Raw genomic sequence first — 920,080 nt, 5'->3', positions numbered from 1 at the left:
GAACCGCACACTACTACTGCTTCAGAGGAGGGCCGTGAATTGAATGCGATCCCGCTGAGCCTTGATATCAATGTGCCGAAAGGATTGACATGGCTCGACGATACCCTGAGCGGCATTGATTTGTACGATAAAGGGTTTATTCGCCGGCCTTCCCTGTTTTTCGATCCCAGCGCCACATCCAGCCTTGGACTGGGAACCTTGAAACATCCGTATTTCACGCAGGCCCAGTTAATGCTGGTAATTAATGGAAATATGTCCGGGCAGGTACTGGGCATGAAGCGGGGAACGACCTTGCGCGTGACGGGCCCAATGGGCCTGCAACTGGACGTGTACGGTTCGCCTGGCAAGCCATTCACCATTTGTCCGTATGGCGATGCCGAAGCATTACCCATCATTACGAGTGGCGCGGTCGTCCTGAACTGGACGCTGGTGGACGGCGCAGCGAATATCTGGTCCTATCCCATGGGCGCCATCGAGCATGACTGCTGGCAAAATGAAGTGCGTCTGTGGAAGAAGACATTTTCTGGCAGCGCCGCAGCAAGCCTGATCACGGAAGGCAGCAGTGCGTACGTTAACGGCATCTTGTACGTGCGCCCCTACGGCGGTGAGGATCCACGTCTGGGACAAATGGAGGTTTCGAGTAGCCAGCATGGCATCATGATCAACTACTCGAACGTGCCGCACACCGGGCACATCCATGTCTGCGGCCTTGATGTGCGCAAGGCACGCAATGTCTCCATTTCGGTGACGCCTCCGACGTCTGGAGTGGTCGATGCCATCGTCAGTGTCACCGATATCAGCCTGGTCGGTTGCCGCGCTACCCAGGCTGGCGCCGATGGTCCTGTGCTTGCCTCGGACGGTATCGCTATCATTGGACTGTCAGACGCGATACGCCTGAAAGGGGGCTACGTGGCAGGGAACCGCATCGACGATGTGCTTAACAACGCGATTGAATACAGCTGCACTTCGGGACTTATCGTTGAAAAGAATAACAGCAGCAATTGCGGCGGCAATTCAATCGTGGAGCTCTGGTCATCCAACGATAACAGCATCATCCGCTACAACTATGGCTATTACAGCACGACGCGCGACCGGCGCCATCTTGCTTATGCTTCCGGTGGTATTTGGTTCGCCAACAACTATCACAGTGCCGGCAGCCTGGCCAACAACGATGCCACGAACACCAGGAATTTCGATAACGTTGCGCATCACAATATGATTGTCTTGCCAGGACTTCGCGGAGTGCGCATATCGGGAGGGAAGGGATTGAGTGTCTATCAAAACACGATCTATTACGATGAGGCGCTAACCGATCCCGCAGGCAAGCAACAGTGTACGGCACTTTATGTCGACGGGACTGCAGCCGATGGCTTCGTCAATTTCAGCAACAACCTTGTATATTTCAAGCGCGATCCGCTTGTGGCGCGTTTCCCCCGCATGGTCAATCTGAACCCCGGAGCCGGCCGTCCGACGGGCGACCGGAATATTTATTTCACGGAAGGAAGCGGTATGAGCGGCGACGGTTTTTACACAGGAGCTGATGGCACGACAAACAATATCGTGACCTACAAGGCGCGTATGGCCGGCAGCAGTTTTGATCAAAATAGTATCTTTGGTCCGCATTTCATAGGTAGTAACGCGACCGTGGCCAATATGGGGATGCATGACGAGAGCATGCGCATCGTGTCAGCCGGACATGTCGGGAAGGTGGTGGCGAATATCGGCAGGCGTTACTTTGACGGACAGCCTTACGCGCCCGACAATGCCACAATAGGCGCATTATCGGGACGCTGAAGCGGGGTTGCCAGCGGACGGGCATGAAAAATGCCGTTCAGCTGGCGCCGAGGGCATTCCTGTGCGCGGTGCTTCCGGCGGCGATCAGAACGTCGCCTTGAACTGCACCCCATACGTGCGTGGTTCGTTGATGATGCCCGTCAGGTTGTCGAAATCGATGGCGCCCAGCGACTGGATCTGGTTGGTGATGTTGCGCCCGTACGCGGACAGTTCATAGCGATCCCATTTGTAGCCGACGCGCAAGCCGCCTTCGAGCAGTTCCTTGGCCTTGTATTCCTTCGCTTCATACAGGAAGAAGTTGTAGCTGGTGCGGTAGGCCCAGTCCGTGTAGGCGTAGAACTCGCCATTGGCGAGGGGAATGCTGTATTTCAGGGTGAAGTTGGTTTGCCATTCCGGCGCGCGCGGCAGCGGGTTGCCGTCGATGTAGGCCGTGCCTTTGAACGGGCCCAGCGGATCGGTGACGGTACAGCCGCTGGCCGGGTTGTTTTGCGCGTTGCCGCAGCTTTGCACGAACAGCTTCTTGTCCTGGATTTCCGTGTGGTTATAGCTGCCGCCCAGGGTCATGCTGAGCGAGTCGCTGAGATTGGCCTGGAAATCGAGTTCCACGCCACTGCCCGTGGCCTTGTCGGCGTTGATCAGCTGGTTCATGTTGACGGCGCCGCTGCCGGCCGTCAGTTGCTTGTCTTTTACACGGTACTGGAACACGGCCACGCTCAGGCGCGCGCGCTTGTCGAACAGGTCCTGCTTGATGCCGGCCTCGACGGACAGCGCTTTCTCGGCGCCGGCAAACGAGGGGCGGTCGGCCAGGCCGTTCAGGCGTCCCTGCATCGACGGCGCGCGGTAGCCGGTGGCGATGCGCGCATAGGCATTGGTTTCCGGCGTCAGCACATAGGTACCGCTCACGTCCCAGCTGATGTTGTGCGAGGTGTCGTTCAGGTTGAAGGGGCCAGCCGTGGTCGCTTCCACCCGCTTGGCGGAGAAATCCTTCTTGTCGGTCGTGTAGCGCAGGCCGGCGCGCAGTTTCAGGGCGTCCGAGACCGTGTAGTTGAGCGAGCCGAAGGCCGCGTACGACTTCGAACTCTGGTTTTGCGTGGCGTAGGCGCTGTTTTGAGGATTGCCGGGCGCCAGGCTGTCAAAGCTGATGCTGTCGATCTGGATATCTTCCTTGAAGTAGAACAAGCCGGCTATCCATTGCAGCGGGCCGCGGGCAGACGATTCGGCGCGGAATTCCTGCGAAATCTGCTTGTGGTTGGGAATGACGTCGGCCGTTTCCACGACGAAGGGAATGAAGCCCGGGCCCATCGGCGGGGCATACACGGCGCCATAGCCGCCGTCGACGTCGGCGCGGCTGAAGAAATCGAGTTTTTCGTAGCCGGTGATCGAATGCAGGGTGACGCCGGGCAAGTCCCATTTCAGGCGCATGCTGCCGCCCTTGGTTTTCAGGTGCTGGCGGTTGATGCCGTCGGTCGGGTAGTTATCGTAATCAAAGCCGTCGACCAGGTCGTTGGTGCCTTGCTTGAGGATATTGGCGCGGAACAGCGTGGCCGTGCCGTCGAGGTTGCGCGCGTGCACATTGAACAGGGCGCTGAAGTCGCGCGTGGGCTTGACCAGCACCTGCAGGCGGGCGGCGCTGTCTTCATAGCCTTCGAAGTCGCGCGTGCCGGTCGGGCGCGGGTTGTGCACGCGGTCGTCGCGGCGCTGCGTCTGGCCGGAAAAGCGCAGGGCCACCGTGTCGCTGACCGGCACGTTGAAGGCGCCTTCCAGGTTCTTCATGCCATCCTTGCCGAAGCCGCCGCTCAGGTAGCCCTCCGTCTTGAAGACGGGCTTGGCGGAATCGAACTTGATCACGCCGGCCGGCGAGTTGCGGCCGAACAAGGTGCCTTGCGGGCCGCGCAACACTTCGACCTGATCGACGTCAAACACGGGAAAACCTTTCAGCATGGCATTTTCCTGCACCACGTCATCCATCACCAGGCCCACGGGCTGCGAGGCATTCAGGTCGAAGTCGGTATTACCCAGGCCGCGAATGTAGAAGCGGGGAAAGGTGCGGCCGTAATCCGATTCGACGGACACGCTGGGCGATCGGCTGTTGAGGAAGCGGATGTCGGCGCCGCCGGCCGTCAGGGTGTCGAGCTTGTCGCCTTTCAGGGTGGCGATGGACATGGGCACGTCCTTGATGTTTTCCGCGCGTCGCTGCGCCGTCACGATCACCGTTTCCAGCTGGCCAGGGCCGGCCTGTGCCGCCGGAGCCGCAGGCGCGTCGGCGGCTGGCGCCGGGATGCCGTCCTGTGCCTGCGCCATCGCCTGCAGGGGGAAGGCGGCAGTGATTGCCAGGGCAATCAGGGTGTGGCGTATTGTGCTGGCGCGTGTGCTGGCATGCGGTGTCATCATGAAACGGCTCCTGTCGGTGAAGGTTGTTGGGGCGCTGCAAGCTGGCGCTGGCCAGCTGGACGAAAAATCATGCTAGCACGGAAAGTTTTGGTATTCATGCCATTTTCCAGCGACGGCTATTCATATCCGTTTCGACTGAATACACGAATAAAATCGTATTTGTCGTCAATATCTGGCGGGTGCATAGTGGAGTGCCGCCAGGCTTGCGCGAGCGCAAAAGTGGCCTGGCATGGGGATGGGGTTTCCTGCGGGAGCGCAAAAAGAGGGATGGCTTTTGCCGTGCTGCCCATGTCCGGACAGTGGAAATACAACAGCTGCCGCGGATTTTTTCGGCAAGGGCGTGTTGTTGCTGCGCGACAGGGGACGGTGCCGGTGGCGGCTATCTCCTGCGCGCGTCACGGGGGCATGCGTGGCGGCATGCCCATATCGGTTTAACGCTTAAAACTCTTCCCAATCGCCGGCCGTCACGGTTTCCGCTTGCGCCGCACGGTGTTTTGCCGGCGCTGCCTGGCGCTTGACGGTGCTGCTGGCCGGGGCCGGCACCAGGCGCAGCGGCTTGCGGCTGGCGCGCGCTGATGCTGGCGTGGGCGCCGCCACATGGTCGTCGTGCGTCTTGAAGATGCTCACCGTCTGCACCAGGTGGCTGGCCTGGTCGCGCAGGGATTCGGCCGCCGCCGCCGCTTCTTCCACCAGCGACGCGTTTTGTTGCGTGACGCTATCCATCTGGGCCACCGCCTGATTGATCTGCTCGATGCCGGTGGTCTGTTCCTGGCTGGCCATCGTGATGTCAGCGATGATGTTGCTGACGCGGGCGACACTGGCGACCACCTCGGACATCGTCGTACCCGCTTGCGCCGCCAGCCTGGCGCCCGCATCGACGCGGCTCACGGAATCGTCGATCAGCGTCTTGATTTCCTTGGCCGCGCTGGCGCTGCGCTGGGCCAGGCCGCGCACTTCGGTGGCCACGACGGCGAAGCCGCGGCCCTGTTCACCGGCACGCGCCGCTTCCACGGCGGCATTCAGGGCCAGGATATTGGTCTGGAAGGCGATGCCGTCAATGACGCTGATGATGTCGACAATCTTGCGCGACGATTCGCTGATCAGGTCCATGGTGCCCATCACTTGTCCCACCACGGCGCCGCCCTTGCTGGCGACGTCCGATGCGGTCGTGGCCAGCACATTGGCTTCGCGGGCATTTTCCGCATTCTTGCGTACGGTGCTGGTGAGTTCTTCCATCGAGGAAGCGGTTTCTTCCAGTGAACTGGCTTGCTGTTCCGTGCGTAGCGACAGGTCGCTATTGCCGGTGGAAATTTCCGCAGCGGCAAGGGCTACCGTGTCGGAATCCTGGCGGACGGAGGACACAACCGAAGTCAGCGATATCTGCATGCGCTGCAGCGCGGACAGCACGCTGACACTATCGTTCGGAGCGACGCTGAGTTTTCCTGTCAGGTCGCCGGCGGCAAGCAGGCTGACGGCGTCGCACAGCTGTTTCGGTTCGGCGCCCAGCGCCTTGAGCAGGTGACGCGTGATGAGCCAACCCGCCAGGGCCGCCAGCACGATGGACAGCAAGCTGGCGCCGATCAGGATATTCCTGTTGAGAATGTAGCGTTCGTTGTCTTCCTGCAGGATGAGAGCGGAGCGCTGGTCCGTCAGGGCGAAATATTCATTGCTGGCGGCGACGAGGGCGGCCAGCAGCGGGCGGCATTCCTCGTTCATCTTGACGATGGCTTGTTCGGTTTTCTTTTGCAGCGCCAGGTCCACGATGCCTAGCGCCACGGGAGCATAGCGTTTTTCGATACTGTCGATCTTGTTGATGATGGCGCGCACCTCGTCCGATACCTCCGGCTGCTGTGCCAGCTGCAGCAGCTGCTGCATGTTCTTGACGACATCGGCGTGCGCCTGCAAGACCTGCCTGCGTTCGATTTCCAGGTCTTCCGGCTTGGTGACGAGTACCAGGTTCCTGGCCGCCACGGCACGCATGTCGATCGCGTCACGCACGCGGTGCGCCGTATTGGCGCGGGCCGTGATGCCGTTGACATACTGGTCAAAGCCGGTGTTGAAGGTGGAAAAACTGCGCACGGACAAGATCGAGATGCCGATGAGGAAAAAGACCAGCAGGCCGAAAGCCAGAGTGAGCTGGGTGCGTACGGTGAATTTATCCATGATGTCTCTCCCAAAAATACGTGGTGACGATTAGAAAGGGGGCTTGCGCGGGACGAGGGCAGGCGATTGCCTGGCAACGAATCGTGGCCTGCGCAGTGCTTCTCTATCCAGAACACGGATTCGTGGTGTGAGGATCGCGTTACTTGAAAACTGATTTAAATAATTAATTTGTTTTATTTATTAAAATCATTTTTAAATAAAAAATTCAGTAAATCAATGAGATTTTACGGACCAAAAAACAACTTTTCGACATGCGCGGCTTGTTCCCGCGCCTGTGGAGCGGGCATAGGAGACGCGTCCCAAGGGAGGCGGATCAGCCGGGAATCGGCGTGCCCTGGTGAAACGCCATTTGCCAGCGGCCATCGCGCCACTTCCACAGCGAACTGCGCAAGCTGGCGCTCGCGGGTAGGGCGCTGCTGGCGTGCCGCTGCGAGCGGTAGGTAACGAAGGCAACATCCTCGGCCAGCAAGCGGGCCTGGAAATCGCTGATGCTGCGCAGGCAAAAATCTTCTGCCGGCAGATCTGCCAAGGTCGCCGCGCGCGTCCAGAGATTGCCCGAGCTGCCGAATTCGAAGAACTCGTCGGCCAGCAGAGCTGCCAGCCTGGTGCTGTCAGCCCGCACCGCCTGGCTTTGCAGCGCCGCTTCCAGCGCCTGCAACTGCGCCGCCAGGTGTGCGTTGCCTTGCGGACTGTCCTGCGTGCGGTCCATTGCCAAGGTCTTCAGATGGGAAACGCGCCGGCGCCCGATACATTCAGGCAGGCGACCTTGTCGCTGGAAAAATACTTGATTTGTCCCAGGCCGATGGCATAGCAGCCGTCACTGAGCGGGGAAATGGGGCCGGTGAGTTTCTCACCGCTGGTCAGGGTCACCACCCACGGCGTGGTGGCCGGTTTGCCCGCGTGGGTCAGGGCGTGTTGTACCAAGTCTGACATGTTGCCTCCGTTGGAAATCAAAACCCGATGATAGCAGTGTCGCGCCGCCGCTGGTTTGCCGCTACGCGGGCCTGGTGCCTTACGTGTCGGCCAGCAGGTTTTTCGGCAGGGCCACCGACACCAGCTTCCAGTGCCACAGGCCGTCGCGCGCCAGGGTCAGCTCGCCGATATGGCTTTTGCTGTGCGCGCGCTGCACCACGACGCTATCCCAGGAGGTGTAGCGCAGTTTGTAGTCGGGTTTGGTAGTACGCTTGCGGCCGCTGATATCGCTGACCTTGGCGATCGGTTTTTCATAGCGGTCATTGAGCTTCATCAAGGCGACGATGCCCTCGGGCATCAGCATGGTATCGAGCAAAGGGTCGATGACGTCGGGGCTGATATCGTCGGCCACTTCCGGCGCCGAGAACAGGGCATGCAGTTGCTGCCCCAGGCTGCCGCGCAGCTGGGGCAGGTCGATATGCGCGGCCAGGGCCTGCGTATCCTCGTCCATCGTGGCCGTGCGTATCTTGTTCATGGTGAAATACGGGCTGCCATAGAAAACGCCGGCCAGCGCGACCAGTGCCACTACAGCAAGAAGCATCATTCTTTTCATTGTGCAATCTTTTGGATGCCTGGCGACCCGGTGCGCCTGAAGTGTTGGCATTCTACATAATATTTCCCAAAATCAATATGGTAGTTTAGGTAAGTGTTGTTTTAGATCAAGTTTCGTCAGAGTAATTCTGGCGGCAAGGTAATGTCCGTCAGTTTCCAGTCCCAGATGCCATGGCGGCGCAGCAAAAACTGGCTGGCGGCGGGGCCGGCGCCGCTGCGCCGCAGCACCACTTCGTTCCACGAGCGGTAGGCCATGCCAAAGTCGTGGCGCTTGCCGTCCGCCCCCTGCTTGCCGTGCAGGATCAATACCGTAATGCCGGGCGGCGAGACGATGGTGTCGAGTATTTCCTTGAAATCGTCTTCGTTGGCCGTTTCGCCGGCCGCCCGCAACTGGCGCGCCACGCTGGCGCGCACGGCGGGCAGGTCGGCCTGCTGCGCCAGGGTTTCCAGGCGCACGGATTTCGCCGCGATGCTGATGCGGTACATGGCGATATAGGGGCTGACCCAGGTGAAGCCGATGGCGGCAACGGTAAAAATGATGGCGGTGGCGTACTTTCTTTTCATGGTCCGTGTTTTTGTATGAGCTGTGCCGCCGTGATTTTACCCGGCCAGGGGTGACGGATGGTGTAGCATTCGTGCCGGCGCGGACCATCGCGCCGCAATATTGAGGACAACCATGAATATCACTATCAATCAGGTGCTGCAGTCGTATATCGATCCGCTTACCGTCAGCGAATACGCGGCGCTCGAGCGCAGCCTGCTGGCCGAAGGCTGCCGCGATGCGCTGGTGCTGTGGAACGACGTGCTGATCGACGGGCATAACCGCTACGCCATCTGCCGCCAGCACGGCATCGAATTCAAGACCATCCAGAACACCAGCTTTACCTCGCTCGACGACGTCATGCTGTGGATGATCGACAATCACCTGGCGCGCCGCAGCGTGTCGGACTTCCAGCGCGGCGTGCTGGCCCTGCGCAAGAAGGAAATCGTCGCCGCGCGCAGCCCGGCGCCCGTCAGTGCCCAGGATGCGCCGGACGGCGAAAACGCGCCGAAGCCGGCCATGAGCACGCGCGAAGAGGTGGCCAAGGCGGCGAGATTGAGCAGCAACCAGATCAGCCAGATCGAGAAGATCCAGAAGGCCGCTTCGCCGGAACTGGTGGAAGCCGTCCGCTCGGGCACGATTTCCATCAATGCGGCGGCCACCGTGGCGTCCCTGCCGCCGGAAGAGCAGGTGGCGGCCGTCGCCGGCGGCAAGAAATTATTGCGCCAGGCGGCCAAGGAAATCCGCGAACAGCGCGCCGCCACGCGCACGCCGCGCGAGCCGAAGGTTCATGTATCGCAGGACACGCCGGAAACGGGCAACGAGCCGTGGGCGGAGAACGCGGCCCAGGCGCCGTCCGAAGCGGAGCGCCTGCGCGGCGAGATCGCCAGCCTGAAACAGAAAGTGGCGCAACTGCAGGCGGAAAATACCGAATTGAACCAGCGCATCGCCGCGCTGATCGATGCATCCTGATTGCCGACTTGATTCTGGAGTAGTGCATGCTGCATAGCCGTACCCTATTCGCCGCCATCGCCTGCGGCATCGTTGCCGTTCCTCCCGTGCTGGCGGCATCCAGTCCCGACATGGCCCGCTGGCAGGCGCAGGCCGTCAATGTCAGCATCGCGCGCGACACGTGGGGCGTGCCCCATGTGACGGGCAAGAGCGATGCGGATGCCGTCTTTGGCCTGATGTATGCGCAGGCCGAGGACGATTTCCCCCGCGTGGAACTCAATTACATCAACGCCATGGGGCGCCTGGCGGAAGTGGAGGGCGAGCGGGAACTGTACCGCGACCTGCGCATGAAGCTCTTCATCGAGCCAGCCGACTTGCAGGCGCAGTACCGCGCCAGCCCGCCGTGGCTGCGCAAGCTGATGGACGCCTTTGCCGATGGCCTGAATTTTTACCTGGCCACGCATCCGCACGTCAAACCGCGGTTGATCGCGCATTTCGAGCCGTGGATGGCCTTGAGCTTCAGCGAGGGCAGCATCGGCGGCGATATCGAATCGGTCAACCTGGCGCAGCTCGAAGCGTTCTATGGCCAGCAAGCCAGGCCTGCCGCCGTGGCGCTGGCCAGCATCGAGACCGGGTTGGATCCTGAACCCAGCGGCTCGAACGGCTTCGCCATCGCGCCCGCCATCACGAAAAACGGCCATGCGCTGCTGATGATCAATCCGCACACCTCGTTCTACTTCCGCCCCGAAGTGCAAGTCACCAGCGGCGAAGGCTTGAACGCGTATGGCGCCGTCACCTGGGGCCAGTTCTTTGTCTACCAGGGTTTTAACGACCGTCTCGGCTGGATGCATACCTCGGGCGGCGGCGATGTCATCGACGAATACCTGGAAAGCATCGTCGACCGGGATGGCGCATGGTTCTACCGCTATGACGGCGGGCTGCGTCCCTTGAAGGCCGTGCCCATCACCTTGCCATATAGACTGGCCGATGGCGGCATGGGCGCCAAAACCATCACCGTCTACTACAGCCACCACGGCCCCATCGTGCGCGCGCTGGACGGTAAATGGGTGGCCGTGCGCCTGATGAACGAGCCGTTGAAGGCGCTCATGCAGTCGTACACGCGCACCAAGGCGCGCGATTACGCGGCGTTCTACAAGACGATGGAGCTGCGCACGAATTCGTCGAACAATACGGTGTATGCGGATGCGGATGGCAATATCGCCTATTTTCACGGCAATTTCATCCCCGTGCGTGACCCGCGCTTCAACTGGAAGCAGCCTGTCGATGGCCGCGACCCCGCCACGGAATGGAAAGGGCTGCACACGGTGGCGCAAACCATCACCCTGTTCAATCCGAAGAATGGCTGGATCCAGAACACGAACAACTGGCCGTATTCGGCGGCCGGCGCCAACAGCCCGCGCCAGCACGACTATCCCGCCTACATGTCCGTGTATGGCGAAAACGCGCGCGGCCTGCATGCCGTCAAGGTTTTCCAGAACAGGACGGGTTTTACCCTGGACAGCCTGATCGCCGCCTCGTACGACAGCGAACTGACGGCGTTCGAATCCTTGCTGCCGCCGTTGTTCGCGGCGTACGATGCGCTACCGGAGAATTCGCCGCAAAAGCTGGCGCTGGCCGACAAGGTGGCTTTGCTGCGTGCCTGGGACTGGCGCTATTCGCTGACGTCCACCGCCACCTCGCTGGCCGTGTTCTGGGGCCAGGAGCTGGCCGAGCTGGCAGGCAAGCAGGCGCGCGAGCAGGGCGTGCCCGTGGTCGATTTTCTGGCGACGGACAGGGTCCCGGCCGACCAGCGGCTGGCGGCACTGGCCAGTGCCGCCGATAAGCTGCGGCGCGATTTCGGCAACTGGCAAACGCCGTGGGGCGAGATCAACCGCTACCAGCGCCTGACAGGCGACGTGGTGCAGCCATTCGACGATGCGCAACCGAGCTTGCCCGTGCCTTACGCGTCGGGCAACTGGGGCGCGCTGGCCGCTTATGGGCAGAGCAGCAAGAGCACCACGCGGAGGATCTACGGCGAGCGTGGCAACAGCTTTGTGGCGGCCGTGGAATTCGGCCCCCGCATCAAGGCGAAAAGCATCCTCGCCGGCGGCCAGAGCGGCGCCCCGAAGTCGCCCCACTTCCAGGACCAGGCGGCCATGTATGCGCGCGGCGAATTCAAGGAGGTGCTGTTTTATCCCGAGGACGTGGCCAGGCACCTGGAACGCAGGTACCGGCCGGGGGAGTGAACGTTGCTGTTCATGGCAACAATGTGTCGGATTACGCTTCGCTAATCCGACCTACGGTACTGGTCCTGGGTTGATCTGAAATATCAAATCGCGTCGAGCGCCGTGCGCAAGTCATGCCGCAGGTCTTCGATGTCTTCGATGCCCACCGACAGGCGGATCAAGCCGTCGCCTATGCCCAGTTTTGCCCGCTGTTCGGGCGGGATGCTGGCATGCGTCATCAGGGCGGGGTGTTCGATCAGGCTTTCCACGCCGCCCAGGCTTTCGGCCAGGGCGAACACCTCGCAGCGTTCGAGGAAGCGCCGCGCGCCGGCCAGATCCGTATTGAGGTCGATGGAAATGATGCCGCCGAAACCATCCATCTGGCGCCGCGCCAGCGCATGCTGCGGGTGCGATTCCAGCCCCGGATAAAACACCTTGCGCACTTCCTTTTGCTGCTCCAGCCACTGCGCCAGCGCCAGGGCGCTTTCGCAATGGCGCTGCATGCGGATGGCCAGGGTTTTCACGCCGCGCAGGGCGAGGAAGCTGTCGAACGGCCCCGCAATCGCGCCCACCGAGTTTTGCAAAAAGCCCAGCTGCTCGCGCCACTCCGCCTGGCGCTCTTCCGCGCCGACGATGGCGATGCCGCCGATGATGTCCGAATGGCCGTTCAAATACTTGGTGGTCGAGTGCACGACGATGTCGAAGCCATGTTCCAGCGGGCGCTGCACCAGCGGGCTGGCGAAGGTGTTATCCGCCACGGCGATGATGCCCCGTGCGCGGCAGATGTCGGCAATCGCCCGCAAATCCGCCAGTTTCAGCATCGGGTTGGTGGGCGTTTCCACCCACACCATTTTCGTTTCCGGGCGCAGCGCGGCCAGCAGGTTTTCCGGATTCGTCAAATCGACATACGTGAACTCATGGCCGGCCGAGCGGCGGCGCACCCGCTCGAACAATCGATACGTGCCGCCGTACATATCGTCGCCGGCGACGATATGGCTGCCCGCATCCAGCAATTCCAGCACGGACGAGATGGCGGCCAGGCCCGAGGCAAACGCGAAGGCGGCGCTGCCGCCTTCCAGGTCGGCCACGCAGCGCTCGAGCGCCCAGCGCGTGGGATTGTGCGAGCGGCCGTAGTCGAGGCCTTTGTGCACGCCGGGGCTGTCCTGCACGAAGGTGGAGGTGGCGTATATGGGCGGCATGATGGCGCCCGTCGACGGGTCGGGCGACTGGCCGGCGTGGATGACGCGCGTGGCGAGGCGGCTTTTGCGGGGAATGTGCTGGCTCAAGATAGTGTCCTGCGTAAGTGGTTGAGAAGGTCGAAGCGGGTGATCAGGCCATAGAAGGCAGTATCGTCGGCGACGACGGCCGTCAAGCCCCGGTCCAGGGTGGTGCGCAGGGCGGGCAAGCCGCTTGAGGGCGCCAGGGTTTCGATCTGCGTCGTCATGGTGGCGCCCACCAGACCCGCGAAATGGGCGGCGTCGCCCGAGACGTGCAGCAGCAAGTCCGATTCGTCGATAATGCCGACCAGCTGGCCGCCATCGATGACGGGCAGTTGGGCCAGGTCGCTGGCACGCATGCGGTTGAAGGCCGTCAGCAGGGTGTCGCCCGGCGCCACGCTGACGACATCGCCCTCGTCGTAGCGGCGCCCGATCAGGTCGCGCAAGTCGCCCGACACGGCCCGCTGCAACAAGCCCTGGTCGCGCATCCAGCCATCGTTATAGACTTTGGATAGATAGCGCGTTCCCGTGTCACAGACAAAGGTGACGACGCGCTTCGGCGTGGTCTGTTCGCGGCAGTATTTGAGGGCGGCGGCCAGCAACGTGCCGGTGGACGAGCCGCCGAGGATGCCTTCGGCGCGCAAGAGGGCGCGCGCGGAATCAAAACTTTCCTGGTCGCTGATGGTGTAGGCCTTGGTGACGCTGTCCATGTCGGCGATCGAGGGGATGAAGTCTTCGCCGATGCCTTCGACGGCCCACGAGCCGCTTGTGTCCGATACCTTGCCCGTGTCGATGTATTCGGTGAGGATGGAGCCTTGCGGGTCGGCCAGCACGAATTCCAGCTTCGGCTGCGCCTTGCGGAAATAGCGCGTCAGGCCCGTCAGGGTGCCGGATGAGCCGACGCCGACGACGATGGCGTCCACGTCATGGCCGCTTTGCTCCCAGATTTCGGGCGCCGTCGTCGTTTCGTGGGCCAGCGGATTGGCGGGATTGTTGAACTGGTCGGCAAAGAAGGCGCCCGGCAGTTCGCGCGCCAGGCGCGCCGCGTAATCCTGGTAGTACTCGGGATGGCCCTTGCCCACGTCCGAGCGCGTGGTGTGCACTTCCGCGCCCAGGGCTTTCAGGTGCAGCACTTTTTCCGTCGACATCTTGTCGGGCACGACGAGAATCACGCGGTAGCCCTTGATGCGGCCGACCAGCGCCAGGCCGATGCCCGTGTTGCCGGCCGTTGCCTCGACGATGGTGCCGCCCGGCTGCAGGCGGCCGTCGGCTTCGGCCGCTTCGATGATGGACAGGCCGATGCGGTCCTTGATGGAACCGCCGGGATTTTGCGATTCCAGTTTCAGGAACAGCTGGCACAGGCCCGTGTCGAGCCTGGTCACTTCGACCAGCGGGGTATTGCCGATCAGCTTGTATAGCGCTGGCGGCTGGGGTGGGGATGGCATTCGATCATTCATGGTGGCTCCTGTCAGAGAAACAGCCGCCCGGGATTGTGTCCCGAGCCGCCTTCCGTGCCGCGCAGTGTAGGCGGGTGGACGAGTGCGGCGAACGAATGTTTGCATGCTTGCATATGCGCTTTGCGCATATCGGCTGCAGCGCGGCAACAGCGTGCGCGCTTCGAGTATGCGCCGTTTTTTTCCCGCTTGCCGCACCAATGACGCGACTATTAAGCTGCCGCAAGCCCGCCATTGCGATTTATAATCACGCCTCGAAAAGGAACTAAACAGTATCCTGAAAACCAGACAAACAGGGCAGGCGGCAGTGGCAAAACTTTATTTCCGGTATTCCGCGATGAACGCGGGCAAGTCGACGGCCTTGTTGCAGGTCGCGCACAACTATGAAGAGCAGGGCCAGCGGGTACGCCTGTACACGGCCGCCATCGACAGCCGCTACGGCGTGGGTAGAGTGACTTCGCGCCTGGGTCCGCAGCGCCAGGTCGATATCTTCCATGCCGACACGAATTTCCTCGACGATATCCCCCAGGTCGCCTGTTTGCTGGTGGATGAGGCGCAATTTCTCAGCACGGCCCAGGTGCAGCAGCTGCACCAGCTGGCGCAAGTGAAGGGCGTGCCCGTCATCTGCTACGGCTTGCGCACGGATTTCAAGGGCGAGCCGTTCCCCGGCTCGGCCTATCTGCTGGCGCTGGCCGACGATATCGAGGAATTGAAGAATATCTGTACTTGCGGCAAGAAGGCCACGATGAACATCCGCGTGGATGAGCAGGGCCGCCGCATCAAGGAAGGCGAACAGATCAGCATTGGCGGCAACGAGAGTTACCGCCAGGCATGCGGGCGCTGTTTCTACTCGTAAATCTACTCGTAAATTATTCGGCGACGGGCGCGCCTACATCGGCATCGTCCGCCAGCGCCAGATCGCCCCGCTCGAAAGCGGCGAGGATGTCATTGGCGCGCGCCACGTCGTGTTCGCGCACCAGCACGCGGGCGCCGCCGATGGCGGCTGCCAGCAGCATGTCGGCCTGCATGTGCTGGTCGTCCGTCAGCAGCACGTCGATGCCGGCCGCCGCCAGGCAACCGCGGATGACGTGCGCATCCGTGGGGATCATCAGCCGGGCAATTAAAACGTAGTCGTCGTGCATGGTCTCTCCTGGCGCGGTGGTATGCGCCATCTTAGCACCGGACCCGCTTTTACAGCTTGAACACGCCTACCACCTGGTTCAGCTCCTGCGCCTGCTCCTGCAAGGCGTCGGCCGCCGCGGCCGCTTCTTCCACCAGGGCCGCATTCTGCTGGGTTACCTGGTCCATCTGGGCGATGGCCTGGTTGACTTGCTCGATGCCGCTGCGCTGCTCTTCGCTTGCCTGCGCGATTTCGGCCATGATGGTGCTCACTTGCTGCACGCTGGCAACCACGGTGTCCATGGTGGCGCTGGCCTGGTTCACTTGCGCGTGGCCCAGGTCCACCGTGCTGGCGGATGCCTGGATCAGGTCCTTGATGTCTTTCGCCGCTGCCGTCGAGCGCTGCGCCAGGGTGCGCACCTCGGTGGCGACGACGGCAAAGCCGCGTCCCTGCTCACCGGCGCGCGCCGCTTCCACGGCCGCGTTCAAGGCCAGGATATTCGTCTGGAAGGCGATGCCGTCGATGACGCCGATGATGTCGGCGATCTTGCCCGAGGAACTGCGGATGGCATCCATGGTGCTGGCCACTTGCGCCACGGCGGCGCCGCCTTCTGCTGCCAGGCTGGAGGAGTCGTGCGCGAGCCGGCTTGCCTGCTGGGCATGGTCGACGTTCTGGCGCACGGTGGAACTGAGCTCTTCCATTGACGCGGCTGTTTCTTCCAGCGAACTGGCTTGCTGCTCCGTGCGGCTCGACAAGTCCAGGTTGCCGCTGGCGATTTCACCGGATGCCGTGGCGATCTGCCCGGCGCTGCCGCGCACATTGCTGACCACTTGCGACAAGTTGTCGCTGATGCGGTTCATGGCGAGCAGCAGGCGGCCGATTTCGTCCAGGCTGCTGGTATCGAGGTGCACCGTCAGATCGCCGGCGGCAATCTGCGCGGCGGCCGTTTCGGCGGCGGCCAGCGGGCGCGACACGAGGGTGCGCACCAGCCAGTACAGCAGCAGGGCGAAGACGAGCAGGGCGATGAAGCCGGAAATGGCCAGCTGGTTGCGCATCTGGCGCGCTTCCAGGGTGATTTCGTCCGTAAACGTGCCGCCCGCGATGATCCATTGCCAATCCTTGAATTGACGGTAAAACAGCTGCTTTTCGCGCGCGAGGGCCGCCGTTTCGCCCGGCGCCGTCCACGTGTAGCGCATGGCGCCGTCTTTTTGCGCCAGCATTTCCTGGATGAACAGGCGGCCGTCGCTGGCCTTGAACTCGAGCGCGCTCTTGCCTTCGCTGTTCGGGTGCAGCACCAGGTGGCCGTAGTTGGCGCCGGGGGCCGTGTCGACGATATAGATATAGCCCGTCTGGCCGATCTTGACCTGGCGAATCTTCTCTTTCAGCATGGCCAGATTCTTGCTGATGTCCAGGCCGATGAACAGCACGCCGACCACCTTGCCGCCCGCATCGCGCACGGGATCGTACTGGGTAATATATTGCTTGCCAAATAAGGTGGCCATGCCAACGAAGCGCTGGCCGGCGCGCAGCGGTGCATAGCTGGGGTGGTTGTGGTCGAGCTGCGTGCCGATGGCCCGTTCGCCATCCTGCTTTTTCAGCGAGGTGCTGATGCGCACGAATTCATCGCCATTGGCGGCAAAAATGGTGGCGATCACGCCCGTTTGCGCCGTGTAGCGGTCGACCACGACCGTGTCGAGGTTGAGCACCTTGCCGCCGTTGGCCAGGGCGGGCGTGGCCTTGCCGGCCACGGCCACCATGGCACCCGCGTCGACCGTGAACGGGCCGGGAAATTCGGCCGCGAACAGGCGCGCGAAGCTGGCCGCCTCGTTGACCATGGCCGTGTGAAACACTTCCGTGGTGGTCATGACGCTATTGAGTTCGCTGGTGACGGCCGCTTCGGCGCGCTGTTCCAGCGCAGCCGAGGTGCGGATGCTGATCAAGGTCGTCAGGCTGGCGAGGATCAGGCTGACCAGGGCAAAGGTAAAAATGGTGATCTTGCCGCCGACACTCCAGTGGCGGGGGGAGAATGATTTTGTAGGCATAGTGTGAGTCTGGCAAAGGGTAATCAGCTCGGCCATTCCTGGTCATGACATGACACGCGGGGAGGTGATCTGGTGGGGAATACTGTTGAAACTGAGGCGCGCCGGCGTTGGGAGCCGCGCACAGGCAAGCTGGATTTCAGGGCGCGATGATAGCATGTTGCTTGCGTTTTGTTACTAAGTGTTTCCCGCAGGAATCAATTTTTCGCGTAAAAACATCATCCGTATCAAGGATAATAAAAACGGCCTATTGACTTTTTTGATTTCAATGGCGCGTTTGATCTTTGGCACCGAGGGGCGATGTAATTTTTCTCACGAATGTTTCACTTTGTAATGAATGAGACGCCGCCTTTAATTCGCGTTTAAGCTTCCAGGAAGAAACTGATATTCCATGGGAGACTGCCAGGCCGTATCCTGTAGAATAATATGCAGACCAGTCGTGTATTCCCCTTACTGTCTTGCTGGCTGGCGCATGCATGGCTGCGCCGCCTGGAATTGATTCAACTAATTTTCGGAGAAGCCGATGAAGAAGCAAATGATGCTGGTCACCCTGGTGCTTGCCCTGTCAGCCCACGCTGGCGCAGCCCAGACGGACAAGAGCGCCGCTCCTCCGCTACCCATGAAGCCGCTGGCCCAGCAAACGCAGGCCGCCTTGTGGGCATCGCGCGTATTGACGCGCGTCCATTACAAGGCCATGCCGCTCGACGACGCCATGTCGGAGAAGATCTTCGACCGCTATTTCAAGTCCCTGGACGCGGAAAAGCTGTTTTTCGTGCAGGCCGACATCGACCGTTTCGCGCCCTTGCGCACCAAGCTCGATGACGCCATCATCAATGAAGACCTGACGGCGCCGTTTGCCATCTATAACCTGTACCAGCAGCGTTTCGACGAGCGCATGGCGTATGCGCGTGAATTGCTGAAAACCAAGTTCGACTTCACGGCCGATGAGAGCTACCAGCTCGACCGCGAAAAGGCCGCCTGGCCGAAGAACGACGAGGAAGTGCGGGACCTGTGGCGCAAGCGCGTCAAGAACGACTGGCTGCGCCTGAAACTGGCGGGCAAGGAAGACAAGGCCATCCGCGAGACGCTGGACAAGCGCTATGAGAGCTACACGACCCGTGCGCGCAAGCTCAACAGCGAAGACGTGTTCCAGATCTTCATGAACTCCTACGCCATGTCGATCGAACCGCATACCAATTACCTGGGTCCGCGCGCTTCGGACAACTTCGACATCGCCATGCGGCTGTCGCTCGAAGGCATCGGCGCCGTGCTGCAGACGCGCGACGAATACACGGTGGTGCGCGAAGTCGTGCCGGGCAGCCCGGCCGGCTTGTCGGGCAAGCTGAAAGTGGGCGACCGTATCGTCGGCGTGGGGCAGGGCGAAAGCGGCCCCATCACCGAAGTGCTGGGCATGCGCATCGACGATGTGGTGCAGCTGATCCGCGGCGCCAAGGATTCCGTGGTGCGCCTCGACATCCTGCCGGCCGACGCCGGCCCGGACGCCAAGCACGTGGTCTTGCCGCTGGTGCGCAAGAAAATCAGCATGGAAGAGCAGGCGGCGAAGAAATCGATCATCGAAGTGCGCGAGAACGGCGTCAAGCGCCGCATCGGCGTCATTTCCCTGCCGACGTTCTACCAGGACTTCGAAGCGCGCCGCCGTGGCGACAAGGACTTCAAAAGCGCCACGCGCGACGTCAGCCGCTTGCTGGCCGAGTTGAAGAAGGACAAGGTCGACAACGTCCTGATCGACTTGCGCAACAATGGCGGCGGATCGCTGAATGAAGCCGTCGAACTGACGGGCCTGTTCATCGACAAGGGCCCTGTCGTGATGCAGCGCAACGCCGAAGGCAAGGTCGAAGTGGAAAGCGATACCAGCGCCGGCCTGGCCTGGGACGGCCCGATGGGCGTGCTGATCAACCGCGGCTCGGCATCGGCTTCCGAGATTTTCGCCGCCGCCGTGCAGGACTACGGCCGTGGCGTGATCATCGGCGAAGGCAGCTTCGGCAAGGGCACGGTGCAGACCTTGTTCAACCTCGACCGTTTTGGCGGCAGCGAGAAAGCCCGTTTCGGCGAGCTGAAAATGACCATCGCCCAGTTCTTCCGCATTAATGGCGGCACCACGCAGTTGCGCGGCGTCACGCCTGACATCAAGCTGCCAGCCATGTCGGACGCGGAAAACTTCGGCGAATCGAGCTATGACAATGCCCTGCCATGGGTGGCCATCAAGCCGGCGCCCTACATGCCGACGGGCGACCTGAAGGACATCGTGCCGCTGCTGGACAAGAAGCATGATGCGCGCGTGGCCAAGGACAAGGATTTCCAGTATTTGCTCGATGACATCGCCCTCGTCGTCAAGCAGCGCAAGGAAAACCAGATTTCGCTCAATGAAACCGTGCGCCGCAAGGAGCGCGATGCCCAGGAAGCGCGCGCCAAGGCCCGTGAAAAACGCCTGATCGCGCAGATTTCGAACCCTGCCGACGACCTGGTGGTCATTCCTGATCCGAAAGACGTGCTGAAGGGCGCGAAAGCGGCCAACAAGGCGGCCAAGCAGATTGCCGCCGTGAAAGGCGCCTTGCGCACCGACGACGGCTTGCAGGGCGACGAACGGGCCCTGAGCGCGGAACTGGACGCTGAAACGGCCGCGAAGAGCGCCAAGGACGTGCTGCTGAACGAAGCGGCGCGCATCCTGGCCGACGAAGTGGCACTGATCAAGGCCGATACCCGCCTGGCGTCCAAGGTCTTGCCGTATGGCGCGGATACCAAGGCAACACCGGTGACGGCGGCGAAGTAAGGCTTTTCACGCAGTAAAAAACCGGTTCCTTGCGGAGCCGGTTTTTTTTCGCCATCAGTTATCTGTCTGGTGTATTTCTATCATTCCAACAATCAATTGGATTGATATGCCGCGATGCAGCATAATTCACTTGTCTCCTCTATTCTCCTCCAAGAAAATAGATTCAGCCCGCTCTTTGTAGCGGGCTTTTTTTTGCCTCAGATTTTGTGCGTGGGCAGTTGCACGTCGGGCTGGGCAGCCAGCAGGGCCGTGATCCAGCCGGCAAACGCCTGCAGCTTGGGCGTGGCCAATCGGCCTTGCGGCGTCAGCAGGGACATGGGCATCGGCGTCGGCGAACAGCCGGGCAGCACGGCCACCAGGGAGCCACTGTCGAGATGCGCGCGTACCTGGTACATGGCCACCTGGGCCAGACCCAACCCTTGCAGGGCGCAATCGACGCTGGCGTCCGCGTCGTTGACGGCGATGGGGCCGGCCATCTGCACGCGCACGACCTCCTTGCCTTGCAGGAAATCCCAATCGAAGGCGCGCCCCGTGCGGCCCGAGTAATGCATGATGCCCCGGTGCACGGCCAGGTCGGCCAGGGTGTGCGGCGTGCCGTGCCGCGCCAGGTAAGCAGGGGACGCGCAGGTGACGAAGCGCATCAGGCCGACCTGCTTGCCGATGAAGGCGGAATCTTGCAAGGTGCCCACGCGCAAGGCGCAATCGATGCCTTCCTGCGTCAGGTCGACCAGGCGGTCTGTCAGACTCAGCTGCAATTGCACGTCTGGCCAGGCGGCGTGGAATTGCGCGATATGGGGAATGATCAGGCGCCGGCCCACCGTATTGGGCAGGTTAATGCGCAGCAAGCCGCGGGGTTTTTTCGCGTCAGGGCCACGGAAGGCCAGTTCCGCCGTGTCGACGGCTTTCAGGATATCGAGGCAATGGTGAAAGTACTCGGCACCTTCCGGCGTGAGGGACAAACGGCGCGTGGTGCGCTGCAGCAGTTGCGTGCCCAGGTAGGCTTCCAGCTTTTGCAGGGTGGCCGTCAGCGCGGCGCGCGGCAAATTCAAGGTTTCGGCCGCCTTGGAAAAACTGTTGGCCTCGACGATGCGCACGAAGGTCTGCATGGCCTTGATCTTGTCCATGGGATAGCTTTCATTGTTCATATTATGTGAAAAGTGTAGGGCGATTATGCCCTAATTATCTTTGCCCCGGCTTTGCATAAAATAGCGACATCCCTATCGAACCGAGGAAACAACATGAACAAGGCCTCACCTTCTGCTCCCCACTACATTGCGCCCGCCATGGTGCTGCTGCTGGCCATCGCTTCCGGCCTGATCGTCGCCAATCTGTATTACGCACAAACCCTCGTCGGGCCGATCAGCGCTTCGACTGGCCTGTCGGCCAAGGCGGCCGGGCTGATCGTCACCCTGACGCAGGTCGGCTATACCCTGGGCCTGCTGTTTGTCGTGCCGCTGGGCGACTTGCTGGAAAACCGTCGCCTGATCATCACTGCCTTGCTGGTGACGGCCACGGCCCTGGTGGTGGCGGCCCTTTCCACGGGTGCCATCGTGTTCCTGGCTGCCGCGCTGGCTATCGGCCTCGGTTCCGTGGCGGCGCAAGTGATCGTGCCGTTTGCCGCCCACCTGTCGCAGGAAGCGACGCGAGGGCAGACGGTGGGCAAGGTGGTCAGCGGCTTGTTGCTGGGCATTATGCTGGCCCGTCCCGTGGCCTCGCTGGTGGCGGCCCATGCCAGCTGGCATGTGGTGTTTGGCGGCGCCGCCGTGCTGATGGTGTTGCTGGCGCTGGTGCTGCGCCGCGCCTTGCCCGTGCGCCAGCCCGTGTCGAACATGCGCTATCCGGCCTTGATGGCGTCCTTGTGGCATTTGCTGCTCGGCACGCCCGTGCTGCGCCGCCGCGCCGCCTATCACGCTGGCCTGTTTGGCGCCTTCAGCCTGTTCTGGACCGTCACGCCACTGGTGCTGTCCAGCCCCGCGTTCGGCCTGTCGCAAACGGGTATCGCCATCTTTGCCCTGGTGGGCATGGCAGGCGCCGTCGCTTCGCCCATCGCCGGCCGTCTGGCCGATGCGGGCCACACCTTGCCGGCCACGGCCGCTGCGCTGGCGCTGGGCATCGTCGCCTTTGCCTTGCCGATGCTGGCGCCGGAGTCAAAGCATGTGGCGCTGGGGCTGCTGGTGGTCGCTTCCATCGTGCTCGACATGGGCGTGGCGGCCAACCTGGTGCTGGGACAGCGCGCCATCTTCAGCCTGGGCGCGGAAGTGCGGGGCCGCCTGAATGGCCTGTATTTCGCCCTGTTCTTTGCCGGCGGCGCGGCCGGCTCGGCCATCGGTGCCTGGGTGTACGCCAGCTATGGCTGGCAAGCGACCTTGCTGACAGGCATGGCGTTTCCGGGCCTGGCCCTGCTGGTGTGGCTGGGAGAATTTCTGCCGCAAGCCACACGCCGCACGGCGTGAAACCCTGATGGCGCCTCGTTATCACTGACAGGTATTTCTATCATCATGAAGATAAAGTGGCGTGATATGCCGCGATGCCGCAAGATGCACTTGTCTCCTCTATCTCCTCCAAGGAAATAGATTCAGCCCGCTCCCGCAGCGGGCTTTTTTTTGCCTGTTCAGATTAAATCACCACCAGATCGAGCGCCCGCATGAAGTTGGCCGCCTGCGCATGCGTGATGACGGCGCCCTTCAGCAGCGCCGCTTCGTTCAATTTGAAACCGTCGATATCGGCGCCGCGCAGGTCTGCGCCCTGGAACTTCGCCAGCTTGATCGTGGCGTTGCGCAGGCTGCCGCCTTCGAAGACGGCGTCGCGGAAATCGCAGCCGGCCAGGTAGGCGTCGGAAAAATCCAGCTGTTTGAGTATCGCCTTGCGGAACGAAAAGCCGCGCAAATCGGCGCCCACCAGCAGGCTGTCCTCGAAGGTGAGGCCCAGGTGGGCCACTTCCTCGAACGAGGCGCCCGTCAGCTTGCAGCCGCGGTAGGTGGCCGAAGCCAGCTTGGCGCGCCGCCATTTTGTGTTGTTCAGGTCGCAGCCTTCGAAGCTGGCATCGACGGCATCGACGGATTCGAAATCGGCGCTGCCCGCGCGGCAGCGGCGCCACGTGCTGCGCGCCAGCTTGCTGGCGAACATATTGGTGTCGGCAAAGGTGCAGCGCTCGAAGGTGCAGCCTTGCAAATCGAGGCGCGACAAATCTTCGCCGTCGAACGCGCAATCGATGAAGTGGCGCACGGGCAGGGCCAGCTGCTGCTCGATGCCGGTCCGGTCCAGGGTCATGCCAGTTACTGCGGTGTCGTGTGTTGCCATCCGTCTCATTCCTAAAATAGAAAGCAGGGGAGGGATGGCGCGGCGGAAAGATGCACGAACCAGAACACCTCCCCGGCTGGTGTAACAGCCAAGGGTCAGCGCCGTGGGTCCGCGTGGGCGGGAGCATGCTGGACGGTGCCAGGCACTTACCGGGTTACCAACCGGTGCGCTCATTTTCGATCAGCGCGTATTGTAGCGCGTCCGAATCGGCCTTGCCAGTTTGCGCAAGCTCGGGTTAGTATCGTTGCAGGTGCAGCCACTGCGCCAACGTCGCTCGGACGGATCCGGGCGCTTACGTACAGAGATAACCATGACCGACAGCCAAGCTCCGCGCAGCTTTTCGCGCATCAATCGCCTTCCCCCCTACGTTTTCAATATCACCGCCGAACTCAAGATGGCCGCGCGCCGCCGTGGCGAGGACATCATCGACATGTCGATGGGCAATCCCGATGGCGCCACGCCGGCCCACATCGTGGACAAGCTGGTCGAGACGGTGAAACGCCCCGACACGCACGGCTATTCCGCATCAAAAGGTATTCCCCGTTTGCGCCGCGCCATTGCACACTGGTACAAGAAGCGCTACGAGGTCGACATCGACCCGGACAGCGAAGCCATCGTCACCATCGGCTCGAAAGAGGGCCTGGCGCACCTGATGCTGGCGACGCTCGACCGTGGCGACACGGTGCTGGTGCCGAATCCCAGCTATCCGATCCACATTTGGGGCGCCGTCATCGCGGGCGCCGACATCCGCTCCGTGCGCATGGGGCCGGGCGTGGATTTTTTTGCCGAGCTGGAACGGGCGATCCGCGAAAGCTACCCGAAGCCGAAGATGATGGTGCTGGGCTTCCCATCCAACCCGACCGCGCAATGCGTGGAGCTGGAATTCTTTGAACGGGTCGTCGCGCTGGCGAAACAGCACAATATTCTGGTGGTGCATGACCTGGCGTATGCCGACATCACGTTCGATGGCTGGAAGGCGCCATCCATCATGCAGGTGCCCGGCGCGCGCGACGTGGCCGTGGAATTTTTCACCATGTCGAAAAGCTACAACATGGCGGGTTGGCGCATTGGTTTCATGGTGGGCAATGCGGAACTGGTGGCGGCCCTGGCGCGCATCAAGAGCTACCACGACTATGGCAGTTTCACGCCCGTGCAGGTGGCGGCCATCGCCGCGCTGGAAGGCGACCAGAGCTGCGTGACGGAAATCTGCGCCCAATACCAGCGCCGCCGCGACGTGCTGGTGAAAGGCTTGCATGAAGCGGGCTGGATGGTGGAAAAACCGAAGGCCTCGATGTATATCTGGGCGCATATCCCGCAAGCGTACCGCCACCTGGGATCGCTGGAGTTCGCCAAGCTGCTGCTGCAAAAAGCCAGGGTCAGCGTGTCGCCCGGCATCGGCTTCGGCGAATACGGCGACGAATACGTGCGCTTCGCCCTGATCGAAAACGAGGCGAGGGTACGGCAAGCGTTGCGAGGCATCAAGAATATGTTGCGTTCTGGCGACGGGAAAACGGAAGCGGCAGCATAAAAGTTGCCACATGGAATTCTTCGTTGCCCTTAATATCACCGTTGCGTATTTCTGACATCACGAATATAAAGTGGTTTTATATGCTGCAACGCGGCATCATTCATCTGTCTCCTCTATCTTCCTCCAAGGAAATAGATTCAGCCCGCTCCTGCAGCGGGCTTTTTTTTGCCTGTTATATTGGCTATCCCTCCCCATTTCCCGCAAACCGCCGTACCGCCACCTCCCACTGCTGCATCAGGCTGCCTGCCTGGTCGCGGCCGATGGTGGGCAAGAACGTCCTGTCGGCGCGCCAGTGCGACGCCAGCTCTTCCACGCCACGGTACTGGCCGATGGCCAGGCCCGCCAGATAGGCCGCCCCCAGGGCGGTCGTTTCAATCACTTGCGGGCGTACCACGGGGATGCCCAGCAGGTCGGCCTGGAATTGCAGCAGCAGGTTGTTGGCGCAGGCGCCGCCGTCCACGCGCAGTTCGGTGATGGGCGCTTGCGCGTCGCGCGTCATGGCATCCAGCAGGGCGGCGCTCTGGAAGGCGATCGCTTCGAGTGCCGCGCGGGCGATGTGGCCCACCGTGCTTCCCCGGCTCAGGCCCAGGATGGCGCCCTTGGCCGATGGCACCCAGTACGGCGCACCCAGGCCTGTAAACGAGGGCACGAAGACCACGCCGCCCGAATCGGGCACGGAGGCGGCCAGGCCTTCCGCTTCGCCCGCGTGGCCGATGGCGCCCAGGCCGTCGCGCAGCCACTGCACCACGGCGCCGCCGATGAAGACGCTGCCTTCGAGCGCATACGCGGGCTGCGTGCCCACCTGGCAGGCGGCCGTGCTGATCAAGCCATGCTGCGATTGCGCGCACTGCTCGCCCGTGTTGAGCAGCAAGAAGCAGCCCGTGCCATAGGTATTCTTGGCCATGCCCGGCGTGAAACAGGTCTGGCCGAACAGCGCCGCCTGCTGGTCGCCGGCGATGCCGCCGATGATGACGGGGCTGCCCAGCACTTCCGCATCCGTTTCGCCATACACGTGGCTCGATGGATGGACGGTCGGCAGCAGGCTGGCGGGAATGCCCAGCCAGTCGAGCAGCTGGGCATCCCAGCAGCCTTCATGCAGGTTCCACAGCATGGTGCGCGAAGCGTTGGTGACGTCGCTCACGTGCAGGCGGCCGCCCGTCATCTTCCATGCCAGCCATGTGTCGATGGTGCCGAAGGCCAGTTCGCCGCGCATGGCCCGCGCGCGGGCGCCGGGCACGGCGTCGAGTATCCAGCGCAGCTTGGTGCCGGAAAAATACGGGTCGAGCACCAGGCCCGTTTTCGCGTGGATGGCGCCGGCCAGGCCCCGCGCGCGCAAGTCCTCGCACAGCGCTTCCGTGCGGCGGTCTTGCCAGACGATGGCGTTGTAGACGGGTTCGCCCGTGGCGCGGTCCCACACCACCGTCGTCTCGCGCTGGTTGGTGATGCCCAGCGCGCCGAGGGCATCTGCCTTCAGGCCTGTCTTGGCCAGTACTTCGCGGCAGGTCGCCAGCTGGCTGTGCCAGATTTCCATCGGGTCGTGTTCGATCCAGCCCGGTTGCGGGAAGAGCTGGCGAAATTCGCGCTGCGCCACGGCGACGATGGCGCCCGTTTCATCGAACACCATGCTGCGCGAACTGGAGGTGCCCTGGTCGAGGGCCAGCAAATACGTCATGCCGCCACCTCTTGCGCCAGATGGGCCGCCAGCCACTGCTGCAGGCGGGCCACGTCGGCCGGCGCGCAGCGCAAACCCAGTTTACTGCGCCGCCACAGGATGTCGTCGCTGCTTCTGGCCCATTCCACTTCGATCAGATAGCACGCCTCGGCCTCGTACAGGCCGGGCGCCAGCTGCGCGCCCAGGTCGGCCATCGAAGCGGCGCCCGTCAGCAGGCGCGTGGCGCGGCTGCCGTACGCGCGCGCATAGCGGCGCGCCAGCGCGGGCGGCAGCCAGGCGTGGTCGCGCTGGAAGCGGGCGAGGAAAGCGTCGAAATCATGGCTGTCCACCAGTCGATTCTCCTGCTGCAGGTCGCCGCCGGGCAGGGGCGCGTGGGCCGTCCACGCCGGGGCGCCATTCTCCAGCAGGGGCGCCAGCAAGCCCAATGCTTCCTCGGCCAGCTTGCGGTAGGTAGTGATCTTGCCGCCCCAGATATTGAGCAGGGGCGCGCCCGTCGCCGCGTCGCCGCGCGCCACTTCCAGCAGGTAGTCGCGCGTGACGGCCGACGCGTTCTGCGCGCTGTCGTCGAGCAGGGGGCGCACGCCCGAATACGTCCACACGACGTCGGCGGGGCCGATCTCGCGCTTGAAATAGCGGTTCGCCGCCTGGCACAGGTAATCTATCTCCGCCTGGCTGATCTTCACCTGGCTCACTTCCCCCTTGTATTCCTCGTCCGTGGTGCCGATCAGGGTAAAGTCATCCTGGTAGGGAATGGCGAAGATGATGCGCTGGTCCGGGTTCTGGAAGATATAGGCGTTCGGATGCTCGAACAGGCGCGGCACGATGATGTGGCTGCCCTTGATCAGGCGCAGTCCCTGCGTCTTGCCGCCGCCGGCCGCACCGGCAAATTGCGCCGTCCACGGTCCCGCCGCGTTGACTATGGCGCGTGCAAGCAGCATCTTGCGCTGGCCATCCTCGGCTTGCAGGGTGGCGTGCCAGGCGCCGCCATCGCGGCGCGCATCGATGCAGGCCGTGCGCGTGAGGATGTGCGCGCCGTGCTCCTGCGCATCGAGCGCGTTGAGCACCACCAGGCGCGCATCGTCGACCCAGCCGTCGGAATACACGAAGCCCTTGCGGTAGCCGGCCTTCAGCGGCGCGCCCGCCGCGTGCTTGTCCAGCGCGATGCCTTGCGAGGCGGGCAGGAAGGCCCGCTTGGCCAGGTGGTCGTACAGGAACAGACCCGCGCGTATCATCCAGGCGGGGCGCTGGGCGGCGTCGTGCGGCATGACGAAGCGCATCGGCCACATGATGTGGGGCGCGGCGCGCAGCAGCACTTCGCGTTCCTGCAGCGCCTTGCGCACCAGTTTGAATTCATAGTATTCGAGGTAGCGCAGGCCGCCGTGTATCAGCTTGGTGGATGCGGACGAGGTGTGCTGCGCCAGGTCGTGCTGTTCGCACAGCACCACGCGCAAGCCGCGGCCGGCCGCGTCGCGCGCGATGCCGGCGCCATTGATGCCGCCGCCGACGACCAGCAGGTCGCAGTCGGCGGGCAGGGAGGAAAAGCGGGAAGCGGACATGGAAGGTTCGTCTTGTAAAAGTAAAAGGAAAAAAGGCGCCGCCTCAGGCAAGCAGCGACAGCACGGGCGGCAGCACCAGGGCCAGGCCGGCGACCAGCAGCAGCACGAAGACGGCGCGGCGCACGTGCTCGATGGGCAGGCGCGAAGGGTGGCGGCGCGCCAGCCAGGTCAGCCCCGTCACCAGCGGCAAGGCCTCGAGGGTCAGCCACAGGGCCGTCATGCTGAACTCGCCATGCGCCAGCACGAGGGCCAGGCGCAGCACGGCATTCGCGGCGAACAGTACGATCAGCGAATGGCGGATCATGTCGGCCGGCCATGGCTGGCGGTACAGGTGGTACACCATGGGCGGGCCGGCGCTGGCGAACAGGCCGCCCATCACGCCGGACACGCCGCCGAAGAACAGGAAGGCGGGCAGGCCGGATTGCCGCGCACGCGCGCTGGCGCGCAGCACCAGCATGCACGCGCAGACGACGATGGCGCAACCGAGCAGGAATCGCAGCAGGGTCACTTGCTGCGCGCTGAACCAGCCCAGCAGGGCCACGCCCGCACCCACGCCCAGCTGGCTGACGGCCAGTGCAGGGCCAAATACGGGCCAGGCCAGCTGCGGGCGCGTGCGGCCAAACGTGATGGCGGCATTCACCAGCACCAGCACGCTGACCACGTTGGCGACATCGCCCAGGCTGGCCAGGTGCAGCACGGCCGTCAGGCCCAGCAGGATCAGGCCGAAGGCAAAGCCCGTCAAGTTCTGCGCGTAACTGGCCAGCGCCACGCAGGCCAGGAACAGCAGATGCGACGCCACGCTCATGCCAGGCTCATTTCGCCAGCGACAGGAAAAAGTCCTGCTGCGCGCAGCCGCGCCGCACGAACACGGGCGGCTGGCCCAACGGCGCATCGACTTCCACGCGCTGGCCGCCTTCGAAGGCGGCGCCGCTCCATAGGTGGATCCAGGCGTCGCCCTGCGGCAGGTAGGCGCTCCAGCGCGCAGCACCCGCCGCATGCACGGGCGCCACCAGCAGGTCGGGGCCGAACAGATACTGGTCCTGGATGGCGTAGGTGGCGCGGTCGTGCTCATAGTGCAGGAACAGGGGGCGTTGCAGCGGCAGGCCGCGCGCCACGGCATCCTCGGCCAGGGCGCGGATGGTCGGCGCCAGCGCCACGTGCAGCTGCGTCATGCGGGCGAAGTGGCGGAACACCTGTTCATCCTGGTAGAACTGGAAGTTTTCGTCCGGGCGGTTGCCTTCGTGCGTGCGCATCATCGACGTAAACACGGCCATCTCCGTCCAGCGCTGGAACAGTTCGGCCGTGCGCAGGTTGCCGAACAGGCTCGTGTAGCCGCCGATATCGCTGTGGTGGTAGGCGTTGCCCAAGAGGCCGGACGACAGCGCGCCGCAGATCACCGTCTGCAAGCCATCGTGGCGGCTGAAGTCGACCGACTGGTCGCCTGCCCACAGCAGCGGGCAGTGCGCCTGCACGCCCGTGTAGCCGGCGCGCATGAAGAAGGTGGCGTCGCCCGTCTTGCCGGCTGCTTCGATGGCGCGCGCATTGACTTCGGCCCACAGGGTCGGCCAGGCGTTGTGCATCAGGCGCGCATCGACGCCATTGTGCAGGCGCAGGTCGATCGGCAGGTATTCGCCGAAATCGGCCATCCAGCCGGACAGGCCGAAGTCGAGCATTTCCTGGCGCAGGATGCGTTCCTCGAACCACAGCGCGGCGGCCGGATTGGTGAAGTCGACGACGCCGCAATCGAATTCGCCGAAGTCCACCAGGTAGGCGCCGCCATCGATGGCCGTGGCCAGAAAGCCCTGCCGCAGCGCTTCCTGGTACAGGGTGCCGTCGTTGCACAGGTAGGGATTGACGTAGCCGAGGAAGCGGATGTCCTGTCTGGCCAGGTCGGCGATCCAGTTTTTCAGGTCCGGATAGCGCTGCGGCTGCCAGCGCCAGTCCCAGAACAGGCGCTTGCCGAACGAGGTCTGGCGCAAGCCCACCCAGTCTTCGCACCACAGGGCGCTGACGGGCAAGCCGTGCTCCTGCGCCTGCGCGAGGATGGCGCGCGCGTGATCTTCGCCGCCTTTCAGGCCCAGCATGGCGCCATTTTGCAGCCAGGCGGGCAGCTGTGGCTGGCGGCCGAAGCGCTGCGAGACGACGCCGACCAGGTCGACGAAGGTCTCGGCCAGCATGAATTCCAGGCGCTCGGGCATGGCCCAGAATTGCAGTTCGTGGAAATCCGGCTGGCGGAAATCGAAGTCCGCATACGCCGTCGTCTCCGCATGCAGGCAGTAGCGCTGCGAGGAGATAAAGCTCGGCTGCGGATAATTCGTGTGATAGTAGTCGCCGCCCGACTTGGATGTGACGTCCGCCTGCCATGTCAGGTGCGTCGACTTGTCGCGGCCCACGCCCGGCTCCGACGTCCACAAGGGGAAGTGGCGGCCGCGCAGGTCGAAGTACGACATCTGCTCGCCGCAGCCCCAGACATGCTCGTCCTGTTCCGCGGGCAGGCGCAGCCACAGGCGGTTCCAGCCCGGCGCCGCGTAGCGCACCACCAGGTGCACGCCATGCGGCTGTGATTGGACGGCCAGCACCAGTTGCGGAGCATCGCCCGCATGGCGCGCAAAGCTCAGGGTGGCGCCGTCGCCATCCTGCGTGACGGCCAGCGCGCGCAGGGCGCTGCGCTCCTCGACATAATCTTCGATGGCGAAGTTACCGCGGTACATTTCCATGCTTTCGCGGCCCTGGCCGACGAACACGCATGGCGCAGCGGCGCCGTGGCGCAGCAGCAAGCGGCCGGCGCAGCGCAGGGCGACGCTGTCATTTTCCTGGTGTAGTGTGTACTGCATGACGATCAACTCCTGTGAAAACCGGCCGCCCTCATGGTGGCGTGGGGCGGGCCGGCGGTGCATCAACAAATAAGCACTAAATTAAAAGACGAGGAACATGCCGGCGGTCAGCTCGACGGGGCTGTAGCCGAAGTAGTTATTGTCCCCCCGGAACTGCAATACGCCCAGCTTGGCATGGCTGTTGTTGGCGATGCGCGTGGCATACGCGTAGAACGACAGGGTCGGCTGGAAGTTGTACAGGTAGCCCAGCGAGTAGGCTGTCGACGTGGGCTTGCCCACGCCATCGCCCGTGTTCGTGCCGAACGCGCCTTTGGCGTTGGCGCCGTCATAGCTGATGTGCGCCAGGCTGCCCTCGATGCGGTGCTTGCCGAGGTCGTAGGCGCCCGAGACGCCGAAGGCGTCGGCCGCATAGCCGCCCGCGTTCGACACGCGGTAGGAGGTGTAGGAGCCGCCCAAGGTAAAATCGTGCCACTTGTAGCGCGCGCCAACGATGTCCGTGACCTGGTTGCGCTTGAGGAAGTTCGGCGTGCCCCCCGTGCTGATGTCGTTGCTCTGCTGGTAATCCATGTGCGCATAGCCGAGGAACAGGTCGCCCTTTTTGTACAGCACGTTGGCGGCCCAGCTGCGGCCATCGTTTTCCAGATCGGTGGCGGAAGACGCCTGCTGGCCGGCCGAATACGACACTTCCGCCGAGATGTTGTTCCAGGTGGGGCTGCGGTAGCGCAGCGCATTGCCGTAGAACAAGGCCGTGCCCGAGTTGTTGCCGGCCAAACTCGTCGTCTTGCTGGCGTTGCCCGTGACGGGATCCTTCAGGTAGCGGCCCAGGGATTCGGGACGCGTGAGCGAGAACAGGGCGCTGAAGTCGTTGGCGCCGTAATTGTGCGCCGAGGCCAGGTCGGCGCCCAGCGAGACCCAGAACGGCGCCATGTACATGGTGCCGCCTTCGATCGAACCCCAGGTGGTCGAGGCAAAGCCGACGGTGGAACCGCGGTTGAACAGCACGGACGAGGTGGTGTTGTTTTGCGTGCCGCCGCCCGCATTGCCGTTGAACAGGTTCAAGCCCGTCTCGACGCCGAAGATGGCCTTGTATTCATCGCTGAAGACCCAGGCGCCCGTGAGGCCCAGGCGGCTGGCCATCTCGCCCTGGTTCAGGCGGTGGTTGGTCAGCTGGCGCCCGCTGGCATCCTTGCCGCGCGAAACCGTATAGCCGATGTCGCCACGGCCGTACAGTTTCCAGTTGAAGCCGGTGACCGGTTTCACGGGCGCCGCTGCCGGTGCGGCAGCCATCGCCGCTGCTGGTGCTGGCTGGGCCGCTTTCGCTTCCATCTGCGCCACCCGGTCCTGCAACTGGGCCAGCATGGCTTTCATGTCGCTGAGTTCGTCGGCGCGCGCGTTAGCGCTAACAAATGGTGCCGAGAGAAGCACGCCGGTGATGGCCGCGGCCAATGTGGTTTTGCGTAAAGTCGTTTGCATGATCTTGTCTCCTGTGTTTTTTATGAGTATGGTTGCTGATCCCTGCCTTGCCTACCTTGAAATAATCAAATCCCTCCCATGCACAAATATTTGATATCGAGGAAGTCGTCCATGCCGTAATGCGAGCCTTCGCGGCCCATGCCCGAATGCTTGACGCCGCCGAACGGCGCCATTTCGTTGGCGATCATGCCCGTGTTGATGCCGACCATGCCCACTTCCAGTTCTTCCGCCACGCGCCAGACTCTGCCCAGGTCGCGGCTGTAGAAATAGCCGGCCAGGCCGAACTGCGTGGCATTGGCCATGGCGACGACTTCCTCTTCGCTGCCGAAGCGGAACAGCGGCGCCAGCGGGGCGAAGGTTTCCTCGGTGGCGACCAGCATGTCGCTGTTCGCTTCCAGCACCACGCTGGGCTCGAAAAAGCTGCCGCCCAGCGCGTGGCGCTTGCCGCCGATGGCCAGCTTGCCGCCCTTGGCCAGCGCGTCGGCGATATGCTGTTCGATCTTGCGCACGGCGTTTTCATCGATCAGCGGGCCTTGCGTGACGCCTGCTTCGGTGCCGGCCCCCAGTTTCAGCTCGGCCACCTTGGCCACCAGGCGGGCGGCGAAGTCGTCGTAGATGCCGTCCTGCACGTAGATGCGGTTGGCGCAGACGCAGGTCTGGCCGCTGTTGCGGTATTTCGACATCAGCACGCCTTCGACGGCCGCGTCGATATCGGCATCCTCGAAAACGATGAAGGGCGCGTTGCCGCCCAGTTCCAGCGACAGCTTCTTGATCGTGCCGGCCGCCTCGCGCGACAGCCAGGCGCCCACTTCCGTCGATCCCGTAAACGTGATCTTGCGCACCAGGTCGTTATGGCACAGTTCCGTGCCGATGGCCTGCGCCGCGCCCGTCACCACATTGAACACGCCGGGCGGCACGCCGGCGCGCAGCGCCAGTTCGGCCAGGGCCAGGGCCGACAGCGGCGTTTGCGACGCCGGTTTCAGGACCATGCTGCAGCCGGCGGCCAGGGCGGGGCCGGCCTTGCGCGTGATCATGCCGTTCGGGAAATTCCACGGCGTGATGGCCGCGCACACGCCGATCGGCTGCTTGATGACGACGATGCGCTTGTCGTTCGACGGCGGCGCGATGACGTCGCCATACGCGCGCTTGCCTTCCTCGGCAAACCATTCCAGGTAGGCCGCGTTCGAGACGATCTCGCCCTTGGCTTCCGCCAGCGACTTGCCTTGCTCGCTGGTGAGTATCAGCGCCAGGTCGTCCGCGTGCTGCAGGATCAGCGCATGCCAGGCGCGCAGCACCGTGGCGCGCGCCTTGACGGTCTGCTTGCGCCACAGCCGGAAGGCCGCATGCGAGGCGGCGATGGCGCGCCGCGTCTCGGCGGCGCCCATGCGCGGCACCGTGGCGATGACCGCGCCGGTAGCCGGGTTGGTGACATCGATGGTGGCGCCGTCATCGGCGTCGCACCAGGCGCCGTCGATCAGGCATTGCTGTTTCAACAGGTTTGCGTCTTGCAGGTTCAACATGAGGGTTCTCCTTGAATGGGGGCTTAGCCAGCTACAGATACTTGCGCGAGGCCGGCATCGACGATGATGTTCTGGCCCGTGATGCCGTCCGAGTCGTCGGCCGCCAGGAACAGGGCCGTGCGCGCCACGTGGCCCGCGTCAAGCCGGTATTTCAGGCATTGCAGTTCGATGAAACGGCGGTCTTCTTCCGGATCGCGCCACAGCGCGGCCTGGCGGTCCGTGGCGATGGCGCCCGGGGCGATGGCGTTGACGCGGATATTCTGCTCGCCCAGCTCGCGCGCCAGGGTACGCGACAGGCCCGCGATGCCCGCCTTGGACGTGGTGTAGCCGACCAGGTTGGGGCGCCCGCGCATCCACGAGATCGAGCCCAGGTTGATGATGGAACCGCCGCCGGCGGCCGCCATGCCAGGCGCCACCTGCTGGATGGCGAACACGTGGTGTTTCAAGTTCAGCGCCAGGCAGTTGTCCCAGTATTCGGGCGTCAGTTCGGCCAGCGAATGGCGGTCGTCGCGGCCCGCGTTATTGAGCAGTACGCGGATGGCGCCGAAGCGCGCCTCGACGTCGGCCAGGCTGGCTTGGTAGGCGGCGATGTCGCGGATGTCGCTGTACACGAAACAGGGCGCGTGCCGGCACAGGGGCGCCAGACGCGCGGCCAGGGCGTCGCTGGCGTCGCGGTCGATGTCGCAAAAAGCCACTTGTGCGCCTTGCAGGGCGAAGTGTTCGACCAGCGAAGCGCCGATGCCGGAGCCGCCGCCGGAAACGAAGACCACGCGGTCCTGCAGGCTGGGGTAGAGAGTGATGTTGGCGTTCATGCTGTCCTCAGGGTGAAGATCCGGATATCAATCCCGGTACAGGGGGTCGGGGCGGCCGGCCACGTCCAGGCGCACGGCAAAAAGGCCGCCGGCCTGCGGCTGGCGCGCCAGTTCGTCGTCGCTTGCGCCTTCGCGCGCGCTGGTGATGTACAGGGTGCGCAGGTCGGCGCCGCCAAAGGCGATCATGGTGGGGCGCGTGACGGGCACGCGCACGATGCCGATGATCTCGCCCTGCGGCGAAAAGCGCAGCACCCGGCCGCCTTCGTATTGCGCGCTCCAGTAGCAGCCTTCGGCATCGAGCGCCGCGCCATCGGGGCGGCCGCCGTACACGGCGTCCTCGCCCTTGGCGGGCAGGCGGGCAAACACCTTGCGTTCGCCCACCTGGCCGCTGGCCGCGTCAAAGGCGAAACGGTAGATTACGTGGTTCGGCGTGTCGGACTGGAACAGCGATTGGCCATCGGCCGCGAAGGCGAGGCCATTGCTGACTTTCACGCCAAGATCCTGTTGCGGCCCCCAGCCCAGGCGCGTGGCGCCCCTTTCCAGGCAAAACATGGCAGCCAGTTCCGCCGTGCGCGGTTCGTACATGGCGCCGGCCCAGAAACGCCCGGCGCTGTCGCAGCGGCCATCGTTGAAACGCATGTCGCGGCTGTCGTAGGGGGCGTCGGCCAGCTTGTCGAGCAAGCCTTCCTGCGGATAGAAGCGGTAGAACCCGTCGCGCAGGGCTGCCACCAGGCCGCCCTTTTCAGCCAGGGCGATGCAGCCCGGCTCGCACGGCACCCACCAGACGCGGTCGAGGCTTGTGGCCGGATCGTAGCGGTGCAGGCGGCGCCCGGCGATATCGATCCAGTACAAACACTGCTCGGCCACGCTCCACAGCGGGCATTCGCCCAGCTGGGCGCGCGCGTCGAGCACGAGTTCGGCTTGCCATTCACGCATGCTGGCTCTCCTCGATGGCCAGGCGCATGGCGATGTGCAGACTCTCGCCGGGCGCCAGCAAGCGCATGCCGGTGTCACGCGCGCCGCGCGCGGCCAGCGCAAACGCGTTATTCGCGTGCGTGACGGGTTCGATGGCGATGAAGCTGCGCTCGTCGTTGGGTGCGAAGCACACGAGGTGGCGGCAATTCTCGCTGGCCGACAGCTGCACGCTGTAGTCGCCGTAATCGAGGCTGGCGCGGCCCGTCCAGCCGCTGTAGCAATGGTCGCTGCGCCAGCCGGCCACGGGCTGCGGCGTGGCGAATGGCGACGCTTGCGCCACGGGCGCGAGGCCGGCTGGCAAGTGGTCATCGCCCATGCTCCACACGCCATCCCATTGCGCCTGCAGGCGCAGGCCGGGCGCCAGCGGAAAGTAGGGGTGAAAACCCAGGCCGGTGGGCATGGCGCGCGTATCGTCATTGCGCACGGATAAGGTCAGGCGCAGGCCGGCAGCGTCGAGCAGCACGGTTTGCCGCGCTTCGCAGGCGAACGGCCAGTCGGCGTCGCCGCCGTGCACCAGCAGCAGTTCGGCGCTGTCGTCCGCACGCGCCGCAACGTGCCAGGCGCGCTGCCAGCCGAAGCCGTGGATGCTGTGCGGCTCGGGCGGGAAGTTGGCGCGCAGCGCATGCGCCTGTTCCTGCGCCTGCAGCATGGCGTTGCCGATGCGGTTCGAATACGGCACCAAAGGGTAGCAGGCCATCTGCCGCACGTCGGCAGCGGCTGGCGCGGCGCGCAGGATGTCGCGCCCGCGCCAGCGGAAAGCCGCCAGCGCGCCACCCGTGGCCGGGTGGACGTCGGCGCGGCAGTCGCCGTGCGCCAGGGTGAAGGGAGACTGGTGGTCCATTCTCAGCCCTTCAAGCCGCCCGAGGTCAGGCCGCTGACGACCTTTTCCTGGAAGATCACGATCAGCACGACGATGGGCACGATGGCCACCACCAGTGCCGCCGAAATGATCGGCCACGGGAAGGCGAACTCGCCCTGGTACAGCTGGATGCCGACAGGCAGGGTGCGGTAGGCCACGGCCGAATTCATCGACAGCGCCAGCAGGAACTCGTCCCAGGAATTCACAAACGCAAGGATGGCGGCCGTCGCCACGCCAGGGGCGGCCAGCGGCAGCACGATGCGCCACAGGGCGCTCAACCGGGTGCAGCCGTCGAGCATGGCCGCGTTCTCGATGTCGCGCGGGATATCCTGGAAAAAGCTCACCATCATCAGGGTGCAGATGGGCAGGTTCAGCACCGTGTACGGCAGCACCAGCGCCCAGTAGGAGTTCAGCAAGCCCAGGCTGCGCATGATCTCGAACAGCGGCACCATCAGCGTCACCAGCGGGAACATCGACACGCCGATGATGGCAGTGAGGATCAGGCCGCGGAAGCGCAGGCGCAAGCGGGCGATCGCATACGCGGCCAGCGCGCTGATGAACAGGCTGAGCAGGGTCGACAGGCCGGCCACGATCAGGCTGTTGGTCAGGAATGTCAGCAGCGGCTGGTCCTGGAAGGCGGAGATGAAATTGCCGACGGTCGGTTCGTGCGGCCAGTAGGTGATCGGCTTTTGCGTCAGTTCGCTCTCGGTTTTCAGTGAGGTAAACAGGATCCACAGGGCGGGGAAGACGCCGTTGAGGATGACGATCGCGGCGGCGAACCAGCGCAGGCGCTTCGATGAAAACAGGCCGCTCATTCTTTGTCTCCTCTTACATATTTCAGATACACAAACGTGGTGGCCATCGACAGCAGGAACATGAAGACCGCCAGGGTCGAGCCGTAGCCCACGTCGAGGTAGTCGACGGTATTGGACTGGATGTACATGGCCAGGGTCTTGGTTTCGTCGCCAGGGCCAGGCATGTTGTAGGGAATATCGAAGGACTGGATGGCCGTCAGGGTGCGGAAGATCAGCGCCACCAGCATCGATGGCACCAGCAGGGGCAGGGTCACTTCCGTGAATTGCTTCCATTTGCTGGCGCCGTCCACTTCGGCCGCTTCATACAGCGAGGCGGGGATGGTCTGCAGGCCGGCCAGCAAAATGAGCGCCATGAACGACGAGGTTTTCCAGATGGTCGTGATGCAGATGGCGGCCATGGTCAGCGCGGGCGAATTGAACCAGATCTGCGGTTCCCAGCCCAGGCCGGGGATCAAGAGGTCGATGCGGCGGATGATGTCGTTCACCAGGCCGTATTCGCTGTGGAAGAACCAGGCGAAGATCAGACCGACGAAGGCCAGCGGCAACGCCCACGGCAGCAGCAGCGCCAGGCGCACGGGCCAGCGGTATTTGAACGGCATGTTGGCCAGCATGGCCAGGCCCAGGCCCGCCACCAGCGCGCCCGGCACGGTGACGACGGTGATGATGACGGTGTTTTTCAAGGACTTCCAGAACAGGCTGTCTTCCAGCGCCATCTTGTAGTTGTCCAGGCCCACGAAACTGGGCAGGCTGCCGCCGGACAGGCGGATGTCGAAAAAGCTGTTGTAGATCAGTTTGCTGACCGGGTAGGCCACGATCAGCAGTAAAAAGAGAATCGCCGGCGTCAGCAGGACCCAGGCCAGCGTTGTTTCGCTGGGGTCCGTGATGCGGCTTTTCAGGGTGCGTTGCCTCATGATTTCCTCGTCTGTTGCGGTGTGCGTATGCGTGTGCCGCCCGCGCCGCCGTCGTGGCGGCACGGGTTCGGTCTCCTTAGCGCAGGATGCGCTTGACGCGGTTTTCGATCTCGGCCACGCCCGCCGCCGGCGTTTTCACGCCCGCCATCACGGCATTCGTGTTGACGCGCACGGCTTCGGACACTTCGCTGTAGCGCGGCGTGACGGGACGCGAACGGGCGCTTTGCACCACCGGCAAGGCATCGGCGAACCAGCCATTGGCGGCCAGTACTTCCTTGTCCTGGTAGACGGACGGGTAGACGGGCAGGTTGGACGCCTTGATGGCCAGCTGCTTCGACACTTCCGGGCTCGACAGCCAACGCACGAGCTTGGCCGATGCTTCCTTGTTTTTCGAGAACGAAGACACGGCCCACTGCCAGCCGCCGATGCACGAGGCAGGTTTGCCGCCCGCCATGGCCGGCAGGCTGACGACGCCGACTTTATCCTTCACGCTGCTGTCGGCGCCATCCTGGAAGTGGTTCCAGGCATAGCCCCAGTTGACGGCAAACAACACGTTGCCGGCCTGGAATTCCTTGCGCGTATCGTCGGTGGCCACTTCGGCGATATTCTTTTTCGCCACGCCCTGGTCGACCAGCTTGCGCCACATGGCCAGGCCCGCTTCCGCCTTGGGCTTGTCCAGGGTCAGCTTGCCATTGGTGACCAGTTCGCCGCCCTGGCTCCAGTACGGCAACAGGAAGGTGCAGACGGCGCCTTCGATGGCCTTGCCCTGGAAGCTGATGCCTTGCAATTCCGGATTCTTTTCGCCGGCCTGGATGGTGCGTGCCACGCTGGCCAGTTCATCCCAGGTTTTCGGCGCCGCCAGCTTGTACTTGGCCAGCAAGTCCTTGCGGTAGTAGAGGAACATGGCGTCGGCAAAGGCGGGCAGGGCCACGACCTTGTTGTCGACCATATTGGCTTGCTTGTAGGCGGGCAAGTACTGGCCCATGATCTTGTCGCGGTCGGCGCCCAGGTATTTGTCCAGGCTTTCGATCCAGCCGGCCGACGCGTACTGGGCCGGGCGGATGATGTCGATCAGGAATACGTCCAGGGTGGTGTCGCCGGCCGACAGCACCGTGTTCAGGTATTTCTGCTGCAGTTCGGACGTGGCGCCGCCCGTTTCCAGGTCGATCTTGACGCCGGGATTGGCGGCCATGAACTTGGCGAACAGTTCGCGCATGACTTCGGGGCGCTCCTGGCCGCCGACGAATACCTTGACGGTTTGCGCGTGCGCGCCGGTAGCGAGGACGAAGGTGGCGCCGAGCGCCAGGATGAGGGATTTGATACGCATGATGTTGTCTCCTATTTTTGGAATGGGTATGCCGGTCGTTCGCGGCTTATCGGGAGGGCAGTACCGCGCCCCCTTGCGGATCGAACAGATGGAATTTTTCCATGTCCAGCTGTACCGTGACTTGCTGTCCCGGCGTCAGGGCAAACGTGGGCGGCAGGCGCGCCGTCAATTCGCCGCCTTCGCACTGGAAGATGACCAGGGTTTCCGCGCCCAGCGGTTCGACCACCACGACCGTCGCGGCCAGGGCGGCGCTGGCGGGACTGGCCGCTTCCAGCGTGATGTCTTCCGGGCGGATGCCGAACTCCACTGCGCGGCCGTCGAGCTTGCCGCATGCGGCCTGGCGCTCGAGCGGCAGGGCCAGGCGGGCCGCGCCCAGCACGATCTCGGCCTGGCCGGCGCCGTTGCGCGCCACCTTGGCGCCGAGGAAGTTCATCGGCGGCGAACCCGTGAAGCCGGCGACGAATTTCGATACGGGTTCGTTGTAGATCTGGTCCGGCGTGCCGACCTGCATGATGTTGCCGCCGGACAGTACGACGATGCGCTCGGCCAGGGTCATCGCTTCGACCTGGTCATGCGTGACGTAAATGGTGGTGGCGCCGATGCGCTGGTGCAGTTTCTTGATTTCCGTGCGCATTTCCGAGCGCAGCAGGGCGTCCAGGTTCGACAGCGGTTCATCGAACAGGAACAGCTTGGCCTGGCGTACGATGGCGCGGCCCATGGCTACGCGCTGGCGCTGGCCGCCGGACAGGGCGCGCGGCTTGCGGTCGAGCAAATGGTCGATTTTCAGGATGGTGGCGGCGGCGCGCACGCGCTGTTCGATTTCCGCCTTGGGGAACTTGCGCAGTTTCAAGCCAAAGCCCAGGTTGTCGAACACGGACTTGTGCGGATACAGCGCATAGTCCTGGAACACCATGGCGATGTCGCGTTCGCGCGGCGGCAAGTCGTTGACGACTTGTCCCTCGATGGAGATGGTGCCGCCCGTGATGGATTCGAGCCCCGCCACCATGCGCATCAGTGTTGATTTTCCGCAACCCGAAGGGCCCACGAAGACGACGAACTCGCCTTGCTTGATTTCCAGGTCGATGCCATGAATGACTTCGACGCCGTTGTCGTACTTCTTGACGACCTTTTCCAGTTTTACACCTGACATGCTTGTCTCCAAAAGATGCGAATGACGCGTCTGAGCGCGCTACGTGCGTTGCAACAGTGTGTCGCAACAGAATAATTAGTAGGCTCCCGTGTCGAGGGCTTTCGCCAGCGACGGTTTCAGGGCCGTGATAAAGGCATTGGCCTGGCGCATCATCATGCCCATGTCCGAAGCGATGGCCACGTAGTCATAGCCGTAACTGATGAAAGTGTGCACCATTTCCGGCGAGGGGCCGACAATGCCGATCGGTTTGCCGATGGCGCGCGCACGGCGGGCCGCGTCGGCAATGGCCGCCTGCACGTCCGGGTGGCCAATATTGCCGATGTGGCCCATGGCGGCCGACAGGTCGCCCGGTCCCACGAACAGGGCGTCGACGCCATCGACGGCGGCGATTTCTTCCAGCTGCGCCAGGGCGGCCGGGGTTTCCAGCTGGATAATCGAGAAGACGGCGCCGTTGGCGCGCGTGGCGTAGTCGGGCACGGTGCCGTAGCGGCTGGCGCGGTGCATGGCGGCAAAACCGCGCGTGCCGGGGATGGCCTGGCCCGGTTGCGGATAGCGGGTGGCTGCCACGGCGCTGCGCGCCTCGCCGGCATTTTCCACGAACGGGAACATCAGCGTTTGCGCGCCGATGTCGAGCGCGCGCTTGATCTGCACCAGGTCGTTCCAGGCCAGGCGCACGACGGGGCAGGCCGGCGTGCCGCCGACTGCCTGCAGGATCTGGTAGGCGTCCTGGTAGTCGATGGGCACGTGTTCCATGTCCAGCACCAGCCAGTCGAAGCCGGCGCAGCCCATGGCTTCGGCCGTCACGGGCGTGCCGGCCATCAGCCAGCTGCCCAGCGGTACTGCTTTGTCCGCCAGCAAGGCGCGGAAACGGTTGTCCAGGATATCCATAGTTGTGCTCTCTAATATAGGTAGGGAAGGCGGCGGCGTCAGAAAATCGGCGGCTCCGGCGTGGCGGCGTTGCCCAGCAAGAAGTCCAGGTCGCAGCCCTGGTCCGCCTGCGTCACGTGTTCCATGTACAGCTTGGTGTAGCCGCGCGCATATTTTTGCGCCGGCGCCTGCCACTCGGCGCGGCGGCGCGCCAGTTCCTCGTCCGTTACCTCCATGTTCAAGGTGCGCGCGGCGATGTCGAGCACTATCATGTCGCCGTTGCGTACCAACGCCAGCGGACCGCCGACGGCCGCTTCGGGCGTCACGTGCAGCACGCAGGTGCCGTAGTGGGTGCCGCTCATGCGCGCGTCGGAGATGCGCACCATGTCGCGGATGCCCTGCTGCAGCAGCTTTTTCGGCACGGGCAGATTGCCCCATTCCGGCATGCCTGGCGCGCCGATGGGTCCGCCATTGCGCAGGATCAAGACCGTGTTTTCATCGATATCGAGGTCGGGTGCGTGGATTTGCGCCAGCATTTCCGCGTTCGAGTCGAACACGAGGGCGCGTCCGCGGTGTTTGGCGAACTTCGGATTGGCGGCCGATGGTTTGATGACGGCGCCGCCAGGACACAGGTTGCCGCGCAGCACGGCCAGCGCCGCGCCGTCGGCCACCGGCTGCGACACCTTGCGGATAACGCTGTCGTCCAGGCAGACGGCGTCGGCGATATTCTCGCCCAAGGTACGGCCCGTCACCGTCAAGGCCGTCAAGTCCAGCTGCGGCATGATTTCCTTGAGCAGGGCCGGCATGCCGCCCGCATAGAAGAAATCTTCCATCAGCTTGTCGCCGGAAGGGAACAGGTTGGCGATGACCGGTACTTTTTGCGCCATCGCATCCATTTCATCGAGCGACAGGGCCAGGCCGGCGCGCCCGGCGATGGCCACCAGGTGGATGGCCGCGTTGGTCGAGCCGCCGAGCGCCATGTAGGCCGCCACGCCGTTCGACAGCGCGGCGCGGGTGAAGAAGCGCGACGGCTTCAAGTCTTCCCACACCATGCCGACGATGCGCTCGCCGCATTGCGAGGCCATGCGCACGTGGTTGGCATCCATGGCGGGGATGCTGGTGGCGCCCGGCAAGGTAAAGCCCATCGCTTCGACGATGGACGTCATGGTGGACGCCGTGCCCATGGTGTTGCAGGTGCCGGGCGAGCGCGTCATCTTCGCTTCCAGCTTGATCCACTCGGGCTTGGCGATGTCGCCGGCCACGTAATCGTCCCAGAATTTCTTGGTATGCGTGCCCGCGCCCACGCTCTGGCCGCGGTAGCGGTCGTTGAGCATGGGGCCGGCGGGACAGAAGATGGCGGGGATGTCCATGCTGATGGCGCCCATCAGCATGCCGGGCGTCGTCTTGTCGCAGCCACCGAGCAGCACGGCGCCGTCGATGGGCAGCGAGCGCAGCAGTTCCTCCGTTTCCATGGCGAGGAAGTTGCGGTAGATCATGGTGGTGGGCTTGACCATCACTTCGCCCAGCGACAGGGCCGGCAGCTCGACGGGGAAGCCGCCGGCCAGCAGGATGCCCCGTTTGACGGCTTCGGCCCGCTCACGCAGGTGCGAGTGGCACGGCGACAGGTCGCTCCAGGTATTGATGATGGCGATGACGGGGCGGTCGAGGAATTCCTCGCGGCGCAAGCCCATCTGCTGCAAGCGCTGGCGGTGGGCGAACGAGCGCATGTCGTCTGGGGCCAGCCAGCGCTGGCTGCGCAGGGATTCCAGCGTGCGGCGGGAGGTAGCGGAGCTCAATGTGTGTCCTTTTTGGTTGCCTGGCGCGCTGCGTATGGCGTTCCAGTGCGGCTGTCTCGGGTCTTGCCGTCAGTCTTTGTTAGCGCTAACATTGCAAGTACAGCGAAATATAATTTGAATCGCCGGGGGCTGTCAACAGATTTAATGCAGGGGGAATGCGCGCAGCCATTACACTATCGGCATGATTTCATTTGCGCCAATTTCCAGGGTGGAATTTCTGCGGCCCGGCCTGCCAGTATCGCGGCACGCCGTGGCGCACCGGCGCCACTCTGGCATCCCCTGTGCAGCCGGCCATGGCATGATGCGTGGTGATCACCGATTTTTGAGAAGGCAGTACCCATGAACGACCCAGTACGCAAGCGGCGCGGCCTCGGCCGCAGCACCGTGTTCGATGTGGCCAAATTGGCACAGACCTCGGCCATTTCCGTGTCGCGCTATTTCAAGGAGCCGGACCGCGTGTCGCAGGAAACGCGCGAGCGCATCAAGAGCGCCATCGACCAGCTCGGCTATATCCGCAACGAGGCGGCCGGCGGCCTCGCGTCGACCCAGGGCCGCATCGTGGGCGCCATCGTGCCCAGCGTGTCGAATTCCATCTTTGCGGAAACCATCCAGGGCTTGTCGACCACCTTGTCGCAGCACAATTATCAGTTGCTGCTGGCCACCCACGATTATTCGATCGAGACGGAAGAGAAGGTGGTGCGCGCCTTTCTCGGCTGGTCGCCGCGCGCGCTGGTGCTGACGGGCGCCGACCACAGCGCCGCCACGGAAACCTTGCTGGCGGGCTTGCAGATTCCCGTCATCGAAACGTGGGATATTCGCCCCGAGCGGCCGTATCCGCAAATCGGCTTTTCGCATATCGCCACGGGGCGCGACATGACCTTGTACCTGCACGCGCAAGGCTACCGGCGCATCGTGTATGTGGACAGCGGCATCGGCAGCGATTTCCGCGCGCGCAAGCGGGCCCAGGGGTATGAGGAAACCATGCGGCAGCTGGGTTTGCGTCCTGAAATCGTGCAAGCTGTGGTGACGGCGCCGCTCGACGCGGGCGGGCAAGTATTCAGCGAGCAAATGGCGCGCGCCGAACGTCCCGACGCCCTGTTTTTTGCCAACGACAACATGGCTGCAGGCGCCATCTACGAGGCGGCGCGCCTGGGCATCCGCATTCCCGAGCAATGCGCGGTGGCGGGCTTTGGCGACTTCCCGTTCTCGGGAAAACTCATGCCCGCGCTGACGACGATCCGCGTACCCCGCTATGACATCGGCCGCCTGGCTGCACAGGCCATCCTGCAGCGCATGGGCGAAGTGGACGAGGGCGCCGCGCCGCCAGCCTTGGCGCCGCTGGCCTACCAGCTGATCGCGCGGGCCAGCGCCTGAGATGCCCTGGCTGCGACAGATATTGATGAATCATATTTCCATCATCACAACATGCAATTGGCTTGATATGCTGCGATGCGGCATCATTCATCTGTCTCCTCTACTTCCTCACAGGAATTAGATTCAGCCCGCTCCCGCAGCGGGCTTTTTTTTTGCCTGCGCCCCGCCGCATTCGAGCCGAGGTTCACATGAATATTAATAATGGATGCATGAAGTTTTACCATTATTTTTCATGGATGAAAGCCACTATGATGTCTCCATACTTCACCAGGAGGCACCACCGCCATGACCGTCACGACACATAATCTGGGCTACCCGCGCATCGGCGCCAAACGCGAACTGAAGTTCGCACTGGAAGACTACTGGAAAGGCAACAGCACGCTGGCCGCGCTGGAAGGCCGGGGCGCCGAACTGCGCCAGCGCCACTGGCAAGACCAGGACGGGCTGGACCTGGCGCCCGTGGGCGACTTTTCCTTCTATGACCAGGTGCTGGACCTGAGCTTTACCCTGGGTAATTTGCCGCAGCGCGTGCGAGGCCTGAGCGGCGCAGCGCTCGACAACTATTTCCGCGTGGCCCGTGGCCGCTCGGCCAGCGACAGCGATTGCAGCTGTATTCACGCCGGCGAAATGACGAAATGGTTCGACACCAATTATCACTACATCGTGCCGGAATTTGCGGCCGATACGCAGTTCAAGCTCGACAGCAGCCGCCTGTTGCAGCAACTGGCGCAAGCGCGCCAGCTGAATGTAAAGGCCAAGCCTGTGCTGATCGGCCCTGTCACCTATTTGTGGCTGGGCAAGGCCAAGGACGACTCCGACAAGCTGGCGCTGCTGCAAGGCTTGCTGCCCGTCTATGTGCAACTGTTGCAGGAACTGGCCGCCCAGGGCGTGGAGTGGGTGCAGATCGACGAACCGGTACTCGTCACGGAACTGGGCAGCGCCTGGCAACAGGCGCTGGTCACGGCCTACGATGCCTTGAGCAAGGTCAACAACGTCAAACTGCTGCTGGCCACGTATTTCGGCAAGCTGCAAGATAACTTGGCACTGGCGTGCAAGCTGCCCGTGCAAGGCTTGCACCTGGATGCCGTCAACGCCCGCGAGGAAGTGGCGCAAGTGATCGCGCAATTGCCTGCCGCCAGCGTGCTGTCGCTGGGCGTGGTGAATGGCCGCAATATCTGGAAGACGGATTTGACGGAAGTGCTGGCGTGGCTGGAACCCGTGCACGCCAGCCTGCAGTCGCGCCTGTGGATCGCCCCGTCGTGCTCCCTGCTGCACGTGCCCGTCGACCTGGACAGCGAGCAACAGCTGGATACGGATATCCGGTCGTGGCTGGCCTTTGCCCGTCAAAAGCTAGATGAAGTACATACCATCGCCGGCGCCCTGAACCAGGGCCGTGCCTCCGTGCAAGCGGTGCTGGACGCCAATCATGCGGCTGTGCAAGCGCGCCGCCAGTCGCCGCGCGTGCACAATCCGGAAGTGAAGGCGGCCGTGGCCCGCATCGACGCAAGCCTGGGCCAGCGCGCCGGCAGCTATGCCGTGCGTGCCGCCAAGCAAGCCGCGCTGCTGCAACTGCCGCTGTACCCGACGACGACCATCGGCTCGTTTCCGCAGACGGCGGAAATCCGCCAGGCCCGCAGCCAGTTTCGCAGCGGCCAGCTGGATGCGGCCAGCTACAAGAAACTGATGCAGGCGGAAATCGCGCATTGCGTCAAGGAACAGGAAACCCTGGGCCTGGACGTCTTCGTGCACGGCGAAGCGGAACGCAACGACATGGTGGAATATTTCGGCGAACAGCTCGACGGCTACGCCTTCAGCCAGTTCGGCTGGGTGCAATCGTACGGTTCGCGCTGCGTCAAACCGCCCATCCTGTTCGGCGACATCAGCCGCCCGCGCGCCATGACGGTCGAGTGGAGCACCTACGCCCAGTCGCTGACGGACAAGCCGATGAAGGGCATGCTGACGGGCCCCGTCACCATCCTGAACTGGTCTTTCGTGCGCGACGACCAGCCCCGTTCCGTGTCGTGCCACCAGCTGGCGCTGGCCATGCGCGCCGAGGTGCAGGACCTGGAACAGGCCGGCATCCGCGTGATCCAGATCGACGAAGCGGCATTGCGCGAAGGCTTGCCACTGCGTAAAGCCCAGTGGGCCGAGTACCTGCGCTGGGCCGTGGAATCGTTCCGTATCACGGCCAATGGCGTAGCCGACGAGACGCAGATCCACACACACATGTGCTATTCGGAATTCAACGACATCATCGCGCAGATCGCCGACATGGATGCGGACGTCATCACCATTGAAACGTCGCGCTCCGACATGGAATTGCTGGATGCCTTCGATGACTTTAACTATCCGAACGCAATCGGCCCTGGCGTCTACGACATCCACTCGCCGAATATTCCGAGCCAGGAACAGATGGTCAAACTGATGCGCAAGGCGGCCGAGCGCATTCCCGCCCAGCGCCTGTGGGTCAACCCCGATTGCGGCCTGAAGACGCGCGGCTGGAAAGAGGTGATCCCCGCGCTGGCCAACATGGTGGCGGCAGCGAAAACCTTGCGCGGCGACAACGTGGCATAAGGATCGCAGGGGCAGGGGAGGCCGCTATGGCTGAGATATAGAACAATCGTATTTCTGTCATCACAACATGCAATTGGATAATGATGCTGCGATGCGGCATCATGCATCTGTCTCCTCTACTTCCTCACAGGAATTAGATTCAGCCCGCTTCCGTAGCGGGCTTTTTTTTGCCCTTGCGCATTATCGTGCAGGCCTCCACCGCTTCATCGCTTAAGATACCGTTGCCTGACCATACCCAAGGAGACAAGTTGATGATGCCTTTGCTTCGCGCCGCCGGCATGCTGGCGCTGATGGCGCTCGGTGCCTGTTCGGGGAACAAGCACCCGCTTGAGCGCCACCTGGCCCAATTGCGACCGGTCACGGTCGCAGCGTTGCCTGATATGGGCTGGCCAGCCGGCACGATGCTATGCCCGATGGGTGTTTATGAGAGCGGGATCAGCGACTCTGCGCCTCATGCGGATCGCGTTAACGCATTCCTGAAGCACAAGCAATTCCTGGGCGATGAGGGCCTTTGGTCGCTCATCGTTGTCAAACCGATGCCCGAAGGGGACGCCGGAATCGAGCAGTTGCTTTTCAAGCGCGCAGACTATGACGTGATCAATGATCCGCAACGCATCGAGCGCGATGCGGAGACAGTGCCAGCGGGGTTTGCGCCGCACGCTTGCGTAAGCGTCGAGCAAGCCCGCGTGCTGGTGACGCGCGAACAACGGTCGCATCGAAAGCTCGTCATTTTTGGAACGGCCCGGACGTGATATTGATAAAACATATTTCTATCATCACAACATGCAATTGGATAGCTATGCTGCGATGCGGCATCATTCACCTGTCTCCTCTACTTCCTCACAGGAATTAGATTCAGCCCGCTCCCGTAGCGGGCTTTTTTTTGCCCGCGTCATGCGTGATGCGTGACGGGCTACAGCACATTCGCCGCCACGGCGGAACTGTAGTTGCGCGCCAGCGCCGCGATGATGGCGGCCATCGCCTGCGGGTTGTCCGTGGCGCCGAAATGCGCGGCATACAGGCGCTTGGCCGCTTCGACTTGCGCATTCGTCAGTTTCACGGCGTAGGCCATGCGCACGGTTTCAGAATTGTTCAGCGTCATTTTTTACCTTGAAGGCAGGAACTCCGGTTGACTCTCGTGTCCCTTGCTTGCGCAAAGGATTGCAACTACAATAATTGCATTTGCAATCGTATAGGCAATGTCTGCCTTGCGCAAGTGATACGGAAACAGGAGCCGCCATGCAGTCACCCGATTTATTTCCCCATTCTCCACTGCCAGGCGGCGAAACGGGCGGTGCCGCCCATGCCTGCATGGCCGCGCTGGCGCCGGCATCGGGCTTGCCACTGGTACATGCTTCGCCGCGCCGCGCGCTGGGCGCCATGGCGGGCAGCCTGAAGCAGGGCGGCGCCGTGGTGGCGCGGATGCGCAAGGTGGGCGCGGAAGCGCCGCCCTTATCTAACGGCGACGCCTGGGAAGTGGGAGCGTCCGCGGGTGCTTGGACCGTGCGCTACCGGCATGGCGCCACGCAGGCGGAAAAGCCGCTGCTCTACCTGTGCAGCCCCGCTTCGCTGCCGGCCTTGCGCGCGGTGCTGGCCGAGTCGGGTGAGCGTGGCATCGTCTGTAATGATGCGGAAACGCAAGCCTCGCACTGGCCGAAAGGCGTGCCCCCCGCGCTGCCCGCCTGGCTGGCCGCGCAGCACAATTGCATGCCGTTCGACCCGGCGACGGGCGAGGAAGTGCGCGCCATCCTGCGCTCGGCACTGGCAACGCTGTACCTGGAACAGCAGCCTGGCTATTACTACCTGGCCACACATGATGAAGATGAAGATGCGGTGGCGGCGCCCTTGTCGGCTGCCGATGCGGCAGCGGCCAGCCTGGGCATGTACCGCGTGTCGCCGCCGGGCCCTGCATCAGGCCGGGTGCGCCTGTGCGGGGCGGGGAAGATGCTGGCCGTCGTTGCCGATGCCGCCCGCCTGCTGAAGGAGGACTGGGATATTGCCACGCAAGTGTGGAGTTGTCCCAGCTATACGCGCCTGGCGCGCGATGCGCAGGCGGCGGAACGGTGGAACCTGCTTCACCCGCGCGCCACGCCAAGGTTGGCCCATGTGCGGCGTTGCCTCGATGACAGTGCCGCGCCCGTCATCGCCGTCACCGGCTATGGGCAGCATATCGCGGGCCAGATCGGCGGCTGTGTGCGCGGGCGTTTTATCGCCGTCGGTGCCGATACCCGGATGGAAACGAGTGCGCCATGGCTGGCCGTCACCGCGCTGAAAGCCCTGGCCGACGATGGCGCGCTGCCGGTGCAGTTCGTCGATTACGCGCTGCGGCGCTACGCCTTGCTCTGAACCTTGCTCTGGCCTGCGCCGCGGGCCGCCTCGGCGGCGCGCGCGAGGGCGGCGCTGAAGTCCTGCTGCTCGCCGCTGTCAAATTGCGCCAGGAACAGGTCGGCCACCGTGGCCTGGTACACGGCCCACATTTGCTTGCGCAGGATCTTTCCGTCTTCCGTGATGGAGACAAAGGCGGCGCGCCCGTCTTCCATCGAGCGCGTGCGCGTCACCAGCCGGTCCGTTTCCAGCTTGTCCACCAGGCGCGTGAGGTTGTAGCGTTCGATGGCCAGCGCGTCTGCCAGTTCGTGCATGCGGCGCGAACCGTCCGGGCCGCTTTCGAGTCCCCACAGCACGTCATACCACGCGTACACGGGCAGCTTGGCCGCCGCCAGACGGCGTTCGATCTCGCGGATCATCAAACGGTGCGTGCGCACGAACGAAAACCACAGGTCGGGCGCGGTTGCGGACTTGCTTGCAGGCTCAGTTGCAGACATCGGTATTCCTCCAGATCGATCACAGTTGCAAATGCAATTATAGCGCGATACAATGGTCGGCATAACGATTGCAAATGCAATGATTGCAATGGCAATCGATCATGACGATGAATGCCCACCCCCAGGAGACTGCCATGACCCCATCCCTCGCTGTACCCGATATCGATCCGCAGGAAACCAAAGAATGGCTGGAGGCGATGCAGGCCGTCGTCGCCGTGGAAGGGCGTCCGCGCGCCCACTACCTGCTCGACCAGCTCGTCGATCATGACGCCGCGCAGCACGGCGGCATGCCCGGCCGCGTCACCACCGCCTACACCAACAGCATCGCCACGGCGCGCCAGCCCGCGTATCCCGGCGACCTGGCCATCGAACGCCGCCTGAATGCCTACATCCGCTGGAACGCCATGGTGATGGTGCTGCGCGCTGCCAGGCACTCGAACGTGGGCGGCCACATCGCCACCTACCAGTCGGCGGCCGTGCTGTACGACGTCGGCTTCAGCCATTTCTTCCGCGGCCATACGGACCAGTTTGCCGGTGACCTGGTCTACATCCAGGGCCATTCCGCGCCCGGCATCTATGGCCGCGCCTATCTGGAAGGCCGCATCACGGAAGCGCAGCTGGACAATTACCGCCGCGAAGCGGGCCGCGAGGGCTTGTCGTCGTATCCGCATCCCCGTTTGATGCCGGATTTCTGGCAATTCCCCACGGTATCGATGGGACTGGGGCCGCTGACGGCCGCCTACCAGGCCCGTTTCATGCGGTACCTCGAGTACCGCGGCTTGAAGGAGCACCAGGGGCGCAAGGTGTGGGCGTTCCTCGGCGATGGCGAGATGGACCAGCCAGAGTCCCTGGCGGCCATTTCCCTGGGCGGCCGCGAGCGCCTGGATAACCTGATCTTTGTCGTCAACTGCAACTTGCAGCGCCTGGACGGCCCCGTGCGCGGCAACAGCAAGGTCATCCAGGAACTGGAAGGCACCTTCCGCGCGGCGGGCTGGCATGTCATCAAGGTCATCTGGGGCAGCGGCTGGGATGCTTTATTGCAGAGCGACACGAGCGGCTTGTTACGTCAGCGCATGATGGAATGCGTGGACGGCGATTACCAGACCTTCAAATCGCAGAATGGCGCGTATGTGCGCGAGCATTTCTTTGGCAAGTATCCGGAACTGCTGGCGCTGGTGGCGCACATGACGGATGACGAAATCTGGCAGCTGACGCGCGGCGGACACGATCCCGAAAAAGTCCACGCGGCCTATGCGGAAGCCATGCGCACGACTGGCCGGCCCACCGTGATCCTGGCCAAGACCGTCAAGGGCTTCGGCATGGGCGAGGCGGGCGAAGGACAGAATATCAACCATCAGCTGAAAAAGATGAGCGCCGACGCCGTGCGCGCGTTCCGCGACCGCTTCGCCTTGCCCGTCAGCGATGCGCAGCTGGAAGACATGCCCTACCTGAAACCGGCGCCGGACAGCGAGGAAGCGCGCTACTTTGCCGCGCGCCGGGCACAGCTGGGCGGCTACATCCCGGCCCGCATCAGCAAGGTGGCGCCCCTGCCCATACCGCCGCTGTCCGCGTTCGCCACCCAGCTCAAGGATAGCGGCGAGCGGGGCGCGTCCACCACCATGGCCTTCGTGCGCATCCTCGGCACCCTGCTGAAAGACCCTGCCTTGGGCAAGATCATCGTGCCCATCGTGCCCGACGAATCGCGCACCTTCGGCATGGAAGGCTTGTTCCGCCAGATCGGCATCCATTCCTACCTGGGCCAGCTGTACACGCCGCAGGATGCGGGCCAGCTCAGCTATTACAAGGAAGCCAAGGATGGGCAGATATTGCAGGAAGGCATCAACGAATCGGGTGCGATTTCCTCCTGGATCGCCGCCGGCACGTCCTACAGCAACCATGGCCTGGCCACCATCCCGTTCTACATCTTCTATTCGATGTTCGGCTTGCAGCGCGTGGGCGACTTGGCCTGGGCGGCCGCCGATGCCCGCACGCGCGGCTTCTTGCTGGGCGCCACCTCGGGACGCACGACACTGATGGGGGAGGGACTCCAGCACGACGATGGCCACAGCCACGTGCTGTCGTCCGTGATTCCCAACTGCATCTCCTACGATCCCACCTATGCCTACGAGCTGGCCGTGATCATCCACGACGGCATGCGCCGCATGTTTGCCGAGCAAGAGGATATTTTCTATTACATCACCTTGCTCAACGAAAACTATCCGCACCCGGCCATGCCGGAAGGAGCCGAGGCAGGCATCCTGCAGGGGCTGTATCTGCTGCAGGAAAGCCCGGCAGCACCCACGGCAACCACGCCGCGCGTGCAGCTGATGGGCAGCGGTTCCATCCTGCGCGAAGTGCTGGCCGCCAGCGTGCTGCTGCAGCAGGATTTTGGCGTGGCGGTCGACGTGTGGAGCGCCACCAGCCTGACGCAAGTGCGGCGCGACGGCCTGGCCGTGCAGCGCTGGAACATGCTGCACCCGGACAGCGCGCCCCGCGTGCCATATATCGCGCAATGCCTGGCCGGCCGGCAAGGCCCGGTGGTGATCGCCACCGATTACATGAAGATCGTGGCCGACCAGGTGCGCCCCTTCGTGCACGACCGGCGCTTCGTTGCCCTGGGCACGGATGGCTTCGGCCGCTCCGATACGCGCGAATCCTTGCGCACCTTCTTTGAAGTGGACCGCCATTTCATCGTGCTGGCCGCCCTGACGGCGCTGGCTGACGGGGGGCAGCTGCCGAGCAACAAGATTGGCGTAGCCATCGCCAAATACGGCATCGACGTGGAAAAACTTGATCCCGCGTCCGTGTAACTTTTCGAGGAGTAATCATGAAACTGTATTACGCAACGGGCACGTGTTCCCTGTCGCCGCACATCGTGGCCATCGAGGCGGGCATCGCGCTGGAACTGGAAAGAGTCGATATTCGCAAGATTCCACGCGTTACGGAAACGGGCGCCGACTACGCGCAAGTGAATGCGAACCTGTATGTGCCGGCGCTGGTGCTGGACGATGGCACCGTCTTGCTGGAGGGCACGGCCATCGTGCAATATCTGGCTGATCTGTCGCCGGACAGCGGCCTGGCGCCGCCGCCGGGTTCCCTGGCACGCGTGCAGCTGCAATCGTGGCTGGGGTTTATTGCCACCGAGCTGCACAAGGTGTTCAGCCCCTGGCTGTTCCACCCGGAATACGGCACGCAGGCGCAGGACGTGGCCCGCTCGCGCCTGGCCGCACGCCTCGATTATGTCGAGCGGCAACTGGCGGCCGGCGGGCCGTATCTGCTGGGCGAGCGCTATTCCATCGCGGATGCCTATCTGTACACCATCCTCGGCTGGTCGGCGCATACGCAGGTGGATCTGTCGGCCTTCCCGCAAGTGAGGCGCTTGATCGAGCGCGTCGGCGAGCGTCCCGCCGTGCGCCAGGCGCTGCGCGAGGAGGCGAGCAGATATTGATAAATCATATTTCCATCATCACAACATGCAATTGGAATGATATGCTGCGATGCGGCATCATTCACCTGTCTCCTCTACTTCCTCACAGGAATTAGATTCAGCCCGCTTCCATAGCGGGCTTTTTTTTGCCCGTTTTTCAGGTACAAACCCGCGCACGCTTGCTTGTCATCATCGCCATCGTGTTGCTTTTGTGCATGCTAAACTGGGCCTTCCCCAGACCAAGGTTGCCTGATGCTTCAATTATTTCGCCACACGCTGGAGTCCACGCCCATTCTCGCCCTGTTTCTCGTCATCGGCGCCGGTTATGCGCTGGGGCGCATCAGCGTGTTCGGCTTTTCTCTGGGCGTGGGCGGCGTGCTGTTCGCGGGGCTGGCGCTGGGCGCGTTTGCTCCCGGCTCCGTGCCGCCGCCGATGGTCGGCTCCATCGGTCTGCTGCTGTTCCTGTATGGCATAGGCGTGCAGTATGGCGTGCAGTTTTTCGCCGGTCTGCGCGGTGCGGGGCAGAAACACAATCTGATCGCTTTTATTGCCGTCATGGGCGGCCTGGCCGTATCGGTCTGGGGCGGGCAGTGGATCGATATCTCGCTGCGCATGGCCAGCGGCGTGTTTGCCGGCGCCATGACCAGCACGGCGGCCCTGCAGGCGGCGCTGGAAGCGTCGCACGGCAATGGCGACGCGGCCGTCGGTTATGCCGTGGCGTATCCGTTTGGCGTCGTCGGTCCCATGCTGGGCCTGTACCTGGCCGGGCGCATCTTGAAACCCGTGCTGACGCCGCCGCCGGCGCCCATCGTCGTGTCCGAAATTACCATCGATGCAGCAACATTGGCGGGCGCGGCCCTGTCCGAACTGGCCGACGGCCCCCTGACTGGCGTGCAAGTGATCGGCGTGCGCCAGGGGCACCAGAACCGCTTGCCCGACCCTGGCCTCGTGCTCGGCGTCGGGGACGCGCTGATGGTGTCGGGCACAGTGGCGGGGGTGGAAGCGGCGCGCACGGCGCTGGGCCACCTGGACCCGGGCCGGCTGATGAAGGACCGCAGCGCGTTCGACGGCACGGAAGTGTTCGTGTCGGACGCGGAAATCGTCGGCGTGCCCCTGGGCGAATTGAACCTGGCGAAAGACTTCCCCCTGCAGATCGCATTCATACGCCGCGGCGACGCCATGATCCTGCCGCATCCGTTCCTGACCCTGGAATTCGGCGACAGGGTGATGGCCATTGCGCCGGCGAAACATGCGGCCGATGTGCGCAAGCTGTTCGGCAATTCCATCACGGCCACGGCCGAGTTCAGCTATGTCTCGCTGGGCATGGGCATGGTGCTGGGCGTGCTGCTGGGCCTGGTACCGATCCCCTTGCCGTGGATCGGTTCGTTTAGCCTGGGCCTGGCTGGCGGGCCGCTGGTGATGGCGCTGATCCTGGGCCGCCTGGGCAGGGTGGGCCGGATCAGCTGGCGCTTGCCGCTGTCGGCCAACCTGGTGATGCGCAACTATGGCTTGACGATTTTCCTCGCTTCCATCGGCATGGCGTCCGGCTTGCCCTTCGTGCAGCAGGTGGGCGCCGACGGCTTGCCCATGCTGGCGCTGGGCGCCGTGACGGTGCTGGTGGTGGTGGCCCTTGTCGTGATCCTGGGCAAGGTCTTCCTGCGCCTGCCGTTTCCTGAATTGCTGGGCATCGCGGCAGGCGCCACGGGCAACCCGGCCGTGCTGGTGTTCGCCAACCGCCTGGCCAAGTCGGACCGCCCGAATCTCGGTTACGCGATGATTTTCCCCAGCATGACCATCGTCAAGATCGTTGCCGTGCAAGTGCTGCTGCATCTGTACGGCTGATTGCGGCCACAGTCAGTCTCTTGCAGGGCCAGGCTGCTTGTCGGCGTCAACCAAGCGGATGCCAAAAGACAGCAGCAAGGCGGCAGAGGCGCATCCTGCGGCAAGCCACAGGTTGGCCGAGAGGCCCAGCCTGTCCACGGCCTGGCCGCCGGTCCACGCCCCAAGCGCAATGCCGATATTGAAGACACCGACATACAGCGCGGCGACGATCTCCACGGCCCCGGGCGCCGCCTTCATCATCAGGGTCATCAGGCCGACCGATACGCCACCGTAGGCCAGTCCCCAGGCCAGCAACACCACGCCGCCGCCGATGCCGGAGTCGCCGACAGCCAGGAACAGCAGGGGCGTGAGCAGCAGGCCGCCCGAGATGGCGACGATGGTAGTCGCCGTGCGCCGCGCCGCCACGACACCGGCCAGGAAGTTTCCAATGATGCCCGCGCAGCCATAGGCAAACAGCAGCGCGCCCAGCCATTGCGTATCAAATCCCGACATGGACAGCAGTAGCGGGCGCACGAAGGTAAAGGCCATGAAATGGCTGGTCACCAGCAACAGGGTCAGAAGCAGCCCCGCTTGCAACTGCCTGTTGCGCAGCTGTTTGCCGAATTGGCGCAAGGTTGCCGCACCGGCAGCCGGCAGTGCGGGAATGACGGCCAGATGCAGCGCCAGTACCAGGCTGCTGAACAGCGCCATGGCGCCGAAGGCCCAGCGCCATCCTGCAACGTCGCCGATTTGTGCGCCTAGCGGCACGCCCAGCACGGAAGCGGCCGCCACGCCACCGAAGATGATCGACGTTGCCAGGCCGGTCGAGCGCGCAGGAACCAGGCGGGAAGCGAGGCCGCCGGCGATGGCCCAGATACCGCCCATGCAAAAACCGACGAGAACACGGGCAGCCAGCATCCACGCCATGTTCTGCGCCAGGGCCGAGGCAATGTTCGCGATCACCAACAGACTCAGCAAACCGCACAGGATTTTGCGCCTGTCCAGGCTGCCCGATGCGACCACGACCAGCGGCGCGAACAAGGCCGCCAGCAATGCCGGCAGCGAGATCATCAGGCCGGCGGTTCCCGTGGAGGTGCCCAGGGTGTCAGCAATCGGCGTCAGCAGGCCGACGGGGAGCATTTCTGTCGTCACGACCGAAAAGGTGGCCATGCCGACGGCGCAGACAGCCAGCCGAGGGTGGCGGACACGGGGTTGTGCGGCAGCGCAGGCAGACGTACTCATGGTTCATATCCTTCATGTGATCATTCGATAAACGGCGCATGCCCTGCTTGCAATGGAGATACGTCGCAGTGATAATACATACATCGCGTATGAATAGTATATATTCATACGCACTGTATGTAAACAATCATGCACTACGTATGCAAGGAGGAAGCAATGGTTCGCCGCACCCGTGTGGAAATGGAAGAAACCCGAGCATCGTTGCTGGCCACGGCCCGCAAAGTGTTCAGCGAGCGCGGTTATGCCGACACGTCAATGGACGACCTTACCGCGCAGGCAGGCTTGACGCGTGGCGCCCTGTATCATCACTTCGGCGACAAGAAGGGCTTGCTGCTGGCGGTGGTGGAACAGATCGATGCGGAAATGGATGGCCGCCTGCAAGCCATCTCCGACAGCGCCGAAGACTTGTGGGAAGGCTTTCGCAGCCGCTGCCGTGCCTATCTGGAGATGGCCCTGGAACCGGAAATTCAGCGCATCGTCTTACGCGATGCGAGGGCAGTCCTCGGTGGCGCTTCACCGGACTCGCAGCGCCATTGCCTAGAGTCGATGCAAAAGCTTATCCAGCAGCTGATTCACCGAGGCATCGTGGCCGACGCTTGCCCAGAAGCACTGGCTTCGATGATCTACGGCAGCCTGGCAGAAGCGGCGTTCTGGATCGCAGAAGGTGAGGAAGGCAATGCGCGTCTGATAAAAGGAGTGGCGGCATTGGAATTGCTGTTACGGGGGATGTTGCTTGACAGGTAATCGCGTCAAGTGGCCATCACGCCAGAAGCGGACACGTCTGGAGACGTGGAGGGCGATATTAAGCAGGGTTGGACTTATATAGACATGGAGGAAAAATATGCAAGTCAAGCGTATCGTTGCAAATTTCCCGGCGTCGGATCCGGGCCTGGCGCGGACGTTTTACCAGGACGTGCTGGGTCTGAGCCTGTTGATGGACCACGGCTGGATCATGACGTATGGTTCGCAAACCCAGATGAGCGTGCAAGTGAGCTTCGCGACGGAAGGCGGCTCGAATACCGCTGTGCCCGACCTTTCCATTGAAGTCGATGACGTGGATGCCGCATTGGCGCGTATGCATGGGGCGGGGTTTCCCATTGAATATGGTCCTGCCGATGAACCTTGGGGTGTCAGGCGGTTTTTCGTGCGCGACCCTTTCGGCAAGCTCATTAATATCCTGTCGCACACCTAGACGCGGTCCCAAGGGCGGCAGTCAGCCAATTCCACCCGCTTCCCTTGCGTGCCAGCCTGTGTAAAAGGCCTGGCGCGCCTCCCAATCTGTTGTACAATCCTTGAGAACGGTCGTGCTTTTTTGTGCGCTGAGCTTCCTTGCGTGCAGTCATCACGGCAACCGATAAGAACAAGGAGACAGACATGGACCTGCATTACACGGCCGAGGAGAGCGCCTTCCGCGACACGGTGCGCGCCTTCCTCGACACCCATTTGCCGGCGGACTTGCAGCGCAAGGTGCGCCAGCATCTGCGCCTGAACCGCGACGATTACGTGCGCTGGCACAAGATTGTCGCGCAACAAGGCTGGGCCGCGCCGGCCTGGCCCGTCGAACATGGCGGCACGGGTTGGACGTCCGTGCAGCGCCACATCTGGGAAGACGAGTGCGCGCGCGCCGCCACGCCGCCGATCCTGCCGTTCGGCATCAACATGGTGGCGCCCGTCATCATGGCCTTCGCCAACGCCGAGCAAAAAGCCTACTATCTGCCGCGCATCCTGAACTGCGACGACTGGTGGTGCCAGGGTTATTCGGAACCGGGCGCCGGGTCCGACCTCGCTTCCCTGAAAACCACGGCCCAGCGCGACGGCGACCACTACATCGTGAATGGCCAGAAAACCTGGACGACGCTGGGCCAGCACGCGGACATGATCTTTTGCCTGGTGCGCACGGATAGCACGGTGCGCAAGCAGGAAGGCATCAGTTTCCTGCTGATCGACATGAAAACGCCGGGCATCACCGTGCGCCCCATCATCATGCTCGATGAAGAACATGAAGTGAACGAAGTCTTCTTCGATAACGTGCGCGTGCCCGTCAGCAACCTGGTCGGCCAGGAAAACAAGGGCTGGACCTACGCCAAATATCTGCTGGGGCACGAGCGCACGGGCATCGCCGCCGTGGGCCGCTCCAAGCGCGAGCTGACTTTCCTCAAGCAGCTGGCCATGCAGGAGAGCAAGCGCGGCGCCCCGCTGCTGCACGATGCCGCCTTTGCGGCCAAGGTGGCTACCCTGGAAATCGAATTGATGGCGCTGGAAATGACGGTCTTGCGCGTCATCAGCGAAGAAGGCAAGGGACCGGGACCGCAGGCATCGATGCTGAAGGTGCGCGGTTCGGAACTGCAGCAACAACTGACGGAACTGATGGTCGAAGCCATCGGCCCGCAAGCCTTGCCGTTCGACCCGGCATTCCTTGACGGCAGCGCGCCGCACGGCGCTGGCGGCGACGACCTGGCCGCGCCGCTGGCCGCGTACTACTTCAATTACCGCAAGACATCGATCTATGGCGGCTCGAATGAAATCCAGAAAAACATCATCACGCAGATGATCCTGGGCCTGTAAGCCAGAAGGAGACGACATGGACTTTCATTTTAATCAGGAACAGCAGCAATTTGCCGACGCGCTCAGGCGCTGGGTCGACAAGGATTACCACTTTGAAACGCGGCAAAAGATCATCCATTCCGCCACCGGCACGTCCGATGCCGCCTGGGCCACCCTGGCCGAACTGGGCATGACGGCCTTGCCGCTGCCGGCCGGCGCGGGCGGCTTCGACGGTACGGCCGTGGACATGCTGCTGGTGATGCAGGAACTGGGCCGCGGCCTGGTGGTCGAGCCCTACCTGGCCACCGTGCTGGGTGCGCGCTTTTTGACCCTGGCCGGTGGCCACGACGCCGTGCTGGAGCAGGTCGCCAGCGGCAGCCTGAAACTGGCTTGCGCGCTGGGCGAACGGCAGTCGCGCCACGATATGCATGATATCGCCACCACGGCAACCGCCAGCGGCGACGGCTTCGTGCTCGACGGCGAGAAAAGCGTCGTCATCCATGGCGCACAGGCCGGCGCGCTGATCGTCTCGGCGCGCAGCAGTGGCAGCCAGATGGACACGGATGGCATTTCGCTGTTCCTCGTGCCCGCCGACGCGCCGGGAGTTTCCGTGCGCGACTACCGCACCATCGATGGCCAGCGGGCCGCCACCGTCACCCTCGTGCAAGTGGTGCTGGGCCACGCGGCCCTGATCGGCCAGCCGGGGCAGGGCTGGGCCGTGCTGGACGCGGCCGTGGATTACGGCGCCGCCTTGCTGTGCGCGGAAGCCGTGGGCGCCATGGACGCCATCTTCGCCGCCACCCTGGACTACCTGAAGACGCGCCAGCAGTTCGGCGCGCCGATCGGCAAGTTCCAGGCCTTGCAGCACCGCATGGCCGACATGTTCATCCATCTGGAGCAGGCGCGTTCGATGGCCATGCTGGCCGCCGCCAAGGTCGACAGCGAGGATGCGTCCGAGCGGCGACGCACGGTTTCGGCCGCCAAGGCGCGGATAGGGCTGGCCGCCACCTTTGTCGGCCAGCAAGCCGTGCAATTGCATGGCGGCATGGGCGTCACGGACGAATTGCCCGCCGCCCACCATTTCAAGCGCCTCTCCATGATCGCCCTGACCCTGGGCGACGTGGAGCACCATATCGAGCGCTTTATCGCCCAGCCGGGCTTCTTGCCGACGGAGACCGCATGACCGCATCGACTGCTATCGCACCGAAACACTGGTATTTCGAAGACTTTACGCAAGGCCTGGAAATCGACCTGGGCCAGCGCCATGTGACGGAAAAGGAAATCATCGCCTTCGCCACGGATTTCGATCCGCAGCCGTTTCACGTCGACCATGCGGCCGCCGAAAAGACCATCTTCAAGGGCGTCATCGCCAGCGGCTGGCACACCTGCGGCATGATGATGCGCCTGGTGGTGGATAAGCTGCTCAAGCATTCGTCCAGCATGGGTTCGCCCGGCCTGGACAGCATCCGCTGGCTCAAGCCCGTACGTGCTGGCGACACCCTGCAGCTGACCTACCAGGTCAAGGAAGTGCGTCCATCCACGTCGAAGCCGGACCGCGGCATCGTCATTTCCGTGTGGAGCGTGCGCAACCAGCATGGCGAAGTGGTGACCACCGTCGAAGGCATGGGCATGTTCGGCCGCCGTCCCGCAGGAGAAAATCATGCGTGATATCGCTGGCATCGCCGGTTTTCAGGCCTTGGCGGGGCAGCACGTGGCCGTTTCCGACTGGCTCACCATCACCCAGCAGCGCATCGACACCTTTGCCGACGCCACGGACGACCACCAGTGGATCCACGTCGATGTGGAGCGCTGCGCGCGCGAGTCGCCGTACGGCTGCACCGTGGCGCACGGCTTCCTGACCCTGTCACTCTTGCCGGCCATGTTGCAGGGCGCCTTGCACATGGCCGGCATCCGCATGGCCATCAACTATGGCCTGAATAAAGTGCGCTTTCCCGCCCCCGTGCCTGTCGGCAGCCGCCTGCGCGCGCGGCTCGACATCCTCTCCGTCGACGACTTGCCGGAAGGGGCGCAAGTAAACTGGGCCGTCACCATGGAGCGGGAAGGCGACACGAAACCCGTGTGCGTGGCGGAGTTTTTGATGCGCTGCTATCCCTGATTACTCCCCCTCCGACGCGCAATACCTGTCCCGTCCCGTATGCTTGGCGCGGTACAGCAGGGCGTCGGCGGCGCGGATCAGGGCGCTGGGGTCCATGCCTTCCGTGGGCATGACGCTGGCCATGCCCAGGCTGACGGTGACGTGCGGGCCGACGCCTGATCTGGCGTGGGGAATTTGCAGCGCGCGCACTTCGTCGAGGATGCGCTGTGCCACCACTTCGGCCCCGTCGCGCGTTTCCTGTGGCAGCAGGATGATGAATTCTTCGCCGCCGTAGCGCGCCAGCAGGTCGGGCGGGCGCACGGCGCAGCGGCGCAGGGCGGCGCTTACCTGCTGCAGGCACAGGTCGCCCGCCTGGTGGCCATACGTATCGTTGTAATCCTTGAAGTGGTCGATATCGGCCATGATGATGGCCATCGGCACGCCGTCGCGCGCGCAGCGCCGCCATTCGCTGTCCATCGTGTCGTTGAAGCTGCGCCGGTTGGCCACGCCTGTCAGCGAGTCCGTCAGCGACAGTTCGCGCATGGCGTCGGCCTGCCGCTTGATGGTCAGCTGGCTGCGCACGCGGGCACGCACGACGGCCGCGTTGAACGGTTTCGTGATGAAATCGACGGCGCCCGCTTCCAGCGCCCGCGTCTCGTCTTCGGGCTGGTTCAGGGCCGTGACGAAGATGACGGGAATGGCGCTCAGGAGCGCCGATTCGCGCAGCGCGCTGCAGACGGCATAACCATCCATGCCGGGCATGACGGCGTCGAGCAGGATCAGGTCCGGCTGTTGATTATGCGCAATTTCCAGCGCCTTTTCACCGCTCAGGGCGAACAGCACGTCGTGTTCCTCGCGCAGCAGCTGGTGCAGGATCTGGATGTTTTCCATGGCGTCATCGACGATGAGGATGCGCCCGTTCATGGCAAGGTTGGTCCAGCTCACTTGTTTTCCTCTCGTTTCAGCTGATCGAGCACGAGTTTTTCCGCCTCGGCAAAATTCAGCGTTTCAATCGCATGTGCCATCGCCAGTGCCGCTTCCCGGTCTGACTGTTGTATGGCGGGGTGCAGGGCGTGGAATTGCGCCAGCGCTTTCAGGTTGTTGTTGCGGATCAAGACCAGCAGTTCGGCCAGGCCGGCGTGCAGGTCGACCGGCCCGCTGCCGGGCGCGGCCGCTGCCGGCTGGCTGCGCCGCAGGGGCGAGGGCAGGGTGCGCGCCGCTTCGATGACTTCGGCCATCGCCTGTTCCAGGCGGCCCAGCAAGGCGGCCGTGGCGTGCGATCGCCCCGTTTTCAGCGTTTTTTCCGTCTCGGCGGCCAGGCTGGCGATCTGCGTGGCGCCCAGGTTGGCCGCCACGCCGCAGACGCGGTGCAGCAGTTGCGCCGCCTGCGGCGCCTGGCCAGCGGCCAGCAGGCGCCGGGTTTCCTCGACGGCGTCGCCTTGCGAATTTTCAAAGCGCTTGAGCAGGGCCAGGAAGGCGCCGTAGTCGCCGCCGAAACGGTGCAGGGCCGCCGCCAGGTCGATGCCGGGCACCGCGGCCGGCAGGTCCAGCGCCTGCGTGGCGGCATTGCCTGCCTGGACGGCACCGTCGCCGCTGGCCAGGGGCGCGCGCACCAGCCGGGTCAGGGTCTGGATCATTTCGTCGACATCGATGGGCTTGGCCACATGCGCGTTCATGCCGCTGGCGATGGCGCGCAGACGGTCTTCGTCCATGGCATTGGCCGTCATGGCGATGATGGGCAAGTCCGGCAAGCCCAGGGCGCGGATGGCCAGGGTGGCGTCGTAGCCATTCATGACGGGCATCTGCAAATCCATCAGCACCACGTCCCAGGCGTCCGGCGTGCTGGTGAGCAAGTCGACGGCCAGCCGGCCGTTGGCGGCCACGGCCACGCGCGCGCCCGAGTGCAGCAAAATGTACTGCGCCACTTCCTGGTTGATTTCATTGTCTTCCACCAGCAGCACGCGCATGCCTGTGAGCAAACCCGACAAGGGCGTGGACACGGGCAGCGCGGAAGGGGAGCTGCGGCCTTCGCGCACGGCCGTCACGGCCGCCAGCAGGCGCGCCGGGGTGGCCGGTTTCGAGACGATGCCGGCCAGCATCAGGCTGTCGGCCAGGCGTTCGAGGTTTTCGCTAACCAGCATGATCACGGGCGGCAGCGCCAGGAGCGCATCGGCGCGCGCCTCGGTGAGCATGGAAATGCCATCCATGCCGGGCATGGCCGCGTCGAGCAACACCAGATCGTGCCCCGGCCCGCCGCTGGCATGGGCGCGCAGCAGCGCCAGGCCGGCTGCGCCGCTGTCGGCGCTGCGGCTGTGCCAGCCCTGCGCCGCGCACCAGTCTTCCAGCATGGCGCGCACGCTGGCGTTGTCGTCGATGATCAGCAGCGACAGGGCCTTGGGCACGCCCTTGCCGGGCGGCTCGGGCGGGGGCGCCACCTTGTCGAAGCGGCAGCTGAAGCGGAAGTCGGAGCCCTTGCCCAGCGCGCTTGTCACGCTGAGGGTGCCTCCCATCAATTCCACCATGCGCCGGCAGATGGCCAGCCCCAGTCCCGTGCCGCCGTATTTGCGGCTGGTGCCGCTGTCGCCCTGGGAAAACGCGTCGAAGATGCGTTCCTGTTCGGCCGCGCCGATGCCGATGCCCGTGTCGCGCACGGAAAACTCGAGGGTGGCGCTGGCAGCATCCTCGGCCACCTTGCCGATGGCCAGCACCACTTCACCATGCGAGGTGAACTTGACGGCGTTGCCCACCAGGTTGATGAGGATCTGTTCCACGCGCAGGGCGTCGCCGATCAGTTCGTCCGGCACGCCGGGGGCGAGCACGAAGACGGGTTCCACGCCGCGCGCCCAGGCGCTGCTGGCCAGCAAGACGCCTACGCTGTCGAGCATGCGTTCGAGCTGGAAACGGCGCTGTTCCAGCACCATCTGTCCCGCCTCGATCTTGGAAAAATCGAGCACGTCGTTGACGATATTGAGCAGTGATTGCGTGGCCATCTGGATCTTGCCGACATAGCTGCGCTCGCGCCGTTCCAGCGGCGACTCTTCCAGCAGCCGCGCCAGGCCGATGATGGCGTTCATCGGCGTGCGGATTTCATGGCTCATGTTGGCGACGAATTCGCTCTTCGCGATGCTGGCCGCCTCGGCCTTGTCGCGCGCGCGCACCATCTGTTCATTGAGTTCGTGCAGGCGCAATTCCGTGCGCTTGAGTTCGGAGACGTCCGAGGCCAGCACGAAGAAGCCCCGCACGCGGCCGCTGTCGTCGAAATCGGGGATGTAATTGGTCCACGTGTGGCACACCTGGCCGCCGGGATCGAGCAAGTCGCGCTCGAAGCTTTGCGGCCGGCCCGCCAGCACGCCCTCGACGTGGGGCGCATACACGTCGAACAGTTCCTGCCCCAGCAATTCGCTCATGTGGATGCCGGCCAGCTCGGCGCTGCTGCGGCCAAACCATTCGTTGTAGAATTTATTGGCAAATAGGCAGCGCAAATCGGCGCCCCAGTACGACACCATGCCGGGCAGGTTGTCGGTGACGGTACGGATGAAGCGCTCGTTCTGTTCCAGGCGCCAGGTTGCGGCGTGCAGCACTTCGGTGGCGCGCTTGCGTTCCGTGATATCGATCGACACCCCCAGCACATGGCTGGCGCGCCCGGCATCGTCGCGCAAGACCACCTTGCGCGTGGTGAAGTGGCGCGTCGTGCCATCGGCCGTATTGATCGCTTCCTGTTCGATTTCCACCATCTGTCCCGTGGCCAGCAGCTTGCGGTCGGCGCTGACGAAGGCGGACGCCTGCTGCGGCGGGAAGAAATCGTGGTCCGTCTTGCCCAGCAATTGTTCGCGCGAGCGTCCCAGGGTCAGCTCCGCGTGGCGGTTGATCATTTCAAAGCTCAGCTTGTCGGCGCGCTTGACGAAGACCATGGCCGGGATGTTTTCGATGATGGTGCCAAACAGGTGTTTTGAACGGCGAAATTCCGCTTCGCTGCGCTTGCGCTCGGTAATGTCCAGCCACAGCCCCGATACGCCCAGCAACTGCTGTTCCGGGCCGAAAATCGGGTGATACGAGACGATCCAGTGACTCAGCTGCTCGCGCTGCTGGCCGCTATGGCCTTTCAATTCGATGTCGACAATGGGCTGTCCCGTCTCCAGCACCTGGCGCACGCAACGTTCCACCTCCGCGCGCACGGCGTCGTCGAACAACATGGCGCCCACGGGACGGCCCAGGTGCTGCGCCACGCTGGCGCCGTTGATGGCGGCCAGGTAGTGGTTGATCATGACGATGCGCAAGTCCAGGTCCACGAACAGCATGCCGATCGGCGCCGTCGCGTACACGGTTTCCAGCAGCCGCGTGGATTTTTCCAGGGCCAGCGTGCGTTCGGCCACCAGGCTTTCCAGTTGCGTGCGGTGGCGCCGCAGGTCGCGCTCCAGCGTGCCCAGGGCGTTGGCCATGTCGGCCGATTCGCGGTCCGTGTGCTTGTTCGAAAGCAAGGGTTTGCCTTGCGCCAGCGCGTGGATCTGCTGCGTCAGTTCCTGCAGGGTGCGGGCCAGGCGGCCGCCCACGCGCCAGGCCAGGGCAAAGCCGGCGGCCAGCAGCAGCGCCAGGATGACGGATCCCGTGACTACCGAGCGCAGCAGTGCTTCTGCCACCGTGCTGGTGCGCATGGTAACGGCCACCGTCCAGGCGGCGTCGGGGGCGCGGCGAAAGCCCGTATACACATCGATGCCTTCCAGGGTGGCATGGCGCAGCACGCCTTCGCGCGCCTGGCTTATCTGTTCCAGCAGGGGCGCCGCAGTGCGCTGGCCCACATAGCGCTGCGGCGCCAGGGTGCGCGCCACGTTGATGCCATCGGCATTGATGATGGCCGCGCCCAGGTAGGCTGGCAAGTGCAGCTCGCGCAGCAGCACGGACAGGTAGTCAGATGGGTACAGGGCTGTCAGCACGTAGGCGCTTCCCTGCTTGCGCGGCAGCGGCAGATTCAGGGCCAGCTGCGGCATGCTGTCGGGCGTCTTGGCCAGGCTGGTCAGCCGCGGCTTGCCGTAGTCGCGCGTGCGCTCCATGCTGGCGGCCCATTTTTGCGGCAAGGGCGGCGGCGCCTGGCTGGCGGGCAGGGCCGTATTGATCAGCTGGCGGCCCTTGGCGTCGGAGACGATGAAGCCGCTGACGGCCATGCCCGGCTGCAGCAGGCTGGCGGCCATGGCCCGCAGGGCGTCGATGTCGCCGGCTTGCAGGGCGGGCGAATCGGCCAGGATGCGCGCGGCCATCTGGGCGCCGTTCAGGTCGCGTTCGACGGCTGCCGCGACAGCCCGCGCCGCCTGCGCCGTTTCGCTGACGACATGGTCGCGTTCGCGCGTGTAGCTTTGCGCCACGAGCAGCAGAAATACCAGCGCCGTCGGCATGACCCAGGCGAGCACCAGCCATGAAATTCTTGAGCGTATCGAAGGCAAATCTTGCACCCGGAAAGCTCCCAGAATGGATGAATCGACAGGCACGCTCACGCTGGCGCTGGCTGACGTTGAATGAAAAGATGCTAGACGAATTTGATTGTTCTGACAAGCCTAGTTTCCGGCATGGAAAAAAGGTTGCGCAAGGCATACAGAAGAGGGGTAATGCCCATCCCGCCATGGCGGCGGGATGGCAAGGCGGCTTACTGCACCAGGGTCAGCACGTCGACATCGATTTCCGGGCTTTCCATGAAATCTTTTTCCACTTCACCGCGGATTTCCACCCGGGTCTTGGCATCGATCTTGCGGTTCATGAAGACCTTGTCGTCGATGTCCACGCGGATTTCCGCCGTACCATCGGAGAAGGTGTATTTCTCGTTGCCCACTTTGCGCAGCAAATGGCCGCGCAGCACGACGGCCTGGTCGTCGACGGGATTTTTCAGGATGGCCGCCACATTGCTGGGCGCGGCCGGGCCGGTCGTCGGTCCCACGTATTGGGCTTGCGCGCCACCGGCCAGCAAGGCGCAGGCGGCGGCCAGGGAAACGATGAGTTTGCGGTGCAGTGACATGGTATTCCTTTGATAGTGACTGGAGGCTCAGAAAAAGACGGCGGTGCGGGGAATGATAGCACCGGCATTACCGTAGGGCATGTTCGCCCGGACGCTGCCCGTGCTGGCCACGCCATCGTCGAGTTTGCTGTCGATCTGCTCCGCGTAGCTCTCCGGCAGGTTGTCGAAGCGGATGCCGTTGCCGGCGCGGCCGCCCACTTCATCGTTGTACAGGTAGACGGCGCCGCCCTGGGCGCTGGTCATGAATTGCGAAGTGCCGTTGAACGAGCCGGTAATGAAGCCGCCCAGCGCCAGGTGCTGCGGCGCCAGGGTGAATTCGCGCGGCTGGCCATCGCCGATCTGGCCGTCGCCATTGCCATTGCCGGCCGAATTGGGCACGTGCACGGTGCCCTGGATATCGTCGCCGGGCAGGGCGCGGAACTTGTCCTGGTAGGCGTTGACGGCGGCCGTCAGCGCATTCGATTGCTGGATGATGTTTTTCACCTTGGCGCTGTCGATCAAGCCTTGCCCCTTGAGCACGCCACCGAGCAGCAAGCCGATGATGACCAGGACGATGGCGATTTCTACGAGCGTAAAGCCGTGCTGGCGGCGTGGGGGCATGGGGTTTCCTTGAAAAAAAAGTACGACAGCTTGAGATGGCAGTTTACTGCAATTGATGCCGGATGCGCATGGCCTTTCGGACAGCGGCTCATGGCGCCGCCCTTGCTTTCTTCTTGGCAAGCTCGTCGAGCCGGCGCGCGAGGAACGCCAGTTCGTGCGGGTCGCTGATCTGGCCGCTGGTGATCAGGCCGCCGATCACCAGGCGGGCGCTGTCGAGCTGGTCCATGTCTTCCAGGATGAACGCTTCCATTTCGCGCACCCACGCCGGCACATGCGGTCCTGTCGCCTGCTGGCGCAGCGCGCGCGCATAGCCGAGCGCCAGCGGCAAATCGTGAAACTGGTGTTTTGCCACCAGCACCGCCTGCGCCATGGCGGGCCAGCGGCGCTGCGGGTCGGCCGCAAAGCTGGCGGCGACAAAGTTGAGCATGCGCCGCGCGCGTTGCGGGTCGGCTACGCCGGCATACACTTCGCTGGCGGCCACCAGCGCATACCGGCTGCGCGGATCGAGCGTTTGCGCCGTCTCCAGCCAGCCGGCCAGGCGGTCATAGTCGAGTTCGCGCCACGGCAGGCTGACGCCGGCCTGGTCTTCGAACGACTGCAGGTACAGCAGCATGGCCTTAGCCATGGCCAGCGGCTCGCCCAGGCTGGCCAGGCGCGCCACGCCAGCCGGCGGCGCGGCGGGCAGCGGACGCGCCTGGGCGGGAGCATGCTGCTGCGCTAGGCGCCAGCCCAGCTGCAGCAGCAGGCATGCCGCCAGCAGCCAGCACAGGGGGCGCGGCACCTTGGACCAGGGACGCTGGGTGGTCGCCGCCATCAGATGTTCCTGCGGTAAAAGTCGCACAGTGCGCAGCTGGCCAGCAAGGCCACATAAATGCAGGTTTGCGCCGCTACATTGGCCAGGGCTTGCCAGTCGCCCGTCGCGTACAGCAGCCACTCCGTGCGTGTAAAGGCGTCGAGGCGGGGCAGCAACAGGGCCAGCACATCGATGGCGCCGGTCATGGCGCGCTGCGGCCAGGAGTCGCCCGCTTGCGGGCCGTGGGCCAGCAGTTGCAGGCTGCCCAGCATGCGCGCCAGCAGATAGAAGCCGCCGGTGGCGGCCAGCGCAGGCAGGGCCTGCTGCAGGCTGGCCGCGCACAGCAGGCTGAAGGCGGCGACGATCCACAGTTCGCCCAGCAGCGACAGCGCCCACAGCGCGCATTGCGCGGGTGCGGCGAACAGCGCCATCAACAGGCCGAAGAGTATGGCGGGCACGGCCGCCAGCGCTCCGTAGCCCAGCAGCTTGCCCAGCAGGTAGGCGGCGCGCGGCATGGGTAGCGCGAGCAGCAATTCCAGGCCCCGGTCGGCCGCTTCGCGCGCCATGCTGGTAATAATGAAAGTGGCCAGCAGGAAAATGCTGGCAAGGCGCAGGGTGGCCGCCAGCAAGGCCGCCTGCACGGCGCCGCTTTCCGTCAGCGCCAGTTGCTGCAGGAAGCCAGCCAGGGCGGCGGCGCCGCAGGCGGCCAGCAGGAACAGCCACGGCAGGCGGCTGCGCAGCGCTTCGAGCAGCGTGTAGCGGGCGATGGTGAGGGCGGGCAAGAGCATCGGCATCAGCGGGGCAGCCTTTGCGCCGCCACCATGCGGTTGAACAGGATGTTCGGCGACACCCAGGCGACGAGATCGTCGAACTCGCCGCCCGGCTGCTGCGGGCCGCTGGCGGCGCGGCTGATGAAGGTGGTGGCGTTCGATGCATTGTTGCGCTCGTCGACATTGTTGCCGAAAGGCATAGCCTGGCGCTGGCCCTGCACGCCCGTGGCGCCAAAACCGTTCTTGCCATGCGACATGATCATGGCTGGGATGTCGTTCAAGGCCGTCGCCTGCAGCAGGGCGCCGCCATTGCGCGTGACGATGCTGATGTCGCGCGGCGTGGACAGGCTGAAAAGCTGGCCGCTGTCGCTGAAGGCCGGCGTCACGCTGTAGCGGAACAGATGGTTCCAGCTGTCGCCCTGGCGCAGCCCCAGGGTGGCCCATGGCAGGAACCCGGCGCGTTTTTCGCCCGTGCAGCGCGTGCCGCGTCGGTCTTCCAGGCCACTCATGGCGGAGGCGGCGGGGCACGGCAGGTAGCCGTAGCGCAGTGCGTAGCCCGTCAGCGCTTCCTTCGCCTCATTCAGTGCCAGTTGCGTCTCGGCCACCTTGCGCTGCTCCAGCTGTACCGTCAATGGCGTGACCAGGCCGCCTATCATCAAACCCACGATGACGAGCACGATGGCGATCTCGATCAGGGAAAAGCCGCTTTGGCGGCGCGCATGGAAGACGCTCATGGCAGGTTGCGCGCGGCGCGCATGCGTTGGTACAGGGCGGGCAAGGTAATCCAGGTCAGCATGTCGTCGAAGGCGCCGCCGGGCAGCGCGGCATTGCCGGTGGCGGGGCGGGCAATGAAACTGCGGCTGGCGCTGTCGTTGGCCGCTTCGTCGATATTGCCGTGCGCCGTATTGATCTGCGTCACGCCGCTGGCGGACGTGCCGTGATGCTCCTTGCCTTGCGAGAACAGCACGACGGGCAGGCATTGGGCGCTGACGTCGCATTGTGCCTGGCCCGCCACGAAGGCGAATTCGCCGCGCGCGCCGCGTTCGAGCACGACCCTGTTGGCGACAGCGGAAAACGAGACGATGGGCGCGCGCGCCATTTCCGGCGTGACGCTGTAGCGCAGCAGCTTGCCCCAGGCATCAACACCGTCCACGCCCAGCGCGACCCACGGCAAAAAGCCGCTGCATGCGGCATCGTCGGCACAGTCGGCTGCCCGTTCGCGCCCGTCGAGGGCGGAGGCGGCCGGACGTGGCAGCCGGCCTTGCGTGGCGGCAAAACCCAGCAAGGCTTCGCGTGCTTGCGCCAGGGTGGCCAGGGTGCGCTCCTGGCGTTCGGCCTCGCCCGTGCCGCGGCCGAAGGCGCTGATCAGCAGGCTGGCCGCGCCCAGGCCCAGCACGGCCACCAGCAGCAACAGGGCGGCGCCGCGCTGGCGATGAGGTTGGCGATGAGCTTGGCGTGGCGTCATGGCGGCGTCTCCTGCACCTCGGTGACCGCGCCGCTGGCCGGATCGTAGCGCTGGCCGGGTTTGAGCAGCACCACCTGGCCGTTCGACAGGCGCAGGGTCAATGTGCCGGGCTTGCCGACGGCAAGGCGATTGTGCGGTTCGTTCTGCACTTCCTGGTTCAGCCAGACGGTGGAGTGGCCGCTGCTGCGCTGCACCACGCCATTCAATTCCACGGGCGGGGCGGGCGGTGGCGGCGGTGGTGGCGGCGCCGCAGCCAGGGCGGGATCGGATGGCGGCGGCCCGTAGCGCTGCGCGTCGAGCTGGGTGCGTTGCTCGGGCGACAGGAACAGACGCCCCAGCTGCTGTGCCTGTGCATCGACAGTGAGTGCGGCGCCGGCCAGCAGCGCGCCAAGGATCAGGGTGCGCTTCATGGCCGCTCCGGCACGGGCACGCTGTTGACGGTCAGCCACAGCAGCTCGCATTCGGCGCCCAGGGCGGGCGCTGCCTGGCTGCCGGCCGCTCCGTGGCGCTTGAGCGTGCAATCCTGTACGGCGAAATAGCCGGCCTGGCGCAAATCGTCAAACAGGTTCAGCAAATCCATCTCATGCAGCAAATCCATCTGCAGGCGCATGCGGCTGCCGTGCAAATGATATTGCCCCATCTCCATGGGCAGCGGCACCTTCAGCGCTTGCTGCGGACTGATGTCATAGCTGATCGGCAGCAGTTTGCGCTGTTCCTGGCTGCGCCGGATGGCATCGATCCAGGCCAGGCGGTTTTCTTCGCCGATCAGGCCGCGCTGGCGCAGGGCCAGGAATTGCGGTTCGTAGGCGCGGATTTCCTGCTTTTCCGCTTCCACGTGGTTGAACAGGGTCGCCGCCGCCGCGCGCGTGTGCTGGGCCAGGTACAGCCGTTGCGCTTCGCGCGTGCGGTAGGCGGCGCTCAGGCTGAGCAGCACTACGCTGGCCAGCAAGGTCAGGGCAAAGCACAGCAGGGCGCGGCGCACCAGGCGCAGTTCGCCCAGCCACGCGGGCAGGGTGCGCGTGGGCGTGGCAGCGCGCTGCATGCCGGGCAGGGGCGGTTGCTTGACGGGGCCGCTCATGGCTGCCACTCCAGCAAGAGGGTAAACCGGGCCTGGCTGTCCGGCGCCGGCGCGGCGCTCTTGCCGGACAGGGCCGCGCTGGGACGCAGGTCGAGCGGCGTTTCCTCGATCGTCACCTGCATGCGCGGCTGGCGCGCCAGGGTTTGCGCGAAGGCCGTGATGGCGGCCAGCGCGGCGCGGTAGTCATTGTTCGGCATGGCCACGTCCGCTTCCAGGCGCAGCGCCTGCGGCGGCGCGACCGGAATGCCGGCCATGGCGCTGCCGGGCGGCGAACTCGCGGCCTGCTGCTGCGGTGGCTGGCCGCCGGCCGCGCGCGCGGGCGCCCCGCCCGCATGCCAGTGCAGCTGGCCGAGCGCAACCTGCGGCGCCTGGTCCAGCGCGGCGCTCAGCATGCCCAGCAGGCGGCCCGGTTCCGGCGCCTGGCTGGCGATCATCTGGCCCAGGGTCACGGCCACTTTCATGTTCTGCGTCTTGGCCGGCGCCGGCGGCTGCGTCGACATGACGCTGCGGTAGCGTTCCTGGTAGGACGCCGTTTCCTGCGCCAGGCGCTGCGTGCCGGCCCCGTCGGCTATGCCGCCAAGCAGATTGATCACGCACCACAGGGCTGCTGACGCGCCGATCAGCGCGCTGGCGCCATACAGCGTCTTGCGCGCGCGCTGGAAGTGGTAGTAGCGGGCCAGCGCGCCGGGCGGATAGTGGCTGGATGGCGGATGCTTGCCCAGCAAGGTCAGCAGCAATTCGTCGGCCAGCGTCGGCGTCTGGCGCAAGCCGACCCGCCCGGCGGCCAGTTGCAGGTCGATGAAGTGGTAAGCCACTTCCACGCCGTTGTCGCACAATAATTCGAGCTTGGCGATCTGCGCGGCCGGCGCCAGGATGACGGTATTCAAGACGTCGCCGCGCGCCAGCATGCGTGTGCTGGTGAGAAATTGCCGCGTTTTTTCCGTTTCCAGCGCGATATTCACGGCCACGCCGTCGAGCGCGATGGTGGCCGTCTGGCGCGAAAAGCGCAGCTGGCCTTTTTCATAATAACTTTGCCGCAAGCCGCCCGACTGCTGCGTCACCAGCAGCAGGTGTTCGTGCGCGATCGACAGTTTTTTTACCAGCGCGATACTGAGCAGGCTGGTCGAATAGATGCCGGCCACGGGCACGCGCAAGTGCTCGAGCGCCTCCGTCCACGGCTGCAGCAAGCTTGGGTTGGTCAGGGCGAAAAACAGTACCTGGTCATCGTGGCGGCCCGTGCTTTCGCGGCCCAGCAGGGTGCTGCCCCGGTAGGGCGTGTCACGGTGCAATTGCTGCTTGCGCCGCTCGAGCAGGGCACGGCCCGCCTTGCCACGCACGTGGGGCAGCAGATGGCGCTGGAAATCTTCCTCGATCAAGTCCGTCAGCAGGTAGGCGGGCACGTCTTGCCGCTGTGCCTGCGGATCTTCCAGCCACGCGGCGAAACCGTCCAGCCCGGCCGCGCTGGCAGGGAAGGCCTGGCCCGGGCCCAGCACGCCGTGGTTCCAGTCGTAGGCGTACAGGGTGTCGCTGGTGATGTAAAGTAATTGTTTGCGGAACACGGCGGCCTCAGGTCTCGAATCTCAAGTTTTGATCGTGCTGATGGTGTCGTAGATCGGCCCCAGCACCGACAGCATGATCCAGCCCAGCAGCAAGCCCAGGATGACCGTCATGGCCGGCTCGATCATGGCTTGCACTTTTTCAATCAATTCCTTCACCTCGCGGTTGTAAAAGTAGCTGACATTGCGCAAGGCCGTGTCCAGCGAACCCGTTGCCTCGCCCACCTTCAGCATGCGGATCACCAGCGGCGGGAAGATGCCCGTGTGCTGGAAGGCGGCGGTCACGCCGTAACCCTCGCCGATCAGCTGTGCGGCGCGGCGCAGGCCGGCCGCTACCACCTGGTTGCCGGCGATGCCTTCGGACAGGCGGATGCATTCGAGTATCGTGATGCCGGAGGCATACATCAGGGCAAAAAACGTGGCGAAGCGGGCCAGGATGATCTTGTGCAGCACGGGGCCGACCAGCCACAGCCGTAGTTTCAAGCCATCCCACGCATAACGGGCCGCCTCGCTGCGGCGGATGAGCGCGCGCAGGCCGAAAAACAGCAGCACGGGCAAGGCCAGCAGCAGATACCAGTAATCGATGAACACATTCGAGACAAAGATCAGCACGCGCGTATGCAGCGGCAGCTCGCCGCCCATGTTGCGGATGAATGCCGTCAGCTGGGGCACCAGATAGATCATCAGGAAAAACGTCACGGCCGCCACGACGATGGCCACGATGACGGGGTACATGACGATCTTGCGCGTCTGTGAGGCCAGCTCGTCCTGCCATTTCAGGCTTTCCGACAGGTTCTTGAACACGTCGGCGATCCTGCCGCTCTGTTCGCCCGCCAGGATCAGGCTGGTGAATGTGGCGTCGAAGATGTCGCCATGCTGGGCCAGTGCGCCCGACAGGGGCAAGCCGCCCTCGATGCTTTCGATCAGGTCCGTGACGACTTCGCGCAGGCGCGGGTGGTCCGTGCTTTCGCGCAAGTCGTTCAAGCCTTCCAGGATGGGCACGCCCGCGCCCGTCAATTGCTCCATGTGGAAGCAGAAATTGATCAGGTCGCGGCGGTGGATGATCCGCTTGCCCAGCAACACCAGGTACTGGCCCGTGATCTTGCAGTCGATCAAGTCGAGCTGCATGCGGTGCAGGCGCGCTTCCAGGTCCGGCACGTTGGCCGCCTCCATGCTGCCGGGAATCAATGCGCCGCTGGCATCCATGGCGCGGTAGACATATTGCGCCATCAGGCCAGCCTTTCCGTCAGGTCGACCACGCGGCCCACTTCTTCCAGTGTGGTGACGCCTTCGAGTACGCGGCGCATGCCGTCGTCGACGATGCCCTTGAAGCCGGCCGCGCGCGCCGCGTTCTTCAGTTCGCGGCTGCTGGCGCGGCGCGCCGTCAACTCATCGAGTTCGGCCGTCATCTTGAGGATTTCCATGATCGCCAGGCGGCCCTTGTAGCCCTGATGCGCGCAGCGCTCGCAGCCCACGGCGCGGCAGATGGAGACGGGCGCCTCATCCGTGGCCAGGCCCAGCAGGCGGCGCTCGACGTCGTCGGCAATGACGGTTTCCTTGCAATGCGGACACAAACGCCGCACCAGGCGTTGCGCCACGATGCCGATGATGTTGCCGGCCATGATGTCGGGCAGGATGCCGATGTCGAGCAGGCGCGCGACGGAACCGATGGCCGAGCTCGTATGAAGGGTGGAATACACCTGGTGGCCCGTCATGGCGGCCGCAAACGCCATTTCCGCCGTTTCGCGGTCGCGGATCTCGCCCACCAGGATGATGTCCGGGTCTTGCCGCATCATCGAGCGGATGCCATCGGCAAAGCCCAGCTTGACGGATTCATTGACGGAGGTCTGGCGTATCATGTTCATCGGATACTCGACCGGGTCCTCCAGGGTCATGATGTTGACGCTTTCCGTATTGATATGGTTGAGTATCGAATACAGGGTGGTGGTCTTGCCGCTGCCCGTGGGGCCCGTCACGAGGATCACGCCGTCGGGGCGCGCAATCATGAGTTTCAACAAGTTCAGTTCCGCGTCGGCCAGGCCCAGGGCATCCAGCGGGACGATGCCTTTTTGCCGGTCCAGCACGCGCAGCACGACGTTTTCGCCATGCGTGGTGGGCTGCGCCGAGGCGCGGAAGTCGATTTGCCGCCCGGAAAACTTGATGCTGATGCGGCCATCCTGCGGCGCGCGCGCCTCGGCGATATTCATGTTCGACATCACCTTCAGGCGCACGGCCATGGCCGGCCAGTACGATTTGTGCAGGCTGCGGATTTGCCGCAGGATGCCGTCGATGCGGTAGCGGATGCGCAGGAACGACTGTTCCGGCTCGAAATGGATGTCCGAGGCGCCGTTCTGCACGGCATCGGCCAGCAGCGCATCGATCAGGCGCACCATGGGCTGGCTGTACTCGTCCGATGGCGACGCCATGCTTTGATAGCTGACTTCGCCCGTTTCGATTTCGTGCAGGATGCCGTCGATCGACAGCTCGAAACCATAGTACTGGTCGATGGCGCGCGAAATGTCCGATTCGTTGACGAGCACGGTGGAAATCGTGATGCCCTTGACCAGCATGGCGCTGATCTGGTCGAGCGCCACGATGTTGCTCGTGTCGGCCATGGCCAGGATCAGGTTGTCCGCCTGCCGTTCATACACGATGGGAAACACGCGGTAGCGCTTGGCCACGTCTTTCGGGATCAGCTTCAGGGCAATGGCGTCGACCACCAGGCTGGACAGATCCGCGCTGACCTGTTTCAGGTTTTCGCTGAGGGCCTCGCGCACGGTGGCTTCCGTCACAAAACCCAGGGTGATCAGCAGCTTGCCCAGCGGTTCGCTGCTGCGCCGCTGCTCGATCAGGGCGATGCGCAGCTGGTCTTCGCTGATCACGCCTTTCTGGATCAGCAGCTTGCCGAGGGGAAGTTTTGCCTGTTCTGCCATGTGATGCTTATTCCTGACGGGGTGTGATGATGGCCGGCTCGGCCGCTGCCGCGGGGGACGCCAGTTCGCGCAAACGCGTTTGCACGACGGCCTGGTCGAAGGCGGCGGGCGTCGTTTGCGCCAGGGTCAGGGCGCGCTGGTAATACGTGGCGGCCAGCCGGGGCTGGTTCAGCCGGTCCAGGCCCACGGCCAGGTTGAACGCATAGTCGGGATTGCCTGGCGCGGCGCCGTAGGCGCGGAAAAATTGCTGTTGCGCTTCGTTCCAGCGGCGCTGCTTGGCGTACACATTGCCTAATGCAAACAGCACGGGGGCGCTGTCGGGGCTGCGCGCCAGGATGGCTTTCAATTTTGCCTCGCTGAGCGCCACGTCGCCCTGGCGCAGCCCGATCAGGCCGGCCAGCGCCTCGCCATCGTCGGGATTGATTTCCAGCAAACGCACGTACAGCGCCGCCGCCTGCGCGCCCTGGTGCTCGCGCAAGGCCACGGCAGCCAGGCCCAGCAGCGCGTCGCGGTTGGTGGCATCCTGCCGCAACACGGTTTCATATTGCTGACGAGCAGAACCCAGCTGGCCCCCGTTGAAGGCTTGGTAGGCTTGCTGCACACCGGGGTTGATTTGCGGCGCGGCGACACTGCGCTGCACCTGGATCTGGCTATTGTCGGGCGCCGCCACGGGCGGCAGGCTGGGCGGTGCGGGCGGTGCCATCTGCGCCAGCTGCGCCGCCACGGCGGCCTGGGCCGCCGCCTGTATCATCGCCTGCTGCTCCGCAGCACCTGTTTGCTGGCGCGTGTCGCGCGGATAGTCGGGCGGCAGTGCGGCGGGCGTCATGGCGTCGGGCGGTGCGGCACCCGTTGCCGGCACCACCAGCACGGGACCGGCAACGCCGGTTGTGCCCGGAGCGTCCGTCAGCGGCATGGGCACACCGGGCAGGTTGGCGCCCGCGCCGGGGCTGGTGCTGGCGCGCCAGTACCAATATCCCATGGAACCTGCCACCACCAGCAATATCGCCAGCAGCACGGCCAGGCGCACGGTGGCCGGATCGACGCTGATGGGCCCCGTGGGGCCTTTCGGCGGCGGATTGCTGCGGCTGGCGCGTGGCCTGGCCTGCGGCGGTTCGGGGCGAGGGGGCTGCTGCGAACTTGGCTGCGCGCCTTGCTGCGCAGCTGGCTGTGGATCTGGCTGGGCTGCATTTTGCGCCGCCTGCGGCGCGGGCGCGTCCGCCAGCGGTTCCAGGCGCAAGGTGCTTGGCGGTTGCACGGGCGCTGGCGCTGGTGCGGGACGGGGCGGCAGGGCGTCGGCCGGCGCCAGTTCCAGTACCTGGTCGTAGGCTTCGGACGGCTTTTCCAGCTCCTCGTCGGAAAGGCTGTTCTGTTTGGCGCGCTCGGCCTTCTTGAGCGCCTGCATCAGCAAACTCATGGGAAGTCTCCCTGCAGGCGCGCCTGCGGCCGGACGGCCGGCGCCGGCGGGCCATCCGTGTATGGCTGGCTGTTGAGCGGCGCCTGGCTGGGCAGCAGGTAGCGGTAGTCGCGGTAATCGCCCTCGACGCTGGCATCCTTGACCACGACGGGGCGCATGAAGATCACCAGCTCCGTCTTGCTGCTTGCCTCATTGCGATAGGTAAATAGATTGCCCACGATTGGCAGGCTGGACAGGCCAGGCACGCCATCCTTGGCGTTGTCGACGGAATCCTGCATCAGACCGCCCATCACGGCAATCTGGCCATTGCCCACTTTCATGATCGATTCCAGCTCGCGCGCCTGGATCACGGGCACGCGGCTGATCACGCTGGCGAGGGCCGGATTCGGGTCCTGGACGTAGCCCACGATGCGCGTGATGGTCGGGCGCACGTTCAGGGTGACTTCATCGCTGTCGGAAATCTGCGGCGTGACGCTCATGACGAAGCCGACGGGCACCGTTTCCAGTTTCGACTCATAGGTGGCCGGCGTGGTGATGGTGCCTGTCGAGCTGATCACGGCAGGCGTCACCTTGATGGTAAAGAAGACATTGTTGTCGACCACTTTCAGCATGGCCGTTTGATTGTTCAGCACGCTGATCTTTGGACTGGACAGCACTTTCACCTTGCCGAACGATTCGAGCAGCTGGATGGTGGTGGAAAAACTGTCTTTCAGATAATTGAGCAGGAAAATGCCGGGCGTGGCGTTCGGCGTGACGCCGCTGGACAGGGCCGCCGTGCCCACTTGTCCCTGGCGCAGCTGCAGGCTGCCCGTCAGGCGCGCCCAGTTGATGCCTTGCTGGTATTCATTGCTCAGGCGCACTTCAATGATGGTTGCCTCGATCAGCACTTGCCGCTTGGCGCTGTGTAACACGGCGTCGAGGAATTCCGCGATCTTTTCATGCTGGCGCCCCGTGGCCCGCACGGCGATCAAGCCGCCTTCCGCATTTACGACGACGGACGAGGGGCTGCCCTTGTTGGCCAGTTTTAACAGCGGCATGCCGTTCGCGTCCAGCGGCTGGCCAGGCGTGGCGTTCTGGCTGGCCCCCTGCTGGCCCGGCGCAGATTGACCTCCATTCGGATTGCCATTCTGGTTGCCATACTGCATCGGCGGCTGGGCGCCGTACTGGCCAGTCGCACCGGCGGCAGGGACGTTGCCGGCCTGGTTCTGCTGCTGTCCTTGCTGCCCCTGCTGGCCGGGCATGGTCGTCAATTGCTGGTTCAGCTGCGCCAGCGGGTCCACCTGCACATCGTTGAGCGTGGTTTCGCGCAGCAGGTCGCGGATATTCTTTTCCAGGCTGTACCAGAAATTATTTTCCGAACGATTCACGACCAGGGTGGTCGAATTGTTATTGCCGCTGCCGCCACTGCCCTGCGTGTTGCCAACGGGGTTGCTGGCATTGTTCGACCCGCCGCCTGCCGTGGAAATTTGCGTGGCGATATTCACGCTGCTGTTGGTGCTGCGCGCCATGTTGACGTAATCGACCTTGTAATTGCGCCATACGGGCGCGTCGGGCAACACCGTCAGGTTCTTGCCATCGATTTCGTAGCGCATGTCGACTTGCTTGCCGATGCGCGCCAGCAATTGCGGCAAGGTCTGGTTCAGCGCGTTGAGCGTCACGCTGCCTTCGATCTGCGGGTGGATGTCGACATTCATGCCCGCGTCGCGCGCGAGTGCAAACAGCAGCGATTGCACGGGCACCTTGTGCACGGTGACGCTGTAGGTTTCCATTTTGGGCGCTGGCAGTGGCGCGGCCAGTGCGCTGCTTTGCTGCACAGGTTCGGGAATGACGCCGGCCGGGAGGGGCGCGGCATTGATGTGGACAGGCGACAGCGGCGTTTGATGCGTGGCGCAGCCGGACAGCATGGTGCTGCAGGCGAGGGCGACCCAGGAGGCCAGCACAGGAATAGGGTGTTGATTCATGAAAAGTTCGCCCTTGAAGTCGTGTTGTGCTTTTGTAATTTTACCCAGCATGATCGCCTAAAAGCAATCGCTGTGCGTGCCCGGGAGGCAATATACCGAAATAAAGTCAGGGGGCGCCACGCCTTGTTTGTGGCGGCGTTGCGGCTTTCATTTCCGTGCGGATACTATCTATGTCGCTCAGCAATATTTTCTGCGGCGACGTGGGCGCCAGCCTGGCCCACACGGCTTCGGCGCTGGCCCGGTCGGCGAAGCTGCCGTAGACGATGACCAGGCGCGCGGCGGCGTTTGAGGGGGCTGCGTCAGACAGGCGAAACACGTGCAGGTCGTGCAGGCCGATGGCTTGCTGCGCCTGCTGCAGGAAGCTTTCCGCCGCGGCCTTTTCGGTGGCGGGCAGGCTGGCAATTTGCAGCACCAGTTGCTGCGGCCTTTGCTTTGCCAGCCAGTCGCGCGATTCGGCCAGCTTGCTGTCGAGCAGCGTGGGCTGCAATGGCGGCGGCGTGCGCGCAACGGTTGCCTGGAGCGCGCTTGCGGCTGCGTCGGCGGGCGCGGTGCGGCGCATCTGACCCTGGTTGCTCGTCAGCCATTGCCACAGCAGAGCAAAGGCCAGCAGCAGCATCAGCGCGCTCAAGACGCCCGCCAGCAGCTTGCCCGCATGCCAGGGCGGACGGTGGAAGGGGCTGTCGGCAATGGCCAGGCGCACGTGGCGCGCGCTGATGTCCTGCGCATCGTCCGCAAACGCGGCCAGCAAGGACTTGTCGGCCAGGATATTGACCCTGCGCACGATGCCCTGCGCGGCGCGCGCCAGCTGGCGCAACGCGGCTGGCGTGAAGAGCAGCGGCGCCGTGCGGCCGGCGGCGGCCAGGCGGCATGCCAGATAGTCGTCCAGCAAGGACTTCGGCAGGCGCGGCACGGTGAAACTGTGGGTGATGCGCTCCTTCAATTGGCGGTATTGGGGCAAGTCCAGCGTCTGCTGCAATTCCGGCTGGCCAAACAGGACGATCTGCAGCAGCTTGTGGCTGGCCGTTTCCAAATTCGTCAGCAGGCGCAGCGCTTCCAGGGTGGCGCCGGGCATGGCTTGCGCTTCCTCTGCCAGCAGCACCACCTGGCGTCCCGCCGCATGCCGGGCGATCAGCTCGCCGTGCAGGGCGTGCAGCACGGCATCGGCGCGGCATCCGTCCAGCGCCAGGCCAAGTTCGGCGGCGATGGCGTGCAGGACGTCATCCGGTTCCAGGCGGGGATTGAGCAGATACAGCACGTCAACCTGGGGCGGCAGGCGTTCGGCCAGCATGCGGCACAGCATGGTCTTGCCGCTGCCCACTTCGCCCGTCAGCTTGATGATGCCTTCGCCTTGCGTGACGGCATACAGCAGCGCATCGAGCAGTTCGCCCCGGGTATTGCCCGCATAAAAGAAGGCCGGGTCCGGCGTGATGCCGAACGGCGCCGTGCGCAAGCCGAAATGGCGCAGATACATGCCGTGCGGGGAGGGGGCGTAAGGCCGTCCGGGCGGCGCGGAGAGCGGGGCGTTCATGCCGCGATGCAATTGAGGAAAGCCTGTTCTAGGCTGGCATCGGTCGCGCCGCCATGGCGCGCGCGGCATTCGGCTGGCGTGCCCGTAAATACGATGCGGCCCGCATGCAGGATGGCCATGCGGTCGCACAATTCTTCCACATCGGCCAGCGCATGCGAGGTGAGCAGCGCGCCGCGGCCCTGCGCGCGCGCTTGTCGCAGCACTTGCTTGAACTGTGCGCGCGCCTTCGGATCGAGTCCGCTCATCGGTTCGTCCAGCACCAGTTGCGGCTTGCCCGACAGCAAGCAGGCGGCCAGCCCCAGTTTCTGTATCATGCCTTTTGAATAGTCGCGCGCGGGGCGCAGCAAGGCGTCCGGCGCCAGGTCCAGCGCGTCCAGGGCTTGCTGCTCGGCGTGCGCATCGGGGCGCACATTATGCAGGCGCGCCAGGTAGCGCAGGAAGTCGCCGCCCGTCAGGTAATACGGCGCCTGGAAACGTTCCGGCAGAAAACACAGGGGCTGGCGCGCCGCGCCGTGGCGGTGCGCCTGGCCGAAAATGGCGATCTCGCCCCGCTCCGGCATGCAAAAGTCGAGCAGGCATTTCAGCAGGGAAGTCTTGCCCGCGCCATTCACGCCGACCAGGCCGAACAGTTCCCCCGCGCGCACCTGCAGATCGACGCCGCGCAGCACGGCGCTGCCCGCCAGCTGCAGATGCACGTTGTGGAACTCGATGGCGTAGGCGTTCATAGGGGTAATAGTCGGCAGCAAGACGGGGAATGACCCCCATTATTGGCATGAGCGCAGGTGGGCGGCAAGTGTTTCCTTGCAGAGTGTTGAAATGCGCAAAAATCAAATGATGGAATATATTTTCTTTAAGAAACAACAGGTTCTGGAATAAAATACTCCCGCGCGCCGCTGGCGTGCAGCGTCTGAAGAATTTGTCGAGGAGCAAGCATGGCAAGGCCAGAGAAAGTCCGGCTCGGTGAAATTTTGGTGCAGCAGAAATTGCTGACGGAAGAACAGTTGGGCCAAGCCTTGACGGAACAGAAGCGTTCGGGACGCAAGCTGGGCCGCGTTTTTGTCGAGCACGGCTTCGTCACGGAAGAGCAGATTTCGGGTGCGCTGGCGCGCCAGCTCGACATTCCCTACATCAATCTGAAGTTTTTCAACATCAATCCCGAACTGGTGCGGCTGCTGCCGGAAACCCAGGCGCGGCGCTTCCGCGCGCTGGTGCTGGAAGACCGCCGCGAAGGCTTGTTGGTCGGCATGTCCGATCCGACCGACCTGTTTGCGTACGATGAAATCTCGCGCCTGGTCAAACGCCATATCGAGCTCGCTGTCGTCAATGAAACGGAAGTGCTGGCCGCCATCGACCGCATCTATCGCCGTACGGAGGATATCTCCACCCTGACGCGCGAGCTGGAGCAGGACCTGGGCGACGTTTCCGTCGACTTCGGCGCACTGGCCGCCAATCCGGGCCTGGAAGAGGCGCCCATCGTCAAGCTGCTGCAATCCGTGTTCGAGGATGCCACGCAGGTGCGCGCCTCGGACATCCACATCGAGCCGCAGGAAGGCCGGCTGCAGATTCGCTTCCGCATCGACGGCGTGCTGCACCTGCAGACGGAAGCGGACAGCAAGATCGCCAGTTCGCTGGCGCTGCGCTTGAAACTGATGTCGGACCTCGACATTTCCGAGAAACGCCTGCCGCAGGATGGCCGCTTCGCCATCCGCGTGAAAAACCAGCGCATCGACGTGCGTATTTCCACCATGCCGACGCAGTACGGCGAATCGGTGGTGATGCGCTTGCTGAACCAGGGCGGCACGACCTTGCGCCTGGACGCCATCGGCATGCCGCCCGCGCTGGTGGCGCAATTTCGCGCCATCGTCAGCCGTCCGAACGGCCTCGTGCTGGTGACGGGGCCGACCGGCAGCGGCAAGACGACGACTTTGTACTGCGCCTTGTCCGAGCTCAATTCCGTGGAAAAAAAGCTCATCACGGTGGAAGACCCCGTCGAGTACCGCTTGCCCGGCATTAACCAGGTGCAAGTCAATGACAAGATCGAGCTGAACTTCGCACGCGTGCTGCGCTCGGCCTTGCGGCAGGATCCCGACATCGTGCTCGTCGGCGAGATGCGCGACCAGGAGACGGCGCAAATCGGCCTGCGCGCCGCCATGACGGGCCACTTGGTGCTGTCGACCCTGCATACGAACGACGCCATCAGCACGCCGCTGCGCCTGATGGACATGGGCGTGCCCCGCTACATGGTGGGCAGCTCGCTGCAAGCCGTGCTGGCGCAGCGCCTGGTGCGCGTGATCTGCGAAAGCTGCAGTACGCCGTACGCGCCCACGCCGAACGAATACGAATGGCTGCGCCTGGAACTGGGCGAGCTGGTCGAGCGCAACCAGTATTTCCACGGCAAGGGCTGTTCGCATTGCAACGGCATGGGTTACCGGGGCCGCACGGGCGTGTACGAATTGCTGGAAATCACGCGCGCCGTGGCCGACGCCGCCAACCATGCCGATCCTTCCCACTTCATGAAGGTGGCGACGGCGCAGATGGCGGGCGAAACCCTGCGCCGCCACGCCGTGCAGCTGGTGGTGCAAGGCCGTACGACGGTGATGGAAGCGATGCGCATCAGCAACCAGAGCGAGGATTGAGGTGCCGTTTTTCTCCTACAAGGCGCGCAGCGCCAGTGGCGAACTGCTGACCGGCGTGATGGAAGGCGCCGACAGCGGCGCCGTGGCTGACCAGTTGATGGCGGGCGGCAGCACGCCCGTCGACATCAGCGCCACCAGGCAGACGGTGACGAAGGCCGGCGCCAACCAGCTGGGCTGGTGGGCCAGGCTGACCGAGAAAAAAGTCACGCCCATGGATGTGCAGCTGTTCAGCCGCCAGCTGTACACCCTGCTCAAGGCGGGCGTGCCCATCATGCGCGGCCTGGCCGGCTTGCAGGAGTCCGCCATCAGTCCCGCGTTCGGGCGCATCATCAAGGATGTGCGCGAGTCGCTCGACGCGGGCCGCGAATTGTCGGCCGCCATGGCGCGCCATCCCGCCATCTTCACGCCGTTTTATCTGTCGATGGTGCGCGTGGGCGAAATGACGGGCCGTCTCGATGAAGTATTCCTGCGCCTGTTCAACCACCTGGAATTCGACCGCGACATGCGCGCGCGCGTGAAAACGGCGACGCGCTACCCGACCTTCGTGGTCTTCGCCATGCTCGCTGCCATGGTGGTGGTGAATATCTTCGTCATTCCCCAGTTCGAGAAGGTGTTCGCCAGTTTCCATGCGGAACTGCCCTTGATGACGCGCATCCTGATCGGCACTTCGCGCTTGACGGTGACGTACTGGCCCATCTTGCTGATGCTGGGCGTGGGCGGTTTTTTCGGCTGGCGCGCCTGGCTGCGCACGAAAGAGGGTCTGTATAAATGGGACCGCGCCAAGCTGCGCCTGCCGATCGCCGGCAAGATCATCCTGAAGGGTACGATGGCCCGCTTCGCGCGCAGTTTTGCCCTGTCGAGCACCAGCGGCGTGCCTATCGTGCAGGCCCTGACGGTGGTATCGCAAACGGTCGACAACACCTATTTGAGCGCGCGCGTGGAGCAGATGCGCGACGGCGTCGAGCGGGGCGAAAGCATCCTGCGCACCTCGGTGGCGGCCGGCGTGTTTACGCCCGTGGTGCTGCAGATGATCGCCGTGGGCGAGGAATCCGGTTCGCTGGACGACCTGATGGACGAGATCGCCGACATGTACGAGCGCGAGGTCGATTACGAGCTGAAGACCCTGTCGGCGCAGATCGAGCCGATTTTGATCGTCTTCCTCGGCGCCATGGTGCTGGTGCTGGCGCTGGGCATCTTCCTGCCGATCTGGGACTTGGGCCGGGCGGCCCTGCACTGATGAGAAAACCGCTCCGCCAGCGCGGTTTTACGCTGTTCGAGCTGGCGGTGGTGGCGGGCGTGTTTGCCATCCTGATGGCGGTATTCTTGAACCGGGTCAGCTATTACCAGCAACAGGCGCAGCAGGTGGCCGTGGCGCAGATGCTGGGCGTCTTGCGCACCAGTTTGCGGGTGCAGGTGCTGCAGTTGTACCTGGCGGACCGGCGCGACCAGTTGCCGGCGCTGGCGCGGCAAAACCCGTTCGACTGGCTGGCCGACAAGCCGGCCAACTACCTGGGCGAGTTCGCGCAGGCGGACATTGCGAAATTACCAACAGGGAATTGGTTGTACGACAAAAAAGAACAAAAAATCATCTATTTGTTTAGTAAAGGCAATATTTTTCCCACTACAGGGGTTGATGCAGTGAAATTTAAGGTAACCTTGCCGGGTGCAGACGCCGATCTTGACAAGCTCGCCCAGGAGCCCGATATCGTGGTGTGGAAAGCGCCGGAATCGGCAGCAAACTGACGCGCTTCCTGGTCCGGTGCAGCGACAGTTGCATGGCGTTGGTTTTGAAGTTTTTTTATTTGATTTTGGAGAAAGCAAGAATGAACAAGTCTTTACGTAGTATGAAAAGCGGCGCCCAGGCAGGTTTTACCCTGATCGAATTGATCGTCGTCATCGTCATCCTCGGCATCCTGGCCGCCACGGCGATTCCTAAATTTATCGACATGTCGACCGATGCGCGCGTGGCCAAGATGCAGGCGGCTGCTGGCGCGATCAAGGCTGGCTCGGCGCTGTACCATGCGCAGTGGCTGGTCGGCGGCGCGGTTGCCGATGCTTCAGGTGTTACTAGCGCGAAGATGGAAGGCAAGGACATCGCAGGTATTTATGGATATCCAACTGCTGATACCATCATCGTGGCCGCAGGCCTGACCGACCCTGATTATAAGTTCTCGGGTGGTGTCGTGACACCCGATGGTACGCGCTCGGGCTGCTCGGTTTCCTATGTTGCTCCGACCAAGGCAGGCGACGCGCCGACCATCACGGTCGCGGCAACCGTGGATACCTGCAAGTAATAGTTGTAGACTCTGCAAGGAAAGTCAGGCCACGTCCGGCCTTCCTTGCGCGCCACCAGCCCAACCCCAGGCGCCAGCCCGTTGGGCTTTTTTACGGGCCATCCATTGCAGCAGCCACCGACAGACTTTCCGCATCCGCATCGCCAAGCAGGGCCGCCAGGTTCCCTGCGGCGTACGGCTGCGCGCGGCTTCACCTTGATCGAGCTGGTGGCCGTGCTGGTGCTGGCGGGCTTGCTGGCGACGTTTGCCGTCAACCGGTTTTTCCAGCGCGACACTTTTGACGCGCGCAGTTTTGCCGACCAGGTGACGAATATCGTGCGCTACGGGCAAAAGCTGGCGGTGGCGCAAAACCGTGCCGTGTTTGTGCACATCGATGCCAACAGCGTGGCGCTGTGCTTCGATGCCGGTTGCAGCGATGACCAGAAGGTGGTGCCGCCCACGGGCAAGAACAGCGGCAGCAAGGAGACGCAGCAGTATTGCCTGGGGAGCAATTGGCTGTGCGAAGGCCGTCCGTCCGGCGTTACCCTGTCCACCGATGTGACAGGCGAGCCCAGCTTTTATTTCGATGCGCTGGGCAAACCATATGCGCTGGCCAATGTGTTTCCTGCCGCATCGACCTTCCCGGCGCGGCTGAAAATCAGCATCCGGGGCGAGGGCACGGAGCGCGTCGTCACGGTCGAAGGGGAGACGGGCTATGTCCATTAGCCAGCATCGCCGGCGTGAACGCGGCGTGACCCTGATCGAACTGGTGCTGTTCATCGTCATCGTCGGCCTGGCCTCGGCCGCCATCCTGGGCGTGATGAGCCTTACGACAAAGCACAGCGCCGACCCGCAGCTGCGCAAGCAGGCGCTGGCGATTGCCGAAGGCATGCTGGAAGAAATCCAGCTGGCGCGTTTCACGTATTGCGATCCGCAAGACCCTGCCGCGCAAACGGCCACCAGCCCGGCCGGCTGCGCCATTCCGGAAGTGGCCGGACAAGAGGCGGGCGGCGTGACGCGGCCTTTCGACAACGTCAACGATTACGTGAGCGCGTATGGCACGGCCACGAATTACAAGACGGATGCGCAGGGCGCCGTCTGGGCTGCAGGTTCCCCCCAGGAATACGTTGCCTCTGTGGTGATCACCCAGGCAGCCCTGAACGGCTTGCCCGCCACGGAAGGTCTGCGTATCCAGGTGACGGTGCCGTATGCCGACCAGAAGATCGTGCTCGATGGCTATCGCGTGCGCTATGCGCCGAACAGTATTCCATGACAAAATTTCTTGACGCCAGGCGCCTTGCGCGCGGCTTTACCCTCGTCGAGATGGTCATCGTGATCGTCATCACGGGCATCATCGGCACCATGGTCGCCGTCTTCATCCGCGTGCCCGTGCAGGGCTATATGGATGTCGCGGCGCGCGCGGCGCTGGCCGACACGGCCGATACGGCGGCGCGCCGCCTGACGCGCGACGTGCGCCTGGCCCTGCCCAACAGCGTGCGCGTGTCGAACAACGGCCTGTTCCTGGAATTGCTGCTGACCAAGACGGGCGGACGCTACCTGAGCGACAGCGACCCGTCGGGACTGGGCAGTGTGCTGAGTTTTGAGACCACCCCCGCCTCACCAGCTTTTAGCGTCGTCGGCGCCATGCCCGCCAATGCGCTGGGCGCGCGCCAGGCGATCAGCGTGGGCGACCAGATCGTCGTCTACAACCTGGGCGGTGCTTTTGCGCCGAACAATGCGTATACGTGCAGCGCGGCGACCGGCTGCAACCGCGCGGCAGTGACGGGCGTGGCCGGCAATGTCGTCACGCTTGGCAGCTATCCTTTCGCGACGGCGCCGGCGCCGCTGCCGTCGCCGTCGAACCGTTTCCAGGTGGTGTCGACGCCCGTGACCTATGCGTGCGATCTGGCGACCGGCACCTTGACCCGTTACGCGGGCTATGCCATCCAGGCCACCCAGCCGGTTGCGGCGGACTTGAAGGATGGCGCACTGCTGGCGCGCCAGGTAACGGGGTGCGCCTTCAGCTACACCGTGCTGGCCAATGTGCAGCGGGGCCTCGTGAATATCAGCCTGAGCCTGGGCGCGGCGAACAGCAATACGGGCGTGCTGCGCCTGGTGCAACAGGTGCAGGCGAGGAATACGCCATGACGCATTTGCTGCGCCACCGCGCGCGCCGCATGCGCGGTTTCAGCCTCGTCACGGCCATTTTCCTGCTGGTGGTGCTGGCCGCGCTGGCGGCCGTGATGGTGAATATCTCCACCTTCCAGCAGACGGAATCGGCCATGGACGTGCAGGGCGTGCGCGCCGAACAGGCCGCCCGCGCCGGTCTCGAATGGGGTTTACAGAAACAGATCAGCGCGGGCCTGACCACTGGCGCGGCATGTCTCGGCGCCACCACGTTCAGCTTGCCGGCTGGCACGACGCTGTCGGCCTTCAGCGTCACCGTGCAATGCAGCACGGCCACGGGGCCCGGCACCTTGACCAGTTGGACCATCACGGCCACGGCTTGCAACCAGCCAGGAGCCGGCGGCTGTCCGAATGCGGGCAATAACGCCGATTATGTCCAGCGCCGCCTGCAAGCCGTGTTGTCGCAGTAAGGTCAACTAGGTGAAAAAAAGATCGCTAATTTATTGTTTTTACACAATAAAGTTGGCTTCATGAATTAAAATTGGCTGGATGCATTATCTGCGCGACAAGATCGGGCAGGCACTTACACTGGATAGTTCGCATGGGTTTATTCGCAAGAGCAAAGAAGTACGATGGCTGGCTGGCCACGGCGTTTGGCCGCGAAGGCGTCAGCGCTGTCGTTGTCGAACGTCCCGCCGGCGGCATGCCGCGCGTGCGGGGCGCCAGTTACCAGGCGGCCGCGCGGCCTGCGCCGGCCGAGGTGCTGGAAAAACTGGGCAAGGAGCTGCAGGCGGCAGCGCGCCACTGCACCAGCGTGCTGGCCGGTGGCGAGTACCAGCTGCTGTCGCTGGAAGCGCCGGCCGTGCCGCGCGAGGAGCTGAAGACGGCCGTGGGCTGGCGTTTGAAAGACATGCTGGACTTTCCCCTGGCCGAGGCCACCATCGACGTGTTCGACATCCCCGGCGACCCGAACGGCACCCAGCGGGGCAGCAGCGTGTTTGCCGTCGCCGCGCGCAACAGCGCCGTGTCGCGCCGCCAGGCGCTATACGCGGAATGCAAGATCGGCCTGTCCGTGATCGATATCCCCGAGATGGCGCAGCGTAATATCGCCACCTTGCTGGAAACACCTGGACGCGGCATCGCCGTGCTGTCTTTCGATGGCGACGGCGGCTTGCTGACCATGAGTTTCAATGGCGAACTGTACCAGGCGCGCCGCATCGACGTGACTGTGACGCAATTGCAGTCGCCCGACGCCAGCCAGTACTACGACCGCGTCACCCTGGAACTGCAGCGCTCGTTCGACCACTTCGACCGCCAGTTCCATTTCATTTCGCTGTCCCGATTGATGCTGATGACGGGCGCGGCCGACGGCTTGCACGCATATCTTGCCGACAATCTCTACATGCCCGTCGAGCAGCTGGACCTGGCCACGGTGCTGGACCTGTCGCAGGCCCCCGAGCTGCGCGACCCCGCCATGCAGGCGCGCTATTTCCTGGCCATCGGCGCAGGCTTGCGCGAGGTTGGCTTGCATCCGGGCAAGCACGAAGGGAAGGGCGCATGAGCCAGCAGATCAATCTGTTCAATCCCCAGTTTGAACTGAAAAAACACCATATGTCGGCGCGCACGGCCAGCCTGGGCCTGGGCGGCCTGGCGCTGGCGCTGCTGGCCGTGGGCGTGCTGGCCCAGCAAGCTTTGACCAGCCTGGAACAGCGCGAAGCGGGCGTCAAGGCGGCGCTGGCGCAAGGCGAGGCGAAGCGCGACCAGATTCTGCGCGATTATCCTCCACGCAAGAAAGACCCGGCCCTGGCGCAGGAACTGGCGGCCGTCGAGGCGCAGCGCCAGTTGCTGCAGGATGCGTCAAACGTGCTGGAAAGCGGCAAGCTGGGCAATACCCGCGGCTATGCCGGCTATTTCCGCGCGCTGGCGCAGGCCAGGGTCGAGGGCGTATGGCTGACGGGCGTGGATATCGCCGGCGCCGGCAATGATTTCGGCTTGCAGGGCCGCGCCTTGCATGCGTCGTTGCTGCCCGCCTACATCACGCGCCTGGGCCAGCAGGAGGTACTGAAAGGCAAGACCTTCGCCAGCCTCGACATCGGCCAGCCCGAGCAGCCGGCCGTGGCGGAGGGCAAGACGCCTGGCCTGCCTTATATCGCGTTCAGCCTGCAATCTGCGGATCGTGCCGCCACGCCGGCAAAACCTGTTGCAGGAGGAACACGCTGATGCTGCCCTTGCTGAAGAAATGGGCCACCGCCTTCGACGCCCTCAGCCTGCGCGAGCGGCTGATGGTGTTTGGCGCCGCCGCGGCCGCCGTCCTGTTCGTGTTTTATTTCATGAGCTTCAATCCCCTGTTGGCGAAACGCGCCGCGCTGGAAGCGAGCATTGCACAAAAACAAAGCCTGTTGACCGCGACGAACAAGGAAATCGAGCTGACCATGCTCGCCCACGCCACCGATCCCGACCAGGAAGCGCGCACGCGCCTGGTGGCTTTACAGGCGGAAACGGCGTCGCTGGCGCAGGCGCTGCGCCAGCAGCAGCATGGCCTGGTGGCGCCCGAGCGCATGGTCACCTTGCTCGAGCACTTGCTGCGCCGGCATGCTGGCTTGCGCGTGGTGTCGCTGAAAACCTTGCCCGCCAGCGCCGTGGGCGTGCGCCAGGCCGATGCCGCGAACGGCGATGCCGCTGCCAAGGCACCGAGCCCGGCACCCTTGCTGCACCAGCATGGCGTGGAAGTGGTGCTGCAAGGCAGCTATGCCGACATGGTGCAATACATGCAGGCGCTGCAAGCGATGCCGACGCGCGTCTTCTGGGGCGCCGCCCACCTCGATTCTGCCAGCTACCCGGGCGCCACCCTGACCCTGACCTTACATACCCTCAGCATGGACGATACATGGATCGCACTTTGACCTTCGGTCCCGCGCTGCTGGCGCCTTTCCTGGCACTGAGCCTGGCATGGCCGGGCGCGCAGGCACAGACGCTGGACGACCCGACGCGCCCGCCGGCGGCCCTGTGGGCGCCGGCCACTGCCGCGCCCGTCGTCGCGGCCCGGCCGCAGCTGCAATCGGTGCTCATCTCCACCCAGCCGGGCGGACGCCGCCTGGCCGTCATCGATGGCCAGACAGTCAAGGTCGGCGGCAAGGTGGGCGATGCCGTGGTGACGGAAATCCACGACACGGCCGTCGTGTTGCGGCGTGGAAAATCACTGGAAACCTTCAAGCTGTATCCGAGCAGCAAGACCGACAATAAGACCGGTCGCAAGACCGACCGCAAGCAGGAGTAGAAGAAGTGGCCAAGCAACTCAATCAACACAAGGCGAGCATGTTCAAGATCAGTACGATGGCGGCTGTCATCAGCGTCAGCCTGGGCCTGGGCGGCTGCAACGTCGCGCCCGTCAAGCGCGATACCTACAATGCGATCACCGATGCCGTCAAGGGCGCGGCAGCCACCACGGCGCCAGCGGCCCAGCCGGACGCCGTGGAAGCGGCGCTGCTGCCGCCCGTGGCGGCCCTGGCCCAGCAATTGCCAAAGGCCCGCGCGGCGCTCGACGAGCGCTTCAACGTGGCTTTCAACAATGTGCCGGCGCGCCAGTTCTTCACCTCCATCGTGGCCGGCACGCGCTACAACATGCTGGTCCATCCCGACATCGGCGGCACGATTTCCGCCAATCTGAAGGACGTGACCCTGTTCCAGGCGCTCGACGCCGTGCGTGAACTGTATGGCTACGATTACAAGGTCGAGGGCACGCAGATCTACATCAAGCCCCTGACCATGCAGACGCGTTTGTTCCACGTCAATTACCTGACGGGCGCGCGCCGCGGCAGCTCCAACCTGCGCGTCTCGTCGACGTCGGTGGGTTCGGTCGGTTCGACCACTTCCGGCGGCTCGGGCAACAGCGGGAATGGCGGCAATAACAATCAGGGCAATAACCAGAATAACGAGCAGAGCCAGCAAACGAATGGCGGCCAGGGCGGCCGTACGCTGGACAGCAGCAACCTGACGACTTCGTCCACGGCAGATTTCTGGCCGGAATTGAAGGCGGCGCTGGAAGCCATCGTCGGCAGCGCCGAAGGCGGGCGGCAAGTGGTGCTCAGCCCGCAGTCGGGCGTGATCGTCATCCGCGCCATGCCGGAAGAGCTGCGCAATGTCGACATGTATTTGAAGGCCACGCAGCTGTCCGTCGACCGCCAGGTGATCCTGGAAGCGAAAATCCTCGAAGTCGAACTCAACGACAACACGCAGACGGGCATCAACTGGGCCTCGTTTGCCTCGATCAAGAGCGGCCACACGAACCGCATCTCGACGGGTTTCATCCAGCCGGGCGGCACTCTGGCGCCGCTGCCGTTCAATGGCGGCCAGCCGCCCAACATGACGAATGGCAGCGGCTTGACGGCCAGCAGCGGCTTTGGCCTCAGTTCGGCGGCGAATTCGGCCGGTTCCATGTTTGGCCTGGCTTTCCAGACGGCCAATTTCGCGGCCATGATTTCCTTCCTGGAATCGCAAGGCTCCGTGCATGTGCTGTCGAGCCCGCGCATCGCCACCATGAATAACCAGAAGGCCGTGCTGAAGATCGGCACGGACGAGTTTTACGTGACGGGCGTGTCGACCACCACGAATACGACGGCCAGCGGTGCGACGACCAGCCCCAACGTGACCTTGCAACCGTTCTTTTCCGGCGTGGTGCTGGACGTGACGCCGCAGATCGATGCGGATGGCAACATCATCCTGCACGTGCACCCATCCGTCAGCCAGGTGTCGACCATCAGCAAGGAAATCGACCTGGGCAGCGCCGGTTCGCTGAAACTGCCGCTGGCCGCATCGAGCACATCCGAGATGGACAGCATGGTGCGCAGCCAGGATGGCCGCATCGTCGCCATCGGCGGCCTGATGCGCCAGGCCACCACGGCGGACCGCTCGCAAGTGCCGGGAGCGGGCGATATTCCCGTGCTGGGCGCGCTGTTCCGCAACACGGGACAGGTGATCCAGAAGCGCGAACTGGTGGTGCTGATCAAGCCGACCATCGTCGATGGCGCCAATAGCTGGAACGAGGACTTGCTCGATTCGGGCAAGCGCATCGAGGCGCTCGACCCGCGCCGTCCGTCGGAGCGGCGCTAAATGTACCAGGCCCATTTCGGCTTGCGCGAGGCGCCGTTCGGCCTCACGCCCGATACCAGTTTCTTCTTCAATGGCCCGCAGTCGCAAAAGGCGCTCAACACCCTGCTGGTGGCGGCGCGCAATGGCGAGGGCTTCATCAAGATCACTGGCGAAGTGGGGACTGGTAAAACCTTTTTGTGTCGCAAGTTCATGCAATCGCTGGGGCCGGACTTCGTCACGGCCTACATCCCGAATCCGAACTTGCCGCCCCGTTCGCTGATCCTGGCGCTGGCCGACGATCTCGATGTATTGCTGGAAAAAGATGCTGATCAGCATCAATTGCTCAAATCCCTCAACTTGCGCTTGCTCAACCTGGCGGCGCAAGGCAAGCGCGTGCTGCTGTGCCTGGACGAAGCGCAGGCGATACCCGTCGACAGCCTCGAAGCGCTGCGATTGCTGACGAATTTGGAAACGGAAAAGCGCAAGCTGCTGCAGATCGTGCTGTTCGGCCAGCCGGAACTGGACGTCAAGCTGGCCCTGCCGGAAATCCGCCAGCTGGCGCAGCGCATCACCTTTCACTACCACCTGGGTCCGCTGTCGCGCGACGATGTGGATTTCTATGTGGCGCACCGCCTGCGCGTGGCCGGTTTCGATGGCGCGCGCCTGTTCAGCCGTGGCGGCGTGGGCAAGCTGTACCAAGCGTCCGGGGGTATCCCGCGCCTGATCAACATCATGGCGCACAAGGCGCTGATGGTGGCGTATGGCGAAGGCCGGCAGCAGGTGAGCGGCCGCCACGTGGCGCTGGCCGCCAGCGATACCCTGGCCAGCAAGCCGCGCCGCTTTTGGCGGAAGCCGTGGCCATGGCTGGCAGGCGCCGGCGTGCTGGCCGCCGCCTGCGGCGTGAGCTGGACTTTATTGAACCGATGACGAAGATGAGCCTGTAGATGAGCCTGATTAACAAGATGTTGCAAGACCTCGATGCCCGCGGCACTCCCGATGGACGCGGCGACGCGGCCGGCATCCGCTCCGTGCCCGAACGCGAGCGGGGCGTGTCGCGCGCGCTGGTCTTCGGCGGCGCTGCCGGCCTGACGGCCGCCGCCATCGCCCTGGGCTGGGTTTACCTGAAGCGTCCGGCCGTGCCGCCCGTGCTGGTCAGCGTGGCCAGCACGCCTGTTTCGGCTCCTGTGTCGGCTCCCGTGTCGGCGCCGGCGCCTGCCGCCGTTGTTCCCGTGCCCGTGCCCGTCGCGGCGGCGGAACCCGAGCCCGTGTTCTTGGCCGAGGAAGCCGCCCCCGCACCGAGCAAGGCGCGGCCCGCCGAATCGCGCCGCGTCGTGGAAAAAGCCGCCAAGCCCGCCGCCGCGCCCATGGTAAGGACGGCATTGCCCGCTGCCAGCGAACGCATCATCGACGGCAAGCAAGTCACTGCGCAGCAGCGCGTGGAGAATGAATACCGGCGCGCGCTGGCCCAGTTGCAGGATGGTCGCGTTTCCGACGCCATGCTGGCCTTGCAGCAGACCCTGCAGATGGACCCGCGCCACCAGGGCGCGCGCGAAACCCTGGTGCGCCTGCTGCTTGAGGCGCAGCGCCCGGACGAGGCGGCCCGCCAGCTGCAGCTGAGCCTGGCGCTGGACCCGAAACAGCCGGCGCAAGCCATGATGCTGGCCCGTTTGCAGCTGGACAAGACGAGCGGCGGCGCGGCGGCCCTCGATACCTTGACGCGCAGCCTGCCGTACGCCAGCGACAGCGGCGAATACCATGCCTTCCTGGCCGGCGTGCTGCAGCGCGAACAGCGCTACCGCGAAGCGTCCGAGCACTACCAACAGGCCCTGCAGACGGCGCCCGACAACAGCGTCTGGTGGATGGGGCTCGGCATCGCCTTGCAAGCCGATAACCACCCGGCCCAGGCGCGCCAAGCGTTCGAGCGCGCCAAGGGCTTGCAAACTTTATCTCCCCAGTTGCAGGCGTTTGTCGAGCGCAAGCTGGTGCAGCTGACGGCGGTTGGCACCAAGTAAGCGCTAGCCGAGCGCACCACATACATCTCCCCCGCAAGCGACATCGCAGGCTGGGGGGATGGATCTGTAGCACATGACTGAGGCGGATGATCCCGCAAACAAGATGACCACTGCCTGGAAATTCTCCGATGCCCCCAATACTGCCTGCTTCACGACCACGGAGGTATTGAATGGTGCTCCCGTCGTGCATGTGTCCCATGATTACGAAGGGGATTGGCAATTTCACGGCGAGCCAGGCGCAACAGTATCGAGCTCCGTCAAAATCGTCAGTCTGGCATACATGATAGGTCGCGATGATGTGCTGGCGCGCCTGCATGACTTGCCCTATGGCTGGAGCGCGCAATGGAATGCAGGCGCAGGAAGCTGGGAGCGTTTCAAGGACAATCCGTTTCCCTCGTTTTCGGAGCATGGCTATTACCTGGAAGACGCCATCTGGCTTGCCCAGTATTTGACAGATATCAAGCCTCCGCCTGTGGAAGTGCGCGAGCAACTGGCTATCGGTTTGTGCGTGAAACTGGTTTTTCGCTTCGCCGCCGAAGATGGTGCGCGCGAAGATGGCCAGTGCGAAAGAATGTGGGTGCTAGTGACGGGTATCGATGAAGGGGAAGGCTGGTACACCGGCACCATCGAGAATGATCCGCAGCATCCGGCGGCCAGATACGGCGACCTTATCTCGTTTCATCCCCTGCATGTCGCAGATATTGCTCATGAACAGGCATGAAAGGAAACGCCGTGCGAAATGAACGCGAAGGTGCGAAAGACGCCCGTCAGGAAATCAAGCGATACCAAGAGCATATCAATTCGCCTCGCCTTTGCCCGGATCAGTGTTATCGCATGGCCAGTCCGACTTATGCCTTGGTGGGCTACGTCAATCAGGTAACGGGACTTTTCTTGAGCAAGAACTATTACATGATCCCAATCTTCCTTCAGCGCGCATACGGGGTGCTGCTGGCATTGAAGCCGGAACGTGTCAGTGAACCGTATCGTCATCTGATCGAGCAGTATCTGAGCCATGTCGCGCATTTCATCGTCAACTATCAATGCCTGGCGGAAGATGAGCGGCAAGCCGCACAATGTATCCCACCGGCGTTGCTGGCGACCGTGCCTGTTTCGTTACCGCGAGACCTGGTCATACCGGGCGAGTTTTGACTGTATTGTTGCCGACCTCGCCTGCGAAATTCCCTGCGACATTCATGTGGCTGTCGCATGCTTACTGTGATAAGGAAGGAAGCCCATTTGAAATCTTTTAGCCTGCTCTTTGCGTTCTGCTGCCTGTGCAACAGCGCACTTGCCGCGCCCGCCAGCGCGCCTGCCAGCTACGTTCTGGACAATACGGAAGTGCGCGATATCCGTGCGCAAGCCCTGAAACGTGATTATCAGCTGTATGTCGCCTTGCCCGATTCCTATCGGCAGGGGAATAAGCGCTATCCGGTGCTGTTTGTCGTGGACGCCAATTATTCGTTTGCCATCGTGCGCAATATCGCGCAGCGCCTGAACAAGCATGCGGGGATGGAAGAAGTCATCGTGGTCGGCCTGTCGTACGCCAACGGCGATGGCGGGGTGTACAGCCGCCGCCGCGATTACACGCCCACCACGCCACGCAAGCATGATTACCGCTCGGACATGCCGGGGCGGCAACCGGCGTTCGGCGAAGCGAAGGCGTATGGCCAGTTCATCTCGGGCGAAGTGTTTCCCTTCATCGCCAGCAACTATCGCGTCAACATGCAGCGCAAGGTGTTTATCGGCCATTCCTACGGCAGCCTGCTGGGCCTGCAATTCCTGCTGACGGAACCGCGCACCTTCGAGCACTACATTCTCGGCAGTCCGTCGCTGTGGTACGACGCCGGCGTCATGTTCGACCGCGAACAGGCGTATGCCGCCAGCCACAAGGACTTGCCCGCGTCCGTATTCTTTGGCATCGGCGGCCTGGAAAAGCTGGCGGCGGGCAAGAAGCGTTCGCGTTCGGAAGAGGACGCTGACATGGTGGCCGACTTGCGCGAGTTCGACGGGAAGTTGACATCGCACAAGTATCCCGGCCTGAAGACGCGCTTGCGCGTCTTCGCGGATGAAGATCACGCGAGCGTGTTTCCTTTCGTGCTCACGCATGGATTGCGGGCGTATTTGACGTCCGCAAAATGAAGGGTGCAGGGCGCCGCTCGCCAGACAGTGCCAGCGTCGCCATACATACTCCGACCGCCGGAAGCGGTCATCGATAAGGTCAGCTGACATGCGTACATTGAATGAATTATTGGATAGTGAAGACCCGGCGTTTCCGCTGATCAGGCAATGGGCCAGCGAGGCCGACATCCCGGTGGAATTGCTGCCGCCCTCGGCCGGCAGGGGAGATGTGCTGCTGAGCCTGCAAGTCACCACGCGTTCACCCCTCGGCGCGATCGCCTATGAAACCGGCGGCATCCTGGTGGATGACGGCTGGCTACGGATATTGGGGTCCGGCCATGACAAGCTGGGCCGGAACATTGTTACGTGGAACGAAGGAAAGGCCGAGGGCTTTCTGTTGGTGGCCGATGACGTGCTCGGCGGTTTTTTTGCCATCAACGGCGGCGCACTCGGGGCCGACCAGGGCAAGCTGTATTACCTCGCCCCCGAGACACTGGCGTGGGAAGCGCTGGAGATCGGCTACACGGCGTTCGTCGAATGGGCTTTTACTTGCCAGTTGCGGCAGTTTTACGGCCGGCAGCCCGGCGATGCGCCGGACTTGGACGAATTGCCCGAATTGCCCTTGTCCGGCGAACTCTGCCTGAATTTTTATCCGTTTCTGTGGACGCAAGAAGGTTCCCTCAAGACCAGCTCGCGGCGCGCCATTCCGGTGGAAGAGCAGTGGGCGCTCAACCTCGACCTGAAACAGAAGATGCTGGATGCGCCTGCGGGCGCGAACTGAGGCATGGCTTGCGGGCATATCTGAAGGCATCGCCATGCGCATCCCGGGCCGGCGAAATGGCGTTTCAACCCCCGATTCAAGCGCTTTGTCGCAATGGCCGGCGCGAGAAAAGGGCAAGGGGATAGCATATGGTGGGCTTTCTCGCGATGCGCCGCCCGCCAGCGAGTGTCCGATATTGCCGCGGCAGGCAACGGATGCTTCTCAATGACCTCGATCAGGATGAATACGCATGAAATTGACCCTTCCACATGTCCTCTCCACTTGTTTGCTGGGCGCCTTGGGCGTGATCGGCAGCGCGCACGCGGCTCCCGCCGATGCCGAACTGGTGGCCTTGGTGCAGCGCCATGCGCAGGCGTAGAGTAACTTTGATCAAGTGGCCTTGAACGCCATCACGGCGGAGAATTATGTGGAAATATCGCCGGTAGGCGAGGTGGACGGGCGTGAAAAAATGCTCGCTTTCTATGCGCCGGAGCAGAAGCGGCCGAGTCCACAGCTCCAGGTCGATGAACCGGTGGTGCGCCTGTTTGGCGATACGGCGCTCATCTCGGCGCGCCTGTCCTACCGTCTCAACCAGGATGGGACAGCCCGCAGCTTCGCCCTGCGCGCCGGTTATGTCGCTCGGCTTGTCGACAAGCAATGGCTGCTGGTCAGCGCACAGTACACGGGCATCCGCCCGCCGAAACCGTGAAGTGCCCCGTGCCTGGCGCCCGGCGTTGCTCGGCCAGCCTACAACCTTGCCTCGTCTCCCCACACATGCCGCATGCTGAAATGCAGGCCGGCATCGTCTTCGTGCAGTGACGACACGATGGCGTAGCGGCTGTCGGCCGTGTCGCGGGGAGAAAGTTGTGCCAGCTCGGCGGGGGCCAGCGGCGCGCCCAGCGGGTCGCTGAGCGGATGCACGTGGCCGGCGCCCCGTTGCGTCACCACTCCCAGCTCGCCGCTGCGCAGGCGCACCAGGGTGCCGGGCGGATACTTGCCCAGCAGGTTGACGAACTGTTCGCCCAGCAGCGCGTCGATGGGCACGCCCTGGTCGAGGAAGATATGCTGCAGCGCCTGGTCTGGCACGATGGAGCGGCGGTAGTTGCGCGCCGAGACGCGGGCGCAATAGCGGTCGGCCAGGCCGATCAGCTTGGCATTTTGCAGGATTTCATCGGCCGTGCGCCCTTGCGGGTAGCCGCTGCCATCGTCGTTTTCATGGTGCAAGAGCACGCAACTCAGCCATTCCTCGTCATCGACGCCCGCGCAGCGCAGCAATTCCGCGCTTTCCTGCGGGTGCTGGCGCACGATGCGCATTTCGTCGTCATTCAGGGGGCCGCGCCGGTCCTGGAAACTGTCGTGGTGGCGCAGCATGCCCACGTTCATCGTCAGCGCGGCCGCGCCGATCAACAGCAGTTCATCGTGGGACTTGTGCATGCTGCGGCCCACTAGCATGGCCAGCAAGGCCGTTTCGATGCAGTGGCGCACGGCGTAGCTGCCGGCGATCTGGTTGAGCAGGATGCTGGCCAGGGCGATATCGGCATCGTGTTCCAGCGCGCGCAGCAGTTCGCGGGCGATGTCGCGCACGTCGCGCTCGGCATTGTTTTCGCTGCGCAAGGCCAACAGCAAGCGTTCCAGGCGCTGCGCCGCCTCGTTGAGCAGGCGCAAGACGGACGGCTGATCCGGCGTGCCCACATACAGGCCCAGCTGCATTAGCCGCCCCAGCTGTGCGCCATCCGTGATGATCTGCCCCTTGCGCAGTTGCGGGCCGGCACTATGGTCCGCGAGAAACAGATCCCAGGGCAGGGGTTCGCCGGGAACCAGGTCGGCCGGGCCGATGCGACGCTGTACCATGTTGTTGTTCCTCAGTCATTCTCTGCGCCGCAGCGCAGCAGTGCCGTATTTACATTAAATGCTGCGTAGGCGCTCCAGCGCCAGGCGCAAGGTCTCGTCTTTCTTGGCAAAGCAGAAGCGCACGATGCCCGATTCCTTGCCCTGCGCATAAAACGCGGACACGGGAATGGCGGCCACCTTGATTTCCGCCGTCAGCCATTCGGCGAACTGCGCTTCGGTCTCTTGCGAAATAGCATCGTAGCGCACGCACTGGAAATACGTGCCGTCGGCCGGCAGCAGGCTGAAGCGGCTGCCCGTCAGGCCGTCGCGGAACAGGTCGCGCTTGTGCTGGTAAAACGCGGGCAAGTCCAGGTAGGGCTGCGGGTCCGCCATGTAGGCGGCCAAGCCGTGCTGCATCGGCGTGTTGACGGTAAAGACGTTGTACTGGTGCACCTTGCGAAACTCCGCCGTCAAGGCGGCCGGGGCCGCCACATAGCCGACCTTCCAGCCAGTCACGTGATACGTCTTGCCAAAGCTGGAAACGATGAAGCTGCGCGCCGCCAGTTCCGGGTTGCGCGAGAGCGACGCATGCGGCACGCCGTCGTACACCATGTGCTCATACACTTCGTCGGATAGGATCAAAATTTGCGTGCCGCGCACGATGTCGGCCAGCGCGGCCACATCGGCAGGGCGCAGGATGGTGCCCGTCGGATTGTGCGGCGTGTTGATGATGATCAAACGCGTCTTGGGGCTGACGGCGGCGGCCAGCTTGTCCCACGGCACGCTGTAGCCCTCTTCGCCCACCTGCATCGACACCAGCACGGGCACGCCGCCGGCCAGCGCGATGGCGGGCAGATAGCTGTCGTAGGCCGGTTCGATGACGATGACTTCGTCGCCCGGGTGTACGCAGCACAAAATTGCCGTGGTGAGCGCCTGCGTGGCGCCGGCCGTGACGGTGATTTCCGTGCCTGCGTCGTAGCTGTGGCCGTACAAGCCGGCGATCTTCGCGGCAATGGCTTCGCGCAGGGGCGCGGCGCCCGTCATCATCGGATACTGGTTATGGCCGGCGCGCATGGCGTCGCTGACGAGGTCGACTAGTTCTGGGGCGCAATCGAAATCGGGAAAGCCCTGGCCCAGGTTGACGGCGCCGTGCTGGGCCGCCAGGCTGGACATGCGGGTAAACACGGTGGTACCCACGAGAGGCAGGCGGGTGGTCAGGGCGGGAGTCGGGTAGGGCAGGGACGGGCTGTTCATGAACGGTAGGGGCGCGGTGCGGAAAGTGGAATCGTTTCCCATTCTAGCGCAGCGCGCCCCGTTGCGTGTGGGGCTTTGGCGCCTCAGCCTGGCAATGCCCAGCCTTCCGGCACCATGATCTTGAACATGCCGGCCTTGGCCGTCTTGCGGGCCAGTTTCAGCAGGGCCTTGTCCTTGGTGATGAGGATGTCGGCGTTGGCGTCGCGCGCCAGTTCGAGGAATTTCTGGTCATCCTTGTCCGTGCAGACGGGCAGGCGCACGCCGGAGACGGGCGGCGCCACGACGGTGATATGCGCGTCGAAGCGGGCGGCGGCGACGGCGCGGCTGGCTTCGTCGAGCGGCAGATGCTTGTAGTGCAACACGACAAGATATTCCGCGCGGCAATCTTCGCGCGTGATGGCGTGCACAGCGCCGCTTTCCATGGCTGCCAGCAGGGGCGCCCAGCGCGGGTCGTTGAAGACGAACAGGTCGAGGCAAACGTTGGTGTCGAGGACGAGTTTTTGTGGAGCAGGTATCATGTCGGCAATTCTATTCTGTAGTGATAATTTATGTTGATCGTGCTTTCGCCCGCCAAGAGTCTCGACCTGGAGACGCCGCCAACAACCTCGTTGCACAGCACCCCCGATTTTCTCGACCATTCCGCCCAGCTGATCGAGCGCATGCGCCAGTTCTCGCCTGCCGAAGTGGGCAGCCTGATGGGCATTTCCGACGCCTTGTCCGCCTTGAATGTGGCCCGCTACGCTTCCTGGACGCCCAAGCTGGCGGAAGCGCGCCAGGCCATCATGGCTTTCAATGGCGACGTGTATGCCGGTTTCGAGGCGCGCAGCCTGCAGCCGGCCCAGCTCGACTATGCCCAGTCGCGCGTGCGCATCCTGTCGGGCCTGTACGGCTTGCTGCGCCCGCTGGACCTGATCCACCCGCACCGCCTGGAAATGGGCACGCGCCTGTCGACCGCGCGCGGCAAGGATTTGTACGCGTTCTGGGGCGACACCATCACCAATGGACTGAACCGCACGGCCAGGGAGCAGGGGGCGAAAGTGCTGGTCAATCTTGCTTCCGAAGAATATTTTAAATCCGTCAAGCCGCGCCAGCTGGACGTGCCCGTCATCGCGCCCGTGTTCGAGGACTGGAAGAACGGCAAGTATAAAATCATCTCGTTCTACGCCAAGCGCGCGCGCGGCATGCTGGCCCGCTATGCGGCAGTCAACCAGATCCGCGACCCGCAGCAGCTGAAGCAATTCGATGTCGATGGCTATGGTTTCGTGCCGGAAGCGTCGAACGATACGAGCTGGGTGTTCCGGCGCAAGGTTGGCGAATAAGTAAAAAAACCGGGCTAGCCCGGTTTTTTATTGCAGCTTACTGCCAGAATTTCCACCACTTGCGTTCCTTGTTCACCCCTTCCGGGCTGAGGAATGCCGTGTTCGGGTAGTTCTTGGTCAGCACGCGCAAGGCATCGTCGCGCAAGTCGGTCAAGCCCAGCTTGTCATACGAGCGGTACATGATGAACAGCGCTTCTTCGATGGCCGGCGAGGCACGGAAGTCGCTGACCGTCGTTTGCGCGCGGTTGGCGGCGGCCAGGTAGGCGCCGCGGCGGAAGTAATAGCGCGCCACGTGCACTTCGTATTTCGCCATGGCATCGATCAAATAGTTCATGCGGGCCAGCGAATCGGGCGCATATTTACTATTTGGGAACTTGTCGACCAGTTGCTTGAAGGCCGCAAACGCTTCGCGCGTAGCTTTCGGGTCGCGCTCGGTCGGGTCTTGCTCGTACAGGAAGTTCAGGAAGCTGATCTGGTCGTTAAAGCTGATCAGGCCGCGCAAGTAGTACATATAGTCTACATTGGCGTGGTTCGGATGCAACTTGATGAAGCGTTCGACGGCAGCCAGTGCCTGCGCCTGGTCTCCCGACTTATAATACGCGTAAGCGATCTCCATCTGCGCTTGCAGAGCATAGTTGCCGAAAGGATAGTTAGCCTCCAGCTTCTGGAACAGGCCGATTGCAGCTTCATAGTGCTGCCCGGCCATTTCTTCACGCGCCTCCGAGTATAATTTCGTAACGGACCAGTTTTTGGTCTCATCCACTTTTTCAGGCAACAAGCTGCAAGCGGACATGCCGAGCAGAACGACTGAAGCGACTACCAACGATAATTTTTTTTGCATGACGTTTTGCAAGAAGGTTTTAACCAAGATTTTACAATAGGCTGATTATAGCCGATGGGAATGCTGTGATATTAACTCCGAAGCCTAATTTGGCTGACCCCGCGTTTGACTCCCTTTCTGACCATGGTGCCGAAGAGGCGTTTGACGGCGATTTTGCCGCCGACGACGTCTTCGAGGAAATGGCCCCGATTACATTGGAACTGACGCCGGACGCCTGCGGCCACCGCCTCGATAAAGTCATCGCCCAGCTGGTGCCGCAATACTCGCGCAGCCGCTTGCAATTGTGGCTGGAAGCCGGTTTCGTGACCGTCGATGGAAAAGTTGCCAAACGCAACATGACCGCCTATGGCGACGAGAAGATCGTCATTCTGCCGCAAAGCGCGCCGGAAGACGAGGCTTTTAAGCCGGAAGCGATGGAATTGAACATCGTGCACGAAGATGAGCATATCATCGTCATCAACAAACCGGCCGGACTGGTCGTCCATCCGGGTCCCGGCAACTGGTCGGGCACCTTGCTCAACGGCTTGCTGCACCACTGTCCGCAGCTGGCGGGCGTGCCGCGCGCCGGCATCGTGCACCGCCTGGACAAGGATACGAGCGGCCTGATGGTCGTCGGCAAGACCCTCGCTTCGCAAACGGACCTGGTGCGCCAGTTGCAGGCGCGCACCGTCAAGCGCGAGTATTTCGCGCTCGTGTGGGGCACGCCGAAAATGGCGGGCACCATCGATGCCTCCATCGCGCGCCACCCGCGCGACCGCGTCAAGATGGCCGTCTCGGAAAACTTCACCGCCAAGCCTGCCATCACGCACTATGAATTGATCGGCAGCGGCGAACTCGACCGCCGTCCTGTGAGCCTGATGCAATGCCGCCTGGAAACAGGCCGCACGCACCAGATCCGCGTGCACATGCAGCACCTGGGCTTTGCGCTGGTCGGTGACTACGTGTACGGCAAGCAGCACCTGGTGTCCGTCTTCTCGCGCCAGGCACTGCAGGCGCGTCGCCTGGGCCTCGTGCATCCAGGCACCCTGGAAGCGTGCGAGTGGATCGTGCCGCTGGCCGATGATTTCGCTCAGCTGATCGCCACCGCCGGCATTCCCGAGCCGGAACAGGTCTGATGACGGCTGCCTTGCCTTATATCACGCCCCATTGGCCAGGCTTGCCCGCGAACGTGGGTGCGCTGGCGACCGTGCGCGCGGGCGGCGTCAGCCAGGGTCCGTATGGTGACGGGCAGGGCGGCGGCGGCTTGAACCTGGGCACGCACGTGGGCGATGATCCTGCGCACGTGCTGGCCAACCGCGCGCGGCTGGCGACCGTCTTGCCAGAGCAGCCAGCCTGGCTGTCGCAGGTGCATGGCGTGGCCGTGGCCGATGCCGGGAAGCTGGACGGTTGCGTGCCCGATGCCGACGCCAGCATCGCCACGCAGGCGGGCGCCGTGTGCGTCGTGATGACGGCCGATTGCCTGCCGGTATTGTTTTGCTCGACGGATGGCATCGTCGTCGGCGCGGCCCACGCGGGCTGGCGCGGCTTGGCCAACGGTGTCTTGCAGCGCACGGTGGACAGCATGCGTGCGCAGGGAGCGACGGATATCCTTGCTTGGCTGGGGCCGGCGATTGGTCCGCAGCAATTCGAGGTGGGACACGACGTGTTGCAAGCGTTCCGCGACGGCGCGCGCGATGATGTCGAGCGGCAAGTATTGAGCTCCGCCTTCGTCGCCATCGCTGGCAAGCCGGACAAGTACCTGGCCGACATCTATGCGCTGGCGCGCACCATGCTGCTGCGCGATGGCGTGGCGCAAGTGGCGGGCGGGGAATATTGCACCGTCAGCGATGCGGCGCAGTTTTACTCGTACCGGCGCGATGGCGTCACGGGACGACAGGCCAGCTTGATCTGGCGCAAATAATCTGCACGGCAGACACTTATGTGTCTGCCGTTTTTGTTTTATCGTCTGCTGAGGCCAGCGCGCGGGCCTGCAGTTCCGCGATGCGCGCCGCCTTGCGTTTGCGTCTCCTTGAGCCCGTCAGATAGAATAGGATGGACAGCGGGATGACGCAGTACAGCACGAAGGTCATCACCCCGGCGACGATGGACGGTTCCGTCAGCGCCATGAGGCCGACGACATAGATCCAGGCAACAGCGGTCATGAGCATCATTGGTATTGCCAATCAGTAAGAGTTTGCATGCAGTTGATCCAGAAATATTTATTTTTGACTACGTTTGCGACGCCTGACAAAACCGTAGCGAGCGGAAGGGAGAGGTGGCTGAGAAGCGCAGCCGTACTTTAGTACGGTGAGCATCGCAGGCCGCCTATACCGACGCGCAGTAGGTTTTGTTCGGCGTCCCTAAATCTTGAATGGACTTATATATCTATGAACATGCCCGATCCTCAAATGATGACCAAGGAATGGATGGCGCAGATCAGCAATCCTGAACAGTGGAAGACGTGGTTCAACATGGTACCGCAGCCCCAGGGCAATCCGATTGCCGGCATTTTGCAGGATGCGGGCGCCAGCATCAAGCCGGAAGCGATCGAGCAACTGAAAAATGCCTACGTGGCCAAGCTGACGGGCTTGTGGGCTGACTTTATGGCCGGCAAGGCGCCGGAATTGAAAGACCGCCGTTTCTCCGCGCCGGCCTGGCACGCCAGCCCCCTGTCGGCCTTCAATGCGGCAGCTTATTTGCTGAACGCCGAGTTTCTCAGCGCCATGGCCGATGCCGTGGAAGCGACGCCGCACCAGAAGCAAAAGATTGCGTTTGCCGTGCAGCAAATCGTCGACGCCATGTCGCCCGCCAACTTTCTCGCCACCAACCCCGACGCCCAGCAAACCCTGATCGAGACCAAGGGCGAAAGCCTGGCCAAGGGTTTGAGCAATATGCTGGCCGATATGGGCAAGGGCCGCATCTCGCAGTCCGACGAATCGGCCTTCGAAGTGGGCCGCAACGTGGCCACCACGCCGGGCACGGTGGTGTTTGAAAATGCCTTGTTCCAGCTGATCCAGTACACGCCAAGCACCCCCACGGTACACCAGCGGCCGCTGCTGATGGTGCCGCCATGCATCAATAAATTCTATATCCTTGACTTGCAGCCGGAAAACTCGCTCGTGCGCTATGCGGTGGAGCAGGGCAATACCGTGTTCCTGATGTCCTGGCGCAATCCGGACATGAGCATGCAGCACCTGACGTGGGACGATTACGTCGAGCAAGGCGTGATCGAAGCCATCCAGGTCGCGCAGGAAATCAGCGGGCAGGACAAGCTCAATATGTTCGGCTTTTGCGTGGGCGGCACCATCGTCTCGACGGCGCTGGCCGTGCTCAAGGCGCGGGGCGAGAATCCGGCCGCCAGCCTGACCCTGTTGACCACCTTCCTCGATTTCTGCGACACGGGCGCGCTCGACGTCTTTATTGACGAGCCGCAAGTGGCGCTGCGCGAGCAAACCCTGGCCAAGGGCGGCCTGATGTCGGGCCGCGACCTGGGCAGCACTTTCTCCAGCCTGCGACCGAACGACCTGGTGTGGAACTACGTGCAGTCGAATTACCTGAAGGGCAAGGAACCACCCGCGTTTGACTTGCTGTACTGGAATGGCGATGGCACCGGCTTGCCAGGCCCCATGTTCTGCTGGTATCTGCGCAACACTTACCTGGAAAACAGCCTGAAAGTGCCGGGCAAGCTGACGGTGGCCGGGGAAAAGGTCGACCTGAGCAGCATCGACGCGCCCGCTTTCATCTACGGTTCGCGCGAAGACCATATCGTGCCCTGGGGCGCGGCTTACGCCAGCACGGCCTTGCTGAACCCGAAAAAACCGAAAACCAACCGTTTTATCCTTGGCGCTTCGGGCCATATCGCCGGCGTGATCAACCCGGCGTCGAAGAAAAAACGCAGTTACTGGAGCAATGACCAGCCACGCACGGCGAAAGCCAAGCCCTTGAGCGCCGAGCAGTGGATGGAAGGCGCGACCGAGCACGTGGGCAGCTGGTGGCCCGAATGGGCGGCCTTCCTGGCCGAACACGGCGGCACGCAGGTGAAGGCGCCGGGCAAGCCGGGCAACAAACGCCACGCGGCAATCGAGCCGGCGCCGGGGCGGTATGTTAAAGTCAGGGCGGACTAGTTTACAAAAGCTTCTGGCCTGGCAAGACCGGCGTAATCTCCGGTCTTGTCAAGAATCTACTTTTAGTTGCGTTGCAATAAATGCGGGAATCTACTACCCTGATGTGCAATGGAGCCGTTTTCCACTCTATAATGGAAAAAGTAGGCAGGTGCGAAAGCGGACCCACGTTCGCTTTTTTTTCGGATTAACTCTGTACGCGCTGCGGCGCAATAAGTGGAACTTGTGATGAGTAGTGCAAAAAAAAGTATAGACCGCCTGATTAAAAAATATCCCAACCGCCGTCTGTATGACACGCAAACCAGTTCCTACATCACCTTGACGGACGTCAAGCAGCTGGTGTTGGACAATGAAGTGTTTACCGTCGTCGATGCCAAGTCCAATGAAGATTTGACGCGCAGCATCTTGTTGCAAATCATTTTGGAAGAGGAAGCGAACGGCGCGCCCATGTTCTCGAGCAGCGTGCTGTCGCAGATCATCCGCTACTATGGCCACGCCATGCAGGGCATGATGGGATCCTACCTGGAAAAGAACGTGCAAGCGTTCACCGACATCCAGCACAAATTCACGGGCACGTCGGCCGGCAGTTTCGAAGGCAAGCCATTCAGCCCGGAAATGTGGACCCAGTTCATGAATGTCCAGGGCCCGATGATGCAAGGCATGATGAACAACTACATCGACCAGAGCAAGAGCCTGTTCGTGCAGATGCAGGAACAGATGCAAAGCCAGAGCAAGAATCTGTTCGGCACGTTCCCGTTTGTGCCGCCAGTGCCGCCGACGGACAAAAAGTAAGCCGCAGCCAATACGGGCCACACAACGGCACAGGAATTCCTGTGCCGTTGTGCTTTGCGGATGTCATGCCGGCGGCTGCCGATGCTGCATGCTATTGCTTCAGTTGTTGCAGCGTGGAGAGCAGGTCCTGGTTTGAATGCTCGAGCTTCCATGTTTTGGCATTGTCCATGGAGCTGTAAATGCTGACGCGACCCTTGAAATCTTCCTGGATATTGAGCGCAAGGCCGGAAGGGAAAATCATTGGCGTCTGACGCAATGTATATGGTGCATACGGCCCCCAGGTTCGACCATCGTCGCTGCTGACCAGCAGTGCGCCCTCGTTATACATGCCCGCTTCCATCAGCAATCTGCCGTCATTGAGCGGCGCCACGGGCGACATCAGGACTTTGAACGGCGAAACGATCGTCTTCCAGTTCTGGCCGCGATCCCGTGAAATATAGGCGTCGGGAAATCTTCCCGCCAAGCCAGCCGCTACCAGAACGCTTTCCGTCCCATTCGGTTGATGGGTAAATTGCGTCAGGTTTTTCTTGTGCGGACTAAAGCGTTCGGTCAACTTGCCCGTGTTGTAATCGAGTTCGCCGATCAAGCCGCTTTCCAGCGCATAGCCGATGCGGCCCGCGTCTTGCCACGTCCAGAGCAAGCCCGGGCCATGCAGCCAGGATCCGGGCAAGGTGGCGTGGTACACGGATCGCCAGTCGCCAGCGTCCAGCTGGTTCGCATGGAAAATGTTTAACTCGTCTCCCTTGCGATGCATCAGGTACCAGCCATCCCTGGGGTTGCCCCCGATGCGCAGCAGATTGCCGGGCGGTAGGTTGCCTGTATCGACAGGCGACAGCTGCTCACTGTCACGCGCCTTGCGGAGCAGGGAACCGGATTCGCCTACCGCAATCAATTCGGCATTGGGCAGGTCGACAGGAAACACGCAGGACAGCGACTCCACCGATGGCGCATTGAGGATGCTCCATAGCCCTTGCGTCGAGCGCATCAGGACGGCACCCATGCGGCTGGCGGCAGCCACCCGGCCATCGGGCATTTCGGTGGTGCACTCGGCCCCAGCCGGGTGGGCGCGGGCAAATTGCTCGACATCGTCCTGGGCGTGGCGTGGCGTGCTCCAGCCAGGAGCGGCAGCAGCGCCGAACATGGCGTTGTAGTCAGGGGCAAAGCGCCGGATCAATTCCGCATTCGATGTCACCTGGGCGCTACGGCCGTATTGCACGCCGAAATTGCCGCGTGTCACAATCAGCCGGCCCAGATCCGTCGATTTGCCCGCTTCGATCTTGAAGCTTCCCACGATGGTCGAGTACACATGCAATAGCTTGTTGGCACGGGTATCGATCAATTCGACAAACTCATACTCGCCAGGCGGCAGGGCGCCAAGGAACAGGGACGTATCGCCTGCCATCGCGCTCTCGACCTTTTTCATCACCAGGTTTTCGGAGACCAGCTTGAAATCACTGCGCTGCTCCCCCGCCACGACACGGCGTAACTTGATCATATTGAAACCGTAAATATCTTTGGTATTCGACGTGATGCTGACCGCCACCGGGGTTTCTCCCGATTGTGCTTGCATTTTCAGTGGATCAACCACCGAGGTGTTGACGGCGCAGCCGCTCAGCAGCAATGCGCTCAAACCGCAAGCCGCGACAGCCAGGCGCCGCGCTTTCAGATTGGAAAAGGAAAAAGACATGGGACTCATTTAGTTTTTTAAAAAACAATTATATGCCAGTCACTAGTTTCTTTGTGGCATTATTTTTTAATTTCTTGATACCGGTGATGCGTGGCGGGACCTGCTTCAAGCACTGACCTGATGGCAGTGGCCGGAACATAGTTGCGGTGGAAGCGTTGCAGATGCGGCAGCAAAAGGAGTCTGCGCTGACAGCAAGGGGCGGCTCGGGGTACAATAGCCGATTCGCCTCACCATTTTACTAGCTGCCAACTATGTCTGAAATTCACCGTATTCCCGTTCCTTCCGCCCAGCCCGAGGCCATGCTGGCCATGCCAGGTGCGGCGCCGAAAGTGGGCTTTGTCTCGCTCGGCTGCCCGAAAGCGCTGGTCGACTCCGAACAAATCCTGACCCAACTGCGCGCCGAAGGCTACGAAACGGCGAAATCCTACGCTGGCGCCGATCTGGTGATCGTCAACACCTGCGGTTTTATCGATGCTGCCGTGCAAGAGTCGCTCGACGCCATCGGCGAAGCGCTGGCTGAAAACGGCAAAGTGATCGTGACCGGTTGCCTGGGCGCCAAGAAAGATGCTGCCGGCGACGACATCATCATGAAGGTGCACCCGAAAGTGCTGTCCGTCACGGGCCCGCACGCGCTGGCCGAAGTGATGGATTCCGTCCACTTTCACCTGCCGAAACCGCATGCGCCATTCCTTGACCTGGTGCCGCCGCAAGGCGTCAAGCTGACGCCGAAGCACTATGCCTACCTGAAAATTTCCGAAGGCTGCAATCACCGCTGCAGTTTCTGCATCATCCCGTCGATGCGCGGCGACCTCGTCTCGCGTCCGATCGGCGAACTGATGATCGAAGCGGAAAACCTGTTCAAGGCCGGCGTCAAGGAATTGCTGGTCATTTCGCAAGACACCTCGGCGTATGGCGTGGACGTGAAATTCCGTTCCGGCTTCTGGAATGGCCGTCCCGTGAAAACCCACATGACGCAGCTGACGGAAGCGCTGGGCGAACTGGCCAAGTCCTATGGCGCCTGGGTGCGCCTGCACTATGTGTATCCATACCCGCACGTGGACCAGATCATTCCGATGATGAGCGGCGGCCACATCCTGCCTTACCTCGACATTCCGATGCAGCATGCGCATCCTGACGTGCTCAAGCGCATGAAGCGTCCGGCCAGCGGCGAGAAAAACCTCGACCGCATCCAGGCCTGGCGCGCCATCAATCCGGACCTGACGATACGCTCGACCTTCATCGCCGGTTTCCCAGGCGAAACGGAAGCGGAATTCGAGTACTTGCTGGACTTCCTCAAGGAAGCGCAGATCGACCGCCTCGGCTGCTTCGCCTATTCGCCTGTCGAAGGCGCGACCGCCAACGCCATCGCCAACCCCGTGCCGGAAGAGCTGCGCGAAGAGCGCCGCGGCCGCGTGATGCTGCTGCAGGAAGAAATCTCGAAAAAACGCCTGCAAGCCAAGGTCGGCAAGACCGTGCGCGTGCTGATCGATGAAGTCACCCGCTCCGGCGGTGTGGGCCGTTCGTCCGCCGACGCGCCGGAAATCGATGGCGTCGTGTATGTGAAGCCGCCATTCGAGCCGCACCGCAAGCTGGCGGTCGGCCAGTTCGTCGATGTGACGATTACATCAGCCGATGCGCATGACCTGTGGGGCGCGGCCGAGTAAAAAACGTCCATGCCTGCGTTGCGCTGCCTTGCCGTACAGTAAAGTACTGTCCTCGGCAGCGCGCCTTGGCCTGAACGTTTTTTCGCAGGTGTAACACTCTGTCAGACGTACGGCAGGCAAGGGCATAAGCCCTTACAATCAAGGCGGAACAGCAATTGCTGATCCGCCTTTTTTTATTTCCCGACGCCATGACCACACCCAAATCTCCGCAGACCGCGCTGATCCACAGCGATTACCAGGCGCCGCAAGGCTTTGCCGCGTTTCCCAACGCCATACATCACGCATCGACCGTGCTGTTCAAGGATGTGGCGGCCATGCGCTCGGGCGACTGGAAAGAGAAGAATGCCTATACCTACGGCTTGCACGGCACGCCTACCACCTTCACGCTGGAAGCGCGTCTGGCCGAGATCGAAGGGGGCAAATATTGCCTGCTGGCACCGTCGGGCCTGGCGGCCATCGCCATGGCGGACTTTGCCCTGCTGAAAACGGGCGACGACGTCTTGTTGCCGGAAAATATCTACAACCCGAACCGCGAACTGGGACGCTGGCTGTCGCAGGACTTCGGCATCACGGCCCGCTATTACGATCCGCTCATCGGCGCCGGCATCGCCGCCTTGATCCAGGAGAATACCAAGCTCATCTGGACGGAAGCGCCCGGTTCCGTGACGATGGAAGTGCCGGATTTGCCCGCCATCTGCGCGGCCGCCCACGCGCGCGGCGTGCTGGTCGCGTTGGACAACACCTGGTCGGCCGGCCTGGCCCTGCGCGGCTTTGAGCTGGGCGTGGACATCATCATGCAGGCGCTGACGAAATACCAGTCGGGCGGCTCGGATGTGCTCATGGGCGCGCTCATTACGCGCGAGCGGGCGCTGCACGACCGCCTGGCCCAGGCGCACATGCGTCTGGGCATGGGCGTGGGGGCGGACGACGCCTACCTGCTGCTGCGCGGCTTGCCCACCATGAAACTGCGCTTTGACGCCCACGATGCGGGCGCGCGCACGGTGGCCGCCTGGCTCAAGGGACGAAGCGAAATTGCCACGGTGCTGCATCCGGCTTTCGAGGATTGTCCCGGCCACGCCATCTGGCGGCGCGATTTCACGGGCGCGGGCGGCCTGTTTTCCGTGCTGTTCGATGCCCGCTACACGGAGGCGCAGACGGACCGCTTCGTCGATGCCTTGCAGTTGTTCAAGATTGGCTACAGCTGGGGTGGCGCAAACAGCCTGGTGATGCCGTACCGCATCGCGGCCATGCGCAAGGGCTGGAAGTTGCCGGGGCAGCTGGTGCGCCTGAACGTGGGACTGGAAGATCCGCAGGATCTGATCGCCGATATCGAACGGGCGTTCGCGGCGATGTAGGCAGCGGCAAGCCGTGGGCTTGCCGCGAAGCACCTTTTACATGGGCACGGGCTTGTTGTTGTTCAGGTCGAGGAAGCCGCGCAGCAAGCGGTAGGCTTTCCACAGCCAGGCCACGCCCCACACGATGAGTGCCAGCGGAATGCCGATCAGCGTGATCCACAGGATGGCGCCGACGACGATCCAGGCCGCATACCACCAGAAGGAACGGATCATCCAGCTGTGATGGCTGTGCACGAAGGTCCCGGCCGCCTCGTCCCGCTTCACATAATTGATGATGAGCGGAATGAAGGAAAACGCGCCCAGCGAAAACACAAAGCTGGCGCCATGTATCAGGTACAACCACCAGGCCAGGTTCTTGGTCTGCTGGAGTTGGGTATCCAAAATAATATCTTGTGACATGAAAGCTCCCGTCGTTGCTCAATTTTTAATTGTAACAAGCAAAGCGGCACGGGAGCGCAGTCCATGCAAAAAGGCAGAATACATTGTTGAAACGAGATCGCTATCCCACCCTGGCCGCGCGCGCCAGGTCATGGCTGCGCCAGGCCTTGCCGGCCTTGCTGCTGTGCGCCAGCGTGGCCCACGCCGCCGCTCCCCTGGAAGCGGAGTTTGCCGCCGGCTTGAAGGAAGAGGGCCTGGCGGGCGCTGTCTGGAGTGAAGTTTTGCCCGACGGAACAGTCAAAGTTGGCGCGTCCGGCTTGCGCGATGCTGCCAAGCAAATACCCATGCAGGCGGACACGCGCATGCAGGTGGGCTCCGTGGGCAAGGTGGCGCTGGCGCTGGGCATCATGCGCCTGGTCAGCGAAGACCGGCTCACGCTCGACACGCCCCTGCAGCAGGTGCTGCCGGAACTGGCGCTGAAAAACCCGTGGCAAGCCAGCGATCCCGTGCGCATCCGCCACCTGCTGGCGCACACGTCCGGCCTCGATAACGTGCGCTTCTGGCAGGCGTTCAGCCTGAACCCGGCGCCGGACATGCCGCTGGCCGAGGCGTTTGACGGCGGCCGCAATCTGCTGCGCGTGCGCGCGCGGCCCGGCAGCCGTTATGCGTATTCGAACATGGGCTATGGCTTGCTGGGCATGGTGATCGAGAAAGTCACGGGCCAGCCGTACGAGCGTTACCTCGATGCGCAGCTGCTGCAGCCGCTGGGCATGGCGGACAGCACGTTTGCCTTCGTTACGCAAACGGGCCCGCAGCTTGATCCGCGCCTGGCCATGGGCCACTTCGAGCATGGCGTGGCGCAGCCGGCCGTGCCCCAATACCTGCGTCCGGCCGCGCAATTTACCACCACGGCGGCCGACATGGGCAAGCTGGCGCAATTCCTCATGGGCGACGGCAAGCTGCAGGACAAGCAATTCATCGACATGGCGCTGATGGGCGCCTTGTCCGAACCGGCCGGCACGGACGCGGCGCAGGCGGGCCTGGCAACGGGCCACGGCCTGGCGCTTGCCGTGCGCGACCGCCACAATGTGGTGGGCGCCTGCCATCCTGGCACGGCCGTGGGTTTCCGCGCCATGCTGTGCATCTATCCGGAGCAGGACAGCGCCTTCTTCGTGGCCTTCAATACGGATGCGGAGCAGGCCGACTATGAACGCTTCAACCGCCTGCTGCTGCGCGATCTGGAGTTGCCGCTGCGCGCGCCGGCCCCGCGCGGCACGCCCGCGCCCACGGTGGAAAACTGGCAGGGCGTGTACGTGCCGTCGCCCAGCCCCATGGCCAGCATGGCCTGGGTCGATGCCGTCTTTGGCTTTACGCGCCTGAAATGGGATGGCGAGTCGCTGTTCCTGATCCCGTTCCAGGGCGAGCCGAAGGAACTGGAACCGGTGGGCGGCTTGCTGTTCCGCGCCAGCGACCGCAGCACGCCGTCGCACGTGCTGATGCAAGAGGATGGCAAGCATGTGCTCAGCGACGGCTTGCGCAGCTATGAGCGCGCATCGATGCTGCGCATGCTGGTGCTGTGGGGCAGCCTGGCCCTGGGTGCTGCCGGCTTGCTGTATGTGCTGGTGGTGGGCGTGTGGCGCGCTGCGCGGCGCAGCCTGGGGCGGGGCGACCATCTGTTCGCGCCCTTGCTGTCGCTGCTGGCGCTGCTCTTGCCGCTGCCGTTTTTCTATTTCCAGTCCTACCTGCGCCTGGGCGACGTCACCATCGCCAGCGTGCTGCTGGCACTGGCGACAGGCGCGCTGCCGCTGGCGACGGCGTTCGGCCTGGCGCGCTGCTGGCGCAGCTGCGGCACGGCGGCCGAGGCGGGCTCGTGGGCGAAATGGGATTGGGTGGCCTTGCTGGCTGCCTTGCAGCTGCTGCTGGTGCTGGCCTGGTGGGGGTTGCTGCCGCTGCGGCTGTGGCACTTGTAGGTCAGGTCCAGGCAGCCAGCAGCCGGCGCCACCAGCGTTGCGCCGGCCTGGGCTGGCCGCCCTGTTCGGTACGTCCGGCCCGCTTGGCACGATAGCTGGCCGCCGCCATCTGCAGGCCGATGCGGTCCATCGCCGCCATCGCGTCCGCCTCCTGCGGCGACAAGCCCTGCAGCAAGGCTTGCGCACGGGGCTCGCGCAGGAAGGCTGCACGCAGGGCGTCGTCCGTGTACAGTCTTGCCAGGTAGGTTTCCAGTGCGGGGGAACTCATGCGTTTCGGCCCGCGCGCAAGGCCGCGCGCGCCAGCTCCAGCTGGTCCAGCACATGCTCGAACGATGGATAATTGCCGTCGCGTTCGACGATCACCGTCAGGGGCTGGGGCGCCTGGCGCGCCAGCACGGTCAACAGGGCGAAGACGGCGGGCGGCACGTCGTGCAGATGGTCGTCCAGCAGGCGCTGGCCGCCGCCCGGCGCGTCGATCCAGTGGCCGCCGCTCAGGTGCACGGCGCGGACCCTGTCCAGCGGCAAGCGCAGCAGCAGTTCCTCCGGTGCCTCGCCAAAATTGACGGCATTCGCATACAGGTTGTGCAGGTCGAGCAGCAGCGGCACTTGCGCGCCGTGGATGATCTGCGCCAGCCATGCGGCTTCGTCCAGCGTGCTGGCGGGCGGCTGGACCAGGGTGGCGATGTTTTCCATCAGCGGCGCGCTGCCGACGATGCGCGTGGCCAGCGCGATATTGGCGATGGCGCCGGCGGCGCTGTGCGGCGTGCGCGGCGGCGCCGCCAGGTGGCCGATTTCCACGCCGCCGGCGCGCACAAAACTCAGGTGCTCTGACCACGACTCGGCTTGCACCTCGCGCATCAGGCGCGCCATCGCATGCAGGCGGCGCGGGTCGGCCGGTAGCGTCGAGGCCAGCCCCATTCCCACGCCGTGCAGGCTGACGGGCACCTGGCGCGCCAGGCTGCGCAAGGCGGCGATGCCGGCGCGCGAGGCGCGGTAATAGTCGTCGGCGATCACTTCCAGCACGTCGATGTGCGCCAGGTTGGACAGGATGCCGGAAGCCAGTTCGCCGCGCCAGCCCAGGCCGACGCGGTCGCGTGCCGGCCCCTTGTCAGCTGCCACAGCCGCCACCACCGCCGCAACCGCCACAGCCGCCGGAAGAGCCGCCACCGTCGCCGCCGCCGTCGCCACCACCCGATGACGAGTCGCCCGAGCTGCTGGACGAGGAGTCGCCGCCCGTGTTTTTCCGGGGTACCGGGTACAGCTCGGCGACATAGGCGTACACGGACAAGGGCAGGGCGCCGAGGCCGAAGATGGCGGCCAGCAGTGCCATGTCGGCGCTGCTGCTGCCTGGGTTCAGGCGCGACGAGCGCATGTTCAGGCGGCCAAACAGCATGCGCAAGTCGGTCAGCAGCCGCTGTGCGCTCCAGCTGGTCGCCTGGGTGCGCAAGCCGCGCAGCATGAGCAGGAATATCACCAGCAGCAGGGCCAGGAACAGCAGGTTGTAGTGCTGGCGGCTGATGGCGATGACGGCCTTGACGGCGGCCACCGTCAGCAGCAGGTAGCGCGCGGCCCCGGTGATGCGTTCGCGCCGGCGCAGCAGCCGCGGGCCGACCAGCAATTCCTGCCATTTCAAGGAGTCCAGGTAGGCGCGGCACGATGGCAGCATGTCTGCCTGCTCGGCCAGTTCCCTGCTGTGGCCCTGGCGGCCCAGATACAGCCGCAGCACGTCGCGTTCGATGTCGTGATTGGCGAAGCGCAGGCTGTCGGCGCTGGCCGTTTCCAGCAGCGGGCCATCGGCGCGCAGCAAGCCGCGGTCGACCAGCACGATGGCGGCAATTTTCACGGCGTCGAGGGCGCCGCCGCGCAAGAAGGCGATGCGGTAGGGATCATCGGCCAGCGACAGCTTGGCATGCGGATTGCGCAGCTCCTGGCGTATCAGCAGCTCGCGCGCGAGATAGTACACGAGCACGCCGAAGATCAGGTAGGCCAGCAGGAACCATGGCCCGCTCCAGTCAAAGGGATTGAAGCCGTTCACCGCATGTGCTCCTCGTGTTCGCGCAAGTGTCCGGTAATCGTCATCAAGCCTGTAAAGGCGGGCATGGCTTGCCCCGGCGCCAGGCGTGCCGTTTCGCGCGCCGCCGACATGGCTTGCAAGGCGGAGTGCAGGGCAGGGTCGCCCAGCTGGTCGACAAACGCTTCGAGCGCCTGCTTGCCGGACAGCGCGGACTTGCCCTCCAGCTGTGCCAGCGAGGCCGCCGCCGCACGCAGCGGACCGGCTGCGTCGGCGATGGCGCCGGCCAGCTGTTCTTCATTCAGGCTCAATAGCATATACCGTTCGCGCATGCGCACCTGCTGGTTCAGCAGCACTTGCCGCAGCCGGCGCAGCACGGCGTCGCGGCTGGTGTGCAGGCTGGCGAAAGGGTCAAGGCCGTGCAGCACCTTGTGGCGCGCGATGATGTCGGCGAACTTGACGGCGAAGGCGTCGGCGGCCTGCGTCAATTCGCCCTCGAGCAGGAACATCACCTGCAAATCGATGGCGGCGTGCGCCAGGCGCAAGGGCCCGCGCAATGTATCGGCCGCCTGCGGCGTAAAACGCTTGAGCAGCAACAGCAGGTTGACGTCGGAGGTGGCGCGCACCTGGCCATCGGCGGCCGAGCCAAACAGCACGGCGGCGGCAAGGTCGTCACCAAACGCGCTGTGCGCGGCGGCGACAAACACATCCAGGTGGCGTTGTATCTCTTCTGGCAGCGGTGGCGGCATGCGGTGTACTTTCACGATCGGTTGGCGGGATGAACATAAGTTTGCAATATAGCAAACTTATGCCATCGTGCGCGCACCGTCCGCCAGATACGCCAACTCAGGTCAATACGTTGAGCAAGCCATCGAGTCCCACGAAGTTCAGCGCCACGTCGGCCTGCGAGCGCACCACGGGCTTGGCGCGGAAGGCCACGGACAGGCCGGCGATGCCCATCATTTTCAAGTCGTTGGCGCCGTCGCCCATGACGATGGCTTCAGACGGCGAAATACCCATCTCCTTGCACACGCGCTCCACCGTGCGCTGCTTTTCCTCGGCGTCGACGATCCCGCCGAGGACTTTGCCCGTCAGCTTGCCGTCGACGATTTCCAGTTCGTTCGCGTGCGTGTAGTCGAGGCCCAGGCGCTCTTTCAGGCGTTCGGTGAAGAAGGTGAAGCCGCCCGACACCAGCAGGGTTTTCAGGCCGGCCTTCTGCACGGCCGCCAGCATGGCTTGCGCGCCCGGCGACAGTTTCAGGCGCTCGTCGTAGACGCGCTGCAGGGCCGATGCATCGAGCCCTTCGAGCAGGGCCACGCGCTGCTTCAGGCTGGCGCTAAAATCGAGTTCGCCGCGCATGGCCGCTTCCGTGATGGCCGCCACTTGCGGTTTCAATCCCTGCATGTCGGCGATTTCATCGATGCACTCGATGGTGATCAGGGTCGAATCCATGTCCATCGCCACCAGCTTGAATTCACTCAGTTCGCGCTGGCCCATCATGTAGGTGGCGTCCAGCTGCGCCGCCTGGGCCGCCACTTCGATGGTGGGGCGCAGCGCAGGCGAATAGGCGATCTGCTCGCAGCGCACGGCGTTCGGGCCGAGGCGCGTGATGGACGTGGGCGCGGCCAGCGCGGCGATGCGCTCGAGGCGTGCGCTATCGCCGTCAAGGCCCTGCAGGATCAGATTCATGGTGATGGTCTTGGTATTGGTCATGGGGCAGTCCTGCATAGATTGTCGAAATGGTCTACACCGTCAATTGCTTGATGGTGGTCTTGATCTGCGTCACGCGCGCAGCCAGGTCCGGCATGGCGGCCGTGATTTTCAGCTTGTCCTGGCCATGCAGCTTGATATGGCGGTTCTTCTGGATCAAGTCGATGATGCGCATCGGGTCGATGGGCGGCTTGGCCATGAATTGCAGGGTGGCCGCCTCGCCATGCACGTCGATCTTGACGATGCCCACGGTTTTCGCCGCAATGCGCAGGCGGTGCGTCTCGACCAGGGCCTTGACGGCGTCGGGCAGCTTGCCGAAGCGGTCGATCAGCTCTTCCTGGATATCGTCGATCTTGTCCTGCGTGGCGCAGTTGGCCAGGCGCTTGTAGATCGACAGGCGCTCGTGCACGTCGCCGCAGAAGTCGGCCGGCAGCAGGGCCGGCACGTGCAGGTTGATCTCGGTGGTGGACGCCAGCGGCGCCGCCAGGTCCGGCTCCTTGCCCGCTTTCAGCGAGCGCACGGCTTCGTTGAGCATGTCCGAATACAGCTGGAAGCCGATTTCCGTCATCTCGCCCGACTGGCTCTCGCCCAGCACTTCGCCGGCGCCGCGGATTTCCAGGTCGTGCATGGCCAGGTAAAAGCCGCTGCCCAGTTCTTCCATCTGCTGGATGGCGTCCAGGCGGCGCTGCGCCAGTTTGGTCAGGCCCTGCACGTCGTGCACCAGCAGGTAGGCGTAGGCCTGGTGATGCGAGCGTCCCACCCGGCCGCGCAGCTGGTGCAGCTGCGCCAGGCCGAACTTGTCGGCGCGGTGCATGATGATGGTGTTCGCCGTCGGCACGTCGATGCCGGTTTCAATGATGGTCGTGCACAGCAGGATGTTGAAACGCTGGGCGACGAAGTCGCGCATGACCTTTTCCAGGTCGCGCTCGTGCATCTGGCCATGCGCCACGGCGATGCGCGCCTCGGGCAGCAATTCCGTCAGCATGGCCAGGCGGTTCTGGATGGTTTCCACCTCGTTATGCAGGAAGTAGATCTGGCCGCCCCGTTTGAGCTCGCGCAAACACGCTTCGCGGATGATGGCTTCGCCCTCGCTGCGGACAAAAGTCTTGATGGCCAGGCGCTTTTGCGGCGCCGTGGCGATGATGGAAAAGTCGCGCAAGCCTTCCAGCGCCATGCCCAGGGTGCGGGGGATCGGCGTGGCTGTCAGGGTCAGCACGTCCACTTCCGCGCGCAGCGCCTTCAAGGCTTCCTTCTGGCGCACGCCGAACCGGTGTTCCTCATCGATGATGACCAGGCCCAGGCGCGTAAACTTCACGTCGTCGGACAGCAGCTTGTGCGTGCCGATGACGATGTCGATGGTGCCGTCGGCCATGCCCTTGAACGCCTGCGTGATCTCCTTGCCGCTGCGGAAGCGCGACAATTCCGCGATGCGCACGGGCCAGTCGGCAAAGCGGTCGGCGAAGGTTTGCGCATGCTGTTCCGCCAGCAGGGTGGTGGGCGCCAGGATGGCCACCTGCTTGCCGCCCATGACGGCGATGAAGGCGGCGCGCAGCGCCACTTCCGTCTTGCCGAAGCCGACGTCGCCGCACACGAGGCGGTCCATCGGTTTGCCGGAAGTCATGTCCTTGATGACGTTGTGGATGGCCTCGGCCTGGTCCGGCGTTTCGTCGAAGCCGAAGCTGTCGGCGAAGCGCTGGTAGTCGTGCGACGAGAATTCGAACGAGTGGCCCTGGCGCAGCGCGCGGCGGGCATACAGGTTGAGCAGCTCGGCGGCCGTGTCGCGCACCTGTTCGGCGGCGCGCTTTTTCGCCTTTTCCCACTGTCCCGAGCCGAGCGAATGCAGCGGCGCGTCTTCCGGCGAAGCGCCCGAATAGCGGGAAATGACGTGCAGCTGCGACACGGGCACGTACAGCTTGGTGTCCTTGGCGTACTCCAGATGCAAAAATTCCGTCTCGCCTTCGCCCAGGTCCATGCTGGTCAGGCCCATGTAGCGCCCGATGCCGTGGTTGATATGCACGACGGGGTCGCCGATCTTCAGCTCCGACAGGTCGCGCACCATCGATTCGACCTGCGTCACGCCTTCCTGCTTCTTGGTGCCGACGCGGCGGCCGGAACCGGCGTACAGCTCCGTCTCGGTGATGAAGGATAAATTTCCTTCCGGCGTAAACAGCTCGAAGCCCGCGTGCAGAGGCGCCACGCCCAGCATCAGCTTGGCGCTTGATTGCAGGAAGCCGTCGCTGCCTTCCACCGGCGTCAGGTGCAGATCGTATTCGGTGAAGTACTGCTGCAGGGTTTCGCGGCGGCCGTTCGATTCGGCGCAGATCATCACGCGGCGGCCCGATTGCAGCAAATAGCTGCGCAGGTTGGCCAGCGGGTCGTCGGCGCGGCGGTTGACGGCGATGTTCGGCACGGGGGCCGACAGTTCGGACGCCAGCGCATCGTTCGATTTGGCGATCGCCAGGCGCGGATACGGCTTGGCCAGGCCGAAGAACTGCTCGTCGGACAGGAACAGCGATTCGGGCGGCAGGATCGGCCGCTCGCGGTCCGCCTTCAAAAAGCGGTAGCGCGACTGGGTATCGGTCCAGAAGCGGCCAATGGCCGCGTCGATCTCGCCTACCAGGGCCAGCGAGGCGTCTTGTGGCAGGTAGTCGAACAGGGTGGCCGTTTGTTCAAAAAACAGGGGCAGATAGTATTCGATGCCGGCCGAGGCGATGCCGCTGCTGATGTCCTTGTAGACGACCGAGCGCGATGGGTCGCCCTCGAACTGTTCGCGCCAGCGGTTGCGGAAGGTGGTGCGCGCCGCTTCATCCATGGGGAATTCGCGCCCCGGCAGCAGCCGCACTTCATGCACGGGATACAGCGAGCGCTGGGTGTCCGCGTCAAACGTGCGGATGGTCTCGATGGTGTCGCCGAACAGGTCGAGCCGGTAGGGCAAGGCCGAACCCATAGGGAACAGGTCAAGCAGGCCGCCGCGCACCGAGTATTCGCCGGGCGACATCACTTGCGAGACATGGCTGTAGCCGGCCAGGGTCAGCTGCGACTTCAGGCGCGCTTCGTCGAGCTTTTCGCCCTTCTTGAAGAAGAAGGTGTAGGCGGCCAAAAAGGACGGCGGCGCCAGGCGCACGAGGGCCGTGGTGGCCGGCACGATCAGCACGTCGCACTGGCGCGTCTGGATTTCATGCAGGGTGGCCAGGCGCTCGGAGACCAGGTCCTGGTGCGGCGAAAACGCGTCGTAGGGCAGGGTTTCCCAATCCGGCAGCAAATGGCAGCGCAGGTCCTTGCCGCCAAACCACGGGATTTCATCGAGCAGGCGCTGGCCATCGCTGGCCTGCGCCACCACCACGGCCAGCATCTGGCCCCGCGCTTTCAATTCCAGCGCGGCCAGCGCCAGGGCATAGGCGTCGGATGAACCATACAGGGCGGGCAGCGCATAGCGGTTGCCGGGCTTGGGGAGGGCTTTTGTTAAGTCTAAGGACATGCAGGCGATGACACTAGTGGCAGAGGCAGTTGAATGGGACAGCTGTGGTGCGCGCAGCGCCGCCAGTGACGGCGCCGACAGGCGAGATTATAGACCATCACTTATATCTCCGCGCTTGAGAAAACCGTCGTGAGCGGCAGTGATTTGTGGCTAAGAAGCGCAACCGTACTTTAGTACGGTGAGCATCGCAGGCCGCAAAGCACGACGCGCAGCAGGTTTTATCCTGCGCGGACATTCGCAATGCCGAACGGGACATGCACCATCGGGATGGTGCCGCCCGCCGATTTGAGGTGGCTCAACTGGTCATCGAAGAAGATATGCGGCTTGAACACGGCCAGCACGCGGGACTTGTCCATGCCGCCGAGGAAAAACGTTTCGTCGGCCGCCACGCCCCAGCTTTTCAGGGTCGTCACGACCCGCTCGTGCGAGGGCGCATTGCGCGCCGTGATGATGGCGATGCGCAGGATCTTTTTATAGCCGGGATCGCGCCGCTGGGCCCTTTCCTCCAGGCGCTGCATGGTGGCCAGCTTCTGGAACAGGCCGGCCAGCGGGCCGGGGCGGTGCGGCGTACCCACGTTCAGGGTTTCATGGGCGTGGAATTCATCGACGTCGTTATTGCGCTTGAATACGGTTTCCGCTTCGTCGTCAGCGATTACGCCGTCGAAATCGAAGGCCACGCGCAGTTCCTCGTCGTTTTCGTCGTCTTCCGTGCGCGACGGCAGCACCAGGCCGGCCGGATAGTCGCAGGCCAGGGCGCTGCGCACGTCGTCTTCATTCGCGCTGAGGAACAGCGACGCGTTGAAGGCGGGCAGGTAGGGGTAGGGCGACTTGCCCGTCATGAAGGCGGCGCGCGAAATGTCCAGGCCGTAGTGAGCGATGCTGTGCATGACGCGCAAGCCCGTTTCCGGCGAATTGCGCGAAAACAGCACCACTTCCACGGGCGACTGGCGCGGATAGTGCTTGTTGATGTTCAGGAAGCGGCGGATGAAGGGAAAGGCCACGCCGCGCGGCAAGACCGTGTCGATATGCGTTTCCTGGTATTTGCGGTATTCCTCCGGGCCGTTGTCGAGGTAGACCTGGTGCGATTCGGCCAGGTCGAACAGGGCGCTGGAAGCGACCCCGATCACCAGTTTGTGTTCGATAGGATAAGCCATGGTCTGCCTGTTGTTTGCTTGTTGCTCATCTTATACGACTATCAACTGCGTAGCCAATAGTGACGCGCGGGGATTTTTTGCACCAAAGCAGGGCATTGGACGGCTTTTCGATGCCACTGTGCAAGGCGCACCACAGTAAGGAAAGAAATATTGATTTGTATCAAGTATGTAGCTGTCAGCGCGTCCGTTTTCCACTATGCTTCCACTTATAAAATCTCGCCAATTGTAACGAAGCGTACGCCCCATCCCCGCCGCCTTTATACAAGTGTCAGCTGTTTTACTCGAACATGCCAGCCCCGACTTCGCCAGCAGTCTTCGTGACTTTATAAAGGACCTCGCCATGTTTAAGAATTTACTGATCAAATGGAAGTTGGCGACGCTTGTCGCCGTGATGATGGTGGCCTTGCTGGTGGTGGGCATCAGCGGCTACACGGGCATCGCCACCGTGGGGCGCGCCGTCAATGAAATCGGCGTGGTGCGCCTGCCGTCGATCCAGGGCTTGATGATGATCAGCGAAGGCCAGACGGCCGTTGCCGCCGCCACCCTGACGGCCGCCATCTATGAAAACAATTACCAGGCACAGGATAAGTTCGCGGAAGCGCTGCAGCTGCGCACCAAGGCCTGGAACAATATCGAGGCGGGCCGCAAGCTGTACGAACCGCTGCCGCAGACCACCGAGGAAGCCGCGCTGTGGCAGCGCTTCCAGGGCGAGTGGACGGCCTGGAAGGCGGACGACGACAAGGTGCGCGCCATCTTGCGCCAACTGGCCGACAACCGCGACGAGCCGCGGCAGAAAGAGTTGTTCGTGGCGTTCTACAAGCAGTACCAGGATTCGCGCGCGCTGTTCGGCAAGGCCGAAGGCACGCTCAACGACATTATCAAGCTCAATAACGGCGTGGCCGACGCCAGCGTCAAGGACGGCAGCGCGGCCGTCATCCGCTCGGAAAGCCTGATGGTCATCCTCGGCTTGCTGGCCTCCGCGCTGGGCATCGGTTGCGCCGCCTACATCACGCGCGCCATCACGCAGCCGATCAACTCGGCCGTGAAAGTGGCGCAGACGGTGGCCTCGGGCGACCTGACCAGCCACATCGAGGTGCACACGACGGAAGAAACGGGCCAGCTGCTGCAGGCGCTCAAGGACATGAATTCCAGCCTGGTCAGCATTGTCGGCCAGGTACGCAGCGGCACGGAGACCATCGCCACGGCCTCGTCGGAAATTGCCAGCGGCAACCTGGACCTGTCCTCGCGCACGGAAGAGCAGGCCAGTTCGCTGGAAGAGACGGCGTCGTCGATGGAAGAGCTGACGTCCACCGTGCGGCAGAACGCCGACAATGCCCAGCAGGCCAACCAGCTGGCGCTGAGCGCCTCGGGCGTGGCCGTGAAAGGCGGTGAAGTGGTAGGCAAGGTGGTGCAGACCATGGACGCCATCAACGACTCGTCGCGCAAGATCGTCGACATCATTTCCGTCATCGACGGCATCGCCTTCCAGACGAATATCCTGGCCTTGAATGCGGCCGTGGAAGCGGCGCGCGCGGGCGAGCAAGGGCGCGGTTTCGCCGTCGTGGCGACGGAAGTGCGTAATCTTGCCCAAAGATCCGCTGGCGCAGCGAAAGAGATCAAGACCCTGATCGGCGACTCCGTGGTGGCGGTCGACGCGGGCAGCAAGCTGGTGGCCGAGGCGGGCAACACGATGGCCGAAATCGTCTCCAGCGTGCAGCGCGTGACGGACATCATGGCGGAAATCAGCCTGGCCACGCAGGAGCAAAGCTCGGGCATCGACCAGATCAACCAGGCCATCGGCCAGATGGACCAGGTGACGCAGCAGAATGCGGCCCTGGTGGAAGAGGCGGCCGCCGCGGCCGAATCCCTGCAGGAGCAATCGGGCCAGCTGGCCGACGTGGTCAGCGTCTTCAAGATCGATGGCGCCCAGGCGCCTGCCGCGCGCGCAAACGCGAACGCAAAGCCGGCCGCGCCGCGCGCCGCGCTGGCCAGCGCCGCGCCGAAGCGTCCGGCAGCGGGTCCTGCATCGCGTCCCGCATCACGCCCCACCGCAGGCCGCCCGGTCTTGCACGCCGTGCCATCCCAGCGCCAGAGCGCGCCGCGCGACGACGAGTGGGAAGTGTTCTGACGGATTGACGGCGCCAGCATGCGCTTCCGGACGGCCGCCTTGCGCGGCCGTTTCCACATGCGCGCACAGGTTCGCACTGCGGTTACTACTTACTAAAAAAACAGCGTTATAAGAATAGCTGTTTTGCCATCTAAGCAAATCTTTTCAAAACTTAACGCGACATTGCTTGTGAGATAACTCACACTGCCTGCCGTACCACCCTTGTTCCCGCCTCGGCCACATCCCGGCTGACCCCTCCGCCTGCTGCGTCCAGCCATTCGTGGCAGGCGGCAGCCATTGCCGTCAGCCTTGCATGCGAGCCCGGCGCGATGACCGATGCACCACACTGAAGGATGCGAATAAAGATGGCAAATATGAAAATCGGCACGCGCCTGCGCTGCTCCTTTGCGTTGTTGACCTTGCTGCTGCTGGCGACCGCCGTGCTGGGCATGCTGCGCCTGTCCAGCCTGGAACTGCGCATGCGCGACGTGATCGATGACAAATATCCGAAAACCGTGCTGGCCAACGACATCATCAAGAATGTCAACATCATCGCGCGCTCCTCGCGCAACCTGCTGCTGATGACGGAGCCGCAGCAGCTGGCGCAGGAACGCGCCACCATCGCCAGGGCGGGCGGCGAAACGGAAAAGGGCCTGGCGCAGCTGGAAAAAGTGGTGCTGTCGCCGCAGGGCCGCCAGCAGATGGCGGCCGTGACGCAGGCGCGCGCCACGTTCAACGGCGGCCGCGACAAGGTACTGGCCCTGCTGGAAGAAGGGGCGCGCGACGAAGCGACCAGTTTGCTGCTCGGCACCGTGCGCGGCGACCAGCTGCGCTACATGGCGGCGCTGGAAAGCCTCATCGCGCACCAGCATGACCTGATGGAGGAGGCGGGCGCCCAGGTGCGCCACGAATACGCCACGGCGCGCAACATGATGCTGGCACTGAGCGCGCTGGCCGTGCTCTTTTCGCTCGTCACGGCCTGGCTGGTCACGCGCAGCATCGTCAATCCGCTGCGCCATGCCCTGACCGTGGCGCAGACCGTGGCCGCAGGTGACCTGACATCGACCTTCGGCCGCCACGGCGGCGATGAAACGGGCAAGCTGCTCGACGCGCTGTGCATCATGAACGGCAACCTGCTCGACATCGTGCAGCAGGTGCGCAGCGGCACCGACACCATCGCCACGGCGTCGTCGCAGATCGCAGCCGGCAATATCGACCTGTCGTCGCGCACCGAGGAGCAGGCCAGCTCGCTCGAACAGACGGCGTCGGCCATGGAGGAACTCAGCTCCACCGTGCAGCAGAACGCGGACAATGCCCGCCACGCCAGCGTGCTGGCCGTCGAGGCGGCGAATATCGCCGGCGCCGGCGGGCAAGCCGTCGGGCAGGTGATCCATACCATGGACGCCATCAGCGCTTCCTCGGCGCAGATCGCCGACATCATCGGCGTGATCGACATGCTGGCCTTCCAGACGAATATCCTGGCCCTGAACGCGGCCGTGGAAGCGGCGCGCGCGGGCGAGCAGGGGCGCGGCTTTGCCGTCGTGGCGACGGAAGTGCGCAACCTGGCGCAGCGCAGCGCGGCGGCGGCGCGCGATATCCGCGCCCTGATCGCCAATTCCACGCAGCAGGTGGACGCGGGCGCGGCCCTCGTGGCGCAGGCTGGCGCCACGATGCAGGAAGTGGTGGCGGCCGTGGGCCGTGTCAGCCAGATGGTGGCCGACATCACGGCTGCCAGCGCGGAGCAAAGCACGGGCATCGGCCAGGTCAGCCAGGCGGTGCTGCAGATGGATGAAGTGACGCAGCAGAATGCGGCCCTGGTGGAAGAGGCGGCGGCCGCGTCGCAATCGCTGGAAGGCGAGGCGGCGAAGCTGCTGCAGGTGGTCAGCGTGTTTCGCCTGCAGCAGGGGCCGGCGCACACCTTGCCGCGCCGCAGCGTGCCGGCCGCGCCGCGCCTGCTGGCCTAGTGGCGCGCCTGGCAAGGTTCTGGCTCGGCTGCGTCATGCTGTGGCGGGCGCGGCGCCAGACGCGGGTTGGGCCGGCAGGCACACCGGTGGCGTCGGCGCGCAGCCGGGAGCTGCAGGCGCGCCTGGACAGCGCCATTGTCGATGGCGAGTTCCGCTTTCACTACCAGGGCAAGTTCGATACGGCGCAACTGCGCCTGGTCGGCCTGGAAGCACTGCTGCGCTGGGAGCATCCGCGCCATGGCCTGATCTACCCGAACGAATTCATCGGCCTGGCCGAGCAGACGCAGGCCATCGCGGCGCTGGGCAACTGGGGCATCGATGCGGCTTGCCGCCAGCTGGCGCAGTGGCGCGCGGCTGGCCTGCCTTTGGTGCCGGTCGCGGTGAATGTCTCGGCGCGCCAGCTGTGCCAGCCGCACTTGCCTGACTTCGTGCTGGGCTGCCTGCGGCGCCACGCCATTCCTCCCGGCCTGCTGGAGCTGGAAGTGACGGAAAGCTGCTGCATCGACGACATGGCGCAGGCGGCGCAGGGATTGCGCCAGCTGCGCGCACTGGGCCTGAGCATTTCGCTTGACGATTACGGCACCGGCCATTCGGGCTTGAGCCATGTCAGGATGCTGCCGATTCACACCATCAAGATCGACCGCTCCTTTATCCGCGACCTGGATGGCAGCGCAGGCAGTGATGCCGTGATCGTCGCCTCGACCATTGCGCTGGCGCATGGCCTGGGCTTGCAGGCGCTGGCCGAGGGCGTGGAAAACGGGGAACAGCTGGCGCAGCTGCGGCGGCTGGGCTGCCCGCAGGTGCAGGGTTTTTATCTGCACCGCCCGGCGCCTGCGGCCGAGGTGGCCGCGCTGCTGTCCGCCGGCCTTGTAACAGTGCCGAAACATGGCGCCATGCGGCATGGCGCGGATGCTCAGTAGAATATGGCCACTGCAAGCCGCGTGCTTTAACACCTTCTCCTCCACGCAAGAATGATAAACAGTCCTGTCCCGGCCTATGTCTTTGGCCCGTTTCGCCTTTTGCCGCTAGAACGCCTGCTGTTCGAGGGCGATCGCGCGCTGCGCCTGGGCAGCAGGGCCATGGACTTGCTGCTGGCCCTGCTGGAGCGCGCCGGCGACATCGTCGACAAGCATGAACTGGTGGCCATCGTCTGGCCCAATGCCGTGGTCGACGACGCGACCTTGCGCGTGCACCTGGCGGCGCTGCGCAAGGCGCTTGGCGATGGCCGCGATGGCCAGCGCTACATCACCACCATCCCCGGGCGCGGCTACGGCTTCCTGGCGCCGCTGGCGCACACGGGCGGGCCGGCGTCCGGTGCGGCGGGCGCCGAACCGCGGCATAACCTGCCCGTCATGCTGACGCGCATGCTGGGCCGCGCCGAGGTGCTGCAAACGATGGCCAACCAGCTGCTGCAATTGCGCCTGCTGTGCATTGCCGGTCCGGGCGGCATCGGCAAGACCACCCTGGCAGTCGTCCTGGCCACGCGCGTGCTGCGCCGCTATGCCGACGGCGTATGTTTCGTCGACCTGTCGCCGCTGGACGAGGGCCGCCTGGTGCCGCTGGCGCTGGCCACGGCGCTGGGCGTGGCGGTGCCGGCCGGCGATGCCATGCCGATCCTGCTGGCCTACCTGCGCCCGCGCCACATGCTGCTCGTGCTCGATAACTGCGAACACGTGATCGGCGCGGCCGCCACCCTGGCCGACGCCTTGCTCAAGGGCGCGCCGCTGCTGCACGTACTGGCCACCAGCCGCGAGCCGCTGCGCCTCACCAGCGAACAGCTGCAGCGCCTGCCCGCGCTGGAATTGCCGCCGGCCGATGCCGTGCCCGATGCGGCGGCGGTCCGGCACTTCGCCGCGGTGCAGCTGTTTTGCGAACGCTGCGCGGCCGTCGACGATACTTTCGTGCTGGCCGACGCCGACGTGCCCGTGGTGGTGGATATCTGCCGGCGCCTCGATGGCATTCCGCTGGCGCTGGAGCTGGCGGCCGGGCGCATCGGCCATTTCGGCTTGCACGAATTGCGCCGCCAGCTCGACGACCGCTTTCGCCTTCTCACGCGCGGCGCGCGCAACATGCCCTTGCGCCACCAGACCTTGCGCGCCACCCTGGACTGGAGCTACGGCCTGCTCGACGCGCAAGAGCGCCAGGTGCTGCAGGCGCTGAGCGTGTTCAGGAGCCGCTTCCGGCTGGAGTCGGCCAGCGCCGTGGCGGGATGCGACGTGTTCGACACGCTGGCCGACCTGGCCGCCAAGTCCCTCGTCAGCATCGAGTTTTGCTGCCAGCATGTGTATTACCGGCTGCTCGACACCACGCGCGCCTATGCTGGCGCGCAGCTGTCGGCGGGCGGGGGCGAGGGTGCCGTGCTGCTGCGCCATGCGCGCCATTGCCTGGGACTGGCCGGACGCATCGCCGCCGACTGGGCAAGCATGCCGCCGGCCCGCTGGAGCGCGTGCTATGGCCGCCATGTCGATGACCTGCGCGCCGCCATCGACTGGGCTTTCGGCGAGGAGGGCGACGTGGCGCTGGGCGTGGCGCTGACCTTGGCCGCGCAAACCCTGTTCTATCAGCTGTCGCTGATGGATGAATACCGCGTGCGCGTCGAGCGGGCGCTCGAGCGCATGGCCGCGCATGCGGTGGACGATCCCGACAGCGAGATGCAGCTGCATGCCTCGCAGGCGCACTTGCTGCTGCATACGCAGGGCATCACCGGCACCATGCTGCGTTCGTTCCAGCGCGGCTATGCGCTGGCCATGCGCACGGACGATGGCAGCCGCCGCGCCGAAGCCATTTGCGGCATGTGGATCTGCAGCCTGAAGCTGGCCGATTTCCAGCGCGCCGACAACTACGTCACCGAGCTGGCCGTCCTGTGCGCAACGCGCGACGACATGGCGATGCGCCTGGTGCTGGCGCGCATGCGCTCCGTGGGCGAATATGTGCAGGGACGCTACGCGCAGTCGGCGGCGCTGGCGCGCATGGTGCTGGCGCATCCCGAGGGCGCGGCGCAGCTCGGTTTCAACAATGCCTTGCTGGCCGATCACCAGGTTTGCCTGCGCGGCACGCTGGCGCGCTGCTTGTGGATGCAGGGCCGCCCCGACGATGCCCTGGTCCTGGCGCGCGAGGCGGTGGCGGTGGGCTTCGAGCACAATGGCGTCACGCTGTGCGTGGCGCTGGCCATCAATGCCATTCCTGTCGCCCTGTGGTGCGGGCAGCGGGAACTGGCGCATGCGTGGATTTGCCTGCTGTGCGAACACGCGGCCCGCTATGGCTTGCTGTACTGGAGCGCCTGGGGCGCCGCCTACCAGCGCCTGCTCGACGGGGGCGAGGCGATGGCGCCATTCCCCTGGCCGTCGGTGCGCAGCTGGCCGATACAGGTCGATTTGATGGCTACCCTGCACGACGCGGCCGCCGATAGCCAGGCGCTGCGGCGCGCGCGCATGGGCCTGGCGCCGTGGAGCGCACCCGAAGTGCTGCGCCGCGACGCGCACCACCGCTGGCGGGCGCTGGCGCAAGACGATGCGGCCGGCCTGGAAGCGGTGCGGGCGCAGCTGGAAGAAGCGCTGCTGCTGGCCAGGGGCCAGCAGGCGCCGGGCTGGGAACTGCGCTGCGCCACCAGCCTGGCGGCCGTGCTGCAGGCGCAAGGCCGCGGTGCCGCCGCGCATGCCGTGCTGGCTCCTGTCCATGCGGGCTACCGGCAGGGGCGCGAGAGCACGGACGTGATGGCGGCGGCAGCCTTGCTGGCGCAGCTGGCCTGATGGCTATTCGTAGGCGCCCAGTCGGCGCTGTTCCTCCGGCGAGAAACTGGCGTCGCGCAGCCGCTGCAGGGCTGCCGCATCCTGCGCGCCGCCGGGCAGGCCGGCCTGTTGCGCCTTGGCCGCCTGGTACGCGATGATGCGCTGCTGCCACTGCGATTCCTCGCGGTCCAGTTCCGCCAGGCGCGCCGCCGCTGCCGGCGTGAACGTGCTGGCGCGCAGGCGGTAGACTTCATTGTCGCCGCCGCCCTGTGCCCGCAAGGTCTTGACGGAGGCGTCCAGCTGCGCCACCTGCAGCGGCGCGTCGCGCGCGGCGCGCTGGGCCGGCGACAATTTCTGGTCCAGCGCGGCCAGTTGCGCCTGGCGCTGCGCTTCGTCGAGCGAGGCGTCGCCGAGTATGGCCATGCGCGCCACGGCGTCGTCGTCATACGCGTCGCTGGCGCCGAACAGGCCGGCGCTTTCCTCGGCTGTAAAGTAGTTGCCGCGCAAGGCGCGCATGGCTTGCAGGCGCGCGCGCGCCGCCAGGGCCGCATCGGCTTGCGCCGGCAAGGCCTGTTCCGCGCCGGCCAACGCCTGCTTGTAGGCCAGGTACGCGCCCAGCAGGCGCTTGGCTTCGCGGGCGGGGACGGGCGCCAGGCGCCGGTCCAGTTCCGCCTCGATCTGGCTGCGGATGGCGGCCAGCGGCTTTTCGCCGAGGCCCGCCAGGTAGTAGTCGAACAGGTGGCCCAGTTCCGCGTCGACCACCAGCTTGTCGCCGGGTGCCACCGTCACGTTGCCGTCGGGCCGCGTGCCTTCCATCGAGCGCACGAACGCGAACAGGTCCGGTTCCGCCTTTTCCGGCGGCGGGGCGGGCGGCTCCCCGGGGCGCAGCACCAGGTACAGGGCCAGGGCCGCCAGGCTGCCGCCGATGATCCATTTCGCGTTCGTGCGCATCGTAGGCTCCTTACAGTCCCAGGCCTTGCAGGCGGTTGGCTTGCTGGCGGAAGACCGTGACGGGGTTCGTCTCGAACAGGTTGATGATGCCGACGAACTGGTTGACTTCATCGAGATGGTTCATGGCGTAGTCGTCGCGGATCACCTTGCCCAGGTGGCTGGAGCAGCTGCTGACCAGGCCATCGTTCTTGACGCCGCCGAAGGCCAGGCTGATGGCGGCCAGCAGCGGGTCGCCCACGTCGAGCACATTCGTGTACGGTTGCGCGCCGCTCCACGAAAAGTAGTGCACGCCTTGCACCTGGTAGGCGCCTTCGCCGCAGGCGGAGGTGGGCACGCCTTGCGGGTGGCGGCTGTTGAAAGCCAGCGAGCCGGCCGTCGACAGCGACGCCAGCGAGGCGCCCGCGTTTTGCGGCAAACCTTTGTTGCCCGACAAAATGCCGATCAGGGAGGCGAGCGCATTGCCCAGCGCGCCGCTGGTGTTGGGTATGGCGCCGCTGAGGATATCGGCTACCTTGGAGCCTTTGTTGACGCCGGCCACGCTGGTGACGGACGCCACCAGGTCGGGGCGCACGGAGGCGACATAGCGGGCCGTGGGGCCGCCATGGCTATGGCCGATCAAATTGACTTTGGCCGCGCCGGTGGCGGCGAGGATTTGCCGCACCTGCGACAGCAGCTGTTCGCCGCGCACTTCCGTGCTGTTGGCGGCCGACACGGTGGTCACATACACTTGCGCGCCGCCGCTGCGCAGGGCGGCGGGGACGCCGTAAAAATATTCGACGGGACCGAGCTTGTCGAAGCCGAACAGGCCGTGCACCAGCACGATCGGGTACTTCGTCTGCGTGTAGCCGGCGGCGCTGGCGCTGCCGGGCAGGATGGCGAGGGAAAGCAGAAGGGTGGATAGCAGTTGCCAAAAGCGAGTCTTCATTTTGTCTCCGTTATGTATTATTAATAGTGGAAATGAGTGGAAATGTCGATGCTGTAGCGATGAACCGCGCGCTCCTGTACATTCTCGATGTATTAAAAATAGCGAGCGCTCGGTTTTTTGAATGTAGCACTGCTGGATTTAAATTGCATTTGAATTGCATGATGCAGCGCAATAACTGTGGGAATTTGACGTTGCTTATATGCCCATTGCATAGTTGAAAAGTCAAATAGTTGTTTTCCTGAGCTATAATCGGCCCGGCATCAGCCGTCCCGCCGTCTTGCCATGCCGCGTCCAGGCATGGCATGGATATCGCTCCTACACCGTTACTTGGGAATGCACTTGTCGACCCATTTTAATTTTGAACAGTTTCAGCAGATGACGCCTTTGAATGGCGAAAACATCTGGGAATATATTCTTGACCGCCACGCGGAACGTATCGGCGTCAAGCGCCGCAAGCCGGCGCTGGAAAATCTTGAACGCATCTTCGTCGCCACCTTCCGCCTGGCCAATGACGTGGGTTTCCGCGCCATGAGCTTGCGTGACCTGTGCCGCGAGACGGGACTGTCGATGGGCGGCCTGTATGGCTACATCACCAGCAAGGACCAACTGGCTGAAATGATCGAGGACGTGGTGCGCCACGCCACGCAAGCGTTGCCCTTGCTGTTCGCCGACGTGAAGTCGCCGCTGGACCGCCTGGAGGCGATGATACGCTCGTCGATCTACCTGTCCGAAGTGCTGCAGCCGTGGTTTTATTTTGTCTTCATGGATTCGCGCGTGCTGCAGGTGGAGCAGCGCAGCATGGCGAAGAATTCGGAACTGTATGTGCAGACCCTGATCGCCGCCACCATCGGGGAAATCGAGCCGAAGCCGCAGGGCCATCCCACCTTGCTGGCCGCGCACTGCCTGGCACTGTTCCAGGACTGGTACGTGAAACGCTGGAAATACCGCGCGGCGAAGGTCAATGTCGACGATTTCGCCGATAGCGTCGTCAGTACGGTGCGCGGGTATTTGAGCATGGTCAAGGCGCCGTAAGGACGCCATCGAAAAAAAGCCAGGATATCTCCTGGCTTTTTCACTAGTTCGTTTCCACCGGCACCGTCTCCGGCACTGCCGCCGGATCCGTCGGCGTCTCGACATCCATATCCAGCGTTTTCACACCGTTCATGTCGATGAATTCGTCGTACAGCCATTCGCCATCGACCTGGCTCAGGCCCGCCGGCACGGCGCGCGTGATTTGCGGGCGCGCCGACAGGGCCGTGCGCATGTAGTCGATCCAGATCGGCATGGCCAGGGTCGAACCGAATTCGCGCCCGCCCAGGGACTTGGGCTCGTCATAGCCCATCCACGCCACGGCCACGATGCCGCCGCCATAGCCGGCGAACCAGCCGTCGACGGCGTCGCTGGTGGTGCCCGTCTTGCCGGCGATGTCGCTGCGGCCCAGCTTTTTCGTCGCCGCCGCGCCCGTGCCGGTGCGCGCCACTTCGCGCAGCATGCTGTCCATCACGAAGGCGTTGCGCGGGTCCAGCGCCAGGGTCTTGTCGTCGTTCGGCGCGGGCGGCTTGGTCTGCATCAGCACCGTGCCCTTGGCGTCGACGATGCGGTCGATCAAATACGGTTCCACCTGGTGGCCGCCATTGGCGAACAGGGCGTAGGCGCCCGCCATCTGCACGGGCGTGACGGAACCCGTGCCCAGCGCCATGGTCAGATTGCTGGGCTGGCGGGCCGGGTCGAAGCCGAATTTTTCCATGAAGTCGTGCGTGTACGACACGCCCAGCGCGCGCAGGATGCGTACCGAGGCCACATTCTTCGACTGCGCCAGCGCGTAGCGCATGGTGATGGGACCATCGAACTTGAAGTCGTCATTCTGCGGCGCCCAGACCTTGCCGCCCGCCTGCATTTCCAGCGGCGCGTCGTTGATCAGGGTGGCCGGCGAAAAGCCTTTTTCCAGCGCCGCCGAATACACGAACGGTTTCATGGCCGAACCGGGCTGGCGCCACGCCTGCGTCACGTGGTTGAATTTTTGCAGGTTGTAGTCGAAGCCGCCCACCATGGCGTGGTAGGCGCCTGTCTCCGCGTCCAGCGAGACGAAAGCGGCGGCCACCAGCGGCACTTGCGTGATGGCCCAGTTGCCCTTGGCGTCCTGGGTGATGCGGATCACGGCGCCCGGGCGCAGCTTGATGCCGGCGCTCGCCTTGGCGGACAGCGCCGGGGCGGCAAAGCGCAAGCCGTCGCCCGTGATGGCCTTGGCGTCGCCATCGCCCGTGTCGGCGATCACTTTGCCGCTCACCACTTCCGTGACGACGGCGGCGATCAGGCCGTCGCTGTCCGGGCGTTTTTGCAGTGCCGCGTCGATGGCGTCGTCGCGCTGCTCGGCCTCAAGCGGCATGTCGATGAAGGTCTCCGGGCCGCGGTAGCCGTGGCGCTGGTCGTAGGCGATGACGTTGCGGCGCGTCGAGGCGTAGGCCGCGTCCTGGTCGGCCTTCAAAATCGTCGTGTAGACGCTGATGCCCTTGGTGTAGCTGTCTTCCTTGAACTGCGCAAACACGGCCTGGCGAGCCAGTTCGGCCACGTATTCGGCGTGCGTGTCGAACCCCTGCTTGCCGCGGGTATTGATATGCAGCGGTTGGGCCAGCGCCTGCCGGTACTGGCCTTCGCTGATGTAATCAAGTTCGCGCATGCGTTTCAATACCAGCTGCTGGCGCGCGTGCGCCTTTTTCGGATTGCTGATCGGGTTGTGGCGCGAGGGGTTTTGCGGCAGTCCGGCCAGCATGGCCATTTCCGCGATCGACAGTTCCGACAGGGGCTTGCCGAAATACGTCTGCGCCGCGCTGCCGAAGCCGAACGAGCGCTGGCCCAGGTACATCTGGTTCATGTACAGCTCGAGAATCTGGTCTTTCGACAGGGCAGCCTCGATTTTCAGGGCCAGCATGATTTCATTGAGCTTGCGCGAGGCGACTTTTTCACGCGTCAGGAAGAAGTTGCGCGCCACCTGCATGGTGATGGTGGAGCCGCCGCCGTGGCCAAAGCCGTGGCGCAGGTTCGACAGCACGGCGCCGCCGGCGCGCACGAAGTCGATGCCGTGGTGTTCGTAGAAGCGGCCATCTTCGATGGCCAGCAAGGCCTTTTTCATCATTTCCGGCACTTGCGCGATCGGCACGAAGTCGCGGTGCTCTTCGCCGAACTCGCCGATCAGCACATTGTCGGCCGTGTACACGCGCAGCGGTATCTTCGGCTGGTAGTCCGTGATGACGTCCAGTTCGGGCAGGCGGGGGCGCACGTACAGGAACAGCCAGGCGGCCAGCAGCACGGCTGCGGCCAGCGCGGCGCAGCCGGCGATGATGAAGCCGCGCACGGCGGCGCGGCGGGAAGGCCAGGGGAATCCGGTTCGTTTGGCAGTCAAGGCAGTCTCACGTGAGCGTGCAAGGCACGGTGGCAGCGATTATAGACCAATGCGCCAGCGCTTCCTGTGCGGGCGTGGCGGCGGGGCCGGCCGCAAAAAACCTTTTCATCGAAACGCGGCTGTGCGATAGTCTCGGCTTCAAGAAAATAGCCCGGACGTCGATCCGGGCTGTTTATTTTTAAAAATTAAGGAAATATTCATGGCAAAAGATGCAACACCGAGCGTCGTGAAGCCCTACATCCCGGCCGATGCGAAGCTGCCCGAGATGACCTTCCGAGCGCTGTTCATGGGCGTCATCCTGGGGATGGTCTTTGGCGCCTCCTCGCTGTACCTGGTGCTGAAAGTGGGCCTGACCGTCAGCGCCTCGATTCCCGTCGCCGTGATCGCCATCACCCTGTTCGGCCTGGCCAAGAAGGTGGGCGGCAAGGATTCGTCGATCCTGGAAAACAGCATCACGCAAACGGCCGGTTCGGCCGGCGAATCGCTGGCCTTCGGCCTGGGCGTGACCATGCCCGCCATCCTGATCCTCGGCTTCGACCTGGAAATCTCGCGGGTCATGCTGGTCGGCGTCCTCGGTGGCCTGCTGGGCATCCTGATGATGATCCCCATGCGCCGCACCATGATCGTCGACCAGCACAAGGAACTCAAATTCCCCGAAGGCACGGCTTGCGCCGAGGTGCTGAAGGCGGCCGCCACGGAAGAATCGCGCATCGCCGCCGGCGAAAGCATCGAGAAGGATTCGGCTGCCGCGCTGGACGCCAAGCGCCGCGCCAAGATCATCTTCGGCGGTTTTGCCGTCGGCTTGCTGTATAAAGTCTTCAATATCTCGTTCAAGGGCTGGAAGGATACGCCGGGCGTGGAATTTGCCGCGCCGCTGAAGGGTGGCTCGATCGGCGCCGAAATTTCGCCCGAGTTGCTGGGCGTGGGCTATATCATCGGCCCGCGCATCGCCGCCACCATGGCGGCCGGCGGCGTGCTGTCGTACCTGCTCCTGATCCCGATGATCAAGTTCTTCGGCGACAGCCTGACCACCGTGCTTTCGCCAGGCACCAAGTTGATCAGCGAAATGGGCGCCGACGACGTGCGCAGCGCCTATGTGCTGTACATCGGCGCGGGCGCCGTGGCCGCCGGCGGCCTGATTTCGCTGGTGCGCGCCATGCCCATGATCTGGCGCAGCCTGTCGGCCGGCCTGAAGGGCATCGGCAAGGGCGTCAAGACCAATTCCACCTTGCGCACGGACCAGGATATCCCCCTGAAATGGGTCATCATCGGCTGCCTGTCCATCATCGCCGTGATCACCTTCGCCACGCCGCTGCACATGAATTTCCTCGGGGCGCTGCTGATCCTCGTCTTCGGCTTCCTGTTCGCCACCGTGTCGTCGCGCCTGACGGGCGAAATCGGTTCGTCGTCGAACCCGATCTCCGGCATGGCCGTGGCCACCTTGCTGTTCACCTGCCTGATCTTCCTGATCATGGGCTGGACGGGCGGGCGTTACTATGTGACGGCCCTGTCGGTGGGCGCCATCGTCTGCATCGCCGCCAGCAATGCGGGCACCACGTCGCAGGACTTGAAAACCGGCTACCTGGTGGGCGCCACGCCGCGCCTGCAGCAGTACGCGATTCTGGCGGGCGCGCTGTCGTCGGCCCTGATCCTCGGACCGATTTTGCTGAAACTGAACGAAGCGAGCACCGTCTACGTGCCGGCCGCGCAAGTGGCGCCTGGCCTGACGGTCGATGCGTCCAAGCTGACGGTGACGGGCGAACTGCATGGCCCGCAAGCCGAGACGGACCACAATACGTATAAAGTCTGGCAAAAGACGGACACCGTGGGCGGCCCGGCCGGCAAGTATTTTGTCAAGGAAGACGGCCAGCTGGCTTACCTGGTCGATCCGGGCATCAATGGCCATTACAGCAAGCGTCCTGACGGTTCGGAAGTCAAAAAATACGATGCGCCTAAGGCCGTGCTGATGTCCTACATCATCAAGGGCATCCTCGACCAGCAGCTGCCGTGGACCCTGGTGCTGTTCGGCGTGATGATCGCCGTGGTGCTGGAAATGGCCGGCATCCCGTCGCTGGCGTTTTCCGTGGGCGTGTACCTGCCGCTGTCGTCCACCTTGCCGATCTTCGTCGGTGGCCTGGTGCGCTGGCTGGCGGACCGCCGCAACAACAAGCTGGAACACAACGCGAAACTGAACGAGGAAGAGCGCCAGCTGGCGGGCGACCGCAGTTCGGGCGTGCTGCTCGCTTCCGGCTACATCGCCGGCGGCGCGCTGGCTGGCATCATCATCGCGATCACGGCCGGCGTGCTGACGCACTTCGACCAGATGATGGCCGACTGGGCAGAGCACGGCAACCCGTTCTACGCGGGCCTGCATTCGGACGCGCTGTCCCTGCTGCCGTATGCGGCCATCATCGTGCTGCTGTATATCGTGGCGCGCGAGAAGAAAGTAGGCAGTTCGCAGGCTTGATGTTGTAGCCAACCCAAGGAAAACCGCCCGGCGTCATGACGATCCGGGCGGTTTTTTTATGCGCGCCCGATGGGCCGCGCCGCCAGTTGCGCCGCGCTCGCGTAGATCGTCACGTGTTCAATTGCCAGCCAGTGCAGGTGCGCATAGAACGCCTGCGCCGGAATGCACCACGACGCCGCATCGCCCACTTGCCCGTTGACGCGCAGCCCGGCGGCATCGAATTCCCGATGAAAGTAATCGCGCAGGTCGCCGCGGCCGGGCTGGTCGATGCGGCGCTGCGCGACTGCCGGCTCGAAAGGGCGCACGGGCACTTCCCAGCGACGGCCCGCGTGGTCCAGGCAAGCCAGCAGCTTTGTATCGTCTTCCCATACGGGCACGGGAAAGGCGTCGCCCATGGCGTCTTCCAGCGCATGATAGAACGTCACCGGTCCCATGGAAATGCCGAGGCCCAGCACCTTCGCGTGGTCGCAGCCGATGAAACGCTGCCAGGGCGAGTCGATGCCGAAGATCGAGGGCGCGCGGTGATGCGCCTCGGTGAGATATGCTGCATGGCGGCCCCACGCGGACACGGAGTGGGTCGGGTGGATGCTGCGATGGATCGCATCGCTGGCCAGGAAGGCTTCCGGCAGGCGCCCCATGTGCGTGCCATGGCGGCGCGGGTCGAACACATAGCCTGGCATGGCGCAGGTGGCGCGCAGCGTGCCGCCCGGCAGATAATAGGTGGGCAGCAGCAGGGTGCCTTGCGGGCCGACGGCGTCCTGCAGGGCGCCTATCACGGCCAGCGCGCCGCCTTCCACGTAGCCGAGGCTTTTCAGCGATGAATGCACGAACAGCGTATCGCCTGGCGCCACGCCCAGCCGCGCCAGACCGGCGGCCAACCCGGCGCGCGTCACATGGGGCGCGCTGTGGCGCATGTGCCGGGCGCTGGCGGCGCGGCGCCATGCTTCCAGCGCGGCGTGGATGGCGTTTCTTGCATGTTCAAGCATCGCCGATGTCCATTTCCAGCAGGTTGGCATCGATGCAGAATTTGGCGGCCCAGTTCAGGTAAGCCCAGGTGCCGTAGTCGCCATCGACGGGAAACGAGCCCTTGACGCCGCCGCGCGCGTGTGCGGGACCGTCGATGCTGACCGAGCGCCGCACGAAACTATTCAGGCGGCGAGCCGCATCGAGGTAGCGCCGTTCGCCCGTGATCTGGTACAGCAAGAACAGACAATGCGCGTTTTGCGCGGAACCCGTGAGGCAGGCGTAGCCGGCCCCTGGCTGGAAGTCGGGACCGAGGCGGCCGGCCAGGTGGCCGTCGGCCGCCACGGCCCTGGCGATGCTCGTTCCGGTGCGCGCGGCGGCGTCCAGCAGGTCGGCGCGCGCCGAAAAGCGGTGCGCTTCGAGCAGGCCGCGCAAGGCGTAGCCGATGGTATGGGTCAGGGGCTGCAGCGGGTTGTCCAGGCAATTCGAGGCGAACCAGCCGTTGGGACGCTGTTTGGTCAGCGCCCAGTCGACCTGGCGCAGGCCGGCCGCGCCATAGCCGTGGCCCGGCGCGACGCGGTCCGCTTCGAACAGTCCCCACGCCACGTGCGTTTCATAGGCCTTGTCGCCGGCGCTGGCGAACGGGGTCGGATGCCTGCGCCAGCAGCCATCGGTATCCTGGCTGTCGCGCAGCCACCTTGCCGCGCGGTGCATGGCATCCTGGTATGCCGCGCCGTACGCTTGCACGCCGGCGGCCAGGCCAAGCAGGATCTGGCCCGTGTTGAAGGTGACGGGCACGCGCGGCGTGGAATTGATCTTCCCGCCCTGGTAAGCGCCTTCCGGGAACTGGATGGCCACGCACCAGTCGAGCATGCGCCGCGCGCGTCCGTGCAGCGCATCATCCCCAGCCTCGTCGCCCGTGCGCTGCGCCAGGGCGATGAGGGTGGGGATGATGTAGCCGGTGGTCTCCGGGTAGGAGCTCGACCAGCCTGTCAGCAGGCTGTAGTCGCGCGCGACGCCGCCGTCGTTTGATCTGGAATTGTCCTGCGCCGCGCATAGCCAGGCCGTGCAGGCCTTGACGACGGCTTGCGGGCCGGGGTCGAAGGCAGGCAAGCCGCGCCGGTCCGACAGGCGCTCCATGCGCGCCGCTGCCGGCAGGCCCGCCTGCGGCGCCAGTGTATTTCGGATCTTCGTGAGCAAGGTGCGCATGGCAGCGATGGCGTGGTGGTTGGCTCCGGCTACTGTAGCGCTGGCAGCTGCTATGCCGATTGACTTGCCGCAAGGTTTTGTCGTCGCATCGCTGCCGCCGGAATTGACGCATAATGGATGCCTCACCACCGTTGACGAGGCCCGCCATGAACAATGTCACGCTTGAGTACTCGGTCGTCACCAATCCCGACTCCTTTGTCGGCTTCAAGTACTACGTCAAGGCGGGACAGGCATTCGATGCCGACGATTTCGCCTATTCCTACAAGCTGAAACGCTCCGACCTGGACCCGGACAGCGTGCTGGCCACGCGCGAGGCGGCGGCGAATCTGCAGCCGGGCGAGTGGCTGACGGTGTCGCATTCGATTGCGGCGTAGCGCGCAAGTTGCGCGCTTCCTCGCGTCGTACTTTGGCGGCCCGGCAAGTGAGAGATATCGGCGCTGCGGACCGCAAGACCGGAATCGGCTGTTACTTCGGAAGCCAGTGTCAGGGCCGGGTATCGTCGGCACGGATCTTGTCGAGATGCCCACTTTTGCCTATAATTGAGAATAATTCTCATTAAGTTTGCGCTGCCAGCCAGACCCGCCGCTCCATGTCCGCCGACCACGTCTCCCTGCATGATTTCGATGACATCGCCATTCTGTATCGCCAGCACCATGGCTGGTTGCGCGGCTGGCTGCAGCGCAAGGTGGGCAACGCCTTCGACGCGGCCGACCTGGCGCAGGCCACCTTCCTGCGCGTGCTCGCGCCGCAGGGCATGCAGGGCGTGCAGGAGCCGCGCGCGTACCTGACGACGATCGCCCGCAACCTGCTGATCAACCATGTGCGCCGGCGCGCCATCGAGCAAGCCTACCTCGACGCCCTTGCCCTGATGCCGGAGCCGGTGGCGCCGCCGCCCGAAGTGCGCCTGATGTTCCTCGAACGGCTGGTGGAACTGGACCGGCGCCTGGCCGGGCTGCCGGCGCAGGCCCGGCAAGCCTTCCTGCTGGTGCAGCTCGACGGCATGGGGCAGCAGGAGGTCGCCGCCGAATTGGGCATTTCCCTGTCCACCGTCAAGCGCCATCTGGCCAGGGCGGCCCTGCGCTGCTTTTTCCCGGAGCAGCATGATGGATGAGGAAGCAAGCCTCGCCCTGGACGGAACGGGTATCGCCGGAAGCGTGGCGCCCGCCGTGGCACGGCGGGCCGTGCAGTGGTGGCTGGCGCTGCAGGGCGGCGACGCCACTGCCGCACAGCTGCAGGCGTGGCAGCGCTGGCGCGCCGAGGCGGCCGAACATGAGCGGGCCTGGCAGCGCATCGAAGCGGTCAGCGGCCAGCTGGCCGGCATTCCACCGCCGCTGGCCAGCGCCGCGCTGGCCGCGCCCGCAGGCGCGCAGCGGCGCCGCGCGGTGCGCCTGCTCACGGCGCTGGTGATGGCGGGCGGCAGCGCCGCCATGCTGCGCCAGACACCCATATGGCAGTCGTGGAACGCCGACGCCAGCACGGCCACGGGCGAGCGGCGCACGGTGCGCCTGCCGGACGGCGGCACGCTGGTGCTCAATACCGATAGCGCCATCAAACTGCGCTATGACGCCAGCGAGCGCGCGGTGCAGCTGCTGCGCGGCGAAGTGCTGCTGCAGACGGCGCCCGATGCGCAGCAGCGGCCCTTCCGCGTGCACACCGCCGACGGTACGGCGCGCGCGCTGGGCACGCGATTCATCGTGCGCCAGCACGAGGGCTTTGTGCTGGTGGGCGTGCTGGAGGGGGCCGTAGAGCTGCGGCCTGCGGCGGCCGACCGCCAGCCACGCGTGCTGCGGGCGGGCGAGGAGGGCAGTTTTACGCGCGACGGCGTGGGCGCGGCGCATGCGCTCGATGCCGGCGCTGGCGCCTGGGCCGACGGCATGCTGGTTGCCGCGCACATGCGCCTGGACGATTTCCTGCTGGAGTTGTCGCGCCACCGGCGCGGCCACCTGGGATGCGATCCGGCGCTCGCGCACTTGCTGGTATCGGGCGCTTATCCGTTGGCCAATACCGATAGGGTGCTATTGGCGCTGGTGGAAGCCTTGCCCGTCGAGCTGCATTACCTGACGCGCTACTGGGTCACGTTGCGGCCGCGCGCGGCGAAAAAATAGACTGAAAATACATGGACTGTTTTTGCACGCTGCCTTGTCAATGGAAGTGAGGACGCAGGTTTTGGCCCGTCCCACCCATTCCATGATCCGAGGGCATACCATGAACGACCGCAGCACACTCCATCCTTCCACGCGCAGCCGGGTACCGGGCCTGTTGGCCATGCAGCCGCTGGCCCACCTGGTGCACGCCCTGTGCCTGGGCGCACTGGCCAGCCTGGCCGGCGCGCCGGCGCAGGCGCAAACGGCCGGACACTCTGGCCAGCCCGAGTCCTTGCGTCATTACGCCATCCCGGCGGGGCCGCTGGAAGCGACATTGAACCGGCTGGGACGTGAAGCGGGTTTGCTGATCGCCTTTGGCTCGGCCGCGACGGAAGGGCTGCGCAGCGGAGGCGTTAGCGGCAGCTATACGGTGGACGACGCGCTGGCGCGGGCGCTGGCCGGCACCGGGCTGGCAGCGGTGCGCACGGCCGGTGGCGGCTATGCGCTGCGTGCCTCCACCGCATCCGCTGCTGGCGCGGCGGCGGATGGCGTGCAGACGATGGCGCCCGTGACGGTCAGCGCGCAGGCGGAAGAGGAAAACCCGTGGGGCAAGGCCAGCGGCTATGTGGCGCGGCGGGCCAGCACCGCCACCAAGACTGACGCTTCCCTGCTGGAAGTGCCGCAATCGGTCTCTGTCATCACGCGCGAACGCATGGATGACCAGGGCGTGCGCACCCTGAACGACGCCATCCAGTACACGGCCGGCTTGCGCAGCAACACGGCAGGCGCCAATCCTGCCGACGACAGCTTGTCGGTACGGGGCTTCAGCCAGTTCTCGGGCGCGTTCTACCTGGACGGCATGCGCCTGATGCCGATGGGGACGCTGGGCTTTTTCGGCGTGGAGCCGTATGGCGCCGAGCGCGTGGAAGTGCTGAAGGGCCCTTCGTCCGTGTTGTACGGCCAGAATGCGCCGGGCGGCATCGTCAATTTCGTCGCCAAGCGCCCCGCAGCGGACCAGGTAAACCAGGTCGAACTGTCGCTCGGCAGCTACGCGCGCAAGCAGCTGGCCCTCGACGTGGGCGGCAAGCTGGCCGACGACGGCAGCCTGCAGTACCGGCTGGTGGGGCTGGCGCGCCAGGCGGACCAGCAGATCGATTACATGCAGGATGACCGCTACTATCTGGCGCCCAGCCTGACGTGGGCGCCGAGCGCCCGCACCAGCATCACTTTATTGGGCTTTTTCCAGCAAAATCGCGCCATGCAATCGTCTAACGTGCAGTGGGAAGCCTTGAACGGCAGCAATCCTAACGGCCGCTTGCCGCTGACGCGATTCCTGGGCGAGCCCGGCTTCGACCACGAGGAAACGCGCGTCGCGTCGGCGGGCTATGCGGCGCGCCACACGTTCGACAGCGGGTGGACGCTCCGGCAGAACTTCCGCTTCCTGCACGCGAATAACCATGAACAGTACATGTTTCGTTATGGTAACTTAATCGACCATGCGGTCACCAACCGCGAGATTGATACGCGCGACGGCAAGGGCAGCGTGTACTCGCTCGACACCAGCGTGACGGGCCAGGTGGCGACGGGCGCGCTGCGCCATGAGGTGGTTGCCGGCATCGATTACAGCCGCAGCAGTACTTCGTTCAGCTCGTATATCGCCGACGGTCCGCAGATCGATATCTACCGCCCCGTCTATGGCGGCGCGCTGGACCTGGCGGCGCTGGCGCCCGATGCCCTGCGCCGCGAGCATAACCGGCAGCTGGGCGCGTACCTGCAAGACCGCATGCAGTACCGTCAATGGGTCTTCACCGTGGGCGGGCGCCAGGACTGGACGCGCCAGGAGCAGCGCAATCTGCTGGTATCGCCATCGGCCACGACGGTGCGCAAACCCACGGCATTCACGGGCCGCGCCGGCATCACTTACCTGGCGGCGAACGGCCTGGCGCCTTACGCCAGCTACAGCGAATCGTTCTCGCCCGTCTCCGGCGCCGACCGCCTTGAACGTCCGTTCGAGCCGGAAACGGCCCGGCAAGTGGAAGTCGGCGTGAAATACGCGCCGGGCGCGCATCTGTCCGTGACGGCCGCCGCATTCGAACTGCGCCGCCAGAACGTGCTGACGACAGACCCGGACGCCCCGAATTTCTCCATCCAGCAGGGGGAGGTACGCTCGCGCGGCATCGAAATGGAAGTGGCGGCGCAGCCGAGCAGCCAGCTGAAACTGCTGGCGTCCCTGACCTACAATCCCCTGAAGGTGACGAAGGCGAATCCGGACATGTGGGGCACGAACGTGCAGGGTAAGTCGCCGTATGAAGTGCCCCGGCAGATGGCTTCCGCGTGGGCCGACTACGCCTTCGTTGGCGGCTTGCGCGGCCTGTCGGCCGGCGCTGGCGTGCGCCACGTGGGAGCCAGTTGGGGTGACGCGGAGAACACCTTCCAGGTACCGGCGTTCACCTTGGCCGACCTGTCGCTGCGCTATGACTTGGGGCAGGCGCGCAGCGACTGGCGCGGCCTGAGCGTGAGCATGACGGTCAAGAATCTGTTCGATAAATACCATGTCGCCTCGTGTTTCTCGGCGCGGGCCTGCAATTACGGCGAGCAGCGCAATGTCGGCGTGCGCGTGGCATACCTCTGGTAGCCGGCAGCCCTACGCTGGCGCAAACCAGGCGCGCAATTCATCCTCGGCGCGCTGCGCCGTTTCCCGCGTCAAGGTCAGCACGATGATCTTTTCCTGCGCCGGGCGGTGTCCATCGCTGCCGGCCAGCTCGATGGCTTGCTCGAAGCTCGTGTAGCCGTGGCCGAATTCATGCGGGCATTGCTGCACGATGCGCGCCGCCTTGCCGGCGTTTCTGTCCGCCAGGTTGACGATGGGATTGCCGTCATGGAACGGCTGGCCATTGGCAAACGCGGTGCGCAGATAAGCCGTGCACTGCCCGTCGAGGAAGGCCAGGCGAGCCTGCCAGTAGGCCTCTGCCGCCGCATACGCGGCCTGGTCCTCGAGAAAATCGGCAAACAGGAAGTCGTTCATATGGTTTCCTCGGCTAGATGCCGAACACTTTCAATATGGCGTCCGTAAAACCCTCGAACCAGCTGCCCACCTTGCCCGGCTGCTTGCCGTGGCGCGGGGTTTCTTCGTACAGGTAGACGCCGTTGTCGCCGTCGAAGCGGTCGTTGAGCAACGCCTGCTGGCCGCGCAAATAGGGGATGAAGGTTTCGCTGCGCAGGGTCGAATACAGCACGTCGGTGGTAAAACCCAGGGTGGCGGACTGGCTGATGGAGCGGCCCTGGCCGGCCCGTTCCAGGCGCACGCCGCGGCAGCCGCGCACGATCAGGGTGACGGGGCCGCGAAAGACGATGAAGCGCAGCTGCAGGGTGAGCCAGGCGTGCAGGCTGCCCAGGCGCCAGTGGCTGCTGATCGCCAAAGGCTGGCCCGCATCGGTGATCAAGCCGACCAGTCCCCGTGGCTGGAACACGAGGGCGCTGCCGGCCGGCAGGTGGACGACGGCCACTTCCAGCAGCGGGTCGTCGCTGGCGGAAATCGTCACGGATGCCGTCGTTTCGCTTTCCAGCCGCGTCAGCGCCACCATGCCGGCGGCCAGGCTGGTGAACGGGAAGCGCCAGTCCAGCAGCCACTGTGTGCGCTTGGTGCTGCTGACGGGCGACGATTGCAGGTATTCGGGATGGATCAGCATCTGCTGGCCGGGCTGCAGCAGCAAACCTTGCGAGACGGCGGAAATGCGCGACTCTCCATGCGGCGGCAGTGGCAGTGAACTGCCCGCGACTTGCAGTTCGCGCGCGATCGACAGCGGCGGCAAACGGCAAGCGACGGGCGCCAGCACGAAGTAAAAGAAGGCCTTGATGGCGGCGGGCAGCAGGATGGCCGACAGTACCAGCAGGGCGGCCGTGGGCGCCACGTCCATGACGGGCGCGCGCCAGCGCCCGATCCAGTTGCGCGCCAGTTGTCCTTCACCGGCCGCGATGGCCTTTTGTACGGGTGCCAGGACGCCCCTCAAGGCTTGCTCGTCGATGGCAAACGGCGCCGGACGGGCGGCGTTGCCGGTGCGTGCGCGCTGCGCCGCCCAGGCCTGGTAGGCTTGCAGATTGATCTCGCGCAAACGCTGCCCCTGCGCTTCCAGCAGCGACAGCTGCGCGTAAGCGTCGCTGCCGGGCAAGCGGGCCGCCAGCGGGTGCCGCGCTTCCAGTTCCCGGCGCTGGCGCAGCTTGTGCTGCAGCGCCGCATACGCGCTCACGTGTGCCGCGTGCAGGCGCGCCAGCGTCTGCCGCGCATCTTCGCCGCTCAGGGCCGCTTGCAGGGCGGTCAGATAGCGGGCTTCCTGCGCCAGCACTTCGATCTCCACGCGGCGCGTGGCTTCCTCCTGCGCGTGCAGGGCCAGGGTGTTCGTATCGGGCAGGGGCAGGGTAAACAGCGATGGCTGCTGCCGCGCGCGCAAGGCCGCCAATTGCGCCTGGACTTGCGCCAGGCGGGCCGTGATGGCCGTTTGTGAGGTCTTTTGCAGGGCGTTGACGCGGGCCGTGGCCGCGGTGGCCAGGCCAGCGCCATGCTTGTCGGCGCCGTCGGCGGCCAGCCTGAGCGCGGCGATGGTCTCGCTGCTGGCGCTGTAGGCGCGCCATTCGGCCAGCAGCAAGCGTCCGGCCAGCAGGATGACGATGAACAGGGCGAACTGCAGCGCGTGGCGCAGCAGGAAGCGCAGGATGGCCGTCAGTAGCTGGCGCAAGCTGGCGTCGCCTTAGCCTTGGCTGGCCGCGCTATCGGCGTCGGCGCAGCATTTCTTGTACTTTTTGCCGCTGCCGCAGTGGCACGGGTCGTTGCGGCCCGTCTTCGGCACTTCGCGCAGGACGGTGGCGCCGGGCTGGCTGTGTGCCTGGCTTTTCAGGTGGCGCTGGCGCGCCCAGGCGGCGTTGATGGCGATCACGGAAGGAATCACGCCATCCATGGCCGTTTCGGCCGCATCGTCATCGAGTTCGCCGGCCGTGGCCAGGTGCTGGAACGGCGCCAGGTATTGCGGGTGGCTGACGGCCAGGGCCGCCCACTGCGGTTTGTCCAGGCTGGTGCCAAGGACAAAACCGGCGCACCAGGCGGGCACGCTCCATTCGGGGCCGCATACGTAGATGGGCTCGAAACTGTCCGGGTCTTTCGCCAGCCATTCGACCATGTAGGCATGGTGGCGCTGCGCCAGGCTGGCCGCCCGTTCGCTGGCTTCGTCCTGTGCCGGCAAGGCGCTGCCGGCAGCCTTGTCCCAGACCCAGGGCAGCCATTGTTCCGGCGCGATCTGTTTCGGGTTCAGGGCGACGGCCGTGAGAAAACCTTCCAGCATCGACACGTCCATGGCGCGGCTGGCCAGCGCAGGCGCGGCCAGCAGGGTGTCGAGTTCGGCGTATTCGTCGTCGGAGAGGGGCGAGGTGGTGGAGATGCTGGACATGGGATTTTTCAGTAATGTAGGTGGATGGCCGCTGGCCCTGGCCGTATTGTACCGCCAGGCAATGGGAAAAACGGCGCTGGAATGAAAAACGGCGGCCCGCAGGCCGCCGTTGTCAGCTATGGCAGAAAACTTACTTCACGCCGTGCATCAGTTTGTTGATCAACGGTGCGATCAGGAACAGCACGACGCCGGCGCCCAGCAGGGACCAGAAGCCGAAGGTGTAGCCGGACAGTGCCGATTGCACCGACATGCCGCTTTCGCCGCTGACGTGGCTGGCGAAGATGCCCGACAGGTTGTTGCCGATACCGGTCGACAGGAACCAGCCGCCCATGCCCAGGCCGACCAGGCGCACTGGCGCCAGCTTGGTGACCATCGACAGGCCGATAGGCGACAGGCACAGCTCGCCGATCGATTGCAGCACGTACACGGTGGCCAGGGTCCAGAACGGGATCTTGTTATCGGCGCCAACCAGGCTCGACAGAGCGAAGATCAGCAAACCGAAGGCCAGGGCATTGCCCAGCAAGCCCAGGCCGAATTTGCGCGGGATCGAAGGATTGACGTTGTGGCGCGCCAGGAAGACCCAGACGGCGGCGATGATCGGCGCGAAGACGATGATGGCGACCGAGTTGACGGTCTGGAAGTAGGCGGTCGGGAAGATCCAGAAGCCCAGGTCGCGGTTGACGATCTTGTCAGCCAGGAAGGTAAACGAGCTGCCTGCCTGTTCGAAGAACATCCAGAACAGGATGTTGAAGACAAAGATCAGCAGCATGGCGATAACGCGGTCACGCGCAACTTTACCGTTGCGTATGCCTTCGATCATCAGCATCACGGCCAGGCCGATGAACAGCGCGGTCAGGACGATTTGCAGTTTTTCAGCGCCGACGGTCAGCAGGAAGTACACGAGCGGGATCACGCACAGGGAGCCGACGGCCACCCAGATGACGCGCATCGGGTTGCCTGCGCCGGCTTCCGGAGCGCCGATGCCCTTCAGGGCGCGGCGGCCGATGGCGAACCATACCAGGCTGATGAGCATGCCGAAACCGGACGCCATGAAGACCATCTTGTACGAAGGCATGGCGCTGGTGCCGAAGATCGACTCGGCCAGCCACTGGGTGAAGACAGGGGCAACCATGGCGCCCATGTTGATACCCATGTAGAAGATCGTGAAGCCACTGTCGCGGCGCGGATCGGCTGTCGTGTACAGCTTGCCGACCATGGTCGAGATGTTCGGTTTGAACATGCCGTTACCGACGATCATGGTGGCCAGGCCCAGGTTGAAGATGTCCTGGTTCGGTACCGAGATGCAGAACAGGCCGGCAGCCATGAAGACGGCGCCCAGCAGGATGGAGCGCTGGTAACCGATGACCCGGTCGGCGATGTAGCCGCCGAACAGGGCGCCGGCGTACACCAGCGCGAGGAAGGAACCATAGGTAAGGTTGGCCGCAGCCTGTCCCGAACCGTCGCCGCCGTGGAACTGGGCAACGATGTACAGTACCAGCGCCCAGCGAACTCCGTAGAACGCGAAGCGTTCCCAGAATTCAGTCATGAACAACATCCACAATGGGCTTGGATGGCCCATAATCTGCTTGAACTCGGGAATAACGGCTTCCTTGTTGGGCGTAGTCGCACCGCTCATGCGGTTCCTCCTGAAAAATTATTATAGTCAATCGATACAACGAACTTATGGAAGCCTGCGGGCGGCGGGGACTCTCATGAAGAACCTCACGCACGGGAATTCCAATAGGCTGGCATTCTAATCTACAAATTGCGCTGAGCGAAGATTTCGATTCGCATTAGCAAGAATGACTGTTTCATATTAGTCAAACCGGTTTGCAGGCAAGGGCGGCCCGGGCGATTTTGCGGCGGCACAGCACAACTTGCCTGACTTGTCGTATATTAAGGCTGCAAGACCTTCGAGCATCGATTTTTAAAGGGATTTTTCGCATTATGGAACACGACGTTATCGATACTCTGGTTTCACCGGAAGGCCGCCTGGACGTGCTCTCCAAGACTGAAGTCAACAAACTGCTCGACACCAGCCAGGGCGGCCTGTACAACACTTTCCGCCGCTGCGCGCTGGCAGTGCTCAATTGCGGCAGCACCATCGACGATGGCCGCGCCCTGCTGGAGCGCTACCAGTCGTTTGAAATCTCCATCATCCAGCGCGAGCGCGGCATCAAGCTCGACATCAAGGGTGCGCCAGCCATCGCCTTTGTCGACGGCAAGATGATCAAGGGCATCCACGAGCACCTGTTTGCCGTGCTGCGCGACATCATCTTCGTCAGCGATGAAGTGACGGGTAACCCGAAATTCGACTTGCAGAGCACGGAAGGCGTGACGGACGCCGTCTTCCACATCCTGCGCAACGCCAACGTGCTGCAAACCCAGCTCAACCCGAACCTGGTCGTGTGCTGGGGCGGCCACTCGATCAACCGCGCCGAATACAATTATTCGAAGGAAGTGGGCTACCAGCTGGGCTTGCGCGGCCTCGATATCTGTACCGGTTGCGGCCCCGGCGCCATGAAGGGCCCCATGAAGGGCGCCACCATCGGCCACGCCAAGCAGCGCCTGCACAATGGCCGTTACCTTGGCATCACCGAACCGGGCATCATCGCGGCCGAGTCGCCGAACCCCATCGTCAACGACCTCGTCATCATGCCGGACATCGAGAAGCGCCTGGAAGCGTTCGTGCGCGCGGGCCACGGCATCGTCGTATTCCCCGGCGGCGCCGGCACGGCCGAAGAGATTTTGTATATCCTCGGCATCCTGCTGCACCCGGACAACGCCGAGATTCCTTTCCCGCTGATCTTCACTGGGCCGGAAACCTCGCGCGAGTACTTCGTGCAGATCAACCAGTTCATCAGCGACACGCTGGGCCCGGAAGCGCAGCAGCGCTACAAGATCATCATCGACGACCCGGAGCTGGTGGCGCGCGAAATGCTCGAAGGCATACGCCAGGTGCGCGAATTCCGCAAGGCGCACAGCGACGCGTATTACTTCAATTGGCTGCTGAAGATCGACCACGAATTCCAGAAGCCGTTCCAGCCCACGCATGAAAACATGCGCAACCTGAGCCTGCACAAGAACCAGCCCACGCACTTGCTGGCGGCCCAGCTGCGCCGCGCATTTTCCGGCGTGGTGGCGGGCAACGTCAAGGATGACGGCATCCGCTCGATCGAAAAGCACGGCAATTTCGAGATCCACGGCGACAAATCCATCGCCGGTCCCATGGACGCGCTGCTCGCTTCCTTCGTGGCGCAGCACCGCATGAAGCTGGCGGGCACGGCATACGTGCCTTGCTATACCGTGGTCCAGTAAGTCGTTTTTCAAGCAGCGCCGCCCGCCCCCTGCGTGTGCAAGGGGAGGGCGGCGCCTTTCATCCGCGTTCCCGGCCATGCCCCCATCGTGTTCCTTCGCCGCCACAGGCAATCAAATCGCTTGCGTCATCGATTCGTGGGTGCTATCTTTGGAACCGGTTCCAAAATAAAAATATGCATATCAACAGGTAGTGGAGAGCAACCTTGGATTCAGTACGCGGCAGCAAAAAAACAGTCTCCGGCGAGCCGGCCCGGCCCGTGACCATCGCCCAGGTGGCGCGCGAGGCGGGCGTGTCGAAGACGAGCGTGTCGCGCTTTCTCGGCGGCGAACTCGATGCCCTGTCCGAGAACATCCGCCAGCAGATCACCAGCACCATCGCGCGCCTCGGCTACCAGCCGAACCAGATGGCGCGCGGCCTCAAGCGTGGACGCACGCGCCTGATCGGCATGGTCGTGGCGGACATGCTCAATCCCTACACGGTGGCCGTGCTGCAAGGCGTGGAGGCGGCTTGCCAGCAGCATGGCTATACCTTGATTCTGTGTAATACCGGCAATGACGAACTGCGCGAGCGCCAGTCGCTTGCCGCGCTGCGCTCGTACAGCGTGGAAGGGCTGATCGTCAACACGCAGGGACGCAATATCGAGTCGTCCGATTTGCAGCAGGCGGGCATGCCCATCGTGCTGGTCGACCGCCGCATCGAAGGCGTCGATTTCGACCTGGTGGGCCTGGACAATGTGCAGGCGGGCCGGCTGGCCACGGCGCATCTGATCGGGCAGGGTTTCGACGCCATCGCCTTTGTCGCGCCGCCCTTGACGGGTGTCAGTTCGCGCCTGATGCGCGCCGACGGTTTCCAGTCCGTGATGGCCGAGCATCCTGGCTGCGTGGGCGAAGTGCTGGCGGTGGACCTGGACGACCGGCCTTCCATCGACGCGCAGGTGCGTCTATGCCTGGCGCGGTGGCGCGGCCGCCGCGTGGCGCTGCTGGCATCGAACGGCATGGTCGCGCTGGAACTGGCGCTGATGCTGCAACGCCTTGCATTGCGCATGCCGCAAGACGTGGGCTTGCTGGGCTTTGACGAATTGCCATGGTCGCCGCTGGCTGGCCTGAGCACGATCGAGCAGCAGACCTATGAAATCGGCTTTTCGGCGATGACGTGCATGCTGTCGCGCCTGCAGGGCGATCAGTGCCCGCCGCGCGAGGTGCTGTTGCCAGGCAAGCTGATTGTGCGCAATTCTACCCAGGGTAGCGAAATACGCAAGGACGGCGATTGACGGGAAGAGGGCGCTTGCCCTTTTTTTTGGGTAAGTAATGGAACCGGTTTCATAAAAGGTGTTTTCACCGGAAAGGGGCATGAATCGGCAAGGCAGGGCAATGGCAGGAGGTTGGTACAACACGGCAAGAGACGATCTGAATCGTCCATTTGACAATATTCCGGAAATGCCTCGACGAGGCCGGTACCGGGATCACAGGAGACGGAAACATGAAGATGACTACATTGTTTTACACGAAGATCGTGGCCTGCGCGCTCGCAGCCACGTGCGCCCTGGGCGCGGCCGCCGACGCCGGCGCCCAGACGCTTGGCGACCTGATCAAGAAAGGCAAGCTGACCATCGGCGTGGTCAGCGGTACGCCGCCGTTTGGCAGCATCGACGCCAAGGGCGTGCCCGTCGGCTATGACATCGACGTCGCCAACCTGATCGGCAAATACCTGAACCTGCCCGTGGAAGTGGTGCCCCTGACGGCGCCGTCGCGCGTGCCGTCGCTGGAATCGGGCAAGGTCGATTTTCTCGTGGCGACCCTGGCGCCCACGCCGGAGCGGGCCAAGACACTGATGTTTACCATGCCCTACAGCGCATTTGAGCTGGCGATCGTCGCGCCGGTCGGCGGCAAACTCAAGGCCCTGGCCGACCTGAAAGGCAAGAAGGTGGGCGTGACGCGCGGCACCACGAATGACACGGCGCTGAGCCGCATGGCGCCGGTCGGCACCAGCATCGTGCGTTTCGAGGATGACGCCACCGTCACCCAGGCCTTGCTCAGCAAGCAGGTCGATGCCGTCTCGATCCCCAGCACGATGGCGCTCGACATCATCAAGACGCGCGGCGCGGGCAAGATCGAGGTCCGCTTCGCCTACTCGCTGCAACCGAACTCGATGGCCGTGCGCCGCGGCGACTTCGAACTGCACCAGTGGCTCAACAACTTCATCTACTACGTCAAGCTGAACGGCGAACTCGACGCCATCGCGCGCAAGTGGAGCGGCGCGCCGCTGCCAGCGCTGCCGACCTTCTGATACCGCCACCCGCACAGGGAGAGTGTTTGTCCGCACGGCGCGCCGCCATGGTGGCGTCGCCGGGGATGCGCACGTAGAAAAGGAGTTGAGTATGCCGTATGAATTTCATTTCGAACTCGTCATGCAATCGCTGGACCGCCTGTTGTGGGGTGCGGCGCTGACGATACGCCTGAGCGCCCTGTCCATGGTGCTGGGGCTGGCGGTGGGCGTCTGCGCCGCCGTCATCCTGAAGAATGGTCCCGCCTATGCCCGCGCGGTGGTGCGCGCCTATGTCGAGATCATCCGCAGCACGCCATTCCTGGTGCAGCTGTTCATCATTTACTTCGGCTTGCCGTCGCTGGGCCTGCAGCTCGACGCGAACGGCGCCGCGCTGGTCGCCATGACGGTCAACCTGGGCGCCTACGCGGCGGAAATCGTGCGCGCCGGTATCGGCGCCGTGCATCCGTCGCAGCTGGAGGCGGCGCAGGCGCTGGGCATGACGCGCTGGCAGGTGATGCGCCACGTAGTGCTGCTGCCGGCGCTGGAAAAAGTGTATCCGGCGCTGGCCAGCCAGTTCACGCTGATGATGCTTGCCTCGAGCGTCGTGTCGGCCATTTCCGCCGAAGAGCTGACCGCCGCGGCCCACCTGCTCGACTCGGAAACCTTCCGCAGTTTCGAGATCTACATCGTCGTGATGGTGCTGTACATCCTGCTGGCCCTGCTGTTCCGCTTCGGTTTCTGGGTGCTGGGCCAGATCGTCTTCAAACGCCGCCGCCGTCTGGGCGCGGTGCGCATGGGAGCATGACATGATCAGTGATTTTTCCTGGGATAACCTGCAATTCCTGCTCGAGGCCACGCGCTGGACCATCGGCCTGTCGCTGATCGTCTTCATCACGGGCGGCATCGCCGGCTTCGCCGTGGCGCTGCTGCGCACGGCGCGCAGTCCCGTCCTGCGTTGCATCAGCGCCCTGTACATCCAGCTGATCCAGGGCACGCCCGTGCTGATCGTGCTGTTTCTCACCTATTACGGCCTGGCCCTGTTCGGCTACAAGCTGTCGCCAATCATCGCGGCGGGGGCGGCGATGACGATCTTTGCCAGCGCCTACCTGGGCGAGATCTGGCGCGGCTGCATCGAAGGCGTGCAGCGGCAGCAGTGGGAAGCATCGGCCGCGCTGGCGCTGAACCGCTACCAGCAGCTGCGCTACGTCATCCTGCCGCAGGCGCTGCGCCATTCGCTGCCGCCGACGGTGGGCTTCATGGTGCAGATCATCAAGAATACTTCGATCACCTCGATCATCGGCGTGGTGGAACTGACGCGGGCAGGGCAACTGGTCAGCAACGCGACCTTCCTGCCTTTCATCGTCTTTCCCGTCGTCGCCCTGATCTACTTCGCGCTGTGCTATCCGCTGTCGCGCTACAGCCATTCACTGGAAAGGAAATTCCATGCCCATCGTTGAAATCGACCATATCAGCAAGAGCTTCGGCGCCAACCATGTGCTCAAGGGCGTGTCGTTCGCCGTCGAGCGGGGCCAGGTGATCGCCGTGATCGGCCGCAGCGGCTCCGGCAAGAGCACCATGCTGCGCTGTATCAATGGCCTGGAAACCATCGACAGCGGCAGCATCGTCGTGGCCGGCCATACGCTGACGGCGCGCCAGGAGCATCTGCTCGACTTGCGCAAGGATGTCGGCATGGTCTTCCAGAGCTACAACCTGTTCCCCCACCTGACCGTCGAAGAAAACGTCATGCTGGCGCCGCGCATCGTCAAGAAAGTGCCCGACGCCCAGGGCCGCGCCACGGCGCTGCGCGTGCTCAAGCAGGTGGGCCTGGACCACAAGCGCGAAGCCTATCCCGAGCAGTTGTCGGGCGGCCAGCAGCAGCGCGTGGCGATCGCCCGTTCGCTGGCGATGGAGCCGCAAGTGATGCTGTTCGACGAAGTGACGTCGGCGCTCGACCCGGAACTGACGCAGGAAGTGCTGAAAGTCATGGAAGAGCTGGCGCAGGCCGGCATGACGATGCTGCTGGTGACGCACGAGATGGAGTTCGCGCGGCGCATGGCCGACGTCACCGTCTTCATGCACCAGGGGACGGTGTGGGAGAGCGGGCCTTCGGAGGCCTTCTTCAGCAACCCGCAAACGCCCGAAGCGCGCCAGTTCGTCGGCGCGGGAGCGATCAAGTGAGCCCCGTCCTGGTGGCGGCGTCGGCCTATGGCGCAAGCAGGGTACGGCAATTGGGGCAAAGCCATTTCATCGACGTGGTGGCCGATGCGGGGGGCGCCGGCATCGAGATCCGCCGCGAACTGTTTACTTCCGACTTGCCGGACCTGGCGCGCATGGGCGCGGCGGTGGCCGCGCGCGGCCTGTACTGCGTGTATTCCACGCCCATCGAATTGTGGGGCGCGGACGGATTGCTGCAGCACGAGCTGCTGCAGCAGATGCTGGACGAGGCGGCGCGCCTGGGCGCGCGCTACCTGAAGGTGTCGCTCGGCCATTACCCGGCCGCGCCCGAGCTGCAGGCCTTGAACGCTTTGTTGGCGGCCGCACCCGTGGCGCTGCTGGTGGAAAACGACCAGACGGCCCATGGCGGCAGGCTGGCGACGATGGCGCGCTTCCTGGCGGCGGCGCGCGAAGGCGGGCTGCCGGTGGGGCTGACCTTCGACATCGGCAACTGGCGCTGGGTGGGCGAGGATGCGCAGCAGGCGGCGCGCCTGCTGGCGCCGTACGTGCGCTATGTGCACTGCAAGGCTGTCATCGATGACGGGGGGCGGTTGTCCGCCTGCGCCGTTTCCGAGGCCGATCCGGCCTGGCGCGCCGTCTTCGCGCACTTTGCGCCGGGCGTGCAGCGGGCCATCGAATTCCCGCTCGAGGGCGTCGACCTGGTGGCCGAAACGGGCCGCTACATTCAAATCCTGGAGGCCGCATGATCAAACACGAAATGCTGCAAGGGGAGCACGCGCTCGATGTCGTCACCTACGGCGAGGCGATGGCGATGTTCGTTGCCGAGGAAACGGGCGACCTGGCGGCCGTGGCGCATTTCACGCGCCGCCTGGCCGGCGCCGAGACGAATGTCGCCATCGGCCTGGCGCGCCTGGGCTTGCGCGTCGGCTGGCTGAGTCGGGTGGGCGACGACTCGTTCGGCCGCTTCATCCGCGCCAGCGTGCAGGCCGAGGGCGTCGATTGCAGCCGGGTCGCCACCGTCGCCGGCCAGTCCAGCGCCTTCCTGCTCAAGGAGAAGGCCGAGAACGGCGCCGATCCGCTGGTCGAATACTTCCGCAAGGGTTCCGCCGCCAGCCGGCTGGCGCCCGAGCATTTCGACCCCGCCTATTTCCTGTCCGCGCGCCACCTGCACGCCACGGGCGTGGCCGCGGCGCTGTCCGAGACCAGCCTGGCATTCGCCGGCCAGGCCCTTGACTTCATGCGCGCCAACGGCCGGAGCGTATCGTTCGACCCGAATCTGCGGCCCTCGCTGTGGCCGTCGCAAGCCGTGATGGTCGAACAGATCAACCGCCTCGCCGCCAAGGCGGACTGGGTGCTGCCCGGCCTGGGGGAGGGGAAAATCCTCACCGGCCACGACCTGCCGCACGACGTCGCCGGCTTTTACCTGCAGCAGGGCGCGCGGCTGGTGGTCATCAAGCTGGGCGCCGAGGGTGCCTATTACCGCACGGCCGATGGCGACAGCGGCATGGTGCCGGGCGAGCGCGTGGCCAACGTGGTCGACACGGTAGGCGCCGGCGACGGCTTCGCGGCCGGCCTGGTCAGCGCCTTGCTGGAAGGCTTGCCGCTGGCGCAGGCGGTACGGCGCGGCAACCGGGTCGGCGCCTTCGCCATCCAGGTGGCCGGCGACATGGAAGGCTTGCCGACCCGCGCCCAGCTCGACGCGCTGGTCCCATCTTGAACCGTACAGGGGAAAACTCGTGAAAAAACATGTGGTTGTGTATAAAAAGCTGGCCGAGCCGCTGCTGGCGCGCCTGCGCGAAGAATGCGAGGTGACGTATTTTGAGGCGATCGATGCGGGCAACCGCGCCGCATTCGCGGCCGCCATCCGCGGCGCGCACGGCTTGCTGGGCGCCAGCGTGCGCCTGGACCGCGAACTGCTGGATCCGGCCGAACAGCTGCGCATCATTTCCACCATTTCAGTGGGCGTCGACCAGTTCGACGTGGATTACCTGCGCGAACGGGGCATCTTGCTGGAAAATACGCCCGACGTGCTGACGGAGACGACGGCGGACACGATCTTCGCGCTGATCCTCGCCAGCGCGCGGCGCGTCGTCGAACTGGCCGAATTCGTCAAGGCCGGACGCTGGACGCGCAGCGTGGGCGAAAGCCAGTACGGCGTCAATGTGCATGGCAAGACCATCGGCATGCTGGGCATGGGCCGCATCGGCCGCGCCGTCGCCCGCCGCGCCGCGCTCGGCTTCGGCATGCAGGTGCTGTACGTGAACGGCGAAGCGGTGCCCGAGGTGGAGGCGGCGCTGGGCGCGCGCCAGGTGGCGCTCGACGACTTGCTGGAAGGGTCCGATTTCGTCTGCGTGGTGCTGCCGCTGACGGCGCAGACGGAACGCATGATGGGCCGGCGCGAGTTCGCGCTGATGCGCCCCGGCGCCATCTTCATCAACGGTTCGCGCGGGCGCATTGTCGACGAGGCGGCGCTGATCGAGGCGCTGCAGCAGGGCACCATCCACGGCGCCGGTCTCGACGTGTTTGAACGCGAACCGCTGGCGCCGGACAATCCGCTGCCGGGCATGGCCAACGTGGTGGCGCTGCCGCATATCGGCTCGGCCACGCACGAAACGCGCTACGCCATGGCGCAGCAGGCCGTGGACAACCTGCTGGCAGGCTTGCGCGGCGAGCGTCCGCGCCATCTGGTGGGCTAGGCGCAGTTTCTAAAAAAAGATAGACAGGGAAAGAGATGAAGAAGAAGGTAGTAGGGGCAATGATCATTGGCGCCGGCAGCGGCCTGTGTTGCGCGCAGTCGAACGTGGCCGTGTACGGCATCATGGACATGGGTGTCGTGTCCGAGAGCGGCGGCGCCGGCGGCAGGGTGCTGAAGCTGACGAGCGGCATCGCTAACGGCTCGCGGCTCGGTTTCAAGGGCAGCGAAGACCTGGGCGGCGGCATGACGGCGCTGTTTACGATGGATGCGGGCATCCTGGCCGACACGGGCGCTTCGGCCCAGGGTGGCCTGCTGTTCGGGCGCCAGGCCTTCGTCGGCCTGGGCGGCGCGGCGGGCACGCTGCGGCTGGGCCGCCAGTACACGTTCATCGATAGCAGCCTGGGGGCGCTGGACCCGTTTTACCTGGGTTTTGCTGGCAGGATGAGCAACGTCTTCACGGCCGGCTATATCAGCCGGGTCGACAACAGCATCACCTACAGCTCGCCCGTGCGCGGCGGCCTTTCCGGCGAACTGGCGTACGGTTTCGGCGAAGTGCCCGGCGACGCGGCGGCCAGGCGCTACACGGGCGCGGCGGCCACCTATGCCAGCGGGCCGCTGTACGTGCGCATGGCGCACCAGGACGCCAACACCATATCCAGCGCGCAAGTGGCGGGCAGGGCGCGCAACACGGTGCTGGGCGCTACCTGGGACTTTGGCGTGCTCAAGGCGCATGGCGCCGTCGCCTTCAGCAAGAGCATGGCGGGCGCGGCCACCACGGTCGACAGCGCGGACCTGATGCTGGGCGCCACCGTGCCTTTTGGCCCGCACCGCGTCCTGTTCTCGTACGTGCGCCGCGACGACCGGCGCGCCGCCAACGGCGACGCTTCCCAGGTCGGCATCGGCTACACCTATGCGCTGTCGAAGCGCAGCACCTTGTATGCCGCTTACGCGCATATCGATAACCGCAACGGCGCCGCCTATGTGGTGGGCAATGCCACCGACAACGGCACCGGCAACCAGGCCTGGAACCTCGGCCTGCGCCACACTTTTTAACGGGAGAATCGAATGAAGAAGATCGGATGGATTTTGGTGGGCGCCAGCACCGTGGCGCGCGAATGGATGGTCGACGCGATCCGCCAGCAGGGCGATGCCGAAGTGCTGGCCGTGGTCAGCCGGGACGCCGCGCGCGGCGCCGCCTTTGCCGCGCAGTTCGGCATCGGTGCCAGCTACACGGACCTGGATGCGGCACTGGCCCATCCGGGCGCGGACGCCGTGTACATCAGCACCACCAACGAGTTGCACATGGCGCAAACCTTGCAGGCGGCGGGCGCCGGCAAGCACGTGCTGTGCGAGAAGCCGCTGGCGCTGAACCTGGACGACGCCCGCCGCATGGTGGACGGCTGCGTTGAAGCGGGCGTGGTGCTGGGGATTAACCACCACCTGCGCAACGCCGCCAGCCACGGCAAGGTGCGCGAGCTGATACGCGCCGGCGAGATCGGCCAGCCCCTGTATTGCCGCGTGCTGCACGCGAACAACCTGCCGCAGCACCTGCGCGGCTGGCGTCTGGACGCGCCGGAGTCGGGCGGCGTCACGCTCGACATGTTCGTGCACGACGTCGACACCCTGCGCTTCCTGCTGGACTCGGAGCCGCGCCACGTGACGGCCTGCGCCACCAGCGGCGGCATGACGGTGGCCGGGCTGGAAGAGGGCCTGATGGCTGTCATCGAGTTCGACAACGGCACCCTGGTGCAGGTGCACGACGCGTTCAACGCGCCGCATTCGCTGTCCGGCGTGGAAATTATAGGCACCAAGGGCACCATCTTCGCCACCGGCGTGATGACGCAGCGCCCCGTCGGCAGCATTACCCTGACGCGCGACGGCGGCAGCGTCGACATCCCCGTCGAGCATGAAAACCTGTACGTGCGCTCGGTGCGCGCCTTCCAGCGCGCCATGCGCGGCGAAGGGCAGCCGGCCGCCACCGGCGACGACGGCATGCGTGCGCTGGCCACGGCATTGGCGGCGCAGCAGGCCAGCCGCAGCCACCAGCGCGTGACCCTGGCCGGCTGACGGCCTGCGGCAGATGTAAAAAAGCCGCCTGATCGCAAGACCAGGCGGCTTTTTATCGGCTTGCGGCCGTGATTATTCTTCGCGGCGCAGGTGCGGGAACAGCAGGACGTCGCGGATGTTCGGCGAATCCGTGATGATCATCATCAGGCGGTCGATGCCGATGCCGCAGCCGCCGGCTGGCGGCATGCCGTATTCCAGCGCGCGGATGTAGTCGGCGTCGTAGAACATCGCCTCTTCATCGCCGGCATCCTTGGCGGCCACTTGCGCCAGGAAGCGGGCCGACTGGTCTTCCGCGTCGTTCAATTCGGAGAAGCCGTTGGCGATTTCGCGGCCCACCATGAACAGCTCGAAGCGCTCGGTGATGCCGGCCACCGTGTCGGAAGCGCGCGCCAGTGGCGACACTTCGACCGGGTAGTCGATGATGTAGGTCGGTTCCCACAGCTGCGCTTCAGCCGTTTCTTCGAACAGCGCCAGTTGCAGCGCGCCCAGGCCGGCCGTGGCGAACGGCTTGACACCAAATTTCTTCAGCTCTTCCTTGATGAATTCCGCATCGTTCAACTGCTCCGGCGTGTAGCCCGGTGCGTACTTGTTGATCGCTTCGACGATGGTCAGGCGGTGGAACGGCTTGGCCAGGTCCAGCTCGCGGCCGCCATAGGTCAGGGTGGCGGTGCCGTGCGCGTCGATGGCGGCCTGGCGGATGACGGCTTCCGTGAAGTCCATCAGCCATTTGTAGTCGGTGTAGGCCGCGTAGAATTCCATCATCGTGAATTCAGGGTTGTGACGGATCGACACGCCTTCGTTGCGGAAGTTGCGGTTGATCTCGAACACGCGGTCGAAGCCGCCCACCACCAGGCGCTTCAGGTACAGTTCCGGCGCGATGCGCAGGAACATTTGCATGTCCAGTGCATTGTGGTGCGTGATGAACGGCTTTGCCGCCGCGCCGCCCGGGATCGTGTGCAGCATCGGCGTTTCCACTTCCATGAACTCGTTCTTTTCCATGAAGCGGCGGATCGACGAGATGGCGGCGGTACGCGCCTTGAAGGTGCGGCGCGTCTCTTCGTTCATGATCAGGTCGACGTAGCGCTGGCGGTACTTCGTTTCCTGGTCGGCCAGGCCGTGGAATTTGTCCGGCAGCGGGCGCAGCGACTTGGTGATCAAACGCAGTTCCGTGACCTTGATGGTCAGTTCGTCCGTCTTGGTCTTGAACAGCGTGCCCGTCACGCCCAGGATATCGCCCAGGTCATAGTGGTGCAGGGCGGCCATGGCCGCTTCGCCGGTGAGGTCCAAGGTAGCGTAGATCTGGATGCGGCCGTCGGCTTTCGGGCCGGAAGCGTCCTGCAGGGTGGCGAAAGCGGCTTTCTTGCCCGCTTCGCGCTTGAGCATCATGCGGCCGGCCAGCACCACGGTGACAGGTTCGGCTTCCAGCTCTTCGCGCGTCTTGCTGCCGTATTGCGCATGCAGATCTGCCGCCTTGTGCTCGGGGCGGAAATCGTTCGGGAAGGCGACGCCTTGTTCGCGCAGTGCTGCCAGCTTGACGCGGCGCTCGGCGATGATCTTGTTTTCATCGGGGGCGGCGGCTTGTTCTTGGATATCCGTAGTCATGGTGTTCTTCGTTGGTGATTATTGATGATGTGGTGCCAGCGCTGGCGCCACGCTGGCAAACAGTGCGTCGACGTCGAGCGAGGAGAAATCCGGCACGATGGCAATGACGTTGTCGAAGGCGGCAAACGCTTCGGCCGGCAGGGTGGTGGTGAGTACCACGACCCGCATGCCGGCACGGCGCGCCGCTTCGACGCCCAGGGGCGCGTCTTCGAAGACGATGCAGTTGTGCGGCAGCGCTCCGGCCAGCAGCGCGCCTTTCAGGAAAACGTCCGGGTGCGGCTTGCCCCGTTCCACGTCGGCGGCGCCGACGATGGCGTCGAAGCGGTGGCGCAGGTCCAGGCCGTCGAGCGTGAACGCGATGTTCTCGTCCGGCGCGGCCGTGCCCACCACCAGTCCCACGCCAGCCTGGCGCGCGCTGGCGATCAAGGCGTCGAAACCGGCCACCGTGGCCAGGTGCGGGCCATACAGTTCGCGGTAGACGACTTCCTTTTCAGCCAGCAGGGTGAGGTGGTCGGCATCCGCGCCCAGGTACTTGGCGATGATTTCGTGTCCCTGCCGTCCTGCCGTGTCGCGGAAAAAAACGTCCGCGTCCAGCGCATGGCCGTGGCGTTCAAAGAACGCCAGCCACGATGTCGTGTGGAAGGCCATGTTGTCGACAATCGTGCCATCCATGTCGAACAGGAAGGCGCGCTGCGCCGGAGCGGATGCGTTCATCCTTATACGCCTTGCTTGAGCGAGGCGGAAATGAACTCGTCGATGTCGCCATCGAGCACGCCCTTGGTATTGCCCGTCTCGAAACCGGTGCGCAAATCCTTGATGCGGGACTGGTCCAGCACGTAGGAGCGGATCTGGTGACCCCAGCCCACGTCCGTCTTCGAGTCTTCCAGCTTTTGCTGTTCGCTCATGCGCTTGCGCAGTTCATGCTCGTACAGTTTCGCTTTCAGCATTTCCATCGCTTCGGCGCGGTTGCGGTGCTGCGAACGGTCGTTCTGGCACTGCACCACGATGCCGGTCGGCGCATGGGTCATGCGGACGGCGGAGTCGGTCTTGTTGATGTGCTGACCGCCGGCGCCCGACGCGCGGTAGGTGTCGACGCGGATATCGGCCGGGTTGACGTCGATCTCGATCGAATCGTCGACTTCCGGATACACGAACAGCGACGTAAACGAGGTGTGGCGGCCGTTGGCCGAGTCGAATGGCGACTTGCGCACCAGGCGGTGCACGCCTGTTTCCGTGCGCAGGAAGCCGTAGGCATGATCGCCCTCGACCTTCAGGGTGGCCGTCTTGATGCCGGCTACCTCGCCGTCCGACTGCTCCAGGATTTCGACCTTGAAGCCCTTGCGTTCGCAATAGCGCAGGTACTGGCGCAGCAGCATCGAAGCCCAGTCCTGGGCTTCCGTGCCGCCGGCGCCGGCCTGGATGTCGATGAAGCAGTTGTTCGGGTCCATCGGATTGTTGAACATCCGGCGGAATTCCATGCTTTCGATGACCTTGCGGATTTCCTGCACGTCCTGCTCGATCGCTTCGAGCGTGTCGTCGTCGCCTTCTTCGCGGGCCATGTCGAACAGGTCGCGGGTGTCGCGCAGGTCGGCATCGGCCTTGGCCAGGGTGAAGACGATGGCTTCGAGCGCCTTCTTCTCTTTACCGAGGTCCTGGGCGCGTTTGGGATCGTTCCAGACCGTGGGGTCTTCCAGTTCTTCGTTGACTTGCTCTAGTTTCTCCGACTTGACAGTGAAGTCAAAGATACCTCCGAAGTTCGGCTTCGCGGACCGTCAGGTCGTTGAGCAGGGCGGAGATGATATTGATGCGTTCGGCTTCCATAATGTTCTGGTCTTCTATGGTGAAATCAAACCCTGAATTATACGCGAGCGCGGCCGGTTTCTGATGCCGGCGGCGCCGAATCGATGCCGCACGGGGCAATAAAATGACGATTTTGCTGTATTTGCGACAATATTTTTGCCTTGATGATGGCTACCGTGCTGCGTATGATGCTGGCGATATTGTCTTTCCACAGGAATACATCATGCTTCAATCTCCCCGTCTCGCCCTGTTACCGCTGCTGCTGGCCGGCTGCGGTGCCTTGCCGCCCGCCGCCCATGGACCCGCCCAGCCGCTGGCCGCCGCGCCCGCGGGCAGCAGCGCCACCCTGGCCCTGCTGGAGACGACGGACTTGCACGCGAATGTGCTCAGTTATGACTATTACAAGCTGCAGGCGGAACCGTCGATCGGCCTGGAACGCACGGCGGCCCTGATCGCCCAGGCGCGCGCGCAGTATCCGAACAATCTTTTGCTCGACAACGGCGACACCATCCAGGGCACGGCCCTGGCCGACTACCAGGCATTGGTCAAACCGCTGGCCTGCGACCAGACCCTGGCCATCTACAAGGCCATGAATCTGCTGAAGGTCGATGGCGGCGGCATCGGCAACCACGAATTCAACTACGGCCTGGCGTTTCTGAGCCAGGTGACGGGCAACCAATTCGACGTCGACAGCGTCGATGCCGGCAAGCCGCGCTGTGCCGGTCCCGCGTTCCCGCAAGTGCTGGCCAACGTCTACAGCGTCAAGACGGGCAAGCCCCTGTTTGCGCCGTACCACATCATCGCCAAGCAGATCACGGCCACCGGCCCCGATGGGCGGCCAATCACGAGCAGCGTGAAGGTCGGCATCATCAGCTTTGCGCCGCCCACCATCATGGCCTGGGACAAGCGCTGGCTCGAAGGTCGCGTCTATACGCAGGGCGTGCGCGAGACGGCGGAAAAATTCATTCCCGAGATGCGCGCCAAGGGCGCCGAGCTGGTGGTGGCCATCTCGCACGGCGGCTTGGATAGCAGCCCGTATTCGCCCACCATGGAAAACGGCAATTACTACCTGTCGCAAGTGCCGGGCGTGGACGCCATGCTGATCGGCCACTCGCACCAGCTGTTCCCGAACGCGGCCAGCACGGTGCCGCAGTTCAATCTGCCCGGCGTCGACAAGGTCAAGGGCCTGGTCAATGGCGTGCCCACCGTGATGGCCAATTTGTGGGGCAAGCATTTGGGCGTGATCGGTTTGCGCCTGCGCCACGACGGCAAGCAGTGGGTCGTCGACAAGAGCGCCACCACGGTGGAAGCGCGCGGCATCCAGAACGCGGACAAGAGCTACGTCCAGCCTGACCCGGCCATCGCCAGGCTGGTGGCGGAAGAACACGCGGCGACGATCGCCTACGTGCAGACGCCCGTCGGCGCCACGGACTTCCGCATGTCGACGTATTTTGCCGACGTGGGCGACGTCAGCGCCATCGAAGTGGTGAACCAGGCGCAGGCGGGCTATCTGGCCGCCTACGTCAAGGCGAACTTGCCGCAGTATGCCAACCTGCCGGTGCTGTCGATGTCGTCCCCGTTCAAGAGCGGCTCGGCTGGCGTGTCCGACTACACGGACGTCAAGGCGGGCAATGTGGCGCTGAACAACGCGGCCGACCTGTATTTGTATCCGAACGCGCTGTACGGCGTGAAGATGAATGGCGCGGAGCTGAAAGCCTGGCTGGAACAGTCGGCGCAGCGCTTCAATACCATCGATCCGAACAAGCTGGAAGCGCAGGAACTGGTCAACACGGCCCATCCGAGCTACAACTTCGACGCCATCACCAGCGCTGATGTGCGCTACCAGATCGATGTCACGCAGCCGCCGGGCCAGCGCATCCAGGGCCTGACGTACCAGGGCAAGCCGGTGGACGTGGGCCAGGAATTTTTGATTGCGACGAATAACTACCGCGCCAGCGGTGGCGGCAATTTCCCTGGCCTCGACGGCAGCAAGACGGTGGTGGCCTCGCCCGACAACAACCGCGAACTGCTGATCGCCTACGTCACGCAGCAGAAAAACCTGACGCGCGCAAAAAACGGCTCGGCGCGCAGCTGGCGCTTTGCCAAGGTTGCCACGAAGGGCCCGGTGGTCTTCCATTCAGCGCCGAACGTGATCGAGCTGGCGAAAGCGGCGGCCATCGATAACGTCACGCAGCTGAAATCTGATGATGGTGCGGGCAAGGGCTTTGCGCTGTACCAGCTCGATTTGTCGAAATGATGCTGGCAAATTTGCTGCTGGCCGCCGCGCTGGCGTCCCCCGTGGCAGCCGCGGCGCCCGATGCCACGGCACAGGCCAAGGTCTTGATGCGCGCGGGCGAGTCGACCCAGCCGCAGGCGCGCGCCCTGTTCGAACAGGCGGCGGTGCAGGGCGGCGGGCCTGCCGCATACTACCTGGGCTTGATGCACAAGAACGGCATGGGCGGCCCGCAGGACAGCGCCGCCGCGCTGCGCTGGCTGGAACTGGCTGCGCAACGCGGCGTGGCGCCGGCCATGTTCATCGTGGCGAACCTGCTGCAGGACAGCGACGAAGCTACGGCGCGCTACTGGCTCGACGCTGCCTGCGACCTCGCATACCCGGAAGCGCTGCAGCAGAAGTCCGTCGCCCTGGCGGAGGGCCGCATGGGTTATGCGCACAATGAGGAGCAGTCCTTCCTGTACCTGAAGATGGCGACGCACGCGATGGGACACAGGACCGCTGAGCCGTAATGATGCGGCTGGAGAATTGCTTATTTTTCTCAAGAAATATTAATTTTCTTAAATAGCGTCCTTCCTTATATTTTCTTTCTCTGCATTGTATATTTATTATCATTTCAGGAATATTCGTGGCAATATGCTGTTAATATTTTTTTGATAATTTCACATGTGGAATAGAGGTAATGCATGGCATTTCAGGCAAAGGCAAGGCAATCTTTCCCCCTCGTGAGCCGGGGGGCGTTGGCAAAGAAATGGCGGCATGTTGGGCTGGCTCTGCTGCTGGCGGCGATGGCGTCGTCGGCCATGGCGCAGTTGCCGGCGCCACTCAAATCCGGGCATCCCAGGCTGTTTCTGGCGCAGGAGAGCATCGACGGACTGAAACGGCAATTACCGTACTATCCATCCGCTAAATTTCCCGCAGTCAAAGGCAGCATACAATTCAGTTTGCTGGCAAAGCACAAGGATAGTCAGGATGGCGAGAACCAAGCCATTTTTGGACAGTACAGCGGCACGAATAACACTATCCTCATCCGTCATGCGGACACCTTGGATACGCCAGGGACGATCGGCCTGCAAATTATCTTTATCGGCAAGCTGACACCTGCGGCGACCACCGCGGCAATGATGTCGTTGACCATCGTTCATCTGAAGGCGGACGCATTGGCCGAGATCAAGGTGGCGTGGGACGCCCAGCAGCATACGATCGATATCAGAGTCAATGGTGTCCCTGTACGCGCATTCTGGGGGGCGGCTACGGCGCCGTTCACCGACTGGACCGCAAATGAACAGATATTCGATGTCGGTGCGCGGCGCAATGAGGTCATGAGTAATTTCATCTTGCGCGACGGGCAGGGACAGGAATTAATGCAGTATGCGTCGCTCGATACCGGTCTGAAAAAGGTCTGGACAGATTATCGTTCCGCAGCCGACATGCGCCTGGCGGAAATCCGCAGCTGTGCCACGATCGCGCCCACGTCGTCCGACTTCCCGAAAGCGTGCAAGGTCGCTACCGGGCATCGCGGAACGATTTATGAAAGCGCGCAATTGCTGTCCATGGCATGGTTGCTGACGGAGCAGGATAAATACAAGCAAGGCCTGCTGACGTATGTCGACATGTTGCTGGCGAGTCCACTTCCCGCCGGCAATGAATGGTCGATGGGCGGCAGAGTGGCCGCCATGGGCCTCGTTTATGACTGGCTGTTTGATCTGATGGGCAGCGAGAATGTGCCTGCCGCAATGGGGGGCGGGTCTTACCGGTCCGTCCTGGCGCAGAGGATCAAGGACACGATTGCTGCCGAAAATACGGCAACGGCGGGCGACCATCTGGTGGCTTCCATGTGCGGCAGCAATCAGCACTTGCGCGATACGAGTACGGTCTTCGATTGCGCGCAGAAACCCGTGTACGAACATTGGAACCGTCCTACTGCATCTCCCTCGATTGCCACTTACTATGTCAGCGGCCACGCCTTCAGCGCCGTGACGAACATGGCGCTGGGCTTGCTGGCGATCGCGGAAGAGCATCCCGAAGTCGTGCCGATGATCGAAACGGCGTATGCGCATTTCGACAAGGGCTTCATGGCAGCGCGCGCCGCCATTTCGGCCGATGGCGGCCATCAGATGGGCTTCGCCTATGGCGTGTCGAGCATCCCGGAGCGCTTGCTGCTGTGGCGCACGGCGCTCGACAATGAAGGCGGCACGCCGCTGCTGCAGGCCGACTGGCAGGATCAACTGCTGTATCCCTATATCTATGGCTTGCGCAGCGATGGCCTGTTCCCTGCCAGCGGCGACAATTATGATTTGCTTGTAAGTAATCCACTGCTCGGACAATTGTCGCGCGGCGTGGCCAGTGTGGGCGACGACGGCGTGGCCTGGTCTTTTTACCGCGAGCAGGTAAATAGGCGTGCTTACAAGAAAGACGAGATCATGGAGCGTTTGTTCTGGCCGAAGGAAGTGGCGGCCGTGCCGATATCAAGCCTGCCCCTGGCGCGTCATTTCCGCGTGTCGGGCCAGGTAGTGATGCGCGACACATGGGATTATGCGAATGCCACGTTACTGGACTTCAAGTCCTCCTCGTTCGCGGCACAGAATCACCAGCACGCCGATCAGAATAGTTTTGCGCTGTATTACAAGGCGCCATTGCTGCTTGATACTGGCTTGTACGATAGCTATGAAAGCGTGCACTGGTGGAATTACTACACGCGCAGTGTGGCGCATAACACGATCACGGTCTACGATACGGTGGACGATCAGACGGAACGTCTCATGAATGGGGTGAGCGGCTTGAGCCGCGATGGCGGACAGTGGATGCAAGCGCTGCAACAGAACTATCCGACGATAGACGAAATTCAGCCCGGTGGCGTGAATGCGCTCGATGGCATCGTGCGCTATGAAAATACGCCGGAATATACCTATGCCAGCGGCAATGCCAGCAAGGCCTATTCAGCAACGCGGCTAGACCGGAATAACGGTTTCGTGCGCCAAATACTGTTCCTGCGCCAGCCGGCATTCTGGCCCAAGCCGGTGACGGTGATCTTTGATAGCGTGCGAAGCAAACGCGGCTTGCCGGCTACATTCTTGTTACATACGGCGCACGATCCTGCTGCCAATACTACCAATACCAGTAATTTTGGAGATGGCCGCTACAAGCTGGGCTACAGCGCAGGGCAGCGCCGCATCGCCACCGTGCGCAACGGCGGGGGTATGCTGATCGTGCAAACCGTGTTGCCGGAAAATGCTGTCGTGCATAAAGTTGGCGGCCTTGATCATGACGGCACCGTGTGCAGGCAGATGAGTGCGGTCACTGCGAATGAGCAGGCGGCCAGCAGCGGCGACTGCCGCTTTATGGTGCGCCGCCGCCAGGCCGACGGCAGTGATCTGTGGTTCAATCATCCGCCGCAAAAGAGCGAACAAAAAACCACCAATGAGGATGTGGGCACCTGGCGTCTGGAAGTCACATCGGCTAGCGCCCCCGCCGTGAATGCTCCCGAATATTTCCTGCACACGCTGTTTGTCGCCAATAACGACGGCGCCACGGGCACGGCCCAGCCACCCGATACGCGCCGCCTGTCGGCCGCGGGCAATACCGAGGCGCTGTTGATGGGCAGTCAGCTGCATGTGCTGTTCAACCGCGACGTGGCACCGGCCGGCCGCATGGAATGGACCTCGCCGCTGGCTGCCGGCGCCATCCTGGCCACGGGCCTGAAACCGGGCGTCCATTATGCGCTGACGTCGGCGCTGGCGGGCGACGCTTACGCCCGCAGTCTGGTCGAGGTGGTGCCAGGGCCGGGCACGCACCTGAGTTCCGACCAGGGCATGCTCAGCATCGAGTAAGCCGCTTGCCAGCCGGCTGGGTCAAGCCTGACTGTCTTTTTTAGGCTTGGCCCGCAGACTGGCCGCCGCCTCGCCGATGGCGAACGGGTCGCGCGACAGGATGGCTGCACCCAGGTCGACCAGCCTGGCCGCGGTGACTATGGCGGCCTTTACGTCGGCGATGCGCTTGAGCTGTGACTTGCCCTTGGCGATGGCACCCTCGATATCGCCGCGCGCCTGCTCCGCGCCTTCGGCCGTCAGATAAATGCCATACGCGCGAAACAAGGCCACCATCTGGTCCAGGTGGTTTTCATATTGTTCCAGCAGCGCCCGCTCGTCCGGCGCAAGTGCCTCGCGTTCGCGGATGCGCAATTCCAGTACCAGGCTTGACGCTTGCGCCAGGCTGTCGGCGATGGCGTAGCTTTGGTCTTTCGTCAGTTCGGTCAGTTGGGCCATGGGATACTCCTGTGTGCGCCGCTTACCAGCGGGCGGGGGCATAGAACGCCGCTTGCCGCTGCAGCGCTTCGACGTCGCGTGAAAACTGCGCCAGCTGCCGTTCCAGTTCGGGCGCCTGCAGGCGGTCGAGATTGGCCCGCAGCGCGGCCACGCTGGCTTGCAGCGCGCCGACGGCGGCGACATACGCGGCGACGATCTTTTCCCGTTCCTGCAATTGCCGGCCTTCCAGATGCAAGCGCGTGCGGATGTAGTTGGCGGCCAGCGGTTCGCGCGGCGCGGCGTTATCGACGGCGCCGCGCAGCAGGGCCAGGTCGCGCAATTCATCCTGCAAGCTTGCGCGGTAGCTGCGCTGGGCATATTCCTTGAGCGCATTGCTGACGATATCGACGGCCTCCTGCTCGTCGAGCAATTCGCGCAAGGCCGATTTCTGCAGGCGCTGCGTGGCCAGGCGGCTCAGGTGCTGGCTCAATTTGACGACTTTCGACAGCTTTTCCGCATCGAGCAGGGGCGCGCCGCCGCCCGGCTGCTCCAGGCCGCCCAGCGCATCGCCGAGTCCGCCAAGCTCTTCCTGGTAGACGGGCAGCTTGTCATCGGCCAGCGCCGCCAGGGTGTGGGCATAGCGCAGCAGGAGGTCGTTCAGGCTGGCGACCGACGCTGTGGCTTGTGCGACGGCGGCGCAATCGGCGCGCGCCGCCTGTTCGCTGGCTTGCGCATCGAAACGTTCTGCCAGGATCAGGCGCTTGCGCATGGCCTTGTCCATGCAACTGTGGACGCCGCCCGCCAGCATGGGTTCGAAGTGCAGCGACATCTTTTGCGTCTGTTCGGCGAAGGTGCGCACGGGCGCCAGGTCGGTGGCGCAGCCGCCCAGCAGCAGGCTGGCGATGATGCCAAGTAGCGGGGGGGGAATGAACGAGTTCGACGGGCGCGGCATATGGCCTCCATGCGGTAGCAGTGGCTGGTTGGACCGGCGCGCACGCGCTGGCATGGCCGACGTTAGCATTCTGAGGCGTAGCAGTATTGCGCCAGATCAGCGACCAGAGGAATCGCCGGGCTCGTCTGCTTGCCTGTCGCGTTTTGCCACAGGACTGTTGCCCGATGGCGCAAGGTGCGCCAATTTGCGCCATATTTTCCTTACAAAAGACTGACAACAGGCCTGCAATTGCGGCTTTTCCGCATGTTGCGACGCGTCATATGTAGTTGTTGCTGGTGCATGTTTACTCACCTACAATGATTTATCGATGGGGCGGTTATCCAGCGTACGACTATAAAAATAAGTGGCATTAAAAACGTTGTATCAGAGGAGATGACAATGAATTTGAAACAGAAATTGCTCGTGGCAAGTTTGGTTTTGGGTTTCTCGCAGGCGGCAGTCGCAGCCGACCCCATCAAGATCGGCGTGTCCGGTCCGTTTACGGGCGGTTCCGCGCCGATGGGCGTGTCGATGCGCGACGGCGTCAAGCTGGCTGTTGCTGAAATCAATGCCAAGGGCGGCGTACTGGGCCGTTCCCTGCTGCTGATCGAGCGCGATGACGAAGCGAAGAATGAACGCGGCGTGCAGATCGCGCAAGAGCTCATCAACAAGGAAAAGGTCGCCGCCACCGTCGGCTACATCAACACGGGCGTGGCCCTGGCTTCGCAGCGCTTCTATCAGGAAGCGAAAATTCCCGTCATGAACAATGTGGCGACGGGCTCCATCGTCACCAAGCAGTTCGCCGACCAGCCGGAAAACTACATTTTCCGCAATGCGGCCAATGACACCATCCAGTCCGGCATGATCGTGCATGAGGCGGTCGAGAACCGCAAGTTCAAGAAAGTGGCGATCCTGGCCGACTCCACCAACTATGGCCAGCTGGGCCGCGAAGACCTGGAAAAGGCACTCGACAAGAAGGGTATCAAGCCCGTCGTTGTGGAAAAATACAACATCAAGGACGTCGACATGACGGCCCAGCTGCTGAAAGCCAAGCAGGCGGGCGCGGAAGTCGTGCTGACCTACGGCATCGGTCCGGAACTGGCGCAGATCGCCAACGGCATGGAAAAACTGGGCTGGAAAGTGCCGCTGATCGGCAGCTGGACCCTGGCCATGGGTAACTTCATCGACAACGCGGGCAAGAACGGCAATGGCACGCGCATGCCGCAAACCTTCATCCAGGATGCCAGCACGCCGAAGCGCAAGGCCTTCATCGATGCCTACGTGGCCGCCTACAAGCCATCGGGCGGACGCATGCCGTCGGCCGTCTCGGCCGCGCAAGGCTACGATTCCATCTACCTGCTGGCTGCGGCCTTCAAGCAGGCCGGCGGCACGGATGGTCCGAAAGTACGCGCCGCGCTGGAAAACCTGAATGAAAAAGTGGAAGGCGCCGTCACCACCTACAACAAGCCGTTCAGCAAAACCAACCATGAGGCGATCACGGCCGACCTGACAGTCTTCGGTGAAGTCAAGGACGGCAAAGTCGTCCTCGCGAAATAAGCCTGGCAGACATTCGCCGCGCAGTGGCCAGCCTTGAGGAATCAGGACTGGCCATTTTTTCATCTTTCGTCTTCCGGGGAATACCATGGAAATCTTCCTGCAGCTCGTCTTCAGCGGCATCGCGCTGGGCATGATCTATGCCGTCATCGCCTTCGGCTACCAGCTGACCTTTGCCACTTCCGGCACCCTCAATTTCGGCCAGGGCGAATCCCTGATGCTGGGCGCGCTCGTGGGCCTCTCCCTGGTGGGCACCATCCACGGCGGCCCTTACATGAGCTATCTGTTGATGATCCCCATCGTCATCGTTTTCGGCGCCTTGCAGGGCGTGTTTGTCGAATGGATAGGCGTGCGGCCCGCCATCAAGATCAAGTCCGAATTCGGCTGGATCATGTCGACCATCGCGCTGGCCATCATCTTCAAGAACGTGGCGGAAAATATCTGGGGCAAGGATGACCTGATGTTCCCGTCGCCGCTGTCGGCCGCGCCGTTCCAGGTGTTTGGCGCCAATGTGCAGCAGATGCAGGTGGCCGTCATCGTCGGCGCGCTGGCGATCATGCTGGCCGTCGAAGTGTTCAACCGCAAATCGATCTACGGCAAGGCCGTCGTGGCGACGGCCAACGACCGCGACGCGGCCGGCCTGATGGGCATCAACACGGGCATGGTCATCACGTTTTCCTACGCGCTGTCGTCGGCCACGGCCGCCTTTGCGGGCGTGCTGGTGGCGCCGCTGACACTGACGGGGGCCACCATGGGGGCGTCGCTGGGCTTGAAAGCCTTTGCCGTGGCCATCATCGGCGGCTTGACGTCGGGCGTCGGCGCCATCGTCGGAGGGCTGATACTGGGCATCGCCGAGACCACCACCGGCTATTACATCTCCACCGGCTACAAGGAAGTGCCCGGCCTGCTGCTCCTGCTGCTGGTACTGGCCATCAAGCCGTCCGGCCTGTTCGGCAAAGCCGCGATCAAGAAAGTCTGAGGACGACATGAACAAGAAAATCACCATGCTGGCATTGAGCGCGGCGGGCCTGGCCGTGCTCGCGCTATTCCCCATCGTCATCCCGAATCCCTACTATATCCACCTGGCCGAGACCATCCTGATCTACGCCATCCTGCTGTTCGGCCTCGATATCGTCGTCGGCTATACGGGGCAGGTGTCGCTGGGCCATGCGGGCCTGTTCGGCATCGGTTCGTACGTCACGGGCGTGCTGGTGTTCAAGCTGGGCGTGTCGTTCTGGCTGGCCATCCCCGCCAGCATCCTTGGCGCGGCCGTGTTTGGCGCCATCCTGGCCTTGCCGGCCCTGCGCGTGACGGGGCCCTACCTGGCCATGGTGACCCTGGCCTTCGGCACCATCGTGCAAATCCTGATCAATGAAATGAGCTTCCTGACGGAAGGGCCGATGGGCATCAAGATCCACAAGCCCGTCCTGTTCGGCCACAAGTTGAGCGAGGTAGAGTACTACTACATGGTCGCCGCGCTGTTGGTGATCTCGCTGGTGGTGGTGCACCGCATCCTGAAATCAAACCTGGGCCGCGCGTTCGAAGCCTTGCGCGACAGTCCCATCGCCTCGGACTGCATGGGCGTCTCCGTGTACCGCTACAAGGTATATGCCTTCGTCATCAGCGCCGGTTTCGCGGGCCTGGCCGGCAGCCTGTACGCGTATTCGGAAGAATACATCTCGCCCAATACCTACAACTTCGAGCTGACGATATTGTTCCTGCTGGCCGTCATCATGGGCGGGCGCAAGACGCGTTCCGGCGCCCTGATCGGCGCGCTGATCGTCGTCATGCTGCCCAGCCTGCTGTCGGACATCGAATTGTTCCGCAAGATCGCCGTGGCCGCCGCCGTGCTGGGCGTGATCGGTTCCGCCTTCATGCTGGCGAAGAAGCGTTCCACCGTGCGCGGCGTGCTCGTGCCCCTGGTGGCCACCATCGGCCTGGCTGCGTATTCGTACAAGCTGGAAAACATGGTCGACTGGCGTTTGACCATCTTCGGCCTGATGACCTTATTTGTCGTGTACTACCTGCAGGATGGCATCGTCGGCTTCCTGATGAGCTTTATCGGCAAGGGCCGGCGCCATGTGCAAGCCGTCGCTTCGCACGGCGTGGCGCCATTCGACCACGCCCAGGGCGGGCAGCAGGGCGCGACCCTGCTGCGTGTGGACCAGGCCCTGATGCAGTTCGGCGGCCTGAAAGCGCTGAACCAGGTGGACTTGAACGTCACGCAGGGTTCCGTGCACGGCTTGATCGGGCCGAACGGCTCGGGCAAGAGCACGATGATGAATGTGCTGACGGGGATCTACAAGCCGACGGCGGGCAAGGTGGAATTTGCCGGCGCCGTGATCTCCGGCCGCACGCCGTCCGAGATCGCCTTGGGCGGCGTGGCGCGCACCTTCCAGAACGTGCAGCTGTTCGGCGAGATGACGGCGACGGAAAACGTGCTGGTGGGCTTGCACAATACCTTCAAATCGAACGTGCTGGACGTGATGCTGCATACGCCCCGCTACAAGCGCGAAGAGAAGGCCGCGCGCGAGCGGGCCGCCAGCATCCTCGAGTTCGTGGGCCTGGCGGACCTGGCCAACGAGGAGGCGCGCAATCTGCCGTATGGCAAGCAGCGGCTTCTGGAAATCGGCCGCGCGCTGGGCCTCAACCCGCGTCTGCTGCTGCTCGATGAACCGGCGGCGGGCCTGACGGCGCCCGACATCAAGGAGCTGATGGCCATCATCCGCAAGATCCGCGAGCACGGCATCACCATCATCCTGATCGAGCACCACATGGACGTGGTGATGGCCCTGTCGGACGTGGTGACGGTGCTGGACTTCGGCCAGAAGATCGCCGAAGGCGCGCCCGCGCTTGTCCAGAGCGATCCGAAAGTGATCGAAGCCTATTTGGGCGGCAGCGCCGAAACCCTGGCGCCAGCGGCGCACTGAGAGGAAGACCATGCTGACCATTCATAATCTGCACGCCGCCTACGGCAAAGTCGAAGTCCTGCACGGCATTTCGCTCGACGTCCCGAAGGGCAAGCTGGTGACCCTGATCGGCTCGAACGGGGCCGGCAAGACCACCACCATGCGCGCCATTTCCGGCATGCTGAAACCGAAATCCGGCACCGTCACGCTGGGCGGCAAGGATGTCACGGGCCTCGATTCTCACCGCATCGCCCGTGCCGGACTGGCCCATTCGCCGGAAGGCCGGCGCGTGTTCGCTTCCATGTCGGTGACGGACAACCTGCTGCTGGGCGCCTTCCCCCGCTTTACGCGCTCGCGCCCGAAAGGCGACATCAAGGGCGACCTGGACAAGGCGCTGGAATTGTTCCCCCGCCTGAAGGAGCGGCGCGACCAGCTGGCCGGCACCTTGTCGGGCGGCGAACAGCAGATGCTGGCCATGGCCCGCGCCGTGATGCTGAACCCGGAAGTGATCCTGCTGGACGAGCCGTCGATGGGCCTGGCGCCGATTCTGGTGGAAGAAGTCTTCCGCATCATCACGCGCTTGAAGGCGGAAGGCGTGACCATGCTGCTGGTCGAGCAATTCGCCGCCGCCGCCCTGAACGTGGCCGATTACGGCTACGTGCTGGAAAACGGCAGCATTTCCGTGCATGGGCCGGCCGAGAGTCTCAAAACCGATCCGAAGGTGATCGCGGCGTATCTGGGAGGAGGGCACTGAGGCAAGTTGAGAGTGCGCTGACAATGCGCTTGCTGCGCATTGTCACATCCTCCGCATTACGCAGTGAGCAGGCGACGGCGTATCAATGCTTCCAGGTCACGGCTGGTATGGGCAATCATATGAACATAAACGATATCGTTATGTCCATACTCGATGATGATGCGATTCTGGCCGGCCAACAGTTGGCGGTGAGTCGTCAAATGAAGGTCTTCAAGTTCAGGAACAAAGGTACCTTTCATGTTCCAGTCTTTGAGAGAATTGACTTCAGCCAGAATCTCCTGCGTCACCTTCCTGGTAAAAGCAAGGGATTCGTTCTGCTTCAGATAGGAGCGAATGTCTTGCAAATCGTTCAAGGCGTACTGCGTCCAAATGATTTTCATTTGTGTAATCAATTGTCGCCGTCTTCAGCTTCCAGAAGGGCCACAACGTCATCATGGTCAATGATTTTACCTTCCTCAATCTGCTTACGGCCGAGAGCAAGGATGCGGAGCATGGCAAGCTGATCTTGAGTCTTTTGATAGCTGACAGGGTCTTGAACAATGGCCTGAACTCTGCCGTTCACCGTGATGGCTACCGGGTCATGCGTCTCAAGCACCTGTTTGACCACGTCGCTGGTGTTCGTCTTCAAGTAGCTAATTGGTTGAATATTGATAAAGTTCATGCCGCCCTCCATAAGTAGGCAGACCGATGATAGCATCGGATGACTAAATTAAGTGCCAAATTTAGTTGGCCGCACATTTTCCTTACGTCGAGCGCAGCGTGCAAGCATCAATGTCTGGTGGGCTTTTCCTGCTGCACCAGAATGAAGGGGCTGACGACGACGGCCCACAGCGCGGCGTCGGCCGCCTGCCAGTCCAGCGCCTGCTGGTCCGACACCTTGGCGACCTTGCCATCGGCCATCCATTGCGTGATGGTGGCCTTGTCGTCGTGCGAGATGCGCACGGCCACTTCGACCAGATCCAGCTCATTGGCGACCCAGACGACGTTGCCCTGGGCGAAATGCTTTTCCAGCTCGCTCCAGGCCAGTCGGGCCGTTTCGCTGTTCACTTTGAGGCGCAGTTCGGTGTCTTTTTCAGGATTGGTTTGCATGCGAAATATCAGGTTGCGGTGAGTCGGGGGCCGTTGCGCGCTTGCGTTGCCTTACAAGGCTTCCACCTGCGGCGTCGGCGTACCCCGCCATGTTAACCGATAGGCGGCGCCTTTGCGAACATTGCCCACGAGGGCAGGGCGGAAGCAGGCCAGGTTGGTGCCGCCCGCCAGCCGGGTGCTGGGGAAGATGACGCCCATGGAACCGGCTTCGAGCAGGATGGCGGCCAGGTCTTGCGAAGCGATGTAGCTGGCCGGATCGAGGCAGGCCGCATAGCGCTCCTGGCCGCGCAAGTCGTGGAAGCTGGCGGAAAAATCGGCCAGCAGCGACTGGTAATTGACGCTGTCGTCGAAATAGTCGATTTCCTGGTATTCCACGGTCTTGTGGAAAATGATCTCGGCCAGGGCCGTTTTCATGTCGAAGGCACAATACCAGGCGCCCCGTTCGCCATCGTTGAAACGCGCCCCTTCCGGCCGGGCATAGGTGTAGGCGGCGTTGATGATGCGAAAGTGCGGCACGCCAAAAACCAGCTCGTCCACGCCAATTCCTGGCGCGCCGCCGTACTCGGCCACCAGGCGCGCGTTGGTCGCATTATCGAGCTCGAACAGCTCGCGCAGGTGCTCGTCGTCCTCGGCCAGGGGCGCCAGCACGGAGTCTTCCATGTCGGCGAAGCGCGAGGGGATCAAACGGCAAGTGTCGATCTGGCGCAAGGCGGCCAGCGGCGGCAGCTGTGTATGCGGGACTGTCGCCACCATTACAACCCTCCGCGGCGCGCATCGAGCAGCTTGCGCACCGTCTGCATGGCCAGCAAGCCGCCGGCCAGCATCTGCGACAGGGGCGTGCGGCCGCCAAACACGGGATTCTTGTTGGGCAAACTCACCCATTCGTCGGCCAGCTTGTCGCCATATAGGATGTGCAAGGCCTTGTAGATGCCCAGCAAGTAGGAAATGCGCGTGATGCGGTCCACTTCCAGCACGCGGTCCGGGTGCTTCTTCCACTCGTAATAGGCGCTGCTGGACAGGCCGCCCAGCAATTCGCGCGCATCGTCGTCGCGCAGTTTCCAGGCGGCGGCCAGCTTGAAAAAACCCTTCAATGCCGCTTGCGACAAGCGCTCGCGCTCGGCTTTGGCATTCAGGTCGACGAGCACGGCCGGTTCGAAGCGGCTCTTGGGATAGGCGTAGGCGAGATTCATGACATGTCCTTCGTTAAAACTCTGTATGTGGACTATTTATACTCCTTTTCCGGATTTTCCGCAACGGCCGCGCGCATGCAAAACGGGGCGCAGCAGGACAGGTGTCCCGGTGCGCCCCGTTGGCGGGCCCCGTTCGCTTATCTTGCCGTGACGGTGATGGGGACGTTGAGCTGCGCCGTCAAGCCGTTACTGTCCAGCGCCATGACCCTCAGCGTATAGCTGCCGGTCACCGGCAGGGGCCAGCGGGCCGTGATGGTCATGCCGCTCATGGAAAACTGCATGCCCAGCGGCGCACCGAGGATGGAGATCCACAGGGCGTTCGCGCCCGGCGCCGTCAGCACGATGCTGCCGCTCATGGCCTTGCCGGCCACGCCCGTCATGGCGGCGGCGCTGATCGTGGGACCGGCGGCGGCGATTTTCACTGCGGCCACGGCCTGGCCCGTCAAGCCCGTCCTGGTATCTTTGGCGATGATGGTCACGCTGTAGCTGCCCAGCACGGGGCTGGCCCAGCTGACGACGCCGGCGGCGCTGACGGCCATGCCGGATGGCGCGCCCGACAGGCTGTAGGTGACTGGGTTGGGCGCCACCGTCGTGGCGGCGAACGACAGGGCCACGCCCGGCTTGCCGCTCACGCTGGCCACGGTCACGACGGGGGGCAGCGGGGCGGCGATGGCCACCGTATAGATGCCTTTGCCGCTCAAGCCAGTCTTGCTGTCCGTGGCGGTCACGGTGACGGCGTAGGTGCCGGCCACCGGGTAGGCCCAGCTCACCAGTCCGGCGCTGCTGATCGTCATGCCGGCCGGCGCGCCGCCCAGCGTGTAGCTGACGGGATTGGGGGCGGAGACGCTGACATTGAACGCCAGGGCCGTGCCAACCTTGCCCGTGATGGCGCCGGCGCCCACGACGGGCGGCGCGACGGGGGTAATGACGATGGCGTACACGCCCTGGCCACTGAGGCCGCTGACGCTATCCTTGGCCACCATGGTCACGGCATACGTGCCCGCAGTGGGGGCGGCCCAGCTGACCACGCCCGTGGCGGCGATGCTCATGCCGGCCGGCGCGCCCAGCATGGTGTAGCTGAGTGGATTCGAAGCGCTGGCCGAGACGGTGAACGACAGCGGCTTGCCGGCCGCGCCGCTGATGCTGGCCGGCGCCACCACGGGCGCGGCCGGTGCGGTCTGCATGCCCGACAGGCCGGCCAGCAGGCTTTTCACGTTCGGCGTACCCAGGCCGCCCAGCGGGTCATAGCCGACCCTGGCCGTGCACACGCTGCACGTGCCGTTGCTGCCGCGCGTGATGTCGGCAAAGCTGCTGGCGAAGGTGCCGGGCACGCTGGCGATCTGGCCGTACAAGATGCTGTGCGGCAAGCCGAGCGCCGTCTTCGCCTGCAGCGCACGGCTGGCGTTGGCGATGGCGACCAGGCCGGCCCATTGCGGCGTGGACAGGCTGGTGCCGCCGATGCTGAGCCAGCTGGCGGTGCTGCTGCCGGGTGTCATCACGGCCGTGTACTGGCCCGTGGCGGGGTCGGCATTGAAGGCCACGTCCGCCACGTTGCGGCGCAGCAAGTTGGTCAGTCCGGGCACGCTGGCCGTCTGGTAGGTGGGCAGTGCCGTATAGGCGCTGATGCCGCCGCCGGTGCCGGACCAGGCCGTTTCGCTGCGCACGCCGCTGCCGCTGTAGCTGAGCGTGGTGCCGCCCACGGCCAGCACGTTGGACGACACGGACGGCCAGGACACGCCGCTGCCCGAATCGCCCGTGGCGGCCAGGTAGCTCATGTTCTTGCCCGTGAACGCGCTGTCGACGGAAGCTGTCCAGTTGCCTTCGGCGGCGCCAAAGCTCATCGACACGACGCCAGGCCCCATCTGGTTGGCCAGGCGCACGGCGCCCAGCAGGCTGTTGATGGAAGCGTCGGGCGCCTCGATCAGCACGATGCGCGCCAGCGGCGCCGTGGCATGCGCCCACTGCACGTCGAGCGCGATTTCCATGGCCCAGCCCGAGTTATAGGCGGGCGCCGTGGCCGTCATGGTGCTCGATGGCGTGTTGTAGACAACAGAAAATTCACAGACGCTGGCCGGGGCGGGCGGCAGGGGCAGGGTGGCATTCGTGGCGATAGCCTTGGTGGTGCAGCCGGGCAAGCCGAATTTCTGGTTGAAGATGGCCAGTTCGGCCGCCGCGTTCGGATTGTGCATGGCGTCGACGATGTAGATTGTCTGTCCCGCGCCCAGCTGGGCCGCCTGGGCTGGCGTCAGCGCCGTGCCGGCCGCCGGCAAGGCGGGCAAGTCGTAGGCGGCGCGGATTTGCGCGGGAGAATAGGTCGCCACCACGCTGCTGCCGGCCATGGGCGCGGCGATGTCGCTCGCGCCGCCGCCGTCCAGCAAGGGGGCGATATCCTGTGCCGCCTGTTCCGAGGCGGCGATTTTTTGCGCCGTCAGGCGGCGCGTGGTCATTTCCCGCATGGCGCCGGGCACGTTTTGCAAGTGCGGCCGCCAGTGGGCCGAGCCGCTGCTGTTGGCGCTGTCGCGCCCGTCAGGCGCATCGAGCAGGGCCGGGGCCGCATGGAACATCGGTTGCGCCACCAGCGCGCCGACGGCAGGAGGGATGACGGGCACCTCGACAGTGAACTGTGTCGCGGCCGTGGCGATGGCGGCAGGCGGTGTCGATGTTTCCTGGCCGGGACCGCAAGCGGCCAGCAGGAGGGCGGCTGTGGCGCCCAGCAGCAGGCGCCCGTGACGGTGATGCGGGGGAATGTTTTTTTTCATGGCGAAACTCTCCGAGTTGGGCGAGGGCCACATCTCGACAATGCTTCCAGGCTGGCGCCGCGCGCTGGCGGTCCCGGCCCTGCATTGGCAGCCCCGCTGCCGTGGCGCTTGCGCGCGGTAGGCCGGTGGCTTTGCGTCCCCGCCTTTCGACGGGTTTGCCCTCAAAACTGATCATGCATCATTGGGAATTTCCTGATGCGTCATCGATTTTAGTGAATTTGCCAAATAAATGTTAACTATTTTCAATCAATATTTTTATTTATGCAATAAAATGTGGCAAATTTGCCTATGGATCGATGGAACCTTGTCAGCCTGATTAAGTCTTAAAAGCAAGGTTATCAGAGGTGTATCGAGGCGTGACGGTGTTTTTTCACAGCAACGGCGCTTGCATTTTTGTTTTATAATGAATTTAACGAATTTACTGAATATTCGATCTTGCCGGTCTCAATCCTCGAACACCATGCCCTGATACGGCGCTGCGCGGCAGGCCGCCAGCCGCTGCGCAAGGCTGCCAGCATGGGCTTCCAGCCGGTGGCCGTCCGGGTCGAGAAAATACAGGGATTCGCCGGCGCTGCGGTTTTGCTGCCATTCGGGCACGCCGGCGGCGCGCAGGCGGGCGGCAAACGGAGCGAAGTCGGTGGGCTCGATGGAAAACGCGTAGTGCGTATAGGCCGGGCTGGCCAGCGCGGCCGTGTCCTGACCATCCAGCGACAGGCACAGCCACAAATCCCCGGCCGACAGATACGCGCCCCTGTCCCAGCGCGCATGCAGGCGCAGACCCAAGGTGTCGCGGTAAAAGACGATGCTGCGCGTCAGGTCGCGCACGGACAGGGTGAGGTGGTTCAGGCCGGTCAACATGGAGCTGCTTTCAGGTGGAGTGGAGGCCGGTTCCAGCTTCCTCAGTGGTTTGATGCGACATTGCTCCAGGTAAAAGTATGAGACACGGCAATAAGACCGCAAACGTCGCAACACCTGACACAACCGTAGCGAGCGGAAGGAAGAGGTGGTCGAGAAGCGCAACCGTACTTCCAGTACGGTGAGCATCGCAGGCGACCTATGCCGACGCGCAGCAGGTTGTGTCAGGTGTCACTACACAGGCTCGGCGTGCTCCACCATAAGTTGTACTTTGGTCGTGCCATTGTATTCATTCGCATCGAGCCTGAACGCGACCCGCGTGCGTTCGCCCAGTGCGTCCGTATGCCCGAACCAGATGGCATCAAAACGCACGCCGTTCTTTTCCAGCAGCAGTTTCAAATGGCGTTCTTTCAAGATGCGCTGGCTGACGACGCGGAATTCATCGCAAAAGACGGGCGGGGCGAAGCCCTGGCCCCACACCTGGCCGTCCATCAGTTCGATGAAGGCTGTCGTGTAGTAGGCGTCTTCCAGCGGGCCGTCCGTTTCCACGACCCGCTCCAGCTGTTGCTGGCTGAGCCAGGCCTGGCCGACGGCTTCGAAGGCCTGGGAAAAGGCGTCGAAGGCGTCGGCGCGGATGGTCAGGCCCGCCGCCATGGCGTGGCCGCCGAACTTGTCGATCAGGCTGGGCGCCCGTTTCGACACGAGGTCGAGCGCGTCGCGCAAGTGGAAGCCGGGGATCGAGCGGCCCGAACCCTTGATCCAGCCGTCGGCACCGGGCGCAAACGTGATCGTCGGGCGGTAGAATTTTTCTTTCAGGCGCGAGGCGACGATGCCGATCACGCCCTGGTGCCAGGATTCGTCGAAGACGCTGATGGTGCTGCTGTTGGCCGGTTCGAAAGCATCGAGGTGCAGCAGGGCCGTATCCTGCATTTCCGCCTCGATTTCACGGCGTTTCAGGTTGATGTCGTTGAGTTGCTGGGCCAGCTCCCAGGCGCGGCCTTCGTCGTCCGTGACCAGGCATTCGATGCCCAGGGACATGTCCTGCAGGCGGCCGGCCGCATTCAGGCGCGGTCCCAGGGCAAAACCGAGGTCGAACGGCGTGGCGCTGCGCGCTTCGCGGCCCGCCACGCGAAAGAGCGCCGCCACGCCCGCATGCATATTGCCTTTGCGCATGCGCTTGAGGCCTTGCGCGACGAGGATGCGGTTGTTGGTATCGAGGCGCACCACGTCGGCCACCGTGCCCAGCGCCACCAGGTCGAGCAGGTTGTCGAGCTTGGGTTGCGTTTGCGCATCGAAGATGCCGCGCCGGCGCATTTCCGCGCGCAGGGCCAGCAGCACGTAGAACACGACGCCCACGCCGGCCAGGTGTTTCGACGGAAAACCGCAGGCGGGCTGGTTCGGGTTGACGATGACGGCCGCGTCGGGCAGGGTGTCGGCCGGTAGATGGTGGTCGGTGACGACCACCTGGATGCCGCGCCGGTTGGCCTCGGCCACGCCGTCGATGCTGGCGATGCCGTTGTCGACGGTGATGATGATGTCGGGCGACTTTTCGCGGGCGGTGAGCTCGACGATTTCCGGCGTCAGGCCATAGCCGTATTCAAAACGGTTGGGCACGATGAAATCGACGTCGGCGCCCATGGCGCGCAAGCCGCGGATGGCGACGGCGCAGGCGGTGGCGCCGTCGCAATCGTAATCGGCCACGATGACCATGCGTTTCTTGGCAGCAATTGCGTCGGCCAGGAAGACGCCGGCCGCGCCGATGTGCAGCAAGCCGGACGGCGGTATCAAGTCCTTTGCCTCAATCGACAGTTCTTTCGCGTCGGACAGGCCGCGCGACGCGTACAAGCGGGCCAGCACGGGGTGGATGCCGCCCTGGCGCAGCAGTTCGGATTCGCGGTAGGGGCAGGGACGGGTGGCGATGCGGGTACGGGTCATGATGTTTTCAACTTGTTCAGGGTAATCGCGCGCCAGAATTTGCGCTGCGCATGCTTGCTGGTGGTGCAGGCTAGCCAGGCGTCGCGGTGGCTCAGCACCAGGCGCAGCTGGCCCAGGCGGCCATCCTTGAGGGCCGCCAGCAGCGGGGCGAACCAGTCCGCTTCCAGCGCTTGCAACTGCTGCAGCCACATGCCCCACTCCTGCGCCTGCGCCGCTTCGGTCAATCCCCCCAGCACGACAATCGCGTCCTGTTGGCTTGCCAGCACACTGTTTGGACTGGCATCGCGCTGCGCCGGTTCCGCCAGCGCGGCCAGCCAGCCCGGCGCGTCCTTCGTATGCAGGCTGGCCGCGCAGCGCGCAGGTGCAGGTGCAGCCAGGCTGCCGCCCCAGATCCAGAACGAGTTGATGGCTTTCAAGCCCCGTTCTTCGCGCGTCGCGTTGACCGGATGTTCATGCCACAGCATCTGCACTTCGTTCTGCAGGCGGCGCGCGGCGCGCGCATGCTCGCCTTCCGGCATCCACACGGACAGGTCTTGCGTGGTGGCGGCATCCGGCGTAGCGCACTGCAAATCGTTCCAGCCATCGGCGCGCATGAACCAGGTGCCCGCGTCGCCATAGGACAGAGGCTGGCCGATTTCGTCGAAATACGGACGCGCCGTATCGAACAAGGTGCGGCCATCGGCCTCGCTCAGCTTGAGCTGGCGCAAGTCTTCCAGGCTGATATGGCTGCGGGCGATGGCCAGGTGGGCCGGATGCAGCAGGAAGTAGCGCGCGCCCGGTTCCGGCACGAGGCCGTAGCCGCGCATGGCCTGGGCCGCAAAGGCCGCTTGCGCCGCTTCGCCATTGGGCGCGGGCGACAGGGCCAAGGCATGCGCCAGCCACGCTTCGTGCGGCAGCAGGCGGTTGGCATTGTCAAAGGTTTCTAAATTGCAATCGGAGGTGCGCGACAGCAGCGCCGCCAGCGCGGGCGCCTGCAAGACCTTGAGCAGGTCGGCAGCCAGTTCGGCATTGGGCAAGGCGAAGGGCAAGACGAGGGTAAGTTGATTCATCCCGAGATTGTAGGCGATTGTGGTGCGGGCCGAGAAGGCGTATGTATTTTCAGGCCCGCGACGGCAGCAGCGGCGGCGCTGGAAATGCACAAAAATTATAAAAATTTTATTAGCGCTGATGGAAATTAATTTGCTTTTGAAAATATATTGGATATAATTGCGACAACTTAAATATCAGAAATACAATCACCCCCTGCTGCGTGGTTGCGTCGTCTGGCTCCTGTGTCCCTCGAAACTGTATACAAGATCTGCCGGCTTCATTTTTTAAACAAGTTCTTTCTTGGAAGCCCACCTATGTATACATTCGCCGCTTTGCGCGGCCAGGCTGATTGCGCCCTGGCCCCCCGTATTTCCGCTCCTGCCGCCGCCGTGGCATGCCGTCAGGAGGCCGCATGACTACGTACAACCTGTCGACCACGGTCCACGTCTGCGAAGACATCAACAAGAATTTCGATATCCGCGACCTGCTGATCCAGGCCGGCTACTCGGTGCAAGGCGAACTGAATATCAAGAATTTTACGGTTTTGTTGCCGGACGATACGGAATCGACGGAGAACACGCCGCTGTTCGGCATGCTCGACGCGGACACCGTGTACGTGCGTCCCGGCGACTGGGCCGCCAACTACAACGGCAGCTTCTCGACCATCCAGGTAACGATCGACAAGGGCAATGGCGACATCGTCCAGCTGAGCCTGCAAGTCATCATCGATCCCGTCAATGACGCGCCCGATGCGGCCGACAAGACCTTCACGCTGGTCGACGGCGCCAGCGTCGTGCTGAGCGAAAGCGATTTCGGCTTCCACGACGACGTCGAGAACAACGACTTCAAGTCCGTCGTCATCACCAATACCACCACGGCGGGCCAGGTCTTGCTGAATGGCGTGGCCGTCGCGGTGGGCACGGAAATTTCCATCGACGATATCCGCGCGGGCCACCTGGTCTTCGTGCCGAGCCAGACCGTCGCTGGCGACTTCGACCTCGGTTTCAAGGTGCGCGATGATGGCGGCACGGAAGGCTGCAATGCGCAAGACCTGAGCCTGGCGCCCCATTACCTGACCTTCAAGGTGCCGATGGCCCACCTGGGCGATTTCGTGTGGGAAGACAAGAATGCCAACGGCGTGCAGGATGCGGGCGAGGCGGGCATCGCCAATGTAGTCGTGCAACTCAAGGATACGGCCGGCAATGTGGTGGCCTCCACCACGACGGACGCGACCGGCGGCTACCACTTCGACGTCAATCCGGGCACCTATTCGGTGACTGTGGTGGCGCCCGCCGGCTATGTGCCGACGGCAGCGAACCAGGGCGGCGATACGGGCAAGGACAGCAATATCGATGCCAGCGGCAAGATGGCGCCCGTCACCCTGGCGCCGGGCGAGACCAACCTGACCCTCGATGCGGGCCTGTACCGCACGGCCGAGCTGGGCGACCGGGTCTGGTTCGATACCAACAAGAATGGCGTGCAGGATGCGGGTGAAGCGGGCGCCGCAGGTGTGAAAGTAACCTTGCTCGATGCGTCGGGCAACGCCGTCGGCAGCCCGCTCGTCACGGATGCGAATGGCAACTATTTGTTCACGAATCTGAAGCCGGGCGCCTACAGCGTGCAGTTCGATAAAACCACCTTGCCAGCCGGCTACGCTTTTACGGGCCAGGACCAGGGCGGCGACGACCAGCGCGATTCCGATGCCAGCGCCATCGACGGCAAGACGGCGCAAGTGCTGCTTGCTTCCGGTGACAGCAACCATAGCCTGGATGCGGGCATCGTTGCGCTGCCGGCCTCCCTGGGCGACCGCGTCTGGCATGATGCCAACTTGAACGGCGTGCAGGATGCGGGCGAAGCCGGCATCGGCGGCGTCACGGTGCAGCTGAAAAACGCGGCCGGCAGCGTGATCGGCTCGACCTTGACGGACGCCACCGGCTATTACAACTTCAATGTCGATCCGGGTACGTATTCGATCGCCGTCGTCGCGCCGCCAGGCTATTTGACCACGGTCAAGGATGCGGGCGGCAATGATGCGCTCGACAGCGACATCAATGCCGCAGGCCAGAGCGGCCTGGTGACGGTTGCCGCCGGCCAGAATTACAAGGACCTGGATGCGGGCTTGTACAAAACGGCTGCCATTGGCGACCGCGTGTGGTTTGACGCCAACGGCAACGGCACGCAGGATGCGGGCGAAGCGGGTGTCGGCGGCGTGAAAGTCAATCTGTACAACGCCTCGGGTGCCGTGGTGGCCAGCGCCACCACGGATGCCAGCGGCAACTACCTGTTCAGCAACCTGGTCCCCGGCAATTACTATCTGGGCTTCGTGCCACCGGCCGGCTATACCTTCACCAAGGCGGATGTGGGCGGCTACGCCACCGATTCGGATGTCAATCCGGCCACCGGCCTCACCACTACCTGGATCGCGCTGAAATCGGGCGACGTCCAGCTGGAGTGGGATGCCGGCCTGGTCAAATGCGCGCCTGTCACCGGCAGCATCGGCGACCGCGTGTGGGAAGACAATAACTACAACGGCGTGCAGGATGCGGGCGAACTGGGCGTGGCGGGCGTGAAGGTCAACCTGCTCAATGCCAGTAACCAGATCATCGCCACGACAACGACGAATGCCAGTGGCAATTATCTGTTCGATAAGCTGGTCGCCGGCGGCTACAAGGTGGAAGTCGTCCGTCCATCGGGCTTCTATTACACCAAGGCCAATGTGGGCAGCGACACGGCCGATTCCGACGTCGATACGAGCACGGGGCGTTCCGGCCTGATCAACCTGGCCGCCGGCCAGAACGACATGAGCTGGGATGCGGGCATCTACCGCAAGGCCAGCCTGGGCGACAAGGTATGGCGCGACGCCGACCATGATGGCGTGCAGGACTACAACGAGGCAGGCATCGCCAACATCAAGGTGCAGTTGTACTCCGGCAGCGGCGCTTTGCTGGCTACCACCTACACGAATGCCAGCGGCAACTATCTGTTCAGCAACCTCGATCCGGGCAGCTATTCGCTCAAATTCGACAAGAGCAATGTGATGCATGCCGGTTACGCCATGAACAGCTGGCGCTGGGGCGCCAAGAACGTGGGCAGCAATGACAACATCGATTCCGACGTCAACAGCAACGGCACCCTGTCCAACGTGGTCTACACGGATATCCTGAAGCTGGCGTCGGGCCAGAACGACATGAGCTGGGACGCGGCCATCACGCCCATCGTGATCGACCTCAACGGTGACGGCGTGCACACGATCGCCCGCGCCGACTTCCACGGCAGCTTCGACTTGCTGGGCACGGGCAGCGCCATCCAGACGGGCTGGGTCTCGGCTCAGGACGGCTTGCTGGCCATCGACAGCAATGGCAATGGCAAGATCGACAATATCTCGGAACTGTTCGGCGGCAACGAGAAGGGCACGGGCTTTGCCAAGCTGTCCAGCTATGACTCGAACGGCGACGGCGTGGTCGATGCGCACGATGACAAGTTTGCCGAATTGCGCATCTGGCGCGACGCCAACAGCAATGGCGTGACGGACGATGGCGAGCTGATGTCGCTGCACGACGCCGGCGTAGCCAGCCTGGCGGTGAGCTACACGGAACTGCCGTTCCTCGACGCCAACAGTAATCTGCACCTCGAGCGCAGCAGCGCCACCCTGGCCGACGGCAAGACGGTCGACATGACGGACGTGTATTTCAACGTCGACGCCAAGGATGCGGCCAAGGCCGGCATCACCTTGCCGAGCATGGCCGACCTGCTGCGCGACGACAGCACGCTCGACGTGGTGCTGGGCCAGGACGGCACGGTCAACACGGTCGCTGCCGCCCAGGCAGCTCCGGCCGCCGAAGCCCAGGCCCAGTGCGAGATGGCCGAAGCCTTGCGCCGCGCCATGGCCCATGTGAATGCCCAGCCCCAGGAAATGGCTGCCTGATGTCCCTTGCCGGGCCGTAATCCTGCCCGGCAATGCCGCACCGGCGCACCCGTCACGGGGCGCCGGCGCTTTCCACACTTACATCTTACATAACAGAAATAGGGAAACCACCATGAAACAATCCATGCACCTGCTCGTTCGCGGCGCCATCGCCGCAGCCACGTTCGCCCTCGCCAGCGGCAGCGCCCTGGCCGCCTCCAACCTGCAAGTCGTCGATTCGCACAGCGTCAGCCTGTTTACGGCTGCCGGCGGCGCTTTCGGCTCGGGCAACGCCATCTCGCCGACCTTGTGGGAAGTCAAATACGACAGCAACACTTTCCTGGCGTTTTGCCTCGATCCCCATGTCGCAGTGAGCAATAGTTCGAACAGCTACAGCAGCGGCGCCTTTGCCGCCAGCGATTCCGTCAAGCGCCTGTATGAAGGGTATTACGCCTCGTCCATCGCGAATGTGTCGACCAGCGCCAACAGCGCCGCCGCCTTCCAGCTGGCCCTGTGGGAATTGAATAACGACAACACGAACCTGCTGACGGGCGACTTGCGCTTCAAAAACCTGAGCAATGCCGTCGTCAGCCAGGCCAACTCCATGCTGGGCGTTGCCACGGGCAATGGCGCCATCCAGAACCTGTACAGCTACACGAGCTTGACGAGCGTCAACCCGGCTTCGCAAACCTTGCTCAGCGTGTCGCCGGTGCCGGAAGCGCAAACCTGGGCCATGCTGGTCGCGGGCCTGGGCCTGCTGGGCTTCATGGCGCGCCGTCGCAGGGCTGGCGCAGTATAAATCGGCAGCAGTGGTATTGACTTGGTAGTTTCTGCTGCGGTGCGTCCGTCAAGACGCACCGCAGTTTTTATTTTTTCACAACATCATTCTGAATAGCTGTTATTACTATGGCACAATGTTTCTGCAAACCACCACTGCGCGACCTTGACAATAGTTCCTCACTGTTCATTGCAACTGTCTGAGATCGGATTTGAGCTCATCATGACGCCACCTTCTGCCGCGCACGCCGCCGTCGACGCTTCCCCATCCACCGCCTGCGCTGACACGCTTGCCGACGCCATCGTCTTCCTGGCCCGCCTTCTTGGCACCGGCGTGCAAGCCGAGCGCCTGCGCGCCAGCGTGACCGCGCATGGCGACCCGGCCGCCGCCGATTTTCTCGACCAGGCGCTCAGCCATGCCAGCCTGGCCGGCACCGCGCTGCCCATGGACAAGCCGCGCCGTCCGACGGAAATGCCGGCCTTGCTGCTCAATGGGGAAGGGCGGGCGCTGGTGGTGCTGAGCATTGCCGATGGTAAATATGAATGCCACGTGCCCGGCATCGCCGGCACCTCCTGGCTCGATGCGGCCGCGCTGGCCCAGGAAGTGCCCGCCGGGCGCTGGGTGGCCGTGCGGCCCGTGATGTTTTTCGACCAGCGCAGCTTGCTCTACAGCATGCCCGTGGCGGGACGCTGGTTCTGGGATGTCTTCAACCGCAACCGCTGGGTATTTCGCTGGGCCCTGCTGGGCACGCTGGTGCTGAACGTCATCGGCGCGCTGGTGCCATTCTATGCGATGGCCGTGTATGACCGCGTGATCCCGAACAATGCCACGTCCAGCCTGTGGGTGCTGACCATTGCCGTGGTGGTGCTGACGGGCTTCGAACTGGCTCTGCGCCTGCTGCGCGGCGAACTGGTGGAAACGGCGTCGCGCCGCATGGACGTGGCGCTCTCGTCGAACATCTTCGCCCAGTGTCTGCGCCTGCGCGCGGCCAGCCGTCCCGCTTCCGGGGGAACTTTGGCCAATACCGTGCGCGATTTCGAATCCGTGCGCGAATTCTTTGCCTCGACCACCCTGACGACCCTGGGCGATTTGCCGTTCCTGCTGCTGTTCCTGCTGGTCATCGCCTTTGTCGGCGGCTGGCTGGTGCTCGTGCCGCTAGCCGTCATCCCGATCCTGCTGCTGGTGGCCTTTGCCTCGCGCGCCGCCCTGGCGCGCCACGTAGCCGCCTCGATGCAGGAAAGCGCGCAGCGCACGGCACACCTGTTTGAAACCATGAATGGCCTCGACACCATCAAGGCGCTGGGCGCCGAAGCCTGGAGCCGGCGCAAATGGGAAAGCCTGACGGTGGCCATCGCCGCCAACAGTGTCGAGACGCGCGAAATCGTCAGTCGCGTCAACTACATCAACACGGCCGTGCTGGCCCTGTCCGGCGTGGCCGTGGTGGCCACGGGCGCCTTGCTGATGGGCGAACACCTGCTGACCCTGGGCCAGATCATCGCCGTGAGCATGCTGACGGGACGCGCCCTGGCGCCCGTGAGCCAGATCGCGGGCCTGATTATGCGCTGGGAACAGACCAAGCTGTCCTACCACGCGCTGAACAAGATCATGGAAGCGCCGACCGATGACGACGTGGCCAGCCTGCAGGCGCCCCCGCTGTCGGGGCGCATCGAGTTCCGCGACGTGGGCTTTGCCTACCCGAATTCGCCGCCGCTGCTGGATAAACTGAACCTGCACATCCGTCCCGGCGAACGGGTGGGCGTGATCGGCAAGCTCGGTTCCGGCAAGAGCACCTTGCTGCGCTTGCTGCTGAACCAGTATGGTCCGCAAAGCGGCAGCGTACTGTTCGACGACCTGTCCAGCACCCAGCTGGAGCCTTTGAGCCTGCGCCGCCAGATCGGCTACGTGCCGCAGGACGTGACCCTGTTCCACGGCACCCTGCGCGAAAACATCGAACTGGGACGCAGCCAGCCCGACGATGCGGCCCTGCTCGATGCCATCCGCCTGGCCTGCCTCGATGACATCATCACCCAGCTGCCCAACGGCGTGGCGACGGAAGTGGGCGAACGGGGCGAACGCCTGTCCGGCGGCCAGCGCCAAGCCGTGGCCATGGCCCGCGCCTTGCTCGTGAAACCGCCCATGCTGCTGCTCGATGAGCCGAGCAGCATGTTCGACCCGGCCACCGAGCAGCGCCTGATCGCCCGCCTGCGTACCTTAAAGGATACGACCATCGTGCTCGTCACGCACCGCATGGCCATGCTGGCGCTGGTGGACCGCCTGATCGTCTTCGACAAGGGGCGCATCGTGGCCGACGGCCCGCGCGATGAGGTCATGCGCGTGCTCAATAGCCAGGCAGCCAAGCCTGCGGTGGAACAGGGAGCCACGGCATGAGCGCCCTGAACGCCCGTCCGCTGCCGGCGGCCCACCCGGACCCGGAACGCGAACCGCAGCGCATCGTCATGCGCATGCTGGCGCTGATCGCCGTATTGCTGGTGCTGGTGCTGGCCTGGGCCACCTTCGCCCAGCTCGACGTGTCCGTGAATGGACGCGGCGCCATCACGCCGCCGTCGCACCTGCAGGAAGTGCAAAGCCTGGAAGGGGGCATCGTGCGCGAAATGCTGGTGAAGCCGGGCCAGCGCGTGCGCCGCGGCGACTTGCTGCTGCGCCTGGACACGGCCCAGTACGAGGCCAACCTGGGCGCCAGCGTGCAGAATCGCCTGGCCGCGCTGGCGGGCAGGGCGCGCCTCGATGCGCTGCTGTCCGGTGGTACTCCCCGGTTTGCGCCGGAATGGCAGAAAGAGGCGCCCGAGCTGATCGCCAAGGAAACGCAGTTGTGGCGCGATGGCCAGCGCGAGTTTGCGTCGGCCACGGCGGCCGCGCGCGAAGGCGTGACGCGGCGGCGCGGCGAGCTGGCCGAGGCGCACAGCCGCATCGCGCAACTCGATACGGGCTTGAAGATCGCGCTGGAAAGCCTGTCGATCGAGGAACGCCTGTTCAAGGAGGGCGCCGGTTCGCGCGGCGACTACCTGAATGCGCAGCAGCGCGTGCAGCAGCAGCGCACGGAACTCGACAGCCTGCGCGCTTCCGTGCCGCGCCTGGCGGCCACCCTGGCCGAGGCGCAGGCGCAGGCCGGCGAAGTGGAAGCGCGCATGCGCGGCCAGTGGGGCGCCCAGCGCAGCGAATATGAAACCAAGGCGGGAGCCCTGGCCAGCACCGTGAAAGGCCAGCAGGACCAGGTGAGCAGGCGCGATGTGACGGCGCCCGTCGACGGTGTCGTCAACCGCGTGCTGGTGGCGACGGTCGGCGGCGTGGCGCAGCCGGGCAAACCTATCCTGGAAATCGTGCCCGCCGATTCGGAAATGCTGATTTCCGTGCGCGTGAAACCGTCGGACATCGGATTTATCCACGTGGGGCAGCGCGCTTCGGCCAATGTGCTGGCGTATGACGCCACCACCTATGGACGCATGCAGGCGCAGGTGGTGCGCGTGGGCGCCGATGCGATTCCCGATGAACGCAACGAGCCGTATTTCGAGGTGCAGCTGAGTACCGACCGCAGCCAGTTGACGGCGCACGGCAAGGTGCTGCCGATTACGCCTGGCATGCCCGTCGACGTGGGCATCCTGACGGGGCGCCGCTCGGTGCTGCAATATGTGTTCAAGCCCGTGCTGCGCGGCTTGCAGTCTTCCCTGCAGGAGCGGTGATGCGTGCTTTTTTACTTTGCATGGCATTCGCCTGCGCAAACGCGGTGGCCCAACCGGCACCGCCGGCCACTTTCCAGGCGCAGTCCACGCGCGGCTTGCCCGCCTTGCTGGCGCGCGCCGTGCCGCGCGACCCGCAGGTGATCGCGGCGCAGGCGGCGCTGGCCACCACCGAAGCGCGCTACAAGCAGGCCCGCTCGCGGCTGTTCCCGACCGCGGCGCTGCAGGCGACGCGGGGGCGCAGCAATGACCTCGATGGCGCGCTGGACGTGGAACGGCGCACGCACCAGGTGGAAGCGAGCGTGCGCTGGAATGTGTACAACGGCGGCGCCGACCGCGCCGAACTCGATGCGGCCGAGCGCGAAATGGCGGGCGCCGCCTTCGACGTGGAGCGGGCACGCGCGGAAAGCGCGGAAAAACTGGCCGAAGCGTATTTCGACATGCAGCGCCTGGAACGCAGCCTGATGCAGTCGCAGGAACGCCTGCGCGATGTGACGCAGCTGGTGCGGCAGGTGACGCGCCAGGCGGAACTGGGCAAATCGTCGGAAGTGGACCGCGAACTGGCGCAAAGTTCGCAGCTGGACGCGGAACTGGTGCACGACGGCTTGCTGACGGACCAGCAGGCGGCGCGCATCAAGCTCGAGGCGCTGGCCTTCGAGCCGGTGGCGCAGTTTGCCGATTTCGCCTTTGCGCCGCTGCCGGCGCAGGCCCTGGAAAACGCCGATACGCAGCAGGCGCAGTTGCGCGCCGCGCGCGAGCGGGCGGCGGCGGCCCAGCTGCGCGTGCGCGGCGTGGCGGCCACCCTGGCGCCGAAAGTGGACCTGAACGTCAGCCATCTGCTCAATAACAAGACCACGCCGCCGCCCTCGACCATCCAGCAGCGGGGCTGGTCGGTGGGCGTGAGCTGGGAATTCCCGCTCGGCGGCGGCAGCCTGGCGCAGCGCGACGAGAGCATCAGCCGCGCCCAGGCGGCCGATGCGGACGTGGCGCGCGCCGAGCAGGGCACGCGCGCCGACCTGGCCAGCATGCTGCCGCGCATCGCCAATGCGCAGCGCACCCTGTCCCTGCTCGACGAGCAGGAAAGGAAGTTGGCCTTCGTCGTGCGCGGCGGCACCATCCAGTACGAGGCGGGACGGCGCAACCTGCAGCAGGTCATCCAGACGCGCGACAGCTATTTCACGGTGCAGCAGCGGCGCATCGACCAGCTGCACCGTCTGACCCTGGCGCAGATGCGCCAATATGCGCTGGCGGGGCAGCTGCTGGCCGTGTTCGGCCTGGCGCAGGAGGAAAAATAGGGCCGGCGTGCGCTGTTTCACGCAGACTTGATGCATGAAATGCCCATTGTGTGGCACACTGCGCGCTCGCATATCATCGTTGTCGCGGGAGCGCATGAGCATCATCAAACAATTTCCCTTCGAGTGGCAGGTCGGCGTGCGCTATACGCGCGCCGGGAAACGCAGTGGCCGCAACAGCTTCATTTCCTTCATCTCCCTCATTTCCGTGGCCGGCATCGGCCTGGGCGTGGCCGCCCTGATCGTCGTCCTGTCTGTCATGAACGGCTTCCAGAAGGAAGTCACGGACCGCCTGATGTCGGTGCTGGCCCATGTCGAGGTGTTCGATACCAGCGGCTCCATGTCGAACTGGCAGGCGCAGGAGCGCGCCGCCTACGCCAACCCGCAAGTGAAGGCCGTGTCGCCGTTCGTGGAAACCCAGGGCATGCTGCTGAACGACGAAACCATGCGCCCGTCCGTCGTGCGCGGCGTGCTGCCGCAGCAGGAGGCCACCGTCTCCAGCGTGGCCTCCCAGATGAAGCAGGGCAGTTTCAATGATCTCACGCCAGGTTCCTATAACATCGTGCTGGGCATCGACCTGGCCAAGGCCCTCGATGTGAAAGTGGGGCAGAACGTCACGCTGATGCTGGAACGCGAGCCGAGGGCGGGCGACCCGGCCAATGGCATCGTCATGCCGCGCATGCGCGCGCTCAAAGTCGCCGGCATCTTCGAGGCAGGTCACAATGAACTCGATGGCAGCCTGGCCTTCGTCAACATGCAGGACGCGGAGCAGCTGCTGCAGCTCGACGGCCCGTCCGGCCTGCGCTTGCGCCTGCACGACATGAACCAGGCGCCGCAGGTGGCGCGCGAACTGAAAGCCTCTATGCCGGGCCAGCTGTGGATGCGCGACTGGTCGCGCGCCAGCGCCAGCTGGTATGCGCTGGTGCAAAGCCAGAAGAACATGATGTTCATCATCCTCAGCATGATCATCGCCGTGGCCGCGTTCAACCTCGTCTCGACCCTGGTGATGTCGGTCACCGACAAGCAGGCGGACATCGCCATTCTGCGCACCCTGGGCGCCTCGCCGTTCTCCATCATGAAGATCTTCATGATCCAGGGCGCGCTGGTGGGCTTGCTGGGGAGTGCTTTGGGCGTGATCGGCGGCGTCGTGCTGGCGCTGAACGTGGGCGTCATCGTGCCTTTCATCGAAGGCATCTTCGGCCTGCACTTCATCTCGAAGGAAATCTACCAGATCAGCGCCGTGCCGTCCGACGTGCATTGGCTGGACGTGGCGCAGATCGGCCTGATCGCCTTTGGCCTGGCGCTGGTGGCGACCATCTACCCGAGCTGGCGCGCCGCGCGGGTCAAGCCGGCCGAGGCATTGCGGTATGAATAACAAAGTTAACCCTGAAGCAGAACCTGGGGTCGGACCCTCAGGGTCCGACCCCGGCACTTCGCCGTTGGGGCGGCACAGTGGCATGTCGCTTACACAAGAATCAATCACTTCACAAGCATGTTAAAAAATATTCCCTTCGAATGGCTGGTTGGCCTGCGCTACACGCGGGCCGGCAAGCGCAGTGGCCGCAACAGTTTTATCTCCTTCATCTCCCTCATTTCCATGGCCGGCATCGGCCTGGGCGTGGCGGCGCTGATCGTCGTGCTGTCCGTGATGAACGGTTTCCAGAAGGAGGTGACGGACCGCATGCTGTCCGTGCTGGCCCACGTGGAAGTGTTCGACAACAGCGGCAGCATGCCGGACTGGCGCGCGGAAGCGGCGCAAGCTTTTAAAAACCCGGCCGTGAAGGGCGCGGCGCCGTTCGTGGAAACGCAGGGCATGCTGCTGCGCGACGATGCGCTGCGTCCCGCCATCGTGCGCGGCGTGCTGCCCGAGGAAGAGCCGAACGTTTCCGACGTGGCCGGCCAGACGCGCATGGGCAGCTTCAAGGCCCTGCAGCCAGGCACCTTCAATATCGTGCTGGGCATCGAGCTGGCGCGCGCCCTGCGCGTCAACCTCGGCGAAAAAGTGACGCTGATGCTGGCGCAAGGCCAGGTCACGCCGGCCGGCGTGCTGCCGCGCATGCGCAGCTTTACCGTCAGCGGCATCTTCCAGGCGGGCCACAATGAATTCGACGCCGGTCTGGCCTTCATCAATATCGAAGACGGCCAGCGCCTGCTGCGTCTCGATGGCCCGTCCGGCCTGCGTTTGCGCCTGGCCGACATGAACCAGGCGCCGCAAGTGGCGGCGGAACTGAAAAAAACCATGCCGGGCGACCTGTGGCTGCGCGACTGGTCCAAGCTCAATGCCAACTGGTTCGCTGCCGTGCAGACGGAAAAGCGCATGATGTTCATCATCCTGACCCTGATCATCGCGGTGGCCGCCTTCAACCTGGTCTCGACCCTGGTGATGACGGTGACGGACAAGCAGGCCGATATCGCGATTTTGCGTACCCTGGGCGCGTCGCCCCGATCCATCATGAAAATATTCATGATCCAGGGCGCGCTGGTGGGCATCCTGGGCACAATTCTGGGCGTGGGCGGCGGCGTGCTGGTGGCCATGAACATCGACGTCATCGTGCCCTTCATCGAGCATTTGCTGGGGGTGCAGTTCCTCTCCAAGGACATCTATTTCATCAGCACCGTGCCGTCCGACCTGCGCTGGCCCGACGTCACCAAGATCGGCGTGCTGGCCGTGATCCTCGCCTTTTTGGCGACCCTGTACCCAAGCTGGTGGGCCGCCCGCGTCAAACCTGCGGAAGCCCTGCGCTATGAATAAACCACTGACTACGACCATGACCGATCTGAACAAACCTGCCTCCAATGGCGCTTCCGCCGATTCTGCCGTGCTTTCCTGCCGCGGCCTGGGCAAGACTTTTACGCAGGGCAGCTACAAGGTGCAGGTGCTGGCCGGCATCGACATCGACGTCCACCGCGGCGAGCGGGTCGCCATCGTCGGCGCCTCCGGTTCCGGCAAATCGACCCTGCTGCACCTGCTGGGCGGCCTCGATACGCCCACCAGCGGCAAGGTGACCCTGCTGGGCAAGGACTTCGCTAACCTCAGCGAAAAGGCGCGCGGCGACTTGCGCAACGCCTCGCTGGGTTTCGTCTACCAGTTCCACCACCTGCTGCCCGAGTTTTCCGCGCTGGACAACGTCGCCATGCCTTTGATGATACGGCGCATGAAGCGCGCGCCGGCCACCGAGCTGGCGCAGCAGATCCTCACGCGCGTGAACCTGGCCAAGCGCGTCACGCACACGCCGGGCGAGTTGTCGGGCGGCGAGCGCCAGCGCGTGGCCCTGGCCCGCGCCCTTGTCACGCAGCCGGCCTGCGTGCTGGCTGACGAACCGACGGGCAACCTCGATCACGCCACGGCCGAACAGATTTTCGACCTGATGCTGGAATTGTCGCGCACCCTGGGCACGGCCTTCGTCATTGTCACGCACGATATCGAGCTGGCCAAGCGCTGCGACCGCGTGCTGCGCCTGACGGACGAAGGGCTGCAGCCTTATCAATACTGAGCAATACCAAGGAGCCGCCATGCTGTGGATCGACACGCACTGCCACCTCGACGCGCATGAATTCGGCAGCGAATCGCTGCAGGTGGCGGCGCGCACGCAGCAGCAGGACGTGGCGATGATCGTCATTCCCGCCGTCGAACGGGCCAATTTCGCCATCGTGCGCGACCTGGCGGCTGCGGCGCCCAACGCCTGCTATGCGCTGGGCATCCACCCGATCTACGTGCCGCACGCCACGGAAGACGATTTGATCGCCCTGCGCGAGGCCGTGGCCCTGGCGATGAACGACCCGCGCTTTGTCGCCATCGGCGAAATCGGCCTCGATTTCTTCATCCCCATGCTGTGCGAGCCGGCCATGCGCGCCAAGCAGGAGCATTTCCTGCGCGAGCAGCTGAGAATCGCCCGCGACTTCGATTTGCCCGTGCTGGCCCACGTGCGCCGCTCGCAGGACATCGTCCTCAAACACGCGCGCCAGATCCGCCCGAACGGCGGCATCGCGCACGCGTTCAACGGCAGCTTCCAGCAGGCGCAGGGCTATATCGACCTCGGTTTCAAGCTCGGTTTCGGCGGCGCCATGACGTTTACCCGCGCGCTGCAGATACGCCGCATGGCCACGGACCTGCCTTTGGATGCCATCGTGCTGGAGACGGATGCACCCGACATTTCCCCCAGCTGGATCCACCCGGGCCGCAACAGCCCCGAAGAATTGCCGCGCATTGGCGCCGTGCTGGCCGAGCTGCGCGGCCTGGCATTGGCCGACGTGGCCGTTGCCACCAGCGCCAATGCGCGCGCCGTGATGCCCCGATTACCCCTGATGGAATGAGACCATGAACAAGAAAATGCTCGCGGGCGCCCTGGCAGCCTGTATGTCCACCGTGTTGGCGCCCGCCATGGCGGCGACGGCCAGCGCCCAGTGCGACGGTATGCCGCGCCTCGACGTCACCACGCCGGCCGGCTTTTGCGTGGCCGTGCTGGCCGACGGCCTGAAATTCCCCCGTGGCGTGCTGCCGCTGACGAATGGCGACATCCTCGTCACGGATATGACGGGATGGGCGCCGAAGCAGGGTAAATTGTGGCTGTTGCAGCCCAAGGCGGCCGGTGGCGGCTACGAGCGCAAGCTGCTGCTCGACAAGCTCGATCGGCCGAACGGCATCGTGCAGGGGCCGGACGGCATGGTCTACGTGGGCGAGGTGGGGCGCATCTTCCGCTTCGACCTGCGCGATACCACGCGCACCCTCACCGACGTGATCGGCGGCAAGGCCAAGACGCCGCGCCTGCCGGGCCTCGGTCTGCACCTGCTGACGAACATGCGCTTCAGCCCCAAGGGCGACCTGTATGTGAACGTGGGTTCCAGCACCGACCATTGCGAGAATGATGGCAAGGCGCCCGATCCGGCCAAGGCTTGTCCTTCGGCGGAAGGCCTGGAAGCGCTGGGCGCCATCCGCGAATACACGATGGCCTGGCCGGCCGGCACGGTGACGAGCTGGCGCACGCATGCGCGCGGCTTGCGCAATTCGATGGCGCTGGCTTTTCACCCTGCGACGGGCGAGCTGTGGCAGGCGGAAAACTCGCGCGACGCCATCCAGGCCGCCATGCCGCAACTGAAAAGCGACGAGAACCTGCCGCACGAAGAACTGAATTTGATCAAGGCAGACCGGCACTACGGCTGGCCGTACTGCTACGACGACAATGTGGCCAGTCCCGAATATCCGAAGACGGCTTGCGACGCCCAATATGCGGCGCCGGAGCGTTTGCTGCCCGGCCATGCGGCCCCGCTGGGAATGACTTTTTACACGGCCAGCCGCTTCCCTGCGTTGTACAAAAATAGCCTGATCATCGGCTACCACGGCTACCGCAGCAACGGCCACCGCCTGGTGGCCCTGCTGCCCGACAAGGCCGGCGCGCCGCTGGGCAAGTCCGTCGACTTGATCAGCAACTGGGAACGCAAGGGCAAGCAGGGCAGGGGCGCGCCCGTCGACGTGAAGCAGGGGCAGGATGGCGATATCTATATGGCCGATGACCATAATGGGCTGGTGCTGAAGCTGCATTACGAGGTGGCCAAGCCGTAATGCAGATCGCTTGACTTCGCTCAGTGCGGGGCTGCGGCATCCTCCTACAATCTGCCTGATGTGCCCTGGCGACCAGGGGCAAAGGGAGGTCGGCGTGAAACCTGCATTCATCAATCTGCGTGAAAATTACTCGAGCGTGGCGGCCGTCGACCAGGCAGCCCTGTTCCGCGAAATCGGCTGGGAAGACTTGATCGGCAAGGACAGTTTCGCCAACACCTGCGCCATCCGCGTCAGCCTGGCCCTGATCAAGGCCGGCGTCCAGGTCAGAGGCCGCATGGCCATCCGCAAGGGGCCGTTCAAGGGCGCGCTGATCGAACCAGGGCAGGCCAAGCTGGCGCACATGCTGGCCAGCCCCTCGATGTTCGGCGCGCCCGAAAAATTCAGCCGGGATGCCGCCATGGCCGGCATCGGCCAGCGCCAGGGCCTGGTCGCCTTCTTCCGCATTCCCGGCTACCTGGGCGGCGCGGGCGGCCATATCGACATCCTGCTGCCGTCCATCGGCGTGAAGGTGTGCGGCACCGAATGCTACTGGGATTGTGGCGAGGTCTGGTTCTGGCCGCTCGGTTGAGGCTTATTTGAACTTCTTCGAGCGTCCGCGCGAAGCCGCATTGTGCGCGCGCAGGATGGAGTCGACCCGTTCCGACGCATCGCGCGACAGGTTTTGCGCGACGGCGATATCGGGGAAGAATTCGGGCAGGCGGTAGCTGAGCCAGGCATACGCGGAATAGTAGCGGCAGGTGTCTTCCACCTGCTGCAGATTCTGCGTGCCGCCGCCGTACGCGTGCTGGCGCAAGGTGCTCGTTTTTCCCTGCGACAGATTCTTCGCCCAGTGCTCCCACGCCGTTTGCAAGGACGGCACCTTGCTCGATATCGGCACCAGCGACAGAGTGAACTTGTCGGCCACGGACAGGGGCAGAGTGTCGAGCCAGACGGCGCGCTCCTTCTGGTCTTCCGTGATGCGGGGGAAGAAAAAGCCGTCCGGCACGTCGATATTGTGGATGAAGCGGCGCAGCAGTTTTGACAGCGACAGTTCGCCCGTCACGGACGAAATGCGGTGCAGATGTTCGAGCGACGGCGCCACGGCAAAGCCGCTGGTGTTCAGCGGATGCAGCTTTTCCTTCAACAGGGCGCGCATCACTTCATGCGTTTCGTTGTCGTAGCCGGCCACCAGGCCCTCTTCATGCACGCCGTAGCGGCCCGCGCGTCCGGCGATCTGGCGCGCCAGCGCGGCTGAAATCTCTTCCTCTTCGCGGCCATTGTATTTGACGCAGGTGGTCATGACGATGCGCGCGATCGGCATGTTCAAGCCCATCGCCAGCGCATCCGTGCCGACGACGATATCGGCCGTGCCGTCGCGGAAGCGCTGCGCCTGCGCGCGCCGCACTTCCGGCGACAGGTTGCCGTAGACGGTGGCCACTGACAGCCCCGTTTCCGTGATCATGTCGCGCCACATCAGCACTTCGCGGCGGGAAAAGGCGATGACGGCGTCGCCGCGGCGCAGGTTGCGCACCTTGCGCACGGCGTTCGGCTCCATCGACAGGGGCGCCATGCGTTTGAGTACGTGCACTTCCAGCGGGCAGTCCAGGCGCTCGGCCAGCGCCTCGATGGCGCGCCGCGCTTCGGGTGCCCCCACCAGATAGACGGTGTGGGCGGGCGCGCCGCAGACGGCGGCCGTCCACGCGGCGCCCCGGTCCGGGTCGGCCAGCATCTGGATTTCATCGATGACGGCCACTTCCACGACGGTTTTCGTGTCCAGCATTTCCACCGTGCTGGCCACGTGCGTGGCGCCGTCAACGACCCTGCGCTCCTCGCCCGTGATCAGGCTCACGGCCAGCGGCTTGCCATGCGGCGCGGCTTCCTGCAGGCGTTCGTAGTTTTCCAGGGCCAGCAGGCGCAATGGCGCCAGATAGATGCCGCTCTTTGCCTTCACCAGCGCTTCCATGGCGCGGTGCGTCTTGCCGGAATTGGTGGGGCCCAGCAGGGCGATGAAGCGGCGCGGCAGGCGGCGCGCCATATCGAACGAGGCTGGATACTCGGCCAGGTTGATGCTCTGGCGCGTGCGCGCCGCGTGCTGTTCTTCCTGCTGGCGCTCGATGGCGTGATTGAAACGCTGGCGGATGCGGTCGAACACCATGCCGGCCGGCTCCGACGTCTGCATGTCGGCCAGGGTATGCAGGAAAACCATCGGGTCCGTGTCGACGTCTTCGCTCAGTCCCGCGATATCAGCGACGAAATCGATCACGTGCTGGCGCAGCTCTTCGAAGACGGCCGCGCTGGCCCGTTCACGCACCAGTGCCAGCTTGGTTTCGCGGTCCATCTTGCGCCACTTGGCCGGCCGCGCCAGCACGCCCTGGCTTGGTACCAGCGCATACGGCACCACCAGATGGCCCGCTTTGACCACGCCGGAAAAGCGCACGAAGACGCGGCCTTCCATCTTCACGAGGCGGATATGCTCGGCCAGTTCCCCCAGTTCCGCTACCAGGGTGGCATCGTTATTGTCTTCGCTGCTGTCGGAAATGTCGGTGGAAGTATCGGGAGGAAGTGCGGAGGAAGTCATGTCGTGCCTGGGTGTAGAAGTAAGCGAGGCCGATTATACCGTCGATGGGGGCGACCCGTGGTGGCCGGGCCTGGTGCTTGCATGTTCAGGCGGTACGCGCGCGCACCAGGCGCAGGCCCCAGCCCGTGGCGATCTTGCCATCGCTGTCTTGCAGATGCGCTGCGGCATCCAGGAACGCGCCGCGCAGGCGCTGCCTGGCGCCATCGTCCAGGCGGTCGATATCGTAGGTGTCCAGCAGGGCCGTCCACAGTTCGCCCGGCGTGGGCGTCCATGGGACATCGATGTCGTCGACTTCAACGTCTGCGAAACCGGCATCGAGCAGTTCCCGCCAGCCGGCTTCGGAGCCCGTGCGGCGATCGCCGAAGCGCAGCGGCGGCAGCTCGGTGCTGGCGATCGGCTTGAACACGCGCATGAAAACGTCGTTCACTTCGCCCAGCAAGAACGTCCGGCCGACGATGGCCGCGAACTGGCCGCCGTGGCGCAGCACGCGGCGGATTTCACGCATGACTTGTTCGATGTCGTCCATCAGCATCAGCGCCATGTGCGAGACGAGATAATCGACGCTGGCCGATGGCAGGTCGAGAGCCTGGCCCCGGCCTTGCAGCAGATGCACGGACGGGGGCAGGGCGGCGCGCGCGGCGGCCAGTTCAGCCTGGCTCATGTCGACGCCGAGCAGTTGCAGCCGGGACTGCCGCCGGGCTGCCAGCAAGCCCAGCAGATGGCCGTCGCCGCAGGCCAGGTCGAGCACGCTCAATGGCGTGTCCACGGCCGGTACCAGGCTGGTCAGCACGTCGTAGGACGAGGCCCAGCTGCCGGCGGGGGAACTGGCCGGCAGGTGGCCAAACGCGGTGCTGGTCACGCCGACTTGCCTTTGATGAAAGTCCTGTAAGTAGGTTTCGGCCGCTGTCAGTAGGGTCATGCAAGGTCCGCAAAGTCGTGGCGCCTTTGCGCCGGATGGCCATCTTAGCATGCGGAAAGTTTCGCCAGCGGTGGTGGGGGATGGCGTGACTGAACGTTCTTATTCAGGGCACCATTGCGCCAGATCAGACGGTAAAGAGTGGAAAGGGGGCACAGTTGCTGAGCCTTTTTCGCAGCGAGCTCCCATGCGCACCCTGATACTCGGCTTTGCCGCTGGCGCCGCCTGGTTGCAGACGCAGGCAAGCTTGCCGCCGTATGGGGGCGTGTTGCTGTGGGTGACCGCTGGCGTGTCGCTGCTGGCGGCACTGCTGCTGTGCCACCATGCGCGCTGGCGTTCCTGGTGGCATTCCACTGTCGCGCTTGTCGCTGGCATGGGACTGGGCTTTTACTGGGCCGCCTGGCTGGCCCAGGCCGCCATGGCGCCGCAACTTGCGCTGGCTGATGAAGGCCAGGACATTGTTGTCACGGGTACGGTAGCCAGCCTGCCGTACCGCTTCGAGCAGGGCGTGCGCTTCAATTTTGCCGTGGAGAAGGCTGTTGGGGCGAAGGTGCCGCCCCTGATCGCCCTGTCTTGGTACGCAGGTTTTCGTGATGAAGTGACGAACGATGTGGGCGACGTGCAGCCTGGCGAACGCTGGCGCCTGACGGTGCGCTTGCAGCGTCCGCACGGCAATGCGAACCCGATGGGTTTTGACTACGAGGCGTGGCTGCTGGAGCAGGGCGTGCGCGCCACGGGCTATGTGCGGCCGCAGCCGCGCGCCGATACGCCGAACGTGCGCCTGACCGCCTTCGTGCCCGGCTTCGGCAACGTGGTGGAGGCCAGCCGCGCGGCATTGCGCGCGCGCATCGTGCGCAGCCTGGACGGAAAACAGTATGCGGGCGTGATCGTGGCGCTGGTGGTGGGCGACCAGCGCGCGATTCCCCAGTCGGACTGGCAAGTGTTCAACCGCACTGGCGTGAGCCATCTGATTTCGATATCCGGCCTGCACATTACCATGATCGCGGGACTCTTTGCGCTTGGTGCCGGCACGCTGTGGCGGCGCTCGTTTTTTACCGGCTGGCAGTTGCCACTGCGGCTGCCGGCGCAAAAGGTGGCGGCGCTGGCCGGCGCGCTGGCGGCATTTTTGTATGTGCTGCTGGCCGGCTTTGGCGTGCCCGCGCAGCGCACCTTGTATATGTTGCTGGTGGTGGCGCTGGCCCTGTGGCTGGGACGTATCACCAGCATCGTCCATATCCTGTGCCTGGCGCTGGGCGTGGTCGTGCTGCTCGATCCGTGGGCCGTGCTGTGGCCCGGCTTCTGGCTGTCGTTCGGCGCCGTCGCCACCATGTTGTACGCAACGGCAGGGCGCACCACGGCGTCCATGCCGCCGCAGGCCGGACGCTGGCGCCGTTTGCGTGCTGCCGTGGCGCTGGGCGCGCACACGCAGTATGTGGTGACGGTGGGACTGGTGCCGTTGACGATGCTGCTGTTCTCGCAAGTGTCGCTCGTGTCGCCTGTCGCCAATGCGCTGGCCATTCCCGTCATCAGCCTGCTCGTCACACCCTTGTCGCTGGCTGGCAGCCTGCTGCCAGCGCCCCTGTCTGACGGATTGCTGCTGCTGGCGCATGCCATCGTGCAGATGCTGGCGCAGGTGCTCGAATGGCTGGGCGCGCGCCGCTTTGCCGTGTGGACGGCGCCCGCGCCGCCAATGTGGAGTTTTTGCTGGGCATTGTTTGGCACGGCCTGGCTGCTGGCGCCATGCGGCTGGCCGCACCGCTGGGCGGGCATGCTGGGCTGGCTGCCGCTGCTGACGGCCTTGCCGTCCAGTCCGCCACCGGGTGGCATGTGGGTGACGGCCTTTGACGTGGGGCAGGGCATGGCCGTGCTGGTGGAAACGCATGGTCACCGCCTGCTGTACGACACGGGGCCCGCCTACAGCCTCGATTCCGATGGCGCCAGCCGGGTCATCGTGCCTTATCTGCGCGCACGCGGCATAGCCAAGCTGGACGGCGTGATCATTTCCCACAGCGACCTCGATCACGCCGGCGGCGCCATGTCTCTGTTGGAGAACGTGCAAGTGGGCTGGCTGGCCTCGTCGCTGTTCGATGGCCATCCGGCCGTCGAGGCGCGGCGGGAGTTGCACAAACCCTATCTGCACTGCATGGCGGGCCAGGGCTGGACGTGGGAAGGCGTGCACTTCGCCATGCTGCACCCGCTGCCCGCCAGCCATACCGACATCAGCTTGACGCCGAACGCCCGCAGTTGCACCGTGAAAATCACGGCAGGCAAGCACTCGATCCTGCTGGCTGGCGACATCGAAGCGGCGCAAGAGGCGCAATTGCTGGCGCGCTCGGCGGAGGGCGAACTGGCCGCCGACGTATTGCTGGCGCCCCATCATGGCAGCGGCACCTCGTCGACACAGGCGTTCTTGAACGCCGTCCATCCCGATCTGGCGATTTTCCAGGTGGGACACAGGAACCGTTATAAGCATCCGAAGGCGCAGGTGTATGCGCGCTATGGCGAGATGGGGATTGCGCGGCTGCGCACGGATGTGGAAGGAGCGGTGGTGCTGGCGTTTGGCGATGGTATCGGCGTGACCTTGTATCGGGCCAGCCGGCCGCGTTACTGGCATGGGCGCTAGCGCTTTCATGCTACGCTCCCGCAACATCGTCCCAGGAGTCCAGATTGCGCCATTCCAGCCACCCTTATCTTGTCAGCACGGCCCAGGCCGCCGACATCGACTCCATCACAGTCTTGCTGCAAGCCAATTCCCCCTCGCAGGGCGGCAGTCTGACGGGCGAGTTTTCACGCGACAAGGTGGCCAGCATGGCGGATGGCGCGTCGCCCGTCATCGTGGCGCGGCGCGTAGCGGACGGACCTGTCGTTGGCGTGTTGTTCAGCGCGGCGCCAGCCGCTGCGCAGGCGCCCGTGGTATTGGCCATGCTGGCCGCGTATGCGGGCAGTGGCAACGCCTATGTGTACGGCCCCGTCTGCATTGCGGATTCGGAGCGGGGGCAGGGTTTGCTGGCGCTGCTGTACTCTGCCATGCGCGAGCAGCATGGGGGCGCCGAGGCGGTGCTGTTCATCCGGCGCGACAATCCAGGTTCGCTGCGCGCGCATGAACGGCTGGGCATGTATGAGGTGGCCGCTTTTGACTTCGATGGCGCGCAGTTTGCCGTGTATAGCGATGCTATCGTCGGGAAATAGTCCTTAAATTACACGTTCATCCGGTATTTCCAGCCCCCGCTGCCGCACATACTCCAGAAACAGCCGCGCCCCCTTGGCCATGCGCGAGGTGCCATACACGGCGTGGATGCTGGGGTCCAGCTCCTTCGACGACGTGAGACGGTAGGCCGTGCAGACGCGGCGCAGTGCGCCGGAGGCCACGGCCGGTTCCGCCAGCCAGCTGGCCAGACGCACGATGCCGGCACCTTCCAGTGCGGCCTGGAAGGTGGCGATGCCGGAGGTGAAGCGGAAACGCGGTTGCACCTGGTAGCGCACGTTGCGCTCGCTGGAAACGAAATGCCAGTCGCGCAGGATGCGGGGGGCCGAGTGCATGATGATGTCGTGGCCGGCCAGCTCTTCGGGTTCCCCGGGCGCGCCCATGCGCTCGATATAGTCGGGCGAGGCATACATGTAGCGGCGGTAATTCCACAGGGGATAGCCGATCAGCTCGCTCGACTGGGGAAACGCGCCGCGGATGGCGAAGTCCAGCTTTTCCTGGATGGGGTCGATCGATTTGTCCGAGAAGTGGATGTCCACCGACACGTTCGGGTAGTCGCGCGAAAATTGCGCCACCACTTTCGGCAAGAATCCCAGCGACAGGATTTCCGGTGCCGAGAGGCGTACCCAGCCTTGCGGCGAATTGCTCAATTCCGCTAATTGGTCTTCCGCCTCGGCTTGCGTTTCCAGCAAGTGCTTGGCCGACGCGTAATACGTTTCGCCGGCCGTCGTCAGGGTGAACTGCTTTTGCGTGCGCAGGATCAGCTCGGCGCCGATGGCGTCTTCGAGGAACTGGATGGCGCGCGTGACGGCCGACGGCGAGCGTCCCAGCATGCGCGCCGCGTGGATGAAGCTGCGCTTTTCGACCACGGTGCAGAAGGCGCGGATCTCCCACATCAGTTTCATCGACATCGTGCGGCTCCCGGCAAAAGAGGCCAGTAGACCGTATGGGGCGCATTCCGTCAAGCGTTACACCTGATTGCGTTTTCCGCAATATGAAGTTGCATCCGGAAAAATTCACGGCGCCTATACTGCCGCTGTCGCCCATTCCTTACTGCCTATCATGCTGACCATCTCGCTGCTGTGTTTATTTGCCTTCTTTGCCGGCTTGATCGATGCCGCCGTGGGCGGGGGCGGGCTGATCCAGCTGCCGGCCCTGTTCAACCTGATGCCGAACATGGCCTCGACCTCCTTGCTGGGCACGAACAAGCTGGCGTCGGCCTGCGGCACCACGTTTGCCGCCCGCTCGTTTGTCGGCAAGGTGCACATTCCCTGGCTGCTGGTGCTGCCGGCCGTGGCCAGCGCTTTCGTCATGTCCTTCATCGGCGCGGCCGCCGTGTCCTACGTGCCGCAACAGGTGGTGCGCCCCATGGTGCTGGTATTGATCATCATCATGGCCATCTACACCTTCATCAAGAAGGATTTCGGCACGACGCGCGAAGCGCGCCCCATCGGATCGCGCGAACGCATCCTCGCCATCGTCATCGGCGGCGCCATCGGCTTTTATGACGGCCTGTTCGGGCCGGGCACGGGCAGCTTCCTGATTTTCCTGTTCATCCGCGTCTTCGGCTTCGATTTCATCCTCGCCTCGGCCTGCTCGAAACTGGTGAATATCGCCACCAACGTGGCCGCGCTGGCCTTCTTCATCCCTGCCGGCCACGTGGTGTACGCCGTGGCCGCACCAATGGCTGTGTGCAATATCCTGGGCGCGCTGACGGGCACCTGGATCGCCGTGCGCCGCGGCGCCGCCTTCGTGCGCATCCTCTTCCTCGTGCTGCTGGTGCTGCTGATCGTCAAGTTGTCCTACGATATCTTCTTCAAGTAAGTTTTTGAACGACAACAAGCCATGAAAACCATCCAGGGCGTGCTGTGGGACAACGATGGCGTGCTGGTCAACACCGAGCAGCTGTTTTACGAAAGCAACCGCGACTTGCTCTTGCCCTACGGCATAGACCTGACGCCGAAGCAATTCTTTGACTGGTTCCTGGACAATAACTACGGCGCCTGGCATGTGCTGCTGGGGCAGGGCCACGCCATCGAGCTGGTCGAGCGCCTGCGGGCCGAGCGCACCGTGCTGTTTGCGCAACGCCTGCGCCAGGCGCGGCAGCTGGCCATGCCCGGCATCGGGCCAGTGCTGGCGTCGCTGCGCCCGCACGTGGCGATGGGCGTCGTCACCAGCGCGTATGCGCAGCACTTTGACATCAGCCATGCGGGCACGGGCTTGCTCGGCCACTTCGACTTCGTGCTGACGCGTGAAATGTATGGCGAAAGCAAGCCGGCGCCCGACGGCTACCAGCTGGGCTTGCAGCGCCTGGGCCTGCCCGCCGCCGACTGCGTGGCCGTGGAAGACTCGCCGCGCGGCTTGCGCGCCGCTAACGCGGCCGGACTGGAATGCATCGTCGTGCGCAATCCCATGAACCGTCATTACGCGTTCGACGATGCTTTTTGCGTCGTGGATTCAAACGCGGAGCTGGGCGAAGTGCTGGCGGCGTTCGTGCCCGGCATGGCCCATGCGCCCCGGCAATTAGAGTCCTTCCTCTGATACGTCTTGCCGGCATGCCATTACAATTGTCTATCGCATTCACCGGCACCGACCCACGATGACCCTCCCGCAACTGCACTTTGCCCACGCCAACAGTTATCCTGCCGGCACTTACCGCAAGCTGTTTGGCTTGCTGGGCCAGCATTACACCGTGCAGGCGCTCGACATGCATGCGCACGACCCCGCTTACCCCGTCAGCACGGGCTGGCCCGAGCTGGTGCGCGAGTATATCGATGAGCTGGAGCGCCGCTACAGCGCGCCCGTGATTCTCGTCGGCCATTCGCTGGGCGGCATGCTCAGTGTGATGGTGGCCAAGCAGCGGCCCGACCTGGTGCGCTGCGTGGTCTTGCTCGATTCGCCCGTGGTGGCGGGCTGGCGCGCCTTGCTGGTGCGGCTGGCGCGCAACACGGCGCTGGGCGAGCGGTTCTCGCCGTCACGTTTTTCCGCCCGGCGGCGCAAGCTGTGGCCGGACGCGCAAGCCGCATATGAACACTTCGCGGCCAAGGACATGTTCGCCATCTGGGCGCCGCATGTGTTGCGCGACTACATCGACAGCGGCCTGGTTCCCCATCCGGAAGGGGTGCAGCTGCGCTTTACGCGCGAAGTGGAAACGCAGGTCTACCGCAGCCTGCCGCACCACATCGGCGGTCTCGTCAAGGACGGTTTTCCTGTTCCCATCAGTTTTATCGGCGGCACGGAATCGGTGGAATGCCGGCAAGCGGGCTTGAAGGCCACGCGCAAGCTGGTCGGCAAGTTTTTCCGCCAAGTGCCGGGCGGGCATCTGTTTCCCATGGAAAACCCGGAACTGACGGCGCAAGTGGTGCGCGAGATGATCACGGCATTGCTGGCGAAGCAATAGAATATCGCCAAGGATTTTCAGGGGATGGGGCCAACAACGGCGGATTTTCGCGTAAAATCCTGCCATCCGGGCCGCGCCTGCAGCAAGCGTGCGGCCCCAGCCATTCCGATATTCTAGAAAGATACCCCTGCGATGACGATTAAAAGCGATAAATGGATACGCCGCATGGCGGAAACAACGGGCATGATCGAGCCGTTCGAACCGGGCCAGGTCAAGGAACGCGACGGCAACCGCATCGTTTCTTATGGCACGTCCAGCTATGGCTATGACATCCGCTGCGCCGACGAGTTCAAGTTATTTACCAACATCAACACGACCATCGTCGATCCCAAGGATTTTGACGCGAATAACTTCGTCGATGTGTCGGGCAAGGGCTATTGCATCATTCCGCCGAATTCATTCGCTCTGGCCCGTACGGTCGAGTATTTCCGCATTCCCCGCAATGTGCTGACGATTTGCCTGGGCAAGAGCACGTATGCGCGCTGCGGCATCATCGTCAACGTCACCCCGTTCGAACCGGAATGGGAAGGCTATGTGACGCTGGAGTTTTCCAACACGACACCATTGCCGGCGAAAATCTACGCCAACGAAGGCGTGGCGCAAGTGCTGTTCTTCGAGTCCGATGAAGTGTGCGAAACGTCGTACAAGGACCGCGGCGGCAAGTACCAGGGCCAGGTTGGCGTAACATTGCCGAAGACCTGATCGCCGTGCAGGGAGGGGCGCCAGCCGTCTTTCCCTGTCTTTACCTGCCTTTACACCTGCCGCCCTACATCCGCCCTCCATGCTTGCCGTTAACCTTGGTATTGAAACACTGAGGAGGCAGTATGGTAGCGGCAATCGGTTCAGGCGGCGGGGTCAGCGCGGCCAGTAGCGCCAGTGCGGGCAGCGGTTCGCAGATCGCGGCGCTGCAAAAGCAGATCACGGCGGCGCAAAAGCAGTTGACGGAGTCGCAGAAGGGCGAGCAGACGGAGGCGTCGCAAAAGCTGCAGCAGCAGCTGGCGCAGCAAATCCAGGCCTTGCAGGCGCAAATTGCCCAGTTACAGGCGGCCGCCGCACAAAAGGCGGCGCAGCAGGATGCTCAACCGGCCAGCAGCGCCGATACGGCGACGAGCCCGGCCAAATCGACCTCGTCCACCTTGGGCAGCATCATCGATACGCAGGCGTAACAGCATTCTCCGCGCATAAAAGACGCCAGGCTCGCCGACAGGTCAGCCTGGCGTTTTGACGGGCAGCAGCATTTCCACGCACAGGCCGCCACCGCTGCGCAAGCTGGCCCCGATGCTGCCGCCATGGGCGTTGATGACGTGCCGGGCGATGGCCAGGCCCAGGCCGTGGCCATCCGTGCTGTGCTGGGTATTGCTGGCGCGGAAGAACGGTTCAAAAATGCGGGCCAGGTCGGCGCTGGCCACGCCGGGGCCACGGTCCAGCACGGCGATGCGCAGCCAATCCTGCTTGCCATCATGCAGGCGCGACAGCTCCACGTCCACCGTGCCGCCATCGGGACTGTGCTTGACGGCATTGCGCACCACGTTTTCCATGGCGCGCGCCAGCAGTTCGGGCTGGCCCGTGACGCTGGCGTCGGCCATGGCCGCGTCGACCGCCAGGTCGATGCCCATCAGGCGCGCCCTGGCTTCATAGCGGGCGTCGTCCACGATGTCGTGCACGAGGTCGGCGATGTCGACGTCTTCGCTGTGCGCGTGCGCGGCGCCCGCTTGCACGGCGCCCGCTTCCAGCCGTGACAGGGTCAGCAGTTCACCGATCAGTTTATCCATGCGTTCGCTTTCGCGTTCGATGCGCTGCATCGAGGCGGCCATCTTTTCCGGCTGCTGGTGCGCCAGGCCGATGGCGGCCTGCAGGCGCGCCAGCGGCGAGCGCAACTCGTGCGAGACGTCATGCAGCAAACGCGTCTGGCTATCCATGAGGCTGCGCAAACGGCCCGTCATGCGGTCGAAATCGCGTCCCAGGTCCGTCAATTCATCGCCGCGCTTGCCGCTGGCGTGAAAGCGCGGCGCCAGGTTGCCGTGCGAAGCGGCTTCGAACGCTTGCCGCAAGTCGCGGATGGGGCGCGCAAAATACCAGGCCAGCAAAAAGGCGAACAGCAGGCTGGCGGCGATGGCGGCGGCCAGGGGAATGAAGGTGCGGTAGGGGCTGTCCATGCGCGGGGGCATGCCGCGGCCGAATTCGCCGCGTGGCGGCGGGGCGCCCGCGTCGTTGGGCCGCGGACCGGGTCCCATGGCGCGCGGGCCGCTCATGGCGACGGCGATGAGCGTGTCGCGCGCGGCGCCCGCCTCGGCATTGCGGAAACGTTCGGACGAGGGCAGGAACAGCAGGTAGCGTTGGCCGTCGCTGCCGGCCGCTTCGCGCACGACAGGATGGGCCTGGCCCTGTTTCAGCATGGCGCGCGCCTTGGCCAGCATGGCGGGATGCACGGCGCGGCCCATCAATTCTTGCCCTTTGACATCGACGGCAAACACGCGCATGCGTTCGAGCTTGCCCAGGAATTGCCGCAATGCCTGGCTGCCGCCCGCTTCCAGGGTGGCGCTGGCGGCCTCGATGATCATTTGCGCAGGCGGGCTGGTATCGATGTCGAGGGCCCGTTCCTGCTGCGCGGCCCGGTTTTTCAGCCAGAAGGTGCCGCCGATGCCGATGGTGGCCGTCACTTGCGCCAGCATGATGCACAGAAAAAACTTCCAGAACAGGCGGCCCACGCTTACTCCTTGATCAGCTGATAGCCGAGACGGTACACGGTTTGCAGGCAGGAGCGGCCGTCGGCCAGGCTGCCGAGCTTGCGGCGCAGGCTGCTCAAGTGAACGTCGATATTGCGGTCGAAGCGGGCCATGGGCCGGCCCAGGCCCAGTTCGGACAATTGATTCTTGCTGACGGGCTTGCCCGCATGGCGCACCAGCACTTCCAGCAGGTTGAATTCCGTGCTCGTCAGCTCCAGGTGCATGCCGGCCCAGGCGGCGCGGCGCTGTTCGGGCCACATCGTCAACTGGCCCACGGTCAGCGGCGCCAGGCCCGACGTATCGGGCGGCGCCGCTTGCGCACGGCGCAGGATGGCACGGATGCGCGCCGTCAGCTCGCGCGGCGTGCACGGTTTGGTCACGTAATCGTCGGCGCCCAGCTCCAGCCCCACGATGCGGTCCGTATCGTCGCCGCGCGCCGTCAGCATCAGGATGGGCAGGTTGCTGCCGGCGCGGATGCGGCGCAGGGTTTCCAGGCCATTCATGCGCGGCATCATGACGTCGAGGATGGCGATGGCATACAGGCCCGTCAGCGCTTCGGCCGCACCGCTTTCGCCGTCATGCACGGCGCGGGCGTCAAAACCTTCCTGCGTCAGGTATTCCTGGAACATGCCGACCAGTTCCACGTCGTCATCGATTAACAAAACCTTGCTCATGCCTGTGCTTTTTCGGGTGAATATCGCCCGATGATAGCAGTCAAAGGGGGCTGTTCACGGTGGTTTTACCCGCTTTTACATACGTCTGCTTACATTCCGCTCCTTTCCTTTACACGCTTTTACGCGGCCCTAACGTTGCTTTACACGCCAGGCGCCGACAATCAGGGCTGACCGCCACGAAAGGAAAGCCCGATGAAATACCTGAGTATTGCCGTATCCCTGTTGCTGCTGTCCGCCTGCAGCATGCCGCTGCTGGCACTGGCCCAGCAAGAATCCGCACCGGACGGCCCGCCAGCGCGCACCGTGGAAGGACCGCCGCCCGGCTTTGGCCATGGCCCGGGCGCGCCAGACTTGCCGCCGTTCCTGCACGGCATCGATTTGAGCGAAGCGCAGCAGGACAAGGTCTTCGCCGCCACCTATGCCCAGGCGCCCTTGCTGCGGGAACAGGAAAAGATCGCCTTCAAGGCCCATGCGCAGCTGCGCGCGCTGGCCGGATCCAGCGCCTACGACGATGCCAAGGCCAGCGCGCTGGCGAATACGGCGGCGCAAGCCATGGCAAAGATCAGCTTGCAGCAGGCGCGGCTGGAGCAGCAATTGCTGGCCGTGCTGACGCCGGAACAGCGCCAGCAGGCTCAGCAGTGGCACGACAACCGCCAAGTTCCACGCGGCCCCCGGCGCCTCCCGTAAAACGCACGCGCGATCACAGGGAGAGTCAGCATGCGCATCCATGCCTTGCGTCCGGGCAGCAGCTTGCAGGCGCTCTCGCGACATGCGACACAGGCGCTGTTCCTGTGCGCCAGCCTGAGCCCCGCCTTGGCGGGCTTGCCTTGATGGAGTATGTATGGAATTACATGATCACGGTCTGGCATCCGACCTCGAAATGATGCGGCAACAGGCAGCTGAGCGGCGGCAAGTGTTGCGCTGGCTGCTGGCCGGCGCCGCCACCTTGCCTTTGATGAGCTGCGGCGGCGGGTCGGACGCCAGCAGCACGGGAAGCAGCAGCGCTGCCACTGGCAGCGCCGGCACCGTCACGATACCGGCCACGGGCGCCTGCACGGTGATTCCCGAAGAAACGGGCGGGCCGTACCCGGCCGACGGCACGAACACGAATGGCGGCAGCATCATCAACGTGCTGAACCAGTCAGGCGTCGTGCGCAGCGATATCCGCGCCAGTTTCAATGGCGCCACGGGCATGGCGGCGGGCGTGCCATTGACCATCAATTTGCAGTTGCTTAACGCCAGCGGCAGTTGCGCCAGCCTGGCCGGCTACGCCGTCTATCTGTGGCATTGCAACCGCGAAGGCTTGTATTCGCTGTATTCGAGCGGCGTGACGGCGCAGAATTACTTGCGCGGCGTGCAGGAAACGGACAGCGCCGGCAACCTCAGCTTCACGACCATCTTTCCCGGCTGCTACGCGGGACGCATGCCGCACGTGCATTTCGAGGTCTATCCCAGCCTGGCCAAGGCGGCCTCTGCCGCGAACCGCATCAAGACGTCGCAGTTTACTTTTCCGATGGCAACGTTGAGCGAGGCCTACACGGCCAGCGGCTACACGGCCAGCGTGCGCAACCTGTCGCAGATCAGCTATGCCGCCGACAATGTCTTCAGCGACGGCACCAGCTTGCAGATGGCCACGGTGACGGGCAATGCCACGCAGGGCTATGTCGTCACCCTGATTGTCGCCGTGAACGGTTAAGTTGTCGTCATGAAACCCAGGTCGCGCCGGCTGAAGTTGCCGATGTTCGGGAACACCCCGGCCAGCTGGCTGTCGGCCACGCCGAACCACTTGGCCAGGGTGGCGCCGTACTGGTCGACGGAGGTGGTCGGCAGCAGGGCGCCGGAACCGACGTCCAGCTCATGGCCCAGGCCCGTGACGGGGAAGGCGCCGTAGATGTCGCGGCCCTTCACGGCGCCGCCCACGACAAAGTGGTGCGCGCCCCAGCCGTGATCCGTGCCGTCGCCGTTGCTGCTGAAGGTGCGGCCGAAGTCCGACGCTGTAAACGTCGTCACCTGGCGTCGCAGGTCCGCGCCCTGCAGGGCCGCCAGGGTCGTGTCGAAGTACGCCAGCGCATGGGCCAGGCGCGCCATCAGGTCGCCATGCAGCTCCTTCTGCCGGTCATGCGTGTCGAAGCTGCCCAGGGTTACATAAAACACTTGCCGTTTCGCCCCCAGGGCGCCGCGTCCGCCGATGATGCGCGCCACGGTCTGCAATTGCACGGCCAGCGGATTGACGCTGGAAGCGCCTGTGTTCGGATTGATGTAGGGCGGGGGATTGGGCACGCCGCCCGCGCCGGCTGCCAGCATGGCGCCGCTGAGGATGCTCTGGCTGGAAATGGCGCGCTGCACGACGGCCACGTGTTCCTGTTCGATCAGGTCGCTTCCCGCATCGTTGATGATGGCTTGCAGCGCACCCGCCCCGCCCGTGCTGCCAAACGGGTTACCGCTCAAGCCGCGGATGGGCACGGCGCCCGCCTGGCCCACCTGGAACTGGCGCACCTGGCGTCCGCTGAGAAAAACGGTGTTGCCGGCCGCCGAGATGGCCGTGAAGGTGGCGTTGCTGTTGCCCGCGCCCGCCACGTCGCCGATGCGTCCGCCCCAGCCCGTGCTGGCCCCTTCCGGCGCCCCGGATTGCCATGTCGACTGCTGGTCGCTGTGCGAAAACAGCTTGGCTGGCAAGGCGACGCTGCCTGCCTTGTACTGCGCCAGGGTGGTGGGCTGGATCAGCGTGCCCACATTGGCCACGATGGCGGCGCGGCCATTGTCGAACAAATTTTTCAATGGCCCCAGCTGGGGGTGCAGGGCGAAGGCGCGGCCCGTTTGCGCGGTGGCGGGCACGACAGGCAGCACGCCGCCCGTCTCGCCCACGCCGGGCAGATGGATGGAATCGCCGCCGCCCGTGTTGCGCAGGCGCAGGTATTCATTCCATGAGGTGTTGTCCGTGGCCAGCACCGTATTGAAGGTGTCGTTGCCGCCTGCCATGAACAGGCACACCATGGCTTTGTAGTCGCCGGCCGATTGCGCGGCGGCATTGCCCATGGCGGCCAGGTTCAGGGCGAACGGCGCGGCGGTGGTGCCGGCCAGGCTCAGCATGGAACCGAGGAAACGGCGGCGGGAAAATGGGAGATTTTGCATGTGATCGATCTTATTTTTGCACCAGATAGGCAGGCGAGGCCATGGTCAGGAAAATGGCCAGTTTGACGCGATTGGCCTGGGCGGCGGCAACTTGCGTGGCATTGCTGGCCGTGGCCGTGGGGATGGTGATGGTGTTGAGTGCCGAGATAATCTGGCCCCGCAGCTTGGCGGGCATGCTGCCATGCATCAAGAGCAGGTCTATGCGGTCGAGCAGGGCGGCTGTGTCGGCGCCGAGCGCCAGTTCGCGCGGGTAGCTGGCCTGGACGTCGCGGCCTTCGCCCACACCGGCAATAATGGCGTCCTGAATATAGTTCAGGTAACCCGTCACCGACGGTTCGGACGTGATCTGCAGCTCTGGGGCCACAAGCCCTGCGCTTGCGAGGGCGGAATTGGGGGGCACATACCCTGGCCGGAAGAAGCTGAAGACGGAGGCGGGGTTGAGGGGATTCTGGCCCAAGCCGCTCAGTGGATCGTCCAGATAATAGATGCGATAGCGCCCGCTGGCTGCTTTTGCGTCGAAAGCACGCATCCAGCCGGCCAGGCGCAGCAATGGTTCGCGCAACTTGCCAGTGCGCATGGCCGTGGTGGCCGGCGCCAACGCTTCCGGATCGAGCAGTACGGCGCGGATGACGGCCTGCATGTCGCCGCGCACGCCGCTGCCATTGTTGGCAAAGGCGGCAGCGACCCTGCCCACATAGGCGGCGCTGGGATTGCTGCTGACGAGGCGCTGGATCAGCTGGCGGCCAAAGAAGGGGCCTGCGTTGGGGTGGTTGAACAGGGTATCGAGCGCCACTTTCAAGTCCGCTTCGCCGCTGGTGGCGCCGGATATGGTTTGGCCAAGGAAGCGCTTTTCACCGCTGGAATGGAAGAGCGGATAGTTTTGCATGGGTTTCCAGTCGCGGTCGGGATCCGGTGTGCCGCTGTGGAATCGTGTAGTGCTCAGGTCGGGGCCCGCCCAGCTCCAGCCCGTAAACACTTTCGCCAGGCCCGCCACATCGTCGTGCGTGTAGGTCTCGATGGGTTTGCCTCCGGCCAGTTTCAGGCTGCCATCGGGATTCAGCTGGTACAGACCGATGGTGAAAAGTTGCATCAATTCGCGGGCGAAATTCTCATCGGGTGTGCGCGTGGCCGTTTCTTTCTGGTTACGCATGTGGGACAGGTACAGCCCCATCATCGGATGCAGGGCCACGCCCTCCAAAAGGTCGCGGAAATTGCCAAAGGCCCGCTGGCCCAGCATGTCGTAGTAACTGGCTACGCCGCGTGCTTGCGCATGCACGGATTCGTTTTGCATGGAAATGACGAAAATCTCTGACAGGGCAAAGGCCATCCGTTGGCGCAATTGATCTTCGCCCTGGATAGCCTGCTTCCAGAATGTCTCGTATACGGTGACGAAGTTAACCCGGTCTCCGCCGGCAGCCTGCGCCGCCAGCATGCTGTCGATATATTTGCGGTGCAGGGTTTGCGGCTTGGAGAACTGCGCGCGGAACCATGCAGCGCTGTCGCTGGCGGCCAGCGCATCGATGGCCGCCATGTTGGGGCCGAACGTGGCGCGGCCCAGGAAGCGCGACGCTTCCTGGCGCGTGAAGGTGGTGGCCGCCTGGCCGGCCGGAGGCGTGGTCAGCGGCGGCGGAATGGTATCGCCCGGCGTGGTGCCGGGGGCTGCCGGATCGCCGGGGGCGGTGGTCCCTGGAGGAACCACCGAGATGTCCGGGTTCTGGATGGCGCCGGTCTTGCTGTCGCCGCCACCGCCACATGCGGCAAGCAGGCTGAGCAATGTGATGGCCAGTAAACGGCGCAAAGTTGGGTCTGTCATTTAGTTTCTCTCGGGCAATCAAATTTTAGCCCATTAATTGTAGGCCCTAGCTACCACAATCCTGTTTTCAATTAACTATTTACGTGTTGGCCACGTTTTCATTTGCCTGACGTTGGCGTGGTGTTGATGCTGTTTTCGGCGCTGTAGGGCGAACTTTATTCTTTGAAAATGAAAAATATTTTTTGCCGATTACGTGCACTGTGGCGGATAGGCGACGTAATCATTCCCGCCAATTAAGCTTGTTTGAAAGCTCATCTTGGCAACGAAACTCGCTTCGCCGGAAACCATGGTTTTTACGTCATCGGCGAAATGCCGTTCGCCACCCGCTCCGTTTTTCCCCGCGTCCTTTCCCTGCGCATGGCTGGCATGGCCCTTGCGTCAGGGAGGCATGGGTCACCCGCCCGCCTTCACCGGAGCCTGCCATGACCAGCCGTCTGCTCGCCTATCGTCCCGAAATGGAATTGCCTGAAGCGCCGGGCTTGCTGCCCCTGCAGCAGGAAGACGAGCTGGCACTGGCGGCGCAGTTGCTGGAACTGCAGGCGCCGGCCCAGTTCGACGCTTTCCTGGCGCGCCAATTGGGCGCCACTGCGGCGGGCCGGCAAGTGCGCGGTACGCCGCTGGAAGGACCGCTGCACCAGCTGCTGGGCAAGGTGGTGGCGCCGCTGTTGCCGCTGCATGGTGGTTCGCCGCAGGCGCTCAAGCGGCGCGCTGCCGGCATCTTCGGCATGGAACTGGAAGGTTTGAGCCCGGAAGACAAGGAATTCGAACTGGCGCGCCAGGTCGTGCATCTGATCGATGCCGTCAATACGGAGCTGGTGCAGGACGGCGCCACCGGCGCGCGCGCTCCCAGGGCGCGGGTGGAAACGGCCCTGCTGCAAGTGGCACGCAGCGTGGCGCCAGGCTTGCTCAGGCAGGCGGCGCAAACGCCAGGACGGGACGCTGGCCGCTGGCGCCGCGAGGGCGGGCACATCGTCGTGCTCGATTGTTAGCCGGACGGCCGGTCTGTCCGGCAAGGTAGTCCCAACCGAGGTTATAACTTTGAGGAGCTCATCATGCATGACTTGGATCGTACGACCCTGGAATACGGACAGGAGATGTCCGGTTTTGAAGCGGAGCAGTTCGAGTTTGGCCAGGGCGAGTGGAGCGGCGAGGGCGGCGCGAACGCCATGTTTTCCGAGACCGAGGAGATGGAACTGGCGAATGAATTGTTGTCGGTCAGCAATGAAGCCGAACTCGAGCAGTTTCTCGGCAATTTCCTGCGCAAGGCTGCTTCCGTCGCGGGCGGCATCATCAAGTCGCCCGTGGGGCAAGCCATCGGCGGCGTGCTCAAGGGCGTGGCGAAGAAGGCCATTCCCCTGGCCGGCGGCGCCATCGGTGGCTATTTCGGCGGCCCGTTGGGGGCCAAGATAGGCAGCGGCCTGGCCTCGGCCGCTGGCGGCGCGCTGGGGCTGGAAGCGGAAGCGTCGTCGAACGAGGACCGCGAATTCGAGGGCGCGAAGCAGTTCGTGCGCCTGGCCGCCGATACCGTCAACCGCGCCGCGCAAGCGCGCGGTGCGGGCGATCCGCGCGCCATTGCCCAGTCGGCGGTCAGCGCGGCGGCGCGCCAGTTCGCGCCAGGCTTGCTGGGACGCCCCGGCAGCCAGGTCTCGACGCAGAACGGCAGCGGCGCTGGTGCGGGTGGCGGCATGGTGCCGGGCGGTGCGCGCAGCGGCGCCGGCATGCGTCCGTCCAGCGGTCGCTGGGCGCGCCAGGGTCACAAAATCGTCCTGTACGGGGTCTGACATCATGGCCATCGGCGCTTATCCTGCCTGGATGCTGGAGCAGGAGGCGCGCTCGCTGCTGACGCGGCTGGCGCGGCTGGAGCCGTTCGCGCTGATCGAGCCGACGGTGCTGGCGGCGGCCCTGATGCCCAGTGCCCAGTCGGCCATCGAAAGCCAACTGGTACAGGGCCGGCGCGCATTGCGGCGCATGGTGGCCCAGTTCCAGTGGTGGCTGCGGCGCGAGCACGCCGATGGCGCCAGCATGGCCACGGCCGCCGAGGCGCAGCGCCGTTTTACCTTCCTGCGCCTGAAGTTCAATGCCGCGCTGACCCAGTTCGATCTGTTCAACGAAGTCATCACCCAGCGCAGCGAGCACAAGACGGGCGTGTGGCTGGCCGGCCTGGACATCGTTGCCGCCGACGCGCTGGCGCTGCCCGGCGATGTGTACCAGGCGCCGCCCGTGATCTGCTACCTAGACCGGGGGCCGGGCGCGGCCATCCGCCGTGCGCGCACGCGCCTGCCCGGCGGCGGCGACAATCCCGTCGCCATCATCCGCCTGCCGCGCGAACGCATGATCGGCAGCAGCATCGCCTCGTCGCTGGTGCACGAAATAGGCCACCAGGGGGCTGCGCTACTGGACCTGGTTGCCTCCTTGCGGCCCGTGCTGCAAGCGATGCAGCATGGCGGCAGCGGCTTTGTTCACGTGTGGCAATTGTGGGAGCGGTGGATTTCCGAGATCGTGGCCGATTTCTGGTCGCTGGCGCGGGTCGGCGTGGCCGCCACCCTGGGCCTGATCGGCGTGGTCAGCCTGCCGCGCGTGTTTGTCTTCCGCCTCAATATCGACGATCCCCATCCAGTGCCATGGCTGCGGGTGCGCCTGAGCTGCGCCATGGGACGGGCCTTGTATCCGCATCCGCAGTGGGACCGCCTGGAGCAGCTGTGGCTGTCGTACTACCCGCTGGCCGGCCTGCCGCCGGCCCGGCAGCGGCTGCTGGAACAGTTGCAGGCCAGCATGGCTGCCCTGGTGGGCTTGCTGGTGCAGCACCGGCCGCCGGCCTTGCGCGGCGGCTCGCTGGTCGAAGCCATGGCCGTGCACACGCGCCAGCCGGCCATGCTGGCGCAGCTGTTTCGCAGCTGGAGCCTGGCGCCGGGGCAGATGTACCGGGCGACGCCGACCCTGGTGTTCGCCGTGCTGGGCCAGGCGCGCGCCAGCGGTGCCTTGAGCCCGGAAGACGAGAGCGAGCTGCTGGGGCGTTTGCTGACCCACTGGGCCCTGCGCAGCACCCTGGACACGTCGGAACTGTGCGCGGATGTCGTGCGGCATGGCCGCCAGCCCGGCAGGCCGCTGCCGCCCCTGGCATCGCGTTTGATTATCCATTGAGGAGAATGACATGAGCAGCAAGATGAGCAGCAATATGGGGGGCAAGATGAGCCGCAGGAGCGGGGCGGCGGGCCAGGCGGGGCCGAAACACCACGGCGGCAGCATCGCTGTCACCGTGCACGAGCAGGACAGCGGGGCCATGGTCATCAATGCCGCCATCAGCCTGTACCGGGGAGCGGAGGCGGATTGCCATGATTTCAATGCCGCCACCTGGGTAGCCGATCCCGCCATGCTGGTGGGCGTGCGCTGGACGGATGGTCATGGCAGTACCGTGTTTGCCGACCTGGCCACGGGCAGCTACGTGGGGGTGTATGGCAATTTCCCCGCCACGGCGCCGCAGTGCGTGACGGTGCAGTCCGGCTGCAGCGCCGTGCTGTGTTTCAAGCCGCAGCTCAATCCGCAGGTGGGGCTGGTTTTTGAAACGGCGGACTGCCATCCCAGCGACTGCAATTTTGGCAGGGTGGGTGACCGTGCCGTGGCCACCGTCTCGTTTGACGGCGATCAAAGCGCAGACGGGCGCGACCAGGTGCAAGTGCTGGCCGCCGCCCCGTGGGTACCCATGCGTGGGGCGCCGAATGCCTTTTCCACCCCCGTGCGGCGCGCCGGCATGCACCGTTTCACGGGGCAGATGATGCTGTCGCAGCGTCCCGAGCTGCGCAATGCCTTGCCCGTGCCGGAAGGGCTGAGCCCGAACGCCATGCTGGCCGTGGACGCGGAATACGAGGCGGAGGAGCGCCAGCCTCAGCCTATCTCGGGCAATGTGGGCGTGTCGCTGACGCGCACGGAAACGGAGCCGACGGAAGACTTGCCGCTGTGGACCCTGATACGCAACAGCACTGAAGCGATGTCGTTTACGAATTACCTGCATTTCATGGACAGCCTGTTTTGCGGCGACCTGGCCAATGTGCGCGGCTTCGAGCAGGAACGCTTCGTCAAAAAGGCCGACATGTTCCAGCAGCTCAAGCAGCGCCGCGCGCTGCCGTTCTCGGATGCCGATTCCTACCGCGTGCTGAAAGTGGCGACGGAGGCGTTCGTGATGGTCAATTGCGGCGTGCTGAACCAGCCGCTGGCCTTCAATCCCGCAGAAGACAATGCCTACCTGGACCGGCGCGACATCCCCCAGGGGCGCGACCTGGAAACCGTGCTGCGCAACGATTACCTGGAAAACATCGATGGTTTCCAGACCTTGCCCTACCTGGCCGTGATCCGCCGCAAGCTGCCCGACATCCCCATCAGCATCCCGCGCGGCCAAGAAGGCGAAGTGGACCTGTGCTTTGGCATCATCCAGGAAAAGCTGGCCAATCCCTGCCTGCTGGAACTGATCTGGTCGTACTGGCACGAAGAGGGCATGCTGGTACAAACCATGAATGCCATCGCGCAACGCTTCCAGAATCTGCGCGCGCCGGGCAAGCAACTCGATCCCCTGTCTAACACGGAAATCGACATGCTGCGTCCGTTGAATAATTTACTCTGGGGATACACGCAGGATGAGCAGCATCGGCTGACCGTGATGCGCCGGAACTATGAGTATGACCATCACTACGGTGTGCGCCTGGATGGCAAGGCAGTGCAGCACTTCCGGCCAGCCGATAGCCGCTCCAAATTCCTGGAAGCGTTCCACCACTTGCTGCGCCTGCTCACTTCGTTCTACAAGCAGGATGACGACACCACCGTGAAGGCGGACGCCTTCCCCGTGCTCAACGCGCTCAAGGAAATTCATTTGATCCTGTCGCAGGGCGCGCACAACCAGTTCGGCGATTTGCCGTCGACGGCGCGCATCGAAATGCTGATGCAGCAATGGATGCTGGCGCGCCCCGAATTCCGTGAATTTTTGCCTACGCGCGTGATGGTGGCGTATCCGGAACCGTGGATGGACAGGGTCGATGCCATGAAGAAATTGCAGGGCTGGACGGATACGAGCGTGATGCACTTCCGCAACCTCGCCATCTTCGGCGAGCAATTGCTGCTGTCCGTGCGCTATGGCAACTGGAGCGACATCTATGAACCGACGCAGGCATTCAACTGGGCGCGCTTCTGGCGCCCGCAAGTGCAAGGCTACATCCACGGCTACCGCGCCGCCACCGGGGTCGACCTGTCCGTCGACAGCAGCGACCCGGCGATCGAATCGACGATGCCCTCGGTGTTGCTGCGCCAGCGCCTGAGCCAGCAGCTGCGCAGTGTCTAGGGCGGGGGCGGGGCGGGTGCATGCTCGACTTTACCAGCGCCCTCTACCTGGGCATGCGCCATCCGGCGGCCGCACTGGCGCCGTGGAGCAGCTTGAGCCTGGGCCAGCCGGCCGCGCTGCAGGAGCCGCCCGGCGCGCAGGCCCTGGCAGCAAGCCTGGCTGCGCTGCAAGGCTGCGAGGCGGCCTGCGTGCTGCCTTCGACCTTGCACCTGTTCTGGGACCTGTTCGGCATGCTGGCTGCCGAACGCCTGGTGATCCTCGTCGATGGCGGCAGCTACGCCATCGCGCGCTGGGGCGCCGAGCGGGCGCAGGCGCTGGGTTTGCCCTTGCGCTTGTTTCCCAGCGGCGAGATGGCGGCGTTGCGGCAACTGGCGGCGGACTGGGGCAGGCAAGGGCGGCGCCCCCTGATCCTGGCCGATGGCTATGTGCCGGGTAGCGAACAGGTCTTGCCGCTGGCCGGCTATGCGGCCCTCGCATGCCAGGGAGGCGGTTACCTGCTGCTGGACGATACGCAGGTGCTGGGCGTGGCGGGCACGGCCGGTGGCGGCTCGGCGCGGCTGCATGGCTTGCCGGGCGGCTACGACAAGGGCGGCGGCCACGTGATCGTCGGCGCCTCGCTGGCCAAGGGATTTGGCGTGCCGCTTGCCGTGCTGGCCGGCAGCCGCAAGCTGCTGCGGCGCTTCGCGGCGCACAGCCAGACGCGCGTGCATGCCTGTCCGCCTTCGGCAGCCGTGCTGGCGGCGGCGCGGCGCGCGCTGGCGCTCAATGCCCGCTATGGCGACGCCCTGCGCGCCAGGCTGGCGGACAGGGTGGCGCAATGGAGGGCGGGGATGGCGGCGGCCGGCATTGCCTGCCGCGGTGGCAGCTTTCCCGTGCAGCGTTTGCCCGGCCGCGCCCATTTGCTGCAAGCCTTGCGCGCAGCGGGCGTGCTGGCGCTGGCGCAAGCGGGAGACGGCCCCGGCGCGCTGACTTTTTTGCTGCGGGCCGACCAGACGCCGCGGCAACTGGAGCAGGCGATGGGCTTGCTTGAACATCACATCAGGAGGCGATATGAACGAAGCGTTTGAAATACTGCCCTTTGCGGGACAGCCAGGGGCGGCCGGCGAACAGGAATGGTCGCAAGAGTGGTCGCAGGAGTGGCAAGGGGAGGAAGAGGGGGAATGGGAGGAAGAGCGCCTGCGTCCTGGCGGCGGGCGAGGCGGCCTGCGTGCAAGGCCGCCGCTGCGAGGCGCGCGCCGTCCCGCGCCGCCGCGCTACCAGGGGCAGGGCCGCCGTCTGCCCCGCTTTGCTCCCCAGCCCATGCCCTACCTGCCGCCGCGCTACCGGGGCTGGGGCGGCTATGCGCCCATCTACCCGACCATTTATCCGGCGGCTTATCCTGTGGCGGAGCCGGCCTTTGGCGACCAGCAGGGGCCGGACCAGGGAATGGATACGGACCAGGTCCAGGATCAGGGGCAGGACGATGACCAGCAGCAGGGCGAAGTCCCGCCAACCCTGGCCGGCACCATGGGCCGGGTGCCGGAAGCGGCCGCCCTGCGCTACCAGGCGCTGGGGACGCTTGCCGACGCCTTGCGCGACGCGAATGGCCGGGGGCCGGGCCTGTACGTCATCGAGTTCGATGCGGGCGGAAGGCGCCGTGCCTACAGCGGCCAGACGGACGATCTGCACCGGCGTTTGCTGCAGCACCGGCTGTGCGGCCAGATGTTGGCCGTCGACGTGAGCGCGCACCAGGTGTATGTGGCGCCCCTGTCCTCGGCGGCGCAGCGGCGCCGGATCGAACAGCGCATCCACGACGACATGTTTGCCAACCAGCGCGGCGTGCTGACGAACCAGCGGCGCGAACTGGAACTGGCCGTGCTGGGTGAAATGTGGGGCTGACGACAGCGCTTTGACGACTGCAAAGGAGAACATCATGCACCAACTCGAATGCGAATGCGCGCAATGCCGGCAGCGGGCCGGCGCTGCGTTTGAAGTGCTGGAGTTCGGCCAGGACTGGTCCGGCAAGGGCCGCGCGCCGGCCGTCTTCAGCGAAGAGGAAGAACTGCAGCTGGCCATGGAATTGCTGGAAGTGTCCAGCGAAGCGGAACTGGAGCAGTTTCTCGGCAATGTCTTCAAGAGCGTGTGGAAGGGAGTCAAGAAGGTGGGCTCGACCATTGCCAAGGTGGCCAAGCCCTTGGGTGGCGCCTTGAAGGCCGTGGCCAAGACGGCCTTGCCCTTTGTCGGCGGCGCGCTGGGCTCGATGATCCCGATACCGGGCGTGGGCACGGCGCTCGGCTCGGCCCTGGGGCGCGCCGCCAGCAACGCGCTGGAACTGGAAATGGAGGCCGAGGCGCCGGCCGACCGCGAACTGGAGCTGGCGCGCCGCTTCGTGCGCATCGCGGGGCAGGCGGCACGCCTGGCTGCCGACGGCGACGGCAGCGCGCGTGCCGTGGAAAGCGCGCTGACGCGGGCCCTGCATCAGCAACTGCCGCATTTTCGTTCGGCCGCGCCGCAGAGCGAGGAGGAGAGCGGGCGCTGGCGCCGGCGCGGCAACCGCATCGTCGTCATGGGCGACTGGCAATAGCGCGACAAGATGATCATCGATTGCCACTGCCATGCGGGAGCGGGCGACGGCTTGAGCGGGCCGTGGGACAGCGATGCGCCGCTGCAAGCCTACCTGCGCCGCGCGCAGGCGGCCGGCATCGCCCGCAGCGTGCTGTTCGCCACCTTCCACTCCGATTACGCCATCGCCAACCATGGCGTGGCGCGCCTGGTGTCGTCCGATCCGCAGCGTTTCTACGGCTTTGCCTTCGTGCATGCGCGGCGCGACCGTGGCCGCATCATGGACCTGGTGCGCACGGCCGTCGAGCGGTACGGCTTTGTCGGCGTCAAGGCGCACCGGTTGGACGCGCGCATCAGCGGCGAAGTGTGCGAGGCGGCCCGTTTCTTCGGCTTGCCCGTGCTGTACGACCCGGCCGGCGAGGTGGCCGTGGCCGAGCTGCTGGCGCAGCAGTATCCCGACGTCGATTTCATCCTGCCGCACCTGGGCAGCTTTGGCGACGACTGGGCCGCGCAACTGGCGCTGATCGACCATCTGGTGCGCCACCGCAACATCCATACGGACAGCTCGGGCGTGCGGCGTTTCGACTTGCTGCAGCAGGCCGTGCGCCGCGCGGGACCGCACAAGGTCTTGTTCGGTTCGGATGGTCCCTGGCTGCATCCGGGGCTGGAATTGCACAAGATTCAGTTGCTGGGCTTGCCGCCGCTGGATATGGCGCTGATCGCGGGTGGCAATTTCTTGCGGCTGGCGCGGCTGGCGTGACGCGGCTTACCGCGCGGCTGGCGTGACCGGCGCTGCCGCGACAGTGGTGGCGGCGGCCGCTTGTGCAGCGCAAGCGGCCGCCTTGCGGCGTAGCTGCAGGGCGCGGTCGCTCACCCCAAGGCGGGCGGCGGCGCGCTGGTTGTTGCCGCGCTCATCGGCCAGCACGAGGCGGATGGCCGTGTCGGTGGCGCAGCGCGTGATGTGCGGCAGCGTGCAGCCCTGGGCCAGTGCCCGCCGCACGGCCGCTTCGAAGTGCTGGTCGGGCCAGTGCGGCGCCAGCAGCCGTTCTTCCGGGGGCAGGGCGCCGATGGTGATGGGGCCGGGGCCGCAATGGCGGTGCCAGATGTGCGTGACGGTCTGGCGCAGTTCGCGCACATTGCCCGGATAGTCGCGCAGCAGCAGGTATTCGCGCACGGCGGCGTCCAGCGGGGGCGGCGGCTGCTGGGCCAGTTCAGCGAGGAAATGGCGGGCCAGCGGCAGGATGTCGTCCTGGCGTGCGCGCAAGGGCGGTATCTGGCAGCGCCAGCCGGCGATGCGGTAATACAGGTCGGCACGGAAGGCGCCGCGCGCCACCTCTCCTTCCAGTTCGCGGTTGGTGGCGCAGACGAGCCTGAATTGCGTCGGCTGCCAGGTATTGCCGCCCACGCGCTTGTATTTGCGCTCCTGGATGGCGCGCAGCAGCTGCGCCTGCAGGAGCAGCGGCAGTTCGCCCACCTCATCGAGGAAGAGCACGCCGCCGTCGGCGAGGGCAAAAGCGCCGTCGCGCGCGGCCGCCGCGCCCGTAAACGCGCCCCGTTCATGGCCGAACAGTTCGCTGCCGGCCAGTTCCGGCGACAGGGTGGTGCAGTCGAGGATGGTGAAGTCGCCTCTGCAGTTGCCGAGGCGGTGGACCAGTTGCGCCAGTAAATCCTTGCCCGTGCCCGTCTCGCCCGTGATCAGCATCGACGCCTGGCTGAAGGCGGCCATTTCCACTACCTGGTGCAGCAAGGCGGTCCAGGCCGCGCTGTCGCCCACCAGATGCTGGCGCACGGCGCTGGACGCCAGTATCTGCGCCACGGCCTGCCAGCGCTGCAGGCGCGCCAGCACCTGGCCCGCATCGACGGCGCCGCCAGGCCACAGCAGCACATCGAGCGCGCCTGCCGCCATCAGGGCCCGCTGTTGCGCGCAGCTGGGAGGGCGGCCGCAGGCGGCAATGGCCAGCACGCGGGCATGGCCGCACAGCGCCGGCAGCGCTTGCAGCAGCGCCTTGTCGGTCTCGGCAAACAGCACGATGCCCGCGCCGTCTTCCTCGCCATCGTGCCGCCGGGCTACAGTTACCTGAGCCTGCTTCAAGGCCGTCATCAGCAAGGCGCCACTGCCAGCCGCCGCCTGCTGCATGATTTCCAGCCACACCTTGAGCGTCATATGCCAGCCATCACGAGGGCACGAGTCGCCCATCTTAGGAGCCCGATACCCCAGCCGTTTGATCTGGCGCAAGCGTGCGCGCTGGCCTGAAATGAAAAACGCCACCTGAAAGGTGGCGTTCATGAGTGACGTTCAAGGAACGTCACAAGAATGGCTAAAAACGTTCAGGGCAAGGCGCATTGCCGAAGACAGTACGAATAGTACGGCTAGGCAATGCAACGCCGCCATGGACGATTTTTAGGCGTTCTCATCCAGTTTGACGCAATCGACGAAGTAACCGCGCTTGCCATCGACTTCGCGTTTCACGAGGCCATGCACATCCGTCTCGAAGCCGGGGAAGCGCTCGTTGAAGTCGCGTGCGAAGCGCAGGTAGTCGACGATGGTCTTGTTGAAGCGCTCGCCCGGGATCAAGAGCGGAATACCCGGTGGGTACGGCGTCAGCAGGATGGACGTGATGCGGCCTTCCAGTTCGTCGATGGCCACGCGCTCGATTTCGCGGTGCGCCATCTTGGCGAACGCGTCCGACGGCTTCATGGCCGGGATCATGTCCGACAGATACATTTCCGTCGTCAAACGGGCCACGTCGTAAGCCTTGTAGAAATCATGGATCTGCTGGCACAGGTCGCGCAAGCCCATTTTTTCGTAGCGTGGGTTGGCTGCCGCAAATTCCGGCAGGATGCGCCACATCGGCTGGTTCTTGTCGTAGTCGTCCTTGAACTGCTGCAAGGCGGTCAGCAGGGTATTCCAGCGGCCCTTGGTAATGCCGATGGTAAACATGATGAAGAACGAGTACAGGCCGCATTTTTCAATGATCACGCCGTGCTCGGCCAGGTATTTGGTGACGATGGACGCGGGGATGCCCGTGTCGCCGAACTGGCCGTCCAGCGACAGGCCCGGGTTGACGATGGTTGCCTTGATCGGGTCGAGCATGTTGAAGCCGGGAGCCAGGTCGCCGAAGCCGTGCCAGTCATCCTCGGCGCGTATCATCCAGTCTTCCTGCTGGCCCATGCCTTCGTCGTTGAAGGTGGCCGGACCCCACACCTGGAACCACCAGTCCTGGCCCCACTCCTGGTCGATCTTCTTCATGGCGCGGCGGAAATCGAGCGCTTCCATGATCGATTCTTCCACCAGGGCCGTGCCGCCCGGCGCTTCCATCATGGCCGCAGCCACGTCGCACGAAGCGATGATGGAATACTGCGGCGACGTCGAGGTGTGCATCAGGTAAGCCTCGTTGAAGGCATCCTGGTCCAGCTTGACCGTGTCCGATTCGCGCACGAGGATTTGCGAGGCCTGCGACAGGCCGGCCAGCAATTTGTGCGTGGACTGGGTCGAGAAGATCATCGATTCCTTGGCGCGCGGACGGTCCTTGCCGATGGCGTGCATATTCTTGTAGAAATCGTGGAAGGTGGCGTGCGGCAGCCACGCTTCATCGAAGTGCAGGGTGTCGATCTTGCCGTCCAGCATTTCGCGCAGGGTTTCCACGTTGTAGATCACGCCATCGTAAGTCGATTGCGTGATGGTCAGGATGCGCGGTTTCTTGTTCTTCGCTTCGCGCGCGAACGGATTCGCTTCGATCTTGCGGGCAATGCTTTCCGGCGTGAACTCATGCAGCGGGATAGGGCCGATGATGCCCAGGTGGTTGCGCGTCGGCATGAGGAATACGGGAATCGCGCCGCACATGATGATCGAGTGCAAGATCGACTTGTGGCAGTTGCGGTCGACGACGACGATGTCGCCTGGCGCCACGGTCGAGTGCCACACCATCTTGTTCGAGGTGGACGTACCGTTGGTGACGAAATAGCAATGGTCGGCATTGAAGATGCGCGCGGCATTGCGTTCGGACGCGGCGACAGGGCCCGTATGGTCGAGCAGCTGGCCCAGTTCCTCGACGGCGTTGCAGACGTCGGCGCGCAGCATGTTTTCACCGAAGAACTGGTGGAACATCTGGCCGATCGGCGACTTCAGGAAGGCCACGCCGCCCGAGTGGCCGGGGCAGTGCCATGAGTAGGAACCGTCGTTGGCGTAGTGCACCAGTGCGCGGAAGAATGGCGGCGACAGGCCGTCCAGGTAGGATTTTGCTTCGCGGATGATGTGGCGCGCGACGAATTCCGGCGTATCTTCGAACATGTGGATGAAACCATGCAGTTCGCGCAGGATATCGTTGGGGATATGGCGCGAGGTGCGCGTTTCGCCGTACAGATAAATAGGGATATCGGCGTTCTTGTAGCGGATTTCCTCGACGAAGGCGCGCAGCGATTTCAAGGCGTGATCGGTTTCCTCGATGGAACCGGCGCCGAATTCTTCATCGTCGATCGACAGCACGAAGGCTGACGCGCGCGATTGCTGCTGGGCAAATTGCGACAAATCGCCGTAGCTGGTCACGCCCAGCACTTCCATGCCTTCTTTTTCCATTGCGGCGGCAAGGGCGCGAATGCCCAGGCCGGACGTATTTTCAGAACGGAAATCCTCGTCAATGATGACGATAGGGAAACGAAATTTCATGCATGTCTCCAAAAAAGCAAGCCGCCCCTGACATATGTGAAGGGGCGGACTAGGGCGCGACGGTCAGGCGGTAGTGCAACCCGGCAGCCGCAGAAAAAAAATAAGAACGGGATTCTCGCAGAAATGCGGCGTCTGCGGGAAAAAAATATCGCACCAAAGCGTCACAAGCGTGCGCTAGCGTGACGCATGGGTGTGACAGGGGTATTACAGCAACATTCTGCTAGTCAATATAACCTTATCAGGCTTTGCGTTGCAGCGTGACAAAGGCGTAAGGCAGGCCGGATTTCTCCGAAACATGCGCTTCGCGCGCGGTTTCTTGCCATACTGCATGGTCAACGGCGGGGAAAAAGGCATCGCAGTCAAACGTCTGGCCGATTTCCGTGATGATCAAACGCTGCGCCAGTGCCAGCGACTGCTGGTAGATTTCCGCGCCGCCGATGATATAGCCTTCGGCGCCGTCCAGCAGCGCGATGGCCGCTTCCAGCGACGACACCGCTTCCACGCCCTCATGGCGCCAGTCCGGATTGCGCGTGATGACGATGTTGCGGCGGTTCGGCAGCGGACGGCCGATGGAGTCGAAGGTCTTGCGGCCCATGAGGATGGGATGGCCCGTCGTCAGACGCTTGAAATGCGCGAGGTCTTCCGGCAGTTTCCACGGCAGGGTGTTGTCGATGCCGATGCCGCCTTGCTGGTCGGTGGCGACGATGATGGTCAGTAAGCTCATTGGTTCCGTGAAAAAGGTGGGGGCGAGGCCCGATGCCCGCCATTATCGTTGAAATTGCCAGCGGTCTCCAGATGCGCACGCATGGCGTCGGCCAGCGCGCCTGGTGCTTCCAGCGGAATCATGTGACCGGTGTTGTCTTTCAGCAGGTGCAGGGTGGCTTGCGGCAGGCGGGCCGCCATGGCGCGCAGATCGTCGGGGTCGATGAGCTTGTCCTCTTCGGCGCCCACGATCAGCACGGGAAAACCGAGTTCCGGCAAGCGCGCCATCAGGTCCGGGCGGGCGATGGTGGTGATGAATTGCGCCAGCAGCACGTCCTTGCCCAGGTCCAGCCCCATCTGCCGGATCAGGCCCGTGATGCCGGTGTCTTCCAAGTGCGACGGGTGCAGCAGTTCGCGCAGGCGCTGGCGCGTGATGCCCGCATAGGCATTGCGCTCGAGCATGGCGACGATGCGCTGGCGCGCTTCAATTTCCGCCGGCAGCAAACCTTTGGCCGAATTGGCGATCAAAGTGAGGGACTGGACGCGCTGCGGGTGCGCCAGCGCGTGTTCGAGCGCCAGGTAGGCGCCCAGCGAAAAGCCCACCAGATGGGCTTGAGCAGCGCTGTGGCTGGCGATCATCTGCTGCATCTGCGGGCGCGTGCGCGCCTGGTGCAGGGGCACGTGCTGCAGATCAAAGGCGTCGCCCAGGGCAGGCGCCAGGCGCGACCACAGGCGCTCGTCGCACAGGGTGCCGGGAATACAGTCGAGTCGTATCTTGGTATTGTTCAAGGACAAGCCTGGGGTCAGGATGGTAAAAATTTTTGTCGAGCGGCATTATCCGTCATTTTGCGCATTGGGGCAGCGGCACGGTCTTTTCCGCATGGCATTATTTTCAATAGTGCGCGGCTGGCAAGCAGTAACTTTATGGTAGGCTCATGGCTCATCAAGCCGGTACGCTGGCGACGTGACCTGAAACACCGAATGCAACCCCCACATTAAAGAGGAATTACCATGGCGATCAGTTTGCAAAAAGGCGGCAATGTCAACCTGAGCAAGGAAGCTCCTGGCTTGAAGAAAATCGTGATTGGCTTGGGCTGGGACCCGCGCGCCACCGATGGCGCCGCATTTGACCTGGACGGCAGCGCCTTCCTGCTGAAAACGGATGGCAAGGCCCGCTCCGATGCCGATTTCATTTTCTACAACAACCTGAAGTCGGCTGACGGCTCCATCGTCCACGCGGGCGACAACACCACGGGCGGCGGCGATGGCGATGACGAGAAGGTTGCCGTCGACCTGGCCAACGTGCCTGCCGATATCGACAAGATCGCCGTGGCCGTCACCATCCACGACGCGGAAAACCGCAAGCAGAACTTCGGCATGGTCGGCAAGGCCTACATCCGCTGCCTGAATGGCGACAACGGCGCGGAAATCGCCCGCTACGACCTGTCGGAAGACGGCTCGACGGAAGCGGCCATGATCTTCGGCGAAATCTACCGCGCCGGCAGCGAATGGAAATTCAAGGCCATCGGCCAGGGTTTCAAAGGCGGCCTGGGCCCACTGGCACGTTCCTTCGGCATTAACGCCTAAGAGCTCCGGAAAACGGCCCATGGCCGCGTTGCGTCACCTCGCCGTACTATTCGTACTGTCTTCGGTGACGCGTCTTGCCCTGAACCGTTGTCCCAAGCTCTTTTAGCTTTGTATAGAACCCAGAACGTCAGTCCATGGCGGCGTTGCTCCGCCATGGACTGACTGTACATTCGTACTGTCTTCGGACGACGGGCCTTGCCTTGAGCCCTTGTCCGAAGCTCCCACACCTGAATAAATAATCGCATGGAAAACCTGATCAAGGGGCAGCGCCTGGCGCTGTCCGGCCTCGTCACGGGCAATGTCGTGCAACTGGGCCTCGCCAGCGCCGGCGTGGCGCTGGACTTTGCCTGTTTCGGCCTCGATGCCAACGGCAAGCTGTCCGACGACCGCTACATGACTTTCTTCAACCAGCCGCGCACGCCGTGCGGTGGCGTGGAAACCGTGGCGCCGTCCGGCGATGCGGCCGGTTTCAGCTACCAGCTGGACCGCTTGCCGTCCTCCATCGAGCGCCTGGTCGTCACTGCCGCCATCGATGGCGCTGCCACCATGGCGCAGCTGGGCAGCGGCTACCTGCGCCTGCTCGATGGCGGACGCGAACTGGCCCGCTACACCTATGCGGGCGCTGATTTTGCGCAGGAAAAAGCCGTCATGCTGGGCGAGTTCTACCGCAAGGACGGCGGCTGGCGTTTCATGGCCGTGGGCCAGGGTTTCAATGGCGGGCTGGACGCGCTGGTCGCGCATTTCGGCGGTGAAGTGGCGCAGGCGGCAGCGGAAACGGCGCCATCACCCAAGATTTCCCTGTCGAAAATCTCGCTGACCAAGGCAGGCCAGACGCACAAGGTGTCGCTGGAAAAGGGCGCCGGCGCGCCGGGCAAACTCACCGTCAAGGCTACCTGGGTCGATAACGGCGATGGCGATGACGACAACGACGACCTTGATTTGCGGGTCGGCATCCTCTTGCCGAATGGCCAGATGCGCTTCATCCAGGCGCCCGATACGCCCGGCAACTTTGGCGCCATGCCCTTCGTGCGCCACCTGGGTGATGTGGCGGGCGCATCGGGCAAGGAGCCCGCCACGGAAACCGTGGAAGTCAATCCCGCCCTGGCGCAGCATTACGGCGGCACGGTGGGGCTTGTCTTCAGCGTGTATTCGGCGCTGGCCAATGGCGCCGTCTCCGTCGCTTCCATGCGGCCGAAGATGGTCATGCAATATGGCGAGCAGATCGTCGAGTGCGCGTTCGATTTCCGCCTGTCCAAGGCGGCCGACGATGATTCCGTCTACACCTATGTGATCGGCATGGCGCGCATCACGCCCGACAGCATCATTCTGGAACCGTCGGGCAAGACGTCGGAACCGGGCAGCGAAGCGACGCCGTGGCTGAGCTGGCAGGGCGAGAACCTGCAGCTGGCCTTCAATGGTCCCGTCGTCTTCAAGGGCGAGGACAAGGAAGACGAAGATGATTTCAATGCGGACAATCCGCGCCGCTATATCGCCTAGGAGGCACTGATGGAAACCTTGTCCAAGGGACAGCGCTTGCCGCTGGCCAATCTCGTTCCCGATGGCGTGCTGCAGGTGGGCGTGGCCGCACAGGGACTGGCGCTCGACGTGGCCTGTTTCGGCCTCGATGCCAACGGCAAACTGTCCGACGAGCGCTACATGACCTTTTTCAACCAGCCGCGCACGCCATGCGGCGGCGTGGAAGCGCGTTCGGGCAGCGCTGGCGACATGACCGAGTTTGCCATGCAACTGGCGCGCTTGCCGGCCAGCATAGACCGTCTCGTCGTGACGGCATCCATCGATGGCGGCGGCGTGATGTCGCAGCTGCAATCTGGCCACGTACGCCTGCTGGCGGACGGACGCGAACTGGCCCGCTTCGCCTTCGCGGGCGGTGATTTCGCGCAAGAAAAAGCCGTCATGCTGGCCGAACTGTACCGCAAGGATGGCGGCTGGCGCTGCATGGCCGTGGGACAAGGTTTCAATGGAGGGCTCGACTCCCTGGTGCGCCACTTCGGCGGCGAAGTCGACCAGGCCGCGCCAACTGCTCCTTCCACCCCTGCGGCGTCTGCCGTCATGCAGGCGAAGATCAACCTGGAAAAGCGCGTCGAACGCGAAGCGCCGCAGCTGGTCAGCCTGGTCAAGCAGGCGGGCGTGTCGCTGCAAAAAGTGGGCTTGCTTGACCACCGCGCCAAGGTCTGCCTGTGCCTGGATATTTCCGGTTCCATGGGCCGGCTGTATATAGAGGGGCTGGTGCAGCGCTTTGCCGAACGCATCCTGGCCCTGGGCTGCAAGTTCGACGACGATGGCGAGATCGATGTTTTCCTGTTCGGCAAGAACGTCCATCATCCGGCACCCATGGACTTGAGCAACTGCAACACCTATGTGGGGCGGGCGATCATCCGCCACCCGCTGGAAGGCGACACGCGCTATGGCGCCGCCATGCAGGCGATCCGCGCGTTTTACTTCCCTGACGCGGCCGGCGGCGAGCGCACGCGCCCCGTTGCGGCCGAATTGCCCGTGTACGTCATGTTCGTCACCGATGGAGGCACCAGCGATCAGGCGACGACGGAGAAACAATTGCGCTGGGCCAGCAATGAACCGATCTTCTGGCAATTCATGGGCATCGGCAAAGGGCGCAAATCGAAAAGCAAGTTCCTCGCCGCCTTTGCCGATTCCGACTTCCCCTTCCTGGAAAAGCTCGACGAATTGCAGGGACGCCTGGTCGACAATGCCAATTACTTTTCCGTCAGCTCGCCCGACGAGCACAGCGATGAGGAACTGTATGACTTGCTGATGACGGAGTATCCGGGCTGGCTGAAACTGGCACGTAGCAATGGCTTGCTGACCTAGCTGCTCCCCAAGGTGTGAGGCTGTAATGCCACAAGCGCAAGAGATTTGTAAATTGAAGTAAATTGCAATTGTTTGCCTATGCGTTGGCCCCTAGAATCATGGCATTCGATTCCCGGTTGCCACGCGTTTGCGTTGCGCCTCACAGTTCCTGGGCTATTTATTTCATGCATAAAATTGTTCTCTGCTGCCTGGCTGGCGGCAGCCTGCTGTCTGCCAATGTTTCCGCTCAGGCACAGGCCGCGGCCACCGGCGACGCCATCGTCAAGCCGGCGCCGGCCAAGGCGCCCGCCATTGATGCACCGCCTTCCGTCAGCGTGACGGCCGAGCGTCCCACGGGCCGCATCGACCGGCAAGTCTACGACGTCAAGTCCGACGTGGGCAGCAGCAACGGCACGGCGGCCGATGCCTTGAACAATGTGCCGTCGGTGGCCGTCGACCCCGATGGCAGCGTTTCCCTGCGCGGCAGCAGCAATGTGCAGATATTGATTGATGGCAAGCCGTCAGCCATGTTGCAGGGCGATTCGCGCGGCGCCACCCTGAATGCCATGGCGGCCGACGATATCGAGTCCGTGGAAGTGATCAACAATCCCGGTGCCCAGTTCGGCAACGAAGCCGGTGGCGGCCCGATTTTGAACCTGGTGATGCGGCGCAACCGCAAGCCGGGCGGCTTTGCCACCGTCAACGCAAATGCGGGCATCGCGGGGCGCTATAACAGTGCCGTGTCCGGCACGTACAACGAAGGGCCGTGGGGCTACCAGGGCGGCATCAATGTGCGCCACGACGGCCGCAATTCCGTGGGCGAGGTCAGCCGCGAGCGCCTGGAACGCGACACGGGGGCATTCGCCCCCAGCAGCCAGCAATCCAGCAACAATGGCTTGAATGATTCGCTGGGCTTGCACGGCACGGTGAATTACAACCTGAACGCCAACGATACCCTGGCCGCCAGCGTGTCGTATAACGGCCGCAGCAACGACCAGCGTTCGCTCGACCGCTACATCAATGGCGACAGCACGGGCAGCACCATCGGCGACTATGTGCGCAGCACCGTGCGCAACGGCGACAGCCGCAACTACAGCTGGGGCGCGCGCTACGACCACAAGGGAGAGCTGCCGGGAGAATCGCTGAAGATCGACTTGCGCGTTTCGTCGTCGACCAACGAGAGCGACAGCGATTACGCCAATACCTACGCGGTGACGCCCGTGAATGCCTTCGACAGCCGCGCGCGCCAGCACAGCGAGACGGGCAACCGCATCGTCGACTTCAGCGGCGACTACGAGCGTCCGCTGGCGGGCGGCACGGCCAAGCTGGGCTACAAGGTAGCCGACAACAAGAGCAGTTTCGATACCTTATATACGGACATCAACCCGGGCAGCCTGCTGGAGACCGTCAATCCCATGCGCAGCAACCGTTTCGAGCTGGACGAGCGCACCATCGCGCTGTACGGCTCCTACCAGATGCGCCTGACCGAGCGCTGGGGCGCGCTGGCAGGCTTGCGCGCCGAATACACGGACTTGAACGTGCGCCAGATCACCAGCGGCATCGAGGCCAGCAACAACTACGTCAACTATATTCCCAGCCTGTTCGCTACCTATAAGGTCAGCGACGAGAGCAACCTGCGCTTCAGCTATGCGCACCGCATCCGCCGTCCGAATGCGGGCGACCTGAATCCTTACGTGGTCTACCGCGACGAGTTCAATGTGTCGGCCGGCAATCCCAAGCTGAAACCCACGCAGACGGACTCGTTCGAGATCGGCTATGAAACGAAGATCGCGGGCCTGGAAAGCAGCTTGCGCGCCTACCACCGGCGCGATACGGACGCCATCGTCGATTACCGCTACTTTATCAGCGACAATGTGCTCTTGACGACGCGCGAAAACGGCGAAGGCAGCCATTCGAGCGGCCTGGAATTCAGCGTCAGCGGCAAGCTGACGCCATCGCTGACCCTGAACACGAGCGGCAACCTGGCGCGCAGCCAGCAGACGAGTTCGGATGACCTGGGCAACCGCAGCACGCGCACGGCGAATGCCCTGAGCGGCCGCGCGCGCCTCAATTACCAGGTCAATCCCGCCAACCAGCTGCAGCTGGCCCTGCAAATGCAAGGCAAGATGCTGTCGGGGCAGGGCTACCGCTCGCCGAACAACACCTTGAATATGAGCTGGCGCCATACGGTGACGCCGCAGCTGAGCCTGGTCATGAATGTGACCGATGTGTTCAGCAGCAACAAGATGGAAACCGTCATCAACAGCGCTTCCCTGCGCGAGACGAGCACGCGGCGCTTCGATGGACGCATGATTTATGTGGGGCTGTCGTACCGCCTGGGCGGCGCCACGTCGGCGGCGAAAGAGGGCGAGCGCGAACCGCGCTTCGGCCCGCCGGGCGGACGCGGGCCAGGCGGCCCCGGTCCCGGCGGTCCGGGAGGCGAGGCAGGCTAGGCCGCTGTCGCGATCTCGTTCAGGAAGTCGATGAAACTGTCCGCGTGGCGCTCGAAGCGCCATGTGCCCAGGCCATGTTCGGCGCGATACACGGGGGCATCGCCATCGGCGACGGCGCCCAGGTCCAGGCAATATGGATCGGCACCCGCATCGGCGATCACCAGATACTGCTCCGGCCAGCCGGCGATGGCTTCACCGCTGACGGGATTCCAGGCGTAACCGTGCTGGGCCTTGATGAGCCCGGCCGCGCCATACAGGCTCAAACCCTGGAAATACTGCCGGCTGTCGATAAACACGCGCAGCGGCGAATGGCAAGCCAGGAAGCGCCGGTAGTGCTCCGGCAAGGCCCAGCGCTGCGCGATGCCGGCCATGTCGGCGGCGCTGGCGATGGTCAGCCAGTTCGATGGCTGCGCCAGGTCCTGCTCCTTCTTGCGACTGGCGGCCAGCTTTTTCTCCAGCCTGGCCGCGGCTTTTTCCAGCGGCGTGCGCGGATCCTCGAGCGACGCGTGGGTGGCGGGCACGGCATAGCCTGCGCCATCCGGATAAGCGTCGCGCTGCCATGCCAGCACGTCGGCCAGCCGTAGCTGTTCTGCCTTCCAGTGGCCGGGATCGTAAGGCAAACCCGCATCGAAAGGCTGGCGGCTGAACACGGCCAGGCTTTTGACGGCCTTGGCGCGCACGCTCAGCTTGGCATTTTCCGCAGTGGCCAGGGCCACGAGCGGAGCATACGCCGCCTTGCCCATGCTTTTGAACATGCCATCCACGCCCCAGTAGGCGAGGCCGTCGATATCGAGGCTCCAGCTGAAAAAATCGCCGTATTCTCCCGGCTCGGCCAGGGCGACGATATCCGTCATCAGGAAGGCGCGCCAGTGGAGCAGCTGGCCGTCCCTGGCGTAGGCGCTCAGGATGGCGAGCACGGCTTGCCGTTCGTCGGCAGCATGCTTTTTCAGCAGCCTGTCCTTCAGGCGGGCGAACTTGTTTCCGTCGGTTTCATCAAACAGCTTGCGGTGCAGGGCTGCCAGCGGTGCGACCGCCATCAGACGGCCATCGCGGCCTTGATGGGCGCGTGGTGTTCATAGCCTTCCAGCGAGAAATCGGACGGCTCGATTTTTTCCAGCCATTCCGGCTCGTACTTGCCGGTTTTGGCAAAGTCGGGCACGCGGTCGGAAATGACGAAACGCGGCGCCGGGAACGGTGTGCGCTTGAGCTGTTCTTCCACCATGTCGAGGTGGTTTTCATAGATGTGCGCGTCGCCGATGAAATACGTGAACCAGCGCGGCGTGTAGCCCGTCAGGCGCGCCACCAGGTGCAGCAGGGCCGCGCCTTCGGCGATGTTGAACGGCGTGCCCAGGCCGATGTCGTTGCTGCGCACATATAAGCACAGCGAGATTTCGCGCGTGCTGGCGTTCGGGATGAACTGGTACAGCAAATGGCAGGCGGGCAGGGCGACGGCGTCCAGCACGGCCGGGTTCCAGCCGTGGAACAGGATGCGGCGGCTGCCGGGGTTGTGCATGATGGTGTCCAGGCATTCGCGCAACTGGTCGACGGCCTTGTACAGCAGCACTTTCTGCACGCCGTTTTCGGCGATGGGGGCGATCAGGGTGAAACCGTTCGCTTGCGCATCGGCGATCTGTGCCGGCTGGTCGGCGTCCAGCAGTTTATACGCGGGCCATTGGCGCCATTGCACGCCGTACACGGGACCCAGGTCATCCTCGCCTTCGCGGTAGGGGTTGGCCAGCCATTGCGCATTTTCATTGGCGTTCTGGTCCCAGACTTTACAGCCCAGTGCGCGGAACTCGGCCGCGTTGCGCGAGGCGCGCAGGAAGGCGCACAATTCGCCGATCACGGATTTGAAAGCCAGTTTCTTGGTCGTCACGGCAGGGAAATTGCCGTTGGCCAAGTCGAAACGCATCATGGCGCCCGGCACGCTCAGGGTGCGGATGCCTGTGCGGTTGTCTTGCCAGCTGCCCGTTTCGAGCACGGTCTTGATCAAATCTTGATATTGCTGCATGTATTTCTCCAACGGTAAGGATGGTGATTGTAACGCAGGCGCGACAGGCGGGCTGCGGCCCACACACATAATTACGCTGCTGTCTTACCTGCAAACATGACTCTGTGGTAATTTGTGTGTCCTTGAAGAAATACACAGAAACGGCAGATGCTGCACCATGTTCTTGCGACAATTTGTAAATAATAATAACGCCGCCGTGGTGGAGATGAGCAGGGCCGATTTTCTCAAGGCCAACCTGCGCCTGATCCTGGCCTGGCCCTTGCTGGGGCTGATCCTGTGTGCCGTGCTGTGGACGGCCACCTTGCTGCAGCTGGAGGCGGAAAAGAAGGTGGCGCAGCAGCAGGCGCTCGACAGCGTGTCTTCCTTGTCGAAAGCGTATGGCCAGTATCTGCTGCGCACCCTGGAACAGATGGACCAGCTGACCTTGCAGCTCAAATACGAGTGGGAGAATTCGCGCGGCCAGCTGCGTCTCGACCAATTGAAGACGCAGGGAATGTATGCCTTGCCGCAATTTGCCATCGTCGCCATCCTCGACCGCAAGGGCCACGCCGTGACGGCCACGGCGCCGTTGCAGCGCCTGCGGGTCAACGAGCGCAGCGATTTTCTGCTGCGCCACTGGCGCAGCAATTCCAGTGCGCTGCGCATCGCGCTGGGGAGGGCCAATGCGGCAAGCGAGGCCGCGGTGGCGGGCGCCGATGAAAGCCTCGTGCATTTCACGCGCCGGCTGGAAGACGAGGATGGCAATTTTGACGGCGTGCTGCTGATCTCCATCCATTCCAGCTATTTTTCCGAATTCTACAACAGCGTCAGTTTTGGCAAGTTCGGCATGTCGGCCATGGTGGGCGAGGAGGGTGAGCTGTTCAGCACGCGCCTTGGCTCGCGCGTGTTGCCGACCCCGAGCGGCGAGGACACGCCGTTTCTCGACACCAGCCTCCTGGAAACGGAGAGCGGCGCCCTGCATTCGGGCGGCAGGATCGCTTTTTCCGACAAGCAAAGCCGCTACGTGGGCTGGCAGGCGCTGAAAGCCTATCCGTTTACGGCCGTGGTCGGACTGTCGGACGGCGAGATGCTGCATCCCTACGAGGAAACGCGCACGATATATATCGGCATCGCCTTTGCCGTCACCTTGCTGCTGCTGGCCTTTGCCGCCGTCGCCACCGTGCTGTCGCTGCGCCTGGCGTGGCGCCACCACCAGTCCGAAGGCGTGCGCAATGCCTACCGCATGGCCACCGAAGGCACGAGCGACGGCTTCTACATCATTGCCGCCCTGCGCGGCACGGATGGCAGCATCCTCGATTTCGAGATCGTCGATTGCAACGAGCCGGGCGCCGGCTACTTTGGCGTGCGCCGCGAACAGTTGCTGGGCATGCGCCTGCAATCGCGCGCCCACGAGCCGTATTTCCGCGACCTGATCCATAATTACCGGGCCGCCATGGTATCCGGCTTTTCCGAGGAAGAGATCGAGCTGCCGGAAGGCAACCCCTTCAAGCTGCGCTGGATACGCCGGCGCCTGGTGCGCAGCGGCGACCGCCTGGCCGTCACGCTGCAAGACATCAGCACGGCCAAGGAGCACGAGCGCGACCTGCGCCGCCTGGCCAATGAAGATGGCTTGACGGGCTTGCCCAACCGCTACTGGCTGCAGCAATTCCTGCCCGGGGCCCTGGGCCGCGCCGCCATCGCGCGGCACATGCTGGCGCTGCTGTTCATCGACCTGGACGGCTTCAAGGATATCAACGACACGCAGGGCCACGCCGAGGGCGACAAGGTGCTGCGCGCCGCCTCGCTGCGCCTGAAGGCCGTGCTGCGGCCCGGCGATCACGTGGTGCGCCTGGGGGGCGACGAATTCGTCGTCGTGCTCGACCCGGTGGAGGACGACAGCCGCGCCGAGCAGGTGGCGCAGCGCATCGCCATCGCCTTCGATGAACCGTTTTACCTGGGCAGCGAGCGCCACAAGATGGGTGCGTCGATCGGCATCAGCCTGTATCCGCGCGATGGCGCCGAGACGGAAGTGCTGCTGAAGAACGCCGATATCGCCATGTATGCCGTCAAGGTGGCGGGCAAGGGCCATCACCGTTTCTTCCAGCCGGAACTGTTTGAAACCATCCGCAACCGCCGCGAACTGGAGCAAAGCCTGGTGGCGGCGCTGGAGCAGGACCAGTTCCTCGTCGTCTACCAGCCGCGGGTCGATGCCATGAGCGGGCAGCTGTGCAGCATGGAGGCGCTGGTGCGCTGGCACCATCCGCAGCATGGCATGGTGCCGCCGCTGGAATTCATCCCCGTGGCCGAGAGCAGCGGCCTCATTTCGCAGCTGGGCGAAGTCGTCATCGAAAAGGTGTGCCTGCAGATGGCGCGCTGGCAAGCCAGCGGGCTGGAACTGGTGCCCGTGTCCATCAACGTCTCGGCGCGCCAGTTCGGCCGTGGCGACGTGCACCAGGTGCTGGCCTCGGCCCTGACGCGCCACCGCATCGATGCGCGGCTGATCGAGGTGGAAATCACGGAATCGGCCATGATGGATGAACAGAACCGCGCCGTGGAGCAGCTGTCCGCCATCCGCGCGCTGGGCGTGCGCCTGCTGGTCGACGATTTCGGCACGGGATATTCCTCGCTGTCGCAGCTGCAGAAGTTCGCCATGGATGGCTTGAAGATCGACCGCGCCTTCACCATGGAGCTGGGCCGCTCGGAGCAGGGCGAAGTGTTCGTGCGCGCCATCCTGTCGATGGCGCATGCGCTGGGCATGAGCGTGGTGGCCGAAGGGGTGGAGACGCGCGAGCAGCTCGACATCCTGCGCGCGCTGCAATGCAACGAGGTGCAGGGCTATTTCATCTCGCGTCCCGTGCCGGCGGAACAGATGCTGTCGCTGATGCATCAGCGCTTTCTGATCCCGCTTCCAGCCCCTGCGCTGGCACTGTAGAAGGTCGTATGCGCAGGAAAAACAACGCCGTTTCATAAAAAGAGCGAACGTTCGCTTTTTTCTAAAAAATATTATATGCTTCGCTCATGCCGTCAGTGAATTGGAGTTCACGGCGGCAAGAAAAGTGCAAGACGGGGCAGCTGGATATGCCCGCGATAGTGTGCCGAAGACAATTTCATATAATAAAGAGAGACTAACTTGAAACATAAATATCTGCCCCTCCTGATCGTTGCCGCATTCGCCGGCATTTCCTCCACCGCACAAGCATCGGGCTACCGTTTCGGTTCGCAAAGCGTTTCCGCCCAGGGCACGGCCGATGCCAGCGGCGCCGAAGCGGCCGATGCATCGACCATTTTCTACAACCCGGCCGGCCTGTCGCGCCTGGAAGGCACGCAGTTCATGGGCGGCGGCACCCTGGTGGTACCGCATTCGACCTATGAAGACACGGGTTCGAGGACGTTCACCGGCCGCACGCCGGGCGGCACGACCAAGGATTACGCGCCGGACGCCGTCTTTGCGCCAGCCCTGTATGCCAGCAAGAAGGTCAATGATCAATGGACGGTCGGCATGGGCCTGTTCGTGCCATACGGCGCCAAGCTCGATTACGGCAATGATTGGAGCGGCCGCTATGCGATCACCAACATCAAGCTCGAAGCCATCGCCCTGAATCCTTCCGTTTCCTTCAAGGTCAATGAACACCACTCCTTCGGTTTCGGCGTCACCGCTGAACACATGAAGGCGGAACTGGGCCAGGCAGTCGACGTGCCGGGTTCCGTGGCCTTCCTGGCCCAGCACGCGCCAGCCGCGTCGCAAGCCTTCCTGGCCAATATCGCCAAGACGCAGGGCCTGGCCGCCGCGCAGGCAGCCGGCGCCGCACTGAAGGGCGCCAAGGATGGCCATGCCTCGATGGATGGCGATGACTGGGGCTTCGGCTTCAACCTGGGCTACCTGTACCAGATGAATGAAGGCACGCGCTTCGGCATTTCCTACCGTTCGTCGATTTCGCACAAGCTGAAAGGCGACACGATCTGGGACTTCTCGCAAGTGTCGGACAACGCCGCCGTGAATGCCTTCATTGCCAAGGCATCGAACAAGGTCAATTCCAAGGCGCTGGTCGAAGTGCGCACGCCGGAAACCCTGTCGGTCAACGCCTTCCATCAGATGGATGATCGTTGGGCCCTGATGGGCGACGTCACCTGGACGCGCACTTCGCGCCTGCAGAACCTGGACATCCAGTTCCCGCCGACGGCCGAAGGCCCGGAGCGCATCCGCCAGCAGTGGAAGAACACCTACCGCGTGTCGCTGGGCACCAACTACAAGTACAGCGAAAACCTGCTGCTGCGCGCCGGTATCGCGCATGACCAGGCGCCAGTGCGCAGCGCCGAGCTGCGTCATCCAGCGCTGCCGGACAGCGACCGCATGCAGTACTCGATCGGCGCGAACTGGAAGCTGAACGCCAATTCCTCGCTCGACCTGGCTTACAGCTTCATCGACTTCAAGGATGCCACTGTCAACTACAAGAATGACTGCTCGCCGGTGACCCCTGGCTGCACCGGTAACGGTGAAACCACCAAGGGCCTGTTCAAGACCCGCATGCAGTTGATCGGTCTCGCTTACAACTACAAGTTCTAAGCAGGTAGTGGCGGCCAACCCGGCCGCCATGAAATGAAAAAAGCGCCTTCGGGCGCTTTTTTTTTGGGGTGTCGCGACTGTGGCGCTGCCGGCTTGCGCCGATTATGCCGTGCCGCGCATCGCCTGATCCAGCAAGGTCAATGCCAGCCGCACGGTGTCGTCCGGCAGTTCCAGCAACTGGTCTCCCACATACCATTCCACCACGCTGTGCCCGGGAAGCGCTGCGTGGCTGGCGCGGCCGAACAGCCAGATGCCGTGGTCTTCGGCCAGCTGATTGCGGATGGCGATGGCCCGCTCGCGCGAGACGGGCAGGTGCAGGTGCAGCATGTTCGCTTGCGGCTGGGCGGGATTGACGGCAATCGACGGGAAGTCGCGCAGCAGCGCGTACAGCCACTGTGTGCGTGCAAAATACTGCGGCATGGCGGCCAGGCGCGCGTCGAACTGCATGGCGGCGGCCACCACGTACGGCGTGCGGTGCACGATATTGCCGCCCTGGCGGCGGAACCACTCGCGCGCCCGCTCGACGAACGGGCGGCTGCCGGCCAGCACTGCGCCACCGAGGCCGCCGATGCCCTTGTACAGCGACACGTACACGGAATCAAAGCCATCGCAGATGGCGGGCAGGGATCGGCCGAAACCGGCTTGTGCTTCCCACAGGCGCGCGCCATCCATGTGCAAATGGATGTTGTGCTCGCGGCAGTGCCGCTTGATGTCATTCAATTCATCCCACGATGGGCACTGGCCGCCGATTTCCCGCATCGGCAGCTCGACCTGCGCGGCGCCCAGCGCATCGGGCACGGCGCGCAAGTCGTCCACCGTCCACGGGCGGTGCGGGTCGCCGAGCATCAAGCCCTTGAAGTGCTCGAGCAATTCATGATTACCCCGTTCGTGGCGCAGGATGTGTGAGGTCGGGTGCAGCGCCACCAGGGGCGAGCCCCGGTCCTGGCAGGCCAGGCGCAGGGCCGTCACTTGCGTCATGGTGCCCGTGATGCAGAACACGGCCGCCTCGAAGCCGAGCAGGCTGGCAATCTTGTTCTCGAACTGTTCGATCAGCGCGCCTTCGCCATAGGTGTCGTGCGCAACATGGTTGGCGTCGCACCAGGCGGCCATGGCGGCGAAGGTGGCCGCTGGCGTGGGCTGGCGGTGGCCCGGCAGGACGGTATGGCAGCGCTGGCGCAGCGCAAGTTCGTTCACGGTCATTCCTTACAGTGTGGCCGTGGCGAGCTTCGCGCCAAAGCCGATGAACATGGCGCCCACGCCGCCGCCCATGCCGGCCGAGAGGCGGCGACGGCGGCGGAAGGTCTCGGCCAGGCGCGCGCCGACAAAGATGATGGCCGTCAAGTAGGTAAAGCTGATCACCTGGCAGATCAGGCCCAGGCCGATGAAGGACAGCACGGGGTTCGGGAAGGCAGGATCGACGAACTGGATGAAGAAGGAGATGAAGAACAGGATCGCCTTCGGGTTCATCAGGCTGATGATCAGCGCCTTGCGGAATGGATCGCTTTCCTTGACGGGGGCAGGGACGGCCGCCGCTTCACCGTCGGCTGGCGCAGGCGCGCGCAGCTTGCGCCAGCATCCGATCAGCATCTGCAGGCCTATCCAGCCCAGATAGGCCGCGCCGATGTATTTCACCACGTAGAACAGGGCCGGGCTGGCTTTCAGCAGCGAGGCCACGCCGCAGGCCGACAGCACCATCAATATCAGATCGCCGGCGAAGATGCCGAAGGCGCCCTGATAGGCAGGCCGCACGCCGCGCTGGGCGGCGACCGACAGCACATACATGGAATTGGGACCGGGCAGGATGACGATGAAGATCGTCCCCAATAAAAAGGTCCAGAAATCGGTGATGCCCAGGTTGGCGTGGAAAAGTGCGTTCATGATGGTTCTGTTTAATTGATTTGTGCGTGATGAAATTGCAGTGCCGCGAGGTTGGCATAGATGCCGCCTAGGGCCACCAGCGACGCGTGCGTGCCCGTCTCGACGATCTTGCCGTCTTCCATGACGATGATGCGGTCGGCCCGCTGCACGGTCGCCAGTCGGTGCGCGATGATGACCGTGGTGCGGCCCACCATGGCCGCTTCCAGCGCCTTTTGCACCAGGCGTTCCGATTCCGCGTCCAGCGCGCTGGTCGCTTCGTCGAGCAGCAGCAGCGGCGGGTTTTTCAGCAGGGCGCGGGCGATGGCGATGCGCTGGCGCTGGCCGCCGGACAGGCGCACGCCCCGTTCGCCGAGGAAGGATTTGTAGCCGTTCGGCAGGCGTTCGATGAATTCGTGGGCGGCCGCCATCTTCGCGGCGGCAATGACCTCCTCGTCGCTGGCGCCGGCGCGGCCGTAGCGGATATTTTCCATGGCGTCGGCCGAGAAGATCACCGTATCTTGCGGCACGATGCCGATGGCGTCGCGCAAGGTATGCAGGTCCAGCTGTTTGATGTCCACGCCATCGAGGCGGATGCTGCCGCTTTGCGGGTCATAAAAACGTAAAAAAAGCTGGAACAGGGTGGTCTTGCCGGCGCCCGACGGACCCACGACGGCCACCGTTTCGCCGGCGCGGATGTCGAGGCTGACGTGGTCCAGCGCATGGGTGTCCGGACGCGACGGGTACGAGAACATGACATCGTCCAGCGACAGGGCGGCGCCAGTCGCGGCGCGCGCGGGCAGCGGCAGCGGCGTGGCCGGCGATTCGATTTCCGATTTCACGGCCATCAGTTCCAGCAGGCGCTCGGTGGCGCCGGCCGCGCGCTGCGCTTCGCCCATCACTTCGGACAGGGCGCCGATGGCGCCGGCCACGATGGACGCGTACAGGATGAATTGGCCCAGGTCGCCGCCCGTCATCGAGCCTTCCAGCACGGCGCGCGCGCCCAGCCACAAGACAAACACGATGGTGCCGAAGACCAGCAAAATCGCGATCATGGTCAGCAAGGCACGGGCGCGGATGCGGCGCATGGCCGTCATGAAGGCGCCTTCGACGGAGTCGCCGAAGCGTTTCGATTCGATCTTCTCGTGCGTAAACGCCTGCACGGTGGGCATGGCGTTGAGGATTTCGCCGGCCATGGCCGACGCGTCGGCGATGCGGTCCTGCGAATCACGCGACAGCTTGCGCACACGGCGGCCAAACACGATGATGGGCACGACGACAAGGATCAAGAGGCCGATGATGATGCCCGCCAGCTTGGCGCTGGTGACGAACAGCATCACCAGGCCGCCCAGGAACAGCAGCACATTGCGCAGCGCCATGGAAATGCTGGTGCCGACCACGGCCTGGATCAGGGTCGTGTCGGTGGTGATGCGCGACAGGACTTCGCCCGTCTGCGTAGTTTCAAAGAATGCGGGGCTTTGCGTGACGACGTGGCGGTACACGGCGCTGCGGATGTCGGCCGTGACGCGCTCGCCCAGCCATGACACCGTATAGAAGCGCGCCGCCGTGGCCAGCGCCAGGATGGACGCCACGCCAAACAGGGCGAGGAACACCAGGTCGACGTGCTGGATGCTCTTCGAGCCGGCCGCGCCGCCGAAGCCGAGGTCGATCATCTGCTTGAAGGCGGCGGGAATGGCGAGGGTCGAGGCGGCGGCCACCACCAGCGCGATACCGGCCAGGAAGAACTGCTTGCGGTACGGCGTCAGAAAGGGCATCAAGCCCTTGAAGGCGGCCAGGCTGCCTTTTTTCAGTTCGCGGCTGGTGCCGGTGTCGGGAGTCGGTGCGGTGCTTGCGGCGGTTGCTGTACTCGTACTGCCTGTTTCTGTGCTAGTTGTCATTGTTTTTCGCTTAGTATTTACTGTATTTTGTACGGCTTATAACTTCATCGGCTGCACGTAGCCCGTCATTTCCAGGTAGGCGCGGCCCACCGGCTGGCCGCCGCGCTCCACTGTCACGGCGCCTTCCCAGTACACGGCCCCCGTCGAGCGGCGCGAATCGAGTTCCTGGTCTGGCTGCAGCGGCTTGATCTGCCAGCGCGTGGCACCCGTGCGGATCTCGGTGGCGACCGGATATTCGGCTTGCGTGCGCGGCGAACGCCACAGCTGCGTGGGCGTGAAATCGACGTCGCCGGGCGCGAACTGCGTCATCTTACCGGACGCGTCGCGCCATGTCGCGTGTGCCCATAGTTTAGCACCTGTCTTGCTGCGTATCTGGAAGGCCATCAGGGCGCCGCCATCATCGAGGTTGGCGCCTATCCAGTTCCAGCCGCTGGCGTCCGCGTCAAGCACCTGGCTGGACCACTCGTGATCGAGCCAGGTGGTGCCCGTCACGGCTTCCGGCTTGCCGCCCGCGCGCGCGATCGTGCCACGGGTAGCCAGCTGCGGTTCGCTGTAGTAGTAGCTCGATTGCGCGGGCCGGGCGCCCTTGCGCGAGTAGCCGCCTTCTCCCTGCAGCAGCACGGGCTGGGTGGGGGCCAGGGTCAGCTGCAAGTTGAATTCGCGCGCCGCCAGGCTGACCCGGTAGCTGCCGTCCGCTTGCCGCTGCATGCGCCAGCCGTCGAGTTTGACGTCCGTGTCGCCCACCTTGGCGTAGGCCAGGCCGAAGCCTTCGCGAGCGCTTTTCTCGTCGTGCAGCAGCTTGCCTACTTTCGGGTCGGACAGGGCCGCGTGGCCGATGATCAGCTGTTTCGGCGCAAATGCGCTGGGGTTGTCCGCATCGGTGGCCGTGGCGCTGCGAAAGAAGGTCACCTGGTAGCCCAGTTGTTCGCCGCCGCTGGTTTTTACCCAGCCCGTGGCGTACCACCATTCCGTCTTGTACGCGGGATGGGCGCCGAAGTCGTGCGGCATGCGCAGGGTCTGGCCGGCGGGCAGCGGCGTGACGGGGGCGAAGGCGGGCGGCGCGGCGGTGGCGGCGGCGCTGCAGAACGCGAGTAAAAGAGTCAAACGGCGCATTACCAGTCCTCCCTGACGGCGCGTATGGGTCCTGCGGACAGCGCCTGACGACCCGCGATCAGCGCCGTCGCGGCGGCAGCCGTCAGCAGGGCGCCGGCCACGGTGGCGATCAAGGGCCACGGCAGGTGCAGCTGCATGGTCCAGTGGAACGATTGCGGATTGACGATGAAGACCAGCACAAAGCTGATCAACAGGCCGAGGATGAAACCGGTGGCGATGCCCAGCGCCGTCAGCGCGCCGCCTTCCAGCGCCAGGATGGACAAGATTTGCCCGCGCGTCACGCCCACGTGGCGCAGCATGCCGAATTCGCGCGCGCGCGCCAGGGTCTGCGCGGAAAACGTGGCGGCCACGCCAAACAGGCCGATGACGATGGCGATGGCTTCCAATAAATACGTGACGGCGAAGCTGCGGTCGAAGATCTGCAGACTCAGGGCGCGGATGGCCGAAGGATTCGACACTTCCAGGCTGGCGCCAAAGGGCAGGTTTTTCAGGCGCTGTTGCAGCGCGTCGCCAGTGGCGTCCTTGGCCAGCCACAGGGCTGCGTCGCTGACATCGAGGTCGCCCGTCAGCGCGCGGTAGTCGCCCAGCGGCATCTGGATGGCGCCGGAAGAGCGCGCATAGTCGCGCCAGATGCCGGCAACAAAGAAGGTGTGCAAGCCGCCCGCCAGCGGCAGGGCTATGGACTGGCCAGGTTTGACGTTATACAGATCGGCCGCCGCCTCGGACAGCCACACGGGCCGGCTGCCTGCCGGCACGGGCAGTGTATCGCCCACCAGCACCATGCTCTTGCCCGGATCGGCCAGATTGACGGGACGCGCCAGCAGCGCCACATTCGGGCGGTCGGGCGCCAGCGACAGCGAGCGCACGCGCTGGAAGTCCACCCTGGCCACCTCGGGCAGAGCGGTGATGCTGGCTTGTTCGCGTGGATTCAGGCCTGCCGTGCCGCCGCTGGCGGCCGTGCGCGCGTACACGTCGGCCGGCAAGATCTGCAGCAGCCAGTCGTCGACGGAAACGCGGAAACTCGACACCATGATGGCCATCGCCACCATCAGGCTAAAACTCGACAGCACGCCACCGAGGGCGATGCCGGCCTGGCCCGAGGCGTTTGCCAGGCGGGCCAGGGTCAGGCTGCGCACGGGCGCATGCAGGCTGGTCTCCGTGCGCAGCCAGGCGCGCTGCAGGAAGCGGAAGACGACGGCCGCCAGCTGCGGCATCAGGGCGATGGCGCCGATCAGCAGCAGCGCGATGGACAGATAACCGAACAGGGGCAGCTCGAACACGGGCGGCAAGAACGTCAAGGCGCCGGCCAGCAGCAGGCAAGCCAGTGCGGGCCATGTTTTCGCCAGGCGCGTCGTCACGACTTCCTCGCTGCCCGATTTCAGGGCGATGGCGGGGGCTGCGCGCGCCGCTTCCAGCGCGGGTGCGGCGCAGCCCAGCAAGGCGACACCGAGACCCAGGGCGAAGTAGACGAAGGCGGCGACGGGCGTGAACTGCACCTGCGGCTGCACGCCCGCGAAATAGCCCGCGCCCAGGTCGCCGCCGAAGAAGCGCAGGGCCACGGCCGCCATGGCATAGCCGCCGGCGATGCCCAGCGCAGCACCGACGATACCGAGGCTGGCGCCCTCCAGCAGCACCTGGCGCAGCAGCTGGCCCCGTTCCATGCCCAGCACGCGCAGCAGCGCGAACTGGCCGCGGCGGCGGATGACGGACAGGGCCTGCGTGGAAAACACGAGGAAGGCGCCCGTAAACAGGGCGACCAGGGCCAGCACCGTCAGGTTGACCCGGTAGGCGCGGCTGAGGTTATTGTTGCGGCTATTCTGGTTTTCGTCATTGGGCTGGCCTACCTGGAAACGCCCCGGGTATTGCGCTTCCAGCGCGCGGGAAAGAGCCGCCTGGAAAGCGTCGCGGTTCACGCCCTGGCGCAGTTTCAAATCGATGCGCGACAGCTTGCCAGTTTTTTCGAAGCGCCACTGCGCCGCGCCGATATCCATCACGGCGATGCGCTGGCCGGCGCGTGCCCGCTGCAGCGAACCGGCCACGCGCAGGGATACCGTGCCCGTGCCCGATTGCAGCTCCACCTGGCCGCCTTGGGCCACAGCTAGCCAGCGCAAAGCGGCTGGCGACAAAAAGAGGGCGTCGTCGGCCAGGGTGTCGAAAGGCTGGCCTTCGGCCGGCGCGCCGATCAGGTCGGGCGAGATGAAGCCGGCGCGGAAGACGTCGAGCGCCAGGATGTGCAGGGGGCCGCCATCCTTCTTGCCGGCCACCGTAGCCTGCAGCTCCAGCACGGGCGAGGCCACTGCCACGCCGTCGCGCTGCGCCAGCCACGGGTAGATGGATTCGTCGAACAGCGCTTCGCGCCCCGCCACCTGCACATCGGCCTGGCCGGACAGGCTTTTGACGGCCGTGGAAAATTCATTGAAGGCGGCCGCGTTGATCAAATGAATGGCAAAGCCCAGCGACACGCCGATGGCGATGGCGAGGATGGCGACGAGGGCGCGCACGGGATGCGCGCGCCATTCGCCCAGCAGCAGCCAGCGCGACAGCAGGCGCGTCGTCGCCGGGCTGGCCAGCGGCGCAATCAATGCAGGCATTCGACGGCCAGGCGTTCGCCGGCGCGCCGCGCTTTCAGTTGCGCCGCATCGCGGTTCTTGTCGCCGGCGCCGACGGCATCCTGCGCCGCCCATTTCTGCTCCAGCCGCAGCTGAGCGCAATGCTTCTCGTGCATGTCCTTCTGTTTGGCGGCCCGTTCACGGGCCTGGTCTTCGAGCTTCTCGCGCTGCTTGCGCGCCGCTTCCATCTGGCTGGCCACCCGTTCCTGGCGCGTGGCCGCGCCCTTGTCGACGGCAGGCGGAGGCGCGGGGACTTCCAGTATCTGCAACTGGCCGGCCGTGCAGGGCGTGGCGCTATAGCTGGTCTGGCCATCCTGCACGCATTTGTAAACGTCCTGCGCGCTGGCGGAACTGGCCAGCAAGGCCATGGCGCATAGCAGGAGGGACGATGGCTTCACAATATCTTCCCGGGATTCATGATGTTCTGCGGGTCCAGCGCCTGCTTCACGGCGTGCATCAGCTGCAATTCCAGCGGCGACTTGTAGCGGGCCAGGTCGTCCTTTTTCAGGGCGCCGATGCCGTGTTCGGCCGAAATCGAGCCGCCAAAGCCATGCACCTGGTCGTGCACGATGCGGTTGATGGCGTCCTGGTTGGACAGGAAATCCTGGTCCGTCATGCCGGCTGGCGGCGCCACGTTGTAATGCAGGTTGCCATCGCCCAGGTGGCCGAAGCACACGAGCTGGCAGCCGGGGAAGGCCGATTCAAGGGCCGCATCCGTGACGGCGATGAAATCGGCAATGCGGGAAATCGGCAGCGAGATATCGTGCTTGATGTTCTTGCCCGCCTGCGCCTGCGCCAGCGGGATGTGTTCGCGCAGCTGCCACAGTCCCTCGGACTGCGCCACGGAACTGGCGACGACGGCATCTTCGATCAACTCGTCTTCCAGGGCCGCGCCGATGCTCGCTTCCAGCAATTCCACGGCATGCGCCTCGGACTGGCTGCTGGACAGTTCGAGCAGCACATACTGGCCGTGGGCCTCGGCGAATGGGCGCGGCAGCTGCGGGAACTGCTCCGCCACCAGCTGCAAACAGTACTGCGACATCAATTCAAAACCCGTCAGGCTGGCGCCGCAATGGTCTTGCATCAGCGAGAGCAGGCGCAGCGCATGGGCGGGCGAAGGCATGGCGGCCAGCGCCGTGATGCAGGCTTTCGGCTGCGGATACAGTTTCATCACCGCGCCGGTGATCACGCCCAAAGTACCCTCGGCGCCGATGTACAGGTCGCGCAAATCGTAGCCGGTATTATCCTTGCGCAGGCCGCGCAAGCCGCTCCAGACTTCGCCCTGCGGCGTGACCACTTCCAGACCCAGGCACAGCTCGCGCGTATTGCCGTAACGCAGCACGGCCGTGCCGCCCGCATTCGTCGCCAGGTTGCCGCCGATGGTGCAACTGCCCTCGGCTGCCAGCGACAGGGGGAACAGGCAGCCGGCGGCGCTGGCCGCTTCCTGGATGGTTTGCAGGATGCAGCCCGCGTCGACCGTGATGGTGCGGTTGACGGGATCGAGCGCGCGGATGCTGTTCAGGCGCGCCAGCGACAGCACGATGGCCGTGCCGGCCGCATCGGGTATGCTGCCCAGCACCAGGCCCGTGTTGCCGCCTTGCGGCACGACGGGAACCTGCCATTGCGCGCAGGCGCGCAGCACGCCGGCCACTTGTTCCACCGTGGCGGGGCGCAGCACGGCCAGGGCCTTGCCGGTAAACCTGTCGCGCCAGTCGGTGAGGAAGGGCGCCGTGTCGGCGTCCTGGGTGAGGACGTAGGTGTCGCCCAGCAGGTCGCGGCAGGCGGCGAGGAAGTCGGCTTGGTCAGTCATAGGCTTGTCGCTCATTTCTTGATGCTCACTTTATTCACTTTTTCCAGCAGTTCCCTGGCCATGCGCTTGGCCGCCTTTTTATACGGGCGCAGATACAGCACGGCGCAGACAAAATAGATGCAGACGATGGCCGCCTCGCCCCAGGCCATCAGGGCCGAGGTGGCGTTCGTGTCGCTGTAGCCGCGCACCACGCCTTCCGTGAAGTACAGCAGGATCACCATCGACGACCATTGCAGGGTGTAGACGTCGCGCTTGATCACGCCGTACAGGGGAATGAGCAGGGGCGCCGCCTTCAGGACGACCCAGGAGCCGCCCGGCTGCAGCGGCGCGATCACGGTTTCCCACAGCACGCACCAGACAATCAGGGTGACGAGGCTGGCGATGGCGCCCCAGTGGAAATACTTGTGCAGTACGCCGTGCATCATGCGCCTGCCAGTTTCGCGGCATTTTCCGCCAGGCGCCGGCCCAGGGCGATGGCCAGGCGTTTTTCATCTTCGCTCAATGCCTTGTCGCCGTCTATGCCCGACCAGTGCGTGGCGCCGTAGGGCGAGCCGCCGGTGGACGTCGTCATCAGTTCAGGATGCGTGTAGGGCAAGCCCATGACCAGCATGCCATGGTGGAAGAGGGGGATCATCATCGACAGCAGGGTCGATTCCTGGCCGCCGTGCAGGCTGCCCGTGGACGTGAACACGCAGGCGGGCTTGCCGGACAGGCTGCCGGCCAGCCAGTCGCTGGCCGTGCCATCCCAGAAATACTTCATGGCGGCGGCCATGTTGCCGAAGCGCGTGGGCGACCCCAGGGCCAGGCCCGCGCATTCCTGCAAGTCTTCCAGTTCCACGTAGGGCGCGCCGTCCAGCGGCACTTCCGGCGCCGTCGCTTCGGCCACCGTGGAGACGGCGGGCACGGTGCGCAGGCGCGCATCGCAGCCAGGCACGCTTTCCACTCCCTGGGCTATCAACTCGGCCAGCTGGCGCGTGGCGCCATGGCGTGAATAAAACAATACGAGAATAATCAGATTGGTTGGCTTCATCATTGGTATTATAGGGCGCTTTACAGCCTGATACGACTGCTGTCATGGCGCCGTTCTGATTTAGCACATGTTTTCAAAATATATATTCCCCATCTTCCAATACCTGTGGCGCACCTTGAGCATGGGGCTCGCCGTCGTGCGCGGCCTGACGTGGTCCGAAACGCGCGACCTGCTGCAGTTCGCGCGCCGCCGCGTGCGCGAGGAAAGCCTGCCGCAAGTGGCCGGCAGCCTGACGTTTGCCACCGTGTTCGCGCTGGTGCCGCTGCTCACCCTGGCCCTGGCGATCTTCACCACTTTCCCCCTGTTCAATACCTTCCGCCACGCGCTGGAAGATTATTTCGTGCAAAGCGTGATGCCCAAGGGCATATCGAACACCATCCTCGGCTACCTGACGACGTTCGCCTCGAAGGCCACGCGCCTGTCAGCCATCGGCGCCGGTGCCCTGATCGTCACGTCGGTGGGCATGATGGGCTTGATCGAGCGCGTCTTCAACCGCATCTGGCGCGTGCGCCAGGAGCGCCGCTGGACCAAGCGCTTGCTGGTCTACTGGGCCATCGTCACCCTGGGGCCTTTGCTGGTGGGCGTGTCGCTGACGGTGACCTCGCGCGTCTTCATCGCCACCAGCGGCGTGGTGGGCGCCGTGCCGTTCCTCGGCACCGTGTTCTATACCCTGGTGTCGATCGGCCTGACCATGCTGGCGTTTACCCTGCTCTACATCGCCGTGCCGAACCGCGACGTGGACTGGCGCGACGCGGCCTGGGGCGGCCTGCTGGCGGCGCTGGCGTTCGAGGTGGCCAAGCGGGGATTCGGCGAATTCATCCAGGAATTCCCCACCTATTCGCGCATCTACGGCGCACTGGCCGCCTTGCCGCTGTTCCTCGTGTGGATTTACCTGAGCTGGATGATCACCCTCGTGGGTGCCTTGCTGGTGGCTGCCTTGCCCGTCGTGAAATATGAACGCTGGTGGTACGAAGCGGTGCCGGGCAGCGAATTCGTCGATGCTGTCGCCATCTTGAAAGTGCTGCACCAGGCTTGCCACTGCGCCGATTCGGCCCTGGTGGGCGCGGCCGAGATCCGCCGCAGCACGCGCCTGGGCTTCGAGGAAATGGAAACCCTGCTCGACAAGATGGTGCAGCAGGGCTGGGTGGGAAGAGTCAACGTGGAGGGCGCCGTGCGGGTACAGTGGGGCAAGCGCGTGGCCGACAGTTCCGACCACTGGGTCTTGCTGGGCAACGTCAACCGCATCAGCCTGGCCGACGTCTACCGGCTGTTCGTCTTTGGCGGCATGCGCGTGAACTCCGGCTATCCGGCCGGTTCCACCAATGAACGCGATATCAAGGCGGCGGAAGAAGCGGCCGCCCTGGCGGCGCAGGTGGAAAACGCCGTGGAGCAGGGGCTAGGCCTGACTTTGGCGCAGCATTTCGGCGCCGTCAAATGCAACTGAGCGGTCTTAACTGAGCGGTCTTAGTACACCACGGGCCGCAAGGCCGCCTGCAGCGCCACCTTGCTGAACGCGGCCGCATCCTGCTCCCGCACCACGCCCAGGTAATACGTGTCCTCGCCGCCTTGCACGTTCACCAGGCGCAGCTGGTGCGGCGCCAGGTGGGCGGCGATGGCGGCCAGGCCTTCGGCCATCGCGTCGTCATCTTCGCGCTCCGTCCAGCGGAAGTCCCGTAGCGCGGGCAGTTCGATATGCTGGCCGATGCGCGGCACTTCGTCGACGGCTTTCCAGTCCAGGGTGGTGCCGTGGCCCTGCGTGTGAGAGGCCGTGGACCAGAGCAGGAAGAAACACGCCGCTTCGGGCGTGTCGCCTTCGTATTCTTCTTCGGGGTCGTCCTCCGCCAGCTCGTCCAAAGTGATGTCCACGCAGCGTGCGGCCAGTTCCGCATCGCCCAGCAAGAGCAGGGCGGCCATGGCGCGCAACTGCTCGCGGTCGGCCTGCGCCAGGATCTGCGGCGGCGTAAAGCTGCGGCGCCTGACGGGCTTTTTCTTGCTCAGGCCCAGGGCCGCGCTCAGCTGGGCCGTGACGGCCGCCTTGAAGTTGTCCACGGTGTCGAACTGTTCCAGCAGCTGGCCCGTGAAATCCATGCTCCAGGCCATGCCATCCTTGACCACATATAAAAAATCGCTTTGCACGGCCACGCCGCGCAAATGGTGGGCCGGTGGATACAGGGGCGTGAAAACCTGTTTTCCATCCAGTGTCAGCATGCAGGCCAGCCCCTGCGCATCGATGGCGAAGATCAGGTTCTTGCGCAGCTTGGGCGGCGATGAGGTGGTGGCGCAGTCGATGGCTTCGTACTGGCAGGGCGCCAGCAGCTCGCCCTGGCTATTGACCAGGCCAAACAGGAAGCGCCCGGCGATGCGCTGGCTGACGACGGCGATTTTTTTCTTCGTGCCGAAATCCTGCACGGAGCTGTAGGCCGGCGGCACCACGACCTTGCCTGTCTTGTCGAGCACGCCGCAGACATTGTGCTTCTCGTCATCGTCTGTCTGGTCTGTCTGGCGTTCGATGTCGATCAAGCCGTCTTCGCGCAAGCACATGTTGTCCACCCTGTCGATGAGCAGCGCGCCATCCGGCAGGCGCAGCAGGCGGCTGGCGCCGTCCGCATCGATCTGCTGCAACAGATGGGGGGTAATCACGTACAGGGCGCCCGGGGCGGGCGGCAGCACCACCGTACCGTTGAGGTCCAGCACGCCGTGCGCATCGGGGGCATCCGCCGTGGCAAAGGTGATCCAGCCATCGTCCGCGTAGTAAACGCCCAGGTCGACATAGCGCTGCGACAGCGGTACGATCCAGCGGCCATACGGCGTGACCAGGCCGGTGACGTCCGGTTCGCCGGCGGCGTTCACTTCATGGCACAGCACGTCTTCCTCCCATCCCACCACTTCCAGGCCTTGCAGGAAAGGCAGTTCGTCCGCGGCGAGTTCCTCGACATCGGCCAGCTGAGCGATGGCCGTGGCCGACCAGTAGCCGGTGGCGGACGATGCGGTGCCGGCGGCCAGCAGGGGCGCCAGCGCTGCCCGCTCGCCACGCTGCAGGGCAAGGTGCAGGGCTTGCGCCTCGGCGCGCAGGCCCTCGAGCGCGGCCGCGTACTCCGGCGTGCCGATATCGTGCGGGATCAGCTGCACGCAATCGAGGATCAGCCACGGCTGGCCGCCCGCCAGCAGGGTGCTGATGGCGCTGCGCGCGACGAGGGCGGCCGCGTCGCGCGGCCTGTCCATCAGGGAGGACAAGGCTTGCCAGCTGGCTTGCGCCTGGACCATTGGCGCTGCCAGCACGCAGGGACAGTCTTCGCCATCGCCGTAGATGGGCCAGGCGATGGCTTGCGCGCCGGCGCCGACGAGCAGCTTGAACAGCATCGGTATGTCCAGCCGCCATTCGGCCAGGCCCGTGATCGCATCGGTGTCGAAACCGGCTTGGCCGGGCAAAAAGGCGGTGCTGAACAGGGCTGCGGTATTGATCATGTCTCTTCGTTCAAAATGTTGGATGGTCAGGGCGCCGGCGGCATGACCCAGTGCGCCAGCGCTCCGCGATCGAGTCCCAGCTGCTTGGCCGCGGCGGCGGCCTCGAAGGCCCACAGGCCGTAATAGCCGCCCAGGCCCTGCGCGCGCAAATGACCGTTGAACCAGTCTTCGCGCACCAGCGCGCCATGCCAGGTAGCCAGATAATGCCGCAGGTGCTCGCGCTGCTGCGCGGGATCGTCCGCGTCCAGGCACTCGTACAGGGCCGAATAGGGCTCGGCGAAATACCATTCGTCGACGGCGGGACGCTGCGGATCGATGGCGGACAACAGCGCTTCGTACACGCCATCTTCGCCATCGAAGGCCGTCTGCAGAGCGGTCAGGCGCGCGGCCAGGTCGTGGCGGCCGAACAGCAGGGTCGCGCCCAGCAGCTGCAGCGTGCGCGCATAATCCGTCAATTGTTCGAAATCAAAGGCGGGCAAGGCGTCGTCGTCGTAGGCCTCGGCCAGGGCCGTGCGCGCCGTTTCGCAGGCGGCAACGGCCGCTTCCAGCGCCGTTTCCACGTCAGGCAAGGGCAAGCCTGCCGTGTAGCGCAGCGAGAAGACCTGGTAAGCCGTGCTGGCGGCCGCGCACGCCCAGTAGGCCGCGTCGCCACCGTCGTTTTCCGCCTGCGCCTGCGCGCGGACATAGGCGGCCAGCAGGGCGTCGAGGTAAGCCAGGTTGCGGCTAAAGTCGAACGGGGAGGGCGGCACCTGGCGCGGCGTGTGGGGCCAGGGCGTGGGCGACGCCGGGCAGGTGGCGGCGCAATCGCGCTGGATGGCCCAGTCGGCGAAGATTTGCTGCATATACTGCGCCGTTTCGTCATCGTGGATGATGGCGCCGACGCCCACCATGGTCGTGCCCAGCAGGGTGTAGCCAGGGAAGCGGCTGCTCTCGTAGGCGATGGTCGTCACGCTCTGGATGGTCCTGCCGTCGCTCAGGTCGCGCACGCGGAAGTACACGTCGTCCCAGCCGGCCAGCGGTGGCGTTGGCGGTTCATCCGGCAGGGTGTTCCAGCTGCCGTCCGCCTGCTCTTCATAGGCGTCGAGCAGCTCGTCGAGGCCACCGGGGCGGTCGATGCGGTTGTTGGCGTCGTATTGCAGGCCCAGTTCGGCCGCGAAGGCTGCCGCGTGGCGGCCCTCGAAGACCAGGTACTGGGAGCTCGTGGTGCCGACCAGCAGATCCGTGTGCTGGCCCGCCACGACGAGCGCCTGCGGCAGCCGGCACCATTGGTAATACGGAATGCCGGCCATGGGGCCGCCTTCGTCCGCCAGCGGGTTGGTGAAGCGCAGCTGTTCCAGCCATTTATAGCGTTCGTAGCGTTCATCTTCCGTGCCGCTGCCTCGGCCAGTCAATTCATCGAGCAGGGTATTCAACAACATCATTCATCGATCCTAAAAAGTGTGCGTGGCATGGCGTCATGTCGGGGTGCTTTGCGCAAACGCAAACAGCGCGTCGAGCACGGCGTCGGGCTGCTCGGCCATCAATTCGTGCCCGCTGTCGACCTGCACCACCGTGCCATGCGCGATTGCCGCTGTCAGCAGCCGGGTCGATTTGGGCGGCGTCATCATGTCTCGCGCGCCGAAAATGAATAAAGTCGGGCAGTGTACCGAAGCGGCGGCGATTTCGCCGTTCGCGTAGGCATTGCAGGCAAAAAAATCCGTGTGAAACACGTGATCGGGATTGAGGGCGGCGATGCGCTGTTTCAAGCGCCGCGCGCCGCCCATGGCATAGAAGCCGGGGCCGGGAAACGACGGCTTTTGCGCGATCGACGAATGCGACCAGATATTGACCATGTCGATGGCCGCCTGTTCATCCTTGAGCGACGTTTCCAGCAGCGCCGGCGAGACCTTCATCGGGTAGGTGGAGCCCAGCATGGCCAGGTGGCTGACCCGCTCCGGCGCCAGGTGCGCCGCTTCCAGCGCGATCAATGAACCCATGCTGTGCCCGATCAGCATGGCCTTGGCCGCGCCGGCAGCGTCCAGCATGGCCAGTATCCAGCGCGCCAGGTCTGCGACATTATCCTTTGCCGTACCCAGGCTGCGCCCATGGCCGGGCAAGTCGACGGCCAGCACGTTCCAGCCGTGGTGGGCAAAATAGCGCGTTTGCAGGGCCCACACGGAATGGTCGTTCTGTGCGCCGTGGATGAAGACGGCCGTCGGCTGGCCCGGGTTGTATGGTTTGCCGCCCGTGTAGCAGTAGGCGACGGTATTGTCGATGGTGAACAGCATCTCAGGCGCCTTTCTGCGACAGTTTCAGGCCACGGGCCAGGTCTTCGATCAAATCATCGGCGTCTTCCAGACCTACCGATAAACGCATGGTGCCCTGCGTGATGCCGGCCTGTTCCAGCTGATCGTCGGGCACGCGGAAATGCGTGGTGGAGGCGGGGTGGATGACGAGCGACTTGGCGTCGCCCACATTGGCCAGGTGCGAGAAGATCTTCAGGCTGTCGACAAAGCGCTGGCCCGCCGCGCGGTCGCCGCGCAGGCGGAAGGTGAACACGCCGCCCGCGCCTTTCGGCAGCAGGGTTTTCGCCAGTTCGTAGTCGGGATGCGACGGCAGTTCGGGATAGGACACGGATTCCACGGCCGGATTGGCCAGCAGGAAGTCAATCACCTTGCGCGTGTTGGCCACGTGGCGGTCCATGCGCAAGCCCAGGGTTTCGATGCCCTGCAGGATGGCGAAGGCGTTGTGCGGGCTCATGACGGCGCCGAAATCGCGCAAGCCTTCGCGCCGCGCGCGCAGGGCAAACGGCGCCACCGTCGATTCCTCGGCAAAGACCATGCCGTGGAAGCCTTCATACGGTTCGCACAATTCGGCGAAACGGCCCGTCTTGTCGTACGCCGCCTGCCAGTCGAAGGTGCCGCCATCGACGAGCAGGCCGCCGATGGCCGTGCCGTGGCCGCATAAAAACTTGGTGGCCGAGTGGAACACCAGGTCGGCGCCATGCTCGAAGGGGCGCAGCAAATACGGCGTGGTAAACGTCGAATCGAGCATCAGCGGCAACTGGTGTTCGTGCGCGAGGGCGGCGATGGTCGGGATGTCCAGCACGTCGAGGCCGGGATTGCCCAGGGTTTCCGCAAACAGCACTTTTGTATCTGGGCGGATGGCGGCGCGCCAGGCGTCCACGTCGCGCGGATCGACAAAGGTGGTGGCTATGCCGAAGCGTTTCAGGGTATAGGCCAGCAGGTTGTGCGAGCCGCCGTACAGGGCGCGCGAAGCGACGATGTGCGATCCCGCGCCCGCGATGGTGGACAGCCCCAGATGCATGGCGGCCTGGCCGCTGGCCGTGGCGATGCCGGCCACGCCCCCTTCAAGGGCGGCGATGCGCTCTTCCAGTACGGCATTGGTGGGATTCGAGATGCGCGAATACACGTGGCCGGCCCGCTCCATATTGAACAGCGAAGCCGCATGCTCCGAACTCTTGAAGGCAAACGAGGACGTGAAATGGATGGGCGTGGCGCGCGCGCCCGTGGCCGGGTCGGGCGCGGCGCCCGCGTGCAGGGATAAAGTATCGAAACCGGGGTATTTCGGGCCGCTCATGGTGTCTCCGCCAAGTTTTATAGTGGCAAGATCGTAACCTGATTTGCAGCCGAGCAAAAGAGCTCCTGTGCAGGGCGCATGGCGCCGTGCTGGCGGGCTGCGCGTGTAACCTGAAGTGTAAAAAAAGTGACCGGCGCGGCACGGCGGTGGTAGGATACCGGATCAGCGATATTCGGGCTGTTTTACCTGCGCGCGTGCGCCGCGCCGCAGGAGAGGCTGCTGCGTGCAAGCGAAATCCTGGGCTTCAGGCGAACTCTCATCGCATGTCCACCAGGAAAGATTTTATGCCCGCAATATCGTTCGACGGCTCCCTTGCCGTTCCCGGACCATCTATCGTCGACGGCCTGTGCCAGGCAGGCTGGCTCATGCAAGAGCATTTCATCTCCCCCGAACTGAGCCGCCAGCTGGCCGCCGAATGCGTGCAATCCATGCTCAGCGGCAAGATGAAGGGCGCCGGCGTGGGCAGCGGCCATGCGCCGCTGCTGCAGCCGGACATCCGCGGCGACCATATCGAATGGCTGGAAACGGGCCGCTCGGAAGCGTGCGACCGCTACCTGGAACAGATGGAAGCGCTGCGCTGCATGCTCAACCGTGAGCTGTTCCTGGGACTGGAAGAGTACGAAAGCCATTTTGCCCTGTACGCGCCGGGCGCCTTTTACCGGGCCCATCTGGACCGTTTCCGCGACGACGACAAGCGTACCGTGTCCGTCGTGCTGTACCTGAACGACGACTGGCTGCCCGAGCACGGCGGCGCACTGCGCCTGCACCCGCAGGGCGGCGAGCACATCGATATCGCGCCGCAAGCGGGCCGCATGGCGATGTTCATGTCGGGCGAGATGCTGCACGAAGTATTGCCGACGGCGCGCGAGCGCCTGTCCATCGCCGGGTGGTTCCGCCGCAGAACGTGATGCAAAGTGGCGCGCAATCCCCCTCGATTTGATTGCGCGCAAGGCTGGATTTTTCCGCAGGCATAGGCTACAGTCGCAGTAAGGGCTAGAATAACTAAAATACCAATCACGCGGACAGGACGGCCAATATGAAAGTATCTGAAATTCTCCAAGTCAAGGGCAATATCCTCTACACGGTCACGCCTGACCAGCCCCTGCTTGACGCGGCCAATACCATGGCTGAAAAGGACATCGGTTCGCTGGTGGTCATGGAATTTGGCGACCTGGTCGGCATGCTGACCTTCCGCGAAGTGTTGAACGCGCTGCATGAAAACGCGGGCCAGATCGGCGGCGGCACCGTGCGCAAGCACATGGATGACCACCCGATCACCGTGACCCCCGATACGGAAGTCAACGAAGTGCGCCGCATAATGCTGGAAAAACACGCGCGCTACCTGCCCGTCATGAATGCCAAGACCTTGCTGGGCGTCATTTCCTTCTACGACGTGGCGCGCGCCGTGCTGGAAGCGCAAAGCTTTGAAAACCAGATGCTCAAGGCCTACATCCGCGACTGGCCGGCTGAAACCACCGACTAAGTTTCGCCCATGCAGTAAAAACAACGCCGGCAACTGCCGGCGTTTTGCATTGGCTAGCCAAGGTGGCGCCTATGCGGCGCCCTGCAGCGCTTCGTTGTTCAGCCAGGTGCCCAGCGCCGTGGCCGTCATCGGGCGGGCGAACAAAAAGCCTTGCGCCATCGGGCAGCCCAGCGCCTGCAGGATTTGCGCCTGGCGCTCGTCTTCCACGCCTTCGGCGATCACGGCCAGGCCCAGGTTGCGGCCCAGCTGGATAACCATTTCGGCGATGCTGCTGCCGCGCGCCGAGCCCGTGATCTCGGTGACGAAGGCACGGTCGATCTTCAGGCGGTCGACTTGCAGGCGCTGCAGGTAGGACAGGGACGAGAAGCCCGTGCCGAAGTCGTCGATGGCGATGCTCACGCCCGTCTGCTTGATCTGCCACAGCATCTTGATCAGCAGGTCCGGCTCTTCCATGGCCATCGATTCCGTGATTTCCAGCTCGATGAATTCGGGCGGCGCCTGCGTCTCTTCCAGCGCCGCGCGCAGCATTTCCAGGAACAGCGGGTGGCGGAACTGCACTTGCGACACGTTGACGGACATGACGAAATTGCGGTGGCCCTGCTCGCGCAGCAGCACCAGTTCGCGGCAAGCCGTGCGCAGCACCCATTCGCCGAGGTCGATGATGATGCCCGAATACTCGGCAATCGGGATGAAACGGTCGGGCGAGATGAACTTGCCGTCCGGCGTCTGCCAGCGCAGCAGCGCTTCGGCGCCCACGGGACGGCGCGTGGTCAGGTCGATCTGCGGTTGATACACGACAAACAGCTGGTCCTGGCTGAAGGCCGTGCGTAGCGCATGCATCATGCGCACCCGTTCGCGGATTTCGATGCCCATGCTGCGCGAGAAATAGAAGTGCCCGGCGCGTTGCTGGCTTTTCGCCCGTTTCAGGGCGATATCGGCATCCTTCAGCGCGTCGGCACCCGTGCCCGCATGTTCGCCCAGCCGTACCAGGCCCAGGGTGGCTGACAGCTGCACGTCCTGGCCATCGATGCAGAACGGCGCCTGGAACAGGGCCAGGATCTTGCTTGGGTTGACTTGCGAAGAGTCGCCCAGCACGCAAAAGATGTCGCCGCCCAGGCGCGCCACCGTCAGGTGTGGCCCCAGCTGGGTTTGCAGGCGTCCCGCCACGGCGACCAGCAGCATGTCGCCGAACTGGTGTCCCAGCGCGTCGTTGGTCTCGGCAAAATGGTCGAGGTCGACCAGCGACAGGGTGGCGTCGTCGCGCGCGGGGCCGGCCAGGGTGGCGTCGAGGATCTCCACCAGGCGCGTGCGGTTGGGCAGCTTCGACAATTGATCGTAGAAGGCGGCATTGTGCAGGTGCGACACCAGCTCGACGTTGTCGAGGCCCACGGCGACGTTGCTGCAGAAGACTTCCAGCAGGCTTTCATCGATGGCCGAGAGGGGGCGCGGCAGCACCAGGTAGGCGGCCGCGTCGCGGCTGGCCTTGCCCGCGAAGTACAGGGTGGCGTAGTCATGCGCGTACACATTGCGCCGCTGCGCCAGCGTGTGTTCGATGGCGGCCATCACGCGGGGATTTTGCAGGCCGCACAGGGCGCTGTGCGGCAAGCTGGAAAAGCTGCCCGTGCAGGCCGAGACGAGCAGCTCCCTGGCGCCGCTGTCCTGCAGGTCCTGCACGCACAGCACGCCGTCGGCGCGGATGCCCAGCAGGTCGGCGATCTGCGCCAGCACGCCGGCCGAGAAATTCTGCACGCCATGCAGCGCCATCAGCTGCGTGCTGGCGTGGACGATACGGTCCAGGCCGCGCCGGCTGCTGCTGATCGAACGGATCTGCTCGTACGAGCGGATGGCGGCCGTCACCGTGGTAAACAGCTTGATGCGCGTCAATTCGGACTTGGTCTTGTAATCGTTGATGTCGAAATCGCGGATGGCGTCGATTTCCGGCGCGTAGCCGGGCTGGCCCGTGCGCAGGATGATGCGCACGTCCGTCATCTTGAGGGTTTCGCGGATGTAGCGCACCAGGTGCAGGCCCGCGTCATCCTGTTCCATCACCACGTCGAGCAGGATGACGGCGATGTCGTCTTCATGCTTGAGCAGTTCGCGCGCCTGGCCGGCCGAATACGCATGCACGAATTCCAGCGGGCGGTGCTGCATTTCCAGGTTGCCCAGGGCGAAAGTGGTGGTGGAGTGGACGTCTTCATCGTCGTCGATGATCATCACCCGCCAGACGCTGCGCGGTGCGACGGCCAGCGGCGGCGCTGGTTGCTCATCGAGGAATACCAGGTCGTCGTGATCGTCCTTGTTGGCGTCAAGGGGGATGATCGGTGCGGGCATGTATAGCTTCTCCAGGATGACTCAGTACGGGATGTGAGCACATCAGAAATGTCCATGGCGTTGTTGCACCGCCTCGCCGTACTCGCGTACTGTCTTCGCGGCGCGCCTGGCCCTGGCCATTTCTGATGCACTCAGGGCACATCGAAAAAGCAGCACTCAAGTGTTGCCGAGACTTGCCCATTTTCTGATCGCCCATCATCCAAGTATATAGCTATTTAATAAGCAAAATGTTTTTTTAAGTATCCTGTAGAGTGCAATATTTCTTGTATTGCATGATTGCAACTCTTATTTGGTATTTTTTATATGAAAAAATACGCGGGATTTTAAAATGGCGAGATCGGTGGGGAATATCCGGCCTTGCTGCGGCATTAGCGGCATGGCATGTCCCGCAGGCTGGTAGAATTGAGTTTTCCAGTCCTTACACTTCCTACTATGTCCGGCAATTCTTTTGGCAAGCTGTTTACTGTTACCACTTTCGGCGAATCGCATGGTCCGGCCATCGGCTGCGTGATCGATGGCTGTCCTCCAGGATTGATCCTGTCGGAAGCCGATATCCAGCCTGAACTGGACCGCCGCAAGCCGGGCACCTCGCGCCACGTGACGCAGCGCCAGGAATCCGATACGGTGGAAATCCTCTCCGGCGTGTACCAGGGCGTGACGACGGGCACGCCCATCGCGCTGCTGATCCGCAATGAAGACCAGCGCAGCAAGGATTACGGCAATATCGCGGAAAGCTTCCGCCCCGGCCACGCCGACTACACCTACTGGCATAAATACGGCGTGCGCGATCCGCGCGGCGGCGGGCGCTCCTCGGCGCGCCTGACGGCACCCGTGGTGGGCGCGGCGGCGATCGCCAAGAAATGGCTGCTGCAGCAATACGGCACCACCTTCAAGGGCTGCATGAGTCAGCTGGGCGACATTCCCGTGCCGTTTCAGTCCTGGGAGCACGTGCATGCGAATCCATTCTTTGCCGCCAGCGGCGACGCGGACCTGATCGCGCGCATGGAAGCGGCCATGGACCAGTTGCGCCGCGATGGTGATTCCATCGGCGCGCGCATCGACGTGATCGCGCAAAACGTGCCTGTCGGCCTGGGTCAGCCCATCTATGACAAGCTCGATGCCGACATCGCCTACGCCATGATGGGCATCAATGCCGTCAAGGGCGTGGAAATCGGCGCCGGTTTCGATTCGGTGGCGCAAAAGGGTTCCGAGCACGGCGACGAACTGACGCCGGAAGGTTTTATCGGCAATAACGCTGGCGGCGTACTGGGCGGCATTTCGACGGGGCAGGATATCAGCGTCTCGATCGCCATCAAGCCGACCTCGTCGATCCGCACGCCGCGCCGCTCGATCGATAAAGAAGGCAATCCCGTGATGGTGGAAACGTTCGGCCGCCACGACCCGTGCGTGGGCATCCGCGCCACGCCGATCGCCGAAGCCATGCTGGCGCTGGTCCTGATCGACCACGCCCTGATGCACCGCGCGCAATGCGGCGATGTGTCGGTATCGACGCCGAAGTTGAAATAAGCTGAATGTTGTCGGATTACGGGCCTGCGGCCCTAATCCGACCTACGCCCCATGCCATGTAGGTCGGATTAGCGCTTGCGCGTAATCCGACACCATAGTCGGCGCTTCCTGTCACGCCACCTTGTTCGCCACCAGCTCCAGCTGGTGCCGCATCTCCACCGACTGCACCAATAACGCCCGGATATCGTTGATCAGGTTGAACTCCGTCTGGTTCAGCTGGATCGGCGGGAAGCTGTCGTCCCAGTCGCCGTACAGGAATCCCGTGGGGTGGCCGTTGGCCGACAGGGGCAGCACGACGAAGCTGCGTGCTTCCGACAGCGTGGCTTTCCACCATTGCGGCAGCTTGGCGGCAAATTTCGGGTCGCGCGCATTGTCGATGAAGATCACGCGGTCGCTGTTGAGGGCCGCGTGGAAGACGTTCGGTTCATACGCGTCGCCAAATACCATCAGGTCCTGCAGGTCGGCCATGCCTTCGCCCATGCTGATGCGCGCCGAATACAGATGATCCCTGTGGTTGCGTACGAACGCCACCGAGCGTGAAAAATCGAAGCCCTGGTGCAGCGTTTCGAGCGCCATCGAGACCATCTGTCCCGGACTGGCGCTGCCGATGGCGCCGCGCAGGTCGGCCAGGCCGCCTATTAATACGCGGTTGCCTTCGGCGCGCATGCGCGTCGATGCCAACTGGCGCGCGCGCCGCTCGGCCGGTTTCGACAGGGGCGCAATCGACAGGTCGGCCGCCGCCATCGCCTTGGCCTTGTCCACGGCGGCCACCAGATCGGTCGATGTGATGCCCAGGGTGCCCGCATAATCGTCGATCAGCGCGTGCACCTGCGCCGCACCGGCCGCATCGTCATGCCACAGCGAGTCGGCGCAGCGCGCCGCCATCGTCGACAGTCCGGCCATCCAGTCGGCGCCGCTGACGGGGGAGTTGTCCGGCGACGGGTCCATCGGACGCATGCCGTTGATCAGGTGCTGCGGCAAGCCCCAGTGGGCGGCCGTGGCATAGCCCACTTCCGGCAGCGACAGGCCGAGGATTTCGCGCGCGGCGGCCGCCTCGTTGCCGGGACCCGCATGCGCCTGCATGCGCGCCCAGAAGTCCGTCATATAGAACGTCACCATCATGCGGCCCAGGGTGTGCAGCATCGAGCAGACGACAGCCTGCTCCGCCTGCAGGCTGCCGGCGCTGGTGGCCACCTGCTGCGCCACCATCCCGGCCAGCACGGCCTTTTCCATTTCCACGTGGGCGCTGACGGAGTCGGGCGACGCCTGTGACAGTTCCTCGATCAGTTTCAGGCCCAGCGCCAGGTGGCCGATGGCGTCGATGCCCAGCACCAGCACGGCCTTCGAGACCGTATTGACGCGCTGGCCGAAGGCAGAATACATGCCGCTGTTGGCCAGACGCAGTACCTTGTGCGTCAGGACAGGGTCGGACAGCACCGTTTGCGTGATGTCGAATTCGTGGTCATCCTCGCCGCGCATGGCGCCCAGGATGGCGCTGATGGCTTTCGCGAAGCCGGGCATGTCGCCCTGCTGGCGCGTGCGCGCCCACAGCAGGTCCAGGGTGTTTTTGCCGAGCTGTGTCGGCGCCGTGAAATGGCCTGGATTCATTGCACCCCTCCGCGCGGTTCATTGGCAGACGGCGCAGGCACCAGCGCCGCATAGGTTTTGTCGCTCAAGGCCGATAGCGCCGCGTGCGCCGGCATCGGTTTGCCCGTCAGGTAGCCCTGCACATACTGGCAGCCGCGTGACTCCATGAAGTGCATCTGTTCCTCGGTTTCCACGCCTTCGGCCACCACGGACAGGTTCAAGTGCTTGGCCAGGTCGAGAATGGTGTTGCAGATGGCCGCATCCTTGCTCGATTCGGGCAAGTCCTTGATGAAGGTGCGGTCGATCTTCAGCACGGAAATGGGGAAGCGCTTCAGATACGCGAGCGAGGAATAGCCGGTGCCGAAATCGTCGATGGCGATGCGCGCGCGGCGCTCCGTCATCTTGACGAGGATGGTTTCCGCATGCACGGGGTCGATCATCAGGGTGCCTTCCGTAATTTCCAGCACCAGGTGTTCACCCGAGAGTCCCGAAAACGCGATGGCGTCATCGAGCACGTCGAGGAATTTGTCGTTGCGGAACTGGCGCGGACTGATGTTGACGGAGATGTACAGCGGCCGCCTGGCCACTTCCTGGAACTGCTTGAGCTGCACGCAGGCCGCTTTCAGCGCCCAGGCGCCCAGCAGGTTGATCAGGCCATTGGCTTCGGCAATCGGGATGAAGCGCACGGGCGGCACCAGGCCCAGGGTCGGGTGCTTCCAGCGCATCAGGGTTTCGAAACCCTGGATTTGCCGCGTGTGCGCGTCGACGATGGGCTGGTAAAAGAGCAGGAATTCGCCTTCGCGCACGGCGTGGAACATCGCCGCTTCCAGTGAAATATCGTGTTCCGACGGGCCATTCAGGCGCGGGCTGTAGACCAGGCAGCGGGCCTTGCCCGTTTCCTTGGCGCGCGACATGGCCGCATCGGCCAGCGCCACCAGGCGCACTTCATCTTCCGCGTGCAGCGGATAGATCGAGACGCCGACGGAGGCGCCCACGTAGATCGTGTGGCCGTCCACTTCGAACGGCGCCTGCAGGGTCGCCAGCAGACGGCCCGTCACCAGCTTGATCTGCGCGTCCGTGGCGCTGCCGGGCAGCACGGCGACGAATTCATCGCCGCCCACGCGCGCCAGGGTGTCGCTGTCGCGCAGGGTCTTGCGCAATCGCGCCGCGGCCAGGCGCAGCACGGCGTCGCCGACCGGGTGGCCCAGGCCATCATTGACCTTTTTAAAGCCATCGAGGCCGATGGTGGCAACGGAAAAGCCCTGGCCCGAGCGCGCGGCCTGGGCGATCACCATGCGGATGCGGTCCGACAGCAGCAAGCGGTTCGGCAAGCCCGTGAGCGCATCGTGCGTGGCCATGTGGCGCAGCCGTTCTTCCGTATTGTGCTGGGCCGACGTATCGCGCCCGACCACCAGCAATTCGGCCACGCCGGCCGCGTTCATATAAGAAGACAGGCGCAGCTCGAACCAGATTTCCTGGTCCGGCGTCTGCAGGCGCACTTCCAGGCGGCCCGGCTCGGCCAGGGCGTCTTCCAGCGCCGCTTGCAGCGCAGCGCGCGACGCTTCGGCGGCTAGCGGCAGCAGCAAGTGGCCGGACAGGCCCGATGGCGCGCCAAACAGGGTGGCCGCACGCTTGCTGGCAAACAGGATCAGGCCGTCCGTATCGAGCCGGAACACGACGTCGCCTGCCTCTTCCATGAGGTTGTCCAACTCGTGGCGAGCCTCGCGGTGGGCGGCGGATGGGGTACTGGAAAACATCGTGCTGGCTTTTACCTTTTTATTATCAGTGCCGGCGCTCGCTGCAGGGCAGGGCGCCAACGGAAAGAGTGCATCGTGCGTGAGGCGTGCCATAGGGGCCGAAAGGGCGGCTATCGGAACGCGATCCACACGAAATGTATCATTGAAAAGCACCCGATTACATGAAATAGAGCAACATTGCTTCAGGTTTTGTAAATATTCCTGCCTTCCATGAAAAAAATCATGCCGCGCGACATCCGCAGGCATTTTCATTCCACATAGAAACATTTATCTGCGCCTGCCTTCACTGGCGCGCTTGCCCCGCCATGCGCTTTGCGCTAGTCTGGCTGGCAGACGGTGTTGACGGTGCGCCAGCGACGGCAAGGGCGCCATGATAACAAATCGCGGGGGACTCCCATGAATGCCTTTGACACGCATGAAGTTTTCAACCAGGCCACGCCTTTTGAAAATGTCAATCTGTTCGCCTGCGATCCGGCGCTGATCGAAGCGCTGCTGCGCGAAGGCGGCGGCGCGGCGTTGCAGGAGATCGATGCGCTGGGCGAAAAGCTGGGCCGCGCCGAGACCTATGCGCTGGCGCGCCTGGCGAATATCCACACGCCCGAGTTGCAGCAGTTCGACCGCGCCGGGCGCCGCATCGACGAGGTGCTGTTCCATCCGGCCTGGCATGAACTGATGGCCATCCTCGTGGGCGCGGGCGCGCATGCTTCGCCGTGGGCCTCGCCCGGTCCCGGCGCCCAGGTGGCGCGCGCGGCGGCCTATCTATTAGTGGGGCAGGTGGAAAACGGCACGCAGTGTCCCGTGACGATGACGTATGCCTCGGTGCCGGCCTTGCGCCAGGCGCTGGACCTGCCGCACATCGCGCAGCGCTGGCTGCCGAAAATCCTCTCGCGCGAATACGATCCCCGCTCCCTGCCCGTGGAGCAGAAACGCGGCGCCCTGGTGGGCATGGGCATGACGGAAAAGCAGGGCGGCTCCGATGTGCGCAGCAACACCACGCGCGCCGTGCCCGTGCCGCCGGCCGAGGCGCAAGCCCTGTTCGGCAGCGAGGCCGGCGGCGCCTGGCGCATCGTCGGCCACAAGTGGTTTTTCTCGGCGCCGCAATGCGACGCGCATCTGATCCTGGCGCAGGCGGAGGAGGGCGGATTGTCCTGTTTCTTTTTGCCCCGCTACCTGCCCGACGGCAGCCGCAACGCCATCCGCGTGCAGCGCCTGAAGGATAAGCTGGGCAACCGCTCGAACGCCTCTTCCGAAGTGGAATTTACCAATGCCTACGGCTGGCTGGTGGGGCAGCCGGGGCGGGGCATACCCACCATCCTGGAAATGGCCAGCCACACGCGCCTCGATTGCGTGCTGGGCAGCACCGGCATCATGCGCGCCGCCTTGAGCCAGGCGCTGCACCATGCGCGCCAGCGGGCCGTGTTCGGCAAGCCGCTGGCCGAGCAGCCGCTGATGCAGAACGTGCTGGCCGACCTGGCGCTGGAATCGGAAGCCGCCACGGCATTTGCGCTGCGCCTGGCCCGCTGTTTCGATGAAAAGGATGATCCGCAGCAAGCGATGCTGGCGCGCGTGCTCACGCCGGCGGGCAAGTACTGGATCTGCAAGCGCGGTCCCGGTTTCGGCTTTGAGGCGATGGAAGTGCTGGGCGGCACCGGCTATGTGGAAGATGCGCCGCTGGCGCGCCTGTACCGCGAACTGCCCGTCAATTCGATCTGGGAAGGTTCGGGCAACGTCATGTGCCTCGACGTTTTGCGCGCCTTCGGCAAGTCGCCCGCCGCGCGCGACGCTCTGGCGGCCGAGCTGGCGCTGGCCGGCGATGACGATGCCATTTTGGTCGACTACCGCGCGCGCCTGCTGGCCGACCTGGACGGGCCGCAGACGGACGAATTTGGCGCGAGGCAATTATCCGAGCGCATCGTGCTGGCCGTGCAGGGGGCCTTGCTGCTGCGCCATGCGCCACCGTTCGTGGCGCAAGCGTTCCTGCAGTCGCGGTTGGCGCAGGCGCCGGGCGGGGCGTATGGACGCTTGCCGGCCGGCACCGATTGCGCGGCCATCCTGGCGCGCGCGCTGCGCGAGTACTGAGTTTGCCTCGGCCCGGGTACGCAATTATTTCGAAAATTCCGGCCACAGGCGGGCTGGGGGCTGGGATAATGCTGCAATCCATCATTTTATCGATACACAGCGCGCCTGCGGCCCAGGCTTGCCGCCGCGCCAGATAGCAGAGAAAGAAAAATAACATGAAACAAGATCCACGCTTCCCGAATTTGTTCATCACCGATCACCCTTTGATCCAGCACAAGCTGAGCCACATGCGCGAGCACGATACGTCGACGCGCACCTTCCGCGAATTGCTCAAGGAAATCACCTTGCTGATGGGCTATGAAATCACACGCGACCTGCCGCTGACCACGCGCGAAATCAAGACCCCGTTGGTCACCATCGACGCGCCCGTCATCGCTGGCAAGAAACTGGCCATCGTGCCGATCCTGCGCGCCGGCATCGGCATGAGCGATGGCTTGCTGAACCTGGTGCCATCGGCGCGCGTCGGCCACATCGGCGTGTACCGCGATCCTGCTACCCACATGCCGGTGGAATACCTGGTGCGCCTGCCTGACTTGAACGAGCGCACCTTTATCTTGTGCGACCCGATGGTAGCCACCGGCAATTCGGCCGTGTATGCCGTCGACGTGCTGAAGAAGCGCGGCGTCACGGACGAACAGATCATCTTCCTGGCCCTGGTGGCCGCACCGGAAGGCGTGACCGTGTTCCAGAACGCGCATCCGAACGTCAAGATGTTCTGCGCCTCGCTCGATTCGCACCTGGATGACCATGCCTATATCGTGCCGGGCCTGGGCGATGCCGGCGACCGCATCTTCGGCACCAAGTAAGCCAACTCAGGCGAGTATTGCGATGGCAACCTTGATCGATCCGGATTTCCGCGCGCGTTTGCGTGCCCTGAATGAAAAATATGCGGCTGGCGTGCCGGCCCTGTTGCAGGCGATCACGCAGGCAAGCGGCCGCTGCGACAGCGAAGGCCCCCGCCTGGAACCCTTGACGGAGCTGCACCGCGCGCTGCACGCGGTGGCCGGCTCTGCCGCTACCTTTGGCTTTGCCGCGCTGGGCCAGGAATGCCGGCGCATCGAACAGCTAGTGCGTGCCATGCTCAATGCCCCCGCGCAAGCGGTGGCGGAATGGCCCGCTGTGCGGGCGCAAGTGGTGGCGCTATTGGACTGGGCAGGGCGCGATGCGGCTGCCACCCACTTTAGCGCGTGAGTGACCGCGCCATAGTAATGTGGTTGCAATGATTCATTTGATGCAACGCAAAGCACCCGCGTCGCAGATTAGGATATAGTGTGTCCATGCCGCTGGTACAGGGCGCCGCAAGACGGGGATTTGGCTATTAAAGTAGTGTTCGCAAGTTTATTTTGCGAAAGAATGGTTTTTCTCAGTTTTGTTGGTATAATTGGGCATCGTTGGATTCGAGGTAGTAGTGCAGTTTGTCTGTCATTTCTTTCTTGCTTCAAACGATATAACGGGCGCAAGCCCAACTTAACTGAAATAGGAAATTGTAATGGCAACTGGCATCGTAAAATGGTTCAATGATTCGAAGGGTTTCGGCTTTATTACCCCTGACGAAGGCGGCGAAGATCTGTTCGCTCACTTCTCGGCTATCCAGTCGAACGGCTTCAAGTCCCTGCAAGAGAACCAACGCGTTTCTTTTGAAGTGACCGCTGGCCCTAAAGGCAAGCAAGCTTCGAACATTCAGCCAATCTAATACGCTGGATCAAACGAAATAAAGAAATCCTCGGTCTCCGAGGATTTTTTTTCGCCTGAATTTCCGTGATGCACCGGTTTTGCGTGGGCTGTGCGTTCTTTTTGGCATGTTTGCATCGCCACGTAGGTCGGCTTGGCGCTTGCGCGTAAGCCGACAATGGGGATGTGTCGGCTTACGCTACGCTAAGCCGACCTACGCCGACCTACGCCAACCTACGCCAACTAATGCTGATCCGGCTGCCAAGGTTGCTTCCTCATACGTCACGACGCCGGACAAAACCGTCGCGAGCGGAAGGAAGAGGTCGCCGAGAAGCGCAACCGTACTAGGTACGGGGGTGCCGAGCCGGTGAGCATCGCAGGCCGTCTATGCCGACGCGCAGCACGTTTGGTCCCGCGTGCTCAGATAGCGCGTTCGCGCCAGTAATCTGGCTGGGCATACGAATGCCTTAAAAAATCCACGAATGCCCGTATGCGCAGCGGCAAGTGGCGGCGCTGGGCGAACACGGCGTAGATGTCGTTGCCCGGCGCGGCGAACTGATCGAGCACCGTCACCAGTTGCCCCGAGGCGATTTCCGCACCCACTTCCCACATCGAGCGCCAAGCCAGGCCCTTGCCGGCCAGTGCCCAGTCATGCAGCACTTCGCCATCGTTGCAGACCATATTGCCCGCCACCTTCAGAATCACGTTCTTGCCGTTTTCGCGGAAGGTCCAGCCCCGCTGGCTGCCTTCGCTGCTGATCGCCAGGCAATTGTGTTTCGCCAGGTCGGCCGGGATGCGCGGCGTGCCCGCGCGTTTCAGATAGGCGGGCGAGCCGACCAGCACGCGCTGGTTGTCGGCCAGCTTGGTGCTCACCAGCGAAGAATCGGACAGGCTGGCGATGCGGATGGCCACGTCGATGCCTTCGCCGATCAGGTCGACGAGCCGGTCGTTCAGGTTCAGCGACACCGTCACGTCGCGGTGCTCGGCGACAAACGAGGGGATCAGGGGCGCCACGTGCTGGCGGCCGAAGCCGGCCGGCGCGGAAATGAGCAAATGGCCGCTGGCCTTCACGCTGCGCTCGGCCACGGCCGCTTCCGCCTCTTCCAGTTCGCCCAGGATGCGCTGGCAATCCTCCAGGAAGGCGGCGCCTTCATTCGTCAAGGCCAGCTTGCGCGTCGTACGCTGCAGCAGTTTGACGCCCAGGCGCTGCTCCAGCGCGTCGAGGCGCCGGCCTATCATGGCCGGGGCGATCCCTTCCGCACGGGCGGCAGCCGACAGGCTGCCTTTGGCGACCACTTCCACGAACGTTGATATTTGTCTGAACTGGCCCATGTTGTGCTCCTGCAATGCCATCACTTGTGATAAAAACGCATAGATGAAGTGATTTTTAATCTCGTTTCCATGCCTTATAGTGCAATACTATAGAACAAACGCGCCGCCCGGCAGAGTGTTTTTGCGGCTCTGTCCAGCTTGTCCGCGCAGTCGTTCAGCATATACTTGGATCACCAGATTACCTTTGCCTATATTTATTAAAAACCGGAGAACTTCATGACGCAGAATACGATCGCACTTCCAGAAGGCATGCAAATCACGGGGGAAATCGCCCCCGGCTATGAACAGATTTTGACGCCGGCGGCGCTGGCGCTGGTGGCCAAGCTGACGCGCGAATTCGAACCGCGCCGCCAGGAATTGCTGGCCGTGCGCGTGGAACGTGCCAAGCGCCTCGATGCGGGCGAGCGTCCTGATTTCTTGCCAGAAACCGCGCACATCCGCGACGGCGAATGGAAGATCGCGCCGATCCCGAAGGCGCTCGAATGCCGCCGCGTGGAAATCACGGGCCCCGTCGAACGCAAGATGGTCATCAACGCCTTCAATTCCGGCGCCGACAGCTACATGACGGACTTCGAGGATTCGAACACGCCGAACTGGGATAACCAGCTGACGGGCCAGATCAATATGTTCGACGCCGTGCGCAAGACGATTTCGCTGGAGCAAAATGGCAAGTCCTACAAGCTGAACGACAAGATCGCGACCCTCGTCGTGCGTCCGCGCGGCTGGCACCTCGATGAAAAGCATGTGCTGGTCGACGGCAAGCGCATTTCCGGCGGCATTTTCGATTTCGCCCTGTTCATGTTCCATAACGCCAAGGAACAACTGGCGCGCGGCGCCGGTCCGTATTTCTACCTGCCGAAGATGGAATCGCACCTGGAAGCGCGCCTGTGGAACGATATTTTCGTCATGACGCAGAATGAATTGGGCTTGCCACAAGGCACGATCAAGGCGACTGTGCTGATCGAAACCATTTTGGCGGCGTTCGAGATGGATGAAATCCTGTACGAGCTGAAAGAACACAGCTCGGGCCTGAACGCGGGCCGCTGGGATTACATCTTCTCGTGCATCAAGAAATTCAAGCTGGACAAGGATTTCTGCCTGGCCGACCGCGCGAAAGTCACCATGACGGCGCCGTTCATGCGCGCCTACGCCTTGCTGCTGCTGAAAACCTGCCACAAACGGGGCGCGCCAGCGATTGGCGGCATGGCGGCCCTGATCCCGATCAAGAACGATCCGGAAAAGAACGACATCGCCATGGGTGGCGTGCGCAACGACAAGGCGCGCGATGCCACCGACGGCTACGACGGCGGCTGGGTTGCCCATCCTGGCCTGGTGGACCTGGCCATGGGCGAGTTCACGAAAGTGCTGGGCGACAAGCCGAATCAGATCGGGAAACAGCGTCCCGACATCGACGTGAAAGCGTCGGACTTGCTGAACTTCCAGCCGGAAGCGCCGATCACGGAAGCGGGCTTGCGCTACAACATCAACGTGGGCATCCATTACCTGGGTAGCTGGCTGGCCGGCAATGGTTGCGTGCCTATCCACAACCTGATGGAAGACGCGGCCACGGCCGAGATCAGCCGCTCGCAAGTGTGGCAGTGGATCCGTTCCAGCAAAGGCGTGCTGGAAGATGGCCGCAAGGTCACGGCCGAGATGGTGCGCGCCATGATTCCGGAAGAGCTGGCCAAGGTGCAGCGCGATGCGCCGGGCGGCAACGGTCCGACCTATGTGCGCGCCGGCCAGATTTTCGAGGAAATGTCGACGTCGGAATCGTTCGCCGAATTCCTGACCTTGCCGCTGTACGAGGAAATCTGATTCTGATCAAATAGATCTATAAAAAAATCCCGGCGATGCCATAAAGCATCTGCCGGGATTTTTTATTGCAGAGGGATCCGCTTAAAAATTATTCTTCCACATCCGCAAGGCCGCGAATGCTTCCACGGGCGAAGCGTCGGTGGCCAGCTTGCCTTCCACCTTCAGGCTGGTCAAGATCGCCGGTTCACGGTAGCGCAGGAAGGGATTCGTGGCCTTCTCGAGGGCGATGGTCGATGGTACGGTAGATAAACCTTGCTGGCGCTTTTCCGTGTCGATGGCGATGCGTTCCTGCAAGGCCACATTGCCCGGCTCGACGGCGTTGGCGAAGCGCAGATTGGACAAGGTATACTCATGCGCGCAAAATACCTCGGTATCGTCGGGCAGGGCGGCCAGCTTGCCCAGCGAATCGGCCATCTGGCCCGGCGTGCCTTCGAACAGGCGGCCGCAGCCGCCGGCAAACAGGGTGTCGCCGGAAAACAGCCACGGCGCGCCACTGCGCTCGTCGCGCTGGCGCACGTAGGCGATATGCCCCTTGGTGTGGCCGGGCACGTCGATGACGGTCATCTGCAAACCCAGTTCGGGCACATAGGCGACATCGCCTTCGGCAAGCGGTTCCGTGATGGCTGTGATAGCCTCATTGCGCGGGCCGAAGACGGGGACGGCGAAATGCTGCAACAATTCAGGCACGCCACCCGTGTGGTCGGCGTGGTGATGCGTGAGTAAAATGGCGGTCAAGGTCAACTGATGGGCTTGCAGCGCATCGAGGATGGCCATCGCGTCGCCAGGGTCGACGACGGCGGCGTGGCGGCCGTCATGGATCAGCCACAGGTAATTGTCGGCAAAGGCGGGCACGGCAAGTACCGATAAAGCGTGTTCAGGGGAATTGGTCATGAGCAAAAGAGAAAACTGAATGGACAGTGTGGCATCCGAAAAATCCATTATAGCGCTTGACGGCTGGCTGCAGACGCCGGCCGGTCTGTACGTGCGTGCCTGGGAGCAGCAATGTCTCGACAGCCTGACTGTCGATATCTTCGGTTTTAATGCCGTGCAGATCGGCTTGCCCCAGCTCGACGCGCTGGCGGCCAACCGCATGCCCAACAAATGGCTGCTCGATGCGCGCCTGCCTTCGCTTCCGCCGCAGGAGCGCCGCCTGACGCTGGTGTCGGCATTCGATGAGCTGCCGTTCGATTCGCAAAGCCTGGACCTGGTGGTCTTGCCGCACGTACTCGAATTTGCTGCCGAGCCGCACCAGGTCTTGCGCGAAGTCGAACGCGTGCTGATACCGGAGGGGAGGGTGATCGTCTGCGGCTTCAATCCGGCCAGCCTGTGGGGCGCGCGCCAGGGGCTGGGGCGGGTCACGGGACGCCATTACCTGCCGCAGGCGGGCGAGCTGATCTCTATGCCGCGCATGAAAGACTGGTTAAAATTGCTGAACATGGGCGTCAGCCAAAGCCACTTCGGCTGCTACGCACCTGCTTGCAGGACAGAAAAATGGCTGCGCCGCAACGCCTTCATGGACAAGGCCGGTGCGCGCTGGTGGCCATATCTGGGCGCAGTGTATATAGTGCAGGCGATCAAGCGCGTCAAAGGGATGCGTTTGATCGGTCCGGCGTGGACCAAGAAACCGGCGACGGCGCCCGCAGGCGCACCGGTTACGAATAAAAGGCGGGAACAGCAAGATGGATAAGGTTGAGATTTATGCCGATGGCGCATGCAAGGGCAATCCGGGCACGGGTGGCTGGGGCGCGCTGATGGTTGCCGATGGCGCCAAGAAAGAAATTTACGGCGGGGAATTGAATACGACGAATAACCGCATGGAATTGAAGGCCGTGATCGAAGCCTTGACGGCGCTCAAACGTCCGTGCCAGGTAGTGCTGTATACCGATAGCCAGTACGTGCAGAAGGGCATCAGCGAATGGATCCACGGCTGGAAGGCGCGCGGCTGGAAAACGGCGGCCAAGGCGCCCGTGAAGAACGTCGACCTGTGGCAGGCGCTCGATACGGCCCAGGCCGTGCATGAAGTGGAATGGCGCTGGGTGCGCGGCCATAATGGCCATCCCGGTAACGAGCGGGCCGATCAGCTGGCCAACCTCGGCGTGGAAACGGTACGTGCCTGATAACTAAATTTCTGCCCTGAAGCAGCGGGCAGGCCGTAACCGGAGGGCACAGGTTTGCTATACTGTGCCCTTCGCTTTTTGCTTTTACGACTGAATCTGCCATGCGTCAAATTGTTCTCGATACTGAAACCACCGGCCTGAACCCGCGCACGGGCGACCGCATCCTGGAGATCGGCGGGGTTGAACTGAACAACCGTATGTTGACGGGGAATAATTTCCATCAATACATCAATCCCGAGCGCGATTCGGAAGAGGGGGCGCTGGCCGTCCACGGATTGACGACGGAGTTCCTCAGCGATAAGCCAAAATTCGCGGAAATCGCGGAAGAGTTCCGCGCGTTTATCGCCGGCGCCGAACTGATCATCCACAACGCCCCGTTCGATATCGGCTTCCTGAATGCGGAATTCAAGCGCCTGAACCTGCCGCCAGTCCACGAGCAAGTGCATGGCGTGATCGACACCCTGGTGCAGGCGAAGGAAATGCATCCAGGCAAGCGCAACTCGCTCGATGCCCTGTGCGACCGTTACGGCGTCTCGAACGCCCACCGCAAGCTGCACGGCGCGCTGCTCGACTCCGAATTGCTGGCCGACGTCTACCTGGCCATGACGCGCGGCCAGAATAGCCTCAGCATGGAAGAAGAGGTGGAAGTGGCCGCCGACGGCGCCGCCCTGGAAATCGTGCCGCTGGCCGAAGTCATCTTCCAGAGCGCCACGGCCGACGAGCTCGCCGCCCACGAAGCCACCATCGCCGGCCTCGACAAGGCCGCCAAAGGCCAGTGCATCTGGACCGCCGTCACGGCGCCGCCAGCGGCCGCGTGAGAAAGAAGCGGGGCACGATAAATTTCCTCTCGCCAGCCCTTGCAGATGCCGCAACACCTATGCGATAATTCGCCTCGCTTCGGGAGGTTAGCTCAGGGGTAGAGCACTGCATTCACACTGCAGGGGTCGCAAGTTCGAAACTTGCACTTCCCACCAAGAATTCGCATTAAAATCAAGTACTTATATGAAAGCCGACACATTTATGTGGTCGGCTTTTTTATTGGGTGTAATTTTTGGGTGTAATTTACTTCGCCACCACCAGTGCCGATAGCTTATCCAGCGCCAGGCGCTGAGCATCCACCTGCAAGTGTGCGTAGCGCTGGGTTGTTTGCACGTTGGCATGGCCGAGAATTTTGCTGATGGTGTACAGGTCCACGCCCAGGCCCAGCATGATGCTTGCGCAAGAATGGCGCAGGTCATGGAAATTCACGTGAGGCATGCCAGCCTTCACGCGCGCCCGACGCCAGGACGATTGCACGCCGTACAACGTCATATTCAATGGAAAATATTTCAGCCATGGCCGCAAGGCCGGGATGATCGGCACCACGCGCATGCGAAGTGTTTTAGTATTGCTGGCAGGGAAGGTGATCGTATCCTTCCCAATATGCTCACGCTGAATCTGGAACAATTCACCGCGGCGCGCGCCGGTCAGTAGCGCCGCCCATATCGCAGCCTGCGCAATCGGCGTGCAGAAGGAGGCGATCTTCCTTACCTGCTCAACCGTTAGAAATACCTCACGCTTGTTGTTGACTGCCATGTTGTCGATCCGCAAACCATAATTTTCAGGAGTGAGGCGCTGGCGCCACGCCAGTTGTAATCCTTTTTTTGCACAGGCCAAGGACCGGTTCACCGTTGCTGGCGCATAGGCTGGCTCCAGTTTGCCGGTTTTCTTATTTGGTATGAGCTTGCTCATGTCACGAGTAACATGATCGGCAAACTCCTGGGCCTGGCTCGCTTTGTAGCGCTCCGCCCAAGGACCTAGCCGTTTCGCATGATGTTTCGAGGTGTCGCCACTGCGTAGACTGGCGGCGTGCTCGACGTAGAGCGCGAGGATGAAGGCCATCGGCGGATCGCCAGGAATGTGCACCTGTTGGCTTTTCGGCGCGCGCGCAACCGCTGCGCGCAACTCTGCCTCAGCTAACTTGGCATCACTCGTAGTTGCGCCTTCCGGCAGCTTTCTGTGAATTCTTTTGCCATCGACCATGATGCCGACGTGCTTCCTGCCTTTTTTGTCGTCCCAGATGGACATTGGTTGTTTTCCTTTAACCAGTTCTTGCATTCTTCAAGGTCGTAGCGCTTGGAGCGCGCGCCGACCGGTGTATATGGCAATCCTGCCTGCTCGAGGCGGCGGATCGTAGATTCGCTGACGCCGAGCGCGGCGCAGATCTGTTGCCTGTTCAGTTCCCCGGACGTACTGGTGGGCCTCCTGCCTGTGGTTTTATCCAGCGCCGCCACCATTTCGGCGATGTGAAGCATTTCTACTTCGCTCATGTTCATGGTGCACTCCCGGCCGCCACATCACCGGCATGCCCGCTGCCACCGCATGCAGGGCAGTCCAGCTCGCCGCTGCCTGGCTCGGCGCCGTCGTTCATGAAGACCAGGCCGGCCGGCGTCGCCGCGATGGTCTGGCCAGCGGCGCGCGCGGTAGTGATGGCCTGCTGTGTTTCGGGCGAGAGTGGGGCGTGTCGGCGAGTCAGCTGCGCCCCAAGCTCCTTCAGCCGGGCTTCGGCTTTCTCGGCACGCTGCTGCCATGCATGGACGCAAGTGCATTGGCCACGCCACTCGCCGTCCAGCCCGTGCACGTCGCCATTTCCGCCGCAGGCGCTGCACAGGGCGCGCATTTCGGTGCACGTATCCTTGGTGGCAGGCCACGGAGCAGGGGCGGCAGCGATGCCGGCTTGCTCGCGGCCAGCAGCAACCAGCACGCGGAACACGTCGCTGTTGCGCAGCAGCGCGCCCGGCTCATTCATGCCCCATAGGACAGGCAGCGCCGAGATTTGATCCATCAGGCGCCCGATGATTGGTTGAGGCGCAGCAACAGGCAGCGGCGAGTGCTTCGGCTTTGCCGCTTGCTTGGCGCGGATAGCCTCGACCTTCGTCCAGATCCTGGCCAGCTCTGTCTCGCCGGCGGCGTGCATGTCCAGGCCTTGGGCCAAGCACAGGGTGGCCAGCGTGACCATGACGCCGCCGACTTCCTGCGCTCGCTCGCCGACCGGGCGGCCGTACACATAGTCGACCAGTTGGTGCGCCTCGCTGGCAGCGCAGCCGCACGCCTGCACCAGCTCCAGCGCCTCCTCAAGGAGGCGGTGATTGCGTTCAGCGGTGTCGGCTGAGATTTCGGCGCCGAAGCACGCCATCATCCAGGGCTGCACGCGGCTCTGGAATGAATCGGCGGGCGCTGCGCTGACAGGTGGCTTGTCTTGCTCGATATTTATCATTGCGGTTGCTCCAATATGGTTATTTCGGCCGGCGCGACCGGCTCGGCCAGGCCCTCGATATACACGGTCATTTCGGCATCGCCCTTGTGCCAGCAGAATCCGGCGATAAAGCAATTCAGGCCTTGGTAGCTCACTTGCCTGGCCAGCTGCTTCGTGCGGTGAATGCGCAAGTCGTGCTGGTCGGCCAGCTCGCGCGGCGTTTCGGCCGGCGCCGGCTTGCGGGCGCTCATGCTGCCGTCGCCGGGCGGCGGGCCCATACCCAGTACGGGCCATCTTCGGAGTCGTGAATAGACAGCGTGAACCAGCCATCACCGGCCGGTTCCTCCGGATGCCAGTCGGAGACGTCCGTTCCAGCTTGGTCGAAGTAAACAATATGGGCCGGATGCGTATCATGCTCGGCTTCAAGGGTGGCGTAGGCAGTGTCTAGGCCCTGGGCAGTAAGCCATGCGAGATACTCCGCCTCATGATCTTCATCGAACTCTGGCATATCTGGATGCCTATACCATCCCTCGGCATCGCGCACGATTGGCGCCCATTCAATAAGCTTGCTCATACTTTCCTTTCAGGTTGTCGCGGCCAGGACGCCCGCCAGGGTGGCTGCCACGTAAATCAGGATCAGGGCCGCCGCCACGCGCGCGGCGCCGGGGCTGCGCTCGCTGTTCGGCACTTCGTCGTCATCGGTCATGCTGCCTTCGTGGTCGTAGATTCGTCGGCCGACGCCGGATACATTGCCCGGAAGACAGGCAAGTCCTCGCCGTGCACCCGGAAGCCGTCCTCGCCAAACACAAACCGACCTGGCCAGCGGCCGCCAGGAAAACTGAAGTCGACATAAGCCCGCATACCACCGCCATACGCTGGCTCCAGGCGCCAGCCGTAGACGTACACTTCGGTCACATGGCAGCCCGGCAACTTGGCCTCGACCAGTTCCTGCAGCGCGGTACGCGCCGCCGCATTCGCGCGCTGCCGGGCGAAGTGACTGGACATGCAGGCTTCGCAGCAATACGGATCGCCGGCAGCGCTGAACGTCAATTCTTCCGTGTCCCGATTTGCCCAGTTTCCACAGCCGTGGCGGCGGCATTCGAACTGCCACCCTGCTTCAATCAGCGCTTGGGCCGGCACAGGGCCAGGCGCATACTGGTCGTATTCCGGTTTGCGCACGCATGAATCGACGCCATCCCACTCGCAGCCGATTTCGTTGCCGCCTTCGCGCCTGGCTGCCGCGCTGCTGGTGGCGTAGCGAATCACGGTCACGTCCGCGCCATCGCTGACCTGGTATGCTTTCAGGCGTTTCATGGCGTCACCCGCTTGAAGGTGATGGCCCAGCACCACGGATTTGCATCCCAGTCGCCGCCGGTGGATTCCCACAGGTCGCGCCAGGTCGTGCGCTCGGTTGCGCGACCACTGGCGCCAGACCCTCTGCACACGATGTCGTAGCGATCCTGCGATTCCGCCAGCGCTTCCATATCAATGCCCTCGGCAACAATGTCGGCATCACTGATATCCTGCAGGCGCTCGACGCGCACCGACATGATTTCCAGTTGGATCCGGCTGGCCCAGCGCGGCATGTGGATGCTGGGCGTCCAGCGCGCAGGTTTCCGTGTCGGCTGCCGCTGCGGGAGCTTGGCGCCATCAGCGCGGAAGACAGGCCATTCCTCGTGCCCGTCATCATCCAGGCAGAACGTCTCGCGCACCCAAATGCGGTTACCTGGCTGGCCGTGAGGGCAAGCGTCATCGAAGATGCCGGGATACTTCTGAAAACCATCCTCGACGCGCATCATCGACTGCGCTGCATTCGAGGGCCACCAGTGCTTGCCCGGCTCTCCAGGAACCGGCACCGGCTGCGGCTTCATGATGCGCCGCGTCTGCGTCTTGCTGCCGTTGAGCACGGCGCGCACCATGGCGCCGTTCATGAGGATAGGGCGCTCTTTGCTCATGCTAATATTGCTCCATGAATAAAATTACTCGAAAGCAAGGCGCGGCCTTTCTGCTGCTGGTAGTGACTGGCGTCTTGCTGGTCTTCGGCTTGGTCTTTGCGATTGATAAAAAAGGCATAGAGTCCGCAGAAGCGGCCGCGTGGGTGCAAGCTGCAGCTTCCGTTGGAACAATTATTGCTGCGGTCTGGGTCATGAATGCCCAGCACAATCGAGCGGAGTTGGCGCAGGCGAAGCAGGTAACGACCGAAAAAGCCAATGTGATTGCCGCCATTGCATTTTTCGCAGTCGAGGTTCAGGGTCTGCTGCGTGCTGTAAACGGAGTAATCAACGATGCTCGGATCCCCAGGGATAGGGCTCAGGTGATAGTAAGCCGCCTGCACGCCGCGCTTGCTGCCGTTGCCGATATTCCAATTTGGAAGAGTCCTCTCGATGAAACTGCTGAAATGCGCATAATTCTTGCCGCCTGCCGTAATGTAGTGGCAGGTATCGAAGCAGCTGATGCTGCTGACCAAATATTGCAGCAGAGCGTGGGGCGTCTTGGGCTGCTTCCGACCTACGCAGTTGGCAACCTCCCAGCATTGCTCAGCGAGAGCTCCACTTCCATATCCGATTCGCTTGCCTTTCTTGATCGGCGATATTTGGTGATCGTGGGTGAGCCGCTCCGTATATAAATTCAAGATTTTCATCTTAGGCGCTCACATTGCGGTTGCCATTCGGCTGCATGGCAGAGACCACACCTTTCTTTTCCATGGCTTCCAGCAAGCGTGCCGCCCGGTTGTAGCCGATCCGCAGGTGGCGCTGCACTAGCGAGATCGACGCGCGCTGGTGCGTGCGCACGACCTCGACGGTCTGGTCGTACAGCGGATCGGTCGCGCTGCCGTCGCCAGGCGGGACGGTGCCGGGCGCCTGGCCGTTCAACTCCAGCACCACACGTTGCTTGCGCACTGGTTCATGGCCTTTGGCCGGCGCCGCGTCAACGGCTGGGCCCGGCGGCCGCGCATCTACCTCGGCTTCGCCGCCCAGCGCATCGACCAGGTCGACCAGCATCTTGGCCAGCTCGCCCGTCATCAGCGCAAAATCGCTGTCGAAGCGCTCGTCGTCGTTGCGCGTGGCGCTTTCCTTGATAATTTCCAGCGGCTTCACCGATTTGATAGCCAGGCTCTCGTCCAGCACGAAGCTAATCTTGTCGCTCCAGGTCATGGCCAGGCGGGTGCACTGCTTGCCGGCGGCGATGTGGCGACGGATATCGTCCGCCTCCAAGGTGTGGCGCTTGTATGCCACCTGGGCCTTGCTTTCGCCCGTGGCGCGCATGATTGCGTCTTGGTCGACCGTGAAGCCTGCCGGCGCTTCGTCGTGCTGCAGCCAGCCCGTCATCATCGCCACGGGCGAGCGCATGACGCGCAGGCTTTCCAGCGGCAGCTTGTCCACGGACTTGAGCAGCAGCTTGACCACCTCGTCGGCTTTGGCCGGGCTGGCCGCGTCCACTACCAGCCAGCCGTTGATCGGGTCGATCCACACGGCCGTGGTGCTCTGAATGGCGAAGGCGCGCGGCAAAAGCTCGTCGGTGACGCGCTCCTTCAATTCCTTCATGGCCTTCTTGCCGGGCGCGAAGCCTTGGGCTTCTTCTATTTCCAGCGCGCGGGCGGCGGCCACCTGGTTGACCACGGTCGACGGTAGCAGCTTCTTCTCGGTTTTCAGCTGCAGCAGGAACTGGCCGCCGACGGCATGCACCAGCGGCGCGCCGGCACCGCGAGGTGCGGCCCAGCCCTGGCGCACAAGATCCATGCTTGTGGCGAGAGTGAAGGCCTGGCGCTCGAGCATGCTGTTCAGCTCCGGGGCGCTCATGGGCCAGTTTGCGGGCAGGCGGTAGACTTGAAGATTCTTGAAAAACATGGCGCTTCCTTATTCTGAGAACACGACGCCGCGCGCGGCACCGAAGGCATACAAAAACTCAATGAATTGCGCGGCTTCCTTGACATAGAAGTCGCTGGTCTGGACGCCCAGCTGCACGATCCGGCGCCCGTCGAAGCTGGGCGTCACGCGCCCGTCGTGGTGCAGCGGCGTGCCGGCCAGGCGCATTTCGTCGGCAAACTCGTCCACCAGCAGCCGCTTCATGTCATCCGCATCCCACTTACGCCCGATGTGTTCGACCTGCTTGGCGATTTCGCCGATCATCGCGTGGTACTTTTCTTCTTGGGCGCGCTTCTTCTTCGGCTCCGAAAACACCACCATCCACCCAGGCGGCGCGGTCTTGGCAAATTCAACTGCCCGGCGCCGCGCCTCGTCGTGCACGAGAAAGTAGGTTTGTTTCGTCATGGCGGCGATCCTGCGGCCGTGCTGGCCGGCGGGAGCGGCGTCACGCGTTCCAAGTCATAACAGCCGCTGATGCCATCCAGCCAGATGACTGCGGTGTGGCCGCTGAGCACCTGCGCTTCGCTGGCGGTGACCGTCTCGCGGACTTCACCGCCATCCAGCTCGACGCTGACGGCGGCGCCGACCTGGTGCACCGCGTTGAACTTGTCGCATACCGCCTGCAGCTGTGCGGCAGACTTGCGGGCCGGACGGCCGGTCACGCTGCACCGCCCAGGTCGGCCACGTCGATCACGATGCCGCGGCAGTACGGTTCGCCGTCTTCAACGATTTCGAAGGTGGCGTGCGGCACATCGGTGCGATAGGTCCAGCTGTAGCCGTCTTCCTTACCCCAAAGGGCATCCACGGCGCGCACCTGCGGCGCCCGGGCGAAATAGTCCTTGAGCGCATCGTCATCGTGCTGGATATCCTCGCGGAACGGCAGCAAGCCCTTGGCATCGATCATCGCCACGGTCGGTGCGTCGCGCTCGTCGTCCACGAAGCCGCGAAACTCCATCAGGTCGTCGCTGGCGCCGAAAATCACGATTAGCCCCGCCGCCTTGGCCTGCTGCTCTTCTTCCTTCGCCATTTCCTTGCCGTATTCGCGGCCAGTCAGCAGGCCGGCCAGCAGTTCTTTGCTCAGCTTGACCGGCGCCAGCTGGATGGCCGGCGTGCCCATGTTCGTGTACGGGTGCTTGTCGGCATGCGGCTTGATGTGCGCGTAAAAGTGCTTGCCGATGGATTCGGCGCCGGCGAAGGCCGCGTATTCCGTGGCCGTGACGTTGGCGTAGTGGTAGACGTCCGCCGGTGCGCCCTTGCGGAAGAACTGCACGGCCAGCGTTTCGGTCGCCGGGCAGTGGCCGATGGCGGCAATCTGCGAGGACTGAATGGCTTGCAGGGTTATTTGTGGTGCTGCGACTGCTGTATTCATTGGTTTCTCCTGGTGGTGGGCGGGCTAGTTCCTATGCGGGTTCGGCGACCAGGCCGGCGCGCACGGCGGCAAAGTCGAACTTGGCCAGGCGGTCGATGGCCTCGGCCGCCGTCAGGCCGAACTGGTCAAACATCACATCGAGGATGTCGCTGTCGGATGGGTAGAGGTCATCAGCAGCGGCGTCGAGCAGGTCAGGTGCTGGCGCTGGGCGGCTCGGGGCTGGCACAGGTGCGGCGGTTGCCGGCGCGCGGCGAGCGGCAACAGGGGCGGTAGGTTTAGACGCTGCAACTTGGGCGACCGGCTCGGCGGCGCGCTCGGCAGCGATCAGCGAGGCTTGCTCTGCCAGTTGGCGCTGCGTGTCGGCTGCCGCGCGCTCGCGCTCGGCCTGCGCTGCCTCAGCTGCCAGGCGGTCAGATTCGACCTGAGCCAGGCGGATCGTTTCGGCAGCTTCTTTTTCTGCCTTGGCGAGCTCCTCTTCGCGGATCCGGGCCCGCTCGGCTTCGGCCTTCGCTTCCTCGGCGCGTTTGTGATCGGCGATGCGGCTGGTAATGACGAGCTGGAAGTCTTCCATGGGCTTGCCGATGATGTTTGCCATGTCCATGAACAGGAAGCCGTAGGTAGCGGCGTGCTCGCGGCACCAGGCCTGCTTGGCGCGGTAGTCAGCGGCTTGCGTGTTGGCTGCAATCTTGGCGTTGGCCAGCGTGGTGCCAACCGCATCGTGCAGGCTGGCCAGGGTGCGCTTGGCCTTCATGGCTCCGGCAAAGTCGGGGGTGACCAGTTGCAGCCGGATCGGGGCAATCTCAGTTTCCAGCGTGGCAACGTGATCGGCGTAAGCGCGGCGACCGTCGTTCAGGATCGTCTCCTTGATCTGCTCTTTGCGGGTCTTGACCAGCTTTTCCAGCTCCAGGCGCTTGCTGCGGAATTGCGCCTTGATGTGGTCGACCGTGCGCATCACCTCGTCAATGGTGGAGGTTTGCGCCAGCGCGGCGGCCTTGGCGTGCTCCAGCTTGGCCTCGGCCTCGCCGCAGAACTTGACGTTGTATTCGGCATCCGCGAAGTCTTGGTCGTCCTGCAGGTCGGTTTTGATGGTCGACAGGAACTTCTCGGCCGCCTTCTGGTAGGCCATCAGGTTGCTGCTGACGACCTTGCCTTCGGTCTGCACGACCAGTGCGGGCAGGGCGGCGGCGGGCGCAGCTTCTGGCTTCACCGCATGGTCAACCTGCGTGTAGTTCGCCACATCGACGTCGAACTGCTCCCAGCCGGCGACGATGCGCTCGAACCACGCCGCGTCTGGATAGACCCACATCCAGACCATGTTGTTTTCAGTGCCGTCGGATGCCATGAACAGCCACTTCTCGGCGCCGGTGACCAGCAACTGCTGCTGGACCTGCGGCTGGTGCTCTTCCGGCAGTACGTCGGCGCGAACCGACGCCGCCAGCTCCGCATTCCATTGCTTGTGCTCGAAGCCGATGGTCTCGGCCATGTTCAGGCCGTCGCAGGATGCGCTCTCGCGGCCCAGCGACAGGGTGGCGGGGTAGAGGTCGTCGCCGATGATGCGCTCGGCGAATGGGCGCGCCAGCGCTTCGACCTCGTGGCCATAATCCAAGATGTTTTCCTGTACCCAATCGCTGAATTCCTTGGCCAGGCCTGTCGCCTTCATGCGCACCAGTTCGCTGCGAGTTACCTTCTTCGACAGACCCAGCATCGCGGCTGCCTCGCTGGCGCCGTGGTGGTTGAAGCGGAACGCGTGCCAGTCGTCGCTGCCCTGGAGCAGATTGTGGATTTCGCGGGTGAGTGTGTTTTCACGTTGCATGATGTGTCCTCGGTGATTTTTTGTGTGGTGTGGCGATTAGTCGTTTTCGTGCGCCCAGCTGTCGATCGTCATTTTTTGGGCCTCGGTGAAGGTCGCCCGGGTGCTGAGCATGGCAATCAGCTGCGCCGGCGTTTTCTTCTTGCTGTGGATGGTCTGGCGCCATTCCGGCGTTTTTTGCTTGAACAGCTCGTCGGTGCATTCTGGCAACTGATCGATGGTGCGGTCATCTGCCGCCGGCGCGGCCGGCGTGATGTCGCGCATTTCGCGGTTAGTTTCTTCGAGCTCATCTGGCGTATAGACGCCCAGGATCACGTCAGGGGCGTATAAGCGGCTCCAGCGCTTCACGGCGAGGTATGCCAGTTGCTGGCGTGGATCTGTTGCCCAAAGTGGCGAGTTGCGCACGGCGGCCTGGACCAGCAGCAGCTCGAGATAGCGCGGCTCGCTTTCGCCGCGCAACGTCGCCCAGATGCGCACGCCGCAGCCTTCTTCGCTTTGCATGGGGTAATCCGGCACGCGGTATTGATAAGCCTTTTTGTAGTCTTTATCGCCCGGCTTTCCTTTGGCAGGTGCATCGCACACGCGTGTTTTGCCGATGATTTTTTCCCAAGGTCCGAACCATTCGTAGTTGAACCGGTCGAGCGTGACGCCGCTGGACTGGATGGCTGCATTCACGAGCTGGCCTTCGTACCCGAGCGTGCCGTTCACCAGGTGAGTCTTCTGCGCCACTGCGAAGGGGTTCATCTTCCACTGCATGGCCTGCATGACGACCGCAGCGCAGTCGGCAGAGCTGCCTTTCAGGTGATCCGGGATGGTTGAGCGGCCCTTGGCCATGATGTCGGCCAAGCGCATGATGCTATCCATGCTCGCAACATCGAGGATCAGGGAGGCGCTGCTGGTACTGGCGACGGACAGATCGCCCTGACCGTACTGCGCTGTTTGCAGGGCCGTTTGACCCTCTTTTGTTGCTGCGTTCATGACTTTTTCCTTGTGAGTTTTATGATTTCCGCCCTCAACAGCGCCAGACGGACGGCGTAGACGATGGCGTGGCCGGCATGCCAGTTACGCAGGGCCTGGCTGGCCACGTCCATCACGGCTTGGCTGACGACGTCCACTGCGCCTCCCGGTGGGCGCGGCCCAGGCGCTGCACGCGCGCGGCGGATGCGTCCAGGTCGATCAGGGCTTCGATCTGTGCGGTGATCAATTCCTTGCGCATTTCTTCGAGGCCGGCCAGTTCGCGGCGCACGCCGGCCAGGCGCATCTTGTTCATGCGGTGCTGGTGCCGCGCCTGGTAGTGGCGGTGCGCGGCCAGCATGCGGTGGAAGAGGGCGATCATTGCCGCACCATCGCAGTCACGCCCAAGGCGCCGCCGTCGTACGCGGCATCGATCAGCGCGGCCAAGTTGCCGATGGCCGCGAAGTGCGCGACATCCTCGGCGCGCGGGCCGGTGCGGATGGTGATCATGTAGCTCATGTCTTGCTCCTCTTGTTAATGGGTTGCTGGCGACCCGGCAAAATCCGTCGGGCGTGTGATTCCTGCGGCTGTTGGGCCGCCAACAAGGGAGGCGTTTGGTCAGACGGCGGGATTTGCTTTCGGCTCGGCCCCGCTTGCATAGTGCAAACGCCTCTCTTGTTGGCCGCCGGTTACGCCGGCGAAACGGGCCAGGGCGACTGGCCGGGGTGAAATTAGGCTGCCGATACCTGCGAAGGGCGGAAACGCTGGCTTTGCGTCGAGCCATCCAGCAGAACTTCTAGGAAATCGCCGCGAGCGCCGGGGTGCGTCTTCACGAATTTGCCCGGGCGCGGCAGCGGCTCGGTCTTCGTGCCCTTCACATTCACCTTCTGATCTTTTTTGAAATTCGACATGCTGTATTTCCTTCAAGGTTGGTTGTGGCGCCGGGCTTCCCCTGGCGCCTGATCCTCACGAAGATCAATCGGGGCATGCTGATCCCACAGGGCATTTATCCGGCCCGCCGGCCTGTCCCGCCTTGCCTACGGCGGCGGGCGACCGCTAAACCTTTGCCAGCTCTGCAGTCCAGCCCAGCTCGCGGCCATAAAACGTGCCGGTGCAAGACGCCATACGTGCATCTACTCGCGCCAGCTCATGCGCTTGATTCGGGCTTCCTGCCCAAGCTGTGGCTTCAAAAATTCCGTCTGCAAACTTGATCGATACGTTGTACTTGCGCAGCGTTGCGCGCGCCGGTGGGGCATTGAACAGGCCGGGCAGGGCGTCGCGGGCGCTCATGGAGATCAGCCGCGCGCCGGGATTGCGATTGTCGGGATCACTTCGCCGTGGGCGACGAGGACCGCTTCAAGTGCTGCGAGCTCTGCTGGGGACATGTCGTACTCCTCTGTTTGCTTGTTCGATGACGAATATTAGTCCGACTGCTAATGCCGTGTCAACAGTCCGACTAATAAAGTTTGAAATAATTATCGATGAACGAAAAAAAGCCCCGATCTCGGGGCTGCTGTGGGAATTTAGAAGGGTAGTTCGGGCGGCGGCGTCCGCCGGTAGGCTCGCCAGGAGATTTCGTCAGCGTTAATCTGGCTGATCAGAGGCGCGACATCGAACGTGGCGTAGCTTCGGGAGAAGCTGCCGACGCGAGGCGAAAGCAGCAAAATAGGCAGGGTAGGAAAGAACTGCTGCGCATGAAGCAGGGCGGCCGGAGCAGTAGACGGCCAGGTATGCTCTGGCTCGACATGGACCACGGCCAACTGAATTTGCTTGATCTGGATTATGGCGGCGCATAGTTGCATAAATGCATTATGCGTTGAATGTTGCTAATTTGGAAGTGATCGCCGGCGTGAGGATGTTAAAAAGCCCGCACACGGCGGGCTGTTTTTTTGTTTCGGCTAAAACAAATTCGAAAGGAAGTTAGCGTACACCGCCATGAGAGGAGCAGGCACCTTGTTTATCTTTCGAATGGGAAACCCACCCATCTTTGCAGGTAACTGTATCGCTGTCGTCATTGCCGCCGCCGCAGCCGGTCAACGCGACAGAGGCTGCCAAGGCGAAGCAAAGGAAAAAGGATTTCATTTCGTCCCAGCCTTGCCAGTCTCGGGATTTGTATTTCCCTTCGTTGACCAGTTATTTGCCGACGTGTCGTCCTTCGTGGACCGATCGTGAGCCTTGACGACGGTGCCATCTTTTTTTGTATAACCGCCGACATGCTCGTGAGATGATTTTGCCCCCGTTCCAGTTGCGGCTTTGGCGCTGTGGCCAGATGGGCTTGCATGGCTGGCCGAATGTCCGCCGCGTGCGAAGGCTGGAATGGATATGGAGAGGGAGACTGCCAGGGCTGCAACCAATATTGTTTTCATTTTTATTCCTGGTGCGGCATAAGGGCGTGCCGTTTCGCTCACCAATTATATGTAAAATTAGCAACTGGAAATCTAACCAATAGTTGCGGCCAGGTGTAAAAAAGCCCGCGCGGAGCGGGCTGGACCTTAAGGCTTGGTGCATGGCGCCGATGGCGGCGCAAGATCGCTGATAAAGAGTTTTGCAATAACTCCGTCTTCATCAATCTCGGCCTTTGATAGAAACGATATTGGCGCTTGACTGGCTAAGGCCATTGCTGTGCCGCCAGCGATGTGATGCCGGTAGCTTGCGGCAAATTAGTTTGTCAGCTTGATGCCGTAATCAGGCGATGCAATGCCTTCTTGCTTGCCTAGTCGATAGAAGCGAATTTCGCGTGGATAGCCCATGATGCAAGCGTCTGCATCGGCAAACGCGGTCATGAGGCGCAATATTCCATTCACCGACTGGCTATCGGTCTTGTGGTTCCAGGTGACTTTGATTTTGCTGGTGTCGCTACCGAGTTCCCATTTTGCGAATTCAGACATCATCTTTCGCACGTCCTGTGCGGCAGCCTTGCTGCAAGATTTCGACTCCCTCTGGACTGCAGGCGCTTCCAGCTCGCGTGGGGCTGTGCCGGAGGAGTGCGGGTTCTTCGTGCTGCTTACCAGCTTGCACGCGTCGGCTGGTACGGCCTGGCTGACTGTGTAAGCGCGCCCAGATGCTGCGTCGGCACACTGCCAGGTTTCAGCGTGTGCCATTGGCGCAGCTGCGATGGTAACAAGTGAGAGCGCGCGTGCGACTGCGGTGATCATAGGCGATCCTTGAAATTTCGCGCTTCGAAGCGCACGACACGACCGACAACATTACAGTCGGTCGTACGACACGGAACTTGCTTGAAAGCCGGGTTCTCAGAGGAGAGGTACCACTCCCTGCGCTCATATTTAAGCCGCTTTACAACTGCCTCGCCCTTGAAGTTGAGCGCAAAGACGCCACCGTTCACTCGGTTCGTGTTTTTGATGTTGACGATCGCAATATCATCCTCGTACATCATCGGCACCATGCTTTCGCCTTTGACTTTGACTGCCCGTAGCATGTCTGGAGTAAGGTCATTCTCTTCGAGCCACTGTCGAGGCACATAGAGGTGATCAAGCTCTTCGAACACACTATCCGTCTCAAAACCCGTTATTCCTGCACGCAAATGCTCTGGAAGCATACGAATGGCGACCATTACCGGCGCAAGTTCGTCGTCAGCAGTAACCCATCGTGCTCCAGGAAGGCTCGTAGCTCCATTATCATCGGCGCCTGGTGCAACGGCATGCGCAATTTTCTCGGCTTCCACTGCCAATGTAGGGCTGAACTCTGCAAGGGACACGCCCAAGAGGTTTGCGAACTTAATTCCTGCAGTGACGTTTAGAGGAATTCGCCCGTTTAAATATTGCGTAAGTGCGCTCTGGCCGAATCCGAGTGCGCTAGCTGCTGCTTCCTGCGAGTGGGGGAGGTTGCTTTCTTTGCGCGAGTGCTGCCACTCCTTAAAAAGGCCTTTTAGTTTCGCCGCGTCGGCGAGTTGTTCTGCTGAGAGTGGGAGAGCTGGCATCGTGCGAGATTATAAGGAAAGCTAATAAAATTCAAACAGTCCGACTGTTGACATGTTTAAGCAGTCCGACTAATATTCGTTTCATGAACCCAATCCAAACGATTCGTGGACGGCTGCGCGTGACCCAAGTTGCTTTAGCGAAGGCCCTTGGCGTTACTCAAAGCAACGTTTCACACTACGAGCAAGGCCAGGAAATGCCGCCGCAGGTCGCAAAGTTGCTGATCAAGTTTGCAGCTTCTCTGGGCGAAATCGTCACCTATAACGACATTTATGGTGAGCCCACCGGCGCAGCAACGCATTGCTATTCGCCAGGCCACTCCGGTCGCCAGCCGTCAACAACCAATGCCATCTTTGACACCGTGCCGCTGCGGGCTGCTGTCGGCATCGACGTGGGCGCGAAGCCATGATCCGCCTGATCCCAATTTCCACGCCTCGTTCGGCAGATGACTTCGTACGCATCCCGCTGCTCGATCCGCACCAGCTGCCTCGCGGCGCGCCGCTCGAGGAGTGCGCATCGCCAACAAGCGATCGCCCACCGTAAAACAGCACCAAGCACCACCCTGCATTTTCGCTGTACCCAAACCCTGTAACACCGACCACCAGGAGAAAACCATGAAACAGAAGCAAAAACGTACTGCGCTCGTCAAAGGCTACATCACCGACGAGAACAAAGATGCCTTGCAAGCCGCATGCACCGCGATGCGCAAGAGTGTCAGCGACGTGCTGAACGAATGCACGATCGTGATCATCCGCAATCACCTTGACGCCAGGCCGAAACGGAATGATACGCCGCCGTTTTCCAGCGGGACTAGGCCCAAATCAGTAAATACCAGGGCCCAAATTTTTCCGGCGCCGCGCCCGTGCTTTGGCGTCGTCCCGCGCGTCGTGCGGATGCGGGTTTAACGGCATGGAGGCAGCTATTGAATAAACAAGCCGAGGTCACAGCCGAGGACAAAGAGCTGATCTTCCAGCGTTCGATGATCTATCGCCAAGCCGAGAAGGACTTGCAGGGCGCCAAAGACGGGGAGGGCGAGACGAGCGCGAAGGCCGCGCACAAGGAAGCGCGCCAGAAATGGCGCGATGCCACCGACAGGGTGGCGAAGAAATACGAGGTGCCGCGGCGCGAACCGCCATAACGGAATTGCACCCGACATCTACAGCATCGCATGGCCGGATTCGGCCACTTTAATCACCATCAATATGGAACATGACATGACGCAAACAACAACCGTATCGCCATACCGCTCGCTGGACGACGCTCACGGCAATAACGAATTGCTCGACATGCTGCTCTCCAAGGGCCCGAAGAACGATGCAGCTCTGGCCCGCGCGCTGGAAGTGGCGCCGCCAGTGATCTCCAAGATTCGCCATGGTCGCCTGCCGATTGGCGCCTCGCTACTGATCCGCATGCACGAGGTGTTCGACGTGTCGATCCACGAACTCAAGCGAATCGCGCGCGCCGAGGTGGCGGCTTGACCTGGACGACCATGCGGCCGGAAAGCGGCGCGTCGGCGCAGGCCGAGCAGGGCGCCCAGCAGCAAGAGCACGTTGAGCGCGAACTGCCGGTCGACCCTGGCCACGTCCGGACGCGGCAGCACTACGAATCAATGCTGCAGGAACTGCAAGGCCAGAAATGAAAAAAGCCCGCTGGCAGGCGGGCTTCCTTGAAACAACAAAAATTCGCGAAAGAATTTATGACCGAAATTGTACAACACAAAGGCATCACGATAGCGAATACGCTGATTGCGGTCGATAAAGAAGGCCGCTTTTGCCTCAACGACCTGCACAAGGCTGCTGGTGCGGAAAGTCGCCATCAGCCTGCATTCTTCTTCCGCCGCCCGGAAATCCAGGAGCTGGAAGCGGAATTAAACTCTGCGCCGGCGCAGAGTTTGCCGACCATCACCACCCAGGGGCGCAATGGCGGCACCTACGTCTGCAAGGAATTGGTCTACGCCTATGCCATGTGGATCAGCGCCAAGTTCCACCTGGAAGTCATCCGCACCTTTGATGCCGTGGCCACCGGCCAGGCGCCGGCCGCCGCGCCCACGCGCAGCGCCGTCTCGCCCGCCAAGGAATTCCGCGCCATCTTCGGCATTGCTCGCCTGATCGGCCTCGACAAGAACGCCGCGGCCATCAGCGCGAACCAGGGCACGGCCGCCCTGACCGGCGTCAACATGCTGCAGCTGATGGATCGCACGCACCTGGCCACGCCAAGCCAGGAGATTTATTACACGCCGACTGAGCTGGGCAGCCGCTTCGTTAAGAGCGCCAAGGCATTTAATCAGCTGCTGGCACAGGCTGGCCTGCAAGAGAGTATCGCCGGCCATTGGGTGCCGACGGAGAAGGGGCGCGCGCATGCGTTCGTAATGGACACCGGCAAGGCGCACTCAAGCGGTACGCCCATCCAGCAAGTGAAATGGCGCGACTCGGTACTGGCGGAGGTGGCATTGTGACTGGCCAAGTTGACGATCGCGCGCGCCCGACTTTTGGCGTAAATAAGACGAAGCGCCGCCGTTCTGGCGTCACGCTCCCGAAACAGGGTTCCCGCTCGTATGTGTTGCTGCAGGCGTTGCTGGCCGGGCCCGGCACCTTTTACCAAATCTGCGAACGCGCCGGCTTTAATATCGAAGAAGCGGGCATGGAGCATCGCCTGCGCATGATCTTATCGCGCTTCATCCAGGGCAATGTTCGCTTGGTGGGTATTCGTTATGTGCTGAAAGATGCCTCGCGCGCGGCGCTGCTGGGCGCCGAGCCTGAACAGGCTGGCCAAGTGGCCACGCCACACTTTCGTGGCACGGTGGGCGCAATGCCTGTCGTGGTCGTTCGCCGGCCAGCCGGATTGGTGATGCCATGATGAGAATATCTGGGACCACCTTACATAAAAAATTAATCCGCCTCGATGCTCTTAACGCCGGCCACGAACTTAGCGTGGGCATCCCTCGCCCGATCGTGAGAGGCGTTCAAAGTGATCGCGTAGGAAGCACCCATATCGACAATTTCTCGAATTTCCCCTTTGCTAATTTTCACCTCAAGATCACTAAGGCATTCAATTATTACTTGAAGAGCCTTTGTCATTTCATACGAGCCCAACTCATGTGCAGGAATGGCAATGAGTGCGTCCCTTACGCCCTTGATGCTGAGCGATGCAGTGAAACGCGCAGCAAGAATCCTCTCGATTGTTCTGAATGGGTCTTGATAGTGGGGAGGCAAGTCTTCGCAACAGACTTTCATTTGAAGAATGGCTCCTTCTATGAGTGCCTTCACAGAAGCTGCGCGGCGAAGAAGGGCTCGTTTATCCGCGTCCACCAAGAGCTTCGCCGCATGTTTATTTTGTTGGCTCATCACGAAAATCGCGACTCCCAATGCTGCGATAGAGCCAATGGCTTGGCCCCACCCGGGCCACGTTTCCCTATTCAAGCCGAAATAGTTGCCAATGAGGGCGGTCACGACGGCACCCGCAACGATTGCGATACCAAGAAGTACATGGGATTTCTTCACGAGAGCACTCAAAGTTGTTTGAAAGGAATCTTAGCATGAGGCGCGACAACTTTACCCTTTCCCTCGACCTGGGTAGTGAGCTCATCATCGACAACTTTGCAGGCGGCGGTGGGACCAGTACCGGTCTGGAGCAGGCCTTCGGCCGCCCGGTCGATATTGCCATCAACCACGACCCCGAAGCGCTGGCCATGCACGCGGCAAATCACCCGCACACCACTCACCTGTGCGAGAGCGTGTGGGACGTCGACCCGATCAAGGTCACGAACAATCGCCCGGTGGGCCTAGTCTGGCTTAGCCCCGATTGCAAGCATTTTTCCAAAGCCAAGGGCGGCAAGCCCGTCGAGAAGCGCATCCGTGGCTTAGCCTGGGTGACGCTGCGTTGGGCCGCTAAGTGCAAGCCGCGCGTCATCATGCTGGAGAACGTCGAGGAATTCAAAACGTGGGGCCCGCTGCTGGTCGAGGCCGACGGTAGCGCCAAACCCGATCCGGCCAAGAAGGGCAAGACTTTCGACAGCTTCATCCGCCAGCTGCGCGCGCACGGCTACACCGTCGATTACCGCGAAATGCGCGGCTGCGATCACGACACGCCGACCATCCGCAAGCGCTTCTTCCTGGTGGCGCGCCGCGACGGCATCGCCATCCAGTGGCCAGAGCCGACCCACGGCGCGCCCGACAGCATCGGCGTGCGCGCTGGCAAGCTTCTGCCGTACCGCACGGCGGCCGAGTGCATTGACTTCAGCCTGCCGTGCCCGTCGATCTTCGAGCGCGATAAGCCGCTGGCGCCGGCCACGCTGCGCCGCATTGCCAAGGGCATCATGCGGTACGTTGTTGACGCGGCCGATCCGTTCATCGTCGGCGCCGGCGGACCGGCGCGCGCAGGTGAGCCGCGCCCGACTGCGCGGCCGTTCGGCACGCTGCTGGCTCGCAACGATAGCTATTTCTGCGCACCGACCATCGTCCCGGTCACGCACCAAGGCGGCGACCGCACCGAATCCATCGGCGAGCCGTTCCGCACCATCACCGGCGCACACCGTGGCGAAAAGGCGCTGGGTGTGGCCACGTTGGTACAGGTGGGCTACGGTGAGCGCGAGGGCCAGGCGCCGCGCGCGCTGGATATTGAGAAGCCGCTGGGCACGGTGGTGGGCGAGAGCAAGCATGCGCTTGTGTCCGCGCTGCTGACCGGCGTCGGCGGCCGTGCCGGCCAAAGCCGCCCACGCGGCGTGGACGAGCCAACGGCAACGGCCACATCGAAGGCTGATGCCGCGCTGGTGACGGCTGTGCTGGTTGATGCCGCGCACGGCGAGATATCACCTGGCGGCGTGAAGCGCTGGGGCACTGGCGCGCACGATATCGAGGCGCCGCTGGGCACCGTTACAGCCAGCGGCAACAAGGCCGTGGCCACGGCGTTCCTCGCAAAACATTACACGGGTGTTGTGGGTTCCGACTTGGCCGATCCTATCGGCACGGTCACAGCATGCGACCACCATAGCCTGGTGACGGCATTCCTGACTGAGCATGCCAACGCGAGCAATCAGCGCGTGATGCCGGCCGACGAGCCGCTGCGCACCATCTGTGCCCAGGTCAAGGGCGGCCATTTCAGCATGGTGTCTGCCCATATCCAGCGCGACATGGGCGCCAGCGTCGGCCATGCCGCCAATGCACCGCTTGGCACGGTCACGGCTGGCGGTGGCGGTAAGTCGGCGCTGGTCACCAGCAACATGATCAAGCTGCGCGGAACAAGCACGGCGGCCGGTACCGACGAGCCGCTGGGCTCGGTCAGCGCCGGCGGCCAGCACCATGCCGAGGTGCGTGCGTTCCTGCTGAGTTATTACGGTACCGACCAGGCGCCGGAGATCGACGGGCCGCTGGCCACCGTCACGAGCCGCGACCGTTTCGGCTTGGTGACGATCCACGGCCAAGACTATCAGATCGTGGACATCGGCTTGCGCATGCTGCAGCCGCGCGAACTGTTCCGAGCCCAGGGCTTCCCCGACGACTACATCATCGGTGACGACCCGGCGCAGGGCCTGAAACTGACGAAGAGCGCCCAGGTGCGCATGTGCGGCAACTCGGTCTGCCCACCCATGGCCAAGGCGCTGATCCTCGCCAACTTCGCGCATGAGCGCGAGATTGCGAGGGTGGCGTGAGTTTATATATTCCTAAGTACGACTCTACCTTGCTCCACAACGGCAACGATTTCGTGAAATGCGTCTTGTTCTATAGCCTTAAATGTAAGCACCTCTGCGTGAAGGTCGTAATAGTCCGAATTCATGAAGCCAGGATCCCGACGGGCATTTTCAGTAATGAAACGAAGCACATGGACGCTTCTCTTCATCGCGAGTATTGCACCGACCATTTCAGTGGATCTCAAATTATGCAAGGGAATCGCCGCGAGAGCAGCTTCGGCGCCATCAAAGTCCAGATGATAAGAGCTGACATCCAAGTATCCAAAGATTTTTGCTGGATCCAACATATCGTCAATAGCTTCAATTGCGATTTGGTGAGCGTATGCAGCGATGGTAAATGCGGAAGTGAGGCGCTCATCGTCCGCTTCTGCGCGTTCACGCTTAGCCAGTTTCTCTGCATTTGCGCTCTGCACACTCACGATCACGAAACCTGCACATATAGCTACAAACGAAGAGAGGGCTTGAACCCAACTGGCTGTCTCACTTGTTCCGAGGCGCCCACCTTTCGCTGTCATTGCATCTTGCAAACCAGCCGCCATAAAACCAAGGATGGAAATTATCAATATGGCTATAAGGTAAATGGCTATGTCTCTACGAGTTAATTTCATTCTCAATACTTAATGGACGAAATTTTGAAGCATACCCGAACTTTCTCACATGCAATCAAAACGGAGTTGCCATGATCGCCAATCCCGCTCAAATTACCCGCCACCACATGGCGAACCAGACCGCGCCCGCCTATTCACTGACACGCAAATCCTGTGCGTGCGGCAAACGTACCACCGCCAAGCAAATGTCCCAGCACGGCAAATGCGCCGCCTGCGCGCTGGCCACCATCCGCGCCGCCATCATGCCCGGCGACTTCGCCAAGCTGCAGCACATGCTGGGTGCCGTGCAGCAATATCCGAAATCCAAGTGGGGATGGCGCAACTACTTTGCCGCCGGCAGCGGCCAGCAGCACGAGGCAATGCAGCGCCTGGTGGTCGCTGGCCTGGCCACGGCCGGCCGCGCATGCGGCGACATGACCTATTTCCACGCCACGCGCCTGGGCTGCAAGGCTGCTGGCCTCGATGGCGCTAGCATCAAGCGCGCGATGGAGGATGTATCGTGAGCCGTTGCTTTCCCCGCCAGCAGCGACGTGGGGTGGGTGCCTGCAGAATGGGGGCGATGCCGACGATAGACATCGACCGTACTTTGACTTGTAACCTACTAACCGAGTCTACTCGCGCGTTGACTCGCGAACACTTCGAAATCGGTCAACATGCTAGTGGCTACCAAGATATGTACGTGGCTTGGGCCGCCAGGAGGCAAGACGTCCCAGCCATTCACCTCGCTTCCAGTCGTCCCGTGTGGGCTAGTAATAAATTCCATCCCCTGCTCATAACCCTCGTGAGAGCGAAGCCTCTTATTGAGTTCCAGCAAGTACTCATCTTCAGTGAGACGTGGTCGGAACGACTTTCCGGAATGCCGAACTTTTCCGCTCGCAATCATTGTGGCTATCTCCAATGCATTCTGCTCGGCCTCAGCCGGCGATTTAAAGGTCGAAACGTTGTCCGCATCGTACACGCGCGACCCGTTGTCCGAAATGTGAAGGCTGGCGGCCCAGTCACCATCTGGCTTCTCGCGTGTTATCGCTTCCAAAGTAAACCCTCGGAATTTCATGGGATTTGCATGCGGCATGTTGGACTCCGTTGTCAAAAAGGAATATTAGCATGAACCAATACGATATTTTCTCTGTTGGCGCTCAGCGCCTGCAAATGACCGCCTCCATCGATCTAACGAGCAATTCGCTACTGGCCTACGGCGCCACGCATGAGCACTGGGGCATTGCCTGGTCTGGTGGCAAGGATTCCAGCGCTACGCTGACGCTGATCACCCATCTGCTCGACACCGGTAAGATCGCGCGCCCAAAGTCGCTCACAGTGTTTTACGCCAACACGCGCCAGGCGCTGCCGTCGCTGACCATCGCAGCGCGCCAGAGCATGGATGAGCTGGATGTGCAGCCTCGACTGTTTTCAGAGGAGTTTTTATGATGGATTTACAAGTCTCTATTGCGAAGCAGGGACATAAGAGTATCGATTTCTTTTTTGACTCGGGCATAGTGAAGCCGAACCCCATCGCCGTAATTCGCCAATTGAGCATCTATTGTGTTGACATCCAATTGATCAATCGCGCTTCCACTTTTTTTCCTGAGCCTGCAGGCAGCCTCATATTGCAGCAACATCTCATTGTTTTTTCGAAACGTTCCGATAGCACCTTTTGCAATGCCATAGGTTTTGATGATTTGCAGACGCAAAACTTCATCTTTTATCAAAGGCAAGCGACCAGCAAGGCTGTTATAGATATTAAATGGGTCTTCTTGCACAGGGAAAATGTAGTAAAAAGCGGTCCCTGCCTCAGTTTCCTCCAATTTGTCTCCGACCATTTGTTGTGCCATCTGAATGTTGACGCAAAGCTCATCCCTTATGCTAAGCAGCAGTCCCGTCACTTCCTCATATTCCTTAATGCGCTCCCGCTCGATAGACGCTTCGCCCTGATACCAAGTAAGTGCAATGGCAAAAACAATTGCAGCGATAGAACCGACCGCCTGCACCCACGCAGCCCAGTCCTTTGCGTCAATTCGGGTGTAAATAAGCAATCCGCAAAGCGTGAGAATAACTATAGCCACGATTGCAAATATCCTTATTTTATGTTTGAGCGCCATTCCACCTCCAATTTAAGTTGGCGGAATCGTAACACGTCAAGTATTGGCGGTGGGAAATGAAGCGCTCGCCCATGAAACCTGGCATGCCCCTGGCGCGCGCACCATTCAAGCGCACCTCGCCCATGCCCAGCACCGGCATGCTCTCCGTGCAGTCGCACCAGCGCACGGCGCCGAAGCGCAAGTCCGGCTTGAAGTCGAAAGGCCCGATCTCGACGCCCATCCGGCGCGCCGCGCGCGGCCAGGACTGCACGCTGCGCCTGGCCGTCTGCAACTTCGACCCTGACACCACCGTGCTCTGCCATTCGAACTTCCTAGCAGACGGGAAGGGCATGGGCCTGAAGGCGCCAGACACGGCCGCCGCGTTCGGCTGCAGCGCGTGCCACGACGTGCTCGACGGCCGGCGCCCGCGCCCGGCTGATCTGTCGCTGGCCGGCCTGGAGGTGGCCTTTCGCGCGGCTGTCAGCACCACACACGAAATTTTACGGTCGATGGGCCTGCTCGATGCAGCGCCTGCCGCCATTCAAACTACATTGGAAAACCCATGAGCGCCTTTAGCCCGCAAGAGCAAAAACACCTGAAAGAAGCCGCGTACAGCGAATTCCTGCGCGCCAAGATCAAGCTGGCGCAGCGCAAGGGCTTCGACGTGCCGCTGGCCAATATCCATCCCGGCCTCAAGCCGCACACGCGCGACATCGTGCGCTGGGCCTTGGCTGGCGGCCAGCGTGCCATCTTCGCCTCGTTTGGCCTGCACAAGACCAGCACCAACCTGGAGGTGATGCGCCAGATCGGCATCCACCGTCCGGGCCTGCGGCTGATCGTGCTGCCGCTGGGCGTGCGCCAGGAGTTCATCCGCGAGGCCGCGAAGCGCTTCACCGGCGAATATGAGGTGCAAGTGCGCTTCATCCGCACGAACGCCGAGATCGACGGCCAGGATGTCGTCTACCTGACGAACTACGAATCGGTGCGCGAGGGAAAGATCGACGTGCGCAAGTTCCGCGCCGTCGGCCTGGACGAGGCCAGCGTGCTGCGCAGCTATGGCAGCAAGACCTATCAAGAGTTCCTGCCACTGTTCGAGCAGGTCGAGTTTAAGTTCGTCTACACGGCCACGCCGTCGCCGAACCGTTTCAAGGAACTGATCCACTACGCTGGCTTCCTGGGCGTGATGGACACGGGACAGGCCCTGACGCGGTTCTTCCAGCGCGACAGCGAGAAGGCCGGCAACCTGACGCTGTACCCGCACAAGGAACAGGAATTCTGGCTGTGGGTGGCCAGCTGGGCGGTCTTCATCCAGCGCCCGAGCGACCTGGGCCATTCGGACGAAGGCTACGATCTGCCAGCGCTGGACGTGCGCTTTCACGAGGTGCAGAGCAATTACAGCACGGCCGGCGCCGAAAAGAACGGCCAGGGCCTGCTGATCCCGAACGTGGCCATGGGCCTGTCGGCGGCAGCCGGTGAGAAGCGCGACAGCATGGCCGCGCGTGTGGCCAAGGTGGCCGAGATCATGGCTGCGGATCCTGACGATCACTTCCTGATCTGGCACGACCTGGAGGACGAGCGCCACGCCATCCAGGCGGCCGTGCCCGGCGTGGTCAGCGTTTGGGGCACGCAGGATCTTGACCAGCGCGAGCAGCGCATCTCCGATTTCAGCGACGGCAAGATCAAGTATCTGTCGACCAAGCCGATCATTGCCGGCAGCGGCTGCAACTTCCAGATGCATTGCCATCGGGAGATTTTCGCGGGTATCGGGTTCAAGTTCAACGATTTCATCCAGGCTATTCACCGCGTCCAGCGCTTCCAGCAGCAGCACGCGGTGCGCATCGACATCATCCATACGGAAGTCGAGCGCAAGGTGCTGGCCGACCTGATGGAAAAATGGCGCCGCCACGACGAAATGCAGGCAAAGATGGGGCAGATCATCCGCGCCTATGGGCTGGACCAGCTGTCCATGCAGGACTCGCTGGCGCGCACCATCGGCGTCGAGCGCGCCGTGGTGGCCGGCGAGCGCTTCTCGGTGGCCAATAACGACTGCGTGCTGGAGGCCATGCAACAGCCGGACAACTCGGTCGGCATGATCATCACCAGCGTCCCGTTCGCCAACCATTACGAATACACGCCCAGCTACAACGACTTCGGCCACACTCAGGACAACGATCACTTTTGGGCGCAGATGGACTTCCTGACGCCGGAGCTGCTGCGCATCCTGCAGCCGGGCCGCATCTACGCCTGCCACGTCAAGGACCGTATCAACTTCGGCAACGTGACCGGCGCCGGCATCCCGACGGTCAGCCCGTTCCACGCCGAGGCGCTGTTCCATGGCATCAAGCACGGTTTCGACTACATGGGCATGATCACCGTCGTGACCGATGTGGTGCGCGAAAATAACCAGACCTATCGCCTGGGCTATTCCGAAGTGTGTAAGGACGGCACGAAGATGGGCGTCGGCTCGCCTGAATACATCTTGCTGTTCCACAAGCCGCAGACGGACCGCAGCCGCGGCTACGCGGATACGCCGGTCACGAAGGCCAAGCCGATGTGCTTGGACGATGCAGGCGACCGTATCCCCTTCGACCGCAAGGCTGCACCGATTCCCGGTACCGGCTACAGCGTGGCACGCTGGCAGGTCGACGCGCATGCGTTCTGGCGCTCGAGCGGCGATCGCCTGATGGGCGCGGCCGAGCTGGCCAGCTTCGGCCCGGGCAAGCTGGCGAAGCTGTTCACCAGCATGTCGCTGGAGAACGTCTATAACTACGAATACCACGTCGAGGTGGGCGAGGCGCTGCTGGCCAACAAGGCGTTGCCGGCCGATTACCTCAGCCTGGCGCCGGGCAGTACCGATCCAGCCGTCTGGCATGACATCGTGCGCATGCGCACCCTGAACGGTGAGCAGTCGGCGCGCGCGGTGGAAAAGCACGTTTGCCCGTTCCAGATCGATATCGTGGATCGCTTGATTGGCCGCTACAGCAACCAGGGCGAGGTGATCTACGACCCGTTCTGTGGCCTGGGCACCGTCCCGGTGCGCGCAATGAAGCTGGGCCGCCAGGGCCGCGGGAGCGAGCTGAACCCGGCATATTTCGCTGACCAGGTGCACTACTGCCGGGCGATGGAACGCGAGGTCAGCATGCCTACGCTGTTCGATATGGAACTGATGGACGAGGAGAACGCCAAGTGACGCGCGCAAATTTGAGTGAATTAGTGCTGGGCGCCATGCCCGGCGCCGATGGCGATCCGCTGGCGGCGGCGCTGTTCGGCGCGGCGCGCCTGCAGGAGGCTCGCTGATGGGCCGCATTCGCACAGTAAAACCGGAGCTGTTCAAGCACGAAGATCTGTTCGACCTCGAGCAGCAGTCCGGGCTTCCAATCCGCACTGCTTTCATGGGCCTTTTCACCTGCTGCGACAAGGAAGGGCGCTTTAAATGGCGCCCGCGCGCGCTCAAGCTCGACATTCTCCCATACGACGAACTTGATTTTTCACGCGTGCTTGACGCGTTGATGACGCGTGGATTTGTAGTGAAATATGAGGTCGAAGGCGAGTTTTTCGGCTTCATTCCGACATTTTCCAAGCACCAAGTCATAAATAACCGTGAATCTGACTCAGAATTGCCAGCACCGGACGAATCCCTATATATATCAATGACTTCGACGCGTGCGGCACGCGTGGATGACGCGACAGTCACGCCCCTTAAGCATGCTCAAGTGGAAGGGAAGGGAAAGGAAGGGAAAGGAAGGGAAGGGGAACGGGAAGGGAAGGAGACTCTTGTCGAGCAAGCCCACCTCGACCCCGTGAAGACGATCTTCGCGTTCTGGCAAAAAGTCATGGACTCGCCCAAGTCGGTTCTGGACGACAAGCGCAAGCGGTTGATCGCCAAGGCGCTCAAGGGCTACTCGCCGGCCGACATCTGCAAGGCCATCCGTGGCTGCTCGAAGACGCCGCACAACATGGGGCAGAACGACGCCCAAACGAAGTACAACGGCCTGGGCCTGATCCTGCGCGATGCCGACCACATCGACCGGTTCATCCGCAACGATGCTGGCCAGGCCCGCGCAAGCGCCGGCAACGAGTCGATCGAGCAGACGAATGAGCGGGTCATGCGGGAGTTGATGGGCGCTTCCGCACCAGCCGGCGACATCATCGACATGGTGCCCGCATGAACGCCGCCGACACGCCACGCTTCATGCAGCTGCTGGCCGAGACGCTGGCCGCCTACGGCAAGCCGCTCCCGGAGCCTGCCATGGCCCGTGCCTGGCTGGCCAACCTTGAACCCTATCCGCTGCGCACGGTGGCGGCTGCCATGCAGGCCTATTGCGACGAGAACGGCGAATTTGCGCCGGTACCGGCCGGCATCGCCAAGCGCTGCAAGCTCATGGACGGCCGGCCAGGTGCGGAGGAGGCCTGGGCCATCGCTCTGACCAGCCTAGACGAAATGGCCAGCGTGGTCTGGACGACCGAGATCGCCGAGGCGTTCCGGATCTGCCGGCCTGTGCTCGACTCCAGCGGCGCCATTAGCGCGCGCAAGCCTTTCCTGGAGGCCTATGAGCGTATCGTTGCCGCAGCGCGCGCCGCGCGGCACCCGGCCGAGTGGGTGGCATCCGTCGGCTGGGATAAGACGCGGCACGTCGAGGTGCTGGGCAGCGCGGTGAGGGCAGGGCTGCTGCCGGCGCCGGCCGTGGCGGGCCTGCTGCAGGGCAAGCAGGACCAGACGCCGGACGATGCCGCGCGCGCGCAACTCGCTGCGATCAAAAAATTGATTGCCGACGGTGCTGCCGCGAAAGAGGCAACGCGCTTGGAGCGTGCTGAGCAGCAGCGCCGGGCGGATGAAGAATTCAAGCGGTCGACCGCCGAGCGCGTGCAGCTTTATCTGGCTGACGGCAGAAATGCATCCGGCCCGGCAAGCGCGCATGCCGCTCAGGATTTGCCAGAGGCACCGCCGCACTGCGCAAGGGCCGTGGCTGCTACGAAGTGACGTACCCATCAGAAAAAACGGCTTAAAAGGCTTCAAATGAAAAATCAAAAAAACGAAATCGCAGCAAACAAACGCCTGGCCGAGCTGCTGGGCTGGTCCAACCTGATCGAAGTGGGCGGTGCCCTGATCGGCACGCCGCCGGCGGGCGCCGCCGCAAGTCGCAGCCAAGCCATGGTGCCGGACTGGCTGGGCGACTGGAAGGCGGCCGCGCCGCTGCTTGTGCAGTTCGAGATCCGGCTGATGCCGATGTCGGCCGGTGTCGATGCCAGCGGCTTCCTGGAGTGGTACCGATTCTATCCGGACAAGGATGCAGCGGCGCGCGCCGCAATCGTCAAGGCGGTCACGCATCGCCTGGAGAAAACGCGATGATGGCCCGTGGCTTGCAGGCGCTGGGCCGCCTCAAGGTCGGCACCATGAACCAGACCGAGGCGGCCTACGCCAGGACGCTGGAGCTGGGTAAGGCCGCTGGCGAGGTAGCCTGGTACAAGTTCGAAGGCCTGAAATTCCGCCTGGCCGACAACACGTTCTACACGCCGGATTTCGCCGTGCAGCTGGCCGACGGTGCGCTGGAGGCGCACGAAGTGAAAGGCCACTGGCAGGACGACGCGCGCGTGAAGATCAAGATCGCGGCCGACATGTATCCGATGCGCTTCTTCGCCATCCAGGCGCTGCCGAAAAAGGCGGGCGGCGGATGGAAAGTGGAGGAGTTCTGATGGCCGCGAACAAGAAGCCGCGCAAGCGGTACATCCCGAAGCCGGCGGTGCTGCCGGCGGGCCTGCGCGCAGACCTGGCCTTCGAAATGCCAGGCTTCCAGGCCAGCGAGGCGATGGGGAAGGGGCATTTCCAGGAGCAGCACGTCTACGACCTGCTGAGCAACGCCGACATGGCGCGCCGTATCGCGCCAGATGGCCATGCCATTCTGCCTGTGGCCCAGGCCATGGTCGAAGCGATTGCCGAGATCCAGGCGCGCGCCCAGCGCACTGGCACCTTCGGCGTCAACGGCGATGAAATGCGCGTGTTGCGCGAGGGCGTGGGCAAGACGATGGTCTTCCTGCGCGGCGCCTCGAATGTCGAGATTGCGCGCGCTGGCCTGGCCGCGGTGCGCGAATTCAACCGGACCGGCGTGCTGCGCGTATGAGCGATGCCATAGATTGGCGTGGCTAGCACAGGTTAAAAAAGGGTGTTAACGTTGACGTACGGAATGAAAGGGAATTCATGGGCTTCGCAGAAAAATTTGTAGCATCGTTGCAATCGTCAAATCTTCGGGATGATGCGTTTCATCATGACCTTGATGCGATCGCAGCAGCGGCACTGGCGGGGGATCTCGGCTCGCTGCTGTGCCGGGTCAAGTATGCGGATGGCACGATCAATAAGCTTTTCGAGGGGAACTCGGGAAACCTTGCGCAACTGTTGCGTATCTGGACGGCCGCCGTGACGGAGAAGGGCAAGGCGCGCCGTTGGGTGAAAATCAACAGCGAGCGCGACATTTTTACGGCACATGCTCTGTATAAGCGCGTTGCCCATGCGTCTCTGGCTCATTGGCTGGATGGACACTGCAAGGACTGCAAAGGCACTGGCGTGTCGCTTATGAGCTTGCGCGGCTGTGTGACATGCTCTGGGAATGGCCAGGCCGAGGTCGTATGCGCCGGCGGATTTGAGCGCGAGCGAATCAAGGATATGGTCAGCGAGTTAAAAATTATAGAAAATAGTCATTCCTATCGAGCAAAGAATTTGTTAAGAAGTGTCATCAATTTGTAATTGCGGTATCAGTTTTGTTTTTTTTAGAAAATCTCTCGGGAATATTTTTTTGAAGAGTATTAAGTCCCCCTGCTTGATATGATATTGATATAATTTTTTCTCTTGGAATTTCAATAAATTTCTTCTCCTTTTGATTGAATATTATAAATGTATCATTTGTTCTTAGGATTAAACTAATAGGTTCACTTGATATCTTTCTTTGTAAGTAATCTTCGTTGCTTTGTAGTTCAACGGGGATTCCACCACCGTACCCAGCCACTCTTAAGAAGTGTGCATACTGATCTGGATTAAAAAGTATAGATATGCAGAAGAGAAAATATACTACTGTGATGCTAATTGAAATCCACCATGTTGATGATGGGAATGCGATCATTGTTGTGGATAGTACTGTTATTATGGATAATGCGGCGACAACTTGATTTTTTGTGTAGGGCGGAAATTCTTTGAAACTCTCTCCTGTCAGAGTGCTTAAAATGAATGCAACAGCAACAGTAATAGTAGTTACTAGGATAAGAATGAATTTCGCATTGCGCGGCAGTCGATGAATCATTTCAATCGAGCTCATTCCATGTAAAATTAATGCTGCTGGAGCTGGTAGTAGTAATTTATTGATGTTCAAAGCATATTTATCTATGCTGATAAAGCTTATATAAATTAACTTGAAGCTGGCAACCACTAAGCTAAACAAAATTGCGCCAGACAATAATAAAAATAGGCTTGCAAATGTGACTGTTGCCTTAAGGTATGGGACACCTTCCAATGGGGGGCGAATTCCCATGTCATAAGCATAAAAATACGTAGCATAATCACTCAAAAAACCTAATAAACCAGCACTTCCTAAAATTCCAAGAACCGCACTTAGAAGGAATTTTATGGAAAGGCTATAAGGGACAAGCTGGCTTGCGACAGACCTTAGTTTTTTATAATACTCTGCTATCATAGGATTAATTAAAAGATAAAAAATCGCATTGTGTCATCAATCTTCTTATCTATCAATTGTTAAGTTCTTTGTATGTGGTTAATTTGCAAATTTTCACTAAAAATATATCCGATTTTTTTTTGGCATTGTGTTTATGTGTTTGGGTATGTTATGATGGGGTCGTAAAATTTAAATTCTTATAAAATTTCTCAGTACCCCGCATTTTCGATATGCCGATAGCTGAGACTTGCGACGTTACCTTTACCCGCATTGGATTTGTTCGCCTAGAATTTCCCATTCGCTACGCGTGATCGTCGCAACAGTAATAAAAAAGTACGAAGCCACCTTTTAGGTGGCTTTTTTGTTTAATTTTCATCTTTTCGAGTTCGCAATGACCGAGACAGTGCATTTACGTCACAACTCGGTGCGTTAGTACATGAAGAGCCAAACACATTCATTGAAGCCCCCCCCCCCAAACGCTGAAAGAGATGCAGTACGAGCGGGTTGGACGTTGATCTCCGCTGTGTTGCAGAAGCGGGCAAAGTGTGATGAACGAATTGTGTTAGGCGGATGCGCGTGCGAGCATGCCGCCGCAGGCCTGAAATGGAGGTGAGCCATGAAGTAGCGAAGACCACACCCGACCGCTTGGCGCCAATCCCGGTGCTGGCAGCGTTGAAGCGCGACGTTATTGCGCACGGGACCAAAATCGGCTGATGAGTTACGGGGCACCCGCGCGGAGATACTCAGGGGTCGCCACATCACGAGCAGGATAAGCGGCACCCAGCCGACGCGCGTTGTAACCGCGGCCATTCGGCTCCGGACGCTGTAACCGACAACCAGATTTCGCGGGGGTAGCTCAATGGCAGAGCGGAAGCCTTCCAAGCTTTCCACGCGGGTTCGATTCCCGCCGCCCGCTCCAAGCAGTTTTATCGTTTATGAATGTACTGTGTCGCGCACAGTAACTCAGCCGTGTCGGGGTTTGTAACTGCATAGGCAGATGCTGCCTCGCAGGTGCGCATGTATTCGCGCCGCTCTTGGGTCAAGCCAAAATAGACCGCGCAGCCGATAAGTGCTCCGGCTGCCATGATGGCCCCTGCGATTTTCGTCGAATCCACACCGTCTCCAAATATTGCAAAGATTGCATTATAACGTTGCCTTTTGTGGCTGCCAGCGCGCTCTAGTGGCAGGGCTTACAAAACGGGCGCAGCTCATCGACGTAGCAAAGATCCAGAGGACTCCAGCCGCGATGCACCGCGGCGCCTGCTGGGGGCGGGCGGTGGCAATTCGGTGCCATAATAACCTTTCATTAACTTGGAGGCGATATGGATTTCGACGGTCTACCCGAGGAAGACTGGAAAGGTTTCCGTGACGCGGCTTCAGCCGCATCAGGGATTAAGGCGCAAGCCAACACGGTGCTCAGCCTTTTGATTGAGGCATGTACCACCCAGCGCTCCTTAATAGAAGCAAAAATAGCACTCACGAAGTCCGAAGGCGCTAATGAGTTGGCGCTGTTGGAAACCCCGTTTGGGAAGGGGCGCCTTGTCCTCTCGTGGGAGATGACGCCTACCGAACTGCTCGGTAATATGATCTGTGAACGCCAGCGCTTCGATGAATATGATCGCGTTTGCTGGGAGCCAGTATGGGGTTTGAAAATTCCGCGTTATGAGAATCCATATAGCAGCGCAAATGAGAAGGGGCTAAAAATTGAACTCGACAGCTCGTTCAGAGACGATAAAATTATGTCAATGTATCGCGCAATCTTATCCATGACCTACAGCCTCATAAATGGGCCAGTTTTAATTTCGAAAAAAGTTGCCTAATGTCAAACCGCCTCAGGGCGGTTTTTTTTCACCCATAATTGGCTGGCAGTAGAAGAGGAAGGTATGGGTCGGAAATCATCGCTGACTGAAAAGCAATGGGCGGCGATAGGCCAACGCCTTCTCAAAGGAGAGGCGGCCCGAGCACTCGCCAGGGAATTCGGCGTATCCGAAGCGGCGATCAGAAAACGCTTTGGTGCGCAGACAAAACAAATAAAAGATGTTGCAAATCAATTGGTTGCAGCGGAATCGGCATTTAGTGCGCTTCCGATTGGTGCGCAGATAAGTGCGCGTACTTTGGCCGATGAACTGAAAGAAATCTCGATGCATCTTGCCGGCGCCGCACGATATGGTGCCGCTACTGCGCACCGGCTGTCCGGCATCGCGCACAACAAGGCTGGCGAGATTGATGACGCCCAGCCGTTGGATGACAAGAGCCGCTTGGCCCTCGGCGATATCGCCGTGCTGACCAGAATGGCCAACGGCGCTGCCGAGATCGGCATGAACCTGCTGAAAGCCAGCAAGGACGTGAAGCCGGACGACGACGCGCCCACACCTGTCGCCATTACCTTCGGCGTGAAAGACGCCAAGCGCCATGACGACAATCCAGTTTGACCTGAACGTCCCGCAAGCGAGCTTCCTGCAGCTGCCGCACAAGTTCAAGGCCTACGTGGCCGGGTTCGGCTCGGGCAAGACGTTTGTGGGCTGCGCCGGCATCTGTGCTCACTTCTGGCAGTGGCCGGGCATCAACCAGGGCTACTTCGCGCCGACCTATCCGCAAATTCGCGACATCTTCTATCCCACGATGGAGGAGGTGGCCTACGCGATGGGCCTGCGCATCAAGGTGAAGCAGGGCGACCACGAGGTCGAGGTGTACGAGGGCCGGTGCTATCGCGGCACGGTCATCTGCCGCTCGATGGAGAAGCCGGAAACCATCGTCGGCTTCAAGATCGGGCACGCGCTGATCGATGAGCTGGACGTGATGCCCTTGCAAAAGGCGCAGATGGCCTGGCGCAAGATCATCGCCCGGATGCGCTACAAGGTGCCCGGTCTGATGAACGGCATCGACGTGACGACGACACCCGAGGGCTTCAAGTTCGTCTATCAGCAGTTCGTCAAGGCCATCCGCGACAAACCTGAGCTGGCCAGCCTGTATGGTCTGATCCAGGCGAGCACGTTCGACAACGAGCTGAACCTGCCAGACGACTATATTCCGTCGCTGATGGCCAGCTACCCGCCGGCGCTGATCGATGCTTACCTGCGCGGCAAGTTCACCAACCTGACCAGCGGCAGTGTATATGCCGACTTCGACCGCGCGCTGAACCACACGAACGAGATCATCTTGCCCGGCGAGCCGCTGATGGTGGGCCTCGACTTCAACGTGCAGAACATGACCGCATGCGTCAACGTGGTGCGCGACGGATTGCCGCGCACGCTGGCCGAGCGCGTGCAAGTACGCGACACGCCAGCGATGGCCAAGCTCTTGAAGGAAGACTTCAAAGACAAAGGGCACCAGGTGAAGATTTTCCCGGATGCGTCCGGACAGAACACCAGCAGCAAGAACGCGAGCGAGTCCGACCTGTCCATTTTGCGCCAGGCGGGCTTCCTGCTCGAAGTGAACCACTCAAACCCTGCGGTCAAGGACCGGGTCAACGCCTACAACGGCATGATCCTGAACGCGCAGGGCGAGCGCCGCTGGAAGATCAACACTGACCAGTGCCCGACCACCACCGAAGCGCTGGAGCAGCAGGTATGGGGCGCGGACGGCCAGCCGGACAAGAAGTCGGGCCATGACCACCCGAACGACGCCAATGGCTACTTCCTCGTGAGGCGCTACCCGATCGTGAAGAGCACGACGACCACGGCGCCGCTGCGCATGTAACAAAAAGGGATTCCATGACCGATGTACGCACACAATCAGCCGAAGCGGCCAAGCTGAACGAGGATTGCGCGCTGATCGCCGCGCTGCTGGGCGGCACCAAGACCATGCGGGCGGCCGGCAAGAAGTATCTGCCGCAGTGGCCCGGCGAGGACGATAAGAGCTACGAGCTGCGCCTGGCCGTGGCCACGCTGTTCCCGGCCTATGCCCGTACCATCGATGTGCTTTCGGCCAAGCCATTCAGCAAGCCGGTGACGCTGGGCGAGGATGTGCCGGAGCGGCTTAAGCCTTGGCTGCAAAATGTCGACCTGTCCGGCCGCGACCTACACAGCTTCCTTTCGGAAATTACCCAGGAGGCGATGGGGTACGGCTTCGCCGGCATCCTGGTCGACTTCCCCAAGGCTGGCAACCTGATCACGAAGGCCGACGAGCAGGCCGCAGGCGTTCGCCCGTACTTCGTCCAGGTGCACGTACAGAACGTCTTGGGCTGGCTGCCGAAGAATGCGACAAGCCTGAACGGGCTGACCCAGTTGCGGCTGCTGGAAAGCGTGTCCGAGCCGAATGGCGACTTCGACACCAAGGAAATCGAGCAGGTGCGCGTCTTGGGGCGCGGCACCTGGCAGACCTGGCGTCAGCGCGAAACCGGCAGCAAGAAGGAATGGGCGCTGTACGAGGAGGGTGTCACCACGCTGGAGACAATTCCCTTCGTGCCGGTCTACGGCAAGCGCCTGGGCTACATGCAGGCCACGCCGCCACTGCTTGAGCTGGCGCACAGCAACGTCGAGCACTGGCAAAGCAAGAGCGACCAGCAGAACATCTTGCACATCGCGCGCGTGCCGATCCTGTTTGCGAAGATGCTTGAAGGAAGTGATATTGCCGTCGGCGCCGGGACTGCAGTCAAGTCCGATTCTCCCGATGGTGACCTGAAATTCGTTGAACACGGCGGCAAGGCCATCGAGGCCGGCCGCCTGTCCATCCTCGACTTGGAAGACCGCATGCGTCAGGCTGGCGCCGAACTGCTGGTGATTAAGCCGGGCAACGTGACCGAATCGCAGACCCTGGCAGACAACGAGCAGGGCGCATGCGCGCTGCAGAAGATCGCGGGCAACGTCGAGGACGCCGGCGACCAGGCGCTGCAGTTCATGGCTGAATGGGTGAGGGAGGCCGAAGGCGGCCACATCACCATTTTCAAAGACTTCGGTGCCGCATCGCTCGCCGAGGCCAGTGCTGAGTTGCTATTCAAGAGTGTGGCAAATAATCGGATTTCCGGCGAAACCTACTTCAACGAGTTGCAACGCCGCGGCATCGTGTCGCCAGACCTGAAGTGGGAGGATGAGCAAGAACGCATCCAGTCGGCTCCGCCTGACTTGGAAGGGGCATAGATGGGGGCGCTCGAAGAGTGGATCGCCGAGATGTTCCTGACGCATTCCCTGAACCTGCTTCGGTTCTCGGCCGGAACGCAGGACAAGATTCTGGTGCTGATGGCCGCCATGTCGAGGGAGCTGGCCGCCAAGCTAGGCGAGGGTGAAATTTCGACCTACGGCAAACAGCGCCGGGCCGCGCTGCTGCGCGAGTCGAATGCCGTGATTGCGTCGCACTACACGGGCATGCAGGCCGAATTGAACCGCAACCTGGTGGGCATGGTGCGCATCGAGGCGGATTACACCGCCAAGGTGCTGACGCAGGGCCTCAAGATCGAGCTGGGCGCCAAGCTGCCGCCTGCGACCTATCTGGAAAAGCTGGTCGGCGACACGCTGATCAAGGGAGCCTCGTCTGCCAACTGGTGGAAACGGCAGGAGCTGGCCACGCAATTCAAGTTCGCCGACCAGGTGCGGCTCGGCGCGGCGCAGGGTGAAACGACCTCGCAGATCGTGGCGCGCGTCGTCGGCACCAGTGCCAAGGCCGCCGGCGGTGACGTCGAGGTAATGCCTGGCATCCTGAAGACGTCCGAAGCAAACGCCCGTGCGCTGGTGCACAGTTCGGTGCAGGCAGTGGCTAATGCCGCGCGCCTGGCGTCGTTCCAGCAGAACAGCGACTTGATCGAGTGCTTGGTGTGGCTGGCCACGCTGGATTCACACACCTGCCTGCTGTGCGCCATGCGCGATCTGCACGAGTATTCGCTGGACGACCAGGAGCCGATCAACCACACTCACGAATGGGCGGGCGGGCCCGGCGCCATTCATTTCAGCTGCCGCTGCGTGCTCAGCACGCGCACCAAGTCCTTCAAGGACTTGGGCATCGAGCTGGATGAACCGGGCGACAGCACGCGCCCCAGCGACGGCGGACCAGTCAGCAGCAAGATGAACTTCAAGGACTTTCTGGCCAGCAAGGACAAGGCCTGGCGGGCTGAATACCTGGGCCCGGGCCGCGCCGAGATGTACGAGGCGGGCAAGATTACGCTGAACGACCTGATGAACCTCAAGGGGCGCAAGCTGACGCTGGAGCAGTTGCAGGCCAAATATAAATAAGGAATAGAGAGCGGAATGGATGGGTCTTTACTGGTGCCTATCTGGATCGAGCCACGGCCACCATCGAAGAGTGCTCGCCGCCTGACTTCAGCCAAACCTATGTATATTTTTTTATATGTCCGCAGTGTGGTGGGCGTCGATGCTCAAGATGGTTGCCGGCGTGCTAATGAAGGTTAAGGTCGGCATGGTGCAAATTATTTGCCTCGGCTGCTTGCCATGAGGTGGGTGCGCACTCGCAGGCCTAGGGTCATCGATTGACATTGATGCAATGCGTGGGTAGAGTCGCTCAGTATTGATACTGACGACATACTCTATGACCGAAAATAAGATTGCTCCAGAAAAAGTAACAAAGCCAATTCAACTTTTGGCCGCATGGCTGGTGGGGCTTGTGGCGATTGACTCAGCATTTTTACTTGCGGCTCAGCAGATTGAGCGCCCGGACTGGGCTTCCGGCATGCTGGTCATTGCGGCAGTGGCAAATGTCCCTTTATTTCTCGCAGCGCTTTTCCTTCTGCAGACAAAGTTCCGACCGCAAATGCAGGAGGATGTCTTTTACGCTAAGTATTTAGAGGGCTCATATTCTTCATCTGTGCGGTTGTCTTCTGAGGCAACTGTAAAGTCCGAGGTGACCGAAACGGCGCGCAAGCTAGTTCAGCGATTGGGTGTGAGCGCAAAAGGCAAAGAGGCTTCGATTGTTGAAACTCTCAATGAATCCCTTGAAGACTCATTGGTAAGTCGGCATGCGGGTAGTCGCGCGTTATCTGAACTTCATACGGCGCCCTCAAGCTGGCAAAATGTGACCGGTGCTTTTGTGGGCGACCCAGCGTTTTCTCGCGATATAGAAAGCTTGCTTATTGACGGTTTAATCGAGCGATCAGCTGACGACTACAGTGACGCGAAGTTGACTTCGCTCGGAATAAAAGTCGCAGCACTTGCGGAGAAGCGTGGCATTCTTTTCTATCAGACCCATCCTGAGAAGTGGGAGAACATGCGGCTGAGTTTAAGTTCTGGCCGTGTTGCGACGTTAAAGAATGGCCGAAAAATTATAGTCTCAAGTGAGTAAAACCAACCCAAGACCGCCTGCGAGGCGGTTTTTTATTGCCGCAAGCGGATGCAAAGCGGCGCACGGCCAGAAGGCCATTTACAGGGGCGGATGCCCAGAAAGCCACCAAATGAAACTCAAACTCGATGCAAATGGCAACGCAGTGCTGCAAGATGGCAAACCTGTCTACATTCTGGACGACGGTCGCGAAGTTGCGCACGACGCCGCCGCGACCGTGGCGAAGATTTCCAGCCTGAACGGTGAGGCTATGAGCCATCGCCAGGCGAAAGAGGCTGCCGAAGCTGCGCTGAAGCCATTCAAGGATGCTGGCATCGAAGATGCGGCCGCCGCTGCTGCTGCGCTCCAGACTATGGCGAATATCAATTCCGGCGATCTGACCACGGCGGCCAAGGTGCAAGAGATCAAGGATGCTGCGACGCGCTCGGCGAACGAGGCAGTCGCTGCGGCAACCCGGGCGGCCGAAGAAAAGCAGCGCACGCTGACTGAGCAGAACACGAAGCTCACCAACGACCTGAACGATCACATTATTGGCGGCTCGTTCGCGAGCTCCAAATTCATTTCCGAGAAACTGGCTATCCCGGCTGACATGGCGCGCACCTTCTTCGGCAATCGTTTCAAGGTCGATGGTGGCAAGCTCGTTCCGATGGATCAGCAGGGTAATCCAATCTTCTCGTCCACGAATCACGGCAATCATGCCGACTTCGATGAAGCCATCCAGGTGATGGTCGGCCAATACGCGAACAAAGACATGATCCTGAAGGGATCGGGTGCTTCGGGCGGTGGAGCGGGCGGCGGCAAGAGCGGCGCCGGCGGTGGCAAGGAAATCCCGCGCTCCCAGTTCTTTACCATGGCCCCGCAGGCGCAGGCCGAGGCAATCAAGGGCGGCGCGGTCGTTACCGATTAAGCAGTTGCAACCAATTCACCCAGTCTTCTCAATGAACTATTTTTATGCCTTGCTGATGGATGTCGGCGGGGTGCTTTGGGCTGGATAGCCTATCCGTTCTACAACTCAAACCATCCCGACTGGCTCGCATTACGCGGGCCTTTTTTATTCCCGAAAGGCATTAGCAAATGACCATCCTTACCCTTACCGGCCTCATCCCCGACATCTATGCAGCAATGAACGTCATTGCGCGCGAGCAAGTTGGCTTCATCCCGGCCGTGTCGCGCGACTCGACCGCCGAGCGCGCTGCCCTGAACCAGACTGTCCGCTCGCCAGTCGTCGGCGCAATGGCCGCCGAAGACCTGACACAAGGCGCGTACGCTGAAGACGCTGGTAATCAGACCATCAACTACGTCGACATGACGATCTCGAAGCAGCGCTCCGTCCCGTTCGGCGTCAACGGCGATGATACCCAGCGCCTGCAAAGCGCTGGCACTTACGCCAACATCAATCAGCAGCGTATCGCGCAGGCCTTGCGGACGCTGACGAACGAAGTGGAAGCGGACCTGGCCGCCACCAGTATCAAGTTGAGCCGCGCCTATGGCGCAGTGGGCACGATCCCCTTTGGCACCTCGGGCGACCTGTCCGACTTCGCCCAGCCGAAGAAGATCCTGAAAGACAATGGTGCACCGTTGTCTGATCTGCATATGGTCCTGGGCTCCGCTGCGATGGCGAATATCGAAGGCAAACAGGCCGGTCTGTTCCGCGTGAACGAAGCCGGCACCGACGATCTGCTGCGTCGTGGCGCGGTTAGCGTGGTCCAAGGCTTCGACCTGCACAACTCGGGCGCGATTGGCGACCTGATCGTGGCCGGCAATGCTGCAGCTGCGACGACCAGCAATGCTGGTCACGCCAAAGGCGCGACCGTGATTAACCTAGCTGCGGCAGGTACCGGCGCCTTTCTCGCTGGCGACATCGTGAGATTTGCTGGTGACCCGAACCAGTACATTCTGGCCGCTGGTGATACCGATGCGTCGAACGGCGGCCAGATCCGCTTGCAAGCGCCGGGCCTGCGCCAGGCAATCCCAGCCGCGGCCACCGGCATTACGCTGATCGCGGCGACCGTGCGCAATGCGTTCTTCCAGCGCGCCGCGCTCCAACTTGCGACCCGCGCACCCGCCATGCCTCAGGGCGGCGACTCGGCCGACGACGTTATGTTGGTGCCAGATCCGATCTCGGGCATCACCTACGAATTCTGCATCTACAAGCAAAAGCGTCAAGTTCGCTACGAGGTCAATTTGGCCTGGGGCACGGCGGCGCCGAATCCCCACCTGGGCGGCCACCTAATCGGAGGCTAATCCATCACCAACCCTGCGGCCAGCACGGCGCCGGGCAACCTGCGAGAACTAAATGACCACTATCAAGATCAAACCAAGCCACCCAAGCCAGGGCCACTTCGTCCTGATTGATAAATCCGACTTCAACCCCGACGTGCACGAGGTGTACGGCGACGATCAGGAGCTGGGCGCGCACATCGAGCGAGCGCCCACCATGGCCGAACTGCTCGCCGCGCGCGATCAACTGGCAGAACGCGGGCGTGAGCTGAATGAGCGTGAACAAAGCCTGATAGCCGAGATGGACCGCGTCGCCGAGCAGGCCCGGGCCAACGAGGTCGAAGCGCAGCGCCTGCGCGGCGAAGCGGTAATCCTTCAGGCCGCTAAGGATGCTGCTGTCTCCGCCGCACAGGTGCCAGTTGCACCGGCCACCGTCACGGCCGAGAAGCCAGCGAAGGCTGCCAAGGCGTAATCCCTGTCCAGATCCGCCCCGCATGCCGGGGCACCACATAAACCGCAATTCCGAAAGCCAATATGCCAACCATTACTGCCGGCGGCACGCCGCAAACTATCAAGCTGCCTGAGGGGCAAGTCCTGAATGTCAGCGGTGTCGCTGGCGCGGCCGGCATGGTGTATCGACTCGATCCGATTTTGGGCGGAACGAACTCGCTGCAGTCCTGGCCGGTCGGCACTGGTGCGCTGGCGTCTATCGGGCCGTACGCCGGTGAGCAGCGGTTTTTGGTGTCGTGTTCGGTCGGTAGTGTGGATGTAGCAGTAGCGAGTGCGATTTTATCGATCGCGCCGGCGACTATCGTGCCCGGTGCCAGCGAAAGCCCTGTTCGCGTTGTTGTCGGCGGCGATTCGATCAGTGAAATGTACGACTTCACCGACGGCAATGGCGCGAGCATTGTTGCGCCGGGAGTGGCGCGGGTTACGTTTGCCGCTGCCTTCCCCGGCGGTGCTTACTGGCCTGGCGATCCGATTAAGGTCGTGAAGGCGCCGCTGCGGGAAGCAAATCAGATGAGCTCCACCGTCCTGGCTGTTGATCCAGCTCGGCTTTGGCTTGAATATGGTGTCAGCAGGGCGCAAGAATGCGCCGTGCTGTCTTCAGCCCCATCGGTGTACCGAAAATATGCCATCGCCTTCAGCTCATACATTGCGCAGGCGTTTGCCTTGGCCGGCAGGCCGTATCGGGTAGTGACCGATGCAGCAATGGCTGGTGGAGACTCAATCCAAGTGGGCGAGGTCATGCGGCGGGATTGGCAGCCGAACGACGTAGCCATTTATGCGCCGGGCATGAATGACGTGTATGCGCGCGGCTGGTCATTTGCGCAGATTCGGGACAATGATATTGCCAATTTGACGTATATGCGGAATAAAACCCCGCGACTGATCATTTCCTCTATCCCCGCGCGGTCGCCAGTGAACAATGGATGGTCGGCGGAACGTTATGCTACCTGGCGTCAGGTGAACGAGTGGCGCCAGCGGTATGCCGCCGAAATAGGTGCAACGTTTATCAACTGGTCAGCGTCCAGCGTAGGTCCACGCACCTACAGCGACCCGTTTGCAATGAATGCTGACACTTTCACCAATGGAGCGCAGCAAACGAGTATTGATGGTGTGCATCCGATTGGCTTGGGCGGCGTCATCGGTGGCGCTGGCTTCGCGTCGAGCATGAAGGTTCTATCGTCGGCAGACCCACTGCCGGCCAGTGCCGGTGCTGGCCTGCTGGTCGATGACTACGTTTTTCCGAATCCCATGCTTATTCGCTCCGCTACACCTGGCGGCGCAGACGGGGCGGCCACGTTCCAGAACCTCGCGGGCGTAGCAGGTGCCGAGATCGCTGACAACTGCATGCTGTCGTATCTATCAGGCTCAGGCGCTGCCGTTATCGTGAAATGCGGCGTTCTGGCACGCAGCCAGGCTGTGCATGGCGATGTTCTTGGCAACGTCCAGCGCATCATTGTCGACAATACTGCTGGGGCGGCAACTGCAAATTTTATTTTTAGGACTGACGATTTCAAGGCAGCGATGCGCGATGGCGACACGGTCGACTATGGCCTTCATTTACTGACATCGAGCGCGGCTACGCCGGGATCGGGTGATCCTGATGGCCTGATTAGCTACGGAGTGACCTTGCTGGACCAGCATGCCGTTGCATTGAACAAGTCGGATTCGGCGATCGGTAGCACAGGGGGAACTGGCTGCATCCCTTCTGTATCGGTCAAGCCTATTCGATTGGGGGCGCCAACACGCCGGGTTGCAGTTGCTGGAGCGTTCAGCTCGACGCGCATGCAGATACCGTTCTCAGTTGCCGCAGGAAAATCAGCTTGCATTGACCTAGGGCGCATTTTGGTGCGTCGGGGCGCCAAAGTGTAGCGGAGAGCCTCATTACGTTGATCACAAAAATCGGCACCGGCGTGCCTGACGCACACTTCGCTTAATCCATTCTGGATCTGCGGCGCGTGACAAAGATTACTAGACCGAGGCCTGCCAGCAGCATGCCGTAGGTTTCCGGTTCTGGTACGGCGCTAACCTCTACTAAGTGCCAGCGAGATTGAATACCCCCATCCGTCGAACGGTCCGAGATAAAGAAACTAGGAGTTCTACTGATTGCTTCCGCTAGGTTGGGAACAGTGGACGTTGTGGCGAAGGGCCCAATTGCGAAACCATTGTAGCCATCTGAAAAAATGAAATTGCTCTCGAATCCATCAAATGACACTACGGGACTGTATTGCCAGCTGTAACGGTCATCCCATGAGTAAGCAAGAATGGGGCCTTCGTCGATGAAGGAAACACCGTCGGCGCGCACAGAAATGTTCGAAAGCTCGGTAACCACGTTCCCATTCGCAGTACCGTCGAAAGAGCCACTTATGGCCACGCCGTTTCCAAATGTGTATGAAAAATTAAATGTTGCAGCTTGAGAAGCTGGTCCTACAGCCAAGACCAGCGCCATTACAGACCAACGAATAAATGATTTCATAAAACTCCCTAATGTATTTTAGATAATACATTTATGTTATCTCAATTAAATGTAAAAAAATTAATATATTTAATTGTTGTTTTTTTGTATTTCGTAAAAATAGCTGCTGATCCATGAGGATATCCATGCTCAATATTGAAACCGGCGCCGGTCTGGCCGATGCCGAATCCTACGCCAGCATCGCCGCGGCAGACGCGCGTTGCGCCAGCCTGGGCGTGACCGCTTGGGCAGCGCTCGCGGAAGAGGGCAAGGAAATCGCGCTACGCAAGGCCACGTTGTTCATGGCCACCTACCGCACGCGCTGGGCCGGCCGTCGCGTCTATCAGCACCAGGCGCTGGACTGGCCACGCTACAACGTGGTGGTCGACGGCTTCATCGTGCCTAGCAGCACAGTGCCGTTGGACGTTGTCAACGCCTGTATCGACCTGGCCGTGCGCGCCGGCAGCGGCGAGGATCTGCTGCCCGACCTCGACATCGGATCGAACGCCATCAAGAAGGACAAAACCGGGCCGCTGGAAACGGAGTACTTCCAGAACACCACGGACGCGCGCGAGCGCTTCGTGGCCGTCGACGCGCTCCTGGCGCCGTATTTCGGCTCGGCCGGTGGCGGCAATTCGATCCGGGTGGTGCGAGCATGAGCACATTCCCGGTAGTGCAAATCGAGGGTTGCGCTGCGCACGAGAATACGTACAGCCATAACGGCAAGGTGTGGACGGTCACAAACCTCATCGCTCGCTCCAAGGAGCTGGAGCCGTTTGACATGCCGCTGGCGGCTATCTATCTCGGCACCGAGGTCTGGACGCCAGAAGGCTCGCCGTTCGGCATGGCGCACCACATGCGGCGCGCGCTGGACGTTGACACCCGTCATCCGGTGATTCTGAGCCAAGAGGGCTTCATCATGGACGGCTGGCATCGCGTGCTGCGCGCGCTGATTGACGGCAAGGCCACCATCAAGGCGGTCCGCTTCAGCAAGAGCCCGCCGCATGACTATCTGAAGGCTGACTGATGATCGACTACGCAAAGACTGCTGTGCGCGCCGATGCCTCGCTGCGTCGCAAGGGGGGCATCGTGGTGCTGCGCCAAGTCGTGAAAGGCGAATACGACCCTGACCTGGGCACGGCGCCCAGCACCACCACCGACTACGAAGGCACGGGCGTCAAGATCAATTACGAGACCGAGAATATCGACGGCACGCTGATTCTGGCGGGTGACCAGCAGCTGCTGCTGTCGCCGCTGCAGCGCAATGGCGCGCCGATGCCGACGCCAACGGCGGCCGACTTGGTACTGTTCGGCAGCGTCAGCTATACGGTGAAGGCCGTCGAAACCACAGCGCCGGTCGACGTGGCCGTGCTGCATACGCTGCAACTTCGGGGGATTTGATGGCAAACATGTCGTTTTCGATGCAGATTGCCGAGTTCATCGCCAAGACCAAGGCGAGCCAGGATCTGGTCGTGCGCGCCATCACCATGAAAGTCGACAATAAGCTGGTGCAGCGCTCGCCGGTTGGTGACGCCAAGTTCTGGAAGCACAAACCACCGCCTGGTTACACCGGCGGCCGCTTCCGTGCCAACTGGCAGCTTTCCATCGGCTCGCCGGCCGCTGGTGTGCGGGACCTGATCGACAAGGACGGCAGCGCCACCATCGCCGCCCATGGCAGCACGATCAGTGCGGCAAAGGCGGGCGACGTGATCTACCTCGTGAACAACCTGCCATACGCGAAGCGCATCGAGGAGGGCTGGTCCCGCCAGGCGCCCGTCGGTGTCGTTGCCCTGACGGTCGTGGAATTCCGCACCATTGTGGACAATGCTGTGAACGGCGTGCGCGACGGCACCACCGCAAGCGAGTTCGCCCAAGGCTATTCGAGCTATAAATTATGAGCCAACCAACAATACGAGCGGCGCTGGAGGCGGCCCTGGCCAGCCTCGGTCCGGCCATCGACACCGCATGGCAAAACGTGCCGTACACACCGGTAACTGGCCGGCCATACCAGGCAGCCTACCTGCTGCCGGCGGAACCGGCCAATCACTCCATGGGCGACGGCTCGCGCCAGGAGCGCGGCATCTTCCAAGTCAGCCTGATGTATCCGCCAGGGCAGGGCACTGCTGCAGCCGGTGCGCGCGCCGAAATGATCAAGGATATGTTTTGCCGCGGCGCAAGCTTCCCGAAGGGCGATTTGACGGTGCAGATCGAGCGCACACCGGAAATCGCGGACGGCCGCGAGGACGGCGACCGCTGGATGGTCCCGGTCAAAATCCGCTGGTTTTGCAACCTGTAACCCGCATCACCCCACATAGATCGCCTCGGCGGTCTTTTTTTTCGACCAAAGAAAGGCAATCCACACCATGACCACTGCAAACGGCATCGACAGCCTGCTCGTTATCGGCAAGCAAACAGCGGAAGGCACGAAGGCGCTGGCCGCCGCCGGCCGCCTCTATCCGCGCGTGACCGCGACGTTCGACACGGACGCCGACAAGTACTCGAGCAACGAAATCGACCCCAGCCAGCAACAGAGCGACACGCGCCTGGGCAACTTCCGTACCTCCGGCGCCATCAAGGGCGAGGCTTCGTGCGGCACCTACGCTGTGCTGCTGGCGGCGCTGCTGCGCCGCGACTTCACCGCCGGCGGCACCACCGCGGCGCAAAATACCATCGGATCGGGCGCAACAGGCCTGACGCGCAGCGCTGGCTCCTGGCTGGCCGACGGCCACCGCGCCGGTACCGTCGTGCGCATCGGCGGCTTCCTGACCACCGGTATCGGCAACAATGGCAAGAATTTCTTCGTCACGTCGGTGACGGCACTGAAATTGTCGGGCCAGTTCATGGACGGCAGCGCCATGGCGGTGAAGGTCGAAGGCGACCCGGTGACCGTGACCGCAACCGGCAAGCGCAGCTTCACGCCCTTGACCGGGCATACCACGGACTGGTTCACCGCGGAAGTGCAGGATCCTGGCATTGCCGTGAATCGCTGCTTCATCGACCAGCTGGTCAGTAAGGTCGATATTGCCGTACAGCCGAACGGCATCACGAGCATGGACTTTACCCTGATGGGCAAGTTGGAAGGCCCGACCACGCCGGCGGCGTACTTCGCGGCGCCGGCTTCCACGCCCGGTACCGGCAAGTTCTCCGGCGCCACCGCGATGCTGTCGGTGGCTGGCATCCCGTCGCAAATCTGCACGGGCATGTCGTTGTCGCTGGATGGCCAGGTCAAGATCGATCCGGTGATTGGCTCGAAGTTCGCCACTGCCGCCTCGCGCGGCAAGGTGCTGGGCAGCGGCCAGTTCACGGTGCTGATGCAGGACTCGGCATACATCGACTACTTCAAGCAGGAAATCGAGTTGCCGCTGGCCTATGCCATGGCGGCCAGCACTGCGCCGCTGGCCGAAGTGATGACCATCGCCATGGGCCGCATCAAGATCACCTCGGCCAAGGTCGATGATGGCGAGAAAAACAAGATCGTCACGTGCGCTTTCGACATCCTGCGTTACCAGGGCGCCGACACCCAACACGAGGCCACCACCGTGGCCTTCCAGGACACGAGCCTGTAACCCATAGCCCGGCTTCACGCCGGGTTTTCTTTTTGGCGCAAGCCAACCCCAGCACCGACCGGTCGCTGTCGCCATCGTGGGCGCGGCGGCCGGCACGGGCACTTATCAAAACCCACGAAAGGCTCCACCCATGAACACCACCCAAGCACCTGCAGTCCTGAACGCCGCTCAAGCCATCGCCGTCGCTGGCTTCGACATCGCCAACCTGTCGGCGCCGTCCGCGCGCGTGACTTTCGACGTGCCCGTGATCTTCGACGCCGACGGCGAGCCCGTGGCCGGCCTCAAGATCGTTGGCAAGAATTCCGACGAATACCGCAAGGAAAGCCACGCCGTGCGCGCCGAAGGCTACAAGAAGTCCGCCAAACGCAAGACGGCCATCGACGCCTCGACCGATGAAGGCTCCAATCAGCTGGTGAGCTTCATCGATGACAACCAGAAGCGCTTGGCGCTGGCCGTTGTCGTCGACTGGTACGGCTTCACCAGCAACGGCGCACCGGCCGCGTTCGACAAGGAAATGATCGCTGCGGCGTTCGACAAGTATCCGACCTGGCAGGACCGCGTGACGACCGCCCTGGAAAACGACGCCATTTTTTTGAAGGTCTGACCCAGGCCCTGCTGCTGTACGCCGATCACCTGTTTGATCGAGCGGCAGCGGCAGGCGACGGCAACGCCAAGGGCGATCACCTGGACACCGCCCGGCAAAACCCGCTCTACCGGGCGCCCGAGGCGCCGGCAGTGCCGCAGCTGCCGACCGAGCTGGCGTACATCTGGACCTGGTTCACCCAACTGAACCAGAAGCGCCAGTGCGGCATGGCCGTGAACTCCCTGACCAGCGCCGAAATATTGGCCTGGCAGGCACGCCACGGCGTCCGCTTCGATCCGTTCGAAGAGGGCGTGATCGATCGCCTTGACGTGCTCTTCATGCACCATCAAAACAAGAAGGAACAATAAATGCCTGATATCGCCCAACTTGGTCTTTCCATCGATACTCGCCAAGTAGTCGAGGGCAGCAAAGCCTTGGATTCCCTCGGTGAGGCGGCGGTGCGTGTCGAGCAGAAGACTGCTGGTGCCACGGCTGCCGTCGACAAGTTGGGCGAGGCCAGCGCTGGGGCCAAGGCCAAGGCAACTGAAGGTGCGGCGGCTGTCGATGCGCTGGGTGATGCTGGTGCACGGGTCGCGCCAAAAGTAGCTGGGGCCACCACGTCCGTTGATTCGCTGAGCGCGGCGACGGCGCGCGTGCGCTCGACATCGACCGAGGGCGTTAGCGCGCTGGACAACTTTACCAATTCGTCGGCCGGTGTGTGGCGTCGCGGCAGCGATGCCGCTAAAAGCGTGGAGGTGCTCGGCGACGCCACGCAGCGCACGGGTCAGCGTGTTGCGATCAGCAATGGCCAGATGGACGACACGGCCAAGATCATGCGTGCTCAGGCTGAGCAGGCACGCCAGGCAGCCCAGGCCACGCAAGCGCTGGGTGGCTCGACTACGCAATTGACGCTTGGCCAGCAGCAGCTGATCGAGCGCATGCGTGAACAGGCGGCAACGATTGGTATGAGCCGCACACAGCTGCTGGCATATCAGGCCGCTCAGATGGGTGTTACCCAAGAAACGCAACGAGCAATCGCGACCATTAAAGCGCATGAGGACGCAATCAAGGCGGCGGCCAAGGCGAAAGAAGACGCTACGAATGCATCGGGCATCTTGGCTGGCTCCCTCAAGATACTAGCTGCAGCATATGCGGCGTTAAAAGTGGGGGAGTACGTCAAAGATGCGGTCATGCTTGCTGCTCGTTACGAAACGCTGGGTGTAGTAATGACGGTCGTAGGGCGTAACGCCGGGTACACAAAAACACAAATGGAAACTGCTACCGAGGCAATTGCCAAACAAGGCATCACGATGATCGAATCGCGCGAGTCTGCGATTAAATTGGTGCAGGCCCACATCGATTTGAAGGAAGCGACTGCTCTTGCCCGGATTGCTCAAAATGCCGCTGTTATTGGGCATATCAACTCTTCAGAGGCGTTTGAACGACTTGTAAATGGCATTGCTCGTGGAAATGTCCTTATTCTCCGCAATATTGGTATCAATGTTAATTTGCAAACTGCTTATCGGCAAATGGCCGATGAGCTTGGGAAAACCACAAAAGAGCTTTCGGAAAATGAACGCGTTCAGGCCCGCTTGAACGCTGTTAAAGAGCGTGGCATTGATATCGACGAAACTTATACCGCCAGTATGGATACGGCAGGCAAACAGATCACGTCAATGCAGCGCTATACGCAAGATCTGAAAACAACCATTGGCGAAATTGGGCTTGAAGTCTTGACTGTTTCGGTGATGGCGTTGACTAAAGGCCTCAAAGATGCAAATGGTGAGGTCAGCGAGATGTCGCGGAATAATCAGTTGCATGAGTGGGGTACCACGCTTGCCAAAGTGTTCGTCATGGTCGCCGATAACGTCAACAATGCATTTTCAGCAATTAAGCTGATGGGGGCGGCTGGTACGTACGCCAGTAAGGCTGCTGAAATTCATACTCAATACACGATTGATCGCTCGAATGCAGGTTTTAGCATCACTGGTCAAATTGATGCCTATAAAAAAATGCAAGCAGCAATGGAGGCAAATGCCAAACTGCTCGGCGACAGCAAAGACCAGATACTCGCCGGCGAAGATAAGTTTCAAAAAGCATACGTTGAGCGAACCGCCGCTCAGTTGGTGAAGCGTAAGGAGGAGGCGGATGCAAAATTAAAGGTTGAAGCCGACTATTCAAAAGCAGCTACTGATATTTTGATGAAGTCGCTTAACCAAGGAGCGGCAGCGCAAGAGGTGGCTCGCAAGAAAGTCGTTGCTCTTCACTACGCCACCTTCACCGGCACGCCGTCCTACCGTGACACAGAGGGTCGCGAGCCGAAGCCAAAGGTCGATCAGGCCGAAAACACCCAGCTCGCTGATCAAATCAAACAGTATGAAAAAGAGGCAGCCGTAGCCAAGGCGCATTTCGATGAATTGAGCAAACTTGATGACATGTATTTGAAGGCTGGCGAGCTGTCTGAACGTCAGTTTTACGAAAACAAGCGGTCTTATGCACTGGCAACCTACGAGGCACAGATTGATGCTTTTGATCTGGAAATTGGTGCATTGAAGGGGCACTACAGCGTCACAAAAGCTGAGGCGGCAAAACACGAGAAGGCGCTTAACGAAATACTAGGCAAACGAAGTGCCGCTGAAAAAGCGTTCTTTGATGAGAGTTTCCGTCGGGACGAAGAGGAACGCTTGCGGAAGGCTGCCGTGGTTACCGCCTCAAACGATGCAATGAATAAGTATATTTCTAGCATCAATCAGGAAGCGCAAAAGATCGAGGATTCGAATCATATCCATGAGAAGGCGCGCAGCGTCATTGAGCGGGAGGAGGTTGCCCGGCTGGACTTGGCAATCGCGTATCAAAAGCAATTTATTGAAGGCCAGGCTGCAGCTGACGCCACCGCGGAAGAGATCGCACAGGCGCCGGCCATTCTCAAATATCTTGAAGACCAGCGTGCCGCGCGGCTTCGTTTGGCGCAAGGCCTGGATCAGCAAGATCAAGTGAAGCTGGCGCAAGCCCAGATCGAAACCAACAAAAAAATGTGGGAATCGATCGACTCCACAGCGCAAGACACTTTCGTATCGATTGGTAATTCAGGTATTTCTGCTATCGATCGGGTATGGGGAGCCTTGAAAAATGGCTTGTTCGCCTGGCTTTATCAGGTGACGCTTAAGAAGTGGATTATCAACATCGGCGCGTCGATGACTGGCACCAGCGCTACAAGCATGGCAATGGCCGGTGACCTCGGTGGATTAGGTGGTGCAGGCGGGATTGCTGGCAGCGTGGGCGCGACAGCAAACCTGCTGCAAAGTGCCAAAACTGCCTACACCATCGCCTCGCAAGGTTTTGCAGGCATTACCGCCGGCCTGGGCACCAGCGTTGTCAGTCTGGGCACGCTGTTTGGCTCGACTGCAATTGAGGCATTTGGTGCTGGCTTGGGCAGCACCGGTCTTGTGGGCGCGGCAGATGCCGCCGGCCTGTACGCGGCATCTGGAGGCGTGGGTAGCGCGGGAGCAGTTACGGCCGGAGCCTATGCTGGCGCAGCGGTTACGGCCGCTGCCGGCATCGCTGCTGGCGTGCTGGGTGGCCGTATGATCTCTGGCCAGTATGGTAGTAACTCGACCGTGAACGCTGGCACGGGCATAGGTGCCGTGGCCGGGGCGTTCATGGGTGGACCTATCGGCGCGGCCATTGGCGGTGCGCTGGGTGGCTTGATCGGAGGCCTTGGCAATCGTGTGTTCGGCATGGGTGAAAAGAAATACGGGGAAACGGGCATTACCGGGACTCTGTCCGGTACCGGGTTCAGTGGCACCGAGTATGCCAAATGGACGCAAAAGGGCGGCTGGCTGCGCAGCGACAAGAAGGACACTGACCGTAAAGCCGTCGATCTGACGACGTCCAATGCGTTTGTGGAGACGTATGCAGCCATTCGCAACGTCTCGGCCACCTTGGCCAATACGCTGGGCATCGACACGTCCAGCCTGGCCACGCGTGCCCAGGCGCTCAACATCAATCTGACCGGCCTCACCACGGAAGCTGACAGGCTGGGCGCCGTGACCAAGTTCTTCGAAGGCGTCGGCAATGCCATCGCCGTCGAGCTGCTGCCGAATGTCGGCCAGTTCAAGCAGGGCAACGAAGAACTGAGCACGACCTTGCAGCGCGTAGCTGGGAATTTCGCCGGCGTCGACGCGGCCCTGCAGTTAATCGGCCGCACGTCGCAGGATGCCTTCGGTGCCGTGGGCGTGGCCACCATTGGTGCGCGCGAGAACCTGATCAAGCTGGCTGGTAGCCTGGACTCGCTCACCAGCGGGACCAACTTCTTTGCCGAGAACTTCCTGACGGAAGCAGAGCAAATGGCGCCGGTGCTGTCGACCGTGGCCGACACGCTGGGCAAGCTGGGCATGGCCGGTACCACGACCATGGACGACTATAAGAAGAAGGTGCTGGGCCTGAACTTGGCCAGCGCGGCGGATCAAGAGTTGTACATCAAGCTGCTTGCCCTGGCGCCGGCCTTCAAGGCGGCCGCCGACTACAGCAGCCAGCTGGCCGCAGCGACAGGCAACTATGCCGCTGTGGTCAAGACCGCCAGCGAGATTGCCAGCGAGCGCATGGATCTGCAAAAGCAGCTGAACGAATTGACGAAAAGCGAAACGGAACTGCTGGCCATCCAGCGCTCCAGCATCGCCGCCGTCAATCGCGCGCTGTTCGACCAGGTGCAGGCGGCCAAGGCGGTGGTGGCGGCCAAGGACGTGCTGGCCAAGGCTTACGACAGAGAGGCAGCAGCGGCCCAGACGGCGCTGGACAAATCTAAGTCGTGGGTGGCCACCCTCAACGGCCTGAACGCCAGCATGGCGCTGGGCAACCAGTCCATCCTGACGCCGGAGCAGAAGTATGCCGAGGCGCGGGCCCAGTTCGAAAAGACCCTGGCAGCGGCCAATGCCGGCGATACGACGGCGCAGTCCGGCCTGTCGGCTGCCGAGCAAGCATTCCTGACAGCTTCCCAGGTGGTCAACGCCTCGGACGCTCGCTACGCGGCAGATTACGCCCGCGTGGTGGCGGCCAACAACGAGGCGTTGAAATGGGCCTCGGCCCAGGTCGACGTGCAGCAGGCCAGCCTGGACGCTCTCAAGGCCCAGGTATCAGGCCTGATCACCATCAACGACAGCGTGCTGACGGTGGCGCAAGCCATCGCCAACCTGCATGCGGCGATGGGCACGGCCACTGGTATGGGCGTGCAGTTCGACGGCTCCCATGCCGGCGGATTGGCCAACGTACCGTTTGACGGCTATGCGGCCGAGCTGCATCGCGGCGAAGTGGTGGTGGACGCGCAAGCCGCTGCGGCCATGCGCCGGTATTTCGGTGGTGCGCCAAGCCAGGGTGGTGGCAACAACGACGCCCTGGTGGCCGAGGTCAAGGGCTTGCGAGAAGAGGTCAAAGGACTGCGCGCCGATCAGGCCAAGCAAACCGGCGCCACCATCCAGGCCACCGTCGAATCGAACGACAAAGCGGCCAAGACGGTCGTGGCTGGTGTCGATAAATCCGCCAAGGCATCTGCCTGGGCGAAACAAGTGGAGTACTCGCAATGACCGATGTGCAGTTTCTGGAATGGCTCAAGAGCCCCTTGGCCATCCGCATGGTGCTGATCGAGGCGCAGGTGAATGTGGCCGGCAGCGAGGTGACGCGCTACATCGCTTCGCGGCCCTATGTCACTGGCCCTGCGGAGGTGCCGGCCAACACCGTGTATGTTCCGCTGGCCACGGGTGGCCTGGACTTCACCGAACAGGTCAGCCTGACAGGAGAGGCTGGGCTGTCGGGCGGTGATGTCGAGCTGAACAACACCGATGGCACGCTCGACAGCTGGCTCGGCGATGTGTGGCGCAATCGTCCGATCAAGGCATGGTCCGGCGATCCGCGCTGGCCGCGCGCCGAGTTTCGCCTGGTGTTCGACGGCATCATTGCTGATATCGGTAGTTCAAGCCGCGAGACGATCAACCTGTCCCTGCGAGACAAGCTGCAGCGCCTTGATACGCCGATTGCAGAGGCCAAGCTGGGCGGTACCACGCCGAACAAGGATGCTACGCTGCCGATCCCGTTTGGCGAATGCCACAACGTGACGCCGCTGCTGACCAATCCCGCTACCCTGGAGTATGGCTTTCTGGGCGCCGTGGAGTCGAGTTTCGAAGTGCGTACCAACGGCAAGCCGATAGCCGTGGCCTTGAATGACCCGGCCGGGCGCTTCAACCTGACCACCGATCCGTTTTCCACCACGATCACGGTCAGCGTGCAGGGCGACAAGGGCGGCGGCTATGCGCCGCGCATCGCGCCGCTGGTGCAGCGCATCGCCACGGCCTACGGAAAAGCCTCGGACCGCTTCACCCTGGCCGACCTCGACCTGGCCAACCTGGCCGCCTTCGATGTGGCACATCCGCAGCTGGTGGGCCTTTACGTGGCGGACCGGACGAACCAGGCGCAGGCCATCCAGCAACTGGCGGCCAGCGTAGGCGCCCAGGCGCTGATGTCGCGCACTGGCCAGCTGCGCCTGGTACAGATCGCGCTGCCGGCCGCCGGCGTGCCTCTGCAGATTGGTCCGGAGAAAATGCGAGTGGATTCGCTGCGCGTCGTGCAGCGCCTGCCCGTGGTTGCCGCCGTCAAGATCGCCTTTGACCGCAATTACACGGTGCAAGCCAGTCTGACCACCAGCATCCCGCCGGCGCATGCCGACCTGTATGCCACCGAGTGGTTGACCGAAACGGCGGTCGATGAGGCGGTGCGCGCGCGCTACCGCCTGACGGACGACCCGCCGCAGATCGAAACCTGCCTCAAGACGAACGAGGACGCCCGTGCGGAAGCGCTGCGGCGCCTGGCCTTAAACAAGGTACAGCGCACGATTTACGAATTTGATGGAGAGCCCGAGATGATGATGCTGGAACTGGGGCAGCCCGTGGTGCTGCGCGACAATCGTTTCGGCCTGCAGAACGGCGTGCCTGGTGTGGTGGTGCTGCTGTCGCCGCAATGGCTGACAGGGCGCGTGACGGTGGGAGTGCTGGTATGACGGCCATCGGTGGTGCCCGTGACAAGCTGCTGCAGGCTACTGCCGAGCGTTTCAGCACGACGGCTGACGGCAAGGCGATCCTGCTGGCCGGCAGCACGCCTGTTTTTCGCGTGAACAGCGCCGGTGCCGGCGCACCCGGCTCGATTGCCATTACCGCCAAGCCGGTGAACGTGGTGGGCGATATCGTATTTTCGGTATCCGCAGGCACGCAGATCACTGTCAACGGCAACGTGGCCACGGTCGATTTTGCCACCATGACCACTGATACCGCCCTGGTGCAGGCGCGCATCCGCGAATTCGGTGTCGACTATGTCGGCAACTACATGGTCAGCAAGGTCTTCGACGGCGTCGCCGGTGAGACGGGCCTGGCCGGCTTGAACACGGGCCAGGCCTTCGCCTACAAGCGCGCGGCTGCAGCGCCTGCGGACTCTCCGGGTGATGTGATCTTTACCTTTGCTACGGCCAGTATCACGACGCCGGCCGGCAACGACCTGGCCAATGGATGGTCGAAAAATATCCCGGCCGGAACGGCGCCGCTGTACGTGCGCGTGGCCGCCGCCAGTTCGCGTAATGCCACGGACAATATCGTCGCCAACGAGTGGGCGGGCGCCGTGCAGCTGGCCAAAGATGGTGCTGCCGGTGCCAATGGCAGCAACGGCGCAAACGGGGTGGATGGGTTGAATGTGGCGCCTGTGCGTATCTACCAGCGCGGCGCCACCAATATTGCGCCGGCGCTGCCGAGTGCGGCTTGCATGTTCACCTTTGCCTCCGGCGCGCTGACGGGCCTGAATAATGGCTGGTCGACCCAGGTGCCAACAGCCGGCGGCGCCTACCTGTTCACCTCGGGTGCAACAGCGGCTGCACGCACCGCCACCGACGATATCCAGCCTGGAGAATGGGCAGCCGCTGCACGCCTGGCTGCCGATGGTGCCGCCGGCCAACGCGGCACCGTCACCGTGACGGCGCCCGGCTACTCCACCTGGTCGGATGCTTCGGCGGTGTACGAGCTGGGGCGCGCCGGATATGGAGCGCCGATCAACCGCGACGTGGTGACGCTGTACGACGCCGCGCATGCGGTGACGAAGTATTTTGATAATGGCGCCTGGTTGGTGCTGGGCACCGTGCTGAATGGCAACTTGCTGGTGGATGGATCGGTGGCGGCCAAGGCCCTGTCGGTGGATAACCTGGCGGCAATCAACGCGGATATTGGGAATGTGGTCGCTGGCGACTTGTACGGCACGACGCTGCATGGCGGTACCGGGTATCCGACCAATGCCTTCGAATGGCCGACGAATGGCGCAGGTGGCTTCCATTTGAGCTCCGCCGGCCTAATGATTGGCAATTTTAATAATGGTGGTGGCTGGTTCCGGGTGTTGGCCAATGGAGATATATATACGCCTGGTTTTCGAACTGACGGGCTTATAGCGAAATTTTCTGGCGCACTATCCGCCGTTACCGGCTCTTTCCAGCTTATCCGCAGTCCGAATCGTGTTGCCACGGGAACTGGTGCCGGATATGACCTCACAAGTTCAGGTTTCTCATTTTTCAATTCTGCCAATACGTTGAAGCTGAAAATGGGTGAACCATGACGACGGCGCTGCAGCTTTTCAACGATGACGGCACGAAGAACTGGGATTCCCGGACCGTTGCCGGGGGCATCATTGCTGACGTCCGTCAATATGCCAGCACCGAGACTGCAGAGTTGACCTATCCCATTTTTGCTGGTCGCTCGGTCGAGATCGTGCCGTTGTTACTGTGGGTCGAAGCGGGCACGATGGGCGTCGTGGCAGATACTGCACTGGGCTATCCACGCATCAGGGTATCCGTTGCCAGCACGACCAGGCGGTTTGCCGTGGAGGTGTATTAATGCCTACTTTTGTTCAAATCGTCAACGACAGCGATGAGCTGGTGATCTCTGATCGCGGTATTACCTACGGTTACATCGGGCGGGCGCAATTGTCCGGGGTGGCGCAGGCCGGCGGTGGCAGCATCACGAAAACGCCAGGGCAAAGCGTCTACACCATCGATTGGGCCGGCGATATTGTCGTCGCCCTGCCGGTGAAGGCGAACGGCACCACGGCGCTGCGCAATATCAGCAAATCCGGCAACACCTGGACCATCAACGTGCATAAGGGAAACGGCGCTTTCGATGCCAATGGCTTCGATATCCAGGAGGCGACCGAGGTCTATGTGTTTGGCGCCCCGGTGCTGGTGCCCGGTTTCACCGCAGCCCTGTATAGCGACGACACCAGTGTTTGTGCTGATCTCACCCGGCAGCCGCTGACATACCGTGCGCGCATCAATATTGCGGCGGGATCATTGTCCTGGGGCATGCCTGCTGGCGTAACGATCCCGGCCATCGTTGGAACACCGATGGACTACAACGTGACGTCCGTACGGGACGGCGCTTTTTACATCATCAGGAACCAAGGACGCGGCTGGCAGCTTGTGGCCGGCACTGTACAACGCAATATTTTCCAGAACCGCTGGCGGCGCGAAGACGGCGGCGCGAGCGCGGTCGACACCATTCGACAAATCTCCGCCATTCTCATCGATGCAAGTGGCCTTGCCTGAAAGTAATTATGCCTATTCTCAAATCCATTACCTTGCCAAATCATGCTGTTGGTGAATTTCACGTGGCCCGGCGCCTCGAGGTCGATTTTGTCAAATCGATTGCCATGTTGTCGGTCCTGAGCTATCCGAACGAGGCAGCATATCTCGCCGGTGCCGGGCCGATTTACACCACTCCTGTCCTGGTGCCGGCGACGGCATGCGCCGCGCCGTTGTTGGCCTCGGCAGAAGTTTGGCTTACAGGATCTGAGGAAAGCATCTTTGCGGGCGGTGTGATCACGACGGACCAGGCCCAAGGCTTGGAGGCGATGAAATTGCGCCAGTGGGACCAGATCAAGGTGGCGCGCGACGCAGCACTCGCTGGCGGTATTGCGTTCGACGGCAGTATTTTTGACAGCGATCCGGTTTCGATCTCGCGCATCACCGGCGCTGCCATGCTGGCCATGATGGCGGTCTCTGCCGCCACACCATACAAGGTGACATGGGTATTGGCCGATAACACGTCTCGCGAGCTGGATGCCGCCGAAACGATGGCCCTGGGCGCGGCGGCCGGCGCGCACGTGCAAGCCGTCATCGATCAGGGGCAGGCGTTGCGCCGAGATTTGGATGCCGCCACCACGATAGGGCAGGTAGCAGCTGTGACATGGCCGGTACCAGTTTTGCAGGAGTTTTGATGACCAATCTGCGCATCATCTACGACAACGCCGGCGACCGCGCAGTGCTGACCGCATCGAGCCAAGCCGGTGCGCTGGGGCCGGCCAACCTGCAGCGCGAAGGCAAGTATGACGTGCTGCGCTCGCTCGGCCTGGCCCTGACCATTACGGCCACCTGGCCCACGCCGGAGGTCGTCGGCTGCGCGGCCCTCCCATTTTGCAACCTGACGCCGACGGCGACGATCCGCGTGCGCGGCTACGTCGAGCCTGGCGATGCCGTGCCCGATTTCGATACGGGTACCGTATCGGCATGCGAATACGCTGGCCTGGGCATGTGGGACTGGGGTGCGCTGCCGCTGGGCGTGAATGCGTATAGCTACGGCGGCGGCACGTATGCACGCTGCTGGCTGCCGATGGTCAGTGTCAAAAAATTGGTGATCGAGCTGGCGGACCCGGACAACCCGGCAGGCTACATCGAGGCGGCGCGCTTCGTGACCGGCCCCTACTGGAGTCCCGAGCTAAATGCTTCGTATGGTGCCGGCGTTACTTCAGTCGACACCAGTACCCAGAACAGGGACGGCGCTGGCGGCCAGACCGTGGCGCGCGGCGCACTGTATCGAAAGCTCACGCTTGCGCTCGATCATATGACGCCGTTGGACAGGGCCGAGGTGTGGCGCATCCTGCGTGGCAACGGCATGTCGCGCCCGCTGCTGGTCAGCCTGTATCCAGAGAGCGACGACGGTGAGCTTGAGCAGGCGCACCAGGTGTATGGCCGCATCGCCAGCAATTCCGCCATTACCACCCCGTATTACCAGGCATATGCCACCAACATCGAAATCGAGGAACTGTAATGGCCGACTTTTTTTATTATGGGCAAAAGGACACGATCCGGCGCCTGAATGAACTGGCCGGGCGCGGCGCCGTGGTGGCGTCGTATGCGCCAGCGGTGGGGCGGTCGCCGCTCGGCGGGCCGAATGGGTACATGAATCCAGCATGGCTTGACCCGAATTTACCTATTTATACCGACGTACCTATGGCAGTAAAAGCAGTCGGAAAGTTTGGATATGCTTTTCTTCACGTGGGTCAGGGACAACGTCTGTATAAGATTGCAACATTGCCACCATCAGGGGAAGGCTCTTACCCATCCCTTCGTATCGATGCGAGTATTGGCGGATGGGTTGGAGGCACGGTGACAGCAATGACGATAATTATGGGAAATCGCAACGCGTTCTCAGTAGATTGGTCTGCTAGTTTGGGTGTTCCCAGTGAGGCGAGATTTATCGCTTATCGAGAGGCAGATGGTTCTCACTCTGTCTATCTGTTCTTCCTGGCAGGAAGTTATACTCAAGCTTCGTTTAACTTGCAAGGCATGGGCTGTACCACGTTTACCTCGCCGGGCTATGTGTCTTTCGTACCTGGTACTCCTGTATGGGACAGCGGGGCAACTTTTGCTAATAGTACCTACAAGTCGCCCCGTTCCGTAGGAATGAGTGCCCTGGTTAGCAACCAAAATGGAACTAGCTTAGACCAGCTACTAGAAGTTCGGTCTAAGAGTGGCGAAAGTATTGCAGCAAGTTTTTTAGCTGGGGGGCAGGCACCTGGAATTCCCGCTCAAACTTTTGTAGACGCATTGAGCTTTGGAATTTCAGGATCACCCGGTGTAAATCATCCGGGCTGTATGCGATGGTCGACTTCGACGTACCACGCCAATAGCTCTTTCGCAACAGGGTATCGCACGACATTAAGGGCTTTTGACACAGTAGCAAACACTTGGACACCATCGCTGTTCTCCGTGTCCGGTTTAGGTTCCGTGTACATGCCTTTACTTAAAGCAGGTAGCACCAATAATGCCCTTGTGCATAATATTAGCCGCGGCACTGCCGAAGGCGACCAGATTTTGTACGTTGGCACCGATGCGGCCACTTATCCATCTGTATGGGTGGCTGCGTCGAATGGCCAGGCGGGCTGGTCGTTATCGCCTGCAGTATTGTCCACAGGGAAAAATAGTACGACAAACCGTAGTATCAATGTTTCAGGTACGGTGAACACAAATGGCAATGATTACGCCGAGTATATTTTCAAAAGCCCGGAATGCGGTGTCGTAGCTCCTGGCCAGATTGTCGGTATCACTGCGGAGAATAAAGTTACAGATAAATGGGGCGACGCCGTGATGTTTTCAATCAAGTCCACAGCGCCTTCGTTCGTCGGCGGCGATTCATGGGGCAACGACATAGGGCCACGCCCGCTGGCGCAAGCTGGAGCGGCACCGACCCAGCCAACGCGCCGTGAAGATGTGCTGACGCAGCAGGCGGTACCGGGCACCAACCCACCGGAATATGAGGACGTGGTAACCGAACCCGGCGACACCGATGATGAATGGGCGGAAAAGCAGGCCGCCTACACCGCCGCGCTGGCCGCCCACAACGCCGCCGTGCAGCAGGACGCTGAGGCCATGGCCACCTTCGACGCGGCGCTGGAAGTCGAGCGTCAAAAGGTCGACCGTATCGCCATTTCAGGTCGCGTGCCGGTGAATGTGTTGGGTGCCCAGCCAGGCGACTACATCGTGCCGGTGCAGGACGGTGCCGACATCAAGGGCATTGCAGTGCACGAGGATGAGCTCACTATGAAGCAGTACCTCCGCGCGGTCGGCCGCGTGATCTCGATTGAACCGGACGGCAGGGCCTATGTGATGGTCAAGGTCGTGTAGCAGAACAGCATTCCCCCACAAACCCGCTTCGGCGGGTTTTTTCATTTCTACCACCTGAAAGGCATTACATGGCCATCGAAACAACCGCCGCCGGCGGCGCACTGATCAAAATTTTTGGTATCCCGGTTCTGGCCGGCGCTGCCGCAACCTCACTGGGATTCATGTTTATGTGGCCAAAAACTGCCAAGGAAGCGGGCGTGCGCTTCTTCGTCACCATTCTGTTTTCCGCCCTGATGGGGCCGGCCCTGGTCGTGGTCGTGCGCAACTGGATGCCAGGCTTGTTCGACAGCGCGCGCGCCGTCGCCGTGCTGTACGGCAGCGACCCGGCGCTGGGCTTCCTGTTCATCGCCGCGCCGCTGATGGTGGCCGCCGGCTTGCCCGCCTGGTGGGTGCTGGGCGCCACGGTGCGCTGGTTCGACAAGCGCCGCGACAAGGACATCGGCGAGCTGGCGCGCGATGCGGCCGCCGTCGTCAAGGACGTGCGGGGTGGCCTGTGAGCGCCGTCACGCTGGCCCAGCTGCTGGCGATCATGCCGCTGGCTCGCACGCGCGCGGTAGCCTTCTTGGCGCCGCTGAATGCGGCCATGGTGGAATTCGGGATCACGACCCCGGCACGCCAGGCTTCCTTCCTGTCCCAGGTGGGGCACGAGTCCGGCCAGCTGCGCTATGTGCGCGAGCTGGCCAGCGGCCATGCCTACGAGGGGCGCGTCGACCTGGGCAACACACAGCGCGGCGACGGCGTGCGCTTCCGTGGGCGCGGCTTGCTGCAGGTGACTGGCCGCGCCAACTACGCCGCCTGTGGCAAGGCGCTGGGCCTGGATCTGCTGGCTCAGCCTGAGTTGCTGGAGCAGACCGTCAACGCCTGCCGCTCGGCCGGCTGGTTCTGGCAGACGAGGGGCCTGAATGCCCTGGCTGACGCTGGCGACCAGGAACGGGTGACGCGGCGTATCAACGGTGGCGTGAACGGCCTGGCCGAGCGTCTGGCCTTGTACCGGGAAGCGCGCAAGGTGCTGGCGTGATCACGCTGGCCAAGCTGGCGGGCAAGGTGCCGGGGTGGTTGTACGGTGCTTTGCTGGTGTGCGTGCTGGCCGGTGCCGGCATGCTGTACCAGCGTGCGCAGGGGGGCGCCCAGGGCCGAGCAGTCGTGCAGACGCTGTGGAATGCCGACAAGCAAATCCGCTCGGCAGCGGAAACGAGGGCGGCAGCGCAGCGCGCCGCCGAGAATCTGGCGCAAGCCAGGCAACAGGCAGCCAAAGTGGCAGCCATTAAGAAAGTCTACGATGATGAAATCAACGATGTGCGCGCTCGCCTTGCTACTGCTGAGCGCATGCGCAAGCCCGCCTTCTGTGCAAGTGCTGGACCTGCCGCCCCGACCGGTGCCAGTGGCGCCGAAGGAAGCGCTGCAGCCGATCCCGCCAGCGGGTTACTTCCTGACGCGGTGGCGCGAGATATTCGAGCCCTGATCCTGCAAACGGAGGAGGTGGCTGCGACGGGGAGGGCATGTCAGGCGTTTGTTTTAGCGCAACAGAGAAAATAGGGTATTTAGCGAAAAGCGGGTCACATTGAGTATTGGAGAGAATGTTGCAATGTCACATTGATAGTATGTTGCTATGGCTTTAGTCAGGAGGGCAAATGAATTATGTCATGGGTTTATGCTCTAGAGCAGCTTTGGCATTGTTGTTAATAGTATGTGTGCATGACTCCTTATCCTATTGGGTTCCCACCATTCAATACTTATTGAGAAATTACTGAATGGTGGCGCAGGATTGGCTGCGCAGCTGAGCTTAAGAAGCGGAATTTGAAGCGCTTACCAAGGGTTGTGTTCCGCGAGAAGAAAAAATAGAGCGTTGATTGTCGCTGCATCAACAGCGGCAATCAGCCTCGTCTCACCGGCCATGCCAGTGAACCAAGTAGGCTCATGCTACTTTGGGAACGGTAATTCGACTCTAACATTGAGCGGATTACACTTGGAATTTCTGCCTCAGTTGTGTTTGAAGATTGGGCTATTTATGTTAGTGATTTCGAATTTTCAAGATTGCTTCATTTTTTTCATTGGCCATGAAGTTCTTCATTTCTTGTATGAAATTCTCAATTTCAAAAAAGTCTGTTAAGGCATGCATCTTTAAATGGTTTGATACATAGCTATCGGGAATTTTTGTATGACTCGTTTCCACATAAATTGAAAGATAAACCTCATCCGGTTTTTTTGTGTGGAATCTGAAGTATGCTGCGCCTCCCGCATATTCATGACCAAATTCACCGAATTGAAAATTAGAAATTCCAAAATTTGAATGCGAGGAATAAGTTTCAATTTTTTTAATGAATTCAAGGATTTTATCTTCAGATACGTACATCTCAGTATCGATCATCGCTGAAGTGGATTCGATCCGGATACTCATTTCGAACTCGTCTCTGTTAGATGAGTTTGCAGAAAATATAATGGCGCCCATTCGTTAGTCCTTGATTAAATCTTTAATTGTACATGAATTTTATTTTTTTGAAAATAATTTTATTTCATATTTTTTGCTTGGGCGTGACATTTTGATAGTTTTTAAAAATATAAATTGATGTAATATTTATTGATGTTTTATATTTGTATTGAGGTGTGAGATGACTAAGCGTGGAATTTTTTTGTCTATTTTCTTTGTAATTTCAATAATTGTTTTATTTTTTTATGTGTATGAAGATGGAGATGGGGCGGTGAGTAAAAATACTCCAGCAGAAAATGGCGGAATTTTGGAAGGAGAGCGACGAGTTGGCAAGAGTGTTAGTGCATTAAATTTTGAGGGTGCAAATAGTAAATGTAATGTGGGTACTGATAAGAAATTAATTTCCGATGGTGGAGTGAAGAGCATTAAGGAAATAAACTCATCTGTTGATGGTTTATTGGAAAAAAATTCTTCAAATATTACTGAGATAGTTAAAAATGCTCGGGCTGGAGAGGCTGTTTCGTCCATAGCGCTATTTAGAATCGTAGCTACATGTTATTCAATAAAAAATAATCAGAAAATCAATTCATCCACTCAAGATTGTGCCGACGTGGATTTGGATTTGGTTTCAGATAGGTTCGGGATATTGGAGAGGGCAGCAAATAAGGGTTCGTTGGAGGCTAAATTGATTTATGCGATGAATGCTAGTTCATTGTCAAAATTTTATTCTAGATTGGCAACGAATGAGGCAGTTATTTATGCTGATGGAATTCTTAAAAAATCAGAAATTTTTGGGCGTGAGGCTGCTGAAGGGGGATTTGTTGAGGCATATTTATTTATGTCTAGAGCCTATTCGAACGGTCTATTCGGTGTTAGAGATCCGCAATTGGCATATGCCTTTGCGTTACCTATGGCGAATGGTGAAATTGACGATGTGGAGCGCAGATATATTACTTCATTGGGATCAAAATTGTCATTATCAGAGAAGGAGGGTGCAGAGAAAATAGCTTTTGGATGTAAGGAAGAGAAAGAACCCATGATTTTTCAAAATCCCTTTAAAATGAATTAATTTAAATATGATTGGTTTTAAATATGTTTAAAAAATATGCCTTATATTTGTGTTTTTCCCTCACTGTACTTTCTTCGTCGCTTTTGTCAAATTCATCATACGCCACTGATGGCGTTGTGTTGGTCGAAGGGCATGTTGAATGTACAGGGGTTTATTCGCAGCGTTGTGGGTGGGGGGATTTTAGTGGAAATGAGGGAGGGAATGAAAATGGTGGAGGTGGTGGTGGCGGTAGTGGGGGCGGTGGGGGCGGTGGATTTGGCAGTGGAAATGTTAACGATGGTACAATAGGTACCGCGATGGATAATAATCGGTTTGTTCCTGGTTGTTTAGACGAGAGTTATGTGATCGCGGACGTTATTGCTACAGTTAACTTAACGGGTATGCCGGTTGGAACCTATGTCCCATTAGACCTCAAAGATAAGTTATATGACAATGGTGAGTGGGAAAAGTGGGAATATAATAGAATTTCAGATAGTTGGAAGAAGCCTGATCCGTATACTATCCAAAAAAGAATTAGAGTTCATTATATGATTAATAGGGCTACTGGCGCTATTGCTCAAGTTAAGTTGAAAAATTCATATCAAAGTGGTTGTGAAGGTGTAGTAAAGACGGGTTAATTTTTATGGTTTTGCGGTTGGCTTATTTAAGTCGGCCGCTATCTTAAATGTTCCGGATATTAAACGGCTGTCGTTGTCGATGCTGACAATCAACGCCGACGGCCCATCCGTTGATGCAGCGCTTCCACAAGCCTGACGATGAAAAGCGCATGGTGATTATCCTGGATCCGGATCAGTACCAAGGTTGGCTGGACGGATCGCTGGTGTCGGTGGAGGAGGTTTATCAACAGTATCCCGCCGACCTGCTCGTCGCTCAGCCCGATCCTTTGCCCCCTCGGACAAGAGCGAAACCAGCGGCGAAGGCTGAAGCTGCGCCGCCAGACTCACTTTTCTAGAAACAATTTTATACTTCCTGTTTCTTGCTTCGGTCGATATACTGTATAAAAACACAGTATCGGCCAGCCATGAATGCAACATTAATATTTACTCAACCAAGCCAGCCCGGTGTATCGCAGGTGCCATTGCCGCTTGCGCAGTACCCAATCCCCAGTGCGCGGCCGGAAATTTCCCATCGGATATCCGCCGGCTTTCCGTCGCCGGCTGCCGACTATACCGAGGATGGCCTGGACCTGAATGCGCTGCTGGTGCAGCACAAGGCCGCGTCGTTCTTCTTCACGGTCGAGGGCGATTCTATGCGCGACGCGGGCATACTGGATGGCGACAAGGTGGTGGTCGACCGCTCTGTGGCGCCCCTGCACGGTCACATTGTCATTGCCGTCATCAATGCCGAATACACCCTCAAGCGCCTGTATTGCCAGCGGGGCAGGGTAGAGCTGCGTCCGGACAACCCGGCGTACAAATCGATTTGCCTGGCCGAAGGGAGCGAGCTGCAGATATGGGGCGTGGTGACGGGTGTTGTGCGAAAGCTACGGGTGTGACATGGGCGACCCGACCAAGCAGATTTTTGCGCTTGTCGACGTCAACAATATGTACGTCAGCTGCGAGCGCGCTTTCAACCCTCGCTTGCGCGACCGCCCGGTGGTGGTCCTTTCAAACAACGATGGCTGCGCCGTGGCCAGGTCGAACGAGGTCAAAGCCCTGGGCGTGCCGATGGGCGCGCCCTGGTTTCAGATGCGGGACCTGGCACGCCAGCATGGAATAGTTGGCTTATCGTCAAACTATACCTTGTACGCGGACATGAGCAACCGCATCATGACCATCCTGCGGAGCTACAGCCCCAATGTTGAGGTCTATTCGATCGATGAGTCGTTCCTCAGCCTGAACGGTCTGGGCGGCCTATGGGATTCGCCGACAGCCATGGGGCAGGATATCCGCGCCAAGGTGGCCCAGTGGACCAGCCTGCCTGTTTGTGTCGGCGTAGGCCAGTCGAAGACCCTGGCCAAGCTGGCCAACCACGTCGCAAAGAAATTTCCTCTGTTCGATAGCGTGGCCGACTTCACGACCATGTCGGATGCCCGCACCGCTTGGTTGCTGCAGCGCATCGACGTCGGGGAGGTGTGGGGCGTCGGCCGGCGCATCGGCGCCAAGCTGCGTGCCATGGGCATCAACACGGTGCAGGATTTGAAGGATGCACCACCCAGCACCATGCGCGCGCACTTCGGCGTCGTGCTCGAGCGCACGTGCAATGAGCTGCGCGGTGTTTCCTGCCTGGAGCTGGAAGAGGTGGCGCCGCCGCGCAAGGAGATTGTGTCGTCGCGCTCCTTCGGCAGCATGGTCATGACGGCGGCAGAGCTGGGCGAATCGCTATCCACCTATGCCGCGCGCGCCGGCGAGAAGCTGCGTGGCCAACATTCCGTGTGCGGCGCCGTCCACGTTTTTGTGCAAACGAACAGGTTCCGTGATCAGGACGCCCAATACTCCAACGGCATCACCATCCCCTTGGTCGAGCCAAGCGCCGATAACCGCGTGCTGGCCGGCGCCGCACTGCACGGCCTGGCCATGATCTATCGGGAGGGGTTCAAGTACAAGAAGGCCGGGATCATGCTGATGGATCTGCAGCCGGATACGCAGCGCCAGGGCGTCTTATTTGATGCGGGGCGAGACCGGGCGCGATCGGTGGCGGCCATGGCGGCCTTGGATGCGCTGAATGAGCGATTCGGCCGGGACACTGTGCACCTGGGATCGGCGGGCCTGGTCAGGCGCTGGGCAATGTTGTCGGAAAACCGCACGCCGCGGTACACCACGAACTGGCTTGAGCTGCCGAAGGTGAGGGCGCAATAGCGTCCACAGTTCTGGATTGGCGTTATTTAATTGAAAAATTGGTAAAGGTGAAGGGGTATGAGCAAGCATCGAAAACCGCTAAGTAGTGCGGAGTTGACGGAAATCCGGATAAGAAGCGACTCGCCAGATATTCGCGCGTTGCTATGGGAAATTCATCGCCTGAGACAGGTGGCAGGAAAGGCGGACCAGTTAGATCGTAGCCTCGGGCCGCGTGTCGGTGCTTTGGGGCTTATCCGCGCGGAACTACGAGTGCTGCTCGATGACGAGCCGTGCATCGTGGAAATGCCGCGTATTGACCTGAGCACGAGGTAGTAGCGTTAACGAACCCAGATCGCGCACATAGCGCCTGACGATGCCCAGCCGATCACATGCTGGGCCTGGTCGACCAATACGATGACCTTGCAGCCTGCCGCCTCGCTCCCGTAATTTAGTTGCAAGTACTCGTCCTGGTGCTGGTAACTGGCGGGCGTGCCGTAGCGGACGGCGAGGGCGAAGCTGTTCATGCCGACTACATCAACGCGCTCGCTTGGGCTCGGTGTAGTGCATGAGCACAATGCCAAAACTACAATCCCCTTCGGCATAAGATTCATATGCGATACCTCGCCTCGTGCGTAGTAACCTAAAGGCAACATACACTTTTATCGTGAGCGCAGTGCTGCGCAAACGCATAGGCGGGACTTCGACATTTCTGGCGAGGTCGGCAAAGTGGGTGTAATTCCGGGTGTAATCGGGTGCAATTCAGCGCCATTTAATGATGGCCAGTAGAAAATTCCCCCTATGAGAGCACTGCAAAAACGAGCTGGCAATGGCATTCACACTGCAGGGGTCGCAAGTTCGAAACTTGCACTTCCCACCAAGAATTCGTTTGATATCAAAGGCTTACACTGATCTAGTGTAGGCCTTTTTTGTTTGGTACGAAAAAAGTATGAAAAATCCGCTTCGGACGCGCCTGGACGAGGCCGGACAACGGACAATACAATTACTGGATAAGCGCGCAGAGGGATACTTCTCATCTGGGCGTTAAGCGGTCTGTATGTTGCTTCCCGGTACCGGACTTCAATTGCTTGGCAGCGAAGTGTGTATCCCCATGACGCCAAAAAATACCGGAAAATCCGCATTCTGGGTTAGTGCCGTTCAGTTAACGTTTTGTTTCGACATTCGAACACTGTAACGTCGAGGCGATGTCTACCTGCTCGATCCTATTGTCGATCTGGCATTCACCCAATCTTACTAGGCCGCATGTTCAACTTACGACACGTGCATGCCTAGACAATTACGCGTACATAAGGGACATCAGTGTTCGGGTAAACGGTTGAGTAAACTGGCCATAGCGCGGGGCGATTTCGCCATCGGTTGGTCCACATGTTGGCGTAGTTGAAAATAAGCTCGGGATTATAAATGGACGCGATCACGCGCGCGATTGCAATCTGATCGGGGTGAGAATGGATTTTCCCGTTTGTACTGAAAGCGAATCGCTTGCATTGTATTCTGCTCAGGAGGCTCGTAGAAGTATTTGCTTGGCTACCATGGTGCGATATTTTCAACAGGTCGATCTGCAACTTGCGTCCAGGCCAGGATTTCTCCAGTGCCTCGCAGATCACATCAGCATGAGCATCGCCAGATAGCAGAATGCGCTTTTCTCCGTAGTTCAACAAGAGAGCAATACTGCTGGCATTTGATGCGGATTGATCCGCAGGCGTTCTTTTCTCGAGCAGGCTAGCGTGAGATGGCGGTGGCCAGCTGTCATGTCGCCCTAGGCGATCACGCGGCCCGGCTTTCTCGTCATTGAGCATGCAGACGCCGCCGCGCTTAGCCAAGGCGGTCAACTCCTTCCGTGAGGGCGATAAAATTTCGACGGTAACACCACCCCTCAGCGAGATTTTGTTCGCCCAATTTGAGCAAACGGCGTTTCCGTGAAACTCCTTATTCCACGGAAGCTGCTGCTCCACGATCAGGCGAGCGAGCGTGTCACTATGCTGTGGGCCAAGCATGTCTTGAGGTACAAGGTGCTTATTGCCGTTAAACCAGATGTCGTTGATGATGAGCCAGTCTGGAGCTTGCTCCAAAAGCGCGATGATGCCACCTATGTGATCATAGTCATAATGGGTTACCACAATCGCTTCAAGTGTCAAGATGCCATTGGTGCGCGCTGCGGCGAGAACATCCATCAGGTTCCTTAATGACGAGGCGGGCCCCCCATCAATGAGCAGATGTCGGACGGTATCGTGCCCATAGCTCACCAGCATTGCGTCACCATGTTCGGCTTGGAGCAGCTTGATATCGAAATCCCCTGTCATGCTGACGGCTCTCCCAAGTAGACGTCGGCATCGCCGAAGGCAACCAGTACCATCCCGAACGCGTTATCTTTCGCCAGAAATTCGCGGCGCATACGGTTAATCAGTTCACCGATTGTGATTGACGCATGATCGCTCGCGGCGGCAAGCAATTTTGTAGTCAGATCGGCAGCAGCGATGTTAGCGAACCGCCCAAGGACGCTTGTGAGGGCCCCAATCACGACCTTGGCCCCGCCGCGCAATAATATGGCCGGCAATCCTGTACTAGCGCTGAATCCAATGGCGGAATTGCAACCAATCACGATGATAATTGGGCCGGAATTTCCGACATGTGGACGACCAATGGCACCCAGTCCAAGTTTTTTCTTGTCGCCAATATACAAGTGTTTATTGTCAATATGCGGCACTAGTACGAGAAGCCTAGGGTTCAATGCAATTATGCTTTGCTCCCATTCCTCCCAACTGTGGCGGCGCCAGCCCTTGATCAACGCCTCCACATCCGCGTTACGGGTGATAGAGAACGTTGATGGAACTTCATTGTTCTCAAACTCGTCTGCGCTGTCGGAGGCCGCAAAAAGCGCGCGTCGCAGATCAGAAATTCGATCCCGGCGTGCAAGATCGGTCGCTTGTTTTAACCAGAGTTTTTTGTCCATATTGCGGTCCCAGGTGCGTCGTTCAATGACTGCGGTAACACCCGCGAAACCCATCGGGCAGAGCTGTTGGCGTGCAGCTCTGATCTCGCAATTAGGCACGGCCACGCCGGAAGTAAGGCAAGCCGCACGATTTGAACATAGGTGTGCGTCCTCGTTGTTGGGCAGTACGCCCTCGTACAGGTACTCGAGAGGGAAGTGCTCGTTGGTCGGAGTTGTAAGCTGCACGCGCCTCATCGTTGTTGGCCAGTTGGGCGCGAAGTCCTTCAATGCATCCAACATAATTTTGCCGGAATTTGCTAGGTTGTATAGTGATAAATTGAACGGAGCTTCCGGCTCGAGGCATGTGGCAAGTTGGGCCAGAAGATCATCCCTTACTTTCATCATATCCTGATATTCACAATCACCCAGATGTATGCCTTCGTCGGTCAAGATGGTTGCGCTGGGCTCGCCGTCCATCCCATCTTGAATCACCAGTGAGACATCAAACTCGTTCTTGTTGTGCTCGACCGACGAATTCAATGCTTCGACAAAGAACTCAATCGCAGTGCCGGCGTGGCCGCGCATTCTGGCCGTCTGCAGAACACATGTGCGTTCGCTGACGACGAAGGATAAATCGATCATACGATCAGACGGTATCGTGTAAAGGAAAACCGCCGGGGTCGATGCGCCCGACCGTGGTAAGAGTATGGGAACGGAAATTGGTTTCGCTCCGGCTTCAATCAGGTGCACTTGCAGCACTTTTTGATCTCCAGTCCAATCTAGGTTTTGTTCTGGAAAGACTGGAGTGGCGAGCTTCAAGGGTGTGACGGGTTGGATACGGATATGGATAGCGACCACGCCAATCAGAGGAAACGTCGTAATAGGTAGCCCGCTATGTTCGACCCGCGCGTCGATTACCCTAACGGAAGGTAGGGAGGACTCCATCCTTACCGCTTCGATTTCCAGATTTGGTGGTCGTTGAGTGCGGGGTCTCGCTTGCTTGGAAATCTTGGCTGAGTTGAGAGGGGATGTACTATTTTGCTGTTCTGCCTGTGTCGTAGATCTCGTCGCGCTCGGGAAGAAGGTGCGGTTGGAATGAACCATAAAGGCTTGGGTGGAAGCGAGGAAGATTGCATGTCGCTCTACCAATTTGTTTGCCTCGGCCATTGCTTGGTCGATGGGTAACTGTGCCGCGATCCCCGCCCCGAACGTTTCAAGCCAGCGTTCGACGTTGGGCTGGTCCGAGCGAAGAAATATGGCACATTGCGCTCCAGTAGACGCGCGTATCGTATCGATATGCGGTATAACGGCTGCGCGGGACCGATCAAGAACGATCAATAGTTCGCTTGAAAAAGGTTGCTGAAGGAAGTCTGCAAGGGTGGCTACGGCAATGGTCGCCGGTCGAGTAGATACACTCCAACGCGCTGTGGGGAGGGATTTGATCAGTGAGCCTGTCGTTTCAGCCAGAATTGCCGATGAGGTAATGCAAACGCCCTGCTTGGTCGACGCGGCTGGGCGGCGAGAACGACGATCGGCTGGCCATTCGCTAAAGATGCGCTCGCGGGCGAACGCGCGACCCAAGTCGTCCGCAATGTCATGCATGGATAGCGTGGCATCCCAAGAGCATACGTTACGTAATATCTTAATGCGTAGGTCACCACCGCGACGCGCGATTACCGTCTTGAATGCATTTGCCACCTCTAGCGCAACATCGAGGCTAAGCCATTCTGACGCCTCAAGCACTGCTGGATCACCACCCCATTCGACTACGCCCGACACTGTAACCGCATTCCGCATAATCATCGAAGCTGCGCTGGGATGATGCCACCATGTCCAATTACCCTGCGCTAAAAGAATCCCAAGCCCTGCACGGATCGCAGGCCCTTGCCCGGCGTCCTCGCCCAACCAATCGCTGTCATTGTTGATCATTTACCATCCACTTGCCAAAGATGGTTGATATTTTAGCACTGAAATTAAAATTTACTCATGGAAATGTTTTATCTCTGGATAGAGCGTAGAAACGGGCATCATGCAGGCATGGGAAATTGGTTTCTCGAAGCGGAGTATGTGGCGTGTTTGTTTTGAATTCCAGTGGGTGTAGTGGTCAACCCATCCCGGACACTACGTTAAGTTTTTCTTCGGCGACGGCCGGTGCCAGTCCCTGGTTGAACTGATGTGGCCGTATCCAGTTATACCGGTGCATCAGGTAGTGGCTAATATCCCGTTGTGCTTCCTGTGCCGTCATGTAACCAGTTGACGGCAGCCATTCAGTTTTGAAGCTGCGGAACAACCGCTCCATCGGGGAGTTATCCCAACAATTTCCCCGACGGCTCATACTCTGTCGTATCCGATAGCGCCACAAGCGCTGACGGAATTTTCGACTGGCGTACTGGCTACCTTGATCCGAATGAAACAGCAGCCTCTGCGGTCGACCCCGCTGCTCGTAAGCCATTTCCAGCGCTTGCACAACAAGGTCGGCATCGGGTCGTAGCGAGAATGCCCAGCCCACCGCTCGGCGAGCAAATAAATCCAACACCACAGCCAGGTAATACCATCGGCCTTGCGCCCAGACATAGGTGATGTCCCCGCACCAGACCTGATTTGGCGCCTCCACTGTGAATTCACGGTTGAGGTGGTTCGGAATATCGACCCGTTCCACCGTAGCCTGCTTATAGGCATGGCTGCCAGGCTGTTTGCAGACCAGCCCTAGCTCTTCCATCAAACGACTGACTTTGAAGCTGCCAATTGCCGTGCCTTCCTCGCGCATCATGGCCATGATGCTGCGGCTTCCCGCCGAACTGCGACTCTCGACGAACAGCTCGTGCACGCGGCCACGCAATGCCATGCGCTCAACATCAATGTGCCGGGCGCGCTCCCGATGCGCATACAGGCATGACCGCGCTACGTCGAACACCGCGCAGATCAACTCGATTGATTCGTCACCACAAATCTGATCGATTACCTCGTACGTTCTATCCCTTCCGACATCAAGAGCGCGGTAGCCTTTTTTAAAATGGACTTCTCCCGCTCGAGACGCTCAATACGTGCTTCGAGTTCCTGTATTCGCTGCTGATCTGGCGTCATTGCCTTGCTCTGCGGCGTGATGCCTTGCCGCTCCAACTGCAGCTGCTGCACCCAGCGGCGCAGCAGCGATTCGCCGATGCCGACCGACCGGCTTGCCTCTATGTGGCTATATCCTTGATCCAGTACCAGCATTGCCGCCTGTTGTTTGAACTCCGGGGAAAACGTACGTCTCTGCTTGCTCATCAAACACCTCTCCATGGCGAGCATTCTCGCCTAAATCAGTGTCCGGGTACATTAAACCACTACACAGGCAGCCACGCGATTGCACACCAGGAATCTGGCAGAACACCCAGGACCTAACACGATCCATCGGTTTCTCATCTTTCAAGGACTATGGGGCAGGAGAGTCTAAGCTACTGGTGGCAATTCAAGCGCGACGGCGTGATGCCGTCGGACAACGCGATGCGCAACTGGCCGTGGAAGCCGTTTGCCGCTGCTTTCACGCTATCGCGTGCCTGCTGCAAGGCGGCGAAGACGCGCGGCACATGATCGAGGAACAGTTTGCCCGCGCGAGTCAGCCGTGTGCTGCGCGTGGTGCGGGCGAGAAGCACAACACGCAGTTCTTCTCCCAGCTCCTGTATGGCGCGCGACAGCGGAGATTGCTCGATGTGTAGCCACTCGGCGGCGCCGGCGAGGTGTCGTTCTTCAGCGACGGCCAGGAAGTAACGTAAATGTCTTAATTCCTTGCGATCAGTCATGCCGTCTTACCCTGCCCAACAGCAGGAGCACCAGGATCGCCGTCGCTGCCGCAGCGCCCGCAAGGACAAGAAGCTGAAAACGGAATGCGTCTTCGTATACCTGCAACAGCAGCGGCCGTCCGGCCGTCGGCAAATGCACCAGGGCATTCGGTAGATCGCTCATCGCCAACCGGCTCGATGCTTCGACCAGGTCGGCATTCGCCATTTGCCCTGATGTGCCATTCGGCACTGAAGCCACCAGTCCAGAGAAAATGTTGGCGGACATCAGGGCCCCCACGGCGGCGATGGCCATTCCATCGCCGGCCAGGCGTACCGCATTGAAGATTCCGGCCGCCATGCCCGCCCGTTCCTTGGGAACAACGCTCACGGCCAAACCATCCATCAACCCCCAAGGCAGGCCGATGCCGATGCCAATCACCAGCATCGCCAGCAAACGCGCGCTTTGCGCATCGCCGGATAGCGTCAAGCCCAAGCAGGCAAGTCCGGCTGCCGCAATGGCGAGGCCAATGCCAGAGAGCACGCCAACGTTGATCCAGCGCGCCAGCAGGCCGGCAATGAAGGGTACCACTAGCAGCGGCGCGGACAATGCAATCATCATCTGCCCGGCTGCCAGTGCGCTGTATCCTTCGACCCCGATGAATCGGGCTGGCAGCATGACCAGCAGCACGATGTACGCATAGGCCGGCGCAATCGCCAGCACCTGCACTCCGACGAACCGGGCATTGACGAACAGAGACAGGTCGAGCATGGGCTTGGTCTGCCGGCGTTCGATGACGACAAAGGCGGCCAGCAACATGAGGGCGCTCGCCAGGCAAGCCAGGACCCAGGCATGGCTCCAACCTCGCTCGGGGGCAAGAATGATGCCGTAGGTCAGCAGGGCCAGACCGGAGGTAAAGCTGATGGCGCCGGGCCAGTCCAGTCCCGTGGCGTCGGGAGCGCGCGTCTCGCGGGCAAATGGTGCAATGAGTGCGGATGCCAGCATGGCGACGAGCGCCGGCAGAAAGAACACCCATTGCCATCCCAGGGTGTCGATCAGCAGGCCAGCCATAAATGGGCCGAATGCCGCTCCAGCACCGAAAGTCGTACCGATCAGGCTGAATACGCGCGTGCGGGCGTGTCCATCGAACTCTTGTGTCAGCGCAGCCATCGCGCCCGCAAAGGCTGCAGCCGCGCCCAGGCCTTGGATGAGTCGCAGGATGTCGATCCAGAACACGGACGGCATGAAGGGAATCGCCGCCGTTATCAAGGCGAACAACAGCATCCCAGACAGCCAGACCCGCTTGCGCCCATAGGTATCGGCCAGGCTGCCTGCGGCCAGTGTCGCACTGCCGTAGGTCAGGATGTAGGCGTTGATGATCCAGGTTAGCTCGACCGCGCTGCCGCCAAGTGCCTGATTGATCGAGGGAACGACCACAGCGGGGCTGGCAATGCTCAACGGAATGACCGCAGCGGTCAGGCAGCCGGTCACGATCAGCGGGCTCTTATGAACCCTCGCGTCCGACGCAGATGCGATGGTGGTGGTACTCATCGGGTATCCCTTAAAGATGGTGAGTCACTCCTGGCTTCCTCCGAGAGTGACTCACGCTCTCGGATTCATGGTTGTGGCGGCAATGCCGCGACGGCCCTGCTGTATAACTGAGGATACAATGGAACTATTCATGGAAAAATAGTGCAGATATCATGATTAACATGACTGAATGGTCATCAATTGGAAGGTGGAATGGATAGCCACAGCGGCATGACGATCTTTGTGCAGGTCGCCGAATTGCGCAGCTTCGCGGCAGCGGGACAGCGGTTGGGTATCTCCGCGTCGGCGGTCAGCAAGGGAGTAGCACGGCTGGAGCAGAGGTTTGGCGTGCGCCTGTTCCAGCGCAGTACTCGCAGCGTGAGCCTCACAGCGGAAGGCGCGCTGTTCCTCGACCGTTGCCGGCGTATCCTTTCCGAGATTGCGGCGGCCGAGAATGAACTGGCCAGCACGACGACAAGCCCGCAAGGCCGACTTCGGGTGAGCCTGCCGCTGGTCAGCGGATTGATGTGGCCAGTGTTGTCGGCCTTTGCCAGCCACTATCCGCAGATCGAACTCGACCTGGATTTCAGCGACCGGCTGGTGGACGTCGTGGACGAAGGTTTCGATGCGGTAGTGCGCACGGGAGACTTGAGCGATTCCCGCCTGATGAGCAAGCGCCTGGGGGTCAGCTGCTTTGTCTGCGTGGGCGCGCCACGCTATTTTGAGCGGTACGGTACGCCCGAACGGCCCGAGGACATCGCCCGGCACGCTTGCCTGCTGCATCGCATCCCAAGCACCGGCCTGCTGGAAAAATGGCGCCTGCGGCGCGGCGACGAGGACGTCGACATGCGCCCCGCGGCAAGCATGACGAGCAATCACCTCGAGACCCTGCGGCATATGGCCATCCAGGGCCACGGCATTGCCTACCTGCCGGATTTCGCGGTCAGGCCGGCCCTGGATCGCGGAGAGCTGGTGACGGTGCTGGACGAATGGGCCGGTTCGTCCAGTACCTTTTGGCTATTGTGGCCGTCTAATCGGCAAGTGTTGCCCAGAGTCCGGGCGTTCGTTGATTTCATGGCTGAACATCTGTTTCCGGTGGGATCATTCAGATGATTGAAAGACCGCCTTGCCGCCCGATCTCCCACGACACGCCACCGCCACGCACCGTCGCGGCGATCTTGCGCTTCTTTAAGGCTGCTGCATGAAGAAGATCCTTCATTCAACAGTAGAGCGCCTTGCATGCGCTACTGGTGGCGATTCAAAGGCCGGCTTTTGCTAAAACGCGGCAGGAGTCTCAGCAGGGCAGGGGAGGTAGACAGGCCAGACCCGATCTCGTCGTTGGACCAGGCAGCTACAAGATTGCACACATGGTGCTTCGCAGGCCACCCAAGCCCCAGACACAATCCATCGGTTCTTCATCTTTCAAGAACTATGGATCAGGAGAGTCTAAGCGACTGGTGACAATTCAGCTACCATTGAGAGAGATAGCCAGGCGTTTGGGTATCTCCAGAAACACCGTCCGGCGCTACCTGCGCTCAGAAACCATAGAGCCAGCCTACGCTGAGCGGCGCTCCAGCCGCGCCATCGACAAATACGCGTTCCAACTTTCAGCGTTCCTCAAGACTGAGGCGGCTAAGTCACGCAAGCAGCGGCGCACGCTGAAGCAGATCCATGAGGACTTGAAGGAATTGGGGTTCGAGGGGTCTTACGACAGGGTCGCGGCGTTCGCGAGGGTGTGGCGGGAGGGGCAAACTGAGAGGGTCAATCCTGCCAGCAAACGAACAGAGAAGAAAGCAGTAGCTGCTCTATATCGCAACCCTGACAATCAAGAACAGCAATGGAGCGGTCGAGGCCGCCAACCGCTGTGGGTCAAGTCTTGGCTGGAGAAACATCAATCGCTTGATGGCGTGCGTATTTAGTCTGCATGGCTTGTTGCATGAGACAACCTAGAACTTATTGAGCCTAGGGTACGTAATTGGTGTTTGTAAGCCGTTAGAAGTCTAGAGTGACTCTCAATCAATCCGTTGAATGCTAATCTCAACATGATTGAGTCATCTGGATATGATCTGAATTTTCTGTTTTTAACAATCAAAATTTCAAATATTTTCGATAATCGCCTAAACAATTGCAGAAATGTCTTGATACCTTGTTCAAGAGCGGTGGATTGCTCCCGAATCACGGACATGGTCAGCAGCAGTTTTGGTCTCCTTCCTTCGGACAATCCCCCCAAACATCAATATTGTGCTCGTCATGCGACAGGCATAGCGACAGGGGAAACAGATGGTAGCGATTGTCAGCGGTAACACTCTGGGTTTGTTGGGCGGTTCGTCGGCGACGCTGGGGCAGCAAGGGGCGTTTGGCACCGCCGGCATTGGCAAGAGCCAGGAAAATGGCTACCTGAATGTTTCCAATGGCAATGTGGTCATGCAGCAGCGTGATGACTTTATCGCGTCGCGCGGTATCGATTTATCCCTGACACGCACGTATAACGCGCAAGGGGCGCTGGGCCAGCACTGGAAATTTGGCCTAAACCGCGAAGTTGGCGCCGTAACGGGTGTAGTCAACGGTGCTGATAGCACGGTGGTACGTATTGCGGGAGATGGCAGCGAAGCGCTATATCGCTACGACGAGGCGCGTGGCGTGTATGTGTCGACCGATGGTGCCGGCGCCTACCATACCCTGGCGTATGACGCGGTGGCGCAGCGCTGGACCTGGAGCGCAGGCGACGGCAAGGTGCGCGAAGTATACGACGCCGCCCAGCACGGCCGCATCATATCGTCTGCGGACGAGAACAATCATCAGCTCAGTTATTTCTATGATGCAAATAGTGGTTTGCTCGCGCGTGTAGTCACCGCCAGCGGCGATACGAGCTGGTTCGAGTACAGCAACGGCGATCTGACGCAGGTGCTCGATGTGCGGGCGAATGGTGAAACACTGACGCGGGTGCGCTATGGCTATGACGCGCAGCACCGCCTGACCTCGGTGAGCACAGACCTGACGCCGGACGACAATAGTATTGCGGATGGCGATGCCACGGTCACCAGGTATGCGTATGACGGCGACAGCGAACGCATCGCCAGCGTGACGCAGGCCGACGGTACGGCGCTGGCGTTCACGTATCAGCAGTACGGCAATGACTGGCGCGTGACCTCGGTGACCGACGGCCAGGGCCGGCATACGCAGCTGGCCTACGACCTGGCCGCCAACACCACGCGCGTGACCGATGCGCTCGGTACCGTCAGCGTGTATGCCTACGATGCGCAAGGCCAGCTGACCGGCGTGACCACACCGGCTGCGCAGCATACCTATGCCTATGACGCGCAGGGCAATTTGATCCGTAGTGGGGACGCGGCTGGCAACGTGGTCGAGATGGAATATGACGCCCATGGCAACCAGATCCTGCAGCGCGATGCGCTGGGCAATACCATCACGCGCACTTATGATCCGGTGCGCAATAGCCTGCTGACGGAAACGACGTCCCAGATTGCCGATGGCGCAGCAGCCGGTCAAGTGCAGACTGTGCGCTATGTTTATGACGCGGCAGGGCGTCTGCGTTTCCAGATCACCCCACAAGGGCGAGTAGCGGAGTACCGTTATAACGCCGATGGCGAACGTGCCGCCAGCCTCCAATATACGGACAATCGCTACGATATCGGCACACTATCCGTTACGGCGGTGCCGGGCGAGGCGCAGCTGGCTGCCTGGGTGGATGGCATTGCGGACAAATCGACCACACTGCGCGAGGAGTATGAATATGATGCGCGCGGCCTGCTGATTAGCACCACAAGTTATGGTGCGGTCGATGCTGCCGGAGTGGGGGTTGCCTCCACGCAGACGCAGCAGCGCTATGTGTATGACCAAAGTGGCCGCATGCTGCAAAGCATGGACGGCACTGGTCAAGTTACCCGGTACACCTACGATGTCAGCGGGCGTCTGCTCTCGAGCACGGACCCGCAAGGGAACGTGACTTTGACGAGTTACGATGCGGACGGACGGCGCATCGTGGCCGGCTCGACGAGCACGGCGCTGACGACCTCGGTGTTTGAACGCACCGGAGCCGTGTTATCTGCCATGCGCAGTAATGCTGCAGGGCAGGAACTGGATCAAATTGACTATTCCTATGATGCAGACGGCCGTTTGCAGCAGGCGAGTAGCCCATCCCAGCATCGTTCCGTGATTCACGACCAAAGTGGCCGTGTTGTTTGGCGTATCGATGAAGCTGGCGCCATGATTCAGACCCAATACGATGGAAATATTGTTAAAAATATAGCATATGCCAATCGTCTGACGTCCGATATGCTGGCGGCATTGGCAGCATTGCCCGACTCGTTACCGACGCCGCAGGCCGATGCCTTGCGTGACGTGGTGAGTTATCAGCTGCTCGATGATGCGGGGAAAGTGATCTACAGGATCGATGCTGGCGGCAAGGTAATCGAACAACGCTACGATGAGCGTGGCAATGTCCTGGTGCGCACCGTGTACGCCCATCCGGTGAGCCTTGGCCAGCCGCTGAGCATCGCCGAGGTCGCACAGCAATTGCAGGCACGGCAAGATGCCGCGGCTGACATCCGCACGGTCAATAGTTATGACGCGGCCAATCGCTTGACATATTCGGCTGACGTGAATGGCTTCGTGACGCAATATCTCTATGACCAATGGGGAAATCTGGCAAAACAGATTGCGTATGCCAAGCCTTTGGCCGGCACGGCATGGAACACTGGTGATCTGTCAGCTGTGACGGCAGGAGCCGGCGACAGGATACGCAGCTTTGTATATAACGATGCCGGTCAAAAAGTGTATGCGATCGATGCGGTCGGTACCGTCACCCAGTATTGGTACGATGGGGCCGAGAATGCGGTGCGCAGCGTGCTCTACGCCAACCAGCTGGCATCGTTCGTCGATCGCAGCAGCATCCCTGGGCTGACCCAGGTGGCATCCCAGTTGCGTCCGGATCCTCTGCGTGACATTGGCAACATGACTGTCTTTGACTCAGCGAAAAGATTGTCATACAGCATAGACGTGATGGGCTACGTGACGCGTCTTTCCAAAGATGCAGACGGCCGCGTGCTCCAGTCGGTGCGCTATGCATTGCCATTGCGTGCATTTAATTCAGCGATAACGTGGACGGTGGCGCAGATCGAGGCCGCCTTGCAGCCGGATGCCAATGCGGATACCGTCGAGACGAACACCTACGATGCGTTCGGCAATATCGTGAAAGTAACCGATGGTGCAGGCAAGGCCAGATATAACTACTATGATCAGCGACAGCGGCTTGTACTTGAGATAAGTGCACAGGGAAGTGCAACTAGTACTACATATACCGGCAATCAAACACAGGTGGTGAAAAATCAAATCGCCGTTACCCTTTTATCGTCAGCAACAGTCGGGGCATTACCTGAGTTTGTTGCGGCAGGCAACGCGGTGGCAAGCAAAACCGCTTTTGACCGTGCCGGCCGCCTCGTGGAAATATTTAGTGGAAATATCTCCACACGGAAATACGAGTATGACGGGTTTGGCGACCGCGTACGGATGATTGACTCCTTAGGTCGGTTCACCGATGTGACGTATGACGCCCGCGGCCTACGGGTTGGCATGGTTTATCCGCGCACCGGACTCGATGCCGCTGGTGTACTGCGTCCCGTTATTAACCAGGAGAGCTATGACTTTGCTGGCAGGCTGACGCAGCAGATTGCGTCCGTGGGCCTCAAGGCACAAGAGAGCCGGGAGTATGAGTATGATCGGGCTGGGAAGGTGACTCAGCAGACTTTTGTCAGCAGCAGTACCCGCGTCGTCACGGATGCACTGGGGCGCGTCGTGGCGCTGACTGATGTACAGGGCGTGGTGACGCTGACCACCTATGCGGCTGATGGCGGCAAGACGATATCGAAGGAAGTCAACGGAGAGATCACGCTGTCCGAATACGATGCGCGCGGGCGTTTGCTGCGTGAAACTCTGCCCAAGACTGGAGCGGATGCGTCTGGTGCATTGCATCCAGTGAACAATACGTATCGCTACGATGCCGCAGGCAGGATGACGCAGAAGGTGCTGGCCGTTGGCCTGGTCGCGGAAGAGCGTACTGATTATACCTATGACGAAGCTGGCAAGTTGCAGCAGCGCATTTACGCTTTCAATGGCAGCAGGACTATCCACGATGGACTGGACCGGTCCGTTTCCGAGACCGATGCCCAGGGCAATGTCACGCTGACAAGTTATGCTGCTGATGGCGGCAAGATCGTGTCAAAACAGGTCGATGGCAAGACCACTATCTATGAGTACGATCAATCTGGCCAGCTGGTTCAGCCGGCCATTCCGGACGATACATCGGCACTGCGCATATATGATGCGCGCGGCTTGCTGATCCGCGAGACGTTGCTGGAAACCGGGAAGGATGCGTCTGGCGCATTGCATCGGGTAGTTAATACGTACAGCTATGATACTGCCGGCAGATTGACGCAGAAGATTGAAGCCGTTGGCCTGGTCACACAGGAGAGCAACGATTATGTGTACGGCCAGGATGGAAAACTGCAGCAACGCACTTATGTTGGTAATGGACGGCGCGATATTTTCGATGGACTGGACCGGCGTGTATCGCATACCGATGCGCAAGGCAATGTCATACTGGCCACCTACGCGGCGGACGGCAGCCGTACAGAGGCGCGGGAGATTCATGGCCAGTCTAGCACCTATGAGTACGATAAAGCTGACCGCTTGACGCGATTGGTCGACCCGGAGGGCGTGGTGAAAACGTACGAGTATGACGCGCGCGGCTTGATGATTCGCGAAACGTCGTCGGAAACCGGAAAGGACGCAGCGGGTGTATCGCATCCGGTGATCAATACGTATAGCTACGACGCCGCTGGCAGGATGACGCAGCAGATTTTGGGGCTTGGCCTAGTCACACAGGAGAGCAACGATTATGTATACGACCAGGCTGGAAAACTGCAGCAACGTACGTATGCAGGTAATGGTACGCGTAGTGTCTTCGATGGGCTGGGCCGTCGGATATCGCATACGGATGCACAAGGCAATGTGTCACTTGTCACCTACACGACGGACGGCAGCAGGACTGAGTCATGGCAGGTTGATGGCAAAACCACCGTTACTGAATATGATGCACACGACCGGATAACTCGCCAGACCCTCCCGGGGACTGGCAAGGACGCCGCTGGTACGTTACGTCAAATTGTCAATACCTACAGCTATGATGTTGCTGGCAAGATGACGCAGCAGATTCTGGCGCTGGGCCTGGTAGCGCAAGAAAGCAATGACTACGTGTACGACGAGGCTGGAAAGCTACAGCAACGCATTTACGCTGCGAATGGTACGCGCGCCATCTTCGATGGACTGGATCGGCTTGTGTCGCATACCGATGCGCAAGGCAACGTGATGCTGACCACTTATGAGGTGGACGGCAGCAGGACCGAGTCGCGGCAGGTCAATGGCAAGACGACCACCTATGAGTACGATAAAGCAGGCCATTTGCTGCGCTCGACCAGTCCAGATGGCGTGGTACAAACGGTTGAATATGATGGGCGTGGCCTGTTGATCCGCGAGACGTCGTCTGCGACCGGGCAAGATGCAGCGGGTGTCTCGCATCCGGTGATCAATACATATAGCTACGACGATGCAGGCAGATTGACGCAGTCTATTCTGGCCGTTGGTCTGCTGGCGCAGGAAATCAACGACTATATGTACGACCAGGCTGGCAATCTGCAGCAACGTACTTATGCCGGTAAAGGTACGCGCAGTATCTATGATGGACAGAATCGTCCGCTTTCAATGATTGACACGCAGGGCAATGTGACGTCGACGGCCTATGAAGCTGATGGCAGCAAGGTAGTGTCCATAAGATTTCACGGCGAAACAAACTATGAAACATATGCGTATGACAATGCTGGTCGTTTGATTCGCATGACCGGTGTAGATGGTGTCTCGATACTGAACGAATATGATACGCGCGGCCTACTTATCCGTGAAACGTCATCGGCGACCGGGCAAGATGCAGCAGGTGTATCGCATCCGGTGATCAATACGTACACCTACGATGCTGCCGGCAAACTGACGCAGTTGATCACGGCCGTTGGCCTGGTGACACAGGGAACCAATGACTACGTATACGACCAGGCTGGAAAGCTGCGGCAACGAACGTATGCCGCGAACGGTACGCGCAGTGTCTTTGATGAACAGGGCCGGCTAGTGTCGCATACCGATGCGCAAGGCAACGTGATGCTGAACACGTATGCTGAGGACGGCAGCAGGACGGAATCGCGGCAGGTCAATGGCAAGACGACCACCTACGAGTACGATAAAACAGGCCATTTGCTGCGCTCGGCCGCATCGGATGGCGTGGTGAAAACGTATGAGTATGATGCACGCGGCTTGCTGATCCGCGAGACATCGTCGGAGACTGGAAAGGATGCGTCTGGTGCATTGCGTCCGGTGATCAATACGCATAGCTACGACGAGGCAGGCAGGATAACGCAGCAGATTCTGGCGTTGGGCTTGGTAGCGCAGGAAAGTAACGAGTATGTGTACGACCAAGCTGGAAAGCTGCAGCAACGTACGTATGCCGCGAATGGGACGCGTAGTATCTTTGATGAGCTGGGCAGGCTTGTGTCGCATACGGATGCGCAGGGCAATTTGATGCTGACCACTTTTGGTCCGAATGGCTTCAGGACGGAATTTCGGCCGATCAATGGCAAGACGAGTACCTATGAATACGATAAAACGGGCCATTTGCTGCGCTCGACCAGTCCAGATGGTGTGGTGCAAACGGTTGAGTATGATGAACGTGGCTTGTTGATTCGCGAGACGTCGTCGGCGACCGGGCAAGATGCCGCGGGCATATCCCATCCGGTGATCAATACATATAGCTACGATGACGCAGCCAGATTGAAACAGTCGATTCTTGCCGTTGGTCTGGTGGCGCAGGAAACCAACGACTATGTCTACGACCAGGCTGGCAATCTGCAGCAGCGTACCTATACCGGTAAGGGCACACGCAGTATCTATGATGGACAGAACCGTCCACTCTCGATGATTGACGCGCAAGGTAATGTGACGCTGACCACCTATGCCGCAGATGGCGGGAAACTGGTGTCCTTGCAGATCAAGGGCGAGACGATCACGTATGAGTACGACAAGACTGGCCGCCTGATACGCTCGACCGACCCGAACGGCGTGTCAATCATGCGCGTCTATGATGATCGAGGCTTGTTGATCCGCGAAACATCGTCGGCGACTGGGCAAGATGCTGCGGGTGTATCGCATCCGGTGGTCAATACGTACACCTACGATGCCGCTGGCAAACTGATGCAGTTGGTCACGGCCGTTGGCCTGGTGACGCAGGGAATCAACGATTATGTGTACGACGAGGCTGGAAAGCTGCAGCAACGCACTTATATCGGTAATGGATTGCGTGTAGTTCACGATCATCTGGGCCGCGCAGTGTCGTCTACTGACGCACTAGGCAACTCAACACTGACTACCTACGCTGCAGATGGCGGCAGGACCGAGGCGCGGCAGATCAATGGCAAGTCCAGCGTCTATGAGTACGATAAAACTGGCCGCCTGATGCGATCGACCGACCCGGACGGCGTGTCTATCATGCGCAACTACGATGACCGCGGCTTGCTGATCCGCGAGACGTCGTCGGCGACCGGGAAGGATGCATCGGGTGTATCGCATCCGGTGATCAATACGTATACCTACAATGCTGCCGGCAAGATAACGCAGCAGATCCAGGCTGTTGGTTTGGTGACGCAGGAAAGCAATGAGTACGAGTACGATCAGGATGGCAATCTGCAGCAACGCACCTACGTTGGTAATGGTACGCGTCTTATTACCGATGGACTGGCCCGGCTTCTATCGCTTATTGATGCACAAGGCAACGTGGTATTGATCACGTATGCTGCTGATGGCAGTCGGACGGAGTTGCAAAAATTCAATGGCAAAACGACGACCTATGAGTACGATACAAATGTCCGCCTGATCCGATCGATCGGCCCGGACGGGGTGTCGATCATGCACGACTATGATGACCGCGGCTTGCTGATTCGCCAGACGTCGTCGGCGACCGGGAAAGATGCAGCGGGCGTATCGCATCCGGTGATCAATACGTATGCCTACAATGCTGCCGGCAAGATAACTCAGCAGATCATGGCTGTTGGTTTGGTGACACAGGAAAGCAACGACTACCTGTACGACCAGGATGGAAAGCTGCAGCAACGCATTTATGTTGGGAATGGGCGGCGCGATATCTTCGATGGACTCGACCGGCGTGTATCGCATACCGATGCGCAAGGCAATGTCATATTGGCCACCTACGCAGCGGACGGTAGCAGGACAGAGTCGCGGCAGATCAATGGCAAATCTAGCACCTACGAATATGATAAAGCTGACCGGCTGACGCGATCGGCCGATCCGGACGGCGTGGTGAAAACGTACGAGTATGACGCGCGCGGCTTGAAGATTCGCGAAACGTCGTCGGAAACCGGAAAGGATGCAGCGGGCGTATCGCATCCGGTGATCAATACGTACACTTACGATGCCGCCGGCAGGATAACGCAGCAGATCATGGCTGTTGGTTTGGTCACGCAGTGGACCTATGATTACGTATACGACCAAGCTGGCAAACTGCAGCAAAGTATTTATTCCGGTAATGGCACGCGTAGTGTCCACGATGGACTGGGCCGGCGAGTGTCGCACACCGATGCGCAAGGCAATGTCGCGCTGACCAGCTATGAGGCCGATGGCGGCACGACGGTGTCGAGAACCGTCAACGGCGAGACCACGGTTTATGGATACGATCAGGCTGGCCGGCTGATCAAGCTGGTGACGGGTCTGATCAACGAGCGCTATGTGTATGGCGAAAACAGCCAGCGCGCATTCGTCATCGATGGGGCGGGCAAGGTGCTGCGTTATATCTATGATGCCAGCGGTCAGGTAGAACAAACCATCCAGTATGCGTCCTCCATCAGCGTCGGTGAGCGGCCAACACTGCAGGAAGTCCTGGCCGCGCTCAAACCCGCACCGGCGCTGGACATCGTCACCAATTTCGCCAATGGCTTGCCAGTACCAACGGTACGCGAGGACCGCGGCTGGCACATGACCTTGCCGCTGCAGCGCTGGGGCTATGACCAGAACGGCAACCGTACGCCATATGTGGATACCAGCGGCAACAGCAGCGACAGCTATCTGAACCTGTCGAACGGCAATGTGGTGATCCGCCAGCGCGATGATGTGATCGCCGCGCGCGGCATCGACCTGGCCTTGGGCCGGGCCTACAATGCGCAGGGCGGCCAGGCACGGCACTGGACCTTTGGCGTCAGCCAGTCCGTTGGCCGGATCATCGGTGTGGTCAACGGCGCTGGCAGCACGGTACTGCGCACGGCCGCTGATGGCAGCCAGGCGGCATACACGTATGACAGTACACGCGGCATGTATGTCTCGACCGATGGCGCCGGCGCCTACCGCACCCTGGCCTATGACGCGGTGGCGCAGCGCTGGACGTGGACTGCCGGCGATGGCCAGGTACGCGAAGTGTATGACGCGACGCAGCAAGGCCGCATCATCCTCTCTTCGGATACCAGCAACAATCAGCTCAGTTACTTCTATGATGCTGGCAGCGGCCAGCTGTCGCGCGTGGTCACTGCCAGCGGCGATACGACCTGGTTCGACTACAGCAATGGCGACCTGGCGCAGATGCGCGACGTGCTGGCCTCGGGCGCCGTGCTCACGCGCGTGCGTTATGGCTATGATGCGCAGCACCGCCTGACCTCGGTCACCACGGATCTGACGCCGGACGACAACAGCATCGCCGATGGCAAGGTGGCCGTGATCCGGTATGCCTATGATGGCACGAGTGAACGCATCGCCAGCGTGACGCAGGCCGACGGCACGGCATTGTCCTTCACCTATCAGCAGTACGGCAGCGAGTGGCGCGTTGCCTCGGTGACGGACGGCTTGGGCCGCCGCACGCAGCTGGACTACGACCTGACCATCAACTCCACGCGCGTGACCGATGCGCTCGGCGCTGTCAGCGTGTATGCGTATGATGCGCAAGGCCAGCTGACCGGCGTGACCACGCCGGCGGGCCAGCAGACCATGTATGCGTATGACACGCAGGGCAATTTGATCCGCAGCGTGGATGCGCGCGGCAATATGGTCGAAATGCAATACGACGCCAATGGCAACCAGATCCTGCAGCGCGACGCGCTGGGTAATACCATCACGCGCACCTATGATCCGCTGCGCAATCTGCTGCTGACGGAAACGACGTACCAGATTGCCGACCCGGACGGTGCCGGCCCTGGCCAGCCGGGCCGGGCGCAGACGGTGCGCTATGTCTATGATGCTGCGGGCCACCTGCGCTTCCAGATCAGCGCGGTGGGGCGGACGATCGAGTACCGCTATAACGCCAAGGGCGAGCGCATCGCCAGCGTGCAATATGCGGCCGATCTGTTCGACAATAGCGCGCTGGCGTCGACAGTGGCGCCAAGCGAGGCCGAGATCGCCGCGCAGGTGGTGAACTATCCCAAAAAATCGCAGACGGTGCGCCTCGATTACGCATATGATGCGCGCGGCCTGCTGGTCCGCACGCTGTCGTATGGCGCAGTCGATGTGGCGGGTGAGGGCATCGCCGCCACCCAGACGGTACAGCGCTATGTCTACGACCAGGCTGGCCAATTGCTGCAAAGCATCGATACAGCCGGTGCCGCCACCAATTACACGTATGACGGCCTGGGCCGATTGCTGACGGCGACCGATCCGCTGGGCCATGTCACGCTCAACAGCTACGATGCGGCCGGTGGGCGCATGGCGGTCAGACTGGCCAATGGCTTGATGACCACCTCGGTGTACAACAAGGCGGGCGAACTGACGGATGTGATTCAAGCGGGTCTGGCAGGCGAAGAGCTGGGCCGTACCAGCTATGCGTATGACGCCGATGGGCGTTTGCGTATGACGACGGGGCCGACGGGACAGCGCAGCTACGTGCTGTACGATGAGGCGGGGCGCAAGGCAGCGGATATCACGGCCGGCGGCACCCTGACACATTACCAGTACGATGCGAACAACCAGCTGATCCGCACATTGCGCTATGCGCAGGCGGTCAGCGGCGCGAACCTGGCGCGCCTGGTAGCTGCTGACGGTACTCCGCTGGCGGCGACCCTGGCACAGGCCGGCGTGCTGCCACCTGCCAGCGCCAAGGATCAGAGCGAATGGCGCCTGTATGACGCTGCCGGGCGCTTGGTCAAGACGGTGGGTGCCACCGGTGCGGTGACCGAGTACGTTTACGACGGCGTGTCCAAGCTGGTCCAGACAATCGCCCGCAGCACGCCGCTGAACACGACGGCGTTTGCGGCCAATCCGGTCGCCGGCAATGCCGTGGTGGCCGCAGCTGCCGACGACCGCATTACGTGGCGCAAGTACGACGCCGATGGATTACTGCGCTATGAAGTCGATGCGGAACGTTACATGACGGAATACCGCTACGACAGCGCGGGGCGCCAGGTGAGCACGCTGCGCTATGCGAACCAGGTGTCGGCGACAGCGCTGGCCAATGGTTCGCTGGCCCAGGCCACGCCGGCGGTGCATGCGCAGGATATCGTCACCACCACGACCTACAACGGCCGCGGCCTGGTTGAGACGCGCACCGATGGCGAAGGCTATGTCACCAGTTATACGTATGACGCGGCTGCGCGCCTGGCGGAAACGCGCCAGGGCACGCGCATGGGCGCTGGACAGCTGACGCAGCCAGGTGCCTTGCAGCGCGAGAGTTATAGCTATGATGCCAATGGCCGCCTGTCGTCCAGCGTGCGCTACCTCGATGGTGGTGCAACAGAAAGCACGGCGCTGTCCTATGACAGCGTCGGCAATGTCATCGGTCAAACGCGTGCGGCCATCGGTGCGGCCAGCCGCTACGACCTGCAGGGCCGCTTGATTGGCGCGCTGGCGGGCAAGGGCAGTGCGGCGCTGGCGGCTCTGGGCAGCAATCCGTCCGCGGCCCAGGTCGATGCCGTCTGGCAGGCGTATGGCGTGCGTTACACCTACGACAAGGCGGGGCTGCGCACCGCGCAGACCGATGCCAACGGCAATAAGACGCTGTATCTGTACGATGCCGATGCGCGCCTCACGCATGCCGTCAATGCCTTGGGCGAAGTACGCGAAACGGTGTACAACGTGCTGGGCGAAACGGTGGCCAGCATTGCCTACGGCACGCGCCTGGATGCGGGCACCCTGGCAAATTTGCAGGGCGGGATGGCAACGCCTGGCTTTAAGAATGCCGTGCTGGCGATCGCCAATGTCGCCAAGGATAGCCGCACTTCCTACAGTTATTTTGCCAGCGGCGCGCTGGCCTCGTCGGGCGATGCGCTGGGCAAGATGACGACGTATGGCGTCAATGCGTTCGGCGAACAGGTCAGCCGGCTGACGCCGATCGCCGCTGGCGTGGCGCTGCTGATCGAAACGAGCTATGACCGGCGCGGGCAAGTGACGGGCGAGGTGCGCGACCGTGGCGGCCTGAACCAGACCAGCATCTCGCGCTACGACGCGTTTGGCCGCCTGGCGGCAAGCGTGGACGCAAATCAGGTCACGCACAGCTATGACTACGACCGCAACGGCCGCGTGGTACTGGCGCGCGATGGCCTGCAGCAGGCGGCACTGACCAGCTACGATGCCTACGGCAATGTGTTGACGCAGACGGACCGGCTGGGGCAGGTGACGCGCTACAGCTATACGGCCTTCAACCGGACGGTGACGGTGACCACGCCCGAAGGCCTGGTGACGGTCAGCAGCCTGGATGCACAGGGGCGCAAGATTGCGCTGCGCGACGCGCAGGGGGTAACGAGCACCTATCACTATGACCTGGACGGCAACCTGGATGCGTCCAGGGCCGCCGAGGGTAGCCTGAATCTCAATAGTACGAATAGCTATGATGCCGCTGGCCGCTTGACGGAAAGTGTGGATGCGGGCGGGCGCAAGGTACGCTATGAGTACGATGCAGCGAACCGCTTGCTGACGCGCCGCGTCGATCCGGACGGTTTGAACTTGCGGACTAGCTACCAGTACGATGCTAAGGGCCAGCAGATCCAGATCACTGACCCCGCAGGTGCCGTGACGCAGACCGAGTTTGACCTGAACGGCAAGGTGTTCAAACAGATCGCCGATCCGCAAGGCCTGCGCCTGACGACGCAATATGCATACGACGACGCCGGGCGCGTCCTGAGCGTGACTAGTCCTGGTGGCCTGGTCACCAGCTATGTCTACGACAAGCTGGGCCGGCGCACGGAGCAGCATGTCGATCCGGCGGGCCTGAACCTGAGCACGCTGACGGGCTACGATGCCAAGGGCAACGTCGTGTGGGTGAAAGATCCGAACCGTAATGTCACGCGCTACCTGTACGACGCCAACGACCGCGTGATCCTGGTGGTCGATGCCAAGGGCGGCGTCACGCAGACGTTGTACGACAAAAATGGCAATGTGGCGCAGAGCATCGGCTATGCCAAGGCGGTCGCCGGGCTGACGGGCAATGAAACGGCGCAGCAGATCCTGTCGCTGGTGGTGCGCGATACGGCGCACGACCTGAGCCAGGTCAGGCGTTACGACAAGGATGGCCGCCTGAGCTGGAGCGTGGATGGCAGCGGTGCAGTGGTACGTACCGAGTACGATGGCAAGACGGTCAAGCGCACGGCATATGCAAACCGCCTCGACGCGGCCGCCCTGGCGGCATTGGCGGGCGGCGCCACGCCGGCGCCGGTCGTCGCGGCCGGCCGCGATGTGGTCACGCAGCAGCTGTTCGATGCGGCCGGCCGTCTGGTCTACAGCATTGATGGCGTGGGAGCGGTGCAAGAGCTGCGTTACGACGGCAGCGGCAACGCCATCGTGCGCATCGCGTATGCCGCGGCGGTCAATATCACGCAGCCGCTGACCCTGGCCAGCGTGGCGCAGCAACTGGCGACGATCTCGCAGCCGGCGCGCGACGCGCGCCTGGTCAGCAATTACGACGGCGGCGGCCGCCTGACCTACAGCGCCGATGCGCAAGGGGCGGTGACGCAGTACGGCTACGACAAGGCCGGCAATCTGACGCGCCAGATCGCGTATGCGACGGCGCTGGCGGTGCCGGTGGCGGACAATGCCGTGCTGTCGGGCGTGGCGCAGAGTACAGCGGACCGTATCAGCAGTTTTACGTATGATGCGCTGGGGCGCCAGGTGTATGCGGTCGATGCCATGGGGGGCGTGACGCGGCGCATGTATGACAATGCGGGCAACGTAGTGCGCAGCACAGCGTATGCGACACAGGTGCCGGCGCTGCTTGACCGCAACAGCGTGCCCGACACGGCGCGCATCCTGGCCTTGCTGCCGCTCGATACGCAGCCGGCGAGCCACGTCAACCGCGTGTTCGACGGCGCCAACCGGCTGCTGTACAGCATCGATGCGCTCGGCTATGTTACGCAGAACAGCTATGACGCGAATGGCCGCTTAACCCGGGTGGACCGCTATGCCAATGCCGTGGCTGTGCCAGCGGCCAGCTCCACTGCGCTGAAATCGGCGGCGGTGCAGGGCGCATTGCGTGTGGATGCGGCCAGGGACGTGGCCGAAACACGTCAATATAACAATGCGGGGCGCCTGAAGGAGCTGACCCGCGCTGCCGGCAGTGCGGCCGCCGGTACCATCCTGTACGCCTACGATGCGCTGGGTAATGTCATCAGCATCACTAACGAACGCGGCTATGTGACGCGACAGGAGTTTGACCAGACGGGGCGCAAGACGCTGACCTCGGTGCCGCTCGATGGCACGAATGTGGCGGTGACACGGACCAGCTATGATGCATTTGGCAATGCCGTCAAGGTCGTCGATCCGAAGGGCAATGCCGGGTATTTCTATTACGACCAGCAGAACCGGCTGGTGTTGCAGGTCAATCCGCTCGGCTATGCGGTCGGCACCAGCTATACCCTGTCGGGCAAGCCGCAAACGGTGACGGAATACAAAACGGTGCTGACGGGGCCGTGGTCGGCAGACGCGCGTCCCGCGGTCATCGCCTCAGCGGGAGATGCCGTGACGCGCCTGGAGTACGACCGCAATGACCGCTTATTGCGTTCTGTCGATGCCGAAGGCGCTGCCGAGAGCTTTACCTATGATGCCCTGGGCAACCGCAGCAGTTATGAGAACAAGCTGCGCGGCATCACGCGCTACACCTATGACGGCCGCGGCGCGCTGCTGACGGAAACGCTGCCGGTCAATGCGCCCGATGCCAATGGCGTGTCGAAGCCGGTCGTCAACAGCTACACCTATGATGCATTCGGCAACCGCATTACCTCAGTCGAAGCGCAGGGTTTGGCATCGCAGCGCCGCACCACGTACGGCTATGACCTGGCCGGGCGCCTGGTCAGCCAGCGCGGCGACGAGATCACGCTACACGATAGTAGTGGCGCGACGCGCCGGGCCGCGCCGCAGCAGGCGTGGACCTACGACGAGCGCGGCAACAAGACCTCGTACACGGATGGTAATGACAAGGTGACGCGCTGGTACTACGACGCGGCCGACCGCAAGCAGATGGAACTGAGCGCGGCCGGTACCCTGTCGCAATGGCGCTATGACGCCGCCGGCAACATGATCTCGGCATTGGTGTACAACACGCCGCTCAGCGCACCTGCCGGCAATGGTGCGCCGCAGCCGGTCAACCCGGCCGAGCGCCGCCAGACCTACTACGTCTACGATCAGGCCAACCGCATGGTCGGCACGAAAGTGGGCAATAGCAAGGAAGAGGCGGCGATCAATGGCGATCCTGTCGTCAAGGTGCAGTGGGCGGAACCGAACCAGGGTGGCGGCTTCGGCCTGTATGACGGTACGATTCTGACCAGCCGTGTCTATGATGGGCTGGGCAACGTGGTGTCCGAGTCGGATGGCCGCGGCACGGTGACCTTTTCATATTACAACACGGCCGGTGCGAAGGTTGCACAAGTCGATGGCAAGAACTACCTGACGGTATGGACCCGCGATGCGGCCGGCAATATCCTGCAGGAGTACCGCTACGCCCAGCGGGTCGGCCTGGTGGTGAATGCGGCGCGCAGCGTGGACGAACTGAAGGCCAGCAGCGGCACCAGCGTCGATGACCGCATTACGGTATCGACATATGACCGGATGAACCGGGTCAGCACGCACAGTACGCTCAACCAGGAAGTGTTCAGCCTGGATACGAAGGGAGGGCTGAGCAGCCAGACCAGGGCAACAGCAGTGGCCTATGAATATGATGGCCTGGGCAATATCCTCAAGAGAACCGAGGCGAACGGCGATGTCACCGATACCCGCTACGATGACTTGGGCCGCCAGACCCGGACCGAAGGCGCTGGTTTTACGGACTTCCAGCAGGAATGGGTACGCCCGACCACCGACACGGTGTATGACGGCGTCGGCAACGTCATCACCTCGACCGCGCTGGGTAAGAAGCGCGCTGAGGACCGCGTCACACGCTTCAGCTATGACGCTGCCGGTATCCTGACGGGTAAATCGACGGATGGTATTGCAGGCAGTTATGTTTATGGCCACGACGCGGCCGGCAATGTGACGGAAGTGCAGGTGAACGGCCAGAAAGCCGATGGCACCGCCAGCATCAGCGGCACCCTGATCGGCTACGATGCGATGGGGCGCGAAACCAGACGTCAGACCGGGTCCGTGGATATCGCCGGAGGATGGACCGCTGGCGACAGCCGCGAGGTGCGCTATAACGCCTTTGGCGAAGTGGTGTTCAAGGGCGTCAATGGCAGTACGGCCGAGTTTGCCGAGTACGACAACATGGGGCGGCGCTGGAAGACCAATGCAGGCGACGGTTCGACCAAGGTGTACCAGTATGATCAGAATGGCAATGCGACCATCCTGATCCAGTCGTCCGGGGCAAATCTGCGGCCGATGACGCTCGATCAGATCATGAAGGTGAACGAAGGGCAGGGAAGCTCGACCGATCCGCTGGTGGTGGCGGCCAAGGCCGCTGGCGGCATCAGCATTACACTGAGTGCGTACGATAAGCGCAACCAGCTGACCGATACCTACCAGGCGACGATGAAGAGTTCGTACAACTTCGTCACGGACACGCCGTTCCTGACGCAGGAACTGGGTGCCAATTTTACGGCGGGGGGCTTGACCGTAGGGGCGACCAGGGAAACCAGTAGCAATGTAACGAGTATGCCGGCGGTGACCGGCAGTATCGGATATGCGGCGCCGGGCACTGTGGGTTTTGGTATTGCATGGCTTAAGAATGAGACACGCAAGCCTGGACAGAATCAAGACTATGAACCACAACTTAATTCATATGTCTCGGTACCACCTGGCTTAGCGAATGGTTCAGGTAAGCTGCACGTGCGCATAAACGGAGTCGATATACCGGAGGCGGTTTCCGATGCCAACGTCGAGGGAATTTCTTGGACGATGTTTATGCCTAAAACAAGGCCTGTAACGGTGAATATGCGGGTTGAGTTGCTACAGGAAATACAAGACGGTGCGACATCCAGCCTTCTTTTACTGGCGGCCACGACAATGTCTGCCGAAAGTTATGTGAGGGTAAGCTTGTTTCAGACTGAAACGAGCGGCTACGGGCAAACACATACACCGGCACAAATTAATATTCGCAATCAACCAACTTCGACAGATCGTCTGGTCTTTATGGCGCGACCGCTTGGTATCGGTTCGTCTTGGAGAACCTATAATACCAATAGGATGTTCAATAGTCAGGGCGGACCGATAGCCGGGTGGTTTCAGGCTACGGATTTGCCAAGCCCGGGCAGCTACGAATTTCAATATATTGCGCTGGCGGCCGACGGCACCGTCTTAAATGCTGAGACAGGCGTGTTCGATAGCGCTCAAGGCAATTCGACACTGACACAAACGCCACAACCAATCAATGGTGTCGGCAAAGCATTTCACGCTAGCGACGAGAGAACCCTGTTTGGCGGCGGGGGGAAGACCTGGTTCCAGATTACGGAGCAAGGCAAAGCGCAATCCATGCGTTTCCATTATCGGCAAAAGGACAGCAATGCCGAGTGGCAGGTCGCGATGTTGGAGGCGGTGCCAGGCGTTCCTGGCTGGTTCAAGGTGCCGTACAACACACCGGGTGTCACGGAATATTGGTTTGAAACCTACGCGGGATCCGGCGGCACTGGTGCGCAGATCAATGCTCCAGGTGGTGGCCGGACAATGGGTACCTTCTCGTACCCGAGCGAGGCTTCTGTGCTGAAAACCTGGAATACCTCGCCAGCAAGGGTGTCTTTCAATAACCAGCCTGCCAATGCAGTCAGGATGAATCTGGTTTACACCCTGCGCGGTGGCGGCACCGGTAGTATTGGGCTGAATAGTAACGGCGCCAACAGCTTCATCTGGGATGCCAGCAGCGTGGCGCCAGACGTCATGGGCGACTATGTGGTCGATTATACGTATGAAGCATTTGATGCTAACGGCCAGCGCGTCAATGCCGCGAAGGGCGAATTGAGCTTTGGGGAGCATCCGAAGCTCCCGACACATAACAACGTTTCGCAGCCCAGCATCGTTTCCTTCACGCCCCCCTTGCCGGCGGCAACGCAATTGGTACTACAGTACCGCAATCTTGGCTCGACCGGCGCCTACACGCGCGTGGTGTTGCCCCGCAGCGGCGATAAGTTCATCTGGAAGGTCGAGGATGCAGGCCTGCGCCCGCAGTCTGGCAGTAACAGCTTTGAATACAGCTATACCTTGCTCGATGCGGCCGGACAGCCGGTGACAGGCGGCAAGCCGACCTACGATGGGGTGGTAGAGGTCAAGGCGGACCGCAATACCAGCGTCAGTAATAGTCTGTGGACGATTTCCCTGAAAAGCGCAGAGGCGACGATCCACCGCCAGCAGGCCTACAACGCCTTTGGCGAGATCGCCAGCGAGACCGACGGCAGAAATAACGTGGTCACCTTGTCGTACAACACGGCAGGAAAACTGACGCGCAAAGATGCGCCGATGACCACCATCGCACTGGAAAATGGCACCAATGCGCCTGGCCGCCCCGTGACCTTGTATTACTACGATGCCTCCAATCAGCTGATCGGCGTGCGCGACGCGAATGGCAACCTCAATACCCAGACCTTGCTGCCAGGCTACGGCAGCGAGGGGCGCATCGTCAACGAGTTCCATGCGGATGGTGGCGTGAAAAAGGCTGGCTACGATGTGTTCGGCGACCTGCGCACCGTGACGGACGAATTACAGAGCGTGACGAAGAATCGCTATGACCAGGGCGGGCGCCTGATCGAGGTGATCCGGCCGCGACGTGTGGAGGGTACGCCTGGGTACAATAACGGCATACCCAACGTTGAGACGTACACCTACGATACGCAAGGCAACCGCACCAGCCATACGAATGCCTACAATCAAACCGAAAGCACCGACTACGATGCCGAGGGACGGGTGGTGCGTACGCTCAGCTTTGAACAGCGCGAAGTACGCTACAGCTATACCTATGACGCAGCCATGCTGGGTGCGGGCGGTCTGGTGGTCGGCGGCTGGAAAAAGGTCACTACGGTAGGCGATGCGCGCAGCACCAGCGACAGCAACGACTATTTCGGCCATCTGGTTGGGCATGTCGATGTGGCAGGGCGCAAAGTGGTCTACAGTTACGACCATGCCGCCCACCTGATCCGACAGACCTCCAGTGGTGATCCGACTGGCCGAGCCGGCCAGAACATCGATTTTGAATACTATGCCAACGGCTACCTGAAACGCAGCACGGACCGGCTCTTGAACATCGAGTCCTATTTCGAGTATGACAAGGAGGGCAACCGCACGCGCGAAGCGTATGCCAAGCTGGAGAAAGATGACCAGCTCACCTACTATCAGCTGGCCGATATCAGCTACGATGAGCTGAACCGGGTGGTGAAGTTCGTCGATCCGGAAGCGACCATTACCTATAGCTATGACGCCAACGGTAACCGGCGCCAGGTGAAAAGCGCCTACAACACGGTGGTCAATGGTGCCCCTGCGGTGCAGGAGTACTGGTACCAGTACGACAGCATGAACCGTTTTACGATCACCAAGGGCGTCTTGGCGAATGGGATGATCAGCAACGGCAGCACCGGTACCAGGATCAGTTACGATTTGGCAGGCCAGCGCTTGACGGCGACGGCGGCCAATGGCACCGTCGAGCGCTACAGCTATACCAGCGATGGCTATTTGGAAGACGTCACGATCAATGGCGTCTTGGGTGCACGCCGTGAGAATGATTTGCGGGGCCGGGTGACTGGGTACATCGAGTACAAGAATGGCGCTGTGATGACGCAAAAATACTCGACGTTTGACAAAGACAGCCGTATTGTGACGGAGCGCTTCATTGACTTAGCTGCTGGCAAGACGACGGTCACGGATTTCGATTACCGTCTGGACGTCGGCAATGGCAATTACACGGGCGTTGACCAAGGTGTAGTGACACATACCTTCCAGCATGCCGAGGGCGTCAAAGATACCGGTGTGCACACCATGTACAGCTATGTCTGGTGGGATGAGGCCAAGCAGAGCAAGATCCAGATCCAGGGGATCAATGCGGGCAATCCAGAACAGCTGCGCTGGGCTAGTGGTTTCTCGGACCTGCAGTATGACGTCAACGGCCATTTGACGCAGATGAGTGCCTATGAAGCCGGCAACCTGGGTGCACGGGTTGGCAGCGCTTCGAGCCGCACGATGACCTATATCAGCGACCAGTATGGCCAGGTGCTGCGGCGTAATAAAACGCTGGCCAATGGCAATCTGGAGGTGGCGCATCGCTTCTACTATATGAATGGCCATACCATCGGCGACGTCAGCAGTGAAGGACCGTCGACGATTTCGTATGCGGAGGAGCTGGCACAGCGCGGCCTGACGACACCGGGTGGTTTCCGTAACGCCAAGCCGGTGTCGTCGGCGGATTTCGACCAGAACTACCAGCCGATCAATTCGTCCTATCCGGGCGCCACCGCAAGTGCCTATACGGTGCGCAAGGGCGACACGCTGGGCGCGATTGCGCGCGCCGTCTGGGGCGATGAAAGCCTGTGGTATCTGCTGGCGGACGCGAATGGCCTGACGATCAGTGACACGCTGATCGAAGGGCAGGTGCTGACGGTGCCGAACAAGGTCAGCAACTTCCACAATAATGCCAGCACCTTCAAGGTGTATAACGCCGGCCAGGCCATCGGCGACACCATGCCCGTACTGCCGCCGGAACCGATGCCGCCTCCGCCACCACAGCAGTCCAAGGGCGGCGGTGGTTGCGGGGTGATGGGCAAGCTGATCATGGTAGTGGTGGCCGTCGCCGTGACTTATATGACGATGGGGGCAGCAGCAACCGCAGCAGGGGCGATGTTCGGTGCTGGCACTACGGCGGCGACTGTGGCAACCGGCGCGATTGCTGGCGCCCTCGGCTCGGTTGCCAGTCAGACGGTGGGCATGGCGATTGGCGCGCAGGACGGCTTTAACTGGAATGGGGTTGCCTTGGGCGCCTTGGGTGGGGCGGTGACTGCTGGGGTGATGAATACCAGTATGGGGCCGACGTTCAGCCCTGGCACTAGCGCATTTACCCGAGGCGTCGTGCAGGGCGGCATCAGCAACACGATCACCCAAGGCGTGGCAGTGGCGACGGGCTTGCAGCACAGTTTTGACTGGCGTGGCGTGGCGGCCGGGGCAATCGCCGGTGGTGTTTTTGCCGAAGTGGGCAATGCAATCGGGCAAGCGCAGTATGGCGAGCAGGGCTGGGCCAATCTTAACGGCTTATCGCAAGGCGCGAAGGACGCAGCCCTGTGGAGCGATATCGGCAAGACCATGGCCCGCAGCGCCGCTTCCGGCGTGGCAGCGGGCATGGCCAGCGGCCTGGTGCGAGGCGGCAGCCTGCGTAGCAGCTTCCCGGGCATCATGCAGGATGTGATCGCCAGTACGGTGGGGAACGCGATTGGGCTGGGGGCGCAGGTGGCGCAGAGAGTGGCGGAGTCAGTTGATACAAATGCGTTCGGTAATGTGCTGGGGGGCAGCCTGGCGCGAAGCAGCAGCGGCACACCGGACTTGAGCGCCGATGAGTGGGACAAGCTTAAGCAAGGTGCCCTCTCCGCTCCCCGCTTGGTGTCCACGTTCGGTGGCGAACCAGGTACTGTAGGCGACGTAGCAACGCTCGGTGACATGACCTATGCTTCGACAAGAACAGCACAAAGATCTGTGTATGACGTAGCAACGGTTATCGGCGCTTCGGAGATTGTCGATGGAATCCCGAGCGTAACGATCCTGGGTCAAGGGCCAAGCTGGATACAACGGAATATTCTCACTCCTGCCGGACAACTGATCTCCCAAGTTGGAGATGTTCTTTCAGAAGCAGGTCAGGGCCTTTTGAGCTGGGTAAACGACACATCTAGTCTGGAGCAACAATGGGATGCTAAAGCGTTGTCGGGTAGCTATAATCGCTGGGATGAATTAGCGAGCGTATGGAACTCAAATATGCCCGCCGCCAGCAAGGTAGCCACGCTGTTCAATGGCCTGAACTACACTCGTCCGGATGCGATCGAAGTTCGAGCCAGACAAATGCAGCCGAGTCCATTTGCCGCCGTACTTGGCAACATGACAAGCAGCCCGTTTGCCGCAGCCGTAGGTGGTCTGGTAGCACGTCGTGGCGGGTCTTTAGAAGAGATGTACTACGCAACGACCGCAGCTGGCGCGTTGAGCAGCATGGCATCGATTGGTGGTTTCGGCGGCACCACCATTGCTCGACTCAATACTCCCGCGTCGCTGCCCCAATTTGGTAGTTCATCTATCGGGTTATACTCTCCAAAAGCGGGTCAAGTATCTTATGCAGGGATGAGCTTGCCCAATACGGCAGCAGGAGATATCCTAAGTCGAATTTCCCCCCAGCGTACTGCGACTGTAATCGAACCGAGAACCCCGAGTACCCGGTTCTACGTCAGTTCTAGCGGAGAGACTTTGGATGCGAAAACATATAGCCGAGACGGCTTTAAGTTCAGAGGTGGGATAAAACAACAGGCATGGGATGCAGCTACTAATCCGCTTAATGGTCGTGTGTATGACCCACTGACCAACATTCGCATGGATCCATCGCAGCCATGGGTAATGGGCCATAAGCCTGGTATGGAATATTGGAAGGAGCGTGATTTTGCTATCAATCAATGGTTATATGACCGCACATTCACAACACGTGGTCAATTTCTGGACATACTGAATGATCCGAGCAGATATCGGCCAGAACTCAAAACGTCAAATAGCAGCCACTTAGGCGAAGATCCAACCAACTTGTTCTGGAAGTAATGAAATTATGAGAGCAATAACTGATTATCAAAAAGAAATGGCTGGCCTTACTGCGAAATATTTTTCGCGAGAAAAGCCACCTATTTTGCAATTTTTAGATGAGGCGGAAAACGCTAACATTTATGTATTGGAAGCAAAAGACTCACCCGGGTTTGGACTAACGTCGTTCGCGACAATTGGGTTATCTGACTACCCTCTTTTTTTCAATGGAGACGAGTATGAGACGCGAACCGAGTTAATTGGCGCCTGCGATTCTAATCGAAAAGATTTCGCACACATTTTGGCGACATCATCTTTTTTTATTATTAACTCAAAATGGTTTTGTGCTCCTGGTATAATATTTCCCGGAGTCGTGGAAATGCACAACTTATCGGAAACTATGAGTGATGTATATTTTACAAACCCATTTCTATGGGGAGATAAATTTCACCCTTTATCTCTTCACGACAAAACTGTCGCATGGTTACTCGCCATTCCTATTTCAAAATTGGAAACGAAATTTGCCGCAGAGTTCGGCCCTGAGAAATTGGAGGAATTGTTGTCAGAAAAGGATATCGATATTTTTGACTTGAATCGTGAATCAGTGGTTTGAGATGTCCTGCACCCAAGATTTACCAAGAAATAAGCGACTCTTGCCTGTCTGACCGCAAGGGAAGTACCGATCAATTCGCTTTCTTATCGAGGTTGGCGCGCCAATTGGTCCACTAGCGAGCCACTCAGCCCGTTTTTCGTTCGATTCGACGCGATGCTTCGCATCTTTCTGCAATCAGGACGGACTACGGGATTGGTGATCGTAAAGCACCTGCAGGCCAGCATCAGATTGGCAAAGGCGCACAGCGTAAATAGTTGCGCAGTATTCTTGGCCAGGTCGCGATAGCGCGTTTTACGATGACGGAACAGGTTTTTGACGACATGGAATGGGTGCGCGACTTTCGCCCGCACCCTGGCGTTCAGATGCTCCAGATTTTCCGTCAGGCGCCCCAGTTTGCTTTTGGGCAGCATCTTGCGTTTGGAGCGCTTCATAGCCACATGGCACGTCAACGGTTTGCCGATGATTTCAGGCCAGTTTTCGACGCCTTGGTAACCGGCATTGCCGAATGCGACGGTCTCATCGCCATGCAGCAGCACATGCTTCACTTCGACAACATTGGCGGCCCTGCCGATGATCGGCTGTACCAAGCCCGACGCTGCATATAGGCCACCGTGCGCTTTCAAGCCAATGTGCCAGTCATTGTCCTTCTTCGACTGGTGCATTTCCGGATCACGTTTGCCATCTTTGTTCTTGGTCGATGGCGGTGCTGCAATCAATGTTGCGTCGACGATGGTTCCTTCACGCATCATCAGGCCCTTCTCGGCCATGTGAGCATTGATGGTATCGAAGATTTGGCGCAGGAACCACTTGACTTCGAGCAGGTGCCAGAACTCCAGCAAGGTCGCCGCGTCCGGCGCAGACTCGAGGCCCAGGTCAATGCCAACGAAAGCTCGAATCGATTGGCTGTCCTAGACCGCGTCCTCAATGCCTTCGTCTGACAAATCAAAGCACCGCTGGGCCACGTACATGAGCAGCATGCGCGCAAGGCCAATCGGTGGCCGACCGGAGCCTTCACCTTTCGGATAGAAAGGCTCGATGAATTTGTGCAGCTTGCCCCAAAGGTGTCACGTCGTCGATCTCGGTGAGGAAACTGTCGCGTCGTGTCAGTTTCTTTTTGGCGACGTATTCGAGGTCGGAGAAGCTCTTTTGCATGATCGATCGTGGGTTGTCGCGGTACCGTTATTGTCCTCATGTCAGCTTGCAGCGGGGAGTGGCGCGATGAATTGATCGGTGTTTCCCTGGCAGGCTTGTAGAGATCTACTTTTTTTGAAGTTATATATTGAAATTAATAAAAAGACATTGTATTTTGTTTTTCTAAAAAAAGTTTCAAATATTTAAATGTATAAAATGTACGCCAAGGCAACAATTTTGTTGCCAGGTATGATATTGTTTCAGTCTACATAAATTTTCTTCGTGCCTTTGTGCGCGGGTACTGATTGTGCACGTATGGACTTGATGGCTATCGCCGGCAACGGCATGCAGCATGACTTGCAGCGACTGGAAACGATCAGCCAGAATGTGGCGAATGTACTCACGCCTGCTTATAAAAAACAGGTGGTGGTTGGTCCCGCGTTTGCCGCGCATATGCAGGGTGCCTTGGAACAAGGTGCTGCATCTCCATCTATTCTTCCACCTTCCCTGACGATCGACCCCTCCGCCGGTTCCTTGCGCTACACCGCGAATGCGCAGGATGTTGCGATAGACGGGACTGCCTTTTTTGAGGTCGAAAGCCGCTCCGGCCCGCAATACACGCGGCAGGGCGCATTGCGCGTCGATGTGAATGGTCGCCTGGTGGGCGGGCACGATTGGCCGCTGGCCGGCGCCACTGGCGACATTATCCTTACTCCCGAACCTTTTAAGATCGATGCAAATGGCGAGGTGCGCCAGGGAGAGCGTATCGCCGGGCGTTTGAAACTCGTGCATTTCGCCAATCCGGAAGCGCTGGTGCCCGTCGGTGGTGGATTGTATGTGCAGGGAAATGCGCATCTGGCGGAACGCGAAATGAGCAGTAAGGTTCGCTCCGGATTTCAGGAAGCATCGAATGTCAATTCCGCCCAGGAGATGGTGCGCCTGACGGAAACCGTGCGTCATTTCGAAGCGCTGCAAAAAATCATGCAGGGTTATGACGATGTGCTGGAAAAAACGATACGCAAGCTTGGGGAGTTTTAACGCAGCATGAACGATTCGCTCTATATCGCCGCCACCGGCATGCACATGCAGCAAAAAAGTGTCGACACCATCGCCAATAACCTGGCGAATGTAAATACGCCCGGTTTTAAAAAGGGGCGCGTCAGTTTTGAAGACATGGTCAGCCGCGAGGTGTCGCGCGCGGCACGCGGCGATGATGTGCAGGCTGGGCAGAACCTGTGGCAAGGACGCGGCGTCGGTATCTTTTCTCTATCCCAGGTATTTACTGCCGGCGACTTGAAGAAGACTGACTCGGCCATGGATGTCGCCATCAAGGGCGAAGGGTTTTTCGAGGTGGTCGACGTCGATGGCACCCCTGCATATAGCCGCGGCGGGACCTTGTCGGTCGACAAGGACGGTTTTCTGGCCACTGCCGATGGACACGTTTTCAAGCCGGCGATCCATGTGGGTACCGATGCGAGGGAAGTTACCTTGAGCACCGATGGCCGTGTGATGGTGAGCCGCGACAAAGGCGAGGCAAGCGAGGCGGGGCGCATCGAGCTGGCACGGTTTTCCGACACGACCGGCCTGCTGTCGCTGGGTGGTAACTTGTACAAACCGTCGGAACGTTCCGGCGATGCGATCTACGGCAAGCCGGGCGACGATGGGCTGGGAACCGTAGCGCAAGGTTTTATCGAGTCGTCGAATGTCAAGCTGATCGAGGAAATGGTCGACCTGATGGTGGCGCAACGCGCGTACGAAAGCAGCGTGAAAGTGATCCAGGCTTCCGATGAAATGCTGGGCATGAGCAATAACCTACGGAAATAATCCATGGCTGCCGCACGTTGCATCCACCGCTGGCTGGCATGTGTGCCGCTTGCCGTGCTGGGTATGGCAGCGCAAGCTTCGATGGTAAAAATTGAGTTGCGCGACGAAGTGTTGCTGAGCGGCCCGCGCATGGCGTTGTCGGATCTTGCCAAGGTCGATGCCGGTGACGCGCGGCTGACACAGGCAATTGCTGCACTGCCGGTAGGCAGCGCGCCTCTGGCTGGACATGTCGACCGGCGCAGCCGTGCCGAACTGGAAGTGGCTTTGCGTGGGCAGCAGTTTCCATTGGGGCAGCGCATCGAGTGGCAAGGGGCGCGCAGCGTGACGATACGCCGGGAAAGCCGCGCGCTGGACCCGGCCTTGCCGCTGGCCGAAGCGGTGCGGCACGTGTCGGCAGTGTTCGGCTCCGACTATGCGTCGCTGGAACTGAGCCTGGCGACACCGCTGGCGGAGCTGGCCTTGCCATCAGGCCAGGTGGAATACCGGGCGCGTGCCATCGAGCGCCAGTCCTTGCGGGCACGGCTGCCCGTGTGGGTCGATGTATTCGTCGATGGTGCCTTGTACCGCTCGGTGGTGGTGACCTTGGCGGTCGTGGCGCGGCAAGAGGTCTATGTGGCGCGTCGCGCGCTGGCCGAGGGCGACACGGTGACGGCGCAGGACGTGGTGCTGGGCGTGCGCGATGTGGCTGGCCTGGCGGATGCGGCGATAAAGCCGGAGGCGCTGGCTGGCGCACCGCGTTTGCGGGGGGCGCTGGCACAGGGACAGGTATTGACAGTGCGGCAAGTAGCGCCGGCCGGCATGGTCATGCGCGGCGACAGGGTGGCGGTAGAGGTCAGGAATCATGGAATTTTGCTGGAAACAGTAGCAGTGGCGCAAGCCGATGGACAGCTTGGACAAATGGTGCCAGTCAAATTGCAGCAAAGTAGCGAGGCGGTCAGTGCAAAAGTCATTGCGCCGGGCCAGGTGCGAATCGATGGAAGGTAGGCAATGCGTTACTTGAAAATTGTAGGCTACTTGGCGATGCTGGCAGGCATGGCGTGCGCGTATGCGGACAGCCTGTATCAGCCTGGCAGCTACCAGTCGCTGACCTCGGATTTGCGGCCGCGCCGGGCTGGCGACCTGATTACCGTGATGGTGTATGAAAATGCCAGCGCCACCAGCACTGCCAATACCAGCGCCGGGCGCGATGCCGGCGTGGGTCTCGATATCCAGCGCCCTGGCCGCGGATTTGCCGCCGGCATCAATGCGAATAATCAGATGGATGGCCGTGGCCGCACGGCGCGCGAAGGACGGGTGCTGGCGCAAATTACGGTCAGCGTGCGCGAAGTGCTGGCTGGCGGCGACTTGATCGTCGCAGGTGAACAAATACTGAATGTAAATAACGAGCAGCAGACGATCAAGGTGGAGGGCCGTATTCGTCCGCAGGATGTGTCGGATGCGAACGTGGTCTTGTCGACCCGCATCGCCGACGCGAAGATCAGCTACGCCGGCCAGGGCGACCTGGCTGACTCTCAGCGCCCTGCGTGGTGGCAGCGCTTCCTGACCTTCTTCGGACTGTAACCATGATCAAACATCTATTGCGTGCTGGCTTGCTGGCGGCGTTGCTGTGCAGCGGCTGGAGCCAGGCAGAGGTGATCCGAATCAAGGACCTCGGCAAGATGGCGGGCTGGCGCGATAATGCGCTGACCGGTTATGGCATCGTGACCGGCCTGGCCGGCACGGGGGACTCCAGCCGCAACAAGGCGACGCGCCAGTCGATCGCCAATATGTTGTCGCGCTTCGACATGAGTATCGTGGCCGACGATGTGCAAAGCCGCAACGTCGCCGCGGTCATGGTCACTGCCACGCTGTCGCCATTCGCCCGCGCAGGCGAGACGCTCGACGTGACGATCACCTCGATCGGCGACGCGCGCAGCCTGGTCGGCGGTGCGCTGATGCTGGCGCCGTTGAAGGGGCCGGATGGCCGTATTTATGCGTTGGCGCAAGGCCCCGTCTCGGTGGGCGGCTACAAATACGACATGAACGGCAATGTCGTGCAGAAAAACCACCCGACCGTCGCTTCGGTGCCTGGTGGCGCCGTCGTCGAGGTTGGCGTGCCGGCCGACGTCACACATGCTGGCCAGAGCGTCACTTTTGTCCTGGCCGAACCGGACTATACGACCGCCACCCGGGTCGCCAGTGCCATCAACAGCGCACTGGGCATGGGCCTGGCGGTGGCGCAGGATGCTGCTGGCATCGAGGTGCGCATACCCGAAGCACGGCGCAGCCGCGTCACCGACTTCCTGACCGCTCTGGAAAATGTCACTGTCGAGCCGGACCGCCGCGCCAGGGTCGTGATCAACGAGCGCACCGGTACCGTGGTGTCGGGTGGCGACGTGCGTATTTCCAAAGTGGTGGTGTCACACGGTGAGTTGAAGGTGACCATCCTCACCGACAATTCGGTATCCCAGCCATTGCTGGTAAGCCGCGTTGGCGACGGGGTGCGCAGCGTGCGTGTCGCCAATAGCCGGGTTGATGTGGAAGAACGTGGTGAAACGGGTTATGTGGCGGCGACCAGCAATACGGTGGCCGACCTGGTGCAGTCGCTGGCGCGCCTGAAGACGAATACGCGCGACATGATTTCGATCCTGCGCGCCGTCAAAGCTGCCGGCGCACTGCATGCGGAGCTGGTGGTGCAATAACAAGCGGGCGCCGGCGCCAGTCGATGGCCTTGGCGGTAGTCATGAATATTGAAGCAGGAGCGTGGTTCCATGGTTTCCCTTATCGATAGCAGCACGACTGGTTTATTGAGTCTGGCATTGGACGCGGCAGGCATGCGCCAGCAGGCGATCGCACAAAATATCGCCAACGCGAATACGCCCGGATACCAGCGCCTGGCCGTCAGTTTTGAAGGCCGGCTGGCTGAATTGTCCCGTAGCACGGCCGGTGCGACACCGTCGTTGGCCAGCCTTGGAGATTTCCGGCCCGCGTTCGAACTGGCGGGCAATGGCGAACCGGTGGCGCTCGACATGGAAGTGGCGGCACTCTCGGAGAACACCTTGCATCAGCAAGCCTTGCTGAAGGCACTGAACAAACACTTTGCGCTGCTGGGCAGTGCGATCAATGAGGGTAAACGCTGATGGACTATAACGCGGCATTCCAGATCAGCGCCAGTGGCATGCGGGTTGAAAAACTGCGGCTCGACGTGACGACAGCCAATATCGCCAACATGCACAATGCGGCGCCGTCGGTGGCGCAGCTGTACCGGCCCATGCAGGTGCTGGCGCAACAGGCGCCAATGGGATTCGGCCAGCAGTTTGGCGCACTGTATGCGGCCGGGCAGGGGGGCGTGCAGGTGGCGTCGGTCGAACCGCAAATGGTGCAGCCGCGCATGGTGTACGAACCGGGTCATCCCTATGCCGATACCAAGGGCTTCGTGGCATATCCGGGCGTCAATCATACGGCCGAGATGGTGAACCTGAATACGGCATTGCGCGCGTATGAGGCCAATGTGGTGGCCATGAACGCAGCCAAGACCATGGCCGCACGCACGCTTGAAATTGGAGGGCAGTGATGGTGATCGAATCAATTGCGGCAGCGGCGCTGGTCCAGCCCGGCGTGACGCCTGTCAGCGTGCAGCCTCCCGCGGCAGGTTTCGGCCAGTGGTTTGCCGCTGAGCTCAAATCGGTCAACACCAGCCTGGAGCTGGCTGATACGGACGTAAAAAAGCTGGCGGCAGGGGAAACCCAGAGCCTGCACGAGGTGATGATCCATCTCGAAGAGGCCAAGTTGTCGTTTCAGTTATTGGCGCAGGTGAGAAATCGTTTGCTGGACGCGTATCAAGAAGTAATGCGGATGCAGGTATAGGAGCAAGACGGTGACATCATTAGTACAAGCATGGCAACGCATGGCAGTACAGGCGCGCATCGGCATCATTGCCGGGATCGTCCTGATCGCAGGCTTGGTGATCAGCCTGGGATTTTGGGCATACCGCGCTGATTATCAGGTGCTGTTTTCCGACGTGGCGCCGGCCGATGCGGCGGCGATGACCGCCGAGCTCGATCGCATGAAAACGCCGTATCAGCTGACCGATGGCGGCAATACTATCCTGGTGCCGAAAGATCTCGTCTATAAAACCCGGCTCAAGTTGATGGGCAAGGAAATGCCCTTGCATGGCGCGGTAGGTTTTGAAGTATTTAATAATGCCGATTTTGGCATGACCGAGTTTGTACAGAAGGTGAATTATCTGCGCGCGATTCAGGGAGAATTGACGCGCACCATTCTTTCCATCGAAGAAATTCAGGCCGCGCGCGTGCACTTGGCGCTGCCGGAACAGGGACTGTTCAAGAAGGCTGTCACCAAACCGAAGGCTTCGGTGACGCTGACCATGAAGGCCGGCCGTGTGCTTGGCGCAGCGCAAGTGGCCGGCATCCAGCGGCTGGTCGCGGCATCCGTACCCGATATTGTCAGCGATGATGTCACCGTGCTGAACCAGCATGGCGTGGCGTTGACGCGCATTGCGCAGGCCGATGGTGGTGAGCAGGGCGCATCCCAGCTCGATTCCAAGCGCAGCACGGAAGAATATCTGGTCAAGAAAGTGACTCAGGTGCTGGACCGCACCTTCGGCGCCGGCGAAACGGTGGCTAGCGTCGACGTGGTGCTCAATCTCGACCAGAGCAAGATTACGACGGAGGAGGTCTTGCCGGCCAGAGGGCTGGCGGCCGACGCCCAGCCTGCCGGCGTGATGGTGCGCGACCGCCAGACCAGCCGCGAAGGCAATACCGCGCTGGCGACCGCGGAGCAAAAAGGGCAGGGCGCAGGCGGTAGTAGCAGCGAGTCCGACTACCAGGTCGGGCGTCGTGTCGAGCAGCTGGTGCCGGCCAGTGGCGGCGTCAAGCGCATGACCGTGGCTGTGCTGGTGAAGCAGCCATTGAACGACGCCCAGCTGGAGCACCTGAAAGAAGTGGTCACGCTGGCCATCGGCTTCAACAGTCAGCGTGGTGATGCTGTGGTGGTGTATTCGATGGATAAATTTGCCCTTGCCGCCGAACGTGCGCCAGCAGTGGCAGCGCCTGCCGCAGATGTGCCGTTGCAAGCGGCGCCGGTGAATGCCGCCGCAGCGCCACAGTGGCCGGTAGTGGCCGTGCTGCTGGCCATATTGGCTGTGCTGGCCCTGGCATGCGCGCTGTATCTGCTGCTTAAGCGCCGCAACCGCCGCCGCGCTGAAAAGCGGCTGGATCCCGCCGCCCGGCAGCAATTGCTCAATGAGGTCAAGCAATGGATCGCCACGCCTGCAGGCGGCACCCTGTATGGAGAGCGCAAGTGAGCGGCTATCGCCAGGCGGCCATCGCGCTGCATGCCGTCGGTGCTGCTGACCGACGGCTGATCCTGGCCGAACTGCCGGCGGCCGACCGCGCCACCTTGAGCGCTTATTTACGCGAGTTGAAGGAGCTGGGGTTCGATGGCGCGGATGCGGATGAGGTGCTGTCGACACCTGTTCCTCCACCGCCAGCGGTCACTTCGCTTGACCGTATCATGGCCGCCACGCCCGAGACCATGTTTGCTATTTTCCAGCATGAGCCGGCATCCATGGTGGCGCAGTTCCTTGCGCTGCAGGATTGGCCCTGGGCGCCAGCGCTGCTCGATCTGTTTCCGGCGATGCAGCGCGAACGTATCCGCGCCGCACGTCCATATCCCGTATCCGATGCGCCGGCGCGCCAGCGTTTCGTGTTCGATGCAGTGTTCGCGCGCGTGGACGCTGCGGTTTGCCAGCAGCCACAAACACGGCGTACCTCTCCTTTGGCGTTGCTATTGCGCACAGTGACATCATGGACCCGATAATCCGTGCTGCGACAGTGTCGTCCGTGCCGCGGCAGTTGCGCGGTGCGGTAAAGCGTGTCGAGGTGGCGCAGGCTGTGCCACTCGCTGCGCAGATTGCGAAAAATGTCTTGTCTCCATCAGTAGTGCCAGTGCCGGCACCGGCACCGGTTCTTCCTCCAGTATCGGCTGAAGAGCGCCAGGCATTTGATGCTGCGGTCAAGGAGGTGGCTGAACTGAAGGCGCAATTGTTGCTCAGCAAGAAGAAACTCGATGATGACGCGGCTGCAGTGCTGAAGGACGCGGAGCGCCGGGGCCTGGCGCAGGGGATGGAAAAGGGCGAACGCGAGGCGATGGCGCTGGTGGCACGTAAAATCGAAGTGCTGGCATCGCTGGCCGACGCCGTGGAAACGTCGCGCGCTCATGCTCTCGGGCAGGCAGAAGACATGCTGGTGGAAATCGCCCACGCGGCAGTGTGCCGCATGGTCGGCGCCACTGCGGCAAGCCGGGCCACGCTGCTGGACATGGTGCGGGCCATTGCGCGCGATGAACATGCTGTCAAACAATTGCGCATACGCATGCATCCGCAAGACATAGCTACGCTGCAGGACGACGACATGCCGCTCGACGCGCGCATTAGCTTGCAGGCCGATAGCGCGGTGGAAATGGGCGGCTGTTTGGTCGACAGCGATAAAGGCACGCTCGATGCACGTCTGGAAACCCAGCTGTCCCGCCTTGGCGAGGCTTTGCTGGCTGTAAGGAACGGCGGGACGGCATGATGCAGGCTTACCTGGACGCCGTGCATCATGCCGAATTGACTTGCCGCTCAGGGCACGTGCTGAGCATCTCCGGCCAAAGTATCGAAGCGCAGGGACCTGACGTCAGCATCGGTGAAGTGTGCGAAGTCAGCCTGGCACAGACGTCAGGCAAGCTGCTCGCCGAAGTGGTCGGCATGCGTCCCGGACGTGTCATCCTGATGCCCTATGGCGACTTGCGCGGGATTGCCGCCGGCAGCCGCGTCGAGGCCGTGCGCCAGGCACCTGGTATTCCGGTTGGAGGCAGCTTGCTGGGCCGCGTCATTGACGCTTTCGGCGTACCGATCGACGGTGGGGCGCCGTTGGCGTCGCAAAAAACGCGCAGTCTGCATGCCGCTCCGATCAATCCGCTGAGCCGGCCGCGCATCAAGGATCTGATGCACACGGGAGTACGTGCCATCGATACTATGCTGCCACTGGGGCGGGGGCAGCGCATGGGTATTTTTGCTGGTAGTGGCGTTGGCAAGAGCACCTTGCTGGGCATGCTGGCACGCGACGTCCAGGCGGATGTGAATGTGATTGCGCTGATCGGTGAACGTGGGCGTGAAGTCCGCGAATTCGTGGAAAAGCAGCTGGGTCCCAATGGGCTCGAGCGCAGTGTCGTGGTGGTGGCGACGTCGGACCAGCCGGCGCTGGTACGTACCCGCGCCGCGTACGCCGCAACCGCTATTGCCGAGCATTTTCGTGAGGAAGGCCGACAGGTGCTGCTGATGATGGACTCGATTACCCGTTTTGCCATGGCGCGGCGTGAAATCGGCCTCGCTGCGGGCGAGCCGCCCACCGCGCGTGGATATACGCCGTCGGTCTTTTCCGACATTCCGGCCCTGTGCGAGCGCTGCGGTACAACCGATTCCGGTGGCGCCATCACTGCCCTGTACACGGTGCTGGTGGAAGGCGACGATTTCAACGAGCCCATTTCAGACATCGTGCGGGCCACGCTGGACGGCCATATCATGCTGTCGCGCGAACTCGCCCATGAAGGACATTTTCCATCGATCGATGTCTTGCAAAGCACCAGCCGCCTGGCTTCGGAGCTGGTTGGGCGCGACGATCAGGACCTGATGCTGGCGGTGGTGGACGTGCTGTCCACTTACCAGCGTAACCGGCAGATGGTCGATATGGGGGCATACCGCAGTGGCAGTAACGCGGCGATCGACCGTGCCATCGCCTTGTATCCGGCGATTATTCAGGTGCTGCGCCAGCCGGTACAGGAATCGACGACACGCGCTGATGCCTTGGTGCGCCTGCGGGCGGCACTCGTGGCAGGGGCCGGTACGTAATGGGTAGCAATCGCCGCTTCCAGTATGCCTTGCAGCCCATGCTGCTGACGCGCCAATGGGAACTCGACCGTCTGCGCTCGGAGCTTGGCGAGATGAATGCGGCCTGGGCCGCACAAGATGCCTCGGTGAAGGCGCTGTTGCAACGTCAACAAACATCGATGCAGGAGTGGAGCGGCCTCGAAGGCGCGACGGGGCCCTTATCGGTGGACCGGTTTGTCATGCTGGCGCGCCATATCGACGATTGCGGCCTGCAGGCTCGGCGTGCGCAAGAGGCGCTTGACGCCCTGACGCAGCGTCGCGACGAACTGACGGACCGCCTGAACCTGGCGCAGCGGGCATTGGATGCAGTACAGGAGCACCGGGGAAAAATGAATTTGTTATTCCTGCAAGACCGAATCAGCCTTGATTTCAAGGCCGCCGATGATCAATGGGGAATGTCGCGCGTGACAGGAGGAGCATATGACAGTGAATCTTGAAGCGCTCGATGGCCATGCGCCATCGTCCCGCAAACCATTTGCGCAACAGCAGGGCCACCAGGAGCGCTGGCTGTTTGAACTGGAAACGGCACTGCTGGAGCAAGGCGTGAAGAAAAATGCTCAGCGTCCGGCCGCTGATATGGGAGAGGGCGGGCGGGCGCCGCAGTCGGCAGCCAAGCAGACTGCCGCACAGCTACCGTTGCGCGCCGATGCAGGGGGGCTGAATGGCAGCACGCTGCAAGCGCCTGTCTTGCCCGGTGCATTGTCAGGCGGCTATGTCGTGTACGGCGTAGCTGTTGCTGCGGAGGCAGGAGCATTGCCGCGCGTCGCTATTCCTGGCACGGTTGCCAACGATGCTCCAGGCCGTGCAGTGGCTGTTATGGCGCCCGCCGATGGCGATAGCGGCGGCGCGGTGCGCACGCAACCCCTGGCGCTGTCGGCCGGCTTTGGTGCTGGCTCCGCTTCAAGTTTCGGCGCAGAGCAAATGCAGGAGCCGTTGACGGCCAGTATGCCGTCAACGCAGCTGACGCAGGAAGACACGCCAGACTACGCGTTGCGGCAAATGCATCTGTACCGTGAAAGCGGCGGTGTGCGTGCATGGATACGTGATGCGTCGCTGAACGCAGTTCAGGAACGGCTGGTGGCGCAGGCCATGCTGCTGGAGCTGCATGGCGCCGGCACGCGCATGACCGCGCTGACTGTGAATGGAAAAGAGATATTCCTCAAGCAGAAAGCCGGCGCAGGCGCTGACTGTTTTGTTGCCGAGCCCATGCCTACCGGCAGCGCCGGAATCCCACTCATGAAAAAGGATGCACTCTGATGGCCGTTAATCCCATTTCTGCGGCAAGCGCTAACCAGCCCGCCCAGTCCAGCAATATCGCCATTCAGGATTTCCTGAAAATCCTGACTGCGCAGCTGAACAGTCAGGATCCACTCAAGCCGGTCGATAATCAGGAGTTCGTGGCGCAGATTGCGCAATTCGCATCGCTTGAGCAAAGCCGCCAGCTCAACGCCAAGATTGATGAGTTGCTGTCGGTGCAGTCGTCGCTGCAATCGGTTGGCTTGCTGGGCAAGACGGTAGACATTAATCAGGGCGGCGGCGTGGTCACCGGCAAGGTGACGGCACTCGATTTCGCCTCCGGCCAGCCGCTGCTGACCCTGCAGACCTCGTCCGGGGCCTTCCAGGACAAGATTACGCTGTCACAACTTACGAATGTCCGTTAAAGGAAAACATCATGCTTGATACGCTGTTGATCGGTACTTCCGGCCTGTTGGGCTATTCGCAAGGTTTGCGTGTAGTGGGGAACAACCTGGCCAATGTCAATACACCGGGCTTTAAAAAGTCACAGCCAGAGTTCTCCGACTTGTTCGACAAGGGCAGCAACGCCGCGCACGCCAATGGCCGCAGTGGTGGTGGATCGCGCGGGGTCGGCTTGAATACCTTGGGGGCACAAATCAACTTCAAGAGCGGGATTGATCAGGGTACCGGTAATCCACTTGATGTGATGATTGATGGAAATGGCATGTTTGTCATCCGCCGCGATGACCAATTGCTGTATACCCGTGCCGGCGATTTTCAGTTCAATGCCCAGGATATCTTGGTCAATACCAGTGGCGACCATGTCCAGGCCCTTGACAGTAGCGGCAAGCTCGCTGACGTTCAGCTGGGGACACTTGCGCGCAATCCACCCAAGGCAACGAGCACGATCAAAATTAGCGGCAACCTCACCAGCACTGTTGCCACGCCCGCCATCGATGCGACAATGACAGGATTGAACCTCATCGATGCTGCGGGAGCCAGCCATACCGTCAATCTGATCTTCAAGGATGAGGGTGGTGGCAATTTTAAGGTCACCATCAACGATGTTGCGACAGGAACGGCTGTGGGTACGGGGGAGCTTAAATTCAATTCCGGCTTCCTGCTGCCGGGATTTGATGTGGTGACCTTTTCGTACAGCTCAGCCACGGTGCCTGCTTTCGACGTCAAACTCGACTTTACCAGCAACGTGAACTCCTTTCCGACACCGAGCAGTCTGAGCCTGGTATCCCAGGATGGCTACCTGGCGGGCAGCATGACGGAACAGGGAATAGGCGCCGACGGCACGCTATCGATTCGCTACTCCAATAACCAGACGGCGAAGGGTCCGCGTCTGGCGTTGGCCAATTTTCATGCCATGGGTGACTTGGTACAGGTTGGCGGTGGTGCATTTTCCGCGGCGGCGCAGCTCCCGGTCCAGTACGGCTATGCCGGCGTCGATGCCTATGGCAAACTCGCGCCGGGCCACCGTGAAGGCTCTAACGTTGATCTTGCCGAGGAATTCAGTAACTTGATCCTGATGCAACGCGGCTACCAGGCGTCGTCCCACGTGATCAGTACGGCAAATGACATGATTCAGGAGTTGTTCGACATGAAAGGACGCCGTTAATGCAAGTGCAGCCGTATCTGCTGGTCTCCGATACTGTGCTGGACGCAGTGGCCGGGCCTTTACGTCGTGCGGTAGAAGCCTGGTGTACTGCGTGGGGTATGCCAACATCCAGCGTGGACTTCGATTGCGAGCGCGCCTGGGAAGCGCAGGCTGTCTGCCCCGACGCCTTGTGGCGTGCCGCGCGCAGTCGCGGCGACGAGACCTGGTGGTGCGCCTGTACACCTGGGTGGAACTTGCAGCTACGTCACACGATGTTTCCACTTGCTGTGGCCGAGCCTTTGCAAGCGTCGCAAACCGGGATGGCGGACGAAGCTGCCGATGCGGCCAGCGAGGCCCTGTTCGAGTCGTTGAGTGGTATAGCGCAGGGCGGTACGCCACTAGCACCGCCAGCAGCAGCTTGGTTGCGCGGAGCAGGTGTGGTGGCGGTAAGGCTTGGTCTTGGCAAGCAAAGTATGTATGTGATTGTTAGCCAAGCGGCCGTATCGCGCATCACACAGCAGATGGGACACGCTGCCGGCCGCTTGCCGCCGCTTGCCGCCGTGAACTACCCGTACGCCTTGCGTAACATCCCTCTGAGTTTGCCCCTGGAAATCGGCCGTGCCGAGGTAGGGCTTGGCAGCTTGATGTTGCTAGGGGTCGGCGACGTGATCCGGCTCGATACGCTGGCGGACCGGCCGCTGACTGTCATGGGCCCGGGAGGGGACGCATTGTTCGATGCATACCTCGGTCTCGCAGACCAAAAAGTAGCGCTTGAAGTTGTTCGGCGTGATTAATAATGTGCATGATTGAGCATGGAGCAGTGGAATGAGTAGTACATCAAACAGTAATGGCGCCGCCGTAGCGCAAGCCCAGGTCGTTGAATTATCCGAATTCAAGGAGCCATCCCCGGCAGGGCCGGCTATTTTCGCCGGCAACCTGGGATTACTCGATAGCGTCAAGGTGAACTTGAACGTCATGGTCGGGGAAATCCAGACCACGGTTGGCGAATTGATGGAGCTGAAGGAAGCTTCGGTGCTGAAGACGGATCGCAAGGCGGATTATCCGATCGATATTGTCGTGAACGGTAATGTCGTCGCGCGCGGCCAGCTTGTGGTGGTGGATGACCATTTTGGCGTTCGCATCAGTGAACTGGCAAAGGTTGCCCAGGCATGAGACGGGGCATCATCGTAGCGCTGGCTTGCTCATGGTATGGCGGTGCGGCGCTGGCGACGCAGACGATTCCCTTCAAACGCGATGCCGAGGCAGCAAGCCTGGCTGGCTCGGGTGGGATGGCAGTGTTGCTGGTCTCGCTGCTGGCAATTGGCGCCGTGGTGTTGGTTCGCAAGCGCCTGAAGCTGGGCATGCGGGCGAAGGGTGCGCCGGCGCTGCTGCGCGTACTGGAAACGCGCCGTTTGGGGCCTCGCTCGCTGATTTCCGTGGTCGAATTCGGTGGCAAGCAGCATTTGCTCGCGCAAGGCGAGCATGGCATCACATGTATCGATACGATCGTGGTGGATGCACAACCCGGCGGCCGGGAGGTTAGTGATGCGCCTTGAGCTGCGGCAGTGCGTCTTGCTGGGAATTCTATTGGCCGCTGTCTGTGGCGGTATGGCGGCGGCATGGGCTGGTGGCATGGCGGAACCGGCGCTTGCGCTGCCGGGCTTGCAGGTACGCTTGGCCGAAGGGGGGGGCACCCCAGCCGATGTCTCTTCGGCAATCAAGATTTTACTTGGCCTGACGGTGCTGAGCCTGGCGCCAGCGATCCTGATGTCGATGACCTCGTTTATCCGCATTGTGATTGTCCTGTCCATGTTGCGCCATGCGCTGGGGATGCCGGAAACGCCGCCCAATACCGTGATTATCAGTCTGGCGCTGTTCTTGACTTTTTTTACCATGTCGCCAGCCTTGCAGGAGGTCAATACCAGGGCGCTGCAGCCGTACATCGCTGGCACGCTCAGCACCGAGGCCGCCGCCGGGCGTGCCGTATTGCCATTGCGCGAGTTTATGGTCCGCCAGACGCGTGAGCAGGATCTTGCGCTGATGGTCGAGCTATCCAAGGCTGAGGCGCCCAAGGTGATCGACGATATCAGCATGGTGCAGCTGATTCCGGCGTTCATGCTGTCGGAATTGCGTTCGGCATTCCAGATCGGCTTTGTGATTTTTCTGCCGTTTCTGCTGATCGACCTGATCGTATCGAGCGCGCTCATGTCGCTTGGCATGATGATGGTGCCGCCTGCTTCGATCTCGCTGCCGCTCAAAATTCTGATGTTCGTACTGATTGATGGCTGGAATCTGGTCGTGCGTGCGTTGTTGGGCACTTTTTCCTAGGACGCTGCGTGGACTGCGCCCTGCAACCGGAGGTGGTTTCCAGCGACGCTGACGTGGCGGTACTGTGGCGTATGTTCGAGGACCACCGCGATGGTGAGGTGCGCAACCGCATTGTCACGCATTATCTGCGCTTCGCGCGCGTCATGGCAGCCAAGCTGTATGCGGGGCGGCACGATGTTGCTGCCGAGTTTGCGGACTACCTGCAATATGCGCGCCTTGGACTGCTGGAAGCAGTCGACCGCTTTGAGGTTGCACGCGGTGTCAAGTTTGAAACATTTGCGGCAAAACGTATTCACGGTGCGGTACTGAATGGCTTGCGCTCGCTTAGCGAGGTGCAGGAGCAGATCGTAGCCCGTAAGCGCATTGTTGCCGAGCGCGTCGAGACATTGCGTGGTGCGGATATCTGTCCTGCCGATCCTGCTGCGTTGTTTGCGCAGCTTGCCGAAATGGCGATCGGATTGGCGGTGGGGTTTGCACTCGATGATACTGGCATGTATTCTGATACTGGCACTCATTATCAGGACAATACCTATCACGGCATTGAGCTGACGCAGTTAAAAGAGAGCATTCAAGTGGCGCTTGTCCAATTGCAGGGCAAGCAGCGCCAAGTGATTACGTATCATTATTTGCAGCAAGTTGCTTTTGAGGAAATTGCACGGATACTCGGTGTGTCGCGCGGGCGGGTGGCGCAAATACACAAGGAGGCATTGGGGAATCTGCGCGAGGCCTTGCGAAAACGTGATGGCCTGGATTTATACTGTTAGCGCCCGCATTGCCCTATGACCTGTACGTGAGAAAATAAACTTGAATCGGATTTCATTATGACTAGTGCGACCTTGTCCATGCTTGACCAAGCCGAATTGCTGCAACTGGCCTTGAATGCCAGCGCTGCCGGTGATTCGGGCGCCGCGATCGGCTATTTGAAAGAAGCCGTATCGCGTCCCGATGGCAGCGCCGCCGCGCATTACATGCTGGGGGCCGAATATGCGCAAATCACTATGTATGCGAGGGCGATCGATGAAATGGAAGCGGCGCTGGCGCTGGATCCGGCTCTGTTTGTGGCCCGGCTGCAACTCGGCTTGCTGTGGCTGGCGGGCAATGACAGCGCTCGCGCTGCTGAAGTTCTCGCTGGCCTCGATGCCGTGGGTGCGCAGGATGCGTTACATCACTTTGGGCGCGGCTTGCAGTACCTGATACGTGAGGAATTAGCTGCGGCAGAGGATTCGTTAAGGCAGGGTATCGGCTTGAATCAAAGTAATCCTGCACTCAATGGTGATATGCAAAAAATCCTGGGTGAGATCGCCATATTGCGCGCGGCTGCGCCACCGGAAGCATCGAAAGCGGCCGAAATCGGTGAGGGGCAGCGCAGTATTTTGCTGTCCGCTTACACCGGAAATCAAAGCCATTGAAAATGCGCAGCATGATCACCTCACTTGATATTGACTGACATGGCATCGTCGATTGCTTCGGTTACTCAACTCGTCACGCTGATCCAGGCGCAACTGGGCGGTGCGGCGTCCGTGCAGGAACGCAAAGGACGCGTTGCACCCCGCAAAGTGGCCAAGGACGATTACGCGGCACACAAGTTGAGCGGCCTGATTCAACAGCGCGTGAAGCAGATCGCACAGGATGACCCGCAGCGTGGCCGCAAGGCTTTCCGGGTATTCCTCGAGGCTGTGCTGTTGGCGCATTTCGGCGAAGCATTGGCGCACGATCCGAAGTTTTATCAAGTACTCGATGATATCCAGTCGGCCATGGAGAATGATGCCGCAAGCGCCGTAATGATACAGAGCGCCATCGGTCATTTGCTGGCCGGAGGGTAGTGGACGGCGCAATGAAGCGCTACTCCCTATGTTTGATGTTTGACCAGGATGGTCCTGTTTTTTTGAATGAGATTTGACACCTATGCAGCCAGAACCAAGCAATGTGACAGAGGCGGCCAGCCGGCTTGAACGCACCGAACAGTATTTGAAATCGGATCCCGGTAACCGCAACTTGTTGGCGACGGCAATCGATCAATGCCTGGAACTGGGCCGTCTGGAGGCAGCCGCTGGCCATGCCGAAGCGGCGCTGGCGCGGTTTCCCGAGGATGCTGTTTTCCAGTCGCTGCGCGGTAATGTGCTGATGGCGCAGCAGCGCTGGGATGACGCTGCTGCCGTGTTTGCTCCCTTGCTCGCGGTTCATGCCGACATGCATCTGGCCTATAACCTGGCATATTGCTATTTTTGGCTGGCGCGCTATGCCGACGCGGCGCAGGCGCTTGCGCCATTCGGCTCGGCCGCCGACATCTGGCCAGAAGCCGTAACCTTGTTATTGCGCGTGCTGCATCACGCCGGCAGGATGGATGAGGCGGTCGCGTTGGCCGCGATCCATGAATCGCATTGCGGCACCGACCACCGCTTCCTGTCGGTGGCCAGCCTGGTCTACATGGATGCTGGCGATGCGGCCCAGGCTGAGCGCCTGAGCCAGGCCGCCCTGGCCGATCCAGTGCCGCCGCTCGAGGCACTGATGGTCAGCGGCTCGATGGCGCTGGCACGCTTCGATGCAGTTGCCGCGGTAGAGCGTTTTGGACAAGTCATTGCACGTTATCCACAAGAGGGGCGCAGCTGGGCCGGGCTTGGCATGAGCAGTCTGCTCGTTAACGATCTGAGCACGGCGCGCACGCAGTTGGAGCAAGCCGTCAAATTTCTACCGTCACATATCGGCAGCTGGCATTTGCTCGGCTGGTGCCGGCTGTTCGAGCATGACCTGGCCGGTGCACGGCAGGTGTTCGAGCAGGCATTGGCCATGGACCGCAATTTTGGCGAGAGCCATGGAGCGCTGGCTGTAGTGCAGGCCCAACTGGGTGAGCGTGAGCCGGCTGCGAAGAGCATCGAACGGGCCCTGGGACTGGATCCCCGCGGTTTGTCTGCCCGCTATGCCCAGATGATACTGGCCGGTGATACGGTCGATCCTCTCGCATTTCGCCAGTTGGCTTTCAAATTGCTTTCTTCCCAGAAAGGCGTATTTGATGATGACCTGGGCAAAGTGGTGCAGGGTGTGATGCAACAAAGCGCAAGGAGCGGCGGTTGAGGCCTGACCTGGCGCTGCAACTGCTGGCCGACGTCTTGTGGAATGCCGTGCTGATTTCCGCCCCGTTGCTGGCGGTAACGCTGGCGGTCGGTTTGCTGGTCAGCGTGGTGCAAGTGGTGACCCAGGTGCAGGAAGCATCGCTCACTTTCATTCCCAAAATTATCGCCGCGGTGGTCGTTCTGGTGGTGTGCGGACCGTGGATGCTGAAGCGGCTGATTGCCTTTTCAGTCACATTGATCAGCAATATCCCTACTTATTTTTAACCCATCCGGAATTGCCTTATGGTTGTCGATATCGATCCGGCATGGTTCATGGCCGTCTTCTACACTGCGCTGCGCATCGGTGTCGTGCTGGTGATGACGCCTATTTTCTCCAGTCTGACCGGCATGGTGACGGTGCGCGTGCTATTTACGCTGGCGCTGAGCGTGATGCTGGTGGCTGGCCTACATGTCCAACCGTCCAATGCGCCACTGGCGATGGGACCGGTGGTGCTGGCTGCCATGGCCGAGGTAGCCAATGGCACCACATTGGCATTTGGCGTCTTCGCTGCCTTCGGCGCATTTTCTCTGGCAGGCAAGATATTGGATATTCAGAGCGGCTTCGGTATCGGCAATGTGTATGACCCCGTGGCACGTACCAGCGCCCCCTTGTTTGCTAGCATGCTCAACCTGCTTGCTGTGGCTGTGTTTTTCGGCATGGATGGCCATCATGCACTGCTGCGCGGACTGGCTTTTTCTTTACAGGTTACTGCGCCAGGAGGCGGCTTTGCCGGTTTTGCGCTCGACGCCGTGATACGCCAGTTTGGTGTGATGTTTTCTCTAGGCGTGGCGTTGATCATTCCCGTCATTTTTTGCTTGCTGCTGGCAGAGACGGCGCTGGCAGTGGTCTCACGTGTGTTGCCGCAAATGAATGTATTCGTGGTCGGGGTCCCTGTGAAGATTTTTACCGGTGTGGCGGTGCTGGCCCTGACCGTTGGTTCGATGGGTCCGGCCATGGGGCGCATCTATAGTTCGATTTTTACTTATTGGGAACAGGTACTGATCTAAATGTCCAGTCAAGATGCGGATTTATCGGAACAGGCTACCCCACACAAGCTCGATGAGGCGCGTAAAAAGGGTTCTGTTCCGCGCAGTAGTGACATGAATGCTCTGGCTATGCTGGCTGCGGTGGTGGTGACGATCTATGGCAGCGGCTGGGATGCGTGGCAACGTATTGGTTTGCTGCAGCAAAAAATTCTGGCCCATGGCAATCGCGTGGACTGGAGCGTTGATGGCATGGCTGCCTGGATCGGCCAGTTGCTGACAGATATGCTGAGCATCATGGGAACGTTGTTCCTGACCTTGGCCGTCGTGGCGGTTTTGATTAACCTGTTTCAGACTGGTCCGATATTCACTTTTCATCCTCTGATTCCGGATTTAAACCGGCTCAACCCGGCCACTGGTCTGAAGCGCATATTTTCCATGCGTACCCTGTTTGAGACGGCCAAGAGTCTGATCAAGTTGGTCATTCTTGGAACGGTAGCGTACTTCCTGGTACGGGACACCATCCCGGGCCTGATAGGGTTGCCATCGCTGGATGCCAAGGCTTACTCGCGCATGCTGATCGCCTTGATTGGCACCTTGCTGGTCAAGCTGGTACTGACGCTGTTGTTTATTGGTTTGGTCGATTTTGGATTCACCCGCTGGGAATTCGCCAAACGCATGCGCATGAGCAAACGCGATGTCAAAGATGAGTCGAAGAATCGCGAGGGGGATCCGCGCATTCGTGCGCGCATCCGTGAGTTGCGCAAGGAAGTATTGAAACGCAGCAAGGGACTGGCCAACGTTCCGTCGGCCGATGTCTTGATCACCAATCCGACTCGGCTGGCAGTGGCTTTGCGCTATCAGCATGGGACCTCCAGCGCGCCACAGGTGGTTGCCAAGGGGGCGGGCGAGATGGCGCGGCGTATGCGGGAATTGGCGGGACGCCATGATATTCCTATAGTACAAAACAAAATGTTGGCGCGGATATTGTTTCGGGAGGTGGGCGAGGAAGGATTCGTGCCCGAGAAACTGTATCCGCAAATCGCCAAGATCATGATTTGGGTTTATACAATGCGCGATGCAAGGCGTGCTTCTGGAAAGGTAGTTTGATGTCGGCTTTACGTCGTATTTTTAGCAGCAATGCGGACTTAGTAATGGTGTTACTGGTGGTGGGCATATTGACGGTACTATTTGTGCCAATACCGTCGGCTGTGCTCGATTTCCTGATCCTGACCAACGTCAGTTTTGCTCTGCTGATCCTGTTGCTGACGTTCTATATCAGCCGGCCTGTAGAGTTTTCCACCTTTCCCTCGCTGCTGCTGATCGCCACGCTGTTCCGCCTGTCGCTCAATGTGGCCGCGACGCGCCTGATCCTGTCCGACGCTGATGCGGGCCGCGTGATTGCTTCAATCGGCGCCTATGTCGTGGGCGGCAATTATGTGATTGGACTGATCGTCTTCCTGATCCTGGTGGTGGTGCAGTATGTCGTCGTGACGAATGGCGCGCAGCGCGTGTCGGAAGTGGCGGCGCGCTTTACTCTAGACAGCATGCCTGGCCAGCAAATGAGTATCGATGCGGATTTGAACATGGGTTTCATCGATCAGGAGGAGGCCAAGCGGCGGCGCAAGACGCTGGAAAAGGAAACCGGCTTTTATGGCGCAATGGATGGAGCCAGTAAATTCGTCAAAGGAGACGCGATCGCGGGTATCGTGATTCTCTTGATTAACATCATTGGAGGCCTGGTAATTGGTGTCATGCAGATGGGCATGCGCTGGGACCAGGCATTGCAAACATTTACCTTGTTGACAGTCGGCGACGGTATCGTGACCCAGGTGCCAGCGCTGGTGATCGCAGTTGGCACTGGCATTATTGTGACCCGCTCCGCTTCGGATGGAAATCTCAGTGCGGAAGTACTGCGGCAGCTGACCTCCTTTCCGAAAACGCTGCTGGTGGTTGCCGCTGCCCTGTGCATTTTGATTTTTTTACCCGGCATTCCAGTACTGCCGGTGCTGTCGATTATTGCCGTATTGCTGCTGGCCGCCGTCCTGGTGCACAAGCGAGGTCAAGGCGAAGCAGGCAAGGTGGATCTGGATAAGTCTGAGCAGAAAGAAGCGGACGACCAGGATGCCTACGAGATGTTGAAAGTGGAGCCGATCGAAGTGTTGGTCGGTGCGAGTCTGTCGCCGCTGGTCGATGGCGAGAAAACAGTTTTCATGGAGCGTATCGCGGCAATACGCAAGCAATATGCGCTGGAGTCGGGCATGGTGTTGCCGCGCGTGCGATTTCGCGCCGCTGCGCATTTATCGGCCAATGCGTATGAACTGCAGGTATTTGGTGTGCCTGCTGGACGTGGCGAGATCATGAGCGAGCGCACCTTGGCTATTCATTCGGGGGGAGAAGCGCGGCCGCTGAAGGGTATCGAAACTCGCGAGCCAACATATGGCCTGCCTGCGGTATGGATCGAGGATAGTGAGAAGGAATTTGCGCGAGCTTCCCGCTACACGCTGGTCGACGCCAGCACCGTGTTCATCACGCATTTGAGCGAGGTGCTGAAGCAGCAGTCGGCGATGTTGTTGACCCGTGCGGAAACCGAACGGCTGTTGCAACGGGTGCGGCAACAGCAGCCGGGCATGGTCGAAGAGTTGATTCCGACCGTCATGTCGGTTGGTGATGTCCAAAAGGTTTTGCAAAACCTGCTCAGGGAGAAAGTCTCGATCCGTAATCTGGAAGGCATCCTGGAAACCTTGATCGACATGGGCAAAAACAGCAAAGACCTGAGCTATCTAACAGAGCTGGTGCGTCAGAAGCTCGGATCGGCCATCTGTCAATCGCTGCTTGGTGACACCGCCGCACTCAATGTACTGACCTTGGATCCTGCCATCGAACAGAATCTGATGCAAAGCGTGCGCGGCGCCGAATTGGGTAGCACGCTGGTGGTGGAGCCCAAGTATGCGGAACAGCTACTGACGCGTCTGGCAGCCCAGTCCGAACGCATGATGAAGGCGAATATGCTGCCGGTGTTGTTGTGCTCCCCCGATTTGCGGCGCCATGTCCGTGCTTTGTCTGAGCGGGTGATTCCGCATATGCGTGTCCTGTCGATGGCCGAAATCCCGAATACGGTCAATTTAAAGGCATATGGTACTGTGAGTTTGTAGCGGTCGGCAGCATTCCTGAGCAGGAACTTGAAAGTAGCTTAACCACAGCTTGTAATTTCCTTTGTGCACGAGAATTGTTGGATTTCGCTGGTTAACGTTATGAGAGTGTGTTGTCTATGCTGAGAAGGTACAGGCAAGAACTGCTACGTTTTTCTTCTTTTGTTTGTCTTGTCGACCTTTAATTTTTTAATTATGCTTGTGATACTTTCGTTAAAACCTGGAGCAAACTTGGAGCAATGAAAGATGGCGTCAGATCGCTCTAGCGCAAAAGATACCGGAAGTTACCCATTTTTATCCCGCTCTGTCGTAGGCTGTTGTGATCTATGCTTACTTTGTTTCTAATTCGGAACTTGCACTTTCCACCAAGAATACATACAGAATCAAGGACTTGCGAGAAATTGCAAGTCCTTTTTTGTTTTGCGTATGGGAAAAGAGGACTGTTCAGGGGGCGGCCTGCATCGTCAGGATGCGTCTCCCGGCATCAATTCACACTGCGGCAATTTCTTGCGTATGCTAGTTCCCCACCGCCCGATCCGGGATGATCCATTGGAAATCCGTGAGGGTGAACGGTGCCAGGCAGGAGCTCCTGGGGTTGAGCGAGGCGCGCAGGTTCGGGCATTGTGGATTTTGATAGCTGGCCACGCCCGGTGTCATGGCTTTAAAGCTGCTGGGCCAGCCCGCGTTGGCGTGGCAGGTGTAGCAGCTGGTGCCGACGGGGTGCGTCACCAGTTCGATGTACGGGTTGGTGGCGACGGGAAGCAGTGCCGGATTGCCTTTTTCCGGGATGCCGTAGGCTTCCGTCAGCAGATAGTGTTTCCATGGCCCCGTAGCCTGGATGTCGGCCGGGCGGTTGGCGGCGTACGGCATGCTGTCGGGGCGGTCCGACCACCACACGCTTTGCAGGCCCCAGCTGGGAATTTCCTTGGTATTGATGTGCATGGCGACGGTGACCAGGTAGTCGCCTGCGCCGAATGACTGGCCGTTCAGCCAGTAGCTGGCGGCGTTGATGATGGCCTTGTCGGCATCGTCGAAACTGGCCCAGTCCGCGTCGCTTACCTTGTGGTGGTAGAAGTCCTGCAAGCCGTATACCTTGGCCAGTTTGGTGATGCTTGGCCATGGCGTGGTGCCGCCGTGCTTGTACACGCCATGCAGGTAGCTGACCTTCGCCATCTGGCCGACCTGCTTGCCGTCCGGGTCGATGGCAACGGCGGTATGCCACTGTTCGTAGCCCGCATAACCGGTATATTTGGCGCTGAAGTCGTCGTGCCACACGGGCAAGGCGGTCAGGCCCTTGGCTTTCACTGGCCAATACATGTGTTTGGTCACGACATAGCTGGCTGGCGCATTCAGGTTATGCACGCGCTTGGCAGGGTCGTCCTTGCTGTACAGTGCGTCCAGGGTGCTTTTCTTGTAGACGGGCTGTTTGGGATCGCGGATGAAATCGAGCGCCTCTTTGCTCAGCGATTCCGTCGCGATCATGATATCGCCGTTGAACGCGAAGTGGATGCCATCGAGGATGCCGCTGACTTTGCCATCCTTTGCGTACGTGATGGCGCGCGGATAGGCCTTGATGACCTGTTCCGGAATCGGGTAGCTTGGCGTGTTTTTCAGGTTGACGGGAGTCAAGGTGCTTGCGCCCAGGCGGCCCATGTGGCGCTTGGATGGCTTCGCGCCCGCCGTGTCGGTTGCCGCAGTGGCGGTCAATGCCGCGGTGTCGGCAAACGCGTCAGTGCCGTTGGGCCAGGTGTACCAGACTGGCCAGTCCAGGCCAGCGGCCGGTTGCATGATGCCCGCCCACAAACGCCAGCCGTGCGCGCGCACGACGGCGTTGTCGCCAGTCTTTACGGCCGTCTGCAGCGTGCGGGTTTCCGCCGGTTCCAGATAGCCATAGCCCTTGGGGAAGGGCTGGTAGGCTGGCGTGCCGGCGGCTGCGGTGGCGCAGAACAACACGGCGAGGCTGGCGGACACTAACTTGGGAACGGACATGAATGCACCTGTTTAAGTTTAGTTATTGAAAGACATAGTATCCGCAAATAATTGATGGAATCTCAACAATTGTCACTGCGGATTGCCCTCGCGAACGACACCGGGCGTTTGATTGCATCACCTGAATGACATGAACATGAAAAATACCAACAAGGCCACCCTGACCGGGCTGGGCGCCATTCTGCTGTGGAGCTCGATTATCGGGCTGATCCGCAGCGTCACCGACCTGCTGGGACCCACGGGCGGGGCGGCGATGATGTACAGCGTGGCGTCGGTGTTCCTACTGCTGTCCGTGGGCTACACGCGGCCGGGCGAATTTCCACGCCGCTATCTGGTCTGGGGCAGCCTGCTGTTCGTCACCTATGAACTGTGCCTGGCGCTGTCGATAGGTTATGCGGGCACGGCGCGCCAGGCCATCGAGGTTGGCATGGTGAACTATTTGTGGCCAACCTTCACCATCGTCGCGGCCATCGTGTTCAATGGACAGAAGAGCAATTTCCTCATCGTGCCGGGTTTCCTGCTGTCCGTCGCCGGCATCTGCTGGGTACTGGGCGGCGAACAGGGCTTCGACCTGGCCGGCACCGTGGCCAACGTGCGCGGCAACCCGCTCAGCTATGGCCTGGCCTTTGCCGGCGCGCTGATCTGGGCCGCATATTGCACCGTGACGGCGCGCATCGCGCAGGGCAAGAATGGCGTGACGCTGTTCTTTATCCTCGTTTCCATCAGCTTGTGGATCAAATACCTGCTGCAAGGTGGCGGCCCCATGGCGTTTACTTCCGAGGCCCTCATCTACCTGCTGCTGGCCGCCGGCGCCATGGGTTTTGGCTACGGCGCCTGGAACGTGGGCATTTTGCACGGCAACGTCACGATCCTGGCCGGCGCCTCGTATTTCATCCCCGTGCTGTCCGCCGCGCTGTCGTCGCTGCTGCTGCGCACGCCGCTGTCACTGGCCTTCTGGCAAGGCTCGGCGATGGTATGCGGCGGCGCCATCCTGTGCTGGCTGGCGACGCGGGCGGGGCGCATCAGTCCAGTCAGCAACTAGAACGGCGTAATACACGCGGCCAGGTTGCCCGCCAGGCAGGCTCAGGCGTCGTCGTCAGAAAGTCCTGCAGCCCGGACCGGGAGCGAGTCCCCACGACTTGCCGAAGCTGCCCCGCCTGCACGCTTCAATCGTGAAATTGGGCCTGGATTTGCCGCTGCATTGCCGCGCGGACCAGCAAGGGGCGTGGCCTACCTGGTCCGCGGCGGCATCCTTCTCTGCCTTGGCGGTGGCCGGGCCGGCCGCCGCATTTTCCTTGGGTGTTTCCTTGTCCTGCTTGGCGGCACCCGCCATCGATACGGCCGAAATCAAGGCGACAAGGCAAAACAGACGTTGCAGTTTCATATGAACCTCCTGGTTGAATGAGAAATGTCAAACACACTGTTGTACTGCTGGGAAAGAAAGGCGATTCAATTTTTCATGGTTTCCGGCGGGCTTGCCTTGTCCGGTGGGGGAATGTTGGTCCGGTCCTGATTCCGGTAGGCGATCGGCCTGATCTGTGTCCCATCCGAGCGCGTCACCACCAGGTCGGTCAGCAATTGCCATTGCCATACACGCGCTGTTTCCTTGAAGATCAGCTGTTCCGAGTATTCGACGCTGGTCTCTTCCGTGCGGCCGCTCAGCTGCGTCAATGAAAACGTGTTGGTCATGGAGAGGGATGCCGAGGCGCTGGGACCTTCGAACACGGCACCGACCTCGACATTCGTGGTGATCGACGTCGACCGCTCGAAGGTCGTGGATTCTTCTTTCGTCACGCCCACGCGGTAGGTTGTCGTCGTGGTGCCGCCCCCGGTCGGCGATAAAACGTTGTAGCAAAAATAGTAAGGCTGGGCGGCGATGAAGTAGAAGGGCGACGTGTAAGGCTGGTCGGGTACGTTGCTGGCGTCACCGGGGATGGCGGTAAACGGGACGATCACGACAGGGCTCAAGCCGGCCTTCAGCTTGTGGTTGACCACAATTGCGGGGTCCAGCTCCGGCTTTTGCGGGGCGGGAAAATCAAATGGTTCCACGTCGAGGCAGGCCATGGGCAGGCGCAGGTAAAATGCCGGCAAGCCGCCATAGGTATACGCCAGCGGCGACAACAGGACGTATCCATCCTGAACATCCTTCCATTTGTCCGGCCGTGCCTTCGGCGCTTCCACGCTGCCGCTGCCTTGCCATCCGTGTTCCTGCCACACCCGGATCTTGTCGACGGACATACACAGGTCTTTTCTTACGCACCAATACTTGCTTATGTCCGGCTCCCTGGGGTTAAAGCAGATGCCAAGCGCGTAATAGCCATCCGGCGCAATGGGTTGCCAGTAGCAGATGTCCCTGGGGTTTTTGGAGCCTCTGTCATTGACCAGAAAACGGAACCCCGTCGGATGCGCCAATGCGGGACCGAGGGCGGAAGGCGTTGCTTCCGGGCACGGTGACAGGTAAAACATGGGAGACGCCCGGGGCGGCTGATACGGCGGAGCCAGTCTGGTGGACACGGCGATATCGCCGACAGGCAGGCAATTCGCATCTCGCTGCCCGCTGCCCGTGAACTGGTAAAGGCCGATCCACGGCATGTTATTCAGGTCGGGGGGGAACTTGCTCAGGTCCAGTTGGCTCCAGACTTCGGTAAACTCCTCCGGCTTGCCTAAAGTCAAGCAAATTTCACCGTAGCGCACCGCCGTCCTTGTCCAGTCAGTGGCGCGTACCGCCTTGACGATGGCGGCGTTCGCCTTTTCATTGTATGGCGCCAGAGCGAGGGTGGCGTCGCTGGCATCGTTGTTGTCGTTAAGCATGGGCGCTGAACTCCGTCGAGAGTAGGAACCGGCCCCGCAACTGTCGCGGGCGTGTAGGGAGCTTGATTCTCCCTCCCTGGTTCACGCCGACTTGACACCCTGTTTCACTTTTTTAAAATATTATTTTGAGGAAATATCATTCCGAACTGTTCACGGTAGTCGCGCGGCGACATGCCATACGCGCGGCTGAATGCGCGTGAGAAATCGGAGGCGCTGTTGAATCCCAGTCCCAGTCCGATCTGCGTCACGGCAAGATGGCGCATGCTGGTCAGTTCATGTGCCGCGTCGCGCAGGCGGCAATGGCGGATGTAGGCGGCCAGGCCTCCCTGGGATTCAAACAGGCGGTAGATGGTCGAGCGGGCGACGGGGAATGCCCGCATCACGCCGTCCGGCGTCAGGTGTTCCTCGTGCAGGTTCGCCTGGATATAGTGTTCGATCTGTCCCTGCAGCGCGGCGCGGGCGGCAGCGCGCCCATGCTCTTCCAGGCGCTGCTGCTTGGCAAATGCGGCAATGATCAGGCGGGCGCAGGTGCGTATCGTCTGCTCTTGCTCGTCTGCCGGCAGCGCTGGCAGGCGCTGGCACAGGATCTTCAGGTAACCCGGCAGCATGCGCGTGAGCGGCGTGGTATAGCCGACGATGCGGCCGTGGATGGCTTCGGCATCGGGCAGGTGCGCGCTGACCGCGGCACGGGGCAGGAAGAAGGCCAGTACATGCGCCCGCGTCGGCCGCGCCATGCTCATGGGCTGGTTCATGTCCAGGGCCAGTATGCCTGGCGTGTATTGCTGCGCTTTAGCGCTGGGGCGTGCCGTGCTGGTCTCGATAATGCCCTGCACGGCGATGTGAAAGACGAAATCGCGCATGCTGTCGGTGGAGATGCGCTGATTGCTGCGTAGCTGGGTCACCGCATCCGTGCGGCTATCCAGATACGCCATGTCCGGCAGCAGGTAAGTGTCGAGTTCTGCGTGAAATCCATTGTCCAACTGCTGGCGCCGTACCTGCAAGTCAAGAAACCGGCCCAGATAATCGCGCCAGGCCAGCAGCTGCAGTTCCTTGTGCTCGCTGGCGACGCTGAAATGCTGCCGCGTCAGCCCGCTGACGGGGGGCGTGCGGGCATGCCTGATGTCACGCGCGGCAAGCAGGTCGCGCATCGCCGTGGAATATTCCTGGCCCAATGGTGGTCGCTCCAGTCCTAGAGGGTAGCTGTTGCCGGCAGCTTGTCCGCCAGCGGCATGATCTTGCCGGGATTGGGCGTGGCCGTCAAGACAGGTTGCCGTCCGCTCAGGAACGAAACGATGACGCAGCAGCATCCCGCGATGCAAACAAGGCGTTCCGCATCGGGGCTGGGCTGACGGGCGGTTGGCAATGCCAGCCGCCCGTCAGCCGCTAATGCGACAACACCGAATCGCGCGACCTGTGCCCGAGGTAAGGCAGCAAGCTGATGAGGCCAAGCACGGCCAGCGCGACACCGACCCACAGCGGGGAGCGCAAGCCGTAGCCGGCGGCGATGCCGAGGCCGCCGAGCCAGGAACCGGCGCCCAGGCCGATGTTGATGACGGACGTGTGCACCGTGTTGACCAGCGGCCCCGGATGGGCCGTTTTCATCACGCGGGCGATGATGGCGGGATTCATCGACATGCCGACCAGGCCCGTGACCACCAGCAAGGCGACACTGATGGTTTTGTCGTGCGCAAAGACGGCGAACAGCGCCAGGCTGATGCTCAGGATGACCATGCCCCACACCATGATGACGGTGGTGTAGCGGTCCGCATAACGGCCGACCACGCCATTGCCCACTACGTTGGCGACGCCGTAGATGCCCAGCAGCCAGGGGATTGAAGATGCTGGAAAACCGGTAATTTCCGTCAGGATGGTCGCGAAATAGCTGAACGCCGCGAAAATCGCGCCGATGATGAGGCCGCTGCTGGCGTACGCTGCCCACAGGTGGCGGTTGCGGAACTCCCCCAGTTCATTGCCGAGGCTGACAACTTCGGATGGCTTGGCGCGCGGCACCAGCACGGTGATGAGCGCCAGGCACAATAGCGCCAGCAGCACCACCAGCCAGAAGCTGGCGCGCCACCCCAGGTGCTGGTCGATGAGCGTAGCGACCGGCACGCCCACCACCGAAGCGAGCATGAGGCCGCCGATCACGACGGCGGCGGCGCGTCCGCGCGCGTTGGGAGCGACGATTTCGGCACAGATCGCCAGGGACAGGCCAAAGCAGGTGGCGGCGGCCACGCCCGTGACCACCCGCGCGATGGCCAGGATGTCATAGCTGGTGGCGGATGCGGCAACGGATTGGGCAAGGACATAAAAGCCCAGCAGCCACAGCAGTCCCTTCTTGTTCGGTACGCGCAGCTTGAGCAGGACAATGGTGCTCAGCGGTCCGCCGATGACCATGCCCATGGCGTAGAGCGAGATCAGATAGCCGATCCGTGTCACCGGTTCGTCCATGGCCAGGGCCAGCGACGGCATCATGCCCGCCACCATGAATTCGGATGTCGTTAACGAAAAGATCGTCAACCCCAAAATGTAAACAACCAGCGGCATATCAATATCCTTCGAGAGTAATAACAAAAACACTTGCCAGGCGTGGCGCGCGCTCCGGCCGCATGCGGCCCTTGCGCGCGCCACGGCCCGGTCAGGTGTTGCAAGACGTAAAGACGCTGTCCGGAATGTCGCCGACAAACAGGTTGGGAAAGTCGCGTACCGACTGGTGCTGCGGGTCATTGCCGGTGACCATGCGCAGCAGGCGGTTGCCACCGGCCTCCAGGTAAAAGAGCGACGGCGGCTTGCCCGCCCGCTCGACTACCCAGGCGTCCGCCTCCCGGCCCAGCACGGTGTGGCGGCCATCGTGACGGGCACCGCCGTCCAGCAGCACCGCCTGCGGCAGGAACAGCTCATGGAACGGGGTCACCTCATCGGCCAGCGCCGTGCCCTGCAGCTGCTCGCCAGCCGCCTCCGCTTGCCTTGCGTAGGCCACTTTCTGCTTGCGGCTTTGTTCGCGCCTGGCGTCGCCGATTTCCGACATCCACAGCAGGTGTCCATGTTCCTTTTCCGACCAGGGGTTGAACAGGCCGTCGATGCGGCAGATATTGCGCGCATAGTCGAACCAGCAGTAGCCGGACGTGACCTGGTCATCCGCCTGCATCGGCGTCCAGTAGGAGACATAGGCGCTGCTCCATTGCATCGGCAGCAGCGGCGGGGAGACGTGTGTCGGCATGGTATCTCCCTTAGCGGCCCAGCGCGTAGCCAAGGCTGGCCATCAGCGCTTCTTGTAGCGACGGCAAGTCCTTGCGGCGGGCGTCGAAGCTGGCGGTCAGCTCTTCATTGCTCAGTTCGATACGTTCGCCGACGCTTTCAAACCACAGGCGGCTGCTGTTGGCGTGTTCCTTGAACAATTGCACCAGGGGCACGGCACGGGCATTGAAGCTGTCCAGTGCGGCGGCCTTGCCGTCTTCGGTATTGAGGATTTTGACCAGCAGCAGGGCGACCACCACCGCCATGGTGGTGCCATGGCCGATGGAAAAATGCCCCGATTGCAGCGCATCGCCGAGCAGGACGAACTTGCCGTCGCAGGCCTGGTCGTGGCTGAGGGTCATGAAGTTGCGCCAGCCCTGGCCCGGTTGGCTCTGCAGTCCATGCTCGCCGAGTTCGGCCTTGAACGTTTTGGCGATGTACGCGGCGGCATCGCGCTCGGACAGCGCCTCCAGCCCGGCCTTGGCGTAGGTCTCTTCGCTGCATTCGACGATAAAGGTGCTCATCGTGTCCGAGTATTTGTAGGCATGGCTGATGAAAATGCCGTGCTCATTGCTGCGGAACACCAGGTTCATCTGGTCGAACAGCTGGGTGGTGCCGTACCAGATGTATTTGTTGCGGCCGAAATCGATGTGCGGCGCCAGTGCTGGCGGCAATTCCAGCGATTTGTAATTGACGCCATTCGATACCACCACCAGGTCGTACTCGGCTTCCAGCTGCGCCTTGTCCGCCGGCGGCGTTTCGTAACGGATGGCGATGCCGGCCGCCACGCACTTGGCGCGCAGTGCCTGCACCAGGGCCTGGCGTCCGACGCCGCACAGGGTAACGCCGGTGCTCATCAGGTTGGGCTGGTCGTGATGCACGAGTTTGAATTCTTCCAGGAACTGCGGATTGAGCCGTTCCGGCTGCTCCAGGTAGGAGAGGGGATTGGCGGGGTGGCGCGGCGGCCGCCCCGGCAGCACCACGCCCCAGCCCAGCACTTCTTCCGGGGTGTTTTTTTCCGTAATACTGATATCCCAGCCGGGCTGGGCCTGTTTCATTTGACTGGCAAAGAGCAGTCCTGCGGGGCCTGCGCCGATGACGAGAATTTTCATTAATTTACCCTTCCAAGTTTGTACCAAACGTTTTGTTTCTTCTGGATTTGCTGCAATTCATCGTAAGGAACCGATGTGAAGTACAGTTTCTCCGCCATGTCTGGCGGATAAACACGGGGGAATTTCTTGTGCATGTAGCGCGTGTAGCGCGTCTGCAGGAAGAAAATCAGATTCGGATTGCTCAGCGCCTCATAGTTGGCGATCGCCATGTCCTGCATGGCGTCCGCCTGCACCTTGCGCTGCTGCGTGAATTCGGACAGGGCAGGGCCCAGGGCATTGCCGTGCTTTTCCAGCAGGGAAACGAAGACGTGGACGTCTTCCAGCGCCATGTTCATGCCTTGTCCGAGGAACGGGGCGGTGGCATGCGCCGCATCGCCGATCAGCAGGATATTGGCCTTGTAGTGGAAGGTGCTGGAACGGACATTGATGAGGTCGTTGCTGGGCAGCGCCATGAACTGGTCCAGCATCTCCTTGCGACGGTCCGGCGGCAGGGTGCCGAAGTAGCGGCTGAAGAAATCGGCCATGGCTTCGCGGTTGAGCGTGCCCAGGCTGGGCGTGCCGGTGTAGGGCAGGCACAGGGCAAAGCTGATGCTGCCGTCCGGGATGGTGGCCGCGCGGCCGGCAAACAGGCCCTTGGAATCCATGCCGAAGAAGTACAGCAAATCCTTCCTGAAACCCAGATCCGCCGCGTTCGGCAACACCAGCGTCTTGTAGCCGTGGCGGAAGTAACTCTGCCTGAACTCGAAACGCCGCATGCCGCTTTGCATGGCGCGCCGCACGGCAGAGTGGGCGCCGTCGGCGCCAATGACCAGGTCGCCATGCAGCTTCTGCAAGGCGCCGTCCGGGCCCTGGATCAGCACGATCTTTCTTTCCAGGTCGACATCCAGGCATTTATGCTCAAAGTAATACTTCACCTCGTGCAGGGCGGCATGCCGGTTCAGCAGGCGCTGGAAGGCGGTGCGGTCCAGCGACAGGGGGAACAGGCCTTCGAGCGGGGTCAGCTCGCGTATCCGGTGCCGGCCGCCCACGCTGAATGCCATGCCGACGATGGGTTCGCCGCACTGGTCGAGCTCCTGCTTGCTGATGCCGGCGGCCAGGACGGCCTTGATGCCGCGTACCGTCATGCTCACGCCGATGGCGCGCGAGTTGACGGGGTCGGCGTTGGCGGCATTCTCCAGCAGCGGATCGCCGCGCTTTTCGACAACGTGGACATCGTGCCCCCGTTGCGCCAGATAAATGGCGCTGAGGCTGCCTGCCAGGCCTCCGCCGACGATAATGATTTTATGCATTTCAAGCCTCTCTTGACATCTTTCCCCGAGATAAATCGGTAAGTTGCTGATTAAAAAACTCCAACATTTCTATTGGCGCCATGCCGATGGCATCGCTCTCCAGGCCGCGCGCGTACTGCGCCAGCGCCAGGCATTTCTGCGCCAGCATGTCGCAGCCCAGGCTGTAGTCGCCGCTGACCCGGCTGCTGACCGGCTCGGGCACGGGCGGTCCCGCATGGCGGCCAGGCAGGCCGGACGGCATGTTCATCAGGGCCGCCGACAGGGGGCGCAACAGGCCTGTCATGATGTCGATGGACGCGTTCATCAGGCGCGAGCGGCGCAGGCTGCCCAGCGGCTGCTGCGCAAAATGGTGCGCCATCATCAGGAAGGTCAGTTCATAGCAGCCCTGATACAGCTGCATCAGCGCGCGCGCCTTCTGATCGGTCACCACGCTGCAGTCCGCGCGCGCTTCCAGCACGGGATTCTTCAGCGCCGGCAGCGCCGGTTCGAACGGCTTGTCGCAGGCCGAAAACCTGCCGGCGATGGTGCGCAGCCGCTGGAAGTGCGAGGAGGCGAAATGCGGCGAATCGACGGCCACGCCTTCTCCCTGTTCCGTGACGAAATCGATGGCGAACAGCGCGCTGTCGCGGTCGGATACTTCCAGCTGGTAGCCGGGATAGGCGCGGTTGGTCAGTTCTTTCAGGAACAGGTGGTGCTCGCCGCCGCGCTTGCCGCCGCCGCTTTCGAACAGGCCGGGCAGCTCGGCCAGGGCCTGGCGGATCGCGATATAGAAGGTGGCGATGGATTTGCCCGGCGTGGGAATGTAGTCGGGCCATTCGAAACGCACGAAGCGGGCCAGCACGTGTTCGGAAAAAGGTTCGAACGCAAATTCCGTGTCCAGGCCGAAACGCTGGCGCGCCTGCTGGCCCAGCAGCGGGGTACCGCTGTAAAACGGTTCGCCAAGCGCCATCAATACATTGTTCACCAATAAGTAGTGAATCATTTCTTCATGGGCGATTTCCAGCAGCGCGCCGCGCGTGCCGCTGTTGCGTCGCCGGTCTTCGGCGCCGCAGGCCAGCTCCAGCTCGGCAGGCAGCCAGCGGCCGGACTGCACCAGGGCCGCCCCCTGCGCATAATTGGGAATCGAATACGCGGCATACAGGTATTGCAGCATCAGCGACAGTTCCAGATCGATGGCTTTTTTCAGCTCGTCGATCAACTCCGCCTTGCAGCCGATGGCATGCGGCGTGGCCGGTTCCGGTGCCGCCGCCTTGGCCGCGGCTGCCGCCTCGACCCGCGTCAGGTATTTCAGGAACAGGCGCGACTTTGGCAGCGACAGTTCGCGGGTGCTGGGCATGTAGTAGCTCTTGTCGCGGTTCTGCGGATCGCACATCTGCCACATCAGGCGCGAATACGTTTCGCACTTGCACTGGTCCGCCAGGCTGAAGACCTTGTCCGACATGAAGGGATACACGAGCTCGTAGTAGCTCATCACATGCCGGTAGAGGAAGGCGTAGTCGACCTGTTCGGCCGGTACGTCGTCGAGGTCCCAGTCGTCGGGCAGCACGCGCACGCCGAGGTATTGCTTGGCCTTGCCTGTGCCCAGCACGATGCGGGTCGCGCCCGGCTTGCGTCCCGTCAGCGTCAGCGCCGTGTAGCCGTGCCCGAGCGGCGACGGATGCTGCTCCACGGCCAGCAGCGCGCCGTCTTCCGCCTCCGCCAAGGACGGGGGCGCCGCCAGCTCGCCGCGGAAGCGGCTTTGTACGGTGATGGTCTGCGGAAATTGCTCGTGCTTGTTCCGGTTCGGCGCTTCCAGGTACAGCTGGTTGCTGTCCGATTGCAGCACCCAGTCGGCTTCGTCCCACTGCGCCTGCGCGCTGCCCAGGCTGAGCGAGCCTGGCGCCGCGCCAGTGTGCTGCAGCGGCACGTCGAAGACGCCGTGATGGCGCCAGTAGTCGCGGTACAGCTGCTCGGGAATCCGCGCCAGAACGGTGCCGGCGCCGTCATGCAGCAGCAGGTCGCCCAGCGCCTGCTTGCCGCCCAGGGCATGCGTGGGATGCTGTTCCGAGACGGCGCCCATGTCGCGCGTGGTGAAGGGAATGGCGGTCGGCATGTTGAACGAGACCCGGTCCGCATGCACTTTCACCATTACCGGCCCCAGGCTGCCCTGGCGCGGCTGCAGCAGGCGGCCGGCCGGATAGGTGGCCAGCTCGCCGCGCCGCCACAGGCCGATGCTGCCGGCCAGGTCGTAGAACACGGGCGAATCGGGTTTTTGCGGCGTCGACATATTGAACAGGCAGTACTGCACCGTCAGGCCCAGCACCTCGTCGTCGGCCAGGGCTTGCTGCAAGGCATGCATACTGGCCGGCAGCGGCAGGTCCGCATTGAACAGGAAATGCGGGTCCTGCTTGGCCACGGAAAACTGGAACAGCCTGGCGCGGCCGAATTCCTCGTCCAGGAAATGTCCGCTGCGTTCCGTGATATGACCACTGCCGAGCCAGCGCACCGAGTGCGCCTGCGCGATGTCGGCCGTGAACAGCGTGGGCGTATTGGGCGTGGCCAGCTTGTCGCTCAAGGTGAACTGGCCCGCGTAGATCAGCGTGGTGTCGGGCTGCGCCGGGTTGTTGTCGATCCACCTGGCGCGGTTGAACGTCGTGCGCAGGTACTCGTTGTAGTGGCCCCACAGGCCCAGCTTGGCACCCACCAGCGCGTCCTGGGTATCGACCTCGCCATCGCGCAGCTGGACGCCCGTGATCCGCGCGTTTTCCCACGAGAAATGGTTGTTCCCGCAAAAATTATAGCCTGCCGCCTGGCTGAAGATGCCGTCCGGATCGGGCTTGCCCTGTGCGTTGAAGCGGGGGGCGAGCTGTTTCAGGTGCGCATGGAATTCGGCTGGCGGCCGGCTCAGGTCGACAGCCTCGCCCGCCATCGATACCGCATTCGTGGCGATATCGATGTTGCCGTGCGTATTACGATTCCCCGTCGGCACATTGGCGCGGGCAAAACCCCGAAAATGCAGGCGGGGGAAGTCAAGTAGGCTCATGCGCGCTCGGTCGAGGAAGTGATGAAGGTATCGTTGGCAGCTTCTTCTTCCGTCCGTTGATCGAGCCGTTGCAGCAACAGGCCGCTGGCGTGCTGGGCGCTGATCAGGCTGCCTTCCATCCAGCCGCAATGCGCGGTATAGGCATCCGAGCAGGAGATGATGCCGTCCCGGTGCAGCAGGATAGCCGGGTGGTCGGCTTCCGGCTCCACGCAAAATTCGACGCCATGCGGCCAGAACTTGTGGAAGTGCGCCTTGATCTGCGGCAGCGGCTGGCCATCGAGCGGCAGGACTTCTTCCAGGTGGCTGCGGACCCGCTCCAGGTATACGTCTTCACCAAGCTCCAGGCTGTCCCGCCAGTAGGTGGCGCTTTTGCTGTCGGTGTAGAACAGCACGTATTTGTCGCTCTTGAAGTAGATCTTGCGCAGTGGATTTGCCGCCATCAGCACCTTGTCGGTCAGCCCCAGCGCATCCCACCAGGCTGTGTCGAACGTGAAGAATCCCTTGAACAGGGGCAGCGAGTCGTACTGGAACGGACTCCAGGCGTTCGGGAAATCCAGGTTCAGGCGCGGCATGGCGGACGGCGGGATGGCCATCACCAGATGGCGCGTGCGGTGCATCTGCGTGTCGCCATGGTGGCTGAAGGCGAGCACATGGTCGGCGCCCGATTTTTCAACGGACAGCAAGCGGTGTTCGAGCCTGAATTCCACCCCGGCGACCTGGGCCTGGTGCTGCAACTGGCACAGCAATTCGTGGTAGCCGTCGGTGGCATAGTGCCACTGGTTGGCGGCGTTTTCCGTAAAGTGCTGCGTTTCCGGGTGCTTCTTGATGATGTCGTAGGCCATGGCCGCCGACACCATCGGCAGCAGCAGGGCGTCATAGCCGGTCGCCTTGATGATGTGGCTGGCCTTGGCGGCGCCCAGGTAATGGCTGACGAACTCGAGGAAGGAGTCGTTCGGATGCCTTTTCAGCATCGGGCTCAGCTCATCCAGCGTTGCCTTCAGCTCTTCCAGCACGCTATCGTGGGAGATGACCTCGGTGAACGGGTAGACCGCATGCGGCAAACCGCTGCCCTGCATGAGTTGCTGGAAATGCGGATGCAGCTGCGGCGAGTAGCGGGCGGCGCCGAGTTCGGCGATTTCCTCGCCATCTATTTTCCGCGACTGGATGCGGCCGCCTACGGTGGCATTCAGGTCGAATACGCGGATGCGCAGGTTCCTGCCGGCGGCGGCGTCGATCAGGTTGTTGGCGCAAGTTAAGCCTCCTATGCCGGCGCCAACGATGCAAATGTCAGAATACGTGCTCATACGAAATTCCTTTTTAACGTTCATTAATCAAAAAGCCGCAAAATCGCTAGCAAAAGTTTCCCCAGCACGTGTAGGCAAGGGAGGGGGAACGCAGGGTGTTACCGCACTTGGCGAGCGTTATCGGCTGGGGAGTGAAAAGCCTGGCGAGAACTGGCGTTGTGTCTGGTACGGTCGATTCTTGGCAGCAGAGTTTCTGTTTCAAATCAAAGATGGCACCGACAGTAGCCCAGGCATCGGGCACTCAATTTGATAAATATCAATGTAGTTGTCGTTCGGTGTTGCGATTGTGTTCACGCAGCGCTGCATGCGCGATGGCGGCGGCCGTGTGCCGGGCGGTGGCAGGGAGGACTGGAATGCGGTGCGGTGCGGCGTATCGAGCCGCTGCGGGAGTGTCGCCGTTTGCCGATGATGCCAGGATCAGTAGTGGGTCCTGGCGCCTTCGGCGGTGGCTTGGTCTGCTTCTTGCTGTTTTTATTGTTTCTGACTTTGCGGCTGGCGCGCAGTGCACGCGCCAGCCGGGCGATGCCGGATGCCGGCGCCCGTCAAAAATCCACGGCAGCCGACAGTTGCACGGTGCAGGGCGCCGATTGCGAAACGGTGCCATACGAGGCCACGCCGGCCCAGTAATGGCGGTCGAACGCGTTCATCAGGCCGCCGCGCAAGGTCGTCGCCTTGCCGGCGATGGCCGTGCGGTAGCGCAGGCCCAGGTCTACCTTGGTCCATGAAGGCACCGATTGCAGATTCGCCTGGTCCACATACTGCTTGCCCGTGTAGCTGACGGCGCCCGTGGCCGTCAAGCCGGGCCAGTACGGCACATCCCATTCGCCGCCCAGGTTGGCCATCGATGTGGGTACGCCGACGGGGCGCTTGCCCATGGTGGCGGCGTTGTTGCTCCTTGTCAGGCGCCCGTCGAGCAGGGTGATGCCGGCGAGCAGGCGCACGGTCTTGCTGGCGGCGCCGGACAGGTTCAGTTCCAGGCCCCGGTTGCGCTGTTCGCTGTCCATGCTGTACACCTTGCCATACAGTGCGCCACTGGGTTTGCTGACCTGGAACACGGCCAGGGTCGCCAGCACCACGCCGAAATCGGCCTTCGTGCCCACTTCATACTGCCGGCTCTTGTAGGGAGCGAACACCTGGCCCGCGTTGCTGGCGATGTTCGGCGCGATATCACCCTTGCTCAAGCCCTCGATATAGTTCGCGTACAGCGACACGTGGCGCCATGGCTTGACGACGATGCCGGCCAGCGGCGTCAATGCCCCCTGTTTGTAGCGAGTGGTCTGCGCGCCCGTGGTGGCGCTGTAGTTTTTCGATTCGACCAGCTGGCGGCGCACGCCCAGCGTCAGCTGCACGCGCTGCTCCAGCATGTCCAGGGTGTCGGCAACGGCCAGGCTGGAGAGGGTGGAGGCGGACAGCTTCGGCGCGCGGGCCGGCGCGGGAATGCCGGGGTCGGGCACGGCCACGGGATGGTAGATGTTCGAAGTGATGAGCTTGCCGGAATTGCTCACGCTGCCAAATTCGTCGCGGTAGACATTGCCCATCACGACCAGCGCATGTTCGATGCCGCCCGTGCGAAAGCGCGTGCGCACACCCGTGTCGCCGCTGGCGCGCCGCACGCGGAATTTCCAGTTCATGGGCGTGACCGTCATGTCGCCGGCCGCGCTGGTGATGGTCGGTGTCTGGTCCGAATAGCGCGATACGTCGGAGCGCGTGCCGCCCACATCGGCAAAGACGGTGACCTTGTCGTTCAGGTCGTATTCGAGCTTGCCCAAGGTGGCCAGGTCGTTGGACTTCCACCAGCCCCAGGATTGGGCGATGTTGCGGCGGCCATCGGGCGCTTCCGGCACGGGCAGGCGCGCGGCCACGAGGAAGGGGCGCGTGGGCGCGTCGATCCACTGGTATTGCTCGATCAGGTCAAGCGAGGCGCGCAGCCGTTGTCCCTGGTAATCGAGGGCGACAGCGGCCACTTCCGCGCGCGACGTCTGGTGGTCGAGCGGCGTGTGGCCCTGGCGGTGCAAGCCATTGAAGCGGATGCCGAAACGCCGCTCCTCGCCGAAGCGGCGGCTGACGTCGATGGCCGCGCCAGCCTGCGAACCCGAGCCGTAATCGACGGTCAGGCGCGTCAGGTCGCGCGGCAGCGAGCGTTTCGGCACGGCATTGACGACGCCGCCCACGCCGCCGTTTGGCGACATGCCGTACAGCAGGGCGGCCGGTCCCTTGAGCACTTCCACGCTCTGCAGGTATTCCGTAAACAGGTGGTAATTGGGCGACACGCCATACACGCCGTCAAACGCCACTTCGCTCAGATTACCCTCGTTGAGGGGAAAGCCGCGGATGAAGAAGGAATCCGTGACGCCGCCGATCTGGCCCGTGAAGCGGGTGGACGGGTCGCCGCCCAGCACCTCGGCCAGGGTCAGCGCCTGCTGGTCGAGCATGCGCTGGCTGGTGTAGCTGTTGACGCTGAACGGCGTATCGAGCAAGTCTTTTTCACCCAGCAGGCCGGCGCGCGCGCTTTTGGCGATCTGTCCGCCGGCATCCGCTTCGGCCTGACCATTCACCAGCACGGTGGCGAGCGGGGTGGATGCATCGGCCGCCGCCTGGGCGATCGCCTGCGGCGTCACGCTGGCAACGAGCAGGCCGGCGAGGATCAGCCGGGTGGTGAGGCGGGGATGGGTGGGTGGGGACTGTGGAATGGGCATCGAGGGCAAGTGTATGAAGTTAGTCGGAAGGAATTGCATGCACGACATTATAAATGAGAATCATTACGTTTTATAATGATTGGAATAGTCATTGCTGCCACGCTCATGACCATGCCGCGCGCGTGCCTGGAGGGCATTTCCGCACGGAAAATGGCCATCCTGGGCCTTCAGATCCGGATATTTGCTGTCTTATATAAGATTCGTCGCCATCGGATACACAAACAGCGGCAGGACAGTCTAAAATACGTGGTGGGCAAGCACGGCGTCACCGCCGGCACACTAGCCGTCCAAAGCAAGGCTAACCGTCCTGTGTTTGGAATGAAGAAAGTTAACCACCAGGCATCACCGCATACAAGGGAATGAACATGGCAACACAAAAATCCAAAATCATCTACACGCTGACTGACGAGGCGCCGCTGCTCGCGACGTATTCCCTGCTGCCAATTATCAAAAAATTCACCGCGCCGGCTGGCGTGGACGTCGTTTCCAGCGATATTTCGGTGGCGGCACGTGTACTGGCTGAATTTCCAGAATTCCTGACGGACGCGCAAAAAGTTCCGAACACCCTGGCTGAACTGGGCAAATTGACCCAGAATCCGGACACCAACATCATCAAACTGCCGAACATCAGCGCCTCGCAAGGCCAGCTGATCGCCTGCGTGCGCGAATTGCAAGGCCGCGGCTACAAGCTGCCGGACTATCCGGAAGATGCGAAGACGGATGAAGACAAGGCCCTGAAAGCCCGCTACGGCAAGTGCATCGGCAGCTCGGTCAACCCGGTCCTGCGCGAGGGCAATTCCGACCGCCGCGCACCGAAGGCCGTCAAAGAGTATGCGCGCAAGCACCCGCACTCGATGGGCGAGTGGAGCCAATCGTCGCAAACGCACGTCTCGCACATGCACCATGGCGACTTCTACCATGGCGAAAAATCGCTGACCCTGGAAAAGGCCCGCGACGTCAAGATGGAACTGGTCACGGCCTCGGGCAAGACCATCGTGCTGAAACCGAAGGTTTCCCTGCAAGCAGGCGAAATCATCGACAGCATGTTCATGAGCAAGAAAGCGCTGCTGGAGTTCTACGAGAAAGAAATCGACGACGCCTTCAAGACGGGCGTGATGTTCTCGCTGCACGTCAAGGCCACCATGATGAAGGTCTCGCACCCGATCGTTTTCGGCCACTGCGTGCGCATCTTCTACAAGGACGCGTTCGCCAAGCACGCCGCCCTGTTCGACAAGCTGGGCGTGAATGTCAATAATGGCATGAGCAACCTGTACGACAAGATCGAAACCCTGCCAGCGTCGCAAAAAGATGAAGTGCTGAAAGATTTGCACGCCTGCCACGCCAACCGTCCGGAACTGGCCATGGTCGATTCGGCCAAGGGCATCACCAACTTCCATTCGCCGAACGACATCATCGTCGACGCGTCGATGCCAGCCATGATCCGTATCGGCGGCAAGATGTGGGGCGCCGATGGCCGTCCGAAAGACGTCAAGGCAGTCATGCCGGAATCGACTTTCGCACGCATCTACCAGGAAATGATCGGCTTCTGCAAATGGCATGGCAACTTCGATCCGAAGACCATGGGCACCGTGCCGAACGTGGGCCTGATGGCGCAGCAAGCGGAAGAATACGGTTCGCACGACAAGACGTTTGAAGTGCCGGAAGGCGGCATCGCCAACATCACCGACCTGGAAACGGGCGAAGTGCTGCTGACACAAACGGTGGAAGAGGGCGATATCTGGCGCATGTGCCAGGTCAAGGACGCGCCGATCCGCGACTGGGTCAAGCTGGCCGTCACGCGCGCGCGCAACTCGGGCATGCCTGCCGTGTTCTGGCTCGATTCCTACCGTCCGCACGAGAACGAAGTCATCAAGAAGGTACAGGTTTACCTGAAGGATCACGACACCAAGGGCCTGGACATCCAGATCATGTCGCAGACGCGCGCCATGCGTTACACGCTGGAACGCGCCTTCCGCGGCCTGGACACCATCTCGGTGACCGGCAACATCCTGCGCGACTACCTGACCGACCTGTTCCCGATCCTGGAACTGGGCACCTCCGCCAAGATGCTGTCGATCGTGCCGCTGATGGCCGGTGGCGGCATGTACGAAACGGGCGCCGGCGGTTCGGCACCGAAACACGTCAAGCAACTGGTGGAAGAAAACCATCTGCGCTGGGATTCGCTGGGCGAGTTCCTGGCCCTGGCCGTGTCGCTGGAAGACATGGGCATCAAGACGGGCAATGCGAAGGCCAAAATCCTCGCGAAAACCCTGGACGAAGCTACCGGCAAGCTGCTGGACAACAACAAGTCGCCATCGCCACGTACCGGCGAGCTGGACAACCGCGGCAGCCATTTCTACCTGGCCATGTACTGGGCGCAAGCCCTGGCAGCGCAGAAGGACGATGCGGAACTGGCAGCGCATTTTGCGCCAGTAGCCAAAGCCCTGGCGGACAACGAAGAAAAGATCGTTGCCGAGCTGAAAGCGGTACAAGGCAAGGAAACGGATATCGGCGGCTACTACCTGCCAGATCCGGCGAAGACGGAAGCGGTCATGCGTCCTAGCGCCAGCCTGAATGCCGTGCTGGACAGCATCTGATGCAGTCATGAAGGCAGTCAGTTCTTGACTGCTGCCTGATAAGAAAACGCCGCCGGAAGCGATTCCGGCGGCGTTTTTCATTTCCCCTCAGGGTTATTGGTAGTGCTTGTAGACCTCGGTGTTGCCATTGCTCTTGACCAGCAAGACGTCATACGCATCCTTGCGCGGTCCTTCCATGCCTGGCGAGCCCATCGGCATTGCCGGCACGGCCAGGCCTTTGGCTTTGGGTTTCTCGCGCAGCAACTGTTTGATCTCGCTGGCCGGCACATGGCCTTCGATGGCGTAGCCGTTGACGAGGCCCGTGTGGCAGGAACCGAGCGCGTCGGGAATGCCGGCCAGCTTGCGGTATTGCGCCGGCATCTCGACATTCTTCGCGCGTACCGTAAAACCGTTCGCTTCCAGGTGCTTGATCCATGCGGAACAGCAGCCGCAGGAGGCGCTCTTGTAGACTTCAATGATGGGCAGGGCTGCCATGGCGAACGTGGGCAGGCCCAGCATGGCGGCGAAGGCGCCGCGCACCAAGAAATGTTTGATCATGTATTGCTTTCAGACGCAGTAAGGTTATCGTGGCCACCTTGGTGGCCTGCTTGGGACGAGCTTGGAATTTAAGCGGAAAGCGGTCGCGGCGGCCGGCGCGGGCCGTCGGGAATGAATCCCGCCAGCAAGGTGGCCGTGGCGATGGTGACTTGTTGCGCGCCGGTGCAGGCGGCGGCAGGAAGGGCCAGGGAAGGCGGCATCAGCGCGCCCAGGCAAAAGCCGGCGCAGGCGCCGCACGCGGGGTGCTTGGCAGGGGTCTTGTTGTCTTCCGGGGTGCTGGCGCTGTCCGGCATGGCGGACAGCGCAGCATGATGCTGGCAAGCCGCTGTCATCGCGGTGGCAGGCGAGGCAGCGAGCGGCGCGCACAGCCGCGTCGCGCCCGCGGCGGCCGCTTGCAGCGGCACCGTCATGATCAGCAGCAAGATCAGCCATGTTTTGAAGAGTCTTAGCATCGCCGAAAAGTATAGCATAGGGGCACTATCGCCAGGAGCTGGCGGCCGCTAGCGCGAGGCGGCCGCCAGCACCTTCGAGGCATACATGGCCCGGTCGGCGTGGCGCAGCAGCAGTTGCATGGTGTCGCCATCTTCCGGATAGTGGGCCACGCCGATGCTGACGGCGATCTGCAATTGCTGTCCGTTGCCCAGGTGCAGCGGCGTGGCCAGGGCCGCATGGATCTTTTGCTCGATCAGGCTGACGTCCACCGGCGCGGTATTGCTTTCCAGAAGCACGACGAATTCATCGCCGCCCATCCTGGCCAGGGTGTCGGTTTCGCGCATGCAATCGCGCAGGCGGCTCGCCACCGTTTGCAGCAGCAGGTCGCCACAGGCATGGCCGTGGTCGTCATTGACGCGCTTGAAGTTGTCGAGGTCCAGGAATAGCAGCGACAGCCGGCCTTCCTGGCGGTGCGCGCGCGCGAAGGCCGTGTGCAGGCGGTCGTGGAACAGGCGGCGGTTCGGCAGGCGGGTCAGCTCGTCGTGCATGGCCATGAACTGCATCTGCGTCTGCAACTGCCGGCGCTCGATGGCGGTGGCAAGTTGCTTGGCGACAAATTGCAGCAAATCCTGGTCTTGCTCCGTGCCGATGACGGCATCCTGGCCGCCCTGCAAGGCCAGCGCCCCGATGCTGCCCATGGAGGAATATAGCGGCACGGCAAGCCAGCACGAGGACAGGGCGCAGGCCGCCGTTTGCAGCGCCGCCGGCAGGCCAGCCAGTTGTCCCGCCTGCAGACGCAGGGGACGGCCGCTGCGCAGGACTTCGTCGCACAGCAGGCTGGCCAGGGACGACGTTGGCTGGGGCGCGCTGTCCTCGGCATGGGAAGTCATGGGAGGCTGTATGCCGTGTTCGTCATGCAGCAGCAAGGTCAGGCTGCGCGCGGGCAAGTGTTCGCCGATGATGAGCTGGATGCGGTGCAGCAGGGCGGGCAAGTCTTGCGTCGCCTGCATGGCTTCGGAGATGGCGTACAGCGCGGCCTGCTTTGCCTGGGCCTGTTTCAGCAAGGTGATGTCGCGCGCCACCGCCACGCGCAACTGGTCGGCGGCGGACCAGCGGGCGGACCACATGATGTGCGCCAGGCTGCCATCCTTGCGCAGGTAGCGGTTTTCAAAGTGCGTCTGCGCATGGCCATCCATGATGGCTTGCGCGGCGGCGAGGGTGCGGGCGCGGTCGGCGGGAGCGACCATGTCGAGCATGCGCTTGCCGATCATTTCCTGCTGTGTGTAGCCGAAGATGCGTTCGCAGGCGGTGCTGACGAAGACAAAGCGCCCCTCCACGTCGACCATGCACACGGCATCGAGCAACAAGTCGGTAAAGCTGGCCAGCGGCGCGCGCAGAATCTTGTGTTCCATAGTGGCATTTTAATGGACATTCCCTGCTGTGATTGAACTTGTTGGGAGCCAACGAGGCCAGCGGCATGAAAATGTTTCATTTCCCCGACGCTCATGCTTTGCCGTTTCTTGCCGTTAATGCAGTATTGCCATGCAGTACTTGCCATCACGCCAGAAACGTGACGCAAGGTTTGCCTGGCGTCAGGAAATTGCAAAAAAACTAAACATATCGATATCTTATGATGCCTCTTCTCGCTACTAGTAAGGTTACAGCCCCATGACCTCCATTTCTCCACTGTCAAGCTGGAACAGCGCCCCGTCACGGGCTTCCGCAGCCACGTCGAACCGCACGGAGGCCCCAGCGCCGTCGCCCGCCTCCTCGTCGTCTGCCATCGTTGCTCTCAGCCCGGAGAGCGTGAACGACGGCAAGCCGGCAGCGTTCGTCAAACCGCCGATGGTGTGGGAAAGCGCGACACGCGACAAGGTGAGCGAGGCCATGACGAAAAGTTTTTCCTCGTATGCGTTTGGCGGCCGCTTCAGCGGCCTGGGTGCAGCCATGCTGGGGCAGGCCAAGCTGGGTAACTACAATTTCTCGCAGGCGATGCGGCAGCCGCCACCGAGCACCACGCCGAATATCTATGGCGCATCCGGCATCGCGCCCGGCAGCCTGCATGGCAATGGCGAAGACCGGGTTTCCCTCAGCATCACGACCAAGAGTGGCGTGGAAGTCAAGCTGTCGCTCGACAGCCAGGGCGACGGCCTGGCCGTGAACATGACGACCAGCGGCGACCTCAGCGATGCTGAAGCCAGTGCCCTGGGCGATCTGGCGAAGGGTTTCCAGGAAGCCATTGACGGCATGGGACAAAGTACGCCGAAAATCAAGCTGGAAGGCTTGATGCAGTTCGACCAGCAAGTGCTCGAATCGGTGAAGCTGCATGCGGAAGTCAAGGTGCGGGGCGAGCCGGAAAGTGTGCAGACCCTGGATTTCCAGGCCGATGGCGCGCAGCGCAAGGTCAGCTTCAGCGGCGTGGCCGGCAGCCTGGACCTGAAGGTCGACGCCAGTCAGCTCAATACCCTGGGCAGCAAGGAGCGGCAAGCCAAGGCCGTGGACAGTTATATGAAGCAGTTCGACCAGGCGGCATCGCGCGGCCATGGCGACGCGGGCCTGGTGGCCATGCTCAAGGATAGCTTCACGGCCTTGCACAGCAATGCCGCCGCGCCGCAAGTGGCCACGGACAATCCCGAGACGGGCAAGTGGCGCCTGGCGGCCGAGGACAAGTCCATCCTGACGGGGCTGGCGGATTTCAGCGCCTCCGTGTCGCAAGCCGTGAAATTCAGCAATCCCATGCGCAGCGCGGAAAAGGATGGCTTCAACTATGAAGTGTCGCAGAAGACGGCGCAGACCGGTGCCAGCCAGGATGAGCGTTCAATCAGGCAACAACAGCAATCGAAGCTGAGCGCCAGCTTCCATGAGACGCTCGTTCCCGGCGTGCCGCTGCGCCTGATGGACAACACGGAATCGCAGAACTATACCTATCACCAGATCGAGGATACGGCCAGCAGCGATGCGCAGGTGGCCTACAAGGATGGCAAGATGGTGAAGGCGAGCTTGCGGCAGGAGGGTAGCCAGTCCGAGCGCGTCATGAAGTATTTCCTGGGCAAGCTGGAATCGGACAAGACCACGCCGGGCAATTATTCCGTGCTGCGCGACTTGCTGCCCGTGCTGGGACCGTACAAGTCGGGCGAGAAGGAGATGACGCCCGAGGCGCGCCTGGAGCAGCGCAAGCAGGCGTTGCTGACCTTGAGCGATGACGTGCTGTTGCAATCGTATGCGGGCCGTACCATCAGCCTGTGGCAAGCCGATGTGCTGCCGGAGACGGGCCAGGCCGCCTGAACATAGGCAGCGCCCAATGCAAAAAGCCCGTCTTCCTGCGAAGACGGGCTTTTTTGCTTCAGCTTGATACGGCGCAAGCAGCCTATGCCTTGGCCTTGCTTTGCTTGATCCAGTAGCCGACGCCCAGCGCGGCGAGCCACACGGGTATCAGGTAGACGGAGATGCGCAGGCCCGGCGTCAGATACATGATCACCAGGATGCCGGCCAGGAAGACCAGGCACAGGTAGTTGGTGAACGGGTAGCCCAGGCTCTGGAACAAGGTCGTCTTGCCTTCGATTTTTTTCTGCGCGCGGAAGCGCAAATGGATCCAGCTGATCATGGCCCAATTGATGATCAGCGCCGACACCACGAGTCCCATCAGCACTTCAAACGCTTCTCCCGGCATGAAGTAATTGACCACCACGCAGGCGCCCGTCGCCAGGGCCGATACGCCCAGCGCGACGAGCGGCACGCCGCGGCGGTTCAGGTGCAGCAGCGCGCGCGGCGCATTGCCTTGCTTGGCCAGGCCGAACAGCATGCGCGTGTTGCAATACACGCCGCTGTTATACACGGACAGGGCGGCCGTCAGCACCACCACGTTCAGGGCCGTGGCCACCAGGTTGCTGTCGAGCGCATGGAAGATCAGCACGAACGGGCTGCCGCCGGTGACGACGTTTTGCCACGGGTACAGCGACAGCAAAATGCCCAGCGCGCCGATGTAGAAAATCAGGATGCGGTAGATGGCCTGGTTGGTGGCGCGTGGAATCGTCGTGCTCGGATCGTCCGCCTCGGCCGCCGTGATGCCCACCAGTTCCAGGCCGCCGAACGAAAACATGATGACGGCCATGGCCATCACCAGGCCTTGCCAGCCATTCGGGAAGAAGCCGCCGTGCTGCCACAGGTTGGCCACCGACGCCTGCGGGCCCGCGTCGCCGGAGGCCAGCAGGTACGCGCCGAAGACGATCATGCCGATGATGGCGACCACCTTGACGAGGGCGAACCAGAATTCCATCTCGCCAAACGCCTTGACGTTCAACAGACTGATGGCGTTGATGACGCAAAAGAAGATGAGCGCCGAAACCCAGGTGGGCACGCCCGGCCACCAGTACTGCACGTAGATGCCGACGGCCGTCAGTTCGGCCATGCTGACGAGCACATACAGCACCCAGTAATTCCAGCCCGACAAAAAGCCGGGCAGGTGGCCGCAGTATTTGTCGGCAAAATAGCTGAAGGAGCCGGCGACGGGTTCGTCGACCACCATCTCGCCCAGCTGGCGCATGATCAGGAAGGCGATGACGCCGGCGATGCCATAGCCCAGCAGGACAGAGGGGCCGGCCATCTTGATGGTTTGCGCGATGCCCAGAAACAGGCCGGTGCCGATGGCGCCGCCCAGGGCGATGAGCTGGATGTGGCGGCTTTTCAGGCCGCGCTTGAGCTCTTGTGGTTCGGTAATCCCGACTGCCGTCATATGTTTTATCCTGTTTTTACGGGGCTGAGGTCGCTGATTCTAAAGCATGAACGGGCAAATCAGGAGCGAAATGCATGTTGCACTGCGGAGGCGCAAGAAAAGCCCCGCATCTTCGCTGAACGGCGCGCAAAACGGCGCTCCGGGCGTCCGCGTTCATGCGCCGGCCGCGACGATGGCCGGTTCGTACGTGGCCAGGAACTCGGGCGGCAGGCGGCGCGCGCGGCCGCTGCTCAATTCGATGCAGATCAATTCCCAGCGTCCGCGCACGACGGTGGCGCCGTCGCTGTCGCGGATCAGCTGGAAGCGCCGTTCCATGCTGGAGCGGCCATCGCTGGCGCACAGCCAGGTAGCCAGCGTCAGTGCTTCGCCGGCCCGCGTCGGCAGCAGGTAGTCGTATTCGCCGCGACGTATCGCCATGGCCCGGTCCAGGCGCCGGTAATCGTCCAGGTCCAGCCCCAGGGTGGCCGAATGGTGCCAGGCGATATGCTCGCACCAGCGCACGTAGACGGCGTTATTCGTGTGCTGCAAACCGTCGATGTCACCCGGTTCGGGCGTGACGGGCAGGGTATGGGCGTGCGGATAATCCCAGTTCAAGTGCATTCCTTTCGATACGGTGGCGGCTGATTGTACGGTCTGGCGGCGCTTCCTGTCTCTGGCACACGCATGAAAAAACACTGTTTTTCACATTGATGTATGATGCATCATAATTTTTCAAGGGTCAAAAAAACGCATGAACCAGCCATTGGACAGTCTGGTGCACGTCAACCTGGGCAAGTCCGTGTACGCCATGCTGCGCGAAGCGCTGGCGGCCGGGCGCTTCCAGCCGAATGACCGGCTGCGCATCCGCGAGCTGGCGCTGCAGCTGGGCACCAGCGTCACGCCCGTGCGCGACGCCATGCTGCAGCTGGTGCAGGAAGAGGCGCTGGTGCTGCGCTCGCCGCGCGACTTCCGCGTGCCCGTGCTGAGCGTGGCGCGCTACCTGGAAATCCGCGCGCTGCGCCTGGAACTGGAAGGCTTGGGCGCGGCCGAGGCGGCGCAGCGTATCGACGGCGCCACCCTGGCCGACCTGGAACGCCTGCTGCAGGCGAATGAAGAGGCCATCGCGCGGCACGACCTGGCGGCGGCCCTGCAATGCAACCAGGCGTTTCACCTAGGCCTGGCGCAGGCGGCCGGCATGCCGACCTTAAAACGCTTCGTCGACCACCTGTGGATGCAGACGGCGCCCCTGATCGCCGCCGGCTACGCCAGTTTTTCGCCCGACATGCGGGTGGGCCACCACCACGCCATCATCAGCGCGCTGCGCCAGCGCGACAGCGCGGCCGCGCGGCGCGCCATCGAACAGGACATTCTCGACGGCGGGACGCAGATGCTGGCCTATGTCATGCGCCAGGAGCGCATCCACGCCGGCGCAACCGGACAAGAACACGACGAGGAAGAACATGACGAACATCCAGCACAAGATTGAACAGAAAACCGCCATCGTCACGGGTGCCAGCCGCGGCATCGGCCACGCCGTCGCGGAGCGCTTCCGCAGCCTGGGGTGGAGGGTCATCACCGTCTCGCGCAGCCCGATTCCCGGCGGCTGCCCGCGCAGCCAGGAGCACAACACGCATGTATGCATGGATTTGTCGGACCTGAGCCAGATCGGGCAGATGGTCGAGACGCTGCGTCCCATGCTGGGCGACTCGAAACTGCATGCCCTGGTCAACAATGCGGGCGTGTCGCCAAAGGGACCGGGCGGCTCGCGCGTCAATTCGCTGACCACCGACATGCAGACGTGGCAGGAAATGTACAACACGAATTTCTTTGCGCCGCTGGCCCTGACGCGCGGCTTCGCGCAGGAATTGTCGAATGCGCATGGCGCTGTCGTGAACCTGTGCTCGATCGCCGGCTACCGCGTGCACCCGTTTGCCGGCTCGGCCTATGCCAGTTCGAAGGCGGCGCTGGCGTCGCTGACGCGTGAAATGGCCAACGACATGGCGCCGCTGAACGTGCGCGTCAATGCCATCGCGCCCGGCGAGATCGATACGGCCATCCTGTCGCCCGGCACTTCGCACATCGTCGACACGCAGATTCCCCTGCGCCGCCTGGGCACGACGGCCGAAGTGGCCGACCTGGTGGAGTTCCTGTGCAGCGAGCGCGCCTCATATATCACGGGCGCGGAAATCCCCATCGACGGCGGCCAGCGTATTTAATTGAAAAGGAAGATCGCATGACACAGCATATCGGCATCGTCGGCTGCTCGGCCGAAGGCGCAGCCCTGTGCTACCGCACGATTTGCGAAGAGGGCGCGCATGCGCTGGGGGCATATGAACACCCGGAAGTATCGATGCACACGCCGTCGCTGGCGCGTTACGTGGATTGCCTGAACGGGGGCGACCTGGCAGGCGTGGCCGAACTGATGCTGGCATCGGCGCGCAAGCTGGCCGCCGCCGGCGCCGATTTCCTGATCTGCCCCGACAACACCATCCACCAGGCATTCGAGCTGATGGCGCCCCGTTCGCCGCTGCCATGGCTGCATATCGCGGACGTCGTGGCCAGCGAAGCGGCGGCGCGCGGTGTCCGGCGGGTGGGCCTGACGGGAACGCGCTGGCTGATCGACAGCGCCGTGTATCCGGACAGGCTGGCCGCGCGCGGCATCGCCTGCGTGCGGCCCGGCGAGGACGAGCGCAGCGAGATCAACCGCATCATCATGGAAGAACTGGTGCCGGGCGTGGTCAAGGGGGACAGCGTGGCGCGCTTCCAGGCCGTCATTGCCGGCTTGCGGGAGCAGGGCTGTGACGCCGTCATCCTCGGCTGCACGGAAATCCCGCTGATCATCAGCGATGCCAATTCGCCGCTGCCGACGCTCGATTCCACGCGCTTGCTGGCGCGCGCCGCCTTGCGCCGGGCGCTGGAAACCTAGCGTTCCAGCTGCGCCTGCAGCGCGGCCACCACCAGTGCGTGGTCGTCGGCTTGCGCCAGGCCGGAGACGGTCACCGTGCCCACCAGTCCCACGCCGCGTATCAGCAGGGGGAAGGCGCCGCCGTGGCCCGCGTACTCAATGTCATCGAGGTATTTCACGTCTTCGAAGGTGCTGCCGCGGCTTTTATACGAGATGCCCATGTAGTAGGAGCTGCGGCAAAAGCGCTGTACCGTATTGTTCTTGCGGCGTATCCAGTCCGCCTGGTCCGCCGTGGCGCCCGTCATGGCGTGGTGGAACAGGATTTGACCGTTGCGCGTGATGTTGACGGTGACGGCCTTGCCCCGCTTGCGCACTTCCTCGACGATCCACAGGCCCACGGCCAGCGCGGCGTCGTTGTCGAAGCGTTCGAATTGCAGGGATTCTTCCTGTTGCGCCAGGGTTTGCAGCAAATCGGCGTAATGATCCATCGTGGAGGCGGGTAGTAGTGGCTGGAAGCGCTACTGTAGCGCACCACGGGGCAGCCGCGCGCGCTTTTTCCGTGGCGCGGCTAAAATAGGCCGCATGAACCTGTCCCTGTTTACCGATGAAGACCAGGCCCCGGCCGGGCCGGCGCCGCTGGTGCCTGGCTCTTCCGCCTCGGTGCTGCTGCGCGGTTTTGCGCTGCCGTATCTGGACGAGGTGCTGCCGGCGCTGGACGCCATCGTGCTGGCGGCGCCCCTGCGCCACATGGCCACGCCGGGCGGTTTGCGCATGTCCGTTGCCATGAGCAATTGCGGCCCTCTCGGCTGGGTCACGGATGGACGCGGTTACCGGTATGCGCGGCTCGATCCGGCCAGCGGCCTGCCTTGGCCGCCGATGCCGCCCGTGTTCCTGCGCCTGGCGCAGCAGGCGGCGCTGGCGGCCGGCTATCCGGGCTTTGCTCCCGATGCCTGCCTGGTCAACCGTTATGCGCCCGGTGCGCGCATGGCCCTGCACCAGGACCGCGATGAATGCGATTTCACCGCGCCCATCGTTTCCGTCTCGCTGGGCTTGCCCGCCACCTTCCTGTTCGGCGGGGCGGAGCGGGCCGACAAGGCTGCGCGCATCGGCTTGCTGCATGGCGACGTGGTGGTGTGGGGCGGCACCGACCGCCTGCGCTTCCACGGCGTGGCGCCACTGAAGGAGGGTGAACACGCGGTGCTGGGTCCGCAGCGCATCAATTTGACGTTTCGCAAGGCTAGCTGATCTGCCCATTTGCCTCATTAATGCAAGTTGCTTGCAAATGTGATTGTTTTTCTCCATGATATGCAACTTGTTTGCATATGGAGCCACCAACATGAAGCGCGATCCGATTTCCTCGCCCCTGCCCGACGTGGCGGCCGGCCCCCATCTGGGCAGTCCCTTGCCGCTGGAGTGGGTCGGCATGCAGGGCATCGCCTTGCCGCTGTGGCTGGAGGAGGGCGGGCAGGCCCAGCAAGTGCATGCCTGGGCCGACGTGCACGTGGATTTACCCGACCCGCGCGTGAAGGGCATCCACATGTCGCGCCTGTACCTGCTGCTCGATGCGTTTGCCGCCGCGCAGCCGCTCGATGCCGGGGGCCTGGCCGCCGTGCTGCGGCGTATGGTGGACAGTCACGCCGATTGCGGCAGCACGCAGGCGCGCATGGCACTGGCCTTTCCCTTGCTGCGGCGCCAGCCGGCGCTGCTGACGGCGGGACTGTCGGGCTGGAAATCGTATCCCGTGCGCCTGCAGGCCAGCTGTTCGCCACAGGGCTTTGCGCTATCCCTGACGGTGGAGATCGGCTACTCGTCGACCTGTCCGTGTTCGGCGGCGCTGTCGCGGCAACTGCTGGCCGACGCCTTTGCGGCGCAGTTCGGCGCGGGCGGCATCGACGGCGCGGCCGCGCGCGCCTGGCTGCAGGAACACGCCAGCCTGGCTACGCCGCACAGCCAGCGCAGCACGGCAACGGTCACCGTGCCATTGACGCAGCAGGCGGAGCTGGACCTGTTCCCCCTGATCGACCTGGTGGAAGCGGCGCTGGCGACGCCGCTGCAGACAGCCGTGAAACGGGCGGACGAACAGGCGTTTGCGCGCCTGAATGGTGCTAATCTGATGTATGTGGAAGACGCGGCCCGCCGCGTGCAGGCGGCGCTGGTGCTCAGGTATGCGCAGGCCAGCGTTAGCGTGCGGCATATGGAAAGCCTGCATCCGCACGATGCCGTGGCGCAGGCGGGCAAGCTTGCCTGAGCTTTTCACCCAATCACCGTCGAGGAGGACAGCATGCCGGAGAAAATCGAGCGGGAGCCTGACGAGGGCAGCCTGGAAGAGGAACTGGAGCGGGAGCGGCGCGAACATACGCTGATCGACGAGGAAAAGCTGGGCATGGACGAGTTGGAGGAGGAACATCTGAAGCGGGAGCGCCCGCCGGGCGGGCTGGCAGGGCGCTAGAATCAAGGCGACGTCATCATCGCTGGCATCGCGCCGCGCTGCCCGGTACAATTTCGCTTTGTCCTTCTCCCCCAACCCCGGAGGCTCATGAAATATCGCGCATTGTTCCCGTTCATCCTCGGCCTGGCAGGCGCCATTCCGGCCGCCTCGCAAGCCCAGGCCGCCACCATCTGCACCGCCATGGCGGACGCCAAGACGGGCGCCGTCCTGCTGCAAGAGGGTAATTGCCTCGACCGCGTCACCCCCGCATCCACGTTCAAGATCGCGCTCAGCCTGATGGGCTATGACGCCGGCTTCCTCAAGGACGAGCACAAGCCCAGCTTGCCGTACCGCCAGGGCTACGTGGACTGGGGCGGCGAAGCCTGGCGCCAGGATACGGATCCGTCGCGCTGGATGCAGTATTCCGTCGTCTGGTATTCGCAGCAGATCACGCAGGCGCTGGGCGCCGAGCGCTTCCAGAAATACGCCAAGGCTTTGCGCTATGGCAATGCAGACGTCTCGGGCGACCCGGGCAAGGACAACAGCCTGGAACGTTCGTGGATCAGCTCTTCGCTGAAGATCTCTCCGCTGGAACAGCTGGGTTTCTTGCGCAAGCTGGTCAATTACCAGCTGCCCGTGACGAAGCAGGCGATGGAAGCAACCCAGCGCCTGACCCGCCTGGCAGACGTGGACGGCTGGCAAGTGCATGGCAAGACGGGCGCGGCATTCCCGCGCAAGGCCGACGGCAGCTTCGACGAGGCGCATGGCTACGGCTGGTTCGTGGGCTGGGCCAGCAAGGGCGAGCGCAGCATCGTCTTTGCGCGCCTGGTGCAGGACGAGCAGAAAGGCCAGCAGTCCGCGGGCTTGCGCACGCGCGAAGCCATGCTGAAAGAATTGCCGGCCCTGCTGGAGCAGGCGCAGAAGTGACGGCCAGCATCGTCGCCGCCACCTTCATCGCGACCGAGGGCGAGTACCTGGAAGCCGTCATCGAGGTGGGCGGCCAGCGCCTGCACGTGATGGACGAGTTCGGTGGCGGGCAGATGGCCGCCGGCGCGCACGTCCAGCTCGAACTGTGGCCCATGCCCGGCGAGATGGATGACTGGGACACCATCTTCCGCGCCAACCCGGGTGAAGAAAAACGCCTGCAGCGCCTCGATGGCTGGCGCTACCTGGCGTTGGGCGTCGTGACCCAGGTCGATCCCGTCATCTGCGACTGCGGCCTGTTGCAGCTGGAAAACCCGTTTACAACGCATGACGCGCGCTGCATTGGCGCCTATGTCGGCATCACCCTGGCCCGCCTGGATGCTTGCCTGCCGTAAATTCCGGCCCGCTTTGTTGCCCGCCCTATATACTTGCTGAAACGGATTTTCCGGCATCAGACAAGGTACAGGCATGGCATCAGGCATGGAGCAGTTTCAGGAAAAAGCACGGCAGGCATTCATATGGGCGCGCGCGCAGGCATGGCGCGTGGCGCGTGCGGGGTGGGCAAGGGCGGTGGCGCTGTACCGGCGCGGCCGCGCGCATTTGATGACCTTGCCGCCCGTGCGGCGCGCGCTGGTGCTGGCCTTATGGTCTTTCCTGGCCGTGCTGGCGCTGCTGACTGCATACATGCTGCTGCTGATTCCCCTGACACCGAGCATCCACGACTTGCGCCAGGCGCGCGCGGCCGCGCCGAGCACCATGGTCAGCGCGGATGGGCAGGAATTGGCCCGCTTCGACCAGGGCTTGCAGGAACGCGTCACCTTGAAACAGATTTCGCCGAACGTGATCAGCGCGCTGATCTCGACGGAAGATCACCGTTTCTACGACCACCACGGCATCGACTTCACGCGCACGGCGGGCGCCATCCTGCATACAGCGGGAGGCAATCCCCAGGGCGGTTCCACCATCACGCAGCAGCTGGCGCGCAATATGTTCCCCGAGGAAATCGGCCGCTCGCGCAACCTGAACCGCAAGCTGAAGGAACTGATCACGGCCCTCAAGATCGAGGCCACCTACAGCAAGACGGAAATCCTGGAAGCGTACCTGAACACCGTACCCTTCCTGTACAACACCTACGGCATCGAGATGGCGGCCCGCACCTATTTCGACAAGCCCGCCTCGCGCCTCGATATCCTGGAAAGCGCCACCCTGGTCGGCATGCTCAAGGGGACGAATTACTACAATCCGGTCGGCAATCCCGAACGCTCGCTGCAACGCCGCAACGTGGTGCTGGGGCAGATGCGCAAGCATGACGTCATCGATGAGGCGCGCTACAAACAGTTGATCAAGCGCCCGCTGCGCCTGCATTTCGAGCGCCAGAGCGAACGGGCGCAATCGGACAGCCATTTCACGGCCTATGTGCGCAAGTGGCTGATCCAATGGGCCGACGAGAACGACTACAACCTGGAACTCGACGCCCTCGTGGTGCACACCACGCTCGATTACGACTTGCAGCAGGCGGCCGAGCGCGCCGTCGAACGCCAGGCGAATGCCTTGCAGGCGATTGCCGACGTGGAATGGAGCCGCGCGGGCGTGCCGTCGTCCACCTCGACAGGCATGTACGCGGGCATGCAGGGCGGCAGCGTGCCGTTCGATTATTTCTGGAAATCGCATCCGGCCCTGCTGGACGCCTTCGTGCGCGAGTCGGGCGACTACCGCAAGCTGACGGCCGCCGGCGGCACGCCGGACGACGCGCTGGCGCAACTGAAAGGCGACCGCGCCTTCATGGCGGCCCTGCGCAAGTCGAAGACGCGCCTGGAAGCGGGCTTTACGGCCATGGATCCGGCCACGGGCGCCGTGCGTGCCTGGGTGGGCAGCCGCGACTTTGCGCGCGAACAGTTCGACCATGTGTCGCAGGCGGCGCGCCAGCCCGGCTCCACCTTCAAGCCCATCGTGTATGGCGCCGCGCTGGAAAAGGGCTTGAGTCCCGAGCACGTCTACCGCGACGCCGTGATGGATATCAAGGCGGCCGACGGCACGATATGGCGCCCGACGGACATGAGCGGCACCACGGGGCGCGACATGACCATGCGTGACGGCCTCGTCTACTCGAAAAACACCATCACGGCGCAGGTGATGCAGGACGTCGGCTTGCCGCCCATCATCAAATTGGCGCGCGCGCTCGGTATCCGCGACAGCAAGCTGGAAAAAGTGCCGTCGCTGGCGCTGGGCACCAGTCCCGTCACCTTGCTGGAAATGGTCAACGCCTACGCCAGCATCGCGGCCCAGGGCGAAGCCCGCCTGCCGTTTGTCGTCACGCACATCACCGACCGCGAAGGCAAGGTCATCGCCCGCTTTGGCGAAGACAAGCCCAAGCGCGCCATGCAGGCAGCATCGGCGTCTACCTTGACGGATATGATGCGCGGCGTCATCGACCGTGGCACGGGCACGGCCATCCGCAGCCGCTTCGGTATCCGCTCCGACGTGGCCGGCAAGAGCGGCACCACGCAAAACAATGCGGATGGCTGGTTTATCCTGATGCACCCGGAACTGGTGGGCGGCGCCTGGGTCGGTTTCAATGACGCGCGGGTCACCATGCGCAGCAATTACTGGGGCCAGGGCGGCCACAACGCCGTGCTGGTGGTGGGCGACTTCTTCAAGACGGCGCTCGACACGGGCAAGCTGTCGCGCGACGCCATCTTCCCCGGCGGCAAGCCGCCACCGCCGCTGCGCCATGTCGAGCCGGTCGAAGAGCCCGAGGATGAACCGGTGGAAGAGCCCGGCGATTTGCTGCAAGAGGGCGCACCGCCGGCGCCGCTGGCAATGCCGGCCGAAGGCGACGGCGGACAGGAATCGCATGGCAAGGCGGTGCCGGAGCCGGCGCCAGCCCCGGCACCGCAGCCCGCTCCAGTGCCGGCGCCGCAAGGCTGAGCACCGGGGTGTTGTGGCGTTTTATTGATAGCGACTGATAGCGGGAGCCATGCGGATGATTGCATTCAAACACGGCAGTGTCATCACTGAGATTGGCTTCGAGAATGCGTTTTACTCCCTGTTTTCCACGGTGGCCGTCCACCTGGAAGACGGCCGCTGGGGTTCACGGTTTCCGCATATCATGGAAAAACTCTACCAGGGCAGGCTGGACGCCGCAGATGCGCCGGCTGCCTGCCTGCAAATGCAGGCCATCAAGAGAGGCCTTGCCGCGCTGGCGCCGACGGAAGTCGTCTGGGATATGCATGACCGTGCGAAGGAACCGCCCTGGGGGAGCGCCATCGGCCCCAACGTGACGTCCATGGCAAATTACCATGCGACGACGGCCGGCCGGAGTCTGCTCGACGAGATGGCCGGCTGCGTAGCGGCGCTGGCCGCACTTGGCGGGATGCTGGAGATTATCCCGTTTGATGGCATTCCTCCATTTTACTATCCCGACTAGCCAGCCTCAGGCCGGGAGATGCTGACTCCCGGACGGCCGCCGCGGCATGGCCATGCGTGAGTGTCATGGCGGGAATGGCCGGTCTACAGCGTATTGCGCCTCAAGCCCGCTTCCCGCACGAACACTTGCAGCGCCGGCATGGTCTGCTGGTGCAGCGCTTCCAGTTCCGCTTCCAGCGCGGGCCGGATGACGAGGCTGCCGTCGGCCTGGCGGTGCACGGGCAGGCCCAGTGCTTGCGCCATTTCCACCGGGTAATTCGTGAAGTTTCCGTACGGGCGCTTGCCGTCGACGGACGGGGTGGGCCAACAGCCTTCGCCCAGGTAGTCTTCCGCCGCCATGCCCAGCATTTCCAGCGGCAGCCACGACTGCTGGCGCAGCAGTTGCAGGTGCCGGGTGGTAAACGTGAACGGCGCCTTGCCGTTGGCATAGCTGCCCGGCTTCAGCCTGGCCATCTGCACGAAGTGGGGCAGCAGCAGTGCCGCTTCCATCAGGCGCTGCGCGGCCAGCGCCGCATCCTTGCTGGCGATGGCTTGCATGGCCAGTTCCAGGGCGTCTCCTTTTCCCAGCGGGTAGGCCGGATTGAGCATGGGCGCGCCGCTTTCCACGGGCGACCAGCCGATGTTGAAACGCCGTATCAACGCCAGATGGTGCACATTGAGCACCTTGGGCAGCGGAGCGTCGAGGGTGGCCAGGATGCGCTGGCGCACGGCGCGGGGCAGGCCGCCGCCGTCGGCTGCGCGCGCGAGCACGGGCGAACATAGCAGGGCGCCGGCGAGGCGCAGCAGCTGGCGCCGCAGGGGCTGGATCAGGCGCGACATCACGGCGCCGTCAAGTCCTGGCGCTGGAACTCGATGCGGTTTTCCTGGTAGTCCCACTTGGTGTAGGGGCCGAACACGCGCCGGTTTTCCTTGCTGTCGGCATTCGACAGCTCGCGTTTCATGCGCCGTACCAAAGCGGGATCCGTGAGGGGCGCCGTCGTGGCGGCGAACACGTCATGCCGCACGCTTTGCTTGGCATCGGCGCCGCGCGAAATGATGGTGAGCTTGCGCGAGGCCGGGTCGAAGTACAGGCGCATGGCGAAGGTATTCATGTCTTGCAGGTACAGGCCGTCGTCGCGCTGCTGGGCATAAAAATAGTCGCCGCAGACGGCCTTCGGCTCGCGTTTCCATTCGCAGGACAGGGCGATCAGCAGATGCCGCTCATCGAGTTGCTTGACCGAAATGCGTCCTTTGGAATAGCCCCAGGTACTGGCCGGCACGGTCGCCGACGAGGCAAGATTGTATTCGCCCACCAGCTTGGTCAGGGGGAGGGAAGATTGCGCCGAGGCGCTGATGCAGAGAGTCAAGGCGGCTGCCGCTGCGGCGCCGCGTATCTTGGTAAATGGTGTCATGATGGCCATAAAGAAAAGTTGCCATATTATAGATGGCAACTTTTCAATCTGGCCACGCGCTAGCGCAGCGCGCCGGCCTTACTTCAGCTTGCTCAATTCCGCCACGTCGATCTTGACGGCCTTGCCCTCGGTGGCGGCCACCAGGGTCAGGAAGTGGGGTGTCGCATAGTGCGCCGTCAGGGCCGCCTTGTCGGCCCATTCTTCCAGCATGATGAAGCGCGTGGGAATCTTGTTGTCGAGGTGCAGTTCGTAGCGCAGGCAGCCGCTTTCCGCGCGGCTGGGCGGCACGACGGCTTCCAGGGCGGCGCGCACGGCGTCGATATGGTCGGCTTGGGCATCGATGGTGGCGACGACGATCAGGGTCATGGTGGTCCTTGTGGTTGGGGTTCCGGCAGCTTAGCGCATCTGGCGCTTCCTTGCCGGCCGGCCACCATGGGGCTGCGCCGCAACGGCTTGCGGCGCAGCTGGCACTCCTTAGGCCGCTTGCAGTGCGCCGATCTGCTCGAAGGCGCCCGTCAACGCCTGCGCCCGGGCTTCGTCGCTGACCTTGACGCCTTCGGCGCGCACGATCTCGATCTGCGTGACGCCGAGGAAGCCGAGGAAGGCGCGCAGATGGCTTTCCTGATGTTCCAGGGCCGCCATCGGCGTGTCGGCGCCGTAATAGCCGCCGCGCGTCGAGGCGATGATCACGCGCTTGCTGCCCAACAAACCTTCGGGGCCGTTGGCGCCATATTGGAACGTCTTGCCGGGCACGGCCAGCGCATCGAGCCACGACTTGAGCTGGCTGGGGATGGCAAAGTTGTACATGGGCGCGCCGATGACGATGACGTCGGCGGCCAGCACTTGCTCCAGCGCGCCGGCCAGCACTGCGCCGTCGGCGGCGCTGGGGGCTGCCGTAAATTGCGGCAACGGTTGCGCGGCCAGGTCGCGGTACTGGGCGGTGGCGCCAGGCGCGGCCGCTTGCAGGCGGGCGACGATGGCGGCGGACAATTGGCGGCTGATGGAATGCTCGCCGAGGATGCTTGAATCGATGTGCAGGATGTTCATGTGGGCCTTCTTGGGTGGTATGATCGGGTGGTATGTTTTTGTAACCGAGTTAAATATAGTGACTATCAAATGAACGCACAAGAAGGCACTTTTTCCACACTGGGGCACACGGATGTGACTATTGGCGACGCCGCCGCGCAAGGGGCGGAGCTGGAACGGCGCATGCGCGACGAAGGCGGCCATGCGGGCGTGGCCGCTTCCTGCCGCCCGATCACGGACATCCTCACGCGCGTGGGCGACAAATGGAGCGTGATGGTGGTGATATTGCTCGGCAATGGCACCAAGCGCTTCAACGAGATGCGCCGCCTGATCGGCGGCATCTCCCAGCGCATGCTGACGCTGACCCTGCGCGGGCTCGAGCGCGACGGCCTGGTGACGCGCACCGTGTTCCCCACCGTGCCGCCGCGCGTCGACTACGCCTTGACGGACCTGGGCCGCTCGCTGCTGATCCCCATCAGTGCGCTGGGCGCCTGGGCCCATGGCCACCGCGACGCCATCGATGCGGCGCGGCTGGCGTTTGATGCCAAGGCAGCGAAGCAGTTGCCAGCCGACGACTAAGCCAGCTCGATGAGTTACCTGGCTGCCATCGCTTCTGTTGCGGCCTGCGGTGCCTGCCAGCCGCCGCCCAGCGCCCGGTAAGTGGCGACAGCAGCGCGCGCCGATGCCGTTTGCGCCTGCGCGCGCGCGTCCGCTGCGCGCAGCAGCCTGGTGTCGGCTTGCAACACATCGAGCCGGCTGACCACGCCTTTTTCGTAGGCTGCCAGCGCGGCGGCGCGGGCGCGCTCAAACGCTTGCACGCTTTGCGCCAGCAGTGCGGCCTGTTCTTCGTGGCGCAACAGGGCCGAGCAGGCGTTTTCCACGTCTTCGGCGGCATGCAGCGCAGCGAGCCGGTAGGCCGCCAGCAGCTCGGCTTCCCGGCCACGGGAAGCCTCGATCTGCGCATCGATGCGGCCGAAATCGAACAGGCGCCAGCGCAGGCCCAGCATGGCTGCGGCCTGGCCGGAGCCGCTGCCGAACAGGGCGCCACCGGCCGTGGCGCTGCCAAGCAGGGCACCCAGGCTCAGTTTCGGGTAATACTCGGCGACGGCCGCGCCGGTGCGTGCGCTGGCCGCGGCCAGTCGCCGTTCGGCGACGATCAGGTCGGGCCGGCGCCGCAGCAGTTCGCCCGGCGCACCATCGGCCGTTATGCGCGGCGCGCGCGCCATTACCCCTGCCGCGGCCATTTCATCGCCATAGGTGCCGGGTGCGGCGCCCAGCATCACATCGAGCGCATGCAGCGCCACCTCGCGCGCCGTGTCCAGGCCGGGCACGACGGCGCGCGCTTGCGCCAGCGACGCTTCGGCTTGCCGCAGCGCCGGCTCGTTCAGCAATCCCTTGTCATATAGCAGCGTGGCGAGCTCCAGCAGCGCCGCCTCCGTGTCGACCTGCCGATGCGCCAGGTCGAGCCGCGCCTGCAATCCCTGGATGGACAGGTACAGGTCGGCCGTTTGCGCCGCCACGGCCAGCCGCGTGGCAGCCCATCCCGCCTCGCTGGCTTCGTAATCGGCGCGCGCCGCTTCGCGTTCGCGGCGCAGGCCGCCGAACAGGTCGAGCTCCCACGACGCCTGCAGGTTCAATTCGCGCGCGCTGCCGGCGCGATCATGGCCTGGCGTCGCGTCCAGGACCTGGCCCAGCGGCGTCTGCACCGATTGGTAGGCGCGCGCCGCCTGGCCGCCAAGGCTGCCCGACGGCAGCAGCGCTGCGTCGGCCGCGCCGGTGGCGGCGCGCGCTTGCCTGACCCTGGCCTGCGCTTGCGCCAGGTCGAGGTTTTGTGCCAGCGCCACCGTCACCAGATGGGTCAGGCGCGGATCGCCGAAGGCCGTCCACCACTGCCGCCATTCGGCAGCGTCGGCGGTGTTGGCACCCGCGCGCGCGCCGAGCGCCGCCCGGTGCGGATACTGCGCCGCATGCGGCAGCTCGGGCCGGCGGTAATCGGCACCGGCGGTGCAGCCAGCGGCCAGGCCGGCGGCGAACAGCAGAGAGGGGAGGCGCAGGCACGGCAATGACATGGGGTCTTCCAGTTCAAGAGAGAATAATGTGTGACTATAATACACATTAGTCACTTATTGTGCATTCCGGCGCGGCGCGTTAAGCTGTCGCCATGAATTCCACTACACCCGATGCACCAAGCCCTGCGCGCGGCCCCGCCGGCCACGACGTGCGCGACCAGATCGTTGCCGCCGCCACTGACTACTTCAGCCGCTACGGCTATGAAAAGACGACTGTCTCCGACCTGGCCAGGGCGATCGGCTTTTCCAAGGCCTATATCTATAAGTTTTTCGAATCCAAGCAGGCCATCGGCGAGCATATCTGCGCCAGCTGCCTGCGCCAGATCGAAACCGAGGTAAGAAGCGCGGTCGCGGCGGCCGAGCGGCCGCCAGAGCAGCTGCGGCGCATGTTCAGGGCCAGCGTCGAGGCCAGCTTGCGGCTGTTTTTCCAGGACCGCAAGCTGTACGATATCGCCGCCTCGGCCGCCACCGAGCGCTGGCCAGCCGTGCAGGCCTACGAGCTGGCGATGGGCGCCCTGCTGCAGGATATCTTGCAGCAAGGGCGCCAGACAGGCGACTTCGAACGCAAGACGCCGCTCGACGAGACGGCCAGCGCGATCTATCTGGTGATGCGCCCCTACGTCAATCCCTTGCTGTTGCAACACAGCGTCGACAGCAGCGAAACGGCGGTGGTGCAACTGTCCAGCCTGGTGTTGCGCAGCCTGTCGCCATAACCTTCCAGTCAGATTGTGACCATTGACTTATTTGGTCACTGGTACCAGAATGAGAGCCCTGATCACTCGTTCATGGGATTCTTATGCGCTGGCGCCGCCTCGCTTCATCTGTAGTCATCTCCACCTTGCCCCTGGCTTTGAGCGCCTGTGCCGACAAGGCGCAGGCCGATCCGCGCACCGCCACGCCGCTGGTGCGCGCCGTCGCGGTGCAGGGCGCCGAACCGGGCGCGCGCAGCTTTACGGGCGTGGTCGCGCCGCGCGTGCAGAGCGATCTCGGTTTTCGCGTTTCCGGCAAGGTGCGCGAACGGCTGGTCGACGCCGGCCAGTCCGTGCGCCGCGGCCAGCCGTTGATGCGCCTCGACGCCGACGACTTGCAGCTGCTGGCGCAGGCGCGGCAGGAGTCCGTCAAGGCCGACCGCGCCCGCGCGCGCCAGGCGGCGGACGAAGAAGCGCGCTATCGCGACTTGCGCGGTACCGGCGCCATTTCGGCATCCAACTACGACCAGGTGAGGGCGGCGGCTGAGGCGGCCGGCGCCCAGCTCAAGGCGTCCGAAGCCCAGGCCGGGGTGGCGCGCAATGCGCTGCATTATGCGGTGCTGCTGGCCGACGCCGACGGCGTCGTGATGGATACCCTGGCTGAACCGGGCCAGGTGGTGGCGGCCGGGCAGGTGGTGGTGCGCCTGGCCCATGACGGCCGGCGCGAAGCGGCGATCCAGCTGCCGGAAACCGTGCGCCCCGCGCTCGGCTCCACCGGCCAGGCTACCTTGTTCGGCCGGCCGGGCGCCAGCGTGCCGGCCACCTTGCGCCAGCTGTCGCAGACGGCGGACCGGCAAACGCGAACATTCGAGGCGCGTTATGTGCTCGACGCGGCGCTGTCAAGCGCGCCGCTGGGCGCCACCGTCACCTTGCGCCTGCCCGGTGCGCAAACGGCCAGCGGCACCATGCAAGTGCCGCTGGCGGCCCTGTACGATGGGGGCAAGGGGCAGGGCGTGTGGGTCATCGCCGGTGTGCCGGCCCAAGTCAGCTGGCGGCCCGTGAAGGTGCAGGGGCTGCACGATGACGGCGCTGACGTCAGTGGCCTGAAGGCGGGCGAGCGCATCGTCGCGCTGGGCGCCCATCTGCTGCATCAGGGCGAACGGGTCAGGGTCGAGCAGGCGCCAATGGCCGCTGGCGCCGGAGCGCGTCCATGAGCGCGGCCGGCTTCAACCTGTCGTCGCTGGCCGTGCGCGAGCGTTCCGTCACCCTGTTCCTGATTTGCCTCATTTCGCTGGCCGGCCTGCTGTCGTTCTTCAAGCTGGGGCGCGCGGAAGATCCGGCCTTCACGGTCAAGGTGATGACCATCGTCACGGCCTGGCCAGGCGCCAGCGCGCGCGAAATGCAGGACCAGGTGGCCGACAAGATCGAAAAGCGCCTGCAGGAGCTGCGCTGGTATGACCGGACCGAGACCTACACCACGCCAGGCCTGGCCTTCACGACACTGACCCTGCTCGACGGCACGCCGCCCGAGCAGGTGCAGGCCGAGTTTTACCAGGCGCGCAAGAAGGCCGGCGACGAGGCTTCCAATTTGCCGGCCGGCGTGATCGGTCCCATGATCAATGACGAATACGCCGACGTCACCTTTGCCCTGTATGCACTGAAAGCCAAAGGCGAGCCGCAGCGCCTGCTGGTGCGCGAGGCGGAAACCTTGCGCCAGCGGCTGCTGCATGTGCCTGGCGTCAAAAAGGTCAATATCATCGGCGAACAGGCCGAACGCATCTACGTGGAGTTTTCTCAGGAGCGCCTGGCCACCCTGGGCGTGCGGGCACAAGACGTGTTCGCCGCGCTGAACGGCCAGAATGCCTTGAGCCCGGCCGGCTCGGTGGAAACGCGCGGGCCGCAGGTATTCATCCGCCTCGAGGGCGCGCTCGATGCGCTGCAAAAGATCCGCGATACGCCCGTGGTGGCACAGGGGCGCACCTTGACCCTGTCCGATATCGCCACCGTGCGCCGTGGCCAGGAAGATCCGGCCAGCTTCATGGTGCGCAATGGCGGCGAGCCGGCGCTGCTGCTGGGCGTGGTCATGCGCGACGGCTGGAACGGGCTGGACCTTGGCAAGGCGCTTGAAGGGGAAGTGACGGCCATCGGCGCCGCCATGCCGCTGGGCATGAGCCTGGCCAAGGTCACCGACCAGGCCGTCAATATCGGCGCGGCGGTCGACGAATTCATGCTCAAGTTCCTCGCCGCGCTGCTGGTGGTGATGCTGGTGTGCTTTATCAGCATGGGCTGGCGGGTCGGCATCGTGGTGGCCGCCGCCGTGCCGCTGACCCTGGCGGTGGTATTCATCGTGATGGCGGCGACCGGCAAGAACTTTGACCGCATCACCCTCGGTTCCCTGATCCTGGGCCTCGGCCTGCTGGTGGACGACGCCATCATCGCCATCGAAATGATGGTCGTGAAAATGGAAGAGGGCTACAGCCGCATCGCCGCCTCCGCCTACGCCTGGAGCCACACGGCCGCGCCCATGCTGGCGGGCACCCTGGTCACGGCCGTGGGCTTCATGCCCAACGGCTTTGCCCGCTCCAGCGCCGGTGAATACACCAGCAATATGTTCTGGATCGTCGGCATCGCCCTGATCGCCTCGTGGGTGGTGGCGGTGGTGTTCACTCCCTACCTGGGCGTGAAGCTGCTGCCCGAGCTCAAACAGGTCGCCGGCGGCCACGAAGGCCTGTATGACACGCCGCGCTACCACCGCTTTCGCCGGCTGCTGGGGCGCGTGATCGCCCGGAAATGGCTGGTGTTCGGCACAGTGATCGGGCTGTTCGTGCTGGCCGTGCTGGGCATGGCCATCGTCAAGAAGCAGTTTTTTCCGATTTCGGACCGTCCTGAAGTACTGATCGAAGTACAACTGCCGTACGGCAGCGCGATCGGGCAGACCAGCGGCGCGGCGGCCAGGGTCGAAGCGTGGCTGGCGGGCCAGCCCGAGGCGAAGATCGTCACGGCCTATGTCGGCCAGGGCGCGCCGCGCTTTTACCTGGCGATGGGCCCGGAATTGCCCGACCCGTCGTTTGCCAAGATCGTCGTGCGCACCGACAGCCAGCACGCGCGCGACGCCCTGAAGCAGCGCCTGCGCGTGGCCGTGGCCGCCGGGCTGGCGCCCGAGGCCAGGGTACGCGTCACGCAACTGGTGTTCGGCCCGTATTCGCCGTTCCCCGTCGCCTACCGGGTCAGCGGCCCTGATCCCGCGGTGTTGCGCGGCATTGCCGGCGAGGTGCAGCGCGTGATGCAGGCCAGTCCCATGATGCGCACCGTCAATACCGACTGGGGCACGCGCACGCCGACCCTGTATTTCAGCCTGCAGCAGGAGCGCTTGCAGGCGATGGGCCTGACGTCCGGCGCCGTGGCGCAGCAACTGCAGTTCTTGCTCAGCGGCATGCCGGTCACCGCCGTGCGCGAAGATATCCGCACGGTGCAGGTGGTGGCGCGCGCGGCCGGCGACGTGCGGCTGGATCCGGCGCGCATCGCCGACCTGACCCTGGCCGGCGCGAATGGCGAACGCATCGCGCTGTCGCAGGTGGGGACGGTGGAGGTGCGCTCGGAAGAACCCGTGATGCGCCGGCGCGACCGCCAGCCGACCATCACCGTGCGCGGCGACATCGCCGACGGCCTGCAGCCGCCGGACGTTTCGGGCGCCATTTCGACCCGCCTGCAAGCCGTCATCGACAAGCTGCCAGCCGGCTACCGCATCGAGCAGGCTGGCTCCATCGAGGAATCGGCCAAGGCAATGCAAGCCATGCTGCCGCTGTTTCCCATCATGCTGGCGCTGACCCTGCTGATGATCATCCTGCAGGTGCGTTCGATCTCGGCGATGGTCATGGTGCTCCTCACCAGTCCCCTGGGCCTGATCGGCGTGGTGCCCACCTTGCTGCTGTTCCAGCAGCCGTTCGGCATCAATGCGCTGGTTGGCCTGATCGCGCTGTCGGGCATTTTGATGCGCAATACCCTGATCCTGATTGGCCAGATCCACCAGAACGAAGTGGCCGGCCTGGCGCCGTTCGATGCCGTGGTTGAAGCGACCGTGCAGCGCGCGCGTCCCGTGATCCTCACGGCACTGGCGGCCATCCTGGCGTTTATACCGTTGACCCATTCGGTTTTCTGGGGCACCTTGGCCTACACCCTGATCGGCGGTACGTTTGCCGGAACGGTATTGACCCTGGTGTTTCTGCCTGCCATGTATGCGATCTGGTTCCGGATACGGCCGCAGGTAAAGGTGGTGGCGCAGCCCTAAGGGTGTAGAGCTTGAAACAGCGGGCCGGAGACGCGGGCCTGAGAAAATGCCGATGGCGGCGTTGCAGCTTCCTTGCCGTACGTGCGTACTGTCTGCGTCGCTGCGCCTTGCCCTCGACATTTTTCAGGCCCGCTTGGCCCGGGGAGCCTGTCTCCCTGACTTGGGCCGTTTCGTGGTTTGCAGGTTTGCTTGTTTCTTATTTCTTGTTGCTTGCCACTTGTCTCTTTCTCTAGGCTCCGGCGGCATCCTGCCGGTAGCGCGCCGGCGGCAATTCGAACTGGTTCTTGAAGAAGCGGGTGAACGCGCTTTGCGAGGAAAAGCCCAGGCGCTCGCCGATTTCCACCACGCTCAGGTTCGTTTCGCGCAGCAGCCGGCGCGATTCGCGGCTCTTGGCGCGCAGTTCCAGCGCGCGGAACGAGGTCTGCTCCTGCTGCAGCTGGCGCTGCAAGGTCCAGCGGTTCATCGCCAGGCCGTCGCACAGGGCCGGCAGCAGCGAGGCGCCGTCGGCGTCTCCTGCACCTTGCCGGCCGAGCAAATCGATGATGGCCTGCTCCACGCGGGCAGAAAACAGCTGCGCGCCTTGCAGCTGCTGCAATTGCCCCTGCGCGTGCCGCAGCGCGTGCGGCGCCAGCATGGCGTTGAACTGGGCGAAAGGCCGGTCCAGCAGCGGCGCGTCAAACGTCAGCGTGTTGCGTGCCTGGCCGAAGGTGGCGGCGGCGCCCAAGCACTCGGAAATGGCCGGCGCGAACCACGGCGCCTTGCCCTGGAAGCCGGCATGGAAGGCGGTGGGCGCGCCGTCGTCGTAGGCGCGCGCCACCAGCGACAGCATGCGGAAATTGGCCAGCGCCTGCATGGCGCCGCCTGCCGGGCAGAACTCGGACAGGTATTCGATCTCGATGCGCGTGCCATTCTCGCTCATCAGCATGAAGTCGAATTCGCCGATCAGGCCCCGCAAGTGCAGCAGCTCGTGCAGCGCGCTGCGCAGGGTAGGGCGGTTGAAGCAGACGTGGGCGATGCCGGAGTAATGCGCGAACCAGTGCGTCACGTCGAGGTCGAGAAGGGCCCGGTGCTGCGGCAGTTGCTGGGCGTAGGCCGTCATGCGGCGGTGCCGCTCGGCGTTGATGCGCCCGCCAGGTTCCGTGAGCTGCGCCGGCGTGATGCCCGTTTGCTGAAAAAAGTCGGCGGGATCGTGTCCATCGGCCTGCATGGCGCGCGCGCATTGCTGCGCGATCCGGTTCGAAACCGTGCGCGTATCGGGTTTGTGCAAGGGTGTCTCCTGCTTGTTGTAGTAATTTTTCACAAATATTAGCACTTTGTAGGAGATTGTTGGTTGTCGTGCCGTCTAACCAAAAATTGTTCTCGCGGGTATAAAACGCGTGCTGCGCGGTCAAGAAACTCACGCATTCTCACGCTATATTGTTTTCGGCCGGCCTTGCTGCCGCGCCTTGATACCTACAAAAACAGTCTTGGAGATAATGATGAATTGCACTTTGAAACCGATGGCCCGCATGGTCGCCGGCTGCGTCGCCACGCTTGCCCTGGCCGCCTGCGGCAACGACACCGTCAGCGAGGAATACAAGCAGCCCGTGTTCGGCGCCACCACCTATGCCCAGCTCAAGGTCGACGGCTATGCCTTCAAGGACATGAACCGCAACGGCAAGATCGACCCATACGAAGACTGGCGCCTGTCGGCCGAGGCGCGCGCCGACGACCTGCTGTCGCGCATGAGCCTTGATGAAAAAGCGGGCCTGATGATGCACGGCACGGCGCCCACCGTGGCCGATCCCACCGGCATCGGCCAGGGCGGCGCGTACGACTTGACGGCCCTGCAGGACCTGATCGTCAAGCAGTACGTCAACACCTTCATCACGCGCATGGCGGGCGACGCGGCCAACATGGCGACCCAGTACAACAAGGTGCAGGCCCTGAGCGAAACGTCGCGCCACGGCATTCCCGTCTCCATCAGCACGGATCCGCGCCACCATTTCCAGTACACGGTGGGCGCCAGCGCCGGCACCAAGGGGTTCTCGCAGTGGCCGGAAACCCTGGGCCTGGCCGCCATCGGCGACGATGCGCTGGTGCGCCGTTTCGGCGATATCGCGCGCCAGGAATACCTGGCCGTCGGCATCACGCAAGCGCTGTCGCCGCAGGCCGACCTGGCCACCGAGCCGCGCTGGTCGCGCATCAACGGCACCTTTGGCGAAGACGCGGACCTGGCCAAGCGCATGGTGCAGCACTATATCGAAGGCTTCCAGGATGGGAACACGGGCTTGCACGATGGCAGCGTGGTGGCCGTCGTCAAGCACTGGGTCGGCTACGGCGCCACGAAAGAGGGCTTCGACGGCCACAATTACTATGGCCGCTACATGACCTACCCGGGCAACAACTTCGCCTACCACGTCAAGCCGTTCGAGGGCGCCTTCACTGCCAAGGCGGCCTCCGTCATGCCGACCTACGCTCTGCCTGATGGGAACATCACCATCGACGGCATTACCCTGGAACAGGTGGCGGCCGGTTTCAGCAAGACCATGCTGACGGATCTGCTGCGCGGCAAATACGGTTTTGACGGCGTGATCCTGTCCGACTGGGGCATTACGTCCGACTGCGACGCCAATTGCCGCAACGGCACGGCGCCTGGCGTGGCGCCGTCCTTCATCGGCTTCGGCACGCCGTGGGGCATGGAGGATGCCACCAAGGCCGAGCGCTATGTCAAGGCCGTGACGGCGGGGATGGACCAGTTTGGCGGCGTGACGGAAGCGCCGTACCTGACGCAAGCCGTGCAGCGGGGCCAGTTGACGGAAGCGCGCATCAACGCCTCGGTGCGCCGCATCCTGGTGCAGAAATTCAAACAGGGCCTGTTCGAGCATCCGTTCGTCGATGCGGCTGCGGCGGCCACCACCGTGGGCAAGGCGGACTTCATCGAAGCGGGCCTAGATGCCCAGCGCCGCTCGCTGGTCCTGCTGGAAAACAAGGACAAGGTCTTGCCGCTGGCGGCCACCGTCAAGAAGGTCTACCTGTACGGCATCGATGCGGCCGTGGCGAAGCAGTATGGCTACACGGTGGTCGCCACGCCCCAGGAAGCGGACGTGGCCCTGCTGCGCGTGGCCGCGCCATTCGAGATACTGCACCCGAACTACATCTTCGGCAGCATGCAGCACGAGGGGCGCCTGAACTACGCCGATGGCGACGCCGACTACGAGGCGATCAAGAACGCGGCGAAGTACGCGCCGAAGACGGTGGTCACCGTGTATCTGGACCGCCCGGCCATCCTCGGCAACGTGCAGGACAAGGCCAGCGCCATCCTCGCCAACTTTGGCGTGAGCGACGGCGCGCTGTTCGACGTCCTGACGGGCAAGGCCAAGCCGCAAGGCAAGCTGCCGTTCGAACTGCCATCGTCGATGGCCGAAGTGCAGGTGCAGAAATCGGACGTACCGTATGACACGGCCCATCCGCTGTACAAGTTCGGTTACGGCTTGGCGTACTGATCACGCTCCTGCTGTCAGCGCAGCGTGATCCAGCTGCGTTCCTGCACGGAGCGCAGCGCCGCGTCGATCAGCCGGTCCACCTCGTAGCCGTCGCGGAAGGTGGGCCAGACCGGCTGGCCGCTGGCGATCGCCTGCAGAAAATCGCGCGCTTCGATGACGATCTGCTCGTTGTAACCGGTGCCGTGCCCGGCGCCCTGACTGAATGCCAGGTAGTCGGGGTGGGCCGGTCCCATCAGCAGGCGCTGGAAACCCTGGCGCTGCGCGGGGCGGCTGGCGTCGTACAGCCATAGTTCATTCTGGTTTTCCTGGTCGAAGGCGATCGCGCCTTTCGTCCCCGTGATGCGGTAGGTGTAGCCCATCTTGCGCCCGGCCGCCACGCGGCTGAAGGTCAGGGCGCCCAGCGCGCCGCTGGCAAAGCGCAGCATCACATTCCCCTGGTCGTCGTTTTCCACCGCCTCCATGCCATCCGGCCCTTGCCGCTGCGCGTGCACGGTGTTCATGTCCGCCACCAGCGAGTCGACGGGGCCGCCCAGGCGCAGGGCCAGGTTGAGCAGGTGCGAGCCCACGTCGGCCAGCGCGCCGGCCCTGGTCGCCGTAGCTTCGCGCGTGCGCCACGAGGCGGGGGCGCGCGGATCATGCAGGTAGTCTTCCACGTGTTCGGCGGCGACGTGGATGATCTCGCCGATTTCGCCCGACTCGATGATCTGCCGCGCCAGCTGGCTGGCCGGCGTGCGGATGTAGTTATAGCCGACCATGTTGGCCACGCCCGCTGCTTCCGCCGCCTGCGCCAGTAACAGGGATTCGGCGGCCGTCATGCCCAGCGGCTTTTCGCAAAATACGGGTTTGCCCAGGGCCAGGGCCGCCAGCACGATCTCCTTGTGCGTCGCCGGCGGCGTGGCGACGACGATGGCGCCGATGGCGGGATCGGCCACCAGTGCGCGCCAGTCGCCCGTGGAACGCTGCCAGCCCAGTTCCTGTGCGCTGCGGGCGGCGCCTGCTTCGCTGCTGGTGCTGATGCAGGCGCACACGGGGTTCAGTGACGTGTGAAAAATGCTGCGCACGGCTTTATAGGCGATGGTATGGGCCTTGCCCATGTAGCCGGCGCCGATCAGGCCGATGTTGAGGTCTTGCATATGAGCTTGCTCCGGAAGTGACGGGGGATGGGATCAGGCTTGCTGGCGCCAGGCATGGCTGTCCAGGGCATCGAGGAAGCGGGCAGCGGGCCAGTGTTGTGCCAGCGCTTCGTGCATGAGCTGCTGCTGCGTGGGCGGCGCCATGCCGCCGATGGGCTGGTCGCGGTCCAGGTTGCTGGGGAAGGCATAGCCCTCGGCGCAGGCGGCGATCGCGTGGCTGGCGCCAAGCTCATCCAAGTCGCCCTGCGCGCGCAGCGCCTGCAGCGCTGGGTATAGCGCTGCGCTCATGGCGCGGCGGTCCAGCGCTTCCATGGCGCGCCCGAATGGCGACGATACCTGCAGCAGGTTGGCCATGCGCCGGATATCGGACGAGCGGTTGTGGCCTGCCGCATGGAACAGGGCCGGGTTGAAGAAGACGGCGTCGCTTTGGGACAGCGGCAGCTGCACGCAATGTCGCGCAAAATAGTCGCGGAAAGGCTGCTGCTGCCAGGCGAGAAAGCCGGCCGGGTAGCGCTGCGAATAGGGCAGGTACAGGGTGGGCCCCGATTCGAGCGGCATGTCGCAGTGGGCGACGGCGCCCTGCAAGGTCAAGAGGGCCGACATCTGGTGCACGGGCGCGGGATAGGCGGCGCAGCTGGCCGCGCTCTGGAAACCCAGGTGATAGTCGCGGTGCGGCGCCTGGGCCGCTCCGCCGGGATTGACGACGTTCACTTGCGCCGTCACCTGGTAGGCAGGTCCCAGCCAGGCCTCGGATATCCAGGCGAAAACGGGATTGGCGTAGTAGCGCGCGAACGCCTCGGGCGCGCGCAGACACAGTTTTTGCTGGGCGTTCCAGATGCGGTCATTCGCGCCCGGTTTGGCGAAGTGGTCGCCGCCCGCCTGGCCACTGGCATGCTGTTCGGCGATCAGCGCGCGAAACACGCCGCTGACCTGTTCCAGAGTCGCCGTGTCGTCGACGGCGCGTTGGAGCACGATGACGCCGGGACCATCCATCAGCGCCTTGCCCCATTCTGCCTGCAGCGCGCGCAGCGCCGCCGCACTGGCGGCCAGCGCACGCACGGCGTCGCAGTCGTAGACGAGGATATTCGCATCGACCGACGCGGCGTGGGGATAGTCGGCCAGCGCCGTGCGTTGGCTGACGGTACGGATGAAATCATCGAGCCGGCAGTCTTGCTGCGACAGCCAGAAGGGGCTGGGCGGCGCTGCGCCGGCGTTTGTGGTGGGCATGCGGTGTCTCCTGATGTTGTATGTTGTAGTATCAGTATAGGGATGAAAATCCGCATTTTTCATCAAGAAATCCATCAAAAAACCATCAATTAGATCGGATATGGCATGACGCATCCGTTTCCCGTCAAGGTCGTGGCACTGCAGGCCGGCGTCAGCGTGGCCACGGTCGACCGCGTGATCAAGCAGCGCGGCGGCGTGCACGCCAATACCGTGCGCCGCGTGATGCAGGCGCTCGATGAGCTGGCGCGGCAAAGCACGCAGGTGGGGCTGGCCGGCAGAAAATTCATGCTCGACGTGCTGATGGTGGCGCCGCAGCGCTTTACGCACGCCGTGCGCGTGGCGCTGGAAACGGAACTGCCATCCTTGCATCCGGCCGTGCTGCGCTCCCGCTTTCACCTGCATGAAACGCTGGACGCGGATAGCATCGTCGAACTGCTGGAACGCATCCGCAAGAACGGCAGCCACGGCGTACTGCTGAAAGCGCCGGACTTGCCGCCGGTGGCCGAGGCGGTGAGCCGGCTGGCGGCGGCCGGCATTCCCGTGGTGACCCTGGTGACGGACTTGCCAGCTTCCGCGCGCCGCAGCTATGTGGGCATGGATAACCGCGCGGCGGGCGAAACGGCCGCCTGCCTGATCGGCCAGTGGCTGGGCGCGGGCAAGCGGCAGCAGCAAGTGCTGGTGACCCTGAGCAGCAACCGCTTTCATGGCGAGGAAGAGCGCGAGATCGGCTTTCGCCGCGCACTGCGCGAACGGCACCGCCATTTGAGCATCGTCGAAGTGAGCGAAGGCCATGGCATCGATGGCGCCACGGGCGCGCTGGTGCGGCAAGCCCTGGCAGATCATCCGGATATCGCCGCCGTGTATTCCATCGGCGGCGGCAATGCCGCCATCGTGCAGGCATTCGCGCAGGCGGACCGGCCTTGCCAGGTCTTCATCGGTCATGACCTGGACGCGGACAACGTGGCGCTGCTCAAGTCGGGCGCCATCCAGGCCGTGCTGCACCATGACCTGGGCCAGGACATGCGCCGCGCCTGCCAGGAAATCCTGCGGGCGCAAGGCGCGCTGCCGGCATTGGCGAAGGCGCTGCCATTGTCCGCGATCCAGATCGTCACGCCGTGGAACCTGCCCGCGCTGAACGGCCTGAATTGACAGGCATGCGAGGCTGGCCGATACTCGCCGCTTCGCTCATCGCTCACCTCAGGAAGGAATCCCCCGATGTCCGTCACTCCGCAATTGTCCAAGACCGTGCTGGTAGCCGCACTTTCCGTCTCGTTTGCCATGCCCGCCATGGCCGCCGCCCCTGCAACTGCCAGCGCTTCATCGGCCTGGGTGGAAGCGAGCAACCGCAACGCGGCCATCGTGCTGGCGGCCCAGGCGCAGTTCTCGCCCGAAGACGCCTCCGACACGGGCCTTGCCCAGTACGACGGCCTGGCCGCCGACCTGGGGCCGAACATCACCGAGCGCCATGTGGCGGCCATGCAGAAGGCGCGCGCGCAATTGCAGCAAAAGCTGGAACTGGAACGCGACGAGCGCATCCGCCAGGATCTGGAAATCTTGATCGGCGCTGTCGACCAGGAAATCACGGACACCCAGCTGGAAGCCAAGTACACATTGCCGTGGGTCGATGTGCCGCAAATGGTCTTTGGCAGCATGCAAAGCCTGCTGCAGGAACAGCGCCCGGCCGCGCGCCGCGCCAAGGCGCTCGAACGCCTGCAGCGCTATGTGGGCCAGTTCCCGGGCAGCACGCCGATCACGCAGCAGGCCAAGGCGCGCTTCACGGAGCAAATCGGCCAGCCTGGCCTGGCGGGCCCCGTGCGGCTGCAGGTGGAGCAGTCGCTGGAAAACGTGCCGACGTATATCGCCGGCATCCGCAAGCTGTTCGCCGACATGAAAATCACTGGCGCCGGGCCTGCGCTGGCGGCCATGGAACTGCAGTTGAACGAGTATGCGGCGTGGGAAAAGCAAGTGGTGCTGCCCCTGTCGCGCACGGATTTCCGCATGGCGCCCGAGCTGTACGCATTCCGCCTGAAGCAGGTGGGCATCGATATCGAACCGCGCGCGCTGGTCGAACGGGCGCAGGTGGCTTACCTGGAAACGCGCGCCGCCATGCAGGCGCTGGCGCCCGTGGTGGCGGCCAAGCTGGCATTGAATGGCGTCGACGGCAGTGACTACCGCCAGGTGCTGCGCGCGCTGAAGGCCGATTCCATCCCCAACGAGCAGCTCGAGGCGCACTACAAGGGCGTCAATACGCAGCTGGAGCAGCGCATCGCCCGGCAGCGCGTGGTCGATATTCCTGCGCGCGCCATGACTATGCGCCTGGCATCCGCCGCCGAATCGGCGGCCCAGCCGGCGCCGCATATGCGTCCGCCTCCGCTGATCGGCAATATGGGCGAGCACGGCCAGTTCGTCCTCCCCGTCAGCAATCCGGCTGCCAGCGGCAAGGGCGAAGCCTATGACGATTTCAATTTCGCCGGCGCCGCCTGGACCCTGAGCGCGCACGAAGGCCGCCCTGGCCACGAGCTGCAGTTCAGCGCCATGGTGGAGCGGGGCGTGTCGCAGGCGCGCAGCCTGTACGCGTTCAACAGCGTCAACGTCGAAGGCTGGGCGCTGTACGCGGAAGCGGAGATGATTCCCTACGAACCGGCCGAAGGCCAGTTCATCGCGCTGCAGTTCCGCATGCTGCGCGCGGCGCGCGCCATGCTCGACCCGATGCTGAACCTGGGGCAAGTCACGCGCGAAGAGGCGGGCCGTATCCTGACGGAAGAAGTGATGCTGTCGAAACCGATGGCGCGCCAGGAGCTGGACCGCTACACCTTCAATGCGCCGGGCCAGGCGGGCAGCTATTTCTATGGCTACACGCGCATCCTGCAGCTGCGCGCGGAAACGGAGCTGGCGCTGGGAGACAGATTCGACCGCCTGGCATTCAATAATTTCCTGCTGGGGCAGGGCTTGCTGCCGCCGGACTTGCTGGCCAAGGCCGTGCGCGAACACTTCATCCCGGAGCAGAGAAAAGCCAGGGGCTGACGCGATGGCAGGGGATGGCGCGCCCTATGCCAGCGGCGAACGGCGCGCGCCATCCGGAGCGGCATGGAGGGGGAATTTTGCCGCTATTGTCCCCGGGCGAGTCGTATAATGACGCTCATTGTGCTGGCCACCCAGGAGTTCCACTTGCAGCTACCGATCCGTTATCCGAACATGCCGCAACTGCTGCTGAAGGCCCGCGACAGTCTGCTGCAGCATTTCCGCCCCATCCTCAATCACTTCGGCGTGACGGAGCAGCAGTGGCGCATCATGCGCGCGCTGAATGAAAGTCCGACCCTGGAACCGCGCGAGCTGTGCGAGATCTGCCAGATTTCCAGTCCCAGCATGAGCGGCATCCTGGCGCGGATGGAAGAAATCGGCCTGATCGGGCGCAGCAAGTTCGAAGGCGACCAGCGCCGCCGCAAGGTGCACCTGTCGGAAGCGGGCGCCAGTTTGCTGATGCAAATGGGGAAACTCATCGACCTGCAATATGCCCACCTGGAAGCGGCGTATGGCAAGCAGGTGTTCGAAGACATGCGCCGCACCCTGGAAGCCTTCATTGCCCTCGAAACCCTGCCGGTGGCGCCCGCCATCCTGCGCTGACCTTCCCGGTTTCCCCGTTTTTTTGCCCGCCTGACTATCCACCGGGCGCGTGTTTTCCGACACGCGCCGCCGCTGCTTTCCCCATATCTGTTCCCCGCATTTCCGCACGTTGCGGGGCATGCGGCCGTGCTCCTGCCGATTTTGCTATAAGACACAAGAAAGTTTTGCTATAAGACTATGCCTTACAGTCAATCACTTACATGTGAGTAAATAAGCGTATAATTTGCCTCACTTGATCCAAATCAAGAAGAACAGCGGACGCCCGTATCGATGGATGGGGCGGCAACGGGCGCCACGCCCGTATTTCGCCAGATAAAACAGGAAAGTCAGGAAAAAAATGAACAAAACATGCATGCGCGCTGCGGCGCTGGCCGTCTCCACGCTCATCGGCGCAAACGTTTGCGCCCAAAGCAATGTCACCATTTATGGCGTGGTCGACGCGGCCACCGCGTACGCGAGCAACCAGGGCGGCAATTCGAATACCTACATGCGCAGTGGCAGCTTGTCTGCCAGCAAAATCGGTTTCCAGGGCGTGGAAGACCTGGGCGGCGACCTGAAGGCGCTGTTCCTGCTGGAAAACGGCTTTGAAAGCGACACGGGCGCGCAAAGTTCGGCCAGCTCCCTATTCAATCGCCAGGCTTACGTGGGCTTGCAATCGGCAGCCTACGGCACCGTGACGGCCGGACGCCAGTACACGCCGTACTACCTGCTCGTGGGTTCCCTGGCGTCGAGCAATGTCTTGACGGGCGCGACCGGCGCCCACCCGGGCGATATCGACGGCCTCGATACGACCGTGCGCATCAGCAATTCCGTCACTTACAGCATGCCCGCATGGCGCGGCCTGCAGGCCAGCGCGCAATACGGCTTTGGCGAGGCGGCCGACGGCAATGCCGTGGGCAGCAGCTTCAGCGCCGCCGTCAAGTACAGCACCGCGCCAGCCGAATTCGCGCTCGGCTACCTGAAACTGAAAAATGGACAGAATGGCGCCGGCTGGAGCGACAACGCATCGGGCAGCTTCGGCATCTCCGCCATCAACCAGGGCTACGCCTCGGCGGAAAGCATAGCGTTCATCGCCGCCAGCGCGCGCTACACCATGGGCAAGTGGATGGTGGGCGCCAATGCCAGCAACGTGCAGTACCAGGCGGGCAGCCGCTCGGCCTTCCGCGACACGGCCATCTTCAATACGGCCGGCCTGATCTCCAGCTACCAGCTGACGCCGCAGTGGTTCCTGTCCGCCGGCTACAGCGACACCTTCGCCAGCCACGCCAACGGCGTGTCGGACCGCGCGCGCTACCGCCAGCTGTCGTTCGAACAGAATTACGCGCTGTCCAAGCGCACGGCGATCTACCTGATCGAAGCGCGCCAGCTGGCGCGCGGCCAGACCCTGGGCCAGGACGGCGGCATCGTCAACGCCGTCGCCTCGGTCGGTGATTCGCAAAACGGCACGCCGTCGTCGAACGGCGGCCAGACGGTGGTGATGGTCGGTCTCAAGCATTCTTTCTGAACGGTTGCTGAACTCACGGGAGCTTCAATTGGACGCTACACACAATAAGGAGGGCCGCGGTCCTCTGAATCCCGGCCGCCGCATGGTGCTGGCCGGTTTGCTGTCGGCTTCGGCCGCGGCGCTGATCCCCTGGGCGCTGGCCGAACCGGTCGCCAGTGCGGAGCAGGGCGCATTCCTGGGCGTGTCGGCCATGCTGGTGGGGCGCCAGGTGCTCGACCCCGTGCTGGCCAGGCGCCTGTATGACGCACTGGTGGCGCAGGACGCGGCCTTCCCCGTGAATGTGCGCGCGCTGCTGGCCCTGATCAATGCGCAGGGCTTGCAGGCGGCCGGCCTGCAGGAAGCGCTCGACGGGCTCGACCCGGCCCAGTCGCCGCTGGCGGCCTTGCCGCGCCAGATCGCCAGCGCCTGGTACCTGGGCATCGTCGGCACGGGCGAGGCTGCCGTCTGCGTCGCCTACGAGCAGGCATTGAACGCGGCCGTCGTGGCCGATGTGCTCAAGCCTCCCACGTATTCCTACGGCGCCTACGGCAGCTGGGCCAGAAAACCAATTTAAGGAGCCATCATGGCTGAAGAACTCTCCGCCGATTACCTCGTGATCGGCTCCGGCATCATCGGTTCGCTGGCCGCGCGCAAGCTGGCGCTGGCCGGCGCCTCGGTGCTGATCCTGGAAGCGGGGCCACGCGTGTCGCGCGGCGAAATCGTCGCCCGCTTCCGCAACACGACGCGCCGCAGCGACTGGATGTCGCCGTATCCATCGGTGGCCACGGCGCCGCACCCGATCTACCAGCCGAAGGATAACGGCTACCTGGTGCAGGCCGGCCCGTATCCGTACCCGGCCGAATACATCCGCCAGTTCGGCGGCACCTCGTGGCACTGGGCCGCGCAGGCGTGGCGCAATGTGCCGAACGATTTCCGCATCCATAGCCTGTACGGCGTGGGCGTCGACTGGCCCATCAGCTACGCAGACCTGGAGCCGTTCTACCAGGAAGCGGAAGACATCATGGGCGTTTCCGGTGCGGACAATACGGGTTCGCCGCGCAAGCAGGCCTTCCCGATGGACCCCGTGACGGAGCCGTACGCCATGCGCCGCATCCGCGAACGGCTCGATCCCACGTTCAAGGTGGTCGGCAACACGGTGGCGCGCAACAGCGTCAGCTACGATGGCCGCCCGGCCTGCTGCGGCAACAACAGCTGCCAGCCGATCTGCCCCATCGATGCGCAATACCACGGCGGCATCGCCGCGCAGCAGGCCGAAGACGCGGGCGTGAAGATCGTCTGCAATGCCAACGTCTACAAGCTGGAGCACGACGCGCAGGGCCGCATCACGGCCGCCCTGTACTACGACGTCGACAAGAAGAGCCACCGCGTCACGGCCAAGACCTTCATCTTGGCGGCCAACGGTATCGAAAGCCCCCGTTTGCTGCTCGTTTCCGCCTCGGACAAATACCCGAACGGCCTGGCCAACAGCAGCGACATGGTGGGCCGCAACCTGATGGACCACCCGAGCACCTCGATCACCTTCGACGCCGATGAAGACCTGTGGCTGGGCCGGGGCCCGCAAAGCCCCAACTCCATCAACACCATGCGCGACGGCGATTTCCGCAGCCAACATTCGCCGTACCGCCTGGATTTCACGAACATCTCGCGCGTCGACGGGGCCACCAAGGAACTCATCGGCAAGGGCGTGTTTGGCGAGGAATTCGAGCAGCAACTGCGTTTCCGCTCGGCCCGCGAAATGAGTTTGAAAAACGTGCTGGAAGTGCTGCCGAACCCGGAAAACCGCATCGCCCTGAGCAGCGAAAAGGACGCCATGGGCATTCCCAAGCCGCAGGCGCACTATGCGATCGACGAGTACACCAAGCGGGGCCACGAGCGCTCTAAGCAGGATTTCGAGCAGATCGCCAAGCTGATGGGTGGCACCAACCTGCGTCACAGCAAGGAAGGCGTGTTTGCCAACAACCAGCACATCTGCGGCACCCTGTCGATGGGTTCCGATCCCGCCAAGGCCGTGTGCGACCAGTGGGGCCGCACCTTCGACCATGCCAACCTGTTCCTGTGCAGCACCGGCGTGCTGCCCACGTCCGGCACCTGCAATTCGACGGAAAACGGCCTGGCCGTGGCGCTGCGCACCGTCAAGCACATCCTCGACGAACAACAGGGAGGCACAGCATGATGGCGGCCTTCCGACTGGCGGCCGGTGCCGCCTTGCTGTCCCTCGCGGCCATGCCGGTGCTGGCGGCGCAAGCCCCTGGCGCGGACGTGCAGTCGATCGAACGTGGCCGCTATCTGGCCACGGCCGGCGACTGCATCGCCTGCCACAGCGTACCCGGCGGCAAGCCGATGGCGGGCGGCCTGGCGCTGGCGACGCCGCTGGGCGCCATCGTTGCCACCAATATCACGCCGTCGACAACGCATGGCATCGGCAACTACACGCTGGCGCAGTTCTCCGCCGCCGTGCGCCATGGCGTGCGGGCCGACGGTGCGCGCCTGTACCCGGCCATGCCCTACACGGCCTATGCCAAGGTGACGGATGACGACACGGCCGCCCTGTACGCCTACTTCATGCATGGCGTGACGGCGGTGGACACGGCGCCGGCGCAAAAGACGGACTTGCCATTCCCGTTCAATATCCGCCTGTCGATGGCGGGCTGGAATCTGTTCTTCCTCGACAAGAAACCGTTTGTGGCAGATACATCGAAAAGCATGGAGTGGAACCGCGGCGCCTACCTGGCGCAGGGGCTGGCCCACTGCAGCACTTGCCACACGCCGCGCAATGCGCTGATGGCGGAACAGCTGTCGAAGGAACTGGGCGGCGCTGACCTGGGCACCTGGCATGCGCCGAACATCACGTCGGACGTCAACAGCGGTGTCGGCGGCTGGAGCCAGCAGGAACTGGCCGGCTACCTGCGCACGGGCCGCGCGGCCAACAAGGCGCAGGCGGCCGGACCGATGGCCGAAGCCATTGACCATAGCCTGAAGCATCTGAGCGACGCGGACTTGAACGCCATCGCGCATTACATCAAGAGCGTACCCGCCATCCGCGACAAGGCGGACGTGAAACCGGTGACGCAATGGGGCCAGGCGGGCGACGAGCTGAACGCCATCCGTGGCGTGCCGCTGCCGCAAAACCTGAACCAGATGTCGGGCGCGCAGCTGTACGATGCGCAGTGCGCCAGCTGCCACCAGGCCAGGGGCGAGGGCAGTTTCGACGGCAGCTTGCCGCCGCTGTTCCATAACTCGGTGACGGGCCGCAGCAACAGCAACAACCTGGTGATGGCGATACTCGATGGCGTGGAGCGGCAGGATGGCAGGGGTGCCCATGCCGGTCATTTGATGCCCGCCTTCCGCCAGACCCTGTCGGACGAACAGATCGTCACCCTCGGCAATTACGTGCAGAAGATGTACGGCAATCCCGCCATCAAGGTGACGGCGGAACAGGTGACGACCTTGCGCAATGGCGGCGCGCCGTCAAACCTGATCGGCCTGGCCCGCGCGGGCATCATCGTCGGCGTGCTGGTGCTGCTGGCCTTGCTGGTATGGTGGCGGGGACGGCGGCGCAAGCCGGTGTAAGCGTGAATTGATCGCATAAGCTGGGGCCAGGCCGCAAAGTCTGGCCCTTTTTTTATGTCGCAAAAATCGCAACTCAATTGCATCTGAGTAGATTATGTACTATCATTAGTTACATGAGACGCGACAGCAAACTATCATCGATCCTCCACGTGCTGCTGCACATGGCCCATGCGGGACGCCCGATGACGTCCGAGGAACTCTCCGGCTACCTGGACACCAACCCCGTGCTGGTGCGGCGCGTGATGGCAGGCTTGCGCGAGCGCGGCTACGTGGCGTCGGGCAAGGGCCATGGCGGCGGCTGGCGCATCGTTTGCGACCTGCACCGCGTGACCCTGCAAGACATCTACGTGGCCGTGGGTTCGCCCACCATCTTCGCTATGGGCAACCGCGTCGACCAGCCGGGCTGCCTGGTCGAGCAAGTGGTCAACCAGTCGCTGGCCGGCGCCTTCGACGAAGCCGAAGCGCTGCTGATCCAGCGCTTTGGCGCCGTCACCCTGGCCGACCTGGCCGACCGTTTCAGCCAACAATACGCCAACCACAGAGGAGCACCGCATGCACATTCCTGAACTCCAAGGCGCGGGCAGCGCCACGCCTGCCGCCCCGTTCGACGCCATTATCGTCGGCGGCAGCTACGCCGGCCTGTCCGCCGCCACGCAACTGGCGCGTGCCCGCCGCCGCGTGCTGGTGATCGACGGCGGCCAGCGCCGCAACCGCTACGCCAGCCATTCCCACGGTTTCCTGACCCAGGACGGCAGCGGGACGGCCGCCATCGCGGCCGAGGGGAAAGCGCAGCTGCTGGCGTATGCCACCGTCACCTGGCTGGACGGCACGGCCACGCAGGCAGCCGCCAGCAGCGATGGCGATGGCTTCGGCGTGACCCTGGCGGACGGCAGTGTCGTTCACGGCCGCCGCCTGGTGCTGGCCACCGGCGTGATCGATGAACTGCCGCCCGTCGATGGACTGGCCGAACGCTGGGGCGGCAGCGTCTTTCACTGCCCGTATTGCCACGGCTATGAACTGGAGCAGGGCGCCATCGGCGTGCTGGCCACCGGCCCCCTGTCCATGCACCATGCCCTGATGCTGCCCGACTGGGGCACGGTCACTTTTTTCCTGAATGGCGCATTCGAGCCCGATGCGGCGCAGCTGGCGCAACTGGCCGGGCGGGGCGTGACGGTGGTGCGCGCGCCCGTGGCGCGGATCGACGGCGTGGCCGACGTGGTCATGGCCGACGGCAGCCGCCACGTCATGGCCGGCCTGTTCGTGGCGACCCGCACCCGCCTGGCCAGTTCCCTGGCCGGCGAATTGGGCTGCTTGCTGGAAGACGGTGCCATGGGACCGTTCGTGCGCACCGACGAGCAAAAGGCCAGCAGCGTGCCCGGCGTCTTTTGCTGCGGCGATGCGGGCCGCATGGCTGGCAGCGTGGCGTTCGCGGTGGCCGACGGCGCCATGGCAGGCGTGGCAGCACACCGCTCGCTGATGTTCGGACTGGATCAGGCGGCAAAACCGCCATCGATCTTCAGTCCGGCACCCGTGACGAACGCCGCTTCCGGGCTGGCCAGGTAAGCCACCATGCCGGCGATTTCATCGGCCGTGCCGTGGCGGGGCAGGGCCATCAGGCCGTGCATCAGGTCGGCGAAGTCGCCCGTGGGCGGATTCATGTCCGTGGCGACGGGGCCCGGTTCCACATTGTTGATGGTGATGCCGCGCGGGCCCAGGTCGCGCGACAGGCCTTGCGTCAGGCCGCTCAGCGCCGATTTGCTCATGGCGTAGGCCGCCGCGCCGCCGAACGGCATGCGGTGCGCATTCGTGCTGCCGATATTGATGATGCGCCCGCCCGTCTGCATGTGCGCCACGGCTGCCTTGATGGCGACGAAGATGGCGCGCACATTGACGTTCAAGGTCTTGTCGAAGTCTTCCAGCGAAAAATCATCGATGGCGCCGGGCAGGAACACGCCCGCGTTGTTGACGAGGATGTCGATGCCGCCAAACTGCGCCGCCACCTTGTCGATGGCCGCCGTCAGGGCGCTGGCGTCGGCCGCATCGGCTTGCACGCCCAGGGCCTTGCCGCCGGCCGTTTCCACTTTGGCAGCCAGCGCCTGCGCTTCGGCGGCGGAGCTTTGATAGGTGAAGACGACGTTGGCGCCCTGGCTGGCCAGGCGGCGCACGATGGCGGCGCCGATGCCGCGCGAGCCGCCCGTGACAAACGCGATCTTGTCTTGCAGTGGCAAAGAGGTGCTGGTGGTGGTTTGGGTTTGCATGATGTGCTTTCTAAGTGAGGAGTCGAGGAGTTCAGTATCTGCCTTTCATTCCTGCCGCGCTAGCCATGAATCGCTACAATTACTTTCAACCATTGGTATCAGCTGAGCGGGTAGAATAGGCGCATGGACGCCCTCAATCACTTGCAATCCTTCGTGCTGTCTGCCGAACTGGGTAGTTTTTCGGCCGCCGCGCGCCGCCTGGGGCTGACGCCGGCGGCCGTCAGCAAGAACGTGGCGCGGCTGGAAGCGAGCCTGGGATTGCGGCTGTTCCAGCGCAGCACGCGCCGCCTGACCCTGACGGAAGGGGGCGAGCGCTTCCTGCAGCAGATCGGTGGCGCCCTGTCCACCTTGCGCGAGGCGATCGCCGGCGTGGCCGAAGAGGGCGGCCAGCCGGCCGGCATACTGAAAATCAGCATGGCGCCGTCGTTCGGACGCAGCTATGTGGTGCCGCTGCTGGGCGACTTCATCGCCCGCTACCCTGGCGTCATTCCCGACTGCCATTTCGATAACCGGCAAGTGGACCTGATCGGCGAAGGGTTTGACGTGGCCATCGGCGGCGGCATCGAGCTGACGCCGGGCGTGGTGGCGCGCGAACTGGGCCACGCCCACATCGTCGCCACGGCGTCGCCGGCCTTCATGCAGGGCAAGGCCATGCCCGTGCATCCGTCGGACCTGGCGCACTTCGACGGCGTGGCGCGCCGCTCGGCCGGCAGCGGCAGATTGCGCAGCTGGATACTGCGCGCCGGTTCCGGCGGCGAAGGCGTGGCCGAATGCCGGCCACGCGCCATCTTCGACGATCCGGAAGCGATGGCGCAGGCGGCCATTCTCGGCGTTGGCGTGGCGCTGCTGCCCATGCCGCACGCGCTGGCCCATCTGCGCAGCGGCGCCCTGGTGCGGCTGCTGCCTGGCTGGCATGCCGATTCCGGCCCCCTGTCCGTGTACTATCCCAGCAAGAAGCTCTTGCCCGCGAAGACGCGCGTGTTCGTCGATTTCCTGCTGGAGCAGTTCCGCCAGCGCGATTTCGCCGCACAGATACGGCCCGATTAAACGATGAACAATTCCCATGCATAGTAACTACAGCCTGTTTTACACCTTTGACGGCGATCAGCCGGCCCGCTTCCGGGAAGCGCGCGTATTCGGCACGACCGTCTGGACGGCCAGCGGCGCGGCCATGACCTGGGGCGCGGAGACGCGCAACGACTATGCCAGCGAAGCCGAAGCTCACGCCGTCTACCTGGCGCATGGCCGGGCCGCGCTGGCCGAAGGCTACGTGCTGGCGCGCGAAAGCGTCATCGACCCGGCCGTCTTCGATTTCGCGCTGCTGCAAACCCTGGTGGCGCACGCCGCGCGCCAGGCTGTCGATGCCGTGCGCCGTGCGCATCCGGAGCAGCACATCGACGCCTTCGCCCTCGTGAGTGACGACAGCGCCATGACGATAGGCTGCATGGCGAATAGCCGCGAAGCGCTGGCCGCCTCGGAATATGGCGAAGAGATGCTGTGGAATCCGGCCGAATGGGCGTTTGAAGAAGGCGGCGCCTATTTCGACAGCGCCTACCGCTTGCTGTTGCAGGCGCACCGGGAGCTGCCGTTCGACGTTGATTTCGTCGCCTTCCGCAGCGGCGTGTTTGACGCCTGCATCGCGGCGCTGGCGCAGCTGGACGCCGAAGGGATATTCGGTGCGGGCGCCCGGCGCGACGGGAGCGTGCTGCTGTTCGAGGTCAGCGACAGCGAAGCCGTGGACGGCGCCATGGCGCGCCTGAATCCGCCGGCGGTGGTGGCGCGTTTCGAGGCGTGGATGGCCAGTTGGGCCGACTAGGTGCTATGCCGCCACCAGCCTGAGTAGCGTAATCTCCGCCGGCGCGCCGATGCGTTTCGGCGGACCCCAGTAACCGGTGCCGCGGCTGACATAAATCCACAGCCGGCCTTGCCGGTGCAAGCCCGCCACATACGGCTGCTGCAGCGGCACGAACAGGTTCCATGGCCAGAACTGGCCGCCATGCGTGTGGCCCGACAATTGAAGGTCATAGCCGGCCGCTTCGGCCTCGGGCGCGCTGCGCGGCTGGTGCGCCAGCAGGATGCGGGGGATGTCGGCCGGCGCCCCGGCGATGGCGGCCTGCGGGTCGCTTTTCTGGGCAGGGTCGAAGGCGGCGGCATTGAAATCGGTCACGCCGGCCAGCGCCAGGCGCGCGCCGTCGTGCTCGAGCACCGCATGTTCGTTCATCAGCACGCGCAAGCCCAGGCGGCGGAACTCCGCCACCCACGGCGCGGCGCCCGAATAGTATTCGTGGTTGCCCGTGACGAGGAAGACGCCATGGCGCGCGCGCAGCTCGCCCAACGGCGCCGTATGGCTGCCCAGTTGCGCCACCGTGCCGTCGACGACGTCGCCCGTGATGGCGATGATGTCGGGCTGCAGGCCATTGGCGCGCGCGACGATGGCCTGCACGTAGGCGCGCTTGATGGTGGCGCCCACGTGGATGTCGCTCAGCTGCACGATGGTCAAGCCCTGCAAGGCGGCCGGCAGGCCGGCGATGGGCACTGTCACTTCGCGCACGCGCGCCACCCGGCGGGCGTTGATGAAGCCGACGATGGTGGCCAGCAGGGCCAGGAGCAGCACGGCCACGGCGGACGCCTGCGCGTGCTGGCGGGCGGCGGGAATCAGCAAGGTGAGTTCGCGCAGCACGGCGAGCACGAACAGCGAGGAAAAAAAGCCCATGCACAGGGAACCGGCCCAGCTTAAACGGTCGGCCAGGCGCGTATCGTTGGTGACGGCGCGGGCGAAGATCGTCATCGGCATGAGCATGGTCGACGCCAGCAAGACCAGGCCGCCCAGCAGCCAGCCGGCCAGGCCGACGGGCAGCGAAGGCAACAGCAGCCAGCCCAGCAGGGCGTGCAGGGCGCCCAGTATCATGGTGATGCGCAGCAGCGGTGTGCGGGTGGTCATGTCATGTTTCCAGAGGTGAGGCGGCCGCCGATTATAGCCGACGCCTTGGCCGCAGGCAGCCGCCGCCCCGCTCAGGGGGCGATATGCAATCCCAGCATGGCCAGCTTGCCGAAATCGACGGGTTTGGCGAAGTGTTCGTTGAAACCGGCCTGCAGGGCCGCCTGGCGGTCGTGTTCCTGGCCGTAGCCGGTCAGCGCGACGAGCAGGAATTGCTGCGGTATCGGCAACTGGCGCAGTTTGACGGCCACGTCGTAGCCGCTCATGTCGGGCAGGCCGATGTCGAGAAAGACGATGTCGGGCTTGAATTCCAGGGTGCGCTCGGTGGCTTGTATCCCCGTGTAGGCCGTGCGCACCGTGTGGCCGTACATTTCCAGCAATTCGGCCAGGGTGTCGGCCGCATCGCAGTTGTCGTCGACGACGAGGATGCGCTGGCTGCCGCCGGTGGCCGTCTCCGGTACTGGCGCGGCCGGCAGCGGCACGTTGGCGTCGAGCGGAAGGATGACTTCGAAGGTGCTGCCCAGTCCCACGCCGGGGCTGTGCACGCTGACCTGGCCGCCGTGCAAGGTCACCAGGTTGCGCACCAGCGACAGGCCGATGCCCAGGCCATCCTGCACCCGGTCGGGCGAATGGCCGCTCTGCTCGAACAGGCCGAAGATGCTGTCGATGTTGGCGGCGGCGATGCCGATGCCGTTGTCGCTCAGGCGGATGCGCACGTTGTCGCCTTCACGCCCGGCGCTAATGGCGATGCGCCCGCCCGGCGCCGTGAACTTGGCCGCGTTGAGCAGCAGGTTGGCGACGATCTGCGACAGGCGCACGGCGTCGCCGCAGACCCACAGTTCTTCCTGGGGCAGGTTCACGTCCAGCGCATGGCCGCGCGCCTCGACGCTGTGCGAACTCGTTTCCAGCGCGCTGCGGATGACGCTGGCCAGGCTCACGCTTTCCCATTGCAGCGAGATTTTGCCCTGCGAAATGCGCGACACGTCGAGCAGGTCGTCCACCAGGCGCACCAGGTGGTCTGTGTGGCGGCCGATGGTGCGGCGCGCATTGTCCTGGATGGCCGGCACGACGGGATCGAGCTTGCACAGCAGGGCCAGCGCCGTGCGGATGGGACCCAGCGGGTTGCGCAATTCATGCGCGAGCGTGGCCAGGAATTCATCCTTGCGGCGGTCCACGTCGCGCAGCGCGCGCTCGACGCGGCCCAGGCGCAGCAGCGCCTTGACGTTGGCGATCAGTTCATCGGCCTCGATCGGCTCGACCAGGTAATTGTCGGCGCCGCCGTCGAGGGCGCGGATCTTGTCGGCCGAGCCGATGCAGGAAGCGGACGTCTGCAGCACCAGGATGGTGTTCGTCTCGGTGCCGCCCTTCAATTGGCGGCACACTTCCAGGCCGTTGATGTCGGGCAGCTTGACGTCGAGGAGGATCAGGTTGGGGCGGTCCTGGCGGGCGCGCAGCAGCGCGTCTCCCCCGTTCGAGGCTTCGATGACCTTGAAGCCGGCGCGTTTGAGGATGTGCGACTTGGCGTAGCGTGCGCCGTCGCTGTCATCGACGTTCAGGATCAGAGCATCGCTGTTGTTATCCGGTAGCATGCGCATTGTCCCAGGTGGTTGTGCCTTGCGGCGGAACCGGCTCTTGCCGGTGGTGTTGGTTGCCGATCAGTGCGCGCAGGGTCGCCAGCAATTGCTGGCGCGACAGCGGCTTGACGTAGTAGGCGTCGGCGCCCAGGGCCAGGCCCTTGCGCACGTCGTCGATCTCGGTGGCGACGATGACGGGCACCTGGCGCCGCAGCGGGTCGTTTTTCAGTTCGGCCAGCCAGTGCCAGGCCGTTTCGCCGTGCAGCATGATGTCGAGGATGACGGCGGCCGGGCGCTGCTGCTCCCAGCGCTCCTGCGCTTCGCGCACGCTGCGCGCGGGGACCACGCGAAATTCGCTGCCGGCCAAAAATTTTTCATACAGCAGGCGCACGGGTGGATTGTCTTCCACCACCAGCACGCCGATGCGCTGGTCGTTGCCGTTGTCGTTGGCTGGCGCGCTCGGCGGCAGGCTGCCTTCGGGCGCATGGTAGCTGGCGGGCAGGACGACGGAAAACAGCGAGCCCTCGCCCGGCGTGCTTTCCACGCTCACCGTGCCATTGAGCAGGGTGGCCAGGTTGCGGCACAGGGGCAGGCCCAGGCCCGTGCCCTTGACCTTGCGCTGCATGTGGTTTTCCACCTGGCTGAATTCTTCGAAGATCAGCTGCACGTCTTCGGCGGCGATGCCCAGGCCCGTGTCGGAGACGGAAAAGCGGATGGCATCCTGCTCCGGCAAGGGCGTGGCGCTGACGATGATGGCGCCCGCTTCCGTGAACTTCAGGGCGTTGGCGATGAAGTTGCGCAGGATTTGCGACAGTTTGCCTTCATCCGTGTGAATGTGCAGCGCCGGGTCGGGGTCGATGAAGGTCAAGGTCAGCGACTCGGACACCAGCAGCGGGCGCAGCATGCCGCGCAGGGCGCTGAACAGGTCGGCCACCTGGAAGCTGTTGGCATGCACGTCGACCTTGCCCGCCTCGATCTTGGCCAGGTCCAGCAGGTCGTTGACCAGTTCGCTCAGGCTGACGGCGCTTTGCAGGATGAACCGCACCTGCTTTTCCTGTTCCTCGGACAGCTCGCCGTCGATGCGGTCGAGCAGCAGCTTGGACAGGGCGCGGATGGAACTGAGCGGGGTGCGGAATTCATGGCTCATGTTGGACAGGAAGCGCGATTTCATCTGGTCGGCGCGGCGCAGGTGGTCGGCTTTCTCGTCCAGCTCCGCGAATAGCGCCACCACGCCCCGGTTGGTGTCTTCCAGTTCGCGCGTCAGCTGCAGCAGGTCGTCCTGGCGCGTCTTCAGTTCGGCCAGGGTGCTCAGGAGTTCGCGGTTCTGCTGCTGCACTTCGGACAGCGTGATATCCGGCGGCAGCGCCTGCAGGCTGCCGGACAGTACGCCGATCGTGGCGCCGTCGAGCAGGGGCGCGTCGCGGGGGAACAGCTTGTGCAAGGTGATTTGCGTGCCGTCGCCCGGCGTGCTGTGGATATGGCAGCGGTCCATCAGGCGCTGGGCGCCCAGGATGCCCAGGCCCATGCCCGTAGGCGAGCGGTAGGTGCCGGCCAGTATCTTGTCGAGCTGCGCGATGCCGGGGCCCTGGTCCTCGATGCGGATGCTGAGCACCTGCGGCGCCGTCTGGCCATCGATGGCGAAATGCACCTTGCCGCTGCCGGCGTAGTTGTAGACGTTGCGCGCCAATTCCGATACGGCCGTGGCGATGCGCACCTGGTCCTGCACGCCGAAGCCGCACAGGGCGGCGATCTGCCGTGCGCGCTGGCGCGCGCCCACCACATCGAGTTCGCTGCCGATATGGGCTGTCAATATGCGTTGTGTCATGCCGCACCTGTCCCTTCCGCTGTTTCAGCTGTTACAGCCTGGTGTTCCTCGTGTTCGCGCAGCACCACCACCGTGACGTCGTCGCGCCCGCGCGCAAAATCCCGGTACAGCACGGCGGCGACGAGGCTGGGGTGGCATTGCGCCAGGCCCGGATAGCGCTCCAGGTCCCAGCGCGTGTGCAAGCCGTCCGAATGCATGATCAGTGTCGTGGCCTGTTGCCATGGAAAGCAAAACTCCTGCACCTTGCGCAGATTGCTGCCGACGATGCCGTTATGCGACAGCAGATGCCGGCGCTGCTGCGCATCGAAGGCGCAGGCGGCGATATTGCCCACGCCCGCATAGCGCAGTTCGCGGCGTGCGCTGTCGATATGCGCCACCGCCAGGGCCGCGCCGCGCGTGGCACGCAGGGCACCGTGGGCCAGTTCGATGAAGGGGGCGGGCAGGGGCGGCAAGCCGGGCGTGCTGTGTTCCAGCAGGGCGCTGGCGCATTCCGAAGCGCGCGCCGCCAGCGGGCCGTGGCCCAGGCCATCGGCCACCATCAAGCTCAGTTCATGGCCTTCGCAAACGACGTTCCAGGCGTCGCCGCACACCTGTTCCGAGGCCAGCGGCAGGCATACGGCGCCGATCTGCCAGTTCGGACTGGCAGGAATGGCGCTGCTGGCGTGCTGTCCCCATACCACCATCATCAGCACCGTGCCCTTGCCGGGCGCCGTGTACAGGTCGAATTCCTGGCTCAGGCGGCGTATCGCGCCCAGTCCCACGCCGTAGGTGCCCGTGGTGGAATGGCCATCCTGCATGTGCTGGCGCACGTTGGTCATGCCGGGGCCGTTGTCGATGGCCAGCACTTCGATGCCGCTGGTGCCGCCGCGCAGCACCTTGCGCAGCAGGATTTCGCCGCGCTGCGCGTGCTTGACGATGTTGGTCGCCGCCTCGCTGATGATGATGGCCAGCTGGCCCGTGCGCACGTCGTCGAAGCCGATGCGGCGCGCCAGTTCGTTGCCGGCGCGGCGGGCCGCGGCGATCTCGCTCGGTTCGCCGATGGGAAAACTGCGTTGCCTGGCAATGTCAGGGGCTTGGTCGAGGTGGTTCAAAACAGCTTCCATTTCGCGATGGTGACAGTGGTGCCCGCGCCGGGCGCCGTGTCGATGTGAAATGCGTCGGCCAGGCGCTTGGCGCCGCCCAGCCCCAGTCCCAGCCCGCCGCCGCTGGTATAACCATCGGTCAGCGCCAGGGGAATATCTTCGATGCCCGGTCCCGCATCGACAAAGCGCAGCTCCAGTCCCTGGCGCGCGCCATCGCTGACGCGCGCGATGCGCGCTTCGCCCCCGCCGCCGTAGCGCAGGGTATTGCGCGCCAGCTCGCTCGCCGCCGTGATGATCTTGGTCTGTTCGATCAGGCCAAAACCCATGGCGACCATGCTGTCGCGTACCTGCTTGCGCAGCCGTACGACGTCTTCGTCGCTGTGCAGGGGCAGGATCTGCGCGCTCTCGTGTGCCTGCGCGCCTAGCACGGCGCCCCCGTCATGCGCATGCGCCGCCCCGTTCCAGCAGCTTGATGCCCAGCTCCACGTTGAGCGCCGTGCTCACGCCTTCCAGCGTCAGTCCCAGTTCCACGAGGGTGATGGCGACGGCCGGCTGCATGCCGACGACGACGGTGCGCGCGTCGAGGATTTTCGCCATCGCCGCCGTGTTGCTGATCATGCGGCCGATGAAGGAATCGACGATGTCGAGCGCGGAAATGTCGATCAGCACGCCCGTGGCGCGGTCCGTCACGATGCGGGTGGTCAGGTCATCCTGCAAGGTCATCGCCAGGCGGTCATGCATGTCCACCTGGATCGTCACCAGCAGCAGCCGGCCCATGCGTAAAATGGGGATTCTTTCCATAGGCGCCTCAGTGTTGTTGCTGCTGGTAGGTGATGCTGGAGCCCGTGCGTTTCAGGGCCACGACGAAGGCGTCGGCCAGCGTGGCCTTGGTCATCACGTCTTCCAGGTTGACGCCCAGGTGCACGATGGTTTGCGCGATCTGCGGGCGGATGCCGCTGATGATGCAGTCGGCGCCCATCAGGCGCGCGGCGGCGATGGTTTTCAGCAGATGCTGCGCCACCAGGGTGTCGACGGTAGGCACGCCCGTGATATCGATGATGGCGATCAGGGCGCCCGTGTCGACGATCTTTTGCAGCAGGCTTTCCATCACCACCTGCGTGCGCGCGCTGTCGAGGGTGCCGATCAGGGGCAGGGCCAGCACGTTTTGCCACAGCTGCACCACGGGCGTGGACAGCTCCAGCAATTCCTGCTGCTGTCGCAGAATCACCTGTTCGCGCGCTTTCTGGTAGATGGCGATGGTCAGCAGACCCAGTTCGTCGAACAGCTTGCTGGTGCTGACGATGGCGTCGCCCAGTTGCTCCGGATGCGCCGTGATTGCCTTGCGCAGGTAGGCGAACAGCGGCTCCTTGAGGGCAAACATGAAGCTGGCCGTGTCGATCGGCGAATAGCCCTGGCGCACGCGCGACTGCGATATCTCCGCGATCAGCTGGCGCGTATCGTCCCAGGCGCCGCCTTCGATGTCGAACGAGTCGCCGCTTTCCAGCGCGCCCGCCAGCAGCGGCAGGAATTGCGATGCCTGCTGGCGCAGCTCGTTCTCGGCGATCTTGTCGCGCCGCACCAGGCGGGCGATCAGGCCGGCCATCCAGCCGTCCAGCAGGTCCGTGTGGTGCTCGTTGATGATGCCTGCCAGTTGCTGCGCCTGGCCCGTGCCCGTCTTGTTTTTCATGCTCATCCTTGGCTGGAGTGGAGGGTGCGGCACGGCCGCAAACGGGCCTGTGATGTGATAAATAAATTATAGGCAGACATGGCCGTAGCTTGTGTTCTCTGGCGCACATAGTGGCGCATGTCGTTTCAGATTCCTTCAGGAAACACTTATATATTTAAAGATGCATGTAATTTGCATGTTTAAGCGAATTCCGCTACACTGGGGACACTCAACAAGAGAAACACGCCATGAATATCGACAAATTCAAACAGCAGCACCTGGACATCCTGGCCGCCATTGACGACTTGCGCCGGCTGGCGCGCGGCGGTGTGGCTGCGCAGGCGCAGGCCATTGCCGAACAGATCATTGCCATGAGCGGCTTGATCAAGCTGCACCTGGCCGTCGAGCAGCGCTACCTGTATCCGGCTGCGCAAGCGTCCGGCGTGGCCAAGGTGGCACAACTGGGACGCCGGTACGAAAACGAAATGCAAGGCATCGCCGGCGCCTACCTGGATTTCGCCGGCCGCTGGAATTCGCCCGTGCGCCTGGAAGCCGAACCGGAAGCCTTCCGCAGCGAAGCCAATACCGTGCTGCACGCGCTGTTCCAGCGCATGCGGCGCGAAGACCACGAGTTATATCCAGCCGTTGAAACGCTGGCCTGAGACCGCTTACAAATATACACAGGAGTTTTACATGCTGACCCAAGAACAACGCGCCATCATCACGGCCACCGTCCCCATCCTCGAGCAGGGCGGCGAAGCGCTGACGCGCCACTTCTACAAGAATCTGTTCCGCGACCATCCCGAAGTGTTGCCGTACTTTAACCAGGCGCACCAGCACAGCGGCGACCAGCAGCGCGCGCTGGCCAATGGCGTGCTGATGTATGCCAAAAATATCGACAAGCTTGCGGCGCTGGGCGACCTGGTGGCCAGCATCGTCAACAAGCATGTGGCCCTGCAGATCCGCGCCGAGCACTATCCGCTGGTGGGCGCCAGCCTGCTGCAAGCGATACGCGAAGTGCTGGGCGAAGAGGTGGCCAGCGACGCCGTCATCGATGCCTGGGGTGCGGCCTACGGCCAGCTGGCCGACATCCTGGCCGGCGAAGAAGGGCGCATCTACAAGGCGCAGGCCGCCGCACCGGGCGGCTGGAGTGGCGCGCGCGATTTCTTAGTGCGCAGCAAGACGGTGGAAAGCGGCGAGATCACCTCCTTCCTGATGGCGCCCGCCGATGGCCAGGCCGTGCTCGACTTTGCGCCAGGCCAGTATATCGGCGTGCTGGCCACCGTCGATGGCGTGCCCATGCGCCGCCAGTATTCCTTGTCGGCCGCCAGCAATGGCCAGACGTACCGCATCAGCGTCAAGCGCGAAGAGGGCGGCAAGGTGTCGAATTTCTTCCACGATCACGTGCAGGCGGGCGACACCGTGCAGCTGACGCCGCCCTCGGGCGACTTCGTGCTGACGGATAGCGACAAGCCGCTGGTGCTGATCAGCGGCGGCGTGGGCATCACGCCCACCCTGGCTATGCTGACGGCGGCCCTGCGCGGCAAGCGTCCCGTGCATTTCATCCACGCGGCGCGCAACCAGGGCGTGCATGCGTTCCGCGCGCAGATCGATGAGCTGGCCGCGCAGCACCCGCAGCTGCAGCGCTATTACTGCTACGCGGAACATGGCGGCGAACAGGATGCACCGGACGCCGTCGGCTTGCTGAATAAGGAGCAGCTCGGTCACTGGCTGCCGGTTTCGCGCGACGTCGACGCCTACTTCCTGGGACCGCAGCCATTCATGCGCGCTATCAAGCAATACCTGCGCGAACTGGGCGTGCCGGAACAGCAGACGCACCACGAGTTCTTCGGACCGGCTGCCGCACTGAATTGATTTTTTTCTGCATTGTGTTGTCCCCGCGAGAAAAAACGCTGCCGTAAGGGGCGGGTAAGTCTCGCACTGTACTGTGAATGCAAGCTCACACAAAAGAGCACGCTTTTACATAACAGGAGGCAACACAATGCATGACGATCTGGTTCAAAAAATCAAGAGCGACCCCAGCTATCATCAGCTGGTCAAGGTGCGTTCCCGCTTCGGCTGGGCGCTGACGGGCCTGATGATGCTGGTGTACTACGGCTACATCCTGCTCATCGCCTTCAACAAGGAATTTCTGGCCACTAAGACGGGCGCCGGCGTGATGACCTGGGGCATGCCGATCGGCCTGTTCGTCATCGTGTTTACCGTGCTGGTCACCGGCATCTATGTGCGCCGCGCCAACAAGCAATTTGACGACCTGACCAGCGCCATCCAGGCACGGGTGCAAGCATGAGCGCCGCCAAGCATGTGCTGCGCGGCGTGTCTTGCCTGAGTGCCCTGGCGCTGCTGGGCGCCAGCAATGCCGCGTTCGCGGCCGGCGCCGACCTGGGCCAGGCAGTCAAGCAACCGACCAACTGGACGGCGATCATCATGTTCGCCGCCTTCGTTATTTTTACATTGTTCGTCACCAAGTGGGCGGCCAAGAAGACCAAGTCGGCCTCCGATTTCTACACGGCTGGCGGCGGCATCACAGGCTTCCAGAATGGCCTGGCCATTGCGGGCGACTATATGTCGGCCGCCTCCTTCCTCGGCATTTCCGCGGCCGTCTTTTTGAACGGCTATGATGGCCTGATCTACGCCATCGGCTTTCTTGTCGGCTGGCCCATCATCACCTTTTTGATGGCCGAGCGCTTGCGCAACCTGGGACGCTTTACCTTTGCCGACGTGGCCGCCTACCGCTTCAAGCAGGCGCCGATCCGCATCTTTTCGGCTTCCGGCACCCTGGTCGTCGTGGCCTTTTATCTGATCGCGCAGATGGTCGGCGCGGGCCAGCTGATCAAGCTGCTGTTCGGCCTCGAATACTGGATCGCCGTCGTCCTGGTCGGTACATTGATGATGATCTACGTGCTGTTTGGCGGCATGACGGCCACCACCTGGGTGCAGATCATCAAGGCGGTGATGCTGCTGGGCGGCGCCACCTTCATGGCCGTGGCCGTGCTGGCGCAATTCAACTTCAGCCCGGAAGCGCTGTTCGCCAAGTCGGTGGACGTGCACGCGACCAAGGAAGCCATCATGGGCCCGGGTTCCTTCATCAAGGACCCGATCTCGGCCATCTCGTTCGGCATGGCGCTGATGTTCGGTACGGCCGGCTTGCCGCACATCCTGATGCGTTTCTTCACGGTACCGAGCGCCAAGGAAGCGCGCAAATCCGTGTTCTGGGCCACCACCTGGATCGCTTACTTCTATGTGTTGACTTTCATCATTGGCTTTGGCGCCATCGTGCTGGTGAGCACCAATCCCGAGTTCAAGGATGCTGCCGGCAAGCTGCTGGGTGGCAACAACATGGCGGCCGTGCACCTGGCCAAGGCCGTGGGCGGCAACGTCTTCCTCGGCTTCATGTCGGCAGTCGCGTTTGCCACCATCCTGGCCGTCGTGGCGGGCTTGACCCTGTCGGGCGCGTCGGCCGTGTCGCACGATCTGTATGCCACCGTCATCAAGAAGGGCAAGGCCACGGGCGCCAACGAATTGAAAGTGTCGCGCGTGACGACGGTCGTGCTGGGCATCATCGCCGTGGTGCTGGGCATCGCCTTTGAAAAGCAGAACATCGCCTTCATGGTCTCGCTGGCATTCGCCATCGCCGCCTCGGCCAACTTCCCCGTGCTGTTCATGTCGGTGCTGTGGAAGGATTGCACCACGCGGGGAGCCACCATCGGCGGCTTCCTGGGCTTGACCACGGCTGTCGCGCTGACGGTGGTGTCGAAGTCCGTGTGGGTCGACGTGCTCGGCCATGGCGAAGCGCTGTTTCCTTACGCGTCGCCAGCGCTGTTCTCGATGACGGCCGGCTTCGTTGGCATCTGGCTGTTCTCTGTGCTCGACAAGAGCCCCCGCGCGCGCATCGACCGCGCCGGCTACGAAGCGCAGCAAATGCGTTCGGAAACGGGTATCGGCGCGGCAGGGGCCAGCGCGCATTGATGCATTAATTAGTTACTGAAGGAACAATGCCCGGCTTGCCGGGCATTGTTGTTTTTAGCACGCGCTTACTTTGCCACGTGCAGGGGGATGATGCCTGGCGCCAGCGCCGAAGAGTCCTGCGTTCTTGCGAGTATCGATGCGAGGGTCACCGTGTCGAGCACGGCCAGGAAGGCGGCCGTGGCCTGGCCCAGCTTGGCCTTCAGCAGGCAATCAGGCGTCAGCGGGCAAGTGTTGTTTTCCTTGTTAAAACATTCCGCCATAAAAAAATCGCTTTCCGTCTCGCGCACCACGGTGCCGATATTGATCTCGGCCGGGTCGCGCGCCAGGCGCAGGCCGCCATTTCTCCCACGTACCGTTTCCACGATGCCTGACAGGCCCAGCTGGTGCACCACCTTCATCAGGTGATTCTTCGAGATGGAATGCAGGTCGGCGATGTCCTGGATGGTCACGAGGCGGTCGCGGTGCACGCCCAAGTACATCAGGGTGCGCAGAGTGTAGTCGGTATAGGCAGTCAGTCGCATGGGTATCATTCATAAGATGTGGATTACATCCTTGTTTGAACCGCAGCATACAGGAGAGCGCCGGCCCTGTGTGTTGCGCCGTCACTTTTCAGCCTCGAAAGACAAAAGTTGATTGCCTTTCGCTCAAATGCGTAGTAAATTTTCATATTGTTGCCGTGGCAAACAGCTCGTTAGCCCTTGCCTGCCCTTTGGGTGGGATTTTTGTTGATGGAAATCAAGAGGATGGTGAAGCAATAAGGTAAATTTACTACAAATTGAACGATGGGCGTTTCCCGGGCCGGGAAGCGCGTACTACGCAATCTGTGCGGTGCCGCCGTGGCCGCCCCAGGAAATGAATACCATGCAAATGAATGAAGTGAAAGACGAGCTGCTGAGCAGCGATATCCGCCAGCTGGGCCGTCTGCTGGGCGACGCCATCCGCAACCACCTGGGCGACCCCGCCTTCGAACGCATCGAACATGTGCGCCAGCTGGCCATCCGTTTCCGCCGCGACAATGATGAAGCGGCGCGCGCGCAGCTGTCGGACGCGCTGCAAGCGCTGTCGCAGGAAGAAACCACGCAGTTGACGCGCGCTTTCAGCTATTTCTCGCTGCTGGCCAATATTGCAGAAGACCAACATCACATCCGCCGCACGCGCGCCCATCTGATCGCCGGCTCGCCGCCGCGCCAGGGTAGCCTCAGCCATGCCGTCGGCAACGTGTTTGACGCCGGCAAGGCTGATGCGCTGGCATCGTTCTTTGAAGATGCGTTTGTCAGCCCTGTCTTCACGGCGCATCCGACGGAAGTGCAGCGCAAGAGTATCCAGAATTGCCAGATGGCCATCGCCCGCCTGTTGAGCGAGCGCGACCGCGTGCAAATGACCCCGGAAGAGGCCGAGCAAAACGAAGAAGCGCTGGGCCGTGGCATCGTCACCCTATGGCAGACGCGTCTGCTGCGCACCAGCAAGCTGTCCGTCATGGATGAAGTGACCAATGGCCTGTCGTTCTACGACCATACGATCCTGCGTGAACTGCCGAAATTGTATTCCTCGCTGGAAACCATGCTGGCCCAGCGCGATGCCCGCTGGGAAGATGCGGAATTACCCAATTTCATGAAAGTGGGCAGCTGGATCGGCGGCGACCGCGACGGCAACCCGTTTGTCACGGCCGACATCCTGCGCAGTACCCTGCAAACGCAGGCTGACAAGGTACTCGATTTTTACCTCGGTGAATTGCGCAAGCTCGCTTCGCAACTGTCGCTGGCGCAAATACTGAACGCGTGCAGCGAACCGCTGCGCGCGCTGGCCGAGCGCTCGGCCGATGCGTCGCCGCACCGGGTCGACGAACCGTACCGCCGCGCCCTGCACGGCATCCATGCACGCCTGGACGCCACGCGCGTGGTGCTATCCGGCAAGGGCAAGCAGGCAGACGGCGTGCAGCCCTACGCTGCCGCTGTTGAACTGCTGGCTGACCTGGACGTCGTCCAGCATTCGCTGGTCAGCAATGGCTTGCGTGCGCTGGCGCGCGGCCGGCTGCGCCAGCTGCGCCGCGCCGTCAAGGTCTTCGGCTTTTCGCTGGCGCCGCTCGACTTGCGCCAGAATTCCGACGTGCATGAGCGCGTCGTGGGCGAACTGTTCGCGGGTGCTCAGCCGGGCCTCGTCTACCTGGACCTCGATGAAGAGCAGCGCATCAGCTTGCTGCTGGCCGAGCTGGAGTCGCCACGCCTGCTGACCTCGCCGTATGCGCACTACTCGGAAGAAACGACGTCCGAACTCGACATCTTCCGCGCCGTGCGCGAGGCCCATGTCAAATATGGCAAGGAATCGGTACCGAACTGCATCATCTCGAAGGCGGCCAGCGTCTCGGACTTGCTGGAAGTGGCCTTGCTGCTCAAGGAAGTAGGCTTGCTGCGCCAGGATAGCCGCGAAGTCGATGTCAACATCATTCCCCTGTTCGAAACCATCGACGACTTGCGCGCGGGCCCCGCCATCATGGCGCGCGCCTTCGGCTTGCCGTTCTACCGCGGCTTGCTCGCGTCGCGCGCCGACCAGCAGGAAGTCATGCTTGGTTACTCTGACAGCAACAAGGACGGCGGCTTCTTGACCTCCGGCTGGGAACTCTACAAGGCCGAGATCGAGCTGGTGACGGTGTTCAAGCAATACCAGATCAAGCTGCGATTGTTCCACGGCCGCGGCGGTTCCGTCGGCCGTGGCGGCGGACCCAGCTACGAAGCCATCCTGGCCCAGCCGGCAGGCGCCGTGCAGGGACAGATCCGTTTGACGGAGCAAGGCGAAGTCATCACAGCCAAGTATGCGAACCCGGAAGTAGGGCGCCGCAACCTGGAAGTGCTGGTGGCGGCCACCATCCAGTCGACTCTGCTGCCGCAGGCGCAGCTGCAACCGAAGGCCTCGGCCGGCGCGGGCCACCTGGCCGCGATGGAAGAACTTTCGGGAACGGCCCTGAACGCCTACCGCGACCTCGTGTATGGCACGGAGGGCTTTGAACAGTATTTCTGGGAATCGACGGTGATCGCGGAGATTGCCGCCCTGAATATCGGCAGCCGTCCCGCCTCGCGCAAGAAATCCACGTCCATCGAAGATTTGCGCGCCATTCCCTGGGTCCTGAGCTGGGCGCAATGCCGTTTGATGCTGCCGGGCTGGTTTGGTTTTGGTTCCGCCGTGCAAGCCTACCTGGCCGCCCATCCTGCCGATGGCGCGGACGTGCTGCGCGGCATGTACACGGACTGGCCATTCTTCACATCCTTGCTGTCGAACATGGATATGGTCCTGGCCAAGAGCGATATCGCCATTGCCGGCAAGTATGCTGAACTGGTCAAGGACAAGGCCTTGCGCGACGCCATTTTCACGCGCATCCGCGCCGAATATGCGGCCACCCTGGACGCCTTGAAACTGATCACGGGCCAGGAAGAGTTGCAGCAAGCCAATCCGCTGATGCAGCGTTCGATACGCAACCGCTTCCCGTATATCGATCCGCTCAATCACGTGCAGGTGGAGCTGTTGAAACGTTTCCGCGAGGGTAAGCAGGATGCGGCGGCGCGCACGGGGATCCACTTGTCGATCAATGGCATTGCGGCGGGGTTGCGCAACAGCGGTTAGATGGCACCGAACCAAACCTACTGCGCGTCGTGATTTGCGGCCTGCGATGCTCACTGTGCTCAAGCACAGTTCCGCTTCTCAGCCACAACTCCCTTCCGCTCGCTACGGTTTTGTTCGGCGCTGTACGTATCAGGTGAATCATTTAAATAATATCAAGGAGACAGCATGACCATCAAAGTTGCCATCAATGGCTATGGCCGCATCGGCCGCAATGTCTTGCGCGCGTTTTATGAAGGCGGCAAGCAGCAGGATATCGAAATCGTCGCCATCAATGACCTGGGCGACGCCAAGTCGAATGCACATCTGACGCGCTACGACACGGTACACGGCAAGTTTCCCGGCGTCGTCACCATCGACGGCGACAACATGATCGTCAATGGCGACCGCATCCGCGTCTTCGCGCAGCGCGACCCGGCCCTGATACCGTGGGGCGAACTCGGCGTGGACGTGGTGCTCGAATGCACGGGCTTCTTCACGACCAAGGAAAAAGCCTCTGCGCATTTGAAAGGCGGGGCAAAGAAAGTCATCATTTCCGCGCCGGGCGGCAAGGACGTGGACGCCACCATCGTGTTCGGCGTCAACCAGCATGTGCTGAAAGCCTCGGACACGGTCATCTCGAATGCCTCGTGTACGACGAATTGCCTCGCGCCATTGGTGAAACCCCTCAACGACGCCATCGGCATCGAATCGGGCTTGATGACCACCGTGCACGCCTACACGAACGACCAGGTATTGAGCGACGTGATGCATGAAGACTTGCGCCGCGCCCGTTCGGCCACGCATTCGATGATCCCCACCAAGACGGGTGCCGCCGCCGCCGTCGGCCTGGTCTTGCCGGAACTGAATGGCAAGCTCGATGGCTTTGCCATCCGCGTGCCGACGATTAACGTCTCGCTGGTCGACCTGTCCTTTATTGCCAAGCGCGATACCAGCGTCGAGGAAGTCAATGCCTTGCTGAAAACGGCGTCGGAAGGCGCCCTGAAAGGTATCTTGACGTACCAGACGGAACCGCTCGTCTCCATCGATTTCAACCATAACCCCGCTTCGTCGAACTTCGATTCGACCCTGACCAAGGTCTCGGGCCGCCTCGTGAAGGTGTCGTCGTGGTACGACAACGAGTGGGGCTTCTCGAACCGCATGTTGGACACCACGGTCGCCCTGATGGCGGCCAAGTAAGAACGTAGTACCGCTGATCCAGCGCACCAGGACGGCCGGCCCACAAGGCCGGCCCTTGTAGCAGCACGAACTTTATAGAAAGCAGCACACCATGACCATGCAAGTACAGCAACGCGCCACCAAGATCGTTTCCACCATCGGCCCCGCTTCCAACGATATCGATACTCTGGTCCGCATGTTCAAGGCCGGCGTCGACGTCGTGCGCCTGAACTTTTCGCATGGCAAGGCGCAAGACCATATCGACCGCGCCCGCATGGTGCGCGAAGCGGCAGCCCTGTGCGGCCGTGAAGTGGCCATCATGGCCGACTTGCAAGGCCCGAAAATTCGCGTTGGCAAGTTTGAAGAAGGCAAGATTTTCCTGGAAAACGGCGCCAAGTTCATCCTCGACGCGAAATGGGGAGAAAACGGCGAATTGGGCAATATCGAGCGCTGCGGCCTCGACTACAAGGAATTGCCGCGCGACTTGCGCACTGCCGACGTGCTGCTGCTGAATGACGGTCTCATCGTGCTGACGGTGGACAAGGTCGTCGGCAGCGAAATCCACACCACCGTCAAGATCGGCGGCGAATTGTCGAACAACAAGGGCATCAACCGCCAGGGCGGCGGCCTGTCCGCACCGGCCCTGACGGCGAAAGACATGGAAGACGTGAAAACGGCGATGAGCTTCCAGGCCGATTACGTGGCTGTGTCCTTCCCGAAAAATGCCACCGACATGGTCATGGCGCGCCAGTTGGCCAATATCGCCGGCGAAGCGTGGGACCACAAGCCGATGATGATCGCCAAGATCGAGCGTGCGGAAGCTATTCCTGCGCTGCAAGAAATTCTCGACGCGTCCGACGGCATCATGGTGGCCCGTGGCGACCTGGCTGTGGAAGTGGGCAACGCGGCCGTACCGGCCTTGCAAAAGCGCATGATCAAGATGGCGCGCGCCTCGAACAAGCTGGCCATCACGGCCACGCAGATGATGGAATCGATGATCGTCAACGCCGTGCCGACCCGCGCGGAAGTGTCCGACGTGGCCAATGCCGTGCTCGACGGCACGGATGCCGTCATGACGTCGGCGGAAACGGCCTCGGGCCGTTACCCGATCGAAACGGTGGAAGCGATGGCCGCCATCTGCCTGGACGCGGAGAAATGGGATACCTGCAAGCTGGACGCCGATTTCCTCAACGCCACGTTCTCGCGCATCGACCAGTCGATCGCGTATGGCGCGCTGTTTACGGCCCATCACCTGCGCGTGAAGGCGATTGCCACCCTGACGGAATCGGGTTCCACGGCACTGTGGATGAGCCGTTGCAATATCGACATCCCCATCGTCGCGCTGACCCCGAGCGTGGGCACGCGCCGCAAGCTGGCCCTGTACCGCAATGTCAGCACCCTGGAACTGACGTCCGGCACGGACCGCGACAAGGTCTTGCAGCAGGCGGAAGATTTGCTGGTGGAACATAAGGTCGTGGCCAAGGGCGACACCGTCGTGCTGACCTGGGGCGAGCCGATGGGCAAGGTCGGCGGCACGAACGCGCTGAAAATCATGAAGATCGGCCAGCACTGACCGTGTATTATTGACCACATCGCTGGCCGGCAGCCGTCTGCAGTCTTAAGAATGGCTGAAAGAGGGGCGCTTGGCCGCCCGCTGCAATGGCAGATGCGCAATCTGCCATTGCAATGGCCACATTTCCGTGTCAGCATGGTTTTTCTGCCTTCCAAGGCGCATCCGGAGTTCATGATGACTGCATACTTGCCTGCCTTGCTCTGGTCTTTGTCGGCCTTTGCCTGCATGTGCATTGCCAAGCGCCGCCAGATCAGGACAACGGCCGTCCGGGCCGTCCTGGTGACCTTTTTTGGGCCGTTTGCCATCCCCTTCGTGCTGGCCGCAAAGCCCGGGAAAGCTTATCCGGCGTAAATCCGCGCGGCCGTCATGCACGGCTAAGCGTGTGGCCTGCGGGCATTTCTCTTTGCTATATTCAAGTTTTTAGCCGAAAGAGCATGCCCATGAAGCGCAGCGCGACCTTGTTTCTGATGACCATCCTTCCCCTGTGCGCGGCCACATTCGCCTCGGCGGCCGAGCCGGTGCAGCGCTTGCAGCGCGCCACGGGGCTGTGGAAGGTGACGCCCGCCACCTCGCCATTTTCCTGGGAAATCTGCGTCGATCAGCCGCGCGACCGCCTGATCGACGACGATCTGTGGTCCGGTTTCGAGCAGGAATGCAAGATCGAGTCGCAAAGCCGCCAGGGCGACAGTTATCAATTCGAGGCCGGCTGCCCGGACGCCAGGCTGGTTGGTGCCTTCAAGGGCGACCTGGCCAAGGCATATACCCTGAGCGCCGACACCACCGTGCAAGTCAATGGCAAGAACGAAGTGCAGCACACGGAACTGGCAGCCGTGTTCCAGGGCGCTTGTCCGGCAGGGCTGGCGCCGGGCGCGAAGAAAATGCGCGGCGGCATGGTGATGAAGAGCCTGTACATCAAGCGCTAGAGGATTGCGACCGCGTTGAAACAACAGTTTCCACGGATAGGCAGGCGCCGGCATTGACGGCGGAGGCAATGATTTGTGATAATGAGAATTATTATCAATTGGCCGCGCCTTGCCTTGTGCGCATCGGAGTCCCTAGTGAACATTGCGCAGTCCAGCGAGTCGATAGCCGGCATCTACAGCAGCCACCACGGCTGGCTGATGCGCTGGTTGCGCGCCAAGCTGCAGTGCGCCGACCATGCGGCCGACCTGGCGCAGGATACCTTCGTGCGCCTGCTGACGGCGCCGCCTGAGGGCCGGCAAACCTTGCACGAGCCGCGCGCCTACCTGACGACCGTGGCGCAGCGTCTGCTGATCGACCATTACCGGCGCCTGTCGCTGGAACAAGCCTGGCTGGAAACCCTGGCGCAGCAGCCCGATCTGCTGATGCAGTCGCCGGAAGAGCGTTTGCTGGTGCGCGAAGCCCTGCAGCGCATCGATGCCATGCTCGACGGCTTGCCGCCGCCGGTGCGCAGCGCCTTCCTGCTGGCGCATGTCGATGGTCTCGCGTATGGGGAAATCGCGCGGCGCCTGGCCGTGAGCGAGCGCAGCATCAAGCGCTACATGGTGCAGGCGTTTGAGCACTGCATCCTGCTGATCCTGTGAGCGCGAGCACGGCTGCCATCGATCCCCGCGCCGCGCGGGCGGCGGCGCAATGGCTGGTGCGCCTGCACGGGGGCGCCTTGACTCCAGGCGAGCAGCAAGCGTTCCAGGCCTGGCGCGCCAGCGATCCCGCGCACGAAGCGGCCTGGCAGCGTGCCGAACTCGTGTGCAGCACCCTGGCCAGCGTGCCGCCCGCGCTGCGCCAGACGGCGGACGCGGCGCCGCAGTCGCCGCACCGGCGTGCCGTGCTCTACGGCCTGGCCGGGCTGATCGCGGCCGGGCCGGCGCTGTGGCTGGCCAGCCAGTCGGCGCCGTGGCAGGCGTGGCGCGCCGCCATCCGCACGGCGAGGGGGGAAATCCGCCACATGACCTTACCTGACGGCACGCGACTGGTGCTTAACACGGACACTGCCATCGATGTGCATTTTGACGGCGCGGCGCGGCTGCTCGTGCTGCATGCAGGGGAAATCCATGTCGGCACGGCGCATGACGGGGCCGTGCCGGCGCGCCCCTTCCTCGTGCGCAGCAGCAATGGCGCCGTGCGCGCGCTGGGCACGCATTTCAGCGTGCGCCACGCTGGCAGCGCGCTGGCGCCGCGCACCGAGGTGAGCGTCAGCGAAGGCGCCGTCGAGATACAGCCAAGGGACGCTCCCGACGCCTTGCGCAGGATCGATGCGGGCCGGCAGGGCAGTTTCGACGACCGCGCCGTTTCTGCCTTGACGCCGCTGGCGCCGCGCGCTGCCGGCTGGCTGCAGGGCGTGCTGATCGCCGAGCGCATGCCGCTGGGCGAGGTGCTCGAACAGGTGGCGCGCTACCGCTATGGCGTGCTGCGCTGCGATCCCGCGCTGGCGGCTATGCCCGTGGACGGTATCTTCCAGTTGAACGACCCGGACAACATCCTGCTCTTGCTGCAGCGTTCCTTGCCGATCCGTCTGGCGCGCCGCACGCGCTACTGGATCAGTGTCGAGGCGGCTTGAGATTGTCGGCTTACGCGTGGCCTTGCCACACTAAGCCGACCTACGACTGTCGGGTATGGTAAGTCGGCTTAGCCCGCAGGGCGTAAGCCGACATGCCCCAATTTACTTTTTGCCTGTCCCTTTTTCCGGATTGCTTCGTCATACAAGGTAGAGAACGAACAATCCGAACCATCGAAAGGGTCCACATGGCTTTGCAGCACCGCATTACCGCAGCACGAATGACGCTCCATCCCACCACCGGCGCCGTGCGCGCCGCGCTGGTCCTGCTCCTCGCCGTGGGCGCCGCCGGCACCGGTTTGCCGCAAGTGGCGCTGGCCGCCGAGTCCAGTCCGGCCGCCAGCGTGCGCGACTACAGCATTCCCGCCGGCAGCCTGCGCAGCGCGCTGGCATCGTTTGCCATCGCCGCCGGCGTCAACCTGTCCACCCAGGGCGTGGCGCTCGACGGCCTGGTGACGCCGGGCTTGCAAGGGCGCCATGGCATCTCTGCCGGCCTGCAAAAACTGCTGCAAGGCAGCGGCCTCGAAGTGACGGACGGTGGCAATGGCAATTACCTGTTGCGTAAAATCAATACCAGCACGGCCGATGGCGGCCTGGACAGCATGCCCGCCGTGGTCGTCAGCGCCGAGGCGGACCGCGCCACGGAAGGCACGGGCTTATATACGGCGCGCAATATGTCGACGGCCACGGGCCTGAACCTGTCGCAGCGCCACACGCCGCAAACGGTCAGCGTCATTTCGCGCCAGCAAATGGAAGATTTCGATCTGACCACCTTGCAGGACGTGGCGCGCGCCACGCCCGGCCTGTATGGCAAGACGCAGGGCGTGTCCGACCAGGAAACCACATATTTCGCCCGGGGCTTTGCCTTGAGCCACGTCAACGTCGATGGCTTGCCGCTCGATGTCACGGGTTTCAATGAGCGCAACGTTTCCGCCGACATGCTGATGTACGACCGGGTGGAAGTGGTGCGCGGCGCCACGGGCCTGATGGAAGGGGCGGGCGCACCGTCGGGCAGCATCAACATGGTGCGCAAGCGCCCCACGGCCACGCCTGTGCTGAACGCGTCCGCCCACCTGGGCAGCTGGAAGGACCGGCAATTGACGGTGGACGCCAGCAATGCCCTGAACGCTGCGGGCAGCGTGCGGGGGCGTGTCGCGGCCAGCTGGCGCGACAGCGACAGTTTCGTCGACGTCGTCAACAATACCAACGGCACCGTGTATGCCATCGTCGAGGCGGATCTGACGCCGTCGACCACGGCCGGCATCGGTTTTTCGCGCCAGCACAGCCGCACCGACGGCGTGTTCGTCGGCTTGCCGACCTTGCCCGATGGCCGTCACATGGACTTGCCCCGCTCGACCTTCCTGAATAATGCCGATTCCTTCCAGAAGCGCGACAACAACGTCGTCTTCGCCGACCTGGAAACGAAGCTGGACAAGGGCTGGCGCAGCCGCTTCGCCATCACGCGCATCGATGCCTCGTCGAGCACGCGCAACACCACCAACAGCCGCGTCGATGGCGAAACATATCTGCTGGAGCAGTCGGAAACGGGCTGGAAGTACAACACGGAACAAGTGGTGGCCGACTGGCGCTTGAGCGGCCCCGTCACCTGGTTCGGCCGCCAGCATGACCTGATCGTGGGCGTCAGCTACCGCCATGACGATTCCGACGCGGGCCAGAGCTGGGAAGGCGCCGGGAAGCGCGTGATCGATATCCGCCACTGGAATCCGCGCGCCTACCGCATGAACGGCGCGCCGTTCGAGCCATATAACTGGGGCCGCAAGACGGAAGAGAAGGGCCTGTATGCGGCCGGTAACTTCAGCCTGGCCGATCCGCTGCGCCTGGTGCTGGGCGGGCGCTTCGGCTGGTATGCGCAGGATGTGACGGGCTGGTATTCCACCAACCCGGCCTGGCGCCGCAGCTTGACGGAAAACGCGAAATTCACGCCATACGCGGGCCTTGTCTACGACCTGGACCAGCACCATTCCGTGTATGCGAGCGGCACGCAGATCTTCCAGCCGCAAAGTGAGCTCGATGTGCGCGGCAATACCTTGCCACCGTTGAGCGGCACCAACCTGGAAGCGGGCGTCAAGGGAGAATATTTTGGCGGCAGGCTCAATGCCAGCGGCGCCTTGTTCCGCATCAGGCAAAACAACCGCGCCATGGCCGACGAGGTCAATTGCCCCACGGGCGGTGCCATCTATTGCGCCCGCGCGGCCGGGCAGGTGCAGAGCGAAGGCATCGACTTGCAATTGTCGGGCTCGCCATTGCCGGGCTGGCAGATCGCGGGTGGCTACACCTATGTACTAGCCAAGTACACCAAGGACAGCGTAGCGGCCAACATCGGCCAGCGCATCGCCACGGATGAGCCGAAGCAATTGTTCAAGCTGTACACGAATCTGCAGCTGAGCGGCAGCCTGGCGAAATGGAACCTGGGCGCCTCCGTCTACGCGCAAGACAAGATCTACCGCCGCGAAACGGGCTTCGATACGCGGCAGGGCGCTTACGCCATCGTCGGGCTGACGGCCGGCTACCGGATCAGCGAGCAGCTGCAGCTGCGTGTGAATGTCGACAACGTGCTCGACCGCCGCTACTACCAGGGGCTCGGCTATTCGTGGTCGGGCGGGCTGGAGCGCTACGGCGCGCCGCGCAGCGTGCTGCTGTCCTTGAACTACAAGATGTAGCCGTTGTGCCAGCAGAGCGCGTCCCGGGCGGGCGCCTCTGCTACACTGCCGCCGTCCCCATTTTTGACTGTTCCCATGTCCGCCACACCTGTCCTCACGCCCCTGAAAAGCGCTTTCCAGCAATCGCGCGCCGAGAATAATATCGAGCTGATCCTGCCCGAACTGCTGACCGCGCAATTGCACGTCGTCATCGGCGGACAAAGCGAACAGATCGACCTGTTCCTCGTGCCATCGCCCAATCCCGAGCGTCAGTGCGTGACGGTGGCGGAAGACCTGGCCTTCCTGGCTGGCATCAACTTTCCCAAGATTCCCGTGACGGGCGCGCAGCTGATCGCCTCGATTCCGCCCGAGATCGAGATCGTCCTGCTGCATGGCGATGGCGCCAATTACCTGACGCGCGAGCAGCTGGCGTGGTTCCGCGGCATGCTGGCACCGACCGCTTGAGCGGGGAGCTGAGACCCACGCTGAAGCCGGCGCGCGCCGAATGGATCCGTTTTTCGCCGGCCGACGATGCAAGCTCGCATGCGGCGATGATGGCCAATCTGCGTCCCGTGCTGTGGCGCAGCGTGCTGCTGGGCGGCTGTGCCCTGATCCTCGCCTTTGTCTTGCAAGCCGTCTGGCGCGACGTGCCTTACGCGGGCGAGGCAGTGTTGTTCTGTCCGCTGGCGCTGGCCGCCTGGATCGCGGGCCTGGTGCTGTTTCCGGGACGCAGTCTGCTCTTTCATGTGGAACTTGGCGATGCGGGCCTGTTGCTGCGGCGCCATGCGCGGCGCCTGCCCGGCTGGGATAAAAGCGTGCAGCTGGACTTGTCGCAGCTGCAGCGGCTGGAAGTGGTCACGTATGGGGGCGCATTGCAGGTCTATCGGACCCCGGCACCGCTGGCGCGCGTCGAGCTGCTGCTCTACACGACTCTCGCGGACTATCCGCTGATCCGCGTGGTGGGTCTGAACTTGCCCGTGCCGCAGCGCTGGACGCTGTGCCAGATCAAGGAGGAACTGAGCCGCCGCTGTAGACTGGCCGGTATCCCTGTCAGCGAGACGGCTGGGCCGATCAGCCAGGAATCCGCGGCCATCCGCGCGCGCTGGCCGCAGGCGTAGGCGCAGACGGGCCAGTGTCGTATCGCCGCCGCAATAACTATCATTTTTGATAACTGTATTGCTGAAGTCCTATGAATATGTTCGCAAAGCAACTATACTCATGGCTCTTTAAAAAATCATCGTCACGCTGGCGGCCAGCGATCCGCGCCAGAGTTCGTACGCATTCCGCTTTTTCACTCTGTAAAAAGCACCTTTCCCCCGCGCGGCAGGCGCGGGCGTGATGACCGAGCCTTGCCCTGGTCGACTGCTACCGTTGTCATTTCCGCTGTGTTGCCGCTTTAGTAAAAAGCGTGGCGCCAGCGCGCGCGGTGGGCCGTCATGTTTTGCGACGTCACGTTTCACTCACCTTATGCCACGACAGTATGTTTAGTTCCATCTTTGCCGTATCGAGCGATACCATGCAGTACATCTACGGCACGCACAATGCGTGGCTGGTGCTGTTTTCCGTCGGTATCGCCATCTTTGCCTCGTTCATGGCCTTGCAGATCGCCGGCATGGCGCGCAGCAGCGAGCGCGGCTTCCAGCGCCAGACGGCCATCATCACGGGCGCCATCGCGCTCGGCGGCGGCATCTGGTCGATGCACTTCATCGGCATGCTGGCCTTCGACATCTGCACGCGCGTATCCTTCGACCCCAGCCTGACCTTGCTGTCGATGCTGCCCGGCGTGGCCGCTTCATGGGTGGCGCTGCACCTGCTGGCGCGCCCGAGCATCAACTGGCGCCAATTGGTGGTGGGCGGCGTGCTCGTCGGCGTGGGCATCGGTTCCATGCATTACAGCGGCATGGCCGCCATGCAGACTTCGCTGACCCTGCATTACCAGCCGTGGCTGTTCGCCCTGTCGCTGGTGGTGGCTGTCGTCATGGCCATGCTGGCGCTGTGGATACGCTTTGGCCTGAGCGCCATGCGTTTGCGCCTCACTCCCCTGGCGTCGTTGCTGGTCAGCAGTGTTGTCATGGGGCTAGCCATTTCCGGCATGCATTACACGGGCATGCTGGCGGCGCGCTTTTCCGGCACGCCCACGGCGGGCGAGAACACGATTACGGTACAGGCCTCGTTCGTGGCCCTGGCCGTGGCCCTGATCACCGTCACCCTGACCGTCTTCGTGGCCGCCGCGAACGGCTTGCTGCGCTACCGCCAGCTGCTGCGCCACGCCAGCGCCAGCGAATCGCGCCTGCGCGCGATTGTCGATACGGCGGCCGACGGCCTGATCACCATCGATGGCCAGGGCAAGGTGCGCTCCTTCAATCCCGCCGCGGAAAGCCTGTTCGGCTGGCGCGAAGCGGAGATCGTGGGGCGCGACGCCAGCGTGCTGCTGCAGCCGTCCGACGCGGCCGAGTACGAGGGCTATCTGCGCGACTACCTGGAAACGGGCGCCTCGCGCATCCTCGACAGCGGACGCGAACTCGATGGCTGCCACAAGGATGGCGCCGTGCTGCCCATGCGCGTGGCGATCGGCAAGATCGACACGCCGGGCCAGCCCCTGTTCGTGGCGTTTGTCACGGACATGCGCTCGTCGCGCAGCATGGAGCAGGCGCTGAAGGACAGCGAGCGCCAGTACCGCACCCTGATCCGCAACATCCCCGGCGTGTCCTTCCACTGCAGCTTCGCGCCCGAATGGAAGATGATCTTCATCAGCGATGCCGTCTTCAACCTGACGGGCTGGATGCCGCAGGACTTCGCCGAAGGGCGCGTCAGGCTGTTCGACCTCGTGCACCCGGACGACCGCCAGCGCGTCAACGACACCTGCGTGCAGGCGGCCGGAGAAAAGCGCGACTTCGAGAACGTCTACCGCATGATCCACCGCGACGGGCGCGAGCGCTGGGTGCGCGAAAGCAGCGGCCCCGTGCTCGATAACGACGGCGTGGTGCGCTGGATCGATGGCGTCATCCTCGACATCACGGAAAGCGAATTGCGCAACGCCGAATACGAAGGCAAGGTGACGGCCATCTCGCGCGCGACTGCCGTCGCGGAGTTCGACCTGCAGGGACGCATCCTGGCGGCCAACGAGAACTTCCTCGACCTGGTCGGCTACCAGCTCGACGATGTGCTGGGCCTGCACCACAGCATCTTCTGCGAACCGGGTTATGTGACCTCGCCAGACTACATCGCGTTCTGGCAGCAGCTGGCCAGTGGCCAGTTCAATACGGGCGAGTACAAGCGCATCGGCAAGGATGGCAAGGAAGTGTGGATACAGGCTTCGTACAATCCGATCTTCAACACGGACGGCAAACCGTTCAAGGTGGTCAAGCTGGCCACCGACGTCAGCGAGCGGCGCGCCATGCAGGAAAATCTGCGCGCGGCAAAAGACCGCGCCGAGCTGGCCGCCGAATCGAAGACCAGCTTCCTGGCCAACATGAGCCATGAAATCCGCACGCCGATGAACGCCATCATCGGCTTTACGGAAGTGCTGCTGGGGACCGCCCTGGACAGCCTGCAGCGCCGCCATCTGGGCACGGTGCGCCAGTCCGCCCGTTCCCTGCTCGAGCTGCTCAACGACATCCTCGACATGGCCAAGCTGGAAAAAGGCGCGACCGAACTGGAACTGGTGGACTTTTCGCTGCCCGACCTGGTCGACCATGTGGCCGCGTCGCTGCGCATCACGGCGCATGCGCGCGACCTGGTGCTGCATGTCGATGTCGATCCGGGCATGGGCCAGTTCTTCCTGGGAGACGCGCGCCGGGTACAGCAGGTGCTGACGAATCTGATCGGCAACGCCGTCAAGTTCACGGAAGTGGGCCATGTGCGCGTGGCCGTCGGCATGCAGGGCGAGCAGGTGCATATCGCCGTGCACGACACGGGCATCGGCATCCCCGCCGACCGCCTGGACAAGATATTCGCCCCCTTTACGCAAGCCGATTCCTCGATGAGCCGCCGCTTTGGCGGCACGGGCCTGGGCACGACGATTTCGCTGCAATTGGTCGAACTGATGAAAGGCACCATCACGGTGGAGAGTACCCTGGGCGTGGGCAGCGTGTTCCACGTGCTGCTGCCGCTGGCGCCGGGCAAGGCCGTGGCGCGCCGCAGCGAGCAGCCTGTGGTGGCCTTGCCGCCGCTGCGCATTCTGGCGGCCGACGACGTGCCGCAGAATGTGGAGCTGCTCCTGATCAGCCTGGGCGCGGCCGGCCACCAGGTGATCGCCGCCAGCGATGGCGAGAGCGCCGTGCGCGAGTTCAGCAAGGGCAGCTTCGACATCGTCCTGATGGATGTGCAGATGCCGCGCATGGACGGCCTGGAAGCGACGCGCCTGATCCGCGTGCACGAGCGCGAGCAGGGCTTGAAGGCGACGCCCATCATCGCCCTGACGGCCAGCGTGCTGGAACAGGACCGGCGCGCCGCGCAGACGGCCGGCATGAACGGTTTTGCTTCGAAGCCGCTGGAAATGCACAAGCTGACGGCGGAAATCGCCCGCCTGCTCGATATCGCCGTGGCCATGCTGCCGCCGGCGGCCGGCGCGGCGGCGCGTGCCGCCGCCGGCCAGGTCGACTGGCAGCGCGGCATCGCCCTGTGGGGCGGACGCGCGGCCTTGCAGCGCGCCATTGCGCGCTTCGTGCAAGCCAATGGCGACTGCGCCGCGATGCTGGCGGCGGAACTGGAACGCGGCGGCAGCAGCGTGGCGGGCCACCTGCTGCACCGTATCAAGGGTGCGGCGGGCAACCTGTGCCTGGTGCAGGTCGAAAGCCTGCTGGGACGCATCGAGCAAGCCATCGCGCGCCAGTTGCCGGTGACCGAATTGCTGGTGCAGCTGGCGGCCGCCTTCATGGCGCTGGCCGGCGAGCTGGAAGAGGTGGATATGCCGGCCGTCGCCATGGAAGCGCCGGCCGCCAGCGCGCCCATTGATGCAGCCGCCGCCGGCGCCTTGCTGCGGCAAGCCATCGCCAGCCTGGAAGGCGGGCAGCTGGACGACGCCTTGATGGCGCAGATTGCCGCCATGCTGGCGCCGCACGGCCAGCAGCCGCGCCTGCAGGCACTGGCCAACGCCATCGACGACTTTGAATTTGCGCGCGCCGCAGGCGTGCTGCGCCAGTTGCTGGCATGGCTGGAAGCACCAGCGCCTGCCGACCTTTCCTGACCTTGGGCTAACGATGACCTTACACGAAGACAAACCGATCCTGCTGCTGGTTGACGATGAAGCGACGAATCTGCAGGTGCTGCGCCAGATTTTGCAGGACGATTACCGCCTGCTGTATGCCAAGGATGGCGAGAAGGCGCTGGAACTGGCGCAACACAATCCCGTCGAACTGATCCTGCTCGACATCATGATGCCCGCCATGACGGGCTATGAGGTATGCAGGCAGCTCAAGGCCATGCCGGCCACGGCGTCCATTCCCGTCATTTTCGTCACCGCCCTGTGCGACGTGAAGGACGAGGCGGATGGCTTTGACGCGGGCGCCGTCGACTACATCACGAAACCCGTCAGCCCGCCCATCGTGCGCGCCCGCGTGCGCACGCATCTGTCGCTGGTCGACGCCGAGGAGTTGCGCCGTTCGCGCCTGCAGGTGATCCAGACGCTCGGCCAGGCGGCCGAATACAAGGACAATGAGACGGGCATGCACGTCATCCGCATGAGCTATTACGCGCGCCAGCTGGCGCTGGCGGCCGGCTACAGCGCGGCCAGGGCGGAAGACCTGCTCAACGCGGCACCCATGCACGACGTGGGCAAGATCGGCATCCCCGACGCCATCCTGCAAAAACCGGGCAAGCTCGATGCGGAAGAATGGCAAGTCATGCGCAGCCACGCGGAAATTGGCGCCGCCATCATCGGCGAGCATGCGGGTGGCCTGTTGAAAATGGCGCGCACCATCGCCCTGACGCACCACGAAAAATGGGACGGCAGCGGCTATCCGCAAGGCTTGAAAGGCGAGGAAATCCCCCACGAAGGCCGCATCGTCGCCATCGCCGACGTCTTCGACGCGCTTACCAGCGAACGCCCGTACAAGCGCGCCTGGACGGTCGACGAAGCCATCGCCACCATGCAGCGCGACAGCGGCACGCACTTCGACCCGCAACTGCTGGCGCTGTTCATCGAACAGCTGCCGGCCATGCTGGAAATCAAGGACCAGTGGCGCGAGCCGGCGTGAACGGGCTACCCGCCGGCCTGTCTCTTATAGTAGCGTCCTGACCTTCATCCCAGGATTGCCCATGGATTACCGGAACCGCATTGCCAACCATTTCCGGCAATGGTCATTGCAAGCCGATGGCATGCCCGTGCACACGCATGGCGCATGCCTGTTGCCGGTGCTGCACGGTGGCCAGCCGGCCATGCTAAAGCTGTCGATCGGCGACGATGAGCGGCGCGCTGGCGCCGTGCTGCGCTGGTGGGATGGCGACGGCGCCGTACGCGTGCTGGCCGCCTCCACGGAGGATGATGTCCTGCTGCTTGAGCGGGCGATGGGTTCCCGTTCGCTGGCCGCGCTGGCGCGCGCGGGGGAGGCGGGCGATGCGGCCGCCACCGGTATCCTGTGCGCCGTGGCGGCACGCCTGCATGCGCCGCGGCCATCCGCTCCACTTTTGCCTCCCTTGTCCGGCTGCTTTGCAGCGCTGGCCGTTGCCGCCGCACGCGGCGGCGTGTTGTCGGCATGCCATGCCGTGGCGCAGGATTTGCTGGCGGCGCCGCAGGACAGTGTGGTGCTGCATGGCGACCTGCATCACGCGAACGTGCTCGATGGCGGCGCGCGCGGCTGGCTGGCCATCGATCCGAAAGGCTATGTGGGCGAGCGGGGTTTTGATTTTGCCAATATCCTGTGCAACCCGGATGCCGCGCTGGCCACTTTTCCGGGCCGGCTGGAGCGGCAGGTGGCGCTGATCGCCGAGGCGGCGCGCCTCGATCCGGCACGGTTGCTGGCGTGGGGCGCCGCGTGGGCGGGCCTGTCGGCTGCATGGCATCTGGAAGACGGCACGCCGCCGGAGACGGCGCTGGCCGTGGCCGCCACCGCGCTGGCGGCCTTGCGAGCGTGATAGCGCCTAAGAACCTATTCCAGCAGAAGACGCTCCCTACTGGGATAGGCTCTAAGGCAGGCTGTCGGGCATGCGCAAGATGCGCCGTATCTCCAGGATCGCCTGCGGGCTTTCCTGCACGCTGTGCCAGGACGGGATGACTTTTTCCGACAGGGCGCCATCGAGGTGGGCGCTGGCGTAGGGGACCACGCCGTCGCTCGATTCGGCCAATGGCAGGTCCGGCGTGTCGTTGCCCATGATGGAGTAGTAGCGCACTTTCGGGCTGATGGGCAGGTCTGCCACCAGGCGCACGAACGGGTCCTTGTCGCTGAGGTTATCGATGCTGTTGGGGATGCGCAGCGGTTCGCTGCTGCCCGTGTCGAGCTGCGCCAGGCTGCCGGCCGCGTCGGACAACTGGTCGAGCATGTTGATGGGCAGTGTGATCAGGTTGGCGATCCAGCGCGCCACCTTGTGGTTGGCGAACGAGGTGCCGCGGTGCGGCGCGGCGATGAAGATGGCGCGGTTCACCTGCGGCATGGCCGTGAAATTCAGGTAGGGCGCCAGGCCGGCGCGCACTTTTTCCGCCTTCTTGCCCTTCAAATTGTATTCTTCCGTGATGGCGTCGAGCAGGGTATTGCTGGCATCGGAGACCATCAGGCGCGCCAGCACGCCGCCCATGCTGTGGCCGATCAAGACCATGTCGTTCGCGGCATCGGCCTTGGCCGAAGGGGCGAACTGCGCCAGCGTCGCGTTCAGCGCCTGGCGGATGGCGGCGTTGTTGGCCGCCAGCGGCGCATTGCTCGGGTAGTACACTTGCCAGATTTGATAGCGGCGGCGCAGCTGTTCGTCGCCCATCAGTTCATTCGCCACGTTGATCCACGCTTCCGGACTGCTGGCCAGGCCGTGCAGCATGACGATGGTGCGCTTGTTCGGGTCGTAGGGCTGCATCAGGTGCACCTGCGGGCGCGAAATGCCGTCGGCACGGCCGAACAGGGTGCGCAGCGCCTGCACGCCGAAGCCGGAGCGGGCCAGCCACAAACCATAGCCGGCCGTGAAATTGGCTGCCACGGGCAGTTCCTGTCCCGCCATGCGCGTCGATTCGCTGCGCGTCGGGTCGACCAGCATCACCAGCAGCTGTTGCGTGGCCAGGACTTCCTGCAGGCTGTTGCCGTCGAAGCGGATCAGCGCCGTAACGACGGGGAAACGGGTTTCCTGATAAGGGACATACTCGCCTTTCGACGCCCGGGGCTTGGGCATGACGGCCACCAGGTCGGCGCCGAAGCCATCGCGCCGGTACACATTGCGCAGGCCGGAAAACGACAGCGAGGTGGCCGGCAGCAGTTCGTCGGGCAGGGTGCCGTCTTCGGGCAGGCGCAGGGCCGACAATTCGCTGTCGATTTCCCAGCCGGCGACGCGGATCACATGGCCGTCGGGGCGGTATTCGCCGCGGTGGCGGAACAGGTTGCCGACGGCCTTTTGCACGGCATAATTATAGTAGTCGCGGATTTGCGTCTGGCGCTCTTCGAAGGCGCGCTGGCCCGGCGTGCGCGTCGTGTAGAACAGGTAGGCATACGCATAGCGGGCCGATTCGAGCCAGGCGGCCAGCCGCTCGGCACTCGGGTGGCCGCCCTGTTTTTCTTCCGCCAGGGCGCTTTCCAGCCACAGTTCGGACAGGGTGGCCAGGCGCTGCTCGTCGCTGAGCAGCTCGGAGCGGGCCAGATCGGCGCGGCAGCTGCCCGTATTGGCTTCGCAGGCGGCGATGTCGCTGCCGATGATGCGCAGCACTTCGCTGGCCGAGGCACTGAGTTTGCCTGTGGTGAGGATGTCGCCGCGCCGCTGCTGCAGGTAGTCGGCCGGCGAGATCGCGCTGACGGTGACGGCGGCGCAGCCGCTCAGCAGCGCCGCGGCGCACAGGAGGGCGCATACGCGCAGACGTCGCATCAGCATGGCCGGTCCGCGTCTAGAACGAGTAGACCAGCGTCAGCGAGGTTTGCGTATCCGTGTTCTTCTTGTCGTCCGGCACGCGCGTGTCGTTGCGGGCGCTGAAGGCGGCTTTCATCTGCATGGTGCCGTTGATCTTGGTGCTGAGGGCTGTTTCGGCGATCGAGTGGGTGTTCGAGGTACCCCGCTCCACGCTGACCGTTTGCGTAAACATGGCCGACTGGCTGATTTTCCACTTCATGGCGGCCGCGCCGCGCACCGTCAGGCCGTGTTCCGATTCGCCCGCGTCGTTGGTGCCGCTGAAATAGCCTGGACCGACTTCCACGTCGATGCTCTTGTCGCTGGACTGGTACCAGCGCGAGCCATGACCGATGGCCAGGGTCGAGTACTTGGTGTAGGCGCCGAACTTGTCGTTCACGTGCGAGGCTAGCACGAACAGTTTTTCATGGTCGGCCATCAGCTTGTAGGCGGCCTTGGCGGAGGCGGAAAAGCGCTCGGCCGAGCGTTCGCGCACTTTCTCGCCGTCGTCGTTCGTCGTTTCGTCTTCCTTGAAGTAGCCGCTGAAGATGTACTGGTTGCTCCAGTCATCGAGTTCCTGGCGCGCGTCGATCTTGCCCGTGACGGAGGTGCCGACCGTATTGCCGGAGGTGGTGATGGCGCCCAGTTCGGCGGACGTGCTCCAGCTGCCGATGGGGATTTCATCAAACAACAGGCTTTGCTTGGTGTCTTTGGCGGCGGCGCTGCCGCAGGTGATGGCCATGGCCAGCGCCAGTGCGAGAGAGTGGGTCGATTTCATGGCTGTATTGGTCTGTGGCGCGCGCCTGGCGCGCCTGATGTTCGTTAATGGCAGTGGTGGCTATGCAGGCCGCGGCAAGTCGCGAGGCGCCGATAAAACCTGCGCACATGCGCGCGCGGGCGCGGCCAAAAATTGTCGAGGCTGTATTGTACCCGACCCTGTCATCGCGCGCCGCACGCCGGCGGGGCTGGCAAGTGGCGCGCGCCTGGCGTATGCTGCGCCTATCTGCTGCCCTGATTTTTACAAGGAACTCCCGTGCGCTGCCTGGTCATCGAAGACGAAGCTGAAACTTCCCGCTATATCTGTGCCGGCCTGCGCGAGGCGGGCCACGACGTCACCGCCTGCGACAATGGCATCGACGGCATGCGCCTGGCCTGCGGCGAAGACTGGGATGCGCTGGTGCTCGACCGCCTGCTGCCTGGCGAGATCGATGGCCTGGCCATCGTCGCGCGCCTGCGCGGCATGGGCCGCAACACGCCCGTGCTGGTGTTGTCGGCCCTGTCCAGCGTCGACGAGCGCGTGCGCGGCCTGCGCAGCGGCGGCGACGATTACCTGTCGAAGCCGTTCGCCATCGCCGAACTGCTGGCGCGCATCGAAGCGCTGCTGCGGCGCGCCGCGCCCGTACCCGAATCGACGCAGCTGCAGGTGGCCGACCTGGTACTCGACATGCGCACCATGCGCGTGACGCGCGCCAACCGGCAGATCGCCTTGCAGCCGCGCGAATTTCGCCTGCTGGAATACCTGATGCGCCACCAGGGCCAGTCCGTCACGCGCGCCATGCTGCTCGAAGCCGTGTGGGACTACCATTTCGACCCGCAGACGAACGTCATCGACGTGCAGGTGAGCCGTTTGCGCACCAAGGTGGACAAGGAATTTTCGCCGCCGCTGATCCACACGGTGCGCGGCGTCGGCTACACCCTGGGCGTGATCGACAGTGCGTAACTGGCACCGCTCGATCGCGGCCCGCCTGGCGCTCGGCTATGGCGTGCTGGTGGTCGTGTCGATCAGCATCGTCTGCGCCGTGTTCTATTTCGGCACCATCGGCGTGCTCGATCGCAGCGTGGACCGCAAGCTGACCCTGCTCTCGGAGCGCCTCGCCGCCCTGTACCAGCAGGACGATGCCAGCCGCACGACGGCGGAAATCGCCCATTTGCTGACCGACCGCACCGACAGCGACACGGAGATTTTTTTACTGGTGGGCGCCGATGGCAGCCGCGTGGCGGGCAATCTGTCGTCGTGGCCCGACGTGGGCAGCCCCGTGGGCCGCTTGCTGCACCGCGACGTCACGCGCGAAGGGCGCAGGGTGCCCGCGCGCATGCTGATCCGCGAGCTGGAGGGCGGTGCGCGCCTGTTCGTCGGGCGCGACATGGAAGAGGGCAAGTCGATCCGTTCGCTGGTGCTGCGCTCCCTGGCCTACGGCGGCGGGGTCGCCATCCTGCTGGTGGTGGCGGGCGCGTGGCTGTTCCGCCGCCAGCTCGAGGCGCGCATCGGGCAGATCCGCCGCACGGCGGGGGAAATCGAGGCGGGTGACCTGAGCCGTCGCATTCCCGTTTCCAGCGAAGACGAATTCGGCTTGCTGAGCCGCGACATCAACCGCATGCTCGACCGCATCGAGCACCTGATGGAAGGCGTGCGCCACGTGTCGAACGCCATCGCGCACGACTTGCGCACGCCGCTGGGCCGCATCCGCAACAAGCTCGATGGCGCCCTGCGCCAGCAGCAGGGCGTGGCCGGCTACGAGAGCGCGGCGCAGGCGGCCATCGTCGACATCGACGACCTGACGCGCGTGTTCGACAAGCTGCTGCAGATCGCGGCAGCCGAATCGGGCATGCGTCCCGAGAATTTCAACGACATCGACCTGCAACAGATCGGTGCCGACATCGTGGAAATGTACGAGGCCACGGCCGACGAGCAGGGCGTGCTGCTGGTGCAGATGTATGGCGAAGGCGTGCCGGCGCGCGGCGACCGCAACCTGCTGGGCAGCGCGCTGGCCAGCCTGGTCGACAACGCCATCAAGTATGCGGGGCGGGGCGCCACGGTGGAAGTGTCGGCCGGCAGCGATGAGCAGGGCAGCTGGCTGGCCGTGCGCGACAACGGCCCCGGCGTACCAAAGGAAGAACTGCCGAAGCTGACGCAGCGTTTTTACCGGCTCGACAAGAGCCGCCACTTGCCTGGCAACGGCCTGGGCTTGTCCATCGTGGCAGCCATCGCCGCCCTGCATGGCGGCAGCCTGGAGATCGAGGATGCGGCGCCGGGCTTGCGCCTGCGTTTCAGGCTGGCCGATTTTATTGTCCGCTAAGCCCAGCCTTGCTGGTCGCCGTGTGTTTTTTTGTCATAAGGGTTGTCATATTTGCTTTTTAATAAAGCATCATGATATAATTTTGATACTTTTGTGGCGTCGCCATTGGACGGTGCATCCTGCCCGTCGCCGTGCGGCCGCATCGAGTGATCGCCATATCTGCCTGGTTCTCTTTGCTGGCGCTGTGCGCCAGTTCGACAGGTGGATATCGGGAGTAAGCATGATTGGTGCCGGCATGAAGAGTGGCCATTTCAGCGGCCGCATCGTTTCTCTCGATGGCTTGCGTGGCCTGGCCGCGATGCTGGTCGCCGTGTATCACCTGCCAGTCATATTCGGCTTCAAGATCACGCACGCCTACCTGGCGGTCGACTTCTTTTTCATCCTGTCCGGCTGGGTCATGGCACACAGCTATGAAGAGCGCATCCGCCTTGGCATGCCGTTCAGCGACTTTCTGTATAACCGCTTTGCCAGGCTGTATCCGCTGTACGCCGTCGCGCTACTGGCGGCCCTTGCCGTGACCCTGGTCAAGAGCCGCATCGGCGCCACGTCAGCGAACATCGCATGCTTTGTGCCCAATGCGCTGATGCTGCCCTGCCTGCAGGATGACGGGCCTACCTTCCCCTTGAACGGACCCAGCTGGTCAATTTTCGTCGAAGTGTCCATCAATTTGATCTGGTTCTTTGTCGTCCGCATGGGCATGCATGGTTTGCGTTGGAAGCTCGCGCTGCACCTGTGCTCGGCGCTGCTGCTATGGGGGTTCGCCGTCTGGATGAATCGCTACCTGACTGGCTATGAGTCGGATGATGTACACGAAGGCTTGCTGCGTGGCCTGCTGGGCTTTACCGGTGGCTTGCTGTTGTTCCAGTGCCGCATGCATGCCTGGATACTGGCCTATTTTGCGGCGCTGGCGCTAGGCGTGTTTGCCGCTTTTTATGCGGCAGGCGATGCCGGCGATGTCATACCGCTGGGCCTCGTCGTGATGTGCGTCCTGCCCGCGACGGTGTGGCTTGTCGCCAGGCTGCGGCCGGCGATACTCGAGGGCCAGGCAGCCGCCTTCCTGGGCGACTGCTCGTATGCCATCTACTTGCTGCATGTGCCGCTGGCCATGCTGCTGCAAAAGCCGCTACGCCTGATGTTGCCTGGCACGGGCATAGCGGACTACATGATGAAGGCGGCGATCTTCACCGCCATCCTGCTCGTTGTCAGCGGCATCAGCTACCGCTTGCTGGAAGTGCCGGCGCGGCGTTGGCTGCTGCGGCGGCTCAAGCGCGACCTTAGGAAACCTGCCGTCGGCTCCCTGCCGTAATGTGCTTGTGAGCCATACGCCAAGTCGACATTACCAACTTGTAACCCCCTTCATTTTCGCCTCCCTCTATCATCCGTTCTACCCGGCGTAGAGCGGCTGCGTGCGCGCAGCCGCCTGTTCCGGGCTGCCCGCGGCCTGCCGCGGCTTGCCAGTCCCGACCCGTCGCAGAGCCGTTTTCATGCATACTTTTACCGTCACCGGCGACAACGCCGCGCCGCAACAGGCGCCACTGCGCCAGCATGGCCACCGTATCAAGGCCGCGCTGGGCGCCATCGTCTTTCCCCTGCAGCGCGCGCGCTGGCAAGCGTTCATCGCCGGCACACCGGGCCTGGTGGCGCTGGCACAAGCCCATCCCAGCCTGCGGTACAAGATTTATCGTCCCTACGCCAGCCGCCAGTTGTGCTGCGCGGCGAGGGTGGCGCTGCTGTGCGGGCATTACCGCTTCCTGTGGCAGGCGGGCGCGCGGCCGCTGGTGGAATACGCAGCGCGCCGCGCGCTGGTGCTGGCCGCCATCGAGGGCAAGGATGGCGCCAGCTACCGCTTGCAGCTGACGGCCATCCACGACAGCCACCGAGAAGGGGAGCTGTGCCTGCGCCTGACGCGCGATGGCGTTCCGCTGTATCTGGCCAGTTTCCTGTTCAGGCCCCAGCCTGGCGGCGCCGTCATCCAGCTGGGCGCCTTGCAGGGCTTGCGCTCGCCCGCCGGCGCGCAGGCGGTAAAAGAGGCCACGCGGGCGCTGCACGGCTGCCGGCCGAAAAACCTGATGGTGGCCGCCTTGCGCGACCTGGGCGACCTTTTCGGCTGCGCCCACCTGGACCTGGTCAGCAACGCCAACCGCATCGCGCTGAACTGGCGCCGGCGCCGCCATATCTCGTGCGACTACGACCAGGCGTGGCGGGAACTGCACGCGCTGCCCACCGGCGATGGCAATTACCGCCTGCCATGCGGCCCATGCCGGATGCCGGAGCTGGAGCTGGTGCCGTCGAAAAAGCGCGCTGATGCGCGCCGCCGCGGCGCCATGCTGGTGCAGCTGGCGGCCGACATGCGCTGGCAAGTGGCGGCCCTGCTGCACGCGCAATGACGGCGCAGGGCGGGGTTTCTTGACCTGCGCGGCTTTTTTGCCGGGCAGCCCGGCGCAATCGGTGTGATCGGCGTATACTGATCGGCGTTGTTAACCTGAAGCCAGTCACCCCATGCCAGCACAATTTCCCACTTCGCGCATGCGCCGCCTGCGCGCGACCCCGCAACTGCGCGAGCTGTTCCGCGAAACCGAGATCAATCCGCGCGACCTGGTCCTGCCGATCTTCGTCGACGAAGGCAGCAGCGATTTCATCGACATCAAGTCCATGCCCGGCGTGCGCCGCATTCCCGAAGCGAAGCTGGCGCAGGAAGTGGAGCGCTACGCGCGCGCCGGCCTGCGCTCGGTCATGACCTTCGGCATTTCGCACCACAAGGATAGCCACGGCACGGACACGCTGAATCCGGACGGCCTGGTGGCCCGCATGTCGCGCATCATCAAGGATGCCGTGCCGGAAATGGTGGTCATGTCCGACACCTGCTTCTGCGAATACACGGACCATGGCCATTGCGGCATCCTGCATGGCGACACGGTCGACAATGACAGCACGGTACTGAATTTGGGCAAGCAGGCCGTCATCGCGGCCCAAGCGGGCGCCGACATCATCGCCCCATCGGCGGCCATGGACGGCCAGGTGGCGGCGATCCGCGGCGCGCTGGACGCGGCCGGTTTCCACGACACGCCCGTGATGGCGTATTCGACCAAGTTCGCTTCCGGCCTGTACGGCCCGTTCCGCGATGCGGCCGGCAGCACCCTCAAGGGCGACCGCAAGACGTACCAGATGGACCCGATGAACCGCCGCGAAGCGGTGCGCGAGTCCTTGATTGACGAAGCCGAAGGCGCCGACGCGCTGATGGTGAAACCGGCTGGGGCCTACCTGGACATCATCCGCGACCTGCGCGAAGTGACGCGTTTGCCGATCGGCGCCTACCAGGTCAGCGGCGAGTACGCGATGATCAAGTTCGCCGCCGAGGCGGGCGCCATCGACGAGCGCCGCGTGGTGCAGGAAACCCTGGGCGCCATCAAGCGCGCGGGCGCGGACATGATCTTTACGTATTTCGCGATGGATGTGCTGAATAACCCGTACTAAGTAAACACGGGGCAGGGCGGCCGCCTTTTCAGCTATCATGGCGCGCTGCCCAACCTAAGCTTGTTTATGCCCCTGAAAATCTCCCGCATCCTGCACGCCGGCTATGTCTTCGAGTGCGAAGGCACGGCCATCGCCTTCGACCCCATCGTCGAAAACCCGTTCAGCCGCAACTGCCACGCGTTTCCGCCCGTGCGCTTCGACCTCGATGCCGTGCGCCGGCTGCGCTGGGATGCCGTCTTCATCTCGCACTTCCACGACGACCACTGTTCGCTCGACAGCCTCGATGTGCTGGACCGCGCCACGCCCATCTACCTGTACTGCGTCTTCGATGAACTGTTCGCGATGCTGCGCGCGCTCGGTTTCACGCAGGTAGAGAAGCTGCACGTGGACGTGCCGGTGCGGGTGGGCACGATCGAAGTGATCCCGCGCCGCGCGCTGGACGACGATGTCGATTCGCTGTTCCAGGTGCGCGCAGCGGGCTTGAATGTGCTCAACGTCGTCGATTCCTGGATCGGCCCGGAGACCCTGGCGCAGCTGGCCGCCTTTGCGCCATGGGACATGGTGCTATGGCCATTCCAGACCATGCGCGAGATCGCCGTCATCGCGCCGTCGCAGGCGCAGCCTGGCCCGGTCGACCTGCCGGACGACTGGGTGCCGCAGCTGCGCGCGCTGGCGCCCCGTTACATCGTGCCCAGCTCCTGCCAGTTCGTGCAGGAAGACTGGTCCTGGTACAACCATGCGATGTTCCCGATTACCTACCGCCAGTTTGCGCAGGAAATCGGCGCCGCGTTGCCCGAGGCGCACATCTTCCGCCTCGACCCGTCGACGGCCGTGCTGCTCGACGCGCACGGCATGGCGCCGGCCGCGCCGCTGCCCTGGGTCATTCCCGTGGGCCCGCAAGACGTGGATTTCGACTACCGCCGCGAGGCGCTTGCGCCCGCCACTGCGGACATCGCCCGTCGTTTCTCCCCCTTGAGCGCGGATGATGCGGTGCTGGTGCTCGATTTTTGCCGGAACGGCTTGCTTGAGCGCTACCGCGACATGGAGCTGCCCGAAGACAGCTATTTCCAGGCCCCGCGTGTGTGGCGGCTGTCGCTGTACGGCCACGACGGCGCGGCCACGGTCCTGCATTACCGCACGCACGGCGATTTGATCGATCTCGTGCCGGACACGGGCGAGGCGCCGGGCTGGACCACCGAGGTGCCGCTGGTGAAATGCCACGCGGCGCTGGTGCTGGGCGAATCGCTGACCTCGATGTACATGCGCATCAACGACGGGCCATTCGATGCGGCCACGCGGGAAGAACTGATGGAAGCGGACATCGTCGACGACCCCTTGATCCGCTGCCTGTTCAACGACGCCATCGGCGCCTACCAGGCGGCGCAGCTCAAGCGCTTGCTGGCCCGCTGAAGAAAGTCGCGCGACAGAGTAAGATAGCTGCTTCTGACTAGAACGGGAAAGACACCATGGCACAAGACAATGAAACCGCGATCCTGGCCGGCGGCTGCTTCTGGGGCGTACAAGACTTGCTGCGTCGTTATCCGGGCGTGATCGCCACGCGCGTGGGCTACAGCGGCGGCGACGTGGCCAATGCCACCTACCGCAACCACGGCACGCATGCCGAAGCCATCGAGATCATTTTCGACCCGAACACCATCAGCTACCGCAAGATCCTGGAATTCTTCTTCCAGATCCACGACCCCAGCACGCCGGACCGCCAGGGCAATGACCGCGGCAGCAGCTACCGTTCGGCCATCTATTACACCAGCGATGAGCAAAAACGGGTGGCCGAAGACACCATCCGCGACGTCGACGCTTCCGGCCTGTGGCCAGGCAAGGTGGTGACGGAAGTGGCGCCGGCCGGCCCGTTCTGGGAAGCGGAACCCGAGCATCAGGATTATCTGCAGCGCTTGCCGCACGGCTATACCTGCCATTACATCCGGCCGGACTGGGTCTTGCCGCAGCGGCAGCAATAAGCCCGGCGGGCAGGGGAGACGGCCATGCGCTACTGGCAGGTGGAACGGCGGCAGGCGGAGGGACAGCTGGATCTGGGGCGCGCCCTCGACCTGGTGGCGGCCATCGGCCATGCCGACGTCAATGCCATAGCGGGCGCCATCCTGAAAACCGCCGGCGCGGCCGCCTCCATCGCCCAGTGCACGATCTTTGCTTATGAGTTCGGCAACCGGCCCCGCACGGTGGCCGTGGCCGACCGGCGCGGCGGACGCTTTTTGCAGGATATCGCCGACAGCTACGCCCGCCATTATTATGCGCTCGACGGCAACCAGAGCGTCATCGCGCCCGCGCGCCAGCCCAAGCTCGATCCCGCTATCGTGCTGCACCAGCAAGCCAGCGCCGAAATCTGCCATTCCGGCTACCGCGCCGCGTGTTACCAGAAGCCGAATGTGTCGGACCGTTTGTCGCTGCTGGTGCAGCCGGCCAGCGATATCTGGCTGTCCGTCAATTTCTACCGCGACAGCAGCCAGGGGCAGTTCCAGCCCGGCGAAATCGCCGCCATCGAAGCCTTGTCGCCGCTGTTCGCCTATGCGGCCAGACACCACTACAGCCTGAGCGGCCAGCCCGCGCAAGGCGTCTCGCCCATGATGCTGGCCCGGCTGCGCCAGCATGGCCCGCAATTGAGCAAGCGCGAACTCGACGCGCTGCGCGGCGTGCTCGAAGGCTTGACGGCCGCGGAGATCGCCGACACCATGGGCGTGCAGCCATCGAGCGTGATCACGTATCAAAAGCGCGCCTATAAGCGCCTGGGCATTGCCAGCCAGCGCCAATTGTTTGCGCTATGCCTAGGGGTATAGGCTGGATAAATGCTAGCGGTAGGCGCATGCCAGGGGCTGCATAAAATTGCCGAAATTCAAGGCAATAATGTGAGCATATTGCTACGAAAATATTGGCTATGCTATCTGCAGAGTGCTGATGCGCCGAAGCATAACGGCTATCGGCAAGGCTGATAGCCAGTGCCTGTCGCGCCCGCGATCTCCGGTATTCATGGCTCAGGAATCATTCCCCGAAGGAGTCCATTGTGTCCTCAACTGAATTGAATGCGGTAGAACACGTCTATCTGATCGCCGGCAATCTGGGCCTGCCTGGCGCCCCCATCCTGAATCTGGCCCTGTTTTACAATCCCGACGACGGCACCGTCAGCGGCGAAGCCCTGATCACGCAATCGGTCACGCCCCCGCATGGCCGCGTGGTGATCCGCCCCGTCAGCGGCCCCGTGCATGGCCTGGGCCTGGGCAACGCCACGCGCGTTTTCAGCCTGAGCGGCGAATATGTCGTGTCCGTGCCGCCACCGGCCATCGGCAGCTACCTGGCCAAATTCGAAGCCACCTTCGTTACCGACAACAACTGGAGCGGCCACGGCTCCTTCAGCTATGACCAGCAGAAGGTCAAGAACGTGCCCATCAAGAAACGCGGCTAGGCACGCTGGCTAGTCCTTTTGGCCGATGGTTGTCCCCAAAATGGGGACAACCATCGGCGTAGTCGTCTGCATACTGTGTCGCACGCCGGAGCATCCGGCCGCTCTCACCCAATAACAATAGCAAGGGGAGGGCGACACCTTATGGAGACCAGCATGACCATCGCCCACGCGGCCCCCCCCGCCACCCCGGCGCCCGTCCTCGACGCGGCCACCGTTCAACTGGAACAGCAAGTGATGCGCAAGGTATCGCGCCACCTGCTGGGATTCTTGTTCCTGCTGTTCGTGTTTTCCTTTCTTGACCGCATCAATATCGGCTTCGCCGGCCTGACCATGATGCAAGACCTGGGCCTGTCCGGCACCCAGTTCGGCTTTGCCACCACCCTGTTCTACATCGCCTACATCGCGTGCAGCATTCCCAGCAACATCGTGCTGGCGCGCATCGGCGCCCGTAAATGGATAGGCAGCATGATGATCGCTTGGGGCCTGGCCTCGACGGCGACCCTGTTTGCCAGCGGCCCGGCCAGCCTGTACGCACTGCGCTTTCTCGTCGGCGTGACGGAAGCAGGCTTCCTGCCCGGCATGCTGCTCTATCTGACCTATTGGTTTCCCAGCGCCTACCGCGCGCGCGCCAATGCCCTGTTCATGATCGCCATGCCGGTCACGGCCGCCATCGGCTCGGCCCTGTCGGGCCTGATCCTGGGCCTGGACGGCCACTGGGGCTTGAAGGGCTGGCAATGGCTGTTCCTGCTGGAAGGCATGCCATCCGTGCTGCTGGGCCTGGCCGTGTATGGCTACCTCGATGACTCTCCCAGCAAGGCAAACTGGCTGGGCAAGCTGGAACAGCAGGTGCTGGCGCGCATGCTGGCGGCCGAACACAAGCCGGTGGCAGCGAAGGAAAAAGGCTCGGTACTGGCGGAAATGTGCTCGCCTACGGTATTGAAGTTCGGCATAGCCTATTTTTGCCTGGTGAATACTTTGGCCATGGTGGCCGTGTGGACGCCGCTGATCGTGAAAAGTTTCAGCGGCGACGCCAGCAACACGCAGATCGGTCTGCTGGCGGCCATCCCGCAGGTGTGTACCGTCATCGGCATGATTGCCTGGGGCCGCCGCTCGGACCGCCTGCAGGAGCGCCGCTGGCATATCGTCTGGCCCATGCTGCTGTCGGCCTTTGGCTGGCTGTTCACCGCGTATTCAGCCAACCCCATCGTGCAATTGCTGGGCGTGTGCATGGCCTCGACGGGCGCATACACGGCCATGTCCGTCTTCTGGACGACGCCGGACCGGGCCCTGAGCCTGGGGGCGCGCGCCATCGGCATCGCCGTCATCAATGCCACGGGCAATATCGGCTCGGCCCTGAACCCCGTCGTCGTGGGCTGGCTGAAGGATCTGACACACAGCTTTGCCACGGGCTTGCTGTACGCCAGCGTGCTGCTGGTGGCGGGCGCGGCAATCGTGCTGACCCTGCCGATTGCGCGCGGCGGCAAAGACCATACTTGATCGAAGAGGACCCATCATGAGCGACACGTTTCACCCTTACCCCCATGTGCCGAAGGTGTATCCGCCTGGCAAACCGGCCGGCGCCGCCACGCAGCATGTCCCGGTGCTGATCGTCGGCGGCGGTCCCGTGGGCCTGGCCACGGCCCTGGGCCTGGCCCGCCACGGCGTGCGCTCGGTGCTGATCGAGGCGGACGATGGCGTCTGCACGGGCAGCCGCGCCATCTGCATCTCGCGGCGCAGCCTGGAGATCATCGAACGTCTGGGCGCGCTTGACGGATTTCTGGCCAAGGGCTTGCCGTGGGCGGGCGGACGCAGCTTTTACCGCGACGAGGAAGTACTGCACTTCACGATGCCGCAAGACGCGAACCAGAAGCTGCCGCCCATGGTCAACCTGGCGCAATACCATATCGAGCAATTCCTGCTCGATGCGGCCGAGCGCCAGCCGGAGCTGATCGATATCCGCTGGCAAACGCGGGTCACCGGCGTGGATCAGCGCGCCGACGGTGCCACCGTCAGCGTGGCCACGCCCGATGCAAGCTACCAGATCGAGGCGGACTGGCTGGTGGCGGCCGATGGCGGGCGCAGCGCCGTGCGCGAGGCGCTGGGCTTGAAACTGCAGGGCACCAGCTATGAAGGGCGCTATGTGATCGTCGACATCCACCTGAAGAGCGACCGTCCGACGGAGCGCCTCGCGTATTTCGACCCGCCGTCGAATCCCGGCTCGACCGTGCTGGTGCACAAGCAGCCTGACGATATCTGGCGCATCGATTACCAGTTGCGCGACGACGAGGATGCGCAGGCGGCCGTGCTGCTGGAAAACGTGGCACCGCGCGTGGACAGCCTGCTGGCCATGATGGGAGAAACGGCGCCGTGGCATCCCGTGTGGATCACCATCTATAAGGCCAACGCCCTGACCCTGGAAAAATACCGGCATGGCCCCGTGCTGTTCGCGGGCGATGCGGCCCACCTCGTGCCCATCTTCGGCGTGCGCGGCGCGAACTCGGGCATCGACGATGCGGACAATCTGGCCTGGAAGCTTGCCTACGTGGTCAAAGGGCAGGCGCCGCATGCCCTGCTGGACAGCTATTCGGACGAGCGCGTATTCGCCGCCCGTGAAAACCTGCGCCACGGCACGAAAAGCACGGAATTCATGGCGCCGCCCACGTTTGCCTTCGACCTCATGCGCACGGCCGTGCTGGGGCTGGCGGGCAAGCATGCGCATGTGCGCTCCCTGATCAACCCGCGCCAGACCAGCGCCATCGCGTATGCGCAGTCGCCCCTGAATGCGCCGGAATCGGGTGTGTTTTCCACTGGCCCCGCGCCGGGCACGGTCTTGCCCGAGTGTCCGCTGGCGCTGCTGCAAGACGGCGCGCAGCAAGCGGGGTATATTACCGATTTGCTGAAACGCGTTGATGGCCATTTCACGGGACTGTACTTCAGCGAGGAAGGGTCTGTACCATCCGCACTGGCGGCGCTGGGCGACACCTTGCCGTTGACGACCGTGGCGATTTCCTGCAGCGGGGAGCAAGGGTGCGCCTGGGACCACACGGCGCAGGTATTCTCGCTATTCGACCCGCAGCCAGGCAGTTTTTACCTCGTGCGCCCGGACGGCCACGTGCTGGGGCGTTGGCGGCAGGTGCAGGCGGGGCAGGTGGCGGCTGCGTTGGCGAGGGCAGGCATCGCCCGATCAAAGTAACAAGGAGATAACATGACCGACATCGAACTGGATAATCTTTACACCGAGTTGTGCCACACCATGGGTGGCCTGGGCGAACAGCGTTCGCCCTTGTTCCTCGCCCGCTTCGCCTTGCTGGCCATGGGCGCCATCGGCAAGGCCGACGTGGTGCAAGGCTTGCTGCGCGACGCGGCCGACGGACTGGGGGAGCGCGCATGATAGGCGCCGGCTACCAAAGCGGCTTCGGCAACGAATTTGCCACGGAAGCCGTGCCCGGCGCCTTGCCGCAGGGGCAGAATTCGCCGCAGCGGGCGCCCCTGGGCCTGTACGCGGAGCAACTCTCGGGCACGGCCTTCACGGCGCCGCGTGCGCAGAACCGGCGCTCGTGGCTGTACCGCATCCGACCCGCCAGCCAGCATCCGCCATTCACCCTGGCTGAAAATACCCGTATCGTCAGCGATTTCCACTTCATGCCGCCTACGCCGCCCAACCAGCTGCGCTGGGACCCGCTGCCGCTGCCCGACAGCGCCACGCCGGTGGACTTCATCGATGGCTGGCAGACGATGGCCGGCAACGGCAGCGCCGAAGCGATGAGCGGCTGCGCCATCCACGTGTACGCGGCCAACCGGTCCATGCAGCGCTTCTTTTATTCGGCCGATGGCGAACTGCTGGTCGTGCCGCAGGAAGGCCGGCTGGCCATTGCCACGGAGCTGGGCTTGATCGAGCTGGAGCCGCAGGAAATCGCCGTGATTCCCCGCGGTGTGCGCTTCCGCGTGACCCTGCCGGACGGCCAGGCGCGCGGCTATGTGTGCGAAAACTTCGGCACGGCCTTCCGCCTGCCCGACATGGGCCCCATCGGCTCGAACGGCCTGGCCAACAGCCGCGATTTCCTCACGCCGCACGCGGCGTATGAAGACATCGACGGCGAATGCGAACTGCTGGCCAAGTTCGGCGGCCACCTGTGGCGCACGACCCTGGACCATTCGCCGCTGGACGTGGTGGCCTGGCATGGCAATTACGCGCCCTACAAATACGATTTGCGCCGCTTTAACACCATCGGCTCGATCAGCTACGACCATCCGGACCCGTCGATCTTCCTCGTGCTGCAGGCGCCCAGCGAAAACCCGTTATTCGGTGCCATCGACTTCGCCATCTTCCCGCCGCGCTGGCTGGCGGCCGAACATACCTTCCGGCCACCGTGGTTCCACCGCAACGTGGCCAGCGAATTCATGGGGCTGATCCACGGCGTGTACGACGCCAAGGCTGCCGGTTTCGTGCCGGGCGGCGCCAGCCTGCACAACTGCATGTCCGGCCACGGCCCCGATGCGCAGACGTTCGAGCGCGCCTCGCACAGCGACACGTCCGCGCCCGTGAAGGTGGCCGACACCATGGCCTTCATGTTCGAGACGCGCACGATCCTCAAGCCCACGCCGTTCGCGCTGGACGGCGGCCTGCTGCAAAACGACTATTACGCGTGCTGGCAAGGCTTGCGCAAGCATTTCGATCCGGACCAGGCTTAGTCACAGCGCAGTCAGGCGGCCCGCGCCCGCGCCACCGTATGCGGGTTGGCGGGCCGCGCCAGTCCGAGATTGCCGCGCAGGGTGCTGGCCGCGTATTCCGTGCGGAACAGGCCGCGCCGCTGCAGCTCCGGCACCACCAGGCGTGTAAAATTCTCGAAGCCTTGCGGCAGCAGCGGCGGCACGACGTTGAAACCGTCCGCGCCCCGTTCCACGAACCACTGCTCCATCAAGTCGGCCACCGTCTTGACGGAGCCGATCGCTTGCAGGTGACCGCGCGCGACCCTGAAGCGCAGCACCAGCTGGCGCAAGGTCAGGTTCTCGCGGCGGGCAAGCTCCAGCTGCTGCTGGAAGCGCCCCTTGCCGTTGTCGCCCGCCTGGTAGGGCAGGTCGGGCAGGGGGCCGTCGAGCGGATAGCCGGACAAGTCAAAACCGCCAAATTCCAGGTTGCTGAAGTCGACCAGGTCCTGCAGTGCGCCAAATTGATCCTGCGCCTGCTGGTCCGATTCGGCCACCACCACGGAAAGCCCGGGCGTGACCTTCAACTGGTCTTGCGCGCGGCCGTATGTCGCCATGCGGCCCTTCACGTCCGCGTAATACGCCTGCGCCACGGGCAGCGACGTGGCGGAGCAGTACACCATTTCGGCCAGGCGCGCGGCAAATTCGCGCCCTGTCTCTGAATTGCCCGCCTGGACCAGCACGGGGTGGCCCTGCACGGGACGGGGCAAGTCCAGCAAGCCTTGCGAGGCGAAATACTCGCCCTGGAAGTCCAGCGGGTGGCCCGCTGCCGGCTGGTAGAACTGGCCGGCGGCGCGGTCTGGCCGGTCGAAGGCGTCGTCATCCCAGCTATCCCACAGGGCCCTGGACAGGGCGACGAATTCGTCGGCCCGCGCATAGCGCTCCGCATGGCTGCACGGTGCATCGATGCCGAAATTGCGCGCCGTATGCTCGCCAAACGATGACACGACGTTCCAGCCCGCGCGCCCGCCGCTCAGGTGGTCGAGCGAACTGAATTTGCGCGCCACGTGGTACGGGTGCTCGTAATTGGTATTGACCGTGGCGATCAGGCCGATATGGCTGGTGACGGCGGCAATCGCCGACAGCAGGGTAAACGGCTCGAACGGCAGGCCGATGGCGGCGCGGCCAGTCTCGGGCGTGACGTCGCCGGCGCGGCCGATGAAGTCGGCGATGAAGAAGCTGTCGAACTTGGCCGCCTCGGCCAGCCTGGCGGCGCGCAGCCACCAGGCCAGGTCGGGCCGGCCGCTGGCGCTGGCCGATGGATGGCGCCAGGCGGCCGGATGGTGGCCGTGGCGTTGCAAAAAAACGTTCAGGACAAGCTGGCGTGCTGGCATGGGGAAGTGCTCCGTGGTGCGCAGGCGACATTGCCTGCTCCCCATCCTGAGCAAACTCCGGGCCAGCATGGGAGCAGCGCCTGCATATGCAAAATCCGGATAAGCTAGCGCGGCACCATTCGTTCACGCCTGGAGATGGTGCGCGGTATAGTCGGCCCATGGAACTCTTAGCCCACAACTTCAGCAGCGATTTCGCGCGCAGCGCCCACCTTGCCCGTGGCGCCGGCGATGACGGCGACAGCGAGGCGCTGGTCGCCTTCCGCGACCCGCAGCAAATGAGCTTGCTGGTGCGCGCCACGGCCTTTGTCTTTGCCGACCCCCGCTCGCGCCAGTTGCACGAGCTGATCGAACGCATCGCCCCCAGCGAGGCGACGGTGCTGATCACGGGCGAAACGGGGACGGGAAAAGAACTGATCGCGCGCCACGTGCACGGCTTGAGCGGGCGCGCCGAACAGACCTTTGTGGCGATCAATTGCGGCGCGTTTTCCGAAACCCTCGTCGAGAGCGAGCTGTTTGGCTATGAAAAAGGCGCGTTTACGGGCGCCCAGCAGGGCAAGCCCGGCTGGTTCGAGACGGCCAGCGGCGGCACCCTGTTCCTCGATGAAATCGGCGACTTGCCGCTGGCGATGCAGGTCAAGCTGCTGCGCGTGCTGCAGGAGCGCGAAGTGGTGCGCCTGGGCGCGCGGCGCGCCATTCCCATCGACGTGCGCCTGATCGCCGCCACCAACGTGGATCTGGCCGAAGCCGTGCGGGCCGGGCGCTTCCGCGAAGACCTGTATTACCGCTTGCAGGTGATTGGCCTGCCGCTACGCCCCTTGCGCGAGCGCCCGGGCGACATCATGCCGCTGACGCGCCATTTCATGGCCATCTATGCGCAGCGATTGCACCTGGGCGAGGTGGAGCTGGGCCCCGACGCGCAGCAAGCCTTGCTCGCTTATCCATGGCCCGGCAATATCCGCGAACTGGAAAACGTCATCCATCGCGCGCTGCTCGTGTGCCGCAGCGGCGTCGTGCGCGCCGAGGACTTGAGTTTGTCAGGCTGGCACAGGGCGCCTGCTGCAGCACCGGCCGCTATACCTGTTCCAGACGCCTGGGCCGGCGGTGCCGATATCGCCTATGCCGCCCACGGCGCGTCCGGCCAGGACGATTTATTGGCGGCCGAGCGCTTCGCCCGCGCCTGGCAAGCCTTGCTCGACTCGGGCGAGGCAGTGGAATTCGAAGCCATGCAGCAGGAACTGGTGCGCGCCGCGTGGGAGCGCAATGAGCGCAACCAGGTGCGCACGGCCAGGCACCTGAACCTGAGCCGCAATATCCTGCGCACCTTTTTGAAAAAGGCGGGTGCCATCGATTAGGCGGATGATGTACCTCCTGGAGCCGGACCCGCAGCGATGCGGCTCCGGCTTTTTTCATGGCTGCTGCGGGCGCAGCATATTGCTGCCCTGGCTGCAGCCGGTTGCTGCGTAAGCAGCAGCTTCGGGCGTCGATGGGTATCCAGCACATGGCATGTTTTCTGCGAGGAGGGAAGGGCAGGCCGCTGCGCGCAGGTATCCAAAGCGCCCAGCGGTGTTTTCTTCGACCCACGACAGGAGTCCATGCATGACCATAGAATTCATCTGGCAATTGCCTACCAGCGGCGATGGCCGTTACGCGGCACCCGGCATCACGCGCAGGGGCGAACGGGCCGCCGGCGCGCCCAGTCCCCTGCAGGCGGGCGTGAGCGACCCGCGCGGCGCGCGTCCGCCCTTCAATTATTTCGATTACCTGCACCAGATCGCCCGCGCGGCCGATCTTTCCGGCTTCGACGGCATCCAGATACGCCACGATACGCAGGGCGACGAAAGCTGGATCGTCGCGGGCTACCTGGCCCGCAGCACGCGCCATTTGAAACTGATCGCCGAATTCGACGCGGCCTGGGGTTCGGCCGTGTATGCGGCAAAGAACGCCGTCAGCTTCCAGCGCTTCACGGGCGGGCGCTTCGCCTGGCAGATCGGCCATGGCGGCGATGCGGCCGCGCGCCGGCGCCAGGGCGATGCGGCGCCGGAGGCCGACATCCTGCCGCGCATCGATGAATTCATCACGGTGGCGCGCGGCGTGCAGAATACGTCGCCGTTCAGCTTCAAGGGCAAGTTCTTCGAAGTGCAGGACGGCGGCTTCAAGGGGCCGCTGGCGAACCATCCCGTCAACGGCATCTATTTGACTGGCGATAGCCCCGAAGCGCTGGCCCTGTCGGCACGCCAGGCCGACGTGCACGTGTTCGATGCGGCGCCGCAGGCGGATTTGCAGCCTGTCATCGACAGCCTGCAAGCGCAGGCGCGCCAGCTGGGCCGCGCCGTGACGGCGGGCTTGCGCATCGACGTGCTGGCGCGCGAAACCTTCGACGAAGCCTTGCGCGACGCGCGCCGCTACCGCAGTGGGGCAGGGCTGCCCGACGATGCATCATTCGACGGCAGTGCCGCAGCCTTCTGGCCCGGCTTTGCGCAAGCGCAAACGGGCGCCCACGGCGCCCTGGTCGGCAGCTATGCACAGGTCAGCGCCACGCTGGAGGCGTATGCGCAAGCTGGTATTTCCAGCTTCGTGCTGGCGGCCATCCCCCATTTCGAGGAAGCCTACCGCATCGGCGAGCACGTGCTGCCCCGCGTGCGGGCAGCGTTGCGCGCGCAGCTGCAAGCGGCTTGAGTTCCTGTATCCAACCTACTGAAGGAGTACCTGCATGGCTATCGATTTCTTCTGGCGCATCCCCACGCATGGCGAACCGAGTTCGCATCGCGCCCGCACGCCGTTTCGCGGCGACTGGTTTCCCGGCAATGACAACTTGCGCCAGTCCGGCCTCGGTGGCGGCGGCGCCGACGGTTTTACGTATATTGACTACCTGGCCGAGATCGCCCGCGCCGCTGAAATATCGGGCTTCCAGGGCGGCCTGATCCCGTCCTTCCCCATGACGGACGAACCGTGGGCGATTTCTGCGCTGCTGGCGCGCGAAACGCGCACCTTCCGCTTCATGATCCCGTTCCAGCCCGGTTTCTTGAACCCCGTGGTGGCCGCGCGCATGACGGCCAGCCTGCAGCGGGCCACGGGCGGGCGCGCCCTGTACAACGTCATCACGGGCGGCGGCGGTCCGGCGCAGCTGTGGTGGGGCGATTCGGCCGGCCACGACGACCGCTACACGCGCACGACGGAATTTCTCGACGTGGTGCGCGGTGTGTGGCGCGGCGGGCCGTTTTCCTACCAGGGCAAGTTCTACCAGGTGGAAGACGCGGGACTGGCCACGCCGCTGTCGGAGCAGGATTTCCCCGAGATCTATTTTTCCGGCTCGTCCGACGCGGCCTTGGGTTCCGCCTCGAAGCACGCCGACTACTACCTGACGTGGCTGGAACCGTTCGAGCAGCTGCGCGAGAAATTCGCCCGCGTGCATGAAAAGACGGCGCTGCTGGGGCGCAAGATCAAGTGCGCCGTGCGCGTCGACATCGTGGCCCGCGCCACAGAGGAAGAGGCATGGGACGAGGTGCGCAAGGGCTTTGACGCCGTCGATCCCGCCACACTGCGCCAGTTCCTCGGCGCCGATGGCGGTGATTCCGTGGGCGCGGCGCGCCAGCGCGGCAACCGCCCGACGACCCTGAACAGCTACAAGGAATTGATCACGGCGCCGAACATCTGGTCAGGCTTCAATCTGCTGCGCGGCGGCCAGACGCAGGGCATTGTCGGCAGCTACCAGCAGGTGGCCGAACGCCTGGACGAACTGGTGCAACTGGGCGCCGACGCCTTCATCCTGGCCAGCACGCCGCACCTGGAGGAAGCCTATCGCGTGGGCGAAGAAGTGCTGCCCCTCGTGCGCGGGCATACGGCGGCACTCTTGCGCGCCGCCTGAGGCATTCCCCTGTTGCCGCGACAGCAGCGCCACCGCCTGCTGTCGCGCAGGCAGCACGCGGCAGCGCCGCTGCTGCCAAATCAACAGCACTATCATCACGATAGTCTTCCTTTGAAATCAATCACTTGACTCCCATTTTGCTGCGCTGCGGCAGCGGGCATGCCCCTTGCAATACCAGTCATCACCATCTCGCGTTTTGACTTTACTCAAGGATAATCACCCATGCGCCGTTCGACTGCCCCCGCCGCCTTCTCCCCATCTCCTCTTCATTTGACGCCAGTGCGCCGCGCGCTGCGCTCGGCCTTCGCCATCGGCGGGCTGATGCTCGTCCACGGCATGGCGCATGCGGAAACGCCTGGCGCCGATGTCATTGCCGCGGCCGACGCGAACGGTGGGGGCGAGGGCGCCTCCCTGCAATCGGTGACGGTGACGGCGCAAAAGCGCGAGGAATCGGCGCAAAAGGTGCCGAGCGCGATCACTGTATTGGGCGGCAAGGAACTGCTCGATACGGGCATCGGCCGTTCGGCCAGCGAAATCCTCAACTACGTGCCGAACGCCTCGGCCGGCACGCAGCAGCATGGCCGCCCGCGCTGGTGGATACGCGGCGTCGGTGCGGGCCAGCAGCAAATCGATTTTCCGAACCCCGTCGGCTTTTACCTCGACGACGTCTACATCAGCAATTCCAGCGCCACGGGCTTTCCCCTGTTCGACCTGGACCGGGTGGAAGTGCTGCGCGGGCCGCAAGGCACCTTGTGGGGCAAGAACACGACGGGCGGCGCCATCAACGTCATTTCGCGCAAGCCGTCGTTCAAGTCCAGCGGCTACGCCAAGCTGGACTACGGCAGCTACGACACCAAGCTGGCCGAGGGCGCCATCGGCGGCGCGCTGGTCGACGAAGTGCTGGCGGGGCGCCTGTCCTTCCACACGGAGCAGCAGGACAAGGGCCGCTTCCACAACCAGTTTACGGGCGAGCGCGATGGAAAGCTCAAGGACAGCGCCATCCGCGGCCAGCTCAAGGCCCTGATCGGGCGCGACCTGACGGCGAACCTGAACCTGCATTACCGCGACTACACGACCAAGGGCGCCACCACCACGGTGGCCAGCTATGGCGCGAATGGCGTCTACCGCAACGGCTACATCCCCAGCACCAATCCCGATGACGTGAGCACGAATGCGCCGGCCGACAGCGACGTGACGCAGGGCGGCGCGCAGCTGAACCTGGAATACGCGCTGGGCGAGCTGACCCTGACGTCGATCACGGGCTATGAAAACTTCCGCAACGAAGCCACGGGCGACAGCGACAATACGCCGCTGGAAGTGGGCCGCAGCCGCTCGAAGGCCAGCAGCCGGCAAGTGTCGCAGGAGCTGCGCCTCACATCGCCGCAAAACGGCGCCGTGAGCTGGGTCGCGGGGCTGTTCTACTTCAATGAAAAGATCGATTCCGATTCGGCCGGTGCGCGCCTGCCCAACGGCACCGTGCCGGCGCTGGCGGGCAGCACGCAGCCCGTCGGCTACAACCGCACGATCTACCAGCACAAGGCGCGCAGCGCGGCCATCTTCGGCAGCACGACCGTCAACTTCAGCGAGCAGTTCCTGTCCACGTTTGGCCTGCGCTGGACGACGGAAACCAAGGACCTCGATTTGCAGCGCGTGCAGGCCGCATCGAACACGGTGACGTTTGGCGATGCGGCCAACTGGTGGAACACGGTCAAGGGCGGCAATTACGCGGCCGCCTCGGTCGCCAACAACAATTTCACGTCGAATCCGTCGACCACGTGGAATGCGCTGACGTACGACGTGACGCCCGAATACCGCTTCAGCCGCACCCTGCGCGGCTACCTGAAATACGCGCACGGCATCAAGTCCGGCGGCTACAACACGAGCGCCACGGACGTGCGAGCATTGAATACGGTGAAGCCGGAAACCCTGAACTCGTTCGAGGCGGGCATCAAGTCGGAATGGCTGGATGGACGCCTGAATTTCAACGCCAACGTTTTTCACTATGATTACAAGAACGTGCAGGTCAATATCACGGGCGTGTACAACGGCGACCCCACGCAAAGCGTCAATTACCTGCAAAACGTGCGCAAGGCCCACGTGAATGGCGCGGAATTCGAGATCGAGGCGCAGCCGACGGACAACCTGCATATCAACGCCAATATCGGCCTGCTGCGCACGGAATTCGACGATTTCGCCATCCAGAACAATGGCGGCGACCGCTCCGGCAATGAATTCGTGCGCTCGCCCCACGTCACGGCCTTGCTGGCGGCCGATTACCGCTACCCGCTGGGCAATGGCGCGCAACTGGTCTTCAGCGGCGACGTGCGCTATACGTCCAAGCAGTACTACTATGTCGACCCGCAAAGCGACGCGCGCGACCTGCTGAACCAGGGCGGCTTCGCGCTGGCCAATGCGCGCCTGTCGTATGTGCTCCCGGGCGGCAAGCACCGCATCACGGCGTATGCGAACAACCTGGCCGACAAGGTCTACCGCAACCATACGCTCACCAGCTTCGTGCCGGGCGCCGTCAATGGCGACACCGTCATCATCGGCCAGGGCCGCACGGTGGGGGCGTCGTACACGATCCAGTTCTGAGCGTGGCTGCCTGATGTAAAAAGGCCGGCGAATTCGCCGGCCTTGTGCTTTTATGCCGCCACTTGCAGCAGCGCGTCCAGCCGCCGCTGCGCCTCTTCCAACGGCCGGCGGTCGATCCACGCCTCGATATCCACGTCGCGGTCGAGGAAACCGTGCTGCAATTGAAAATCCTTCTGCTGGCGGAACAGCGCCACCTTGTCGTCGGACAGGTCGGGCGCCAGGGTCAGGTGAAAGCCGTCGCGGTAGGCTTCGGCCACGGCGTCGGCGCCGGCCCGCGTCTCGCCCTGCAGGATGGCCAGCACGTCGGCCTGGTGGCTGCGCGCCCAGTGCGCGGCACGCAGGGTTTGCGTCAGGAAGCGCACGACCAGTTCGAAATGCTGTTCCAGCATCGTTTCATGCACGGTGATCGGGCGTGGCGTGCCGTTGTTCACGCGGAAGCGCCGGTCGGGCAGGGCGTCGATATCGATGCCCACTTCCAGCCCCGCCGCGCGGGCCGCTTCGGCCGCCGCCGCGCCTTTCACGTACACGGCGTCGACTTCTCCGCGCAGCAGCGGGGCGATGCCTTGCCACAGTCCCGCGCCCAGATTGGTCGATGCCTGGGCGTCGGCGCCCACTTCCACCAGTTGCACATCGTCGAGCGTGAGGCCGGCCGACGCCAGCACACCCTTGTAGCCGGCCAGGCTCATGCCGCGCGCGATGCTGCGCCCGCGCCTGTTCTCGCGCAAGTCCTCTGCACGGAACACGGGCAGCGCCAGGCGCTTGCCCTGCAACTGTGCGGGCTTCGTGATGCCGGAACCGGGGCGCACGAGGATGGCTTGCCATTCATCGATCCACGTCAGGCCGATCAGGCGCGTGGGCGCCCCTTGCGCGCGTGCCGGCAGGGCCAGCAGGTTGCCGCCTTCGCGCACGAGCGTGGACAGGCCGTGGTCGTAATGGTGGCGCGCCAGTTCGCCGCCCACTTCCTGCAGGGTTTTCAGGGCGATGCCGTCGCGGGCGAATTCCTCGTCCAGCCAGCCCAGTTTATAGGCCAGGCCCGTGGCCGTGGGCACGGGGCAGCGGGTGAACCAGACGGTATCGACGGCAGGAGATGGTGCGGTAGTCATGGAATTCCTTGGTGGTGGGTGGAGCCTTGAACCGTGCAGGAAACGTGCCCGCGCCGCTTGCTGGCTTGCCGACAGCGCGTGCGCACGCGGCTGCTGCCACGCCAGCAGCCGCTGTTGCGCAGGCAGCAGCCTTCCACCATTTGACTGGCCGCGGCGCTGGCACGCGTCTTGCGAAAGTAGAGGCAGTACTGACCCGTATCCCAACCCCAAAGAATGGAGCATGACATGACGGACGTGGCACAAGCGGAAGCACAACAAGTACAGGTGCAGGAATTGACGGCGGCCGAACTGGCCTTCGTGGAGCAGGTGCGCCGCGATGCGCAGATCGCCTTCGACGGCTTGCGCGAAACGGGCAGCCTGACGGCCAATGGCACGGTGGGCTTCGTCGAGCGCACGCCCGGCGGCGACAAGGTCGTGGTGGTCAACGATCCGGGCCCGTTCCGCCGCGGCCAGCCCCTGAAGGCGGCCGTGCTGGCGCTCGATGGCACGGTGATCGTGGGCGACGCGAACAACGGCGGCGCGCGCTACTTAAAACTGTTCCGCGAGCGGCCCGAGGTCACGTCGATCTCGCACGTGCATTCGCCGTCGCTGGGCGCGTGGGCGCAGACGCACCGCACCCTGCCGATCCGCTACGTGCCCGTGCAGCGCTACCAGCTGGTGCGCGAAATCCCCATCTACATCGACCGCCGCCAGCCGGAAGTCGATTTCATCCTCGGCGAAATCGCCCGCAACACGCATGCGACGGCCATCCTGGAAGCGAATGGCGGCGCCACCGTGTGGGGCAAGCAGGGCTTGCTGAAGCTGGCCGAATTCATCCTGCTGCTGGAAGAGGGCGCGAAGATCCAGATCGCGGCCGAAGCCATCGGCGGTTCGCGCGATTTTGGCCCCGGCGTGCTGCTGCAGCAATGGAAGATGAGCAAGCTGATCGACACGGCGCGCGCGCTGTCGCTGCTGCCCGCAACCGACCTGGTGTAACCCTTTCACGAACAGGCTACAGATGTCATTGAAATTCTTACATTTGAGCTGGCGCAAAGTGCTTGCCGCCGCCGTGGCGGCCAGCCTGCTGGCGCCAGCGATGGCGGCCGCCGCCGAAGCACTGCCGGCCGCCGTGCGCATCGCCGTCGTGGCCCGCACGGCGCCATCCGGCAAGACCGTGTTTGCCGGTTCGGCCGCCCAGGTGGCGTCAACGGGCTGGCTGGCGGCCGAGCTGGGCAAGCTGGGCGTGAAGCTGGAGTGGGTGCCCGTCACCACCAATTCCGTGGCCACGCAAGTCAACGAGGCGTTTGCCAACCGTTCGATCGACCTGGCCCAGTATGGCGACTTGCCGTCGATTATCGCCAATGCCTCGGGCTTGCAGACGCGGCTGATCCTGCCCGGCGGCAGCGCCAACAACACCTATCTCGTGGTGCCGAACGGCTCGACGGCCAAGTCGATCAAGGATTTGAAGGGCAAGAAGATCGCCCTGCACCGTGGCCGGCCTTGGGAATACCCGTTCGCGCGCCTGCTGGAAGCGAACGGCATGACCTTGCGCGACGTCAAGATCCTCAACCTGAATCCGCAGGCCGGTGCGGCGGCCGTGGCGACGGGCGGCGCCGATGCTTTCTTTACGCTCAGCGATGCCTTCCTTCTGGAAGATAAAAAGGTGGGCAAGATCATCTGGGCCAGCAAGGCGCCGCCGCAGGACTGGAAGATGCGCGCCGAACTGTGGGCCGACAGCGGTTTCCTGCAACGCTATCCGCAACTGGCCCAGCTGGTGGTGACGGCGTATGTGCGCGAGCACCACCGGGCCGCCGGCGCCGGCGGCGAAGACGAATACGTGCGCACGGAGGCGGCGGCGGGCCAGGTGGAAAGCGTCGTGCGGCGCGAACTGGCGGGCGACCACACGCCATGGCAGGCGCGCTGGTCGCCGTTGTTTACGGCCAGCCTGCGCCAGCATTACGTGGGCGAGGCGGCGTATGCGAAGAGCGCGGGCCTGATCGCGCGGCCCCTGCAAGTGGACAGCCTGTTCGCGCCCCAGTTCGTCAACCAGGCACTGGCGCAGCTGAAGCTGCAAACGTACTGGGCGCCATGACTTCCCTCGCCATCGCCTTGCCCCGCGCCCCTGCGCCAGCGCGTGCGGCCTCCATCCCCTGGCTGCGACGCTTCGTGCGCTCGCCGTGGTCCGTGTGGGCCTCGCCGCTCGCCCTGCTGCTGTTGTGGACGGCGGCCACCACGTTCGAGTGGATGCCTGCGCACATCTTGATGTCGCCATGGCAAGTACTGCTGACGGCCCGCGACCTGGCCGAGAGCGGCGAACTGGGCCAGCACCTGGGCATCAGCCTGTTCCGCCTGCTGGCCGGTTTCGGCCTGGGCGCCAGCTGCGGCCTGGCCTTTGGCGTCGTGCTGGGCCTGTCGCCAGGCTTGCGCAGCTACGTCGACCCCACGTTCAACGTCTTGCGCCAGTTGCCGACGGTGGCCCTGATCCCCCTGTTTATCTTGCTGTTCGGCATAGGCGAGAGTTTTAAAGTGTTTATCGTGGCCAAGGCCAGTTTCTTCATCGTCGCGCTGGCCGTGCATGACGCCATCCGCAACTTGTCGCAGCGCTACTTTGAGGTGGCGCAAGTGTATTGCTTCTCGCGCTGGCAGCGCATCCGCCTGATCGTCTTGCCGGCCATCGTGCCGGCCGCGCTGACGGGCATGCGCATCGCCCTGTCGCGTTCGTGGATGGTGTTGGTGGGCGCGGAATTGCTGGCCGCCGACAGCGGCCTGGGGCAGATGATGGAAATGGGCCGCCAAATGTTCCGCCTCGACGTGGTGATGGTGGGCGTGGTGCTGACGGGCGTGATCGGCTTCGGCCTGGACCGGGCCTGCCACGCGCTGGAAGCACGGCTGATGCGCTGGAAACGTAGCGGCGATGGCAAGGGAGGTGCCGCATGAAGCAGCGTTTGATACTGTTCATAAAAGGCGCGCTGCTGCCGCTGGCCTTGCTGGGCGCCTGGCAATGGGCTTCCTGCCAGGGCGCGGCCGCCGCCTACATCTTTGTGTCCCTGGGCGACCTGGCGCACAGTCTGCGCGACCTGGTCTTGACGGGCGAGCTGTGGGTGCACTTGCGCGCCAGCCTGGGCCGCACCCTGGCCGGCTTGCTGCTGGGCGGCAGCGCCGGCATCGTCACGGGCGCGCTGATGGCGCAGTCGCCGCTGGCGGACCGGCTGATCGGCCCGCTGTTCCACAGCATTCGCCAAGTGCCGCTGCTGGGCCTGATACCCTTGCTGGGGCTGTGGGTGGGCAATGGCGACGGCGCCAAGCTGCTGGTGATTGCCATCGCCGCCTTTTACCCGACCGTGCTCAACACGTATGCGGGCATGCGCCAGGTGGAAGGACGCTTGCGCGAAGTGGGGCAGGTGCTGACCCTGACGCGCTGGCAGACCCTGCGCCAGATCTTGCTGCCGGGCGCCATGCCGGCCATCGTCACCGGTGTCACGCATGCGCTGGCGTTTGCCTGGCTCGCTTGCCTGGGCGGCGAACTGCTGTTTTCAGCCGGTCCCGGCATGGGTTCGTTGCTGCTCAATGGCGAAGTGTCGGGCCGCATGGATGTCGTCTTGCTGGCTGTGCTCGTGATCGCCTTGCTGGCGCAAGCGATGAACGTGGCGTTTGCACGCCTCGCGCGCCTGCTGGTGAAGGGGCGCAGCAGTGAGTGAATCCCTGCCATTCCAACCGGACGCGGCTGTCAGCGCCCGCGAAGGGGAGTTGCGCGCCTTCTTGCTGCGCTTTATCGGCCTGACTTTGTTGTCGGGCGTGACCATCGGCATGAACAAGGTGCTGGCCACCTTGCTGGGGCTGCATTTGCACGTGAGCAATTTCCAGCTCGCCGCGATCAGCAGCGCGGAAACCCTGGCCATGGCGCTGGGCACCATTCCGGCCGGCTACATCTTGTCGCGTGGCAATCCGAAGCATCTGTATGCGGGTGTCAGCCTGAGCCTGGCGCTGGCCTTTTGCGTGCTGCCGTGGCTGCCCGGCTGGCAATGGGTGGCCTTGCTGATGTTTCTCGTCGGCCTGTGCATCTCGCTGCGCATCGTGGCCATGAGCACCGTGTTTCTCGTGCGCCTGCCGGAACTGGGGCAGGGCAAGGCGGGCTGGTACAAGGGAACATTAATTCTCGGCATGCAATTCCTCGGCCCCTTGTGCGGCAATTACCTGATCGCGCAACTGGGGCTGAAGGCAGGCTTCTTGATCTCGGCCCTGATGTTCGCCATCCTGGCCGTGCTGGGCTGGCAAGTGTTGCCCAGCAATACGGCGCCGCGCAAGCTGGAAGGCCAAGCCTTGCTGCCCGGCGCGGCCAGCCTGCGCGAACTGCTGCGCCTGCCCATCGTGCGCGTGACTTACCTGTTCGAGATCCTCGCCAGCTTCACGGCGTCCAGCGTGGGCGTGTTTTCCATCCTGCTGGCCATCCGCGTGCTGCACTGGCCTGCGCATCATTCCGTCTGGCTGATGGCCGTGCAGGGACTCAGCTGCGTGCTGGTGCTACTGTTCCTCGGGCGCTTCGTGCTGGCCAGCCGCTACCGCGAGCAGCTGTATGGCGGCGCCCACCTGGCCATCATGGCCGCCTTGCTGATCCTCGGCTTGTGGCCCAGCAGCATCGCCTACCTGACCGCCTCCGTGCTGCTGGGCCTGGGCCTGGGCGTGAATAACCTCGTCAATACGGACAATATCGCCCGCGCGCCCGTCGACAAGGCCAGGGTCTCGGCCCACTTGACCCTGTTCGGCATGGTGGGCGGCACGGCCGGCGCGCTGGCGGCGGGCCGCCTGGCCGACCTGACGGGCTTGCGCAATGTGTTCCTGATCTGGCTATTTCCCTGGCTGGCCGCCTGGCTGGCGTTCCACGGCAGCCGCTTGCTGCGCCGGGCGCCGCCCGCCGCCATTCCTTCCTTCGATCCTAACGCAGAGAGTGCGCCATGAATGATGTTGTTTCCCCCTCGGCCCTGTCGCCGCACAAGCTGCACTCGAGCGGCGGCTTGCAGGTGCAGCACGTGAGCAAGTCGTTTTCGCTGAAAGGCGCGCCGCTGCTGGTGCTCGACGATATTTCCCTGACCATCGCGCCGGGCGAATTCGTCGCCATCGTCGGTGCGTCCGGCTGCGGCAAGTCGACATTGCTGCGCCTGCTGGCGGGCCTGGACACGGATTACACGGGCTTGCTGCTGCACGATGGCGTGCCCATCCGGGGCACGGACTTGCACCGCGGCCTCGTGTTCCAGGATCACCGCCTGTTTCCCTGGCTGACGGTGCAGCAGAACGTGGCCGTGGCGTTCAGCAATACCCGTGTGCCCTTGGCCGAGCGCGCATCGCGCGTGGCGGCGGAAATTACGCGCGTGGGCCTCGACGGCTATGCGGATGCGTATCCGCATCAATTATCGGGCGGCATGTCGCAGCGGGCCGCGATTGCCCGCGCCCTCGTGGGGCGGCCCGATGTGCTGCTGCTGGATGAACCGCTGGGCGCGCTCGACGCGCTGACCCGTTTGCGCCTGCAGCAGGAGCTGCGCCGCCTGTGGCAGGACGAGGGCATCACCATGGTCATGGTCACGCATGATATCGATGAAGCCGTCTACCTTGCCGACCGCATCGTCGTGCTCGATGCGCGTCCGGGCAAGGTGCGCCGCGTGCAGGACGTGCCGCTGGCCCACCCGCGCCAGCGGGGATCTCCGGGCTTTGTCGCCATCCGCGATGGCTTGCATGCGGATTTCAGCGACCTGGACGACACGCATGCGCCCTTGGCGCAGGATGTAGATCCCAGCAGTTCATGGGATGGCAATGAATGGGCGCGCAGGATGGCGCTGTAGTTTCCTTTTTGACCGGTCCACCCACTCTGGAGATACAAGATGAGCAATAACAACGCACTCGACACCCTGTGGTACACGCGCTGCCCCGTCCCGACGGGCCTGGGAATTTCTCTGCAGCAGGGCTGGCTGGAAGAGGCCTTGCGCGCCGACGGCACCAGCTTGCGCTCCTTGCGCGAGTCGGAGCAGGAAGCCGTGCGCGAATCGCATTTCGACCACACCCTGCAGAACTCCGTGCGTCACGGCGGCAATATCCCGGCACTGTGGGCGCGCGCGGCGGGACGCGAGACGCGCGTGATCGGCCTGTCGTGGTCGGATGAGACGCAGCTGATATTGACCTTGCCCGGCAGCGGCATCCAGACGGTGCGCGACTTGAAGGGCCGGCGTTTCGGCTTGCCATTATGGAGCAAGGCGCAGATCGACTTTGCGCGCGCGCAAGCCTTGCGCGGGCTGGAGAACGCGCTGAGCCTGGAAGGGCTGGCCGTGGCGGACGTGGAACTGGTCGATTATGTGGTCAGCACGGGCCAGAGCGAAACGGCGCCGGAAACGGGCGCGGCTACAAACCTGTTCAGCGGCGCGCGGCGCGGCGGGCAAAGCCCGGAACTGCTGGGGCTGCTGCGGGGCGAGGTGGACGCCATCTTCCTGAAAGGCGCCTCGGCCGCCCAGCTGGCGCAGCAGTTCGGCCTGCATACGGTAATCGACACGGGCATCCATCCGGAGCCTCTGATCCGCGCCAACAATGGCACGCCGCGCACCCTGAGCGTCGATGCGCACCTGCTGGACAATCATTTTAGCTCTGCCGTGACCTTGGTCGAGCAAGTGCTGCGGGCCGAAGCGTGGGCGCGCGGCCATGCGGACGAGACGCGGCGTTTCCTCGCGCGCGAATCGAATGCCAGCGAGCACTGGGTGCAAGTGGCTTACGGCAAGGATGCGCATCTGCGCCTGGACACGGACCTGGCGGAATCGTCGGTCGCGGGTTTGCAGGATTTCAGCGATTTCCTGTTCCGCTGGAACTTCCTGCCCAGCAAGGTCGACGTGCGCGCCTGGATCGATCCCCGTCCCTTCGAAGCGGCGCTGGCGCAGACGCGCCGGGCGGCTTGAGCGGGAAGCACGTCGACAGTGGCCATGCTTGATGATGAGGAGAATGCGATGCGGCGACGCACGGTGATGGGCGGGCTGGCCTTGCTGCCCCTGGCGGGACAGGCTGTGTCGGCGAAGGCGGGGGCGCCGCCGGCGGCCCTGCGCATCGCCTCGACGGGTTTTGCGGAAAACGGCAAGGCGGAACTGGGCGGCATCGCTTACCGGGTGCAGCAGGAAGGCTGGCTGGCGCGCGAACTCAAGCAGCGGGGCGTGCGGCTGGAATGGCTGCCCGTCACGGGCGACACGGGCGCCACCATGAATGAAGCGTTCGCCAGCGGGCGCATCGACATGGCCGCGTATGGCGACTTGCCGTCCGTTATCCTGAACGCGGGCGGCGTGCGCACGCAGGTGATCGTGCCAGCGGGGCGGGGCACGGACCAGTTCCTGCTGGTGCCCACCAGTTCGCGCGCCACGTCATTGGCCGAGCTGAAAGGCAAGCGCATCAGCGTGCACCGGGGCCGGCCGTGGGAACTGGGCTTGCGCCAGCTGATCGCCGACCAGCACATGTCGCCCACGGATTTCCGCCTGATTAATATGGACCTCAAACCGGGCACGGCCGCGCTGGCCACGGGCGCCGTCGACGCCTTGTTCATGATCAATGGCTATCCGCTGGAAGACAAGGGCATCGGCCGCATCATCTGGTCCAGCAAGGGCTTGCCCGAGCGTAAAATGCGCGCGGAACTGTGGGCGCGGCGCGACTTTACGCAAGCCCATCCCGATATCGCCGAGCTGGTGGCCACGGCCTGGCTGCGGGCCCAGCACTGGGCGGCGCTCGACGGCAACCGCGAAGCGATCATCAAGGATGGCACGCGCAACGGCACGCCCGACAGCGTGGTGCGGCGCAGCTATGACGACCCGGGCTTGCAGTGGAAGGAGCGCTGGTCGCCGCTGTACGACGACGCCGTGTACCGCCATTACCGCCGGGTGCTGGCGTTTGCGCAGGAACAAAAATTGATCCGCCTACCGTTGACGGCGGAAGAATTGCTGGAACCGCGCTTCGTCGCGGCAGGCTTGAAAAAGCTGGGCCTGGCCAATTACTGGGAGCCGGCCAAGGTGTAGCGTCAGCGTGAGGCGTGGTTCAGTGCGGCAGGCACACGCGCCCGGCCACAACGTTGTCCGTGCCATCGCCCGCATGCGCGCGCAGTTGCAGCAGCATCAGGGCCACGCCCAGCATCAGCGCGGCTGCGCAGAGTTTCTTGTGCATCGTCTTTTCCGTTTTCACTATCTATGAAGGTGTTCAGCGATATTATTGCCCAAATTCAGCGTGCGGGCTGAGCTTGTGCCTAGCGTGCTTTACAATTATGCATCGGGCGCATCCGCGCCATCTGAATTCTATGCATAGTATGTGAAGGGAATGACAAGCCTGTGACTTCCAAGCCGATCAAGATCGCCGCCACCGTCGTCGTGGCACTCGCCGCTGGGGCCGGCATTTATAGCTACACCCGTCCCGCCGCCACCGCCACGCCGGGCGCACCCGCCTCTGGCAGCCCGGCCGCCGCGACCCAATCGACCGTCGATACGGCCGCCGTGGCCGCCCAGTTCCGCGACTTGCTGGGCAATTTCCGCAAGATCATCGTGCTGCTGGCCGACGAGCAAAGCCTGCCGGAAGGCGCGCGCGATGAAGCGCGCAAGGTGGGGCAGGCGCTGTTCCATGAAAACCAGGAGCGGATCGCCAAGCTCGATCTTGTGCTGGATCAATTGACTGCGCCCACCAATCCGGGCCGCTTCGAGGCGCTCGACAGCCTGTTGACGTATATCGAATCCGATCCCGGCCTGTACGACGCCGACCGCCTGGCTTTCCGCGAACTGCTGCAAAGCATGCTGGCCGACGTGGCCAAGGATTCCTCCTTGCCGGCGATCAAGCTGCACAAGCGCATTTCCGAAGACCTCGATGCGCTGGGCGAGATCGAGCGCAATTACGAGAAGGAAATCCGGCAAATCTTCGGCAACCTGGGCCAGCGCGCGATCGAACTCAAGCGCGAACGGTGGGATGATTACGTGGCGCAGCTGAAAAAACTCTACAGCCGCGAACAGATCCTCAAGGAAAACGGCATCGTCGTACCGTATGCGGTACCGCCGGCCGGTTCCGTGCCCGAAGCCAAGCCGGTACCAAAAAAAGATGAGGCGGAAATCTTCGGCCTGGGCTTGCCGAAGAAAACCATCGTGCTGACCTTTGACGACGGCCCGCACCGCCGCTACACGGAAGAAATCAGCGCCATCCTGAAACAGTATGGCGTGCCGGCCGTGTTCTTCAACGTGGGCCGCAACCTGGGCAGCCTGGACGCGGAAGGCCACGCCAAGCTGAACTCGGGCGCGGAAGTGAGCCGCAAGCTGATGAAGGAAGGCTATGCCGTGGGCAACCACAGTTTCAGCCACGCACAGTTGTCGAAACAGACAGGCGACAAGCTGAAAGGCGAAATCCTCGGTACCGACACCCTGTTGAAGGCCATCAGCCCCGAGCGGGCCGCGCTGTTCCGCTTTCCATATGGCGCGCGCAACAGCGAAGGCATGGCCGCGCTGGCCGATGCGCATTTGAAGTCCGTGATGTGGAATATCGATTCGCTGGACTGGGCCGACCCCGTGCCCAGCTCGATCACGAACCGCGTGCTGGCGTCCGTCGACAAGGCGGGGCGCGGCATCATTCTTTTCCACGACATCCACGAACGCACGGTGAAAGCCTTGCCGGCCGTTCTCGACAAGCTGATCGCGGAAGGCTATCAATTCGCGGGCTGGGATGGCACGAGCTTTCAGGTGGCGAAAAGTTCCGCGCCCGCGCCGGAAAAAGTGCCCGTCACCACCGGTTATGCCAATTCCTGGGCCGTGGTGATCGGCATCGATGACTACGCCAAGTGGCCGAAACTGCAATATGCAGTGCGCGACGCCCAGGGCATCCGCGAAACGCTGATTGAAAAGTTCGCCTTCGCGCCCGAGCGCGTCGTCACCCTGAAGAATGGCGAAGCGACGCGCAACAATATCCTGGCCGCCTTCCACGACAAGCTGGCGCATGGCGGCGTGCAAAAGAATGACCGCATCTTCGTGTTTTTTGCCGGCCATGGCGCCACGCGCAAGCTCAGTTCCGGGCGCGACCTCGGCTACATCGTGCCCGTCGATTCCGATCCGGCGCAGTTCGCCACGGATGCGATCCCGATGACGGAAATCCAGAATATCGCGGAAAGCCTGACGGCCAAGCATGCGTTCTTTGTCATGGACGCCTGCTACAGCGGCCTGGGCCTGACCCGCGGCGCCGGTTCCAGCTCCTTCCTGCGCGACAATGCCAAGCGCATCGGCAGGCAAATGCTGACGGCTGGCGGCGGCGACCAGCTGGTGGCCGATGGCGGGCCGAACGGCCATTCCGTGTTCACGTGGACCTTGCTGCAAGGCTTGGCGGGCAAGGGCGACCTGAACGGCGACGGCCTCATCACGGCCACGGAACTGGCGGCCTACGTGGCGCCGGCCGTGTCCAGCGTATCGAACCAGACGCCCGCCTTCGGCAGCTTGCCGGGCTCGGAAGGCGGCGATTTCGTGTTTGAATTGCCGGGCGAGACGGAGTTCCTCAGCCCGAACACGACGCAGCTGTCGACGGAAGCCATTGCCCTGAACAGCAAGCTCGACGCCAAGCCGGCGGCTGCCAGCGTGACGGTGAAGGATTTGCAGGGCGGCGAACAGAAGATCGTCACGCCAGGCGCCGTGCCGACCTCCACGCGCCAGCTGGCGCAGCGGGCCAACGACCGTGGCTTGCAGCTGTACAAGGAGAAACAATATGCGGCGGCGGAAGCGCAATTTACGGAAGCGCTGAAACTGCGGCCCGATTTCGCGCTCGCGGCGAACAACCTGGGCTTTGTCTTCTACAAGCAGGAAAAATACCGCGAAGCGGCCCGCTGGTTTGAAAACACGGTCAAGATGGATCCGTCGCGCGCCATCGCCTATCTGAATTTGGGCGACGCGTATGCCAAGGCCGGCGATGGCGTCAAGGCGAAAGCGGCCTATAAAACCTATCTGGAACTGGCGCCGACGGCTGCGACGGCGCCGGCCGTACGGCAAAAGATGGAGAAGCTGTAAGCTTGTCTTCCACCATGCCGACCGTCCACGTGTTTGCCTGCAACGGGCGCTTTCCCGGCTGGGAAGCGCTGCAGGCCTACCTGGCGCCCACATACACGGAGGATGGCGAGACCGTGCCGTCGCCATTCTTCCTGGAAACGGGACTCACGTGCTATGAGCCGGCCTGTGTTGAAAGCGCGCTGCTGGCGGCGCCAGTGCCGCTGGTGCAGTTGCTCGATGGCGTGTCGTATGGCGACAGCTGGCTGGCGCAGGCGTGCGCGGACGCGGAGGCGCAGGGCGTGCTGGCCGACACGAGCGTGTGCGTGTTTGCGCCGAATCAGCTGGCGCACCCGCAGCGCAGTTCGCTCCATTACGTGGGCAGCTACCGTTACCGGGTGGATTGATCGCCGTCCTGGCGTTCGTCATGCAATAGCTTGTTGACGGCCGCCAGCAGGCTGGTGCCCGACGTGGTGATGAAACGGGCGCCGGCCGCTTCCGCTTCCGTGCTGTAGCTGGCGACCGTATCCTTGCTGCAATACACGATGATGGGCAACGCGGGCTGGGCCTGCCGCACTTCGCGCACCGTGTGCACGCCCGCATCCTTGATGCGCTGGCGGTTTTCCACCCTTGCCATGTCCGTGATGAGCAGCGCATAGTGCTTCTGTTGCAGCATGGCCAGCGCCTGCCGCGTCGAGACCGCCTGGTCTACCTTGATGTTTTCCCGTTCCAGCTGCTCCACCAGCAAGGTATTGTTGCGCGGATGGTCGTCCAGCCACAGCACCAGGCCTGCCTGCTTTTTCTCCGCCGGCATGCCGGCCAGGGCCGTGACGGCCGCGCCCCCGTCCGGCGGATGGGCCAGCAGCAGCTGCGTCACGGCTTCCTGCATGTCTTCGAGCGATTTTTGCTGCAAGCGGCTCAGTTCCGTCACTTCGATTTCCTTGCCGCTCTCCAGGCGCACGGATTCGTTCTTGACCATGCTGTCGGCCCGCTTGATCATGATGGACAGGTAAATGCGCGTGAGCAGGTAGCCGATCAAAAAACCATGCACGGAAAAGAACAGCATGATGCCGCCCACCACGGCCATGGCGGTCGGCGTGTCGGTGGCCAGGCTGGGTGCGATGAAGGCGGCCATGCTGCGCGCGCTGCCGGGCAGGCTTTTGAGCTCGATCAAGCCCACGCCGACGATGATTTTCGTCAGCCAGTCCGACACTTCCACCAGGTTCGAATTGACCTCCATGGGCGTGGGCGTGCCCAGGAACAGGGTGTTGCCGGCGTTGCCCGCTGCCGCATCGGCTCCGGCGGCGGGCACTTCGTCCGTGGGCCGGCCCTTGCCATTGGCCCGCTCGTCGGGCGCCGCCGCGTTGACGGTGCCCGATGGCAGGCTGCGCGGTATGCCGAACAGGAATCCCAGCAGCATGCCGCTGACGCAAAAGCCCAGGCTCCACAGCAGCGCCGGCACGGCATGGTAGTGGGGTGCCAGTACCGCCCCCCCTATCACGGCCAGCAAGCCCGCCAGCAGGATGTATAGCAGGATGAATGGCAGCGCATCTTTCTTGCGCACCGCTGCCGGCGCACTGGCGCCGGCGCTGCTGGTATCCGATTTGCCCACGGCCCCTCCCAATGGATGCGGCATTGCACAAGCTGCATATGCTCATCATAGGAAGCAGGGCGGCCGTGGCATTGAGACAGCGCAAAGCGGCGGCATCCTGGCAGTGTCGGTCTTAGTCAGCCACCTCCTTGCGCCAGCGCCGCTTCGCGCGCCACCCGCGTATAGGCATTGGCCAAGTCATGCCATTGCTGTTTCGCCGCATTCAGGTGCAACCGCTCGAGGAAACTGCCCAGCTTGTCGTTCTGCGCCGCCTTGAGCAGGTCGAGGATGGATTGCATGTCGGTCTGCGAGGTGACGACAGCGCCCAGCAGTGCGGCCAGGCCGGTCTCGGCGCCGCGGCTGCTGTTATCGAGCTGCTGGAAAGCTGCCGAGATGCTCTGGATCGAACGCTTGAAGTCGTCGCGGATGGCATTGAACTTTTGCGGCAAGCCATCCTGGCAGTGATGCGACTGGGCTGCCTGTTCAATCTGCCGCAGCGCTTCCTGGGCCGAGCGGTCGGCACCCTCGATGGCCAGGCGGATCTGTTCGCGATAGGCGCTTTGCTGCTGCAGCGACACCGCCAGCGCCTGCGTGCCCGCCTTCAGCTGGGCCGAACTGCGCTCCATGTCGCTGCTCAGCTGTTGCAGCGCCTGCGTCGCCGTTTGCCGCTGCTGGTCGTTGGGTCCGATTCCCTGGCGGATCTGCTCCTGCACCGCCAGCACGCGGTCGGCGTTCGCGTCAAAGGCGCGGCTAAAGGCCGGCAAGCTGTCTATCCACGCCTGGGTGGGAGCATATGCCGCGCCCAAGTTGCCCGCATCGCGTTCGGCGCGGGCCAGCACTTGATCGAGCTGGTTGCGCGTCCATGTGAAATCGACATTCTGCGACCATGTTTCCGTGGTCGTCTTGGTGCACATGCCCAGGCCCCACCACGCATGCTCGCTGCACCAGCTGCACTGCGTGTACAGCGGGTACGGCCCCAGAGGCTGGCGCACGGCATTGCGCATATTCGCCACCTCGCGCTGGAATTGCGCCAGTTGGCGCAGCGCGTTTTCCAGCGCGGCGGTATTGCTGTTTTGCGCCATGGCGGGTGCATGCAGCAGTCCCAGCGCCAGGGTGGCCATGGCCAGCAGATGCAGCAGGCGTGCGGCGGCGCGCCTCATGGCTGCCGTCCCGCCGCGTCGGCCGGCGCGGGGAAGTCGACCAGCGCGTTGCTGGCGTAGCGTTGCGCGGCGGTGATGAGCGCCTGCCACAGGGGAAAGGCCATGGCGCTGGCCAGTGTTTGCGCCAGCCAGCTGTCGCTGCCCAGTTCCGCGTCGCTGGCGTCTGCCGCCAGCTGGGTCGTACCGGAGCCGAGAGCGCTCCACGCGGTGCGCAAGCCGTCCAGCCAGTGGATCAGCTCATCGATGGCCGCTTCCAGCCAGCCGCCGTTGGCCAGCAGCAGGTTGACGCCTTCCAGTTGCAGCCGCAGCTGCTCGGACAGCGCGGTGTCGCGCGTCAGCTGCTCGCGCAAGGTGTGCAACTGCGCCTCCAGTTCCTTTTTCTTGTGCCCGCTGAACAGGCCCAGGTGCGCCAATTGTTCCTCTAGCGATGCGATGGCTGCCAGCAAGCGCCCCAGCGCTTCTTGCTGTGCCTGCAGATCGGTGCCCGTCTGTGTTGCCAGCCGGGCCAGCGCCGCATTCGCCGGCAAGACGCCATCCTTCCATTTGTTCAAGCCTTGCAGCAGGGGGGCAATGGACGCGCGCGCTTCTTCCACCATCGGTCCCAGCGCATGCAGTACTTCGCGCCTGTCGCTGGCGCCAACACCCGCCTCCAGCAGTGATTGCTGATACGACAGCATGCTGGCAGCGGAATTTTTCAGGCGCAAGACAAACCACACCAGGCACGCGTACAGCATGGCCGGCGGCGTATTCTGCGCCAGGGCGTCAGGCGATGTGGCCAGCAGGGCGCGCAAGCTTTTCGGCGTGCCAAAGCGGGCAGCCTCGTCCGCTACGGCTTGCGCCGCCGCTGCCAGCGGCTGGTCCGGGCCGGGCTGCAGCTTGTCCGCCTGGACCAGGTAGTACGTGAGGTGATCCCAGGCGCTGCCGCCTTCAAACGCCAGATGGGGATTGCCATCATCAACAGCTTGCCGCAGCGCCGCCTGTTGCACTGCCAGCGGATATCCGAATTGTCTCGACATGGTGTTTGCCTTTCTAGAAGCCAACGATCGGTATGTTTGCCCCCCGGTGCCTGAGCCGGGGGGCAACTATCATCAAGCGGCGCGCTGGTTTTCCGACAGGTGCTGGCCGAATGCGAGGTTGTCGTAGTCGACCAGCGATTGCACGGTGAACTGCTTGGCGCTGTCATCGATGGCTTGCCAGGAATCGATGGCCAGCTTGGCTTTCGCCTTGACGAGGAAAGGCATGCTGCCCACGTTCGATTCCGTGATGCTGTTGCCCAGCGTGATCATGTCCGTATTCATCTGCACCCACACGCCTTCCACCGTTTGCAGGTTGCCGAGGAATTTGGACATGGCCGGTCCCACGCGCGCCATCTGCGTGTTGAAGTCGCCCAAGTCGCTGCGCAGCCGCTGTTTCTTTTGCAATTCCTGCGTCTGGCTGCTGATCTGCGTGCAATATTCGTTGTAGGCGGCGCGGTTCTGCGCCGCCTTGATGCCCAGCCCGACGCCGGCGGCGATGGCGGCTGCGCCGCCCACCAGCAGCGAGACGCCGCCCGTGAATGGCGCCAGCAGGCCGCCGATCAGCGCGCAGCCGACGGACGCCGTGACGGCGGCGATGGTGAAGTCGCGCCAGGCCTTGTAGGCGGCATCGCGCAGTTTCTCCAGCTCCACGATCTTCGTTTCCAGGCCGCCGATGGTGCGGTTGACATTAGCGATCATCGTCGACGAACTGCTGGTAAATGCCTGCAGCTTGCTGTTGTATTCATTCATTTTCTGTTCGAACAGACCCAGCTTCCTGATCAGTGCCGCCACTTCGGCCGACATTTTTTGCGCCAGCGGTATCGGTCCCATGGTCTGGTCGAACAGATAGGCTTTCAGGTTCTCCACCTGTTCCTTGGGCGGCAGGCCCGGCAGTTCATCCAGCACGCTTTGATAGCCGCTCACCAGCTTGGTCGAGGTGTCATGCACGCGCTGGCCCAGCCATACTGTGTGCGTGTAGATTTCTGTCGGCGGCGTCGGCGTGGCCAGCAGGCCGGGATTCTTGATCAGGGCCGCGCGCAGGCTTTTCGGGTTGCCGAATTCGGTGGAGGCGTTTTGCACGCTTTTCATTGCGCCGATGCAATCGAGTACCGTCTGCGAGCCATCGACGGCGCCGTACTTGCTTTCGAAATCGCCTTTGGTGATGGGCAATTCGGTGGCCGAGCCCACATAGGCTTGCAATTCGATCCAGCTATCGCTGAACAGGGCAAACTGGCTCTTTTGTCCGGATTGGGGATTGGCCGGCGTGGTCAAGCCTGGCGGCGGGTCGATCGATGGCGTGGCGGCGGTATTAATAGCGGTAACACTCATGGTAGTTCCCTTCAGTGATCAGGTCAGACTGCGTGGAAGTACGGAAAACAGCTACTGAAAACGCTGGCGTCAGGCGGCGAGCCTGGCCGTCAGTTGCTGCTGCCAGTCGGGCTGGTCTGGCGGCAAGCTGGCGCCAAAGCCGATCAGATTGGCATCGACAAAGGACCCGGTAATAAACGCCTTCAAGGCGTTGTCGAGCGTGCGCCAGCCATCGGCAGCCTTGACCATCTCGGCTTCGCGCAGCCATGGTCCGGTGTGCAGGTTGTCCACGCTCAAATCGCTGGCGCGCGCGCCCAGTTCCCGCGCCGAAGCGCTCCAGGCCGTTTGCACGCTGCGCAACTGGCCCAGGATGCCGTTGGATGCCGGCAGCGAGAATTTCATCAGTTCATCGAGGGCGCCCAGGTCGCTGCGGTAGCACACGCGCTTGGCGAGGAAGGCGCTCTGCTCGTGCACTTCCTGTACCAGGCCATCGTATTTGCCGCGCGCCACGCCGGCCGCCGCGCCCAGCGCCGCTGCGGAGAGGGCCACGCCGCCGCCCGTGACGGCCGAACCGATGGCAAAGCTGCCGCCGCCCGTGGGCACGGCCAGGATCACCATGATGGCAATGCCGATGATGCCGATGACGGCGGGCACGATGCAGGCGGAAATGGTCAATGCCAGCCATTTCGAATAGGCGGCGTCGCGCGCGCGCTCCAGTTCGCCGATTTTCTGTCCCAGGGCGCCGATTTCCTTGTCGAGTTCAGTGCGCGTCTTGGATGAGCGTTCGGTGAAGGTGCGCATCAGCAACTGGGCGTCGTCCAGCGCTGTTTCGATGTGTTCGAACTCCGCGATCAACTCGCCGATTTTTGCGATGGTGTTCTGCATATTGTCGAGTATCTGGCCATTGTCGAGGAACAGGCTCCTGATGCCGGCCGTGGCGTCGGCCGCCGATTCGTGGCGCGCCATCTCCGGGATGCTGCGCAAGGTCGACGACAGCGTAAAGGCATCGCGGTGCGCCCGCTCCACGGTCCAGACGGTGGCGGAAAAGGCATCGTTTTTCGGGCGCGTGCCGTTGGCCAGGAAATTCGGGTCGTGCAGGATCTTTGCACGCAGGCTGCTGGGACTGCCGTAGCGCTCGGCCGTCTGGCGCAGCTTGCGCATGGCGTCGAAGCATTCCTTCATTTGCGAACCGGACGAAGCGTCGCCGTAGCGCTGTTCGTATTCGCCGATATCCGACGGCAGGGCCAGCACGGCCTGGATGCGCGTCTGCAAGTCGATCCATTGCTGCGAGGCCAGCACGAAGCGCTGGCCATCCGGATTGTCGCCCGGTGTCAGCAGAGTGGAAGAGGGCAGGAACAATGTCATGTAGTTCTCCAGTTCAAAGTGGTCGCCAGGCCGCGCCGTGCAGGCGTGCCGGTGTCTGACAATATGGAAAAAACCAAAGACTTTGCCGCAGCTGCGCCAGCCTGCGTGGTCGACATGGCAGGGCGTCGCGTAGACGGCGAAATCACAGCGACAGCCCTGATGCGCGCGGCGGAGCGGCGCGGGCGAAAGAGCGGCAGGCATGGCAGGAGATGCTGGCGGGCCGGTCTTGTGCGCGGATTCTGACAGGTAGTATGCACTTTTTATATGGCGACATTCTCTCTAAAGATAACTCGCCGCGATTTATTTCATTGTTTGAAAACATGTGTTTTGCAGCTTGATTTTGCGCAAATGTTTGAATCCGAACGCCGGTGTTTTGCGTATCTTCAGGGGCGAGCCACCAGCAGTTGTTTTCAGGATGAACGGGAGAAGAGATGCAATCCAGGAAAATCCCTTTGGCGTTGGCCTGGCTGGCCATCCAGGCCAGCGCATGGGCGGAGCCGCTTGCCGCCGCGGTGCCTGATGCCGTTGCCAATGAAGCGCGCACCGTACGCGTGACGGGCCACTACGACAACGCCGTCGGCACGTCGGACGCGGCCAGCCAGGGCGTCATCACCAGCGAACTGATCGTCAACCGGCCCGCCTTGCGTACGGGGGAGCTGCTGGAATTCGTGCCGGGATTGATCGTTACCCAGCACAGCGGCGACGGCAAGGCCAACCAGTATTTCCTGCGCGGTTTTAACCTCGATCACGGGACGGATTTCGCCACGCACGTCGATGGCATGCCCGTCAACATGCGCACGCATGCCCATGGGCAAGGCTATTCCGACCTCAATTTCCTCATTCCCGAGCTGGTGCAGCGCATCGACTACAAGAAGGGGCCGTATTTCGCCAGCGAAGGTGATTTTTCCTCGGCAGGCAGCGCGCGCATCCGCCTGGCCGACAAATTGCCGCAAGGCCAGGCCAGCGTGTCCATCGGCCAGCATGGCTATGTGCGCGGCGTCGTGGCCGATTCCTTTGCTGCAGGACAAGGCACCTTGCTGTACGGCCTGGAAGTCAACCGCAACAACGGCCCCTGGGATGTGCCGGAAAGGGTGCGCAAATATAGCGGTGTGCTGCGCTACAGCCAGGGCACGCCGGACAACGGTTTCAGTGTGACGGCCATGGCGTACAAGAATGGCTGGAACGCCACCGACCAGGTGCCGCTGCGCGCTGTGGCATCGGGCCGGATCGGGCGTTTCGGCTCGCTGGCGCCCAGCGACGGCGGCGACACGTCGCGCACCAGCCTGTCCTACACCATGCGCCAGCGCACGGAGAACCGCCTGTTCGAATTCGACGCTTACCTGATCCGTTCACAGCTGGAGCTCAACAGCGATTTCACCTACTTCCTGGCCAACCCGGCCACCGGCGACCAGTTCCAGCAAAGCGAGCGGCGCACGGTGGCCGGCGTGAATGCCGGCGAAAGCTGGACCACGGAGATGTTCGGTCTTCCCCTGCGCAACAAGCTCGGCGTTCAGGCGAGCTACGACAGGCTGTCGCCCGTGGGCCTGTACAACACGGTGGAGCGCATGCGGCAAGGCACGGTACGCGAAGACCGCGTGCGCGAGGCCAGCATTGGCCTGTATGGCGAAAACACGGTGCAGTGGTTGCCCTGGCTGCGTTCCGTGGCGGGCTTGCGCTACGACGCCTACCGTTTCAATGTCAACAGCAGCATAGCCGGCAACAGCGGCGCGGCGAACGATCACGTGGTCTCGCCCAAGCTGTCCCTGATCCTTGGCCCATGGAGCAAGACGGAATTCTTCGTGAACTATGGAAAAGGTTTTCATAGCAACGATGCACGCGGCACGACGCAGACGCGCCTGCCCGATGGCGAGTCCGCCATGCCCGTCACGCCCTTGGTGCCGACGAAAGGCATGGAACTGGGCGCGCGCACGGAATGGCTGCCGGGACTGCAAAGCTCGCTGGCCCTGTGGCGCCTCGATATCGCGTCGGAATTGCTGTTCGTGGGCGATGCGGGCGAAACGGAGCCGAGCCGCGCCAGCCGCCGCCACGGCATCGAGTGGAACAACCATTATATTGCCGCGCCGTGGCTGCTGTTCGACCTGGACCTGGCCGCCTCGCGCTCGCGCTATACGGAAAATGATCCGGCCGGCAAGCATATCCCCGGCGCCATCGACAAGGTGGCCTCGTTTGGCGTGACGGTGACGGACCAGGGGCCGTGGTCGGGCGCCTTCCAGCTGCGCTATTTCGGCCCCCGTCCCTTGATCGAGGACAATAGCGTGCGCTCCGCCTCGACCACCTTGGCGTATGCGCGCGTGGCATACCAGCTCAACCGCAAGACGCGGCTGTCGCTCGACGTCTTCAACCTGTTCAACAAACGCGCCAGCGACATCGATTACTACTATGCGTCGCGCCTGCCCGGCGAGGGGGCGGACGGGGTGAATGACCGGCATTTTCATCCGGTGGAACCCCGTTCCGCGCGCCTGACCTTGTCATATGCGTTCTGATAACGGTAGACTGGGGCATGACAGATCATTTGGTAAATACCAGCAAATTCCTTTCCCTCATACTGCGCCACGCCCCTGAAAAAATCGGCCTCGCGCTCGATCCCCACGGCTGGGCCGATATCGGCCAGCTGCTGGCGCTGGCGGCCCAACATGGCCGCCGGATTTCCCGTGAACAATTGGATGACGTGGTGGCGCACGACAGCAAGACGCGCTACGCCATCAGCGACGACGGCTTGCGCATCCGCGCCAACCAGGGCCACTCGCTGGCGGCCGTCGATATCGCCTTGCCGCCCACCACGCCGCCCGCCATGCTGTATCACGGCACGGCCAGCCGCTTTGTCGAGGCGATCCGCGCCGGCGGCCTGCTGCCGGGATCGCGCAACCATGTGCACCTGTCCAGCAAGCGCGAAACGGCCGTGGCTGTCGGCGGGCGCCATGGCAAGCCCGTCGTGCTGATGGTGGATGCGGCCGCCATGCGGGCGCAGGGCCACGTGTTTTACGTGTCCGACAACGGCGTGTGGCTGACTGACGCCGTGCCGCAGACCTTCATCACTTTTCCCTGAGGGGCGCTTCCACGCCCGAATAGGCCAGCACGGCGTCGGGCAGGCGCGCGCCCCGGATAGCAATGGCCGCGACGGCCCGGTTCAGCTCGGCCACTTCTCCGGAAGTCAAGCGCACACCCGCCGCGCCGATATTGTCCAGCATGTGCGCCATCTGCGTGGTGCCGGGAATCGGCACGATCCACGGCCGCTGCGCCATCAGCCAGGCCAGGGTGAGCTGCGCCGGTGTCACCTGCTTGCGCGTGGCCCAGCTATTTACCAGGGCCGCCAGCGCCAGGTTGTGCGGCAGGTTTTCCGGTGAAAAACGCGACTCGATCTTGCGGATGTCGCCATCGGCAAAGCGCGTTCGGGCATCGATGGCGCCTGCCAGGAAGCCCACGCCCAGCGGGCTCCACGGCACGAAGCCGATACCGAGTTCCTGGCACAGGGCCAGCACGCCGTCTTCCGGCCCCCGCCACAGCATCGAGTATTCGCTTTGCACGGCACTGACGGGCAGGGCTGCATGGGCGCGGCGCAAGGTGTTCAAGCCCATTTCCGACAAGCCCCAGTGCAGCACCTTGCCTTCTTTCATGAGGTCCTGCACGGCGCCGGCCACGTCCTCGATCGGCACTTGCGGGTCGACCCGGTGCTGGTACAGCAAGTCGATGCGGTCCGTGCGCAGGCGTTTGAGCATGCCTTCCACGGCCAGCTTGATGTGCGCCGGACGGCTGTTGCGGCCGGGCCGCCGCTCGCCCGTTTCCAGGTCGATATCCCAGCCGAATTTGGAAGCGATGACGATCTGGTCGCGGAACGGCGCCACGCCTTCGCCGAGGATGCGTTCCACCTCGTGCGGACCATACGCCTCGGCCGCGTCATAGAAGGTGACGCCGCGCTCGAATGCCGTGCGGATAATCTTGTGCATCTCTGGACGGCTGGGCACGGTTGTCTGGTAGGTACGGCTCATGTTTTGCACGCCCAGGCCCAGGCTCGATACTTCCAGCGTGCCCAGCTTGCGGCGCCCGTCCACTGTCGTTTGCACCGCCTGGCCTTGCGCCGAGCTGATCAATGGCGTGGCGGCAAGGCTGCCGGCCGCCAGCAGGAAGCCGCGGCGGCCCGTGCTTGTATCTTCTGTTGGCATATGTGCTTTCCCTTAAATATCGAGCTTGCGTTCGGCCATCCACCGGACAATGGCCGGGTCGCGGTGCGAAAAGAAGCTGCTGGTAGCCGTTTCCAGGGTGGCGATGGCGGCCATGTCCGCTTCGTCGAGGTCGAAATCGTCGATGGCCAGGTTTTCCGCCATGCGCTCGCGGCGCACGGTCTTGGCCAGCACGGCGATGCCCCGGTGCGTGAGCCAGCGCAGGACGACCTGGCCCACGGACTTGCCGTGTCTGGCGGCGATGCCCAGCAGCAACTCATTGTGGAAAAGGTCGTTGCGGCCCTCGGCGAATGGCGCCCACGCCTGCGGCTGCACGCCGTGTTCCAGCATGAAAGCCACGCTGTCCGCCTGCTGGTGGAAGGGGTTGATCTCGATCTGGTTGACGGCGGGCGCGATGTCGTTGAAGGCGATGAGGTCCATCAAGCGGTCCGCATGGAAGTTGCTGACGCCAATGGCGCGCAGCTTGCCGCCGCGATAAGCGTCCTGCATGGCGCGCCAGGAACCGTGCACGTCGCCAAACGGTTGGTGGATCAGGAATAAGTCGAGATAATCGAGCCGCAAGCGTCGCAGCGACTGTTCGATGGCGTCGCGCGTACGTTCATAGCCCGTGTCCTGCACCCACAGCTTGCTGGTGACAAACAGTTCCTCGCGCGCCACGCCGCTGTGGGCGATGCCCTTGCCGACGGCCGCCTCGTTAATGTAGGACGCGGCTGTGTCGATCAGGCGGTAGCCGGCGGCGATGGCGTCGATCACGCTGCGTTCGCATTCTGCGGGGTCGGGAATCTGGAAGACGCCGTAGCCGGCGACGGGCATGCTGATGCCGTTATTCAGGGTGACGCGGTTCATGGCTGGCTCCTTTAATCATTGACAGGAGCTACTTTACGGCGTCAGCCATTCGTTGATAAGCCGCTGGAATCGGCATGGTCTTATTAGCGAGGCTAATGAATCGCCCCGCTCATGCGCTGATCAGCTTGATATCGGCAATTCTCTCCACCAGCCACACGCAAGCCACCAGCGCGATGGCCAGCGAGCCGACGGTCAGCACTTGCCGGTACAGCCAGGTCTTGCGCAGCAGCCAGGCAATGGGCAGGAAGGCGGCGACGATGGCCAGCTGGCCGATTTCCACGCCCACGTTGAAGCCGAACAGGCTGGCCAGCAGGGAACCCTGCGGCAAGCCCAGGTCGCGCAGCACGCTGGCAAAGCCGAAACCGTGGATCAGGCCAAAGGCGAAGGCGGCCACGGGGCGCTTGCCGTGGAACAGGGGCAGCAGGTTGTTCAGCGCGGCCAGGATCACGGAAGCGGCAATCGCCGATTCCACCCAGCGCGACGGCAGCGAGACGAGCGACAGGCTGGCCAGGCTGAGGGTGATGGAATGGGCGAGCGTAAATGCCGAGACGACCTTCAGCACGTCATAAAAAGCCGTTTTCAGGCCGTGCTGCTGCTCGCGCAAGCCAGGCAGCAGCACGGCCGGCAGCAGCAAGGACAGCAAAAACAAAATATGGTCGTAGCCGATCCAGATATGCCAGATGCCGTGTTTCACATAGGCGCCGAACTGCGCCAGGCGGTCGGGCGCGGCCAGGGAAATCGTCTGGCGTGGGCTATCCGGGTCGAAGATTGCCGTTTGCGTGGCGCCGCCGGCATTGATCTTGAACAGGCCCTTGTGCTGCGGATCGAGGTCGGCAAACAGCGTGTAGCCGATGGCGAGATTGACAGGCGCGGTGCCGGGGCAGCTGGCCTGGAAGCGCAGCACGCTGTAGGCGCCGTCCGTGTGGCTGTCGATCAGCTGTTCGACGGCTTTCAAGGGGCAGACGCCCTGGTCGCTGGCCAGCTGCAGGCGCTGCAAGGCGTAGGCGGCGATGGCGTCGTGGCGCGCGCGGATTTCATCCCAGGTCAGGGCGCCGTCGCCATTGCCGTCGAGGCCGATGGCGAAATCGAGGTCGCGCAGGGCGATATCCCATTGCCCTTCGATCTGCTGGCCGTGCACGGCCAGGCTCAAATAACTGTCGCTGGGCTTGTGCGCCTGCGCGGGGGCCAGCCAGGCGCACAGGATGAGCAGCAACGCGAGCATGCGGGCCTTCACAGCGCACCTGCTTTCTTTGCGGCGCTAAGCTTCTGCGCATCCTGCGGCCCCAGCTGCCTGGCGAGCCGCTGCAGGGCCACGTCCTCTACGCCATGCGCCGCCACCCAGGCCAGCACGGGTTGCGCCGCCGCGTAGTTGCGCGCGGCCAGGGCCGCTTCGAGCAAGATGCGCATGTCGGGCACTTCCTTCTGGATGGCCCAGTTTTTCTGCGCCAGTTGCAGGGCGGCCGGCACATCCTGTTGCAAAAACAGGGCGAAACGGGCCTGTTCGCGCTGGTGCACGGTGTCGCCCCGTTGCATGGCGGCGTTGAAGCGGGCCGCCAGTTCCGCCTTTGCCGCCTGGAAGGCCGTCTGCTGGCCGGGCAGCGCCTGCAGGGCCAGCGCGTAACGCAGCAGCAGCGCATCGATGCGCTGCTGCTCCTTCAATAACCGGGCGACTTCCTGCGGGCGCTGGCGGTCGAGCAGGAAATCCGCGTAGGCGCCCAGCAGATAGCTGTCGCGTGGCTGCTGCGCCAGCGCCCTGGTGTAGCGCGCTTCGGCCAGCGTGGACTCTCCGCGCCGCGTGGCCATTTCCGCCAGCAGGGTCAAGGCCCAGCTATCGAGCTCGGGTGCCGCGCCGGCGCTGCGTTGCAGGGTCAGTTCCAGCAGGCGCTCGCTACTGGCGGCGCGGCCCGTGACGCTGGCGATATTGGCAAGGCAGGTGACGGTGGCCAGCTGTGTCGTCAATGCCGACAGCCGGGCGCAGCTGGCTGTCGCCTGGGTGTAGTCGCCCTGCACGGTGAGGACGGTGGCGCGCGTCAGCCAGGCCTGGGCGTTTTGCGGCTGCTGCGCGACGACGGCCTCGAGGTCTTGCAGGGCGGGAGAAAAATGGTGGGTGCTTTGCAAAATGGTGGCGCGCAGCAGGCGCACGGGGACGGGCGGCGCCGCCTGCCGCCACCAGGGCGCCAGCGCCGCTTGCGCGTAGCCCAGGTAGCGCGGGTCCGTCTCGCTGCGGGCCAGGGCAATGTAGCGCTGGGCCAGGCTGGTGGCCAGGGCCAGGTCTCGCGGCGTGTCATTCAGTTGCTGGCGCAAGCCGCGCAGGGCCAGCTGCGCGGCATCGGCGCGGCGCGGCAGCTGCTCGATGACGGCGCTGCCGTCTTTCGGCGTGTAGGGTGCAGCCCATGCCAGCATCGGCAGGCAGGCGCACAGCAGGGCAATCGGTGTTTTCATCGTGGACGCCATCGACGGTGGAGTGGGGCAGCAAGGGCGGGGCGCCGGAGAACGTGGTCTCCGGCGCCCGCGCTTGCTTACTGCGCGTTACAGCGGTACCGGCTCCGTATTTTCCGGAGAGGTCGCCATGATGGCGTCGATGGCCACGCCGTCCTTGTCATCGCTGGTGGTCAGGATGACGTTGCTGACGGCCACATAGAAGGCGTCGAGCAAGACCACGGGCGGAGGGTTGACGCCGCCGTCACCGTTGTCGCCGCCGTGGCTGCTACCGCCGCCTCCGCAGCCGGCCAGCATGGCCGTGAGCGCCAGGGCGCTGATTGCATGGAGCTTTTTCATCGCATTCTCCTCGTTACAGCTGCGGCGAACCGGCCACGGGATTTTTCAGGTAGGGGAAACCTGCCGTGAACGCGGTTTCGTCGAGGAAGGCGCCATCCGTGAAGTGCAGGCCGCCAGCCGGTGCGTCGGCCGGGGCGCAGCCGATGTTCAGGGTGCACAGCTTGCCCATGGCCACGCGCAGCACCACGTCGACCACGTCGTCGCCGGGGCGGCGGCCGTTCGGAAAGCCCGCGTTATCGCCACCGATGACGCCGAGGCGGTTTTGCGCGCCGACATTGGTGGCCGCGATCGAGGTGTTCAGGCGCAGCATTTCCGACGCCGTCACGGTGACGGGCTGGTTCACGCCCTTGATGCCCGTCAAAAAGGTGGCCACCAGGTCGTTGCGGGGGAAGTTGGTGGGTGCCTTGGCGCCTGCCGAGCCGAACAGCACTTCTACCAGGGCCGGCGCTGTGGGGTTGGTGACGTAGTCGGCAAACTGCGCGTCGCCCGATGGCTTGCTGGCGTTGAAGCGGTCCTTGTCCTTCAGGCCGATGACCAGTTCATTCACCAGCGGCATGCCCAGGCGCGACACTTGCACCCACGCGCCGCCTTCCTTCGACGCCGTGGTGGCCGTGCCCGGCGCCGGGTTCAGCAGGCGGCCCTGGCGCAGGCTGGCCGTGGTCCAGCCGCCGATGACAGGATCGCTGCCGGCCGTCAGGCAGGTGGTCGGTACTTCCATCTCGATGGCCGTGACGTTCTTGCGCGCCAGGTCATCCTTGGCGGCCGACTCCGCATTCGCGGCGAACTCCGTGGCGGGCGCCTTGATATTGATCAAGTCGAACGTTTCGCCCAGGTTCACGACGAACGGGTCCTTGCGCTGGCCGACGAACAGGCGCGCGGGCGTGGCGCAGCCGGGAATGTTGACGGCGTACACATGCTGCGCGGCATACGCGGCGTAGTTGGGGATGGCCTTGTTGCCGATATTGTCGACGGGCTTGTCGAAGGTCGTGCCGCCGCCGCTGGCATTGGTGACGGCGCTCCTCGTGCCCGTGCGGCGATCGCCCCGCACCAGCGTCACGCTGTAGGTTTCGCGCACGTTCAGGCCGGCCGGGTTGACGGAATCGATGGCGCCGCCGTTGATGACGAGCGGAATCGAGACTTTCTTGCCGCCCACGGTGAACTGGCCATCCTTGATGGTGTTGGTGAAGCGGAACTGGAAGGTGAGGTCTTCCTTGCCGTCGCCATTGTTGTCGATATGGATTTCGTACAGGGCGGCGGGGTCCATGGCGAAGTAGTTCGGACCGCCGTAGGCGTCCTGCAGGGGGATATAGTCGGCCACCAGCGTGGTGTAGGCCCCGCGGCCCGCCTCATAGCTGCGGAACATATAGAAGTCGGTGGCGTCGACTTTCGGGTTTTGCGTGATGAACGGCGCTTCGCGGTGGCTGGAGGCATAGGCCGCTGGCGCGATCGCCAAGGCCAGCAGGTTGCCCAGGAGTGCGGCGCCCAGTGCGGTTTTCGAGTGTGACAAAGACATTTCGATTCTCCCGATTTTTGTTAGCGTTGACAGACAAGTCCAAGAAACTGCAGGCTGCCTCACTTGTACGCACGGAAGAAGAAAACGGATTCACTCCTGGGAAAAGGATGTCATTGGCTTACCAGGCCAGCACTTTCGACCCTATGGCCGCGCCGATGGCGGTCGGCACCAGCATGCCCAGTACATACCAGAAGCCGACGAAGCTGGCCGCCAGCTCCGGGCAGTGCAGGCAATACACGAGCGCGGCCATGCCGCCGGCGGCAAATCCGGCAGCCGCGCCCGCCAAGCGCAGGCGCGTGGGCGCCAGCTGGCGCATCAGGCGCAGCACGGCGGCCAGGATGGGCAGCGAGAGCAGCGCGATCAGCAAGGGGCAGCTGCGCCAGGTGGCGCCCCAGAACAGCTCGGCACGTTGCTCGGGCGGGGCTTCCTGCAGGATGATGGCGCCCAGCGCCCACATCAGCAGCAGGGGCATGGCGAGCAGCAAGGGCAGGGCGCGGGTGGCGGCGCCCGGCAGGCACAGGCGGCGGCTGACGTGCCAGGCCGCCAGGCAGAGGCAGACGACAAAGCCCACCTTGATCCAGAAGTCGGGCAGCTGGGCCAGTTGTTCCAGGTTGGGCCGCACGCCCAGCAGCATGGCCATCAGCGCCACGCTGGCCAGCAGGCCGGCGCCCAAGGTGCCTGCGGCGCGCCAGCGCATGCCCGGTGGCGGTGCGGCAGCCACGTCGGGGCCGCTGGCCAGCATGGCGATCAAGTCATCGGTTTTCATGATGCAATCCCTTCATTGCCTGTTCTTAAATTGGCCGCCAGTGCCTTCAAGCCGCGATGCACGGCCACTTTGACGCTGGCTTCCGAAATCTGCATGGCCGCCGCCGTGTCGCGCACGGACCAGCCGTCGAGCTTGGTATGCACGATGGCGTCGCGCTGCTGCGCCGGCAAGCTGGCGAGCAGCTTGCCCAGGTCGCGGCTCGCTTCGGCCGCCTCGGCGTCGGCGCTGGAAAACAGTTCCTGCGCGCCATCTTCTTCGTCATACGGCAAGTGCTGCGCCTCGCGCCGCGCATGCCGGCGCAGCCAGTCGATCAATTTATAGCGCGCGATCGCATGGATCCACGACGTCAGCGGCACGCCCGTATCGTACGTCAGACGCTGGTTGTGGATAGCCAGCAGACACTCCTGCACCAGGTCTTCCACCTCGTCCGGCCAGCGCTGCAGGCGGCGCCGCAGGAACGCGCGCAAATGGCCGCTGGTGGCTTGCAAGAAACTGCGATAGGCCGCCGCATCGCCATCGAGCCCGCGCAGCATCAAGCCATGCAGCCGCAATTCCGTGCCATGCAGGTGTTCGCTTACAGGTATTCGTTGCATGCAGGCCTTTGGTGACAGGCATTGAAAAAAATAAATCCCGGATTATTTTGCTGGCGGCTGTAACCAATCGGCCTGCGGCGGCGAATTGACTGGCAAGCACGCTTCTTAATTCAATATACCGGTGAAAGACCATGGACATCAAGCACCGCCTTGCAACACTGCTTTTCCCCGTGCTGGGCACGGTCGCGGCATCCCCGGCCATGGCGCAGCTGGCCGCCGGCCAGCGCTGCGCCGTGCAAAGCGGGCCGCAGACGGCGGCGCTGGTGGAGCTGTACAGCAGCGAAGGCTGCTCCAGCTGCCCGCCCGCCGACCAGCGCCTGAGCGCCTTGCGCAAGGAAGCGGGCTCGGCCAGCCTGGTCGTGCCGCTGGCCCTGCACGTCACCTACTGGGACCAGATCGGCTGGACGGACCCGCTGGCGCAGGCGCAATTCGATGCGCGCCAGGCCGAACTGCTGCGCCACCAGCCGCGCCATGTCGCCTACACGCCGCAGTTTTTCGTGGGCGGCACGGAATTGCGCAGTTGGGATACGCAGCTGCCGGCCGCCATCCGCCGCATCAACGCGACCGCCGCACCCGTCAATATCAGCCTGTCCGCCACGCCGGGGCCTGGTGGAAAATTATTGCTTGAAGCCAATACCAGCGCGCCGGACGCACAGACGGGCGGCCAGCTGTACGTGGCCATCAGCGAAAGCGCCATCGTCTCGAAAGTGCTGCGCGGCGAAAACTGCGGCGCCACCCTGCATCACGATGCAGCCGTACGCCTGTGGCTGGGGCCGGTGTCTCTGGCGCAAGGCCGCGCCCAGCTGCGCCGCGCAGTCAACCTGCCCGCCAGCTGGCGTCCGGAGCAGCTGCAAGTGGTCGCCTTCGTGCAGCGGGCCGACAGCAGCGCCATCCTGCAAGCCGTCAGCACGGCATCCTGCGCGAAGGGAGCGATGTGATGAACGGACAAGCGAGCGTGATTCACCTCGCCTGGCTGCGCCTGACGCACTGGCTCAATGCCGTGGCCGTCGTGGTGCTGGCCACCAGCGGCTGGCGCATCTATAACGCGGCGCCATTTTTCCCCTTCGAGCTGCCGCGCGCGCTGACCCTGGGTGGCTGGCTGGGTGGCGCCCTGCAATGGCATTTCGCCGCCATGTGGCTGCTGGTCGCCAATGGCTTGCTGTATCTGATCATCAATATCGTCTCGGGACGGCTGCGGCGCCAGTTCTTCCCCCTCTCGCCGCGCCTGCTGCTGGCCGATTTTGTCGCTGCCCTGAAGGGCAAGCTGGCCCATGCGGACCCCCGTCATTACAACATGGTGCAGCGCGCCGCCTACCTGTTCGTGATGCTCGACTGCATCGTGCTGGTGCTGTCCGGCCTGGTGCTGTGGAAGTCCGTGCAATTTCCCCTGCTGCGCGAGCTCATCGGCGGCTACGAGAGTGCGCGCAGGGTCCACTTCATCGCCATGGCGTTGCTGACGGGCTTTGTCGGCGTGCACTTGCTGATGGTGGCGCTGGTGCCGCGCACCCTGGTCGCCATGCTGCGCGGCCGCTGAAGGAGACGATCATGAAAAAAACCATCCTCGTGCAAGAAGAGGGCCAGGCCATGCTGGACGACGCCTTGCGCCAGATCAAGCAGCCGTCGCGCCGTTTGTTTTTGCAGCGCAGCCTGACCCTGGGCGGCCTGTCACTGCTGACGGGCTGCAACGTCAGCGACCCGTCCGGCATCGAGACAGCCCTGACGGCCGTGTCGCGCTTCAACGACAAGGTACAGGGCTGGCTGTTCGACCCGACCAAACTGGCGCCGACCTACCCGGACTCCATGATCACGCGGCCGTTTCCCTTCAACGCGTATTACGGCGAAGATGAAGTGGAAGAAGTCGATGGCGACGCCTGGCGCCTGGAATTGAGCGGCTTGATCGCCGACAGGAAGCCGTGGACCCTGCCGCAATTGCGCGCCTTGCCGCAGGAAACCCAGATCACGCGCCACATCTGCGTGGAAGGCTGGAGCGCCATCGGCAAGTGGGGCGGCGTGCCGTTTTCCCACTTCCTGAAGCGGGTCGGCGCCGACACGACGGCGAAATACATCGGCTTCAAGTGCGCCGACGATTATTTCACCAGCATCGACATGGCCACGGCCCTGCATCCGCAAACCATCATGGCCCTGAGCTACGACGGCCAGGAGTTGCCGCCCAAGTACGGCTACCCGATGAAACTGCGCATGCCGACCAAGCTGGGCTACAAGAATCCCAAGCACATCCAGGCCATTTTCGTCACGAATACGTATCCGGGAGGGTATTGGGAGAATCAGGGCTACAACTGGTTCGGCGGTTCTTGAACGCTTTTAGCAGCACCCGTAGCAAAGCAACAGTTTTACCACAGGGCACTTGCCCAACTAACCCAGAGACAAGGACATATCATGAAAACCACGATCACCACCTTCGCCGCCATCCTCGCTTCCGCCATCCTCATGTCGGGCGCCGCTTTCGCCCAGGATGCCATAAAGAAAGACGCCATGGCCAAGGACGCCTCGGCCGATGCCATGCACAAGGACGCCATGCACAAGGATGCGATGGACAAGGATGGTATGAAAAAGCCGATGGCCAAGAAACACATGAAGAAGGACCACATGGCCAAGGATGGCATGGCGAAAGATGCCATGGCAAAAGACGGCATGAAGAAGGATGAGATGAAAAAGAATGGCATGGCCAAGGATGCGATGGCCAAATAAGACAGCAATCCGGCGCCGTCAACGCGACGGCGCCGGGCCTGGCTTGCGCTTCCCCTGCGTTTGCGCCAGATCAATCTTGCAATACTATTATTCTTGCCGCGCTTCAAGATGCGAAGCAGGCAATTGGTGTAAGCTGGCTGCCTCGCGTTTTCCCCCGCTTGCAGAATCATGACCGAACCATCGCTTGCCGCGCTTTCCCCCGAAACACCTCCCTCCGACAAATCGATCCGCCGCCGCTCGCTGTTCGCCGCCTGCAGCGCGCATGCCGTGCATGACGGGTTGACGGACGTGATCTATGTGCTCCTGCCCATCTGGCAGGCGCAGTTTGCCATCAGCTACGCCATGGTGGGCCTGTTGCGCGGTTCCTATTCAGGCATGATGGCCGGTTTCCAGTTGCTGGCCAGCCGCCTGGCCAGGCGCTGGGGACGCGAGCGCCTGCTGGTGGGCGGCACGGCGCTGGCCGGCGTCGCCTACCTGATCGCGGGGCAGGCGGGCGGACTGGCCGTCTTGCTGATCGCCTTGCTGCTGGGCGGTCTGGGCGCCAGCACCCAGCATCCGCTGGCCTCGTCCATCGTCACCGACACGCACGAGGCGGGCGGCGGCGTGAAGGAAGCGCTGTCGCACTATAACTTTGCCGGCGATATCGGCAAGACCCTGATTCCCGCGCTGGTGGGCTTGTTGTTATTGGTGTGCAGCTGGCAAGCCAGCGTGTCCTTGCTGGGCTTGCTGGGCCTGGCGGCGGCCGGCTTGCTGTGGTGGCTGCTGCCGAAACCGGGCGAACTGCAGGCGGGCGCGAAGAAGGCGGGCAAGACCATCGCCGGCAGCGGCTCGAAGGCGAGCTTTCGCGCCTTGCTGGCCACGGGCACCCTGGACAGCGCCGTGCGCATGGGTTTTCTGACCTTTTTGCCATTCCTGCTGAAAAGCAAGGGCGCGGGCACGGCCGGCATCGGCGTGGCCTTATCGCTGCTGTTCGTGGGCGGAGCCTTCGGCAAGCTGCTGTGCGGCTACCTGGGCGCGCGCATCGGCATGATGAAGACCGTATGGCTGACGGAATCGATGACCTCGCTACTGATCGTGGCGGGCCTGTGGCTGCCACTGGCCGGCATCATGGCCATGCTGCCTTTGCTGGGGCTGGCGCTCAATGGCACCTCGTCCGTGCTGTACGGCGTGGTGCCGGAACTGGCAGAGCCCGGCAAGCGAGAGCATGCGTTCGCCCTGTTCTATACGGGCAGCATCGGCGGCGGAGCGCTGTCGCCTGTGCTGTTCGGCGCGCTGGGCGACCATACCAGCGTGCACACGGCCCTGCTGGCGCTGGCAGCCGTATTGCTGCTGACCTTGCCGCTGGCGTGGAAAGTCCAGCGGGGCCTGGCGCACGGTGGCCCCGCATGACACGGATCAACCATACAGGAACGCCTTGCATGCACCTGCCATTGCCGCGCGATAAACACGATACGGAGAATGCGCAAGCCCTCATCGCCTTGAGCTGGGAGGAGCTGCGTCCGGCCATGCCGCAGATACTGGAATGGGTGCAAGATGTGAACTGGCCCGTGGCCGGCATCCTCCTGCCGTATCTGGCCGGCATTGGCCCACGCCTTGCCCCCTATGTGAAAACGGTGCTGGCCGGTAATGACGAACAATGGAAGTACTTTGTGTTGCAGGGCATCGTGCGCCATTCGCCCGGGCTGGCGCTTGCCGTCGATAATGAATTGACACGCTTTGCCCTGGCGCCAACAGCTGCCGAGCTGGAGGAATTCGTGGCCGAGGTAGCCCGGGAGATTTTGGCGGGCAGTGCTGCCGATACAGCGTGACTTGCCCGCCAGCACTCCCATCGTCTACACTCGCCGCATGAAAAATTTTGAAAAGCGGCGCGACCGCTATGACTTGTTCCGGGCGTTTGACAATCCCCTTGTCAACATCAACTTCCAGCTCGATGTGCCGGATTTCCGGCCTTGGTGCAAGGAACGGAAAATTCCCGTGTTTCACTTTTTCCTGTTTTGCCTGCTCAATACGGTCAGGGACATCGACAACTTCATGTACCGCATCTATCAGGGTGAAGTGATCAGGATCGACGATTTTCCCGCTTCCTATACCGTCATCAACGGCGATGAAAACCTTAACTACACGCGCTTCGCGATGACGGACCAGCTTGACCTGTTCATCGCGCGCAGCCTGGAAGCCAAGCGCATTGCTGAAGCCAGTTCCGCGCTGATCAATACGGGCGAGGGCGAAAGCGAGCGTGAACAGCGCAACAATATCTTCATCACTTGCCTGCCCTGGCTGGAGCTGGCGGCCATCGAACACCCGATCTGCCGCCACCGCGACGCCGATATTCCGACCTTTGCCTGGGGCAAATTCGGCCCCGCGCAGCAGGACGGCCGCATGCGCATACCGTTTTCCGCCCAGGCCCACCATGGCTTTGTCGACGGCTACCATGTGCAGAAACTGGCGCAGGCGCTGGCGCAGCGCATCGCCGCCATCATTTCCTAGGCTAAGTAATCGCTGGGCGCCTGCCCCAGCACGCGGCGAAACGCGGCCGTGAAGGCGCTGGGGCTGGCATAGCCGAGATCGAGCGCGATGCGGGTGACGGCTTGCCCGTCGGCCAGCCGCGTGATGGCCGCCAGCAGGCACGCTTGCTGGCGCCATTGGGCAAAGGCCAGCCCTGTCTGGGCGCGGAATTGCCGCGTAAAGGTGCGCCGGCTCATGCCGGCCTGCGCCGCCATCGCATCCAGGCTGCTGTCCAGGCTCGGTTGCCGCAGCAATTCCATGCACAGGTGCGCCAGCCGGGGCTGCTGCGGCAGGGGCGCGCTCAGGGGCAGTGGCCTGGCGGCGGCAATTTCATCGAGCAGCAAGGCCATCAATCGCCCGGCGCGCGACGCTGCCGCATACAAGGCATCCACCGTCACGGCCTCGGCCAGCAGTTGGCGCAGCAAGGGCGAAGCGTCCAGTACCTGGCAGTGGGACGGCAAGCCCATCCCTGCAATGGCCGGTGCGTCGATAAACACGTTGTGCATGGTCACGGCGCCATGCATGCGCATGCCATGGGATAGCTGGGCAGGTACCCAGCAAGCGCGTTGCGGCGGCACCAGCCAGTTGCCTTGCGGCGTGTGCACGCTGATGACACCGCGTGCCGCATACGCAAATTGCCCACGCGCATGGCTGTGGCTGGGAAACATTGCGCCAGAAGCATAGTCGCATGCCGTGGCGATCAATGGGCGCGGTACTTCCGTATAAAAATCATCCATGGCCCATACTCTACAGTAGTTGACCTGGCATCGAAAGCGGGCCGCTTGCCGGCCGCTTACCATCACACTCTTTTTCCGGAGTGAACATGCACAATACCTGTCATCGCGTGGGCCATGGTCCCCACGCCGTCATCGTCCTGCACGGCTGGTTTGGCGACGCCCACGCTTTTTCTCCGATGGAAGCGGGTCTCGACGGCGGCGCTTTCAGCTATGTCTTCATGGACAATCGCGGCTATGGCGGCATGCGTGGCGCAGAGGGTGAGTATTCGATGGACGAGGTCGCCCGCGACGCGCTGGCGCTGGCCGATGCGCTTGGCTTTGCCACCTTCAGCGTGGTAGGCCACTCCATGGGGGGCATGGCGCTGGAACGGCTAGCCTTGCTGGCCCCCTTGCGCCTGCGCAAACTGGTGGCCGTGGCGCCCGTGCCCTGCTGCGGCGTGGCCTTCGATGCGGCAGCCCGCGCGACGTTTCTCGCGGCCGCCGATAGCGTGGCGGCGCGGCGCGCCATCATCGACCGCAGCACGGGCGGGCGCTTGCCAGCCACCTGGCTGGACTGGAAGGCACAGTATTCGTGGGAAAGTTCGGATCCAGCCGCGTTTGCTGCGTATTTCCTCGCGTGGAGCGAGACGGATTTCAGTGAAGAAATCAAGGCGGCGCGAATGGAATTGCCGTTGCTGGCGCTGGTGGGGGAGCATGACCCCCGTTTCGATGCGGCCCTGATGCGCCGCACGTATCTGTCGTGGTACCCGCAAGCCCGGCTGGAGGTGCTGGGCAATGCGGGACACTATCCGATGAATGAAACACCGCTGGCCCTGGCGGCCAGCATCGAGGCGTTTTTGACGGAAAAGGACTAGTTACGCCGCCTTGGCGCGCAGGCGCAGCAGGCTCAGGCCCAGCAAGACGAAGGCGCCGCCGGTGATGCGGTTGAACAGCTTGGCGCGGCCCGGCGTGGCCAGCTGGGTTTTCAGCAGACGCGCCAGGTTGGCGTAGAACAGGTGGGCCAGCATGGCGCAGGCGACAAACGAGGTCGTCAGCACGGTGAACTGGATGGCCACCGGTTCGCCCGGGGTAATGAATTGCGGGAACAGTGCCGAGAAGAACAGGATCGCTTTCGGATTGGTCAGCGCGACCGTCAAGCCCTGGCGGAAGAGTTTCCAGAACGAGTTAGGATTCGCAGTGCCGGTCACCACGGGCGCATCGGCCACGACGCTGGTCTTGCTGCGCCATTGCTTGATGCCCAGGTACACCAGGTACAGGGCGCCAGCCAGCTTCAGCAGCATGAAGGCCGTGGCCGAGGTGGCCAGCACGACGCCCATGCCGGCCATGGCCACGCCGGAAATGATGAACAAGCCAAAACCATTGCCCATGCTGCTGATCATTGCGCGGCGCGGGCCGACGGCGATGGCGTTCGAGATGGCCAGCAAGACGGCCGGGCCGGGAGAAAACGTGACGAGCAGGGCGACGCTGCAGAAAAGCAGCCAGTTCGAGAGATGCATGGGTGTTCCTGGGTGGGGCCGAAGCCGGATTGAGAGTCAAAACACGTATATTGTACGAAGTTTTCGACTCCCGCGTCAGCGGCCCCGGCTTGTATCAAGCTGCGCCTTAAGCAAACAGGCTGGCCACCACATGGTTGATGGCGGCGCCACCGGCGATGAGCCAGCAGAACAGCAGGCCAGCCAACAGCAGGGGCTTGATGCCGGCGCGGCGGATGGCCGACATGTGCGTCGTCAAGCCCAGGGCCGCCATGGCCATGGCCAGCAAGACTGTGTCGAGCTCGGTGATGGTGGCGACTGTTCCCGCTGGCAGCAGGCCCAGCGAATTGAATGCCACCACGCCAATAAAGATGAAGGCGAACCAGGGGATGGCCAGCTTGGCCGCCTTGTCGTGGCCGCTGTTGCCACCTTTGGCCTTGCCGCGCGCCAGCACCGCCGACAGGATGACGAGGAAGGGGGCCAGCATCATCACGCGCACCATCTTGGCGATCACGGCCGCATTCGCCGCTTCCTGCCCGATCGACTTTCCAGCCGCCACCACCTGCGCCACTTCATGCACGGTCGAGCCGATGTACACGCCAAAGGCGGATGGTGTTGCCGCCAGCACATGCCAGCCTTGATTCAGCTGGTACAGCAATGGATACAAAAAGATGGCGATGGTGCCGAAGACCACGACGGTCGAGACGGCCACGGTGACATCTTCGCTGCGTCCCTTGACGACGGGCTCGGTCGCCATCACGGCCGCCGCGCCGCAGATCGAGCTGCCCGCGCCGATCAGGATGGCGCTGTTGCGTTCCAGCTTGAATACCTTGGTGCCGAGGAACATGGCCAGGCCAAACGTGGACGCCAGCACCAGCGCGTCGATGGCGATGCCGGCCAGGCCCACCTGACCGATGTCCTGGAAGGTCAAACGAAAGCCATACAGGATGATGCCGAGCCGTAATAATGTCTGTTTGGAAAAAGTCACACCCGCGCCGCAGGTGGGCGCCAGGCGGCCATACACGCTATTGCCGAGCACAATGCCCAGCATGATGGCCAAGGTCAGGGCACTCATGCCGTGGCTTTGCATCCATTCCAGCTTGCCCAGTTGAATGGCGCCCCAGGCGATCACGCCGCTGAGCAGCAGGCCGGGGAGAAGGCGGCCATAACGGTCGCTGAAACTTGTTGTGTTGCTTGTTGAGAGGGATGACATACCGTACTCCGTGGTTCCTGGTTCGTATGGCATGACTGTACAGTTCGTCGATTAAATGGTAAAACGGATTGTTTTTGTATCTTTAACCGATTAGATAGGTAGATAAAATGGCGTTGACCTTGCGGCAACTGCAGATTTTCCTCGCCGTGGCGGACACGGGCAGCACCAGTGCGGCCGGCGAGTTGATTGCGCTGTCGCAATCGGCCACCAGCGCGGCCCTGAATGAACTGGAAGCCTTGTTGGGAGCGCAACTGTTCGACCGTGTGGGCAAGCGTTTGCTGCTCAACGACAATGGCCGCCTGCTGTTGCCGCAGGCGCGGCAGATGCGCGACGGAGCCGCCAGCATCGAGCGCCAGTTCGCGGGCGCCGACCCGTCCGTGCCCGTCAGCCTGCAGATCGGCGCCAGCACCACCATCGGCATCTATTTGCTGCCGCAGATACTGGCGCTGGCGGCGCAGCAATACGGGCGCAGCATTCCGCAAGTGACGATTGCCAACACGGCCGACATCGCCGCCGCCGTGGCGGAGTTCCGTGTCGATATCGGACTGATCGAAGGGCCGTGCCACGAAGCGGGCTTGCTGGTGGAGCCGTGGCTGACGGACCAGATGCTGATCGTGGCCGCGCCCACGCATCCGCTGGCGCAATTGCGCCATCTGCTCAGCTTTACGGAGCTGAACCAGGCGGGCTGGCTGCTGCGCGAAGCGGGCTCGGGCACGCGCGAAGCCGTCGAGCAAGCTTTGGTGCCGTATCTGCACTATCTGCGCGCCGCGGGCGAGTTCAGCAATTCGGAAGCCATCAAATATGGCGCGGCGGCGGGACTGGGCATCGCCTGCCTGTCGCGCGTCGTCGTGGCCGATTTGCTGGCCAGCGGGCAACTGGTAGAACTGGAAACCATGCTGCCGCCGCTGGAGCGCAATTTCTATCTGATCCGCCAGTCCAGGAAAATCCTTTCCCCGCGCCTGGCCGGCTTCCTGGAGCTGTGCCGCCACGCTACACGCATGGCAGGTTAGCGGGATCAGGCAAACAGCTTGACTGTTTTCCATATTGGGAATAAATTCTCATATATGGAAAATTCAATATTCGTAGAAAGCGATACGGAACAGCGGCTGGCGGCGCGTTTAAAGCAGTTGCGCGTGGAGCGGGGTTGGTCGCTGGACCAGTTGGCCACTGCCAGCCAGGTCAGCCGCGCCACTCTGTCACGCCTGGAAAATGGCGAAGTCAGTCCGACTACAAGCGTGCTGGGCAAGCTGTGCGCCGCATATGGCTTGGCCATGTCGCGCCTGCTGCGCATGGTGGAAGACGACTTTCCACCCCTGCTGCTGCGGGCCGAGCAAAGCGTGTGGAGCGACCCGGACACGGGCTTTATCCGCCGCTCCGTTTCGCCCCCGTCGCGCGCGCTGGCTGGCGAAGCGCTCGAATGCGAGCTGGGCGCTGGCGTGACGATCGCCTACGCGGCCTCGCCCCGGCCCGGCATGGAACACCATCTGTTGCTGCAGCAAGGCAAGCTGAACGTGACCGTTGACGGCCGCTCCCACGATTTACTGGCTGGCGACTGCCTGCGCTACCAGCTGCATGGCCCCAGTGCATTCACGACGCCGCCGGATAGCGGCGCCCGCTATTTTCTTTTTCTTGTCTGAGGTCGCCATGCCCGTATCGCTACGCCATTTTTCATCCACCGATGTACGTGACCGCTTGCCGGAACTGGGGGCCTTGCTGCAAAACTGCGTGCACGACGGCGCCAGCATCGGTTTTATCTTGCCCTTCGACACGGCGGCCAGCCAGGCGTTCTGGACGGATAACGTCTTGCCGGCCGTCACGCGCGGCGTGCGCCTGTTGCTGGTGGCCGAGGTGGACGGGCAGGTGGTGGGCGCCGTGCAGCTGGACTGGGATACCAATCCCAACCAGGCACACCGGGCCGAAGTGCGCAAGCTGCTGGTCGCGCCCGCTTTCCGCCGGCGCGGCCTTGCGCGCCAGCTGATGCAGGCGCTGGAAGAACAGGCGCGCCTCTTGCCGCGTAGCCTGCTGACCCTGGACACGCGCAGCAGCGACCACGCGGAACCGCTGTACTTGTCGCTCGGCTATGTGGTGGCCGGCAGCATTCCCGGCTATGCGCTGGCGCCGGCCGGCGACCGGCTGGACCCCACCACCATCATGTACAAGCAGCTGTAGCGATTCTATGGCGGCGCTGCGATGGCCGGGGGAACTCAGGCTTTCAGCCGCGCTCTAACGCTTGTGGCAGACAGGTTTGCCGGCGCGGAAATGGCGTGCGCAGCCTGTCCGGCCACCAGGCTGATGCCGTGCGCGGCCTGGGCTGACACCTGGTCACGGCTCAGCTTGAAGATACCCACCGTGCCTGACAGTAGCGTGGCGCGCTGCTGCATGCTGGCCGCCACCGTCGATGCCTGCTCCACCAAGGCCGCATTTTGCTGCGTCACCTGTTCCATCTGCACGATGGCGGCATTGACTTGTTCGATGCCGGACAATTGCTCGCCGCTGGCCATGCTGATCTCGCCCATGATGTCCGTAACGCGGTGCACGCTGGCCACGATCTCGCGCATGGTGGCGCCGGCCGTATCGACCAGGCGGGCGCCAGCGTCGACCCGCTCGACGGAGTCGCCGATCAGTTGCTTGATTTCTTTTGCCGCGCCGGCAGAACGCTGGGCCAGGGTGCGCACTTCAGCGGCCACGACGGCAAAACCGCGCCCCTGTTCTCCGGCCCGCGCCGCTTCCACGGCGGCATTCAAGGCCAGGATATTCGTCTGGAAGGCGATGGCGTCGATGACCCCGATGATGTCAACGATCTTTTTCGAGGAAGCGTTGATCGAGCTCATGGTATCGACCACTTGCGCCACGACCGTCCCCCCTTTGCCTGCCACAGCGGCGGCCGATTGCGCCAGCTGATTGGCTTGCCGTGCGTTATCGGCATTTTGCTTGACGGTGCCCGTCAGCTCGTCCATCGAGGCGGCCGTGCGCTCCAGCGAGCTGGCTTGCGCTTGGGTACGCTGCGACAAGTCCAGGTTGCCGGCGGCAATTTCTCCCGAGGCGCCCGCGATCTCGTGCGTGCCGCCGCGCACCTCGCCCACGATCGTGATCAAGCTGGCATTCATGTCTTTCAGGGCCTGCAGCAGTTGCCCCACTTCATCGCGGGAATCGACGCGGATATGTTCGCTTAAGTCGCCGCCAGCCACCTTGCGCGCCACTTTGACGGCATGCCGCAAGGGACGCACGATGCCGCTGCTGATGAACCAGGCCGTCGCCAGGCTCAACACGCCGCCGACCAGGCCCAGCGCAATGATCAGCACGCTGGTATCGTGCGCGCGGGCCATGGCCGCCTCGGCCGCCGTGCGCATCTGCACCGATTGCGTGGCGATCTGCTGGTCGAGCTCGCGCAGGGCCGGCTGTTCCTGCGTGCTGTTGTGCGTGGCTTGCAATTGCGCGATGCGCGCATAGCGCTGGTTCACGCTGCTGTCGATTTCCCCGCTTACCGCCGACAGCTGCCATGTGCTGATGACCACCACCACGGCCAGTAATAGCGAAGTGAGCAAAAAGCCTGTGGTCAGGCGCACACCGATACGTATGTTTGAAATATTCATGTCCCCTCAGCTGTTGTCCCATGGTGGCCGGTTCCCATGCCTGCGGCATGACGCGGCGCTTGTCCCCTGAAGTTGCCGGGGTGAAATGAGTGTAGCAGCGCGGTACTAAGTAATCTATAAATATTTCCATATTGGAATTAGTCACTGCCTGTTTAGCAACAGCGGCATGGCATGTTGCCAGATAAAATCACCCGCCGTATTGCAGACGCATCCTACCTCGATACCCGGCATCGTCCGACTGGCGCATGCCGGCGCCGCGTCTACACTGTTCCTTGCACGGACCCGGCGGCGGGTCTTTCTTCTTATTCACAGGAGGCTGACATGGCGAATATCCAGGCAGGATCGGACGGTGCGGCAAATGAGGAAATGACGGCCAAGCGCCTGAACGTGGTGGACTGGATCTCGATGATCCTGCTGATCGTGGGCGGCTTGAACTGGGCGCTGGTGGGCTTGTTCGATATCGATATCGTGGCCCGCATCCTCGGTGCCATGTCGACGGCGTCGCGCGGGGTGTACGTGCTGGTGGGGCTGGCGGCGCTGTATTCCATCTATCTGTGCGTGCGCAAGCTGCCAGCCAAGCCCTAGAGTCGTCTGCGCGACTATGAGGCGGCGCACAAGAAGCGCAAGGGCGTGCTGCAAGCGTCGGGAATTTGATCTGGCGTCAGGGGCCTGATGCCGCCTTGTGCGCGTGCATGTGCCAGCCTGCGTACAGGCTGGCGCTCGGCCAGTTTGGACGCTGACGTTATTGCATGTGCTTATTGCATGTGCTTATTGCGTGCGCAGATAGGCGAGCAGATCGGCCACTTGCTGGGCGTTGCCGATGCCCCAGAAGCGCATGTTGTTGCCGGGAATGAAGTCGCTCGGTGCTTTCAGGAAGCCGGCCAGGTTTTGCTCGGTCCAGACGATATTCGTGTTTTTCATGGCCGCCGAGTATTTATAGTCGGTGGTGGAGCCGGCCTTGCGGCCGATCACGCCCGTCAGCTTGGGGCCGAAGCCGCCGCGCGCCGATGGCCCCACCTGGTGGCAAGAGGCGCACTTGCGAAACGCGGCCTTGCCCGCTTCGGCGTTGCCCGTGAGGGCGCCAGGAGCGGCCGCCTGTGCGGTGACGACTGGCGCCAGCAGCACGGCTGCGGCGGCGAGAGGGGAGGGCCAGCGAAAAAGAAATGGATAGGTCATCGGTGAGGCGGAAGTGCACGATATGGCAAGCAATGACGTATTTTACAGGCGGGCATCAAAACCTGTCCGTCAGCGGCGCAGCGATGCCAGGCAGCAGCGCAGGAATAGCTGCAGGAAGCGCGCAGGAATCGATGCGGGATGGCCTGAATGGCGCTAGCGCTTGCCGCCCTGTGCGCCGAGCGCCGCCATGGCCGACGCAAACACGATGCAGGCGATGGCCAGCCACTGGGTCAGGCTCAGCAACTCGCCCAGTACCGCCATGGCGGCCAGCGCGCTGACGGCGGGTGCCGCGCTGCTGAACATGCCGAACACGCCTTGCGGCAAACGGCGAAGGGCAAAGATTTCCAGAGAGTACGGCAGGGCGCTGGACAGCATGGCAATGGCCAGGCCCATTAAGGCAATCGATGGCGCCAGCAAGGCCGTGCCCGAATATGCGACGCCGATAGGCACCGTCACCATGGCCGCCACCGTCATGCCCCAGGCCACAGCCTGGCCGCCTTGCAAGGTGGAGGCGCGCTTGCCGAAGATGATATACAGCGCCCAGCACAGCGCAGCTCCCAGCGCATACGCCACGCCGACGGGGTCCAGGCTGCCCGGACTGCCTTGCAGCGGCAGCAGCAGATACAAGCCAAACACGGCGCACGCCACCGCCAGCAAATCGCGCGGCCGCCGCGACGACAGCATGGCCACGGCCAACGGCCCCGTCACCTCGATGGCGACGGCGATACCGATCGGTATCAGCGCAAACGCCCGGTAAATCAGCAAGTTCATCAACCCCAGCACGGAACCATAGACCAGCAAGTTCAGCACATCCTTGCGCGTCAGCCGATAGCGCCACGGCCGGAAGATGGCCAGCAGGATCAGCGCTGAAAACCCCACCCGGTACGCCGTAATCCCTTCCACGCCAATGACAGGAAACAGATTCTTCGCAATCGCCGCCCCCAGATTGACGGAAATCTGCCCTCCCAGTACGGCCAGGGACGGGAGCAGGATGCTGTCGGGAAGGGCGGAGGTCGAGGCGGGGGAGGTCATGGGACGGTATTCTAATATGCCTGAGGCTGGCAGTCGCTGGCAGATTGGTAAGCCGAGGAAATTTAATGAGGTAGTTGCTGACATGACTGGTGCATCGCGGCTTCTTTTTCTATATCATGTTGCAAAATACGCTACAGTTGTAAAATTGTTTACTAATGATCGGGAGCAGCCGCTCCTAATCGAACAGTCTTTACCATTAGCACATTAAAGACTGATATTAATGCTAATCGGGATTTCGACTAAAAGAGTCGGCAATCGGCCAATACCAGACGTTACGTGATGGAGAAATACACTCATACGCTTGTGACTGGGCTTTTGACGTTGGGGCAAGCTACAAGACGTTGGTAGTAGGCCCACTAGATGTCTCAATCCGCTTCAATCCAACATTCAAGACAGAAATGCGAAAAATAAATTTGCCTATGGCCTGCATCAAGCTGATACCCCTCCTGCTTTTGGCCGCCGTTGCCAGCTGCGGCGGCGGTGGTTCCGCTCCCACCAATAACCCCGCGGCGTCAAACGCGCCATCTATTTCTGCCCAGCCATTGAGCATTTCTGCCCCTGAGGGCGGCAGTGTTACTTTTTCCGTGACTGCCACCGGCACAGCGCCCCTTAGTTACCAATGGCAGCGTAACGGTAGCGACGTGGTTGGCGCCACCTCCGCGCAATACATGCTGCAAGTGCAGGTGAGTGATAATGGCACCCTGTGGACGGTTATCGTGCGAAACAGCGCGGGAAGCATCACCAGCTCCGCCGCCAAACTGACCGTGGCAAGCAAGTCATTGCTGGCGGGCGCCATAGCAGGTAACAGCTTCAATGGCCACGTCGAGATCAAAGGTATCGCTGTGGATGACAATGGTGCCATCTACTTATCCGACCGAGCAGACGACAGTCATTTGCGGGTGGTGACACAACAAGGCGTGTCACACATGCTGACATTGACAGCCGCCGCCGGTGATGCCACTGCGCAGCTGTCGCAGGTGGTCTCGCTGACACGTGATGCCATGGGAAACTTGTACGCGACCGACCAAGGCTGCGTGATACACAAGATCAGCCCCGCAGGTCTGTTGACTACGCTGGCCGGCAGTTCCAGCTGCGGCGCGGCAGATGGCAAAGGAACAGCCGCCAGCTTTGACTCCATGCTGGCGATTACTGTGGATGCCAGCGGCAGTGTCTATGTGGGCGGAGGGGCCACCATCCGCAAAATCACTCCTGACGGCACTGTCACCACCTTGGCTGGCATCTCGCGGACATATGGTACGTCCGACGGCGATGCCAAGTCCGCGCGTTTCGGCGGCATCAGTGGCATCGCGGTGGATACCGCCGGAGCGATTTATGTCGCCGATGCCGGCAGCAATATCAATGGCATCGTTGGCAGCCGGATCCGCAAGTTGACCCCTGCCGGGATCGTATCTACGCTGGCTGGCGGCAGCGCCTACGGCTCCGCCGACGGCGCGGGTGCGGTGGCCACCTTCAGCTCCCTGAACGGCTTAACCATCGATAAGCAGGGCAATCTGTTTGTCGCTGACGAGGGAAATCATACGATCCGAAAAATCACCCCGGCAGGCGTCGTATCGACGCTGGCAGGCACCGCCTCACAACTGCGTCCTGCCGTGGCTGATGGTATCGGTGCGGCTGCGCGATTCAACTTGCCATACGGGCTGGCCGTGGACGGCGCTGGCAATGTATACGTGTCAGATTCCAATCCCGGCCTGCAGCTCAATGGCGTGCGTAAGATTACCCCATCGGGGGAAGTCACTACCATCACCGGCAGCAACTCTGGCATTGGAGTCACAGACGGCTTGGCCAACGAGGCCCGCTTTGCCGGGCCACAAGCGATCGCTTTGCACAGCGACGGCACCCTCTTTGTCGCTGATACCGGCAATCAGTTGATACGCAGGGTCAGTGCTGTCGGGGTCACTAGCACCTTGGCAGGGAACCCGGGCCATGGTTCCTTCCTGAGTTCGGGCGATGGCACCGGCGCGCAGGCGACATTTGCACAGCCCGCCGGTATCGTTGTAGGCAGTGATGGCGTCGCCTACATAGCCGACGCCTTTCGTAACACCATCCGCAGGGTCGGTAATGACGGAGTCGTGACCACTTTGGCCGGTAGTTACGAAAACAGGAGCCGGCCCACTGATGGCCAGGGCGCCAAAGCAGGATTCTCCAGCACCAACGGGATTGCGATTGATGGCAACGCTACTTTATACGTCGCAGACTATCAAGCCGTCCGCAAGGTCGATGCCAACGGCAACGTCACTACGCTGACAGGCACTCTGGGGGGCGGGAGCGGAGGCACTGCCGACGGCAGCTTGGCACAGGCGCGCTTCGGCTACCTGAGGGCGATAGCCTTTGACACCAGCGGCAATTTGTACCTGACGGATTCGCTCAATCACAATGTGCGCAAGATTACGCCAGCCGGTGTCGTGACCACGCTGGCCGGAACAACTGGCGTCGCCGGCGACGCGGACGGCAGAGGCAGCGCTGCAAGCTTCAACGGGCCGCATGGCATCGCACTTGATAAGGCTGGCAATGTATATGTCGCCGATACGGAGAACAACCTTGTACGGAGAATTAGTACCAGCGGCGAGGTCACCACGGTGGCTGGCACGCGTGGATTGACCGGCAACACGCTCGGCGCCTTCGCTGGTGCCCTGAATCGGCCGATGGGGCTGGCATTCGACGCCAACGGTGCCTTGCTGGTGACATCAGCGAATGGCGTCTTCAAGCTGCCACTTTAAGGAAGTTATAGGGCCGCCCGCCGCCCTTGTGCATTGGCGGCGTCAGGTTCGGCCTTAAAAGGTGGCGTTGCGATCATTTTGACACGCGGGACAGTGTCAGCTTCGAAGGATACGCGACAGGCGGCTTTTGGGCGGCTTCAGGCGAGAGTGAGAGTCTGTGATTTTTGCAGTTGGACAAGCTGCTATGCTGAGCGCTGTCGACCGAGTTCGGCGACAAGCGGACGTTCGATTTGAAGGAGAAATGCATGGATGAGTCCACTCAATTTAGCTTGCTACTGTCGAAATTGCGTGAGGCGTTGTCTAGCGAAGTTTTTCGAACATGCGAAAGCTTGAATGGACATGGCGAATGGGAGATGGCTTTGGATCATTGTGTCTGCCATCTGGCTCAAGTGCCACTTGCTACAAAGATGGAACTGATGGCTTGCGCTCAGGGCTTTGGATCATCGTTGACTGTATTGGCGGAGATTGAAAAGCTCCCATGCAACTAGCCTATGGTTGTTTTCTCGGACGTCCGCTTTGGGGCTATTTTGTTGAAAAACGCGGGTACCTTGACCTGTAGATAGAATTCCTGCCAGCCTGGACTGGCCAGAACCGCCGCTATTGAACGATCACCGACTGCTTGGAGATTTGAGACATCCCGAAATGGTTGCCGCTCGACATTTTCAACACAATAGGGCGCAAGCGGACACTACAAGTTTTATCTGTTTTGCGGATAAACGGACCTTTCTTGCATTCATTGACATTATTAAAGACGGTAAAGTTTAATGTCATTGCTGTGCGCATTGATAATAGTTAAATTAATATGGTGAAGACACGGAAATCCTGCATTTCTTGCTGTTTATCGCACCGTCTATTTGCTTGTAACTCAGGAGAAGTATTGAATGACTGTTTTTAGTATCGGCAACACCAATTTTGAAGTGGATGTAGCGAAATCAAGCATTAGTCTGGAAGCGCATGGCAGCGGCATGCTGGAGCTAAATATCGATATCCATGGCGACGATGAGGTGTTTATGCGCTTGACCGAGCCGGAGGATGCGGAATGGTCGTGGGCGTTGTATCCGCCTGCCTTTTTCCTGCATGGCTTGCGCATACCGGAGGGGCAGGGAGGAGCGCTGGCGATCGGGATGCTGGATATGCATCCCGGGGCAGAGGAATCGGGTATCTATATGATGGAATATGGTGACGTGTCGGCTGTCAACATCATTGAATTGTCGGCGGATCGACTAGCGATGTCTGGCATGGTGGACTTGTGCGGCAAGCGCCTGCCATTTTATATCGATATGCCGCGCAGATAGTATCGGGGCCGGGCTCCTCGGGATCGGGATGCGCCCCATTAGGGCGCATTCCCCCGGCGGGGCCGGCCCCGCCTGATTATTCCAGCTTCAAGGCCTTCGCCACATCCCCCCACGCCACATACTTGAAGTTCTGCGGCCCATCGGGCAAGCGCTTGTAGCCGTCCTGGATCACCAGCATGCCTTGCGCATACGCGCCGCCCAGGTTGGCGGAGGTGACGTCGAGGCCGTCCGTTTCCGAGGTGCCGTCTATGCTGGCGGGCAAGTTGAAACCCACCTTGAAGCGCCCGCGCACCTTGTAGGGAGCTTGCGCGTCGAGCACCACGTAGCTGCTGTCGCCCTGGCTGGAAACGATCAGGTAGCCGGTGTTGGCTGCGCCACCTGGCTTGCGGTAGATGGCCATGCCTTCCACGTCGGCCGTCAGGTGCGCGCCCACGGGCAAGACCATGGTCATGGCGTCCGGCTTGGCGGCGTCGGCCGAGGTGGTCCAGATGCCGCGCGTTTCCTCGCCCAGGAACAAGCGGGCGTTGGCGTCGTCGGCCACGCAGCCTTCCGGTTGCGTGGCCACCTTGAAGCTGCGCAAGAGGGTGGCGTTGAACTTGTTGCCTTCCAGGCCGATGCTGTATTGCTGGAACGTGCCGTCCTTGTCGTTGATGAACGCTTCCACGCCGCCGCTGGCCGGCTGGTACAAACACATGCCGTAGATGCTTTTCAGGCCGGTAGGGAAACGGCCCGCTTCCGCCACGTCGCCGCTGGCATTGATGGTGAACAACATCATGCTGTTGTCGTCGCGCTGGGTGGCCACGGCCAGGTCGACCTTGCTGCCGCCAAGACTGATGTTCTGCCGCACGTCGACGTTGTTCAGGCGGCCCACTTCCAGCAGCTGTGTCTGCTTGCCTTGCAAGTCGTAGACGAGCAGCCCCTGTTTCTTGTTGGTGCCGAGGATGCGTGCGTTGGCGGGATTGCTGGACAGCCAGATGGCCGGGTCGTCGGCTGCGTCGCCCTGGCGCGCCATGGGCGCCGTCTGGCCTTGCGGGGCGATGATGGCCACCGCAGGCTGCGTTTCCGCCTTGCCCGTCCATTTCAAGGGCCGCGCTTGCCAACCGTTCTTGCCGCGTAACATCAACGAATTTCCATTGAGTGCCAGCTGGCTGTCGCCCTTGCGCACGTTCAAGGCGATGGCTTGCGGCGGCATGGCCGTCCATTGACTTCCCTGATGGGTGTACAGGTGCAGCTTTTCCGCCTTGCCGTCGAGAACTGCCACGCCGCCTGGCAGCACGGCCAGCGCACCGGCGCCGCCGTCCAGCTGGCCGTACGGCTTGCGCAGGGCGACTACTTCGCGTTTGCCCATGCCTTCGGACTCGGCGTCATACGCCCAGACGCCCATGTTGGCTTCGCTCACCAGCAGGCGTTGGGCGCCATCGTCGGCGCGGCAATGTTTCGCGTGCGGCGGCAAGGCCAGTTTACGCACCAGGCTGCGCTGTTCGCCCTGCATCACCCACTGTTCCGCTTGCCCATCCTTGCCGATCAAGAACAGATGGGCTAGCTGCTGCGCGTCGCGGTACAGGCACGACGCTTCCACGGAAAAGGTCGGGATGGGGAACGGCGCCAGCTTGACCAGCTTGCCGGCCAGCACATCGACGGATACGGGAAGCGGGCGCTGCGTGTCCGCTTCCAGGAACACGGCCAGCACCTTGTTGCCATCGCTGCGCGTGTCGAGCTGCTTGGCGCGCACGGCGATGCGGTCCTGTTCCTTGCCCGCAGGATCGAACAGGCGCAAGCCGTGCTTGTCCAGGGTCAGCCAGCCGCCGCCGGGCAGGCGGGCCAGTTCTTCCGCTTCCTGCGTGAAGGAGGGGACAGCTTGGGCAGGCGCAGCCTGTGCCGTGCCCATGATGCAGAAGGCAGCCAGCAAAGCGCTGCAGAGGACGGTTTTTTTCATGTTATTGGAAATCATCATCAGAAGGCGCTGGCTTTCAGGCTCACTTTAAAGGTGCGGCCATATTGTTCGTTCTGCACGTTGTATTGCTTCGTGCCCTGGTAGACATAGTATTTCTCGTTGTTCAGGTTAGCCGCCTCGAACATCAGCTGGAATTGTTTATTGATCTGGTACGACAGCGAGAAATCGAGCTGCTTCTGGCTGGCGACGATATGGTCCTGGCTTTGGTCGAGGATGTCGCCGCCCATTTCCAGCAGATACGGCGACTTGTAGTTGAGGGCCAGGCGGGCGCTGACCGGGCCCGTTTCATAGCCCAGCATCAAGTTCATCACCTGGTTCGACTGGCCCGGCAGGCGGATATCGCGGTTCATCTGCTTGTTGCTGGCTTTGTCGAAGCGGCCGATTTGCGCGCTCGAGGTGCTCAGGGTGCCGTTGACGCCGACGAGGAATTTATTGAATGGCGCCGGCAGCATGCGCAGCGGCTGCATGTAGGCCAGTTCGATGCCCTTTACTTTGGCCGCGTCACCGTTCGCATACGAGGTGGCCGTCGTGTAGCCTGCCCACTGGCCCGTGCCGGCCAAGTTCGTCGTGTACGTAAAATTCTTGATGTCCTTGTAGAAGCCGTAGGCTGACATCACGCCGTCGTTGCCCAGCACGCGCTCGATGCCCAGGTCCAGGTTGTTTGCCTTCAAGGGCTTCAAATCCGGGTTGCCGATCACGGCTTCCGTGTTGCTGGCCAGGCTGATGCCCGGCGCCAGCTGGCTGAAGTTGGCGCGTACGACGGCTTGCGTCCAGGCGGCCCGCACGCTGGTCTTTTGATCCAGGTCATAACGGGTTTGCAGGTTTGGTAGCCAGTTGGTGTACGAGCGTTCGCGCGTCAAGGCCGTGGCGACGCCGGCGCTGTCCACTTGCGAGCCGGCCGCCTCGAAACTGGTGCGCTCGGCGCGCACGCCGCCCAGGATGTGCCAGGCGTCGAAATCATAGCTGTTCTGCACATACATGGCGTTGATGTCTTCATGCATGCGGTAGTCGTTGATGATGGATTCCATGGCCAGGCGCGCCTTGGCGCGGTCCAGTCCCGCGACCCGGGCGCGGATGAGGGCCGGGTCCAGCGCCACGCCGATGTTGCCCAGGTCGTAGTCGAGATTATGGCCTTGCACGAAGTTGCTCATCGAAGTCGACCCTGCACCCCAGTAATTGCCGCTGGAAGCCTTGCTGCTGTTATACGCCCATTGATCCGTGTCATTGGATTTTTCGCGGCGGCTGACTTTCGCGCCGAACTTCAGGGTGGCGATGTCGAACTTGCGCGCCAGGTCGATGCGCGCGTGGTGCTCATTGTCCTTCGAGTAGCGCTTTTGCAGGGTGATGGCGTTGAGCGCGTAGCTGGCCGGGTCGTACAGCGAGGCGGGGCCGCTCAATTTTGGTTCCTGCGTGTCCGTGAAGCTGATGCCCGCGAAATTGCTGGTGCCGCGGAAACGGCCATCATTCAGCGACTCCGGCGTGTCTTCCGTGGCGCGGCTCATGCCGCCTTTCACGTCCAGCGTCCAGTCGCCCGATTTCTGCTGCGTGCCCAGGACTAAGGAGCGCACTTGCTGCGTGTACTTGCGCTGGCGGATGCGGCGCTCGGCGCGCGCGCTGGCCGTCTGGCCTTCGGCCAGGCTGCCGCCCGCGATATTGCTGATGGTCAGGCGGTCGCGCACTTCATCATCGGAAAACTCGCTGACGAAGGAGCGCAGGAACCAGCTATTGCCCGCTTCGGGACGGTAATCGAGGTTGACGGCCAGCGCGCCGCGCTTGCGCACGGGCAGGTAGTCGCGCAATTCCAGGCCCGACAATTTACCCTTGCTCCAGGCGCCGCCCGTTTCCACGTCGTCGGAGCCGAACGAGCGCTTTTCCGCGCTCAGGCCGGCGGCTACGCCCAGCTTGCCGTCGAGGAAGCGCTGGGCCCACAGGGCGCCGCCGCTGGGGCTGGTCTTGCCCGTCTTTTCATCGTAGCTGGCGCCCACGTTGGCCGACAGCAGCTTGCCCGGCAAGTCGAAGGCGGACAGCGATTTCACCTCGACGGTGGCGCCCAGCGAGTTGGCATCCATTTCCGGCAGCAAGGTCTTCGATACTTCCAAGGTGCGGATCAGGCCGGCTGGCAGGATGTCCAGCGCCACGGCGCGGCGGCCCGCTTCCGGCGACGGCACCAGCGCGCCGTTGATGGTGACGGCGTTCAGGTCCGGGCCCAGGCCGCGCACCGTGATGTAGCGGCCTTCACCCTGGTCGCGCTGCACGGACACGCCCGGCAAGCGGGCCAGCGCCTCGGCCGCGTTTTTGTCGGGCAAGCCGCCGATATCGTCGCTGCTGATGACGCTGATGATGTTGTCGGCTTTCTCTTGCGCGGCGATGGCGTTGCGCAGGCTGGCGCGCTGGCCGCTGACGACCACGGTGGCGGCCGGCTGGCCGTCCGCATCTTGCGCTTGCGCATGGCTTTGGCCGCTGAAGACGGCCATGATGCCGAGGGCCAGGGCTGTGAGGCGCAGCGGGGAGGGGAACGATGTGTGCATGGTTTTCATGAAGAGCTCGGTTAGGGGGAAGGAACCGGGCGGATTCTAGGCAGCAAATATGACGGTTGCGTGACAGGCAAGGGCTTGCCACCCTGAAAACAACGGCATGCGAACGCTTTCCGGCTGGAATGGCGCTGCCATGAGCTGAAATGACCTGCCAGCGCGGGGCGCATGGGATGCGGCTTGCCAAATCCGCACCAGCGGCACTGCTAATGATGAGCCGTTTGCACCTGCCGCACGGGCGCAGGGCATGTCATCGTGCCGTCATGGGCGGGCGCTATCGTGGCGACAGCACCACTTTTAAAGGTTTCCCACATGCTGCCGTTGCACCGTAACAGCCTGATTGCCGCCGCGCTCGCGTTGCCCCTGTTCTTGTTCCTGTATGCCACACTGGGGCAGCTTAAACCGTTTGCCATCTGGAAGTGGATGGATATCGTCTGCGAAGGCGGCACGGCCGTCATGGCGGGCATCTGGTTTTTGTTTACCCTCAGCAGCCGTCCCCGCGGGCTGGTGACGAGTTTGATCGCGGGTGGCCTGTGCGCCATCATGCTGGGCTCCTGGGCCGATTGCCTCGATGAATTCTTTGCCGTCGATAAGAGCGCCGTGTGGGATAACTGGCTGGAAGCCTTGATTCCGTTTGGCATGCTGGTGCTGACGATCGGCATGTATTACTGGCGCCAGGAACAGTTCCGGTTAAATGAACACCTGCAAAAGCGCGAACGCCTGTTCCGCGACCACCGCGCCTTCGACCGTATCACGCAACTGGCCGACGCCAGCTACCTGCGCACGCAGATGCGCCTGGAGCAGGAGCGCCGTCCCGGCCTCGATTGCGCGCTGGTCTTGCTCGATATCGACAGCTTTCACCTGATTAACCGCGAATACGGCCACCGCGAAGGCGACCGCGTGCTGCAAGCCGTGGGCCACATGCTGCTGCTGAACTTGCGCAATGACGATTTGCTGTGCCGCTATGCGGGCGACCGCTTTGCCGTGCTGATGCCGGGCGTGTCGCGCGAAGATGCGGCCGTCAAGGCGCGCCACCTGTGCGCCATGGTGGGGCAGATGCGCCACCACGCCAACGATAACCGCGAAATCCGCCTGAGCCTGCGGCATGCCTGCTCGCTGACCGATGGCGTGCCGGAAGTGGTCTTGGCCGAGCTGAGCCGGGCCGTGGAAACGCCGCGCTCCGGTGCCGGAATCAGTTCCGCCGCGCCTGCCTGATGCCGCTGAACCAGCAAGGCGACCCCAGCATCGCGGCCCATCACCAGCCGGCGCTGGTGCTCGATTACGCGCGCAGCCGGGAGCTGGCCGTGGCGCCGCTGCTCAAGGGCACGGGTCTCGATGGCGGCGCGCTGCCGTCCGAGGAAAGCCAGGTCAGCGCCGCGCAATACCTGCAATTGCTGGCCAACGTGGCGCGCGGCCTGGACAGTGCCGACACCAGCTTCATGCTGGGCCAGCAAATGCTGCCCGGCCATTACGGCGCCGCCAGCCATGCCTTGCTGCAGGCGCAGAATCTGCGCCAGGCGCTGGGCATCCTGTGCGGCTTTCATACCTTGCTGTGTCCGCTGCTGCAGCCGCGCTTGCGCGAAGCGGGCGACATGCACGTGCTGTATTGGGTCGATGCATTCGGCGCGCCGAGCCAGCTGCCTTTTTTGGTGGAAATGCACATGACGGCACTGGCGGCCATGTGCCGCTGGCTGGCCGGGCAGTCCCTGCCGTGGCGCTTCTGCTTCAACCGCGCGCGGCCCCGCCACGTCGAACAGCATGAGGTGCACCTGGGCCAGGCGCTGCGTTTCGATTGCCAGGTCGATGCCATGCTCATCGATTCCAGCTGGCTGGATAAACCCTGGCCACGCGGCAATGCCACGGCGGCGGCGCTGGCCTTGCGGGCGGCCGCCCTGGCGCCCGTGCCGGCAGCGAGCCTGCTCGGCGCGCTGTACGACTACCTGCTGGCCAATATCCGCTGCGCGCCGACCCTGGAGCGCACGGCGCAGGAGTTTGGCGTCAGTCCCGCCACCCTGAAACGCCACCTGGCGCGCCATGGCACGCATTTCCAGGCCGAGCTGGACCAGGTGCGCGCACACAAGGCCATCTACCTGTTCCAGGCCCATGGCTACGATAACGATGCCGTGGCCGCCTACCTTGGCTTTCATGATGCCACCAACTTCCGCCGCTCGTTCAAGCGCTGGACGGGGCAGACGCCGCAACTATTGCGTCACGCGCTGGCACTGTTCGTGGCTGGTTGATCGCCGGCGTTGCGCGCCAGCGCCACGGACAGTCGTTCCTGAGGGAACAATTGCCCGTTCTGCTACATCCATAGTACACTCGATCAGAGAGCGAACAGACGCGCTTTGAGGCGCTCCGGCACGGCGTCAAACGACGCCGCAATACCGCCATCTTGATGGCGGGGCCGGCGGCAGACGACCGGTGTGCCGTGCCTTAACCCAGCCTGGAAACTGGCGTCACCCGTGTGGTGTGCCGGAAACCAGGCAACTTGATAATGCTCAATCGTGTATTCACAATCGCAGATCGATCCAGTCGTCAGTTTCCGCAACACCCAGGGTGAGGCGGTGCGTGGCACGATTTTCAACTTGCAGCGCAATTCGCTGGTCATGGAAATCTATAATCCATACTCGATTGTGCAGGTCAGCGAGGTGCTCAATGACGTGACGGTGCGCATGGGGGCGAAAAATGCCTACGTGGGCAAGGCCGTCGTCATCAGCAGCGTCAACACGGGCCTGACCGCCATCGTATCCGTGACCCTGATCGACGAGTGGCGCGAGCTGAGCGACGTGGTCGTCGTCAAGGGCGCCGTGCTGAAAGAGTCCAGCGCCTTTGTCGCCGGCTGGGGCGAGCGTTTCCGCATCCGCCGCGACTACCAGATCGTCGTCAACGAAATGCGCGCCTTCCTGTCGGAAGTGGCGCGCTGGGTCGAGCAGGTCGACCTGTCCGACTCGCTGCCCAAGGAAAACGGCCGGCTGCGCCCCGATATCTTCGATGAACTGGCCTTGCCGCTGATGGAGCAGACCCAGCTGTACCTGCGCCAGCTTGAGGTGGAAGCCTCGCTCGTCGAGGAAGAGCGGGCGCCGGCGCACCGCGCCTTCGCCCAGGCGGCGCTGCATCCATTGATCCTGCGCGCACCGTTCGTCTTCCGCACGTTTACCAAACCGCTCGGCTATGCGGGCGATTACCAGATGGTCAACCAGCTGCTGGACGATCCGCGCCAGGGCCCGAGCACCTATTTTCAGATCGTCAATGCGGCCTTCCTGCAGGCGGCCGTGGCGACGGCGCACCGCAACCGCATCGATATACTGACGGAATTCCTGTCGCAGAAGGCGGCCGCGGCGCGCACTGCCGGGCGCGTCTACAAGGTGCTCAACGTGGGCTGCGGCCCGGCCATCGAGGTGCAGCGTTTCCTGGAAACCTGTCCCGATGCGCAATGGCTGGCCTTCGAGCTGGTCGACTTCAGCAGCGAGACCCTGGACTGGACGCGCGCGCGCCTGACCACCATCATGCAGCGCACGGGGCGCGTGGTCGAGATCGACTATGTGCACGATTCCGTGCATAACCTGCTCAAGCGCCGCCATGGCTCGGGCATTACGGGCTTGCCGGGCAGTTTCGACGCCGTGTATTGCGCCGGCCTGTTCGACTACCTGTCCGACAAGGTGTGCGCGCGCCTGCTGATGCACTTCGCCTCGCGCGTGGGGCCGGGCGGACGTTTGCTCGTCACCAATGTGCATGCGAACAATCCGGGCAAGTTCGGCATGGAACATTTGCTGGAGTGGCATTTGATCTATCGCAATGAGGAAGGCCTGTCGGCCTTGCTGCCCGAACATGCAACGGATCCGCTGATCTATGTCGACGCGACGGGCGTGAATGTGTTCGCGGAAGTGAGCATTCCTTGATGGATACTCCAGGCCTGCACGCCGGCTATACGGCCGTTTTGCGCGACTTCCGCCTGGAATTCAGCCGCGGCGGGGCCTACACGGGCATCGTGCTGATCCTGCTGGGCATGGGCCTCGATTCGGCCCTGTACCCGGACAAGCAATCGGCGTTTACCAGCGCGCGCATCGTCGTGTCCGTGCTGATCTTTTGTGTCGTGCTGGCCATGCGCACGCGCTGGGCGCAAGACCGCATCCAGGGCCTGACGTTTGTCTGGCTGATCCTGCCGCAAATCATGATTGCCTGGATGATCGCCGTCACGGAAGGCGCCACCTCGATCTATTATGTGGGCATGACCCTGGCCATCTATTCGTCGGGCATCGTGCTGGCGTTCGGCCTGTGGCAAAACATGGTCTTCGGCGCCATCTCCTGCCTGCTGTATGTGGCCGCCTGCGCCTGGCATGCGGGCGGCTTCGACTTGCCGGGCACGTTTGTCGTCAACTGCCTGTTCCTCATCATGTCGGCCAGCATCAGCGCCGTATTTACCTATTTTAATGAGCGCGCCCGCTTCATGCTGTTCCAGCTGAAGGCGGAAGTGGCGCAAAAGAACACGCAGCTGGAAGAAACCAACAAGAGCCTGGCCGATATCAAGGGGCAGATGCTGCAGCAGGAGAAAATGGCCGCCATCGGCACCCTGGCCGCCGGCATGCTGCATGAAGTCAATAACCCCGTGAATTTCTGCATGATGGCCATCGAGGTGGCCATCGAAGACCCGGCCGCCCAGCAAAGCGCACTGGTCAGCGAATGCCTGGCCGACGCCAAGCAGGGCATGCTGCGCGTGCAGCACATCGTGTCCGACTTGAAGACCTTTGCCTACCGCAAGAGCGGTAACCAGCTCGAAACGGGGCATTTCCAGTTCCGCAGCGCGCTCGACGCGGCCATCCGCCTGGTGGGGCATGAAACGAAAAATGTCAGCATCAGCCACGACTTGCCCGTCGACACCCTGGTGCGCGGCGACGAGGCGGCCATCGTGGGCGTGCTGATCAACTTGCTGGGCAATGCCGTGCTGTCCATGCGCAAGGGCAATGCGCCGCCGTTCGAGATCCGCATCACGGCCCACTGGGACGAGAACCGCCTGCGCATCAGCGTGCGCGACAACGGCCCTGGCATCGCGCCGGAAAACCTGGCGCGCGTGTTCGAACCGTTCTTTACCACGCGCGAAGTAGGGCAGGGCCTGGGTCTGGGCCTGAGCATCAGCTATGGCGTGATCGAGCGCCACGGCGGCACCCTCAGCGCCGAAAGCGAGCTGGGCGTGTGGGCCAGCATGAATTTCGACTTGCAGCGCTCCGATTGGGAGGGCCGCTAGCATGGATAACGATAGCCGCGCCAGCGTGCTGTACGTGGACGATGAAGCGCTCGCCTGCAAGTATTTCGAGCGCGCCGTCGGGCCACGCTACCGCGTGCTGACGGCGCAGAGCGTCGATGCTGCGCTCGCTCTGCTGCAAGACGACGCCGGCCAGATCGACGTGCTCGTCACCGATTACCGCATGCCGGACCGCCTGGGCAGCGAATTGCTGCAGGAAGTGGCGCAGCGCTATCCGCACATCGTCTGCATGCTGGTGACCGCGTATGCGGACAAGGACGTGCTGCTCGAACTGATCAACGGCGGCGCGGTGTTCCGCCTGCTGGAAAAGCCGCTCGACTTGCCCGCCATGCAAACGGCGCTGCAACTGGCCGTGCAGACGGGACGCGAGCGCGCCGCGCGCCGCCAGGGCCTGGTGGCGATGGAGGAATCGCTGGCTTTCCTCGCGCATGAATTGAACACCCCGCTGGCGGCCATCGCCAATTTTGCGCGCGGCATCGCGCGGCGCGCGCAGGCGGACGCGGCACCGCAGGCCGAGATCGGCGAAGCGGCCGCCTTGATGCACGACAATGCGCGCTATTGCCTGTCCGTCCTGGCCAGCTTTATCGACACGGTGCGCCTGGCCAGTGCCGGGCCGGGCATGCAGGGCGGACGCCGCGCCGGCAGCGCGCGCCAGCTGCTGGCCGCCTTGCTCGACAGCTATCCCTTGAGCACGGCCCAGCGCGCCGCCATCACGGTCGAAGTGGGTGACGATTTCTCCATTGCCGAGTCGCCCAATTGCGTCGCGCTGATTTTATCGTCCGTGCTGGCGAATGCCTTGCGCTCGGCCGGCGAGCAAGCCCATCCGGCGATCGGCATCCGCATCGACGCCGGCCGCATCATGGTGCGCGACAATGGCGCCGGCATCGCCCCCGAGATCGTCGAACAGCTGTTGATCGACCCCGTCAGTACCGGCGGCGGCGAAGGCAAGGGCTGGGGCATGGTGTTTTGTCACCGCATGATGCAGTCGTTCGGCGGCAACCTCGATATCGCCACCGAGTTTGGCACTTCCACCACGGTAACCCTGAATTTTCCAGTACATATAAGGAACGAGCATGATTGACGCCAATCTGCGTTTACCGGCTCAGCGTGAGCCGGCGCAAGGCTTGCCGACGATACTCTATGTCGATGACGAGGCCAACGCCCTCAAATATTTCCAGCGCGCTATCGCGCCGCTGGCCGTTGTGCTGACGGCCACCTCGGTCGAGGAGGGCAAGCGCATCCTCGACGAGCAGGCCGACCGCATCGCCGTGCTGGTGTCGGATCAGCGCATGCCCGGCGCTTATGGCAACGAGCTGTTGTCGTATGCCTGGGACCGCCATCCGCACATCGTGCGCATTTTGACCACCGCGTATTCCGAGCTGGAGCACACCGTGGAAGCCGTCAACCAGGGGCAGATCCACCGCTACATCCAGAAGCCGTGGGATATCGCGGCCCTGCGCATGGAACTCAAGCAGGCGCTGGAACTGGCGCGCTTGCGCAACGAGCACGCCCAGTTGCTGCGCGAAAAGCTGATGGTGCGTCAGCGGCAAGCCGTCGCCAACCGCATCGGCACCCTCTACGCGCTTTGCGCCAGCCTGGCTGGTCCGGAGCAGCAGTTGCCCGTGGAAGCGTATTTGTCGGCGGCCTTGACGGCCGGCGTCACGCCGCCCGAGCCGGACTGGCTGCTGATGGATTATGCCGACCTGGTCAGCTCGGAAGCCTTCCGCGGCACGGCCTTTGCCGCCGCCGTGCGCCAGCAGCTCGACACGCTCGAACGCGACTATCCGGGGCGTGGCGTGGAACAGACGATCGACATGCTGCTGCCCGTATTCGGCGCGGCGCTGCAAAACCAGGGCGGCACGGCGCTGTTTCTCGATGGCCGGCTGCTGACGGAATTCCTGGAAACGCCGACCACCACGCCCGTCTCGCCCATCCACTCATTCTGGCTGGCCAGCTTGCTGTGGCTGGCGCGGCGCGGCTGGTCCTTGCAGCTCAGCAAGACGGAGCAAGGCTTGCAAGGCAAGGTGGTGCAGGCTGAACCGGCGCTCACGCCAGACCACCTGGCGGCCTGGATCGAGCAGTTCTAAGCTAAGCATGCCCCCGCAAGGGGCGGCGCCAACTAAAACAGGGCCGCGCGGGCCCTGTTTTAGTTGGCGGTGAGCGGGCTTAGCGTTCCGCCGCCGCCTTCAGGTTGTTCAAGCCTTTTTCAAAATCCTTGCCTATCATGGTATCCATGCTGACGAACACCGTCATGACCTTGCTGACGTAAGGGCTGGGGCCCGTCATGGTCCAGTTCACCTTGGTGCCATCGCCTTCGGGCGCCATGGTAAAGGTGGTGGTGTTATGGCTTTCAAACGGCTTGAGGAAGTCCAGCTTGATGACGGTGCGTTCGGGCTGGGCCGCTTCCGTGATTTCCATGCGGCCGGCACCCACCTTGTCATTTCCCGTCCACGCATATTGCGCGCCCAGGCCATTGGCCGGACCCGTAAACGTGCGGCGCATGGCCGGATCGAGCTTTTCCCACGGCGACCAGGCGGCCCAGTAGTGGAAGTCCGTGATCAGGGCGGCGATTTTCTCGGGCGGGGCCTTGATGGTGATTTCGCGCTGGACACTGAAGGTGTCGGGCTTGGTGGTGGCATAGCCGAGGATGGCGGCGACGACGACAACGATCAGCAGCAGGGTTTTTTTGATCATATGCTCTCCAAATCTTGAATGGTCGATGCGAACAAATCAAGGCAATCTTAGCAGATATGAATGGCTGTGCGCGGCCTGTTGGCCTTTATTTGCGCCAGCTCTGCGCAGGACCGCCTGTACGCCCGTTTTTCGCCGCGCACGCCAGGTTTGTGCAGCTTGGTGCTGAAGGCCGGCGTCCGCTAGAATGCTGGCCTGCAAGATTTCAGAGGGAAATATGATTCAACGATCGATCGCCAGGCTGACCCTGGCGTGCGGCCTGCTGGCTTCCGCCTTTGCCGCGAACCTGGCGCATGCCGATGCCTGTCCTGCCCATTACGTCGATGGCCGCAAGCCGGAAATCACCAACCCCAAGCTGGACGTGGCCACCAAGGAGCTGTGCTACAACGTGTTTGGCGTGATGCACTCGGGTATCACGCGCACGCCGCTGTGGTCGGCTGAACATTTGACGGCGAATAACCTGGAAGCGGCACAGGATTTGTCGCGCGAAAACTCTTTCCATGCCGAACGCAAGCTGCCCGCCGCCCAGCGTGCGGAACTGGCCGATTATGCGCGCAGCGGCTTCGACCGTGGCCACATGGCGCCCAACGGCGACATGCCGGACCGCCAGAGCCAGCGCGACAGCTTCACCCTCGCCAACATGGTGCCGCAGGATGCGCGCAACAACCGCTATGTGTGGGCCGGCATCGAGGGCGCCGTGCGCAAGATGGCGAAGAAGGAAGGCGACCTGTACGTGATCACGGGCCCGGCTTTTATTGGCGGCAACCTGCGCAAGGTGGGAAGAGTCATTGTGCCCAGCCATCTGTACAAGGCAGTGTATAGCCCGCGCCAGCGCGCCGGCGCCGCCTACTTCATTGAAAACGTCGATACCAAGACGTATGAAGTGTTGAGCATTGCGCAACTGGAAGACAGGATAGGCATCGATCTGTTACCGTCGCTGACGCGCCAGCAAAAGTTGCGCATGTTGAGTTTGCCCAAGGTAAAGAGCAAGTCCAAGAAATAAGACCGTCAAAAAGGAAATCCCATGTGCGCAAAGAAATTCGTCCCATATGCCAATGAAAGCGATGTGCTGGACATTGGCAGTCTGACTATCGAAAACAGGATCGACCGCATCAGCATCAGCGGCGACATCGACCTGACCCTGGACAAGCCGGGCCTGGCCTTGGCGAAGCAATTGCAAAAATTGCTGGGCGACGTGGTGGCGCAGCTGGAGAAGCAGGAACTGCCCGACCAGCTGCCGCCGCCCGAGGTGACGTCGGTGGCCAATCCGTTCGAGTGACGCTGGCGGGGACGCCTACTGCGCCGCCTTGGCGGCGCGATAATAGCCCTCTCGGCTGAGCTCCTCCGGCGCGTTCGCCACTTCATACACGCTCAAGGCGATGGCGATGGCGGAGTATTGCTGCGCCGAACTGAAAGGCTGCACGTTGTCGTAGGTATCGAGCACCGTGTGATGCACGCGCGCATAGTCGAAATCGCCGAGCACGGTAAACTTCGGCGTCGGCACGCCATGCAGGCTGAAGACGGCGTCATCGCTGCCGGCCCGCGCATTCATCGCCTTGCCGGCATCGCGCGGCACGTCGTTGATGGTCGTGGCGAAGCCGAACACGGGGTGGATGTCTTGCAGGGCCTGTTCAACCCGGCCAAACACGGGTTTCCAGGCCGAGGGAATCGCAATGCCGTCGATGGCGCCAGGCCGGCCATCGCGGTTCAGCATCATGACGATATTGTGCAATTCCCCCGCATGTCGCTCGGCGAATGGGAACGAACCCTTGCGGCCGATTTCCTCCGCGCCGAAGGCCGCCAGCATGATGGTGCGGCGCGGCCTGGCATCGGACTTGGCCAGCAGGCGCATCGCCTCCAGCATGGTGGCCACGCCGCCGCCATTGTCGGCTGCGCCCGTGCCGCCATCGTAGCTGTCGAGGTGGGCGCCGATCAGCACGATTTCCTCCGGCTTTTCCGTGCCCGGAATGCGGGCGACGACGTTGTGATACGCCACCGGCCCCGGATAGAACCAGTTGCGGATGTCAAACTCCAGGGTCACGGCTTCACCGCGCGCCAGGCGCCGGCGGATGTCGGCATATTGTGGCGCGGCCAGCTTGATGTCAGGCAAGGTCGGCAGGGCCGCCCAGGTGGCGGGCGCGGCGCTGGCGGCATACAGCGGTTCTTCGCCAGACTGGATGGTGCCGAGGGCGCCGGCCTGCATCAACACCCGGGTGATGGCCCTGGGCTGGTGGACGGTCTTGCCATCGCGCCCGCCACCGCTGTTTTCGCCGCCGGTCAGCACCCATTTTCCCTTGAATTGCGCGGCGCGCTCCAACGCTTCTTCCAGGGTGGCCGGCCCCACGATTGCCAGGCCTTGCTGCACGCCATGGGTGCCGGCCGTATAGGCGGGCGTCGCCATGCGCAGGGGCTGCTCCCGGGGCGCCAGCATCTTGCCCGACCAGGGACCGCGGTTGAAGCCGACGGGCATGTGGCCCGCTTCTTCCAGCTCGGCTTGCACACCCCATTGCTGCAGTTGCATGCGCGCCCATTGCGCCGCATGCGTGTAGGCATCGCTGCCGGCCATGCGGCCGCCGAAGCGGTTGCTCAGGATGTCGAGCCAGTCCATTGCGCGCGGCTCGCTGGTGCCCAGCGCCACAATCCGGCGCGCCGTGGCGTCGCCGGACGTCGACGGTGCGGCTCCGATACTGGCCTCAATACCGGCATCCCTGCCGGACAGCGTGGCGAGGAAGGCGGGCAGCCTGTCTTGCCGGCGCGCCGCCAGCGCCGCGTCCAGCTTGGCGGAACGGTGCAGCTTATCCTGTCGCAGCAGGGTTTCGTAGGCGCGCAGCACGCCCTGCATCCCCGCCAGGTCGCTGGCGCTTTGCTGCCCGGCCTGGTCCGGGTGTTCGATCTGGAAAGCCATCGCGCTGGCCAGGTATTGGAAGACTGTCGCCTCGCGGATGGTGGCCTGGCTGGCGATGGACAGCCAGCTTTCCAGCGCACTGGCCGGTAGCGTGAAGTCGGGAATCGCTTCTATCCATGCGCCCAGCCAGGCGCCGTCGCGCTGTTGCACGGCCAGGGGATCGCGCTGCGCCTCTTGCGCCATCCGCACCACGCGCGCGCGTTCGGCCGGCGTGGAAGGGCCGCGCGCGGCGCCGCTTGCCACTGGCGGCGCGGCCGGCAGTGCCGGCGGCACATAGCGTTCCTTCAGCCGCGTGCCGCTCATAGGCTTGGGTTCGTTCTCATCGGTTTCGACCAGGCGTTCTCCGCTCAGCAAATCGCCTTTGGCTTGCAAGGTCCAGCGGATCGTCACCTCGGTGCTGATGTCCTGGCCGTTGCGCCCCGTGCTGACGCGCTTGCCGCCGTGCCTGAAAATGGTGCCGGCAGGGCCAGGCGTACCCTTGACCGTGCGCGGCGGCGTGAGCTGGCCCCGTTCGTCGAGCCACGCGATCGTCGCGCGCCAGCCGGCTTGCTCTTCAGTAATGTCGAGGGTGCCCGTGTCGATCAGGTCGACCTCGACGCCATTTGTCGTGGTCGTGCCTGTCGCCGTCTGGAATTGCCACTGTCCGGCGAGGGCCGGCGCCTGCGCGTACAGCGCGCCCGGCAGGGCGGCAGCGGCGAGGATGCACGTGGCGTAAAGGTGGGGATGGGGCAGGTGCATGGCTATCCTTGTCATGGTTTTCACTCGGGAAGAGTCGAAAAACAGTATGCGGATAAGCCGATTGCCAAGATGATACTTTGCGACCAAGGCCGGGATTTAAGGCTTGAAGGCGGGTTTGGCCGCGCCAAATGCCAGATCAACCTCGTCCAATGCAGCTTGCCGGACGAGCTTGATCTGGCAAAACGCTTACTTCGCGAACGCCTGCGCCGCTGGCGTGACGGTGACGGCGGCTGGCTTGATGTTCAGCTTCATCGCGCCGATGACCTTGTCTTCATCGAGCAGCGCCTGCGGCTTGTTGCCGTCGTACTTGATGGGCGAAAACGCGTCGCTGACGAGCTTTTCCTTCAAGCCGGCCGCATCCTTGGCGACGATCACCACGGACAGGTTCTGCGCCGACAGGTGCTGCTTGATGGCGCGGTTGACGTCCGCCACCGTCAGTTTCGACAAGCCATCACGCATCAGCTTGGTGAACTCGGGCGTGCCATACCATTGCGAATCGAGCGCATAGCCCAGCTGCTGGTCCTGTGTCGACGTCATGACGAAGACGTTCTTCATCAGGTAATCGCGGGTGGTGGCGAAATCGTCCTGCGTCAGGCCGTTGTCGACCAGCTTGCCCAATTCCGTCAGGGCCACGCGCAGGGCGAAGTGGGCGTTGTCCGGCGCCACTGGGCGGATCCAGATTTCGAACAGCTGCGCCTTGCGGCCCAGGTTCGGGTTCGGGAAGAACTGGTACATGCCGCGCGGGAACGCTTCGATATACGCGTAATCGCCATAGTTCATGCCGCGGATTTCACGGATGCGCTGATACAGGTAGGAATTCGAGGCGCGGTGCTCGCCCAGCCACGTCTTTGCCAGCCACAGGGCGGGGAAGTCCGGGTGCGTGCGCGTCACCTCCAAAGGCAAACCGAAGGAAATCGCCGTGGCGCGCGTGTTCTTCTCGATGATTTCCACTTCCAGGCCCTGCGCCTTGCGGCCGACGGGTTTTACCATGGCTGGCAAGCCGGGGCCAGTTGGCAAGCTTGCCAGCGCCTGCGTCAGCGAGGCCGTCATGGCGTCGGACACATCGCCGGAAATGCCCACCTTGACGGCGCCTTGCGCATACGCGCTCTTCCAGAACTGTTTCACATCGTCGAGGGTGATGGCGTCGATTCCGGCGACCGTGCCCAGCACGGGGTGGCCATACGGCGTGCCCGCGTAGACATTGGTTTGCAGGCGTTCCTTGGCGAATTCCTCTTCGTTATTGTCCTTCAGGTCCAGCAGCAGCGCATTCTTTTGCGCATCCTTCAGGCGGCGGAAGTCGTCTTCGCGGAAACCGGGCGAGAGCAGCAGGGGCAGGGCGATGGCGTTGAACTGCGTCCAGTTATCCTTGTGGATGGAGCCCGTAAACGTCGTCATTTCCTTGTCCGTCTGCTGGCTGAAACTGCCGGCCAGCGGGAACAGGGCCTGGTTGACTTCGTCGATCTTGCGCTCGGACGAACCAGCGGACGCCACCATGGCTGCCGTCAGCGCGGCCAGGCCTTCCTTGCCTTGCGGATCTTGCGCGGAACCGGCCGTAAACAGCAGCTTGTAGCGGATTTGCGGCAGCGCGGACTTTTGCACCAGCACGTCGAACTTCGCGTTGGAGGCGGCTGGCAGCAGGCTGGCCAGTGTCGGCGTGGTGGCGATGGCGGCCGCCATCGGCTGGTGCGACAGGGTCGTCACTACCAGTCCGTCGTCCGTCAGGTATTTGCGCGCGGCCGCCTGCAGGTCGGCCGGCGTGAGCGTATCGATCAGCCGGTAGTACTGGTTGATGGTGGCGTACGAGCGGTCGAAATGCACGAAGGAAGCCAGGGTGCCGGCGATCTGCTCCGTGTTGTCCAGCGAGCGGATCAAGCCGTATTTTTCCGCCGACTTGGCATCCGCCAGGTCTTTTTCGCTCACTGGCGTATCGCGCAGCTGCGCCACGGTAGCCAGGATGGCGTCGCGCACGTAGACGGCATCATCGATGTTTTTCACGCGCGCGCCGAGCACGGCCAGGGTCGGGTCGACCCGCTCCGGCGTCATGTCGAACAATTGGTCGACCTTTTGCTCGTTCTGCACCAGGCGCTTGTACAGCGGCGAGGTGCGGCCGAACGACAGCGACAGCAGGGTCGCCAATGCGGCCTGGTCTTTGTCCTTTACGGAAAACGCGGGCGCGTGGAAGCCGACGGCGACCCATGGCAGGGTCGGCGTGGGCCAGGCCACGTGCTTGTAGACGGGGCCGCGCGGGGCCGGTTCCACGGGCACGGCCGCCTGCTGCTTGCCGCGCTGCCAGGCGCTCCAGTACTTTTCCACCAGCGCGATGGCTTGCTGCGGTTCCACGTCGCCGGCGATGATGATGGTGGTGCGCTCGGGACGGTACCAGCGGTCGAAGAAGACCTTCGAGTACGCGTACTGGTTCGGCATATCTTCGATGTCCTGGATGAAACCCATCGTCGTGTGCTTGTAGGTATGCGTCGTGTAGGCGCTGTCGCGCATCACTTCGAACAGTTTCGAGACGGGATTGGCGCTGTTCTTGTTGTATTCGCCCAGCACGGCCCGCGATTCCGTCTTGAACGCGTCTTCCGCATAGTCGAGGTGCTGGAAGCGGTCCGCTTCCACCTTCAGCACGGTTTCCAGGTCTTGTTTGGCGAACGTCGTGTGGTAATTCGTCAGGTCGTCGCTCGTATACGCGTTCTGGCGCGCGCCGGCGCGGGTGATGACTTCCTGGTATTTTTCGGGCGGATAAGCCTTGGTGCCGCGGAACATCATGTGTTCGAAAAAGTGGGCAAAGCCGGACTTGCCCGGCTCGACTTCATTGCGCGAACCCGTCTGCACGGGAATCTGCAGCGAAACCAGGTTGGGGAAGCCGGTCGGCACGATGATGATCTTCAAACCGTTGGCCAGGGTCTTTTCCGTCGCCTTGAACGGCAGCAAATCGGCCTTGCTGGCGGCAACGCCGTGGGCGGCGGCAGGTTTGACGGGCGCGGCACCCAGGTTCGACGAAGCCATGGCCGACAGGGCCAGGGCGAAAGCGGGTAATAAAACGGGCATGATTCTTGACACGGGGGCTCCTTCTTTTCTTGGAATGTGGAAAGTGCAACGCCGCAGCATAGAATATTCGTGCCGCCCTGCATAGGGGCTAACAGTCGGGCCGCAGGATGCGCGCCGTCAAGTGGGCGAGGAAGTCGCGTTTGGTGGGCAGGAACATGCGGATGTACACGATGTCGTGCGCGCGCTCATGGTGATACACGACGCGGATTTCTTCGCACAGGCGTTGTCGCACATCCATGCCAACTTCACGGGCGGCTTCGACGGGCGTGCCGCTGTCGGGAAAGGTCTTGAGATCGGCAAATAATTGCCGGAAAGCCGCGATGAACTGGGCATGGGCGGCCGCCGTGTGGCGTGCCTTGAAGTCGCTGCGCAGTTCATTGAAATCGGCTTGCGCGCTTTTCAGCACGACGATGCGCGCCATGTCAGTCGTGATCGAGGCTGGCCAGGAAGTCTTCTTCGGACATCACGTCGCCGCGCGCGATGTCCTGGTTGCCCATGGCGATCAGTTTCATGAATGCATGCTGCTCCTGCATCTGCCGCGCTTGCCGCTTGCCTTCCTGATACGCGTGCATGGACAGCACGACCATCTTCGCTTCGCCATTTTGCGTGATGATGATGGGCTCGTCCTGGCCCGCGTCAAAGCTGTTGACGATCTCGGTGGTATTGGCCTTGAGATAGGAAATCGGCTTGATGCGTTCCTTGAAGTCCATGGCGGCTCCGAATGCGAAAAAAAATACGATAGGACCAAATATACACCAAATTTGGTCGTGCTTCCGTGTTGCCTAGGTGAGCGTCGTTTCCGGCAGGCTGATGCGGTTGCGGCCCAGGTGCTTGGCGCGGTACAGGGCGCAGTCGGCCGTGTGGATCAGCTGCCCCAGTTCCGTGCCGGGGCCGGGCAGGGCGGTGGCGGCGCCGATGCTGACGGTGACGCAGGCGCAGGCACTGGCACCATCGGCGCGCTTGCGCGGCAGTTGCAGCCGTTCCACGCGCTGGCGGATGCGTTCGGCCACGATGGCCACGCCCTTGAGCGACTGGTTCGGCAGGATGACGGCAAATTCTTCACCGCCATAGCGGGCCACCAGATCGTTCGTGCGCATTTCGCTGGCCACGGCGCCGGCCACCTTGCGCAGGCACAGGTCGCCGCCCTGGTGGCCGTGGCTGTCGTTGTATTCCTTGAAATTGTCGACATCGACCATCAGCAGCGACAGGGGCTGGCCTTGCCGCTGGGCGCGCTGCCATTCGGCAAGGATGGTGTCGTCGAAGCAGCGCCGGTTGGCCAGGCCCGTCAGGCCGTCGCGCGTGGCCAGGCGTTCCAGCTCCACATGCGCGCGTTTTTCATCCGTCATGTCGCGCAGGGTTTCGACGACGGCGATCAGTTCGCCGTGATTGCCATAGATGGGGCTGGCATCGACGGCCAGGTAGCGGCGCCGTCCCGTGCGGGGCATGTCGCACCAGTTTTCCGCGCACAGATTGCTGCCCGTGCTGCTGCGGTATTGCTGTTGCGCGTGCAGGGCGCGCATGTCGCCGCCGCGCCCGGCCAGCAGCAGGTCGGCCAGGGTGGGACGCTCGTCGTTGTAGAAGCAGCGGCCCGGTTCGCGCGTGCGCAGCACTTCGGCCGCCGGCACGCCCGTCAGCTGTTCGCAGGCGCGGTTCCAGATCATCACCTGGCCATGCGCGTCGAGGACAAAGGTGGGCACCACCAGCAATTCCATCATCTTGACGGCGAAACCCTGGGCTGCATCGCAGGGCGATGCGCTGGCATGTGCATGGCTATCCGGCATGTAAGCATCCTTCTCGGGGTAAATGGAGCTGGCTCGCTGGCCATGATGCAGTGTGGAGAGTCGATGGTGTTGATATTGAGCAATATTTTCACCGATGGGCCGTCGCCTCATCGTGGCAGCCTGGCAGGGGCAGCGACACGCGCAAGGTGGTGCCGGCGCCGCTGTGGCTTTCGATGTGCAGGCTGCCGCCGGCGGCGGCCACGCGCTCATGCATGCCGGACAGGCCGCAACCGAGGCGCGGCGGCGAGCCCGACAGCCCGACGCCGTCATCGCTGATGCGGCATGCCAGGGTGGCGCCCGTTTGCTGCAGGCATAGCTGGACATGCGTGGCGCGCGCATGGCGGGCGATGTTCGCCAGCGCTTCCTGCAGCGCGTGGTAGAGCAGGGCGCCATGCGCGCTGCCGGCGGCGGCGTCGAGCCGGTAATCGCAGCTGCAATCGATGCCCGTGGTGCGCTTGAAGTCCGCCAGCAAGCCGTCGCACGCCGCTTGCAGGCCCGCGTCGAGGGCGGGCGGGCGCAGGTCGTGGATGACGCAGCGCAGCGCCGCGATGCTCAGGTCGACATTGCGCGCCATCATGGCCAGTTGCCGCGCCAGCATGGGCGCCGCGTCATGCGTGCTGGTCTGCAGCATGGCCAGGTCGATTTTCAGGGTCAGCAGATGCTGGCCCAGGTCGTCGTGGATGTCGCGCCCGATGCGCAGGCGCTCCTGTTCGCGCGCCTTGTTCTGCTCGCCCGCCAGGCGCGCCTGTTCGGTTTCCGCGCGCAGCTGTTCCAGCGCCTGCAGGCGCAGCGCCAGGCGGCGCAGGCGCCACAGCAGCAGCGCCAGCGCACCGAGCAGGACGGCGCAGGCCAGCATCGAAGGGGACGCTGCGCCAGTCTGCAGCATCGGCCCGGCGGCATGGCCGGCGTGCAGGGAAGCGAGTGCAGCGGCCGCCAGACAGGCCAGAATGCTCAGGCGGTACGGCGGACGTATCCAGCGTTGCAGCATGTCCATGCTCCCCAAAAATGTTTTCCATCAGGCAATGCTCTTACAGAAAATATATTAACTTGGGGCTATTTATATTGTCTAAACGCAAAAGCTGCGTCGTTATGCCTGCCTGTGTGGCTTTCTTGCCCCCCGGATGCCGCGGCGGCAGGTGGCAGGCACGGCATTTGCACGGGAAGTGTCGTGGCGGCATATAATAGAGGGTTGTCAATCGGCTTTTGCGGTGACGGCGCAGTGCGCCGGCCTCGATGCGTTCGCCCTGCGCGATGACGCCAGCCAGCTCTTAGGAAATACAGTGACTTATAGCATCAAAGAGATTTTTTACACCCTGCAGGGCGAAGGCGCGCATGCGGGCCGTCCAGCCGTGTTTTGCCGCTTTTCCGGCTGCAACCTGTGGACGGGCCGCGAAAGCGACCGCGCCACGGCCGTGTGCCAGTTCTGCGACACGGATTTCGTCGGCACCGATGGCGAACTGGGCGGCAAGTTCAAGACGCCGCAGGAACTGGCCGCGCTGATCGACAGCCTGTGGCCGGCCAGCTACGCGCCGAGCAAATACGTGGTGTTTACGGGCGGCGAACCGCTGCTGCAACTGGACACGGCGCTGATCGACGCCATGCATGCGGTGGGCTTTACCATCGCCATCGAAACCAACGGCACCTTGCCCGTGCCGGCCGGTGTGGACTGGATCTGCGTCAGCCCGAAGATGGGCTCCACCCTGGTGGTGCACAAGGGTAATGAAATCAAGGTGGTCATTCCCCAGTTCCAGCAAGACCTGGCCGCCTACGAACAACTGGACTTCGAGAACTTCTTCGTGCAAGCGATGGACGGCCCCCTGGCCGCGCACAACATGAAGCTGGCCATCGAGACGTGCAAAAGCAACCCGAAGTGGAAGCTGAGCCTGCAAACCCATAAACTCCTGCAAATACCTTAATCAAATAATATGCTGACTATCACACGCAAGCTCGAATTCGACGCGGGCCACCGCATTCCCGACCACAAAAGCCAGTGCCGCAACCTGCACGGTCACCGCTACACGGTGGAAATCACCCTGGTCGGCAAGGTCATCGAAGCGGAAGGCAATTCCGACAATGGCATGATCATGGATTTTTCCGACGTGAAAACCCTGGCCAAGCAGCACCTGGTCGACGTCTGGGACCACGCCTTCCTCGTCTATGAAAAGGACACGGCCGTGCGCGACTTCCTGGCCAGCCTGCCCGACCATAAAACCGTCGTCATCGACCGCATTCCCACCGTGGAAAACCTGGCGCGCATCGCTTTCGAGATCCTGAAGGCAGCGTTTACCGACCATTTCGGCACGGGCTTGCACCTGCATAAGCTGGTGCTGCATGAAACGCCGAATTGCTGGGCAGAAGTGACCGATGACTGAAACGCACGCTAGCGCGCAGGATGCGCGCTATATGCGGCTGGCCCTCGAGCAGGCCCAGAACGCGTGGGACCTGGGCGAAGTGCCCGTCGGCGCAGTCGTCGTCAAGGATGGGGAAGTCATTGCCGTGGGCTACAACCAGCCCATCGGCCGCCACGACCCCACGGCGCATGCGGAAGTGATGGCCCTGCGCGCGGCCGCCGACAAGCTGGGCAACTACCGCTTGCCCGGCTGCGAGCTGTACGTGACCCTGGAGCCGTGCGTGATGTGCTCGGGCGCCATGCTGCATGCGCGCCTGGCGCGCGTGGTGTACGGCGCGGGCGACCCGAAGACGGGCGCCTGCGGTTCCGTGCTGAACCTGTTCGAGCAGCCTGCGTTGAACCACCAGACGGCCATCGAAGGCGGCGTGCTGGCCGACGAGTGCGGCGCTTTCCTCAAGCGCTTCTTTGCCGAGCGCCGCCGCGCGCAGGCGGAAGCGCGCAAGCTGGCCAACCCGCAGGCCTGACGCCAGCCCTGGCAGGGCAGGGCCGCCATGGCCTTGCCTCCATTGCCACCCTTGCCAGCCATTCAGGCTGGCATTTTTTATAACTGTTGCGAAATAACATCTGTCTAGACCATTTCATCATTCTCAAATGAGAATGATTCGTGTTACAGTATTGTTTTCGCCAGCAAACTTCCCTTGCGCATCGTTATCGATCCGGGTTCAAGAGCCAGCCTTTACTCTTAGACCGGATCATCATGACTACTGTGCCTCTGCAGCGCTTCGCTGCGCCCGTTGTATCTTCATCTTGCCTGCCGGCCCGCCGCCACAACCTGGTGCTGCGCGCCGCCTTGCTGGGCCTGTTTGCAGCGCCGCTGCTGCCTGCCGTGGCCCAAACGGCCGCCATCAACGCGGGCACGGCCGCCCAGGAACCGGCCAAGCTGCCTGTCTTCCCGGAAATCGTCGTCAATGCCAAGCAAGACTATGAGCGCCGCGCCGGCACCAAGACGGTGATCCGCAGCGACGACCTGGAGCGCCGCAACGTGACGGACATGGCCGGCATCGTGCGCTACCAGCCGCTGATCAGCACGCCAATGGCGGCATCGGGCGCCGGCAGCGTGTGGGATGGTTCGGGCAACACGGGCTACAACATCCGCGGCATGGAAGGTAACCGGGTCAGCCTGGACGTGGATGGCATTTCCCTGCCGGATGCGGCACCGAAGCCGGACGGCACCACCTTGAACGCCTTCGGCACGGGGCGTGACTATTTCGATCCTGAAACTTTCCGCGAGGTGCGCATCGATTCGGGCACGACGGCCGCCAGCGGCGCCAATCCTGGCCTGGGCGGCAGCGTGGCGTTCATCACCAAGTCGCCCGAGGATTACCTGGGCGCAGGCGTGGATCATTACGTGGCGTATAAATACGGCCGTGCCACGGCCGACCGCAGCAATGCGCATACCTTGACGGGTGCCGCCAAGATCGGCGCCAATCTGCAAGGCCTGGCCGTGTACGTGCACCGCGATGGCGAGCAGACGGACAGCCGCGGCAGCGCCCCCGTCAATCCGGACGACTGGCATTCGAACGCCTTGCTGTCCAAGCTGGTGTGGGCCTTGCCGGGCGAACAAAAGCTGGACTTGACGGTTGACATGTTCGAGCGCAAGAACAAGCGCGATCTGCGCAACAAGGTCAGCACGTATTATCCGACCGGCGTGCAGCAGGATTCCACCACCAAGCGCACGCGCGTCAGCCTGGGCCACGACGTGGCACTGAAAGACTTCGCCCTGTTCGACCGCCTGACGTCGAAGGTGTATCTGCAGAATGCGAAAATCGATGACCAGACGCAAGGCCGCTACACCTTCGGCAGCCCGTCGCAGCGGACCATCGACACCAGCTTCAAAAATGACAGCATCGGCCTGACGTCGGAAGCGTTCAAGCAAGTCAATGCCGACAATGCGCTGCTGTACGGCGTGCAGCTGGAGCAGAGCAAATCGCGCCGTCCATGGGTGGAAGACCGCACCATCATCGCCACGGGCGTGCACCAGATCACGCGCAAGAACCGCATGGCCGACATGGATGCCACCAAGCTGGCCCTGTACGTGCGCGACGACCTCAGTTTTAACCTGGGCGGCAAGAAAGCCGTGCTGACGCCGGGCCTGCGCGCCGACTACCGCAAGCTGGAACCGAAAAACCTGCAAAACTATGTGATCGCCGTGCCCAATGCCGCCAAGGAAGTGCGCAAGGAAAGCGACACCTATTTCACGCCGAGCCTGAGCCTGTCCGTGGAAGTGCTGCCGCAAATGAATGCCTATGCCACCGTGACGCGCGGCACGCGCCTGCCGACGGCGGCCGAGCGCACGGGCACCTATGATTCCTTCAGCTACACAGGTACGGGCACCGGTTATGCCGTGCTGGGCAATGCGAATCTGCGCAAGGAAACCAGTCAGGCCTACGAGCTGGGCTTGAAGGGCGACATCGTCAAGGGCTTGAGCATGCACGCCTCCGTCTACCAGACGGAATACAAGAACATGATCGAGTATGTGGCGCAGGAAGACGATCCGGTCAATTTCCCCACCATCGTGCAGGGTCTGTTCCGTCCGGAAAACATCGGCGATGCCCGCACCTGGGGTGGCGAGCTGAGCTTGCGCGCGGAGCTGGGTGCCTGGTCGCCTGCCATGCAGGGCTACCGCGTCGACCTGGCCACGGGCGTGGCCAAGGGCCGCTCCTTCAATACCCAGACGGGCCAGAGCGGCGGCCTGGCTTCGGTGGCGCCGCCCAAGACGGCGCTGACCTTCGGCTACGACCATGCGAACCAGCTGTTCGGCCTGGAGCTGACGGCCCTGCATGCAGGCGAGAAACAGGCGCCGAACGACCTGTTGATGGGCACGACGGCGCCGCGTTTCAAGGTGCCGTCGTACACCATCTTCGACCTGTCGACCTACTGGAACGTGCACAAGAACGCCAAGATCATCGTCGGCGTGTACAACTTGACGGACCGCAAGTACTGGGATTACGCCGCTGCGCGCAGCCTGTCCGCCGGCACCACGGTGGCCAGCCGCGCGGAGATCGAGCGCTACGCCAAGCCGGGCCGCAACGTCGCCGCCAGCCTCAGCATCAACTATTGATTTTTACCGGGGAGGGGTGCTTGCCCCTCTTTTTTTCCATGTTTGATTGAATGGTCTCTCTATGAAGTTATCCAAACTCGTTCTATCCCTGCTAGGCAGCCTGCTGATCGCAAACGCATACGCGGCCCCAGCCACTTTGGCGGAACGCTGGTCCACCTTGCGCACGGAGCAGCCGAAGCTGCAGATCCGCGACGCGGCGCGCGCGCTGGGCGTGTCCGAAGCGCAATTGCTGGCAACCAACATCGGCAAGGGCGTGACGCGCCTGCAGGCTGACGGCAACCAGCCGCGCGAAATCATGCGCGCCGCGCTGGACTTGGGCATCGTGCAAGCCATCACGCGCAATGAAAATGGCGTCATCGAAACGACGGGCATCGCCAGCAAATTCAAGCAGGCGGGCGACAAGTCGGAACAGGCCGACGCCAAGCAGGATCCGGAAACGGAAGCGCGCCAGCGCAATATCGCCGGCGGCTACCTGGGCGGCCAGATCGACCTGCGTTTCCACTTTGAAAACTGGAAATACGCATTTGCCGTGGAACAGGCCGGCCGCGATGGCAAGCCGACGCGCAGCCTGCAATTCTTTGACGCCAACGGCACGGCCGTGCACAAGATTTACCTGCGCAACGAGCCGGGCGTGGCTGTCTACGATAAATTGGTGGCGACGTTCCGCCTGCCGCAGCAAAGCGCGGAGCTGAACGTGCTGGCCGTGGCGCCGAAAGCGGCGGAAAAGCCGGATGCCGAGATCGACGTCAAGGAATTTCAGCTGGCCTGGAAAGACATGACGGATGTGCACCAGTTTGCGCAAATCATGCGTGAATTCCACCTGTCGCGCGAACAGGCCCTGCGCCTGGCGCCGGCCGGCGTGGTCGAGCGCGTGACGCCCGAAGCGCTGCGCACCCTGCTGGAAAACGCGGCAAAGGACAAGGTCGCCATCATGGTGTTCCTGGGCAATGAAGGCTTGACGCAAATCTACAGCGGCAAGATCGAGAAAACCATGGCCGGCGGCGGCTTCTTCAACGTGCTGGACCCGGACTTCAACCTGCACATCCGCGACACGGCCCTGCGCAGCGGCTGGGTCGTCAAGCGCGGCGGCGTCACCTCCGTCGAGTTTTTCGACAAGGACGGCACGCAAGTGGTCTCCTTCTTCGGCGTGCGCGAACGGGGCAAACCGCAGCCGCAAAGCTGGGTCGACCTGGCCGATTCCTTGCCTAAGGCCAAGTAAGCAGCACCGTTGATTCGTCACCGTTGCCGCGCGCCGTACCGGCGCGGCAACACTTCAGCTGAGTGCCGCGTGCCGGTCTCATGTCTGAAGCACAATAGTGGTATGCTGATTACAAGGCCGCAGCGATCGTGCCTGCGTGCTGGTTCCTGGAAGAGAGGCAATCATGGCAACCATCATGGCGAACGGCCTCAACATAGCTTATGAGAGCCACGGCGACCCCAACGATCCGTGCGTGCTGCTGGTCATGGGCCTGGGCATGCAATTGATTGCCTGGCCGGCGGACTTCGTCGAAGGCATCGTCGAGCAAGGGTTTCGCGTCTTGCGTTTCGACAACCGCGACAGCGGCCTGTCGAGCAAGATGGCGCTGGCGGGCAAGCCGTATCTGCCGCTGGCCTATGTGAAAAACCTGGTCGGCTGGCCCTTGAAAACTTCCTACACCCTCAATGACATGGCGGAAGACGCGCTGGGCTTGCTGGCGGCCTTGCGTATTGCCCAGGCGCATGTGATCGGCGTGTCGATGGGCGGCATGATCGCGCAAGTGATGGCGGCGCGCGCGCCGCAGCAGGTACTCAGTTTGACGTCCATCATGTCGAGCAGCGGCCGGCGCGGCTTGCCCGGCCCCACGCGGGCCGCGCGCAACGCTTTATTGCAACGCCCGAAACGCAACGCCAGCCGCGCCGAACTGATGGCGCACATGGCCGCCACCGTGCGCGTCATCGGCAGTCCCGCCTATCCCGTGTCGGAAAAACTGCTGTACCAGCGCATCGAAGCGGCGCTGCAGCGGGGCAGTTGCCCGGAAGGCGTGGCGCGGCAAATGGTGGCCATCGCCGCCTCGGGCGAACGCACGGCCTTGTTGCCGAGTATCAGCTGTCCGGCGCTGGTGATCCATGGCGCGGCCGACCCTCTGATCCCCGTCGCCTGCGGCATCGATACGGCGGCGCTGATCCCGGGCGCCCGGCTGGAAGTCATCGAAGGCATGGGGCACGACATGCCGCCCCAGCTGATCGAGCGCCTGCTCGCCTTGATCGATGTGCATCTGCAAGGTAAGATGGCGCCCCAGATGCGCTCCCAGCCAGCTTGAGCCAGGCGCGCCCACCACTTGACTAGCCGGGCATATTTTGAAGACACCTGAGATTGGCATCGCCATCGTCGCGCCGGGCGGTTATGCGCCCGACGAGGCGGCCTTGGCACGCGGTATCGCCCGCTTGCAGGCGCAAGGCGCCACCGTCCACAATTACTACGATCACGAACATAGATTCCAGCGCTTCGGCGGCACGGATGCGGGCCGCCTGGCGCAGCTCCATGCCGCAGCTGCCGACCCTGCCGTGCAGGTGGTGATCGCCTTGCGCGGCAGCTACGGCATCAGCCGCATCCTGCCCGACATCGATTTCGGCCTCATGGCGGACAGCCGCAAGCTGTTTGTCGGCTACAGCGATTTTACGGCCTTCCACATGGGCTTGATGGCGAAGACGGGCCGCGCCAGCTTTGCCGGCCCCATGATGTGCGACGATTTCATCCGCGACGAGCCCGAGCAATTTACGCTCGATCAGCTGTGGTCGTGCCTGGCCGGCCCCACGCACACGGTCACGGGCGCGGCAACGGGCAATCCGCAGGTCGAGCTGAAAGGCAAGCTGTGGGGCGGCAACCTGGCCATGCTCGTGCATCTGCTCGGTACCCCATATTTTCCGGAAATCGACGGCGGCATCCTGTTCCTGGAAGACGTCAACGAACACCCGTACCGGGTAGAACGCATGCTGCTGCAACTGCTGCACGCGGGCGTGATTGGCCGCCAGCAAGCCGTGGTGCTCGGCGATTTTTCCGCGTATAAACTCAGTCCCATGGATAACGGCTACGATTTCGACGCCATGCTGGCCTACGTGCGCCAGCGCCTGCCCGTGCCCGTGCTGACGGGGCTCGAGTTTGGCCACATCCGCCGCCGGGTCACCTTGCCGTTCGGCGGCCAGGCGAGCCTGCAATCGGATGCGTCCGGCTTCAGCCTGCGGGTGACCGATTACCCCACCCTGGCGCGCCCCTGAACTCCATGTCCGCCAAGCCCGGCAGGTTGCTGCAGCTCGATGTGCTGCGCGGCCTTGCCGTGTTCGGCATCTTGCTGGTAAATATATGGGGCTTTGCCTGGGGCACGATTTCCTTGCGCTACGGCACCTTGCCGGCGCAGCCGCCCGTGCTGGACCAGCTCGTCATTTTTTTGGTGGCGGCGCTGGCGCAATTCAAGTTCTATCCCATCTTCGCGTTTCTGTTTGGCGCCGGCTTTGCCTTGCAGACACGCTCCCTGCAACGCCAGCTGGGCAGCTGGGAGCAGGCGCGAGCGGCTTATCGGCGCCGGCTGCGCTGGCTGCTGGCCTTCGGCCTGCTGCACGGTTTCCTCATCTGGAGTGGCGATGTGCTGACCTCGTATGCCGTGGCCGGCATGCTGATCCTGCCACTGGCATCAGCCCGGCTCAGCCGCGTGCGCAACCGCGCCTGGCTGGTGGCGGCCGGCTTTTTGCTGTTCATGTGCCTGCTCATTCCCGTGGGCCAGCAGGGCGGCGCACCGGACATCGCGCGCGACCTGCACAGTTTTGCGGAGCGTTACGCCATCTACACGCAAGGCGGTCGGTGGGCCGTCGCCAAGCTGCGCGCCAACGATTTCCTCGTCTCCTTGCTGTATGCCGCCGTCATGCTGCCGCATATCATCGTGTTGTTCCTGCTGGGCATCTTGTCCATGCGTTGTGGCTGGCTGACGCAGCCGCAGCGCCACCAGCGCCTGTGGCGCCGGGTGCTTGCCGTGGGACTGGGCCTGGGCTTGCCGTTCAACCTGCTGGCGGCGGGCGCTGTCGCGTGGCAAGTTGCCGACCCGTATCAAACCGTGTTTGACACGGCCCTGTTCGAAGTGGGCCTGTTTGCCGGCGGCCCCGTGCTGGCGGCCGGCTATGTGGCCGCGCTGATGCTGTCCGGTCCTTTCATGCTGCGCTGGCTGGGTGCATGGCTGGCGCCCGTGGGCCGCATGGCGCTGAGCAATTACCTGTTGCAATCCTTGATCGGCACCTGGCTGCTGCAAGGGCCGGGTCTGGGCTGGGGTGCGACACTGCGCCCGGCCGAGATGCTGGGCCTGGCGGTGTTGATCATGGCGGGGCAGGTTCTGCTGAGCCGTTACTGGCTGCGGCATTTTCGCCAGGGGCCGATGGAAGCGCTATGGCGGCGCCTGGCGCGGCTGGATTGAACTATATTGCGCCGAATGGCGGGACAGCGAGGGCGCCCGCGGAAGACGGCAGGCATGGCCTGAATTTATCGGACAACGCGGCAGTCATCCAGCGAAACACCAGGCAATGTCCGCGGCGTAAAGATGCCCTGAACGGTTATCATGTCGCCCTTTGAAATGCGTGCTGCATCGTCCAATGCATCCTTGCTCTGGACGTTACACGCGACAATATGTTGCCAGCCCTGGTCATTGATATCTTTCTGTATGATACCCTCGAGAGTAACTGAGGCGCGGTCATCATGTCCATTGATGCTCTGGACGCGTCCCTTGATCTGCAGGGTTTTGTTGGAATAGGTGCGCAGGAATGCAAATGAATTGGCGATGTATTTTGTCGCTGCATCTTTCGCCGTCATGACCGCAAAAGCTTTCGAGTCAGCTACGGGTCCTTTCGGCCAAAACACGTTTTCCAATGCAGAAATAGAATTCTGATTGGCCGTCGCATTTAATTTAAGCAGGATAATCGCGTATTTCGCGTGCCGCAGTGTATTTTCGGTAACCATATCGGCTTGATTCGCGTTGAGCGCAGAAATCGTCAGTAATTGACCGACATCATTTTTTGCTTGCGAAATGGATGCTCCGGCTCCGCGCAGGGAACACGCTGCTACGTTGGCCGCACGTATTTGCGCCAATATCGAGACTTGGTGGAAGTTTTCCGTTTTTTGGGCAATAAGCATCTTGCCATCATCATCCAGCAAATAACGGCATGTGCCGGACGAAGCGCGGCTATCTGCGCCATGTTCATTGGCAATGCTCTGCAATACGTCATCAGACTTCATGTCGCTCGGGCTTTCTGCGCGCTTTGCGGGCGCGGCGCCGGGACCGTCAGCAATTTTCTGTAAAGCCCCCAGGAAATTTGAAATGGGGTTTGAATCGGATTCTATTGCGCTGGCAAATGGAGTGGAGAAAATCAAGGCAAGGCTCAAGGTGCTGATTACGGTATTATTTCTCACAGAATAACCTTTTGATACCAATATTTTGGTGAGGTGATGGGAATTGGCAGTTGCATGGTTGCCAAACATTTCCACATGGTAACTAAAAATAGTTGAATATACAAGGCGGCTGTCTCTCTGAGAACTGGCAGTTATTTTTTTTACGGTAATTAGTAATAAGTAATCAATAAATTGAAGGTGCCCGGCGAAATGAATGTGGCGTCATTCATTGCAGAAAAGGGGCAAGAAGAGGAAAATGATGGCATGCTCATCGCGGGAATCTCCGTCGCTGTCAAGCTTTCAACTGCACGGGGATGCAATGACGTGGCCCGCTTCATGCTTCGCCTTGCTGTTTATCACGTCGGAACACTTGCAAAAAATATGGCGAGCGGATGTGGGCTGTGTTTGAGAAGCGAAACTGTGCGCATGCCCTGGAGCACGAAGGCAGCGCGCATAGGAAAGCGTGAGCCGCGATACGCACCAGTTGTTGATAGCTGGTCTTAATCTTCCGGCGGTCTTGATTCGTAGCCGTTGGTCATTTTCGCAAACGTCGAGGAGCGGATGCTTAATCCGTTCCCCAGTCAAACGCGCTCTGCGCCGCAGCCGGTGGCGGCAGCTTGGGTTTGGCAGACGGCACCAGCGGATTATCGACGGCATGCCATTCGAACAGTTCTACATCCAGCATGCAGGTGCGCGCCAGGTGCAGCGCCTGCTCCGGCGTCAGGGCGGGGTCAAGCCAGCGGTGCGCGTCTTCCAGGCTGACGGCGACGGGGCGGCGGTCGTGGATATCGACCATGCCGCCCATGCTGTCGGCCGTCACCAGCACGAAGCCGGCTTCCTCGCGGTTATGCTTGTACGGCCCGAACTGGGCCAGCGCCAGCAGGAACAGGGGCGCGCGGTCCTTGCGGTGGATGTGCCACGGTTGCTTGCTGCCTTTCTCTCCCGTCCATTCATACCAGCCGGAAACGCTGACGATACCGCGCCCCGCGCGCAGCAAGGGCTTCCAGTAGGCGCCAGCGAGTTTTTCCAGGCGGGCATTGATGGCGATGGGGATTTTTTTCTTGCCGGGGGCGGGCACGGCTTGCGCGGCCCAGGCGGGGCGGTAGCCCCAGAAGACGTCATCGACCCTGTGGACGCCATTCTGGATATGCAGCACGGGCCGGTAAGTGCCGGGCGACACGTTCAGGTGCGGCTCGGCCTCGCTGTCGAACACCGCGTCGGTCCAGCCGAAGGATGACGCCAGCACGGGCGCCGTGTCATTTTGATCGAGTCGTCCACACATGCTCAAATCATACCCGATCGCCCGGCGCCGCGAGGCAGGCGCGCGCGTGCTTTCTGTGTGTGGTCAAACGTACAGACTGCGGGCGGCAGGTGGCGCACAGTGGAGACCAGTCAGCTTCCTGACGCTTCTTGCACCGGAGGAACTATGTCGTTTGAAAATCCCACTACCCACAAAGGTTTTATTATCAGCGCCACGGCCAGCCAACGCCGCGATGGCCGCTGGGTCGGCTCGTATGTCAGCCAGAACCAGGCATGCGGCGCGTATGCGGACACCTGCGATTACGACGATTGCAGCAACGAAAAAGAGGCGCAGCAACTGGCGCTGTCCGTCGGCTGGCGCCTGGCCGATGGCGTGCAGGCAGGCTGAGGCAACTTGCCGGTCAGCTCTTCCTCCGCAGGGCCAGCAGCAAGCCGGCCACGGGGAAGAACAGGACGGTACCCAGCCGTACGGCGGTCAGCGAAGCGGTTTCCACGCCCAGCACATGGGGCAAGGCCAGCAGCAGCAATGGTGCAGGCACGGCAATGGCGAAGAAAAACAGGTACCACGAATAGCCATTCTTCTTGGCCAGTAAAGCGATCAGCGCGCAGCCGACCAGGAAGACCAGCGGTAAATTCACAAATTCCATGGTGTTGAGTTTTTGTCCGGGAAAGCGCGTCATTATACGCGTCCCCAGGGTGCCCGGATCGGCTTGCCAGCGTCAATTGCCGACGAAATCCGGCGGCTGCGGCGCCTCTTTTCCTGCGAGCGGCGCATCGGCCGGCAGCAACGCCTTGATGGCGCCGTTATAGATGAGTTCCTGGGCATACGCCGATGCCTCGATCAAGGCCGCATGCACGGACTTGAAACTGCTTGGCGTCTCGATCAGCACGGGCTTGCCGTATACCTGCTGCGTGTCGCCGCGCTTGCTAATCAAAATCATGCCCCGGTAACGCCCATCCTTCTCCAGCGCCCCCGCAACATGAAATTCATAGCCCCTGATCTGGTGTTTTTGTTCCTGATCCATGTCTCCCGCCTCCAGACCTGATTGTCCCGGCTTTGGGCTATCAATTCGATTGGAACAGCTGAGTGTTTGATCTAAGTCAATACGTTCACTGCATAGCTTAACGACCGTATCGACGTTTGTCGCAAGCGTCATCATCCAGCGCGAATGGCGCGGATCTGCTGGGCTGTTTCCTCGATCTCCCGATACGCTTCCTGGATATAGCCATTGATCGGATGCCCATCCATCCACTCGAAATAGGCGCGCTCGTCGTGTTTGATGGCAAAAGGAACGTGGTGGTCGCGTATCGATTCGGCCGTTTCGCGCACCAGCGAGGCAAAAAGCAGCTCAAGAGTTTCCATGATGGTCACCTTGCTAGACAGGAATGCAGAACATTGAATGTAGCACAAAGCGGGGCGCCGGCTGCTCCGCTTGTGGTCAGGCGTCGCGGAGGATGTCGAGCGCACACTCGGGATAGGCTTGCTCGAACAGGAACTGGTCTTTTTCGTACACGCAAAAGACAGCCGTACGGTTTTCTTCGCCCGTGAAGTAATCGCCATCGACGCACAGTACCGTCATTGCCGGACCGCCACATTTGACGCGTACGGTATCGCCTTCCTTGAATTGCTTAGTCGATTGCATCATCGCTGCTTTCAGGCTGCAGGAGCCAAGTTGATTCACGTCATCATACGCCAGCAACAGTGCGCGGCGCGCCCGCCAGGCAGGCCGTCGGCGGCTATCGAGAAGGAAGGCGGGGCCGGCGTGCCGGGGTTCAGGCTGCCGGATGGCCGATATGCTCGTACAGGATCACGCAGCCGATGACGATCAGCACCAGGCCGCCCACCAGTTCGGCGCGCCGGCCCGCTACCGTGCCCAGCACGCGGCCCAGCATCACGCCCAGCGTCACCATGACGAAGGTGGAAAAACCGATGGCGGCGGCCGTCACGACGATGTTGGCGCCCAGCAAGGCCAAGCCCGCGCCCACCACCATGGCGTCGATGCTGGTGGCCAGGCCGGTGACGGCCAGCACCCAGAACGAGTGCGACTGGGCTGGCGCTTCTTCCTCATCGCTATCGCTGAGGGCATTGCGTATCATCAGCAAGCCGATGATGCCCAGCAGGCTGAAGGCGATCCAGTGGTCCCATGCTTCCACGTACGGCGCGGCCACGCTGCCCAGGGCCCAGCCGATGATGGGCGTGATGGCTTCGATGACGCCAAAGATCAGGCCCGTGCGCAGCGCCTCGCGCCATTGCGGCTTGTGCAGAGCGGCGCCTTTGCCCACGGCCGCCGCGAAGGCATCGGCGGACATGGCAAGCGAGAGGGCGGCGGTGGCGGCGAAATTCATCGTTGGCTTTCAGTAAAACTGGCTGGGATGTGTATAGCTGGAAACCCGGCGATTTTACCCTACGTACAGCACCACCAAGGAGGCCAGCAGGCAATACGCGCCAAAGAAATGCCAGCGGCCCTGTTCCAGCCAGCGCGACAGCCAGCGCAAGGCCAGCAAGCCGGCCAGGAACGACAGCAGCATGCCCAGCAGGCTGGGGCCGAGCAGGTGCAGCAGGCTGTTGCCGTGTTGCAGATGGTCCAGGCTGCCATTTGCCACGGCCTGGTAGAAGCGCCAGCCTTCCTTGACCAGCACGGCAGGGGTCAGCACGACGGCCAGGGCAAAGCTGAACTCTTCGGCGCGGCGCTGCGGCACGCCCATGGCGATGCCGGCGGAAATCGTGGCGCCCGAGCGGGAAAAGCCGCGGAAGGGCAGGCACAGGCCTTGCACGGCGCCGATCACCATCGCCTTGCCGATGGACAAAGTGCCGTGCTGGCGCGCCTGCAGGCGCGACGAGGCGATGATCAGCGCGCCAGCGGCGGCCAGCGCGGCGGCCATCAGTCTGGCGTTGCCGAACAGGTGTTCGATTTCAAAGCCGGGCGCATCTTTGCTCATGACGTGCGTAATGCCCTTCAGCAAGCCGAAGCCGACGATGCCCGTCAGGGCCGTGGCGGCCACCAGCAGCAGGACGTTGCTCCGGAAGGCAGTGGCCGAACTGAAGTACGTGGCGCGCCAGGATTGCCAGAAATACACGATGACGGCGAACATGGTGCCCGTATGCAGCATCACCAGCAGCATGGTCAGCTCCGGCGATGTCGGGTCCAGGCCCATCCATTTTTCCGCCATGATGACGTGGGCGGAGCTGGAGACGGGCAGCAGCTCGGCGAAGCCCTGGACGATGGAAAGGATCAATAATTGCAAAAAGCTCATGGGTATCTGACTCGGGCGGGAAAAGCAGGGCCGCCGATTTTACCCGCCAGATGTGGCGGGCACGTCCCGCGCCAGATTACAGTTTGTCCATGTTGGCGCAGGCGAGCGCGACGCCCAGCGCCATCAGGACCGCGCCGATCAGCCGGTCGATGGTCCGCTGGTGGCTGACTATGCGCATGCGAAAGCGCGCTTGCGAGAAAAAGACGGCCACCAGGGCGAACCAGGCCAGGTGGATGGCGGACATGCACAGCCCGTAGCCGAACTGGACTGTCAATGACGTGCCGGGCTGCACCACCTGGGTATAGGTGCTGATGACAAACAGGGTCGTTTTCGGGTTCAGGGCATTGGTCAGAAAGCCGTTGAGCAAGATTTGACGCCGTGGCACGCTGGCGCCGCCATGCAGGTTGATGACGAGTCCGGCGCGGTTGGCCCAGGTTTTCCAGCCGATCACGGCCAGGTAGAGGGCGCCAGCCAGCTTGATCGCCGTAAATAGCGCAGGCGAACCGGCGATGAGCAGCGCTACGCCAAACATCGTATAGAACACGTGCACTTGCACGCCCAGCGCGATGCCAAGCGCGGCCAGCAGGCCGGCACGGCGGCCATGCAGATAGCTGTTGCGCGTGACCATCGCGAAATCGGGACCGGGGACGATGGATGCGAGCAGGGTAATCAGGGCAACGGCAAGCAATGCAATCATGTGTCTTCCTTGGACAGTGGTGGCGCCCGCACGGCCATCGGTGACTATTTCTCGCCTGTGCGGCGAGGGCGCGGCGCGCATGCGGGCTGCCGGAAGACAAATTATCCCTATAATGGCTTTCCATGAAAAACGATGATATCTTGCGGATATGTGTGAGAAAAAGTGATAGATTATGACTAGGCAGGCGGGGCTCGGCACCTTGCGGTTCTTCGAGGCTGCGGCCAGGCTGGGCAGTTTCGTCCAGGCGGCCGCGGAGCTGCACGTCACGCACGGGGCCGTCAGCCGGCAAATCCGCCTGCTGGAAACGTCGCTGGGCACGCCCCTGTTCGAACGCCGCAACCGCGGCGTGTTCCTCCTGCCTGCGGGCGCGCAGCTGCGCGATGCCGTCCAGCAAGCATTCGAGCGGCTCGACGCTGCCCTCGAAGCCGTGCGCCAGCCGGTGCGCCAGGGGCCGCTGGTGGTGTCGTGCGAGCCGACGATCGCGATGAAGTGGCTGATACCGCGCCTCGGCGACTTTTACCAGCGGCATCCCGAGGTGCCGCTGCACCTGTTCGCCTCGGGCGGGCCGGTGGCGTTCCAGCGCGACGCGGTGGACGTGGCGCTGCGCCGCAACGATTTTCTGTGGGATGCGGGCTTGCATGCGGAAAAGGTGTGCGATGAATGGATTGCGCCCGTGTGCGCGCCGGCCCTGCTGGGGCAAGGCCGGCTGGACCTGTCCGCGCAGCGCCTGCTGCACACGGCGTCGCGCCCGGCTGCCTGGGCCCACTGGCGCGCCGCCGTCAAGGACGCCGACGCCGACGGCGGCGGCCAGGGCGACAGCCAGACTTACGAGCACTTCTATCTGAGCCTGCAAGCGGCTTGCGCCGGCCTCGGCGTAGCCATCGGCTCTGTCTTCATGGCGCGCGAAGACCTCGACAGCGGACGCCTGGTCGCGCCCTTCGGGTTCCGGCGCGACGGCAGCGCCTATTTCCTGCTGTCGCCGCTGCCATTCGATGGCGATGCGCGCCGCACCACCTTGCTGCGCTGGCTGCGCGAGCAGATGGGGCAGGCGCTGCCGGCGCCGTAGCCGTCCCCCTTATTGCGGCGGCGTGGCCGGCTTGAAGACGCTGCGAAACGCTTTCAGGGCTGCCGGGTGATAGATCGTGCCATGTGTTTCTTCCGGCATCTTTTCCAGGTGCCATTGCAAGCCGGGCGGCGCCTGTTTTTGCAGCACGTCGGCCAGGCGCTGCACTTCGATGGCGATGCCCGCTTCGCTGCTGGACGCCAGGTACAGGCTGTGCTTGCCTGGCGCGCCTTTCGCCAGCAGGGCTGCCGCCTGGCGCGGCAGGGCGCCATGATTCCACCACAGGCTGGGGTCGAAGGCCAGGTAATGGTCGAACAGCTGCGGTTCCAGCAGATACGTTTCCACCACGAACAGGCCCCCCAGCGATTCGCCGACGATGGCCGTCTCGCCCGTCGTGCGGTAGCGGCGCTTGATTTCCGGCATCAGTTCATCGCGGATGAAGGTCCGGTAGGCGGACGCGCCGCCCACTACGGGAGCGATCTTGCGATCCTCCGCATTCTCCGTCGGGCCCGTCAAATCGCGCCGGCGCTGCGTGTTTTGCATGCCGACCAGCATGAAGGGGCGCATGGTGCCATTTGCTACCGACACTTGCAGCAAGCCGGCCACGTGCAAAAAGTCTTCGGCCACGCCGCCGTCCGGCATGTACAGCACGGGCAGCGGTGCGTCGGGCGGCGTATCCCAGGCGCGCGCCATGTAGACATTGATGTGACGTTTTTCTTTCAGCGCCGTTGAATCGATGCTGAAACTTTCGCCGATGACGAGCGGTGTGGCCGCGCTGGAGGAAGCGGTAGCGGCGGGCGCGGCATTGGCGAGGTGGAAGGGGCTGGACAGCAGCAGGGCGGCGGTGAGGTGTAGTGCAAGGCAAGAGCGGCGCATGTTTTCCTGTAATAAGTAAGTTTGGATCGATGGCATGTACTCGTATAGACATGCCATCAAGCAATTCTATCTTATCTTTGGTGCAGCATTACTTGATCGTCAATAGCTTGCGCTCGCGCACGATTCCCGCCTTGTCGATCGTGTAGGCGACCAGCAGGGCGCCATCCTCGGCGCAGGCGTGGCAGGTGATCAGCGGCGTGGAAAACAGCACGCTCTGGCCGCCATCGCTGGTGGCTGTGCTGCCGACGAAGTCGGCGGGCGCAAACGGCACAGAGTCTGGATGGGCGGCGGCAAACGCACGCCAGGCCGGTGTGGCGCGATCTTCCTCGCGCACGGAGTTCTCGTCGACATCGATGGCCGCGCCATCGCTGCCGATCAGCAAGGTGCCTTCATTCGTGTTGGCGCGAAACGGATAGGTGACGGTGGCCAGGGCCGCCTTGCCCAGCGGACGCCAGGCGGAAATGAAGCCGGGATTGTTCGCTTTCACCAGCATCCTGGCGGCGGCGATGGCTTGCGGGCGGGCACCCGAGCGCTGCATGGTGCGCAGCATGCACACGTCGGGCGCGGTGGTCGATTGTTCGCTGCGGCAAGCCGACAGCGAGCGTTCCTGCCACACGGCGCGCGCGTCGATGGGGCCTGTCGGCTGAGGTTGGGCCTGGGCCGCTTGCATGGCGGCCAAGCCTGAGAAAGCAAGAATAGCGCAGTTCAATACGTGGCGGGAAAATCGTGTGGGCATGGGCGTCTTTCAATAGCGGAAACAAGAGAGCTTCCCATTATAGAAGGGGGGCGGCGTGCCAGCGCGCACGGGATGGCAGTGCTGGAGGCCGGCTTGCGCCTCGATTAACGCTTTTTTGCCGCCGCCTGGCGCAAGGCCTTCGCTTCCAGCTTGTTGGGGATGTGCGGGCGCGTGGCCAGCTCCGTCTTGACGGCGGCGATGGCGGCGCCAAACAGCTGTTCGGCTTGCTCGACGCTGGCGCCAGCATAATCCTGCTGGTTGGATTGCGCGGCACGCAGCCGGCGCAGCAGCGCCAGCAATTGCTTGCCGTGCAGGGCGGGTAGATCCAGCGCCAGCACTTGCGCGCCCAGCGTGACCTCCACATGCTCAGGGGCGAGCAGGTGCAGCAATGCCAGGCCTGCGGGCTGGGCGACTGGTGTCAATTTGGGCTTATCCATCGGCAGTTTATCAATCCGTGAAGGATTACAGATATTCCCAGATTTCATCGAAGGTTTCACGCGCGAAATCGTTGCGCCAGGCTTCCGAGTTCTTTTCGCGGCTGACGGCAAACACGGCGCGCCACGCCTGTTTCGACGAGCTGGTGTAGGTCGCAGCGATCTTTTGCAGGCCAGCCTTGCATTGCTCGACCTTGCAGCCGCTCTTCGCCAGTTGCTGGGCTGCAGGTGCCCATGCCAGCGGTACCTTGACGATCTGGCATTCGAAGCTGACGGCCGCCGTCTGGATGCCGTTTTCCACCGTTACAGGGTCCGCCTTGGTGGCCTGGCAGGCGGCGCCCTTCTTGGCGGCGATGACGTTTGCGGCCAGCAGTTCGGCTGCCGGCGTCACGGCCGCGCGCATGGCGGCGGGGAACAGGTCGGCGATCAGCTTGCCCGTTTCCGTTGGGAATTTGGCGTCCGCTTCCTTCATGTCGCTGTACGACGCGTATTCGGCGCTCTGGTGGCCGGCCAGGCGCGTGGGGCGCAGGTAGGCGTTGAGCTTGGCGACGCTGGCTTCATCCTGGTTGATGATGGTCTTGATGTACAGGTTGGCCGCATCGAGCGGGGCCAGTTCCGCGGCGTCGGCGGCGATGGCGGGCTGGGCCAGCGCCATGGTGACGGCAAAGGCGGTCGCGAGCACGGCGATGCGCGATGTTTTTTGTGTTTGGTGCATGTATTTTCTCCACGATTCAATGTCAGGCGCCAAAAGATGCCTTGTGGCAATTTCGGCGCCCGCATTATATATGGTGAAAGTCATAACGTTGCGCACGCAACGTTGTCCACCTCAGGCGGCCGTCTTGCTGGCCGCTTCAAGCAAGGCCAGCAGCAGCTCCTTGCGCCGGCCTTGCGCCTTGCGCGCCAGGGCCGCCAGCTTTTCCAGCTTGCCCCAGACCGGATACAGCATGTGCTCCACCAGATAGCCTTCCAGCCCTTGCAGTTGCTGGCAGAACAGTTCCAGTGTCTCCACATCCTCCAGTTCCGCCTGGATTTTTACCTTTGCGTTATCCGTGCACGCGCGCAGGCAGGCCGCCAGCACGGGAGCGGAGGCGGGCGTGACGCCATGTTGTTCGGCGAAGGCTGCCGTGAACTGGTCCTGCACGGATTGGTGTTCCTCGTCGACATTGGCCATGTAGTGCTGTACCAGCGGGAAATAGCGAGAGTCGAGCAAGCCCAGCCCAAACACGGCATAGCTGCCAGGCATGCAATTCTTTTCTCCTTCCGTGTCGGCATAGAATTCGAATTGCTCGATGGCTGCGCGCGCATACGCTTCCAGCTGCGGCTGCAGGGCGGGCCAGGCGAGGGCGTTGGCAAAGAAGCGGTGCGTATCGGATTTCGCCAGTCCCTTGATGGGCAGATAGGTCTTGGCCTTGGATTTGAGCTTGATCTGGTAGCTTTTCGGGAAACCGTTGTTCAGCAAATGCGTGATGAAAGCCAGCGCCTGCGCATACGCGCCTTCCTCTTCCCGGGCGATGGTGATGCTGATCGTGGCAAACACATCGTTGGCGCGGCATTCCAGCAGCGCGTTTTTCACGTGGATGGCGTCGCCGGGGAAGGTGCCGCTGCCTTCCTTGAGCATGCGCGCGGCCCGTTCGCTGCCCAGTTCGCGCGCCATTTCCAGGAATTCGAGGCCCCTGGACTTGGCGTAGCTCGGTTCGTGGCGTAATATCATCACGGCGCCATACAGCAGCAGATCGATCGCTTGCCGCGCCTGCGCATCGGGCGCCGCGCCCGGCTTCAGGGTGTATTCCGTGCTGCGGTAGGCTGATTGCTGCACATCATAGAACTGCGGCAGGAACTGCTTTTCCGCCCAGGCCGACACGGCCTGGATGATGTCGCTGCGATGTTCGGCCAGCGCTTGCGGCCGAGACTTGTTCAGCTGCTCGATGCGCTCGAATTGTGCGATGGTCCAGGCGATATCGGGCTGTGGAAACAGGTGTGGATCGAGCAGGTGGCGCGCCAGGAAGAAAGTTTCCAGCTTCTTCGTCGGCCGGCTGCCGCGCTCGAGTTTTTGCGTGACGTAGCCGTGTATGCGCTCGAGCAAGGCTAGGCGCTTGCCTTCGTTGACGTAGTCGAGCAGGTTCAGGTGCAGCGTGCCCTGTGCTGTCTGGAATTTGCCGCGAAAGCTGAAGCGGTAGTCGATCAGGGGCGTGTCGGCCAGTGTTTCCAGCTTCGCTTGCACCATGGCAACCAGCTGGGGCGCGATGCTGTCGCGCACGACGGCTTCATCGAGGCCCGATGGCGTCTTCGGTGCGAACTCATCGGCATCAGTCAGCTGGAAATCGTCGGCCGTGGTGCGTCCGGGTTTGTAGTCGAGCAATAAATCACTGAAGACACCCATCTGCAAGGTGGTGCGATTCACGGCGCTTTCCAGGTCGGTGCGCTTCAGGCGCTCGACAAACCACGCCTCCACGGACGCCATCATTTCTGCCGTTGCCTGTTCTTCTACAAGTGTGCTCATTGACTTCCTTGTGCGTGACATTGGTGCTTGTTGCCGTCACGATCATGTTTAATATAAAGCACTATTTTAGGTGGTCAGGCCTGCCCGGAACAAGGGGCGCACGGCTATCAGGAGGGAGCGCTGAGAAAACGTTCGTCGATTTCGTCGGACTGCGGTCCCACGGTGATCGTGGTGTGCCAGCCGGAAGGCCTGTCATTTCCATCAAACAAGGCAATGCGCGTGTGGACAAACAGCACAGAATAGACGCCGGATTTCATGTCTCGGTTCAAGTCCCAGTGCATCAGTTCGATCGCTTCGCCCATGCGCGGCAGATGGGCGCCCGGCGGCAGCAGGATGTTCTGGTTGATGAATTCCCTGCTCGGGCCCGGTTCCTTGTGACGCGGATCGATGTAGCGGAACGAAACGCTGGTAACGATGTTGTGCATGCTTGACACCTGCTTGATTAAGTACATGCTGACAATAGCACAGTGGAAGGCACGCTGCGTGCGCGGCACGGCACCGGGCAGGCGCCGGTAAATCTGTACGGTAACAGACAGTGCCTGACAGGTCAGTGCGCTAGGCTTGCATATTCTTAATCATTGAGATTGCCGGAAACGTCATGATGCATTTATTCCTAGCGAAAAATCGCGCCGAGCTGGAGCGCCGTTGCCGTGAAAAAGTCGCCAGGAGACCATTGCGATTGCCGACCGAGCAACAGTTACAACACGGCATACCCATCTTTCTGGATCAGCTGATCCGCACGCTGCAGGCGGAAGAGGCAGGCCAGATGGCGAAAAGCCTGGCCATTTCGGGTCCCGCTGACGGCAGTGCGGCGGGGACATCGGAACTGGCCGGCAGTGCCACTACGCACGGTGGGCAATTGCTGGCGCTCGGTTACTCCGTCAGCCAGGTGGTGCACGATTATGGCGACCTGTGCCAGGCTGTCAGCGATCTTGCCGTAGCGCTAGATGAGCAATTTGCCGTCGAGGAATTCAGGACGCTGAACCGCTGCCTCGACAACGGCATTGCCGAAGCCGTGTCCGAATTTACCCAGCGGCGCGACGTGCTGATTGCCAATGAACAGGCATTGGCACTGAGTCAACGTATCGGCTACTTTGCCCATGAACTGCGCAATCACCTGGGCACGGCCAGCCTGGCCGTGGCCGCCCTCAAGCAGGGCGGCATGGGCTTGTCGGGCGCGACTGGCGCCGTACTCGACCGCAGCCTAGTGGGCTTGCGCACCCTGATCGACCGTTCCCTGGCGGAGGTGCGGGTGGAGGCGGGCCTGACCTTGCAGCGTTCGGTTTTCTTCCTGAGCAATTTCATCAGTGAACTGAACTATTCAGCCAGCCTGGAAGCGGAGTTGCTGCGCTGCACCTTGATCGTGGAAGAGGTCGCTCCCTTGCTGCAGCTCCATGCGGACCAGGATCTGCTGCTCTCCGCCGTGGGAAACCTGCTGCAGAATGCCTTCAAGTTTGGCGCGCCAAATGGCACCGTGGTGCTGCGCGCGTATGCGAATGGCGAACGGATCAGGATCGAGGTGGAAGACAACGGCGCTGGCCTGTCGCCCGTGGCCGCGGATGACATGTTCCTGCCATTTACGCAAGCCGGCGCCAACAAGACTGGCCTGGGACTGGGCCTGTCGATTGCCCGGCGCAGCGTGGAAGCGAATGGCGGCAACTTGAGCGTGGAAAGCGTGGTTGGCCATGGCTGCGTCTTCATCATCGACTTGCCACGGCATGTCGATCCTGCCGCCACGTTCGCCACATGAACGGGTGCCACCGGCCTGCGCATTCGGCCCACAGCGGGGAGAACTGCCATGCCCTATGAAATCCTGCGCGACAGCATCGCGCTCGAGCAGGCGGGTGACGCCATCCGTTTCCATTTGACCGTTTTCGGGGCGGAAAAGACGTGCCGTATCACCATCACGGCATTGCACAGCCTGGACCAGGGGCATGGCGGCGACTTGCTGGCCATCTTCGACACCCACCGCCTGCGCATCGGCCAGCGTGCCTTCGCCTACCTGAGCCGCGATCTGCTGGTCAGCGGCGTGGTCTTGCGCGCCCTTGATTTTTAGTTACTATTTCCTGTGCTGACGCCAGTGCCCAGGCCGGATATGGTATTTCTGCACAGATCATCAAGTAAATGCAGGTATGGCTGGACGGAAATGTTACATCTGGGTATTCTGCGCATCTGATACTTATTTCTATACGGAAAAAGGTAAGAGGGCGGTTCGTGCCGGCGGCAACGCGGCGCGCGCTGCCACGCAAGGTCAGACATGCAAAGGTGAAGTCGTCCGTTTGCTGAGCGAAACTGTCGTGTTTCGGCTCGCGGCGGACAGGGAACAGTGCTGTCATCTTTAAAATAGTAGGAGAGGTTGCTCATGGATGCAGAAAAGGATGTTGTGTACGGTACAGAAGATTTGTTGATGAGTTTGTGTAACTCGGTGGTTCGGGTGCTCAACGTTGCAACACAAAGCAAGGTCAATTATTCGGGCATGGTGCAGCGCATCACCAAGACGGGTCTGAAGCCGGACATCGGCTGCTTCGTGATGTTCGATGGCGGTTTCACTGGCCTGGTCGTGCTCAATTTTGCCGCCGATACGGCGATGGAAATCTACGAGCGCTACATGTTGCACATGGGTATGCCGAAGTCGGAGCTGGCCAGTTTCTACACGTCGGACGAAGTGTCGAACATCATGGGCGAGCTGATGAACCAGATCGTGGGCGACTTCACGGGCAAGGTGCGGCGCGAACTGCAAACGAATATCACCCAGAGCCAGCCGAAGATGCTGGTGCTGAACAAGCAGGTGATGCTCAGCGTCGACACGCCGCTGGACCGTCCGGAAATGCGCCGCGTCACTTTCTACACGGAAAAGAACAATATTTTCTACCTGGAACTGGCGATCGACCGTACCGAGTTCATCAAATTACATGATTTCGATTCGCGCGAAGTCGATGCCGACTCGCTGATGGATGGCGAATTCGCGAACCGCGAACGGGACGCCGCCCCGGCGCCTGCAGCGGAACCGGAAGACGACGACAACGCCGACCTGCTCAAGTCGCTGGGCATGTAAGCAACTGCCGTTGATCGTGGCTGGCGGCAGGTTTGCCGCCGGCCACTGTCGCATGCGGCTTACAAGGCCTTGCTCATGAATACCCGGCTCGTGCCTTCGGGGCTGCAGGCGATGTCGCCGAAGCGGCGCCAGCCGTGGCGCTCGTAAAACTCGGGTGCCTGGAAACTGATGGTGTACAGCACCGCCGAAGCGCAGCCGCGCCGGCGTCCTTCCTCTTCGAATTGCGCCAGTATCTGGCTGCCCAGACCCAGCCCGCGCAAGGCGGCGGGCAAATAAAACAGATCGAGAAACAGCAGGCCCAGCGAGGTCCGGCCCATGGCGCCGCCCAGCACCCGCTGGCTGTCGCGGTCGCGCACGACCACGCTTAGAGCCTATCCCAGTAGGGAGCGTCATCTGCTGGCAGCGGATCAGGAGCGCGGACAAGGCGTGAGGAGGGCGCGTGGCGAGCCACGCAACGACGAACAACGCAGTCCCCGCTTCTGAGGCGCGCCAGCAGAGGATGTATTCATCTACTGGGATAGGCTCTTAATACCTGCCTGTCCTGGTATCCCGTGATGGCATCGTTATAGGCATTCAAGCCGTCGAGGATGGTTTGCTCGACCTCCGCATCGATCGTGGCGCTGATGCAGATAGTGTAGGGTAAGTCCTTGTGCGGGTGTGCAGGCATGCTCGGTAGGGAAATAGTAAGTAACTGTATAAATATACAGTATTTTGACTATCTGCGGCTGTCTTATTGCGGCAACGTCAATGTTTCCATCCTGCGCTTGCCGACCATGCCGCTTTGCTGGCTGTCATCGAGCGACCAATATTCGAGCGCATACACATAATCGCCATCGGCGATGGTCAGCGATTCCTTCTGGCGCCCGTTGGGCGCCTTGTAATACAGCCGCCGCGCGGGCTTGCCATCCACGGTCTGCTGGAACGATTGCGGCGAAATGCTGACGCGCTTGCCCGTCTTGCCCGCCATCGACATCGCCGTGATCGTCACGTAAGCCTTGTCCGGGCAGCGAGCCAGCAGGTGTGCGCCACTCAAGACGGTGGGCTGCGTTTGATCGAGCGGGAAGCCGAACGGCTGTACGCCGATGATGTCCAGGCAATCCATCTGCTGTGCCAGGCCGTTCAGAACGGCCGGGTCGAGTGCGCTGGTATAGTGTTTTTCGGCGGCCTGCGCCTGGCTCAGTGCCAGGCGGCGCTCCAGTTCGGCCAGCGAGATATCGCTGGGCACGGGCAGCAGGGCGGGGGCGTCAGGATCGGCAGCGCTGGACGTTTCCGCCTGCATGCGCGCGGCGACGGAGTGGCTGCGCTCGGCGCCAGCAATCCCATCCGTGGCATGGGCGGATGGCGCGGCGCAGGCCATGGTCAGCGCCAAGGCGGTGTGTTTCAGCATGAAGTTTCCTGCAATCTGATGTAAATGACCCGCATTGTGTCTCAGATTGCTGGCGCATGCGCGCGCTTTGCTAATGTGCGGCCATCGCCGAGGCAATCTCGATCGAGCTCAGTTTCCAGCCCCACACGCCATGGCGCAGCAGGACGAGCGCGCCTTCCTGCGCATTGCCATCCTTGGCGCGCACGACGAAAGTGTTCACGCCGGCATAGCCCGCCGTATAGTCGGCCTTCTTCCGTGCACCATCGGCGGGCGCATCCGGATTCGCATTCACCTCTGCCTGCGGGCTGACGGCGCTCTTGTTGACCAGCGCGACCACGCCGGCGGGCGAGACCATGGTGTCGACCATCTTGCCCAGCATGGCGTTGGCGATCGACTGTCCCAGGGCGGCCAGCGGGTTGCCGCTGCCGGCTGTCGCCTCGATGCTGCGGGCCATGCTGGCTTCCAGCTGCGTCTTGACGCTGGCGCGCAGGGCGGGGAAGTCCACGTGTGCGGCCAGCGCGTCGGCATTGCGCTCGGCCAGCGCAGTCTTAATTTGGTGCAAGGTGTAGTACGGCGAAGCGTAGACGGTGGCGGCGATGGCAATGATGGCCGCAGCGGCGGCAATGGTAGTTTTTTTCAAGTGATGCCTGTGAGTCCGGTAGGGTTGGGATGCGCCCGCACAATCCCAATGTCTGGTGGCGGGCGAGCACGCAGCCTAACTGCTAAAGACGGACAAGGCAATAATGATTCCTGGATAATTTTATCTTGAGCGCGCATGCGATGATTGCCAGGCGAGAGCAGGCATCGACGTGGATTACTGTACTCGATGCCGCTATTGCCTCGGGTTCTGTAACTGATCGTGGATGGCTTGCAAGGAGTTGTTCGCCTCGGCGCAATTGCTTGGGCTGGGCACAAACAAGATTTTGAATTTTGCATGCGTATGAAGCTTGTTCAGACGTGAAAGCCTTGCGAAAAGACGGCCAAACAGGGCGGGACTGATTCTCTCGTTAAAGAGGTAGGCGCAGTTGGGATCGGCTTTTAGCGTTGTTGCGTCGAATTTGTTGGCTTCTAGTCCAGTCGCATACAGCACCTTGCTCAAACGCGCAGTCGCATCATATTTTTCCATCTCGGACACGCTTCCCGCTTCCATCGCGAGCACGTCTACCTGCCGGAACAGTTCACGCTCGGTTGCTCTGTGTAACAAGGCTGTAGTGACCTCCGTCATGCTGGAAATGAGACCCGTGTCGGTGTTGCGCTGGCCTAGTTCGGACACGAAACGTTCATAGGTCAACGCGTCCTGGATGCGACCAACGTCGGCCCCTGCGTTTTTTACCAGGGAAATCGTCACATAGTTCAATTGGGGAGGCTTTTCGCTAGTCGATGGTGCTCCGGTCCGTGTCGGTGTCTCGGTCGTGGTCGCCACACTGGCAGGAGTGGTTCGTGCACTGTCGTTGCGGTCGTCAATGAACAGTTCGCCGGTACTCGGCTTGTAGCAGAGGTCTTTCCATGGCACAGGTATGTTTCGGATGCTTTGGCGCACAAAGACGATATCGCCGGTGCGAAGTGGGGAGGTTGGCATGTTGTCCGGGCCATTCCTGTCGTCCAGCACGAAGGTAATCTGGCCAAAAAGGTCATCCTTGCTTTTGGCGCTTGCCAGGGCGGTCTGGAAGAGCGAGGTGAGGGGCCCCTGAAGATAGGCAGGCACCCCAGCCGATGCCTGAGCTCCCAGGTCGGCGATATTTTTCAGCAGGTTATCGGCGAGCTTGTCGCCGTTGGATTGATCAAACTCGAGGATGGAAAATTTGAGGGCCAATCCACCGCCGGTATAGAGGACGGGACCATATACATTGGTATTCACGTCGGGAATCCGGCGCTGTCGGGTCATATGATTTTCGCTGAAAAAGACCAGGCGCCCGGGGATGCCCGCAGTGCCGGGCGCGATCATCGAACCACCCTTGACGGTAATGTCAGCGAATATGCCGACTTGGACGATTGGCTTCGGAGCCCATTTCCAATTTGTCTCGGGGGCGTAGTCGAAATACGCCCCTTTTAGCTTGATCGTCAGGGTGTCGATGTTGGGAGTAAACAAGCGCTGAGGATAGCTGTTCTTGAAATAATTCCCATCTTCCCAGGCATCAACACCACACCGCTGCTGGTCTGTAAATGGCTTGACATGCCGGTACTCGTTCAGGCCCAAGTATTTTTGTGTCTCCTCGCCAGCGGCCCGTGGGGAGGAAGTCAACAGGGTTGCAACGACAATCATTGCTAACTTCATGCGACCTCCAGAATCGGTTGTTTTAGTGGGTATCTCGACCAGCAATGCAACGCGTAGGATGATTCCTACTTATTTTAGTTGGTTAAATATAAACAATTCTAATCAATTGTCACTAATCTGTCGTAATTTTGAGCAGGAGATATGTGGCGGCTGTGTATCCTGGCGGTTGAAATGTTGTGCGGGATGATCGCCGGGCAATGTTGATCAGCTGGCTCACCCGGTTCGCCATGCTTGTCGTTGTTGATGACTTAACGCCAAGGTCAGTGGTGGATTGCATGTTTGCGCTCACGCTAGCCCATGGCGGTTGGCGGGAGCGTTCCCGCGTCATGCATCGCGATCCATGCAATTGCCAGTCATGCTTTTATGGCTGCTATACAGTTGCTCATGGTCGGTGCTGTATAATGGAAGGAAAGTACTTAACTAGCTGTTTTAACTGAATAAAGACCCAATATCACATGCTATCTACAGCAAATATTACAATGCAGTTTGGCGCCAAGCCATTGTTTGAGAATATCTCCGTCAAGTTCGGCGACGGCAACCGCTATGGTTTGATCGGCGCGAACGGCTGCGGCAAGTCGACGTTCATGAAGATCCTGGGCGGCGACCTGGATCCGTCGGGCGGCAACGTCATGCTCGATACCAACGAACGCCTGGGCAAGCTGCGCCAGGACCAGTTTGCCTTTGAAGACATGCGCGTCCTCGACGTCGTCATGATGGGCCACACGGAAATGTGGGCTGCCATCCAGCAGCGCGACGCGATCTACGCGAACCCGGAAGCGACCGACGACGACTACATGCAGGCCGCCGATCTGGAAGGCAAAGTCTCCGAATACGACGGCTACACGGCTGAATCGCGCGCCGGCGAACTGCTGCTGGGCGCCGGTGTCGCCATCGACCTGCATCAGGGCCCGATGAGCAATGTGTCGCCAGGCTGGAAGCTGCGCGTGCTGCTGGCGCAGGCGCTGTTCTCGAACCCGGACATCCTGCTGCTCGACGAGCCGACGAATAACCTGGACATCAACACGATTCGCTGGCTGGAAGACGTGCTCAACGAGCGCAATTCCACCATGATCATCATTTCCCATGATCGCCACTTCCTGAACCAGGTGTGCACCCACGTGGCCGACATGGACTACGGCACCCTGAAGATTTATCCAGGCAACTACGACGAATACATGTTCGCTTCGACCCAGGCGCGCAACCAGCAACTGGCCAACAACGCGAAAGCGAAAGACAAGGTTGCCGAGCTGCAGGAATTCGTGCGCCGCTTCGCCGCGAACAAATCGAAGGCCCGCCAGGCCACGTCGCGCGCCAAGCAGATCGAAAAGATCAAGGTCGACGACATCAAGCCATCGTCGCGCGCCTATCCGTTCGTGCGTTTCGACGGCGAAAAGAAATTGCACCGTCTGGCCGTGGAAGTCGAAAACATCTCGAAAGGTTTCGACCGCCAGCTGTTCAAGAATTTCAGCATCATGGTCGAGGCGGGCGAGCGCATCGCCATCATCGGCGCCAACGGTGCCGGCAAGACCACCATGCTGCGTTGCATCGCGGGCGACATCGCCGGCCTGCAGCCTGACCAGGGCCGCGTGAAGTGGGCGGAAAACGCCAACGTCGGCTACATGCCGCAAGACCCGACGGAAGATTTCGCCAAAGACACGAACCTGACCGACTGGATCGGCCAGTGGACGAAAGAGGGCGACGACGATCAGGCCGTGCGTTCCATCCTGGGCCGCTTGCTGTTCGGCGGTGACGATGTGAAAAAGGCCGTCAAGGTACTGTCCGGTGGTGAAAAAGGCCGCATGATGTACGGCAAGCTGATGCTGGGCCGCCACAACGTGCTGATGCTCGATGAGCCGACCAACCACATGGACATGGAATCGATCGAATCGCTGAACATCGCGCTGGAAAAATACGCGGGCACCCTGATCTTCGTGTCGCATGACCGCGAATTCGTCTCTTCGCTGGCCAACCGCATCATCGAGATCAAGGAAGATGAAGTGGTCGATTACCGCGGCAACTATGAGGATTACCTCAAGAGTCAAGGTATTGATTAATTGCTGGAGTAACGTTGCGTCGGATTACGCGCTGTGCGCTAATCCGACCTACGCCAGATGCAAACGGTTGGCACAGGCCGGTAGGTCGGATTAGCGTAGCGTAATCCGACATTACAATGCCAGCTGCATCGCCAACCGCCAGCACCACACCGACGCGCCGCGGTCCTTTCGTTCCGGCGCACCTGCTTCATTACGTTCGTGCCGGTCTATCCCGTTTTTGTTTGACACAGCCATGCAAACTTTAGCCATCAAATCCGTCGAGTATGAACACCCACAAGACGGAGCCAGCTGCACTGCCCACGCCTGGGCACGCACGCCAGCGACGCCTTCCCCGGCTGAAAAAGCCGAACTGATCACGCGCATCAAGCGCCTGCTGATCGAGCGCGAAGCCGTGCTCGTTGCCCACTATTACGTTGATGCTGACCTGCAAGACCTGGCGGAAGCCACGGGCGGCTGCGTTTCCGATTCCCTGGAAATGGCCCGCTTCGGGCGCGACCATCCGGCCAAGACCCTGGTCGTGGCCGGTGTGCGTTTCATGGGCGAAACGGCGAAGATCCTCAGTCCCGAAAAAACGGTATTGATGCCCGACCTCGACGCGACCTGTTCGCTCGATCTCGGCTGCCCGGTGGACGAATTCACGGCCTTCTGCGACGCCCATCCGGACCGCACGGTCGTCGTCTACGCCAACACCAGCGCGGCGGTCAAGGCGCGCGCGGACTGGATGGTGACGTCGTCCATCGGCCTCGACATCGTTGCCCACCTGCATGCGCAGGGCAAGAAAATCCTGTGGGCACCGGACAAGCACCTGGGCTCGTATATCCAGAAGCAAACGGGCGCCGACATGCTGCTGTGGCAGGGCAGCTGCCTCGTGCACGACGAATTCAAGGGTATCGAACTCGACCTGCTCAAGGAAGAGTATCCGCAAGCCAAGGTACTCGTGCATCCGGAGTCGCCCGCCAACGTGGTGGCCCTGGCCGACATGGTCGGTTCCACGTCGCAAATGATTGCGGCAGCGCAAACCATGGACACGGACACTTTTATTGTCGCCACCGACAACGGCATCCTGCACAAGATGCGCGCGGCCGCGCCGGGCAAGCGTTTCATCGAAGCGCCCACGGCCGGCAACAGCGCCACCTGCAAAAGCTGCGCGCATTGCCCGTGGATGGCCATGAATGGCTTGCTGAACCTGGCGCAGACGCTGGAAAACATGCACAACGAAATCCACGTCGATCCCGCCGTCGGCCAACTGGCCGTGCGCTCGATCAACCGCATGCTCGATTTTGCCGCCGCCAAGAAGGCGGGCCTCAAGCCGGGCGCGGACCTGGCAAAAGAAACCACATTGTTCCAAGGAATCGGTCCAGCATGAGTACCCTCGTTAATTCTTTCGCCCCTTTCGATCCCGCCCTGGCGCGCGCATTCGAAGGCAATTTGCTGGCCGCCTTGCTGGAAGACGTGGGCCAGTGCGACCTGACGGGCGAGCTGGTGCCGCCTGATCACATCGTCACGGCCCGTGTCATCGTGCGCGAAGCAGCCGTGCTGTGCGGCGCACCTTGGTTCGAAGGCATCATGAAAAGCCTGGACCGCAGCATCGACATCGTTTGGCATTACGCCGAAGGCGACATGATGGCGGCCGACAGCGTCGTCTGCACCATCGAAGCGCCTGCGCGCGCCTTGCTTACGGCCGAGCGCAGCGCCCTCAATTTCCTGCAATTGCTGTCGGCCGTGGCCACGGCCACGCGCCAGTATGTCGACGTGATCGCCGGCACCAAGGCGTCCATTTTAGATACGCGCAAGACCTTGCCCGGCCTGCGCCTGGCGCAAAAGTATGCGGTGCGCGTCGGTGGCGGCAAGAACCAGCGCCTGGCCCTGTACGACGGCATCCTGATCAAGGAAAACCATATCGCGGCCGCGGGCGGCGTCAGCCAGGCCCTGGAAAACGCGCGCAACCTCGACGCGGGCGTGCCCGTGCAGATCGAGGTGGAAACCCTGGCGCAATTGCAGGAAGCGCTGGATGCGGGCGCCGTCTCCGTCTTGCTCGATAACTTCAGCAACGACATGATGCGCGAGGCCGTGGCCATCACCAAAGGCCGCGCCTTGCTGGAAGCGTCCGGCGGCATCAATTTCGATACCGTGCGCGCGATTGCCGAAACGGGCGTGGACCGCATCTCGATCGGCAGCCTGACCAAGGATGTGCGGGCCACCGATTACTCCTTGCGCATCGTCGGCTGATGAGAAGAGCAGGGCGGCGCCTGCTGGCTCTGGCGCTGCTGGCGCCTGCGCTGGCTGTGCCATCGCAGGCGCCAGCCCGGGAATTGCTGGCCGTGGGGGCGCAGTTCGAGCGCGTGTTCGAGTACCAGGACAGCGGTGAATACGGCGGCCTGGGCGCGGAACTGCTGCGCCTGATGGCGGCGCGCACGGGTAACACCGTGCGTTTTCGCATGGTGCCGTGGGCGCGCGCGCAAGCCATGCTGGTGCAAGGCCAGGCCGATATCCTGATCGGCCCCTACAAGACGCCCGAGCGTATCGCCAGCATGGCGTTTTCCGACAAGCCGTTCTACCAGGACCAGATGGTCTTTTATACGCGCCAGGACGCCAGCTTCGGCTGGGATGGCGACTACGCGGTGCTGAAGAACCGCCGGGTGGTGCTGCTCAATGGCTGGGCCTATGGCGCGGACTGGGAGCGCGTGCGGCCCGGCTTGCAGGTCAGCGTGGCCAACAATGTGGAAAATGGCTTGAAGATGCTGGTGCACAACCACGTCGACGTGTTTGTCAGCAACCGCCGCAACACCGATCCCGTGATTGCGCGCCTCGGCTATGGACGCCAGGTGAAACCCCTGCCCAAAGTCATAGAACTGCAAAACGGCTATTTCGCCTTCCCCCGCTCGCCCACCTTCGACAAGCTGCGCCTGCAGTTCGACCAGGAGCTGAATAACCTGATCGAGACGGGCGAACTGAAAAGACTGGGCAAGCGCTACGACGTCACCGTGCCCTGATGGATACGCATGCCGGCCCGCAGGGCGGCATGCGTGGTGGCACTACAACTGGCGTGCCTCGAACGTATTGCACTGGGAAATCTGGCCGCTTTCGATGCCTTTGGTAAACCAGCGCACGCGCTGCTCCGAGGTGCCATGCGTAAACGAATCCGGCACGACATGGCCTTGCGACTGCCGCTGCAGCGCATCGTCGCCAATGGCCGTGGCCGCTTTCAGGGCCGCTTCCACGTCGCCCTGTTCCAGGATCTTGCGGTCGGCGTTCGCGTGATACGCCCACACGCCGGCAAAGCAGTCGGCCTGCAATTCCAGGCGCACGGACATGGCGTTGGCCTGGCGTTCCGATTGCGTGCGGCGCGCCTTGTCGACCTTCTCGGACAAGCCCAGCAGGTTTTGCACGTGGTGGCCCACTTCATGGGCGATCACATACGCTTCGGCGAATTCACCCGACACCTTGAAGCGCTGCTGCATCAGATTGAAGAAATCGAGATCCAGGTAGACTTTCTGGTCGCCGGGGCAGTAGAAGGGACCGCTGGCGCTCTGGCCCGTGCCGCAAGCGGTCGGCGTGCTGCCGGAAAACAGCACCAGCTTGGGTTTCACATAGCTGCCGCCCTCGGCCTTGAACAGGGCGCCCCACGTATCTTCCGTATCGGCCAGCACGGTTTTCACGAAGCGGGCCATCTCGTCCGATTCGGGCGGCTGGCGCGCCGGTGCCTGGCTTTGCTGGGTGCTGACCTGGCCGCCACCGCCGCTGAGCAGATTCAGCAAGGTCAAGGGATTAACGCCCAGCACATACGAGCCGACGAGGGCGATGACGATGGTGCCGATGCCGATCGAGCGCCCGCCAAAACCAAAGCCGCCCCCGCCGCCGCCGCCGTCTTCGCCACGGCGATCTTCCACATTGTCGCTTTCGCGATTGCCTTCCCATTTCATGATATCTACTCCTGCTGCGATTTGCGATTGATTGGTGACGCCGCAAGATGTCTCTTGCGGTGAATCTGATAACGAATCTTACAATTATCGCAGCAAACCGCGCCGCGACAGGAGCGACAGTGTTACGCTTTGCAACTTTCCAACCACATCACAACAGGTGCATGCATGGCGCTTGCCAACGATACACTCATTTCGGCCACGGCGGTGGTCCAGGCACAACTGGATGCCTATAACGCACACGACGTGCCGGCCTTGCTGGCCATCTATGCCGATGACGCGCAGCAATTCCAGCATCCCGATACCTTGCTGGCTCAGGGCAGCGCGCAGATCGGTCCCCGTTTCACGGCCCGCTTCGCCGCCAGCCGGCCGCGGGCGCAGTTGCTGAACCGCATCGCCTGCGGCAAGCTGGTGATCGACCATGAAATCGTCCATGGCGACACGGATGATGGCGTATCGGCGCAGGAACTGGTGGCGACATATGAAGTGACGCACGGTCGCATCAGCCGTGCCTGGTTCGGCTTTGGCGCGCTGACGCGCCTGCGCGTGGCGCTGCCGGCCGATGTGCCGCAAATGAATGCGCTGATCGCCCGTTCCGGCGTGGAACTGAGCGCGGGGTTTTATACGCAGGAACAGGCCGAGTCCGTGACGCGCCACGTGTTCGGCGTCGATACGCAACTCGTTGCCGACCGGACGTATTTCGTGATCGAACGCGATGGCGCCATGCTGGCCTGCGGCGGCTGGAGCCAGCGCGCCACCCTGTATGGCGCCGATCGCGCCAAGAGCGGGCCGGACCCGCTGCTCGATCCGGCCAGCCAGCCGGGCCGCATCCGCGCTTTTTTTGTGGAACCCGCGGCCGCGCGCCAGGGCCTGGGCAGCATGCTGATGCGCCATTGCGAGCGCCAGGCGCTGTCCGCCGGCTTTACCGCCCTGGAACTGGCCGCCACCTTGCCGGGCGTGCCGCTGTACCTGGCCAGCGGCTTTGCCGTCACGGAAGAGTTTCACCTTGACTTGCCCGACGACATCAAGCTGCCGCTGGTGCGCATGCACAAGCGGCTGTGATGCGACGCTTTACCACGGCAGCGGAGCTTGCTCCCCGTTGGCGTGTTCGCCGTAGTACAGCGACGGCAGAAAGCGCGACAGATAGGTAAATTCGCTGTAGCAATGGCGCAGCAAGTTCAGGCCCAGCACGTCGGGCACGTCGCGCACGGGGTTGAGGCTGTTGCGCCCCAGCAGGAAGCGGCTGCGCAGCACGCAGCCCGTGGGCGTATCGCGCGCCAGGTGCAGCATTTCCCCGTCGAGCGGATCGCCGTACGGGTCAAGCACGACGTAATCGCCAAAGCCGATGCGCGCGCAGACGGCGGCAGACAGGGCACCGCTGTCCTGTGCGCGGCGCAGTTGCTCCGCATCGAACACGTCTTTCGGATCATGGAACTTCAGCTTGGCTTTCACGGGCGGAATGTCGCCCAGGGATTCCACTGCCTCGATCGAGGCGCCGTAGTAACTCTCTCCCTTTTTCCACGCGCCGTTCCAGCCGTGATGGGCCACGTGATCGTGCGGGTGCCACCACTTGATGTGCTGTGTCGTCTCGAAAAACGTAAACCACCAGTCCAGCATGCGTCCGCTGCAGCCGTGCAGCTCCGTGCGCGCCGCCACCAGCAGGCAACCGTCTTGCAGGCGCGTGATGCCCGTTTCCAGGTGCAGGGGAAACGGGTCGAGCAAGTCGCCCGTGTCGGTGATGTTCCATGGGAATTGAATATGCTGCGTCATGTCATTCTCCGTTGTTTGGGTAAAACAATTATATATTAAAGAAACGTATAACGTTTCCAAAATTGGATTCAGTGTAAAATCGTCCATCGATCAAGCTTGGAGCGGGCATGCGGGAAGAAGAGAGCAAGGCTGTGCGTGGACGGGGCCGTCCGGCGCGCCCGCCCGAGGAAGCGCGCGAGGCGGCCGTGCAGGCCGCCACCTGGCTGCTGCTGCACGAAGGCTATGCGGCCACGACCATGGAAGCGGTGGCGCGCCACGCGGGCATGGCAAAAAAGTCGCTGTATCAATATGCGGCCAACCGCGAGGAACTGGTCGCCCTGGTGGTGCGCGGCTGGACGGATGCCTTCCTGCCGACCATGGCGCAGAATGCGGCCGCGCCTGGCGAAGTGCTGCCCTTATTGAAAGAGATCTTGCAGGCGATAGCGGCGCGCGTGCTGACGGCGGATGCCGTGGGCCTGTTCCGTTTGCTGTGCACGGAGTTTCCCGCCCGCGCCGATCTGCTGGCCGTATATCAGCGCAACGGCATCGAGCGGGGCACGGCCCTGCTGGCCGAGTGGCTGCAGCGCCAGGCTGCGCGCGGCCATCTGGTGCTGCACGATGGGAAGGAACTGGCCGGCTTGCTGCTGGCCATGGTGATCGCCGAGCCGCTGCGGCAGATGGCGCTGGACTTGCTCGCGCCCGTGCCGTCCTGGGATGCGGCGCCGCGCATCGACGCCGCGCTGCGCCTGCTGGGCGGCTCGGCCTTCAGCGTGGCTGGTGCTTCAGCGCTTCGCGGCGGCTGAGGGGAGAGAGCAGCTGGCGGTGCGCGTTGGCAAACGCCGTCACCGCCTCGGGTGCGTGGCGCGCGTAATCGCGCAAGGCCCAGCCGATGGCCTTGCGGATGAAAAACTCGTTTTCGTGGGCCAGCGCCAGCGCCGCGCCGAAAAGCCAGACCGCATCCGTGTTGGCGCGCCAGCCCAGCTGGTGCAGCATGGCGATGCGGCGCAGCCAGAAATCGTCATGGCGCAAGGCCGCGTCCATGTGCGCATGGCCATCGCCGCCGCGCAGGTGCTCCGCCTGCAGCACGTCGCCGACAATGCCTACCATGCCGTCCACGCTGTCCCACCATGCGCGCTGGCGCGCCAGGCCGAGCAGGGCGGGGATGTGCTCGATGCCCAGCTGGCGCCAGTGCAGGGCCAGCATGTCGAGCGCCACGTGCTGGTATTCGCGTTCCGGCTGCTGCCACAGCCGTTGCGCGTGATCCAGCAGCGTTGCGGGATCGATGCCCTTCAAACCTGCCAGCAAGCCCTTGGCGGCCATCCTCCGCTGCGGCGCGGCCACGCCCAGGAAAATGAACTGCTCGCGCATGTAGGCCTGCATGGGTGCCGCACGGCCCGGTTCGGCCGCCGCTTCCAGTGCGGCCTTCAGTTCTGCATGTAAATCCATCGCATCTCGCTTTTTTCAGACGTAAAAAAAGCGCCCCGAAGAGCGCTCTTGTTCAGCCATCCAAACGGCTGATAGAACCGTAGCGAGCGGCAGCGATTTGTGGCCGAGACGCGCAACCGTGCTGGAGCACGGTGAGCATCGCAGGCCGCAAAGCGCGACGCGCAGTAGCTTATATCAGGCGTTTTTATTGGATTTTGGCTTTCTTCATCAGTTCGTCGCGGTAGGCGGCGAGTTTCTTCTGTTGCAGCGACTCGGCCACTTGACCCTTGACTTCTTCCAGTGCCGGCAGCTTCGTCGGACGGGTTTCTTCCAGCTTGATCACGTGGAAGCCGAATTGCGATTGCACTGGCGTTTGCGTGACCTGGCCTGGTTTCAGGGCTACCATGGCGTCGGAGAATGGCTTCACGTACGAAGCTGGGCTAGCCCAGTCCAGGTCGCCGCCATTGGCTGCGGAACCGTCTTTCGATACTTTGGCCAGTTCTTCGAACTTGGCGCCGCCTTTCAGCTTGGCGATGATGTCTTTCGCTTCGGCTTCGGTGGCGACCAGGATGTGGCGTGCATGGTATTCCTTGTCGCCGGCCTGTGCCTTGAACTTGTCGTACTCGGCCTTGATTTCAGCGTCCTTGACGGGGTTTTTCTTGACGTAATCGGCCAGCAGGGCGTTGATGATGATGCTTTGACGGGCATTGTCGATCTGCGACTTGACTTCCGGACGCGTGCCGTAGCCTTGCTTGTCGGCTTCCTGGATCAGCACTTCGCGGCCGATCAGGTCTTTCTTGATGGCTTCGCGCAATTGCGGCGAATCAGCTTGCTTGCCTTGGGCGACGACTTGTTTGACGACTTGGTCAACGCGCGACGATGGGATGGCCTTGCCATTCACGGTGGCCACGTTTTGCGCGAACGCAGGGATCGCTACAACGGCGACCAGGGCTAAGATCAGGCGGGCTGGCTTCAAAATCATGTTCATTCCTAATAAATTTACAAAAACTGATACAAGAGATCGCGACTGCCGTGCAGTTCGCGTTCAGGCGCAGAATACACGACCGGCGCCGAAAAGGGCGCCGGGGAGGTCAGTTCTTATTGAACTTTCGCTTTTTTGATCATTTCTTCCTGATACGCTTGCAATTTCTTTTGCTGCAGCGCTTCGGCGATCTGTGGCTTGACTTCTTCCAGGGTAGGCAGTTTTGCCGCGCGGGTGTCGTCCAGCTTGATCACGTGGAAACCGTTAGGCGTTTGCACCGGGGTGTCGGTAACCTGGCCTTTTTGCAGTTTCACGAAGGCGTCGGAGAACACTTTCGGGAAGGACGATGGCGCTGCCCAGTCCAGGTCGCCGCCGTTGTCGGCCGAACCGCTATCTTTCGATTGCTTGGCCAGGTCTTCGAACTTGGCGCCGCCTTTCAGCTTGGCGATGATGTCTTTCGCTTCAGCTTCGGTGCCCACCAGGATGTGGCGCACGTGGTATTCCTTGTCGCCGGTCTGGGCCACGAAGCGGTCGTATTCCGCCTTGATTTCAGCGTCGTTGACGGGATTCTTTTTCAGGTAGTCGCCGACCAGGGCGTTGATGACGATGGCCTGGCGTGCGTTCTCGATTTGCTGCTTGACGGCTGCATCTTTACCGAAACCTTTGTTTTCCGCTTCTTGCATCAGCACTTCACGGCCGATCAAGTCCTTCTTGATCATTTCGCGCAGTTGCGGCGAATCCGGTTGCTGGCCTTGGGCGACGACTTGCTTGACGACTGCATCAACGCGCGACGATGGGATAGGCTTGCCATTAACAACGGCAACATTTTGCGCAAAAACAGGTACCGCGACAACGGCGAGTAGTGCGATCAGCAAGCGGGCTGGCTTAAAAGTCATTATTAAATCCTGTTAGGGAAAGTTTCGTAAAAAACGCATGGAAAGAAAACGCGTGCATGGCGCTTGCAGCAAACGGCATGCCAAGTTGCCCCGGTACGCCAAAAACGCCATCCTTACACTACTTCGGATGGCGCCAGTGCCACAATCGCCAATGCATGTATCTCATTATGCATCATATCGTGCACGGAATCATACACCAGTCGATGGCGCATGACGAGCCTGAGCCCCTCAAATTGACTAGAAATAATCCGCAGATTGTAATGGCCTCCGCCGGAGGCGGCGCCCGCATGGCCCCGGTGGCGTGCCGAGTCGTCTTCCAGCACGCATTCCAGAGGAGAAAGTGCCGTTTCCAGGCGGGTACGAATGCGCTGCATGCGCGTTTCCGGCGCGGTGTTTTCGGTGGTGGAGCTCATCATGCGTCTTCCTTGATATGTTTGGCCAGGAACAGGGTTTGCGCCACGATGAAGGCAAAGAAGATGCCCGTCGCGCCAAACGCCTTGAAGCTGACCCAGGCGGCCATGTCGCCCTTGTACAGCACGAAGGCGACGAACAGGTTCAGTGCGCCGATGGCGCCAAAGAAAATGATCCATGCGGCCAGCAACTGGTTCCAGACGGCATCAGGCAACTGCACTTGCGCTTCCATGGTCTTGCGGATCAGGTTTTTCTTGAAAACCACGTAGGCAATCAGGAGTGCCAGGCCGGACAGCCAGTAGATCAGGGTCGGCTTCCATTTCAGGAAGAAATCGTCATGCAGGTAAATGCTGGCGCCGCCGAACACGACAAAGATGAACAGCGACAGCCACAGCATGCCGTCCACCTTGCGCCCGCGCAGCAGCAGATAGCTGACCTGGCAAGCCGTGGCGACGATGCCGACGAGGGTGGCAAGTATCCACGGCGCCTGGTCGGCCTTGATCAGGCCGCCAGACACGAAGCCGGACAAATATTGCTGCACGAAATCGTGCGTGGCCGCTTCATACATGCCGCCCAGTTTAAAAGCGGCAAAGAAGGCGATCAGGGGGAATAGGTCGAATAGAAATTTCATGGCGAGACTTTACACTGGTCTTATTAGAATCATCTTAGGAATGGCTTAGGAGCAACGCCCAAGCCATTGCCAGATCAAGGCTGCGGATCGAAGCGCAAGGAAGCCGAATTGATGCAATAGCGCAAGCCGGTCGGCGGCGGCCCGTCCGGGAAAACGTGGCCCAGGTGGGCGTCGCAGACGGCGCAGACGATTTCCGTGCGCAGCATGCCGTGGCTGCGGTCGACGATTTCCGTGACATTCGCCGGATCGAGCGCCTGGAAATAGCTGGGCCAGCCGCAGCCCGAGTCGAACTTCGTGTCCGAGGCAAACAAGGGCGTGTTGCAGCAGACGCAGGTGTAGATGCCGTGTTCATGGTGGTCCCAGAACTTGCCCGTGAAGGCCCGTTCCGTGGCCGCGTGGCGCGTGACTTCGTATTGCATCGAGTCGAGCAGGGCGCGCCATTCGGCGTCGGTTTTTTTGACTTTATTGGTGGTCATAATGACTCCTCAGGATGAGCAACTGACTTCAAGGTGGCTGGCCCAGTCGGGCGGCAGGGCCGCATAGTGCTGGTGTTCGGGCTGTTCGTCAAATGGCTTTTGCAAAACTTCCAGCAATTTTGCCACTTCCGTGTAGTCCTGCTGCTGGGCTTTCTCGATGGCCACTTGCGCCAGGTAGTTGCGCAGCACGTATTTCGGGTTAACCTGGTTCATTGCCGCTTGCCGTTCGGCATCAACGCTGTGCTCCTGCAGCAGGCGCGCGCGGTACGCCGCTGCCCACGTATCGAAGGCGGGGCGGTCGATGAACATGTCGCGCAGCACGGTGTCGTGCTCGGGAGCGGCTATTTCCAGTGTCGCCAGCGCGCGGAAAAAGTTGGTGAAATCCACGTGGTTGGCTTGCATCAGGGCAAACATGCCGTCGAACAGTTGCGTATCGTCGTCGTGTTGCGTGCGCAAGCCCAGCTTGGCGCGCAGCAAGGTATTCATCTTCTCCGCAAACGCGGGCTGGTAGCTGTCCAGCGCCGCCTGCGCCTCGGCCACTTCACCGATCAGCGGCAGCAGGGCCTGGCCCAGCGCATAGCAGTTCCAGTGGCCCACCTGCGGCTGGTTGGCGTAGGAATAGCGGCCCTGCTGGTCCGTATGGTTGCAGATGTGCTCGGCATCGAACGCCTCCATGAAGCCGAAGGGGCCGTAATCGAGCGTCAAGCCCAGGATCGACATATTGTCCGTGTTCATGACGCCATGCATGAAGCCCACGGCTTGCCATTGCGCAATCATGTGCGCCGTGCGCACGCAGATTTCGGCCAGCAAGGCTTGATATGGATTTGATGCAGCGCGCAAATGGGGATAAAAACCGTCGATGATGTAATCGGCGAGGATTTTCAGCTCTTCCGGCTTCTTGCGGTAAAACCAGTGTTCAAACGAGCCGAAGCGCACAAAACTGGGGGCCATGCGCGTCACGACGGCTGCAGTCTCGACGGTTTCGCGCATGATGCCTTGCTGCGAACCCATGATGGAGAGCGCGCGCGAGGTGGGAATGTCCAGCGCCGCCATGGCTTCCGAACACAGGAACTCGCGGATGGACGAGCGCAGCACGGCGCGGCCATCACCCATGCGCGAATACGGCGTAGCGCCGGCGCCTTTCAGCTGCAGTTCCATCGGACCGTGTTCGGTGGCGATGTCGCCCAGCAGGATGGCGCGGCCATCGCCCAGCTGGCCAGCCCAGACGCCGAACTGGTGGCCCGAATACACGGCCGACAGGGGCAGTGAACGCTCGGCAACCGTATTGCCGCTCAGCAGCGCCACATAGTCGGGCTCGGCTAGACGCGCGGCATCGAGGCCGATGAGGGCTGCGGCCGGTGCGCTGGCGGCCACGAAATATGGGGCGGGCAGAGGCGTGGGCATCAAGCGCGTATAGAACGCGGGCGGCAAGGCCGCAAAGGCATTATCCAGTGGTAAGGTATGAGCGGTGATGGCAATTCCAGTCAGTAAGATGGACCGGCAAGGTGCGCCAGCCTAGAATGCGATTTTACCGCACAGCGCCAGGGCGCGTGGCGGGCGCTGTCGTGGGGGGCAATGCGGCAAAAAACGGAATCAAAAATTCCATGCTGCAATGCAATATCGAAATGCGTTGACGATTTCCGCACGACCGTACGAAACTAAGGAAAATCTTTAACTTCCAACAATAACCGAGTATCCAAACCAGGAGACACGATGTCGGCATTTCCCTTGAGTCCAGTGATGGGCCAGATGATGAATCAGCCCCTGCTGATTTCCAGCATTATCGAGTTTGCAGCGCGTCATTATGGCTGCGGCGAAATCGTGTCGCGCCGGGTGGAAGGCGATCTGCACCGTTATACCTACCGCGATTGCCACCAGCGCACGCGGCGCCTGGCGAATGCCTTGCACGGCTTGGGCATAGGCATGGGCGACCGGGTCGCCACCCTTGCCTGGAATGGCTACCGCCACCTGGAAGCGTACTATGCCGTGTCCGGCTCGGGCGCCGTGCTGCACACCATCAATCCGCGTTTGTTTCCCGAGCAGATCGCCTACATCTCGAACCACGCGGAAGACCAGGTGCTGCTGTTCGACCTGACCTTCCTGCCCGTGGTGGAAAAGATCGCCGCCGACTGCACCTTCGTGCGCCATTTCGTGCTGATGTGCGACCGCGACCGCATGCCCGCCAGCAGCAGCATTCCCGACCTGCTGTGCTATGAAGACCTGATCGACACGCATTCCGACGAGTATACCTGGCCCGTGTTCGATGAAAACTCGGCCGCCGCCCTGTGCTATACCTCGGGCACGACGGGCAACCCCAAGGGCGCCCTGTATTCGCACCGCTCGACCGTGCTGCACGCGTATGCTTCGGCCATGCCCAGCGCCCTCAACGTGCGCGCCACCGACACGGTCCTGCCAGTCGTGCCCATGTTCCACGTGAACGCCTGGGGCTTGCCGTATTCCGTGCTGCTGTCTGGCGCGCGCATGGTGTTTCCCGGCGCGGCGCTGGACGGCAAGTCGCTGTACGAACTGTTCGAATCGGAAAAAGTGACCTTCTCGGCCGGCGTACCCACGGTCTGGCTGGGCCTGCTGAACTATGCCTTGCAGAATGACCTGAAATTTTCCACCTTCCGCCGCACGGTGATCGGCGGCGCGGCGTGCCCGCCGGCCATGATGGATACCCTGATCGACAAGTTCGACGTGGAAGTCATCCATGGCTGGGGCATGACGGAAATGTCGCCGTTGGGCACCACGGGCGGCTTGCAGACCAAGCACCTGGCCATGGACAAGGAAGCGCAGCGCGATATCCTGCACAAGCAGGGCCATGCCATTTACGGTGTGGACATGAAGATCGTCGATGACGATGGCAAGGAATTGCCGTGGGATGGCGTGGCCTACGGCCATTTGCTGGTGAAAGGGCCATGGATCATTTCCGCGTACTACAAGAACGAGGGTGGCGAGGTGCTGCAGGATGGCTGGTTCCCCACGGGCGACGTGGCCACCATCGATGCGGACGGCTACATGCAGATCACGGACCGCAGCAAGGACGTGATCAAGTCGGGCGGCGAGTGGATCGGCACCATCGACCTGGAAAACCTGGCCATGGCGCACCCGGCCGTGCTGCAGGCGGCCTGCATCGGCGTATTCCACCCGAAATGGGACGAGCGTCCCGTGCTCGTCGTGGTGCTGCGCCCCGGCATGACGGTCACGCGCGAAGCGCTGTTGCAATTTTTTGAAGGCAAGATCGCCAAGTGGTGGACGCCCGACGACGTGCTGTTCATCGACGCCTTGCCCATGGGCGCCACGGGCAAGATCCAGAAGAACAAGCTGCGTGACCAGTTCAAGGGGCACAAGCTGCCGGGCTTGTAAAAAAACTTACGCCGCCTGCGGCAGCGCCGAGCCCAGCTTTTCCAGCAGATGGTCGCACTGGAAGACGGACAGGGTCTGGCGCTGCGCATCCGTGCCGATATCGATCATTTCATCCATTTCGCTGCGCAAGTCGTCATGCTCTCCCGTGCGGATGATTTGCGGCGCCGCAAAGCGCTGGCTGTCGGAAATGGTCATGATGTTGTCGACATGGTCGACGAGAAATCCGTAGCGCTCGGCCCCCCGTTCCACGATCAAAATCTTGCCCGCGCCCGTGTCCGCCAGCGGCGGCATGGCGTACAGCTGGCGCAGGTCGATGATGCTGATCATTTGCTGGCGCAGGTTGAGCATGCCGCGCATGCAGGCCGGCATGCCCGGTGGCGTGGTGATGGCGCCGCTGAAGTCGATGATTTCGCGCACTTGCCCGATTTCCACGGCGAAGCGGGTTTCCACCGTAAACGTGATGTAGACGCGGCGCTGCGCCTTGCGCTTGGCGGCGCTGCCCGCTTCCGTGTCGGACGGGTACAGGCGCGCGTGGCCGTCGCGCATCTCGATGATCTCCGCCTGCGACAAGATGCCCTTGTGGTCGAGGAAAATGATGTCGCCCAGACCCTCTTTCGTGATGCAGCCGGCAAACATGGCGGCGCGTGCTTTGCTCAGCAGGGGAATCGGCAGCACCTCGTCGCCAAAGAAATGCACGATGCTGTCGACGGAGTCGACGAGAAAGCCCACGGTCGTATCATCGAGGCGCACGACGATGATGCGCTGGTCGCTGGTCGCCGCCGTGCCGGAGCTGGCCGCCTGCAGCAGGGCGCCGAAGTCGACGACGGCCACCTGGCTGCCGCGAAAATGCATGCGCCCGAGGCACAGTTCGCTGTTCAGCAGGGAACTGTGCAGTTCCGGCACGCGGATGATTTCCTGGATGGCCAGCATTTCGAAGGCAAACGTGGCGCCGGCCGCATGGAAGCTGACGCACTGCCGGCGTTCGCTTTGCGCATGGTAGCGGGCCGAACTCAGCTTGGTGCCCGTCGCCTGCAGGGCCAGCACATGGGGTACGTTTTCGATGCGCAGCAGGGCATGCGGATCGAGTACCTGCAGCAGGCGCGCACCGCCGTCGAGCAGGATCGTGCCGGCGATGACGGCGTGGCTGTCGCCGGCCGCATATTGCAGGGCGCTGCGGGCGCTGGCGGGCACGCGCAGGATTTCACCCGTATCCTGGAAGACGATACCGACCAGCACTTGCTGGAAGTCGAGGATGGCGATCTTGTCCGTGGCCACGGCGCGCGGCGCATCGGCGCGGAACAAGCGCCCCAGGTTGACCACCGGAATGACGCTGCCGCGCAAGGTGAACATGCCTTCCAGATAGGCGGGCGACAGGGGCAGGGCCGTGACTTTCGCGGGGTAATTGACGACTTCGCGGATGCAGCTGGCGGGCAGGGCGAATTCATCGTCGCCCAGGTGGAAGGAGCCGAACAGCTCGGCGGCCGTTTCTCCATGGGCCTGCGCTTGCAAGCCCGTCGCTTCATGCATATCCATATGCGCCTTCCTTGCGTGGAATTAATTCGGGTTGCGCCACCACATCGGTGACGGCATAGCTGTGGTTGGCGCAATCGATCAGCAACTGACGCCCGTGGCGTCCGCCCAGCGCGCAAAAACTCACCGACAAGCCGCACTGGTCCAGGTATTTTTGCGCCGCTTCCGCATTTTGCCGTCCCACTTGCAAGCGCCCGTTGCGCGGGCCAAACATGCTGGCGCCGCCCGCCAGCACCACTTCGATATCGGCGTAATCGGCCTGGCGCACACCCATCATCCGCAGCAGCGAGGGCACGGCCTGGCTCACATAGCGTGCCCCCAGGCTGCTGTCGGTGCCCGGCGCTTCCGGCAGCAGGCAATGGGCCAGGCCGCAGCAGGGGCCATTCTTCCAGATGAAACCGATGCCGATGCAGGAGCCGAGCAAGGCTTGCAGCTGCTCGCCATGCGTGCCCACGCTGAGTTGCCCCATGCCAACATGGTGCAGCGGCAGGCTAGGATCGATGATGATGTTCATGCGCTACCCGCCTTATAAATCATGGGAAACTCGAATTGATAGCCGGTGCCGAGGCGGGCGATGGTTTCCGACTCGCCCAGGATCAGCCGGCCCTCGTCCTTGAGGCTGAGCCGTGCCTGGCGCAGCACGGTTTCCTGGTGCTCGGCATCGAAATAGATCAGCACATTGCGCAGGAACACCAGGTCGAACTGCCGCGCCGGGCGCAATGCTTCCAGCAGATTGTGCTGGGCAAAGCTGACGTGTTGCCGCAATTCCTCGTTGACCCTGACGCCATGCGGCGAGGGCGTGAAATATTTGCGCAGCAAGTCCGGATGCGACAGGCGGATGCGTTCGACGGAGCGGCCGCTGTACTGGCCGGCCCGCGCCGCGCCCAGGATTTGCTGCGAAATGTCGCTGGCCAGGATCTGGTAGCGGAAAGCGGGCGCTTGCAGCTTGAATTGCTCGCACAGCATGGCGATCGAATACAGCTCCTCGCCGCTGGCGGCCGCTGCCGACCAGATGGACAGGCAGCCGTCCGGATGCTCACGGGCCCAGACGGGCAGGTAGCGGTCGCGGAAGTAATCCCAGATGGACGGCGTGCGGAAGAACAGGGTGTCGTTGGTGGTCACCAGGTCGATGAAATGGGCCACCTCGTCGCGGTCGCTGCTGACGCGCTCCAGGTACGCCTGGTAGCTGTGCAGGGACAGCGCCCGCAGCCGAGGCTGCAAGCGCCGTTCCAGCAAGACGCTCTTGCGCGCTGTCATGGCGATGCCCGTATGCTGGCGCACCAGCGCGATCAGGGTCGTCAGCACCTCGGGCGTCAAGGTGGCCGCATGGCTCATGGCTTACACCACGAAGCCGGAGACAGTCTGGTTCAGGCTGCCAGCGCGCTCGTTCAAGCCATCCGTTGAGCGGGCGATGCTGTCGCAGTTGGCGGCCGACTTTTCCGTCTCCTCGGCGATGTACTGGATGGCCGTGGATACTTCGCGCGCCGTCAGCAGCTGTTCATTGGCCGCCTTCGAGATATCGGAAATGGCCAGCGTGGTCTTCGCCACGCCCGAGACGATCTTGTCGAAGGCATCGCTGGCCTGGCGAGAGATTTCGCTGCCCGTCGAGACGCGCTTGACGGATTCGTTGATCAGCTTGGAAATCTCTTTTGTTGCCTGCGAGGAGCGCTCGGCCAGCTTGCGCACCTCGTCGGCGACGACGGAAAAGCCCAGGCCGTGTTCGCCCGCGCGGGCCGCCTCGATGGCCGCATTGAATGCCAGCATATTCGTCTGGTTGGCGATTTCGCTGATCACCTTGACGATTTCGCCGATGTCTTCCGAGGAGCGGTTGATCAAGTCCATCGCCTCGATCGACTTGGCGACGGCGCGCGCGCCCGCTTCCGCTTCCTGCTGCGTGGCTTTCGCCAGGTAATCGGCGTTCGAGGTGTTTTCCGCGATGGAATTGATGGAGAACGTCAAACCGTCGATGGACGCGTTCATTTCTTCCACCGTGGCGCCCAGCGCCTGCGTGCCCACGGCCACGCCCGTGGCCCGTTCGGCGATCGCGTGCGAGGCGTCGGCAAAGCCGTTCGCGGCCGATACCACGTTGCCGATCACGCCGCGCAAGTCGACGATCATCTTGCTGATGCCGCCGGCGAGCAGGTCGATCGGCTCGTCGCCCTCGGGCACGATATTGCAGGTCAGGTCGCCTTGCGCCGCGCGCGCCACCGATTCAAGCAGGGCATTGACCTTGCGGCTGTCGTTGGCGGCCTTGGACTGGATACTGTTTTCCAGGTTCACCTGTTCCGTGATGTCGATGGCGAACTTGACCACTTTATACGGCTTGCCATTCAGGTCCAGGATGGGGTTGTAGGTGGCCTGTATCCACACTACCTTGCCATGGTTGCCCAGGCGCTTGTAGCGGCCCGCGTCGAATTCGCCGCGGTTGAGCTTTTGCCAGAATTTCTTGTACTCGGGGCTGCTCGCATACTCGGGCTCGCAAAACATGCGGTGGTGTTCGCCCTGGATATCGCTCAAGTCGTAGTCCATGACGGCGAGGAAATTGTCGTTTGCGTCCAGCACATTGCCGTGCATGTCGAATTCGATCACGGCCTGCGCCTTGCCGATGGCGCTGACCTTGCCTTCGTATTCGGCATTGCGCATTTTCAGGGCCGTGATGTCGCTGGCGAACTTGACCACCTTGAAGGGCCGGCCTTCCGCATCGAAAATCGGGTTATACGAGGCATTGAGCCAGATTTCGCGGCCGTCCTTGGTGACGCGCTTGTATTCGCCCGAGTCGAACTGGCCTTGCCCCAGTTTCTGCCAGAACTGCGCATAGTCGTCGCTCCTGGCGTAGTCGGGCAGGCAAAACATGCGGTGGTGCTTGCCCTTGATCTCGTCGAGCGTGTAGCCGACGGACTTGAGGAAATTGTCGTTGGCGTCGAGGATGGTGCCGTCGAGCCGGAACTCGATCACGGCCTGGGCCTTGCTGATGGCGTCGATCTTGCCTTCATAATCGGCGTTGCGGCGCTTGCTGGCCGTGATGTCGGTGGCAAACTTGATGACTTTATACGGCTTGCCGTCCGCATCGAGGATGGGATTGTAGGACGCATTGATCCACACTTCGCGCCCATCCTTGGCGCGGCGCTTGTATTCGCCATGGTCGAACTCGCCACGTCCCAGTTTGGCCCAGAAGGTGGCGTATTCGGCCGTTTTCACATAGTCGGGATCGCAGAAGATGGCATGGTGCTTGCCTTGCACTTCGTCCAGGGTATAGCCGAGGACGCGCAGGAAATTGTCATTCGCATGCAGGATGGTGCCGTCGAGTTCGAATTCGATGACGGCCTGGACACGGTTCAATGCAGTATTTATCGCTTGTAAGTCCAGATCCTGGGAGTGGCTGACATGGCTGGCTGCGTCCATAGTATTTCCTTCGGGGTGAGAAGAGGAATGGGAACGATAAGGCTGCTGTTATTATTTTTTCTGCTATCCATATAAGGCAGCGATGTTATTGCATGGATCGACATCTGGTGATAATCGGTGAGAATGTGCGCGATCAACGGCCGCCAGTGTTTGCCCTGCGGTTTGCCTTATAGTGGATAAATTGTAGAGTATTGATTTGAATCAACAATTTGATTATTCCCCAGCATCTGGCGAAAAACAAGGGGCGGAAATAAATAATGTCAAAACTGTCGTAATTGACCCATGCCCGCATATAACAAAGCCTTTACTTTGCATAATAAAACGCCGTTATTATTATTGTGCTTTTATTATTTAAATGAATATCCAAGTGATAGCTTCTACGGGAGCTTGCTGCTTGCAGCAGAATCTTTCCGCAAACGATGTTGTACCATGGCGTACCATGCTGGCGCCGGGCACGCCACGACAAAAATAATACGAGCGTTCTTTTATGCGGTATAGTGAAGCTTCATCCCTTGCAACCACCTCATCGCTGAGCAAAATCAATAAGGAAGAGACATGAGTGCTGAATATCAAGTAAACGGCGCCGTTGCCGTCATTACCCTCGCCAATCCGCCCGTCAATGGACTGGGCCTGGCCACGCGCACGGCCGCCGTGGCCGGCATCCGCCAGGCGCTGGCGGACGAGTCCGTCAAAGCCATCGTCATCACGGGCGCTGGCAAGGCATTTTCGGGCGGTGCCGATATCAAGGAATTCAATTCGCCCAAGGCGCTCACGGAACCGACTCTCCACACCCTGATCAACGTCGTCGAGCAATCGACCAAGCCGGTCGTGGCGGCCATCCACAGCGTCTGTATGGGTGGCGGCCTGGAGCTGGCGCTGGGCTGTAACTACCGCGTGGCCGCGCCGGGCGCGCAGATGGCCTTGCCGGAAGTCAAACTCGGCATCTTGCCGGGCGCGGGCGGCACGCAGCGCCTGCCGCGCGTGCTGGGTCTGGAAATGGCCCTGAACATGATCGTCTCGGGCACGCCCGTCGCGTCCGAAAAACTGGCCGGCACGGCCCTGTTCGACGAAGTCATCGCGCCCGGCGCGGACTTGCTGGCCGCCGCCGTGGCCTTCGCCACCAAAGTGGGCGACGTGCGCCCGCTGCCGAAAGTGCGCGAGCGCAAGGTCGATTACCCGAACCACGAAGCGTTTTTGCAGTTTTCGCGCAATACCGTGAAAGCCATGTCCGGCCCGTTCCCCGCACCGCTGAAATGCGTCGATGCCGTGGCGGCCGCCGTGACGATGAAATTCGACGAAGGCTTGAAGTACGAGCGTGAACTGTTCATGCAGCTGGTGCAGTCGCCCGAATCGAAAGCCCTGCGCCACGCCTTCTTTGCCGAACGCGTCGCCAGCAAGGTGCCGGACGTGCCGTCCGACACGCCCGTGCGCACGATCGCCAGCGCTGCCATCGTCGGCGCCGGCACCATGGGCGGCGGCATCGCCATGAATTTCGCCAACGCGGGCATTCCCGTCATCTTGCTGGAAACGAAGCAGGAAGCGCTGGACAAGGGCCTGGCCACCATCCGCAAGAATTACGAGAACACGGTGAAGAAGGGCAAGCTGACGCAAGAGAAGGCCGAGCAGCGCATCGCGCTCGTTAGCGGCACGCTGGCCTACGCCGACATTGCGCAGGCGGACATCGTCATCGAAGCCGTCTTCGAGGAACTGGGCGTGAAGGAAACCGTCTTCAAGCAGCTGGACGCCGTCATGAAGCCGGGCGCCATCCTCGCCTCGAACACGTCGACCCTGGACCTGGACAAGATCGCCGCGTTCACCCAGCGCCCGCAAGACGTGATCGGCACGCATTTCTTCAGCCCCGCGAACGTCATGAAGCTGCTGGAAATCGTCCGCGGCAAGGAAACCGGCAAGGACGTGCTGGCCACGGCGCTGGCGCTGTCGAAAAAGCTGAAAAAGACGGGCGTCGTCTCGGGCGTGTGCGACGGTTTCATCGGCAACCGCATGATCGAACAGTACAGCCGCCAGGCCGGTTTCCTGCTGGAAGAAGGCTGTCTGCCGGAACAGGTCGACAAGGCGGTCGAGAAATTCGGCTTCGCCATGGGCCCGTTCCGCATGGGCGACCTGGCCGGCAACGACATCGGCTGGGCCATCCGCAAGCGCCGCTACGTGGAAAAACCGGAAGTGACGTATTCGAAGACGGCCGACCTGCTGTGCGAACTGGGGCGTTATGGCCAGAAGACGGGCGCCGGCTGGTATGACTACAAGCCGGGCGACCGCAAGGCGTATCCGTCGGAACAGGTCAACGCCATGATAGTCCAGCATTCCGCCGACATCGGCGTGGCACGGCGCAAGATCAGCGACCAGGAAATCGTCGAACGCCTCGTGTATGCGCTCGTCAATGAAGGCGCGCGCATCCTGGAAGAGGGCATCGCCCTGCGCGCCTCGGACATCGATATGGTGTATCTGACGGGCTACGGTTTCCCGCTGTTCCGCGGCGGCCCGATGTTCTACGCGGATACGGTCGGCTTGCCGAACGTGCTCGATACGATCGCCGGCTATGCGAAAGGCCGCCACGGCGAAGCGTGGACGCCAGCGCCGCTGCTGGTGAAGCTGGCGGGCGAGGGCAGGGGCTTTAACAGCTGATGAGGCACGGTTGAAAAGATGTAGGTCGGATTAGCGAGGCTCCGCCTCGCGTAATCCGACAACATTGTTGGCCATAGCGGTGTCGGATTACGCGGCATGCCGCTAATCCGACCTACGTTGTTATTTCTTCTTCGCCACCATCTTGACCGCCTCGTTGACGATGACGGGATTGTCCTTCTGGATGTAGTAGCCGGCGCCCGTGATGCGCTCGATGGCTGGCGCGCCGGACAGGCGCTGCCAATCCCTTTCCTGGGCCCGCACGACGTTTTCAAACGATCCCATTTCCTCGATGCCGAATTTGTCGCGCACCAGCAGCATGGCGGGCACGCGCAGCGGGCTGCTCATGTCGACATGTTGCAGGCACTGCGTCTGAGCATCGAATTCGGCCGATTCCGTACTGTTGAACATCAGCTTGCGCCGCGTCTTGACGAGCATGGCGTAGGTGGACGCGTCCGTCTGCAGGCGGTTCCATTGCTGCGGGTGCGTGGGATCGAGCAAGACCAGGCCGGCCACGTCCTGCGGGTACAGCCTCGCATATACGTACTGGTACAGCCCGCCCAAGCCATGGCCGACCAGCACATACGGCGGTTTCAAGCCCGCTTGCGCCAGCAGGGCACGCTGCTGGGCAGCAATGGTGCAGGGATCGCGCGGCGTGGTGGTCTTTTTGCTCTCGCCGTAGCCGGGACGGTCGTACACGAGCACGCGGTGCTGCCTGGCCACTTCGGGCACCACCTTGGCCCACACGTCCTTGCCGTCGCCCATGGCCGACTGGAAGACCACGGGCAAGCCGCCCTGGCCGCTCAGGGTGTAGGCGATGCTGGCATCGGGCAGGGCGGCGGTGGCCGGCACGCCTGGCATGACCGGGGTGGATGGCAACAGGGAGCAGCCGGAAAAACAGCCTGCCAGCAGCAAGCCGGCGCTGGAGAGGAGCATGGTGCGCGCGGGGCGGCCGACGAATAGATGATGCATGAATCTCCTTCTTGGTGCACGGACCGGGGACCGGTATGGCTTGCCAGCCATTATAGGCAAATCGTGCCGAAGTGGAAATGCCGAACAGAGGCGGATTTACTGTCCTGTCAGCCGGCGTCGGCGCGATGGCAGACGGCTTCGATGCGGTTGCCGTCCGGATCGAACAAAAAGGCCGCGTAATAGCTGGCGTGATAGTGGCGCAAGCCGGGCGCGCCCAGGTCGATGCCGCCGTGCGCCAGTCCCGCGTGCCAGAACGCTTCCACGGCCGCGCGCGAGGGGGCCTTGAAGCAGCAATGGCGGCGCGGCGCGTCGTCGGGCTTGGGACCCAGGCGCACGGAAAAATAGCTGCGCTCGGGATGCTCCGCATCGCTGCGCTCGCCGTAGCCTATCCAGGCGTTGGCATGGTCGCTGCCCACCTTGGGCACGTTCAGCGCGGCAAAGATGGCGTCATAGAAGCGCTCGGCGCGCTCCAGATCGCTGACAGTGAGGGAAACGTGATCGAGCATGGGCACTCCGCTGTAAAAACAAGGACGGCCATAGCATAGCCCGGATCAGGGCGGCCGTGGGCGGGAGTGACCGAGTGATACTGCCGGTGGCCGACTGCCGGTTAAGTGCGGCTGGCGCACGCACATGGCGCACCGGCCGGGCAGGCGGGGCAGCTTGGTGATGCCGGGCGCGCCAGGCGGGCCACGATATTGCGGCTGATGACTTGCACGCGGGGCGCGAACAGCATCACGGCGCAGAAGGCCACGGGCCAGGCGGCAAAGAACGCATGGCGCCAGCGGGGCAGGAAGTCGGCCTGCAGGCCGATATTCAGCCAGGTGACCCAGGCGCTCATCAGCAGGGTCATGACCAGCGACATCAGGAAGGCAAATACACAGCGCAAACGCAGGGCTTCGGACATGGTGCACTTTCAAGATATGAGGATAGGGCAGCGTAACGACTTGCAGCAATCTATACTAGAGCCATATTTTTAATTTCAAATTCCGAAAATGCAATCATGCTTGATGACTTAGCCCTGTTTGTCGCCATTGTCGAGGCGGGTAGCCTGCATGCGGCGGCCGTGAAGGAAGAGTTGCCCGCCGCGACCGTCACGCGCCGGCTGCAAAAGCTGGAAAGCCAGCTCGGCTACCGCTTGCTCAACCGCAGCGCGCGCCGCCTGCAGCCGACGGCGGAAGGCTGGCAATACTACGAGCAGTGCCGCCCCCTCGTGCATGCCTTGCGGCAGGCGACGCAGCAGCTCGACGCCAGCCTGTCGGCCGTTTCGGGCAGCATCCGCGTGCTGGCGCCCGTCAACTTCGCCAGCGGCTTGCTGACGCCGGCCTGGGTCAGTTTCATGCAGAAGTATCCGGATATCCGCCTCGAGCTGGAACTGTCGAACCTGCTGCAAGACCTGGTGGGCAGCGGCGCCGACCTGGCCATCCGCGTGGGCGCGCTCGACGATTCCTCGCTGATGCAGCGCCGGCTGGGCAGTGCCGCGTTGGTGATGGTGGCCGCGCCCGGCTATCTGGCGCGCGCCGGTGTGCCGCGCGACTTGCAGGAATTGGAAAAGCACGAGCTGATCGTGGCCGAGCCGCTGCGCAGCTGGCGGCTGCGGCGGCCCGGCGACGGCGCCGAAATGGTGATCGAACCGCAGGCGCGCCTGCGCGTCAACGAGATGCGTCTGGCCGTGGAGATGGCCGACGCGGGCATCGGCATCCTGCTGTGCCCGCTTTTGCAATGCCGCGAGGAAGTGGCCCGGGGCAGCCTCGTGCGCGTCTTGCCCGACTGGATGCCGCAGCCGCGCCATGTGTATGCCGTGTGGACGCAGCGGCGCTACCTGCCGGCCCGCGTGCGCGTGCTGCTCGAGCACCTGGCGGCGTTTGCGGCGGATAATCCCTTGTTGAACGAGGAGCCGGGCGTTTAGCTTGCCTGTTGCTGCGCCAGCCACAGCGTGAACTGGCGCAGCGCTGGCGTAAAACCGCTGGCTGGCGCGGCACCGGGCCTGGCCTGGGCCAGGAAATACGCGATGGGCGCCTGCATGGCGGGAGAGTGCCGCAGCAACAGCGCGACATGCTCGTCCAGGCTGGCGGGCCAGCCTGGATCGCCATCCTGGCGCAGGGTGTTGCAGGAACGGATCAGCTTGCGCGACGCTTCGCGCTGCAGGCGGGCGATGACGGCAGGGTCGCGCTCGTCATCAAGGCGCTGCGCATACTTGTCCAGCACGCGGGCAAAGTCGCCATTCACGGCCAGGGCAATGGCGCGCGAGGGCGCGAACGGCGCAAAGTGCCGCGCCAGGTCTTCGCCCCACAGGCAGCGGCACTGGTGCTTGAGCCAGTAGCCCCAGCTGTACAGGTGTTCGGGCGCCAGTACCTGGGCCCGGTGGCCGATATCGAAATCGATCTTCATGACTTCCCGGTGGCGCGCCTGCAAGGCCAGGCGCAGCGCTTCCAGCGCGCCGGCCTGCTGCTGCGTGGGCGGATGGCGCAGTACCAGGGTCAGGTCGAGGTCGGATACGCCCGGCGTGGCGTCGCCGCGGGCGACGCTGCCATACAGGTATATGCCGTCCAGCAAGTTACCGGCGTGCGCAGCCAGGCTGGCGCAAACGTCTTGCAGCAAGGCGTCGAAGTGGTGCTGCAGTGGGCCGCAGGGGGCGGGAGGAATGGTCGGCATGCCTGGTACGAATCCGCTGGGAGAAACTGCCACCATAGCATGCAGTGGCGGGCGCGCAGGCAATCCTTTCCATTAAGTAATACCGAGCGCTTGTACTTTTCGTCAAGATCGCGTTAAGATAAAGCTGCCCGCTTATCCAGTGGGCAATCTGGTGTTTTTTCGCGCAATCCCGTCCCTATCCATGAGAGTAGCAATGAAATATCTGATCATTCCCTTCTTGCTGGCCATCACTGGCTGCGAAGTACTGTATGACGCAAACCGGGACAAGATCGGCGAGTATTGCAACAGCCTTAATAATTTTGACGACCGGAATGCCTGCCGCAAGCGCAACCAGACCAGCTACCAGGAATACGTGCAGCAGCGCGACCAGCTGAAAAAGGGCAAGAGCGACAAGTAAGTTCGGCAAGTTTGCCGCCGCATACGCCGCATAAAAAAACGCCGCTGACGAGTCAGCGGCGTTTTGCTTTGCGGACCCCGGCCTTGCGACCGGGGCATGCATCAGATCAGTCGTCGGCGTAGATATTGTTGTCCTTGGTTTCCTTGACGAACAGGGTGCCGATCACGACAGTCGCCAGGGCGACGACGATCGGATACCACAGGCCGTAATAGATATCGCCCTTGAAGGCCACCAGCGCGAAGGCCGTGGTCGGCAGCAAGCCGCCGAACCAGCCGTTACCGATATGGTAGGGCAGGGACATCGAGGTGTAGCGGATACGGGTCGGGAACATTTCCACCAGCATGGCGGCGATCGGGCCATACACCATGGTCACGTACAGCACCAGGATGAACAGCAGCAAGACGACCATCGGCTTGTTGATCTGGTCCGGATCGGCTTTCGCAGGGTAGCCCGCTTCCTTGATGCCGGCGCCCAGTTCTTTCTTCAGCGCCGCTTCGTGGGCCTTGCTTTCCGCATCGAAGTTCAAGCCATCGGCCGTCATGACGGCGTTAAACGACGTGAATTCCTTCGTGCCGATGCGTACCTTGGCGATGCTGCCCGCCGGTGCGTCTTCCTTCGTGTAGTTCACCGAGCTGTTCGACAGGAAGCCCGTGGCGATGTCGCACGACGATGGGAATTTCTTCGTGCCCGTCATGTTGAACTGGAAGTGGCAGGAAGCAGGATCGGCGACCACCACCACTGGCGAGTTCTTCAGTGCCGCTTCCAGCTGCGGATTGGCGAAGTGGGTCAGGCCGTTGAAGATCGGGAAATAGGTCGCAGCGGCGATCAGGCAGCCGCCGAGGATGATGTACTTGCGGCCGATGCGGTCGGACAGGCTGCCGAAGAACAGGAAGAATGGCGTGGCCAGCAGCAGGGCGATGGCGACGAGCACGTTGGCCGTTGCCAGGTCCACTTTCAGCGTCTGGATCATGAAGAACAGGGCGTAGAACTGGCCCGTGTACCAGACGACTGCCTGGCCGGCCGTCAGGCCGATCAGGGCCAGGATGACGATCTTCAGGTTTTTCCACTTGCCGAACGCTTCCGTCAGCGGGGCTTTCGAGGTCTTGCCCTCGGCTTTCATCTTGGCAAACGCCGGCGATTCATTCATGGCCAGGCGGATCCACACGGAAATACCCAGCAGGATGACGGAGACCAGGAAGGGAATGCGCCAGCCCCATGCCTCGAAATCCTTCTCGCCGGTCGCCAGGCGGGTACCCAGGATGACCATGAGCGACAGGAAGAAGCCCAGGGTTGCCGTCGTTTGTATCCACGCCGTGAACGCGCCGCGCTTGCCTTCAGGCGCGTGCTCGGCCACATAGGTGGCTGCGCCGCCGTACTCGCCGCCCAGCGCCAGGCCTTGCAGGATGCGCAGGAAAACGAGGATGATCGGTGCCGCGATGCCGATGGAAGCGTGGCCCGGCAGCAAGCCGACGATGAAGGTGGAGCCGCCCATGATCAGGATGGTGATCAGGAAGGTGTACTTGCGGCCGATCATGTCGCCCAGGCGGCCGAAGACGAGCGCGCCGAACGGACGCACGATGAAGCCGGCGGCAAAGGCCAGCAGCGCGAAGATGAAGGTGGTGGTAGGGTCGCCGATGAAGAATTGCTTGGCGATGATGGAAGCGAGCGAACCGTACAGGTAAAAATCGTACCATTCAAAGACGGTGCCCAAGGATGATGCAAAGATGACCTTGCGTTCCTCAGGCGTGATCGGAGTGCCTTTGGTGGAAAATTTCCGTACGTCGGCCGAGCCGGATGGTGATGCCATGGTTTGTCTCCCTATGTTTTATAGTGAACTGGTGCCGCGGTCTTTTTGACCATTCTTGCAACAGCTGGAGGCGAGTGTGTTCTCCTAACCTTACGTCATGCTTGCTTGAAACTTACGCCAAGCTTACAAATTGATGCGCACCAGAACTTTGCGAACGATCGTACTTAAATGTGCTATTCTGATTCCGCAGATATTCCACCCCATAATATTCCCCACAAGGAGACACAGCATGAATGAAGCCGTCATCGTATCGACCGCCCGCACGGGCCTGGCCAAGTCCTGGAAGGGCGCGTTCAACATGACGCATGGCGCCACCCTGGGCGGCCACGTGCTGGCGGCCGCCGTCGAGCGCGCGCGCATCGAGGCGGAGGAAGTGGAAGACGTGCTGGTCGGCTGCGCCTTCCCGGAAGGCGCCACGGGCGGCAATATCGCGCGCCAGGTGGCCTTGCGCGGCGGCTGCCCCGTGACGACGGCTGGCATGACCGTCAACCGCTTCTGCTCGTCGGGCTTGCAGGCGATCGCCCTGGCGGCGCAGCGCATCATCGCCGGCGAAGGCGATATCTATGCGGCCGGCGGCGTGGAATCGATTTCCTGCGTGCAAAATGAAATGAATACGCATATGTACCGCGACGTCTGGCTGCAGCAGCACAAGCCGGAAGTGTACTGGCCCATGCTGCAGACGGCCGAAACCGTGGCCAAGCGCTACCAGATCTCGCGCGAACGCCAGGATGTGTATGGTGCGCAAAGCCAGCAGCGCGCCGCCGCGGCCCAGGCGGCCGGCCTGTTCGACGCGGAAATCGTGCCGATGACCACCATCATGGGCGTGGCCGACAAGGCCAGCGGCATGCTGGTATCGCGCGAAGTGACGATCTCCGCCGATGAAGGCATCCGTGCCGACACGACCTACGACGGCGTGGCGAAGATCCGTCCGGCCATCCCGGGCGGCGTCATCAGTGCCGGCAACGCCAGCCAGTTTTCCGATGGCGCGGCGATGGCCATCGTCATGAATGCGAAAGTGGCCGAAGCGAAAGGGCTGCAGCCGCTGGGCATCTTCCGCGGCTTTGCCGTGGCCGGCTGCGAACCCGATGAAATGGGCATCGGCCCCGTGTTTGCCATCCCGAAACTGCTGAAAAAGGCGGGCTTGACTGTTGCCGACATCGGCCTGTGGGAGCTCAACGAAGCGTTCGCCGTGCAAGTGCTGTATTGCGCCGATACCCTGGGCATCCCCATGGACCGCCTGAACGTCAACGGCGGGGCGATTGCCGTCGGCCACCCGTATGGCGTGTCGGGCGCCCGCCTGACGGGCCATGCCTTGATCGAAGGCAAGCGCCGTGGCGTCAAATACGTGGTGGTGACCATGTGCATCGGTGGCGGGCAGGGCGCGGCCGGCCTGTTCGAAGTGCTGTAAGGTAGGTTTTATCCAGTCTGCGGGCGGCTTACAAGGCCGCCCGTTTGCATTGCGCGTCCGTTTCCTGCAAGGCGCGCCGATAGCGGGTACAGTAATGCTTCATTAATAAACAACCAGCCTGCCACCATGATCAAGCACATCGTTTTCTGGAAACTGTTAGACCACGCCGAAGGCGCCGACCGCGCCACGAACGCCTTGAAACTGAAAGCCCTGCTCGATTCCTGCTCGGACCTGGTGCCCGGTATCCTGAAATTCGAAGCAGCCGTGGCCCAGCCAGGCCTGGAAGCCACCTACGACATCGTCCTGTACAGCGAGTTCGCCAGCCGCGAAGCGCTCGACGCTTACCAGAACCATCCCGAGCACGTGAAGATCAAGCCGTTCTTTGGGGCCGTGCGGGAAGCACGGCAATGTATGGATTACGAAGTGTGAAAACCCGTTAACCCCAAAGCGAAGGGCTGGGGTCAGACCCTGAGGGTTTGACCCCGGACTTTGCCTTTGGGGTTCATTTGACAAATGACAGGAGCATTCATGACCACCTACCAACGCATCGTCCTCGCCTCGCGCCCCGCTTCCAATGAGGAAGTGCAGCCGGCACATTTCCGTCTGGAAACCAAAGAGATTCCCGCCATCGCGGATGGCCAGTTGCTGGTGCGTAACCAGTATCTGTCGCTCGATCCTTACATGCGCGGGCGCATGAGCGCCAATAAAAGCTATGCGGCGCCGCAGGCGCTCGATGAAACCATGATCGGCGGCACGGCGGGCGTGGTGCTGGAATCGAAGCATCCGAAGTTTGCCGCAGGCGACACCGTCGTGGGGACTTTGGGCTGGACGGAAGTGGCCGTGTCGGACGGCACCATGCTGCGCAAGGTCGACACGACGCATATTCCCGCCTCGGCCTACCTGGGGTCCGTCGGCATGCCGGGCATGACCGCCTGGTATGGATTGAACCAGATCATGGCGCCGAAAGCGGGCGAAACGGTGGTCGTGTCGGCCGCCAGCGGCGCCGTGGGCAGCGTCGTGGGGCAACTGGCGAAATTGAAAGGCTGCCGCGTGGTCGGCATCGCCGGCGGCGCCGACAAGTGCGCGTATGTGGTGAATGAACTGGGTTTCGATGCCTGCGTCGATTACAAGGCGGGCAATCTGGAGGCTGACCTGGCGGCGGCCACGCCGGACGGCATCGACGCCATCTTTGAAAACGTGGGCGGCGCCATCTTCGATGCAGCGCTGGCGCGCACCAACGCGTTTGGCCGCGTGGCCGTGTGCGGCTGGATCGCCGGCTATAACGGCGAGCCGACGCCGCTCGACAATGCGCGCCTGATCCTCACCAACCGCCTCACCGTGCGCGGCTTCATCGTGTCGGAACAGCCGGAATTCTGGCCGCAAGGATTGGCGGAACTGGGAACATTGGTGGCGACGGGCAAGCTGAAATTCCGCGAATCCGTGGCCGATGGCCTGGCCAGCGCGCCGCAAGCGTTCATCGGCCTCTTAAAAGGGCGCAACTTCGGCAAGCAATTGGTGAAACTGGCCTGACCTTCCTTCCGCAAGGCGGGCCGTGCGACAATTGCGGCCCGTCTCTTACTAGCGCATACCCATGACCAAGCACACCATCCGCCTCGGCGACTGGGCCACCCTGGGCCCTGACGCCACCGCCATCCGTTTCGAAGTCTTTGTCGATGAACAGAAAGTGCCGGCCGAGATCGAACTCGACGACATGGATGCCGTCTGCCTGCACGCCGTTGCCTACGACGGTGCCGGCAACGCCATCGGCACGGGACGTTTATTGCCAGACGGCCACATCGGCCGCATGGCCGTGCGCCAGCCGGGCCGCGGCACGGGCGTGGGCGGCGCCATTCTGACCTTGCTGATGGACAAAGCCCGCGAACGGGGCGATGCGGCGGTGGTGCTCAATGCGCAGACCGTGGCCGCGCCATTCTATGCGCGCCACGGTTTCGTGCAGCAGGGGGAAGTGTTTGAAGAGGCGGGGATTGCGCATGTGGAGATGCGGCTGGTGTTCTAGGGTGTTGTCGGATTACGCGCATAGCGCTAATCCGACCTACGACGTCAACGGTAGGTCGGGTTAGCGCGCAGCGCGTCACCCGACACCACCAGCACAATCAGTTCTGCGCGTGGCTCTGGCGCCATTTATCCAGAATCACGGCCAGCACGATCACGACACCTTTCGCCACGTACTGCCAGAACGACGACAGGCCCAGAATCGTCAAGCCATTGTTCATCACGCCGATGATCAGGGCGCCGATGACGGTGCCCCAGACGGAGCCCACGCCGCCCATCAGGCTGGTGCCGCCCAGCACGACGGCCGCGATGGCGTCCAGCTCATATCCCGTGCCCCAGTTGCCGTTGGCTGCATACAGACGGCTGGCCGACATGGCGCCGCCCAAGCCCGCGAACAGGCCGCTGATCGTGTAGACAAACATCAGCACGAGGCCGACCTTGATGCCTGTCAAGCGTGCCGCCTGGATATTGCCACCGACAGCGTAGATATGCAGGCCCAGGGTGGTCTTGCGCAGGATGAACCAGGTCAGCACGACGACGGCCGCTGCCAGCCAGATCAGCCAGGGCACGGCCAGGAAGCTGCCGTTACCCATCCATTCGAAGCTGGGGATTTCCGTGTTCAGCACGCTGGTGCCGTCGGCGAACAGGTAGGCTGCGCCGCGCAGGGCCGTCATGGTGCCCAAAGTCACCACGAACGGGTTCAGGCCGACGAGGGCCACCAGCACGCCATTGAGCGCGCCCAGCAGCAGGCCGACGATGAGGAAGGCGGGAATCGAGAAGCCGGCGAACTGGGCCGACAGGGACATCAGCATGCCTGCAACGGCCGAGACAGCCAGCACGGAGCCGACGGACAAATCGATGCCGCTCGTCAGAATGACGAAGGTCATGCCCGACGCCAGCACGATATTGATCGACACCTGGCGGAAGATGTTCATGGTGTTATTGCTGGTCATGAACGTCGATGTGCCATCGGCCGAGAAGTACACGGTCAGGCCATACATGGCCAGGTAGAGCACCACCAGCACGGGCAGCATGCCCAGGCGGCGCATCAGGTTCGAGGCATTGAAGGGTTCGCCGGCGCGCGCGGCGCCGCGGGTGGTGCTAGTTGTCATCATGAGTCTCCTGAATGATTATTTAAGACGTATTCTTAAAACGCCTGACAAAACCGTAGCGAGCGGATGTGGGTTGTGGTTGAGACGCGGAACTGTGCGGATGCACAGTGAGCATCGGAAACCGCAACCCGCGACGCGCAGTAGGTTTTGACAGGTGTTTTTATGCCGCTTCCAGCTGCGTGGCATAGGCAAGGATGTTTTCCTGCGTAATGTCGTCGCCCGTCACTTCGCCTGTCAGGCGTCCTTCGCACATAACCATCACGCGGTCGCAGATGCCGACCAGTTCGGCCAGTTCGCTGGAAATGCACAGCACGGCCGTGCCCGCATCGGCCAGCTGGTGGATGATCTTGTAGATTTCGCTCTTTGCGCCCACGTCCACGCCCCGCGTCGGTTCGTCGAGGATGAGGACCTTGGGCGCGATGGCCAGCCAGCGCGCCAGCAAGACTTTTTGCTGATTGCCGCCGGAGAGTCCGCCGACGATGCCTTCCGGTCCCGACACTTTCACGTTGAGGTTGGCAATTGCCTCGCGCGTCAGCTGGGTCAGGGCGCCACGGTTGACGACGCCCGCCGTGGAGTGCTTGGAGAGGATGTTCATCGACATGTTTTCCATGGCCGACAATTGCATGAACAGGCCCAGGCTCTTGCGGTCTTCCGGCAGGTAGCCGATGCCGTGGCGGATGGCTGCCAGCGGCCGGTGGATGTGCACTTCCTGGCCGTCGAGCCATACTTGCCCCGATTGCTTCTTGTCGGCGCCAAAGATCAGGCGCGCCAGTTCCGTGCGGCCTGCGCCGACCAGGCCGGCAAGTCCCGTCACTTCACCCGCATGCAGCGCGAACGAGGCGGGCTTGACCTTGCCGCCGCCCACGTTTTCCACGCGCAGGCGCTCGGCGCCGCGCGTGGTGCGCCGCTGGTGCGCATAAAAGTCGTCGGCTGGGCGGCCCACCATCATTTGCACGACTTTCTTTTGATCCAGCTCATCCTTGCCCAGCTCGCCCACATAGGCGCCGTCGCGCAGCACGGTGATGCGGCGCGCCAGGCGCTCCACCTCGGCCATGCGGTGGCTGATGTAGAGCACGGCCAGGCCCTTGTCGCGCTGTTCTTCGATGATGCGGAACAATTGTTCGGTTTCCCGGTCGGACAGGGCGGCAGTGGGCTCGTCCATGATCAGGATGCGGCTTTCATGCACGAGGGCGCGGGCGATTTCCACCTGCTGCTGCTCGGCGATCGACAGGGTCGAGACCATGGTGTCGGCGTCGAAACGGGAACCGAGGTCGGCCAGGATGGCATTCGTGCGCGCGCGCATTTCGCCGCCCTTGACGGTCCAGAACGGTCCTTGCGGCTCGCTGCCCATGAAGACGTTCTGCGCCACCGTCATGTTCCTGGCTACGCTCAATTCCTGGTAGATCAGGTTGATGCCCAGCGCGCGTGCCTCGCCCGGGTTGCGGATACGAATCGGCTTGCCGTCGAGGATGATCTCGCCCGCGTCCGGCGTGTACACGCCGGATAAAATCTTCATCAGGGTACTCTTGCCGGCGCCGTTCTCGCCCATCACGGCATGGATTTCGCCGCTGCGCACCGTCAGGTGCACGCCGCGCAGCGCGCGCGTGGCGCCAAAGCGCTTCTCGATGCCGCGCATTTCAAAAATAATATCGTCGCTCATGACTGTCCTTCCTTGCTGGTGAAACTGGCGCCGCCTGCCAACTGGCTGGCGGCGCCACGTGGTTCAGGTCAGGCAGATCAGTTCTTTACCCAGCCCGTGTAGGTGGCGACGTTTTCCTTGGTGATGGCCGGGGTCGGCAACAGCACCATGGTCTGTTTCGGCGTGCGGCCGTTCATGATGTCGTAGCCCATCTGCACGGCGTCGGTGGCCATGCGGTACGGGTTTTGCGCCGAGGTGGCGGCAAACAGGCCGGCCTTGTTTTTCAGGGCGTTCTGGCCATCGGGCGCGCCATCGACTGCCGTGATCAGTTTCACGTCCGTGCGCTTCGATTGCTTGATCGCCAGTTCGGCGCCGATGCCGGTCGGATCGTTGATGGCGAACACGCCGTCGATCTTCGGATGGGCCGTCAGCAGGTTCGACATCACGGTCATGCCGCCGTCGCGGCTGCCGCCGGCATTCTGGTTGTCGGACAGGATCTTGATATCCTTGAACGCGGCCAGAGTTTTCTTGCAACCGTTGACGCGGTCGATCACGGACGTGACCGGCGGGCCGTTCAGGATCACCACATTGCCCTTGCCGCCGATCTGCTTGGCCAGGTAGGCGCACGACACGTCGCCGGCCATGGTGTTATCGGACATCACGGTGGCCGAAGCGCCCACGGCACCCACGTCGACAGCGATCACGACCACGCCCGCATTGCGCGCTTTCTTGATGGCTGGCGCGATGCCCTTGGAATCGACGGCGTTCAGGATGATGATGTCGGTTTTATTGGCGATGAAGTTCTCGATCTGGTCCACCTGGGTGTTCAAGTCATACTTGCTGGACACCGTGGTGACTTTCACGCCAGGGCCGCCCAGCTTTTTCGCGCTTTCTTCCGCGCCGCGGCCAATGGCCACGAAGAACGGGTTGGCCAGGTCGCCCACGCTCACGCCGATCGATTTCAGCGGTTTGTCAGCGGCGAAAGCGCCGCAGGCGGCGGACAGCAGCAGGGAGGCGGTAATGACTTTTTTCATGAGGATCTCCAAGGGTTTTTATTGTAAAAACAAACGGTGCTACGGGTAAAAACGGGGTGCAAACTTATTGATTGCGTAATTTCTCGATCATGGCGTCCAGCTTGCCCGCATCGACGGCAAAGCCGCGGATGCCTTCGGCCAGCTTTTCGGTCGCCATCGCGTCGTCGTTCAAGGCGTAGCGGAAAGCGGCTTCGTCATACGTGATGGCCGGTTGTGCCGCGCCCAGGTCGCCGCCCAGAGCGCGCTCGAATGGCGCATCTGCCGCTTCCAGCTTGGCCAGCAGATCCGGGCTGATGGTCAGCAAGTCGCAGCCGGACAGGGCCGTGATCTGCCCCACGTTGCGGAAGCTGGCGCCCATCACTTGCGTGGCGATGCCATGTTGTTTGTAGTAATTGAAGATGCGCGTGACCGACTGTACTCCTGGATCATTGGACAGGCTGCGCGCCGCTTCGTCCCATGCCGCGCCCAGCGATTTTTTATGCCAGTCGTAGATGCGGCCCACAAACGGCGAAATCAGGCGCACTTTCGCGTCGGCGCAGGCGACGGCCTGGCAAAACGCGAACAGCAGGGTCAGATTGCAAAAGATGCCGTCCTTTTCCAGCTCGCGCGCTGCCTGGATGCCTTCCCAGGTGGCGGCAACCTTGATCAGCACGCGTTCGCGGCTGATGCCGGCTTGCTCGTACAGGGCGATCAGGCGGCGCCCGCGGGCGACGGTGGCGTCGCGGTCAAAGCTCAAACGGGCATCGACTTCCGTCGACACGCGGCCCGGCACGACCTTTAAAATTTCCAGACCGAAGCGCACCAGCACCTGGTCGACGATATCGTCCAGCGCAGCGGATTGATGCGCGGCGACCGTGCTTTCCAGCAAGGGCGCGTAATCGGGCTGCAGCACGGCCTTTAAAATCAGCGACGGATTGGTGGTGGCGTCTTGCGGCGCGAAGCGCGCCAGTTGCAAAAAGTCGCCCGTGTCGGCGACGACGGTGCTGTATTGCTTCAATTGTTGCAGCTGATTCATTACTATTCCTTATCACTGAGTTGGTGCAAGGCTTGCACGGCGGGAAACAGGCTACGGTAGCGACCGTAACGGATGCTCAAGGCTGCGCTGTGCGCGGCATCGGGCAGGAAAATGTTTTTGATGGGCAAGCCCTGCGTCAGCAGGCTGGTGTCGCCGATGGCGGCAAAGCCCAGCTTGGCAGCGCCCAGGCTGGCCGACAATTCGCTGTTGTGCAGGGTGCGCATTTCGCGTCCCAGCACATTGGCCAGCAATTGCGCCCAGTACTGGCTGCGCGCGCCGCCGCCCACCAGCATGCAGTGGGGAACGACGGCGCCCGTCGATGTGACGGCCGCCATGGCGTCGCGCAAGGCAAAGGCCACGCCTTCGAGCACGGCGTAGCCGAGCTGCGCCGGCGTACTGTCGTGGCCCAGTTGCAAAAAGGCGCCGCGCACTTGCGGGTCGTTATGCGGCGTGCGCTCGCCCGACAGATACGGCAGGAACAGGGGCGCGGAAGGGGCAATGGGGGCGTCGAGCGGCAAGCCCGCTTCCACCAGCGCCAGCAGGGCTGCCTCGTCGGGCTGGCCCAGCACGCCAGTTGCCCAGCGCAGACAGCTGGCGCCCGACAGGATCGCGCCCATCGCATACCAGCGTCCGGGCAGGGCGTGGCAAAAGCTGTGCACGCCGCCGGCCGGATTGCCCAGAGGCGCTTCGGTCACGCTGACGATGGCGGCGCTGGTGCCCAGCGAGATAAAACTGTCGCCGCCATTGACGGCGCCGATGCCCACGGCCGAGACGGGATTGTCGCCGCCGCCGCCCGCCACCACCACATCCGCCGGCAAGCCCAGCTGGTCGGCGATGGACGCCAGCACGGTGCCCGTGGCGGCGTCGCCTTCGGCCAGCGCCGACATCTGTTCTGGGTGCAAGCCGCAGGCGGCCAGCATGGGCGCGAACCAGGCACGGTTGGCCTCGTCCAGCCACAGAGTGCCGGCCGCGTCGGACATGTCCGTCAGCTTGATGCCCGTCAAGCGCAGGCGCAAATAGTCTTTCGGCGACAGTAAACAGGCGATGGCGGCAAAGGCGGCCGGCTCATGCTTTTGCAGCCACAGCAGTTTTGGCGCCGTCAGGCCCGCCATGGGCAGGCTGCCCGTCACGTCCGCATATGCGGGATAGTCGCGCGCCAGGCTAGCCGCTTCGGCCTCGGCGCGCGCATCATTCCACAGGATGGCGGGACGGATCACGGTATCGTTGGCATCGAGCAGCACGGCGCCGTGCATCTGGCCCGACAGGCCGATGCAGGCGATGCGGGCATAGTCCTGCGGCCAGCCCGCGCGCAGCTGGCCCAGCGCGTTGACGCAGGCGGCCCACCAGTCCTGCGGCGCCTGTTCGGACCAGCCTGCTTGCGGGCGGCTGGTGTCGATGCGCACGGATGCCTGGCCGCGCACGGCGCCAGTGCGGTCCATCAGCACGGTTTTCAGTTCGGAGGTACCGAGGTCGATACCGAGGGAAATCGCTGGATGCATGGTGTGTCTATATGTAAAGGTCAGGGGCAGCCGCAGGAATTGCGTACGCGCAAGGTTGGCGACAAACGCTGCACATGCTGGGCGATGCCCGGATTGGCGATACGGTCGATCAGGAGGTCGACAGCCATGGCGCCCAGCTCTTCGAGCGGCTGCGCCATCACGGTCAGGCGGGGGCTGAAGTAATCGGCCCAGTCGAAATCATCGAAGCCGGCCAGCGCGACGTCTTGCGGTACCGCAATGTGCGCATCGCGCAAGGCATGCATGGTGCCGATGGTCATCAGGTTATTGCCGGCAACGATGGCCGTGGGACGCTGTGCGGCGGGCAGGGCCAGCAATTCGCGCGTGGCTGCGCCGCTGCGTTCCAGGTTGGAGTCGCCCGAACGCAGCAGTGCCCCATCGAAGGCAATATTGGCGCGTTGCAAGGCCAGGCGGTAGCCTTCGATACGCTCGTCCGTCGTGGACAGGCCGGGCGCGCCGGCGATGAAACCGATGCGGCGGTGGCCATGGGCCGCGATCAGATGGCTGACGAGCTGGGCCGTCGCTTCGATGTTTTCCACGCCCACCTGGTCGAACGGTTGCGGCGACATGCGGTCGACCAGCACGGAAGCGATCTTGTTGCTGGTCAAATAGTCGAGGGCGCGGTTGTGCGGATCGCCGGATGGCGCCAGCACGATGCCGTCGACGCGGCGCTGGTGCAAGTTTTGCACCACTTTCAACTCCTGCTCGGGGTCGTCATGCGTATCGGAAAACAGCATCATCAAGCCGTGCCGCGTGCAGGCAGCCTCGATGGCGCGCACGGTTTCGCTGAAATAATGATTGGTGAAGGCGGAAATGGCCACGCCGATGGTGCCCGACGAGGAGCCGGCCAGCGCGCGCGCCAGCATGTTCGGCACATAGCCGATCTGCTGCATGGCCGCGTTGACGGCGGCGACGGTTTTCGGGCTGACCTTGCGGGTGCCGTTGACTACGTGAGAGACGGTCGACAGCGATACGTCCGCCGCCCGCGCTACATCTTCCATGGTGGCCATGGTGTCTCCTGAGGTTTTTTTATTATTGTGTACTGCGATTGGGTGCGGCTGTGTCGCCGCGATTGAAGCTATCGTAAACAAAAGAAAGCGCTTGCGCAAGCGCTTTCTTTTTTCTGCGGATGGATGGCGGGTGGGTTGTCGATGAGGATAGGGGAAGCTTGCGCAGGTCGGATTAGCGCGCCGGAGGCGCGCGTAATCCGACATCGGGGACGGCGGTGATGCCGGTTGAGGGCGCTGGTGTTGTCGGGTTACGCGCTTGCGCGCTAACCCGACCTACCCGACCTACTGGATCACCAGCTCATGCAGTTCGCCGGGAGAATCCGGGAACAGTTTCACGACGGTGGAAGTGCGCGTGCCGTAACCCGGCGTTTCGATGCAGACGGCGGACAGTACGCGCTCGAGGTCGAGCGGCACGCCTGTGTCCGGCAAGCGGAAATCGGGTGCGCGCGTGGTGTCAGCCAGCATGTCGAAATACGCCTCGTCGGGCGCACCCTGGCACAGCAGGCTGGCGAACTGGGCCTTGGTCTTCAGGACTTTCGGCCACGGCGCGTCCAGCAGGGCGTTCGACAGGCCGTAGATGCCCGGCTCCAATGGCTGGCCATTGCGCGCATCGCCATCGCCCCGGTTGGAAAACCAGATCAGGGTGTCCGCATCGCCCAGCACCAGGTTAAAGCCGTTGTAGGCTGTGCAGCCGGGGCGGATTTGCGCGATGTAATCCTGTGGCGACATATTGCCGGCCAGATAGTCGGCTACCAGGGCGCCGCGCGAGGGGGCGTCCGGGTTGCGGTCTTGCGGGCTGCGGATATTCGTGATGGCGGCAAAGCGCGAGCTGCCGCTGCCGGCCTGGGTGATGCCCATCCAGCTGCCGCCCGCCTGCAGGTCGCGGCCCGCATACACTTGCGGGTGCTCGGGCCAGGCGCCGGCGGGGGCGCTGGCGCGTTCATAGAATTCGTCGCGGTTGGCGGCGGCAATCAGCGGGATGTGCGGATTGACTTTCCAGGCAAAAACGATCAGGCACATGGAGGCAAATCCATGAACACTTCCGTATGGCGCGCGCCAGCCGTCAAGGACAGCAATCCCGCTTCGTCGGACGCGCTGGCCAACAGCTCCGTAAAACCTTCGCCGACGACGGGGTAGATTTCCATCCACGTCTGCAAGCCATCCTTGGCGTCAGGGCGGCGCTTCAATTGCGGCGCCACGCCGGACGCGGCAGCCAGTTTTGCCTGCAAGGCACGGACCCGGGCTTCCAGCGCCTGGGCGTGCTCTTCCTTGACCTGGTAATAAATGTACAAATCTTTCATGGCATTCTCACAAGTCGAGTGCGTCTAGCACGTAAGGCATGGACAGGAACTGCACGTGAGCGCCCTGGGCCGAACCGTAGCGCACGGCGCCGGCGGCGCTTGCACCTTCTTCGATCGCCCCCAGCTTCATTTCAACGAGGGCGTCGATGCCGCCATCACCGTTGGGCGCCGCGTTGACGACCATGCCGCAAGGTTGCTCGGGGTCGCTGACGGCAAACAGTTCGCCGCCGGCCACTACCGAGGGATCGGCAATGCTGACGAGGGTGGTGCGGCGCTTGAGCTTGCCCAAGTACTGGCTGCGCGCGACGATTTCCTGGCCCGGGTAGCAGCCTTTCTTGAAATTGACGCCGCCCAGCAGCTCGAAGTTGATCATTTGCGGCACGAACTGCTCTTGCGTGGCGGCCGTGATCTGCGGGATGCCCGCGTGGATCTCCGACAAGCGCCAGGCGTCAATCCCGCCCTTGGCGAGCGTTTGCGCCAGCTGCGGCCACGCGTCGCGCGCCGTGGCGGCCGACGTCAGCCATTCATAGCGGGCGCTGCCGAACGCATCGGCCACGCGCAGCAGGGTACCCAGTTCATGCTCGACCTTGCTGAACGGCGTGGCGGGCAGCGCCGGGAACCAGCCGGACAGGGCCGCGCTGGCTTGTTTGCCGCCCAGGCCCAGGACAACTTGATTGGTTTCATCAAGGGATGCATCGTGCAGCTTGGCCTTGGCGCGCAGCACGAACATCTGCAGACGCTTCTGGATGGCCGGCTGTATGGCGCGCGGCAATTGCAGATAAATGGTGGTGGCGTTGCGCCACATCAGGAAACTGGCCAGCAGCCGGCCTTTCGGCGTGCAGTAGCCGGCCAGGCGCACTTGCTCCTGGTTCAGGTGTTCCACATCGTTGGTCAGCTGGCCGTGCAGGAAACTGGCCGCATCGTCGCCGCTCAAGCCGATCAAGCCCTGGTCCGTGATGGCCGCGACAAAACCTTCTTGCAGCTGGGGCACTGTCAGGGACTGGCCGAAATCATGGATAGGGACGGCGGTGATGGGGGCGGTGCCGTCAGGCGCGCCATCGATGGCAACGGGGCGGGCGCCTTGGGCTGTTAAAAATTGATTCCAGTTATTCATAATTTCCATTAGATCAGCGATTAAGCATTATCATTACGGGTTCATTATAGTGATGTCGCGCAGATTGCGTCGGCAACGGCAAGATTGCCAGTGTTGGCGCCGCTTTGCGCGCACTTGCTTCACAAATGAACGATCATAACAAGCGGACGTTGGCCATCAGCGCTCGCATCACAAGAATCGGAACAATGGCTTTCTTTAAAAAACTTGTAGTCAGTTCAGTCATCGCCGCTATCGGCGTGGGCGGTACTTTTGTGTACTGGGCGCAGCAGCCCATCACCACGGACGGAGAAGCGATTCCGTTTACGATCAGCCCGGGCAGCGGCGCGCATGCGGCCGGCCAGCAGATCGCGGACGCGGGAGTGCCCATCGTGCCCATCCTGTTCAACATGCTGGCGCGCATCGAAGGCAAGACCTCGAAGATCAAGGCCGGTTCCTATGAACTGAAACCGGGCACCACGCCGCAGCGTTTGATCACGCAGCTGGCGCGCGGCGAATTCGCGCAAGAGTCGCTGACCATCATCGAAGGCTGGACCTTCAAACAGATGCGCCTGGCGATGGCCAACCATCCCGGTCTCAAGCACGATACCGCGGGCCTGTCCGACAAGGAACTGATGGCGAAAATCAGCCCGGAATATGTGCACCCGGAAGGCTTGTTCTTCCCGGATACGTATCTGTTTGCCAAGGGCGCCAGCGAAATGCAGATTTTCAGGCAGGCGCATACGGCCATGATCGGCCGCCTGTCCGAAGCGTGGGACAAGCGTGACCCCGCCTTGCCATATAAAAACCCGTACGAAGCGCTGATCATGGCTTCCATCGTGGAAAAGGAAACGGGGCAAAAGTCCGAGCGCGCCATGATTGCCGGCGTGTTCGTCAACCGCCTCAAGACGGGCATGCTGCTGCAGACGGACCCGACTGTGATCTATGGCATGGGCGACAACTACCAGGGCAAGATCCGCAAACGCGACCTGGAAGCGGACACCCCGTACAATACCTACACGCGCGGCGGCTTGCCGCCCACGCCGATCGCCCTGGCTGGCGCGCAGTCGCTGACGGCGGCGCTGGCGCCGGCCCGCACGCAAGCGCTGTATTTCGTGGCGCGGGGCGACGGCACCAGCCAGTTCTCGGCCAACTTGCCCGACCATAACCGCGCCGTGAATCAATACCAGCGTTAATTATTTCAAACTAGAAGCTTCATGACACCACACTATCAACCCCGCTTCATCACCTTCGAAGGCATCGATGGCGCGGGCAAGTCGACGCATATCGGCTTTGTCACCGACTACCTGCAGCAGCGTGGCGTCAGCCTCGTTTCATCGCGCGAACCGGGCGGCACCAGCCTGGGCGAAAAACTGCGCGAACTGCTGCTGCATGAAAAAATGCACCTGGAAACGGAAGCCTTGCTGATGTTCGCCAGCCGCCGCGAACATATCGCGCAAGTGATCGCGCCAGCCCTCGATCGGGGCGAGTGGGTCATTTCCGACCGCTTCAGCGACGCCAGCTTCGCCTACCAGGGCGGGGGCCGGGGCATGGACTTGCGCAAGATGGAAGCGCTGGAAGCGTGGGTGCACCCGCACTTGCAGCCGGACCTGACTTTCCTGTTCGACGTGCCGCTGGCCGTGGCCCGTGCCCGCCTGGACGCCACGCGTGCGCTCGACAAGTTCGAGCAGGAGCAGGCCGATTTCTTTGCCGCCACGCGCAACGAGTATCTGCGCCGCGCGGCCCAGTTCCAGGAACGCTTCCGCATCATCGATTCCACGCAAAGCATTGCCGATATTCAAGTACAGCTGGCAAAACTGCTTGATGTATTGCTTGAGCAAAGTATTGCAAGCCACTGATTGATAAGGAATAAAATGAATAGTCCTCTCTATCCGTGGCAACAGAACGCCTGGCAGCAATTGCAAGCCTTGCGCCCGCGCATGCCGCACGCCATTTTGTTCCATGGCGCGCAGGGCATCGGCAAGGCCGACTTCATCGAGCATTTCGCGCAGGCATTACTGTGCGAAGACGTGCGCGCCGACGGCCATGCCTGCGGCGCGTGCGCCTCATGCGGCTGGTTTAGCCAGGGCAACCATCCCGATTACCGCCGGGTCCGTCCGGAAGCGCTGGAAGACGACGTGGCCGACGACGGCGAAGAGGGCGAGGGCGCGAAGAAAAGCGCCAAGACCAAGACGCCGTCGAAAGACATCAAGATCGAGCAGATCCGCAACCTGGCCGACTTCATGAATATTTCCACGCACCGCCAGGGCTTGCGCGTGGTGGTGCTGTACCCGGCCGAGGCGCTCAACACGCCCGCGTCCAACGCCTTGCTGAAAACCCTGGAAGAGCCGCCTCCGGGCACTTTGTTCTTGCTGGCTTCGAACAGCCTGGACCGCTTGCTGCCGACCATCTTGTCGCGCTGCAGGAAATTCGCCTTGCCGATGCCCAGCCACGAGCAGGCCTTGACGTGGCTCAAGCAGCAAGGCTTGAACGATGCGGACAGCTGGCTGCGCGAGCAGGGCGGCGCGCCGCTGGCAGCGCTGGCCCAGTCCGAATCGGGCGGCCGCGAAGAAACGGAACAATTGCTGCAAGTCTTGGCGAACCCTGGCGTGGAAGCGGCCCTGAAAGCGGCGGACAAATTACAGAAGTCTCCGCTGGCGCCGCTCGTGGCATCGCTCCAGCGCTGGCTGTACGACGTGTTTTCCGTCAAATTGTCCGGCAGCATCCGCTACTACCCGCGCCACCGGCGCGAACTGGAAGCGCTGGCAGGACGCATCAACGTGAGCCGGTTGATGGCTGCGATCAAGGCGGCGAACGAACGCCGGGCGATTGCCGAGCACCCCTTGTCGCCCAAGCTGTTTTTGGAAGACATGCTGCTCGACTACGCATCCAGTTGTCAATAAAATCAAGTGCTTGCGTGGTCAAGTTAAAGTAAATTATCTATTTCTTGGCCCGGCGGAAGGCTCGCCGCATCGTTTGCCACGCCTGGCCCCCGGTGTTACAGTCAAGGCACTGGACAGCAACGGAGGCGTGCATGAAACGAGTCACTGGCATCGGCGGCATCTTTTTCCACGCGCAAGACCCGGCCGCGCTGCGCGCCTGGTACCAGCGCCACCTGGGCCTGGACGTGAAGCCGTGGGGCGGCGCCGCCTTCACCTGGACGGACGCCGACGGCAAGCCCACTGGCGGCACCACTATCTGGTCCGTCGCGGCCAATGACAACGAACAATTCGCGCCCGGCAAGGCGTCCTTCATGATCAACTACCGCGTCGACGACCTCGACGCGTTGCTGCAAGCCCTGCGCGACGAGGGCTGCAACGTGCTGGAAAAGGCGCCCGATTCCGAATATGGCCAGTTCGGCTGGGTCATCGATCCCGAGGGTAACAAGGTAGAGCTGTGGCAGCCGCCGCAGGGGCAGTAGGGGGACTGCGCGGGAGTCGTCAGCGGCAGGACGGATTTGCGCCTTCCCCCTGCCAGATTCCGCCCGCTCCGGTACAATCCCGCCTTATGTATATCGATTCCCATTGCCATATCAATTTCCCCGAGCTGGCTGCTCGCATGCCCGAGATCCTCGCCAAGATGGCCGAGAACAAGGTGACACACGCCTTGTGCGTGTCCGTCGACTTGCCGGACTTTCCACAGGTGCTGGCCCTGGCCGAGCAGTATCCGCATATTTTCGCGTCCGTCGGCGTGCATCCCGACTACGAGGACACGCCTGAACCGTCCGTGGAAGACCTGGTCCGCCTGGCCGACCATCCGAAGATCATCGCCATCGGCGAGACGGGTCTCGACTATTTCCGTTTGACGGGCGACCTGGAGTGGCAGCGCGAGCGTTTCCGCACTCACATCAAAGCTTCAAGAATCACACGCAAGCCCTTGATTATTCACACAAGAGCGGCCAGTGAAGACACCATACGCATCATGCGCGAAGAGGGCGCGGGCGTGTCCGACGGCGGCGTGGCCGGCGTCATGCATTGCTTTACGGAATCCCTGGAAGTGGCGCGCGCCGCCATAGACATGGGTTTCTATATTTCCTTTTCCGGCATCGTCACGTTCAAGAGCGCGAAAGACTTGCAGGCCGTGGCCCTGGAAGTGCCGCTCGAGCGCATCCTGATCGAGACGGATTCGCCGTACCTGGCGCCCGTGCCGTTCCGCGGCCGCATGAACGAGCCGGGCTATGTGGCCCACGTGGCGGAATACCTGTCGACCCTGAAAGGCATCCCGCTGGACCAGGTGGCGAAGCAGACGACGGATAATTTCTTCAAGTTATTCAATCAGTTGCCGTAACTTCTTAAGGTCAGACATGATGAAAAAACTCGCCCTGGCGATGCTGTTGTGCTGCGCCACCGCCAGCCAGGCGGCGCCGGAACCGGACGCTTTCTTCCGCGCCGTCTCCGTCAATAATGCCAGCGGCGTGCGCAGCATGCTGGCGGAGGGCATGAATCCGAACCAGCCTGACGCGCAGCGGGGCGACGTTCCCCTCGTGCTGGCCCTGCGCGACGATGCGGACCGGGTGTTCCAGGTGCTGCTCGACGCGCCCGGCATCGACATCGAAGCCCGTTCGGCCAATGGCAACACGGCGCTGATGATGGCCGCCTACAAGCACAAGCAGGACGCCGTGAACGCCTTGCTGGCCAAGGGCGCCAAGGTCAACCAGAGCGGCTGGACGGCGCTCCACTATGCGGCCTCGGCCGGCGACTTGCCCATCATGAAGATATTGCTTGACCGCGATGCCGTGGTCGATGCGCGCGCGCCCGCCAGCGTCACGCCGCTGATGTTTGCCGCCCGCGAAGGGCAGGAGGGCGCCGTCAAGCTGCTGCTGTCCTGGGGTGCGGACGCCAGCCTGAAAAGCGACCATGGCTGGATGGCCGTGCAGTTTGCCCAGGCGGGCGACAAGCCCGGCGTGGTCGCCATCATCGAAGCGGCACAGAAGGCGCGCGCAGCCCGCAAGTAATGTTTTAATTTCAATACTTTCCATGCCAGCGCTGAAACTGGCATGGAATTGCCTCTCACCTCAGCCCTTTGTTCTCCTTGCCGATTAACGATAATGATCGTGTCGCATTAATCAGGAGATACCTCGCATGGGTCATCACATCACCGTCAGGCGCCGGCTGTATTGTCGCCGCCCCTCGCGCAGCCCGTGCGATATCACTGCTTTCTGGAATGACAAAACCGATCGGCCATCGGAGCCAGACTCCAAGAGGACAGACATGCTGAATGAACGAGAAATCGAGAGTTGTTACCTGGGGCAATTTATCCCCGTCCATTACCACCACAATATGTTGATGGACCAGAACCGCATGCACGGGTTCAAGTCGGCGATCGATTACGCGGTAAAACCCGGCATGAAGGTGCTGGAGCTGGGCGGCGGCACGGGCGTGCTGTCGTGGTTTGCGGCCGCGCGCGCCGACAAGGTGTGGTGCGTGGAGTTCAATCCGGACATGGTCAAGGAAGCGCGCAAGATGCTGGCGCTCAATCCCAACGGTGAAAAAGTCGAAGTCGTCCACGCGGATGCCTTCGAATACCTGCCGCCCGAGCCCGTCGACGTGGTCATCTGCGAAATGATCCATGTCGGCATGCTGCGCGAAAAGCAAGTGGAAGTGATCGAATCGTTCAAGCGCCGCTACCTGGCCCGTTTTGGCGGCCCGCTGCCCATCTTCCTGCCCGAAGCCGTCATCATGGCCGTGCAGCCGATGCAGCAGGAATACGATTTCGAGGGTTTTTACGCGCCCATCGTGCAATTCCAGGAAACCACGGCCATCCATCCTGGCGTGCAGGAACTGGCGCCGCCTTCCGTCTACAGCATCATCGACTTCAGCCAGCCGACGGACAGCGTGTTCGGCTTTGACGGCAAGTTTGTCGTCGAGCGCAGCGGCACCCTGAACGCCCTGCGTTTCGTTACCAAGAACATCCTGGCCGTGGTGCCTGAACGCTCGACCACCATCGACTGGCTGAACCACTACATGTGCTTGCCGCTGGCCACGCCGGTCGCCGTGAAGGCGGGCGACGTGCTGCAAGTGAGTTTCCAGTACCGCGCCGGCGGCTCGATTCCCTCGCTGGAAGCGTCGATCCGCGCCCAGGTGATCTATGACGTCAACCTGCAGCCTGTGGTGCAGAACGCCGTCTACGCATAAGCATCGTTAATTCCAAGGCAACGCCGCAGCGATTTCGTCCTGCGGCGTTTGTCCATTCAGGGTATATTTCGTCTTTTACCCACTGGACAGCTTTACTATCATGGAACAGATCGATCAGCGTTACCTCGTGCAACAGAACAAAATCAGCGATGGCGAGACCAGGCCGCCCGTGTTTGCCAAGGTAATGCGCAGCAAGGAAGGCGTGTTTGAAGGCGTGTCCTTCATCAAGTCGAAGGACAAGGCCACCGTCATGACCATCGAAGATGCAAACCAGGCCATCAAATGGGCCACCAGCAAGAAGCCGAATGCGCATGAATACATCACGAAAGTGATTTGCGTCGGCCAGTAAGTCCCCGTTCATTCCCGTTTTTGCACCGTTCATCCCCGCAGCGCGCAGTTCATCGCATGGCCGTTGCCGCCGTCGCTGCGCTTTCATATAGTGCTGTCACGGTAGCGGGGCAAGCACGGCTTGCTCCGCACATTTCATTCTAGGGGGAACGCGATGCTGGGATTCGTGCTGTGGCTGCTGCTCTTGCTGGTGTGCTGGCCCCTGGCCTTGCTGGCCCTCGTGCTGTATCCGCTGGCCTGGCTGCTGTTGCTGCCATTCCGCTTGATCGGCATCGGCGTGGAAGGCGTGTTCGAATTGCTGCGCGCCATCGTCATGCTGCCGGCGCGCGTGCTGGGCGGCGGCCGGCGATAAACCCGATATTTCCCATAAAAAATGGCGCCATTGGCGCCATTTTTGTTTGCGGTACTGCCTGGCTTACAGGTCGACCATGAAACCGGCGCCGATCGATTTCTGCGAATAGTTGTAGTCGATCAAGCTCTGGCCATAGCCGGAGAACAGTTGCAGATAGCCTTTCAGGTTGGCCTTCAATGGGAAGGCCCAGCTGGCCTGCATGGAGCCATGCTTCTTGCTGAAATTGCGGCGGGCTGTCACGGCGTACTCGTGGCCCTTGTTGCGGTAGCTGACGCGCAAGTCGCCATGCCCCATGTAATCGGTGATGTCGATATTGTCATTGTCGGTCTTGCCATTGTCGAGGCGGTGCCAGACGCGCGTCGTGACGGCCAGGTTGTCCTTCTCCATGCCCAGCTCGGCATACACGCGGTTCCAGCTGCGCGACAGGGTCGACGTCTGTCCGTTGGACTGGTGCACGAGGCCGAAGTTCAGGTAATTGAATTCCACGCCAGCGAAATTCTTGTTAATCGGCAAGATCAGCATCAGCTCAGGCTGGTAATTGGTCTCGCGGAAGGGGCTCGATGCCTTGCGGTTATACGCCTGCCAGAAACTTTGCTGCGTGTAGCCGAACCACATGTCGATGGGCGTGCCGGCGATGTCTTCCAGCAGCTTCATCTTGAAGCTGAGCTGGAATGTCAATTCCACATGCTGGCTCTTGATGCCGGCCGGCGTGAAATCCTGGAACGGTTCGTCGTTCGAAGCGTCGCTGTAATTGGCCAGCAGCAGATAGGTGTCGCGGTGCGGGCGGAAGTTGAACAGGCCGCGCTTGGACGCTTCATTCAGTTCCCACGATTGCTGCGTGCGCGAAATCGGCGCTTCCGGTGGCGCCGCGCCAGCCTGCGCGATGGCGGGAATGGCGGCGTTGACGGCGTCCGGCGTGGCCACGCCCGGCGGACTGACTGGCGTGAGGGGCGCGACCTCGGCAGCGGCAGCCAGGGTCACTGCCGCGGTGACGGGATCGCCGCCGGCCGCGATGGTGGCCTTTTCCGCCGCCTTGGCCAGGGTGTCAAAGCAGCCCAGGCGGGCACTGGCGTCACCAAGGACGGCGCAACGCTGCATTTGCTGTTCCAGTTCGCCGGCCATGGCCAACGCCGGCGATGCCAGCAGGGAGGAAAGGATTATTTTTCTTAGTTGGATAGTCATAAGCTGAGTAGGGCATGTCGTTCGGTGCGCACCTGGGCTGCATGCCGGCGGCGTCGCCTTGCATGGCAGGATGCCATGCGTATTGATTTTTATTAATCTTTGTTGAATTAAAGTTCAAAAATTAATGTCTGGGAAGTATAGCCGAATCCGCAATTAGCCTCCGCGTCGCAGACGTGCGCGGGCCTGCTGGTGTTGTGCGCTTGGTAAACGGTACGCTGCCGTGCCGCCCAAATCGATGTCTGCTACACTGGAAAACCGGCGCAAACCCAGTGATGCCGGGGCTAGCCATGGAGATTGTGATGACCCGCAAAACACCTATCGAGCGCTACCGCAACATCGGCATCAGCGCCCATATCGACGCCGGCAAGACCACCACCACCGAGCGCATCCTGTTTTATACGGGGGTCAATCACAAGATCGGCGAAGTGCACAATGGCGCCGCCACCATGGACTGGATGGAACAGGAGCAGGAACGGGGCATCACCATCACCTCGGCCGCCACCACGGCCTTCTGGAAAGGCATGGCCGGCAATTTCCCCGAACACCGGATCAATATCATCGATACGCCTGGCCACGTGGATTTCACGATTGAAGTCGAGCGCTCGATGCGCGTGCTCGACGGCGCCGTGATGGTCTACGATGCCGTCGGCGGCGTGCAGCCGCAATCGGAAACCGTCTGGCGGCAAGCAAATAAATACCATGTGCCGCGCATCGCCTTCATCAACAAGATGGACCGGGTGGGCGCGGACTTTTTGCGCGTGCGCAAGCAGATCGCCGAGCGCCTGAAGGGCGTGGCCGTGCCCATCCAGCTGCCCATCGGCGCCGAAGAGCATTTCACGGGCGTGATCGATCTGCTGAAAATGCGCGCCATCACCTGGGACGACGCCAGCCAGGGCGTGCAGTTCAGCTATGGCGAGATTCCCGCGGAACTACAGGCGCAGGCGCAGGAGTGGCATGACCACATGGTCGAGAACGCGGCCGAAGCCACGCTGGAGATGACGGAGCGCTACCTGAATGGCGACACGTTTACGGAAGCCGAGCTCAAGCAAGCCTTGCGCGCGCGCACCATCCGCAACGAGATCGTGCCCATGCTGTGCGGCAGCGCCTTCAAGAACAAGGGCGTGCAGGCGATGCTCGACGCCGTCATCGAATACCTGCCGTCACCGATGGAAGTGCCACCCATCATGGGCCATGACGAGCACGACAACGAGGTGGAGCGCCACCCGACGGACGACGAGCATTTTTCTGCCCTGGCCTTCAAGATCATGACGGACCCGTTCGTGGGGCAGCTGACCTTCTTCCGCGTGTATTCGGGCGTGGTGAATTCGGGCGACATGGTCTACAACCCCACCAAGAGCGCGCGCGAGCGGCTGGGGCGCATCCTGCAGATGCATGCGAACGAGCGCAAGGAAATCAAGGAAGTGTATGCGGGCGACATCGCCGCCGCCGTGGGCCTGAAAGCCGTCACCACGGGCGACACCCTGTGCGCCATCGACCACATCATCGTGCTGGAAAAGATGATCTTCCCGGAACCCGTGATTTCCCAGGCGGTCGAACCCAAGACCAAGCCTGACCAGGAAAAGATGGGCATCGCCCTGAACCGGCTGGCGCAGGAAGATCCGTCGTTCAGGGTCCATACGGATGAAGAGTCGGGCCAGACCATCATGTCGGGCATGGGCGAATTGCACCTGGAAATCCTGGTCGACCGCATGCGCCGCGAATTCGGCGTGGAAGCCAATGTCGGCAAGCCGCAGGTGGCGTACCGGGAAACCATCACGCGCGCGGTGGAAGACGTGGAAGGCAAGTTCGTCAAGCAATCGGGCGGACGGGGCCAGTACGGCCACGTAGTGCTGAAACTGGAACCCTTGCCGCCAGGCACCGGCTACCAGTTCGTCGACGCCATCAAGGGCGGCGTGGTGCCGCGCGAGTTCATCCCGGCCGTCGACAAGGGCATCGCCGAAACCCTCAAGTCGGGCGTGCTGGCCGGCTACCCGGTCGTCGACGTGAAGGCCACGTTGACGTTCGGCTCCTACCACGACGTCGATTCGAACGAAAACGCTTTCCGCATGGCCGGCTCCATCGCCTTCAAGGATGGCATGCGCAAAGCGTCGCCCGTGCTGCTGGAACCGATGATGCAGGTGGAGGCGGAAACGCCGGAAGAATTCATGGGCAACGTCATGGGCGACCTGACGGCCCGCCGCGGCATGGTACAGGGTGTCGACGACATTCCCGGCGGCGCGGGCCGCATCGTCAAGGCCCTGGTGCCGCTGGCCGAGATGTTCGGCTATTCCACCACCTTGCGTTCGCTGACCCAGGGCCGCGCCACCTACACGATGGAATTCAAGCACTATGCGGCCGTGCCCAAGCATATACTCGACCAGGTGGCGGCGGCTGGCAAAGCCAAGTAGGTCGGATTAGCGGGGCAAAGCCCCGCGTAATCCGACAACATTGTTGGCCAAGGCCGTTGGTGGTGTCGGCTTACGCGCGTTGCGCTAACCCGACCTACGCATCAATTCAGAAGATTCTGCGCAATGATCGCATCGGCTATCTTCTCCGCCTCGTCCACGGGCTGTTCCAGCGCCTTGGTCGTGTAGACGGTGGACGCCACCATCGGCTGGTCCAACGTCGCGCCTTCGCCATGGCTGGTATCGACCGTCACCGTGGTCGACAGGCCGATGCGCAGCGGGTGGGCGGCCAGTTCCCTGGCATCGAGCGTGACGCGCACGGGCACGCGCTGTACCACCTTGATCCAGTTGCCCGTGGCGTTTTGCGCCGGCAACAGGGAAAACGCACTGCCCGTGCCGGCCGACATGCCCAGTACCTTGCCGTGGTAGACCACCTTGCTGCCATATAAGTCCGTTTCGATGGTGGCCGCCTGGCCCACGCGGATATTGCGCAATTCGGATTCCTTGAAGTTGGCATCGACCCATAACTGGTCCAGCGGCACGATGGACATCAGGGGCGTGCCCGGCGTCACGTGCGTGCCCAGCTGTACGCTGCGCTTGGCGACGTAGCCCGAGACGGGCGCGACTACGGCATTGCGGCGCAAGGTCAGCCACGCCTGCAGCACGTCGCTCCGGGCCGACAGGACGGCCGGATGGCTGGCCAGGTTCACGCCGGCCACGCCCGATTTGGCCGATTCGGCCTGGCGCTGGGCCACCGTCAAGGCCGCTTTCGCGTCGTCGACGGCCTGTTTCGCATGGGCCAGGTCTTCGCCTGAAATCGTCTGGTCCGCCGCCAGCGGCGCGCGGCGCGCCAGGTTGCCCTGCGCCGTGGCCAGTGCCAGGCGGCGCTGCCCGATGACGGCATCGTATTGCGCCACATTGGCATAGCGCTCGCGCTCCTGGCGCACGACGTTGCCCAGCCGTGCCTCGGCCTGGCTCAGGGCCAGCTCCGCATCGATGGCGTTCAGGGTGATCAGGGGCGCGCCCGCCTTGACCATTTGCGTCTCGTCGGCGCGGATGGCGTCGACATTGCCCGTCACTTGCGCGGACAGGGTGACGAGGTTGCCGCCCACATAGGCGTTGTCCGTGACTTCTTCCTTGGCCAGCACCAGCTGGTAATACGCGCCCCAGGCCGCGCCAGCCGCGAGAAAGGCGACCGTGATGGCGATGAGGACGGCCTTGCGCTTGCCGGGCTGTTCGGTTGGAGTGGTCGTTGCTGTGGTATCGCTGCTCATGATTTGTTCCGTAATCGATGGTTATTGTTTGGCTGTGGCGTTGGCGGAAAAGTCGCTGCTGCCCCGGTAGCCGCCGCCCAGGGCCACGGTCAGATTGATTTCCGCGTTCTGGCGCTGGTTTTGCAGCTGCATGCCCAGGTCCACCTGGCCGCGCACGGTCATTTCCGCATTCAGCTGGGTGGCGCGGTCGGCCAGACCTTGCTTGAGTCGCGCATTCGCATTGCGCAACTGCGCTTCGCTGGCGCGCAGGTTTTCCTGCTGCAGGCGCAGCTGGTTTTCCACGCCCTGCACCCTGGCGCCCGCCTGCGCCACATCGCGCACGACATTGAAGACGCTCTGGTTGTAGTCGGCGATTAGTTCATTGCGTTCGCTGCGCGCGCCGCCGAGCTGCGCCTGCAAGCGGCCGCTGTCGAACAGGGGCAAGGACAGTGCCGGGCCGATGAACAGGGTGCGGCTGCCGGACTGCAGCAGCTTGCCCAGTGTTATCGCATCCAGGCCAAACGAAGCGCTCAAGTCGATATCGGGGTAGAACGACGCCTGCGCCGCTTCGATATTGCTCATGGCTGCCTGCACCCGCCAGCGCGCCGCCTGCAAGTCGGGCCGGCGCGCCAGCAATTCCATGCCCAGCTTGCCGGGCAGGGCGTGCGGCAGCGCCTGTGCTTCTTTCGGCTGCAGGCTGGCCAGGGCCGAGGCATCCGCACCCAAGGATGTTCCCAACAGCGCGCGCAAGGCTTCCCGTTCCGTGATGACCTGCGTTTCCAGCAGCGCGATCTGTTGCTGCAGCAAGCTCAAACGCGTTTGCGCCGACAAATGGTCGTCGCTGACGCCGAGGCCGTTGGCGATGCGCTTTTCCTTGTCCAGCACCAGTTGCTGCTGCAATTTGACCAGCGCATGCAGGTTATCCATGCGGGCCCAGCCATTTTGCATGCTGAAGTAGTGGCGGGCGATCTCGGCGGCCAGCATCTGTTCCGCCATCGCGTATTCGGCACGGCGGGCGTTGACTTCGCCCAGGCTGGCCGCGATCTGCGCCTTGTGCTTGCCCCACCAGTCGAGGTCGTAATGGGCTTGCATGCCCACGGTCACCTCGTTGTAGTAATTGCCGCCGATGGGGGCGGGCATCAGGCCGTTGGCGGAATAGCGCTGGCGGCTGGCATTCGCGCCCAGGTCGACCCTGGGGCCGCGCTGCGCATGCAGCGCGTCAAACGCGGACAGGGCCGAGCCGATGCGGGTATTCGCCACGTCCAGGTTCGGGCTGCTGGACAGGGCGCTTTCAATCAGCTGGTCCAGCTGCTCGTCCTGGAACTGGCGCCACCATTGCGCGGCGGGCCAGCCTTCGCTGGCCAGGTGGATGTCGGCCGCCAGCTGTATCGTGGCTAGGTCTTGCTGCGGCAACTGCTGCGTGTCGGGCGGGATGCTGGCGCAGCCGGCCAGGGCCAAACTGAGCGCCAATATGCGCAGGGAGAGTTTCATAGGTGTGTGCATGAGGGTTATTCCATGGCCGCGTGGTCGACCACGACGGGCGCATTCTTCTTCGGTGGTTTGATCAGGAGCAAGAGCGGCAGCACGAGGATGGTCAGCCACATCATCAGCCAGAAGTCGTCGAGGTAGGCGATCATCGACGCCTGCCGCGTGATTTCCCCATTCAGCGCCGCCATGCCGGAAGCCGTACCCAAGTTGTAGACGCTGGCAATGGCAGGGTCATGCAGGGCCGGGTTGGCGATATTGATGTGTTCCGTCAAGGACGCATGGGCGATCTGCGTATTGCGCACCAACAAGGTCTGCACGAGGGCGATGCCGATGCTGCTGCCGATATTGCGCACCAGGCTGTAGATGGCCGTGCCTTCCGCCCGCATCTGCGGCGACAGGGTGGCAAACGTGGCCGCGCTCAGCGGCACGAAGACGAGGCCCAGGCCGATGCCCTGAATAATGCCGTTCCACACAACGGTCTTCGGCACCAGGTCCAGGGTGAAATTGGCCATCTGCCACAGCGAGAACGCGGTGATCGAAAAGCCCACGCCCAGCAGGATGCGCGTGTCGATCCTGCCCGTCAGCTTGCCGACGATCAACATGGCCAGCATCGTGCCCAGCCCGCTGGGGGCCGTCACCAGGCCGGCAATCGCCGCCGGGTAGTTCATCAAGCCTTGCAGCATCGACGGCGTCAGCGCGCGGGTAGCGAACAGCACCATGCCGACGATGAAGATGAACAGCAAGCCGCTCACATAGTTCGAGTTTTTCAGCAATCGATAGTCGAGGAAGGACTTGCCGGCCGGGCGCAGGGCCGTGTGGGCGATAAAGTAGCACAAGCTCATGGCCAGCACGATGGCTTCGATCCACGTTTCCGTGGAAGAAAACCAGTCGTTCTGCTCGCCCCGGTCCAGCAGCATCTGCAGCGCGCCGATCGACAGGCTCAGGGTGGCAAAGCCGAACATGTCAAAGTTCATGCGGCGGTTCGGCGGGTCCTTGCGGATGTAGCGCCAGATGCCATAGAAGGCCATGGCGCCGATGGGGATATTGATGAAGAAGACCCAGCGCCAGCTGTAGCTGTCCGTCAGCCAGCCGCCCAAGGTCGGTCCCAGGATGGGGCCGATCATCACGCCCATGCCCCAGATGGCCATGGCCGAGCCGTGCTTTTCGCGCGGATTGATGTCGAGCAGCACCGCCTGCGACAGCGGCACCAGCGCCGCGCCAAATACGCCTTGCAGCAGACGGGCCGCGACGATCTCGGACAGGGTGGCGGACAAGCCGCACAGCACGGAAGCGAGCGTGAAGCCGGCCACGGAAACGAGAAAGGTGTTCTTCTGGCCGAAACGGTCGCACAGCCAGCCCGTCAGGGGCGTGGCGATGGCGGCGGCAACGATGAAGGAGGTGAGTACCCAAGTGATCTGGTCTTGCGAGGCGGACAGGCTGCCTTGCATGTGGGGCAGGGCGACGTTGGCGATGGTGCCGTCGAGCGCCTGGATGATGGTGGCGAGCATGATCGAAATCGTGATCATGCGCCGGTTCAGGCTGGGGTCCAGTGAAGCGGGCAGCGCCGGTGTGGCGCCGGCTGTGGCCGAACTCATGCGGATTTCTCCGTGGCCGCCTGTAACGCTTCCAGCAGTTCGGTGGCGGCCCGCAGTTGATCGGGATCAATTCCCTGCAGCAGTTCCTTGCGGAAGCCATCCGCTTCCTTGCGCACGGTGTCATACACCTGCAGACCCGCCTCGGTCAGCACGACGAGTTTCACGCGGCGGTCCGTTTCCGATGGCTGGCGCTGCACGAAGCCCGATTTCACGAGCCGGTCCAGCATCGACACCATGGTGGGGTTTTCCACGCCCAATTGATGGGCCAGCTCGCTTTGCGACGGCGGCTGCGGCGACTTGGCGATCATGGCGATGCACATCCAGCTCGCTTGCCCCAGGTCCAGGTCTTTCAGGCGCCGGTCGATGGCATGGCGCCAGCCGCGCGCCGTCTTGTGGAGGGCGGCGGAAAAGCGCTCTTCGATAGAAGTCATAAGGTGAGCCGTCTAATAGTTAGGTTTCTAACGAATATTTTAGCATGCGCGTTTGGCAGGCGTACAGGCCTTCCCGTTTATCGGCGCCGCTGGTACATTAGTGCCAGACCATCATCCTCAGGAGAGCGCCATGACCACCGCAGAACAGAAGCAGGACGGACAGCACCGCGACAGCAGCGACTTTGTCATCACGCAAACTTTCGACGCGCCGCGCGAACTGGTGTTTCAATCGTGGGTGGAGCCGGAGCGCCTGGCCCAATGGTGGGGTCCCGTCGGCTTCGAATTGAGCGTGCTGGCGCTGGATCTCAAACCGGGCGGAGTCTTCCACTACGGCATGCGCGCCGACAATGGCTATGAGATGTGGGGCAAGTTCACCTACCAGTCCATTGAAGCGCCGGAACGCATCGTGTCGATCCTGTCGTTTGCCGACAAGCAGGGCAATGCCGTGCAGCATCCGGTCAGCGCTACCTGGCCTTTGGAATCGTTCAATACCATGACGCTTACCGAAGAGAATGGCAAGACGACGATGACCTTGCGGTCCACGCCGCACAAGGCGACGGATGAGCAGCATGAGACTTTCAAGCAGGGGTTTGAGTCGATGAAGGAGGGGTTTAAGGCGACCTTTGGCCAGTTGGCACAGTACCTGGCGCGGGTTCAGTGATCGTATTGTTTTGAACGGCGGGCCTGAGTCGCGGGCCTGAGAAAATGTCCATGGCTGCGTTGCTTGGGCTCGCCGTACATGCGTACTGTCTTCGCCCGCGCGCCTTGCCCTGGCCATTTTTCAGGCTCGCTGGGCCCGGGGAGCCTGGGTTGACAGCGGTGGCCTACTCGGCTTGATCTTGTGCTCGTGGGTCCTGATGAGCGTTTACACCAAAGCGGTCTGGCGGGAATAACTGGAAGAATTATTCAACATCGCTGTTTGCTATTGCACTTTTCGAGCTTCTAACAACTCATCAATCTTGACGGGAAGTTGTAGAAATTTATCCACAATTACCGTTGACAATGGTATTTTGCACTCACGAAGCATTCCGGCTATAAAACCATCAGCTCGAAAGACATCAACGTACGGCAGATAAATTGCATGATAGCAATCGGGGAAGTCACTAGACTTTGGACTTCTCGGCAGCTTAGCTGCGACTGACCGTCGCGCTATATGCATCGCCAATGTTACAGAACAAGTCAAACCCGGTGATGTTTGCCAGATATCTTCTGAAAGCTTCGGAGTTGCTCCAATTTGTAGTGCCAATTTATTTACTAGACGACTACTGCTGTTGGCCAGAACCTCATGGAACGCACGCACTGACAAGTCAAGTAGTTTTTTAGAATCGGCCCCCGCTTCAGTCTGCTCCAGTATCATTAATTCGAACTGTCTACGTGCATCATCAAGTGCAGTTTCAAACTCGGCTCCGATATCGCGTAGATGACGAGAGATATCAGAGGCCCTTCCCCAATCTTTTTTATACCAATTGCCAAATACTTCTAAATCAGTTATTGAGTCACGTAATGCTTTTAAGGCCTCTTTTCGGGAAGCATCTCCGATAAAGTATTTCCTGAATATGCGGATAGCGTCAGTTGTCAAAGGGAGATCATTAGCAATCATACTTCCTGTTGCATTATTTGCCTCCCGCATTTCTCCGTACCAAAGTGGTGTCGGCCTTCCATTTTTTAGATATTTTCTTCTTTCAGGTCGTCCCATTTTTTCGATATCTTGTTGCAGAGATTTTTCTGCGTCAGGGATAATTTCAGAGAATTCAAATAAGGCTGGTAACCAATTGGCGTCACTGCGAAAGATGTGAGAACGACCATCGTTAGAGCCTGGAATTGCATTAGATGAGACTTCGTAAGCTATTAAGTCAATAGGGTGAATTAAAGAGTTCTTCCCGCAAATTTCCTGGATAATTTTCAGTCTTTCTATTGCTGCTGGAATGGAATCCGTAGTTGTGGGGGCTGCCTCAACGACATGTGCTTCGCTAAAGCGAATTTGAATTAGGCCTTCATCACGTTTTTTTAGTAGGTAATTCAATACATCGCTATATTCGGATGACTTTTTTTTGATATTCGTGATATCAGAAAAATCGCTGCTATCTAGATAGACTTGAATGGGTTGCACAATCAAACCTTTGCCGTCAATCAAAATAAGTTTTATTGTCTAAGATGTTAATTATGGTGGCGTAACTTCTATTGTTGGATATGCTTTTGCTGTTATGGCGCCCGCTTCAGGCTGCACTTTCATCATTTCGCTTCCATCCCCAGCATCCCCCGAACCACCGGCAAAATCATCTCCCAAGCATTCGACGTCGCCGCAATCTCGTCATAATGACTGGCCCCAGGCAAAATCAGCACTTCCGCATGGTCGCCAGCCAGCCGGGCCTTGGCCGCGTAGTCGTGCGCGACGCGGGGCGGGGAGATGGTATCGAGCTCGCCTGTGATCAGGACGGTGCGTGTGCCGTTAGGCATCAGGTCGGCCGCGTTGGTGTCGCTGTAGATGTCGGGGCGCTCGGTGCTGGCGCTGCCTGCCAGCTGCGCGATGTCGCGCTCGCAGCTGGTCTTGATCAATTCCTTTTCATGGCGCAGGTCGGCCAGGCCGCCCAGGCTGACGATGTTTTTCACTGGCAGGAACTTGTCACGGTACAGGGGGCTGGTCTTGGGCAGCTTTTCCCTGCCTGCGATCCACTGCACCAGCTGGCCGCCGGCCGAGTGGCCCATGGCGAGGATGCGGCTCGTGTCGATCTGGTACTGGGGCGCGTGCTGCTGCAGGCTGTCCAGGGCTGCGTGCATGTCCTCATACGTGCCCGGATAGCCGCCGCCCGGCTCGTCGACCCGGCGGTACTCCACATTCCATACGGCGATGCCTTGCGCGACGAGGGCGCCGGCCACGTTGCGCATCTGCTGGATGCCGCCGAAGGCCACCGTCCAGCAGCCGCCATGCACGAGCACGACGACGGGAAACGGTCCGCTGCCGTCGGGCCGGAACAGTTGCGCGTACTGCGATGGCGCGGGGCCATAGGCGATCTGCGCCGTAGGCGGGGGGCCGTTCAGGGCCAGGTAGTCGTCCAGGCTCATGGGGGCGGCGACGGCGCCGTGGGCGGAGGCGAGCAGGGCGGTGGCGATCAGGGAGGACGGCAAGGAGGTAGGCATGCTGGGATTCGCTTGAGAAGAGAGCAACACTTTAGCATAGGGCCGCGTGGGTGCAGAGATCAAGCGGTGCGCTGTTTTCCTCCTGCAAGAGGGGTGCCCCATGGTATATTTCGGGCATCAGTTTTCCCCTTATCGACACGGTGCACGCAAACAACATTCTTTCCTTGCTGGACGCCGAGCATACTGCGCTGGGCAGCATCGCGGCAGGCGCTAACCTGGCCCATGCATTGGAGCATTTGTTGCAGGCGCTGCAAGACCTGGCCGACGGCGGCGCGCATGCCTGCCTGGTGCTCATCGACGAAGCCGACCGCTTTTGCGGCTTGTCCGCGCCCAGCCTGCCACAAGACCTGTGCTTGGCCTTGCGCCATGGCGGCGACCAGCCATCCCCGTTCGGTACGGCCGCCTTTTCCGGCGCACCCGTGTATTGCGGCGACATCACGCGCGACGTGAACTGGAGCGCCGGACGCAAGGAAGCCATGCTGCACGGCTACCGCGCCTGCTGGGTCGCCCCCGTGTTTGGCGCCAAGGGGCATATCTTGGGCGTGCTGGGCCTGTTTTTCCAGGCGCCATGCCATCCCACGCAACCCGAGATCGAATTGCTGGCGCTGGCCGCGCGCGTGGCCGCGCATGTCATCGAGCGGGGCCAGCTGGAACAATCGCTGCACGACAGCCGCGAACACTTCCATTACGCCATCGAACTGAACACGCAAGTGCTGTGGACGGCAGACGTCGACGGCAAGCTCGATTATGTGGCGCAGCGCTGGCGCGAATGGACGGGTGGCAACGGCCTGGGCACCAGCTGGCTGGACGCCATCCACCCCGAGGACGTGCCCCATTCCCTGGCGGCCTGGAGCGAAGCGGTGGGTAGTGGCCAACCTTTCGACCAGGAAATGCGCGTGCGCCGGCAGGACGGCCAGTACCGCTGGGTGCATTCGCGCGCGTATTGCCGGCAGGACGAGCGCGGCCAGCCCGTGAAATGGTATGGCTCGTGCGAGGATATCGACGAGCACTGGCAGGCGCGCAATGCCTTGCTCGACAGCGAAGCGCAGTTCCGTTCGCTCGCCTCCACCATGCCGAACCAGGCCTGGCTGGCGCATGGCAGCGGCGCCACCTACTGGGTCAACGAGCAGGTCTGCGACTACACGGGGCAATCGCTGAAGTCGCTGGTCACCAGCGGTTTTCGCCACTGCGTGCATCCGGACGACATGCTGTCCACCCAGCAGAGCTGGGACCGGGCCGTCGCTACCGCCAGCGCCTATGAACACGAATTCCGCATGCGCCGCGCCAGCGACGGCGCCTACCGCTGGTTCCTGGCGCGCGCCTTGCCGCTGTTCGACGAGGCGGGCACGGTGCTGCGCTGGGTAGGCACGAATACGGACGTGCAGGAACAGAAGAACGTGCTGGAAAAGATGGCTTACCTGAACTCCTCGCTGGAAGTGGAAATGGCCAACCGCACTGCCGACCGCGACCGCATGTGGCGGCTGTCGACCGACATCATGCTGGTGGCGGACCTGGCCGGCATGATCATCGCCGTCAATCCCGCCTGGAGCCAGATCCTGGACCGGCCGGAAATCGAGTCGCTGGGCATGGATTTCATCAGCCTCGTGCATCCCGACGACCGCATGGCCGCCTTGAAGGACTTGTCGCGCCTGGCCCATGGCGCGCCCACCTTGCGCATGGAAAACCGCTACCGGCGCCGCGATGGCGGCTACCGCTGGATTTCCTGGACGGCCGTGCCTGCGCAAAAGCTGATCCACGCCATCGGCCGCGACGTCACCGATGAAAAAGAGGCGCGGCTGGCACTGGTGCGCAGCGAGCAAGCCTTATTGCAGGCGCAAAAGCTGGAATCGATCGGCAAGCTGACGGGCGGCGTGGCCCACGATTTCAACAACGTGCTGCAAATTATCTCGGGCAATCTGCAGTTGCTGAAACTGACGGTGGCCGACAATCCGCAGGCGGCCAGGCGTCTCGCATCGGCCGCATCGGCCGTCGAGCGGGGCGCCAAGCTGTCGTCGCAATTGCTGGCCTTTGCGCGGCGTCAACCTTTGCGGCCGCTGGTGACGGACCTGGGGCGTTTGCTGCGTCGCATGCATGAGCTGATCCGGCGCGCCCTGGGCGAGGCGATTACCGAGGAAACCTTCATCAGCGAAGGCTTGTGGCATACCCTGGTCGACCCGAACCAGATGGAAAACGTACTGCTGAACATGGCCATCAACGCGCGCGACGCGATGCAGAAGGGCGGGCGCCTGACTTTTACCTTGAGCAATGTTACGCTCGATGCCGCCTACGCCAGCCGGCATGCGGACGTGCTGGAGGGGCAATACGTGCTGCTGACCATCACCGACACGGGCCACGGCATGGCGCGCGACGTGATCGACCAGATTTTCGAGCCGTTCTTCACCACCAAGCGCGAAGGCGAGGGCACGGGCCTGGGCCTGTCCATGGCCTACGGCTTCATCCGCCAGAGCGCGGGCCACATCAAGGTGCACAGCGCGCCGGGCGCCGGCACGACGTTCAAGATTTACCTGCCCCGTTCGCTGGAAACGCTGGCCGAGCCGCCACCTGGCCTGACGGGTCCCGTGCTGGGCGGCAGCGAGACCATCCTCGTGGTGGAAGACGATGCTCCTGTGCAGCACACCGTGGTCGACATGCTGCGCGGCCTCGGCTACGACGTGCTGCATGCGGACGATGGCGCCTCGGCGCTGGCCCTGCTGGGCACGGGCGTGGCCATCGACCTGCTGTTTACGGACGTGGTCATGCCGGGCCCCGTCAGCAGCAAGGAGCTGGCGCAGCAGGCCAAATTGCTGCTGCCGGAGCTGGCCATCTTGTTTACCTCGGGTTACACGCACAATGCCATCATGCAGGGCGGGCGGCTGGACCCGGGCGTGGAGCTGTTGAGCAAGCCCTACCAGCGCGAAGACCTGGCGCGGCGCATCCGCCATTTGCTGGCCGACCGCCGCCTGGTGGGCGCGCCCGACCCGTCCGGGCGGCGCATCCTGCTGGTGGAAGATAATGACGATGCACGCGAAATGACGACGGAAATGCTCAATATGCTGGGCCACACCGTGCACGGCGTGTCCAGCGCGGAGGAAGCCTTGCCCCTGCTGGCCTTGCCGGGCCTGGACGTGCTGGTGACGGACATCAGCCTGCCCACCATGTCCGGCCTGGAACTGGCGCGCCATGCGCGCACGCACTGGCCGCAGCTGGAGGTGGTGTTTGCTTCCGGCCACGACTGGGGCGCCAGCCTGATGCAGGACGCCAGCGCGCGCTTCCTGCGCAAGCCGTTTGGCCTGGAAGAGCTGGCCGGTGCACTGAAGGCGCGCCGGCTCGACGTTTACTAGACGGTTAGTCCGGCGGCAGCAAGGCTTGCTGCAATTGTTCCATGGTAAATGGTTTCACCAGGAAGCGCGCCTGCGGGTCCAGCACGCCGGAATTGGCTGGCGCATGGCCGGTGGAAAACACCACTTCCAGCTGCGGATGGTCGCGCGCCGCAACCTCGGCCAGCTCGACGCCCGACATCTGCGGCAGGCTGATATCGGTCAGCAACAGCTCCAGTCCCGGCGTGCCCAGCAGGGGCAAGGCTTCCTCGGCCGTGCCCACGGCCAGCACCGTGTGTCCCAGCATGTCCAGCAGCTCGCCCGTCATGGCGCGCGCGTCCGCATTGTCTTCCACCAATAGGATATGTCGCGCCTCCGATTGCGCGGGCGTGGGAGACTGCGGCGCCAGCTGCGCGCGGTAGTGGTGCAGGGCCGTCACGTGGCGGCCATTGGCCAGCAAGTGGCGGATGCGCCGCGCCAGGTCTTCGCGCCGGTAGGGTTTACTCAACAATTCGACGCCCGGTTCCAGCCGGCCTCCCTGCATCATGGCGTCCTGCGTGTAGCCCGAGGTAAACAGCACGGCCAGCTGCGGCAGCAGCACGCGGGCCTGGCGCGCCAGTGCCGTGCTGGCCACCTTGCCCGGCATCACCACGTCCGTAAACAGCAGGTCGATGGGGACGCCGCTGCCGATGATGGCCAGCGCGCTTTCGCCATCGCTGGCGCGCAGCACGACATAGCCGAGGCCACGCAGCATGTCCACCACCGTCGTCTGCACCTGCACGTCGTCTTCCACGACAAGGATGGTTTCCTTGCCGCCCAGCACGGGGCCGCCCAGTTGCAGCGGCAGTTCCGTTTCCGCTTCAAGCGAACGCGGCAGATAGATGCGGAAGGTGCTGCCATGGCCCGGTAAACTGTCCACCGTCAGGTGGCCGCCGCTCTGGCGCAGGAAACCGTAGGCCATGGACAGGCCCAGCCCCGTGCCTTCGCCTTCGCGCTTGGTGGTAAAGAACGGTTCGAAAATCTTGTCCAGCAACTCCGCCGGAATGCCCGTGCCCGTGTCCGAGACGGCCAGCTGCACGTAGTCGCCGGGCGTCACGTCCGCATGGCGGGCCGCGTAGTCGTTGCCCAGCACGCAGTTGCTCAGTTCGATGGTCAGCTGGCCCTGGCCATCCATGGCGTCGCGCGCATTGATGGCCAGGTTAAGGATAACGTTTTCCAGCTGGTGCGGGTCGACCAGGGCGCGCCAGCAATTGTCGGCCAGCTGCAAGCGCGTTTCGATGGTTTCACCGGTGGCGCGCCGCAGCAGCTCTTCCGTTGCGCGCAGCAGTTGCGCCAGGTCCGTCACCAGCGGTTTCAATGGCTGGCGCCGCGCAAAGGCCAGCAACTGGGCCGACAGCTTGGCACCCCGTTCCACGGCGGCCGAGGCGCTGGCGATGCGCTTGGCGGCCAGCGGGTCGTCGTCCAGGCCCAGCTGCAGCAGTTGCAGGTTGCCGGAGATAATTTGCAGGACGTTATTGAAATCATGGGCCACGCCGCCCGTCAGCTTGCCCAGCGCTTCGAGTTTTTGCGATTGCAGCAGGGCCATTTCGCTGTGGCGCAACGATTCCTGCATGCTGTGCAAGGTGTTTTGCGCCTCTTTTTCCAGGGTGACATGGCGCCCGGTGGCAAACACCAGGTCGCCTTCGGGCGCCGCCACCCACGACAGCCAGCGGTGGCCGCCATCGCGGTGCCGGTAGCGGTTTTCAAAGCTGGGCATGGATTCCTTGCCGACCTGCAGCAAGGCCTGGCGCGTGGCGGCGGCGTCCTCGGGCAGCACGAAATCGAAGATGCTGCGGCCCAGCATTTCCTCGGGCAGCCAGCCCAGGATGGCGGTGGCGGCCGGGTTGACGGCGGCGAAGCAGCCTTCGGCATCGATGGCCACCATCAGGTCTTGCGCGCTGCGCCACAGCCGTTCGCGCTCGCTGTTGCGCGCGGCCAGGTCCGCTTCCAGCTTCTTTTCCACCGTGATGTCGCGCGCGCTGCAATACACCTTGTCGCCCTCGGGCACGGCCACCCACGACAGCCAGTGCCAGCCGCCCAGCTTGTGGCGGTAGCGGTTTTCGAAGCGCAAGGCAGGCTGGCCCTGGTTGGCCGCCTCCCAGGCCGCATGCGTGCGCGGCAAGTCTTCGGGATGGATCAGTTCCAGGAACTTTGTCGTGCGGATTTCCTCTGCCGACCAGCCCAGGGTGGCTTGCCAGGCGGGGTTCGAATGTTCGAAATAGCCGTCGAGGTTGAGCACGCCCAGCAAATCGGGGCTGACGTTCCAGGTGCGGCCGAACTCGCGCGTGCGTTCGGCCACCTGCGTTTCCATGCTGGCACTGAGGGTGCGCAGCCGCGCTTCCGCCTGGGCCCGCAAAATGGTCGACCAGACCCGTTCCGACACTTGCACGGCCAGTTCGATTTCGTCCGCATGCCACAGGCGCGCCGTGCGGCTGTGCACGACGAACAGGGCAGCCAGCTGGCCATCCTTGGCAATGGGAATGTTCAGGAAGGCACGGATGCCCAGGCGCGCAAACGTGGCCAGTGCGGCCGGCATGGCCGTGCGCGGGTCGCTTGCCACATCGCTCACGGCCAGCGCCTGGCCCGCGCCGAGCGCCTCGGCCAGGCCTGCCGCGTAATCGCCGAGGAAATACTCGCCGGCGGCGCCCGGAGCCAGGCCATCGCTCCACGCATGCTGGAGGGTGGGGCACTGCAGTGCCTGGTCGATATCGAAACAGGCCACTTGCTGGGCGCCCAGGCGCTGCCCCAGCAGCTGCGCCGACAGGGAAAGGATCTCGCCCGTGTCTTGCAGCAGGCGCAGCCGGCGCTCCAGTTGCAGCAAAAAGGCGACGCCGCTGGCGCCGGCCTGGCTGCTGGTGGCAGGGGAGCTGGTCATGCTGGCCTCAGCTTCCGGCCAGCGGCAGGGTGACGCTGAACAGGGCGCCATTGCCGGGCTGGCTTTGCAGGGTGATGGCGCCGCCGTGCGCATCGACCAGCTGCTTGGTGATGAACAGACCCAGGCCCAGGCCGCCAGTGCGGTCCTGGTGGATGACGCGTTCGAAGGCATCGAAGATGCGTTCCTGGTCGCGCGCGTTGATGCCGATGCCATGGTCGCGCACTTCGATGACGGCGCTGTTCTGCGTGTGCGCCAGGCTGATTTCCACAGGCTGGCCCTGGCCGTAGCGCACGGCATTGCTGATCAGGTTGACAACAATCTGCTCAACGCGGAAGGCATCCCAGAAACCCTGGATGGGTTCGAAGGCCAGCACTTCCAGCACGCTGCCCGTCGTGGCCGCATACGGCGCCAGGTCGTCAGCCACCCGGCGCACGAGGCTGGTCAGGTCGACGGCTTCGCGGCGGATCGACAGCTTGCCGCTGGTGATGCGCGAGACGTCGAGCATGTCGTCGATCAGGCGCACCATGCTGCGGATTTGCCGCCCGTCGCGCGCCACCATCTTGCCCAGCTTTTCCGGTTCGAAGGCGGCCAGGTTGCCCCGTTCCAGGTTGACGGTGCGCATCTGCGTCTCGAGGAATAGCGTATTTAGTGGCGTGCGCAGTTCGTGCGCCACCATGGACATGAATTCGTCGCGCAGGCGCAGCGAGCGCTGCAGTTCCGCCTGCGTGGCGCGCAATTCCTTCAGCAGCGCTTCCTGCTGCAGGCGGCTGTGTTCGAGCGCCTGCACCTGGCGCCGCGTTTCGCTGCGCTGCTGGTGCAGGGCAACGAACACATTGACCTTGCTTTGCACGGCATTGATGTCGAGCGGCTTGTGCAGGAAATCGACGGCGCCGCTTTCATAGCCCTGGAAGGAAAAATTCATTTCCTTGCCGGCCGCCGTGACGAAGACGATGGGGATGTGGCGCGTCTTTTCCGTGCCGCGCATCAATTGCGCCAGTTCAAAACCATCCATTTCCGGCATTTGCACATCGAGGATGGCCAGCGCGAAATCGTGCTCCAGCAGCAGGGCCAGCGCTTCTTCGCCCGAGGATGCCTGGTAGACGCTGCGGTCGCTCTCGCGGATCAGCGCATTGAGCGCGCGCAAGTTTTCCGGCAAATCGTCGACGATCAGCAGTTTGGTGCTTGTTTCATTCATCATGTTTCATTCCTGGCATGGCTTTGCCGTCCAGCGTAGTGGGAAGCAGCGTGCGACGGCGCACGCTTGCGGTAGAGCTTTTCGGGACCCGGCAATGGCTCGAAGTCGGCGGCAAAGCGGGTGAAATGCGTGCTTTCCTTGCTGCCCAGGCCCAGGAAACCCCGGTGGCACAGCGAGTCGTGGAACAGGCCCAGGGCCCGTTCCTGCAAGGTTTTGTTGAAGTAAATCAGCACGTTACGGCAGCAAATCAATTGCGTTTCAATAAAAACACTGTCCGTGGACAGGCTGTGGTCGGCAAAGTTGATCCTGTCGAGCAGGTGCTGCTGGAAACGCGCAGTGACATGCTCGACCGTGTAATAGTCGGCCAGCTGGCCCAGGCCGCCGGCGGCCAGGTAGTTGGCGCCATATTCATCGAGCCGGTGCAGCGGATATACGCCGCGCGCGGCCGTGGCCAGCGCTTGCGGATTGATGTCGGTGGCGTAAATCGTGCTGCGTTCAAGCAAGCCTTCCTCGTGCAGCACGATGGCCAGCGACAGCGCCTCTTCGCCCGTGCAGCAGCCTGCCACCCAGATCGTCGGCGACGGGTAGGTTTTCAGTACGGGCACCACCTGTTCGCGCAAGGCGAGAAAAAACGCCGGGTCGCGGAACATTTGCGTGACCGGTACAGTCAAAATCTGCAGCAGCTTGCCAAAGGCGGCCGCATCGTCCAGCACCAGCTGCTGCAAGGCGGGCAGGTCGGCGCAATGCAGGCGTTCCAGCGCCTGATGCAGGCGCCGCCGCTGCGAGGGTAAAGAGTAGTCGCGGAAGTCATAGCTGTAGCGCTGATAGATTGCCTCCATCAGCGTCTGCAGTTGCGCGTCCGTGGTGCGCAGGGACATCAGCGCCGCTCCCGGGCATGGCGTGTCATCACATGCGTTCCATCTTCGGCATCCATACGCGCAGCAGCGAATACAGGCGGTCCAGGTCGATCGGCTTGGCCAGGTAATCGGAGGCGCCCGCCTGCAGGCATTCTTCCTGGTCATTCTTCATGGCCTTGGCGGTAATCGCGATGATGGGCAGCTTGTTGTAGCGGCCGTCGGCGCGTATCAAGCGCGTCGCCTCCAGGCCATCCATGCCCGGCATCATGACATCCATCAACACGAGGTCGATATCGTCCACGCTGTTGAGCTTGCTGATGGCTTCGAAGCCGTTGCGGCCGATTTCCACCACCACGCCTTTCTGTTCCAGCGCATTCGTCAGGGCGAAGATATTGCGCACGTCGTCGTCCACCAGCAAAATCTTGCGCCCTTCAAAGACGCGTTCGCGGCTGCGCACCTGCTGCAGCATGCCCTGGCGCTCGCTCGACAGTTCGGACTCCACCTTGTGCAGGAAGAGGGTGACTTCGTCGAGCAGGCGCTCGGGCGAGCGGGCGCCCTTGATGATGATGGAACGCGAATACTTCATCAGGTCCGCTTCTTCTTCGCGGCTCAGGTTGCGGCCCGTGTAGACGATGACGGGCGGGAACGAGCACAGCTCTTCATGTTCCATGCGTTCGAGCAATTCGTTGCCCTGGATATCGGGCAGCTTCAAGTCGATGATCATGCAGTCGAAAATCTGCGTTTTCAGCAATTCCAGCGCTTGCTCGCCCAGGGCCACGGCCGTGATTTCCACGTCGTCGTCGCTGATCAGGTGCACCACGCTTTCACGCTGGCGTTCGTCGTCCTCGACCAGCAGGATGCGCTTCATTTTTTGCGTGAATTTCGATTCGAGCTTGCGGAACACTTCCTTCAACTGCTCGCGCGTGCGCGGCTTGGTGGCGTAGCCGATGGCGCCCAGCTGCATGGCTTCCTGGATCTGGTCGTTGCCGGAGACGATGTGCACGGGAATGTGGCGCGTCAGCGGGTTTTCCTTGAGCTGCTGCAAGACCAGCAAGCCCGGACGGTCCGGCAAGCCCATGTCGAGCAGGATGGCGTCGGGCAGGAATTCTTCCGCCAGGCGCAAGCCTTCGTCGGCGCCATGCGCCACCAGGCAGCGGTATTGCATTTCATGCGCGAGGTCGAACAGGATGCCGGCAAACGACGGCTCATCCTCGATCACCAGCACGGAACGCTGGCCGGTCTTGGCAGCCGGCACGCTATTCCTGTCATCCTGGAAGGTGGGCAGCGGCACGGGCTTGGCGGCGGGCGCCGCCTTGGGCGCGGCGGCCGCGGCGGGTGCTTGCGGCGCGGCCGTGGGTACTGCCGCCGCTTCCACCGCGTGTTCCGGCATGGCGGCCGGCAGCACGAGGGTAAACGTGCTGCCCTGGCCTGGCGCGCTGGCCAGCTCGATGCTGCCGCCGAGCAAGGCTGCCAGGTCGCGCGAAATCGACAGGCCCAGGCCCGTGCCGCCATAGCGGCGGCTGGTGGTGCCGTCGGCCTGGTGGAAGGCGTCGAAAATCTTGTGCTGCTGGTCGCCGGCGATGCCGATGCCCGTATCCTGCACCTGGAAGCGCACCTGGCCGGCCGCAGCGGTGCTCACGTGCAGCGATACCGTGCCCGCATCGGTGAACTTGATGGCGTTCGACAGCAGGTTTTTCAGGATTTGCTCGAGGCGCTGGCGATCGCTGACGAATGACGGCGGGGCGTCCGGCGCCACCTTGACGTCAAAAACCAGTTTCTTTTGCTGCGCCTGGGCGCCAAACAGCATCCTCATGCTGCTGAGCAGCTCGTCGAAGGGAACGGTTTCTGGCGTCAGTTCCAGCTTGCCCGCCTCGACCTTGGAAATGTCGAGGATATCGTTGATAAGGGTGAGTAAGTCGTTGCCGGCCGAATAAATGGTTTGCGCAAAAGTCACTTGCTCCGGCGTCAGGTTGCCGCTGGTATTGTCCGACAGCAGTTTCGACAGGATGAGCGAGCTGTTCAGCGGCGTGCGCAGCTCATGCGACATGTTCGCGAGGAATTCGGATTTATAACGGCTGGCCCGCTGCAATTCTTCCGCGCGGGCTTCCAGCTGGGCATGCGCCTCGCCGATGGCCATGTTTTTCTGGTCCAGCGACAGCGCCTGCACGGCCAGCTGCTCGTTCGACTGCTCCAGCGCCGCCTTTTGCTCTTCCAGGTGGGCTTGCGACTGTTCCAGCACGCGCGACTGCTCGCCCAGCTCTTCATTGGCCGTGCGCAGTTCTTCCTGCTGCACTTCCAGTTCTTCATTCAGTTGCTGGGTTTCTTCCAGCACATTTTGCAGGCGCTGGCGGTACAGGGCCGCTTCCAGCGAGGTGCCGACATTCGCGGCAATCAGGTTCAGCCATTCCTTGGCGCGGGCACTGACGGGATGCGTAAAGCCCAGTTCGATGACGCCGTTGACGGCGCCTTCATTGTTGACTGGTGTCAAGACCAGTTCCAGCGGCGTGCCGCGGCCCAGGCTTGACGTCACGGTCAGGTAATCGTCGGGCACTTGCCGTATATGCTTGAGGCGTTTTTCGCGCGCCGTCTCGCCCACCAGGCCTTCGCCCAGCTTGAAGACTTGCTTGTCCTTCACGCCCTGGTCGTTGAAACCGTACACGGCCGTGCGGCGCAGGCTGCCATCCTCGTCGACGACGTACAGGGTGGCGATGGCCACGTCGAGGCGGTGCGCCAGGAAGTCCAGCACGTGCCGTCCCAGCTGCGGCAAGCCCAGCTGGCCGCTCGTATGCGCCGCCAGTTCCGTCTGCCCCGTGCGCAGCCAGGCTTGTTCCTGCAGCACGTCGTTGTCCTTGCCGCGCTGCTCGAGCGCATCGTTGTAGATATCGGACAGGCGCAGCAGTTCGCGCCGTCCCAGATAGGCCAGCAGGCCCGACAGTCCCAGGCTGAGGATGAGGAATACGACCACGGCCAGCATGGTGCGGCTTTCGGCCGTGTCGGCCCGTTCCTGGCGCAGCCGCTGTTCCATGGACAGGAAGGCGAGGAATTCGCGGCGGATTTCGTCAAATTCCAGCTTGCCTTCTCCCTGGCGCACGCGCGCGAGGAATTCCTGGTTGCTGCGGCGCTGGGCGATCACGCCTTCGGCGTAATCGAGCCACTGGCCTTGCAGCGCGCGGATGCGGCGCAAGCGGTCCACCTGGATGGGACTGTCGGATACCAGTTCCAGCAGGGTGGTCATTTCGACGGCGATCTTCGCCTTGCCCGATTTATATGGCGCCAAAAACGTTTCGTCGCCCGTCAGCAGGTAGCCGCGCATGCCTGTTTCCAGGTCGACCGACAATTTCATGACTTCATTTGCATTGCCGATCACCCGTTCGGAATGCTCGACCGAGCGCAGGGCCGAGAGCAGGTAAGCGATGAGGGCGACAAACACGAGGGCCGTGATGACCCCGATGACCAGCGGCAAGGTGACATTGCGGGCGAGGATGCGGCGAAAGCTGAAGGAATCGATCGGGGTCTTGGTATTCATCATGTCCGTATAAGGCTGTCGCGAAAAAATCAATTTTAATTGAAATGCAAGCTTTCTGGTGGTCAAGCATAGCGTGCGCTAGCATAACAGCCTTGGGGACAATTTCCGACTTGCAAGACTGTGCAAAGCGCGGTAGCGCACGGATGAAAGTCAAGGAAAAATCAAGTTGGCCACGATTGAGACAAATCAAAGAGATTGGCTGTTGCCATCCTAAGATGCAGGAGGTGGTGGCGTTCTTGCGGACGGCCGCCGTGTGCAAGCCAGAGCCCATGCAGGAGGACATCATGGCCAATCATTTGATACAGCGCGATGCGCTCAATCCCTTGGGGCGTTTTGACCCGTTCAGCGACATGGAAGACATGATGCGCGACTTTTTGTTGCCCGCCTTGCGCGCGCGCGACGTGGGCAATGGACGCATGCGTATCGACATTGCCGAAACCGAGCAAGCTTACCTGGTGCAGGCGGACATTCCAGGCGTCAACAAGGACGATATCAAGGTCTCCATCGACGGCAACCGCGTCTCCATCAGCGCCGAACTCAAGAATGAAAGGGTGACGCGCGACGGCGGAGGCAAGGTCGTGCGCAGTGAACGCGAGTACGGCCAGCAATACCGTAGCTTCGTGCTGCAGCATGAAGTGGACGAGGCCGGCGCGCAGGCCCGCTATGAAAATGGCGTGTTGCTGCTCGACTTGCCGAAGAGGGAAGGCACGGGCGGGCGGCAGCTGGCGATACAGTGACACGGGCCGGGGCATGAAAAAACGCCGGACGGAGCCGGCGTTTTTTTGGAGGGGGCTGGGTGGCAGCGCGCTGCCACCCGGTTTGCCTCTATATATATGTCAGTCGCGGATTTCCAGCGCCCGGTTCAGGCTCAGGGCGGCCAGCGAGGCGACGGCGCCTGACAGCAGGTAGAAGCTGACATAGGCGAGGCCGAAGTTGGCCGACAGGCCCAGTGCCACCAGCGGGGCGAAGCCGGCGCCGACCAGCCAGGCCAGGTCGGAGGTCAATGCCGCGCCCGTGTAGCGGAAGCGGGCAGGGAAGTTGGCCGTCACGGCGCCGGCTGCCTGGCCGTAGGACAAGCCCAGCAGGCTGAAGCCGACGAGGATGAAGACGTCCTGGCCGAAGTTGCCGCCACCCATTAGGGTCGGCACGAAGGCGCTGAAGATGGCGATCAGCACGGCCAGCACGCCCAGGGTGGTGCGGCGGCCCACCTTATCGGCCAGCAAGCCGGAAATCACAACGCCGATGGCAGCCAGCACGGCGCCCATCATTTGCACTTGCAGGAAGTCCGAAGCGGAACGCGTCTGGTAGACGGAAATCCAGGACAGCGGGAACACGGTCACCAGGTGGAACAGGGCGTAGCTGGCCAGCGCGGCGAGGGCACCGATCAGCACGTTGCGGCCCTGGCCGCGGCTCATTTCAAACACGCTCACGGGCTGCAGTTCGCGTTCGTCCAGCAGGCGCGCATATTCATTCGTCGACACCAGGCGCAAACGGGCAAACAGGGCCACCACGTTGATGGCGAACGCCACATAGAACGGATAGCGCCAGCCCCAGTCGAGGAAGTCTTCATCCGTCAGGGTGGTCAGCATGAACCAGAACAGGCCGGCGGCGATCAGGAAGCCGGTGGGCGCACCCAGCTGGCCCAGCATGGCGTACCAGCCGCGCTTGTTTTCCGGCGCGTTCAGGGCCAGCAGCGATGGCAGGCCATCCCATGAACCGCCCAGCGCCACGCCCTGGCCGATGCGCAGCACGGACAGCCAGATGATGGCGGCAAAGCCCAGGTGCGAATAGGTTGGCAGGAAGGCGATGCCGGCCGTCGACACGCCCAACAGGAAGAGGGCGATCGTCAGCTTGGCGCTGCGTCCCATGCGGCGCTGGATCTCCATGAAGATCACGGTGCCGAAGGGACGGGCGATGAAGGCGAACGAGAAAATCAGGAACGCATATAAGGTACCTTCCAGGCGTTCTTCAAATGGGAAGAAGACGCGCGGAAACACCAGCACCGAGGCGATGGCGTAGACAAAGAAGTCAAAGTATTCGGAAGCGCGGCCGATGATCACGCCGACGGCGATCTCACCAGGGTCGATATGCGATTCGACCGTGCCGGCCCCGCGTGCGTCGCGCAGGGAGTGGGGGGAAAAGTCGGCGGGTACATCCCCGCTGTGTATGCGCGTGCTGGACATGATGATCGTCTCCAATATAGTTTCGAGTTCGGCCAACGCGTAACTTACTCCGGGTGTCTCACGCCCGGAGTAGGACTATTCATCAGGTAGCCGTAGGAAAACTCCGCGTCTACGCAGTGAAAGTCCGAGCAAGGGGTAGGACAAAACGTCCAATTGCCAACGCGCTCCAGTGAGAATACAGTACCATATCTTCATCCCCTGTACTGGACTTTCCTGTATGTTTTCATTAAAAGTTCGTCGCGGACTGCTTCTTTTACCTCTCGCATTGTTGGCTGGTTGCAATACGGTGGTACTGAATGCGTCTGGTGACATCGCAGTTCAGCAAGGCAATTTGATTGTCATCTCGACATTGCTGATGCTGTTGATTATCGTTCCGGTAATCGCCCTGACCCTGCTTTTCGCATGGCGCTATAGAAAAAACAACACCGCGGCCAAATACGAGCCGGACTGGGACCACTCGACTCGCCTCGAGCTGATCATCTGGGGCGCGCCCCTGCTGATCATCATCGTGCTGGGCCTGCTGACCTGGATCAGCACCCACACCCTCGATCCTTATCGTCCGCTGAGCCGTATCGACGCCAACCGTCCGATTCCTGCCAGCCACAAGCCGATGATCGTCGAAGTCGTGGCCCTGGACTGGAAATGGCTGTTCATCTATCCGGAGCAAGGCATCGCTTCCGTGAATGAACTGTACGCGCCCGTCGATCGTCCGATCCGCTTCAAGATCACCGCGTCGTCCGTCATGAACTCGTTCTTCATCCCCGCACTGGCAGGTCAGATCTACGCCATGCCGGGCATGGAAACGCAGTTGAATGCCGTCATCAACAAGCCTGGCGTCTACAAGGGCTTCTCCGCCAACTACAGCGGTGCCGGTTTCTCGGGCATGCGCTTCAAGTTCCACGGCGTGAATGATGCGGACTTCGATAAATGGGTGGCATCGGCACGTGCCGGTGGCGGCGCGCTGAACCGCGACGACTACCTGTCGCTGGCCCAGCCTAGCGAACGCGACCCGGTCCGCCGCTACAGCGCCGTACCTAGCGATCTGTACAAGGCAATCCTGAACCGCACCATCGTTTCCGACGCCCTGTGCGTGACGCCGGTCGAGCCATACAAATTGACGATGGCAAATAGCCCGGTAGCGGCCGTAACGGCAGTAGTCGCTAGCGATGCAGTAGTTGAAAAGGGCGTTCAAGCCAAGTAACGACTGCATGAATCCCGCAGCGCATTGCGCTGCAGATACTGGCGCCGCTTGCCTGGCGCCTCCCTTTTTTCTCTGAGAGTAACAATGCTAGACCATATTGATCTGACGAAGCTTATATTCGGCCGTCTGACTTGGGATGCAATTCCATTTCACGAACCTATCCTGCTGGTGACCTTTGCCATGGTTGCCCTGGGCGGTATCGCACTCGTTGCGGCACTGACGTATTTCCGCGTCTGGGGTACCCTGTGGCGCGACTGGATCACCAGTATCGACCATAAAAAAATCGGTATCATGTACATGATCCTGGGCCTCGTCATGCTGCTGCGCGGCTTTGCCGACGCGCTCATGATGCGCACCCAGCAGGCTGTCGCCTTTGGCGACAATGCCGGCTTCCTGCCACCGCATCACTACGACCAGATCTTCACCGCCCACGGCGTGATCATGATCTTCTTCGTCGCGATGCCTTTCGTGACGGGTCTGATGAACTACGTGGTGCCGCTGCAAATCGGCGCGCGCGACGTGGCTTTCCCATTCCTTAACAACTTCAGCTTCTGGATGACCACCATGGGCGCCGCCCTGGTCATGGCTTCGCTGTTCGTCGGCGAATTCGCCCGTACGGGCTGGCTGGCCTATCCGCCGCTGTCGGGCATCGTCGGCAGTCCGGACGTGGGGGTAGACTATTACATCTGGTCCTTGCAGATTGCCGGGGTCGGGACGCTATTGTCCGGTGTCAACCTGATCGCCACCATCGTCAAGATGCGCGCGCCAGGCATGACCTGGATGAAAATGCCCGTCTTCACCTGGACCGCACTGTGCACCAACATCCTGATCGTCGCCGCTTTCCCGGTGCTGACGGCTGTGCTGGCCATGCTGTCGCTGGACCGCGTTGCAGGCTTTAACTTCTTCACGACGGAACTGGGCGGCAACGCCATGATGTACGTCAACCTGATCTGGATCTGGGGCCACCCAGAGGTGTACATCCTGATCCTGCCACTGTTCGGCGTGTTCTCGGAAGTCGTCGCCACGTTCAGCAGCAAGCGCCTGTTCGGCTACGCTTCGATGGTGTACGCCACCTGCGTCATCATGATCCTGTCGTACCTGGTATGGCTGCATCACTTCTTCACCATGGGTTCGGGCGCCAGCGTCAACTCCTTCTTCGGCATCACGACGATGATCATTTCGATCCCGACGGGCGCGAAGATCTTCAACTGGCTGTTTACCATGTACCGCGGCCGTATCCGCTTCGAACTGCCGATGCTGTGGACGATCGGCTTCATGGTCACCTTCACCATCGGCGGCATGACCGGCGTGCTGCTGGCCGTACCACCAGCTGACTTCGTATTGCATAACAGCCTGTTCCTGATCGCCCACTTCCATAACGTGATTATCGGCGGCGTGGTCTTCGGTGTATTCGCTGCGATCAACTACTGGTACCCGAAAGCCTTCGGCTACAAGCTCGACGCGTTCTGGGGCAAGTGCTCGTTCTGGTTCTGGTTCGTCGGCTTCTACCTGGCCTTCATGCCGCTGTACGTGCTGGGCCTGATGGGCGTGACCCGTCGTGTCAACCACTTTGAAGATCCATCGCTGCAAATCTGGACCATTATCGCCTGGTTTGGCGCCGTCTCGATCGCACTGGGTATCGCTTCCATGCTGATCCAGTTCTATGTCAGCTACCGCAACCGTCACGCCCTGCGCGACGTGACCGGCGACCCATGGGGCGGCCGTACGCTGGAATGGTCGACGTCGTCGCCACCGCCAGACTATAATTTCGCCTTCACGCCACAAGTGCACGAACTCGATGCATGGACTGACATGAAGAAACACGGTTACCAGCGTCCGACGTCCGGTTTCACGAAGATCCACATGCCGAAGAACACCTGGGCTGGTTTCGTGATCGCCGCACTGTCCGCACTGGTCGGTTTTGGCCTGATCTGGCAAATGTGGCTCGTCGCCAGCATTGGCTTCGTGATCATGATGGTCACCATCATCGTCCATACCTTTAACTACAAGCGCGATTACTACATTCCTGCGGAAGAAGTGGTCCGTACCGAAGACGCTTATACTAAATTGCTGAGCAGCCATGTCTGATACCATCGCCCATAACACCGGCGCCGCTGGCGCCGCACCAAGCACGCGCAGCTACTTTGTGCGCGAGCACCACCCGGAAAACGGCAGCCTGCTGGGTTTCTGGCTCTACCTGATGAGCGATTGCCTGATCTTCGCCTGTCTGTTCGCCACGTACGCCGTGGTCGGCCGCAGCTACGCGGACGGCCCGACGGGCGCCGCGCTGTTCGACCTGCCGCTGGTGGCCGTCAACACGGCCATGCTGCTGCTGTCGTCGATCACCTACGGTTTCGCCATGCTGGCCATGCAGCGCAAGCAATTGCGCAGCACCCTGGTCTGGCTGGGCATCACGGGCCTGTTCGGCCTGGCCTTCCTGTCGCTGGAAATGTATGAATTCATTCATCTGATCCACGAAGGCGCCGGTCCGCAGCGCAGCGCGTTCCTGTCGTCGTTCTTTGCACTGGTCGGTACCCACGGCTTGCACGTGACGTTCGGCGTGATCTGGCTCGTGACCTTGATGTTCCAGTTGAACAAGCATGGTCTGACCCCGGAAAACGGCCGTCGCATGATGTGTCTGTCGCTGTTCTGGCACTTCCTGGACGTCATCTGGATCGGCGTCTTCACCTTTGTCTACCTGATGGGAGTGCTGCCATGAGCGACCACCACACACACGGCGATAGCCACCACCATGACAATCACGATCATGGCAGCCTGAAAAGCTATGCCATCGGCTTCATCCTGTCGGTGATCCTGACGGCCATTCCTTTCTGGCTGGTGATGACGAAAGCCATCACCAACTCGGGCACCATGGGCCTGGTCCTGCTGGCGTTCGCGGCTGTTCAAGTGGTCGTGCACATGGTGTACTTCCTGCACATGAACACCAAGTCCGAAGGCGGCTGGAACATGATGGCGCTGATCTTCACCATCATGATCGTGGGCATTGCCATGGCCGGTTCCCTGTGGGTCATGTACCACATGAACCACAACATGATGCCGGATCTGATGCCTGAGTACATGCATACGAAAACGGCTCCATGATGAGTAATACGCGCCCAAGCAACACCGGGCGCGCCCCTGGCGCCGCATCGCAAGATGCCGCGCCAGGCCCACGCGGCATGGTCGTGCGGTATGCACTGGCCTTGCTGGCGGGGATCTTGTTTGCCGGTTTCTGTGCCCTGGGCACCTGGCAAGTCAAGCGCCTCTTCTGGAAGCTTGACCTGATCGAGCGCGTCGAACAACGCGTACATGCGCCCGCAACGGACGCACCTGGACCCGCAGCCTGGGCCAGTGTCACGCAGCAAACGGATGAATACCGCCATGTGCGACTCTCCGGAACGTATCTCCCCATTTTCAATACCCTGGTGCAGGCAACGACGGCACTGGGCAGCGGTTATTGGCTGATCACGCCATTGCGCCTGGCTGATGGCAGCACCGTGCTGGTCAACCGCGGCTTCGTGCCGAAACGCGAAGGCATCGCCGCCGGCACGCCGGCCGGCATCGTCGAGGTCAATGGCTTGCTGCGCATCAGCGAGACGGGCGGCGGTTTCCTGCGCGAAAACAGTCCTGCCACGCAGCATTGGTATTCGCGCGACGTGGCCGCCATCGGCGCCTCGCACATGCTGACCAATGTGGCGCCATATTTTGTCGATGCGAAGGAAAAATCGGAAACGGCCAGCGACGCCCCCGTCGGCGGCCTGACCGTGATTTCCTTCCACAACAACCATTTGGTTTACGCCTTGACGTGGTTTGCGCTGGCCCTGATGGTGGCCGGCATCACGTGGTGGATCGTGCGCGAAGACAAGCGCCGCCGCGCACGCAAGGCTGGCTTGTCCCAACAGCACCTTGATCAATCGCAAGAAAGCGACCATGCCGGGCAGGATTGAAATCCTGCCCAACCGCGAAGTCTTAGAACGCGGTGCGGTGGCGGCCGAGATGGAGCATCCGGCCGGCCACCAGAACATGAAGCTGCTGATCCAGCTGCGCTGGCTGGCCGTGATCGGCCAGATCAGCACGATCTTCGGCGTGGGCGTCGGGCTGGGCATCGCCTTGCCCGTGCCCTACATGCTCGAAGTGCTGTCCTGCCTCATCGCTTTCAACCTGGCCAGCCTGCTGCGCTGGCACGAACGCCAGCCCGTCTCCAACACGGCCCTGTTCCTCGCTCTGCTGGTCGACGTCACCGTGCTGACGGCCCAGCTCTACCTGAGCGGCGGCATCAGCAACCCGTTCGCCTTCCTGTATCTGCTGCAAGTCATCCTCAGCGCCGTCCTGCTGGAAGTGTGGTCGACGTGGATCATGGTGGCCATTACCAGCCTGTGCCTGGCCGGCCTGGCCTTGCTGCCCGGCCCCTTGATCCTGCCGATCGACCCCGAGCGGGGCTTTTCCAGCCTGTACGTGCAAGGCTTGCTGATCTGTTTCATCTTGAACGCCGCCTTGCTGGTGGTGTTCATCACGCGCATCAACCGCAACCAGCGCGCCGGCGACGCCAAGGTGGCCGACCTGCGCCAGCGCGCGGCGGAAGAGGAGCACATCATCCGCATGGGCCTGCTGGCCTCGGGCGCCGCGCACGAACTGGGCACGCCGTTGGCGACGCTCTCCGTCATCCTCGGCGACTGGCGCCGCATGCCGGAGCTGAGCAAGAACAGCGAATTGCTGGAAGAAATCACGGAAATGCAGGCGCAGTTGCAGCGCTGCAAGAGCATCGTCAGCGGCATTTTGCTGTCGGCGGGCGAGGCGCGCGGCGAATCGTCCGTGAAAACGACGATCAACACCTTCCTCAACGACCTGGTCGATGAGTGGCGCACCAGCCGCCCGATCCAGGATTTCGAGTACGATAACCGCATCGAGCACGACGTGCCCGTCGTCTTCGATTCGACCCTGAAACAAACCATCTGCAATGTGCTCGACAATGCGCTGGAAGCGTCGCCCGAGTGGCTGCGCTTCGAAGCGACGCGCGAAGCGGACGCCTTGCACCTGGTCATTACCGATGCGGGCCCCGGCTTCGAGCCATCGATGCTGACGCACCTGGGAAAACCGTACCAAAGCAGCAAGGGCAAGCCCGGCGGCGGCCTCGGGCTGTTCTTGGTGGTCAATGTCGCGCGTACCCTGGGCGGTACGGTGACGGCGCGCAACAGGGTGCAGGGCGGGGCGGTGGTGCACCTGGCCTTGCCGCTGGCGGCCATCAAACTGGAAAGAGAAAGCGACCACCATGCAGGATGACCGTCTGTTACTGATCGTGGAAGACGATGCCGCGTTTGCCCGCACCCTGGGCCGCTCGTTCGAGCGACGCGGCTACCAGGTCATCCTGGCCACCAATTTCGACGAAGCGAGCGCCTTGCTGGAGCAGCACTGCCCCGACTACGCCGTCGTCGATTTGAAGTTGAATGGCAATACCTCGGGCCTGGCCTGCGTGCAGATGCTGCACCAGCACGACCCGGAGATGCTGATCGTCGTGCTGACCGGTTACGCCAGTATCGGCACGGCCGTCGAAGCGATCAAGCTGGGCGCTTGCCAGTACCTGGCGAAACCGTCGAACACGGACGACATCGAAGCGGCCTTCGGCCACGTGGCCGGCAACGCCGACATCGAACTGACGAACCGCGCCACCAACATCAAGACCCTGGAATGGGAACGCATCCACGAAATGCTGGCCGAGACGGATTTCAATATCTCGGAAACGGCACGTCGCCTGGGCATGCACCGGCGCACCCTGGCGCGCAAGCTGGAAAAGCAGCGGGTCAAATAGCCCCAGCGCCGTCTAATCGTTGTCGAATGTCAATTCGAGCACGCTGTCATCGCTCCAGTCCTGCTCCCGCAGCGGCGGCGTAAACGACGAGCCGCTGAAGGGCACGGGCGCGCTCTTGCCGTTGAAACTGATCGTTGCCGCCGTAATGCGCCGCGGCTCGGAAAAGCTGTAGGTTCCTTTTTGCGACACGAAATTGCAGGGGCCGCCCAGTGCGCTCATTGTCGTGCGCATTGCGAAAGGCAAGGTTTCCTTGTCGATGGCCCAATGCACTTCGCACGCCAGCCGCAAGTCGCCCAGGCGGCGCAGCGTGTCGCTGGTGGCCGCGCTCCTGACGTAGGGTATCCACCTGACCGACCCCGCCTTGCGGTTCACGGTCAGCTCGGCCTTCTCATACAGCGGACCCGGCTCGACGGGCAAGCTGAAGATATTGCGCTCCCCCAGCGGTATCGCCATGCCAGCCTCGTCGCTTTCCAGCCGCAGCGCGATGGCGTGCATGTCGACATCGGCACGGCGCGGTTCCAGGATGAAGCGCAATTCGGCGCCAGGCGCCAGCGCATGTTTTTCCTCGAAGCGTTTCACTCCCTTGAGCATGGCGCTGTAGGGTTTCCAGTCCGGGTCGCGGATGCCTTTGACATTGACGGACGCCGCCGCATCCTGCCCGGATGGTTCCACGGCCTGATCGGTATCCGCATACGCCTGCACCGCTGCGCCGTATAAACACAGCAAAAGACCAGCTCTTTGGATTGCATGCATACGCCATCTTTCTACTTATCAATGAAAACGTGAGTGTAAAAAAAACACAGATGCGGGCAGGTTTTTAAGATGGACTGTCAATCGGGATGAATGGACTGCTTGAAACCGCTGTTTTGCAGCTGAGTAATCAATGATGGATGGCCGTCACGGCGAAGCCCGACGTGACCAGCACTTCATGTTCATATGCACCCAGATGGCCATAATGACCTTGTGGACTCAGATAGCCGGCGATATGCACGCGAGGCTGCTCATGTGTTGAATTGGGCGCCGTGAGGCCGACCTCCCGCCACGCAACGCCGCCGAAGGAGTCCAGCCACCAAGCGCCGGCGCCGGCATCGGCCGCTTGGAAAACGCTCCTTTCGAAGCCCCGCGACCAGATGCCTTCGCGCTCGACGGGAAGGTAGCCATAGCCTGCCATGATCGCGTCCCGTCCGGAAGGGTGATCGCGCCAATAGCGCTGGCCATTCGTGTAGGCATCGCGCATGGCGGCTGATTGCGTCACAATCCCGCCCGATGGATGGGTCAAACCTTGAAAGAACCACTGCGCATATTCGGCTTGCCGCGCGGGGGATTGTTTATCCGCTGCCTGCGTCTGAACGAAAGCGCTGGCGTAGTCAAGAACGACGGCGGGAATGTCGGCTGCGCTCGCCTGTCCGGCAAGTACACTGAAGATCAGGAATGTAGAAATTGCTCGTCTCATCGCGTTTCATCTTTCCGTTTGTTAATACCTATGCGGGATTCCGCCACGCCATCTTCTGCACCCGGATATGCGGATGGCTTTCCAGCGCTTCCCATTCCGGTAAAAAGACAAAGCCCTGTTTCTGGTAAAACGCGGCCGCGCGGGTGTTCTCCGGCGCCACGTCGAGCACCAGCCGCCCGTGGCCGTTGCCGACGGCGCATTGTTTCACGGCATCGACCAGTCCTTGCGCCACGGCCAGGCCCCGATACTCGGGATGTACCCACATGGCGATCAGATGACACTCGCCATCGCCGGCCACCACTTGCGCGGCCAGGCCGATGGGCTGTGCTCCATGGAAGGCAAGGAAAAACGTGCGCTGCGGCGTGCTGACGGCGCGTTGCTGCCAGTCCTCATCGGAAAAGCCGGCCGCGCTGGCGTGGCTGGCGCCGAAAGCGGTGGGGGCGTCGAGCAGGGCGGCCAGGCGGGTGGCTTTCAGCGCCGGCCAGTCGCTGGCGATGGTGGGGCGGATGATAATGTTGTTCAAACCTTCAGGATTCCTTCTACGACAAGGTCAGTGATTAATGTATTTGGCAATATTGACAGTATCGCTGCTCCGTTTGCAGACGCTCCCACTATTTTGCTCACGCCGGGTTGTATATCCTCCCGGACAGTTCCAGCAGCGCCTTGGCCTGGGCTACCACCAGCAAACCCGCCCGGTAAAAGACGTCTGAGGAGGAGTTGACGTCGTCGACCAGCACTTCCATGATCCATATGCCGCTGCTTGCCAGGTACTGGGGAAAAGCATCGTTCATGCCCTCGTGCAAGCCTTGCAGGATGGCGGCCTGGTATTCCTCGGGACACGCCACCTTCCAATGGATGCCTGCTACCTGATTGTCATGAAATTGAATGCGCAATCCTGCCGCGCGGAAGCGTCCGCCCAGGTGCTGGCTGAACCAGGCGAGGTGTTCTATCTGCAAGGGAGTCTTGCTTCGCGGACTCGTCACGACTGGTCCCACACTTCAATGCTCAGCAGTTGCCCGCGTTCGCACGCGGCGATACGCTGCGGATGCACGGTGATGCTGCCGGGCCAGCCCGTCAGCGTATCTTGCGGAAATTCACCTTCCTGCGCTTCGGCGATGCCCGCCTGCAGCAGGGGGACGATGTCGTCCGCCAGGGCTGTGTAGCGGTTGGGAAAGCCGTTGAAGGCCAGCTGGGTCGCCTTGGCTTGTGCGCACAATTGCGCGATCCAGTCGGCGCCGAACAGGCCTGCTTCCCAGGTGGCGAGAAACGCTTCCTTGTTGACTTTCGTCATATCGGCCATCTGCTCCGGCGTTTCTGTCGAGATAATAGTCCACCAGCCTGACATGGGCGTTCCTTGTGAAAAGTAAAATTTAACGGGTCATGGCGCGGCGCAGCAGGTAGCTGAGGCCATCGACGGCGGCCACCATCAGCAGCATGGCGACGATGACGGTGGCGGCGTTCTGCATCTGGAACAGCGACAGATGGTATTTCAGCATTTGCCCCAGGCCACCCGCGCCGACGACGCCGAGGATGGCGGCGGCGCGGATATTGTTTTCCCAACGATACAAGGTGTAGGACATCATTTGCGGGCTGCATTGCGGCAAGGTCGCGTACAGGAAGGCCACGGCGGGGCGCGCGCCATTGATGCGCAAGGTGGCCGCCGGCAGGGGCGGGCAATTCTCGAAGGCATCGGCAAACAATCGCCCCAGCACGCCCACCGTGTGCAGGGCCAGCGCCAGGGTGCCGGCGAACGGGCCCAGGCCGGCGGCGATCAGCAGGATCGAAGCCCACACCAGTTCCGGGATCGAACGCAGCACATTCAACACGCCACGCGTCGCGTTGCGCGCCACGTTGCCGAAGCGCCCGCTGGCGGGCAGGGCCAGCAGCGCGCCCAATACTGCCGCGATCACCGTGCCGATGGCCGACATGGCCAAGGTCTCGAACGTGGCCACACCGACTTTCATCAGGAAGGGGCTGGCCAGCTCGGGCGGGGCGAAACCGTGCAGGAAGTCGGCGCTCGTGCGCACGGCGTCGGCGCTGAAGAACTCGCCCCATTTCAGGGGCAGGGTGGCGAAGCTGGCAATGACCAGCAACAATAAACCGGCCAGCAAGGCCCAGGTCGACCAGCGCACGGGAGCAGGCGCGGGCATCGCGGCGAAATGCTGATGCTTCATGCCAGTCTCCGGCGCAACATGGCGGATACGGCATCGGCGCCGGCCACCAGCAGCACGAAGACCATCAGCATGGTGGCCAGTTCGCTGCCCGCCATCATCTTCATCGATTCATCCATGCGCTGGCCCAGGCCGCCTGCGCCGACAAATCCCATGACGACGGAGCCGCGGATCGCGCATTCCCAGCGGTAAATCGTGTACGACACCAGTTCGGCGGCCGACTCGGGCAAGGCGCCGTACAGCAAGGCCTTCAATCTGCCGCTACCATTGTGAAGCAGGGCGTTGCAGGCGGACGCATCCGACGATTCAAGGATTTCCGCGTACACCTTGCCCAGCATGCCGCAATAGGTGAGGGCAATGGCGATCACGCCCGCCGTCGGTCCCAGGCCGACTATGCGCACCAGCAACAAGGCCCAGACCAGTTCCGGCACGCTGCGCAGCAGCACCAGCAGCGCGCGCACGCCATGGCGCAAGGCGGCGGCCAGCGGCGAAACGGTGCCGCTGCCGATGCGCGAAATCGACAATCGCTCCGTCACCAGCAGGGTCAGCGGGATGGCACCCAGCATGGCCAGCGCCATGCCGGCCGTGGCCATGGCGATGGTTTCCCAGCTGGACACCGCCACCAGTTGCAGGAATTCCAGCGAGTGGGCGGGCGGCACGAAGCTGGCGATGAATTGCCAGGTGGCTGCCAGGCTTTGCGCATCCCATAAGATCCACGGCTTGAACTCGGCCTGCACCAGCATCGGCCACAGCACCAGCAGCACGATGGCGGCGCCGGTCAGGCGGCCGCGCCAGGCGGGGTCGCGGGGGATGGCGGTGCTCGTCAGCAAAGGGGCCTCGCGGCATCCAGATTCGTTTCCACGGCCTCGAACTGCGGTGCGGGATCGGCCTTGTTGCGGTACAGCTCGGCGATCATCGCGTCGCTGACCTGGGCGCCAGGCAGGTCGAAGACGATCTTGCCATCGCGCAGGGCGACGATCCGCGTAAAGCAGGCGCGGGCGATTTCCACCTGGTGCAGGCTGCAGATCAGCGTGGCGTTGCGCGCCTGCGCTTCGGCCTGCAGCACATTGATTGTCTGCAAAGCGAGTGTGGGGTCGAGCGCGGACAAGGGTTCGTCGACGAGGAAGACTTCCGCATCCGACACCAGCGCGCGGGCCATGCCGCAGCGCTGGCGTTCGCCGCCGGACAGGCGGTCGACACGTGCATACAGTTTATCCTGCAGGTTGAACTTGCCCAGGGCTACCCACGCGGCGCGCGGGTCGACTGGCGCCAGCAGCGAACGGATGGCCGTCCACAAGCTCCATTGCGGCAAGCGTCCCGCCAGCACGGCGTTGACGACGCGCTGGCGCGGCGGCAAGGGCGGCGTTTGCGGCGCCAGGAACAGGCGCGCGCGCAAGGCATGGCGCTCGGCGCTGCCGATTTGCCAGGGCGAAGTACCGAGGATGTCCAAGGTGCCGGATTCGGGACGCAGCGCGCACGCCAGCGTGTGCAGCAGGCTGGTCTTGCCGGCGCCGGACGGGCCGATCAGGGCGATCTGCTCACCCTGGGCCACGTCCAGGTCCAAGTCGCGCAGGGCCAGCGCATTGCCGGCGGCGCCCGCGTGGTGGACGCTGACCTTGTGAAGTTGGAATGTCATGCTTGAGAAATCAGTAGGTCGGATTAGGCCGCAGGCCGTAATCCGACAACATTGTTGGCATTATTGCCTGTGTCGGATTACGCGGCTTCGCCGCTAATCCGACCTACGGTAAAACGCGTCGATGCAAGTTACTTCAGCAGCTTCGCATCGCGCGCAGCCGCTTCGATATCCTTGTAGTTCTCGGCCTTGGTCGGGATGAACTTGGTGGCGCGTTGCAGTTCGAGGATTTCCTTGCCTTCGGCCGTCGCTGGGTCCAGCGCCAGGAATGCGTCCGTCAGCTTTTTGCGCACGACGGGGTTCATGTCGGCGCGCACGCTCCAGTTATAGTCGTAGTAGCCCGGTGTCGTGTAGAACACGCGCACCTTGCTTGGATCGACCTTTTTCGCTTCCACCAGTTTTTCCCATACGGAAATGTTCAAGGTGCCCGCGTCGACCTTGCCGCCGGCCACTGCCGCCACGGTGGCGTCATGCGCGCCGGAAAACGCGATGCGCTTCATGTCCGTGTCCGGATTGATCTTGGCAGCCAGCAGGTAGTAGCGCGGCATCAAGTGGCCGGACGTCGACGATTCCGAGCCGAAGGTGAAATTCTTGCCTTTCAGGTCGGACAACTGGTTGATGTCCTTGCTGGTGGTCACAAACACGGAGCGGAACTTCGTGTCTTCTTCGCGCTGTACCAGCGGGACGATCTTGCCGCCGCTGCGCACGTTCGCTTGCACGAAGGTAAAACCGCCGAACCAGACCATGTCGAGCTTGTTATTGATCAAGCCTTCCACGGAGGCCGCGTAATCGGTGACAGGCGTGAATTCCACCTTCATGCCCAGCTTTTTCTCCAGATAGCTGCCCAGCGGCTTGAACTTGCGCTGTAATTCCGTCGGCGCTTCATCGGGAATGGCGGACACGCGCAACACTTGCTGCGCCTGCGCCAGGCCGCTGTGGATGGCCAGGGTGGCGGCGACGGTGGCCAGGATGGCGGGGAATTTGGAAAATGAGTTGGAGAATGTGGTCATGGGACTGCCTTTGCAAAAAATATTCATTAGATTACGGAAACCCCGGTACTTCCTTCCAGCATCTCGCCGATGACGACGGCGTCGGCAAAGCCTTCGGCGCGGAAAATCGCCAGCACTTGTTCGACGGCTTCTGGCGCGCAGGCCACCAGCAGGGGGCCGGCCGTTTGCGGGTCCGTCAAAATCGCCTTGTCGATGGCGCTCAGGCTGTCGTCCAGCGCCACTTGCGCGCCGTAGCCCTGCCAGTTGCGGCCGGAGGCGCCCGTGATGTTGCCATTTTGCGCCAGTTGCTGCACTTGCGGCAGCAGCGGCACGGAAGCCATGGCGATGCGCGCCTGCAACTTGGCGCCGCGCGCCAGTTCCAGCGTATGGCCCAGCAAGCCGAAGCCCGTCACATCCGTCAGCGCATGCACACCGTCCAGCAGAGCCAGTTTCTTGCCCGGGGTATTCAATTTGGTGGTGTTGTCGATTAAGGAAGCGTAGCCCTCCGCGTCCAGCGCGTTCTTTTTCAGCGCGGCCGACAAGATGCCCACGCCGATCGGCTTGCCCAGCACCAGTTTATCGCCGGCGCGCGCGCCCGCGTTGCGTTTCACCTGCGACGGGTGCACGAGGCCCAGCACGACCAGGCCATAGATCGGCTCGACGGAATCGATGGTGTGGCCGCCCGCGATGGGGATGCCGGCCTGGGCGCAGATGGTTTCGCCGCCTTTCAAGATGAGGCCGATGGTTTCCACGGGCAGCTTGTTGATCGGCATGCCGACCAGGGCCAGCGCCATGATGGGCGTGCCGCCCATGGCGTACACGTCGGAAATGGCGTTGGTGGCGGCGATGCGGCCGAAGTCGAACGGGTCGTCGACGATGGGCATGAAGAAATCCGTCGTGGCGATCAGCGCCTGCTCGTCGTTGAGCTGGTAGACGGCCGCGTCATCCGAGGTTTCTATGCCGACCAGCAATTCCTTCGGCAGGGGAAAGCCGCCGCTGCCCTTTAAAATGTCGGCCAGCACGCCCGGCGCAATTTTGCAGCCGCAGCCGCCGCCATGGGCAAATTCGGTCAATCGAATGGGGGTATTGGATGGTGCTGCGGTATCGGACATGGTCGTCATCCTGCTGGAAAAGGTCATTAAAAGCTGCGCCGGCGCTTACGCGGCGCTGGCGGTACGGTGTTCGCCGACGATAGCACATAATGCGCGCGCGGCTTGCTCAAAGGCATGTTCTGAAATATCGGGCAAGACCAGCGGCGTTGCCTGGGCATAGCGGCTGAAGTTGCGGGCGATCGATTGCCGGTAGACGGGGTCGTAATGCTGCACCAGCAGTTCTTCCACCAGCTCGGCCATGCGGCCAGCCGTGGCCAGCTGCTGCCAGTGGGCAATTTTTTCCTTGCCGTGCAGCTGCGTCAACAGGGCCAGCTGCACGTTCAGGCGCGCCGGGTCGCCGACGAAATGCGCATAGTCCTGCATCAGCAAGTGCACGCGCTCCCCGATGTCCAGGCGCACGTCCGTGCAATCGGCCGCGCGCATCTTGTCCATCAGCGCATCGGGCACGCGCAAACGGCCTACCTTCTTGCTTTCGGACTCGATGAAGACGGGCAGCGTCGGGTCGAAATGGCGCAACTGCTGCCACAGCGCGCTTTCAAACGCTTTTTGCGATGGCTGGTCTTCCTCCGGCAAGCCGCCCAGCACGGAGCCGCGGTGGGCCGCCATATCCTCCAGATCGATCACTTGCGCGCCTTGCCTGTCCAGCACTTGCAGCAAACGGCTCTTGCCGCTGCCCGTGGGGCCGCACAGCACGTTGATGAAGTCGAATCGTTCGGGCAGGGTGGCCAGCTCGGCGTTCACGTGGCGCCGGTAATCCTTGTAGCCGCCCTCGAGCTGCGTGACGGGCCAGCCGATGCGCGCCAAGATGTGCGCCATGGCGCCGCTGCGGTTGCCGCCGCGCCAGCAGTAAACCAGTGGCTTCCAATGCTGCGGGTGGCCGAGAAAACCGTCTTCAATATGCCGCGCGATATTTTTCGCGATCAGCGCCGCGCCCAGCTTCTTCGCTTCGAAGGCACTGGTCTGCTTATATAAGGTGCCCACGCGCACGCGCTGCTCGTCGTCCAGCACGGGCAGGTTGATGGCGCCCGGCAAGTGGTCTTCCGCGAATTCGGACGGGCTGCGCACGTCGATGATGGCATCGAACTCGCTCAAGCTGGGCAGGATGTCGCTGAAAGGCTGAACTGCAGGGTATTTCATCGTGGCGCGGCTGCTTGGAATGGGGAAAGACGTATTATCCCCGATAAACGCCACTGGCGTGGGGCTCAGGCGCCGCCGCTTGCACTTCGCGCGCCGGGCCGCTGTCTTGCATGCCGGCAAAGAACCGCACCAGGCTGTGCGGCGCGTCGTCGGCAAAGCACAGGCGAAGGATGCGCTCGGACTCGGCCGCCGCCGCGCTGCTGCGCGCAAACAGCGCCGTTTCATAGGCCAGCAGGGCCGTTTCCATGTCGTCCGGCTGCGCGGCAAGCACCTGCGCCAGTTCGGCGCCATCGAACATGGCGAGATTCGCCCCTTCGCCGGCCGGCGCCATCAGATGGGCTGCGTCGCCCAGCAAGGTCGCGCCCGCCACGCGCTGCCAGCGGTGATCGACGGGCAGCAAGTGCACGGGACGGGGCACGGGCGGCGTGTCGGCGTCCGTGATCAGGGCCGTCAGCGCCGGCGCCCAGCCGGAAAATTGCGCGGCGATGCGGGCCCGGGCGGCGGCGGGATTGGCAAAATCGATGTCAGCCAGCCAGGCTTCCGGTTTGCTCAGGGCCACGTAGGCATGCAGCACGCCATCGGCTTCGCGGTGGGCCTGGATGCCCTTGCCGGGCGCCAGCGCGAACAGGGCGCCGGCGCCGACGGCGTGCGCGCTGGCCGGGTGGCGGCGGTCGCTGTCGAGTAGATACGTTTCAATAAAGGCAATGCCGCTATACGCGGGCTGCGCGCTGGAGAGCAGAGGCCGCACCTTCGACCAGGCGCCGTCCGCACCGACCAGCAGGTCGGTGGTGGCCGTGGCGCCATTCGCAAAACCCAGCCTGTGCCGGCCACCATCCAGTGTCGCCACGCCTGTCAGCTTATGTCCCCAGCGCACCGTGCCGGCGGGCAGGGACTCGAGCAGGATGCGGCGCAGCTCGCCGCGCGGCACTTCGGGACGGCCACCCGTGCCATCGTCCCCTTCGTCGAGCAAGACCGTCCCGTGCTGGTCGAGCACGCGGCTCGCTTCGCCGCCTGTATGGATGAGGGTGCGGAAGACCTCATGCAGGCCGGCCGCCCGCAGCGCTTGCTGGCCCGTGTCCTCGTGGATGTCGAGCATGCCGCCCTGGCGGCGCCCCTGCGGCGAAGCGTCCGCTTCATAGATGGCGGCGGCGATACCGTGGACGTGCAGCACGCGGGCGAGCATCAGCCCGCCCAGCCCTGCGCCGATGATGGCGATATGCATGGTGATCCTTGAAGGTGGTTTTAAAATGGAACTGGAACTATGTTCCACAAGAATTTTGCGGCATGCCGGCATCTGTGTCAAGATAGGCGATGTCCCATACCGTAACGCCCCCACCACGACGCGCCGACTCGCTGACGCGCGAGACCATCATCGACGCCGCCATTGACCTGCTCGACACGGCGGGCGAGGGCGGCCTGACGTTCCGCGCCCTGGCGACTCGCCTGGTCACGGGGGCGGGCGCCATTTACTGGCATGTTGCCGACAAGGATGATTTGTTCACGGCCGCCAGCGACGCCATCGTCGCCCGCGCCATGGCTGCCGCCCTGCAGTGCGATACGCCGCAGGCGGGCATCCGCGCCGTGGCGCTGGCCATGTTCGAGGCGATGGATGCGCATCCCTGGCTGGGCTCGGCCTTGTCGCGCGCGCCGGGCCAGCTGCCTACCGTGCGCATCCTGGAACGCCTGGGGCGGCAGGTGGATGCGCTGGGCGTGCCGCAGGATCAGCAATGGCTGGCGGCATGCACGCTGCTCAATTATCTGCTGGGCGTGAGCGGGCAGAATGCGGCCAATGCCGCCATCGCCCGGGAAAAAGGCCTGGAGCGCGCGCATTTCCTCGACACCATGGCGGGCGCCTGGTCACGCCTAGACGCGCAGGCGTTTCCATTTGCCCGCAAGGTGGCGGGGCAGCTGCGCGCGCACGATGACCGCGAGGATTTCCTGGCAGGAATCGACCTGATCGTGTATGGCATGCAGGCGCTGCAAGCGGGCCGCTAGCCCAGCAGATGCCCCAGCAGGGGCGCCAGCAGCACCGTCACGACGCCCGAGAAAATCATCGTCAGGCTGGCCACGGCGCCTTCTTCCGTGCCGACCCGGCGCGCCACCGACAAGCCAAAGCCGTGCGCCGCCGCGCCATACGGGGCGCCACGGGCGATGCGCATGCGCAAGGGCAGCAGTTTTAAGAGCGGTTTGCCCAGCATCAGGCCGAACAAACCCGTCATCACCACGAAGATACCCGTCAGCTGGGCCGAGCCGCCCATGTGGCGCGACGCTTCCAGCGCGAACGGCGTCGACACGGAGCGCGCCAGCAGGCTGCGCGCCATGTCGCCATGCACGCCCAAAACACGGTCCAGCAGCAGGGTGGCGGCAACCGATGCCACGATGCCGGCGCAGCTGCCCAGGCTCAAGGCCAGCCAGTGCTTGCGGATCAGCTTGCGCTCCTGGAAGATGGGCAGCGCAAACGCGATGGTGGCCGGCCCCAGCAGCCACGGCAGCCAGCGCGTTTCGCCGAAATACGTGGCGAACGGCGTCGAGGTCGCCTGCACGATGACGATCAGTATCGCCGAGGTACAGATGGCGGGCGTCAGCAGGAAATGCGGATGGCGGCGGTGCAGCGCCTGGTTGGCGTAGAACAGCACCAGGGTCAGCAGCAAGAACAGCAGGGACAGGAGCAAGGTGCTCATGCTGCCGCCCTGGCTGCGCGCTGGCGCAGCAGTGTTTGCAGGCGCAACTTGCGTTCATAGCGGCACACCCATTCCACGGTGAAGGCCGTGGCCAGCATCACGCTGGCAAAGCCCAGGCCGATGTTTACGAACAGCATCAAGCCCTGCGACTTCAACAGCTGCGTAAATTGGACCACGGACACAACCAGCGGAATAAAGAACAGCAGCATGTTGGCCAGCAGCCAGTTCGCGCCCAGTTCGATGGTGGCAGGCCGCACCCAACCCGCCAGCAACAGGGCCACCAGCACGAACAGGCCCACGACGCCGCCGGAAAACGGCAAGTGCAGTGCGGAAGCGGCCTCGTCGGCCAGCCACCAGGCGGCGATCAGCACGCCCACTTGCCACACGGTCTGCGCAGGCTGGCGCCAGGCGGGGATGGAGGGCAGGGTGGCGGGATAGGGGGCGGCTTTCACGGCAGGCTTTCAAACGGCAGGGGAAGGTTTCATTGTAGGGACGCCACATCAAAAGATAAAATGACTTAAACTTATGATTATCATTCGATATTGGAATGCATCATGGATATCCGCTCCTTGCGCTACTTCGTCGAAGTGGTGGAACAGAACAGTTTTACGCGGGCGGCCGCCAGGCTGCACGTGACGCAGCCCACCGTCAGCAAGATGGTCCAACAGCTGGAACAGTCGCTGGACCTGGACTTGCTGGACCGCGCCGGCAAACGTTTTACCCTGACGGACGCGGGCAAGGTGGTGCTGGCGCGCGCGCATACATTGCTGGCCCTGCACGCGGAACTGAAGGTGGAATTGCGCGACCTGCAAGAGCTGGAGCGGGGCGAGTTGCGGGTCGGCGTGTCGCCGCAGACGCATTCCACCCTGGCGCCGTGGCTGGCCGAGTACCACCAGCGCTATCCGGGCATCGAGCTGAAAATGTATGAAAGCGGCACGCAAGCCATCGAGCGCGACTTGCGCACCGGCATGGTGGAGCTGGGCACCATGCTCGATTACCCGGGCAACGCGGCCACCTGGCAGGATTTCGAGGCATTGCCCCTCGTGCGCTCGCCGCTGTGCCTGCTGGCCGCGCCCGGTTCGCCGTGGCAGGGACGCTCTTCCGTGGCCCTGGCCGAGCTGGCCGACAGTCCCTTCATCTTTTACGGTGCCGCCTTCGCCTTGAATGACATCGTGCTCGATGCCTGCCAGCGGGCCGGTTTCGCCCCGCGCATCACGGGCCGCAGCGGCCAGTGGGATTTCATCGCCTCGCTGGTCCGCCTGGGCGTGGGCATCTGCCTGTTGCCGAAGATGTATTGCGACACGCTCGAGCCAGCGCAGTTTGCCGTGATTCCCCTGGCCGGTCCGCCCGTGGAATGGAATCTGATGCTGGCCTGGCGCCGCGGCGGTCGGCTGTCTTTCGCTGCCCGCGCCTGGCTGGAGCTCGTCAGGGCGCGCATGGCGCAGCCCGGGCGATTACAATAGGTGCTCGCCAACCACCGCCAAGAATATGAAGAATATCGGTAAAACAAGTCTGAAACGCACGGCAGGCTCGCTGCTGCTGGGATTGTTATGCACCGTGGGCCTGATGAGCGAAATGGGCTACGCCCAGGCCGCCATTCCCGTGTATGGCTATTTCGTCAAGAATACCTATCCTCACGACCCCCGGGCGTTTACCCAGGGCTTGCTGTTCAAGGATGGCCATCTGTATGAAAGCACGGGCCAGAATGGCCAGTCCTCCTTGCGCAAGGTGGAATTGACGACTGGCAAGGTGCTGCAGAAAAGCATGCTCGATAAAAAAGTATTCGGCGAAGGCATCACGGACGTGGGCGATGACATCCTTGGCCTGACGTGGATGTCGCAGACCGGTTATGTGTTTGACCAGAAAACGTTCAAGCTGAAACGCACATTCAGCTACCAGGGCGAAGGCTGGGGCCTGGCCAGCGACAGTCAATTTGTCTACATGAGCGACGGCAGTTCCGCCATCCGCGTGCTGAACCCGAAAACCCTGGCCGAAGTCCGCCGCTTCGAGGTGAAGGCGGAAGGCCGCCCCATCGAGCGCCTGAACGAACTGGAAATGGTCGACGGCGAGCTGTACGCGAATGTGTGGGGCGCGGACGTGATCGCCCGCATCGACCCGGCCAGCGGCAAGGTGGTCGGCTGGATCGACCTGACGGGCTTGCTGCCGCCCGCGCAGCGGGGTACGGCCAATCCCGACGCCGTGCTCAACGGCATCGCCTGGGATGCGCGCGGCAAGCGCTTGTTTGTCACGGGCAAGCTGTGGCCCAAGCTGTTCGAGATCGAACTGATCGAAATCCAGCGCCGTTGATGTTTCCTATCGGACAGTGTTGCTGACGAGGAATCGTCTATGATGCTGTTCCTTCGCCCAGTGCGACCCTTGCAGGATGCCATGCCGTTCCTACCTCTGTTGCTACCTTTTTGCCGCCTGGCGGCCGCCGCCAGCTTGCTTGCCGCCGTCCTGCCTGCCGCGCAGGCGCAAACACCATACGTGCCGGTGATGAAGCAATACGGCGACTTTGTCGTCACGCGCGACCGCCACGACCCGCTCGTCACCTTGTCTTTCCGTAAGCACGGCTATTGGCCCGGCGGCGCGCGCGAAGTGGTGGAAGTGCGCCCCATCAAGGCCAGGCGCGAAGGCCAGCCCATGCTGCTGGCGTTTACCAAGGGCTATACGGGCCAGGGCACTATCCTCATCGGCGTGCAGAACGGCGAACCGCTGATGCGCCCCATCAGCCCCATGCAGCGCGACGACATGGTGCGCACGGAGCGCGACCCCGAGTGGGGCGTGCCGCAGCCGGGCCGCAGCGAAATACTGCTGTTCGCCCGCGACGGCCGGGCGCTCGATACGGACACGGGCGAGCTGCTGTGGTTTGACGTGCCGGGCATCGTCACGGGCGATTACGCGCCCGCCATGCTGGTGTCCGTCTCGCCCGACGGGCGGCGCGGTGCCTATCTGACCCGCAGGCTGACCAGCTTGCAGGTCGTCGTCGCCACGCGCGACGACGGCGTGGCAGGCGTGCTGGCCTTGCCGCCCGACACCTATCAACGGTGGCTGAAGCCCTTGTCGCAGGCTGCTGCCGAGCAGGCGGGCGCCGCCATCAAGGCGCGCCAGGGCCGCACGGATTCGAACCGCATCCAGCGCGAGCTGGAACTGGCCTGGTTCGGCCAGCAATTTCAATGGAAACAGGGCAAGAACGGCTTGCAGGTGACGGGGCTGGGCCTCATTTCCGCGCCGCCGGAAGGAAAACAGCCATGACAATACCCAAACTCCTCGCCGGCTGCCTCGCCGCCTCCCTGCTGGCCGGCTGCGTGCATGGCGAAATGTTCCCCAAGGATTATCTGGCGCAAGATATCGACAAGCAACAAGCCTTGCTGGAACTGGACGTGGTCTTCGGCAAAGAGCCCGATGACAAGCTGACGTCGAGCGTGACGGCCCGCAATACCGTGGAGTACGCGGGCGCGCCGCACATCGTCGTGCCGTTTTACCAGAAGGGACTCGGCTTCGACCAGGGTTTTGCCGGCACGTATATTTTTGCCGTCGTGTATCCCGTTGCCAAGGTCGAGACGGCCACGGCCCGCAGCCGCGTCTTCGGCCAGAAACTTGACGGCCAGCAGCAGGGCAGCCCGCGCTACCGCTTCCGCGTGCCGGGCAAGGCGCAGTGGAACAGCAATGAAACCTTCATGCTGAGTTTTGAGCGCAAGGGCCGTCGCGAAGAAATCACTTTCCGCTTCAGCAACGAGCAAAGCTGCCCGTCCGCCTTCCTGGCCACCACGCCAAAATATGGCTTCCCCATCAAGGTCGTCGCCACCTTCAAGGAAGATAAAGGCTGCCTGAAAGTGTGCGACAGCCGCGACCAGTGGCCCGGTTTTTGCGCCTTCCAGCCGCCGCCGGGCACCTGACTATCAGCATGCAAGCCACGCGCCGGCGTTTGCCGGCGCGCCGCTTATACACGCGCGCGTTTTGCCGATTCTATTCAATTGTCATCGAATGGCCGCTGAAAACGCCTATTTTCATGGCCCAGGGCCGACGGTATTGCCCCTCGGCCAGCGCATAAATCTTGCCGCAAAAGTATCTTTCTCAGGCGTATGATTTCCTTGCCGTGAACAGCGCACGCAGATGGCGCGGACCGGCCCGATATCCGAAACGCATCCTTCCTGTGGAGATACAGAATGAAAATGCCCGTTTTAGGAAGCACCCAGGCCCCCATCACCAGGCGCCCGCTCGACATGCTGGACACCGACACGGCCGCCGTGCGCGCCATCGCCCAGGCGGCCGTCAGCGTCGAGCTGTTCACCATTCCCCTGTACATGGCCACCATGTACTCGATCCACGGCACGCACCAGATCAACTCGAAAGGCATCACCTACTATGAGGGCCGCCAGTGGCCGGGCATGGGCACCACGGCCCGGCCCGAGCTGAAGGAGCAAAAGGCCTTCAACATCATCTTCAGCGTCTTCATCCAGGAAATGCTGCACCTGCAGATGGCGGCCAACCTGGCCACGGCCATCGGCACGGCGCCATGCTTCACGGGCTCGGAGCTGCAATCGCAGGATCATGGCTGGACCTGCTATGGCAAGGATTGCACGGTGATCCCGCACATCGTCGACTTGCAGGACACGTCCGGCTACCGCCACGTGCGCGTCAACCTGGAAGAGCTGAACAGCAACCAGTGCGACCTGTTCCTCGCCATCGAGCAGCCCGAGGAGCAGGCACGCGCCCAGCTGGCCGAGTTCGACAAGCACAACCACACCAAATACTTCCCGGAAGTGCCGCTGCCGGGTTGGACGCCGGGCAAGCACGTGCATGATCTGCCCCTGTTCGGCACCATCGGCTACATGTACGAATGCTATGCGCGCTACATCAGCATCGAATATGCGGATGGCCAGACCCTGTGGCAAAAGCTGTTCGTCAACGGTTCGGTGCAGCAGGACATGTTCAACAGCCAGGTCCAGGGTCATGCGCGGGCGGAATTTCCCAAATTCGACACCTGCTTCGGCCCGCAGGACCAGGATGGCGGCCAGACGGGCTCGTTCAACAAGGCCATCGACATGATGGCGGCCATCACGGACCAGGGCGAGGGCAGCGAAGCGGCCATCCAGCGCTACCGCCGCGATGCGGCACTGCGCCTGAAGGCCGTGCAGCCCGACTACCGCGAAGACCTGGATGCCTTGAAGTGCGATTATCCGTCCTACGCGAACAATGGCAAGGATGCCGAATCGCGCGATGCGCAGGCGCGCCACGACAGCGCCCCGTTCGACCACTACGAGCGTTTCGGCCAGGTCAAGGCGATGCTGCCCGTGACTACCTGGGCCAGCTGGCACAAGCAGGGCCAGCAGTGGAGCGCGGCCATGCTGACCAACGAACGCTACAACCCGGCCAGCGCGCCGCAGAATATTCCCGCGCCGGCGGCCGTGGCGGGTGCCCTGAACCGCCTGAAGGACGCCAGCGGCACCCCGGAGATGCTGAGCACGGTCGCCACGGGCGCCATCTACGGCATCACTTCCGTGCTGGACAAGTACTGGCAGAACCAGCAACTGGACTTTCCGTATCCGTCGATGGTGGGCGCGGGCGACCGCATGGCCATCTGCTGGGCCGTGCTGGGCCAGGCGCCGAACCTGGCGACGGGCGTGCCGCTGGCCGAGAAAGGCGTGCTGTACCACGCCTGCCAGGGCATGCACCTGGAAGGCGAGGCCTCGTCCACCTGCGCCGCGCTGGCCGTCTACCATACCTGCCGCGGCTCCAACGGCTGCCATGCCCAGGGCGGCTGCGGCTTTGCCCAGGCCGACACGGGCGGTTCGTCCTGCGGCCACTCGGTCAAGCTTGCCGCCTCGCCGGGCACGCCGTGCTATGTGCCGCCACCGCCGCCGCAGCCCGATAAAGTCTACAGCGCGCCCAGCGACAACAAATGCGGGGGATTCGGCGGCTGCGCCGTGCCGATTTCGGCCTCGCAGCTGTATCCGAACACGACGGGCAAGGAACCGCCCGAGCCTGCCACCATGACTTTGTACGATTTCGGACCCGCGCCCGAGCACCGCAGCATTCCGCTGGGCCAGACCATGAGCTTTGCGCTGGGCGACAATGTCTACGACAAGGCCTGGGAAGCCTACGGCAAGGTGATGGCGGCGCGCGGCACGCCGGTGGGAGCGCCGCCGGCGCCTACCGACCTGCGCCTGGCCTTGCCGCCGTCGACCTGATGCGGCACGCCATGCACGCGGTGGCGCCACGCCTGGGCTTGCCGAACCTGGGCCTGGGCGTGGGGCTGCGCCCGCCGCACTATGCGCACATCCTGCGCCACGGGCCGCAGGTGGACTGGTTCGAGATCATCAGCGAGAACTTCATCGACAACCACGGCTATGCGCGCCATGTGCTGGAGCAAGTGGCCGCGCAGGTGCCCATCGTCATGCATGGCGTCTCGCTGTCGATCGGCAGCAGCGATCCCCTCAATCTCGGTTACCTGCGCAAGCTGCGCCAGCTGGCCGGCGAGATCCGGCCCGCGTGGATTTCCGACCACCTGTGCTGGACGGGTGCCGCCTCGCTTAACAGCCACGACTTGCTGCCGCTGCCGCTGGACGAGGCCAGCCTGCGCCACGTGGCGGGGCGCGTGCGGCAGGTGCAGGAATTCCTGGGCCGTCCGCTGGTCCTGGAAAACCCCAGCAGCTACGTGGAATTTGCCCAGTCCAGCATGCCGGAATGGGAATTCCTGGGGCGCCTGGCCGAAGACACGGGCTGCGGACTCTTGCTCGACGTCAACAATGTCCACGTCAGCGCGCATAACCACGGCTATGACGCGGCCCACTACATCCGCCAGTTGCCGCACGCGCACATCGTGCAGATCCACCTGGCCGGCCCCACCGTGTGCGGCGCTGTGCTGATCGATACCCATGACGCCCCCGTGCCGGCCGCCGTGTGGCGCCTGTACGCGCTGGCGCAGCAGCTGACGGGCGGCGTGTCGGCCCTGCTGGAATGGGATGCGGAGATTCCCCCGTACCCGCAGCTGCTGGCCGAGCTCGACAAGGCGCGCGCGGCCGAGCGGGGAGAATTCGCCGACGCATCGCCAGCCATGGCCGGCGCTGCGAGCGCCGTCTCGGCGCCGCTGGGCTTTCACCTGGAGGCGGCCCATGCCCCGTAGCACCGCAGCAGGCGAATCTGGCGAGGCCCGCGCACCGCTGGCGCAATTGCAGGCATGGTTCCTGACGGCGATGACGGCGCCGGGCGGCGCGGCGCGCGGCGCGCAACTGGCCAGCGAGCGCCATGGCTTGACGCAGGAGCAAGTGCTGAAACCGGCGCGGGGCAGTCCGGCGCCGCTGCACATCCATGCGGACGGCTATGTGCAGCGCCTGCTCGAATGCCTGCAAGCCGACTATCCCGTGTTGCGCAAGGTCATGGGTGACGAGCTGTTCGCCTTCTTTGCCCGCGCCTATGTCTGGCGCCACCCGTCCGCATCCGCGACCCTGTACGACCTGGGCGCCGGCTTTGCCGATTTTCTCGCCGCCAGCCAGCGTGCCGCCGGCGCGCAGGGCGACGCCTTGCGCTTTCCCGTCGAACTGGCGCAGCTGGAACGGGCGCGCAGCGAGGCGGGCAGGGCGCCCGGCCTGGAAAAGCTGGCGCCGCCCATGTGGCCGTGCGGATTGGAATTGCTATTGGGAAATGCACCGGCCTGGCGCCTGTCGCCGTGCACGCGGCTGCTGGCCCTGTCGTTCCCCCTGTGCGACTACTGGCAACAGGCGCAGGCCGCGCCGGACGACGCCGTGCCGGCCCAGCCTGGTGTCAGGTCCGCCTTTGTCGCCATTTCGCGCATGCATTACCGGCTTGCCATGCAGGAATTGCAGCCCTGGCAGTTTTATTGTCTGCAAGCGCTGGCCGGCGGCGCGCCGCTGGCACAGTGCGCGGGGCAGGCGGCGCGGGCTAGCGGCAGGGCGCCGGACGAGGTACTGGCCGACGCCATGCTGTGGCTGCCCATGGCGGCCGCGGCCGGGCTGGTCACCATCGATGTATGCGCAGAAAGCGGCTGACGCAAAAAAGGCCGATGGAAATCGGCCTCGATGACAGCTGCGTGCGTTGCTTAGCGGTAAAAAGCTTCGACTTTGCCCTTCAGCTTGATCTGCAGCGGACGGCCGCGGCGGTCGAGGGACTTGGTGGAAGCGACCTTGATCCAGCGTTCGCTGATGCAATATTCTTCCACGTCAAGACGCTCCTTGTCGTTGAAGCGGATGCCGACGTCGTTCTCGAACACGGCTGCAACGTGGTAAGGGCTGCTAGGGTCGATCGACAGGCGATCGGGCAATGGGGGTAAGGTGGTGGTATCGTTCATGGGCGTAATTATCGCCCAGAATGCCGATCCAGACAACGGGGTGCGCATGCTTATTCAGGCAAGTCGGACAGTGGCAGCGCACGCTGCCGCCTTACAGCGTTGCCGCACTAGCATGCAACTGCTGGAATTGCGACAGCTGCTGCTGCATCAGCCGCGCATACTGGCCGCCCGCTCGCAGCAGCTCGGCGTGCGTGCCTTGCTGGCAGATCCGGCCCTTGTCCATGACGATGATGCGGTCCGCTTTGATAATGGTGGAAAAGCGGTGGGCGATGATGATGGTGGTGCGTCCTTGCATCAGGGTATCGAGGGCGAGTTGCACCTGCTGTTCGCTGGCGGCATCGAGCGCGCTGGTGGCTTCGTCCAGGATGAGGATCTTCGGCGCGCGCAGGATGGCGCGGGCGATCGCGATGCGCTGTTTCTGTCCACCGGACAATTGCACGCCCCGTTCGCCCACCAGGGTGTCGTAGCCGTCAGGGAAGGCCGCGATGAAATCGTGGGCGTGCGCCAGGCGCGCCGCCGCCAGCATTTCGTCGCGCGTCACCTGGCGGTCTGGCACCGCAAAGGCGATATTGTCCGCGATGCTGCCGGAAAACAGGGCCGGTTCCTGTTCCACCACGGCCATCTGGCGCCGCAGCTGCGTGACGCCCAGCATGCCTGCATCGATGCCGTCGAACTGCAGGCTGCCCGCGTCAAGCTGGTAGTGGCCCAGCACCAGGCTGGCGATGGTGGACTTGCCCGCGCCCGAGGCGCCCACCAGGGCGATTTTTTCGCCCGCCCGTATCGAGAGGCTGACGCCGTCGAGCGCCGTGACCTGCGTGCGCTCGGGATACGAAAAGCGCGCGTCGCGCAGCGCGATGTGGCCGGCAAGCGGCGGTTGCGGCGCCGCCTCGGGCACGGCGCGGTGGCTGCGCAGGATCTCGAAGATGCGGTCGGTCGAGCCCATGGTGCGCATCCACGTGTTCCAGAATTCGCTGATGGAGCCGGCCGTGTCCGTCACCATGCTGGCATAGATGACGAAGGCCGTCAGCTCTCCCACGCTCAAGCGGCCCTGGCCGATCAGGTGGGCGCCGAAGCACAGGGTGGTCAGCAGGGCAACAAAAGCCAGCAGCCCTTGCGCGCCCTGGAACACGGCCAGCAGCCGCGTGCCGGCCAGGGACACCTCCAGCAGTTGCCGCATGGCTTGCGCATAGCGGGCCATGGCGCCGCCTTGCTGGTTGAACGCCTGCACCAGGCGCGCATGGGCAAAGTATTCCTGCGCCACCTTGCCGCTGGCGGCCAGGGTGGCGGAAATGGCCCGCGAACGCTGCCGGTAATTACTGCCTGATAACTTGCCCAGATACAAGCTGATGGGGATGAACAGGGCCAACGGCAGGCTCAGCATGGGTGACAAATGCAGCAGCATGGCGATGCCGCCGAGAAAAACGCATAGCGAACGCAGGGCATTGGCCGCGCCGATGGTCAGGCTTTCATGCAGGGCCGAGACGTCGGATGTCAGCCGGCTGTTCAGTTCGCCGCCATGGTGCTTGTCGAAGAAGGCGATGGGCTGATTGATCACCACGTCAAACAGGCGCCGGCGCACGCCCATGACGATCATGTGGCCGCTCGACTGCAGCAAATAGAAGCGCGCGGTCGTGATCAGCGCATACAGCAGGCTGACGGCCAGCATGGCGGCCACCATGCCCGGCGTGACGCCGCGCCGGGTCAGTTCCGCCACGTTGTCGATGAAATACGCGATGGCTTGCGGAAAGGCCAGCTGCGCGCCCACGGTAAGGGCCATGCACACCAGGCCGGCGGCGACGCGCCAGCGCACGGGATACAGCAGGCGCAGGCGTTCAAGATGCGGGCCGACATTCAGATGGCTCATGCGGCGCGCTCCTGTGCCGTCTCGTCAGCCAGTTGCTCGACGAGGGCCAGCCAGTCTTCATCGCCGATCAGGCCGGCAGCTTCCACGCTGCCCTGGTGATTGACGAATACATAGGAAGGCGAGCTCATTAGCGGATTCACGCGCCGGTAGTCGCGCAGCGTCAGCCGTGCCGTGGCCGCCCGCAAGGTATTGCCGGGCAAAAAGGCGCGGAGGCGGCGGACCGGCTCTTCGCTGATCAGCCACAGGGCCAGGCCTGCCTCCCGCGCCAGCGGCAGCAACTGTTCGATGCCGGCCAGCTTTTCCCCGCATTTCGGACAGCGGCTGGCCAGGAACAGCAGCACGGCCGCCTGGCCGCCGGCGCCCGGCTGGAAATGCGCGCCGCCAGCCAGCGGACGGGCGTGCACGGCAGGCAGGGGCTGGCCCGGCTCCAGCGCCGTGGGCGTGATGCGTTCGCGGCGGCTGGCGCGCAGCACGGCCAGGCTGAGCCAGATATTGCCGGCGAGGGCAAACGCCAGCGCCGCCAGCACCAGTTGCAAGGTCGTGGAATCCATCAGTCTGCCTTTGCCAAAGTGGCGATCTCGTGCAGGGAAATCGTGGCCACGCACACGATGGCTGCCAGGCCGGCGGCCAATATGGAGGTGGCGACGGGCAAGGCCGTTTCCTGCGCCAGCGCAAAGTAGGCGCCGTTGATGCCGACCGCCAGCATGTTGCGCAGCAGGTCGTACTGCGACACGGGCCGCGCCGCTTCGCCAAAGCAGCTGCAGCGCACCACGCTGTGCGTGAAGTAGCGCCAGGTCAATATGGCTGTGAGCGTGCTGAGCAGCAATAGCGACAGCAGCATCGGTGTGTGGGTACCGCCGGCCAGCAGCCAGCCGGCCAGCAGCAGTTCTGTCATCACCAGGGCTGGCGCAGCGAATTGTGCGGCGGTGGGCGGTATGCCGAACGAGGTGGCCAGGTTGCCGCGAAAGTCCCCGTAGCTGCGCAGCTTGCCCACGCTGGCCGCCAGCAGCAGCAAGGCGATACAGTAGCGCGCGATGTCGGCCAGTAACGCGGCCAGCACGGACGTCAGCATTGTGCGCTCCACATGGGCGCGAAGCCGCCCGGACGCTGGCGCCGCAGCTGCACGCCGTCGCGTGACGCCAGCAGGGCATCGTTCCATGGCTCGTCGGGCGCGCTGCGCAAGGCGCCGCCTATGCTTGCCTGCAATTGCGTCGAGATGGCCCAGCCCAGCCTTTCGGCGTGGATATCGCGCGCCATGTTCAGGCCCAGCTGGGCAAGCTCTTCGCGCGTCAAGGCATAGTTATGCGAGTGATAACCCGTCACGAGTTGCGCGACGATGGCGCGCCGCGCCTCTTGTGTGGCATCGGGCAATTGCCAGGCCAGCAATTCCTCGCCGATCTGCGCCAGTTCCAGGGTGGTGCGGTAGAAGGCCGTCAGGGAAGGGGGAAAGATGCTGCCGCACAGCAGGGACAGCGATTGCTGGCGCGCCTCGCTGGCATCGACGCCAAACCATTGCTGCGCCATGTCACCGAACACCTTGATGTCCAGGCTGGACATCGAGCCGCCGTCGGCGCCATCGAGCTGCGGGTCGATGGGCGAGAACAGGGCCAGGTCGCCCGCGATGATCTCGTCCGCGCCCAGGGCCAGCAGGGTGGCGGCCGACTGGCAGTGGAAGGGCACGATAAAGCTCAGGTGGCGCGCATGCTGGCGCAGCAGGATGGCGATGCGGCGCGCCGCGTTGACGATGCCGCCGCGGCCGTGCAGCACCACGTCGAGGCGCGCCACGGGGCCGATGCCCTGGCACAGCTCGTACAGGGCGGGGAGCAGCTCCATGTCCAGGTGCGAGGCGGCCAGGACGATGGCGCGGCTGTCGCGCGCCTGTTCCAGTTCGCGCAGCCGGACGGGGATCTGGTTCAAGTCTGGCTGCGGCATACGGCTCCTTCGATCAGGGCTGCGGCCACGCTTTCCAGCATGGGCAAGGCTGGTACCAGTTGTTGTACATACAAAAATTGACCAACAGGATTGTTTTCCAGGAAAACATACTCGCCCCCGGGCGTGACGATGAGATCGAGCGCGCCATATTCGAGGCCATAGCTGTGCACGAAAGCGAGGCAGCGCTGCTGTATTTCCGCCGGCAAGGTGCATGCTTCATAGCGGATGGGGGCCGACATGTCGCGCGAGTCGATGGCCGTGCGCGCATCGTCCTGGGAATACAGGCGCGCGGCAAACAATTGCTTGCCGATCACGGTGATGCGCAGTTCGTATTGCTTGGCGATATATTCCTGGAACTGACAGCTCAGTTCGCTGACGGCGTCCAGGCTATCGAGCATGGCATCGTCGACGATGGTGGTGCCGATGCCGGCGCTGACCCTGTCAACGTCCTCGACCGCTTCGGCGGCCAGGCTGGGCGTCGACATGCTCTTGAAAATGATGGGCCCTTTGATGGCAGCGCGGAAAGCGCGCACGTCGTCGGGCACGTTGGTGATCACGGTGGCGGGCACGCGAAAGCCCATGCGCGCGGCCCGTGCAAGCTGTTCGCCTTTCCATTGGGCGCCGCGCAGGGCCAGCGGATGGCTGAGCCAGTAGCAATCGAGCCCGTACAGCACGCTGAAGATGGCTTGCTCCGTTTCCAGCTGCGCGTAGGCGCGCTCCTGCGGCGTCAGGTCGGTGCTGGCGTAGGCGTAGTCGGCCGCCTTGCGCAGCCAGACGGCGCCCACTTGCTGCAGGTCAAGCCAGTCGCCATCGGGCAAGTGGCGCAGGCGCGCGCTGGCGCGGCCGTCTTGCAGGCGTTGGCACAGCTGGTAATCGCGGGGAAAGGCGTCGAGGTCGATACGGAAGGGGGCATGGCCGCGGGCGGCGAGGATGGCTTCGACCAGGTCGGCGTGCAGATCGCCGCTATGGCTGATAATCAAAACCTTTTTGTGCATGTCGTGGGCTTGCGGTAAAGGAAGGTGAAAAAGCCTTGCCGTGGCAAGGCTTTCAGCTGGCGAACGTATCAGCAGAACTCGCCGCCGTCACTCGAACCGATACGCGAATAGCGGTATTGCTCCTCGCTGTCGACAGCCGTGCAGCCGGCCACGGCGACGCCATCGCGTACTTTCCAGAGCGCAGCATGCGCTGGCTTTTCTTCTTCCTTTTTTTCCGCCAGTTTGAATGCGAACAGTTTGGTTTCTTTGTGCATGAGATCCTCTATTAATGGTCGTGTTCCGATTTTTACCGATAAATACTTATTTTAAAAAATGGAAACTTTAATTGAAAGGTGTTTGCATATGCATTGCGCGCGGAATAGCCGCGCCGCACGGCGCCAATTTGAATATGGGGGAATATATGAAACCCCCACGCCGGGCGGGGGTTATGGCGTGCCGGGTATCAGCAATACTGGCCGCTGTCGTTGGGCTTGAGGCGCGAAGAGTCGCGATATTGATCATGGGTGCCAACGGCGGTGCAGCCGGCCACGGCGACGCCGTCGCGCACCTTCCAGGCGGTGCCGGGCGCTTCCTGTTTTTGTACCTGTTTTTCAGCCAGTTTGAATGCGAACAATTTGGTTTGGTTTTGCATTGTACTATCCTCTTGTGATGGTTAAGTACTGCTTGCGCTGTATGCCATGGTATATGGCCATTCGATATTAGCGCCTGAATAAATAAGCGTCAACTTGAAAATCAATCGTATCCGCGGTTATATTTTTCAAATACTCACCAAATATCACGCGAGCCATTTATGTTATTGCAGTGCGATAAATAATAAGCGCGCCACTTTAAATAATCGGCACGGTGCTCAATTATTGATGGCAAACGGATCGAGCATTCCCGCGGCGACGCACTATAATGGCGCCTGTTGAATGGATAAGGCACAACGTACTCTATGGAAATGGCCATCACAGACAGCCTGCGGCAGCTGGCATACGCGCAGGCCGCCGCCTTCGTGCAGACGCTGGACGGGCGCGATCCTGTTGCACTGCAGCGCGACTGGGGCTTGTCGCCGGGCGTGGCCGACGAGATCATCGAGATGCTCGACAGTTATTTTGCGGCTAGCCAGACATTGTCCCTGGCGCCGCTGGCGCAAGCCTTCGCGCCGGGCAAGGGTGGCCGTCCCGCCGTCGATGTATATGCCACCGACGCCGGACCGCTGGGCCTGGAATGCCTGCTGTTGGCCGACGGCAAGCCGGGCGAAGCGACCTTGCACCTGGAAATGTCCGGCCACGACGGCGCGCTGCGCCTGCATTACCACTACATCGGATCCTGAAACACCATGACTGAACTGATCAGCGAAACACAACGGCGCATCTGCGACAAATTCGGCTTGCCGGCCCAGGCGCCCGAGCCCATGGTGGCCCTGGCCATCGCCAGCCTGGCGCAGTCGCCCATCTACGGCACGCGCATCGCGCTGCCGGAAAACGGCACCATCAGCTGGTTCATCCATTGCGGTGAGCACGACGATGCCAGCGGCTTTTACCAGCCCCTGCATGCGGAACACCTGCACGAACTGCTGCCGCAGGTGGTCGATTACCTGGCCTTGCCCAGCGGCGCCAAGTTCATTCTCGACCGGGAAGGGTATGAAGACGTGTGGCTGGAAGAGTAACTTTCTGAACGGCAAGATTGTCGTTGACGTTGATAAATAGGTATGGGATGCTGCGGTTCCGTTTTCTCCTGTCGAAAGCCACATCTTGAACCCACGTCTCCCGTCTGTCCTGCTCCTCATGGCGCTTGCCGCCGTCCCCGTTGGCGCCGTGGCTGCCACTGCCGCCAGCCAGCCGAAGGTGTCCAACGCGGAACAGGAGATTGCCGCCTTCGTGCGCAGCGAAATGCAGGAGCGCCAGATTCCGGGGCTGCAACTGGCCGTGATACAGCGTGGCAAGGTCGTACTGGCGCGCAATTTCGGACTGTCCAGCCTGCAATACCAGGTGCCGGTGACGGACGCCAGCCTGTTTTCCATCAATTCGGCAACGAAAGCGTTTGCGGGCGTGGCCGTCATGCAGCTGGTGCAGCAGGGCAAGATCGACCTGGCTGCGACTATCGGCCAGTATCTGACGGGCTTGCCTTCGGCCTGGCAAGCCGTGACGGTGACGCAGTTGCTCAACCATACCTCGGGCTTGCCCGATGTGCTGGACCAGCGCAGCGGCAAACTGGTGGGGCCGCAGCCGGACGACGCCGATGCGGCGTGGACAGCCGTGCAGGCGCTGCCCGTGGAAGCCAAACCTGGCGAGCGCTACCGCTACAACCAGACCAATTACGTGTTGCTGGCGCAATTGATCGAGCGGCAAGGCGGCCAGCCTTTTACCGCCTTCGTCCAGCGCGGGCAGTTTGACGTGGCGGGCATGCCGCACAGCGGCTTTGGCGACGCGAAGGACGTGGTCGTCAACAAGGCCAGTTCCTACGTGCTGGACAGGGGTGGCAAGGGCTACCGCAATGTGATCGAAGACTTTCCTGTGTTCATGCGCGCCGGCGCCGGCATCAACAGCAATGCGGGCGAGCTGGCGAACTGGCTCATCGCGCTGCAGTCGGGGCGCCTGCTGGCGTCCGCCAGCGTGGAACGGCTGTGGCAGCCGACCAGCTTGAATGATGGCAAGCCGGCGCCGTGGGCGCTGGGCTGGCCCACCATCGGCCGCGATGGACACCGTGCCGTGGCCGGCATCGGCGGCGCCCGCTCAGCCTTTTATGTGTATCCGAACGATGGCCTGGCCGTCGTTATCCTGAGCAACCTGGCCGGCGCCCAGCCGGAACAGCTTATCGATACCGTCGCCGGCTTTTATCTTCCCGCCCTGCGCCAGCAGCGCGGCGGCGCGTATGCCGCGCACCTGCTGCGCAACAAAGCGGCCAGCGCTGGTTTCGATGGACTGGACAAGAAACTGGCGGCCATCCGGCGCCAGCATGGGCTCTCTGCGCCCACCGACGATGACTTGAATGCCTGGGGCTACCGCCTGCTGCGGCGGCAGCAGCCGAAACAGGCGGTGGCCGTCTTCCAGCTCGGCGTGCAACTGTACCCGCAAGGGGCAAATGGCCACGACAGCCTGGCCGAAGCATACGAGGCGGACGACGCCAAGGCGCTGGCCATCACGCATTACCGCCGTTCGCTGGAACTGGATCCGGGCAACACGCACGCCGTGGCGCGCCTGCGCGTGCTGGATGCCAACTAGCGCACTGCCTGGGCTGCCTTGCCGTGCTCGGCGCCGTGCATGGCCAGGTAAGCCGCCAGGTTGTCATCAGCTATGCCCAGGGCGCGCAAGACCTCGGCCGTAAAGCTGACGGGCGCCGTGCCGGGCGCCGTGATGACGCGCTGGTCGGCCACGGCCCACGGCACATCCTGGTACAGGGCGGCGCCCGCATAGCCGGTATCCTTCAGGTTGTCGGCGGAATTGGAGGTGTGGCGCACAGTGTCGAGCACGCCCGCCTGCGCCAGCACGCGCGTGCCGTCGCAAATGCCGGCCAGCACGATATTCCTGTCGCGGGCCGCGCGCAGCAAGGGGGAGAGGTCGGGCGCCTTGCCGCTTTGCCAGTGGCTGCCGCCACATACCATCAGCAAATCGAGTTCATCGAGCACAATATCTTCCAGCGCCAGTTGCGGCGTGACCAGCATGCCGCCGGACGAGGTGACGGGCAAGCCGCCGGGCGTGGCGAACTGCGTGTAAAAGCCGTAGTACAGGCGCGCCGTGGAATTGATCAGGGCGGTTTCCCAATCGGCAAAGTTCTCGGTCAGAATGGTGATGGCACGTGTCATGAAAAGTCCTGTCGCAGGTGGAGATATCGATAGTACAGGCCGGCTAGCCTGCTGGTGCCGAAAGCATAATGAAAAGCACTGACAATTTCTGTCAGGAGCGAGCGTGACTGATGCGCCGCCATCAGGGGCCGTGTTTATTTTGGCATGCGGCCGAATCCCAATGCGGTTTTACAGGCCACGTTTGCGACAGATCAAGCAAGGTCAAGACCGACCGTGCGGCCTCGCTGCTGTTCGTTTCCGGCCATGACAGGAAGCCTTTACGTCCTTGCGGCGCTTCATGAATGGATTGCGGTAGCCGCCACCAATGAAAAGGCCCGGCGCCGCCGCAGGAAGCGGCGGGGCCGGGCCCCAGGGATATTGCGGATGACTTTTGCGGATTACTTCTCGGCGAACGCGCGCTCGACAACGAAATCGCCAGGCGTCGAGGTATTGCCTTCCTTGAAGCCACGCGCTTCCAGCATTTCCTTCAGGTCGCGCAGCATGTCCGAGCTACCGCAGATCATCACGCGGTCTTCGGCAGGGTTCAGCGCCGGCACGCCCAGATCTTCGGCCAGCTTGCCGTTTTCGATCAGTTCGGTGATGCGGCCCATGTTGCGGAAGTCTTCGCGCGTCACGGTAGGGTAGTAGCGCAGCTTGTCGCTGACCATTTCGCCCAGGAACTCGTGCTTCGGCAGATGCTCTTCCAGCAAGTCGTGGTAAGCCAATTCATCGACCTGGCGCACGCCGTGCACGAGGATCAGCTGGTCGAAGCGCTCGTAGATGTCCGGATCGCGCACGATGCTGAGGAAAGGCGCCAGGCCCGTGCCCGTCGACAGCATGTACAGGCGCTTGCCTGGCAGCAGGTAGTCGGACACCAGGGTGCCCGTCGGCTTGCGGCCGACGATGACCGTGTCGCCCACTTGCAAGTGCTGCAAGCGCGACGTCAATGGACCGCCCGGCACCTTGATGCTGAAAAATTCCAGGTGGTCTTCATAATTGGCGCTGGCGATACTATAGGCACGCAGCAAGGGCTTGCCATCGACGCGCAGGCCGATCATGGTGAAATGGCCATTCGAGAAACGCAGCGACGGGTCGCGCGTGGTGGTAAAGGAGAACAGGGTATCCGTCCAGTGGTGCACGCTTAAAACGCGCTCTTCATTCATCGAACTCATAGTATTTGTTGGCTGGTCAAAAAAATGGTTAGTTGCTGGCAACTGCTGGCAAAAGTGAAACCCTGTGTAGGCCCAGACGCTATTGTACCGGCCTCCACACGAAATTGTTACCGTCTATCGCCGCCATTGCTGCCGCAAGCGGTGCCAACATTATAGTGCGGTTGGCAAGATTGAGCTGAAATACCCCTTGAAACAGGCGGGTGACAGGCAGAGTCTTGACCTGGCTCAGTTTTCTGGCGCCCAGGCGGAACTCCGCCGCCCATGCCAATCTTGCAAATTTATTGACTTCAGGAAAGATGGTTGCATTATAATATCTAAACGTCAATACACCGCCTAATATTATGACACTGGATGAAGAGAAGCAAATAGCCGAAATTAAAAAGCTCAGGATTGAACGCCTGAAAACCATCAGTGGTTTATGTGCCGGTCTGAGCTCTACTTTTGGCCTGGTTGCCGTCTTTATTTATTGTTTCTTCGTGATTGGTTTTTTTCCATCCGGGTTAAGTGTTGGCGATACATTATTCTTTATTTTTGTCATGCTGGCTTTTTCCTGTATCGGTGCCTTGTCGGTCATCGTGGGGTTCTTGCCTTTTGTTCCGTGGGCTACACAAAAAATACTCCCATCCGGGAAGTTAAAGAGTACCGCATACCTGCTTGGTCTTTGGCTGCTTTCCCTGCTGCTGGTTATGGTTTTCTTTGAGGCTTTGAACAACGGCGCCGGACCCGCCAGTGGATGCCAATTTGTCGTGTTAAGTATCGTAGCAGTGGTTCTCATTGGCGTGTACTGGTACCTGGCTCGCAAATTGACGGAAGATGGCTGGTTCGCCGTTGCCTACGTTATGCCATTGATTGCTTCCACGTCCATGCTGGGATATATTGCCGCCCTAAACAAGCCTGACGCTGGCAGTGGAGTTTTCAACTTCCTGGCAATACCCTTGGTGTTGCTATTTTCAGGAATGTTTTTAAGTCTTGGCGTGGCGATGTTTTCCACATCCGTACCGCTTCCGCCCCCCATTCCGCCCGTTCCACCCGTTCCGCCCGGCCCCGCCACGGCCAACCTCAGCGCCAGCTCCCGGGGCGCTTTTGCCAGTATTGCAGTGGGAATCCTGTTTGCCTATATTCCATTGCTGGCAGGCCAGCATAGTTTTAATTATGTGATGAGTGGCCTCGGGTTGCGCTCCGATGCCGTATTGATCGTCAATAAAACGAATTTCGCCACGATGCAAGCTGCGGCCGATGCCAAGGGGGTGTTGCTGCATAGTTGCAAAATGGATGGCGACAGCTTTTCGATCAGTAATGTCCGGGTGCTGTGGCATGGGGTTGGCCTGCGCAGCTATATCGAACTGAAAGGGACGGATGCCGTCGATACAACAGATACGCGGATTGAGTTGGATAGCGCCGGCGTCAAGGTTTCAAGAGGGGGGAAAGAGACAGTTTGCCAGGAGCTGAAAAACGGGATCTATTTCAGCTCTGGAAAAGAGACGTTCGAAGAAGGGCAGTGGGCTATTTCAAAATCGTACGTCGATAAATTCATGCCGCAGGCAAAAAAAGGCGAAGAGAAAAAAGTAGTTATCGTGGGCTTTGCCGACCCGATGCCTCGCGAAAAAGAGGGGAATTTCGTTTTGGCGCACAAAAGAGCATGCACCGTGTTCCATCAACTGCTACGCGACAAATCGATCAGCGAGGCGGATGCATTGATTGACATACGCCTGGATCGCGACGGCATCAGCGGCTGCGGCGAGATGAAGGAATCGCTCAAGCAACGGGCATGTTTTGAGCAAGGCCGCCGTGTCGAACTTCAGGTTCTGACAGGCGCGGGGAAAGTTTCGCGTGCCGGTACTGCCGATGCGAAAACGGCTTGCGGCGCGCCGGCACATTGACGCTTGGCGAGAGGCGCTTTTGTTGCGCATGCCGCTCCCAGATCAACGATTTGAAAGTTAGTTGAAGCGGGCGGCGTGACGGGGCGGGGCCGCGCCAGCCTTGCGTGTATGATATTGCCGAACAGAATTGTTGGGCATCTGTCATCTTGCGGGCGCGCTTCTTGTGCCTACCGGCCCATGAATCTGCGTGCACGATTCCGACCGCGAGGATGCCTGACCCACAGCGAAAGGTAATAAAGATGTATAAAACAGTGCGCGACCTGTTCCTGTATTTCAAGGAAGCCGTCCCATTCCGCCTCGTCCCCGCCCTGATCTGCACAGCCTTGCTGTTGAGCATGCTATTGCTGCCGGCACCCGATGGCTTGACGCCCAAAGCCTGGGGCCTGGTGGCGATTTTCCTCACCACCATCCTGGCGATCATTCTGAAGGTCATGCCGATCGGCGTGATGGCGATGATGGCCATCGTCATCGTTTCATTGTCGCAAGTGACGTCGACCTCGTCCAAGGGCGCCATCACGGATGCGCTCAGCAGTTTCTCGAATCCATTGATCTGGCTGATCGTCGTGGCGATCCTGATTTCGCGCGGCCTGAAAAAGACGGGACTGGGCAGCCGCATCGGCCTGCTGTTCATTTCCCTGCTGGGCAAGCGCACCATGGGCATCGGCTACGGCCTGGCGATCTGCGAACTGGTGCTGGCGCCATTTACGCCGAGTAACACGGCACGCGGCGGCGGCATCGTCCACCCCGTCATGAAATCGATCGCCAATGCCTTCGACTCGGACCCGGCCAAGGGCACGGAAAAGAAAGTCGGCACCTATCTGGCCCTCGTCAACTACCACGCCAATCCGATCACCTCGGCGATGTTCCTCACTGCCACGGCGCCGAACCCGCTGGTGGTCGACTTCGTGGCCAAGGCCAGCGGCCAGAGTTTTCACCTGACGTGGACCACCTGGGCCCTGTGCATGCTGCTGCCGGGCCTGGTCTGCCTGCTGGTCATGCCGCTGATTATTTATTGGCTGTCGCCGCCGGAACTGAAAGCTACGCCCGACGCCGTCACCTACGCCAAGGCGGAACTGAAAAGCATGGGCCCGCTGTCGCCGTCGGAAAAAGTCATGCTGGGTACCTTCGCCCTGTTGCTGCTGCTATGGGCGAACGTGCCCGCCATGCTGTTCGGTCCCGCGTTTTCGCTCGATGCGACGGTGGTCGCCTTTGTCGGCCTGTTTGTACTGATCATTACCGGCACCATCGACTGGGACGACGTGTTGTCGGAAAAGAGCGCCTGGGACACGTTGGTGTGGTTCGGCGCGCTGGTCATGATGGCCGAGCAGCTGAACAAGACGGGCGTGATCGCCTGGTTTTCGGCCGGCATGAAGGCCGCCATCGTCGCCAGCGGCATGGACTGGCTGCCGATTGCCGCCGTCCTGGTGCTGGTATTCGTCTTTTCGCATTACTTCTTCGCCAGCACGACGGCCCACATCAGCGCCATGCTGCTGGCCTTCCTGACGGTGGGCCTGCACCTGATCCCGGCCGAATACCACGTGCCCTTCATGCTGATGATGACGGCCGGCTCGGCCATCATGATGACCCTGACCCACTATGCGACGGGCACCTCGCCCATCATCTTCGGCAGCGGCTTCGTGACGATGGGCAACTGGTGGCGGGTCGGCTTCATCATGTGCGTGGTGGAACTGCTGATCTTTGCCATCGTCGGCACCACCTGGTGGAAGGTGCTTGGCTACTGGTAACAGGCGTTTGCCCGGCCGCATGCCGGGCGGCGCTCAGCCGTGCATGCGCGGCAGCCACATGCCCATCGCGGCCACGGCGATGCCCGCGCTCATCGCCACCGTCAGCAGTGCCAGCACGGCCGCCATGCCCAGGCGCAGCATCGCGTTGCCGCCGTCGCGGCAGCGCAGATAGGCTTCCAGCACGGCCAGCGGCAGCAGATATTGCGCAAAGGCGAGGAAGCTGAGGAATGGCCCCGTGAAGCTTGCAGGGTCGAAACCCGCCGGGCCGCCGTTGACTGCCAGCCAGCACATCAGTCCCACGCGGAAGAACCACACGCCGCTCACGGCCAGGAACAGCCGCAGCGCCCAGCGCCCGTGCGCCGCGATATCGCGCTGCAACGCGTTCTTCAAGGCCAGGCCCGCGAAGACCAGCACCAGCACGGCATTGAGGCTGATGCCCAGGTGCTGCGTCGTATCGCCCACGGCGCCGCGCCACCACAGCATATATAGTCCGGACAAGGCAGCCAGCACGGCGCCGGCCAGGTAGACTCTGCCGTTCCAGCGGTGCAGGCGGGGCGCGTGGCGGCGCACGTGCGGCACCAGTTGCAGCGCGCCGCCCAGCATGAGGATGGCTGCCAGCAGCAGGTGCACGCCGGTGGCCACATTGCCCACGCCATCGCCGGGCACGTGGCCATGCGTCATGACGGCATTCCAGCCCGGCAAATCGCCGCGCGCGGCGGCGCCGCCATACAGGGCGATGATGTAGGCGGCAAAGAACAGCTGGCCGGTGACGGTGGCGAGGAACCAGAAGCGGGCAGAGGCGGACAGGGCCGTGGCCGCCCATCGGTGCGATGGCGCCAGGCGCGGCGAGGGCAGGGGGCTGGTGGTGGAACTGGCGGATGGCATCGGTATCTCCTGGCGGCATGAACGAAGCATCAGGATAGGCGGCCGCCTCCCGGGCGGGCGCGAACAGGCGGGGGCGGTGCGACGAACGGCGGTTTTCAGGACTTGAACGGCGGCCGCTTCCCGCGTATGGTGACGCCATGATGCCTGCCCCTGTCACCGCCCGCCGTGCCCAAGCGTTCTTGCCGACCGCGCGGCAGGCGCTCGTCGTGACGCTCTTCACCTTGCTGCTGTCGTGGCTGCTGCATCTGCTCAGCGGCACGCCGTATCTTGGCGTGTTTGGCCGCATCGGCTTCATTGGCGCGGCGCTGCTGCTGGCGTACTCGGCGGCGGGAGCCTTGCGGCCGCGCTGGCTGTCGCTGGCGTCGGCGCGCCTGGGCGCCGTGGTGCTGACGGCGCCCGTGGCCGCCCTGGTCACGGCGCTGGCCACGCAGCGGGGCCAGTTCCTTGCCTATCTCGCGCAAACGCAAACCCTCGTCGGCCATTTCCTGATGGTCGTGCTGGCTGTCGTCTTCGGCGTGCTGTTTTCCCTGCTGGCCATGCGCAGCGAACGGCGCGAGCGCGAACGGGCCGACCGCCTGCAGGCCGAACTGCAGAAGAACACCCTGGAGCGCGAATTGCTGGACGCGCGCCTGCGCCTCTTGCAGGCGCAGATCGAACCGCATTTCCTGTTCAATACCCTGGCCAATGTGGAAGCGCTGGTGGCGTCCGGCTCGCCCAACGCGGGGCCCGTGCTGCGCCACCTGATCGCCTATCTGCGCGCCGCCATGCCGCGCCTGAACGATGAGGCCGCCACCCTGGAGCAGGAATTGCAGCTGGTGCGCGCCTACCTGGAACTGATGCGGGTGCGCATGCCGGACCGCCTGCAATTCGAGGTAGCCCACGTCGCGCAGGCAGCCGGCCTGCGCTTTCCGCCCATGGCGTTGCTGACCCTGGTGGAAAACGCCGTGCGCCATGGCATCGATCCCGCTATGGAGGGCGGACGCATCGCCGTTGGCGCAACGGTGGAGGGGGCCGGCGGCAAGAGCTGCGTCTGGGTCAGCGACACGGGCGTGGGCATGGCCGAGACGGCGCAGCCTGGCACCGGCCTGAACAATGTGCGCAGCCGCCTGCAAGCCGTGTATGGCGCCAGCGCCCGGCTGGAACTGCACGCGCTCGCCCCGCATGGCGTGCGTGCCGAGCTGCATTTTTCTGGAGGACAGCCTTGAAAACCATTTCCGCGCTGATTGCCGACGACGAACCGCTGCTGCGCGAACGCCTGCGCAGCCACCTGGCCACCCTGTGGCCCGCCTTGTCCGTGATCGGCGATGCGCGCAACGGCGCCGAAGCGCTTGAATTGTTTGAGCTGCATCAACCCGACATTGTCTTTCTCGACATCCGCATGCCGGGATTGGACGGCATCGCCACGGCGCGCGCGCTGGCCCGCCGCGCGCAAATCGTGTTCGTCACGGCGTATGACCAGTACGCATTGCAGGCGTTCGAGCAGGGCGCCATCGATTACCTGGTGAAACCTGTCGATCCGGCGCGCCTGGCCGACACCGTGCAGCGTTTGCAACGCCAGTTGCCCGGCCCGCAGGCCGATGGGGGCGCGTTCGATGCCATGCTGGACCAGCTGGCCAGCCGCCTGGGAGGACGCGCCGCGCCGCCGGCCCGGTTGCAATGGATCAAGGCATCCGTGGGCAGCAGCGTGCGCCTGATTCCCGTCGAGCAAGTGCGTTATCTGCGGGCCGAAGAGAAATACACGCTGGTGGCGTGGGAAGAGGGCGAAGCCCTGATACGCACCAGCATCAAGGAACTGGGCGAACAGCTGGACCCGGCACGCTTCGTGCAAATACACCGCGCCGTCATCGTCAACCTGGCGTATGTCAGCCATGTAACGCGGGGCGTGAATGAAACGGCGCAGCTGCACTTGCGCGGCAGCGAGGAAACCTTGCCAGTCAGCCGCAGCTATCTGCAGCATTTCCGGCAGATGTGACTCAAGCCGCGGGAAATTGCACCACCACCTTGCCGCGCGCGCGTCCCTGCGCCAGGTAAGCCAGCGCCTGTTTCGCCTCATGGAAAGGAAACACCTGGTCGATGACGGGACGGATGCTTCCCCCTTCGATCAAGGCGGCGATCTGCGCCAGCTGGCCGCCGTCGGGACGCACGAAGTGGAAGGCATAGCTGGCGCCGCGCCGCCTCGCCAGGCCGATAATCTTGCGGCTGAGCAAACCAAACACCAGTTTCAGCACCACGTTCATGCCACGCGCACGGGCGAAAGCGGCGTCCGGCGGGCCGATCAGCGAGACGACATGGCTGCCAGGCTTGACGATGCGCAAGGCCTTTTCCAGTCCGTCGCCGCGCACCGTGCCCAGCACGGCGTCATAATCGCGCAGCACATCCTCGAACGGCTGTTTCTTGTAATCGACCACGTCATCGGCGCCCAGGCCGCGCACCAGCTCCACGTTCGCCGTGCTGGTGGTCGTGCCCACGCGGGCGCCCAGGTGCCTGGCCAGCTGGATGGCAAACGTGCCGATGCCGCCGGAACCGGCCGGAATGAATACTTTCTGGCCCGGCTGGAGCTGCATGCGCTCATGCATGGCTTGCCACGCCGTCAAGCCCACCATGGGAATCGAGGCCGCCTGCACGAAATCGAGGTTGACAGGCTTGAGGGCGGCCGCCTGTTCGGGCACCACGGCAAATTCGGCCAGGCTGCCGTATGGCGTGTCGAAAATACTGGCATACACGGCGTCGCCCACCTTGAAGCGCGTGACGGCGCTGCCCACGGCCACGACCACGCCGGCCAGGTCGCTGCCCAGGGTGGCAGGCAAGCGCAGTTTCAATATCGGCTTGAAGTCGCCGTTGGGAATCAGGTTGTCGATGGGGTTCAAGCCCACGGCGTGCACCTGTACCAGCAATTCTCCGGGGCCGGGAATGGGGCGGGGCAGTTCGGCAAACGCCACGTGATCAAGGCCGCCGTATTGTTTGAGTTGCAATGCTTGCATGGTGTTCTCTCTGAAGGCTGAAAAGGGGGCGATCAAGCCAGGCGCAGGTCCTTGCGCAACCCGGCGTCCATCAGGGCGGCGGGCATGAAACGGCGCATCAGGCGCAAGCGCGCCGCCAGCGGCCCGGCCGTGTAGCGCAGCTTGGGCTGGCGTGCCTGCACGGCCGCCAATACCGTGTCGGCCACGACGCCAGGGTCATCGGCGCCGGCCATCAGTTCCTGCAGCCGGCGCGTGACGGCCGCGCGCACCTGCTGGTAGGCGGGCAGAGGGGCGTCGGGCGCCAGCAGATTGGCTTCGAACGTGGTTTTCGTATAGGCCGGTTCGATGACGCTGGCGCGGATGCCCCAGCCGCGCACTTCATGGTCGAGCGATTCCGTGTAGCCCTCGATGGCGTGCTTGGTGGCGGAATACAGCGCGCCGTAAGGCATGGGCAAAAAGCCCACGACGGAACCGATATTGAGGATGCGCCCGCCGCCCTGGGCCCGCATGTGCGGCAGCACGGCCAGGGTCATGCGCAGCACGCCATAGAAATTCGTGTCGAAGATGGCTTGCGCCTGCGCCATGCTGCTTTCCTCGGCGCCCGCCGGGGCCACGCCGAAACCGGCGTTATTGACGAGCAGGTCGATGCGGCCTTCACGCTGCATCACCTCGGCCACGGCTGCAGCGACAGACGCATCGCTGGTGACGTCGAGCGCCAGCATCGCATGGCCGACTCCGGCCGTTTGTGCGCCGCGCCGGCTGGTGCCGTACACCGTGTAGCCCGCTTGCGCCAGACGCTGGGCCGTGGCCGCGCCGATGCCGGACGAGGCGCCGGTGACCAGGGCAATCTTGTGGTTTTTCATGGCAGTTCCTTCAGTGATTGACAGCTTGGGATATGGAATATGACGATCATCATATTGTTGTTGAAAAAAAAGCCCGGGACGCATCAACGCCACGGGCAGGACAATTAACTGGTCGCTTGAAGCTGCGCCAGCGTGGCCGCGCACAGCGCGTCCGACAGGGCCGGTTCGTCGACGGCGCGCGCCAGGATGGTGGTGCCGATCAGGGCGCACACCGTCGCCATGGCTTGCGCGTGTGCGTCGGGCTGGCCCCAGTTCGGCAGCTGGCGGGCGAACAGGTCGATCATTTCCTTGATGTGGATGGTGGCGGCGCGCCGCACCTCGGGCGCCTGGCGCGGCATTTCCGAACCCAGCGCCGAGACGGGGCAGCCAACCTCGATGGCGGCGATGTGTTCGGGCGACAGATACGCGGCCATCATGGCCTGAAGGGCCTGGCCGGGAGGGGCGGCAGCCGCCACCCTGGCCGCCAGCGCCACCGCTTCGGCTCCCGCGCGGTCGCCCGCTTCGGCCAGCAGCGCGTCGCGCGAGGCGAAGTGGGCATAGAAGCCGCCGTGCGTCAGGCCCGCTTCCTTCATGATGTCGGCCACGCCCGTGCCCGCATAGCCGCTGCGGCGGATGGCGCGCGTGGCCACCTCGACGATGCGTTCGTGGGTGGCTTCCTTGCGGCTTTGCGCCGAGATTTTGGCCGCTGACTTGTTGGGTAAGTTCTGCATGATGATCATCATATCGTAATTTCCAACTCCGTGCACGCGATGCGCTGCGCCTGCAGGCGGCGCTCGGCGCGGTCAAATCAGGCTGGCGTTGCTGAACAGTTCTGTCGTCCAGTCGGTGAAGGCCCGCATTGCCGGGGAGAGAAAGCGGTGGTGGGGATAGAGCAGCGATACCGGCACAGGTGCCGGCCGCCTGTCGGCCAGCACCTCAACCAATGCTCCAGCCTGCAAATGGTCGCGCACCAGGATCTCGGCCAGCTGCATCAAGCCGTGGCCGTCGAGGCCCAGTTTGATGTATAGCCCGGTCTCGTTGACTGCGGCCGTGCCAGGGACCGGCACCGCGACGCGGACGCCATCGTCGATGAAATGCAGATCGCTCCCCCGCCGCGCCGTGCTGGAAAAGTAGTGGATGGTCCGGTGGCTTGCCAAATCCTCCGGGAGCGCGGGAACACCGTGTTCGGCCAGGTAGGACGGCGCCGCGCAGGTGATCCAGCGCAGCTCGCCCAAGCGGCGCGCGACCAGCGTCGAGTCTTCCAGGCTGCCGGTGCGGATGACGCAATCGACTCCCTCCTGTATCAAGTCGACCTGGCGATCATTGACGCCGATCATCAGGTAGATATCCGGGTAGCGCTGCTGAAATTGCCGCAACTGCGGCAGGATCACGGCATGGGCGATGCCGCCCGGCATATCCACGCGCAGTCGTCCTTGCGGGCGCTCGCCCGGGCCTTGCAGGCTGGCTTCGGTGTCGTCGATGAGGTCGAGTATTTCGCGGCAGCGGTGGAAGTAGCGCTCGCCTTCGGGTGTCAGGCTGAGGTTTCGTGTGGAACGGTTCAGCAGGCGCGTCTGCAAATGTTTTTCCAGCCGCTTGATGATGCCGGTGACCGACGATGCGGGCAAGCCCAGGGTCTCTGCCGCGCGCACAAAACTCCTGCTCTCGACCACGCGAAGGAATACCTGCATTGCTTGTACGCGATCCATGTCTTGTCCGTGTGATGCTAAAGGAAATGGCACTATAACCCAACATTGTTCGGATTTTTCGCATGCTGAAAACGCCCGGCGCTACTTTTTCCGCCGGCTTGACTGCACTAGACTGCGTGCAAGCCATTACCTATCGCAGGACTCAACCATGCTTGAACAAGATACTCAATTGCCGGCTCTGCTGGCGCCACTGGCCCCAGCCCCCCGCAAGATGCTGATACGCGGCGCGACGATCATCAGCATGGATGGCAATATCGGCAATTTGCCCAAGGGCGACATCCTGATTGCCGATGGCGCCATTGCCGCCATCGGCGTGCACCTGGAGGCCGACGGTGCCGAGGTGATCGATGCCGCGGAGATGATCGCCATTCCGGGCATGGTCGATACCCATCGGCACTCCTGGGAAGGCCAGCTGCGCCGCATCAATCCGAATGCGGCAACGCTCGAGGACTATTGCAACGCCACCCATTTCTCGTTTGCCAAATACTACCGGCCGCGCGACATTTACGTGGGCAACCTGCTCACGGCATTGGGCTGCATCGATGCCGGCATCACGACCGTGATCGACAACTCCCACAACAGCCGCACCGCGGCGCACTCCGACGCGGCCGTCGAAGCATTGCTCGATACGGGTATCCGCGCCGTGCATGCATCCGGCGCGCCCGTATCGGGCGACTGGGATGAGGCGCATTGGCCGGGCAACCTCGCACGCCTGCAGGCAAAGTATTTTGCCAATCCCGACAGCCTGGTGACGCTGGCCATGATGGCGCAGCTGGAACCGGAGCAGTGGGCCATCGCGCGGGCACTGGGCATTCCCATCGTGACCGAGTTTTTTGGTGGTGGCATGGCAGCCGAACTCGAAGGCCTGCACCAGCAGAGGCTGCTTGGCAACGACAACATCTTCAACCACTGCACCTGCCTGCCGGAATCCGGCTGGAAAATCTTGCGCGAGGCAGGCGTGCGCGTCAACGTATGCCCGCGCTCTACGGTATCGAGGATGGCATGAACGCCTGGCAGGCGGCGTTCCAGCACGGCATACGCCCCGGCCTCAGTGTCGACAACGAGACCTCGTACAGCGGCGACATGTTCATGGAGATGCGCGTGGCGTTCTACCTGCAGCGGGTCTTGGGGCATACCCAGCGCCTGCATGGGCACCACCATGCGGCGGCGCCCACCGATGCGTTCCGCTTGCTGGAGGCGGCCACGATCGACGGCGCCGCGTGTGCGGGGCTGGAACAACGCATCGGCAGCCTGGCGCCAGGCAAGCAGGCCGACCTGGTACTGATACGCACCGGCGACCTCAACCTCTACCCGGTCAACAACGCCATCGGTACCGTGGTGCACGCGGCAGAGCGCAGCAATATCGATACCGTCATCATCAACGGGCGCGTGCGCAAACGCGGTGGCGTCGTACTGGGCGTGGATCAGGCAAGGCTGCGCTCCGCGATCGACGAATCCTGCGCTCACCTGTTCAATGCCGCCGGTTACCAGCCCGATCTGTTTGCTGAATCGTTCGCGCCGATCCACCACGCGTAAGCAGCGCCTGATGAACGCGCTACTGTTACCCATCGCTTTCGGCGCGGGCATCGCCATTGCCTTGCAAACCACTTGTTCGGAGACCGCGTGTCGAAAGCCCTGTCCGGATGAAAACGGTACCATCCACGCAAGGGCGACGTCAGGAAATGGTCCGCAATGTCCTGGCCGTGGCCACCTCGACGATGCGTTCGTGGGTGGCTTCCTTGCGGTTTGGCGACGAGGGTTGGGCAGTTGAGTTGTTGCGCAAGTTCCGCATGATGGCCATCATATTCTATTCAGGATGTCTTGCCGGGTAAAGGAAAACGGCGGCGTATCCTTGCCTGGCCCGCCGCCCGTCATGACGATGTTGGCGATGAAAGTGGGGCCGATGGCGGGGGAGGGATGGCGCGCCTGAACAGGCGCGCCGTGGCCCGCACGGGCAGCTTGCCCGTGCCGGCTCTACAAGGTCAAGCCAGCTTGCGCTTGCCTGCCGAGACGCGGTTCCAGCCATAGCCGGCGACGATGATGGCCAGGATGGCCGCCTGCGCCAGCAAGGTTTCCAGGGTCGGCAGGATGCCCAGCAGGTCGACGCGGATGAAATCGACGGGGCTCACGCCGATCCAGCCCGCTTCCTGCAGCGCGGCCACCCCTTTGCCCATCAAAATCACGGCCAGCACGGCCACGAAGGCGGACGTCCACGAGAAGAATTTGCCGATAGGCATGCGCGCGCTGGTGCGCAGCAAGGCCCAGGCGATTACGACCAGCAGCACGATGGCCACCAGGAAGCCGCCCAGCAGGGCGCCGCCATTGCCGTCCGCCGCCAGGGCGGAATAGAACAGCACGGTTTCAAAGACTTCGCGGTAGACGGCGATGAAGGCCAGGGCGAACAGGCCCCAGGCGGAGCGCCGCGTCATGGCCGCCGTGAGTTTCTCGTGCAGGTATTCCTGCCAGCGCCCGGCGCTGCTCTTCTGGTGCATCCACAAGCCCACGCTGAGCAGGACCAGGGCCGCGAACACGGAACCGAGGCCTTCGCTCACTTCGCGGCTGGCGCCGCTGATGGTCACCAGATACGTTGCCGCCACCCATGTCAGGCCGCCCGCCACCAGCGCGCTGGCCCAGCCCGCATGCACATAGGGCAGCACGTCATTGCGCTTGGCCTTGCGCAGGAAGGCGATGATGCCGATGACGATCAGCAACGCTTCCACGCCTTCGCGCAGCAAGATCGTCAGGGCGCCGATAAAGGTCGTCATCGGGTCGGCCTTGGCGTCGCCCAGTTCCGCTTCCACGTGGGTAAACAGTTGCTGCAGCTTTTCGCCTGCCGCGTCGGCGTCGGCCACCGTGCCCTTGGCCACGGCGGAGCGGTAAGCCAGCATGGCGTTTTCCACGGCCAGCAGCAGGGATTTATTGCGCGCGCCAACCATCGGCTCGATCGGCTCGAAACCGTCCAGGTAGGCCGACAGGCCCAGGCGCGTGGCGCCCGCGCGGTCGCCCGCATGCATGGCCTCCAGGCTTTCCGCCAGGCGCAAACGCGACAGGGCCAGGCCGGCCGGCTTGTGCGCCTCGGCCTTGCCAGGGTTGCTGCGCAAGTACGCCGTCAAGGCTTGCGCCTCGTCCGCGCCCAGCTTGGCGGCAACGGCTTCCTGCGTCAGGGTCGTCACGGCAGCCAGGTCCGCGTACAGGTTCTTGCTGCGCGGATCATCCTGCCACAGCTTTTCTCCGCGCGCGCCTGCCGCCGCATCGTGCGACATGCCGCCGACATAGAACGCCAGGTCCCAGCGCTCGTTTTCGGACAGCTGGCCAAAACTGGCCATCGAGGTGCCGGCCACGCCTTGCGAAATGACCTGGTACAGCGCCATCAGGCTGCGCGACTGCGCCCGTTCACCATCCGTGAAGGCGATCGGCTTCGGTTCCAAGCTGGCCGCCAGCGGACCGTCGCCGCCGCCGGCCACACCGTGGCAGGACGCGCACTGGGCCGCATACAGGGCGGCGCCGCGCGCCAGGTTGGGCAGCACTTTCGGCGCCACGGGAATCGGGTAGGCGGCAATCAGCAAGCCATTCGCGTGGTGCGCCAGGCGCTTGACTTCCGCGCCATCCGCCTTGGCGACGACGGCTTTGCGCAGGTCGGCGATGGCGGCGGCGATGGCCGCCTGCGAAGCGTGGGCGGGCAGGGCGGCGATCTGCGTCGTCGCGTTGTCCGTAAAATCGAGCATTTCCGCGTATTCCGCTTCGCTCACCACTTTGCCGTGCTCGACGGCGCCGCTGTAATCGACGGCAACATAATCGATCAATTGCCACAGCTGCTTGGCGCCGGCGCCCTGGTCGGCCACTTGCGCTTGCGCGCCTCCAGCCAGCAACACGCTGGCGGCCACGAGTGGATAGCAGACGAGCCATTTCTTGATAGAACTGAACATGATTCTCATTCTCATTTGTCGTTAACCCGGCGACTATAGGACAGACCGTGCGGGGTGTCAACGGCGCACGGGCGTGCGCGTACTGCCCCGGTCATTATTCTTGACCAGGACAACGTGCCGGGAGAATGGAAAGACGGGGAAAGAAGGCTATTGCGTCGATGCCGGTTTGGCGTACAGGCCCCTGGCCAGGCCATGGTCCGGATCGTCCACTTTCAGGCCGCCCTTGACCACGCGCAAGGACAGCTTCTGGAATGCCTGGCCTCTCAACCACTGGGGATCGGTAACGGCGAATGCGGCGATGCGTTCCTGCGCGCGCACGGGCGGCACGGCCAGCCATTGATAGTCGGCTTTTGCACCCTGGCGGCGCAGGCCGGCGCGCACCCAGCTTTCCGACGCCGGCATGCGGACGATGGCGTCGCCGTTCGCCACGCTGACGGCCGTGGCCGTCTTGCCGCTTTGCGCTTCGAACTTTACTTCCACGCCGGCCATCGGTCCCAGCCGGGGGAAGCCGACGATGGCCACCCACAGGCCCGCTTCGGCGGGTTTCTGGATGCGCATTTCCGATTCCTCGAACACGCGAAACTGCGGCTCCTTGCCGCCGTTGCCCGCCACCAGGGTCACCACGTCGCCGGCAACGCGCCACTCGCCGCTGGCTTGCTCGTCGGTATTGCCATAGCTGAGCATCCATTCGAACTTGCCGTCCTTTTTCAGCAGCAGTTCGGAACCCGTTTCCATGACGCCTTGCAGGTAATAGTGTCCGGGCAGCGTAGCCGGGGCCGGCTCGGCCGCGCTGGCCGCCCCAGCCGAAAAGGACAAGGCGAGGGCGGCGCAGGCCAGCAGGCCGGAGAGGGATTTCTTCATCGGAGTGTCCTCGGTGTTCTGTATGAGATGCCATCATAGCAACGGCAATTAAATTGCCGTCGCACGACACACCGCGCTACCCGCCTGGCGTTCAGCTACCGCTGAAATCGAGCACCACGCGCGAGGCAACCTTGCCATGTTCCAGGCGGCTGAAGATCTCGTTGATGGCCGACAACGGCTGCAATTCCACGCCGGCCTTGACCTTGCCCGTGGCGGCGAAGGCGAGCGCCTCGGCCATGTCCTGGCGCGTGCCCACAAAAGAGCCGCGTATCGTCACGCAATTGGCGACCACGTCGAACAGCGGCGTCGGGAAGTCGCCCGGCGGCAAGCCGACCAATACGCAGGTGCCGCGCTTGCGCGTCATCGCCACGCCTTGCTGGAAGGCATCGATCGACGGCGCCGTGATCAGCACGCCGTGGGCGCCGCCCCCGGTCGCTTCGCGCAATGCCGCAACCGGGTCGCCCTGGCGCGCATTGATGGTCACTTCGGCGCCCAGGGCGCGCGCGTGCTCCAGCTTGCCTTCATCGATGTCGACGGCCGCCACGCGCAAGCCCATGGCCACCGCATATTCGATGGCCAGGTGGCCCAGTCCGCCAATGCCGGACACGGCCAGCCACTGGCCCGGCCGCGCCCCCGTTTCCTTGATGCCCTTGTAACTGGTCACGCCGGCGCAGATGATAGGCGCCGCTTGAACGGCGGACAGACCCGCCGGAATATGCGCGACGTAGCGCGGGTCGGCCAGGATATATTCGGCGAAGCCGCCATTCTTGGTATAGCCGCCAAACTGCGCCTCGGCGCACACGGTTTCCCAGGCTGCCAGGCAATGTTCGCAATGGCCGCAAGCCGAGTACAGCCAGGGCACGCCGACCCGTTCGCCCAGCTGCACTTCGGTCACGCCCGTGCCCACGGCCACCACGAGGCCGATGCCCTCGTGGCCGGGAATGAACGGCGGCGTCGGCTTGACGGGCCAGTCCCCGCGCGCCGCATGCAAGTCCGTGTGGCAGACGCCGCAAGCTTCCGTCTTGACGAGGATCTGGCCGGGGCCTGGCACCGGCACGGGAACGTCGCGCAACACCAGCGGCTGGCCCAGTTGTTCGACAACGGCGGCTTTCATGGTAGTGGGGATCATGTTATTCCTTGTGAAGTTGGTCATGCGTAAGGCAGGGCGCAGGCGCGAGCGCCAAGCTGGGAACAAGGCACGTGTGGTGGATTGTTGCGCCAGCCTAGCGCTCTGCCATGGTCTGTTCGACAGAGCCTTGCGAATGATCATATTCTGCTGCACACGGTAGGAAAAGTGATTGATCTACATCAATGTATTCCGGCAGGAAGGCGATGCGTGCGCCAGCAGCCTTACTTCAGGGCATGGTCAGGCCGGAGAATTGATGCGTTTGTCCAGCGGCCTCTCCTTGAGCGCATCGGCGGCCCGATCCACGAATTGCCTGACGTCCCCCACCTCGGCAAACAAGCCGGCATAGGCCGCCCGGATCAGCACCGTGCACTGCTCGAATTTCGCAAGCTGCGACAAGCCTTCATCGGTGGGCATGAATATCCGTCGCCGGGCATCATTGTGATCATTCCGATACTGTATCAGGCCCAGACGGAGCAGCTTGGGTATCTTTTGCATGACCAGCTGGTGCGAATGTCCGAGTTCGCGCGCCAGATCCGAGGCGGAGGCCGTGCCGAGCGTTGCAAGAACAGTCATCAGCGAACACGAGCGAACCGGGATGACGATCCCCATCGTATCGAAGACAGTCTGGGATTGCTCTGCGATCAGGACGCTCAGCCGTTCGACAGCGCGGCCGAGAAACACGGCGTCATCGATCGCGGCCGGGTGATGCGTCCCCTCAGGTGTGCCCTTAGTCAAGGCGTTGGTACCGCTGGATACTGCCGTCCTGGTTCACCCGTTCCAGCGCTGTTACTTTTCCGCGCGAAACATTCAAGCGGTATCGAAAATCGGACACGCCTTCCACCGCGAACAGGTCGGGACCGATCGGCTCAAGCGCGGCCCGGAACCGGTCGCGCCAGATATAGTAGAGCGTGCCATTCTCCAGGATGATCTGGCGGCCTTCATATTTTCCGGCGGCTTTCGCCAACATTCCGGCATCGACGTGCGGGCGCTCGATGGCTGCCGTCAAGCTTGGGAGCAGCCAGGCAAATTCGGTTCGCCTGGCGTCATCGGTCTTCGCCAGATTTTCAAGCGCCAGCTTGTGCGCCAGAGGCAGTGCGCGGATGGACGGGCTTGGGATATCGGGTTGGACGCCTGCTCCTTCGAAATCGCCATGGTCCACGGGATCCTGGATCTGGCCGATCGGTACTTGCACGAAAAAATCGTCGTTGAGCGGCTTGCGTGCAACCGGATGCGCGCCGCCGGCGGTCCGCTCCCCGATCAGTGTCGCTCGCCCGAGCTTCTTCATCGCATAGGAAAACCATTCTGCGGAGGAAAACGACGTGGAGCCGGTCAGGATATAAACCGGCTTGTCCACCATGCGTTTGCCCGGTAGCCCCGGCAGCACCCATTGCCCGCGCTGGATACGCTTGCCATCCTCATTATAGTAATAGTCGAAGAGCAGCTGGTCTTTCTCGCTGGAGAAGAAATAGCTCGCCAGAAATTGCGCCATTTCCAGATGCCCGCCATTGTTATAGCGCAAATCGATGATGAGGGCATCCGTATTGCCGACGAAGCGCATGACGGACGCGGCAGTATCATAGGCAAGTTCCGGATCGGCAAAATAGCTGAATCGTATATAGCCAATATTTCCCTTCAGGCGAGCGACCTCATCGAAACCGAAATTGCTCTCCTCCAGCGTGCTCAATTCTTCTTTTCGTATCTTGGCCTTGAGCGCCGGATTGGCCTTCGCCTTGAATTCCGCGATCCATTTTGCGTCAGCCCCCACGAAGAAATGCAGGTCGCCGCTGACTTTGAGGAGATCGTCGGTCAGCTTGCTCGCAAACTCTGCCTTCGTGGCCGCGGAATCATAATCTCCCTTTTTCAGACGCTCCTGAAGCACCGGCGCAATTTTTCTTGCGATTTCGGGAAACGGGTAGTTCGCCTTCAAGGTGCTATCAAGGGAGGCGATGATCGCCCCCTTTTCATCTCGTGAAATGCCCGGTTCCTCGGCAAAAGCGCCCGATGTGCACACTATGGACAGCGCCGATAGCGTTTGAAGCAGATATAAGTGATAGCGCATTTTAACGTTACTCCTCGGTGAAGCCCGATCATACAATATGTTGTGCAATATGTTGTAGAAAAATAGGCATCATCGATTTGCAGAGTTCCCAATGGTGCGGCTGCCTGACAACGCATGCTCCAATGCGGCTTGCGAAGTACTGCGGCAAGGAAATGCAGTGCAGGGCGCTGGACCAGAAACGCTACTTCCGTTCCAGAGGCATCATGGCGCCGGAGGTCGATGTATGGCGGGGGCCGTTTTGTACAAACATGCTGCGCGCTGCGCAGCTCGCGTTTCAGGCGCTTTCCGGCCATTGCATGGACGGCTTGCAGGCCTGATGGAACAACAATCTTGGCGTCGTGTACCTGGTGACGGCCCCAGGATCGCCACAAGTGGTGGACGATTGTCCGTTCTGACAGTTACTCCACCTTGATTGAAGGGGAGGAGGGACGTGATATGGCAAATATTCGCTGCGGATACTTGAGTAAATAGAGGATGAATTCCGTAATCAGTACTGGATCATTCGCAATTCCAGGCGGACCAATTGGCGGGCGGTGAACCGCACGAGGATGCTAGGCGATTTTATGTACATGCTTGGGGTGCCGAAATGGGCTGTTCAACAGGCTCGCTACTGTCTTCGTTTACGTGTCTGTGAACGATGTTTCAAAGATCAGTTTCGATGCCATTCCTTTTGTAGTAGAGCTAGAAGGGGGGACTTTAATTTTTAAAAATTGGCTGACTTAGGCTATGTCCCACAATTAAAGTGGACTATTTTTTTGGTTTGAGTTAGCATTTGATGGTAAAAGTTCAAATTCGTGAAATTTAAAATAATTAAAAGAACTTTGATTCTAAGTTTCCACTTTTTACTTACTGAATTTGTGGCTAGGAAATGAATAAATGAAGAGAATGAATCGTGATCCGATGAAATTCGGCGCAATTGAATATTTTTCTAATATGGCTAGAAAGACTGGGTACCAGCTAAATAATCCCGGCGACATTGAAAAATTTTCCAAACAGATGCTATCCTCATTGAATATATCTCAGGCAAGTATGACCATGCTTCATGGGAAAAGGACTGAAGCTATGTTTGCATATGTAGCCGGTGGTCTAGGGAGATGTAGAATGATTAAATGCGAAGATGCTGGAGAAATATTTGTACAGGGCCTTCCTGTTCTAGCTCCGGACTATCGTTTAGTTCTTGAAGATGGCACAAAGATGCTGGTTGAGGTTAAAAATTTCAAATCAAATAAATTTAAGCCATTTTTGCTTACGACAGAATATTATGAGAAAATTGAGCGATATGCTAAATTAAATGATATTGAGTTAAAAATCGCCATTTATTTTTCCGACTTCAAGCGGTGGTGCTTGTTATCTATAAAGTCTTTTAAGAAGGTGAAAAAAGGAATTCAAATATCCATTCCTAGCGCCTTTGCAAAGAATGAAATGAATATGTTGGGAGATGCATCCATTTCTACGTTGCCGAATCTACGCCTGGAATTGATGGCAGATCCGGAAGAAGCTAATATTTTGGATGAGGACGGAACAGCTAGTATTATTTTTCGAAGTAGCAAGATATTTTGCGCTGGAACTGAACTTCATTCCGAAATCGATCAACGGATTGCATTCTATTTAATGCGATTTGGAGATTGGCCGCAACGTGCCGAAGCTATCGTGAGGGATGGAAGATTGCACGGCGTAGTTTTTAGCTGTGTTACGGATAACCTCTTTGAAGGACAGCCGTTTGCGTTGATAGGCGATCTAAGTAGCATGATCAGTTGGGCGTTTGCCGAACACACAATTCAAGATGGACAGATCATAGCGTTAGATGTTACCTATGATCCAGATGCTTTTTCTCTCAAAATACCAAGAAAACACAAAAGCAAAGAACTGCCTTTGTGGCAATTTCTTATACAACCCAATCATGAATTTAGCGATACGCAGAACACTCATGTAGCCTGTTAGTAGCGGTTAGGGCACGACAATCCTTGCCCTAACTTCATAACCAAAAAGCACGGCCTGCTTCGATCCTTCATTTGACATAATATAAATTATGCGAAGTTATGGAGGGATTTGAGAAAACCCCCATTTCGCCAACTCCCTAATCGCAAATGCGATTTTCCCCATCTGCGCGCCGCTGTCGTGGCCACTGGGTATCTTCGCTTGGACAAGCTATATGAAATACGGCTTGTCCCCGTCCGTGTTTGGTTTGTTCACGCCCAGGTTGGCGTGCAGGTGCAAGTCTGGCGCTTCGATGATGCTGGCGATCAGGTTTGCCACGCTCTTGCGCGATACCACGGTGCCCTTGAATGGCGCGTGGCGCGTCGTCAGTTCGTAGTCGACTTCGTCTTCGTCCGTCATCCAGGCTGGACGCACGATGGTGTATGCCAGGCCGGACGCTTCGATGGCGTCGGCGGCGCGGCGGAATGGTTTCAGGTGTTCCGCCAGCCTGGCGTTGTTCCATGCGCCGAATTTGCCGGGAACTTCATCGTAGATGCCCATCGACAGGACGAAAACCAGGCGCCCGACACGGGATGCCCGCATGGCGGCAATGATGCTGTTGGCCTGGTCTTCCATGTCGTCGCCCACCAGATTGGCGTAGACCAGATCGTAACCGGGCATCGTTTGCCGCAGCAATGCCTGGTCCAGCACGTCGCCGGCCAGCAACGTGCCGTTGGCCGGGACTGGCGCAGGCAGCTTGCTTGCATGAGAAGTCTCAACACTCGCATACCCTACGCTGGACTACCGCCTGATGCAGCGCCAGACGGTGGCCTGGACGCAGATGCTGCTGGACCTGTCGCGCGTGCCGTATGCCGATTTGCGCCAGGAAACCGCACCATAGCCGCGCCGCCGGACCTTGCCCCGCATGCTCCTCCCTTCCCCGCCCTGCTCCCGGCGACATTTCGGACACCATACCAGCGCACTGGCAAACAGGCACTGGTATGGCCCGCATCGCCCCTATGCCGGGGCAAGGCTGCAACTGGTATTGTGATAATGCGCAATGAATAAAACCAGTTGACTACCACTTGTAATGCTTGCACTCTGAAACGGCGGACGGTGTCCAGCCGCCCGGCCATACTAAAAACACACAAGGAGATGCAAGTGAACCGGACAGTCATGAATACCCTCATCCTTACCCTCTTCGGCGGCACGCTGGCCGCCTGCGGTGGCGGCGGCGACGGATCCAGCGGTGGCGCGAGCCAGTTGCTGGCCGGCGCGACCGCAGCAGTGGCCTGCTACACGCCGTGGAACAGCGGTACCGCCTACAACGGCGGCGGCCAGGCCAGCTACAACAACGTCAATTACACGGCCAACTGGTGGACGCAAGGCAATAATCCTTCGACCAGCAGCGGCGGTGCCGGCAGCGGCCAGCCCTGGACGGCGGTGGGAGACTGCGGCACGCCGACTCCTACCCCGACACCGACACCCACGCCTACCCCAACACCTACGCCGACTCCTACCCCGACACCGACACCCACGCCTACCCCAACACCTACGCCGACTCCCACCCCGACACCGACGCCAACACCTACTCCAACGCCGACCCCAACACCTACTCCAACGCCTACTCCGACGCCTACTCCGACGCCTACTCCGACGCCAACGCCAACGCCTACCGGCCTGGCCAAGCACGCGCTGATCGGCTACTGGCACAACTTCACCAACCCCAGCGGCGCCACGTATCCGATCAGCCAGGTCAGCGATGACTGGGACGTGATCGTCGTCTCGTTCGGCGACAACGCGGGCGGCGGCAATGTCAGCCTGACCATCGATCCGGGCGCGGGCACGGAAGCGCAATTCATCGCCGACGTGGCTGCCAAGCGCGCGAAAGGCAAGAAAGTCATCCTGTCGCTGGGCGGGCAAAACGGCTCCGTTTCCGTCGGCAACACGGCTGAAGCGACGAATTTCACCAACAGCCTGTACGCCATCATCACCAAGTATGGCTTCGACGGTATCGACCTGGACCTGGAAAACGGCGTGGCGCAAGGCGCGGCCATCCAGACCTATCTGCCGATCGCCGTGAAAAACCTGAAAACCAAGGTCGGCAACAGCTTCTACCTGTCGATGGCGCCGGAATGGGTGTATGTGGAAGGGGGATACACGAGCTATGGCAGCATCTGGGGCGCCTATATTCCCATCATCAACGCCTTGCGCAGCGAGCTGACGGTGCTGCACCCGCAGTACTACAACAATGGCGACATCTACACGCCATATGCCACGGGCGCCATCAAGGCGGGTTCGGCCGACCAGCTGGTGGCCACGGCGCGCATGCTGATCGAGGGGTTCAATTATGGCGGCAATACCTTCGCCGGCTTGCGTCCGGACCAGGTGGGCTTCGGCGTGCCGTCGGGGCGCAGTTCGGCCGGTTCGGGCTTCACGACGAATGCCGACGTCAGCAATGCCCTGAATTGCCTGACGCGCCTGCTCAACTGCGGCACCATCAAGCCGCTGCAGGCGTATCCGGACTTCCGCGGCGTGATGACGTGGTCGATCAACTGGGACCGCCATGACAACTATAATTTCTCCGTGCCGACGAAGAATGTGCTGAAGACCCTGCCGTAACAGCCTTTGCCCGACTGCGCATGGGAGCCTTGCTGCTCACATGCGCAGCACATGCCCTGGCGAAGCATCTCCCCTCCCCCGCGCGTGCCTGACGCCATCCATAATCCAGTAAGGACAATTGATATTTCTCAATTCATAGTCTTAATCTATGGATTCAGTTGAAATATTTTACTTCCTTTTGCAAATGAGAATCGTTACTATCTGAGTCAAGGATAAGCGAATTCAACAGAAAGGAGCGTCCCTTGTTCACAGCCATCAAAACATTCAGCCAGGTCTGCACGCATATGTCGATCGCCTTCGGTCTCGCCTACTTGCTGACGGGATCCCTGGCAATCGGTGGCTTGGCCGCAATCATCGAACCGGTCATTAATGTTGCCCTGCTGCCATGGCACGAAAAAGCCTGGCACGCGATCCGCCGCCGCTACGCCGCCAGCCGCCTGGGCATTGCCGCCCTGGCCGGCGAAAAGCTCAGCCAGACAGCCCTGCACATGGGCGTGGCCTTCGGCGTCATGTACTGGGCCACGGGTTCCATGGCCTTTGGCGGCTTGCTGGCCGTGGTCGAGCCGATCTGCAACGTGATCGTCCTGCCCTTCCACGACCGGCTGTGGGAAAAAGTCCGCTTTCGCCTGGAAAGCCGCGGTGCGGCCCGCCTCGCCGCCCTGTAATCCCCCTCCTCAATTACCTGCCCACACGGGCGGCCGCCTTTGCACCCACGGCGCCGCCCGCTCCAGCTGGCCAGCCAGGCGCAGCAGCACGCCATCCTTGGCGTAGCCGGCCATGAACTGCATGCCGATCGGCAAACCGTCATCCGACATGCCCAAGGGCACGGACATGGCCGGCAAGCCCGCCACGTTCGCCAGCGGCGTGTACGGCGAATGCTCGAACAGGCGCGCCGTCCAGCCAATACCGTCAAGCTGTTCCTCCTTTTCGCCATAGCGGCCCAGCGGCCGCGGTACATCTGGCATGGTAGGCGTCAGCAAGACGTCGTACTTGCCAAACAAGGCGCCAGCGTGGCGCGTGACGGTGTTGCGCACGTCGAGGGCCGCCACGAAATCGACGGCAGAGATCGTCTGGCCATGGCGGTAACAGGCCAGGGTCGCCGCTTCGAGGTTGTCCAGCGACACGGCGCGCCCGCTCTCTTGCGCCAGGGCATCGATCCACGGCACCAGGTTGGCGCACCAGATACTGGCATTCGCGTGCACGAACGCTTCCCACGACACGCCCAGCGCGGCTTGCACTTCTTCCACGTGGTGGCCCAGGCTTTGCAGCAGGCGCATGGTGGTGTCCAGCGCGGCGTCGACGGCGGGCACGGGATGGGCGTCATTGCAGGCGGCGCGCTGCACGGCGATGCGCAGCTTGCCCGGCGCCGCGCTCACCTGCGACAGCCAGCTGTGGCTGGGCGGACTCGTCAGATACGGCTCGCCCGGCAGGATTGCCTGCACGGCATCGAGCAAGGCGGCGCTGTCGCGCACCGTGCGGCTCACGCCCAGCTGCACGCCCAGGCCACTGAAGATCTCGTCCATGGCGGGACCGTTCGACACCCGTCCCCGGCTCGGTTTGAAGCCGAACAGGCCAGTCGACGCGGCCGGCACGCGGATGGAACCGGCCGCATCCGTCGCATGGGCCAGCGGCACGATGCCGGCCGCCACGGCCGCCGCCGCGCCGCCGCTGGAGCCGCCGGCGCTCAATCCCAAATTCCAGGGATTGCGCGTGGCGCCGTACAGCACGGGCTCCGTGGTAGTGGCAAACGCCATTTCCGGCGTGCTCGTGCGGCCGAACGTCGCCAAGCCGGCGGCGCGAAACTGCGTCATCAGGTGGGAGTCCAGCGCGGCGACATGGCCGGCGCCCAGGCGGCTGCCCGCTTCGCTGCGCTGGCCGGCCATGGTGACGGCCACGTCCTTGATCAAAAATGGCACGCCGGCGAACGGCGCTGAGCTGTCGATGGCAGTCAAATCCGCCGGCCACAGCTCGACCACGGCGTTGATCTGCGGGTTGACGGCGGCGCAGGCGCGTACGGCCGCGTCGTGCAATTCGACGGCCGAGACGTCGCCGTCGCGCAGCAGCTGGGCCAGTCCCAGACCATCAAAGCTTGTATATTCATGGAGTTGCATCAGTTTATTCCTGTAATGGATGAGGAGTGGATATCACAGGAACTACTCTAGGGCTTGCGCTATCATAGTGGAAATGAATAGTTGATATACAAGGTATAGCCATGAACAATTTGCGTAAGCTGGACTTGAACCTGCTGCTGACCCTGAACGCCCTGTTGATTGAACGCAACGTCACGCGGGCGGCGGCACGGCTACACCTGAGCCAGCCTTCCGTCAGCGTGCAACTGGGCAAGCTGCGTGCCGCTTTCGACGATCCGCTGCTGTTGCCCGGTCCGCGCGGCATGCTGCCCACGGCGCGGGCGCTGGCCCTGTTCGCGCCCTTGCAAGCCGTGCTGGCCCAGTTGGAGCAAGTCTTACAGCCGGAACAGGCGTTCGAGCCAGCCACGGCCGAGGTACGCTGGAACCTGGCGGCGGCCGACGCCACCGAGTATGCGATCTTGCTGCCCATGCTGCCCGCCCTGCGCGCGCAGGCGCCGTTGTCGCGCATGGCCGTCTTCGAAGCCGTGCCGGCGCGCATGGCGCACGACCTGGAAAGCGGCCAGGTCGACCTGGGCTTTCTGGCCCAGGAAGAAGCGCCGCCCGGCTTGCGCCATCGCACCCTGTTCACCGAGCACTATGTGCTGGCGGGCCGCCGCGACCACCCGCTGCTGCAAACGCCGCCCGACCTCGAGCAGTTTTGCGCGCTGGAATTCATCGTCGTCTCGCCCAACGGCGGAGGCTTCCGCAGCAACGTCGATACGGCGCTGGAGCTGCTGGGGCGCACGCGCAAGGTGGTGCTGTCCGTGCCGCACTTCCTCATCGTCCCGCCCCTGCTGGCGGCATCCGACATGGTGGCCTTGCTGCCGTCACGCTTGCTGAAGAATGCGCTGGGTGGCTTGCGTACGTGGGAACCGCCCGTCAGCCTGCCCGACTACGAGATGGCCATGGTCTGGCACGAACGCATGCACCTGGAGCCCGGCCACCGCTGGCTGCGCGAGCGCATCATGGCCAGCTTGTAAGTTGGCCTACACGATTTTCCATCTCAAAACACTAGGGAAGATTACCTAGTCGATCGAAAGAAACTCCCAATGTTCGCCGTGGTGGCGACTGCGTAAGCTTGCGCGTAATAATAAAGGGTCACCATGAACGCCATTTCCATCCTGCATCGCGGCTCGCGCCGCCCTCCCGCCGTCTTCTTTCCGATCACTACCTGGCTGCTGCTCCTTGGCATGCTGGCCTTCTGCGCCGGCGCCTGGGCCGCGCCTGCGCCCACGGCGTCGGCCGAACTGATCAAGCGTGGCGAATATGTCGCCCGCCTGGGCGACTGCGTGGCCTGCCACACGAGCCCGAATGGCGCCGCCATGGCCGGCGGCCTGGAGCTCAAAACGCCGTTCGGCACCATCTACAGCACGAATATCACACCGGACGCGAAGACGGGCCTGGGCACGTATACCTTCGCGCAATTCGACCGCGCCATGCGCAAGGGCGTGGCGGCCGATGGGCACAACCTGTATCCGGCCATGCCCTACCCTTCCTACGCGAAGATCACGCCCGACGACATGCAGGCGCTGTTCGCCTATTTGCAGCGCGGCGTGGCGCCCGTGGCGCAGCAAAACCGCGAAACGGACATGAAATGGCCGTTCAGCATGCGCTGGGGCCTGTCGCTGTGGAACGCCGTCTTCCTCGACGACGCGCCGTTCAAGCCCGACAGCGCCAAGTCGGCCGTGTGGAACCGGGGTAGCTATCTGGCCCAGGGCCTTGGCCATTGCGGCTCCTGCCACACGCCGCGCGGCGTGGCCTTCCAGGAAAAGACCATGGGCCAGGATGGCAGCGGCGGCAAGCACTACCTGTCCGGCTTCACCTTCGACGGCTGGCATGCGGTGAACCTGCGCAGCCTGTGGACGCCGGGCGACATCGTGCAATTGCTCAAGACGGGCCGCAACAGCTTCGGCACGGCGGCCGGCAGCATGACGGAAGTCATCACGCACAGCACGCAGTACTTCACGGATGGCGACCTCGATGCGCTGGCGCATTACCTGCACAGTTTGCCGGCCAAGAATGGGGCGGCCGCACCGCCGAAGAAAACGGCGCCCCTCGTGGCGGCCAGCAACGATGCCCTGTACAACACGCGCGGCGGCCTCGGCTACCTGCAGTTTTGCGCCACCTGCCACCGCCGCGACGGCCGCGGCGTGGAAAACATCTTCCCGCCGCTGGCGCAGAACGACTCGGTGCAGTCGAAGGATGCCACCTCCGTCATTCATATCGCGCTGACGGGCTGGCAGTCGGCCGTCACGCAGCATTCGCCCCGCTCCTTCGGCATGCCCGCGTATGACCGCCTGTCGGACACGGAACTGGCGGAAATCCTCACCTTTGTGCGCGGCAAGTGGGGCAATCAAGGCGCGCCCGTCACGCCTGCGCAGATCGCCAAAGTGCGCAAGGAGCTCAAGCTCAAGGCGCCGGACGCGGGCGGCTTCGTCACGCCCCGCTTCGCCGCCCTGAAGGCCGATCCGAATGCCAACCAGCTGATCCATGGCATGCAGCTGATGACGGAAACGCGCGCGCGCCTGCCGAAAAACGTGGGCAACGACCTCAATTGCAGCAGCTGCCACCTGAATGGCGGCACGGTGGCCAACGGTTCGCCCTTCCTCGGCATTTCCGCCTTCTTCCCGTCAGAAGCGCCGCGCGCGGGCAAGATCATCAGCCTGGGCGAGCGCATCAATGGCTGCTTCCGCCGCTCCATGCACGGCAAGCCCCTGCCCGTGGACGGCCCCGACCTGCAGGCGATGGTCGCCTATATCGACTGGATGAAGGGCGCCACGCAGGCGAATGACAAGGTGGCGGGACGCGGCGTGGCGAAGATCGACCGCAATCTGCTGCCCGATCCCGTGCATGGCAAAAAAGTATATGCCGAGCAATGCGCCGTCTGCCATGGCGTGAATGGCGAGGGCATCAAGGGCGCCAATGGCGTGGTGGCTTTCCCGCCGCTGTGGGGCGACCGTTCCTTCAATATCGGCGCCGGCATGGCCCGCACCTACACGGCGGCCGGCTTCGTCAAGGCCAATATGGTGATGGGCCACGGCCAGAAATTCCCGCTGGGCCAGGGCAACCTGTCCGACCAGGACGCCGTCGACGTGGCCGAATATTTTACGCATATGCCGCGCCCGGACTTCCCCGACAAGGTCAAGGATTGGCCGAAGGGCGGCAAGCCCAGGGATGCGCGCTACTGAAGCGCCATCCAGTGCGGAATCTGCTACGCTCATGCCACGACCATCCGAGGAGTCTTGCATGAGCAGCAATATCCATCACGCGGCAGCCGGCGGTTACGCCACGGCGGCCGCCAGCTACGTCAAGGGCCGGCCCGATTATCCGCCGGAAGTATCGGCCTGGCTGAAGGATAGCCTGGGCCTGGGGCCGGGCACAACCGTGCTGGACCTGGGCGCCGGCACGGGCAAGTTCACGCCGCGCCTGCTGGACACGGGCGCCACGGTCATCGCCGTGGAACCCGTGCCGGCCATGCTGGCGACATTGTCCGCAACCTTGCCGCAAGTCCAGGCCCTGGCAGGCACGGCAACGGCCATTCCCCTGCCCGACGCCTCGGTCGATGCCGTCGTTTGCGCGCAAGCCTTCCACTGGTTCGCCACCTCTGCGGCGCTCGACGAGATATTGCGCGTGCTCAAGCCTGGCGGCAGGCTGGGCCTGGTGTGGAATCTGCGCGACGCCAGCGTGCCCTGGGTGGCCAGCCTGGACGCCATCGTCAACCGTGTCGAGGGCGACACGCCCCGCTACTACACGGGCGCCTGGCGCCACGTCTTCCCCCACGCGGGGCTGACACACTTGCAGGAAACACAATTTTCCCAGGAGCATACGGGCACGGCCGAAGACGTGCTGTTCAACCGCGTGCGCTCCACCAGTTTTATTGCCGCCTTGCCGCCGCAGGAACGCCAGCGCATCGACGACGAGATTCGCCAGATGATCGCCTCGGAGCCGGCCTTGCGCGGGCGGGACAGCATCAGCGTGCCCTACCGGACGGCCGCTTTCGTGGCGCAAAAGGCGGCATCGGCAGGTATTTAGGGGCCAGTGTATGCCAGCAAACAGAAGGATGTGGCGTTGGCGGCAATGATGGGGGCACACTCACCCATCACAAGGAAAAGCCATGTTCGCCATTCCACGCCCGCCCCTGCCCTACGAGCCGCGCTACGAGTTTGAAGAGGACGGCGAGCAGGAGACGTGCGCGCAGCTGCTGCAGACCCTGCACGGCATTTCCGCCACTACCTATGCCGACTCGGGCCATGCCACGCGCAGCGTGCATGCGAAAAGCCACGGCTTGCTGCGCGCCCGCCTGCAGGTACTCGATGGCCTGGCGCCCGAGCTGGCGCAAGGCCTGTTCGCCACGCCGGCCAGCTACGATGTGGTCATGCGCATCTCCACCATCCCTGGCGACATGCTTGACGACAAGGTGTCCGTGCCGCGTGGCATGGCCATCAAAGTGATCGGCGTACCGGGCACCCAGTTGTCCAGCCTGGAGCCGGACGATGGCACGGAGCCCGCCAGCACGCAGGATTTCGTGCTCGTCAACGGTCCCGCCTTCCTCGCACCCAGCGCGAAAAAGTTCCTCGGCAGCCTGAAGCTGCTGGCCAGCACCACGGATAAAGTCCCGCGCCTGAAACAGGCGCTGTCGACCGTACTGCAGGGAGCGGAAAAGGCGCTCGAAGCCGTGGGCGGCGAAAGCGCTACGCTGAAAAGCCTGGGTGGCCATCCGGAAACCCATGTGCTAGGCGAAACCTACTATAGCCAGGCGCCCATTTTATATGGCGTCTACATGGCCAAGGTGGCGCTGGTGCCCGTGTTGCCGGAACTGTCAGCCCTGAAAGGTGCGCCTGTCGACCTGGATGGCAAGCCGAATGGCTTGCGCGACGCCGTCGTGGCCTACTTTGCCCGCCATGCGGCCACTTGGGAAGTGCGTATCCAGCTGTGCCGCGACATTGCCAATATGCCGCTGGAAGACGCCTCCGTCGCTTGGTCCGAGGCAGACAGCCCGTATCTGCCCGTGGCGCGCATCACGGCCCAGCCGCAGGCGGGCTGGAGCGAAGCCCTGTCGCGTGCCGTCGATGACGGCATGGCCTTCAGCCCCTGGCATGGCCTGCTGGCGCACCGGCCGCTCGGTTCCATCATGCGCGTGCGCAAGGCTGCGTATGCGATGTCTGCGCGTTTCCGCTTCGAGCGCACGGGCAAGGTCGCGCGCGAACCGCGCAACCTCGACGACGTTTTTGTCAATGACGCCATCAAATAGGCACCATGCGCAGCGGCAAGCCATGCTGACCGCGCCAGCCATGTCCGCCATCATGGCCTTCTGAAGCCTACGCCGCCTTCGGCTTGAGCATGCCTTCCACAATCCCCAGCACGGTCTGGCGCGGCAGCAAGCGCGGCAGCCAGGCCAGCAGCCGGTTCGGCCTGCCTGCCACATGGCTGCTGCGGCCCCGGTCCAGCGCGCGCAGCGCTTCATCGACGACGGCTTGCGGATCCATGCGCTTGCCCACGGCCGCTTCGGGTGCCGCCACCACGTCGAAAAAGGCCGTTTCCGTGGCGCCCGGGCACAGGGCCAGCACGCGCACGCCGCGGCTGCGGTTTTCGGCCCACAGGGCTTCCGAAAACGACAGCACGAAAGCCTTGCTGGCGCCATACACGGCCATGTAGGGATCGGGTTGCAGCGCCGCCGTGGACGCCACATTGATGATGGCGCCCCGCCCTTGGGCCAGCATGTGCGGCAAGGCGCAGTGCGTCAGTTCCATGAGGGCCGTGCAATTGACGGACACCTCAAGCCCCTGGCGCGCGAGATCGATGCTTTCGAAGCGGCCGTGCGTGGCGAAACCCGCATTATTGATCAGTACATCGGGCGCCATGCCCAGCGCGCAGGCTTGCGCGTGGGCGTTCTGCGCGGCGCCGGGCAGGCCCAGGTCGGCCACCAGCGCATGCGCGCGGATGCCGTGGCGCCGGGAAAGTTCCTTGGCCAGGCTGTCGAGCACGGCGCCGGAACGGGCCAGCAGCAGCAAATGGGCGCCGCGTGTGGCCAGGGTTTCCGCGAAAACGCGGCCGATGCCGGACGAGGCACCCGTGATCAGCACGGTCTGGTTGAAATAGTCGTATGGGAGCATGGCAAAAGTGTCGTGGTTGAAAGTGTTTCTAATGTAAACTGTGGTCCTTAGTCCACGGTCAAGCGTGGGACGCAAATGAGTAGAAAGTCAAAAAACTATGCGCATCGGAGAAATCACCCGTCTGACGGGCGTGAGCAAGGACACGGTGCGTTTTTACGAGCGCCAGGGTCTGCTGGATGAAGCGCCGCAGCCGGGCTTGACGAATAACTACAAGGAATATTCGGCGCAGGCGCTGCGGCGCATCGAGCTGATCGGCCACGCCAAGGCGCTGGGCTTTACCTTGAAGGAAATCGCCGAAGTCATTGCTGTATGGCAGGAAAACGCGCTCGATACGGCCACCAAACGAGCGATGCTGGAAACGAAAATTGCCCAGATCGATGACAAGGCCCGCTCGATGGCCGTGCTGCGCGCCGGCCTCGCCGATGCGCTGGCCAAGGTGGAGACGGGCTGCGACGATGCGGCACCAGTACATAACAAGGATAATCAATGAGCAACTACTACATGCAATACCGCCACCTGGCACTGCAAGGCGCCAAGCCCGCCCCCACGGCGCAGCAGATCGCCGCCATCGAAGCCTTGCTGGAAGCGCCCTTGCCGCCCGCCTTCCTCGCGTTCTTGCAAGTGGCCAACGGCGCTTATTTTGATTACACCTGCGATGTGCCGGACGGCAATGGCGGCGTGGAAAAAATGGGCTTCAATACCTTCTTCAGCGCTGACGAAGGCGATTTCTGCGATGAAACTCTGGTGGGCGAAATCCGCTCCGAGCGCGAGAATACGGACATGCCGGTACGCATCCTGCCATTTGCCCGCGATGGCGGCAATTCCATGGTCTACCTGGACCTGACGGAGGAAGGCGGCGGCCGGGTGCTGGCCTATGTGCAGGAGTTGCCAGACTGGACGGGCAAGCGGGCCCACGGAATGATGGAGCTGGCGCCATCCTTCGACGCCTGGCTGGACAGCCTGTATATCGACCGCGACACGGTGCTCGACGAACTCGAACACAGCGTCTCGGAGCCCTCGCACCTGGACGCGATGGCAGAATGGCTCGATATCGGCATGCCCGCCTGGCGCCGCGATGCGGGCATTGCCGCTTTATTTGCTCTCAAACAAGTCGAATTGTGCGCTAACGAACAGGAATAGTCCTACGGGCATGGTCGTGACTGTCCTATGGGTGTGCGCAGGCTGCGGGCTTAACATTGTCATCAGCTTGCAGAAAAAACCACGCATGCACTCATGATATGAAAGGATTTCCCATGCCTATCTCTACCACCAGTTCGCGTACTCCTTCCCTGAAAAGCGTGGCCATCGGCGCCGCCGTGGCGCTCTTGAGCGGCATCGCCATCAACAGCATCGCCGCTGCCGCGCCGGGCGCGTACGACAAGCAATTCCTCAGCAAGGCCGCCGATGCTGGCAGCACAGAAATTGCTGCCAGCAAAGTGGCGCAAAGCAAGAGCAGCAATGGGGAGGTGAAGAAATTCGCCGACGCCATGGTCACCGACCACACGAAAGTGGCTGAGGAGTTGAAACAGCTGGCCAGCAGCAAGCAAATCGAGGTCAGCGACCAGCCCGGTGCCAAACACAAGGCGCAGATCGACAGGCTGAGCCGCCTGGAAGGCCAGCCTTTCGACAAGGAATATGCGGCCAGCATCGGCGTGGCGGCGCACAAGGAAGCCGTGAAACTGTTTACGGATGCCAGCCAGAAAGCCAGCGATCCCGACATCAAGGCCTTTGCCGTCAAAACCTTGCCAGCGCTGCAACATCACCTGGAAATGGCGAACGCCCTGCAGGCGACGTTGGCGAAATAGACAGCCATACGCGGGGAAATACTTGCAGTACGTGCTGTACAGCAAGTATTTCCGCTCTTGACATACAATGCGGCAACTTCGTTTTTGGCCATGCCATGACCTCATGCAGCTACTCAAGAAAACCGGCCTGATCGCCGCCGCCTTCCTGCTCATCATTGTGCTGGCAGGCTGGCTATTCATCAAGGTGAGCGCGGCGCGCAACGCCACCGTCTATGCACAGCAGTGGAACGATCAGGGCACGTGCGTGATCAAGACCTATGTGCCGCATTACGGCAACGGCGTGCCGCAGAACATCGTGCGCGCCCTCAGCACCTCCACCTTCTTCCGCGTGTATCACAAGGATGGCACCCTGCTGGAAAGCACGGAATGGGTGCTGGACATGCATGAAGACGGCATCCTCGACCATGCCCGCTGGGGCCAGAACCGCGCCATCTACCCGACCGACCTCGGGTATGAAGGATGGACCTTGCCCGAGTGCGCGTAAAAGGGGGAGCCATCATGCAACAGAAAAAAGGATTGCGCGGCCCCTGGAGCGACGCCCTCTACCTTCCCACCTTGCACCATTTCCTCGGTCCCTTTGACGTGTATGACCGCGAAGAAACCCTGGGCGTGGAGCTGGACGCCTGGGACATGAATGATCCCGCCCAGCGCGCGGCGCTGATACGCCGCGACATCACGTCGCAATACAAGGAACTCGGCTACCGCCACCGCCACGCGCTGGTGGCTGTGCTGGCGCAGGCCTTGCAAGACCCTGCTTACGATTTCCAGGTCATCCTCGAACATGACCCCGAAAGCACGCATGCGCTGCCGGCCCTGTGGGACGAGATGGACGACCCGCGCGCCTTCTTTGCCGATATCTACCGCCTGGCGCAGCAGGACTGGCGCGACGACCTGGCGCGCGCGGCGGCGGAAGACCCGACCGACTGGTAGCGCGCGGCGCGGATGCCACACTAGCGTATCGATAGCCTTCAGCACCGTTTCTCCTCTGAAAACAGCGTTTTTGCAAGCTGCACGCAGCGTTGCAAAAACGCCCCACGCAAAAAAAAACTGTTGCACCAGCGCATGCCCGCTGGCATCGCGCTACCATGAACCATCAGCACTTTCCCTACCGCACCGGTTCCCCGCCGGCGTCCCTCTGCCGCAATGTGAAGGAGATTTTCATGCCCAAGTTCGCCCCTGCCATTTGCCTGCCGCTCATGCTTGCCGCCGCTACCTTGCCTGGTATCGCCAGCGCTGCGGAAGGCGGCGCCACGCGCCCCGATGCCGAAGCCATGGTCAAGAAAGGCGTGGCCTACATCAAGAGCGCTGGCGACGCCAAGGCGTATGGCGAAATCACGGCCAAGTCGCCGCAATTCATCCTGCACGACCTGTACCTGGTCGTCTATAAACTCGACGGCACGGTCGTCGCGCATGGCGCCAACCCGAAAATGGTGGGCAAGAACCTGATCGAATTGAAGGATATCGATGGCAAGGCTTTCGTCAAGGAACGAGTCGACTTGGCCAAGAGCAAGGGCACGTTCTGGCAGGAATACAAATTCACGAATCCGGAAACCAAGAAAATCGAGCCGAAAGTGATGTATTGCGAAAAGCTGGCCGAGACCGTCGTCTGCGGCGGCATCTACCTGTAGCAGGCCGCCGCGCCGCCAGCGTCGGGATGGTTTTCCGCTCTCTTGACGATAGGGCTTCCGATGAAAATCGCACAGAAGATGTTGATCGTCCCGGTGGTCGCGCTGGCTTGCCTGCTGGCCATGGGGGCCTTGTCCTACTTTGCCATGCAGCAGAACGAGCAGCGCATGCGCGAATTGAAAGACGTCACCCTGACGGCCGAACGGCTTGCGAACCAGCAAGCCATTGCCCTGGGCCAGGTCCACGCCGACGTGTACGCGAAGATTGCCATCGCGGCCAGCCTGTCGGACGAACAGTTCAAGCAATTCGGCGCACAAACGGATGGCCAGCTGAACGCCATTGCGCAAGGCTTGAAGGAACTGCAGAAATTCTCGGGTGCCGCCACGGAAGCAGGCCAGGCGCTGCCGGGCATCGAGCGCTACCGTGCCAGCGTGGCGCAGGCGCTGGACCTGGCGTCCATGGACCCGAATACGGGCGTGGCCGCGATGCAAAATGCCGCCGGGCACTACCAGCAAGTGCGCGGGCAGTTGCGCCAGGTGCTGCTCAACCTCGATCACCGCACAGTCGATGCGTTGCAGGATACCAAGAATGCGGGCCAGCGGGCCGGCTGGCTGTCGCTGGGTACCATGGTCATCGGCTTTGCCTTGCTGGCCCTGATCGCCACCTGGGTGGCGCGCTCCGTGGTGCGGCCCATCGATGATGCTTGCCGCGCCGCCGAATCGCTGGCCGCCGGCGACCTGACCACGCGCATCGAGGCGCAGGGTGACGACGAGGTGGGCAAGCTGTCACGCGCCCTGGCCACCGTGCTGAAAAACTGGAACACCTTATTGGGCGACATCCGCCAGGCAGGCTCCACCATCACGGTGGAAGCGAGTGAAATCGCGCTCGGCAATGCCGACTTGTCGGCCCGCACCGAGTCGCAAGCCCATTCCTTGCAGGAAACGGCCACGTCCATGCATGCCTTGACCGATACCGTGCGCGAGAATGCCAGTCACGCGCACCAGGCCAACCAGATGGTGCTGTCGACCTCGAACGTGGCGCTGGAAGGCGGCCGCGTCGTGGGCCAGGTGGTCGAAACGATGGGCTCGATCAAGGCCAGTTCCGGGCGCATTGTCGATATCATCGCCGTCATCGACGGCATCGCGTTCCAGACGAATATCCTCGCCTTGAACGCGGCCGTGGAAGCGGCGCGCGCAGGTGAACAGGGGCGCGGCTTTGCCGTCGTCGCCACCGAGGTGCGGGGCCTGGCGCAGCGTTCGGCCACGGCGGCGCGTGAAATCAAGCAGCTGATCGAGGATTCCGTTGCCAGGATAGAAACGGGCAGCGAACTGGCCGACAGCGCCGGGCGCACCATGGGAGATATCGTCGCCTCCGTCCAGCAAGTGACGGAAATCATGAACGACATCACGGCGGCCAGCCAGCGCCAGAGCAAGGGCATCGAGGAAGTCAACAATGCCATCACGGAAATGGACGAATTGACCCAGCGTAATGCCGCCCTCGTCGAACAGTCGGCCGCCGCCGCGCAAAGCATGCAGGACCAGGCGCACGATTTATTGCGCGTGGTCGACGCCTTCCGCCTGGGTGATGGTGGCCCGCCCTTGCTGACGCGTTAGCGCGGTGACTGCATGGCCGCTGCGGCGCAGTCGAGCATCCGCTTGCCTGCCGCCACCAGTGCCGGATCGTCCTCATCCTGCAGCAGCGTGCCCACGACGCTCTGGTCGATAACGCTGCCCTGCATGGCTGCCAGGCGTGCCACGCGGTCCTGCGTGGCGCCATCGCCAATCGTACGGGCACTGAAGCTGTACAGGCCGGCGATTTCGCGTTGGTGCAGCCATTGCATCAATTGCACCAGGCGCGCCTGCTCCACATAGCTCAGTTCGCTCACCTTGCGCTCAGCCAAGGCGTAATACACTTCCAGGCGCGCCATCCAGTTGCCCTGTGCGGCAGCCGCAAGCAGCTGGTCCCAGGCGGCGCCCGCGTGCAGCACGGGCAGCGGCTGCAGCTGATAGGCTCGCACGGCTTGCTGCTGCGGCAATGCGCCGTAGGCCGTGGGCGCCTTGCAGACAAACTGGCGCACATCGGGGCCGCCTTGCCGCAAGCCGCTGGCGATATGCCGCTGGATCTTGTCGCCGATGGACAGCAGGCGCCTGGCGTGTTCCTGCATGGACCACTCCGGCGGCAGTTTGCCCAGCCAAGCCAGCGCATCGTCATTGGCCCGGACCGCCCGCTCGTAGGCTACCGCCTTGGCCTGTTGATTTTTCTCTCTGGCCAGTTTGAGCGCATCCTGCTCTTCATCATAGCGGCTCGTGGTTTTGGCCAGTTGCATGCATTGCTGGAAGGCGTCAGGGGCGCCCTGCCAGCATTCGGCGGGAACCTTCAGCTGCCAGCGCATGCTGACAGTTTTCAGAATATACGTGTCTTCCCCCTCCTCCCCCTTGACATAGGCACGGCCGTCCGCCTTGGTCACGCCTTTCGTCAGCTGCTTGCCGCCAAGTGTGCTCCAGGTGTACGGATCATCATTTTGCGGCACGCCGGGCACGGCGTACAAAGTCAGGTAATGGCCGGCTGCGGCAGGTGCATCGGCGGCATGGCTCAGCGGCGACAGCAGGGATAAGGTCAATAAAGTTTTTTTAGGCAACAGTTTCAACATGCAGCAATCGGTTCAATGAAGTTCGGTATGGCAGGCGCAGTCGTGGCCGCTGGCCGCCTCGGACAGGTTTTGCAAAATCGCGCAGTCTTGCGACAGCTGCGGCTGGTCGCACTGATGGCGCAAGGTCACCAGTTGCTGCTGCAGGGTTTGCAGGTTCGCCATCTGTTCGGCAATGCGCAGAATATGGTGGTCGAGCAATTCATTGACGCTCTGGCAACCTTCGGCCGGATTGTTCTTAAATTCCAGCAAGGCACGGATATCCGTCAAGCCGATCTGCAGGGAGCGGCAATGGCGGATGAATTGCAGCCGCTCCTGGTGTTCTTCCCGGTACTCGCGGTAGCCGGCGCTGTTGCGGCCCGGTTCCTGCAGCAAGCCCGCCTTTTCATAGTAACGCACGGTTTCCACGTCACAATCTGTCCGTTTGGCCAGTTCTCCGATACGCATGGCATCCCCTTTTCATTCTTTCATGCAAATTCCGCTTGACCCTGTAGCGGCTACAGGGTTTCTAATGGAAGCATACACGAAACCGGAAGGATGATGCGATGCCGCACGATAGCCATAACCACGCACCTGACCACGAGCATAAGCATGACCACAAGCACGAGCATGCGCCCAAGGCGGCCAGCTGCTGTTCCAGCCAGCATGCGTGCTCGTCCACGCCTGCCGCCCCAACCGGCCCAGTCCTGCCCAGCACGCCCATCGCCGGCGCCAACACGGCCAAATACCGCATTGCCAACATGGATTGCCCCACGGAAGAACGCTTGATCCGCAACAAGCTGGCCAATATGGCCGGCGTCGTGGGCCTCGATTTCAACCTGATGAACCGCGTGCTCGACGTGCACCACACCCTGCCCTCGCTGGCCACGGTGGAAGCGGCGCTGCACGGCATCGGCATGCAGGCGATTCCCATGAAGTCGGACGCGGTAGTCAGGCGCGATCCGAATGAAGGCAACCTCAGCAGCTTGCAAAAAGGCTTGCTGGTCGTCTCCGGCCTGGCCGCTGCCGGCGCCGAAGCGCTGGCGTGGACCACGCATGAAGACAGTTCGCCCCTCGTCATCGCCCTGGCCCTGCTGTCGATCGCCACGGGCGGCTGGCCGACCCTGAAAAAGGGCTGGATTGCCCTGAAAACGTTCACCCTGAACATCAATTTCCTGATGAGCCTGGCTGTCTTTGGCGCCATCGCCATCGGCCAGTGGCCGGAAGCGGCCATGGTCATCTTCCTGTTCGCCATCGCCGAGCTGATCGAAGGCTTGTCCCTGAACCGCGCGCGCAACGCCGTGCACAGCCTGATGCAACTGGCGCCCGACACGGCGACCGTTGCCGACGCCAGCGGCGCCTGGCAGCCAGTTGCTGTCGCCACGGTGGCCATCGGCACGCTGATGCGCGTGAAACCGGGCGAACGCATCGCCCTCGATGGCATCGTGCAAAGCGGCGAATCGTCCGTCAACCAGGCGCCGATCACCGGTGAAAGCATGCCGGTGGACAAGGCCGTGGGCGATGTCGTGTACGCGGGCACCATCAATGAACGGGGCTTGCTTGACGTTACCGTCACGGCCAACAGCGGCAACAGCACCCTGGCGAAAATCGTCAAGGTGATCGAGGAAACACAAGGAAAACAGGCGCCCACGCAGCGCTTTGTCGACAATTTCGCCCGCTACTACACGCCGGCCGTGGTCGTGTTCGCCATCCTGGTGGCCGTACTGCCGCCTTTGCTTTTTGGCGCACCCTTCATGGCCTGGGTATATAAAGCGCTGGTGATGCTGGTGATCGCCTGCCCGTGCGCGCTCGTCATTTCCACGCCCGTCACCGTCGTCAGCGGCCTGACGGCGGCCGCGCGGCGCGGCATTCTGGTCAAAGGCGGGCAATTCCTGGAAACGGGCTACCGCATCAAGGCCATCGCCGTCGACAAGACGGGCACCTTGACCATGGGCAAACCGGCCGTCACGGACGTGGTGGCATTGGACGGCAGCGACCGCGACGCCATCTTGCTGCTGGCCGCCAGCCTGGACGCCAATTCGGCCCACCCGCTGGCCGCCGCCATCGTCAAGGCGGGCCCGCCCGCCGGCAGCCATTTGCCCGTGACCCAGTTTGCCGCCCTGCATGGACGCGGCGTGCAAGGTACGATCGCCGACCAGACCTATTATCTGGGCAATGCGCGCCTGATGACGGAATTGAATGTCCTGACGCCGGCATTGCAAGCCGTCCTGGCGCGGCTGGAACAGCAAGCCTACACGGCCATGGTGCTGGCCACGCCGGACGGCGCGCTGGGCGTCATCGCCGTGGCCGACGTGCTGCGCCCCACGGCGGCGTCCGCCATCGCCAGATTGAATGCGCTGGGCGTCACCACCGTGATGCTGACGGGCGACAATCTGCTGACGGCGCAGCGCATCGGCAATGAAGTCGGCGTCAGCCTGGTCAAGGCGGAACTGCTGCCGGAAAACAAGCTCGATGAAATCAAGGCCTTGCAGCAGCAGTTCGGCGTGGTCGCCATGCTGGGCGACGGCGTCAACGACGCCCCGGCCCTGGCGCAGGCCGACATCGGTTTTGCCATGGGCGCGGCCGGCAGCGACACGGCCATCGAAACGGCGGACGTGGCCCTGATGGATGATGAGTTGGGCAAATTGCCCGAATTCATCAGCCTGAGCCAGCGCACGCGCAGCATCCTCGTGCAAAACATCAGCTTTGCCATCGGCATCAAAGCCGTGTTCTTTGGCCTGGCCCTGGCCGGCATGGCGACGCTGTGGATGGCCGTGTTCGCCGACGTGGGCGCCAGCTTGCTGGTAGTGGCGAACGGCCTCAGGCTGCTGCGCGGCAGTAAAGCCAAATAAATCCACGTGGAAAACTTTCCATCTGGACAATTGCTGTAAAAAACGCTACTTTGGCGGCTGATCTCCATCTCTGCCAAAGTAGCCGATGACCTTCCTTCCCCGCCTGACCCTGCTGGCCACTCTGCTGGTTGGTACCTCCCTGCATGCCGAACCGATGTTTTTCACGCCCTGTTCCGATACGGCCGCCCCCGGCAGTCTGTGTTCGGGCTTGAACGTGCCTGGCAGCTACGACGCCCAGGGCCGCGGCATCGGTGATCCGGACGCCATGCACGTTTTCGTGCGCAAGTTTGCGGCCGATGTGCCTGTCGGCAAGCCCGCCAAGGGCACCCTGTGGCTGGTGGCGGGCGGCCCCGGCGAATCGGGCGCTTCGTTCTACAACTTGCTGCCCACCTTGCGCCGCAGCTTTCCCGGCTTTGAATTCCTCATCCCCGACCACCGCGGCACGGGCAATTCTTCCCGCCTGTGCAAGGTGGAAGAGTCGGAACAGAGTCCCGGCGGCCGCGCCCTGGCTGGCGCCGAATGGGGCAGCTGCTTTGCCGGCATCAACTTGATGCCGGAATACGCGGGCCAGTTTTCCATCACGATGGCGGCACGCGACTTGCAAGCCCTGATCGAAGGCGAACGCAAGGCCAAGGGCAAACAGCCGCCCGTGTATGTATACAGTGTGTCGTACGGCACGCAACTGGTCTTGCGCGCCTTGCAACTGGGACCATTGCCCGTCAAGGGCGTCATCCTCGACTCGCTGGTGCCGCCGCAAACGGATGCGCGCTGGGACTTGAGCCAGCGTTCGCACGTGGTCAACACGGTCGGCATGCAGGTGCTGGCCCGCTGCGACGCTGACCCGGCCTGCCATGCGGCGATTGCCGAGCCGGCCGCAACCTTGTACCGCCGCGTGCTGGACAAGACGCAAGCGGATCCCGCCCTGTTGGCGAAGATTCCCGGCAAGAACCTGAAAAATTTCCTCGGCGGCATGCTCGACGTGCCGGCCGCCCGTGCCCGCATTCCGTATCTGCTGCGCGAGCTGGACCAGGACAAAGATGGGGAACTGGCGTCCGTGCGCGCCACGTTGACGCAGGCGGCGGCCAGCCTGGGCAGCTATTCCCAGTCGCCGCTGTCGATTCCTCTGGTCAGTATCATCAGCAATTCGGAAAACAATCTGCAGCCTTCGTTGCGCCCCGGCTGGGCCGCCACCGACATCGACCGCGACGAGGCGGACTTGCTGTTTACCAGTCCCCTGCCCCGCATCCTGCTGGGCGGCGGCTTGCCCACCTACCCGCGCGATGCCTTTTTCGGCGCCTTGCCGGCGAAAGTGCCGCCAACTCTGGTGCTCCAGGGAACCCTGGACCCGAAAACGCCATACGCGGGCGCGCAGGCGCAGGTACAGGCTTTGACGCAGAGCAAGGCCGGCAAGGTGGCCCTGTCCACCGTGCAGAACGCCCCGCATTTCCTGTTATGGACGGCGCCCGCCTGCTTTGCACAGGCCAGTACCCGCTTTATCGCCGGCAAGCAGGCGCAGGATTGCACGCTGTAATTCCCACCAACTAATCTGCTGACCTCGCCCGCCATCGCGCGCACCTACTTCGACAGCATCACGGCGCCGGCCAAGGATTTTATCGTGGTGAAGCGCGCCGGACACGACCCCAACCAGGCCGTGCACGACGCCAAATGGACGGTCTTGCGCGACAAGGTGGCGCCGCAGCTGGTGCGCTGAACTATCAAATCGCGCAGACCGCGCGGCGCGCCCGCAGATGCAGGTGGCGGATGGTGGCGGCTGCCAACATCAGGATGGCGGAAGCCGTTGCCAGCACGACAATAAACGCCTTATCAAAGGCCGAGCGGGCCAGTTCCGACACTTGCAAGCCCAGTTCGGCCGGCAATTGCTCGGCGGCCAGCAGCGCCGCATCGAGGGTGTCATGGGCATTCGGCAACAGGCCCGCGCTTTCCGGAATCACCAGGGTGGCGCTGTAGACGGCCGACAAGATGGTGCCCAGCACCGTCACGCCGATCACGGCGCCCAGCTCATACGACACTTCCTCGATCGAGGCGGCCATGCCGGCTTGCTGTGGCGCCACGTTCAGCATCACGGCGCTCGATGCGGCCGTCATCACGGCACCCAGGCCCAGGCCCAGGATCACCAGGCTGGCCACTTGGGCCGAGACGGCGGCGTCATGCAGCACCAGATACGATGCCATGCCGATACCGGACAGCAGCAGCGAACCCCACAGTACTTTGGCCTTGTCGGCGCGCGGCAGCATGAAGCCCGTCAATGGCCCGGCAAACACGGACGCCAGCGGCAGCGGCAACAGCAGCAAGCCCGCTTCCAGCGGCGACAATTCACGCACCAGTTGCATGTGCTGGCTCAGCGCCAGTTCCATGCCGATCAGGGCGGCGGACGCCACCATGGCGGCGGCCACGGCGCTGGAAAACGGCAGTTCGCGGAACAGGGCAAAGTCGATCAGCGGCTTGGCCTGGCGCTTCTGGCGGCGCACGAACTTCAGCATGAAGAAGGCGCCCACGGCAAACGAGGCGGCAGCCAGCACATACGACGGCTGCGACTTGCCCAGCTCCTTGATCGCATATACGCCACCAAGCAGGCCCATCATGATTTGCAGCGAGCCCTTCAGATCCCACGGCTTGTCGCGGTTACCGGCCCGTTTCGGCAGCACGACGGCGGCCAGCACCAGGGTCAGCAAGACGATGGGCACGTTGATCAGGAAGACGGAACCCCACCAGTAATGTTCCATCAGGAAACCACCGAGCACGGGGCCAAACGCGGCGCCGCCGGAAGCGATGGCCGCCCACACGCCGATGGCGAACGAGCGCTCGCGGTTGTCCGTAAAGGTCAGTCGGATGATGGACAAGGTGGCCGGCATCATCAAGGCGGCACCGATGGCAAGCAGCACGCGGGCAAAGATCAGCCATTCCGGCGCGGGCGAAAATGCGGCGCACAGCGAGGCGATGCCGAACACGGCCAGGCCGGCAAGAAAAACGGGTTTGTGGCTCAAGCGGTCACCGAGGGTGCCGAGGCCGGGCAGCAGACCGGAGACGACCAGCGCGTACACGTTGATGATCCACAGTTTTTGCGAAGAGGATGCCTGCAAGTCGCGCGTCAGCGCGGGCAAGGCGGTGTAGAGCACGGTCATGTCGACCACGATCAGGAACAGGGCGCTGGAGACGATGGCCAGCGTCAGCCATTTTTTCATTGGATGCATAAACAACTCATGGATTTTAGTATAACTTTTAACAACTATCGGTTTGGATGAATTTGGTGCTGCGCAAATATTTACGTTCCAGGCTGCCACGGGCCTGGGCTTGTCGGGGGCGGCGGGCGTCAGCCACGGTCGCCATCCTTGTCATCCACGGCGGCGGTTACCGCTGGCACGTCGAGTTCGCGCAGCATGACGACGGAGACTTGCTTGAAGCCGCGGCCCTGGAAGAATTGTTGCGCCGTCAGGTTGTGCGCGCCGCATTCGAGGAACAAACGGGCGATGCCGTGGCTGCGCAATTCGCCTGCTACCCACTCCACCAGCTGGCTGCCGATGCCGCTGCCGCGCACGGAGGGCAGCAAGACCAGGTCGTCCAGCGCGGCGAACGATTTCGAGGCGCGCTGGCGCGTGTCGATGGAAACCAACGCCATGCCGACGATGGCCTCGCCCGAGGTAGCCACGGCCAGCAGGGTCGAATCGCCATGGGCCCAGTCATGCGACAAGGCGGCGCGGATTTCGCCACGGATCACTTCAGGCAAGTCCGCGCGCCAGTTGCCGGGCGCGTCGGCGCGCTCGCCTTGCAGCTCCGAATGAGAGATATAGTCGGCACTGACGTTATCAAGATATAACGTGCACAGCGCATCTTCGGCGGTGGCGTCGTGACACCAGGAAAAGCTAATGGCGGGGGTATGGGCTTGAGCGTTTTTCATGGCGGATTTCGTGTTGTTGAAAATGTAAATGCATTTTATGTCGCCCCTGAATGGCATTCAAGTTAAAATCCATCTGTAAAACAGATAGGTGAATGCCATGCAATGGACTTTGGAACAAATGCGCTACTTCGAGGCGGCCGTCGCGGCCGGCTCATTCTCGGGCGCGGCGCGCCGGCTGGGCCGCGCGCAATCGGTGGTCAGCACCTCGATCGGGTTGCTGGAAGCGGAATTCGGCGTGGAACTGTTCGACCGTTCGCGCCGCAGCGCCGTGCTGACGGAAGCGGGCAAGGTGATGCACCTGGAAGCGTGCGAATTGCTGCGCCAGGCCGAGCGATTGCAGCTGCGCGCCCAGCTCTTGAGCGCCGCGCCCGAAGCGCAGCTGACCCTGGCCCTGGACGAAGCCCTGCCCTACCTGGCCATCGGCACCCTGGTGAAAGAATTGGCGGCGCGCTACCCGGCGCTGGAGCTGGTGATGCTCAACGCCACGGCGTCCGAGGTGGCGCAATACGTGGAGCAGCAGCAAGCGGACGTGGCTTTTCACTTCGACCGCGGCCCCATCTCCCCCGTGCTGGAACAGCAGCACATCGGCAGCGTGGCGCAAGGCGTGTTCGTGGCCAAAGGCCATGCGATGGCCCACGGCCAGGAAGTGAGCCGCAACGAACTGACCCGCTACCGCCAGCTGATCATGGATTCCGAGCTCAACCGCGAACACGCCTTCAGCCCCGCCGTCTGGTTTTCCGACAGTTTTTATAGCATCGCGGAAATGGTCGCGGACGAGCTGGGCTGGGCGATTCTGCCCCTGAACATCGCCAACTACGACAATTACAAAGGGTATCTGCAGGAAGTGCCGTGCCCTGCCCTGGCTTTGTCGCGCCTGCCGGTGCGGCGACTGTCGATTCATGGCAAAAAACTCAGCGAGACGAGTCTGTGGCTGACGACGAGGCTGGCGGAGTTGCTGGCGGATGGGCCGCGGGGCTAACGCGTACTACGGTCGTCCCGGCCATTAAATGAAGGAAAAGCTGGCGCGGGCATTTCGATGGCATGAGAATATAGCCAAAAGATAAAACAAAGGGATACAGCATGGATTTCAATTGGCATGGGGGCCTCATCACCCGGCATACCGCCGTCGACGCCCACTATAAAAACACGCAAAACGTCCGGCGCTTCCTGTTGGACCAGTGCGGGCCGCAATTCAAACTGGACCGTGATTTCATGGCCTGGATAGGCGATGGCGCCGCCAAAACCATGGGCGATGTCGCGGATGAATGGATGCGTCGGCATCATCCAGCCGGTGATGCGCAAATAAATACAATAAGTACTGAAAGCTTTACATGATGCACTCAACCGTCGTCAACAACTGGTTCACCATGGCGAAAGACGATGCCGTGGAGATTGATCCCGATAATATCAATCACGAAGCCATGACCAATATGTGGAGCTTTTCGCCCACGGACGAGGAAACGCCGCAGATTCATGCGGCGGATATCGTTGCCTTCATCGGAGAATTGATCGCGGCCCGCAGCAGCGCGCTCGTTGGCGAGGAGATGCTGTTCTATTGCTGGCACGATGCGCAATGCCGCCAGTTGCGCTTCAGCCTGGTGTCGCGTTCGCATGGGCGGCTGCCGTTTCGCTGCGAGCTGCGCGAAACGCAGGATTTGTCGCTGATCGCCGACCGGGTGGTGAACGGGGATTGGCGCAACGAAGATTTCATGCAGGCCCCGTCGGAGGAAGGCGATGAGCAGGAGCAAGCACCGTTCATCCTGCCCGTGTTTGTGGCGCCGGTGCCGTAGGAATCAGCACGCCAGAAAGCGCGCGGGCCGGCAAGCTTCCAGGGCCGACGCTGGCTGTCCATCGACGATTTCCCCGCTGGCAAGCTGGCCCACGATGGCCGCCAGCACCACGCCAGGATGCATGGCGCACACGTATGCTCCTTCCACCTGCGACAGGTAGCCGATGACGGGCACGCCGTCAAACGGCATGGGGCGCAGGCCGATGCAGGCGAACTCCGGCGCGATGGCCTCGGCGCCTTCCAGTTCATTGCGGATCGCGCTGGCCGTGCGCTGCGCCATGGCGGCGGGCCGGTTTTCCGGCGCGTCGTCCACATAGTCTTCCGCCGCCAGCATGGTGCCATCCTCGGCTTGCCGCACTTCCATTGCATGGCTGGAGATGATGCCGCGCACGAGGTCGGGCGGCGCCGTGTAGCGCAGGAAGATGGCGGGCGAGGCGTGGATGGGCAGGCTGGCGCCCAGTTGCGCGGCCAGTTGGGCTGTGCCCGTGCCTGCTGCCAATACGATCACATCCGCATCGATGACGCCCGTGGCCGTTTCCACGCCTGTCACCTTCGCGTCCCGGACCACAAAGCCCAGCACGGACGTGTGCGTGCGGACGGTCGCACCCAGCGCCTGGGCCGCTGCCAGCAAAGCATGCGTGGCGGCAACGGCATCGAGGGCGCCCTGCTCCGGCTCGTGGACGGCCTGTTCCGGCGGCTGCCTGAGATGTGGCTCAAGCTGGGCGATGCGCGCGCGATCTGCCAACATGGATTCGGGCGACACGCGCCCATCCTGCGTGCCGTACGACAAGGCGCCATGCCAGCGCACCGTCAAGCCTGGCACCTGTGTTTCCAGCTGGCGCCAGGCGGCGATGGCGCCACCGCGCAAGGCCGCGATGGGGTCCGGTCCGGCGCAGGAGGTGTTAATCCAGGCAAACGAGGTGCCCGTCACGCCGGAAGCGATGCCGCCCGCCTCGACCACGGTGACGTTTGCCCCCTTGCTGGCCAGGTGATACGCGAGCGACGCGCCGACGATGCCGGCGCCGATGACGACGATGCGTTTTGGGGTTTTGCGATTCATATTTGATAACTTTGGTTTTATGGCAGGACAGAGTCTACCCCAGCCGCCTGCAAGTCCAGTGCATAGGCATGGCCATCGACAACGTTGCCTTCCACGATGGCAATATCGGGCACGGCCATTCCCTGCACAAAACCACAGCGTTCCAGCACGCGGATCGAAGCCGCATTGCCGTCGATGGCATAGGCGCACAGGCTGGCCAGCCGCCATTCGTCTTGCGCCAGGGCGATCAGGTGGTGCAGCGCGGCCGTGGCCAGGCCCTTGCCCCCTTGCTGCTCCCCGATGCGGTAGCCGACTTCGGCCGTCTGCGTCTGCCCGTCGATGTCCTTGAGGTTGGCGCGGCCGATCAATTGTCCGTATTCATCGACGATGACGCACGGGTGCATGCGGCCCTGTGCGTGCTCATCCAGGAATTGCGCGACGTGGGCATGGATGCCGTCGGTACTGTAAAAAGTGTCCGGGCGCCGGTCGATATGGCGCTCGAACCAGGCCCGGTTGGCTTGCTCGAATGCCAGTAATGGGGCGGCGTCGTCCGGACGCAGGGTGCGAATGGTAAATGTGCTCATGGATACTCCGGGAAAGGCATGAGTCTAGTGACGCGCCACCCGGGCCGTCAATCTTGATTCCATCAATCAATATAAAGTGACAAACGCTACAATGGCCGCCATGAACAACGATCTGTCCGCTCTTGACGCTGCGCGCCTGCTGGGCGTCAGCCTGCCCACCCTGTATTCCTATGTGAGCCGTGGCTTGCTTGCTTCCGTCAGCAATGGAACGTCGCGCCGCAAGCGCTATCCGCAGGAAGACGTGCTGCGCCTCGCGGCGCGCAAGAATGACGCCAAGCGCGGCGGCCAGACTGCCGTGGCTGCCATGCACTGGGGCTTGCCCGTGCTGGAGACGCGGATTTCCCACATCCTCGATGGCCGATTGCTGTACCGGGGCTGCGATGCGACAGCGCTGGCCCGGCACGCGACCCTGGAAGCGGCCGCAGGGCTGCTGTGGGACGATGGCGCAAGCGATTATTTCCGGCAAGACGCGCCTGCCCTGCCGCAAGGGTTGGCCAGCGCGCCGGATACCACGCCGCTGGCGCGCGCCATGCTTGCCACGGCCATGCTGGGGGCCAAGCCCGCCCCAGCGACCATGTTGCAATATGGCCCCGAACTGATGCGCATCCTGGCCGCCGCCCTGCTGCAGACGCCGCCGTCCGCCTTGCCGCTGCACCAGCAGTTGGCCAATGCGTGGAACGCCGACGCGGAGCAGGCTGAATTGCTGCGCGCCGCGCTCGTGCTGCTGGCCGACCATGAATTGAATGCATCGACCTTTGCCGTGCGCTGCGTCGCTTCGACGGGCGCCAGCCTGCCGGCCGCGCTGGGCGCGGGCTTGGCAGCCTTGTCCGGTGACAAGCACGGCGGCGGCAGTGCGGCCGCCAGGCGCATGTTGTCGCAGGCGCTGGCCGCGCCAGACGCCAGGGATGCCAGGGCCGCCATCGGCAAATACTACGCGGCCATCGCGCCGGAATTCGCCGGCTTCGGCCACCCGCTGTATCCGCACGGCGACCCGCGCGCCGCGTATCTGCTGGAGCGCTTGTCGGCGCTGTCGCACGAGCATCCGCAACTGCGCGCCATCCTGGCCGTGTGCGCCACGGCTGGCGAGCTGCTCGATATCAGGCCGAACGCCGACCTGGCGCTGGCCGCGATGGAGCTGGCGTTCGGCTGGCCAGAAGGCGCGGGCATGAGCGTGTTTGCGCTGGCCCGTTCGGCCGGCTGGATCGCGCATGCCGCTGAGCAAGCCGCCAGCGCGGCCCTGATACGGCCGCGAGCCCGCTACATCGGACGCCACCATCGGGACTGACAATATCTGCTTGATTTATTACGCATACGTAGTAGTATACTCCGCATGCGTACCAATACTGACCTCCCCGATACAACCGCCGCCTGCCCGCTGAGCGAGCGTTCGCCGCGCCTGTTCAATCTGCTTAACCTGGCGCGACAGAACCTGTTCCGCTCGGCCGATGCCGTCTTCAGCAGCGAACTGGGATTTTCCGGCACGCAAGTTGTCGCCCTGTTTGCCCTGAAGGGCGAGGAAGGCTGCCAGTTGAAGGATCTGGGGCGGGCGCTGCAACTGAAAAACTCGGCCGTCACGGGCCTGGTGGCGCGCATGGAAGAAAACGGCCTGATCGTGCGCGGCCAGTCGGCGCTCGACGCGCGCGCCGGCACCCTGCACATGTCGCCCAGGGGCGGCGAGGTGCTGGCTGCCGCCCTGCCCCTGCTCGACAGCCTGAATGAACAACTGAAGCAAGGTTTCAGCGAAGAAGAACTGGCCGTCGTGGCCCGCTTCCTGCTGCACGCCTCGCGCCTGCGTTTTGCGCAGGATGTCTGACCCATCCCACATCACCACCACAGGAGTTACCATGCACCCGAACGACATGACCGGCTTGCAACTGATGCAGGCTTTCGCGCAAGGCCTGTTCCCCCGGCCCGGCATTTCCAAGACCATGCCCATGGATGCGCAGACGGTCGAGCATGGCCGTGTCATCTTCACGGCGACGGCAAATGAAACCCACACCAATCCCATGGGCGGCGTGCACGGCGGTTTTGCCGCTACCGTGCTCGACACGGTCACGGGCTGCGCCACGCACACGGTCTTGCCGGCCGGCGAAAGCTACGGCACGACGGACCTCAACATCAAGATGTGCCGTCCCCTGCCCTTCAACGTGACGGTCTTCGCTGAAGGCAAGGTCATCAATGCGGGACGCAACCTGGTCATTTCCGAAGGCACGATTCGCGACGAAGCCGGTAAAGTGTACGCGCACGCGACAGCCACCTGCATGATCATCCGTCCCCGGGAGCAAGCGGCTGCATGATACGGCCCGGCAGCATCGCGGAAGCCTGGCACGTGCTGCAGGCGATACCCGAATTCGACCAGCGGCGCAGCCTGGCGCAGTTGCAGGAGCGGCTGCCCGCCAGTGCGCTGGTGCTCATCGCGGAAGCGGACGGCCAGCCCGTCGGCTGCAAGCTGGGATATGCCGCCGAGGATGGTTCCTTGTATAGCTGGCTCGGCGGCGTGCTGCCCGCGCACCGCAAGACGGGACTGGCGCAGCGGCTGCTGGAAGCCCAGGAAGCCTGGGCAAGCGCACACGACTTTGCGGCCGTCACGGTGAAATCGATGAACCGCTATCCCGCCATGCTGCGTTTGCTGATCCGTAATGGATACCAGATACGGCTGGTGGAGCACTTTGGCGATCCTGCCAGGGAGCGCATTCATTTCATCAGGCTGCTGTCCAGGAACGACTCGTAAAATCACTTTCCTGTTTTTTGCTTTTCAAAAAATCAACAATGCCATACATGGCAAACATATTCGGAGAGACTGACGAACTGCGTTGAAATGCTGTCCTGAAGACTTAGGCTGAGTTCGGCCAAAAGCAGAAAAAAACAAGGCATATGCGTCACCCACCAACAGCGGCAACCGGCCATTTACAGACAAAGATAAAGCGCGAATTTACATCATTCATATGAACGAGCATACAAATTCTGAAGTTCACGTAACACTTACTGCTGACGAGGCCCTTGTTTTATTTGAGTTTTTGAGGCGCTACTCTGATTCAGGCCAATTGGACATAATAGACCAAGCAGAACAAAGAGCGCTCTGGAATTTGTGCTGCATTTTTGAGAAGAAATCAGTAGCTCCATTTAATATGGAATATGGTCAAGCGCTGTCAAAAGCTCGGGAGCAATTGCGTGACGAGGAATAATTTCGGATGGTCGCCGCCGACCGCAACCGGCCAGAATCGGCCCCGATGTGGGCATCGAGCAATCACTGAAACTGAATACAAATGTTGAATAAGAAACTTTTTGATGCTATCGCATCTGCGGTGGACTTGGATGACCCTGCAGAGCAATTTTTAGCTCAGCAATTCATGATTGAGGCGATAGGAAGCGTGACTTCACAGTTGCCTGAGGTTGCCAAGTCAGCCGCAGCGGTGGCGAATCGATTCATCACCGGTGCGGCGACGGCTGAGGAAGTCATTGCTGAGCGTGTACGCCTCTGGCGAGCAATTGAAGGGCGAGATTAATCGGACGAGCCAGACGTTTTGAAAATAAGAACGGCCATCTGCGTGTTGCATCCTATGGATATGGGCGCTTCTGCCGAAATATTGGAGTACTTTTTTGTGTTTTGGCAGCAAGGAGGCTTGCCGCAGGTTGAGCTTAAGGCCGCCGCTCAAAACAAGTATGGCATTTGAGGCGGCTTCAGCCGGCCAGGAACGTATGTCCAAACCTGACGTGGCAAGAGGTCATCCATTTTAAATTTACACCAGAGGTTGCATGCGCCATTTTCAAAGTGGAAGCTATTTTACGGCTTGTCTGAACATTCGACCAACGCTGTCATTCGAAGCAACTGTTGTCGTTCTGGCCCAGGCACTTGGTATCAGATTCTCGCCTGACCAGGAAGGGAAATACGAGGAATATCCGGCGTATCGCGCCTTCGCGCTGGGACTGGAAATCGCGTTATTGGCGCCTCCGCCGCTGGATTTAGACACGCGGGAGATATGCGACAACTGTTTTCAGCTAATTATCGATACCTGCGCGGACGTATCCGACGGCGGTGCGGACGTGGATCTGAGCGCTCTCATTGCGGCGCAATTAAGCTCCGCTACCGAGTTGGAAATGGAGCGTAGCGAAGTAGCATCTACGTAATACCGGAGGTTGCCAGGCGCCCTCAGCCCGCCGGCTTCCTCTTCGCCTTCAATAAACTCCCCGCCGCATTTTCCTCGAAGCGGCCCGCCTCTTCTATATAGCCATGCACGGTGCCGTCGTGGCGCCAGCCGCCCTGGCGCTTGATAGCCTGGAAATCAGCGCCGGCCCGGTGCGCGCTGGTGGCCATGCCGCGGCGCAGGCTGTGGCTGGACAGTTCCGGCACGTAATTGAGCGCCGCCAGCCTGGCGCAGCCTTCGAGTATCGTATTGATGCTGCTCGCGTGCAGCGCCTTCACGCTCACATGACCCCACTGATTCACGGTGCGCAATAGCGGCCCCGTGCGGATGTGCGCCGCGGCCAGCCAGGCGCGCAAGGCCGTGGCCGGACAACAGACGCCGTCGCCGAACGGGATCGCCTTGACGATGCCCTCGCCCAGCTGGTCCGTTTTCGAGCGTGGCAGGGTGATCACCATGCCCTGCGGCTCCCAGCTCACGTCTTCCACAGTCAATCCCACCAGTTCGCTGCGGCGAAAACCGCCAAAAAATCCCAGTTGCAGCAAGGCGCTGTCGCGCAAGGCCTTGACGCTGCCCAGCGCGGCCAGCCTGGCGACGATCAGCTCCAGGTCTTCCAGCGGCAGGGCCTTGGCCTTCTTCTTCGGCTTGCCGTGCAGGCGCGCGATGCCGGCCAGGGTCTTGCGCACGGTGGGCGTGGATGCGGGGTCGGCAAAGCCCTGGTACACATGCCATTGCGACAGGGCCGTGAGGCGCAGGGCCAGGGTGCGCGCGTTCAGGCTGTCCGCATATGCCAACAGATAGCGGATGACGGTGGACTCGTCGGCGGGCAACGCCCCGCCCCAGGCCTGGAAGTGGCGGATGGCGGAACGGTAGGTGCGGCGCGTGTTGTCGGACGTGGCGGCGGCGAGAAACGCCTGGTGGCGCGCGGCCAGTTCGGCATCGATCAGGGCGCCGTGTAATGGCGCAGCGGCGATGGCGGTGCTTTTTGGCACGGCGGCACGGCGTTTCGGGAGGGGCAAATCGGGCATGGCGGCGGCGAAATCGGGGTTTTGTACCAAGAGAGTCACAGAATAGCATGCAAAGCACCCCCATAACACGCGATAAGCGATCTTATCGCGACTTATATTTTATAAAAATTATGAAAATTTATATCGTAATATTATACAATATTACGTATCATGTAATACGTTACTAAATTTCGCTCATAGGTGGTTTTATGGCCCGTACCGGCATTCTGTACTCTGATGTTATGAAAGCAGCCCAAATCGTCGCGGCCGATGGGCGCAATCCCACGGTCGACAGCGTGCGCGAAGCGCTGGGCAGCACGGGCAGCAAGAGCACCATCGCTCCCCTGTTGAAGCGCTGGAAGGAAGAGTTCCAGGGCACGGGCGCCGTGAAAACGGAGGCAGGCTTGCCGACCGAGCTGATGGAGGCGATGCGCGGCGTCTATGAGAAGCAGCAGCGCGACGTGGCGCAGCAGCTGGAAACGGGCATGCAGCAGAACCGCGCGGAACTCGATGCGGCTTTGGCGCAACTGAAGAAGACGGAAAACGAACACTTGAAACTGACGGAGGCGCGCGCCGCCCTCACCCAGGAATTGCGCGCCACCCAGCATGCGCTGGCGCAATTGAAGGAAGAGCACCATTTCCGCGCCGTCACGCTGGCCACCTTGCACAGCGATAATGCGGGCTTGACGCAGCGCCTGGCCGACCGGGGCGAGGAAATCGCGGCGCTCAATCGTCAACTGGCGCAGGTGCGCTCGCAGTTCGACCATTACCAGGAAGCGGCCGCCGCGCAGCGCAGCGAGGAACGGGCGCAGGCGCAGCAACAAATCAGCCGGCTGGAACAGGATAACGCGCAGCTGCAGCAGCGTCTGCAGGGGCAGCAAGCGACGCTGGTGCAACAGGACATGCGCCTGGCGCAGTTGCAGGCGGAACACGCGCGCCTTGCTGACGACGCGGCGGCAGATCGCGAAGCACTGGCCACCGTGCGCCCCGAGCGCGACCAGTTCGAATTTCAGTATCTGCAGGCGGCCGCGTCGGCCGACGCCCTGCTGGCCAAGCTCGATACGGCCCTGCTGGCGCTGAACGACGCCAAGGTGGCGCTGGCCGCGCAAGACCGGCAGCTCGACATGCTGGCGGAAAATGGGCAAGCATCGCAGCAGAAAATGGAAGCATTGGCGCAGGAGAGAGATGGTTTGCTGCGCGACAATGCCGGCATGGCGGCCAGGCTGGCCCTGCTCATGGATAGCAAAGCGTGATGTTTGAGCCCGTCCAATAGCCTGGGATCTATGTGATGGCCCCAGGATGGGCATCGCCAGCTTTCAAGGCCTGCCGCATTATTATTTCGCCTGTTCCATGACGGCGGACGGCGACGAATATGCGCAGCATGCCTCACTGCCGGTAGCGCACCCGTATCCACGCGCCGATGGCGTCCACGCCACTGTCTTCCGCATCTTCGCCCCATCCCGCGCGCGCATAAAAGCGCCGTGCGCCCGTATTGGCCAGCTGCGTCTTCAGGCTCAGACGGGGCCCGAAGCGCGCCACGACGGCCGCCAGCAGTTGCGCGCCGATGCCCATGCCGCTGTGCGCCGGGTGCACATACAGGTGGTGCAGGAAGTAATCGGGGGCGTCGCCCGTGTACACGGCGGCAAAACCGGTGACGATGCCGCCGCATTCGGCAACGAGGAGCTCTTCGCCCTGCGTTGCCGTCGTGAAAGTGGCACTTGCCGGCGACAGGGCCGAAGGCGTCGCGCCCGGCCAGAGCCAGGATGGCGGTGCAGGGCTGCATGTCCGTGCTGGCGTAGGGGCGAATCAGGCACATGGCTGGCGTACTATCCATTCCTTACAGGCGGCGGTTCAGCACGCTGTCGATATCGTGGGTTTTCAGCTCGACCTGGAGCACGCCGTCTTGCAGCCAATAAGCGTCGCCTCCCCGTTGCAGCGCATCCATATCGAGCGTGCCCAAGGCTGGCGGGATGGCGCCGGCGAGCAAAGCCGCCACCTCGTCCCATGCCGCATACGACAGCTTCAGATACCAGCCGTCGTCGTGGGCAAAGGCGAGAAAGCGGCTGCGCAAGGCTGGCAGCGGTGCAAGCGCGCCACGGTGGTCCAGCATCGCGGCCACGCCTGCATCCTGTGAAGCGGGCGGCACGCCCTGCCAATCGGCCCAGGCATGGCTGCCGCAGGCAGCGATATCTTCCTGCACCAAGGCTGGCAGTTGCTGCCGCGCCAAGGTCTGGTAGCTGGCAGGTTGCCTGGCCGTCCCGGCGCTGCCCTTGCGCAGCACGATGCCGCCAGCCTTGCCGAGGGCAGGAATAAAATCCTTGAATTCGATGCCGGAAGCGACCAGCATGCGCTCGGCCGGGTCGTGCCAGATATACAGATAATGTCTCAAGTAGAATTCCGTTTTGATTTCGGCGCCGTATTCAGCGCCACGGCGGCGCGTATCAGCGCCTTGAATGCCGCGGTGTCGAGGTGCGCGCCTTCGTGCAGGTCGATGGCCCGGCGCGTGCTGCCGTCCAGGCTGGCATTGAACAGGCCGGCCGGATCGGGCAAGGCGGCGCCCTTGGCGAAGGTGAGTTTGACGGCCAGTTTATAGGTTTCGCCCGTGCAAATCATGCCCGCATGCGACCAGACGGGCACGCCGCGCCATTTGACTTCCTCGACCACTTCAGGATCCGCCTGGCGTATCAGCGCGCGCACGCTGGCGAGGGTTTTGCCGCGCCAATCCGCCAGCGAGGCGATTTTCGCATCGATCTGGCTGGCAGCGGATGCGGCGTTCGCCGCTTCATCATCGGGCCGCGCGCCCGGCTCTGCTTTTTTCATGGCTGGCATCTCCTTCAATGCGCACACGCCTTACTGCGCAGGGCTGGCCATGCAGGCGACCAGCGTAGCGATGAACTGGTCGCGCAAGGCCTGATACTGCGCATCCGTCGCGAATGCCCGCTTGTCTGCCGGCTGATTGAGCAGATAGGCGGTGGCGACCGTCCCGCTGGCGTCATGCAGCAGCGTGTACAGACTGATCACGCCGGACGATTGCGTGATATTCGGGTTATTCAATCCTAGCACTTCCACGCCCTGGCGCGTGTCCATTTCCAGCGGCACCAGCTGTGGCGGCTTGCTGGTGGCCGACATGTGCTGCATTTGCGCCACGATGGTGTCGCGGTCGGCGGCAAACCTGCCTTCGGCGCTGCGTTCGATCTTCAGATTCACGAATGGCAAGCTGCTCTTGTGGAACAACATCAGCCGGTAGCCATCGGCCACCGATACCTGGCCCTCTCCCGTTGCCAGCTTGACGCTGCGCGTCGTCACGTGCGCGGGCAAGCGGTCCTGCTGCCTGAACTGGAATTGGCTGCGGTTGATGCATTGCGCCAGGGGCCCCAGGGGATCGGCCGTGCGGTCTTGCGCCTGGACGCCCAGTGCGGCGAGCAGCATGGGAATGGCAAGCAATTGGCGGTGATTCATGGGCGCCTCAGTGATTAATCAGGCAAGCAGAATAAAGCCCGTGTCGCCGGCGGGCAATGATTTAGTTGTCATCCTCTAAATGTTGGCCACGGGTGGGCCGGGATCAGGTTTCTTAATATGAAATTCACCTGGGCCACGTAGCATTCAGATTGGCAAGGCTCTCATTGTGCAGCGCCTGCCATTTTCCGGCTGAACCATGAATGACATCGCTTTACCCCTGCGCCACGGCGCCGCCCTGCCACCCCCTGCCAGCGGACACCGCCTGAAAGCGGCGCTGGGCGCCCTCTTCTTTCCCCGCCAGCGCACGCGCTGGCAAGCCTTCCTGGGCAGCATGCCCGGCTTGAGTTCCCTGGCGCAATTGCATCCTTGTTTGCGCTTCAAGATTTACCGCCCGTACGCATCGCGCCAGCTCGGTTGCACGGATCGCCTGGCCTTGCTGGAAGGGCATTACCGCTTCCTGTGGCAAGCGGGCGCCCGCGCGCTGGTCGAGCGGGCCGCGCGCCAGCCCGTCGTGCTGGCCGCGTTCGAAGGCAAGGATGCGGCGCTGTACCGCTTGCAACTGACGGCCATCCACGACAGCTACCGCGAAGGCGAACTGTGCCTTCGCCTGACGCGCGATGGCCACCCCTTCTACCTGGCCAGCTTTTTGTTCGTGCCGCGCGCCGATGGCGTGTCCTTGCAGCTGGGCGCGCTGCAAGGCTTGCGCTCGGAAGCGGGCAAGTTGGCCGTCAAGGAAGCCACGCGGGCGCTGCACGGTTGCCGCCCGAAAAACCTGATGGTGACGGCCTTGCGCGATTTCGGCGATTTTTTTGCCTGCAATAACGTGTTTTTGATCAGCAATGATAACCGCATCGCCCTGAATGCCCGGCGCCGGCGCCATATCGCCGCCGACTACGACCTCGCGTGGCAGGAATTGCACGCCTTGCGCATGCGCGACGGCAATTATCACCTGCCCTGCGCTCCCTATCGGGTACCGGACCTGGCCGACGTGCCGTCGAAGAAACGCGCCGACGCGCGCCGGCGCGGCGAATTACTGCAAAGCATGGCCAGCGGCATGCGCGCGCAGCTGGCCTGCCTGCTGGAAGCGCCACTGGCTGAACATTGAGCAAGCGCAAGCCTTGCCATGCCGGCAGCCATAAAACTCAGGCAGCCTTCATGTTGGGGCCGTATCCTTCACCAGGCATGCCAGAGACCTTATCCAGGCGCCGGCGTGCATCTGGCCCACCCTGGAAAAGGCTTCCCATGACACCCACTTTCGCCCTCCTCCCCCTTTGCCTGCTCGGTACCGCCGCGCTGGCCGCCCCCGTGCTGGACGATGCCGTGCGCCAGCGCGCGGAAGAACTGACGCGCACAGGCTTGCATTCGAGCATCGTCATCGCCGTGATCGACGGCAAGGACAGCGCCGTCTACGGCTTTGGCAGCATTCATGCCGGCAAGAGCACCAAACCGGGCGCCGACACCGTCTACCAGATCGGCTCCATTACCAAGACCATGACGAGCTTGCTGCTGGCCGATGCCGTCGTCGAAGGCAAGGTGAAGCTCGACGAGCCCGTGGCGGCATTATTGCCGGGCTATACCGTGCCTGCCTTCGACGGCAAGACGATCAGCCTGCTCGACCTGGCCACGCACTATTCCTCGCTGCCGCGCCTGCCCGACAACTTCGTACCGAAGGACCCGGCCAATCCGTATGCCGATTACACGGCAGAAAAACAGCGGCAGTTTCTTGCTGCCTACCACCTGCCCCACGCGCCGGGCACGGCCTTCGACTATTCGAACATCGGCTACGCCGTGCTGGGCACGGCCCTGGCCGCACAGGCCGGCAGCAGCTATGAAGCGCTGCTGCAAAAGCGCATCGCCGTGCCGCTGGGCATGCGTTCCACCACGAACACGCCTTCGGCCGGCATGCTGGCGCGCCTGGCGCCCGGCCACCTGCTGTCGGGCGAGCTTACGCCCGCCTGGGATTTGAATGTGGTGGCGCCGGCCGGCGGCGTGTATTCGAGCGCGCGCGACATGATCGCCTACCTGCAAGCGTACATGCACAGGCCGCTGCGCCCGTATGTGCTGGCGATCAAGCCGCAGCTGCCGCTGGCGCCCGATAGCGATACGAAAATCGGCCTGGCCTGGCTGCTGGAGCAGCAACAGGACCATGCCTACGCCTGGCACAGCGGCCAGACGGGCGGCTACGCCAGCTACGCGGCGTTTACGACGGACGGCAAGCGGGGCGTGGTGGTGCTGACGAACACGGCGCGCGACGTCGATGCGCTGGGCTTGTCCGCCCTGCTGCCCGGCACGCCCCTGCCGCCGCTGAAAAAGCCGCAAGCCGCCATCGAAGTGCCGCGCGCCGCACTGGCCGAGTATGTGGGCGAGTATCCGCTGGACAAGAAATTCACGTTGACGGTGACCTTGGGCAAGCATGGCCTGGAAGCGGCCGGCACGGGCGTCGGTTCCGCTCCCTTGTTTGCCAGCGCGAAAGACCAATTTTTCTTCCGCGCCATCGACGCGGACCTGGCGTTTACACGCGATGCCGCGGGCAAGATCGCCAGCGCCGTGCTCAAGCAAGGCGGACAGGACGTCGTCTTGCCGCGCAAACCGTAAAACTCAGGCTGCCGGGTCTTGCATGAATTGCTCGACCCTGGCGACAAACGCCGCCTTGCTGCGCGTGCGAAACTCGCCCAGGAAGGCGTCGCTGCCCTGGACGATCTTGCCGTGCCGGTCGTATGCCACCTTGCCCATCTCCAGCACGAATTCGCCTTGCGGATCGTCCTCAGGTTCAAAATGCGAATTGAAGCAGTAACCCGTGTCGCGGCAGCTGCCCCACAGCAGCAGCGCGCTGCTGAACCACTGCATGGTCTGCGGACCCGGGTCCACTTCGAACAGGGTGTTGACGGTGATGTGCCAGCCGCCCGGTACGCGCAGCGGCTGCAGTGGGTAGGGAAAACGTGGCTGCTTCATGTGGAAGATGGCGCCCGGCGCGCCCGGTAGAAGGCGAGGAACTCCAGGGCCGGCAGCGCTTTCGCAAACAGCCAGCCCTGGCCGAATTCAACTTTGCGTTCCAGCAGATAATCGGCTTGCTGCTGCGTTTCGATGCCTTCGGCCACGATCAGCATGTTCAAGGTGCGGGCCATGTCGATGATATGCGGTGTGACGCTGCTGGTGGCCGCATCCGTGCCGATGGTGTCGACAAACGATTTGTCGATTTTCAAGGCATCGAGCGGCAGGTTTTGCAGGCTCGACAGGCTGGAATAGCCGGTGCCGAAGTCGTCGATGGCCACGGCATGGCCGCGCGCTCTGGCCTTTTCGATGGTGGCGCGGGCCGCTTCCACGTTGATGAAGCCCCGCTCCGTCGCTTCCAGCCAGATCTGCTGCGCCTCGATGCCGCTACCGTCCAGCGCGCGTTCCAGCACGTCGAGCACCCGACCCGTTTCGATGTCGCTGGCGCACAGGTTGATGGCGATGTGCAGTTCGCGGTCGGCCAGCAGCGCGGCGCGCATGTCGGCGATGACGCAATCGATGACCTGGTCCGTGATGGGCAAGATCAGTTCGCCTTCCTCGGCCACGGGAATGAACAGGTCGGGCCGTATCATGCTGCCGTCGGGACGGCGCCAGCGTATCAGCGCCTCGGCGCCCACACACACGCCCGTATCGAGCGCGATGATGGGTTGATAATGGACAAAGAATTCGCGCCGGTCGATGGCGATGCGCAATTCTCCCATCAGCGACAGGCGGCGTCGAGACAGCCACACGACGATGCCGACGATGAAGGCGGCCATCAGCAGGCCCAGCGGCAAGAGCAGCAGCTGCTCGCGCCGCAGCCTGTCGTTCAGCTTGCTGCGTGGCTCGATCATGACGGCCGTCAAGCCATCGCGGTACAGCATGGCATGGATGCTGCCGTCCGGGGTGGCGCCGTCCGCCGCCGGCAGGCCGGCGAGCAAGGCTTGCACCTGCGCGGGGTCCGGATGGTGCAAGGTGTCGAGCACGCCTTCCTTGCCGATGGCCACGGCCATCTGGATGTCGCTGTCGACAATGACGTCGGAAAAGCGCACGGGATCGATCAGCACTTTATAGGCGCGGTAAGTCAGTCCCACCATGCGCTTGCCGCCGCTGACGACGGGGCGCAGGTTGAAATCGATGCCCATGCCATTGTCCAGCGTGAAGTCGGCGGGCGTGATGGCGATGCGCTCTTCCTCGAGTCCGGTCGAGGTGCACTTGAGCAAGCCGTTTTCCACATAGCCGATATCGTCGATGCTGCGCGTGGTGATGGTGATGCGGCGCAATTGCTGGATATGGGCTTCCGAGCACGGCGCCAGGTCCAGCGCATCGGCGCTGCGCAGGGCCATGCTGGCCGAGGCGATCGAACGGTGGGCGCGCTCGAGCGCGTAGCCGGCGAGCAGGCGCAGGCGCTCCTGCTCGCCCTGCTCGGCGCGCACGGACGACAGATAGAAGGCCAGGCTCAGGGGAGCGGCCACGCCGATGACTGCGACCAGCACGCTCGTGACGATAATGCGTTTTCTGCGCATGCAATTCCCGCGGTAGTTATATGATTGCCATGTATTGCTCGATGGCATCATATTACAAGCAGAGGCCGTGTACCTGAATATTGCTGAACAGTTACAATTTTTCCAGCGGCCGCGCCAGCACGAACACCAGCGCGGCCACCATGGCCGCCAGTCCGCCAGCCAGGTACAGCACGCTGGCAAAACCATCGATGAAGGCGTGCCGCGCCGCTTCCTGCGCCACGGCCTGCATGGCGGGCGGCAGCTGGCCGAAGGCCTCGGCCGCATTGCCGGCGACGATGCGGCCGATCATCTCGGGCGACGCCTTCAGGCCGTGCAGCCACGCCAGCTTCTCGAACGAAGTGGCCGTGCGCATGGCCAGCACGGCGCCCAGCGCGCCCACAGCCAGCACGATGCCGACAAAGCGCGTGGTGGTGCTGATGCCGGAGCCCATGCCCGTGCGCTCGCGCGGGATGCAGGCCAGGATGGCTTTTTGCGTCGTGCCATTGAGCAATCCCGCACCCGCGCCCGTGACAATCATGCCGGCCGCCACCCAGCCATACTGCAGGCTGGCGGCGGCAAAGGCTGTGGCCACGTTGCCGACAGCGACGATCAGCAAGCCCGTCACCAGAATGCCGCGGTCGTCCAGATGGCGCATGGCGCGTGGCGCCAGCCGCGACAGTACCACCATGGCGACGGCAAACGGCAGCATGGCGCAGCCGGCCAGCACGGCGGAAAAGCCGAAGGCGTTCTGCAGATACAGGGGCAAAAAGGTCATCATCACTTGCGCGGCGATGGCGTAGCCAAACATGCCCAGCACGGCGCCGACGAACACGCGGCGGCCAAACAGGCTCAAATCGACCATCGGGGCGCGCTGGCGCCGCTCCACCAGCACGAACACGGCCAGCAGCGCCGCACCCGCGACAAAGCGCAGCACGGTGGCGCGGCTGGACCAGCCCGCCACGCTGGCGTCGATCAGGGCCCAGATGATGCAGAACAGGCCGGCGGAGAATAATGCCGCGCCGAGCGGGTCGAAGCTGGCGTTGGACGCGTCCTTCGACTCCTCCACATGGCGCTGCACCAGCCACATCAGGATGGCGACGACGGGCAGGTTCAGGTAGAAAATCCAGCGCCAGTTGATGGCGCTCGTGATCAGGCCGCCCAGCAGGGGCGCCACCGTCATGGCCACGCCCATGGCCGCGCCCCACACGGACCAGGCGCGCGCCCTCTCCTTTTCCGCATGAAAGGTGTGGCCGATGACGGCCAGCGCGGAGGTCAGCAGCAGCGCGGCGCCGAGGCCCTTGACGGCGCGCGCCACGTTGAGCACGAACGGCGTCCACGCCAGGCCGCACAGCAGGGACGCCAGCGCGAACACGGCCAGACCGAACAGCATCACCCTGCGCCGTCCCAGGCGGTCGGCGATACTGCCGGCGGGCAGCAAAAACGAGGCGAACGCCAGCATGTAGGCGCTGACCACCCATTCCACGTCGACGAAGCTGGCGTTGAGCGAGCGGGCGATCGAGGGCAAGGAGACGGCCACCACGTTGGTGTCGAGCATGATCAGCGCGCACACACCCGAGCACGTATATAAGGTCCAGTTGGTATTCTTCATGCCCCGATTGTAAGCAGGCTTGTATTATTTCCTGTTATAAGATGATCGCCTTATAATTCACTCATGGTGAATACAGACAAAGACATGGAACTGCGGCATTTCCGTTGCGTACTGGCCGTGGCGCACAGCCTGCACTTCGCGCGGGCGGCCGCGGAACTGGGCATTTCGCCGCCCGCGCTGACCAAGCAGGTGCAGGAAACGGAACAGCTGCTGGGTACGCGTTTATTCCAGCGCAGCAAGCGCGCCGTGGCCCTGACGGCCGCCGGAGAATTGTTCGTCATCGAGGCTGCGCGCGCGCTGGCACAGCTGGCGCAGGCGCAGGAAGTGGCGCGGCGCGCGGGACGGGGCGAACTGGGACGCCTGGAAATCGGCTATGTCGCATCAGCAGCTTACTCAGGCGTGCTGCAAGACCAGTTTGCCCGCTTTCGCGCCAGCCACCCGGGCATCCACATCGGTGCGCGCGAATACGCGATGGATACCCTGCCCGGCTTGCTGGACCAGGGCCGCGTCGACCTGGCCTTCGTGCGCCCGCCCCTGCGCTTGCCGGACGGACTGGACAGCGTGGTCTTGCTGCGCGACCGCTTCGTGCTGGCCGTGCAGGCCGACAGCCCGTTGGCCCTGTTGGATGTGGCGGTGCCGGCCGCGCTGGCGCAGCAGGCATTCATCGTGCCGGAACAGGAATTGGGAACCTTGGAAGCGAGCCGGCGCGGCGGTTTTGCGGCGCAGGTGGTGTCGCGCCCGGGCAGCCTGGTGGCCGTGCTGACGGAAGTGTCGCTGGGCGTCGGTTGCGCCATCGTGCCCCATTCGGTGATGGCCAGCGTGCAATTGCCCGGCGTGGTGTTCCGCGAACTGGCAGGGCCGCAGATCAGCTCGGAAATCGCCGTGGCCTTCCGCCGCCACGAACAGGCGCCCGCCGCGCGCGCCTTCATTGCCCAGCTGCGCGCCGCGGCGCTGGCTTGACTTCAGCTATTCTTCAATACGGCCACGGCGTAGGTGCAGGCGGTGGCCGTTTCATTGCTGAACACGCAGTCGGCCGGCGGCCCCAGTTCCAGGCAGTCGCCCTCGTCCAGCACGTGGCGGGTCTCCCCTTCGAGGAAGACGAGGCTGCCGCTGAGCGACCATATGAGTTGCCGTCGCGCCACATAGGCGGCGGCCGGCATGGCCACCACGGCGCCCGGCGGCAAGCTAATGTGCACGAGGTCGAGCGGCATGTCGGACGCGGGCGACACATGCCGCCGCACATAGCCGCTCTGCGGGTCGATCCACACGGGTTGTTCAGCCTTGCGCAGCAAGCGCCCCGCACGCATCTCGGCGCGGGCGATCAGTTCGGACATGCTCAGCTCGAAGGCGCCCGACAGCCGCGCCAGCAAGGTGGCCGTGGGGCTGCAGTCGCCCCGCTCCACCTTGTGCACCATCGCGCGCGATACGCCCGAGCGGGCCGCCAGTTCCGTCAGCGACCAGCCCAGGTTTTCCCGCTCGAGGCGTACCCTGGCGCCGATGCGCTGGTTCAATTCGTCTGGTTTAGTGGACATATATTGGATTTCATTCCGGCTTCCATTCGGATTTTATTGGACAAGGCGTGAGCGGCAATCTATGATTTGTCCATTATAGTGGACGACTAGCAAGGAGAGCAACATGCAGGTACGCGATGCCCATGCGGGCGACATCGAGGCCATCACGGCCATCTACAACGATGCCGTCAGCCATACCCTGGCCATCTGGAATGAACGGACGGTCGATGCGGCCAACCGCGCCGCCTGGCTGGCCGACCGCCAGCGGGCCGGCTATCCGGTGCTGGTCGCCATCGATGCGGAAGGAAATGTCGCTGGCTACGCCGCGTTTGGCGACTGGCGCCCGTTCGAGGGTTTTCGCCATACGGTCGAGCATTCCGTGTATGTGCGCGCCGATCGCCGCGGCGCCGGTGTCGGCAAGGCCTTGATGGTGGAATTGATCGCGCGGGCGCGCAGCTTGGGCAAGCACGTGATGGTGGCGGGTATCGAAGCGGGCAATGCCGGCTCGATCGCCCTGCACAAGCAGCTGGGCTTCGAAGAAGTGGGCTTGATGCGCCAGGTGGGCACCAAGTTCGGCGCCTGGCTGGACCTGGCGTTCCTGCAGCTGCAGCTCGATGCGCGCAGCGATCCGGACGGCATCACGCCGCCCGGCTGAGGGAAAACCGACGTCAGGGATCGATATCCGGTGGCGGACGGCGCAGCGCCATATGTTCCCACACGGCCACCAATACCAGCACGCAGCTGGTGATGCAGGCCAGGGTCAGGGGCGCATACAGCCGTCCATACGCCATCGGGATCAGCGCCAGGATGATCAAGATGCCCAGCAGATGCGACAGCGGCGGCGCGGCGCGCTCGCTGCTGACCCATTTGAACAGCGCATTGCCCAGCAAATACAGGATCGGGCCGCCCAGCAAGGCGCTGATGCCGGCGAAACTCGCCTCGTCCGGATGCACGAGGGCCAGCTCATCGGCCACGGCGGAAACGATCACGCCGCCCACGATCAGCACGTGGATATACGTGTAAGCCTTGCGGGCGATGCGGCCCGGGTCTTTCGAGTGGGCGATGCGGTGGTGACCCGCCTCGGCGCCCGTGTCGAAGTAGATCCACCACATGGCGATGCTGCCGACCAGGGCCGACAGGAAGCCCAGCCAGTTGCTGGCCGTCCATTCCAGGCCGGCGAAGGTGGCGCCCGTCACCAGCAGCGATTCACCGAGGGCGATGATGACGAACAGGCCGCAGCGTTCGGCCATGTGGCCGCCATCGACATCCCAGTCGGCCGTCGTCGAGCGGCCCAGGCCCGGCAAGCCAAACTGCATCCAGGGGCCGGCCAGGTCGATCGCCAGTGCCAGCACCCACCAGAAGATGCGCTGCTCGGGCGACGCGACGCCGCCGGCGATCCAGAAGATACCGGACAACACGGCCCACAGGGCGATGCGCTGGAAATTGCGGCGGCGCGACAGCGCTTCATGGCGCACGGCCCACCAGGCGAACAGGGGACGCCCCACCTGCATGGCGACGTAGGCGCCCGCGAATGCCAGCCCCCGCGTGCCGAACGCTTCTGGGATCGAAGCGGACATGATCAGGCCGCCCAGCATCAGCGCAAACAGGCTGATGCGCACGGGAATGCGCTCGGGGTCGAGCCAGTTGGTGATCCACGACGTGAAAATCCACACCCACCAGACGGCCATCAGCAGCAGTCCCGTCTGCAGCCAGCCCATGGCGCTCAGGTGCGCCAGCAAGCCGTGCGACAGTTGCGTCACGGCAAACACGAACACGAGATCGAAGAACAGCTCGATCATGCCCACCTTGCCGCTGTCCTGCCCGCCGCGCGTGCGCAACAGCGATTTTGTCAATTCCATAGCTACTCTTTCATTCATGCTTGATTAAAACGGTTCATCCCGGGCGTTATCATTTTACTGGCGTCAATAGCGGCAAACCGGCAAAGTGCGCGGCCAGATTATCGACCACCAGTTGCCCCATCGCATGGCGCGTTTCCACGGTCAGGCTGCCCACGTGCGGCGTCAGCACCACGTTCGGCAAGGCGCGCAAGGCGCTTGGTACGCGCGGTTCGTCCGCAAATACGTCGAGGCCGGCCGCGCCCAGGTGGCCATCCTGCAAGGCGGCGATCAGGGCGTCTTCATCGATGAGTGCGCCACGGGCGATATTGATCAGGGTGCCTTGCGGTCCCAGCGCGTCGAGCACGGTGCGGTCGATGATCTTGCGCGTGGCCGGGGTGCCCGGCGCGCAGACGATCAGGTAATCGCTTTCCTGCGCCAGGGCCAGCAGGGATTCGGCGCGCGGCACGCTGGTGCCGGCAATGGCGCGCGGCTGGAAGTAGCGCACGTGGATGCCGAAGGCGGCCAGGCGCAGCGCGATGGCCTGGCCGATCTGGCCGAAACCGAAGATGCCGGCCGTCTTGCCGCGCAGGCTGGACGCGGGGGCGATGGCTTCGCTGCGTTCCCAGCCGCCATCGCGCACGAATCGGTCGAGTGCCACGATATGTCGCGCGCTGGCCAGCAGCAAGGCCAGCGCCACGTCGGCCACGTCATCGGTCAGCACGTTCGGCGTGGTGGTGACGGCGATGCCGCGCTCGCGCGCCAGGTCCAGCGCCACGCCATCGAGTCCGACGCCATTGACGGCGACGATTTCCAGCGTTGGTAACAGGGCCATGTCGGTGGCGTTCAAGCCCAGCGCGCCCGTCGTGACAACGGCGCGGATGGACGGCGCCCGTTCGGCCAGCCAGGCGTGGCGTTCCTGCGCCGGCACTTGCCAGGCGTGATGGCAGGTATATTGCTGTTCCAGCTGCGCGTTGACGGCAGCCGAAGGGCTGGGAGCGAGGATGAGGAGTTCGGGGAGCATGGGCGTCCTGGGTCGTGTCACATGAATTGCAGACGCAACTTAGCATATTTGACGCCCTGCCGGGGATGACTGCCCCGCAATCGCCGTGATAACCCTGTACCGAATGCGGTCTTTAGCCCGGGCAAGGCACGCGTTTCACCTTGCCGCCCGTCCTGGCCGGGTCGGCGCCAGAGCCGGGATTCTCGGCCATGCCAAAGCACGTGGCGCCGCCGGCACTGACGACGCGCGTGGCGGGCCGGCCATCGGCCGTAAGGAATTCCTCCACGCGGATGACGGGACCGCCGCGCCAGGCGGAGGCAACGAGTTTCTGGAAAGTGCTTTCGCTCTTCAGGCCGGCAGAGGCCAGCCATGGCTGGTCTTGCTTGAGCTCGCTACGCAGGGCCTTGTCGGCGGCGCCCGCGGCCAGCCGCGCGCGCGTGCGCAAGTCTGCCGTCGAGGGGGCCGTGGCCGGCACGGCGGGTAGCTCTTCGGCCGGTACGGTGATGGCTTCCACTATTACGGGAGATGGTTCGAGGATGGCGGACGGCGCGGCAGGCGGCGCCGTTGTCCGCGCGCGCGGCACAGGCATGGGCAAGGCCATCGGCGGCGCCTGCGGCGTGGGCCGGGGCGGCAGCAAGGTCATGAACGCCACTTCCGTGTATTGCTTGAGCTGCCGCGGCGGCAGGAGCAGAAAATACAGGCCCAGCACATGCATGGCCAGGATCAGCGCGACGGCAGCGCCTTTCAGGCTCAAGCCCTCCCGCATGCGCATGGAAGCGGACTGTAGATGGCGTTGCAATGGCATGCGGTTTCCTGTGGGCGCCGGGCGCGATACGCCATTCTAGCGAAACTTGGATTTGGGCATTAATAAATCCACAAGGTATCGCCTGGCGCGCCTTTTTCCGCCAGATTCCAGTGCCTTCGCATGCCGGCTGTTGTACAAATGGCGACTTTTTTATCACTTTCTCACACTTTTCCACGCAGCGCGCCACGCTGGAATATAATGATAATCATTCTCATTAATATCCAAACAACACCATGCGCACCTTCCACCTCGTCCCTACCCCGTTCGCCCTGGCCGCTTTCCTGCTGGCCAGCGCCGCCGCCCAAGCCCAAACCACTCCCGCCACAACGGCCGGCGACGCGCAAAGCATGCCGACGGTGGTGGTCAATGCGTCCGCCGATGCGTCGGCGGAAGGCTTGTCGAAGGCGTATGCGGGCGGCCAGGTGGCGCGCGGCGGGCGCATGGGCATTCTTGGTGCCGTGGACATGATGGAATCGCCATTCGGCGGCACCAGTTACACGCAGCAATTCATTGCCGACCAACAAGCGCGCAGCGTGGGCGATCTGCTGCAGAGCGATCCGGCCGTGCGCATGTCGCGCGGCTATGGCAATTTCCAGGAAGTGTATGTGATCCGCGGCTTCGCCCTCGATTCCGACGATGTGGCGTATAACGGCCTGTACGGCGTGCTGCCCCGTCAATATGTGTCGCCTGAACTGCTCGAGCGCGTGGAAGTGTTCCGGGGCGCCAGCGCCTTCCTGAACGGCGCGGCGCCTGGTGGCAGCGGCATCGGCGGCGCCATCAACCTGATGCCCAAGCGCGCCGGCAACACGCCGCTGACGGAGTTGACGGTGGGCGTGGAATCGGGCGGCCACGCCTATGCGGCCATCGACGTGGCGCGCCGCTTTGGCGCGAACCAGGAATTCGGCGTGCGCGTCAACGCCGCCAAGCGCCAGGGCGAGACCAGCATCAAGCGCGAAGACCACGACGTGGGCATGTTCTCGCTGGGCCTCGATTACCGCGGCCGCGGTTATCGCCTGTCGGCCGATGCCGGCTACCAGAATTTCAACCTGACATCGCCGCGCCCGTCCGTCGCCATTGGCAGCGTGGCCGTGCTGCCGTCCGCACCCGATGCCTCGAAGAACTTTGCCCAGCCATGGAGCTATTCGAAGGAACACGATGTGTTCGGTACGGCGCGCGCCGAAGTGGACCTGGCCAAGGATGTCGTGGCCTGGGCCGCATTTGGCTCCCGTTCGACCAGGGAAGCCAACAGCCTGGCCGAGCCGTCGTTGACGTCGATCAATGGCGACGCCACGGTGTCGCGCTTCGACAATGCCCGCAAGCAGGAAATCCGCACGGGCGAACTGGGCATTCGCGGCAAGCTCGTTACGGGCGCCGTCAAGCACACCCTGGTGGCCAGCTGGTCCGGGCACTGGAATGAAGCGAAGAATGCCTATGCGATCGGCGACAAGTTTGCCACCAACATTTACGCGCCAATCAGCGTGACCCCGCCGCCAACGCCCTACACGGGCGGCATCATGAGCGACCCGCGCATCACCCAGAAAACCATCCTCAACAGCTATGCCCTGGCCGACACCATGGCCTTCCTGGACGACAAGCTGCTGCTGACCGTGGGCTTGCGCCGCCAGCAGATCAAGGATGCCGGCTACGACTACAACACCTCGGTGCTGCAAGGCAATGCCTATGACGAGAGCGCCACGACGCCCGTGGCTGGCATCGTCTTCAAGGCGAACCAGAACGTGTCGCTGTACGCCAACTACATCGAAGCACTGGTCAAGGGCCCAGCGGCCACGGGAACGTACGTGGAAAACGGCCAGCAGCTCAACGTCGACAACATGGGCGACGTGTTTGCGCCGTACAAATCGAAGCAAAAGGAAATCGGCGTCAAGTATGACGGCGGCAAGCTGGGCATGAGCGCCGCCCTGTTCACGACAAGCAAGCCTTTGCTGGCCGTGGTCGGCAAGCGGGCCGAACTCGATGGCGAGCAGCGCAACCGTGGCCTGGAACTGTCGATTTTCGGCACGCCGATGCAGGGCGTGCGCCTGCTGGGCGGCTTGACCTGGCTCGATGCAAAGCTCAGCAATACCGACGTGGCCGCGAATAATGGCAAGAAACCCATCGGCGCACCGGAAACGCAGATGAGCGTGGGCGGCGAATGGGACGTGCCGGGCGCGCCAGGCCTGACCCTGAACGCCCGCACCATCTACACCTCGACGCAGTATGCGGACCAGGCCAACACCAAGCAACTGCCATCGTGGACCCGCCTCGACATCGGCGCGCGCTACCTGACGCAAGTGGCGGGCCGTGACGTGACCTTGCGCGCCCGCGTGGACAACGTGACGGACCGCAATTACTGGTCGTCGGCCGTGTCGTCCTTCAACATCGGCTCGCTGGTCCTGGCCGCGCCGCGCACCGTGGTCGTATCGGCCAGCGTGGCGTTTTAAAGGCCGCGCCCCTGCCGTACTTTGAAAAGCTGCCCTCGGGCAGCTTTTTTTCCGCGTGCGCGCCTGTGCCGCAAGGCGCGCTTCGGCGACAATGCCGCATGAAACGATTCCCTGCCCTGCTGCTCCTGCTCTGCCTATCCCTGCCTGCCGCGGCCCAAAAGCAAGCCGCCTGCCCGTATGCTGCCTGGAAAAGCGGCTTCAAGGGCGATGCGCTGGCGCAAGCCACGTGTTTGCTGCGCCCCGTCAAACTGTATGCGCGCCTGGGCGAGAGTGCGCCGCTGCCGGACTTCCTTGCCGCCCGCATCGGCCAGCGCACGGGCATCGCCCCGGCCCGCTTGCGCGCCTGGCTGGCGGAACAAGGCATCGCCGAGGCAGATGTGGGCGGCGCCGTCGACGCCCCCCTGTCGCGCGCCGTGGGCCGGCTGGCCGCGCCCATGGCCCGCTATTTCGTCATCCACGACACCAGCTACCCGAATTTCCTGCTTGACGCCATTCCCGGCCATATCAACGATGCCAGCTGGGATTTCAACGACTTCAGCTTGCGCAATCCGGCGCTGGGCGGCGGCCCGAAAGGCCATGTCTACGTGAACCGCCTGGGCGGCTCCTTGCAGGTGCGCGACTTCGGCACGGCCAGCTACGCCAGCAAGCTGGAAAAGGACAAGCCGTCGCTGACGGGCCTGTTCCTGCACGTGGAACTGGTGCAGCCGCGCAACTCGGTGCCCGGCGGCGGCAAGGGCAACGATGGCCTGGCGCCCGACCCCGGCTTTACGCCTGCGCAATACGAGCGCCTGGCCCTGCTGTATATCGCCGCCAGCGTGCGCAGGGGCACGTGGCTGATCCCCGCCTTCCATGCCGTCATCGATACAGGGTTTGCGAATGGTCATGATGATCCACAGAACTTTTCGCTGGCCGAATGGTCTGCCTCGCTTTCCCGCCTCAATGCGGCCCTGCGGCAGGCCGCTACTGGACAATAAGGCGTTTCCCCGGCGGCTGAATTGGCGCATACTATCGCAAGCATAGTCATTGCAGTCAGGAGTCCAGGTGAGTATTGCCACGGATCATCACGCGGGTCGCCAGGCCAGCGCACGCCAGCCATTGCAGCGCGCGCAGCGCATCTTTGCCATGCGCGACGCCGTCCTCAGCGCCTGGGAACAGCGCGTGCGCGCCAAGGTGCGCGGCGCCGACCAGTTGCTCACGCCCATACTCATCAATACTTTGCCCGCCTTTTTCGACAACCTGGCCGAAGCCCTCACCCCGGGCCACCCGCGCGAAAACGCCGCCAGCAACAGCAACGTGCCCGCCGTGCATGGCAATGAACGGGCGCGCATGACCAATTACGGCCCGGAACAGGTGATCCAGGAATACCAGATCTTCCGCGACTGCTTCGCCGCCACCGCGCATGAGTCCGGCATCACCCTGCGCAGCAAGGATTGGCAGGTGATCAATGTGTCGATCGACTCGGGCATCCGCGAATCGATACGCGAATTTACCAGCATGCACGAAGGCTTCCGGCGCCGTATCGCGGCCGGCCTGTCGCACGACATGCGCAATCCCCTGGCCGTGATCAGCACCAGCGCCCAGTTGCTGCTCAGGCCAGCTGACCCGGAACGGGTGACATTGCTGGCGCACAAGATTGTCGAGCACAGCAAGCGGCTCGACAGCATGATCGAGGAATTGCTCGATGGCCTCAGCTACCACCAGGGCCAGCAGTTGCCGCTGGTGCTGAGCCAGTTCGACGTGCTGCCGCTGGTGCACGCCGTGGCCAGCCAGGTCAACTTGCAGCGGCCGGGCAAATGCCAGGTCAGCGGGCAATCCGTCATCGGCTGGTGGTGCGAGAACTCGCTGCGGCGCGCGCTGGAAAACCTGCTCGGCAATGCGCTCAAGTATGGCGACGACGCGCCCATCAGCGTGCACGTGGAAGCGACCCACGAACGCCTGATCGTCACCGTCCACAATAGCGGGCGGCCCATCGCGCCGGAACAGGCCGAACGCATCTTTGACTACCTGCGCCGCGAGAACGACAGCCCCGCGCCAGGCTGGGGCATCGGCCTGCCCTTCGTGCAGAGCGTCGCCGAAAGCCACGGCGGCAGCATCGCCGTCGACAGCGCGGCCGAGACAGGCACCAGCTTCATCTTCGACGTGCCCGTCGATTGCCGCCCCTTCGTCCAGCCCGCCGACGTCCCCAAGAGTGACGCCTAGCGCACCGAATTGGTGCAAGCAATGACGCGACGCCACAAAAGTGGTCATATTTACACCTGTTCACGCCCGCCTTGTTGGCACGCTTCCTGCTGAGCTATGCATAGACACGGCTCAAGGGAAATCACAACATGGCAAATTTTTTCAATGAAATGACTGCAAATGAAGTGGGGACGGACAGCAAGGTACGTGAACACTATCGTGAATTCAGCAACTGGCTGGAGCAGCAATCCCCCGAGACCATCGCCCGCAAGCGGGCCGAAGCCGACCTGACGTTCCGCCGGGTCGGCATCACGTTCGCCGTGTACGGCGACGATGCCGGCACGGAACGCCTGATTCCGTTCGACACCATCCCGCGCATCATCCCCGCCACGGAATGGGCGCAGATGCAGACGGGCCTGGTACAGCGCGTGCAAGCCTTGAACATGTTCATCCATGATATTTATCATGAGCAAAACATCATCAAGGCGGGCATCATTCCCGCCGAACAAATCTACAAGAATGCCCAGTACCGCCCGGAAATGCAGGGTATTTCCGTCGCCTCCGACATTTACGCCCACATCGCCGGCGTCGACATCGTGCGTGCCGGCCAGGGCGAATTCTATGTACTCGAAGACAATCTGCGGGTGCCGTCCGGCGTGTCCTACATGCTGGAAGACCGCAAGATGATGATGCGCTTGTTCCCGGAACTGTTCGCCCGCAACCGCATCGCCCCCGTCGACCATTATCCGGACATGCTGCTCGACAACCTGCGCTCCGTCGCGCCGATGGGCGTGGATGACCCGACGGTCGTCGTCATGACGCCCGGCATGTACAACTCCGCCTACTTCGAGCACGCGTTCCTGGCCCAGCAAATGGGCGTGGAACTGGTCGAAGGCAAGGATCTGTTTGTCAACGACAACTCGGTGTACATGCGCACCACGCGCGGCCCCAAGCGCGTCGACGTGATCTACCGCCGGGTGGACGACGATTTCCTCGATCCGCTGGCCTTCCGCTCGGACTCGTCGCTGGGCGTGCCGGGCCTGCTGTCCGTGTATCGCGCCGGAAGAGTCACGCTGGCGAACGCCATCGGCACGGGCGTGGCCGACGACAAGTCGATCTATCCTTTTGTGCCCGACATGATCAAGTTTTATCTGTCGCAGGAGCCGATACTCAACAACGTGCCGACGTATCAGTGCCGCAAGAGCGCCGACCTGTCGTACGTGCTGGCGAACCTGGCGAAACTCGTCGTCAAGGAAGTGCATGGCGCGGGCGGCTACGGCATGCTGGTGGGGCCGGCGTCCAGCCTGGCGCAGATCGAGGATTTCCGCCAGCGCCTGCTGGCCAATCCGGGCGGCTACATCGCCCAGCCCACGCTCGCCCTGTCCGCCTGCCCCACGTATGTCGAGGCCGGCATTGCGCCGCGCCACATCGATTTGCGCCCCTTCGTTCTGTCCGGCAAGACGATTTCCATGGTGCCCGGCGGCCTGACCCGCGTGGCGCTGGGCGAAGGCTCGCTGGTGGTCAACTCCTCGCAAGGGGGCGGCACCAAGGATACCTGGGTACTGGAACCAACATCCGTGTTTGCAGGAGAGAAAGCATGCTGAGCCGCACCGCCGATCATTTGTTCTGGATGGCCCGCTACACGGAGCGGGCGGAAAACACGGCGCGCATGCTCGACGTCAACATGCAAACATCGATGCTGCCCCAGTCCGAGCAGGATGCGGAACAGGGCTGGCGCGCCACCCTGGGTATTTCCGAGCTGCAAAGCGCGTATGACCACAAATATGGCCGCTTCCACACGCGCGACGTGCTCGACTTCATGGTGCGCGATCCGAACAACCCCTCGTCCATCCTCGCCTGCCTGACGGGCGCGCGCGAAAACGCCCGCGCCGTGCGCGGCACCTTGACGACGGAAGTGTGGGAAATCCAGAACGCCACCTGGCTCGACATGCAGAAGCGCCTGAAAAGCAATCTGCTGGAAACGGACCCCAGCCAGTTCTTCGAATGGGTCAAATACCGCTCGCACCTGTCGCGCGGCGTGACCCTGGGCACCATGCTCAAGGACGAAGCGATCCATTTCATCCGCCTGGGCACCTTCCTCGAGCGGGCCGACAACACGGCGCGCATCCTCGACGTGAAGTTCCACGGCGCGCGCGACACGTCGAAGGACATCACGCAGCGCGATTTTTACTACTGGGCGGCGCTGCTGCGTTCCGTTTCCGGCTTTGAAATCTACCGCAAGGTGTACCGCGACGTCATCACCCCGGCGCGGGTGGCGGAATTGCTGATGCTGCGCGGCGACATGCCCAGGTCGCTCCTGGCCTGCATGGATGACGTGGTGGAAAATCTCAAACATATCCGCAACGATGTGTCCGCCGATACGGAGCGTTTCGCCGGCAAACTGCATGCGGAGCTGAAATTCGGCCATATCGACGACATCATGAAGGCGGGCTTGCACCATACATTGACGGAATTTCTGGAAAACATCTACGACCTGGGCAACCGGGTCAGCCGCGATTTCCTCGTTCCCTTGGCGGCCTGATGCAGCTCACCATCCGCCACGAAACCCATTACGCCTACAGTGCGCCGCTGGCCTACACCATCCAGCAGCTGCACCTGACGCCGCGTATCGAGCCGCAGCAGCGGGCCCTGTCCTGGCAAATCACCACGCCGGGCCAGTGCCACGCCTACACGGATGCCTACGGCAATCTGTCGCACATGCTGACGATCAACGGCAGCCATCACTCCCTGAGCCTGGTGGCGCATGGCGTGGTGGAAACCATCTACCCGCACAAGGGACGGCTGAACCTGGTCGATACCTTGTCGCCGCTGCTATTTACCATGCCGACACCGCTGACGCAGGCCAATCCCGCCATCCTCGAGCTGAGCGCCGCCAGCCTGCCGGACCGGCGCGTGACGGCGGGCACGGGCCACTTGCTGCGCCTGGCCGAGCACATCGTCGGCAAGGTGGCCTATGAAAGCGGCGCCACCATGGTCACCACCACGGCTGGCGACGCGCTGGCGCTGGGGCGCGGCGTGTGCCAGGACCACGCCCATCTGTTCCTCGCCTGCTGCCACGCCTGGGGCATCCCGGCCCGCTACGTCTCCGGCTATATCGATCCGGGCACGACGGGCCATGCGGCCAGCCATGCCTGGGTCGACGCCTGGACGGAAGACACGGATTTCGCGGGCTGGGTCAGCATCGATGTCACGCATGCGCGCCTGATGACGGATGCGTATTGCCGCCTGGCCATCGGACGCGACTACGATTCGGCGGCCCCCGTGCGCGGCGTGCGCCAGGGTGGCGGCACAGAAACATTACGGGTCGATGTGCAGATCGTGCCTGTATAAACGGCAGGAATGAGGCTGGCCGGGCCTTGCAAGCTGGTTGCCAGGCCCGGCTGGTGTAGAATGCTACCCCTTTTGACTTGATTTACGACGATGACTTATTGCATAGGCATGCGCCTGAACGAAGGCCTGGTCTTCCTGTCCGACTCCCGCACGAATGCCGGCGTGGACCAGGTGGGCACCTTCCGCAAGATGAGCGTGTTCGAGAACCCGGGCGACCGCATGCTGGTCCTGATGACGGCCGGCAACCTGTCGATCTCGCAGGCGATCCGCCAGATCGTTTCCGAACACGTGGATGCGGACGGACGCAGCATCTGGAACGTGGCCAGCATGTACGATGCGGCGCGCATCGTGGGCGAAGCCGTGCGCACCGTGCACCTGCGCGAAGCGAAGGCCCTGGCCGACTGCGGCATCGATTTCAATGTCAGCATCATTTTAGGCGGCCAGATAGGCGCCGAGCGCTGCCGGCTGTTCCAGGTGTATTCTGCCGGCAATTTCATCGAATCGCACGATGAAAACACGTATTTCCAGATCGGCGAAGCGAAATACGGCAAGCCCATCATCGATCGGGTCATCAACCCGTTCACGGGCCTGGACGAGGCGGCCAAGTGCGCCCTCATTTCCATGGATTCCACCTTGCGCTCGAACATTTCCGTCGGCTTGCCGCTGGACCTGCTCGTCTACGAGACGGGCAGCCTGGCCGTCACGCGTTTTGTCACCATCGATGAAAAGAACCAGTATTTCCGCATGATCCGCGACACCTGGGGCGAGCAATTGAAACATGTGTTCGAAGGCATCGTCGACCCCGTGTGGAATGCGGCGCCGGAGACCACCACGAATGTGCTGTCGTCCACCAACATGCACAGCAAGCCAGTGCGCGTGGCCATCCCCGAACACGTGAGCCGCGGCGGCCTGACGGTAGCGCCCCTGCAGTCGCTGGCGCAGCAGTTTAGCGACGACAAGCAGCATTGACCGTAGCCGCGCCCGCTGCATGGGGCGCTGGACAAATCGCTTTTCGCGTGCTTTTATGGCAATATGGATTGACATTCGATCCAGATTGACCTGAAAGGCAGGTGGCGCATGGACTTGATCACTTCCGCTGTCGTGGCAGCCATCGGGCATGGCGCGCCCGGCCACGCTCCCGAAGCCATCGCCAGCCACTATGCGCGGCTCAAGCAGGCCATCGCCAAGTTCGACAGCGCCGCCGCCATCCTCGCCGCCATCGCCGCGCTGGAAGCCGACCCTGCCGATACCCGGCTGCAACTGGCCCTGTCGGCCGCCCTGTCCAGCGCGAAAGTGCCCGATGACATGGAAACCCTGTTTGCCGCGCAAGGCTTGCTCGACTCTCTGCAGCGGCCCTTCCCTCAGGTTCCCGACGTGGAAGCCGTGCCCGACCCGGCCGATAAAACCGCCGTCATCTCGAATTATGCGGTGCTAAAGGTGTATTTCGCCACGGACCGCCAGCGCGACGTGGGCAAGCCGCCGGCCCAGCGCTTCAGCGGCGAACGCAACATCATGGGCGGCAATGGCCCGCTCAGCTATGGCAGCTGCGACATCAGCATCCCCCGCGACCATCGCATGGGCCAGCTGGAATCGCCGTCGCTGTGGCGCCTGGAGTTTCGCGACGATCCGGCCAAGCACGTGGTGCTGCTGTCGGCCGAGGTGCAAGACCGCGACAACTTCTTTGCCGCCTTGAAGACCCAGATCCGCGCCTCGGCCGGCAAGAGCGCCTTTATCTTCGTGCATGGCTATAACGTGAGTTTCGAGGATGCGGCGCGGCGCACGGGACAGATGGCCTACGACCTGGGCTTTGACGGCGCGCCCGTGTTCTACAGCTGGCCGTCGCGCGGCGAGGTGGCCGGCTACACCATCGATGAAAACAATATCGAGTGGAGCACGCCCCACCTCACCAGCTTCCTGGCCGACTTTCTCGCCAGCACGGAGGCGGCGCAAGTGTATCTGGTCGGACACAGCATGGGCAGCCGCGGCCTGGCGCGCGCCGTAGCCGACTTGCTGGCCGCGCAGCCGCAACTGGCGCAAAAGATTACGGAAATCATCCTGTCCGCGCCCGATATCGACGCCGCCATCTTCAAGCACGATATCGCGCCGAAACTGGCCGCAGCGCGCAACCCCGTCACCTTGTATGCCTCGTCGCAAGACCTGGCCCTGGCCGCTTCGAAAGCCGTGCACGGCTACCGGCGGGCAGGCGACAGCGGCGCCGGCATGCTGATCGTGGCGGGCGTGGAAACCATCGATGCCAGCGGGGTCGACACGAGCTTCATGAAACACGCGTATTTCGCGGAAAAGCGCTCCGCCCTGTCCGACATGTTCTATCTGATACGCAACCATGCGCGCGCCGACCAGCGCTTTCTCGACCCCGTCGATACGGTGGCCGGCCGCTATTGGACGTTCAAACCATGACGCCGTTCCATCCGGTGCGGCACGCATGCTAAGATACGGCCCAGAGGGTGGCAAAGGCACGGCGATGACGCCGCCAGCCGATCCCCCGCAAGCAGGCCTATCATGTTGACATCATCTTCTACACCGCAAGCCGAATCGCTGATCCGCAACACCAACGCCCGCGTCACCAAGACACGCGTGAAGGTGCTCGACTTTTTAATGGCGCAAAGCCGTTCGCTGACCCACCATGAAATCCAGCAGGCGCTGTCGCAGGACAGCGATATCGATTCCGTCACCCTGTACCGGGTACTGGAATGGCTGACGGAAAATGAACTGGTGCACCGCATCGCCGGTGCCGACCAGGTGTGGCGCTTCAGCGCGGGCGCAGGCCACCAGGCGCACGAGCACGCGCACTTCCAGTGCACCAAATGCGCGAACGTCACCTGCTTCAATGAAGTCAAGCTGCCCCCGCCCGTGCTGTTGCCGGAAGGTTTCAGCGGCGGCGAAGTCGATTACCTGATCAAGGGGCTGTGCCCGCGCTGCAAGTAAGCGGCAGCAGTATTACCTGATCAATAAAGCCAGGTGATGCTCGTCGTAAAACAAGTCGCCCACGCGCATCGAGCGCGGTTCCGTGCCATACGCGATAAATCCCAGCGATTCATACAGGCCCAGGGCGGCATTGTTTTCCGCATTCACGCTCAAGTGCACTTGCATGACGGCAGGATCCGTCTCGGCCTGCTCGATGCAGGCGTTCACGAGACGCCGCGCCACGCCCTTGCCCCGCTGCGCCACATCGACGAACACCCCCCACAGCAAGGCCTTGTGCGACAGTTGCCGCATGGATTCGCGCCGCAAGCCGGCAAAGCCGACCAGGCGTTCGCCATCGAAGGCGCCAAACGCCCGGTGCAACGGGCCGCCGGCGATGCGCTGCACATGTTCTTCAGGCGTGCGCCCCAGCTCATCCTCGCGCGACGAGGAAAACGAGCTGGGCGAATCGAGAATGGCGCGCAGGCGCAGCGCGCAAAAGGCGGCGGTGTCGGCCGGCGTCAGCAGGCGAATGACGATTTCAGGTGCGGGCATGGTGGAATCCGGCAGTTTTTTTCCATTATACCCACGCCCCCGCCTCAGGCACGCACGCGGCGCAAACCCAGCAAGGTCCAGCCATACAGGGCCGCCATCAGCAGCACCATGGCCGCACCCAGGGCCGCCGTCCAGCTTTCCGGCAGCGACCAGGCGGAATCGAGCTTGCCGGCCGCCATGTAAGCGGCCATGGCCACGCAGATGGCGACGATGGGCCAGCCCAGGCGGCGCCGGAAGGCTCGCACGAGGTCAATCTGGCCGGTGCGCATGACTTTTGCCGTGACCCAGCCATCGAAGGTATCCGTCACGCCCATGCCCACGGCAAACACCAGGCCGGTCAGCAAGGCTGGCTGCATGCCGCCCAGCGCGACGGCCGCATAGCCCCAGGCGGCGGCTTGCAGGGCCGTGTCGAAGACCAGCGCGAACAGCATGCCGACGAGGATGGCGGCGAGCGGCCCGGATGCGCTCCGCAGCCAGCGTGGCAGCAGCCGCCCGCGCACCTCGGCCAGTTGCGCGCCGGCCAGCAGGCTGCGCGCATTCATGCCGGCGATGAGCAGCAGCAAGCCGATGGGCAGCCATTCCAGCCACCCGAACAAGTTTGGCGATGGCGTGAACTGCGCCGAGGCCAGGGCGGCCACGGCCACGATGGCGAGCACGGTAAGGCCATGCCCCAGCGCAAACAGCGCGCCCATCCACGGCGCCCAGCGCGGCGATGCGGCCTGGCTGCGCAGGGTCAGGCCATCGACGGCGGCCAGGTGGTCCGGTTCCAGCCCATGCCGCATGCCGAGCAGGAAGATCAGCGCCAGGGCGGGCAAGCCCGCTTCCACGCTCATGCCGCCTCCCCGGCCATCACCTCGGCCATCATGCTCGCTGGGCTGGCGGCGCCGGACACGCAACGGTCCAGGCCCCGCGTCAGCATATCCCGCGGCAAGTCGCGCCCGATAAAGATCATCTTGCTGGCGCGCGTCTCGCCGTCGCGCCACGGCGCGCCCAGTTCCGAGCCCATCAGCATGTGCACGCCCTGGAATACGGCACGGCATGGCAGATCGGCAACATACAAAATGCCCTTGTAGCGCATCAGCTGGGTGCCGAACAGCTGCACCACGGCATCGAGAAAATTTTCCACCTGCAGCAGATTCAGGGGCTGGGACTGATGGTAGACGAACGATTGCACGCCGTCGCCATGGCGGTGCCCCAATTCTCCCAGGAAATCCGGCTCCAGCTCGACGATGGCGTTCAAGTTGAAACCGCAGATGTTCAGGATGTCGCGCAGCGGTACATTGCCAAAGCGCACTTTCTGTATGCTGGCGCGGCCATTGATGGCGATCAGCCGTTGCCGCAGCGCGGCCAGCTCATCCTTGCTGACCAGGTCCGTCTTCGACAGCAGGATGCGGTCGGCAAAGCCCACCTGCTCCTGCGCTTCCTTGTGCGCCGTCAATTGCTGCTGCGCGTGGCGCGCGTCGACCACCGTCAAAATGGCGTCGAGCATGTAGAATTCGCTGACGGACGGCTCCGCAAAGAAGGTTTGCGCCACGGGGCCAGGCGCGGCCAGGCCCGTCGTTTCGATGATCACGTGGTCGAAGGCGATGGTGCCCGATGCGCGCCTGGCGTGCAGCTCGCCCAGGATGCGGATCAGGTCGCCGCGCACGCTGCAGCAGATGCAGCCATTGTTCATTTCCACGATCTGCTCGTCGCTGTCCTGCACCAGCAAGCCATGGTCGATGCTTTCGGCGGCGAATTCGTTTTCGATCACGGCGATGCGCACGCCGTGATCGCCCTGCAATATGCGTTTGAGCAAGGTGGTTTTCCCGCTGCCGAGAAAACCCGTGATGATGGTGACGGGGATCAGTTCTGTCATATTTCTTTCCTATCGATGGTTAATCTTCAAGTTCTTCCATGCGTTGCCATTGGGGAAACGGGTCGGGCAGCTTGCGCCAGGCGGCCATGCCCTGGCGCGTTTCCGTATAGTTGAGTTGACATTTCTTCAAGTCCGCCTCGATGGCGGCCTGGTCCATGTCCTGGCCGATGAAGACGAGCTCCTGGTAGCGGTCGCCATATGTTTCGCTCCAGCCCGCCTTGACTTCCGCCAGCGAGGCCGCATCCGTGGGCCAGCGCTCCTTCGGCACGGAGGCCCACCACAGGCCCACGGGTTCGATATTCATCAGCTTGCCCGCGCCGGACAGGCTGGCCACCCATTCGGGACGGCTGGCCAGCCAGAAATAACCCTTGCTGCGCACCACGCCCTTGATCGGCTGGGCAATGTAGTCATGCAGGCGCTGCGCGTGGAACGGCTCCTTCGCCCGGTAGACGAAGCTGCTGATGCCATACGTTTCCGTCTCCGGCGTGTGGCTGCCGGCCAATTCCTGGGCCCAGCCCGGCATGCTGGCCGCCTGCTCCAGGTCGAACAAGTTCGTGCCCAGGATGGCGTCCAGCGGCACGATGGACTGGTTGGTTTCGATGATGCGCGCACCGGGATTGAGGGCTTTTAAAATGGCCAGCACGCGCAGGCGCTCGTCCGCCGCCACCATGTCGACCTTGTTGAGGACGATGACATTGGCAAATTCGATCTGTTCCGTGAGTAAATTGGCCAGTTGGCGGTCGTCGCCCTCGCCGGCGATCTCGCCGCGCTGCTCCAGGCTGTCTTCGCTATGGAAATCCGCCAGCAGGTTGGCGCAGTCCACCACGGTGACCATGCAGTCGATGCGCGCCACGTCGTTCAGGCTGTCGCCGTGCTCATCCTCGAAGTCGAAGGTGGCGGCCACGGGCATCGGTTCGCCCACGCCCGTCGATTCGATCAACAGATAGTCGAAGCGGTCTTCCGCAGCCAGGCGCCGCACTTCCAGCAACAGATCGTCGCGCAGGGTGCAGCAGATGCAGCCGTTGGACATTTCCACGAGTTTTTCTTCCGTGCGCGACAGGGCCGCGCCAGCCGCTGCGGCACTGTCTTTTACCAGCGAGGCGTCGATATTGACTTCGCTCATGTCGTTGACGATGACGGCCACGCGCTTGCCTTCGCGGTTGCGCAGTATGTGGTTAAGCAAGGTGGTCTTGCCGGCGCCGAGAAAGCCGGACAGGACGGTGACGGGGAGTTTGCGTTGGGTCATGGGTATCTTTCGGATGGGGCGATCAGGTTGGCAATCAAGCAGGTTGCATTTCAAATGCAAGTCTATTGCGTTTGAATTATAATGCAGCTCAGTTGCATTTGCGCAGCAATCTTTGCCAGCTAGCCACCCGAAAGAATTCCATGCTCCACCTCGCCTCCCTGACCTATGGCTATGATCCAGCCTGCCCCGTGCTGGACATCGCCGCCTTTCACTTGCCCGCCGGGCGCCACGCGTTGCTGCTGGGGCCGTCCGGCTCCGGCAAATCCACCTTGCTGCATTTGCTGGCCGGCATCCTGGCGCCCCAGGCGGGTCGCCTCGACGTGGCGGGAACGTCCCTGCCCGGCCTGACGCCACGCCAGCGCGACAGCTGGCGCGGCCGCGCCATCGGCTTGCTACCCCAGCAACTGGCGCTGGTGCCCAGCTTGAACGTCCTCGACAATGTCTTGCTGCCTGCCTACGCCAGCGGCCAGCGGCCCGATCCGGCCCGCGCGGCCAGTCTGCTGGGCCAGCTGGGCCTGGCGGACAAGCTCGATACCTATCCGCACGCCTTGAGCGGCGGCCAGCGGCAACGGGCCGCCATCGCGCGCGCCGTTGTCATGCACCCGCAACTGATCCTGGCCGACGAGCCGACGGACAACCTCGATGACGCCGCCTGCGCCGCCGTCGTCACCTTGATGGCTTGCCAGGCCGCGCAAGTTGGCGCCTCGCTGGTGATTGCCAGCCACGACGCCAGGGTACTGGCCGCCCTGCCCGATGCTCTCGTGCTGCGCCTGCCCCGCGCCAGGGGTGCGGTATGAACGCGGCCACCCTGGCCTGGCGCGCCCTGCGCCACAAGCCGCTGGCGTCCAGCCTGAACCTGCTGCTGGTCGCCATCGGCATCGCCATGATGACCTTCATACTCGGCGTATCGAGCCAGCTGGAAGAGCACGCCGAACGCGATGCGCAAGGCATCGACCTGGTGGTGGGCGCGAAAGGCTCGCCCTTGCAGCTGATCCTGTCGTCCGTGTATCACGCCGATATTCCGACCGGTAACATTCCCGACAGCGCGCTGGCGGCGCTGGCCGCACAGCCGCTGGTGAAATCCGCGATTCCGCTCGCGCTGGGAGACAACTTCCACGATTTCCGCATCGTCGGCAGCACGACGGCGCTGCTGGACCACTATGGCGCGCACCTGGCGCAAGGAAAACTGTTTACGCAAGCCATGCAAGCCGTGTTCGGCGCCCGCGCCGCCCGCGAAACGGGCGCCACCCTTGGCGCCAGATTTGCCGGCTCGCACGGGCTGGCGGCGGGCGGCGAAGTGCACGAACACGCGCCGTACACGGTGACGGGCATCCTGGCGCCCACGGGCACGGTGCTGGACCGGCTGATCCTCACGCCCGTCGCTTCCGTATGGCAAGTGCATGAAACGGACCCCGATGAGCAGCCGGCCGTGCCAGCCGCCGCGCCCGAGCGCGAACTGACGGCCGTGCTGGTGCAATACGCATCTCCCCTGGCCGCGATCAGCCTGCCCCGCTGGGTGAACAGTCAGGCCCGGCTGCAGGCGGCGCAGCCCGCTTTCGAGGCGGCACGGCTGTTCAACCTGCTAGGCGTGGGCATCGATGTGCTGCGGGCGATTGCCGCCGGCGTATTGCTGGTGGCGGCCCTGTCGCTGTTCGTGGCGCTGTACGGCGCGCTGGAAGAGCGCAAGACCGACCTGGCCATCCTGCGCACCCTGGGCGCCTCGCCCGCCAAACTGCTGCGCTTGCTGCTGGCGCAAGGCTTGCTGCTGTCATTGACGGGCGCGGCGCTGGGCTGGCTGCTGGGCCATGCGGCCGTCGGCTTGCTGGGCTGGCTGGCATCGATGCAGGACCTGAACCTGCAAGCGTGGCGCATTGTCCCCGGCGAAGCGTGGCTGCCCGTCATCGCCGTGGCCGTGGGTTTGCTGGCCGCCGCCATTCCCGCCGCGCGCGCCTACCGCACCGATATCGCCGCCACCCTGGCGCGTCCCTGAAAGGAAAGACATGCTGAAAATCATGCTATTGGGCGCTGGACTGCTGCTGGCCGGCAGCGCCGCAGCGGCCCCCGCCGACGAGCCGCCGTCGTTCTTCGCCCCCTTGACGGACTTGCCCGGCGTCGTATCGTGGAAACTGCTGGGCCAGGCCACCACGGTGAAGGCGAAAAAAGGCCGCATGGTGCCGAAATACACGCCGGAAATCAGCGCGCTCGACAATACCGACGTGAAAGTGCAAGGTTTCATGATGCCGCTGGAACCAGGACAAAAGCAGAAACACTTCCTGCTGACCGTCACCTCGGCCAGCTGTCCCTTTTGCCTGCCTGCCGGCCCGGAAGGCGTGGTGGAAATCAAGAGCCGGACACCCGTGAAATTCAGCTATGCGCCCTTCATCGTGCAAGGCAAGCTGAAGGTACTGGCCAGCGACCCCATGGGCCTGTATTACCGCATGACGGATGCCGCCGTGGTGCCGCAATGACACGCTGGCCGGCATTATTGCTTTTGCTGGCCGGCCATGCGGCTGCCGCACCGCTGTCCTTCGACCTGCCCCGCCTCGATGCGGATGGCAGCATCCGCCTGGGCCAGTTCCCAGGCCAGCCTGTGGTGCTGAACTTCTGGGCCAGCAATTGCCTGCCGTGCATCCAGGAGTTGCCGATATTCAATGCCCACGCCGCCAGCCAGCCGACACTCCCCGTCATCGGCATCGCCATCGACACGCGGGCGGCCGCGCAAGCGTTCCTGCGCAGCCACCCGGCCAGCTATCCCCAGGCCCTGGCCGCGCCCGCCTTGCTGCCCATCTTTGGCAATCAAATCAAGGGCTTGCCGTACACAGTGATTGTAAATTCTGAACATCTGATCTGTACACGGCACTTGGGCGCCGTCGATGCGGCCTGGCTGGCCAAGGCCGTGGCCGCCTGCGCGCAGCCCTGATTCCATGCGCCTTGCACGGCTGTCATCGCCGCGTCATATGGCGGCGTTACAGTCGCGTCCTTTGACTCTCTACGAGGGCGGTAATGAAAACAAATTGTGTCATGCTGGCGGCGCTGGCAAGCGTGGGTCTCGTTGCTTGCAACGGCAATTCGAATACGGCGCCGGCCATTCCCGAAGGCACGACGGTCACCGTGGCATTGCTGGAAACCACCGATATCCACTCGAACGTCCTCAGCTATAACTACTATGCGCTGGCCGAAGACACGAGCCTGGGGCTGGAGCGCACCTCGACCCTGATCCAGGCGGCGCGCGCGGAAAATCCGAACAACGTCTTGCTCGACGATGGCGACGTCATCCAGGGCACCTTGCTGGCCGACCTGCAGGCCGTGGCGGCGCCCGTGCCCTGCTCCGGCACGCTGGCCGTGCACAAGGCCATGAACGCGCTGAAATACGATGCGGGCGGCATGGGCAACCATGAATTCAACTATGGCTTGCCCTACCTGAGCCAGATCACCAACACGGATTTCGGCATTCCCGGCGTGGCCAAGCCGACGGGCACGTGCGGCGCGCCAGCCTTCCCTTCCGTGCTGAGCAATGTCGTCGGCGTGTCCAGCGGCAAGCCGATTTTCCAGCCCTACACCCTGCTGCCCCGCGATTTCGCCGCCACGGCGCCCGATGGCAGCAAGCTGACCGTGAAAATCAATGTGGGGGTGCTGAGCTTTGTGCCGCCGCAAATCCTCGAATGGGATCAAAAAGTGCTCGCTGGCAAAGTCAGCGTGACGGGCGTGCAGGAAGCGGCGAAACAATACGTGCCGGAATTGCGCAACAAGGGCGCCGACCTCGTCGTGGCCCTGTCGCATGGCGGGCTGGACACGAGCGCCTACAGTCCGAAAATGGAAAACGGCAGCTATCATTTGACCAACACGGGCATCGATGCGCTGATGATCGGCCACTCGCACTTGATCTTCCCGAAAGGCAAGGAAGAAGGCGCGGCCGCACTGGACGCGTCGTTTGCCGCCTTCCCCGCCAGCGCGAAGATCGACGCCGTCAACGGCTTTGTGAACGGCGTGCCCACCGTCATGGCGCAAAGCTGGGGCCGCCGCTTGGGCATCATCAAGCTGACGATGGCTTATCAGGGCGGTAAATGGGTAGTGCAGCCGGCCAAGACGACGGTGGAATCGCGCGGCTTCAAGTACACGGATGGCAAGACCCTCGTGAAAGCCGACCCGGCCATCGCTCCTCTCGTGGCCACCGAGCACGCAGCCACCATCGCCTACGCCAAGCAGCCGCTGGGCATCAGCACGGATTTCGAGATGTCCGCCTATTTTGCGCTGGTGGGCGACGTGAGCGCCATCCAGCTGGTGAACCAGGCGCAGCTCGACTACGTGAAGAATTTCATTGCCACCAGCACCGATGCGACCTTGTCCAGCTACAAGAACATCCCCGTCATTTCCTGCAGCGCGCCATTCAAGGCGGGCCGCAACGGGCCGTCGGACTTCACGGACGTGGCCGCGGGCGCTTCCCCGGCCGCGCCGGTCGGCTTGCAAGTGCGCAATCCGGGCGACCTGTATTTATATAGCAATAACAACCTGCAAGCCGTGAAGATCAAGGGCGCGGACTTGAAGGCGTGGCTGGAAACGTCGGCCAAACAATTCAACCAGATCGATCCGGCCAGTGCGGCCGAGCAAGACCTGGTGCCGTCGTATGGCACGATCTATAACTATGACGTGTTCTACGCGGAAAACAATGCGCTGACGTACCAGATCGACGTGACGAAAAAGCCGGGCAGCCGCATCGTCAACCTCACGTACAAGGGGGCGGCGGTGGCCGATGGCGATGATTTCATCGTTGCTACCAACGACTACCGCGCCGGTGGCGGCGGCGCCGTGCCTGGCATCGATGGCAGCAAGACCATCATCAAGTCGCCCGATGCGAACCAGGCCGTGGTCAGCAACTACCTGGCGTCGCTCAGCACCAAGGGCGGCAAGGTCACGCTGGCGGCCAATGGCAGCGCGCGCAGCTGGAGCTTCGTCAAGACGGCCACGGCCGGTCCCGTGATCCTGCGCTCGGCGCCGGGCCATCTGGCGCTGGCGCAAGGCAGCGGCATCAGCAACGTGGCGGCCGAAGGCGGCCTCGACGCCAGCGGCTTTGCCAAGTACCGCATCGACCTGAGCAAATAAGGTCCGAGGGCCGGAACAAGCGCAGTTCCGGCCTGTTTTGATGAAAGGTAATCCCAATGAAACACGCACTCTCCCTCCCCGCCGTCGTGCTGGCGGCAGCCCTGGCCGCCTGCCAGGCATCGCCACCGCCCACGGCGGCGGAAATCGAAGCCGTCGCCATGCATGCGCGCCAGGCGGGCGACCACCAGGCCGAGCGCAAGGTCCGCGGCTGGGCCGGCAAGGACATGCCCGTCGCCGAGCGCGAACTGGCGCTGATTTACCAGCCCCGTGCCGAACGCCGCGCCGAGGCCCTGGCCTTGTTCGAACAGGCGGCCCGCGCCGGCGACACGGAAGCTGCCTTCGAACTGGGCCAGATGCTGCGCGCGGCCACGCCGGCCCAAGCCTGGCTGTGGTACCGGCAAGCGGCGCAGCAAGGCCATGCAAAGGCGGCATTGATGCTGGGCTTGCTGGCGGCGAATGGCGAAGGCGTGCCGAAAGATCAAGGTGAAGCGGCGCGCTGGCTGGACAAGTCGAGCGAGCTGGGCAATCCACACGCCATGTTCCTGCTGTACAACGCCTACCGTGAAGGCCGCGGCGTGCCGCGCGACCTGGCCAAGGGGCGCGAATTGCTGGAGGAAGCGGCCCACCATGAATACCCGCCCGCCATCCAGGAACTGGCCATGACGGTGCAGGCGGACGACGCCCTGCGCGCCGGCCACCTGATGAAGGAAGCGACGGAGCACCGGCATAACAATTGGAACCGTTTTTAAAAAACTGGGTTTTAAAATCTGGACAAAAGGCCAGTGGCGTGAGCTAGGCCTGCCTTTATATACTTGTAACTTGCAAGCGTGCGGGAGCGGCAGCCATTCAGCGCTTATGATACAAGGATGCCGCCTGTGCTTGCATGGGCGGCGTGGCAAGCCGTCTCGCACAAAAAGGTTTACACTGAAATTGCATTTTAGAAATTTTACTCTGGACCAGCCCCGGTGAGTGTTCATTCAACCCAGCCAGTGTTTGAGTAGCGCCGGTGCGTCCATTGCTCTGCCTAGCCATGAAAGAAAGAGTCCAATGAAAAAGCTGACCACCGCCTTTGGCGCGCCTGTAGTCGATAACCAGAACATCCAGACGGCCGGCCCACGCGGCCCCGCCCTGCTGCAAGATGTGTGGTTCCTGGAAAAGCTGGCCCACTTCGACCGCGAAGTCATTCCCGAGCGCCGCATGCATGCCAAGGGTTCCGGCGCGCACGGCACGTTTACCGTCACGCACGATATCACGCGCTACACGCGCGCGAAAATCTTTGGCGAAGTGGGCAAGAAAACGCCGATGTTCGCGCGCTTTTCCACGGTAGCCGGCGAACGGGGCGCGGCGGACGCGGAACGCGATATCCGCGGCTTCGCCCTGAAGTTCTACACGGAAGAAGGCAACTGGGACCTGGTCGGCAACAATACGCCCGTGTTTTTCATGCGCGACCCATTGAAATTTCCCGATTTGAATCACGCCATCAAGCGCGACCCGCGCACGGGCTTGCGCAGCGCCAACAGCAACTGGGACTTCTGGACCTCGCTGCCCGAAGCCCTGCACCAGGTCACGGTGGTGATGAGCGACCGTGGCTTGCCGCGCAGCTTCCGCCATATGCATGGCTTCGGCAGCCATACCTTCAGCTTCCTGAATGCGCAAAACGAGCGTTTCTGGGTCAAGTTCACGTTCAAGACCCAGCAAGGGATTCAAAATCTGACGGATGCCGAAGCCGAAGAACTGGTAGGCAAGGACCGCGAAAGCTCGCACCGCGACTTGTACGAGAGCATCGAAAACAAGGATTTCCCCCGCTGGACCCTGTACGTGCAGATCATGCCGGAAAAAGAGGCAGGCACCTATCACCTCAACCCGTTTGACCTGTCGAAAGTATGGCCGCACGGCGACTATCCGCTGATCGAAGTGGGCGTGCTGGAACTGAACCGCAATGCGGACAATCACTTTGCCGAAGTGGAACAAGCCGCCTTCAACCCGGCCAACGTGGTGCCAGGCATCAGCTTTTCGCCGGACAAGATGCTGCAAGGCCGGCTGTTTTCGTATGGCGACGCGCAGCGCTACCGCCTCGGCGTAAACCACAGCCATATCCCTGTCAACGCGCCGAAATGCCCGTTCCACAGCTATCACCGCGACGGCCAGATGCGGGTCGACGGCAACCAGGGCGGAACCTTGGGCTATGAACCGAACAGCGAGCAGGAATGGGCCGAGCAGCCCGATTTCCGCGAACCGCCGCTGAGCATCGAAGGCGCGGCCGACCACTGGAACCACCGTGTCGACGAGGATTACTATTCGCAGCCGCGTGCCCTGTTCCGCCTGATGACGCCGGCACAGCAGCAAGCCTTGTTCGACAACACGGCCCGCGCCATCTCGGGCGCTTCGGAACAAGTCAAGCAACGCCACATCGGCAACTGCACCCTGTGCGACCCTGCCTATGGCGCGGGCGTGGCTGAAGCGATCGGCCGCCTGAGCAAATAAGGCGGGCGGATAAGCGAAGCCGAAGGCCTGGCAACAGGTCTTCCTGCGGCTATGCGCAGCCCGGTGGCCTAGCCGTCGGGCTCGCCTACCTACCAGCGTTGGATATCGATCTGGCCCGTGATGCTCGTCTCCACCGGATAGCCCTCGACCTGCAACGGTACGCGCCGCTTGACGGACGAGTCGCGCAAATATACGACAAGCGCTTCCTTGCCCACGGCCGTCTGCCCCAGGCTGACGCCTTCCACGCCATCGATCGCCATCAGCGCCCGCTCGTTGCGCCGCTTTGCCGCTTCCAGGCGGCCCGGGGGCGCGGCAGGGGCGTAGTATCCCTGGCCCGCGCCGCCCATTCCCTGTCCAGAGGCATCATCCGGCAAATACGGCATGGCGGCGTCCTCGAAGACGGCATGGGGCGATTGTGCGAATTTACTGTTTGACATGACAGACCCTCCTGATGCCTTCCATGATACACCCGGCCATCCGGCGTTGCAGCACGCTTCGCCGGCCAACACCATGCGTGGCTGCTGCCCTTGACACATATCATCATCGTGCAAAAGACAGCGTGATGCAAGGCGGCGCAACGCCGCCGCGCCATGCCCTTGCAGCGTGCTCAGGTGTACAAATTGATGTCGAGCGCCACCACCACCCGCCGCATCTGGTTGGCAAACGTGATATTGCCGCCGCCGGCAAACAGCAGTCCGACGGGATTGCGCTGCTGGTTCCACGTCCAGATGGACGAGCCGGAATCGCCGCCGGCGCTGAATGCGCCGCTGACGCCCGTGATGGCGATCTGGTCTTGGAACAGCGCGATCCTGCCGCCGCCGTAATTGACGTTGATGGTAGCGCCCAGGCCCGTGATGCGGCCCTGCGTCAGCTGCGTCGTGCGACCGGACTTGCCAACCATCATGCCCAGCGCGGGCGCCACCAGCGCATTGCTGATGCGGAAGTACGCCGGCACGCCGCCGCTCAGGTAGACCAGTTCGGGGCGCACGCGGTCTGGCCAGGCCCAGCCGGTGGCGCAATCGACGAAATTGACGCCGCCGCTGAAATTGATGGGCACGAAGCGCTCGAGCACGGCCACCTGGTCTTGCGGGCAGCGGCCGCCATCGATGGGGCCCGGCTGCACGATGCAGTCGTTGAACACGCCGCCATTGGAATTGGCCAGCACATGATTATTGCTAAGAATCATCAAACGACTGTTGCGCGGCGCGCTGCGCCCCACAGCCAGGCAGCCGATGGTGCCGGCCGTGATGCGGAAATGCCCGACCGACACGCCGCCCGGCGCAGGGCGCAAACGGAAGCGGTGCGGCTGCGCATCGATCACGCCCGTGACGACGATGTTGACGGGCACCCTGTCGCTGGACACGGCGCGCACGCCCATGGCTCCCACGATGGCGGCCTTGGCGCGGTCGACGGAAGTGGGCTCGGCCACGTACAGGGTCAGGGCCGGCAAGCCCGGTTCGCCGGACGAACTGTCGCTGGCGCCCTCGCCCAGGCCGATGGACACGCCCTGGATATTGCCGCCGTCGCTGAAGGCGTCGGCTGCGCGCACGCCGCCCGCCTGGGAAATGCTTTGGCGCATGCCGTCTTCGATGCTGCGCTTGATTTCCAGCAATTCCATGCTGACGCCGCTCAAGGCGTCGGGCACGTCCGAGACGGACGCGCTCTCGATCGTATTATCGTCTTTGCCAGGGACGGAAAATTGGCCGACGGCCTCTTCATCGTCCGCGCTTTGTCCCCTGCCGCTGGCGCCAGGCGGGGCGCTGAAACCATTCTCGTTGCCTATCATCATGTTCTCCTCGTGGGTCGCCGCAAACCACCAGTCTGGACGGCCCGCGCCGGCCGGTATTGATCTGGATTGAACTGCGCTGGCGCATGGCGGCCCTGCCCCAACGGGGGCAGCGAGGATAAAAATAGTTCCCTCGTCAAGGTTGAGCGAGATCATGCGTGCGGCCAGAGGTGGCGCCGTATACTTGGCTGACAGGCTGGAACCGGGCCTGCTCCACGGCAGCAACGGTATGGATGGGGAAATAATGACGAGCCCTGGTATGACACGCCACGACGACGCGCCCGCGGGCGAGCAAGCAGGCCAGCATGCGGGTTTTGTGCACGGCATGGCGGCCTGGGCGGCAAAACACCGCATCCGCCCATGGGGCGGCAGTTTTGCCGACTTCATCGAGCAGATCCTGCCGGGCCGCGCGGCCCTGCTGACGCGCAGCGCGCACCAGTACCTGTGGGACATGATGCGCTGGAACGGCCAGACCGATGACAACGGGCGCTTCCGCTGCCGCCTGTTCGACGACGAGCTGTTCGGCATCGACGAGGCAATCGACCGGGTTGCCGCCTACTTCAAGGCCGCCGCCGCCGGCTCCGAGGTGGGCCGGCGCATGTTGCTATTGCTGGGCCCGCCGTCGGGGGGCAAGTCGACCATGGTGATCCTGCTCAAGCGGGGGCTGGAAGAATACAGCCACAGCAGCGAAGGCGCGCTGTACGGCATCGCCGGCTGTCCCGTGCACGAATCGCCGCTGCATCTGGTGCCGCACAGCATGCGCGCCGACTTTCGCGCCAGCTATGATGCCGAGCTGCAGGGCGAACTGTGCCCCCATTGCCGCGCCCGCCTGGAAGAACAGTACGCAGGCGATTTCCTGCGCATGCCCGTCGAGCGCATCCACCTGTCCGAGGCGGGCCGCTGCGGCATCGGCACGTATGCGCCGCACGATCCCACCACGGCCGACCTGGCCGACTTGGTCGGTTCCGTCGACCTGTCGAAAGTGGCTCAGTACGGCGACGAAGGCGATCCGCGCGCCTGGTCGTGGTCCGGCGCGGTATACGCGGCCAGCCGCGGCATGCTGGAAATGATCGAGATTCTCAAGGTCAAGCGGGAATTCCTCTATTTACTATTAACCCTGACGCAGGAAAAGAATGTCAAGGTGTCGCGCTTTCCCCTGATCTATCTCGACGAAACCATCCTCGCGCACACGAATCTGGCCGAATTTCGCAAATTCCTGCAAGAAAGCGAAAACGAGGCGCTGCTCGACCGCATGGTCATCGTGCAAGTGCCGTACACGCTCAATTATCGCGAGGAAGCACGCATCTACCGCAAGTTGATCCTGGCGGCCGCGCCCGCCTTCCGCGATGTACACCTCGATCCGCACGTGCTGCATGCGGCGGCCGTGTTTGCCATCCTCAGCCGTCTGCCCGAAGGCGAGGACAAGGAGGCCGAGCTGGTCAAGAAACTGCGCATCTACGCCGATGAAGACGTGGACGACTTGCAGCCGGCCGACATCCGCCGCATGCGCGAGCGCGACAAGGCGCCCGACGAGGGCCTGTCGGGCGTGTCGCCCCGTTTCGTCATCAATGCCCTGTCGCACGCCATCATTTCCGCCCAGCGCAACAGCCTGTCCACCATGGACGTGCTGCTGGCCCTGAAGGACGGCATTGAAAACGATGCGCGCATCGAACCACGGCGCAAGCGCAAGTGGGTCGATTACCTGGTGCTCACGCGCAAGGATTTCTATAACCGCTGGGTCAAGGCTGACGTGCACAAGGCCCTGTTCGTGTCGTTCGAGCAAGAAGCGCAAGACTTGCTGAACAAATATCTCGATGAAGTCGAAGCCATGCTCGACAACCGCCAGATCCGCGATCCCATCACCAGCGAAGAGCGCCGTCCCGACGAACGGTTCCTGCGCGCCGTGGAAGAAAAAATCCACATCAGCGACTCGGGCAAGCAATCTTTCCGACAAGAAGTGGTCCGCAAGGCCATGAGCGCCTTCAAGCGGGGCGAGCCATTTGGCCTGGGCAGCCATGCGCAACTGCACGACGCCATCCAGCAATACCTGTTCGAGCAGCGGCGCGACGTGCTGCGTCTGGTCGGCTCGGCCAAGCGCCCAGATGACGACGTGCGGTCCAGGATTTCGGCCGTCGAGCAGCGCCTGGTCGACGAATACGGCTATGACGCCCATAGCGCGCGCGAAGCGCTCAACTACGTAACCACCTTGCTGGCGCAGGAATAGCCATGTCCGCCACGACCTCGCCAGGCAACGGCAATCAGCATGGCCCTCCGGAACGGGATGGCCGCTCAGGCTCGCCAGCCACGGCAAGCAAGGTGCATTCCGCCGGCGCGACAGCGCCAACGGGCCCCGCGCCTGCCCTGGCCCAGCCGTGGTACGGGCTGTTCTCGCGCGGCGCGCGCGACTGGCTGCGCCACAACCAGAAAGTGCGCGACGCCGTGCAGGCGCACTTGCCCGAGCTGATCGCCACCCCTGACCTGATCGGCGGGCCGCAGCAACGCACGGTGCAAGTGCCCATGCGCCTGCTTGAACATGCGCATTTCCGCCTGGCGCCCGCGCGCAGCAGCGTGGGCGCGGGCCAGGGTGGCGGCCAGCCCGGCGATCTCCTGCGCGCGGCCCGCCCCGCCGCCACGGGCGGGGCGGGAACGCAAGGCGAAGGCGGCGATGGCGAGGGGGCGGTGCGCCTGCTGCTCGAGTTTCCCATCGACGATATTCTCGACTGGTTGTGGGACGCCTTCGAGCTGCCGCACCTGAAGCCGCGCCACCTGGGCGCCATCGATGAAGTCCGGCTCGTGCGTAGCGGCCTGGACCGTCATGGCGCCCGTTCGCGCCTGGACCGGCGGCGCACTGTCAAGGAAGCCATCAAGCGGCGTGCCTTGCAAACGCAGCCCGTGCCCTTCACCAATGACGACTTGCGCTACCGCCAGGTGCTGCCACAGCCCCGCCCCAGCGCGAATGCCGTCGTGTTTTTCGTGCTGGACGTATCGGCCAGCATGGCGCAGGCCGAGCGCAAGCTGGCCAAATCCTTCTTTTTCTTTGCCTTGCAGGGCTTGCGCCGCAGATATGTGCGCGTGGAAACACGCTTTATCGCCCATACGACGCGGGCGTGGGAGTTTTCCGAAGCCGAGTTCTTCCAGGTCAACGGCATGGGCGGCACCATGGCTTCCACCGCCTTTCGCCTGAGCCGGGAGCTGCTGCAGGAACACTACGCGCCGGGACGCTACAACGCCTATCTGTTCTATGCTTCCGATGGCGAGAATTTCAGCGAAGACCGGGGAGCGACCAGCCTGGTCCTGGGCGAACTGGGCACCTTGCTCAACTATATGGGCTATGTGGAAACCGTGCCTGGCGTGCCGCGCAGCCTGGAAACGGAAATGCACAGCCTGTGCGCCGAGCAGGAACGGCGCGGCTTGCCCTTGCACAGCAGCATCCTGAGCAAAAATGACGATATCTGGGCGGCCATCCGCACCTTTTTCCAGCACGAGGCGGCAGAAACGGAGGAACCGCCATGACCCAGCCTGACGCTCAGCGCCACGGCGACACGGCCGGCCCGGACGGCTACGCGACGCGCATCGAAGCGCTGGCGCGGGAACTGGGGCTGGCATTTGCACCCGTCGAGTTCGAGCTGGTGCCGGACAGCTTCATGGCCGAGATCGCCATCTATGGCTTGCCCGTGCGCATGCGCCACTGGTCGTTCGGCGTGCGCTACATCCACCAGCTCGTGCATCAAAAGATGGGCAACTCGCATATGTTCGAAGTCATGTTCCCCGGCGACCCTTGCCATGCCTACATGGCCGAACACAATTCCGTGGCGGAAAACACCCTCGTCACAGCGCATGTGCTGGGCCACGCCGACTTTGCCAGCCGCAATGCCCTGTTCCTGCGTTTCGGCGCCATGGCGGGCCAGCACATCCTGGAACAAAGCGCGGCACGGGCACAGCGTCTCGAAATGGCGCTGCAACGCCATGGGCAGGAGCCGGTGGAAGCCGTGCTCGACGCGGCACTGGCGCTGGAACAGCATGTGGACATCCACGCCGAGCTGCACCGCCCGCCCTATGCGGCATCCGGGCCAGCCTGCGTGGCGGGTACGCGCGACAGGAGCAGCGACGACGCTCCTTTTGCACAACGCTACCGGCGCCTGCCCGGCGAAGCGGCCGCGCGGGCGGCCCACGAGGCGGCACGGGCACGCGTGACGCAGCGCCCGCTCCTGCCGCCGCAGCCCGAATACGATTTATTATGGTTCATCGCGCAATATGCGCCGGAGCTGGCCGACTGGGAACGCGACATTTTCCTGGCCGTGCGCGAAGAGTCGTTTTACTTCTATCCCGTGTACGCCTGCCAGATCATGAACGAAGGCTGGGCCTCGTACTGGCATGCGCGGCTGCTGCGCGAAGCCGACTTCCTGCCGCCGGCCTTGTATCTGTCCGCCATCAAGTCGCATTCGGACGTGGTGCGCCCTTACGCGGGCGAGCACCAGCAGGCGCTGGCCGTCAATCCCTATCACCTGGGCTTTTGCATGTGGGAACACATCATCGAGCGCGAAGGATTGGCCCGGGCGCGCCAGATTTGCCGCGACGACGATGACTGCAGTTTCATACGCAACTATCTGGACGGCGAACTGGCTGACCGCCTGGGCCTGTTCGTGCATGAAAGCCGCCGCGATGGCGAAACGCGCCTGGCCAGCCGCGACTTGCGGGCCATCCGCGAAGCCATCCTGGCGCCCAAATACAACTATGGCGCGCCCTGCATCGCCGTGACCCTGCTCAATGACGACGGCAGCCTGGTGCTGCGCCACGATCACCAGCGCGACGGGCGCGGCCTGGACCTGGAGCGGGCGCAACAGGTGCTGGCCTACATCGCCCGCGTCTGGCGCCGCCCCGTCACCCTGCATACGGCTGATTTTCGCGGCACGCCCCGGGTTCTGCGCAGCAAGACCGACGGCGTACCGGAGCCGCCCGAACCGGCAGCGTCATCAACAACGTCAACAACGCCGACAGCGCCGCCCGTGCAACGCTAGACGACAGGAGGCCGGGTGGATATCAAGCATATGTGTCGGGTATGTGGATCGGACATATGTAACAAGCATATATATCAAGCATATATATGTATCGGGCATGTGTATCGGACGCGTGGATCTGGCCTGAATCGGACACCGGCTATGGAAGTCAGCTGCGCGCCCACCTCAGGTGCGGCCAGCCTGCGCCACATACCAGGCGATGGTGTGCCGCAAGCCTTGCGCCAGGTTGTGCGTGGGTACATAGCCGAGCAAACGGGCCGCCTTGGCGATGTCCGCCTGCGAATGGCGCACGTCGCCGGCGCGAAACTCGCCGTACTGCGGCGCCTGCTGCACGTGCTGCGGGTGGACGGCCAGCAGCATCTGCTGCATCGTGGCGTGCAGCTGCGTCAGGCTGGTGCGGGCGTTGACGGCCACGTTGTAGACCTGGTTCACGGCCGCCGGGTCGGTGCCGGTGGCGGCGAGGATATTGGCTTGCACGGCATTGTGCACGAAGCAGAAGTCGCGGCTGGTGGCTCCGTCGCCATGGATGTGCACGGCCTGGTTGTCCAGCATGGCGGCGATCCAGCGGGGAATGACGGCCGCGTAGGCACCCAGCGGATCCTGGCGCGGACCGAAGACATTGAAATAGCGCAGTCCCACCGTCTGCATGGCGTAGCAGCGCGCGTACACTTGAGCATACAGTTCGTTGACATATTTGCTCAAGGCATACGGCGACAGGGGCGCGCCGATGTGCTGTTCCACTTTCGGCAAGGCCGGATGGTCGCCATATGTGGCGCTGGAAGCCGCGTACACGAAGCGCCGCACGCCCGCGTCGCGGGCGGCAGCCAGCATGTTCAGGAAGCCGCTGACATTGACGGCGTGGCACAGCAGCGGGTCTTCCAGCGAACGCGAGACGGAACCGAGCGCCGCCTGGTGCAGCACATAATCGACGGCGACGGCTGCGCCGGAACCGTCCGGACCGGCACGGCCGCGCCCGGCCAAGCTGCCGCCGGGACCGCTGCCACCATCGGCAGCGCTTGTCTCACCATCGGCCTCACTGCCGCCGAGGCCGATGCCGGCGGCTTGCGGTGGCGCAGCACACGCGCGCGCGCATGCCTGCGGGTCGCGGATATCGCCTTCGATGAAGGTGAAACGCCGCCACGCCTGTTCGCCCACGCTGGCGCGCACCAGTTCCAGGTTGTGCCGGTGGCCTGTCATGAAATTGTCGAGTCCGCGCACTTCCTGGCCCAGGTTTAGCAAGGTTTCCAGCAGGTGCGAACCGATGAAGCCGGCCACGCCCGTCACCAGCCAGCGGCGCGGTGCGCTGGCCAGCTGCGCGCACGCTTGCGCGTAGGCGCCGGCAGCCGGGCTGCCAGCAGGGGCGCCTTGCGCCGTGTTTGCAGCCCGGTCGAAGGCATCGGCCGCCATCACAGCCGCCATACGTGCAGGCCGCCATCCTCGAGCGGACGGGGGTCGAAATGCGATTTGATGTCGATGAAGCAGCCGTTTTCCTGCACCTTGGACTGGAAGTCGGCCAGCGGGCGGGCCAGCAGGGCCTGGTGCGAAACGGCGCTGATGATGGCCTCGGCCCGCGGCAGCTGCTCCCAGCTTTCCAGCGATAAACCATATTCTTCCAGCGCTTCGCGGCTATCGGCGACGGGATCGTGCACATGCACCTGCACGCCGTACGATTGCAGTTCGTGGATCATGTCGACCACTTTCGAGTTGCGCAGGTCCGGGCAATTTTCCTTGAAGGTCAGGCCCAGCACGTTCACATGCGAGCCCTTCAATTTGAAGCCGGCGCGCACCATTTCCTTGATGGTTTTTTCCGCCACGAACTTGGCCATACCGTCGTTGATGCGGCGCCCGGCCAGGATCACGTGCGGGTGGTAGCCGAGCATTTCCGCCTTGTGCGTCAAATAGTATGGGTCGACGCCGATGCAGTGGCCCCCCACCAGTCCGGGCCGGAACGGCAGGAAGTTCCATTTCGTGCCCGCCGCCTGCAGCACTTCCAGGGTATCGATGCCGATGCGGTCGAAGATGATGGCCAGCTCGTTCATCAGCGCGATATTCAGGTCGCGCTGCGTGTTTTCGATCACCTTGGCCGCCTCGGCCACGCGAATGCTCGAGGCCCGGTGCACGCCGGCCTCGACCACGCCTTCGTACAGGGCGGCCACCTTGTCCAGGGTGGCCGCATCGTCGCCCGAAACCACCTTGCGGATGCTGTGCAAGGTATGGTCCCTGTCGCCCGGGTTGATGCGCTCGGGTGAAAAACCCACATGAAAATCCTCCTTCCAGCGCAGGCCCGAATGCTGCTCGAGGATGGGGATGCAGATTTCCTCGGTGGCGCCCGGATACACGGTGGATTCGTAGATGACGATGGCGCCGCGCCGCATGTGGCGGCCGACGGCCGCGCTGGCGCCGGCCAGGGCCGAGAAATCGGGATTGTGCGCGCTGTCGACGGGCGTGGGCACGGCCACGACGATGAAATCGGCCAGTTGCAGCTCGGCCGGATCGCAGCCGACGCTCAGCCATTGCGCGGCCAGCAGCTGTTCATGGCTGACTTCGCCCGTCGGATCGATGTGGCGCCGGTAGCTTTCCACCTTGCGGACCGACAAGTCAAAGCCGATCGTGCGCTGGCGCATGCCAAACGCCACGGCCAGTTGCAAGCCCACATAACCGAGCCCCACCACCGCCACCACGCCCGCATTGCTATCCACATTGCTGTCCATATGCCTGTGCTCCGAATGGTTGCGGCCTGAGCATCGCCGTCCGGGAAATTCTACGGTTGCCGGTCCGGCCATTCTTGAGCGGGAACAAGAAACACGGGCCGGCGGCCAGCAGGCGCGCCGACAATCGGCGGCTTGTTGAGCGCAATCAAGGAGACCGGCGGCCATCTTTTTAAGCTAGGCCATGCCGATTCCTCATGCACGCCGTTACCGGAGACTTCCATGGCCCGTTCCCTGCCCCGCCCTTTCCCTGGCCTGCCTGCCGCCGCGCTGTGCTGCACCCTGCTGCTGCCCCTGCTGACGGCGTGCCACGGCACGCAGAGCAGCGAGACCCTGATGGCCGACGCGCAGCAGTACCGCCAGAAAGGCGAAGCGCGGGCCGCCATCATCCAGTTGAAGAACCTGCTGCAGAAGGAACCGGACAATGCGGCCGCGCGCTTGCTGCTGGGCAGCATCTATATCGACACGGGAGAAGCGCTGTCGGCCGAGAAAGAATTGCGCAAGGCAAAGTCGCTGGGCCTGGCGTCGCAGCAAGTGATGCCATTGCTGGGCAAGGCCTGGCTGATGCTGGGCCAGTTCGACAGGGTGCTGGCCGAGATCGCCGACGATGCAGCGCAACCCGCCAGCGTGCTGGCCCTGCGCGGCGATGCCTTGCTGGCCCTGGGCCGCCGGGATGAGGCGCGCGCCCTGTACTCGCGCCTGCTCGAAGCCCATCCCGACCACGTCGAGGCCTTGCTGGGCCTGGCACGCCTGGCGGCGCTGGACCAGCAAGTGCCGGCGGCCGAGCTGCTGCTGGCGCAAGCCTTGAAAAGCGCGCCCACCAACCTGGACGCCTTGCGCCTGCAGGGCGATTTGCTGCGCCTGCAAGGCAAGAACGGCGCGGCGCGGCTCGCCTACATGCGGATACTCAAGATAAAACCGGACAATACCCAGGCGCATATCGACCTGGCCAACCTCGACATCGTGGAAAAGCACTACCTGGAAGCGGCGGCCCAGCTGGCCACGGCGCGCAAGACGGCGCCCAACAGCCTGGGCTTGCTGCAGACGCAGGCGCTGCTCGACTTCCGCCAGGGCAAGAACAAGGCGGCCTTGCAAGCCTTGCAACTGGTGCTCAAGGCGGCGCCCGATCACATGCCGTCCATCCTGCTGGCCGGCGCCGTGCAACTGGCGCTCGGCTCGCCGCCCCAGGCGGAAACCTACCTGCGGCGCTTCCTGGCCGTGTACCCCAGGCATCTGTATGCCGTCAAGATGATGACCTCGATTGAGTTGATGCGCGGCAAGACCGATGCGGCCATCGGCTTGCTGCAACCGATGCTGGCCGCCTTCCCCGACGACGTGGAATTGCTGTCGCTGGCCGGCGAAGCCCACTTGCGCGCGCGCCAGTACGACAAGGCAACGGCGTATTTCGAACAGGCCAGCACCCTGGCGCCGGACACGGCCAGGCTGCACGCGGCGCTGGGGATCAGCCGCCTGGGTATGGGCGAGAACAGCCGCGCCATCAATGAACTGGAACGCGCCAGCATGCTCGACAAGAGCACGCCGCAAGCGGGCACCATGCTGGTGATGACCTTACTGCGCAACAAGCAGAACGACAAGGCCCTGGCCAGCGTCAAGATGATGGAGCAACAGCAGAAAGGCACGAATCCCTTGCTGCTGAACCTGAAAGGCGGTGTCTACCTGGCCTTGCGCGACTTGCCCGCCGCGCGCGCCAGTTTCGAGCAAGCCCTGGGCATGGACCCCGTGTATTTACCTGCCTTGAACAACCTGGCACAGATCGACCTGGCCGAGAAAAAGCCGGAGCAGGCAAAACAGCGCTTCGAGCGGGCGCTGGCGAAGGCGCCGAAAAATGCCGACCTGTGCGCGGCGCTGGCCAAGCTGGCCGCATCGGATGGCAAGACGGACGAGGCGCGGCGCTGGCTCGAACGGGCCCACCGCGACAATCCCGACGCCGTCGCGCCGGCTCTGCTGCTGAGTAACTTTTACCTGAAGACTGGCGCGCCCGACAAGGCGCTGGAACTGGCGCGCACCCTGCAGACGGGCCATCCGGGCGACGCCGATGCGCTGGCCCTGCGCGCCCAGGTCGAGTACAGCGCCGGCCAGGCGCCGGCCGCGCTCGACAGCTACAGCAAGCTGGCCAGCCTGCAAACCACCTCCGCGCCCTTGCAGATGCGCATCGCCAGCCTGCACCTGGCGCTGGGCGACCCTCATCATGCGCTGCAAGCCGTCAAGCGGGCGCAGGCGCTTGACCCGGCCTTGCTGGAAGCGCGCGTGGTGGAAGTGGCCATGCTGCTGAACCTGAACCGCCAGCGCGAGGCGCTGGCCGTGGCGCGCCACGTGCAGGAACAGCAGCCGAAGCTGGCGGCCGGCTACAAGCTCGAGGGCGACGTGCTGATGGAGCAAAAGCTGCCGCAGCAAGCCGTCAAGCTGTACCAGTATGCCTTCGGCATCAGCCCCATCGGCCCCTTGCAGGTGCAGCTGTACCGCGCCTTGCAGGCGTCGGGACAGGACCGCGAAGCCGAGACGCGCATGGCCGCCTGGCTGAAAGCCCATCCGGAAGACTTGCCGACACGCACCTATCTGGCGGGTACCCGGCTGGCAGCGAAGCAATACCGCGCCGCCATCGAGCACTTCCAGTATGTCGTTGCCAAGGACACGGGCAACGTGGTGGCGCTGAACGACCTGGCCTGGGCATATCAGCAGGAAAAAGATCCACGCGCGCAAGCCACGGCCGAGCAGGCACTCAAGCTGGCGCCCGACAATCCCGCCGTGCTCGACACCCTGGGCTGGATCGTGCTGGAGCAAGGCGACGTCAAGCGCGCCACGGCCCTGCTGCGCAAGGCGGCGGGCCTCGCGCCGAAGTCGCCCGAAGTGCAGTATCACCTGGGCGCGGCCCTGGCGAAATCGGGCGACAAGGGCGGTGCGCGCAAGCAACTGGAACAATTGCTGGCCGCCAACAAGGACTTTCCGCAGCGGGCCGCAGCGCAAGCCTTGCTGACCCAGCTGTAGGCCATGGCTGTGCACGCGGCCATGCCCGGTGTGGCGGCGCGGCCGCTGGCCTTGCTGGCGGGCACGGCCTGCATGCTGGCCTTGCGCCATTATCCGCTGGGCCACGGCTGGCCCGGCCTGCTGTTTGCCGCCCTGCTGCCCGCGTATTTCCTGCTGCTGTGCTGGCGCCCCGCCTGCTGGCTGTTCTGCGTGCCCGCCCTGCTGCCCGCGCTGGACCTGGCGCCGTGGACGGGCTGGTTCTTCCTCGAAGAAATCGACGTGCTGCTGTTGCTGACGGTGGCTTGCGGCTACTGGCGTCTGGGCAGGCAGGCCCGGGGCGCAGCGGCGTGCCTCTCGCCGGCTGCCCGCGCCTGTTTGCTGCTGTGCAGCCTGGCCTGGCTGGCGGCGCTGCTGCGCGGCGTCCTGCCGTTGCCGCAGCTCGAGCTGAATGCCTGGGATAACTACCTGAGTCCCTATAACAGCTTGCGGCTCGGTAAAGCCTGGGCCTGGAGCATGCTGTTGCTGCCGATGCTGCTGCGCGACGCGGACCCTCCCGCCTTGCGCCGCTATGCGCTGCCGGGCATGCTGGTCGGGCTGTCCATGGTGTCCCTGTTCGCGCTATGGGAACGGGCCGTGTTTCCCGGCCTGCTGAACCTGTCCAGCGATTACCGCATCACGGCGCCGTTTTCCGCCATGCACACGGGCGGCGCGGCGCTGGACGGCTACCTGGCCCTGAGCTTGCCGTTTGCCGCACTGTGGCTGGCGCGCGCCCGCAGCCGCTGGCAGGCGGCGCTGGCCATGCTGCTGCTGGCCCTGGCCCTGCACGCGGCCTGCACCACCTTTTCACGGGGCCTGTACGCGGCCCTGGCAGCGGCCCTGCTGCTGGCATTCTGGCAAGCCCTGCGGACGGCGCCCGGCGCGGCGCGGCCACCGCAAGGCCAGCGGCCCGTGCGCCAACTCTTGCTGAAGCTGCTGCTGGCCGGCCTGGGCACCGTCCTGCTCGTCTACATGTTCAGCCTGGCCGGCTACCGGGGATTGCTCGCCGCCGCCGTCCTGCTTGCTGCCAGCTTCGTGCTGGCGGCGCGGCCCTTGCCGTGGCGCCTGGCGCCGGCCAGTCTGCTGTGCGCGCTGTGCCTGCAGGGCTTGCTGGCCGCCTGGTGGCCGGAGCCGGCCGTCCAGCAAACGGCCGGCTGGCTGAAAGGCCCGTATTTCCTGTTCCTGCTGGCCGCCGCGCTGCTGGCGGGCGCGTTGTGGCCCAGTGCCGCTGGGGGAAAAGGGCCAGCCAAGCTCGGCCTGGCGATGGTGGCATGGACCATGCTGGCATGCAATCTCGCCTGGATAGGCTGGCACTGGGCGGGACCGCCGGCACTGCTGCCGGCCGGCCTGGTCGTGCTGCTGGCCATGCTGATGCTGTGCAACGGACGCTTGCGCCCACCGCTGTGGCGGCTGGACCGGGCCAGCCTGAGCGTCGCGGGCGCGGCCGGCATCCTGCTGCTGCTGGCGATACCCGTCTCGGCCAGCTATTACGCCACCGAACGTTTCGCCACCACCGCCTTCGACATGCAAGGCCGCTTGCGCCATTGGCGACAAGTGCTGGCCATGCAGCCGTCCGCTTGGGACGACCGCCTGTTCGGCATGGGCATGGGCAGCTTTCCCTCCACCTATTACTGGCACAATCCCCAGCGCGAGGTGCCGGCCAGCATCGCCTATGCGGAAGATGGCGGAAGCGAGGAAAACCCGGGTAACCGCTATGTGCGCCTGGCCAGTCCCGGCTACAGCGCCGGCTATGGCGAACTGCTGCGCCTGCTGCAACGCCTGCATGTGCAGCCGGCCACGCGCTACACCCTGGCGCTCGATGCGCGTAGAACGGGACCCATGCCCGTGCTGCTGGTGCGCCTGTGCCAGCGGCAATTGCTGTATGCGCAAGGCTGCGTGCATGTCCCGCTGCGCCTGCGCGCGCCGCCGGCCAGCACGCCGGCCGGCACGTGGCAGCACTACGAGGTGCCGTTCGACAGCGCCTGGCTGGGCGGGGGCGCCTGGCTGCTGCGCCCGCCCGTGCAACTGGAACTGGCGGCAAGCGGCACGGCCACCTCGTCCGTGATCGAAGTCGACAATCTGAGCTTGCGCGGGCCCGGCGGCGAGGAATTGATCGCCAATGGGCGCTTTACACAGGCCAACAATTACTGGTTTTTCAGCAGCGACCACCATCACTTGCCGTGGCACATCAAGAGCATGGCGCTGCATGTGCTGGTGGAAACGGGCTGGTGCGGCGCCCTGTCCATGCTGGCCCTGCTGGCCGTGGCCGGCCTGCGCCTGCTGCGCCAGGCCGCACACGGCGATTCCTGCGCGCTGGCGTGCGCCGCCGCCCTGCTGGGTTTTCTCGTCGTCGGCCTGTTCGACAGCCTGCTCGACGTGCCGCGCATCGCCCTGCTGTGTTATCTGATGCTGCTGTGTGCGCTGCTGCAGCCCCCGCCACCTCCGACCGTTGAAAGCGCGCCGCCATGAAATTTCTGTCTTCCGTCCTATTGTTTTGCCTGGCCCTGGCCAGCGTGCCGTGCCGCGCCGATGCGGCGCTGGCGCAAACCATCGCGCGCGTCAAACCGTCCATCGTTGGCGTGGGCAGCCTGCAAAAGACGCGCACGCCGCCCATGAATTTCATCGGCACGGGTTTCGTGACGGGCGACGGCTTGAGCGTGCTCACTTGCGCCCATGTGATCCAGAAACTGCTTGACGCCAATCCGAACGAAATCATCGGCATACTCACGGGCCAGGGCGAGGTGGCGCAATTTCGTCCCGCCAAGGTCCAGGCGCTGGACACGGAACACGACCTGGCCTTGCTGCGCCTGGCGGGCGCGCCCCTGCCCGCCCTTGCGCTGGGCGACGCGGCCACGGTGCGCGAAGGCCAGGCCATGGCGTTTACGGGATTTCCGCTAGGCACCTTGCTCGGTTTGCACCACGTGACGCACCGCGCCACCGTGTCATCGCTGACGCCGGTGGTCATGCCCAGCGAAAACGCGCAGCGCCTCGACGTGCGGCGCCTGGCGCAACTGCAAAAGGCGCCGTACACCGTGTTCCAGCTGGACGCGACGGCGTATCCGGGCAGCAGCGGCAGCCCCCTGTTCGATCCCGAGACCGGTCTCGTCTACGGCATCGTCAACATGGTGTACGTCAAGGGCCTCAAAGAGGCAGCCATCAGCGCGCCCAGCGGCATCACTTACGCGATTCCAGGCAGTTACATACAGGCGATCTTGCTGAAAAACAAATGAGGTATCAGTTACGCCCCTGCCTCAGCCGGTCCGTGATGCCAGGCTCATCCCATGTCGGAAAAAAAAAGGGGTAAAACGACCGTTCACCCCCATGCTGTTCCATCAGGCCACCGTATTTGCGGATCTGGGCCCCCATGTAATCGAGGTCCAGCCGTAGCAGCACGGCCGGCGCCCCCACGCGCGTGCACTCGCGCTCGCCGCCGAAGTCCTTGAAACCCAGCATGCGCTTGTAAAACACCACGTGGCGCGGGTTGACTTCGATCACGTAATCCGTAAAGCCGTGAATATTGTGGGCATAGATATAAGAAATATGAATCAGCGCCGCAAACACGCGCTTGCTCACGCCCTTGTCGATGGCCAGGCGTGATGGTTCGCACAGGCGCCGCCCCTCTTCGCGCAGCACGTCGAGCTTGTCGCGGAAGTTTTCATCGGCGGGCAGGCCTGTCTCGTCATTGTCGAGGCACAGGGTCATGGTGCCGACGGTGCTGCCGGCCGTTTCCGCAAACAGCGTGATTTTATTCAGGGCATGCGCGATGCCGGGATCGACGGCATAGCCGCGCCAGCCGTACATCTTGCGGATCAGCAAACTGGCCGCCTCGCGCCGGCCGCGCGAATTGGCCATGCGGATATGAAAGCGCTGCAGGTCGAGCTCATGCTCCATGGCAGGGTCGATCTGCCCCTCGCCCACCACCAGGTCACTGAAGGTGCCTGGCGTGTCGAAGGAAATAATGGGTTCATCTTCAAAGCTCATCTTGTCCTCACGTTCATCGGCCGCCGTCGAGACGGACTGAAGCCAATGCCTTGTGACAAGATAAAAACTGGAGAAGTTCCCACATCCAGCTAAAAAAACAGAAGAAATGTGCTATTTAATAGCAAAATTGCATGCTGAAATTTGCCCGCAAGTACAAAATGACAAACAAAAATGCTGTTTTGATATTGTCGAGCTTGCTATTAAAAGAAGCTTTCCGGTATCAGCAGCACGTCGCCCGGCCGCATCATGACATTCGCGGAAATATCGCCTTCTTTCAATAAATCATCGAGGCGCACCCGCAACTGCTGCTGGTTGCCTTCGCGCATGCGGATGATGCTGGCCTTGTTGCCGGCAGCAAAATCGGTAATGCCACCCACGGCGATGAGCACGTCCATCAGCGACATGCCCAGCCGGTATGGCAGCGCCTGCGGCTTGGCCGCCTCGCCGATGACGCGGATCTGCTCACCATACGGACCCGAAAAATTGGTGACGATGACCGTCACCACGGGCTGCTGGATGAACTTGCTCAAGGCTTGCTCGATGTCGCGCGCCAGCTGGGTCGAGGTCTTGCCGCTGGCGGGCAAATCCTCGACCAGCGGCGTGGTGATCTTGCCGTCCGGCCGTACGGCCACCGTCAGCGACACTTCCGGGTTGCGCCAGACGATGATGTTGACGGAGTCGCCCGGTCCGATCAGGTAATCGTGCATGGGCGCGCTGTCGTCGGCCGGTGCCAGCGGATGGCGCGTGCGGCAGGCGCCGAGCAGGCTGGCAGCGCCCGCCAGAACCAGCGTGTTGCAGACAAATGCACGGCGAAACGGATTCATGCGGAGCCTCTTCGAGTCGATGGCGCATCCATGGCTGGTCCCGCAGAACCAGCCTGGGCCGCGAACTTCCTATGATTATTAAAACTTGGCAAGAGAACCTTGAGGCGTATCAAGAAGCAATCATCTTGGGAAATCTTGCCTCACAGCCGCCCTATACTTTGCTTACCCAACAGGCAAGCATTTCTCGCAAGATGCCGTCGTTGTCCGCGCCGCCACCCCATCTACCGTGCAGCACCGTCACCTGAAGGAAGCGACATGGAAGAATTGATACAGCAACTGCTTTCCAGCCTGAAAGGTATCTGGAAGTACCGCTGGCATGCGGTGCTGGTGGCGTGGCTGGTGGCCATCGCCGGCTTCATCAAGGTGATCACCCTGCCCGACGACTTCCAGACGTCGGCGCGCGTGTTTGTCGATACGCAAACCATCCTCAAACCGCTGATGGCCGGCATGACCAGCGTGCCGAACACGGAACAGCAGGTGGCCATCATGAGCCGCACCCTGCTCAGCCGGCCGAACGTGGAGCGCGTCATGCGCATGGTCGACCTAGACCTGGATTCGAAGACCGTGCGCGAGCACGAAGCCCAGCTCGACGACTTGATGAGCCGCATCAAGATCACCGGCACCAACGCGTATGACATCTACACCATCAGCTACAGCGGGCGCGACCCGAAGCTGGTGCGCGACGTGGTGCAAAGCCTGCTGACCATCTTTGTCGAAGGCAGTTTCCAGGGCAAGAAAGGGGATACGCAGAAGGCGGTGCAATTCATCGACGAGCAGATCAAGAATTACGAGGACAAGCTGAGCGCGGCGGAAAACCTGGTGAAGGAATTCAAGATCCGCAACAACCTGCTGCTGCCGCGCCAGGGCATCGACTATGGCAGCCAGCTGCTGATGTCGTCCGATAGCCTGAACAATGCCAAGCTGGAACTGGTCGAGGCGGAACAATCGCGCAAGGCCATCCAGAGCCAGATCGAGGGCGACGAGCCCGTGCTCGATCTGGAGCCGAACGCTTCGGCCATCACGAATCCCGAACTCGACGAGCGCATCGCGTCGATCAACAAGAACCTCGACAGCCTGCGCATGCAATTTACGGAATTGCATCCCGACATCATCGCCTCGAAGCGCCTGGTGGCCCAGCTGGAAGAACGCAAGATCGAGGAAAGCAAGCTGAAATCGGCGGCCGGCGACCCGGGCAAGAACTACAGCCCCATGCTGCAGCAGCTGAAGGTGGCGCTGACGGACGCGGATGCCAAGGTAGCCGCCATCAAGGCCCGCGTGCAGGAATACAGCGCGCGCAATGAGCGCTTGCTGGCGCAGAGCAATGCCGTGCCCGAGGTGGAGTCGCAGCTGGCGCAGCTCAACCGCGACTACATCATCAACAAGGAAAACTATGAAAAGCTGATCGGCCGGCGCGAAGCGGCCAAGCTGTCGGGCGAACTCAGTTCCACCACCGAGATGATGGCCTTCAAGATCATCGACCCACCCACGGTGCAATATGCGCCCGTCGGCCCGAACCGTCCGCTGCTGTTCAGCGCGGCGCTGGGCGCGGCCCTGGTGGCCGGCGTCGCCACAGCCCTCCTGATCAGCCAGGTGCGCCCCACCTTCCTCAGTCCCGCCGAACTGCGCGATGCCACGGGCTTGAACGTGCTGGGCACGGTATCGATGAACTGGACGGCGCTGCAGCAGGTGCGCCGCCGCCGCGCCCGCTATGGCTTTGGCGCCTGCCTGGGCAGCCTGTTCGTGCTGTACGGCGGGGTCATGACGGCCGCGCTGCTGAAATTCTAGATCCAGGGGAGCGACGATGAGCAGCAAGGACAGCGGCAAGCAGGAACCCATGATCCTGGGCGTGGCCGAGGCCGGCGTGCCGTATGGCGTCGAGGGCGCGGTGGGCGCGGACACGGCCCGGTCGCCCCAGTACCGCCCCCTGAACCTGGCCCGGCTGGCCGAACAAGGCATGCTCACGCACGATGGCGGGCGCAGCTCGGTGGCCGAGGATTTCCGCATCATCAAGCGCCCGCTGCTGCGCCAGGCGCGCGCCAGCGGCGCCGAGGCCATCCGCCACGGCAACCTGATCGTCGTCACCAGCGCCATGCCGGGCGAAGGCAAGACGTATTGCGCCATCAACCTGGCCATGAGCATCGCCATGGAAATGGATATCACGGTGCTGCTGGTCGATGCCGACGTGGCGCGCCCGTCCGTGCTGAAAGTACTGGGCCTGCCACCGGAACCGGGGCTGATGGACGTGCTGCTCGACCCGCAACTGGCCATGGCCGACGTGATCCTGAAAACCAACGTTGCCAACCTGAGCATCCTGCCCGCCGGGCGCAGCAACAAGCACGCGACGGAATTGCTGGCCAGCCGCGCCATGAGCCGGTTGCTGGCCGAGATCGCCAGCCGCTATGGCGACCGCATCGTCGTCTTCGACTCGCCGCCCCTGCTGATCACCAGCGAGGCGCACGCGCTGGTGGGGCAGATGGGACAAGTGGTGATGGTGGTTGAGGCGGAAACGACGACCCAGCACGCCGTCAAGGAGGCGCTGCGCCAGATCGAGTCGTGCGAACACATTCATTTGATCTACAACAAGACCAAATCGTTCCCCGGCAACGACTACTACGGCTATGGCCATTACGATTAGCCGCGGGGTTTCACTACCGCGACCGCCGCCGCTGCTGCTGCCCTTGCTATCCCTGCTGCTGCCCCTGCCGGCCGGCGCCGTCGACTGGCTGGTGAAACCGTCGCTGCGCCTGCGCGAAAGCTATACGGACAACGCCTTGCGCGCACCGCCCGGCCAGGCGCAATCGGACTTCATCACGGAGATCGCTCCCGCCATCGCCCTTATCGGCACGGGTCCCCGCCTGCGCGTGCACCTCGATTACAGCTGGCACAAATACCTGTCCGGACAACGTGCCGATACGGACAACCATGAACTGGCCGCCTCGGCGGACGCCGAGCTGGTGAAGGACTGGTTCTTCATTGATGCGAACGCCAGCGTGAGCCGGCGCAACATCTCGCCGTTCGGCCCGCAATTGATCGACGACCTGCCCGGCACGGACAATGCCAGCACCGTGCGCACCACCGGCATCAGCCCCTATCTGCGCCACCGTTTCCGCGGCCTGGCAACGGCCGAGCTGCGCTACACGCGCAACACGGTCGACAGTGGCGGCGCACTGCTGTCCGTGCACAGCGATGAAATGGAGTTACTGCTCAGCGGCGAGCCGCGCGCCAGCGGCTGGACCTGGAACGCCAGCCACGACGTGCGCCGCACGCAGGACAGCAAGCTGGCCCCCGTGCGCATGCAGCGCAGCAGCGTGGGCCTGCGCTATCCGTTCAGCAGCAAATGGGCGGCCACGGCCAGCGGCGGCATGGAAAAGGAAGGCTATCTGTCAAACACCGGCAAGGCGCCGGCAGGCCGCTTCTGGTCGCTGGGCGGCGTGTGGACGCCGTCGCCGCGCACCAGCGTGGCCTTCAGCACGGGCAAACGCTTCTTTGGCCACACCTACAGCCTGGACGCCACTTTCCTGCGGCGCCATACCAACTGGCAACTCAATTACAGCGAAAACATCACCACCATGCCCACGCAGTTTTCGCGCCTGGGCGACCGCGACGCCGGCCGGCTGCTCGATCAATTGTGGCGCGGCATCTTTCCCAACGCGCGCGACCGGCGCCTGCGCATCGATGCCTTCCTGCGCTACGCCAACAGCCTGGGACCGGAACGGGGCGCCATCAATTACTTCAGCCACCGCTATTTCCTGCAAAAACAGCTGAAGCTGACGATGGCGCGCGCCACGGCGAAAAGCACGATGATCGCTGGCGTCACGGCCGTCGACCGCACGGCGCAAACGGCCAGCGGCATCGACAGCGGCTTACTGCCAGGCGTGGAGTTCGGCAGCGAAGACCGCACGCGCCAGATCGGCGGCAACGTGGGCTGGAGCTGGCAAGCCAGCTCGCGCACCAGCGTGAATGTCAATGCCGGCTACGCCAGCGTGCGCTCGCTGAGCGTGCCCCGGCGCGACAACAACATCACCCTGACGGCCGGCTACACGCGCATCCTGCAGCCGGACATGACGGCCAGCATCGACGTGCGGCACACGCGGCACGCCAGCAACCACGGCGGCGACTACCGCGAAAACGGCGTCAGCGCCACGCTCACCATGCATTTCTAAGGAGGCCGCAGCATGTCCGACCCCTCTCTTGTGTCCGCCGCGCCGGCGCACCTGCTGTGCGTGGTGGCCGCGCGCCCCAACCTGATGAAGATGGCGCCCATCCTGGCGGCCCTGGCCCGCCAGGCGCCCGCCGTGCGCGTGACCTTGCTGCATACGGGCCAGCACTACGACACGGCCATGAATGGGCAGCTGTTTATCGACCTGGACCTGCGTCCGCCCGACATCAGCCTCGACGTCGGCTCCGGCAACCACGCGCAGCAGACGGCCGAGATCATGCGCCGCTTCGATGCCGTGCTCGATGCGCAGCCGCCGCTGGCGCCCGATGCCGTGCTGGTGGTGGGCGACGTCAATTCCACCCTGGCGTGCGCGCTGGTGGCGGCCAAGCGCGGCACGCCCGTGATCCATGTCGAGGCGGGCCTGCGCAGCGGCGACCGGCGCATGCCCGAGGAAATCAACCGCGTGCTGACGGACCAGCTGTCAAGCTTGCTGCTGACCAGCGAGGAAGGTGCGCGCGCCAACCTGCTGCGCGAAGGCATCGCCCCCGAACGCATCCATTTCACGGGCAACGTCATGATCGACAGCCTGCGGCAACAATTGCCGCGCGCGGTCAAGCCCGCCGCCACCCTGCGCACCCACGGCCAAGCCTGCCCGCCCGCGTATGGGCTGCTGACCCTGCACCGGCCGTCGAACGTGGATGAGCCGCAGCAACTGGAAGCGTTGCTGCAGGCGCTGGGGCAACTGTCAACCCGGCTGCCGCTGCTGTTTCCCATCCACCCGCGCACCCTGGCCGGCTTGCGCCTGGCGGGCCTGGAGCCACTGCTGGCGCGGCAGGCCATCATCTGCCTGCCGCCGCTGGGCTACCTGGAAATGCTGGGCCTGATGCAGGAGGCGCGCCTGGTGCTGACGGATTCGGGCGGCATCCAGGAAGAAAGCACGGCCCTGGGCGTGCCCTGCCTGACCCTGCGCGCCAATACGGAACGGCCCGTCACTGTCAGCGATGGCACGAATACCCTGGCAGGCACGCAGCCGGCCGCCATCCTGGCACTGGCGCGCAGCATCCTGGACACGGGCGGCAAGCGCGGCCGTATTCCTCCCCTGTGGGACGGCCACGCGGCCGAGCGCATCGCCGCCGTCATCGCGCCCTGGCTGGCGGTGCGCCGGGGCACGCCATGACGCCGCCTTCAGCTGTGATATTGCGCAATGCGCTGACCATCGATGTGGAAGACTATTTCCAGGTATCCGCCTTTGCGCCGCACATCGCACGTGCCGACTGGCCCCGCATGGAATGCCGGGTCGAGGCGAATATCGAGCGCATCCTGCTGCTGCTGGACGCGCGGCGCATCCACGCCACCTTTTTTACCCTGGGCTGGATCGCCGAGCGCTATCCGGCCATGCTGCGCCGCGTGGCCGCCGCCGGACACGAAGTGGCCAGCCACGGCTATGCGCACCTGCGCGCCTGCGACCAGTCGGCCGCGCAGTTCGCCGAGGATGTGCGCCACAGCAAGACTATCCTCGAGCAATTGACGGGGCTGGCCGTGCATGGCTACCGGGCGCCCAGCTTTTCCATCGGCGCGGCCAACCTGTGGGCCTTCGACGTGCTGCAGGCAGCGGGCTACCGCTACAGTTCCAGTATCTACCCGATCCGCCACGACCATTACGGCATGCCCGATGCTCCCCGCTTCGCCTGGCGCCCGCGCGGGCCGCTGGGCATGCTGGAACTGCCCGTCAGCACCGTGCGCCTGCGCGGGCGCAACCTGCCGGCCGGCGGCGGCGGCTACTTTCGATTGATGCCGTATGCACTGTCGCGCTGGCTTTTGCGACGCATCAATTCGCGCGACGGGCAAGCTGGCATATTCTATTTTCATCCTTGGGAACTCGATCCCGGCCAGCCGCGCCCGACGGGCCTGAGTGCCAGGACGCGCTTTCGCCACTACCTGAACCTGGGGCGCATGGAAGCGCGGCTGGAACGCCTGACGCGCGATTTCGCCTGGGACCGCATGGACCGTATTTTTCTGGAAAGCACATGATGCACGAGGCCAGCCTTGCCCCCGACCCGGTACAGTCCAGCACCGCCATCGCCGTGCGCTCCCTGCAGGGGCACGAACATGGGCGCTGGGATGCCTTTGTCGACACGTGCCCGGAAGCGACCTTCTTTCACCGCGCCGGCTGGCAAACCATCATGCAGCAAGGGTTTAACCACGACAGCTATTTTTTGTACGCGGAACAGGACGGGCGCATCGCCGCCGTGCTGCCGCTGGCCCATCTGCGCAGCCGTTTGTTCGGCTCCTCGCTCGTCTCGCTGCCGTTTTGCGTGTACGGCGGCATCGCCGGCGGCAGCGCGGCCGTGCGCCGGGCCCTCGACAGCGCCGCGCAGGCGCTGGCCCGGCGCCTCGGCGTGGGGCAACTGGAATACCGCTGGCGCGAGGTGGAGCAAAACGCGTCGGAAAATGCGGACTCTGCCTGGCTGCAGAAACCCCTGTACGCGACCTTCCGCCGCCCCCTGCATGCCGACGCCGAACAGAACCTGCTGGCCATTCCCCGCAAGCAGCGCGCCGTCGTGCGCAAGGCCATGACGGGCGGGCTGCACAGCGCCATCGACTATGACCTCAACCGTTTCTACCCGGTCTACGCGGCCAGCGTGCACCGGCTGGGCACGCCCGTCTTCGCGCGCCGCCATTTTGCCCTGCTGCGCACGGTGTTTGGCAGCGATTGCGAAGTCCTCACCGTGTATCAAGGCCAGCAGGCGCAAGCCAGCGTGCTGCTGTTCTATTTCCGCGATGAAGTGTTGCCCTATTATGGCGGCGGCAGCGTGCTGGCGCGCAGCACGGGCGCCAACGACTTCATGTACTGGGAGGCGATGCGCCGCGCCAGCGCGCGTGGCTACCGCCAGTTCGATTTCGGCCGCAGCAAGCTGGGCACCGGAGCATACGACTTCAAGAAGAACTGGGGTTTTACGCCGCAGCCGCTGCCGTATGCCTACAAGCTCGTGCGCGCGAAGTCTTTGCCGGACGTCAATCCCCTGAATCCGAAATACGCGCTGTTCATCCGCGCCTGGCGCCGCCTGCCGCTACCGCTGGCCAACCTGCTGGGGCCGCACATCGTGCGGCAACTGGGCTAAGCGACGGGACCCGCCATGCGTGAACTCTTATTCCTCGCCCACCGCCTGCCGTATCCGCCCAACAAGGGCGACAAGATACGTTCGTGGCACATTCTGCAATACCTGAGCCGGCATTTCCGCGTGCACCTGGGCTGCTTCATCGACGATGAAGACGACTGGCAGCATGCGAAAACCGTGGCCGCCCTGTGCGCGAGCACGCGCTTCATCGCCTTACGGCGCGGCACGGCCCGCTGGCGCGCCATGCAGGCACTGCTGTCGCGCCAGGCCATGAGCGTGCAGTACTACCGCGATGCGCGCCTGCTGCAATGGGTCGACGGCTTGCTGTCGGGCGGCAAGGTGCGCCACGCGCTGGCCTTTTCCGGGCCCATGGCGCAATACATCGACGGCAGCGCGGGCCGCGCCCTGCACCGCGTGATCGATTTCGTCGATGTCGATTCCGACAAATGGCGCCAGTACGGCGACAGCAAGCCCTGGCCCATGTCGCAGCTGTACCGGCGCGAAGCACATCTGCTGCTGCAGTACGAGCGCCATATCGCCCAGCAATTCACGGCCGCCAGCTTCGTCTCGGCGGCCGAAGCGGCCCTGTTCCGCCAGTGCGCACCGATGGCGCGGCGCAAGACTGGATACGTCAATAACGGTGTCGACACGGCGTATTTCACGCCCATGCCGGCCCAGACTGGCGTGTATCCACCGGGGGTGCAGGCGCTGGTGTTTACGGGCGCCATGGATTACTGGCCGAACATCGACGCCGTGCAATGGTTCGTGCGCCACGTCTGGCCCGCCCTGCGGCGCCAGTTCCCCCAGTTGCAGTTCTATATCGTCGGCAGCGCGCCCGTGCCCGCCGTGACGGCGCTGGCGAAGGTAGCTGGCGTGGTGGTGACGGGCAAGGTGCCCGACATCCGGCCCTACCTGGCCGGCGCAGCCTTGGCCGTGGCCCCCCTGCGCATTGCCCGCGGCGTGCAAAACAAGGTACTGGAAGCGATGGCGATGGGCAAGATCGTGCTGGCCACGCCGCAGGTGCTCGAAGGCATCGCCGCCCAGCCGGGCCTGGAACTGCTGCTGGCGCGCGACGATGCCGAATTCATCCACCATGCCGCGCGCGTGCTGCGCCATGCCCAGGATGGCGCGGCCGAAGGCAGCGGCGCGGCCATCGGCGTGGCGGCGCGCCAGCTGGTGTTACAGGATTACGACTGGGAACGCAACCTGCGCGGCCTGGGCGCCATGCTGGGTGTATCGGCCGAGACCGGTACGAATACGCCTGCCAGCGGCGGCGCCGCGCCTTTGCTGCCCGTGCGGGAGCCATCCACATGAGTCTGCAACTCGACCAGCTGGCCCGCTTGCCGGATACGGCCGTCTGGCCGCACGGCCAGGACCGGCAGCAAGCGTTGATGCTCCTGCTGCTGGCCCTGGCCGCCGTCGTGCTGCTGTACCACGCCACCTTCTGGTCGATGGTGGAACTGTGGTCCCGCTCGCAAACCTTCGCGCACGGCTTCCTGATCGTGCCCATCAGCTGCTGGCTGGCCTGGCGCCAGCGCGCCCGCCTGGCCGCGCTGGCGCCCCAGCCGTCGCGGCAGGGCTTGCTGCTGCTGGGCGCGCTGGGCCTGGCCTGGCTGCTGGCCGACGCCGCCAACGTGCCCGTGGTGGAACAGTATGCGGCCACCGCCATGCTGCCCGCCTGCGTGCTGGCCATCCTCGGCTGGCCGGCCGTGCGCCTGCTGGCGTTTCCACTCGCGTATCTGTTCCTCGCCGTGCCGTTTGGCGAAGTTTTCCTCGATCCCCTGATCGACTTCACGGCCGCCTTTACCGTCACCGCGCTGCAATGGACGGGCGTGCCCGTGTTTCGCGATGGCAGCAGTTTTTCATTGCCCACAGGGAACTGGTCAGTGGTGGAAGCGTGCAGCGGCTTGCGCTACCTGATCGCCGCGCTGGCCCTGGGCGCCCTGTTCGCGCATGTCAACTTCCGCAGCACGCGGCGGCGCCTGGCCGTCATGGCCGCCGCGCTGCTCGTGCCCATCCTCGCCAATGGCGTGCGCGCCTACCTGATCGTGATGCTGGGCCACCTGAGCAACATGCGCCTGGCCGTGGGCGTCGACCACCTGATCTATGGCTGGCTGTTCTTCGGCCTGGTGGCGTTGCTGCTGTTCTGGCTGGCCGCGCGCTGGCGCGAATTGCCGCTGGCGCGCGCCGTGCCGCCAGCCCGGCCCGGCGCCAACATCGCTGCGGCCAGCCCGCGCGCCGCCGTGCGCGCCAGCATCGCCTGCCTGCTGCTGGCGGCGCTGTGGCCGGCATTGGCGCTGGCCAGCCACCGCGACGACAATGCCAGGCTGCCAGCCATCGTGCTGGCCTTGCCCGATCCGCCCGCCTGGCGCCGCCTGCACGCTGCGGCAGCGCCGTGGCAAGCGCCATATGCGGGCGGGCCCGCGTTGTTTGCCGCCACGTATGCGCGCCAGGACGGCGACGGCGCGCCCGTGGGGCTGCAACTGCACTGGTATGCGCGCCAGGCGCGCGATGCCGAACTGCTGACCCATCTATCCTCGCCATACGGCGCGCGCTGGACGCCATTGGCGCAGCGCGTGCAGCACGTCAACCTGGCCAGCGGTTCCATGGGCGTGCGCGAAAGCGTGCTGGCCCACGGCGGCGAGCGCCTGCTGGTGTGGCGCGTGTACCGCCAGGGCGGCATGATCACGGCCAGGCCCGTGCTGGTAAAACTGCTGCTGGCGCAAGCCAAGCTGCTGGGCAGGCGCCAGGATGGTGCCGACATCATCGTCTTTGCCGTCTACGACGAGCTGGCGCCGCCACCGCGCGCGCACCTGCAAGCCTTCCTGCGGGCGGCCCTGCCCGTCATCGAACAACGCTTGCAGGAGTTGCCGCATGGCCCTTGACCTCGTTAGCGGCGGCACGCAGGCGGCCAGCGCCGCCCCCCTGATCGTGCACGTGATCCACCAGCTCGACGTGGGCGGGCTGGAAAACGGCCTCGTCAACCTGATCAACCATTTACCGCCTGAACGCTACCGGCACGCCATCGTCTGCATGAAGAATGCCACCGCGTTTCGCCAGCGCCTGACCACCCCCGGGGTCGACGTCATCAGCCTCGACAAGCGCGAAGGCAAGGACTGGCGCCATTACCTGCACCTGTACCGCGTGCTGAAACAGCTGCGCCCGGCACTCGTGCACACGCGCAACCTGGGTTGCCTCGAAGCGCAATTGCTGGCCTGCCTGGCCGGCGTGCGCCTGCGCGTGCATGGCGAGCACGGGCGCGACATGAGCGACTTGCACGGCACCCGCCGCAAATACCGGCTGCTGCGCAAATGCATGCTGCCGCTGGTGCAGCACTTCATCGCCGTCAGCGCCGACCTGGGGCAATGGCTGGTCGATGCCATCGGCGCGGCGCCCGCGCAGGTGTCGCACATCGGCAATGGCGTCGACAGCGTGCAATTCCATCCGCGCCTGGGCCCGCCGGCCGCCGTGGGCCCGCCCGGCTTCCTGTGCAATGGCGCCTTCGTCATCGGCAGCGTGGGCCGCATGGCGGCCGTCAAGGACCATGCCTCGCTGGTGCACGCCTTCATGCTGTTGCTGGCGCAGCCGGGCGCCCGCGCGCGCCTGCGCCTGATCATCGTCGGCGACGGACCGTGCCGCCAGGCTTGCCTGGATCTGCTGCGGCAGGCCGGCGTGGCCCATCTTGCCTGGCTGCCCGGCGCGCGCGACGACGTGGCGCAGCTGCTGCGCGCCATGGACCTGTTCGTGCTGCCATCTCTGGCCGAAGGCAGCTCGAACACCATCCTCGAAGCGATGGCGACGGGGCTGCCCATCGTCGCCACGCAAGTGGGCGGCAATGCGGAACTGGTGCAGTCGGGCTGGAGCGGCACCCTGGTGCCGCCCGGGTCGCCCGAGATGCTGGCCGACGCCATGCTCGACTATTACAGCATGCCCGAACTGGGCCCGCGCCACGGCGCGCGCGGGCGGCGCCAGGTGCTGGCCGAGCACAGCCTGCCCGCCATGGCCTGCGCCTACCTGGCCGTGTACGACCGCCTGACGGGCGCGCGCCAGCCCTCCCCCCTGTCCACCATTCCCTGAAAGGCCTCCCATGTGCGGCATCAGCGGCATCTTTGATTTGCAGGGCCAGCGCGACATCGACGTGCTGCTGCTGGCGCGCATGAACCACAGCCTGCGCCACCGCGGGCCGGACGAAGGGGGCTTGCACCGCGAGCCGGGACTGGGCCTGGCGCACCGGCGCCTGTCCGTGATCGACCTGGCCAGCGGCCAGCAGCCGCTGTTCAACGCCGACCGCAGCATCGCCATCGTCTTCAATGGCGAAATCTATAACTATCGCAGCCTGATGGCGGAACTGCGCCAGTTCGGCCATCCCTTCCGCACCAGCAGCGACACGGAAGTCATCGTCCACGCCTGGGAGCAATGGGGCGAGCAATGCGTGCAGCGCCTGCGCGGCATGTTCGCCTTCGCCCTGTGGGACCGCCGCCGCCACCTGCTGTTCCTGGCGCGCGACCGCCTGGGCGTCAAACCCCTGTATTACGGCGAGGCGCAGGACGGCACCCTGCTGTTCGGCTCCGAACTGAAAGCCCTGCTCGCGCATCCGGCCATGCCGCGCGCGCTCGACCCGCTGGCCGTGGAAGAGTATTTCGCTTACGGCTACGTGCCCGAGCCGCGCAGCATCTTCCAGCACGCGCGCAAGCTGCCGCCCGGGCATACGCTGTCGATTCGCGCCGGCCAGCCGCTGCCCGCGCCGCAATCGTACTGGGACATCCCGTTCACGCCGAATCCGCCCGCCAGCGAGGCGCAGGCGGCCGACGAATTGCTGGCGCGCCTGCGCGAAGCCGTGCGCATCCGCATGGTGGCCGAAGTACCGCTGGGGGCCTTCTTGTCCGGCGGCGTCGATTCGAGCGCCGTGGTGGCGCTGATGGCCGGAGCCAGCGCCACGCCAGTCAACACGTGTTCCATCTCGTTCGGCGACCCGGCGTACAACGAAGCGCGCTACGCCGACCTGGTGGCGCGCCGCTACGCCACGGCGCACCACGCGCGCCAGGTCGAGCAGGACGACTTCGAGCTGATCGACCTGCTGGCCAATTTGTACGACGAACCGTTCGCTGACAGTTCCGCCATGCCCACCTACCGCGTCTGCCAGCTGGCGCGCCAGCGGGTCACGGTGGCCCTGTCGGGCGACGGCGGCGATGAAAGCCTGGCCGGCTACCGGCGCTACCGCCTGCACACGCGCGAGGAAAAGGTACGCAAGGCGATGGACCCGCTGCTGCCGGCCGGCTTGCGCCAGTCGCTGTTCGGCACCCTCGGGCGGTGGTACCCGAAGGCCGACTGGGCGCCCCGCTTCCTGCGCGCCAAGACCACCTTCGAAGGCCTGGCGCGCGACACGACGGACGCGTATTTTCACGGCGTCAGCCTGCTGGGCGACGCCATGCGCGCGCGCCTGTTCAGCCCCGAGCTGCGGCGCAGCCTGCACGGCTACCGCGCCGTGGAAGTGCTGCGCCGCCACGCGCTGGCCAGTCCCGCGCAGGATCCGCTGTCGCAAGTGCAATACCTGGACTTGAAAACCTACCTGCCCGGCGACATCCTGACGAAAGTCGACCGGGCCAGCATGGCGCATGCGCTGGAAGTGCGCTCGCCGCTGCTCGACCATGAACTGGTGGCGTGGATGTCCGGCCTGCCGCCGCAGTTCAAGCTGCGGCGCGGCGAAGGCAAGTACCTGCTGAAAAAAGCCCTGCGCCCGCTGCTGCCGGACAGCCTGCTGTACCGCCAGAAGATGGGCTTTTCCGTGCCGCTGGCCGACTGGCTGCGCGGCCCGCTGCGCCAGCGCCTGCACCAACGGCTGCTCGGTCCCACCCTGGCCCAGTGCGGCCTGTTCGACATGGACTACGTGCGCCTGCTGCTGGAACAGCACGCGAGCGGGCGGCGCGACTACAGCGCGCCCCTGTGGGCGCTGCTGATGTTCGAAGCGTTCCTGCGCCAGGTTGCAACGGGGTCAGACCCGACTGATCGGACCCCAGCCGTCCCTGTAGCCGCCGCCGTCCCAGGTTAATCCATGCGCATCCTGCACATCCTCGACCACTCGCTGCCCCTGCACAGCGGCTACACCTTCCGCACGCTGGCCATCCTGCGGCAGCAGCGCGCGCTGGGCTGGCACACCATGCAGCTCACCAGTGCCAAGCAGGGGCCGTCGGATGGCGCGCAGCAGCTGGTCGACGGCTGGCATTTCTACCGCACGGCGCCCGATGCACGCTGGTGGGCGCGCCTGCCCGTGCTGCGGCAAGCGGCTGTCATCATCGGCCTGGCCGTGCGCCTGCGCCGGCTGGCGCAGCGGATCAAGCCCGACATCCTGCATGCGCATTCGCCGGCCCTGAACGCCATCGCGGCCCTCAACGCGGGCCGCGCGCTGGGCATCCCCGTCGTGTATGAAGTGCGCGCTTTCTGGGAAGACGCGGCCGCCGACCATGGCAGCAGCCGGCCCGGCGGCCTGCGCTACCGGCTCACGCGCGCGCTGGAAACCTACGCGCTGCGCCGCGCCGATGCCGTCACCACCATCTGCAACGGCTTGCGGCGCGAGCTGTGCGCGCGCGGCGTGCCCGCGCATAAAATCACCGTGATTCCGAACGCCGTCGATGCGGGCGCCTTCAGCGTCACGGCGTCCGGCGACCTGTGGCTGGCGCATAAACTGGGCCTGCATGGCCATCTGGTTCTCGGCTTCATCGGCTCGTTCTATGCCTACGAAGGACTTGCCCTGCTGCTGCGCGCCATGCCGCGCCTGCTGGCGGCGCAGCCGGCATTGCGGCTGCTGCTGGCCGGCGGCGGGCCGCAGGAAGCGGCGCTGCAGGCGCTGACGGCGCAACTGGGCATAGCCCACGCGGTGGTCTTCGCGGGCAGAGTACCGCATGCGCAGGTGGCCGCCTATTATCAGCTGGTCGACATCTGCGTGTATCCGCGCCTGCCCATGCGCCTGACGGAGCTGGTGACGCCCTTGAAACCGCTCGAAGCGATGGCCCAGGGCCGCCTGGTGGTGGCGTCCGACGTGGGCGGCCACCGCGAACTGGTCGAGCATGGCAAGACGGGCATGCTGTTTCGCGCCGGCGACGCCGAGGCGCTGGCGCAAGCCATACTGGCTTTGCTGCTGGCGCCCGCCAGCTGGCCGGCGCTGCGGCGCCAGGCGCGCGCCTTCGTCGAGACGGAGCGCAGCTGGGACGCCAGCGTGGGCCGCTATGCGCCCGTGTATGCGCGCGTGGCGGCGGCCCGCATGGCGGTGAGTGCGGCCGGAGTCATGCCATGATCTTCACGGGCCTGCGCATCGCGCTGGTCGGTCCGCTGCCGCCGCCGGCCGGCGGCATGGCGAATCAGACGGCGCAACTGGCGCGACTGCTGCGCGACGATGGCGCACAAGTGCAGCTGCTGGCCGTCAACGGCCCCGCGCTGCCGCCCTGGCTGGCGCGCATCCGCTACCTGCGCGCCGCGCTGCGCCTGCCCCTGCTGCTGTGGCGCCTGTGGCGCGCGGCCAATACGGTCGACCTGTTCCACATCATGGCCAATTCCGGCTGGTCCTGGCACCTGCAGGCGGCGCCCGCGCTGTGGATCGCCAGCCTGAAAGGCAAGCCTGCCCTGCTCAATTACCGGGGCGGCGAAGCGGCCGCCTTCTTCGCCCGCTCGCCGCGCCTGGTGGCGTTCAGCCTGCGCCGCGCCAGCGCCATCGTCGTGCCCTCGGCCTACCTGGCCGGCATCTTCGAGCAATATGGCCATACGGCCCACATCGTGCCGAACGTGGTGGACTTGCAGCGCTTTGCGCCGGCTGCGCCACGTGCGCCGTCCAGGGACGGCCCGTGCATCCTCGTGGCGCGGCACCTGGAAAGCCTGTACGACAACGCCAGCGCCGTGCGCGCCTTCGCCATCGTGCGCGAGGCTTTTCCCGCGGCGCGCCTGGTATTGGCCGGCGGCGGGCTGCAGCGCGCGGCGCTGGCGCATCTGGCCAGCTCCCTCGGCGTGACGGATGTCGTGCGCTTCGCCGGCCACGTCGACAATGCCGCCATGCCCGCGCTGTACCAGGCAAGCGACATCGTCCTCAATCCCAGCCTGGCCGACAACATGCCCAATTCCGTGCTCGAGGCGCTGGCCTGCGGCGTGCCCGTCGTCAGCACCAACGTGGGCGGCATCCCCGCCCTGCTGCAGGATGGCGTGACGGCGCTGCTGGTGCCGCCCGGCGAGGCGCCCGCCATGGCGCAGGCCATCCTGGCGCTGCTGCGCGACCCGCCGCGCGCGCGGCAGCAAGTGCAGGCGGGCCTGGCGCACGCCGCCACCTTCGGCTGGCCCGGCATCGCGCCCAGGCTGGCCGCGCACTACCGCCGCATCCGCGCCGCACCGCGCCCCGGCGCCTACACGCGCTGCGTCGCCCGCTGGCTATTCCCCCTGCATGAATGGTGCAAGGGCCACCACAGCGCGCGCCTGCTGCGCCGGCTGGAACGCTCGCAATGGTGGAGCGCGCAGCAGCTGGAAGCGTGGCAGCTGGCGCGTCTGCGCGCGCTGCTGCGCCACGCGGCCAATCACGTGCCGCATTACCGGGCACTGTTCGCCCGCAGCGGTTTCGACCCGGAACAGGTGCGGCAACTGAGCGATCTGTCGCGCCTGCCGCTGCTGCGCAAGGGCGATATCGCCGCCGCGCGCGACAGCTTCAAGTCGGCCCGCGCCGTGGGCTTGCGGCCGTTCGCCACGGGCGGCTCCAGCGGCGAGCCGCTGCAGTTTTTCCTGGGACGGCGCAGGGTCAGCCACGACATCGCCGCCAAGTGGCGCGCCACGCGCTGGTGGGGCGTCGACATCGGCGACCGCGAAGCCGTGCTGTGGGGTTCGCCCATCGAGCTGCATGCGCAAGACCGCGTGCGCCGCCTGCGCGACGCGCTGCTGCGCACCACCCTGCTGCCCGCGTTTGCCATGTCGCCCGCGCGCCTCGATGGCTATGTCAGGCAGTTGCGCCGCTGGCGTCCGCGCATGCTGTTCGGCTATCCGTCGGCCCTGTGCCGCATCGCCAGCCACGCCAGCGCGCGCGACCTGCCGCTCGACGGCCTCGGCGTGAAAGTGGCGTTCGTCACGGCCGAACGCCTGTACGACGAGCAGCGCGCGCAGATCGCCGCCGCCTTCGCCTGCCCCGTCGCCAACGGCTACGGCGGGCGCGACGCGGGCTTCATCGCCCACGAATGCCCGGACGGCGGCATGCACATCACGGCCGAAGACATCATCGTGGAAATCCTTGATGGCCAGGGCCAGCCGCTGCCGCCGGGAGTCACGGGCGAAATCGTCGTCACCCACCTGGCCACGCAGGATTACCCGTTCATCCGCTACGCCACGGGCGACGTGGGCGCGCTGGGTACCGAACCGTGCGCCTGCGGCCGCGGCCTGCCCCTGCTGCAGAGAATCGAAGGCCGCAGCACGGATTTCCTCACGGCGGCCGATGGCACCGTCATGCATGGCCTGGCCCTCGTCTACATCGTGCGCGAACTGCCGCAAGTGCGCAGCTTCAAGATTATCCAGGAAAGCCTGCTGCGCACGCGCGTGCTGCTGGTCTGCCTGCCTCGCCTGGATGACGCCACCCGCGCCGCCATCGTTACCGGCTTCCAGGCCAGGCTGGGCGCGCAAGTGGACATCGCCATCGAGGAAGTCGACGAGATTGCGGCGGAGGCGTCGGGGAAGTACCGGTATGTGGTGAGCGAGGTGGCTTGACGCCGATACGCCATGACAGATAGTTGTTTTGGTTGTCGATATCAAATTTTGGAGTAGAATTTGGTATCGTAACTGGAGGGTGTCATGGCAAAGTTGGAAGCGCCAAAGCTGGCGAGGGCGAAGAGTACGCATCGAATGGCGGTATCTGACGCGAGCAAGGTCTTGGGTGATTCGATCAAGAAAATCAGGGCGAAAGGTATCGACCTTGGCGAGGGCTACGTCCTGGTCAAGATACGGCGCACCAAACGGTCAGCCCAGCCTGCGCGTGGTGCAGATATGGCATTTGTACCGCAACAGCTGCCGGGCGTACCTGCCGTGTCCCATGCCGATCTCCAGGAACTGATCCAACGATACCAGCGCACGCATGCAATACAAGCTCAAGCTGGCGCAAGTACGGTGCCGCCAGCGAACCAGGCATTTCTTGATCAGTTTTCCCACCAGGAACTGGAAAGGTATGCGCGCCTTGAAAAGAAAGGTGAACTGATCGACTCCCGGACACTGGCCGGGCAGATGGGCGTGACACGGCAGGCGATCAGCAAGGCGGTGACGGAGCAGCGGATGTTTTCTCTCGATAGCGTCGCAGGCAAGAAACTTTACCCTGCCTTCTACGCCGATCCTGCGCTGAACCGCCGGCAGCTCGGCAAAGTCAGCAAGGAATTGGGACATTTGGCCGGTTCCAGCAAGTGGCAATTCTTCACCCATCCGCGCATGTCGCTCAATGGCAGCAGTCCGATCAATGCCTTACGGAAAGGAAGATACGCCGACGTCGTCGCTGCAGCGATAGCGTTCCGAGAGGCATGATATGGCGGCGACCAGGCTGAAGCCGCCTCCAACAGTGCTGGCAACGAGCGCCACGCTTCCCGTTGTCGGGCTGCCAGTGCCCTGCCTGTACCGCATCTCGGGTCATGCGACTGGCGAACCCTATTTCGGTTGCAGCGGAGGAAATCGCTTTGATGCGCCAGGTTGCAAGACAGGCAATCCGGAGTACGGTACTTGCTATCTGGGGCTGAGCTTTGAAGTCGCGCTGGCTGAGTCCCTGTTGCACGATGCGGTACCTGTGAAGGGCGCATTTCCTATCGCAAAATCCGAGATTGACCGCCGATGGGTACATCAATTCAGTGGCGATTTGAGATTGTTTGACCTGACGGGCCATTTGCTTAAGCAAATGGGAGGACATGCGGGATTGACAGGCACATCAAGTTATATCCAGCCTCAGCAGTGGGCGCTGGCCGTGTATCGCAATCCGCTCCGGGTCGATGGTTTCCTGTATATGTCGCGTCATCTTACGAATGAAAAAGCCGTCGTGATATTCGATCGCGCCAAGCTCCATCTCACCGCTGCGGGCGAACCTGTCCAGCTGATCGCAGCACCGAAAATGCCGGATGCCATGCGCCTATTCAATATCACTCCTGCGTGATATGGCCAACGGTCAGAGAAAAAACAAAAGCCCTGCCTGCTGTCGGAAGTTGTGTTCGCTGCGTTGGCGATCCATTTATTTGCAGAAGCAGACGTGAAATTAGAAATATGATTGCGTCCTGTTGGATGGAGAGCCCATCCCTGATGCAGGCTCAGGCTTGCGAAGCCTTCTGATTTTCTACACGCTTTAGTCCTATCGATAACCCTACGCATCCACTACCAACGGCAAGCAAGAAGTAAGAGTCGACATCTGATATGCCGGCACTTTCCGCCTCATCAAGTAAGCCATCCCCGAGCCTTTTCCACACCTCCGACTTTTCTGGCGTAGTAATGGTATCAAGCATGCCGATGACTCTGTTTAATATCTCTGGCCTGGTTCTTGGCATAAGAATTAACACGACATCAATCAACTTCTTCAGTTTTGTTACATTCCCCATAACCTCTCCGTTCTTTTAGATTCTGGATGAGAGTACATCGCACACTCAGTTTGCCGTACAAACACCCATTGCTTGTGTCTCGCCTGACATATTTGTGAGATTAAATGAAACAAGAAACATTTCATGCTTAGTCATTAATTGTTTGATTTTTTTAGTACAAACTTTGGACTGCCAAATCTCAGTGCGTCCCAGATTTGCCAGGAACTTTACCCTGTCGACATCGGCGCCAGGCTCCGACATGAATTCGGCAGCATCTGTCGAAAATTTCAGCACATAGGACAGCCTGGGCTTTTCTAAAGTCTGTACCAATGAGACATAGCTCATTTTTGCCTCGAACGAAGCAACAACGTCGTTTCCGTAAGTATTCAACTCCTCTGCAATTTTTCCAGGATCTGGAGAACAACCAATTAACGATAGCAAAGAAAAGAAAGCCCAGTATATTTTTAATTTATTCATATTGCATTTTTCAGAAAAGAGATTTTCCCCAGCACATATTGATCCCTCATGCTGCCGTTCACGCTAAGTATATAACTGTGACGAGGGTGCGTATATACCAAGACCCAACCAGCTAATATTCACGCCAAGTTCAGCTTTGCAACAGGCAAGCAATCCCGGGCAGCTCATCTTGATCCACAAACCATTCCCCCTGCCAGCGCTGCGTGCGCTGCGCCTGAGTGGACTCCGGCGCGCACCACGGCGGATACACGCGCAGCGCGCGCTTGCCGCCCTGGCTGGCGCGCGACATCACGCCCCGTTCCAGCAGCACGCTGCGCGGGAAAATGAAGAAGCCGTGCCGCGCGCCATCGTCGTCGGCCACGGCGATGATGACGATGTCGACGGGATCGACTTCGTCCAGGGGAGCGATGTCGGCGTCAGGATGGGGGCGCTTCCAGACGGTGACGAACTGGCCGGTTTTCGTCGGCGTGGTTTTCGCCACGCGCAAGACCAGGCGCTTGCCGTGCATGTCGGCGCGGCAGGCGCCGTAGTCCGCGCTTTCCGCTTCCGGCACGGGGGCTTGCGGCAAGCCCAGGAAAGCCCAGGGACTGGCCTTCATTGCGCGCTGAACTCGGCTGCGGCCTTGGCCGCCCACAGCGCTTCGGCGTGGCTGGCGAACGGGCTGTCGTAGCCATCGACCTTGCCATCCTCGTCGACAAAGTACAGCCACCAGCCGTCGGCCTGCTCGCGGATGGCCGTGTGGCCGGGGGCGCAATGGGTTTCGATGGCGTCGCCTGCGGCCAGGGTGGTAATGCTGATGCCGCGGTGAATAATATGCTCGGGTGTCATGGAAAATAGGTCATGCGAAAAAATCAATGGCCGTAGTGTAGCCGCGCCGGCGAATCCTTGCCAGTGCGCTACACTGTTCTTTCACACGGAGGACGACATGGCATCACAGCAAGGCACGGTGGATTTTTTGCTCGACCAGATGGCGGGCGCGGGCAGCCTCAGCGCAAAGAAAATGTTCGGCGAGTACGGTCTGTATTGCGAGGGCAAGATGTTCGCCATCGTCGCCGACGACCAGCTCTTCATCAAGCCGACGGATGCGGGACGCGCCTGGATCAGCGCACAAGGCACGCTGCAGGAAGCGCCGCCTTATCCGCAAGCCAAGCCGTATTTCCTCATCGATGGCGGGCTATGGGATGAGCGCGACTGGCTCAGCCAGCTGGCGCGGCGCACGGCCGACGCCTTGCCGCTGCCGAAACCCAAGCCGCCGCCCAAGCCAAAAAAACAGGTGTCAGCTGGCTAGTACGCTGTTCTCGCAAGCCTTGCCCTGACGGAAGCACGCGAGGTTGTGATATGTGATGGCGGCGATCTCGCGCAGCGCTTCGATGGTGAAGAAACCCTGGTGGCCCGTCACCAGCACGTTCGGGAACGTCATCAAGCGCTGGAAGATATCGTCGTCGATGATGTCGGACGAGCGGTCCTGGAAGAACAGATTGCTTTCCTGCTCGTACACGTCGATGGCCAGGGAGCCCAGCTGGCGCGATTTGAGCGCCTCGATGACGGCGCCCGTGTCGATCAGGCCGCCGCGCGAGGTATTCACCAGCATGGCGCCCTTCTTCATCAGCGGCAAGGTAGCTTCGCTGATCATGTGGCGCGTGCTGTCCATCAAGGGGCAATGCAGCGAGACGATGTCGGATTCGGCCAGCAGTTGCGGCAATTCCACCATCGTGCCCAGCTGCGCGAACGCGGGCGCCGGATACGGGTCGTGGCCCAGCACCGTGCAACCGAACCCTTTGAAGATGCGCGCCGTCGCCAGGCCGATCTTGCCCGTGCCGACGATGCCGACCGTCTTGCCGTGCAGTGTCGCGCCCAGCAAGCCATCGAGCGAGAAATTGCCTTCGCGCACGCGGGCGTAGGCGCGGTGCGTGTGGCGGTTCAGGGTTTGCACGAGGGCCAGCGTGTATTCGGCCACGGCTTCCGGCGAGTACGCGGGCACGCGGGCAACGAACAGGCCCAGCCGCCTGGCCGCTTCCAGGTCGAGGTTGTTGTAGCCGGCGCAGCGCAGCAGGATGGCGCGCACGCCGTAGCCATGCAAGGCTTCCAGCACGGACGCGTCGAGCACGTCGTTGACGAAGACGCACACGGCGTCGGCGCCTTGCGCCAGGACCACGGTTTCCTGGCTCAGCAAGGCGCTGTGGTAGACCAGTTCGATGCCGGCAGCGTCGGGCTGGGACGGCAAGGCTTCATCGAAGAAACGGCGGTCGTAGGGCTGGCTGGCAAAGAAGGCGATTTTCATGGGGAGTCCTGGAACTTGCTGGATGGCAAAACATCATCATAGCGCATGCGCCCTGCCCCACGCTGTACGCCTGGCACCTGGCACCTGGCGCCCGCCGCAGGCTATTTGGGTTCGCGGGGCAAGGTCAGCACATGGCGCAGGTAGGCCGTTTCCTCGGCATGCTGCGCGTGGTAGCGCTCGCGCGCGGCGCGCGTGGCCGCCTGGTGGGCCGCGATGCTTGCCGGCGTCAGCTCGACACCGAAGTCCGCCGGTGGCGGCACGGCGCCGCCGAACAGGCGCGCCAGGATGAAGCGGCCCACATTCTCGCGATAGTGAGATGCTTCCCAGTAATAGCGCATCTCGCGCGCGCCCGTCACTTGCGGGATCGGTTCGCTGGTGATGCTGTTGAAACCGGAAAAATCAAGCAGGCGCACGTCGCAGCCCAGGCGCCGGTGGCGTCCGACCATTTGCGCCAGGTCGCGCTGCCATGTTTCCATGGCATCCCATTTGCCGCGCCAGTACAGGGCGTCCAGCGTGAGGGCGTGCGTGGGATTGATGTACAGGCGCAAGCGCGTGCCGCCACGGCACAGTTTCCCCACGCTCGTATCGAAGGCATGCAGGGCCGGTTCGGTCGGCCCCAGGCCGTCGCCGAATTCCTGCAGGCGCGGCGTGAAGGCGCGCGCCGTACCGACCCAGCCATGGTTGCGGGCGGTGATGCAGGACTGATCGCGCTGGCCATGCAGGGCCAGGCTGGAGAGGCAGGCGCCGTCATAGCTGCCGCTGAGGATGCGCCAGGTGTCGCGCGTCATGTCCACTGTCAGGCCGCGCTTGATGTTGAGCAAGGCGCGCCGCGCGAAAAAGGCAGGGCCGCCGTCCGTCAAGCCCGGCTCCACGCCGGCCGAGCCCAGCTCCAGCGAAAACGAAGGAGCGTCGATGCCCCACACGAGAGTGTCGACATGGCTGACCCTGGCCGCGTGTTCGGCCAGGCGGATGGCGTCGCCGATCGAGGCGCCCGAGACGGCGCTGTTGAAGACGCTCTTGCCATCGAACAAAGTACGCATACTGCTGGCCGGCAAGCCCATTTCCGTGCGCGAATTGCCGATATACACGACGGCGGGCCGGTAGCGCGCCACGGCATACGTCTTGCCCCACACTGCGAGCTTTTCATACGTGGGACGCAGGCGCTGCACCAGGGGGCTGTCCCACTGGTGCAGCAGATACGGGTCCACGCGGTAATTGACGGCGGAAACGAGTGCCAGCGCGGCCAGCACGCAGGCAAAGAAGATGGCGAGGTAGCGGCGGGCGGAGGTATCCATGGTCAGCACGGGAAGTAGCAACATGAGTAGAGAAATGGCGTTCAGCGCCGGATCAGCGGCCCGTCCAGCACCCGCTGCGCATAGGCCGCCTCGCGCGCATGTTCCACGCGATAGCGGTCGCGCGCCGCGCGCGTGGCCGCATGGTGGGCGTCGACGTTGGCCTGCGTCAGCTCCACGCCGAAATCGGCCGGCGGCGGCGTGTCGCCGCCAAACAGGCGGGCCAGGATCATGCGGCCCACATTGTCCCGGTAGTGCGACACCTCCCAGTAATAATGCATGTCGGGCTTGCCGCTGACGAGCGGGGTCGCTTCCGTCGTGATGCTGTTAAAGCCGGAAAAATCATACAGGCGCACGTCGCAGCCCTGCTGGCGGTGGCGCCCGGCGAGCTGCACCAGTCCCCGCTGCCAGGCCTGCATGGCATCCCACTTGCCGCGCCAGTGCAGCGCATACAAGGTCAGCGCGTGCGTGGGGTTGATGTACAGGCGCAGGCGCAGGCCACTGCGGCACAGCTTGCCGATGCTGGCGTCCAGCGCCAGTGTCGATGGCGGCGTCGGCCCCAGTCCATCGCCGAACTCCTGCAGGCGCACGGGAATGGCGTCCTTCGTGCCCAGCCAGTGCCGCATGCCCTTGCGGGTGCACGTCTCGTCGCGTTGTCCATACAAGGCCAGGTTGGAGCGGCAGACATCGCCGGCCTTGCCGGTGAGGATGCGTACGCTGTCCTCCGTCATGTCCAGGGTCAGGCCGCGCTTCAGGTTGACCAGGGCGCGCCGGGCGAAAAAGCCATGCTCGGCGCCCGTCAGGCTGTCTTCCACCCGCGCCGCCCCCATGTCCAGGGAAAAAGTGGGCGCGTCGATGCCCCACACCATGGTCTCGACGCGGCTGACCCTGGCCGCATGCTCGGCCAGGCGGATGGCGTCGCCGATCGAGGCGCCCGACACGGCGCTGTTGAAGACGCTCTTGCCGCCAAACAAGGCGCGCACGCCCGTGGGCAAGCCCAGTTCCGTGCGCGAATTGCCGATGTAGATGATGGCGGGCCGGTAGCGCGCCACGGCATAGGTCTTGGCCCAGGCGCCGAGCTTTTCATTCAACTGGCGCGGTCGCTGCAGCAAGGGGCTGTCCCACTGGTGCAGCAGGTAGGGGTCGACCTGGTAGTTCAGGAGCGAGACGGAACCGAGCACCAGGCAGATGCAGGCGAGAAAGCCGGTCAGGTAGCGGCGGGCGGCGGTATCCATGGTCAGAACTGGAAGTAGAGAAATTCGGTGACCCGGTTCATGCCGAAGATGCAGGCGACGAACAGCGCGGCCAAACCTACGCTCCAGCGGCGCGTGGGCCGCCAGCTGAAGGCCCAGCGTCCTGCCGGCTGAAAGATTCTTTCAATGGTGGGCTCGTACAGAAAGAATATTTCCTGCGTATTCGGCGCCTTGAAAGCCAGCAGCATGGCGCCCAGCAGCACGGGCAAGCCGGGGCCGGCCAGTTCGATCCAGCGGATGCCGTCAAAGGTCGGATGCAGCCCCCACTGCGCCAGGCTGGCCGCGTGACTGGCCAGGCCGCGCGGCAGGCTCACGCCATTGCTTCCCACCAGCGCGCCCGTGATGTCCCAGGCCGTGGCCACGTCGGGCGCGCGGAAGAAAATCCAGGCCAGCATGACGGCAAAAAAGGTCAGCAAGGTGGGCCACCAGCGCGCCCGGAGCGAACCGAACGCGCGCTGCCACACCTGCTGCAGCACCAGGTACAGGCCGTGCAAGCCGCCCCAGATGACGAAGGTCCAGCCGGCGCCATGCCACAGGCCGCCCAGCAGCATGGTCAGCATCAGGTTGCGGTAGCGCATGGCTTCGCCGCGCCGGCTGCCACCCAGGGGAATATACAGATAGTCGCGCAGGAAACGCGACAAGGTCATGTGCCAGCGGCGCCAGAAGTCCGCGATATTGGCCGCCTTGTACGGCGAATTGAAGTTCAGCGGCAATTTCACGCCGAACAGGCGCGACAGGCCGATGGCCATGTCCGAATAGCCGGAAAAGTCGAAATACAGCTGGAAGGTATAGGCCAGCACGCCGATCCACGCTTCGATCAGGGTCGGTTCTGCGCCGGCCGCGAACACGGGCATGGCCAGCGGCGACAGATTGTCGGCAATCAGCACCTTTTTTGCCAGGCCTATCGTAAAGATCGACAGGCCGATGGCGAAATTGGCGGCGCGCGGATGGGCGTTGGCCGGATCGGCGAACTGCGGCATCATGTCGCGGTGGTGCAGCACGGGGCCGGCGATCAGGTGCGGGAAATAGCTGACGAACAGCACGTAATGGATAAAGCGGTATTCGCGCACCTCGCCCCGGTAGCAATCGACGAGGAAGGCGATCTGCGTAAAGGTAAAGAAAGAGATGCCGATCGGCAGGATGATGTCGAGGCCGGACAAAGGCAGGCTTGCAGCGCCAGCACCGGCGGCAATGGCATTCACGCTGTCGATGAAGAAATTCGCATATTTGTAGTAGGCGAGCATCCCCAGGTTCAGCGCCAGCGCCGCGACCAGCACGCGCTTGCGGGCCGCGCCCGCGCTGGCGCCGATCAGGTGCCCGGCGCCGTAATTGACGCAGATCGAGGCCAGCAGCAGCGGCAGGTAGCGCACGTCCCACCAGGCATAGAAGAACAGCGAGGCGAGCGCCAGCCAAATTGCGGGCGCCAGGCGGCGCCAGCTGGCGGACGCAGCGGCGGTGGCCAGGCGGTCCAGCAAAAAATAGCCGGCCAGCACGATGGGCAGATATGCGAACAGGAAAGCGAAGGTATTAAACAGCATGCTGCCTCCTGGCCGGCAAGGACTGCGCCTGGTAGTAACACTCGGCAATCTGCGCCGCCACCCGTTCCCACGTAAAACGTTCCACCAGGGCTTGCACGCGGGCGCGCTCGGGCGGCAGCGCCAGCAATGCGAGGATGGCCTGGCGCTGCGCGGCGCCATCGTCCCAGGCCACCTTGCGCAGCGCGAAGACGGAATCGGGCAAGTCCAGCGCGCTTTGCGCCGTCATGACGACAGGCGTGCCGGCCGCCAGCGCTTCAAGCACGCTCAAGGGAAACACTTCGCCCTGGCTGGGCAAGGCCGCCACGGACGCCGCATGGTAGGCGCTGGCCAGCAGCGGGTCGGCGTGGTCGAGCGCACCGAGCCAGCTGACGTGCGGCAAGTCCAGCAGCAGTTGCAGATACGCCTGCTGTTCGCGCGGCGCGGCGCCGATCAGCACCAGGGGCAAGCCGGCGCCCGCCAGCGCCTGGGCCAGTCCCAGCTGGTTTTTATACGGTGAGATGCTGCCCACCATCAACACAAACGGTCCGACGATGCCCGTTTCGCGCAGGAACAAGTCGCCATTGGCCGTGAAGAAATGCGGGTTGATCCCATTCGGCAAGACGCGGATGGCATCGGCTGGCATGCCGAAACCTTGCACCATGGCGTCGCGTTCTGCCTCGCCCAGGGCGATCACCACGTCGGCCAGCTGCAAGGCGCGCCGCGTCTGCGCATAGCTCGTCTGCACCATCCACTCCGTCAGGCGTCCCGCCAGCCGGTCGGCCAGCCGCGCGCGCCAGGCGCTGGCCCGGCCCCAGCCCGGCGACAGCAGCGGCGACAGCACCACGGGCACGCCTTGTTCGCTGGCCATTTCCATGATGCGGTAAGTGCCATTGCTCGCCGAAAACACGTGCAGCACGTCGAAATCGGCCAGCCGCTCATGGTTGGCGTCCACCAGTTGCACTTCCAGGGGCCGCGCCGGCAGCTGGGGCAGCCGGTTCAGCGCGGCAATGGTTTCGCGTACCTGGATCTGCAAGCCGCCGTCGCGCTGGAACAGCATCGGGTAGGACAAGATACCGACACGCATGGTCATCCTTTCGGGCATTTGACTGCCAGCCAACGGCCAGCCAGCTTGCGTTGCAATAACAGAAACTCGCCAGCGAGCTCATGCTTCAACAGGAACAGGCCGGCCAGCCAGCACAGCAAGGTGGCCAGCGCCGTGCCCGTCAGCGCCAGCAGCGCCGGGGTCTCCACGGGCAGCCACAGCAGCGAAGCGACGGGAGCGACGGCACTGACGCCGCAGAGCAGCAGGCTCTTGCGCAATGCCCGGGCCAGGATGCGCCAGTCCAGCGCGCTCAAGCGCCGCAGGCAGCCGTAGTTCAGCCAGCTGCGCAGCACGTTGCTGAGCACCACGGCCCAAGCCACCACCACCAGGCCGAACGGCGCCGCCACCAGCAGCAGCGCCACTTTGATAACGCCCGCACAGGCATCGAGCCGCACCTGCGCATGCAGCTGGCCCGTCGCCACGAACAGGTAGCGGGCCATGCTGAACATGCTATACACGGCCGAGGACAGGCACATGATGCGGATCAAGGGCACACAGGCCAGCCATTGCGAACCGTACAACACCTTGACCAGCGGCAAAGCCATACAGGCGAGGAAGAGAAAAAACGGCCAGGCCAGCGCCGTCATGTAGCTGATCGTGCGCAGATACACGAGTTCCGCCCCGCCCTGCCCCCCTTGTCCACTCCCCTCCCGCGCGCGGGCCGCGAACAGGGGAAACACGACGGGCGAAATCGCGCTGGTGATCGCCTGGTTGAAGATATTGAGCACGCTTTGCGCCTTGCCGAACAGGGCCAGGCTTTCAATGCCGATCAGCTTGCCGATGACGAGGTCCGGCGCCGCCACGCCCGCCTCGTCGACGAGGCCGCCCCCCGTCGCATATGCGCCAAAGCGGGCGATATCGCCCATGCCGCGCCGTCCCGGCAGCCACGGCAGCTCTGCGGGCCGCACCAGCAGGCTCACCAGCAGCGAAGCGCAGGAGCCGGCCAGCGCCGCCCACACCATGCTCATGTAACTGTAGCCATGCAGCGCCAGCAGCACGGCCACCAGCAGGTTGACGACGCTATTGGCCGCGTTGATGGCGTAGATGGCGCGAAAGCGCAGTTGCCGGCGCAATATAGGCAAGGTCAAGGCGCTGAACGGTATCAGGAGGAAATTGATCGCCAGCAAGCGCAGCACGAGGGTCAGCCGGGGTTCGCCATAGAAATGCGCGAGCGGCGCGCTGGCCAGCAGCACCAGGCCCGCCAGCAGCCAGGCGACGAGCAGGCTGGTGGCCAGCGCGGCCCGCAATTTCACCGTATCGAGCTGCTTTTCCTGGATCAGGTATTGCCCCACGCCAAAATCGCGCATCACTTGCGCCAAGGCCACCAGCACGGCGCCCAACGAATACACGCCCACGTCGGCCGGCGTCAGCAGGCGCGACAGCACCATGGTGGCGATGATGCCCAGCAGCAGCACCGTGTATTTTTCGGCGAACGAGAAAAAGAAAGAATGGCGGGTGGCGCTCATGCGGGCCGCCCGCGCCTACACCAGACCCGCATAGAACTGGCGCAGCTGGCGTTCCAGGCGCGGCATCGAATAGCGCTGCACGGTTTCTTCGCGCGCCAGCCGTCCCATGCGGGCGCGCCGTGGCGCATCCATCAGCAGCTGCGCCACGGCCGCGCAGGCGGCGTGCTCATCGTCCAGCGGCAGCAGCAGTCCGCCTGCGCTGTCGTGCAGGATATCGTGCGTGCCCGGCACATCCGTGCCCACGGCCGGAACGCCGCAGGCCATGGCTTCGATGGTGGCGATGCCGAAACCCTCATTTTTGCTCAGCAGCACATGCAGGTCGAAGGCCGGCATCAGCAATTCGACGCGCTGCTGGAAGCCGGCAAACACGACGCGCTCCTGCCAACCCGATTGCCGCACCTGCAACCGCAGCATGGCTTCCAGCGGCCCCGTGCCCACGAGCACCAAATATAAGTTGGGAAACTGCGCGGCCAGGCGGGCAAACATAGCCAGCAGCGCTTGCGGGCGCTTTTGCGCGGAAAGTCGCGCCACGCAACCGAGCACGAGCGCGTCCGGCGGCAGCCCGAGTTGCTGCCGCGCCAGCATCCGGCGTTCGGGCGAAACGACAAAAGTGTCCGTATCGACGCCATTGGGAATGATGGCCAGCCGCGTCTGCGGCGCCAGCATGTCGCGGTACAGGTCGAGGAAATGCCGCATGGCCGACGGCGACACGGCATACACGCCCTTGACGCTGCGGAACGCTTCCTGCAGCCGGGGCCGCTGCCAATCGCTGAAGGCTTCCAGGGGAAACGCATTGTGCACGCTGATCACGGCCGGCAAGCGACATTGCCGGGCCAGCCACAGGATGGAAGCGCCATAGCTGGTCCAGCAAAACGCCACGTGGACGAGATCGGGCCGCAGCCGCCGCAGCCGCCACGCGCCCGTCAGCCTGGCGCGCAGCCAATTCCAGCGCCGCCAGTCCCAGTGTTCGAGAAACAAGGGCGGTTCATACACTTGCACCTGCAAGCGCTGCGCGCGCAGACCCTGTACCCAGTGAGTAAAGCCGGGAAAGCGCCGCAGGGCCAGCACGCTGTCATAGCCGCTCGCGCCCAGCACTTTCGCCTCTTGCGCCATGCGCAGCTCCATGCCGCCCAGCTCGCCCGAATAACTGCTGATGACGATGCGCGGCAGGCGCTTGCGCCGTCCCCGCCACGCTTCATGAAAAAAGCCCCGCAGCCATGCCCGTTCCCACTGGCGCAGGAACAGGTCGGCGTGGTCGCGCCGCAGCCAGGCCCGCACGGCGCCCAGGGTATCGCGCACGTATCTGCCCAGCATCCAGCGGGGCACGCCCAGCAACTCCACGCTGGGTGCGAGTGTCGCCAGCCGGCATTGGCCCCGGCCAAACAGCATGGCGCGGCGCAGTATCCAGGCGCGCTGCACTTGCGGGGCGCGGATGATGTGCGCCACCCTCGCCCGCGGACAGAACCAGGATGGGTTGCCAGCCGCATGCATCTCCAGGTTGAGCCGGGTTTCACTGCCCATGGCGTAATTGGCGCCCTGCGGGCCGATGCTTTCGTCATAGCGGGCGCCCGCCTCGAAGATGCGGCGGCGTATCGCCATGTTGGCGCCCCACACCAGGCCCGGATACACGGGAGAGTCGCGCAGGTCGGGGCTGGTAATGCCCCATGTCAAGCCGACAGGGGTCAGGCGCAGCAGCCAGTCCTCCGGCTGTTCCCGCCAGGCGGGCACGATGGCGCCGCCGAACAGGGCGTAGCCAGGATGGCTACGCGCGCTGTCCTGCAAGCGGCACAGCCAGTCGGAGGCGGGCATGGCGTCATCGTCGCCAAAGACGAACAGCTCGCCGCCGTCGCCGCCCAGGCGCAAGGCATATTCGACGGCCCCGTTCAGGGCCGGACTGCGTCCCCGCCGCGCCACACAGACATAGCTCAAGGGCAAGTGACCGCGGAAGGCGGCGATCACCCGGGCCGTGGCGTCAGTGCTGCCATTGTCGGCGATGACCAGGCGCCAGCCGCCCACGGGCGCGCGCAGTCCCATGTAGGCGCGCAATACCTGGGGCAAGGTGCCGGCGCCATTATAGGTCGCCATGAGAACGGTCAACAAGGACATGCCTCCTTGGTCTTACCATGACAAAACTGACTGGCAGTTTCCACAACGCCGAGCGGTATTGATCCAGTGTACTGAGCCTGCCCGCCAGCCCGTTGACAGGCATCAAGACCTTGGCAAGCCGGGCAACACCAGGAGCATCCCCCTTCATGCGCGACATATTGATCACCGTCATCATCCTGGGTTCGCTGCCCTTCATCCTGAAGGCGCCGGCCATCGGCGGCCTGATGTGGGTCTGGGTCAGCGTCATGAACCCGCACACGCAGGGCTGGGGTTTCGCCACCCACATGCCGTTCGCCTTCATCATCGCCATCGCCACCCTGGTCAGCCTAGTGATGACACGCGAGCCGAAAAACCTGCCCCTGACGCCCATCAGCGTGCTGCTGCTGCTGTTCGTCGCGTGGATGAACCTGACGGCGCCGTTCGCCTTGCTGCCCGAGTCGTCGTGGGTGCAGTGGAACAAGGTCATGAAGATCATGCTGATGAGCTTTGTGGTGATGATGGTGATACGCACGCGGCAGGACATCGTGCGCCTGGTCTGGGTGCTGGTGGTTTCGATCGGCTACTACGGCGTGAAAGGCGGCATCTTCACCATCCGCAGCGGCGGCACGGAGCGGGTCTGGGGACCGGAAGAAACATTTATTGGCGATAACAATGCGCTGGCCCTGGCCCTGATCATCACCATCCCCCTCATGTATTATCTGCAGCAAAACACGGACAAGCGCTGGCATCGCCACGGCCTGTCGGCGGCCATGCTGCTGTCCGCGCTGTCCGCACTGGGCTCGTATTCGCGCGGCGCGCTGCTGGCCATCGCCGCCATGGGCCTGTTCATGTGGCTGAAAAGCGAGCGCAAGATGGTGCTGGGCGCGCTGCTCGGCACGGTCACGCCGCTGTTGCTGGCCTTCATGCCCGAGCGCTGGGCCGAACGCATGGACACCATCAACACGTATCAGGACGATGTGTCCGCCATGGGCCGCCTGAATGCCTGGCGCATGGCCTGGAACCTGGCGCGCGACCGTTTTCTCGGAGGCGGCTTCGACGTCTCCGACGCCGCCATCTTTGCCCGCTATGCGCCCATTCCCACGGATGTGCATGCGGCGCACAGCATCTATTTCCAGGCGCTGGGCGAACACGGCTTCGTCGGCCTCTTCATTTACCTGGCGCTGGGCATCGCCACCTGGCGCACGGCGGCCGCCATCATCCGCCGCACGCGGGGCAAGCCGGAATTGCGCTGGGCGCACGGCCTGGCCACCATGAGCCAGGCCAGCCTGATCGGCTTTGCCGTGGGGGGCGCCTTCCTCAGCCTGCTGTACTTCGACATGCCGTATTACCTGATGGCCGCCCTGATCGCCACGCGCATCATCGTCGAACAGCAGGCGCCGGCTCTTGCATCCCGCCCGGCCAAGGCGCGGGCAACGGTGGCGGAGCAGCCATGACGGCGACGCTGTCCATCCTGATCTACCACCGCGTGCTGGCACGGCGCGATCCGCTGTTTCCCGGCGAAGTGGATGCGGCCCTGTTCCAGCGCCAGCTGCGCCTGTTGCAACGTTTCTATACGCCGCTGCCGCTCAGCGATGCCGTGCGGCGCTTGCAGGATGGCAGCCTGCCGCCGCGCGCCGCCTGCATCACCTTCGACGATGGCTATGCGGACAATGCGCAAGTGGCCCTGCCGCTGCTGCAGCGCCATGGCTTGCACGCCACATTCTTTATCGCCACGGGCTATCTGGACGGCGGACAGATGTGGAACGATACGGTGGTCGAGGCCGTGCGCCAGGCGGCCGGCCCCGTGCTGGACTTGCGCGTACACGGCCTGGGAACGTTCCCCGTCGCCAGCCTGGCACAGCGGCAGGTGGCCATCGCCACCTTGCTGGGCCAGCTCAAATACCAGCCATTTGCCCGCCGCCAGCAGCTGGCCATGCAGATCCGCCGCCAGGCGGGCGCCACGGTAGGCCCGGCGGCGATGCTGAGCACGGCGCAGCTGCGCCAGCTGCATGTGGCCGGCATGGAACTGGGCGCGCACACGGCCAGCCATCCGATCCTGTCCACCTTGGCGGATCGCGCCGCGCAGCGCGACATCGCCCATGGCAAGCAGCAGCTGGAAGCGCTGATCCAGGCGCCCGTCTCCCTGTTTGCCTATCCGAATGGCAAGGCCGGACGCGACTACGGCGCGCCGCACGTGGCCATGGTCAAAGACCTCGGTTTCAAGGCGGCCGTCGCGACGGACTGGGGCGTGGCGCGCCCCGGCGCGGAACTCGACCTGCTGCAGTTGCCCCGCTTTACGCCGTGGGATCGAGGACGCCTGGCGTTTCTGTGGCGCATGCGGCAAAACCGCCGGCAAGCGCACCCAGTGCGCCCGGATGCTGGCTGAGCCACTGTTCCAGCATCAGCAGCAGCCACACCATGGTGCCGTGATAGGCAGGGTGTTCCGCCAGCAAGCGCCCTTGCAGATCGTCGATGAAGGCGGGCCGCACGATGCCGCGCCCGCGCAGCTGGGTCAGATTATCGAAGGCAAACTCGCGCAGCGGCACGTGGCTGTGCAGCCACTGGCCGAAAGGCAAGCCGAAGCCGTGCTTTTTCTTGCGCACGATGGCCGGCGGCAGGATTTCCGCCAGCGCCCGCTTGAAGAAAGGCCGCAGGCGCATGCCGTCGAGCTTATCCTGCGGCGCCAGGCGTGCAGCGAACGCCACCATCGCATCGTGCAGGAAGGGAAACGCCGCTTCCACGCCGGCCAGTTCGCACGCCTTGCGCACCTTGAACAGGTCGTTGTCGGCCAGGGTAAACCGCATGTCCAGCGCCAGCAACTCATTGATCTGGCTCAAGCCCTGACCCTGGCGTTCCCAATACGCGCCATTCACGCAGCCAGGCGCCATGCCCGGGTCGATGGTATCGATAAAACCCGCTTCCAGCACCGTGCGGTGGCCATGGCGCAGCAGCAGGTTGTAGCTGTCGAGGCGGGCCGGCAGCGGCAGGCTCGCCTGCTCGATGTAGCGGCGCGCCTTGTCGCCCAGCCGCCACGGTTTGCCCGCGCGCTCGCGGAACAGCAGCGGCTCGATGATGGCCTGGCGCAACATGACGGGCAAGCGCTCGTACTGCGACAGCAAGGCCTGGTGCGCATAGCGCTCATTGCCGCCAAACAATTCATCGCCGCCGTCGCCGCCCAGCAGGCGCGTCACGCCATCCTCGCGCGCCATCTGCGCGCAATAGTAGGCGGGAATGGCCGAGGCATTGCCGAAAGGCTGGTCGAAAATGGCCGCCATGGCGGGAATCGCGGCCAGCACGTCGTTTGGCGTCACGTAGCGTTCGTGGTGGATGCTGCCCGCATGGCTGGCGGCCAGGCGCGCATACGCCATTTCATCATAGCCGGGCGCGTCAAAACCGATGGAATACGTGCGCGCGGGCCGGCCCGTCACCTGGCCCATGATGGTGGCCAGGGTGGAACTGTCCGTGCCGCCGCTGAGAAACGCCCCCGTGTCCGCCCCATCCGCACCCAGGCCGCTTTCCACGGCCTGGCGCAGCAGGCGCAGGAATTCCTGCTTGTTGCTGGCAAAGCTGGCCCGCGTGCGTGCAGCCGGCTCCTGGAAGGCCAGTTGCCAGTAGCTGCCCTTGCATTGCTTGCCGCCCCGCACATGAAGGTATTCACCGGGCAACAAGCGCTGCTGGCCAAGATAGGCCGTGGCCGGGCCGGGCACCATGTGGAAGAACAAATAGTGATACAGAGCTTGCGGATCGAGCGCCCCACGCACGGACGGATGGGCCAGCAAGGCGTCATGCGAGGAAGCAAAGAACAAGCCTTGCGCATTGTTCGCGTAGCTGAGCGGGTGTATGCCGGCACGGTCCACGGCCAGCAGGGCCGAGCCGGAAAAGGCGTCGAGAATGGCCAGCGCAAATGGCCCCGACAGGCTGGCGCAAGCCGCCACGCCCCGGCTCAGCCACAGGGAAGCGAGGCGGCATGCCACGTCGTCCGCCGAGCCGTCGAGTTCGGGCCGGCCCCAGATGACCACCTGCAAGCCATCTTGCTGGTACACATGGCGGCTGCCGTCGATGGCGGCCACGGCCACCCCACCCACTTCGCTCAAGCTGTCGGCCAGGGGCGCGCTATCGAAGCGCGACAAGGGCGCCGCCATGCTGGCCAAGGCGGCCTGGGCTGCACCATCGGCTGCGCTGCCGCCGGCATGCCCCCCGCCCGCCATCGCCAACCAACCGCACAGGCCGCTCATACGAGTACCTCGGCCGGCAGCGGATGGCCGAGAAAGGCCGTCGGACTGGCCGTCAAGCCATACGCGCCCGACTGGAACACCACCACCAGGTCGCCCTCTTCGGCGCGCGCCATCTCCATCTGGTCGGCCAGCAAGTCCAACGGCGTGCACAACGGTCCCACGACGGACGCCACTTCGCGCGCCCCGCCCTGCAGCCGGTTGCCGATGGCGACCGGATAATTCTTGCGGATCAACTGGCCAAAGTTGCCGGACGCGGCCAAATGATGGTGCAAGCCGCCATCCGTCACCAGAAACACTTGTCCATGCGACACCTTGCGTTCGAGCACCTTGCACACATACACGCCCGCCTCGGCCACCAGATAGCGGCCCAGTTCCAGGTTCAGGCGCGCGCCCGGTGCCGCCTGGGCCAGGATGGCGAGCTGCCGCTGCAAGCCTGCGGCCACGGGCGCCAGGTCGAGCGCCTGGTCGCCGGGAAAATACGGTACGCCAAAGCCGCCGCCGATATTAAGGGTGCGCAAGGGCGATGGCGCGCTGTCGGCCAGTTGCAGGGCCAGCTGCACGCTCAGGGCCTGCGCTTCGGCCAGGGCCGTCGCCGACAGGCTTTGCGACCCCGCATACAGGTGAAAGCCGTGAAAATCCAGCCCCAGCTGGCCGATGCGGCCCAGCAATGCCGGCACGAGGGCCGCATCGACGCCAAACGGCTGCGCGCCCCCGCCCATGCGCATGCCCGTGCGGCGCAAGGCGAAATCGGGATTCACACGCACGGCCACCCTGGCCGTCACGCCCAGCCGTTCACTGGCCAGCGCCACCCTTTCCAGCTGGGCGCCAGACTCCACGTTGATCAGCACGCCAGCCGCCACGGCCCGCGCCAGTTCGCCATCGCTCTTGCCCGGCCCCGCAAAACTGATGCGCTCGGCCGGCATGGGCGTATCGAGCGCCGTCGCCAGTTCCCCGCCCGACGCCACGTCGATGCCATCGACCAAGCCCGCCAGCCACTGCACCACGGCAGGCATGGGGTTGGCCTTCATGGCGTAATGCACGTGCACGTCAGCGGGCAAGGCGGCGCGCAGTTCCGCCACGCGGCGCGTGATGTGCGCCCGGTCATAGGCATAGAACGGCGTGCTGCCTACCCGCTGGGCCAGCCGGCGCAGGGGCATGCCGCCGACCAGCAGCATGTCGTTTTCCACGGCAAACTGGCGCAGCGGTGGGTGCGGTGGCAATTCCGTATTGTTCGAGTGGATCAAGTCCTTCATGCGGCATCTCCTGTTTGGACCGCATACGCGCGTGCCAGTTCCCTGGCCAGCAAGGGACGGTCGATCTTGCCGTTCGGATTGCGCGGCAGCACGCCGTTGCGGATTTCCACCCACAGCGGCACCATATAGCTGGGCAAGCGGGCGCGGCAGGCCGCCAGCACGCTGTCGCGCAGCAATTCCACACCGGGCGCGGGCGTGATGAGCAAGGCGATGGCCTGGCCCAGCACGGCGTGGGGCAAGCCCAGCGCCGCGGCCTCGCCCACCAGCCCGCTTGCATACGCCACTTCCTCGATCTCGGCCGGGCTGACCCGGTAGCCGGACGTCTTGATCATGTCATCGCTGCGACCCACGAAATACAGATAGCCATCCGCATCGCGGCGCACCGTGTCGCCCGACCAGACGGCCAGTTCCGGCAGCACCAGGCCGCTGGCCTGCGGCGGCAGCGGCTTGAAGCGCTCGGCCGTGCGCGCCGCATCGTTCCAGTAGCCGAGCGCCACCAGCGCGCCGCGGTGCACCAGCTCGCCCGGCTCGTCCGCGTCGCACACGCTGCCATCCGGACGCAGCACCAGCACTTCCGCGTTGGGAATCGCTTGCCCGATGGAATCGGGGCGCCGCTCCAGCTGTTCCGGCGCCAGGTAGGTGGAACGGAACGCTTCCGTCAAGCCATACATCAGGTAGACCTGGGTGCGCGGCAACGACTGGCGCAGCTTGTCGAGCGTGGAGCGTTGCATCACGCCGCCCGAATTGGTGATGTAGCGCAAGGGCGTGGACAATGGCCAGCTCAGCTGCGACAGCTGCACCCACAGGGGCGGCACGGCGGCCAGGCCCGTGATGGCTTCCTGCTCCACGGCTTCGACGATATCGCGCAGCAGCAGATAATTCATCAGCACGGCGCAGGCGCCGCTGGCAAACGCCGTCGTCAGCTGGCTCAGGCCATAATCAAAACTGAGCGGCAGGACGCATAAAATGCGGTCCTCCGGCGTGTTGCGCAGGTAGCCCGACACGCTGAGCGCGCCCGCCAGCATGTTGCGATGCGACAGCACCACGCCTTTCGGCCGCCCCGTGCTGCCGGAGGTATATAAAATGGCGGCCATATCGATGTCGATCGCCACATGCGGCTTGGGTACGGGCGCACCAAAGGCGGGCACATTGGCGGGCACCGCAGTCCACGGCAGCACGCGGACCTTGTCCAGGCTGGACTCCGCATGCCCTTCACCCGTCAGCAGCACCGTCCGCAAGTCCGGACAGGCGGCCAGCGCCGGACCCAGCTGCGCCAGGCGTTCGCGCGACGTGACAAGGATGGTCACATTGCAATCGGCCAGGATGTAGGCCACCTGGTCCGGCTTGAGCAGCGGATTGACGGGCACGAACACGCCGCCGGCGGCCGCCGTACCGAACATGGCGCTGATGTTTTCCGGGCGTTTTTCCAGGTACACGGCCACGCGCGCGCCACACTGCAAGCCCAGGGTCAGCAGGGTGCCGGCCGCCTCGCGCACGGACTGCGCCAGCGCGGCATAGCCTATTTCCTCGCCCTGCCACGACAGGGCCGGCGCGTGGGGGGCGCGCTGCGCCGTTTCGAAGATCAGATCGTGTATCAGTGTCGCCATCGTTTCGCCCCTCTGCTCGGCATGCCAGGTCATGCATCCCCTATGATTGGGACAAACGGGCGCGGCAGTGTTGATTTTTATCAAGTAAGCGCCTCTCGCGGCGGCCGGCCGCCGATCCGGCGCAATGCTTGAGGCCGCGCAACATCGGCCCCGGGCCGCTGCGCTCTAATGGACAGCGTTGGCTGCATAGCCGCCCCATCCTCGACCGCCATGGCCCTGTCCCCGGAATTTCCCTTGCTGCAACGGCTAGCCGACAGCCTTCGCCAGCTGGGCTGGCGCGACAGCGCCTGGCTGGCCGTGGCACGGCTGCTGGCCCGCATGCCGGGCGGGCGCTGCGCGCTGTACCGCTACCAATTCGTCGCGCAAGCCGTGGCGCCCGGTTCCCTGTGCCGCGGGCGCGGCCAGTCGATCACGGTGACGCCCTGCCTGGCGGAAGCGGACTTGCCCCCCGGTCCCGAGCGCCGGCCCGGCGCGCTGGGCGAACGCTATCGCCAGGGTGCGCAATGCCTGGTGGCGCGGAACAAGACCGGCATGGCCGGCTGGATCTGGCTGCTGCGCCACGGCTGCCAGGAAGACGAGGTGCGCGCCCGCTATGCGCTGGCGTCGCAGCAGTCGTCGTGGGACCTGGACGTGTGGGTGCATCCGGAACAACGGGGCGGCCTGGTCTTCGCGCGCCTGTGGGAAGAAGCCAACGCCGTGCTGTACGCGCAGGGCGTGCGCTGGTCGTGCAGCCGCATTTCGCGCTTCAACCGCGCCTCGCTGGGCGCCCATGCGCGCCTGGGCACGCACGCGCTGGGCACGGCCACGTTTATCCGCTGCGGCCGCTGGCAAGCCATGGCCGCCAGCCTGCCGCCTTACCTGCACCTGTCGCGCCGCCCCGGCGATATCCCCTGCCTGGCCTTCGATACGTCGTCCCTGCCGCACTACCCTTCCCTGGAGCTGACATGCCGCATCTTGAAGCAGTAAAGCACATCCTCGACACCACCCTGGGCTTGAACGGGCGCGTGCTGGAGGCCCACACGCCGCTCCTGGGCAGCGTGCCGGAACTCGACTCGATGGCCGTGATCGGCGTGATCGCCGCGCTGGAAGACCATTTCGGCATCAGCGTCGCCGACGACGACATCCACGCGCGCCACTTCGCCACCGTGGGCACCCTGCACGATTTCGTGTTTGCAAAGCTGCGACCATGAACCGCGCCGCCCTCGATGCGCTGCCGCTGCTGCCCTTCTTCCTGCCCGCCAGCGGCGGCCAGCGCTACTGCCTGCTGCACCTGCCGCCGCCGGGCCAGGCCGCGCGCGGCGGCATCCTCTACGTCCATCCATTTGCCGAAGAGCTCAATAAAAGCCGCCACGTGGCCGCCGCGCAGGCGCGCGCCTTTGCCGCCGCCGGCTACAGCGTGCTGCAGATCGACCTGTTTGGCTGCGGCGACAGCAGCGGCGACTTTGGCGAAGCGCGCTGGGACATCTGGCACAACGACCTGCACCTGGCTTGCGCGTGGATGGCGCAGCGGGTCGACGGCCCCTTGACCGTGTGGGGCTTGCGCCTGGGCGCCCTGCTGGCCCTCGATTTCGCCAGCCGCCCGCCGCTGCCCCTGGCGCGCTTGCTGCTGTGGCAACCGGAACTCGACGGGCGGCGCAGCATCGACCGCTTCCTGCGCCTGCGCCTGGCGACCCGCATGCTGGCCGGGACTACACAGGAAGCGCCCGGCCAGGCGCGCGCCGCGCTGGCGAACGGTGAAGCTGTGGAAGTGGCCGGCTACCTGCTGGCGCCAGAACTGGCGCAGGCCATCGATGACGTCAGCGTAGCCGCGCTGCTGCCCGCCATGCCTGTCTACTGGCTCGATTACCACGCGGCGGACCAAACGGGCCCGTGGTCGCCGCCGCTGCTGGCCCGGCAATGGCGCGAACGCGGCGCCGCCGTGCATGTGGCCAGCTTCGATGACGGCCCGTTCTGGCACAGCGGCGAACTGCTGGCGTGTCCGCAACTGCTGTACGCCACGCGGAAACTGTGCCGCGACTGGCTCGACGAGGAAAGGCCCCCGCCATGAAGCGCGACGACGGCCTGCAGCACCCCGCGGCGCACGCCGTGCGCGAGCTGGCCCTGCGCTTTCGCAGCACAGCTGAAGACAGCGAGGCGCAGGCGCGCCTGGCCGGCATCCTCAGCCTGCCCGACGTGCCGGGCCGGCGCGGCGTATTGATCGTCACGGGCGGGCCGCAGTACCGCGCCGGCAGCCACCGCCAGTTCGTCTTGCTGGCCCGCGCCCTGGCAGCGCAAGGCTGGCCCGTGCTGCGTTTCGACTTGCGCGGCATGGGCGACAGCGAGGGCAGCGCGCGCGATTACCGCGCCGCCGGTCCCGACATCGCCGGTGCGCTGGCGCAATTCTTCGATGCCGTGCCGGCCTTGCGCGAAGTGGCGCTGTGGGGCTTGTGCGACGGCGCCACGGCCGCCGCCTGCCATGCGCCGCATGACGCGCGCGTCAAAGCGCTGGTCCTGCTCAACCCGTGGGTGCGCAGCAGCGCCGGCCTGGCGCGCGCCACCCTGCGCCACTATTATCTGCCACGCCTGCTGCAAGGCGATTTCTGGCGCAAGCTGGCCAGCGGCGGACTGCGACTGGGCGCCAGCCTGGCCTCGCTGCGGCAGGTGGCCACCGCCACGCAAGAACCGGCAACGCCGGAAGACGACGCGCCCGCGCCAGCCCTGCTGCGGGCGCTGGCGCAATTCCAGGGCAAGGTGCTGCTGGTCCTCAGCGGCGAGGACCTGGGCGCGCGCGAGTGGCAAGCCCTGCTCGATGGCGATCCTGCCTGGCGGGCCGTGGCCGCCCGCCCGCAATGGACGCAGGCGCAGGTCGATGGCGCCAACCATACGTTCGCCAGCGCCGCCTGGCGCGGCGAAGTGGAGCAGCTGTGCGCGCGGTGGCTGCAGTCATGGTAAGGACCTCGCCGAACGCGGCCCGACCGAACGCGGCCCGACCAAAACGGGTGCTGATGGTCGCCTACCATTTTCCGCCGCTGGCCGGCGGCAGCGGCATCCTGCGCACCCTGGGCTTTGTCCGTCACTTGCCCGACTGCGGCTGGCAGCCGCTCGTGCTCAGTCCCGCGCCGTTCGCGTATGCGCAGCGGGGCGATACGCAGCTGGCGCAGATCGGCGCGCAAGCCACCGTGCGGCGCACCTTGGCGCTGGACGCGGCGCGCCACTTGGCCATCGACGGGCGCTACCCGCGCTGGCTGGCGCTGCCCGACCGCTGGAGTTCCTGGTGGCTGAGCGCCGTGCCGGCCGGCCTGCGCATGATCCGGCAATACCGGCCCGACGCCATCTGGTCGACGTATCCGATCGCCACGGCGCACCTGATCGCGCTGACCCTGCAAAAACTCAGCGGCCTGCCATGGGTCGCCGACCAGCGCGACCCCATGCTCGATGACAGCGACCCGCTGGCGCCGTATCCGCCCGAGCCGCGCCTGCACCGCATGCATGCGTGGATCGAACAGCGCATCGCGGCGCGCAGCGCGGCCATCGTCTGCACCACGCCGGGCGCCATCGCGGCGCACCAGCGGCGCCTGGCGCAAGTGGGGCGCGAACGCTTCCGTCTGATCGAAAATGGCCACGACGATGACGAGGGCGCCGCGCCGCAGGACGAAGCGCGTGGCCAGCGCAGCCGCTTCCTGCTGCTGCACAGCGGCGTGATCTACCCGTCCGAGCGCGATCCGCAAGCGCTGTTCGAAGCCCTGGCACGGCTGCGGCACGACGGCGTGCTGCATGCCCGCAATTTCCAGCTGGTGCTGCGCGCCACGGGCCACGATGCGTGGCTGGCGGGATTGCTGGTGAAATACGGCATCCAGGACCTGGTCAGCCTGGAACCCTTGCAGCCGCACGGCGCGGCGCTGCAGGAAATGCTGGCCGCCGACGGCTTGCTGCTGCTGCAGGCGGCCAACTGCAACGGGCAGATTCCCGCCAAGCTGTACGAATACCTGCGCTGCCGCCGGCCCATCCTGGCGCTGACCGACCTGGCGGGCGACAGCGCGGCCAAGCTGCGCCACTGCGGCATCGACACCATCGGCCAGCTGGCGTCGGGCAGCGACTGCGCGCGCGCCCTGCTGCGCTTCCTGGAACTGGCGCGCCAGGGGCGCGCGCCGCTGGCCAGCCCCGCCGCCATCGCCCTGCAATCGCGGCAAGCCCGCAGCAACGCCCTGGCCGATTTGCTGGACCAGGTCAGTCACAGGAGCCCGACATGAAGCATCCCTTGTTAGCCTGCGCCCTCGCCGCTTGCTGCGCCGGTGCCGGCGCCGCCGATTGCCCGCCCTACGTCAAGCATACGCCGGGCGGCGACTATACGAGCGCGCAAGACCGCGAGGGCCTGTCCGTGGTCGAAAAGTTCCATTTTTCACGGGCCGTGGAAACGCTCGCGCAGGGCCTGACGGGCAGCCTGGGCGCCGACATCAGCTACACATTGGAGCACTTCCCGAATCACCACCGGGCGCTGGCCTCGATGGCCAAGCTGGGCTTGCGCCTGAAAAGCGCGCAGCCGCCCGGCGCCCGCTACACGGTCAGCTGCTATTTTGAGCGGGCGATCGCCTTCGCGCCGCACGACGTGACGGCGCGCATGGTGTATGGCAGCTATTTGCTCTCCACGGGCCAGGACGCGACGGCGCTGGAACAGCTGGACGCGGCCAGCCGCTTGGCGCCCGAGCAGGCCACCATCCAGTACAACCTGGGCCTGATGTATATGAAGAAGAAGGAATACGAGAAGGCCAGCGTGCACGCGCAAAAAGCCTATGCGCTGGGGTTTCCCCTGCCGGGGCTGAAGAACAAGCTGAAGGCGGCGGGCAAGTGGAGCGAGCCGCCGCCGGCCATCATGGAAGCGAAGGAAACACCGCAAGAACCGGCCGTGCCGCCCGTCGAACAGCCTAGCGGGGAATGACGGCCGGCCGCCTGGCCACGCTCAGATGGCCCGTCGGCGAAGCGGCCAGCGCGGCGGCCAGGTCGCGCCGCGATCGGGCCTTGTCTTCGGCCTCGCTGATGTAAGCCAGTTCGGCCGGCTGCAGCACGGTAAGCGTCAGCAGCAGCACTTCGCCATACGGCGTGTCGAAGGATGGGGGAATGCTGCTTGCGCCCTGGGCCAGCAGCACAGCCACCTGTTCGTTTTCGTCTTCCAGTCCCTCCGGTGCCTGCTGCAAGTCCAGCGCCATCGACACGCTGCCGTGGCGCTGCACCAGCAAATCGATGGAGCCATGGTCGGCCACGTTCTGGCTGACCTGGTAAATGACGTCGAAGAGCCAGGAATGCGCCACTTCCTTGCCGTCGAAGGCGGACAGCGGCGCCTCGATGCACACTTCCAGCAGATGGCCGCGCGGGACGAACACGTCGTCGTCATCCTCGAACGGATCGCTCAAGCCATCGCTGGCGATGAGGATGGAATCACTCCGTCGTATCACCCTCCAGGCCTGGCGCAACGATGGCCAGCGCGGGCCGCCCATGAAGGCCGGGTTGACCAGCGGCGCCAGCACGTCGGCGTCCATGGCGCCCAGGGTGGCATAGAAGGCGTCGCGCGCGGCGCAGGCCGTGGCCAGCATCTGCGCGCCCGCCTCCTTGCCGACGACGGCGTCGTCAGGTTGCGGTACTTGGGGGATAGCGTTTTCAGGCATGAGAATACTCTGTGAATTAGTCGGCGGGAGGAAAGTCGTCGTAGGAACGGGGCAAATAGCCCCAGATGCGCGCCACCCGGTCGCGCACTTCGAAATCGAAGCCGATGCGTTCCAGTTCCGGCACGATCCACACGCCGTGGTCGATGATCTTCCTGGGCAGCAGCATGGCCACGTGTTCTTCCGAATACAGGCTGATGTCCAGCCACTCCACGCCCATGAACGGGAACGGCGGGTGGTAATCCCATTCAGTATCCCAGCGCGACACATAACCGGTGACGGAGCCGTAACGGTAGGACGGCGCCCAATCGGGCTGCCCGCGCATGAAGGCCAGCAGTTCGTTCCACTTGCAGTCATTGGCGGCGCCGGCCAGGTTGCGCCGCGCGATGTGGCCGCGCAGCTTGCGCTTGACGTCGTCGCCGCCGGCGTCGGCCTGCGGCAGGGTGGCCTCTGCCATCAGCGGGCGACCGGTTTCACTTTGGATGCGGCCAGCACGGCGCGCGCGCGGGCCGTGTCGATATCGTCGGCCGTGGCCAGCGCCACGCCCATGCGGCGGCGAGCGAACGATTCCGGCTTGCCGAACAGGCGCAAGTCCGCGCCCGGCACGCTCAAGGCATCGGCCACGCCTTCGAAGGCGATGCCTTTCGCTTCCAGCTGGCCATAGATGACGGCCGAGGCGCCGGGCGAGCGCAGCGCCACATTGACGGGCAAGCCGAGGATGGCTTTCGCGTGCAGCTCGAATTCGCTCTGCACCTGGCTGGCCATGGTAACCATGCCCGTGTCGTGCGGACGGGGGCTCACTTCCGAGAACCACACCATGTCGTCCTTGACGAACAGCTCCACGCCGAACAGGCCCAGGCCGCCCAGGTTGTCCGTCACCTTGCGGGCGATGTCGCGCGAACGCTCGAGGGCCAGCGGCGCCATGCGGGCCGGCTGCCACGATTCCACGTAGTCGCCATGCACCTGCAAGTGGCCGATCGGCTCGCAGAACTGCGTCTCGACCTGTCCCGAGGCGCCGACGGCGCGCACCGTCAGCAAAGTGATTTCGTAATCGAAGTCGATGAAACCCTCGACGATGACCCGGCCCGTATCGACCCGGCTGCCGCTGGCCGCATACGCCCATGCCGTTTCCACGTCTTGCGCGCTATCGAGCTTGGACTGGCCCTTGCCCGACGACGACATCACGGGTTTCACGACGCACGGGAAGCCGATTTCCTGGCAAGCGGCCTGCAACTCCTGCAGGCTGCTGGCGAAGCGGTACGGCGACGTCGCCACGCCCAGGGTTTCCGCCGCCAGGGTGCGGATGCCTTCGCGGTTCATCGTCAGCACGGCCGCCCGGGCATTCGGGATGCACGTGATTTGCCCCGCTGCTTCCAGCGCAGCCAGGGTGTCGGTGGCGATGGCTTCGATTTCCGGCACGATCAAGTCCGGCTTTTCCAGGGCTATCAGGGCGGCCAGCGCCACGCCGTCGCTCATGTCGATCACATGCGAGCGGTGCGCCACCGGATGGCCCGGCGCGTTCGGATAACGGTCGACGGCGATCACTTCCACGCCCAGTCGCTGCAGTGAAATGATCACTTCCTTGCCCAGTTCGCCGGAACCCAGCAGCATGACCTTGATGGCGGTGGAAGACAGGGGCGTGCCGAAGGTGCGGGGCGCGATGGTGCTGCTGGTGCTTGTGGTCATGGCAGGGTCTGTAAGCGGATGGAAAGATGGCTGGGACTATAGCAAATGCCGGCCATCTTGGACAGGGCACGCCGCTGGCGTGCGCCCCGCTCCACCCGCCCGATCGGCCAGCCTAGCCCGCGTAGGCCCGCTTGATCTCGTCAATGTTGATCTTTTTCATGCCCATCATGGCTTTCATCACGCGCTGGGCCTTGACGGGATCGGGGTCCGTCAACAGCTTGACCATGATGGTGGGTACGATTTGCCAGGATACGCCGAACTGGTCCTTGAGCCAGCTGCACTGCTGGGCTTCCGGCGGCCCGCCTTCGGACAGCTGGTTCCAGTAGTGGTCGACCTCGTCCTGGGTCTCGCAATTGACCTGGAACGAGATCGCTTCGGAAAACTGGAACAGGGGTCCGCCGTTCAGTCCCGTGAACGTCTGGCCATCGAGTTCGAACGCCACCGTCAAGACGCTGCCAGGCTCCTGGCCGTGGATTTCCCTGCCCTCCTCGCCATAGCGCAGGATCTGGCCGATCTTCGAATTGGGGAAAATCCCCGTATAAAACAGGGCCGCCGCCTCGGCGTGGCCGTTGAACCATAAACACGGGGTAATCTTTTGTATGCTGTGCATGATGTCTCCCTTGGTCGATAGCAACACCTCCCCGCGCGGGAAGGCCAGTCTCCAATATAGTCATTATTGCGCCGTCGAGGCGCGCAGTTTGCCGCCGCTTTTAACGCCACCGTCCGGGATTTCGTCCCGCCCCAGCACGCCGGCACTGGCCAGCAGGCGCAGCCGGGCCGAACGCCATTCCGCCTGGCAACGGATGCGCTCCTGCTGCGCCTCGAGCAGCGCCGACTGAGTGTTCAGCATTTCCAGGATATCCGCCGCGCCCAGGCCGAACTTGCGCTGCACGCTGGCCAGGGCATCGCGCGCCGCGTCCAGCCACACCTGCGAGGCGGCCAGGTTGGACAGCGCCGTGCTCGCCTCCGCATGCGTCTTCACGAGTTCCATCAAGGTCTGCTGCCGCACTTCCTCGGCCTCGGCTTCCCTTTGCCCGGCCTGCGCCAATGCGCCGCGCACCTTGTATTGGCGCGCAAAACCGTCGAACAGGGGGATGTTCAATGAGATGCCCACCAGGGTTTCGCGCGTGGAAGCGGCGGACAAGCCCTGGTTGGGCCGTCCGTTCTGGTAGAGATTGGCCGTCAGGTCGATGCTGGGACGGCCCTCCGACCGGGTCACCTCCACCCTTTCGCGCGCCGCCGCCAGCTGCGCCTGCGCGGCCAGGATGGCTGGATGTTGCGCCTGGGCCAGCGCCAGCCAGGCTTGCAACTCATCTTGCAAACCCTCGCGCAAGCCGGCCGCCGCGCCATCCGCATCGTCGTCCAGGATCACGCCAGCATCGGCCGGCAAGCCCAGGGTATATACCAGCACGGCGCGGGCCTTCTGGAACTCGCCATCGGCGCGGCTGGCGCCCAGGGACGCCTTGGCCAGGGCGCTCGTCGCCTGCAGGGTGTCGCTGTGAGAGCCGAGTCCCCGCTGCGCGCGGCGCTGCGTGGCCTGCACCGTTTCATGGGCCAGCGCCTGGTATTCCTGCCGCATACGCACGCTGGCACGCGCAGTCTGCGCCTCGAAATACGCGCTGACGGTGGCTGCCAGGGTCTTTTGCAGCACGGCGTCACGGTTCGCCAGGGCCGCGTCAAGCAAGGCCTGTGCCGAACGCTGGCCCGCCGCGCGCCCGCCAAAGTCGAACAGGCGCCAGGACAGATTCAGCGAGGCCGTACTGCTGTTCAAGCTGCCGGAAGCAGTGCTGGAGCCCGGATAGGCCGTGCGGTCGTGCACCCGGCTCGCGCCCGCATTCAGGGTCGGCAGATAGGCGGCTTTGGCCTCGCCCAGCCCGGCCGCCTGCAGCCGGATGCCGGCCCAGGCGCCGTGCACTTGCGCGTTATGGCACAGGGCCAGGTCGACGGCCGCCGGCAGGGTCAAAGGCACGGTCAGCAGTACACCAGCATCATGCGTGGATGGGCATGGCGCGGCGTCCAGGGACTGGGCCCGGACTGGCGCGGCGGCCACGCACAGGCACAGGCCAGCGGCGAGCAGGGCGGCGCGGCATCTAGCGTTCATGCAGCGCCTCCTTCTGGTGCTGCACCAGCGGCGAGAGCACGTATTCGATCACCCTTCTCGTCCCCGTGCGGATTTCCGCGCGCACCGCCATGCCGGCCGACAGCGGCACCAATCTGCCGTCGATGACCATGGCCGGCTGCTGCAGCGTGATTTTCACGGCATACACGAGACCCTTCTTCTCGTCTTCGATGGCGTCGCGCGAGACGCTGCGGACGACGGCGGGCACGGTGCCATACTTTGTGTAGTCGAAGGCGTCGACCTTGACGGCCACCAGCTGCCCTTCCTGGACGAAGCCGACGTCGCGGTTTTCCAGCACGGCGTCGATTTCCAGCCTGCCCTGGCGCGGCACGATCTGCATCAGCGCCTGCGCGGCCGGCACCACGCCGCCCACCGTATGCAGCTTCAGTTGCTGCACCGTGCCGTCGACGGGTGCCGTCAGGCGCAGCAGGCTGCCGCGGGCACCTGCGCGGCGCGCATCCTGGCCGCTGGCCGCCGCCACTCTGGCCCCTTCCGTCAGCGCGTCGTAGGCGTCCTTGCGCGTCTGCGCCACCAGGGCCGCGCGCTCGCTGCGGGCCGACGCCAGCTGGCCGGCCAGGTCGATGCGCGCCTGCTCCTTTTCCAGCCACGCGTGTTCGGCCACGTCGCGCGTGGCCAGCAGGGCCCGGTAATCGCCGGCGCGCCGCGCCGCCAGCGGCAGCGCCTGGGCATAGCGGGCGACTTCCCCGTCGAGATGCGCCAGCCTGGCGCGGAAACTCGCGTACTGGCCATCGAGGTGGCCCTGCGCTTCCTGGCGCTGGACGGCGGAAACGCCATCGGGCGCCGCCAGCCTCGGCATCTTCAAGGTGTCGATGGCGGCGATCAGCGCGCGCGAACGGGCCATCTGCAGCGCGGCCGCCACCGCGTCGCCGGCGGCCTTGTCGCGCTCGGCGTCCGGACCGCGGCTGTCGAGCTCCACCAGCAGCTGGCCCGCCTGCACGGCTTGCCCCTCGCGCACATGCAGGGCGCGCACGGCCGCCACGTCGACCGAGGCGATGGTCTTCGTATTACCGGACGGAATGATCTTGCCGGCCGCATTGACGATGATGTCGACCTGACCAAAGACAGCCCACAGCACCACGCAGCCGACCAGCAGCATCAGCACCCTGGCCGTCAGGCGCAACGATGGCGACACGGGCCGCTCCTGCAGCGCCAGCGCGGCCGGCAGGAAGGCCGCCTCGTCTTCGCTGAGCACGGGACCGCGCAATGCGGCGCGGTCGCGCCAGCTATGCCGCAGCACCTGGCCGTAGCGTTTGAACAGCTCGCCATACGCGGCCAGACGGTGGCCGGCGCTCATGCGGCGCTCCCGCTCGTGCCCTGCTGCAGGCTGTACAGATGGGCGTAGATACCACCCGGGTTCGCCAGCAGCGCCGCATGCGTGCCCAGTTCGGCCACTTGCCCCCGCTCCATGACCACGATGCGGTTCGCTTCGCGCACGGCCGACAGGCGGTGGGCGATGATCAACACGGTGCGCCCCGCGCAAATGCCGCGCATATTGTCCTGGATGATTTTTTCCGATTCATAGTCGAGCGCGCTTGTCGCTTCATCGAAAATCAGGATGCGCGGATTGCCGATCAGGGCGCGGGCGATGGCGATGCGCTGGCGCTGGCCGCCCGACAGGCCCGTGCCATGCTCGCCTACCATGGTGTCGTAGCCTTCTGGCAACTCGCAAATGAAATCATGGGCACCGGCCAGTTTCGCCACGGCGATAACGGCATCGATGGGCAGCGCCGGGTCGCTCAGGGCGATGTTGTCGCGCACGGAGCGGTTGAAGAGGATGTTTTCCTGCAGCACCACGCCGATCTGGCGCCGCAGCGAGGCCGTGTCGATGACGGCGATATCCTGCCCGTCGATCAGTACCTTGCCCCGCTCGGGAATATACAGGCGCTGCGCCAGCCGCGTCAGGGTGCTCTTGCCGGAACCGGAACGCCCGACGATGCCGATCACTTCGCCAGGCGCAATGGCAATCGACACATTGCGCAACACCTCGGCCGCATCGGGCCGGTAACGGAAGCCCACTTGCTGGAAATCGATGGCGCCGGCGATACACGGCAGGCGCGCCTTCTGGCTGCCCGCTTCCGTGCGGGCGTTGAGGATATCGCCCAGCCGGCTCATGGAAATGCCCACTTGCTGGAAATCGTTCCACAGCTGCGCCAGGCGCAGGATGGGCGAGGCCACCTGCCCTGCCAGCATGTTGAAGGCGACCAGTTCGCCCACCGTCATCTTGCCGTCGATGACGAGCGTGGCGCCCCACCACATGATGGCCGCCGTCACCAGCTTGCTGACCAGGGTGACGCCGCCGCTGGCCAGCATGCCGATGTTATTCGCCGACAAGCCCGCCGAGACATAGCCGGCCAGCTGCTTTTCCCACTGCTGCTGCCAGCGCGGTTCCACGGCCATGGCCTTGAGCGTGTCGACGCCGCTGATCGTCTCGACGAGGAAGGACTGGTTTTCCGCGCTGCGGTTGAATTTATCGTTCAATCTCCCCCGCAGCATGGGCGTGAGCAGCATCGACAGGGCCGCGTAGACGGGAATGGAAACGAGCACGACCACGCTCAGCGCGGCGCTGTACCACAGCATGGCGGCGATGAAGATGAAGGAAAACAGCAAGTCCAGCACCAGGGTCATCGCGTTGCCGGTAAGAAAAGAACGGATGTTTTCCAGTTCATGGATGCGCGCCACGGAATCGCCCACGCGGCGCGCCTGGAAGTAGGCGATCGGCAAGGCCAGCAAGTGGCGGAACAGGCGCGCGCCCAGTTCCACGTCGATCTTGCTGCTGGTGCGCGCGAAGACATAGGTACGGATGAGACTGAGCACGGCCTCGAAGACGATGGCACAGACCAGGCCGATGGCCACCACGTGCAGGGTTTTCATGGCGTGGTTGACCAGCACCTTGTCCATCACCACCTGGAAAAACAGGGGCGTGGCCAGGCCGATCAGTTGCAGCACGAAAGAAATCAGCAGCACTTCGCCCAGCAGCCTGCGGTACTTGACGATGGCGGGGATGAACCAGCTGAAGTCGAAGCGGGCCGTTTCGCCCGCAAAGCTGGCCTTGCTGGTGAAAAAGATCAGTTCGCCCGTCCAGGCGGCAAGGAACGCTTCGCGGCCAAGGATTTGCGGCGGCTGGCCCGGATGCTGGATCAGCACCTTGCTCACGCCGTCATCGTCCGTTTCGACCTTGCCGAGAATAAAGAAACGGCCTGCGCTATCGATGGCGATGGCCGGCAGCGGCGATTGCGCCAGCCGTGCCGGCGCCTGGCGCACCAGCTTGGCCGTCAAGCCCAGCTGTTTCGCGGCAAGCAGGACGGTTTGCCGCGTGAACACGGCCTGGCCGAAGGCATGCTTGAGCTGGGCGCCGTCGGCGGCGATGCCGTGCAGGCTGGCCATCAGCAGCAGCGACAGCAAGCCCGTGTCGGGCGCAGGTTGTATGGGTGGCGGATCGTTGCGGTAGGAGAGGACTGTCATCGGGCAATATCGGAGATTCAATGGCGCAGCCGGGCCGTGGCGGGTCACCCCGGCCCGGCTGCGTGATGGTGAGGCTAACTAGCTAGCAACGCGGGCGGTCAATGCCCTGCCGCCAGCTGGATCTGCGCCGACGCAGCGCCTTGCGCCGACCAGGGCGCCGATGCGGCCGCCGGCACGGCAAAGCCGGCCATGGCTTGCACCAGCTGCGCCGGATCCGCTGGCCAACCGCCGAAGCCGCCCTGGCTGGCGCCAGCCGCTGGTGGCGCTGCGCGCCAGTTCTGCGCCAGCACCGGCGCCAGGATGGCGGCCGTACCGGCCGGCAAGGTCAGCTGGCCCGCTGGTGGCGGCGTCAGGCCCGCCATCGCCTGCACCAGGTTTTGCACATCGCTGCCCAGCAAGACTTTGCCATCGGCCATGCGGAATTCCTCGATGCGCGCGGGCGTGTCCGCGTACCAGTTATTGACGGTGATCTTGTCCGTGGTGCCGATGGTGCTCACTTCCAGGTGCGCGCCCGCCTGGCGGAACCACAGCTGGTCAGCGCTGACGCCGGCCAGGAAGGAAACGACATCGTGGCTGCCCGCTTCCACGCCCTCGGCGATGATGTCGGCGCCGTCGCCGCGGCCGAAGAGATAGGTATCATTGCCCTGCGCGCCAGCCAGGGTATCGTCGCCCTTGCCGCCATGGAACGTGTCGTTGCCGAGGCCACCGAAGAGGATATTCTTGACCTCATTCCCACTCAGCACGTCATCGAACTTGCTGCCGATGACAATGTTGAAATTGGCCAGCACGTCGGCGCCCGGACGCCCAATCATGGGGCCGCCGACCGGTGCGAAGGTGGCCGTCACGCCTGCCGTGGCGCTGGCGTAGTTGAGCGTGTTGCCGGTCCCGCCGCCGTCGAGCACGTTGCCGCCAGGCGTATCGACATAAAAGACATTGTTGTTGTAGGCGCTGCCCGTTACCGTCAGGCCCGAGCCGACGAGGCGCACATTCTCGACGTTGTCGGCCACCTTGTAGTCGACGCTGGTGTACACCGTATCGCTGCCGCCGTTGCCCCGTTCGACGATGAAATCGCCCCCGTGGTTGACGTAATAGGTGTCGTCGCCGCCCAGGCCTTCCAGCAGGTCGGCGCCGGCGCTGCCGTTGATGACATCGGCGCCCGCCGTGCCGACAAAGTGCTGCCCCGTGGGCTGCGTGGGACCGTTGAAATGCCAGGCCTGGGCCAGCACGGGCGCCAGGGCGGCGGCCGTGCCGGCCGGCAGGGTCAGCTGGCCCAGCGGCGGCGGCGTCAATCCCGCCATTGCCTGCACCAGCAGCTGCACGTCGGCACCGCGCATGACGTGGCCGGCGGCCGTGCGGAATTCCTCGATGTTCGGCTTGGCAATGCTCCAGCCGCGGATGGTGATCTTGTCCGTGGTGCCGATGGTGCTCACTTCCAGGTCCGCGCCCACCTGGCGGAACCACAGCTGGTCGATATTGACGCCAGCCAGGAAGGCGATGCTGTCGTATTTCGCATCGGCGGAGGGCTCGCCGATGATGTCGGCGCCGTCGCCACGCGCAAAGACATAGGTATCGTCACCCAGCCCGCCGACGAGGAAGTCGTCGCCCTTGCCGCCTTGCAAGGTATCGTTGCCGAGGCCGCCGGACAGGGTGTTGGCCAGTTCGTTGCCTGTCAACACGTCGTCATAGGCGCTGCCAGTCACGCTGGAAATATTGACCAGCACATCGCTGCCCGGGCGCGTCACGGGGGTGCCGCTGATGGAGGCGATGGCCGCCGTGGCGCCCGCCCTGGAACCCGCATAGGTGGCTGAATTGTTGCTGCCGATGCCTTGCACCAGGTGGCCGCCGGCTACATCGATGTGGAAGACGTTGCCGCTGCCATTGCCCCTTACGACCAGGCCGGCCGCGCTCAGATGCAGCTCTTCGACGTTGGCGCCCATGGTGTAGCTGACCGTCGTGTAGACGGTGTCGCGGCCGCCGCCAGGCTGTTCAATCACCACGTCGCTGCCATGGTTGACGTAATAAATGTCGTCGCCGGCCCCGCCGACCATCACGTCGGCACCCGCCGTGCCCTTGATGATGTCAGGGTTCACCGTGCCAGCTCCCTCGGTGCGCCAGTTCTGCGCCAGTGCCGGGGCCAGGATGCCGGCGATGTTCGGCGGCAGGGTCAGCTGGCCGGCCGGCGGCGGCACCAGGCCCGCCATCGCCTGCACCAGGTTTTGCACGTCGCTGCCCAGCAGCACGCGGCCGTCGGCCGTACGGAATTCCTGGATGCGGGGCACGATGCCCGCGCTGAACCAGCCATTGATGGTGATCTTGTCGGTCGTGCCGATGGTGCTCACTTCCAGGTTCACGCCCACCTGGCGGAACCACAGCTGGTCGGCGCTGACGCCGGCCAGGAAGGAAACGACATTGTGGCCGCCGCCCTCGACCACCTCGACGATGATATCGGCGCCGTCACCGCGGGCAAAAATATAGGTGTCGTCGCCCACCGCGCCGAGCAGTGTGTCGTCGCCCTTGCCACCCCGCAAGGTGTCGTTGCCGATGCCGCCAACCAGGAGGTTCTTGAGTTCATTGCCGGTCAGGACGTCGTCGAACTTGCTGCCCACGATGCTGGCGAAATTGACCAGCACATCGCTGCCCGGCGCTGCCGCCACCGGACCACTCGCCCCGGACAGGGTGGCCGTCACGCCCGCGCTGGAGCCAAGGTAATTGACCGAGTTGCCCGTGCCGCCTCCGTCGAGCACATTGCCGCCGGCCACGCTGACATGAAAGATATTGTTGGTGTTGGCGCTACCCGTCACCGTCAGGCCGCTGGCGGCGAGGCGCACGTTCTCGACGTTGTCGGCCACCGTGTAGTTGACGCTGGTATACACGGTATCGGTGCCGCCATTGGCCAGCTCGACGATCACGTCGCCGCTGTCGTTGACGTAATACGTATCGTCGCCGGCCAGGCCTTCGAGCACGTCGGCGCCCGTGGTGCCGTTGAGCACATCGGCATCCGGCGTGCCGGTGAAACGCTGCAGCGCCACGGCGGCGGCACTGTTCAGGTATGCCTCGATGGCGGAAATGCCATCGTCAGCGGAGGTGGAAGTTTGCGATGCAAATTTTTCAGTCATGTTGCAGTTTCCTGTCGTTAAACGTCAAAACCAAGATTGAATATGTCGGCGCAAGCTGACATGCAAGGCAAAAGTCCCGGCCGCATCCACTTGCAGTTCAGCATGCACCTTCAACGGTCCGGCACTTTCGGTGCATGGACGGCGCGCGGTTGGTGGTCGCCACGCATGCACCCCCTACTGACGTTCAAGGGGGCGGAGCACTGTTGTTTGTCATGCAAATGTCACACTGCATGGAGGAAAGAAAAGGAAATGCGGAATGGCGGAGTGACGGAAAGGAGGAAAAAGCGCGCGGCTGGCGCAGGGCAGCACAATTTCTTTCACTGCTGCACCCATTGTGCGAGAATGCCCGTCCCCCCTTGGATGGATGGTGCGCATGATAAGCAAACTCACCGCAAGCATCACTGCAATGACACTCGTGCTGGCAGCTTGCAAGCCCGCGGCCACGGCACCCGCGCATGACATTCCTGCGGCCATGCGCCAGACCGCGACCACCCTGCTGCAGTCAAAATTCCTGCACGCGACCTCGATTGCCGTCGTTTATCGGGGCAAGGAATTCATTCTGCATCAAGGCGAGCTGGAGACCGGCAAAGGCAATCCGCCGAACGATGCAACGCTGTATGAAATCGGCTCAATCAGCAAGACTTTTGCTGGCCTGCTGCTGGCAAACGCCGTGCTGGATGGGAAGGCGACGCTCGACGATCCCATACAAAAGTACCTGCCGGCCGCCTACCCGAACCTGCAGTCGCAGGGACAGCCCGTTCGCTTGCGCCATTTGATCACGCACACCAGCACCATGCCGGGCATGCTGCCATTGCAGGTGAACACCATATTGAAGGATTTCACCGCACACGCCACGCCGGCAAAGCTCAATGCAGCCTACGCCAGCTACGGCCAGCAGCAATTCTGGCAGGACTTGCACACGGTCAGCATCCAGGGTCCGCTTGGCAAGGACTACGCCTATTCAAGCGCCGGTACCGAACTCATTGCGCACACGCTTGAAACAATCTACGGACTGCCCTACGAAGTCCTGCTCACGCAATTCGTCGCGCGCGCAGCCGGCATGCACGATACCAGGCTGAGGCTCACAGCCACGGATGCCGGCCGGCTGGCACCCGGCTACCACAGCGACAATCCCGTCATGACGACACCGATGCCGCAACTGCCTTGGGGCGCAGCCGGCAACCTGAAGTCGAGCATGCCGGATATGACGAAATACCTGCGCCTGCAATTGGGTGCCGATCCCGCGGTCGTCGAATCGCACAAGCCGCTGGTACGCTTTCAGGACGACTTCAGCATTGGCTATTTCTGGAATATCGGCAGCAATCGTCAGTTGGGCACGCATTATGTACACCATGGCGGCGTACCGCGTGCGCAAAGCTACGCCTACGTCATTCCAAAATACCAGCTTGGGGTCTTCATCATCACCAACCAGAGCGGCGACGCAACGGCCGGCGCCATGGAAAGCGCGCTGGCGCATCTTTTCGACACCGTCGAATCCATGGAAAGTGCGCGGTAGGCCGCCAACAATACCAACGGCGCCGAAGTTTGAGGGGGATCGCGCCTATTTGCCTGGCGCCGCGGCCTGCAAGGCGTGCAAGGTGGCCATGCGGCCAGTCCATGTTGCGAGCGCTTCATCCAGCGCCAGGCCCGGCCGGCTGGCGGTAAAATCGGCCCAGGCTGGCGCATGGCGCGCCGCCTCATCCCGGCCCTGCTGGCCATCCAGGTAGGCAATGGCCGCCATGGCTTGCTCCTGATCAAAGTGCAGCTGCGGCTGGCGCAAATAATGTTCAAGATAGCGGTGCAGATAGTCGCGGCTGCCGGGCGTGTCGAAGGCGGCCAGCGCCAGACAATATGCGCTGCCCGCGTAGCAGACTTCACTGGCCAGCAGCAGGCCGCCCAGCTGATCCGTGAAGCCGGGACGATGCATCAATGCGGCCAGATAGGCGCCCGCCGTGCGGCTGCGCCAGTCGAATTGCCCCAGCAGGCGGGCAATGACGGTATCGTCGGCCTGCGCCAGCCGGGCCAGGCATGCCTGCGCCTGAGGCTGGTGCAAGCCCATATACAATGGCCGTACCCAGCCGTCGCGCAGGGCCGCCGTCAGCGGTTCCTGCGGGGTCAGCTGCGGCATGGGAAACGGATGCGCGTGGCGCACGGTGGCGCCAGCCACATGCAACTGCAAAGGCGTCAGGGAAGCGTCCTGCGTCATGGCAAAGCTCCAAAAGTTTGATCCTGTAACTGCTCCACCAGGAAATCGATGAAGACGCGCAAGCGCGGCGGCAGGTGGCGGCTGGCCGGCCACAGCAGCCAGAATGCCGTGCGCGCCTGCGTATGCTCGTCCAGCAGCGAGACCAGTTGCCCCGCCGCCAGTTCGCGCTGCACGGCAAATGCGGGCAGGTAGGCGATGCCCTGCCCCTGCACGGCCAGGAAGACGCGCATTTCCAGGCTGTTGCAGACCATGCCGGGCGCCGGCTGGCTTGCCTCGTCCATCAGCGGCCACTGTTCCAGGCGGCCCGTGGCGGGAAAGCGGTAGTCCAGGCGCGCGTGCCGCAGCAGCCCTGCGCCATCGGCGGGCCGGCTATGGCGCGCCAGGTAGGCGGGCGACGCCACCAGCAGGCGGCGGAATGTACATAGTTTGCGCCGCATCAAGCTTGAATCGGCCAGCTCGCCCGTGCGCACGGCCGCGTCAAAACCGTCGCTGACGATGTTGACCATGGCGTCGGAAAAATCGAGGTCGAGTTCGATGGCCGGGTAGGCTTGCATGAAGGCGCCGATGGCCGGCTCGAACAGGCCGCTGTAGCGTGGCAGGCTGATGCGAAGGCGGCCGCTCGGCGCGCCGCCCGATTCGCCCAGCTCGCGCTCGGCCGCTTCCACCTCGGCCAGGATGCGCTTGCAGCGCTGCAGGAATTTCTCCCCTTCCACCGTCAATGCCAGGTGCCGCGTGCTGCGCTGGAACAGGCGCGCGCCCAGCCGCGCCTCCATGCGCGCCACGCTCTTGCCGACCGCCGACGAAGATAGCCCCAGCAGCCGGCCCGTGGCCGAAAAACTGCCGCTGTCGGCCACCTGCACGAACATGGCGATGCCGCCCAAGCTATCCATTCATCCCCCATTCAAGACATTTTTGTCCGATATGTTGATCAGTTTAGCCCATTTTTCTTTAATGATGGGCGCGCCATACTCGCCCCTCTTTCTTTCCTATCCGACGCCCATGCCCCATTCCTCACGTCTTTCACTCCTCCTGCAAGTGCTGGCCGCTTGCCTGACGGGCTTGCTGATTCCTCTGTGTTTCACGGGTCCGGCAGTGGCCCTGCCCGCCCTCGGCGCCGAATTGCACGGCAGCGCCGCCGCCCTGAACTGGGTCATCAATGCGTATATCCTCAGCTATGGCAGCGCCATGATGGTGGCCGGCAGCCTGACGGACATGCTGGGACGGCGCCGCGTCTGGCTGGCGGGGCTGGCGCTGTTTTGCGTGGCGACCCTGGCCATTGCCCACGCGCCATCGGTGGCATGGATCGCCGCGCTGCGCTTCGTGCAAGGCCTCGGCGGCGCGGCCGCATTCGCCGCCGCCATGTCGTCGCTGGCGCCATTGTTCCACGGCGCGGCGCGCAGCCGCGTGATGAGCGTGCTGGGCACGACATTCGGCCTGGGCCTGGCCTTCGGTCCGCTGGCGGCCGGCGCCATGCTGGCACTGGCCCGCTGGCCCGCCATCTTTTACGCCACGGCCGCGCTGGGCGCCATCGGCATGCTGCTGGTATGGAGCAGCGTGCCGGCCGATCCGGCGCGCGGCAAGGGCCGGCTGGACTGGCCCGGCGCCCTCAGCTTCACCGCCGCGCTGGGCCTGTTGACCCTGGGCATGCTGCTGGCGCCCGAACATGGCTGGCGCAACGGCGCCGTGCTGCTGTCCGTCGCCTCGTCCATGCTGCTGTTTCTCGCCTTTGGCGCGATCGAGCGCAGGACGGCGCGGCCCATGCTGGATTTGTCGCTGTTCCGCCAGCGCCGCTTTGTCGCCGTGCAAGTACTGGCCGCCTCGCCCGCCTTCCTGTTCATCGTGCTGATCGTCATGCTGCCGGGGCGCTTCATCGCTATCGACAACATGTCCGCGCTGGCCGCAGGCCGTTTGATGATCGCCCTGGCCGCGCCATTGCTGCTCGTGCCCCTGCTGGCGGCGCTGCTGTCGCGCTGGGTGGGGAGCGGCGCCCTGTGCGCGGCGGGATTGCTGCTGGCCGCGGCGGGCCTGGCCTGGCTGGCGCAGGTGCTGGGCGGCGGTGACGCTGGCACCTTGGCCGGCCCCCTGCTGCTGATCGGCGTGGGCATCGGCTTGCCGTGGGGCTTGATGGATGGCATGGCCCTGAGCATGGTGGAAACGGAGCGGGCCGGCATGGCGACGGGTATCTTCAATACCGTGCGCGTCAGCGCCGATGGCGTGGCGCTGGCCCTGGCGGGCGCCGTGCTGGCCGGCCTGATCGGTGCAGCGCTGGCGCGGCAACTGCCGGCAGGCCTGCCCGTGCTGGCCGCGGCCAGCCGCGCCGCGCTCGGCGATCTCCAACAGGCGACACAGCTGCTGGGCGGCCAGGAAACGCTGCTGCGCGCCAGCTATGACGCCGCCTTCCGTCAGCTGCTGAACGGCCTGGCGGTACTGGCCGTGGCGCTGGCGGCGCTGGTGCCGTATTTGCTCAGGAAGGAAGAAAAGCGCCTAACAAAACCGTAGCGAGCGGAAGGTAGAGGTGGTCGAGAAGCGTAACCGTACTTGAGTACGGGGGCGCCGAGCCGGTGAGCATCGCAGGCCGCCTATACCGACGCGCAGTAGGTTTTGGAAGGTGCTTTAGGCGTCGAGGCCGTAAAACACGGCCACCAGGATGGCGATATTGTTGCAGGCGCGCGCAAACGTCGTTGTTGCGTAGGCAACGGCCACACTGGGGCCGCGGTAGCGCAGGTAGACAAAACTGAACATGGCGCCCGACCCCAGCGCGACGATGGCATGCAGCAAGCCGCCGCTGATGAAATGCACGATGGCCCACAGGATGGTGCCGATAAAAATACTCAGCTGGCGGCTTGCGCCCAGGCGCCGGAGGATTTCCAGCGGCAGCAGCTGGCCAAGGAAGGTTTCCAGGATGGGTGAATAGATGACGACCCAGAACACCAGCAGGGGCAGCGACATTTCGCGCTTGAACTTGGACAGCCCCGTGTGTGCGCCCCAGTATTCGGGCGGCAACAGCCATTTGGTCACAAACAGGATGGTAAAGCACAGCATGCAGGTGAGCAAACCCCAGCCGAGGCCGGCAAGGGCCAGCTGCAGCACGGGCGGCGCCGGTTTGTCGTCGTCCGGGCTGGATAGATCATGGCTGCGGCGCACTTGCATGAGAAGTCCTGGCGTTGATCCAGCTCTCATTGTAGCGCGGAATACGACTATTGGCGCATGGCGCGCCGTGCTGCCGCGCTCTCGGCATCAAGCGGCCAGGCGCAGCGGTCCGTTGGCCGGCTTGGCCAGTTTGAAGATGCCCACTTCCTGTTCCAGCTGCGCCGCCTGCTGCTGCAATTCCTGCGCGGCGGCGGCCGCCTGCTCGACCAGGGCCGCGTTTTGCTGGGTCACGCGGTCCATGTCGACGATGGCGCGGTTGACTTGCTCGATGCCGGCGCCCTGCTCCTGCGTGGCGTGGCTGATCTCGGCCATGATGCCCGTCACCCTGCCGATGCCGGCCACCACGTCGTGCATGGTGACGCCGGCCTGCTCGACGAGCAAGGTTCCGGTACCCACCTTGCTGACGGAATCGTCGATCAGGGCCTTGATTTCGCGCGCGGCGGCGCTGGACCGTTGCGCCAGGCTGCGCACTTCCGTGGCGACGACGGCAAAACCGCGTCCCTGCTCGCCGGCGCGCGCCGCTTCCACTGCCGCGTTCAAGGCCAGGATATTCGTCTGGAAGGCGATGCTGTCGATCACGCCGATGATGTCGACGATCTTGTTCGACGAGGCATTGATCAGGCCCATCGTATGCACCACTTCGGCCACCGCCTTGCCGCCCTGCTCCGACACCTTCGACGCTTCGCGCGCCAGGCGGTTCGCTTGCTGGGCGTTGTCCGCATTCTGGCGCACGGTGGAAATCAGTTCTTCCATCGATGACGCCACCTCTTCCAGCGAGCCGGCCTGCTGCTCCGTGCGCTGCGACAGGTCGCGGTTGCCCGTAGCGATCTCGGTCGAGGCCATGGCGATGCTTTCCGTGCCGTGGCGCACCTTGCCGACGATGGCGGCCAGGTTGTCGCGCATGGTCTTGATGGCAAACAGCAGGCTGCTGTCGTCGCCGTGGCGCGTGTGCACGTCGATGGCCAGTTCACCGAGCGCGATGCGCCCGGCAATCGAGGCCGCATACGCCGGTTCGCCGCCCAGCTGGCGCAGCAGGCCGCGCGTGATGACGGTGGCCACGGCAATGCAAATGAGCACGCTGAGCGCGGCCAGCACGCCGATCCAGCGCAGCGACTGGCCGTAGATGGCGCGCGCGGCCACGCTGGCCTGCTCCGATTCGCGCTGCACGTTTTTCAGCACCGTATCGATATCGGCGACGATCTGGCGCCGCAAAGGGCTGCACTCCTCGACGAGGAAGGTGCCATACTGCTCCATCTGTCCCGTGGCGCGGAACTGGCGCGGACGCTGTAATTCCCGCGCCATGGTTTTCAATCCCGTGCTGACTTTCTCGAATTGCGCATCGCCGGCGAACTGCGGCGCCAGGCGGGCCAGCGCTTCCAGGTACAGCGCCTTCTGGCTGTCGAGGATGGCCAGCTCTTTTTCAGCGGCCGCCTGGTCATGGAAGATATACGCATTGCGGGCAGCCAGGCCCGTCTGGTCGAGCGCTTCGCGCGCCACGTACAGGGGTTCGAGTTTTTCCAGTTGTACTTTTTCTTGCGCGTCCATGGCGCCGGAGATGGCGGCTATGCGCAGCAGTGCGAAGGCAGCCAGCACCAGCATGAGCAGCACCAGCAGCCCGAAGCCTGCGCTCAGGCGCGCGCCTATCGTCAAACGATTGAATGACATCATTGTTGTTATTGCCCTGTAATAAAGTTGATTGTTGCTGGTTATCTAAAAACCAGCGATCTGCTCGCCGTCGTGTTGCCGTTCCTGCATGGCGCAGGATGGGTCTCTAACTGGCGTTTTTTGGGCAGTCAGCTTCTAATTTCAGGCAATGCAGGCGCGCGGGACATACCCTCACGCCCTACAACAGCACACTGAATTATAAGCGAACAGCGTTATTTATGATTCCACGCGCTCGCTTTTAATGCCTTGACGCAAGTCAAGATGGGACGTATCAGCCCGCGCCCGGGGCATCGATGACAGCCATGGTGATGCGCGAAATGCAGCACAGTTTTCCGTCACCATCGGTGATGCGGATTTCCCAGACCTGGCTGGTGCGACCCCGGTGGACCGGCGTGGCGCGGCCCGTCACATGGCCGCCACGCACGCCGCGCACGTGGTTGGCATTGATTTCCTGGCCCACGCTCACCTGCCGGCTGGAATCGAGGCAGGCATTCGCGGCCATGCTGCCCAGGGTTTCGGCCAGCAGCACGGAAGCGCCGCCATGCAGCAGCTTGAATGGCTGCATGGTGCGGTGGTCGACGGGCATGGTCGCTTCGATCCAGTCGGGACCGAAGGCCGTGAATGCGATACCCAGGTGGCGCATGGCCGTGCCCTCGCTGGCGGCGTTGAGGGTGGCCAGGTCGAGCGGTGCGTGCCAGATTTCCATTGTTACCTCGTGTCAGTGTGGAGAACAGCCATTGTAGGACAGAGCTCTCCCGTGCGCCGCTTCATCTTTCCTTCACCGTGGCCCGGGGTGGCGATGGCATTAACTGGTTATAATTGCCCCATTCTTAAAAAACGAGGTTGTGTATGAAGTGGGCCTTGCTGGGCATTTTTGTGTTTTCCGTTTTACATATTCATTTTCGTGGCAAGGTGCGCCTGCCGTTTCGCCGCCAGATCTTCGATCATTCCTCGTTCATGGCGCCGCTGAACCTGTTCATGCACACCTTTTCCAAGGTGCCGGCCACGCCATACCTTTCTGTCGATCAATTCCCGGAACTGGCGCCGCTGCAGCAGAACTGGCAAATCATCCGCGATGAAGCGCTGCGCATGCAGGAAATGAAAAAGATCAAGGCCGCGGAAAAGAACAATGACGTGGGTTTCAATTCCTTCTTCAAGTATGGCTGGAAGCGTTTCTACCTGAAATGGTATGACGCGAACCACCCGTCGGCACAGCAGATGTGCCCGCAAACCTATGCGCTGCTGCAATCGATTCCCTCGATCAAGGCGGCCATGTTCGCGGAACTGCCGCAAGGCGGCAAGCTCAACCCGCACCGCGACCCGTTCGCCGGCTCCCTGCGCTACCACCTGGGCTTGCAGACGCCAAACGACGACCGCTGCTTCATCGACGTCGATGGCGAACGCCACAGCTGGCGCGACGGCCAGGCCGTGATGTTCGATGAAACGTATATCCACTGGGCCCGCAACGACGCCGACAGCGACCGCATCATCCTGTTCTGCGACATCGAGCGCCCGATGCGCTACCGCTGGGCGCAAGGCTTGAACCGCTGGCTGGGCCGCACCCTGATGACGGCCGCCGCCTCGCCGAACGAACTGGGCGACCAGGTGGGCGGCGTGAGCAAGCTGTTCCAGATTTCCTGGACCATGGGCCAGTACCGCCGCCGCTTCAAGGCGTGGAACAAGACAGCCTACCAGGTCACCCGCGTGGCGCTGGTGGTCGGCATCATCGCGCTGATCTATTTCATTTAAGCACTGGCTTCACCCAAAAAAAACCGCCTTCGGGCGGTTTTTGCATTTCCGGCCGCCTGGAAAAATGCATAGCCTGCTATGTTCATCAAAATTATGATAGCATGCTATATTCTTTTCACCGGGGATGTTCGTGATCGACTTCCAGAAAGAGCAGTCCGCAGGCCACATGACGAGCCGGGCTGCACGCCTGTTTGCCAGGGTCATCGAGCGCAAGCTCAAGCTGATCGGCATGGCGCCGGGCCAGTTGCCCGTATTTTACGAACTGGCAAATGGCGCGCAGCTGACGCAAAAAGCACTGACCGTGGCCGCTGCCGTCGAGCAGCCGACCATGGCAGCCACGCTGGCGCGCATGGAACGTGACGGCCTGGTCAGCCGCCAACCCGATCCCAGCGATGGACGCAGCAGCCTGTTCGGCCTTACCCCGGCCGCATTACAGCAGTCGCCCCTGATCAAGGAAGCGATTCATGCCAGCAACCGCGAAGCCCTCGCCGGTTTCAGCGCCGAGGAAGAACACGCCTTGCTGGACATGCTCAGCCGCATCATCGCCAATCTCGACAGCAAATCCACCACGCCAAACCCGGGCTGAGCATCCCGCCAGCGGGCGGACGCTCACCCCTCGCCCAACGGGGGAACCGAGTCTTGGCTATTCAGCATCACCGGGCGGCGCCTGGCCGCCCGGTCAACAATAAAAGGAATCATCGTGAACCCTTCCAGTTCATCCACACCCGCAACGCGGGATCAAGCAGCGTCGCCGCTGCGCTACCTGCCAGCCGTGCTGCTCATCTTGTCCGGCCTCTTCCTCGCTATCGGCGGAGCCTACCTCGCGTACCTGGGCGGCAGCTGGTTTTACCTGCCGATGGGCATTGCCACGTTCGCCTCTGGTGTACTCGTCTGGCGGAGCAAGCCGGCCGGCGCCCTGCTGTTCGGTGCCGCCTTTCTCGTTGCCCTGATCTGGGCCCCCATCGACGCGGGCTGGAACTTCTGGCCCCTGGTGTCGCGCCTGTTCGTCTTCGGCGTGCTGGCATGCCTGGTAGCCCTCGCCTATCCCGGCTTGCGCCGCGCCACCGGCGTGCCGGCTGGCAAAGGCGCCTTCGCGCTGGCGGGCCTGATCGCCGTCTGCCTGGCCATCACGGGCGTCAATTTCTTCCTGCCCAAGTCCGTCATCGAAGCGGATGTGGTGGCGGGCGTGACGCCGGTCGCTCCCGGCGCGCAGCAGAAAAACTGGCTGCACTGGGGTAACACCACGGCCGGCAACCGCTTCGCCGCCCTGGACCAGATCAACAAGGGCAACGTCGGCCAGCTGAAACTGGCCTGGACGGCGCACACAGGCGACATCCCGCAAAGCAATGGTTCCGGCGCGGAAGACCAGAACACGCCGCTGCAAGTGGGCGATACCCTGTACGTCTGCACGGCCTACGGCAAGGTCGTGGCGCTGGACGCCGATACGGGCGCCGAGCGCTGGAAATACGACCCGCAAGGTTCCGCGCCAAACTGGCAGCGCTGCCGCGGCCTGGGCTACCATGAAGCGCCCGCCGCGCAGCCGCTGCCGGCCAGCGCCTCCCGCGACGCCGCCCCGGCCGCCTGCCGCAAGCGCATCTTGCTGCCGACCATCGATGCGCGCCTGATCGCGCTCGACGCGGCTACCGGTGAGCCTTGCGCCGATTTTGGCGAGCACGGCACCGTCGACTTGAAGGTGGGCATGGGCGAAGTCAAGCCCGGATACTACCAGCAAACATCGACGCCGCTGATCGCGGGCGACCTGGTCGTCGTTGGCGGCCGCGTGGCCGACAACTTCTCCACCGGCGAGCCGCCCGGCGTGGTGCGCGCGTTCGACGTGCGCAGCGGCGAACTGGTATGGGCCTGGGATCCGGGCAACCCTGCCATCACGAAACTGCCGCCGCAAGGCCAGACCTACACGCGCGGCACGCCGAACGTCTGGTCGGCCATGTCGTACGACGCCCAGCTGGACACCGTCTACCTGCCTACCGGCAATGCCACCCCCGACTTCTTCGGCGGCACGCGCACGGCGCTGGACGACAAGTACAGCTCGTCCATCGTTGCCGTCAACGCGAAAACGGGCAAGGTGCGCTGGACCTTCCAGACCACCCACCACGACCTGTGGGACTTCGACTTGCCGGCCCAGCCGCTGCTGTACGACATTCCCGACGGCAAAGGCGGCACCCTGCCCGCGCTGGCGCAAGTGACGAAACAAGGCGAAATCTTCCTTCTCAACCGCGTGACGGGCGAGCCCATCGCGGCCGTGGAAGAGCGTCCCGTACCGCAAGGCAAGGTGCCTGGCGAGCGCTATTCGCCCACGCAGCCGTTTTCCGTCGGCATGCCGTCGATCGGCAACGCCACCTTGCACGAGTCCGACATGTGGGGCGGCACCGTGTTTGACCAGTTGCTGTGCCGCATCGAATTCAAAGGCATGCGCCACGAAGGCGTTTACACGCCGCCAGGCCTCGACCGTTCGCTGCAGTTCCCAGGCTCGCTGGGCGGCATGAACTGGGGCAGCGTCTCCGTCGACCCGACCACCAACTACATGTTTGTCAACGACATGCGTTTGGGCCTGGCCAACTACATGATCCCGCGCGCCGCCATTCCGAAGGGTGCCAGCGGCATCGAGATGGGCGTCGTGCCGCAGGAAGGTACGCCGTTCGGCGCCATGCGCGAACGTTTCCTGTCGAAAGCGGGCATTCCCTGCCAGAAGCCGCCGTTCGGCACCATGTCGGCCATCGACCTGAAAACCCGCAAGCTCGTGTGGCAGGTACCGGTCGGCACGGTGCAGGATACGGGTCCGATGGGCATCCGCATGAAAATGCCGATTCCCATCGGCATGCCGACCCTGGGCGCGTCGATGTCGACGCAGTCCGGCTTGCTGTTCTTTGCCGGCACGCAGGATTTCTACCTGCGCGCCTTTGACAGCGCCACCGGCAAGGAAATCTGGAAACAGCGCCTGCCCGTGGGCAGCCAGTCCGGCCCGATGACGTATGTCTCGCCGAAAACGGGCAAGCAATACATCGTCGTCAGCGCCGGCGGCGCGCGCCAGTCGCCGGACCGCGGCGACTACGTGCTGGCATACGCCTTGCCTGACAAGAAGTAAGCGGCAATACAGTGCACACACAAAACCGCCTTCGGGCGGTTTTTTCATGCCTTGCTGCATGGTGTGCCAACTGCCGCCGCGCTTGCGGTACGATGGCGCCTCTATCAGACAGTCACCGCGCATGCGGGAAAGCAAACATGACGGAACGCGACCATCAATACGATATCCAGATTGCCGAAGACGCATGGATCGAGCACATCGACCTCGGCGAGCGCTATGCGCAAGCCGTCGGCATCGACGAGCACCTGGAGGGGCTGTGGCCGCTGATCTGCCGCCTGGAAACCTATTGCGCCGCCGGCTGTTGCGGCATCGATGCCTTCGATTTCACGCGTTCAGGCATCGCCGCGGCGCTGCTTGAGCTTGATCCCGCGCAACTGCATGCCGCCTGCGCACAAGCCCGCGGTGCCGTGGCAGCGGCCGCCAGCGACGTCTTCATGAGCAACACGATGAATCACATTGGCGATAAACGCGTGTTCCTGCAATTGATCGAGCATCTCGATCGCTGCATTACGGGGCCCCAAACCGGCCAGCCGGCAAGCCAGCCGCGCTGACATCGGCGATAATACGGGCTCACACCACTCTCTTCTTTTATTTATGCGCGACATCATTGCCGGATTTCTACGTTTCCAGAAGGAAGTCTTTCCTGAACGCCGAGAGTTGTTCAAGACACTGGCCACGGGACAGACGCCCAAGGCCTTGTTCATTTCCTGTTCCGACAGCCGCATGGTGCCGGAACTGGTGACGCAGCGCGAACCTGGCGAACTGTTCGTGATTCGCAACGCGGGCAACATCGTGCCCTCGTTTGGCCCGGAACCGGGCGGCGTGAGCGCGTCCGTCGAATTTGCCGTTGCGGCCCTGAATGTGACGGACATCGTCATTTGCGGCCATTCCGATTGCGGCGCGATGAAGGCCATCGCCACCTGTACCTGCCTCGATCACATGCCGGCAGTCAAGAACTGGCTGCGGCACGCGGATGCGGCGCGCATGATCAATGAATCGATCGAGCATGCCACGGAACAGGACCGCATCGACGGCATGGTACGCGCCAATGTCGTGGCGCAACTCAACAACATCCGCACACACCCCTCGGTAGCGCTGGGCATCACGCAAAAGCGCCTGACCCTGCATGGCTGGGTGTATGACATCGAAAATGGCTCACTGGACGCGCTCGACGAGGCTACCGGCCAGTTTGTCCCGCTGGCGGAACATCCGGCATCGAAGATGTAAGCGCAGAAAGCCCCCGTTCAGGCGCAACATTGCGCTTGACCTTATCAAGGCGGGAAGGTTCAAGGTAGCGGTATTCAAGCGACATCAAGGAGAATCCCGCATGCCAAAAATTACCGTCCTGCCCCATCCCGAGCTGGCCCCCGACGGCGCCGTGTTTGACGCGCCGCAGAACATGAGCATTTGCGACGCATTGCTACTCAACAAGATCGACATGGAACACGCGTGCGGCCAGGTCGGCGCCTGTTCCACCTGCCACGTGGTCGTGGTGCAGGGTTTCGATACGCTCAACGAACTGGGCGACAATGAGGAAGATATGCTCGACCAGGCCTGGGGTTTGCAGCCCCATTCGCGCCTGTCCTGCCAGGCCCGCCTCGCCCAGGAAGACCTGACGGTGGAGCTGCCCAGGTACACGCTCAACCACGCCAAGGAATAGTCCGCGGCGTGCTTGCCCAACTGCCCTACCTGCTTACCACATGATCACGCGCTGCTCCGGCGGCAGATACATCGGGTCGCCTGGCTTGATGCCGAACGCTTCATAGAAACCGGGCTGGTTCTTGACCGTGCCCTTGGCGCGGAATTCGCCCGGCGAATGGGGGTCGCTCTTGATCTGCGCGATGGCCGCTTCGGGACGCAGTTTCGCGCGCCATTTCTGCGCAAAGCCGATGTACAGGCGCTGCTCGCCCGTCAAGCCATCGATGACTGGCGAAGGCTTGCCGTTCAAGGAACGCTGGTACGCCTTGTAGGTGATCGACAGGCCGGAATTGTCGCCGATGTTTTCGCCCAGGGTCAGTTCGCCATTGATGTGGTAGCCCGGCACGGGGCTGTAGGCGCCGTACTGCTTGACGAGGCCGGCGGCCAAGGCTTTGAACGCCGTGCGGTCCTCCGCCGTCCACCAGTTGCGCAGACGGCCCTTGGCGTCGTACTGGCTGCCGGAATCGTCGAAGGCATGGCTGATTTCATGGCCGAAGGTGATGCCCAGCAAGCCGTAGTTGACGGCATCTTCCGCCTTCACGTTGAAGAATGGCGGCTGCAAAATGGCGGCCGGAATCGTGATGGCGTTGAGCGACGGGCTGTAGCTGGCGTTCACGGTTTGCGGCGTCATCGACCATTCGTCGCGGTCGACCGGCTTGCCCAGCTTGGCCAGGTTTTGCTGGCGGCTCCAGGCGCGCGCGGCGCGCACGTTGGCGATCAGGTCATTCGGCTGCGTCTGCATGCTGCTGTAGTCGCGCCAGGTAGCGGGATACGCGATCTTCGGCTTCAAGGCTGCCAGCTTGAGCTGGGCTTCCTTCTTGGTTTCCGGGCCCATCCAGTCGAGCTGCTCGATGCCATCCTTGAACGAGGCGACGAAATTGTCGAACATGGCCATCACGCGGGGCCGGGTTTCCGGCGGCAGATACATTTCCACGTAACGCTTGCCGACGGCGTCGCTGATGGCGCCATCCGTGAAGCGCAGCGCCAGTTGCCACTGCGGTTCGCTTTGCGGCACGCCGCGCAGCACCGTGCCGTCGAAGGCGAAACGCTCCTTGACCGTAGCGCTGTCCAGGAAGGAGGCATAGCTTTCGATGATGCGCCAGTTCAGATAGCTCTTCCAGGATTCCAGCGGCACGGCGGCCACGGTCTCGGAAAAGCCTGTCATGAAGCTGGGCTGGCGCACCACGGCCGAGGAGGCCTTCGGCGCCAGGCCGGCGGCCGTAAAGTAGGCGTTCCAGTCGAAGGCCGGCGCCAGTGCCGCGAATTTGTCGAAATCGACGCGGTTGTACGATTTGACGGGGTCGCGCATCTGCACGCGCGTCCACTGCACCGCCGCCAGGCGCGTTTCGAGGTCGAGGATTTGCGCCGCGTGTGCGGCAGCGGCCTTGTCGCCGCTCATGGCCAGCATGGTTTCGATATGCTTGAGGTATTTGGCGCGCACGGCTTGCAGCTTGGCGTCGTCCTCCTTCAGGTAGTAATCGCGGTCAGGCAAGCCCAGGCCGGACTGGCTGATGTTGACCGTGTAGCGCTCGGGGTCTTGCGCATCGGGTGCCACATAGGCGGAAAACGGCGTGGCAACGCCATTGCCTTGCAGGTAGGCCAGCAGCGCCGGCAAGTCTTTCTTGTCCTTGACGGCGGCGACGCGGGCCAGTTCGGCGCGCAGGGGCTTGAAACCGGCCGCATTGCGCGCCTTGTCGTTCATGAAGCTCGTGTACAGGTCGGCGATCTTGTGCGCTTCGCTGCCGGGCTTGCCGGGGTTCTTGACGGTGGCATCGATCAGGCCGCGCAACTGGCCCTGGGCGATTTCACGCAATTCGATATACGTGCCCCAGACGGATTTGTCGGCCGGGATTTCCGTATTGCGCGTCCAGACGCCGTTGACGTAGCCGTAGAAATCATCCCTGGGGCTGACCGCAGGGTCCAGGGTTTTCAGGTCGATGCCGGAGACGGGCGCGGCGGCGGTAGCGCCTTGCTGGGCGTACAGCGCGGGCGAGGAGAAGGCGAACAAGGCGCAGCAGGCGGCGCTGATGAGTGAGCGTTTCACGAAGATTCCTTTAATTGTTTTAACTTCATGTTGGGGAACATGCTGTGTCCAGGCATGAGAGGCAGGATTATAGTCGGCCTGCTTGTGGGGCAACAATGGCGGTTGAACAACTCCTGTGATCCGATGTTCGCTGAAGCACGCCTCAAGCCCGCGCCGATGATCAGCAAATGTTACCATCTAGCAATAGCCATACCTGTCGCTCGCCACATCTTTTTGCCTGGCTCTTTAACTGGAGACGTTTGATGCAGGAATTCAGATTCAATATTTTCGGCACGCTGATTGGCGTCCGGGAGAGTCAGGGCGCCTGGCGCGCCTGCTATCTCGGTGCGGAAGGCAAGCGCAGGCCCGCCGATTTCATTATTCCGGACGATATTCACGCCGATGCGCTGTGCGAGTACCTGGCTGACCTGTTTCACGAAGAGGCGACGCCGCGCAATAACACGGCAACGCAAATCGGCGCGCCCGCGTTCGAGGCCTAGCCTACTTCACCGGCTCGAACGTCACGGTCAACCCATTGCCCGTGGTGCGGATCTGCGTGGGCACGAATTGCACGCCCGCATAGCGCAATTCGTCGGGTTTGAACGTATAGATCGGCGTTTCGTGCATGAGCTGGTCGGCCACCAGGCTGGCCACCTTGGCGAACTGGCGTTGCTGCGACTCGTCCATGCCATCGATGGCGACCTTGTCCACGCTCGCTTCGCTCAGGTAGACGGCGTTGCGCTGGGCGTCGAGCACGAGGCGGCCCGACATGGCCAGGCTGCCGCGCCAGCTCTGGCGGATAAAGGGCGGCAAGACGCTGGCGTCCACGCTGAGGGCAACCCGTTCGCGCTCGGGCTGCAGCGACAGTTGCGGGTGGGTCAGTTTGACATCCAGCACGGACAGCACGCGCTTGTCGATGGGAAAGCGGCGCTCCAGGCCTTGCTGCATCTTGCTCAGCGACACATTCACGTCGCGCGGGCCGATCAGGGTGGAACACGAGGCCAGCACGCTGCAGGCAAAGGCAGCGATGGCGGCGGTTTTCAGCAAGGGACGCAGGGCGGTCACATTCATGGATAGTCTCGGTGGAAAGATCGCGCCATCTTACACATGGACCCGCTTCAACACAAACGGCGCCCGGCTTGCGGCGGGCGCCGTTTTTTTTACGTCAACGTCTTATTAATGCACGAACAGGGCGATCAGTATGACGATGGGCAATGGAATGCCCAGCAGCAGCAAGAGGATGGAACGCATGGCAGTCTCCTAGATTAAATCGGTGAATTAAATGGTCACATGGCGCAGCACGCGCTCATGGTCGCGCTGGCGGCCGCCAAACGTTGCCGCCAGGCTGGCCACGAAAGCGCCCAGCAACAAGGCGACGAACATCCACAGCGCCGTGTGGGCACCGGCCTTGCGGGCCGTTTCAGCCGCTTGCTGAGCGGCAGCCTTGGCATCGGCGGCAGCCTTGGCGGCGCGGGCGTAGACGGCGTCGACGCGCGCTTCCGCTTCAGCCTGCGTCAAGCCCGTGCGGCTGGCCACGACCTGGCCCAGGTAGGCGCGGTCATCTGCGGCCAGGCTGCCCGTGGACAGGCCGGTGGCGAAGATCTTGCCGATTTCCACGCGCTGCTCGGCGGTGCTGGCATTGGCCGCAGGCGCCGCCAGGGTGCCGGTGGCAGTGGTAGCCGGTGCAGCAGGCGCGGCGCGCAGCAGCATGTCCGAGAAATAGTCGAGCGGATTGGCGCCGCTGCCCTCGCCTTGCTTGGCGCCAGCAGCGCCAGCAGCACCTGCGCCCGCTGCCGCTGCGGGGGCTATGGCAGCCGCCACGCCGCTGCCCGCGTCGATGGCGCCGCTCAGCACGGCGCGCGTGCCGCCGGCCAGCACGGCCACGGTGATCAGGGTGGCCACGGCCCAGGCCAGCAAGCCGTGGGCCGTATCGCGGAAATGCACCTCATCCGTGTGGATGGAACTCCATTTCACGCGCAGCCGGCCCGCCATGTAGCCGCCGATGCCGGACGCGGCCAGTTGCATGAAGGCCAGCCAGGCGATGGTCGACACGCCGATGGCTGTCGCGTTGAACGACCACGGCGACACGGACGACAGGCCCAGGCCCACGCCGAGAATCAGCAAAATGAAGGACAAGGCGGCAGCAGCGGCTGCGCCCGCCAGCACGGCGCCCCAGGATACGCCCGGATTGTTCAGGTCCGACACGGACAATTGTGTAGCTTGCATGGAATACTCCCTTGGTTGTTGATTTTTTAAGCCGCTCAGGCGGCGACGCCCGTCAGCTGTTCCTTGCGCGCGGCCATTTCCTTGCCCAGCGCGTCGAGGTCGACGGCCGTATGGCGCACTTTGGGAAACATGTCGCCCTCTTCTTCCTTGACGTGGTGCTCGATCTGCTCGGACAGCACCTTGACCTTGGCGTCGTACAGGTCGTCGGCGGGGTCCATCGCGGTAATCTGCGCGATGAGCTCCTTGGCGCTCGCGTGCTCGACGACGGCTTCATCCATCAGGTCGCCGTCATGGATCGGGCGGCGCACGGCCGGGTAGAAGATTTCTTCTTCCAGCTGCGTGTGCACGGTCAATTCCTGGCAGATCTGGTCGGCCAGTTTTTTCTTGGTGGCAAAGGAGCGGTCGCTCAGGTTCTCATACTGCGCAAACAGGGCCTTGACGGCCTTGTGGTCCTTCATCAATAAATTGATCGCGTTCATAACCCCTCCTTGTTGTTGATGAGGCTAGGATGCGCCGTGACGGCGCCAGCGTATGTGCGACGCCATACACAATCTTGATATTTAATCCATATCAGTATCCCGCAGCTACTTGATGCCGTGATGGCCCATCAAGTCATACAGGGTGGGCCGGCTCACGCCCAGCAGTTCGGCCGCCTTGGCGATATTGCCGTCGGCGCGGGCCAGCGCGCGCACCATGACCTTGTACTCGGCCGCTTCGCGGGCCTGACGCAGATTGATGGATTCGTCGGCGGGAGCGGCCTGGGCGCTGGCGGGCAAGCCCAGGTCGTCGGCCGCGATCTGCGGCCCGTCGCTCATGATGACGGCCCGCTTGATGCAGTTTTCCACTTCGCGCACATTGCCGGGCCAGCCGTAGCTTTCGATCAGCTGCAGCGCGCCGGCGCTGAAATGCAGGTTGCTGCGGCCTTCGCTGGCGCAGAACTTGTTCTTGAAATGCTGCGCCAGCAAGGTGCAATCGCCGGCCCGCTCGCGCAGCGGCGGGATGCGCAAGACGATTTCGCTGAGCCGGTAAAACAGGTCTTCGCGGAAACGCCCCTGTTCCGCCAGCACTTTCAGATCCTGGTGCGTGGCACAGACGATGCGCACGTCGATGGCGATCTCGGCACGGCCGCCCACCCTTTCGATCACTCTTTCCTGCAAGAAGCGCAGCAATTTCGCCTGCAGCGCCATCGGCATGTCGCCGATTTCGTCGAGAAAGAAGGTGCCGCCATGGGCCAGTTCGATCTTGCCCAGGGTTTGCCGGGCCGCGCCCGTAAACGCGCCCCGCTCATAACCGAACAGCTCGCTTTCCAGCAAGTTTTCCGGGATGGCCGCGCAATTGATGGCCACGAAACGTTGCGCATGGCGGCTCGACAGCGCATGCAAGCCCCGCGCAATCAGTTCCTTGCCGCTGCCCGAGTCGCCCAGCAGCATCACGCTGGCCGACGAGGGCGCCACTTTTTCCACGCTGCGGCACAGTTTCAGCATGCCCGGGTCGCGGCTGACGATGCCGGCCAGCGGAGAATCCGCCTGCGTCTGCAGCATGCGGCGGTTTTCCTGCTGCATCGCGTGCAGATAAAACGCGCGGGCAATGACCAGGCCCAGCATGTCGGCCTCGAACGGTTTCTGGTGAAAATCGTAGGCGCCCAGCGCGATGGCTTTCAAGGCATGCGCGCGCTCCTGATTGCCCGACAGGATGATGACTTTCGTGTCCGGCGCCAGCGCAAGGATTTGCTGCAAGGTGGCGAGGCCTTCCGTGGCACCGTCCGGATCGGGCGGCAAGCCCAGGTCCATCGTCACGACGGCCGGCTGGTGGCGCCGCACCAGCGCCAGCGCCGCCTCGCGCTCGCCCGCCAGCAAGACATCGTAGCCGTCAAAACTCCAGTGCAACTGCTTTTGCAGGCCGGGATCGTCTTCGATGACCAGCAGTTTTTGCTTGCCCATGGCACCCCACTCCTTTGCTATGCCGCATGCAGCGGCAGGATCACGCGAAACGTCGTGCCCACCTGCGGCTCGCTGCGCACTTCCAGGCTGCCGCCCACTTCGCGCAGGTATTCGCGGCTTTCGAACACGCCGATGCCCATGCCTGCCGTCTTGGTCGTGTCGAACGGTTTGAACAGGCGCTCGCGGATGAATTGCTCGCTCATGCCCTGCCCCGTATCGTCGAGCTCGACAACGGCCGTGTGCTCTACGCGCCGCAGCCGCACGGCCACCTTGCCATCGCTGGCCGTGGCCTCGATGGCGTTCTGGATCAAGTGGCCCAGCACCCGTTCCAGCCGCGCGCGGTTGGCCAGCACCGTCAGTTCGCCATCGACGATTTCCAGCCGGGGCGCCGGCGCCAGGCTGGCCTTGGCCGCCACGGCCTGGCGCAGCAAGCCGTCGAGCTGCAGCGGCGCCGGTGCTTCCGGCGCCTCGCCGCGCGCCAGTTTTTGCAGCAAGGTCTTCATTTTCTGCACGGAATGGTCGAGGGTGCCCAGCATGTCTTCCTGGAAGGCGGGATTGGCGCGGTGCTTTTCCGCATTGCTCAACAGCAGCGACAACTGGAACACCAAATTCTTGAGATCGTGCACGATGAAAGTGGACATGCGGTTGAACGAGTCGAACTGGCGCGCCACCGTCAGGGTATCGAGCGACTCGCGGTGCGCCAGGTAGCTGGCGGCCTGGCTGCCGGCAATTTTCAGCACGTCGCGGATTTCCCAGTTCAAGCCGATGCGCGTGCGGGGCCGCGCCAGTGCGACAAAGGCGAACAGCTGGCCATGCAGCATCAGGGGCACCAGCAGCCACACGTCGGGCAGCGTCAGCAGCGCGGGCGGCAAGCGCAAGCCGCCGTACTGGTGCGGATTTTGCTGGCAATCGGGCACGTCGATCACCCAGAGTCTTGCCTCCAGAAACTGGCACAGGGGACCGGACGCCGGCTCGCTCCACGTGCCCGGCGGCCAGTTCCAGCTGGCGGCCGGGGCAAATTGCCCCTGTTCGCGCAAGATCCACAGCGCGCCGGCGCGGCTTTCCACCAGCTGCGCCATGGCCTGTATCGTGCGTTCGCCCAGCGCCGGGCCATCCTCGGACAGCGCGCGCGTAAATCGCAGCCATTCCTCGCGGTAATCGAAGATGGCATTGTAAAAATGTTTATTGATCGTCACCTTGAGCTTGGCGCGCAGGCTGCCGGAAAACAATACGCCCGCCAGCAGCAGGGCCGCGCCGCCCAGGTAAGCCATCTGCATCAGGGAACCCCAGGTGCCGCCGAAATAGCGCAAGTAATAGGCGCTGGCCGCCATGGCCAGCAGGTAGATGGCCGAGCCCAGCAAGGCAGCCGAGCGGTACAGCATCTGGCGCGAGACGGACAGGCCCAATGCCCAGCCCGGATTGCGCGCGGCAGAGACGGCCAGCAGCGGCGCACACAGGGCGTCGACGATGCCGCGCGCCGCCCAGATATCATCGTTGACCGTGCGAAACAGCAAGGCGTCGCTGTAAAGATAGAAATCGTAGGCGAACAGCCCGCCTACGCCCAGGCAGGCAAACTTGATGCCCCAGCGTTTCAACGGTGGCGTGTTGCGGTACCACTGTTCCACCAGCAACATGCCCAGCACGGCCAGCAGCAAACGGCAGACACTGGCAATGATGCGCGCAGGCAATGGCAATGCCAGCCAGGATGAGGCCAGGGAGAACAGCCAGGGCGCCAGCGCCGTGAGGGCGATGCCGGCCAGCACGAGGCGCAGGCGGGGCCGCGACGGTTCGATCAGCAGCAGCAAAAATACCAGCCAGGCCAGGGTGCGCAGCAGTTCCAGCGCGTCGCCGGCCAAGGCGGTGCGCTGTCCCAGCAGCACCAGCACCACCGCGCCCGTGGCCCAGCCGCCCGTCGCCAGGCAAGCGACCAGCAAGGCGCGCACGTTTTGGCGCGCGCGCCAGTTGCTGATGAGCAGCAGCGCCAGCACGAAGAAAGCCAGCGACGCCAGGCCATGGCTGAGGGCCGCCGCGTCGGCCGCCGCCAGCCAGTCCGACTGCGCCCGTATCATCGGCTGCCCTTGCCAAACAGCACTACCTGCACCGTGTCGAGCAGGATCAGCAAGTCGAGGAACAGGCTATTGTTCTTCACATAATACAAATCGTATTGCAGTTTGTTCACCGCATCGTCGACGGAAGCGCCATATTGATAGCGCACCTGCGCCAGGCCCGTGATGCCCGGCTTGATGCTGTGACGAATGTTGTAGTACGGCACCTGCTCCTTCAGTTGCTCGACAAAATAGGCGCGCTCTGGGCGCGGGCCCACGAAACTCATCTCGCCGCGAAACACATTGAGCATTTGCGGCAGCTCGTCGATTCGCAGCTTGCGGATCAGCTTGCCCACACGCGTGATGCGCGCATCGTTGTCCAGCGCCCAGATGGGCTTGCCATCGCGCTCCGCGTCGCAGCGCATGCTGCGAAATTTCAGCACGTTGAATGGCAAGCCGTCGCGCCCTACCCGCTCTTGCTGGTAAAACACGGGGCCGCCATCTTCCAGGCGGATGCACAGGGCCGTCGCCAGCATCACGGGCAGCGCGGCCAGGCAGATGACGCCGCTGGCGGCCAGGTCGAACAGGCGCTTCGAGGCGGCGCGGAAAAAGCTCTGGTCGAAGCCGCCGCCATAGATCAGATAGCTCGGTTGCAGGGAATCGATGCGGATCTGGCACGCTTCGCGCTCGAAAAACGTGGCCGCGTCGATCACCTTGACGCCGCCCAGCGCGCATTCCAGCAGTTGCTTGGCAGGAAACGCGCCATTGCGCCGGTCGCTGACGGATACGACGATCTCATGCGCGGCATGGCGCTGGGCCATGGCCAGCAGCGACGGTTCGGCCGGCAGCAAGGCCGAGGCCGGCACGCAGCAGCGCTCGCCCGCCACATCGATGCAGCCGACCACCGTAAACTGGTGGAAACCGATCTTGCTCGCCGCCAGCTCCATGCATTCGCGCGCCACCGCCCCGCCGCCCACCAGGATCAGCCGGCCTTCCATCAGCGCCGATTGCGAGGATTTGAACACCACCAGGCGCGCCAGCAGCACGCCGATGGCGCCCAGGCCGAAGATCAGCACGCTGCCGCGTCCGAAATGCAAGGAAGGAATAAAACGGATCAGCACGCTCAGCACGGCAAAACCCAAGGCGAACGACGGCAGGATGCGCAATAAGGTGTTGCGGATATCTTCGCGCGAGCGGTGCTGGTACATGCCCAGCGCACTCATGCTGAAAACGATGACCAGGGCAAAGATCGAGGAAGACAGGTAAACCTCGCTCACCCGCAGCACGCGGCTGCCATCCGCCAGCCACAGCAGTGACGTCAGGGTGGCCGACAGCAGCAGGATCATGATTTCCAGCAACAGCAAGATAAACGCTGTTTTCGAGACATAATGGCTGAAGATGCGGATCATGGGGCCTCCTGCGGCAATGGCGGCACGCCGCGCACAGGGCGGCTTGCCACCGGTCTTGCCATCATGGCGAACTGTTCCACGAAGACATTGATACGCCACAAGCTACGGCCCCAGCTATCTTTCACTGGCAGAATTTATCTCAACACATTACCGATTGATGTGAAATGGACTATAGTATGCTTCCCCTGAAAAAAGATAAATGTCATGAAATTTGATGTAGCGATTGTCGGCAGTGGCCTGGCGGGTTTATCGGTTGCACTGCATTTAGCTGAGACGCGCACCGTCGCGATCATTTCCAAACGCGCGCTGCTCGATGGCGCCAGCAACTGGGCGCAAGGCGGGATCGCGGCCGTGCTGGACTCGGGCGACAGCCACCAGCAGCACATCGAAGACACCCTGATCGCTGGCGGCGGCCTGTGCGACGAGAGCGCCACGCGCTACATCGTCGAGCACGGCCGCGAAGCCATCGAATGGCTGATCGAGCAAGGCGTGCCGTTTACGCGCGACGCTACGGCCGAGCTGGGTTTCCACCTGACCCGCGAAGGCGGACACAGCCAGCGCCGCATCATCCACGCGGCCGACGCCACCGGGCATGCCGTGCAAGTAACGCTGGAAGAAAAGGTGCGCGCCCACCCGAACATTACGCTGTTCGAACACCATTGCGCGATCGACCTGATCACCTCCGACAAGCTGGGCATGAAGCCCACGCAGCGCAATGCCCAGCCCCATTGCCACGGCCTGTACGTGCAGGATGAGCAAACGGGTAAAGTGCTGACGTTTGCCGCCGAGCACACCGTGCTGGCCACGGGCGGCGCCGGCAAGGTGTATTTATATACAACGAATCCCGACACGGCCAGCGGCGACGGCATCGCCATGGCCTGGCGCGCCGGCTGCCGCGTGTCGAACATGGAATTCATCCAGTTCCACCCCACGTGCTTGTACCACCCGTATGCGAAATCGTTTTTGATCACCGAAGCCATCCGTGGCGAAGGCGGCTTGCTGAAACTGCCGCCGGAAGCGGGCGCTGCGGCCGGCCAACGCTTCATGCTGGCCCACGACGAACGGGCCGAACTGGCGCCGCGCGACGTGGTGGCGCGCGCCATCGACTTCGAGATCAAGAAACGCGGCCTCGATTACGTGCACCTGGACATCAGCCACAAGCCGGCCGAATTCCTCATCGAACACTTCCCCACCATCTACGCGCGCTGCCTGGAACTGGGCATCGACATCACCAAGCAGCCTATCCCCATCGTGCCCGCCGCCCACTATACGTGCGGCGGCGTCGTGACGGATCTGGCGGGCCGGGCCGACTTGCCGGGCCTGTATGCGGTCGGCGAGACAGCCTGCACGGGCCTGCATGGGGCGAACCGCCTGGCGTCGAATTCCTTGCTGGAATGCATCGTCATCGGCCGCGCCTGCGCGCAAGACATCGAAAGCAAGGAAAAGCTGGGCACGCCATACCTGCCCGACTGGGATGAAAGCCGCGTCACGGATGCGGATGAGGAAGTGGTGATTTCCCACAACTGGGACGAGCTGCGCCGCTTCATGTGGAATTACGTGGGCATCGTACGCACGACCAAGCGCCTGGAACGGGCCCAGCACCGCATCGCGCTCTTGAAGGAAGAGATCGACGAGTACTACCGCAACTTCCGCATCACCCACGATTTGCTGGAACTGCGCAACCTCGTCGACGTGGCCTCGATGATCGTCAACAGCGCCCTGTCCCGCCGCGAAAGCCGCGGCCTGCACTTCAGCCGCGATTATCCGGAAACGTTGCCGAAGGCGATCGCCAGCGTGCTGACGCCGCCGCATAGGTAATGCTGTGCCTCAGCCCTAGCCGTGAGCCGATAGCATTACTGAACCCACAGGCAAAGGGCCGGGGTCAGACCCGGCGGGGGAATGTGCTCCAATGGGGCACATTCCGATCACGCAGGGACTGACCCCAGACCTTGCCTTTGGGCTAGATTACGCTCCTCACTGCTTCGGCATCTCAAATTCGATGCCATCTTCCGTATAGGAAAACTTCGCGGACGCCCCCGTACACGCCCCCTGCGGCTCGTCCGCCACATAGCGGCACTCGCTTTCCACACTGCCATCTTCGCGCCAGTGCCGCGTCCAGCCCTGGCGTTCGCCATCCACGTACTCGATCAGCTGCCTCGGCTTGCCATTCGCATACCAGGAACGCAGCGCGCCCTCCTCGCGGCCGCCCTCGTTCCACAGTTTGTGCACGATCAATACGCCCGTCCGGCTGAAACGCTGTGTGCTGCGCAAGACAAAGTGGCCGCTGTGCGTGCGCTTGATGGCGACTTTACCGTCCGGATAGTATTCGACGCTCTCGCCGACTGGCTTGCCGTCAACGTAGTTGGCGGTGCGCTGCACCTTGCCATCCGGGAAGTAGCGGGTGCTGGGCCCCGTCATGATGCCGTTGTCATGCCGGCTGCGGCTTTCCACGGTGCCATCCGGATAGAACAGCAGCAGCTCGCCATCCGTCCGGCCCTTGACCTGGGTCGTGCGCGTGCGCAGCTTGCCGTCCTTGTCGAACGTTTCCACCACACCATCGGCGCGGGCGCCGTTGCGGTAGGTGCGCGACTCGAGGAGCTTGCCATTCTGGTGATAAGCCTGTTCCTCACCCTCCTGCACGCCATTGCGCCACGTGTTGCGCATGGAAACCTTGCCGTCCGGGTAATACAGGGTCTGCACCCCCTCCCGCAAGCTGCGTCCATCGCGCGCCACCTGCATCTCGACTTGTCCATGCGGGTAATACATGCTGTAGTTGCCCACCAGCTTGCCACGCAGATAATCGGGATCGTTGACCTGGCCAATCAGCCGCTTCGGCTCGCCTTCGCGCACATGATAGATCTCGACTTGCCAGGTGCCCGGTGTCTTGCCGGGTGGCAGCGGCAGGACCAGCGCATAGCGCGCCTCTTCCATCACTTCGCCGCGCGACAGGTTGTGGTTCAGGTAGAGCCGCGCCTTGCCATCGGCACAGTGCGCATCGCAGCCGCGCAGCATATGGATGAGGGGAATGGCCTCGGCCTCGGCCCCAGTCCGGCCGGGCGCCGGGCAGGCGCGCAGGCGCACGAGCAAGGGGTTCTTGTCGCGTATCATGTTGGCCAGCTCGGCCTTCATGACGCCATACTGCTCCTCGTTCAGTCCGACTGACGCCGCATCCATGCGCAGCTGCCGTCCGCCGCAGCCCGTGTCCTCGTCCACGGTCAGGATATCGCCGCTGCCAGGCGCGGCCGTGATCGCCGTGATCACCTGGCGCTGCACGATCTCGGCGTGGGCCAGCGCCGGCAACAGCAGCATGGCGCCAAACAGATGCTTCACAGTGCGCGCCATGCCTGCTCCTTGCGCTGCAATTCCGGCGCTGGTGGCGCGTCACCGCATGCGCCCTGGGCCTTGCCAGCCACATACCGGCATTCGCTCTTCAAGCTGCCATCCTCGTGCCAGCTGCGGCTCCAGCCGTCGCGACGGTCGTTCACGTACTGGATGGCTTGCTCGGGCTTGCCGTTCTCGTACCACGAGCGCGACGTGCCTTGCTCGCGCAACTTCGCATCCCAACGTCTTTCCAGTACCAGCACGCCTTGAGGGCTGTAGCGCTGGATGCTCAGCAATCCACCGTCATCGCCATACTGCTGGCGGGTTTGCACCTTGCCATCCGGATAAAACTCCAGCGCTTCCCCGACCGGTAGATCGTTGCGCTGCGTCATGTTGCTGTGTATGCTGCCATCAGGATAGTAATCCGTGGTGCTGCCATTGAACTTGCCCTTGCTCACTTGCGTGCGGTTCGACAATTTTCCATCGGGAAAATACGAGAGCAGTTCGCCTTCCATGCGTCCATCGCGCAGCACATAACTGGTGCTCAGCTTGCCATTTTCGTCAAACGTCTGCACGGGACCGTCAACGCGCTTGCCATCGCGGTACACGCTGGCCTCGCGCAGCTGGCCCGTGGCGTGATATTGCTGGTGCGTGCCTTCCGGCAAGCCATGACGCCAGTTGCCACGCGATTCCAGGCTGCCATCCGCACGGTACAGGCTGGTAACGCCATCCTGCCGGCCCTGCCCATCCTGCGCCACCTGTTTCTCGATCTTGCCGTCGGGGTAATACGAGACATAGCCGCCCACCAGCTCGCCCTGCGCATAGTCGGCGCGGTTGACCTGGCCCGACAGGCGCAGCTTGTGCCCCGCCACGCTGACAATTTCCACCTTCCACGTGCCCGGCAGCTTGCCTTTCGGCAAGGGCAACAGCAGCACATTCGGTGCGTTTTCCTGCTCGATGGGGTAGAAACGTTCATGCAGGTACAGCCGCGCCCGGCCATCGGCGCAGGCGGCCGGCGTGCAGGCGGCGATCTGGCGCACGATGGGCACGCTCGCATCCTCCGGGCATTTTTTCAGGGTGACGAGCATGGGCGTCCTGGCGCGCATGCGTTCAGCAAGCTGGACTTTCAGCGCCTCGTACGGCGCCTCGTCCAGGTTCACCGAGCGGGCATCCATGCGTATCTGCTTGCCGCCGCAGGCCGTCGTGCCGGCGATCGTGAACACATCGCCGCCTTCGCTGTCCTGCTCGGCGGCGATGGCTGTCAGCACCTGGCGCTGCACGATTTCCGCCTGCGACAGCGCGGGCCACAGCAAGGAAGCGCCAAGCAGCGCGCAGAGGGTCTTGATTTTCATGTCATTCCTTTAATCGTCTGGCGAGACACGCGGCTCGGCCG

General features: G+C 63.1%; 830 protein-coding genes, 2 tRNA genes, 5 pseudogenes and 1 riboswitch (2 of these 838 running past the window's edge). Of the genes and pseudogenes, 458 read left to right on the top strand and 379 right to left on the bottom strand.

Annotated features, from left to right (window positions below; translation table 11 throughout):
* On the top strand, nt 1-1,794 hold the 3' portion of the coding sequence (locus tag O3297_RS10645; protein WP_070281942.1) for a hypothetical protein. 24 nt of this gene lie to the left of the window's left edge; 1,794 of the gene's 1,818 nt are visible here — the last part of the coding sequence; its start codon lies off the left edge, out of view; it ends in the stop codon at nt 1,792-1,794.
* Between the two features lie 84 nt (nt 1,795-1,878).
* On the opposite strand, the gene O3297_RS10640 is transcribed toward O3297_RS10645, so the two are convergent.
* From O3297_RS10640 to O3297_RS10615, 6 genes are all read right to left on the bottom strand, one after another.
* Nucleotides 1,879-4,182 (bottom strand): TonB-dependent receptor, encoded by a 2,304-nt coding sequence (locus O3297_RS10640; protein ID WP_305049643.1) that lies wholly within the window; start codon nt 4,180-4,182, stop codon nt 1,879-1,881.
* 441 nt (nt 4,183-4,623) lie between these two features.
* Nucleotides 4,624-6,348 carry a methyl-accepting chemotaxis protein gene (locus tag O3297_RS10635; protein ID WP_305048650.1) on the bottom strand — a complete coding sequence of 575 codons (1,725 nt, stop codon included), beginning with the start codon at nt 6,346-6,348 and terminating at the stop codon, nt 4,624-4,626.
* A gap of 313 nt (nt 6,349-6,661) precedes the next feature.
* On the bottom strand, nt 6,662-7,057 hold the full coding sequence (locus tag O3297_RS10630; protein WP_305048649.1) for a nuclear transport factor 2 family protein: 396 nt from the start codon (nt 7,055-7,057) through the stop codon (nt 6,662-6,664).
* Between the two features lie 11 nt (nt 7,058-7,068).
* Complete coding sequence (locus O3297_RS10625) at nt 7,069-7,281, bottom strand: hypothetical protein (RefSeq protein WP_092605562.1); 213 nt, start codon at nt 7,279-7,281, stop codon at nt 7,069-7,071.
* Nucleotides 7,282-7,360: 79 nt separating this feature from the next.
* Complete coding sequence (locus O3297_RS10620) at nt 7,361-7,864, bottom strand: DUF2939 domain-containing protein (protein ID WP_305048648.1); 504 nt, start codon at nt 7,862-7,864, stop codon at nt 7,361-7,363.
* Nucleotides 7,865-7,989: 125 nt separating this feature from the next.
* Nucleotides 7,990-8,436 carry a DUF2939 domain-containing protein gene (locus tag O3297_RS10615; RefSeq protein WP_305048647.1) on the bottom strand — a complete coding sequence of 149 codons (447 nt, stop codon included), beginning with the start codon at nt 8,434-8,436 and terminating at the stop codon, nt 7,990-7,992.
* Nucleotides 8,437-8,548: 112 nt separating this feature from the next.
* Between O3297_RS10615 and O3297_RS10610 the strand changes: the two genes are divergently transcribed.
* Complete coding sequence (locus O3297_RS10610) at nt 8,549-9,385, top strand: hypothetical protein (RefSeq protein WP_211550375.1); 837 nt, start codon at nt 8,549-8,551, stop codon at nt 9,383-9,385.
* Between the two features lie 26 nt (nt 9,386-9,411).
* Complete coding sequence (locus O3297_RS10605; protein WP_305048646.1) at nt 9,412-11,610, top strand: penicillin acylase family protein; 2,199 nt, start codon at nt 9,412-9,414, stop codon at nt 11,608-11,610.
* A gap of 83 nt (nt 11,611-11,693) precedes the next feature.
* On the opposite strand, the gene O3297_RS10600 is transcribed toward O3297_RS10605, so the two are convergent.
* Nucleotides 11,694-12,875 (bottom strand): PLP-dependent aspartate aminotransferase family protein, encoded by a 1,182-nt coding sequence (locus O3297_RS10600; protein WP_305048645.1) that lies wholly within the window; start codon nt 12,873-12,875, stop codon nt 11,694-11,696.
* Nucleotides 12,872-14,263: a pyridoxal-phosphate dependent enzyme gene (locus O3297_RS10595; protein ID WP_370385393.1), complete on the bottom strand. Its 1,392-nt coding sequence runs from the start codon at nt 14,261-14,263 to the stop codon at nt 12,872-12,874. Before O3297_RS10595 ends, O3297_RS10600 begins: the two co-directional genes overlap by 4 nt.
* 304 nt (nt 14,264-14,567) lie before the next feature.
* On the opposite strand from O3297_RS10595, the gene O3297_RS10590 reads away from it, so the two are divergent.
* Complete coding sequence (locus O3297_RS10590; protein WP_305048644.1) at nt 14,568-15,116, top strand: thymidine kinase; 549 nt, start codon at nt 14,568-14,570, stop codon at nt 15,114-15,116.
* Between the two features lie 13 nt (nt 15,117-15,129).
* On the opposite strand, the gene O3297_RS10585 is transcribed toward O3297_RS10590, so the two are convergent.
* On the bottom strand, nt 15,130-15,402 hold the full coding sequence (locus O3297_RS10585) for a putative signal transducing protein (protein ID WP_070256715.1): 273 nt from the start codon (nt 15,400-15,402) through the stop codon (nt 15,130-15,132).
* 49 nt (nt 15,403-15,451) lie between these two features.
* Complete coding sequence (locus tag O3297_RS10580; protein ID WP_305048643.1) at nt 15,452-17,422, bottom strand: methyl-accepting chemotaxis protein; 1,971 nt, start codon at nt 17,420-17,422, stop codon at nt 15,452-15,454.
* A 520-nt stretch (nt 17,423-17,942) separates the two neighbouring features.
* On the opposite strand from O3297_RS10580, the gene O3297_RS10575 reads away from it, so the two are divergent.
* The gene (locus tag O3297_RS10575) at nt 17,943-20,210 is read left to right on the top strand and encodes a carboxy terminal-processing peptidase (protein WP_305048642.1); all 2,268 of its coding nucleotides are present in this window, start codon (nt 17,943-17,945) and stop codon (nt 20,208-20,210) included.
* A gap of 197 nt (nt 20,211-20,407) precedes the next feature.
* On the opposite strand, the gene O3297_RS10570 is transcribed toward O3297_RS10575, so the two are convergent.
* On the bottom strand, nt 20,408-21,334 hold the full coding sequence (locus O3297_RS10570) for a LysR family transcriptional regulator (protein WP_305048641.1): 927 nt from the start codon (nt 21,332-21,334) through the stop codon (nt 20,408-20,410).
* 114 nt (nt 21,335-21,448) lie between these two features.
* On the opposite strand from O3297_RS10570, the gene O3297_RS10565 reads away from it, so the two are divergent.
* Nucleotides 21,449-22,663, top strand: coding sequence for an MFS transporter (locus O3297_RS10565; protein WP_305048640.1), 1,215 nt, complete (start codon nt 21,449-21,451; stop codon nt 22,661-22,663).
* 163 nt (nt 22,664-22,826) lie between these two features.
* Here the strand turns inward: O3297_RS10565 and O3297_RS10560 are convergent, their stop codons facing one another.
* Nucleotides 22,827-23,510, bottom strand: a complete 684-nt coding sequence (locus tag O3297_RS10560; RefSeq protein ID WP_370385392.1) for a pentapeptide repeat-containing protein — start codon at nt 23,508-23,510, stop codon at nt 22,827-22,829.
* 310 nt (nt 23,511-23,820) lie between these two features.
* On the opposite strand from O3297_RS10560, the gene alaC reads away from it, so the two are divergent.
* The gene (gene alaC / locus O3297_RS10555; RefSeq protein ID WP_081345639.1) at nt 23,821-25,038 is read left to right on the top strand and encodes an alanine transaminase; all 1,218 of its coding nucleotides are present in this window, start codon (nt 23,821-23,823) and stop codon (nt 25,036-25,038) included.
* A gap of 181 nt (nt 25,039-25,219) precedes the next feature.
* Here the strand turns inward: alaC and glpK are convergent, their stop codons facing one another.
* The 15 genes from glpK to araD form a co-directional block, all read right to left on the bottom strand.
* Nucleotides 25,220-26,710: a glycerol kinase GlpK gene (gene glpK / locus O3297_RS10550; protein ID WP_305048639.1), complete on the bottom strand. Its 1,491-nt coding sequence runs from the start codon at nt 26,708-26,710 to the stop codon at nt 25,220-25,222.
* Nucleotides 26,707-28,266 (bottom strand): glycerol-3-phosphate dehydrogenase, encoded by a 1,560-nt coding sequence (glpD, locus tag O3297_RS10545; protein WP_305048638.1) that lies wholly within the window; start codon nt 28,264-28,266, stop codon nt 26,707-26,709. The genes glpK and glpD overlap by 4 nt, the downstream gene beginning before the upstream one ends.
* Nucleotides 28,267-28,309: 43 nt before the next feature.
* Complete coding sequence (locus O3297_RS10540) at nt 28,310-29,071, bottom strand: TSUP family transporter (RefSeq protein WP_092605538.1); 762 nt, start codon at nt 29,069-29,071, stop codon at nt 28,310-28,312.
* A gap of 7 nt (nt 29,072-29,078) precedes the next feature.
* Nucleotides 29,079-31,100 (bottom strand): alpha-glucosidase, encoded by a 2,022-nt coding sequence (locus O3297_RS10535; RefSeq protein ID WP_305048637.1) that lies wholly within the window; start codon nt 31,098-31,100, stop codon nt 29,079-29,081.
* A gap of 81 nt (nt 31,101-31,181) precedes the next feature.
* On the bottom strand, nt 31,182-32,573 hold the full coding sequence (locus tag O3297_RS10530) for a porin (protein ID WP_099388109.1): 1,392 nt from the start codon (nt 32,571-32,573) through the stop codon (nt 31,182-31,184).
* A gap of 65 nt (nt 32,574-32,638) precedes the next feature.
* Nucleotides 32,639-34,093 (bottom strand): NAD-dependent succinate-semialdehyde dehydrogenase, encoded by a 1,455-nt coding sequence (locus O3297_RS10525; protein ID WP_305048636.1) that lies wholly within the window; start codon nt 34,091-34,093, stop codon nt 32,639-32,641.
* Between the two features lie 23 nt (nt 34,094-34,116).
* Complete coding sequence (locus O3297_RS10520) at nt 34,117-34,905, bottom strand: SDR family NAD(P)-dependent oxidoreductase (protein WP_305048635.1); 789 nt, start codon at nt 34,903-34,905, stop codon at nt 34,117-34,119.
* Nucleotides 34,906-34,932: 27 nt separating this feature from the next.
* Nucleotides 34,933-35,841: an SMP-30/gluconolactonase/LRE family protein gene (locus O3297_RS10515; RefSeq protein ID WP_305048634.1), complete on the bottom strand. Its 909-nt coding sequence runs from the start codon at nt 35,839-35,841 to the stop codon at nt 34,933-34,935.
* Nucleotides 35,834-36,721: an aldose 1-epimerase gene (locus O3297_RS10510; protein WP_305048633.1), complete on the bottom strand. Its 888-nt coding sequence runs from the start codon at nt 36,719-36,721 to the stop codon at nt 35,834-35,836. The genes O3297_RS10515 and O3297_RS10510 overlap by 8 nt, the downstream gene beginning before the upstream one ends.
* A 2-nt stretch (nt 36,722-36,723) precedes the next feature.
* Nucleotides 36,724-37,554 (bottom strand): carbohydrate ABC transporter permease, encoded by an 831-nt coding sequence (locus O3297_RS10505; protein WP_305048632.1) that lies wholly within the window; start codon nt 37,552-37,554, stop codon nt 36,724-36,726.
* Nucleotides 37,551-38,465, bottom strand: a complete 915-nt coding sequence (locus O3297_RS10500; RefSeq protein ID WP_034755235.1) for a carbohydrate ABC transporter permease — start codon at nt 38,463-38,465, stop codon at nt 37,551-37,553. The genes O3297_RS10505 and O3297_RS10500 overlap by 4 nt, the downstream gene beginning before the upstream one ends.
* Before the next feature lie 76 nt (nt 38,466-38,541).
* Nucleotides 38,542-39,792, bottom strand: a complete 1,251-nt coding sequence (locus tag O3297_RS10495; RefSeq protein ID WP_305048631.1) for an ABC transporter substrate-binding protein — start codon at nt 39,790-39,792, stop codon at nt 38,542-38,544.
* A 46-nt stretch (nt 39,793-39,838) separates the two neighbouring features.
* Nucleotides 39,839-40,942, bottom strand: coding sequence for an ABC transporter ATP-binding protein (locus tag O3297_RS10490; RefSeq protein ID WP_305048630.1), 1,104 nt, complete (start codon nt 40,940-40,942; stop codon nt 39,839-39,841).
* Nucleotides 40,943-41,017: 75 nt separating this feature from the next.
* Nucleotides 41,018-41,830 carry an HpcH/HpaI aldolase/citrate lyase family protein gene (locus O3297_RS10485; RefSeq protein WP_034778555.1) on the bottom strand — a complete coding sequence of 271 codons (813 nt, stop codon included), beginning with the start codon at nt 41,828-41,830 and terminating at the stop codon, nt 41,018-41,020.
* Nucleotides 41,831-41,868: 38 nt separating this feature from the next.
* The gene (araD, locus tag O3297_RS10480; protein ID WP_244517438.1) at nt 41,869-43,536 is read right to left on the bottom strand and encodes an L-arabinonate dehydratase; all 1,668 of its coding nucleotides are present in this window, start codon (nt 43,534-43,536) and stop codon (nt 41,869-41,871) included.
* A gap of 408 nt (nt 43,537-43,944) precedes the next feature.
* Here araD and O3297_RS10475 point away from each other — a divergent pair, with 408 nt between their 5' ends.
* From O3297_RS10475 to O3297_RS10465, 3 genes are all read left to right on the top strand, one after another.
* Nucleotides 43,945-44,979, top strand: coding sequence for a LacI family DNA-binding transcriptional regulator (locus O3297_RS10475; protein WP_305048629.1), 1,035 nt, complete (start codon nt 43,945-43,947; stop codon nt 44,977-44,979).
* Between the two features lie 285 nt (nt 44,980-45,264).
* Nucleotides 45,265-47,553 carry a 5-methyltetrahydropteroyltriglutamate--homocysteine S-methyltransferase gene (metE, locus tag O3297_RS10470; protein WP_305048628.1) on the top strand — a complete coding sequence of 763 codons (2,289 nt, stop codon included), beginning with the start codon at nt 45,265-45,267 and terminating at the stop codon, nt 47,551-47,553.
* A 251-nt stretch (nt 47,554-47,804) separates the two neighbouring features.
* Entirely contained in the window at nt 47,805-48,305 is a 501-nt protein-coding gene (locus O3297_RS10465) for a hypothetical protein (RefSeq protein ID WP_099388642.1), read from the top strand.
* A gap of 161 nt (nt 48,306-48,466) precedes the next feature.
* Here the strand turns inward: O3297_RS10465 and O3297_RS10460 are convergent, their stop codons facing one another.
* Nucleotides 48,467-48,655, bottom strand: a complete 189-nt coding sequence (locus O3297_RS10460) for a hypothetical protein (RefSeq protein WP_034781057.1) — start codon at nt 48,653-48,655, stop codon at nt 48,467-48,469.
* 137 nt (nt 48,656-48,792) lie between these two features.
* Between O3297_RS10460 and O3297_RS10455 the strand changes: the two genes are divergently transcribed.
* The gene (locus O3297_RS10455; protein ID WP_305048627.1) at nt 48,793-49,899 is read left to right on the top strand and encodes a pyruvate dehydrogenase; all 1,107 of its coding nucleotides are present in this window, start codon (nt 48,793-48,795) and stop codon (nt 49,897-49,899) included.
* Here the strand turns inward: O3297_RS10455 and O3297_RS10450 are convergent.
* Entirely contained in the window at nt 49,884-50,375 is a 492-nt protein-coding gene (locus O3297_RS10450; protein WP_099388098.1) for a MarR family winged helix-turn-helix transcriptional regulator, read from the bottom strand. The two genes, O3297_RS10455 and O3297_RS10450, sit on opposite strands and share 16 nt — an antisense overlap.
* A 134-nt stretch (nt 50,376-50,509) precedes the next feature.
* Between O3297_RS10450 and aceE the strand changes: the two genes are divergently transcribed.
* The 3 genes from aceE to O3297_RS10435 all read left to right on the top strand — a co-directional run bounded on the left by aceE (nt 50,510) and on the right by O3297_RS10435 (nt 55,644).
* Complete coding sequence (aceE, locus tag O3297_RS10445; RefSeq protein ID WP_305048626.1) at nt 50,510-53,185, top strand: pyruvate dehydrogenase (acetyl-transferring), homodimeric type; 2,676 nt, start codon at nt 50,510-50,512, stop codon at nt 53,183-53,185.
* A 17-nt stretch (nt 53,186-53,202) separates the two neighbouring features.
* Complete coding sequence (gene gstA / locus O3297_RS10440) at nt 53,203-53,823, top strand: glutathione transferase GstA (RefSeq protein ID WP_305048625.1); 621 nt, start codon at nt 53,203-53,205, stop codon at nt 53,821-53,823.
* Between the two features lie 231 nt (nt 53,824-54,054).
* Complete coding sequence (locus O3297_RS10435) at nt 54,055-55,644, top strand: aspartate:alanine exchanger family transporter (protein WP_305048624.1); 1,590 nt, start codon at nt 54,055-54,057, stop codon at nt 55,642-55,644.
* A gap of 12 nt (nt 55,645-55,656) precedes the next feature.
* Here O3297_RS10435 and O3297_RS10430 read toward each other — a convergent pair whose 3' ends face one another.
* On the bottom strand, nt 55,657-56,865 hold the full coding sequence (locus tag O3297_RS10430) for an MFS transporter (RefSeq protein WP_305048623.1): 1,209 nt from the start codon (nt 56,863-56,865) through the stop codon (nt 55,657-55,659).
* A 156-nt stretch (nt 56,866-57,021) separates the two neighbouring features.
* Between O3297_RS10430 and O3297_RS10425 the strand changes: the two genes are divergently transcribed.
* The 6 genes from O3297_RS10425 (at nt 57,022) to O3297_RS10400 (ending at nt 61,525) form a co-directional block, all read left to right on the top strand.
* Nucleotides 57,022-57,609, top strand: coding sequence for a TetR/AcrR family transcriptional regulator (locus O3297_RS10425; RefSeq protein ID WP_034781153.1), 588 nt, complete (start codon nt 57,022-57,024; stop codon nt 57,607-57,609).
* A gap of 97 nt (nt 57,610-57,706) precedes the next feature.
* Entirely contained in the window at nt 57,707-58,057 is a 351-nt protein-coding gene (locus O3297_RS10420; RefSeq protein ID WP_305048622.1) for a VOC family protein, read from the top strand.
* Between the two features lie 182 nt (nt 58,058-58,239).
* Nucleotides 58,240-59,430 carry an acyl-CoA dehydrogenase family protein gene (locus O3297_RS10415; protein WP_305048621.1) on the top strand — a complete coding sequence of 397 codons (1,191 nt, stop codon included), beginning with the start codon at nt 58,240-58,242 and terminating at the stop codon, nt 59,428-59,430.
* 16 nt (nt 59,431-59,446) lie between these two features.
* Nucleotides 59,447-60,592, top strand: coding sequence for an acyl-CoA dehydrogenase family protein (locus O3297_RS10410; RefSeq protein ID WP_305048620.1), 1,146 nt, complete (start codon nt 59,447-59,449; stop codon nt 60,590-60,592).
* Complete coding sequence (locus tag O3297_RS10405) at nt 60,589-61,077, top strand: MaoC family dehydratase (RefSeq protein WP_211550301.1); 489 nt, start codon at nt 60,589-60,591, stop codon at nt 61,075-61,077. Before O3297_RS10410 ends, O3297_RS10405 begins: the two co-directional genes overlap by 4 nt.
* Nucleotides 61,070-61,525 (top strand): MaoC family dehydratase, encoded by a 456-nt coding sequence (locus tag O3297_RS10400; protein ID WP_070256766.1) that lies wholly within the window; start codon nt 61,070-61,072, stop codon nt 61,523-61,525. The genes O3297_RS10405 and O3297_RS10400 overlap by 8 nt, the downstream gene beginning before the upstream one ends.
* Here the strand turns inward: O3297_RS10400 and O3297_RS10395 are convergent, their stop codons facing one another.
* From O3297_RS10395 to O3297_RS10315, 17 genes are all read right to left on the bottom strand, one after another.
* The gene (locus O3297_RS10395; protein ID WP_034781074.1) at nt 61,526-62,449 is read right to left on the bottom strand and encodes a diguanylate cyclase domain-containing protein; all 924 of its coding nucleotides are present in this window, start codon (nt 62,447-62,449) and stop codon (nt 61,526-61,528) included.
* Nucleotides 62,446-66,906 (bottom strand): PAS domain-containing protein, encoded by a 4,461-nt coding sequence (locus O3297_RS10390; RefSeq protein WP_305048619.1) that lies wholly within the window; start codon nt 66,904-66,906, stop codon nt 62,446-62,448. Before O3297_RS10390 ends, O3297_RS10395 begins: the two co-directional genes overlap by 4 nt.
* Before the next feature lie 233 nt (nt 66,907-67,139).
* A complete protein-coding gene (locus O3297_RS10385) occupies nt 67,140-67,505 on the bottom strand; it encodes a YgiW/YdeI family stress tolerance OB fold protein (RefSeq protein ID WP_092605499.1) in 366 nt (121 codons plus the stop codon).
* Between the two features lie 27 nt (nt 67,506-67,532).
* Nucleotides 67,533-68,105 (bottom strand): prepilin-type N-terminal cleavage/methylation domain-containing protein, encoded by a 573-nt coding sequence (locus O3297_RS10380; RefSeq protein WP_034781076.1) that lies wholly within the window; start codon nt 68,103-68,105, stop codon nt 67,533-67,535.
* 88 nt (nt 68,106-68,193) lie between these two features.
* The gene (locus O3297_RS10375; protein WP_305048618.1) at nt 68,194-68,919 is read right to left on the bottom strand and encodes a hypothetical protein; all 726 of its coding nucleotides are present in this window, start codon (nt 68,917-68,919) and stop codon (nt 68,194-68,196) included.
* Nucleotides 68,919-69,692, bottom strand: a complete 774-nt coding sequence (locus O3297_RS10370; RefSeq protein ID WP_070281978.1) for an ABC transporter permease — start codon at nt 69,690-69,692, stop codon at nt 68,919-68,921. Before O3297_RS10370 ends, O3297_RS10375 begins: the two co-directional genes overlap by 1 nt.
* Nucleotides 69,692-70,402, bottom strand: a complete 711-nt coding sequence (locus tag O3297_RS10365) for a prepilin-type N-terminal cleavage/methylation domain-containing protein (protein ID WP_305048617.1) — start codon at nt 70,400-70,402, stop codon at nt 69,692-69,694. Before O3297_RS10365 ends, O3297_RS10370 begins: the two co-directional genes overlap by 1 nt.
* The gene (locus O3297_RS10360; protein WP_305048616.1) at nt 70,399-71,133 is read right to left on the bottom strand and encodes a hypothetical protein; all 735 of its coding nucleotides are present in this window, start codon (nt 71,131-71,133) and stop codon (nt 70,399-70,401) included. The genes O3297_RS10365 and O3297_RS10360 overlap by 4 nt, the downstream gene beginning before the upstream one ends.
* Entirely contained in the window at nt 71,130-71,543 is a 414-nt protein-coding gene (locus O3297_RS10355; protein ID WP_305048615.1) for a hypothetical protein, read from the bottom strand. The genes O3297_RS10360 and O3297_RS10355 overlap by 4 nt, the downstream gene beginning before the upstream one ends.
* Nucleotides 71,540-72,211 carry a hypothetical protein gene (locus O3297_RS10350; protein ID WP_257219182.1) on the bottom strand — a complete coding sequence of 224 codons (672 nt, stop codon included), beginning with the start codon at nt 72,209-72,211 and terminating at the stop codon, nt 71,540-71,542. The genes O3297_RS10355 and O3297_RS10350 overlap by 4 nt, the downstream gene beginning before the upstream one ends.
* Nucleotides 72,208-73,770: a hypothetical protein gene (locus O3297_RS10345; protein WP_070281980.1), complete on the bottom strand. Its 1,563-nt coding sequence runs from the start codon at nt 73,768-73,770 to the stop codon at nt 72,208-72,210. Before O3297_RS10345 ends, O3297_RS10350 begins: the two co-directional genes overlap by 4 nt.
* A gap of 21 nt (nt 73,771-73,791) precedes the next feature.
* A complete protein-coding gene (locus O3297_RS10340; RefSeq protein WP_070256783.1) occupies nt 73,792-74,997 on the bottom strand; it encodes a type II secretion system F family protein in 1,206 nt (401 codons plus the stop codon).
* The gene (locus tag O3297_RS10335; protein WP_034781094.1) at nt 74,997-76,700 is read right to left on the bottom strand and encodes a GspE/PulE family protein; all 1,704 of its coding nucleotides are present in this window, start codon (nt 76,698-76,700) and stop codon (nt 74,997-74,999) included. The genes O3297_RS10340 and O3297_RS10335 overlap by 1 nt, the downstream gene beginning before the upstream one ends.
* 7 nt (nt 76,701-76,707) lie before the next feature.
* Entirely contained in the window at nt 76,708-78,114 is a 1,407-nt protein-coding gene (locus O3297_RS10330; RefSeq protein ID WP_305048614.1) for a tetratricopeptide repeat protein, read from the bottom strand.
* A complete protein-coding gene (gene mshL / locus O3297_RS10325) occupies nt 78,111-80,075 on the bottom strand; it encodes a pilus (MSHA type) biogenesis protein MshL (RefSeq protein ID WP_305048613.1) in 1,965 nt (654 codons plus the stop codon). Before mshL (O3297_RS10325) ends, O3297_RS10330 begins: the two co-directional genes overlap by 4 nt.
* Nucleotides 80,076-80,181: 106 nt before the next feature.
* Nucleotides 80,182-81,603: an ExeA family protein gene (locus O3297_RS10320; protein WP_305048612.1), complete on the bottom strand. Its 1,422-nt coding sequence runs from the start codon at nt 81,601-81,603 to the stop codon at nt 80,182-80,184.
* On the bottom strand, nt 81,600-82,328 hold the full coding sequence (locus tag O3297_RS10315) for an ABC transporter ATP-binding protein (protein WP_305048611.1): 729 nt from the start codon (nt 82,326-82,328) through the stop codon (nt 81,600-81,602). The genes O3297_RS10320 and O3297_RS10315 overlap by 4 nt, the downstream gene beginning before the upstream one ends.
* A 207-nt stretch (nt 82,329-82,535) precedes the next feature.
* Between O3297_RS10315 and O3297_RS10310 the strand changes: the two genes are divergently transcribed.
* The 21 genes from O3297_RS10310 (at nt 82,536) to O3297_RS10210 (ending at nt 99,326) form a co-directional block, all read left to right on the top strand.
* Nucleotides 82,536-84,239 (top strand): GspE/PulE family protein, encoded by a 1,704-nt coding sequence (locus O3297_RS10310; protein ID WP_034781098.1) that lies wholly within the window; start codon nt 82,536-82,538, stop codon nt 84,237-84,239.
* Nucleotide 84,240: 1 nt separating this feature from the next.
* The gene (locus O3297_RS10305) at nt 84,241-85,476 is read left to right on the top strand and encodes a type II secretion system F family protein (protein WP_305048610.1); all 1,236 of its coding nucleotides are present in this window, start codon (nt 84,241-84,243) and stop codon (nt 85,474-85,476) included.
* Nucleotides 85,476-85,982, top strand: coding sequence for a type II secretion system protein (locus O3297_RS10300; protein WP_305048609.1), 507 nt, complete (start codon nt 85,476-85,478; stop codon nt 85,980-85,982). The genes O3297_RS10305 and O3297_RS10300 overlap by 1 nt, the downstream gene beginning before the upstream one ends.
* Nucleotides 85,983-86,014: 32 nt before the next feature.
* Entirely contained in the window at nt 86,015-86,533 is a 519-nt protein-coding gene (locus O3297_RS10295; RefSeq protein ID WP_305048608.1) for a type II secretion system protein, read from the top strand.
* A gap of 165 nt (nt 86,534-86,698) precedes the next feature.
* Entirely contained in the window at nt 86,699-87,238 is a 540-nt protein-coding gene (locus tag O3297_RS10290) for a Tfp pilus assembly protein FimT/FimU (RefSeq protein ID WP_370385427.1), read from the top strand.
* The gene (locus O3297_RS10285; protein ID WP_305048606.1) at nt 87,228-87,785 is read left to right on the top strand and encodes a prepilin-type N-terminal cleavage/methylation domain-containing protein; all 558 of its coding nucleotides are present in this window, start codon (nt 87,228-87,230) and stop codon (nt 87,783-87,785) included. Before O3297_RS10290 ends, O3297_RS10285 begins: the two co-directional genes overlap by 11 nt.
* Nucleotides 87,782-88,660 (top strand): prepilin-type N-terminal cleavage/methylation domain-containing protein, encoded by an 879-nt coding sequence (locus O3297_RS10280; RefSeq protein WP_305048605.1) that lies wholly within the window; start codon nt 87,782-87,784, stop codon nt 88,658-88,660. The genes O3297_RS10285 and O3297_RS10280 overlap by 4 nt, the downstream gene beginning before the upstream one ends.
* Nucleotides 88,657-89,109, top strand: a complete 453-nt coding sequence (locus tag O3297_RS10275) for an agglutinin biogenesis protein MshP (RefSeq protein WP_305048604.1) — start codon at nt 88,657-88,659, stop codon at nt 89,107-89,109. The genes O3297_RS10280 and O3297_RS10275 overlap by 4 nt, the downstream gene beginning before the upstream one ends.
* A 131-nt stretch (nt 89,110-89,240) precedes the next feature.
* Nucleotides 89,241-90,200, top strand: coding sequence for an agglutinin biogenesis protein MshI (locus tag O3297_RS10270; protein ID WP_070256807.1), 960 nt, complete (start codon nt 89,241-89,243; stop codon nt 90,198-90,200).
* Complete coding sequence (locus O3297_RS10265) at nt 90,197-90,859, top strand: PilN domain-containing protein (RefSeq protein WP_230521245.1); 663 nt, start codon at nt 90,197-90,199, stop codon at nt 90,857-90,859. Before O3297_RS10270 ends, O3297_RS10265 begins: the two co-directional genes overlap by 4 nt.
* Nucleotides 90,859-91,542 (top strand): type II secretion system protein GspM, encoded by a 684-nt coding sequence (gene gspM, locus O3297_RS10260; protein WP_305048603.1) that lies wholly within the window; start codon nt 90,859-90,861, stop codon nt 91,540-91,542. The genes O3297_RS10265 and gspM overlap by 1 nt, the downstream gene beginning before the upstream one ends.
* The gene (locus O3297_RS10255) at nt 91,527-91,916 is read left to right on the top strand and encodes an MSHA biogenesis protein MshK (protein WP_305048602.1); all 390 of its coding nucleotides are present in this window, start codon (nt 91,527-91,529) and stop codon (nt 91,914-91,916) included. The genes gspM and O3297_RS10255 overlap by 16 nt, the downstream gene beginning before the upstream one ends.
* A 38-nt stretch (nt 91,917-91,954) precedes the next feature.
* Nucleotides 91,955-93,748: a pilus (MSHA type) biogenesis protein MshL gene (gene mshL / locus O3297_RS10250; protein ID WP_305048601.1), complete on the top strand. Its 1,794-nt coding sequence runs from the start codon at nt 91,955-91,957 to the stop codon at nt 93,746-93,748.
* Nucleotides 93,749-94,654, top strand: coding sequence for an ExeA family protein (locus O3297_RS10245; protein WP_034781117.1), 906 nt, complete (start codon nt 93,749-93,751; stop codon nt 94,652-94,654). It begins immediately after the preceding gene.
* 17 nt (nt 94,655-94,671) lie between these two features.
* Complete coding sequence (locus O3297_RS10240; RefSeq protein WP_305048600.1) at nt 94,672-95,739, top strand: tetratricopeptide repeat protein; 1,068 nt, start codon at nt 94,672-94,674, stop codon at nt 95,737-95,739.
* 73 nt (nt 95,740-95,812) lie between these two features.
* Nucleotides 95,813-96,460, top strand: a complete 648-nt coding sequence (locus O3297_RS10235; RefSeq protein WP_305048599.1) for a hypothetical protein — start codon at nt 95,813-95,815, stop codon at nt 96,458-96,460.
* Nucleotides 96,457-96,888, top strand: coding sequence for a hypothetical protein (locus O3297_RS10230; protein ID WP_034781121.1), 432 nt, complete (start codon nt 96,457-96,459; stop codon nt 96,886-96,888). The genes O3297_RS10235 and O3297_RS10230 overlap by 4 nt, the downstream gene beginning before the upstream one ends.
* Before the next feature lie 87 nt (nt 96,889-96,975).
* The gene (locus O3297_RS10225; protein WP_305048598.1) at nt 96,976-97,878 is read left to right on the top strand and encodes an alpha/beta hydrolase; all 903 of its coding nucleotides are present in this window, start codon (nt 96,976-96,978) and stop codon (nt 97,876-97,878) included.
* Between the two features lie 88 nt (nt 97,879-97,966).
* Nucleotides 97,967-98,638, top strand: a complete 672-nt coding sequence (locus O3297_RS10220; protein WP_305048597.1) for a DUF2625 family protein — start codon at nt 97,967-97,969, stop codon at nt 98,636-98,638.
* 229 nt (nt 98,639-98,867) lie between these two features.
* Nucleotides 98,868-98,996: a hypothetical protein gene (locus O3297_RS10215; RefSeq protein WP_305048596.1), complete on the top strand. Its 129-nt coding sequence runs from the start codon at nt 98,868-98,870 to the stop codon at nt 98,994-98,996.
* Nucleotides 98,997-99,017: 21 nt separating this feature from the next.
* Nucleotides 99,018-99,326 (top strand): nuclear transport factor 2 family protein, encoded by a 309-nt coding sequence (locus O3297_RS10210; protein WP_305048595.1) that lies wholly within the window; start codon nt 99,018-99,020, stop codon nt 99,324-99,326.
* Nucleotides 99,327-99,364: 38 nt separating this feature from the next.
* On the opposite strand, the gene O3297_RS10205 is transcribed toward O3297_RS10210, so the two are convergent.
* The 3 genes from O3297_RS10205 to O3297_RS10195 all read right to left on the bottom strand — a co-directional run bounded on the left by O3297_RS10205 (nt 99,365) and on the right by O3297_RS10195 (nt 102,219).
* Nucleotides 99,365-100,468: an HD-GYP domain-containing protein gene (locus tag O3297_RS10205; protein WP_034781130.1), complete on the bottom strand. Its 1,104-nt coding sequence runs from the start codon at nt 100,466-100,468 to the stop codon at nt 99,365-99,367.
* A gap of 54 nt (nt 100,469-100,522) precedes the next feature.
* Complete coding sequence (locus O3297_RS10200; protein WP_305048594.1) at nt 100,523-101,701, bottom strand: pyridoxal phosphate-dependent aminotransferase; 1,179 nt, start codon at nt 101,699-101,701, stop codon at nt 100,523-100,525.
* Nucleotides 101,702-101,784: 83 nt separating this feature from the next.
* Nucleotides 101,785-102,219 (bottom strand): putative toxin-antitoxin system toxin component, PIN family, encoded by a 435-nt coding sequence (locus O3297_RS10195; protein WP_070281998.1) that lies wholly within the window; start codon nt 102,217-102,219, stop codon nt 101,785-101,787.
* A gap of 30 nt (nt 102,220-102,249) precedes the next feature.
* On the opposite strand from O3297_RS10195, the gene yaaA reads away from it, so the two are divergent.
* Nucleotides 102,250-103,020, top strand: a complete 771-nt coding sequence (gene yaaA, locus O3297_RS10190) for a peroxide stress protein YaaA (protein WP_070281999.1) — start codon at nt 102,250-102,252, stop codon at nt 103,018-103,020.
* Between the two features lie 37 nt (nt 103,021-103,057).
* Here yaaA and O3297_RS10185 read toward each other — a convergent pair whose 3' ends face one another.
* Complete coding sequence (locus O3297_RS10185) at nt 103,058-103,861, bottom strand: outer membrane protein assembly factor BamD (protein ID WP_034781139.1); 804 nt, start codon at nt 103,859-103,861, stop codon at nt 103,058-103,060.
* Between the two features lie 89 nt (nt 103,862-103,950).
* On the opposite strand from O3297_RS10185, the gene O3297_RS10180 reads away from it, so the two are divergent.
* Together O3297_RS10180 and pgeF are read left to right on the top strand one after the other, a co-directional pair.
* Complete coding sequence (locus O3297_RS10180) at nt 103,951-104,976, top strand: RluA family pseudouridine synthase (protein ID WP_230521254.1); 1,026 nt, start codon at nt 103,951-103,953, stop codon at nt 104,974-104,976.
* Nucleotides 104,976-105,761, top strand: coding sequence for a peptidoglycan editing factor PgeF (pgeF, locus tag O3297_RS10175; protein WP_305048593.1), 786 nt, complete (start codon nt 104,976-104,978; stop codon nt 105,759-105,761). Before O3297_RS10180 ends, pgeF begins: the two co-directional genes overlap by 1 nt.
* Before the next feature lie 16 nt (nt 105,762-105,777).
* Here pgeF and O3297_RS10170 read toward each other — a convergent pair whose 3' ends face one another.
* Nucleotides 105,778-106,011: a hypothetical protein gene (locus tag O3297_RS10170; RefSeq protein WP_306558479.1), complete on the bottom strand. Its 234-nt coding sequence runs from the start codon at nt 106,009-106,011 to the stop codon at nt 105,778-105,780.
* 216 nt (nt 106,012-106,227) lie between these two features.
* Between O3297_RS10170 and phaC the strand changes: the two genes are divergently transcribed.
* Nucleotides 106,228-107,964 carry a class I poly(R)-hydroxyalkanoic acid synthase gene (gene phaC, locus O3297_RS10165; protein ID WP_370385391.1) on the top strand — a complete coding sequence of 579 codons (1,737 nt, stop codon included), beginning with the start codon at nt 106,228-106,230 and terminating at the stop codon, nt 107,962-107,964.
* A gap of 225 nt (nt 107,965-108,189) precedes the next feature.
* Entirely contained in the window at nt 108,190-108,753 is a 564-nt protein-coding gene (gene phaR / locus O3297_RS10160) for a polyhydroxyalkanoate synthesis repressor PhaR (RefSeq protein WP_010399000.1), read from the top strand.
* Between the two features lie 91 nt (nt 108,754-108,844).
* On the opposite strand, the gene O3297_RS10155 is transcribed toward phaR, so the two are convergent.
* Nucleotides 108,845-110,440: a hypothetical protein gene (locus O3297_RS10155; RefSeq protein WP_305048591.1), complete on the bottom strand. Its 1,596-nt coding sequence runs from the start codon at nt 110,438-110,440 to the stop codon at nt 108,845-108,847.
* 308 nt (nt 110,441-110,748) lie between these two features.
* Here O3297_RS10155 and rimO point away from each other — a divergent pair, with 308 nt between their 5' ends.
* Both rimO and O3297_RS10145 read left to right on the top strand, forming a co-directional pair.
* Nucleotides 110,749-112,104: a 30S ribosomal protein S12 methylthiotransferase RimO gene (gene rimO / locus O3297_RS10150; RefSeq protein WP_170846336.1), complete on the top strand. Its 1,356-nt coding sequence runs from the start codon at nt 110,749-110,751 to the stop codon at nt 112,102-112,104.
* Between the two features lie 188 nt (nt 112,105-112,292).
* Nucleotides 112,293-113,459 (top strand): cystathionine beta-lyase, encoded by a 1,167-nt coding sequence (locus O3297_RS10145; protein ID WP_305048590.1) that lies wholly within the window; start codon nt 112,293-112,295, stop codon nt 113,457-113,459.
* 36 nt (nt 113,460-113,495) lie between these two features.
* On the opposite strand, the gene O3297_RS10140 is transcribed toward O3297_RS10145, so the two are convergent.
* Nucleotides 113,496-113,858 carry a DUF4870 domain-containing protein gene (locus tag O3297_RS10140; RefSeq protein WP_070256844.1) on the bottom strand — a complete coding sequence of 121 codons (363 nt, stop codon included), beginning with the start codon at nt 113,856-113,858 and terminating at the stop codon, nt 113,496-113,498.
* 86 nt (nt 113,859-113,944) lie between these two features.
* On the opposite strand from O3297_RS10140, the gene O3297_RS10135 reads away from it, so the two are divergent.
* Nucleotides 113,945-115,807 carry a serine hydrolase gene (locus O3297_RS10135; RefSeq protein ID WP_305048589.1) on the top strand — a complete coding sequence of 621 codons (1,863 nt, stop codon included), beginning with the start codon at nt 113,945-113,947 and terminating at the stop codon, nt 115,805-115,807.
* Nucleotide 115,808: 1 nt separating this feature from the next.
* On the opposite strand, the gene O3297_RS10130 is transcribed toward O3297_RS10135, so the two are convergent.
* The 7 genes from O3297_RS10130 to O3297_RS10100 all read right to left on the bottom strand — a co-directional run bounded on the left by O3297_RS10130 (nt 115,809) and on the right by O3297_RS10100 (nt 124,160).
* Complete coding sequence (locus tag O3297_RS10130; RefSeq protein ID WP_305048588.1) at nt 115,809-116,075, bottom strand: hypothetical protein; 267 nt, start codon at nt 116,073-116,075, stop codon at nt 115,809-115,811.
* Nucleotides 116,072-116,926, bottom strand: coding sequence for a DUF692 family multinuclear iron-containing protein (locus O3297_RS10125; RefSeq protein WP_305048587.1), 855 nt, complete (start codon nt 116,924-116,926; stop codon nt 116,072-116,074). The genes O3297_RS10130 and O3297_RS10125 overlap by 4 nt, the downstream gene beginning before the upstream one ends.
* Nucleotides 116,916-117,842, bottom strand: a complete 927-nt coding sequence (locus O3297_RS10120; RefSeq protein ID WP_305048586.1) for a TIGR04222 domain-containing membrane protein — start codon at nt 117,840-117,842, stop codon at nt 116,916-116,918. Before O3297_RS10120 ends, O3297_RS10125 begins: the two co-directional genes overlap by 11 nt.
* A complete protein-coding gene (locus tag O3297_RS10115; protein ID WP_305048585.1) occupies nt 117,839-118,567 on the bottom strand; it encodes a nucleotidyltransferase domain-containing protein in 729 nt (242 codons plus the stop codon). Before O3297_RS10115 ends, O3297_RS10120 begins: the two co-directional genes overlap by 4 nt.
* A gap of 97 nt (nt 118,568-118,664) precedes the next feature.
* Nucleotides 118,665-119,507: a phosphoserine phosphatase SerB gene (gene serB / locus O3297_RS10110; RefSeq protein ID WP_070256887.1), complete on the bottom strand. Its 843-nt coding sequence runs from the start codon at nt 119,505-119,507 to the stop codon at nt 118,665-118,667.
* A 55-nt stretch (nt 119,508-119,562) separates the two neighbouring features.
* Nucleotides 119,563-123,006 (bottom strand): transcription-repair coupling factor, encoded by a 3,444-nt coding sequence (mfd, locus tag O3297_RS10105; RefSeq protein ID WP_099393958.1) that lies wholly within the window; start codon nt 123,004-123,006, stop codon nt 119,563-119,565.
* A gap of 218 nt (nt 123,007-123,224) precedes the next feature.
* Entirely contained in the window at nt 123,225-124,160 is a 936-nt protein-coding gene (locus O3297_RS10100; RefSeq protein ID WP_034782963.1) for a 5'-nucleotidase, read from the bottom strand.
* A gap of 340 nt (nt 124,161-124,500) precedes the next feature.
* Between O3297_RS10100 and O3297_RS10095 the strand changes: the two genes are divergently transcribed.
* From O3297_RS10095 to O3297_RS10080, 4 genes are all read left to right on the top strand, one after another.
* The gene (locus O3297_RS10095; RefSeq protein ID WP_305048584.1) at nt 124,501-126,288 is read left to right on the top strand and encodes a methyl-accepting chemotaxis protein; all 1,788 of its coding nucleotides are present in this window, start codon (nt 124,501-124,503) and stop codon (nt 126,286-126,288) included.
* Between the two features lie 344 nt (nt 126,289-126,632).
* Nucleotides 126,633-128,231: a methyl-accepting chemotaxis protein gene (locus O3297_RS10090; RefSeq protein ID WP_305048583.1), complete on the top strand. Its 1,599-nt coding sequence runs from the start codon at nt 126,633-126,635 to the stop codon at nt 128,229-128,231.
* Nucleotides 128,232-128,266: 35 nt separating this feature from the next.
* Nucleotides 128,267-129,151: a bifunctional diguanylate cyclase/phosphodiesterase gene (locus tag O3297_RS10085; RefSeq protein WP_305048582.1), complete on the top strand. Its 885-nt coding sequence runs from the start codon at nt 128,267-128,269 to the stop codon at nt 129,149-129,151.
* A 99-nt stretch (nt 129,152-129,250) separates the two neighbouring features.
* A complete protein-coding gene (locus tag O3297_RS10080) occupies nt 129,251-131,980 on the top strand; it encodes a winged helix-turn-helix domain-containing protein (RefSeq protein WP_305048581.1) in 2,730 nt (909 codons plus the stop codon).
* A gap of 3 nt (nt 131,981-131,983) precedes the next feature.
* Here O3297_RS10080 and O3297_RS10075 read toward each other — a convergent pair whose 3' ends face one another.
* Nucleotides 131,984-132,910, bottom strand: a complete 927-nt coding sequence (locus O3297_RS10075) for a lipase secretion chaperone (RefSeq protein WP_305048580.1) — start codon at nt 132,908-132,910, stop codon at nt 131,984-131,986.
* Nucleotides 132,911-132,920: 10 nt separating this feature from the next.
* Nucleotides 132,921-133,835 (bottom strand): triacylglycerol lipase, encoded by a 915-nt coding sequence (locus O3297_RS10070; RefSeq protein WP_305048579.1) that lies wholly within the window; start codon nt 133,833-133,835, stop codon nt 132,921-132,923.
* Nucleotides 133,836-134,210: 375 nt separating this feature from the next.
* On the opposite strand from O3297_RS10070, the gene O3297_RS10065 reads away from it, so the two are divergent.
* A complete protein-coding gene (locus O3297_RS10065) occupies nt 134,211-134,867 on the top strand; it encodes a TetR/AcrR family transcriptional regulator (protein WP_305048578.1) in 657 nt (218 codons plus the stop codon).
* Between the two features lie 43 nt (nt 134,868-134,910).
* Here the strand turns inward: O3297_RS10065 and O3297_RS10060 are convergent, their stop codons facing one another.
* Nucleotides 134,911-137,235 carry a penicillin-binding protein 1A gene (locus O3297_RS10060; RefSeq protein WP_305048577.1) on the bottom strand — a complete coding sequence of 775 codons (2,325 nt, stop codon included), beginning with the start codon at nt 137,233-137,235 and terminating at the stop codon, nt 134,911-134,913.
* 199 nt (nt 137,236-137,434) lie between these two features.
* Here O3297_RS10060 and O3297_RS10055 point away from each other — a divergent pair, with 199 nt between their 5' ends.
* Entirely contained in the window at nt 137,435-139,702 is a 2,268-nt protein-coding gene (locus O3297_RS10055; protein ID WP_305048576.1) for an OPT family oligopeptide transporter, read from the top strand.
* Nucleotides 139,703-139,758: 56 nt separating this feature from the next.
* Here the strand turns inward: O3297_RS10055 and O3297_RS10050 are convergent, their stop codons facing one another.
* Nucleotides 139,759-140,688 carry an AAC(3) family N-acetyltransferase gene (locus tag O3297_RS10050; protein ID WP_305048575.1) on the bottom strand — a complete coding sequence of 310 codons (930 nt, stop codon included), beginning with the start codon at nt 140,686-140,688 and terminating at the stop codon, nt 139,759-139,761.
* A complete protein-coding gene (locus O3297_RS10045; RefSeq protein WP_305048574.1) occupies nt 140,681-141,874 on the bottom strand; it encodes a prenyltransferase/squalene oxidase repeat-containing protein in 1,194 nt (397 codons plus the stop codon). The genes O3297_RS10050 and O3297_RS10045 overlap by 8 nt, the downstream gene beginning before the upstream one ends.
* A 146-nt stretch (nt 141,875-142,020) precedes the next feature.
* Here O3297_RS10045 and O3297_RS10040 point away from each other — a divergent pair, with 146 nt between their 5' ends.
* From O3297_RS10040 to O3297_RS10025, 4 genes are all read left to right on the top strand, one after another.
* Nucleotides 142,021-142,248 (top strand): hypothetical protein, encoded by a 228-nt coding sequence (locus tag O3297_RS10040; protein WP_034755374.1) that lies wholly within the window; start codon nt 142,021-142,023, stop codon nt 142,246-142,248.
* Nucleotides 142,249-142,463: 215 nt separating this feature from the next.
* Nucleotides 142,464-142,985: a sigma-70 family RNA polymerase sigma factor gene (locus O3297_RS10035; RefSeq protein WP_251348349.1), complete on the top strand. Its 522-nt coding sequence runs from the start codon at nt 142,464-142,466 to the stop codon at nt 142,983-142,985.
* Nucleotides 142,975-143,979, top strand: coding sequence for a FecR domain-containing protein (locus O3297_RS10030; RefSeq protein WP_370385390.1), 1,005 nt, complete (start codon nt 142,975-142,977; stop codon nt 143,977-143,979). Before O3297_RS10035 ends, O3297_RS10030 begins: the two co-directional genes overlap by 11 nt.
* A 100-nt stretch (nt 143,980-144,079) precedes the next feature.
* Nucleotides 144,080-146,593 (top strand): TonB-dependent siderophore receptor, encoded by a 2,514-nt coding sequence (locus tag O3297_RS10025; protein WP_305048573.1) that lies wholly within the window; start codon nt 144,080-144,082, stop codon nt 146,591-146,593.
* A gap of 9 nt (nt 146,594-146,602) precedes the next feature.
* Here O3297_RS10025 and O3297_RS10020 read toward each other — a convergent pair whose 3' ends face one another.
* The 4 genes from O3297_RS10020 to O3297_RS10005 all read right to left on the bottom strand — a co-directional run bounded on the left by O3297_RS10020 (nt 146,603) and on the right by O3297_RS10005 (nt 151,032).
* The gene (locus tag O3297_RS10020) at nt 146,603-146,983 is read right to left on the bottom strand and encodes a hypothetical protein (RefSeq protein WP_305048572.1); all 381 of its coding nucleotides are present in this window, start codon (nt 146,981-146,983) and stop codon (nt 146,603-146,605) included.
* Between the two features lie 13 nt (nt 146,984-146,996).
* The gene (locus O3297_RS10015) at nt 146,997-148,691 is read right to left on the bottom strand and encodes a hypothetical protein (protein WP_305048571.1); all 1,695 of its coding nucleotides are present in this window, start codon (nt 148,689-148,691) and stop codon (nt 146,997-146,999) included.
* A gap of 12 nt (nt 148,692-148,703) precedes the next feature.
* A complete protein-coding gene (locus O3297_RS10010) occupies nt 148,704-149,396 on the bottom strand; it encodes a UPF0149 family protein (protein ID WP_305048570.1) in 693 nt (230 codons plus the stop codon).
* A 130-nt stretch (nt 149,397-149,526) separates the two neighbouring features.
* Nucleotides 149,527-151,032 (bottom strand): peptide MFS transporter, encoded by a 1,506-nt coding sequence (locus O3297_RS10005; RefSeq protein ID WP_034782952.1) that lies wholly within the window; start codon nt 151,030-151,032, stop codon nt 149,527-149,529.
* A gap of 311 nt (nt 151,033-151,343) precedes the next feature.
* Here O3297_RS10005 and ppnN point away from each other — a divergent pair, with 311 nt between their 5' ends.
* From ppnN to O3297_RS09950, 11 genes are all read left to right on the top strand, one after another.
* On the top strand, nt 151,344-152,714 hold the full coding sequence (gene ppnN, locus O3297_RS10000) for a nucleotide 5'-monophosphate nucleosidase PpnN (protein ID WP_070254173.1): 1,371 nt from the start codon (nt 151,344-151,346) through the stop codon (nt 152,712-152,714).
* 203 nt (nt 152,715-152,917) lie between these two features.
* Nucleotides 152,918-153,985: a LacI family DNA-binding transcriptional regulator gene (locus tag O3297_RS09995; RefSeq protein WP_305048569.1), complete on the top strand. Its 1,068-nt coding sequence runs from the start codon at nt 152,918-152,920 to the stop codon at nt 153,983-153,985.
* A 209-nt stretch (nt 153,986-154,194) separates the two neighbouring features.
* Nucleotides 154,195-155,001: a transporter substrate-binding domain-containing protein gene (locus O3297_RS09990; RefSeq protein ID WP_305048568.1), complete on the top strand. Its 807-nt coding sequence runs from the start codon at nt 154,195-154,197 to the stop codon at nt 154,999-155,001.
* A 91-nt stretch (nt 155,002-155,092) separates the two neighbouring features.
* Nucleotides 155,093-155,785 carry an amino acid ABC transporter permease gene (locus O3297_RS09985; RefSeq protein WP_251348357.1) on the top strand — a complete coding sequence of 231 codons (693 nt, stop codon included), beginning with the start codon at nt 155,093-155,095 and terminating at the stop codon, nt 155,783-155,785.
* 1 nt (nt 155,786) lies between these two features.
* Nucleotides 155,787-156,437 carry an amino acid ABC transporter permease gene (locus O3297_RS09980; protein ID WP_034782946.1) on the top strand — a complete coding sequence of 217 codons (651 nt, stop codon included), beginning with the start codon at nt 155,787-155,789 and terminating at the stop codon, nt 156,435-156,437.
* Nucleotides 156,424-157,158, top strand: a complete 735-nt coding sequence (locus O3297_RS09975; protein ID WP_034782945.1) for an amino acid ABC transporter ATP-binding protein — start codon at nt 156,424-156,426, stop codon at nt 157,156-157,158. Before O3297_RS09980 ends, O3297_RS09975 begins: the two co-directional genes overlap by 14 nt.
* The gene (locus O3297_RS09970) at nt 157,155-157,901 is read left to right on the top strand and encodes a sugar phosphate isomerase/epimerase (protein ID WP_305048567.1); all 747 of its coding nucleotides are present in this window, start codon (nt 157,155-157,157) and stop codon (nt 157,899-157,901) included. The genes O3297_RS09975 and O3297_RS09970 overlap by 4 nt, the downstream gene beginning before the upstream one ends.
* Entirely contained in the window at nt 157,898-158,872 is a 975-nt protein-coding gene (locus O3297_RS09965) for a sugar kinase (RefSeq protein WP_305048566.1), read from the top strand. Before O3297_RS09970 ends, O3297_RS09965 begins: the two co-directional genes overlap by 4 nt.
* Before the next feature lie 19 nt (nt 158,873-158,891).
* Entirely contained in the window at nt 158,892-159,851 is a 960-nt protein-coding gene (locus O3297_RS09960) for a D-glycerate dehydrogenase (protein WP_305048565.1), read from the top strand.
* A gap of 35 nt (nt 159,852-159,886) precedes the next feature.
* Entirely contained in the window at nt 159,887-160,903 is a 1,017-nt protein-coding gene (locus O3297_RS09955; RefSeq protein WP_305048564.1) for a porin, read from the top strand.
* Nucleotides 160,904-160,915: 12 nt separating this feature from the next.
* On the top strand, nt 160,916-161,917 hold the full coding sequence (locus O3297_RS09950; protein ID WP_305048563.1) for a Gfo/Idh/MocA family protein: 1,002 nt from the start codon (nt 160,916-160,918) through the stop codon (nt 161,915-161,917).
* Between the two features lie 72 nt (nt 161,918-161,989).
* Here O3297_RS09950 and lysS read toward each other — a convergent pair whose 3' ends face one another.
* The 3 genes from lysS to prfB form a co-directional block, all read right to left on the bottom strand.
* Entirely contained in the window at nt 161,990-163,519 is a 1,530-nt protein-coding gene (lysS, locus tag O3297_RS09945) for a lysine--tRNA ligase (protein WP_070254181.1), read from the bottom strand.
* An 18-nt stretch (nt 163,520-163,537) separates the two neighbouring features.
* Nucleotides 163,538-164,233 carry an HAD family phosphatase gene (locus tag O3297_RS09940; RefSeq protein ID WP_305048562.1) on the bottom strand — a complete coding sequence of 232 codons (696 nt, stop codon included), beginning with the start codon at nt 164,231-164,233 and terminating at the stop codon, nt 163,538-163,540.
* Between the two features lie 2 nt (nt 164,234-164,235).
* A protein-coding gene (gene prfB / locus O3297_RS09935; protein ID WP_138829122.1) for a peptide chain release factor 2 occupies nt 164,236-165,340 on the bottom strand; the annotation gives its coding sequence in 2 pieces (ribosomal slippage) (nt 164,236-165,258 and nt 165,260-165,340; 1,104 coding nt in all).
* 202 nt (nt 165,341-165,542) lie between these two features.
* Between prfB and O3297_RS09930 the strand changes: the two genes are divergently transcribed.
* From O3297_RS09930 to O3297_RS09920, 3 genes are all read left to right on the top strand, one after another.
* A complete protein-coding gene (locus tag O3297_RS09930) occupies nt 165,543-167,576 on the top strand; it encodes a bifunctional 2',3'-cyclic-nucleotide 2'-phosphodiesterase/3'-nucleotidase (protein WP_305048561.1) in 2,034 nt (677 codons plus the stop codon).
* Nucleotides 167,573-168,064, top strand: coding sequence for a tetratricopeptide repeat protein (locus tag O3297_RS09925; protein WP_305048560.1), 492 nt, complete (start codon nt 167,573-167,575; stop codon nt 168,062-168,064). Before O3297_RS09930 ends, O3297_RS09925 begins: the two co-directional genes overlap by 4 nt.
* A 534-nt stretch (nt 168,065-168,598) precedes the next feature.
* Nucleotides 168,599-171,382, top strand: coding sequence for a heparinase II/III family protein (locus O3297_RS09920; protein WP_305048559.1), 2,784 nt, complete (start codon nt 168,599-168,601; stop codon nt 171,380-171,382).
* A 21-nt stretch (nt 171,383-171,403) separates the two neighbouring features.
* Here O3297_RS09920 and O3297_RS09915 read toward each other — a convergent pair whose 3' ends face one another.
* Together O3297_RS09915 and O3297_RS09910 are read right to left on the bottom strand one after the other, a co-directional pair.
* A complete protein-coding gene (locus tag O3297_RS09915) occupies nt 171,404-171,817 on the bottom strand; it encodes a hypothetical protein (protein WP_305048558.1) in 414 nt (137 codons plus the stop codon).
* 22 nt (nt 171,818-171,839) lie between these two features.
* Nucleotides 171,840-172,748 carry a hypothetical protein gene (locus tag O3297_RS09910; RefSeq protein WP_305048557.1) on the bottom strand — a complete coding sequence of 303 codons (909 nt, stop codon included), beginning with the start codon at nt 172,746-172,748 and terminating at the stop codon, nt 171,840-171,842.
* Between the two features lie 378 nt (nt 172,749-173,126).
* On the opposite strand from O3297_RS09910, the gene O3297_RS09905 reads away from it, so the two are divergent.
* The 4 genes from O3297_RS09905 (at nt 173,127) to O3297_RS09890 (ending at nt 177,944) form a co-directional block, all read left to right on the top strand.
* Nucleotides 173,127-174,284: an ABC transporter substrate-binding protein gene (locus tag O3297_RS09905; RefSeq protein ID WP_070254187.1), complete on the top strand. Its 1,158-nt coding sequence runs from the start codon at nt 173,127-173,129 to the stop codon at nt 174,282-174,284.
* 85 nt (nt 174,285-174,369) lie between these two features.
* Nucleotides 174,370-175,260 (top strand): branched-chain amino acid ABC transporter permease, encoded by an 891-nt coding sequence (locus O3297_RS09900; RefSeq protein ID WP_034782923.1) that lies wholly within the window; start codon nt 174,370-174,372, stop codon nt 175,258-175,260.
* 7 nt (nt 175,261-175,267) lie between these two features.
* The gene (locus tag O3297_RS09895; RefSeq protein WP_305048556.1) at nt 175,268-177,211 is read left to right on the top strand and encodes an ATP-binding cassette domain-containing protein; all 1,944 of its coding nucleotides are present in this window, start codon (nt 175,268-175,270) and stop codon (nt 177,209-177,211) included.
* A gap of 10 nt (nt 177,212-177,221) precedes the next feature.
* Nucleotides 177,222-177,944: an ABC transporter ATP-binding protein gene (locus O3297_RS09890; RefSeq protein ID WP_230521286.1), complete on the top strand. Its 723-nt coding sequence runs from the start codon at nt 177,222-177,224 to the stop codon at nt 177,942-177,944.
* 56 nt (nt 177,945-178,000) lie between these two features.
* On the opposite strand, the gene O3297_RS09885 is transcribed toward O3297_RS09890, so the two are convergent.
* The 9 genes from O3297_RS09885 to O3297_RS09845 form a co-directional block, all read right to left on the bottom strand.
* Nucleotides 178,001-178,324, bottom strand: coding sequence for a type II toxin-antitoxin system RelE/ParE family toxin (locus O3297_RS09885; RefSeq protein ID WP_092605374.1), 324 nt, complete (start codon nt 178,322-178,324; stop codon nt 178,001-178,003).
* A gap of 8 nt (nt 178,325-178,332) precedes the next feature.
* Complete coding sequence (locus tag O3297_RS09880; RefSeq protein ID WP_092606866.1) at nt 178,333-178,605, bottom strand: type II toxin-antitoxin system Phd/YefM family antitoxin; 273 nt, start codon at nt 178,603-178,605, stop codon at nt 178,333-178,335.
* Nucleotides 178,606-178,712: 107 nt separating this feature from the next.
* The gene (locus tag O3297_RS09875; protein WP_070254191.1) at nt 178,713-179,033 is read right to left on the bottom strand and encodes a DUF2288 domain-containing protein; all 321 of its coding nucleotides are present in this window, start codon (nt 179,031-179,033) and stop codon (nt 178,713-178,715) included.
* 51 nt (nt 179,034-179,084) lie between these two features.
* Nucleotides 179,085-179,786, bottom strand: a complete 702-nt coding sequence (locus O3297_RS09870) for an RES family NAD+ phosphorylase (RefSeq protein ID WP_151096193.1) — start codon at nt 179,784-179,786, stop codon at nt 179,085-179,087.
* Nucleotides 179,786-180,223: an MbcA/ParS/Xre antitoxin family protein gene (locus tag O3297_RS09865; RefSeq protein ID WP_034755432.1), complete on the bottom strand. Its 438-nt coding sequence runs from the start codon at nt 180,221-180,223 to the stop codon at nt 179,786-179,788. Before O3297_RS09865 ends, O3297_RS09870 begins: the two co-directional genes overlap by 1 nt.
* 137 nt (nt 180,224-180,360) lie before the next feature.
* Nucleotides 180,361-182,982, bottom strand: a complete 2,622-nt coding sequence (locus O3297_RS09860) for a putative Ig domain-containing protein (protein WP_305048555.1) — start codon at nt 182,980-182,982, stop codon at nt 180,361-180,363.
* An 83-nt stretch (nt 182,983-183,065) separates the two neighbouring features.
* A riboswitch (cyclic di-GMP riboswitch) is annotated at nt 183,066-183,152 on the bottom strand.
* A gap of 274 nt (nt 183,153-183,426) precedes the next feature.
* The gene (fos, locus tag O3297_RS09855; protein ID WP_305048554.1) at nt 183,427-183,840 is read right to left on the bottom strand and encodes a fosfomycin resistance glutathione transferase; all 414 of its coding nucleotides are present in this window, start codon (nt 183,838-183,840) and stop codon (nt 183,427-183,429) included.
* A 231-nt stretch (nt 183,841-184,071) separates the two neighbouring features.
* Nucleotides 184,072-185,772 carry a single-stranded-DNA-specific exonuclease RecJ gene (recJ, locus tag O3297_RS09850; protein WP_305048553.1) on the bottom strand — a complete coding sequence of 567 codons (1,701 nt, stop codon included), beginning with the start codon at nt 185,770-185,772 and terminating at the stop codon, nt 184,072-184,074.
* Complete coding sequence (locus O3297_RS09845) at nt 185,769-186,821, bottom strand: hypothetical protein (protein ID WP_305048552.1); 1,053 nt, start codon at nt 186,819-186,821, stop codon at nt 185,769-185,771. The genes recJ and O3297_RS09845 overlap by 4 nt, the downstream gene beginning before the upstream one ends.
* Nucleotides 186,822-187,213: 392 nt before the next feature.
* Here O3297_RS09845 and O3297_RS09840 point away from each other — a divergent pair, with 392 nt between their 5' ends.
* The 11 genes from O3297_RS09840 (at nt 187,214) to O3297_RS09790 (ending at nt 202,598) form a co-directional block, all read left to right on the top strand.
* Nucleotides 187,214-190,726 (top strand): SdrD B-like domain-containing protein, encoded by a 3,513-nt coding sequence (locus tag O3297_RS09840; RefSeq protein WP_305048551.1) that lies wholly within the window; start codon nt 187,214-187,216, stop codon nt 190,724-190,726.
* Between the two features lie 112 nt (nt 190,727-190,838).
* Entirely contained in the window at nt 190,839-191,504 is a 666-nt protein-coding gene (locus O3297_RS09835; protein ID WP_305048550.1) for a PEP-CTERM sorting domain-containing protein, read from the top strand.
* A 201-nt stretch (nt 191,505-191,705) separates the two neighbouring features.
* Nucleotides 191,706-193,871, top strand: a complete 2,166-nt coding sequence (locus tag O3297_RS09830) for a type I secretion system permease/ATPase (RefSeq protein ID WP_305048549.1) — start codon at nt 191,706-191,708, stop codon at nt 193,869-193,871.
* Nucleotides 193,868-195,181, top strand: a complete 1,314-nt coding sequence (locus O3297_RS09825) for an HlyD family type I secretion periplasmic adaptor subunit (RefSeq protein ID WP_034788545.1) — start codon at nt 193,868-193,870, stop codon at nt 195,179-195,181. The genes O3297_RS09830 and O3297_RS09825 overlap by 4 nt, the downstream gene beginning before the upstream one ends.
* A 44-nt stretch (nt 195,182-195,225) precedes the next feature.
* Nucleotides 195,226-196,473: a TolC family protein gene (locus tag O3297_RS09820; protein WP_305048548.1), complete on the top strand. Its 1,248-nt coding sequence runs from the start codon at nt 195,226-195,228 to the stop codon at nt 196,471-196,473.
* A gap of 94 nt (nt 196,474-196,567) precedes the next feature.
* Nucleotides 196,568-197,845, top strand: coding sequence for a lipoprotein-releasing ABC transporter permease subunit (locus O3297_RS09815; RefSeq protein ID WP_305048547.1), 1,278 nt, complete (start codon nt 196,568-196,570; stop codon nt 197,843-197,845).
* A 117-nt stretch (nt 197,846-197,962) separates the two neighbouring features.
* On the top strand, nt 197,963-199,222 hold the full coding sequence (locus O3297_RS09810; RefSeq protein ID WP_305048546.1) for a lipoprotein-releasing ABC transporter permease subunit: 1,260 nt from the start codon (nt 197,963-197,965) through the stop codon (nt 199,220-199,222).
* A gap of 16 nt (nt 199,223-199,238) precedes the next feature.
* A complete protein-coding gene (lolD, locus tag O3297_RS09805) occupies nt 199,239-199,964 on the top strand; it encodes a lipoprotein-releasing ABC transporter ATP-binding protein LolD (RefSeq protein WP_034788536.1) in 726 nt (241 codons plus the stop codon).
* 22 nt (nt 199,965-199,986) lie between these two features.
* Nucleotides 199,987-200,784 (top strand): TatD family hydrolase, encoded by a 798-nt coding sequence (locus O3297_RS09800; RefSeq protein WP_305049634.1) that lies wholly within the window; start codon nt 199,987-199,989, stop codon nt 200,782-200,784.
* A 4-nt stretch (nt 200,785-200,788) separates the two neighbouring features.
* A complete protein-coding gene (locus O3297_RS09795; protein WP_305048545.1) occupies nt 200,789-202,030 on the top strand; it encodes a sorbosone dehydrogenase family protein in 1,242 nt (413 codons plus the stop codon).
* Between the two features lie 94 nt (nt 202,031-202,124).
* Nucleotides 202,125-202,598: a T6SS effector amidase Tae4 family protein gene (locus O3297_RS09790; RefSeq protein ID WP_034788574.1), complete on the top strand. Its 474-nt coding sequence runs from the start codon at nt 202,125-202,127 to the stop codon at nt 202,596-202,598.
* Nucleotides 202,599-202,601: 3 nt separating this feature from the next.
* Here O3297_RS09790 and O3297_RS09785 read toward each other — a convergent pair whose 3' ends face one another.
* Nucleotides 202,602-204,587, bottom strand: a complete 1,986-nt coding sequence (locus O3297_RS09785; protein ID WP_305048544.1) for a helicase-related protein — start codon at nt 204,585-204,587, stop codon at nt 202,602-202,604.
* Between the two features lie 85 nt (nt 204,588-204,672).
* Nucleotides 204,673-205,506, bottom strand: coding sequence for a class I SAM-dependent methyltransferase (locus O3297_RS09780; protein ID WP_305048543.1), 834 nt, complete (start codon nt 205,504-205,506; stop codon nt 204,673-204,675).
* Nucleotides 205,507-205,690: 184 nt separating this feature from the next.
* Between O3297_RS09780 and O3297_RS09775 the strand changes: the two genes are divergently transcribed.
* The gene (locus O3297_RS09775) at nt 205,691-208,126 is read left to right on the top strand and encodes a DNA internalization-related competence protein ComEC/Rec2 (RefSeq protein WP_305048542.1); all 2,436 of its coding nucleotides are present in this window, start codon (nt 205,691-205,693) and stop codon (nt 208,124-208,126) included.
* Between the two features lie 44 nt (nt 208,127-208,170).
* Complete coding sequence (locus O3297_RS09770) at nt 208,171-208,692, top strand: GNAT family N-acetyltransferase (RefSeq protein ID WP_151096045.1); 522 nt, start codon at nt 208,171-208,173, stop codon at nt 208,690-208,692.
* Between the two features lie 3 nt (nt 208,693-208,695).
* Here the strand turns inward: O3297_RS09770 and O3297_RS09765 are convergent, their stop codons facing one another.
* Complete coding sequence (locus O3297_RS09765) at nt 208,696-209,619, bottom strand: LysR family transcriptional regulator (protein ID WP_151096043.1); 924 nt, start codon at nt 209,617-209,619, stop codon at nt 208,696-208,698.
* Between the two features lie 151 nt (nt 209,620-209,770).
* Between O3297_RS09765 and O3297_RS09760 the strand changes: the two genes are divergently transcribed.
* The 5 genes from O3297_RS09760 (at nt 209,771) to O3297_RS09740 (ending at nt 213,274) form a co-directional block, all read left to right on the top strand.
* Nucleotides 209,771-210,532, top strand: coding sequence for a TSUP family transporter (locus O3297_RS09760; protein ID WP_034784407.1), 762 nt, complete (start codon nt 209,771-209,773; stop codon nt 210,530-210,532).
* A gap of 21 nt (nt 210,533-210,553) precedes the next feature.
* Complete coding sequence (locus O3297_RS09755; RefSeq protein ID WP_305048541.1) at nt 210,554-211,249, top strand: HAD family phosphatase; 696 nt, start codon at nt 210,554-210,556, stop codon at nt 211,247-211,249.
* A 58-nt stretch (nt 211,250-211,307) separates the two neighbouring features.
* Nucleotides 211,308-212,108: an alpha/beta fold hydrolase gene (locus O3297_RS09750; protein WP_305048540.1), complete on the top strand. Its 801-nt coding sequence runs from the start codon at nt 211,308-211,310 to the stop codon at nt 212,106-212,108.
* A gap of 132 nt (nt 212,109-212,240) precedes the next feature.
* A complete protein-coding gene (gene dcd, locus O3297_RS09745) occupies nt 212,241-212,810 on the top strand; it encodes a dCTP deaminase (protein ID WP_034755486.1) in 570 nt (189 codons plus the stop codon).
* Nucleotides 212,811-212,932: 122 nt separating this feature from the next.
* Nucleotides 212,933-213,274, top strand: coding sequence for a FlxA-like family protein (locus O3297_RS09740; protein ID WP_305048539.1), 342 nt, complete (start codon nt 212,933-212,935; stop codon nt 213,272-213,274).
* Nucleotides 213,275-213,316: 42 nt separating this feature from the next.
* Here the strand turns inward: O3297_RS09740 and O3297_RS09735 are convergent, their stop codons facing one another.
* The gene (locus tag O3297_RS09735; protein ID WP_305048538.1) at nt 213,317-214,816 is read right to left on the bottom strand and encodes an ATP-binding protein; all 1,500 of its coding nucleotides are present in this window, start codon (nt 214,814-214,816) and stop codon (nt 213,317-213,319) included.
* Nucleotides 214,817-214,818: 2 nt separating this feature from the next.
* Nucleotides 214,819-215,508, bottom strand: a complete 690-nt coding sequence (locus tag O3297_RS09730; RefSeq protein ID WP_034784412.1) for a response regulator transcription factor — start codon at nt 215,506-215,508, stop codon at nt 214,819-214,821.
* 192 nt (nt 215,509-215,700) lie between these two features.
* Between O3297_RS09730 and O3297_RS09725 the strand changes: the two genes are divergently transcribed.
* Both O3297_RS09725 and O3297_RS09720 read left to right on the top strand, forming a co-directional pair.
* A complete protein-coding gene (locus tag O3297_RS09725) occupies nt 215,701-216,195 on the top strand; it encodes a Spy/CpxP family protein refolding chaperone (RefSeq protein WP_305048537.1) in 495 nt (164 codons plus the stop codon).
* A 154-nt stretch (nt 216,196-216,349) separates the two neighbouring features.
* Nucleotides 216,350-217,204 carry an intradiol ring-cleavage dioxygenase gene (locus O3297_RS09720; protein WP_305048536.1) on the top strand — a complete coding sequence of 285 codons (855 nt, stop codon included), beginning with the start codon at nt 216,350-216,352 and terminating at the stop codon, nt 217,202-217,204.
* Here the strand turns inward: O3297_RS09720 and O3297_RS09715 are convergent.
* Together O3297_RS09715 and O3297_RS09710 are read right to left on the bottom strand one after the other, a co-directional pair.
* Nucleotides 217,201-218,640 carry a DUF1501 domain-containing protein gene (locus O3297_RS09715; RefSeq protein ID WP_305048535.1) on the bottom strand — a complete coding sequence of 480 codons (1,440 nt, stop codon included), beginning with the start codon at nt 218,638-218,640 and terminating at the stop codon, nt 217,201-217,203. The genes O3297_RS09720 and O3297_RS09715 overlap by 4 nt on opposite strands.
* A 10-nt stretch (nt 218,641-218,650) precedes the next feature.
* Complete coding sequence (locus O3297_RS09710) at nt 218,651-220,453, bottom strand: DUF1800 family protein (protein ID WP_305048534.1); 1,803 nt, start codon at nt 220,451-220,453, stop codon at nt 218,651-218,653.
* Between the two features lie 422 nt (nt 220,454-220,875).
* Here O3297_RS09710 and O3297_RS09705 point away from each other — a divergent pair, with 422 nt between their 5' ends.
* From O3297_RS09705 to O3297_RS09670, 8 genes are all read left to right on the top strand, one after another.
* Nucleotides 220,876-221,442 carry a hypothetical protein gene (locus O3297_RS09705; protein WP_305048533.1) on the top strand — a complete coding sequence of 189 codons (567 nt, stop codon included), beginning with the start codon at nt 220,876-220,878 and terminating at the stop codon, nt 221,440-221,442.
* 63 nt (nt 221,443-221,505) lie between these two features.
* Complete coding sequence (locus tag O3297_RS09700; RefSeq protein ID WP_305048532.1) at nt 221,506-222,234, top strand: hypothetical protein; 729 nt, start codon at nt 221,506-221,508, stop codon at nt 222,232-222,234.
* Between the two features lie 4 nt (nt 222,235-222,238).
* On the top strand, nt 222,239-223,594 hold the full coding sequence (locus tag O3297_RS09695; RefSeq protein ID WP_305048531.1) for a hypothetical protein: 1,356 nt from the start codon (nt 222,239-222,241) through the stop codon (nt 223,592-223,594).
* A 10-nt stretch (nt 223,595-223,604) separates the two neighbouring features.
* Complete coding sequence (locus O3297_RS09690) at nt 223,605-225,779, top strand: 8-amino-7-oxononanoate synthase (RefSeq protein WP_305048530.1); 2,175 nt, start codon at nt 223,605-223,607, stop codon at nt 225,777-225,779.
* Nucleotides 225,780-225,799: 20 nt separating this feature from the next.
* Nucleotides 225,800-226,846, top strand: coding sequence for an aminotransferase class I/II-fold pyridoxal phosphate-dependent enzyme (locus O3297_RS09685; protein WP_305048529.1), 1,047 nt, complete (start codon nt 225,800-225,802; stop codon nt 226,844-226,846).
* Nucleotides 226,830-227,657, top strand: coding sequence for a hypothetical protein (locus O3297_RS09680; protein WP_305048528.1), 828 nt, complete (start codon nt 226,830-226,832; stop codon nt 227,655-227,657). Before O3297_RS09685 ends, O3297_RS09680 begins: the two co-directional genes overlap by 17 nt.
* Before the next feature lie 34 nt (nt 227,658-227,691).
* Complete coding sequence (locus O3297_RS09675) at nt 227,692-228,342, top strand: hypothetical protein (protein ID WP_052140303.1); 651 nt, start codon at nt 227,692-227,694, stop codon at nt 228,340-228,342.
* A gap of 9 nt (nt 228,343-228,351) precedes the next feature.
* Nucleotides 228,352-229,080 carry an amidohydrolase family protein gene (locus tag O3297_RS09670; protein ID WP_305048527.1) on the top strand — a complete coding sequence of 243 codons (729 nt, stop codon included), beginning with the start codon at nt 228,352-228,354 and terminating at the stop codon, nt 229,078-229,080.
* A 6-nt stretch (nt 229,081-229,086) separates the two neighbouring features.
* On the opposite strand, the gene O3297_RS09665 is transcribed toward O3297_RS09670, so the two are convergent.
* The 4 genes from O3297_RS09665 to O3297_RS09650 all read right to left on the bottom strand — a co-directional run bounded on the left by O3297_RS09665 (nt 229,087) and on the right by O3297_RS09650 (nt 234,477).
* Nucleotides 229,087-230,484 (bottom strand): sigma-54 dependent transcriptional regulator, encoded by a 1,398-nt coding sequence (locus O3297_RS09665; protein ID WP_305048526.1) that lies wholly within the window; start codon nt 230,482-230,484, stop codon nt 229,087-229,089.
* 237 nt (nt 230,485-230,721) lie between these two features.
* Entirely contained in the window at nt 230,722-232,986 is a 2,265-nt protein-coding gene (locus tag O3297_RS09660; RefSeq protein WP_070280737.1) for an arginine/lysine/ornithine decarboxylase, read from the bottom strand.
* A 238-nt stretch (nt 232,987-233,224) separates the two neighbouring features.
* On the bottom strand, nt 233,225-233,710 hold the full coding sequence (locus tag O3297_RS09655; RefSeq protein ID WP_151095989.1) for a dihydrofolate reductase: 486 nt from the start codon (nt 233,708-233,710) through the stop codon (nt 233,225-233,227).
* On the bottom strand, nt 233,707-234,477 hold the full coding sequence (locus tag O3297_RS09650) for an alpha/beta fold hydrolase (protein ID WP_151095986.1): 771 nt from the start codon (nt 234,475-234,477) through the stop codon (nt 233,707-233,709). The genes O3297_RS09655 and O3297_RS09650 overlap by 4 nt, the downstream gene beginning before the upstream one ends.
* Before the next feature lie 222 nt (nt 234,478-234,699).
* Here O3297_RS09650 and O3297_RS09645 point away from each other — a divergent pair, with 222 nt between their 5' ends.
* From O3297_RS09645 to O3297_RS09630, 4 genes are all read left to right on the top strand, one after another.
* Nucleotides 234,700-235,275 carry a TerD family protein gene (locus tag O3297_RS09645; protein WP_034784423.1) on the top strand — a complete coding sequence of 192 codons (576 nt, stop codon included), beginning with the start codon at nt 234,700-234,702 and terminating at the stop codon, nt 235,273-235,275.
* A 243-nt stretch (nt 235,276-235,518) separates the two neighbouring features.
* The gene (locus O3297_RS09640; protein WP_151095983.1) at nt 235,519-236,772 is read left to right on the top strand and encodes a TerD family protein; all 1,254 of its coding nucleotides are present in this window, start codon (nt 235,519-235,521) and stop codon (nt 236,770-236,772) included.
* Between the two features lie 9 nt (nt 236,773-236,781).
* Nucleotides 236,782-238,122, top strand: a complete 1,341-nt coding sequence (locus O3297_RS09635; RefSeq protein WP_151095978.1) for a VWA domain-containing protein — start codon at nt 236,782-236,784, stop codon at nt 238,120-238,122.
* Between the two features lie 164 nt (nt 238,123-238,286).
* Nucleotides 238,287-240,554, top strand: coding sequence for an outer membrane beta-barrel family protein (locus tag O3297_RS09630; protein WP_151095975.1), 2,268 nt, complete (start codon nt 238,287-238,289; stop codon nt 240,552-240,554).
* On the opposite strand, the gene O3297_RS09625 is transcribed toward O3297_RS09630, so the two are convergent.
* Both O3297_RS09625 and O3297_RS09620 read right to left on the bottom strand, forming a co-directional pair.
* Complete coding sequence (locus tag O3297_RS09625; protein ID WP_151095972.1) at nt 240,551-241,591, bottom strand: SMI1/KNR4 family protein; 1,041 nt, start codon at nt 241,589-241,591, stop codon at nt 240,551-240,553. The genes O3297_RS09630 and O3297_RS09625 overlap by 4 nt on opposite strands.
* On the bottom strand, nt 241,591-242,565 hold the full coding sequence (locus O3297_RS09620) for a thymidylate synthase (RefSeq protein ID WP_034784426.1): 975 nt from the start codon (nt 242,563-242,565) through the stop codon (nt 241,591-241,593). The genes O3297_RS09625 and O3297_RS09620 overlap by 1 nt, the downstream gene beginning before the upstream one ends.
* A 205-nt stretch (nt 242,566-242,770) precedes the next feature.
* Between O3297_RS09620 and O3297_RS09615 the strand changes: the two genes are divergently transcribed.
* Nucleotides 242,771-245,476, top strand: a complete 2,706-nt coding sequence (locus O3297_RS09615; protein WP_225317343.1) for an EAL domain-containing protein — start codon at nt 242,771-242,773, stop codon at nt 245,474-245,476.
* A gap of 198 nt (nt 245,477-245,674) precedes the next feature.
* A complete protein-coding gene (locus O3297_RS09610; protein WP_034784427.1) occupies nt 245,675-247,108 on the top strand; it encodes an OmpP1/FadL family transporter in 1,434 nt (477 codons plus the stop codon).
* Nucleotides 247,109-247,210: 102 nt separating this feature from the next.
* Here the strand turns inward: O3297_RS09610 and O3297_RS09605 are convergent, their stop codons facing one another.
* The 9 genes from O3297_RS09605 to wrbA are packed head-to-tail and all read right to left on the bottom strand — an operon-like array spanning nt 247,211 to nt 257,422.
* Nucleotides 247,211-248,302: a low specificity L-threonine aldolase gene (locus O3297_RS09605; RefSeq protein WP_099388002.1), complete on the bottom strand. Its 1,092-nt coding sequence runs from the start codon at nt 248,300-248,302 to the stop codon at nt 247,211-247,213.
* Nucleotides 248,303-248,311: 9 nt separating this feature from the next.
* A complete protein-coding gene (gene leuE / locus O3297_RS09600; RefSeq protein WP_092605271.1) occupies nt 248,312-248,986 on the bottom strand; it encodes a leucine efflux protein LeuE in 675 nt (224 codons plus the stop codon).
* Nucleotides 248,987-248,997: 11 nt separating this feature from the next.
* Entirely contained in the window at nt 248,998-250,860 is a 1,863-nt protein-coding gene (locus O3297_RS09595) for an ABC transporter transmembrane domain-containing protein (RefSeq protein ID WP_305048525.1), read from the bottom strand.
* Nucleotides 250,861-250,896: 36 nt separating this feature from the next.
* Complete coding sequence (locus tag O3297_RS09590; protein WP_305048524.1) at nt 250,897-251,973, bottom strand: carotenoid 1,2-hydratase; 1,077 nt, start codon at nt 251,971-251,973, stop codon at nt 250,897-250,899.
* Nucleotides 251,973-254,564 carry an FtsX-like permease family protein gene (locus O3297_RS09585; protein ID WP_305048523.1) on the bottom strand — a complete coding sequence of 864 codons (2,592 nt, stop codon included), beginning with the start codon at nt 254,562-254,564 and terminating at the stop codon, nt 251,973-251,975. Before O3297_RS09585 ends, O3297_RS09590 begins: the two co-directional genes overlap by 1 nt.
* Complete coding sequence (locus O3297_RS09580) at nt 254,552-254,980, bottom strand: DUF4124 domain-containing protein (protein WP_305048522.1); 429 nt, start codon at nt 254,978-254,980, stop codon at nt 254,552-254,554. Before O3297_RS09580 ends, O3297_RS09585 begins: the two co-directional genes overlap by 13 nt.
* Nucleotides 254,977-256,392 carry an FAD-binding oxidoreductase gene (locus tag O3297_RS09575; protein ID WP_305048521.1) on the bottom strand — a complete coding sequence of 472 codons (1,416 nt, stop codon included), beginning with the start codon at nt 256,390-256,392 and terminating at the stop codon, nt 254,977-254,979. The genes O3297_RS09580 and O3297_RS09575 overlap by 4 nt, the downstream gene beginning before the upstream one ends.
* Nucleotides 256,393-256,403: 11 nt before the next feature.
* On the bottom strand, nt 256,404-256,814 hold the full coding sequence (locus O3297_RS09570) for a DUF2069 domain-containing protein (protein WP_034784474.1): 411 nt from the start codon (nt 256,812-256,814) through the stop codon (nt 256,404-256,406).
* Nucleotides 256,814-257,422, bottom strand: coding sequence for an NAD(P)H:quinone oxidoreductase (gene wrbA / locus O3297_RS09565; protein ID WP_070280806.1), 609 nt, complete (start codon nt 257,420-257,422; stop codon nt 256,814-256,816). The genes O3297_RS09570 and wrbA overlap by 1 nt, the downstream gene beginning before the upstream one ends.
* 67 nt (nt 257,423-257,489) lie before the next feature.
* Between wrbA and O3297_RS09560 the strand changes: the two genes are divergently transcribed.
* Complete coding sequence (locus O3297_RS09560; RefSeq protein ID WP_257219172.1) at nt 257,490-258,866, top strand: YihY family inner membrane protein; 1,377 nt, start codon at nt 257,490-257,492, stop codon at nt 258,864-258,866.
* A 20-nt stretch (nt 258,867-258,886) separates the two neighbouring features.
* Here the strand turns inward: O3297_RS09560 and O3297_RS09555 are convergent, their stop codons facing one another.
* The 4 genes from O3297_RS09555 to O3297_RS09540 are packed head-to-tail and all read right to left on the bottom strand — an operon-like array spanning nt 258,887 to nt 264,466.
* Complete coding sequence (locus O3297_RS09555; protein ID WP_305048520.1) at nt 258,887-260,887, bottom strand: WG repeat-containing protein; 2,001 nt, start codon at nt 260,885-260,887, stop codon at nt 258,887-258,889.
* A gap of 26 nt (nt 260,888-260,913) precedes the next feature.
* Entirely contained in the window at nt 260,914-262,308 is a 1,395-nt protein-coding gene (locus O3297_RS09550; RefSeq protein WP_305048519.1) for a PoNe immunity protein domain-containing protein, read from the bottom strand.
* 33 nt (nt 262,309-262,341) lie between these two features.
* Nucleotides 262,342-263,154: an alpha/beta fold hydrolase gene (locus O3297_RS09545; protein ID WP_305048518.1), complete on the bottom strand. Its 813-nt coding sequence runs from the start codon at nt 263,152-263,154 to the stop codon at nt 262,342-262,344.
* A gap of 1 nt (nt 263,155) precedes the next feature.
* On the bottom strand, nt 263,156-264,466 hold the full coding sequence (locus O3297_RS09540) for an O-acetylhomoserine aminocarboxypropyltransferase (RefSeq protein WP_305048517.1): 1,311 nt from the start codon (nt 264,464-264,466) through the stop codon (nt 263,156-263,158).
* Nucleotides 264,467-264,750: 284 nt separating this feature from the next.
* Between O3297_RS09540 and O3297_RS09535 the strand changes: the two genes are divergently transcribed.
* Both O3297_RS09535 and O3297_RS09530 read left to right on the top strand, forming a co-directional pair.
* The gene (locus O3297_RS09535; RefSeq protein WP_305048516.1) at nt 264,751-265,374 is read left to right on the top strand and encodes a 2OG-Fe(II) oxygenase; all 624 of its coding nucleotides are present in this window, start codon (nt 264,751-264,753) and stop codon (nt 265,372-265,374) included.
* A 128-nt stretch (nt 265,375-265,502) separates the two neighbouring features.
* Entirely contained in the window at nt 265,503-265,949 is a 447-nt protein-coding gene (locus tag O3297_RS09530) for a CBS domain-containing protein (RefSeq protein WP_010398828.1), read from the top strand.
* Nucleotides 265,950-266,018: 69 nt separating this feature from the next.
* Here O3297_RS09530 and O3297_RS09525 read toward each other — a convergent pair whose 3' ends face one another.
* Nucleotides 266,019-268,280, bottom strand: a complete 2,262-nt coding sequence (locus O3297_RS09525) for a bifunctional diguanylate cyclase/phosphodiesterase (protein WP_305048515.1) — start codon at nt 268,278-268,280, stop codon at nt 266,019-266,021.
* A gap of 432 nt (nt 268,281-268,712) precedes the next feature.
* On the opposite strand from O3297_RS09525, the gene aroC reads away from it, so the two are divergent.
* Nucleotides 268,713-269,807 (top strand): chorismate synthase, encoded by a 1,095-nt coding sequence (gene aroC, locus O3297_RS09520; protein ID WP_070280697.1) that lies wholly within the window; start codon nt 268,713-268,715, stop codon nt 269,805-269,807.
* A 111-nt stretch (nt 269,808-269,918) separates the two neighbouring features.
* Here the strand turns inward: aroC and O3297_RS09515 are convergent, their stop codons facing one another.
* Both O3297_RS09515 and O3297_RS09510 read right to left on the bottom strand, forming a co-directional pair.
* A complete protein-coding gene (locus O3297_RS09515; protein ID WP_070255859.1) occupies nt 269,919-271,415 on the bottom strand; it encodes an HDOD domain-containing protein in 1,497 nt (498 codons plus the stop codon).
* Nucleotides 271,412-273,091 carry a bifunctional diguanylate cyclase/phosphodiesterase gene (locus O3297_RS09510; protein ID WP_242704689.1) on the bottom strand — a complete coding sequence of 560 codons (1,680 nt, stop codon included), beginning with the start codon at nt 273,089-273,091 and terminating at the stop codon, nt 271,412-271,414. Before O3297_RS09510 ends, O3297_RS09515 begins: the two co-directional genes overlap by 4 nt.
* Nucleotides 273,092-273,547: 456 nt before the next feature.
* Here O3297_RS09510 and O3297_RS09505 point away from each other — a divergent pair, with 456 nt between their 5' ends.
* From O3297_RS09505 to O3297_RS09490, 4 genes are all read left to right on the top strand, one after another.
* Nucleotides 273,548-275,230 (top strand): isovaleryl-CoA dehydrogenase, encoded by a 1,683-nt coding sequence (locus O3297_RS09505; protein WP_305048514.1) that lies wholly within the window; start codon nt 273,548-273,550, stop codon nt 275,228-275,230.
* Between the two features lie 155 nt (nt 275,231-275,385).
* The gene (upp, locus tag O3297_RS09500; RefSeq protein ID WP_010398816.1) at nt 275,386-276,036 is read left to right on the top strand and encodes a uracil phosphoribosyltransferase; all 651 of its coding nucleotides are present in this window, start codon (nt 275,386-275,388) and stop codon (nt 276,034-276,036) included.
* Between the two features lie 22 nt (nt 276,037-276,058).
* The gene (locus O3297_RS09495; RefSeq protein WP_305048513.1) at nt 276,059-276,421 is read left to right on the top strand and encodes an Hpt domain-containing protein; all 363 of its coding nucleotides are present in this window, start codon (nt 276,059-276,061) and stop codon (nt 276,419-276,421) included.
* 298 nt (nt 276,422-276,719) lie between these two features.
* A complete protein-coding gene (locus tag O3297_RS09490; RefSeq protein ID WP_010398811.1) occupies nt 276,720-276,923 on the top strand; it encodes a cold-shock protein in 204 nt (67 codons plus the stop codon).
* 398 nt (nt 276,924-277,321) lie between these two features.
* Here the strand turns inward: O3297_RS09490 and O3297_RS09485 are convergent, their stop codons facing one another.
* Entirely contained in the window at nt 277,322-278,233 is a 912-nt protein-coding gene (locus tag O3297_RS09485; RefSeq protein WP_034784477.1) for a LysR family transcriptional regulator, read from the bottom strand.
* A 216-nt stretch (nt 278,234-278,449) separates the two neighbouring features.
* On the opposite strand from O3297_RS09485, the gene aceB reads away from it, so the two are divergent.
* Complete coding sequence (gene aceB / locus O3297_RS09480) at nt 278,450-280,048, top strand: malate synthase A (protein ID WP_305048512.1); 1,599 nt, start codon at nt 278,450-278,452, stop codon at nt 280,046-280,048.
* 81 nt (nt 280,049-280,129) lie between these two features.
* Here the strand turns inward: aceB and gloB are convergent, their stop codons facing one another.
* Nucleotides 280,130-280,939 (bottom strand): hydroxyacylglutathione hydrolase, encoded by an 810-nt coding sequence (gene gloB, locus O3297_RS09475; RefSeq protein ID WP_070280686.1) that lies wholly within the window; start codon nt 280,937-280,939, stop codon nt 280,130-280,132.
* Nucleotides 280,940-280,958: 19 nt separating this feature from the next.
* Between gloB and O3297_RS09470 the strand changes: the two genes are divergently transcribed.
* From O3297_RS09470 to O3297_RS09455, 4 genes are all read left to right on the top strand, one after another.
* Nucleotides 280,959-281,735, top strand: coding sequence for a class I SAM-dependent methyltransferase (locus O3297_RS09470; protein ID WP_034784446.1), 777 nt, complete (start codon nt 280,959-280,961; stop codon nt 281,733-281,735).
* Nucleotides 281,728-282,165, top strand: coding sequence for a ribonuclease HI (gene rnhA, locus O3297_RS09465; RefSeq protein WP_034784447.1), 438 nt, complete (start codon nt 281,728-281,730; stop codon nt 282,163-282,165). The genes O3297_RS09470 and rnhA overlap by 8 nt, the downstream gene beginning before the upstream one ends.
* 101 nt (nt 282,166-282,266) lie before the next feature.
* Nucleotides 282,267-282,983 carry a DNA polymerase III subunit epsilon gene (gene dnaQ / locus O3297_RS09460; protein WP_034784448.1) on the top strand — a complete coding sequence of 239 codons (717 nt, stop codon included), beginning with the start codon at nt 282,267-282,269 and terminating at the stop codon, nt 282,981-282,983.
* An 81-nt stretch (nt 282,984-283,064) separates the two neighbouring features.
* A tRNA-Val gene (locus O3297_RS09455) sits at nt 283,065-283,139 on the top strand.
* Between the two features lie 88 nt (nt 283,140-283,227).
* Here the strand turns inward: O3297_RS09455 and O3297_RS09450 are convergent.
* The 8 genes from O3297_RS09450 to O3297_RS09415 are packed head-to-tail and all read right to left on the bottom strand — an operon-like array spanning nt 283,228 to nt 287,355.
* Nucleotides 283,228-284,232, bottom strand: a complete 1,005-nt coding sequence (locus O3297_RS09450; RefSeq protein ID WP_305048511.1) for a site-specific integrase — start codon at nt 284,230-284,232, stop codon at nt 283,228-283,230.
* Nucleotides 284,121-284,480 (bottom strand): AlpA family transcriptional regulator, encoded by a 360-nt coding sequence (locus O3297_RS09445; RefSeq protein WP_193317364.1) that lies wholly within the window; start codon nt 284,478-284,480, stop codon nt 284,121-284,123. Before O3297_RS09445 ends, O3297_RS09450 begins: the two co-directional genes overlap by 112 nt.
* A complete protein-coding gene (locus tag O3297_RS09440; protein ID WP_305048510.1) occupies nt 284,477-285,421 on the bottom strand; it encodes a hypothetical protein in 945 nt (314 codons plus the stop codon). Before O3297_RS09440 ends, O3297_RS09445 begins: the two co-directional genes overlap by 4 nt.
* Nucleotides 285,418-285,651, bottom strand: a complete 234-nt coding sequence (locus tag O3297_RS09435) for a hypothetical protein (RefSeq protein ID WP_305048509.1) — start codon at nt 285,649-285,651, stop codon at nt 285,418-285,420. The genes O3297_RS09440 and O3297_RS09435 overlap by 4 nt, the downstream gene beginning before the upstream one ends.
* Nucleotides 285,648-285,974: a hypothetical protein gene (locus tag O3297_RS09430; RefSeq protein WP_305048508.1), complete on the bottom strand. Its 327-nt coding sequence runs from the start codon at nt 285,972-285,974 to the stop codon at nt 285,648-285,650. Before O3297_RS09430 ends, O3297_RS09435 begins: the two co-directional genes overlap by 4 nt.
* A gap of 9 nt (nt 285,975-285,983) precedes the next feature.
* A complete protein-coding gene (locus tag O3297_RS09425) occupies nt 285,984-286,106 on the bottom strand; it encodes a hypothetical protein (protein ID WP_258194666.1) in 123 nt (40 codons plus the stop codon).
* On the bottom strand, nt 286,103-286,714 hold the full coding sequence (locus O3297_RS09420; RefSeq protein ID WP_305048507.1) for a hypothetical protein: 612 nt from the start codon (nt 286,712-286,714) through the stop codon (nt 286,103-286,105). The genes O3297_RS09425 and O3297_RS09420 overlap by 4 nt, the downstream gene beginning before the upstream one ends.
* Nucleotides 286,711-287,355 carry a hypothetical protein gene (locus O3297_RS09415; RefSeq protein WP_305048506.1) on the bottom strand — a complete coding sequence of 215 codons (645 nt, stop codon included), beginning with the start codon at nt 287,353-287,355 and terminating at the stop codon, nt 286,711-286,713. Before O3297_RS09415 ends, O3297_RS09420 begins: the two co-directional genes overlap by 4 nt.
* A gap of 14 nt (nt 287,356-287,369) precedes the next feature.
* Between O3297_RS09415 and O3297_RS09410 the strand changes: the two genes are divergently transcribed.
* A complete protein-coding gene (locus tag O3297_RS09410; protein WP_305048505.1) occupies nt 287,370-288,026 on the top strand; it encodes a hypothetical protein in 657 nt (218 codons plus the stop codon).
* A gap of 16 nt (nt 288,027-288,042) precedes the next feature.
* Here the strand turns inward: O3297_RS09410 and O3297_RS09405 are convergent, their stop codons facing one another.
* From O3297_RS09405 to O3297_RS09340, 14 genes and pseudogenes are all read right to left on the bottom strand, one after another.
* The gene (locus O3297_RS09405) at nt 288,043-288,282 is read right to left on the bottom strand and encodes a DNA translocase FtsK (RefSeq protein ID WP_305049633.1); all 240 of its coding nucleotides are present in this window, start codon (nt 288,280-288,282) and stop codon (nt 288,043-288,045) included.
* Between the two features lie 78 nt (nt 288,283-288,360).
* Nucleotides 288,361-289,248, bottom strand: a pseudogene (locus tag O3297_RS09400) (recombination-associated protein RdgC); the annotation flags it as partial.
* Nucleotides 289,249-289,257: 9 nt separating this feature from the next.
* Complete coding sequence (locus tag O3297_RS09395) at nt 289,258-289,671, bottom strand: recombination protein NinB (protein WP_099376061.1); 414 nt, start codon at nt 289,669-289,671, stop codon at nt 289,258-289,260.
* Nucleotides 289,668-289,928: a hypothetical protein gene (locus O3297_RS09390; protein WP_305048504.1), complete on the bottom strand. Its 261-nt coding sequence runs from the start codon at nt 289,926-289,928 to the stop codon at nt 289,668-289,670. The genes O3297_RS09395 and O3297_RS09390 overlap by 4 nt, the downstream gene beginning before the upstream one ends.
* A complete protein-coding gene (locus O3297_RS09385) occupies nt 289,925-290,635 on the bottom strand; it encodes a KTSC domain-containing protein (RefSeq protein WP_305048503.1) in 711 nt (236 codons plus the stop codon). Before O3297_RS09385 ends, O3297_RS09390 begins: the two co-directional genes overlap by 4 nt.
* 31 nt (nt 290,636-290,666) lie before the next feature.
* Complete coding sequence (locus O3297_RS09380) at nt 290,667-292,448, bottom strand: YqaJ viral recombinase family protein (protein ID WP_305048502.1); 1,782 nt, start codon at nt 292,446-292,448, stop codon at nt 290,667-290,669.
* A gap of 36 nt (nt 292,449-292,484) precedes the next feature.
* Nucleotides 292,485-293,423: a RecT family recombinase gene (locus tag O3297_RS09375; RefSeq protein ID WP_305048501.1), complete on the bottom strand. Its 939-nt coding sequence runs from the start codon at nt 293,421-293,423 to the stop codon at nt 292,485-292,487.
* Nucleotides 293,424-293,535: 112 nt separating this feature from the next.
* A complete protein-coding gene (locus O3297_RS09370) occupies nt 293,536-293,781 on the bottom strand; it encodes a hypothetical protein (RefSeq protein ID WP_305048500.1) in 246 nt (81 codons plus the stop codon).
* A complete protein-coding gene (locus O3297_RS09365) occupies nt 293,778-293,918 on the bottom strand; it encodes a hypothetical protein (RefSeq protein ID WP_305048499.1) in 141 nt (46 codons plus the stop codon). The genes O3297_RS09370 and O3297_RS09365 overlap by 4 nt, the downstream gene beginning before the upstream one ends.
* Before the next feature lie 212 nt (nt 293,919-294,130).
* Nucleotides 294,131-294,310, bottom strand: a complete 180-nt coding sequence (locus O3297_RS09360; protein WP_070279265.1) for a hypothetical protein — start codon at nt 294,308-294,310, stop codon at nt 294,131-294,133.
* 145 nt (nt 294,311-294,455) lie between these two features.
* Nucleotides 294,456-294,689: a hypothetical protein gene (locus O3297_RS09355; protein WP_305048498.1), complete on the bottom strand. Its 234-nt coding sequence runs from the start codon at nt 294,687-294,689 to the stop codon at nt 294,456-294,458.
* Between the two features lie 788 nt (nt 294,690-295,477).
* On the bottom strand, nt 295,478-295,765 hold the full coding sequence (locus tag O3297_RS09350; RefSeq protein WP_305048497.1) for a hypothetical protein: 288 nt from the start codon (nt 295,763-295,765) through the stop codon (nt 295,478-295,480).
* Between the two features lie 294 nt (nt 295,766-296,059).
* Nucleotides 296,060-296,554: a hypothetical protein gene (locus O3297_RS09345; protein WP_305048496.1), complete on the bottom strand. Its 495-nt coding sequence runs from the start codon at nt 296,552-296,554 to the stop codon at nt 296,060-296,062.
* Nucleotides 296,551-297,336 carry a S24 family peptidase gene (locus O3297_RS09340; RefSeq protein ID WP_305048495.1) on the bottom strand — a complete coding sequence of 262 codons (786 nt, stop codon included), beginning with the start codon at nt 297,334-297,336 and terminating at the stop codon, nt 296,551-296,553. The genes O3297_RS09345 and O3297_RS09340 overlap by 4 nt, the downstream gene beginning before the upstream one ends.
* An 83-nt stretch (nt 297,337-297,419) precedes the next feature.
* Here O3297_RS09340 and O3297_RS09335 point away from each other — a divergent pair, with 83 nt between their 5' ends.
* The 7 genes and pseudogenes from O3297_RS09335 to O3297_RS09305 all read left to right on the top strand — a co-directional run bounded on the left by O3297_RS09335 (nt 297,420) and on the right by O3297_RS09305 (nt 300,190).
* Nucleotides 297,420-297,743, top strand: coding sequence for a DNA-binding transcriptional regulator (locus tag O3297_RS09335; protein ID WP_305048494.1), 324 nt, complete (start codon nt 297,420-297,422; stop codon nt 297,741-297,743).
* A gap of 205 nt (nt 297,744-297,948) precedes the next feature.
* Complete coding sequence (locus O3297_RS09330) at nt 297,949-298,239, top strand: hypothetical protein (RefSeq protein ID WP_305048493.1); 291 nt, start codon at nt 297,949-297,951, stop codon at nt 298,237-298,239.
* A 17-nt stretch (nt 298,240-298,256) separates the two neighbouring features.
* Nucleotides 298,257-298,472 (top strand): hypothetical protein, encoded by a 216-nt coding sequence (locus tag O3297_RS09325; protein WP_305048492.1) that lies wholly within the window; start codon nt 298,257-298,259, stop codon nt 298,470-298,472.
* 76 nt (nt 298,473-298,548) lie between these two features.
* A pseudogene (locus O3297_RS09320) lies at nt 298,549-298,788 on the top strand (helix-turn-helix domain-containing protein); the annotation flags it as partial.
* 20 nt (nt 298,789-298,808) lie between these two features.
* Entirely contained in the window at nt 298,809-298,973 is a 165-nt protein-coding gene (locus O3297_RS09315) for a hypothetical protein (protein ID WP_305048491.1), read from the top strand.
* Between the two features lie 57 nt (nt 298,974-299,030).
* On the top strand, nt 299,031-299,789 hold the full coding sequence (locus O3297_RS09310; RefSeq protein WP_305048490.1) for a KilA-N domain-containing protein: 759 nt from the start codon (nt 299,031-299,033) through the stop codon (nt 299,787-299,789).
* Nucleotides 299,786-300,190 (top strand): hypothetical protein, encoded by a 405-nt coding sequence (locus tag O3297_RS09305; RefSeq protein WP_305048489.1) that lies wholly within the window; start codon nt 299,786-299,788, stop codon nt 300,188-300,190. The genes O3297_RS09310 and O3297_RS09305 overlap by 4 nt, the downstream gene beginning before the upstream one ends.
* Before the next feature lie 32 nt (nt 300,191-300,222).
* On the opposite strand, the gene O3297_RS09300 is transcribed toward O3297_RS09305, so the two are convergent.
* Nucleotides 300,223-300,834 (bottom strand): hypothetical protein, encoded by a 612-nt coding sequence (locus O3297_RS09300; RefSeq protein WP_305048488.1) that lies wholly within the window; start codon nt 300,832-300,834, stop codon nt 300,223-300,225.
* 35 nt (nt 300,835-300,869) lie between these two features.
* Between O3297_RS09300 and O3297_RS09295 the strand changes: the two genes are divergently transcribed.
* Nucleotides 300,870-302,981, top strand: coding sequence for a DNA cytosine methyltransferase (locus O3297_RS09295; RefSeq protein ID WP_305048487.1), 2,112 nt, complete (start codon nt 300,870-300,872; stop codon nt 302,979-302,981).
* A gap of 2 nt (nt 302,982-302,983) precedes the next feature.
* Here the strand turns inward: O3297_RS09295 and O3297_RS09290 are convergent, their stop codons facing one another.
* Nucleotides 302,984-303,628, bottom strand: a complete 645-nt coding sequence (locus O3297_RS09290; RefSeq protein WP_305048486.1) for a hypothetical protein — start codon at nt 303,626-303,628, stop codon at nt 302,984-302,986.
* Nucleotides 303,629-303,699: 71 nt separating this feature from the next.
* Here O3297_RS09290 and O3297_RS09285 point away from each other — a divergent pair, with 71 nt between their 5' ends.
* Both O3297_RS09285 and O3297_RS09280 read left to right on the top strand, forming a co-directional pair.
* Nucleotides 303,700-304,131 (top strand): hypothetical protein, encoded by a 432-nt coding sequence (locus tag O3297_RS09285; RefSeq protein ID WP_305048485.1) that lies wholly within the window; start codon nt 303,700-303,702, stop codon nt 304,129-304,131.
* Between the two features lie 601 nt (nt 304,132-304,732).
* On the top strand, nt 304,733-305,053 hold the full coding sequence (locus tag O3297_RS09280; protein WP_305048484.1) for a hypothetical protein: 321 nt from the start codon (nt 304,733-304,735) through the stop codon (nt 305,051-305,053).
* A 5-nt stretch (nt 305,054-305,058) separates the two neighbouring features.
* On the opposite strand, the gene O3297_RS09275 is transcribed toward O3297_RS09280, so the two are convergent.
* Nucleotides 305,059-305,724: a hypothetical protein gene (locus O3297_RS09275; RefSeq protein ID WP_305048483.1), complete on the bottom strand. Its 666-nt coding sequence runs from the start codon at nt 305,722-305,724 to the stop codon at nt 305,059-305,061.
* Between the two features lie 71 nt (nt 305,725-305,795).
* On the opposite strand from O3297_RS09275, the gene O3297_RS09270 reads away from it, so the two are divergent.
* The 8 genes from O3297_RS09270 (at nt 305,796) to O3297_RS09235 (ending at nt 312,442) form a co-directional block, all read left to right on the top strand.
* Nucleotides 305,796-306,269, top strand: coding sequence for a nuclease domain-containing protein (locus O3297_RS09270; protein WP_305048482.1), 474 nt, complete (start codon nt 305,796-305,798; stop codon nt 306,267-306,269).
* The gene (locus tag O3297_RS09265) at nt 306,266-308,893 is read left to right on the top strand and encodes a DNA methyltransferase (RefSeq protein ID WP_305048481.1); all 2,628 of its coding nucleotides are present in this window, start codon (nt 306,266-306,268) and stop codon (nt 308,891-308,893) included. The genes O3297_RS09270 and O3297_RS09265 overlap by 4 nt, the downstream gene beginning before the upstream one ends.
* Before the next feature lie 106 nt (nt 308,894-308,999).
* Nucleotides 309,000-309,872 (top strand): hypothetical protein, encoded by an 873-nt coding sequence (locus tag O3297_RS09260; protein ID WP_305048480.1) that lies wholly within the window; start codon nt 309,000-309,002, stop codon nt 309,870-309,872.
* On the top strand, nt 309,869-310,684 hold the full coding sequence (locus tag O3297_RS09255) for a hypothetical protein (protein WP_305048479.1): 816 nt from the start codon (nt 309,869-309,871) through the stop codon (nt 310,682-310,684). The genes O3297_RS09260 and O3297_RS09255 overlap by 4 nt, the downstream gene beginning before the upstream one ends.
* A gap of 36 nt (nt 310,685-310,720) precedes the next feature.
* On the top strand, nt 310,721-311,053 hold the full coding sequence (locus O3297_RS09250; protein WP_305048478.1) for a hypothetical protein: 333 nt from the start codon (nt 310,721-310,723) through the stop codon (nt 311,051-311,053).
* Nucleotides 311,050-311,397: a DUF1064 domain-containing protein gene (locus O3297_RS09245; protein WP_305048477.1), complete on the top strand. Its 348-nt coding sequence runs from the start codon at nt 311,050-311,052 to the stop codon at nt 311,395-311,397. Before O3297_RS09250 ends, O3297_RS09245 begins: the two co-directional genes overlap by 4 nt.
* A complete protein-coding gene (locus tag O3297_RS09240) occupies nt 311,397-311,822 on the top strand; it encodes a hypothetical protein (RefSeq protein ID WP_305048476.1) in 426 nt (141 codons plus the stop codon). Before O3297_RS09245 ends, O3297_RS09240 begins: the two co-directional genes overlap by 1 nt.
* A gap of 77 nt (nt 311,823-311,899) precedes the next feature.
* Nucleotides 311,900-312,442: a hypothetical protein gene (locus tag O3297_RS09235; protein WP_305048475.1), complete on the top strand. Its 543-nt coding sequence runs from the start codon at nt 311,900-311,902 to the stop codon at nt 312,440-312,442.
* On the opposite strand, the gene O3297_RS09230 is transcribed toward O3297_RS09235, so the two are convergent.
* On the bottom strand, nt 312,432-313,382 hold the full coding sequence (locus O3297_RS09230; RefSeq protein WP_305048474.1) for a hypothetical protein: 951 nt from the start codon (nt 313,380-313,382) through the stop codon (nt 312,432-312,434). The genes O3297_RS09235 and O3297_RS09230 overlap by 11 nt on opposite strands.
* An 824-nt stretch (nt 313,383-314,206) precedes the next feature.
* On the opposite strand from O3297_RS09230, the gene O3297_RS09225 reads away from it, so the two are divergent.
* From O3297_RS09225 to O3297_RS09175, 11 genes are all read left to right on the top strand, one after another.
* Nucleotides 314,207-314,280, top strand: a tRNA-Gly gene (locus O3297_RS09225).
* A 403-nt stretch (nt 314,281-314,683) separates the two neighbouring features.
* Nucleotides 314,684-315,181: a hypothetical protein gene (locus tag O3297_RS09220; protein WP_305048473.1), complete on the top strand. Its 498-nt coding sequence runs from the start codon at nt 314,684-314,686 to the stop codon at nt 315,179-315,181.
* A 63-nt stretch (nt 315,182-315,244) separates the two neighbouring features.
* Nucleotides 315,245-315,793 (top strand): helix-turn-helix domain-containing protein, encoded by a 549-nt coding sequence (locus tag O3297_RS09215; protein WP_305048472.1) that lies wholly within the window; start codon nt 315,245-315,247, stop codon nt 315,791-315,793.
* Nucleotides 315,774-317,060, top strand: a complete 1,287-nt coding sequence (locus O3297_RS09210; protein WP_305048471.1) for a terminase large subunit domain-containing protein — start codon at nt 315,774-315,776, stop codon at nt 317,058-317,060. The genes O3297_RS09215 and O3297_RS09210 overlap by 20 nt, the downstream gene beginning before the upstream one ends.
* Nucleotides 317,061-317,074: 14 nt before the next feature.
* Nucleotides 317,075-318,439 (top strand): DUF4055 domain-containing protein, encoded by a 1,365-nt coding sequence (locus O3297_RS09205; RefSeq protein WP_305048470.1) that lies wholly within the window; start codon nt 317,075-317,077, stop codon nt 318,437-318,439.
* Entirely contained in the window at nt 318,440-319,525 is a 1,086-nt protein-coding gene (locus O3297_RS09200; protein WP_305048469.1) for a phage minor head protein, read from the top strand.
* A 313-nt stretch (nt 319,526-319,838) separates the two neighbouring features.
* On the top strand, nt 319,839-320,588 hold the full coding sequence (locus O3297_RS09195) for a hypothetical protein (RefSeq protein WP_305048468.1): 750 nt from the start codon (nt 319,839-319,841) through the stop codon (nt 320,586-320,588).
* A gap of 109 nt (nt 320,589-320,697) precedes the next feature.
* A complete protein-coding gene (locus O3297_RS09190; RefSeq protein ID WP_305048467.1) occupies nt 320,698-321,492 on the top strand; it encodes a DUF6651 domain-containing protein in 795 nt (264 codons plus the stop codon).
* 167 nt (nt 321,493-321,659) lie between these two features.
* Nucleotides 321,660-322,829, top strand: a complete 1,170-nt coding sequence (locus O3297_RS09185; protein ID WP_305048466.1) for a P22 phage major capsid protein family protein — start codon at nt 321,660-321,662, stop codon at nt 322,827-322,829.
* 52 nt (nt 322,830-322,881) lie between these two features.
* The gene (locus O3297_RS09180; RefSeq protein WP_305048465.1) at nt 322,882-323,277 is read left to right on the top strand and encodes a hypothetical protein; all 396 of its coding nucleotides are present in this window, start codon (nt 322,882-322,884) and stop codon (nt 323,275-323,277) included.
* 62 nt (nt 323,278-323,339) lie between these two features.
* Entirely contained in the window at nt 323,340-325,184 is a 1,845-nt protein-coding gene (locus tag O3297_RS09175) for a hypothetical protein (protein ID WP_305048464.1), read from the top strand.
* 61 nt (nt 325,185-325,245) lie between these two features.
* On the opposite strand, the gene O3297_RS09170 is transcribed toward O3297_RS09175, so the two are convergent.
* Nucleotides 325,246-325,788 (bottom strand): PEP-CTERM sorting domain-containing protein, encoded by a 543-nt coding sequence (locus O3297_RS09170; RefSeq protein WP_305048463.1) that lies wholly within the window; start codon nt 325,786-325,788, stop codon nt 325,246-325,248.
* 125 nt (nt 325,789-325,913) lie between these two features.
* Here O3297_RS09170 and O3297_RS09165 point away from each other — a divergent pair, with 125 nt between their 5' ends.
* From O3297_RS09165 to O3297_RS09075, 19 genes are all read left to right on the top strand, one after another.
* Entirely contained in the window at nt 325,914-326,426 is a 513-nt protein-coding gene (locus O3297_RS09165) for a DnaT-like ssDNA-binding protein (RefSeq protein WP_305048462.1), read from the top strand.
* On the top strand, nt 326,423-326,794 hold the full coding sequence (locus tag O3297_RS09160; RefSeq protein WP_305048461.1) for a hypothetical protein: 372 nt from the start codon (nt 326,423-326,425) through the stop codon (nt 326,792-326,794). The genes O3297_RS09165 and O3297_RS09160 overlap by 4 nt, the downstream gene beginning before the upstream one ends.
* Nucleotides 326,794-327,168 carry a hypothetical protein gene (locus O3297_RS09155; protein ID WP_305048460.1) on the top strand — a complete coding sequence of 125 codons (375 nt, stop codon included), beginning with the start codon at nt 326,794-326,796 and terminating at the stop codon, nt 327,166-327,168. The genes O3297_RS09160 and O3297_RS09155 overlap by 1 nt, the downstream gene beginning before the upstream one ends.
* Entirely contained in the window at nt 327,168-327,665 is a 498-nt protein-coding gene (locus tag O3297_RS09150) for a hypothetical protein (RefSeq protein WP_305048459.1), read from the top strand. The genes O3297_RS09155 and O3297_RS09150 overlap by 1 nt, the downstream gene beginning before the upstream one ends.
* Nucleotides 327,662-328,063, top strand: coding sequence for a DUF4128 domain-containing protein (locus tag O3297_RS09145; RefSeq protein WP_176384265.1), 402 nt, complete (start codon nt 327,662-327,664; stop codon nt 328,061-328,063). Before O3297_RS09150 ends, O3297_RS09145 begins: the two co-directional genes overlap by 4 nt.
* Before the next feature lie 67 nt (nt 328,064-328,130).
* Nucleotides 328,131-329,333 (top strand): phage tail tube protein, encoded by a 1,203-nt coding sequence (locus O3297_RS09140; RefSeq protein ID WP_305048458.1) that lies wholly within the window; start codon nt 328,131-328,133, stop codon nt 329,331-329,333.
* Nucleotides 329,334-329,463: 130 nt separating this feature from the next.
* Nucleotides 329,464-329,937 (top strand): hypothetical protein, encoded by a 474-nt coding sequence (locus O3297_RS09135; protein WP_305048457.1) that lies wholly within the window; start codon nt 329,464-329,466, stop codon nt 329,935-329,937.
* Nucleotides 329,938-330,068: 131 nt separating this feature from the next.
* Complete coding sequence (locus O3297_RS09130) at nt 330,069-330,284, top strand: hypothetical protein (protein WP_305048456.1); 216 nt, start codon at nt 330,069-330,071, stop codon at nt 330,282-330,284.
* A complete protein-coding gene (locus O3297_RS09125; RefSeq protein WP_305048455.1) occupies nt 330,285-335,495 on the top strand; it encodes a hypothetical protein in 5,211 nt (1,736 codons plus the stop codon).
* Complete coding sequence (locus tag O3297_RS09120) at nt 335,492-336,961, top strand: hypothetical protein (RefSeq protein WP_305048454.1); 1,470 nt, start codon at nt 335,492-335,494, stop codon at nt 336,959-336,961. Before O3297_RS09125 ends, O3297_RS09120 begins: the two co-directional genes overlap by 4 nt.
* Complete coding sequence (locus tag O3297_RS09115) at nt 336,958-338,550, top strand: hypothetical protein (protein ID WP_305048453.1); 1,593 nt, start codon at nt 336,958-336,960, stop codon at nt 338,548-338,550. The genes O3297_RS09120 and O3297_RS09115 overlap by 4 nt, the downstream gene beginning before the upstream one ends.
* Complete coding sequence (locus O3297_RS09110; RefSeq protein ID WP_151093392.1) at nt 338,547-338,828, top strand: hypothetical protein; 282 nt, start codon at nt 338,547-338,549, stop codon at nt 338,826-338,828. The genes O3297_RS09115 and O3297_RS09110 overlap by 4 nt, the downstream gene beginning before the upstream one ends.
* A complete protein-coding gene (locus O3297_RS09105) occupies nt 338,828-339,535 on the top strand; it encodes a hypothetical protein (RefSeq protein WP_305048452.1) in 708 nt (235 codons plus the stop codon). Before O3297_RS09110 ends, O3297_RS09105 begins: the two co-directional genes overlap by 1 nt.
* An 8-nt stretch (nt 339,536-339,543) precedes the next feature.
* Entirely contained in the window at nt 339,544-340,206 is a 663-nt protein-coding gene (locus O3297_RS09100) for a DUF4376 domain-containing protein (protein ID WP_305048451.1), read from the top strand.
* Nucleotides 340,206-341,036, top strand: a complete 831-nt coding sequence (locus tag O3297_RS09095) for a hypothetical protein (protein ID WP_305048450.1) — start codon at nt 340,206-340,208, stop codon at nt 341,034-341,036. Before O3297_RS09100 ends, O3297_RS09095 begins: the two co-directional genes overlap by 1 nt.
* On the top strand, nt 341,036-342,892 hold the full coding sequence (locus O3297_RS09090) for a hypothetical protein (protein WP_305048449.1): 1,857 nt from the start codon (nt 341,036-341,038) through the stop codon (nt 342,890-342,892). The genes O3297_RS09095 and O3297_RS09090 overlap by 1 nt, the downstream gene beginning before the upstream one ends.
* A gap of 167 nt (nt 342,893-343,059) precedes the next feature.
* On the top strand, nt 343,060-343,389 hold the full coding sequence (locus O3297_RS09085) for a hypothetical protein (protein WP_227742029.1): 330 nt from the start codon (nt 343,060-343,062) through the stop codon (nt 343,387-343,389).
* The gene (locus O3297_RS09080; RefSeq protein WP_305048448.1) at nt 343,386-343,910 is read left to right on the top strand and encodes a glycoside hydrolase family 19 protein; all 525 of its coding nucleotides are present in this window, start codon (nt 343,386-343,388) and stop codon (nt 343,908-343,910) included. The genes O3297_RS09085 and O3297_RS09080 overlap by 4 nt, the downstream gene beginning before the upstream one ends.
* Nucleotides 343,907-344,428 carry a hypothetical protein gene (locus O3297_RS09075; protein WP_305048447.1) on the top strand — a complete coding sequence of 174 codons (522 nt, stop codon included), beginning with the start codon at nt 343,907-343,909 and terminating at the stop codon, nt 344,426-344,428. Before O3297_RS09080 ends, O3297_RS09075 begins: the two co-directional genes overlap by 4 nt.
* A 475-nt stretch (nt 344,429-344,903) precedes the next feature.
* Here the strand turns inward: O3297_RS09075 and O3297_RS09070 are convergent, their stop codons facing one another.
* Nucleotides 344,904-345,290 (bottom strand): hypothetical protein, encoded by a 387-nt coding sequence (locus O3297_RS09070; RefSeq protein WP_305048446.1) that lies wholly within the window; start codon nt 345,288-345,290, stop codon nt 344,904-344,906.
* A 211-nt stretch (nt 345,291-345,501) separates the two neighbouring features.
* Between O3297_RS09070 and O3297_RS09065 the strand changes: the two genes are divergently transcribed.
* The 5 genes from O3297_RS09065 to O3297_RS09045 all read left to right on the top strand — a co-directional run bounded on the left by O3297_RS09065 (nt 345,502) and on the right by O3297_RS09045 (nt 349,187).
* Nucleotides 345,502-346,389 (top strand): hypothetical protein, encoded by an 888-nt coding sequence (locus tag O3297_RS09065; protein ID WP_305048445.1) that lies wholly within the window; start codon nt 345,502-345,504, stop codon nt 346,387-346,389.
* 23 nt (nt 346,390-346,412) lie between these two features.
* Nucleotides 346,413-347,006 (top strand): hypothetical protein, encoded by a 594-nt coding sequence (locus tag O3297_RS09060; protein WP_305048444.1) that lies wholly within the window; start codon nt 346,413-346,415, stop codon nt 347,004-347,006.
* A gap of 113 nt (nt 347,007-347,119) precedes the next feature.
* Complete coding sequence (locus tag O3297_RS09055; RefSeq protein ID WP_305048443.1) at nt 347,120-347,341, top strand: hypothetical protein; 222 nt, start codon at nt 347,120-347,122, stop codon at nt 347,339-347,341.
* A gap of 69 nt (nt 347,342-347,410) precedes the next feature.
* Nucleotides 347,411-347,884, top strand: a complete 474-nt coding sequence (locus tag O3297_RS09050; RefSeq protein WP_305048442.1) for a LexA family transcriptional regulator — start codon at nt 347,411-347,413, stop codon at nt 347,882-347,884.
* Nucleotide 347,885: 1 nt separating this feature from the next.
* Complete coding sequence (locus O3297_RS09045; RefSeq protein ID WP_305048441.1) at nt 347,886-349,187, top strand: Y-family DNA polymerase; 1,302 nt, start codon at nt 347,886-347,888, stop codon at nt 349,185-349,187.
* 317 nt (nt 349,188-349,504) lie between these two features.
* Here O3297_RS09045 and O3297_RS09040 read toward each other — a convergent pair whose 3' ends face one another.
* From O3297_RS09040 to O3297_RS09015, 6 genes and pseudogenes are all read right to left on the bottom strand, one after another.
* Entirely contained in the window at nt 349,505-349,690 is a 186-nt protein-coding gene (locus O3297_RS09040) for a hypothetical protein (RefSeq protein WP_305048440.1), read from the bottom strand.
* A gap of 762 nt (nt 349,691-350,452) precedes the next feature.
* On the bottom strand, nt 350,453-351,484 hold the full coding sequence (locus O3297_RS09035) for a ComEC/Rec2 family competence protein (RefSeq protein WP_305048439.1): 1,032 nt from the start codon (nt 351,482-351,484) through the stop codon (nt 350,453-350,455).
* Entirely contained in the window at nt 351,481-354,042 is a 2,562-nt protein-coding gene (locus O3297_RS09030; RefSeq protein ID WP_305048438.1) for a hypothetical protein, read from the bottom strand. The genes O3297_RS09035 and O3297_RS09030 overlap by 4 nt, the downstream gene beginning before the upstream one ends.
* Before the next feature lie 175 nt (nt 354,043-354,217).
* A protein-coding gene (locus O3297_RS09025) for an IS3 family transposase (protein WP_305049632.1) occupies nt 354,218-355,380 on the bottom strand; the annotation gives its coding sequence in 2 pieces (ribosomal slippage) (nt 354,218-355,125 and nt 355,125-355,380; 1,164 coding nt in all).
* A 185-nt stretch (nt 355,381-355,565) separates the two neighbouring features.
* Nucleotides 355,566-355,895: pseudogene (locus tag O3297_RS09020) on the bottom strand (LysR family transcriptional regulator); the annotation flags it as partial.
* Nucleotides 355,888-357,423, bottom strand: a complete 1,536-nt coding sequence (locus O3297_RS09015) for an MFS transporter (RefSeq protein WP_305048437.1) — start codon at nt 357,421-357,423, stop codon at nt 355,888-355,890. The pseudogene O3297_RS09020 and the gene O3297_RS09015, both read right to left, overlap by 8 nt.
* A 192-nt stretch (nt 357,424-357,615) precedes the next feature.
* Between O3297_RS09015 and O3297_RS09010 the strand changes: the two genes are divergently transcribed.
* The 4 genes from O3297_RS09010 (at nt 357,616) to O3297_RS08995 (ending at nt 383,275) form a co-directional block, all read left to right on the top strand.
* Nucleotides 357,616-358,515: a LysR family transcriptional regulator gene (locus tag O3297_RS09010; RefSeq protein ID WP_305048436.1), complete on the top strand. Its 900-nt coding sequence runs from the start codon at nt 357,616-357,618 to the stop codon at nt 358,513-358,515.
* Between the two features lie 341 nt (nt 358,516-358,856).
* Nucleotides 358,857-359,321: an H-NS family nucleoid-associated regulatory protein gene (locus O3297_RS09005; RefSeq protein ID WP_305049631.1), complete on the top strand. Its 465-nt coding sequence runs from the start codon at nt 358,857-358,859 to the stop codon at nt 359,319-359,321.
* 361 nt (nt 359,322-359,682) lie between these two features.
* On the top strand, nt 359,683-382,683 hold the full coding sequence (locus O3297_RS09000) for a GH-E family nuclease (protein ID WP_305048435.1): 23,001 nt from the start codon (nt 359,683-359,685) through the stop codon (nt 382,681-382,683).
* A 7-nt stretch (nt 382,684-382,690) separates the two neighbouring features.
* Nucleotides 382,691-383,275 (top strand): suppressor of fused domain protein, encoded by a 585-nt coding sequence (locus O3297_RS08995; protein WP_305048434.1) that lies wholly within the window; start codon nt 382,691-382,693, stop codon nt 383,273-383,275.
* Nucleotides 383,276-383,449: 174 nt separating this feature from the next.
* Here the strand turns inward: O3297_RS08995 and O3297_RS08990 are convergent.
* A pseudogene (locus O3297_RS08990) lies at nt 383,450-384,427 on the bottom strand (IS5 family transposase).
* Nucleotides 384,428-384,730: 303 nt separating this feature from the next.
* On the opposite strand from O3297_RS08990, the gene O3297_RS08985 reads away from it, so the two are divergent.
* The 28 genes from O3297_RS08985 to flhA all read left to right on the top strand — a co-directional run bounded on the left by O3297_RS08985 (nt 384,731) and on the right by flhA (nt 406,579).
* Nucleotides 384,731-385,444, top strand: coding sequence for a flagellar hook-basal body protein (locus O3297_RS08985; protein WP_305048433.1), 714 nt, complete (start codon nt 384,731-384,733; stop codon nt 385,442-385,444).
* 6 nt (nt 385,445-385,450) lie between these two features.
* A complete protein-coding gene (gene flgG / locus O3297_RS08980) occupies nt 385,451-386,230 on the top strand; it encodes a flagellar basal-body rod protein FlgG (protein WP_305048432.1) in 780 nt (259 codons plus the stop codon).
* A 3-nt stretch (nt 386,231-386,233) separates the two neighbouring features.
* On the top strand, nt 386,234-387,214 hold the full coding sequence (gene flgA / locus O3297_RS08975) for a flagellar basal body P-ring formation chaperone FlgA (RefSeq protein WP_305048431.1): 981 nt from the start codon (nt 386,234-386,236) through the stop codon (nt 387,212-387,214).
* 3 nt (nt 387,215-387,217) lie between these two features.
* On the top strand, nt 387,218-387,790 hold the full coding sequence (locus O3297_RS08970) for a flagellar basal body L-ring protein FlgH (RefSeq protein ID WP_305048430.1): 573 nt from the start codon (nt 387,218-387,220) through the stop codon (nt 387,788-387,790).
* A 2-nt stretch (nt 387,791-387,792) separates the two neighbouring features.
* Nucleotides 387,793-388,911 (top strand): flagellar basal body P-ring protein FlgI, encoded by a 1,119-nt coding sequence (locus O3297_RS08965; RefSeq protein WP_305048429.1) that lies wholly within the window; start codon nt 387,793-387,795, stop codon nt 388,909-388,911.
* Between the two features lie 69 nt (nt 388,912-388,980).
* Nucleotides 388,981-389,349, top strand: a complete 369-nt coding sequence (locus tag O3297_RS08960; RefSeq protein ID WP_305048428.1) for a flagellar basal body protein — start codon at nt 388,981-388,983, stop codon at nt 389,347-389,349.
* On the top strand, nt 389,349-389,783 hold the full coding sequence (flgC, locus tag O3297_RS08955; protein ID WP_305048427.1) for a flagellar basal body rod protein FlgC: 435 nt from the start codon (nt 389,349-389,351) through the stop codon (nt 389,781-389,783). Before O3297_RS08960 ends, flgC begins: the two co-directional genes overlap by 1 nt.
* Nucleotides 389,783-390,076: a flagellar hook-basal body complex protein FliE gene (gene fliE / locus O3297_RS08950; protein WP_305048426.1), complete on the top strand. Its 294-nt coding sequence runs from the start codon at nt 389,783-389,785 to the stop codon at nt 390,074-390,076. The genes flgC and fliE overlap by 1 nt, the downstream gene beginning before the upstream one ends.
* A 10-nt stretch (nt 390,077-390,086) precedes the next feature.
* Nucleotides 390,087-391,535 (top strand): flagellar basal-body MS-ring/collar protein FliF, encoded by a 1,449-nt coding sequence (gene fliF / locus O3297_RS08945; protein WP_305048425.1) that lies wholly within the window; start codon nt 390,087-390,089, stop codon nt 391,533-391,535.
* The gene (locus tag O3297_RS08940; RefSeq protein ID WP_305048424.1) at nt 391,532-392,050 is read left to right on the top strand and encodes a hypothetical protein; all 519 of its coding nucleotides are present in this window, start codon (nt 391,532-391,534) and stop codon (nt 392,048-392,050) included. The genes fliF and O3297_RS08940 overlap by 4 nt, the downstream gene beginning before the upstream one ends.
* Complete coding sequence (locus O3297_RS08935; protein WP_305048423.1) at nt 392,038-392,805, top strand: FliH/SctL family protein; 768 nt, start codon at nt 392,038-392,040, stop codon at nt 392,803-392,805. The genes O3297_RS08940 and O3297_RS08935 overlap by 13 nt, the downstream gene beginning before the upstream one ends.
* Nucleotides 392,802-394,121: a FliI/YscN family ATPase gene (locus tag O3297_RS08930; protein WP_305048422.1), complete on the top strand. Its 1,320-nt coding sequence runs from the start codon at nt 392,802-392,804 to the stop codon at nt 394,119-394,121. The genes O3297_RS08935 and O3297_RS08930 overlap by 4 nt, the downstream gene beginning before the upstream one ends.
* Nucleotides 394,121-394,597 (top strand): hypothetical protein, encoded by a 477-nt coding sequence (locus O3297_RS08925; RefSeq protein ID WP_305048421.1) that lies wholly within the window; start codon nt 394,121-394,123, stop codon nt 394,595-394,597. Before O3297_RS08930 ends, O3297_RS08925 begins: the two co-directional genes overlap by 1 nt.
* Nucleotides 394,581-395,417, top strand: coding sequence for a hypothetical protein (locus O3297_RS08920; protein WP_305048420.1), 837 nt, complete (start codon nt 394,581-394,583; stop codon nt 395,415-395,417). Before O3297_RS08925 ends, O3297_RS08920 begins: the two co-directional genes overlap by 17 nt.
* On the top strand, nt 395,417-395,821 hold the full coding sequence (locus tag O3297_RS08915) for a flagellar hook assembly protein FlgD (RefSeq protein WP_100877094.1): 405 nt from the start codon (nt 395,417-395,419) through the stop codon (nt 395,819-395,821). The genes O3297_RS08920 and O3297_RS08915 overlap by 1 nt, the downstream gene beginning before the upstream one ends.
* An 11-nt stretch (nt 395,822-395,832) precedes the next feature.
* The gene (locus O3297_RS08910) at nt 395,833-397,023 is read left to right on the top strand and encodes a flagellar hook protein FlgE (RefSeq protein WP_305048419.1); all 1,191 of its coding nucleotides are present in this window, start codon (nt 395,833-395,835) and stop codon (nt 397,021-397,023) included.
* Nucleotides 397,023-397,796, top strand: coding sequence for a FliM/FliN family flagellar motor switch protein (locus tag O3297_RS08905; RefSeq protein WP_305048418.1), 774 nt, complete (start codon nt 397,023-397,025; stop codon nt 397,794-397,796). Before O3297_RS08910 ends, O3297_RS08905 begins: the two co-directional genes overlap by 1 nt.
* Nucleotides 397,797-397,827: 31 nt before the next feature.
* The gene (locus O3297_RS08900; RefSeq protein ID WP_305048417.1) at nt 397,828-398,175 is read left to right on the top strand and encodes a FliM/FliN family flagellar motor switch protein; all 348 of its coding nucleotides are present in this window, start codon (nt 397,828-397,830) and stop codon (nt 398,173-398,175) included.
* Nucleotides 398,172-398,558 (top strand): flagellar biosynthetic protein FliO, encoded by a 387-nt coding sequence (locus O3297_RS08895; protein WP_305048416.1) that lies wholly within the window; start codon nt 398,172-398,174, stop codon nt 398,556-398,558. The genes O3297_RS08900 and O3297_RS08895 overlap by 4 nt, the downstream gene beginning before the upstream one ends.
* Complete coding sequence (gene fliP / locus O3297_RS08890; protein WP_305048415.1) at nt 398,548-399,330, top strand: flagellar type III secretion system pore protein FliP; 783 nt, start codon at nt 398,548-398,550, stop codon at nt 399,328-399,330. Before O3297_RS08895 ends, fliP begins: the two co-directional genes overlap by 11 nt.
* A gap of 8 nt (nt 399,331-399,338) precedes the next feature.
* Nucleotides 399,339-400,094: a sigma-70 family RNA polymerase sigma factor gene (locus O3297_RS08885; protein WP_305048414.1), complete on the top strand. Its 756-nt coding sequence runs from the start codon at nt 399,339-399,341 to the stop codon at nt 400,092-400,094.
* Nucleotides 400,095-400,151: 57 nt separating this feature from the next.
* On the top strand, nt 400,152-400,739 hold the full coding sequence (locus tag O3297_RS08880) for a hypothetical protein (RefSeq protein WP_305048413.1): 588 nt from the start codon (nt 400,152-400,154) through the stop codon (nt 400,737-400,739).
* A 39-nt stretch (nt 400,740-400,778) separates the two neighbouring features.
* The gene (locus O3297_RS08875; RefSeq protein WP_305048412.1) at nt 400,779-401,153 is read left to right on the top strand and encodes a hypothetical protein; all 375 of its coding nucleotides are present in this window, start codon (nt 400,779-400,781) and stop codon (nt 401,151-401,153) included.
* An 82-nt stretch (nt 401,154-401,235) separates the two neighbouring features.
* Nucleotides 401,236-402,402, top strand: coding sequence for a tetratricopeptide repeat protein (locus tag O3297_RS08870; protein WP_305048411.1), 1,167 nt, complete (start codon nt 401,236-401,238; stop codon nt 402,400-402,402).
* A complete protein-coding gene (gene fliQ, locus O3297_RS08865; RefSeq protein WP_100877104.1) occupies nt 402,399-402,665 on the top strand; it encodes a flagellar biosynthesis protein FliQ in 267 nt (88 codons plus the stop codon). Before O3297_RS08870 ends, fliQ begins: the two co-directional genes overlap by 4 nt.
* Nucleotides 402,666-402,683: 18 nt before the next feature.
* Nucleotides 402,684-403,448 carry a flagellar biosynthetic protein FliR gene (locus tag O3297_RS08860; RefSeq protein WP_305048410.1) on the top strand — a complete coding sequence of 255 codons (765 nt, stop codon included), beginning with the start codon at nt 402,684-402,686 and terminating at the stop codon, nt 403,446-403,448.
* Nucleotides 403,449-404,534, top strand: coding sequence for a flagellar biosynthesis protein FlhB (locus tag O3297_RS08855; protein ID WP_305048409.1), 1,086 nt, complete (start codon nt 403,449-403,451; stop codon nt 404,532-404,534).
* Entirely contained in the window at nt 404,534-406,579 is a 2,046-nt protein-coding gene (gene flhA, locus O3297_RS08850; protein WP_305048408.1) for a flagellar biosynthesis protein FlhA, read from the top strand. The genes O3297_RS08855 and flhA overlap by 1 nt, the downstream gene beginning before the upstream one ends.
* A gap of 513 nt (nt 406,580-407,092) precedes the next feature.
* Here the strand turns inward: flhA and O3297_RS08845 are convergent.
* Nucleotides 407,093-408,565 carry a hypothetical protein gene (locus O3297_RS08845; RefSeq protein WP_305048407.1) on the bottom strand — a complete coding sequence of 491 codons (1,473 nt, stop codon included), beginning with the start codon at nt 408,563-408,565 and terminating at the stop codon, nt 407,093-407,095.
* Between the two features lie 136 nt (nt 408,566-408,701).
* Here O3297_RS08845 and yddG point away from each other — a divergent pair, with 136 nt between their 5' ends.
* Nucleotides 408,702-409,607 (top strand): aromatic amino acid DMT transporter YddG, encoded by a 906-nt coding sequence (gene yddG / locus O3297_RS08840; RefSeq protein WP_305048406.1) that lies wholly within the window; start codon nt 408,702-408,704, stop codon nt 409,605-409,607.
* Between the two features lie 54 nt (nt 409,608-409,661).
* Here the strand turns inward: yddG and O3297_RS08835 are convergent, their stop codons facing one another.
* The 11 genes from O3297_RS08835 to O3297_RS08785 form a co-directional block, all read right to left on the bottom strand.
* Complete coding sequence (locus O3297_RS08835; protein WP_034784460.1) at nt 409,662-409,949, bottom strand: hypothetical protein; 288 nt, start codon at nt 409,947-409,949, stop codon at nt 409,662-409,664.
* Nucleotides 409,950-410,014: 65 nt separating this feature from the next.
* Nucleotides 410,015-411,376, bottom strand: a complete 1,362-nt coding sequence (locus O3297_RS08830; RefSeq protein ID WP_305048405.1) for a Vps62-related protein — start codon at nt 411,374-411,376, stop codon at nt 410,015-410,017.
* Between the two features lie 104 nt (nt 411,377-411,480).
* On the bottom strand, nt 411,481-412,524 hold the full coding sequence (locus O3297_RS08825) for a helix-turn-helix domain-containing protein (RefSeq protein WP_081345668.1): 1,044 nt from the start codon (nt 412,522-412,524) through the stop codon (nt 411,481-411,483).
* Nucleotides 412,525-412,565: 41 nt separating this feature from the next.
* Nucleotides 412,566-412,739 carry a hypothetical protein gene (locus O3297_RS08820; RefSeq protein ID WP_305048404.1) on the bottom strand — a complete coding sequence of 58 codons (174 nt, stop codon included), beginning with the start codon at nt 412,737-412,739 and terminating at the stop codon, nt 412,566-412,568.
* A 20-nt stretch (nt 412,740-412,759) separates the two neighbouring features.
* Nucleotides 412,760-413,923, bottom strand: a complete 1,164-nt coding sequence (locus O3297_RS08815; RefSeq protein ID WP_305048403.1) for an MFS transporter — start codon at nt 413,921-413,923, stop codon at nt 412,760-412,762.
* Nucleotides 413,924-414,014: 91 nt separating this feature from the next.
* The gene (vioE, locus tag O3297_RS08810; protein ID WP_092605137.1) at nt 414,015-414,596 is read right to left on the bottom strand and encodes a violacein biosynthesis enzyme VioE; all 582 of its coding nucleotides are present in this window, start codon (nt 414,594-414,596) and stop codon (nt 414,015-414,017) included.
* Between the two features lie 10 nt (nt 414,597-414,606).
* The gene (locus O3297_RS08805; RefSeq protein ID WP_305048402.1) at nt 414,607-415,725 is read right to left on the bottom strand and encodes a tryptophan hydroxylase; all 1,119 of its coding nucleotides are present in this window, start codon (nt 415,723-415,725) and stop codon (nt 414,607-414,609) included.
* Nucleotides 415,725-417,014 (bottom strand): NAD(P)/FAD-dependent oxidoreductase, encoded by a 1,290-nt coding sequence (locus O3297_RS08800; protein WP_070256920.1) that lies wholly within the window; start codon nt 417,012-417,014, stop codon nt 415,725-415,727. The genes O3297_RS08805 and O3297_RS08800 overlap by 1 nt, the downstream gene beginning before the upstream one ends.
* A gap of 1 nt (nt 417,015) precedes the next feature.
* The gene (gene vioB / locus O3297_RS08795; RefSeq protein ID WP_305048401.1) at nt 417,016-420,036 is read right to left on the bottom strand and encodes an iminophenyl-pyruvate dimer synthase VioB; all 3,021 of its coding nucleotides are present in this window, start codon (nt 420,034-420,036) and stop codon (nt 417,016-417,018) included.
* Complete coding sequence (locus O3297_RS08790; RefSeq protein WP_139144575.1) at nt 420,033-421,340, bottom strand: FAD-dependent oxidoreductase; 1,308 nt, start codon at nt 421,338-421,340, stop codon at nt 420,033-420,035. Before O3297_RS08790 ends, vioB begins: the two co-directional genes overlap by 4 nt.
* A 542-nt stretch (nt 421,341-421,882) precedes the next feature.
* Nucleotides 421,883-424,036: a TonB-dependent siderophore receptor gene (locus O3297_RS08785; protein WP_305048400.1), complete on the bottom strand. Its 2,154-nt coding sequence runs from the start codon at nt 424,034-424,036 to the stop codon at nt 421,883-421,885.
* Nucleotides 424,037-424,401: 365 nt separating this feature from the next.
* On the opposite strand from O3297_RS08785, the gene O3297_RS08780 reads away from it, so the two are divergent.
* Nucleotides 424,402-426,633 (top strand): NADP-dependent isocitrate dehydrogenase, encoded by a 2,232-nt coding sequence (locus tag O3297_RS08780; protein ID WP_034786464.1) that lies wholly within the window; start codon nt 424,402-424,404, stop codon nt 426,631-426,633.
* 93 nt (nt 426,634-426,726) lie between these two features.
* On the opposite strand, the gene O3297_RS08775 is transcribed toward O3297_RS08780, so the two are convergent.
* The 3 genes from O3297_RS08775 to O3297_RS08765 all read right to left on the bottom strand — a co-directional run bounded on the left by O3297_RS08775 (nt 426,727) and on the right by O3297_RS08765 (nt 429,014).
* The gene (locus O3297_RS08775) at nt 426,727-427,170 is read right to left on the bottom strand and encodes a DUF411 domain-containing protein (RefSeq protein ID WP_305048399.1); all 444 of its coding nucleotides are present in this window, start codon (nt 427,168-427,170) and stop codon (nt 426,727-426,729) included.
* 68 nt (nt 427,171-427,238) lie between these two features.
* The gene (locus O3297_RS08770) at nt 427,239-427,622 is read right to left on the bottom strand and encodes a hypothetical protein (RefSeq protein WP_305048398.1); all 384 of its coding nucleotides are present in this window, start codon (nt 427,620-427,622) and stop codon (nt 427,239-427,241) included.
* A gap of 48 nt (nt 427,623-427,670) precedes the next feature.
* The gene (locus O3297_RS08765) at nt 427,671-429,014 is read right to left on the bottom strand and encodes a diguanylate cyclase domain-containing protein (protein WP_070280651.1); all 1,344 of its coding nucleotides are present in this window, start codon (nt 429,012-429,014) and stop codon (nt 427,671-427,673) included.
* 256 nt (nt 429,015-429,270) lie between these two features.
* On the opposite strand from O3297_RS08765, the gene O3297_RS08760 reads away from it, so the two are divergent.
* On the top strand, nt 429,271-430,887 hold the full coding sequence (locus O3297_RS08760; protein ID WP_305048397.1) for a hypothetical protein: 1,617 nt from the start codon (nt 429,271-429,273) through the stop codon (nt 430,885-430,887).
* 82 nt (nt 430,888-430,969) lie between these two features.
* Here the strand turns inward: O3297_RS08760 and O3297_RS08755 are convergent, their stop codons facing one another.
* Both O3297_RS08755 and O3297_RS08750 read right to left on the bottom strand, forming a co-directional pair.
* Nucleotides 430,970-432,334, bottom strand: a complete 1,365-nt coding sequence (locus O3297_RS08755; protein ID WP_070256931.1) for an amino acid permease — start codon at nt 432,332-432,334, stop codon at nt 430,970-430,972.
* A gap of 153 nt (nt 432,335-432,487) precedes the next feature.
* Complete coding sequence (locus O3297_RS08750; RefSeq protein WP_205412592.1) at nt 432,488-432,928, bottom strand: thioesterase family protein; 441 nt, start codon at nt 432,926-432,928, stop codon at nt 432,488-432,490.
* Between the two features lie 136 nt (nt 432,929-433,064).
* Between O3297_RS08750 and O3297_RS08745 the strand changes: the two genes are divergently transcribed.
* Genes O3297_RS08745 through O3297_RS08735 form a run of 3 tightly spaced genes read left to right on the top strand, consistent with a single transcriptional unit; the run spans nt 433,065 to nt 435,239 of the window.
* Nucleotides 433,065-433,799, top strand: a complete 735-nt coding sequence (locus O3297_RS08745; RefSeq protein WP_305048396.1) for a GntR family transcriptional regulator — start codon at nt 433,065-433,067, stop codon at nt 433,797-433,799.
* Nucleotides 433,774-434,529 carry an SDR family NAD(P)-dependent oxidoreductase gene (locus O3297_RS08740; protein ID WP_070256933.1) on the top strand — a complete coding sequence of 252 codons (756 nt, stop codon included), beginning with the start codon at nt 433,774-433,776 and terminating at the stop codon, nt 434,527-434,529. Before O3297_RS08745 ends, O3297_RS08740 begins: the two co-directional genes overlap by 26 nt.
* A 17-nt stretch (nt 434,530-434,546) precedes the next feature.
* Complete coding sequence (locus O3297_RS08735; protein WP_305048395.1) at nt 434,547-435,239, top strand: aspartate/glutamate racemase family protein; 693 nt, start codon at nt 434,547-434,549, stop codon at nt 435,237-435,239.
* Here O3297_RS08735 and O3297_RS08730 read toward each other — a convergent pair.
* Complete coding sequence (locus O3297_RS08730; RefSeq protein WP_034786432.1) at nt 435,236-435,706, bottom strand: heme-degrading domain-containing protein; 471 nt, start codon at nt 435,704-435,706, stop codon at nt 435,236-435,238. The genes O3297_RS08735 and O3297_RS08730 overlap by 4 nt on opposite strands.
* A 94-nt stretch (nt 435,707-435,800) precedes the next feature.
* Between O3297_RS08730 and alkB the strand changes: the two genes are divergently transcribed.
* The 7 genes from alkB to O3297_RS08695 all read left to right on the top strand — a co-directional run bounded on the left by alkB (nt 435,801) and on the right by O3297_RS08695 (nt 441,997).
* Nucleotides 435,801-436,463 (top strand): DNA oxidative demethylase AlkB, encoded by a 663-nt coding sequence (alkB, locus tag O3297_RS08725; protein ID WP_305048394.1) that lies wholly within the window; start codon nt 435,801-435,803, stop codon nt 436,461-436,463.
* A 91-nt stretch (nt 436,464-436,554) separates the two neighbouring features.
* A complete protein-coding gene (gene folE2 / locus O3297_RS08720) occupies nt 436,555-437,466 on the top strand; it encodes a GTP cyclohydrolase FolE2 (protein WP_305048393.1) in 912 nt (303 codons plus the stop codon).
* Nucleotides 437,467-437,499: 33 nt separating this feature from the next.
* Entirely contained in the window at nt 437,500-437,667 is a 168-nt protein-coding gene (locus tag O3297_RS08715) for a hypothetical protein (protein ID WP_305048392.1), read from the top strand.
* 87 nt (nt 437,668-437,754) lie between these two features.
* Nucleotides 437,755-438,573, top strand: a complete 819-nt coding sequence (gene blaOXA / locus O3297_RS08710) for a class D beta-lactamase (protein WP_034786430.1) — start codon at nt 437,755-437,757, stop codon at nt 438,571-438,573.
* Nucleotides 438,570-438,965: a hypothetical protein gene (locus O3297_RS08705; RefSeq protein ID WP_099387958.1), complete on the top strand. Its 396-nt coding sequence runs from the start codon at nt 438,570-438,572 to the stop codon at nt 438,963-438,965. The genes blaOXA and O3297_RS08705 overlap by 4 nt, the downstream gene beginning before the upstream one ends.
* A gap of 73 nt (nt 438,966-439,038) precedes the next feature.
* Nucleotides 439,039-441,498, top strand: coding sequence for a penicillin-binding protein 1A (locus O3297_RS08700; RefSeq protein WP_305048391.1), 2,460 nt, complete (start codon nt 439,039-439,041; stop codon nt 441,496-441,498).
* 55 nt (nt 441,499-441,553) lie between these two features.
* Complete coding sequence (locus O3297_RS08695; protein WP_305048390.1) at nt 441,554-441,997, top strand: Imm70 family immunity protein; 444 nt, start codon at nt 441,554-441,556, stop codon at nt 441,995-441,997.
* 83 nt (nt 441,998-442,080) lie between these two features.
* Here O3297_RS08695 and O3297_RS08690 read toward each other — a convergent pair whose 3' ends face one another.
* The 4 genes from O3297_RS08690 to O3297_RS08675 form a co-directional block, all read right to left on the bottom strand.
* Nucleotides 442,081-442,815 carry a hypothetical protein gene (locus O3297_RS08690; protein WP_305048389.1) on the bottom strand — a complete coding sequence of 245 codons (735 nt, stop codon included), beginning with the start codon at nt 442,813-442,815 and terminating at the stop codon, nt 442,081-442,083.
* On the bottom strand, nt 442,815-443,387 hold the full coding sequence (locus O3297_RS08685) for a hypothetical protein (protein ID WP_176375792.1): 573 nt from the start codon (nt 443,385-443,387) through the stop codon (nt 442,815-442,817). The genes O3297_RS08690 and O3297_RS08685 overlap by 1 nt, the downstream gene beginning before the upstream one ends.
* Nucleotides 443,388-443,465: 78 nt before the next feature.
* Nucleotides 443,466-443,753 carry a putative quinol monooxygenase gene (locus tag O3297_RS08680; protein WP_070256952.1) on the bottom strand — a complete coding sequence of 96 codons (288 nt, stop codon included), beginning with the start codon at nt 443,751-443,753 and terminating at the stop codon, nt 443,466-443,468.
* A 108-nt stretch (nt 443,754-443,861) separates the two neighbouring features.
* Nucleotides 443,862-444,434, bottom strand: coding sequence for an FMN-dependent NADH-azoreductase (locus tag O3297_RS08675; protein WP_305048388.1), 573 nt, complete (start codon nt 444,432-444,434; stop codon nt 443,862-443,864).
* Nucleotides 444,435-444,596: 162 nt separating this feature from the next.
* Between O3297_RS08675 and O3297_RS08670 the strand changes: the two genes are divergently transcribed.
* Nucleotides 444,597-444,992 (top strand): helix-turn-helix domain-containing protein, encoded by a 396-nt coding sequence (locus tag O3297_RS08670; protein WP_070280625.1) that lies wholly within the window; start codon nt 444,597-444,599, stop codon nt 444,990-444,992.
* A gap of 14 nt (nt 444,993-445,006) precedes the next feature.
* On the opposite strand, the gene O3297_RS08665 is transcribed toward O3297_RS08670, so the two are convergent.
* A complete protein-coding gene (locus O3297_RS08665) occupies nt 445,007-446,482 on the bottom strand; it encodes an efflux transporter outer membrane subunit (RefSeq protein WP_305048387.1) in 1,476 nt (491 codons plus the stop codon).
* A gap of 92 nt (nt 446,483-446,574) precedes the next feature.
* Between O3297_RS08665 and O3297_RS08660 the strand changes: the two genes are divergently transcribed.
* The 3 genes from O3297_RS08660 (at nt 446,575) to O3297_RS08650 (ending at nt 451,459) form a co-directional block, all read left to right on the top strand.
* A complete protein-coding gene (locus tag O3297_RS08660; RefSeq protein ID WP_305048386.1) occupies nt 446,575-447,195 on the top strand; it encodes a TetR/AcrR family transcriptional regulator in 621 nt (206 codons plus the stop codon).
* Between the two features lie 83 nt (nt 447,196-447,278).
* Nucleotides 447,279-448,385, top strand: a complete 1,107-nt coding sequence (locus O3297_RS08655; protein WP_305048385.1) for an efflux RND transporter periplasmic adaptor subunit — start codon at nt 447,279-447,281, stop codon at nt 448,383-448,385.
* Nucleotides 448,382-451,459: an efflux RND transporter permease subunit gene (locus tag O3297_RS08650; RefSeq protein ID WP_305048384.1), complete on the top strand. Its 3,078-nt coding sequence runs from the start codon at nt 448,382-448,384 to the stop codon at nt 451,457-451,459. Before O3297_RS08655 ends, O3297_RS08650 begins: the two co-directional genes overlap by 4 nt.
* Nucleotides 451,460-451,688: 229 nt before the next feature.
* Here O3297_RS08650 and O3297_RS08645 read toward each other — a convergent pair whose 3' ends face one another.
* The gene (locus O3297_RS08645) at nt 451,689-452,726 is read right to left on the bottom strand and encodes an AraC family transcriptional regulator (protein WP_305048383.1); all 1,038 of its coding nucleotides are present in this window, start codon (nt 452,724-452,726) and stop codon (nt 451,689-451,691) included.
* A 208-nt stretch (nt 452,727-452,934) separates the two neighbouring features.
* On the opposite strand from O3297_RS08645, the gene O3297_RS08640 reads away from it, so the two are divergent.
* Nucleotides 452,935-454,944, top strand: coding sequence for a glycoside hydrolase family 3 protein (locus O3297_RS08640; RefSeq protein ID WP_305048382.1), 2,010 nt, complete (start codon nt 452,935-452,937; stop codon nt 454,942-454,944).
* A gap of 14 nt (nt 454,945-454,958) precedes the next feature.
* Here O3297_RS08640 and O3297_RS08635 read toward each other — a convergent pair whose 3' ends face one another.
* Entirely contained in the window at nt 454,959-456,077 is a 1,119-nt protein-coding gene (locus O3297_RS08635; protein ID WP_099387947.1) for a Gfo/Idh/MocA family protein, read from the bottom strand.
* Between the two features lie 33 nt (nt 456,078-456,110).
* Nucleotides 456,111-457,304, bottom strand: a complete 1,194-nt coding sequence (locus O3297_RS08630) for a phytanoyl-CoA dioxygenase family protein (RefSeq protein WP_305048381.1) — start codon at nt 457,302-457,304, stop codon at nt 456,111-456,113.
* A gap of 105 nt (nt 457,305-457,409) precedes the next feature.
* Here O3297_RS08630 and O3297_RS08625 point away from each other — a divergent pair, with 105 nt between their 5' ends.
* The 9 genes from O3297_RS08625 (at nt 457,410) to O3297_RS08585 (ending at nt 467,565) form a co-directional block, all read left to right on the top strand.
* Nucleotides 457,410-458,453 carry a LacI family DNA-binding transcriptional regulator gene (locus O3297_RS08625; protein WP_305048380.1) on the top strand — a complete coding sequence of 348 codons (1,044 nt, stop codon included), beginning with the start codon at nt 457,410-457,412 and terminating at the stop codon, nt 458,451-458,453.
* Nucleotides 458,454-458,519: 66 nt separating this feature from the next.
* The gene (locus O3297_RS08620) at nt 458,520-460,328 is read left to right on the top strand and encodes a DUF885 domain-containing protein (protein WP_305048378.1); all 1,809 of its coding nucleotides are present in this window, start codon (nt 458,520-458,522) and stop codon (nt 460,326-460,328) included.
* A gap of 108 nt (nt 460,329-460,436) precedes the next feature.
* Nucleotides 460,437-460,928, top strand: coding sequence for a homoprotocatechuate degradation operon regulator HpaR (hpaR, locus tag O3297_RS08615; protein WP_240317709.1), 492 nt, complete (start codon nt 460,437-460,439; stop codon nt 460,926-460,928).
* A gap of 337 nt (nt 460,929-461,265) precedes the next feature.
* Entirely contained in the window at nt 461,266-462,432 is a 1,167-nt protein-coding gene (locus O3297_RS08610) for a porin (protein ID WP_370385389.1), read from the top strand.
* A gap of 28 nt (nt 462,433-462,460) precedes the next feature.
* The gene (locus O3297_RS08605) at nt 462,461-462,985 is read left to right on the top strand and encodes a sorbitol dehydrogenase family protein (RefSeq protein ID WP_231958148.1); all 525 of its coding nucleotides are present in this window, start codon (nt 462,461-462,463) and stop codon (nt 462,983-462,985) included.
* A 9-nt stretch (nt 462,986-462,994) separates the two neighbouring features.
* Nucleotides 462,995-464,605, top strand: a complete 1,611-nt coding sequence (locus O3297_RS08600; protein ID WP_305048376.1) for a GMC family oxidoreductase — start codon at nt 462,995-462,997, stop codon at nt 464,603-464,605.
* Complete coding sequence (locus O3297_RS08595; RefSeq protein ID WP_305048375.1) at nt 464,602-466,002, top strand: cytochrome c; 1,401 nt, start codon at nt 464,602-464,604, stop codon at nt 466,000-466,002. The genes O3297_RS08600 and O3297_RS08595 overlap by 4 nt, the downstream gene beginning before the upstream one ends.
* Nucleotides 466,003-466,115: 113 nt before the next feature.
* Nucleotides 466,116-466,568, top strand: coding sequence for an Rrf2 family transcriptional regulator (locus O3297_RS08590; protein ID WP_034786412.1), 453 nt, complete (start codon nt 466,116-466,118; stop codon nt 466,566-466,568).
* Entirely contained in the window at nt 466,555-467,565 is a 1,011-nt protein-coding gene (locus tag O3297_RS08585; RefSeq protein ID WP_305048374.1) for an NAD(P)/FAD-dependent oxidoreductase, read from the top strand. Before O3297_RS08590 ends, O3297_RS08585 begins: the two co-directional genes overlap by 14 nt.
* On the opposite strand, the gene O3297_RS08580 is transcribed toward O3297_RS08585, so the two are convergent.
* Nucleotides 467,493-468,260 carry an SDR family oxidoreductase gene (locus tag O3297_RS08580; protein ID WP_305048373.1) on the bottom strand — a complete coding sequence of 256 codons (768 nt, stop codon included), beginning with the start codon at nt 468,258-468,260 and terminating at the stop codon, nt 467,493-467,495. The genes O3297_RS08585 and O3297_RS08580 overlap by 73 nt on opposite strands.
* Nucleotides 468,261-468,383: 123 nt before the next feature.
* On the opposite strand from O3297_RS08580, the gene O3297_RS08575 reads away from it, so the two are divergent.
* Together O3297_RS08575 and O3297_RS08570 are read left to right on the top strand one after the other, a co-directional pair.
* Nucleotides 468,384-469,307 (top strand): LysR family transcriptional regulator, encoded by a 924-nt coding sequence (locus O3297_RS08575; protein ID WP_305048372.1) that lies wholly within the window; start codon nt 468,384-468,386, stop codon nt 469,305-469,307.
* Between the two features lie 16 nt (nt 469,308-469,323).
* Entirely contained in the window at nt 469,324-470,076 is a 753-nt protein-coding gene (locus O3297_RS08570) for a DUF4303 domain-containing protein (protein WP_305048371.1), read from the top strand.
* A 3-nt stretch (nt 470,077-470,079) separates the two neighbouring features.
* Here O3297_RS08570 and O3297_RS08565 read toward each other — a convergent pair whose 3' ends face one another.
* The 7 genes from O3297_RS08565 to O3297_RS08535 all read right to left on the bottom strand — a co-directional run bounded on the left by O3297_RS08565 (nt 470,080) and on the right by O3297_RS08535 (nt 477,366).
* Nucleotides 470,080-471,201 (bottom strand): metallophosphoesterase, encoded by a 1,122-nt coding sequence (locus O3297_RS08565; RefSeq protein WP_305048370.1) that lies wholly within the window; start codon nt 471,199-471,201, stop codon nt 470,080-470,082.
* A gap of 71 nt (nt 471,202-471,272) precedes the next feature.
* Nucleotides 471,273-472,787, bottom strand: a complete 1,515-nt coding sequence (locus O3297_RS08560; protein ID WP_305048369.1) for a response regulator — start codon at nt 472,785-472,787, stop codon at nt 471,273-471,275.
* Nucleotides 472,774-474,597, bottom strand: a complete 1,824-nt coding sequence (locus O3297_RS08555) for an ATP-binding protein (protein WP_305048368.1) — start codon at nt 474,595-474,597, stop codon at nt 472,774-472,776. The genes O3297_RS08560 and O3297_RS08555 overlap by 14 nt, the downstream gene beginning before the upstream one ends.
* Nucleotides 474,594-475,688: an ATP-binding SpoIIE family protein phosphatase gene (locus O3297_RS08550; protein ID WP_305048367.1), complete on the bottom strand. Its 1,095-nt coding sequence runs from the start codon at nt 475,686-475,688 to the stop codon at nt 474,594-474,596. Before O3297_RS08550 ends, O3297_RS08555 begins: the two co-directional genes overlap by 4 nt.
* Complete coding sequence (locus O3297_RS08545) at nt 475,685-476,107, bottom strand: ATP-binding protein (protein ID WP_244965231.1); 423 nt, start codon at nt 476,105-476,107, stop codon at nt 475,685-475,687. The genes O3297_RS08550 and O3297_RS08545 overlap by 4 nt, the downstream gene beginning before the upstream one ends.
* Before the next feature lie 10 nt (nt 476,108-476,117).
* Nucleotides 476,118-476,480, bottom strand: coding sequence for an STAS domain-containing protein (locus O3297_RS08540; protein ID WP_034785745.1), 363 nt, complete (start codon nt 476,478-476,480; stop codon nt 476,118-476,120).
* A gap of 7 nt (nt 476,481-476,487) precedes the next feature.
* Nucleotides 476,488-477,366, bottom strand: a complete 879-nt coding sequence (locus O3297_RS08535; RefSeq protein WP_070257095.1) for an STAS domain-containing protein — start codon at nt 477,364-477,366, stop codon at nt 476,488-476,490.
* A gap of 227 nt (nt 477,367-477,593) precedes the next feature.
* Here O3297_RS08535 and O3297_RS08530 point away from each other — a divergent pair, with 227 nt between their 5' ends.
* The 4 genes from O3297_RS08530 to O3297_RS08515 all read left to right on the top strand — a co-directional run bounded on the left by O3297_RS08530 (nt 477,594) and on the right by O3297_RS08515 (nt 481,335).
* Nucleotides 477,594-478,007, top strand: coding sequence for a hemerythrin domain-containing protein (locus O3297_RS08530; RefSeq protein WP_305048366.1), 414 nt, complete (start codon nt 477,594-477,596; stop codon nt 478,005-478,007).
* Nucleotides 478,008-478,038: 31 nt separating this feature from the next.
* Nucleotides 478,039-479,220, top strand: coding sequence for an NO-inducible flavohemoprotein (gene hmpA / locus O3297_RS08525; RefSeq protein WP_305048365.1), 1,182 nt, complete (start codon nt 478,039-478,041; stop codon nt 479,218-479,220).
* Nucleotides 479,221-479,347: 127 nt separating this feature from the next.
* Nucleotides 479,348-479,656, top strand: a complete 309-nt coding sequence (locus O3297_RS08520) for a DUF485 domain-containing protein (protein WP_046682872.1) — start codon at nt 479,348-479,350, stop codon at nt 479,654-479,656.
* Entirely contained in the window at nt 479,653-481,335 is a 1,683-nt protein-coding gene (locus tag O3297_RS08515) for a cation acetate symporter (RefSeq protein ID WP_151095750.1), read from the top strand. Before O3297_RS08520 ends, O3297_RS08515 begins: the two co-directional genes overlap by 4 nt.
* 65 nt (nt 481,336-481,400) lie before the next feature.
* Here the strand turns inward: O3297_RS08515 and O3297_RS08510 are convergent, their stop codons facing one another.
* Nucleotides 481,401-481,856 carry an Rrf2 family transcriptional regulator gene (locus O3297_RS08510; RefSeq protein ID WP_305048364.1) on the bottom strand — a complete coding sequence of 152 codons (456 nt, stop codon included), beginning with the start codon at nt 481,854-481,856 and terminating at the stop codon, nt 481,401-481,403.
* Nucleotides 481,857-482,196: 340 nt separating this feature from the next.
* On the opposite strand from O3297_RS08510, the gene ppc reads away from it, so the two are divergent.
* The 13 genes from ppc (at nt 482,197) to O3297_RS08445 (ending at nt 499,948) form a co-directional block, all read left to right on the top strand.
* Complete coding sequence (ppc, locus tag O3297_RS08505) at nt 482,197-484,950, top strand: phosphoenolpyruvate carboxylase (protein WP_305048363.1); 2,754 nt, start codon at nt 482,197-482,199, stop codon at nt 484,948-484,950.
* A gap of 165 nt (nt 484,951-485,115) precedes the next feature.
* The gene (gene gap, locus O3297_RS08500) at nt 485,116-486,126 is read left to right on the top strand and encodes a type I glyceraldehyde-3-phosphate dehydrogenase (RefSeq protein ID WP_305048362.1); all 1,011 of its coding nucleotides are present in this window, start codon (nt 485,116-485,118) and stop codon (nt 486,124-486,126) included.
* Nucleotides 486,127-486,217: 91 nt separating this feature from the next.
* Nucleotides 486,218-487,678 carry a pyruvate kinase gene (pyk, locus tag O3297_RS08495; RefSeq protein WP_080698726.1) on the top strand — a complete coding sequence of 487 codons (1,461 nt, stop codon included), beginning with the start codon at nt 486,218-486,220 and terminating at the stop codon, nt 487,676-487,678.
* A gap of 51 nt (nt 487,679-487,729) precedes the next feature.
* Nucleotides 487,730-488,029: a hypothetical protein gene (locus O3297_RS08490; RefSeq protein WP_305048361.1), complete on the top strand. Its 300-nt coding sequence runs from the start codon at nt 487,730-487,732 to the stop codon at nt 488,027-488,029.
* An 89-nt stretch (nt 488,030-488,118) separates the two neighbouring features.
* Nucleotides 488,119-488,601, top strand: coding sequence for a DUF3617 family protein (locus O3297_RS08485; protein ID WP_305048360.1), 483 nt, complete (start codon nt 488,119-488,121; stop codon nt 488,599-488,601).
* A gap of 135 nt (nt 488,602-488,736) precedes the next feature.
* Nucleotides 488,737-489,243 (top strand): sigma-70 family RNA polymerase sigma factor, encoded by a 507-nt coding sequence (locus tag O3297_RS08480; RefSeq protein WP_305048359.1) that lies wholly within the window; start codon nt 488,737-488,739, stop codon nt 489,241-489,243.
* Nucleotides 489,240-490,217: a FecR domain-containing protein gene (locus O3297_RS08475; protein WP_305048358.1), complete on the top strand. Its 978-nt coding sequence runs from the start codon at nt 489,240-489,242 to the stop codon at nt 490,215-490,217. Before O3297_RS08480 ends, O3297_RS08475 begins: the two co-directional genes overlap by 4 nt.
* 218 nt (nt 490,218-490,435) lie before the next feature.
* Complete coding sequence (locus tag O3297_RS08470; RefSeq protein WP_305048357.1) at nt 490,436-492,895, top strand: TonB-dependent receptor; 2,460 nt, start codon at nt 490,436-490,438, stop codon at nt 492,893-492,895.
* 75 nt (nt 492,896-492,970) lie between these two features.
* Nucleotides 492,971-493,339 carry a hypothetical protein gene (locus tag O3297_RS08465; protein ID WP_034785789.1) on the top strand — a complete coding sequence of 123 codons (369 nt, stop codon included), beginning with the start codon at nt 492,971-492,973 and terminating at the stop codon, nt 493,337-493,339.
* Nucleotides 493,336-493,992, top strand: a complete 657-nt coding sequence (locus O3297_RS08460; RefSeq protein WP_305048356.1) for a hypothetical protein — start codon at nt 493,336-493,338, stop codon at nt 493,990-493,992. Before O3297_RS08465 ends, O3297_RS08460 begins: the two co-directional genes overlap by 4 nt.
* Before the next feature lie 362 nt (nt 493,993-494,354).
* A complete protein-coding gene (locus O3297_RS08455) occupies nt 494,355-498,062 on the top strand; it encodes a PAS domain S-box protein (RefSeq protein WP_305048355.1) in 3,708 nt (1,235 codons plus the stop codon).
* A 13-nt stretch (nt 498,063-498,075) separates the two neighbouring features.
* Nucleotides 498,076-499,071: an HD domain-containing phosphohydrolase gene (locus O3297_RS08450; RefSeq protein ID WP_305048354.1), complete on the top strand. Its 996-nt coding sequence runs from the start codon at nt 498,076-498,078 to the stop codon at nt 499,069-499,071.
* Between the two features lie 61 nt (nt 499,072-499,132).
* On the top strand, nt 499,133-499,948 hold the full coding sequence (locus O3297_RS08445) for an aminoglycoside phosphotransferase family protein (RefSeq protein ID WP_305048353.1): 816 nt from the start codon (nt 499,133-499,135) through the stop codon (nt 499,946-499,948).
* Nucleotides 499,949-499,999: 51 nt separating this feature from the next.
* On the opposite strand, the gene O3297_RS08440 is transcribed toward O3297_RS08445, so the two are convergent.
* Together O3297_RS08440 and O3297_RS08435 are read right to left on the bottom strand one after the other, a co-directional pair.
* Nucleotides 500,000-501,874, bottom strand: a complete 1,875-nt coding sequence (locus O3297_RS08440; protein WP_305048352.1) for a triacylglycerol lipase — start codon at nt 501,872-501,874, stop codon at nt 500,000-500,002.
* A gap of 13 nt (nt 501,875-501,887) precedes the next feature.
* Nucleotides 501,888-502,664 carry a YdiY family protein gene (locus O3297_RS08435; RefSeq protein ID WP_034785793.1) on the bottom strand — a complete coding sequence of 259 codons (777 nt, stop codon included), beginning with the start codon at nt 502,662-502,664 and terminating at the stop codon, nt 501,888-501,890.
* 255 nt (nt 502,665-502,919) lie between these two features.
* On the opposite strand from O3297_RS08435, the gene O3297_RS08430 reads away from it, so the two are divergent.
* The 13 genes from O3297_RS08430 to hmgA all read left to right on the top strand — a co-directional run bounded on the left by O3297_RS08430 (nt 502,920) and on the right by hmgA (nt 516,562).
* A complete protein-coding gene (locus O3297_RS08430) occupies nt 502,920-503,606 on the top strand; it encodes a winged helix-turn-helix domain-containing protein (RefSeq protein ID WP_034785794.1) in 687 nt (228 codons plus the stop codon).
* Entirely contained in the window at nt 503,599-504,963 is a 1,365-nt protein-coding gene (locus O3297_RS08425) for a cell wall metabolism sensor histidine kinase WalK (protein WP_305048351.1), read from the top strand. The genes O3297_RS08430 and O3297_RS08425 overlap by 8 nt, the downstream gene beginning before the upstream one ends.
* Before the next feature lie 220 nt (nt 504,964-505,183).
* Complete coding sequence (locus O3297_RS08420) at nt 505,184-506,269, top strand: acyltransferase (protein WP_305048350.1); 1,086 nt, start codon at nt 505,184-505,186, stop codon at nt 506,267-506,269.
* Nucleotides 506,270-506,447: 178 nt separating this feature from the next.
* Nucleotides 506,448-507,350, top strand: a complete 903-nt coding sequence (locus O3297_RS08415) for a DUF535 family protein (RefSeq protein ID WP_305048349.1) — start codon at nt 506,448-506,450, stop codon at nt 507,348-507,350.
* Between the two features lie 112 nt (nt 507,351-507,462).
* Nucleotides 507,463-508,437, top strand: coding sequence for a porphobilinogen synthase (gene hemB / locus O3297_RS08410; protein ID WP_305048348.1), 975 nt, complete (start codon nt 507,463-507,465; stop codon nt 508,435-508,437).
* 66 nt (nt 508,438-508,503) lie between these two features.
* Complete coding sequence (locus O3297_RS08405; RefSeq protein ID WP_305048347.1) at nt 508,504-509,847, top strand: MBL fold metallo-hydrolase; 1,344 nt, start codon at nt 508,504-508,506, stop codon at nt 509,845-509,847.
* Nucleotides 509,848-509,903: 56 nt separating this feature from the next.
* Nucleotides 509,904-510,413: a peptide-methionine (S)-S-oxide reductase MsrA gene (gene msrA / locus O3297_RS08400; protein WP_034785801.1), complete on the top strand. Its 510-nt coding sequence runs from the start codon at nt 509,904-509,906 to the stop codon at nt 510,411-510,413.
* Between the two features lie 24 nt (nt 510,414-510,437).
* The gene (locus O3297_RS08395; protein ID WP_305048346.1) at nt 510,438-511,247 is read left to right on the top strand and encodes a helix-turn-helix transcriptional regulator; all 810 of its coding nucleotides are present in this window, start codon (nt 510,438-510,440) and stop codon (nt 511,245-511,247) included.
* A gap of 224 nt (nt 511,248-511,471) precedes the next feature.
* Nucleotides 511,472-511,870: a DUF1842 domain-containing protein gene (locus O3297_RS08390; protein WP_034785805.1), complete on the top strand. Its 399-nt coding sequence runs from the start codon at nt 511,472-511,474 to the stop codon at nt 511,868-511,870.
* A gap of 153 nt (nt 511,871-512,023) precedes the next feature.
* Complete coding sequence (locus O3297_RS08385) at nt 512,024-513,367, top strand: MFS transporter (RefSeq protein ID WP_305048345.1); 1,344 nt, start codon at nt 512,024-512,026, stop codon at nt 513,365-513,367.
* A 16-nt stretch (nt 513,368-513,383) separates the two neighbouring features.
* Complete coding sequence (locus tag O3297_RS08380) at nt 513,384-515,063, top strand: FAD-dependent oxidoreductase (protein ID WP_305048344.1); 1,680 nt, start codon at nt 513,384-513,386, stop codon at nt 515,061-515,063.
* 12 nt (nt 515,064-515,075) lie between these two features.
* Nucleotides 515,076-515,261 (top strand): DUF2783 domain-containing protein, encoded by a 186-nt coding sequence (locus O3297_RS08375; RefSeq protein ID WP_034785812.1) that lies wholly within the window; start codon nt 515,076-515,078, stop codon nt 515,259-515,261.
* A complete protein-coding gene (gene hmgA, locus O3297_RS08370) occupies nt 515,258-516,562 on the top strand; it encodes a homogentisate 1,2-dioxygenase (protein WP_305048343.1) in 1,305 nt (434 codons plus the stop codon). The genes O3297_RS08375 and hmgA overlap by 4 nt, the downstream gene beginning before the upstream one ends.
* An 11-nt stretch (nt 516,563-516,573) precedes the next feature.
* Here hmgA and O3297_RS08365 read toward each other — a convergent pair whose 3' ends face one another.
* On the bottom strand, nt 516,574-517,911 hold the full coding sequence (locus tag O3297_RS08365) for an LLM class flavin-dependent oxidoreductase (protein WP_305048342.1): 1,338 nt from the start codon (nt 517,909-517,911) through the stop codon (nt 516,574-516,576).
* Between the two features lie 158 nt (nt 517,912-518,069).
* On the opposite strand from O3297_RS08365, the gene O3297_RS08360 reads away from it, so the two are divergent.
* From O3297_RS08360 to O3297_RS08345, 4 genes are all read left to right on the top strand, one after another.
* Complete coding sequence (locus O3297_RS08360; protein ID WP_099387917.1) at nt 518,070-519,263, top strand: sigma-54-dependent Fis family transcriptional regulator; 1,194 nt, start codon at nt 518,070-518,072, stop codon at nt 519,261-519,263.
* Between the two features lie 244 nt (nt 519,264-519,507).
* Nucleotides 519,508-520,587, top strand: a complete 1,080-nt coding sequence (locus O3297_RS08355; protein ID WP_305048341.1) for an LLM class flavin-dependent oxidoreductase — start codon at nt 519,508-519,510, stop codon at nt 520,585-520,587.
* A gap of 34 nt (nt 520,588-520,621) precedes the next feature.
* A complete protein-coding gene (locus O3297_RS08350; protein ID WP_305048340.1) occupies nt 520,622-521,776 on the top strand; it encodes an LLM class flavin-dependent oxidoreductase in 1,155 nt (384 codons plus the stop codon).
* A gap of 222 nt (nt 521,777-521,998) precedes the next feature.
* Nucleotides 521,999-524,371, top strand: coding sequence for a TonB-dependent receptor (locus O3297_RS08345; protein WP_305048339.1), 2,373 nt, complete (start codon nt 521,999-522,001; stop codon nt 524,369-524,371).
* Between the two features lie 50 nt (nt 524,372-524,421).
* Here O3297_RS08345 and O3297_RS08340 read toward each other — a convergent pair whose 3' ends face one another.
* Nucleotides 524,422-525,474: an ABC transporter substrate-binding protein gene (locus tag O3297_RS08340; protein ID WP_305048338.1), complete on the bottom strand. Its 1,053-nt coding sequence runs from the start codon at nt 525,472-525,474 to the stop codon at nt 524,422-524,424.
* Nucleotides 525,475-525,699: 225 nt separating this feature from the next.
* On the opposite strand from O3297_RS08340, the gene O3297_RS08335 reads away from it, so the two are divergent.
* Genes O3297_RS08335 through O3297_RS08300 form a run of 8 tightly spaced genes read left to right on the top strand, consistent with a single transcriptional unit; the run spans nt 525,700 to nt 533,483 of the window.
* Nucleotides 525,700-526,449: a class II aldolase/adducin family protein gene (locus tag O3297_RS08335; RefSeq protein WP_211549916.1), complete on the top strand. Its 750-nt coding sequence runs from the start codon at nt 525,700-525,702 to the stop codon at nt 526,447-526,449.
* Nucleotides 526,450-526,471: 22 nt separating this feature from the next.
* Nucleotides 526,472-527,545, top strand: coding sequence for an ABC transporter substrate-binding protein (locus O3297_RS08330; protein ID WP_305048337.1), 1,074 nt, complete (start codon nt 526,472-526,474; stop codon nt 527,543-527,545).
* Nucleotides 527,542-528,390, top strand: coding sequence for an ABC transporter permease (locus tag O3297_RS08325; RefSeq protein WP_305048336.1), 849 nt, complete (start codon nt 527,542-527,544; stop codon nt 528,388-528,390). The genes O3297_RS08330 and O3297_RS08325 overlap by 4 nt, the downstream gene beginning before the upstream one ends.
* On the top strand, nt 528,387-529,151 hold the full coding sequence (locus O3297_RS08320) for an ABC transporter permease (RefSeq protein WP_305048335.1): 765 nt from the start codon (nt 528,387-528,389) through the stop codon (nt 529,149-529,151). Before O3297_RS08325 ends, O3297_RS08320 begins: the two co-directional genes overlap by 4 nt.
* The gene (locus O3297_RS08315) at nt 529,144-530,409 is read left to right on the top strand and encodes an MFS transporter (RefSeq protein ID WP_305048334.1); all 1,266 of its coding nucleotides are present in this window, start codon (nt 529,144-529,146) and stop codon (nt 530,407-530,409) included. The genes O3297_RS08320 and O3297_RS08315 overlap by 8 nt, the downstream gene beginning before the upstream one ends.
* Complete coding sequence (locus tag O3297_RS08310) at nt 530,406-531,287, top strand: ABC transporter ATP-binding protein (protein ID WP_305048333.1); 882 nt, start codon at nt 530,406-530,408, stop codon at nt 531,285-531,287. The genes O3297_RS08315 and O3297_RS08310 overlap by 4 nt, the downstream gene beginning before the upstream one ends.
* Nucleotides 531,288-531,326: 39 nt before the next feature.
* Nucleotides 531,327-532,385 carry an ABC transporter substrate-binding protein gene (locus O3297_RS08305; RefSeq protein WP_305048332.1) on the top strand — a complete coding sequence of 353 codons (1,059 nt, stop codon included), beginning with the start codon at nt 531,327-531,329 and terminating at the stop codon, nt 532,383-532,385.
* Nucleotides 532,386-532,433: 48 nt separating this feature from the next.
* Complete coding sequence (locus O3297_RS08300; RefSeq protein ID WP_305048331.1) at nt 532,434-533,483, top strand: ABC transporter substrate-binding protein; 1,050 nt, start codon at nt 532,434-532,436, stop codon at nt 533,481-533,483.
* A 19-nt stretch (nt 533,484-533,502) separates the two neighbouring features.
* Here the strand turns inward: O3297_RS08300 and O3297_RS08295 are convergent, their stop codons facing one another.
* Complete coding sequence (locus O3297_RS08295; protein WP_256608825.1) at nt 533,503-533,628, bottom strand: hypothetical protein; 126 nt, start codon at nt 533,626-533,628, stop codon at nt 533,503-533,505.
* Between the two features lie 161 nt (nt 533,629-533,789).
* Between O3297_RS08295 and O3297_RS08290 the strand changes: the two genes are divergently transcribed.
* On the top strand, nt 533,790-536,483 hold the full coding sequence (locus O3297_RS08290) for a polysaccharide deacetylase family protein (RefSeq protein ID WP_305048330.1): 2,694 nt from the start codon (nt 533,790-533,792) through the stop codon (nt 536,481-536,483).
* A 2-nt stretch (nt 536,484-536,485) separates the two neighbouring features.
* Nucleotides 536,486-536,866, top strand: coding sequence for an immunity 22 family protein (locus tag O3297_RS08285; protein WP_305048329.1), 381 nt, complete (start codon nt 536,486-536,488; stop codon nt 536,864-536,866).
* Here the strand turns inward: O3297_RS08285 and O3297_RS08280 are convergent.
* The 6 genes from O3297_RS08280 to O3297_RS08255 form a co-directional block, all read right to left on the bottom strand.
* A complete protein-coding gene (locus O3297_RS08280; protein WP_305048328.1) occupies nt 536,851-538,071 on the bottom strand; it encodes a response regulator in 1,221 nt (406 codons plus the stop codon). The genes O3297_RS08285 and O3297_RS08280 overlap by 16 nt on opposite strands.
* Nucleotides 538,072-538,187: 116 nt before the next feature.
* Nucleotides 538,188-539,210, bottom strand: coding sequence for a hypothetical protein (locus O3297_RS08275; RefSeq protein WP_092605052.1), 1,023 nt, complete (start codon nt 539,208-539,210; stop codon nt 538,188-538,190).
* Nucleotides 539,207-540,226, bottom strand: coding sequence for a hypothetical protein (locus O3297_RS08270; protein WP_305048327.1), 1,020 nt, complete (start codon nt 540,224-540,226; stop codon nt 539,207-539,209). Before O3297_RS08270 ends, O3297_RS08275 begins: the two co-directional genes overlap by 4 nt.
* 72 nt (nt 540,227-540,298) lie before the next feature.
* Nucleotides 540,299-541,555, bottom strand: coding sequence for an alpha-xenorhabdolysin family binary toxin subunit A (locus O3297_RS08265; RefSeq protein ID WP_034782366.1), 1,257 nt, complete (start codon nt 541,553-541,555; stop codon nt 540,299-540,301).
* 69 nt (nt 541,556-541,624) lie between these two features.
* On the bottom strand, nt 541,625-542,899 hold the full coding sequence (locus O3297_RS08260) for an alpha-xenorhabdolysin family binary toxin subunit A (protein ID WP_305048326.1): 1,275 nt from the start codon (nt 542,897-542,899) through the stop codon (nt 541,625-541,627).
* Nucleotides 542,900-543,041: 142 nt separating this feature from the next.
* Nucleotides 543,042-543,374 carry a hypothetical protein gene (locus O3297_RS08255; protein WP_167468613.1) on the bottom strand — a complete coding sequence of 111 codons (333 nt, stop codon included), beginning with the start codon at nt 543,372-543,374 and terminating at the stop codon, nt 543,042-543,044.
* Between O3297_RS08255 and O3297_RS08250 the strand changes: the two genes are divergently transcribed.
* Both O3297_RS08250 and O3297_RS08245 read left to right on the top strand, forming a co-directional pair.
* Entirely contained in the window at nt 543,331-545,403 is a 2,073-nt protein-coding gene (locus tag O3297_RS08250) for a TonB-dependent receptor (RefSeq protein ID WP_305048325.1), read from the top strand. The genes O3297_RS08255 and O3297_RS08250 overlap by 44 nt on opposite strands.
* A 17-nt stretch (nt 545,404-545,420) precedes the next feature.
* A complete protein-coding gene (locus O3297_RS08245) occupies nt 545,421-545,966 on the top strand; it encodes an RNA 2'-phosphotransferase (RefSeq protein ID WP_099387900.1) in 546 nt (181 codons plus the stop codon).
* On the opposite strand, the gene O3297_RS08240 is transcribed toward O3297_RS08245, so the two are convergent.
* From O3297_RS08240 to O3297_RS08205, 8 genes are all read right to left on the bottom strand, one after another.
* Nucleotides 545,953-547,080, bottom strand: a complete 1,128-nt coding sequence (locus O3297_RS08240; RefSeq protein ID WP_305048324.1) for an aldo/keto reductase — start codon at nt 547,078-547,080, stop codon at nt 545,953-545,955. The genes O3297_RS08245 and O3297_RS08240 overlap by 14 nt on opposite strands.
* Nucleotides 547,081-547,092: 12 nt before the next feature.
* Nucleotides 547,093-547,944 (bottom strand): aldo/keto reductase, encoded by an 852-nt coding sequence (locus O3297_RS08235; protein WP_305048323.1) that lies wholly within the window; start codon nt 547,942-547,944, stop codon nt 547,093-547,095.
* 109 nt (nt 547,945-548,053) lie between these two features.
* Nucleotides 548,054-549,166, bottom strand: a complete 1,113-nt coding sequence (locus tag O3297_RS08230; RefSeq protein WP_305048322.1) for a HupE/UreJ family protein — start codon at nt 549,164-549,166, stop codon at nt 548,054-548,056.
* 8 nt (nt 549,167-549,174) lie between these two features.
* Complete coding sequence (locus tag O3297_RS08225; RefSeq protein WP_305048321.1) at nt 549,175-550,386, bottom strand: tetratricopeptide repeat protein; 1,212 nt, start codon at nt 550,384-550,386, stop codon at nt 549,175-549,177.
* 87 nt (nt 550,387-550,473) lie between these two features.
* The gene (locus O3297_RS08220; protein WP_070279778.1) at nt 550,474-550,722 is read right to left on the bottom strand and encodes a hypothetical protein; all 249 of its coding nucleotides are present in this window, start codon (nt 550,720-550,722) and stop codon (nt 550,474-550,476) included.
* Nucleotides 550,723-550,735: 13 nt separating this feature from the next.
* Nucleotides 550,736-552,235 (bottom strand): DUF4331 domain-containing protein, encoded by a 1,500-nt coding sequence (locus O3297_RS08215; RefSeq protein WP_305048320.1) that lies wholly within the window; start codon nt 552,233-552,235, stop codon nt 550,736-550,738.
* Between the two features lie 118 nt (nt 552,236-552,353).
* On the bottom strand, nt 552,354-553,001 hold the full coding sequence (locus tag O3297_RS08210) for a DUF1109 domain-containing protein (protein WP_305048319.1): 648 nt from the start codon (nt 552,999-553,001) through the stop codon (nt 552,354-552,356).
* Nucleotides 552,998-553,594: a sigma-70 family RNA polymerase sigma factor gene (locus O3297_RS08205; RefSeq protein WP_052140122.1), complete on the bottom strand. Its 597-nt coding sequence runs from the start codon at nt 553,592-553,594 to the stop codon at nt 552,998-553,000. The genes O3297_RS08210 and O3297_RS08205 overlap by 4 nt, the downstream gene beginning before the upstream one ends.
* 131 nt (nt 553,595-553,725) lie before the next feature.
* Between O3297_RS08205 and O3297_RS08200 the strand changes: the two genes are divergently transcribed.
* The 7 genes from O3297_RS08200 to O3297_RS08170 all read left to right on the top strand — a co-directional run bounded on the left by O3297_RS08200 (nt 553,726) and on the right by O3297_RS08170 (nt 558,790).
* Nucleotides 553,726-554,532 carry a DUF1223 domain-containing protein gene (locus O3297_RS08200; RefSeq protein WP_305048318.1) on the top strand — a complete coding sequence of 269 codons (807 nt, stop codon included), beginning with the start codon at nt 553,726-553,728 and terminating at the stop codon, nt 554,530-554,532.
* Complete coding sequence (locus tag O3297_RS08195) at nt 554,532-555,128, top strand: cytochrome b/b6 domain-containing protein (protein WP_305048317.1); 597 nt, start codon at nt 554,532-554,534, stop codon at nt 555,126-555,128. Before O3297_RS08200 ends, O3297_RS08195 begins: the two co-directional genes overlap by 1 nt.
* A gap of 11 nt (nt 555,129-555,139) precedes the next feature.
* The gene (locus O3297_RS08190; protein WP_305048316.1) at nt 555,140-555,910 is read left to right on the top strand and encodes a molybdopterin-dependent oxidoreductase; all 771 of its coding nucleotides are present in this window, start codon (nt 555,140-555,142) and stop codon (nt 555,908-555,910) included.
* An 81-nt stretch (nt 555,911-555,991) separates the two neighbouring features.
* Nucleotides 555,992-556,303 carry a pentapeptide MXKDX repeat protein gene (locus tag O3297_RS08185; protein WP_305048315.1) on the top strand — a complete coding sequence of 104 codons (312 nt, stop codon included), beginning with the start codon at nt 555,992-555,994 and terminating at the stop codon, nt 556,301-556,303.
* A 168-nt stretch (nt 556,304-556,471) separates the two neighbouring features.
* A complete protein-coding gene (locus O3297_RS08180; RefSeq protein WP_305048314.1) occupies nt 556,472-557,692 on the top strand; it encodes an MFS transporter in 1,221 nt (406 codons plus the stop codon).
* A 29-nt stretch (nt 557,693-557,721) separates the two neighbouring features.
* Nucleotides 557,722-558,111: a DUF5071 domain-containing protein gene (locus O3297_RS08175; RefSeq protein ID WP_305048313.1), complete on the top strand. Its 390-nt coding sequence runs from the start codon at nt 557,722-557,724 to the stop codon at nt 558,109-558,111.
* A gap of 37 nt (nt 558,112-558,148) precedes the next feature.
* Nucleotides 558,149-558,790 (top strand): CatA-like O-acetyltransferase, encoded by a 642-nt coding sequence (locus O3297_RS08170; protein ID WP_305048312.1) that lies wholly within the window; start codon nt 558,149-558,151, stop codon nt 558,788-558,790.
* Here O3297_RS08170 and O3297_RS08165 read toward each other — a convergent pair.
* Nucleotides 558,787-559,545 carry a helix-turn-helix domain-containing protein gene (locus O3297_RS08165; protein ID WP_305048311.1) on the bottom strand — a complete coding sequence of 253 codons (759 nt, stop codon included), beginning with the start codon at nt 559,543-559,545 and terminating at the stop codon, nt 558,787-558,789. The genes O3297_RS08170 and O3297_RS08165 overlap by 4 nt on opposite strands.
* An 86-nt stretch (nt 559,546-559,631) precedes the next feature.
* On the opposite strand from O3297_RS08165, the gene O3297_RS08160 reads away from it, so the two are divergent.
* Nucleotides 559,632-560,399, top strand: coding sequence for an alpha/beta fold hydrolase (locus O3297_RS08160; RefSeq protein ID WP_305048310.1), 768 nt, complete (start codon nt 559,632-559,634; stop codon nt 560,397-560,399).
* Here the strand turns inward: O3297_RS08160 and O3297_RS08155 are convergent, their stop codons facing one another.
* Both O3297_RS08155 and O3297_RS08150 read right to left on the bottom strand, forming a co-directional pair.
* A complete protein-coding gene (locus tag O3297_RS08155; protein ID WP_034786115.1) occupies nt 560,400-561,041 on the bottom strand; it encodes a LysE family translocator in 642 nt (213 codons plus the stop codon).
* Between the two features lie 106 nt (nt 561,042-561,147).
* Nucleotides 561,148-562,230 (bottom strand): YeiH family protein, encoded by a 1,083-nt coding sequence (locus O3297_RS08150; protein ID WP_305048309.1) that lies wholly within the window; start codon nt 562,228-562,230, stop codon nt 561,148-561,150.
* Nucleotides 562,231-562,337: 107 nt separating this feature from the next.
* Between O3297_RS08150 and O3297_RS08145 the strand changes: the two genes are divergently transcribed.
* From O3297_RS08145 to O3297_RS08135, 3 genes are read left to right on the top strand one after another with little or no spacing between them, the layout of a single operon-like run.
* The gene (locus tag O3297_RS08145) at nt 562,338-563,240 is read left to right on the top strand and encodes a LysR family transcriptional regulator (protein WP_034786119.1); all 903 of its coding nucleotides are present in this window, start codon (nt 562,338-562,340) and stop codon (nt 563,238-563,240) included.
* Nucleotides 563,241-563,294: 54 nt separating this feature from the next.
* Nucleotides 563,295-563,867, top strand: coding sequence for a helix-turn-helix transcriptional regulator (locus O3297_RS08140; RefSeq protein WP_305048308.1), 573 nt, complete (start codon nt 563,295-563,297; stop codon nt 563,865-563,867).
* Between the two features lie 7 nt (nt 563,868-563,874).
* Nucleotides 563,875-564,399: a GNAT family N-acetyltransferase gene (locus O3297_RS08135; RefSeq protein WP_305048307.1), complete on the top strand. Its 525-nt coding sequence runs from the start codon at nt 563,875-563,877 to the stop codon at nt 564,397-564,399.
* A gap of 35 nt (nt 564,400-564,434) precedes the next feature.
* Here O3297_RS08135 and O3297_RS08130 read toward each other — a convergent pair whose 3' ends face one another.
* Nucleotides 564,435-565,823 (bottom strand): methyl-accepting chemotaxis protein, encoded by a 1,389-nt coding sequence (locus O3297_RS08130; RefSeq protein ID WP_305048306.1) that lies wholly within the window; start codon nt 565,821-565,823, stop codon nt 564,435-564,437.
* Nucleotides 565,824-566,144: 321 nt separating this feature from the next.
* Here O3297_RS08130 and O3297_RS08125 point away from each other — a divergent pair, with 321 nt between their 5' ends.
* The gene (locus O3297_RS08125; RefSeq protein WP_199534280.1) at nt 566,145-566,408 is read left to right on the top strand and encodes a DUF378 domain-containing protein; all 264 of its coding nucleotides are present in this window, start codon (nt 566,145-566,147) and stop codon (nt 566,406-566,408) included.
* 183 nt (nt 566,409-566,591) lie between these two features.
* On the opposite strand, the gene O3297_RS08120 is transcribed toward O3297_RS08125, so the two are convergent.
* Together O3297_RS08120 and O3297_RS08115 are read right to left on the bottom strand one after the other, a co-directional pair.
* A complete protein-coding gene (locus O3297_RS08120) occupies nt 566,592-566,999 on the bottom strand; it encodes a cytochrome c family protein (RefSeq protein ID WP_305048305.1) in 408 nt (135 codons plus the stop codon).
* Nucleotides 567,000-567,152: 153 nt separating this feature from the next.
* The gene (locus tag O3297_RS08115) at nt 567,153-568,031 is read right to left on the bottom strand and encodes an EamA family transporter (RefSeq protein ID WP_070260689.1); all 879 of its coding nucleotides are present in this window, start codon (nt 568,029-568,031) and stop codon (nt 567,153-567,155) included.
* A 398-nt stretch (nt 568,032-568,429) separates the two neighbouring features.
* Here O3297_RS08115 and O3297_RS08110 point away from each other — a divergent pair, with 398 nt between their 5' ends.
* From O3297_RS08110 to O3297_RS08100, 3 genes are all read left to right on the top strand, one after another.
* Nucleotides 568,430-570,769: an SMP-30/gluconolactonase/LRE family protein gene (locus tag O3297_RS08110; protein WP_305048304.1), complete on the top strand. Its 2,340-nt coding sequence runs from the start codon at nt 568,430-568,432 to the stop codon at nt 570,767-570,769.
* Between the two features lie 245 nt (nt 570,770-571,014).
* Entirely contained in the window at nt 571,015-571,257 is a 243-nt protein-coding gene (locus O3297_RS08105; RefSeq protein WP_305048303.1) for a hypothetical protein, read from the top strand.
* A 393-nt stretch (nt 571,258-571,650) separates the two neighbouring features.
* Complete coding sequence (locus O3297_RS08100; protein ID WP_305048302.1) at nt 571,651-572,064, top strand: hypothetical protein; 414 nt, start codon at nt 571,651-571,653, stop codon at nt 572,062-572,064.
* A 76-nt stretch (nt 572,065-572,140) separates the two neighbouring features.
* Here O3297_RS08100 and O3297_RS08095 read toward each other — a convergent pair whose 3' ends face one another.
* A complete protein-coding gene (locus O3297_RS08095; RefSeq protein ID WP_305048301.1) occupies nt 572,141-574,000 on the bottom strand; it encodes a phytase in 1,860 nt (619 codons plus the stop codon).
* Nucleotides 574,001-574,017: 17 nt separating this feature from the next.
* The gene (locus O3297_RS08090) at nt 574,018-576,555 is read right to left on the bottom strand and encodes a TonB-dependent receptor (protein WP_305048300.1); all 2,538 of its coding nucleotides are present in this window, start codon (nt 576,553-576,555) and stop codon (nt 574,018-574,020) included.
* Nucleotides 576,556-576,861: 306 nt separating this feature from the next.
* Between O3297_RS08090 and O3297_RS08085 the strand changes: the two genes are divergently transcribed.
* From O3297_RS08085 to O3297_RS08060, 6 genes are all read left to right on the top strand, one after another.
* Complete coding sequence (locus O3297_RS08085; protein ID WP_176375716.1) at nt 576,862-577,764, top strand: GGDEF domain-containing protein; 903 nt, start codon at nt 576,862-576,864, stop codon at nt 577,762-577,764.
* The gene (locus O3297_RS08080) at nt 577,764-578,789 is read left to right on the top strand and encodes an AraC family transcriptional regulator (RefSeq protein ID WP_034785941.1); all 1,026 of its coding nucleotides are present in this window, start codon (nt 577,764-577,766) and stop codon (nt 578,787-578,789) included. The genes O3297_RS08085 and O3297_RS08080 overlap by 1 nt, the downstream gene beginning before the upstream one ends.
* A 264-nt stretch (nt 578,790-579,053) precedes the next feature.
* A complete protein-coding gene (locus O3297_RS08075; protein WP_034785940.1) occupies nt 579,054-580,448 on the top strand; it encodes a class I SAM-dependent methyltransferase in 1,395 nt (464 codons plus the stop codon).
* A complete protein-coding gene (locus O3297_RS08070; RefSeq protein WP_034785939.1) occupies nt 580,448-581,791 on the top strand; it encodes a sensor histidine kinase in 1,344 nt (447 codons plus the stop codon). The genes O3297_RS08075 and O3297_RS08070 overlap by 1 nt, the downstream gene beginning before the upstream one ends.
* 1 nt (nt 581,792) lies before the next feature.
* Nucleotides 581,793-582,890 carry a hybrid sensor histidine kinase/response regulator gene (locus O3297_RS08065; protein WP_176383957.1) on the top strand — a complete coding sequence of 366 codons (1,098 nt, stop codon included), beginning with the start codon at nt 581,793-581,795 and terminating at the stop codon, nt 582,888-582,890.
* A complete protein-coding gene (locus O3297_RS08060) occupies nt 582,883-583,896 on the top strand; it encodes a response regulator (RefSeq protein WP_052140444.1) in 1,014 nt (337 codons plus the stop codon). Before O3297_RS08065 ends, O3297_RS08060 begins: the two co-directional genes overlap by 8 nt.
* 79 nt (nt 583,897-583,975) lie before the next feature.
* Here the strand turns inward: O3297_RS08060 and O3297_RS08055 are convergent, their stop codons facing one another.
* On the bottom strand, nt 583,976-584,503 hold the full coding sequence (locus tag O3297_RS08055; protein WP_034785934.1) for an SRPBCC family protein: 528 nt from the start codon (nt 584,501-584,503) through the stop codon (nt 583,976-583,978).
* Nucleotides 584,504-584,717: 214 nt separating this feature from the next.
* Here O3297_RS08055 and O3297_RS08050 point away from each other — a divergent pair, with 214 nt between their 5' ends.
* Entirely contained in the window at nt 584,718-585,503 is a 786-nt protein-coding gene (locus O3297_RS08050) for a DNA/RNA non-specific endonuclease (protein WP_070279907.1), read from the top strand.
* 21 nt (nt 585,504-585,524) lie between these two features.
* Entirely contained in the window at nt 585,525-585,779 is a 255-nt protein-coding gene (locus tag O3297_RS08045) for a hypothetical protein (protein ID WP_034785932.1), read from the top strand.
* A gap of 15 nt (nt 585,780-585,794) precedes the next feature.
* Here the strand turns inward: O3297_RS08045 and O3297_RS08040 are convergent, their stop codons facing one another.
* The 6 genes from O3297_RS08040 to O3297_RS08015 form a co-directional block, all read right to left on the bottom strand.
* Entirely contained in the window at nt 585,795-588,143 is a 2,349-nt protein-coding gene (locus O3297_RS08040) for a M28 family metallopeptidase (RefSeq protein WP_305048299.1), read from the bottom strand.
* A 186-nt stretch (nt 588,144-588,329) separates the two neighbouring features.
* Nucleotides 588,330-591,206, bottom strand: coding sequence for a pitrilysin family protein (locus tag O3297_RS08035; RefSeq protein ID WP_305048298.1), 2,877 nt, complete (start codon nt 591,204-591,206; stop codon nt 588,330-588,332).
* 76 nt (nt 591,207-591,282) lie between these two features.
* On the bottom strand, nt 591,283-591,615 hold the full coding sequence (locus O3297_RS08030) for a type II toxin-antitoxin system RelE/ParE family toxin (protein WP_099393774.1): 333 nt from the start codon (nt 591,613-591,615) through the stop codon (nt 591,283-591,285).
* Nucleotide 591,616: 1 nt separating this feature from the next.
* Entirely contained in the window at nt 591,617-591,904 is a 288-nt protein-coding gene (locus O3297_RS08025) for a type II toxin-antitoxin system Phd/YefM family antitoxin (protein ID WP_099394619.1), read from the bottom strand.
* 72 nt (nt 591,905-591,976) lie between these two features.
* Nucleotides 591,977-592,975: a diguanylate cyclase gene (locus O3297_RS08020; protein ID WP_305048297.1), complete on the bottom strand. Its 999-nt coding sequence runs from the start codon at nt 592,973-592,975 to the stop codon at nt 591,977-591,979.
* A gap of 88 nt (nt 592,976-593,063) precedes the next feature.
* On the bottom strand, nt 593,064-593,969 hold the full coding sequence (locus tag O3297_RS08015; RefSeq protein ID WP_305048296.1) for a sensor histidine kinase: 906 nt from the start codon (nt 593,967-593,969) through the stop codon (nt 593,064-593,066).
* A 286-nt stretch (nt 593,970-594,255) separates the two neighbouring features.
* Here O3297_RS08015 and queE point away from each other — a divergent pair, with 286 nt between their 5' ends.
* The 8 genes from queE to O3297_RS07975 all read left to right on the top strand — a co-directional run bounded on the left by queE (nt 594,256) and on the right by O3297_RS07975 (nt 602,885).
* Complete coding sequence (gene queE, locus O3297_RS08010; RefSeq protein WP_034785949.1) at nt 594,256-594,891, top strand: 7-carboxy-7-deazaguanine synthase; 636 nt, start codon at nt 594,256-594,258, stop codon at nt 594,889-594,891.
* Between the two features lie 9 nt (nt 594,892-594,900).
* Nucleotides 594,901-595,347, top strand: a complete 447-nt coding sequence (gene queD / locus O3297_RS08005; protein WP_035819191.1) for a 6-carboxytetrahydropterin synthase QueD — start codon at nt 594,901-594,903, stop codon at nt 595,345-595,347.
* Nucleotides 595,340-595,849, top strand: coding sequence for a tRNA adenosine(34) deaminase TadA (gene tadA / locus O3297_RS08000; protein WP_305048295.1), 510 nt, complete (start codon nt 595,340-595,342; stop codon nt 595,847-595,849). Before queD ends, tadA begins: the two co-directional genes overlap by 8 nt.
* A 233-nt stretch (nt 595,850-596,082) precedes the next feature.
* The gene (locus O3297_RS07995; protein WP_305048294.1) at nt 596,083-598,446 is read left to right on the top strand and encodes a TonB-dependent hemoglobin/transferrin/lactoferrin family receptor; all 2,364 of its coding nucleotides are present in this window, start codon (nt 596,083-596,085) and stop codon (nt 598,444-598,446) included.
* A gap of 61 nt (nt 598,447-598,507) precedes the next feature.
* The gene (locus O3297_RS07990) at nt 598,508-599,665 is read left to right on the top strand and encodes a hemin-degrading factor (RefSeq protein WP_305048293.1); all 1,158 of its coding nucleotides are present in this window, start codon (nt 598,508-598,510) and stop codon (nt 599,663-599,665) included.
* 163 nt (nt 599,666-599,828) lie between these two features.
* Nucleotides 599,829-600,746 (top strand): alpha/beta fold hydrolase, encoded by a 918-nt coding sequence (locus O3297_RS07985; RefSeq protein ID WP_070259397.1) that lies wholly within the window; start codon nt 599,829-599,831, stop codon nt 600,744-600,746.
* Between the two features lie 37 nt (nt 600,747-600,783).
* Complete coding sequence (ldcA, locus tag O3297_RS07980; RefSeq protein ID WP_305048292.1) at nt 600,784-601,701, top strand: muramoyltetrapeptide carboxypeptidase; 918 nt, start codon at nt 600,784-600,786, stop codon at nt 601,699-601,701.
* Between the two features lie 5 nt (nt 601,702-601,706).
* Nucleotides 601,707-602,885, top strand: coding sequence for a DUF418 domain-containing protein (locus O3297_RS07975; RefSeq protein ID WP_305048291.1), 1,179 nt, complete (start codon nt 601,707-601,709; stop codon nt 602,883-602,885).
* Between the two features lie 65 nt (nt 602,886-602,950).
* On the opposite strand, the gene O3297_RS07970 is transcribed toward O3297_RS07975, so the two are convergent.
* Entirely contained in the window at nt 602,951-603,943 is a 993-nt protein-coding gene (locus O3297_RS07970; RefSeq protein WP_151095510.1) for a hypothetical protein, read from the bottom strand.
* A gap of 475 nt (nt 603,944-604,418) precedes the next feature.
* The gene (locus O3297_RS07965) at nt 604,419-605,135 is read right to left on the bottom strand and encodes an SOS response-associated peptidase (protein WP_305048290.1); all 717 of its coding nucleotides are present in this window, start codon (nt 605,133-605,135) and stop codon (nt 604,419-604,421) included.
* A 144-nt stretch (nt 605,136-605,279) separates the two neighbouring features.
* On the opposite strand from O3297_RS07965, the gene O3297_RS07960 reads away from it, so the two are divergent.
* Nucleotides 605,280-605,501, top strand: a complete 222-nt coding sequence (locus O3297_RS07960; protein WP_070279728.1) for a hypothetical protein — start codon at nt 605,280-605,282, stop codon at nt 605,499-605,501.
* A 13-nt stretch (nt 605,502-605,514) separates the two neighbouring features.
* Here the strand turns inward: O3297_RS07960 and O3297_RS07955 are convergent, their stop codons facing one another.
* The 7 genes from O3297_RS07955 to O3297_RS07925 form a co-directional block, all read right to left on the bottom strand.
* Nucleotides 605,515-605,793: a hypothetical protein gene (locus O3297_RS07955; protein ID WP_151095504.1), complete on the bottom strand. Its 279-nt coding sequence runs from the start codon at nt 605,791-605,793 to the stop codon at nt 605,515-605,517.
* 39 nt (nt 605,794-605,832) lie between these two features.
* Nucleotides 605,833-606,273, bottom strand: coding sequence for a hypothetical protein (locus O3297_RS07950; protein WP_305048289.1), 441 nt, complete (start codon nt 606,271-606,273; stop codon nt 605,833-605,835).
* Nucleotides 606,270-606,476: a hypothetical protein gene (locus O3297_RS07945; protein WP_070259409.1), complete on the bottom strand. Its 207-nt coding sequence runs from the start codon at nt 606,474-606,476 to the stop codon at nt 606,270-606,272. Before O3297_RS07945 ends, O3297_RS07950 begins: the two co-directional genes overlap by 4 nt.
* Nucleotides 606,477-606,552: 76 nt before the next feature.
* Nucleotides 606,553-606,759 carry a DUF2158 domain-containing protein gene (locus O3297_RS07940; protein WP_092605012.1) on the bottom strand — a complete coding sequence of 69 codons (207 nt, stop codon included), beginning with the start codon at nt 606,757-606,759 and terminating at the stop codon, nt 606,553-606,555.
* 127 nt (nt 606,760-606,886) lie between these two features.
* Entirely contained in the window at nt 606,887-607,459 is a 573-nt protein-coding gene (gene mntP / locus O3297_RS07935; RefSeq protein WP_305048288.1) for a manganese efflux pump MntP, read from the bottom strand.
* A 54-nt stretch (nt 607,460-607,513) separates the two neighbouring features.
* Complete coding sequence (locus O3297_RS07930; RefSeq protein ID WP_305048287.1) at nt 607,514-608,368, bottom strand: undecaprenyl-diphosphate phosphatase; 855 nt, start codon at nt 608,366-608,368, stop codon at nt 607,514-607,516.
* A 76-nt stretch (nt 608,369-608,444) separates the two neighbouring features.
* Entirely contained in the window at nt 608,445-609,065 is a 621-nt protein-coding gene (locus O3297_RS07925; RefSeq protein ID WP_305048286.1) for a LysE family translocator, read from the bottom strand.
* Nucleotides 609,066-609,237: 172 nt separating this feature from the next.
* On the opposite strand from O3297_RS07925, the gene O3297_RS07920 reads away from it, so the two are divergent.
* Nucleotides 609,238-610,131, top strand: a complete 894-nt coding sequence (locus O3297_RS07920) for a LysR substrate-binding domain-containing protein (RefSeq protein WP_305048285.1) — start codon at nt 609,238-609,240, stop codon at nt 610,129-610,131.
* A 9-nt stretch (nt 610,132-610,140) separates the two neighbouring features.
* Here the strand turns inward: O3297_RS07920 and O3297_RS07915 are convergent, their stop codons facing one another.
* The 6 genes from O3297_RS07915 to O3297_RS07890 all read right to left on the bottom strand — a co-directional run bounded on the left by O3297_RS07915 (nt 610,141) and on the right by O3297_RS07890 (nt 615,099).
* On the bottom strand, nt 610,141-611,004 hold the full coding sequence (locus O3297_RS07915) for an alpha/beta hydrolase (protein WP_305048284.1): 864 nt from the start codon (nt 611,002-611,004) through the stop codon (nt 610,141-610,143).
* Nucleotides 611,005-611,092: 88 nt separating this feature from the next.
* A complete protein-coding gene (locus tag O3297_RS07910) occupies nt 611,093-611,674 on the bottom strand; it encodes a hypothetical protein (RefSeq protein ID WP_305048283.1) in 582 nt (193 codons plus the stop codon).
* A 170-nt stretch (nt 611,675-611,844) separates the two neighbouring features.
* The gene (locus tag O3297_RS07905; RefSeq protein WP_034785897.1) at nt 611,845-612,177 is read right to left on the bottom strand and encodes a hypothetical protein; all 333 of its coding nucleotides are present in this window, start codon (nt 612,175-612,177) and stop codon (nt 611,845-611,847) included.
* 25 nt (nt 612,178-612,202) lie between these two features.
* Nucleotides 612,203-612,889, bottom strand: a complete 687-nt coding sequence (locus O3297_RS07900; RefSeq protein WP_305048282.1) for a hypothetical protein — start codon at nt 612,887-612,889, stop codon at nt 612,203-612,205.
* A gap of 111 nt (nt 612,890-613,000) precedes the next feature.
* Nucleotides 613,001-614,674, bottom strand: coding sequence for a DUF6138 family protein (locus O3297_RS07895; protein WP_305048281.1), 1,674 nt, complete (start codon nt 614,672-614,674; stop codon nt 613,001-613,003).
* 107 nt (nt 614,675-614,781) lie between these two features.
* The gene (locus O3297_RS07890; protein ID WP_305048280.1) at nt 614,782-615,099 is read right to left on the bottom strand and encodes a hypothetical protein; all 318 of its coding nucleotides are present in this window, start codon (nt 615,097-615,099) and stop codon (nt 614,782-614,784) included.
* 173 nt (nt 615,100-615,272) lie between these two features.
* Between O3297_RS07890 and O3297_RS07885 the strand changes: the two genes are divergently transcribed.
* The 3 genes from O3297_RS07885 to O3297_RS07875 all read left to right on the top strand — a co-directional run bounded on the left by O3297_RS07885 (nt 615,273) and on the right by O3297_RS07875 (nt 617,729).
* Complete coding sequence (locus O3297_RS07885; RefSeq protein WP_191909694.1) at nt 615,273-616,424, top strand: sensor histidine kinase KdpD; 1,152 nt, start codon at nt 615,273-615,275, stop codon at nt 616,422-616,424.
* 48 nt (nt 616,425-616,472) lie between these two features.
* Nucleotides 616,473-616,730 carry a DUF1488 family protein gene (locus O3297_RS07880; protein WP_305048279.1) on the top strand — a complete coding sequence of 86 codons (258 nt, stop codon included), beginning with the start codon at nt 616,473-616,475 and terminating at the stop codon, nt 616,728-616,730.
* 306 nt (nt 616,731-617,036) lie between these two features.
* Entirely contained in the window at nt 617,037-617,729 is a 693-nt protein-coding gene (locus O3297_RS07875) for a DUF3334 family protein (protein WP_034784631.1), read from the top strand.
* Between the two features lie 59 nt (nt 617,730-617,788).
* Here O3297_RS07875 and O3297_RS07870 read toward each other — a convergent pair.
* The 4 genes and pseudogenes from O3297_RS07870 to O3297_RS07855 all read right to left on the bottom strand — a co-directional run.
* Nucleotides 617,789-618,097 (bottom strand): annotated as a pseudogene (locus O3297_RS07870) (GNAT family N-acetyltransferase); the annotation flags it as partial.
* 362 nt (nt 618,098-618,459) lie between these two features.
* Nucleotides 618,460-619,116, bottom strand: coding sequence for a hypothetical protein (locus O3297_RS07865; protein ID WP_305048278.1), 657 nt, complete (start codon nt 619,114-619,116; stop codon nt 618,460-618,462).
* 70 nt (nt 619,117-619,186) lie between these two features.
* The gene (locus tag O3297_RS07860; RefSeq protein WP_305048277.1) at nt 619,187-619,735 is read right to left on the bottom strand and encodes a DUF2939 domain-containing protein; all 549 of its coding nucleotides are present in this window, start codon (nt 619,733-619,735) and stop codon (nt 619,187-619,189) included.
* Nucleotides 619,736-619,927: 192 nt separating this feature from the next.
* Complete coding sequence (locus O3297_RS07855; protein ID WP_305048276.1) at nt 619,928-621,370, bottom strand: hypothetical protein; 1,443 nt, start codon at nt 621,368-621,370, stop codon at nt 619,928-619,930.
* A gap of 455 nt (nt 621,371-621,825) precedes the next feature.
* On the opposite strand from O3297_RS07855, the gene O3297_RS07850 reads away from it, so the two are divergent.
* The 4 genes from O3297_RS07850 (at nt 621,826) to O3297_RS07835 (ending at nt 626,417) form a co-directional block, all read left to right on the top strand.
* Nucleotides 621,826-623,424 (top strand): ABC-F family ATPase, encoded by a 1,599-nt coding sequence (locus O3297_RS07850; RefSeq protein WP_034784627.1) that lies wholly within the window; start codon nt 621,826-621,828, stop codon nt 623,422-623,424.
* A gap of 232 nt (nt 623,425-623,656) precedes the next feature.
* Nucleotides 623,657-624,790, top strand: a complete 1,134-nt coding sequence (gene nadA / locus O3297_RS07845; protein WP_034756048.1) for a quinolinate synthase NadA — start codon at nt 623,657-623,659, stop codon at nt 624,788-624,790.
* Nucleotides 624,787-625,653, top strand: coding sequence for a carboxylating nicotinate-nucleotide diphosphorylase (nadC, locus tag O3297_RS07840; RefSeq protein ID WP_070259452.1), 867 nt, complete (start codon nt 624,787-624,789; stop codon nt 625,651-625,653). The genes nadA and nadC overlap by 4 nt, the downstream gene beginning before the upstream one ends.
* Nucleotides 625,653-626,417: an ABC transporter substrate-binding protein gene (locus O3297_RS07835; protein ID WP_211549772.1), complete on the top strand. Its 765-nt coding sequence runs from the start codon at nt 625,653-625,655 to the stop codon at nt 626,415-626,417. The genes nadC and O3297_RS07835 overlap by 1 nt, the downstream gene beginning before the upstream one ends.
* 42 nt (nt 626,418-626,459) lie before the next feature.
* On the opposite strand, the gene O3297_RS07830 is transcribed toward O3297_RS07835, so the two are convergent.
* Entirely contained in the window at nt 626,460-627,347 is an 888-nt protein-coding gene (locus tag O3297_RS07830) for a neutral zinc metallopeptidase (RefSeq protein ID WP_305048275.1), read from the bottom strand.
* A 165-nt stretch (nt 627,348-627,512) separates the two neighbouring features.
* Here O3297_RS07830 and O3297_RS07825 point away from each other — a divergent pair, with 165 nt between their 5' ends.
* Entirely contained in the window at nt 627,513-628,406 is an 894-nt protein-coding gene (locus tag O3297_RS07825) for a GNAT family N-acetyltransferase (RefSeq protein WP_305048274.1), read from the top strand.
* Nucleotides 628,407-628,415: 9 nt separating this feature from the next.
* On the opposite strand, the gene O3297_RS07820 is transcribed toward O3297_RS07825, so the two are convergent.
* Entirely contained in the window at nt 628,416-629,114 is a 699-nt protein-coding gene (locus tag O3297_RS07820; RefSeq protein WP_099393751.1) for a DAPG hydrolase family protein, read from the bottom strand.
* Nucleotides 629,115-629,221: 107 nt separating this feature from the next.
* Between O3297_RS07820 and O3297_RS07815 the strand changes: the two genes are divergently transcribed.
* Nucleotides 629,222-629,896 carry a TetR/AcrR family transcriptional regulator gene (locus O3297_RS07815; protein WP_305048273.1) on the top strand — a complete coding sequence of 225 codons (675 nt, stop codon included), beginning with the start codon at nt 629,222-629,224 and terminating at the stop codon, nt 629,894-629,896.
* Here O3297_RS07815 and O3297_RS07810 read toward each other — a convergent pair.
* The 7 genes from O3297_RS07810 to O3297_RS07780 form a co-directional block, all read right to left on the bottom strand.
* Nucleotides 629,859-630,539: a DNA alkylation repair protein gene (locus tag O3297_RS07810; RefSeq protein ID WP_305048272.1), complete on the bottom strand. Its 681-nt coding sequence runs from the start codon at nt 630,537-630,539 to the stop codon at nt 629,859-629,861. The two genes, O3297_RS07815 and O3297_RS07810, sit on opposite strands and share 38 nt — an antisense overlap.
* Nucleotides 630,540-630,723: 184 nt before the next feature.
* Complete coding sequence (locus tag O3297_RS07805) at nt 630,724-631,500, bottom strand: peptidylprolyl isomerase (protein ID WP_034756072.1); 777 nt, start codon at nt 631,498-631,500, stop codon at nt 630,724-630,726.
* A gap of 116 nt (nt 631,501-631,616) precedes the next feature.
* Entirely contained in the window at nt 631,617-632,396 is a 780-nt protein-coding gene (locus O3297_RS07800; RefSeq protein WP_034784620.1) for a peptidyl-prolyl cis-trans isomerase, read from the bottom strand.
* 113 nt (nt 632,397-632,509) lie between these two features.
* Nucleotides 632,510-632,812: a BolA family transcriptional regulator gene (locus O3297_RS07795; RefSeq protein WP_225317325.1), complete on the bottom strand. Its 303-nt coding sequence runs from the start codon at nt 632,810-632,812 to the stop codon at nt 632,510-632,512.
* Nucleotides 632,809-633,438: a septation protein A gene (locus O3297_RS07790; protein WP_305048270.1), complete on the bottom strand. Its 630-nt coding sequence runs from the start codon at nt 633,436-633,438 to the stop codon at nt 632,809-632,811. The genes O3297_RS07795 and O3297_RS07790 overlap by 4 nt, the downstream gene beginning before the upstream one ends.
* A gap of 74 nt (nt 633,439-633,512) precedes the next feature.
* Nucleotides 633,513-633,914 (bottom strand): peptide-methionine (R)-S-oxide reductase MsrB, encoded by a 402-nt coding sequence (gene msrB, locus O3297_RS07785; protein WP_305048269.1) that lies wholly within the window; start codon nt 633,912-633,914, stop codon nt 633,513-633,515.
* 9 nt (nt 633,915-633,923) lie between these two features.
* The gene (locus tag O3297_RS07780) at nt 633,924-635,366 is read right to left on the bottom strand and encodes a YdiU family protein (protein ID WP_305049629.1); all 1,443 of its coding nucleotides are present in this window, start codon (nt 635,364-635,366) and stop codon (nt 633,924-633,926) included.
* 261 nt (nt 635,367-635,627) lie between these two features.
* Here O3297_RS07780 and O3297_RS07775 point away from each other — a divergent pair, with 261 nt between their 5' ends.
* On the top strand, nt 635,628-637,280 hold the full coding sequence (locus tag O3297_RS07775; protein WP_151095446.1) for a 3-(methylthio)propionyl-CoA ligase: 1,653 nt from the start codon (nt 635,628-635,630) through the stop codon (nt 637,278-637,280).
* A gap of 6 nt (nt 637,281-637,286) precedes the next feature.
* On the opposite strand, the gene O3297_RS07770 is transcribed toward O3297_RS07775, so the two are convergent.
* The 4 genes from O3297_RS07770 to O3297_RS07755 are packed head-to-tail and all read right to left on the bottom strand — an operon-like array spanning nt 637,287 to nt 642,212.
* Entirely contained in the window at nt 637,287-638,813 is a 1,527-nt protein-coding gene (locus O3297_RS07770; protein WP_305048268.1) for a chemotaxis protein CheW, read from the bottom strand.
* Complete coding sequence (locus O3297_RS07765; protein ID WP_052140344.1) at nt 638,800-639,324, bottom strand: chemotaxis protein CheD; 525 nt, start codon at nt 639,322-639,324, stop codon at nt 638,800-638,802. Before O3297_RS07765 ends, O3297_RS07770 begins: the two co-directional genes overlap by 14 nt.
* The gene (locus O3297_RS07760; protein ID WP_099393744.1) at nt 639,321-640,145 is read right to left on the bottom strand and encodes a protein-glutamate O-methyltransferase CheR; all 825 of its coding nucleotides are present in this window, start codon (nt 640,143-640,145) and stop codon (nt 639,321-639,323) included. The genes O3297_RS07765 and O3297_RS07760 overlap by 4 nt, the downstream gene beginning before the upstream one ends.
* A gap of 3 nt (nt 640,146-640,148) precedes the next feature.
* Nucleotides 640,149-642,212, bottom strand: a complete 2,064-nt coding sequence (locus O3297_RS07755) for a PAS domain-containing methyl-accepting chemotaxis protein (RefSeq protein ID WP_080753571.1) — start codon at nt 642,210-642,212, stop codon at nt 640,149-640,151.
* Between the two features lie 555 nt (nt 642,213-642,767).
* Here O3297_RS07755 and O3297_RS07750 point away from each other — a divergent pair.
* On the top strand, nt 642,768-644,855 hold the full coding sequence (locus tag O3297_RS07750) for a 3-hydroxyacyl-CoA dehydrogenase NAD-binding domain-containing protein (RefSeq protein ID WP_211549764.1): 2,088 nt from the start codon (nt 642,768-642,770) through the stop codon (nt 644,853-644,855).
* Nucleotides 644,856-644,975: 120 nt separating this feature from the next.
* Here O3297_RS07750 and O3297_RS07745 read toward each other — a convergent pair whose 3' ends face one another.
* The 3 genes from O3297_RS07745 to O3297_RS07735 all read right to left on the bottom strand — a co-directional run bounded on the left by O3297_RS07745 (nt 644,976) and on the right by O3297_RS07735 (nt 646,728).
* A complete protein-coding gene (locus O3297_RS07745; RefSeq protein WP_305048267.1) occupies nt 644,976-645,824 on the bottom strand; it encodes an alpha/beta fold hydrolase in 849 nt (282 codons plus the stop codon).
* Between the two features lie 107 nt (nt 645,825-645,931).
* The gene (locus O3297_RS07740) at nt 645,932-646,330 is read right to left on the bottom strand and encodes a VOC family protein (RefSeq protein ID WP_092604987.1); all 399 of its coding nucleotides are present in this window, start codon (nt 646,328-646,330) and stop codon (nt 645,932-645,934) included.
* A 101-nt stretch (nt 646,331-646,431) separates the two neighbouring features.
* Nucleotides 646,432-646,728: a DUF2798 domain-containing protein gene (locus O3297_RS07735; RefSeq protein WP_305048266.1), complete on the bottom strand. Its 297-nt coding sequence runs from the start codon at nt 646,726-646,728 to the stop codon at nt 646,432-646,434.
* A gap of 96 nt (nt 646,729-646,824) precedes the next feature.
* On the opposite strand from O3297_RS07735, the gene O3297_RS07730 reads away from it, so the two are divergent.
* On the top strand, nt 646,825-647,730 hold the full coding sequence (locus O3297_RS07730; RefSeq protein WP_092604985.1) for a LysR family transcriptional regulator: 906 nt from the start codon (nt 646,825-646,827) through the stop codon (nt 647,728-647,730).
* Here O3297_RS07730 and O3297_RS07725 read toward each other — a convergent pair.
* Nucleotides 647,727-648,476, bottom strand: coding sequence for a nucleotidyltransferase domain-containing protein (locus tag O3297_RS07725; protein ID WP_305048265.1), 750 nt, complete (start codon nt 648,474-648,476; stop codon nt 647,727-647,729). The genes O3297_RS07730 and O3297_RS07725 overlap by 4 nt on opposite strands.
* 193 nt (nt 648,477-648,669) lie before the next feature.
* Here O3297_RS07725 and O3297_RS07720 point away from each other — a divergent pair, with 193 nt between their 5' ends.
* The gene (locus tag O3297_RS07720; protein WP_034784610.1) at nt 648,670-648,873 is read left to right on the top strand and encodes a hypothetical protein; all 204 of its coding nucleotides are present in this window, start codon (nt 648,670-648,672) and stop codon (nt 648,871-648,873) included.
* 106 nt (nt 648,874-648,979) lie between these two features.
* Here O3297_RS07720 and O3297_RS07715 read toward each other — a convergent pair whose 3' ends face one another.
* Entirely contained in the window at nt 648,980-650,680 is a 1,701-nt protein-coding gene (locus O3297_RS07715) for an MFS transporter (RefSeq protein ID WP_034784609.1), read from the bottom strand.
* A gap of 229 nt (nt 650,681-650,909) precedes the next feature.
* Here O3297_RS07715 and O3297_RS07710 point away from each other — a divergent pair, with 229 nt between their 5' ends.
* The 4 genes from O3297_RS07710 (at nt 650,910) to O3297_RS07695 (ending at nt 654,105) form a co-directional block, all read left to right on the top strand.
* Nucleotides 650,910-652,088 (top strand): acetyl-CoA C-acyltransferase, encoded by a 1,179-nt coding sequence (locus tag O3297_RS07710; protein WP_070279674.1) that lies wholly within the window; start codon nt 650,910-650,912, stop codon nt 652,086-652,088.
* A 126-nt stretch (nt 652,089-652,214) separates the two neighbouring features.
* On the top strand, nt 652,215-652,517 hold the full coding sequence (locus tag O3297_RS07705; RefSeq protein WP_058048132.1) for a Dabb family protein: 303 nt from the start codon (nt 652,215-652,217) through the stop codon (nt 652,515-652,517).
* Nucleotides 652,518-652,616: 99 nt separating this feature from the next.
* On the top strand, nt 652,617-653,618 hold the full coding sequence (locus O3297_RS07700; protein WP_305048264.1) for an NADP-dependent oxidoreductase: 1,002 nt from the start codon (nt 652,617-652,619) through the stop codon (nt 653,616-653,618).
* A 61-nt stretch (nt 653,619-653,679) separates the two neighbouring features.
* The gene (locus O3297_RS07695) at nt 653,680-654,105 is read left to right on the top strand and encodes a GNAT family N-acetyltransferase (RefSeq protein WP_092604982.1); all 426 of its coding nucleotides are present in this window, start codon (nt 653,680-653,682) and stop codon (nt 654,103-654,105) included.
* A 97-nt stretch (nt 654,106-654,202) separates the two neighbouring features.
* On the opposite strand, the gene O3297_RS07690 is transcribed toward O3297_RS07695, so the two are convergent.
* The 9 genes from O3297_RS07690 to O3297_RS07650 all read right to left on the bottom strand — a co-directional run bounded on the left by O3297_RS07690 (nt 654,203) and on the right by O3297_RS07650 (nt 663,852).
* Nucleotides 654,203-655,213 (bottom strand): ribose ABC transporter permease, encoded by a 1,011-nt coding sequence (locus O3297_RS07690; RefSeq protein WP_070279901.1) that lies wholly within the window; start codon nt 655,211-655,213, stop codon nt 654,203-654,205.
* A gap of 160 nt (nt 655,214-655,373) precedes the next feature.
* Nucleotides 655,374-656,873 (bottom strand): sugar ABC transporter ATP-binding protein, encoded by a 1,500-nt coding sequence (locus O3297_RS07685; RefSeq protein WP_034784605.1) that lies wholly within the window; start codon nt 656,871-656,873, stop codon nt 655,374-655,376.
* 77 nt (nt 656,874-656,950) lie between these two features.
* Nucleotides 656,951-657,886, bottom strand: coding sequence for an ABC transporter substrate-binding protein (locus O3297_RS07680; RefSeq protein WP_077404737.1), 936 nt, complete (start codon nt 657,884-657,886; stop codon nt 656,951-656,953).
* Nucleotides 657,887-657,950: 64 nt separating this feature from the next.
* The gene (gene tal / locus O3297_RS07675) at nt 657,951-658,901 is read right to left on the bottom strand and encodes a transaldolase (protein ID WP_305048263.1); all 951 of its coding nucleotides are present in this window, start codon (nt 658,899-658,901) and stop codon (nt 657,951-657,953) included.
* 2 nt (nt 658,902-658,903) lie between these two features.
* Entirely contained in the window at nt 658,904-660,388 is a 1,485-nt protein-coding gene (xylB, locus tag O3297_RS07670) for a xylulokinase (RefSeq protein ID WP_370385426.1), read from the bottom strand.
* Between the two features lie 32 nt (nt 660,389-660,420).
* Nucleotides 660,421-661,428, bottom strand: coding sequence for a LacI family DNA-binding transcriptional regulator (locus O3297_RS07665; protein WP_070279662.1), 1,008 nt, complete (start codon nt 661,426-661,428; stop codon nt 660,421-660,423).
* 282 nt (nt 661,429-661,710) lie between these two features.
* On the bottom strand, nt 661,711-662,448 hold the full coding sequence (locus O3297_RS07660; protein ID WP_034784601.1) for an NRDE family protein: 738 nt from the start codon (nt 662,446-662,448) through the stop codon (nt 661,711-661,713).
* The gene (locus tag O3297_RS07655; RefSeq protein ID WP_034784600.1) at nt 662,439-662,729 is read right to left on the bottom strand and encodes a DUF4936 family protein; all 291 of its coding nucleotides are present in this window, start codon (nt 662,727-662,729) and stop codon (nt 662,439-662,441) included. The genes O3297_RS07660 and O3297_RS07655 overlap by 10 nt, the downstream gene beginning before the upstream one ends.
* A gap of 7 nt (nt 662,730-662,736) precedes the next feature.
* Nucleotides 662,737-663,852, bottom strand: coding sequence for a folate-binding protein YgfZ (locus O3297_RS07650; protein ID WP_305048261.1), 1,116 nt, complete (start codon nt 663,850-663,852; stop codon nt 662,737-662,739).
* A 176-nt stretch (nt 663,853-664,028) separates the two neighbouring features.
* On the opposite strand from O3297_RS07650, the gene mltG reads away from it, so the two are divergent.
* The 9 genes from mltG (at nt 664,029) to O3297_RS07605 (ending at nt 670,653) form a co-directional block, all read left to right on the top strand.
* On the top strand, nt 664,029-665,015 hold the full coding sequence (gene mltG, locus O3297_RS07645) for an endolytic transglycosylase MltG (protein WP_034784598.1): 987 nt from the start codon (nt 664,029-664,031) through the stop codon (nt 665,013-665,015).
* A 21-nt stretch (nt 665,016-665,036) separates the two neighbouring features.
* A complete protein-coding gene (tmk, locus tag O3297_RS07640) occupies nt 665,037-665,678 on the top strand; it encodes a dTMP kinase (protein ID WP_151095414.1) in 642 nt (213 codons plus the stop codon).
* Nucleotides 665,679-665,693: 15 nt separating this feature from the next.
* Complete coding sequence (locus tag O3297_RS07635) at nt 665,694-666,722, top strand: DNA polymerase III subunit delta' (RefSeq protein WP_151095412.1); 1,029 nt, start codon at nt 665,694-665,696, stop codon at nt 666,720-666,722.
* Nucleotides 666,723-666,853: 131 nt separating this feature from the next.
* Complete coding sequence (locus O3297_RS07630) at nt 666,854-667,240, top strand: VOC family protein (protein ID WP_305048260.1); 387 nt, start codon at nt 666,854-666,856, stop codon at nt 667,238-667,240.
* A gap of 86 nt (nt 667,241-667,326) precedes the next feature.
* The gene (locus O3297_RS07625) at nt 667,327-668,106 is read left to right on the top strand and encodes a TatD family hydrolase (protein WP_035819052.1); all 780 of its coding nucleotides are present in this window, start codon (nt 667,327-667,329) and stop codon (nt 668,104-668,106) included.
* Between the two features lie 16 nt (nt 668,107-668,122).
* Nucleotides 668,123-668,773, top strand: coding sequence for an ankyrin repeat domain-containing protein (locus O3297_RS07620; protein ID WP_305048259.1), 651 nt, complete (start codon nt 668,123-668,125; stop codon nt 668,771-668,773).
* A gap of 256 nt (nt 668,774-669,029) precedes the next feature.
* On the top strand, nt 669,030-669,953 hold the full coding sequence (locus tag O3297_RS07615; protein WP_077404687.1) for a methyltransferase domain-containing protein: 924 nt from the start codon (nt 669,030-669,032) through the stop codon (nt 669,951-669,953).
* Between the two features lie 100 nt (nt 669,954-670,053).
* Nucleotides 670,054-670,302: a hypothetical protein gene (locus tag O3297_RS07610; RefSeq protein WP_034784592.1), complete on the top strand. Its 249-nt coding sequence runs from the start codon at nt 670,054-670,056 to the stop codon at nt 670,300-670,302.
* Between the two features lie 153 nt (nt 670,303-670,455).
* Nucleotides 670,456-670,653 carry a hypothetical protein gene (locus O3297_RS07605; protein WP_034784591.1) on the top strand — a complete coding sequence of 66 codons (198 nt, stop codon included), beginning with the start codon at nt 670,456-670,458 and terminating at the stop codon, nt 670,651-670,653.
* 63 nt (nt 670,654-670,716) lie between these two features.
* Here O3297_RS07605 and O3297_RS07600 read toward each other — a convergent pair whose 3' ends face one another.
* Nucleotides 670,717-671,775, bottom strand: coding sequence for a phospholipase A (locus O3297_RS07600; protein ID WP_034784590.1), 1,059 nt, complete (start codon nt 671,773-671,775; stop codon nt 670,717-670,719).
* Nucleotides 671,776-672,134: 359 nt separating this feature from the next.
* Here O3297_RS07600 and fusA point away from each other — a divergent pair, with 359 nt between their 5' ends.
* Nucleotides 672,135-674,243 carry an elongation factor G gene (gene fusA, locus O3297_RS07595; RefSeq protein ID WP_305048258.1) on the top strand — a complete coding sequence of 703 codons (2,109 nt, stop codon included), beginning with the start codon at nt 672,135-672,137 and terminating at the stop codon, nt 674,241-674,243.
* A 101-nt stretch (nt 674,244-674,344) separates the two neighbouring features.
* Here the strand turns inward: fusA and O3297_RS07590 are convergent, their stop codons facing one another.
* The 4 genes from O3297_RS07590 to O3297_RS07575 are packed head-to-tail and all read right to left on the bottom strand — an operon-like array spanning nt 674,345 to nt 679,007.
* Nucleotides 674,345-675,514: an HlyD family efflux transporter periplasmic adaptor subunit gene (locus O3297_RS07590; RefSeq protein WP_305048257.1), complete on the bottom strand. Its 1,170-nt coding sequence runs from the start codon at nt 675,512-675,514 to the stop codon at nt 674,345-674,347.
* 21 nt (nt 675,515-675,535) lie between these two features.
* Nucleotides 675,536-676,996: an efflux transporter outer membrane subunit gene (locus O3297_RS07585; protein WP_305048256.1), complete on the bottom strand. Its 1,461-nt coding sequence runs from the start codon at nt 676,994-676,996 to the stop codon at nt 675,536-675,538.
* Between the two features lie 5 nt (nt 676,997-677,001).
* On the bottom strand, nt 677,002-678,576 hold the full coding sequence (locus O3297_RS07580) for a DHA2 family efflux MFS transporter permease subunit (protein ID WP_305048255.1): 1,575 nt from the start codon (nt 678,574-678,576) through the stop codon (nt 677,002-677,004).
* Nucleotides 678,573-679,007: a MarR family winged helix-turn-helix transcriptional regulator gene (locus tag O3297_RS07575; RefSeq protein ID WP_070279648.1), complete on the bottom strand. Its 435-nt coding sequence runs from the start codon at nt 679,005-679,007 to the stop codon at nt 678,573-678,575. Before O3297_RS07575 ends, O3297_RS07580 begins: the two co-directional genes overlap by 4 nt.
* A 130-nt stretch (nt 679,008-679,137) precedes the next feature.
* On the opposite strand from O3297_RS07575, the gene O3297_RS07570 reads away from it, so the two are divergent.
* Nucleotides 679,138-679,668 (top strand): SRPBCC domain-containing protein, encoded by a 531-nt coding sequence (locus O3297_RS07570; RefSeq protein WP_099387828.1) that lies wholly within the window; start codon nt 679,138-679,140, stop codon nt 679,666-679,668.
* A 261-nt stretch (nt 679,669-679,929) separates the two neighbouring features.
* Here the strand turns inward: O3297_RS07570 and O3297_RS07565 are convergent, their stop codons facing one another.
* Both O3297_RS07565 and O3297_RS07560 read right to left on the bottom strand, forming a co-directional pair.
* Nucleotides 679,930-681,141 (bottom strand): hypothetical protein, encoded by a 1,212-nt coding sequence (locus tag O3297_RS07565; RefSeq protein ID WP_305048254.1) that lies wholly within the window; start codon nt 681,139-681,141, stop codon nt 679,930-679,932.
* Nucleotides 681,142-681,239: 98 nt separating this feature from the next.
* Nucleotides 681,240-682,145 (bottom strand): alpha/beta hydrolase, encoded by a 906-nt coding sequence (locus tag O3297_RS07560; protein WP_305048253.1) that lies wholly within the window; start codon nt 682,143-682,145, stop codon nt 681,240-681,242.
* Between the two features lie 140 nt (nt 682,146-682,285).
* Between O3297_RS07560 and O3297_RS07555 the strand changes: the two genes are divergently transcribed.
* Complete coding sequence (locus tag O3297_RS07555) at nt 682,286-685,486, top strand: PAS domain-containing protein (protein ID WP_305048252.1); 3,201 nt, start codon at nt 682,286-682,288, stop codon at nt 685,484-685,486.
* Nucleotides 685,487-685,490: 4 nt separating this feature from the next.
* Here the strand turns inward: O3297_RS07555 and O3297_RS07550 are convergent, their stop codons facing one another.
* The 4 genes from O3297_RS07550 to O3297_RS07535 are packed head-to-tail and all read right to left on the bottom strand — an operon-like array spanning nt 685,491 to nt 693,954.
* On the bottom strand, nt 685,491-688,376 hold the full coding sequence (locus O3297_RS07550) for a PAS domain S-box protein (protein ID WP_305048251.1): 2,886 nt from the start codon (nt 688,374-688,376) through the stop codon (nt 685,491-685,493).
* Nucleotides 688,377-688,383: 7 nt separating this feature from the next.
* Nucleotides 688,384-689,574, bottom strand: coding sequence for a hybrid sensor histidine kinase/response regulator (locus O3297_RS07545; RefSeq protein WP_249153760.1), 1,191 nt, complete (start codon nt 689,572-689,574; stop codon nt 688,384-688,386).
* A complete protein-coding gene (locus O3297_RS07540; protein ID WP_305048250.1) occupies nt 689,571-690,449 on the bottom strand; it encodes a protein-glutamate O-methyltransferase CheR in 879 nt (292 codons plus the stop codon). The genes O3297_RS07545 and O3297_RS07540 overlap by 4 nt, the downstream gene beginning before the upstream one ends.
* A 28-nt stretch (nt 690,450-690,477) precedes the next feature.
* Nucleotides 690,478-693,954: a response regulator gene (locus O3297_RS07535; protein WP_305049628.1), complete on the bottom strand. Its 3,477-nt coding sequence runs from the start codon at nt 693,952-693,954 to the stop codon at nt 690,478-690,480.
* 284 nt (nt 693,955-694,238) lie between these two features.
* Here O3297_RS07535 and O3297_RS07530 point away from each other — a divergent pair, with 284 nt between their 5' ends.
* Nucleotides 694,239-694,691, top strand: a complete 453-nt coding sequence (locus tag O3297_RS07530) for an Hsp20/alpha crystallin family protein (RefSeq protein WP_151095382.1) — start codon at nt 694,239-694,241, stop codon at nt 694,689-694,691.
* Nucleotides 694,692-694,790: 99 nt separating this feature from the next.
* Here O3297_RS07530 and O3297_RS07525 read toward each other — a convergent pair whose 3' ends face one another.
* Nucleotides 694,791-696,137 (bottom strand): MFS transporter, encoded by a 1,347-nt coding sequence (locus tag O3297_RS07525; RefSeq protein WP_034784578.1) that lies wholly within the window; start codon nt 696,135-696,137, stop codon nt 694,791-694,793.
* A gap of 217 nt (nt 696,138-696,354) precedes the next feature.
* On the opposite strand from O3297_RS07525, the gene cyoA reads away from it, so the two are divergent.
* From cyoA to O3297_RS07490, 7 genes are all read left to right on the top strand, one after another.
* Nucleotides 696,355-697,338, top strand: coding sequence for a ubiquinol oxidase subunit II (gene cyoA / locus O3297_RS07520; protein ID WP_071653323.1), 984 nt, complete (start codon nt 696,355-696,357; stop codon nt 697,336-697,338).
* Nucleotides 697,339-697,422: 84 nt separating this feature from the next.
* On the top strand, nt 697,423-699,426 hold the full coding sequence (cyoB, locus tag O3297_RS07515) for a cytochrome o ubiquinol oxidase subunit I (RefSeq protein WP_070253477.1): 2,004 nt from the start codon (nt 697,423-697,425) through the stop codon (nt 699,424-699,426).
* Nucleotides 699,419-700,057, top strand: coding sequence for a cytochrome o ubiquinol oxidase subunit III (gene cyoC, locus O3297_RS07510; RefSeq protein WP_034788486.1), 639 nt, complete (start codon nt 699,419-699,421; stop codon nt 700,055-700,057). The genes cyoB and cyoC overlap by 8 nt, the downstream gene beginning before the upstream one ends.
* Nucleotides 700,054-700,440: a cytochrome o ubiquinol oxidase subunit IV gene (cyoD, locus tag O3297_RS07505; protein ID WP_034788483.1), complete on the top strand. Its 387-nt coding sequence runs from the start codon at nt 700,054-700,056 to the stop codon at nt 700,438-700,440. Before cyoC ends, cyoD begins: the two co-directional genes overlap by 4 nt.
* The gene (locus O3297_RS07500) at nt 700,437-701,285 is read left to right on the top strand and encodes an SURF1 family protein (protein WP_151095380.1); all 849 of its coding nucleotides are present in this window, start codon (nt 700,437-700,439) and stop codon (nt 701,283-701,285) included. Before cyoD ends, O3297_RS07500 begins: the two co-directional genes overlap by 4 nt.
* Nucleotides 701,269-702,618, top strand: coding sequence for an ATP-binding protein (locus tag O3297_RS07495; RefSeq protein ID WP_034788477.1), 1,350 nt, complete (start codon nt 701,269-701,271; stop codon nt 702,616-702,618). Before O3297_RS07500 ends, O3297_RS07495 begins: the two co-directional genes overlap by 17 nt.
* Nucleotides 702,608-703,144, top strand: a complete 537-nt coding sequence (locus tag O3297_RS07490) for a response regulator transcription factor (protein ID WP_034788474.1) — start codon at nt 702,608-702,610, stop codon at nt 703,142-703,144. Before O3297_RS07495 ends, O3297_RS07490 begins: the two co-directional genes overlap by 11 nt.
* A gap of 12 nt (nt 703,145-703,156) precedes the next feature.
* Here the strand turns inward: O3297_RS07490 and O3297_RS07485 are convergent, their stop codons facing one another.
* The 12 genes from O3297_RS07485 to O3297_RS07430 form a co-directional block, all read right to left on the bottom strand.
* Entirely contained in the window at nt 703,157-703,816 is a 660-nt protein-coding gene (locus O3297_RS07485; RefSeq protein WP_305048248.1) for a hypothetical protein, read from the bottom strand.
* 208 nt (nt 703,817-704,024) lie between these two features.
* Nucleotides 704,025-704,597 (bottom strand): hypothetical protein, encoded by a 573-nt coding sequence (locus O3297_RS07480; protein WP_305048247.1) that lies wholly within the window; start codon nt 704,595-704,597, stop codon nt 704,025-704,027.
* Between the two features lie 28 nt (nt 704,598-704,625).
* Nucleotides 704,626-705,120: a GNAT family N-acetyltransferase gene (locus O3297_RS07475; protein ID WP_099387818.1), complete on the bottom strand. Its 495-nt coding sequence runs from the start codon at nt 705,118-705,120 to the stop codon at nt 704,626-704,628.
* Nucleotides 705,121-705,217: 97 nt separating this feature from the next.
* Nucleotides 705,218-705,553 (bottom strand): hypothetical protein, encoded by a 336-nt coding sequence (locus O3297_RS07470; RefSeq protein WP_305048246.1) that lies wholly within the window; start codon nt 705,551-705,553, stop codon nt 705,218-705,220.
* A gap of 23 nt (nt 705,554-705,576) precedes the next feature.
* Entirely contained in the window at nt 705,577-705,942 is a 366-nt protein-coding gene (locus O3297_RS07465; protein ID WP_305048245.1) for a hypothetical protein, read from the bottom strand.
* Nucleotides 705,943-705,967: 25 nt separating this feature from the next.
* Entirely contained in the window at nt 705,968-706,771 is an 804-nt protein-coding gene (phnE, locus tag O3297_RS07460) for a phosphonate ABC transporter, permease protein PhnE (RefSeq protein WP_211549716.1), read from the bottom strand.
* Complete coding sequence (locus O3297_RS07455) at nt 706,768-707,598, bottom strand: ABC transporter permease (protein WP_099393703.1); 831 nt, start codon at nt 707,596-707,598, stop codon at nt 706,768-706,770. Before O3297_RS07455 ends, phnE begins: the two co-directional genes overlap by 4 nt.
* Nucleotides 707,592-708,404, bottom strand: a complete 813-nt coding sequence (locus O3297_RS07450; protein WP_176375661.1) for a phosphonate ABC transporter ATP-binding protein — start codon at nt 708,402-708,404, stop codon at nt 707,592-707,594. Before O3297_RS07450 ends, O3297_RS07455 begins: the two co-directional genes overlap by 7 nt.
* 128 nt (nt 708,405-708,532) lie before the next feature.
* Nucleotides 708,533-709,411: a putative selenate ABC transporter substrate-binding protein gene (locus O3297_RS07445; RefSeq protein WP_034788498.1), complete on the bottom strand. Its 879-nt coding sequence runs from the start codon at nt 709,409-709,411 to the stop codon at nt 708,533-708,535.
* A 26-nt stretch (nt 709,412-709,437) separates the two neighbouring features.
* Nucleotides 709,438-710,502, bottom strand: a complete 1,065-nt coding sequence (selD, locus tag O3297_RS07440; RefSeq protein WP_305048244.1) for a selenide, water dikinase SelD — start codon at nt 710,500-710,502, stop codon at nt 709,438-709,440.
* Nucleotides 710,503-710,547: 45 nt separating this feature from the next.
* Complete coding sequence (gene mnmH / locus O3297_RS07435) at nt 710,548-711,639, bottom strand: tRNA 2-selenouridine(34) synthase MnmH (RefSeq protein WP_305048243.1); 1,092 nt, start codon at nt 711,637-711,639, stop codon at nt 710,548-710,550.
* Between the two features lie 34 nt (nt 711,640-711,673).
* Nucleotides 711,674-712,861, bottom strand: coding sequence for an NAD(P)/FAD-dependent oxidoreductase (locus O3297_RS07430; protein ID WP_305048242.1), 1,188 nt, complete (start codon nt 712,859-712,861; stop codon nt 711,674-711,676).
* Between the two features lie 89 nt (nt 712,862-712,950).
* Between O3297_RS07430 and O3297_RS07425 the strand changes: the two genes are divergently transcribed.
* The gene (locus tag O3297_RS07425; RefSeq protein ID WP_305048241.1) at nt 712,951-713,634 is read left to right on the top strand and encodes a TetR/AcrR family transcriptional regulator; all 684 of its coding nucleotides are present in this window, start codon (nt 712,951-712,953) and stop codon (nt 713,632-713,634) included.
* On the opposite strand, the gene O3297_RS07420 is transcribed toward O3297_RS07425, so the two are convergent.
* Entirely contained in the window at nt 713,631-714,320 is a 690-nt protein-coding gene (locus O3297_RS07420; RefSeq protein WP_305048240.1) for an LrgB family protein, read from the bottom strand. The genes O3297_RS07425 and O3297_RS07420 overlap by 4 nt on opposite strands.
* Entirely contained in the window at nt 714,317-714,772 is a 456-nt protein-coding gene (locus O3297_RS07415) for a CidA/LrgA family protein (RefSeq protein WP_305048239.1), read from the bottom strand. The genes O3297_RS07420 and O3297_RS07415 overlap by 4 nt, the downstream gene beginning before the upstream one ends.
* 102 nt (nt 714,773-714,874) lie before the next feature.
* On the opposite strand from O3297_RS07415, the gene O3297_RS07410 reads away from it, so the two are divergent.
* From O3297_RS07410 to O3297_RS07380, 7 genes are all read left to right on the top strand, one after another.
* On the top strand, nt 714,875-715,783 hold the full coding sequence (locus O3297_RS07410; protein WP_305048238.1) for a LysR family transcriptional regulator: 909 nt from the start codon (nt 714,875-714,877) through the stop codon (nt 715,781-715,783).
* Between the two features lie 25 nt (nt 715,784-715,808).
* A complete protein-coding gene (locus O3297_RS07405) occupies nt 715,809-716,627 on the top strand; it encodes a glutaminyl-peptide cyclotransferase (RefSeq protein WP_208672405.1) in 819 nt (272 codons plus the stop codon).
* A gap of 81 nt (nt 716,628-716,708) precedes the next feature.
* Nucleotides 716,709-717,575 carry a hypothetical protein gene (locus O3297_RS07400; RefSeq protein ID WP_305048237.1) on the top strand — a complete coding sequence of 289 codons (867 nt, stop codon included), beginning with the start codon at nt 716,709-716,711 and terminating at the stop codon, nt 717,573-717,575.
* On the top strand, nt 717,572-718,219 hold the full coding sequence (locus O3297_RS07395) for a hypothetical protein (protein ID WP_305048236.1): 648 nt from the start codon (nt 717,572-717,574) through the stop codon (nt 718,217-718,219). The genes O3297_RS07400 and O3297_RS07395 overlap by 4 nt, the downstream gene beginning before the upstream one ends.
* A 270-nt stretch (nt 718,220-718,489) precedes the next feature.
* A complete protein-coding gene (locus tag O3297_RS07390) occupies nt 718,490-720,514 on the top strand; it encodes a ferritin-like domain-containing protein (protein ID WP_305048235.1) in 2,025 nt (674 codons plus the stop codon).
* Nucleotides 720,514-721,449, top strand: a complete 936-nt coding sequence (locus O3297_RS07385; RefSeq protein WP_305048234.1) for a DUF692 domain-containing protein — start codon at nt 720,514-720,516, stop codon at nt 721,447-721,449. Before O3297_RS07390 ends, O3297_RS07385 begins: the two co-directional genes overlap by 1 nt.
* Nucleotides 721,439-722,332 carry a DNA-binding domain-containing protein gene (locus tag O3297_RS07380; protein ID WP_305048233.1) on the top strand — a complete coding sequence of 298 codons (894 nt, stop codon included), beginning with the start codon at nt 721,439-721,441 and terminating at the stop codon, nt 722,330-722,332. Before O3297_RS07385 ends, O3297_RS07380 begins: the two co-directional genes overlap by 11 nt.
* 50 nt (nt 722,333-722,382) lie before the next feature.
* On the opposite strand, the gene O3297_RS07375 is transcribed toward O3297_RS07380, so the two are convergent.
* The 8 genes from O3297_RS07375 to O3297_RS07340 form a co-directional block, all read right to left on the bottom strand.
* Entirely contained in the window at nt 722,383-722,631 is a 249-nt protein-coding gene (locus tag O3297_RS07375) for a DUF3297 family protein (protein ID WP_010398340.1), read from the bottom strand.
* A gap of 91 nt (nt 722,632-722,722) precedes the next feature.
* Nucleotides 722,723-724,495: an ABC transporter ATP-binding protein gene (locus tag O3297_RS07370; protein WP_305048232.1), complete on the bottom strand. Its 1,773-nt coding sequence runs from the start codon at nt 724,493-724,495 to the stop codon at nt 722,723-722,725.
* On the bottom strand, nt 724,492-725,046 hold the full coding sequence (locus tag O3297_RS07365; protein ID WP_305048231.1) for a redoxin domain-containing protein: 555 nt from the start codon (nt 725,044-725,046) through the stop codon (nt 724,492-724,494). Before O3297_RS07365 ends, O3297_RS07370 begins: the two co-directional genes overlap by 4 nt.
* On the bottom strand, nt 725,046-725,567 hold the full coding sequence (locus O3297_RS07360) for a MauE/DoxX family redox-associated membrane protein (protein ID WP_305048230.1): 522 nt from the start codon (nt 725,565-725,567) through the stop codon (nt 725,046-725,048). The genes O3297_RS07365 and O3297_RS07360 overlap by 1 nt, the downstream gene beginning before the upstream one ends.
* Nucleotides 725,561-726,427, bottom strand: coding sequence for a hypothetical protein (locus O3297_RS07355; RefSeq protein WP_305048229.1), 867 nt, complete (start codon nt 726,425-726,427; stop codon nt 725,561-725,563). The genes O3297_RS07360 and O3297_RS07355 overlap by 7 nt, the downstream gene beginning before the upstream one ends.
* Nucleotides 726,409-727,422, bottom strand: a complete 1,014-nt coding sequence (locus tag O3297_RS07350) for a RimK family alpha-L-glutamate ligase (protein ID WP_305048228.1) — start codon at nt 727,420-727,422, stop codon at nt 726,409-726,411. Before O3297_RS07350 ends, O3297_RS07355 begins: the two co-directional genes overlap by 19 nt.
* Before the next feature lie 68 nt (nt 727,423-727,490).
* Nucleotides 727,491-727,676, bottom strand: coding sequence for a hypothetical protein (locus tag O3297_RS07345; RefSeq protein ID WP_305048227.1), 186 nt, complete (start codon nt 727,674-727,676; stop codon nt 727,491-727,493).
* 188 nt (nt 727,677-727,864) lie between these two features.
* Nucleotides 727,865-728,053 (bottom strand): hypothetical protein, encoded by a 189-nt coding sequence (locus tag O3297_RS07340; protein ID WP_305048226.1) that lies wholly within the window; start codon nt 728,051-728,053, stop codon nt 727,865-727,867.
* 303 nt (nt 728,054-728,356) lie between these two features.
* Here O3297_RS07340 and O3297_RS07335 point away from each other — a divergent pair, with 303 nt between their 5' ends.
* The 3 genes from O3297_RS07335 to O3297_RS07325 all read left to right on the top strand — a co-directional run bounded on the left by O3297_RS07335 (nt 728,357) and on the right by O3297_RS07325 (nt 730,628).
* Nucleotides 728,357-728,737, top strand: coding sequence for a hypothetical protein (locus tag O3297_RS07335; protein WP_305048225.1), 381 nt, complete (start codon nt 728,357-728,359; stop codon nt 728,735-728,737).
* Between the two features lie 6 nt (nt 728,738-728,743).
* The gene (locus O3297_RS07330; RefSeq protein ID WP_070279608.1) at nt 728,744-729,073 is read left to right on the top strand and encodes a hypothetical protein; all 330 of its coding nucleotides are present in this window, start codon (nt 728,744-728,746) and stop codon (nt 729,071-729,073) included.
* A gap of 85 nt (nt 729,074-729,158) precedes the next feature.
* Nucleotides 729,159-730,628, top strand: a complete 1,470-nt coding sequence (locus O3297_RS07325) for a serine hydrolase (protein WP_305048224.1) — start codon at nt 729,159-729,161, stop codon at nt 730,626-730,628.
* Here O3297_RS07325 and O3297_RS07320 read toward each other — a convergent pair.
* From O3297_RS07320 to O3297_RS07310, 3 genes are all read right to left on the bottom strand, one after another.
* Complete coding sequence (locus O3297_RS07320) at nt 730,625-731,209, bottom strand: type 1 glutamine amidotransferase family protein (RefSeq protein WP_151095327.1); 585 nt, start codon at nt 731,207-731,209, stop codon at nt 730,625-730,627. The genes O3297_RS07325 and O3297_RS07320 overlap by 4 nt on opposite strands.
* 377 nt (nt 731,210-731,586) lie before the next feature.
* On the bottom strand, nt 731,587-732,360 hold the full coding sequence (locus tag O3297_RS07315; RefSeq protein WP_034748152.1) for a ferredoxin--NADP reductase: 774 nt from the start codon (nt 732,358-732,360) through the stop codon (nt 731,587-731,589).
* Between the two features lie 79 nt (nt 732,361-732,439).
* Entirely contained in the window at nt 732,440-732,685 is a 246-nt protein-coding gene (locus tag O3297_RS07310; RefSeq protein WP_305048223.1) for a hypothetical protein, read from the bottom strand.
* 16 nt (nt 732,686-732,701) lie between these two features.
* Between O3297_RS07310 and O3297_RS07305 the strand changes: the two genes are divergently transcribed.
* A complete protein-coding gene (locus O3297_RS07305; protein WP_305048222.1) occupies nt 732,702-734,240 on the top strand; it encodes a hypothetical protein in 1,539 nt (512 codons plus the stop codon).
* A 239-nt stretch (nt 734,241-734,479) separates the two neighbouring features.
* Nucleotides 734,480-735,985: an anion permease gene (locus O3297_RS07300; protein WP_305048221.1), complete on the top strand. Its 1,506-nt coding sequence runs from the start codon at nt 734,480-734,482 to the stop codon at nt 735,983-735,985.
* Between the two features lie 33 nt (nt 735,986-736,018).
* Here O3297_RS07300 and O3297_RS07295 read toward each other — a convergent pair whose 3' ends face one another.
* Nucleotides 736,019-736,870 carry a DUF2306 domain-containing protein gene (locus tag O3297_RS07295; protein ID WP_305048220.1) on the bottom strand — a complete coding sequence of 284 codons (852 nt, stop codon included), beginning with the start codon at nt 736,868-736,870 and terminating at the stop codon, nt 736,019-736,021.
* Nucleotides 736,871-737,007: 137 nt separating this feature from the next.
* On the opposite strand from O3297_RS07295, the gene O3297_RS07290 reads away from it, so the two are divergent.
* Both O3297_RS07290 and O3297_RS07285 read left to right on the top strand, forming a co-directional pair.
* Entirely contained in the window at nt 737,008-738,075 is a 1,068-nt protein-coding gene (locus O3297_RS07290) for a sensor histidine kinase (RefSeq protein WP_305048219.1), read from the top strand.
* Nucleotides 738,072-738,842 carry a LytTR family DNA-binding domain-containing protein gene (locus tag O3297_RS07285; protein WP_305048218.1) on the top strand — a complete coding sequence of 257 codons (771 nt, stop codon included), beginning with the start codon at nt 738,072-738,074 and terminating at the stop codon, nt 738,840-738,842. The genes O3297_RS07290 and O3297_RS07285 overlap by 4 nt, the downstream gene beginning before the upstream one ends.
* A 1-nt stretch (nt 738,843) precedes the next feature.
* Here the strand turns inward: O3297_RS07285 and O3297_RS07280 are convergent, their stop codons facing one another.
* The 4 genes from O3297_RS07280 to O3297_RS07265 all read right to left on the bottom strand — a co-directional run bounded on the left by O3297_RS07280 (nt 738,844) and on the right by O3297_RS07265 (nt 742,378).
* Nucleotides 738,844-739,851 (bottom strand): NADP-dependent oxidoreductase, encoded by a 1,008-nt coding sequence (locus O3297_RS07280; RefSeq protein ID WP_305048217.1) that lies wholly within the window; start codon nt 739,849-739,851, stop codon nt 738,844-738,846.
* 32 nt (nt 739,852-739,883) lie between these two features.
* The gene (locus O3297_RS07275) at nt 739,884-740,693 is read right to left on the bottom strand and encodes an oxidoreductase (RefSeq protein ID WP_305048216.1); all 810 of its coding nucleotides are present in this window, start codon (nt 740,691-740,693) and stop codon (nt 739,884-739,886) included.
* A 104-nt stretch (nt 740,694-740,797) separates the two neighbouring features.
* Entirely contained in the window at nt 740,798-741,415 is a 618-nt protein-coding gene (locus O3297_RS07270) for a TetR/AcrR family transcriptional regulator (RefSeq protein ID WP_305048215.1), read from the bottom strand.
* Between the two features lie 60 nt (nt 741,416-741,475).
* Nucleotides 741,476-742,378: a LysR family transcriptional regulator gene (locus O3297_RS07265; protein ID WP_305048214.1), complete on the bottom strand. Its 903-nt coding sequence runs from the start codon at nt 742,376-742,378 to the stop codon at nt 741,476-741,478.
* 148 nt (nt 742,379-742,526) lie between these two features.
* Between O3297_RS07265 and O3297_RS07260 the strand changes: the two genes are divergently transcribed.
* Both O3297_RS07260 and O3297_RS07255 read left to right on the top strand, forming a co-directional pair.
* Nucleotides 742,527-743,384, top strand: a complete 858-nt coding sequence (locus O3297_RS07260; protein WP_305048213.1) for a hypothetical protein — start codon at nt 742,527-742,529, stop codon at nt 743,382-743,384.
* Nucleotides 743,288-743,914, top strand: a complete 627-nt coding sequence (locus O3297_RS07255; protein ID WP_370385425.1) for an amidohydrolase family protein — start codon at nt 743,288-743,290, stop codon at nt 743,912-743,914. The genes O3297_RS07260 and O3297_RS07255 overlap by 97 nt, the downstream gene beginning before the upstream one ends.
* Nucleotides 743,915-744,360: 446 nt before the next feature.
* Here O3297_RS07255 and O3297_RS07250 read toward each other — a convergent pair whose 3' ends face one another.
* The 5 genes from O3297_RS07250 to O3297_RS07230 all read right to left on the bottom strand — a co-directional run bounded on the left by O3297_RS07250 (nt 744,361) and on the right by O3297_RS07230 (nt 750,353).
* Nucleotides 744,361-746,304, bottom strand: coding sequence for a cytochrome c/FTR1 family iron permease (locus O3297_RS07250; RefSeq protein WP_305048211.1), 1,944 nt, complete (start codon nt 746,302-746,304; stop codon nt 744,361-744,363).
* A gap of 147 nt (nt 746,305-746,451) precedes the next feature.
* On the bottom strand, nt 746,452-747,165 hold the full coding sequence (locus O3297_RS07245) for a hypothetical protein (RefSeq protein ID WP_305048210.1): 714 nt from the start codon (nt 747,163-747,165) through the stop codon (nt 746,452-746,454).
* Between the two features lie 91 nt (nt 747,166-747,256).
* The gene (locus tag O3297_RS07240) at nt 747,257-748,294 is read right to left on the bottom strand and encodes a zinc-dependent alcohol dehydrogenase (RefSeq protein ID WP_370385388.1); all 1,038 of its coding nucleotides are present in this window, start codon (nt 748,292-748,294) and stop codon (nt 747,257-747,259) included.
* Nucleotides 748,295-748,531: 237 nt separating this feature from the next.
* Complete coding sequence (locus O3297_RS07235; protein WP_305048209.1) at nt 748,532-749,029, bottom strand: MarR family winged helix-turn-helix transcriptional regulator; 498 nt, start codon at nt 749,027-749,029, stop codon at nt 748,532-748,534.
* Nucleotides 749,022-750,353, bottom strand: coding sequence for a S41 family peptidase (locus O3297_RS07230; protein ID WP_305048208.1), 1,332 nt, complete (start codon nt 750,351-750,353; stop codon nt 749,022-749,024). Before O3297_RS07230 ends, O3297_RS07235 begins: the two co-directional genes overlap by 8 nt.
* A gap of 876 nt (nt 750,354-751,229) precedes the next feature.
* Here O3297_RS07230 and O3297_RS07225 point away from each other — a divergent pair.
* A complete protein-coding gene (locus tag O3297_RS07225; protein WP_305048207.1) occupies nt 751,230-752,294 on the top strand; it encodes a hypothetical protein in 1,065 nt (354 codons plus the stop codon).
* 207 nt (nt 752,295-752,501) lie between these two features.
* Here O3297_RS07225 and O3297_RS07220 read toward each other — a convergent pair whose 3' ends face one another.
* Nucleotides 752,502-753,026 (bottom strand): NAD(P)H-binding protein, encoded by a 525-nt coding sequence (locus O3297_RS07220; RefSeq protein ID WP_305049627.1) that lies wholly within the window; start codon nt 753,024-753,026, stop codon nt 752,502-752,504.
* Nucleotides 753,027-753,446: 420 nt separating this feature from the next.
* On the opposite strand from O3297_RS07220, the gene O3297_RS07215 reads away from it, so the two are divergent.
* A complete protein-coding gene (locus O3297_RS07215) occupies nt 753,447-754,892 on the top strand; it encodes a chitinase (protein WP_305048206.1) in 1,446 nt (481 codons plus the stop codon).
* A 242-nt stretch (nt 754,893-755,134) separates the two neighbouring features.
* On the top strand, nt 755,135-755,557 hold the full coding sequence (locus tag O3297_RS07210) for a DUF2061 domain-containing protein (RefSeq protein WP_092604921.1): 423 nt from the start codon (nt 755,135-755,137) through the stop codon (nt 755,555-755,557).
* A 9-nt stretch (nt 755,558-755,566) separates the two neighbouring features.
* On the opposite strand, the gene O3297_RS07205 is transcribed toward O3297_RS07210, so the two are convergent.
* Nucleotides 755,567-757,003, bottom strand: a complete 1,437-nt coding sequence (locus O3297_RS07205) for an amidase (RefSeq protein WP_305048205.1) — start codon at nt 757,001-757,003, stop codon at nt 755,567-755,569.
* 101 nt (nt 757,004-757,104) lie between these two features.
* On the opposite strand from O3297_RS07205, the gene O3297_RS07200 reads away from it, so the two are divergent.
* The 4 genes from O3297_RS07200 (at nt 757,105) to O3297_RS07185 (ending at nt 762,272) form a co-directional block, all read left to right on the top strand.
* The gene (locus O3297_RS07200) at nt 757,105-758,001 is read left to right on the top strand and encodes a LysR family transcriptional regulator (RefSeq protein WP_305048204.1); all 897 of its coding nucleotides are present in this window, start codon (nt 757,105-757,107) and stop codon (nt 757,999-758,001) included.
* Nucleotides 758,002-758,211: 210 nt separating this feature from the next.
* Nucleotides 758,212-760,209, top strand: a complete 1,998-nt coding sequence (locus tag O3297_RS07195) for a c-type cytochrome (protein WP_305049625.1) — start codon at nt 758,212-758,214, stop codon at nt 760,207-760,209.
* Nucleotides 760,210-760,267: 58 nt separating this feature from the next.
* Nucleotides 760,268-761,053, top strand: a complete 786-nt coding sequence (locus O3297_RS07190) for a class I SAM-dependent methyltransferase (protein WP_305048203.1) — start codon at nt 760,268-760,270, stop codon at nt 761,051-761,053.
* An 82-nt stretch (nt 761,054-761,135) separates the two neighbouring features.
* On the top strand, nt 761,136-762,272 hold the full coding sequence (locus O3297_RS07185; protein ID WP_305048202.1) for a catalase family protein: 1,137 nt from the start codon (nt 761,136-761,138) through the stop codon (nt 762,270-762,272).
* Nucleotides 762,273-762,339: 67 nt separating this feature from the next.
* Here the strand turns inward: O3297_RS07185 and O3297_RS07180 are convergent, their stop codons facing one another.
* Complete coding sequence (locus O3297_RS07180) at nt 762,340-763,134, bottom strand: SDR family oxidoreductase (protein ID WP_305048201.1); 795 nt, start codon at nt 763,132-763,134, stop codon at nt 762,340-762,342.
* Nucleotides 763,135-763,231: 97 nt separating this feature from the next.
* On the opposite strand from O3297_RS07180, the gene O3297_RS07175 reads away from it, so the two are divergent.
* The 7 genes from O3297_RS07175 (at nt 763,232) to O3297_RS07145 (ending at nt 768,178) form a co-directional block, all read left to right on the top strand.
* A complete protein-coding gene (locus O3297_RS07175; RefSeq protein ID WP_099387774.1) occupies nt 763,232-763,624 on the top strand; it encodes a MerR family transcriptional regulator in 393 nt (130 codons plus the stop codon).
* Nucleotides 763,621-764,274, top strand: coding sequence for an SMI1/KNR4 family protein (locus O3297_RS07170; RefSeq protein ID WP_305048200.1), 654 nt, complete (start codon nt 763,621-763,623; stop codon nt 764,272-764,274). The genes O3297_RS07175 and O3297_RS07170 overlap by 4 nt, the downstream gene beginning before the upstream one ends.
* A 113-nt stretch (nt 764,275-764,387) precedes the next feature.
* Nucleotides 764,388-764,939: a DUF4142 domain-containing protein gene (locus O3297_RS07165; RefSeq protein ID WP_052140594.1), complete on the top strand. Its 552-nt coding sequence runs from the start codon at nt 764,388-764,390 to the stop codon at nt 764,937-764,939.
* A 103-nt stretch (nt 764,940-765,042) separates the two neighbouring features.
* Nucleotides 765,043-765,423, top strand: coding sequence for a hypothetical protein (locus tag O3297_RS07160; RefSeq protein WP_034787511.1), 381 nt, complete (start codon nt 765,043-765,045; stop codon nt 765,421-765,423).
* A gap of 14 nt (nt 765,424-765,437) precedes the next feature.
* Entirely contained in the window at nt 765,438-765,869 is a 432-nt protein-coding gene (locus O3297_RS07155; protein WP_305048199.1) for a hypothetical protein, read from the top strand.
* Nucleotides 765,870-766,099: 230 nt separating this feature from the next.
* Nucleotides 766,100-766,567 (top strand): cache domain-containing protein, encoded by a 468-nt coding sequence (locus O3297_RS07150; RefSeq protein WP_080753727.1) that lies wholly within the window; start codon nt 766,100-766,102, stop codon nt 766,565-766,567.
* Between the two features lie 60 nt (nt 766,568-766,627).
* Nucleotides 766,628-768,178 (top strand): methyl-accepting chemotaxis protein, encoded by a 1,551-nt coding sequence (locus O3297_RS07145; protein WP_257219143.1) that lies wholly within the window; start codon nt 766,628-766,630, stop codon nt 768,176-768,178.
* On the opposite strand, the gene O3297_RS07140 is transcribed toward O3297_RS07145, so the two are convergent.
* Nucleotides 768,175-769,185 carry a hypothetical protein gene (locus O3297_RS07140; protein ID WP_305048198.1) on the bottom strand — a complete coding sequence of 337 codons (1,011 nt, stop codon included), beginning with the start codon at nt 769,183-769,185 and terminating at the stop codon, nt 768,175-768,177. The two genes, O3297_RS07145 and O3297_RS07140, sit on opposite strands and share 4 nt — an antisense overlap.
* A gap of 42 nt (nt 769,186-769,227) precedes the next feature.
* Nucleotides 769,228-769,659 carry a Cd(II)/Pb(II)-responsive transcriptional regulator gene (gene cadR / locus O3297_RS07135; RefSeq protein WP_305048197.1) on the bottom strand — a complete coding sequence of 144 codons (432 nt, stop codon included), beginning with the start codon at nt 769,657-769,659 and terminating at the stop codon, nt 769,228-769,230.
* A 98-nt stretch (nt 769,660-769,757) separates the two neighbouring features.
* Between cadR and O3297_RS07130 the strand changes: the two genes are divergently transcribed.
* On the top strand, nt 769,758-772,043 hold the full coding sequence (locus O3297_RS07130; RefSeq protein ID WP_305048196.1) for a heavy metal translocating P-type ATPase: 2,286 nt from the start codon (nt 769,758-769,760) through the stop codon (nt 772,041-772,043).
* Between the two features lie 85 nt (nt 772,044-772,128).
* Entirely contained in the window at nt 772,129-773,574 is a 1,446-nt protein-coding gene (locus O3297_RS07125; protein WP_305048195.1) for an alpha/beta fold hydrolase, read from the top strand.
* A 184-nt stretch (nt 773,575-773,758) separates the two neighbouring features.
* On the opposite strand, the gene O3297_RS07120 is transcribed toward O3297_RS07125, so the two are convergent.
* Nucleotides 773,759-775,246, bottom strand: a complete 1,488-nt coding sequence (locus O3297_RS07120; RefSeq protein ID WP_305049622.1) for an MFS transporter — start codon at nt 775,244-775,246, stop codon at nt 773,759-773,761.
* A gap of 128 nt (nt 775,247-775,374) precedes the next feature.
* On the bottom strand, nt 775,375-775,959 hold the full coding sequence (locus O3297_RS07115) for a GNAT family N-acetyltransferase (RefSeq protein WP_305048194.1): 585 nt from the start codon (nt 775,957-775,959) through the stop codon (nt 775,375-775,377).
* A gap of 97 nt (nt 775,960-776,056) precedes the next feature.
* Here O3297_RS07115 and O3297_RS07110 point away from each other — a divergent pair, with 97 nt between their 5' ends.
* From O3297_RS07110 to O3297_RS07100, 3 genes are all read left to right on the top strand, one after another.
* Nucleotides 776,057-776,938 (top strand): LysR family transcriptional regulator, encoded by an 882-nt coding sequence (locus tag O3297_RS07110; protein ID WP_070279878.1) that lies wholly within the window; start codon nt 776,057-776,059, stop codon nt 776,936-776,938.
* Between the two features lie 101 nt (nt 776,939-777,039).
* Nucleotides 777,040-777,294, top strand: a complete 255-nt coding sequence (locus O3297_RS07105) for a DUF6434 domain-containing protein (RefSeq protein WP_249153750.1) — start codon at nt 777,040-777,042, stop codon at nt 777,292-777,294.
* Nucleotides 777,291-777,749, top strand: a complete 459-nt coding sequence (locus tag O3297_RS07100; protein ID WP_305048193.1) for a hypothetical protein — start codon at nt 777,291-777,293, stop codon at nt 777,747-777,749. Before O3297_RS07105 ends, O3297_RS07100 begins: the two co-directional genes overlap by 4 nt.
* Nucleotides 777,750-777,752: 3 nt before the next feature.
* Here the strand turns inward: O3297_RS07100 and O3297_RS07095 are convergent, their stop codons facing one another.
* Both O3297_RS07095 and O3297_RS07090 read right to left on the bottom strand, forming a co-directional pair.
* On the bottom strand, nt 777,753-778,808 hold the full coding sequence (locus O3297_RS07095) for an FAD-binding oxidoreductase (protein WP_305048192.1): 1,056 nt from the start codon (nt 778,806-778,808) through the stop codon (nt 777,753-777,755).
* A gap of 17 nt (nt 778,809-778,825) precedes the next feature.
* Entirely contained in the window at nt 778,826-779,371 is a 546-nt protein-coding gene (locus O3297_RS07090) for a GNAT family N-acetyltransferase (RefSeq protein ID WP_305048191.1), read from the bottom strand.
* A gap of 100 nt (nt 779,372-779,471) precedes the next feature.
* Here O3297_RS07090 and O3297_RS07085 point away from each other — a divergent pair, with 100 nt between their 5' ends.
* The 7 genes from O3297_RS07085 (at nt 779,472) to O3297_RS07055 (ending at nt 783,499) form a co-directional block, all read left to right on the top strand.
* Nucleotides 779,472-780,656, top strand: coding sequence for a citrate synthase (locus tag O3297_RS07085; protein ID WP_305048190.1), 1,185 nt, complete (start codon nt 779,472-779,474; stop codon nt 780,654-780,656).
* 45 nt (nt 780,657-780,701) lie between these two features.
* Nucleotides 780,702-781,184: a MarR family winged helix-turn-helix transcriptional regulator gene (locus O3297_RS07080; RefSeq protein ID WP_305048189.1), complete on the top strand. Its 483-nt coding sequence runs from the start codon at nt 780,702-780,704 to the stop codon at nt 781,182-781,184.
* Between the two features lie 31 nt (nt 781,185-781,215).
* Nucleotides 781,216-781,668: a PaaI family thioesterase gene (locus tag O3297_RS07075; protein ID WP_070279575.1), complete on the top strand. Its 453-nt coding sequence runs from the start codon at nt 781,216-781,218 to the stop codon at nt 781,666-781,668.
* Complete coding sequence (locus O3297_RS07070) at nt 781,665-782,102, top strand: GNAT family N-acetyltransferase (protein ID WP_305048188.1); 438 nt, start codon at nt 781,665-781,667, stop codon at nt 782,100-782,102. The genes O3297_RS07075 and O3297_RS07070 overlap by 4 nt, the downstream gene beginning before the upstream one ends.
* 214 nt (nt 782,103-782,316) lie before the next feature.
* A complete protein-coding gene (locus O3297_RS07065; protein ID WP_305048187.1) occupies nt 782,317-782,556 on the top strand; it encodes a hypothetical protein in 240 nt (79 codons plus the stop codon).
* An 81-nt stretch (nt 782,557-782,637) separates the two neighbouring features.
* Entirely contained in the window at nt 782,638-782,877 is a 240-nt protein-coding gene (locus tag O3297_RS07060; protein WP_305048186.1) for a hypothetical protein, read from the top strand.
* Between the two features lie 250 nt (nt 782,878-783,127).
* Nucleotides 783,128-783,499 (top strand): hypothetical protein, encoded by a 372-nt coding sequence (locus O3297_RS07055; RefSeq protein ID WP_305048185.1) that lies wholly within the window; start codon nt 783,128-783,130, stop codon nt 783,497-783,499.
* A gap of 22 nt (nt 783,500-783,521) precedes the next feature.
* On the opposite strand, the gene O3297_RS07050 is transcribed toward O3297_RS07055, so the two are convergent.
* A complete protein-coding gene (locus O3297_RS07050; RefSeq protein WP_370385424.1) occupies nt 783,522-784,505 on the bottom strand; it encodes a tyrosine-type recombinase/integrase in 984 nt (327 codons plus the stop codon).
* A gap of 257 nt (nt 784,506-784,762) precedes the next feature.
* On the opposite strand from O3297_RS07050, the gene O3297_RS07045 reads away from it, so the two are divergent.
* The gene (locus tag O3297_RS07045) at nt 784,763-785,773 is read left to right on the top strand and encodes a DNA-binding protein (RefSeq protein ID WP_305048183.1); all 1,011 of its coding nucleotides are present in this window, start codon (nt 784,763-784,765) and stop codon (nt 785,771-785,773) included.
* A gap of 133 nt (nt 785,774-785,906) precedes the next feature.
* Here the strand turns inward: O3297_RS07045 and O3297_RS07040 are convergent, their stop codons facing one another.
* From O3297_RS07040 to O3297_RS07025, 4 genes are all read right to left on the bottom strand, one after another.
* Nucleotides 785,907-786,251, bottom strand: coding sequence for a GNAT family N-acetyltransferase (locus tag O3297_RS07040; protein WP_305049620.1), 345 nt, complete (start codon nt 786,249-786,251; stop codon nt 785,907-785,909).
* Between the two features lie 106 nt (nt 786,252-786,357).
* Nucleotides 786,358-786,909, bottom strand: coding sequence for a hypothetical protein (locus tag O3297_RS07035; RefSeq protein WP_305048182.1), 552 nt, complete (start codon nt 786,907-786,909; stop codon nt 786,358-786,360).
* Complete coding sequence (locus tag O3297_RS07030) at nt 786,906-787,340, bottom strand: DUF1801 domain-containing protein (protein WP_305048181.1); 435 nt, start codon at nt 787,338-787,340, stop codon at nt 786,906-786,908. The genes O3297_RS07035 and O3297_RS07030 overlap by 4 nt, the downstream gene beginning before the upstream one ends.
* Nucleotides 787,341-787,370: 30 nt before the next feature.
* Nucleotides 787,371-787,979 (bottom strand): hypothetical protein, encoded by a 609-nt coding sequence (locus O3297_RS07025; RefSeq protein ID WP_305048180.1) that lies wholly within the window; start codon nt 787,977-787,979, stop codon nt 787,371-787,373.
* A gap of 196 nt (nt 787,980-788,175) precedes the next feature.
* Between O3297_RS07025 and O3297_RS07020 the strand changes: the two genes are divergently transcribed.
* Together O3297_RS07020 and O3297_RS07015 are read left to right on the top strand one after the other, a co-directional pair.
* Nucleotides 788,176-789,084 carry a DUF535 family protein gene (locus O3297_RS07020; RefSeq protein WP_305048179.1) on the top strand — a complete coding sequence of 303 codons (909 nt, stop codon included), beginning with the start codon at nt 788,176-788,178 and terminating at the stop codon, nt 789,082-789,084.
* A gap of 137 nt (nt 789,085-789,221) precedes the next feature.
* Nucleotides 789,222-790,574, top strand: a complete 1,353-nt coding sequence (locus O3297_RS07015; RefSeq protein ID WP_305048178.1) for a serine hydrolase — start codon at nt 789,222-789,224, stop codon at nt 790,572-790,574.
* Between the two features lie 3 nt (nt 790,575-790,577).
* On the opposite strand, the gene O3297_RS07010 is transcribed toward O3297_RS07015, so the two are convergent.
* From O3297_RS07010 to O3297_RS07000, 3 genes are all read right to left on the bottom strand, one after another.
* Entirely contained in the window at nt 790,578-790,931 is a 354-nt protein-coding gene (locus O3297_RS07010; protein WP_305048177.1) for a hypothetical protein, read from the bottom strand.
* Complete coding sequence (locus O3297_RS07005) at nt 790,928-792,496, bottom strand: EAL domain-containing protein (protein ID WP_305048176.1); 1,569 nt, start codon at nt 792,494-792,496, stop codon at nt 790,928-790,930. Before O3297_RS07005 ends, O3297_RS07010 begins: the two co-directional genes overlap by 4 nt.
* 91 nt (nt 792,497-792,587) lie before the next feature.
* Nucleotides 792,588-794,084 carry an MFS transporter gene (locus O3297_RS07000; RefSeq protein WP_305048175.1) on the bottom strand — a complete coding sequence of 499 codons (1,497 nt, stop codon included), beginning with the start codon at nt 794,082-794,084 and terminating at the stop codon, nt 792,588-792,590.
* A 63-nt stretch (nt 794,085-794,147) separates the two neighbouring features.
* Between O3297_RS07000 and O3297_RS06995 the strand changes: the two genes are divergently transcribed.
* A complete protein-coding gene (locus O3297_RS06995; RefSeq protein ID WP_249936065.1) occupies nt 794,148-795,044 on the top strand; it encodes a LysR family transcriptional regulator in 897 nt (298 codons plus the stop codon).
* Between the two features lie 2 nt (nt 795,045-795,046).
* On the opposite strand, the gene O3297_RS06990 is transcribed toward O3297_RS06995, so the two are convergent.
* Nucleotides 795,047-795,616, bottom strand: coding sequence for an XRE family transcriptional regulator (locus O3297_RS06990; RefSeq protein WP_034787437.1), 570 nt, complete (start codon nt 795,614-795,616; stop codon nt 795,047-795,049).
* Between the two features lie 103 nt (nt 795,617-795,719).
* Here O3297_RS06990 and O3297_RS06985 point away from each other — a divergent pair, with 103 nt between their 5' ends.
* A complete protein-coding gene (locus O3297_RS06985; RefSeq protein ID WP_305048174.1) occupies nt 795,720-796,250 on the top strand; it encodes a GNAT family N-acetyltransferase in 531 nt (176 codons plus the stop codon).
* Nucleotides 796,251-796,263: 13 nt separating this feature from the next.
* Here O3297_RS06985 and O3297_RS06980 read toward each other — a convergent pair whose 3' ends face one another.
* The 3 genes from O3297_RS06980 to O3297_RS06970 all read right to left on the bottom strand — a co-directional run bounded on the left by O3297_RS06980 (nt 796,264) and on the right by O3297_RS06970 (nt 799,238).
* Nucleotides 796,264-797,448, bottom strand: coding sequence for a low temperature requirement protein A (locus tag O3297_RS06980; protein ID WP_370385423.1), 1,185 nt, complete (start codon nt 797,446-797,448; stop codon nt 796,264-796,266).
* Between the two features lie 55 nt (nt 797,449-797,503).
* Complete coding sequence (locus O3297_RS06975; RefSeq protein ID WP_305048173.1) at nt 797,504-798,454, bottom strand: 2-hydroxyacid dehydrogenase; 951 nt, start codon at nt 798,452-798,454, stop codon at nt 797,504-797,506.
* A gap of 112 nt (nt 798,455-798,566) precedes the next feature.
* Nucleotides 798,567-799,238 (bottom strand): hypothetical protein, encoded by a 672-nt coding sequence (locus tag O3297_RS06970; protein WP_305048172.1) that lies wholly within the window; start codon nt 799,236-799,238, stop codon nt 798,567-798,569.
* A 233-nt stretch (nt 799,239-799,471) separates the two neighbouring features.
* Here O3297_RS06970 and O3297_RS06965 point away from each other — a divergent pair, with 233 nt between their 5' ends.
* The 9 genes from O3297_RS06965 to O3297_RS06925 all read left to right on the top strand — a co-directional run bounded on the left by O3297_RS06965 (nt 799,472) and on the right by O3297_RS06925 (nt 810,154).
* Nucleotides 799,472-801,679, top strand: coding sequence for a TonB-dependent siderophore receptor (locus O3297_RS06965; protein WP_305048171.1), 2,208 nt, complete (start codon nt 799,472-799,474; stop codon nt 801,677-801,679).
* Between the two features lie 98 nt (nt 801,680-801,777).
* A complete protein-coding gene (locus O3297_RS06960) occupies nt 801,778-802,653 on the top strand; it encodes a hypothetical protein (RefSeq protein WP_305048170.1) in 876 nt (291 codons plus the stop codon).
* A gap of 67 nt (nt 802,654-802,720) precedes the next feature.
* A complete protein-coding gene (locus O3297_RS06955) occupies nt 802,721-803,878 on the top strand; it encodes a sensor histidine kinase KdpD (RefSeq protein ID WP_139178938.1) in 1,158 nt (385 codons plus the stop codon).
* A 128-nt stretch (nt 803,879-804,006) separates the two neighbouring features.
* Nucleotides 804,007-805,461 (top strand): circularly permuted type 2 ATP-grasp protein, encoded by a 1,455-nt coding sequence (locus O3297_RS06950; RefSeq protein ID WP_052140579.1) that lies wholly within the window; start codon nt 804,007-804,009, stop codon nt 805,459-805,461.
* Nucleotides 805,455-806,399 carry an alpha-E domain-containing protein gene (locus O3297_RS06945; RefSeq protein ID WP_034787425.1) on the top strand — a complete coding sequence of 315 codons (945 nt, stop codon included), beginning with the start codon at nt 805,455-805,457 and terminating at the stop codon, nt 806,397-806,399. Before O3297_RS06950 ends, O3297_RS06945 begins: the two co-directional genes overlap by 7 nt.
* Nucleotides 806,399-807,208 (top strand): transglutaminase family protein, encoded by an 810-nt coding sequence (locus tag O3297_RS06940; protein WP_070279556.1) that lies wholly within the window; start codon nt 806,399-806,401, stop codon nt 807,206-807,208. The genes O3297_RS06945 and O3297_RS06940 overlap by 1 nt, the downstream gene beginning before the upstream one ends.
* Before the next feature lie 90 nt (nt 807,209-807,298).
* The gene (locus tag O3297_RS06935; RefSeq protein WP_305048169.1) at nt 807,299-808,177 is read left to right on the top strand and encodes a peptidase; all 879 of its coding nucleotides are present in this window, start codon (nt 807,299-807,301) and stop codon (nt 808,175-808,177) included.
* A 108-nt stretch (nt 808,178-808,285) separates the two neighbouring features.
* A complete protein-coding gene (locus O3297_RS06930; RefSeq protein WP_099387741.1) occupies nt 808,286-809,626 on the top strand; it encodes an alpha/beta hydrolase in 1,341 nt (446 codons plus the stop codon).
* A 102-nt stretch (nt 809,627-809,728) separates the two neighbouring features.
* Nucleotides 809,729-810,154: a Fur family transcriptional regulator gene (locus tag O3297_RS06925; protein WP_034787417.1), complete on the top strand. Its 426-nt coding sequence runs from the start codon at nt 809,729-809,731 to the stop codon at nt 810,152-810,154.
* Between the two features lie 12 nt (nt 810,155-810,166).
* Here the strand turns inward: O3297_RS06925 and O3297_RS06920 are convergent, their stop codons facing one another.
* The 4 genes from O3297_RS06920 to zigA are packed head-to-tail and all read right to left on the bottom strand — an operon-like array spanning nt 810,167 to nt 813,789.
* Nucleotides 810,167-810,685 carry a GNAT family N-acetyltransferase gene (locus O3297_RS06920; RefSeq protein WP_305048168.1) on the bottom strand — a complete coding sequence of 173 codons (519 nt, stop codon included), beginning with the start codon at nt 810,683-810,685 and terminating at the stop codon, nt 810,167-810,169.
* Nucleotides 810,686-810,729: 44 nt separating this feature from the next.
* On the bottom strand, nt 810,730-811,518 hold the full coding sequence (locus O3297_RS06915; protein ID WP_305048167.1) for a hypothetical protein: 789 nt from the start codon (nt 811,516-811,518) through the stop codon (nt 810,730-810,732).
* Nucleotides 811,515-812,543, bottom strand: a complete 1,029-nt coding sequence (locus tag O3297_RS06910) for a GTP-binding protein (protein ID WP_305048166.1) — start codon at nt 812,541-812,543, stop codon at nt 811,515-811,517. The genes O3297_RS06915 and O3297_RS06910 overlap by 4 nt, the downstream gene beginning before the upstream one ends.
* 19 nt (nt 812,544-812,562) lie before the next feature.
* Nucleotides 812,563-813,789 carry a zinc metallochaperone GTPase ZigA gene (zigA, locus tag O3297_RS06905; RefSeq protein WP_305048165.1) on the bottom strand — a complete coding sequence of 409 codons (1,227 nt, stop codon included), beginning with the start codon at nt 813,787-813,789 and terminating at the stop codon, nt 812,563-812,565.
* 140 nt (nt 813,790-813,929) lie between these two features.
* On the opposite strand from zigA, the gene O3297_RS06900 reads away from it, so the two are divergent.
* From O3297_RS06900 to O3297_RS06870, 7 genes are all read left to right on the top strand, one after another.
* Complete coding sequence (locus tag O3297_RS06900) at nt 813,930-814,586, top strand: ABC transporter ATP-binding protein (protein WP_305048164.1); 657 nt, start codon at nt 813,930-813,932, stop codon at nt 814,584-814,586.
* Complete coding sequence (locus O3297_RS06895) at nt 814,583-815,779, top strand: FtsX-like permease family protein (RefSeq protein WP_305048163.1); 1,197 nt, start codon at nt 814,583-814,585, stop codon at nt 815,777-815,779. Before O3297_RS06900 ends, O3297_RS06895 begins: the two co-directional genes overlap by 4 nt.
* Nucleotides 815,780-815,789: 10 nt before the next feature.
* Complete coding sequence (locus O3297_RS06890; protein WP_070254407.1) at nt 815,790-816,257, top strand: DUF3299 domain-containing protein; 468 nt, start codon at nt 815,790-815,792, stop codon at nt 816,255-816,257.
* Entirely contained in the window at nt 816,254-816,709 is a 456-nt protein-coding gene (locus O3297_RS06885) for a TlpA disulfide reductase family protein (protein ID WP_305048162.1), read from the top strand. Before O3297_RS06890 ends, O3297_RS06885 begins: the two co-directional genes overlap by 4 nt.
* An 83-nt stretch (nt 816,710-816,792) precedes the next feature.
* Nucleotides 816,793-818,889, top strand: coding sequence for a bifunctional 2',3'-cyclic-nucleotide 2'-phosphodiesterase/3'-nucleotidase (locus O3297_RS06880; RefSeq protein WP_305048161.1), 2,097 nt, complete (start codon nt 816,793-816,795; stop codon nt 818,887-818,889).
* Nucleotides 818,890-818,945: 56 nt separating this feature from the next.
* The gene (locus O3297_RS06875) at nt 818,946-819,638 is read left to right on the top strand and encodes a tetratricopeptide repeat protein (protein ID WP_305048160.1); all 693 of its coding nucleotides are present in this window, start codon (nt 818,946-818,948) and stop codon (nt 819,636-819,638) included.
* A 298-nt stretch (nt 819,639-819,936) separates the two neighbouring features.
* On the top strand, nt 819,937-821,373 hold the full coding sequence (locus O3297_RS06870; protein WP_092604865.1) for a catalase: 1,437 nt from the start codon (nt 819,937-819,939) through the stop codon (nt 821,371-821,373).
* A gap of 89 nt (nt 821,374-821,462) precedes the next feature.
* Here O3297_RS06870 and O3297_RS06865 read toward each other — a convergent pair whose 3' ends face one another.
* Nucleotides 821,463-821,810, bottom strand: a complete 348-nt coding sequence (locus O3297_RS06865) for a hypothetical protein (protein ID WP_099387732.1) — start codon at nt 821,808-821,810, stop codon at nt 821,463-821,465.
* Nucleotides 821,811-821,980: 170 nt separating this feature from the next.
* On the bottom strand, nt 821,981-823,162 hold the full coding sequence (locus O3297_RS06860) for a hypothetical protein (protein WP_305048159.1): 1,182 nt from the start codon (nt 823,160-823,162) through the stop codon (nt 821,981-821,983).
* 256 nt (nt 823,163-823,418) lie between these two features.
* On the opposite strand from O3297_RS06860, the gene O3297_RS06855 reads away from it, so the two are divergent.
* The 3 genes from O3297_RS06855 to O3297_RS06845 are packed head-to-tail and all read left to right on the top strand — an operon-like array spanning nt 823,419 to nt 828,177.
* On the top strand, nt 823,419-825,383 hold the full coding sequence (locus O3297_RS06855) for a serine protein kinase (protein ID WP_099387730.1): 1,965 nt from the start codon (nt 823,419-823,421) through the stop codon (nt 825,381-825,383).
* 2 nt (nt 825,384-825,385) lie between these two features.
* On the top strand, nt 825,386-826,672 hold the full coding sequence (locus O3297_RS06850) for a DUF444 family protein (RefSeq protein ID WP_305048158.1): 1,287 nt from the start codon (nt 825,386-825,388) through the stop codon (nt 826,670-826,672).
* Complete coding sequence (locus tag O3297_RS06845; RefSeq protein ID WP_305048157.1) at nt 826,669-828,177, top strand: SpoVR family protein; 1,509 nt, start codon at nt 826,669-826,671, stop codon at nt 828,175-828,177. Before O3297_RS06850 ends, O3297_RS06845 begins: the two co-directional genes overlap by 4 nt.
* 165 nt (nt 828,178-828,342) lie before the next feature.
* On the opposite strand, the gene O3297_RS06840 is transcribed toward O3297_RS06845, so the two are convergent.
* Together O3297_RS06840 and O3297_RS06835 are read right to left on the bottom strand one after the other, a co-directional pair.
* Nucleotides 828,343-829,596 carry an SDR family oxidoreductase gene (locus tag O3297_RS06840; RefSeq protein WP_305048156.1) on the bottom strand — a complete coding sequence of 418 codons (1,254 nt, stop codon included), beginning with the start codon at nt 829,594-829,596 and terminating at the stop codon, nt 828,343-828,345.
* Nucleotides 829,584-830,888: a nucleotide sugar dehydrogenase gene (locus tag O3297_RS06835; RefSeq protein WP_305048155.1), complete on the bottom strand. Its 1,305-nt coding sequence runs from the start codon at nt 830,886-830,888 to the stop codon at nt 829,584-829,586. The genes O3297_RS06840 and O3297_RS06835 overlap by 13 nt, the downstream gene beginning before the upstream one ends.
* A 219-nt stretch (nt 830,889-831,107) precedes the next feature.
* Here O3297_RS06835 and prsT point away from each other — a divergent pair, with 219 nt between their 5' ends.
* Genes prsT through O3297_RS06820 form a run of 3 tightly spaced genes read left to right on the top strand, consistent with a single transcriptional unit; the run spans nt 831,108 to nt 837,136 of the window.
* Nucleotides 831,108-833,891: an XrtA/PEP-CTERM system TPR-repeat protein PrsT gene (prsT, locus tag O3297_RS06830; protein ID WP_305048154.1), complete on the top strand. Its 2,784-nt coding sequence runs from the start codon at nt 831,108-831,110 to the stop codon at nt 833,889-833,891.
* A 3-nt stretch (nt 833,892-833,894) separates the two neighbouring features.
* Complete coding sequence (locus O3297_RS06825; protein ID WP_305048153.1) at nt 833,895-836,375, top strand: hypothetical protein; 2,481 nt, start codon at nt 833,895-833,897, stop codon at nt 836,373-836,375.
* Nucleotides 836,372-837,136 (top strand): serine protease, encoded by a 765-nt coding sequence (locus O3297_RS06820; protein WP_305048152.1) that lies wholly within the window; start codon nt 836,372-836,374, stop codon nt 837,134-837,136. Before O3297_RS06825 ends, O3297_RS06820 begins: the two co-directional genes overlap by 4 nt.
* Before the next feature lie 4 nt (nt 837,137-837,140).
* Here the strand turns inward: O3297_RS06820 and O3297_RS06815 are convergent, their stop codons facing one another.
* The gene (locus tag O3297_RS06815; protein ID WP_070254398.1) at nt 837,141-837,887 is read right to left on the bottom strand and encodes a long-chain N-acyl amino acid synthase; all 747 of its coding nucleotides are present in this window, start codon (nt 837,885-837,887) and stop codon (nt 837,141-837,143) included.
* A 200-nt stretch (nt 837,888-838,087) separates the two neighbouring features.
* Complete coding sequence (locus tag O3297_RS06810; RefSeq protein WP_070254397.1) at nt 838,088-838,711, bottom strand: XrtA/PEP-CTERM system exopolysaccharide export protein; 624 nt, start codon at nt 838,709-838,711, stop codon at nt 838,088-838,090.
* A 255-nt stretch (nt 838,712-838,966) separates the two neighbouring features.
* On the opposite strand from O3297_RS06810, the gene O3297_RS06805 reads away from it, so the two are divergent.
* From O3297_RS06805 to O3297_RS06740, 14 genes are all read left to right on the top strand, one after another.
* The gene (locus O3297_RS06805; RefSeq protein ID WP_305048151.1) at nt 838,967-840,496 is read left to right on the top strand and encodes an XrtA system polysaccharide chain length determinant; all 1,530 of its coding nucleotides are present in this window, start codon (nt 838,967-838,969) and stop codon (nt 840,494-840,496) included.
* A 16-nt stretch (nt 840,497-840,512) separates the two neighbouring features.
* A complete protein-coding gene (locus O3297_RS06800) occupies nt 840,513-841,346 on the top strand; it encodes an XrtA-associated tyrosine autokinase (protein ID WP_305048150.1) in 834 nt (277 codons plus the stop codon).
* Nucleotides 841,330-842,874 carry a TIGR03016 family PEP-CTERM system-associated outer membrane protein gene (locus O3297_RS06795; protein WP_305048149.1) on the top strand — a complete coding sequence of 515 codons (1,545 nt, stop codon included), beginning with the start codon at nt 841,330-841,332 and terminating at the stop codon, nt 842,872-842,874. Before O3297_RS06800 ends, O3297_RS06795 begins: the two co-directional genes overlap by 17 nt.
* 12 nt (nt 842,875-842,886) lie before the next feature.
* Nucleotides 842,887-844,047, top strand: coding sequence for a non-hydrolyzing UDP-N-acetylglucosamine 2-epimerase (wecB, locus tag O3297_RS06790; protein WP_305048148.1), 1,161 nt, complete (start codon nt 842,887-842,889; stop codon nt 844,045-844,047).
* Entirely contained in the window at nt 844,044-844,901 is an 858-nt protein-coding gene (locus O3297_RS06785) for an XrtA system polysaccharide deacetylase (protein ID WP_305048147.1), read from the top strand. Before wecB ends, O3297_RS06785 begins: the two co-directional genes overlap by 4 nt.
* Complete coding sequence (locus tag O3297_RS06780; RefSeq protein WP_305049618.1) at nt 844,901-845,992, top strand: FemAB family XrtA/PEP-CTERM system-associated protein; 1,092 nt, start codon at nt 844,901-844,903, stop codon at nt 845,990-845,992. Before O3297_RS06785 ends, O3297_RS06780 begins: the two co-directional genes overlap by 1 nt.
* 15 nt (nt 845,993-846,007) lie before the next feature.
* Entirely contained in the window at nt 846,008-847,303 is a 1,296-nt protein-coding gene (locus O3297_RS06775; RefSeq protein ID WP_305048146.1) for a TIGR03087 family PEP-CTERM/XrtA system glycosyltransferase, read from the top strand.
* On the top strand, nt 847,300-848,874 hold the full coding sequence (xrtA, locus tag O3297_RS06770; protein WP_305048145.1) for an exosortase A: 1,575 nt from the start codon (nt 847,300-847,302) through the stop codon (nt 848,872-848,874). Before O3297_RS06775 ends, xrtA begins: the two co-directional genes overlap by 4 nt.
* On the top strand, nt 848,864-850,066 hold the full coding sequence (locus tag O3297_RS06765) for a TIGR03088 family PEP-CTERM/XrtA system glycosyltransferase (protein WP_099387718.1): 1,203 nt from the start codon (nt 848,864-848,866) through the stop codon (nt 850,064-850,066). The genes xrtA and O3297_RS06765 overlap by 11 nt, the downstream gene beginning before the upstream one ends.
* A gap of 10 nt (nt 850,067-850,076) precedes the next feature.
* Nucleotides 850,077-852,038, top strand: coding sequence for an XrtA/PEP-CTERM system amidotransferase (locus O3297_RS06760; RefSeq protein WP_305048144.1), 1,962 nt, complete (start codon nt 850,077-850,079; stop codon nt 852,036-852,038).
* A gap of 3 nt (nt 852,039-852,041) precedes the next feature.
* Nucleotides 852,042-853,280, top strand: a complete 1,239-nt coding sequence (locus O3297_RS06755) for a TIGR04063 family PEP-CTERM/XrtA system glycosyltransferase (RefSeq protein ID WP_305048143.1) — start codon at nt 852,042-852,044, stop codon at nt 853,278-853,280.
* Entirely contained in the window at nt 853,277-855,712 is a 2,436-nt protein-coding gene (locus O3297_RS06750; RefSeq protein ID WP_305048142.1) for a glycosyltransferase, read from the top strand. Before O3297_RS06755 ends, O3297_RS06750 begins: the two co-directional genes overlap by 4 nt.
* Nucleotides 855,713-855,796: 84 nt before the next feature.
* Complete coding sequence (locus O3297_RS06745; RefSeq protein WP_305048141.1) at nt 855,797-856,513, top strand: hypothetical protein; 717 nt, start codon at nt 855,797-855,799, stop codon at nt 856,511-856,513.
* Between the two features lies 1 nt (nt 856,514).
* On the top strand, nt 856,515-857,129 hold the full coding sequence (locus O3297_RS06740) for an RES family NAD+ phosphorylase (protein ID WP_305048140.1): 615 nt from the start codon (nt 856,515-856,517) through the stop codon (nt 857,127-857,129).
* 481 nt (nt 857,130-857,610) lie between these two features.
* On the opposite strand, the gene O3297_RS06735 is transcribed toward O3297_RS06740, so the two are convergent.
* The 3 genes from O3297_RS06735 to O3297_RS06725 all read right to left on the bottom strand — a co-directional run bounded on the left by O3297_RS06735 (nt 857,611) and on the right by O3297_RS06725 (nt 858,849).
* Nucleotides 857,611-858,021 (bottom strand): hypothetical protein, encoded by a 411-nt coding sequence (locus O3297_RS06735; RefSeq protein WP_305048139.1) that lies wholly within the window; start codon nt 858,019-858,021, stop codon nt 857,611-857,613.
* A gap of 130 nt (nt 858,022-858,151) precedes the next feature.
* On the bottom strand, nt 858,152-858,619 hold the full coding sequence (locus tag O3297_RS06730) for a MepB family protein (protein WP_305048138.1): 468 nt from the start codon (nt 858,617-858,619) through the stop codon (nt 858,152-858,154).
* Nucleotides 858,616-858,849 (bottom strand): hypothetical protein, encoded by a 234-nt coding sequence (locus tag O3297_RS06725; RefSeq protein WP_070254460.1) that lies wholly within the window; start codon nt 858,847-858,849, stop codon nt 858,616-858,618. The genes O3297_RS06730 and O3297_RS06725 overlap by 4 nt, the downstream gene beginning before the upstream one ends.
* 97 nt (nt 858,850-858,946) lie before the next feature.
* Here O3297_RS06725 and O3297_RS06720 point away from each other — a divergent pair, with 97 nt between their 5' ends.
* Entirely contained in the window at nt 858,947-859,309 is a 363-nt protein-coding gene (locus tag O3297_RS06720) for a TfoX/Sxy family protein (RefSeq protein WP_305048137.1), read from the top strand.
* Here the strand turns inward: O3297_RS06720 and O3297_RS06715 are convergent.
* The 7 genes from O3297_RS06715 to O3297_RS06685 all read right to left on the bottom strand — a co-directional run bounded on the left by O3297_RS06715 (nt 859,298) and on the right by O3297_RS06685 (nt 869,032).
* The gene (locus O3297_RS06715) at nt 859,298-860,302 is read right to left on the bottom strand and encodes a 2-hydroxyacid dehydrogenase (protein WP_305048136.1); all 1,005 of its coding nucleotides are present in this window, start codon (nt 860,300-860,302) and stop codon (nt 859,298-859,300) included. The genes O3297_RS06720 and O3297_RS06715 overlap by 12 nt on opposite strands.
* Before the next feature lie 101 nt (nt 860,303-860,403).
* A complete protein-coding gene (locus O3297_RS06710; protein WP_305048135.1) occupies nt 860,404-861,597 on the bottom strand; it encodes a hypothetical protein in 1,194 nt (397 codons plus the stop codon).
* A 41-nt stretch (nt 861,598-861,638) separates the two neighbouring features.
* Complete coding sequence (locus O3297_RS06705) at nt 861,639-862,829, bottom strand: hypothetical protein (protein ID WP_305048134.1); 1,191 nt, start codon at nt 862,827-862,829, stop codon at nt 861,639-861,641.
* A gap of 2 nt (nt 862,830-862,831) precedes the next feature.
* On the bottom strand, nt 862,832-864,385 hold the full coding sequence (locus O3297_RS06700; RefSeq protein WP_305048133.1) for an MBOAT family protein: 1,554 nt from the start codon (nt 864,383-864,385) through the stop codon (nt 862,832-862,834).
* Nucleotides 864,375-865,448 (bottom strand): glycosyltransferase family 4 protein, encoded by a 1,074-nt coding sequence (locus tag O3297_RS06695; protein ID WP_305048132.1) that lies wholly within the window; start codon nt 865,446-865,448, stop codon nt 864,375-864,377. Before O3297_RS06695 ends, O3297_RS06700 begins: the two co-directional genes overlap by 11 nt.
* A gap of 2 nt (nt 865,449-865,450) precedes the next feature.
* Entirely contained in the window at nt 865,451-866,932 is a 1,482-nt protein-coding gene (locus tag O3297_RS06690) for a lipopolysaccharide biosynthesis protein (protein ID WP_305048131.1), read from the bottom strand.
* 15 nt (nt 866,933-866,947) lie between these two features.
* On the bottom strand, nt 866,948-869,032 hold the full coding sequence (locus O3297_RS06685) for a glycosyltransferase (protein WP_305048130.1): 2,085 nt from the start codon (nt 869,030-869,032) through the stop codon (nt 866,948-866,950).
* Between the two features lie 152 nt (nt 869,033-869,184).
* On the opposite strand from O3297_RS06685, the gene O3297_RS06680 reads away from it, so the two are divergent.
* The gene (locus O3297_RS06680; protein ID WP_211549505.1) at nt 869,185-870,471 is read left to right on the top strand and encodes a putative O-glycosylation ligase, exosortase A system-associated; all 1,287 of its coding nucleotides are present in this window, start codon (nt 869,185-869,187) and stop codon (nt 870,469-870,471) included.
* Complete coding sequence (locus O3297_RS06675) at nt 870,468-871,403, top strand: polysaccharide deacetylase family protein (RefSeq protein WP_305048129.1); 936 nt, start codon at nt 870,468-870,470, stop codon at nt 871,401-871,403. Before O3297_RS06680 ends, O3297_RS06675 begins: the two co-directional genes overlap by 4 nt.
* On the opposite strand, the gene O3297_RS06670 is transcribed toward O3297_RS06675, so the two are convergent.
* From O3297_RS06670 to O3297_RS06660, 3 genes are read right to left on the bottom strand one after another with little or no spacing between them, the layout of a single operon-like run.
* Nucleotides 871,312-873,252 (bottom strand): asparagine synthetase B, encoded by a 1,941-nt coding sequence (locus tag O3297_RS06670; protein WP_305048128.1) that lies wholly within the window; start codon nt 873,250-873,252, stop codon nt 871,312-871,314. The genes O3297_RS06675 and O3297_RS06670 overlap by 92 nt on opposite strands.
* A complete protein-coding gene (locus O3297_RS06665) occupies nt 873,249-874,505 on the bottom strand; it encodes a pyridoxal-dependent decarboxylase, exosortase A system-associated (RefSeq protein WP_305048127.1) in 1,257 nt (418 codons plus the stop codon). Before O3297_RS06665 ends, O3297_RS06670 begins: the two co-directional genes overlap by 4 nt.
* Nucleotides 874,502-876,112, bottom strand: coding sequence for an acyl-CoA ligase (AMP-forming), exosortase A system-associated (locus O3297_RS06660; RefSeq protein ID WP_305048125.1), 1,611 nt, complete (start codon nt 876,110-876,112; stop codon nt 874,502-874,504). Before O3297_RS06660 ends, O3297_RS06665 begins: the two co-directional genes overlap by 4 nt.
* Nucleotides 876,113-876,322: 210 nt before the next feature.
* On the opposite strand from O3297_RS06660, the gene O3297_RS06655 reads away from it, so the two are divergent.
* Genes O3297_RS06655 through O3297_RS06630 form a run of 6 tightly spaced genes read left to right on the top strand, consistent with a single transcriptional unit; the run spans nt 876,323 to nt 881,027 of the window.
* Complete coding sequence (locus tag O3297_RS06655; protein WP_099387701.1) at nt 876,323-877,078, top strand: hypothetical protein; 756 nt, start codon at nt 876,323-876,325, stop codon at nt 877,076-877,078.
* The gene (locus O3297_RS06650; RefSeq protein WP_070254372.1) at nt 877,057-877,302 is read left to right on the top strand and encodes an acyl carrier protein; all 246 of its coding nucleotides are present in this window, start codon (nt 877,057-877,059) and stop codon (nt 877,300-877,302) included. Before O3297_RS06655 ends, O3297_RS06650 begins: the two co-directional genes overlap by 22 nt.
* A complete protein-coding gene (locus O3297_RS06645) occupies nt 877,299-878,159 on the top strand; it encodes a hydrolase 2, exosortase A system-associated (protein ID WP_070254371.1) in 861 nt (286 codons plus the stop codon). The genes O3297_RS06650 and O3297_RS06645 overlap by 4 nt, the downstream gene beginning before the upstream one ends.
* Nucleotides 878,156-879,043 carry a hydrolase 1, exosortase A system-associated gene (locus O3297_RS06640; RefSeq protein ID WP_305048124.1) on the top strand — a complete coding sequence of 296 codons (888 nt, stop codon included), beginning with the start codon at nt 878,156-878,158 and terminating at the stop codon, nt 879,041-879,043. Before O3297_RS06645 ends, O3297_RS06640 begins: the two co-directional genes overlap by 4 nt.
* Nucleotides 879,044-879,096: 53 nt before the next feature.
* Nucleotides 879,097-880,341: a glycosyltransferase gene (locus tag O3297_RS06635; RefSeq protein WP_305048123.1), complete on the top strand. Its 1,245-nt coding sequence runs from the start codon at nt 879,097-879,099 to the stop codon at nt 880,339-880,341.
* Nucleotides 880,338-881,027: an ABC transporter permease gene (locus tag O3297_RS06630; protein ID WP_305048122.1), complete on the top strand. Its 690-nt coding sequence runs from the start codon at nt 880,338-880,340 to the stop codon at nt 881,025-881,027. The genes O3297_RS06635 and O3297_RS06630 overlap by 4 nt, the downstream gene beginning before the upstream one ends.
* Here O3297_RS06630 and O3297_RS06625 read toward each other — a convergent pair.
* From O3297_RS06625 to O3297_RS06590, 8 genes are all read right to left on the bottom strand, one after another.
* Nucleotides 881,014-881,751, bottom strand: coding sequence for a hypothetical protein (locus O3297_RS06625; RefSeq protein ID WP_305048121.1), 738 nt, complete (start codon nt 881,749-881,751; stop codon nt 881,014-881,016). The two genes, O3297_RS06630 and O3297_RS06625, sit on opposite strands and share 14 nt — an antisense overlap.
* Nucleotides 881,752-881,767: 16 nt before the next feature.
* Nucleotides 881,768-882,205 (bottom strand): DUF6678 family protein, encoded by a 438-nt coding sequence (locus O3297_RS06620; RefSeq protein WP_305048120.1) that lies wholly within the window; start codon nt 882,203-882,205, stop codon nt 881,768-881,770.
* Nucleotides 882,205-883,434 carry a formate-dependent phosphoribosylglycinamide formyltransferase gene (gene purT / locus O3297_RS06615; protein WP_071653317.1) on the bottom strand — a complete coding sequence of 410 codons (1,230 nt, stop codon included), beginning with the start codon at nt 883,432-883,434 and terminating at the stop codon, nt 882,205-882,207. Before purT ends, O3297_RS06620 begins: the two co-directional genes overlap by 1 nt.
* 112 nt (nt 883,435-883,546) lie before the next feature.
* A complete protein-coding gene (locus O3297_RS06610) occupies nt 883,547-884,044 on the bottom strand; it encodes a VOC family protein (protein ID WP_034787377.1) in 498 nt (165 codons plus the stop codon).
* A gap of 63 nt (nt 884,045-884,107) precedes the next feature.
* A complete protein-coding gene (locus O3297_RS06605; protein WP_305048119.1) occupies nt 884,108-885,535 on the bottom strand; it encodes a TolC family protein in 1,428 nt (475 codons plus the stop codon).
* Nucleotides 885,525-886,868, bottom strand: a complete 1,344-nt coding sequence (locus tag O3297_RS06600; protein ID WP_305048118.1) for an HlyD family type I secretion periplasmic adaptor subunit — start codon at nt 886,866-886,868, stop codon at nt 885,525-885,527. The genes O3297_RS06605 and O3297_RS06600 overlap by 11 nt, the downstream gene beginning before the upstream one ends.
* Nucleotides 886,865-889,036, bottom strand: a complete 2,172-nt coding sequence (locus O3297_RS06595; RefSeq protein ID WP_305048117.1) for a type I secretion system permease/ATPase — start codon at nt 889,034-889,036, stop codon at nt 886,865-886,867. The genes O3297_RS06600 and O3297_RS06595 overlap by 4 nt, the downstream gene beginning before the upstream one ends.
* Nucleotides 889,037-889,134: 98 nt before the next feature.
* Nucleotides 889,135-892,152, bottom strand: a complete 3,018-nt coding sequence (locus O3297_RS06590; RefSeq protein ID WP_305048116.1) for a calcium-binding protein — start codon at nt 892,150-892,152, stop codon at nt 889,135-889,137.
* A 373-nt stretch (nt 892,153-892,525) separates the two neighbouring features.
* Here O3297_RS06590 and O3297_RS06585 point away from each other — a divergent pair, with 373 nt between their 5' ends.
* On the top strand, nt 892,526-893,668 hold the full coding sequence (locus O3297_RS06585) for a serine hydrolase (protein ID WP_305048115.1): 1,143 nt from the start codon (nt 892,526-892,528) through the stop codon (nt 893,666-893,668).
* A 45-nt stretch (nt 893,669-893,713) separates the two neighbouring features.
* Here O3297_RS06585 and O3297_RS06580 read toward each other — a convergent pair whose 3' ends face one another.
* On the bottom strand, nt 893,714-894,358 hold the full coding sequence (locus O3297_RS06580) for a DUF6000 family protein (protein WP_305048114.1): 645 nt from the start codon (nt 894,356-894,358) through the stop codon (nt 893,714-893,716).
* Nucleotides 894,355-895,248, bottom strand: coding sequence for a LysR family transcriptional regulator (locus tag O3297_RS06575; RefSeq protein ID WP_305048113.1), 894 nt, complete (start codon nt 895,246-895,248; stop codon nt 894,355-894,357). Before O3297_RS06575 ends, O3297_RS06580 begins: the two co-directional genes overlap by 4 nt.
* Nucleotides 895,249-895,357: 109 nt before the next feature.
* On the opposite strand from O3297_RS06575, the gene O3297_RS06570 reads away from it, so the two are divergent.
* Nucleotides 895,358-896,857, top strand: coding sequence for an MFS transporter (locus tag O3297_RS06570; RefSeq protein WP_305048112.1), 1,500 nt, complete (start codon nt 895,358-895,360; stop codon nt 896,855-896,857).
* A 114-nt stretch (nt 896,858-896,971) separates the two neighbouring features.
* On the opposite strand, the gene O3297_RS06565 is transcribed toward O3297_RS06570, so the two are convergent.
* From O3297_RS06565 to O3297_RS06555, 3 genes are all read right to left on the bottom strand, one after another.
* Complete coding sequence (locus O3297_RS06565) at nt 896,972-897,508, bottom strand: CPBP family intramembrane metalloprotease (protein WP_099393563.1); 537 nt, start codon at nt 897,506-897,508, stop codon at nt 896,972-896,974.
* A gap of 87 nt (nt 897,509-897,595) precedes the next feature.
* The gene (locus O3297_RS06560) at nt 897,596-899,176 is read right to left on the bottom strand and encodes a methyl-accepting chemotaxis protein (RefSeq protein ID WP_092604814.1); all 1,581 of its coding nucleotides are present in this window, start codon (nt 899,174-899,176) and stop codon (nt 897,596-897,598) included.
* 268 nt (nt 899,177-899,444) lie between these two features.
* Nucleotides 899,445-899,879: a hotdog fold thioesterase gene (locus O3297_RS06555; RefSeq protein ID WP_305048111.1), complete on the bottom strand. Its 435-nt coding sequence runs from the start codon at nt 899,877-899,879 to the stop codon at nt 899,445-899,447.
* A 143-nt stretch (nt 899,880-900,022) separates the two neighbouring features.
* Between O3297_RS06555 and lpxO the strand changes: the two genes are divergently transcribed.
* From lpxO to fdx, 6 genes are all read left to right on the top strand, one after another.
* Complete coding sequence (lpxO, locus tag O3297_RS06550) at nt 900,023-900,922, top strand: lipid A hydroxylase LpxO (RefSeq protein ID WP_034787360.1); 900 nt, start codon at nt 900,023-900,025, stop codon at nt 900,920-900,922.
* Between the two features lie 130 nt (nt 900,923-901,052).
* On the top strand, nt 901,053-901,508 hold the full coding sequence (locus O3297_RS06545; protein ID WP_217495272.1) for a MarR family winged helix-turn-helix transcriptional regulator: 456 nt from the start codon (nt 901,053-901,055) through the stop codon (nt 901,506-901,508).
* Nucleotides 901,509-901,622: 114 nt separating this feature from the next.
* Nucleotides 901,623-904,025: a glucose/quinate/shikimate family membrane-bound PQQ-dependent dehydrogenase gene (locus O3297_RS06540; RefSeq protein ID WP_370385387.1), complete on the top strand. Its 2,403-nt coding sequence runs from the start codon at nt 901,623-901,625 to the stop codon at nt 904,023-904,025.
* Between the two features lie 137 nt (nt 904,026-904,162).
* Nucleotides 904,163-904,576, top strand: coding sequence for a DUF6331 family protein (locus tag O3297_RS06535; protein WP_305048110.1), 414 nt, complete (start codon nt 904,163-904,165; stop codon nt 904,574-904,576).
* A gap of 43 nt (nt 904,577-904,619) precedes the next feature.
* Nucleotides 904,620-905,252 carry a carbonic anhydrase gene (locus tag O3297_RS06530; RefSeq protein ID WP_034787358.1) on the top strand — a complete coding sequence of 211 codons (633 nt, stop codon included), beginning with the start codon at nt 904,620-904,622 and terminating at the stop codon, nt 905,250-905,252.
* Between the two features lie 100 nt (nt 905,253-905,352).
* On the top strand, nt 905,353-905,685 hold the full coding sequence (gene fdx, locus O3297_RS06525; RefSeq protein ID WP_034787357.1) for an ISC system 2Fe-2S type ferredoxin: 333 nt from the start codon (nt 905,353-905,355) through the stop codon (nt 905,683-905,685).
* Nucleotides 905,686-905,718: 33 nt separating this feature from the next.
* Here the strand turns inward: fdx and O3297_RS06520 are convergent, their stop codons facing one another.
* The gene (locus tag O3297_RS06520; protein ID WP_305048109.1) at nt 905,719-907,767 is read right to left on the bottom strand and encodes a M13 family metallopeptidase; all 2,049 of its coding nucleotides are present in this window, start codon (nt 907,765-907,767) and stop codon (nt 905,719-905,721) included.
* Nucleotides 907,768-908,009: 242 nt separating this feature from the next.
* On the opposite strand from O3297_RS06520, the gene O3297_RS06515 reads away from it, so the two are divergent.
* A complete protein-coding gene (locus O3297_RS06515) occupies nt 908,010-908,246 on the top strand; it encodes a hypothetical protein (RefSeq protein WP_305048108.1) in 237 nt (78 codons plus the stop codon).
* Between the two features lies 1 nt (nt 908,247).
* On the opposite strand, the gene O3297_RS06510 is transcribed toward O3297_RS06515, so the two are convergent.
* From O3297_RS06510 to O3297_RS06485, 6 genes are all read right to left on the bottom strand, one after another.
* Nucleotides 908,248-908,817 carry a DUF1439 domain-containing protein gene (locus O3297_RS06510; protein ID WP_176375577.1) on the bottom strand — a complete coding sequence of 190 codons (570 nt, stop codon included), beginning with the start codon at nt 908,815-908,817 and terminating at the stop codon, nt 908,248-908,250.
* Nucleotides 908,818-909,024: 207 nt separating this feature from the next.
* Nucleotides 909,025-909,972 carry a hypothetical protein gene (locus tag O3297_RS06505; protein WP_305048107.1) on the bottom strand — a complete coding sequence of 316 codons (948 nt, stop codon included), beginning with the start codon at nt 909,970-909,972 and terminating at the stop codon, nt 909,025-909,027.
* A gap of 35 nt (nt 909,973-910,007) precedes the next feature.
* Entirely contained in the window at nt 910,008-910,451 is a 444-nt protein-coding gene (locus O3297_RS06500; protein ID WP_034787351.1) for a hemerythrin domain-containing protein, read from the bottom strand.
* A 105-nt stretch (nt 910,452-910,556) separates the two neighbouring features.
* Entirely contained in the window at nt 910,557-911,912 is a 1,356-nt protein-coding gene (gene prsR / locus O3297_RS06495) for a PEP-CTERM-box response regulator transcription factor (RefSeq protein ID WP_305048106.1), read from the bottom strand.
* 17 nt (nt 911,913-911,929) lie between these two features.
* Nucleotides 911,930-913,981, bottom strand: a complete 2,052-nt coding sequence (gene prsK / locus O3297_RS06490) for an XrtA/PEP-CTERM system histidine kinase PrsK (protein ID WP_305048105.1) — start codon at nt 913,979-913,981, stop codon at nt 911,930-911,932.
* Complete coding sequence (locus tag O3297_RS06485) at nt 913,978-915,366, bottom strand: TIGR03013 family XrtA/PEP-CTERM system glycosyltransferase (protein ID WP_305048104.1); 1,389 nt, start codon at nt 915,364-915,366, stop codon at nt 913,978-913,980. Before O3297_RS06485 ends, prsK begins: the two co-directional genes overlap by 4 nt.
* Before the next feature lie 204 nt (nt 915,367-915,570).
* Between O3297_RS06485 and nadB the strand changes: the two genes are divergently transcribed.
* Nucleotides 915,571-917,184, top strand: coding sequence for an L-aspartate oxidase (gene nadB / locus O3297_RS06480; RefSeq protein ID WP_070279521.1), 1,614 nt, complete (start codon nt 915,571-915,573; stop codon nt 917,182-917,184).
* A 156-nt stretch (nt 917,185-917,340) separates the two neighbouring features.
* On the opposite strand, the gene O3297_RS06475 is transcribed toward nadB, so the two are convergent.
* The 3 genes in view from O3297_RS06475 to O3297_RS06465 are tightly spaced (at most 9 nt apart) and all read right to left on the bottom strand, a layout consistent with a single transcriptional unit that may run on beyond the window.
* Nucleotides 917,341-918,708: a toxin-antitoxin system YwqK family antitoxin gene (locus O3297_RS06475; protein ID WP_305048103.1), complete on the bottom strand. Its 1,368-nt coding sequence runs from the start codon at nt 918,706-918,708 to the stop codon at nt 917,341-917,343.
* Nucleotides 918,693-920,039, bottom strand: coding sequence for a toxin-antitoxin system YwqK family antitoxin (locus O3297_RS06470; protein ID WP_305048102.1), 1,347 nt, complete (start codon nt 920,037-920,039; stop codon nt 918,693-918,695). Before O3297_RS06470 ends, O3297_RS06475 begins: the two co-directional genes overlap by 16 nt.
* Before the next feature lie 9 nt (nt 920,040-920,048).
* Nucleotides 920,049-920,080: the 3' portion of a hypothetical protein gene (locus O3297_RS06465; RefSeq protein WP_305048101.1), read on the bottom strand. Its footprint extends 2,317 nt past the window's final position; only the last 32 of its 2,349 coding nucleotides appear in the window; the start codon falls outside the window, past its right edge; the stop codon is at nt 920,049-920,051.

The organism is Janthinobacterium sp. SUN128, from assembly GCF_030587275.1.
In the GTDB taxonomy this organism is placed as follows: domain Bacteria; phylum Pseudomonadota; class Gammaproteobacteria; order Burkholderiales; family Burkholderiaceae_D; genus Janthinobacterium; species Janthinobacterium lividum.
This window is presented reverse-complemented; position numbering and strand designations above follow the sequence as displayed.

Excerpts from the sequence above, each read along its gene's own strand:
- O3297_RS08360 (WP_099387917.1), top strand. The coding sequence starts at position 518,070 with ATGGAACTCTTAGCCCACAACTTCAGCAGCGATTTCGCGCGCAGCGCC.
- O3297_RS07360 (WP_305048230.1), bottom strand. The coding sequence starts at position 725,567 with ATGCTGACGTCCGTGCTGGCCGCGTTACTGGCCGACATCGCGCGCTAC.
- O3297_RS07445 (WP_034788498.1), bottom strand. The coding sequence starts at position 709,411 with ATGACCACATTCTCCAACTCATTTTCCAAATTCCCCGCCATCCTGGCC.
- O3297_RS09195 (WP_305048468.1), top strand. The coding sequence starts at position 319,839 with ATGACCGAAAATAAGATTGCTCCAGAAAAAGTAACAAAGCCAATTCAA.
- hemB (WP_305048348.1), top strand. The coding sequence starts at position 507,463 with ATGCCAGCACAATTTCCCACTTCGCGCATGCGCCGCCTGCGCGCGACC.
- O3297_RS06590 (WP_305048116.1), bottom strand. The coding sequence starts at position 892,152 with ATGACTGAAAAATTTGCATCGCAAACTTCCACCTCCGCTGACGATGGC.
- O3297_RS08970 (WP_305048430.1), top strand. The coding sequence starts at position 387,218 with ATGCGTTACTTGAAAATTGTAGGCTACTTGGCGATGCTGGCAGGCATG.
- O3297_RS10045 (WP_305048574.1), bottom strand. The coding sequence starts at position 141,874 with ATGCGCACCTTGCTCACGAAGATCCGAAATACACTGGCGCCGCAGGCG.
- O3297_RS08345 (WP_305048339.1), top strand. The coding sequence starts at position 521,999 with ATGCGCCGTTCGACTGCCCCCGCCGCCTTCTCCCCATCTCCTCTTCAT.
- O3297_RS08140 (WP_305048308.1), top strand. The coding sequence starts at position 563,295 with ATGGAAAATTCAATATTCGTAGAAAGCGATACGGAACAGCGGCTGGCG.
- O3297_RS10040 (WP_034755374.1), top strand. The coding sequence starts at position 142,021 with ATGAACAATGTCACGCTTGAGTACTCGGTCGTCACCAATCCCGACTCC.
- ppc (WP_305048363.1), top strand. The coding sequence starts at position 482,197 with ATGCAAATGAATGAAGTGAAAGACGAGCTGCTGAGCAGCGATATCCGC.
- O3297_RS10375 (WP_305048618.1), bottom strand. The coding sequence starts at position 68,919 with ATGGCGGCGACCACCCAGCGTCCCTGGTCCAAGGTGCCGCGCCCCCTG.
- O3297_RS10100 (WP_034782963.1), bottom strand. The coding sequence starts at position 124,160 with ATGGCTTATCCTATCGAACACAAACTGGTGATCGGGGTCGCTTCCAGC.
- O3297_RS08745 (WP_305048396.1), top strand. The coding sequence starts at position 433,065 with ATGAACCAGCCATTGGACAGTCTGGTGCACGTCAACCTGGGCAAGTCC.
- O3297_RS08515 (WP_151095750.1), top strand. The coding sequence starts at position 479,653 with ATGAGCGCCGCCAAGCATGTGCTGCGCGGCGTGTCTTGCCTGAGTGCC.
- O3297_RS09840 (WP_305048551.1), top strand. The coding sequence starts at position 187,214 with ATGACTACGTACAACCTGTCGACCACGGTCCACGTCTGCGAAGACATC.
- O3297_RS07155 (WP_305048199.1), top strand. The coding sequence starts at position 765,438 with ATGCAACAGAAAAAAGGATTGCGCGGCCCCTGGAGCGACGCCCTCTAC.
- O3297_RS09595 (WP_305048525.1), bottom strand. The coding sequence starts at position 250,860 with ATGACAACTAGCACAGAAACAGGCAGTACGAGTACAGCAACCGCCGCA.
- O3297_RS10500 (WP_034755235.1), bottom strand. The coding sequence starts at position 38,465 with ATGAGGCAACGCACCCTGAAAAGCCGCATCACGGACCCCAGCGAAACA.
- O3297_RS09975 (WP_034782945.1), top strand. The coding sequence starts at position 156,424 with ATGCCCATCGTTGAAATCGACCATATCAGCAAGAGCTTCGGCGCCAAC.
- O3297_RS09485 (WP_034784477.1), bottom strand. The coding sequence starts at position 278,233 with ATGGGCCAGTTCAGACAAATATCAACGTTCGTGGAAGTGGTCGCCAAA.
- O3297_RS08470 (WP_305048357.1), top strand. The coding sequence starts at position 490,436 with ATGACGCTCCATCCCACCACCGGCGCCGTGCGCGCCGCGCTGGTCCTG.
- O3297_RS08915 (WP_100877094.1), top strand. The coding sequence starts at position 395,417 with ATGGCCGTTAATCCCATTTCTGCGGCAAGCGCTAACCAGCCCGCCCAG.
- O3297_RS07200 (WP_305048204.1), top strand. The coding sequence starts at position 757,105 with ATGAACAATTTGCGTAAGCTGGACTTGAACCTGCTGCTGACCCTGAAC.
- O3297_RS10200 (WP_305048594.1), bottom strand. The coding sequence starts at position 101,701 with ATGAACAGCCCGTCCCTGCCCTACCCGACTCCCGCCCTGACCACCCGC.
- O3297_RS08540 (WP_034785745.1), bottom strand. The coding sequence starts at position 476,480 with ATGGAAAGAATCCCCATTTTACGCATGGGCCGGCTGCTGCTGGTGACG.
- O3297_RS08655 (WP_305048385.1), top strand. The coding sequence starts at position 447,279 with ATGCGCTGGCGCCGCCTCGCTTCATCTGTAGTCATCTCCACCTTGCCC.
- O3297_RS09140 (WP_305048458.1), top strand. The coding sequence starts at position 328,131 with ATGACCACTGCAAACGGCATCGACAGCCTGCTCGTTATCGGCAAGCAA.
- upp (WP_010398816.1), top strand. The coding sequence starts at position 275,386 with ATGAAACAAGATCCACGCTTCCCGAATTTGTTCATCACCGATCACCCT.
- mntP (WP_305048288.1), bottom strand. The coding sequence starts at position 607,459 with ATGAATTTCGCCGCCACCGCCGCCCTCTCGCTTGCCATGTCCGCCGAT.
- O3297_RS10475 (WP_305048629.1), top strand. The coding sequence starts at position 43,945 with ATGAACGACCCAGTACGCAAGCGGCGCGGCCTCGGCCGCAGCACCGTG.
- cyoC (WP_034788486.1), top strand. The coding sequence starts at position 699,419 with ATGTCTGATACCATCGCCCATAACACCGGCGCCGCTGGCGCCGCACCA.
- O3297_RS08985 (WP_305048433.1), top strand. The coding sequence starts at position 384,731 with ATGGCTATCGCCGGCAACGGCATGCAGCATGACTTGCAGCGACTGGAA.
- O3297_RS08735 (WP_305048395.1), top strand. The coding sequence starts at position 434,547 with ATGACACAGCATATCGGCATCGTCGGCTGCTCGGCCGAAGGCGCAGCC.
- O3297_RS07130 (WP_305048196.1), top strand. The coding sequence starts at position 769,758 with ATGCCGCACGATAGCCATAACCACGCACCTGACCACGAGCATAAGCAT.
- O3297_RS07110 (WP_070279878.1), top strand. The coding sequence starts at position 776,057 with ATGCAATGGACTTTGGAACAAATGCGCTACTTCGAGGCGGCCGTCGCG.
- O3297_RS08040 (WP_305048299.1), bottom strand. The coding sequence starts at position 588,143 with ATGCACCTGCCCCATCCCCACCTTTACGCCACGTGCATCCTCGCCGCT.
- prsK (WP_305048105.1), bottom strand. The coding sequence starts at position 913,981 with ATGATACGGGCGCAGTCGGACTGGCTGGCGGCGGCCGACGCGGCGGCC.
- flgA (WP_305048431.1), top strand. The coding sequence starts at position 386,234 with ATGGCTGCCGCACGTTGCATCCACCGCTGGCTGGCATGTGTGCCGCTT.
- O3297_RS09185 (WP_305048466.1), top strand. The coding sequence starts at position 321,660 with ATGACCATCCTTACCCTTACCGGCCTCATCCCCGACATCTATGCAGCA.
- gloB (WP_070280686.1), bottom strand. The coding sequence starts at position 280,939 with ATGACCAATTCCCCTGAACACGCTTTATCGGTACTTGCCGTGCCCGCC.
- O3297_RS06700 (WP_305048133.1), bottom strand. The coding sequence starts at position 864,385 with ATGCTGTTTAATACCTTCGCTTTCCTGTTCGCATATCTGCCCATCGTG.
- O3297_RS06865 (WP_099387732.1), bottom strand. The coding sequence starts at position 821,810 with ATGTCAAACAGTAAATTCGCACAATCGCCCCATGCCGTCTTCGAGGAC.
- O3297_RS10245 (WP_034781117.1), top strand. The coding sequence starts at position 93,749 with ATGTACCAGGCCCATTTCGGCTTGCGCGAGGCGCCGTTCGGCCTCACG.
- O3297_RS06605 (WP_305048119.1), bottom strand. The coding sequence starts at position 885,535 with ATGAACGCTAGATGCCGCGCCGCCCTGCTCGCCGCTGGCCTGTGCCTG.
- O3297_RS07995 (WP_305048294.1), top strand. The coding sequence starts at position 596,083 with ATGACTACTGTGCCTCTGCAGCGCTTCGCTGCGCCCGTTGTATCTTCA.
- O3297_RS09785 (WP_305048544.1), bottom strand. The coding sequence starts at position 204,587 with ATGACTTCCTCCGCACTTCCTCCCGATACTTCCACCGACATTTCCGAC.
- O3297_RS09910 (WP_305048557.1), bottom strand. The coding sequence starts at position 172,748 with ATGCCGCGCCCGTCGAACTCGTTCATTCCCCCCCCGCTACTTGGCATC.
- O3297_RS07680 (WP_077404737.1), bottom strand. The coding sequence starts at position 657,886 with ATGAAAAAAGTCATTACCGCCTCCCTGCTGCTGTCCGCCGCCTGCGGC.
- O3297_RS09810 (WP_305048546.1), top strand. The coding sequence starts at position 197,963 with ATGTTAAAAAATATTCCCTTCGAATGGCTGGTTGGCCTGCGCTACACG.
- O3297_RS09765 (WP_151096043.1), bottom strand. The coding sequence starts at position 209,619 with ATGTCGATGAAACTGATGTGGGAGATCCGCGCCTTCTGCACCGTGGTC.
- O3297_RS07795 (WP_225317325.1), bottom strand. The coding sequence starts at position 632,812 with ATGATGAGCTCCACCACCGAAAACACCGCGCCGGAAACGCGCATGCAG.
- O3297_RS07350 (WP_305048228.1), bottom strand. The coding sequence starts at position 727,422 with ATGCACAAAAAGGTTTTGATTATCAGCCATAGCGGCGATCTGCACGCC.
- O3297_RS07080 (WP_305048189.1), top strand. The coding sequence starts at position 780,702 with ATGCGTACCAATACTGACCTCCCCGATACAACCGCCGCCTGCCCGCTG.
- O3297_RS07775 (WP_151095446.1), top strand. The coding sequence starts at position 635,628 with ATGTCGGCATTTCCCTTGAGTCCAGTGATGGGCCAGATGATGAATCAG.
- O3297_RS07580 (WP_305048255.1), bottom strand. The coding sequence starts at position 678,576 with ATGAGTTCGGCCACAGCCGGCGCCACACCGGCGCTGCCCGCTTCACTG.
- dnaQ (WP_034784448.1), top strand. The coding sequence starts at position 282,267 with ATGCGTCAAATTGTTCTCGATACTGAAACCACCGGCCTGAACCCGCGC.
- O3297_RS06730 (WP_305048138.1), bottom strand. The coding sequence starts at position 858,619 with ATGAAGGCCAGTCCCTGGGCTTTCCTGGGCTTGCCGCAAGCCCCCGTG.
- O3297_RS07385 (WP_305048234.1), top strand. The coding sequence starts at position 720,514 with ATGCGGCACGCCATGCACGCGGTGGCGCCACGCCTGGGCTTGCCGAAC.
- O3297_RS06805 (WP_305048151.1), top strand. The coding sequence starts at position 838,967 with ATGGAAGAATTGATACAGCAACTGCTTTCCAGCCTGAAAGGTATCTGG.
- O3297_RS08185 (WP_305048315.1), top strand. The coding sequence starts at position 555,992 with ATGAAAACCACGATCACCACCTTCGCCGCCATCCTCGCTTCCGCCATC.
- O3297_RS06875 (WP_305048160.1), top strand. The coding sequence starts at position 818,946 with ATGAAACACGCACTCTCCCTCCCCGCCGTCGTGCTGGCGGCAGCCCTG.
- O3297_RS07375 (WP_010398340.1), bottom strand. The coding sequence starts at position 722,631 with ATGAACGATACCACCACCTTACCCCCATTGCCCGATCGCCTGTCGATC.
- O3297_RS08630 (WP_305048381.1), bottom strand. The coding sequence starts at position 457,304 with ATGCCCACCACAAACGCCGGCGCAGCGCCGCCCAGCCCCTTCTGGCTG.
- O3297_RS08420 (WP_305048350.1), top strand. The coding sequence starts at position 505,184 with ATGATTGGTGCCGGCATGAAGAGTGGCCATTTCAGCGGCCGCATCGTT.
- O3297_RS09370 (WP_305048500.1), bottom strand. The coding sequence starts at position 293,781 with ATGATCGCCCTCTTCCACCGCATGCTGGCCGCGCACCGCCACTACCAG.
- O3297_RS06630 (WP_305048122.1), top strand. The coding sequence starts at position 880,338 with ATGAAGCATCCCTTGTTAGCCTGCGCCCTCGCCGCTTGCTGCGCCGGT.
- O3297_RS06780 (WP_305049618.1), top strand. The coding sequence starts at position 844,901 with ATGCACGAGGCCAGCCTTGCCCCCGACCCGGTACAGTCCAGCACCGCC.
- O3297_RS07340 (WP_305048226.1), bottom strand. The coding sequence starts at position 728,053 with ATGCAAAACCAAACCAAATTGTTCGCATTCAAACTGGCTGAAAAACAG.
- O3297_RS07975 (WP_305048291.1), top strand. The coding sequence starts at position 601,707 with ATGTCCGCCAAGCCCGGCAGGTTGCTGCAGCTCGATGTGCTGCGCGGC.
- O3297_RS09715 (WP_305048535.1), bottom strand. The coding sequence starts at position 218,640 with ATGCAAAATCTCCCATTTTCCCGCCGCCGTTTCCTCGGTTCCATGCTG.
- O3297_RS09350 (WP_305048497.1), bottom strand. The coding sequence starts at position 295,765 with ATGAAAACAATATTGGTTGCAGCCCTGGCAGTCTCCCTCTCCATATCC.
- O3297_RS09680 (WP_305048528.1), top strand. The coding sequence starts at position 226,830 with ATGAACGAAGCGTTTGAAATACTGCCCTTTGCGGGACAGCCAGGGGCG.
- O3297_RS09165 (WP_305048462.1), top strand. The coding sequence starts at position 325,914 with ATGCTCAATATTGAAACCGGCGCCGGTCTGGCCGATGCCGAATCCTAC.
- O3297_RS07030 (WP_305048181.1), bottom strand. The coding sequence starts at position 787,340 with ATGAAAAAAGCAGAGCCGGGCGCGCGGCCCGATGATGAAGCGGCGAAC.
- O3297_RS10235 (WP_305048599.1), top strand. The coding sequence starts at position 95,813 with ATGACTGAGGCGGATGATCCCGCAAACAAGATGACCACTGCCTGGAAA.
- tmk (WP_151095414.1), top strand. The coding sequence starts at position 665,037 with ATGACACCACACTATCAACCCCGCTTCATCACCTTCGAAGGCATCGAT.
- O3297_RS10455 (WP_305048627.1), top strand. The coding sequence starts at position 48,793 with ATGCAGTCACCCGATTTATTTCCCCATTCTCCACTGCCAGGCGGCGAA.
- O3297_RS09030 (WP_305048438.1), bottom strand. The coding sequence starts at position 354,042 with ATGATCAACAATGACAGCGATTGGTTGGGCGAGGACGCCGGGCAAGGG.
- O3297_RS06575 (WP_305048113.1), bottom strand. The coding sequence starts at position 895,248 with ATGGATAGCTTGGGCGGCATCGCCATGTTCGTGCAGGTGGCCGACAGC.
- O3297_RS06895 (WP_305048163.1), top strand. The coding sequence starts at position 814,583 with ATGAACGCGGCCACCCTGGCCTGGCGCGCCCTGCGCCACAAGCCGCTG.
- O3297_RS09280 (WP_305048484.1), top strand. The coding sequence starts at position 304,733 with ATGAACCAATACGATATTTTCTCTGTTGGCGCTCAGCGCCTGCAAATG.
- O3297_RS09150 (WP_305048459.1), top strand. The coding sequence starts at position 327,168 with ATGGCAAACATGTCGTTTTCGATGCAGATTGCCGAGTTCATCGCCAAG.
- mshL (WP_305048601.1), top strand. The coding sequence starts at position 91,955 with ATGTTCAAGATCAGTACGATGGCGGCTGTCATCAGCGTCAGCCTGGGC.
- O3297_RS09490 (WP_010398811.1), top strand. The coding sequence starts at position 276,720 with ATGGCAACTGGCATCGTAAAATGGTTCAATGATTCGAAGGGTTTCGGC.
- O3297_RS07320 (WP_151095327.1), bottom strand. The coding sequence starts at position 731,209 with ATGACACGTGCCATCACCATTCTGACCGAGAACTTTGCCGATTGGGAA.
- O3297_RS09675 (WP_052140303.1), top strand. The coding sequence starts at position 227,692 with ATGCACCAACTCGAATGCGAATGCGCGCAATGCCGGCAGCGGGCCGGC.
- O3297_RS09895 (WP_305048556.1), top strand. The coding sequence starts at position 175,268 with ATGAACAAGAAAATCACCATGCTGGCATTGAGCGCGGCGGGCCTGGCC.
- cyoD (WP_034788483.1), top strand. The coding sequence starts at position 700,054 with ATGAGCGACCACCACACACACGGCGATAGCCACCACCATGACAATCAC.
- O3297_RS07085 (WP_305048190.1), top strand. The coding sequence starts at position 779,472 with ATGAACAACGATCTGTCCGCTCTTGACGCTGCGCGCCTGCTGGGCGTC.
- O3297_RS08925 (WP_305048421.1), top strand. The coding sequence starts at position 394,121 with ATGGGTAGCAATCGCCGCTTCCAGTATGCCTTGCAGCCCATGCTGCTG.
- yddG (WP_305048406.1), top strand. The coding sequence starts at position 408,702 with ATGAAAAATACCAACAAGGCCACCCTGACCGGGCTGGGCGCCATTCTG.
- O3297_RS10635 (WP_305048650.1), bottom strand. The coding sequence starts at position 6,348 with ATGGATAAATTCACCGTACGCACCCAGCTCACTCTGGCTTTCGGCCTG.
- O3297_RS10315 (WP_305048611.1), bottom strand. The coding sequence starts at position 82,328 with ATGAACGCCTACGCCATCGAGTTCCACAACGTGCATCTGCAGCTGGCG.
- O3297_RS07835 (WP_211549772.1), top strand. The coding sequence starts at position 625,653 with ATGAGAAGAGCAGGGCGGCGCCTGCTGGCTCTGGCGCTGCTGGCGCCT.
- O3297_RS06855 (WP_099387730.1), top strand. The coding sequence starts at position 823,419 with ATGACACGCCACGACGACGCGCCCGCGGGCGAGCAAGCAGGCCAGCAT.
- O3297_RS08585 (WP_305048374.1), top strand. The coding sequence starts at position 466,555 with ATGCACATTCCTGAACTCCAAGGCGCGGGCAGCGCCACGCCTGCCGCC.
- O3297_RS09950 (WP_305048563.1), top strand. The coding sequence starts at position 160,916 with ATGAAGAAGATCGGATGGATTTTGGTGGGCGCCAGCACCGTGGCGCGC.
- O3297_RS07165 (WP_052140594.1), top strand. The coding sequence starts at position 764,388 with ATGCCTATCTCTACCACCAGTTCGCGTACTCCTTCCCTGAAAAGCGTG.
- O3297_RS09340 (WP_305048495.1), bottom strand. The coding sequence starts at position 297,336 with ATGCCAGCTCTCCCACTCTCAGCAGAACAACTCGCCGACGCGGCGAAA.
- O3297_RS08640 (WP_305048382.1), top strand. The coding sequence starts at position 452,935 with ATGATGAATTGCACTTTGAAACCGATGGCCCGCATGGTCGCCGGCTGC.
- O3297_RS08015 (WP_305048296.1), bottom strand. The coding sequence starts at position 593,969 with ATGGACATGCTGCAACGCTGGATACGTCCGCCGTACCGCCTGAGCATT.
- leuE (WP_092605271.1), bottom strand. The coding sequence starts at position 248,986 with ATGAACGCACTTTTCCACGCCAACCTGGGCATCACCGATTTCTGGACC.
- O3297_RS09345 (WP_305048496.1), bottom strand. The coding sequence starts at position 296,554 with ATGATCACCGCAGTCGCACGCGCGCTCTCACTTGTTACCATCGCAGCT.
- O3297_RS09505 (WP_305048514.1), top strand. The coding sequence starts at position 273,548 with ATGAATGCCTTTGACACGCATGAAGTTTTCAACCAGGCCACGCCTTTT.
- O3297_RS06760 (WP_305048144.1), top strand. The coding sequence starts at position 850,077 with ATGTGCGGCATCAGCGGCATCTTTGATTTGCAGGGCCAGCGCGACATC.
- O3297_RS08790 (WP_139144575.1), bottom strand. The coding sequence starts at position 421,340 with ATGAGCACGTATTCTGACATTTGCATCGTTGGCGCCGGCATAGGAGGC.
- O3297_RS08935 (WP_305048423.1), top strand. The coding sequence starts at position 392,038 with ATGGACCCGATAATCCGTGCTGCGACAGTGTCGTCCGTGCCGCGGCAG.
- ppnN (WP_070254173.1), top strand. The coding sequence starts at position 151,344 with ATGGAACACGACGTTATCGATACTCTGGTTTCACCGGAAGGCCGCCTG.
- O3297_RS06635 (WP_305048123.1), top strand. The coding sequence starts at position 879,097 with ATGGTCGCCTACCATTTTCCGCCGCTGGCCGGCGGCAGCGGCATCCTG.
- O3297_RS07065 (WP_305048187.1), top strand. The coding sequence starts at position 782,317 with ATGAACGAGCATACAAATTCTGAAGTTCACGTAACACTTACTGCTGAC.
- prsR (WP_305048106.1), bottom strand. The coding sequence starts at position 911,912 with ATGGGCAAGCAAAAACTGCTGGTCATCGAAGACGATCCCGGCCTGCAA.
- O3297_RS07665 (WP_070279662.1), bottom strand. The coding sequence starts at position 661,428 with ATGGCCACCATGGAAGATGTAGCGCGGGCGGCGGACGTATCGCTGTCG.
- O3297_RS09270 (WP_305048482.1), top strand. The coding sequence starts at position 305,796 with ATGAAACCTGGCATGCCCCTGGCGCGCGCACCATTCAAGCGCACCTCG.
- O3297_RS09055 (WP_305048443.1), top strand. The coding sequence starts at position 347,120 with ATGCAGCGCTTCCACAAGCCTGACGATGAAAAGCGCATGGTGATTATC.
- O3297_RS10535 (WP_305048637.1), bottom strand. The coding sequence starts at position 31,100 with ATGCAGTACACACTACACCAGGAAAATGACAGCGTCGCCCTGCGCTGC.
- O3297_RS06680 (WP_211549505.1), top strand. The coding sequence starts at position 869,185 with ATGCGCGACATATTGATCACCGTCATCATCCTGGGTTCGCTGCCCTTC.
- O3297_RS08350 (WP_305048340.1), top strand. The coding sequence starts at position 520,622 with ATGGCTATCGATTTCTTCTGGCGCATCCCCACGCATGGCGAACCGAGT.
- O3297_RS07570 (WP_099387828.1), top strand. The coding sequence starts at position 679,138 with ATGACCACCGCAGAACAGAAGCAGGACGGACAGCACCGCGACAGCAGC.
- O3297_RS10170 (WP_306558479.1), bottom strand. The coding sequence starts at position 106,011 with ATGATGCTCATGACCGCTGTTGCCTGGATCTATGTCGTCGGCCTCATG.
- O3297_RS06785 (WP_305048147.1), top strand. The coding sequence starts at position 844,044 with ATGACGCCGCCTTCAGCTGTGATATTGCGCAATGCGCTGACCATCGAT.
- O3297_RS07820 (WP_099393751.1), bottom strand. The coding sequence starts at position 629,114 with ATGACGCAGCATATTCAATTCCCATGGAACATCACCGACACGGGCGAC.
- O3297_RS09860 (WP_305048555.1), bottom strand. The coding sequence starts at position 182,982 with ATGAAAAAAAACATTCCCCCGCATCACCGTCACGGGCGCCTGCTGCTG.
- O3297_RS08675 (WP_305048388.1), bottom strand. The coding sequence starts at position 444,434 with ATGAACATCCTGCACATCGATTCAAGCATCCTCGGCGAGCATTCCATC.
- O3297_RS06910 (WP_305048166.1), bottom strand. The coding sequence starts at position 812,543 with ATGACAGAACTGATCCCCGTCACCATCATCACGGGTTTTCTCGGCAGC.
- O3297_RS10640 (WP_305049643.1), bottom strand. The coding sequence starts at position 4,182 with ATGACACCGCATGCCAGCACACGCGCCAGCACAATACGCCACACCCTG.
- O3297_RS09545 (WP_305048518.1), bottom strand. The coding sequence starts at position 263,154 with ATGCTGTTCACCATCGACAATACCGTCGCCTACTGCTACACGGGCGGC.
- O3297_RS07045 (WP_305048183.1), top strand. The coding sequence starts at position 784,763 with ATGAAAGCAGCCCAAATCGTCGCGGCCGATGGGCGCAATCCCACGGTC.
- O3297_RS07830 (WP_305048275.1), bottom strand. The coding sequence starts at position 627,347 with ATGAAATGGGAAGGCAATCGCGAAAGCGACAATGTGGAAGATCGCCGT.
- pyk (WP_080698726.1), top strand. The coding sequence starts at position 486,218 with ATGACCATGCAAGTACAGCAACGCGCCACCAAGATCGTTTCCACCATC.
- O3297_RS10055 (WP_305048576.1), top strand. The coding sequence starts at position 137,435 with ATGGCAAAAGATGCAACACCGAGCGTCGTGAAGCCCTACATCCCGGCC.
- O3297_RS09795 (WP_305048545.1), top strand. The coding sequence starts at position 200,789 with ATGAACAAGAAAATGCTCGCGGGCGCCCTGGCAGCCTGTATGTCCACC.
- O3297_RS09730 (WP_034784412.1), bottom strand. The coding sequence starts at position 215,508 with ATGAGCAAGGTTTTGTTAATCGATGACGACGTGGAACTGGTCGGCATG.
- O3297_RS07125 (WP_305048195.1), top strand. The coding sequence starts at position 772,129 with ATGACCTTCCTTCCCCGCCTGACCCTGCTGGCCACTCTGCTGGTTGGT.
- O3297_RS10615 (WP_305048647.1), bottom strand. The coding sequence starts at position 8,436 with ATGAAAAGAAAGTACGCCACCGCCATCATTTTTACCGTTGCCGCCATC.
- O3297_RS06595 (WP_305048117.1), bottom strand. The coding sequence starts at position 889,036 with ATGACAGTCCTCTCCTACCGCAACGATCCGCCACCCATACAACCTGCG.
- O3297_RS09905 (WP_070254187.1), top strand. The coding sequence starts at position 173,127 with ATGAATTTGAAACAGAAATTGCTCGTGGCAAGTTTGGTTTTGGGTTTC.
- O3297_RS07150 (WP_080753727.1), top strand. The coding sequence starts at position 766,100 with ATGCCCAAGTTCGCCCCTGCCATTTGCCTGCCGCTCATGCTTGCCGCC.
- gap (WP_305048362.1), top strand. The coding sequence starts at position 485,116 with ATGACCATCAAAGTTGCCATCAATGGCTATGGCCGCATCGGCCGCAAT.
- O3297_RS07280 (WP_305048217.1), bottom strand. The coding sequence starts at position 739,851 with ATGCAAGCATTGCAACTCAAACAATACGGCGGCCTTGATCACGTGGCG.
- O3297_RS06640 (WP_305048124.1), top strand. The coding sequence starts at position 878,156 with ATGAAGCGCGACGACGGCCTGCAGCACCCCGCGGCGCACGCCGTGCGC.
- O3297_RS09645 (WP_034784423.1), top strand. The coding sequence starts at position 234,700 with ATGGCGATCAGTTTGCAAAAAGGCGGCAATGTCAACCTGAGCAAGGAA.
- O3297_RS08155 (WP_034786115.1), bottom strand. The coding sequence starts at position 561,041 with ATGCATCTCTCGAACTGGCTGCTTTTCTGCAGCGTCGCCCTGCTCGTC.
- O3297_RS09070 (WP_305048446.1), bottom strand. The coding sequence starts at position 345,290 with ATGAGTATCCGGATCGAATCCACTTCAGCGATGATCGATACTGAGATG.
- O3297_RS08200 (WP_305048318.1), top strand. The coding sequence starts at position 553,726 with ATGGACATCAAGCACCGCCTTGCAACACTGCTTTTCCCCGTGCTGGGC.
- O3297_RS07215 (WP_305048206.1), top strand. The coding sequence starts at position 753,447 with ATGAATACCCTCATCCTTACCCTCTTCGGCGGCACGCTGGCCGCCTGC.
- O3297_RS07010 (WP_305048177.1), bottom strand. The coding sequence starts at position 790,931 with ATGAAGCAGCCACGTTTTCCCTACCCACTGCAGCCGCTGCGCGTACCG.
- O3297_RS07620 (WP_305048259.1), top strand. The coding sequence starts at position 668,123 with ATGATGAAAAAACTCGCCCTGGCGATGCTGTTGTGCTGCGCCACCGCC.
- O3297_RS10425 (WP_034781153.1), top strand. The coding sequence starts at position 57,022 with ATGGTTCGCCGCACCCGTGTGGAAATGGAAGAAACCCGAGCATCGTTG.
- O3297_RS09890 (WP_230521286.1), top strand. The coding sequence starts at position 177,222 with ATGCTGACCATTCATAATCTGCACGCCGCCTACGGCAAAGTCGAAGTC.
- O3297_RS08235 (WP_305048323.1), bottom strand. The coding sequence starts at position 547,944 with ATGAACCGCGTCACCCTGAATAACGGCATCAGCATGCCCGTCGCCGGC.
- O3297_RS06650 (WP_070254372.1), top strand. The coding sequence starts at position 877,057 with ATGCCGCATCTTGAAGCAGTAAAGCACATCCTCGACACCACCCTGGGC.
- O3297_RS10310 (WP_034781098.1), top strand. The coding sequence starts at position 82,536 with ATGGCAAGGCCAGAGAAAGTCCGGCTCGGTGAAATTTTGGTGCAGCAG.
- O3297_RS08805 (WP_305048402.1), bottom strand. The coding sequence starts at position 415,725 with ATGAAAATTCTCGTCATCGGCGCAGGCCCCGCAGGACTGCTCTTTGCC.
- O3297_RS09310 (WP_305048490.1), top strand. The coding sequence starts at position 299,031 with ATGACCGAAATTGTACAACACAAAGGCATCACGATAGCGAATACGCTG.
- O3297_RS09420 (WP_305048507.1), bottom strand. The coding sequence starts at position 286,714 with ATGAAACGCCTGAAAGCATACCAGGTCAGCGATGGCGCGGACGTGACC.
- O3297_RS07950 (WP_305048289.1), bottom strand. The coding sequence starts at position 606,273 with ATGATGACGCTTGCGACAAACGTCGATACGGTCGTTAAGCTATGCAGT.
- O3297_RS10195 (WP_070281998.1), bottom strand. The coding sequence starts at position 102,219 with ATGATACCTGCTCCACAAAAACTCGTCCTCGACACCAACGTTTGCCTC.
- O3297_RS09875 (WP_070254191.1), bottom strand. The coding sequence starts at position 179,033 with ATGCAAACCAATCCTGAAAAAGACACCGAACTGCGCCTCAAAGTGAAC.
- O3297_RS09830 (WP_305048549.1), top strand. The coding sequence starts at position 191,706 with ATGACGCCACCTTCTGCCGCGCACGCCGCCGTCGACGCTTCCCCATCC.
- O3297_RS09865 (WP_034755432.1), bottom strand. The coding sequence starts at position 180,223 with ATGAATCTCGCCTACGCCTATCCCAAGAGCCGCTTCGAACCGGCCGTG.
- O3297_RS09900 (WP_034782923.1), top strand. The coding sequence starts at position 174,370 with ATGGAAATCTTCCTGCAGCTCGTCTTCAGCGGCATCGCGCTGGGCATG.
- O3297_RS08555 (WP_305048368.1), bottom strand. The coding sequence starts at position 474,597 with ATGACACAACGCATATTGACAGCCCATATCGGCAGCGAACTCGATGTG.
- O3297_RS09260 (WP_305048480.1), top strand. The coding sequence starts at position 309,000 with ATGGGCCGCATTCGCACAGTAAAACCGGAGCTGTTCAAGCACGAAGAT.
- O3297_RS08115 (WP_070260689.1), bottom strand. The coding sequence starts at position 568,031 with ATGACCTCCCCCGCCTCGACCTCCGCCCTTCCCGACAGCATCCTGCTC.
- O3297_RS07600 (WP_034784590.1), bottom strand. The coding sequence starts at position 671,775 with ATGGCCGGCGAACTGGAACAGCAAATGCAGCGTTGCGCCGTCCTTGGT.
- O3297_RS08575 (WP_305048372.1), top strand. The coding sequence starts at position 468,384 with ATGGACGCCCTCAATCACTTGCAATCCTTCGTGCTGTCTGCCGAACTG.
- O3297_RS07145 (WP_257219143.1), top strand. The coding sequence starts at position 766,628 with ATGAAAATCGCACAGAAGATGTTGATCGTCCCGGTGGTCGCGCTGGCT.
- O3297_RS10575 (WP_305048642.1), top strand. The coding sequence starts at position 17,943 with ATGAAGAAGCAAATGATGCTGGTCACCCTGGTGCTTGCCCTGTCAGCC.
- O3297_RS09060 (WP_305048444.1), top strand. The coding sequence starts at position 346,413 with ATGTTTAAAAAATATGCCTTATATTTGTGTTTTTCCCTCACTGTACTT.
- O3297_RS06725 (WP_070254460.1), bottom strand. The coding sequence starts at position 858,849 with ATGACACCCGAGCATATTATTCACCGCGGCATCAGCATTACCACCCTG.
- O3297_RS08365 (WP_305048342.1), bottom strand. The coding sequence starts at position 517,911 with ATGCCAGCACGCCAGCTTGTCCTGAACGTTTTTTTGCAACGCCACGGC.
- tadA (WP_305048295.1), top strand. The coding sequence starts at position 595,340 with ATGACTGAAACGCACGCTAGCGCGCAGGATGCGCGCTATATGCGGCTG.
- O3297_RS07295 (WP_305048220.1), bottom strand. The coding sequence starts at position 736,870 with ATGCCATCCGCCAGTTCCACCACCAGCCCCCTGCCCTCGCCGCGCCTG.
- aceE (WP_305048626.1), top strand. The coding sequence starts at position 50,510 with ATGACCCCATCCCTCGCTGTACCCGATATCGATCCGCAGGAAACCAAA.
- O3297_RS08760 (WP_305048397.1), top strand. The coding sequence starts at position 429,271 with ATGACCTCCATTTCTCCACTGTCAAGCTGGAACAGCGCCCCGTCACGG.
- O3297_RS07800 (WP_034784620.1), bottom strand. The coding sequence starts at position 632,396 with ATGACTTTTAAGCCAGCCCGCTTGCTGATCGCACTACTCGCCGTTGTC.
- O3297_RS08060 (WP_052140444.1), top strand. The coding sequence starts at position 582,883 with ATGATTGACGCCAATCTGCGTTTACCGGCTCAGCGTGAGCCGGCGCAA.
- O3297_RS08275 (WP_092605052.1), bottom strand. The coding sequence starts at position 539,210 with ATGAGGCGCGCCGCCGCACGCCTGCTGCATCTGCTGGCCATGGCCACC.
- O3297_RS07275 (WP_305048216.1), bottom strand. The coding sequence starts at position 740,693 with ATGAAAAACCACAAGATTGCCCTGGTCACCGGCGCCTCGTCCGGCATC.
- O3297_RS09815 (WP_305048547.1), top strand. The coding sequence starts at position 196,568 with ATGAGCATCATCAAACAATTTCCCTTCGAGTGGCAGGTCGGCGTGCGC.
- O3297_RS08730 (WP_034786432.1), bottom strand. The coding sequence starts at position 435,706 with ATGGATCATTACGCCGATTTGCTGCAAACCCTGGCGCAACAGGAAGAA.
- O3297_RS07400 (WP_305048237.1), top strand. The coding sequence starts at position 716,709 with ATGCCGTTCCTACCTCTGTTGCTACCTTTTTGCCGCCTGGCGGCCGCC.
- O3297_RS07095 (WP_305048192.1), bottom strand. The coding sequence starts at position 778,808 with ATGAATCGCAAAACCCCAAAACGCATCGTCGTCATCGGCGCCGGCATC.
- O3297_RS07230 (WP_305048208.1), bottom strand. The coding sequence starts at position 750,353 with ATGCGCTATCACTTATATCTGCTTCAAACGCTATCGGCGCTGTCCATA.
- O3297_RS09885 (WP_092605374.1), bottom strand. The coding sequence starts at position 178,324 with ATGAAAATCATTTGGACGCAGTACGCCTTGAACGATTTGCAAGACATT.
- O3297_RS10240 (WP_305048600.1), top strand. The coding sequence starts at position 94,672 with ATGAGCCTGATTAACAAGATGTTGCAAGACCTCGATGCCCGCGGCACT.
- O3297_RS08700 (WP_305048391.1), top strand. The coding sequence starts at position 439,039 with ATGGCATCAGGCATGGAGCAGTTTCAGGAAAAAGCACGGCAGGCATTC.
- O3297_RS08740 (WP_070256933.1), top strand. The coding sequence starts at position 433,774 with ATGACGAACATCCAGCACAAGATTGAACAGAAAACCGCCATCGTCACG.
- O3297_RS06800 (WP_305048150.1), top strand. The coding sequence starts at position 840,513 with ATGAGCAGCAAGGACAGCGGCAAGCAGGAACCCATGATCCTGGGCGTG.
- O3297_RS07260 (WP_305048213.1), top strand. The coding sequence starts at position 742,527 with ATGCTTGAACAAGATACTCAATTGCCGGCTCTGCTGGCGCCACTGGCC.
- O3297_RS08340 (WP_305048338.1), bottom strand. The coding sequence starts at position 525,474 with ATGACTACCGCACCATCTCCTGCCGTCGATACCGTCTGGTTCACCCGC.
- O3297_RS09045 (WP_305048441.1), top strand. The coding sequence starts at position 347,886 with ATGGGCGACCCGACCAAGCAGATTTTTGCGCTTGTCGACGTCAACAAT.
- O3297_RS06660 (WP_305048125.1), bottom strand. The coding sequence starts at position 876,112 with ATGGCGACACTGATACACGATCTGATCTTCGAAACGGCGCAGCGCGCC.
- O3297_RS07055 (WP_305048185.1), top strand. The coding sequence starts at position 783,128 with ATGCGCCATTTTCAAAGTGGAAGCTATTTTACGGCTTGTCTGAACATT.
- O3297_RS10520 (WP_305048635.1), bottom strand. The coding sequence starts at position 34,905 with ATGAACGCCAACATCACTCTCTACCCCAGCCTGCAGGACCGCGTGGTC.
- O3297_RS08415 (WP_305048349.1), top strand. The coding sequence starts at position 506,448 with ATGCATACTTTTACCGTCACCGGCGACAACGCCGCGCCGCAACAGGCG.
- O3297_RS06500 (WP_034787351.1), bottom strand. The coding sequence starts at position 910,451 with ATGAACGCGATCAATTTATTGATGAAGGACCACAAGGCCGTCAAGGCC.
- O3297_RS09015 (WP_305048437.1), bottom strand. The coding sequence starts at position 357,423 with ATGAGTACCACCACCATCGCATCTGCGTCGGACGCGAGGGTTCATAAG.
- rimO (WP_170846336.1), top strand. The coding sequence starts at position 110,749 with ATGCCAGGTGCGGCGCCGAAAGTGGGCTTTGTCTCGCTCGGCTGCCCG.
- O3297_RS07625 (WP_035819052.1), top strand. The coding sequence starts at position 667,327 with ATGTATATCGATTCCCATTGCCATATCAATTTCCCCGAGCTGGCTGCT.
- O3297_RS07925 (WP_305048286.1), bottom strand. The coding sequence starts at position 609,065 with ATGATTGCATTGCTTGCCGTTGCCCTGATTACCCTGCTCGCATCCATC.
- O3297_RS08205 (WP_052140122.1), bottom strand. The coding sequence starts at position 553,594 with ATGCAACGAATACCTGTAAGCGAACACCTGCATGGCACGGAATTGCGG.
- O3297_RS07855 (WP_305048276.1), bottom strand. The coding sequence starts at position 621,370 with ATGAAGTTAGCAATGATTGTCGTTGCAACCCTGTTGACTTCCTCCCCA.
- O3297_RS06840 (WP_305048156.1), bottom strand. The coding sequence starts at position 829,596 with ATGGCGGCTGTGATGGCGGCCGATGCCTTCGACCGGGCTGCAAACACG.
- O3297_RS08785 (WP_305048400.1), bottom strand. The coding sequence starts at position 424,036 with ATGCCCATTCCACAGTCCCCACCCACCCATCCCCGCCTCACCACCCGG.
- O3297_RS10360 (WP_305048616.1), bottom strand. The coding sequence starts at position 71,133 with ATGACGCCACGCCAAGCTCATCGCCAACCTCATCGCCAGCGCGGCGCC.
- O3297_RS09010 (WP_305048436.1), top strand. The coding sequence starts at position 357,616 with ATGGATAGCCACAGCGGCATGACGATCTTTGTGCAGGTCGCCGAATTG.
- O3297_RS07540 (WP_305048250.1), bottom strand. The coding sequence starts at position 690,449 with ATGTCCCTGCGCACCACGGACGCGCAACTGCAGACGCTGATGGAGGCA.
- O3297_RS06485 (WP_305048104.1), bottom strand. The coding sequence starts at position 915,366 with ATGATCCGCATCTTCAGCCATTATGTCTCGAAAACAGCGTTTATCTTG.
- O3297_RS10005 (WP_034782952.1), bottom strand. The coding sequence starts at position 151,032 with ATGAGCGGTGCGACTACGCCCAACAAGGAAGCCGTTATTCCCGAGTTC.
- O3297_RS09940 (WP_305048562.1), bottom strand. The coding sequence starts at position 164,233 with ATGAACGCATCCGCTCCGGCGCAGCGCGCCTTCCTGTTCGACATGGAT.
- O3297_RS07885 (WP_191909694.1), top strand. The coding sequence starts at position 615,273 with ATGATGCATTTATTCCTAGCGAAAAATCGCGCCGAGCTGGAGCGCCGT.
- O3297_RS08100 (WP_305048302.1), top strand. The coding sequence starts at position 571,651 with ATGACTGTTTTTAGTATCGGCAACACCAATTTTGAAGTGGATGTAGCG.
- O3297_RS07190 (WP_305048203.1), top strand. The coding sequence starts at position 760,268 with ATGAGCAGCAATATCCATCACGCGGCAGCCGGCGGTTACGCCACGGCG.
- O3297_RS07305 (WP_305048222.1), top strand. The coding sequence starts at position 732,702 with ATGACACTGGATGAAGAGAAGCAAATAGCCGAAATTAAAAAGCTCAGG.
- O3297_RS10300 (WP_305048609.1), top strand. The coding sequence starts at position 85,476 with ATGAGAAAACCGCTCCGCCAGCGCGGTTTTACGCTGTTCGAGCTGGCG.
- O3297_RS07005 (WP_305048176.1), bottom strand. The coding sequence starts at position 792,496 with ATGCGCAGAAAACGCATTATCGTCACGAGCGTGCTGGTCGCAGTCATC.
- O3297_RS06625 (WP_305048121.1), bottom strand. The coding sequence starts at position 881,751 with ATGCCTGAAAACGCTATCCCCCAAGTACCGCAACCTGACGACGCCGTC.
- O3297_RS10565 (WP_305048640.1), top strand. The coding sequence starts at position 21,449 with ATGAACAAGGCCTCACCTTCTGCTCCCCACTACATTGCGCCCGCCATG.
- O3297_RS10495 (WP_305048631.1), bottom strand. The coding sequence starts at position 39,792 with ATGCGTATCAAATCCCTCATCCTGGCGCTCGGCGCCACCTTCGTCCTC.
- O3297_RS06645 (WP_070254371.1), top strand. The coding sequence starts at position 877,299 with ATGAACCGCGCCGCCCTCGATGCGCTGCCGCTGCTGCCCTTCTTCCTG.
- O3297_RS08960 (WP_305048428.1), top strand. The coding sequence starts at position 388,981 with ATGGTTTCCCTTATCGATAGCAGCACGACTGGTTTATTGAGTCTGGCA.
- O3297_RS07495 (WP_034788477.1), top strand. The coding sequence starts at position 701,269 with ATGCCGGGCAGGATTGAAATCCTGCCCAACCGCGAAGTCTTAGAACGC.
- O3297_RS08030 (WP_099393774.1), bottom strand. The coding sequence starts at position 591,615 with ATGGCGCGCATCGTCGTGCTGAAAAGCGCGCAAGCCGATTTCAATGAA.
- O3297_RS06715 (WP_305048136.1), bottom strand. The coding sequence starts at position 860,302 with ATGAAAATCGCCTTCTTTGCCAGCCAGCCCTACGACCGCCGTTTCTTC.
- O3297_RS09220 (WP_305048473.1), top strand. The coding sequence starts at position 314,684 with ATGGATTTCGACGGTCTACCCGAGGAAGACTGGAAAGGTTTCCGTGAC.
- O3297_RS07970 (WP_151095510.1), bottom strand. The coding sequence starts at position 603,943 with ATGTTTGGCAACCATGCAACTGCCAATTCCCATCACCTCACCAAAATA.
- O3297_RS10570 (WP_305048641.1), bottom strand. The coding sequence starts at position 21,334 with ATGGACAAGATCAAGGCCATGCAGACCTTCGTGCGCATCGTCGAGGCC.
- O3297_RS06515 (WP_305048108.1), top strand. The coding sequence starts at position 908,010 with ATGCAGGAATTCAGATTCAATATTTTCGGCACGCTGATTGGCGTCCGG.
- O3297_RS08520 (WP_046682872.1), top strand. The coding sequence starts at position 479,348 with ATGCATGACGATCTGGTTCAAAAAATCAAGAGCGACCCCAGCTATCAT.
- O3297_RS07755 (WP_080753571.1), bottom strand. The coding sequence starts at position 642,212 with ATGGACGCAGCCAGCCATGTCAGCCACTCCCAGGATCTGGACTTACAA.
- glpK (WP_305048639.1), bottom strand. The coding sequence starts at position 26,710 with ATGACGTATTTGCTGGCCCTCGACCAGGGCACCTCCAGTTCGCGCAGC.
- O3297_RS09780 (WP_305048543.1), bottom strand. The coding sequence starts at position 205,506 with ATGACCCTACTGACAGCGGCCGAAACCTACTTACAGGACTTTCATCAA.
- O3297_RS06675 (WP_305048129.1), top strand. The coding sequence starts at position 870,468 with ATGACGGCGACGCTGTCCATCCTGATCTACCACCGCGTGCTGGCACGG.
- O3297_RS06820 (WP_305048152.1), top strand. The coding sequence starts at position 836,372 with ATGAAATTTCTGTCTTCCGTCCTATTGTTTTGCCTGGCCCTGGCCAGC.
- O3297_RS09205 (WP_305048470.1), top strand. The coding sequence starts at position 317,075 with ATGACCGATGTACGCACACAATCAGCCGAAGCGGCCAAGCTGAACGAG.
- O3297_RS09200 (WP_305048469.1), top strand. The coding sequence starts at position 318,440 with ATGGGGGCGCTCGAAGAGTGGATCGCCGAGATGTTCCTGACGCATTCC.
- O3297_RS07115 (WP_305048194.1), bottom strand. The coding sequence starts at position 775,959 with ATGAAAAACGCTCAAGCCCATACCCCCGCCATTAGCTTTTCCTGGTGT.
- O3297_RS06610 (WP_034787377.1), bottom strand. The coding sequence starts at position 884,044 with ATGCACAGCATACAAAAGATTACCCCGTGTTTATGGTTCAACGGCCAC.
- pgeF (WP_305048593.1), top strand. The coding sequence starts at position 104,976 with ATGACGGCTGCCTTGCCTTATATCACGCCCCATTGGCCAGGCTTGCCC.
- O3297_RS07635 (WP_151095412.1), top strand. The coding sequence starts at position 665,694 with ATGAATAGTCCTCTCTATCCGTGGCAACAGAACGCCTGGCAGCAATTG.
- O3297_RS07195 (WP_305049625.1), top strand. The coding sequence starts at position 758,212 with ATGCTGGCCTTCTGCGCCGGCGCCTGGGCCGCGCCTGCGCCCACGGCG.
- O3297_RS07715 (WP_034784609.1), bottom strand. The coding sequence starts at position 650,680 with ATGGCATCACCATCCGGCTCGGCCGACGTACGGAAATTTTCCACCAAA.
- O3297_RS07685 (WP_034784605.1), bottom strand. The coding sequence starts at position 656,873 with ATGAGCGACGATATTATTTTTGAAATGCGCGGCATCGAGAAGCGCTTT.
- O3297_RS09915 (WP_305048558.1), bottom strand. The coding sequence starts at position 171,817 with ATGGCCCAACTGACCGAACTGACGAAAGACCAAAGCTACGCCATCGCC.
- O3297_RS06690 (WP_305048131.1), bottom strand. The coding sequence starts at position 866,932 with ATGAGCGCCACCCGCCATTCTTTCTTTTTCTCGTTCGCCGAAAAATAC.
- O3297_RS07450 (WP_176375661.1), bottom strand. The coding sequence starts at position 708,404 with ATGACATTCCAACTTCACAAGGTCAGCGTCCACCACGCGGGCGCCGCC.
- O3297_RS10610 (WP_211550375.1), top strand. The coding sequence starts at position 8,549 with ATGAATATCACTATCAATCAGGTGCTGCAGTCGTATATCGATCCGCTT.
- O3297_RS09425 (WP_258194666.1), bottom strand. The coding sequence starts at position 286,106 with ATGACCGATGACGACGAAGTGCCGAACAGCGAGCGCAGCCCCGGCGCC.
- O3297_RS07660 (WP_034784601.1), bottom strand. The coding sequence starts at position 662,448 with ATGTGCCTGATCGTTTTTGCCTGGAAAGTCAATCCGCACATCCCGCTG.
- O3297_RS06535 (WP_305048110.1), top strand. The coding sequence starts at position 904,163 with ATGACGGAACGCGACCATCAATACGATATCCAGATTGCCGAAGACGCA.
- O3297_RS07345 (WP_305048227.1), bottom strand. The coding sequence starts at position 727,676 with ATGCACAAAGAAACCAAACTGTTCGCATTCAAACTGGCGGAAAAAAAG.
- O3297_RS09835 (WP_305048550.1), top strand. The coding sequence starts at position 190,839 with ATGAAACAATCCATGCACCTGCTCGTTCGCGGCGCCATCGCCGCAGCC.
- O3297_RS09825 (WP_034788545.1), top strand. The coding sequence starts at position 193,868 with ATGAGCGCCCTGAACGCCCGTCCGCTGCCGGCGGCCCACCCGGACCCG.
- O3297_RS09615 (WP_225317343.1), top strand. The coding sequence starts at position 242,771 with ATGAGCAGGGCCGATTTTCTCAAGGCCAACCTGCGCCTGATCCTGGCC.
- O3297_RS06970 (WP_305048172.1), bottom strand. The coding sequence starts at position 799,238 with ATGCCATTGCAACGCCATCTACAGTCCGCTTCCATGCGCATGCGGGAG.
- O3297_RS08860 (WP_305048410.1), top strand. The coding sequence starts at position 402,684 with ATGGTTGTCGATATCGATCCGGCATGGTTCATGGCCGTCTTCTACACT.
- O3297_RS07070 (WP_305048188.1), top strand. The coding sequence starts at position 781,665 with ATGATACGGCCCGGCAGCATCGCGGAAGCCTGGCACGTGCTGCAGGCG.
- O3297_RS09980 (WP_034782946.1), top strand. The coding sequence starts at position 155,787 with ATGATCAGTGATTTTTCCTGGGATAACCTGCAATTCCTGCTCGAGGCC.
- O3297_RS07700 (WP_305048264.1), top strand. The coding sequence starts at position 652,617 with ATGACCACCTACCAACGCATCGTCCTCGCCTCGCGCCCCGCTTCCAAT.
- O3297_RS10580 (WP_305048643.1), bottom strand. The coding sequence starts at position 17,422 with ATGCCTACAAAATCATTCTCCCCCCGCCACTGGAGTGTCGGCGGCAAG.
- glpD (WP_305048638.1), bottom strand. The coding sequence starts at position 28,266 with ATGTCCGCTTCCCGCTTTTCCTCCCTGCCCGCCGACTGCGACCTGCTG.
- O3297_RS10070 (WP_305048579.1), bottom strand. The coding sequence starts at position 133,835 with ATGAAGACTCGCTTTTGGCAACTGCTATCCACCCTTCTGCTTTCCCTC.
- O3297_RS07430 (WP_305048242.1), bottom strand. The coding sequence starts at position 712,861 with ATGCATATCGCCATCATCGGCGCAGGGCTGGGCGGGCTGATGCTCGCC.
- O3297_RS08210 (WP_305048319.1), bottom strand. The coding sequence starts at position 553,001 with ATGAAAACCGATGACTTGATCGCCATGCTGGCCAGCGGCCCCGACGTG.
- phaC (WP_370385391.1), top strand. The coding sequence starts at position 106,228 with ATGAACATGCCCGATCCTCAAATGATGACCAAGGAATGGATGGCGCAG.
- zigA (WP_305048165.1), bottom strand. The coding sequence starts at position 813,789 with ATGACCCAACGCAAACTCCCCGTCACCGTCCTGTCCGGCTTTCTCGGC.
- O3297_RS09430 (WP_305048508.1), bottom strand. The coding sequence starts at position 285,974 with ATGAGCAAGCTTATTGAATGGGCGCCAATCGTGCGCGATGCCGAGGGA.
- O3297_RS06975 (WP_305048173.1), bottom strand. The coding sequence starts at position 798,454 with ATGCTCCCCGAACTCCTCATCCTCGCTCCCAGCCCTTCGGCTGCCGTC.
- O3297_RS08635 (WP_099387947.1), bottom strand. The coding sequence starts at position 456,077 with ATGCAAGACCTCAACATCGGCCTGATCGGCGCCGGCTACATGGGCAAG.
- O3297_RS09705 (WP_305048533.1), top strand. The coding sequence starts at position 220,876 with ATGACCAGCCGTCTGCTCGCCTATCGTCCCGAAATGGAATTGCCTGAA.
- vioE (WP_092605137.1), bottom strand. The coding sequence starts at position 414,596 with ATGCCGACACACGTCTCCCCGCCGCTGCTGCCGATGCAATGGAGCAGC.
- O3297_RS06560 (WP_092604814.1), bottom strand. The coding sequence starts at position 899,176 with ATGATGTCATTCAATCGTTTGACGATAGGCGCGCGCCTGAGCGCAGGC.
- O3297_RS08685 (WP_176375792.1), bottom strand. The coding sequence starts at position 443,387 with ATGACACCATTTACCAAGATACGCGGCGCCGCAGCGGCAGCCGCCTTG.
- O3297_RS07395 (WP_305048236.1), top strand. The coding sequence starts at position 717,572 with ATGACAATACCCAAACTCCTCGCCGGCTGCCTCGCCGCCTCCCTGCTG.
- O3297_RS08765 (WP_070280651.1), bottom strand. The coding sequence starts at position 429,014 with ATGGAACACAAGATTCTGCGCGCGCCGCTGGCCAGCTTTACCGACTTG.
- O3297_RS09495 (WP_305048513.1), top strand. The coding sequence starts at position 276,059 with ATGGCAACCTTGATCGATCCGGATTTCCGCGCGCGTTTGCGTGCCCTG.
- lolD (WP_034788536.1), top strand. The coding sequence starts at position 199,239 with ATGACCGATCTGAACAAACCTGCCTCCAATGGCGCTTCCGCCGATTCT.
- O3297_RS07090 (WP_305048191.1), bottom strand. The coding sequence starts at position 779,371 with ATGAGCACATTTACCATTCGCACCCTGCGTCCGGACGACGCCGCCCCA.
- O3297_RS06835 (WP_305048155.1), bottom strand. The coding sequence starts at position 830,888 with ATGGACAGCAATGTGGATAGCAATGCGGGCGTGGTGGCGGTGGTGGGG.
- O3297_RS07905 (WP_034785897.1), bottom strand. The coding sequence starts at position 612,177 with ATGGATAAGCCCAAATTGACACCAGTCGCCCAGCCCGCAGGCCTGGCA.
- O3297_RS08260 (WP_305048326.1), bottom strand. The coding sequence starts at position 542,899 with ATGACATTGTTCCTGCCCTCTTCCACTCTGCTGACACCGGGCGACAAT.
- msrA (WP_034785801.1), top strand. The coding sequence starts at position 509,904 with ATGGCACAAGACAATGAAACCGCGATCCTGGCCGGCGGCTGCTTCTGG.
- O3297_RS07205 (WP_305048205.1), bottom strand. The coding sequence starts at position 757,003 with ATGCAACTCCATGAATATACAAGCTTTGATGGTCTGGGACTGGCCCAG.
- O3297_RS07745 (WP_305048267.1), bottom strand. The coding sequence starts at position 645,824 with ATGCATCATCTATTCGTCGGCCGCCCCGCGCGCACCATGCTCCTCTCC.
- O3297_RS10370 (WP_070281978.1), bottom strand. The coding sequence starts at position 69,692 with ATGCCGATGCTCTTGCCCGCCCTCACCATCGCCCGCTACACGCTGCTC.
- O3297_RS08160 (WP_305048310.1), top strand. The coding sequence starts at position 559,632 with ATGCACAATACCTGTCATCGCGTGGGCCATGGTCCCCACGCCGTCATC.
- O3297_RS07765 (WP_052140344.1), bottom strand. The coding sequence starts at position 639,324 with ATGAACATCATCATCGATCCTAGCCTGCCGCTGCACCATGTTGGCATG.
- O3297_RS09275 (WP_305048483.1), bottom strand. The coding sequence starts at position 305,724 with ATGGCGCTCAAACATAAAATAAGGATATTTGCAATCGTGGCTATAGTT.
- O3297_RS08135 (WP_305048307.1), top strand. The coding sequence starts at position 563,875 with ATGCCCGTATCGCTACGCCATTTTTCATCCACCGATGTACGTGACCGC.
- O3297_RS09955 (WP_305048564.1), top strand. The coding sequence starts at position 159,887 with ATGAAGAAGAAGGTAGTAGGGGCAATGATCATTGGCGCCGGCAGCGGC.
- O3297_RS06745 (WP_305048141.1), top strand. The coding sequence starts at position 855,797 with ATGGCAAAGTTGGAAGCGCCAAAGCTGGCGAGGGCGAAGAGTACGCAT.
- O3297_RS10385 (WP_092605499.1), bottom strand. The coding sequence starts at position 67,505 with ATGTCACTGCACCGCAAACTCATCGTTTCCCTGGCCGCCGCCTGCGCC.
- O3297_RS09625 (WP_151095972.1), bottom strand. The coding sequence starts at position 241,591 with ATGGCGGTCGCACCGCTGGCAGCCCTGCACCGCAAGCTGTTTGATGAA.
- O3297_RS10130 (WP_305048588.1), bottom strand. The coding sequence starts at position 116,075 with ATGAGTTCCCCCGCACTGGAAACCTACCTGGCAAGACTGTACACGGAC.
- nadA (WP_034756048.1), top strand. The coding sequence starts at position 623,657 with ATGCAAACTTTAGCCATCAAATCCGTCGAGTATGAACACCCACAAGAC.
- O3297_RS07330 (WP_070279608.1), top strand. The coding sequence starts at position 728,744 with ATGACTGAACTGATCAGCGAAACACAACGGCGCATCTGCGACAAATTC.
- O3297_RS07500 (WP_151095380.1), top strand. The coding sequence starts at position 700,437 with ATGATGAGTAATACGCGCCCAAGCAACACCGGGCGCGCCCCTGGCGCC.
- rnhA (WP_034784447.1), top strand. The coding sequence starts at position 281,728 with ATGGATAAGGTTGAGATTTATGCCGATGGCGCATGCAAGGGCAATCCG.
- O3297_RS06670 (WP_305048128.1), bottom strand. The coding sequence starts at position 873,252 with ATGAGCGGCCTGTGCGGTTGGTTGGCGATGGCGGGCGGGGGGCATGCC.
- O3297_RS10090 (WP_305048583.1), top strand. The coding sequence starts at position 126,633 with ATGGCAAATATGAAAATCGGCACGCGCCTGCGCTGCTCCTTTGCGTTG.
- O3297_RS06705 (WP_305048134.1), bottom strand. The coding sequence starts at position 862,829 with ATGGATACCGCCGCCCGCCGCTACCTGACCGGCTTTCTCGCCTGCATC.
- O3297_RS07890 (WP_305048280.1), bottom strand. The coding sequence starts at position 615,099 with ATGCACAACATCGTTACCAGCGTTTCGTTCCGCTACATCGATCCGCGT.
- O3297_RS09330 (WP_305048493.1), top strand. The coding sequence starts at position 297,949 with ATGAAACAGAAGCAAAAACGTACTGCGCTCGTCAAAGGCTACATCACC.
- O3297_RS07875 (WP_034784631.1), top strand. The coding sequence starts at position 617,037 with ATGGATGCAGAAAAGGATGTTGTGTACGGTACAGAAGATTTGTTGATG.
- O3297_RS10280 (WP_305048605.1), top strand. The coding sequence starts at position 87,782 with ATGACAAAATTTCTTGACGCCAGGCGCCTTGCGCGCGGCTTTACCCTC.
- O3297_RS07960 (WP_070279728.1), top strand. The coding sequence starts at position 605,280 with ATGTCGTTTGAAAATCCCACTACCCACAAAGGTTTTATTATCAGCGCC.
- O3297_RS07185 (WP_305048202.1), top strand. The coding sequence starts at position 761,136 with ATGTTCGCCATTCCACGCCCGCCCCTGCCCTACGAGCCGCGCTACGAG.
- O3297_RS10630 (WP_305048649.1), bottom strand. The coding sequence starts at position 7,057 with ATGGACCGCACGCAGGACAGTCCGCAAGGCAACGCACACCTGGCGGCG.
- O3297_RS09775 (WP_305048542.1), top strand. The coding sequence starts at position 205,691 with ATGCGCACCCTGATACTCGGCTTTGCCGCTGGCGCCGCCTGGTTGCAG.
- O3297_RS08930 (WP_305048422.1), top strand. The coding sequence starts at position 392,802 with ATGATGCAGGCTTACCTGGACGCCGTGCATCATGCCGAATTGACTTGC.
- O3297_RS08595 (WP_305048375.1), top strand. The coding sequence starts at position 464,602 with ATGATGGCGGCCTTCCGACTGGCGGCCGGTGCCGCCTTGCTGTCCCTC.
- O3297_RS09670 (WP_305048527.1), top strand. The coding sequence starts at position 228,352 with ATGATCATCGATTGCCACTGCCATGCGGGAGCGGGCGACGGCTTGAGC.
- O3297_RS08330 (WP_305048337.1), top strand. The coding sequence starts at position 526,472 with ATGTCATTGAAATTCTTACATTTGAGCTGGCGCAAAGTGCTTGCCGCC.
- O3297_RS07160 (WP_034787511.1), top strand. The coding sequence starts at position 765,043 with ATGCAGCTACTCAAGAAAACCGGCCTGATCGCCGCCGCCTTCCTGCTC.
- O3297_RS06740 (WP_305048140.1), top strand. The coding sequence starts at position 856,515 with ATGGCGGCGACCAGGCTGAAGCCGCCTCCAACAGTGCTGGCAACGAGC.
- O3297_RS07760 (WP_099393744.1), bottom strand. The coding sequence starts at position 640,145 with ATGAGCCATGCGGCCACCTTGACGCCCGAGGTGCTGACGACCCTGATC.
- O3297_RS07060 (WP_305048186.1), top strand. The coding sequence starts at position 782,638 with ATGTTGAATAAGAAACTTTTTGATGCTATCGCATCTGCGGTGGACTTG.
- O3297_RS06930 (WP_099387741.1), top strand. The coding sequence starts at position 808,286 with ATGGACTTGATCACTTCCGCTGTCGTGGCAGCCATCGGGCATGGCGCG.
- O3297_RS07770 (WP_305048268.1), bottom strand. The coding sequence starts at position 638,813 with ATGGATATGCATGAAGCGACGGGCTTGCAAGCGCAGGCCCATGGAGAA.
- O3297_RS07940 (WP_092605012.1), bottom strand. The coding sequence starts at position 606,759 with ATGATGCAATCGACTAAGCAATTCAAGGAAGGCGATACCGTACGCGTC.
- O3297_RS10485 (WP_034778555.1), bottom strand. The coding sequence starts at position 41,830 with ATGGATATCCTGGACAACCGTTTCCGCGCCTTGCTGGCGGACAAAGCA.
- O3297_RS09450 (WP_305048511.1), bottom strand. The coding sequence starts at position 284,232 with ATGTCCATCTGGGACGACAAAAAAGGCAGGAAGCACGTCGGCATCATG.
- O3297_RS10335 (WP_034781094.1), bottom strand. The coding sequence starts at position 76,700 with ATGGCAGAACAGGCAAAACTTCCCCTCGGCAAGCTGCTGATCCAGAAA.
- O3297_RS09290 (WP_305048486.1), bottom strand. The coding sequence starts at position 303,628 with ATGAAATTAACTCGTAGAGACATAGCCATTTACCTTATAGCCATATTG.
- O3297_RS06900 (WP_305048164.1), top strand. The coding sequence starts at position 813,930 with ATGCTCCACCTCGCCTCCCTGACCTATGGCTATGATCCAGCCTGCCCC.
- O3297_RS09925 (WP_305048560.1), top strand. The coding sequence starts at position 167,573 with ATGATGCTGGCAAATTTGCTGCTGGCCGCCGCGCTGGCGTCCCCCGTG.
- O3297_RS07720 (WP_034784610.1), top strand. The coding sequence starts at position 648,670 with ATGAAATATCTGATCATTCCCTTCTTGCTGGCCATCACTGGCTGCGAA.
- O3297_RS08490 (WP_305048361.1), top strand. The coding sequence starts at position 487,730 with ATGGCTGAAAGAGGGGCGCTTGGCCGCCCGCTGCAATGGCAGATGCGC.
- O3297_RS07290 (WP_305048219.1), top strand. The coding sequence starts at position 737,008 with ATGATGCCTGCCCCTGTCACCGCCCGCCGTGCCCAAGCGTTCTTGCCG.
- O3297_RS09355 (WP_305048498.1), bottom strand. The coding sequence starts at position 294,689 with ATGAGCGCCCGCGACGCCCTGCCCGGCCTGTTCAATGCCCCACCGGCG.
- O3297_RS07250 (WP_305048211.1), bottom strand. The coding sequence starts at position 746,304 with ATGTTCAGTTCTATCAAGAAATGGCTCGTCTGCTATCCACTCGTGGCC.
- O3297_RS06795 (WP_305048149.1), top strand. The coding sequence starts at position 841,330 with ATGGCCATTACGATTAGCCGCGGGGTTTCACTACCGCGACCGCCGCCG.
- O3297_RS08230 (WP_305048322.1), bottom strand. The coding sequence starts at position 549,166 with ATGCTCGCGTTGCTGCTCATCCTGTGCGCCTGGCTGGCCCCCGCGCAG.
- O3297_RS10140 (WP_070256844.1), bottom strand. The coding sequence starts at position 113,858 with ATGTCACAAGATATTATTTTGGATACCCAACTCCAGCAGACCAAGAAC.
- O3297_RS09470 (WP_034784446.1), top strand. The coding sequence starts at position 280,959 with ATGGACAGTGTGGCATCCGAAAAATCCATTATAGCGCTTGACGGCTGG.
- O3297_RS08665 (WP_305048387.1), bottom strand. The coding sequence starts at position 446,482 with ATGTCATTGCCGTGCCTGCGCCTCCCCTCTCTGCTGTTCGCCGCCGGC.
- O3297_RS06600 (WP_305048118.1), bottom strand. The coding sequence starts at position 886,868 with ATGAGCGCCGGCCACCGTCTGGCCGCGTATGGCGAGCTGTTCAAACGC.
- O3297_RS07630 (WP_305048260.1), top strand. The coding sequence starts at position 666,854 with ATGAAACGAGTCACTGGCATCGGCGGCATCTTTTTCCACGCGCAAGAC.
- O3297_RS07615 (WP_077404687.1), top strand. The coding sequence starts at position 669,030 with ATGCTGAATGAACGAGAAATCGAGAGTTGTTACCTGGGGCAATTTATC.
- O3297_RS08305 (WP_305048332.1), top strand. The coding sequence starts at position 531,327 with ATGAGCAATAACAACGCACTCGACACCCTGTGGTACACGCGCTGCCCC.
- O3297_RS07605 (WP_034784591.1), top strand. The coding sequence starts at position 670,456 with ATGCTGGGATTCGTGCTGTGGCTGCTGCTCTTGCTGGTGTGCTGGCCC.
- O3297_RS09230 (WP_305048474.1), bottom strand. The coding sequence starts at position 313,382 with ATGATAGCAGAGTATTATAAAAAACTAAGGTCTGTCGCAAGCCAGCTT.
- O3297_RS07805 (WP_034756072.1), bottom strand. The coding sequence starts at position 631,500 with ATGATTTTGAAGCCAGCCCGCCTGATCTTAGCCCTGGTCGCCGTTGTA.
- O3297_RS06565 (WP_099393563.1), bottom strand. The coding sequence starts at position 897,508 with ATGCAAGTGCGCCGCAGCCATGATCTATCCAGCCCGGACGACGACAAA.
- O3297_RS06880 (WP_305048161.1), top strand. The coding sequence starts at position 816,793 with ATGAAAACAAATTGTGTCATGCTGGCGGCGCTGGCAAGCGTGGGTCTC.
- O3297_RS09365 (WP_305048499.1), bottom strand. The coding sequence starts at position 293,918 with ATGAGCTACATGATCACCATCCGCACCGGCCCGCGCGCCGAGGATGTC.
- O3297_RS08770 (WP_305048398.1), bottom strand. The coding sequence starts at position 427,622 with ATGCTAAGACTCTTCAAAACATGGCTGATCTTGCTGCTGATCATGACG.
- O3297_RS10020 (WP_305048572.1), bottom strand. The coding sequence starts at position 146,983 with ATGAACGACTTCCTGTTTGCCGATTTTCTCGAGGACCAGGCCGCGTAT.
- O3297_RS10490 (WP_305048630.1), bottom strand. The coding sequence starts at position 40,942 with ATGTCAGGTGTAAAACTGGAAAAGGTCGTCAAGAAGTACGACAACGGC.
- O3297_RS06655 (WP_099387701.1), top strand. The coding sequence starts at position 876,323 with ATGGCCCTGTCCCCGGAATTTCCCTTGCTGCAACGGCTAGCCGACAGC.
- flhA (WP_305048408.1), top strand. The coding sequence starts at position 404,534 with ATGTCGGCTTTACGTCGTATTTTTAGCAGCAATGCGGACTTAGTAATG.
- O3297_RS06530 (WP_034787358.1), top strand. The coding sequence starts at position 904,620 with ATGCGCGACATCATTGCCGGATTTCTACGTTTCCAGAAGGAAGTCTTT.
- O3297_RS09395 (WP_099376061.1), bottom strand. The coding sequence starts at position 289,671 with ATGACGAAACAAACCTACTTTCTCGTGCACGACGAGGCGCGGCGCCGG.
- O3297_RS08485 (WP_305048360.1), top strand. The coding sequence starts at position 488,119 with ATGAAGCGCAGCGCGACCTTGTTTCTGATGACCATCCTTCCCCTGTGC.
- O3297_RS06815 (WP_070254398.1), bottom strand. The coding sequence starts at position 837,887 with ATGAGCTTTGAAGATGAACCCATTATTTCCTTCGACACGCCAGGCACC.
- O3297_RS09630 (WP_151095975.1), top strand. The coding sequence starts at position 238,287 with ATGCATAAAATTGTTCTCTGCTGCCTGGCTGGCGGCAGCCTGCTGTCT.
- cadR (WP_305048197.1), bottom strand. The coding sequence starts at position 769,659 with ATGCGTATCGGAGAACTGGCCAAACGGACAGATTGTGACGTGGAAACC.
- O3297_RS08690 (WP_305048389.1), bottom strand. The coding sequence starts at position 442,815 with ATGTCGCGCCTGATCCAGCCCCTGCGGCGCCAGCTGCTGCGCCTCGCC.
- O3297_RS10275 (WP_305048604.1), top strand. The coding sequence starts at position 88,657 with ATGACGCATTTGCTGCGCCACCGCGCGCGCCGCATGCGCGGTTTCAGC.
- phaR (WP_010399000.1), top strand. The coding sequence starts at position 108,190 with ATGAGTAGTGCAAAAAAAAGTATAGACCGCCTGATTAAAAAATATCCC.
- O3297_RS10625 (WP_092605562.1), bottom strand. The coding sequence starts at position 7,281 with ATGTCAGACTTGGTACAACACGCCCTGACCCACGCGGGCAAACCGGCC.
- O3297_RS08565 (WP_305048370.1), bottom strand. The coding sequence starts at position 471,201 with ATGACCACCCGCACACCGCTGCTGCGCATCACCATGATACTGGGCGCC.
- O3297_RS10540 (WP_092605538.1), bottom strand. The coding sequence starts at position 29,071 with ATGAGCGTGGCGTCGCATCTGCTGTTCCTGGCCTGCGTGGCGCTGGCC.
- O3297_RS10050 (WP_305048575.1), bottom strand. The coding sequence starts at position 140,688 with ATGCTTGAACATGCAAGAAACGCCATCCACGCCGCGCTGGAAGCATGG.
- O3297_RS07410 (WP_305048238.1), top strand. The coding sequence starts at position 714,875 with ATGGATATCCGCTCCTTGCGCTACTTCGTCGAAGTGGTGGAACAGAAC.
- O3297_RS09525 (WP_305048515.1), bottom strand. The coding sequence starts at position 268,280 with ATGCCCGCACCGATCATCCCCCTTGACGCCAACAAGGACGATCACGAC.
- cyoA (WP_071653323.1), top strand. The coding sequence starts at position 696,355 with ATGTTTTCATTAAAAGTTCGTCGCGGACTGCTTCTTTTACCTCTCGCA.
- O3297_RS08055 (WP_034785934.1), bottom strand. The coding sequence starts at position 584,503 with ATGATCAAAAAAACCCTGCTGCTGATCGTTGTCGTCGTCGCCGCCATC.
- O3297_RS08130 (WP_305048306.1), bottom strand. The coding sequence starts at position 565,823 with ATGAATATTTCAAACATACGTATCGGTGTGCGCCTGACCACAGGCTTT.
- O3297_RS10350 (WP_257219182.1), bottom strand. The coding sequence starts at position 72,211 with ATGAGCGGCCCCGTCAAGCAACCGCCCCTGCCCGGCATGCAGCGCGCT.
- queD (WP_035819191.1), top strand. The coding sequence starts at position 594,901 with ATGCTGACTATCACACGCAAGCTCGAATTCGACGCGGGCCACCGCATT.
- O3297_RS10270 (WP_070256807.1), top strand. The coding sequence starts at position 89,241 with ATGGGTTTATTCGCAAGAGCAAAGAAGTACGATGGCTGGCTGGCCACG.
- hmpA (WP_305048365.1), top strand. The coding sequence starts at position 478,039 with ATGCTGACCCAAGAACAACGCGCCATCATCACGGCCACCGTCCCCATC.
- O3297_RS10095 (WP_305048584.1), top strand. The coding sequence starts at position 124,501 with ATGTTTAAGAATTTACTGATCAAATGGAAGTTGGCGACGCTTGTCGCC.
- O3297_RS08145 (WP_034786119.1), top strand. The coding sequence starts at position 562,338 with ATGGCGTTGACCTTGCGGCAACTGCAGATTTTCCTCGCCGTGGCGGAC.
- O3297_RS07380 (WP_305048233.1), top strand. The coding sequence starts at position 721,439 with ATGCCCCGTAGCACCGCAGCAGGCGAATCTGGCGAGGCCCGCGCACCG.
- O3297_RS09540 (WP_305048517.1), bottom strand. The coding sequence starts at position 264,466 with ATGAGCGGCCCGAAATACCCCGGTTTCGATACTTTATCCCTGCACGCG.
- O3297_RS07315 (WP_034748152.1), bottom strand. The coding sequence starts at position 732,360 with ATGAGTTCGATGAATGAAGAGCGCGTTTTAAGCGTGCACCACTGGACG.
- O3297_RS08195 (WP_305048317.1), top strand. The coding sequence starts at position 554,532 with ATGAACGGACAAGCGAGCGTGATTCACCTCGCCTGGCTGCGCCTGACG.
- O3297_RS07900 (WP_305048282.1), bottom strand. The coding sequence starts at position 612,889 with ATGCACCAAACACAAAAAACATCGCGCATCGCCGTGCTCGCGACCGCC.
- O3297_RS08815 (WP_305048403.1), bottom strand. The coding sequence starts at position 413,923 with ATGCCGCTGGTTGTTTACATTTTGGGGTTGACGATCTTTTCGTTAACG.
- O3297_RS08775 (WP_305048399.1), bottom strand. The coding sequence starts at position 427,170 with ATGATCAAACATTTCTTGGTGCGCGGCGCCTTCGCCGCCATGCTGGGC.
- O3297_RS10185 (WP_034781139.1), bottom strand. The coding sequence starts at position 103,861 with ATGCAAAAAAAATTATCGTTGGTAGTCGCTTCAGTCGTTCTGCTCGGC.
- alaC (WP_081345639.1), top strand. The coding sequence starts at position 23,821 with ATGACCGACAGCCAAGCTCCGCGCAGCTTTTCGCGCATCAATCGCCTT.
- O3297_RS08755 (WP_070256931.1), bottom strand. The coding sequence starts at position 432,334 with ATGACGGCAGTCGGGATTACCGAACCACAAGAGCTCAAGCGCGGCCTG.
- O3297_RS09170 (WP_305048463.1), bottom strand. The coding sequence starts at position 325,788 with ATGAAATCATTTATTCGTTGGTCTGTAATGGCGCTGGTCTTGGCTGTA.
- O3297_RS09965 (WP_305048566.1), top strand. The coding sequence starts at position 157,898 with ATGATCAAACACGAAATGCTGCAAGGGGAGCACGCGCTCGATGTCGTC.
- O3297_RS09535 (WP_305048516.1), top strand. The coding sequence starts at position 264,751 with ATGCCCGCAATATCGTTCGACGGCTCCCTTGCCGTTCCCGGACCATCT.
- O3297_RS08590 (WP_034786412.1), top strand. The coding sequence starts at position 466,116 with ATGAGACGCGACAGCAAACTATCATCGATCCTCCACGTGCTGCTGCAC.
- O3297_RS10145 (WP_305048590.1), top strand. The coding sequence starts at position 112,293 with ATGACCACACCCAAATCTCCGCAGACCGCGCTGATCCACAGCGATTAC.
- O3297_RS08825 (WP_081345668.1), bottom strand. The coding sequence starts at position 412,524 with ATGCGCGACCTGCTTGCCGCGCGTGACATCAGGCATGCCCGCACGCCC.
- O3297_RS10115 (WP_305048585.1), bottom strand. The coding sequence starts at position 118,567 with ATGCCGCCACCGCTGCCAGAAGAGATACAACGCCACCTGGATGTGTTT.
- O3297_RS08085 (WP_176375716.1), top strand. The coding sequence starts at position 576,862 with ATGCTGCCGTTGCACCGTAACAGCCTGATTGCCGCCGCGCTCGCGTTG.
- msrB (WP_305048269.1), bottom strand. The coding sequence starts at position 633,914 with ATGACCACCAATAAAGTCAAAAAAACCGACGCCGAATGGCGCGCCCTG.
- O3297_RS10505 (WP_305048632.1), bottom strand. The coding sequence starts at position 37,554 with ATGAGCGGCCTGTTTTCATCGAAGCGCCTGCGCTGGTTCGCCGCCGCG.
- O3297_RS08375 (WP_034785812.1), top strand. The coding sequence starts at position 515,076 with ATGACCGACATCGAACTGGATAATCTTTACACCGAGTTGTGCCACACC.
- flgC (WP_305048427.1), top strand. The coding sequence starts at position 389,349 with ATGGACTATAACGCGGCATTCCAGATCAGCGCCAGTGGCATGCGGGTT.
- O3297_RS07420 (WP_305048240.1), bottom strand. The coding sequence starts at position 714,320 with ATGAGCACCTTGCTCCTGTCCCTGCTGTTCTTGCTGCTGACCCTGGTG.
- O3297_RS06665 (WP_305048127.1), bottom strand. The coding sequence starts at position 874,505 with ATGAAGGACTTGATCCACTCGAACAATACGGAATTGCCACCGCACCCA.
- O3297_RS10400 (WP_070256766.1), top strand. The coding sequence starts at position 61,070 with ATGCGTGATATCGCTGGCATCGCCGGTTTTCAGGCCTTGGCGGGGCAG.
- O3297_RS09265 (WP_305048481.1), top strand. The coding sequence starts at position 306,266 with ATGAGCGCCTTTAGCCCGCAAGAGCAAAAACACCTGAAAGAAGCCGCG.
- O3297_RS07990 (WP_305048293.1), top strand. The coding sequence starts at position 598,508 with ATGAAGTTATCCAAACTCGTTCTATCCCTGCTAGGCAGCCTGCTGATC.
- lpxO (WP_034787360.1), top strand. The coding sequence starts at position 900,023 with ATGAAGTGGGCCTTGCTGGGCATTTTTGTGTTTTCCGTTTTACATATT.
- O3297_RS09090 (WP_305048449.1), top strand. The coding sequence starts at position 341,036 with ATGGCCGACTTTTTTTATTATGGGCAAAAGGACACGATCCGGCGCCTG.
- O3297_RS09710 (WP_305048534.1), bottom strand. The coding sequence starts at position 220,453 with ATGACAGACCCAACTTTGCGCCGTTTACTGGCCATCACATTGCTCAGC.
- O3297_RS10230 (WP_034781121.1), top strand. The coding sequence starts at position 96,457 with ATGAAAGGAAACGCCGTGCGAAATGAACGCGAAGGTGCGAAAGACGCC.
- O3297_RS07000 (WP_305048175.1), bottom strand. The coding sequence starts at position 794,084 with ATGAAGAATACCAACTGGACCTTATATACGTGCTCGGGTGTGTGCGCG.
- O3297_RS07985 (WP_070259397.1), top strand. The coding sequence starts at position 599,829 with ATGGCAACCATCATGGCGAACGGCCTCAACATAGCTTATGAGAGCCAC.
- O3297_RS09125 (WP_305048455.1), top strand. The coding sequence starts at position 330,285 with ATGCCTGATATCGCCCAACTTGGTCTTTCCATCGATACTCGCCAAGTA.
- O3297_RS10510 (WP_305048633.1), bottom strand. The coding sequence starts at position 36,721 with ATGGACCACCAGTCTCCCTTCACCCTGGCGCACGGCGACTGCCGCGCC.
- O3297_RS09640 (WP_151095983.1), top strand. The coding sequence starts at position 235,519 with ATGGAAAACCTGATCAAGGGGCAGCGCCTGGCGCTGTCCGGCCTCGTC.
- O3297_RS10435 (WP_305048624.1), top strand. The coding sequence starts at position 54,055 with ATGCTTCAATTATTTCGCCACACGCTGGAGTCCACGCCCATTCTCGCC.
- O3297_RS10465 (WP_099388642.1), top strand. The coding sequence starts at position 47,805 with ATGATGCCTTTGCTTCGCGCCGCCGGCATGCTGGCGCTGATGGCGCTC.
- O3297_RS08240 (WP_305048324.1), bottom strand. The coding sequence starts at position 547,080 with ATGCCAACAGAAGATACAAGCACGGGCCGCCGCGGCTTCCTGCTGGCG.
- O3297_RS08170 (WP_305048312.1), top strand. The coding sequence starts at position 558,149 with ATGAAAAATTTTGAAAAGCGGCGCGACCGCTATGACTTGTTCCGGGCG.
- O3297_RS06940 (WP_070279556.1), top strand. The coding sequence starts at position 806,399 with ATGCAGCTCACCATCCGCCACGAAACCCATTACGCCTACAGTGCGCCG.
- O3297_RS06990 (WP_034787437.1), bottom strand. The coding sequence starts at position 795,616 with ATGTCCACTAAACCAGACGAATTGAACCAGCGCATCGGCGCCAGGGTA.
- O3297_RS07945 (WP_070259409.1), bottom strand. The coding sequence starts at position 606,476 with ATGGAAACTCTTGAGCTGCTTTTTGCCTCGCTGGTGCGCGAAACGGCC.
- O3297_RS09635 (WP_151095978.1), top strand. The coding sequence starts at position 236,782 with ATGGAAACCTTGTCCAAGGGACAGCGCTTGCCGCTGGCCAATCTCGTT.
- O3297_RS09550 (WP_305048519.1), bottom strand. The coding sequence starts at position 262,308 with ATGATGTTGTTGAATACCCTGCTCGATGAATTGACTGGCCGAGGCAGC.
- O3297_RS08680 (WP_070256952.1), bottom strand. The coding sequence starts at position 443,753 with ATGACCCTGATCGTCGTCGCCACCATCGATGCCCAAGCCGACCATATC.
- O3297_RS08110 (WP_305048304.1), top strand. The coding sequence starts at position 568,430 with ATGCGAAAAATAAATTTGCCTATGGCCTGCATCAAGCTGATACCCCTC.
- O3297_RS09065 (WP_305048445.1), top strand. The coding sequence starts at position 345,502 with ATGACTAAGCGTGGAATTTTTTTGTCTATTTTCTTTGTAATTTCAATA.
- O3297_RS09720 (WP_305048536.1), top strand. The coding sequence starts at position 216,350 with ATGGAATTACATGATCACGGTCTGGCATCCGACCTCGAAATGATGCGG.
- O3297_RS09240 (WP_305048476.1), top strand. The coding sequence starts at position 311,397 with ATGGCCGCGAACAAGAAGCCGCGCAAGCGGTACATCCCGAAGCCGGCG.
- O3297_RS10295 (WP_305048608.1), top strand. The coding sequence starts at position 86,015 with ATGGCGTTGGTTTTGAAGTTTTTTTATTTGATTTTGGAGAAAGCAAGA.
- O3297_RS08570 (WP_305048371.1), top strand. The coding sequence starts at position 469,324 with ATGCATAGTAACTACAGCCTGTTTTACACCTTTGACGGCGATCAGCCG.
- O3297_RS08300 (WP_305048331.1), top strand. The coding sequence starts at position 532,434 with ATGCGGCGACGCACGGTGATGGGCGGGCTGGCCTTGCTGCCCCTGGCG.
- O3297_RS10415 (WP_305048621.1), top strand. The coding sequence starts at position 58,240 with ATGGACCTGCATTACACGGCCGAGGAGAGCGCCTTCCGCGACACGGTG.
- O3297_RS06580 (WP_305048114.1), bottom strand. The coding sequence starts at position 894,358 with ATGACGCAGGACGCTTCCCTGACGCCTTTGCAGTTGCATGTGGCTGGC.
- O3297_RS09110 (WP_151093392.1), top strand. The coding sequence starts at position 338,547 with ATGACGACGGCGCTGCAGCTTTTCAACGATGACGGCACGAAGAACTGG.
- mnmH (WP_305048243.1), bottom strand. The coding sequence starts at position 711,639 with ATGAAATACCCTGCAGTTCAGCCTTTCAGCGACATCCTGCCCAGCTTG.
- O3297_RS09245 (WP_305048477.1), top strand. The coding sequence starts at position 311,050 with ATGATGGCCCGTGGCTTGCAGGCGCTGGGCCGCCTCAAGGTCGGCACC.
- O3297_RS09215 (WP_305048472.1), top strand. The coding sequence starts at position 315,245 with ATGGGTCGGAAATCATCGCTGACTGAAAAGCAATGGGCGGCGATAGGC.
- O3297_RS08910 (WP_305048419.1), top strand. The coding sequence starts at position 395,833 with ATGCTTGATACGCTGTTGATCGGTACTTCCGGCCTGTTGGGCTATTCG.
- O3297_RS08380 (WP_305048344.1), top strand. The coding sequence starts at position 513,384 with ATGAGCGACACGTTTCACCCTTACCCCCATGTGCCGAAGGTGTATCCG.
- O3297_RS08105 (WP_305048303.1), top strand. The coding sequence starts at position 571,015 with ATGGATGAGTCCACTCAATTTAGCTTGCTACTGTCGAAATTGCGTGAG.
- O3297_RS07365 (WP_305048231.1), bottom strand. The coding sequence starts at position 725,046 with ATGGATTCCACGACCTTGCAACTGGTGCTGGCGGCGCTGGCGTTTGCC.
- O3297_RS07725 (WP_305048265.1), bottom strand. The coding sequence starts at position 648,476 with ATGCCGACCATTCCTCCCGCCCCCTGCGGCCCACTGCAGCACCACTTC.
- O3297_RS09445 (WP_193317364.1), bottom strand. The coding sequence starts at position 284,480 with ATGAACATGAGCGAAGTAGAAATGCTTCACATCGCCGAAATGGTGGCG.
- O3297_RS06470 (WP_305048102.1), bottom strand. The coding sequence starts at position 920,039 with ATGAAAATCAAGACCCTCTGCGCGCTGCTTGGCGCTTCCTTGCTGTGG.
- O3297_RS07530 (WP_151095382.1), top strand. The coding sequence starts at position 694,239 with ATGGCCAATCATTTGATACAGCGCGATGCGCTCAATCCCTTGGGGCGT.
- O3297_RS10085 (WP_305048582.1), top strand. The coding sequence starts at position 128,267 with ATGCTGTGGCGGGCGCGGCGCCAGACGCGGGTTGGGCCGGCAGGCACA.
- O3297_RS08355 (WP_305048341.1), top strand. The coding sequence starts at position 519,508 with ATGACCATAGAATTCATCTGGCAATTGCCTACCAGCGGCGATGGCCGT.
- O3297_RS10410 (WP_305048620.1), top strand. The coding sequence starts at position 59,447 with ATGGACTTTCATTTTAATCAGGAACAGCAGCAATTTGCCGACGCGCTC.
- O3297_RS07120 (WP_305049622.1), bottom strand. The coding sequence starts at position 775,246 with ATGAAAAAATGGCTGACGCTGGCCATCGTCTCCAGCGCCCTGTTCCTG.
- O3297_RS09695 (WP_305048531.1), top strand. The coding sequence starts at position 222,239 with ATGGCCATCGGCGCTTATCCTGCCTGGATGCTGGAGCAGGAGGCGCGC.
- O3297_RS08895 (WP_305048416.1), top strand. The coding sequence starts at position 398,172 with ATGAGACGGGGCATCATCGTAGCGCTGGCTTGCTCATGGTATGGCGGT.
- mshL (WP_305048613.1), bottom strand. The coding sequence starts at position 80,075 with ATGAATCAACACCCTATTCCTGTGCTGGCCTCCTGGGTCGCCCTCGCC.
- O3297_RS07815 (WP_305048273.1), top strand. The coding sequence starts at position 629,222 with ATGCGGGAAGAAGAGAGCAAGGCTGTGCGTGGACGGGGCCGTCCGGCG.
- O3297_RS06935 (WP_305048169.1), top strand. The coding sequence starts at position 807,299 with ATGACTTATTGCATAGGCATGCGCCTGAACGAAGGCCTGGTCTTCCTG.
- O3297_RS09385 (WP_305048503.1), bottom strand. The coding sequence starts at position 290,635 with ATGAATACAGCAGTCGCAGCACCACAAATAACCCTGCAAGCCATTCAG.
- O3297_RS08510 (WP_305048364.1), bottom strand. The coding sequence starts at position 481,856 with ATGCGACTGACTGCCTATACCGACTACACTCTGCGCACCCTGATGTAC.
- O3297_RS09190 (WP_305048467.1), top strand. The coding sequence starts at position 320,698 with ATGAAACTCAAACTCGATGCAAATGGCAACGCAGTGCTGCAAGATGGC.
- O3297_RS08560 (WP_305048369.1), bottom strand. The coding sequence starts at position 472,787 with ATGCTACCGGATAACAACAGCGATGCTCTGATCCTGAACGTCGATGAC.
- O3297_RS07105 (WP_249153750.1), top strand. The coding sequence starts at position 777,040 with ATGGATTTCAATTGGCATGGGGGCCTCATCACCCGGCATACCGCCGTC.
- mltG (WP_034784598.1), top strand. The coding sequence starts at position 664,029 with ATGGCTTTCTTTAAAAAACTTGTAGTCAGTTCAGTCATCGCCGCTATC.
- O3297_RS08255 (WP_167468613.1), bottom strand. The coding sequence starts at position 543,374 with ATGGCCAGCCAGGCCAACGCCAAAGGGATTTTCCTGGATTGCATCTCT.
- O3297_RS09380 (WP_305048502.1), bottom strand. The coding sequence starts at position 292,448 with ATGCAACGTGAAAACACACTCACCCGCGAAATCCACAATCTGCTCCAG.
- O3297_RS08880 (WP_305048413.1), top strand. The coding sequence starts at position 400,152 with ATGACTAGTGCGACCTTGTCCATGCTTGACCAAGCCGAATTGCTGCAA.
- phnE (WP_211549716.1), bottom strand. The coding sequence starts at position 706,771 with ATGAAGCATCAGCATTTCGCCGCGATGCCCGCGCCTGCTCCCGTGCGC.
- O3297_RS10450 (WP_099388098.1), bottom strand. The coding sequence starts at position 50,375 with ATGTCTGCAACTGAGCCTGCAAGCAAGTCCGCAACCGCGCCCGACCTG.
- O3297_RS08875 (WP_305048412.1), top strand. The coding sequence starts at position 400,779 with ATGGCATCGTCGATTGCTTCGGTTACTCAACTCGTCACGCTGATCCAG.
- alkB (WP_305048394.1), top strand. The coding sequence starts at position 435,801 with ATGAACCTGTCCCTGTTTACCGATGAAGACCAGGCCCCGGCCGGGCCG.
- O3297_RS06755 (WP_305048143.1), top strand. The coding sequence starts at position 852,042 with ATGCGCATCCTGCACATCCTCGACCACTCGCTGCCCCTGCACAGCGGC.
- O3297_RS06735 (WP_305048139.1), bottom strand. The coding sequence starts at position 858,021 with ATGAATAAATTAAAAATATACTGGGCTTTCTTTTCTTTGCTATCGTTA.
- O3297_RS07225 (WP_305048207.1), top strand. The coding sequence starts at position 751,230 with ATGAAGAGAATGAATCGTGATCCGATGAAATTCGGCGCAATTGAATAT.
- lysS (WP_070254181.1), bottom strand. The coding sequence starts at position 163,519 with ATGACTACGGATATCCAAGAACAAGCCGCCGCCCCCGATGAAAACAAG.
- O3297_RS08845 (WP_305048407.1), bottom strand. The coding sequence starts at position 408,565 with ATGTCCGTTCCCAAGTTAGTGTCCGCCAGCCTCGCCGTGTTGTTCTGC.
- O3297_RS07465 (WP_305048245.1), bottom strand. The coding sequence starts at position 705,942 with ATGTCAGGCTGGTGGACTATTATCTCGACAGAAACGCCGGAGCAGATG.
- O3297_RS10030 (WP_370385390.1), top strand. The coding sequence starts at position 142,975 with ATGATGGATGAGGAAGCAAGCCTCGCCCTGGACGGAACGGGTATCGCC.
- O3297_RS10525 (WP_305048636.1), bottom strand. The coding sequence starts at position 34,093 with ATGTTGAACCTGCAAGACGCAAACCTGTTGAAACAGCAATGCCTGATC.
- O3297_RS06960 (WP_305048170.1), top strand. The coding sequence starts at position 801,778 with ATGAAACGATTCCCTGCCCTGCTGCTCCTGCTCTGCCTATCCCTGCCT.
- O3297_RS08535 (WP_070257095.1), bottom strand. The coding sequence starts at position 477,366 with ATGAAAAACAAGACGGGCACGGGCCAGGCGCAGCAACTGGCAGGCATC.
- O3297_RS08335 (WP_211549916.1), top strand. The coding sequence starts at position 525,700 with ATGACGGACGTGGCACAAGCGGAAGCACAACAAGTACAGGTGCAGGAA.
- O3297_RS07965 (WP_305048290.1), bottom strand. The coding sequence starts at position 605,135 with ATGTGTGGACGACTCGATCAAAATGACACGGCGCCCGTGCTGGCGTCA.
- O3297_RS07705 (WP_058048132.1), top strand. The coding sequence starts at position 652,215 with ATGATCAAGCACATCGTTTTCTGGAAACTGTTAGACCACGCCGAAGGC.
- O3297_RS06695 (WP_305048132.1), bottom strand. The coding sequence starts at position 865,448 with ATGCGTGTCGGTATCTTGTCCTACCCGATGCTGTTCCAGCGCGACGGC.
- O3297_RS09685 (WP_305048529.1), top strand. The coding sequence starts at position 225,800 with ATGCTCGACTTTACCAGCGCCCTCTACCTGGGCATGCGCCATCCGGCG.
- O3297_RS08090 (WP_305048300.1), bottom strand. The coding sequence starts at position 576,555 with ATGAAAACCATGCACACATCGTTCCCCTCCCCGCTGCGCCTCACAGCC.
- O3297_RS06475 (WP_305048103.1), bottom strand. The coding sequence starts at position 918,708 with ATGGCGCGCACTGTGAAGCATCTGTTTGGCGCCATGCTGCTGTTGCCG.
- O3297_RS09235 (WP_305048475.1), top strand. The coding sequence starts at position 311,900 with ATGGGCTTCGCAGAAAAATTTGTAGCATCGTTGCAATCGTCAAATCTT.
- O3297_RS07650 (WP_305048261.1), bottom strand. The coding sequence starts at position 663,852 with ATGGAAATTATGAATAACTGGAATCAATTTTTAACAGCCCAAGGCGCC.
- O3297_RS09410 (WP_305048505.1), top strand. The coding sequence starts at position 287,370 with ATGAATAAAATTACTCGAAAGCAAGGCGCGGCCTTTCTGCTGCTGGTA.
- O3297_RS08800 (WP_070256920.1), bottom strand. The coding sequence starts at position 417,014 with ATGCATAAAATCATTATCGTCGGCGGAGGCCTGGCAGGCAGCCTCAGC.
- O3297_RS07920 (WP_305048285.1), top strand. The coding sequence starts at position 609,238 with ATGACTAGGCAGGCGGGGCTCGGCACCTTGCGGTTCTTCGAGGCTGCG.
- nadC (WP_070259452.1), top strand. The coding sequence starts at position 624,787 with ATGAGTACCCTCGTTAATTCTTTCGCCCCTTTCGATCCCGCCCTGGCG.
- O3297_RS09880 (WP_092606866.1), bottom strand. The coding sequence starts at position 178,605 with ATGAACTTTATCAATATTCAACCAATTAGCTACTTGAAGACGAACACC.
- O3297_RS08920 (WP_305048420.1), top strand. The coding sequence starts at position 394,581 with ATGACAGTGAATCTTGAAGCGCTCGATGGCCATGCGCCATCGTCCCGC.
- O3297_RS06860 (WP_305048159.1), bottom strand. The coding sequence starts at position 823,162 with ATGATGATAGGCAACGAGAATGGTTTCAGCGCCCCGCCTGGCGCCAGC.
- O3297_RS10355 (WP_305048615.1), bottom strand. The coding sequence starts at position 71,543 with ATGAAGCGCACCCTGATCCTTGGCGCGCTGCTGGCCGGCGCCGCACTC.
- O3297_RS06510 (WP_176375577.1), bottom strand. The coding sequence starts at position 908,817 with ATGAATGTGACCGCCCTGCGTCCCTTGCTGAAAACCGCCGCCATCGCT.
- gstA (WP_305048625.1), top strand. The coding sequence starts at position 53,203 with ATGAAACTGTATTACGCAACGGGCACGTGTTCCCTGTCGCCGCACATC.
- O3297_RS09725 (WP_305048537.1), top strand. The coding sequence starts at position 215,701 with ATGAAATACCTGAGTATTGCCGTATCCCTGTTGCTGCTGTCCGCCTGC.
- O3297_RS06620 (WP_305048120.1), bottom strand. The coding sequence starts at position 882,205 with ATGGCAGAGGCCACCCTGCCGCAGGCCGACGCCGGCGGCGACGACGTC.
- O3297_RS07910 (WP_305048283.1), bottom strand. The coding sequence starts at position 611,674 with ATGCAAGCGGCCCAGGCCCAACCTCAGCCGACAGGCCCCATCGACGCG.
- O3297_RS08245 (WP_099387900.1), top strand. The coding sequence starts at position 545,421 with ATGACAGATCATTTGGTAAATACCAGCAAATTCCTTTCCCTCATACTG.
- O3297_RS07180 (WP_305048201.1), bottom strand. The coding sequence starts at position 763,134 with ATGCTCCCATACGACTATTTCAACCAGACCGTGCTGATCACGGGTGCC.
- O3297_RS08995 (WP_305048434.1), top strand. The coding sequence starts at position 382,691 with ATGAGAGCAATAACTGATTATCAAAAAGAAATGGCTGGCCTTACTGCG.
- O3297_RS09180 (WP_305048465.1), top strand. The coding sequence starts at position 322,882 with ATGACCACTATCAAGATCAAACCAAGCCACCCAAGCCAGGGCCACTTC.
- O3297_RS10605 (WP_305048646.1), top strand. The coding sequence starts at position 9,412 with ATGCTGCATAGCCGTACCCTATTCGCCGCCATCGCCTGCGGCATCGTT.
- O3297_RS08025 (WP_099394619.1), bottom strand. The coding sequence starts at position 591,904 with ATGGACTTCAAGGAACGCATCAAGCCGATTTCCTATCTCAAGGCCAAT.
- O3297_RS07075 (WP_070279575.1), top strand. The coding sequence starts at position 781,216 with ATGCACCCGAACGACATGACCGGCTTGCAACTGATGCAGGCTTTCGCG.
- O3297_RS07865 (WP_305048278.1), bottom strand. The coding sequence starts at position 619,116 with ATGCTGAAACACACCGCCTTGGCGCTGACCATGGCCTGCGCCGCGCCA.
- O3297_RS08610 (WP_370385389.1), top strand. The coding sequence starts at position 461,266 with ATGAACAAAACATGCATGCGCGCTGCGGCGCTGGCCGTCTCCACGCTC.
- O3297_RS09145 (WP_176384265.1), top strand. The coding sequence starts at position 327,662 with ATGAGCCAACCAACAATACGAGCGGCGCTGGAGGCGGCCCTGGCCAGC.
- O3297_RS08120 (WP_305048305.1), bottom strand. The coding sequence starts at position 566,999 with ATGACCTATCCATTTCTTTTTCGCTGGCCCTCCCCTCTCGCCGCCGCA.
- O3297_RS08165 (WP_305048311.1), bottom strand. The coding sequence starts at position 559,545 with ATGGATGATTTTTATACGGAAGTACCGCGCCCATTGATCGCCACGGCA.
- O3297_RS07480 (WP_305048247.1), bottom strand. The coding sequence starts at position 704,597 with ATGAGACGAGCAATTTCTACATTCCTGATCTTCAGTGTACTTGCCGGA.
- O3297_RS06995 (WP_249936065.1), top strand. The coding sequence starts at position 794,148 with ATGGTGAATACAGACAAAGACATGGAACTGCGGCATTTCCGTTGCGTA.
- O3297_RS09085 (WP_227742029.1), top strand. The coding sequence starts at position 343,060 with ATGTGGCCAAAAACTGCCAAGGAAGCGGGCGTGCGCTTCTTCGTCACC.
- wrbA (WP_070280806.1), bottom strand. The coding sequence starts at position 257,422 with ATGAAGCCAACCAATCTGATTATTCTCGTATTGTTTTATTCACGCCAT.
- O3297_RS09590 (WP_305048524.1), bottom strand. The coding sequence starts at position 251,973 with ATGCGCCGTTTGACTCTTTTACTCGCGTTCTGCAGCGCCGCCGCCACC.
- O3297_RS08965 (WP_305048429.1), top strand. The coding sequence starts at position 387,793 with ATGATCAAACATCTATTGCGTGCTGGCTTGCTGGCGGCGTTGCTGTGC.
- O3297_RS09000 (WP_305048435.1), top strand. The coding sequence starts at position 359,683 with ATGGTAGCGATTGTCAGCGGTAACACTCTGGGTTTGTTGGGCGGTTCG.
- O3297_RS09985 (WP_251348357.1), top strand. The coding sequence starts at position 155,093 with ATGCCGTATGAATTTCATTTCGAACTCGTCATGCAATCGCTGGACCGC.
- O3297_RS07750 (WP_211549764.1), top strand. The coding sequence starts at position 642,768 with ATGAGTGCTGAATATCAAGTAAACGGCGCCGTTGCCGTCATTACCCTC.
- O3297_RS08450 (WP_305048354.1), top strand. The coding sequence starts at position 498,076 with ATGACCTTACACGAAGACAAACCGATCCTGCTGCTGGTTGACGATGAA.
- O3297_RS10380 (WP_034781076.1), bottom strand. The coding sequence starts at position 68,105 with ATGCCCCCACGCCGCCAGCACGGCTTTACGCTCGTAGAAATCGCCATC.
- dcd (WP_034755486.1), top strand. The coding sequence starts at position 212,241 with ATGACGATTAAAAGCGATAAATGGATACGCCGCATGGCGGAAACAACG.
- O3297_RS07370 (WP_305048232.1), bottom strand. The coding sequence starts at position 724,495 with ATGAGCCATCTGAATGTCGGCCCGCATCTTGAACGCCTGCGCCTGCTG.
- O3297_RS07355 (WP_305048229.1), bottom strand. The coding sequence starts at position 726,427 with ATGCCGCAGCCAGACTTGAACCAGATCCCCGTCCGGCTGCGCGAACTG.
- O3297_RS09175 (WP_305048464.1), top strand. The coding sequence starts at position 323,340 with ATGCCAACCATTACTGCCGGCGGCACGCCGCAAACTATCAAGCTGCCT.
- O3297_RS09515 (WP_070255859.1), bottom strand. The coding sequence starts at position 271,415 with ATGAATCCAGGCCATTTCACGGCGCCGACACAGCTCGGCAAAAACACC.
- O3297_RS06505 (WP_305048107.1), bottom strand. The coding sequence starts at position 909,972 with ATGCAAGCTACACAATTGTCCGTGTCGGACCTGAACAATCCGGGCGTA.
- O3297_RS07690 (WP_070279901.1), bottom strand. The coding sequence starts at position 655,213 with ATGACAACTAGCACCACCCGCGGCGCCGCGCGCGCCGGCGAACCCTTC.
- O3297_RS08050 (WP_070279907.1), top strand. The coding sequence starts at position 584,718 with ATGATTCAACGATCGATCGCCAGGCTGACCCTGGCGTGCGGCCTGCTG.
- O3297_RS10460 (WP_034781057.1), bottom strand. The coding sequence starts at position 48,655 with ATGACGCTGAACAATTCTGAAACCGTGCGCATGGCCTACGCCGTGAAA.
- O3297_RS07735 (WP_305048266.1), bottom strand. The coding sequence starts at position 646,728 with ATGTCCGAAGCCCTGCGTTTGCGCTGTGTATTTGCCTTCCTGATGTCG.
- O3297_RS10215 (WP_305048596.1), top strand. The coding sequence starts at position 98,868 with ATGAAATTGACCCTTCCACATGTCCTCTCCACTTGTTTGCTGGGCGCC.
- O3297_RS06965 (WP_305048171.1), top strand. The coding sequence starts at position 799,472 with ATGCGCACCTTCCACCTCGTCCCTACCCCGTTCGCCCTGGCCGCTTTC.
- cyoB (WP_070253477.1), top strand. The coding sequence starts at position 697,423 with ATGCTAGACCATATTGATCTGACGAAGCTTATATTCGGCCGTCTGACT.
- O3297_RS10065 (WP_305048578.1), top strand. The coding sequence starts at position 134,211 with ATGACGCCTTTGAATGGCGAAAACATCTGGGAATATATTCTTGACCGC.
- O3297_RS09375 (WP_305048501.1), bottom strand. The coding sequence starts at position 293,423 with ATGAACGCAGCAACAAAAGAGGGTCAAACGGCCCTGCAAACAGCGCAG.
- O3297_RS09750 (WP_305048540.1), top strand. The coding sequence starts at position 211,308 with ATGACCCTCCCGCAACTGCACTTTGCCCACGCCAACAGTTATCCTGCC.
- O3297_RS06890 (WP_070254407.1), top strand. The coding sequence starts at position 815,790 with ATGCTGAAAATCATGCTATTGGGCGCTGGACTGCTGCTGGCCGGCAGC.
- O3297_RS06850 (WP_305048158.1), top strand. The coding sequence starts at position 825,386 with ATGTCCGCCACGACCTCGCCAGGCAACGGCAATCAGCATGGCCCTCCG.
- yaaA (WP_070281999.1), top strand. The coding sequence starts at position 102,250 with ATGTTGATCGTGCTTTCGCCCGCCAAGAGTCTCGACCTGGAGACGCCG.
- O3297_RS09570 (WP_034784474.1), bottom strand. The coding sequence starts at position 256,814 with ATGCACGGCGTACTGCACAAGTATTTCCACTGGGGCGCCATCGCCAGC.
- O3297_RS09530 (WP_010398828.1), top strand. The coding sequence starts at position 265,503 with ATGAAAGTATCTGAAATTCTCCAAGTCAAGGGCAATATCCTCTACACG.
- aroC (WP_070280697.1), top strand. The coding sequence starts at position 268,713 with ATGTCCGGCAATTCTTTTGGCAAGCTGTTTACTGTTACCACTTTCGGC.
- O3297_RS08250 (WP_305048325.1), top strand. The coding sequence starts at position 543,331 with ATGCAATCCAGGAAAATCCCTTTGGCGTTGGCCTGGCTGGCCATCCAG.
- O3297_RS07560 (WP_305048253.1), bottom strand. The coding sequence starts at position 682,145 with ATGCCTACCTCCTTGCCGTCCTCCCTGATCGCCACCGCCCTGCTCGCC.
- O3297_RS08020 (WP_305048297.1), bottom strand. The coding sequence starts at position 592,975 with ATGCCGGATAGCCATGCACATGCCAGCGCATCGCCCTGCGATGCAGCC.
- O3297_RS08270 (WP_305048327.1), bottom strand. The coding sequence starts at position 540,226 with ATGTCGAGACAATTCGGATATCCGCTGGCAGTGCAACAGGCGGCGCTG.
- O3297_RS09655 (WP_151095989.1), bottom strand. The coding sequence starts at position 233,710 with ATGAGCTTACTGACCATCATCGTCGCCACCGACCAGCAAGGCGGCATC.
- aceB (WP_305048512.1), top strand. The coding sequence starts at position 278,450 with ATGACGCAGAATACGATCGCACTTCCAGAAGGCATGCAAATCACGGGG.
- araD (WP_244517438.1), bottom strand. The coding sequence starts at position 43,536 with ATGCGCTCGTTCGCCCACCGCCAGCGCTTGCAGCAGATGGGCTTGCGC.
- O3297_RS09415 (WP_305048506.1), bottom strand. The coding sequence starts at position 287,355 with ATGAGCAAAGAGCGCCCTATCCTCATGAACGGCGCCATGGTGCGCGCC.
- O3297_RS08190 (WP_305048316.1), top strand. The coding sequence starts at position 555,140 with ATGAAAAAAACCATCCTCGTGCAAGAAGAGGGCCAGGCCATGCTGGAC.
- O3297_RS06750 (WP_305048142.1), top strand. The coding sequence starts at position 853,277 with ATGATCTTCACGGGCCTGCGCATCGCGCTGGTCGGTCCGCTGCCGCCG.
- O3297_RS06720 (WP_305048137.1), top strand. The coding sequence starts at position 858,947 with ATGGCATCACAGCAAGGCACGGTGGATTTTTTGCTCGACCAGATGGCG.
- nadB (WP_070279521.1), top strand. The coding sequence starts at position 915,571 with ATGAAATTTGATGTAGCGATTGTCGGCAGTGGCCTGGCGGGTTTATCG.
- O3297_RS10205 (WP_034781130.1), bottom strand. The coding sequence starts at position 100,468 with ATGGTACAGCGTCGCATCGGCCCGGCCGACCTGGTTCCCGGCGAACCC.
- O3297_RS07955 (WP_151095504.1), bottom strand. The coding sequence starts at position 605,793 with ATGACGCGCTTTCCCGGACAAAAACTCAACACCATGGAATTTGTGAAT.
- O3297_RS09255 (WP_305048479.1), top strand. The coding sequence starts at position 309,869 with ATGAACGCCGCCGACACGCCACGCTTCATGCAGCTGCTGGCCGAGACG.
- O3297_RS08295 (WP_256608825.1), bottom strand. The coding sequence starts at position 533,628 with ATGCACAAGAAACTCTGCGCAGCCGCGCTGATGCTGGGCGTGGCCCTG.
- O3297_RS08225 (WP_305048321.1), bottom strand. The coding sequence starts at position 550,386 with ATGAAAACACCGATTGCCCTGCTGTGCGCCTGCCTGCCGATGCTGGCA.
- O3297_RS10285 (WP_305048606.1), top strand. The coding sequence starts at position 87,228 with ATGTCCATTAGCCAGCATCGCCGGCGTGAACGCGGCGTGACCCTGATC.
- O3297_RS08320 (WP_305048335.1), top strand. The coding sequence starts at position 528,387 with ATGAAGCAGCGTTTGATACTGTTCATAAAAGGCGCGCTGCTGCCGCTG.
- O3297_RS07490 (WP_034788474.1), top strand. The coding sequence starts at position 702,608 with ATGCAGGATGACCGTCTGTTACTGATCGTGGAAGACGATGCCGCGTTT.
- O3297_RS09870 (WP_151096193.1), bottom strand. The coding sequence starts at position 179,786 with ATGGTGGCGACAGTCCCGCATACACAGCTGCCGCCGCTGGCCGCCTTG.
- hmgA (WP_305048343.1), top strand. The coding sequence starts at position 515,258 with ATGATAGGCGCCGGCTACCAAAGCGGCTTCGGCAACGAATTTGCCACG.
- O3297_RS09295 (WP_305048487.1), top strand. The coding sequence starts at position 300,870 with ATGAGGCGCGACAACTTTACCCTTTCCCTCGACCTGGGTAGTGAGCTC.
- O3297_RS10025 (WP_305048573.1), top strand. The coding sequence starts at position 144,080 with ATGAACGACCGCAGCACACTCCATCCTTCCACGCGCAGCCGGGTACCG.
- O3297_RS09440 (WP_305048510.1), bottom strand. The coding sequence starts at position 285,421 with ATGATAAATATCGAGCAAGACAAGCCACCTGTCAGCGCAGCGCCCGCC.
- O3297_RS09160 (WP_305048461.1), top strand. The coding sequence starts at position 326,423 with ATGAGCACATTCCCGGTAGTGCAAATCGAGGGTTGCGCTGCGCACGAG.
- O3297_RS08395 (WP_305048346.1), top strand. The coding sequence starts at position 510,438 with ATGCGCTACTGGCAGGTGGAACGGCGGCAGGCGGAGGGACAGCTGGAT.
- O3297_RS06570 (WP_305048112.1), top strand. The coding sequence starts at position 895,358 with ATGCCCCATTCCTCACGTCTTTCACTCCTCCTGCAAGTGCTGGCCGCT.
- O3297_RS10010 (WP_305048570.1), bottom strand. The coding sequence starts at position 149,396 with ATGTCCAGCATCTCCACCACCTCGCCCCTCTCCGACGACGAATACGCC.
- fdx (WP_034787357.1), top strand. The coding sequence starts at position 905,353 with ATGCCAAAAATTACCGTCCTGCCCCATCCCGAGCTGGCCCCCGACGGC.
- O3297_RS08180 (WP_305048314.1), top strand. The coding sequence starts at position 556,472 with ATGACCGAACCATCGCTTGCCGCGCTTTCCCCCGAAACACCTCCCTCC.
- O3297_RS09035 (WP_305048439.1), bottom strand. The coding sequence starts at position 351,484 with ATGACAGGGGATTTCGATATCAAGCTGCTCCAAGCCGAACATGGTGAC.
- O3297_RS09665 (WP_305048526.1), bottom strand. The coding sequence starts at position 230,484 with ATGACGCTCAAGGTGTGGCTGGAAATCATGCAGCAGGCGGCGGCTGGC.
- O3297_RS07525 (WP_034784578.1), bottom strand. The coding sequence starts at position 696,137 with ATGTCCAGCACGCGCATACACAGCGGGGATGTACCCGCCGACTTTTCC.
- O3297_RS08095 (WP_305048301.1), bottom strand. The coding sequence starts at position 574,000 with ATGAAAAAAACCGTCCTCTGCAGCGCTTTGCTGGCTGCCTTCTGCATC.
- O3297_RS08215 (WP_305048320.1), bottom strand. The coding sequence starts at position 552,235 with ATGTCTTTGTCACACTCGAAAACCGCACTGGGCGCCGCACTCCTGGGC.
- O3297_RS07100 (WP_305048193.1), top strand. The coding sequence starts at position 777,291 with ATGATGCACTCAACCGTCGTCAACAACTGGTTCACCATGGCGAAAGAC.
- recJ (WP_305048553.1), bottom strand. The coding sequence starts at position 185,772 with ATGACCCGTACCCGCATCGCCACCCGTCCCTGCCCCTACCGCGAATCC.
- O3297_RS10075 (WP_305048580.1), bottom strand. The coding sequence starts at position 132,910 with ATGCGCACGAACGCGAAATGGATCATCGGCGGCAGCCTGGCGGCCCTG.
- O3297_RS08445 (WP_305048353.1), top strand. The coding sequence starts at position 499,133 with ATGGATTACCGGAACCGCATTGCCAACCATTTCCGGCAATGGTCATTG.
- O3297_RS06845 (WP_305048157.1), top strand. The coding sequence starts at position 826,669 with ATGACCCAGCCTGACGCTCAGCGCCACGGCGACACGGCCGGCCCGGAC.
- O3297_RS07825 (WP_305048274.1), top strand. The coding sequence starts at position 627,513 with ATGGCGCTTGCCAACGATACACTCATTTCGGCCACGGCGGTGGTCCAG.
- O3297_RS06950 (WP_052140579.1), top strand. The coding sequence starts at position 804,007 with ATGGCAAATTTTTTCAATGAAATGACTGCAAATGAAGTGGGGACGGAC.
- O3297_RS08660 (WP_305048386.1), top strand. The coding sequence starts at position 446,575 with ATGAATTCCACTACACCCGATGCACCAAGCCCTGCGCGCGGCCCCGCC.
- serB (WP_070256887.1), bottom strand. The coding sequence starts at position 119,507 with ATGAATCTGATCCTGCAGGGCCTTGACGGCGATAGCGCACGCCTCGAG.
- O3297_RS07425 (WP_305048241.1), top strand. The coding sequence starts at position 712,951 with ATGTCCCATACCGTAACGCCCCCACCACGACGCGCCGACTCGCTGACG.
- O3297_RS10430 (WP_305048623.1), bottom strand. The coding sequence starts at position 56,865 with ATGAGTACGTCTGCCTGCGCTGCCGCACAACCCCGTGTCCGCCACCCT.
- O3297_RS10560 (WP_370385392.1), bottom strand. The coding sequence starts at position 23,510 with ATGGCAACACACGACACCGCAGTAACTGGCATGACCCTGGACCGGACC.
- O3297_RS08440 (WP_305048352.1), bottom strand. The coding sequence starts at position 501,874 with ATGCTGATGCGACGTCTGCGCGTATGCGCCCTCCTGTGCGCCGCGGCG.
- blaOXA (WP_034786430.1), top strand. The coding sequence starts at position 437,755 with ATGAAATATCGCGCATTGTTCCCGTTCATCCTCGGCCTGGCAGGCGCC.
- O3297_RS07610 (WP_034784592.1), top strand. The coding sequence starts at position 670,054 with ATGGAACAGATCGATCAGCGTTACCTCGTGCAACAGAACAAAATCAGC.
- O3297_RS07300 (WP_305048221.1), top strand. The coding sequence starts at position 734,480 with ATGTATAAAACAGTGCGCGACCTGTTCCTGTATTTCAAGGAAGCCGTC.
- O3297_RS09115 (WP_305048453.1), top strand. The coding sequence starts at position 336,958 with ATGACGGCCATCGGTGGTGCCCGTGACAAGCTGCTGCAGGCTACTGCC.
- O3297_RS06915 (WP_305048167.1), bottom strand. The coding sequence starts at position 811,518 with ATGAGCGTGGAAGCGGGCTTGCCCGCCCTGGCGCTGATCTTCCTGCTC.
- O3297_RS10340 (WP_070256783.1), bottom strand. The coding sequence starts at position 74,997 with ATGGCGCAATATGTCTACCGCGCCATGGATGCCAGCGGCGCATTGATT.
- O3297_RS08870 (WP_305048411.1), top strand. The coding sequence starts at position 401,236 with ATGCAGCCAGAACCAAGCAATGTGACAGAGGCGGCCAGCCGGCTTGAA.
- O3297_RS08070 (WP_034785939.1), top strand. The coding sequence starts at position 580,448 with ATGGATACTCCAGGCCTGCACGCCGGCTATACGGCCGTTTTGCGCGAC.
- O3297_RS09155 (WP_305048460.1), top strand. The coding sequence starts at position 326,794 with ATGATCGACTACGCAAAGACTGCTGTGCGCGCCGATGCCTCGCTGCGT.
- O3297_RS09620 (WP_034784426.1), bottom strand. The coding sequence starts at position 242,565 with ATGCAGCAATATCAAGATTTGATCAAGACCGTGCTCGAAACGGGCAGC.
- O3297_RS06945 (WP_034787425.1), top strand. The coding sequence starts at position 805,455 with ATGCTGAGCCGCACCGCCGATCATTTGTTCTGGATGGCCCGCTACACG.
- O3297_RS10515 (WP_305048634.1), bottom strand. The coding sequence starts at position 35,841 with ATGCGTGAATGGCAAGCCGAACTCGTGCTCGACGCGCGCGCCCAGCTG.
- O3297_RS09585 (WP_305048523.1), bottom strand. The coding sequence starts at position 254,564 with ATGCCTGCATTGATTGCGCCGCTGGCCAGCCCGGCGACGACGCGCCTG.
- O3297_RS08600 (WP_305048376.1), top strand. The coding sequence starts at position 462,995 with ATGGCTGAAGAACTCTCCGCCGATTACCTCGTGATCGGCTCCGGCATC.
- prsT (WP_305048154.1), top strand. The coding sequence starts at position 831,108 with ATGGCCCGTTCCCTGCCCCGCCCTTTCCCTGGCCTGCCTGCCGCCGCG.
- O3297_RS08175 (WP_305048313.1), top strand. The coding sequence starts at position 557,722 with ATGCACCTGCCATTGCCGCGCGATAAACACGATACGGAGAATGCGCAA.
- O3297_RS07015 (WP_305048178.1), top strand. The coding sequence starts at position 789,222 with ATGACACCCACTTTCGCCCTCCTCCCCCTTTGCCTGCTCGGTACCGCC.
- O3297_RS08310 (WP_305048333.1), top strand. The coding sequence starts at position 530,406 with ATGAATGATGTTGTTTCCCCCTCGGCCCTGTCGCCGCACAAGCTGCAC.
- O3297_RS06925 (WP_034787417.1), top strand. The coding sequence starts at position 809,729 with ATGTTGACATCATCTTCTACACCGCAAGCCGAATCGCTGATCCGCAAC.
- O3297_RS08045 (WP_034785932.1), top strand. The coding sequence starts at position 585,525 with ATGTGCGCAAAGAAATTCGTCCCATATGCCAATGAAAGCGATGTGCTG.
- O3297_RS07170 (WP_305048200.1), top strand. The coding sequence starts at position 763,621 with ATGAGCAACTACTACATGCAATACCGCCACCTGGCACTGCAAGGCGCC.
- O3297_RS07930 (WP_305048287.1), bottom strand. The coding sequence starts at position 608,368 with ATGAGCTTTTTGCAATTATTGATCCTTTCCATCGTCCAGGGCTTCGCC.
- O3297_RS08065 (WP_176383957.1), top strand. The coding sequence starts at position 581,793 with ATGGATAACGATAGCCGCGCCAGCGTGCTGTACGTGGACGATGAAGCG.
- O3297_RS10320 (WP_305048612.1), bottom strand. The coding sequence starts at position 81,603 with ATGAACGCCCCGCTCTCCGCGCCGCCCGGACGGCCTTACGCCCCCTCC.
- O3297_RS06825 (WP_305048153.1), top strand. The coding sequence starts at position 833,895 with ATGGCTGTGCACGCGGCCATGCCCGGTGTGGCGGCGCGGCCGCTGGCC.
- O3297_RS09040 (WP_305048440.1), bottom strand. The coding sequence starts at position 349,690 with ATGAACAGCTTCGCCCTCGCCGTCCGCTACGGCACGCCCGCCAGTTAC.
- O3297_RS06775 (WP_305048146.1), top strand. The coding sequence starts at position 846,008 with ATGCGTGAACTCTTATTCCTCGCCCACCGCCTGCCGTATCCGCCCAAC.
- selD (WP_305048244.1), bottom strand. The coding sequence starts at position 710,502 with ATGTCCGATACCGCAGCACCATCCAATACCCCCATTCGATTGACCGAA.
- O3297_RS10255 (WP_305048602.1), top strand. The coding sequence starts at position 91,527 with ATGGATCGCACTTTGACCTTCGGTCCCGCGCTGCTGGCGCCTTTCCTG.
- O3297_RS09510 (WP_242704689.1), bottom strand. The coding sequence starts at position 273,091 with ATGGAAGAGGCAGGCGACGTCGTGTTCCGGCTCGATACGGACGGCCTG.
- O3297_RS09560 (WP_257219172.1), top strand. The coding sequence starts at position 257,490 with ATGTTTTCAAAATATATATTCCCCATCTTCCAATACCTGTGGCGCACC.
- O3297_RS09990 (WP_305048568.1), top strand. The coding sequence starts at position 154,195 with ATGAAGATGACTACATTGTTTTACACGAAGATCGTGGCCTGCGCGCTC.
- O3297_RS07790 (WP_305048270.1), bottom strand. The coding sequence starts at position 633,438 with ATGAAATTTCTATTCGACCTATTCCCCCTGATCGCCTTCTTTGCCGCT.
- O3297_RS09575 (WP_305048521.1), bottom strand. The coding sequence starts at position 256,392 with ATGACTGACCAAGCCGACTTCCTCGCCGCCTGCCGCGACCTGCTGGGC.
- O3297_RS08530 (WP_305048366.1), top strand. The coding sequence starts at position 477,594 with ATGAATATCGACAAATTCAAACAGCAGCACCTGGACATCCTGGCCGCC.
- O3297_RS09740 (WP_305048539.1), top strand. The coding sequence starts at position 212,933 with ATGGTAGCGGCAATCGGTTCAGGCGGCGGGGTCAGCGCGGCCAGTAGC.
- O3297_RS09105 (WP_305048452.1), top strand. The coding sequence starts at position 338,828 with ATGCCTACTTTTGTTCAAATCGTCAACGACAGCGATGAGCTGGTGATC.
- fliP (WP_305048415.1), top strand. The coding sequence starts at position 398,548 with ATGCGCCTTGAGCTGCGGCAGTGCGTCTTGCTGGGAATTCTATTGGCC.
- O3297_RS07175 (WP_099387774.1), top strand. The coding sequence starts at position 763,232 with ATGCGCATCGGAGAAATCACCCGTCTGACGGGCGTGAGCAAGGACACG.
- O3297_RS07710 (WP_070279674.1), top strand. The coding sequence starts at position 650,910 with ATGAATGAAGCCGTCATCGTATCGACCGCCCGCACGGGCCTGGCCAAG.
- O3297_RS07545 (WP_249153760.1), bottom strand. The coding sequence starts at position 689,574 with ATGATGAATGAAACAAGCACCAAACTGCTGATCGTCGACGATTTGCCG.
- fos (WP_305048554.1), bottom strand. The coding sequence starts at position 183,840 with ATGTTGACCGGCCTGAACCACCTCACCCTGTCCGTGCGCGACCTGACG.
- O3297_RS07585 (WP_305048256.1), bottom strand. The coding sequence starts at position 676,996 with ATGCACACACCTATGAAACTCTCCCTGCGCATATTGGCGCTCAGTTTG.
- fusA (WP_305048258.1), top strand. The coding sequence starts at position 672,135 with ATGACCCGCAAAACACCTATCGAGCGCTACCGCAACATCGGCATCAGC.
- O3297_RS08465 (WP_034785789.1), top strand. The coding sequence starts at position 492,971 with ATGTCCGCCACACCTGTCCTCACGCCCCTGAAAAGCGCTTTCCAGCAA.
- vioB (WP_305048401.1), bottom strand. The coding sequence starts at position 420,036 with ATGAGCCTACTTGACTTCCCCCGCCTGCATTTTCGGGGTTTTGCCCGC.
- O3297_RS10035 (WP_251348349.1), top strand. The coding sequence starts at position 142,464 with ATGTCCGCCGACCACGTCTCCCTGCATGATTTCGATGACATCGCCATT.
- O3297_RS07895 (WP_305048281.1), bottom strand. The coding sequence starts at position 614,674 with ATGAGCACACTTGTAGAAGAACAGGCAACGGCAGAAATGATGGCGTCC.
- O3297_RS09700 (WP_305048532.1), top strand. The coding sequence starts at position 221,506 with ATGCATGACTTGGATCGTACGACCCTGGAATACGGACAGGAGATGTCC.
- O3297_RS08325 (WP_305048336.1), top strand. The coding sequence starts at position 527,542 with ATGACTTCCCTCGCCATCGCCTTGCCCCGCGCCCCTGCGCCAGCGCGT.
- O3297_RS06920 (WP_305048168.1), bottom strand. The coding sequence starts at position 810,685 with ATGCCCGCACCTGAAATCGTCATTCGCCTGCTGACGCCGGCCGACACC.
- O3297_RS07915 (WP_305048284.1), bottom strand. The coding sequence starts at position 611,004 with ATGCGCCGCTCTTGCCTTGCACTACACCTCACCGCCGCCCTGCTGCTG.
- O3297_RS08905 (WP_305048418.1), top strand. The coding sequence starts at position 397,023 with ATGCAAGTGCAGCCGTATCTGCTGGTCTCCGATACTGTGCTGGACGCA.
- O3297_RS07850 (WP_034784627.1), top strand. The coding sequence starts at position 621,826 with ATGCTATCTACAGCAAATATTACAATGCAGTTTGGCGCCAAGCCATTG.
- folE2 (WP_305048393.1), top strand. The coding sequence starts at position 436,555 with ATGAAGCGCGATCCGATTTCCTCGCCCCTGCCCGACGTGGCGGCCGGC.
- O3297_RS09120 (WP_305048454.1), top strand. The coding sequence starts at position 335,492 with ATGACCGATGTGCAGTTTCTGGAATGGCTCAAGAGCCCCTTGGCCATC.
- O3297_RS09335 (WP_305048494.1), top strand. The coding sequence starts at position 297,420 with ATGAACCCAATCCAAACGATTCGTGGACGGCTGCGCGTGACCCAAGTT.
- O3297_RS09250 (WP_305048478.1), top strand. The coding sequence starts at position 310,721 with ATGAAAAATCAAAAAAACGAAATCGCAGCAAACAAACGCCTGGCCGAG.
- O3297_RS09135 (WP_305048457.1), top strand. The coding sequence starts at position 329,464 with ATGAACACCACCCAAGCACCTGCAGTCCTGAACGCCGCTCAAGCCATC.
- O3297_RS07335 (WP_305048225.1), top strand. The coding sequence starts at position 728,357 with ATGGAAATGGCCATCACAGACAGCCTGCGGCAGCTGGCATACGCGCAG.
- O3297_RS08780 (WP_034786464.1), top strand. The coding sequence starts at position 424,402 with ATGGCAACACAAAAATCCAAAATCATCTACACGCTGACTGACGAGGCG.
- O3297_RS09930 (WP_305048561.1), top strand. The coding sequence starts at position 165,543 with ATGCTTCAATCTCCCCGTCTCGCCCTGTTACCGCTGCTGCTGGCCGGC.
- gspM (WP_305048603.1), top strand. The coding sequence starts at position 90,859 with ATGCTGCCCTTGCTGAAGAAATGGGCCACCGCCTTCGACGCCCTCAGC.
- O3297_RS08715 (WP_305048392.1), top strand. The coding sequence starts at position 437,500 with ATGCCGGAGAAAATCGAGCGGGAGCCTGACGAGGGCAGCCTGGAAGAG.
- O3297_RS09555 (WP_305048520.1), bottom strand. The coding sequence starts at position 260,887 with ATGATCAATACCGCAGCCCTGTTCAGCACCGCCTTTTTGCCCGGCCAA.
- O3297_RS06765 (WP_099387718.1), top strand. The coding sequence starts at position 848,864 with ATGGCCCTTGACCTCGTTAGCGGCGGCACGCAGGCGGCCAGCGCCGCC.
- fliE (WP_305048426.1), top strand. The coding sequence starts at position 389,783 with ATGGTGATCGAATCAATTGCGGCAGCGGCGCTGGTCCAGCCCGGCGTG.
- metE (WP_305048628.1), top strand. The coding sequence starts at position 45,265 with ATGACCGTCACGACACATAATCTGGGCTACCCGCGCATCGGCGCCAAA.
- O3297_RS06885 (WP_305048162.1), top strand. The coding sequence starts at position 816,254 with ATGACACGCTGGCCGGCATTATTGCTTTTGCTGGCCGGCCATGCGGCT.
- O3297_RS09210 (WP_305048471.1), top strand. The coding sequence starts at position 315,774 with ATGACGACAATCCAGTTTGACCTGAACGTCCCGCAAGCGAGCTTCCTG.
- O3297_RS09050 (WP_305048442.1), top strand. The coding sequence starts at position 347,411 with ATGAATGCAACATTAATATTTACTCAACCAAGCCAGCCCGGTGTATCG.
- O3297_RS10265 (WP_230521245.1), top strand. The coding sequence starts at position 90,197 with ATGAGCCAGCAGATCAATCTGTTCAATCCCCAGTTTGAACTGAAAAAA.
- O3297_RS08405 (WP_305048347.1), top strand. The coding sequence starts at position 508,504 with ATGCCCCTGAAAATCTCCCGCATCCTGCACGCCGGCTATGTCTTCGAG.
- O3297_RS07020 (WP_305048179.1), top strand. The coding sequence starts at position 788,176 with ATGAATGACATCGCTTTACCCCTGCGCCACGGCGCCGCCCTGCCACCC.
- O3297_RS07390 (WP_305048235.1), top strand. The coding sequence starts at position 718,490 with ATGAAAATGCCCGTTTTAGGAAGCACCCAGGCCCCCATCACCAGGCGC.
- O3297_RS08150 (WP_305048309.1), bottom strand. The coding sequence starts at position 562,230 with ATGTCATCCCTCTCAACAAGCAACACAACAAGTTTCAGCGACCGTTAT.
- O3297_RS08580 (WP_305048373.1), bottom strand. The coding sequence starts at position 468,260 with ATGCAAACCCAAACCACCACCAGCACCTCTTTGCCACTGCAAGACAAG.
- O3297_RS10365 (WP_305048617.1), bottom strand. The coding sequence starts at position 70,402 with ATGAGCGTCTTCCATGCGCGCCGCCAAAGCGGCTTTTCCCTGATCGAG.
- O3297_RS10620 (WP_305048648.1), bottom strand. The coding sequence starts at position 7,864 with ATGATGCTTCTTGCTGTAGTGGCACTGGTCGCGCTGGCCGGCGTTTTC.
- O3297_RS07740 (WP_092604987.1), bottom strand. The coding sequence starts at position 646,330 with ATGCTCGATCACGTTTCCCTCACTGTCAGCGATCTGGAGCGCGCCGAG.
- O3297_RS07270 (WP_305048215.1), bottom strand. The coding sequence starts at position 741,415 with ATGATGATCATCATGCAGAACTTACCCAACAAGTCAGCGGCCAAAATC.
- O3297_RS08125 (WP_199534280.1), top strand. The coding sequence starts at position 566,145 with ATGGCGAATATCCAGGCAGGATCGGACGGTGCGGCAAATGAGGAAATG.
- O3297_RS10220 (WP_305048597.1), top strand. The coding sequence starts at position 97,967 with ATGCGTACATTGAATGAATTATTGGATAGTGAAGACCCGGCGTTTCCG.
- O3297_RS07655 (WP_034784600.1), bottom strand. The coding sequence starts at position 662,729 with ATGAAAGATTTGTACATTTATTACCAGGTCAAGGAAGAGCACGCCCAG.
- O3297_RS08900 (WP_305048417.1), top strand. The coding sequence starts at position 397,828 with ATGAGTAGTACATCAAACAGTAATGGCGCCGCCGTAGCGCAAGCCCAG.
- O3297_RS08835 (WP_034784460.1), bottom strand. The coding sequence starts at position 409,949 with ATGAAACTGCAACGTCTGTTTTGCCTTGTCGCCTTGATTTCGGCCGTA.
- O3297_RS07240 (WP_370385388.1), bottom strand. The coding sequence starts at position 748,294 with ATGATCCCCACTACCATGAAAGCCGCCGTTGTCGAACAACTGGGCCAG.
- O3297_RS09755 (WP_305048541.1), top strand. The coding sequence starts at position 210,554 with ATGAAAACCATCCAGGGCGTGCTGTGGGACAACGATGGCGTGCTGGTC.
- O3297_RS09095 (WP_305048450.1), top strand. The coding sequence starts at position 340,206 with ATGACCAATCTGCGCATCATCTACGACAACGCCGGCGACCGCGCAGTG.
- O3297_RS07575 (WP_070279648.1), bottom strand. The coding sequence starts at position 679,007 with ATGACTTCTATCGAAGAGCGCTTTTCCGCCGCCCTCCACAAGACGGCG.
- flgG (WP_305048432.1), top strand. The coding sequence starts at position 385,451 with ATGAACGATTCGCTCTATATCGCCGCCACCGGCATGCACATGCAGCAA.
- O3297_RS08695 (WP_305048390.1), top strand. The coding sequence starts at position 441,554 with ATGATTGCATTCAAACACGGCAGTGTCATCACTGAGATTGGCTTCGAG.
- O3297_RS07590 (WP_305048257.1), bottom strand. The coding sequence starts at position 675,514 with ATGAGCAGCGATACCACAGCAACGACCACTCCAACCGAACAGCCCGGC.
- O3297_RS07025 (WP_305048180.1), bottom strand. The coding sequence starts at position 787,979 with ATGAATCACCGCCAATTGCTTGCCATTCCCATGCTGCTCGCCGCACTG.
- O3297_RS07535 (WP_305049628.1), bottom strand. The coding sequence starts at position 693,954 with ATGAATACCAAGACCCCGATCGATTCCTTCAGCTTTCGCCGCATCCTC.
- O3297_RS06710 (WP_305048135.1), bottom strand. The coding sequence starts at position 861,597 with ATGGATACCTCCGCCCGCCGCTACCTCGCCATCTTCTTTGCCTGCGTG.
- O3297_RS06555 (WP_305048111.1), bottom strand. The coding sequence starts at position 899,879 with ATGGAAATCTGGCACGCACCGCTCGACCTGGCCACCCTCAACGCCGCC.
- O3297_RS06870 (WP_092604865.1), top strand. The coding sequence starts at position 819,937 with ATGAAAAAGCTGACCACCGCCTTTGGCGCGCCTGTAGTCGATAACCAG.
- tal (WP_305048263.1), bottom strand. The coding sequence starts at position 658,901 with ATGAATCAGCTGCAACAATTGAAGCAATACAGCACCGTCGTCGCCGAC.
- hpaR (WP_240317709.1), top strand. The coding sequence starts at position 460,437 with ATGACGCTCATTGTGCTGGCCACCCAGGAGTTCCACTTGCAGCTACCG.
- O3297_RS06810 (WP_070254397.1), bottom strand. The coding sequence starts at position 838,711 with ATGAATCCGTTTCGCCGTGCATTTGTCTGCAACACGCTGGTTCTGGCG.
- O3297_RS09435 (WP_305048509.1), bottom strand. The coding sequence starts at position 285,651 with ATGAGCGCCCGCAAGCCGGCGCCGGCCGAAACGCCGCGCGAGCTGGCC.
- O3297_RS10420 (WP_305048622.1), top strand. The coding sequence starts at position 57,707 with ATGCAAGTCAAGCGTATCGTTGCAAATTTCCCGGCGTCGGATCCGGGC.
- O3297_RS07245 (WP_305048210.1), bottom strand. The coding sequence starts at position 747,165 with ATGAAGAAATCCCTCTCCGGCCTGCTGGCCTGCGCCGCCCTCGCCTTG.
- O3297_RS06585 (WP_305048115.1), top strand. The coding sequence starts at position 892,526 with ATGATAAGCAAACTCACCGCAAGCATCACTGCAATGACACTCGTGCTG.
- O3297_RS08435 (WP_034785793.1), bottom strand. The coding sequence starts at position 502,664 with ATGAAATCGACCCACTCTCTCGCACTGGCGCTGGCCATGGCCATCACC.
- O3297_RS09660 (WP_070280737.1), bottom strand. The coding sequence starts at position 232,986 with ATGAAATTTCGTTTCCCTATCGTCATCATTGACGAGGATTTCCGTTCT.
- O3297_RS07265 (WP_305048214.1), bottom strand. The coding sequence starts at position 742,378 with ATGGATCGCGTACAAGCAATGCAGGTATTCCTTCGCGTGGTCGAGAGC.
- O3297_RS08080 (WP_034785941.1), top strand. The coding sequence starts at position 577,764 with ATGCCGCTGAACCAGCAAGGCGACCCCAGCATCGCGGCCCATCACCAG.
- O3297_RS08220 (WP_070279778.1), bottom strand. The coding sequence starts at position 550,722 with ATGAAAAAGCTCCATGCAATCAGCGCCCTGGCGCTCACGGCCATGCTG.
- O3297_RS07880 (WP_305048279.1), top strand. The coding sequence starts at position 616,473 with ATGCCCTATGAAATCCTGCGCGACAGCATCGCGCTCGAGCAGGCGGGT.
- O3297_RS06985 (WP_305048174.1), top strand. The coding sequence starts at position 795,720 with ATGCAGGTACGCGATGCCCATGCGGGCGACATCGAGGCCATCACGGCC.
- O3297_RS07810 (WP_305048272.1), bottom strand. The coding sequence starts at position 630,539 with ATGGATTTACATGCAGAACTGAAGGCCGCACTGGAAGCGGCGGCCGAA.
- O3297_RS08455 (WP_305048355.1), top strand. The coding sequence starts at position 494,355 with ATGTTTAGTTCCATCTTTGCCGTATCGAGCGATACCATGCAGTACATC.
- O3297_RS07405 (WP_208672405.1), top strand. The coding sequence starts at position 715,809 with ATGAAGAATATCGGTAAAACAAGTCTGAAACGCACGGCAGGCTCGCTG.
- mfd (WP_099393958.1), bottom strand. The coding sequence starts at position 123,006 with ATGTCCTTAGACTTAACAAAAGCCCTCCCCAAGCCCGGCAACCGCTAT.
- O3297_RS08265 (WP_034782366.1), bottom strand. The coding sequence starts at position 541,555 with ATGAGTGTTACCGCTATTAATACCGCCGCCACGCCATCGATCGACCCG.
- O3297_RS10595 (WP_370385393.1), bottom strand. The coding sequence starts at position 14,263 with ATGAATGATCGAATGCCATCCCCACCCCAGCCGCCAGCGCTATACAAG.
- O3297_RS08650 (WP_305048384.1), top strand. The coding sequence starts at position 448,382 with ATGAGCGCGGCCGGCTTCAACCTGTCGTCGCTGGCCGTGCGCGAGCGT.
- O3297_RS08670 (WP_070280625.1), top strand. The coding sequence starts at position 444,597 with ATGCGCGACGAAGGCGGCCATGCGGGCGTGGCCGCTTCCTGCCGCCCG.
- O3297_RS10155 (WP_305048591.1), bottom strand. The coding sequence starts at position 110,440 with ATGTCTTTTTCCTTTTCCAATCTGAAAGCGCGGCGCCTGGCTGTCGCG.
- O3297_RS07730 (WP_092604985.1), top strand. The coding sequence starts at position 646,825 with ATGCTTGATGACTTAGCCCTGTTTGTCGCCATTGTCGAGGCGGGTAGC.
- purT (WP_071653317.1), bottom strand. The coding sequence starts at position 883,434 with ATGACCACAAGCACCAGCAGCACCATCGCGCCCCGCACCTTCGGCACG.
- O3297_RS09760 (WP_034784407.1), top strand. The coding sequence starts at position 209,771 with ATGCTGACCATCTCGCTGCTGTGTTTATTTGCCTTCTTTGCCGGCTTG.
- xrtA (WP_305048145.1), top strand. The coding sequence starts at position 847,300 with ATGAGTCTGCAACTCGACCAGCTGGCCCGCTTGCCGGATACGGCCGTC.
- O3297_RS08620 (WP_305048378.1), top strand. The coding sequence starts at position 458,520 with ATGTCCGTCACTCCGCAATTGTCCAAGACCGTGCTGGTAGCCGCACTT.
- O3297_RS08855 (WP_305048409.1), top strand. The coding sequence starts at position 403,449 with ATGTCCAGTCAAGATGCGGATTTATCGGAACAGGCTACCCCACACAAG.
- O3297_RS09360 (WP_070279265.1), bottom strand. The coding sequence starts at position 294,310 with ATGTCGAATTTCAAAAAAGATCAGAAGGTGAATGTGAAGGGCACGAAG.
- O3297_RS09285 (WP_305048485.1), top strand. The coding sequence starts at position 303,700 with ATGATCGCCAATCCCGCTCAAATTACCCGCCACCACATGGCGAACCAG.
- O3297_RS07695 (WP_092604982.1), top strand. The coding sequence starts at position 653,680 with ATGACCAAGCACACCATCCGCCTCGGCGACTGGGCCACCCTGGGCCCT.
- O3297_RS08625 (WP_305048380.1), top strand. The coding sequence starts at position 457,410 with ATGACGCATCCGTTTCCCGTCAAGGTCGTGGCACTGCAGGCCGGCGTC.
- O3297_RS08830 (WP_305048405.1), bottom strand. The coding sequence starts at position 411,376 with ATGCTTAACGACAACAACGATGCCAGCGACGCCACCCTCGCTCTGGCG.
- O3297_RS09100 (WP_305048451.1), top strand. The coding sequence starts at position 339,544 with ATGCCTATTCTCAAATCCATTACCTTGCCAAATCATGCTGTTGGTGAA.
- O3297_RS10405 (WP_211550301.1), top strand. The coding sequence starts at position 60,589 with ATGACCGCATCGACTGCTATCGCACCGAAACACTGGTATTTCGAAGAC.
- O3297_RS07550 (WP_305048251.1), bottom strand. The coding sequence starts at position 688,376 with ATGACCAGCTCCCCTGCCACCAGCAGCCAGGCCGGCGCCAGCGGCGTC.
- O3297_RS09845 (WP_305048552.1), bottom strand. The coding sequence starts at position 186,821 with ATGAATCAACTTACCCTCGTCTTGCCCTTCGCCTTGCCCAATGCCGAA.
- O3297_RS10330 (WP_305048614.1), bottom strand. The coding sequence starts at position 78,114 with ATGAGTTTGCTGATGCAGGCGCTCAAGAAGGCCGAGCGCGCCAAACAG.
- O3297_RS10585 (WP_070256715.1), bottom strand. The coding sequence starts at position 15,402 with ATGCACGACGACTACGTTTTAATTGCCCGGCTGATGATCCCCACGGAT.
- O3297_RS08385 (WP_305048345.1), top strand. The coding sequence starts at position 512,024 with ATGACCATCGCCCACGCGGCCCCCCCCGCCACCCCGGCGCCCGTCCTC.
- wecB (WP_305048148.1), top strand. The coding sequence starts at position 842,887 with ATGTCCGACCCCTCTCTTGTGTCCGCCGCGCCGGCGCACCTGCTGTGC.
- O3297_RS10530 (WP_099388109.1), bottom strand. The coding sequence starts at position 32,573 with ATGCAAACGACTTTACGCAAAACCACATTGGCCGCGGCCATCACCGGC.
- O3297_RS09690 (WP_305048530.1), top strand. The coding sequence starts at position 223,605 with ATGAGCAGCAAGATGAGCAGCAATATGGGGGGCAAGATGAGCCGCAGG.